The organism is Solwaraspora sp. WMMD406, assembly GCF_029626025.1.
GTDB lineage: Bacteria > Actinomycetota > Actinomycetes > Mycobacteriales > Micromonosporaceae > Micromonospora_E.
Window position 1 is genome coordinate 1,205,691 of the sequence record NZ_JARUBF010000001.1, and the last position, 922,746, is coordinate 2,128,436.

845 protein-coding genes, 11 tRNA genes, 1 other RNA gene, 21 pseudogenes and 1 riboswitch (1 of these 879 cut by a window edge) are annotated in these 922,746 nt (G+C 70.1%); of the genes and pseudogenes, 528 read left to right on the top strand and 350 right to left on the bottom strand.

All coding sequences use genetic code 11. From position 1 onward, the window contains the following. Positions 1 to 31: the final stretch of a HAMP domain-containing sensor histidine kinase gene (locus tag O7632_RS05405; protein WP_278111919.1), read on the top strand. Its footprint begins 1,409 nt before the window's first position; the window shows 31 of its 1,440 coding nt (coding positions 1,410-1,440); its start codon lies off the left edge, out of view; it ends in the stop codon at positions 29 to 31. Positions 32 to 56: 25 nt separating this feature from the next. Here O7632_RS05405 and O7632_RS05410 read toward each other — a convergent pair whose 3' ends face one another. Continuing rightward, on the bottom strand, positions 57 to 443 hold the full coding sequence (locus O7632_RS05410) for a hypothetical protein (protein ID WP_278111921.1): 387 nt from the start codon (positions 441 to 443) through the stop codon (positions 57 to 59). Between the two features lie 132 nt (positions 444 to 575). On the opposite strand from O7632_RS05410, the gene O7632_RS05415 reads away from it, so the two are divergent. Together O7632_RS05415 and O7632_RS05420 are read left to right on the top strand one after the other, a co-directional pair. After that, the gene (locus O7632_RS05415) at positions 576 to 1,718 is read left to right on the top strand and encodes a branched-chain amino acid ABC transporter substrate-binding protein (RefSeq protein WP_278111922.1); all 1,143 of its coding nucleotides are present in this window, start codon (positions 576 to 578) and stop codon (positions 1,716 to 1,718) included. A 48-nt stretch (positions 1,719 to 1,766) separates the two neighbouring features. Next, positions 1,767 to 2,555, top strand: a complete 789-nt coding sequence (locus O7632_RS05420) for a hypothetical protein (protein ID WP_278111924.1) — start codon at positions 1,767 to 1,769, stop codon at positions 2,553 to 2,555. A gap of 116 nt (positions 2,556 to 2,671) precedes the next feature. On the opposite strand, the gene O7632_RS05425 is transcribed toward O7632_RS05420, so the two are convergent. From O7632_RS05425 to O7632_RS05465, 9 genes are all read right to left on the bottom strand, one after another. After that, complete coding sequence (locus O7632_RS05425; protein ID WP_278119851.1) at positions 2,672 to 3,571, bottom strand: peptidase; 900 nt, start codon at positions 3,569 to 3,571, stop codon at positions 2,672 to 2,674. A 16-nt stretch (positions 3,572 to 3,587) separates the two neighbouring features. Continuing rightward, on the bottom strand, positions 3,588 to 4,883 hold the full coding sequence (locus O7632_RS05430) for a VWA domain-containing protein (RefSeq protein ID WP_278111925.1): 1,296 nt from the start codon (positions 4,881 to 4,883) through the stop codon (positions 3,588 to 3,590). Positions 4,884 to 4,963: 80 nt separating this feature from the next. Further along, on the bottom strand, positions 4,964 to 6,169 hold the full coding sequence (locus tag O7632_RS05435) for an IS110 family transposase (protein ID WP_278111927.1): 1,206 nt from the start codon (positions 6,167 to 6,169) through the stop codon (positions 4,964 to 4,966). A 272-nt stretch (positions 6,170 to 6,441) separates the two neighbouring features. Then, positions 6,442 to 7,077, bottom strand: coding sequence for a class I SAM-dependent methyltransferase family protein (locus O7632_RS05440; RefSeq protein ID WP_278111929.1), 636 nt, complete (start codon positions 7,075 to 7,077; stop codon positions 6,442 to 6,444). Between the two features lie 20 nt (positions 7,078 to 7,097). After that, positions 7,098 to 8,339: an IS110 family transposase gene (locus tag O7632_RS05445; protein ID WP_278111931.1), complete on the bottom strand. Its 1,242-nt coding sequence runs from the start codon at positions 8,337 to 8,339 to the stop codon at positions 7,098 to 7,100. Between the two features lie 479 nt (positions 8,340 to 8,818). Next, positions 8,819 to 12,034 carry a methyltransferase domain-containing protein gene (locus O7632_RS05450; protein WP_278111932.1) on the bottom strand — a complete coding sequence of 1,072 codons (3,216 nt, stop codon included), beginning with the start codon at positions 12,032 to 12,034 and terminating at the stop codon, positions 8,819 to 8,821. Between the two features lie 90 nt (positions 12,035 to 12,124). Beyond that, entirely contained in the window at positions 12,125 to 13,060 is a 936-nt protein-coding gene (locus tag O7632_RS05455) for a glycosyltransferase family 2 protein (protein WP_278111933.1), read from the bottom strand. 309 nt (positions 13,061 to 13,369) lie between these two features. After that, positions 13,370 to 15,562, bottom strand: a complete 2,193-nt coding sequence (locus O7632_RS05460) for a carbohydrate-binding module family 20 domain-containing protein (protein WP_278111934.1) — start codon at positions 15,560 to 15,562, stop codon at positions 13,370 to 13,372. 312 nt (positions 15,563 to 15,874) lie between these two features. After that, positions 15,875 to 16,759, bottom strand: a complete 885-nt coding sequence (locus tag O7632_RS05465; protein ID WP_278111936.1) for a LysR substrate-binding domain-containing protein — start codon at positions 16,757 to 16,759, stop codon at positions 15,875 to 15,877. A gap of 133 nt (positions 16,760 to 16,892) precedes the next feature. Between O7632_RS05465 and O7632_RS05470 the strand changes: the two genes are divergently transcribed. Then, a complete protein-coding gene (locus O7632_RS05470; RefSeq protein WP_278111938.1) occupies positions 16,893 to 17,888 on the top strand; it encodes a bile acid:sodium symporter family protein in 996 nt (331 codons plus the stop codon). 16 nt (positions 17,889 to 17,904) lie between these two features. On the opposite strand, the gene O7632_RS05475 is transcribed toward O7632_RS05470, so the two are convergent. After that, on the bottom strand, positions 17,905 to 19,272 hold the full coding sequence (locus tag O7632_RS05475; RefSeq protein ID WP_278111940.1) for an LCP family protein: 1,368 nt from the start codon (positions 19,270 to 19,272) through the stop codon (positions 17,905 to 17,907). A gap of 221 nt (positions 19,273 to 19,493) precedes the next feature. On the opposite strand from O7632_RS05475, the gene O7632_RS05480 reads away from it, so the two are divergent. Next, complete coding sequence (locus tag O7632_RS05480; protein ID WP_278111942.1) at positions 19,494 to 21,380, top strand: asparagine synthase-related protein; 1,887 nt, start codon at positions 19,494 to 19,496, stop codon at positions 21,378 to 21,380. Positions 21,381 to 21,660: 280 nt separating this feature from the next. Continuing rightward, on the top strand, positions 21,661 to 23,058 hold the full coding sequence (gene nhaA / locus O7632_RS05485; protein ID WP_278111943.1) for a Na+/H+ antiporter NhaA: 1,398 nt from the start codon (positions 21,661 to 21,663) through the stop codon (positions 23,056 to 23,058). Here nhaA and O7632_RS05490 read toward each other — a convergent pair. After that, positions 23,050 to 24,678, bottom strand: coding sequence for an ABC-F family ATP-binding cassette domain-containing protein (locus O7632_RS05490; RefSeq protein WP_278111944.1), 1,629 nt, complete (start codon positions 24,676 to 24,678; stop codon positions 23,050 to 23,052). The two genes, nhaA and O7632_RS05490, sit on opposite strands and share 9 nt — an antisense overlap. Positions 24,679 to 24,718: 40 nt before the next feature. Between O7632_RS05490 and O7632_RS05495 the strand changes: the two genes are divergently transcribed. The 3 genes from O7632_RS05495 (at position 24,719) to O7632_RS05505 (ending at position 26,276) form a co-directional block, all read left to right on the top strand. Beyond that, on the top strand, positions 24,719 to 25,471 hold the full coding sequence (locus O7632_RS05495; protein ID WP_278111946.1) for an ROK family protein: 753 nt from the start codon (positions 24,719 to 24,721) through the stop codon (positions 25,469 to 25,471). Between the two features lie 182 nt (positions 25,472 to 25,653). Continuing rightward, positions 25,654 to 26,025 carry a tetratricopeptide repeat protein gene (locus O7632_RS05500; RefSeq protein WP_278111948.1) on the top strand — a complete coding sequence of 124 codons (372 nt, stop codon included), beginning with the start codon at positions 25,654 to 25,656 and terminating at the stop codon, positions 26,023 to 26,025. Further along, positions 26,022 to 26,276 (top strand): Smr/MutS family protein, encoded by a 255-nt coding sequence (locus O7632_RS05505; RefSeq protein ID WP_278111949.1) that lies wholly within the window; start codon positions 26,022 to 26,024, stop codon positions 26,274 to 26,276. The genes O7632_RS05500 and O7632_RS05505 overlap by 4 nt, the downstream gene beginning before the upstream one ends. Here the strand turns inward: O7632_RS05505 and O7632_RS05510 are convergent. The 4 genes from O7632_RS05510 to O7632_RS05525 form a co-directional block, all read right to left on the bottom strand. Beyond that, on the bottom strand, positions 26,200 to 26,958 hold the full coding sequence (locus tag O7632_RS05510) for a hypothetical protein (protein ID WP_278111950.1): 759 nt from the start codon (positions 26,956 to 26,958) through the stop codon (positions 26,200 to 26,202). The two genes, O7632_RS05505 and O7632_RS05510, sit on opposite strands and share 77 nt — an antisense overlap. Then, positions 26,955 to 27,719: a MerR family transcriptional regulator gene (locus O7632_RS05515; RefSeq protein WP_278111951.1), complete on the bottom strand. Its 765-nt coding sequence runs from the start codon at positions 27,717 to 27,719 to the stop codon at positions 26,955 to 26,957. Before O7632_RS05515 ends, O7632_RS05510 begins: the two co-directional genes overlap by 4 nt. A 222-nt stretch (positions 27,720 to 27,941) precedes the next feature. Beyond that, positions 27,942 to 28,706, bottom strand: a complete 765-nt coding sequence (locus O7632_RS05520) for a hypothetical protein (protein WP_278111953.1) — start codon at positions 28,704 to 28,706, stop codon at positions 27,942 to 27,944. Between the two features lie 675 nt (positions 28,707 to 29,381). Continuing rightward, the gene (locus O7632_RS05525) at positions 29,382 to 29,855 is read right to left on the bottom strand and encodes a hypothetical protein (protein WP_278111955.1); all 474 of its coding nucleotides are present in this window, start codon (positions 29,853 to 29,855) and stop codon (positions 29,382 to 29,384) included. 447 nt (positions 29,856 to 30,302) lie between these two features. Between O7632_RS05525 and O7632_RS05530 the strand changes: the two genes are divergently transcribed. Beyond that, positions 30,303 to 31,496 carry a helix-turn-helix transcriptional regulator gene (locus tag O7632_RS05530; protein ID WP_278111957.1) on the top strand — a complete coding sequence of 398 codons (1,194 nt, stop codon included), beginning with the start codon at positions 30,303 to 30,305 and terminating at the stop codon, positions 31,494 to 31,496. An 83-nt stretch (positions 31,497 to 31,579) separates the two neighbouring features. Here O7632_RS05530 and O7632_RS05535 read toward each other — a convergent pair whose 3' ends face one another. After that, positions 31,580 to 31,846 carry a hypothetical protein gene (locus O7632_RS05535; protein ID WP_278111959.1) on the bottom strand — a complete coding sequence of 89 codons (267 nt, stop codon included), beginning with the start codon at positions 31,844 to 31,846 and terminating at the stop codon, positions 31,580 to 31,582. A 140-nt stretch (positions 31,847 to 31,986) separates the two neighbouring features. Between O7632_RS05535 and O7632_RS05540 the strand changes: the two genes are divergently transcribed. From O7632_RS05540 to O7632_RS05555, 4 genes are all read left to right on the top strand, one after another. After that, positions 31,987 to 32,124, top strand: coding sequence for a hypothetical protein (locus O7632_RS05540; protein WP_278111961.1), 138 nt, complete (start codon positions 31,987 to 31,989; stop codon positions 32,122 to 32,124). Further along, the gene (locus O7632_RS05545; RefSeq protein WP_278111962.1) at positions 32,121 to 33,353 is read left to right on the top strand and encodes a helix-turn-helix domain-containing protein; all 1,233 of its coding nucleotides are present in this window, start codon (positions 32,121 to 32,123) and stop codon (positions 33,351 to 33,353) included. Before O7632_RS05540 ends, O7632_RS05545 begins: the two co-directional genes overlap by 4 nt. 110 nt (positions 33,354 to 33,463) lie before the next feature. After that, positions 33,464 to 34,378: a 16S rRNA (cytidine(1402)-2'-O)-methyltransferase gene (gene rsmI, locus O7632_RS05550; RefSeq protein WP_278111964.1), complete on the top strand. Its 915-nt coding sequence runs from the start codon at positions 33,464 to 33,466 to the stop codon at positions 34,376 to 34,378. 202 nt (positions 34,379 to 34,580) lie between these two features. After that, positions 34,581 to 36,797: a glycoside hydrolase family 9 protein gene (locus O7632_RS05555; protein WP_278119852.1), complete on the top strand. Its 2,217-nt coding sequence runs from the start codon at positions 34,581 to 34,583 to the stop codon at positions 36,795 to 36,797. A gap of 107 nt (positions 36,798 to 36,904) precedes the next feature. Here O7632_RS05555 and O7632_RS05560 read toward each other — a convergent pair whose 3' ends face one another. Continuing rightward, a complete protein-coding gene (locus tag O7632_RS05560; RefSeq protein WP_278111965.1) occupies positions 36,905 to 39,343 on the bottom strand; it encodes a M28 family peptidase in 2,439 nt (812 codons plus the stop codon). Between the two features lie 255 nt (positions 39,344 to 39,598). Here O7632_RS05560 and O7632_RS05565 point away from each other — a divergent pair, with 255 nt between their 5' ends. From O7632_RS05565 to O7632_RS05580, 4 genes are read left to right on the top strand one after another with little or no spacing between them, the layout of a single operon-like run. Further along, positions 39,599 to 40,825 carry a fused response regulator/phosphatase gene (locus O7632_RS05565; protein WP_278111967.1) on the top strand — a complete coding sequence of 409 codons (1,227 nt, stop codon included), beginning with the start codon at positions 39,599 to 39,601 and terminating at the stop codon, positions 40,823 to 40,825. After that, positions 40,822 to 42,516 carry an ATP-binding protein gene (locus O7632_RS05570; protein WP_278111969.1) on the top strand — a complete coding sequence of 565 codons (1,695 nt, stop codon included), beginning with the start codon at positions 40,822 to 40,824 and terminating at the stop codon, positions 42,514 to 42,516. The genes O7632_RS05565 and O7632_RS05570 overlap by 4 nt, the downstream gene beginning before the upstream one ends. Before the next feature lie 11 nt (positions 42,517 to 42,527). Next, complete coding sequence (locus tag O7632_RS05575) at positions 42,528 to 42,980, top strand: response regulator (RefSeq protein ID WP_278111971.1); 453 nt, start codon at positions 42,528 to 42,530, stop codon at positions 42,978 to 42,980. Between the two features lie 3 nt (positions 42,981 to 42,983). Beyond that, on the top strand, positions 42,984 to 43,784 hold the full coding sequence (locus O7632_RS05580; protein ID WP_278111973.1) for an inositol monophosphatase family protein: 801 nt from the start codon (positions 42,984 to 42,986) through the stop codon (positions 43,782 to 43,784). A gap of 13 nt (positions 43,785 to 43,797) precedes the next feature. Here the strand turns inward: O7632_RS05580 and O7632_RS05585 are convergent, their stop codons facing one another. Further along, positions 43,798 to 44,163, bottom strand: coding sequence for a DUF2218 domain-containing protein (locus tag O7632_RS05585; RefSeq protein WP_278111975.1), 366 nt, complete (start codon positions 44,161 to 44,163; stop codon positions 43,798 to 43,800). Between the two features lie 433 nt (positions 44,164 to 44,596). Here O7632_RS05585 and O7632_RS05590 point away from each other — a divergent pair, with 433 nt between their 5' ends. The 3 genes from O7632_RS05590 to O7632_RS05600 all read left to right on the top strand — a co-directional run bounded on the left by O7632_RS05590 (position 44,597) and on the right by O7632_RS05600 (position 49,099). Next, positions 44,597 to 45,571 carry a hypothetical protein gene (locus tag O7632_RS05590; protein WP_278119853.1) on the top strand — a complete coding sequence of 325 codons (975 nt, stop codon included), beginning with the start codon at positions 44,597 to 44,599 and terminating at the stop codon, positions 45,569 to 45,571. 74 nt (positions 45,572 to 45,645) lie between these two features. Beyond that, positions 45,646 to 47,208 carry a fused MFS/spermidine synthase gene (locus tag O7632_RS05595; protein ID WP_278111977.1) on the top strand — a complete coding sequence of 521 codons (1,563 nt, stop codon included), beginning with the start codon at positions 45,646 to 45,648 and terminating at the stop codon, positions 47,206 to 47,208. A gap of 127 nt (positions 47,209 to 47,335) precedes the next feature. Beyond that, positions 47,336 to 49,099: a serine/threonine-protein kinase gene (locus O7632_RS05600; RefSeq protein WP_278111978.1), complete on the top strand. Its 1,764-nt coding sequence runs from the start codon at positions 47,336 to 47,338 to the stop codon at positions 49,097 to 49,099. A 6-nt stretch (positions 49,100 to 49,105) separates the two neighbouring features. Here O7632_RS05600 and O7632_RS05605 read toward each other — a convergent pair whose 3' ends face one another. Together O7632_RS05605 and O7632_RS05610 are read right to left on the bottom strand one after the other, a co-directional pair. Then, positions 49,106 to 49,780: a TrkA family potassium uptake protein gene (locus tag O7632_RS05605; RefSeq protein ID WP_278111979.1), complete on the bottom strand. Its 675-nt coding sequence runs from the start codon at positions 49,778 to 49,780 to the stop codon at positions 49,106 to 49,108. Next, the gene (locus O7632_RS05610) at positions 49,773 to 51,107 is read right to left on the bottom strand and encodes a potassium transporter TrkG (RefSeq protein ID WP_278119855.1); all 1,335 of its coding nucleotides are present in this window, start codon (positions 51,105 to 51,107) and stop codon (positions 49,773 to 49,775) included. Before O7632_RS05610 ends, O7632_RS05605 begins: the two co-directional genes overlap by 8 nt. Before the next feature lie 237 nt (positions 51,108 to 51,344). Here O7632_RS05610 and O7632_RS05615 point away from each other — a divergent pair, with 237 nt between their 5' ends. Further along, positions 51,345 to 52,457 carry a glycerophosphodiester phosphodiesterase gene (locus O7632_RS05615; RefSeq protein ID WP_278111981.1) on the top strand — a complete coding sequence of 371 codons (1,113 nt, stop codon included), beginning with the start codon at positions 51,345 to 51,347 and terminating at the stop codon, positions 52,455 to 52,457. A 105-nt stretch (positions 52,458 to 52,562) separates the two neighbouring features. Continuing rightward, positions 52,563 to 54,830: a DEAD/DEAH box helicase gene (locus tag O7632_RS05620; RefSeq protein ID WP_278111983.1), complete on the top strand. Its 2,268-nt coding sequence runs from the start codon at positions 52,563 to 52,565 to the stop codon at positions 54,828 to 54,830. Between the two features lie 33 nt (positions 54,831 to 54,863). On the opposite strand, the gene O7632_RS05625 is transcribed toward O7632_RS05620, so the two are convergent. Beyond that, positions 54,864 to 55,844 (bottom strand): C40 family peptidase, encoded by a 981-nt coding sequence (locus O7632_RS05625; protein WP_278111985.1) that lies wholly within the window; start codon positions 55,842 to 55,844, stop codon positions 54,864 to 54,866. A gap of 205 nt (positions 55,845 to 56,049) precedes the next feature. Between O7632_RS05625 and O7632_RS05630 the strand changes: the two genes are divergently transcribed. Continuing rightward, positions 56,050 to 56,955 (top strand): hypothetical protein, encoded by a 906-nt coding sequence (locus tag O7632_RS05630; RefSeq protein ID WP_278111986.1) that lies wholly within the window; start codon positions 56,050 to 56,052, stop codon positions 56,953 to 56,955. On the opposite strand, the gene O7632_RS05635 is transcribed toward O7632_RS05630, so the two are convergent. The 4 genes from O7632_RS05635 to O7632_RS05650 form a co-directional block, all read right to left on the bottom strand. Beyond that, positions 56,942 to 58,093 carry an SAM-dependent methyltransferase gene (locus O7632_RS05635; protein ID WP_278111987.1) on the bottom strand — a complete coding sequence of 384 codons (1,152 nt, stop codon included), beginning with the start codon at positions 58,091 to 58,093 and terminating at the stop codon, positions 56,942 to 56,944. The genes O7632_RS05630 and O7632_RS05635 overlap by 14 nt on opposite strands. A 63-nt stretch (positions 58,094 to 58,156) precedes the next feature. Next, complete coding sequence (locus O7632_RS05640; RefSeq protein ID WP_278111988.1) at positions 58,157 to 60,109, bottom strand: DEAD/DEAH box helicase; 1,953 nt, start codon at positions 60,107 to 60,109, stop codon at positions 58,157 to 58,159. Positions 60,110 to 60,611: 502 nt separating this feature from the next. Continuing rightward, positions 60,612 to 60,836, bottom strand: a complete 225-nt coding sequence (locus tag O7632_RS05645; protein ID WP_278111990.1) for a DUF3107 domain-containing protein — start codon at positions 60,834 to 60,836, stop codon at positions 60,612 to 60,614. 66 nt (positions 60,837 to 60,902) lie between these two features. After that, positions 60,903 to 61,601, bottom strand: coding sequence for a TetR/AcrR family transcriptional regulator (locus tag O7632_RS05650; protein WP_278111992.1), 699 nt, complete (start codon positions 61,599 to 61,601; stop codon positions 60,903 to 60,905). A 1,291-nt stretch (positions 61,602 to 62,892) separates the two neighbouring features. Between O7632_RS05650 and O7632_RS05655 the strand changes: the two genes are divergently transcribed. From O7632_RS05655 to O7632_RS05675, 5 genes are all read left to right on the top strand, one after another. Further along, positions 62,893 to 64,908 (top strand): hypothetical protein, encoded by a 2,016-nt coding sequence (locus O7632_RS05655; RefSeq protein ID WP_278119856.1) that lies wholly within the window; start codon positions 62,893 to 62,895, stop codon positions 64,906 to 64,908. A 277-nt stretch (positions 64,909 to 65,185) separates the two neighbouring features. Beyond that, positions 65,186 to 65,986, top strand: a complete 801-nt coding sequence (locus O7632_RS05660; RefSeq protein WP_278111994.1) for a DUF3152 domain-containing protein — start codon at positions 65,186 to 65,188, stop codon at positions 65,984 to 65,986. Positions 65,987 to 66,198: 212 nt separating this feature from the next. Further along, a complete protein-coding gene (locus O7632_RS05665; RefSeq protein WP_278111995.1) occupies positions 66,199 to 67,068 on the top strand; it encodes a DUF3152 domain-containing protein in 870 nt (289 codons plus the stop codon). 111 nt (positions 67,069 to 67,179) lie between these two features. Next, on the top strand, positions 67,180 to 68,415 hold the full coding sequence (gene moeZ / locus O7632_RS05670) for an adenylyltransferase/sulfurtransferase MoeZ (protein WP_278119858.1): 1,236 nt from the start codon (positions 67,180 to 67,182) through the stop codon (positions 68,413 to 68,415). 116 nt (positions 68,416 to 68,531) lie between these two features. Next, positions 68,532 to 69,317: a prenyltransferase/squalene oxidase repeat-containing protein gene (locus O7632_RS05675; protein WP_278119859.1), complete on the top strand. Its 786-nt coding sequence runs from the start codon at positions 68,532 to 68,534 to the stop codon at positions 69,315 to 69,317. Between the two features lie 16 nt (positions 69,318 to 69,333). Here O7632_RS05675 and O7632_RS05680 read toward each other — a convergent pair whose 3' ends face one another. Both O7632_RS05680 and proB read right to left on the bottom strand, forming a co-directional pair. After that, positions 69,334 to 70,578 (bottom strand): glutamate-5-semialdehyde dehydrogenase, encoded by a 1,245-nt coding sequence (locus O7632_RS05680; RefSeq protein ID WP_278111997.1) that lies wholly within the window; start codon positions 70,576 to 70,578, stop codon positions 69,334 to 69,336. A 22-nt stretch (positions 70,579 to 70,600) separates the two neighbouring features. Then, complete coding sequence (gene proB, locus O7632_RS05685; RefSeq protein ID WP_278111999.1) at positions 70,601 to 71,710, bottom strand: glutamate 5-kinase; 1,110 nt, start codon at positions 71,708 to 71,710, stop codon at positions 70,601 to 70,603. 60 nt (positions 71,711 to 71,770) lie between these two features. Between proB and O7632_RS05690 the strand changes: the two genes are divergently transcribed. From O7632_RS05690 to O7632_RS05700, 3 genes are read left to right on the top strand one after another with little or no spacing between them, the layout of a single operon-like run. Then, positions 71,771 to 72,079, top strand: coding sequence for an MGMT family protein (locus O7632_RS05690; RefSeq protein WP_278112001.1), 309 nt, complete (start codon positions 71,771 to 71,773; stop codon positions 72,077 to 72,079). A gap of 4 nt (positions 72,080 to 72,083) precedes the next feature. Beyond that, positions 72,084 to 73,436, top strand: coding sequence for an MFS transporter (locus tag O7632_RS05695; protein WP_347403558.1), 1,353 nt, complete (start codon positions 72,084 to 72,086; stop codon positions 73,434 to 73,436). A gap of 35 nt (positions 73,437 to 73,471) precedes the next feature. Continuing rightward, a complete protein-coding gene (locus O7632_RS05700) occupies positions 73,472 to 75,025 on the top strand; it encodes an aminotransferase class V-fold PLP-dependent enzyme (RefSeq protein WP_278112002.1) in 1,554 nt (517 codons plus the stop codon). 41 nt (positions 75,026 to 75,066) lie between these two features. Here the strand turns inward: O7632_RS05700 and O7632_RS05705 are convergent, their stop codons facing one another. The 4 genes from O7632_RS05705 to O7632_RS05720 form a co-directional block, all read right to left on the bottom strand. Next, on the bottom strand, positions 75,067 to 75,951 hold the full coding sequence (locus tag O7632_RS05705) for an arginase family protein (RefSeq protein ID WP_278112004.1): 885 nt from the start codon (positions 75,949 to 75,951) through the stop codon (positions 75,067 to 75,069). 146 nt (positions 75,952 to 76,097) lie between these two features. Further along, the gene (locus O7632_RS05710) at positions 76,098 to 77,030 is read right to left on the bottom strand and encodes a DUF559 domain-containing protein (RefSeq protein ID WP_278112006.1); all 933 of its coding nucleotides are present in this window, start codon (positions 77,028 to 77,030) and stop codon (positions 76,098 to 76,100) included. Between the two features lie 83 nt (positions 77,031 to 77,113). Beyond that, entirely contained in the window at positions 77,114 to 79,057 is a 1,944-nt protein-coding gene (locus tag O7632_RS05715) for a hypothetical protein (protein WP_278112008.1), read from the bottom strand. Next, positions 79,054 to 79,503 (bottom strand): DivIVA domain-containing protein, encoded by a 450-nt coding sequence (locus tag O7632_RS05720; protein ID WP_278119863.1) that lies wholly within the window; start codon positions 79,501 to 79,503, stop codon positions 79,054 to 79,056. Before O7632_RS05720 ends, O7632_RS05715 begins: the two co-directional genes overlap by 4 nt. A 320-nt stretch (positions 79,504 to 79,823) precedes the next feature. Between O7632_RS05720 and O7632_RS05725 the strand changes: the two genes are divergently transcribed. The 14 genes and pseudogenes from O7632_RS05725 (at position 79,824) to O7632_RS05790 (ending at position 90,755) form a co-directional block, all read left to right on the top strand. After that, on the top strand, positions 79,824 to 80,069 hold the full coding sequence (locus O7632_RS05725) for a winged helix-turn-helix domain-containing protein (protein ID WP_278112009.1): 246 nt from the start codon (positions 79,824 to 79,826) through the stop codon (positions 80,067 to 80,069). 144 nt (positions 80,070 to 80,213) lie between these two features. Next, positions 80,214 to 80,975, top strand: a complete 762-nt coding sequence (locus O7632_RS05730) for a transposase family protein (RefSeq protein WP_278111118.1) — start codon at positions 80,214 to 80,216, stop codon at positions 80,973 to 80,975. Positions 80,976 to 81,063: 88 nt separating this feature from the next. Continuing rightward, a complete protein-coding gene (locus O7632_RS05735) occupies positions 81,064 to 81,327 on the top strand; it encodes a hypothetical protein (RefSeq protein WP_278112011.1) in 264 nt (87 codons plus the stop codon). An 11-nt stretch (positions 81,328 to 81,338) separates the two neighbouring features. Continuing rightward, positions 81,339 to 81,596 (top strand): hypothetical protein, encoded by a 258-nt coding sequence (locus O7632_RS05740; protein WP_278112013.1) that lies wholly within the window; start codon positions 81,339 to 81,341, stop codon positions 81,594 to 81,596. Positions 81,597 to 81,607: 11 nt separating this feature from the next. Beyond that, a complete protein-coding gene (locus O7632_RS05745) occupies positions 81,608 to 82,222 on the top strand; it encodes a hypothetical protein (protein ID WP_278112015.1) in 615 nt (204 codons plus the stop codon). Further along, on the top strand, positions 82,219 to 82,647 hold the full coding sequence (locus O7632_RS05750) for a hypothetical protein (RefSeq protein ID WP_278112017.1): 429 nt from the start codon (positions 82,219 to 82,221) through the stop codon (positions 82,645 to 82,647). The genes O7632_RS05745 and O7632_RS05750 overlap by 4 nt, the downstream gene beginning before the upstream one ends. 954 nt (positions 82,648 to 83,601) lie before the next feature. Beyond that, complete coding sequence (locus tag O7632_RS05755; RefSeq protein ID WP_278112019.1) at positions 83,602 to 84,789, top strand: DNA cytosine methyltransferase; 1,188 nt, start codon at positions 83,602 to 83,604, stop codon at positions 84,787 to 84,789. Continuing rightward, positions 84,786 to 85,466 carry a very short patch repair endonuclease gene (locus O7632_RS05760; RefSeq protein WP_278112021.1) on the top strand — a complete coding sequence of 227 codons (681 nt, stop codon included), beginning with the start codon at positions 84,786 to 84,788 and terminating at the stop codon, positions 85,464 to 85,466. Before O7632_RS05755 ends, O7632_RS05760 begins: the two co-directional genes overlap by 4 nt. A 965-nt stretch (positions 85,467 to 86,431) precedes the next feature. Then, positions 86,432 to 86,809 (top strand): metalloregulator ArsR/SmtB family transcription factor, encoded by a 378-nt coding sequence (locus O7632_RS05765; protein WP_278119865.1) that lies wholly within the window; start codon positions 86,432 to 86,434, stop codon positions 86,807 to 86,809. Next, positions 86,806 to 87,429: pseudogene (locus O7632_RS05770) on the top strand (cation transporter); the annotation flags it as partial. The gene O7632_RS05765 and the pseudogene O7632_RS05770, both read left to right, overlap by 4 nt. A gap of 91 nt (positions 87,430 to 87,520) precedes the next feature. Further along, positions 87,521 to 88,159, top strand: coding sequence for an NADH-quinone oxidoreductase subunit B (locus O7632_RS05775; RefSeq protein ID WP_278119867.1), 639 nt, complete (start codon positions 87,521 to 87,523; stop codon positions 88,157 to 88,159). Positions 88,160 to 88,280: 121 nt separating this feature from the next. Continuing rightward, entirely contained in the window at positions 88,281 to 89,600 is a 1,320-nt protein-coding gene (locus O7632_RS05780; RefSeq protein ID WP_278112023.1) for a DUF2252 domain-containing protein, read from the top strand. A 122-nt stretch (positions 89,601 to 89,722) separates the two neighbouring features. After that, positions 89,723 to 90,367, top strand: a complete 645-nt coding sequence (locus O7632_RS05785; RefSeq protein WP_278112025.1) for a hypothetical protein — start codon at positions 89,723 to 89,725, stop codon at positions 90,365 to 90,367. Further along, complete coding sequence (locus tag O7632_RS05790) at positions 90,351 to 90,755, top strand: type II toxin-antitoxin system PemK/MazF family toxin (protein ID WP_278112026.1); 405 nt, start codon at positions 90,351 to 90,353, stop codon at positions 90,753 to 90,755. Before O7632_RS05785 ends, O7632_RS05790 begins: the two co-directional genes overlap by 17 nt. A gap of 1 nt (position 90,756) precedes the next feature. Here O7632_RS05790 and O7632_RS05795 read toward each other — a convergent pair whose 3' ends face one another. Beyond that, positions 90,757 to 91,323, bottom strand: coding sequence for a TetR/AcrR family transcriptional regulator (locus tag O7632_RS05795; protein WP_278112028.1), 567 nt, complete (start codon positions 91,321 to 91,323; stop codon positions 90,757 to 90,759). Between the two features lie 93 nt (positions 91,324 to 91,416). On the opposite strand from O7632_RS05795, the gene O7632_RS05800 reads away from it, so the two are divergent. The 3 genes from O7632_RS05800 to O7632_RS05810 are packed head-to-tail and all read left to right on the top strand — an operon-like array spanning position 91,417 to position 93,985. Next, positions 91,417 to 91,890: a nuclear transport factor 2 family protein gene (locus O7632_RS05800; protein WP_278112029.1), complete on the top strand. Its 474-nt coding sequence runs from the start codon at positions 91,417 to 91,419 to the stop codon at positions 91,888 to 91,890. 16 nt (positions 91,891 to 91,906) lie between these two features. Beyond that, on the top strand, positions 91,907 to 92,755 hold the full coding sequence (locus O7632_RS05805; RefSeq protein ID WP_278112031.1) for an NAD(P)H-binding protein: 849 nt from the start codon (positions 91,907 to 91,909) through the stop codon (positions 92,753 to 92,755). A gap of 18 nt (positions 92,756 to 92,773) precedes the next feature. Further along, the gene (locus O7632_RS05810) at positions 92,774 to 93,985 is read left to right on the top strand and encodes a PQQ-binding-like beta-propeller repeat protein (protein WP_278112033.1); all 1,212 of its coding nucleotides are present in this window, start codon (positions 92,774 to 92,776) and stop codon (positions 93,983 to 93,985) included. A gap of 34 nt (positions 93,986 to 94,019) precedes the next feature. On the opposite strand, the gene O7632_RS05815 is transcribed toward O7632_RS05810, so the two are convergent. Then, complete coding sequence (locus tag O7632_RS05815) at positions 94,020 to 95,057, bottom strand: glucose 1-dehydrogenase (protein ID WP_278112035.1); 1,038 nt, start codon at positions 95,055 to 95,057, stop codon at positions 94,020 to 94,022. 127 nt (positions 95,058 to 95,184) lie between these two features. Between O7632_RS05815 and O7632_RS05820 the strand changes: the two genes are divergently transcribed. The 11 genes from O7632_RS05820 (at position 95,185) to O7632_RS05870 (ending at position 107,952) form a co-directional block, all read left to right on the top strand. Then, the gene (locus tag O7632_RS05820; RefSeq protein ID WP_278112037.1) at positions 95,185 to 95,841 is read left to right on the top strand and encodes an NADH-quinone oxidoreductase subunit C; all 657 of its coding nucleotides are present in this window, start codon (positions 95,185 to 95,187) and stop codon (positions 95,839 to 95,841) included. Then, positions 95,841 to 96,803 carry an NADH-quinone oxidoreductase subunit NuoH gene (nuoH, locus tag O7632_RS05825; protein ID WP_278112039.1) on the top strand — a complete coding sequence of 321 codons (963 nt, stop codon included), beginning with the start codon at positions 95,841 to 95,843 and terminating at the stop codon, positions 96,801 to 96,803. Before O7632_RS05820 ends, nuoH begins: the two co-directional genes overlap by 1 nt. Next, positions 96,803 to 98,641 (top strand): glycosyltransferase family 39 protein, encoded by a 1,839-nt coding sequence (locus O7632_RS05830; RefSeq protein ID WP_278112040.1) that lies wholly within the window; start codon positions 96,803 to 96,805, stop codon positions 98,639 to 98,641. Before nuoH ends, O7632_RS05830 begins: the two co-directional genes overlap by 1 nt. A gap of 118 nt (positions 98,642 to 98,759) precedes the next feature. After that, complete coding sequence (locus O7632_RS05835; protein ID WP_278112042.1) at positions 98,760 to 99,350, top strand: NADH-quinone oxidoreductase subunit I; 591 nt, start codon at positions 98,760 to 98,762, stop codon at positions 99,348 to 99,350. Next, a complete protein-coding gene (locus tag O7632_RS05840; protein ID WP_278112044.1) occupies positions 99,347 to 99,928 on the top strand; it encodes an NADH-quinone oxidoreductase subunit J in 582 nt (193 codons plus the stop codon). Before O7632_RS05835 ends, O7632_RS05840 begins: the two co-directional genes overlap by 4 nt. Then, positions 99,928 to 100,311, top strand: coding sequence for an NADH-quinone oxidoreductase subunit NuoK (gene nuoK, locus O7632_RS05845; RefSeq protein ID WP_278112046.1), 384 nt, complete (start codon positions 99,928 to 99,930; stop codon positions 100,309 to 100,311). The genes O7632_RS05840 and nuoK overlap by 1 nt, the downstream gene beginning before the upstream one ends. Beyond that, entirely contained in the window at positions 100,308 to 102,224 is a 1,917-nt protein-coding gene (locus O7632_RS05850) for an NADH-quinone oxidoreductase subunit L (RefSeq protein WP_278112047.1), read from the top strand. Before nuoK ends, O7632_RS05850 begins: the two co-directional genes overlap by 4 nt. Further along, positions 102,221 to 103,864 carry an NADH-quinone oxidoreductase subunit M gene (locus O7632_RS05855; RefSeq protein ID WP_278112049.1) on the top strand — a complete coding sequence of 548 codons (1,644 nt, stop codon included), beginning with the start codon at positions 102,221 to 102,223 and terminating at the stop codon, positions 103,862 to 103,864. Before O7632_RS05850 ends, O7632_RS05855 begins: the two co-directional genes overlap by 4 nt. Further along, positions 103,861 to 105,429 carry a proton-conducting transporter membrane subunit gene (locus O7632_RS05860; protein WP_278112051.1) on the top strand — a complete coding sequence of 523 codons (1,569 nt, stop codon included), beginning with the start codon at positions 103,861 to 103,863 and terminating at the stop codon, positions 105,427 to 105,429. The genes O7632_RS05855 and O7632_RS05860 overlap by 4 nt, the downstream gene beginning before the upstream one ends. 126 nt (positions 105,430 to 105,555) lie before the next feature. Continuing rightward, positions 105,556 to 106,437 (top strand): zinc metalloprotease HtpX, encoded by an 882-nt coding sequence (gene htpX, locus O7632_RS05865; protein ID WP_278112052.1) that lies wholly within the window; start codon positions 105,556 to 105,558, stop codon positions 106,435 to 106,437. A 252-nt stretch (positions 106,438 to 106,689) separates the two neighbouring features. Then, a complete protein-coding gene (locus tag O7632_RS05870) occupies positions 106,690 to 107,952 on the top strand; it encodes an MFS transporter (protein ID WP_278112054.1) in 1,263 nt (420 codons plus the stop codon). Between the two features lie 50 nt (positions 107,953 to 108,002). On the opposite strand, the gene O7632_RS05875 is transcribed toward O7632_RS05870, so the two are convergent. Next, positions 108,003 to 108,497, bottom strand: a complete 495-nt coding sequence (locus tag O7632_RS05875) for a YajQ family cyclic di-GMP-binding protein (RefSeq protein WP_278112055.1) — start codon at positions 108,495 to 108,497, stop codon at positions 108,003 to 108,005. 153 nt (positions 108,498 to 108,650) lie between these two features. Between O7632_RS05875 and O7632_RS05880 the strand changes: the two genes are divergently transcribed. The 57 genes and pseudogenes from O7632_RS05880 (at position 108,651) to truA (ending at position 152,302) form a co-directional block, all read left to right on the top strand. Next, a tRNA-Tyr gene (locus tag O7632_RS05880) sits at positions 108,651 to 108,734 on the top strand. 134 nt (positions 108,735 to 108,868) lie between these two features. Beyond that, positions 108,869 to 109,060: a hypothetical protein gene (locus tag O7632_RS05885; protein ID WP_278112057.1), complete on the top strand. Its 192-nt coding sequence runs from the start codon at positions 108,869 to 108,871 to the stop codon at positions 109,058 to 109,060. Positions 109,061 to 109,701: 641 nt separating this feature from the next. Then, a complete protein-coding gene (locus tag O7632_RS05890) occupies positions 109,702 to 109,920 on the top strand; it encodes a hypothetical protein (protein ID WP_278112058.1) in 219 nt (72 codons plus the stop codon). A gap of 42 nt (positions 109,921 to 109,962) precedes the next feature. Further along, positions 109,963 to 112,515, top strand: coding sequence for a sensor domain-containing phosphodiesterase (locus tag O7632_RS05895; RefSeq protein ID WP_278112059.1), 2,553 nt, complete (start codon positions 109,963 to 109,965; stop codon positions 112,513 to 112,515). Positions 112,516 to 112,675: 160 nt separating this feature from the next. After that, a tRNA-Thr gene (locus O7632_RS05900) sits at positions 112,676 to 112,748 on the top strand. A gap of 24 nt (positions 112,749 to 112,772) precedes the next feature. Continuing rightward, positions 112,773 to 112,845 (top strand) — tRNA-Met (locus O7632_RS05905). A gap of 128 nt (positions 112,846 to 112,973) precedes the next feature. Continuing rightward, positions 112,974 to 113,141 carry a 50S ribosomal protein L33 gene (gene rpmG, locus O7632_RS05910; RefSeq protein WP_046567246.1) on the top strand — a complete coding sequence of 56 codons (168 nt, stop codon included), beginning with the start codon at positions 112,974 to 112,976 and terminating at the stop codon, positions 113,139 to 113,141. A 152-nt stretch (positions 113,142 to 113,293) separates the two neighbouring features. Continuing rightward, positions 113,294 to 113,740: a MaoC family dehydratase N-terminal domain-containing protein gene (locus O7632_RS05915; protein ID WP_278112061.1), complete on the top strand. Its 447-nt coding sequence runs from the start codon at positions 113,294 to 113,296 to the stop codon at positions 113,738 to 113,740. 14 nt (positions 113,741 to 113,754) lie between these two features. Then, the gene (locus O7632_RS05920; protein WP_278112063.1) at positions 113,755 to 114,147 is read left to right on the top strand and encodes a MaoC family dehydratase; all 393 of its coding nucleotides are present in this window, start codon (positions 113,755 to 113,757) and stop codon (positions 114,145 to 114,147) included. Between the two features lie 165 nt (positions 114,148 to 114,312). Then, positions 114,313 to 114,385, top strand: a tRNA-Trp gene (locus tag O7632_RS05925). Positions 114,386 to 114,521: 136 nt separating this feature from the next. Continuing rightward, positions 114,522 to 114,917, top strand: a complete 396-nt coding sequence (secE, locus tag O7632_RS05930) for a preprotein translocase subunit SecE (protein WP_278112065.1) — start codon at positions 114,522 to 114,524, stop codon at positions 114,915 to 114,917. A 21-nt stretch (positions 114,918 to 114,938) separates the two neighbouring features. Continuing rightward, on the top strand, positions 114,939 to 115,658 hold the full coding sequence (gene nusG, locus O7632_RS05935; RefSeq protein WP_278112067.1) for a transcription termination/antitermination protein NusG: 720 nt from the start codon (positions 114,939 to 114,941) through the stop codon (positions 115,656 to 115,658). Between the two features lie 206 nt (positions 115,659 to 115,864). Then, entirely contained in the window at positions 115,865 to 116,296 is a 432-nt protein-coding gene (gene rplK / locus O7632_RS05940; RefSeq protein WP_278112068.1) for a 50S ribosomal protein L11, read from the top strand. 88 nt (positions 116,297 to 116,384) lie between these two features. Next, positions 116,385 to 117,101: a 50S ribosomal protein L1 gene (rplA, locus tag O7632_RS05945; RefSeq protein ID WP_278112069.1), complete on the top strand. Its 717-nt coding sequence runs from the start codon at positions 116,385 to 116,387 to the stop codon at positions 117,099 to 117,101. 357 nt (positions 117,102 to 117,458) lie between these two features. Continuing rightward, positions 117,459 to 118,001: a 50S ribosomal protein L10 gene (rplJ, locus tag O7632_RS05950; protein ID WP_278112071.1), complete on the top strand. Its 543-nt coding sequence runs from the start codon at positions 117,459 to 117,461 to the stop codon at positions 117,999 to 118,001. 43 nt (positions 118,002 to 118,044) lie between these two features. Then, the gene (rplL, locus tag O7632_RS05955; protein WP_278112073.1) at positions 118,045 to 118,428 is read left to right on the top strand and encodes a 50S ribosomal protein L7/L12; all 384 of its coding nucleotides are present in this window, start codon (positions 118,045 to 118,047) and stop codon (positions 118,426 to 118,428) included. A gap of 671 nt (positions 118,429 to 119,099) precedes the next feature. After that, complete coding sequence (locus O7632_RS05960) at positions 119,100 to 122,531, top strand: DNA-directed RNA polymerase subunit beta (protein ID WP_278112075.1); 3,432 nt, start codon at positions 119,100 to 119,102, stop codon at positions 122,529 to 122,531. 132 nt (positions 122,532 to 122,663) lie between these two features. After that, positions 122,664 to 126,551: a DNA-directed RNA polymerase subunit beta' gene (locus tag O7632_RS05965; protein WP_278112076.1), complete on the top strand. Its 3,888-nt coding sequence runs from the start codon at positions 122,664 to 122,666 to the stop codon at positions 126,549 to 126,551. Between the two features lie 94 nt (positions 126,552 to 126,645). Continuing rightward, positions 126,646 to 126,996, top strand: coding sequence for a hypothetical protein (locus O7632_RS05970; protein WP_278112078.1), 351 nt, complete (start codon positions 126,646 to 126,648; stop codon positions 126,994 to 126,996). Between the two features lie 233 nt (positions 126,997 to 127,229). Beyond that, positions 127,230 to 127,613 (top strand): hypothetical protein, encoded by a 384-nt coding sequence (locus O7632_RS05975; RefSeq protein WP_278119869.1) that lies wholly within the window; start codon positions 127,230 to 127,232, stop codon positions 127,611 to 127,613. Positions 127,614 to 128,087: 474 nt separating this feature from the next. Further along, positions 128,088 to 128,462: a 30S ribosomal protein S12 gene (rpsL, locus tag O7632_RS05980; protein ID WP_278112080.1), complete on the top strand. Its 375-nt coding sequence runs from the start codon at positions 128,088 to 128,090 to the stop codon at positions 128,460 to 128,462. A gap of 1 nt (position 128,463) precedes the next feature. Beyond that, the gene (gene rpsG / locus O7632_RS05985) at positions 128,464 to 128,934 is read left to right on the top strand and encodes a 30S ribosomal protein S7 (protein ID WP_278112081.1); all 471 of its coding nucleotides are present in this window, start codon (positions 128,464 to 128,466) and stop codon (positions 128,932 to 128,934) included. Between the two features lie 70 nt (positions 128,935 to 129,004). Next, positions 129,005 to 131,101 carry an elongation factor G gene (gene fusA, locus O7632_RS05990; RefSeq protein WP_278112083.1) on the top strand — a complete coding sequence of 699 codons (2,097 nt, stop codon included), beginning with the start codon at positions 129,005 to 129,007 and terminating at the stop codon, positions 131,099 to 131,101. A 185-nt stretch (positions 131,102 to 131,286) separates the two neighbouring features. Further along, complete coding sequence (tuf, locus tag O7632_RS05995; RefSeq protein ID WP_278112085.1) at positions 131,287 to 132,480, top strand: elongation factor Tu; 1,194 nt, start codon at positions 131,287 to 131,289, stop codon at positions 132,478 to 132,480. 413 nt (positions 132,481 to 132,893) lie between these two features. Next, positions 132,894 to 133,202, top strand: coding sequence for a 30S ribosomal protein S10 (gene rpsJ, locus O7632_RS06000; protein WP_007073037.1), 309 nt, complete (start codon positions 132,894 to 132,896; stop codon positions 133,200 to 133,202). A 10-nt stretch (positions 133,203 to 133,212) separates the two neighbouring features. Then, a complete protein-coding gene (gene rplC, locus O7632_RS06005) occupies positions 133,213 to 133,878 on the top strand; it encodes a 50S ribosomal protein L3 (protein ID WP_278112086.1) in 666 nt (221 codons plus the stop codon). After that, complete coding sequence (rplD, locus tag O7632_RS06010) at positions 133,875 to 134,534, top strand: 50S ribosomal protein L4 (RefSeq protein WP_278112088.1); 660 nt, start codon at positions 133,875 to 133,877, stop codon at positions 134,532 to 134,534. The genes rplC and rplD overlap by 4 nt, the downstream gene beginning before the upstream one ends. Continuing rightward, a complete protein-coding gene (gene rplW, locus O7632_RS06015) occupies positions 134,531 to 134,833 on the top strand; it encodes a 50S ribosomal protein L23 (protein ID WP_278112090.1) in 303 nt (100 codons plus the stop codon). The genes rplD and rplW overlap by 4 nt, the downstream gene beginning before the upstream one ends. Before the next feature lie 12 nt (positions 134,834 to 134,845). Continuing rightward, positions 134,846 to 135,685: a 50S ribosomal protein L2 gene (gene rplB / locus O7632_RS06020; protein WP_278112092.1), complete on the top strand. Its 840-nt coding sequence runs from the start codon at positions 134,846 to 134,848 to the stop codon at positions 135,683 to 135,685. A 17-nt stretch (positions 135,686 to 135,702) separates the two neighbouring features. After that, entirely contained in the window at positions 135,703 to 135,984 is a 282-nt protein-coding gene (gene rpsS / locus O7632_RS06025) for a 30S ribosomal protein S19 (protein WP_278112094.1), read from the top strand. Positions 135,985 to 136,021: 37 nt separating this feature from the next. Next, positions 136,022 to 136,474 (top strand): annotated as a pseudogene (rplV, locus tag O7632_RS06030) (50S ribosomal protein L22); the annotation flags it as partial. A gap of 95 nt (positions 136,475 to 136,569) precedes the next feature. Then, on the top strand, positions 136,570 to 137,436 hold the full coding sequence (gene rpsC, locus O7632_RS06035) for a 30S ribosomal protein S3 (protein WP_278112095.1): 867 nt from the start codon (positions 136,570 to 136,572) through the stop codon (positions 137,434 to 137,436). 3 nt (positions 137,437 to 137,439) lie between these two features. Next, a complete protein-coding gene (gene rplP / locus O7632_RS06040; protein WP_123606142.1) occupies positions 137,440 to 137,865 on the top strand; it encodes a 50S ribosomal protein L16 in 426 nt (141 codons plus the stop codon). Beyond that, positions 137,865 to 138,101 (top strand): 50S ribosomal protein L29, encoded by a 237-nt coding sequence (gene rpmC, locus O7632_RS06045; protein WP_278112098.1) that lies wholly within the window; start codon positions 137,865 to 137,867, stop codon positions 138,099 to 138,101. Before rplP ends, rpmC begins: the two co-directional genes overlap by 1 nt. Beyond that, a complete protein-coding gene (gene rpsQ, locus O7632_RS06050; protein ID WP_278112100.1) occupies positions 138,098 to 138,388 on the top strand; it encodes a 30S ribosomal protein S17 in 291 nt (96 codons plus the stop codon). The genes rpmC and rpsQ overlap by 4 nt, the downstream gene beginning before the upstream one ends. Before the next feature lie 130 nt (positions 138,389 to 138,518). Continuing rightward, positions 138,519 to 138,887, top strand: coding sequence for a 50S ribosomal protein L14 (gene rplN, locus O7632_RS06055; protein ID WP_123606139.1), 369 nt, complete (start codon positions 138,519 to 138,521; stop codon positions 138,885 to 138,887). Positions 138,888 to 138,890: 3 nt separating this feature from the next. Further along, positions 138,891 to 139,205 (top strand): 50S ribosomal protein L24, encoded by a 315-nt coding sequence (rplX, locus tag O7632_RS06060; protein WP_278112102.1) that lies wholly within the window; start codon positions 138,891 to 138,893, stop codon positions 139,203 to 139,205. Then, positions 139,205 to 139,774, top strand: coding sequence for a 50S ribosomal protein L5 (gene rplE / locus O7632_RS06065; protein ID WP_278112104.1), 570 nt, complete (start codon positions 139,205 to 139,207; stop codon positions 139,772 to 139,774). Before rplX ends, rplE begins: the two co-directional genes overlap by 1 nt. Positions 139,775 to 139,777: 3 nt before the next feature. Beyond that, positions 139,778 to 139,963 (top strand): type Z 30S ribosomal protein S14, encoded by a 186-nt coding sequence (locus O7632_RS06070; protein ID WP_007465272.1) that lies wholly within the window; start codon positions 139,778 to 139,780, stop codon positions 139,961 to 139,963. A 77-nt stretch (positions 139,964 to 140,040) separates the two neighbouring features. After that, positions 140,041 to 140,448, top strand: coding sequence for a 30S ribosomal protein S8 (gene rpsH, locus O7632_RS06075; RefSeq protein WP_278112106.1), 408 nt, complete (start codon positions 140,041 to 140,043; stop codon positions 140,446 to 140,448). Positions 140,449 to 140,465: 17 nt separating this feature from the next. Beyond that, complete coding sequence (rplF, locus tag O7632_RS06080; protein ID WP_278112107.1) at positions 140,466 to 141,008, top strand: 50S ribosomal protein L6; 543 nt, start codon at positions 140,466 to 140,468, stop codon at positions 141,006 to 141,008. 172 nt (positions 141,009 to 141,180) lie between these two features. Beyond that, positions 141,181 to 141,564: a 50S ribosomal protein L18 gene (rplR, locus tag O7632_RS06085; protein WP_347403623.1), complete on the top strand. Its 384-nt coding sequence runs from the start codon at positions 141,181 to 141,183 to the stop codon at positions 141,562 to 141,564. 72 nt (positions 141,565 to 141,636) lie between these two features. Beyond that, the gene (rpsE, locus tag O7632_RS06090) at positions 141,637 to 142,251 is read left to right on the top strand and encodes a 30S ribosomal protein S5 (RefSeq protein WP_278112111.1); all 615 of its coding nucleotides are present in this window, start codon (positions 141,637 to 141,639) and stop codon (positions 142,249 to 142,251) included. 28 nt (positions 142,252 to 142,279) lie between these two features. Then, entirely contained in the window at positions 142,280 to 142,462 is a 183-nt protein-coding gene (gene rpmD / locus O7632_RS06095) for a 50S ribosomal protein L30 (protein WP_018784560.1), read from the top strand. Next, positions 142,462 to 142,905 (top strand): 50S ribosomal protein L15, encoded by a 444-nt coding sequence (gene rplO, locus O7632_RS06100; RefSeq protein WP_278112113.1) that lies wholly within the window; start codon positions 142,462 to 142,464, stop codon positions 142,903 to 142,905. Before rpmD ends, rplO begins: the two co-directional genes overlap by 1 nt. A 233-nt stretch (positions 142,906 to 143,138) precedes the next feature. Then, the gene (secY, locus tag O7632_RS06105) at positions 143,139 to 144,470 is read left to right on the top strand and encodes a preprotein translocase subunit SecY (protein ID WP_278119871.1); all 1,332 of its coding nucleotides are present in this window, start codon (positions 143,139 to 143,141) and stop codon (positions 144,468 to 144,470) included. Further along, positions 144,471 to 145,124, top strand: a complete 654-nt coding sequence (locus O7632_RS06110; protein WP_278112114.1) for an adenylate kinase — start codon at positions 144,471 to 144,473, stop codon at positions 145,122 to 145,124. It abuts the gene before it with no gap. Positions 145,125 to 145,280: 156 nt separating this feature from the next. Then, entirely contained in the window at positions 145,281 to 146,129 is an 849-nt protein-coding gene (gene map / locus O7632_RS06115) for a type I methionyl aminopeptidase (RefSeq protein WP_278112116.1), read from the top strand. A 255-nt stretch (positions 146,130 to 146,384) separates the two neighbouring features. Next, positions 146,385 to 146,945, top strand: coding sequence for a DUF1707 domain-containing protein (locus O7632_RS06120; protein ID WP_278112117.1), 561 nt, complete (start codon positions 146,385 to 146,387; stop codon positions 146,943 to 146,945). Positions 146,946 to 147,312: 367 nt separating this feature from the next. After that, complete coding sequence (gene infA, locus O7632_RS06125) at positions 147,313 to 147,534, top strand: translation initiation factor IF-1 (protein WP_007073013.1); 222 nt, start codon at positions 147,313 to 147,315, stop codon at positions 147,532 to 147,534. A 90-nt stretch (positions 147,535 to 147,624) separates the two neighbouring features. After that, positions 147,625 to 147,738, top strand: coding sequence for a 50S ribosomal protein L36 (gene rpmJ, locus O7632_RS06130; protein WP_012184307.1), 114 nt, complete (start codon positions 147,625 to 147,627; stop codon positions 147,736 to 147,738). A 250-nt stretch (positions 147,739 to 147,988) separates the two neighbouring features. Continuing rightward, the gene (gene rpsM / locus O7632_RS06135) at positions 147,989 to 148,369 is read left to right on the top strand and encodes a 30S ribosomal protein S13 (RefSeq protein WP_278112118.1); all 381 of its coding nucleotides are present in this window, start codon (positions 147,989 to 147,991) and stop codon (positions 148,367 to 148,369) included. A 117-nt stretch (positions 148,370 to 148,486) separates the two neighbouring features. After that, complete coding sequence (gene rpsK / locus O7632_RS06140) at positions 148,487 to 148,894, top strand: 30S ribosomal protein S11 (protein WP_007073011.1); 408 nt, start codon at positions 148,487 to 148,489, stop codon at positions 148,892 to 148,894. A 14-nt stretch (positions 148,895 to 148,908) separates the two neighbouring features. Next, a complete protein-coding gene (rpsD, locus tag O7632_RS06145) occupies positions 148,909 to 149,535 on the top strand; it encodes a 30S ribosomal protein S4 (RefSeq protein WP_278112120.1) in 627 nt (208 codons plus the stop codon). Positions 149,536 to 149,662: 127 nt separating this feature from the next. Then, entirely contained in the window at positions 149,663 to 150,685 is a 1,023-nt protein-coding gene (locus O7632_RS06150; RefSeq protein WP_278112122.1) for a DNA-directed RNA polymerase subunit alpha, read from the top strand. Positions 150,686 to 150,719: 34 nt separating this feature from the next. After that, positions 150,720 to 151,295: a 50S ribosomal protein L17 gene (gene rplQ, locus O7632_RS06155; RefSeq protein ID WP_278112124.1), complete on the top strand. Its 576-nt coding sequence runs from the start codon at positions 150,720 to 150,722 to the stop codon at positions 151,293 to 151,295. A 170-nt stretch (positions 151,296 to 151,465) separates the two neighbouring features. Beyond that, positions 151,466 to 152,302 (top strand): tRNA pseudouridine(38-40) synthase TruA, encoded by an 837-nt coding sequence (truA, locus tag O7632_RS06160; protein ID WP_278112125.1) that lies wholly within the window; start codon positions 151,466 to 151,468, stop codon positions 152,300 to 152,302. A 24-nt stretch (positions 152,303 to 152,326) separates the two neighbouring features. Here truA and O7632_RS06165 read toward each other — a convergent pair whose 3' ends face one another. Further along, the gene (locus O7632_RS06165) at positions 152,327 to 153,067 is read right to left on the bottom strand and encodes a hypothetical protein (protein ID WP_278112127.1); all 741 of its coding nucleotides are present in this window, start codon (positions 153,065 to 153,067) and stop codon (positions 152,327 to 152,329) included. A gap of 554 nt (positions 153,068 to 153,621) precedes the next feature. Here O7632_RS06165 and O7632_RS06170 point away from each other — a divergent pair. From O7632_RS06170 to O7632_RS06180, 3 genes are all read left to right on the top strand, one after another. Then, positions 153,622 to 154,227 (top strand): methyltransferase, encoded by a 606-nt coding sequence (locus tag O7632_RS06170; RefSeq protein WP_278112129.1) that lies wholly within the window; start codon positions 153,622 to 153,624, stop codon positions 154,225 to 154,227. Between the two features lie 106 nt (positions 154,228 to 154,333). After that, positions 154,334 to 156,064 carry an ATP-binding cassette domain-containing protein gene (locus O7632_RS06175; RefSeq protein WP_278112130.1) on the top strand — a complete coding sequence of 577 codons (1,731 nt, stop codon included), beginning with the start codon at positions 154,334 to 154,336 and terminating at the stop codon, positions 156,062 to 156,064. Between the two features lie 50 nt (positions 156,065 to 156,114). Next, positions 156,115 to 157,095 (top strand): aldo/keto reductase, encoded by a 981-nt coding sequence (locus tag O7632_RS06180; RefSeq protein ID WP_278119873.1) that lies wholly within the window; start codon positions 156,115 to 156,117, stop codon positions 157,093 to 157,095. Between the two features lie 37 nt (positions 157,096 to 157,132). Here O7632_RS06180 and O7632_RS06185 read toward each other — a convergent pair whose 3' ends face one another. Then, a complete protein-coding gene (locus O7632_RS06185; RefSeq protein ID WP_278112132.1) occupies positions 157,133 to 157,771 on the bottom strand; it encodes a carbonic anhydrase in 639 nt (212 codons plus the stop codon). A 152-nt stretch (positions 157,772 to 157,923) separates the two neighbouring features. On the opposite strand from O7632_RS06185, the gene O7632_RS06190 reads away from it, so the two are divergent. The 10 genes from O7632_RS06190 to thiC all read left to right on the top strand — a co-directional run bounded on the left by O7632_RS06190 (position 157,924) and on the right by thiC (position 166,004). Then, a complete protein-coding gene (locus O7632_RS06190; RefSeq protein ID WP_278112134.1) occupies positions 157,924 to 158,796 on the top strand; it encodes a helix-turn-helix transcriptional regulator in 873 nt (290 codons plus the stop codon). Further along, positions 158,796 to 158,996 (top strand): DUF397 domain-containing protein, encoded by a 201-nt coding sequence (locus O7632_RS06195; RefSeq protein ID WP_278112135.1) that lies wholly within the window; start codon positions 158,796 to 158,798, stop codon positions 158,994 to 158,996. Before O7632_RS06190 ends, O7632_RS06195 begins: the two co-directional genes overlap by 1 nt. Before the next feature lie 182 nt (positions 158,997 to 159,178). Next, positions 159,179 to 159,748: a DUF3800 domain-containing protein gene (locus O7632_RS06200; RefSeq protein WP_278112137.1), complete on the top strand. Its 570-nt coding sequence runs from the start codon at positions 159,179 to 159,181 to the stop codon at positions 159,746 to 159,748. Positions 159,749 to 159,974: 226 nt separating this feature from the next. Further along, a riboswitch (TPP riboswitch) is annotated at positions 159,975 to 160,086 on the top strand. Next, positions 160,081 to 160,752 (top strand): thiamine phosphate synthase, encoded by a 672-nt coding sequence (locus tag O7632_RS06205; RefSeq protein WP_278112139.1) that lies wholly within the window; start codon positions 160,081 to 160,083, stop codon positions 160,750 to 160,752. (Overlaps the previous riboswitch by 6 nt.) Then, on the top strand, positions 160,749 to 161,897 hold the full coding sequence (gene thiO / locus O7632_RS06210) for a glycine oxidase ThiO (protein WP_278112141.1): 1,149 nt from the start codon (positions 160,749 to 160,751) through the stop codon (positions 161,895 to 161,897). Before O7632_RS06205 ends, thiO begins: the two co-directional genes overlap by 4 nt. After that, positions 161,888 to 162,088 (top strand): sulfur carrier protein ThiS, encoded by a 201-nt coding sequence (gene thiS, locus O7632_RS06215; protein WP_278112143.1) that lies wholly within the window; start codon positions 161,888 to 161,890, stop codon positions 162,086 to 162,088. Before thiO ends, thiS begins: the two co-directional genes overlap by 10 nt. Beyond that, positions 162,085 to 162,864 carry a thiazole synthase gene (locus O7632_RS06220; protein ID WP_278112144.1) on the top strand — a complete coding sequence of 260 codons (780 nt, stop codon included), beginning with the start codon at positions 162,085 to 162,087 and terminating at the stop codon, positions 162,862 to 162,864. The genes thiS and O7632_RS06220 overlap by 4 nt, the downstream gene beginning before the upstream one ends. Further along, complete coding sequence (locus O7632_RS06225; RefSeq protein WP_278112146.1) at positions 162,861 to 163,478, top strand: thiamine phosphate synthase; 618 nt, start codon at positions 162,861 to 162,863, stop codon at positions 163,476 to 163,478. The genes O7632_RS06220 and O7632_RS06225 overlap by 4 nt, the downstream gene beginning before the upstream one ends. Then, positions 163,475 to 164,332, top strand: coding sequence for a bifunctional hydroxymethylpyrimidine kinase/phosphomethylpyrimidine kinase (gene thiD, locus O7632_RS06230; protein ID WP_278112148.1), 858 nt, complete (start codon positions 163,475 to 163,477; stop codon positions 164,330 to 164,332). The genes O7632_RS06225 and thiD overlap by 4 nt, the downstream gene beginning before the upstream one ends. 79 nt (positions 164,333 to 164,411) lie before the next feature. Further along, positions 164,412 to 166,004 (top strand): phosphomethylpyrimidine synthase ThiC, encoded by a 1,593-nt coding sequence (gene thiC / locus O7632_RS06235; RefSeq protein ID WP_278112149.1) that lies wholly within the window; start codon positions 164,412 to 164,414, stop codon positions 166,002 to 166,004. Here thiC and O7632_RS06240 read toward each other — a convergent pair. The 3 genes from O7632_RS06240 to O7632_RS06250 all read right to left on the bottom strand — a co-directional run bounded on the left by O7632_RS06240 (position 165,986) and on the right by O7632_RS06250 (position 169,338). Further along, the gene (locus O7632_RS06240) at positions 165,986 to 167,494 is read right to left on the bottom strand and encodes a hypothetical protein (RefSeq protein ID WP_278112151.1); all 1,509 of its coding nucleotides are present in this window, start codon (positions 167,492 to 167,494) and stop codon (positions 165,986 to 165,988) included. The genes thiC and O7632_RS06240 overlap by 19 nt on opposite strands. An 88-nt stretch (positions 167,495 to 167,582) precedes the next feature. Further along, complete coding sequence (locus O7632_RS06245) at positions 167,583 to 168,524, bottom strand: LLM class F420-dependent oxidoreductase (protein ID WP_278112153.1); 942 nt, start codon at positions 168,522 to 168,524, stop codon at positions 167,583 to 167,585. Position 168,525: 1 nt separating this feature from the next. Next, a complete protein-coding gene (locus tag O7632_RS06250; RefSeq protein ID WP_278112155.1) occupies positions 168,526 to 169,338 on the bottom strand; it encodes an ABC transporter ATP-binding protein in 813 nt (270 codons plus the stop codon). Between the two features lie 314 nt (positions 169,339 to 169,652). Here O7632_RS06250 and O7632_RS06255 point away from each other — a divergent pair, with 314 nt between their 5' ends. Beyond that, positions 169,653 to 170,687, top strand: a complete 1,035-nt coding sequence (locus O7632_RS06255) for an ABC transporter substrate-binding protein (RefSeq protein WP_278112156.1) — start codon at positions 169,653 to 169,655, stop codon at positions 170,685 to 170,687. A 372-nt stretch (positions 170,688 to 171,059) separates the two neighbouring features. After that, a complete protein-coding gene (locus O7632_RS06260; RefSeq protein WP_278112158.1) occupies positions 171,060 to 171,896 on the top strand; it encodes an ABC transporter permease in 837 nt (278 codons plus the stop codon). Positions 171,897 to 172,000: 104 nt separating this feature from the next. Here O7632_RS06260 and O7632_RS06265 read toward each other — a convergent pair whose 3' ends face one another. Continuing rightward, positions 172,001 to 173,188 (bottom strand): ABC transporter substrate-binding protein, encoded by a 1,188-nt coding sequence (locus O7632_RS06265; RefSeq protein WP_278112159.1) that lies wholly within the window; start codon positions 173,186 to 173,188, stop codon positions 172,001 to 172,003. A 467-nt stretch (positions 173,189 to 173,655) separates the two neighbouring features. Here O7632_RS06265 and O7632_RS06270 point away from each other — a divergent pair, with 467 nt between their 5' ends. The 4 genes from O7632_RS06270 (at position 173,656) to O7632_RS06285 (ending at position 178,406) form a co-directional block, all read left to right on the top strand. Continuing rightward, positions 173,656 to 176,952, top strand: coding sequence for a nitrate- and nitrite sensing domain-containing protein (locus O7632_RS06270; protein ID WP_278112161.1), 3,297 nt, complete (start codon positions 173,656 to 173,658; stop codon positions 176,950 to 176,952). Continuing rightward, positions 176,949 to 177,359 carry a roadblock/LC7 domain-containing protein gene (locus O7632_RS06275; RefSeq protein ID WP_278112163.1) on the top strand — a complete coding sequence of 137 codons (411 nt, stop codon included), beginning with the start codon at positions 176,949 to 176,951 and terminating at the stop codon, positions 177,357 to 177,359. Before O7632_RS06270 ends, O7632_RS06275 begins: the two co-directional genes overlap by 4 nt. Before the next feature lie 77 nt (positions 177,360 to 177,436). Further along, complete coding sequence (locus tag O7632_RS06280; protein WP_278112165.1) at positions 177,437 to 177,802, top strand: DUF742 domain-containing protein; 366 nt, start codon at positions 177,437 to 177,439, stop codon at positions 177,800 to 177,802. Then, complete coding sequence (locus tag O7632_RS06285; protein ID WP_278112167.1) at positions 177,783 to 178,406, top strand: ATP/GTP-binding protein; 624 nt, start codon at positions 177,783 to 177,785, stop codon at positions 178,404 to 178,406. Before O7632_RS06280 ends, O7632_RS06285 begins: the two co-directional genes overlap by 20 nt. Positions 178,407 to 178,514: 108 nt before the next feature. On the opposite strand, the gene O7632_RS06290 is transcribed toward O7632_RS06285, so the two are convergent. Genes O7632_RS06290 through nirB form a run of 3 tightly spaced genes read right to left on the bottom strand, consistent with a single transcriptional unit; the run spans position 178,515 to position 182,595 of the window. Then, a complete protein-coding gene (locus O7632_RS06290; protein ID WP_278112169.1) occupies positions 178,515 to 179,603 on the bottom strand; it encodes a uroporphyrinogen-III synthase in 1,089 nt (362 codons plus the stop codon). Continuing rightward, positions 179,603 to 179,965: a nitrite reductase small subunit NirD gene (gene nirD, locus O7632_RS06295; RefSeq protein WP_278112171.1), complete on the bottom strand. Its 363-nt coding sequence runs from the start codon at positions 179,963 to 179,965 to the stop codon at positions 179,603 to 179,605. Before nirD ends, O7632_RS06290 begins: the two co-directional genes overlap by 1 nt. Continuing rightward, positions 179,962 to 182,595 (bottom strand): nitrite reductase large subunit NirB, encoded by a 2,634-nt coding sequence (gene nirB / locus O7632_RS06300; protein WP_278112173.1) that lies wholly within the window; start codon positions 182,593 to 182,595, stop codon positions 179,962 to 179,964. Before nirB ends, nirD begins: the two co-directional genes overlap by 4 nt. A 572-nt stretch (positions 182,596 to 183,167) precedes the next feature. On the opposite strand from nirB, the gene rplM reads away from it, so the two are divergent. From rplM to glmM, 3 genes are all read left to right on the top strand, one after another. Beyond that, positions 183,168 to 183,611, top strand: a complete 444-nt coding sequence (rplM, locus tag O7632_RS06305; RefSeq protein ID WP_278112175.1) for a 50S ribosomal protein L13 — start codon at positions 183,168 to 183,170, stop codon at positions 183,609 to 183,611. Between the two features lie 20 nt (positions 183,612 to 183,631). Then, complete coding sequence (rpsI, locus tag O7632_RS06310; RefSeq protein WP_278112177.1) at positions 183,632 to 184,150, top strand: 30S ribosomal protein S9; 519 nt, start codon at positions 183,632 to 183,634, stop codon at positions 184,148 to 184,150. A gap of 221 nt (positions 184,151 to 184,371) precedes the next feature. Then, on the top strand, positions 184,372 to 185,736 hold the full coding sequence (gene glmM, locus O7632_RS06315) for a phosphoglucosamine mutase (protein WP_278112179.1): 1,365 nt from the start codon (positions 184,372 to 184,374) through the stop codon (positions 185,734 to 185,736). Between the two features lie 267 nt (positions 185,737 to 186,003). Here glmM and O7632_RS06320 read toward each other — a convergent pair whose 3' ends face one another. Together O7632_RS06320 and O7632_RS06325 are read right to left on the bottom strand one after the other, a co-directional pair. Beyond that, positions 186,004 to 186,279 carry a hypothetical protein gene (locus tag O7632_RS06320; RefSeq protein ID WP_278112181.1) on the bottom strand — a complete coding sequence of 92 codons (276 nt, stop codon included), beginning with the start codon at positions 186,277 to 186,279 and terminating at the stop codon, positions 186,004 to 186,006. Between the two features lie 840 nt (positions 186,280 to 187,119). Further along, the gene (locus tag O7632_RS06325; RefSeq protein ID WP_278112183.1) at positions 187,120 to 188,325 is read right to left on the bottom strand and encodes a pyridoxal phosphate-dependent aminotransferase; all 1,206 of its coding nucleotides are present in this window, start codon (positions 188,323 to 188,325) and stop codon (positions 187,120 to 187,122) included. 151 nt (positions 188,326 to 188,476) lie between these two features. Between O7632_RS06325 and glmS the strand changes: the two genes are divergently transcribed. Beyond that, complete coding sequence (glmS, locus tag O7632_RS06330) at positions 188,477 to 190,405, top strand: glutamine--fructose-6-phosphate transaminase (isomerizing) (protein ID WP_278112185.1); 1,929 nt, start codon at positions 188,477 to 188,479, stop codon at positions 190,403 to 190,405. On the opposite strand, the gene O7632_RS06335 is transcribed toward glmS, so the two are convergent. Both O7632_RS06335 and O7632_RS06340 read right to left on the bottom strand, forming a co-directional pair. Continuing rightward, positions 190,392 to 191,978: an alpha/beta hydrolase gene (locus tag O7632_RS06335; RefSeq protein ID WP_278112187.1), complete on the bottom strand. Its 1,587-nt coding sequence runs from the start codon at positions 191,976 to 191,978 to the stop codon at positions 190,392 to 190,394. The genes glmS and O7632_RS06335 overlap by 14 nt on opposite strands. Beyond that, positions 191,975 to 192,277 carry a hypothetical protein gene (locus O7632_RS06340; RefSeq protein ID WP_278112189.1) on the bottom strand — a complete coding sequence of 101 codons (303 nt, stop codon included), beginning with the start codon at positions 192,275 to 192,277 and terminating at the stop codon, positions 191,975 to 191,977. The genes O7632_RS06335 and O7632_RS06340 overlap by 4 nt, the downstream gene beginning before the upstream one ends. A gap of 202 nt (positions 192,278 to 192,479) precedes the next feature. On the opposite strand from O7632_RS06340, the gene O7632_RS06345 reads away from it, so the two are divergent. Genes O7632_RS06345 through ung form a run of 5 tightly spaced genes read left to right on the top strand, consistent with a single transcriptional unit; the run spans position 192,480 to position 197,520 of the window. Then, positions 192,480 to 193,967 carry an NAD(P)H-hydrate dehydratase gene (locus O7632_RS06345; protein WP_278112191.1) on the top strand — a complete coding sequence of 496 codons (1,488 nt, stop codon included), beginning with the start codon at positions 192,480 to 192,482 and terminating at the stop codon, positions 193,965 to 193,967. Positions 193,968 to 193,984: 17 nt separating this feature from the next. Then, complete coding sequence (gene alr / locus O7632_RS06350; RefSeq protein ID WP_278112193.1) at positions 193,985 to 195,103, top strand: alanine racemase; 1,119 nt, start codon at positions 193,985 to 193,987, stop codon at positions 195,101 to 195,103. Then, on the top strand, positions 195,100 to 196,242 hold the full coding sequence (locus O7632_RS06355) for an alpha/beta hydrolase (protein ID WP_278112194.1): 1,143 nt from the start codon (positions 195,100 to 195,102) through the stop codon (positions 196,240 to 196,242). The genes alr and O7632_RS06355 overlap by 4 nt, the downstream gene beginning before the upstream one ends. Then, positions 196,239 to 196,745 carry a tRNA (adenosine(37)-N6)-threonylcarbamoyltransferase complex ATPase subunit type 1 TsaE gene (gene tsaE, locus O7632_RS06360; protein WP_278112195.1) on the top strand — a complete coding sequence of 169 codons (507 nt, stop codon included), beginning with the start codon at positions 196,239 to 196,241 and terminating at the stop codon, positions 196,743 to 196,745. The genes O7632_RS06355 and tsaE overlap by 4 nt, the downstream gene beginning before the upstream one ends. 55 nt (positions 196,746 to 196,800) lie before the next feature. Next, entirely contained in the window at positions 196,801 to 197,520 is a 720-nt protein-coding gene (ung, locus tag O7632_RS06365) for a uracil-DNA glycosylase (RefSeq protein WP_278119874.1), read from the top strand. A 9-nt stretch (positions 197,521 to 197,529) separates the two neighbouring features. On the opposite strand, the gene O7632_RS06370 is transcribed toward ung, so the two are convergent. After that, positions 197,530 to 198,252 carry a helix-turn-helix domain-containing protein gene (locus tag O7632_RS06370; RefSeq protein WP_278112197.1) on the bottom strand — a complete coding sequence of 241 codons (723 nt, stop codon included), beginning with the start codon at positions 198,250 to 198,252 and terminating at the stop codon, positions 197,530 to 197,532. Positions 198,253 to 198,516: 264 nt separating this feature from the next. On the opposite strand from O7632_RS06370, the gene tsaB reads away from it, so the two are divergent. From tsaB to O7632_RS06400, 6 genes are all read left to right on the top strand, one after another. Next, positions 198,517 to 199,233 carry a tRNA (adenosine(37)-N6)-threonylcarbamoyltransferase complex dimerization subunit type 1 TsaB gene (gene tsaB, locus O7632_RS06375; RefSeq protein WP_278119876.1) on the top strand — a complete coding sequence of 239 codons (717 nt, stop codon included), beginning with the start codon at positions 198,517 to 198,519 and terminating at the stop codon, positions 199,231 to 199,233. After that, positions 199,230 to 199,688, top strand: a complete 459-nt coding sequence (rimI, locus tag O7632_RS06380) for a ribosomal protein S18-alanine N-acetyltransferase (protein WP_278112199.1) — start codon at positions 199,230 to 199,232, stop codon at positions 199,686 to 199,688. The genes tsaB and rimI overlap by 4 nt, the downstream gene beginning before the upstream one ends. After that, a complete protein-coding gene (tsaD, locus tag O7632_RS06385) occupies positions 199,681 to 200,727 on the top strand; it encodes a tRNA (adenosine(37)-N6)-threonylcarbamoyltransferase complex transferase subunit TsaD (RefSeq protein WP_278112200.1) in 1,047 nt (348 codons plus the stop codon). Before rimI ends, tsaD begins: the two co-directional genes overlap by 8 nt. A gap of 11 nt (positions 200,728 to 200,738) precedes the next feature. Continuing rightward, on the top strand, positions 200,739 to 200,993 hold the full coding sequence (locus tag O7632_RS06390; protein WP_278119878.1) for a hypothetical protein: 255 nt from the start codon (positions 200,739 to 200,741) through the stop codon (positions 200,991 to 200,993). 82 nt (positions 200,994 to 201,075) lie between these two features. Further along, entirely contained in the window at positions 201,076 to 202,785 is a 1,710-nt protein-coding gene (locus O7632_RS06395) for an ABC transporter ATP-binding protein (RefSeq protein WP_278112202.1), read from the top strand. Further along, positions 202,782 to 204,611 (top strand): ABC transporter ATP-binding protein, encoded by a 1,830-nt coding sequence (locus O7632_RS06400; protein WP_278112204.1) that lies wholly within the window; start codon positions 202,782 to 202,784, stop codon positions 204,609 to 204,611. The genes O7632_RS06395 and O7632_RS06400 overlap by 4 nt, the downstream gene beginning before the upstream one ends. Positions 204,612 to 204,652: 41 nt before the next feature. Here O7632_RS06400 and O7632_RS06405 read toward each other — a convergent pair whose 3' ends face one another. From O7632_RS06405 to O7632_RS06430, 6 genes are all read right to left on the bottom strand, one after another. Then, complete coding sequence (locus tag O7632_RS06405) at positions 204,653 to 205,864, bottom strand: ROK family transcriptional regulator (protein ID WP_278112206.1); 1,212 nt, start codon at positions 205,862 to 205,864, stop codon at positions 204,653 to 204,655. Between the two features lie 19 nt (positions 205,865 to 205,883). Then, the gene (locus tag O7632_RS06410; RefSeq protein ID WP_278112207.1) at positions 205,884 to 207,140 is read right to left on the bottom strand and encodes an ABC transporter permease; all 1,257 of its coding nucleotides are present in this window, start codon (positions 207,138 to 207,140) and stop codon (positions 205,884 to 205,886) included. Continuing rightward, entirely contained in the window at positions 207,137 to 207,943 is an 807-nt protein-coding gene (locus O7632_RS06415; protein ID WP_278112209.1) for an ATP-binding cassette domain-containing protein, read from the bottom strand. The genes O7632_RS06410 and O7632_RS06415 overlap by 4 nt, the downstream gene beginning before the upstream one ends. Positions 207,944 to 208,066: 123 nt before the next feature. Next, the gene (locus O7632_RS06420) at positions 208,067 to 209,155 is read right to left on the bottom strand and encodes a substrate-binding domain-containing protein (RefSeq protein ID WP_278112211.1); all 1,089 of its coding nucleotides are present in this window, start codon (positions 209,153 to 209,155) and stop codon (positions 208,067 to 208,069) included. Positions 209,156 to 209,481: 326 nt separating this feature from the next. Next, on the bottom strand, positions 209,482 to 209,961 hold the full coding sequence (gene ybaK, locus O7632_RS06425; RefSeq protein WP_278112212.1) for a Cys-tRNA(Pro) deacylase: 480 nt from the start codon (positions 209,959 to 209,961) through the stop codon (positions 209,482 to 209,484). Positions 209,962 to 209,972: 11 nt separating this feature from the next. Further along, on the bottom strand, positions 209,973 to 211,247 hold the full coding sequence (locus O7632_RS06430; RefSeq protein WP_278119880.1) for a class I SAM-dependent methyltransferase: 1,275 nt from the start codon (positions 211,245 to 211,247) through the stop codon (positions 209,973 to 209,975). A 225-nt stretch (positions 211,248 to 211,472) separates the two neighbouring features. On the opposite strand from O7632_RS06430, the gene groES reads away from it, so the two are divergent. The 3 genes from groES (at position 211,473) to O7632_RS06445 (ending at position 215,304) form a co-directional block, all read left to right on the top strand. Then, positions 211,473 to 211,787 carry a co-chaperone GroES gene (groES, locus tag O7632_RS06435; protein WP_123606067.1) on the top strand — a complete coding sequence of 105 codons (315 nt, stop codon included), beginning with the start codon at positions 211,473 to 211,475 and terminating at the stop codon, positions 211,785 to 211,787. Positions 211,788 to 211,903: 116 nt separating this feature from the next. Beyond that, on the top strand, positions 211,904 to 213,553 hold the full coding sequence (groL, locus tag O7632_RS06440) for a chaperonin GroEL (protein ID WP_278112216.1): 1,650 nt from the start codon (positions 211,904 to 211,906) through the stop codon (positions 213,551 to 213,553). A 146-nt stretch (positions 213,554 to 213,699) separates the two neighbouring features. After that, a complete protein-coding gene (locus O7632_RS06445) occupies positions 213,700 to 215,304 on the top strand; it encodes a molybdopterin-dependent oxidoreductase (RefSeq protein WP_278112218.1) in 1,605 nt (534 codons plus the stop codon). 78 nt (positions 215,305 to 215,382) lie between these two features. Here O7632_RS06445 and O7632_RS06450 read toward each other — a convergent pair whose 3' ends face one another. Next, complete coding sequence (locus O7632_RS06450; protein ID WP_278112220.1) at positions 215,383 to 215,775, bottom strand: WhiB family transcriptional regulator; 393 nt, start codon at positions 215,773 to 215,775, stop codon at positions 215,383 to 215,385. Between the two features lie 275 nt (positions 215,776 to 216,050). Between O7632_RS06450 and O7632_RS06455 the strand changes: the two genes are divergently transcribed. Continuing rightward, positions 216,051 to 217,046: a response regulator transcription factor gene (locus O7632_RS06455; protein ID WP_278112222.1), complete on the top strand. Its 996-nt coding sequence runs from the start codon at positions 216,051 to 216,053 to the stop codon at positions 217,044 to 217,046. Positions 217,047 to 217,133: 87 nt separating this feature from the next. Here O7632_RS06455 and O7632_RS06460 read toward each other — a convergent pair whose 3' ends face one another. Then, on the bottom strand, positions 217,134 to 217,541 hold the full coding sequence (locus tag O7632_RS06460; protein ID WP_278112224.1) for a DUF5319 domain-containing protein: 408 nt from the start codon (positions 217,539 to 217,541) through the stop codon (positions 217,134 to 217,136). 298 nt (positions 217,542 to 217,839) lie between these two features. Between O7632_RS06460 and guaB the strand changes: the two genes are divergently transcribed. The 3 genes from guaB to O7632_RS06475 all read left to right on the top strand — a co-directional run bounded on the left by guaB (position 217,840) and on the right by O7632_RS06475 (position 221,982). After that, positions 217,840 to 219,330, top strand: coding sequence for an IMP dehydrogenase (gene guaB / locus O7632_RS06465; RefSeq protein ID WP_278119882.1), 1,491 nt, complete (start codon positions 217,840 to 217,842; stop codon positions 219,328 to 219,330). Positions 219,331 to 219,403: 73 nt separating this feature from the next. After that, on the top strand, positions 219,404 to 220,522 hold the full coding sequence (locus O7632_RS06470; protein WP_278112226.1) for a GuaB3 family IMP dehydrogenase-related protein: 1,119 nt from the start codon (positions 219,404 to 219,406) through the stop codon (positions 220,520 to 220,522). 110 nt (positions 220,523 to 220,632) lie between these two features. Further along, positions 220,633 to 221,982, top strand: coding sequence for a M1 family metallopeptidase (locus O7632_RS06475; RefSeq protein WP_278119884.1), 1,350 nt, complete (start codon positions 220,633 to 220,635; stop codon positions 221,980 to 221,982). Between the two features lie 34 nt (positions 221,983 to 222,016). Here O7632_RS06475 and O7632_RS06480 read toward each other — a convergent pair whose 3' ends face one another. From O7632_RS06480 to O7632_RS06500, 5 genes are all read right to left on the bottom strand, one after another. Beyond that, the gene (locus tag O7632_RS06480; RefSeq protein ID WP_278112228.1) at positions 222,017 to 223,033 is read right to left on the bottom strand and encodes a DUF5954 family protein; all 1,017 of its coding nucleotides are present in this window, start codon (positions 223,031 to 223,033) and stop codon (positions 222,017 to 222,019) included. A 187-nt stretch (positions 223,034 to 223,220) separates the two neighbouring features. Next, positions 223,221 to 223,478 (bottom strand): hypothetical protein, encoded by a 258-nt coding sequence (locus O7632_RS06485; protein WP_278112230.1) that lies wholly within the window; start codon positions 223,476 to 223,478, stop codon positions 223,221 to 223,223. Next, positions 223,471 to 223,641: a hypothetical protein gene (locus tag O7632_RS06490; protein WP_278112232.1), complete on the bottom strand. Its 171-nt coding sequence runs from the start codon at positions 223,639 to 223,641 to the stop codon at positions 223,471 to 223,473. The genes O7632_RS06485 and O7632_RS06490 overlap by 8 nt, the downstream gene beginning before the upstream one ends. Before the next feature lie 15 nt (positions 223,642 to 223,656). Further along, positions 223,657 to 223,875 (bottom strand): hypothetical protein, encoded by a 219-nt coding sequence (locus O7632_RS06495; protein ID WP_278112234.1) that lies wholly within the window; start codon positions 223,873 to 223,875, stop codon positions 223,657 to 223,659. Then, positions 223,872 to 224,273 (bottom strand): hypothetical protein, encoded by a 402-nt coding sequence (locus O7632_RS06500; RefSeq protein WP_278112236.1) that lies wholly within the window; start codon positions 224,271 to 224,273, stop codon positions 223,872 to 223,874. Before O7632_RS06500 ends, O7632_RS06495 begins: the two co-directional genes overlap by 4 nt. A 295-nt stretch (positions 224,274 to 224,568) precedes the next feature. Between O7632_RS06500 and O7632_RS06505 the strand changes: the two genes are divergently transcribed. The 3 genes from O7632_RS06505 to O7632_RS06515 are packed head-to-tail and all read left to right on the top strand — an operon-like array spanning position 224,569 to position 225,880. Continuing rightward, complete coding sequence (locus tag O7632_RS06505) at positions 224,569 to 225,480, top strand: helix-turn-helix transcriptional regulator (RefSeq protein WP_278112239.1); 912 nt, start codon at positions 224,569 to 224,571, stop codon at positions 225,478 to 225,480. Then, positions 225,437 to 225,646, top strand: a complete 210-nt coding sequence (locus O7632_RS06510) for a DUF397 domain-containing protein (RefSeq protein WP_278112240.1) — start codon at positions 225,437 to 225,439, stop codon at positions 225,644 to 225,646. The genes O7632_RS06505 and O7632_RS06510 overlap by 44 nt, the downstream gene beginning before the upstream one ends. Positions 225,647 to 225,688: 42 nt before the next feature. Next, complete coding sequence (locus O7632_RS06515) at positions 225,689 to 225,880, top strand: DUF397 domain-containing protein (protein ID WP_278112243.1); 192 nt, start codon at positions 225,689 to 225,691, stop codon at positions 225,878 to 225,880. Positions 225,881 to 225,972: 92 nt separating this feature from the next. Here the strand turns inward: O7632_RS06515 and O7632_RS06520 are convergent, their stop codons facing one another. Then, positions 225,973 to 228,753, bottom strand: coding sequence for a tetratricopeptide repeat protein (locus tag O7632_RS06520; RefSeq protein WP_278112244.1), 2,781 nt, complete (start codon positions 228,751 to 228,753; stop codon positions 225,973 to 225,975). Positions 228,754 to 229,213: 460 nt separating this feature from the next. Between O7632_RS06520 and O7632_RS06525 the strand changes: the two genes are divergently transcribed. The 5 genes from O7632_RS06525 (at position 229,214) to O7632_RS06545 (ending at position 231,392) form a co-directional block, all read left to right on the top strand. After that, entirely contained in the window at positions 229,214 to 229,480 is a 267-nt protein-coding gene (locus O7632_RS06525) for a type II toxin-antitoxin system Phd/YefM family antitoxin (RefSeq protein ID WP_278112246.1), read from the top strand. Further along, positions 229,477 to 229,749: a type II toxin-antitoxin system RelE/ParE family toxin gene (locus tag O7632_RS06530; RefSeq protein WP_278112249.1), complete on the top strand. Its 273-nt coding sequence runs from the start codon at positions 229,477 to 229,479 to the stop codon at positions 229,747 to 229,749. Before O7632_RS06525 ends, O7632_RS06530 begins: the two co-directional genes overlap by 4 nt. A 49-nt stretch (positions 229,750 to 229,798) precedes the next feature. Then, a complete protein-coding gene (locus O7632_RS06535) occupies positions 229,799 to 230,398 on the top strand; it encodes a DUF4291 domain-containing protein (protein WP_278112251.1) in 600 nt (199 codons plus the stop codon). A 143-nt stretch (positions 230,399 to 230,541) separates the two neighbouring features. Then, the gene (locus O7632_RS06540; protein WP_278112253.1) at positions 230,542 to 230,985 is read left to right on the top strand and encodes a hypothetical protein; all 444 of its coding nucleotides are present in this window, start codon (positions 230,542 to 230,544) and stop codon (positions 230,983 to 230,985) included. 56 nt (positions 230,986 to 231,041) lie between these two features. Then, a complete protein-coding gene (locus tag O7632_RS06545; RefSeq protein WP_278112255.1) occupies positions 231,042 to 231,392 on the top strand; it encodes a pantetheine-phosphate adenylyltransferase in 351 nt (116 codons plus the stop codon). 112 nt (positions 231,393 to 231,504) lie between these two features. Here O7632_RS06545 and O7632_RS06550 read toward each other — a convergent pair whose 3' ends face one another. After that, positions 231,505 to 232,032 carry a hypothetical protein gene (locus tag O7632_RS06550; RefSeq protein WP_278112257.1) on the bottom strand — a complete coding sequence of 176 codons (528 nt, stop codon included), beginning with the start codon at positions 232,030 to 232,032 and terminating at the stop codon, positions 231,505 to 231,507. 85 nt (positions 232,033 to 232,117) lie between these two features. Here O7632_RS06550 and O7632_RS06555 point away from each other — a divergent pair, with 85 nt between their 5' ends. Together O7632_RS06555 and O7632_RS06560 are read left to right on the top strand one after the other, a co-directional pair. After that, positions 232,118 to 232,708 (top strand): DinB family protein, encoded by a 591-nt coding sequence (locus tag O7632_RS06555; RefSeq protein WP_278112259.1) that lies wholly within the window; start codon positions 232,118 to 232,120, stop codon positions 232,706 to 232,708. Positions 232,709 to 232,764: 56 nt separating this feature from the next. Then, complete coding sequence (locus tag O7632_RS06560; RefSeq protein WP_278112261.1) at positions 232,765 to 233,151, top strand: nuclear transport factor 2 family protein; 387 nt, start codon at positions 232,765 to 232,767, stop codon at positions 233,149 to 233,151. A gap of 46 nt (positions 233,152 to 233,197) precedes the next feature. On the opposite strand, the gene O7632_RS06565 is transcribed toward O7632_RS06560, so the two are convergent. Together O7632_RS06565 and O7632_RS06570 are read right to left on the bottom strand one after the other, a co-directional pair. Next, positions 233,198 to 233,485, bottom strand: a complete 288-nt coding sequence (locus tag O7632_RS06565; protein ID WP_278112263.1) for a DUF1905 domain-containing protein — start codon at positions 233,483 to 233,485, stop codon at positions 233,198 to 233,200. A 42-nt stretch (positions 233,486 to 233,527) separates the two neighbouring features. Then, positions 233,528 to 234,147, bottom strand: a pseudogene (locus O7632_RS06570) (YdeI/OmpD-associated family protein). A gap of 54 nt (positions 234,148 to 234,201) precedes the next feature. Here O7632_RS06570 and O7632_RS06575 point away from each other — a divergent pair. Together O7632_RS06575 and guaA are read left to right on the top strand one after the other, a co-directional pair. Then, a complete protein-coding gene (locus O7632_RS06575; protein ID WP_347403559.1) occupies positions 234,202 to 235,857 on the top strand; it encodes a GMC family oxidoreductase in 1,656 nt (551 codons plus the stop codon). Between the two features lie 69 nt (positions 235,858 to 235,926). Further along, positions 235,927 to 237,480 carry a glutamine-hydrolyzing GMP synthase gene (gene guaA / locus O7632_RS06580; RefSeq protein WP_278112265.1) on the top strand — a complete coding sequence of 518 codons (1,554 nt, stop codon included), beginning with the start codon at positions 235,927 to 235,929 and terminating at the stop codon, positions 237,478 to 237,480. A gap of 9 nt (positions 237,481 to 237,489) precedes the next feature. Here the strand turns inward: guaA and O7632_RS06585 are convergent, their stop codons facing one another. Continuing rightward, positions 237,490 to 237,768 (bottom strand): PspC domain-containing protein, encoded by a 279-nt coding sequence (locus O7632_RS06585; protein ID WP_278112267.1) that lies wholly within the window; start codon positions 237,766 to 237,768, stop codon positions 237,490 to 237,492. 170 nt (positions 237,769 to 237,938) lie between these two features. Here O7632_RS06585 and O7632_RS06590 point away from each other — a divergent pair, with 170 nt between their 5' ends. From O7632_RS06590 to O7632_RS06605, 4 genes are all read left to right on the top strand, one after another. After that, complete coding sequence (locus O7632_RS06590) at positions 237,939 to 238,886, top strand: NUDIX hydrolase (protein ID WP_278112269.1); 948 nt, start codon at positions 237,939 to 237,941, stop codon at positions 238,884 to 238,886. 46 nt (positions 238,887 to 238,932) lie between these two features. After that, on the top strand, positions 238,933 to 239,328 hold the full coding sequence (locus O7632_RS06595; protein ID WP_278112272.1) for an NUDIX domain-containing protein: 396 nt from the start codon (positions 238,933 to 238,935) through the stop codon (positions 239,326 to 239,328). Continuing rightward, positions 239,325 to 239,471, top strand: coding sequence for a hypothetical protein (locus O7632_RS06600; protein ID WP_278112274.1), 147 nt, complete (start codon positions 239,325 to 239,327; stop codon positions 239,469 to 239,471). The genes O7632_RS06595 and O7632_RS06600 overlap by 4 nt, the downstream gene beginning before the upstream one ends. Positions 239,472 to 239,726: 255 nt before the next feature. Next, positions 239,727 to 240,686 (top strand): phosphatidylcholine/phosphatidylserine synthase, encoded by a 960-nt coding sequence (locus tag O7632_RS06605; RefSeq protein WP_278119886.1) that lies wholly within the window; start codon positions 239,727 to 239,729, stop codon positions 240,684 to 240,686. A 97-nt stretch (positions 240,687 to 240,783) separates the two neighbouring features. Here the strand turns inward: O7632_RS06605 and O7632_RS06610 are convergent, their stop codons facing one another. The 3 genes from O7632_RS06610 to O7632_RS06620 all read right to left on the bottom strand — a co-directional run bounded on the left by O7632_RS06610 (position 240,784) and on the right by O7632_RS06620 (position 244,357). Further along, positions 240,784 to 242,037 carry a phosphatidylserine decarboxylase gene (locus tag O7632_RS06610; protein WP_278112276.1) on the bottom strand — a complete coding sequence of 418 codons (1,254 nt, stop codon included), beginning with the start codon at positions 242,035 to 242,037 and terminating at the stop codon, positions 240,784 to 240,786. Positions 242,038 to 242,111: 74 nt separating this feature from the next. Beyond that, the gene (locus tag O7632_RS06615) at positions 242,112 to 242,429 is read right to left on the bottom strand and encodes a hypothetical protein (protein ID WP_278112277.1); all 318 of its coding nucleotides are present in this window, start codon (positions 242,427 to 242,429) and stop codon (positions 242,112 to 242,114) included. After that, a complete protein-coding gene (locus O7632_RS06620; RefSeq protein WP_278112279.1) occupies positions 242,426 to 244,357 on the bottom strand; it encodes a PspC domain-containing protein in 1,932 nt (643 codons plus the stop codon). Before O7632_RS06620 ends, O7632_RS06615 begins: the two co-directional genes overlap by 4 nt. A gap of 178 nt (positions 244,358 to 244,535) precedes the next feature. Between O7632_RS06620 and O7632_RS06625 the strand changes: the two genes are divergently transcribed. The 7 genes from O7632_RS06625 (at position 244,536) to O7632_RS06655 (ending at position 252,858) form a co-directional block, all read left to right on the top strand. Beyond that, on the top strand, positions 244,536 to 245,831 hold the full coding sequence (locus tag O7632_RS06625; protein WP_278119887.1) for an ATP-binding protein: 1,296 nt from the start codon (positions 244,536 to 244,538) through the stop codon (positions 245,829 to 245,831). 27 nt (positions 245,832 to 245,858) lie between these two features. Beyond that, entirely contained in the window at positions 245,859 to 246,563 is a 705-nt protein-coding gene (locus tag O7632_RS06630; protein WP_278112281.1) for a response regulator transcription factor, read from the top strand. Between the two features lie 451 nt (positions 246,564 to 247,014). Further along, positions 247,015 to 248,649, top strand: a complete 1,635-nt coding sequence (locus O7632_RS06635) for an ABC transporter substrate-binding protein (protein ID WP_278112284.1) — start codon at positions 247,015 to 247,017, stop codon at positions 248,647 to 248,649. A gap of 103 nt (positions 248,650 to 248,752) precedes the next feature. Beyond that, positions 248,753 to 249,760: an ABC transporter permease gene (locus O7632_RS06640; protein WP_278112286.1), complete on the top strand. Its 1,008-nt coding sequence runs from the start codon at positions 248,753 to 248,755 to the stop codon at positions 249,758 to 249,760. 68 nt (positions 249,761 to 249,828) lie between these two features. Continuing rightward, positions 249,829 to 250,803, top strand: coding sequence for an ABC transporter permease (locus O7632_RS06645; protein ID WP_278112288.1), 975 nt, complete (start codon positions 249,829 to 249,831; stop codon positions 250,801 to 250,803). A gap of 8 nt (positions 250,804 to 250,811) precedes the next feature. Then, positions 250,812 to 251,855, top strand: coding sequence for an ABC transporter ATP-binding protein (locus O7632_RS06650; RefSeq protein WP_278112290.1), 1,044 nt, complete (start codon positions 250,812 to 250,814; stop codon positions 251,853 to 251,855). Continuing rightward, the gene (locus O7632_RS06655) at positions 251,848 to 252,858 is read left to right on the top strand and encodes a dipeptide ABC transporter ATP-binding protein (RefSeq protein WP_278112292.1); all 1,011 of its coding nucleotides are present in this window, start codon (positions 251,848 to 251,850) and stop codon (positions 252,856 to 252,858) included. The genes O7632_RS06650 and O7632_RS06655 overlap by 8 nt, the downstream gene beginning before the upstream one ends. Before the next feature lie 143 nt (positions 252,859 to 253,001). Here the strand turns inward: O7632_RS06655 and O7632_RS06660 are convergent, their stop codons facing one another. Continuing rightward, positions 253,002 to 253,367, bottom strand: a complete 366-nt coding sequence (locus tag O7632_RS06660) for a chorismate mutase (protein ID WP_347403560.1) — start codon at positions 253,365 to 253,367, stop codon at positions 253,002 to 253,004. Positions 253,368 to 253,728: 361 nt separating this feature from the next. On the opposite strand from O7632_RS06660, the gene pcrA reads away from it, so the two are divergent. Continuing rightward, the gene (pcrA, locus tag O7632_RS06665) at positions 253,729 to 256,215 is read left to right on the top strand and encodes a DNA helicase PcrA (RefSeq protein WP_278112294.1); all 2,487 of its coding nucleotides are present in this window, start codon (positions 253,729 to 253,731) and stop codon (positions 256,213 to 256,215) included. A gap of 38 nt (positions 256,216 to 256,253) precedes the next feature. On the opposite strand, the gene O7632_RS06670 is transcribed toward pcrA, so the two are convergent. Further along, positions 256,254 to 257,312 carry a M23 family metallopeptidase gene (locus O7632_RS06670; RefSeq protein ID WP_278112296.1) on the bottom strand — a complete coding sequence of 353 codons (1,059 nt, stop codon included), beginning with the start codon at positions 257,310 to 257,312 and terminating at the stop codon, positions 256,254 to 256,256. A gap of 270 nt (positions 257,313 to 257,582) precedes the next feature. Further along, positions 257,583 to 258,305 (bottom strand): M23 family metallopeptidase, encoded by a 723-nt coding sequence (locus O7632_RS06675; protein WP_278112297.1) that lies wholly within the window; start codon positions 258,303 to 258,305, stop codon positions 257,583 to 257,585. Positions 258,306 to 258,737: 432 nt separating this feature from the next. Here O7632_RS06675 and O7632_RS06680 point away from each other — a divergent pair, with 432 nt between their 5' ends. The 3 genes from O7632_RS06680 to sucD all read left to right on the top strand — a co-directional run bounded on the left by O7632_RS06680 (position 258,738) and on the right by sucD (position 261,679). Then, positions 258,738 to 259,142: a cobalamin B12-binding domain-containing protein gene (locus O7632_RS06680; protein ID WP_278112299.1), complete on the top strand. Its 405-nt coding sequence runs from the start codon at positions 258,738 to 258,740 to the stop codon at positions 259,140 to 259,142. A gap of 442 nt (positions 259,143 to 259,584) precedes the next feature. Next, positions 259,585 to 260,781: an ADP-forming succinate--CoA ligase subunit beta gene (gene sucC / locus O7632_RS06685; RefSeq protein ID WP_278112301.1), complete on the top strand. Its 1,197-nt coding sequence runs from the start codon at positions 259,585 to 259,587 to the stop codon at positions 260,779 to 260,781. 7 nt (positions 260,782 to 260,788) lie between these two features. Beyond that, positions 260,789 to 261,679, top strand: a complete 891-nt coding sequence (gene sucD, locus O7632_RS06690) for a succinate--CoA ligase subunit alpha (RefSeq protein WP_278112303.1) — start codon at positions 260,789 to 260,791, stop codon at positions 261,677 to 261,679. Between the two features lie 102 nt (positions 261,680 to 261,781). Here sucD and O7632_RS06695 read toward each other — a convergent pair whose 3' ends face one another. Continuing rightward, complete coding sequence (locus tag O7632_RS06695) at positions 261,782 to 262,033, bottom strand: hypothetical protein (RefSeq protein WP_278112305.1); 252 nt, start codon at positions 262,031 to 262,033, stop codon at positions 261,782 to 261,784. 160 nt (positions 262,034 to 262,193) lie between these two features. Between O7632_RS06695 and O7632_RS06700 the strand changes: the two genes are divergently transcribed. Beyond that, positions 262,194 to 263,519, top strand: coding sequence for a DUF6350 family protein (locus tag O7632_RS06700; protein WP_278112307.1), 1,326 nt, complete (start codon positions 262,194 to 262,196; stop codon positions 263,517 to 263,519). 107 nt (positions 263,520 to 263,626) lie between these two features. On the opposite strand, the gene O7632_RS06705 is transcribed toward O7632_RS06700, so the two are convergent. Continuing rightward, the gene (locus tag O7632_RS06705) at positions 263,627 to 264,238 is read right to left on the bottom strand and encodes a DUF4190 domain-containing protein (protein ID WP_278112308.1); all 612 of its coding nucleotides are present in this window, start codon (positions 264,236 to 264,238) and stop codon (positions 263,627 to 263,629) included. Positions 264,239 to 264,438: 200 nt separating this feature from the next. Between O7632_RS06705 and purN the strand changes: the two genes are divergently transcribed. The 6 genes from purN to O7632_RS06735 all read left to right on the top strand — a co-directional run bounded on the left by purN (position 264,439) and on the right by O7632_RS06735 (position 270,759). Continuing rightward, positions 264,439 to 265,053 carry a phosphoribosylglycinamide formyltransferase gene (gene purN, locus O7632_RS06710; RefSeq protein ID WP_278112310.1) on the top strand — a complete coding sequence of 205 codons (615 nt, stop codon included), beginning with the start codon at positions 264,439 to 264,441 and terminating at the stop codon, positions 265,051 to 265,053. After that, a complete protein-coding gene (gene purH / locus O7632_RS06715) occupies positions 265,050 to 266,654 on the top strand; it encodes a bifunctional phosphoribosylaminoimidazolecarboxamide formyltransferase/IMP cyclohydrolase (protein WP_278112312.1) in 1,605 nt (534 codons plus the stop codon). The genes purN and purH overlap by 4 nt, the downstream gene beginning before the upstream one ends. Before the next feature lie 7 nt (positions 266,655 to 266,661). Further along, positions 266,662 to 267,264 carry a pentapeptide repeat-containing protein gene (locus O7632_RS06720; RefSeq protein WP_278112313.1) on the top strand — a complete coding sequence of 201 codons (603 nt, stop codon included), beginning with the start codon at positions 266,662 to 266,664 and terminating at the stop codon, positions 267,262 to 267,264. A 67-nt stretch (positions 267,265 to 267,331) separates the two neighbouring features. After that, positions 267,332 to 268,204, top strand: a complete 873-nt coding sequence (locus O7632_RS06725; protein ID WP_278112314.1) for a bifunctional methylenetetrahydrofolate dehydrogenase/methenyltetrahydrofolate cyclohydrolase — start codon at positions 267,332 to 267,334, stop codon at positions 268,202 to 268,204. Positions 268,205 to 268,395: 191 nt separating this feature from the next. After that, entirely contained in the window at positions 268,396 to 269,346 is a 951-nt protein-coding gene (gene mdh, locus O7632_RS06730; protein ID WP_278112315.1) for a malate dehydrogenase, read from the top strand. Positions 269,347 to 269,541: 195 nt separating this feature from the next. Then, positions 269,542 to 270,759 carry an NADP-dependent isocitrate dehydrogenase gene (locus O7632_RS06735; RefSeq protein WP_278112317.1) on the top strand — a complete coding sequence of 406 codons (1,218 nt, stop codon included), beginning with the start codon at positions 269,542 to 269,544 and terminating at the stop codon, positions 270,757 to 270,759. Between the two features lie 248 nt (positions 270,760 to 271,007). On the opposite strand, the gene galT is transcribed toward O7632_RS06735, so the two are convergent. The 3 genes from galT to cysC form a co-directional block, all read right to left on the bottom strand. Further along, entirely contained in the window at positions 271,008 to 272,126 is a 1,119-nt protein-coding gene (gene galT, locus O7632_RS06740; RefSeq protein WP_278112318.1) for a galactose-1-phosphate uridylyltransferase, read from the bottom strand. A 12-nt stretch (positions 272,127 to 272,138) separates the two neighbouring features. Beyond that, positions 272,139 to 272,921 carry a DeoR/GlpR family DNA-binding transcription regulator gene (locus O7632_RS06745; protein ID WP_278112320.1) on the bottom strand — a complete coding sequence of 261 codons (783 nt, stop codon included), beginning with the start codon at positions 272,919 to 272,921 and terminating at the stop codon, positions 272,139 to 272,141. A gap of 385 nt (positions 272,922 to 273,306) precedes the next feature. Then, the gene (cysC, locus tag O7632_RS06750; protein ID WP_278112322.1) at positions 273,307 to 274,836 is read right to left on the bottom strand and encodes an adenylyl-sulfate kinase; all 1,530 of its coding nucleotides are present in this window, start codon (positions 274,834 to 274,836) and stop codon (positions 273,307 to 273,309) included. A 262-nt stretch (positions 274,837 to 275,098) separates the two neighbouring features. Between cysC and O7632_RS06755 the strand changes: the two genes are divergently transcribed. Genes O7632_RS06755 through O7632_RS06770 form a run of 4 tightly spaced genes read left to right on the top strand, consistent with a single transcriptional unit; the run spans position 275,099 to position 278,640 of the window. Then, complete coding sequence (locus O7632_RS06755; protein ID WP_278112323.1) at positions 275,099 to 276,028, top strand: ABC transporter ATP-binding protein; 930 nt, start codon at positions 275,099 to 275,101, stop codon at positions 276,026 to 276,028. A 55-nt stretch (positions 276,029 to 276,083) separates the two neighbouring features. Further along, positions 276,084 to 276,950 (top strand): ABC transporter permease, encoded by an 867-nt coding sequence (locus O7632_RS06760; RefSeq protein ID WP_278119889.1) that lies wholly within the window; start codon positions 276,084 to 276,086, stop codon positions 276,948 to 276,950. Continuing rightward, positions 276,947 to 277,921, top strand: coding sequence for an ABC transporter ATP-binding protein (locus tag O7632_RS06765; protein WP_278112324.1), 975 nt, complete (start codon positions 276,947 to 276,949; stop codon positions 277,919 to 277,921). Before O7632_RS06760 ends, O7632_RS06765 begins: the two co-directional genes overlap by 4 nt. A 20-nt stretch (positions 277,922 to 277,941) precedes the next feature. Next, on the top strand, positions 277,942 to 278,640 hold the full coding sequence (locus O7632_RS06770) for an ABC transporter permease subunit (protein ID WP_278119890.1): 699 nt from the start codon (positions 277,942 to 277,944) through the stop codon (positions 278,638 to 278,640). Between the two features lie 111 nt (positions 278,641 to 278,751). Here O7632_RS06770 and ppc read toward each other — a convergent pair whose 3' ends face one another. Next, positions 278,752 to 281,583, bottom strand: coding sequence for a phosphoenolpyruvate carboxylase (gene ppc, locus O7632_RS06775; RefSeq protein ID WP_278119892.1), 2,832 nt, complete (start codon positions 281,581 to 281,583; stop codon positions 278,752 to 278,754). A 197-nt stretch (positions 281,584 to 281,780) separates the two neighbouring features. Between ppc and O7632_RS06780 the strand changes: the two genes are divergently transcribed. Continuing rightward, a complete protein-coding gene (locus tag O7632_RS06780; RefSeq protein WP_278112326.1) occupies positions 281,781 to 282,269 on the top strand; it encodes an LD-carboxypeptidase in 489 nt (162 codons plus the stop codon). Here the strand turns inward: O7632_RS06780 and O7632_RS06785 are convergent. Continuing rightward, on the bottom strand, positions 282,237 to 283,139 hold the full coding sequence (locus O7632_RS06785; protein ID WP_278112328.1) for a DUF559 domain-containing protein: 903 nt from the start codon (positions 283,137 to 283,139) through the stop codon (positions 282,237 to 282,239). The two genes, O7632_RS06780 and O7632_RS06785, sit on opposite strands and share 33 nt — an antisense overlap. Before the next feature lie 54 nt (positions 283,140 to 283,193). Further along, complete coding sequence (locus O7632_RS06790; RefSeq protein ID WP_278112329.1) at positions 283,194 to 283,418, bottom strand: winged helix-turn-helix domain-containing protein; 225 nt, start codon at positions 283,416 to 283,418, stop codon at positions 283,194 to 283,196. Positions 283,419 to 283,628: 210 nt separating this feature from the next. Here O7632_RS06790 and O7632_RS06795 point away from each other — a divergent pair, with 210 nt between their 5' ends. From O7632_RS06795 to O7632_RS06810, 4 genes are all read left to right on the top strand, one after another. Then, positions 283,629 to 283,982, top strand: coding sequence for a hypothetical protein (locus O7632_RS06795; RefSeq protein ID WP_278112331.1), 354 nt, complete (start codon positions 283,629 to 283,631; stop codon positions 283,980 to 283,982). A gap of 137 nt (positions 283,983 to 284,119) precedes the next feature. After that, a complete protein-coding gene (gene mfd / locus O7632_RS06800; protein WP_278112333.1) occupies positions 284,120 to 287,851 on the top strand; it encodes a transcription-repair coupling factor in 3,732 nt (1,243 codons plus the stop codon). Between the two features lie 13 nt (positions 287,852 to 287,864). Then, on the top strand, positions 287,865 to 288,566 hold the full coding sequence (locus tag O7632_RS06805; protein ID WP_278112334.1) for a hypothetical protein: 702 nt from the start codon (positions 287,865 to 287,867) through the stop codon (positions 288,564 to 288,566). Beyond that, positions 288,563 to 289,588, top strand: coding sequence for a MazG family protein (locus tag O7632_RS06810; protein WP_278112336.1), 1,026 nt, complete (start codon positions 288,563 to 288,565; stop codon positions 289,586 to 289,588). The genes O7632_RS06805 and O7632_RS06810 overlap by 4 nt, the downstream gene beginning before the upstream one ends. On the opposite strand, the gene O7632_RS06815 is transcribed toward O7632_RS06810, so the two are convergent. Next, positions 289,529 to 290,158: a signal peptidase II gene (locus tag O7632_RS06815; protein ID WP_278112338.1), complete on the bottom strand. Its 630-nt coding sequence runs from the start codon at positions 290,156 to 290,158 to the stop codon at positions 289,529 to 289,531. The two genes, O7632_RS06810 and O7632_RS06815, sit on opposite strands and share 60 nt — an antisense overlap. 5 nt (positions 290,159 to 290,163) lie before the next feature. Here O7632_RS06815 and O7632_RS06820 point away from each other — a divergent pair, with 5 nt between their 5' ends. Both O7632_RS06820 and O7632_RS06825 read left to right on the top strand, forming a co-directional pair. Beyond that, on the top strand, positions 290,164 to 290,637 hold the full coding sequence (locus tag O7632_RS06820) for a hypothetical protein (RefSeq protein ID WP_278112340.1): 474 nt from the start codon (positions 290,164 to 290,166) through the stop codon (positions 290,635 to 290,637). A gap of 10 nt (positions 290,638 to 290,647) precedes the next feature. After that, positions 290,648 to 292,264 (top strand): DUF885 domain-containing protein, encoded by a 1,617-nt coding sequence (locus O7632_RS06825; RefSeq protein ID WP_278112341.1) that lies wholly within the window; start codon positions 290,648 to 290,650, stop codon positions 292,262 to 292,264. On the opposite strand, the gene O7632_RS06830 is transcribed toward O7632_RS06825, so the two are convergent. Beyond that, complete coding sequence (locus O7632_RS06830; protein WP_278119893.1) at positions 292,250 to 292,687, bottom strand: NAD(+) diphosphatase; 438 nt, start codon at positions 292,685 to 292,687, stop codon at positions 292,250 to 292,252. The genes O7632_RS06825 and O7632_RS06830 overlap by 15 nt on opposite strands. A gap of 86 nt (positions 292,688 to 292,773) precedes the next feature. Here O7632_RS06830 and O7632_RS06835 point away from each other — a divergent pair, with 86 nt between their 5' ends. Further along, on the top strand, positions 292,774 to 293,007 hold the full coding sequence (locus tag O7632_RS06835) for a hypothetical protein (protein ID WP_278112342.1): 234 nt from the start codon (positions 292,774 to 292,776) through the stop codon (positions 293,005 to 293,007). 139 nt (positions 293,008 to 293,146) lie between these two features. Here O7632_RS06835 and O7632_RS06840 read toward each other — a convergent pair whose 3' ends face one another. Continuing rightward, the gene (locus tag O7632_RS06840) at positions 293,147 to 293,857 is read right to left on the bottom strand and encodes a hypothetical protein (RefSeq protein WP_278112343.1); all 711 of its coding nucleotides are present in this window, start codon (positions 293,855 to 293,857) and stop codon (positions 293,147 to 293,149) included. A 216-nt stretch (positions 293,858 to 294,073) separates the two neighbouring features. Here O7632_RS06840 and eno point away from each other — a divergent pair, with 216 nt between their 5' ends. The 5 genes from eno to O7632_RS06865 all read left to right on the top strand — a co-directional run bounded on the left by eno (position 294,074) and on the right by O7632_RS06865 (position 298,328). Further along, positions 294,074 to 295,357, top strand: coding sequence for a phosphopyruvate hydratase (gene eno, locus O7632_RS06845; protein WP_278112345.1), 1,284 nt, complete (start codon positions 294,074 to 294,076; stop codon positions 295,355 to 295,357). A 102-nt stretch (positions 295,358 to 295,459) separates the two neighbouring features. Beyond that, positions 295,460 to 296,185 (top strand): septum formation initiator family protein, encoded by a 726-nt coding sequence (locus O7632_RS06850; protein ID WP_278112347.1) that lies wholly within the window; start codon positions 295,460 to 295,462, stop codon positions 296,183 to 296,185. Next, positions 296,182 to 296,706 (top strand): DUF501 domain-containing protein, encoded by a 525-nt coding sequence (locus O7632_RS06855; RefSeq protein ID WP_278112349.1) that lies wholly within the window; start codon positions 296,182 to 296,184, stop codon positions 296,704 to 296,706. Before O7632_RS06850 ends, O7632_RS06855 begins: the two co-directional genes overlap by 4 nt. Further along, entirely contained in the window at positions 296,699 to 297,247 is a 549-nt protein-coding gene (locus O7632_RS06860) for an amino-acid N-acetyltransferase (protein ID WP_278112351.1), read from the top strand. Before O7632_RS06855 ends, O7632_RS06860 begins: the two co-directional genes overlap by 8 nt. Positions 297,248 to 297,281: 34 nt before the next feature. Next, a complete protein-coding gene (locus O7632_RS06865; RefSeq protein WP_278119895.1) occupies positions 297,282 to 298,328 on the top strand; it encodes a Ppx/GppA phosphatase family protein in 1,047 nt (348 codons plus the stop codon). A 44-nt stretch (positions 298,329 to 298,372) separates the two neighbouring features. Here the strand turns inward: O7632_RS06865 and O7632_RS06870 are convergent, their stop codons facing one another. Next, positions 298,373 to 298,804, bottom strand: coding sequence for a hypothetical protein (locus O7632_RS06870; protein ID WP_278112353.1), 432 nt, complete (start codon positions 298,802 to 298,804; stop codon positions 298,373 to 298,375). A gap of 209 nt (positions 298,805 to 299,013) precedes the next feature. Here O7632_RS06870 and O7632_RS06875 point away from each other — a divergent pair, with 209 nt between their 5' ends. The 8 genes and pseudogenes from O7632_RS06875 to O7632_RS06910 all read left to right on the top strand — a co-directional run. Further along, positions 299,014 to 299,730 carry a dienelactone hydrolase family protein gene (locus tag O7632_RS06875; protein WP_278112355.1) on the top strand — a complete coding sequence of 239 codons (717 nt, stop codon included), beginning with the start codon at positions 299,014 to 299,016 and terminating at the stop codon, positions 299,728 to 299,730. Positions 299,731 to 299,855: 125 nt separating this feature from the next. Continuing rightward, a complete protein-coding gene (locus O7632_RS06880; protein WP_278112356.1) occupies positions 299,856 to 300,593 on the top strand; it encodes a uracil-DNA glycosylase in 738 nt (245 codons plus the stop codon). 47 nt (positions 300,594 to 300,640) lie between these two features. Continuing rightward, positions 300,641 to 301,387 (top strand): DUF4129 domain-containing protein, encoded by a 747-nt coding sequence (locus O7632_RS06885; RefSeq protein ID WP_278112358.1) that lies wholly within the window; start codon positions 300,641 to 300,643, stop codon positions 301,385 to 301,387. A 38-nt stretch (positions 301,388 to 301,425) separates the two neighbouring features. Then, the gene (locus O7632_RS06890; protein ID WP_278112359.1) at positions 301,426 to 302,010 is read left to right on the top strand and encodes a hypothetical protein; all 585 of its coding nucleotides are present in this window, start codon (positions 301,426 to 301,428) and stop codon (positions 302,008 to 302,010) included. Beyond that, complete coding sequence (locus tag O7632_RS06895) at positions 302,007 to 303,044, top strand: MoxR family ATPase (RefSeq protein ID WP_278112361.1); 1,038 nt, start codon at positions 302,007 to 302,009, stop codon at positions 303,042 to 303,044. The genes O7632_RS06890 and O7632_RS06895 overlap by 4 nt, the downstream gene beginning before the upstream one ends. A gap of 31 nt (positions 303,045 to 303,075) precedes the next feature. Further along, a complete protein-coding gene (locus O7632_RS06900) occupies positions 303,076 to 304,518 on the top strand; it encodes a DUF58 domain-containing protein (protein ID WP_278112363.1) in 1,443 nt (480 codons plus the stop codon). After that, complete coding sequence (locus O7632_RS06905) at positions 304,518 to 305,078, top strand: hypothetical protein (protein WP_278119896.1); 561 nt, start codon at positions 304,518 to 304,520, stop codon at positions 305,076 to 305,078. Before O7632_RS06900 ends, O7632_RS06905 begins: the two co-directional genes overlap by 1 nt. 177 nt (positions 305,079 to 305,255) lie before the next feature. Then, a pseudogene (locus O7632_RS06910) lies at positions 305,256 to 306,548 on the top strand (NAD(P)/FAD-dependent oxidoreductase); the annotation flags it as partial. A gap of 130 nt (positions 306,549 to 306,678) precedes the next feature. Here the strand turns inward: O7632_RS06910 and O7632_RS06915 are convergent. Next, complete coding sequence (locus O7632_RS06915; protein ID WP_278112364.1) at positions 306,679 to 308,547, bottom strand: hypothetical protein; 1,869 nt, start codon at positions 308,545 to 308,547, stop codon at positions 306,679 to 306,681. Between the two features lie 144 nt (positions 308,548 to 308,691). On the opposite strand from O7632_RS06915, the gene O7632_RS06920 reads away from it, so the two are divergent. The 3 genes from O7632_RS06920 to O7632_RS06930 all read left to right on the top strand — a co-directional run bounded on the left by O7632_RS06920 (position 308,692) and on the right by O7632_RS06930 (position 310,108). Then, positions 308,692 to 308,772, top strand: a tRNA-Leu gene (locus O7632_RS06920). A 97-nt stretch (positions 308,773 to 308,869) separates the two neighbouring features. Continuing rightward, entirely contained in the window at positions 308,870 to 309,691 is an 822-nt protein-coding gene (locus tag O7632_RS06925; protein ID WP_278112365.1) for a Bax inhibitor-1/YccA family protein, read from the top strand. 114 nt (positions 309,692 to 309,805) lie between these two features. Then, positions 309,806 to 310,108 carry a hypothetical protein gene (locus O7632_RS06930; protein WP_278112368.1) on the top strand — a complete coding sequence of 101 codons (303 nt, stop codon included), beginning with the start codon at positions 309,806 to 309,808 and terminating at the stop codon, positions 310,106 to 310,108. Positions 310,109 to 310,115: 7 nt separating this feature from the next. Here the strand turns inward: O7632_RS06930 and O7632_RS06935 are convergent, their stop codons facing one another. Then, the gene (locus O7632_RS06935; protein ID WP_278112370.1) at positions 310,116 to 310,922 is read right to left on the bottom strand and encodes an SGNH/GDSL hydrolase family protein; all 807 of its coding nucleotides are present in this window, start codon (positions 310,920 to 310,922) and stop codon (positions 310,116 to 310,118) included. 39 nt (positions 310,923 to 310,961) lie between these two features. Then, on the bottom strand, positions 310,962 to 312,017 hold the full coding sequence (locus O7632_RS06940; protein WP_347403624.1) for an SGNH/GDSL hydrolase family protein: 1,056 nt from the start codon (positions 312,015 to 312,017) through the stop codon (positions 310,962 to 310,964). Between the two features lie 431 nt (positions 312,018 to 312,448). On the opposite strand from O7632_RS06940, the gene O7632_RS06945 reads away from it, so the two are divergent. Together O7632_RS06945 and O7632_RS06950 are read left to right on the top strand one after the other, a co-directional pair. Continuing rightward, on the top strand, positions 312,449 to 312,805 hold the full coding sequence (locus O7632_RS06945) for a YkvA family protein (protein ID WP_278119898.1): 357 nt from the start codon (positions 312,449 to 312,451) through the stop codon (positions 312,803 to 312,805). Positions 312,806 to 312,939: 134 nt separating this feature from the next. Further along, positions 312,940 to 314,316: a cystathionine beta-synthase gene (locus O7632_RS06950; protein ID WP_278112372.1), complete on the top strand. Its 1,377-nt coding sequence runs from the start codon at positions 312,940 to 312,942 to the stop codon at positions 314,314 to 314,316. 306 nt (positions 314,317 to 314,622) lie between these two features. Here the strand turns inward: O7632_RS06950 and O7632_RS06955 are convergent, their stop codons facing one another. Then, the gene (locus O7632_RS06955) at positions 314,623 to 315,135 is read right to left on the bottom strand and encodes a GNAT family N-acetyltransferase (RefSeq protein ID WP_278112374.1); all 513 of its coding nucleotides are present in this window, start codon (positions 315,133 to 315,135) and stop codon (positions 314,623 to 314,625) included. A gap of 729 nt (positions 315,136 to 315,864) precedes the next feature. Here O7632_RS06955 and O7632_RS06960 point away from each other — a divergent pair. Continuing rightward, positions 315,865 to 316,932 carry a helix-turn-helix transcriptional regulator gene (locus tag O7632_RS06960; protein WP_278112375.1) on the top strand — a complete coding sequence of 356 codons (1,068 nt, stop codon included), beginning with the start codon at positions 315,865 to 315,867 and terminating at the stop codon, positions 316,930 to 316,932. 40 nt (positions 316,933 to 316,972) lie between these two features. Here O7632_RS06960 and msrA read toward each other — a convergent pair whose 3' ends face one another. After that, positions 316,973 to 317,626, bottom strand: a complete 654-nt coding sequence (gene msrA / locus O7632_RS06965) for a peptide-methionine (S)-S-oxide reductase MsrA (RefSeq protein ID WP_278112377.1) — start codon at positions 317,624 to 317,626, stop codon at positions 316,973 to 316,975. A 142-nt stretch (positions 317,627 to 317,768) separates the two neighbouring features. Here msrA and O7632_RS06970 point away from each other — a divergent pair, with 142 nt between their 5' ends. The 3 genes from O7632_RS06970 (at position 317,769) to ilvA (ending at position 321,740) form a co-directional block, all read left to right on the top strand. Further along, on the top strand, positions 317,769 to 318,926 hold the full coding sequence (locus O7632_RS06970) for a cystathionine gamma-synthase (RefSeq protein ID WP_278112378.1): 1,158 nt from the start codon (positions 317,769 to 317,771) through the stop codon (positions 318,924 to 318,926). A 93-nt stretch (positions 318,927 to 319,019) separates the two neighbouring features. Continuing rightward, positions 319,020 to 320,429 (top strand): amidase, encoded by a 1,410-nt coding sequence (locus O7632_RS06975; protein WP_278112379.1) that lies wholly within the window; start codon positions 319,020 to 319,022, stop codon positions 320,427 to 320,429. A gap of 69 nt (positions 320,430 to 320,498) precedes the next feature. Beyond that, a complete protein-coding gene (ilvA, locus tag O7632_RS06980; protein WP_278112381.1) occupies positions 320,499 to 321,740 on the top strand; it encodes a threonine ammonia-lyase in 1,242 nt (413 codons plus the stop codon). On the opposite strand, the gene O7632_RS06985 is transcribed toward ilvA, so the two are convergent. The 3 genes from O7632_RS06985 to O7632_RS06995 all read right to left on the bottom strand — a co-directional run bounded on the left by O7632_RS06985 (position 321,737) and on the right by O7632_RS06995 (position 323,204). After that, the gene (locus tag O7632_RS06985; RefSeq protein WP_278112383.1) at positions 321,737 to 321,958 is read right to left on the bottom strand and encodes a hypothetical protein; all 222 of its coding nucleotides are present in this window, start codon (positions 321,956 to 321,958) and stop codon (positions 321,737 to 321,739) included. The two genes, ilvA and O7632_RS06985, sit on opposite strands and share 4 nt — an antisense overlap. Positions 321,959 to 322,108: 150 nt before the next feature. Next, complete coding sequence (gene greA / locus O7632_RS06990) at positions 322,109 to 322,609, bottom strand: transcription elongation factor GreA (RefSeq protein ID WP_278112385.1); 501 nt, start codon at positions 322,607 to 322,609, stop codon at positions 322,109 to 322,111. A 130-nt stretch (positions 322,610 to 322,739) separates the two neighbouring features. After that, positions 322,740 to 323,204: a DUF4307 domain-containing protein gene (locus O7632_RS06995; RefSeq protein WP_278112387.1), complete on the bottom strand. Its 465-nt coding sequence runs from the start codon at positions 323,202 to 323,204 to the stop codon at positions 322,740 to 322,742. A gap of 242 nt (positions 323,205 to 323,446) precedes the next feature. Between O7632_RS06995 and mca the strand changes: the two genes are divergently transcribed. From mca to purE, 7 genes are all read left to right on the top strand, one after another. Continuing rightward, positions 323,447 to 324,328: a mycothiol conjugate amidase Mca gene (gene mca / locus O7632_RS07000; RefSeq protein ID WP_278112389.1), complete on the top strand. Its 882-nt coding sequence runs from the start codon at positions 323,447 to 323,449 to the stop codon at positions 324,326 to 324,328. A 95-nt stretch (positions 324,329 to 324,423) separates the two neighbouring features. Next, the gene (locus O7632_RS07005) at positions 324,424 to 324,672 is read left to right on the top strand and encodes a hypothetical protein (RefSeq protein ID WP_278119900.1); all 249 of its coding nucleotides are present in this window, start codon (positions 324,424 to 324,426) and stop codon (positions 324,670 to 324,672) included. 278 nt (positions 324,673 to 324,950) lie between these two features. Beyond that, a complete protein-coding gene (locus O7632_RS07010) occupies positions 324,951 to 327,704 on the top strand; it encodes a GGDEF domain-containing phosphodiesterase (RefSeq protein ID WP_278112391.1) in 2,754 nt (917 codons plus the stop codon). After that, positions 327,701 to 328,279 (top strand): HAD family phosphatase, encoded by a 579-nt coding sequence (locus tag O7632_RS07015; protein ID WP_278112392.1) that lies wholly within the window; start codon positions 327,701 to 327,703, stop codon positions 328,277 to 328,279. The genes O7632_RS07010 and O7632_RS07015 overlap by 4 nt, the downstream gene beginning before the upstream one ends. Before the next feature lie 131 nt (positions 328,280 to 328,410). Next, complete coding sequence (locus tag O7632_RS07020) at positions 328,411 to 330,507, top strand: thioredoxin domain-containing protein (RefSeq protein ID WP_278112394.1); 2,097 nt, start codon at positions 328,411 to 328,413, stop codon at positions 330,505 to 330,507. Between the two features lie 12 nt (positions 330,508 to 330,519). Next, complete coding sequence (locus O7632_RS07025; protein WP_278112396.1) at positions 330,520 to 331,743, top strand: 5-(carboxyamino)imidazole ribonucleotide synthase; 1,224 nt, start codon at positions 330,520 to 330,522, stop codon at positions 331,741 to 331,743. Further along, positions 331,740 to 332,228, top strand: a complete 489-nt coding sequence (gene purE, locus O7632_RS07030; protein ID WP_278112398.1) for a 5-(carboxyamino)imidazole ribonucleotide mutase — start codon at positions 331,740 to 331,742, stop codon at positions 332,226 to 332,228. Before O7632_RS07025 ends, purE begins: the two co-directional genes overlap by 4 nt. A 54-nt stretch (positions 332,229 to 332,282) precedes the next feature. On the opposite strand, the gene O7632_RS07035 is transcribed toward purE, so the two are convergent. From O7632_RS07035 to O7632_RS07050, 4 genes are all read right to left on the bottom strand, one after another. Further along, complete coding sequence (locus O7632_RS07035; protein ID WP_278112400.1) at positions 332,283 to 337,619, bottom strand: permease; 5,337 nt, start codon at positions 337,617 to 337,619, stop codon at positions 332,283 to 332,285. A gap of 98 nt (positions 337,620 to 337,717) precedes the next feature. Continuing rightward, complete coding sequence (gene tnpB, locus O7632_RS07040; RefSeq protein WP_278112402.1) at positions 337,718 to 339,097, bottom strand: IS607 family element RNA-guided endonuclease TnpB; 1,380 nt, start codon at positions 339,095 to 339,097, stop codon at positions 337,718 to 337,720. Further along, on the bottom strand, positions 339,094 to 339,678 hold the full coding sequence (locus tag O7632_RS07045) for an IS607 family transposase (protein ID WP_278112404.1): 585 nt from the start codon (positions 339,676 to 339,678) through the stop codon (positions 339,094 to 339,096). The genes tnpB (O7632_RS07040) and O7632_RS07045 overlap by 4 nt, the downstream gene beginning before the upstream one ends. A 151-nt stretch (positions 339,679 to 339,829) precedes the next feature. Further along, complete coding sequence (locus O7632_RS07050) at positions 339,830 to 341,257, bottom strand: UDP-glucose/GDP-mannose dehydrogenase family protein (protein WP_278112405.1); 1,428 nt, start codon at positions 341,255 to 341,257, stop codon at positions 339,830 to 339,832. A 300-nt stretch (positions 341,258 to 341,557) separates the two neighbouring features. Here O7632_RS07050 and O7632_RS07055 point away from each other — a divergent pair, with 300 nt between their 5' ends. Then, on the top strand, positions 341,558 to 342,751 hold the full coding sequence (locus O7632_RS07055) for an acyl-CoA dehydrogenase family protein (RefSeq protein WP_278112406.1): 1,194 nt from the start codon (positions 341,558 to 341,560) through the stop codon (positions 342,749 to 342,751). 40 nt (positions 342,752 to 342,791) lie between these two features. Here the strand turns inward: O7632_RS07055 and tnpA (O7632_RS07060) are convergent, their stop codons facing one another. After that, complete coding sequence (gene tnpA, locus O7632_RS07060; protein ID WP_278112408.1) at positions 342,792 to 343,259, bottom strand: IS200/IS605 family transposase; 468 nt, start codon at positions 343,257 to 343,259, stop codon at positions 342,792 to 342,794. Between tnpA (O7632_RS07060) and O7632_RS07065 the strand changes: the two genes are divergently transcribed. Beyond that, on the top strand, positions 343,168 to 343,875 hold the full coding sequence (locus O7632_RS07065; RefSeq protein ID WP_278112410.1) for a transposase: 708 nt from the start codon (positions 343,168 to 343,170) through the stop codon (positions 343,873 to 343,875). The genes tnpA (O7632_RS07060) and O7632_RS07065 overlap by 92 nt on opposite strands. A 46-nt stretch (positions 343,876 to 343,921) precedes the next feature. On the opposite strand, the gene O7632_RS07070 is transcribed toward O7632_RS07065, so the two are convergent. Together O7632_RS07070 and O7632_RS07075 are read right to left on the bottom strand one after the other, a co-directional pair. After that, positions 343,922 to 345,142 carry a hypothetical protein gene (locus tag O7632_RS07070; RefSeq protein ID WP_278112413.1) on the bottom strand — a complete coding sequence of 407 codons (1,221 nt, stop codon included), beginning with the start codon at positions 345,140 to 345,142 and terminating at the stop codon, positions 343,922 to 343,924. A 78-nt stretch (positions 345,143 to 345,220) separates the two neighbouring features. Next, positions 345,221 to 345,994: a hypothetical protein gene (locus O7632_RS07075; RefSeq protein WP_278112415.1), complete on the bottom strand. Its 774-nt coding sequence runs from the start codon at positions 345,992 to 345,994 to the stop codon at positions 345,221 to 345,223. 242 nt (positions 345,995 to 346,236) lie between these two features. Between O7632_RS07075 and O7632_RS07080 the strand changes: the two genes are divergently transcribed. Both O7632_RS07080 and O7632_RS07085 read left to right on the top strand, forming a co-directional pair. Further along, entirely contained in the window at positions 346,237 to 348,312 is a 2,076-nt protein-coding gene (locus O7632_RS07080; protein WP_278112416.1) for an acetoacetate--CoA ligase, read from the top strand. 67 nt (positions 348,313 to 348,379) lie between these two features. Continuing rightward, complete coding sequence (locus O7632_RS07085; RefSeq protein ID WP_278112418.1) at positions 348,380 to 348,718, top strand: hypothetical protein; 339 nt, start codon at positions 348,380 to 348,382, stop codon at positions 348,716 to 348,718. 38 nt (positions 348,719 to 348,756) lie between these two features. On the opposite strand, the gene O7632_RS07090 is transcribed toward O7632_RS07085, so the two are convergent. Together O7632_RS07090 and O7632_RS07095 are read right to left on the bottom strand one after the other, a co-directional pair. Beyond that, positions 348,757 to 349,542 (bottom strand): TIGR03089 family protein, encoded by a 786-nt coding sequence (locus tag O7632_RS07090; protein WP_278112419.1) that lies wholly within the window; start codon positions 349,540 to 349,542, stop codon positions 348,757 to 348,759. A gap of 130 nt (positions 349,543 to 349,672) precedes the next feature. Next, positions 349,673 to 349,807: a hypothetical protein gene (locus tag O7632_RS07095; RefSeq protein WP_278112421.1), complete on the bottom strand. Its 135-nt coding sequence runs from the start codon at positions 349,805 to 349,807 to the stop codon at positions 349,673 to 349,675. Positions 349,808 to 349,830: 23 nt separating this feature from the next. On the opposite strand from O7632_RS07095, the gene O7632_RS07100 reads away from it, so the two are divergent. Next, positions 349,831 to 350,994 (top strand): glycosyltransferase family 1 protein, encoded by a 1,164-nt coding sequence (locus tag O7632_RS07100; protein ID WP_278112423.1) that lies wholly within the window; start codon positions 349,831 to 349,833, stop codon positions 350,992 to 350,994. Between the two features lie 72 nt (positions 350,995 to 351,066). Next, the gene (locus tag O7632_RS07105; RefSeq protein WP_278112424.1) at positions 351,067 to 352,167 is read left to right on the top strand and encodes a sugar phosphate nucleotidyltransferase; all 1,101 of its coding nucleotides are present in this window, start codon (positions 351,067 to 351,069) and stop codon (positions 352,165 to 352,167) included. A gap of 70 nt (positions 352,168 to 352,237) precedes the next feature. Here O7632_RS07105 and O7632_RS07110 read toward each other — a convergent pair whose 3' ends face one another. The 5 genes from O7632_RS07110 to O7632_RS07130 form a co-directional block, all read right to left on the bottom strand. Next, complete coding sequence (locus O7632_RS07110; protein WP_278112425.1) at positions 352,238 to 352,417, bottom strand: hypothetical protein; 180 nt, start codon at positions 352,415 to 352,417, stop codon at positions 352,238 to 352,240. Positions 352,418 to 352,481: 64 nt separating this feature from the next. Continuing rightward, complete coding sequence (locus O7632_RS07115) at positions 352,482 to 352,703, bottom strand: hypothetical protein (RefSeq protein ID WP_278112428.1); 222 nt, start codon at positions 352,701 to 352,703, stop codon at positions 352,482 to 352,484. A gap of 248 nt (positions 352,704 to 352,951) precedes the next feature. Beyond that, the gene (locus O7632_RS07120) at positions 352,952 to 353,575 is read right to left on the bottom strand and encodes a GNAT family N-acetyltransferase (protein WP_278112429.1); all 624 of its coding nucleotides are present in this window, start codon (positions 353,573 to 353,575) and stop codon (positions 352,952 to 352,954) included. Then, entirely contained in the window at positions 353,572 to 355,089 is a 1,518-nt protein-coding gene (locus tag O7632_RS07125) for an APC family permease (RefSeq protein ID WP_278112430.1), read from the bottom strand. The genes O7632_RS07120 and O7632_RS07125 overlap by 4 nt, the downstream gene beginning before the upstream one ends. A gap of 84 nt (positions 355,090 to 355,173) precedes the next feature. Beyond that, positions 355,174 to 355,857, bottom strand: coding sequence for a GPP34 family phosphoprotein (locus O7632_RS07130; RefSeq protein ID WP_278112432.1), 684 nt, complete (start codon positions 355,855 to 355,857; stop codon positions 355,174 to 355,176). Between the two features lie 1,222 nt (positions 355,858 to 357,079). Here O7632_RS07130 and O7632_RS07135 point away from each other — a divergent pair. The 3 genes from O7632_RS07135 (at position 357,080) to dnaE (ending at position 364,793) form a co-directional block, all read left to right on the top strand. Continuing rightward, positions 357,080 to 360,040 carry a lantibiotic dehydratase gene (locus O7632_RS07135; protein ID WP_278112434.1) on the top strand — a complete coding sequence of 987 codons (2,961 nt, stop codon included), beginning with the start codon at positions 357,080 to 357,082 and terminating at the stop codon, positions 360,038 to 360,040. Further along, positions 360,028 to 361,143 carry a lanthionine synthetase C family protein gene (locus O7632_RS07140; RefSeq protein WP_278112436.1) on the top strand — a complete coding sequence of 372 codons (1,116 nt, stop codon included), beginning with the start codon at positions 360,028 to 360,030 and terminating at the stop codon, positions 361,141 to 361,143. The genes O7632_RS07135 and O7632_RS07140 overlap by 13 nt, the downstream gene beginning before the upstream one ends. Positions 361,144 to 361,244: 101 nt before the next feature. Continuing rightward, on the top strand, positions 361,245 to 364,793 hold the full coding sequence (gene dnaE / locus O7632_RS07145) for a DNA polymerase III subunit alpha (RefSeq protein ID WP_278112438.1): 3,549 nt from the start codon (positions 361,245 to 361,247) through the stop codon (positions 364,791 to 364,793). A 134-nt stretch (positions 364,794 to 364,927) separates the two neighbouring features. On the opposite strand, the gene O7632_RS07150 is transcribed toward dnaE, so the two are convergent. The 4 genes from O7632_RS07150 to cofD all read right to left on the bottom strand — a co-directional run bounded on the left by O7632_RS07150 (position 364,928) and on the right by cofD (position 369,742). Further along, positions 364,928 to 365,851: a VOC family protein gene (locus O7632_RS07150; RefSeq protein WP_278112440.1), complete on the bottom strand. Its 924-nt coding sequence runs from the start codon at positions 365,849 to 365,851 to the stop codon at positions 364,928 to 364,930. After that, positions 365,848 to 367,329, bottom strand: coding sequence for a helix-turn-helix transcriptional regulator (locus O7632_RS07155; protein ID WP_278112442.1), 1,482 nt, complete (start codon positions 367,327 to 367,329; stop codon positions 365,848 to 365,850). The genes O7632_RS07150 and O7632_RS07155 overlap by 4 nt, the downstream gene beginning before the upstream one ends. A gap of 206 nt (positions 367,330 to 367,535) precedes the next feature. Then, positions 367,536 to 368,723, bottom strand: a complete 1,188-nt coding sequence (locus tag O7632_RS07160) for a coenzyme F420-0:L-glutamate ligase (RefSeq protein ID WP_278112444.1) — start codon at positions 368,721 to 368,723, stop codon at positions 367,536 to 367,538. Next, on the bottom strand, positions 368,720 to 369,742 hold the full coding sequence (cofD, locus tag O7632_RS07165) for a 2-phospho-L-lactate transferase (protein WP_278112446.1): 1,023 nt from the start codon (positions 369,740 to 369,742) through the stop codon (positions 368,720 to 368,722). The genes O7632_RS07160 and cofD overlap by 4 nt, the downstream gene beginning before the upstream one ends. Before the next feature lie 158 nt (positions 369,743 to 369,900). On the opposite strand from cofD, the gene O7632_RS07170 reads away from it, so the two are divergent. The 6 genes from O7632_RS07170 (at position 369,901) to O7632_RS07195 (ending at position 376,771) form a co-directional block, all read left to right on the top strand. After that, positions 369,901 to 370,941: a hypothetical protein gene (locus tag O7632_RS07170; RefSeq protein WP_278112447.1), complete on the top strand. Its 1,041-nt coding sequence runs from the start codon at positions 369,901 to 369,903 to the stop codon at positions 370,939 to 370,941. A gap of 89 nt (positions 370,942 to 371,030) precedes the next feature. Continuing rightward, complete coding sequence (locus tag O7632_RS07175; protein ID WP_278112448.1) at positions 371,031 to 373,634, top strand: bifunctional FO biosynthesis protein CofGH; 2,604 nt, start codon at positions 371,031 to 371,033, stop codon at positions 373,632 to 373,634. Positions 373,635 to 373,874: 240 nt separating this feature from the next. After that, entirely contained in the window at positions 373,875 to 374,126 is a 252-nt protein-coding gene (locus O7632_RS07180; RefSeq protein ID WP_278112450.1) for a hypothetical protein, read from the top strand. Positions 374,127 to 374,255: 129 nt separating this feature from the next. Beyond that, positions 374,256 to 375,641: a DUF4331 domain-containing protein gene (locus tag O7632_RS07185; protein ID WP_278112452.1), complete on the top strand. Its 1,386-nt coding sequence runs from the start codon at positions 374,256 to 374,258 to the stop codon at positions 375,639 to 375,641. A 74-nt stretch (positions 375,642 to 375,715) separates the two neighbouring features. Beyond that, on the top strand, positions 375,716 to 376,117 hold the full coding sequence (locus tag O7632_RS07190) for a phospholipase (protein ID WP_278112453.1): 402 nt from the start codon (positions 375,716 to 375,718) through the stop codon (positions 376,115 to 376,117). A 396-nt stretch (positions 376,118 to 376,513) separates the two neighbouring features. Beyond that, complete coding sequence (locus O7632_RS07195) at positions 376,514 to 376,771, top strand: WhiB family transcriptional regulator (protein WP_278112455.1); 258 nt, start codon at positions 376,514 to 376,516, stop codon at positions 376,769 to 376,771. 351 nt (positions 376,772 to 377,122) lie between these two features. Here O7632_RS07195 and O7632_RS07200 read toward each other — a convergent pair whose 3' ends face one another. Continuing rightward, complete coding sequence (locus tag O7632_RS07200; protein WP_278119902.1) at positions 377,123 to 377,488, bottom strand: metallopeptidase family protein; 366 nt, start codon at positions 377,486 to 377,488, stop codon at positions 377,123 to 377,125. 220 nt (positions 377,489 to 377,708) lie between these two features. On the opposite strand from O7632_RS07200, the gene O7632_RS07205 reads away from it, so the two are divergent. Beyond that, complete coding sequence (locus O7632_RS07205) at positions 377,709 to 378,080, top strand: DUF3499 domain-containing protein (RefSeq protein ID WP_278112457.1); 372 nt, start codon at positions 377,709 to 377,711, stop codon at positions 378,078 to 378,080. A gap of 96 nt (positions 378,081 to 378,176) precedes the next feature. Here the strand turns inward: O7632_RS07205 and O7632_RS07210 are convergent, their stop codons facing one another. Next, entirely contained in the window at positions 378,177 to 379,526 is a 1,350-nt protein-coding gene (locus O7632_RS07210; protein WP_278119904.1) for an FAD-binding oxidoreductase, read from the bottom strand. Between the two features lie 126 nt (positions 379,527 to 379,652). Continuing rightward, positions 379,653 to 380,999 (bottom strand): aspartate aminotransferase family protein, encoded by a 1,347-nt coding sequence (locus tag O7632_RS07215; RefSeq protein ID WP_278112458.1) that lies wholly within the window; start codon positions 380,997 to 380,999, stop codon positions 379,653 to 379,655. Positions 381,000 to 381,314: 315 nt separating this feature from the next. Between O7632_RS07215 and O7632_RS07220 the strand changes: the two genes are divergently transcribed. Beyond that, a complete protein-coding gene (locus tag O7632_RS07220) occupies positions 381,315 to 381,599 on the top strand; it encodes a type II toxin-antitoxin system Phd/YefM family antitoxin (RefSeq protein WP_278112460.1) in 285 nt (94 codons plus the stop codon). Beyond that, positions 381,599 to 381,904, top strand: coding sequence for a type II toxin-antitoxin system RelE/ParE family toxin (locus tag O7632_RS07225; protein WP_278112462.1), 306 nt, complete (start codon positions 381,599 to 381,601; stop codon positions 381,902 to 381,904). Before O7632_RS07220 ends, O7632_RS07225 begins: the two co-directional genes overlap by 1 nt. A gap of 133 nt (positions 381,905 to 382,037) precedes the next feature. On the opposite strand, the gene O7632_RS07230 is transcribed toward O7632_RS07225, so the two are convergent. Both O7632_RS07230 and O7632_RS07235 read right to left on the bottom strand, forming a co-directional pair. Beyond that, on the bottom strand, positions 382,038 to 382,952 hold the full coding sequence (locus O7632_RS07230; protein ID WP_278112464.1) for an SPFH domain-containing protein: 915 nt from the start codon (positions 382,950 to 382,952) through the stop codon (positions 382,038 to 382,040). Between the two features lie 97 nt (positions 382,953 to 383,049). Next, positions 383,050 to 383,532 (bottom strand): Lrp/AsnC family transcriptional regulator, encoded by a 483-nt coding sequence (locus O7632_RS07235; protein ID WP_278112465.1) that lies wholly within the window; start codon positions 383,530 to 383,532, stop codon positions 383,050 to 383,052. Between the two features lie 238 nt (positions 383,533 to 383,770). On the opposite strand from O7632_RS07235, the gene O7632_RS07240 reads away from it, so the two are divergent. From O7632_RS07240 to speB, 6 genes are read left to right on the top strand one after another with little or no spacing between them, the layout of a single operon-like run. After that, complete coding sequence (locus O7632_RS07240) at positions 383,771 to 385,009, top strand: spermidine/putrescine ABC transporter substrate-binding protein (RefSeq protein ID WP_278112467.1); 1,239 nt, start codon at positions 383,771 to 383,773, stop codon at positions 385,007 to 385,009. An 11-nt stretch (positions 385,010 to 385,020) separates the two neighbouring features. After that, positions 385,021 to 386,184 (top strand): ABC transporter ATP-binding protein, encoded by a 1,164-nt coding sequence (locus tag O7632_RS07245; RefSeq protein ID WP_278112469.1) that lies wholly within the window; start codon positions 385,021 to 385,023, stop codon positions 386,182 to 386,184. Next, entirely contained in the window at positions 386,181 to 387,089 is a 909-nt protein-coding gene (locus O7632_RS07250; protein WP_278112471.1) for an ABC transporter permease, read from the top strand. The genes O7632_RS07245 and O7632_RS07250 overlap by 4 nt, the downstream gene beginning before the upstream one ends. After that, a complete protein-coding gene (locus O7632_RS07255) occupies positions 387,089 to 387,898 on the top strand; it encodes an ABC transporter permease (protein WP_278112473.1) in 810 nt (269 codons plus the stop codon). Before O7632_RS07250 ends, O7632_RS07255 begins: the two co-directional genes overlap by 1 nt. A gap of 14 nt (positions 387,899 to 387,912) precedes the next feature. After that, positions 387,913 to 389,172, top strand: coding sequence for a saccharopine dehydrogenase C-terminal domain-containing protein (locus tag O7632_RS07260; RefSeq protein ID WP_278112475.1), 1,260 nt, complete (start codon positions 387,913 to 387,915; stop codon positions 389,170 to 389,172). A gap of 17 nt (positions 389,173 to 389,189) precedes the next feature. Next, positions 389,190 to 390,188, top strand: coding sequence for an agmatinase (gene speB / locus O7632_RS07265; protein ID WP_278119906.1), 999 nt, complete (start codon positions 389,190 to 389,192; stop codon positions 390,186 to 390,188). 485 nt (positions 390,189 to 390,673) lie between these two features. On the opposite strand, the gene O7632_RS07270 is transcribed toward speB, so the two are convergent. The 5 genes from O7632_RS07270 to O7632_RS07290 all read right to left on the bottom strand — a co-directional run bounded on the left by O7632_RS07270 (position 390,674) and on the right by O7632_RS07290 (position 397,410). Then, entirely contained in the window at positions 390,674 to 392,110 is a 1,437-nt protein-coding gene (locus tag O7632_RS07270) for a gamma-aminobutyraldehyde dehydrogenase (protein ID WP_278112477.1), read from the bottom strand. 307 nt (positions 392,111 to 392,417) lie between these two features. Further along, positions 392,418 to 393,683, bottom strand: a complete 1,266-nt coding sequence (locus O7632_RS07275) for a glycosyltransferase (RefSeq protein WP_278112479.1) — start codon at positions 393,681 to 393,683, stop codon at positions 392,418 to 392,420. Positions 393,684 to 393,697: 14 nt separating this feature from the next. Beyond that, positions 393,698 to 394,285: a tetratricopeptide repeat protein gene (locus O7632_RS07280; protein ID WP_278112480.1), complete on the bottom strand. Its 588-nt coding sequence runs from the start codon at positions 394,283 to 394,285 to the stop codon at positions 393,698 to 393,700. A gap of 157 nt (positions 394,286 to 394,442) precedes the next feature. Then, positions 394,443 to 395,270, bottom strand: coding sequence for a hypothetical protein (locus O7632_RS07285; RefSeq protein WP_278112482.1), 828 nt, complete (start codon positions 395,268 to 395,270; stop codon positions 394,443 to 394,445). Positions 395,271 to 395,955: 685 nt separating this feature from the next. After that, complete coding sequence (locus tag O7632_RS07290; RefSeq protein ID WP_278112484.1) at positions 395,956 to 397,410, bottom strand: glycoside hydrolase family 43 protein; 1,455 nt, start codon at positions 397,408 to 397,410, stop codon at positions 395,956 to 395,958. A 328-nt stretch (positions 397,411 to 397,738) separates the two neighbouring features. On the opposite strand from O7632_RS07290, the gene O7632_RS07295 reads away from it, so the two are divergent. Then, complete coding sequence (locus tag O7632_RS07295; protein WP_278112486.1) at positions 397,739 to 398,737, top strand: hypothetical protein; 999 nt, start codon at positions 397,739 to 397,741, stop codon at positions 398,735 to 398,737. Positions 398,738 to 398,904: 167 nt separating this feature from the next. Here the strand turns inward: O7632_RS07295 and O7632_RS07300 are convergent, their stop codons facing one another. Both O7632_RS07300 and O7632_RS07305 read right to left on the bottom strand, forming a co-directional pair. Further along, a complete protein-coding gene (locus O7632_RS07300) occupies positions 398,905 to 399,093 on the bottom strand; it encodes a DUF397 domain-containing protein (protein WP_278112488.1) in 189 nt (62 codons plus the stop codon). After that, positions 399,080 to 399,856, bottom strand: coding sequence for a helix-turn-helix transcriptional regulator (locus O7632_RS07305; RefSeq protein WP_278112490.1), 777 nt, complete (start codon positions 399,854 to 399,856; stop codon positions 399,080 to 399,082). Before O7632_RS07305 ends, O7632_RS07300 begins: the two co-directional genes overlap by 14 nt. Before the next feature lie 276 nt (positions 399,857 to 400,132). Here O7632_RS07305 and O7632_RS07310 point away from each other — a divergent pair, with 276 nt between their 5' ends. From O7632_RS07310 to O7632_RS07320, 3 genes are all read left to right on the top strand, one after another. Next, positions 400,133 to 400,360: a hypothetical protein gene (locus tag O7632_RS07310; RefSeq protein ID WP_278112492.1), complete on the top strand. Its 228-nt coding sequence runs from the start codon at positions 400,133 to 400,135 to the stop codon at positions 400,358 to 400,360. Between the two features lie 179 nt (positions 400,361 to 400,539). Next, positions 400,540 to 400,800 carry a hypothetical protein gene (locus O7632_RS07315; RefSeq protein WP_278112493.1) on the top strand — a complete coding sequence of 87 codons (261 nt, stop codon included), beginning with the start codon at positions 400,540 to 400,542 and terminating at the stop codon, positions 400,798 to 400,800. 16 nt (positions 400,801 to 400,816) lie between these two features. Beyond that, positions 400,817 to 401,086 (top strand): hypothetical protein, encoded by a 270-nt coding sequence (locus O7632_RS07320; RefSeq protein WP_278112495.1) that lies wholly within the window; start codon positions 400,817 to 400,819, stop codon positions 401,084 to 401,086. Between the two features lie 33 nt (positions 401,087 to 401,119). Here the strand turns inward: O7632_RS07320 and O7632_RS07325 are convergent, their stop codons facing one another. After that, complete coding sequence (locus O7632_RS07325; RefSeq protein ID WP_278112496.1) at positions 401,120 to 401,686, bottom strand: Uma2 family endonuclease; 567 nt, start codon at positions 401,684 to 401,686, stop codon at positions 401,120 to 401,122. Between the two features lie 84 nt (positions 401,687 to 401,770). Between O7632_RS07325 and O7632_RS07330 the strand changes: the two genes are divergently transcribed. The 8 genes from O7632_RS07330 (at position 401,771) to manA (ending at position 409,737) form a co-directional block, all read left to right on the top strand. Then, positions 401,771 to 403,258 (top strand): aldehyde dehydrogenase family protein, encoded by a 1,488-nt coding sequence (locus tag O7632_RS07330; RefSeq protein ID WP_278112498.1) that lies wholly within the window; start codon positions 401,771 to 401,773, stop codon positions 403,256 to 403,258. A gap of 120 nt (positions 403,259 to 403,378) precedes the next feature. Beyond that, positions 403,379 to 403,876, top strand: coding sequence for a hypothetical protein (locus O7632_RS07335; protein WP_278112500.1), 498 nt, complete (start codon positions 403,379 to 403,381; stop codon positions 403,874 to 403,876). Between the two features lie 78 nt (positions 403,877 to 403,954). Continuing rightward, positions 403,955 to 405,073 carry an IS630 family transposase gene (locus tag O7632_RS07340; protein ID WP_278112501.1) on the top strand — a complete coding sequence of 373 codons (1,119 nt, stop codon included), beginning with the start codon at positions 403,955 to 403,957 and terminating at the stop codon, positions 405,071 to 405,073. 20 nt (positions 405,074 to 405,093) lie between these two features. After that, positions 405,094 to 405,480 carry a hypothetical protein gene (locus O7632_RS07345; RefSeq protein ID WP_278112503.1) on the top strand — a complete coding sequence of 129 codons (387 nt, stop codon included), beginning with the start codon at positions 405,094 to 405,096 and terminating at the stop codon, positions 405,478 to 405,480. Positions 405,481 to 405,690: 210 nt separating this feature from the next. Beyond that, a complete protein-coding gene (locus tag O7632_RS07350) occupies positions 405,691 to 407,067 on the top strand; it encodes a phosphomannomutase/phosphoglucomutase (protein ID WP_278112505.1) in 1,377 nt (458 codons plus the stop codon). A 66-nt stretch (positions 407,068 to 407,133) separates the two neighbouring features. Beyond that, a complete protein-coding gene (locus tag O7632_RS07355) occupies positions 407,134 to 407,319 on the top strand; it encodes a Trm112 family protein (protein ID WP_278112506.1) in 186 nt (61 codons plus the stop codon). Continuing rightward, positions 407,319 to 408,524: an SIS domain-containing protein gene (locus O7632_RS07360; protein WP_278112507.1), complete on the top strand. Its 1,206-nt coding sequence runs from the start codon at positions 407,319 to 407,321 to the stop codon at positions 408,522 to 408,524. Before O7632_RS07355 ends, O7632_RS07360 begins: the two co-directional genes overlap by 1 nt. A 19-nt stretch (positions 408,525 to 408,543) precedes the next feature. Beyond that, entirely contained in the window at positions 408,544 to 409,737 is a 1,194-nt protein-coding gene (gene manA, locus O7632_RS07365; RefSeq protein WP_278112509.1) for a mannose-6-phosphate isomerase, class I, read from the top strand. A gap of 230 nt (positions 409,738 to 409,967) precedes the next feature. On the opposite strand, the gene O7632_RS07370 is transcribed toward manA, so the two are convergent. Together O7632_RS07370 and O7632_RS07375 are read right to left on the bottom strand one after the other, a co-directional pair. Then, the gene (locus O7632_RS07370; RefSeq protein ID WP_278112511.1) at positions 409,968 to 410,120 is read right to left on the bottom strand and encodes a hypothetical protein; all 153 of its coding nucleotides are present in this window, start codon (positions 410,118 to 410,120) and stop codon (positions 409,968 to 409,970) included. After that, positions 410,117 to 411,352, bottom strand: a complete 1,236-nt coding sequence (locus tag O7632_RS07375; RefSeq protein WP_278112513.1) for an RDD family protein — start codon at positions 411,350 to 411,352, stop codon at positions 410,117 to 410,119. Before O7632_RS07375 ends, O7632_RS07370 begins: the two co-directional genes overlap by 4 nt. 34 nt (positions 411,353 to 411,386) lie before the next feature. On the opposite strand from O7632_RS07375, the gene O7632_RS07380 reads away from it, so the two are divergent. Beyond that, positions 411,387 to 412,379 carry a stage II sporulation protein M gene (locus O7632_RS07380; protein ID WP_278112515.1) on the top strand — a complete coding sequence of 331 codons (993 nt, stop codon included), beginning with the start codon at positions 411,387 to 411,389 and terminating at the stop codon, positions 412,377 to 412,379. On the opposite strand, the gene O7632_RS07385 is transcribed toward O7632_RS07380, so the two are convergent. The 5 genes from O7632_RS07385 to O7632_RS07405 form a co-directional block, all read right to left on the bottom strand. Further along, complete coding sequence (locus O7632_RS07385; RefSeq protein WP_278119907.1) at positions 412,357 to 413,772, bottom strand: DUF58 domain-containing protein; 1,416 nt, start codon at positions 413,770 to 413,772, stop codon at positions 412,357 to 412,359. The two genes, O7632_RS07380 and O7632_RS07385, sit on opposite strands and share 23 nt — an antisense overlap. Positions 413,773 to 413,821: 49 nt before the next feature. Continuing rightward, on the bottom strand, positions 413,822 to 414,784 hold the full coding sequence (locus O7632_RS07390) for a MoxR family ATPase (protein ID WP_278119908.1): 963 nt from the start codon (positions 414,782 to 414,784) through the stop codon (positions 413,822 to 413,824). A gap of 92 nt (positions 414,785 to 414,876) precedes the next feature. Further along, entirely contained in the window at positions 414,877 to 416,316 is a 1,440-nt protein-coding gene (locus tag O7632_RS07395; RefSeq protein WP_278112517.1) for a DUF4350 domain-containing protein, read from the bottom strand. Further along, the gene (locus O7632_RS07400; RefSeq protein ID WP_278112519.1) at positions 416,310 to 417,242 is read right to left on the bottom strand and encodes a DUF4129 domain-containing protein; all 933 of its coding nucleotides are present in this window, start codon (positions 417,240 to 417,242) and stop codon (positions 416,310 to 416,312) included. Before O7632_RS07400 ends, O7632_RS07395 begins: the two co-directional genes overlap by 7 nt. Beyond that, complete coding sequence (locus O7632_RS07405) at positions 417,239 to 418,072, bottom strand: hypothetical protein (protein ID WP_278112521.1); 834 nt, start codon at positions 418,070 to 418,072, stop codon at positions 417,239 to 417,241. The genes O7632_RS07400 and O7632_RS07405 overlap by 4 nt, the downstream gene beginning before the upstream one ends. Positions 418,073 to 418,259: 187 nt before the next feature. On the opposite strand from O7632_RS07405, the gene mtrA reads away from it, so the two are divergent. The 5 genes and pseudogenes from mtrA (at position 418,260) to raiA (ending at position 424,530) form a co-directional block, all read left to right on the top strand. After that, entirely contained in the window at positions 418,260 to 418,949 is a 690-nt protein-coding gene (mtrA, locus tag O7632_RS07410; protein ID WP_278112523.1) for an MtrAB system response regulator MtrA, read from the top strand. 106 nt (positions 418,950 to 419,055) lie between these two features. Further along, a pseudogene (gene mtrB, locus O7632_RS07415) lies at positions 419,056 to 420,582 on the top strand (MtrAB system histidine kinase MtrB); the annotation flags it as partial. Positions 420,583 to 420,968: 386 nt separating this feature from the next. Then, complete coding sequence (locus O7632_RS07420; protein WP_278112524.1) at positions 420,969 to 422,813, top strand: LpqB family beta-propeller domain-containing protein; 1,845 nt, start codon at positions 420,969 to 420,971, stop codon at positions 422,811 to 422,813. Between the two features lie 43 nt (positions 422,814 to 422,856). After that, positions 422,857 to 423,567: a ComF family protein gene (locus O7632_RS07425; RefSeq protein ID WP_278112526.1), complete on the top strand. Its 711-nt coding sequence runs from the start codon at positions 422,857 to 422,859 to the stop codon at positions 423,565 to 423,567. Positions 423,568 to 423,849: 282 nt separating this feature from the next. Continuing rightward, positions 423,850 to 424,530, top strand: a complete 681-nt coding sequence (gene raiA, locus O7632_RS07430) for a ribosome-associated translation inhibitor RaiA (protein WP_278112527.1) — start codon at positions 423,850 to 423,852, stop codon at positions 424,528 to 424,530. Between the two features lie 75 nt (positions 424,531 to 424,605). On the opposite strand, the gene O7632_RS07435 is transcribed toward raiA, so the two are convergent. Continuing rightward, positions 424,606 to 425,802, bottom strand: coding sequence for a GNAT family N-acetyltransferase (locus O7632_RS07435; protein WP_278112529.1), 1,197 nt, complete (start codon positions 425,800 to 425,802; stop codon positions 424,606 to 424,608). A gap of 173 nt (positions 425,803 to 425,975) precedes the next feature. Between O7632_RS07435 and secA the strand changes: the two genes are divergently transcribed. Continuing rightward, complete coding sequence (gene secA, locus O7632_RS07440) at positions 425,976 to 428,933, top strand: preprotein translocase subunit SecA (protein WP_278112531.1); 2,958 nt, start codon at positions 425,976 to 425,978, stop codon at positions 428,931 to 428,933. Between the two features lie 71 nt (positions 428,934 to 429,004). Here secA and O7632_RS07445 read toward each other — a convergent pair whose 3' ends face one another. Together O7632_RS07445 and O7632_RS07450 are read right to left on the bottom strand one after the other, a co-directional pair. Next, positions 429,005 to 429,709 carry an Rv3235 family protein gene (locus O7632_RS07445; protein WP_278112533.1) on the bottom strand — a complete coding sequence of 235 codons (705 nt, stop codon included), beginning with the start codon at positions 429,707 to 429,709 and terminating at the stop codon, positions 429,005 to 429,007. 165 nt (positions 429,710 to 429,874) lie between these two features. After that, positions 429,875 to 430,102, bottom strand: coding sequence for a helix-turn-helix domain-containing protein (locus tag O7632_RS07450; protein WP_278112535.1), 228 nt, complete (start codon positions 430,100 to 430,102; stop codon positions 429,875 to 429,877). A gap of 107 nt (positions 430,103 to 430,209) precedes the next feature. On the opposite strand from O7632_RS07450, the gene O7632_RS07455 reads away from it, so the two are divergent. Beyond that, positions 430,210 to 430,710 carry a hypothetical protein gene (locus tag O7632_RS07455; protein WP_278112537.1) on the top strand — a complete coding sequence of 167 codons (501 nt, stop codon included), beginning with the start codon at positions 430,210 to 430,212 and terminating at the stop codon, positions 430,708 to 430,710. Positions 430,711 to 430,768: 58 nt separating this feature from the next. Here O7632_RS07455 and pruA read toward each other — a convergent pair whose 3' ends face one another. Continuing rightward, positions 430,769 to 432,397, bottom strand: a complete 1,629-nt coding sequence (pruA, locus tag O7632_RS07460) for an L-glutamate gamma-semialdehyde dehydrogenase (protein ID WP_278112539.1) — start codon at positions 432,395 to 432,397, stop codon at positions 430,769 to 430,771. Positions 432,398 to 432,659: 262 nt separating this feature from the next. On the opposite strand from pruA, the gene O7632_RS07465 reads away from it, so the two are divergent. The 12 genes and pseudogenes from O7632_RS07465 (at position 432,660) to O7632_RS07520 (ending at position 443,144) form a co-directional block, all read left to right on the top strand. Next, on the top strand, positions 432,660 to 433,724 hold the full coding sequence (locus tag O7632_RS07465; RefSeq protein WP_278112541.1) for a hypothetical protein: 1,065 nt from the start codon (positions 432,660 to 432,662) through the stop codon (positions 433,722 to 433,724). A gap of 127 nt (positions 433,725 to 433,851) precedes the next feature. Next, positions 433,852 to 435,708: a serine/threonine-protein kinase gene (locus tag O7632_RS07470; protein ID WP_278112543.1), complete on the top strand. Its 1,857-nt coding sequence runs from the start codon at positions 433,852 to 433,854 to the stop codon at positions 435,706 to 435,708. A 237-nt stretch (positions 435,709 to 435,945) separates the two neighbouring features. Next, positions 435,946 to 436,461 carry a PadR family transcriptional regulator gene (locus tag O7632_RS07475; protein WP_278112545.1) on the top strand — a complete coding sequence of 172 codons (516 nt, stop codon included), beginning with the start codon at positions 435,946 to 435,948 and terminating at the stop codon, positions 436,459 to 436,461. 44 nt (positions 436,462 to 436,505) lie between these two features. Beyond that, entirely contained in the window at positions 436,506 to 437,627 is a 1,122-nt protein-coding gene (gene prfB / locus O7632_RS07480) for a peptide chain release factor 2 (protein ID WP_278112547.1), read from the top strand. Between the two features lie 254 nt (positions 437,628 to 437,881). Continuing rightward, positions 437,882 to 438,562: a cell division ATP-binding protein FtsE gene (gene ftsE, locus O7632_RS07485; RefSeq protein ID WP_278112549.1), complete on the top strand. Its 681-nt coding sequence runs from the start codon at positions 437,882 to 437,884 to the stop codon at positions 438,560 to 438,562. A gap of 124 nt (positions 438,563 to 438,686) precedes the next feature. Further along, a complete protein-coding gene (gene ftsX, locus O7632_RS07490; protein WP_278112551.1) occupies positions 438,687 to 439,562 on the top strand; it encodes a permease-like cell division protein FtsX in 876 nt (291 codons plus the stop codon). 105 nt (positions 439,563 to 439,667) lie between these two features. Next, positions 439,668 to 439,796, top strand: a pseudogene (locus O7632_RS07495) (IS607 family transposase); the annotation flags it as partial. A gap of 30 nt (positions 439,797 to 439,826) precedes the next feature. Then, a complete protein-coding gene (gene smpB / locus O7632_RS07500) occupies positions 439,827 to 440,303 on the top strand; it encodes an SsrA-binding protein SmpB (protein ID WP_278112553.1) in 477 nt (158 codons plus the stop codon). Positions 440,304 to 440,348: 45 nt separating this feature from the next. Beyond that, positions 440,349 to 441,131: a cellulose binding domain-containing protein gene (locus O7632_RS07505; protein ID WP_278112554.1), complete on the top strand. Its 783-nt coding sequence runs from the start codon at positions 440,349 to 440,351 to the stop codon at positions 441,129 to 441,131. Between the two features lie 225 nt (positions 441,132 to 441,356). Beyond that, positions 441,357 to 441,730, top strand: a transfer-messenger RNA (tmRNA) gene (ssrA, locus tag O7632_RS07510). A gap of 112 nt (positions 441,731 to 441,842) precedes the next feature. Beyond that, the gene (locus O7632_RS07515) at positions 441,843 to 442,844 is read left to right on the top strand and encodes a hypothetical protein (RefSeq protein WP_278112556.1); all 1,002 of its coding nucleotides are present in this window, start codon (positions 441,843 to 441,845) and stop codon (positions 442,842 to 442,844) included. A 3-nt stretch (positions 442,845 to 442,847) separates the two neighbouring features. After that, positions 442,848 to 443,144, top strand: coding sequence for a hypothetical protein (locus O7632_RS07520; protein WP_278112557.1), 297 nt, complete (start codon positions 442,848 to 442,850; stop codon positions 443,142 to 443,144). Here O7632_RS07520 and O7632_RS07525 read toward each other — a convergent pair. After that, a complete protein-coding gene (locus tag O7632_RS07525; RefSeq protein WP_278112559.1) occupies positions 443,106 to 443,909 on the bottom strand; it encodes an S-methyl-5'-thioadenosine phosphorylase in 804 nt (267 codons plus the stop codon). The genes O7632_RS07520 and O7632_RS07525 overlap by 39 nt on opposite strands. A gap of 196 nt (positions 443,910 to 444,105) precedes the next feature. On the opposite strand from O7632_RS07525, the gene O7632_RS07530 reads away from it, so the two are divergent. Beyond that, complete coding sequence (locus O7632_RS07530; RefSeq protein WP_278112561.1) at positions 444,106 to 444,696, top strand: YqgE/AlgH family protein; 591 nt, start codon at positions 444,106 to 444,108, stop codon at positions 444,694 to 444,696. Positions 444,697 to 444,770: 74 nt separating this feature from the next. Then, a tRNA-Ala gene (locus O7632_RS07535) sits at positions 444,771 to 444,843 on the top strand. A 360-nt stretch (positions 444,844 to 445,203) separates the two neighbouring features. On the opposite strand, the gene O7632_RS07540 is transcribed toward O7632_RS07535, so the two are convergent. Then, positions 445,204 to 445,710, bottom strand: coding sequence for an ester cyclase (locus tag O7632_RS07540; RefSeq protein ID WP_278112562.1), 507 nt, complete (start codon positions 445,708 to 445,710; stop codon positions 445,204 to 445,206). Between the two features lie 345 nt (positions 445,711 to 446,055). On the opposite strand from O7632_RS07540, the gene O7632_RS07545 reads away from it, so the two are divergent. From O7632_RS07545 to O7632_RS07565, 5 genes are all read left to right on the top strand, one after another. Next, complete coding sequence (locus O7632_RS07545) at positions 446,056 to 447,291, top strand: VCBS repeat-containing protein (protein ID WP_278112563.1); 1,236 nt, start codon at positions 446,056 to 446,058, stop codon at positions 447,289 to 447,291. Positions 447,292 to 447,756: 465 nt separating this feature from the next. Then, complete coding sequence (locus O7632_RS07550) at positions 447,757 to 448,104, top strand: VOC family protein (protein WP_278112564.1); 348 nt, start codon at positions 447,757 to 447,759, stop codon at positions 448,102 to 448,104. A gap of 60 nt (positions 448,105 to 448,164) precedes the next feature. Continuing rightward, the gene (locus tag O7632_RS07555; RefSeq protein ID WP_278112566.1) at positions 448,165 to 448,566 is read left to right on the top strand and encodes a VOC family protein; all 402 of its coding nucleotides are present in this window, start codon (positions 448,165 to 448,167) and stop codon (positions 448,564 to 448,566) included. A gap of 266 nt (positions 448,567 to 448,832) precedes the next feature. After that, positions 448,833 to 450,020 (top strand): cytochrome P450, encoded by a 1,188-nt coding sequence (locus O7632_RS07560; RefSeq protein ID WP_278112568.1) that lies wholly within the window; start codon positions 448,833 to 448,835, stop codon positions 450,018 to 450,020. Positions 450,021 to 450,350: 330 nt separating this feature from the next. Further along, entirely contained in the window at positions 450,351 to 452,297 is a 1,947-nt protein-coding gene (locus O7632_RS07565; protein ID WP_278112570.1) for an FG-GAP-like repeat-containing protein, read from the top strand. Here the strand turns inward: O7632_RS07565 and O7632_RS07570 are convergent, their stop codons facing one another. After that, a complete protein-coding gene (locus O7632_RS07570; protein WP_278112572.1) occupies positions 452,298 to 452,540 on the bottom strand; it encodes a hypothetical protein in 243 nt (80 codons plus the stop codon). Further along, positions 452,537 to 453,190, bottom strand: a complete 654-nt coding sequence (locus tag O7632_RS07575; RefSeq protein ID WP_278112574.1) for a nitroreductase family protein — start codon at positions 453,188 to 453,190, stop codon at positions 452,537 to 452,539. The genes O7632_RS07570 and O7632_RS07575 overlap by 4 nt, the downstream gene beginning before the upstream one ends. 206 nt (positions 453,191 to 453,396) lie before the next feature. Here O7632_RS07575 and O7632_RS07580 point away from each other — a divergent pair, with 206 nt between their 5' ends. The 12 genes from O7632_RS07580 (at position 453,397) to O7632_RS07635 (ending at position 466,767) form a co-directional block, all read left to right on the top strand. Then, positions 453,397 to 455,187, top strand: coding sequence for a peptidase S9 (locus tag O7632_RS07580; protein ID WP_278112575.1), 1,791 nt, complete (start codon positions 453,397 to 453,399; stop codon positions 455,185 to 455,187). A 68-nt stretch (positions 455,188 to 455,255) separates the two neighbouring features. Continuing rightward, positions 455,256 to 456,146 (top strand): class I SAM-dependent methyltransferase, encoded by an 891-nt coding sequence (locus O7632_RS07585; RefSeq protein WP_278112577.1) that lies wholly within the window; start codon positions 455,256 to 455,258, stop codon positions 456,144 to 456,146. Positions 456,147 to 456,148: 2 nt separating this feature from the next. Beyond that, entirely contained in the window at positions 456,149 to 456,397 is a 249-nt protein-coding gene (locus O7632_RS07590) for a hypothetical protein (RefSeq protein ID WP_278112579.1), read from the top strand. After that, the gene (locus O7632_RS07595) at positions 456,394 to 458,301 is read left to right on the top strand and encodes a VCBS repeat-containing protein (protein WP_278112580.1); all 1,908 of its coding nucleotides are present in this window, start codon (positions 456,394 to 456,396) and stop codon (positions 458,299 to 458,301) included. Before O7632_RS07590 ends, O7632_RS07595 begins: the two co-directional genes overlap by 4 nt. Then, positions 458,298 to 459,773, top strand: coding sequence for an L-seryl-tRNA(Sec) selenium transferase (gene selA, locus O7632_RS07600; RefSeq protein WP_278112583.1), 1,476 nt, complete (start codon positions 458,298 to 458,300; stop codon positions 459,771 to 459,773). The genes O7632_RS07595 and selA overlap by 4 nt, the downstream gene beginning before the upstream one ends. Beyond that, entirely contained in the window at positions 459,770 to 461,671 is a 1,902-nt protein-coding gene (locus O7632_RS07605; RefSeq protein ID WP_278112585.1) for a SelB C-terminal domain-containing protein, read from the top strand. Before selA ends, O7632_RS07605 begins: the two co-directional genes overlap by 4 nt. After that, positions 461,671 to 462,708 (top strand): selenide, water dikinase SelD, encoded by a 1,038-nt coding sequence (gene selD / locus O7632_RS07610; protein ID WP_278112586.1) that lies wholly within the window; start codon positions 461,671 to 461,673, stop codon positions 462,706 to 462,708. Before O7632_RS07605 ends, selD begins: the two co-directional genes overlap by 1 nt. A gap of 39 nt (positions 462,709 to 462,747) precedes the next feature. Further along, positions 462,748 to 462,842, top strand: a tRNA-Sec gene (locus O7632_RS07615). 153 nt (positions 462,843 to 462,995) lie between these two features. Next, the gene (locus O7632_RS07620; protein ID WP_278112587.1) at positions 462,996 to 463,439 is read left to right on the top strand and encodes a hypothetical protein; all 444 of its coding nucleotides are present in this window, start codon (positions 462,996 to 462,998) and stop codon (positions 463,437 to 463,439) included. 162 nt (positions 463,440 to 463,601) lie between these two features. Further along, positions 463,602 to 464,174, top strand: coding sequence for a nuclear transport factor 2 family protein (locus tag O7632_RS07625; RefSeq protein ID WP_278112589.1), 573 nt, complete (start codon positions 463,602 to 463,604; stop codon positions 464,172 to 464,174). A 49-nt stretch (positions 464,175 to 464,223) separates the two neighbouring features. Next, positions 464,224 to 465,714, top strand: a complete 1,491-nt coding sequence (locus O7632_RS07630; protein WP_278112591.1) for a vanadium-dependent haloperoxidase — start codon at positions 464,224 to 464,226, stop codon at positions 465,712 to 465,714. Between the two features lie 96 nt (positions 465,715 to 465,810). Beyond that, positions 465,811 to 466,767, top strand: a complete 957-nt coding sequence (locus tag O7632_RS07635; protein WP_278112592.1) for a hypothetical protein — start codon at positions 465,811 to 465,813, stop codon at positions 466,765 to 466,767. 109 nt (positions 466,768 to 466,876) lie between these two features. Here the strand turns inward: O7632_RS07635 and O7632_RS07640 are convergent, their stop codons facing one another. Further along, complete coding sequence (locus O7632_RS07640; protein ID WP_278112594.1) at positions 466,877 to 467,761, bottom strand: AraC family transcriptional regulator; 885 nt, start codon at positions 467,759 to 467,761, stop codon at positions 466,877 to 466,879. 668 nt (positions 467,762 to 468,429) lie between these two features. Further along, complete coding sequence (locus O7632_RS07645; RefSeq protein ID WP_278112595.1) at positions 468,430 to 469,638, bottom strand: HEAT repeat domain-containing protein; 1,209 nt, start codon at positions 469,636 to 469,638, stop codon at positions 468,430 to 468,432. Between the two features lie 460 nt (positions 469,639 to 470,098). Here O7632_RS07645 and O7632_RS07650 point away from each other — a divergent pair, with 460 nt between their 5' ends. Together O7632_RS07650 and O7632_RS07655 are read left to right on the top strand one after the other, a co-directional pair. Continuing rightward, positions 470,099 to 471,439 carry an AarF/UbiB family protein gene (locus tag O7632_RS07650; protein ID WP_278112597.1) on the top strand — a complete coding sequence of 447 codons (1,341 nt, stop codon included), beginning with the start codon at positions 470,099 to 470,101 and terminating at the stop codon, positions 471,437 to 471,439. A 103-nt stretch (positions 471,440 to 471,542) separates the two neighbouring features. Further along, positions 471,543 to 472,517, top strand: coding sequence for a DUF1702 family protein (locus O7632_RS07655; protein ID WP_278112599.1), 975 nt, complete (start codon positions 471,543 to 471,545; stop codon positions 472,515 to 472,517). 165 nt (positions 472,518 to 472,682) lie between these two features. On the opposite strand, the gene O7632_RS07660 is transcribed toward O7632_RS07655, so the two are convergent. Further along, positions 472,683 to 474,431, bottom strand: coding sequence for a cellulose-binding domain-containing protein (locus O7632_RS07660; RefSeq protein WP_278112600.1), 1,749 nt, complete (start codon positions 474,429 to 474,431; stop codon positions 472,683 to 472,685). Between the two features lie 323 nt (positions 474,432 to 474,754). Further along, positions 474,755 to 475,216 (bottom strand): GNAT family N-acetyltransferase, encoded by a 462-nt coding sequence (locus O7632_RS07665; RefSeq protein WP_278112602.1) that lies wholly within the window; start codon positions 475,214 to 475,216, stop codon positions 474,755 to 474,757. A 147-nt stretch (positions 475,217 to 475,363) separates the two neighbouring features. Between O7632_RS07665 and O7632_RS07670 the strand changes: the two genes are divergently transcribed. Then, positions 475,364 to 475,963: a redoxin domain-containing protein gene (locus O7632_RS07670; RefSeq protein WP_278112604.1), complete on the top strand. Its 600-nt coding sequence runs from the start codon at positions 475,364 to 475,366 to the stop codon at positions 475,961 to 475,963. A 1-nt stretch (position 475,964) separates the two neighbouring features. Further along, the gene (locus O7632_RS07675) at positions 475,965 to 476,927 is read left to right on the top strand and encodes a cytochrome c biogenesis protein CcdA (RefSeq protein WP_278112606.1); all 963 of its coding nucleotides are present in this window, start codon (positions 475,965 to 475,967) and stop codon (positions 476,925 to 476,927) included. A 42-nt stretch (positions 476,928 to 476,969) separates the two neighbouring features. On the opposite strand, the gene O7632_RS07680 is transcribed toward O7632_RS07675, so the two are convergent. Together O7632_RS07680 and O7632_RS07685 are read right to left on the bottom strand one after the other, a co-directional pair. After that, positions 476,970 to 477,695: a response regulator transcription factor gene (locus O7632_RS07680; RefSeq protein WP_278112607.1), complete on the bottom strand. Its 726-nt coding sequence runs from the start codon at positions 477,693 to 477,695 to the stop codon at positions 476,970 to 476,972. A 103-nt stretch (positions 477,696 to 477,798) separates the two neighbouring features. Further along, positions 477,799 to 478,380, bottom strand: a complete 582-nt coding sequence (locus tag O7632_RS07685) for a hypothetical protein (protein ID WP_278112609.1) — start codon at positions 478,378 to 478,380, stop codon at positions 477,799 to 477,801. A 904-nt stretch (positions 478,381 to 479,284) separates the two neighbouring features. On the opposite strand from O7632_RS07685, the gene O7632_RS07690 reads away from it, so the two are divergent. Next, complete coding sequence (locus O7632_RS07690) at positions 479,285 to 480,256, top strand: AfsR/SARP family transcriptional regulator (protein WP_278112611.1); 972 nt, start codon at positions 479,285 to 479,287, stop codon at positions 480,254 to 480,256. Here O7632_RS07690 and O7632_RS07695 read toward each other — a convergent pair. From O7632_RS07695 to O7632_RS07720, 6 genes are all read right to left on the bottom strand, one after another. Then, complete coding sequence (locus O7632_RS07695; RefSeq protein WP_278112613.1) at positions 480,205 to 480,711, bottom strand: flavin reductase family protein; 507 nt, start codon at positions 480,709 to 480,711, stop codon at positions 480,205 to 480,207. The genes O7632_RS07690 and O7632_RS07695 overlap by 52 nt on opposite strands. A gap of 10 nt (positions 480,712 to 480,721) precedes the next feature. Further along, the gene (locus O7632_RS07700; protein WP_278112614.1) at positions 480,722 to 482,887 is read right to left on the bottom strand and encodes a tetratricopeptide repeat protein; all 2,166 of its coding nucleotides are present in this window, start codon (positions 482,885 to 482,887) and stop codon (positions 480,722 to 480,724) included. Between the two features lie 13 nt (positions 482,888 to 482,900). Further along, complete coding sequence (locus tag O7632_RS07705) at positions 482,901 to 484,115, bottom strand: hypothetical protein (RefSeq protein WP_278112616.1); 1,215 nt, start codon at positions 484,113 to 484,115, stop codon at positions 482,901 to 482,903. A 392-nt stretch (positions 484,116 to 484,507) separates the two neighbouring features. Beyond that, positions 484,508 to 485,671: an MFS transporter gene (locus tag O7632_RS07710; protein ID WP_278112618.1), complete on the bottom strand. Its 1,164-nt coding sequence runs from the start codon at positions 485,669 to 485,671 to the stop codon at positions 484,508 to 484,510. A 20-nt stretch (positions 485,672 to 485,691) separates the two neighbouring features. Next, positions 485,692 to 487,260, bottom strand: coding sequence for a hypothetical protein (locus O7632_RS07715; RefSeq protein WP_278112620.1), 1,569 nt, complete (start codon positions 487,258 to 487,260; stop codon positions 485,692 to 485,694). Further along, positions 487,257 to 488,381 carry a transporter substrate-binding domain-containing protein gene (locus tag O7632_RS07720; protein ID WP_278112622.1) on the bottom strand — a complete coding sequence of 375 codons (1,125 nt, stop codon included), beginning with the start codon at positions 488,379 to 488,381 and terminating at the stop codon, positions 487,257 to 487,259. Before O7632_RS07720 ends, O7632_RS07715 begins: the two co-directional genes overlap by 4 nt. A 938-nt stretch (positions 488,382 to 489,319) precedes the next feature. On the opposite strand from O7632_RS07720, the gene O7632_RS07725 reads away from it, so the two are divergent. After that, positions 489,320 to 491,026 (top strand): insulinase family protein, encoded by a 1,707-nt coding sequence (locus tag O7632_RS07725; protein ID WP_278112623.1) that lies wholly within the window; start codon positions 489,320 to 489,322, stop codon positions 491,024 to 491,026. Positions 491,027 to 491,119: 93 nt separating this feature from the next. Here O7632_RS07725 and O7632_RS07730 read toward each other — a convergent pair whose 3' ends face one another. Then, the gene (locus tag O7632_RS07730) at positions 491,120 to 492,175 is read right to left on the bottom strand and encodes a sialidase family protein (protein ID WP_278112624.1); all 1,056 of its coding nucleotides are present in this window, start codon (positions 492,173 to 492,175) and stop codon (positions 491,120 to 491,122) included. Positions 492,176 to 492,177: 2 nt separating this feature from the next. Further along, entirely contained in the window at positions 492,178 to 492,513 is a 336-nt protein-coding gene (locus O7632_RS07735; protein WP_278112625.1) for a hypothetical protein, read from the bottom strand. 305 nt (positions 492,514 to 492,818) lie between these two features. Here O7632_RS07735 and O7632_RS07740 point away from each other — a divergent pair, with 305 nt between their 5' ends. From O7632_RS07740 to O7632_RS07750, 3 genes and pseudogenes are all read left to right on the top strand, one after another. Beyond that, on the top strand, positions 492,819 to 493,022 hold the full coding sequence (locus O7632_RS07740; protein ID WP_278112627.1) for a cold-shock protein: 204 nt from the start codon (positions 492,819 to 492,821) through the stop codon (positions 493,020 to 493,022). 366 nt (positions 493,023 to 493,388) lie between these two features. Further along, the gene (locus tag O7632_RS07745) at positions 493,389 to 493,688 is read left to right on the top strand and encodes a helix-turn-helix transcriptional regulator (RefSeq protein ID WP_278119910.1); all 300 of its coding nucleotides are present in this window, start codon (positions 493,389 to 493,391) and stop codon (positions 493,686 to 493,688) included. Beyond that, positions 493,610 to 493,777: pseudogene (locus O7632_RS07750) on the top strand (helix-turn-helix transcriptional regulator); the annotation flags it as partial. The gene O7632_RS07745 and the pseudogene O7632_RS07750, both read left to right, overlap by 79 nt. Before the next feature lie 370 nt (positions 493,778 to 494,147). Here the strand turns inward: O7632_RS07750 and O7632_RS07755 are convergent. Together O7632_RS07755 and O7632_RS07760 are read right to left on the bottom strand one after the other, a co-directional pair. Next, positions 494,148 to 495,374, bottom strand: coding sequence for a helix-turn-helix domain-containing protein (locus tag O7632_RS07755; protein ID WP_278112629.1), 1,227 nt, complete (start codon positions 495,372 to 495,374; stop codon positions 494,148 to 494,150). Beyond that, positions 495,371 to 495,514, bottom strand: a complete 144-nt coding sequence (locus O7632_RS07760) for a hypothetical protein (protein WP_278112631.1) — start codon at positions 495,512 to 495,514, stop codon at positions 495,371 to 495,373. Before O7632_RS07760 ends, O7632_RS07755 begins: the two co-directional genes overlap by 4 nt. Before the next feature lie 231 nt (positions 495,515 to 495,745). Here O7632_RS07760 and O7632_RS07765 point away from each other — a divergent pair, with 231 nt between their 5' ends. Beyond that, positions 495,746 to 496,594 carry a helix-turn-helix transcriptional regulator gene (locus O7632_RS07765; RefSeq protein ID WP_278112633.1) on the top strand — a complete coding sequence of 283 codons (849 nt, stop codon included), beginning with the start codon at positions 495,746 to 495,748 and terminating at the stop codon, positions 496,592 to 496,594. Then, complete coding sequence (locus O7632_RS07770; RefSeq protein WP_278112635.1) at positions 496,584 to 496,772, top strand: DUF397 domain-containing protein; 189 nt, start codon at positions 496,584 to 496,586, stop codon at positions 496,770 to 496,772. The genes O7632_RS07765 and O7632_RS07770 overlap by 11 nt, the downstream gene beginning before the upstream one ends. A 723-nt stretch (positions 496,773 to 497,495) precedes the next feature. Here the strand turns inward: O7632_RS07770 and O7632_RS07775 are convergent. Further along, positions 497,496 to 500,357, bottom strand: a pseudogene (locus tag O7632_RS07775) (ricin-type beta-trefoil lectin domain protein); the annotation flags it as partial. Between the two features lie 113 nt (positions 500,358 to 500,470). On the opposite strand from O7632_RS07775, the gene O7632_RS07780 reads away from it, so the two are divergent. From O7632_RS07780 to O7632_RS07800, 5 genes and pseudogenes are all read left to right on the top strand, one after another. Beyond that, positions 500,471 to 500,833: a type II toxin-antitoxin system RelE/ParE family toxin gene (locus tag O7632_RS07780; RefSeq protein ID WP_278112637.1), complete on the top strand. Its 363-nt coding sequence runs from the start codon at positions 500,471 to 500,473 to the stop codon at positions 500,831 to 500,833. Beyond that, complete coding sequence (locus tag O7632_RS07785; protein ID WP_278112639.1) at positions 500,830 to 501,147, top strand: helix-turn-helix transcriptional regulator; 318 nt, start codon at positions 500,830 to 500,832, stop codon at positions 501,145 to 501,147. The genes O7632_RS07780 and O7632_RS07785 overlap by 4 nt, the downstream gene beginning before the upstream one ends. A gap of 571 nt (positions 501,148 to 501,718) precedes the next feature. After that, positions 501,719 to 502,102 (top strand): annotated as a pseudogene (locus tag O7632_RS07790) (hypothetical protein); the annotation flags it as partial. A 319-nt stretch (positions 502,103 to 502,421) separates the two neighbouring features. Then, on the top strand, positions 502,422 to 503,666 hold the full coding sequence (locus tag O7632_RS07795) for an extracellular solute-binding protein (protein ID WP_278112640.1): 1,245 nt from the start codon (positions 502,422 to 502,424) through the stop codon (positions 503,664 to 503,666). 27 nt (positions 503,667 to 503,693) lie between these two features. Beyond that, positions 503,694 to 504,104: a hypothetical protein gene (locus O7632_RS07800; RefSeq protein ID WP_278112641.1), complete on the top strand. Its 411-nt coding sequence runs from the start codon at positions 503,694 to 503,696 to the stop codon at positions 504,102 to 504,104. Between the two features lie 25 nt (positions 504,105 to 504,129). Here O7632_RS07800 and O7632_RS07805 read toward each other — a convergent pair whose 3' ends face one another. Continuing rightward, on the bottom strand, positions 504,130 to 504,798 hold the full coding sequence (locus O7632_RS07805) for a DsbA family oxidoreductase (RefSeq protein ID WP_278112643.1): 669 nt from the start codon (positions 504,796 to 504,798) through the stop codon (positions 504,130 to 504,132). Positions 504,799 to 505,022: 224 nt separating this feature from the next. Here O7632_RS07805 and O7632_RS07810 point away from each other — a divergent pair, with 224 nt between their 5' ends. Next, positions 505,023 to 505,784, top strand: coding sequence for a LuxR C-terminal-related transcriptional regulator (locus tag O7632_RS07810; RefSeq protein ID WP_278112645.1), 762 nt, complete (start codon positions 505,023 to 505,025; stop codon positions 505,782 to 505,784). Here the strand turns inward: O7632_RS07810 and O7632_RS07815 are convergent. Both O7632_RS07815 and O7632_RS07820 read right to left on the bottom strand, forming a co-directional pair. Further along, on the bottom strand, positions 505,729 to 507,117 hold the full coding sequence (locus O7632_RS07815) for an FAD-binding monooxygenase (RefSeq protein WP_278112647.1): 1,389 nt from the start codon (positions 507,115 to 507,117) through the stop codon (positions 505,729 to 505,731). The two genes, O7632_RS07810 and O7632_RS07815, sit on opposite strands and share 56 nt — an antisense overlap. A 694-nt stretch (positions 507,118 to 507,811) precedes the next feature. Next, entirely contained in the window at positions 507,812 to 508,654 is an 843-nt protein-coding gene (locus tag O7632_RS07820; protein WP_278112649.1) for a hypothetical protein, read from the bottom strand. A gap of 235 nt (positions 508,655 to 508,889) precedes the next feature. Between O7632_RS07820 and O7632_RS07825 the strand changes: the two genes are divergently transcribed. Continuing rightward, positions 508,890 to 511,142 carry an ATP-binding domain-containing protein gene (locus O7632_RS07825; RefSeq protein WP_278112650.1) on the top strand — a complete coding sequence of 751 codons (2,253 nt, stop codon included), beginning with the start codon at positions 508,890 to 508,892 and terminating at the stop codon, positions 511,140 to 511,142. Between the two features lie 28 nt (positions 511,143 to 511,170). On the opposite strand, the gene O7632_RS07830 is transcribed toward O7632_RS07825, so the two are convergent. Together O7632_RS07830 and O7632_RS07835 are read right to left on the bottom strand one after the other, a co-directional pair. Then, positions 511,171 to 511,656 carry a hypothetical protein gene (locus tag O7632_RS07830; protein ID WP_278112652.1) on the bottom strand — a complete coding sequence of 162 codons (486 nt, stop codon included), beginning with the start codon at positions 511,654 to 511,656 and terminating at the stop codon, positions 511,171 to 511,173. Between the two features lie 19 nt (positions 511,657 to 511,675). Continuing rightward, positions 511,676 to 512,587: a ParA family protein gene (locus O7632_RS07835; protein ID WP_278112654.1), complete on the bottom strand. Its 912-nt coding sequence runs from the start codon at positions 512,585 to 512,587 to the stop codon at positions 511,676 to 511,678. Between the two features lie 380 nt (positions 512,588 to 512,967). Here O7632_RS07835 and O7632_RS07840 point away from each other — a divergent pair, with 380 nt between their 5' ends. After that, positions 512,968 to 513,546 (top strand): hypothetical protein, encoded by a 579-nt coding sequence (locus O7632_RS07840; protein WP_278119912.1) that lies wholly within the window; start codon positions 512,968 to 512,970, stop codon positions 513,544 to 513,546. Between the two features lie 68 nt (positions 513,547 to 513,614). Here O7632_RS07840 and O7632_RS07845 read toward each other — a convergent pair whose 3' ends face one another. Further along, positions 513,615 to 514,856: a GTP-binding protein gene (locus tag O7632_RS07845; RefSeq protein ID WP_278112656.1), complete on the bottom strand. Its 1,242-nt coding sequence runs from the start codon at positions 514,854 to 514,856 to the stop codon at positions 513,615 to 513,617. A 46-nt stretch (positions 514,857 to 514,902) separates the two neighbouring features. Here O7632_RS07845 and O7632_RS07850 point away from each other — a divergent pair, with 46 nt between their 5' ends. The 4 genes from O7632_RS07850 (at position 514,903) to O7632_RS07865 (ending at position 519,692) form a co-directional block, all read left to right on the top strand. Beyond that, positions 514,903 to 515,415, top strand: coding sequence for a winged helix-turn-helix domain-containing protein (locus O7632_RS07850; protein WP_278112657.1), 513 nt, complete (start codon positions 514,903 to 514,905; stop codon positions 515,413 to 515,415). 295 nt (positions 515,416 to 515,710) lie between these two features. Continuing rightward, entirely contained in the window at positions 515,711 to 515,995 is a 285-nt protein-coding gene (locus tag O7632_RS07855) for an adhesin (protein WP_278112659.1), read from the top strand. A 176-nt stretch (positions 515,996 to 516,171) separates the two neighbouring features. Beyond that, entirely contained in the window at positions 516,172 to 518,454 is a 2,283-nt protein-coding gene (locus tag O7632_RS07860; protein WP_278112661.1) for an EAL domain-containing protein, read from the top strand. Between the two features lie 413 nt (positions 518,455 to 518,867). Beyond that, entirely contained in the window at positions 518,868 to 519,692 is an 825-nt protein-coding gene (locus tag O7632_RS07865; RefSeq protein ID WP_278119913.1) for a helix-turn-helix transcriptional regulator, read from the top strand. Positions 519,693 to 520,016: 324 nt separating this feature from the next. Here the strand turns inward: O7632_RS07865 and O7632_RS07870 are convergent, their stop codons facing one another. Continuing rightward, positions 520,017 to 520,754 carry a DUF2071 domain-containing protein gene (locus O7632_RS07870; RefSeq protein WP_278112663.1) on the bottom strand — a complete coding sequence of 246 codons (738 nt, stop codon included), beginning with the start codon at positions 520,752 to 520,754 and terminating at the stop codon, positions 520,017 to 520,019. A 212-nt stretch (positions 520,755 to 520,966) separates the two neighbouring features. Between O7632_RS07870 and O7632_RS07875 the strand changes: the two genes are divergently transcribed. After that, complete coding sequence (locus tag O7632_RS07875) at positions 520,967 to 521,431, top strand: PPOX class F420-dependent oxidoreductase (protein ID WP_278112665.1); 465 nt, start codon at positions 520,967 to 520,969, stop codon at positions 521,429 to 521,431. A 21-nt stretch (positions 521,432 to 521,452) separates the two neighbouring features. Here the strand turns inward: O7632_RS07875 and O7632_RS07880 are convergent, their stop codons facing one another. The 4 genes from O7632_RS07880 to O7632_RS07895 form a co-directional block, all read right to left on the bottom strand. Further along, positions 521,453 to 521,659 (bottom strand): hypothetical protein, encoded by a 207-nt coding sequence (locus tag O7632_RS07880; RefSeq protein WP_278112667.1) that lies wholly within the window; start codon positions 521,657 to 521,659, stop codon positions 521,453 to 521,455. A gap of 102 nt (positions 521,660 to 521,761) precedes the next feature. Next, on the bottom strand, positions 521,762 to 522,493 hold the full coding sequence (locus O7632_RS07885; RefSeq protein ID WP_278112669.1) for a hypothetical protein: 732 nt from the start codon (positions 522,491 to 522,493) through the stop codon (positions 521,762 to 521,764). Further along, entirely contained in the window at positions 522,480 to 523,205 is a 726-nt protein-coding gene (locus O7632_RS07890) for an ABC transporter permease (protein WP_278119915.1), read from the bottom strand. The genes O7632_RS07885 and O7632_RS07890 overlap by 14 nt, the downstream gene beginning before the upstream one ends. Positions 523,206 to 523,210: 5 nt before the next feature. Beyond that, a complete protein-coding gene (locus O7632_RS07895) occupies positions 523,211 to 524,107 on the bottom strand; it encodes an ATP-binding cassette domain-containing protein (RefSeq protein ID WP_278112671.1) in 897 nt (298 codons plus the stop codon). Between the two features lie 151 nt (positions 524,108 to 524,258). Between O7632_RS07895 and O7632_RS07900 the strand changes: the two genes are divergently transcribed. Both O7632_RS07900 and O7632_RS07905 read left to right on the top strand, forming a co-directional pair. Next, complete coding sequence (locus O7632_RS07900; RefSeq protein WP_278112673.1) at positions 524,259 to 525,614, top strand: histidine kinase; 1,356 nt, start codon at positions 524,259 to 524,261, stop codon at positions 525,612 to 525,614. After that, the gene (locus O7632_RS07905) at positions 525,602 to 526,294 is read left to right on the top strand and encodes a response regulator transcription factor (protein WP_278112676.1); all 693 of its coding nucleotides are present in this window, start codon (positions 525,602 to 525,604) and stop codon (positions 526,292 to 526,294) included. Before O7632_RS07900 ends, O7632_RS07905 begins: the two co-directional genes overlap by 13 nt. A 28-nt stretch (positions 526,295 to 526,322) precedes the next feature. Here the strand turns inward: O7632_RS07905 and O7632_RS07910 are convergent, their stop codons facing one another. Further along, positions 526,323 to 527,447: an LCP family protein gene (locus O7632_RS07910; protein ID WP_278112678.1), complete on the bottom strand. Its 1,125-nt coding sequence runs from the start codon at positions 527,445 to 527,447 to the stop codon at positions 526,323 to 526,325. A 260-nt stretch (positions 527,448 to 527,707) separates the two neighbouring features. On the opposite strand from O7632_RS07910, the gene O7632_RS07915 reads away from it, so the two are divergent. Next, the gene (locus O7632_RS07915; RefSeq protein ID WP_278119916.1) at positions 527,708 to 527,971 is read left to right on the top strand and encodes a GlsB/YeaQ/YmgE family stress response membrane protein; all 264 of its coding nucleotides are present in this window, start codon (positions 527,708 to 527,710) and stop codon (positions 527,969 to 527,971) included. A gap of 54 nt (positions 527,972 to 528,025) precedes the next feature. On the opposite strand, the gene O7632_RS07920 is transcribed toward O7632_RS07915, so the two are convergent. Beyond that, complete coding sequence (locus O7632_RS07920; RefSeq protein WP_278112680.1) at positions 528,026 to 529,183, bottom strand: tetratricopeptide repeat protein; 1,158 nt, start codon at positions 529,181 to 529,183, stop codon at positions 528,026 to 528,028. A gap of 121 nt (positions 529,184 to 529,304) precedes the next feature. On the opposite strand from O7632_RS07920, the gene O7632_RS07925 reads away from it, so the two are divergent. Continuing rightward, a complete protein-coding gene (locus tag O7632_RS07925) occupies positions 529,305 to 530,945 on the top strand; it encodes a PQQ-dependent sugar dehydrogenase (protein WP_278112682.1) in 1,641 nt (546 codons plus the stop codon). Between the two features lie 21 nt (positions 530,946 to 530,966). On the opposite strand, the gene O7632_RS07930 is transcribed toward O7632_RS07925, so the two are convergent. The 7 genes from O7632_RS07930 to O7632_RS07960 form a co-directional block, all read right to left on the bottom strand. Beyond that, positions 530,967 to 531,470 carry a hypothetical protein gene (locus O7632_RS07930; RefSeq protein WP_278112685.1) on the bottom strand — a complete coding sequence of 168 codons (504 nt, stop codon included), beginning with the start codon at positions 531,468 to 531,470 and terminating at the stop codon, positions 530,967 to 530,969. A 96-nt stretch (positions 531,471 to 531,566) separates the two neighbouring features. Continuing rightward, on the bottom strand, positions 531,567 to 531,872 hold the full coding sequence (locus O7632_RS07935) for a DUF2470 domain-containing protein (RefSeq protein WP_278112687.1): 306 nt from the start codon (positions 531,870 to 531,872) through the stop codon (positions 531,567 to 531,569). Further along, the gene (locus O7632_RS07940; protein WP_278112688.1) at positions 531,869 to 532,525 is read right to left on the bottom strand and encodes a biliverdin-producing heme oxygenase; all 657 of its coding nucleotides are present in this window, start codon (positions 532,523 to 532,525) and stop codon (positions 531,869 to 531,871) included. The genes O7632_RS07935 and O7632_RS07940 overlap by 4 nt, the downstream gene beginning before the upstream one ends. Then, positions 532,525 to 533,442 carry a heme ABC transporter ATP-binding protein gene (locus O7632_RS07945; RefSeq protein WP_278112691.1) on the bottom strand — a complete coding sequence of 306 codons (918 nt, stop codon included), beginning with the start codon at positions 533,440 to 533,442 and terminating at the stop codon, positions 532,525 to 532,527. Before O7632_RS07945 ends, O7632_RS07940 begins: the two co-directional genes overlap by 1 nt. Then, a complete protein-coding gene (locus O7632_RS07950; RefSeq protein WP_278112692.1) occupies positions 533,439 to 534,554 on the bottom strand; it encodes an iron ABC transporter permease in 1,116 nt (371 codons plus the stop codon). The genes O7632_RS07945 and O7632_RS07950 overlap by 4 nt, the downstream gene beginning before the upstream one ends. Positions 534,555 to 534,558: 4 nt before the next feature. After that, on the bottom strand, positions 534,559 to 535,587 hold the full coding sequence (locus O7632_RS07955; RefSeq protein WP_278112694.1) for an ABC transporter substrate-binding protein: 1,029 nt from the start codon (positions 535,585 to 535,587) through the stop codon (positions 534,559 to 534,561). Then, complete coding sequence (locus O7632_RS07960) at positions 535,584 to 536,576, bottom strand: hypothetical protein (RefSeq protein WP_278112696.1); 993 nt, start codon at positions 536,574 to 536,576, stop codon at positions 535,584 to 535,586. Before O7632_RS07960 ends, O7632_RS07955 begins: the two co-directional genes overlap by 4 nt. 215 nt (positions 536,577 to 536,791) lie before the next feature. On the opposite strand from O7632_RS07960, the gene O7632_RS07965 reads away from it, so the two are divergent. The 3 genes from O7632_RS07965 (at position 536,792) to O7632_RS07975 (ending at position 540,526) form a co-directional block, all read left to right on the top strand. Further along, entirely contained in the window at positions 536,792 to 538,300 is a 1,509-nt protein-coding gene (locus tag O7632_RS07965) for an HtaA domain-containing protein (RefSeq protein WP_278112699.1), read from the top strand. A gap of 64 nt (positions 538,301 to 538,364) precedes the next feature. Then, positions 538,365 to 539,600, top strand: coding sequence for a DUF916 domain-containing protein (locus O7632_RS07970; protein ID WP_278112701.1), 1,236 nt, complete (start codon positions 538,365 to 538,367; stop codon positions 539,598 to 539,600). Between the two features lie 20 nt (positions 539,601 to 539,620). Beyond that, positions 539,621 to 540,526, top strand: a complete 906-nt coding sequence (locus tag O7632_RS07975) for a hypothetical protein (RefSeq protein ID WP_278112703.1) — start codon at positions 539,621 to 539,623, stop codon at positions 540,524 to 540,526. Here the strand turns inward: O7632_RS07975 and O7632_RS07980 are convergent. From O7632_RS07980 to O7632_RS07995, 4 genes are all read right to left on the bottom strand, one after another. Continuing rightward, positions 540,508 to 542,457: a tetratricopeptide repeat protein gene (locus O7632_RS07980; RefSeq protein WP_278112705.1), complete on the bottom strand. Its 1,950-nt coding sequence runs from the start codon at positions 542,455 to 542,457 to the stop codon at positions 540,508 to 540,510. The two genes, O7632_RS07975 and O7632_RS07980, sit on opposite strands and share 19 nt — an antisense overlap. After that, positions 542,444 to 542,824 carry a hypothetical protein gene (locus O7632_RS07985; RefSeq protein WP_278112707.1) on the bottom strand — a complete coding sequence of 127 codons (381 nt, stop codon included), beginning with the start codon at positions 542,822 to 542,824 and terminating at the stop codon, positions 542,444 to 542,446. Before O7632_RS07985 ends, O7632_RS07980 begins: the two co-directional genes overlap by 14 nt. A 248-nt stretch (positions 542,825 to 543,072) precedes the next feature. Then, positions 543,073 to 543,729: a class I SAM-dependent methyltransferase gene (locus O7632_RS07990; RefSeq protein ID WP_278112709.1), complete on the bottom strand. Its 657-nt coding sequence runs from the start codon at positions 543,727 to 543,729 to the stop codon at positions 543,073 to 543,075. Positions 543,730 to 543,831: 102 nt separating this feature from the next. Next, entirely contained in the window at positions 543,832 to 545,451 is a 1,620-nt protein-coding gene (locus O7632_RS07995) for an RICIN domain-containing protein (RefSeq protein WP_278112711.1), read from the bottom strand. 164 nt (positions 545,452 to 545,615) lie between these two features. On the opposite strand from O7632_RS07995, the gene O7632_RS08000 reads away from it, so the two are divergent. Next, positions 545,616 to 546,572 (top strand): SDR family oxidoreductase, encoded by a 957-nt coding sequence (locus O7632_RS08000; RefSeq protein ID WP_278112713.1) that lies wholly within the window; start codon positions 545,616 to 545,618, stop codon positions 546,570 to 546,572. 16 nt (positions 546,573 to 546,588) lie between these two features. On the opposite strand, the gene O7632_RS08005 is transcribed toward O7632_RS08000, so the two are convergent. Together O7632_RS08005 and O7632_RS08010 are read right to left on the bottom strand one after the other, a co-directional pair. After that, entirely contained in the window at positions 546,589 to 547,578 is a 990-nt protein-coding gene (locus tag O7632_RS08005) for a WYL domain-containing protein (protein WP_278112715.1), read from the bottom strand. 3 nt (positions 547,579 to 547,581) lie between these two features. Next, a complete protein-coding gene (locus tag O7632_RS08010) occupies positions 547,582 to 547,827 on the bottom strand; it encodes a hypothetical protein (protein ID WP_278112717.1) in 246 nt (81 codons plus the stop codon). A gap of 63 nt (positions 547,828 to 547,890) precedes the next feature. On the opposite strand from O7632_RS08010, the gene O7632_RS08015 reads away from it, so the two are divergent. Continuing rightward, the gene (locus O7632_RS08015; RefSeq protein WP_278112719.1) at positions 547,891 to 548,109 is read left to right on the top strand and encodes a hypothetical protein; all 219 of its coding nucleotides are present in this window, start codon (positions 547,891 to 547,893) and stop codon (positions 548,107 to 548,109) included. Positions 548,110 to 548,195: 86 nt separating this feature from the next. Here the strand turns inward: O7632_RS08015 and O7632_RS08020 are convergent, their stop codons facing one another. The 3 genes from O7632_RS08020 to O7632_RS08030 form a co-directional block, all read right to left on the bottom strand. After that, positions 548,196 to 549,164 (bottom strand): TIGR03557 family F420-dependent LLM class oxidoreductase, encoded by a 969-nt coding sequence (locus O7632_RS08020; protein ID WP_278112721.1) that lies wholly within the window; start codon positions 549,162 to 549,164, stop codon positions 548,196 to 548,198. Positions 549,165 to 549,298: 134 nt separating this feature from the next. Further along, entirely contained in the window at positions 549,299 to 549,751 is a 453-nt protein-coding gene (locus O7632_RS08025) for a SitI3 family protein (protein ID WP_278112723.1), read from the bottom strand. Next, positions 549,752 to 550,489: a hypothetical protein gene (locus O7632_RS08030; RefSeq protein WP_278112725.1), complete on the bottom strand. Its 738-nt coding sequence runs from the start codon at positions 550,487 to 550,489 to the stop codon at positions 549,752 to 549,754. It lies immediately after the preceding gene. A gap of 131 nt (positions 550,490 to 550,620) precedes the next feature. Between O7632_RS08030 and O7632_RS08035 the strand changes: the two genes are divergently transcribed. Continuing rightward, positions 550,621 to 552,024 (top strand): IS66 family transposase, encoded by a 1,404-nt coding sequence (locus tag O7632_RS08035; protein WP_278110308.1) that lies wholly within the window; start codon positions 550,621 to 550,623, stop codon positions 552,022 to 552,024. 199 nt (positions 552,025 to 552,223) lie between these two features. On the opposite strand, the gene O7632_RS08040 is transcribed toward O7632_RS08035, so the two are convergent. The 8 genes and pseudogenes from O7632_RS08040 to O7632_RS08075 form a co-directional block, all read right to left on the bottom strand. Further along, a complete protein-coding gene (locus O7632_RS08040) occupies positions 552,224 to 553,474 on the bottom strand; it encodes a beta-ketoacyl synthase N-terminal-like domain-containing protein (RefSeq protein ID WP_278119917.1) in 1,251 nt (416 codons plus the stop codon). A gap of 77 nt (positions 553,475 to 553,551) precedes the next feature. After that, positions 553,552 to 554,835, bottom strand: a complete 1,284-nt coding sequence (locus O7632_RS08045) for a beta-ketoacyl-[acyl-carrier-protein] synthase family protein (RefSeq protein ID WP_278112726.1) — start codon at positions 554,833 to 554,835, stop codon at positions 553,552 to 553,554. After that, complete coding sequence (locus tag O7632_RS08050; RefSeq protein WP_278112729.1) at positions 554,832 to 555,287, bottom strand: cupin domain-containing protein; 456 nt, start codon at positions 555,285 to 555,287, stop codon at positions 554,832 to 554,834. Before O7632_RS08050 ends, O7632_RS08045 begins: the two co-directional genes overlap by 4 nt. Continuing rightward, positions 555,280 to 556,155 carry an SRPBCC family protein gene (locus O7632_RS08055; protein ID WP_278112730.1) on the bottom strand — a complete coding sequence of 292 codons (876 nt, stop codon included), beginning with the start codon at positions 556,153 to 556,155 and terminating at the stop codon, positions 555,280 to 555,282. The genes O7632_RS08050 and O7632_RS08055 overlap by 8 nt, the downstream gene beginning before the upstream one ends. Before the next feature lie 53 nt (positions 556,156 to 556,208). Further along, positions 556,209 to 557,627 carry an acetyl-CoA carboxylase biotin carboxylase subunit gene (locus O7632_RS08060; protein WP_278112732.1) on the bottom strand — a complete coding sequence of 473 codons (1,419 nt, stop codon included), beginning with the start codon at positions 557,625 to 557,627 and terminating at the stop codon, positions 556,209 to 556,211. A 12-nt stretch (positions 557,628 to 557,639) separates the two neighbouring features. Beyond that, a complete protein-coding gene (locus O7632_RS08065; protein ID WP_278112734.1) occupies positions 557,640 to 558,227 on the bottom strand; it encodes a biotin/lipoyl-containing protein in 588 nt (195 codons plus the stop codon). A gap of 119 nt (positions 558,228 to 558,346) precedes the next feature. Then, positions 558,347 to 560,158, bottom strand: a pseudogene (accD, locus tag O7632_RS08070) (acetyl-CoA carboxylase, carboxyltransferase subunit beta); the annotation flags it as partial. Beyond that, positions 560,155 to 560,499: a TcmI family type II polyketide cyclase gene (locus O7632_RS08075; RefSeq protein WP_278112735.1), complete on the bottom strand. Its 345-nt coding sequence runs from the start codon at positions 560,497 to 560,499 to the stop codon at positions 560,155 to 560,157. The gene O7632_RS08075 and the pseudogene accD, both read right to left, overlap by 4 nt. Positions 560,500 to 560,846: 347 nt before the next feature. Between O7632_RS08075 and O7632_RS08080 the strand changes: the two genes are divergently transcribed. Then, positions 560,847 to 561,665, top strand: coding sequence for a bacterial transcriptional activator domain-containing protein (locus O7632_RS08080; RefSeq protein ID WP_278112737.1), 819 nt, complete (start codon positions 560,847 to 560,849; stop codon positions 561,663 to 561,665). Positions 561,666 to 561,712: 47 nt separating this feature from the next. Here O7632_RS08080 and O7632_RS08085 read toward each other — a convergent pair whose 3' ends face one another. Continuing rightward, positions 561,713 to 562,369, bottom strand: a complete 657-nt coding sequence (locus O7632_RS08085; protein ID WP_278119918.1) for a hypothetical protein — start codon at positions 562,367 to 562,369, stop codon at positions 561,713 to 561,715. Between the two features lie 108 nt (positions 562,370 to 562,477). Continuing rightward, the gene (locus O7632_RS08090; protein WP_278112739.1) at positions 562,478 to 564,355 is read right to left on the bottom strand and encodes an ABC transporter ATP-binding protein; all 1,878 of its coding nucleotides are present in this window, start codon (positions 564,353 to 564,355) and stop codon (positions 562,478 to 562,480) included. A gap of 78 nt (positions 564,356 to 564,433) precedes the next feature. On the opposite strand from O7632_RS08090, the gene O7632_RS08095 reads away from it, so the two are divergent. From O7632_RS08095 to O7632_RS08120, 6 genes are all read left to right on the top strand, one after another. Further along, a complete protein-coding gene (locus O7632_RS08095; RefSeq protein ID WP_278112741.1) occupies positions 564,434 to 565,030 on the top strand; it encodes a TetR/AcrR family transcriptional regulator in 597 nt (198 codons plus the stop codon). 43 nt (positions 565,031 to 565,073) lie between these two features. After that, positions 565,074 to 565,865: a molybdate ABC transporter substrate-binding protein gene (gene modA / locus O7632_RS08100; protein ID WP_278112743.1), complete on the top strand. Its 792-nt coding sequence runs from the start codon at positions 565,074 to 565,076 to the stop codon at positions 565,863 to 565,865. A 97-nt stretch (positions 565,866 to 565,962) separates the two neighbouring features. Beyond that, positions 565,963 to 566,688 (top strand): ABC transporter permease, encoded by a 726-nt coding sequence (locus O7632_RS08105; protein ID WP_278119919.1) that lies wholly within the window; start codon positions 565,963 to 565,965, stop codon positions 566,686 to 566,688. Further along, positions 566,685 to 567,851 (top strand): ABC transporter ATP-binding protein, encoded by a 1,167-nt coding sequence (locus tag O7632_RS08110; protein ID WP_278112745.1) that lies wholly within the window; start codon positions 566,685 to 566,687, stop codon positions 567,849 to 567,851. The genes O7632_RS08105 and O7632_RS08110 overlap by 4 nt, the downstream gene beginning before the upstream one ends. Next, positions 567,848 to 569,770 carry a molecular chaperone HtpG gene (htpG, locus tag O7632_RS08115; protein ID WP_278112747.1) on the top strand — a complete coding sequence of 641 codons (1,923 nt, stop codon included), beginning with the start codon at positions 567,848 to 567,850 and terminating at the stop codon, positions 569,768 to 569,770. The genes O7632_RS08110 and htpG overlap by 4 nt, the downstream gene beginning before the upstream one ends. Before the next feature lie 174 nt (positions 569,771 to 569,944). Further along, positions 569,945 to 571,078, top strand: a complete 1,134-nt coding sequence (locus O7632_RS08120) for an IS701 family transposase (protein WP_278119920.1) — start codon at positions 569,945 to 569,947, stop codon at positions 571,076 to 571,078. A gap of 180 nt (positions 571,079 to 571,258) precedes the next feature. Here O7632_RS08120 and O7632_RS08125 read toward each other — a convergent pair whose 3' ends face one another. Further along, the gene (locus O7632_RS08125) at positions 571,259 to 572,041 is read right to left on the bottom strand and encodes an aspartate/glutamate racemase family protein (protein WP_278112749.1); all 783 of its coding nucleotides are present in this window, start codon (positions 572,039 to 572,041) and stop codon (positions 571,259 to 571,261) included. Between O7632_RS08125 and O7632_RS08130 the strand changes: the two genes are divergently transcribed. After that, positions 572,040 to 572,489, top strand: coding sequence for a substrate-binding domain-containing protein (locus tag O7632_RS08130; RefSeq protein ID WP_278112751.1), 450 nt, complete (start codon positions 572,040 to 572,042; stop codon positions 572,487 to 572,489). The genes O7632_RS08125 and O7632_RS08130 overlap by 2 nt on opposite strands. Positions 572,490 to 572,702: 213 nt before the next feature. After that, positions 572,703 to 574,097, top strand: coding sequence for a cellulase family glycosylhydrolase (locus tag O7632_RS08135; RefSeq protein WP_278112753.1), 1,395 nt, complete (start codon positions 572,703 to 572,705; stop codon positions 574,095 to 574,097). Positions 574,098 to 574,176: 79 nt separating this feature from the next. On the opposite strand, the gene O7632_RS08140 is transcribed toward O7632_RS08135, so the two are convergent. Both O7632_RS08140 and O7632_RS08145 read right to left on the bottom strand, forming a co-directional pair. Further along, the gene (locus tag O7632_RS08140) at positions 574,177 to 574,302 is read right to left on the bottom strand and encodes a hypothetical protein (protein ID WP_278112755.1); all 126 of its coding nucleotides are present in this window, start codon (positions 574,300 to 574,302) and stop codon (positions 574,177 to 574,179) included. Positions 574,303 to 574,820: 518 nt separating this feature from the next. Next, complete coding sequence (locus O7632_RS08145; protein WP_278112757.1) at positions 574,821 to 575,198, bottom strand: helix-turn-helix domain-containing protein; 378 nt, start codon at positions 575,196 to 575,198, stop codon at positions 574,821 to 574,823. 78 nt (positions 575,199 to 575,276) lie between these two features. Here O7632_RS08145 and O7632_RS08150 point away from each other — a divergent pair, with 78 nt between their 5' ends. Further along, positions 575,277 to 575,690, top strand: coding sequence for a RidA family protein (locus O7632_RS08150; protein WP_278112759.1), 414 nt, complete (start codon positions 575,277 to 575,279; stop codon positions 575,688 to 575,690). Positions 575,691 to 575,835: 145 nt separating this feature from the next. Here O7632_RS08150 and O7632_RS08155 read toward each other — a convergent pair whose 3' ends face one another. From O7632_RS08155 to O7632_RS08170, 4 genes are all read right to left on the bottom strand, one after another. Continuing rightward, positions 575,836 to 576,066, bottom strand: a complete 231-nt coding sequence (locus O7632_RS08155; protein ID WP_278112761.1) for a serine hydrolase — start codon at positions 576,064 to 576,066, stop codon at positions 575,836 to 575,838. A 477-nt stretch (positions 576,067 to 576,543) separates the two neighbouring features. Further along, positions 576,544 to 578,391, bottom strand: coding sequence for a S8 family serine peptidase (locus tag O7632_RS08160; protein WP_278112763.1), 1,848 nt, complete (start codon positions 578,389 to 578,391; stop codon positions 576,544 to 576,546). Positions 578,392 to 578,767: 376 nt separating this feature from the next. Further along, on the bottom strand, positions 578,768 to 579,337 hold the full coding sequence (locus O7632_RS08165) for a hypothetical protein (RefSeq protein ID WP_278112766.1): 570 nt from the start codon (positions 579,335 to 579,337) through the stop codon (positions 578,768 to 578,770). 129 nt (positions 579,338 to 579,466) lie between these two features. Next, the gene (locus O7632_RS08170; protein ID WP_278112767.1) at positions 579,467 to 580,795 is read right to left on the bottom strand and encodes a BTAD domain-containing putative transcriptional regulator; all 1,329 of its coding nucleotides are present in this window, start codon (positions 580,793 to 580,795) and stop codon (positions 579,467 to 579,469) included. Between the two features lie 192 nt (positions 580,796 to 580,987). Here O7632_RS08170 and O7632_RS08175 point away from each other — a divergent pair, with 192 nt between their 5' ends. Beyond that, on the top strand, positions 580,988 to 582,178 hold the full coding sequence (locus O7632_RS08175; RefSeq protein WP_278112770.1) for an AAA family ATPase: 1,191 nt from the start codon (positions 580,988 to 580,990) through the stop codon (positions 582,176 to 582,178). Positions 582,179 to 582,381: 203 nt separating this feature from the next. Beyond that, on the top strand, positions 582,382 to 582,654 hold the full coding sequence (locus O7632_RS08180; protein ID WP_278112772.1) for a hypothetical protein: 273 nt from the start codon (positions 582,382 to 582,384) through the stop codon (positions 582,652 to 582,654). Between the two features lie 59 nt (positions 582,655 to 582,713). Here O7632_RS08180 and O7632_RS08185 read toward each other — a convergent pair whose 3' ends face one another. After that, positions 582,714 to 583,355 (bottom strand): hypothetical protein, encoded by a 642-nt coding sequence (locus O7632_RS08185; RefSeq protein ID WP_278112774.1) that lies wholly within the window; start codon positions 583,353 to 583,355, stop codon positions 582,714 to 582,716. A 14-nt stretch (positions 583,356 to 583,369) separates the two neighbouring features. Beyond that, a complete protein-coding gene (locus tag O7632_RS08190) occupies positions 583,370 to 583,555 on the bottom strand; it encodes a hypothetical protein (protein WP_278112776.1) in 186 nt (61 codons plus the stop codon). Between the two features lie 287 nt (positions 583,556 to 583,842). On the opposite strand from O7632_RS08190, the gene O7632_RS08195 reads away from it, so the two are divergent. Then, positions 583,843 to 585,732: an RHS repeat-associated core domain-containing protein gene (locus tag O7632_RS08195; RefSeq protein ID WP_278112778.1), complete on the top strand. Its 1,890-nt coding sequence runs from the start codon at positions 583,843 to 583,845 to the stop codon at positions 585,730 to 585,732. Between the two features lie 511 nt (positions 585,733 to 586,243). Here the strand turns inward: O7632_RS08195 and O7632_RS08200 are convergent. Next, positions 586,244 to 586,780, bottom strand: coding sequence for an ISAs1 family transposase (locus tag O7632_RS08200; RefSeq protein ID WP_278112780.1), 537 nt, complete (start codon positions 586,778 to 586,780; stop codon positions 586,244 to 586,246). 3 nt (positions 586,781 to 586,783) lie between these two features. Here O7632_RS08200 and O7632_RS08205 point away from each other — a divergent pair, with 3 nt between their 5' ends. Both O7632_RS08205 and O7632_RS08210 read left to right on the top strand, forming a co-directional pair. Beyond that, on the top strand, positions 586,784 to 587,098 hold the full coding sequence (locus O7632_RS08205) for a hypothetical protein (protein WP_278112782.1): 315 nt from the start codon (positions 586,784 to 586,786) through the stop codon (positions 587,096 to 587,098). Between the two features lie 173 nt (positions 587,099 to 587,271). After that, positions 587,272 to 587,748: a hypothetical protein gene (locus tag O7632_RS08210; protein ID WP_278112784.1), complete on the top strand. Its 477-nt coding sequence runs from the start codon at positions 587,272 to 587,274 to the stop codon at positions 587,746 to 587,748. 22 nt (positions 587,749 to 587,770) lie between these two features. Here the strand turns inward: O7632_RS08210 and O7632_RS08215 are convergent, their stop codons facing one another. Together O7632_RS08215 and O7632_RS08220 are read right to left on the bottom strand one after the other, a co-directional pair. Continuing rightward, positions 587,771 to 589,132, bottom strand: coding sequence for a hypothetical protein (locus O7632_RS08215; protein ID WP_278112786.1), 1,362 nt, complete (start codon positions 589,130 to 589,132; stop codon positions 587,771 to 587,773). A gap of 150 nt (positions 589,133 to 589,282) precedes the next feature. Next, a complete protein-coding gene (locus tag O7632_RS08220; protein WP_278112788.1) occupies positions 589,283 to 589,471 on the bottom strand; it encodes a hypothetical protein in 189 nt (62 codons plus the stop codon). 115 nt (positions 589,472 to 589,586) lie between these two features. Here O7632_RS08220 and O7632_RS08225 point away from each other — a divergent pair, with 115 nt between their 5' ends. The 5 genes from O7632_RS08225 (at position 589,587) to O7632_RS08245 (ending at position 594,277) form a co-directional block, all read left to right on the top strand. Beyond that, positions 589,587 to 589,787, top strand: a complete 201-nt coding sequence (locus O7632_RS08225; RefSeq protein WP_278112790.1) for a hypothetical protein — start codon at positions 589,587 to 589,589, stop codon at positions 589,785 to 589,787. Positions 589,788 to 590,108: 321 nt separating this feature from the next. Next, positions 590,109 to 590,402, top strand: a complete 294-nt coding sequence (locus O7632_RS08230) for a DivIVA domain-containing protein (RefSeq protein ID WP_278119921.1) — start codon at positions 590,109 to 590,111, stop codon at positions 590,400 to 590,402. Then, positions 590,399 to 592,582 (top strand): hypothetical protein, encoded by a 2,184-nt coding sequence (locus O7632_RS08235; protein ID WP_278112792.1) that lies wholly within the window; start codon positions 590,399 to 590,401, stop codon positions 592,580 to 592,582. Before O7632_RS08230 ends, O7632_RS08235 begins: the two co-directional genes overlap by 4 nt. Positions 592,583 to 592,886: 304 nt before the next feature. Beyond that, positions 592,887 to 593,099: a hypothetical protein gene (locus O7632_RS08240; protein WP_278112794.1), complete on the top strand. Its 213-nt coding sequence runs from the start codon at positions 592,887 to 592,889 to the stop codon at positions 593,097 to 593,099. Then, positions 593,096 to 594,277, top strand: a complete 1,182-nt coding sequence (locus O7632_RS08245; protein ID WP_278112796.1) for a hypothetical protein — start codon at positions 593,096 to 593,098, stop codon at positions 594,275 to 594,277. The genes O7632_RS08240 and O7632_RS08245 overlap by 4 nt, the downstream gene beginning before the upstream one ends. Before the next feature lie 114 nt (positions 594,278 to 594,391). On the opposite strand, the gene O7632_RS08250 is transcribed toward O7632_RS08245, so the two are convergent. The 3 genes from O7632_RS08250 to O7632_RS08260 all read right to left on the bottom strand — a co-directional run bounded on the left by O7632_RS08250 (position 594,392) and on the right by O7632_RS08260 (position 596,141). Next, positions 594,392 to 595,045 carry a LysE family transporter gene (locus O7632_RS08250; protein ID WP_278112798.1) on the bottom strand — a complete coding sequence of 218 codons (654 nt, stop codon included), beginning with the start codon at positions 595,043 to 595,045 and terminating at the stop codon, positions 594,392 to 594,394. 51 nt (positions 595,046 to 595,096) lie between these two features. After that, on the bottom strand, positions 595,097 to 595,531 hold the full coding sequence (locus tag O7632_RS08255) for a hypothetical protein (RefSeq protein WP_278112800.1): 435 nt from the start codon (positions 595,529 to 595,531) through the stop codon (positions 595,097 to 595,099). 97 nt (positions 595,532 to 595,628) lie between these two features. Then, entirely contained in the window at positions 595,629 to 596,141 is a 513-nt protein-coding gene (locus O7632_RS08260; protein WP_278112802.1) for a hypothetical protein, read from the bottom strand. 633 nt (positions 596,142 to 596,774) lie between these two features. Here O7632_RS08260 and O7632_RS08265 point away from each other — a divergent pair. Continuing rightward, positions 596,775 to 597,188 (top strand): hypothetical protein, encoded by a 414-nt coding sequence (locus O7632_RS08265; protein ID WP_278112804.1) that lies wholly within the window; start codon positions 596,775 to 596,777, stop codon positions 597,186 to 597,188. Here O7632_RS08265 and O7632_RS08270 read toward each other — a convergent pair. Both O7632_RS08270 and O7632_RS08275 read right to left on the bottom strand, forming a co-directional pair. Then, complete coding sequence (locus O7632_RS08270; protein ID WP_278112806.1) at positions 597,185 to 597,502, bottom strand: hypothetical protein; 318 nt, start codon at positions 597,500 to 597,502, stop codon at positions 597,185 to 597,187. The two genes, O7632_RS08265 and O7632_RS08270, sit on opposite strands and share 4 nt — an antisense overlap. A 106-nt stretch (positions 597,503 to 597,608) precedes the next feature. Continuing rightward, complete coding sequence (locus O7632_RS08275; RefSeq protein WP_278112808.1) at positions 597,609 to 598,205, bottom strand: winged helix-turn-helix transcriptional regulator; 597 nt, start codon at positions 598,203 to 598,205, stop codon at positions 597,609 to 597,611. Between the two features lie 62 nt (positions 598,206 to 598,267). On the opposite strand from O7632_RS08275, the gene O7632_RS08280 reads away from it, so the two are divergent. Next, a complete protein-coding gene (locus tag O7632_RS08280; RefSeq protein ID WP_278112810.1) occupies positions 598,268 to 599,170 on the top strand; it encodes an SDR family NAD(P)-dependent oxidoreductase in 903 nt (300 codons plus the stop codon). 3 nt (positions 599,171 to 599,173) lie between these two features. Here O7632_RS08280 and O7632_RS08285 read toward each other — a convergent pair whose 3' ends face one another. The 4 genes from O7632_RS08285 to O7632_RS08300 form a co-directional block, all read right to left on the bottom strand. After that, complete coding sequence (locus O7632_RS08285; RefSeq protein WP_278112812.1) at positions 599,174 to 599,362, bottom strand: hypothetical protein; 189 nt, start codon at positions 599,360 to 599,362, stop codon at positions 599,174 to 599,176. Beyond that, complete coding sequence (locus O7632_RS08290) at positions 599,359 to 600,012, bottom strand: TetR/AcrR family transcriptional regulator (protein WP_278112814.1); 654 nt, start codon at positions 600,010 to 600,012, stop codon at positions 599,359 to 599,361. Before O7632_RS08290 ends, O7632_RS08285 begins: the two co-directional genes overlap by 4 nt. Next, complete coding sequence (locus O7632_RS08295) at positions 600,009 to 600,971, bottom strand: oxidoreductase (RefSeq protein WP_278112816.1); 963 nt, start codon at positions 600,969 to 600,971, stop codon at positions 600,009 to 600,011. Before O7632_RS08295 ends, O7632_RS08290 begins: the two co-directional genes overlap by 4 nt. 97 nt (positions 600,972 to 601,068) lie before the next feature. After that, positions 601,069 to 601,629, bottom strand: a complete 561-nt coding sequence (locus O7632_RS08300) for a TetR/AcrR family transcriptional regulator (protein WP_278112818.1) — start codon at positions 601,627 to 601,629, stop codon at positions 601,069 to 601,071. A 99-nt stretch (positions 601,630 to 601,728) separates the two neighbouring features. Here O7632_RS08300 and O7632_RS08305 point away from each other — a divergent pair, with 99 nt between their 5' ends. The 4 genes from O7632_RS08305 to O7632_RS08320 all read left to right on the top strand — a co-directional run bounded on the left by O7632_RS08305 (position 601,729) and on the right by O7632_RS08320 (position 604,670). Continuing rightward, entirely contained in the window at positions 601,729 to 602,127 is a 399-nt protein-coding gene (locus O7632_RS08305) for a hypothetical protein (protein WP_278112820.1), read from the top strand. Between the two features lie 126 nt (positions 602,128 to 602,253). Continuing rightward, complete coding sequence (locus O7632_RS08310; protein WP_278112822.1) at positions 602,254 to 602,835, top strand: DM13 domain-containing protein; 582 nt, start codon at positions 602,254 to 602,256, stop codon at positions 602,833 to 602,835. 22 nt (positions 602,836 to 602,857) lie between these two features. Next, on the top strand, positions 602,858 to 603,622 hold the full coding sequence (locus tag O7632_RS08315; protein ID WP_278119923.1) for a response regulator transcription factor: 765 nt from the start codon (positions 602,858 to 602,860) through the stop codon (positions 603,620 to 603,622). A gap of 7 nt (positions 603,623 to 603,629) precedes the next feature. Next, positions 603,630 to 604,670 carry a HAMP domain-containing sensor histidine kinase gene (locus O7632_RS08320; protein ID WP_278119924.1) on the top strand — a complete coding sequence of 347 codons (1,041 nt, stop codon included), beginning with the start codon at positions 603,630 to 603,632 and terminating at the stop codon, positions 604,668 to 604,670. Positions 604,671 to 604,769: 99 nt separating this feature from the next. Here the strand turns inward: O7632_RS08320 and O7632_RS08325 are convergent, their stop codons facing one another. Both O7632_RS08325 and O7632_RS08330 read right to left on the bottom strand, forming a co-directional pair. Then, positions 604,770 to 606,374, bottom strand: coding sequence for an ABC transporter permease (locus O7632_RS08325; protein ID WP_278112824.1), 1,605 nt, complete (start codon positions 606,372 to 606,374; stop codon positions 604,770 to 604,772). After that, on the bottom strand, positions 606,371 to 607,270 hold the full coding sequence (locus O7632_RS08330; RefSeq protein WP_278112826.1) for an ABC transporter ATP-binding protein: 900 nt from the start codon (positions 607,268 to 607,270) through the stop codon (positions 606,371 to 606,373). Before O7632_RS08330 ends, O7632_RS08325 begins: the two co-directional genes overlap by 4 nt. Positions 607,271 to 607,439: 169 nt before the next feature. Here O7632_RS08330 and O7632_RS08335 point away from each other — a divergent pair. Both O7632_RS08335 and O7632_RS08340 read left to right on the top strand, forming a co-directional pair. Continuing rightward, positions 607,440 to 607,637 (top strand): annotated as a pseudogene (locus O7632_RS08335) (helix-turn-helix domain-containing protein); the annotation flags it as partial. A gap of 120 nt (positions 607,638 to 607,757) precedes the next feature. Continuing rightward, positions 607,758 to 608,255, top strand: a pseudogene (locus tag O7632_RS08340) (helix-turn-helix domain-containing protein); the annotation flags it as partial. On the opposite strand, the gene O7632_RS08345 reads toward O7632_RS08340, so the two are convergent. Further along, positions 608,219 to 608,419: a DUF397 domain-containing protein gene (locus O7632_RS08345; RefSeq protein WP_278112828.1), complete on the bottom strand. Its 201-nt coding sequence runs from the start codon at positions 608,417 to 608,419 to the stop codon at positions 608,219 to 608,221. The pseudogene O7632_RS08340 and the gene O7632_RS08345 overlap by 37 nt on opposite strands. Before the next feature lie 343 nt (positions 608,420 to 608,762). Between O7632_RS08345 and O7632_RS08350 the strand changes: the two genes are divergently transcribed. Beyond that, complete coding sequence (locus O7632_RS08350) at positions 608,763 to 608,981, top strand: hypothetical protein (protein WP_278112830.1); 219 nt, start codon at positions 608,763 to 608,765, stop codon at positions 608,979 to 608,981. Positions 608,982 to 609,351: 370 nt separating this feature from the next. On the opposite strand, the gene O7632_RS08355 is transcribed toward O7632_RS08350, so the two are convergent. Continuing rightward, positions 609,352 to 610,239 (bottom strand): helix-turn-helix transcriptional regulator, encoded by an 888-nt coding sequence (locus tag O7632_RS08355; RefSeq protein ID WP_278112832.1) that lies wholly within the window; start codon positions 610,237 to 610,239, stop codon positions 609,352 to 609,354. A gap of 262 nt (positions 610,240 to 610,501) precedes the next feature. Here O7632_RS08355 and O7632_RS08360 point away from each other — a divergent pair, with 262 nt between their 5' ends. Continuing rightward, entirely contained in the window at positions 610,502 to 611,041 is a 540-nt protein-coding gene (locus O7632_RS08360) for a hypothetical protein (protein WP_278112834.1), read from the top strand. 27 nt (positions 611,042 to 611,068) lie between these two features. Here the strand turns inward: O7632_RS08360 and O7632_RS08365 are convergent, their stop codons facing one another. From O7632_RS08365 to O7632_RS08375, 3 genes and pseudogenes are all read right to left on the bottom strand, one after another. After that, positions 611,069 to 611,476, bottom strand: coding sequence for a cellulose binding domain-containing protein (locus tag O7632_RS08365; RefSeq protein WP_278112836.1), 408 nt, complete (start codon positions 611,474 to 611,476; stop codon positions 611,069 to 611,071). 51 nt (positions 611,477 to 611,527) lie between these two features. After that, a pseudogene (locus O7632_RS32190) lies at positions 611,528 to 611,701 on the bottom strand (hypothetical protein); the annotation flags it as partial. A 27-nt stretch (positions 611,702 to 611,728) separates the two neighbouring features. Continuing rightward, positions 611,729 to 612,727: an ADP-ribosylglycohydrolase family protein gene (locus tag O7632_RS08375; protein ID WP_278119927.1), complete on the bottom strand. Its 999-nt coding sequence runs from the start codon at positions 612,725 to 612,727 to the stop codon at positions 611,729 to 611,731. A gap of 612 nt (positions 612,728 to 613,339) precedes the next feature. Here O7632_RS08375 and O7632_RS08380 point away from each other — a divergent pair. Beyond that, positions 613,340 to 614,380, top strand: a complete 1,041-nt coding sequence (locus O7632_RS08380) for a glycoside hydrolase family 11 protein (protein ID WP_278112838.1) — start codon at positions 613,340 to 613,342, stop codon at positions 614,378 to 614,380. Positions 614,381 to 614,519: 139 nt separating this feature from the next. After that, entirely contained in the window at positions 614,520 to 615,467 is a 948-nt protein-coding gene (locus O7632_RS08385; RefSeq protein ID WP_278112840.1) for a DUF72 domain-containing protein, read from the top strand. A gap of 64 nt (positions 615,468 to 615,531) precedes the next feature. On the opposite strand, the gene O7632_RS08390 is transcribed toward O7632_RS08385, so the two are convergent. After that, positions 615,532 to 616,731, bottom strand: a complete 1,200-nt coding sequence (locus O7632_RS08390; RefSeq protein WP_278112842.1) for an RtcB family protein — start codon at positions 616,729 to 616,731, stop codon at positions 615,532 to 615,534. A gap of 450 nt (positions 616,732 to 617,181) precedes the next feature. Here O7632_RS08390 and O7632_RS08395 point away from each other — a divergent pair, with 450 nt between their 5' ends. From O7632_RS08395 to O7632_RS08430, 8 genes are all read left to right on the top strand, one after another. Then, entirely contained in the window at positions 617,182 to 619,251 is a 2,070-nt protein-coding gene (locus O7632_RS08395) for a beta-galactosidase (protein ID WP_278112844.1), read from the top strand. Between the two features lie 11 nt (positions 619,252 to 619,262). Further along, a complete protein-coding gene (locus O7632_RS08400) occupies positions 619,263 to 619,481 on the top strand; it encodes a hypothetical protein (protein WP_278112846.1) in 219 nt (72 codons plus the stop codon). A 13-nt stretch (positions 619,482 to 619,494) separates the two neighbouring features. Then, complete coding sequence (locus O7632_RS08405) at positions 619,495 to 620,913, top strand: GH1 family beta-glucosidase (protein WP_278112849.1); 1,419 nt, start codon at positions 619,495 to 619,497, stop codon at positions 620,911 to 620,913. 104 nt (positions 620,914 to 621,017) lie between these two features. Then, a complete protein-coding gene (locus O7632_RS08410) occupies positions 621,018 to 622,088 on the top strand; it encodes a sulfite exporter TauE/SafE family protein (protein WP_278112851.1) in 1,071 nt (356 codons plus the stop codon). A 35-nt stretch (positions 622,089 to 622,123) separates the two neighbouring features. Next, the gene (locus O7632_RS08415) at positions 622,124 to 624,412 is read left to right on the top strand and encodes a glycoside hydrolase N-terminal domain-containing protein (RefSeq protein WP_278112853.1); all 2,289 of its coding nucleotides are present in this window, start codon (positions 622,124 to 622,126) and stop codon (positions 624,410 to 624,412) included. 3 nt (positions 624,413 to 624,415) lie between these two features. After that, positions 624,416 to 625,486 carry an iron chelate uptake ABC transporter family permease subunit gene (locus O7632_RS08420; protein ID WP_278112855.1) on the top strand — a complete coding sequence of 357 codons (1,071 nt, stop codon included), beginning with the start codon at positions 624,416 to 624,418 and terminating at the stop codon, positions 625,484 to 625,486. Positions 625,487 to 625,512: 26 nt separating this feature from the next. Next, positions 625,513 to 626,616, top strand: a complete 1,104-nt coding sequence (locus tag O7632_RS08425) for an iron chelate uptake ABC transporter family permease subunit (protein ID WP_278112857.1) — start codon at positions 625,513 to 625,515, stop codon at positions 626,614 to 626,616. 170 nt (positions 626,617 to 626,786) lie between these two features. Next, complete coding sequence (locus tag O7632_RS08430) at positions 626,787 to 627,824, top strand: iron-siderophore ABC transporter substrate-binding protein (protein ID WP_278112859.1); 1,038 nt, start codon at positions 626,787 to 626,789, stop codon at positions 627,822 to 627,824. A gap of 174 nt (positions 627,825 to 627,998) precedes the next feature. On the opposite strand, the gene O7632_RS08435 is transcribed toward O7632_RS08430, so the two are convergent. Next, positions 627,999 to 629,321: a PQQ-binding-like beta-propeller repeat protein gene (locus O7632_RS08435; RefSeq protein WP_278112861.1), complete on the bottom strand. Its 1,323-nt coding sequence runs from the start codon at positions 629,319 to 629,321 to the stop codon at positions 627,999 to 628,001. Between the two features lie 74 nt (positions 629,322 to 629,395). On the opposite strand from O7632_RS08435, the gene O7632_RS08440 reads away from it, so the two are divergent. After that, on the top strand, positions 629,396 to 630,088 hold the full coding sequence (locus O7632_RS08440) for an ElyC/SanA/YdcF family protein (RefSeq protein ID WP_278112863.1): 693 nt from the start codon (positions 629,396 to 629,398) through the stop codon (positions 630,086 to 630,088). Between the two features lie 155 nt (positions 630,089 to 630,243). Here the strand turns inward: O7632_RS08440 and O7632_RS08445 are convergent, their stop codons facing one another. Next, positions 630,244 to 630,756: a DinB family protein gene (locus tag O7632_RS08445; RefSeq protein WP_278112865.1), complete on the bottom strand. Its 513-nt coding sequence runs from the start codon at positions 630,754 to 630,756 to the stop codon at positions 630,244 to 630,246. Positions 630,757 to 630,906: 150 nt separating this feature from the next. Beyond that, positions 630,907 to 632,484, bottom strand: coding sequence for a S8 family peptidase (locus tag O7632_RS08450; RefSeq protein ID WP_278112867.1), 1,578 nt, complete (start codon positions 632,482 to 632,484; stop codon positions 630,907 to 630,909). Between the two features lie 329 nt (positions 632,485 to 632,813). On the opposite strand from O7632_RS08450, the gene O7632_RS08455 reads away from it, so the two are divergent. Then, a complete protein-coding gene (locus O7632_RS08455; protein ID WP_278112869.1) occupies positions 632,814 to 633,353 on the top strand; it encodes a hypothetical protein in 540 nt (179 codons plus the stop codon). Between the two features lie 42 nt (positions 633,354 to 633,395). Here the strand turns inward: O7632_RS08455 and O7632_RS08460 are convergent, their stop codons facing one another. Both O7632_RS08460 and O7632_RS08465 read right to left on the bottom strand, forming a co-directional pair. After that, on the bottom strand, positions 633,396 to 634,391 hold the full coding sequence (locus O7632_RS08460) for an acetylxylan esterase (RefSeq protein ID WP_278112871.1): 996 nt from the start codon (positions 634,389 to 634,391) through the stop codon (positions 633,396 to 633,398). 19 nt (positions 634,392 to 634,410) lie between these two features. Next, positions 634,411 to 635,523: a LacI family DNA-binding transcriptional regulator gene (locus O7632_RS08465; protein ID WP_278112873.1), complete on the bottom strand. Its 1,113-nt coding sequence runs from the start codon at positions 635,521 to 635,523 to the stop codon at positions 634,411 to 634,413. Positions 635,524 to 635,863: 340 nt separating this feature from the next. Between O7632_RS08465 and O7632_RS08470 the strand changes: the two genes are divergently transcribed. From O7632_RS08470 to O7632_RS08495, 6 genes are all read left to right on the top strand, one after another. Continuing rightward, complete coding sequence (locus tag O7632_RS08470; RefSeq protein ID WP_278112874.1) at positions 635,864 to 636,820, top strand: ABC transporter permease subunit; 957 nt, start codon at positions 635,864 to 635,866, stop codon at positions 636,818 to 636,820. After that, positions 636,817 to 637,752: a carbohydrate ABC transporter permease gene (locus O7632_RS08475; RefSeq protein ID WP_278112875.1), complete on the top strand. Its 936-nt coding sequence runs from the start codon at positions 636,817 to 636,819 to the stop codon at positions 637,750 to 637,752. The genes O7632_RS08470 and O7632_RS08475 overlap by 4 nt, the downstream gene beginning before the upstream one ends. Positions 637,753 to 637,814: 62 nt before the next feature. Further along, positions 637,815 to 639,464: an extracellular solute-binding protein gene (locus O7632_RS08480; protein WP_278112876.1), complete on the top strand. Its 1,650-nt coding sequence runs from the start codon at positions 637,815 to 637,817 to the stop codon at positions 639,462 to 639,464. An 84-nt stretch (positions 639,465 to 639,548) separates the two neighbouring features. Continuing rightward, on the top strand, positions 639,549 to 641,078 hold the full coding sequence (locus tag O7632_RS08485) for a xylan 1,4-beta-xylosidase (protein ID WP_278112878.1): 1,530 nt from the start codon (positions 639,549 to 639,551) through the stop codon (positions 641,076 to 641,078). Further along, on the top strand, positions 641,071 to 641,760 hold the full coding sequence (locus O7632_RS08490) for a YesL family protein (protein WP_278112880.1): 690 nt from the start codon (positions 641,071 to 641,073) through the stop codon (positions 641,758 to 641,760). The genes O7632_RS08485 and O7632_RS08490 overlap by 8 nt, the downstream gene beginning before the upstream one ends. Further along, a complete protein-coding gene (locus tag O7632_RS08495; RefSeq protein WP_278112882.1) occupies positions 641,757 to 643,793 on the top strand; it encodes a beta-galactosidase in 2,037 nt (678 codons plus the stop codon). Before O7632_RS08490 ends, O7632_RS08495 begins: the two co-directional genes overlap by 4 nt. Before the next feature lie 52 nt (positions 643,794 to 643,845). Here the strand turns inward: O7632_RS08495 and O7632_RS08500 are convergent, their stop codons facing one another. Together O7632_RS08500 and O7632_RS08505 are read right to left on the bottom strand one after the other, a co-directional pair. Further along, complete coding sequence (locus O7632_RS08500) at positions 643,846 to 644,418, bottom strand: RloB family protein (RefSeq protein WP_278112884.1); 573 nt, start codon at positions 644,416 to 644,418, stop codon at positions 643,846 to 643,848. A gap of 22 nt (positions 644,419 to 644,440) precedes the next feature. Next, entirely contained in the window at positions 644,441 to 645,763 is a 1,323-nt protein-coding gene (locus O7632_RS08505) for an ATP-binding protein (RefSeq protein WP_278112886.1), read from the bottom strand. Between the two features lie 253 nt (positions 645,764 to 646,016). Here O7632_RS08505 and O7632_RS08510 point away from each other — a divergent pair, with 253 nt between their 5' ends. Next, positions 646,017 to 647,729 carry an FAD-dependent oxidoreductase gene (locus tag O7632_RS08510; RefSeq protein ID WP_278112888.1) on the top strand — a complete coding sequence of 571 codons (1,713 nt, stop codon included), beginning with the start codon at positions 646,017 to 646,019 and terminating at the stop codon, positions 647,727 to 647,729. 101 nt (positions 647,730 to 647,830) lie between these two features. Here the strand turns inward: O7632_RS08510 and katG are convergent, their stop codons facing one another. The 11 genes from katG to O7632_RS08565 form a co-directional block, all read right to left on the bottom strand. After that, the gene (gene katG / locus O7632_RS08515) at positions 647,831 to 650,107 is read right to left on the bottom strand and encodes a catalase/peroxidase HPI (RefSeq protein ID WP_278112890.1); all 2,277 of its coding nucleotides are present in this window, start codon (positions 650,105 to 650,107) and stop codon (positions 647,831 to 647,833) included. Beyond that, positions 650,104 to 650,559, bottom strand: coding sequence for a Fur family transcriptional regulator (locus O7632_RS08520; protein WP_278112892.1), 456 nt, complete (start codon positions 650,557 to 650,559; stop codon positions 650,104 to 650,106). Before O7632_RS08520 ends, katG begins: the two co-directional genes overlap by 4 nt. A gap of 85 nt (positions 650,560 to 650,644) precedes the next feature. After that, entirely contained in the window at positions 650,645 to 651,241 is a 597-nt protein-coding gene (locus O7632_RS08525) for a dihydrofolate reductase family protein (protein ID WP_278112894.1), read from the bottom strand. Between the two features lie 79 nt (positions 651,242 to 651,320). Further along, positions 651,321 to 652,244 (bottom strand): ADP-ribosylglycohydrolase family protein, encoded by a 924-nt coding sequence (locus tag O7632_RS08530; protein WP_278112896.1) that lies wholly within the window; start codon positions 652,242 to 652,244, stop codon positions 651,321 to 651,323. Between the two features lies 1 nt (position 652,245). Further along, positions 652,246 to 653,004, bottom strand: coding sequence for a nucleotidyltransferase domain-containing protein (locus O7632_RS08535; RefSeq protein WP_278112898.1), 759 nt, complete (start codon positions 653,002 to 653,004; stop codon positions 652,246 to 652,248). Continuing rightward, positions 653,001 to 653,675: a nucleotidyltransferase domain-containing protein gene (locus O7632_RS08540; protein ID WP_278112900.1), complete on the bottom strand. Its 675-nt coding sequence runs from the start codon at positions 653,673 to 653,675 to the stop codon at positions 653,001 to 653,003. The genes O7632_RS08535 and O7632_RS08540 overlap by 4 nt, the downstream gene beginning before the upstream one ends. Before the next feature lie 17 nt (positions 653,676 to 653,692). Then, entirely contained in the window at positions 653,693 to 654,253 is a 561-nt protein-coding gene (locus O7632_RS08545; protein ID WP_278112902.1) for a GNAT family N-acetyltransferase, read from the bottom strand. Between the two features lie 16 nt (positions 654,254 to 654,269). Further along, positions 654,270 to 654,482 (bottom strand): DNA-binding protein, encoded by a 213-nt coding sequence (locus O7632_RS08550; RefSeq protein WP_278112904.1) that lies wholly within the window; start codon positions 654,480 to 654,482, stop codon positions 654,270 to 654,272. Between the two features lie 421 nt (positions 654,483 to 654,903). Continuing rightward, the gene (locus tag O7632_RS08555; protein ID WP_278112906.1) at positions 654,904 to 655,434 is read right to left on the bottom strand and encodes an HAD domain-containing protein; all 531 of its coding nucleotides are present in this window, start codon (positions 655,432 to 655,434) and stop codon (positions 654,904 to 654,906) included. A gap of 29 nt (positions 655,435 to 655,463) precedes the next feature. Continuing rightward, positions 655,464 to 655,661, bottom strand: coding sequence for a DUF397 domain-containing protein (locus O7632_RS08560; RefSeq protein WP_278112908.1), 198 nt, complete (start codon positions 655,659 to 655,661; stop codon positions 655,464 to 655,466). A 25-nt stretch (positions 655,662 to 655,686) separates the two neighbouring features. Further along, positions 655,687 to 656,541 (bottom strand): helix-turn-helix transcriptional regulator, encoded by an 855-nt coding sequence (locus tag O7632_RS08565; protein ID WP_278112910.1) that lies wholly within the window; start codon positions 656,539 to 656,541, stop codon positions 655,687 to 655,689. Between the two features lie 162 nt (positions 656,542 to 656,703). On the opposite strand from O7632_RS08565, the gene O7632_RS08570 reads away from it, so the two are divergent. Continuing rightward, positions 656,704 to 657,318 (top strand): hypothetical protein, encoded by a 615-nt coding sequence (locus tag O7632_RS08570; RefSeq protein WP_278112911.1) that lies wholly within the window; start codon positions 656,704 to 656,706, stop codon positions 657,316 to 657,318. A 210-nt stretch (positions 657,319 to 657,528) separates the two neighbouring features. Continuing rightward, positions 657,529 to 658,092 (top strand): Uma2 family endonuclease, encoded by a 564-nt coding sequence (locus O7632_RS08575; protein ID WP_278112913.1) that lies wholly within the window; start codon positions 657,529 to 657,531, stop codon positions 658,090 to 658,092. A 78-nt stretch (positions 658,093 to 658,170) separates the two neighbouring features. Here the strand turns inward: O7632_RS08575 and O7632_RS08580 are convergent, their stop codons facing one another. Next, complete coding sequence (locus O7632_RS08580; RefSeq protein ID WP_278112915.1) at positions 658,171 to 660,237, bottom strand: alpha-glucuronidase; 2,067 nt, start codon at positions 660,235 to 660,237, stop codon at positions 658,171 to 658,173. 107 nt (positions 660,238 to 660,344) lie between these two features. On the opposite strand from O7632_RS08580, the gene O7632_RS08585 reads away from it, so the two are divergent. After that, positions 660,345 to 660,845 (top strand): DUF456 domain-containing protein, encoded by a 501-nt coding sequence (locus tag O7632_RS08585; RefSeq protein ID WP_278112917.1) that lies wholly within the window; start codon positions 660,345 to 660,347, stop codon positions 660,843 to 660,845. Positions 660,846 to 660,893: 48 nt separating this feature from the next. Here O7632_RS08585 and O7632_RS08590 read toward each other — a convergent pair whose 3' ends face one another. Then, complete coding sequence (locus O7632_RS08590) at positions 660,894 to 661,439, bottom strand: anthrone oxygenase family protein (RefSeq protein WP_278112919.1); 546 nt, start codon at positions 661,437 to 661,439, stop codon at positions 660,894 to 660,896. Between the two features lie 156 nt (positions 661,440 to 661,595). Here O7632_RS08590 and rpmF point away from each other — a divergent pair, with 156 nt between their 5' ends. From rpmF to O7632_RS08645, 11 genes are all read left to right on the top strand, one after another. After that, the gene (rpmF, locus tag O7632_RS08595; RefSeq protein WP_278112921.1) at positions 661,596 to 661,775 is read left to right on the top strand and encodes a 50S ribosomal protein L32; all 180 of its coding nucleotides are present in this window, start codon (positions 661,596 to 661,598) and stop codon (positions 661,773 to 661,775) included. Further along, the gene (locus O7632_RS08600; protein ID WP_278112923.1) at positions 661,772 to 663,109 is read left to right on the top strand and encodes a GTP-binding protein; all 1,338 of its coding nucleotides are present in this window, start codon (positions 661,772 to 661,774) and stop codon (positions 663,107 to 663,109) included. The genes rpmF and O7632_RS08600 overlap by 4 nt, the downstream gene beginning before the upstream one ends. A gap of 113 nt (positions 663,110 to 663,222) precedes the next feature. Beyond that, a complete protein-coding gene (locus O7632_RS08605) occupies positions 663,223 to 663,855 on the top strand; it encodes a choice-of-anchor M domain-containing protein (protein WP_278119929.1) in 633 nt (210 codons plus the stop codon). A 26-nt stretch (positions 663,856 to 663,881) separates the two neighbouring features. Further along, positions 663,882 to 664,538, top strand: coding sequence for a choice-of-anchor M domain-containing protein (locus O7632_RS08610; protein WP_278112924.1), 657 nt, complete (start codon positions 663,882 to 663,884; stop codon positions 664,536 to 664,538). A 160-nt stretch (positions 664,539 to 664,698) separates the two neighbouring features. Continuing rightward, on the top strand, positions 664,699 to 666,255 hold the full coding sequence (locus tag O7632_RS08615) for an anchored repeat ABC transporter, substrate-binding protein (RefSeq protein WP_278119931.1): 1,557 nt from the start codon (positions 664,699 to 664,701) through the stop codon (positions 666,253 to 666,255). Between the two features lie 31 nt (positions 666,256 to 666,286). Next, the gene (locus tag O7632_RS08620; protein WP_278119933.1) at positions 666,287 to 667,204 is read left to right on the top strand and encodes a choice-of-anchor M domain-containing protein; all 918 of its coding nucleotides are present in this window, start codon (positions 666,287 to 666,289) and stop codon (positions 667,202 to 667,204) included. Continuing rightward, a complete protein-coding gene (locus O7632_RS08625) occupies positions 667,201 to 667,989 on the top strand; it encodes an anchored repeat-type ABC transporter ATP-binding subunit (protein ID WP_278112927.1) in 789 nt (262 codons plus the stop codon). Before O7632_RS08620 ends, O7632_RS08625 begins: the two co-directional genes overlap by 4 nt. After that, on the top strand, positions 667,989 to 668,918 hold the full coding sequence (locus O7632_RS08630; protein ID WP_278112929.1) for an anchored repeat-type ABC transporter permease subunit: 930 nt from the start codon (positions 667,989 to 667,991) through the stop codon (positions 668,916 to 668,918). The genes O7632_RS08625 and O7632_RS08630 overlap by 1 nt, the downstream gene beginning before the upstream one ends. A gap of 95 nt (positions 668,919 to 669,013) precedes the next feature. Next, a complete protein-coding gene (locus O7632_RS08635; protein WP_278112931.1) occupies positions 669,014 to 670,483 on the top strand; it encodes a choice-of-anchor M domain-containing protein in 1,470 nt (489 codons plus the stop codon). Between the two features lie 82 nt (positions 670,484 to 670,565). Further along, a complete protein-coding gene (locus O7632_RS08640; RefSeq protein ID WP_278112933.1) occupies positions 670,566 to 671,723 on the top strand; it encodes a DUF916 domain-containing protein in 1,158 nt (385 codons plus the stop codon). A gap of 23 nt (positions 671,724 to 671,746) precedes the next feature. Then, positions 671,747 to 673,414, top strand: a complete 1,668-nt coding sequence (locus O7632_RS08645) for a TIGR03773 family transporter-associated surface protein (RefSeq protein ID WP_278112935.1) — start codon at positions 671,747 to 671,749, stop codon at positions 673,412 to 673,414. Here O7632_RS08645 and O7632_RS08650 read toward each other — a convergent pair. Next, positions 673,399 to 673,692 carry a hypothetical protein gene (locus O7632_RS08650; RefSeq protein WP_278112937.1) on the bottom strand — a complete coding sequence of 98 codons (294 nt, stop codon included), beginning with the start codon at positions 673,690 to 673,692 and terminating at the stop codon, positions 673,399 to 673,401. The genes O7632_RS08645 and O7632_RS08650 overlap by 16 nt on opposite strands. A gap of 150 nt (positions 673,693 to 673,842) precedes the next feature. On the opposite strand from O7632_RS08650, the gene O7632_RS08655 reads away from it, so the two are divergent. Continuing rightward, positions 673,843 to 674,121, top strand: coding sequence for a type B 50S ribosomal protein L31 (locus O7632_RS08655; protein ID WP_278112939.1), 279 nt, complete (start codon positions 673,843 to 673,845; stop codon positions 674,119 to 674,121). 69 nt (positions 674,122 to 674,190) lie between these two features. Continuing rightward, on the top strand, positions 674,191 to 674,568 hold the full coding sequence (locus O7632_RS08660) for a sensory rhodopsin transducer (RefSeq protein WP_278112941.1): 378 nt from the start codon (positions 674,191 to 674,193) through the stop codon (positions 674,566 to 674,568). 33 nt (positions 674,569 to 674,601) lie between these two features. Here O7632_RS08660 and O7632_RS08665 read toward each other — a convergent pair whose 3' ends face one another. Genes O7632_RS08665 through O7632_RS08680 form a run of 4 tightly spaced genes read right to left on the bottom strand, consistent with a single transcriptional unit; the run spans position 674,602 to position 677,530 of the window. Beyond that, the gene (locus O7632_RS08665; protein ID WP_278119935.1) at positions 674,602 to 675,231 is read right to left on the bottom strand and encodes a cytosine permease; all 630 of its coding nucleotides are present in this window, start codon (positions 675,229 to 675,231) and stop codon (positions 674,602 to 674,604) included. A gap of 57 nt (positions 675,232 to 675,288) precedes the next feature. Beyond that, positions 675,289 to 675,975 carry a class I SAM-dependent methyltransferase gene (locus O7632_RS08670; protein ID WP_278112943.1) on the bottom strand — a complete coding sequence of 229 codons (687 nt, stop codon included), beginning with the start codon at positions 675,973 to 675,975 and terminating at the stop codon, positions 675,289 to 675,291. Beyond that, positions 675,972 to 676,820 (bottom strand): DUF2064 domain-containing protein, encoded by an 849-nt coding sequence (locus O7632_RS08675; protein WP_278112945.1) that lies wholly within the window; start codon positions 676,818 to 676,820, stop codon positions 675,972 to 675,974. The genes O7632_RS08670 and O7632_RS08675 overlap by 4 nt, the downstream gene beginning before the upstream one ends. Beyond that, on the bottom strand, positions 676,817 to 677,530 hold the full coding sequence (locus tag O7632_RS08680; RefSeq protein WP_278112947.1) for a glycosyltransferase family 2 protein: 714 nt from the start codon (positions 677,528 to 677,530) through the stop codon (positions 676,817 to 676,819). The genes O7632_RS08675 and O7632_RS08680 overlap by 4 nt, the downstream gene beginning before the upstream one ends. Positions 677,531 to 677,675: 145 nt before the next feature. Between O7632_RS08680 and O7632_RS08685 the strand changes: the two genes are divergently transcribed. Further along, positions 677,676 to 679,028, top strand: coding sequence for a hypothetical protein (locus O7632_RS08685; RefSeq protein ID WP_278112949.1), 1,353 nt, complete (start codon positions 677,676 to 677,678; stop codon positions 679,026 to 679,028). A 106-nt stretch (positions 679,029 to 679,134) separates the two neighbouring features. Here the strand turns inward: O7632_RS08685 and O7632_RS08690 are convergent, their stop codons facing one another. Next, positions 679,135 to 680,202, bottom strand: coding sequence for an NAD-dependent epimerase/dehydratase family protein (locus O7632_RS08690; protein ID WP_278112951.1), 1,068 nt, complete (start codon positions 680,200 to 680,202; stop codon positions 679,135 to 679,137). Positions 680,203 to 680,344: 142 nt separating this feature from the next. Here O7632_RS08690 and O7632_RS08695 point away from each other — a divergent pair, with 142 nt between their 5' ends. Next, a complete protein-coding gene (locus tag O7632_RS08695; RefSeq protein WP_347403561.1) occupies positions 680,345 to 681,712 on the top strand; it encodes a molybdopterin-dependent oxidoreductase in 1,368 nt (455 codons plus the stop codon). Further along, positions 681,705 to 682,301 (top strand): hypothetical protein, encoded by a 597-nt coding sequence (locus O7632_RS08700; RefSeq protein WP_278112953.1) that lies wholly within the window; start codon positions 681,705 to 681,707, stop codon positions 682,299 to 682,301. Before O7632_RS08695 ends, O7632_RS08700 begins: the two co-directional genes overlap by 8 nt. Before the next feature lie 30 nt (positions 682,302 to 682,331). Here O7632_RS08700 and O7632_RS08705 read toward each other — a convergent pair whose 3' ends face one another. The 4 genes from O7632_RS08705 to O7632_RS08720 all read right to left on the bottom strand — a co-directional run bounded on the left by O7632_RS08705 (position 682,332) and on the right by O7632_RS08720 (position 689,346). After that, on the bottom strand, positions 682,332 to 683,858 hold the full coding sequence (locus O7632_RS08705; RefSeq protein ID WP_278112955.1) for a catalase: 1,527 nt from the start codon (positions 683,856 to 683,858) through the stop codon (positions 682,332 to 682,334). 188 nt (positions 683,859 to 684,046) lie between these two features. Next, positions 684,047 to 684,652, bottom strand: coding sequence for a hypothetical protein (locus O7632_RS08710; protein WP_278112957.1), 606 nt, complete (start codon positions 684,650 to 684,652; stop codon positions 684,047 to 684,049). A 169-nt stretch (positions 684,653 to 684,821) separates the two neighbouring features. After that, a complete protein-coding gene (locus O7632_RS08715) occupies positions 684,822 to 686,564 on the bottom strand; it encodes a cellulose binding domain-containing protein (RefSeq protein ID WP_278112959.1) in 1,743 nt (580 codons plus the stop codon). A gap of 148 nt (positions 686,565 to 686,712) precedes the next feature. Further along, positions 686,713 to 689,346, bottom strand: a complete 2,634-nt coding sequence (locus O7632_RS08720) for a CHAT domain-containing tetratricopeptide repeat protein (RefSeq protein ID WP_278112961.1) — start codon at positions 689,344 to 689,346, stop codon at positions 686,713 to 686,715. Positions 689,347 to 689,580: 234 nt separating this feature from the next. Here O7632_RS08720 and O7632_RS08725 point away from each other — a divergent pair, with 234 nt between their 5' ends. The 3 genes from O7632_RS08725 to O7632_RS08735 are packed head-to-tail and all read left to right on the top strand — an operon-like array spanning position 689,581 to position 691,998. Then, positions 689,581 to 690,897: a S8 family serine peptidase gene (locus O7632_RS08725; RefSeq protein ID WP_278112963.1), complete on the top strand. Its 1,317-nt coding sequence runs from the start codon at positions 689,581 to 689,583 to the stop codon at positions 690,895 to 690,897. Then, a complete protein-coding gene (locus tag O7632_RS08730) occupies positions 690,894 to 691,559 on the top strand; it encodes a sigma-70 family RNA polymerase sigma factor (RefSeq protein ID WP_278112965.1) in 666 nt (221 codons plus the stop codon). Before O7632_RS08725 ends, O7632_RS08730 begins: the two co-directional genes overlap by 4 nt. Continuing rightward, complete coding sequence (locus O7632_RS08735) at positions 691,534 to 691,998, top strand: hypothetical protein (RefSeq protein ID WP_278119936.1); 465 nt, start codon at positions 691,534 to 691,536, stop codon at positions 691,996 to 691,998. The genes O7632_RS08730 and O7632_RS08735 overlap by 26 nt, the downstream gene beginning before the upstream one ends. Before the next feature lie 191 nt (positions 691,999 to 692,189). Here the strand turns inward: O7632_RS08735 and O7632_RS08740 are convergent, their stop codons facing one another. From O7632_RS08740 to O7632_RS08775, 8 genes are all read right to left on the bottom strand, one after another. After that, on the bottom strand, positions 692,190 to 693,236 hold the full coding sequence (locus O7632_RS08740; protein ID WP_278112967.1) for a hypothetical protein: 1,047 nt from the start codon (positions 693,234 to 693,236) through the stop codon (positions 692,190 to 692,192). 179 nt (positions 693,237 to 693,415) lie between these two features. Continuing rightward, a complete protein-coding gene (locus tag O7632_RS08745) occupies positions 693,416 to 693,958 on the bottom strand; it encodes a PASTA domain-containing protein (protein ID WP_278112969.1) in 543 nt (180 codons plus the stop codon). A 158-nt stretch (positions 693,959 to 694,116) separates the two neighbouring features. After that, positions 694,117 to 695,475, bottom strand: a complete 1,359-nt coding sequence (locus O7632_RS08750; protein WP_278112971.1) for an IS4 family transposase — start codon at positions 695,473 to 695,475, stop codon at positions 694,117 to 694,119. A gap of 104 nt (positions 695,476 to 695,579) precedes the next feature. Next, the gene (locus O7632_RS08755) at positions 695,580 to 696,602 is read right to left on the bottom strand and encodes a hypothetical protein (protein WP_278112973.1); all 1,023 of its coding nucleotides are present in this window, start codon (positions 696,600 to 696,602) and stop codon (positions 695,580 to 695,582) included. A 123-nt stretch (positions 696,603 to 696,725) separates the two neighbouring features. After that, on the bottom strand, positions 696,726 to 698,810 hold the full coding sequence (fxlM, locus tag O7632_RS08760; protein ID WP_278112975.1) for a methyltransferase, FxLD system: 2,085 nt from the start codon (positions 698,808 to 698,810) through the stop codon (positions 696,726 to 696,728). A 14-nt stretch (positions 698,811 to 698,824) separates the two neighbouring features. Further along, positions 698,825 to 700,087 (bottom strand): lanthionine synthetase C family protein, encoded by a 1,263-nt coding sequence (locus O7632_RS08765; RefSeq protein WP_278112977.1) that lies wholly within the window; start codon positions 700,085 to 700,087, stop codon positions 698,825 to 698,827. Beyond that, positions 700,084 to 703,113, bottom strand: a complete 3,030-nt coding sequence (locus tag O7632_RS08770) for a lantibiotic dehydratase (RefSeq protein ID WP_347403625.1) — start codon at positions 703,111 to 703,113, stop codon at positions 700,084 to 700,086. The genes O7632_RS08765 and O7632_RS08770 overlap by 4 nt, the downstream gene beginning before the upstream one ends. A 112-nt stretch (positions 703,114 to 703,225) precedes the next feature. Next, entirely contained in the window at positions 703,226 to 703,360 is a 135-nt protein-coding gene (locus O7632_RS08775) for an FxLD family lanthipeptide (protein ID WP_016815038.1), read from the bottom strand. A 527-nt stretch (positions 703,361 to 703,887) separates the two neighbouring features. Here O7632_RS08775 and O7632_RS08780 point away from each other — a divergent pair. Then, positions 703,888 to 704,771, top strand: a pseudogene (locus O7632_RS08780) (helix-turn-helix transcriptional regulator). Beyond that, the gene (locus O7632_RS08785) at positions 704,768 to 704,977 is read left to right on the top strand and encodes a DUF397 domain-containing protein (protein ID WP_278112981.1); all 210 of its coding nucleotides are present in this window, start codon (positions 704,768 to 704,770) and stop codon (positions 704,975 to 704,977) included. Before O7632_RS08780 ends, O7632_RS08785 begins: the two are co-directional and overlap by 4 nt. 192 nt (positions 704,978 to 705,169) lie before the next feature. On the opposite strand, the gene O7632_RS08790 is transcribed toward O7632_RS08785, so the two are convergent. Next, positions 705,170 to 705,544, bottom strand: a complete 375-nt coding sequence (locus tag O7632_RS08790; protein ID WP_278112984.1) for a hypothetical protein — start codon at positions 705,542 to 705,544, stop codon at positions 705,170 to 705,172. 22 nt (positions 705,545 to 705,566) lie between these two features. Then, on the bottom strand, positions 705,567 to 706,901 hold the full coding sequence (locus tag O7632_RS08795) for a transcriptional regulator (protein WP_278112985.1): 1,335 nt from the start codon (positions 706,899 to 706,901) through the stop codon (positions 705,567 to 705,569). A 421-nt stretch (positions 706,902 to 707,322) separates the two neighbouring features. On the opposite strand from O7632_RS08795, the gene O7632_RS08800 reads away from it, so the two are divergent. Together O7632_RS08800 and O7632_RS08805 are read left to right on the top strand one after the other, a co-directional pair. Then, complete coding sequence (locus tag O7632_RS08800; RefSeq protein ID WP_278112987.1) at positions 707,323 to 708,006, top strand: MGMT family protein; 684 nt, start codon at positions 707,323 to 707,325, stop codon at positions 708,004 to 708,006. A 31-nt stretch (positions 708,007 to 708,037) separates the two neighbouring features. Next, positions 708,038 to 708,712 carry a hypothetical protein gene (locus tag O7632_RS08805; RefSeq protein WP_278112989.1) on the top strand — a complete coding sequence of 225 codons (675 nt, stop codon included), beginning with the start codon at positions 708,038 to 708,040 and terminating at the stop codon, positions 708,710 to 708,712. A 133-nt stretch (positions 708,713 to 708,845) separates the two neighbouring features. Here O7632_RS08805 and O7632_RS08810 read toward each other — a convergent pair. The 3 genes from O7632_RS08810 to O7632_RS08820 all read right to left on the bottom strand — a co-directional run bounded on the left by O7632_RS08810 (position 708,846) and on the right by O7632_RS08820 (position 710,789). Beyond that, a tRNA-Arg gene (locus O7632_RS08810) sits at positions 708,846 to 708,917 on the bottom strand. 180 nt (positions 708,918 to 709,097) lie between these two features. After that, complete coding sequence (locus O7632_RS08815) at positions 709,098 to 709,793, bottom strand: winged helix-turn-helix domain-containing protein (RefSeq protein ID WP_347403562.1); 696 nt, start codon at positions 709,791 to 709,793, stop codon at positions 709,098 to 709,100. 579 nt (positions 709,794 to 710,372) lie between these two features. Then, complete coding sequence (locus O7632_RS08820) at positions 710,373 to 710,789, bottom strand: hypothetical protein (protein ID WP_278112993.1); 417 nt, start codon at positions 710,787 to 710,789, stop codon at positions 710,373 to 710,375. Between the two features lie 103 nt (positions 710,790 to 710,892). Between O7632_RS08820 and O7632_RS08825 the strand changes: the two genes are divergently transcribed. Next, positions 710,893 to 711,828 carry an AfsR/SARP family transcriptional regulator gene (locus O7632_RS08825; RefSeq protein WP_278112995.1) on the top strand — a complete coding sequence of 312 codons (936 nt, stop codon included), beginning with the start codon at positions 710,893 to 710,895 and terminating at the stop codon, positions 711,826 to 711,828. 99 nt (positions 711,829 to 711,927) lie between these two features. Here the strand turns inward: O7632_RS08825 and O7632_RS08830 are convergent, their stop codons facing one another. Then, positions 711,928 to 712,635: a DUF305 domain-containing protein gene (locus O7632_RS08830; RefSeq protein ID WP_278112997.1), complete on the bottom strand. Its 708-nt coding sequence runs from the start codon at positions 712,633 to 712,635 to the stop codon at positions 711,928 to 711,930. Positions 712,636 to 712,649: 14 nt separating this feature from the next. Beyond that, positions 712,650 to 713,534, bottom strand: a complete 885-nt coding sequence (locus O7632_RS08835) for a DUF3105 domain-containing protein (protein ID WP_278112999.1) — start codon at positions 713,532 to 713,534, stop codon at positions 712,650 to 712,652. A 103-nt stretch (positions 713,535 to 713,637) separates the two neighbouring features. On the opposite strand from O7632_RS08835, the gene argS reads away from it, so the two are divergent. The 4 genes from argS (at position 713,638) to thrC (ending at position 719,324) form a co-directional block, all read left to right on the top strand. Beyond that, a complete protein-coding gene (gene argS, locus O7632_RS08840; RefSeq protein WP_278113001.1) occupies positions 713,638 to 715,302 on the top strand; it encodes an arginine--tRNA ligase in 1,665 nt (554 codons plus the stop codon). An 82-nt stretch (positions 715,303 to 715,384) separates the two neighbouring features. Further along, on the top strand, positions 715,385 to 716,770 hold the full coding sequence (lysA, locus tag O7632_RS08845) for a diaminopimelate decarboxylase (protein WP_278113003.1): 1,386 nt from the start codon (positions 715,385 to 715,387) through the stop codon (positions 716,768 to 716,770). A gap of 106 nt (positions 716,771 to 716,876) precedes the next feature. Further along, positions 716,877 to 718,181, top strand: a complete 1,305-nt coding sequence (locus tag O7632_RS08850; RefSeq protein ID WP_278113005.1) for a homoserine dehydrogenase — start codon at positions 716,877 to 716,879, stop codon at positions 718,179 to 718,181. A 93-nt stretch (positions 718,182 to 718,274) separates the two neighbouring features. After that, entirely contained in the window at positions 718,275 to 719,324 is a 1,050-nt protein-coding gene (gene thrC / locus O7632_RS08855; protein ID WP_278113007.1) for a threonine synthase, read from the top strand. Here thrC and O7632_RS08860 read toward each other — a convergent pair. Then, on the bottom strand, positions 719,292 to 719,807 hold the full coding sequence (locus O7632_RS08860) for a MarR family transcriptional regulator (protein WP_278113009.1): 516 nt from the start codon (positions 719,805 to 719,807) through the stop codon (positions 719,292 to 719,294). The two genes, thrC and O7632_RS08860, sit on opposite strands and share 33 nt — an antisense overlap. 155 nt (positions 719,808 to 719,962) lie before the next feature. On the opposite strand from O7632_RS08860, the gene O7632_RS08865 reads away from it, so the two are divergent. The 4 genes from O7632_RS08865 to O7632_RS08880 all read left to right on the top strand — a co-directional run bounded on the left by O7632_RS08865 (position 719,963) and on the right by O7632_RS08880 (position 726,089). Beyond that, the gene (locus O7632_RS08865) at positions 719,963 to 723,274 is read left to right on the top strand and encodes an efflux RND transporter permease subunit (RefSeq protein WP_278119938.1); all 3,312 of its coding nucleotides are present in this window, start codon (positions 719,963 to 719,965) and stop codon (positions 723,272 to 723,274) included. 173 nt (positions 723,275 to 723,447) lie between these two features. After that, on the top strand, positions 723,448 to 724,686 hold the full coding sequence (locus O7632_RS08870; RefSeq protein ID WP_278113010.1) for an MFS transporter: 1,239 nt from the start codon (positions 723,448 to 723,450) through the stop codon (positions 724,684 to 724,686). A gap of 251 nt (positions 724,687 to 724,937) precedes the next feature. Beyond that, positions 724,938 to 725,822 carry an SPFH domain-containing protein gene (locus tag O7632_RS08875; RefSeq protein ID WP_278113012.1) on the top strand — a complete coding sequence of 295 codons (885 nt, stop codon included), beginning with the start codon at positions 724,938 to 724,940 and terminating at the stop codon, positions 725,820 to 725,822. A 15-nt stretch (positions 725,823 to 725,837) separates the two neighbouring features. Continuing rightward, positions 725,838 to 726,089 carry a hypothetical protein gene (locus tag O7632_RS08880; RefSeq protein ID WP_278113014.1) on the top strand — a complete coding sequence of 84 codons (252 nt, stop codon included), beginning with the start codon at positions 725,838 to 725,840 and terminating at the stop codon, positions 726,087 to 726,089. Here the strand turns inward: O7632_RS08880 and O7632_RS08885 are convergent. After that, positions 726,021 to 726,404 carry a hypothetical protein gene (locus tag O7632_RS08885; RefSeq protein ID WP_278113016.1) on the bottom strand — a complete coding sequence of 128 codons (384 nt, stop codon included), beginning with the start codon at positions 726,402 to 726,404 and terminating at the stop codon, positions 726,021 to 726,023. The genes O7632_RS08880 and O7632_RS08885 overlap by 69 nt on opposite strands. 86 nt (positions 726,405 to 726,490) lie before the next feature. Between O7632_RS08885 and thrB the strand changes: the two genes are divergently transcribed. The 4 genes from thrB to prfA all read left to right on the top strand — a co-directional run bounded on the left by thrB (position 726,491) and on the right by prfA (position 731,359). Further along, positions 726,491 to 727,435 carry a homoserine kinase gene (thrB, locus tag O7632_RS08890; protein ID WP_278113019.1) on the top strand — a complete coding sequence of 315 codons (945 nt, stop codon included), beginning with the start codon at positions 726,491 to 726,493 and terminating at the stop codon, positions 727,433 to 727,435. A 293-nt stretch (positions 727,436 to 727,728) separates the two neighbouring features. Next, positions 727,729 to 729,663: a transcription termination factor Rho gene (rho, locus tag O7632_RS08895; RefSeq protein WP_278113021.1), complete on the top strand. Its 1,935-nt coding sequence runs from the start codon at positions 727,729 to 727,731 to the stop codon at positions 729,661 to 729,663. A gap of 220 nt (positions 729,664 to 729,883) precedes the next feature. Beyond that, complete coding sequence (gene rpmE, locus O7632_RS08900; RefSeq protein ID WP_278113023.1) at positions 729,884 to 730,111, top strand: 50S ribosomal protein L31; 228 nt, start codon at positions 729,884 to 729,886, stop codon at positions 730,109 to 730,111. Positions 730,112 to 730,270: 159 nt separating this feature from the next. Then, positions 730,271 to 731,359 carry a peptide chain release factor 1 gene (prfA, locus tag O7632_RS08905; protein ID WP_278113025.1) on the top strand — a complete coding sequence of 363 codons (1,089 nt, stop codon included), beginning with the start codon at positions 730,271 to 730,273 and terminating at the stop codon, positions 731,357 to 731,359. Positions 731,360 to 731,413: 54 nt separating this feature from the next. On the opposite strand, the gene O7632_RS08910 is transcribed toward prfA, so the two are convergent. Next, a complete protein-coding gene (locus O7632_RS08910) occupies positions 731,414 to 732,970 on the bottom strand; it encodes a GGDEF domain-containing protein (protein ID WP_278113026.1) in 1,557 nt (518 codons plus the stop codon). 143 nt (positions 732,971 to 733,113) lie between these two features. On the opposite strand from O7632_RS08910, the gene prmC reads away from it, so the two are divergent. The 15 genes from prmC (at position 733,114) to O7632_RS08985 (ending at position 745,259) form a co-directional block, all read left to right on the top strand. Further along, a complete protein-coding gene (gene prmC, locus O7632_RS08915; protein ID WP_278113028.1) occupies positions 733,114 to 733,971 on the top strand; it encodes a peptide chain release factor N(5)-glutamine methyltransferase in 858 nt (285 codons plus the stop codon). A 157-nt stretch (positions 733,972 to 734,128) separates the two neighbouring features. Beyond that, positions 734,129 to 734,773, top strand: coding sequence for an L-threonylcarbamoyladenylate synthase (locus O7632_RS08920; RefSeq protein ID WP_278119939.1), 645 nt, complete (start codon positions 734,129 to 734,131; stop codon positions 734,771 to 734,773). Beyond that, the gene (locus tag O7632_RS08925) at positions 734,774 to 735,403 is read left to right on the top strand and encodes a phosphotyrosine protein phosphatase (protein WP_278113030.1); all 630 of its coding nucleotides are present in this window, start codon (positions 734,774 to 734,776) and stop codon (positions 735,401 to 735,403) included. Between the two features lie 60 nt (positions 735,404 to 735,463). Then, complete coding sequence (locus O7632_RS08930; RefSeq protein WP_278113032.1) at positions 735,464 to 735,883, top strand: hypothetical protein; 420 nt, start codon at positions 735,464 to 735,466, stop codon at positions 735,881 to 735,883. A gap of 255 nt (positions 735,884 to 736,138) precedes the next feature. Next, a complete protein-coding gene (locus O7632_RS08935; RefSeq protein ID WP_278113034.1) occupies positions 736,139 to 736,354 on the top strand; it encodes a hypothetical protein in 216 nt (71 codons plus the stop codon). Positions 736,355 to 736,382: 28 nt separating this feature from the next. After that, positions 736,383 to 737,183, top strand: a complete 801-nt coding sequence (gene atpB / locus O7632_RS08940) for a F0F1 ATP synthase subunit A (protein WP_278113035.1) — start codon at positions 736,383 to 736,385, stop codon at positions 737,181 to 737,183. A 111-nt stretch (positions 737,184 to 737,294) separates the two neighbouring features. Further along, complete coding sequence (atpE, locus tag O7632_RS08945; RefSeq protein WP_278113038.1) at positions 737,295 to 737,504, top strand: ATP synthase F0 subunit C; 210 nt, start codon at positions 737,295 to 737,297, stop codon at positions 737,502 to 737,504. Positions 737,505 to 737,569: 65 nt separating this feature from the next. Continuing rightward, a complete protein-coding gene (locus O7632_RS08950; protein WP_278113040.1) occupies positions 737,570 to 738,112 on the top strand; it encodes a F0F1 ATP synthase subunit B in 543 nt (180 codons plus the stop codon). Further along, the gene (locus O7632_RS08955) at positions 738,112 to 738,936 is read left to right on the top strand and encodes a F0F1 ATP synthase subunit delta (protein ID WP_278113042.1); all 825 of its coding nucleotides are present in this window, start codon (positions 738,112 to 738,114) and stop codon (positions 738,934 to 738,936) included. Before O7632_RS08950 ends, O7632_RS08955 begins: the two co-directional genes overlap by 1 nt. Before the next feature lie 55 nt (positions 738,937 to 738,991). Next, a complete protein-coding gene (gene atpA, locus O7632_RS08960) occupies positions 738,992 to 740,638 on the top strand; it encodes a F0F1 ATP synthase subunit alpha (protein ID WP_278113043.1) in 1,647 nt (548 codons plus the stop codon). 11 nt (positions 740,639 to 740,649) lie between these two features. Beyond that, positions 740,650 to 741,582 carry a F0F1 ATP synthase subunit gamma gene (locus tag O7632_RS08965; RefSeq protein ID WP_278113044.1) on the top strand — a complete coding sequence of 311 codons (933 nt, stop codon included), beginning with the start codon at positions 740,650 to 740,652 and terminating at the stop codon, positions 741,580 to 741,582. Then, a complete protein-coding gene (gene atpD, locus O7632_RS08970; RefSeq protein WP_278113046.1) occupies positions 741,582 to 743,036 on the top strand; it encodes a F0F1 ATP synthase subunit beta in 1,455 nt (484 codons plus the stop codon). The genes O7632_RS08965 and atpD overlap by 1 nt, the downstream gene beginning before the upstream one ends. A 267-nt stretch (positions 743,037 to 743,303) precedes the next feature. Next, on the top strand, positions 743,304 to 744,434 hold the full coding sequence (locus O7632_RS08975; protein WP_278113047.1) for an LCP family protein: 1,131 nt from the start codon (positions 743,304 to 743,306) through the stop codon (positions 744,432 to 744,434). Between the two features lie 84 nt (positions 744,435 to 744,518). Then, on the top strand, positions 744,519 to 744,809 hold the full coding sequence (locus tag O7632_RS08980) for a F0F1 ATP synthase subunit epsilon (RefSeq protein WP_278113049.1): 291 nt from the start codon (positions 744,519 to 744,521) through the stop codon (positions 744,807 to 744,809). Positions 744,810 to 744,821: 12 nt separating this feature from the next. Beyond that, a complete protein-coding gene (locus O7632_RS08985; RefSeq protein WP_278113051.1) occupies positions 744,822 to 745,259 on the top strand; it encodes a DUF2550 domain-containing protein in 438 nt (145 codons plus the stop codon). Between the two features lie 31 nt (positions 745,260 to 745,290). On the opposite strand, the gene O7632_RS08990 is transcribed toward O7632_RS08985, so the two are convergent. After that, positions 745,291 to 745,671: a VOC family protein gene (locus O7632_RS08990; RefSeq protein ID WP_278113052.1), complete on the bottom strand. Its 381-nt coding sequence runs from the start codon at positions 745,669 to 745,671 to the stop codon at positions 745,291 to 745,293. Positions 745,672 to 745,682: 11 nt separating this feature from the next. Further along, the gene (locus O7632_RS08995) at positions 745,683 to 746,255 is read right to left on the bottom strand and encodes a cob(I)yrinic acid a,c-diamide adenosyltransferase (RefSeq protein ID WP_278113054.1); all 573 of its coding nucleotides are present in this window, start codon (positions 746,253 to 746,255) and stop codon (positions 745,683 to 745,685) included. A 142-nt stretch (positions 746,256 to 746,397) separates the two neighbouring features. Here O7632_RS08995 and murA point away from each other — a divergent pair, with 142 nt between their 5' ends. Both murA and O7632_RS09005 read left to right on the top strand, forming a co-directional pair. Further along, positions 746,398 to 747,747, top strand: coding sequence for a UDP-N-acetylglucosamine 1-carboxyvinyltransferase (murA, locus tag O7632_RS09000; RefSeq protein WP_278119941.1), 1,350 nt, complete (start codon positions 746,398 to 746,400; stop codon positions 747,745 to 747,747). A gap of 170 nt (positions 747,748 to 747,917) precedes the next feature. Then, a complete protein-coding gene (locus tag O7632_RS09005) occupies positions 747,918 to 748,766 on the top strand; it encodes a 3-hydroxyacyl-CoA dehydrogenase family protein (RefSeq protein WP_278113055.1) in 849 nt (282 codons plus the stop codon). A gap of 612 nt (positions 748,767 to 749,378) precedes the next feature. Here O7632_RS09005 and tnpA (O7632_RS09010) read toward each other — a convergent pair. Next, on the bottom strand, positions 749,379 to 749,849 hold the full coding sequence (gene tnpA, locus O7632_RS09010) for an IS200/IS605 family transposase (RefSeq protein WP_278113057.1): 471 nt from the start codon (positions 749,847 to 749,849) through the stop codon (positions 749,379 to 749,381). A 25-nt stretch (positions 749,850 to 749,874) separates the two neighbouring features. Between tnpA (O7632_RS09010) and O7632_RS09015 the strand changes: the two genes are divergently transcribed. Both O7632_RS09015 and O7632_RS09020 read left to right on the top strand, forming a co-directional pair. Then, on the top strand, positions 749,875 to 751,107 hold the full coding sequence (locus O7632_RS09015; RefSeq protein WP_278113059.1) for a transposase: 1,233 nt from the start codon (positions 749,875 to 749,877) through the stop codon (positions 751,105 to 751,107). Positions 751,108 to 751,285: 178 nt separating this feature from the next. Next, a complete protein-coding gene (locus O7632_RS09020) occupies positions 751,286 to 751,486 on the top strand; it encodes a hypothetical protein (RefSeq protein WP_278113061.1) in 201 nt (66 codons plus the stop codon). Here the strand turns inward: O7632_RS09020 and O7632_RS32195 are convergent. Further along, positions 751,402 to 751,687, bottom strand: a pseudogene (locus O7632_RS32195) (DivIVA domain-containing protein); the annotation flags it as partial. The gene O7632_RS09020 and the pseudogene O7632_RS32195 overlap by 85 nt on opposite strands. Before the next feature lie 384 nt (positions 751,688 to 752,071). Here O7632_RS32195 and O7632_RS09030 point away from each other — a divergent pair. Then, complete coding sequence (locus O7632_RS09030) at positions 752,072 to 752,341, top strand: winged helix-turn-helix domain-containing protein (protein WP_278113063.1); 270 nt, start codon at positions 752,072 to 752,074, stop codon at positions 752,339 to 752,341. Positions 752,342 to 752,569: 228 nt separating this feature from the next. Here O7632_RS09030 and O7632_RS09035 read toward each other — a convergent pair whose 3' ends face one another. Then, entirely contained in the window at positions 752,570 to 753,427 is an 858-nt protein-coding gene (locus tag O7632_RS09035; protein ID WP_278113064.1) for an ABC transporter permease, read from the bottom strand. Beyond that, positions 753,424 to 754,284, bottom strand: a complete 861-nt coding sequence (locus tag O7632_RS09040; RefSeq protein ID WP_278113067.1) for an ABC transporter ATP-binding protein — start codon at positions 754,282 to 754,284, stop codon at positions 753,424 to 753,426. Before O7632_RS09040 ends, O7632_RS09035 begins: the two co-directional genes overlap by 4 nt. A 145-nt stretch (positions 754,285 to 754,429) precedes the next feature. Here O7632_RS09040 and O7632_RS09045 point away from each other — a divergent pair, with 145 nt between their 5' ends. From O7632_RS09045 to O7632_RS09065, 5 genes are read left to right on the top strand one after another with little or no spacing between them, the layout of a single operon-like run. After that, positions 754,430 to 754,816 carry a GntR family transcriptional regulator gene (locus tag O7632_RS09045; protein WP_278113069.1) on the top strand — a complete coding sequence of 129 codons (387 nt, stop codon included), beginning with the start codon at positions 754,430 to 754,432 and terminating at the stop codon, positions 754,814 to 754,816. Further along, the gene (locus O7632_RS09050) at positions 754,813 to 755,712 is read left to right on the top strand and encodes an ABC transporter ATP-binding protein (protein ID WP_278113071.1); all 900 of its coding nucleotides are present in this window, start codon (positions 754,813 to 754,815) and stop codon (positions 755,710 to 755,712) included. Before O7632_RS09045 ends, O7632_RS09050 begins: the two co-directional genes overlap by 4 nt. Beyond that, positions 755,709 to 756,434, top strand: coding sequence for a hypothetical protein (locus O7632_RS09055; RefSeq protein ID WP_278113072.1), 726 nt, complete (start codon positions 755,709 to 755,711; stop codon positions 756,432 to 756,434). The genes O7632_RS09050 and O7632_RS09055 overlap by 4 nt, the downstream gene beginning before the upstream one ends. Positions 756,435 to 756,443: 9 nt before the next feature. Further along, a complete protein-coding gene (locus tag O7632_RS09060; RefSeq protein ID WP_278113074.1) occupies positions 756,444 to 757,346 on the top strand; it encodes an ABC transporter ATP-binding protein in 903 nt (300 codons plus the stop codon). Continuing rightward, on the top strand, positions 757,343 to 758,086 hold the full coding sequence (locus O7632_RS09065) for an ABC transporter permease (protein WP_278113076.1): 744 nt from the start codon (positions 757,343 to 757,345) through the stop codon (positions 758,084 to 758,086). Before O7632_RS09060 ends, O7632_RS09065 begins: the two co-directional genes overlap by 4 nt. Positions 758,087 to 758,139: 53 nt before the next feature. Here the strand turns inward: O7632_RS09065 and O7632_RS09070 are convergent, their stop codons facing one another. Together O7632_RS09070 and O7632_RS09075 are read right to left on the bottom strand one after the other, a co-directional pair. Next, the gene (locus tag O7632_RS09070; RefSeq protein ID WP_278113078.1) at positions 758,140 to 759,075 is read right to left on the bottom strand and encodes a polysaccharide deacetylase family protein; all 936 of its coding nucleotides are present in this window, start codon (positions 759,073 to 759,075) and stop codon (positions 758,140 to 758,142) included. A gap of 120 nt (positions 759,076 to 759,195) precedes the next feature. Then, positions 759,196 to 759,813, bottom strand: a complete 618-nt coding sequence (locus tag O7632_RS09075; RefSeq protein WP_278113080.1) for a DUF4126 domain-containing protein — start codon at positions 759,811 to 759,813, stop codon at positions 759,196 to 759,198. 70 nt (positions 759,814 to 759,883) lie between these two features. Here O7632_RS09075 and nucS point away from each other — a divergent pair, with 70 nt between their 5' ends. Further along, the gene (nucS, locus tag O7632_RS09080) at positions 759,884 to 760,540 is read left to right on the top strand and encodes an endonuclease NucS (RefSeq protein WP_278113083.1); all 657 of its coding nucleotides are present in this window, start codon (positions 759,884 to 759,886) and stop codon (positions 760,538 to 760,540) included. Between the two features lie 84 nt (positions 760,541 to 760,624). Here nucS and O7632_RS09085 read toward each other — a convergent pair whose 3' ends face one another. Then, the gene (locus tag O7632_RS09085; protein ID WP_278113085.1) at positions 760,625 to 762,127 is read right to left on the bottom strand and encodes an aldehyde dehydrogenase family protein; all 1,503 of its coding nucleotides are present in this window, start codon (positions 762,125 to 762,127) and stop codon (positions 760,625 to 760,627) included. Positions 762,128 to 762,493: 366 nt separating this feature from the next. Between O7632_RS09085 and O7632_RS09090 the strand changes: the two genes are divergently transcribed. From O7632_RS09090 to O7632_RS09105, 4 genes are all read left to right on the top strand, one after another. Beyond that, positions 762,494 to 763,033, top strand: a complete 540-nt coding sequence (locus O7632_RS09090) for an FHA domain-containing protein (protein ID WP_278113087.1) — start codon at positions 762,494 to 762,496, stop codon at positions 763,031 to 763,033. Positions 763,034 to 763,246: 213 nt separating this feature from the next. After that, on the top strand, positions 763,247 to 764,998 hold the full coding sequence (locus O7632_RS09095) for a 3-hydroxybutyryl-CoA dehydrogenase (protein ID WP_278113088.1): 1,752 nt from the start codon (positions 763,247 to 763,249) through the stop codon (positions 764,996 to 764,998). Positions 764,999 to 765,040: 42 nt separating this feature from the next. After that, positions 765,041 to 765,397, top strand: coding sequence for a hypothetical protein (locus O7632_RS09100; RefSeq protein ID WP_278113089.1), 357 nt, complete (start codon positions 765,041 to 765,043; stop codon positions 765,395 to 765,397). 19 nt (positions 765,398 to 765,416) lie between these two features. Further along, positions 765,417 to 766,226: an alpha/beta hydrolase gene (locus O7632_RS09105; RefSeq protein ID WP_278113091.1), complete on the top strand. Its 810-nt coding sequence runs from the start codon at positions 765,417 to 765,419 to the stop codon at positions 766,224 to 766,226. 98 nt (positions 766,227 to 766,324) lie between these two features. On the opposite strand, the gene O7632_RS09110 is transcribed toward O7632_RS09105, so the two are convergent. Both O7632_RS09110 and O7632_RS09115 read right to left on the bottom strand, forming a co-directional pair. Then, positions 766,325 to 767,305 carry a glycosyltransferase family 2 protein gene (locus O7632_RS09110; RefSeq protein ID WP_278113093.1) on the bottom strand — a complete coding sequence of 327 codons (981 nt, stop codon included), beginning with the start codon at positions 767,303 to 767,305 and terminating at the stop codon, positions 766,325 to 766,327. Next, on the bottom strand, positions 767,302 to 768,210 hold the full coding sequence (locus O7632_RS09115) for a WecB/TagA/CpsF family glycosyltransferase (protein ID WP_278113095.1): 909 nt from the start codon (positions 768,208 to 768,210) through the stop codon (positions 767,302 to 767,304). Before O7632_RS09115 ends, O7632_RS09110 begins: the two co-directional genes overlap by 4 nt. Before the next feature lie 118 nt (positions 768,211 to 768,328). Here O7632_RS09115 and O7632_RS09120 point away from each other — a divergent pair, with 118 nt between their 5' ends. The 8 genes from O7632_RS09120 (at position 768,329) to O7632_RS09155 (ending at position 783,650) form a co-directional block, all read left to right on the top strand. Next, complete coding sequence (locus tag O7632_RS09120; protein WP_278113097.1) at positions 768,329 to 769,228, top strand: glycosyltransferase; 900 nt, start codon at positions 768,329 to 768,331, stop codon at positions 769,226 to 769,228. 521 nt (positions 769,229 to 769,749) lie between these two features. Then, positions 769,750 to 771,639, top strand: a complete 1,890-nt coding sequence (locus O7632_RS09125) for a DUF4082 domain-containing protein (protein ID WP_278113099.1) — start codon at positions 769,750 to 769,752, stop codon at positions 771,637 to 771,639. Between the two features lie 393 nt (positions 771,640 to 772,032). Further along, entirely contained in the window at positions 772,033 to 773,265 is a 1,233-nt protein-coding gene (locus O7632_RS09130) for a hypothetical protein (protein ID WP_278113101.1), read from the top strand. Then, positions 773,262 to 774,635, top strand: coding sequence for an O-antigen ligase family protein (locus O7632_RS09135; RefSeq protein ID WP_278113103.1), 1,374 nt, complete (start codon positions 773,262 to 773,264; stop codon positions 774,633 to 774,635). Before O7632_RS09130 ends, O7632_RS09135 begins: the two co-directional genes overlap by 4 nt. A 278-nt stretch (positions 774,636 to 774,913) precedes the next feature. Further along, entirely contained in the window at positions 774,914 to 779,623 is a 4,710-nt protein-coding gene (locus O7632_RS09140; RefSeq protein ID WP_278113105.1) for a DUF4082 domain-containing protein, read from the top strand. Between the two features lie 70 nt (positions 779,624 to 779,693). Then, a complete protein-coding gene (locus tag O7632_RS09145; RefSeq protein WP_278113107.1) occupies positions 779,694 to 780,908 on the top strand; it encodes a glycosyltransferase in 1,215 nt (404 codons plus the stop codon). Further along, positions 780,905 to 782,506, top strand: a complete 1,602-nt coding sequence (locus O7632_RS09150; RefSeq protein ID WP_278113109.1) for a lipopolysaccharide biosynthesis protein — start codon at positions 780,905 to 780,907, stop codon at positions 782,504 to 782,506. The genes O7632_RS09145 and O7632_RS09150 overlap by 4 nt, the downstream gene beginning before the upstream one ends. Before the next feature lie 28 nt (positions 782,507 to 782,534). Further along, entirely contained in the window at positions 782,535 to 783,650 is a 1,116-nt protein-coding gene (locus O7632_RS09155; protein WP_278113110.1) for a glycosyltransferase family 2 protein, read from the top strand. Positions 783,651 to 783,677: 27 nt separating this feature from the next. On the opposite strand, the gene O7632_RS09160 is transcribed toward O7632_RS09155, so the two are convergent. After that, the gene (locus O7632_RS09160) at positions 783,678 to 784,751 is read right to left on the bottom strand and encodes a glycosyltransferase (protein WP_278113111.1); all 1,074 of its coding nucleotides are present in this window, start codon (positions 784,749 to 784,751) and stop codon (positions 783,678 to 783,680) included. A gap of 206 nt (positions 784,752 to 784,957) precedes the next feature. Between O7632_RS09160 and O7632_RS09165 the strand changes: the two genes are divergently transcribed. Further along, positions 784,958 to 786,355 (top strand): hypothetical protein, encoded by a 1,398-nt coding sequence (locus O7632_RS09165; RefSeq protein WP_278113114.1) that lies wholly within the window; start codon positions 784,958 to 784,960, stop codon positions 786,353 to 786,355. An 18-nt stretch (positions 786,356 to 786,373) separates the two neighbouring features. Here the strand turns inward: O7632_RS09165 and O7632_RS09170 are convergent, their stop codons facing one another. The 7 genes from O7632_RS09170 to O7632_RS09200 are packed head-to-tail and all read right to left on the bottom strand — an operon-like array spanning position 786,374 to position 794,692. Beyond that, entirely contained in the window at positions 786,374 to 787,240 is an 867-nt protein-coding gene (locus tag O7632_RS09170; RefSeq protein WP_278113117.1) for a DUF6492 family protein, read from the bottom strand. A gap of 27 nt (positions 787,241 to 787,267) precedes the next feature. Beyond that, positions 787,268 to 788,287, bottom strand: a complete 1,020-nt coding sequence (locus O7632_RS09175) for a hypothetical protein (protein ID WP_278113118.1) — start codon at positions 788,285 to 788,287, stop codon at positions 787,268 to 787,270. Next, positions 788,284 to 789,609 carry an MFS transporter gene (locus O7632_RS09180; RefSeq protein WP_278113120.1) on the bottom strand — a complete coding sequence of 442 codons (1,326 nt, stop codon included), beginning with the start codon at positions 789,607 to 789,609 and terminating at the stop codon, positions 788,284 to 788,286. The genes O7632_RS09175 and O7632_RS09180 overlap by 4 nt, the downstream gene beginning before the upstream one ends. A gap of 13 nt (positions 789,610 to 789,622) precedes the next feature. Further along, positions 789,623 to 791,461: a NeuD/PglB/VioB family sugar acetyltransferase gene (locus tag O7632_RS09185; protein ID WP_278113122.1), complete on the bottom strand. Its 1,839-nt coding sequence runs from the start codon at positions 791,459 to 791,461 to the stop codon at positions 789,623 to 789,625. After that, the gene (locus O7632_RS09190) at positions 791,458 to 792,603 is read right to left on the bottom strand and encodes a DegT/DnrJ/EryC1/StrS family aminotransferase (RefSeq protein ID WP_278113124.1); all 1,146 of its coding nucleotides are present in this window, start codon (positions 792,601 to 792,603) and stop codon (positions 791,458 to 791,460) included. The genes O7632_RS09185 and O7632_RS09190 overlap by 4 nt, the downstream gene beginning before the upstream one ends. Further along, positions 792,600 to 793,640: an SDR family NAD(P)-dependent oxidoreductase gene (locus O7632_RS09195; RefSeq protein WP_278113126.1), complete on the bottom strand. Its 1,041-nt coding sequence runs from the start codon at positions 793,638 to 793,640 to the stop codon at positions 792,600 to 792,602. Before O7632_RS09195 ends, O7632_RS09190 begins: the two co-directional genes overlap by 4 nt. Next, entirely contained in the window at positions 793,637 to 794,692 is a 1,056-nt protein-coding gene (locus tag O7632_RS09200) for a Gfo/Idh/MocA family oxidoreductase (protein ID WP_278113128.1), read from the bottom strand. The genes O7632_RS09195 and O7632_RS09200 overlap by 4 nt, the downstream gene beginning before the upstream one ends. A 398-nt stretch (positions 794,693 to 795,090) precedes the next feature. Here O7632_RS09200 and O7632_RS09205 point away from each other — a divergent pair, with 398 nt between their 5' ends. Beyond that, positions 795,091 to 795,747: an acyltransferase gene (locus O7632_RS09205; protein ID WP_278113130.1), complete on the top strand. Its 657-nt coding sequence runs from the start codon at positions 795,091 to 795,093 to the stop codon at positions 795,745 to 795,747. A 70-nt stretch (positions 795,748 to 795,817) separates the two neighbouring features. Here O7632_RS09205 and O7632_RS09210 read toward each other — a convergent pair whose 3' ends face one another. From O7632_RS09210 to mce, 3 genes are all read right to left on the bottom strand, one after another. Continuing rightward, entirely contained in the window at positions 795,818 to 797,752 is a 1,935-nt protein-coding gene (locus O7632_RS09210; RefSeq protein ID WP_278113131.1) for a hypothetical protein, read from the bottom strand. A 314-nt stretch (positions 797,753 to 798,066) separates the two neighbouring features. Next, on the bottom strand, positions 798,067 to 799,320 hold the full coding sequence (locus O7632_RS09215) for a DivIVA domain-containing protein (protein WP_278113133.1): 1,254 nt from the start codon (positions 799,318 to 799,320) through the stop codon (positions 798,067 to 798,069). 267 nt (positions 799,321 to 799,587) lie between these two features. After that, entirely contained in the window at positions 799,588 to 800,079 is a 492-nt protein-coding gene (mce, locus tag O7632_RS09220) for a methylmalonyl-CoA epimerase (protein ID WP_278113134.1), read from the bottom strand. A 77-nt stretch (positions 800,080 to 800,156) separates the two neighbouring features. Between mce and O7632_RS09225 the strand changes: the two genes are divergently transcribed. The 3 genes and pseudogenes from O7632_RS09225 to O7632_RS09235 all read left to right on the top strand — a co-directional run bounded on the left by O7632_RS09225 (position 800,157) and on the right by O7632_RS09235 (position 803,122). Then, positions 800,157 to 801,344, top strand: a complete 1,188-nt coding sequence (locus O7632_RS09225; protein ID WP_278113135.1) for an acetyl-CoA C-acetyltransferase — start codon at positions 800,157 to 800,159, stop codon at positions 801,342 to 801,344. Beyond that, positions 801,341 to 802,330, top strand: a pseudogene (meaB, locus tag O7632_RS09230) (methylmalonyl Co-A mutase-associated GTPase MeaB); the annotation flags it as partial. The gene O7632_RS09225 and the pseudogene meaB, both read left to right, overlap by 4 nt. Before the next feature lie 135 nt (positions 802,331 to 802,465). Beyond that, positions 802,466 to 803,122: an ATP-binding cassette domain-containing protein gene (locus O7632_RS09235; RefSeq protein WP_278119943.1), complete on the top strand. Its 657-nt coding sequence runs from the start codon at positions 802,466 to 802,468 to the stop codon at positions 803,120 to 803,122. Between the two features lie 48 nt (positions 803,123 to 803,170). Here O7632_RS09235 and O7632_RS09240 read toward each other — a convergent pair whose 3' ends face one another. The 4 genes from O7632_RS09240 to O7632_RS09255 form a co-directional block, all read right to left on the bottom strand. After that, entirely contained in the window at positions 803,171 to 804,190 is a 1,020-nt protein-coding gene (locus O7632_RS09240; RefSeq protein WP_278113137.1) for a 1-aminocyclopropane-1-carboxylate deaminase, read from the bottom strand. 37 nt (positions 804,191 to 804,227) lie between these two features. Continuing rightward, positions 804,228 to 804,878 (bottom strand): GntR family transcriptional regulator, encoded by a 651-nt coding sequence (locus O7632_RS09245; protein WP_278113138.1) that lies wholly within the window; start codon positions 804,876 to 804,878, stop codon positions 804,228 to 804,230. Between the two features lie 122 nt (positions 804,879 to 805,000). Next, positions 805,001 to 805,903, bottom strand: coding sequence for a DUF559 domain-containing protein (locus O7632_RS09250; protein WP_278113140.1), 903 nt, complete (start codon positions 805,901 to 805,903; stop codon positions 805,001 to 805,003). Positions 805,904 to 806,078: 175 nt separating this feature from the next. Further along, on the bottom strand, positions 806,079 to 807,008 hold the full coding sequence (locus tag O7632_RS09255) for an LLM class F420-dependent oxidoreductase (RefSeq protein WP_278113142.1): 930 nt from the start codon (positions 807,006 to 807,008) through the stop codon (positions 806,079 to 806,081). Positions 807,009 to 807,020: 12 nt separating this feature from the next. On the opposite strand from O7632_RS09255, the gene O7632_RS09260 reads away from it, so the two are divergent. The 7 genes from O7632_RS09260 to O7632_RS09290 all read left to right on the top strand — a co-directional run bounded on the left by O7632_RS09260 (position 807,021) and on the right by O7632_RS09290 (position 818,524). Beyond that, positions 807,021 to 807,284, top strand: coding sequence for a His/Gly/Thr/Pro-type tRNA ligase C-terminal domain-containing protein (locus O7632_RS09260; RefSeq protein WP_278113144.1), 264 nt, complete (start codon positions 807,021 to 807,023; stop codon positions 807,282 to 807,284). A 55-nt stretch (positions 807,285 to 807,339) separates the two neighbouring features. Then, on the top strand, positions 807,340 to 809,028 hold the full coding sequence (locus tag O7632_RS09265; protein ID WP_278113146.1) for a methylmalonyl-CoA mutase family protein: 1,689 nt from the start codon (positions 807,340 to 807,342) through the stop codon (positions 809,026 to 809,028). A 72-nt stretch (positions 809,029 to 809,100) separates the two neighbouring features. Then, entirely contained in the window at positions 809,101 to 810,072 is a 972-nt protein-coding gene (locus O7632_RS09270; protein ID WP_278113149.1) for an ATP-binding cassette domain-containing protein, read from the top strand. Positions 810,073 to 810,076: 4 nt separating this feature from the next. Further along, on the top strand, positions 810,077 to 813,262 hold the full coding sequence (locus O7632_RS09275) for an FtsX-like permease family protein (protein ID WP_278113150.1): 3,186 nt from the start codon (positions 810,077 to 810,079) through the stop codon (positions 813,260 to 813,262). Then, positions 813,259 to 816,318, top strand: coding sequence for an FtsX-like permease family protein (locus tag O7632_RS09280; protein WP_278113151.1), 3,060 nt, complete (start codon positions 813,259 to 813,261; stop codon positions 816,316 to 816,318). Before O7632_RS09275 ends, O7632_RS09280 begins: the two co-directional genes overlap by 4 nt. A gap of 6 nt (positions 816,319 to 816,324) precedes the next feature. After that, positions 816,325 to 817,266, top strand: a complete 942-nt coding sequence (locus O7632_RS09285) for a tetratricopeptide repeat protein (protein WP_278113153.1) — start codon at positions 816,325 to 816,327, stop codon at positions 817,264 to 817,266. Positions 817,267 to 817,276: 10 nt separating this feature from the next. Beyond that, positions 817,277 to 818,524 carry an arginase family protein gene (locus O7632_RS09290; RefSeq protein WP_278113155.1) on the top strand — a complete coding sequence of 416 codons (1,248 nt, stop codon included), beginning with the start codon at positions 817,277 to 817,279 and terminating at the stop codon, positions 818,522 to 818,524. Position 818,525: 1 nt separating this feature from the next. Here O7632_RS09290 and O7632_RS09295 read toward each other — a convergent pair whose 3' ends face one another. The 3 genes and pseudogenes from O7632_RS09295 to O7632_RS09300 form a co-directional block, all read right to left on the bottom strand. Then, on the bottom strand, positions 818,526 to 819,053 hold the full coding sequence (locus O7632_RS09295) for a flavoprotein (protein ID WP_278113157.1): 528 nt from the start codon (positions 819,051 to 819,053) through the stop codon (positions 818,526 to 818,528). Continuing rightward, positions 819,050 to 819,232 (bottom strand): annotated as a pseudogene (locus O7632_RS32200) (hypothetical protein); the annotation flags it as partial. The gene O7632_RS09295 and the pseudogene O7632_RS32200, both read right to left, overlap by 4 nt. A gap of 41 nt (positions 819,233 to 819,273) precedes the next feature. Beyond that, the gene (locus tag O7632_RS09300) at positions 819,274 to 821,265 is read right to left on the bottom strand and encodes a penicillin-binding transpeptidase domain-containing protein (RefSeq protein WP_278113159.1); all 1,992 of its coding nucleotides are present in this window, start codon (positions 821,263 to 821,265) and stop codon (positions 819,274 to 819,276) included. 282 nt (positions 821,266 to 821,547) lie between these two features. Between O7632_RS09300 and O7632_RS09305 the strand changes: the two genes are divergently transcribed. From O7632_RS09305 to O7632_RS09325, 5 genes are all read left to right on the top strand, one after another. Beyond that, complete coding sequence (locus O7632_RS09305) at positions 821,548 to 826,626, top strand: NAD-glutamate dehydrogenase (RefSeq protein WP_278113161.1); 5,079 nt, start codon at positions 821,548 to 821,550, stop codon at positions 826,624 to 826,626. Between the two features lie 179 nt (positions 826,627 to 826,805). Next, the gene (locus O7632_RS09310) at positions 826,806 to 827,468 is read left to right on the top strand and encodes a GNAT family N-acetyltransferase (RefSeq protein WP_278113163.1); all 663 of its coding nucleotides are present in this window, start codon (positions 826,806 to 826,808) and stop codon (positions 827,466 to 827,468) included. 136 nt (positions 827,469 to 827,604) lie between these two features. Then, positions 827,605 to 828,009, top strand: coding sequence for an SCP2 sterol-binding domain-containing protein (locus O7632_RS09315; RefSeq protein ID WP_278113165.1), 405 nt, complete (start codon positions 827,605 to 827,607; stop codon positions 828,007 to 828,009). Then, a complete protein-coding gene (locus O7632_RS09320) occupies positions 828,006 to 830,075 on the top strand; it encodes a glycogen debranching N-terminal domain-containing protein (protein WP_278113167.1) in 2,070 nt (689 codons plus the stop codon). The genes O7632_RS09315 and O7632_RS09320 overlap by 4 nt, the downstream gene beginning before the upstream one ends. Positions 830,076 to 830,101: 26 nt before the next feature. Next, positions 830,102 to 830,980 (top strand): LLM class flavin-dependent oxidoreductase, encoded by an 879-nt coding sequence (locus O7632_RS09325; RefSeq protein WP_278113168.1) that lies wholly within the window; start codon positions 830,102 to 830,104, stop codon positions 830,978 to 830,980. A gap of 1 nt (position 830,981) precedes the next feature. On the opposite strand, the gene O7632_RS09330 is transcribed toward O7632_RS09325, so the two are convergent. Together O7632_RS09330 and O7632_RS09335 are read right to left on the bottom strand one after the other, a co-directional pair. Beyond that, the gene (locus tag O7632_RS09330) at positions 830,982 to 832,541 is read right to left on the bottom strand and encodes a trypsin-like serine protease (protein ID WP_278113170.1); all 1,560 of its coding nucleotides are present in this window, start codon (positions 832,539 to 832,541) and stop codon (positions 830,982 to 830,984) included. Between the two features lie 431 nt (positions 832,542 to 832,972). Further along, a pseudogene (locus O7632_RS09335) lies at positions 832,973 to 833,626 on the bottom strand (ion channel); the annotation flags it as partial. Between O7632_RS09335 and O7632_RS09340 the strand changes: the two are divergent. Together O7632_RS09340 and O7632_RS09345 are read left to right on the top strand one after the other, a co-directional pair. After that, a complete protein-coding gene (locus O7632_RS09340) occupies positions 833,625 to 835,109 on the top strand; it encodes a TrkH family potassium uptake protein (protein WP_278113174.1) in 1,485 nt (494 codons plus the stop codon). The pseudogene O7632_RS09335 and the gene O7632_RS09340 sit on opposite strands and share 2 nt — an antisense overlap. Continuing rightward, a complete protein-coding gene (locus tag O7632_RS09345; protein WP_278113176.1) occupies positions 835,102 to 835,776 on the top strand; it encodes a TrkA family potassium uptake protein in 675 nt (224 codons plus the stop codon). Before O7632_RS09340 ends, O7632_RS09345 begins: the two co-directional genes overlap by 8 nt. A gap of 39 nt (positions 835,777 to 835,815) precedes the next feature. On the opposite strand, the gene O7632_RS09350 is transcribed toward O7632_RS09345, so the two are convergent. The 4 genes from O7632_RS09350 to O7632_RS09365 all read right to left on the bottom strand — a co-directional run bounded on the left by O7632_RS09350 (position 835,816) and on the right by O7632_RS09365 (position 839,482). Then, the gene (locus tag O7632_RS09350) at positions 835,816 to 836,535 is read right to left on the bottom strand and encodes a methyltransferase domain-containing protein (RefSeq protein WP_278113177.1); all 720 of its coding nucleotides are present in this window, start codon (positions 836,533 to 836,535) and stop codon (positions 835,816 to 835,818) included. Between the two features lie 141 nt (positions 836,536 to 836,676). Then, positions 836,677 to 837,189 carry a DinB family protein gene (locus O7632_RS09355; protein WP_278113179.1) on the bottom strand — a complete coding sequence of 171 codons (513 nt, stop codon included), beginning with the start codon at positions 837,187 to 837,189 and terminating at the stop codon, positions 836,677 to 836,679. Positions 837,190 to 837,530: 341 nt separating this feature from the next. Beyond that, on the bottom strand, positions 837,531 to 838,904 hold the full coding sequence (tnpB, locus tag O7632_RS09360) for an IS607 family element RNA-guided endonuclease TnpB (RefSeq protein WP_278113181.1): 1,374 nt from the start codon (positions 838,902 to 838,904) through the stop codon (positions 837,531 to 837,533). Continuing rightward, the gene (locus O7632_RS09365; protein WP_278113183.1) at positions 838,901 to 839,482 is read right to left on the bottom strand and encodes an IS607 family transposase; all 582 of its coding nucleotides are present in this window, start codon (positions 839,480 to 839,482) and stop codon (positions 838,901 to 838,903) included. Before O7632_RS09365 ends, tnpB (O7632_RS09360) begins: the two co-directional genes overlap by 4 nt. A 63-nt stretch (positions 839,483 to 839,545) precedes the next feature. Here O7632_RS09365 and O7632_RS09370 point away from each other — a divergent pair, with 63 nt between their 5' ends. After that, complete coding sequence (locus tag O7632_RS09370; protein WP_278113185.1) at positions 839,546 to 840,913, top strand: class I SAM-dependent methyltransferase; 1,368 nt, start codon at positions 839,546 to 839,548, stop codon at positions 840,911 to 840,913. 18 nt (positions 840,914 to 840,931) lie between these two features. On the opposite strand, the gene O7632_RS09375 is transcribed toward O7632_RS09370, so the two are convergent. After that, the gene (locus O7632_RS09375) at positions 840,932 to 841,522 is read right to left on the bottom strand and encodes an N-acetyltransferase (protein ID WP_278113187.1); all 591 of its coding nucleotides are present in this window, start codon (positions 841,520 to 841,522) and stop codon (positions 840,932 to 840,934) included. 144 nt (positions 841,523 to 841,666) lie between these two features. On the opposite strand from O7632_RS09375, the gene O7632_RS09380 reads away from it, so the two are divergent. After that, positions 841,667 to 843,337: a bifunctional NAD(P)/FAD-dependent oxidoreductase/class I SAM-dependent methyltransferase gene (locus O7632_RS09380; protein WP_278113189.1), complete on the top strand. Its 1,671-nt coding sequence runs from the start codon at positions 841,667 to 841,669 to the stop codon at positions 843,335 to 843,337. A 75-nt stretch (positions 843,338 to 843,412) separates the two neighbouring features. Here the strand turns inward: O7632_RS09380 and O7632_RS09385 are convergent, their stop codons facing one another. Both O7632_RS09385 and O7632_RS09390 read right to left on the bottom strand, forming a co-directional pair. After that, positions 843,413 to 846,832 (bottom strand): M12 family metallo-peptidase, encoded by a 3,420-nt coding sequence (locus tag O7632_RS09385; RefSeq protein WP_278113191.1) that lies wholly within the window; start codon positions 846,830 to 846,832, stop codon positions 843,413 to 843,415. A 273-nt stretch (positions 846,833 to 847,105) separates the two neighbouring features. Continuing rightward, positions 847,106 to 848,932: a sulfatase-like hydrolase/transferase gene (locus O7632_RS09390; protein ID WP_278113192.1), complete on the bottom strand. Its 1,827-nt coding sequence runs from the start codon at positions 848,930 to 848,932 to the stop codon at positions 847,106 to 847,108. Positions 848,933 to 849,196: 264 nt separating this feature from the next. Between O7632_RS09390 and O7632_RS09395 the strand changes: the two genes are divergently transcribed. After that, a complete protein-coding gene (locus O7632_RS09395; RefSeq protein WP_278113195.1) occupies positions 849,197 to 849,418 on the top strand; it encodes a type II toxin-antitoxin system VapB family antitoxin in 222 nt (73 codons plus the stop codon). A 180-nt stretch (positions 849,419 to 849,598) separates the two neighbouring features. Here the strand turns inward: O7632_RS09395 and yicI are convergent, their stop codons facing one another. From yicI to O7632_RS09420, 5 genes are all read right to left on the bottom strand, one after another. Next, entirely contained in the window at positions 849,599 to 851,836 is a 2,238-nt protein-coding gene (gene yicI / locus O7632_RS09400; RefSeq protein WP_278113197.1) for an alpha-xylosidase, read from the bottom strand. Continuing rightward, positions 851,833 to 852,672, bottom strand: a complete 840-nt coding sequence (locus tag O7632_RS09405; RefSeq protein WP_278113199.1) for a carbohydrate ABC transporter permease — start codon at positions 852,670 to 852,672, stop codon at positions 851,833 to 851,835. The genes yicI and O7632_RS09405 overlap by 4 nt, the downstream gene beginning before the upstream one ends. Further along, the gene (locus O7632_RS09410) at positions 852,672 to 853,691 is read right to left on the bottom strand and encodes a sugar ABC transporter permease (protein ID WP_278113201.1); all 1,020 of its coding nucleotides are present in this window, start codon (positions 853,689 to 853,691) and stop codon (positions 852,672 to 852,674) included. The genes O7632_RS09405 and O7632_RS09410 overlap by 1 nt, the downstream gene beginning before the upstream one ends. 83 nt (positions 853,692 to 853,774) lie before the next feature. Next, positions 853,775 to 855,070: an ABC transporter substrate-binding protein gene (locus O7632_RS09415; protein WP_278113203.1), complete on the bottom strand. Its 1,296-nt coding sequence runs from the start codon at positions 855,068 to 855,070 to the stop codon at positions 853,775 to 853,777. Between the two features lie 70 nt (positions 855,071 to 855,140). Beyond that, positions 855,141 to 856,217, bottom strand: a complete 1,077-nt coding sequence (locus O7632_RS09420; protein WP_278113204.1) for a LacI family DNA-binding transcriptional regulator — start codon at positions 856,215 to 856,217, stop codon at positions 855,141 to 855,143. Positions 856,218 to 856,485: 268 nt separating this feature from the next. Here O7632_RS09420 and O7632_RS09425 point away from each other — a divergent pair, with 268 nt between their 5' ends. Next, a complete protein-coding gene (locus tag O7632_RS09425) occupies positions 856,486 to 856,806 on the top strand; it encodes a hypothetical protein (RefSeq protein ID WP_278113206.1) in 321 nt (106 codons plus the stop codon). A gap of 65 nt (positions 856,807 to 856,871) precedes the next feature. On the opposite strand, the gene O7632_RS09430 is transcribed toward O7632_RS09425, so the two are convergent. The 6 genes from O7632_RS09430 to O7632_RS09455 all read right to left on the bottom strand — a co-directional run bounded on the left by O7632_RS09430 (position 856,872) and on the right by O7632_RS09455 (position 859,756). After that, a complete protein-coding gene (locus O7632_RS09430) occupies positions 856,872 to 857,936 on the bottom strand; it encodes a macro domain-containing protein (RefSeq protein ID WP_278113208.1) in 1,065 nt (354 codons plus the stop codon). Positions 857,937 to 857,941: 5 nt separating this feature from the next. Then, a complete protein-coding gene (locus O7632_RS09435) occupies positions 857,942 to 858,586 on the bottom strand; it encodes a DUF4433 domain-containing protein (protein WP_278113209.1) in 645 nt (214 codons plus the stop codon). A 133-nt stretch (positions 858,587 to 858,719) separates the two neighbouring features. Then, a tRNA-Arg gene (locus O7632_RS09440) sits at positions 858,720 to 858,792 on the bottom strand. Between the two features lie 35 nt (positions 858,793 to 858,827). Further along, a tRNA-Leu gene (locus O7632_RS09445) sits at positions 858,828 to 858,909 on the bottom strand. Between the two features lie 351 nt (positions 858,910 to 859,260). Then, positions 859,261 to 859,398 carry a hypothetical protein gene (locus O7632_RS09450; RefSeq protein ID WP_278113211.1) on the bottom strand — a complete coding sequence of 46 codons (138 nt, stop codon included), beginning with the start codon at positions 859,396 to 859,398 and terminating at the stop codon, positions 859,261 to 859,263. Between the two features lie 229 nt (positions 859,399 to 859,627). Beyond that, positions 859,628 to 859,756 carry a hypothetical protein gene (locus O7632_RS09455; protein ID WP_278113213.1) on the bottom strand — a complete coding sequence of 43 codons (129 nt, stop codon included), beginning with the start codon at positions 859,754 to 859,756 and terminating at the stop codon, positions 859,628 to 859,630. Positions 859,757 to 860,590: 834 nt separating this feature from the next. Here O7632_RS09455 and O7632_RS09460 point away from each other — a divergent pair. Then, the gene (locus O7632_RS09460; RefSeq protein WP_278113215.1) at positions 860,591 to 862,921 is read left to right on the top strand and encodes a tetratricopeptide repeat protein; all 2,331 of its coding nucleotides are present in this window, start codon (positions 860,591 to 860,593) and stop codon (positions 862,919 to 862,921) included. A gap of 251 nt (positions 862,922 to 863,172) precedes the next feature. On the opposite strand, the gene O7632_RS09465 is transcribed toward O7632_RS09460, so the two are convergent. The 5 genes from O7632_RS09465 to O7632_RS09485 form a co-directional block, all read right to left on the bottom strand. Then, positions 863,173 to 863,298, bottom strand: a complete 126-nt coding sequence (locus tag O7632_RS09465; RefSeq protein ID WP_278113216.1) for a hypothetical protein — start codon at positions 863,296 to 863,298, stop codon at positions 863,173 to 863,175. Between the two features lie 134 nt (positions 863,299 to 863,432). After that, entirely contained in the window at positions 863,433 to 863,693 is a 261-nt protein-coding gene (locus tag O7632_RS09470) for a hypothetical protein (RefSeq protein WP_278113218.1), read from the bottom strand. Continuing rightward, a complete protein-coding gene (gene istB / locus O7632_RS09475; RefSeq protein ID WP_278113220.1) occupies positions 863,693 to 864,454 on the bottom strand; it encodes an IS21-like element helper ATPase IstB in 762 nt (253 codons plus the stop codon). The genes O7632_RS09470 and istB overlap by 1 nt, the downstream gene beginning before the upstream one ends. Beyond that, on the bottom strand, positions 864,451 to 865,158 hold the full coding sequence (locus O7632_RS09480) for a hypothetical protein (protein ID WP_278113222.1): 708 nt from the start codon (positions 865,156 to 865,158) through the stop codon (positions 864,451 to 864,453). Before O7632_RS09480 ends, istB begins: the two co-directional genes overlap by 4 nt. Further along, on the bottom strand, positions 865,094 to 865,879 hold the full coding sequence (locus O7632_RS09485; protein WP_278113224.1) for a hypothetical protein: 786 nt from the start codon (positions 865,877 to 865,879) through the stop codon (positions 865,094 to 865,096). The genes O7632_RS09480 and O7632_RS09485 overlap by 65 nt, the downstream gene beginning before the upstream one ends. Before the next feature lie 276 nt (positions 865,880 to 866,155). On the opposite strand from O7632_RS09485, the gene O7632_RS09490 reads away from it, so the two are divergent. Next, positions 866,156 to 866,383 carry a hypothetical protein gene (locus tag O7632_RS09490; protein ID WP_347403563.1) on the top strand — a complete coding sequence of 76 codons (228 nt, stop codon included), beginning with the start codon at positions 866,156 to 866,158 and terminating at the stop codon, positions 866,381 to 866,383. Positions 866,384 to 866,856: 473 nt separating this feature from the next. Here O7632_RS09490 and O7632_RS09495 read toward each other — a convergent pair whose 3' ends face one another. After that, entirely contained in the window at positions 866,857 to 867,201 is a 345-nt protein-coding gene (locus O7632_RS09495) for a hypothetical protein (protein ID WP_278113225.1), read from the bottom strand. 299 nt (positions 867,202 to 867,500) lie between these two features. On the opposite strand from O7632_RS09495, the gene O7632_RS09500 reads away from it, so the two are divergent. The 3 genes from O7632_RS09500 to O7632_RS09510 all read left to right on the top strand — a co-directional run bounded on the left by O7632_RS09500 (position 867,501) and on the right by O7632_RS09510 (position 869,479). Then, entirely contained in the window at positions 867,501 to 867,764 is a 264-nt protein-coding gene (locus tag O7632_RS09500; protein WP_278113227.1) for a type II toxin-antitoxin system prevent-host-death family antitoxin, read from the top strand. A gap of 480 nt (positions 867,765 to 868,244) precedes the next feature. After that, a complete protein-coding gene (locus tag O7632_RS09505) occupies positions 868,245 to 869,075 on the top strand; it encodes an IS5 family transposase (protein ID WP_278113229.1) in 831 nt (276 codons plus the stop codon). Continuing rightward, positions 869,072 to 869,479, top strand: coding sequence for a hypothetical protein (locus tag O7632_RS09510; protein WP_278113230.1), 408 nt, complete (start codon positions 869,072 to 869,074; stop codon positions 869,477 to 869,479). Before O7632_RS09505 ends, O7632_RS09510 begins: the two co-directional genes overlap by 4 nt. A gap of 130 nt (positions 869,480 to 869,609) precedes the next feature. On the opposite strand, the pseudogene O7632_RS09515 reads toward O7632_RS09510, so the two are convergent. From O7632_RS09515 to O7632_RS09525, 3 genes and pseudogenes are all read right to left on the bottom strand, one after another. Further along, positions 869,610 to 870,844 (bottom strand): annotated as a pseudogene (locus tag O7632_RS09515) (IS3 family transposase). Between the two features lie 94 nt (positions 870,845 to 870,938). Beyond that, positions 870,939 to 871,011, bottom strand: a tRNA-Arg gene (locus O7632_RS09520). Between the two features lie 204 nt (positions 871,012 to 871,215). Further along, positions 871,216 to 872,241 (bottom strand): alpha/beta hydrolase, encoded by a 1,026-nt coding sequence (locus tag O7632_RS09525; protein WP_278113232.1) that lies wholly within the window; start codon positions 872,239 to 872,241, stop codon positions 871,216 to 871,218. 52 nt (positions 872,242 to 872,293) lie between these two features. Between O7632_RS09525 and O7632_RS09530 the strand changes: the two genes are divergently transcribed. After that, positions 872,294 to 872,704, top strand: coding sequence for a PPOX class F420-dependent oxidoreductase (locus O7632_RS09530; protein WP_278113234.1), 411 nt, complete (start codon positions 872,294 to 872,296; stop codon positions 872,702 to 872,704). Positions 872,705 to 872,762: 58 nt separating this feature from the next. On the opposite strand, the gene O7632_RS09535 is transcribed toward O7632_RS09530, so the two are convergent. Both O7632_RS09535 and O7632_RS09540 read right to left on the bottom strand, forming a co-directional pair. Next, complete coding sequence (locus O7632_RS09535; RefSeq protein WP_278113235.1) at positions 872,763 to 873,041, bottom strand: hypothetical protein; 279 nt, start codon at positions 873,039 to 873,041, stop codon at positions 872,763 to 872,765. Beyond that, positions 873,031 to 873,381, bottom strand: a complete 351-nt coding sequence (locus O7632_RS09540) for a hypothetical protein (RefSeq protein ID WP_278113237.1) — start codon at positions 873,379 to 873,381, stop codon at positions 873,031 to 873,033. Before O7632_RS09540 ends, O7632_RS09535 begins: the two co-directional genes overlap by 11 nt. A gap of 115 nt (positions 873,382 to 873,496) precedes the next feature. On the opposite strand from O7632_RS09540, the gene O7632_RS09545 reads away from it, so the two are divergent. Together O7632_RS09545 and O7632_RS09550 are read left to right on the top strand one after the other, a co-directional pair. Beyond that, positions 873,497 to 874,279, top strand: coding sequence for a helix-turn-helix transcriptional regulator (locus O7632_RS09545; protein ID WP_278113238.1), 783 nt, complete (start codon positions 873,497 to 873,499; stop codon positions 874,277 to 874,279). Beyond that, a complete protein-coding gene (locus O7632_RS09550) occupies positions 874,276 to 874,467 on the top strand; it encodes a DUF397 domain-containing protein (RefSeq protein ID WP_278113240.1) in 192 nt (63 codons plus the stop codon). The genes O7632_RS09545 and O7632_RS09550 overlap by 4 nt, the downstream gene beginning before the upstream one ends. A 221-nt stretch (positions 874,468 to 874,688) precedes the next feature. Here the strand turns inward: O7632_RS09550 and O7632_RS09555 are convergent, their stop codons facing one another. From O7632_RS09555 to O7632_RS09570, 4 genes are all read right to left on the bottom strand, one after another. Further along, entirely contained in the window at positions 874,689 to 875,951 is a 1,263-nt protein-coding gene (locus O7632_RS09555) for an ATP-binding protein (RefSeq protein ID WP_278113243.1), read from the bottom strand. A gap of 95 nt (positions 875,952 to 876,046) precedes the next feature. Further along, the gene (locus O7632_RS09560; protein WP_278113244.1) at positions 876,047 to 877,663 is read right to left on the bottom strand and encodes a hypothetical protein; all 1,617 of its coding nucleotides are present in this window, start codon (positions 877,661 to 877,663) and stop codon (positions 876,047 to 876,049) included. Further along, entirely contained in the window at positions 877,660 to 878,694 is a 1,035-nt protein-coding gene (locus O7632_RS09565) for a glycosyltransferase (RefSeq protein WP_278113246.1), read from the bottom strand. Before O7632_RS09565 ends, O7632_RS09560 begins: the two co-directional genes overlap by 4 nt. Continuing rightward, positions 878,673 to 879,818, bottom strand: coding sequence for an FAD-dependent oxidoreductase (locus O7632_RS09570; protein ID WP_278113249.1), 1,146 nt, complete (start codon positions 879,816 to 879,818; stop codon positions 878,673 to 878,675). The genes O7632_RS09565 and O7632_RS09570 overlap by 22 nt, the downstream gene beginning before the upstream one ends. Before the next feature lie 58 nt (positions 879,819 to 879,876). On the opposite strand from O7632_RS09570, the gene O7632_RS09575 reads away from it, so the two are divergent. From O7632_RS09575 to O7632_RS09600, 6 genes are all read left to right on the top strand, one after another. After that, a complete protein-coding gene (locus O7632_RS09575) occupies positions 879,877 to 880,656 on the top strand; it encodes an NAD-dependent epimerase/dehydratase family protein (protein WP_278113251.1) in 780 nt (259 codons plus the stop codon). Beyond that, a complete protein-coding gene (locus O7632_RS09580) occupies positions 880,653 to 881,465 on the top strand; it encodes a sugar phosphate isomerase/epimerase family protein (protein ID WP_278113253.1) in 813 nt (270 codons plus the stop codon). The genes O7632_RS09575 and O7632_RS09580 overlap by 4 nt, the downstream gene beginning before the upstream one ends. Continuing rightward, positions 881,462 to 882,265, top strand: coding sequence for a glycosyltransferase family 2 protein (locus O7632_RS09585; RefSeq protein ID WP_278113254.1), 804 nt, complete (start codon positions 881,462 to 881,464; stop codon positions 882,263 to 882,265). The genes O7632_RS09580 and O7632_RS09585 overlap by 4 nt, the downstream gene beginning before the upstream one ends. Positions 882,266 to 882,430: 165 nt before the next feature. After that, positions 882,431 to 883,345 carry a single-stranded DNA-binding protein gene (locus O7632_RS09590; RefSeq protein ID WP_278113256.1) on the top strand — a complete coding sequence of 305 codons (915 nt, stop codon included), beginning with the start codon at positions 882,431 to 882,433 and terminating at the stop codon, positions 883,343 to 883,345. A gap of 212 nt (positions 883,346 to 883,557) precedes the next feature. Beyond that, complete coding sequence (locus O7632_RS09595) at positions 883,558 to 884,592, top strand: cobalamin biosynthesis protein (protein ID WP_278119946.1); 1,035 nt, start codon at positions 883,558 to 883,560, stop codon at positions 884,590 to 884,592. Further along, a complete protein-coding gene (locus O7632_RS09600; protein WP_278113258.1) occupies positions 884,589 to 886,178 on the top strand; it encodes a cobyric acid synthase in 1,590 nt (529 codons plus the stop codon). The genes O7632_RS09595 and O7632_RS09600 overlap by 4 nt, the downstream gene beginning before the upstream one ends. A gap of 15 nt (positions 886,179 to 886,193) precedes the next feature. Here the strand turns inward: O7632_RS09600 and O7632_RS09605 are convergent, their stop codons facing one another. Next, positions 886,194 to 886,364, bottom strand: coding sequence for a hypothetical protein (locus tag O7632_RS09605; protein ID WP_278113259.1), 171 nt, complete (start codon positions 886,362 to 886,364; stop codon positions 886,194 to 886,196). 70 nt (positions 886,365 to 886,434) lie between these two features. Then, positions 886,435 to 886,926: a Uma2 family endonuclease gene (locus O7632_RS09610; protein ID WP_278113261.1), complete on the bottom strand. Its 492-nt coding sequence runs from the start codon at positions 886,924 to 886,926 to the stop codon at positions 886,435 to 886,437. Positions 886,927 to 887,043: 117 nt separating this feature from the next. Between O7632_RS09610 and O7632_RS09615 the strand changes: the two genes are divergently transcribed. From O7632_RS09615 to O7632_RS09635, 5 genes and pseudogenes are all read left to right on the top strand, one after another. Further along, positions 887,044 to 887,796: a hypothetical protein gene (locus O7632_RS09615; RefSeq protein WP_278113263.1), complete on the top strand. Its 753-nt coding sequence runs from the start codon at positions 887,044 to 887,046 to the stop codon at positions 887,794 to 887,796. 34 nt (positions 887,797 to 887,830) lie between these two features. Further along, positions 887,831 to 889,021: a M48 family metallopeptidase gene (locus tag O7632_RS09620; protein ID WP_278113265.1), complete on the top strand. Its 1,191-nt coding sequence runs from the start codon at positions 887,831 to 887,833 to the stop codon at positions 889,019 to 889,021. 73 nt (positions 889,022 to 889,094) lie between these two features. Next, on the top strand, positions 889,095 to 890,501 hold the full coding sequence (locus O7632_RS09625; RefSeq protein ID WP_278113267.1) for a dipeptidase: 1,407 nt from the start codon (positions 889,095 to 889,097) through the stop codon (positions 890,499 to 890,501). Positions 890,502 to 890,510: 9 nt separating this feature from the next. Next, a pseudogene (locus O7632_RS09630) lies at positions 890,511 to 890,705 on the top strand (hypothetical protein); the annotation flags it as partial. A gap of 144 nt (positions 890,706 to 890,849) precedes the next feature. Then, positions 890,850 to 892,415: an ATP-dependent DNA ligase gene (locus tag O7632_RS09635; protein WP_278113269.1), complete on the top strand. Its 1,566-nt coding sequence runs from the start codon at positions 890,850 to 890,852 to the stop codon at positions 892,413 to 892,415. A gap of 119 nt (positions 892,416 to 892,534) precedes the next feature. On the opposite strand, the gene O7632_RS09640 is transcribed toward O7632_RS09635, so the two are convergent. After that, positions 892,535 to 893,617: a glutathione S-transferase C-terminal domain-containing protein gene (locus O7632_RS09640; protein ID WP_278113270.1), complete on the bottom strand. Its 1,083-nt coding sequence runs from the start codon at positions 893,615 to 893,617 to the stop codon at positions 892,535 to 892,537. Positions 893,618 to 893,640: 23 nt separating this feature from the next. Next, entirely contained in the window at positions 893,641 to 894,630 is a 990-nt protein-coding gene (locus O7632_RS09645) for a LacI family DNA-binding transcriptional regulator (RefSeq protein ID WP_278113272.1), read from the bottom strand. 146 nt (positions 894,631 to 894,776) lie between these two features. Here O7632_RS09645 and O7632_RS09650 point away from each other — a divergent pair, with 146 nt between their 5' ends. Together O7632_RS09650 and O7632_RS09655 are read left to right on the top strand one after the other, a co-directional pair. Further along, positions 894,777 to 895,994 (top strand): MFS transporter, encoded by a 1,218-nt coding sequence (locus O7632_RS09650; protein WP_278113274.1) that lies wholly within the window; start codon positions 894,777 to 894,779, stop codon positions 895,992 to 895,994. Between the two features lie 53 nt (positions 895,995 to 896,047). Beyond that, entirely contained in the window at positions 896,048 to 896,821 is a 774-nt protein-coding gene (locus O7632_RS09655; protein ID WP_278113276.1) for a Clp protease N-terminal domain-containing protein, read from the top strand. Positions 896,822 to 896,843: 22 nt separating this feature from the next. On the opposite strand, the gene O7632_RS09660 is transcribed toward O7632_RS09655, so the two are convergent. Continuing rightward, on the bottom strand, positions 896,844 to 898,085 hold the full coding sequence (locus O7632_RS09660; RefSeq protein ID WP_278113277.1) for a YhjD/YihY/BrkB family envelope integrity protein: 1,242 nt from the start codon (positions 898,083 to 898,085) through the stop codon (positions 896,844 to 896,846). Positions 898,086 to 898,333: 248 nt separating this feature from the next. Between O7632_RS09660 and O7632_RS09665 the strand changes: the two genes are divergently transcribed. The 15 genes from O7632_RS09665 to O7632_RS09735 all read left to right on the top strand — a co-directional run bounded on the left by O7632_RS09665 (position 898,334) and on the right by O7632_RS09735 (position 914,652). Then, positions 898,334 to 898,714, top strand: a complete 381-nt coding sequence (locus O7632_RS09665; RefSeq protein ID WP_278113279.1) for a MarR family winged helix-turn-helix transcriptional regulator — start codon at positions 898,334 to 898,336, stop codon at positions 898,712 to 898,714. A gap of 386 nt (positions 898,715 to 899,100) precedes the next feature. Next, positions 899,101 to 899,307: a hypothetical protein gene (locus O7632_RS09670; protein ID WP_278113281.1), complete on the top strand. Its 207-nt coding sequence runs from the start codon at positions 899,101 to 899,103 to the stop codon at positions 899,305 to 899,307. A 384-nt stretch (positions 899,308 to 899,691) separates the two neighbouring features. After that, the gene (locus O7632_RS09675) at positions 899,692 to 900,915 is read left to right on the top strand and encodes an ABC transporter ATP-binding protein (RefSeq protein ID WP_278113283.1); all 1,224 of its coding nucleotides are present in this window, start codon (positions 899,692 to 899,694) and stop codon (positions 900,913 to 900,915) included. A 250-nt stretch (positions 900,916 to 901,165) separates the two neighbouring features. Continuing rightward, a complete protein-coding gene (locus tag O7632_RS09680; RefSeq protein ID WP_278113285.1) occupies positions 901,166 to 901,927 on the top strand; it encodes an isochorismatase family cysteine hydrolase in 762 nt (253 codons plus the stop codon). An 80-nt stretch (positions 901,928 to 902,007) separates the two neighbouring features. Beyond that, complete coding sequence (locus O7632_RS09685) at positions 902,008 to 902,730, top strand: cysteine hydrolase (RefSeq protein WP_278113287.1); 723 nt, start codon at positions 902,008 to 902,010, stop codon at positions 902,728 to 902,730. Then, positions 902,727 to 903,842 carry an extracellular solute-binding protein gene (locus O7632_RS09690; RefSeq protein WP_278113288.1) on the top strand — a complete coding sequence of 372 codons (1,116 nt, stop codon included), beginning with the start codon at positions 902,727 to 902,729 and terminating at the stop codon, positions 903,840 to 903,842. The genes O7632_RS09685 and O7632_RS09690 overlap by 4 nt, the downstream gene beginning before the upstream one ends. Before the next feature lie 5 nt (positions 903,843 to 903,847). Continuing rightward, positions 903,848 to 905,617, top strand: a complete 1,770-nt coding sequence (locus O7632_RS09695; protein ID WP_278113290.1) for an iron ABC transporter permease — start codon at positions 903,848 to 903,850, stop codon at positions 905,615 to 905,617. A 52-nt stretch (positions 905,618 to 905,669) separates the two neighbouring features. Continuing rightward, positions 905,670 to 906,860 carry a M24 family metallopeptidase gene (locus O7632_RS09700; protein WP_278113292.1) on the top strand — a complete coding sequence of 397 codons (1,191 nt, stop codon included), beginning with the start codon at positions 905,670 to 905,672 and terminating at the stop codon, positions 906,858 to 906,860. Positions 906,861 to 906,864: 4 nt separating this feature from the next. After that, positions 906,865 to 908,211, top strand: coding sequence for an MFS transporter (locus O7632_RS09705; RefSeq protein ID WP_278113294.1), 1,347 nt, complete (start codon positions 906,865 to 906,867; stop codon positions 908,209 to 908,211). Positions 908,212 to 908,345: 134 nt separating this feature from the next. After that, positions 908,346 to 909,029 carry a GntR family transcriptional regulator gene (locus O7632_RS09710; protein WP_278113296.1) on the top strand — a complete coding sequence of 228 codons (684 nt, stop codon included), beginning with the start codon at positions 908,346 to 908,348 and terminating at the stop codon, positions 909,027 to 909,029. 109 nt (positions 909,030 to 909,138) lie between these two features. After that, on the top strand, positions 909,139 to 910,368 hold the full coding sequence (locus tag O7632_RS09715) for an MFS transporter (protein WP_278113298.1): 1,230 nt from the start codon (positions 909,139 to 909,141) through the stop codon (positions 910,366 to 910,368). 203 nt (positions 910,369 to 910,571) lie between these two features. Next, the gene (locus O7632_RS09720; protein ID WP_278113299.1) at positions 910,572 to 911,816 is read left to right on the top strand and encodes an aldehyde dehydrogenase family protein; all 1,245 of its coding nucleotides are present in this window, start codon (positions 910,572 to 910,574) and stop codon (positions 911,814 to 911,816) included. Continuing rightward, on the top strand, positions 911,813 to 912,106 hold the full coding sequence (locus O7632_RS09725; RefSeq protein WP_278113301.1) for an aldehyde dehydrogenase family protein: 294 nt from the start codon (positions 911,813 to 911,815) through the stop codon (positions 912,104 to 912,106). Before O7632_RS09720 ends, O7632_RS09725 begins: the two co-directional genes overlap by 4 nt. A 51-nt stretch (positions 912,107 to 912,157) precedes the next feature. Continuing rightward, positions 912,158 to 912,574 carry an SCP2 sterol-binding domain-containing protein gene (locus O7632_RS09730; RefSeq protein WP_278113303.1) on the top strand — a complete coding sequence of 139 codons (417 nt, stop codon included), beginning with the start codon at positions 912,158 to 912,160 and terminating at the stop codon, positions 912,572 to 912,574. After that, complete coding sequence (locus tag O7632_RS09735; protein WP_278113305.1) at positions 912,571 to 914,652, top strand: glycogen debranching N-terminal domain-containing protein; 2,082 nt, start codon at positions 912,571 to 912,573, stop codon at positions 914,650 to 914,652. Before O7632_RS09730 ends, O7632_RS09735 begins: the two co-directional genes overlap by 4 nt. Before the next feature lie 235 nt (positions 914,653 to 914,887). Here the strand turns inward: O7632_RS09735 and O7632_RS09740 are convergent. The 9 genes and pseudogenes from O7632_RS09740 to O7632_RS09780 all read right to left on the bottom strand — a co-directional run. Then, positions 914,888 to 915,379: pseudogene (locus O7632_RS09740) on the bottom strand (iron transporter); the annotation flags it as partial. A 194-nt stretch (positions 915,380 to 915,573) separates the two neighbouring features. Next, a complete protein-coding gene (locus O7632_RS09745) occupies positions 915,574 to 915,930 on the bottom strand; it encodes a hypothetical protein (protein WP_278113308.1) in 357 nt (118 codons plus the stop codon). Beyond that, entirely contained in the window at positions 915,914 to 916,246 is a 333-nt protein-coding gene (locus O7632_RS09750) for a hypothetical protein (protein WP_278113310.1), read from the bottom strand. Before O7632_RS09750 ends, O7632_RS09745 begins: the two co-directional genes overlap by 17 nt. A 110-nt stretch (positions 916,247 to 916,356) precedes the next feature. After that, entirely contained in the window at positions 916,357 to 917,373 is a 1,017-nt protein-coding gene (locus O7632_RS09755; RefSeq protein ID WP_278113311.1) for an NAD(P)-dependent oxidoreductase, read from the bottom strand. Between the two features lie 13 nt (positions 917,374 to 917,386). Then, entirely contained in the window at positions 917,387 to 918,409 is a 1,023-nt protein-coding gene (locus O7632_RS09760; protein ID WP_278113313.1) for an NAD(P)-dependent oxidoreductase, read from the bottom strand. A 52-nt stretch (positions 918,410 to 918,461) separates the two neighbouring features. Next, positions 918,462 to 919,481 carry an NAD(P)-dependent oxidoreductase gene (locus O7632_RS09765; protein ID WP_278113315.1) on the bottom strand — a complete coding sequence of 340 codons (1,020 nt, stop codon included), beginning with the start codon at positions 919,479 to 919,481 and terminating at the stop codon, positions 918,462 to 918,464. A gap of 106 nt (positions 919,482 to 919,587) precedes the next feature. After that, a complete protein-coding gene (locus O7632_RS09770; RefSeq protein WP_278113317.1) occupies positions 919,588 to 920,409 on the bottom strand; it encodes an ABC transporter permease in 822 nt (273 codons plus the stop codon). Then, complete coding sequence (locus O7632_RS09775; RefSeq protein WP_278113319.1) at positions 920,406 to 921,356, bottom strand: ATP-binding cassette domain-containing protein; 951 nt, start codon at positions 921,354 to 921,356, stop codon at positions 920,406 to 920,408. The genes O7632_RS09770 and O7632_RS09775 overlap by 4 nt, the downstream gene beginning before the upstream one ends. A 159-nt stretch (positions 921,357 to 921,515) precedes the next feature. After that, positions 921,516 to 921,641, bottom strand: coding sequence for a hypothetical protein (locus tag O7632_RS09780; protein ID WP_278113321.1), 126 nt, complete (start codon positions 921,639 to 921,641; stop codon positions 921,516 to 921,518). A 107-nt stretch (positions 921,642 to 921,748) separates the two neighbouring features. Between O7632_RS09780 and O7632_RS09785 the strand changes: the two genes are divergently transcribed. Further along, positions 921,749 to 922,723 carry a Gfo/Idh/MocA family oxidoreductase gene (locus O7632_RS09785; protein WP_278113323.1) on the top strand — a complete coding sequence of 325 codons (975 nt, stop codon included), beginning with the start codon at positions 921,749 to 921,751 and terminating at the stop codon, positions 922,721 to 922,723. The last annotated feature ends 23 nt before the right edge of the window (positions 922,724 to 922,746 follow it).

The following is a 922,746-nucleotide window of genomic DNA, read 5'->3' on the forward strand; positions in this document are numbered from 1 at the left end:
CAGTCCGGCTCCGGCCGCCCGACGAACCTAGTCGGCCGGCCCGGGCGCGGCGGGTCCTAGCCGGCGGGCGTGCCGCTCGGGCTGATGGCGTACCACTCGTCGGCCAGCCCGTGGCCGTTGATGTCGCCCGGCATCCGATCGCCGGCGTAGCCGTACAGCGGCCACCCGGCGAGGCTGAGCTGGCGACTACCGTCGAGGCGGTCGAAGCAGGCCACCAACTGTCGGTCGATTCCCTCGACCCGGATCTCCCCCTGGCAGGGCACCGGCAGCCAGGACCGGGCACAGACCGGGTCACACACCGACCGGCTCGGGTCAGCGGAGTCCCGCTCGGATCGATACAGCACGTACCCTTGGGCGTCGATGACGATCTGGTCCAGATTGCGCGAGGAAACCGCGTAGAGCGCGGTGCCGGGCGGGGACGGAGTCGGATCCGACGGGACCACCAGCGGCGACGTCTCGGGCCGGACCCTGACAGCCGGCGACGGCGAGCAGCGCCGCCAGCATGACCCGTCTCATCAAAACCTCACGCTCCTCGCCGCAGGATAAGTAGGTCCGACCAGTCGCAGGAGGTGGACGTGCGCGCTGTGCGGAGCGTGGTGGCAGCGCTCGTCCTGCTGCCCACGGTAACCGCCTGTGTCGCCAGCGGCGGCGACGGGTCGGTGGCGACAAGCGCCTGCGGGAGCCGGATCGCGGTGCTCGGCCCGCTCAGCGGGGACTCGGCCGACCTCGGGGGCAACATCCGCGCCGGGGCGCAGCTGGCGTTCGCCGCGTACCACGACGAGCATCCCGACTGCCCGGTGGAGCTGGTCGACTTCGACTCGCAGGGCGATCCCAAGCAGGCTCCCGCGCTCGCGCAGCAGATCGTGGACGATCCCCGCGTCATCGGGGTGATCGGTCCGGGGTTCTCCGGCGAGGCGGAAGCCGCCCTTCCGATCCTCGACCAGGGTGGGGTCACCACCATCACCACCTCGGCGACCCGTACCGCGCTCAGCGAGCGGGGCTGGTCGACGTTCCACCGGCTCGTCGGCAACGACGCCGCCCAGGGCCGGGCCGCCGGCTGGTACATCGACCAGGTGCTCGACTCCACCGCCGTCTTCGTCGTCGACGACGACAGTGCGTACGGCCGCGGCCTGGCCGACGAGGTGGTCGCCGGACTCGGTCCGAAGGTGGTGCAGCGGGCCACCGTCGCCAGCCGGTCGACCGACTTCGGCGCGGTGGTGAGCCAGATCCGCTCGGCGGACGCCGACGTCGTCTTCTACGGCGGCTACTACGCCGAGGCCGGCCGCCTGCAGCGGCAACTGTGGGCGGCCGGCGTACGGGCGAGCTTCGTCGCCGGGGACGGGGTCAAGGCCGACGGGTTCCTCCGGGCGGCCGGCCCGGACGCCGCCGACGGGGCGGTGATCACCTGCCCGTGCCTGCCGCCGGAGCGCGCCGCCGCCGCGTTCCCGCAGCGTTACCGGCAGATGTTCGGGGTGGAGCCGGGCACCAACAGCGCCGAGTCCTACGACGCCGCGCAGGTGTTCCTCGCCGGCGTGCAGGCCGGGCACGGCGACCGGACGTCGATGGAGGCGTTCGTCGACGGCTACCGGGGGCCAGGCGTCACCACCCGGATCGAGTGGACACCCGAAGGCGAGTTGGCCGACTCGTCGGTTTCGGTGTGGGCATTTCGCGTCGAGCGCGGACGGTTCGTAGCGGAACGACCCATCCCGGCAAGCTGACCTGCGCGCCGGTGGGCGCGCCCGTGACGTGGGAGAGGAGTGCACCCCATGGCCGTATCGACGTCGACCGGTGGTGCCGCCGGCCCGACCGGCACCGGGCCGGACCACCGCCCGGGGGGTGGCGCGGACAAGGTCCTGCGGGCCGTGGCCGACGGCCCGCTCGGTCCGTACTCACTGCTGGAGGCGGCGTTCTGCTGGAACGAGCGTCGGCCGGTCGGATGGCGCCGGCTCGGTCCGGCCAGTACGGCCCCGGCCCGACAGCTCCCGGTGGCGCAGATCGAACGACCGGCGGCGGCGGTCCGGATGACGCGACTGCTGACCACGATGACCTGGGCGGTCGGCACGCCACTCGGGCCGGCGTCACCCGTGGCTCGGGTCGAGGTGACCGCCGAGGGGTACCACCGGGTGTTGCGGGCTCTGGCCGGGGCGTGGCGTGACGGTCGGCGAATGCTCGCCAGCCCGGGCGTCGCGGCGGCGCACTACCCGGCGGCGCTCGCCGTGTGGCGGATGGCGGCCCTGCTCAGCCCGGCCGACCATGGCGCGGGGATGCTCACCGTGTCGGTGAGCATCCCCGCCGCCGCGTTGCTGCACAGCGCCGCACCAGCGTTGGCGCTGCCGCACTCGATCGTCCAGCGGGGCGGGCGCAGTACGGTGATCCGCGCCGACCGGCCAACGTTGTTCCGCCGCCTGCTTGCCGATCTGGAAGCGCCCCTCCCGACGGCGCCTGGCCCGAGGACGACACCCGCGCTGGTCGGGTCATCGACGGCAGTCGCCCTCGCGCCCGGCGCGCATCTTCGGCAGCAGCCGGCCTTGCGGCTCGCGGTGGCCGGTCGCTGACTCCCTTCCCGCCGAGCGGCCGGTCGCTGGCTCCCTTCCCGCCGAGCGGCCGGTCGCTGGCTCCCTTCCCGCCGAGCGGCCGGTCGCTGGCTCCCTTCCCGCCGAGCGGCCGGTCGCTATCCGACGGCCGGCCGGCGCGGTCGCCGGGTCAACCCGAACCCGATCACCCCGGCGATCGCGGCGAGTGCGCCGCCGGCCGCTGTCCACACCCACCGGCTGGAGAACTCGGGCAACCAGCCGGTGAGGCGGTCCCACCAGCTCCGGGCGGTCCCGCCATCGGTGTCTTCCGACGCCTCGGCACCGTCGTCGGAACCCTCCGCCGAGCTGGCGGTGCCGTCGTCGGCCGCCGTGTCGCTGACGGCGGAGGCGGTGTCGGTGGACGTGTCCACCGAGCCCTGCCGCGTGGTCGGGTGCAGCGGGCTCCGTAGCTGGCCGCCTTCCGGTCTGGGATCACCGGTCACGTCGGCGGTGACCCGCAGCTCCACCCGCACCGGGAGGCCGAGATCCCGCTCGGTCAAATCGGCGACGGAGACCCGGACGTAGTAGGTGCCGGGCAGCGGGTCGCCGGACCAGGGCTCCGCCCAGGACCGGACCTGCCGGAGCAGGCAGCCGGCCCGCACGGTGCGGTCGGCGACGGTGGCGTTCGGCGACTGTGCCCCGGCGGTGCATGCCTGTCGACGTCGCAACCCGTCGAAGACGTCGATCGTCCAGGTCACGTCGCCACTGCGGCTCGCCGGATCGGGCAGCGAGATCGTCGCGGCGATCTCGCTGGTCTGGCCGGCGACGGCCGGGAACGACCAGTAGAGGTACTCCCCGGTGGCGGCGGATACCCGTACCGGCTGGTCGATGTTGACCGCCGCCGCGGTGAGGAACGAGGTGCCGGCCTTGGTCAGGGTGGCGTCGACCGGCACCGGGGTCGGACCCTGCGCGGCGGCCGGCGTCGCGGCGAGCAGCGTCAGGGCCCCAGCGAGCAGCGGCAGCGCACCGGTGGTCAGCGCGGTGCGGACCGGATCCAACTGATGACGGGGCATCTCAGTTCTCCCTCCAGACCGTGTTCCACCAGCGGGTCGCCCAGCCGGTCAGCAGGCCGGTCAGCAGGCCGGCGAGGCCGAGTACGGCGAGGAGCAGCCACCCTCGACCGAGTCCGGGACGGTCCGGGGTGGGGGACGCGGCCACCAGGTCCACGGTGAGTTCGACGGGCATGCCGGGATCGGTGGCGGTGCCGCCGGCGGGGGAGAACGAGTTGCTGATAACCAGGCACACGATCTCGGGAGCCGGCGGGTCGTCGGTCGCGGTGTCGGCGTCCGTACGGCCGGTGTCGTCGGTCCCGGAACCGGGCCGGTCCAGATCCTCGGCCGACGACCAGCGTAGCCCGGTGGAGAGTACGTCGGTACGGCCGCTGCCGGCGTCGGTGCCACGGACCAACTCGCGGCCGTCCGGGTGCACCGCCCGGAGCAGGACGCCGTAGTCACGGTTCACCGGCCGGTCGAGCGCGATGCTGACCGAGGCCCGCAGCTCCTGCTCCGGCTGGACCGTCACCCGGTACCAGCGGTGCTCGGCGAAGCGTTCCCGGTCGGCGTAGACCCCGGCGGTGAGCAGCGGGGCGGCCGCGCAGTCCGGACTGCCGGTGACGAGCTCGGGCGTGGCGGTGTAGCTGTCCTGGGCCCGGTCGACCAGTTGGTTGATCCGCTCGGCGAGCTGGTCGGCGCTCTGCGCCGTCGTGTAGGTACCGCCGGTCGCGGCGGCGATGCAGACCAACTGTTGGCGTACCTTGTCGTCGCGGATGAGCCCGAGGGTGTCCACGATCAGCCGGGTGCCCTGCGCGGCGAGCTCGCGCGCGACGTCGCAGGGGTCCGGCGGGGCGCAGGTGTCTTCACCATCGGTGATGAGCACGATCCGGCGCGCCGTCTCGCCGGTGCCGAGGTCCTTGGCCGCTTCGCGTAGGGCCAGGCCGATCGGCGTGTAGCCGGTCGGCCGCAGGCTGGCGATCGCGGCCTTGGCCTGGCCACGGTCCACCGGACCGACCGGCACGATCTGTTGGGTGTCCTGGCAGCCCTGTTCCGGATCGTCGCCGGGATAGGTGGCGCCAAGCACCCGGATGCCGAGGTGGGTGCCGTCCGGCACCGCGTCGACGACCTCGTTGAAGGCCCGCTGGGCGACCGCCATCCGGGTTTCCCCGTCGATGTCGGCCTCCCGCATCGAGCCGCTGACGTCCAGCACCAGCTCCATCCGCAGGTTCTCCGCCGGCCGGGTCTCGTCGGCGCGGGCGGGCGGAATGCCAGGCAGGACAAGGGCAAGAAGCAGTCCGCAGAGGACTGTCTGGGCCATGCGTCGGATGATCACCGAGCGATCTTAGTGACCGGCCAGGAGACCATCCACAGTGGCGGGGGGTGTCCCTATGGGTTCTGTCAAGCAGCGAGGCGGGGTTCGTCCGCCGGTTTGGGCTGGTATGGCCGTTGGGTGCGGAGCATGGCGTGGAGGACGTCGACGCGGCGGCGGGCGAGGCAGATGAGGGCGGCGTTGTGTTTCTTGCCCTCAGCGCGTTTGCGGTCGTAGTAGGCGCGGCTGAGCGGGTCGGCGAGAGCGGCGAACGCGGACAGGAAGAACGCGCGTTTCAGCTGCTTGTTGCCGCCCTTGGGTGGGTGTTCGCCACGGATGCTGGTGCCGGAGCGGCGGGTGACCGGGGCCAGGCCGGCGTAGGCGGCCAGGTGGCCGGGGGTGGGGAACGAGGTGCCGTCGCCGACTTCGAGCAGGATGCGGGCCGCGGTCCTGACGCCGATGCCGGGCATCGAGGTCAGGACCGGGGCAAGAGGGTGCGCATCAAGCATCCCTTCGACCTGTTCGGCGACCTTGTCGCGTTGGCGCAGCAGGTCACGCAGGTTGTCGGCGAGTCGGGGAAGGACGGTCTCGGCGGCGGTGGTGCCGGGAACCACGACGGTCTGCGCGTCGAGCGCGGTGAAGATCTGGTCGACCAGGCGGGCGCCCATGCGTGGCGCGCGGGCCTTGACGATCTCGGTGAGTTTCGCCCGGCCTGCCTTGCGGATGCCGGTGGGTCCGCCGCACCGCGAGATGGCTTCCAGGACGGCGGGGTGCTGCAGTTTCGGGCCGAGGACGCGTTCCAGGGGTGGGTGGATCTGGGTGAGCAGGCCCCGGATGCGGTTGGCGACGCGGGTGACCTCGCCGGCGAGGTCGTCGTCGTAGCCGACCATCACCTCCAGCTCGGCCAGGGCGTCGTCGCCGGTGTCGACCCGGCGCAGGGTGTGGGGCAGGGTGCGGGCGGCGTCGGCGATGACGTAGGCGTCGCGGGCGTCGGTCTTCGCGGTGCCGGGGTGCAGGTCGGCCAGGCGGCGCATGACCAGACCGGGCAGGTAGGCGACCTGGTGGCCGCAGGCGCGGGCGACCGCGACGGGCAGCGCGCCGATCGAGGCGGGCTGGTCGACCACGGCCAGGATCTGGCCGTGCCGGGCGAGTTTGTCGAACAGTTTCCGCAGCCCGGTTTCGGTGTTGGGCAGCGTCGCGTCGTGCAGCCGCTTGCCGTCGCGGTTCAACGCGACCGCGTGGTGTCCTTCCTTGCCGACGTCGAGTCCGATGAAGACGCCGAACCCGTCGTGCACAGCTTGCCTCCTCACGGCGATGGCCTGGCTCGGCCGCTGGTCATAGCGTCGGACTGCCGGCATCCACGTTACGGAGAGACCTACCCCACGACGGGGTGGCCGGGTCCCTATCAGCGGTCCGCCGACGCCACCCGGCTCGGCGACAACACCCCCCGGATCATGCGTACGACAGGGGCATTCAGTCATACCGAGCCGGGCGACCGAGCAGTCCCCGGCTGGGGACGATCAAAAAGACCTCCGATCTCCGGAAGCGTCAAGTCGTCGGTTCGCCGTCAGGTGATGAACTGGAAGATCTTGCCGGTCTCCAGCGGCTGTGGGGTGCCGGTGAAGCGGTGAACGCCGACGGAGAACAGCACGTCGTCGGGTGCGGTGAAAGCCTGTTCGGCGAACCCTGCGTCGGCCAGCCACCTTCGGACCGCCGGTGTCAGGTCGGGTGCTCGTCGTGTCCTGGTCCAGATCACTGTGGCGTCGGCAGCGCAGATCTGCGGCAGCGCGTGAATGGTGGTGTGGGCGTCGGCGTCGCTGATGTTGCCCAGGACGCCTGCCATGATGACCAGGTCGGCGGGCACCGCCTGCCGGTATGAGGCGAGGTCACCGGCGTCGGCCTGCCCGACGGTCACCGTGTCGAGGCCTTCGGCGATTGCTCGGGTCCGGGCCGCGGCGACGTTGCGCGGTTCGTACTCGAGCAGCGTGGCGCTGACTCGCACGGCGTCCTGGCGCGACGCCAGCACGGTGAGAATGTCGTGACCTTGGCCGGCGCACATGCTGAGCACGGACACCGGTTCGCCAGGTCGCTCATCGAGCCACGCGGCGATGTGCTGCTGGACCAGCTTCAGTCGGCGTGCCAGGGGCGAGCCGGGGTCGGTGTAAGGGCTGTGCCAGGCGTACCAGTCCTTGCCGTCGTTCATGGGCGCCGAGTTTGCCAGTGTCACTGCGCAGCGGCGGGTGCGGGCATGCCGATCGTGGGGAAGGCCTTGCCGGGGTGGTAGAGCTGTCCTGTTGCGAGGCAGTGGTGCAGGCAGCCGAGGAGCCGGTTGAACAGGTGGCGTAGTGCGGCGGGATGTCGGTCGCCGTGGTCGCGGCGGCGCTGGTAGTGCTGTTTGGCGGGTTCGGCGTGGGTAGCGGCGACGAAGGCCCACAGATATCCGGCGGCGGCGAGCCGATCGTTCTTCACCTTGCGGTGGGTGATGGAGATGCTGCGCCCGGACGCGCGGGTGACCGGGGCCGCGCCGGCGTAGGCCTTCAGAGCGCGGGCATCGGCGAACCGGGCGCGGTCGTCGCCGATCTCGGCCAGAACGCGGGCACCGGTCACGTCGGCCAGACCGGGGAAGCTTGTCACGATCGCGTGGTCCGGGTGCTGGCGGAACGCTTCGCTGGCGGCCTCGGCAAGCGAATCAACACTGGCGCATTCGACGTTCAGCGTCGCGAGCAGTGCCAGCGCCTGGATGCCCATGGCTTCCTCCACGACGTCCGGCTGACGCAGTTGCGGACGGCGCAGCGCCTGCTGCAGCTCGGCGGCCAGGTCCTCGACGCCACGCCGTCGGCCGCCGCGGCGTAGGGCGGCGGCGATCCGAGTTGTGGACAGCTTCGCCGCAGCTGCGGGCGTGGATGCGGCGGCCAGCACCGCACGGGCGTCCGCGCTGGTCAGGTTGCCCTTCCTGCCGTTGAACGCGGCGAGGAACGTGGGGAAGTACTCCCGCAGCAGTGACCGCAGCTCGTTCGAGGCCCGGGTTCGCCGCCAGGTGGCGTCCTGGTGGGCCCGGGCCAGCACCGCGACCGCCTGAACCAGTTCGCTGTCGTGCGGCAGCGGCCGGTGAGCGTGGGCGTCGGTGCGCAGGATGTTGGCCAGCACCACCGCGTCGGCGTGGTCGGACTTCTTGCGTGACACCGAGTGCCGCTCCCGGTAGCGGGCCACCGCCATCGGGTTGATCGAGTACACCCGCCGCCCACTTACGCGCAGCGCCGCGACCAGCAGGCCACGCGGGGTCTCGATCGCCACCGGGATCGGCTCCTCGGCGCTGTCACCGGCGGCGGCCAGCATCTCGACCAGCGTGGTGAATCCGTCCACGTCGTCGCCGATGCGACCCTTGGCAACCAGGCGACCGTGCTCGTCGACCAGGGCAATATCGTGATGCCGTTCTGACCAGTCGATGCCGCAGTACACCGCCAACTCCTACTCCTCCCTCGCCTGCCCATCGGGCATGCAACCCTGGCGGAAACGCGCGGCGCCCTAATGACGAGGCTCTGTGGCCTACCCTCCGATGAGCCGTTCGCGATCCCAGCGACCCGCACGGTCCCGGTCTTCGCAGTAAGAGCTCGTCGGCTCCCGGTATGCGAGGTGTTCGCCGTGCGGGCGGGCTGCAACCACGATCAACATCCTGCCCAAGGTCACGAGGTGGTCCGGCACCGCCGAGATCCGCCGGTCTTGCACGAGACCTGACACGGTCCAGAGGTGTGCAGGCGTGAACTCAGCGAGCCGGACCACCACACGAACGACTCGCCGAGCCCACGCTGCCGATCTTTTTGGAGACCTCAAGGGCCGGGTAACGGGCAGGCATCCCGTGGTCCACGGCGGGCCGTTCGGGATTCATTAGGTAACGGGGGGCAGCCGGTGACCATCATGGATGGCCGGCTTTCCCCCCGCCAGGCTCAGCGGCCGGGTGTGTCGAACAGTTCGGTGATCAGCTTGGCGTAGTCCCGACCCATGTCGGTGAACTGGTAGCCGCGCGCCGCCGACAAGGCCGCGAGTTCCACGTGCCGCCCCCGCAGCTTGGGCGCGGCCAGCAGTGCCTCCGCGAGCGCGTGCTGGTTGGTCGGATCGAAGCCGATGGCGAATTCCGGATCGAGCAGGGAGGTGAGCGAACCCACCCGAGGTGCGATCACCGGCCGCCCGAACGAGATGGCCAGGTGGAAGATGCCGGAGTTGAGGATCGACCGGTACGGCAGCACCACGGTGTCCGCCGCCTTGAAGTAGAACTGGATCTCCTCGTTCGGGATCGCGCCGAACACCGGGGTGATCTTGGGATCGGCCTCGCACCGCTCCTTCAGCCGCTGCTTGGGATCCAGCCGCTTGGCCGGACCGGCCACGATCAGCCGCAGCCGGGCATCGCGGCGGGCGGCCACCGCGAAGCTGTCCAGCAGGACGTCGACACCCTTGTACGGGCGGATGCCGCCGAAGAACAGCACCACGTGCTGATCCGGCTCCAAGCCGAACCGTTCCCGGGCGGCGACCCGGCTCACCGAGTTGGGGTAGACCCCCAGATAGCTGCTGTGCCGGATGACCCGCACCTTGTCCGGGTCGAGCGGATAGTGCGGCTCGACCGCCGCCAACGTCTCCTCGCTCAGCACGTGCACCGCGTCCGCCTCGTCGGCCAGGAACCGGGCCAGCGCCCGTTCCGCCGCCGGGAACTTCCACTCGTGCGGGAAGACGTTGTGGATGGTCCAGACCAGTCGGCCACCACGGGCCCGCAACTCGGCCACCCGCTGCTGGAACTCCGCCAGCCGGGCCATCGCCTCCTCGCCCGAGCGGGCCGGATGCAGGATCGGATCGGTCCAGTGGACGTGCAGGACGTAGTTGTCCAACGGGCCGCTCGGCAGGTGCGGTGCCTCGGTGCGCAGGACGTCGGTCACCGGGAACGACTGCACGCCGGCGTCCCGGAGCCCGGACATCAGCATCGCCTGGTACGGGTTGTCCACGTAGTTGGGGAACGAGCCGACGAACCGGCCGGTGACCCGGCGCGGCTGCGGATCCAACCCGACGATCACCTGGTGCAGTTCCTCGGCCCGGCGGGCGTAGGAGTGCCGGTCGCGTACGGCGGCCGCCAGCCGGCCGGCGCGGGCCGCCGTACCGGCGGGATCGGCGGTGAGCTGGGCCAACAGCTGGCCGAGGCTGGCCGCGTCGTGATAGGTCGGCACCTCGTCGAGGCCGAGTTCCTGCAGACCGACCCGGGAGTTGGTCAGCGGCAGGGCACCCGCCGCCAGGCTTTCCATCAGCCGGGAGTTGACGTTGCCGTACGGCCTGGTCGTGTGGTTGAGGTCGTCGAGCACGAGCAGTGACCGCCGGTAGAGGTCCGGCAGGGTGAAATAGCTGGTGCTGCCGACCGCGTACGGGGTGAAGTGCGGGCTCATGCCGCGCCGCTCACCGAAGATGACGAACGGGAAGTCGATGTCGACGCCGCGCAGGCACTGGTAGAGGTGCCGCTCCCGACCCCACGAGTTGACGGTGGTGGTCGCGCCGACCCGGGACGCCTCGGCCGGCAGCGTGAACAACTCGGTGTCCACCCCGAGCGGAAGCAGGCCGGTCGGCCCGTCGTAGTGCTCCCGGATCCGGCTCAGCGAGGTCGACGACGACGTGATCACCGTGTCGAACAGTGCCAGGTGCGGGTGTTCGCTCCACCGGTCCGTCTCGTTACGGATCCAGGCGATCACCCGGCAGCCGTCCGGCACGGTCAACGGGTCGAAGGTCGGGATCATGGCTACCGCGATGTCGGTGCCGGCGGGCAGCCCGGCCCAGCGCTGGGTCGGCAGGTAGGCCACCTCGTAGCCGTGTCGTTCCAGGTAGCGCCCGATGCCGATGGCCACGTAGAGGTCACCCCGGCCGGCGTCGAGGTCTGCCGTGGAGACGCAGAAGGCCACCTTCGGCCGGTCCGAGCGGAACTCCTCGACCCGGGCGGCCTGCTCGTACGCGGTGCGCAGCGCTGGGTCGACCATGAGGTCGCGGAAGTGGCGGGGGACCTTGGCGACGTCCCCGCCTCGGCCCTTGCCGCCGTCGCGTCCGTTCGCGTCGGTGCCGGTCGCGCCACCGGCGGAACCCCGCTTGGCCGCCGAACGGGCCCGCCGCCGGTTGAGCGCCCGGAACCCTTCCGCCGGCCGGAACATGTAGCGGACCAGTTTCCCGGCCCGGTAGGTGTTGCTGCGGGCCACCCGGTTGAGCTGGGTCTGGAGCTTCTTGCGCTCCTCGTCGGCGCGGCGCAGCGCCTCGCGGGCCTGGATCGCGTCGAGTCGCTCCTGTTCGACGCTGTCCTGGGTGCGGCGGAACTCCTCGTCGAGTTGACGCTGCCGGCCGCGCAGGTCGTCGAGCTGCTTGCTGAGCCGCCGGATCTCCTCCAGGGCGCTCAGATGTGCCGCGTGTTCGTCGTTGAGTCGTTGCTCAGCCAAGCTGATCCGGACGGCTTCGGTGGACGGCCGGGCCAGAACGACGTACTGATAGGTCTTGGCGTCGTCACCGAGCTCCCCGACCACCTTGCGCAGTTCGGCGTCGAGTTCGAGGGCGCGGCTACGATGCGGAGTCTGCTCGGCGGTACGCCGGGTACGGTGCGTCTCGGTCACCAGATAGCCGGTGGATTCGAGCAGCGACTGCATGCTGCTGCGGGTGAAGAAACGAAGATGGGTGGCGTCCAGCAGACCGGTTTCGGTGTATTCGAAGTTGCCGGTCATCAGTTCGATGATGATCGACTCGTGGGCCATGTTGGGGTAGCTGATCACGAGTACCCCGTCGGGGGCGACGATCTTCTCCTCCTGCAGGGCGCGCAGGACGAGCTCCGGCTCGACCAGGTGCTCCAGCACGTCGGCGAGGATCACCACGTCGTAGCCGCGCCCCGGCAGGTCGCGGAACCACTCAGGATCGCGCAGGTCGATCGCCACCGTCTCCTGTACCCCGCCGGCGCGCGCCTCGGCCAGCGCGGAGGTGTCCGAATCGGCGCAGGTCACGGTACGGCCGGCGACGGTCGCCAGCATGCTGGACACCACCCCGGGGCCCGACCCGAGATCGAGGACCCGGGGCCCACCGGTCAGCGCCAGCCGATACACCGCAGCGGCGGTGTTGTTGGTGTCCTCGGGATCGAAACTGTAGGAGTACTTGCTCATGTCTTGTCTCCGCGTGTGCGCTGCCGGCTGGCCGGGTGACCCGCGAGCTGGTCTCGCTGTGGCCGTACCACCTGCGAGTTTGCCCGTCGGCTAGGCAAAAACAAAGTCGCTGATGTCGTCGCGCCGACCGAGCCGGCCATCCTGGCCGTCGGCGAGAGCGAGCTGGACGAGTTTGTCGAAGCTGCCGGACAGGTGAGGAGCGTGGGTGGCGACGCGCCGGCTCCAGCCGTCGATGAAAGGGGTGAGTTCCGCCTCGATCTCCTCGAACGAGGCAGCGAAAAACCGTTGGCTGAAATGCACCCGGTTTCGGCACATGTAATAGATGTAGTAGGGCGAGGGGAGCTTGCCGGTGGACCGCTTGTGGTGCCACGTACGCGCATAGGGGGCGATGACCGTACGCCATCCCGCCCGCTGAGCGCGGAGACAGAAGTCGGTTTCTTCGTAGTAGAGGAAATATTCCTCCGGGATCAGACCGACCTGGCGGACGACGTTGCGCCGGATGAGGAAGCAGGCACCGGTGACGTAGTCGACGTCGCGGACCGGCCCGTCGGGGACGTCGCGATCGAGTTTGCCGGCGTCGGCGTGGGAGGTGGACCCCTTGCCCTCGATCACTCCGCCGTTGAAGAGGATCCGGGGCGGGTGGCCGCCGTCGAGGATCCGCGAGCCGATGATACCGGCGTCCGGTTCGTCCGTCGCGGTGGCGAGAAGGTGCGACAGCGTCTGTCGACCGACGACCGCGTCTGGGTTGACGAGCCAGAAGAACTCGGCCGATGATTCCAACGCGGCCTTGATGCCGATGTTGCAACCGGCCGCGAATCCGACGTTGCCGCCTGCGGACAGCACCCGTACGGCCGGATCCACCAACTCGGTCAGATCGGTGCCGCCGTATCCTGGCTCGGTGTTGTCGACGACGATCAACTGTTGGTCGGCGTCTTTACTTGCCTGTAACGAATTCAGACAGCGTACGGTGTCGTCGTTGTGTCGGTAGTTGACGACAATTGTCGCTACCCGTGGCCCCAGTCGCACAGATAACCTCTCCCGATCAGCGGGCGTGCCCGATCGGTCCCGCCGCCCGCTTGCGAGGTTATCAGGTCCCGGTGGGGACTACCTGCCGACGACCGACGATCACCCAGCGGGAGTGAATGAAGGCTCAAAGTAGCCGATTGCATTCGGGTCGGCGAATCGATCTTCCCGTCGGCGGCGACGTCGGCGACGTCGGCGGCGTCGTCGGCAGCGGGCGGCGGGCGGGCGGCACGGTGCCTCCCCGGACTGGCGCGGATCGGCACGGTGCCGTACCGGCGGTCCAGGCCGGTGCGGCACCGTGCCGCCGCGCGACTACCGCCAGGTGCCGGTCAGGGTCACCGGGCCGCCGACCGGGGTGTGGCTACGGTTGACCCCAGACTCCCAGGTCACCGTGCCGTTCGGGGCACGCTTGATGAACTTGTACTCGAAAGCCTCGCCCGCCGGCAGGGACACCGTGCCGGTCCACACCGGGTATTCGGTGGCCGCCAGCGCCACCGCGCCGGCCGGATCCCAGGCGCCCAACGCCGGCGACGAGCCGACGACGAGCACCTGCTGGCCGTACCACGTCGTGGCGTCGATCCGGAACGACACCGCCGCCTCGGCCGGCGGATCGTCGCCACCGGATCCGGGCTGCCCCCAGACCACGGCGACGGTGGTCCCGCCGGTGCCGGTCCGGTTGGCGCCGCTCTCCCATTCCACCGCACCACCGGTGGCGACCTTGACCAGCTTCCATTCGAACGCGGTCCCGGCCGGTACGTCCGCCGTACCGGTCCAGGCCGGGTAGCTCGTCGCGTCGGTGCTCAGCGGCACTCCGTTGGCCGGGTTCCACGAACCCAGCTCGGGTATCGAGCCGACCACCCGCACCTGCTGGCCGGGACTTGTCGACACGGTGGCGGTGAAGCCGGTGTCGCCCGGCGGGGGCGGATCCACCGGCCCGCATCCGGCCGGGTTGGTGCATTCGGTCACCGCCTCGACGTGCAGGGCGACGGCGCGGTTCGCGGGGACGCTGGCGCTGAAGGTCCCGCCGGAGACGGTGACGACGCCGCCGGTGCAGGTGCCGCTGTCCCGGTCGTAGGTGCCTCGGGCGACGTCGCAGTACTGCCCGTCCGGCAGGTTGGTGCTGAACTCCCGGCTCCAGGCGGTCGTCGTGGCGTTGAACGCGGCGTACCCCCGGTCGCCTCGGGCGAAGCCGAGCCGGCCGTTGCCGTCGGTCACCACACCGCTGATTCCGGTGTCGTCGGTCGCGTTGCGGAAGCTCACCATGCCGGCGACCTGCTCGTCGCGGTGCTCACAGATCCACGCCGCGCTGGCGCAGTCGGTCGCGTCGGTGGTGCCGTCCGCGCTGCTCGGCGGGCCTTGCGCGACGACCGGGCCGAAGGCGTAGCTGGACATCAACTGCGGGGTGCCGTACGGATGGGCCAGCATGAACGCGTCGGCCAGGTAGTAGCGGTCGCCGTCCTTGTAGGTGAGCGTCGGAGTGGCCCGTTGGGTGTCGTGGTTGTCGATGAAGACCACCGACTGCGCACCGGTCAGCCCGCCGTAGTCGGGCAGGTTGGCCAACTGGGCGATGCTGCCGTCGCGGAACGCCGAGGAGACCGAACGCTGGTAGTCGAAGTTGGTCACCGCGCCGTACGGGGCGTAGGCGGTGTAGGGGATGGTGCCGTCGCCGTACACCTCGTGGAACAGGTCGGGTTTGCCGCCGAAGCCGGGGACGTCGTCGAGCCGGGAGATGATGTCCGCCAGGTGCGCCTCCTGGACGTGCTTGGCGGCGTCGACGCGGAAGCCGGCCACCCCGAGCGCGACGACCGAGTTCATGTACTTGGCGATCTTGCGACGTACCTCCGGATCCGCGGTGTTGAGATCGGCCAGGTCGAGCAGCTCGCAGTCCTGCACCTCGGTCTTGCTGCCCCAGTTGTTGATCGTGCGGTAGCAGGGGCCGAAGTCGGCGTACCCGTAGCTGTCGCCGGAACCGTCGGCGAACAGGTCGGGGTAGTCGTACTTGCCGTAGACGGTGCCGGCGCTACCGGGTCCGCTGCCGACCGAGCCGGTGCCGCTCATGTGGTTGAGCACCATGTCGACGTAGATCTTGACGCCCTGGTCGCGGCAGCGTTCGACCATGTCGACGAACTCGGCCCGGGTGCCGCGCCGGGTCTGGTCGATCCGGTAGGAGACCGGCTGGTAGTCCTGCCACCAGGGGTACGTGGCACCTTCGGCGCTCGGCAGCACCACGTGCTCCTGGGGCGGGGAGACCTGCACGCCGCCCCAGCCGTTCGGGCCGAGGGTGGTCTCGCATTCGTCGGCGACGGACTCCCAGCGCCACTGGAACAGGTGGACGATCGCCGTTCCGTTGCTGGTCACCGAGGTCGTGGTCGGCTGATGGGCGGTGGACACGGTGGTGGGCGTGGTCGGCGCTGGCGCGGCGGTGGCCGGCGCGGCCAGGACGAGGGACAGGGGAAGGCCGAGGAGCGCCGCGCTCGCGGCGGCGATCGATCTTTGTACGGTCATGCGCGCTCTCCATGGGCTGTGATGGCTCTCCGGGGAGACGGACCAGGAACTGAAAGCATCCTGCAAGTTCTGCAAGCGTTTCCAGGGTGAGACGAGAGTAACAACTGGACGCCCGGATGTGAACACCATGTTTCCATCCCAGATGGGCCGGCAAACCGACGTCTGGCGGCGGCGAGCTGGTCCGAAAGCGCCGCGCGGTGGGGTCGAGTGCGGCGGGGTCGAAGCCGCAAGACTTGCAAAGACTTGCAGTACGGGCGCATTTGGCCCATCAGGTGACGGCGCACTACCGTCAGGCTGGCGGGCTCAGAACCGTCAGGCTGGCCGGCCCGCCGTGACGGGCACGCGTCGGTGCCCGGCGGCGAGAACGGCCTCGCCGAGCGCGTCGACCAGGGTCGGATCGGCGTCCGGCCGGGAGAGCAGGATGAACTCGACCTCGCCCAGCGGCGGTAGCTGCGCCGACGTCACCACGGACAACCCGGGCGGGATCAGCTGGGCCGAATGCGGCAGAAGCCCGAGGCCGGCCCGTGCCGCCGCGACGAGACCGCCGAGGCTGCCACTGGTGCACGCGATCCGCCAGGGTCGACCGGCGCGCGACAGCGCGGCGAGGGCCTGGGCCCGGGTGATGCTCGGCGGCGGATAGACGACCAGGGGCAGCGCGTCGCCGGCCCCGCCCCAGGAGGCCGACGGGTCGGTGGCGCCGAGCCAGGCGACCTGGTCGCGCCACATCAGCTGGCCACGGGTCTGCCCGGCGAGCCGCTTGGCGAAGACCAGGTCGAGGTCGCGGCCGTCCAGCAGTTGATGCAGGGTGCCGCTGAGCGCCACCGTCAGCTCCACGTCGACCAGCGGGTTGCGGCGACGGAAGACCTGCAGCACCTCGGGCAGATGGGTGGAGATGAGATCCTCCGACACCCCCAGCCGGAGCGTGCCCCGTACGGCGTCGGTGGTCCGGAAGTGTCGCTCGGCCCGGTCGTGCACGTCGAGGATCTCCCGCGCGAAGCCCGCCATCGCCTCGCCGTCCGGAGTCAACTGCACCGAGTGGGTGTCGCGCAGGAACAGCGGCCGCCCGGCGGCCGCCTCCAGCCGGCGGACGTGCTGGCTGACCGTGGACTGCCGTAGCTCCAGCCGGCCGGCCGCCCGGGTGAAGCTGAGGGTCTGGGCCACCGCCAGAAAGCTGCGCAGGTGCACCGGGTCGTACATCATCCCAGGTTATCGCGGTCCGTGATCACAGTCAGTTCGGTGATTGACTTCCCGCTGATCGGCGGGCTGCGCAGAATGAAGCAGCAGGTCCTGCCGACCGTGCCAAAACCCCTCGCTCACCTGGGAGAACGTGATGCGCTGGCCGCGCTGGCTGATCATCGACCCGTTCATCGCCGCGCTCCTCGGCGCAGTGCTGCTGGCCAGCCTGCTACCCGTACGCGGGTCTGCCGCCTCCGTCGCCGGCGTGATCGCGAGCATCGGCATCGCGCTGCTGTTCTTCCTGCACGGCGCCCGGATCGCACCGGCCGCCGCACTGGCCGGAGCCCGGCACTGGCGGCTGCACCTGGTGGTGCTCGGTACGACGTTCGGGGTTTTCCCGCTTCTCGGCCTGGCGATCGGCCTGCTCAGCCCGGCCCTGTTGGCCGACGACCTGTACCAGGGAGTGCTGTTCCTCTGTGTGATCCCGTCCACGGTCCAGTCGTCGATCGCGTTGGTGTCGATCGCCCGAGGCAACGTGCCGGCGGCCGTGTTCAGCGCGACGTTCTCCAATATCGCCGGGATCGCGGTGACCCCGCTGCTCGCGATGCTGTTGCTGGCGGACACCGGCGGACTGCGGCTGACCGCCGGCTCGATCGGCGCGATCGTCGGGCAGCTGCTGCTGCCGTTCGTCGCCGGGCAGCTTTCCCGCCGCTGGACCGCCGGGTGGATCACCCGCCACAAGCGGATCACCACGGTCGTGGACCGGGGGTCGATCCTGCTGGTGGTCTACATCGCGTTCAGCGCCGGGATTGTCGCCGGGATCTGGCAGCAGGTCTCCGTCGGGCAGTTGCTGACCCTGGCCACGGTCGTGATCGGGCTGCTCGCCGTCGTGCTGGGCCTGCTCTATGCGGTGGGCCGGATGATCGGCTTCGGTCCGGCCGATGTGATCGCCACCGTCTTCTGCGGTGCCCAGAAGAGTCTGGCCACCGGCCTGCCGATGGCTGCCGTCCTGTTCAGCCCGCAGCTGCTCGGCCTGCTGGTCCTGCCCTTGATGATCTACCACCAGATCCAGTTGATCGTCTGCGCGGCGATCGCCCGGTGGTGGTCCGGTCGCACAGCGACCGCCGAGCAGCAGCCCGAGTTGGTCTGACAGCGGCCGTACTCGATCACCGCACGACCGCGTCGAGCTGTTCGACGCCGTACCGCTCGATGTACCGCTCCAGGTCATCGTCGCGTACGGCGTTCCAGAAGTCGACTCCGCGTTCGGTGTCCAGCCACATCACCCACTGGTCGCCGACGTACCCGGTGCTGGCCACCGGCGCGGTCACGAACCGGACGTCCTTGCGTACGGTGCGCAGGTCGAACAGGAGCTGACGCAGCATGTCGTTGGTGAGCCCGTCGTCGACGGTCACCGTTGAGGTCACCGCGTCGAGCAGGGCGCTCAACTGACGTGGGCTGGTCAGGGTGTCCCGGTCAAGGGTCTCGGCCAGCAACGCGCGGAGGTAGTTCTGGTGCCGGCGCATCCGGTCGAAGTCGCCTTCGGGCAGCCCGTAGCGCTGGCGGACGTACTGCGCCGCCTGCTCGCCGTTGAGCCGCTGCGACCCGGCCTGCCAGGTGAACCCCCGGGCCGGGTCGGGCGTACCCGCCGGGATGTCGACGGTGACGCCGCCGACCGCGTCGGTCAGGTTCTGCAGGCCGGCCAGATCGATCAGGGCGACATGGTCGATCCGTAGGCCGGTCACGTTCTCGACGGTCTGTACGGCGAGACTCGTGCCGCCCAGGGTGTACGCGGAGTTGATTTTGAAGTTGTCGTACCCGGGGATGGGCACCCAGGCGTCACGGGGGATCGACACCACGTAGGCGCGCTCGCGATCCGCGGTGATCCGGACGACCATGAGCGAGTCGGTACGTCCGAACGGCGAACCGCTGGACTCCGCTCCGGTCGCGCTCTGGGCCTGGCTGTCGATTCCGGCGAGAAGGAACGTCAGACCCTCGGGCGTCGGCGCCGGCCGCTGTTCCGCCGGGATGGCGGCGAACGGATCGGGGATGCGCTTGATGGCCCCCAGGTAGTGCTGGCTGATGGCGTCGATCCCGACCACGCCCGCCAGCGCGCACACCACCAGGCTGGTGATCCCGAGCAGCGCGATGCGGCGGAGCCGGCGGGGATGTCGTGGCGGGACGGGGCGGCGATGCTGGCCGCCGCCGTTCGGGCTGCCGGTCGCTCCGGCAGCGGTGCCGGTGCCGATGACCTCGATCGTCCGGGTCGGGGCGCCGTCGCTGTCGCCGTCGCCGTCGCTGTCGCCGTCGCTGTCGCTGTCGCTGCCGCTGCCGATGTAGGTGTCGGTGTCGGCACCGTGGGTCGACGGAGCGTCGGCGGCCCACCCTTGGCGCTCGGGCCACTGCTGGTGGTCGGTCCACTGCTGGTCGTGGTTGGTCCACTGCTGGTGGTCGTCGGCCCAGTTCGGGTTGTCGTGGTGGTCCTCGCGGTGCGGTGGCCACCCGCCGCGTTCGGCGTCGTCTGATCGTTCGGTCAACTCACTCACCTCTGACCTCAGTCATCTCAGGGTCAGACTAAACAGACATTGCGTATCTATCAGGAGAATCATCAGATAACACTGCACGAGACTCCGCGTTGGATTCACCGCGTTGGGTGGTCTCGGCTCGTGCTGCGCCATGCTGCCGCTACGTTGACCGCATGGCACAAATCGTCGGTATTGTCGGAGATGGGAACCTGGTTGTTGAACGGTTTCATCAGATGACCGCCGCCGGACTGCCCGCCGACGCGCACGCCAGTACCGCGCACACCGACCCATCGGCGGCGATCGCCGTCCGCTGGCGGCCAGGCGAGCGCGGCACTGTGCGGCGCGACGTCGACGGTTCTGTGGTGATCGGTTGCGTCGGCGACCAGCCAGACCTGCTCGACCGGTACGAGCGCTACGGCGACGACCTCCTGCGCCAGTTGCGCGGGGCGTTCGTCGTGGCCATCTGGGATCGACGTCGGCGTCGGCTGCTGCTGGCCAGGGACCGCACCGGCGAGCACCCGCTCTACTGGTCGCTGCGCGGCGGCCAACTCGGCTTCGCGTCCCAGCTACGGGCAGTGGCCGCCGATCCCCAGGCTGGCGGCGACGTCGACCTGGTGGCCCTGCACCACTACCTGACCTACCGGTACGTCCCCGCCCCCTGGTCGATCCTCGCCAGCGCCCGCAAGGTGCCACCCGGCACGGTGCTGATCTGGCAGGACGGTCGGGTGACGACCCGCCGCTACTGGCAGTTCGAGGCGGCGGCGCGGGCGGCGGGTGTGTCGACGGATCCGACAGCGGAGCGGCTGGTCGACCCGGCGGCGGACCCGGCAGCGGACCTGACGGCACCCGACGCGGTCGCCGAAACCCGGCACCGGCTGACCGACGCGGTGCGGCACCAGCTGCCGGCCAGCGGACAACCCACCGTGCTGCTCTCCGGCGGGATGGGTTCGGCGCTGGTCGCGGCGGCCGTCGCGCACTGCGCCCCGACGTCGATCCGGACCAGCACCGTCGGGTACGCCGATCCGCGACTCGACCGTACGGGCGAGGCCCGGCGGATCGCCGCGCATCTCGGTGCCGATCACCAGGAGTACCGGGTCGACGAGATCGAGCCGGCCGTACTGTCAGAACTGGCCCGCTTCCTCGACGAACCGTTCGGCGATCCAGCGGCCGTCACCCACCATCTCGTGGCGCGCTTCACCGGCGTACGGTCGGCCGAGGCGTTCTGCGGTGTCGGCGGCGGCGTCGTCTTCGGCGGGTTCCCGCACCATCTGCTCCTCGACTGGCTGAGTCGCTGGCCGGACCGGATCTGGCGGCTGCCCGTACTGCACCGGCTGGGTGCCGCTCTGGTGGGGCGGAGCAGCGCCGGCACCCCGGTGCGCCGGCTGGGTCGGCTGCTGGAGGTCGCCGGATGCCGGCCCCCGCTGCGGTACGCCCGGATCGTGGCGCAGTACAGCGCCGAGCAGAAGGACGCGCTCTACACCGATGCCGTCCGCGCCGAACTGGTCGACGTGGACAGTTACGGACTGGCGGAGGCTGCGTACGGCGGGTCGCCGGCGGACACGGACCTGGCCAGGATGATCGACGCGGACGTCCGGACCTATCTGCCCGGTGCCGCGTTGACCCGCCTCTACCCCGCCGCCGGCGGGTACGGGTTGAGCCTGCGGGCACCGCTGCTCGACCACCGGTTGATCGAGTGGGGTCGCGCTCTGCCGTCGGCGTGGAAGGCGCCGGTCCGGCACCGTTCCCTCGCTCAGCGGGTCGCGGCCGGCTGGTTGCCGGCCGACCTCGCGCTGTCCGCCCGGTCGCCGACCCGTGTCCCGGTCGCCAGCTGGTTGAGACACCAGCTGCGGGACATGTCCTGGGACCTGCTCACCGACCAGACCGCCCAGGGGCGAGGGCTGTTCCGTCCAGCGGCGGTGCGGCGGTTGCTCGACGACCATCAGGCGGGTATCGACAACTCCGGTGAGATCTTCACGCTGCTGCAGTGGGAACTGTGGGCGCGGGGCTGGCCCACGGCTCCGTACCTGACGGTCTCGGCTTCGGCGTCGACCGGCGGCGTGTCACCCCCACTCGGTGGCCCGTCGTCGACCACCCTGGTCGGGGCTGGTCCTGGCTCCTGAGAAGCCCGGTCCTGGCTCCTGGGAATGCTGATCCTGGCTCCTGGGATGTGGCCACCAGCTGCTGGTCTGGGCGACACGATCTTGCGACGATAGGTGACGCTGCGGTGTCGGTGTGGGAGCCAAGGCGGTCAGTCGAGACAAAGGACACTGAACGTGCCATGGCGCAAACTATCGGTCACTGCTGCCTGCCGGATAGGGTGATCATCAAGGTCAGCCGGGCCCGCCGCCCGGCGCCCGTGTCGTTGCTGCTGGGCGGAAGCTGTGGAGGTGGATTGCATTCATGACCGACCCGACCCCCACCCCGCCGCCGGAAAGCCCTCGGTCGGAAAGCCCCCGGCCGGAAAGCCGCCGGCCCTTCCAACTGTCGTCCTGGTCCGAAGCCAAGTTCATCGGGGACGTGCTGCGGACCGAAACCGTCGGTGGCGTGTTGCTGCTGCTCGGTGCCGTCCTGGCCCTGATCTGGGCCAACTCGCCGTGGGGTGACGCCTACGAGTCGTTGGGGCAGTGGGTGCCCTGGTCCGGCGGGGAAGCACTGTATCTTGACATCGACCTGGCTCACTGGGCTGCCGATGGTCTGCTCGCCATTTTCTTCTTCGTGGTGGGTCTGGAGCTCAAACGCGAGTTCGTGGCCGGGGAACTGCGCAGCCCTCGCCGAGCCGCGTTGCCGGTGGTCGCCGCCGTCGGCGGAATGGCCGCCCCGGCGCTGATCTTCGTTCTGATCAACCTCAACACCGGTGGCGACGCGCTGCGCGGCTGGGCCATCCCGACCGCCACCGACATCGCCTTCGCGCTCGCCGTACTCGCCGTCATCGGCTCCCACCTGCCGCAGGGCCTGCGCGCCTTCCTGCTCACCCTCGCTGTGGTCGACGACCTGCTCGCCATCACGATCATCGCCTTCTTCTACACCGAACAGGTCAACTTCCTGGCACTGGGCGGCTCGCTGCTGCCGCTGCTGGTCTTCGCGCTGCTGCTGCGGGCCGGCAAGACCTGGTGGTGGGCGCTCATCCCGCTGGCCGCCGTCACCTGGACCCTGATGCACGCCTCCGGGGTGCACGCCACCATCGCCGGCGTGCTGCTCGGCTTCTTGGTGCCGGTGCTGCCCCGCAAGGGCGAACACCACGGCCTGGCCGAGCACTTCGAACACCTCTGGCGGCCGGTCTCGGCCGGCTTCGCGGTGCCGGTCTTCGCCTTCTTCGCCGCTGGTGTCTCGTTGCGTGACGGCGGGATCGCCTCGGTGCTCACCGACCCGGTCGCCATCGGCGTCATCGCCGGCCTCGTGCTCGGCAAGACCATCGGGATTCTCGGTGCCACCGGCCTGATAACCCGCTTCACCCGGGCCGATCTGGGTGGGCTCAAATGGATCGACCTGCTCGGGGTGTCCCTGCTCGCCGGCATCGGGTTCACCGTCTCGCTGCTGATCGGGGAACTCGCCTTCGGTGCCGGCAGTGAGCGGGACGCCCACGTCAAGGCGGCGGTCCTGATCGGTTCACTCACCGCCGCGATCCTCGCCGCGATCGTCCTTGGCCGGCGCAACAAGGTCTACCGGCGGATGTCCGACGAGGAACGGCGCGACCAGGACGGTGACGGGATTCCGGACATCTACCAGCAACCGGAACCACCCGACGTCACGCAGGCCGCGGGTGGAGCCACCGACAGCGGTTCCACGGCGTCACGCTGAGCCGCCGTCGCCCAGAGTGATCCGCCGGGTGAGCTGGACCGCGTCCAGCATCCGGCGGTCATGGGTCACCAGCAACAACGTTCCCGGATACGTCGCCAGCGCCGACTCCAGCTGCTCGATCGCCGGCAGGTCGAGATGGTTGGTCGGCTCGTCGAGGACCAGCAGGTTGACCCCACGGGCCTGCAGCAGAGCCAGGGCGGCCCGGGTCCGCTCGCCCGGGGACAGGGTCGAGGCCTGACGGAGCACGTGGTCTGCCCGCAGGCCGAACTTCGCCAGCAGTGTCCGGGCCGGCGCCGGAGCCAGGTCCGCCGCCGACCGGAACGCCTCCAACACCGGCTCGTCGCCCAGGAACATGCCCCGGGCCTGATCCACCTCGCCGACCACCACACCCGGTCCGAGCCAGGCTTCGCCCGACTCCAGCGGCAACCGGCCCAGCAGCGCGCCGAGCAGCGTCGACTTGCCGGACCCGTTCGGACCGGTGATCGCCACCCGCTCCGCCCAGTCGATCTGCAGGTCCAGCGGACCGAGGGTGAACTCGCCACGGCGTACCACCGCTTGGCGCAGCACCGCGACCACCGTGCCGGAGCGGGGCGCGGCGGCGATCTCCATCCGCAGCTCCCACTCCTTGCGCGGCTCCTCGACGACCTCCATCCGCTCGATCAGTCGTTCGGTCTGCCGGGCCTTCGCCGCCTGCTTCTCCGACGTCTCGCCCCGCAGGTGGGGGATGAACTTGTCGTTGTCGGTGGCCTTGCGCCGCGCGTTGCGGACGCCTTTCTCCATCCAGGCCCGCTGGGTACGGGCCCGCGCCTCCAGACCGGCCCGGGTGTCGGCATACTCCTCGTAGGCCTCGCGGGCGTGCCGGCGGGCCACCTCCCGCTCGGCCAGATAGCCGGCGTACCCGCCGCCGTAGTGGTTGACCTGCTGCTGGGCCAGATCCAGCTCGACCACCCGGTCGACCGTACGGGCCAGGAACTCCCGGTCGTGCGACACCAGTACGGTGCCGGCGCGCAGCCCGGTGACGAACCGTTCCAGCCGGTCCAAACCGGCGAGGTCCAGATCGTTGGTGGGTTCGTCCAGCAGCACCACGTCGTAGCGGCTGAGCAGCAGCGACGCGAGCTGGGCGCGGGCCGCCTGACCGCCGGAGAGCCCGGTCGTCGGGCGGTCGAGCGCCACCGTCAGCCCCAGATCGGCGATCACCTCTTCGGCCCGCTCGTCGAGGTCGGCACCCCCGAGGTCGAGCCAGCGTTCCAGTGCCACCGCGTACGCGTCGTCGGCTCCGGCCCGGCCGTCGGCCAATGCCTGCGCAGACGCGTCGAGTTCGCGCTGCGCCGCCGCCACCCCGGTACGGCGGGCCAGGAAGTCGCGTACCGACTCGCCGGGCACCCGCTGCGGTTCCTGCGGAAGCAGACCGACGTTCGCCGTCGGCGGGTTGAGCGTGACCGTGCCCGACTCGGGTGTGGCCAGGCCGGCCAGGACGCGCAGCAGCGTCGACTTGCCCGCCCCGTTCGCGCCGACCAGCCCGATCACGTCACCGGGGGCGACGACCAGATCGAGGTCGGCGAAGAGTTGCCGGTCACCGTGTCCGGCGGACAGGTCCCTGGCGATCAGTGTGGCGCTCATGGCCCGGCGATCGTAGCCGCCGGCCGGCACACTGTGCCTCATGATTACCACGCTGGCGATCGACTGTGGTGGCGGCGGGATCAAGGCATCCGTACTCGACGAGTCCGGCACGATGCGGTCCCGGCCGCTGCGGGTGCCGACGCCGTACCCGTTGCCGCCGGCCCTGTTCGTCGAGACCCTCTGTGACGTCGGCCGGCAGTTGCCGGCGGCCGACCGGGTCACCGTCGGCATGCCAGGCATGATCCGCCACGGCGTGGTGGTGGCCACCCCGCACTACGTGACCCGGGCTGGTCCGCGTACCAAGGTCGATCCTGACCTGCGGGCACAGTGGTCCGGTTTCGATGCCCGTACGGCGCTGCACACCGCCTTCGATCTGCCGGTCCTGGTGCTCAACGACGCCGAGGTGCACGGGGCCGGGGTGGTCGCCGGGACCGGGTGTGAGCTGGTGCTGACCCTCGGCACCGGGCTGGGTTGCGCGTTGTTCGACGGTGGTCGGCTCGCCCCGCACCTGGAGCTGTCCCAGGCGCCGGTGCGCTGGGGGCAGACCTACGACACCTACGTCGGCGAGCACGAACGGCGCCGGCTCGGCGACGCGTTCTGGTCCCGGCGGGTACGCGGCGTCGTCGACGGCCTGCGCCCGGTGTTCTGCTGGGACCGGCTCTACCTCGGTGGCGGCAACTCGCGGCTGATCCGCCCCGAGCAGTTGGCCCGGATGGGCGACGACGTGGTGGTGGTGCCGAACACCGCCGGCATCGTCGGCGGCGTACGGGCCTGGACCCTGGCCCGACCGTGACGGTTCCGGGCCTTCCCGGTCCGCCGGTGACCGGTCCGTGCCGAAAAGTCACCAAGCTGGCCGGGTGACCGGCGGATGTCCGGTACGGGAACAGTCGCATTCCGGCCGTGGTTGTGCCAGCGTCAGGGTTGTCGGTGATCGCGACCGGAAACGGTGATCGTGACCGGAAAGGTGGGGCGACCATGGATCTGCTGGAGGAGTACCGCCGGGCGAACCTGTACTTCGACTCCGGTGACCCGTCGGGCGCAGCCCGGTTGCTGGAGCCGATCATCGCCGCCGAGCCCGACAACTCGGCGGTCCGCCAACTGCTGGCCCGCTCCTACTTCCAGTCCGCCCAGCTGGGCCGGGCCGAGGAGCAGCTGCGGGAGCTGATCGCCCGGGACCCGAGCGACCACTACGCGCACCACGTGCTGGGCCGTACCCTGGAACGGCTCGGACGGCCGTCGCAGGCGCTCCGGCACCTGCGGCTCGCCGCCGCCATGCGCTCCGAGCACTCGGACTACCTGGCGGCCCTGCGCCGGGTGGAAGCCAAGGTCAACGGACGGGTGCCGTGAAACTGAAGCTCGACCTGCACGACATCTTCAACCGTGGTCAGGACATCGACCGGGCGTTGAAGGGGATCATCGACGAGGCGGTGGCCAAGAAGGCCACCCTCGTCGAGATCATCCCAGGGAAGGGTTCCGGCCAGCTCAAGAAGCGGGTGCTGCGGTTCCTGGACCAGAAGGAGATCAAGCAGCTCTACCACCGGGTGGAGAAGGACTCGAAGAACTTCGGCCGCCTGTTCGTCCACTTCCGCTGGAAGTGACGGCTGTTGCGCTAGACGTCACCGCCGCCAGCGCCGCCGTCGGGTCGTCGGCGAAGAACCGGATCGTCCGTACGTGTGCGACACGGCCCAGCGGGCGGACCACCCGCACCGGCTCGGCCAACTCGACCACCAGGTTGGTCTGCGCGATCGCCGACACGATGAGCGTGTCACCGTCGACCCGGATGGTGCCCTGCTCGTTGTAGTTTCGCACCATCCGAACCTCGCTGACCAGCCGACGGGGCACCCGTACGTCCAGGAACGCGGCGTTGCGCACCCGGATCTCGTCGGGCCCGATCACATGCGGTCCGGTCACGGTCGCGGCGATCACGGCCAGAGCGATCAGTACGCCGTACGCGTCAACGATCAGGATCGCGTGGCGCAGCGGGTCCGGGGCGCCGATGGCCCGGAGCAGGATCTCCACCGCGACCAGCTCCACGACCGACACCACCAGGAACATCACCATCGTCGACGCCACCGCCCCGGCATAGGGCACCGCCGTCGCCGACTCCGGTACGCCGTGGCGGCGACGGCGTACCCACAGCCAGAGGCTGACCATGCCGGCGGCTTCGAACCCGACCAGCCGGCGCAGCACCACCCCGACCCGACGCAGCCCGCCGACCTGCTCCACCGGCGTCCCGCTACCTGCCTGGGCGACCGCCTCGCGGTCCGACCGCGCCGTCACCGCTGGCTCCGCAACCGGGCGACCAGCAGCCGGAACACCTGGGCCTGGGCGGGGGAGAACTCACCGGCGATAGTGGTCAACCACTGGACCCCTGTCGCGTCGTCGGCGTTCGCGGCGATCGCCTCGGTCATCTCGATCGGCAGGAAGCCCTCCAGGTCGGCGGCGAGCGACGCCACCCGTTCGTCGGTCGGGTCGGCGTCGGCGATCTCGTCGAGCCGCCGGTAGAACTCCTGCGTACGGGCCAGCATCGCCGGCTCGGTCAACGGCTGGAACAGTGCGCTGAACTCGCTGCGGTGCTCCGGCGCGACCCGGGTGTCCAGCAGCGCCAGCATCTCCCGGTCCATCGCGGCGAACGCGGAGCCGTCGGTCGGCAGCTGCCGCAGCACCGCCGCCATCTCCTCGGAGACCGTGGCGTCGGGGTCCAGCTCGTCGACCGACTCGCCGGCAGCGAGCAGTACGGCGAGCCGCTGCCGCTGCTCGGCGATGGCTGACTGCTGGCGGGCCAGGTCGGCGTCCAGCTCGGTGAGTACCTCGCGCAGCTCCCGCCCTCGGTCGTCGGCGAGTACGTCGCGGATCTCGTCGAGCGAGAGCCCCAGCTCACTCAACCGGCGTACCCGGGCCAGCGCGACCGCGTCGCGCAGCCGGTACTCCCGGTAGCCGTTGGAGAGTCGCTCCGGTTCGGGTAGCAGCCCGAGGTGGTGGTAGTGGCGCACGGTCCGGGTGGAGACCCCGACCAGCGCGGCAAGCTCGCCGATTCGCATGCCACCAGTAGAAACGTTGCCGCTACGACAAGGTCAAGCCTCGCCCGGCGAACCTCCGGCTGGCGGTGCGCGCCATGTTATTGATCGTTGTATGGAACGGCTGCTATCGCCCGACACCAGGGCCGGTGCGTCCAATTGAGCTTTGGGACAGAGGTAGATGTAAAGACGGACTCAAAGGCAAGAATGGACAACCTTGACGGATCGATGTCGCCGGATTGTCGACTAAGAGAAGCTATCACGAGTAGGTACAGCGAAGGTCTCACTTGTGATTTCGATCGAGGTTTGAAGTGTCTCAAGTGAGTGCTGGGTGAGGCATTGACCGTTTGTTCCGAAGTTGCACGCCGCGACCACTATCCCTGTCAGGCAGTGAACGTCGATCACACACTGTTCCGCCCACGGGCTCACCAGAGCGGACTCGACGATGTCTGCGGAACGGGGATGCCCGGATAGTCGAACAGCACGCCCGAAGGCAGTTTCTCGCTCTTCGGCGGATTCGATCGCTAGAGCGGGCAGAACGAGTGACGGGTCGATGATCTCACGTAAGGGCTGGTTTGGAGCCTGCTGCCAAGCGGTCGGCGGTAGCTGCCGGGCGCCGGTTTCAGGGGTCGGCTTCCACTGGCGGATCGAGCCGTCAACGTAGGCCCAGCGCGTGACGCCGTCCGAGCCGTGCGCCAGTGCGACGGCACCGGAGTCATCCGGTTCCTCGTAGCGCCATCGGTCGGGCTTCTCAATCCAGGCTCGGCTGCGGACCACGGTAGGCGGCGATTGATGGACCTCCCGCCGACGAGGCAGCAAGCCGCCTAGCAAGCGGGAAGGTGTGGCTAACTGAGTCTGTGAGGCTCCGATTTGCGGCAAGACAATGTCGTTGAGGTACCGCTCGTCGTACATGCTGACGAGGCTGACGGCGAGTCTGGTGTGTCGCATGTCAGCCGTCACCATCGAGATGAGTACCGATCCGACGATCTTGGGAAACCCAGCCTCCAACACACAGTCACCTGCCTTCCAGACTCTCGGCGAGGAACGCCCATGACGCAGAAACCTCGGACGGGAGTGTACCATCGTGCTCACGTATATGCGCGGGTACGTACCAAGCTGCGTTGACAACGATCAAGTTGGTCGACCCGCGCCAGCCGGCGGTAATGCTCACCTTATCGTCGACGGTGTAGTCGCATCCGGTGTTGGGTATCGTCGGACCGCATGTGAGCTCGTGTCGCGTCCCATTGGGTACTCCAATCGCGGGCACTGACTCGTAGAATAGAACCCGAATTCGTACTGGCTCGACCGATGTGGCAAGGTCGATATTTATGGGTGAACCCTCAGTGACCTGAACCGGACTATCGCGCGGAATCGCCTCCAGCGTACCGCTAGTAAGTGTGCCCTCTTCAATCCATGCCCAATAGACCAACGTGCCGGGAACGGTGGCTGATGTCGTAGAGCGTATCAGCGCTTGCGGTACACGCGGTGGTGGTTCAACAGCCGGCCGGAGATCGTCTCGAAGTGGTGTGGTCGAAGGCGGCCCATCTGCCGTTTCACCACGAACGCAACCCGTTGAAATAAGTACGATCAACCCGATGAGGACTAACATAGACAATGAACCAGGAAGAGCCTCGGTCGAGGGGATTGCCTCCCTCGACCGAAGCGAATTTACAAAACCAGTAACCATTAGCAGGTGATGCCATTAACCTGATTTGACGTATTGCTATAGTATGTTCCACTGCTTTCAACGCTCTCGTGGTAAGAGCTTCCGAGCCAGTCGTGAACATCGCCTGCGCAATACGGGGATCCGGCGTTCTTTTGAATATAGCCGCTGTTGGGGTTGGTTTGAAGGCCGCTGCTGCCACGCAACTCCCAGCCATACCAGCGAGAGCGGTAGAGGTTGATCGAGATCTTGACTGCGGCGACATTGTAATTGCACTTGGTGTACCCGACAACGTTGATCGTCCCGGGCACGTGGCTCGATCGGTGTGGATTGTGCGTTTTCCCCGCGCATCCGGCGGGACTAAGGGACGTTGCCGACAATTCGCCTTCCGCGTTCAACTGCAGCAGGCTGCTATTTGGGCCTGATGCGTCAGGAGTCGGGCTGGTCTGCTTGGCCGACGCAGGGCTTGAGGACAGGATTAGCGCTGCGACTGTCATGGTGGCAACAATTACTGTTTTCCAGCCCGCACGTCCTTGGTGTCGATCCATTAATGCTGTCTCCAATCGAAACACCACTGAAACAATTCGCCGCTCTGGGTCAACAATTCGCTGCTCTGGGTCGCCGGCAGAATGCCAGAATAAAAGATCAATTTAGATCAGTCAACTTGTCGAGCACCTGATCGCTGTTGTCTCATTCTTTGAGAACAGCAGGTGGTGGGCTTGGTGAGTTGATCACTCAGCGCGATGTGCGGCTTGACAACCCTCACTGTTCGGATAGTCGATCCGAACTGTACGCCCGCTGTCGTCGATGCCGGCGGCCCAGGCGCAGATGCCGCTGTACGGGCTGCTTGTGCTACGCGGGAGCGGGTACCGTCGGACGTGGCGGCGCGCCGGGAGGTAGAGGCCCCGTCCGCGCCGCCGCCCAGCCTCTACCTGGGAGACATCATGGATACGTTTGGATCGCGCCTGAGGGCGTACCGCGAACGTAGCGGCAAGACCCGAGCTGTGCTCGGCGGCCTGGTCGGCCGTAGCGCTGAATGGGTCAAGGCGGTCGAATCGGGCAGACTGCTCGTCCCCCGTCTGCCGATGCTGCTGCGGTTGGCAGAAGTTCTGGACATCGATGATCTGTCGACGTTGACCGGAGAGCAGTCGCTTCCGGTCGCCTCGGTTACTCGCTCCGGCCATCCCGCTGTCGACAGCGTTGCCACTGCTGTGCAGCGCACCACCCTGCCAGCTGGCGATCCCTTGGCGGCCGCAGAACTGCGTGCCCGCGTCGATCATGCGTGGGCGGCCTGGCACCACGCGAGTGCGGAGCGGACTGCGGTCGCCGCGTTGCTCCCAGGACTGCTGACCGATGCGCGCATCGCGGCTCGTCGGCTGGACGGCGTCGATCGCAGACAGGCCGCTGCCGAGCTTGCTCGTGTTTACCACCTGGTGCAGCTGTACGCGGCACACCAGCCGCAGTCCCAGTTGGTCTGGCTGGCGGCCGACCGGGCGATGCTCGCTGCGCAGGACGCTGACGATCCTGGCGCGATCGCCGCTGCCGCCTGGTACTACGCCCATGTGTACCGCTCCGATGGCGAGCCCGACGCGGCGGAGCAGGTGCTGGTTGACGCGCTCGCGCTACAAGGCGGCGGTGACGGTGGCGACGTTGAGCAGCTTGCCCGATGGGGGCAGCTGCAACTTGGGCTGGCACTGGGACATGCCCGCGCCGGTCGCGCGGGGCAGGCCTGGCGATACTGGGACTCGGCGGATGCGGCCGCGCGCCGACTCGGTCCCGGCTACGTACATCCGTGGTTGATGTTCGGGTCCGTGGTCGTCGATGCGTTCGGGGTGACCCTTGGCATCGATCTCGTGCGTCCGGGGGACGCGGTGCGGCGGGCGGCGGCGGTCGATTACTCGGCACTTCCGTCCCGGACCCGGCGGGCCGGTGGCCTGATCGACGCCGCGCGGGCTCACCTGATGCGACGGGACGAGGTTGCGGTGGTCCACCTGCTCGGACGGGCGCTACGCGAGTCGGTGGAGACCGTCCGGCATCAGCCGTACGCCCGTGGCATGGCGATGGAGCTTGCCGGGCGTACCGGCGTGGTGGGCGAGGATGCCCGGGAGTTGGCGTTGGCAATGGGTATCGACTGGTAGCTGTACCCCTGGTACAGGTTGTCCCTCTCCGATTCGTAACCGCTCGTAGCGTTCTGGACACGGCCCCGTCGTCGTAATGCGGTTCAGGCTGCGGCGGCGGGTGCCAGGGCGGCGGCCTCGGGGTTGACGTGGAGAGCCACCTCGGGGTCGCCGCCCTTCCAACTCTCACCGTCGAGGGGGGCCGTGTCGTGCTCGGAAAGTGGTTTCAGCGTGCGGACGTACCGGTGGATGTGGTGTTTCCGGTGCCGGGTCGGCGGCGGTACGCCGACCGTACGGTGCCGCCTGCGGATCGGCGGCCGGCGACCCGGACCGATCGCGCGCAGCGGCGGGGCGGTAACGCCGGCCGGCACTACCTGCGGTGAGGAAGCCCAGCCCAGAGGGCGGGGAGCCGGTGCACGAGCCGATACGGCCGTCATGGTGGTGTGCGGTGTGTCCGGACGGTACGCCGTGGCCATGTCCGCCGGGTCGGACGCAGCTGGCGGAGGCGTACGTGGACGAGCCGGTGGCGCTGTCGGTCGACGTTGGTGAGCTGCTGACGGTGGCCGCCGAGGAAGCCGGCATCAGCGACCCGGCCGAGTTGCATGAGCGCTTCGTCTCTTGGACCTGGATCGGAGTCGACCGGCCGTGACCGTGGCGATCGGACGTCGGGTCGCGCAGTGGCGGGTACGCCGACGGATGACTCAGCAGGTGTTCGCCGATCGGATCGGCCGGTCGAAGAGCTGGGTCGACAAGGTCGAACGCGGCGTCCGCACCCTCGACAAGTTCTCGCTCATCCAGCAGATCGCCGACGTGCTGCGGGTCGACCCGACCGAACTGCTCGGCAACGACGGCCAGCAGCGACCCGGCACCGCGCCGGGCGACGCGACGGCCGGTGTGGACGCGGTCCGGGTGGCACTGGCCAGCTACGACGTGTTCACCAGCGCACCCGACAGCGTGGTGCGGAACCTGTCGGGGGAGGTATCCCGGCGGGTGGAGCATGCCTGGGCGATGTACCGGCACGGGGACTATCCTCGGCTGCTGCGGGCGGTGCCGGAGTTGTTGGACGCCGCTCGGCAGCTCCACGGGCAACGGCCCGAGCACGGAACGGCGCTGCTGGTGCAGGCGTACCGGGTGACAGCGCTCGTGCTGGTCAAGGTCGGTGAGGCGGAGCTGGCCTGGTTGGCCGCCGACCGGGCCCTCGCCGCAGCCGGCGGTGACCGGTTGCTGGCAGCGTCGGCGGTGGTGCCGCTCGGGCAGGCGTTACGCGGCCTGGGCCAGCACCGGCTGGCGATGGCGGTGACGATCACCGCCGCCGACCGGGTCGCCGCGTTGACTGAAGGGGCCGCGTCGAGAGAAGGAGCCGCAGGGACGGAGCACCGGTCGGTGTACGGGGCGTTGCTGCTGCAGGCCGGGTTGGCCGCTGCGGGTTGCGGCGACAACGCTGCTGCCGGCGAACTGCTCACGCGGGCTGCCGACGTCGCCGGGCAGGTCGGCGACGGGCGGATCGGCGACGGGCAGGACTACCGCGCCTCGGGTTTCGGGCCGGCGGCGGTGGAGTTGGCGCGGGTGGTGGCCGCCGCCCATCTCGGTGACGCCCGCCAGGCCGTACGCCGGCACGAGACAGCCGCCAGCCGACAGCTCTGGCAGGGACTGCCGGCCGAGCACCGAGCGGCGTACCTGGTGGACGCCGCTCGGGCGCACCTCGACACCGGTGACCCGACCGGGGCGGGGCGGTGGCTCGTCGAAGCCGACCGCGTCGCACCGGCTGAGATCCGCTGCCGGCCTTCCGCCCGTACCGTCGTGGCTGAGGTCGCCCGGTGCGGGCCGCAGGTCGCCGGCGTCGCCCGCCTGGCGACGGCGCTCGGGCTGATCCGCTGACGTCCCCCGGACCGGTATTGCGTTCTGGCCTGATCCCGCTGGGGGATCATGATCCCCCAGCGGGATCACGGCTGAAAAGACATTGGCCTCCCGGCGGCTACCATCGCCGGGTGAGTGAGGCGCAGCGGGGGAGCGACCACGGCGGGCAGCAGGGCGGCGACCAGGGCGAGCAGCGGCGCGGCACGTTGTCGGTGGTGCCGACGCCGATCGGCAACCCGCGCGACATCACGCTGCGGGCGTTGGACGTGCTGCGGACCGCCGGGCTGGTCGCCGCCGAGGACACCCGGCGGGCGCGCCGGCTGCTCGACGCGCACGACATCGACGTCCGGGTCGTCAGCTGCTACGACCACAACGAGCAGGCCCGCACCAAGGAGTTGGTCGCCGCGCTGAACGCCGGCACCGACGTGGCGTTGATCTCCGACGCCGGGACGCCGCTGGTCAACGACCCCGGCTACCTGGTGGTCGGGGCGGCGCTCGCCGAAGGGCTACGGGTCGACCCGCTACCCGGTGCCAGCGCCGCGGTGAGCGCGCTGGTCGGCTCCGGGCTGCCGGCCAACCGATTCCTGTACGTCGGGTTCCTGCCCCGCAAGTCGGCCGCCCGCCGGACCGCGTTGACCGAGATCGCCCCGGTGGCCGCCACGTTGATCTTCTTCGAGGCGCCGCACCGGGTGGTGGAGATGCTGGCCGACGTGCGCGAGGTGCTCGGCGACCGGTCGGCGGCGCTGGTGCGCAACCTGACCAAGTCGTACGAGGAGTGGCTGCGTGGCCCGCTGTCGCAGGTGTACGCCGACCTGGCGGCCCGCGACGACGTCAAGGGCGAGGTGACCGTGGTGGTGGACGGTGCCCGGCGGCGCGAGTCGGCCGGTGGCGGGGTGGGGGCAGGGGGGCTCGATCCGGACCGGGTGATCGAGTTGTTGCTCGGTGCCGGGCTGGACACCCGTACGGTGCGGTCGCTGGCGGGGGAGCTGACCGGTCTGCACCGCAACGAGGTCTACGACCGGGTATCGGCGCTGCGTCTGCGGTGAAGGGCCGGCATTGATCTATTGACATGCCCGTAACACGCTGCGAATATTCGAGTATCGCGGGTGGGAGCGCTCCCATCCGCTGCTTTCGATGCACGACCGCCTTCGCGGCGTCCGGCCCCACGGCGGCGCCGCACGACCATCGAAAGGACCCGGCGTGTCGATACTCTCCCGGCGGCGGACCGTTCCGCTCGCCGTCACCGCGGTGGCGGCGCTGACCGCCACCGCCCTCACCGCCGCTCTTCCCGCCCACGCGCAGGAAGAAGCCCCCGAACAGATCGTCAACGGCACCTTCGACGACGGCCACGAACCCTGGTGGGGCACCCCCAACATCACCCTCGACTCCAGCAGCCAGCAGCTCTGCGCCGACATCCCCGGTGGCACCGTCAACCCGTGGGACGTGATCATCGGCCAGGACAACGTCCCGCTGGTCGCCGGGGAGACGTACGAATACACGTTCTTCGCCACCGCGACCCCCAACAAGATCGTCCGGGCGTTGATCCAACTGCCGGTCGACCCGTGGACCCAGTACATGGCGGCCAACCCCGAAATCAGCGTCTCCGGCAACAACTACACGTTCACCTTCACCGCCCCGACCGACCTGCCCAACGCGCAGGTGGCCTTCCAGATCGGCGGCAGCGCCGACCCGTGGCGGTTCTGCCTCGACGACGTCTCGCTGCGCGGCGGGGCGGAGCCGGAGGAGTACGTGCCGGACACCGGACCCCGGGTACGGGTCAACCAGGTCGGCTACCTGCCGAAGGGGCCGAAGAACGCCACCCTCGTCACCGACGCCACCGACCCGCTGCCCTGGAAGCTGTACGACTCAGGCGGCAAGGTCGTCGTCAACGGCAAGACCAAGCCGTACGGGCTGGACGAGTCCTCCGGACAGAACGTCCACTCGATCACGTTCAGCCGCTTCGTCCGGCCCGGCACCGGCTACACCCTGGTCGCCGACGGCGAGACCAGCTACCCGTTCGAGATCGGCACCACCTTCTACACGCAGCTGCGCGCCGACGCGCTGAAGTTCTACTACACCCAGCGCAGCGGCATCGAGATTCTGGACGAGCTGCGGCCCGGCTACGGCCGCCCGGCCGGACACGTCGGCGTCGCGCCCAACCAGGGTGACCTTTCAGTGCCCTGCCAGCCCGGTGTCTGCGACTACACCCTGGACGTCTCCGGTGGCTGGTACGACGCCGGTGACCACGGCAAGTACGTCGTCAACGGCGGCATCTCCGTCTACCAGCTGATGAACGAGTACGAGCGCGGCCTGCGGGTCGGCCAGGGCAACTCGTGGCTGCAGTACGACGGCACCCTGGACCTGCCGGAGAGCGGCAACCAGCTGCCGGACATCCTCGACGAGGTCCGCTGGCAGCAGGAGTTCCTGCTCAAGATGCAGGTCCCGGCCGGGCAGCCGCTCGCCGGCATGGCCCACCACAAGATCCACGACGCCGCGTGGACCGGTCTGCCGCTGCTGCCGCACCTCGACGCCCAGCTGCGCGAGTTGCACCCGCCGTCGACCGCCGCCACGCTCAACCTGGCGGCCACCGCCGCCCAGGCGGCGCGGGTGTTCGCGCCGTACGACCAGGACTTCGCCGACCGTAACCTGGACGCGGCCCGGACCGCGTGGGCGGCGGCCATGGCCAACCCGGAGATGTACGCCGATCCGGCGGACGCCATCGGCGGCGGCGCGTACGACGACGTCGACGTCACCGACGAGTTCTACTGGGCGGCGGCCGAGCTCTACCTGACCACCGGGGAGAGCGAGTTCCGCGACTTCGTGCTCGCCTCGCCGCACCACACCGGTGACATCTTCGACGAACGTGGCTTCGGCTGGCAGTGGACCGCGCCGCTGGGGCGGATGGCGCTGGCCACGACGCCAAACGACCTGCCGGGCTGGTGGCAGGTACGGGCGTCGGTGATCGCGGCGGCGGACCGCTACCTGGCCACGCTCAAGGCCCACCCGTACGGCATCCCGTACGCCCCGGCGGACAACCGCTACGACTGGGGTTCCAACCACCAGATCATCAACAACGCGATCGTGATCGCCACCGCGTACGACCTGACCGGCAAGGAGAAGTACCGGGACGCGGTGCTGCAGACGATGGACTACATCTTCGGCCGCAACGCGCTCAACATCTCCTACGTCACCGGCTACGGCACGGTGTCGTCGCAGAACCAGCACTCCCGCTGGTACGCCCGGCAGCTCAACGCGGACCTGCCGAACCCGCCGCGCGGCACCATCGCCGGTGGTCCGAACTCGTCCATCCAGGACCCGGTGGCGCAGCGGCTGCTGACCGGCTGCGCGCCGCAGTTCTGCTACATCGACGACATCGAGTCCTGGTCCACCAACGAGCTGACCATCAACTGGAACGCGCCGTTGGCCTGGATCGCGGCCTTCATCGTCGACCAGGGTCGCGGCTGATCCGGCGACCTACCGCGTGATCGCGGCGCCCCCGCCCCTGTCGTACGGGCGAACATGCCCTCGACCGGGGCGGGAGCGCCGCCCGGGGTATAAGCCCGGAACGCAGGTCAGTAGGTGTAGGTGCGGGCGACGGTGACCAGTTCACTGGTGTGTGAGCCGGCGATCCCGACCCCGGCCGGCCGGGGCGTGAAGCCGGGCAGCCCGGTCAGCCCGTCACTGCCGTCGCTCACCCGCAGCCCGACCGGACCATCCCCGGTCGGCCGTACCACCAGCACGATCTCGAAGCCGTCCGGCTGCGGGGCGTGGAAGACCGTACCGAAGCTCCACCGGCCCCCGCCTTCGGCCGCGCCTTCGCCCGAGTCGGCACCGGCGTCGGCGCCCGCCGATTCGACCGGGATCGACTGGCCGGCCACCGTCGCCGAGCGCACCTCGGCGGTGTCGGCGGCCACGTGCAGGGCGACCAACCGGACCGGGCGTCGCGGCACCAGCTTCAGCCGGAGCGTACGCGTCCCGTCGGCGGACACCCCGCTGTCGTCGAGCAGGTCCAGCGTGGGCGCCGACAGCGCGGTGGCCGGCTTGGCCTCGCCGGACCGCAGCTCGTGCGTACCGAGCAGCGGGAACTCGGGGGCGGTGACCGCCTCGCCGGTGACGTGACGCATCGTCCACGGCTGCGGCCGGGTCTCCGCGCTGAACCAGCGGGCCTGGCCGGTGTCGGCGTCCAGGGCGTACATCAGATGGGTCGGCACCGGACGGTCGGCGTCGACGCGGTCGACGGCCAACCCGACGACGACCAGCACGACGGTGGCGGTCGCGGTGAGCGCCGCCGGCAGCGGACCGAGCCGCCGCGCCCGTACCGCCGCCGTCGCCCGCTGCCCGCCGGCCTGCGGCAGCAGCAGGTCGAGTACGGGCAGGACGGCCAGCCCGAGCAGCACCGCGACGGCGGCCGCGACCCCCGAGGTGCCCATGCCCAGCGCCGGGAAGAGCAGCACCACGATCGGCAGCAACACCACCACGGGCACCACGGCGGCGGCGACCAGCGCGACGACCGCCGCCGCCGAGGTCGTCCGCAGCGAGAGCGCGACCAGTCCACCGATCGCCCCGGCCAGGGCCGGCAGAGCCGCGAAGTAGGACCCGCCGGGTGCCACGGCGGCCAGCAGCACGCCGAGTACGGCGAGCCAGCCGAGCCCACCGACCGCCAGACCGGCCGGCCCGATCCGCCGCCGCAGCAGGGCGTACCAGGTCAGCACGACGGTCGCGGCGAGCGCGAGCACCGCCAGCCGGTACGGCGTCGGCTGGTGCGGGTCGAGCAGATCGGCGTACGCCGGCCGGATGCCGGTCACCGCGAGCCACAGCAGTTGGGCGGCGACCGGGGCGAGCACCAGCGGGATCGCGGCCAGCGCGAACCCGCCGACGAGTCGGGGCCAGTCGCCGCGCCCGCGCCGTCGGGTCAGCCAGGCCAGCGCGGCGACGGCGGCTGCGGCCAGCAGGGCCAGCGGCCAGGTGAGTGTCGCTGAGTAGTGCACCAGCCCGAGCGGCGTGGGGAAGTAGGTGGCGTCGGTGTCGGTGGTCAGTCCCGGGATGTCGGTCGCGCCGAAGCCGAGGGTGAGGCCGAGCGTGTTGTCCCCGTGGTGCTGCAGACTGGCCAGGTTCATCGACTCGGGGGTGTCCTGCGGGGTGTGGTAGATCGCCGATCCGTCGAGGTAGGCGGAGTTCAGGCCGGCGAATCCGGCGTCGAGGAACGGGGTGAAGTCGGTGTCGTTGGGCAGTTGTCGGTAGACCTCGACGGCGAACGAGGTGCCGACCGGGTGGGGGGCCGAGCGGCCGAAGACGTCGATCAGCGCCGCGTTGTCGCGCGACGTCTCGAAGGTGATCACCGGTCCGGTCCGGCCGCGCGCCTCCAGGTTGAGCACGACCCCGTCGCCGTCGGAGGCGAGCGCGTGGGCCGACACGAACGCCGACGCCCCGCACAGGCAGGCCTCTTCGGCGTCGGTGAACACCAGGACGACGTCGTTGCGGGGGCGGTCGGTCACGGTCAACGCCCGGGCCACCTCCAGCAGGGTGGCGACGCCCGCGCCGTCGTCGTTGGCCCCCGGACCGACCTGTACGGAGTCGTAGTGTGCGACGAGGAACACCCGCCCGGTCGGATCGGTGCCGGGGATCTGTGCGATGACGTTGCGTACCTGGGCCAGGGTGACGCCGTTGGCGGCACCGCTGAGCTGGCCGGCTTCCCGGCCGACCGCCGTCTGGATCTCGGGAATCAACCCGAGACCGGTCAGCGTGGCGACCAGGTATTCGCGGACCTCGTCGTTGCGGGCGCTGCCGGCCGGGTGCGGCGCCGCCGCGATCTGTTCGACGTGCTGGTGGGCGCGGTGCGCGCTGAACACCTCGGCTGGGGCGTCGGCCCCGCGCGGCGCCGGTGGACGCAGGTCGACGAGGGTGGCCGCGCCGACGGCCCCCAGAGTGGCGAGCGCCGCGATCCCGGCCAGCAGCCGGCGGTCGGGTCGGGCGAACGTACGGTCGGCGGCGGCGGCGAGCGGTGCGCCCATGATGATCTCCTGGCGAGCGGGGGTGGGGTACATCCTGCCCAACCAGGGCCGGCCGGGTCACCTGACGGCGGTCTGGTGGCCTAGGTTTGGTGCATGCCCGCCCCTCACTCTCCGGGTTCGCCGACGGCGTCGCCCAGCGACCGGTACGCCGGAAGTTGTGCAGCCCGCACGGGTGGGAGACGATCTGCGGGTCACCCATAAGGAGCCCACCATCAATACCGATCAACCATCGCGGCGGAGCAGTGAGGCACCGGCATGACCGGTTCGTCTGTCGTACCGCCTCGGGCGTATCCCCGGACGGACGTGGGGCCGCCGGCTGTCGTGTCGCCGGCCGAGCGGCTGCGGGTGCTGCTGGTCGAGGACGACGAGGGTGACGCGTTTCTCGTCGGCGAGTTGTTGGCCGAGGCGCAGGCCGCGGTGGATCTCGTGGTGGCCAACAGTCTGAACCAGGCCCGGGAGCGCATCGCCGGAGTGGACTGCGTTCTGCTCGACCTGGGATTGCCGGACGCTCAGGGCCTGGACGGGCTGCGTCGGGTGCTGAGCCTGGCCAGCGGCGCGGCGGTCTGCGTGTTGACCGGCCGGCAGGACGAGCATCTCGGCATCGGCGCGGTCGCCGAGGGCGCCCAGGACTACCTGGTCAAAGGCCAGGTCGACGGGGTGCTGCTCAGCCGGGCGTTACGCTACGCGGTCGAACGCAAGCGGGCCGACGAGAACGCCCGCCGGTTGCGTGAGGTGGAGCTGCGCCAGGCCGAGTCGGCCCGGTTGGAACGTGGCCTGTTGCCGCAGCCGCTGATGGACACCGACGAGGTGTCGGTGCACACCTTCTACCGCCCCGGTCGGCATGCCGCGCTGATCGGCGGTGACTTCTTCGACGTGGTGCAGACCCACCCGGACCGGATCGACCTGATCGTCGGCGACGTCTGCGGGCACGGGGTGGACGAGGCAGCCCTGGGGGTCGAGCTGCGGGTGGCCTGGCGGGCGTTGGTGCTGGCCAAGGTGGCCGACGACGCGGTGCTGCCGGCCCTGGAGCAGGTCCTGATAAGCGAGCGGCGGCTCCGCGAGATCTTCGCCACCGTCGCCGCGGTCCGGCTCGATCTGGCCGCCAACCGGGCCACTGTACGGTTGGCGGGACATCCGCCGCCGTTGTTGTTCAGCGGCGGCACGGTCGCACCGGTGCCTGCTCCGGGCGGTCTGCTGCTCGGTGTCCACCCCCGCCCGCCCCGCGCCTTCGATCTGGAGTTCGACACCGATGAGTGGTCCCTGTTGATGTACACCGACGGTTTGATCGAAGGCCGGATCGACGACGGCGACGAACGGCTGGACGTCGCCGGGTTGCAGAGGCTGGTGACCGAGCCGGCGGCGTGTGACGTGCCGTTGCCGGCGCTGCCGGGTTGGCTGGTCGGCCGGGCCGAGCAGGTCAACGGCGGGCCGCTCGCCGATGACGTGGCGATGCTGCTGGTCAGCCGGGGTGGCGGCCGATGAGCCCGACGACCAGGTCGGGGCGGCGCCGGTTGACGTTGCGGCAGCGGGTCACCGTGCTCTGTGTGGTGGTCGGCGGTCTGCTCACCGTGCTGGCGGGGAGCGCGGCGGTGGTGGCTGACGCCAACCGGACCCACATCGACAATCTGCTCAACCGGGTCGGGCCGCTGCGGGCCAACGCGGAAAGCTTGCTGGCCGTCATGGTCGATCAGGAGACCGGGATTCGTGGGTACGCCGTCTCCGGTGACCCGGCGGAGCTGGCCACCTACGAGGCGGGTGTCGCCCGCGAGCGGGAACTGCTGGACCTGATGACCGGGCTGGCGAAGGGTACCGGCGACGTCGAGGTCCAGCTCGAGGCCGTGGCCGCGCAGTCCGAGCGGTGGCGTCAGCAAGTGGCCGTGCCGGTGGTCGAGGCGGTCGGGACCGAGGGCACCGCCGCGGCGCAGACGCTGCTCGACGACCAGGCCCGCGCCCAGTTCGAAGGACTGCGGACCGCCACCGACGAGTTGCAGGTCGAGATCCTGTCGGTGCGCAACGAGGTCGCGGACGACGCCCGGCGGACCAGCAACACGTTGGTCGCGCTGCTGATCGTGGCCGCCGTGGTGGTGCTGATGGCCGGGGCGGCGTTGGTGATGTCGCTGAACCGGCTGGTGATCGGCCCGGTGACGGGGTTGGCCGCGCAGGTGCGGCGGGTGGCCAACGGCGAATACCAGCGTGACATCGAAGGGGTCGGTCCGCCGGAGTTGGCGGCGCTGGCCAGTGACATCGACGGGATGCGTCGTAAGATCGCCGCCGACCTGGCGGAGGTCCGTGACGCCCGGGAGCGGATCGAGTGGGTCAACGCCCAGCTGCAGAAGCAGACCGAGGAGTTGGTCCGGTCCAACCGTGACCTGGAACAGTTCGCCTATGTCGCCTCGCACGACCTGCAGGAGCCGCTGCGGAAGGTGGCCAGCTTCTGCCAGTTGCTGCAGCGCCGCTACGCCGGTCAGCTCGACGCCCGGGCCGACCAGTACATCGCGTTCGCGGTGGACGGCGCGCAGCGGATGCAGCGGCTGATCAACGACCTGTTGGCGTTCTCCCGGATCGGCCGGATGACCAGCGGGTTCACCGACGTCGACCTCAACAAGGTGATGTCGGACGTGGCCAGCCAGACCGAGCCGAGCCGCGAGTACGCCGGCGGCGAACTGATCTGGTCGCAGCTGCCGGTGGTGGTCGGCGAGGAGCCGCTGCTGACCAACCTGCTGGTCAATCTGGTCAGCAACTCGTTCAAGTTCCGCCGGCCGCAGGTGCCACCGAGGGTGGAGATCACCGCGCGCCGGGTCGACGACGAGTGGGAGATCAGCTGCCAGGACAACGGCATCGGGATCGAGCCGGAGTTCGCGGACAAGATCTTCGTGATCTTCCAGCGGCTGCATTCCAAGGACGCCTATCCGGGTACCGGAATAGGTTTGGCGATCGGCAAGAAGATCGTCGAGTACCACGGCGGCCGGATCTGGGTGGACCCCCAGGTGGACGAGGGTACGGCGATCCGCTTTACGCTTCCGGTGGCCCAGGAGCAGGCCGGGCAGCCAGGTGCGGCGGCAGCCGACGGTCCGTCGGCTGACGGTCAGGATGCGAAGGCGTCGTCGGTCGACGGCGCGGAGACGAAGGCGTCGTCGGCCGTGCGGGGCGCGGACAAGGAGACGGTGTCGTGAAGGAGGCTGCGATGACCGCACCGGCGGATGGCAAGAGCCCGATCGAGGTGCTGCTCGTCGAGGACGATCCGGGTGACGTGTTGATGACCCAGGAGGCGTTCGAGGAGCACAAGGTGCGTAACCGGCTCAACGTCGTCTCCGACGGCGCGGAGGCGCTCGCCTATCTGCGTCGGGAGGGCAAGTACGCCGACGTGACGCTGCCCGATCTGATCCTGCTGGATCTCAACCTGCCCCGTCGTGACGGGCGTGAGGTGCTGGCCGAGATCAAGAAGGACGACGAACTCGGCCGGATCCCGGTGGTGGTGCTGACCACCTCCCAGGCCGACGAGGACATCCTGCGCTCGTACCAGCTGCACGCCAACGCGTACGTGACCAAGCCGGTGGACTTCGAGCGGTTCATCGCGGTGATCCGGCAGATCGACGAGTTCTTCGTCAGCGTGGTGAAGCTGCCGCCGCGCGGCTGAGCCATGATCGACGAAGTAGGCGAGCTGCTGAAGGAAGCCGCCGCGCAGGCGGTGTTGCCCTGGTTCGACACGTTGACGGCCGAGCACGTCACCGAGAAGGCGCCGGGGGATCTGGTCACGGTCGCCGACCAGCAGGCCGAGGAGATCATCACCGCCGGGCTGCTGGGGCTGCTACCGGGTTCGGCGGTGGTCGGGGAGGAGGCCGTCGCGGCGGATGCCCGCCTGCTCGGCCGGCTCCGGGACACCGGGTCGGTCTGGCTGGTCGATCCGATCGACGGTACGGCGAACTTCGCCGCCGGTCGGCACCCGTTCGTGATGATGGTGGCCCTGCTGCGGGCCGGTGCGCCGGTGGCGAGTTGGATCTTCGACCCGGTGGCGGGTTCGTTGGCGGTCGCCGAGCACGGGTCGGGGTGTTTCGTCGACGGCGTACGGCTGCCGGTCGCGTCCGATCGGCCGCCACTGCGCACGCTGCGCGGCTCGGCGCCGCTGCGGTATCTGCCGGCGCGGGCCCGGGCAACGGTGGCCGCTCGTGCTGCCCGGGTGGGGGCGGTCCTGCCGGGCCTGCACTGCGCCGGCCGGGAGCATTGGGACATCGCCGCCGGTCGGCAGGATTTCGCGATCTTCTGGCGGACGCTGCCGTGGGATCACGTGCCGGGCACGTTGCTGGTACGGGAGACCGGTGGCGTCGCGTTGCGGTTCGACGGCAGCGCGTACGACTTCACCGACGACCGTGGTGGTCTGCTGGTGGCGCGGACCGAGTCGGCGTGGCAGGACTTGCGAGGGGCGCTGCTGACCGACGCGTGACCCGGCTCGGACCTCAACGCTCGCCGGAGGTCGGGTCACACTCGCCGACCGTGGTACGTCGGCCGACGCTCGGGTCGTCGGCCGACGTACCACGGTCGGCGCGACGCCAGTCGACGGCCAGGCTCTCCCGGGCACCGAACCGCTCGAGGTGTTCGCCGACGAGGTATTCGACCTGTGCGAGGTGGATGGTGTCGACGCCGTCGGCGTGCAGCAGGAGTTTGTCGTCGCCGGCGGTCAACCGGCAGTTGCCGGAACCGAAGTCGACGAATCCGTCGTCGGTTGTCCAGCGGGCCGGTACGGCCAGGGCGAAGTGCTCGCACAACTGGGTGAGATAGCGGCGCGCGTGGCTGGTCTGGACGTGGGCCTCGGAGCGTGGCACCGGCTTCCTCTCGATGCGCGATTTAGGTTAGCCTATCTTTATCAGATGGGCTGTCGGGTGTGTGGCCGCCCGGTGCCACCCGCTCCGGCGCGCGCGGGCATAGCGACGTCGGAGCGCGGGCATCGTGACGCCGGGGCGCGGCATAGCGATTCTGGGTAATCAGTTCAACGCTGGAAGTAATAGTTCGGGGATGGCTGCGCACCATCTGCATGATGTGGTAATGCGAAGCCGTGGTTCGTGCCCGGACGTTGGCCACGAAGTTCGGTAAGCTACCGGCGGTTTACGTCTGGCGGCCCACTCGCCGCCAGATCACCGAGCGGACTCGGGAGGGCCAGCTTTGGTCGGCACGACGGCATTGCCCGTGACGGCACCGCCACGGCAGCACCGGCGGGTCCGGACAGCCACCGTGGCAGCGCTGGCCGTCACCGCCGCACTGCTCGCCGGTGCCGCGTTCGCGATCGTCGGACCGGCCGCCGCCGCGGTCGCCGCGCCCAGCACTCCCGACGAAGGCGACGACAAGAGCCTGCGGGAAGTGCTGGAAGCCGCCTCCAAGGGCCACATCGAAGCCAAAGCCAAGCTGGACAACTCCAAGAAACGGCAACGCGAACTCACCGAACAGTTCGAACGCCTGCAGCTGGAGTTGTCCCTGCTCACCGACGAGATCGGTCTGATGGCCGCCGAGTCGTACCGACTGGGTCGGCTGAGCTCGGTCGGCATGCTGCTCAACAGCGCCTCACCCGAAGCGATGCTGCAACGGGCCGCCGGCCTCGAAGTCATGGCCCAGCGTGAAGGGCGCAACCTGCGGGCCCTCGCCGAAGCCCACGAACAGGCCGCCCGGGCCAAGGCCGCGATCGACAACGAGGTACGCGAGCAGGAAAAACAGGTCGCCATCATGGCGCGCAAGAAGCAGGACGCCCAGCGCGCCCTGGCGGCGGTCGGCAGCCGATCCAGCGGCGGTTTCGTCAGCGCCAATTCGGCGGCGGCCAATCCGGCACCCCGCAACTCCGACGGATCCTGGCCGTCGGAATCCTGCAGCGTCGACGACCCCACCACCTCCGGTTGCATCACTCCGCGTACCCTGCACGCGATGAACCAGGCGAAAACCGCCGGGTTCACCCGCTACGTCTCCTGTTTCCGTAACGGCGGCAGCGGCGAACACCCCAAGGGCCGGGCCTGCGACTTCTCCGCCGAATCCGGCGGCTTCAAAAATCGTGACGCCACCGGCGACAACCGCACGTACGGCAACAACCTTGCCGCCTACTACGTCAACAACGCCGATCGCCTCGGTGTGCTCTACGTCATCTGGTATCGCCAGATCTGGATGCCCGGCAACGGCTGGAGTTCCTACAACGGCGGCGGAAGTCCGGCCGGCGACCACACCAACCACGTGCACCTGTCGATGTTGTAGGCGGCGCGCCAGTTCCGGCACCGGCCGCGCCAGTCCCGGCACCCGGCCCAGCCGGGATGCGTACCATCACAGCGATGGACTCGCCACCACCTGACGTCGTCGACGCACCGCCCGCGCCGTTGCGTCCCGGACTCGCCGCCGCCCTGGTCTTCGTCTCCAGCGGCGCCGTCTTGGTGCTGGAGATCGTCGCGCTACGGCTGGTCGGCCCGTACGTCGGGGTGACCCTGCAGACCAACAGCTCGGTCATCGGCGTGGCACTGGGCGCCATCGCGTACGGCACCTGGGCCGGTGGCCGGCTCGCCGACCGCCGCGACCCGCGTCCGCTGATTCCGGCGGCACTGGTGCTCGCCGCGATCACCACCGCGATCACCCTGCCCCTCGTCCGGTACGCCGGGGAGCTGCTGCGGGGCAGCGCGGTGGCCGGCATCCTGCTGCTCACCATGGTCGCGGTGGTGCTGCCGGCGGCCCTGCTGTCCGCAGTGACGCCACTGGTCATCAAGCTGCAACTCGGCGACCTGCGCCGCACCGGCGAGGTGGTCGGCAAGCTGTCCAGCATCGGGACGCTCGGCGCCATCACCGCCACCCTGGGCACCGGGTTCTTCCTGGTCGCCACCTTACCGAGCAGTGTGATCATGATCGGTCTGGCGCTGCTGCTCGGCGTCAGCGGCATCGTGCTCGGCGTACACCTGCATCGGAGTCGTCCGGCGGACCCGGCGGCCGCCGTGCCCGGTCCGGGTGGCCGGACCGGGGTCGCGACCCGCGCGGCGATCGCGGCGGTCGGGCTGATCGTCGCGACGCTGGCGGTGATCGCCCCCGACCCGTGCGACGTGGAGACCGAGTACCACTGCGCGACCGTCCAAGCCGATCCGGACCGCGACGGCGGGCTGCTGCTGCTGCTCAACTCGGCCCGACACTCGTACGTCGATCTCCACGACCCCACCCACCTGGAGTTCGCCTACACCAAGTGGATCGGCGCGGTCGCCGACGTGCTGGCCCCGCCCGGGGAACCGATCGACGCGCTGCACATCGGCGGCGGCGGGTTCACCATGCCCCGCTACCTCGGCGCGACCCGTCCGGGCACCCGCAGCACGGTCTACGAGATCGACGGCGGCCTCGTCGACCTGGGCATCCGGGAGCTCGACGTACGGCCGGGTCCAAACCTGGAAGCGGTCGTCGGGGACGCCCGGGTCCTGGTCACCGCCGCGCCGACGGACAGCGCCGACCTGGTCGTCGGCGACGCGTTCGGGCATCTGGTGGTGCCCTGGCATCTGGCGACCCGCGAGATGATGGCCGAGATCCGCCGGGTGACCCACCCGGACGGGATCTACGTGCAGAACGTCATCGACTACCCGCCGCTGCGGTTCATCCGGGCGGAGCTGGCCACCGTGGCGGCCGAGTTCCCCGAGGTCGCGCTCGTCACCCGGCCGGACGCGATGACGCTCGCCGGCGGCAGCAACTTCGTGATCATCGCCGCCGACCAGCCGTTGCCGCTGGACGAGGTCCGGGCCCGGTTGACCGCTACGGTGGGTGACGAGTACCTCATGCTGTCCGGTGCCGAGTTGACCGATTTCGTGGCCGGCGCCCAGCCGCTGAGCGACGACTACGCCCCGGTGGATCAACTCCTGGTCGCTCCCTGATCCACCGGGCCGGTCCACGACCTGATCCACCACCTGATCCACACCTGATCCCACCACCTGTTCCACCGAAGGCCTGACGTTTCCGCAGCCAGGTGTAGTAAGCCGCAGATCGGGCAACTCCCAGACCATGGGTGGGGTGGCACACGGCGGGCAGCCGGCGGACGGCGGCGGGCAGCTGCTCGGAGATCGGTACCGGCTGATCGCGCGGTTGGGCGTCGGCGGGATGTCGGTGGTCTGGCGCGGCCACGACGAGATCCTCGGCCGTCAGGTGGCGGTCAAGGTCCTCGCCCCGGAGTTCGCCCCCGATCAGGTGGTACGGAACCGGATCCGGGTGGAGGCGCAGGCCGCCGCCAGGCTGTGTCACCCGCACATCACCAACGTCTACGACTACGGCGAGGCCGTCCGCCAGGACGCCACCCTGCCGTACGTGGTGATGGAGCTGGTGGACGGCGAGTCGCTGGCCGCCCGGCTGCGCCGGGAGCACCGGCTGCCGTGGCGCACCGCCGTGGTCGCCTGCGCCGAGGTGGCCTCGGCACTCGCCGCCGCCCACACCAGCGGCGTGGTGCACCGGGACGTCACGCCGGCCAACGTGATGCTCACCAGCACCGGCGTGAAGGTCGTCGACTTCGGCATCTCGGCGCTCGCCGGGGAGAACGACGTCGGGCCCGACGGGAACCTGCTCGGCACCCCGGCGTACCTGGCCCCGGAGCGGCTCAACGGCGGCCAGGTGTCACCCGCGACGGACGTCTACGCCGTCGGGCTGTTGCTCTACCGTTCGCTCACCGGCCGGCTGCCCTGGCAGGCGGCGACCATCACCCAGATGCTCCGGGCGCACCTGCACACCGCGCCGGACCCGATGCCTCCGGTGGCCGGGCTGCCGGCGGAGGTCGTCGCACTCACCCACCGGTGTCTGGCGAAGCGGCCGGCTGACCGGCCGACCAGCGAGGAGGTGGCGAAGATCCTCGCCGCGGCGGTCGGCGTGAACGCCGGGCTGTCCCCGTCGATGGTCGCCCTGCCGCTGCAGGCCACGCCGGAGGCCGGCGGTGGGTCCGCCGCCGCGACGGCAGCCCTGCCCGAATCCGATCTGGTGAGCGTCACCAGCGGCCTGGAGGTCACCGGCCTGGACATCGCCGGCTCGGCGGACGACGATCCGGCGGTCATGGATCCGGCGGTCATGGATCCGGCGGTCATGGATCCGGCGGTCATGGATCCGGCGGTCATGGATCTGGATGTTCCGGTCGAGATACCGGTCGACGTTCCGGTCGCGGTGGCCGCCGGTCCGGACGGTGCCGTGGGGCCGGCCCCGGCGGCACCGACGACCCCGAGTCCACCCGCGACACCGGGGGCACCCCGCCGCCGCCGACTCCGTACGTCGTGGGTGCAGCGTCGAGCCGAGGCCGCCATGATCAGCATCGGGGTGCTGGTGGTCGGCACCCTGGTCTGGGCCGGTGCCGCGCCGTCCACCGCGACCGAACGGGCCCGGCAGGCGGTCGCCGCGCCGCCGTTCGGTCTGACCGCCCAGTCGCCGGCTCCGTGCCAGGTCGACTACCAGGTCCGCGACGACACCGGGGAGCGGTTCGTCGCGGCGGTCCAGGTCACCAACACCGGTACGGCCGAGCTGACCGACTGGTCGCTGCGCTTCGTGTTCCCCGGCGACCAGCGGCTCGGCGCGGTCGAGGCGGTGCGCTGGCAGCAGGACGGCGCGACCGTACGGCTGCGACCGGCGCCGGACGCCGGACCGCTGCCGGTCGGCTCGTCCACCGTGATCCAGGTCGACGGGACCTATCAGGCGGCGAACCCGTTGCCGCTGGCGTTCCAGCTCGACGATGCCGACTGCGCGGTGACGGTCGTCGGGATGACCAGCCGGTCCGCCGCGCCGGGCGACACCTGACGGCGCTCAGGTGTTGGCGGCGAAGCGCTGCACCTGCTCGGTGGTGCCGGAGACGATCAGCAGAGCGCCCTGCGGCAGCTCTGTCTCCCGGCGGGCATAGGTGAACCGCTCACCGGGCACCTTCACCCCGATGACCGTCACCCCGTACCTGGAACGGATGCCGGCCTCGGCCAGACGGCGGCCGACCGCGTCGGCCGGGATCCGGGTCTCCGCGATGGAGAAGCCGTCGTCGAACTCGATGAAGTCGAGCATCTTGCTGGTGATGAGGTGGGCGACCCGTTCGCCCATCGCCGCCTCCGGGAAGATGACGTTGGCGGCACCCACCGAGCGCAGGATCTTGCCGTGCTTTCCCGAGACCGCCTTGGCCCAGACGTCCCGTACGCCGATCTCGGTGAGGCTGAGCACGGTGAGCACACTGGCTTCGATGTCCGAACCGATCCCGACGACCACCCGTTGGAAGTCGTGCAGCCCGAGCTGTCGCAACGCCTCGGTGTCGGTCGAGTCGGCCTGCACGACGTAGGTCAACCGGTCCGCCCACCGTTGCACGACCCCGGCGTGGCTGTCGACACCGAGCACGTCGAATCCCATCCGCAGCATGGAGTCGGCCACCTGGCCGCCGAACCGGCCGAGCCCGATGATCACGATGGTCCTGGTCGCCCTGGTGGCGGTACGGTCAGCCAACGATCGGTCGCTCCTCCGGATAGTGGAACCGCTTCCTCCGGGTGTTCAACGCGATCGCCGAACCCAGCGTGACGCTGCCGATCCGACCCACGAACATCAACACGACCAGCAGCAGTTGCGCCGCCGCCGGCAGGTCGCCGGTGATGCCGGTCGACAGCCCGGCGGTGGCGAAGGCCGACGTCGCCTCGTAGAGCACCTGCTCGGGCGCGAACTGGTGGGTGAGGCTGAGTAGCGCCAGCGTGCTGGTTCCGACCAGGGCGACACCGATCAGCGCCACGGTGAGCGCCTGCCGCTGGCTGGCCCCGGCGATCCGGCGGTGGCCGATCACCACGTCGTGCTCGCCGCGCAGCTCCGACCAGATGACGAAGGCCAGCAGGAAGAACGTCGTGACCTTGATCCCGCCAGCGGTGCTGGCGCTGCCGCCACCGATGAACATCATTCCGATCGAGATCGCCGTGGTCTCCGGGTTGAGCGCCCCGGTGTCCACCGTGTTGAAGCCGCCGGACCGGGTCATCACGTCCTGGAACAGCGCGGCCAGCAGCTTGCTCGGCAGGTCGAGCGGGCCGAGGGTACGCGGATTGGTCCACTCGAAGGTCAGGAAACACAGGAAGCCGGCGCAGATCAGCGCGAGCGTGCCCCAGATCGTCAACCGGGTGTGCACTGACCACCGTGCCGGTCGCCGGCGTTCCCGTACCAGCTCGAACAGCGCCGGGAAGCCCAGTCCGCCGATCACCACGCCGATGATCAACGGCAGGCAGATCCACGCGTCACCGACGAACCGGACCAGCCCGTCGGAGTAGAGGGCGAATCCGCCGTTGTTGAACGCCTGTACGGCGTGAAACAGGCCGTACCAGAGGGCGCGGGCGGGCGGATAGTCGTAGGCCGACCACAGCCGGCCGGCCAGCAGCAGCGTGATCGCCGCTTCGCAGCCCAGCATGATCAGGGCGATCCGCAGCAGGACCTGGCGGATGTCGGACAGGCCCAGACTGCTCGTCTCGGCCTGCGCGGTGAGCCGGCTGCGCAGGCCGAGCCGGCGCGAGATCAGCAGGCCGAGCAGGGTGGCCAGCGACATGATTCCGAATCCGCCGAGCTGGGTGAGCACGGTGATCAGCGCCAGCCCGAGCGGCGACCAGTAGGTCGAGGTGTCCGTGACGGCCAACCCGGTGACGCAGACCGCCGAGGTGGCGGTGAACAACGCGGTGACGAACGGTGCCGGGTCGGGTCCGGACCGGCTCGCCGGCAGCATCATCAGGCCGGTACCGACGGTGATGGCGCCGAGGAACGCGATCGGCACGATCCGGGCGGGGTTTCGTAACGGCCGGCGCATCAGAACTGTCATACCATCTCAAAACCGCCCACACTGGAGATTGATCGGCTTTCATCTTGCGGTCAGCGGTCGACTGCCCGTACGTCGACTGGCGGTCGTCCGTACGTCGTCCGGGCGGGTTTCACTGGCGCGAACGGCGCCCCGGACCCGGACCCCGGACCTCGCATCCCGACCCACCCGGGTCGGCACCGGACCCGGCCCGGGGCGCCGATCAGGTCACCGACCAAGGAGACGACGTTGCCGCGTACCCTTCCGATCATGCTGCTCGCCGGCGCGCTGCTGGCCTCCGTCGCCATCCCCGCCGCCGCGACCGCGACCCGGCCGGCCCAACGAGGCAAGCCACAGGCCGAGGCCGCTCCACTGGTGATCGCCCACCGAGGTGCCAGCGGCTACCGCCCGGAGCACACCCTGGCCGCCTACCAGTTGGCGATCCGGCAAGGCGCCGACTACATCGAGCCGGACCTGGTGCCGACCGCCGACGGCGTGCTGGTCGCCCGGCACGAAAACGAGATCTCCGGTACGACCGACGTGGCCGACCGGGCCGAGTTCGCCGACCGCCGTACCACCAAGACCATCGACGGCGTCTCGGTCACCGGCTGGTTCACCGAGGACTTCACCCTGGCCGAGCTGCGCACCCTGCGGGCCCTCGAACGGCTGCCGCAGGTTCGTCCGACCAACACCGTCTTCGACGGCCAGTTCCCGGTGCCGACGCTGCAGGAGATCATCGACCTGGCCCGGACCGAGAGCCGTCGGCTCGGCCGCACGATCGGCATCTACCCGGAGACCAAGCACCCGACCTACTTCCAGTCGATCGGCCTGCCGCTGGAGGAACCGCTCGTCGCGACCTTGCGCCGCAACCGGCTCACCAGCCGTACGGACGCGGTGTTCATCCAGTCGTTCGAGACGGCCAACCTGCGCAAGCTGAGCCGGATGACCGACGTACGGCTGGTGCAGCTGCTCAACTCCAGCGGCCGACCGTACGACTTCACCGTCGACGGCGACCCGCGCACCTACGCCGACCTTGCCACCCCCGCCGGCCTGCGGTGGATCGCCGGGTACGCCGACGGGGTCGGCCCCAACAAGGACCTGATCGTGCCGCGCGACGCCACCGGCCGCCTGCGTACCCCGACGACGCTGATCCGCGACGCGCACCGCGCCCGGCTGGTGGTGCACGCCTGGACGTTCCGGGCGGAGAACCAGTTCCTGCCGGCCGACCACCGGATCGGCACCGATCCGACCGCGCGCGGCGACATCACCGCCGAGTACGAGCTCTTCTACGGCCTGGGCCTGGACGGCGTCTTCGCCGACCACCCGGACACGGCGGTCGCCGCCCGGGTCGGACTGCCCTGATCGGGATGCCCTGATCGGGATGCCCTGATCGGGATGCCCTGATCGTCGCGTGACCGGGAGCGTCGCCGATCTGCCCGTCGTGCCGGGACTTGGTACCGTCCCGGCATGACGGGCACAGTCGACCGCACCGAGGTACGTCGCCGCGCCGAAGAGGTGTTGCACCGCCTCGCCGGCCCGGCGGCCCGGCTCCGCGACGACCAGTGGCGGGCCATCGAGGCGTTGGTCGTCGACCGGCGGCGGGTGCTCTGCGTCCAGCGCACCGGGTGGGGCAAGTCGGCGGTCTACTTCATCGCCACCGCGCTGCTGCGCACCCCCGACGGCCGAACCGACCCGACTGCCGACCCCGGTACGGGTGCCGGTGCCGGTGCCGGTCCGACGGTGATCGTCTCGCCGTTGCTCGCGTTGATGCGCAACCAGGTGGAGGCGGCCGAGCGGGCCGGGATCCGGGCCCGGACCGTCAACTCCGCCAACATCGACGAGTGGGACGAGGTCACCGCCGAGATCCAGGCCGGCACCGTCGACGTGCTGCTGATCAGCCCCGAGCGGCTCAACAATCCCGACTTCCGGGACACCATTCTGCCCAGCCTGGCCAGGACCACCGGCCTGCTGGTCATCGACGAGGCACACTGCGTCTCCGACTGGGGTCACGACTTCCGCCCGGACTACCGGCGCATCCGTACGTTCCTGCGGGAACTCGCCCCCGGTACGCCGGTGCTGGCCACCACCGCCACCGCCAACGCCCGGGTCACCGCCGACGTGGCCGAACAACTCGCCGGCACCGGCGCGTCCGGCGCGTCCGCTGCGCCTGAGTCGTCCGCTGCGCCCGAGTCGTCCGCAGCGCTCGGCGACACCCTGGTGCTGCGCGGACCGCTGGACCGGCGGTCGCTGCGGCTGGCCGTGATCGACCTGCCCAGCCCGGCGCATCGGCTCGGCTGGCTCGCCGAACACCTCGACAGCCTGACCGGTTCCGGCATCGTCTACACCCTCACCGTCGCGGCGGCCGCTGAGACCGCCGAGTTCCTGCGTTCCCGGGGCTACCCGGTCGCCGCCTACAGCGGCCAGTCCGACGACGCCGACCGGCGCGCGGCCGAACAGGACCTGCTCGACAACAAGATCAAAGCGCTGGTGGCGACCTCGGCCCTCGGTATGGGGTTCGACAAACCCGACCTGGGGTTCGTGGTGCACCTCGGCGCGCCACCCTCGCCGATCGCCTACTACCAGCAGGTGGGCCGGGCCGGCCGGGCCCTCGACGGCGACCGGTTCGCCGAGGTCGTCCTGCTGCCCGGGGCCGAGGACCAGGCCATCTGGCGCTACTTCGCCTCGCTGGCCTTCCCCGCCGAGGAACAGGTCCGATCGGTGCTCGCCGCGCTGGAGCGCGCCGGCCGGCCGCTGTCCACCCAGGCGCTGGAGCCGATGGTCGACCTACGGCGTACCCGGCTGGAACTGATGCTCAAGGTGCTCGACGTCGACGGCGCGGTCCGGCGGGTCCGCGGCGGCTGGGCCGCCACCGGCGAACCCTGGCACTACGACGCCGCCCGGCTGCGGCGGGTGGCCGACGCGAGGACCGCCGAGCAGCAGATCATGCGCGAGTACGCCGCGACCGGCCCCGCCGGCCCGGCCTGCCGGATGGAGTTCCTCCGTCGATGCCTGGACGACCCGCAGGCCACCGTCTGCGGTCGCTGCGACCGCTGCGCCGGACCGTGGCTGTCCGACCAGGTCGGCGCGGAGTCGCTGCGCGCCGCCCAGGTGTTCCTGGGCCGACCCGGGGTGGCGATCGCCGCCAAGAAGCTCTGGCCGGCCGGCCTGGAAGCGGTCGGGGTCCCGCTGCGCGGCCGGATCGACGCCAGGGAGCAGGCGCTGCCCGGCCGGGCCGTCGGCCGCCTGTCCGACCTCGGATGGGGTAGCCGACTGCGGGCGGTCGTCGGCCCCGGCCAGCCGGACGGGGAGCTGCCGGAGGACCTGGCCGGGGCGGTGATCGAGGTGCTCGCCGACTGGGCCCGTGGCGACCATCCGTGGCCGGCGCGGCCGGTCGGTGTGGTCGCGGTCGCCTCCCGGACCCGCCCGACGCTGGTGGCCAGCACCGCCGGGCGGATCGCCGACGTCGGGCGGCTGCCGCTGCTCGGCGCGGTGCGACCCACGACGTCCGAGCCGGCGACCGGCGGCCGGGGCAACAGCGCCCAACGGGTACGGGCGCTGCACGAGATGTTCGCCGTACCGCCGGATCTTGCCTCGGCGCTGGCCGGCCTCGACGGTCCGGTGCTGCTGGTCGACGACCTGGTGGATTCGGGCTGGACCCTGACCGTGGTGGCGCGTCTGCTCTGTCAGGCGGGTGCGCCGGCGGTGCTGCCGTTTGCCCTCGCCACCACCAGCTGATCAGGTCCCGTCAGGCGAGCAGGGTCTACCGGATCAGCCGGGCCGGCCGTACCCGCGAATCGGCTGGTAGTCGATCCGCTCGACGCGGACCCGTTCACCGTGCCGGGGCGCGTGGATCATCTTGCCGTCGCCGACGTAGATGCCGACGTGCTGCACGTTGCTGTAGAAGAAGACCAGGTCGCCCGGGGCGAGCTGGCTCCGGCTGACGCGGGTGACCACGCCGAACTGCCGACGTGCGTTGTGCGGCAGCCGTACCCCGGCCTTCGCCCACGCCGCCGAGGTCAGGCCGGAACAGTCGTACGAGCCCGGTCCGGCGGAACCCCACCGGTACGGTTTGCCGAGCTGGGCGTACGCGAAGGCGACGGCGACGGCGGCCCGACCGGTCACCGTCCCGGACGGACGGTTGGCCGCCGGGTCCTCCGCCGGGCTGCGACCGGCCGCCGCCGCGCCGGAGCGGCTCAGTAGCGCCTGCTGCCGGTTGCGCAGCTCGGTCAGGTGCCGGATCTCGCCCTCGATCTGCCGCCGGTTCGCCGCCAGCTGCTGCTCCTGCAGCAACTGCTGCTCGATCAGCGCGGTGGCGGCGCGGCGCGCGGCTTCACTTCGGTCCCGGGCTTCGCGCAGCTCGGCGATGGTCCGGGTGCGGTCCCGGGTGATCACGTCGGCGATCAGCAGCTGGTCGACGAAGTGTTCGGCGGACGCGGTGGTCAGCAACGTGACGACCGGTTTGCTGCCGTTGACCCGGTAGGTGCTGGCCGCGAGGAGTCCCACCTCGTCGCGGCGGGCGGTGAGTCGGGCGTCCAGTTCGGTGATGGTGCTGCTGAGCCCGCCAGCGCGTTCCTGGTTGGCGTGCAGCTGCACGCGGATCTCGTTGTATTGCTCGACCACCGCTTCCAACTGGTGTGCCGCCTGGTCGATCCGACGGGTCAGGTCGGCGAGGTTCGCCTGGGCCTGAGCCGGCACCGGAAACAACGCGGCGGTGACAGTGGTGACGAGGACGGCCGTATGGCCTGCCAAGCTGATAACGGTCACAGGGGGTACAACGACCGAAGGTTACGAAAGCCACGGCCGGCCGGTCAATGAGCTCGCCAGCGACTGTCGCGGCGATCCGCCGCCCGCTACCGTCGGGACGAGCGACACGAGTCGACCATGACCGAGTCGGGACCACGACTGAGTCGGTACAACGACCAGGTCGGCGGGGAGGGGAAGTCCGGTGCCGGACATGAGCACGCTACGGCTCGCCGCTGCGGTGGGCGGGTTCCTGCTCGCACTGCTGGCCGGCTTCGCCCTCGGCCGAGCGGTCACCGCACCGACCGGACCGGCCGCCGCCGGCAGCGGGTACGCGGCGACCTCCGGCGACCACACCCACCCGCCGGGCACCCAGGCGCACAACCACGGCAACGGAGCCGACGGCGGCGACGGCCAGGTCGCCGGGCTGTCGCTCAGCGACAGCGGCTACACGCTGGTGCCGGCGACGACCGTGCTGACGGCCGGCGTCGACACCGACTTCGAATTCCAGGTGATCGGTGCGGGCCGCCAGCCGGTGACCGAGTTCGAGGTGGTGCACGAGAAGCGGCTGCATCTCATCGTCGCCCGGCGGGACCTCACCGGCTTTCAGCACCTACATCCGGAGCTGGCCCCGGACGGCACCTGGAGCGTGCCGCTGCGGCTGGACGCGCCCGGGATCTGGCGGGTCTACACCGACTTCTCGGTACGGGAACCGGGCGGCACCCCGCGCGCGATGACGCTCGGCGTCGACCTGGTGGTTGCCGGCGACTACGCCCCGGTCGGATTGCCGGCGGCGACGACCAGCGCCCAGGTCGACGACTTCACCGTACGGATGGAGGGTGCCCCGCAGGTCGGGGCGTCGGCGCCGCTGCTGTTCCGGGTGACGCGCGACGGCGTACCGGTGACGGATCTGGAGCCCTACCTCGGCGCGTACGGGCACCTGGTCGCGTTGCGCGCCGGAGACCTGGGCTATCTGCACGTGCACCCCGAGCCCGATCTGGTGGACGGTGCGGTGAAGTTCTGGTTGGCCGCGCCGAGTCCCGGTGACTATCGGCTGTTCCTGGACTTCCAGGTGGCCGGTGAGGTACGGACCGCCGAGTTCACCGTCACGGTCGACTGACCAGCAGGGCCGCCAGCCGTGGGCTGACCGGCCAGGCGGTGGTCAGCTCGGCGTACGCCCGCTGGTGTGCCTCCCGGTCGCCGCCCCCGCCCCGGCGGGCGCGCAGCAGCAGGTTGCGTGGGGTGTGCTGGGAGTCGATGAACTCGACCACGTCGACCCGGTAGCCGTGTGCCCGCAGCAGCGTCGCGCGCAGCGTGTCGGTGAGGACGTCGGCGAAGCGTTCCCGCAGGATGCCGGCGGAGACCAGGGGTCCGTACGGGTCCGGTGCCGGCGCGCGGCGCAGCTGGGCGGCGATGTCGTGGTGGCAGCAGGGCGCGGCGAGCACCCATTTCGCCCGCCAGGCGACCGCCCGAGCGAGCGCTTCGTCGGTCGCGGTGTCGCAGGCGTGTAGCGCGAGGACCAGGTCGGGCGGTGGCTCGACGGGCGCGTCGAGGATGGTGCCGGCCACGAAACGGACCTGGTCGGCGCAGCCGAGTTCGGCGGCCAACGCGGTGTTGCGGCGGCGCTGGTCCTCGCGGACGTCCACACCGGTCACTGTGACCTGCGCGCCCCGGTCGACCAGATAACGGTACGCGGCGAAGGTCAGGTAGGCGTTTCCGCAGCCGAGGTCGACCACCCGCAGCGGACCGGCGGGCAGCGGGTCCGGCAGGGTGGCGGCGAGCGCCCGCAGGAACGCGTCGACCTGCCGACGTTTCGCCGCGTTGGCGCCGATCGCGGTGAACAGTGGATCGGCCGGGTCGAGCAGATACTGTTTGGCCCGGTCGTGGCCGGTCGGGCCGCCGACCGGGCGGCTGGCCGCGACCCGGTACACCTGAGCGTCGCCTTTCTTGGTCACCCGCAGCTGTACGGTGGCGTCCGCGGTCTCGACGTGCCAGTTGCCGAACGGTTCGGCGAGCAGCGCGTCGACGGCGGTTTCGGCGTCCGGACCGGGAGCCACGTTGCGGGTCGACGGGCGCGATCCGTCGGTGGTGACGATCTGCAGGTGGGTGCCGGCGCGCAGCGCGACCGGCCGGAGTTCGGCGCGGGTGAGTGACGGGGTGGCGCCGCGTCGCCGACCTGCCGCGACGGCTCGGTTCAGCGTCGGGCTGAGGAGCAGGTCGCGCAGGTCGGCGAGGGCGGCGTCCAGTGGTTCCGGCATGGGTCAATGATCCGGATCAGGCCCGGGTGGCCCGGACCCGGGCGGTTCGGGCTGATCGGGCGGTCAGGCGTCGGTGCCGGAGTCCCGGCCGACCTGGCTGTCGCCGCTGCCACTGCCGCTGCCGCTGCCGGTCCGGTCGCCGCTGCCGCCGCGCCGACGGCGACGTCGGGTCCGGGTGGGACCGTCCGACGCGGTCTCGGTGACGACGGCGGCACCCGCGACCCCGCCGACGGCGGGGTCCGGGCCGCCACCGGTACGGGCGGCTGCCAGGCTGTCGGCCCGGCCGTCGATACGGGCTTCGCCGCGCCGCCGGGGCGTCCGGCCGCCGGTCTGCGCAGTGCCGGGCCCGGCCTGCACGCTGCCGGAATCGGCCTGCACGCTGCCGGAATCGGTCTGCGTGCTGCCGGAATCGGCCTGCGCGCCGCCGTTGTCGGCCCCGCCTGGACCGTCCTGGCCGGTGACGAGTTGACCGGCCCGGCGGCGGCGACGCTGACGAGGCTGACGGGTCGACGTACCGGTGCCGTCGGGGTCGGCCACGACGGTGTCGGCTGGGCCGGCGGTGCCGTCGGAGTCACCGGACCGGGTGCTGGAGCGGCGACGTGCGCGGCCGACTCCGCCTCGGCCTTCTCCACCCCGGCTTTCGCCGCGCGGGCCGCGCTCGGAGCGTCCGCCGTCGCGCCGGCGTCCGGCGGACCGAGACCGACCGCCGAGGTCTTCCTCGACTTCGGCGGAGAGGCCGGCCCGGGTCCGTTCCGCGCTCGGCAACGTTCCGGCGACGTCCCGGGAGATGTCGAGGTCGGTGTAGAGATGTTCCGAGGTGTGGTAGGTCTCGGGTGGCTCGGGCATCTCCAGGCCGAGCGTCTTGTCGATGATCCGCCACCGGGTGATGTCTTCCCAGTCGACGAAGGTGACCGCGACACCGGTCGCCCCGGCCCGGCCGGTCCGGCCGATCCGGTGGGTGTAGGTGTCCTGGTCCTCCGGGCAGTCGTAGTTGATCACGTGGGTCACGCCGGAGACGTCGAGTCCCCGGGCGGCCACGTCGGTGGCGACCAGGATGTCGATCTTGCCGGTACGGAACGCGCGGAGCGCCCGCTCACGTGCGCCCTGCCCGAGATCGCCGTGAACGGCGGCCACCGCGAATCCGCGGAAGTCCAGGTCCTCGGCCACCCGATCGGCGGCGCGCTTGGTCCGGGTGAAGATCATCGTCAGGCCGCGTTCGTCGGCCTGCAGGATCCGGGCCACGATCTCGATCTTGTTCATCGGGTGGGTGCGGTAGACCAGCTGCCGGGTCAACGGCGACGCGGCGGTCTCGGCCGAGTGCCCGGCGTGGATCGTGATCGGCTGCCGCAGGAACCGGCGGGACAGCGCGACGATCGGATCGGGCATCGTGGCGGAGAAGAGCATGGTCTGCCGGTCCTCCGGCAGCATCGCCAGGATCCGCTCGACGTCGTCGAGGAATCCCAGGTCGAGCATCCGGTCTGCCTCGTCGAGCACCAGGGCACGGATCCGGTCCAACCGCAGCTTCTTCTGCTTGGCCAGGTCCATCAGCCGGCCCGGCGTGCCGACCAGGATCTCCACTCCGGCGCGCAGCGTCTCGATCTGTGGCTCGTAGGCGACGCCGCCGTAGATCGGCAGCACCCGTACGCCACGGGTCCGTCCGGCCGCCGCCAGGTCCTTGGCGACCTGCAGACCCAACTCGCGGGTCGGTACGACGACGAGCGCCTGCGGGAGGCCGTCGGCACCCTCGGACGGGGCGAAGACCCGGTCGACCAGCGGTACGCCGAAGCCGAGGGTCTTACCGGTGCCGGTGGGCGCCTGGCCGATCAGGTCGCTGCCGCGCAGCGCGATCGGCAGGGCGTACTCCTGGATCGCGAAGGCGTGCACGATGCCGACCTCGGCGAGCGCTCGGACCGTCTCGGGCCGTGCGCCCAGGTCGGCGAAGGTCGGGCTGTCCGGACGGGTCGGTGCCTTCGTGGCCGGATCGGATCCGGCGTTCTGTTCGGTGATGTCAGTCATTGGGTGTCGGGGGTGCCCTCTCGTGGTGCGCCCCGTTCGTTGCGCGAGGGCGCGATTGGTATGGCGCCGTGCTGGCGCGATCTCTCTGTGGCGCCACGGCGGGCGCCGTCTCGGCGCGCCGCCAGGGTGGCGCGGTGTCTGTGGCGCCGGGGCGGCGCGGGATCCGGTTGGCGCGGGCCACACGCGAACGTCAGGTCGCGGGCCGCACGCGCGCCGCGTACCCGGCTCGAGCTGACTCGACGGCCGCAGCATCTGCCGACCATGGTAACCGACAGCCTGCGCCGATGCGGAAAATAGTGATGGCGCGGACCGTAACCAGGGTAGCAAAATGTGACCTGGATAACAGGTGCTCGGGGGTGGAGAGCCCGCCGCCGTGGACGGACGGCAACCGCGCGGGGGGTGCATGCACCAGCGGAACGGGGAGTTTCGACCCGAGTGGGATCAGCTCGACCCGGCGTTGGATGGCGTCGACCGGAACACCGTTCCGGTCGACGCGAGGAACTCAGCGGACGGTGAACCCGACCGCGCGGGGCGCCGACTCGGCGATCTCGACGTACGCCACCTTGCTGACCGGAACGATGACCCGGCGACCCCGCTCGTCGGTGAGCGACAAGGTGCCCTCGCTCGCGATCGCCTGGGTCACGAGCTCCTCGATCTCAGCCGGAGACTGAGTGCTCTCCAGCACCAGCTCGCGCGGCGCGTACTGCACGCCGATCTTGACCTCCACAGGTCCTCCTTGATGTGGGCGAAAGCAACGCCATCGCGAAGGTTAGCCGATCCGGACCCGCTGCGGTCAGGATGCCTCGCCCCGTGCCTCGTCCAGTGACGGGGCCGGCGGCTGGCCCGGTGCCTCCCCGGGTGCCTCGCCCTGCAGCGGAAAGCCCGCGATGCCGCGCCAGGACAGCGCGGCCAGCAACGCCTCCGCCTCGTCCTTGGGCACTTGGCGGCCGCCGGCCAGCCAGAACTGGGCGGCGGTCTCCGCCGCGCCGACCAGGCCGGAAGCGAGCAGTTCGGCCCGGGACCGGCTGACCCCGGTGTCCGAGATGATCGTGTCGGTGATCGCCGCGATGCAGTCCCGTTCGACCCGTTCGACCCGTTCCCGGACCGCCGGTTCGTTGCGCAGGTCCGAGTCGAAGACGAGCCGGAAGGCGCCACTCTCCTCGTCGACGAAGTCGAAGTAGGCCTGCACCGCCCCGCTGACCCGCTCCTTGTTGTCGTTCGTCGCCGCCATCGCCGCCGCCACCTTGGCGATGATCGCGTCGCAGTGGGTGTCCAGCAGGGCGAGATACAGCTCCAGCTTGCCGGGGAAGTGTTGGTACAACACCGGCTTGGAGACGCCCGCGCGTTCCGCGATGTCGTCCATCGCCGCCGCGTGGTAACCCTGCGCGACGAACACCTCTTGGGCGGCGGCGAGTAGTTGCTTGCGCCGCGCCGAGCGCGGCAGCCTAGCTGACCTGCCGGCCGTCTGTGCGCCGCTCGACGCAGCAGTCATGTCGAACCTCCGGATGTACGGGCGGAACCTCTGGTCGGCGTGCGAACGATCAGTGCATACCACCTGGCCCGTCAATTAGCCCGACGTTGCAACTTATCGCCACTGTCAGCACACGGTAGCCTCAGCGGGGGCGACCGAGGAGCGCACGGTGGACGAATCAGGTGGACCCGGCAGGGCCGCACCGGGGCAGGGCGAGGGCGGAGTCGATCCGCGAGACCGTCGTGACCAGGCGACAAGCGGCTGGGCGGGGGCGCGTTCGGGAGGGTCGGACCCGGCTGGATCAGAGTTCGACTTCGACCGATCGGGTTCTGGCTGGATGCCGGACAACTCCCCGGTCAGCGGACCGGCCTGGGCTGATCCGCCGACGCGCTACGCCGAGGTGCTGCCCTTCACCCGTACGCCCCGCAGCGGTGGCACGGCGGCCCGCGGCACCCGCGGTCCGGCCGATACCGCCGCCACCGCCGCGACCAGCGCGGATTCGGACCCGGGCCGTCGTCAGCCCGGCGACAGCCCGACGAGCGGTGGTCCGATCAGTGCCGGTCCGACGAGCGGTGGCCCGACCAGCGCGTTGCCCTACCCCTACTCGGAGGACCCGGCCGGTGCCGGACGACGGGCCGTGGTGCCTACGCCACGACCGGCACCGTCGCGGGAATCCACCGACACCAGCGACGCGAACGACGCCCACCCGGGGCCGACCGCCGACAACTCCCGACCACGGGTCACCCCGGTGAACCCACCGCCCCGCTGGCAGGAGACCGCGCGGGCGGTGCCGTCGACGCCGCTGAGGGCGGTTCCGGTGTCCTCGGCGCAGCCGGTGTCGCCGGCACCCGTGCGCCCTGTGCGACCGGGAACGCCGCCGGGCTTCCAGGCTCCCTCGATCAACCGACCCGAGACCGAGCGGTCAGAGTCCGGCCGCGACACCGATCCCGGGCCGACGCAGCCGACCGGCGGGCGGTGGGAGGACTCACCGGCCGACCGGGGACCCGACCGGAGTGGACGCCAAGGTGAGCGCGACGTCCGCGACGGCCGGGCGAGCGACCCCGGCGACCAGCTCGCGGACCGAGCCGATCGTGCCGATCGATCCGTACCCGGGTCGGCCTCAGCGCTCGGCGCGGAGCCGGAACATCCCGGTTCGGCGCGATCCCGACCGGACGTCGTCGGCCAGCGCCGGACCGGCGAGTGGCCGCAGTCTGGCGGAACCGGCGAGTGGCCGCAGCCCGGCGCGACGGGCGAGTGGCCGCAGTCTGGCGGAACCGGCGAGCGGCCGCAGCCCGAGCGGTCGCGTCCGCAGGTGACGGGCGAGCGGTCGGGCGGGGCGGCGGCGACCGGCCCGGGACAGCCGTCGGGTCAGGAGCCACGTACGGCATCCACCGGCGAATGGCCGCAACCGGGTTCCGACGAATGGTCGCCGCAGCGGACGCCGCCGACCTGGTCGTCGCCACCGGGCTCCGCGCTGCCCCGGCCGGACTGGGCGGCGGACGGGCGCGGACCTGGCGACGCCGACGGTCCCACCGCCGAACAGCGGCCACTTCCGCAGGCCACCTCCGCCGCTGCCGGGTCGGGCGACGCCGATCCGGACTGGACGTACGGACAGAGCTGGGCGCCGGCCGAGCCGACCTGGCCGGCGGAGTCCGTCGCACCGGACTGGTCCTCGACCGAACCGACCCGCGCCTGGTCGGACGAGCCCGCGGCCCGCTGGACCAACGAACCTGCGGCGACGTGGGCCGACGACTCGGCGCCCGGCTGGTCGCCTGCGCCCGCCGCGCGCTGGGCCAGCGACGAGGACGCCAGCTGGACGGCCGAGCACGTCGAGCGAGACGAGCCGGTACGGTCGCCGCACGAGCCGGTACGGTCGCCGCACGAGCCGGTACGGTCGTTGCCGCACGAGCCGTCCCATGGCGGTTCGGGGCGCGCCCCCAGCCATGGCGGCGGGTCGTCGCCGACCGGGCCGTCGGTCCAGGGCCAACAGCCGTCCCCGGGCGAGCAACAGCCGGCGCGCGCCGCGATGCCGCACGACGAGGCACCCTGGCGTCCGGACCGGCCGACTGATCTCGGCCAGACGTCCGGGTATCAACCAGCGGCGGGTCAGCCTCGGTACGAGCCGGTGACGCCCGTGACGCCGCCGGCGGCCGTCGACGGGCCGCCCCAGCGTCGCCGGGTCACCCTGAGCCGTCCGGCGACCGGCGGCGGGCAGGCCGCCGACCAGCCCGGGCAGGCCGCCGACCAGCCACCGGTCGCACCGGTCTCCGGCCCGGTCTTCGCCGACCCGTCCACTCCGATCGCCGCCGCCGCCCTCGACGCGCTGCCGCAGCGGGTCCCCGCCGATCCGGACGTACCAGTCGTGCCACAGCCACCAGCGGTCGAGCCGGCGGCGGAAACGCCGGAACTCGCCCGGATCGCCTCGCACCTACGGCGTGGCGACACCTCCCAGCAGCCCCAGGAGCGGCCGGAAGGGTTCGACGTCAACGCCATCCTCGCGGCGGTCCGGGGCGTCGGCGGCGTACGCGACGCCTCGCTGCGGACCACCGACGCCGGGGCGCACAGCCTGCGGCTGGACCTGGCGGAGGGTGCGGATCCGGCCGAAGTGAGCCGGCTGGTGGCCCGGCTGCTGCAGGAACGGATGGGACTCGCCGCGGCGCCGCAGAACCTGCCCGGCGTCGACCCGGCCCAGGCCCTGCCGGCACTGCCCTCCGGCGTACGCCAGACGATGCCGCCCGGCCCGTCGTTTCCCGGCTGGGCGCCCCCGGAACCGGCCGACGTTCCGCGCCGCCGCCGCCAGCCGCAGCGCACCCGACCCGCCGCCGAGGATCAGCCCTCGAGCGGGATTCCGATGGCGTGCCCGGAACCCGGTACCGGTCCGGAAAGCGGCCCACCACGTCCGTTGAACCCCGGCGGACGCCCCGGCCCACGGGTCGTTCTCGATCACGTACAGGTCAGCACCTTCGGGGTGGACGCGACGGTCGAGGTACGGCTGACCGCCGGTGCGCGGCCGGCGTCCGGAGTGGCGACCGGGCCCGCCGTCGACGGGTACGTGTTGCGGCTGTGCGCGGTGGCGGCGGCCTCGGCGATCGAGCAGCTGCTCAGCGGTACGCCGGGTTCACCTGACCGGGGACGGTGCTTCGTGGAACACGCGGCGGTCGTCCCGATGGGCGGGGTCGAGGTGTCCGTGGTCGTGGTGCTGCTCGCCTGCGGTGGTTGGGTGGAGCAGCTGGCCGGTTCCGCCGTCGTTTCCGGCGATCCCCGACAGGCTGTGGTGCGGGCCACTCTCGCCGCCGTCAACCGACGCCTGGACGCCCTGCTGGCCTAGCCGGCCTGGCGGTAGCCGGCCTGGCGGTAGCCGGCCTGGCGGTAGCCGGCCTGGCGGTAGCCGGCCTGGCGGGGTGGCGGGGGCGACCGCCGGGCGGGAGGTTGTGGCAGGCTGGTCGGCGATGTCTGTTGGTAGCACACGCCCCGTCCGTCACTCTGGCCCGGATTGGGCGACCACCAGCCGGGTACACCGTCGGGCCGCCGCCCCGGCGCGGTCTCGCGCGCAGCGGCGGTCGCGGCCGCGGTCCCGGTCGTGGTGGCAGCGGTCCCGGTTGCCGGTGCTGAGCGCACTGCTCGTGACCGTGGTCGGGTTGGCGGCGATCGGGATCGCCTTGTTCCGGATCACGGCCGACACCGGCTCCAGCGCGCTCGCCGCGCCCGTCACGACGACGGCACCGGCGGACGAGAACGCCAGCCCCACCCCGGCACCGACCACGCCGGCGCCGGCACCGACGACTCCGCCACCGCCGGTGCTGCGGTTGGCGGGTCCGGTGCCGTCGGCCGGCTCGGGCGAGTTCGACTTCGGCGCCACGCAGGGGCCGGTGGCCGGCCGGTCCGGCACGTTGCGCCGGTACCGGGTGGCGGTCGAGGTCGGTTCCGAGGCCGACGTCGAGGAGTTCGGCACGCTGGTCGAGCGGACCTTGTCCGATCCGCGTAGCTGGATCGGCGGTGACCAGGTGCGGCTGCAGCGGGTCGCGGGCGGCGGCAACCACGATTTCATCGTCTACCTGGCGACCGCCCAGACCGCCGCGCGGATGTGCCAGGCCGGCTGGGTGGACATCCGGATCGACGGCAAGCCGTACACGTCCTGCCGGGCGCAGGGCAAGGTGATCATCAACCTGGATCGGTGGCGGCTGTCGGTCGACCACTTTGTGCGGGCGGGTGTTCCGTTGGACGTCTACCGGGCGTACGTGGTCAACCATGAGGTGGGTCACGAGCTGGGGCACGGCCACGAACGCTGCCCGGGTGGCGGCGATCCGGCGCCGGTGATGATGCAGCAGACGCTGTTCCTCAACGGATGTGTGGCCAATCCGTGGCCGTACCTGGCTGGTGAGCGGTACGCCGGCCCGCCGCTGTGAGGACGGATGCCGCCGGGTCGGCCAGGGGATACGGGGCAAATAGCCAGATTGATCCGATAAACCGGTGATGCCGGCGCGTCAATCGGGCTCGTCGACTCTGTCGTGACACGCTGTGATCGTCAGGCCATGGGTCCACGCCGTACCGCCCCCCGACCCGCATCACCACCTCGACCGGCGTGGGTGGCGTAGCGCGCCATGAGGGGCAGCCAGATATGCGGGTCGTGCAGGGAAACGCCGACCGACGAAGGATTCCGCGCGGTACCGGGCCAGCCGGCGGCTGGCCGCCGGCCGAGCGCCGGGCGCGCCGCCGTCGACGGCGGGCCGGCGTACTCGCGTTGGTGGTGGTCGCGGCCAGCCTGATCGGATTCGACCTGGTGCACGGCGGGTCCGACGCCGCCGAAGGCAGGGCTCCGGCGGCCGTACGGGAACCGGGTCCCGGTGCCGGGTCGGCCGTACCCGACGCCGCCGTACCCGGCGGGGTGGGCGGCGTTCCCCGGCCGTCGACGTCCGGTCATCCGGTGACCGGACCCGGTACGTTCGGCTACCTCACCGGGGCCGGCCCGGTGCTCGGCTGGGCCGGTGACCTGCGCCGGTTCCACATCGCCGTGGAGGACGGCATCGGTCAACGGGCCGACGAGTTCGCCGGGATCGTCGACGCCACCCTCGGCGACGAACGGAGCTGGGTGGCGTCGCGCCAGTTCCGGCTGCAGCGGGTGCCCCGTGCCGTCGCCGCCGAGTTCACCATCTACCTGGCCAGCCCCGGCACGTCGGAGAGAATGTGCGCGTTGGGCGGGCTGGCCACCGAGAAGTACACCTCCTGTCGGCTGCCCGGCCAGGTGATCATCAACGTGGCCCGCTGGCTGGAGGCGGTGCCGCACTTCGACGCCCCGCTCGCCGAATACCGGGCGTACGCGATCAACCACGAGGTCGGTCACCAGTTCGGCATGGGCCACGAGATCTGCCCGGCCGCCGGGCGACCCGCGCCGGTGATGCAACAGCAGACGTACGGCATGCAGGGGTGCCTGCCCAACGGCTGGCCGTACCTGGGCGGTACCCGCTACACCGGCCCGCCGATACCGTAGCCGGGCACTGACCCGGCCCGCCGATGCCGTGGCCGGGCATTGGCCGCCGGGTGCGGTGACCCGCGTGGGACGGTATTCCCGGATCCCGGATCGCGGGCGGTGGCGCTACTCATGGCCGAGCGGCGGCTCGGCGAGCAACAATGGCCTGCAGCCATAGCCATCATTGCCGATCCCGGGGAGTTCACCGTGTCGTTGCCCCCGCTCGTCGAACCCGCCGCCGAGCTGACCGTAGATGAGATCCGCCGCTACTCGCGGCACCTGATCATCCCGGACGTCGGCGTCGACGGTCAGAAACGCCTCAAGAACGCCAAGGTGCTCTGCGTCGGGGCCGGTGGTCTCGGCTCGCCCGCGCTGATGTACCTGGCGGCGGCCGGCGTCGGCACCCTCGGCATCGTCGACTTCGACACCGTCGACGAGTCCAACCTGCAGCGCCAGATCATCCACGGCCAGTCCGACATCGGTAAGTCCAAGGCCGAGTCGGCCGCCGCGTCGGTCCGGGAGATCAACCCGTACGTCAGCATCCAGATCCACGACGTGGCGCTGGACAACGACAACGTGTTCGACATCTTCGGCCAGTACGACCTGATCCTCGACGGCACCGACAACTTCGCCACCCGTTACCTGGTCAACGACGCCTGCGTGCTGCTCGGCAAGCCGTACGTGTGGGGCTCGATCTACCGGTTCGACGGCCAGGTCAGCGTCTTCTGGGACCAGCACGGACCCAACTACCGGGACCTCTACCCGGAGCCGCCGCCGCCCGGCATGGTGCCGTCCTGCGCCGAAGGTGGCGTGCTCGGCGTGCTGTGCGCCTCGATCGGGTCGGTCATGGTCACCGAGGCGATCAAGTTGATCACCGGCATCGGTGACCCGCTGCTCGGCCGGCTGATGGTCTACGACGCCCTGGAGATGAGCTACCGGGTGATCAAGATCCGTAAGGATCCGAACGGCGAGCCGATCACCGGCCTGATCGACTACGACGACTTCTGCGGCGCGGTCTCGGTCGAGGCCGAGGAGGCGGTCGTCGACTCCACGATCACCGCCCGGGAGCTCAAGGAGTGGCAGGACGCCGGCAAGGACTTCTTCCTGATCGACGTCCGCGAACCGGCCGAGTACGAGATCGTCAAGATCCCCGGCTCGACGCTGATCCCCAAGGGCGAGTTCCTCAACGGTGAGGCCCTGGCCAAGCTGCCGCAGGGCCGGCAGATCGTGCTGCACTGCAAGTCCGGCGTACGGTCGGCCGAAGCCCTCGCCGCGGTCAAGGCCGCCGGTTTCTCCGACGCTGTCCACGTGCAGGGCGGGGTGCTGTCCTGGGTCAAGCAGATCGACCCGTCGCTGCCCAGCTACTGATCCGCCGGCACCGCCGGGGATCTGGTTCGTCCAGATCCCCGGCCGGCTAAATGACCTTGGCTGACTTCCTGAGGCGGGATCCCGCACCCGCCGGTAACCTTTCGCCCGTGGTCGATATGGATGCCGCCATCGGGTTCGTGGTGGCGCACGGGGACACCGTGGACCGAGCACGGTTGTCCTGGTTACGTACCGGTGCCGCCCCGCAGCCCGAGGCGCTCGCCAGCGCCGAGATCGGTCAGGCGCCCGAAGGCGGTTGGCCGGCCCTCTGGGCCGGCGACGTCGCTTCGGTCGACGCCACCTGCTTCCGGCTGGCCGAGTTGGACGATCTCGGCGCGCTCGGCCGGCCGCCGGCCCGCAAGGCCCTCGACTGGCTGGTCAGCCGGCAACGTCCGGACGGCAGCTGGGAAGAGGACGAAAGCCTCGCCGGCGATGCCCCCGAATGGGCCCGCCCCGGTGACCCGGAAGCCACCTACTATCTGACCGCGAACGCCGGCTACTGGCTCAGCGTCGCCGGCAGCCTGCAACACGACGCCGGCCACGCCGACGCCGCCCAGCGGGCCGGCCGGTTCCTCGGTGCGGTGATGCGCCCGGACGGCACCTGGCCGTCCTATCTGATGGCCGGCTGGTTGGCCGCCGGCACCCTCTACCGGCAGACGATGTTCTACGAGTCGGCCCGGATGCAGGTGGTCCTCAACGACCGGCTGGCCAGCATGATGCCTGGCGACGTGGCGCAGTTGGCGGCCGCGCTGCGCCGCGCCGGGCTGGCCGACGACGACTGGCTGCTGGTCAACGCCCGCCGCCGGCTGGCCGCCACCCAACGCAGCGACGGCGGCTGGGACAGCGACGCGGGCGACCCGTTCGAGGTACACGTCGCCCTGGCCGCCATCCGCGCCTGCCGCTGAGCCCGGGGCCAGTCGGCTACTGGCGCAGGTGGCCGTCGCCGGTCACGACGTACTTGGTGGACGTCAGTTCCGGCAGCCCCATCGGGCCGCGCGCGTGCAGCTTCTGCGTCGAGATGCCGATCTCCGCGCCGAACCCGAACTGGCCGCCGTCGGTGAACCGGGTCGACGCGTTCACCATCACCGCCGCCGCGTCGACCCGGGCCACGAACTCCCGGGCCGCGCTGGCCGAGTCGGTGACGATCGCCTCGGTGTGCCCGGTGCCGTACCGCTTGATGTGCGCCACCGCCGCGTCGAGCGAGGCGACGACGGCGACCGAGATGTCCGCCGACAGATACTCGGTGGCGAAGTCCTCGTCGGTGGCCGCCACCACGTCGGACGAGAACGCCGCGACCTCCGGCGTACCGTGCACCGTCACCCCGGCGTCCCGCAGCTCGGTGAGGACCTTCGGCAGGAACGCCGCCGCGACATCCACGTGCACCAGCAGCGACTCGGCGGTGTTGCAGGTGGACAGCCGCTGCGTCTTGGAGTTCACCGCCACCGCAAGAGCCTTGTCGAGGTCGGCGGCGGCGTCGACGTACACGTGGCAGTTGCCGACCCCGGTCTCGATCACCGGGACCGTCGACTCCTCGACCACGGTACGGATCAGGTCCGCGCCGCCGCGCGGGATCAGCACGTCGACCAGCCCCCGGGCCCGCATCAGCTCCTTGACCGAGTCCCGCGACGAGGCGTCCAGCAGCTGCACCGCGTCGGCCGGCAGCCCGGCGCCGACCAGCGCGTCCCGCAGCACCCGTACCAGGACGGCGTTGGAGTGCGCCGCCGACGACGAACCACGCAGCAGCGCCGCGTTGCCCGACTTCAGGCAGATCCCGGCGGCGTCGACGGTCACGTTCGGCCGCGCCTCGTAGATGATGCCGACCACCCCGAACGGCACCCGTACCTGCCGCAGCTCCAGCCCGTTGGGCAGCGTCGAGCCGCGCACCACCTCGCCGACCGGGTCGGCGAACCCGGCCATCTCCCGCAACGCCTGCGCCATGTCGTCAATACGCTTCTCGTTGAGGGCCAGGCGGTCCAGGATCGCCGTCGACAGGCCGCCGGCCCGTCCGGCGTCCAGGTCGGCCGCGTTCGCGGCCACGATCTCGGCGGTACGGGCGACGAGCGCGTCGGCCATCGCCAGCAACCCGGCGTCCTTGGTCGCCCGGGTGGCGGTGACCAGTTCGTCGGCGGCCGTCCGCGCCCGGCGGGCCTGCTCGGTCACGCTCATCGTCGTCTCCTCACATGTTCTGCTACAGCAGTACCAGGTCGTCGCGGTGCACGACTTCCCGCTCGTACGCCGGCCCGAGGGCGGCGGCCAGCTCGCCGGTGGAGCGGCCCAGCAGGGTCGGCAACTCCACCGCGTCATAGTTGACCAGACCACGGGCCACCGGCGCACCGGCGGTGTCGACCAGGTCGACCGGGTCGCCGGCGGTGAACGCCCCGTCGACGGCGGTGATCCCGGCCGGCAGCAGCGACTTGCGCCGGGCCACGACCGCCTGCACCGCCCCGGCGTCCAGGTGCAGCCGGCCCCGGGGCGCGGTGGCGTGCGCCAGCCAGAACAGCCGGGCGGTCGGGCGGCGCTCCACCCGGTGGAACAGGGTGCCGACCGGTTCGCCGGCCAGCGCCGCTCGGGCCAGCGGGGCGGCGGTCAGCACCACCGGGATGCCGAAGCCGGTGGCGATCCGGGCGGCCTCGACCTTGGTCACCATGCCGCCGGTGCCGACCCCGGCCCGCCCGGCCCGGCCGATCGCCACCCCGGCCAGGTCGGCGGCGTCACGTACCTCGCTGATCCGTTCACTGGCCGGCTTGGCCGGGTCGCCGGTGTAGAGGGCGTCGACGTCGGAGAGCAGCACCAGCAGGTCGGCGTGGACCAGGGCGGCGACCAGGGCGGCCAGTCGGTCGTTGTCGCCGAACCGGATCTCGTCGGTGGCGACGGTGTCGTTCTCGTTGACGATCGGCACCGCCCCGAGGTCGAGCAGTTTGCGCAGCGTGCGGTACGCGTTGCGATAGTGCACCCGACGGGTGACGTCGTCGACGGTGAGCAGCACCTGGCCCGCCGTCAGGCCGTGCCGGGCCAGGCTGGCGGCGTACCGGCCGATCAGCAGGCCCTGCCCGACGCTCGCCGCCGCCTGCTGGGCGGCCAGGTCACGCGGGCGTCGGGTCAGCCCGAGCGGCGCGAGCCCGGCGGCGATCGCCCCGGACGAGACGAGCACCACTTCCTTCTTGTCCGCGGTCAGGGAAGCGAGGACGTCGGCCAGGGCGTCGACCCGGTCGCCGTCGAGCCCGCCGGACGCCGTGGTCAGCGACGACGAGCCGATCTTGACTACCACCCTCTTGGCTTCCGTCACTTCAGCACGCACCCGCCCATTCTGCGTCCCTGCCCGGCGATGCCTGGCGGGAGATCTCATATCGTGGCCCGGGTGACACCGCAGGAGTACGTGGAGGAAGTGCTCGCCCTCGTCGAACGCATCCCGCCCGGCCGCGTCATGTCGTACGGCGCCATCGCCGACGCGCTTTCTGACCTTTCCGGTCGTTCTTCTGCCCGGCTGGTCGGCAGCATCATGGCCCGGCACGGCGGCGGCGTCCCCTGGCACCGGGTGGTGACGTCGGCCGGCCGGCTGCCACCGGGACATGAGGAGCGGGCTCGGGCGTTGTTGCGCGCCGAAAGCTGCCCGTTGCGCGCCGACGGCGTTTTCGTCGACATGAAGGCCGCCGGCTGGTACCCATGACGGCATGGCCGTCCAGCAGCGGGTGCGCCTCGGGTACGCGTCCGGTTCGCTGGTCACCGGGGCGTTCGGCACCGTACCCGGGTTGCTGCTGCTGCCGTACCTGACCGACAACCTGGGCGTCGCCGCCGGGCTGGCCGGTCTGCTGGTGCTGCTGCCGAAAGCCTGGGATGTGCTGGTCAACCCGGTCGCCGGGCGGATCTCCGACCGGACCCGCAGCCGTTGGGGTGCCCGCCGGCCGTACCTGCTGGTCGGTGGCCTGGCCCTGGCGGCCGGCTTCGCCGCGATCTTCGCCGCCCCGTCTGGCACCGGCGCGGGTGCCGGCCCGGCGCTTTATGTGGCCGTCGCGTTCCTGGTCACCGCTACCGCGTTCGCGTTCTTCCAGGTGCCGTACGTGGCGATGCCGGCCGAGCTGACCGACTCGTACGAGGAACGTACCCGGCTGATGACCTGGCGGATCGCGGTCCTGGCGGTGGCGATCCTGGTCTCCGGCGCGCTCGCCCCGCTGGTCGTCACCGCTGGCGGCGACGGCATCACCGGGCACCGCTGGATGGGCGTCTTCGTCGCCGCGCTGATCGTGGTCGGCACGCTCGGCGTCTTCGCCGGTACGGCCGGCGCGCCGACCGGATCGGTCCAGGCCAGCGAGCCGTCGCTGCGCGCCCAGCTCGCCGTCGCCGCCGGCAACCGGCCGTTCCGGCTGCTGCTGGCCTGCTTCGTGATCCAGTCGGCGGGGATCGCCACCGTCCTCGCCGGGGTGAAATATTTCGCCGGCCAGATCCTCGACTCGCCGGACCTGGGGACCACGCTGCTGTTCGGCTGTTTCGTCGGGCCGGCGCTGCTGGTGATGCCACTGTGGTCGTGGGCCGGTAAGCGGTGGGGCAAACTGCGCGCCCTGGTGGTCGCGTCACTGCTGCTCGCCGGGGCGGCCGGTGTGCTGGCCACCGCCCTGGTCCTGCCGGCAGTCGGCGTGTACGTGCTGGTCGCGGCGATGGGTGCCGGGTACGCCGGCCAGCAGGTGTTCGCCCTCGCCATGCTGCCGGACTGTGTCGCCTACGACACCGCCCGGACCGGTCGGCGGCAAGCCGGGGTGTTCACCGGGCTGTGGACGGCCGGGGAGACGTTCGGGCTGGCGCTCGGCCCCGGCATCTACGCCCTGGTGCTGCAAGTCTCCGGCTACGTGTCGTCGCGGGCCGGAGTCGACGCGGCCCAGCCGACGTCGGCGCGGCTCGGTGTCCTGCTCGGCTTCACCCTGCTGCCGGCCATCCTGGTGGCGGTGCCGGTGCTGCTGCTGCGCGGCTACGACCTGACCGAGGAGAAGCTGGCCCAGGTCAACGCGTCTGCGCTCCCGCCGTTGCGCTAGCAGGACCGCCGTCGCGCTGAGCTAGCGTGACCGCCATGGCGGGAGCGTTGCCGGTGGACGGCGTACCAGGTGATCAGGTGCTGGACGAGATTCGGGCGTTGCGGGCCGGTGACGCGCCCACGCACGGCGGACGGCTGTTCGCCTACGTCTACGATCCGGCGGTCGTCGGGCTCGACGAGTTGGCGCACGCCGCGTACGGGCTGTCGGCGCACGTCAACGGGCTGGACCCGACGGCGTTCCCGTCGCTGCTGGCGATGGAGAACGCCCTGGTCGGCGCGGCCGCCGCGCTGCTCGGCGGCGGCCCGGTCGGCGGCGGCCTGACCTCCGGCGCGCCGGGTGCGTCGTCCGGTGCGCCGGATGTGGTCGGCAGTGTCACCAGCGGTGGCACCGAGTCGCTGATCCTGGCGGTCAAGGCGGCCCGGGACGCCCGGCCGGAGGTGACTGCCCCTCGCCTGGTGGTACCCGCCAGCGCGCATGCCGCGTTCGCCAAAGCCGCCCACTACCTGGGCGTACGGGTGGACACCGTGCCGGTGTCGCCAGTCACGTTGCGCCCGGATCCGGCGGATGTCGCGGCGGCGATCGGCCCGGACACGGTGCTGGTGGTGTGCTCGGCCCCGTCGTACGCGCACGGGGTGATCGACCCGGTGGAGCAGATAGCGTCACTCGCGGCGGAGGCCGGGGTGCGGTGTCATGTGGACGCCTGCTTCGGCGGCTGGTCGTTGCCGTGGCTGCGGCGGCTGGGCCGGCCGGTGCCGGCGTTCGACTTCACCGTGCCCGGGGTGACGTCGATCTCGGTTGACCTGCACAAGTACGCGTACACGCCGAAGGGAGTGTCGGTGCTCCTGCACCGGGATCCGTCGCTGCGCCGCCCGCAGTACTTCGCGTACGCCGACTGGCCCGGCTACACGATGATCAACCCAGGTGTGCTTTCCACCCGCTCGGGTGGGCCGATCGCCGCCGCGTACGCCGTCCTGCGCCACCTCGGCGAAGCCGGCTACCTGGCACTGGCGCAGACAACCTTGACGGCAGTGGACGTGCTGGCCGACGCCGTACGGGCGACGGACGGCGTACGGCTGCTCGCCGAGCCGGAGTCCACAGTAGTCTGTTTCATGGCGTCCGATCCCGCCGTCGATGTGTTCGTCCTGGCCGACGAGTTGGCGGCGCGCGGCTGGCACACCCAACCCCAGATGTCGTACGGCGACATCCCGGCCAGCATCCATTTGAGCGTCGCCGCGTCGGTGGCGGACGAAGCACCGTCCTTCGCTGACGCCCTGGCGGATGCCGTTTCTGCCGCGCAGGCCCATGGCCCGGTGACGTTGCCGCCTGAGCTGGCCGCCATGCTTGGCGCTCTGGCGTCGCATGGGTCGTCGGCGTCGCCAGGGCCGGCCCTTACCCCGGACGTCGTGGCTGCGCTCGCTGGCCAACTGGGGTTGGGCAGTCCTTCCGCTGGTGGTGCCCCGTCTCCTTCTTCGTCTCCGTTGCCGGAGCGGATGGCGGTGGTCAACACCGTGCTCGACCTTGCCCCGCCGTCCCTCCGCGAACACCTGCTCATCGAGTTCCTGAGCCTGCTGCAGCGCCCCACCTACTGAACCGCCACTTCCGGTTGGCGGATCGTTCGCCTCGCGGCCGGTCAGAGAGTCGAGTCGAGCAGCCGTACGAGGTCGTCGGCGTGCCGGCCGTCCGGGTCCAGGTCGGGGCGGAAGTCGGCGACGCTGACACCGGCCAGGTTCGGCGACGCCGCCAGCGGGGCGAGGACGGCGGCGAGCTGGTCGAAGTCGAGCCCGCCGTCCTGCGGGTACGTCACTGCCGGCATCACCGACGGGTCGAGCACGTCCACGTCGAGGTGCAGCCACATCGGCAGGCCGAGCCGGCTGGCCCAGTCTGCGGCGCGGCCGCCCGCCCCGGCCGGGTCGCGGAGTACCTGCGGAGCGTCGATGGTGAACAGACCGGAGGGCAGTCGGGCCAGTTCGGCCGCCGAGTCGGGGTCGAGGTCGACGGTGCGGTGCCCGATCAGTGCGGCGTGCCGGGCGTTCATCATCGGGACGGTGCCGGCCAGGCCGATCAACTCCGCCGGACCGTCGCCGGTCAGCACTGCGAGTTCCAGATCGGCGGTTTCACCGGTCTCCGAGTCTGCTGCGGCCAAGTAGTCAGGGTGGCCGTCGACCAGCCAGAGTCCGACGTTATTTAGCGCCGGGCTGAGCTGGGCGAACACGCCGAGGAGCAGGCTGCAGTCGCCGCCGACGACGAGCGGCCGGCGCTGCGGGTGGTCCCGCATGGAATTCCGTAACGTCGCCGCCAGGGTGTGCGCTGCGGTGACGGTGTCTGGCAGCGCCCGTACCTGGGTGATGTCGTCGCGGTGGTTGCTGCCGATGTGGGTCGCGGCGTCGCCACAGTCGACGTTGATCAGGTCGCGCAGGCCGGCGGCGCGCAGGGCGTCCGGCGCCTGCTCCTCGCCCCGGCTGCGGCCTGAGCTGTCCCAGGGCGCGCCGAGCAGGAACCAGTCGGAGTCGTTCACCCCTCCGACGGTACGGCGAGGAGGTCCTGCCGTGAGCCGGTTTCGCGGTGGCTCGTCGAGTGGCTCATTGCGTCGCTCGCGTCGAGTTGAGGGCTCACGTACGTAATTTCGCGGGATTACGTACGCCAGCCCTCAACTCGACGCGGTCAGCTGGCGCGCTCGGCGATCGCCTGCCGGACCGTCTGCACGAGTTGCCCGTGTTGTCGGAGTACGTCGTCCGCGGTGAAGCGCAGCGCCAGCCAGCCGGCGGAGCGCAGGGCGTTGAAGCGGTGCACGTCACGGCGAAAGGCTGCCCGCTCCCGGTGATGGTCGCCTTCGTACTCGATGGCGATCTTCCACTGCGGGTACGCCAGGTCGACCCTGGCGATGAACTTCACGCCGCCTGTCGGGTCCGGGGTGCGCACTTCGTACTGCGGGGTGGGTTTGGGCAGGCCGGCGTCGTGCAGCAGGAGGCGTAGCCGGCTCTCCATCGGCGAGGCGCTCAACGGATCAGAAAGCATGACCAGCTCCCTGAGTTGTGTGACGTTGCGCCGGCGAGGGTGGTGGTCGATGTATGCCGTGAGCTGGGTTTTGGTGAGGGTACGGCGGCGGAGCATGGCGTCCAGGGCGATGAGTGCGTCGGCGCGGGACGGCGCCCTTCCCAGGTCGAAGGCGGTCCGGACCCCGGTGGTGACGGGCATGCCGGACAGTGACGTGACGTCGTGCTCCGGGTCGAGGACCAGATTGGTGTATTTGATCATCAGGTGCGGTTCTGGCCGGGCCGCCGGCCGGACGGCGACCTGCACGGGCACTACCGCCCGTCCGGGGCGGCGGTGTGGCAGCAGGTCGACGCCCCACAGGTAGGCGGCGCTGAGCCCGTAGATAGCTGCGCTGGCGGGGAGGCGGGCGGCAACGGCGAGGCACCACATCCGGTGGTCGTCGGCGTCGTAGGAGTCTGCGTGCACGTAGACGTCGTGGAGCAGCCGGCGCCAGGACGGGCCGTGGAGCATGCGCCGGGTGATCAGGCCGGCGGCGACAGCCCGGCTGCCGGAGAACGGTTCGAAACTCAACTCGCGGGGGATCTTGGCGTTGCGGGCCATCGGCCAAGCCTGCCGGGGTACGGGCGGTGTTCGCTGTCCATAGTGCTGGTCGCGTCGCAGATCCGACTGTCGAGCGGGGACACTCAGGCGTGGGTAGTCGTGACCGCTGCGGCGACTGCTTGGGTGAGGGTGCTGGCGGTGGCCACCAGCTTCGTGTGGTGCGGGCCGTCTTCGAGGTAGACCTCATAGCGGTGTGGGGTGAGGACGACGGTGACGGCGACGCCGGGGTGACGTGCGGCGAGGGCGGTGAGGGCCGGCACCGGGTCAGGCGCTGGCCCGCTGCCGTCGGGCTGATGCGGCTGGTCGGGCCGGTCGGCGCTGTGCGGTACGGGGATCGGGGTGGACGGGTCGGCCGGTACGGTCCGGTCGGTGGCGTTGCGGACGTACTCCAGCGCGTCGGCGATCGCTGTGCGCAGGCCGGGGTGGTATGCCCCGGGGTTCCACCGTTGCTCGGCGGCGGCATGTGGTGGGGCGAAGCGGACTCCCCAGCGGAGGCCCTGGGCCTGGTGGGGGATGCCGGCGTTATGGCGGTAGTCGGCGACGCCGACGACCAAGGCCAGGCCGAGGGCGTACGCCAGGGTGAGCATTGTGGCCAGGGACGGCACCGTCGGCGGGGTGGCGTGCAGCAGGATGCGTGCGCCGGGGTGCCCTTTGGTGACGTTCTCGGCGTACGCGGTGAGCGGGTCGCAGCCGGGTCGGTGGACGGTGGCGTAGCCGTGTAGCAGTTCGTGCTCGTTGAGGTACATCGGTGTGTCGTCGAGGGTGGCGAGGTGGTCGGGGTCGAGGCCGAGGGCGGTCAGGTGGTGGGCGAGCCGGTATTCGGGCGGGAGGTGGTGGAACGGTTTGCCGTTCGGGTGGGCGCCGATTTGTGGTGCGGCTGTGGCCGTACCGTCGAGGGGTGGCCAGTTGAGGTGGCGGACCCGGCGGCGGCCGGCGTGGATGGTGACGACGGCGCCTTGGTAGATGCGGTGGCTGCCGGCGCAGGTGCGGCAGCCACCGATGCGCTCGCAGTCGCAATCCGTCCAGTGTGGCAGGTGGGTGCAGTCGGGGCAGGGCTGGTGCGGGATCGGCGGGCCTTGCCAGGACGGTGGGGGTGGCTGCCAGGTGCGGGTCAGCCGTACGCCCCGTCCGGTGCCGGACGGGGTGCCGGTGGCGCGCAGGGTGGTGTGCCACCAGCGGCCGTCGCGCCAGATGGCGTGTGCGCCGGGGGTGGGGTCGCCGGTGAGCAGGGCGACGCAGTCGGCGTGGATGCGGCGTTCGAGCTGGTCGACGTCGACTGGTGGCGGGCCGAGCGGTACGCCGTTGACCGGGCGTGGGGTGACGTGGTGGGCGGGGGCGTGTCGACTGCGGTCGACGAGTTCGCGGCAGGCACGGGTGATGTCGACTCTGATGGCGGCTTCGGTGAAGCTGTCGTAGCGTCCGGTGCTGGCGGGGACGGGGCTGCCGGGCAGTTCGAAGCGGACGTCCCAGTGGAGGGTGTCGCTGCCGGGGCGGGCGCGGCGGGCTTCGACGACGAGGTCGAGGCAGAGGAGTTCGGCGGTGTCGCAGAGGGTGGCGAGGCTGCGGGCGGGGTCGGGGGCGGGTGGGGTGGTGTTGCGGCCGAGCCAGACGCGCCAGGGTTCGTAGCCTTCGGCGGCGATCGACACGGCTTCGAGGGCGTGTCGCTGGTCGGTGGGCAGGTCGGGTTGCCAACCGGCGGGGAGTTGGGTCCAGGGGGCGAAGATGGGTTCGTCGGGGACTTCGGGGTCGTAGACGTGTCCGGCGCCGACGCGGGTGGCGAGGTCGGCGACGACGGGTGCCAGGTCAAGGCACCAGAATCGACCATCGTCGGTACGGGTGGGGGTGACCGCGCCGGGGACGACGTTGGCGGAGGCGACGGCGGCGGTGTCGATGTTGACGACGGTGCAGACGAACTGGGCGCGGCGTTTGCCGGCTCCGTCGCAGCGCGTACAGCTGGTGGTGGGGTCGCCGTCGCAGCGGGGGCAGGTGACGACGGTGACGGTGTGTGGTGTGGTCGGGTCGGTCACGGCTGTCCTGCATATCGGGTGGCGGGGGCGGCACCCGTCCAGGCGGGCAGTTTGATCGTGGTCTGGGCGGTGGCGGTGGCGTGGTTCGCGGCGGCGTGGGCGGCGGTGGCCTGGCTGGTCTGCCAGCGGCGGAGGGCGTCTTTGATGCGGTCGTTTTGTTCGATGGTGCGGTCGAGTTCGGCGTAGAGGATGCCGAGGTCGTGGGCGACGCGGTCGAGGAAGGCGGTGACTTCGCCGGGGTCGAGGCCGCGGCCGCCGCCGCGTCGGGTGGCGGTGGGGAAGCGGTGGGCGCGGATCTGCCAGGGTCGGATCGGTCGGTACGCGGTGCGTCGTTGGTTGCGGTGGATGTCGGCGGGTACGCGGTGGACGCCGTTGCCGGCGGGCCATTGGCGGGGTGGGGTGGCCTTCATCCGGTGGCGTCGCCAGCGTTGCCAGAGTTCTCGCATCACGTCTGCCTCCCGTTGGGGGTGTTCGGGTGTGGTCGTGGATGGGGTGGCCCTGCCCGTTGCCGTTGCTGCGGGGCCACCCCGGCCGCCGATCGCCGCAGCCTTGTTCGGCGGTACGGCGACCAGGGCACATCTTTGGGGGTCGGGGCGCTCGACGGCGTGACTCGCCGACCGCCCCGACCGGCCACGTGGCGTCCTCTGAGGTTGGAGACCAAGGAGGAAACCTCGCACCGAGGAACCTAAGCGAAGTAGTTCGCTTAAGTCAACACCACTAGTTCGCTGTACCGGCATCTTGCTGCCTGTGGTGCGAGCGTGATCTCATGGCGGGTGGAGACCAAGGAGTGCCCATGCCCGCCACCAAGTGGGAGAAGCTTGCTGACCACATTCGCGCTCAGGTCAAGAGCGGCGAGTTGCGGCCCGGCGACAAGCTTCCATCAACAGCCCAGCTCAAGGCCGAGCACAACGTCTCGGACTCGGTGATCCGCTACGCCATGCACGCCCTGCGCACGGAGGGCCTTGTCGAGAGCGCTCATGGCGTTGGCGTCTTCGTCGCCGAACCAAAGTGACTGCTTCCTGACACGACCGCCGTCACGGAGGCTTATTCAGCAGGCCTCCGACCCGCTACAGTAGACCCCCAATAAAAGGACGATCCGCTCTTCCGTAGGATGGAGTTACCACACAACATCACAAAGAAAAGCGGACCGCCGAACATGTATCATACCACTGGCTTCACCACGGACCAGATCCGCGACCTCTGCGTGCTGGTCCGAGCGGAATGCCAGGATCTGGATGTGGAGCCGTGGCCCCCGGTCCTTGGTCTCTACCGCGCTGTCGTCGTCGCGTTGACCTACATGCGTCGCAACCGCGTCCAAGCGGAGATCGCCGAAGCACACGGCGTCTCCCAGCCGACGATCTCGCGAGCGGTCACCGGCATCACCCCGGTCCTCGATCGCGTGCTGACGGAGTTCGTACCGACAGCCGACGACCTCAGCCCGACCGACCAGTACATCGTCGACGGCACCCTGCTTCCCTGCTGGTCATGGCGCACGCACCGCTGTCTGTACTCCGGCAAGCACAAGACCACGGGCATGAGCGTCCAGGTCGCCTGCACCCTCGACGGCGCGCTCGCCTGGATCTCCGATCCCGTCACCGGCAACCACCACGACTCGTACGCGATCAACGACACCGGGGTCCTCGTCACCCTGAATCCCGGAGACTGGATCGGTGACAAGGGCTACGTCGGCAACGGCATGATCACCCCGTACAAGAAGCCCAAAGGTGGCGAGCTCGCGGAATGGCAGAAGGAATACAACAGGCAGGTCAACAAGATCCGCTGGGTTGTGGAACAGGTCGTCGCGAACCTGAAGACATGGCGGATCCTGCACACCGACTACCGCAGACCGCTCGCGACCTTCACAGAAACGATCTCCTGTGTTATCGGGTTGCACTTCTACAGGATGGCCTGTGAATAGACCTCACGGTCGAAGTGGGGACCACCGCCTTCGATAGGCTCAACGGGAGCGGGTGGATGTCGCGGCGTGACCTCGGGGAGGCGACAGGGTGTCCAGCATTCAAGAAGTCAAAGCAGGTCTGGCGCAGGCGGCCCAGCACGGCAACGCGACGACCCAACAGATCCGAGCCGCCACCGACGCGCTTGATCGGATGATCGCCGGCCTCCGCGCGGCGGCGGCTGGGTCCGGTCACCCGTTGATCGGTGAGGCCATCAGCCGCTGCGAACAGAGTAAACAGCACCTCGCAGACGCGGCCGGCCTCGTCCAGGGCGCAGGCGAAGCCACCCGGAACTACAGCGGAATGCTTGGCTGAGCGCGGCTGACATGAGTGTCGACGACATCAAGCGGGACCTTGACCGCGCCAAGACCTTGATGACGCAGGGCAGGGCTGGCTTCGAGGGGGCGGCAGAGACAGGCGAACGCGGTACCGCTTTGGCATTCGCGACGGTGAGTGACAGTGCTGACGGCGAGGTCATGAAAGCGGCGGCGGCCTTGAAGGCAGCCGATGACGAGGTCGTCCGAGTCCTAACGCGGGTCGAGGCCGCTTTAGGGTTAGCCGACGCCTATCGGAAAGCGCTCTGATGTCCTCCAGTATGGAGCAGGTCATCGCCCAGATGCAGCAGGCCAAAGATCAACTTGCCGAAGCTGCTGTGCGAGCGATGCGGGCCAAGGGAGACTTCGACGAAGCGTACAAGCTGTATTTCCAGCTGTCCGAAGGATCGGCGAACCCGGATATCAGCCGCGCCGCTTCGGAAGCTCAGATCGCCGCTGCCAAAGCTGGCAGATATGCCAACCTCCTCGATCGAGCGCAGCGCCACTACCAGGCATACTTCGCAAAAGTAGCCCCAGCTGCTGGTTTCAAAGAACCGTCGGGCATGCCTTCAGGTGAAGAGTTGATCTCCGACACCGACCGTAGGCGCCGCAGGCAGGATGCGCTCTGGAGTCGTCAGGTTCAGAAAGCAGACGACATCCAAGATTCCTTCACGAACGCCGAGTCGCACGCGAAGGCTGTGTTCAAGAGTCTCCCGGATCCACCGGGCGCTACTAGCTCGCATCCAGTGAAGGCCGATCCTTCGCCTGTTGCTGACCGTGTAGAGGTTGACAATCCGATCACTGCTGCGGCGATGGCAGCCGGTGCAATGGCGGTCGCCGCAAAATCAATCTGGCAAGGTGTCAAGAAACGTCGAGAAAGGAAGCGGGCGCAATGACCCTGCACCCCGAGTTGCCAATGTACATCCGGACTTTGGTCCGAGGTGAGCATGAGCTCAATGACGAAATCGAAGCGAGGTTGGATCGAGACGGCTGGGACGGATTCCCGCGCTTCCTCGCGTCCCTTTTCTTCATCGCCGTTGATCGTAGATTCAGTGAAAATGCTCCGTCTGTCGAAATTATCCGCTTCGTCGCGGCGCTTCGCGAGGACTTGAGTCATGGTGGCCCTGATATCGATCCGATCGGCGCTGAGTCTTTGATCAGGTCTGTACTTGACCCGGCTGTTGATTATGATTTGAAGCCAGAGATGATTACTAAGGTTCAAGCCGCCACCATGTACAAGATATTTTCGGAGGGTGACCTATCCGACGCCGAACTCGACGAGATCCTCGCCGAAGCGACCGAATTCGCCATGCAGGACTAAGGTCCGCTGCGCCCTTCATCGGTGGCTGAAGATGGCTACAGCTGTTCGTCCCAGCGCGCGTCAATGAGCTTTGGCCGTCTATCCCCGCTCGTGCGGCTCGATTGACGTTGTGTCAGAATCCAACCTCGTTCAGACATCGAAAGTGGCGTAGGTGTCAATTGTGGATGGCAGAGTTCCGGCTCAGCATCACCAGGGCTCTAGCCGACCAGTTGGAAGCCACGCTGGAGTCGTTGGGGCCGCTTGACGAAGGCCAACCTGGAAGCGGTCGACCAGGTGTCTACACTACTAGGAGGGTTATTCAGGCTAACGTCGAGCATAAGCTTGACCTGCGGCGATGTACACGCCTGAATAACCCTCTAGGTCGAGCTGAACAGTTCGTGCGCCTCCGTCTGTGCGGCGCTCACTTGAAATGCGATGAGGGCGAGTGCGAACCGCTGATCTGCTGGGTCGTAGTCGCCACCCCATGACTTCCTCGCGGCTTCTATTGAGCCGATGACGCTGGCTGGTTCCCGCTGACGATGCCGGCGACCAAGGAAGTATTTCTCAAAGTAGATCAGAGCATCGCGCACCTCGGCAGCCCGAACTTCCCGCCGGAAGCGCTCGATCGTGGAGCGCAGCAAAGCGCGAGCACTGCGTCGACTCGCGAGACAACCTCGGACATTATTGCGGCGGCTCTTAGGACCTGTCCGAGAGCGGCAGCAAGATGCCTTACATCGATCTGCCGTTCGGGGTCTTGGCCATCGAGTATGCGGCGGACGAAAAAGTCAACAGTCCATAACGACCTGTGCAGGCCTTCTGAATTTTTGTCCCTGACTCCGCCGACTCGCGCGACGATCTTTGATCGTTCCTGGCAATTATTCCAGATATCGCGAGCGCGAATCGGTGGGACCAGTCTAAGAAAGTACTTGGTCAGTGGTTCTTGTGCCCGTCATAAACCCGGGGTATCATGCAACCATGACAATAAGCGTTGTGGACCTGTTTTCTGGTGGCGGGGGAGCCAGCGCCGGTTTTGCTGCGCACCCGGAATTCGCCGTGGTTGGTGCGGCAGATGCTCAATTCGGAAAGCCCAGTAGTCCAAAGGGTAGTTTGGCATGTAACGCGACTTACTTGGCAAATCTCGGGATAACTCCGGTTACGGCAGACCTTGGCCTTTCGACTCCGAATGAGCTGGCCGAAAAAATGAGGCTTCGATCGTCGCCCCAGGTGCTTATATCCTGCCCGCCGTGCACGGGATTCTCGCGCACCTTAGCTAAGAACCACCTACGCGATGACCCCAGAAACAGTCTGGTGCGACGTACCGCAATCTTTGTCAAGGAGTGGAGGCCTGCTGTACTGGTAATGGAGAACGCCAGAGAGCTTGTTATGGGTCGGTTCAGAGACCATCTTTCACTGCTTGTTTCCGACCTTAAAGAGATGAATTACAATGTGCGTTACTCAACTCACTTTTTGAACAAGTTCGGCCTTCCTCAGAAACGAGAGCGGGCGCTGGTCATCGCAGCCAGGCGAGGGCTACCGCTCTTCTCGTTAGAAGATCTTTGGCGCGGTTTTGAAGTGGATATCAAAGCTACTCATGTGAGAAGAGCGATCTGGCACCTCCCTGAGCTCGACGAGGGCGAGGCCGATCCTGGAGATAAAGAGCATGCCTGCCCTCGATTCTCCAGTGAGCTTGCCCGGGCCCGGACCTGTTTGATCCCGAAGGATGGCGGGTCCTGGTTCGATCTCTCTCGTGCTGCGACGTCAAACAGTATTGAATTGCTGACTCCTACGATGCGCGATCGTCTCGAGAAAGGAAATCTGGGTAGCCATCCAGACGTCTATGGACGAATGTGGTGGGACCGGCCGGCGCCAACCATAAAGCGTGAATGCTCACATGTTGGGAATGGACGATACACTCATCCAGAGCAGGATCGTTTATGCTCGGTCCGTGAGATGGCGATTCTCAACGGATTTCCATCTTCATACAGGTTTCTTGGGAGCATCAACAATATGTATCGGCACGTCGGGGATGCGGTGCCGCCCTTGATTAGCTACCAACTCGCTGGCTTAGTGAGCTGGATGATATCTGGGCGGAGGCCGGAGATGGATCAGTTGGTCATGCCCGGTACCCACTTGACTTCTGACGATATCCGAAGGCTGCCATGAAGCCACCCGCAAGCTCGGCCGGTGTCTCTGATCGAATGCGCAAGCAGAAGTCATTCGATACGGAGTTGGAGTTGAGTCTGCGCCGTAAGCTTTATCAGCGTGGGTTGCGGTACCGTGTGCATAGTCAGGCCGTTCCGGGTACGAGGCGAACGATCGACATAGCTTTTCTCTCCGCGAAGGTTGCCGTCTTCCTTGACGGATGCTTTTGGCATGGATGTCCAATTCATGGCACCTCGCCGAAGGCCAATTCCAAATGGTGGGCGGACAAGATTAGCGAAAATCAGAGACGGGATGTCGATACCAATCGGCGGATGGAGAATGCCGGCTGGCTTGTGGTCCGTGTTTGGGGACACCAGGATCTAGAGAGAGCGGCTGCGGAGGTTGAAAGAATAGTTCGCGAGCGTCGACCTCTACGGAAGCCAGTCGAAGGTTCTGCGGATTCCGCATCACACGGAACTGTCTCTGCGTATCGCGGGTCCGGGTGTCGTTGTCAGGAATGCAAGTCTGCGAACGCGGTGTATCAGCGACAATTGCGAAATAAGTATAGAAGTGAGGGTGGAAGGGGGCAACATGGTACGGACTACCGATACCGGACAGGCTGCCGTTGCGACGCTTGCAGATCTGCTCACGCGGCTGAAGATCGGGCCTATCGAGAACGGCGAAGGCTGACCCTGTAACATTTACCCTCGCAGTACAGCGCTCGCGAGGAGTATTTTTAGTGCCAGATGATAGCCAGCGGTCTCGTCTTGTAGGGATTATCGAACAACTCCGCGATGTCCAGATCGGCAGGCTACTGCAGCTTGCCGAAGCCATTGCGACACCCATTGCGTGTCGGATTGATGATAGGTCAATCATGGTGACCCCTGAGTTCGCCGACGAATTCGGGGCGAGGCTGAGCGTCCATCATGCGACACACAGCAAGCAGCTAGATCGTGTCGGCCTCGAGGACGCCCTGCGGGCTGCTTCTCGTGCGGCTGGTCGGCGTGTTAACGGTCCGATGGGCGCTACACGTCGGTTTATTGATGAGATTATCGATGGAGAGAAAGTCGCTATTAAGAGCACTGCAGCAAAGGATGTTAGCAAGAACTTCGTGCATATTAGCAAGATGTCCGAGGCGTCATGGATCCAGGACGTGAGGGGTCCTCAGGCCAGGGAGGGTAGGACTAAGCAGCACTTTCGTGAATACATATCGGAGGTGGATCGTTTGATACAGATGCGGACCATCCCGGATCGTGTTAGCTGGGTCTATCAGCTTGTTGAGATTCCAATGGAGCTTCTAAGTCCAATTTTGGAACTTGGGCGAGTGCATTTTGCGCCAGATGGCCCTCGTATCGAGGTGTCCGACTCGCGAGGTCCGTGTCTTACGCTTATCTTGGATCGCAGTGACGCTAAAATTACTTTGAGTCGTATACCGCTGGTGCGGTGCCTCGTGCATGCGGAATGGACCTTGCCAAAGCGCGTCGGAGATGCCGGATTTGCAACGGACTCTTAGGTGCGGCGTACGGCAGGCGGCGGTTGCCTGGGTGGCACATGGCAGGGCGAGGAGCCAGAGGAGGTGGTGGCGTGTGACGGGCAGACTGGGGTATTCATCGTTCAGGTGGGATATCATCGCGTCGTGGCGATGGATGATGGTGGGCAGTGTGTGACGGCGAACGTCGCGGCGGGGATGACGCCGGCTGTGGCGCTGTTCCGGTCGTTGGCCGACGAAACCCGGCTGCGGATCGTACGGCGGCTCGCGGCCGGCGAAGCGCGGGTCGTGGACCTCACCGGCGCGCTCGGGCTGGCGCAGTCGACCGTGTCGAAGCACCTCGCCTGCCTGCGTGACTGCGGCCTGATCGACTACCGGGTCGAGGGGCGGCAGTCGTTCTACTCGCTGACCCGCCCCGAACTGATGGACCTGCTCCAAGCCGCCGAAGGGGTGCTGGCGGCCACCGGCGACGCCGTCGACCTCTGCCCGACGTACGGCACGGGTCCGGCGTACGGCAGCGGCACGACGAGCACGACGGCGCTGCCACGATGAGTGTCACCACGTCGACCCTGGCCCCGCAGCGGCGAGCCCGACTCAACCGGCGCAGCCTGCACCTGGCCTACGCCACCGCCGGCTACAACCTGCTCGAAGGCGTCGTCGCGGTCGCGGCCGGCGCGGCGGCCTCGTCGACCGCGCTGCTCGGCTTCGGCCTCGACTCCTTCATCGAGGTGTCCTCCGCGCTGGTGGTGATCTGGCAGTTCCGCTCCCGGCTGCCCGAGACCCGGGAACGGCTCGCGCTGCGGCTGATCGCAGTGTCGTTCTTCGCCCTCGCCGGATGGGTCGGCTTCGACGCGGCCCGGTCCCTGCTGGGCCAGGGCGAGGCGGCACCGTCCCCGGTCGGCATCGGGCTTGCCGCCGTCTCCGTGGTCGTGATGCCGCTGCTGGTCTGGGCCAAACGCCGTACCGGGCGGGAACTCGGCTCGGCGACCGTGGTCGCCGACTCCACCCAGACCCTGCTCTGCACCTACCTGTCCGCGATCCTGCTCGTCGGCCTGGTCCTCAACGCCTGGCTGGGCTGGGCGTGGGCCGACCCGATCGCCGGCCTGGTCATCGCCGCCGTCGCCGTACGCGAAGGGGTCGAAGCCTGGCGGGGCGAGCAGTGCGACGACTGCTGCTGAGCGCGGAGTCCGGCGACGGCGGTGTGGTTGACTGGGTGAGACCGTACGCGGGGCGGCGTGAGCCGGAGGAGGTGGCGGCGCGGTGGTGCAGTTGCCGGCGGTGCTCGGCGAGCCGATCCGGTTCGTGCTGAACTGGGGTCGCCGCTACTCGCTCTGGGTGTTCAACTTCGGCCTGGCCTGCTGCGCGATCGAGTTCATCGCCACCAGCATGGGCCGGCACGACTTCATCCGGCTCGGCGTCATCCCGTTCGCCCACGGACCGCGCCAAGCTGACCTGATGGTCGTCTCCGGCACCGTCACCGACAAGATGGCCCCGGCGATCAAACGGCTCTACGACCAGATGCCCGAACCCAAGTACGTCATCTCGTTCGGCGCCTGCTCCAACTGCGGCGGCCCCTACTGGGATTCGTACTCGGTGACCAAGGGCGTCGACCAGCTGATCCCGGTCGACGTGTACGTGCCCGGCTGCCCGCCCCGGCCAGAAGCGCTGCTGCACGGCATCCTGCGCCTCCAGGACAAGATAGCCGCCGAGCGGTCCGGCATCGGCGGCGTACACCGGCCCGACCCGCTCGCCTCCCCGGCCGACCTGGCAGCCGAACCGGCCACCGCGCCCGGCGACCCGCGCCCCGGCACACCGGCCGGCACACGACCCGGCCAGCCGCCCGCGCGGTCGAAGTCTGTCGACGCGTTCACCGCGCCCGTCATCCCACCGCCGGCCCGCTGACTGAGCCGCCGCACCGCTGACCAGCCAACACCGTGTCGCCGACCACCTGGTATGGCGTACCGCTGGGATCTGAGCCGACACTCAGCGGAGCTGTTGCTGACGCGGGGTAGCCTGCGCGAACGTGAGTGATTCTCAGCGCGCGACGCAGATCGTCGACATCCTGACCGCCGAGTTCGGTGAGCTGATGGCCATCGACCCGGCCGCCTTCCAGCGCAAGTTCCGCAAGATGGCCGCCAGCCCGTTCGCGTTCTACCGGGGCACCGCCTGCCTGTTCTACGCCGACCAGACCGCCCCCGGCGGGCCGTTCAACGACGACAGCTTCTGCGACAAGCAGACCAGCCGCGTCTGGATCCACGGCGACCTGCACGCCGAGAATTTCGGCACCTACATGAACGGCTCCGGCGAGCTGGTCTTCAACGTCAACGACTTCGACGAGGCCTACGTCGGCCCGTTCATCTGGGACCTGCGGCGCTTCGCCGCCAGCGTCGCCCTCCTCGGCTACGCCAAAGCGCTCTCCGACGACGTCATCGGCACCCTGGTACGGACCTTCGCCACCGCCTACCTGACCGAACTGCGGGCCATCGTCGCCGGCGGCGAGGAAGCCATCGGCTCCATCACCCTGGCCAACGCCACCGGCGTGCTGCGCCACGTGTTGCAGGAAGCCCGGCTCAACACCCGCGTCGCCCTGCTCGAAAACCTCACCACCATCAACGACTACGAGCGCCGGTTCATCGTCCGCGACGGCGTGTACGAGATCGACGACGACACCCGCGCCGCCGTCACCGCCGCCTTCGCCGAATACCTGACCACGCTGCCGCAGCGCGCCGACGGCAGCCGGACCGACCCCGCCCACATCAAGGACATCGTGCTGCGCAAAGGCGTCGGCATCGGCTCCGCCGGGCTGCCGTCCTACAGCATCCTGCTCGAAGGCCACACCCAGGCCTTGGAAAACGACGTCGTCGTCTACATGAAGCAGGCCCAGACGCCGGCCGTCGCCCGACACGTCGACGACGACGGCATCCGCTCCTACTTCCGCCACCAGGGGCACCGCACCGCCGAGTCGCAGCGCGCGCTGCAGGCCCACGCCGACCCGTGGCTCGGCTTCACCGAACTCGGCGGCGTCGGCCAACTCGTCGCCGAAGTGTCCCCGTACGCCGCCGACCTGGACTGGTCCGACGTCAACGAGCTGGCCGACCTGACCGGCGTCGTCGCCGACCTGGCCCACTCGGTGGCGAGAATGCACTCGGTCGCCGACGACGAGTCCAGCCACGACCTGGTCGACTTTTCCACCGAGGAGGCGATCGTCGCGGCGGTCGACACCGACGAGGCCGGGTTCGTCGAGGGCCTGGTCGACTTCGCCCACGCGTACGGTGCCCGCGCCCGCACCGACCACCGGATCTTCGTCGACCTGTTCCGCAACGGCCAGCTGCCCTGGGTCTAGCCGGCGGCGACTCCTTTGGCCGCTGTGGACGCCACGGCCACGCTAGCCTCGATGGTCGAACATGTGTTCTAATGAGCGTCAAGTCTGCTGCGTCGGGCGAGGGTGGGGTAGCGTTGCGAGAGATGGTAGAGTCCGCGCCCCCGCTGTCCGCGTCGCGACGAATGGTCGCGGCGTACGTGGCGGTGCTGAGGTTGGCGCGCGAACGCGGGTACGTGGTCACCCGGCTGAAGATGGCGAAGTTCCTCTACCTGACCGATCTCGCTGCGGTACGCGAGGGTGAGGACCCCGTTTCCGGGGTCGAATGGCGATGGCTGCACCACGGCCCGTTCAACAACACCCTGCAGTTCCTCGAAAACGAGCTCGTCGAGCGCGGCGTGGTGCGGCGCGATCCCTACTATCAGGGATTCCAGATTCGACTCGTCGACGAACTGCCCGGTTACGACATGCCTGCCGACGACATGGCGATCCTGGAGAGGACTCTGACGCAGCTGGGAGGGCTCGCGGCGGCGACACTCAAGGACCTGAGTTACCAGACCCCGCCGATGGAGGACGCGCAGCAACGCGGGCGGGGCGTCGTGCTCGACCTGTCGCTCGCGCGTCCCCGCCCCAAGCTCGCGAAGCTCGCGCGGAGAATGTCGGCGGTGCTCAGGCAGCTTCCCGAGCAGGAGAACGACCCAGGGATTGGCCAAGAGCTTGAGCAGGAGATGACCGAGCTGGCCGACGCGCGCCGGCGAGCAACAGGAGTGCTGCTTGACGACGACCAATAGCCTGGTCATCAACGGCGGGATCTACTACGTCAAGGACAAAGCCATCTCGCTTCCGCCAAACGACGGCCGTAACTATCACGATGAACGTCGGCCCGTGGTCGTGCTCAGTGGGCCAGACACGAACAGCCTCGCCGGCTGGCCCACTGTCCTGGTCGCTCCGATCTCCACCTCGCCCAAGCTCAAGACGCAGTACTGCGTCAAGCTCGGCGCCAGCGAGGGTGGTCTGCCCAAGAAGTGCTGGGTACGGGTGGTCGCGGTGCAGCCGCTCCTCAAGTCGGATCTCCAGGACCGTCTCGGCGTCCTCTCGGCCGAGCGACTCGAAGAGATCCAGGCGCGACTTTCCAGTACATGGGTCTGTACATCGAGGGCATGGACGACGTCGAGCTGACCTAGCCGAGGACGGCGCGGACCAGGGCGACGACGCCGGCTCTGATCCGCTCCAGCGGTTCGTCGCGCAGGTGATCGAGCAGGTCGCTGCGTACGGCGGCGAGCAGGGCGTGCGCCAGGAAGTCGGCGTGCTCCGGGCCGCGTACGCCGGTGACGATGTCGGTCAGCTGGCGGTGCAGGTCGCCGTACGCCGGGCTGCGGTACGGGCTGCCCCGGCCGGCGTTTTCCAGCGCGAGCGCCAGTGACCGGTTGGCCTGCTTGTACGCGAGGATCGCGTCGAAGATCGCGATGACCTGGGCCTGCGGATCCCGATCCGCTCCCTGCCGAGGGTCCCGGAGGGCGGCCTGCAGGGCGACACCGCGCTGGGCGGCGAGGGCCTGCAGCAGGCCGGTGCGGTCGCCGAAGCCGCGAAACAGGGTGCCTTTGCCGACGCCGGCCGCCTGGGCGACGGCGTCCATGGTGACCTCGTCCGGGTCGTCGGCGGCGTCGAGTAGCCGGCCGGCGGCGGCCAGTACGGTTTCCCGGTTGCGGGCGGCGTCGGCCCGTTCCTTGCGTGCTGCTGGCGGCACAGGTGACCGTCCTCTCGCCCTCGTGTTGGATATCCGGACCGACGGTCCGTATAGTTGATCCGGACCGCTGGTCCGAATCTTAGAGGAGGCACCGTGCCCGAAGCGCCCACCCCGACCGCCAGCCCCGCCGCCCGGCTACTGCACCGCTGCCTCGATCATCTGCTCGCCAAGGACATGCCCGGCTTCCTCGCGCACTGGCACGACGACGCGGTCGCCGAGTTCCCGTTCGCCCCACCCGGCTACCCGCGCCGCCTCGACGGCATCGCCGCCGTCACCGACTACCTGATCGATTACCCGAAACTGATCGACATCGCCGAGTTCCCCGACGTGACCGTGCACCAGAACGTCGACCCCGACGTGGTGATCGCCGAACTCACCGCCACCGGCACCGTCGTGCCCACCGGGCAGCCGTACCGGATGTCGTACGTCGTCGTGGTGACCGTCCGGGACGGCAAGATCGCCCACTACCGCGACTACTGGAACCCGCTGGCCGTCCCCGACCTGACCCCGGCCCCCGACCTGACCATGGCCGCCCCCGACCTGACCCCGGCCGGTACCGATGCCTGACCAGCGGATAGTCCTGGTGACCGGCGCGACCGGCAACACCGGCCGGCGTATAGTCGCCACCCTCGTCGCAGCCGGCCACCCGGTGCGGGCCGCCAGCCGGCACCGCCCCACCCACCCGGCAGCCGCCGCCGGCCACGTCCCCTTCGACTGGCACGACCCCGCCACCCACCGCCCTGCCGTCGACGACGTCCACGCCATCTACCTGATGCCGCCGCCCGCCAGTGCCGACCCGGTCGGCCAGGTCGGCGCGCTCCTCGACCTGGCCCAGGACGCCGGCGTACGCCGGATCGTGCTGCTCAGCTCGTCGGCGATCCGCAGCGGCGACCCCGGCCCCGGCCAACTGCCCGCCACCGTCGCCGACCGGTTCCCCGAGTGGACCGTGCTGCGCCCGTCCTGGTTCATGCAGAACTTCGTCGCCGAGCAGCACCACCACGGCGTCAGCATCCGGCGCGACGGCGAGATCGTCACCGCCACCGACGACGGCCGAATCGCCTTCATCGACGTCGCCGACATCGCCGCCGTCGCCGTACGGGCCCTGACCGACCCGGTGCCGCACAACGCCGAACACCTGCTCACCGGCCCGCAGACGCACAGCTACACCGAGGTCGCGACCATGATCAGCGAGGTCAGCGGCCGGCCGGTCCGACACCGTACGGTCGACGTCGCCACGATGCGCCACCGACTCGCCGACTTCGGCATCCCGGACGGCTTCGCCGCCCTCCTGGCCGGCATGGACGCGGCCATCGCCGCCGGAGCCGAAGACCGGACCACGCGTACGGTCGCCGACGTCACCGGCCGGCAGCCGACCAGCCTGCGTGACTTTTGCACCGCCCACGCCGACCACTGGCGACGGACGGCGGCGTGACCGGGCTACCGTCGAATGGTGGCCCGACCCGGTTGGCGTTTCGAATCGACAGAGCTGCTGAGCGCCCCACTGGTGGCCGGTGGTCTCGTCCACGTCGCCGGCGAAGACGGGCACGTCCACACCCTTGACGCCGGCAGCGGCCGGCCCCGGTGGCGCGGCCGGCGCGGCGACCCGAAGCCCAACCCGTACTTTCCGCCGCTGCCGCCGGTGCTCGCCGGTGACGTCCTGGCCGTCACCGGTTCCCTCGGCGGGTCCGGCTGGGCGGACACGGTGCTCGGGCTGGCCGCCGCCGACGGGACCCAACGGTGGACGTACCCGCTCGTCGGCACCACCGTCACCGGTCTCACCGCCGACGACTCAGCCGTCGTCGTCACCGGTCGCAACGGTCTGACCTGCCTCGACCCGGCCGAGGGGCGGGTGCGGTGGACGGTGCCGCCGCCGGAGACGACCGGGCCGTGGCAGGCCAGCTTCGACCAACCGGCGGTCGACGACGACCACGTGTACGCGATCGCCCGGTTCAGCCGACCGGACACGGCGCTCGACGGCGGCTATTTGATCCTGGCCCTCGACAGGTCCACCGGCACCAGGGTCTGGGGTGTCCAGGTCCACGACGGCTGGGGCGCCACGCTGACCGTCGGCGGTGACCTGGTCTTCGTCGGCGACGGTCAGGGGTGGTTCATCGTGCTCCGCAGCGACACCGGCGACACGGCCTGGTCGACGCAGATCCGGCCGAAGCTCGGGCTGCCGGTTGGGTCCGGGACGTTGCCGTTCGCCGCGCCGACCGGGGCGGCCGCGTTCGCCGGTGAGCAGGTGGACCAGCCGGTGCTCGCCGAGCAGGAGCTCCACGTGCCGAGCCGCAACGGCGACGTCCACCTGATGGACCGGGACACCGGTGCGGTGCGGCGCGTCTGGCGGATCGGCGTACCGGCGCTGAGCATCGCCGTCTCGGACGACCTGCTGCACGTCGGCGGCATCCACGGGCTGCTGGTCGCGTTCCACCGGGACCGCCGCGAGGTGAGCTGGTGGCGGAGGCTGCCGGTCGGCCGGATCGACGCGTTGACCGTTGCCGACGGCCTGCTCCACGTCGGCGGCGAACGGCACCTCGCCGCGCTGGACCCGGTCACCGGGGCCGGAGCCTGGCGTCGCTTCCCGGCCCGGGTCCACCGGTCGTCGTATCCGCCGGGATCGGCCGGCCGGGAGCTGACCAACGCCGACCTGCCCTGGGCCTGACGGCCCTCCGTCGACACGGACAGGCGTGGACCGGTCAGAACTCGATCACGGTCTTGATGCCGCTCTGCTCGGCGTACGCCTGGGCGTAGTCGTCCAGGCCGTACCGGTGGGTGATCATGCCCATCAGCCAGTCGTGGTCGGCGCGGGCCAGCGCGTCGGCCGCCTGCGCCCAATGCCGCCGGTTGGCGTTGACCGTGCCGAAGATGACGTTGTTCTTCAACACCAGGCAGCGGTTGAGCTCGTTGAGGTCCAACTCGATGTGGTGGGCGCTGGCGTTGATCCCGGTCAGACAGCCGACGCCGTTCGGGGCCAGCTTGCCGAACACCTCCCGCACCACCGGCGGCGCACCCGTGCACTCGACGATGATGTCCGGGTCGAAGTCCAGGTCCGCCACCGGCACCGCGTGGTACGTCGCACCCAGCCGGCGGGCCAGCTCCGGCTTCGGCCCGGACGTACCCCGCGCCAACACGTGCGTCTCGAACCCGCGCTGCACACTCAGCAGCGCCGCCAACAACCCGATCGGCCCGGAACCGGTCACCAGCACCCGCCGAGGTGCCCAGAACCCCCGCGCCCCGATCCGGTCGATGTGGTCCCACGCTTTGGCGACCACGCTCGCCGGCTCCAGCAGCACCCCGGCCAGCCCCAACTCAGGTGCCAGCGGTACGGCGTACTCGGCCGGCACCCGCCACCGCTGCCGGGCGAACCCGTCGACGCCCTTGATCCCGCACTCGGTGTAGCGCCCGTTGCTGCACAGATCCCACTCGCCGGCCGCGCAGTACGGGCACGGCACCGGATCACGGTGCCGGACGATCCCGGCGACCAGATCACCCGGCTCCAGGGTGCCCGTCGGGTCCTCGACCACCCGGCCCAGCGACTCGTGCCCGATGACGAGGGTGTCCCGCCCAGCGGGCGGCTCACCGTAGTCACCGGCGAGGATCTCCGAATCCGTACCGCAGATCCCGACCGCGACCGCCTCGACCAGCACCTCACCCTCAGCCTGCGTCGGCTCCGGCGCGTCGTCGACGAGGCGCAGCGAATCGGCCTTGCCCGGAGTCACGGTCAGCGCACGCATACCAGCAGGCTTTCCCTGCCGGGCGGGAGCTACACGGGCCGCGCCGCGAAAATCAGCGTCCGATTTCGTCCCAGCCACACGATTTGGTATCCGTTGCCGCCCCGACGGCACCTTTAGTATCTGTGCCATGAGCCCCGACGAGATCGGCGCACACCTGGTCGAGCTGCTGACGCGGGAACCGACACCGGACGTCACCGCCACCGTCTCCGGGGGCGGCCGCCACGCCCGCGCCACCGTCGACGTACCGGCCGCGAACTGGCCGGACGCGCTGCGCCTCGCCCGCGACGACACCGACCTCGACTGCGACTTCTTCGACTGGCTGTCCGCCGTCGACGAACTCGACGACGGGTTCGCGATCGTCGCCCACCTGTGGTCCACCCGGGCCCGGCACGGCCTGCTGATCCGCACCCGCGTCCCCCGCGACCGCCCCGTACTGCCCAGCGTGGTCGGTGTCTTCCCCGGCGCGGACTGGCACGAGCGGGAAACCCACGAAATGTTCGGCGTCGACTTCACCGGCCACCCGCACCTGGCCCCGCTGCTGCTGCCACCCCAGTTCGAAGGGCATCCGCTACGCAAGGAGTTCGTCCTCGCCTCCCGGGTCGCCAAACCATGGCCGGGCGCGAAGGAACCCGGCGAATCCGAAGGCGGCGGCACCCGCCGCGCGCCGATGCGGCCACCGGGCGTACCGCTGCCGACCGAATGGGGTCCGCAGGCCGCCCGGCCCGCCCGCGACACCGACCCCGACGCAGGTCAAAAGGCCGACCCCGACGGGGGTACGGCGTGATGCCGCTCTGGCTGGAGTTGACCATCCGGGTCGGCGCCGTCGTCGTCGCGTTCCTGACCCTGCCGCTGCTCGTCGGACACATGGAACACAAGGCGATGGCGCACATGCAGGGCCGACTCGGCCCGATGTACGCCGGCGGCTTCCACGGCTGGGCGCAACTCGTCGCCGACGGCATCAAGTTCGTGCAGAAGGAAGACATCACCCCACGCGCCGCCGACCGGCCGGTGTTCCGGCTCGCCCCGGCGATCGCGCTCGTGCCGTACCTGCTGGTCCTGCTCGTCATCCCACTCGGGCCGAACGATCTCGTCGGCCAGCCGCTCGACGTCGGCCTGTTCTTCGTCCTGGCCGTGATGGGCGTCGGCGTCGTCGCCGTGCTGATGGCCGCCTGGGCGTCGGCCAACAAGTACAGCCTGCTCGGCGGGCTGCGCGGTGCCGCCCAACTCCTCGCCTACGAACTGCCGCTGGTGCTCGCCGCAGCCAGCGTCGCGATGGCCGCCGGCACCCTGTCGCTGTCCGGCATCGTCGACGCGTGGCAACCGTGGTGGCTGCTCTGGCAGGCCCCCGCCCTGATCGTGTTCTTCCTCGCCGGCATGGCCGAGATCCGCCGCCCGCCGTTCGACATGCCGATCGCCGACTCCGAGCTCGTCTTCGGCTACCTGACCGAATACACCGGACTGCGGTTCGCGTTCTTCCTGCTCGCCGAGTACGCCGGCATCGTCGTCATCGCCGCGCTGACCACCGTGCTGTTCCTCGGCGGCTGGCACGGGCCGTTCGGCGTCGACCAGCTCGGCTGGCTGTGGACCATGCTCAAGGTGTTCGCCGTCTCGTTCGTCATCATCTGGATCCGGGTGTCGTTCCCCCGGCTGCGCGAAGACCAGCTGCAACGGCTGTGCTGGCTGGTGCTGGTGCCGGTCGCGTTGGCGCAGCTGGTGCTCACCGCAGGTGTGAAGATCGCGCTCTGATGACCACGCTGACGCCGGGCCGCGCCACCCCTGACACCGCTCCCGACACCGTCCCCGATGCCACCCCCGACATCGCTCCCGACGCCGATCTTGACGCCGCCCCCGGCGACCCGCGCAGGGCGTTCGGCAGCGCGTTCGGCAGGGCGTTCGGTGTCGCGCCCGGCGTACTGCTCGGAGTCGTACTCGCCGCCGGCGCGGCCGGGCAGATCGCCGTCTGGGCCGCCGGCACCTGGCTGTGGAACGACGAGACCGCGATCGCCATCAACCTGCGGCGCGGCTTCCTCGCCCTCACCCGGGGGCTCGAATTCCAGCAGGTCGCCCCGGTCGGCTGGCTCTGGCTGGAAAAAGCCCTGCTGTACGCCTTCGGCACCGACGAACGGGTCCTGCGGCTGCCGTCCCTGCTCGGCATGCTCACCGTCCTGGTGCTCACGGCCGTCGTCACCCGCCGGGCGGTCGGCCGGTGGGCGGCGGTCGCCGCCACCGCGCTGATCGCCGCCGCGCCGATGATCCTGACCTACGTCGGCGAGCTCAAGCAGTACGCCGTCGAAGCGGCGGTCACCCTCGTCGTACTGCTGCTCACCGAACGGTTCCTCGCGGCACTCCGGTCGCGCCCCGAACCGCGACGGCTCCTGCTGCCGTTGGCCGGCTGGCTGGCCGCCACCGGAGTCGCCGTCTTCGTCAGCCTGACCGCCGTCTTGGCCCTGGCCGGCGCGGTCGCCGGGGCGGTCCTGATTTCGGCGGTACGTCGCCGCTGGCGCGACGCGCTGCTGCTGGCGGTCGGTTCGGTGCCGGCCGCCGGCTTCGCCGCCGCGCTGATTTATCGCCGCCGGCAGTACCCGTTCATGCCCGGCCAGGCCGACTACTTCACCGGCGGCACCCCGCCGGCCGGCAGCGGGCCGGCCGAGCTCCTCGCCTGGCTGCCGCAGATGTGGACCGGCTTCGTCAGCATCACCCTGCAGTGGCGGTATCCGCTGCTGATCTTGCTGCTGATGCTGGCCGGCCTGGTGGCGCTCGCCTGGCGGGGCCGCCCGCAGGGCCGGCTGTCCCGAACGTCGTGGCGGGACCGGCAGACATGGCGGGACCGGCAGACGTGGGCGGCCATGCTCGGCGGCGTACTGCTGATGGCGGTGCTGGCGGCGGCGGCCCGTGGCCTGCCGCTGGCCGATCGGGTCGCCACCTGGCTGATCGCCCCCACGGTCATCCTGGTCGTCGCCGGCCTCGACGGCACCGCCCGGCTCGTGGTCCGGGCCGGCCGCCGCTGGAGCCGACCGGGTCGCGCGGCGCGGACGGTGTGGACCGCGCTGACCGCACTGGCCGTCCTGTTGACCGCCGCCGTGCTGCCGACGGTCGCGGCACCGGCCGCCGACGCCGCCTACCGGCAGGCGCTCGACCCCCGGGTCAAGGACGCCGGTCCGGCCGCGCTCGCCGACGTCGCCCAGCAGCTCCAACCCGGCGACGTCGTACTCGTCTACTGGTTCAGCTACCGGATGGTGCAGTGGTACGGCCCGCAGCACGGGTTGCCGCCGCGCCCCGTGCGGCTCTACCCGCCCGGACACACCAACTGCGACCCGCAACGCCTGGCCGAATGGCTCGGCGACGCCCGCCGCGTCTGGTACGTCCACGGCCGCAACCTCGGCAGCGAACCCCGCGACTACCCGCAGCGCGTCGCCGCCGCGCTCGCCGCCCAAGGCACGATCTCGGCGGTACGGACGTTTCCCGCCGACCGCTACACCGGCTCGACCGCCGCCTGGGTGCTGGTCGACCTGACCGCCGGACCCGACCCGCGGCCGCCGACCGTCGCACCCAGCGCCGATTTCCACTGCCTCGGCCGATGGTGACGGCGACGTCGCCCGACTCCCCGACCGACCGAGCGTCGATCGGTGACACCAGGTGCTCGCGTGGGCGGGCCGGATTCGGCAGGATGAGGCACATGGACGGACACGGCGGGCGATCAGGATGAGCGACAAGGAGCACGTGCACGGCAACGGCCACGGCGAAGGGCTGTTGAAAGGGCTGGCGACCACGTTCAAGACGATGGTCAGCCCGACCCACACCCAGCAATATCCGGACGTCGCCCCGGAGCTGCCGCCGCGTACCCGTGGGGTGATCGCCCTGCTGGAGGAGAACTGCACGGTCTGCATGCTCTGCGCCCGCGAGTGTCCCGACTGGTGCATCTACATCGACTCGCACAAGGAGGAGGTGTCGGTGCCGGGGGCGGCGCGGGCGCGGCAGCGCAACGTCCTGGACCGCTTCGACATCGACTTCTCGCTCTGCATGTACTGCGGGATCTGCATCGAGGTGTGCCCGTTCGACGCGCTCTACTGGTCGCCCGAGTTCGAATACGCCGAGTACGACATCAAGGACCTGCTGCACGACAAGGACCACCTCGGGGAGTGGCTGGCCACCGTACCGCCGCCACCGGCGCACGACCCGAACGGCGAACCGGCCAAGGAGGAGACCGCCGCCGCCCGCAAGGCCGCCGGCACCGCCCCCGAGCGCCCGACCCGTCGCGGTACGGCCGGTCCGACCGGCGGGGCGACCGGGTGACCGGCGCGGACCTGCTGCTGATCGCTCTCGGCGCGGTCGCCGTCGGCTCGGGATTCCTGGTCGTGACCACCCGACACGTGGTCCGCGCCGGGCTCTACCTGGTCGCCTGCCTCGGCGCGGTCGCCGGCAGCTACCTGGTGCTGACCGCCGAACTGGTCGCCTGGGTGCAGGTGCTGATCTACGTCGGCGCCGTCGTGGTGCTGCTGCTGTTCGCGGTCATGCTGACCCGGGCCCCGATCGGCGCCTCCACCGACCTGGACCGCCCCGGCTGGCCGGCCGCCGCGATCGGCGGGGGAGCGGGGCTCGGCCTGGCCGCGCTGTTCGTCGACGCCTACCGTTGGTCCAGCGTGGAGCTGCCGACCGCCGGCACCGCCGACCGCCTCGGTACGGGGATCTTCGGCAGCTGGGTGCTGCCGTTCGAGGTGCTGTCGGTGCTGCTGCTGTCCGCGCTGATCGGCGCGATCGTGCTGTCCCGCCCCGACGTCGGAGCACGGTCCGGCACCGACGCGCGTCCTGACGCCAGCGCGTGGCCCGACGCCGAGGGGCGCGCCGGATCCGGCATCGGCGGGGACCGCTGATGCGGCCGGTCGTCCCATACGTCGTCGCGGCCCTGCTGTTCGGCCTCGGCGTCTACGGCGTGCTGCGCCGACGCAACGCCGTCCTGCTGCTCATGGCGGTCGAGTTGATGCTCAACGCGGTCAACCTGATCCTGGTCACCGCCGACACGACGGTACGCGCCACACTGCCGTACAGCGGTCAGACCTTCGCCCTGTTCATCATCGTCATCGCCGCCGCCGAAGTCGGCGTCGGACTGGCCATCGTGCTGCACCTCTTCCGGCTGCGCGGCAGCGTCGTCGTCGACGAGGTGCCCCTCGACACCGACGCCGACGCCGACACCCCCGCCGCCGACGAGGCGGCCCCGGCAGCCGACGCCGACGACGCTCGGGAGGTGGCCCGGTGACCGGGGCGGGGCCGGGCTACCTGCTGCCGGCGGTGCCGTTCGCCGCCGCCCTCACCGGCCTGCTGATCAGCCTGCGCCCAGACCCGCTCAGCCCCGCCCGGCGGCGGGTCGCGGCCGGACTCGGCATCGGTGGAGCCGCCGTCGCGTTGGCGGCGGCCGTCGCTCTGCTGGTCGCCGGCGCGCCCACCGTCGATGCGTCGACGACCTGGATCGACCTCGGCGGGCTGCTGGTCAGCTTCGGCGTACGGCTGGACGGCCCGGCCGCCCTCGTCGCCGTCGCGGTCGGCGCGGTGGCGCTCGCCGTACAGGTGTATTCGACCGCCTACCTGGCCGACGACGACCGCTACCCCGCCTACGCCGCCCAGGTGAGCCTGTTCACCGCCGCGATGCTGCTGGTCGTCGTCGCCGGTGACCTGATCATGCTGCTGGTCGGCTGGGAAGTGATGGGCGCCTGCTCGTACCTGCTGATCGCCCACGACCGGCGGCTGCCCGAGGCCCCGGCGGCGGCGGTGAAGGCGTTCCTGGTCACCCGGGTCGGCGACGTCGGTTTCCTGCTCGGCATCGCGGTGCTCGGCATCGGCGCCGGCAGCTTCCGGATCGCCGACGTGCTCGCCCACGACTACCCGCCGGCGACGGTCACCACGGCGGCGTTGCTGCTGCTCGCCGGGGTGGCCGGCAAGAGCGCCCAGTTCCCGCTGCACACCTGGCTGCCGGACGCGATGGCCGGCCCGACACCGATCTCCGCGCTGATCCACGCCGCCACGATGGTCGCCGCCGGGGTGTACGTGGTGATCCGGCTCTACCCGATCTTCCTCGCCGCCCCGACCGCGTTGATCGTGCTCGGCGTCCTCGGTGTGATCACCCTGCTGCTCGGCGCGTTGGCCGCCACCGCCGCCGACGACATCAAACGGGTCCTGGCCTGGTCGACCGTCTCCCAGCTCGGCTACATGACCGGCGCGTTGGCCGTCGGCTCGCCGCCGGCCGCCCTGTTCCACCTGCTCACCCACGCCGCGTTCAAGGCGTTGTTGTTCCTCGTCGCCGGCTGCGTGATCCACGCCGTCGGCAGCAACCTGATGTCGGTGATGGGTGGGCTGCGTCGGCCGATGCCGGTCACCTTCGCCGCCGCCGTGGTCGGGCTCGGCGCGCTCGCCGGGCTGCCGCCGCTGGCCGGCTTCTGGAGCAAGGAGAGCGTGCTGTACGCCGCCTCCGCAGCCGCGCGGCATCCGGGCGACGGGCCGGCACCGTCGTGGCTCGGCTGGCTGGTCTGGCTGGCGGGGCTCGCCGGGGTCGCCATCACCGCCTGGTACGCCACCCGACTGCTGCTGCGGACCTTCTTCGGTCCGTCCCGGCTGCCCGCCGGGGCGCACCCGCACGACCCGCCCGCCGCGATGCGCTGGCCGGTGCTGGCGCTGGCCGTACCGGCGGCGCTGCTCGGGTTCGTCGGGCTCGTGCCGACGGTCGCCGACTGGCTCACCGCCGGCCCGGCCGGGGAGTCGGCGGTCGACGGTCAGTCGGCCGTCGACCTCGTCCACCTCGGCCCCGACCTGCTGCTGCCGATCCTGCTGCTGGCCGTCGGTGCCGGTGCGGCGGTGTGGCTGTACCGGCGGGACCCGGCCGCCGACCCGGCCCGGGCGCTCGGCCCGGCGCGGCCGGCGTTCGCGGCCGGGTTCTGGCTGGACACGGTGCAGCACGCGGTGGTGGTCCGCCCGGTGGTGGCGCTCGCCCGCGCGGTCCGCGTCGGCGACGAGTCCGGGGTGGACGGCGCGGTGACCGGCACCGGCCGGGGCGTGACCGGGCTGGGTGCTGCGGTGGGCCGCTGGCACGCCGCACCGCTGCCGCGTGCGGTGACCCTGGTCCTGGTCGGCGTCCTGCTGCTGGGCTCGGCGACGGCGATCATCGGGGTGCTCTCATGATCGCCGCCGACTACACCGACACCGCGACGACCCTCGGGCAGTACGCACTGCTGGCGGTGCTGATCCTGCCGGCGCTCGGCGCGCTGGCGCTGGCCCTGCCGGTCGGCGGGGACCGGGCCGGCCGGATCGTCGGCACCGCCGTCGCCGCGCTGACCGTACTGGCCAGCCTGCCGCTGCTCGCCCGACCGGCCGGCGCCGGCTGGTTCGCGTACGGGCCACCGCTGGACGGCCCGCCCGGGGTGCTGCCCTGGCACCAACTTGACCTGCCCTGGGTGCCGGCCCTGGATCTGCGGTTCCACCTCGGCGTCGACGGCATCTCGTACCCGCTGGTGCTGCTCACCACCGTCCTGACGCTGCTGTGTTGCGCGTACACCGTCTGGCGGGTCCCGCACGGCCGCCGCAACGGGCGGGCGTTGGTCGCGTTGCTGCTGGTCGTCGAGGTCGGCATCGTCGGCACCTTCCTCGCCCTCGACCTGGTGCTGTTCTTCGTCTTCTTCGAGGTCGTGCTGCTGCCGATGTACGCGATCATCGCCGGCTGGGGCGGCACCAAAGGAGCGGCCGACGGCACGGTACAGATAGGTGGCACGGGACAGACCGACGGCGCGCACCGGCGGGCGGCGACGAAGTTCGCCATCTACACCCTGGCCGGGTCGGTGCTGCTGCTGGTCGGCGTGGTGACCGTGGTGACCGCCGCCGGCACCGCCGACCTGACCGTCCTCACCGGCGGCACCGACCTCACCCGCGGCACCCAGCTCGCCGCGTTCACGCTGCTGGCGCTGGCCTTCGCGGTCAAGGCCCCGCTGTGGCCGCTGCACAGCTGGCTGCCCGACGCACACAGCCAGGCACCCACCGTCGGCAGCGTGATCCTCGCCGGGGTGCTGCTCAAAATGGGCACGTACGGGCTGATCCGGGTCGCCGTCGGCGTCGCGCCGGAAGGTGCCCGGTGGGCCGCCCCGGTGCTCGGCACCCTCGCCGTCACCGCGATCGTCGTCGGTGCACTGGTGTGCCTGGCGCAGACCGAACTCAAACGGCTCATCGCGTACTCCAGCGTCGGGCACATGGGGTTCGTGCTGCTCGGCATCGCCACCCTCAGCGCCACCGGCATCCAGGCCGCGCTGATCGGCAACGTCGCCCACGGCGTCATCACCGGCCTGCTGTTCTTCCTCGCCGGGGCGATCAAGGACCGCTTCCACACCGGGGAGCTGGCCGCGCTCGGCGGACTGCGGGAACGGTCCCCGGCGCTCGCCGGGCTGCTCGGCTTCGCCGCGATCGCCTCCCTCGGCCTGCCCGGCCTGGCCGGCTTCTGGGGTGAGGCGTTCGCCGTCGTCGCCGCCTGGCAGCGCGGCGGGCCACTGTGGATCACCCTGGCGGCGGTGGCGGCCGTCGGGGCGGCACTGACCGCCGCGTACCTGCTGCGGATGCTGCGCCGGGTCTCGCATGGGCCGCCAGGCCCGGCGGTCCAAGCGACGGCGGTGGCCGGGCCGGCTGGGCCGACAGGCCCGGTCGGGCCGATCGCCCGCGCCGAGGCGCTGGTCTGGACGCCGTTGGTGGTGGCGACCCTGGTCATCGGGCTGGTGCCGGCGCTGGTGCTCGGCATGGCCGAGTCACCGGTGGAGATCCTGCTGGAGGTGACCCGGTGATCGGCGAACTCACCGCCCAGCCGGTCGACCATCTGGCGCTGCTGCCGGCGTACCTGGCAGCGGTCACCGCGGTCGCGGTGCTGCTGGCCGATCTGTTCGTGGCCCGCTGGGCGGTCACCGTCGCGGTCGGGGTGACGGGAGCGGTCGGGGTCGCCGGCGTGGCCCTGTACGCGATGGGTCAGCCGGAGCGGCGGACGTTCTGCGGCTCGCTGTCCGGCGTCGACGACAGCCTCGGCTTCGCCTGCTCGTACGTCGCCGACAGCCGGGCCGCCCTGGTCGCGGTGCTGTTCGCGGCGCTCACAGCGGGTGTGCTGGCGTTGTCGGTGCCGACGCTGCGTACGGGGACCGTGCCGGCGGGGGAGTACTGCTTCCTGCTGGCCTGCTCGATGATCGGTGGTGTGGTGCTCGGTGCCGCCGGTGACCTGATCACCCTGATCGTGGCGGTGGAAACCCTCACCCTGCCGCTGTACATCCTGGTCGGGCTGCAGCGGCAGCGCGTCGCGGCGGCCGAGGCGGCGGTGACGTTCTTCGTCGTCAGTGTGGCGTCCACGGCGGTGGCGCTGCTCGGCGCGGCCCTGCTGTACGGCGCGTACGGCGCGGTGCACCTGGACCTGCTGGCCGGCGTCAGCGGCCTGGCCGAATCGGCGACCCACGCCGTCGGCGGGTCGGTCGACGGGCAGGCCCGGCTGGCCCGGGTCGGCGTGGTGCTGCTGCTGGTCGGGTTGGCGTTCAAGGTGGCGGCGGTGCCGCTGCACGCCTGGGCACCCAAGACGTACGACGGGGCACCGGTGCCGGTCGCCGCGTACCTGTCGACCGCGTCGAAACTCGGCGGTGTCGTGGCGATCGTCGCCGTGGTGACCGAGGGACTCTACCCGCAGTTGGCTGCCTCCGGGCCGGTGCTCGCCGTGCTGGCGGTGGCGACGATGACCGTCGGCAACCTGGTGGCGCTGCGGCAGCGGCGGATGGTCCGGCTGCTCGCCTGGTCGTCGATCGCGCAGGCCGGCTACATCCTGGTGCCGTTGGCGGCGGCCGCCGGGCTGGCCGGCCGGGGCGTCGAGGAGCGGGCGGTGGCGGTCGCGGCGGTTTTCGCGTACGCCGTGTTTTTCGTGGTGTTGGAGCTGGCCGCCTTCGCCGCCGTGGTCGCGTTGCGGCCGGCGGCGGCCGACGGCGGGACGATCGCCGGGTACGCGGGCGTGGCCCGGAGGCGGCCGTGGGTCGGTGCCGCGTTGGTGTTCGCGCTGATCGGGCTGGCCGGGTTGCCGCCCGGTCTGGCCGGGCTGTTCGCCAAGGTGGCGGTGGTCCGGTCGCTGCTGGTCGGCGGGGCCGGCTGGCTGGCGCTGGTGGTGGCGCTCAACGCCGTGGTCGGCCTGGCCTACTACCTGCGGGTGGCCGTGACGCTGTACGCCCGCCCGTCAGCTCTGCCTGCGCAGGGTGCCGCGCCGGCTGGTGGGGCGCTGGTCTGGCCGGTCGCTTGGCCGGTGGCCGTGGTGTTGGCCGCTGCGACGGTTGTGGCTGTTGTGCTGGGTTTCGCACCACAAGTGGTTTTTGACGCTGTAGCTGGCTGAGAGAAATTTGGCAGTCAAGGGCTTGATTCCCAGTCAACTCTCAGCTATTGCGGGATGTTCCGTGGGTACGTGAACGTTGCACCTGCCGTGGGGTCTTCCAGATGACCCGGTGGAGAAGGAGTCAACGTGCACAGCCACCACAACGGTCTCAAGACGGCAGCCCTGCTCGGCCTGCTCACCGCCATGATCCTCGGCGTGGGCTACTGGTTCGGCGGCAGCGGTGGCCTGATGATCGCAGTACTCGTTTCGCTGGCGATGAACGCCGGCACCTACTTCTGGTCCGACAAGCTCGCGCTGCGCTCGATGCGCGCCCGGCCGGTCAGCGAAGCCGAGTTCCCGGCGCTGTACCAGATGGTCCGAGAGCTGGCGGTCGAAGCCGGCCAGCCGATGCCCCGGCTCTACGTCAGCCCGACCATGCAGCCCAACGCCTTCGCTACCGGCCGTAACCCGGCCAACGCGGCCGTCTGCGTCACCCAGGGGATCGTGCAGATCCTCGACTACCGCGAGCTGCGCGGCGTCATCGGACACGAGTTGTCCCACGTCTACAACCGCGACATTCTGATCTCCAGCGTCGCGGCGTCGCTCGCCGGCATCGTCACCATGCTGGCCCACTTGGCCTGGTTCCTGCCGTTCGGTGGTGGCGACGACGACGAAGGCGCCAACCCGGCGGCGCTGCTCGCCATGCTGATCCTCGGGCCGCTCGCGGCGTCGATCATCCAGCTGGCGATCAGCCGTAATCGCGAGTACCAGGCGGACGCGTCCGGCGCCGCCCTGACCCGCGACCCGCTCGCCCTGGCCAGCGCCCTCCGCAAGATCCACATGGGTACGCGGCGGATGCCGCTGCCGGCCGAAGGCCAGCTGGCCAGCTCCGCTCACCTGATGATCGACAACCCGTTGCGCAAGGGCGGCTTCGCCGCGCTGTTCGGCACCCACCCGCCGATGGAACAGCGGGTGGCCCGGCTGGAGCAGATGGCTGCTTCCGCCGGCCCGGTCCAGCTCCGCCGCTGACCGTACGGCTGCGGCAGGCCCACCGCCGACCGGCCGTACGCCTGCGGCAGGCCCCGCCCACCGGCCGTACGCCTGCGGCGGACCCCGCCGACCGCGCTCTGTGACCGGACTCGCACCCCTAGCCGACGAAACGGCTGGGGGTGCGAAGCGTCGCGCGTTAGGGTCGGCAGGCCGACCACTCGTTACCGTGGCTGGCCCGCCGACCGCCCGTACGTCAGCGTCGGTGCCACCTCGCAACACTCAGGAGGCCCGGTGCGCGGGCTACGCAACTACGCCGACGTGTGGGCGATCCCCGGCGGCCCGACCCTGTTGATCCCCGGCGTCGTCGGCCGACTCAGCATCGGCATGACCCCACTCGCGCTGCTCCTGGTCATCAGCGACGTCACCGGCAGCTACTCGCTCGCCGCCATCGCCGGCGGCATCTACGCCGTCGCCGGAGCGGCGGTCAGCCCGGTCGCCGGACGTCTCGCCGACCGGTTCGGCCCGACCCCGGTGCTGCTGGTCACCGGAATCGCCCACCCGATCGCCCTGATCGCCCTGCTGTTCACCACCCGGGCCGAGGCCCCGATCCCGCTGCTCTACCTGGTGTCCGGGCTGGCCGGCGCCAGCTATCCACCGCTGAGCGCCGCCATCCGGGGCGCCTGGACCAACCTGACCGACCGGGCCAGCGGCCGACAGGCGCTGCGCAACACCGCGTTGGCCGCCGAGACGACCATCTTCGAGGTCGTCTTCGTCATCGGACCACTGCTGGTGGCCGCGGCGATCGTCGTCGCCGACGCCGCCGCGGCGCTGATCGCCGCCGCCGTACTGACCCTGGCCGGCACCGTCGTCGTGGCCTCGGGCCAGGCGATGCGCGGCTGGCGGCCGCACACGGCGGGCCAACGCGCCCGAGGACTCGGGCCACTGCGGGTGCCGGGCTTCCCGGCGCTGCTGCTCTGCGTCGCCGGGCTGGGCATCGCCTTCGGTACGGCCGGCGTCGCCGTACCCGCGTACGCGTCCCGGCACGGTGCCGGTGACGACGGTGGCAGCCTCGCCGGCATCCTGCTGGCCGTCTGGGCGGTCGGCAGCGCCAGCGGCGGAATCTTCTTCGGCACCCGCCGGCCGGCTGTTGACGCCACCCGGCAGTTCGCCTGGCTGCTCGGCGCCGTCGCGGCCAGCTTCGTCGTGTACGCGGTGATGCCGCACCCGCTGGCCCTCGGGACGGCGCTGCTGCTCGGCGGCGCGGTGATCGCACCGGCGTTGACAGTCGAGAACGCCATGGTCGGTCGGCTCGCCCCGGTCAGCATGCTGAACGAGGCGTACACGTGGGTGGCCACCATGGCGATCGGGTTCAGCGCGGTCGGTGGTGCTGTCGCCGGGGTGATCGTCGACCGGGCCGGCGGACCGGCGGTGGCGTTCCTGTTCGCGGGTGCGGCCGTCGGTGTGGCGGCCCTGGTGGCCGCCTGGCCGGCGGGTCCGCTCAGCCGGGCCGAGGCCCGGTCGGCGGTCGACCCCGACCGGGTGCTGCTTGCCTGACGGGTCCTGTGCTCGGCGAAACCGCCCGACCGGTCGACGCCGCCGGGTGGTCAGCGGTAGTTGGTGAACTGCAGCGCGATCCCGAAGTCCTCCTGCTTGAGCAGGGCGATCACGGCCTGCAGGTCGTCGCGCTTCTTGCCGGTCACCCGGAGCTGATCGCCCTGGATCTGGGCCTGGACGCCCTTGGGTCCCTCGTCGCGGATCTTCTTGCTGATCGCCTTGGCTTTGTCCGACTCGATGCCCTGGATGACCTTGCAGTCGATCTTGTAGGTCTTGCCGGAGGCGCGGGGGTCGCCAGCGTCGAGCGATTTGAGCGAGATGTTCCGCTTGACCAGCTTTTCCTTGAAGACCTCCAGGCTGGCCTTGACCCGCTCCTCGGTCTCCGCTTGCAGGGTGACGGCCTCCTCGCCGGCCCAGGCGATCTCGGCGCCGGTGCCCCGGAAGTCGAAACGGGTCGAAAGCTCCTTCTCGGTCTGCCGGAGGGCGTTGTCGATCTCCTGCCGGTCGACCTTGCTGACGATGTCGAACGACGGGTTCGCTGCCATGTGTTGCTCCTACCAGGTGCGGGTCTGAACGACGTGTCGGACGTTGTCGGGCATGGACTGTGGTACCTCCGCTGACCGTACCCGGTTGCGGGACCGCCCGGTGATGCCGCTATCCTTGCCTGCGTCGCCACGCGCAGCGTCGCGGCACGCCCTGGCGGGTTGCCCGAGCGGCCAATGGGAGCGGACTGTAAATCCGTCGCGAAAGCTACAGAGGTTCGAATCCTCTACCCGCCACCAGGCGCACCAACAGCCCTTGACCTGCACCAACAGGTCAAGGGCTGTTGTCGTACGGCCGGCGTGTCGTCCCGCTCCCGGACGGCGGGAACGCGGTTTCGGCCTCCACCGGCGGCACCCGTGCTTAGCATGATGCGGTGAAGCGAGATCTGACCCGCCGGCTACGGCACGGCGTCTTGGCCTCGGTGAGCCTGTCGGGTGCTTCGACTCTCGCCGGTCGAGCGCCCACGAGTTCGCCGGAGACCCGCATGGCGACGCTGCTGGCCGGCGCGATGCTGGCGGCCGTGGTCGTGAGCTGGCCGTACGGGTCGAAGCAGTCCGCCGGCTAGCGGTGCCGGCTCGCTGCCTCCCGGCGGTCCGGGACCGGGTCGCTCCCGGGCAGAGTCGGGTAGGCGACGTTATTCGCTGGGCTGGGCCGTCGTGGACTGCGTTCTCGCCGGTGAAACGCCACTGCGGGTGCGATTTTCGAACTTGTGGGTAGTCACCGTCATCGAGCCGTGACCAAAACGGTCACCGCAAGATGGGCCCGAGGGCTTAGCGTCGAAGCACGGCAACCGTCTGCGCCAATGCTGGCGTCGTCGTCCGGTCCACATCAGGCCGCGAGCCGCGTATGTCTCAAAGCGGCATGTAAAATGTTTTTTTCTAGATTCCTATTAAATCCGGCATGTCGGGCTTTGGAATCGCTCTCTCCTTGCTCTTCGTCCCAGGGTCCAACGGCTGTCGATGCGCTTCGGTCGACCGGTGCCAAGTGGGGCTGGGTGCTGTGGTCGTGCCGCTGACCTGCGAGGGGACGAAAGCCGCCAAGGAAAGGTGTGTCTAAGGTTGTCCTCGTCCGATTGGCTAGGATGGCGGGTGCCGAAGGTTCAGGCCGGCCGCGTCAACCTATCCCCGGTGCGGTCGGGTGTGGCACCATCAGGACTCTGCCCCTCTCCACGTAACTCTTTCACCTTTCTTCGACAGGAGTTTGCACATGCGCGCACACACGATGGGCCGCCGGCTCGGCAGGGTCGTCGCGGTCGCCGCACTGGGACTTGCCGTGTCGCTCACCGGAGGGACCGCTGCCTACGCTGGGTCGGCGGTGTTCCCGGGACTCGACAACGAGCTTGCACCGGGTCAATCGGTCGTTAAGTCCAGTATCACCGACTCCGGTGAGGATCCTGTCTCTCTTCGTGACTTTGAGTGGCTCTGAGCACATTTATGCCGCTTCATCGATGACTAGTGAAGGGTTCCCGTGCCTAGGTCGCAGACGATCGGACGGCATTCCCAGGAGCGCGGCTGGTTCGTAACAGCGCCACTCGCGCTCCTCGGTGTCCTCATCTCTGTCGCTCTCGGCATCAGTCATCCGAATCCCATCGGCGACTGGTGGACCGGTTTCCTCTTCTTCGGGCTGTTTCTCGCCGCCAACAGCGCCCTGCTGATCTTCGAAGTTCGTCGGCAGGCGTTTTCACTGAGTATCGGCGAGATTCCCTTTCTGCTGGGGCTGTTCTTCCTTCCGCCGCTGACGCTCATTATCTGCCGTGTTCTCGCGGCGGCGGTGGTGCACCTCGGTCGATTCCAGAGTGCCGCTCAACTCGGCAGACAGTCGGCACCGGTCAAGCTCTGGTTCAACATCGCGAACATCGCCGCCGGGACGTCGGTGGCCAGCGCGATCGTGGCGAGTGTCGGGGTGCTCGACGCGGCCGATCCGCAGACCTGGCTGGCCCTGGTCGGGGCGATGGTGGCCAACCTGCTGATCACCCTGGTCTCCGTCCTGCTGGCCATCACCCTCGTGCAGGGCCGGCTCTCGCCCAAGGAACTGACCACCACGACTGTTCCCGGCCTGGTCGTTGCCTTGATCAACATCACCTTCGGTCTGGTGGTGTTGATCTTGCTCGCGCAGAGCAGATGGGCGCTCATCCTGCTCGCCGCGTTGGTCACCTTCTTTGTGCTGGCCTATCGGGCCTATGCCCAGTCGATGCGCCAGCACCGGACACTTTCGGAGATCTACGACCTGACCCGGGCCATCGCCGACACGCCGCACGACGGAACCATCACCGACATCCTGCTGAAGCGGGTGCGGGAGATGCTGCAGGCCGAGTACGCCACCCTCTGGCTGCCCAAACAGGGCCGTTATCCCGAAGTGCTGTTGTCGGCCCGCGCCGACGATCGGGGACTGGTCGACACCACCGGAGCCCCACACGAGATCCGGGAAAGGGTGCTCGAGACCGGAAGCACGCTCGCGGTAGGGACCAAATTCGGAGACGGACCATTCACGACCCAACTACGGGAGTGGGGCACCAAGGACGCGATCGTGGTGCCGCTGCGAGCCGGGTCGCTGGTGATCGGTTGCCTGGAAGTCAGCGGGCGACTAGGTGACTTCCATCACTTCGTGCCCGGCGACATCCGGTTGCTGGAGGCCATCGCCGTGCACGCCGCGGTCGCGGTCGAGAACTCCCGCCTGGTCGACCGGCTGCGCTACGACGCGGCCCACGACGGGCTGACCGGCCTGGCCAACCGGCGCAGGCTGGCCACCGCGCTCGACGAGTCGGTCGCCATCCGTACGCCGGGTGAAGTTGTCGCCGTGTTGCTCTTCGACGTCGACGGGCTTCGCCAGGTAAACGAGTCGCTCGGACACGCCGCCGGCGACAAGGTGCTGGCGGAGGTCGCCCGGCGGCTGCGCGCCTCAGCGCCGTCCGCCGCACTGGTCGGCCGCAGCGGCGGCGACGAGTTCGTGGTCACCCTGCGGGCGGAGAGCGTGGACCTCGCCCTCGCTCTCGCCCGCGAGCTACGCCAGCAGATCCGCGACAAGATGGTCTTCGGCGCGCTGACCCTCGACGTCGACACCGTGGTGGGAGTCGCGGTCCACCCCGATCACGGCAGCGACGCGGCGACATTGCTGCAGCGGGCCGATCTGGCGGCCTCGGCGGCGAAGACGGTGTCGGACAGCGTGCAGATGTTCAACCCGGCGTTGGAGTCACGATCGGTACGCCGGCTCGGCCTCGCCGGCGATCTGCGGACCGCCCTGGAAAACGGCCAGCTGGAGGTCTACTACCAGCCTAAGGTGACGTTGACCGGGCGTCGGTTGGTCGGAGTGGAGTGCCTGACCAGGTGGGAACACCCCACCCACGGGTCGGTGTCGCCGGAGGACTTCGTCGCGGTGGCCGAGCACACCGGCCAGCTCGGCCGGCTGACCGAGTTCGTGTTGCGCGAAGGGCTGCGGCGTTGCCGGGAGTGGACCGTGGGGCAGCAGCCACTGCCGGTCGCGGTGAACCTTTCCGCCCGTACGTTGAGCGATCCTGACTTTCCCGACCTGGTCCGCGAGCTGCTCGACGACCATCAGGTGGCACCGCAGCTGCTCACGCTGGAAATCGCCGAGGCCGGGGTACTCGACGGCACCGACCGGCCGATGCCGACCCTGCGGCGGTTGCGGGACCTTGGCGTACGCCTGTCGGTCGACGACTTCGGCACCGGCTACACCTCCCTGGCGCACCTGCGTCGGCTGCCGGTGCACGAGGTCAAGGTGGACCGGTCGTTCGTGCAGGGCATGGCGACGGACCCGGGAGACCTGGCCATCGTCAACGCGATCGTGACGCTGTCCCAGCAGTTCGGCCTGACCGTGGTCGCCGAGGGCGTGGAGAGTGAGCTGACCCTGGAGCTGCTCCAGGACATCGGCTGTCAGATCGGTCAGGGCTTCCTGTTCAGCCGCCCGCTGCCGTACGAGCGCCTGGCGGCCTGGTACGAGGCGCAGGCAGACCCTGAGGTGGTCCAGCCCAGCGAGGTCCGCCGGCTGCGAGCGGTGCCCTGACCTGGCGGTTCACCGGCTCCGAGTGATGCTCTGACCTGGCGGTTCACCGGCTCCGAGTGATGCTCTGACCAGCGACGCGGCGGAGAGGGTGATCTGATTTCACCTGGCGGGCGGGGACGTGTACTCTTACCCCTGCGCGTCCTCCGGACGATGAGCGCAGGCCCCCTTAGCTCAGTCGGCAGAGCGTCTCCATGGTAAGGAGAAGGTCTACGGTTCGATTCCGTAAGGGGGCTCAGAGGGTCTACTGGACCCGTCACGGCGGTGTAGCTCAGGTGGTAGAGCAAACGGCTCATAATCGTTGTGTCGCCGGTTCAAGTCCGGCCACCGCTACGGTCGGCTTCCTGGTGAGGCCGGTTGATGTCATCGGGCGCCGAGGGCGCCCGCTTTGCATGTCCGCGTCTGCTCCGGCTACGCTGGCACGCTGTAGTTGTGTCCGTTAGCGAGGAAGGCACCCCGCCGTGGCCAAGGCGACCGACGTCCGTCCGAAGATCACTTTGGCGTGTGTGGAGTGCAAGGAGCGCAACTACATCACGCGGAAGAACCGCCGTAACGACCCGGACCGCATCGAGCTGAAGAAGTTCTGCCCCCGGGACGGCAAGCACACCCTGCACCGCGAAACCCGCTGAGCCACGCCGTCCGGCGCGATCCGGCTCCGCCGTGGCTACGACCACATCCTTGTAGCGGGGCCGGATCCTCGTCCTATCCACCCACAGCGTGGAGCGTCGGGGCAGCTCAGGGTAGGCCGCTGGCCGTACCGGTCAGGGGGTAGGTTCTGGTCATGCCCTTGGAACCGTCCTTCGTCGGCCGGAGCTATCCGCCGAGCAGCCCGTACCTGGTGGGTCGGGAAAAGGTCCGTGAGTTCGCGGTGGCGATCGGCGCGACCGATCCGATCCACCACGACCCCGCTGCGGCCCGTGCGGCCGGCTACCCGGACGTGGTGGCACCGCCCACGTTCCCGATCGTGATCACCATGGCCTCGACCGAGCGGATCGTCACCGATCCGCAACTCGGCGTCGACTACACCCGGGTGGTTCACGGCGATCAACGGTTCCGCTACGCCCGCCCGGTCGTGGCCGGCGACGAACTAGTCTGCGTCGACTCGATCGACGACATCGTGTCCCGTAGCGGGCACGACTTCCTCACCACGCGGACCGAGGTGGCCACCATGTCAGGCGAGCCTGTGGTGACGGTGTGGATGAAACTGGTCGTACGGGGCGAGGACTGAGGGGGCGGGGCGAGATGGAGCTGCCGGTGCGACGGTTCCGGGTGACCCGGGCCGATCTGGTGCGGTACGCCGGAGCCTCCGGCGACTTCAACCCGATCCACTGGAACGAGCGGTTCGCCGGTCAGGTCGGCCTGCCCGGGGTGATCGCCCACGGCATGTTCACCATGGCTCTGGCCGGTCGGGCGGTGGCCGACTGGGCCGGTGGCCCGGACGCGGTCGTGGAGTTCGGGGCGCGGTTCACCCGCCCGGTGGTGGTGCCCGACGACGACGAGGGCACCGAGATCGACGTGTCGGGTGTGCTCAAGGGCCAGACCGATGATGGGTTGACCAGGATCGATGTCACAGCGACCTGCCTCGGCGAGAAGGTGCTCTCCCAGGCTCGGGCCTTGGTGCGGCGCGGCGACTGATCGGTGTCGCCACCGCCGGTCCACCGCCGACCGACACCGATGCAGGTAGCCGGTTGGGAAAGTCGTCCGTTTACCCGTACACTGATCCGCCGTGGGGTTCGTACCCCCTGATCAGTCCTGCTTGGCTCACCAGCCGGCATGGCTGGGCCAGGGATCGACCCGCACAGGGGTGTAGCTCAATTGGCAGAGCAGCGGTCTCCAAAACCGCAGGCTGCAGGTTCAAGTCCTGTCACCCCTGCGCCTAAGGCCTGACCGGCCCCGGTGGGTCGGCGTCGTCCCCGTTGGCGGCCGTTCCGCAGGGGAGTGGCCGGCGTGCACGACGCAGCGCGCGTCCCACCTGACGCGTGACCCAACCACCCGTGACGGAGGGCGAGATGGCCGAGAGGAACCGGCGTGGCGATGACGCCGCGGACGACCGCCCCGAGGACGAGTCGTTCGACGACGAGGCGATCGCCGATGACGACGCCACGGACGACGACGAGCCGGTAGCGCGCGGTGGTACGGCCACCCGGTCGAAGCCCAAGTCGGAGGCGGCGGACGGCCGTCCCAAGGCCAAGGCCGACGCCCGCGTGGGCTTTTTCGGCCGGATCATCCGATTCATCCGCGAAGTGGTCGCCGAACTGCGTAAGGTCATCTGGCCGACCCGCAAGGAGTTGCTGACCTACACCGCCGTGGTGGTCGTGTTCATCGCGGTCATGTTGACCATCGTGGCCGGGTTGGACTTCGTGTTCGCCAAGGGTGTGCTGTGGGTATTCGGTAACCCCAGCTGACAGTGACGGAAGTGAGCAAGCGTGCCTGAGTACGACGAGACCGCCGGCGTCACCGACGAGCAGTCCACGGTGGCGACGGCGGAGGCTGACGAGTCGGTCGAGGCCGCCAGCGACACCTCGGTCCCCGCTGCCGAGCCCGACGAGGAAGAGTTCGACCCCGTCGCCGAACTGCGGCAGAAGCTTCGGTACGCCCCCGGTGACTGGTACGTGGTGCACTCGTACGCCGGCTACGAGAACAAGGTCAAGACCAACCTCGAGACCCGGATCAGCAGCCTCGACATGGAGGAGTTCATCTTCCAGGTGGAGGTGCCCACCCGGGAGGAGGTCGAGGTCAAGAACGGCAAGCGGCTGCAGGTGCAGAACAAGGTCTTCCCCGGCTACATCCTGGTCCGGATGGATCTGACGCCCGAGTCGTACTCCTGCGTGCGCAACACCCCGGGGGTGACCGGCTTCGTGGGTGCCACCGACCGGGCCGACCGGCCGGCGCCGCTCTCGCTCGACGAGGTGCTCAAGTGGCTCGCCCCGGCGGTCGCCGCCGAGCCCAAGAAGTCCAAGCCCGAGATCAAGGTCCTCGACTTCGAGGTCGGCGACTCGGTCACCGTCACCGACGGTGCCTTCGCGTCGCTGCCGGCCACGATCAGCGAGATCAACGCCGATCAGCAGAAGCTCAAGGTGCTGGTGTCGATCTTCGGCCGGGAGACTCCGGTGGAGCTCAACTTCAACCAGGTCGCCAAGATCTGATCGGTCGGCGTGGCCAAGATCTGATCGGTCGGCGAGTCGGAGGGTCACGTCGACCACCCGAAGCCGGGTTGTCGGGACCACTGCGCTACCCTAGAACGTCGGCCCCAGGCCGCGCCTGACCGTGCGCGCGTGCCGAGGGCTCGTCAGCCTCCGGTGACGTCCAGCAGATCCGGTGCAGTCCACCAGATCAAGCCCCAGGAAGAGACATGCCTCCCAAGAAGAAGCTCGTCAAGACGTTCACGCTGCAGCTGCCGGCGGGCCAGGCCACGCCGGCACCGCCGGTCGGTCCGGCGCTCGGTCAGCATGGCGTGAACATCATGGAGTTCTGCAAGTCCTACAACGCGCAGACCGAGGCCCAGCGTGGCGACATCGTGCCGGCCGAGATCAGCGTGTACGAGGACCGCACCTTCACCTTCGTGCTGAAGACCCCGCCCGCCGCCCGGCTGCTGCTCAAGGCCGCCGGCGTGCCGAAGGGCTCCGGGGTGCCGCAGGCCACCAAGGTCGGTTCGGTGACCACGGCCCAGCTGCGCGAGATCGCCGAGAAGAAGATGGCCGACCTCAACGCCAACAGCATCGAGCAGGCGGAGAAGATCATCGCCGGGACCGCCCGGTCGATGGGGATCACCGTCAAGGAGTGACGTTCCGGTCCGCCGTACGGACCGGCCGACCACCGTGGGAGGGTACGCGCGTCGCGCGGCCCGCCATCGACCACAGGAGCCAGACACCATGCAGCGCAGCAAGAGTTACCGCAAAGCCAGTGACCTGATCGACCGGGCGAAGCTCTACACCCCGGCGGAGGCGGTCAAGCTGGCCAAGGACACCACCAACGTCAAGTTCGACGCCACGGTCGAGGTCGCGATGCGCCTCGGCGTCGACCCGCGTAAAGCGGACCAGATGGTCCGAGGCACCGTCAACCTGCCGCACGGCACTGGTAAGACCGCGCGGGTGATCGTCTTCGCCGCCGGTGCCAAGGCAGAGGAGGCGGTGGCCGCCGGTGCGGACGAGGTCGGCACCGACGAGCTGGTCGCCCGGATCCAGGGCGGTTGGCTGGACTTCGACGCGGCGATCGCCACTCCGGACCAGATGGCGAAGATCGGTCGGATCGCGCGGATCCTGGGCCCGCGCGGCCTGATGCCCAACCCGAAGACCGGCACGGTCACCATGGACGTCACCAAGGCCGTCTCGGACATCAAGGGCGGTAAGATCACCTTCCGGGTGGACAAGCACTCCAACCTGCACCTGATCATCGGCAAGGCGTCGTTCGGCGAGACCCAGCTGATCGAAAACTACGCGGCGGTGCTGGACGAGGTGCTGCGGGCCAAGCCGTCGGCGGCCAAGGGCAAGTACCTCAGGAAGGTCGTGCTCACCACGACCATGGGCCCGGGTGTCCCGGTGGACCCGAACGTGGTGAAGAACCTCACCGAGGCGGCCGGCGAGAGCTGAGCACACACCGGCGACATTCGGGGCTGGTCCGGCGGGTACATCGGACCAGCCCCGAATCGATTTGGTGTCGGCATCGAGTGTGCCGTACGCTTTTCTCATCCACACCCAAAGACCGCTGGTCACCGTGCCTCGGCACGGTTGAAGGTCCCGTTTCCACGGGCGGCCCGCGCAGGGGCGGAACGACGTCGAGTAGTAGCCGTCGGTCGACGGCAGCCTCGCCCCGTGCGCCTCTCGCGCCGGGGCGTTTTTCGTGGTCGCGGGATCTTCACGACCGACTCGGGCCTCCTGGGCCGGTCATCCTGACCGACCCGGCCGCCTGAGCCGGTCACCCAGCCTGGAGCACCAGAGAGGAGGGACATGGCGGACAAGCCGGTTCGAGCCGACAAGGCGACGGCGGTCGCTGAGCTGACCGAACGTTTCCGGGAGTCCGGGGCCACCGTGTTGACCGAGTACCGCGGCCTGACCGTCGCTCAGCTGACCCAGCTGCGGCGATCGTTGGGACAGAGCGCGACCTACTCGGTGGCGAAGAACACCCTGGCCAAGCGGGCCGCGTCGGACGCGGGCATCGACGGACTCGACGAGCTGTTCACCGGTCCTACCGCGCTCACCTTCGTCTCCGGCGACGTCGTCGAGGCGGCCAAGGGTCTGCGTGACTTCGCGAAGGCCAACCCGATGCTTGTCATCAAGGGTGGCGTATTCGAGGGCCGGGCGATCACCGCTACCGAGGTCACCAAGCTGGCCGACCTCGAATCCCGCGAGGTGCTGCTGGCCAAGCTGGCCGGTGCGATGAAGGCGAACCTGAGCAAGGCCGCGGCCGTGCTGCAGGCTCCGCTGTCCAAGACCGCCCGCCTGGCGGCGGCGCTGCAGGAAAAGCGCGAATCCGAGGGTACGCAGGCCTGAGTCGCCTGGTTCCCGTACACGTTGAATTGAAAGGATGCCAGCCATGGCGAAGCTCAGCACCGACGAGCTGCTCGACGCGTTCAAGGAGATGACGCTGATCGAGCTGTCGGAGTTCGTGAAGCAGTTCGAAGAGACTTTCGACGTCACCGCCGCCGCGCCGGTCGCGGTGGCCGCCGCCGGTCCGGCCGCCGCCGCGGTCGAGGCCGAGCCGGAGAAGGACGAGTTCGACGTCATCCTTGAGGCTGACGGCGGCAAGAAGATCCAGGTCATCAAGGTTGTCCGGGAACTGACCGGACTCGGCCTCAAGGAAGCCAAGGACCTGGTCGAGGCCGCGCCGAAGGCCGTTCTGGAGAAGGCCAACAAGGAAGCCGCCGACAAGGCCAAGGCGAAGCTCGAGGCGGAGGGTGCGAAGGTCACCCTCAAGTGACCTGACCCACATCGCGCGCGAAAGCGGGCGGCGATCCCCATCGGGGGTTGCCGCCCGCTTTCGTTCGAATACCCGGTGCGATTGCCCGATGATCAGGGCATTTCGCCTTCCGGCCTGCTCCGAGAGGTCGATGGAGCGCCGGCTGCCAGGCCGAAGCGTGTTGACCTAGCCGCTCGGCAGGCCTTGACGCGGCCGGTGACGGCAGGCACGCTGACTAGAGCAAAACTGATCCGTGGCTCGCCAAGAGCTTCGGGAGCGCCAAGAGCTTCCGGAGCGCCAACGGCCACCCTGCCAAGGGCATCGGGACGCCAACGGCACCGGTACGCCAACGGCGGCAGCGGTTCAGGCTTGCGACGGCCATCGCTGGGTAATGGCTCCAGCGGCGGGCGCCGACGGTGGCGCACCGCAGCAGCCAGCCCCACGAGGTCGGCGTGGAAGTGTCGCGTTCCGAGCGGCGCGTAGATGCCCCAGGATGGGCGTCCGTGTCCGGCTCCGCGATGCTCTGCGGCGACTGGCTGGACAGCGGTTAGCCGCTCGGCTACACTGCTAGTTTGCGCTGCCTTCCGACTTGCCTCGCGCCCGGAATGTCCGATCCTGGATATTTTGACCGAGGTTCTTTGGAGTGCGCGCGAAACAGCCGTCTGCAGCACCGGTCCTCGGAAGGACGCATCTTGGCAGCTTCCCGCCCTGCGAAGACCAGCCGTACGTCGAGCGCTTTCGCTCCTCGCCGGATTTCATTCGGCCGGATCACCGAACATCTCGAGGTCCCCAACCTGCTGTCCATCCAGACCGAGTCGTTCGACTGGCTGGTGGGCAACGAGGCTTGGCAGGGCCGGTCGGCTGACGACCCGCACGCACGTTCAGGCCTCGCGGAGATTCTCGACGAGATCAGTCCCATTGAGGACTTCTCTGGCACTATGTCGCTTTCCTTCTCCAGCCCACGCTTCGACGAGGTCAAGGCCTCGATCGAGGAGTGCAAGGAGAAGGACCTGACCTACTGCGCACCGCTCTTCGTGACCGCGGAGTTCACCAACAACACCACTGGCGAGATCAAGAGCCAGACGGTGTTCATGGGTGACTTCCCGATGATGACGCCGAAGGGCACCTTCATCATCAACGGCACCGAGCGTGTGGTGGTCAGTCAGCTCGTCCGGTCGCCGGGCGTGTACTTCGACAAGCAGCCCGACAAGACCTCCGACCGCGATCTGTCCAGCGTCAAGGTGATCCCGAGCCGGGGTGCCTGGCTGGAGTTCGACATCGACAAGCGGGACACCGTGGGTGTCCGCATCGACCGCAAGCGGCGTCAGGCCGTGACCGTCCTGCTCAAGGCCATCGGTTGGTCCGCCGACCGGATCCGGGAGCGGTTCGGCTGGTCCGAGCTGATGATGACCACCCTGGAGAAGGACCACATCGCCGGGGCGGACGAGGCGCTGCTCGACATCTACCGCAAGCTCCGTCCTGGCGAGCCGCCGACCCGCGAGAACGCGCAGACGCTGCTCGACAACCTGTTCTTCAACCCGAAGCGGTACGACGTCGCCAAGGTCGGTCGGTACAAGTTCAACAAGAAGCTCGAGTTGAACGTCCCGATCAACTCCGGGACGCTGACCGAGGACGACATCGTCGCCACCGTCGAGTACCTCTGCCGGCTGCACGCCGGCGAGGAAGGCTACGAGGCCGACGACATCGACCACTTCGGCAACCGGCGGCTGCGTACCGTCGGCGAGCTGATCCAGAACCAGGTACGGGTCGGCCTGTCCCGGATGGAGCGGGTCGTCCGCGAGCGGATGACCACCCAGGACGTCGAGGCCATCACGCCGCAGACCCTGATCAACATCCGCCCGGTGGTGGCGGCGATCAAGGAGTTCTTCGGCACCTCGCAGCTGTCCCAGTTCATGGACCAGACCAACCCGCTCGCCGGGTTGACCCACCGCCGGCGGCTCAGCGCCCTCGGCCCGGGTGGTCTGTCCCGGGAACGGGCCGGCTTCGAGGTCCGCGACGTGCACCCGTCGCACTACGGCCGGATGTGCCCGATCGAGACGCCGGAAGGCCCTAACATCGGCCTGATCGGCGCGCTGTCCACCTTTGGGCGGGTCAACCCGTTCGGCTTCATCGAGACGCCGTACCGCAAGGTGGTCGACGGCCGGGTCACCGACCAGATCGACTACCTGACCGCAGACGAGGAGGACCGGTTCGTCAAGGCGCAGGCCAACGCGCCGTTGATGGCCGACGGCACCTTCGCCGAGGAGCGGGTCCTGGTCCGACGCAAGGGTGGTGAGGTCGACTTCGTCTCGCCGGCCGCCGTGGACTACATGGACGTCTCACCGCGGCAGATGGTCTCCGTGGCCACCGCGATGATCCCGTTCCTGGAGCACGACGACGCCAACCGGGCACTGATGGGCGCGAACATGCAGCGTCAGGCGGTGCCGCTGGTCAAGGCGGAGTCCCCGCTGGTCGGCACCGGCATGGAGTACCGCGCGGCGGTCGACGCCGGCGACGTGGTGCTGGCCGAGGCCGGTGGCGTGGTCGAGGACCTCTGCGCCGACTACGTCACGGTGCACCAGGACGACGGCCACCGTCGGACCTACCTGCTGCACAAGTTCCGCCGCTCCAACGCCGGCTCCTGCGTCAACCAGAAGCCGACCGTCTTCGAAGGCGACCGGGTCGAGGCCGGCCAGGTCATCGCGGACGGCCCGTGCACCGACGAAGGCGAGATGGCCCTCGGCCGTAACCTGCTCGTGGCGTTCATGCCGTGGGAGGGCTACAACTACGAGGACGCGATCATCCTGTCCCAGCGGCTGGTGCAGCAGGACGTGCTCACCTCGATCCACATCGAGGAGCACGAGGTCGACGCCCGGGACACCAAGCTCGGCCCGGAGGAGATCACCCGCGACATTCCGAACGTCAGCGAGGAGATGCTCGCCGACCTCGACGAACGCGGCATCATCCGGATCGGTGCCGAGGTCGTTCCCGGCGACATCCTGGTCGGCAAGGTCACCCCGAAGGGCGAGACCGAGCTGACCCCGGAGGAGCGGCTGCTGCGGGCGATCTTCGGTGAGAAGGCCCGGGAGGTCCGGGACACCTCGCTGAAGGTGCCGCACGGCGAGACCGGCACGGTGATCGGCGTACGGACGTTCTCCCGCGACGACGGCGACGAGCTGCCGCCGGGCGTCAACGAGCTGGTCCGGGTCTACGTCGCCCAGAAGCGCAAGATCCAGGACGGCGACAAGCTCGCCGGCCGGCACGGCAACAAGGGTGTCATTTCCAAGATCCTCCCCGTCGAGGACATGCCGTTCCTCTCCGACGGCACGCCGGTCGACGTCGTGCTCAACCCGCTCGGTGTGCCGGGCCGGATGAACATCGGGCAGATCCTGGAGACCCACCTCGGGTGGGTGGCCAAGACCGGTTGGAAGGTCGAGGGCGACGACGCCGAGTGGAAGGCCGCGCTGCGGTCCATTGGATCGGACGAAGCCGAGCCGGACACCAACGTCGCCACCCCGGTCTTCGACGGTGTCCAGGAGGAGGAGATCACCGGCCTGCTGGGCAGCACCCTGCCCAACCGGGACGGCGTCCAGCTGATCGGCAGTTCGGGCAAGGCCCAGCTGTTCGACGGACGGTCCGGCGAGCCGTTGCCGGACCCGATCGCGGTCGGCTACATCTACATCCTCAAGCTCAACCACCTGGTCGACGACAAGATCCACGCACGGTCGACCGGCCCGTACTCGATGATCACCCAGCAGCCGCTCGGCGGTAAGGCCCAGTTCGGTGGCCAGCGCTTCGGTGAGATGGAGTGCTGGGCGATGCAGGCGTACGGCGCCGCCTACGCCCTCCAGGAACTGCTGACCATCAAGTCGGACGACGTCCTGGGCCGGGTCAAGGTCTACGAGGCGATCGTCAAGGGCGAGAACATCCCCGAGCCGGGCATCCCCGAGTCGTTCAAGGTGCTGCTCAAGGAGCTGCAGTCGCTGTGCCTCAACGTCGAGGTGCTCTCCAGCGACGGCGTGGCCCTGGAGATGCGTGAGACCGACGACGAGGTGTTCCGGGCCGCGGAGGAACTCGGTATCGACCTGTCCCGGCGGGAGCCGAGCTCGGTCGAGGAAGTGTGAGGTTCGAGTGAGGTCTGGGGCGGCTCGACCCGCTCCGGGCGGTCAGGCTTGATCCCTTCGCGGGTCGAGCCGCCCCAGACCCCTCGCACCACGGAATCAGCAGCAACGACGACGACATAGGGGACACGAAACGTGCTCGACGTCAACTTCTTCGACGAGTTGCGCATCGGCCTCGCTACCGCGGACGACATCCGTCAGTGGTCGCACGGCGAGGTCAAGAAGCCCGAGACGATCAACTACCGCACCCTCAAGCCGGAGAAGGACGGGCTCTTCTGCGAGAAGATCTTCGGCCCGCAGCGGGACTGGGAGTGCTACTGCGGCAAGTACAAGCGCGTCCGCTTCAAGGGCATCATCTGTGAGCGGTGCGGCGTCGAGGTGACCCGGTCCAAGGTTCGTCGAGAGCGGATGGGGCACATCGAACTCGCCGCTCCGGTGACGCACATCTGGTACTTCAAGGGTGTGCCGAGCCGGCTCGGTTACCTGCTGGACCTGGCGCCGAAGGATCTCGAGAAGATCATCTACTTCGCGTCGTACGTGATCACCGGGGTTGACGTCGAGGCCCGGCACCGGGACATGTCCACCGTCGAGAACGAGATCCACGCCGAGAAGCGTCAGTCCGAGAACAGCCGTGACTCGGAGATCGAGAAGCGCGCGGCCAAGTTGGAGGCCGACCTGGCCGACCTGGAGGCCGAGGGCGCCAAGGCTGACGTACGGCGCAAGGTCAAGGAGTCCGGCGAGCGCGAGATGCGCCAGATCCGCGACCGGGCGCAGCGCGAGATCGACCGGCTCGACGAGGTGCTGGACACCTTCCGTAAGCTGGATCCGAAGCAGCTGGTCACCGACGAGCTGCTCTACCGGGAGCTGCGGGACCGTTTCGGTGAGTACTTCACCGGCGGGATGGGCGCCGAGGCGATCAAGACCCTGCTGCACAACATGGATCTCGACGCCGAAGCCGACAACCTGCGGGAGATCATCCGTACCGGTAAGGGTCAGCGCAAGATCCGGGCGTTGAAGCGGCTCAAGGTGGTCGCGGCGTTCCTCAGCACCCGCAACTCGCCGCAGGGCATGGTGCTCGACTGCGTACCGGTGATCCCGCCGGACCTGCGCCCGATGGTGCAGCTTGACGGTGGCCGGTTCGCGACCAGCGACCTCAACGACCTGTACCGCCGGGTGATCAACCGGAACAACCGGCTCAAGCGGCTGATCGACCTGGGCGCGCCCGAGATCATCGTCAACAACGAGAAGCGGATGCTGCAGGAGGCCGTCGACGCGCTGTTCGACAACGGCCGCCGTGGCCGGCCGGTCACCGGCCCGGGTAACCGTCCGCTGAAGTCGCTGTCCGACATGCTCAAGGGCAAGCAGGGCCGGTTCCGGCAGAACCTGCTCGGCAAGCGGGTCGACTACTCCGGCCGGTCGGTCATCGTCGTCGGTCCGAAGCTCAAGCTGCACCAGTGCGGTCTGCCCAAGCAGATGGCGTTGGAGCTGTTCAAGCCGTTCGTGATGAAGCGCCTGGTGGACCTCAACCACGCGCAGAACATCAAGTCCGCCAAGCGGATGGTCGAGCGGCAGCGGCCGGTTGTGTGGGACGTGCTCGAGGAGGTCATCTCCGAGCACCCGGTGCTGCTCAACCGGGCGCCGACCCTGCACCGCCTCGGCATCCAGGCGTTCGAGCCGCAGCTGGTCGAGGGCAAGGCGATCCAGATCCACCCGCTGGTCTGCACCGCCTTCAACGCCGACTTCGACGGTGACCAGATGGCGGTGCACGTACCGCTGTCGGCCGAGGCGCAGGCCGAGGCCCGGATCCTGATGCTGTCGTCGAACAACATCCTCAAGCCGTCCGACGGCAAGCCGGTGACCATGCCCACCCAGGACATGATCATCGGGCTGTACCACCTCACCCACCGGACCGAAGGTCTGCTCGGTGAAGGCCGGGCGTTCAGCTCGGACGCCGAGGCCAGGATGGCGTTCGACAACGGTGAGCTGCACCTGCAGTCACCGGTGCGGATCCGGTTGCACGGGGTGGTCGACGTCGACAACGGCCCGGGTGGGGCGCGGTGGACCGCCCCGGAGGGCTGGCAGCCGGGTGAGCCGCTGACCGTCGACACCACCCTCGGCCGGGTGCTGTTCAACGAGGTCATGCCGGTCGGGTACCGGTTCGTCAACTACGAGATCCGCAAGAGCCAGCTGTCGGCGATCGTCAACGACCTGGCCGAGCGTTTCCCGAAGGTGGCCTTGGCCGCCACCCTCGACGGACTCAAGGAGGCCGGCTACCACTGGGCCACCTGGTCGGGTGTGACGATCGGCATGCAGGACGTCATCGCGCCGCCGCACAAGCAGGAAACCCTGGAGCGGTACGAGAAGGAAGCCGACCGGATCGACAAGCAGTACCAGCGTGGTCTGATGACCGGCGAAGAGCGACGCGGTGAGCTGATCGAGATCTGGACCAAGGCGACCAACGAGATCGCCAAGGACCTGGAGACGGCGCTGCCGCAGGAGAACCCGCTGTGGAAGATGATCCACTCGGGTGCCCGAGGCAACCTGCTCCAGCTGCGTCAGATCGCCGCGATCCGCGGCCTGGTGGCCAACCCGAAGGGCGAGATCATCCCGCGGCCGATCAAGTCGAGCTACCGGGAAGGTCTGTCCGTGCTGGAGTACTTCATCTCCACGCACGGTGCCCGTAAGGGTCTGGCCGACACGGCGCTGCGGACCGCCGACTCGGGCTACCTGACCCGTCGTCTGGTCGACGTCTCCCAGGACGTCATCATCCGGGAAGAGGACTGCGGCACCGACCGGGCGATCACCATGCAGGTCGGTGAGCGCCTCGACGGCAAGCTCGTGGTGCACGAGTTCGCCGAGACCGGTGTTCACGCCCGTACCCTGGCCGAGGACATCAAGGGCGCCGACGGAGAGGTCGTCGTCGAGCGCGGTGCCGACCTCAACTCGATCCTGGTCGACAAGCTGATCGCCGCCGGAGTGGAACACGTCCGGGTGCGCAGCGTGCTCACCTGCGAGTCGAAGCTCGGCGTCTGCGGTGCCTGCTACGGTCGGTCGCTGCCGACCGGCAAGACCGTGGACATCGGCGAAGCGGTCGGCATCATCGCCGCCCAGTCGATCGGTGAGCCGGGTACGCAGCTGACGATGCGGACCTTCCACACCGGTGGTGTCGCCGGTGAGGACATCACCCAGGGTCTGCCCCGCGTCCAGGAGATCTTCGAGGCCCGGGTCCCGAAGGGCAAGGCGCCGATCGCCGACACCCCGGGTCGGATCCGGATCGAGGACGGCGAGCGGTCCCGGAAGATCATCATCGTGCCGGACGACGGCAGCGACGAGATCGTCCACGACAAGATTTCCAAGCGGGTCCGACTGCGGGTGCACGACGGCACGCACGTCACCGTCGGCGAGAAGCTCACCGAGGGCACGATCGATCCGCACGAGCTGCTGCGGATCCTGGGCCCACGGGCGGTGCAGGTCCACCTGACCCAGGAGGTCCAGGAGGTCTACCGCTCGCAGGGTGTGCTGATCCACGACAAGCACATCGAGATCATCATCCGGCAGATGCTCAAGCGGGTGACGGTCATCGACTCCGGTGGCACCGAACTGTTGCCGGGCGTACTCGTCGACCGCGCGGTGTTCGAGTCGGAGAACCGCCGTCTGGTCGCCGAAGGCGGCGAGCCGGCCGCTGGCCGGCCGATGCTGATGGGTATCACCAAGGCGTCGCTGGCCACCGACTCCTGGCTCTCGGCGGCCTCCTTCCAGGAGACGACCAGGGTGCTCACCGACGCGGCGATCAACGCGCGCAGCGACTCGCTGATCGGCCTCAAGGAGAACGTGATCATCGGAAAGCTCATCCCGGCCGGTACCGGCATCAGCAAGTACCGCAACGTCCGGGTCGAGCCGACCGAGGAGGCGAAGGCCAAGGTCTACTCGATGACCGGGTACCCGGAGACCGACTACGGGTTCGGGCCGGCCAGCGGGCAGGCGGTTCCGCTGGACGACTTCGACTTCGGCTCCTACCGCTGACTCCGAGCACCAGATGTGAAGGTGCCTGCTCCACCATGAGTGCGGTGGAGCAGGCACCTTCAGCTTGTAGGCTGGCGGGGTGCAGGTGACCCCGGTGCCCGCCGTAGCGCGGGAGACGCCGCGGCATCCCGCCGACCCCGATCCGGTGCGCTCCACCAAGGCAGGTGCCGTCTTCGCTCTCGGCTTGGTGGCGGCGATCACCGGGCTGCTGGTCGGGGGTGTCGTGCCGGCGACGCTCGCGCTGCTGCTCGCCCGGCAGGCGCGGCGCGAGGCATACCGGTCCGGCGGCTACCTGACCGGCGCTGTCTGGCTGCGCCGCGGCGAGCGGTTGGCCTTGGCCGGGCTGCTCCTCGGCGCGGTGACGTTGACGGTCGCGGTCGTGTTCGGCGTCTTCAGCTGGGCGACGGGACCGGTCGGACAGGACTTCGATCCCGGCATCGATTGACGTTCGATTGACGCGGCACTGGTCGAACCCGAGCCGACCCCCACCCGACCGGCACCCGGGTGCAGGACCGGACCGGACGGGACGGACCGGCAGACGGGCAGGACGGGACCGGCAGACGGGCAAGACGGCCGGCGACGTACGAGGAGGACGTGGTGACCCAGTTCACGGACCATGGTTCGCCTGACTGGCGCGTTGCGCCGCCGCCACCGGAGGCTCGGCTGACTCCCCGGCGGGTGGAGCAGGTGCCGGGGACGAGCTTCGGCCTGGTGCACCTCGAGGTCCGGCCGGTCGTCTCCGGCCTGGCGGTCGGCGCTCTGGTCGCTGGCGTGGTAACGGTGCTGGCGTCGTTCTTGGTCGGCTGCCTGGGCGCCGGCGGAGCGGACAGCGGCTGGGGTGGCTGGGTGGCCGGCGCGTTCGCCTTGCTCAGCGGTGCTTTCGGAGTGGCCGGGGTGGCGCTGGGGATGCTCGGTCTGCGGCAGATCCGGCAGGTCGCCCCACCGCCGGCGGTGCGGTTCACCGGACGTGGCCTGTCGATCGCGGGCATCAGTTGCGCTGGTGCGGGTCTCGCCTTCACGGTGGTCGGATTCGGCGCGACGATGCTTCTCTTGGTCGCCTGAGTCCCGCGAGTCGCTGGACCCGTGCCCCCGTACGGCTGAGTCGACTGCCCGGCAGGCCGGCCCACGGACGAGCCGGTACACTGGGTCATCGGAGTGGTTCGCCGCAGGCGGACAGGTGAACACAGAGGCGGGGTGTCGCTCGGCGGGCATCGAGGAATCGATGCGTGCCCTGGCACGGTCGGCTCGCCGTTTTGACCTGCGCGTGTGCGGTGGGTACTCTCTCCCCTTGTGCCCGGCATGACCGGGCAAGTCGTGCGTGCGCCCGATCTGGTCACGGCCATCGAGCAGCGTCATGACAGGTGCAGATCCCGGCGGGTGACAGCAAATCGGCCGGGTCCGCGTGCGGGCGACACGCCCGACCGCGGGTGCCGGTGCCCCGCCTGGGAGCGTCGGTCGGAATGTAGGAGAGTCGTCCACCCGGACGACTGAGGTGACAGCGCGGCCGCTCGCGGCCGAAGGGAGCGAAGGAACCCGGTGCCCACGATCCAGCAGCTGGTCCGCAAGGGCCGCCAGGCCAAGACGAGCAAGACCAAGACGCCTGCGTTGAAGGGCAGCCCTCAGCGTCGTGGCGTGTGCACCCGTGTGTACACCACCACCCCCAAGAAGCCGAACTCCGCGCTGCGCAAGGTCGCCCGGGTGAAGCTGAGCAGCCAGATCGAGGTCACCGCCTACATCCCCGGCGTCGGTCACAACCTGCAGGAGCACTCGATCGTGCTGGTGCGTGGCGGCCGGGTGAAGGACCTCCCTGGCGTCCGATACAAGATCGTCCGTGGTTCGCTGGACACCCAGGGTGTTCGCAACCGCAAGCAGGCTCGCAGCCGCTACGGCGCGAAGAGGGAGAAGAGCTGACATGCCGCGTAAGGGCCCTGCTCCGCGCCGGCCACTGGTCGCGGACCCGGTGTACAACTCGCCACTGGTCACTCAGCTGGTGAACAAGATTCTGCTGCGTGGCAAGCGTCAGCTGGCGGAGCGCATCGTCTACGGCGCCCTGGAGGGCTGCCGGGAGAAGTCCGGCACCGATCCGGTCGTGACCCTCAAGCGCGCCATGGACAACGTCAAGCCGACCCTCGAGGTCCGCAGCCGCCGAGTCGGTGGCGCGACCTACCAGGTGCCGGTCGAGGTCCGGCCGTCCCGGGCGACCACGCTGGGGCTGCGCTGGCTGGTGCAGTACTCCAAGGCCCGCCGGGAGAAGACCATGATCGAGCGGCTGATGAACGAGCTGCTCGACGCGAGCAACGGTCTGGGTGCCGCGGTCAAGCGTCGCGAGGACACCCACAAGATGGCGGAGTCCAACAAGGCCTTCGCGCACTACCGCTGGTAAGCAGCCGCTGTCATGCCCTTCGGCATAGCCGCGCAGACACAGTCGACGACGAGACGAAGTAGGGATTGAAGTGGCCGCCGCAGACGCGCTTGCCAACGTACGCAACATCGGCATCATGGCGCACATCGATGCCGGTAAGACCACGACCACTGAGCGGATTCTGTTCTACACCGGCATCACGTACAAGATCGGCGAGGTCCACGAGGGCGCCGCCGTCATGGACTGGATGGAGCAGGAGCAGGAGCGGGGGATCACCATCACCTCCGCCGCCACCAAGTGTGAGTGGAAGGGCCACACGATCCAGATCATCGACACGCCCGGCCACGTCGACTTCACGGTCGAGGTCGAGCGGTCGCTGCGGGTGCTCGACGGCGCGGTGGCGGTCTACGACGGCGTGGCCGGCGTGGAGCCGCAGACCGAGAACGTCTGGCGGCAGGCCGACAAGTACAAGGTTCCCCGGATGTGCTTCGTCAACAAGCTCGACCGGACCGGAGCCGACTTCTTCCGCTGCGTGCAGATGATGATCGACCGGCTCAACTCCACCCCGCTGGTGCTGCAGATCCCGATCGGGCTGGAAGGCGACCACATCGGCGTCGTCGACCTGGTCGAGATGCGGGCGCTGACCTGGCGCGGCGAGACCCAGAAGGGCGAGGACTACGCGATCGAGGAGATCCCGGCCGACCTCGCCGACGCCGCCGCCGAGTGGCGCGAGAAGCTGGTGGAAACCCTCGCCGACGTCGACGACTCGATCATGGAGAAGTACCTCGAGGGTGAGGAACTCTCCGTCGCCGAGATCAAGGCCGCCATCCGGCGGGCGACGCTCGCCGACAAGGGCAACCCGGTGCTCTGCGGCTCGGCCTTCAAGAACAAGGGCGTGCAGCCGATGCTGGACGCCGTGGTCGACTACCTGCCGTCGCCACTGGACGTTCCGGCGATCGAGGGTACGGCCACCGACGGCGAGACCCCGATGCTGCGTAAGCCGTCCAACACGGAGCCGTTCTCTGGTCTGGCCTTCAAGATCCAGACCGACCGGCACCTCGGCAAGCTCACGTACGTCCGGGTCTACTCCGGCACGCTCGAATCCGGTTCCCAGGTGATCAACTCCACCAAGGACCGCAAGGAGCGGATCGGCAAGATCTACCAGATGCACGCCAACAAGCGTGAAGAGCGGCCGGCCGCGTACGCCGGTGACATCATCGCGGTCCAGGGACTCAAGCAGACCACCACCGGGGACACCCTGTGTGACCCGGCGAACCCGGTCATCCTGGAGTCGATGACGTTCCCGGAGCCGGTCATCGAGGTGGCCATCGAGCCCAAGACCAAGGCCGACCAGGAGAAGCTCAGCACCGCCATCCAGCGGCTGGCCGAGGAGGACCCGACTTTCCGCGTCAAGAACGACGAGGAGACCGGGCAGACGGTCATCGCCGGCATGGGCGAGCTGCACCTGGACATCCTGGTCGACCGGATGCGCCGCGAGTTCAACGTCGAGGCCAACATCGGCAAGCCGCAGGTGGCGTACCGGGAGACCATCCGCAAGCTGGTCGAGAAGGTCGAGTACACCCACAAGAAGCAGACGGGTGGCTCCGGCCAGTACGCCCGGGTGATCGTCAAGCTCGAGCCGTTGCCGCTAGACAGCGACGCACCGACGTACGAGTTCGCCAACGCGGTCACCGGTGGCCGGGTGCCGAGGGAGTTCATCCCGTCGGTCGACGCCGGTGCCCAGGACGCCATGCAGTACGGCATCCTCGCCGGTTACCCGCTGGTCGGCGTCAAGCTGACGCTGCTCGACGGGCAGTACCACGAGGTCGACTCGTCCGAGATGGCGTTCAAAATCGCCGGTTCGATGGTGCTCAAGGAGGCCGCCCGTCGGGCGGACCCCGCGCTGCTCGAACCGATGATGGCCGTTGAAGTCACCACTCCGGAGGAGAACATGGGTGACGTCATCGGCGACCTCAACTCCCGGCGTGGCATCATCCAGGCGATGGAAGAGCGTGGCGGAGCCCGCGTCGTCCGCGCCCTGGTGCCACTGTCGGAGATGTTCGGCTACGTCGGCGACCTGCGGTCGAAGACCCAGGGCCGGGCGAGCTACAGCATGCAGTTCGACTCCTACGCCGAGGTTCCGCAGAGCGTGGCGAAGGAGATCATCGCGAAGGCGACGGGCGAGTAACGGGTCCGGGGAGCGATCCCCGGCCCGTCTCGGGCGAACTGCGTACCGGGCCTGAAGGCGTGACCGCCGCAAGACCCAAGCACTTCCCGGTCGCCGACATCGGACCGGAAAGGCTGTCGACAGAGTCCTAAGCGCCCCAACGGCGCGCCGGGCGTACGAACCAAGAAGTCCACAGGAGGACACCAGTGGCGAAGGCGAAGTTCGAGCGGACTAAGCCGCACGTCAACATCGGCACCATTGGTCACATCGACCACGGTAAGACGACGCTGACGGCGGCCATCACCAAGGTTCTGCATGACAGGATGCCGGACCTCAACCCGTACACGCCGTTCGACGAGATCGACAAGGCGCCGGAGGAGAAGGCCCGCGGCATCACGATCTCGATCGCGCACGTCGAGTACCAGACCGAGGCGCGGCACTACGCACACGTCGACTGCCCCGGTCACGCCGACTACATCAAGAACATGATCACCGGTGCCGCGCAGATGGACGGCGCGATCCTGGTGGTCGCGGCGACCGACGGTCCGATGCCGCAGACCCGTGAGCACGTGCTGCTGGCCCGTCAGGTCGGCGTGCCGTACATCGTCGTGGCGCTCAACAAGAGCGACATGGTCGACGACGAGGAGCTGCTCGAGCTGGTCGAGCTCGAGGTCCGCGAGCTGCTGTCGGCCCAGGAGTACCCGGGCGACGACCTGCCGGTGGTACGGGTCTCCGCGCTCAAGGCGCTCGAGGGCGACCCGGAGTGGACCGACAAGCTCATGGACCTGATGAACGCGGTCGACACCGCGATTCCGCAGCCGGAGCGCGAGATCGAGAAGCCGTTCCTGATGCCGATCGAGGACGTCTTCACGATCACCGGTCGGGGCACCGTGGTGACCGGACGTGCCGAGCGTGGCGTGCTCAAGCCGAACGAGGAGGTGGAGATCGTCGGCATCCGCGAGAAGTCGATGAAGACGACCTGCACCGGTATCGAGATGTTCCGCAAGCTGCTCGACGAGGCACGGGCCGGTGAGAACGTCGGTCTGCTGCTGCGTGGTATCAAGCGCGAGGACGTCGAGCGCGGCATGGTGGTCATCAAGCCGGGTACCACCACCCCGCACACCGAGTTCGAGGCGACGGTCTACATCCTCTCCAAGGAGGAAGGTGGCCGGCACACGCCGTTCTTCCAGAACTACCGTCCGCAGTTCTACTTCCGGACCACCGACGTGACCGGCGTGGTCACGTTGCCGGAAGGCACCGAGATGGTCATGCCGGGTGACAACACCTCGATGACCGTCAAGCTGATCCAGCCGATCGCGATGGAAGAGAACCTCAAGTTCGCGATCCGTGAGGGTGGCCGGACCGTCGGCGCCGGTCGGGTCACCAAGATCATCAAGTGAACTGGTAGCCCGATTGGCCTTGTCGTACCCCGGTACGGCATACTAGTCAGGTTGCGTCCGCGCAGGGTGGCTGGCTGCCCAGCAGTCAGCCACCCTCGCTCGGTGTCCGGGGTTGTTGCCCGCGCTGCCGTCGACTCACATGGCATCACCGATATCGCTGTTCGATGTCGGCCTGATCGTGAGACACGACACGCGGTGCTGCTCCGGAACCCAGGACCCAAGCGGCGGGGTTTCGCCTCCGTGGGACCAGATCGTTCCGGATCAGACGGGGCGGAGCTTGACCCACGATTGCGACACGCCCGACCGCGGGGGTCGGACACACGAGTAAACGGCAGCGCCGGGGTCCGACCGGCGGTATCCGCTCCGGCGAGCGGGCTCCATTGCGGGCGGAGAGAGAAGGAACAGAAGCCACCATGGCGGGACAGAAGATCCGCATCCGGCTCAAGGCCTATGACCACGAGGTCGTGGACTCCTCGGCGCGGAAGATCGTCGAAACGGTGACGCGAACCGGCGCGCAGGTCGCAGGCCCGGTGCCGCTGCCCACTGAGATCAACCGTTTCTGCGTCATCCGTTCGCCGCACAAGTACAAGGACTCGCGCGAGCACTTCGAGATGCGCACGCACAAGCGTCTGATCGACATCATCGACCCGACCCCGAAGACGGTCGATTCGCTGATGCGCCTCGACCTGCCGGCTGGCGTCGACATCGAGATCAAGCTGTAGGGACCGGACAATGGACAGGCAAGTGAAGGGCATCCTGGGCGCCAAGCTCGGCATGACCCAGGTCTGGGACAACAACCGGGTCGTACCGGTGACCGTGGTGCAGGCCGGCCCGTGTGTGGTGACCCAGGTGCGCACCTCCGACAAGGACGGCTATTCCGCGGTCCAGCTCGCGTTCGGCGCGGTGGACCCGCGCAAGGTGAACAAGCCGAAATCCGGCCACTTCGCCAAGTCCGGCGTGGCGCCGCGGCGGCACATCGTGGAGCTGCGCACCACCGACGCCAGCGAGTACGAGCTGGGTCAGGAGGTGACGGTGGACACCTTCGAGACCGGTGCCCGCATCGACGTCACCGGCCGGACCAAGGGCAAGGGCTTCGCCGGTGTGATGAAGCGGCACGGCTTCCACGGCCTGCGCGCCAGCCACGGTGTCGAGCGCAAGCACCGCTCGCCCGGCTCCATCGGCGCCTGCGCGACCCCCGGTCGCGTCTTCAAGGGCGTCCGGATGGCCGGCCGCATGGGCAGTGTGCGATACACCGTGCAGAACCTCGTCGTGCAGGCGGTCGACCCGGAGAACAACCTGCTGCTCGTCAAGGGTGCCATCCCCGGCCCCAAGGGCGCGTTGATTCTGGTCCGCAGCGCGGCGAAGGCCCAGGCGAAGAAGGGCGGTGTCGCTAAATGACCACTGTTGACGTGATCAACGCCGAGGGTGCCAAGAGCGGCACCGTCGAACTGCCGGGCGAGGTCTTCGACGCACAGGCCAACATCGCCCTGATGCACCAGGTCGTGGTCGCCCAGCTCGCCGCCGCGCGGCAGGGCACCCACAAGACCAAGACCCGGGGCGAGGTCGCCGGCGGCGGCAAGAAGCCGTACAAGCAGAAGGGCACCGGCCGGGCCCGCCAGGGCTCGATCCGGGCTCCGCAGTTCGCCGGTGGTGGCGTGGTGCACGGCCCGGTCCCGCGTGACTACAGCCAGCGGACCCCCAAGAAGATGAAGGCCGCCGCCCTGCGCGGGGCCCTGTCCGACCGGGCCCGCTCTGGCCAGCTGCACGTGATCGAGGCCTTCGTCGGTGGCGACAAGCCGTCGACCAAGGCCGCGCTCACCGCGCTTCGCAAGATCACCGAGGCGAAGCGGGTGCTGGTCGTGCTGAGCGCCACCGACGAGCTGAACTGGCTGTCGTTGCGCAACCTGCGCAACAGCACCCCGCTCGTGCACCTGATCGAGGTCGGGCAACTCAACACCTACGACGTGTTGGTCGCCGACGACGTGGTCTTCACCAAGGAAGCCCTCGACCAGTTCCTGGGCACTCCGGCGCAGACCGAGGAGGGCGACAAGTGAGCACGATCGCTGACCCGCGCGACATCATCGTGGCGCCGGTGGTCTCGGAGAAAAGCTACGGCGAGCTGAACAGGAACTGGTACACGTTCCTGGTCCACCCGGACGCCAACAAGACCCAGATCAAGATCGCGATCCAGCAGATCTTCGACGTCCGGGTGCTGACGGTGAACACGCTCAACCGTGAAGGCAAGCGCAAGCGGACCCGTACCGGCTTCGGTCAGCGCAAGGCGACCAAGCGGGCGATGGTGAAGCTGGCTGACGGTGACCGCATCGAGGCCTTCGGCGGCCCGGTCAGCTGAGGGGTGTAGACAATGCCAATCCGTAAGTACAAGCCGACGACGGCGGGCCGCCGTGGTTCGTCCGTGGCCGACTTCGCCGAGATCACCCGGTCCACGCCGGAGAAGTCCCTACTGGTGCCGCTGCCGAAGAAGGGCGGGCGCAACGCGCACGGCCGGATCACCGCGCGGCACCACGGCGGTGGCCACAAGCGTCAGTACCGCCTGATCGACTTCAAGCGGGTGGACAAGGACGGCGTACCGGCCAAGGTCGCGCACATCGAGTACGACCCCAACCGGACCGCCCGGATCGCACTGCTGCACTATGCCGACGGCGAGAAGCGCTACATCATCGCGCCGAAGGACCTCAAGCAGGGCGACACCGTCGAGTCCGGCCCCGGTGCCGACATCAAGCCCGGCAACAACCTGCCGCTGCGCAACATCCCGGTGGGTTCGACGATCCACGGGGTGGAGCTGCGTCCGGGTGGCGGTGCCAAGCTGGCCCGCTCGGCCGGCGTCGGCATCCAGCTGCTCGGCCGGGAAGGCGCGTACGCCACGCTGCGGATGCCCTCCGGTGAGATCCGCCGGGTCGACGTGCGCTGCCGGGCCACCGTCGGTGAGATCGGCAACGCCGACCAGTCAAACATCAACTGGGGCAAGGCCGGCCGCATGCGGTGGAAGGGCAAGCGCCCGACCGTCCGTGGCGTCGCGATGAACCCGGTCGACCACCCGCACGGTGGTGGTGAAGGCAAGACCTCCGGTGGTCGCCACCCGGTGAACCCGCAGGGTAAGCCGGAGGGCCGGACCCGCCGTAAGGGCCAGCCGAGTGACCGGCTGATCGTCCGCCGCCGCTACGCCACCCGCAAGCGCGGCTAGAAGGAGTCTGGGACAACATGCCTCGCAGCCTGAAGAAGGGCCCGTTCGTCGACGACCACCTGATGAAGAAGGTGGAGACGCAGAACGACAAGGGCTCGAAGAACGTCATCAAGACCTGGTCGCGGCGCTCGACGATCACCCCGGAGATGCTCGGGCACACGATCGCCGTGCACGACGGGCGCAAGCACGTACCGGTGTTCGTCACCGAGTCGATGGTCGGGCACAAGCTCGGCGAGTTTGCCCTGACCCGCACCTTCAAGGGTCACGAGAAGGACGACCGCAAGAGCCGTCGGCGCTGAGTCGCGGGCACGGATAGAGGATCAAGGGGTTACAGCGATGCCAGGTAAAGGCGACGCTCCGGTGCTTCCGGGCGCGCGGGCGGTTGCGCGGCACGTGCGCATCTCGCCGATGAAGGCGCGCCGGGTGGTAAACCTCGTCCGCGGTCTGCCCGCGAAGGAGGCGCTCACCATCCTGCAGTTCGCGCCGCAGGCCGCCAGCGAGCAGGTGTACAAGGTCGTGGCCAGCGCGATCGCCAACGCGGAGAACAACGAGCAGCTGGACCCCGACGCTCTGCTGATCAGCGAGGCGTTCGTGGACGAGGGTCCGACGCTGAAGCGGTTCCGGCCGCGGGCGCAGGGCCGGGCGTACCGGATCCGCAAGCGGACCTGCCACATCACCGTCGCGGTCGAGGCGGTCGCTCCGGCGACCCCGACCCGCCGGGCAGGTGGCAAGGCCCAGCCGGCGAAGGCGGCCAAGGCGACGAAGAAGGCCCAGCCGGCTGCGGCTGAGCAGGAGACCGCCGAGCAGGAGACCACGGCGCAGAGCACGTCGGCGACCACTGAGCCGGCCGGCGGCAAGCAGAGCAGCACGGAGGGTGCCGAGTAATGGGTCAGAAAGTTCACCCGCACGGGTTCCGGCTTGGCATCTCGACCGACTGGAAGTCACGCTGGTACGCCGACAAGCTCTACAAGGACTACATCGCCGAGGACGTGAAGATCCGTCGGATGATGGCCAAGGGCCTGGAGCGCGCCGGTATCTCCAAGGTGGACATCGAGCGGACCCGGGACCGGGTACGGGTCGACATCCACACCGCTCGCCCGGGGATCGTCATCGGCCGTAAGGGAGCCGAGGCGGACCGGATCCGTGGCCAGCTGGAGAAGCTCACCGGCAAGCAGGTTCAGCTCAACATCCTCGAGGTGAAGAGCCCCGAATCGGACGCGCAGCTCGTCGCCCAGGGCGTGGCGGAGCAGCTGTCCAGCCGGGTCAGCTTCCGGCGGGCCATGCGTAAGGCCATGCAGTCGGCGATGAAGAACCCGATCGTCAAGGGCATCCGGGTGCAGGTGTCGGGCCGCCTCGGCGGCGCCGAGATGAGCCGGACCGAGTTCTACCGCGAAGGCCGGGTGCCGCTGCACACGCTGCGGGCCAACATCGAGTACGGCTTCTTCGAGGCCCGGACCACCTTCGGCCGGATCGGCGTGAAGGTCTGGATCTACAAGGGCGACGCCGTACCGGGTCGGGAGGCCCCGGCCGAGGCGCCGAGCCGTCCGCGACGGGAACGCCCGGAGCGGCCGCGCCGTGGCAGGTCCGGCTCCAGCGGCACCACCGCCGGCGGAACCGAGGCCGGCCGGGCGGCTGCCGCGGAGATCTCCGCCGGCCCGTCGACCACGACCAGCAGTGCCGCGCCGGCTGACGCCGCGCCGGCCACTCCGGCCGCCTCGGCCGGAGCGGACAGCTCAGTGCAGGAGGGCTGACAGATGCTGATCCCGCGCAAGCCTCCGAAGGGCTTCCGCAAGCCGCATCACCCGAGCCGTACCGGTGCCGCCAAGGGTGGCACCCGGGTGGTGTTCGGCGAGTTCGGTATCCAGGCGCTCGAGCCGGCGTACGTGACCAACCGGCAGATCGAGTCGGCGCGTATCGCGATGACCCGCCACATCAAGCGTGGCGGCAAGGTCTGGATCACGGTCTTCCCGGACCAGGCGCTGACCAAGAAGCCGGCCGAAACCCGAATGGGCTCCGGTAAGGGCTCACCCGAGTGGTGGGTCGCCAACATCAAGCCGGGACGGGTGCTCTTCGAGATGTCCTTCCCGAACGAGCAGATCGCACGTGAAGCGATGCGTCGTGCGATTCACAAGCTCCCGATGAAGTGCCGCATCGTGACGCGCGAAGTGGGTGAAAGCTGATGGCAGCGGGCGTTCCGGCCGCCGAGCTGCGTGAACTCTCCGAAGAGGAGCTGGTCACGAAGCTGCGGGAGGCGAAGGCGGAGCTGTTCAACCTCCGCGTGCAGGCCGCGACCGGTCAGCTGGACAACAACCGTCGGCTGCAGGTGATCCGTCGGGAGATCGCCCGGATCTACACGATCATGCGTGAGCGTGAGTTGGGACTCTCCGCCGCGCCGACTGAGGTGGCTGCATCATGAGTGAGAACACCGCCCCCGAGCAGGGCACGACCGTGGCCCGGCCGCGCCGAAAGGTGCGCGAAGGGCTCGTGGTCAGCGACAAGATGGAAAAGACCGTCGTCGTCGAGGTCGAGGACCGGGTCAAGCACCGGCTGTACGGCAAGGTCATGCGCCGTACCAGCAAGTTGAAGGCGCATGACGAGCAGAACGCCTGCGGGATCGGCGACCGGGTGCTGCTGATGGAGACCCGGCCGCTGTCGGCGACCAAGCGGTGGCGGGTCGTCGAGATCCTCGAAAAGGCGAAGTAGCCGAGCGGCCCGTACCCCGCCGGTGGCGGCGGTCGGGCTCATCGGGTCCGGATGACAGCCCGCGCGTCGCGCGGACCAGGTTCTTCCAAGCTCCGGGAGACCGGAGGACTGGCAGACATAGGAGATAGACGTGATCCAGCAGGAGTCGCGACTGCGTGTCGCCGACAACACGGGTGCCCGGGAGATCCTGTGCATTCGTGTGCTCGGCGGCTCCGGTCGGCGCTACGCAGGCATCGGTGACGTGATCGTCGGGACGGTCAAGGACGCGATCCCCGGCGCCGGTGTGAAGAAGGGCGACGTGGTCAAGGCCGTCGTCGTCCGGACCGCGAAGGAGAAGCGGCGGCCCGACGGGTCGTACATCCGTTTCGACGAGAACGCTGCCGTCATCATCAAGGACGGTGGGGACCCGCGCGGTACCCGCATCTTCGGCCCGGTCGGGCGTGAGCTGCGGGACAAGCGGTTCATGAAGATCATTTCTTTGGCGCCGGAGGTGCTGTAGACCGTGAAGGTGAAGAAGGGCGACACGGTCGTCGTCATCGCCGGTAAGGACAAGGGTGCCAAGGGCAAGGTCATCGCGGCCTACCCTCGGCAGGACAAGGTCCTCGTCGAAGGCGTGAACCGGATCAAGAAGCACACCCGCATCCAGACCACCCAGCGTGGCGGCCAGACCGGTGGCATCGTCACCCAGGAAGCCCCGATCCACGTCTCGAACGTGCAGGTCCTCGACTCCGACGGCAAGCCGACCCGGGTCGGCTACCGGTTCGACGACAGCGGCCAGAAGGTCCGGATCGCGCGTAGCAACGGTAAGGATCTGTGATGACCACCGCTACCCAGACCAGGCCGGCACCGCGCCTCAAGCAGCGGTACCGCGACGAGATCATCGCGCAGCTGCGGGAGCAGCACGGCTACGCGAACCCGATGCAGGTTCCCGGACTCGTCAAGATCGTGGTGAACATGGGTGTCGGCGACGCCGCCCGGGACGCCAAGTTGATCGACGGCGCATTGCGTGACCTGGCCACGATCACCGGCCAGAAGCCGCAGGTCCGCCGGGCGACCAAGTCGATCGCCCAGTTCAAGCTCCGCGAGGGAATGCCGATCGGTGCCAAGGTCACCCTGCGGGGGGACAGGATGTGGGAGTTCCTGGACCGGCTGCTGTCGATCGCGCTGCCCCGTATCCGGGACTTCCGTGGGCTCGACGGGCGCAAGCTCGACGGCAACGGCAACTACACGTTCGGCTTGACCGAGCAGTCGGTGTTCCACGAGATCGACCAGGACCGGATCGACCGTACCCGGGGCATGGACATCACGGTGGTGACCACCGCCAAGACCGACGACGAGGGCCGGGCGCTGCTCAAGCTCCTGGGCTTCCCGTTCAAGGAGAACTGAGCAATGGCCAAGAAGGCGCTGATCATCAAGGCTGCCGCGAAGCCGAAGTTCTCGGTTCGCGCGTACACCCGTTGCCAGCGGTGCGGGCGTCCGAAGGCGGTGTACCGCAAGTTCGGCCTCTGCCGGGTGTGCATCCGGGAGATGGCGCACCGCGGTGAGCTGCCCGGCGTGTCCAAGGCTTCCTGGTAACCCAGCTTGACAGGTCTTCGCCGTAGGCCTGGCGGTACAGCCGTCGGGAACCCCGGCGAGAAAGGTTGACGAGACCCATGACGATGACCGACCCGATCGCAGACATGCTGACCCGTCTGCGCAACGCCAACCAGGCGTACCACGACCGGGTGACGATGCCGTACTCGAAGATCAAGGCGAACATCGCCGAGGTCCTCAAGGCTGAGGGCTACATCTCGACCTGGCAGGTCGAGGAGCCCGCCGAGGGCGTTGTCGGCCGCCGCCTGGTGGTCGATCTGAAGTACGGCCAGAACCGGGAGCGTAGTCTCGCCGGGATCAAGCGCGTGTCCAAGCCGGGTCTGCGGGTGTACGCCAAGTCGGATGAGCTGCCGCGGGTGCTCGGTGGCCTGGGCGTGGCGATCATTTCGACGTCCCAGGGGCTGCTCACCGACCGGCAGGCCCGTAAGCGGAGCGTTGGCGGGGAAGTCCTCGCCTTCGTCTGGTAATCGGGAGACTGGTAACAATGTCGCGTATTGGACGTAAGTCGATCCCGGTGCCGTCCGGCGTCGATGTCAAGATCGACGGCCAGACCGTAACGGTCAAGGGCCCGAAGGGCGAACTGGCCCACGTCGTACCGGAGCCGCTCACGGTCGACCGGGCCGAGGACGGTCAGCTGCAGATCAGCCGCCCCAACGACGAGCGCCGGGCCAAGGAACTGCACGGCCTGACCCGCACGCTGGTGGCCAACATGATCGTCGGGGTGACCGACGGCTACCGCAAGACCCTGGAGATCGCCGGTACGGGTTACCGGGTCACCGCCAAGGGCAAGGATCTGGAGTTCGCGCTCGGGTTCTCGCACCCGGTGCTGGTGCCGGCCCCGGAAGGGATCACTTTCACGGTGGAGCGGCCGACGCTGTTCCACGTCGCCGGCATCAACAAGTGGCAGGTCGGCGAGGTGGCCGCCAACATCCGGAAGATCCGCCCGCCGGAGCCGTACAAGGGCAAGGGTGTGAAGTACCAGGGCGAGGTCATCCGCCGCAAGGCCGGAAAGGCCGGTAAGAAGTGAGTGCGAGGAGCGAGCTTGCGAGCCCCGCAGTCACGAACAGTGTGGGTGCGGTGAGTGCGAGGAGCGAGCTTGCGAGCCCCGCAGTCACGAACAGTGTGGGTGCGGTGAGTGCGAGGAGCGAGCTTGCGAGCCCCGCAGTCACGAACGGAGGGAAAGCACAGTGAGCGCTACGTTGTTGAAGCGTCGGGCGGGTGGCAGCGCCTCTGCGCGCCGCTCGATCGGCCGCGCGCGCCGGCATTTCCGGGTGCGCAAGAACATCAACGGTACGGCCGAGCGGCCGCGGCTGGTGGTCACCCGTTCCCTCAAGCACATCGTCGCCCAGATCGTCGACGACACCAAGGGGCACACCCTGGCGTCCGCGTCGACGATGGACGCCTCGCTGCGCGGCACCGCCGGTGCCAAGAGCGAGCTGGCCGGCAAGGTGGGCACGCTGCTTGCCGAGCGGGCCAAGGCGGCAGGTATTTCCAAGGTCGTGTTCGACCGTGGGGGCAACCGGTACGCGGGGCGGATCGCCGCGCTGGCCACCGCCGCCCGCGAAGCCGGACTCGAGTTCTAACGGTCGTCTGATGCGAGTGCAGACGACGCAGATCGAAGCAAACCCCGTCACGAGTAGGAAGGAAGGCTGCTGATGCCAGGTCAACAGCGTCGTGGCGGCGGGTCCGGTGGCAGCGAAGGTGGTCGCCGCGACAACCGCCGTGAGGGCGGTCGCGGCAACGCGCCCGTCGAGAAGACTCCACACCTGGAGCGGGTCGTCGCGATCAACCGGGTCGCCAAGGTGGTCAAGGGTGGTCGGCGTTTCAGCTTCACCGCCCTGGTGATCGTGGGCGACGGCGACGGTACGGTCGGTGTGGGCTACGGCAAGGCCAAGGAGGTGCCTGCGGCGATCGCCAAGGGCGTCGAGGAGGCCAAGAAGCACTTCTTCAAGGTGCCTCGGATCGCCGCGTCGATCCCGCACCCGGTGCAGGGCGAGGACGCGGCCGGTGTGGTGCTGCTCAAGCCGGCGAGCGCCGGTACGGGTGTCATCGCCGGTGGTCCGGTGCGTGCGGTGCTGGAGTGCGCGGGCATCCACGATGTGCTTTCCAAGAGCCTCGGCTCGTCCAACCCGATCAACATCGTGCACGCCACGGTGGCCGCGCTGAAGAGCCTGGAGGCTCCGGAGGCGGTGGCGGCCCGTCGCGGTCTGCCGGTTGAGGACGTGGCGCCAGCCGCGATGCTCGCGTCCCGCGCGGGCGCGGGGGCGTGACAGCGACGATGAACGGAGGGCGGCTGGCATGGCACGTCTGAAGGTGACCCAGGTCCGGTCCGAGATCGGGACCAAGCGCAACCAGCGGGAGTCGCTGCGGTCGCTTGGGCTGAAGCGGATCAACGACGTGGTGGTCAAGGAGGACCGGCCCGAGATCCGGGGCATGATCTTCACCGTGAACCACCTCGTGAAGGTCGAGGAGGTCGAGTAATGACGATCAAGGTCCATCACCTCCGGCCGGCGCCGGGATCCAAGACCGCGAAGACCCGGGTGGGTCGCGGTGAGGGTTCCAAGGGCAAGACCGCCGGTCGGGGAACCAAGGGGTCCAAGGCCCGGAAGAACATCTCGGCGGCGTTCGAGGGTGGGCAGATGCCCATCCACATGCGCCTGCCGAAGCTCAAGGGCTTCAAGAACCGGTTCAAGGTCGTCTACCAGGTGGTCAACCTGGACCGGTTGGCCGAACTCTTCCCTGACGGTGGAGAGGTCGGTCCGGCTCAGTTGGTCGAGGCTGGCGCGGTCCGCAAGGGCCAGCCGGTCAAGATCCTGGGCAGCGGAGAACTCGGCGGGGTGTCTCTCCAGGTGTCGGCGCACGCGTTCAGCGGGGCCGCCCAGGAGAAGATCACCGCTGCTGGCGGTACGGTTACCGAGCTCTGATCGGTCAGCTTGGACGTGGCGCTCGGTCAGTTGCGTACGACTGACGGGCGCCACGGCCTACTGGCGAGGCTTCAACCCCGTTAATATCGGGGTCGGTGTATGTTCTAGGGCGCGCCTGCCCAGACAGACGCCGGACTGTTAGAGTCCGATGCCAGTCATTGATATCGGGCACCCCGCACACCCACCCCGACCCGCCAGGACATCCGGCGGCCACCTCGCGCAGGAGGAAGAAGTTGCTCTCCGCCTTTCTCAGTGCGTTCCGCACGCCTGACCTGCGCAAGAAGCTGCTGTTCACGGTCTTCATCGTGGCGGTATACCGGCTGGGGGCCACGCTGCCCAGTCCCGGTGTGTCGTACGGGAACGTGCAGCAGTGCATCACCGCCATGGAGAGCGGTGACGCCAGCGGCGTGTTCACGCTGCTGAACCTCTTCTCCGGTGGCGCGCTGCTGTCACTGTCGGTCTTCGCGCTGGGCATCATGCCCTACATCACCGCGTCGATCATCCTGCAGCTGCTGACCGTCGTGATTCCGCGGCTGGAGCAGCTCCGCAAGGAGGGTCAGTCCGGGCAGGCCAAGATCACCCAGTACACCCGGTACCTGACCCTGGGGCTGGGCATCCTGCAGGCGTCGGCCTTCGTCGCGCTGGCCCGCTCCGGTCAGCTGTTCAACAACATGTGCGACCAGTGGCCGATCATCCCGGACGGGACTGGCCTGCCGACCTGGCTGACGTTGGTCGTCCTGGTGATCACCATGACCGCCGGTACCGGCGTCGTGATGTGGCTGGGTGAGCTGATCACCGACCGGGGTGTCGGCAACGGCATGTCCGTGCTGATCTTCACCTCGATCGCGGCCCGGCTGCCGAGCGAGGGCTGGGCGATCAAGAACACCCACGGTTGGGGGATGTTCGGCCTGGTCTTGGTCTTGGTCCTGGTGGTCATCACCGCGGTGGTCTTTATCGAGCAGGCACAGCGCCGGATCCCGGTTCAGTACGCCAAGCGGATGATCGGCCGACGGATGTACGGCGGCACCTCGACCTACATCCCGCTGAAGGTCAACCAGGCCGGTGTCATCCCGGTGATCTTTGCCTCGTCGGTGCTCTACCTGCCGCAGTTGGGCCTGCAGTTCTTCGATCCAAACGACCCGGGCCAGATCCAGGCGTGGATCCAGAACAACCTGGCGAACCCGACCAGCCCGATCTACATCATCACTTACTTCTTCATGATCATCTTCTTCACGTACTTCTACGTGTCGATCACGTTCAACCCGACCGAGGTCGCGGAGAACATGAAGAAGTACGGCGGCTTCGTCCCCGGCATCCGGCCTGGTCGGCCGACCGCCGAGTACCTCGATTTCATCCTTAGCCGGATCACCCTCCCCGGTGCCCTCTACCTCGGCCTCATCTCCGTCCTGCCGAACTTCTTCTTCATCTGGCTGGACAGTGACCAGTACGTGAACTTCCCGTTCGGTGGCACCGCGGTGCTCATCATGGTCGGCGTCGGCCTGGAAACCGTGAAGCAGATCGAGAGCCAACTTATGCAGCGGAACTACGAAGGGTTCCTCCGGTAGATGAGGCTGGTACTGGTCGGTCCCCCCGGGGCGGGGAAGGGGACCCAGGCCGAGTTCATCGCCGCTCACCTGGCCGTGCCCAAAATCTCGACCGGGGACATCTTCCGGGCCAACGTCACCCAGGGCACGCCCTTGGGCGTCGAGGCCAAGCGCTACATGGACGCCGGCAAGCTGGTTCCGGACGAGGTGACCATCAACATGGTCCGGGACCGGCTGGCCGAGCCGGACGCCAACGACGGCTTCCTGCTCGACGGATTCCCACGCACGACGCCGCAGGCGGCCGCCTTGGACAAGCTGCTGGCCGATCTCGGCACCGCGTTGGATCTGGTGCTGGAACTCGTGGTCGACGACGACGAGGTGATCCGGCGGCTGTCCGGCCGGCGTACCTGCCGTGGTTGCGGCAAGATCTGGCATGTCGAGTTCGACGCCCCGGCCACCGAGGGCCGCTGCGACCGGTGCGGTGCCGAACTGTTCCAGCGTGACGACGACAAGCCGGAGACCATCGCCCGGCGGCTCGAGGAGTACGCCGAGAAGACGGCGCCGCTCGTCGACTACTACGGGGCCCAGGGCAAGCTGGTCGGCATCGACGCGACCGGGCCGGTCGAGGACGTCACCGTACGCGCGATCGACGCCCTGCGCTCGTACGGCGGGTAGGATCGCGCTCGGCGAAGGCGACGGTGATGGCCGGCCACGTCGCCGACGGGCAACGACCCGACGTCGGCGGTGACAGGACGACTGGAACGCGGCAGTCGACCTCTGCGGCCGGTGGCAGGACGGTCAGTTCTGCCGTACGGGAGACGAAGGAGCGGGATGCGCCGTCAGCAGCTGGACATACAGCTGAAGACCCCGGACCAGATCGACCGGATGCGGGCCGCTGGCCTGGTGGTCGCCGATGCGCTGGCCCGGATGCGGGCCGCCATCGCACCCGGGGTCAGCACAGCGGACCTCGACGCCATCGCCGAAGCGACCATCCGGGACGCTGGCGCGGTGCCGTCGTTCAAGGGCTACCACGGTTATCCGGCGACGATCTGCTCCTCGGTCAACCAGCAGATCGTGCACGCGATCCCGGCACCGGACCAGGTGCTGCGCGAGGGTGACATCGTGTCGGTCGACTGCGGCGCGATCCTGGACGGCTGGCACGGCGACGCCGCCTTCACCGCCGGGGTGGGTGAGATCAGCCCGGAACTGTCGCGGATGGCCGAGGTCGCCGCCGACGCCTTGTGGGCGGGTATCGCCGCCGCCGCTCGCGGGTCGGCCAGCGGCCGCGGTCGACTCACCGACATCTCGTACGCCGTGGAACGTGCCATCCGGGCCGGCGGCCGCTACGGCATCGTGGAAGGCTACGGCGGGCACGGCATCGGCACCGAGATGCATCAGGATCCGCACGTGCTCAACTACGGTCGGCCGGGGAAGGGCCCGCGTCTGGTGCCCGGCATGGCCCTGGCGATCGAGCCGATGATCACGCTCGGTTCGCCGAAGACCGAGGAGCTCGCCGACGGCTGGACCGTGGTGACCCGGGACGGTTCGATGGCGGTGCACGTCGAGCATTCGATCGCGCTCCTGCCGGACGGCGTCTGGGTGTTGACCGAGCCGGACGGCGGTCGGTCCCGGCTGGGTGACCTGGTCACCGCCCGACAGCCGGCGGAGTCGACCCGGTGAGCTGCGCCACTCGGTCCTGATCCCGACCGCGCGGGCCCCGGTCTCCGCCGACTCGGCCCTGGCCTTGGCCACGCGGGCCCCGGTCTCCGCTGACTCGGCCCTGGCCTTGGCCGCGCGGGCCCAGCTCTCGGCCGACTCGGCTCTGATCTCGGCTGACTCGCCCTGGTCCCGGCCGCGCGAGCCTGAGTGGTGCCGCAGAGTTGGTCGGCACGCCCGCCCTGGCAGCGCTGGCGTCGGGGTGTCATGCTCGTAGCCATGGACCGGCGGGACGGCATGCGGGCAGGCGACTCCGACCGGGAGGCGGTCGCCGACCGGCTGCGGACCGCGTTGAGCGAAGGCCGGCTGGACATCACCGAGTTCGACGAGCGACTGCAGCGGGCCTACGCCGCCAAGACGTACGGTGATCTCAACGGCCTCCTGGACGACCTGCCGCCGCCGGCGGGCCTCGCGCAGTCGCAGCTCGTGCCGGTGTTCGCCGCTGACCTGCCGGCGGAGCACCTGCCCGGTCCGGACGGCCGGTACCCGGCCGCCACCCGTCGCTGGCTCGCCGATCAGTGGAACGGATACGGCTCGGTGGTGTCGATGACCATCGGCATCTGGGCGGTGATCAGCCTGATGTCCCAGGAGTGGCTCTACTTCTGGCCGGGCTGGGTGGCCGGTCCGTGGGGTGCCGTGCTGTTGGTGACCACGGTGCTGGGGCTGCTCAACGGTGAGCCGCAGCGCTGGGCCGGTAAGCAGGCGGCCCAGGAGCTCCGGAAGCGGGAGAAGGCCGAGCGCAAGCGGATCGAGCGGGAGGAAGGGCCGAGCCCGGCGTAGGTCCCGGCGGGCCTGCCGGCGCAGGCCGGTGGGTCGGACGGCCCCGGCGGTTTCGCCGTGTCGTACCCGCCTATCCGGTTTCACCGGATACCATGACACCCGGCGGGGTGCGGTTTGGTGTCCGCGTGGTGACCCGCGTACACTGATAGATCGGCGCACAGCGTCCACTCCAGCGTGCCTGCCCTGCGCTTCGGCAGGCCGCGTCTGTTCCACACCGTGGCGGGCTCTCGCTCGCTCGGCCGGAGGGCGGACTCGCTGGAGCCGCGGCTGGCGCGGCTGGATCGACACGGTCGACAGACAGTGTGGTCCGTCCGCGAATGGTGTTGTGAGCCGATCCCGAGCAACCGACGTCAGGACAGCGGAGGACATGCCGAAAAAAGACGGGGCCATCGAGATCGAAGGCCGGGTGATCGAGCCACTCCCGAACGCGATGTTCCGGGTGGAGCTCGCGAACGGCCACAAGGTGCTGGCTCACATCAGCGGCAAGATGCGGCAGCACTACATCCGCATCCTGCCCGAGGACCGGGTCGTCGTCGAGCTTTCGCCGTACGACCTGACCCGCGGGCGCATCGTCTATCGCTACAAGTAACCGCCTGGCGGCGGCCGGGGCGTCCCGTGTCCGTCCTCAAGCCCGGTCCGCCGCCGTGCGGTCAGGGCGTCAATGGAAGTAAGGCACACCGTGAAGGTCAAGCCGAGCGTCAAGAGGATCTGCAACAAGTGCCGGGTGATCCGCCGGCACGGCCGGGTGATGGTGATCTGCACCGACCCCCGGCACAAGCAGCGTCAGGGCTGACCCCCGGGGCCGTCCGGCATGGCCGGGCCGGCGACGGGGCGGCACTGGCGGCCGATCGCACACAACTGCACATGCTCTTCCCGGCCACGAGCGCAGCGGTGTCACGCACTCCGCCCGCCCTGTGGTCGACCCCCGGTCGGAGGCCGGGGCCCGGCACGCCGTACCCGCCCGTCGAGGTGGCCGGCATGGGCAGCCGGGATGGGACGGGCTCAGACCTCCGTGAGACACCATTTGAGGAGTACGCCCGCACATGGCACGTCTAGTCGGCGTCGATCTGCCCCGCGAGAAGCGGATGGAGATCGCGCTCACCTACATCTTCGGGATCGGTAGGACCCGCTCGATCGCCACGCTCGCCGCGACTGGCATCGACCCGAACAAGCGGGTCCGCGACCTCACCGACGAGGAGCTGGTCCAGCTCCGCGATCACATCGAAACCAGCTTCAAGGTCGAGGGTGACCTGCGTCGTGAGGTTCAGGCGGACATCCGCCGCAAGGTCGAGATCGGCTGCTACGAAGGGATCCGGCACCGTCGCGGACTTCCCGTCCGTGGCCAGCGCACCCGGACCAATGCCCGGACCCGTAAGGGCCCGAAGCGGACCGTCGCCGGCAAGAAGAAGCCGGGCAAGAAGTAATCCTGACGCGGTGTCCGGTCCGTGGTCGACGACCATCTACCGGATCGCCGTGGCAGAACGGGCCGTTACCGGGCTCGACCGGAAACCTGGATTGTTCAATAGGAGCGCAGAGAACTTATGCCACCGAAGGCTCGCGCCGGAGCCGCCGTCAAGAAGGTCCGGCGCAAGGAACGCAAGAACGTCGCCCACGGGCAGGCGCACATCAAGAGCACCTTCAACAACACCATCGTCTCGATCACCGACCCGACCGGTGCGGTGATCTCCTGGGCCTCCGCCGGCCAGGTCGGTTTCAAGGGCTCCCGCAAGTCGACTCCGTTCGCCGCGCAGCTGGCCGCCGAGGCGGCCGCCCGGCGGGCGATGGAGCACGGCATGCGCAAGGTCGACGTGTTCGTCAAGGGCCCCGGCTCTGGCCGGGAGACCGCCATCCGTTCGCTGCAGGCAGTCGGCCTGGAGGTCGGGCAGATCTCCGATGTCACGCCGCAGCCGCACAACGGGTGCCGTCCGCCGAAGCGTCGCCGGGTCTGAGAGGTTAGAGAGAGATGGCTCGTTACACCGGTGCTGACTGCCGCCGTTGCCGGCGGGAGAAGATGAAGCTGTTCCTCAAGGGCAGCAAGTGCGATGGGCCGAAGTGCCCGTTCGAATCCCGTCCGTTCCCGCCCGGCCAGCACGGCCGTGGCCGGACCAAGGAGACCGAGTACCTCCTCCAGCTCCGCGAGAAGCAGAAGGCCCGCCGGGTGTACGGCGTGCTGGAGAAGCAGTTCCGCGGCTACTACGAGGAAGCCGTGGCCAAGCAGGCCAAGACCGGCGAGGTGCTGCTGCAGATCCTGGAGTCGCGACTGGACAACGTGGTCTACCGGGCTGGCTACGCCAAGTCCCGGGACATGGCCCGTCAGCTGGTCAAGCACGGCCACTTCACGGTCAACGGCAAGAAGGTCGACATCCCGTCGTTCCGCGTCAAGGAGCACGACATCATCGAGGTGCGGACCAAGTCCAAGGAGCTGACCCCGTTCCTGGTTGCCCAGGGCGAGGCCGGTTCGCGGACGGTGCCGGCCTGGCTGGAGGCGATCCCCAGCCAGATGAAGATCCTCGTGCACACGCTCCCGGCCCGCCAGGTCATCGACACGCAGGTCCAGGAGCAGCTGATCGTCGAGCTCTACTCCAAGTGAGCCATCCCGTCGACGGGGGTCGCCGCCGCCGACCGACACCACGCTGCCGGTGCCGGCTGCGGCCTCCGCGACGGGCGTAGTACCGACGGGCGTCATATAGCGGGCGCCCCGACCCAAGGAGAAGTACGTGCTCATCAGCCAGCGGCCGACTCTGTCCGAGGAGTCGATCAGCGACACGAGGTCCCTGTTCACCATCGAGCCGTTGGAGCCGGGTTTCGGCTACACGCTCGGCAACTCGCTGCGGCGTACCCTGCTCAGCTCGATCCCGGGCGCGGCGGTCACCAGCATCAAGATCGACGGCGTGCTGCACGAGTTCACCACGATCCCCGGGGTCAAGGAGGACGTGGTCGAGCTGGTGATGAACGTCAAGGAGCTGTGCGTCAGCTCCGAGCACGACGAGCCGGTCAGTATGTACCTGCGCAAGCAGGGGCCGGGCGACGTCACCGCTGGTGACATCCAGCCGCCGGCCGGGGTCTCGGTGCACAACGCGGACCTCAAGCTGGCCACGCTCAACGGCAAGGGCCGCCTCGACATGGAGCTGACCGTCGAGCGGGGCCGGGGCTACGTCACCGCCGCGCAGAACAAGCAGGCCGGTGCCGAGATCGGCCGGATCCCGGTCGACTCGATCTACTCGCCGGTGCTCAAGGTGACGTACCGCGTCGAAGCGACCCGGGTCGAGCAGCGGACCGACTTCGACCGGCTGATCATCGACGTCGAGACCAAGGCGTCGATCGGACCGCGTACCGCGTTGGCCTCGGCCGGCTCCACCCTGGTCGAACTGTTCGGCCTGGCCCGCGAGCTGGACGAGACCGCCGAGGGCATCGACATCGGGCCGTCGCCGCAGGACGCCCAGCTCGCCGCCGATCTGGCGTTGCCGATCGAGGAGCTGGACCTGACCGTACGGTCGTACAACTGCCTCAAGCGCGAGGGCATCAACAGCGTCGGCGAGCTGATCGGGCGGACCGAAGCGGACCTCCTCGATATAAGGAATTTCGGTCAGAAGTCGATCGACGAGGTCAAGATGAAGCTCGCCGGGATGGGCCTGGGGCTGAAGGACTCGGCACCCAACTTCGACCCGGCACACGTCGTGGACTCCTTCAGCGAAGCCGACTACGACACCGACGACTACCGCGAGACCGAGCAGCTGTAACACCGGCTGCCGCCACCACTGAGGAGCACCAACCATGCCCACGCCCACCAAGGGCCCCCGCCTCGGCGGCAGCCCCGCGCACGAGCGGATGATGCTGGCCAACCTGGCCACTTCGCTGTTCCGGCACGGCAAGATCAAGACCACCGAGACCAAGGCGAAGCGGCTGCGTCCCCTCGCGGAGCAGCTGATCACCAAGGCCAAGCGGGGCGACCTGCACTCGCGCCGTCGGGTGCTCACCGTCGTGCGGGACAAGGACGTGGTCTTCGAACTGTTCGACCAGATCGCGCCCCGGTTCGCCAACCGTCCGGGTGGCTACACCCGGATCGTCAAGGCCGGTCCGCGTAAGGGCGACAACGCCCCGATGGCGATCATCGAGCTGGTCGAGGAGCTGGTGGTGACCACTCCGGCGCCGGCCAAGGCCGACCGCAAGTCCGCCGCCCAGCAGGACAAGGTGGAAGCGCTCGCCGGTGCCGACGAGGCCCCGGCCGCGCGGACCGACGCCGATACCGCAGCCGACCAGGACGCCGAGCCGCCGGTGTCGGCGTCCGGCGACACCGACACGGCCGCCAGCCAGGCCGCCCCGGCGGGCGAAGGCGACACCAAGGCCTGAACTGCGGACGGCACGGCCTGGTCGGCGACGACCACACCGGCGGGACCCGGCGCTGCGATGCGGTGCCGGGTCCCGTTGTCTTCGACCGTCGCCCGACCGTCGCCCGCCGTTGTCTTCGACCATCGCCCGACCGTCGCCCGACCATCGCCCGGACAAGCAGGGAGGACCAGGTGCAGGAAGGACATGTCCGGCTGCGGCTCGACGTCTCGTACGACGGAACCGAGTTTTCCGGCTGGGCGGTCCAACCGCAGCGGCGTACGGTCGCCGGGGTGGTGACCGAGGCGCTGGAGCGCGCGTTCGGGCCGGGCGTCGCCACCGGGCTGACCGTGGCCGGCCGTACCGACGCCGGGGTGCACGCGCTCGGGCAGGTCTGCCACATCGACGTACCCGCCGAGGTCTGGTCCGAGCGGGCCGACCGGCTGCTGCGCCGGCTGGCCGGTACGCTGCCCCGCGACGTACGCGTCCGGACGGTGACGCAGGTGCCGCCCGACTTCGACGCCCGCTTCTCCGCCACCTACCGGCGGTACGCCTACCGGGTCACCGACGCCGCGTACGGCGCGGATCCGCTGCGCCGCCACGACACCCTGGCCTGGCCACGGCCGCTGGACCTGACCGCGCTCAACGCGGCGGCCACCAGCCTGCTCGGGGAGCACGACTTCGCCGCCTACTGCCGGCGCAAGGAACATGCCACCACCATCCGCGCGATCACGAGGTTTGACTGGCGGCGCGACGCCGACGGCGTCCTGGTCGCCACCGTCGCGGCGGACGCGTTCTGTCAGGCGATGGTGCGCAGCCTGGTCGGTGCGATGCTCTTCGTCGGCGACGGGCGACGCCCGGTGAGCTGGCCGGGCAGCCTGCTGACCCGGCGGGAGCGCGCCAGTGAGATCACGGTGGCGCCACCGCACGGCCTGACCCTCGTCGAGGTGGGTTACCCGGCCGACGCCGCCCAGTACGCCGCCCGAGCCGTACTCACCCGTCGGCTCCGGCTGCCGAGCCAGAGCGTCTGACGGCGGACCTTTCTATCGGCGCGGTCAGGCCCCGTCGGAATCGAGCGGCTGGCGGGACCGTTTGTCCAGCACCTGCGTCTGCAGGTGCAGTTGCAGCATGTCGAACAGGATCTGCCGGGCGTACGGGTCGTCGTCCGCGACCGGCTCGCTGTCGCTGCGTGCGATCACGCAATAGGTCAGGAAGTGGCCCTGCGAGTGCCAGCCGACCTGAGCCGCCGCCAGTGCGATCGCTTCGGTACCCTCGTTGGCGATCATGCCTTGGAAGCGTCCGCGTTCCTCGTCGACGAGTGGCTTGATCCGGGCATGGGCCCACTCCGCGCCCGCCGCCTCCGCCAGATTGAACACGCCTGTGGTGATCAGGTATTCGCCGGTCGGGGAGCGCAGGGTGCCCCGGACGACCTGGCTGCAGCCGAGGTCGTCGAGGAGCTCGCCGATCTCGCCAGCGACGGCGGCCCGGCAGCGCTGCTCCGCCTGGGTCTTCAACAGCCGGTACGGGGGTTCCTGCGGGTCGATCGTGATGTCGCCGGCGGGGAAGACCTCTTCCACGGTCAACGGTTCCGGGTCGACGGCGCGCGAACTGATGTCGCGGGGGACCGCCGCCGCCGGAGCGTCAGCGGATGCCAGGCCGGCGGCGACGCGGCCGTTTCGCTCGTCGGCCACGATGAAGAACGACGACAGCCCGCAGACGCTGAGCATCACCAGGACCGACAGTCCGCTGATCACCACCTGCCACAGCTTGGTCGACGACCAGGCGGCGGGCACCATCGCGACCGGCTGCGGCCGTCCGGGTTGGTGTCGCAGTGGCTGTCGGGACCCCTGAGGCTGGCGTCGCAGCGGCTGCTGGGACCGTTGGTGCTGCTGGGACCGTTGGGGCTGGACGCGATAGGGCCGTGGCCGTCGGGCCGGCCTCGGTCGTGCGGTGCCGGCATCGCCGGCATGTCGACCGCGCTCGTACGGGCGGCGCGGGTCGTCGTACAGGTCGCCGTACGGATCGGCGTGCTGCTGATGGAAGAGCGGCTCGTGCCAGGACGGGTCGGGCCGTGACGGCTCGGGTGGCGACGGGTCGGGATCCGAGGATCCGGACCGACGTGGTGGCCAGCCACCAGCGTCGGATTCGTACCCGTACGTCATGTCGCACAGGGTAACGGACCTGGTGGCCCGAAAGCCCGTACCCAGGAGTGACGCCAAGCGAAGAGCGGACATTTCGGAATGGGCGGGGAAAGCGCTCGGGACCGTACCCCGGGACCGCGCCGCAGCCACGCCGCAGCCACGCGGTGACCGCTGAGCCCCCGCCGGACCCGCTGAGCGACAATGCCCCGGTGACCGGCGACCACTACTTCAGCCCGCAGCCCGGTGCTGCCGACATCCGCGCCGACGTCGAGTTCACGGTGGCCGGACGCGACTACGAGGTGACCGCCGGCGCTGGCGTGTTCTCCGCCGGCCGGCTCGATCCCGGCACCGCCGTACTGCTGCGCAAGGCCGCGCTGCCGACCCCCGCCGACCCTGGTCCCTTTCTCGATCTCGGCTGCGGGTACGGCCCGATCGCCTGCGTGCTGGCCGACCACGCGCCGACGGCCACCGTGTACGCGGTGGACGTGAACGCCCGGGCCCGAGAACTCGCGTCGGTCAACGCCGCCCGGCTCGGATTCGCCGACCGGGTTCGGGTGGCCGCCCCGGACGACGTACCGGACTCCGTGACGTTCACCCAGATCTGGTCCAACCCGCCGATCCGGATCGGCAAGGCGGAGTTGCACGCTCTGCTCGCCCGCTGGCTGCCCCGGCTCGCACCGGACGGCGTCGGCTGGCTGGTCATCGCCCGCTACCTCGGTGGCGACTCGGTCCAACGCTGGCTGGTCGACCAGGGCTGGCAGGTGCAGCGGTACGCCAGCCAGAAGGGCTACCGAGTGCTGCGGGTCACGCACTGACGCCACCTGATGGCCTGGCGGCTCGGCGGCTCGGTCGAATCTCGGAGATCTCCGGCGCGGCGAATCTCGGATGCTTTCGGCGGCGGGGATCCGGCACGATGCCAGGGTGGGATACGTGGACGTCGCCGGAGTCGGGTACGTGCTGCCCGACGGCCGTGAGCTCTTCGCCGATGTGTCGTTCCGAGTCGGCGAAGGGGCCAAGATCGCGTTGGTGGGGCCGAACGGCGCAGGCAAGACGACGCTGTTGCGGATGGTCGCCGGGGACCTGCCGGTGGTCACCGGATCGGTCGCCCGCTCCGGCGGCCTCGGCGTCATGCGACAGTTCATCGGCATGATCGGCGACGACCGTACCCTCGGCGACCTGGCGTTGTCGCTGGCCGCGCCGCCGCTGCGGGCGGCGGGGGAACGGCTCGCCGCCGCCGAACGGGCCGTGCACGCCGCCGAGGCCGTCGTCTCCGCACCCGGCGGGTCCGCCGGACGGACCTCCGGAGATGCCGCGTCGGCCGCCAACTCCGCCGCCGTCGAGAAAACCCAGATCGGGTACGCAAACGCCCTCGCCGCCTGGGGCGAGGCCGGCGGCTACGAGGCCGAAGTCGTCTTCGACACGGTGTCGACGATCGTGCTCGACCTGCCGTGGGAGCAGACCCGCGACCGTCCGGTACGGACACTGTCCGGTGGACAACAGAAGCGGTTCGCGCTGGAGTTGCTGCTGCGCGGCACCGACGAGGTGCTGCTGCTCGACGAGCCGGACAACTTCCTCGACGTACCGGGCAAGCGGTGGCTGGAGCAGCGGCTGCGCGAGTCGCACAAGTCGGTGCTCTACGTGTCGCACGACCGGGAACTGCTGGCCCAGACCGCCGACCGGGTGGTCGCCGTCGAAGGTGGATCGGCCTGGACCCATCCGAGCGGCTTCGCCAGCTGGCACGATGCCCGGATCGCCCGGCACGCCCGTCTGGAGGAGCAGCGGCGGCGCTGGGACGAGGAACACGAGAAGCTGCGCGAACTGATGCTGATGTACAAGCAGAAGGCCGCGTACAACGACGGGTTGGCCTCGCGCTATCAGGCCGCGCAGACCCGACTGCGAAAGTTCGAGGAGGCCGGGCCGCCGCCGCTGCCGCCGAAGGACCAGTCGCTGCGGATGCGGCTGTCCGGTGGCCGGACCGGGAAGCGGGCGGTGATCTGCGAACAGCTGGAACTCGACGGGCTGACGTACCCGTTCGATCTGGAGATCTGGTACGGCGACCGGGTCGCGGTGCTCGGCGCGAACGGCACCGGCAAGTCGCACTTCCTGCGGCTGCTGGCCGGCGGCGGGACCGACCCGGACCCGGCGAACGGGCCGGTGACCGGGGGCGCGGCCCTCGCGCCGGTGGCACACGACGGGGTGGCGCGGCTCGGCGCCCGGGTCCGGCCGGGTCACTTCTCGCAGACCCACGACCGGCCGGAACTGCTCGACCAGACCCTCGCCGACGTGCTGTGGCGCGGCGACGACCACCGGGCCGGAATGGACCGGCACGCGGCGATGGGCGTGCTGTCCCGCTACGACCTGGCCGGGCAGGGCGACCAGCGGTTCGGCACGCTGTCCGGTGGGCAGCAGGCTCGGTTCCTGGTGCTGTTGCTGGAGCTGTCCGGGGCGACGTTGCTGCTGCTGGACGAGCCGACCGACAACCTGGACCTGGCGTCGGCGGAGGCGCTGGAGGAAGGGCTCAAAGCCTTCGAGGGTACGGTGATCGCGGTCACTCACGACCGGTGGTTCACCCGGTCGTTCGACCGGTTCGTGCTGTTTCGCGGCGACGGCGAGGTGGTGGAGACACCGGAACCGGTCTGGGACGTCGGCTGAGCCCCGGCACGTCGCGCGGCCCGCGTCGTAGGCTGGCCGGTGTGGCAGAGATGATCTACCGCCGGCTGGGCGGCTCCGGCCTGGTGGTCTCCGTGGTCGGCGTCGGGTGCAACAACTTCGGCCGCAAGCTGGACGCGGCCGGCACCCAGGCGGTGGTGGACGCGGCGATCGACGCCGGGATCACCCTGTTCGACACCGCCGACATCTACGGCACCCCGCACGGCGGTTCCGAGGAGCACCTGGGCGCGGCGTTGCGGGGCCGCCGCGACGAGGTGGTGCTGGCCACCAAGTTCGGCATGGACATGTCCGGGATGAACGGGGTCGACCACGGGGTGCGCGGTTCCCGGCGCTACATCGTGCGGGCCGTCGAGGCGTCGCTGCGCCGCCTCGGCACCGACCACATCGACCTTTACCAGTTCCACGAGCCGGATCCGGGCACCCCGATCGAGGAGACCCTGCGGGCCCTCGACGACCTGGTCCACGCCGGCAAGGTCCGCTACGTCGGCTGCTCCAACTTCGCCGGCTGGCAGATCGCCGACGCCACCTGGACCGCGCGTACCGCTGGGTTGTCGCCGTTCGTCAGCGCGCAGAACGAGTACAACCTGCTGGACCGGCGGGTGGAGCGGGAAGTGGTACCGGCCTGCCAACGCTTCGGCCTCGGGCTGCTGCCGTACTTTCCGCTCGCCGACGGGTTGCTGACCGGCAAGTACCGCCGGTCCGAGACCCCGCCGCCGGGCAGTCGCCTGGCTGGCGAGGGCAGCCGGTACGCGGCCCGGCTCGCCGGAGCACCGTGGGACGTCATCGAAGCTCTCGACGCGTACGCCGCGAAGCGGGATCTGCCGCTGCTCACGGTCGCGATCGGCGGGCTGGCCGCCCAGCCGGCGGTGGCGTCGGTGATCGCCGGGGCGACCAAGCCTGAGCAGGTACGGGTGAACGCCGCCGCCGGCGGTTGGCGGCCGGACGCCGACGACCTCGCCGAGTTGCGGGCGATCCTGCCCGAGCCCACCGGGCCCGGCGGCTCGCTGAGCTGATCCGGGTCGGATAGGCCGTGCCGGCTATGGCAGCCGGCTATGGCAGCTCGACGTGGCCGCTGTCCAGTCGGTACACCGCGCCGACGACGTCGACGCGATGCGCGGCGAACAGTTCCGCGACACCGCCGGTCTGCTTGAGCCGGTCGACGGTCCGGCGCACGTGCGCCCTGGTGACCCGGTCCAGGTCGGCGCTGGCCGGTCCGGTGCTGGCCGGTCCGGTGCTGGCTCGTCCGGCGTCGAGTGCTTCCGCGTCGGTGACGGCGGGGGCGATCTGGTCGACGAGGACACCGCGCAGGCCCGTCGGTCGGCGTTTGCCGCGTACCGCCTCGATCGTGGCCGCGATCGCGCGGCAGTCCTCGTGACCGAGCACGACCACCAGTGGCACCTTCAACTCGGTCACGGCGAACTCGACCGAGGCGAGCATCGCCCAGTCCAGCACGTGGCCGGCGGAACGCACGACGCAGATCCGGCCAGCGCTTGGACCGACCCCACCGGGTCCGGGCTGGCCGTATGCACGGCCGGCGGCGAGGTCGGATCGGGAAACCGAGGTGAGGGAAACACGACTCCAGCATGACCCCGACTGTCGAGGTGATTGATCTTCTCCGTTCGGACGGACTCTCGACCATGATCGGACACCCCTTTTCGTACGGCGTGAAGCAGCGGCGATTAGCGGCACTTCGTCGGGTTTTCTGCCGCACGCTCACGCCATGATCAATTGTCGGCTCGACAATGGTGTCTGGGAATTGTGGTAGAGATGTGTCGTTCGACAGTGGAGGTCACCTGTCGATCAATCAGCGGTCGGTGAGCGACATGTCCGGAGGTGGCAACGTGTCCGCAGCTTTGTTGAACTCTTCGGTGCCTCGGCGGCAGCTCGGTCGAGAGTTGCGTCGGCTGCGGGAGGAGCGGGGCCGGATGGCGCAGATCGAGGCGGCGCGGGTGTTGACCTGGTCCAACAGCAAGTTGTGGCGGATGGAGCGCGGCGAGGTGCCGGTCCGTACCGAGGACGTGGTGTTGCTCTGCGAGCTGTACGGCGCGGACCTGAAGATGACCGAGGCGCTGGCCGCCCTGGCTCCGAAGACCCGCGAGAAGGGCTGGTGGCACGACTACGCCAGCATCCCGTCCTGGTTCGAGCTGTTCATCGGCCTAGAAGAAGCCGCTTCCCACCTCCGCGAGTACCACACCGACCTCGTTTCGGGGGTGCTGCAAACCCGTGAGTACGCAACCGCTGTGTTCAGCATGAACCAGGTAGAAGTGCCTGCCGAGGAGATCGAACGCAAGGTCGAGGTGCGGATGCGTCGCGCGCGGCTACTGACTCGGATCGAGCCGTACCTACCCGGGTTCGGCATAGTGCTCGACGAGTCGATCCTGCGTCGGCCGATCGGCGGCGGGCGGACGATGGCTGCTCAACTTCGCCGTCTCGCCGAGGCTGGTGAGCTACCGAACGTCTCGATCCGGGTGCTGCCGTTCAGTGCCGGGTTGCATGCTGGTCTGATGGCACACGGGCCGTTCACCATCCTGGATTTCCCAGAACCGAACGAGCCAACGACCGTCTATGTCGAGGAGCTGACGGGCGCGCTGTTCCTCGATCGGCCGGACGAGGCTGAGCGGTACGCTTGGACCTTCACCGACATCGCTGGCCGGTCGCTGAGTGAACAGGCCAGCCGTGACCTCTTCTGGCGGGCGGCGAAGGAGTACGAGTAATGACCGAGTTCTCTGGATCTATCTGGCGGAAGAGCAGCCGGTCCAACAACCAGGGCCAGTGTGTCGAGGTGGCTGACGGGCTGGGTGGGGTCGTCGGGGTGCGGGACTCCAAGGATCCGGCTGGTCCGGTGCTGGCGGTCGCCCCGGCGAGCTGGTCGGCCTTCATCGCGGCGACCAAGGCCGGTGCCCTCACCAGCTGACGGGCGTCGTTCACTCCGTCGTGAGCACGTCGGTCGCCGGTACGGGGAGACCCATACTGCGGATCCTGCTGATCCCCCACGGGGATCATGATCCCCGTGGGGGATCACTCCAGAACGCGGTATCCCTACCGCCGGGCGGCAGCGCGCCTCCGCCCGTCGAAGGCTGACCAGACTGAAGATCGATGCGAGGCACGGAAGCCCGACTATGCTCTGCTGGTGCTTCTGACCTACGTGGACGAATCCTTCACGGACGGCTGGTACTGGATAGGCGCTCTGCGGTCGCCGCCCACGACGTTACGATCACCCTGCGTGGCGTCGACCGGACCGGTCTGGCAAAGCGGTACACATCGCCGAAGCCTGCGCACGACATCGTCCTGTCTCATCTGCTGGAGCGAGTCGACGCATATGCCGCGAAGGAACAACAGTTGGCGCTCGTGATCGCAGACAAGGTCGACAACCCGGCCCGCCACCGCGCGGACCTGACTCGGTACCGAACCGATGGCACCGGCGGCTACCGCTCTCGGCAGATCACCCGGATCGTCGACACCCTGCACTTCGCGCCGTCACACAGCTCCCGACTTGTCCAGGCCGTCGACCTGGTGACGTTCCTGCATCGGCGACTCATGACGGTGACCGAGTCGGACCGGAGGGCAGCCGCGGTCAACGAGCGCATGTGGTCCTGGGTGCAACCACGGGTGTACCACGCATGGTGTTGGAACCCGGCGCGCCAGACGCACAAAGGGCCCGCGTAAGCGGGCCCCAAGGCGGTTGCGGGAACCCCGGAGGGCCTCCTGCGTTATCGACGATAGCATGACTACCAGTAACCACCCGCGCCGATGAGAAAGCTGGCATCACCTCAGCGCGGCCTGTCTGGCTGGCGGTGAGCCTGCTCACGGCAAGCAGCGGGCGGGACGGCGGATCGAAGGTTGCCACGGATCAGCTCTTGGCGGATCGGCGCGTCCGTCGTACGGTAACAAGCAAGTAACCCACGGGAGCCCGGTGCACCGGGCTGAGAGGGAGGCTGACGCGGCCTCCGACCGTCGAACCTGATCCGGGTAATGCCGGCGCAGGGAGGAGTCTTGCCGTGCCGTCCCTTGGGCGACTGCATCTGCTCACCGACACCCGACCCGGGTGCGACCCGCTCGGCGTACTGCGGGCCGCGCTGGCCGCCGCCGAAAACGCCGACGCCACCGCCGACCTGGTCGTGCAGGTACGCGTCGAGGACGACATGTCCGACCGGGACGCGTACGAGTTGACCGTCCGTGCGGTCGCCGAATGCACCGCGTACCAGGTGACCTGCCTGGTCAACGACCGGCTGCACGTCGCGCTCGCCACCGGTGCGGCCGGCGCGCACGTCGGCGCGTTGGACCTGCCGGTCGACGCCGCCCGCCGGGTGCTCGGGCCGGCCGCGATCCTCGGTGCCACCGCCCGCAACCCGGTAGCCGGGCGGGCGGCGGTCGCCGCCGGGGCGACGTACCTGGGGGTCGGGCCCTGCTACGCCACCGGCACCAAGACCGGGCTGCCCGACCCGATCGGGCTGGCCGGGCTGGCGGCCGTCACCGGCGCGGTAGACGTGCCGGTGATCGCGATCGCCGGGGTCACAGTGGACCGGGTGCCGCAGCTGCTGGCCGCCGGGGCGTACGGGGTCGCGGTCGTGGGCGCGATCGCCGCCGCCGCCGATCCGGGCCGGGCCACCGCCGACCTGCTGGCGGCGGTACGACAGCGGCCGGACACCCCGATGGGCGCGACACGATGACCGGGTCGGCCGCGAGCGCGGATGTCGCGGTGGTCGGCGGCGGGCCGATCGGGATGGGCATCGCCTGGCGGTGCGCGCAGCGTGGCCTGCGTACCGTGCTGTTCGACCCGGCACCCGGATCCGGGGCGTCCTCGGTGGCCGCCGGCATGCTCGCCCCGGTAGCCGAGTCGCACTTCGGCGAGGCCGAGCTGACCCGGCTGCTGGTCGACTCGGCGGCCCGCTGGCCGGCGTTCGCAGCCGAGCTGACCGCCGTCACCGGCCAGGATATCGGCTACCGCACCGACGGCACGCTGGTCGTCACGCTCACCGACGACGACCGGCGGGAGGCGGAGCGGCTCTGGGCGTACCAGCGGAGTCTGGAACTGCCGATCACGCTGCTGCGCGCCACGGCGCTGCGCGATCGCGAACCGGCGCTGGCGCCGAGGGTGCGCGGCGGTGCGCTGATGCCCGACGACCATCAGGTCGACCCGCGTCGGCTGGTCGCGGCGCTGGACACCGCGCTGAACCGGGCCGGGGTGACCGTCGTCCCGAAACCGGTCACCGAGCTTTCCACACTGGACGCCGAAGTGGTCGTGGTGGCCGCCGGCTACGGCTCGGCGGCGCTGACCGGGCTGCCGGTTCGGCCGGTCAAAGGCCAGATCCTGCGGCTGCGGGCCCCCGCCGGCAGCGTCGGGTTCAAGCACGTGATCCGGGGGTACGCCGACAGCCGGCACGTCTACCTGGTGTCCCGCGCCGACGGCGAAGTGGTGGTCGGCGCCACCGTCGAGGAACGAGGCGACACCACCGTCACCGCCGGCGCGGTGCTGGAGCTGCTGCGCGCCGCCGCCGACCTGCTACCAGAGATCGCCGAGTACGAGCTGGTCGAAGCGCGGGCGGCGGCCCGGCCGGGTACGCCGGACAACGCGCCGCTGCTCGGCTGGTACCAGCCGAGAATCGTCGGCACATCCGGCGGCGCCGGCGGGAGGCGGGTGCTGGTCGCGACCGGGCATCACCGGCACGGCATCGTGCTCACCCCGGTGACCGCCGACCTGATCGCCGGACTGGCCGCCGGTGGCGCGCCGGACCCGGCGTTGGCGCTGTTCGAGCCTGGTCGGTTCACCACGGCGATGACGCCGACAGCAGGGGAGGAGGACCCATGGAGCTGATGGTCAACGGGGCACCGACGACCGCGCCGACCGGCACCACGCTCGCCGACGTCGTCAGAGCCGTCACCGATGCCGACCGGGGGATCGCCGTGGCCGTCAACGGTGAAGTGGTGCCGCGCGGCGGCTGGCCGGCCGAGCAGCTGTGCGACGGCGACCGGGTCGAAGTGCTGATCGCGGCGCAGGGCGGGTGAGCCGGATGTCGTTCACCGTCGCCGGGCACAGCTTCGAGTCCCGGCTGATCCTCGGCACCGGCGGTGCCGCCAACCTGCGCGTCCTGGAGCAGGCGATCACCGCCAGCGGCACCGGTCTGGTGACCGTCGCGTTGCGCCGGGTCGACAGCGCCGCCACCATGCACGGTGGCCTGCTCGATCTGCTGGAACGCTGCGGCGTACGGCTGCTGCCCAACACCGCCGGCTGCTACACCGCGACCGAGGCGGTGAAGGTGGCCCACCTGGCCCGCGAGGCGTTCGCCACCGACTGGGTCAAGCTGGAGGTCATCGGCGACGAACGGACCCTGCTGCCGGACGGCGTCGAGCTGATGCGCGCCGCCGAGCAGCTGGTCGACGACGGGTTCACCGTACTGCCGTACACCACCGACGACCCGGTGCTGGCCCGCCGACTCGCCGACGCCGGCTGCGCGGCGGTGATGCCGGCCGGCGCGCCGATCGGCTCCGGTCTGGGCATCCTCAACCCGCATCACATCCGGCTGATCCGGCAGTCGGTCGATGTGCCGGTGATCCTGGACGCCGGGGTCGGTACCGCCTCCGACGCGGCGCTGGCGATGGAACTGGGCTGCGACGCGGTGCTGCTGGCCAGCGCGGTCACCCGGGCCGCCGACCCGGTCGCGATGGCCACCGCCATGCGGTACGCGATCGAGGCGGGCCGGCTGGCGGCCCGCGCCGGCCGGATCGCGAAGCGGTTCCACGGCCTGGCGTCCACCCCGGACGAAGGGCGGCCCGAACTGTGAACGGTCTGCTGCTGCTCACCGACCGCCGGCAGGCGGCCCGACCGTTGCCCGAAGTGATCGATGCCGTGGTGTCCGGCGGTGTCCGGCAGGTCGTACTGCGGGAACGTGACCTGCCCCGGGCCGAGCGTGTCGCGTTGGCCGATCGGCTGCGGGCGCTGCTCGACCCGGTCGGCGGCACCCTGATCGTCGCCGGTCCGGACCCGCTCGGCGGCGACGCGGTGCACCTGAGCGCCGCCGGGCCGTACCCGCCGCCGCCGCTCGGCCTGGTCGGCAGGTCCTGCCACGACGAGGCCGAACTCGGTCGACTGAGCACTGAGGACTATGTGACGGTGTCGCCGGTGTTCGAGACCCCGTCCAAGCCCGGGTACGGGCCGGCGTTGGGTGCCGCCGGGCTGGCCCGACTGGTGCGCGCCGCCGGTCGACCGGTGTTCGCCCTCGCCGGGGTGAGTACCGCCGAGCAGGTCGCGGCCTGCCGGGCGGCCGGGGCCGCCGGGGTCGCGGTGATGGGCGCGGTGATGCGGTCCGCCGACCCGGCGGCGGTGGCCCACGACCTGGTCACGGCGTCCTCGTCGGTGCAGGTGGCGGTGTCGTCGGCCGAGGTGGCCGCCCGATGACCGGGGAGACAGGCACCCCGGTGGTCGCGTTGACGATCGCCGGATCCGACTCCGGCGGCGGCGCCGGCATCCAGGCCGACCTGAAGGTTTTCGCCGCGCTCGGCGTCCACGGCACCAGTGCGATCACCGCGGTGACCGCACAGAACACCACCGGTGTCACCAGCGTCCATCAGCTGCCGGCGGCCCAGGTGGTGGCGCAGATCGACGCGGTCCGCACCGACCTGACGGTCCGTGCGGTCAAGACCGGCATGCTCGGTACGGCCCGGATCGCCGGGGCGGTCGCCGCGCTGGCCCGCGCCGGTGAACTGCCGAATCTGGTCGTCGACCCGGTGCTGGTCTCCACCAGCGGACACCGGCTCGGGGCGGTCGGCGTGGTCGAGCGGCTGCTGCCGTACGCGCTGGTGGCCACGCCCAACCGGGCGGAGGCGTCGGCGCTGGTCGGCTGGCCGGTCCGTACCGCCGAGGAGATGGCGCGGGCGGCGGCCGAGCTCGTCGCCGGCGGACCACGGTTCGTGGTGGTCACCGGCGGCGATCCGGAAGGCACGTCGACTGACGGGGCTGTGGTCGACGGGGCTGCGGTCGACGGGGCTGCGGTCGACGTGGTGGCGTCGGCCGGCGGCGGTTGGCAACTGTCCGGCGCTCGGCTGGACACCCGTAACACGCACGGCACCGGGTGCAGCTTCGCGGCGGCGGTCGCCGCCCGGCTGGCGCTCGGCGACGACGTACCGGCCGCGTTGGTCTTCGCCAAGAGGTACGTGGCGCGGGCGCTGGCCGGAGCCCGGCACTGGCGGCTGGGCGCCGGACACGGCCCGATCGACCACTTCGGCTGGTCCGCGTCATCGTCCGCCACCTGAGCCGGCACCTACCTGAGCCGGCACCTACCTGAATCGACAGCTACCTCAAGCCCGGCAACTACTCGAAGGAGGCCAGCCGATGCAGGCTCGGCGCAAGGTGTACGTCGAAGGATCGCGACCGGACATCCAGGTGCCGTTCGCCGAGGTCACCCTGGCCGGCGACAACCCGCCGGTTCGGCTCTACGACACGTCCGGTCCGGGTTCGGACCCGGACGTCGGGCTGGCTCCGCTGCGCGGCCGGTGGATCGCCGAACGCGGCGACGTCGCCCCGGCACGCGGTGCCGGCACCCCGCTGGCCGGTGCCGATGGACGCCGGCCCACGCAACTGGCGTACGCCCGTGCCGGGACCGTCACCCCGGAGATGGAGTTCGTCGCGGTGCGCGAGAACCTTCCGGTCGAGGTGGTACGGGACGAGATCGCCGCCGGACGTGCGGTGCTGCCGGCGAACGTCAACCATCCCGAGTCGGAGCCGATGATCATCGGTAGCCGGTTCCTGGTGAAGGTCAACGCCAACATCGGCACCTCGGCGGTCTCGTCGTCGATCGCCGAGGAGGTGGAGAAGATGACCTGGGCGACCCGGTGGGGTGCCGACACCGTGATGGACCTGTCCACCGGCAAGCGGATCCACGAGACCCGCGAGGCGATCGTTCGTAACTCGGCGGTGCCGATCGGCACGGTCCCGATCTACCAGGCGTTGGAGAAGGTCGGCGGTGATCCGGTCAAGCTGAGCTGGGACGTGTTCCGGGACACCGTGATCGAGCAGGCCGAGCAGGGCGTCGACTACATGACGGTGCACGCCGGGGTGCTGCTGCCGTACGTGCCGTTGGCGGTGGACCGGGTGACCGGGATCGTCTCCCGGGGCGGCTCGATCATGGCCGCCTGGTGCCTGGCGCACCACGAGGAGAACTTCCTCTACACCAACTTCGCCGAGCTGTGCCAGATCCTGGCCCGCTACGACGTGACCTTCTCCCTCGGGGACGGGCTGCGGCCCGGGTCGATCGCCGACGCCAACGACGCCGCCCAGTTCGCCGAGTTGCGGACGTTGGGCGAGCTGACCAGCGTCGCCTGGGAGCACGACGTGCAGGTGATGATCGAAGGCCCCGGTCACGTGCCGATGCACAAGATCAAGGAGAACGTGGACCTGCAGCAGGAGCTGTGCCACCAGGCGCCGTTCTACACGCTGGGCCCGCTGACCACCGATATCGCGCCGGCGTACGACCACATCACGTCGGCGATCGGGGCGGCGATGATCGGCATGTTCGGCACCGCGATGCTCTGCTACGTCACGCCGAAGGAGCACCTGGGTCTGCCGGACCGCGACGACGTGAAGGCCGGCGTGATCGCGTACAAGATCGCCGCGCACGCGGCCGACCTGGCCAAGGGCCACCCGGGGGCGCAGGCCTGGGACGACGCGCTGTCCAAGGCCCGGTTCGAGTTCCGCTGGGAGGACCAGTTCAACCTGTCGCTGGACCCGGAGACGGCCCGGTCCTACCACGACGCCACGTTGCCGGCGGAGCCGGCGAAGACCGCGCACTTCTGCTCGATGTGCGGACCAAAGTTCTGCTCGATGAAGATAACGCAGGATTTGAAAGACTACGCGGAGCAGGGCATGCGTGGTAAATCAGACGAATTCGTCGCCTCCGGGGGCAAGGTCTACTTGCCGTTGGCCTGATCCGTCCGGCGCCTCGGCCGGGCCAGCTCGCTGACCCACTCGACATGTTCGGCGTCGTCCTCGGTCAGCGGTGCCGGTTCGGTTGGCTTGCGCAGCCGGGTTCGCCAGGGGCGCGGGCGCTGGACCTTGCCGGCGGTCGTTGGTGACGGGTCGCCGGTTGACTGTGGCGTACCGCCGGCTGGTGCTGGTGCTGGTGTCGACCGGCGGCCGGTCTCGGCTGGTTCCGGGGCCGGCCGAGGCGGGGTGACCGGCGTGCCGCTCGGGCCGCTGGTGTCGACCGGAACCGGAGTGACCCGAGGTGCGATCGACACCGGTTTCGGCGGCGGCAGGCTGCCCGGATGAGCCTGCTCCGGGGCGGGCGCGGCCGGTCGGCTCACGGTCGCGGGGGTGGCGGCGGTGATGGCGGTGATGGCGGAATCGACGGTGGCGGCAGTCGTGGCAGTCGTGGCAGTCGTGGCGGCGGCATCGGCCGTCGCGTCGACGGTCTCGACGTTCTCGGTGCCGGTCTCGTCGTGGACCGGCGGCCGTTCCGATCCGCCGGGCGCCGTGTTCGAGGGTGTGCGGGCCGGGACATCTGCGGTCAGCTGTGTGGGCGCCTGGACCGGGGTCGCCTGGTCAGAAGAGTTCTTCATCGTCCAGAGTGGCCAACGGAAGGCGGTGGTGGCGATCGAGCCGACGGCACCGACCGCCACGGCGAGCAACGCTGCCCAGTACGGGTCGGACTGGTAGCGCGCGCCCTGCCCGCCAGCGACCAGATAGGCGGCGGCGAGGACCGCCGGACCGGCCATGCCCGCGACCGCCCCGGCGAAGACCGGCTGCGCCAGCCACCGGGCGAGCGCGCTGACCGCCACCGCGATCAGCAGAGCCAGCACCGGCAACAGGACCATCGCCTGTCGACCGGCGCCGTCCGGGTCCAGCCCCGCTGGTGCGAGTACGCCCAACCTGACGTCGGCCGTCGGTTGGTACATGCCGACAGCTGGCGCCACCGACAGCAACGCCAGCAACCAGAGCACACCCGTGAACGTGACGATGCTCCACCGGATCACCGGATGGACGAGCGCGATCATCGCCGCGACCGCGCCGATGCCGGCCCCGATGCCGGCCGCCAACCCGACGAGCGCAGTGCCGTCACCGGAGCCGACGACAGCCGTACGGGCCGGCAGAACCGTCAACGGCACGACGACGGCCGCCGCTCCCGCCGCCGCCATCAGGGCGAACGCGATCGATCGCGGCACCGTGGGCCGAGGACGGGACCGCTGCCGCCGATCCGCGTAGCGGTGGGCCGCCGCGGCGCCCGTGACCGCCGCGATGATCGCGAACCAGGCCACCCAGGTGAGCTGCGCCGGCCAATGCCCGGCGGCAGGGCCGGTGAAGGTACGGCTCAGCCGTACCAGGTCGAGTCCGAACCCTAAGCCGAGTTGGACCGCCCCGACGAAGGCCGCCGCACCGAACGCGACGAACAGTGCCTTGAGCCCGCTCCGGATCGCCATGCCGGGAGGTTACGGCGAGCCGGTGAGGCTGTCGACCGCAGAGCACCGTCGGTCGACCGCAGGCCACCGCCGGTACGGCGGCGGTCGGTCAACCGAGCTGCGGTAGCACCTCGGCGCCGACCAGCTCCAGGTGGTCGAGATCCGTCAGGTCGATGAACCGCAGATGGACCCGGGTGGCGCCGATCGCGGCGAATTCGCCGATCCGGTCGACCAACTGCGCCGGCGAGCCGACCACCGGGTCCTCGGGCGGCAGCGCGCTCTTCTCGTGCAGCGGCGCGGCCCGGCGCCGCGCCTCGGCGTCGGAGCGACCGATCGCGATGACGATGCCGGCGGAGAACGTGAGCGGAGCCCGGTCCTGTTCGGTCCGTCCGAACCGCAGACAGGCCTCGGTCACCCGCTCGTAGGCCGTTGCCGTCTGGGCCACCGAGGTGAACGGCATGTTGAACTCGTCGGCGTAGGTGGCGGCCAGCTCCGGAGTACGTTTCGGCCCCCGGCCACCGATGATGATCGGCGGCCCGGGCTGCTGGACCGGCTTGGGCAGCGCCGGGGCGTCGACCAACTGGTAGTGGTCGCCGTAGTGGGTGAACCGCTCACCGACCGGGGTACGCCACAGTCCGGTGATCACCTCGAGCTGTTCGGCGAGCCGGTCGAAACGCTCACCGACCGGCGGGAACGGCAGCCCGTACGAGGTGTGTTCCCGCTGGTACCAGCCAGCGCCGATGCCGAGGTCGACCCGACCGTCGCTCATCTGGTCGACCTGCGCGACCATGACGGCCAGTGGACCGGGCAGCCGGAACGTCGCCGAGGTGACCAACGTGCCGAGCCGGATCCGCGACGTCTCACGCGCCAGCGCCGCCAGCGTCAGCCATGCGTCGGTGGGACCGGGCAGAGCCAGGTCCTCACCCATCGACTGGTAGTGGTCGGCGCGCAGGTAACCCTCGAATCCGGTCTCCTCGGCGAGCCGGGCCAGCCGGAGCTGGTCGTCGTAGCTCGCGCCGCGATGCGGCTCGGTGAATACGCTGACCCGCACGTCAGTGCCCTCCGATCCCGGCCGGTGCCGGTGCGACCCGGTGCCGGGCACCGAGTCCTGCGTCGTGTTCCATCAGCACCTCGTGCAGGTCGGCGCTGCAGCGGGCGACCTGTTCGGTGTGGGCGTTGCGGCCCAGGCTGCGCGGCCTCGGGATGTCGATCGGCACGATCTTGCGGATACGTCCCGGTCGTGGGCTGAGTACCACCACCCGGTCGGCGAGCAGGATCGCCTCGTCGATCGAGTGGGTCACGAAGACGATGGTGGCCGAGCGTTCCATGTGGATCCGCTGGAGTTCGACGGAGAGTTCCTCGCGGGTGAGGGCGTCGAGCGCGGAGAACGGCTCGTCCATCAGCATGACCCGGGGTTCGGCGATCAGTGACCGGCACAGCGAGACTCGCTGCTGCATGCCACCGGAGAGCTCGTGTGGCAGCCGCTTCTCGAAGCCACCGAGGCCGACCATCTCCAGCAGCTCCAGGGCCTTGGCCCGGTGCCGACCTCGCCGCCAGCCGAAGATCTCGACCGGCAGCAGGACGTTGTCCAGCACCGAACGCCAGGGCAGCAGCGCCGGGCGTTGAAACAGCATCGCGATGTCGCGTCGCGCCCGGACCACCTGCTCACCGCCGACGACGACCGAGCCGTCGGTGGCCGGCAGCAGTCCGGCCACCAGCCGCAGCAGGGTGGACTTGCCGCAGCCTGACCGGCCCACGACGGCGACGAACTCGCCCTCGGCGACCGTGAGATCGATGCCTCGCAACGCTTCCACGGTGCCCGAGCGTCCAGTGAAGGTCCTACTGACCCCGGTGAGCTGGATCATGCGGCTGGTTACTTTCTGTGCCTGGTATCCATCCTGAGTCGATCAACAGCCGGCACAGAGTATCCGGATCGTGCCCGGCACGCATCACCCAACAGGTAAACACTTTTGTTTACGTTCCGATACGCGCGGTGCCCGCCTGTCGCATTGGTGCGGTTTCCCTCGTACGCTGTTGCCCGCGAAGTTCCCGACGCGATCGCGGCGTTCGGTCCGGCCCCCACGGGCCAGACGCCGCACCGGACCAACTACCCCCTCCGGTTGGCACGGCGACCTGCGGGTTTGTCGAGCGACCTCCGGTTGGAAAGGACACAACGTTCATGACAAGGCTCACCCGTACGATCGCTGTCTCGGCTCTAGCGGCAGCGCTCGCGGTCACTGCCGGCTGTAGTTCCGACGATGGTGACCAGGCCGCCGCCAGCGGCGGCGAGGCATTGAAGAAGGTGACATACCTCACGTCTTTCGGTAACTTCGGCCGGGACTCCTACGCCTGGGTCGCCAAGGACAAGGGCTTCTTCGAGGAAGCCGGCTTCGACGTCGACATCAAGCCGGGCGCCGGTACCGGCGACAACATCAAGACCATCGTCGGTGGCCAGGCGGAGTTCACGCCGATCGACCTGACCGGTGGCCTGCTGCAGTTCGGCAACGGTGAAGCCAAGGACTTCGTGGTCGTCGCCGGCATCCAGCAGCGGACCATGGCGGCGATCATCGCGCTCGAAGGCAACGGCATCACCACCCCGAAGGACCTCGAGGGCAAGAAGCTCGCCGACGCCCCGGGCTCGGTCGTCCGTAACCTGTTCCCGACCTACGCGTCGCTCGCCGGCATCGACGAGACCAAGGTGGAGTGGGTCAACGGCGCCCCGCAGACCCTGATGGGCACCCTGGCATCCGGATCGGTGGACGGTATCGGCCAGTTCGTGGTCGGCAAGCCCACCGTCGAGACGGTCGCCCAGGGCAAGACCGCTGTCGTCCTGCCGTACAGCGACATCATGACGGACCTGTACGGCAACGTCCTGATCACCTCGACGAGGATCGCCGAGGAGGACCCCGAGATGGTCAAGCGGTTCAGCGCCGCGCTGCTGAAGGGCCTCGAGTACAGCATCGCCAACCCGCAGGAGGCCGGCGAGATCCTGGCGAAGAACGTGGACGAGGCCAACCCGGCCGCCGCCGCCGCCGAGCTCGACCTGATGGCCGCGTTCGTCAAGTCGACCAGCTCCGGCGTACCGGTCGGCGCGTTGGACAGCCAGCGGATCGCGCGCAGCATCGCGATCCTGCAGGGCGCCGGGGCGATCCCGCCCGGCCTGGAGCCCGAGCAGGTCGTCAACTTCGACCTGGCACCGAACGCCGCGTCCTGACGGACGGGAAGGTGGGCCGACCGCACAGGCGGTCGGCCCACCTTCCGCGCGGTACCCGGCAATCGGGCCGGGCTAGCTTTCTGCTTCGCCGACCACAGCCGACCCGAATCAACGGCAGGGGACGGAGTGGCGCCAATCGGTCTCACGCAGTCACACAGACGTCACTTCCACCAGCCCGGCGGTAGGCCCGGCCGGCGTGGTTTGTCACCGGGAAGGCAACGCCACGTTAGCACATTTGTTCGCACGCCGGATGTCCCGGTGCGCGGGTCATAGACGTCGATCCGCCTCGATGGCTGATCGACGTCCCTGCCCTGCTCCGCAGGAGTCCGTTTCCTCCCGGCCTGAGGCCGGAGAATCCACGGAAGGCATCTGATGACCGTACTCAAACCGGCCCAGGCCCCGCCGCTGCGCGGGTTCAGACCGAGGGTGCGCCTCGGTGGCTCCCGCGCTGGCGTGGTGCTGCTGCCGTTGCTCGGCATGGTGGTCGTGGTCACCGGGTGGTGGCTGGCGACAAGCGTGTTCGAGCTGATCCACCCGGTGGTGCTGCCGCCCCCGCAGGACGTGTACACCGCGTTCCAGCCGCGGGTCGTGCGGCTGTTGGAGCACACTCTGGTGACCACCACCTCGACCGTCGTGGGGTTCGTGCTCTCCAGCGTCGCCGGTATCCTGATGGGACTGGTGCTGGCCGGCTCGCAAGTGGTCGAGCGGATGTTCTCCCCGCTGCTCGTGGCGGTCAACGCCGTACCGAAGATCGTGATCGCGCCCCTGCTCGTGGTCGCCCTGGGGTGGGGCCAGCGGCCGATCCTCACCATGGTCTTCCTGCTCTGCTTCTTTCCGATCGTGCTCTCCACGGTGACCGGCCTGACCTCCACTCCGGCCGATCTGGCGGAACTGGCCAGATCGCTGGACGCGTCCCGCTGGCAGGCGTTCCGCAAGGTCCGGTTGCCGGCCGCGTTGCCGCAGATCTTCGTCGGACTGAAGGTCGCCATGCCGCTGGCGGCGACCGGCGCGGTGCTCGGCGAGTTCTTCGCCTCCGACAAGGACGGTCTGGGCTTTTTCATCGTGCAGACCAGCGGTATGGGCAACACCGCCGCCACCTGGGCGGCGGTCGTCCTGGTCGCCGCGATGAGCATCCTGCTCTACTTCGGTGTCGTCCTCGTCGAACGGCTCTTTCTGCCCTGGGTCCGGGAGACCACCTCGGCTCGCTGAGGAGTCGAGGGAGCCTCACCGGCGAGACGCCGGTACGGGAATCAAGAGACACGTAGGGCCGGGTCCGTGACGGACCCGGCCCTATCGTCGATCGTCGCGCCTGGTCAGCTTGCCAGCCGCCAGCGTCCACCCCGGGACACCAGCATGGTCAGCGCCTGCGGCATCAACCCGGAGTGGTTGTCCGGCGTCATCCGGATCGGTCCGGACAGTCCGTCGAACTGGGTGGTCTCCAGGACGTCCCGGATGTCCTCCCGACTCACCGAGTTGTCCTCGCCGGTGGCGCTGGCCACCGCGTCGGCGATCAGTTGAACCGCGTCGGCGGCGAACGACGAGAATCCGTAGTAGCTGCCGAACCGGGCGGTGTAGTCGCGGAACCACTGCTTGCGGGCGGCCTTGGCCGGAGTGGTGGCGATGACGTCGTCGATCACCATCGTCTGGGTGAAGACCAGGTTGACTCCTTCGGTGCCGCCTGCCGCCCCACCGGTCAGGAACAGGTCCCCGGCGGCGGCCGCGTCGAAGAAGATCGGACCTGGATAGTCGAGCTGGGCGGCGCTGTCCGCCGCCAGGGCCGCTTGCTCCGCGGACGTCCAGATCAGCAGGGCACCCGGCTCGTCTTCCTCCGCCAGAGCGGCGACCGCCTGGCTCACGTCGGTGTCGGTGGTCCGGACCTGTTCCGTACCGACCAGATCGATGCCGATCTTGTCGAGTTCCGCGGACATGATCCGCAGTCCGTCCTGGCCGTATTCGTCGTCGGTGTGCAACAGGCTCGCCTCGTCGATGTCGAGGCGGCGCAACTCGCTGGCGATGGTGGCGGCACTGTCGGTGGCGTTCGGGCCGAGCTTGAACATGTACCGGCGTTCCGCCACCGGCGCGGCCACGGCGGTGGCCGGAGCGAGGGAGATGGTGGGCACGCGCTTGTCGTTGATGGTGCGGGCGGCGCCGACCGCGCAGTCGCTGCAACTGCCCATGATGATCGCCGTGACCTGCGAGTCGCTGGTGAAGTCGCCGATGTTACGTAGGGACTCACTGGGGTCGGAGCGGTTGTCCCGTACGTCGAGTCGTACGGTGCGCCCGCCCAGCAGGCCCGATTCGTTGATCTGCTCAACTTTGAGTTCGAGCGCCCGCTGGTAGCCCTTGCCGACTGCGGCCGCCGCGCCGGACAGTTCGAGGTCGGCGGCGATGACGATGTCGCCGCCCGCCGCGGTGTCGTCGGCGAACTGGCAGCCGGCAAGCATCGGCACCAGCAAAGTAGACGCCAGGGCGGTGAGCAGGGCGGAACGGGTGGGCCTCAAGTCATTCCTCCAGGTACGCGGCAGGTGCGGGCCGGCCGTTTCGGGGGCGGACACGTTCGCCGACGTCCTCAATAGAAGTCTTGCCGGCGGCATGCCGTACGGTGTGCGCGGAACCTGCGAACGTGGGAAACCTTGCCAATGGCCGTCGCTCTGGTCAAGCGCGCCGGTCAGCTGGTAGTTCGGGACAGCTGTCCCATATGTTGGCAACGAGGACTGGTTGCGAGCGTTAACTTTGCCGATACAAACATCTGTGGAACTTCCATCCGCCCTGATCAGGGCGGTGTCATGAAGATATCGTCCGGTAGCTCTAGGGTAGATCCGGGTCGTCCGACCGATTTCTGCCCGGCTGAGGCTTCCCAACTGGGTCTACTTCTGGTGAAATCGCGGCCGTGCCGCATGCGGCGCTGGCCGTTGCAGCAGGCATCGGCCGGCAGTCCGCGGGTGGAGATAACGACGGAGGCGATGTCGTGAGGACCGGACCGACGACCCTGCCCGACAACGGACCGCGCAAGCGCCGCGCGCCGCTGCGCTGGGTACCTCGGCTGAGGGATGCCCGGATCAGGTCCAAGTTGGCGCTCATCCTGGTCGTCCCCTTGGCCGCCGTGGCCGCCCTGGCGACGGTACGTCTGGTCGACGTCGGCCAGGGCGCGCTCGAAGCCCGGCTGGTGAGTTCCCTGGCGGCGCTCTCGACCGACGTCTCGGCGTTGGCTCAGGACGTCCACAAGGAGCGGATGGCCGCGCTGACGTTGCTGGCCTCCGACGACGCCGCCGCGGAAAGCTACAACGCCCGGGTCCGGCGTACCGACGAGAGCATCGCCGCGTACGCTGCCGAGCGCGCCGCCGTGGGCGAGGTGCCGACAGCCGTCGAGCGCCAGCTCATCGACATCGACGACCACCTCGGTACGTTGAACGCGACCCGCCAGGAGGTGCTGGACCGCCGCCAGATGCCGGTGCCGGAAGCGGTGCTGCGCTACGGGGTCATCCTGTCCGACCTGGCCTCCTACGGCGAGATCCTCGGTCAGGTCTCGGGTGAGGGCGAGGTGCCGGACAGCCTGCGGGCGGTCTCCGCGTTCGCCCGGGCCAAGGCGGCCACCGCCGAAGAGGAAGCCATCGTCTTCGCCGCGCTCTCCGCCGGGCAGCTCGACGAGGAACAGTTCTCCTCCTACCTCGCCACGCTCACCAGCCAGCAGGAAGCGCTGCTGTCGTTCTCGCTGACCGCCTCCCCGTGGGAGCAGGACCTGGTCAACACCAGCGTCACCGGTGACGCGGTCTTCCTGGCCGACCGGGTGGCCACCGAGATCACCAGGTCGGTCGGCCAACGGGCCACCCTCGGCCCGGACGAGGCGGCCCGCGCGGTCGGCGCGGTCAACGATCTGATGCGGTGGGCGGAGATCCAGCTGGAGTCCCAGCTGCTCGACCGGGCCTCCCAGGTCAGCACCGACGTCACCCGGCAGGCGATGACCGAGTCGGCCCTGGTGCTGATCGCGCTGGTGCTGGCCATCGCGCTCGCGGTCGTGCTGGCCCGGTCCTTGAACAGCTCGCTGCGGCGGCTGCGGGAAGGCGCCATGGCGGTGGCCAACCGGGACCTGCCCGAGGCGGTCGCCAAGCTGCGGGACATCAACGATCTCAACGACCGGGGTCCCGAGGAGATCGTCCGGAACCTGCGTGATCCGATCCGGCTACCCAACCGCGACGAGGTCGGCCAGGTCGGCCAGGCCTTCAACGTGGTGCACCGGGAAGCGGTCCGGATCGCGGCCGAGCAGGCCGCGCTACGGGCGAGCGTCTCGGCGATGTTCCTCTCGCTGGCCCGACGGAGTCAGACGCTGGTCGACCGGATGATCGGCGAGCTCGACATGATCGAGCGCGGCGAGGAGGACCCCAAGCGACTCGCCCAGCTGTTCCAGCTGGACCACCTGGCCACCCGGATGCGCCGCAACGACGAGAACCTGCTGGTCCTCGCCGGCGCCGACTCCAGCGCCCCGCGCCGCGAGGACGCGCTGCTGGTCGACGCGCTGCGGGCCGCGCAGTCCGAGGTCGAGCTCTACAACCGGATCGAGTTCGGCACCGTCGACACCGACATCCTCATCTCCGCGCACGCGGTCAACGACGTGGTACGGCTCGTCGCCGAGCTGCTCGACAACGCCACCCGGTTCTCCCCACCGACCACCACCGTGGTCGCGGACGCCCGGCGGCTGCGTGACTACGTGCTGATCCAGGTCGAGGACCGTGGACTCGGACTCTCCGAGGAGCAGTTCGACAACCTGAACCGCCGACTCGCCGCGCCTTCCACGATGGACGTGTCGGCGTTCCGGCTGATGGGGCTCGCGGTGGTGAGCCGACTCGCCGGCCGGTACGGCATCCGGGTCGAACTGCGCCCGAACGTCGAAGGCGGCACGGTCGCCCAGGTCACCCTGCCCAGCAGCATCCTGGTGCTGCCGCAGCGCAGTCGCGAACCGGTGATGAGCCGGGGACGGCTGTCATCGGCGGAGCCGGTGTCCGCCGCACCGACCTCGGGCGGCAGCTGGTCGCCGGTTTCCGCGCCGCCGACGTCGCCGGCCCTGCCGGGGCGGACCGCGACCCTCACCGACCAGTGGCAGAACGCCCGATCGTCGCAGTGGAACGCGGTGGCCGGAGCGAACACGGCCGCCTTCTCGGTGACCGCCGGCGCCGCCGGACCGCTGTCCAACGCGCCGACGTCCGGGGCCCTGTCCAACGCGCCGACGTCCGGAGCGTTGTTCAACGCGCCGACGTCCGGGCCGGCGGCGGGTTCGATCTCGCCGCGTACCGCAGGTCCGGTGCCCGGGCCGATGGCCGGACCGGCACCACCGGTGATGAGCCCGGCGATGTTGGCTTCGCCGGCTCCCGCGCCGGCACCCCCGGCACCCCCCGCCCCGACGGCCCCCGCCGCAGCCGGGCCGGATCTGGCGGCGAGTGTCGGCACTCCGACCGTGGCGTACCCGACGGTGCGCCCCTCCACGTTGCGCGGATACGCCGACCAGGGAGTCATCCCGGCCACCGCGCATCCGATGTCGCCGGTGGTGCGACCGGCAGCCCAGCTTCCACAAGGACCGGTCGCCGGTGCGACCGGCGTCGGGGCACGCCCCGACGAGCCCGCCGAGATGCCGCCGATCTTCCGGGAGATGGAGGCGGTCTGGTTCCGGGCCCACGGACAGGCCGAGACGAGCACCTTCCAGCGACCGGCCGGGGGGTACGGGCCGAACACCGGTGGTGCCGCCAATGGCGTACCGCTGTCTGGTGACTCAGCCGCGACGCTCGGCGCACCGTCCGCGACCGCCCCCACCCGGCCACCACTGCCGGCACGCAACCCGGGGCAGTCGGCACCACCACCGGCGGCGTACTCTGCTCCGGTGCAGCCGAACGCCGCACCACATTCCGCCGCCGCGCCGGCCGACGTACCGTCCACTCCGGCCCCCAGCAGTCTGGGGGCGGCGGGTGCCATTCCACGGCAACGCACCGGAGGGACGGACACCTGGCGTACCGCTGCTGACGAAGGGTGGGCGCGGGCCAGCCAGGCGGCCGAGCCGGAGGTGGCCGGCACCACCCGGTCCGGCTTGCCGAAGCGCCGTCCACAAGCGCAGCTCGTGCCGGGCGGTGTCGAGTCCAAGCCCAGCCGGTCGACGGCCCGGCGTACCCCGGACGAGGTCCGTGGCCTGCTGTCGGCATATCACCGTGGCGTACAACGTGGCCGGACCGTCGGCACGGAGCAGTACGGCGCCACTTCAACCAAGGAGACCAGCGAATGAACAGGCCAGCAGCTATTCAGGACATGGGTTGGCTGCTCAGCAACTTCGCCGACAGCGTCGCCGGCATCGCGCACGTGGTGGCTGTCTCGGCTGACGGGCTGTTGCTTGCCTCCTCCCGTGATCTGCCTGCGGATCGTGCCGACCAGCTGGCCGCCATCACATCCGGTGTGGTGAGTCTGACTGACGGCGCAGCCAGGATGTTCAGCGCCGGTGGCGTACTGCAGACTGTGATCGAGATGGACAGTGGGTACCTCTTCCTGATGTCTATCAGCGACGGGTCGTCCATGGCGGTTCTCGCCGCGCGTAGCTGCGACGTGGGCCAGGTCGGGTACGAGATGGCGCTGCTGGTGGAGCGGGTCGGTGCCGCCCTGGTCCCGCTGCCCCGCGAGGCCGTGGGCAGGGCCTGATCCGCCGCTGAAGTTCCGCCACACGAAAGACCGTCGACGGTGACGTGCCAGTCAACTCCCGAGGAGGTGACCGCTGAATGGGACAACCACGAGAAGACCCGCGCGGAGCGCTGGTCAGACCTTATGCGGTCACCCGGGGCCGCACCGAACCACGCCAGCACATCGCGCTGGAGGCGGTCCTGGTGGCATCCGCCGCAGCGGTCACCGAGTCCCGATTCGCCGGGCACGACAAGCATCGAATCGCCACGATCTGTGACAACCGTGCCCAGTCCTTGGCGGAGATCGCCGCGTACACCCGGCTGCCGCTGGGTGTCGCGCGGGTCCTCGTCGCCGACATGGTCGCCGACGGTCTGCTGACGTTGCACAGCGCCGCTCCGGTAGAGGCGTACGAGGAGCGGATGGAACTTCTTGAGAGGGTACTAAGTGGACTTCGCAGGCTATGACCGCGCTGGCGTACGCCAGAACAAGGGGATCACCTCCGCGAAGATCGTCATCGCGGGTGGTTTCGGGGTCGGCAAGACCACCCTGGTCGGGGCGGTCTCGGAGATCACGCCACTGACGACAGAGGCGTTGATGACCTCGGCCGGCGTGGGCATCGACGACCCGTCGAAGGTGCCGGGCAAGGAGACCACGACGGTCGCGATGGACTTCGGCCGGATCACCATGGCCGACGACCTGATTCTCTACCTGTTCGGCACCCCCGGCCAGACCCGGTTCTGGTTCATGTGGGACGAGATCATCCGGGGTGCGGTAGGTGCGGCCGTGCTGGTCGACACCCGCCGGATCGCCGACGCGTTCGCCCCGCTGGACTACTTCGAGAACCGTCAGTTGCCGTACCTCGTCGCTCTGAACTGCTTTGACGGGGCGCCGCGCTACGACGTCGAGGAGGTACGGGAGGCGCTCGCCATCGCTCCGCACGTACCGCTGGTGATGTGCGACGCGCGGGACCGCGACTCGACCAAGGGCGTCCTGGTGACCGTCGTCGAGCACGCGATGGCGACGCTTCGGGCCGAGCACGGACGCGGCTACCCGGCACCGGTCGGCTGATCTCCGGTGCCGGTCGGCTGACACCCGGTACCGGGTGTCAGCCGACGAACGGCAGTCGAGCCAGCCCGGATCGTGATCCGGGCCGGCTCAGTCGTGATCCGGGCCGGCTCAGTCGACCGGGAGCCGGTAGCCGCGCTTGACCACGGTCTGGATGACACCCGGCGTGCCGAGCCCGGCTCGCAACCGGGCCACCGCCATCTCCACCGCGTGCTCGTCGGCACCGCGCGGCAACGTACGTAGCAGCGCGGCGCGGGACAGCACCCGGCCCGGGGTCTGCGCCAGCGCCCGCAGCACGGCCATCGGTGCCGGTGCCAGCGGACGGAGTTCGCCGTCGACCAGGGCGGCGTGACCGCGCAGGGTGAGCAGGTGCCCGCCGACCTTCAGGTTGACCGCCCGCCGGGGAAGTTCGTCGACGAGGGTGCGGACCAGGGCACCCAGCCGGGCCCGGGCCGGTGCGACCACCGGCACGCCGTGCCGGCGCAGCGGTGCCGCGGTGACCGGTCCGACGCAGGCGGCCAGTACGTCGGCGCGTAACGCGTCCAGGACGGCCTCGCCGTTGGTGCCGGCGGCCCGCAGCAGAGCGCCGACCGCCTGCGCGGAGGTGAAGGTGACCGCGTCGACCAGCCGTCCGGTGACCAGGTCGACGAGCCGGTGCAGCGGGGCCGGGTCGGCCGGTGGTGCCCACCGGTAGACCGGCACCTCGATCACGGTGGCGCCGGCCGCCTCCAACGCCGCGGTGCACTCCGACTGCCGGTCGCCGTGCAACTGCATGGCGACGACCTGACCGGCCACGCCACGCTCCCGCAGGTGGTCGACGACTTCGTCGCAGCTTTCCGAGGCAGGGGACCATTCGTCGTGCAGTCCGGCGGCGCGGATCGCGCCCCGGGCCTTCGGCCCCCGGGCCACGATGTAGGCGCCACCCAGCACCGCCCGCAAGGGCTCGGCCAACCCCCAGCCTTCGGCGGCTTCCAGCCAGCCGCGCATGCCGATTCCGGTGTTGGCGACCAGGACGTCCGGCGGATCGTCCAAGCAGGCCCGGGTCGCGGCGCGTAGTTCGGTGTCGTCGGCCAGCGGCACGATCCGCAGCGCCGGGGCGAGTACGACCCGTGCGCCGCGCCGTTCCAGCAGCGCCGCGAGTTCGTCGCGTCGCCGGTCGGCGGTGACACCGATGGTGAACCCGGACAACTCGCCCGACATCAGTGATCCCGCCGTCGGCCGAGCACTTCGATCAACCCGTCGCGGCAGCGCACCTGGTAGGTCGGCACGGCGACGTCCGGCAGGTCGAGGCATTGCCCGGTACGCAGGTCGTAGACCTGCTTGTGCAGTGGGGAGGCGACGGTCGGCGCGTCGCCCCGGGTACCGACGATCCCCCGGGACAGTACGTAGGCACCGGTGACCGGATCCTGGTTGCCCACGGCGTAGAGCGTCCCGTCGTAGGTCCGGAAGATCGCCACCTGTTCGCCGTCGACCAGGGCGGCCACGCCGCGTTCCGGCTCCACCCGGCTGTACGGGCACACCGGTGTCCACCGGCCGGCGACGTTGACGGTCTGCACGCTCATCGGCGTACCTCCAGGGTGGTCGGGAGGCCGAGCACGACGGGCCGGCGTTCGCCCGCGGCCGGCACTGGCTGGCCCCGCTCGACCTCGAAACTGATCGACGGGTCCGGGGTGTCCGGCGCGTTGACGAAGGAGGTGAAGCGGCGCAGCCGCTCCGGGTCGTCGATGGTGTCGCGCCACTCGTCGGAGTAGGACTCGACGTGGCGGGCCATCGCCTCGTCCAGTTCGGCGACCAGCCCGAGCGAGTCGTCGATGATCACCGATCGCAGGTGGTCCAGGCCGCCGTCCATCGCGTCGATCCAGGCGGCGGTGCGTTCCAGCCGGTCGGCGGTACGGATGTAGAACATCAGGAAGCGGTCGACGACGCGGACCAGTTCCTCGGTGGACAGGTCACTGGCGAACAGGTCGGCGTGTCGGGGGCGGAAGCCGCCGTTGCCGCCGACGTAGAGGTTCCAGCCGAGGTCGGTGGCGATGATGCCGAAGTCCTTGCTGCGGGCCTCGGCGCACTCGCGGGCGCAGCCGGAGACCGCCGACTTGATCTTGTGTGGGGCGCGGAGGCCCCGGTAGCGCAGCTCCAGGGCGACGGCCAGGCCGACCGAGTCCTGTACGCCGTAGCGGCACCAGGTAGAGCCGACACAGGACTTCACCGTGCGCAGCGCCTTGCCGTACGCGTGCCCGGATTCGAAGCCGGCGTCGACCAGCCGGCGCCAGATCTTGGGTAGCTGCTCCACCCGGGCGCCGAACAGGTCGATCCGCTGCCCGCCGGTGATCTTGGTGTAGAGGTTGAAGTCGCGGGCCACCTCGCCTATGACGATCAGCTTCTCCGGGGTGATCTCCCCGCCGGGAATCCGGGGGACGACCGAGTAGGTGCCGTCGCGTTGGATGTTGGCCAGGAAGTGGTCGTTGGTGTCCTGCAGGGCGGCCTGTTCGCCGTCGAGCACGTAGCCGTTGCCCAGCGACGCGAGGATCGAGGCGACCGCCGGCTTGCAGATGTCGCAGCCCCGACCCCGGCCGTGTTCGGCGACCAGCTGGGAGAAGGTGCGGATGCGCCGGACCCGGACGAGGTCGAACAGCTCCTGACGGCTGTGGTCGAAGTGTTCGCAGAGCGCGGTGGACTGGGCCACCCCGGCGACGGAGAGCAGCTGCTTGAGCATCGGTACGCAGGACCCGCAGCTGGTGCCGGCCCGGGTGCAGGCCTTGATGCCCGCGACGTCGGTGCAGCCGTCGCCGATCGCACCGAGGATCTGGTCCTTGGTGACCGCGTTGCAGGAGCAGACCTGAGCGCTGCCCGGCAGCGCGTCGATGCCGGCCCCGCCGGCCCCGTCGGAGCCGGCCGGGGCGAGCAGCGCCAGCGGCGGGCCGGGCAGTGGTCCGCCGACGCTGGCCCGCAACGTCGGGTACGCGGTGGCGTCGCCGACCAGCACTCCACCGAGCAGGGTCCGCGCGTCGTCGGAGAGGACCAGTTTGGCGTAGACCCGGGTCGCCGGGTCGGTGAACGTGACGTCCAGGCAGTCGGCCGTGGTGCCGTGCGCGTCACCGAACGAGGCGACGTCCACACCGAGCAGCTTGAGCTTGGTGGAGGTGTCCGCGCCGGGGAAGCTCGCCGTGCCGCCGAGCAGCCGGTCGGCGACCACCTCGGCCATCGCGTAGCCGGGGGCGACGAGTCCGTAGCAGCGGCCTGGTTCGCCGGCCACGCTGACCGCGGCGCATTCGCCGACCGCCCAGACGTGCGGGTCGCTGGTCTGACAGTGGGCGTCGACCGCCACGCCGCCGCGTTCGCCGACGGCCAGCCCGGCGGCGCGGGCCAGGTCGTCGCGGGGCCGGATGCCGGCGGCGACCACCACCAGGTCGGTGTCCAGTTCGGTGCCGTCGGTGAGGGCGACGCCGCGTGGCGTGCCATCGGGGCCGGTCCGGATCGCCGACGTCGCGGTTCCCAGATGTACGTGGACGCCGAGGTCTTCGACGTAGCGGCGCAACATCGACCCGCCGGCCTCGTCGACCTGCACCGGCATCAGCCGGGGGGCGAATTCCACCACGTGGGTACGCAGGCCCAGCAGGCGCAGCGCGTTGGCCGCCTCCAGGCCGAGCAGGCCGCCGCCGATCACCGTACCGACCCGTCGGCCCGCCGTCGGGTCGGTGGCGAACTCGCGGATCGCGACCAGGTCGTCGAGCGTGCGGTAGACGAAGACGCCGTCTCGCAGACCGCCGGCCGGCGCACCGCCGCTCCCGGTTCGTCGGGAGCCGGAGTCGGCGTCGGCGTCGGAACTGGCGTCGGCGTCGGCGGGGCGGTGCGCGCCGTCGATCGGCGGTACGAACGCGTACGAACCGGTGGCCAGGACCAGGGCGTCGTAGCCGTACTCGCCGTGGTCGGTGCGGACCACCCGCCGGTCCCGGTCGATGTGCCGGGCCGGTTCGCCCAGCCGCAGCTCGACCGCGTCGTCCGGGGTGTGCAGGCTGAGCTCGTCGGCGCCGACCCCGTCGAAGAAGGCCGACAACCGGACCCGGTCGTACGCCGGGCGGGTCTCCTCGGCCAGCACGGTGACGTGCCAGCGGCCCTCGGTGTCCCGGGAACGCACCGCCTCGACCAGCCGCTGTCCCACCATGCCGTTGCCGATGACGATCAACCGCTTCACGCCGGTACCTCCGCACCAGGGTTCGCACTGGATGACTGGTCGACGTTCCTGTCGTACCGCCCGGCCTGGTGCGGGCAGTGCCTGGCCGCCCGGTGCGGGCAGTGCCTGGCCACGGCCCGGGTGGTGCGGTCCCGGCCCCGTCCGATGGTCGCCTCCACACTGCCTGGCATGTGCGAAGCGTGCCGCTGGGCGATTTCGCCGTGAGGTCTCGATTGTTTCGAGCCTGCTAAGTGCCCCTCACACGGAGCCCGGCCAGAGGGTTGGTTGCCCGCCGGGGCGGTAGGCGGGGACGGGAGGTGAGGCGTACCCGCGTTTTGACCGTCCCGTCGGTCACGGGTATCGTTGCCTGCTGTTGTGTGACAGCCGCAGCGGCGTTCCCTCGCCGGGTTCGTCACCCAGCCGTGGCGTCCGCCGCAGGGGGCCTCCGCAGGGTGGCAGGCCAGCCAGGGTATGCTTGTCGTTCGCGCGCGCGTTCCTCTACGGGTTGCCCGGTCATCGGGTCGTCCTGCGGCCCGCGCGTCACCCGACGACCGACGCGCGACCCCAGACCGACGACGAGACAAGGTAGACCTGTGCGTACGTACAGCCCGAAGCCGGGTGAGATCGAGCGTCAGTGGCACGTGATCGATGCTTCTGACGTCGTGCTGGGCCGCCTGGCCACCCACGCCGCCACGCTGCTGCGCGGCAAGCACAAGCCCACGTTCGCGCCGCATGTCGACACCGGTGACTTCGTCATCGTCGTCAACGCCGGCAAGGTGGCGTTGACCGGCAACAAGCGGCACACCAAGGTCGCCTACCGGCACTCCGGCTACCCCGGCGGGCTCAAGCAGGTCGGCTACGACGAGCTGCTGTCCAAGCGCCCCGAGCGGGCGATCGAGCTGGCCGTCAAGGGCATGCTGCCGCACAACAAGCTCGGCAACAAGCTGATTCGCAAGCTCAAGGTTTACGCGGGCGCCGAGCACCCGCACGGCGCGCAGCAGCCGGTGCCGTTCGAGATCAAGCAGATCGCGCAGTGAGCGCGGGCGAAGGAAACAGCATGACCGACACCACCGAGGCCGACCCGGTCGCCGTCGCTGACACCGAGACCGAGACCGAGGTGGCCGCTGAGCCGGCCGTCGAGGTGACCAGCGTCGCGGCACCCGCGCCCGTCGTGCGTACGCCACGCGGTGAGCGCCCGATCCAGACCGTCGGGCGGCGCAAGGAAGCCATCGTCCGGGTCCGGATCGTCCCCGGCTCTGGCAAGATCACCTGTAACGGTCGGGAGCTCGAGGAGTACTTCCCGAGCAAGGTGCACCAGCAGCTGATCCGCGAGCCGTTGGCCACCGCCGAGAAGGCCGAGGCCTTCGACGTGGTCGCCAACCTGCGCGGCGGCGGCATCACCGGCCAGGCCGGGGCGCTGCGGCTGGGGATCGCCCGCGCGCTGTGCGCCAACGACATCGACGACCGTCCGGCGCTCAAGAAGGCCGGCTTCCTGACCCGTGACGCTCGGGTCAAGGAGAGCAAGAAGTACGGCCTCAAGAAGGCCCGTAAGGCTCCGCAGTACTCCAAGCGTTAATTCGTGCACGGCTGAACGGACGGCCGGGGTGCTCCCTGTACGGGGGGTTTCCCGGCCGTCCGTCCATTTTTGTCCAGATAAGTTAACGTGTTCGCCGATCGGCAGTATCTTCATCGGTTGCCGGACCAGCCCCGGTCGGGTACCGCACGGACCCGGTGAGCCCGTGGGCCGACACGGGGCAGACTGAGGTCGGTAGGCGCGAGAACCGGAGGGTGACAGCTATGGCGCGGTTGTTCGGCACCGATGGCGTACGCGGGCGGGCCAACGCGGATCTCACCCCCGAGCTGGCGCTGGCGGTCGCGGTCGCCGCCGCGCACACCCTGGCCGAACACGACCCCAGTCATCAGCCGATGGCCGTCGTCGGCCGAGATCCCCGGGCCAGCGGCGAGATGCTGGAGGCGGCCGTCGTCGCCGGGCTGACCAGCGCCGGCGCGAACGTGCTCCGGGTCGGAGTGCTGCCCACCCCCGGCGTCGCTTTCCTGGTGGGCGAGACCAAGGCCGACTTCGGGGTGATGCTGTCCGCCTCGCACAATCCGATGCCGGACAACGGCATCAAGCTCTTCGCCGCCGGCGGCCACAAGCTGCCCGACGACATGGAGATGAAGATCGAAGCCGCGATCCAGTCCGCGATCGAAGCTGACGGATCGATCGGGCGGCGACGTCCCACCGGTGCCGGTGTCGGCCGGGTGCACGACCTGCTCGACGGGGCCGAACACTACATCGGGCACCTGGTCAGCACGGTCGGTCATCGGTTGGACGGGCTGAAGGTGGTGGTCGACTGCGCCAACGGCGCGGCCGCCGAGGTCGGCCCGGTCGCCTACCGGGAGGCCGGTGCCGAGGTCATCGCGATCAACGCCGAGCCGGACGGACTCAACATCAACGACGGTTGCGGCTCGACCCACCTGGACGTGGTCCGCGCGGCGGTGCTGGAACACCGCGCCGACCTGGGTATCGCCCACGACGGCGACGCCGACCGCTGCCTGGCGGTCACCGCCGACGGCACCGAGGTCGACGGCGACGAGATCATGGCGATCCTCGCGCTCGGCATGCGCGAGGCCGGCACCCTGACCGGAAACACCCTGGTCGCGACGGTGATGAGCAACCTCGGTCTGCGCCTGGCGATGTCCCGGGAAGGCATCACGCTGGTCGAGACCAAGGTCGGCGACCGGTACGTCCTGGAGGAGCTGCGCGCCTCCGGGCTGGCCCTGGGCGGGGAGCAGAGCGGACACATCGTGATGCCCGCGTACGCCACCACCGGCGACGGCATCCTCACCGGCCTGCACCTGATGTCCCGAATGGCCGCCACCGGGGCCTCGCTGGCCGAGCTGGCCGCGACCATCACCAAGCTCCCGCAGGTGTTGATCAACGTGCCGGTCGGGGACCGGACCGTCGGCGCGGGAGCCCCGGCCGTCCGCGCGGCGGCCGAACAGGCCGAGGCGGAGCTCGACGGCACCGGACGCGTCCTGCTGCGGCCCTCGGGCACCGAGCCGCTGGTCCGGGTGATGGTCGAGGCGGCGACCGTGGAGATCGCCCGGTCGGTCGCCGAACGGATCGCCGACACCGTACGCGCCGCCAGCCCCGCCTGATCGCGGTCAGCTTCCTGTCTGCCCGTCGGCCGTCGGCGTCGGCCCGGTTCGTGTTCGCCTACTCCTGCGGGCCGGCGTCCGGTGTCGACAGCGGCCGTACCCGGGCCAGGTTGGTGGAGAAGGTCCCCTCCGGGCTGATCAGGAACAGCTCGTCGTCGGTGCACCGGTATCCGACCGGCTGCGAGGTGAACTCGGCGACGGTCTCGCGCTGGAGTTCGTCGCCCCGGAAGAGGCGGATGACCGCGTCGACTCTGGTGTACGACTCGATCAGTATCGCGTCTTCCGCGTGGTAGCTGCCGGTGGCCTCTGGTCGAAGGTGACCCGCCAGGTACCCACCAGGTACCCACCCAGGCAGGGGTCGACGCCAGGGGGATACGCGGAATCGGTCGACGCGCCCGACGGCTCCGGTGACGGGTCCGCCGAGCTGTCCGGGTCGCCGGTCGGCAGCAACGGAACGAGCGCCCCGGCGAGGGCGAGCAGCCCGACCAGCGCGCCGCCCAGCAGCGCGGTCGCCGCCGCCGGCATCCGGCTGGACCCGCCCACAGGAACATCGCCGACAGGTCGGCGGCGGAGATCCCCGCCGCGGTCAGCGCCCGTTCGACGGTGACGACGGTACGTGCGACGACCGGCGCGGCGAGCTCGTCGAGTTCCTCGCGACCGAGTGGTACGTCGACGTCGAGCAGCGACAGGTGGATCGTCGTCATCGAGGTCCGCGACAGCATCTCCTTCACGGCCTTGACGTTGCGCCACAACTGCTGGCGGGCGCGGCGGTCGCCGACCGATCCGGGCCGGTCGAGCCGCTCCCACAGCGCCGGGGATCCGGCGGCCCGCAGATGCCGCACGATCGCCGCGTCGATGGTGCCGGCCCCGAAGTCGTAGACCACCACTCGTCCGCCGTCGGGGACCAGGTCGCCGGCGATGTGCGCGAGATGGTGCGCGGCGGCGACCGGTTCGTCCAGCAGCCTGGTCCCGGGCGGCGCGGCGTCGGCCAGCACCGCGCGCCGGACCGGCACCCAACCGGCGGGGCAGGTGAGCGTCACCTCCAGATCGTCGGCACCGTCGGCCACCACCGACCGGGCGGCCAGCAGCACCCGGTCGATGACCGCCCGGTACAGCCGGGTGACCGGGATCTCGGTGTCGGCGAGCAGGACCGTGCCGTCGTTGACGCGAAGCTTCGGGTGCGGTTCGAAGGCCGCAGGCGTCGACATCGCCATGTGCAGCGCGTCCTCGCCGGTGAGCAACCGCCCGGTGAGATCGAGACAGACCGCCGACGGCAGCAGTGGAGACCCGTCGAACAGCAGCGGTCGCGGCTCCCGTCCGGCGGGGGCGATCACCGCGACCGTGGACGAGGTCCCGAAGTCGATGCCCGGTCGGGTACGACGGTCAGTGCGGACGCAGCGTGGCCAACCGCCGGGTGGCCTCAGCCAGGACCTCGGGGCGCTTGCAGAAAGCGAAGCGCACCAGCAGCCGGCCGGCGTCGGGGTCGTCGTAGAAGACCTGCGTCGGTACGGCCACCACCCCGCACCGTTCCGGCAGCGACCGGCAGAACTCCAGCCCGTCGGTGCCGCCCAGTGACGTGATGTCGGCGGTGGCGAAGTAGGTGCCCTCCGGTACCAGCACCCGGAATCCGGCCGCCGACAGCCCGGCGACCAGTTGGTCGCGCTGGGCCTGCATGCTGTCGCGCAATCCGGTGAAGTAGCTGTCCGGCAGGTCGAGCGCCACCGCGACGGCCGGCTGCAGCGGTGCGCCGTTGACGAAGGTGAGGAACTGTTTGACCTGGGTGGTGGCGGCCACCAGGGAGGGCGGACCGCTGGCCCAGCCGATCTTCCACCCCGTACAGGAGAAGGTCTTGCCGGCGGACGAGATGCGCAACGTCCGCTCGCGCATTCCGGGCAGCGCGGCCAGCGGGACGTGCGGGGAGTCGGCGTCGGTGAAGACCAGGTGCTCGTACACCTCGTCGGTGACCGCCCAGACGTCGTGCCGCTGGCAGAGTTCGGCGATCATGGTCAGCTCGGCGACGGTGAAGACCTTGCCGGTCGGGTTGTGTGGCGAGTTGAGCAGCACCAGCCGGGTACGCGGGCCGAAGGCGGCCCGCAACGCCGCTGGGTCGAAGGCGTATCGGCCGTCGCCGTCGGGCCGCAGGGTGACCGGCCGGCGGACCGCGCCGGCGAGCGCGATGGACGCGGCGTACGAGTCGTAGTAGGGCTCAAAGCAGATCACCTCGTCGCCCGGCTCGCACAGGGCGAGGATCGCGGCGGTGACCGCCTCGGTCGCCCCGGCGGTGATCAGGATTTCGGACTCCGGATCGTAGTCGAGCCCCCAGAACCGGCGTTGGTGTCCGGCTATGGCCGTCCGCAGGGCGGGTATGCCCCGCCCGGGTGGGTACTGGTTGTGCCCGTCGCGCACGGCGTCGGCGGCGGCGGCGAGCATCGCTCTCGGTCCGTCGGTGTCCGGGAAGCCCTGGCCGAGGTTGACCGCCCCGGTGCGTACCGCAAGTGCGGACATTTCGGCGAAGATCGTCGTCCCGAACGGGCGCATGCGACGGACCAGGGCGTTGACGTCGGCGGGTGCGTCAGGGGAGGTGACCACCTGGCAACTCTATGCGGTCCATCGAAGCCGGTGACGGCACCCGCGCTTGGTCCGGTCTTAGGTGAATTGAGGGAAAACTGATCAGGGATGGTGCTTGATCCTAGGGGTTATGCGCACCATGGATGAGCGATCGTGGGCTAAGCTACGGGTCATGTGTGGAATCGTGGGGTACGTCGGCGCGCGACCGGCGTTGGGCATCGTGCTGGACGGGCTCCGGCGACTCGAATACCGGGGCTACGACTCGGCCGGGGTCGCCATCGTCTGCGACGACGAGCTACGGACCGAAAAGCGGGCCGGCAAACTCGCCAACCTGGAAAAGGCGCTCGGCGACGAGCGGTTCGGCTCCACCCGCGCGGTCGACCAGGCCGCCGCCAGTCCGCCCGCGATCGGCATCGGTGACGGGACCGCCGGCATCGGCCACACCCGCTGGGCCACCCACGGCGGCCCGACCGACCGCAACGCCCACCCCCACCTGTCCCGCGACGGACGGGTGGCGATCATCCACAACGGCATCATCGAGAACTTCGCCAAACTCGTCGCCGAACTGGAGGCCGACGGCGTCGAGTTCGTCAGCGACACCGACACCGAATGCGTCGCCCACCTGCTCGCCGCCGCCCTGGCCGACCTGCGCGACGCCGGTGAACCCGACGGTCCGCAGCTGCTCGCCGCCGCCATGCGCCGGGTCTGCCAGCGCCTCGAAGGCGCCTTCACCCTGCTCGCCGTCGACGCCGGCATCCCCGGCGCGGTCGTCGGGGCACGACGCAACTCGCCGCTGGTCGTCGGACGCGGACCCGGCGAGCACTACCTGGCCAGCGACGTCTCCGCGTTCATCGAACACACCCGCGACGCCGTCGAACTCGGCCAGGACCAGGTCGTCCTGATCACCGCCGACAGCATCGAGATCACCGACTTCTCCGGCGCTCCCGCCCTCGGGCGCGACTTCCACATCGACTGGGATGCCTCCGCCGCCGAAAAGAGCGGCTACGACTACTTCATGCTCAAGGAGATCGCCGAGCAGCCGCAGGCGGTCGCCGACACGCTGCTCGGCCGGCTCACCGAGTCCGGCGAGATCATGCTGGACGAGGTCCGCCTCACCGACCAGGACCTGCGCGACGTCGACAAGGTCTTCATCGTCGCCTGCGGTACGGCGTACCACTCCGGCATGGTCGCCAAGTACGCCATCGAGCACTGGACCCGGATCCCCTGCGAAGTCGAACTGGCCAGCGAGTTCCGCTACCGCGACCCGGTACTGGACCGATCCACCCTGGTGGTCGCCATCTCCCAGTCCGGCGAGACGATGGACACCCTGATGGCGCTGCGTCACGCCAAGGAGCAGAAGGCCCGGGTGCTGGCCATCTGCAACACCAACGGCTCCACCATCCCCCGTGAGTCCGACGCCGTGCTCTACACCCACGGCGGCCCGGAGATCGCCGTCGCCTCCACCAAGGCGTTCCTCACCCAACTCGTCGCCTGCTACCTGATCGGGCTGCACCTGGCCCAGGTCCGGGGCATCAAGTACGCCGACGAGGTGGCCGCGGTGGTCAGCCAGCTGCAGGAGATGCCGGACAAGCTCCGGCGGGTGCTCGACGCGATGGAGCCGGTCCGCGAACTCGCCCGCGACCTGTCCACCGCCAACCAGGTGCTGTTCATCGGTCGCCACGTCGGCTACCCGGTGGCCCTCGAAGGCGCGCTCAAACTCAAGGAACTCGCCTACATGCACGCCGAGGGCTTCGCCGCCGGCGAACTCAAACACGGCCCGATCGCCCTGATCGACCTGGGCACCCCGGTGGTCTGCGTGGTGCCCTCCCCGGCCGGCCGGGGCATGCTGCACGACAAGGTCGTGTCCAACATCCAGGAGGTCCGCGCCCGAGGCGCCCGTACCGTCGTGATCGCCGAGGAAGGTGACCTCGCCGTCGCGCCGTACGCGGACGACCTGATCTACGTACCCCGTACGCCGACGCTGCTCGCCCCGCTGCTGACCACCGTGCCGCTGCAGGTGCTGGCCTGTGAGATCGCCGCCGCCCGGGGCCACGACGTCGACCAGCCGCGCAACCTGGCCAAGTCGGTCACCGTCGAGTGACCACCTCGTCCTGGTGGCCCGCGCCGAGCACGATGCGGGCCATCGCGTCCAACGCCGGATTGCCGTCGTTCCAGTAGCCCAGATGCCCGGCCGGGTCACCGGCGAACACCCGCGCCCCGAAACCAGGATCGTTGGGGTCGTGACCGAACCACAGCCGGTCGTCCGACCACCAACCGGGCACCGCCGCGTGCCGGATCACGTCGTTGGTCGCGGTCGTCGCCCAGACCTGCCCGGCCGGCATCGCCAGCTCGTCCACATGATCCACCCCGACCCCGGGTGAACCGACGAAGACCAGATTGTCGACCGGCATCCCGGGAGCCCGGGCGGCGGTGCCGACCACCAGCGAACCGTAACTGTGCCCCAACACGGTCAACTCGGCCGCGTCGTCGTGCCCGGTGGCGCGCAGGCCCTGCTGGAACCGGAGCAGGTCGTCGGCGGCGCGCTCGGCCGGCCCGGCGCTCGCCGCCTCGTCGACGAACGCCGGGGCCGCGTAGTCGAGCCACAACACCGCGGCGGTCAGCTCCGTCGGTGCCAGCTCCTGGCACCGACCGAGTACCCGTTCGGTGCGATCCAGCTCCCCGGCCACCCGGTCCAGTCCGCTACCCATCCCCGGCACGTAGGTCAGCACGTTGTCGGCCTGATCGGGATCACCCAGGGCGAGGACCACCCGGCCGGTCGACCGGGGACCGTCCCCGGTCCAGGCGGCACCGCCCGCCACGTCCAGCAGGTACGCCCGGGGACCGGACTCGGCGGCCAACCGGTCGGTGACCCGGTCCAACCCGGCCAGCAGCCGGTCGATCCGCCGCAACTCGGGCACCGAATCCCACGGCACTGTCTCCCGGGCCAGCAGCCGGTCGCGTTCGGCCAGCAACAGCTCGCGTTCCCGCGCCAACACCGACCGGTTGGCCTGGTCGCGGGCGGCGGCCGGGATCCCGTCGAGCCCACCCAGCCAGCCCGGGTCGTGCCGGATCAACCAGCGCCGGGCGGCGTCGTCGAGCGCCAGCCACCAGTCCCGCACCGCCGCCGGATCGGCCCCGGCCGCCGGCCGGGTCGGCGGCGGACGCTCCGGCCAACCCTGGTCGGCGGCGGTGGCGACCGCGTCGAGCCGGCTCGCCGCGTCGGCGTCGGCGGTGGCCGCCAAGGCGAGCGCGGTGCCGATCCCGTCGGCCACCCGACGCGCCGCCGCCAGCGTCGGACCGTCCGGACGGGTACGGGCCGGATCGGCCCACACCCGCCCGTCCCGATCGATCGACAGGCCCAGCCGATCAGCGGTGTCGACCCAGCCGGCGAGCACCGACTTGGCCCGGGCCAGCCGCTCGGCGTACCCGCTGAGGATCTGATCCAGCACGCAGGGGACAGCGGCGGCGACGACGGCGACCCGGTCCCGCAGCCCGGCGAGGTGCCGATCGGCGGTGCGCGCCGCCAGCCCCGTCCAGCCGGGCCGCAACCCGCCGGCGGCGTCGTCGAGACCGGCCAGCCGCCGGGCGAGCATCTGCTCCTGCCGCCGCCAGGCCAGGGCCGCCCGACGCCAGGCCGGCGGATCGGCGGCCCACAACTGCCGGTAGGTGATCACCGGGTCAGCCGGCGTTCGGCCCGGTCGTCGGCGTCCCGGTAGCCGTCGACGGCCTGCTCGACGGCCCGGCCGGTCGCCGCCACGTCGGTGCCGATCTGGCAGAGCCGGCGATGCACGGCGGTCTCGACCTCGGCGAGCAGACCGGCCGCCGCCCATCCGGTGGCGATCACCGTCAGTTCCGGGTCGCCGGCCAGACCGTACGCCAGTCGGTGGCCCAGCTCGGTGAGCCGCCGCGCACCGGCGCGCAGCACCGCCGGGCGTACCTCGATCAGTTCGTCCTCACCCGCTGGCTCACGCACGAGCGCCTCCCCGTATGCCGCGCGGCCGACGGCACCCGAACCGTCGGCGGTCGCGTCGACCGTACGGCCGCGATCGACCCGCGCGGGCGGCCTGTGGACAGCCGACCCGGAACAGGGCCCGCCACTGTCCACACCCGTTGCGTGGGCGGCCGACAGCGGTTAGCCTGCGCCGCCGTGGCCGGCGGCCGGTAGGGTGACGATCGTGATTCCGGTGTGGCGGGTGGCCGACGTACGCAACGCGGAGAAGGCCCTGATGGCGACGGTGCCGCCGGGCACGCTGATGCAGCGGGCCGCCGCCGGCCTGGCCCGCCGGTGCGCGTTGCTGCTCGCCGAGCGGGGCGGCGTCTACGGTGCCCGGGTGCTGCTGCTGGTCGGCTCCGGCGACAACGGCGGAGACGCGCTGTACGCCGGCGCCCGGCTGGCCCGGCGCGGTGCCCGGGTGAGCGCCCTGTTGCTGCGGCCGCAGCGGGTCCACGCCGACGGCCTGACCGCCCTGCTGGCAGCCGGTGGGCGTACCACCGACGACCCAGGCACGCCCTCGGACCTGGTCGTCGACGGCATCACCGGGATCGGCGGCAGCGGCGGACTACGCGAGCCGGCGGCGAGCGCCGTCGCCAGCGCGGTACGGTCCGGTGCCCCGCTGGTCGCCGTCGACGTACCGAGCGGGGTGACGGTGGACACCGGCGGACTGCCCGAACCGGTCGGCGGCGGCAACGGTACGACGACCGTCGTGTCGGCCGACGTGACGGTCACCTTCGGCTGCCTCAAACCGGCCTTGCTGGTCGGCCCGGCGGCAACGTACGCCGGCCAGGTGGACCTCGTCGACATCGGGCTGACGCCCTGGCTGCGGGGCGACCCCGCGTTCCAGGTGCCGGACCGGGCGGACGTGGCCCGCTGGTGGCCCCGGCCCGGACCGGCGGCGGAGAAGTACAACCGTGGGGTGGTCGGCGTCGCGACCGGATCGGCCACCTACCCGGGTGCGGCGGTCCTCTCCGTCGGGGGCGCGCTCGCCGGGCCCACCGGCTTGGTCCGCTACGCGGGCGGTGCCGCCGAACAGGTGCTGGCGCACCACCCGTCGGTGATCGCCACCGGCCGGGTGGCCGACGCGGGCCGGGTACAGGCCTGGGTGTGCGGCTCCGGACTCGGCGGTGGTGCGGCCGCCGCCGCCGAACTGCGGGCGGTGCTGGCCGCCCCGGTCCCGGTCGTGCTCGACGCCGACGCGTTGACCATGATCGTCGACGGAACCTGGTCCGATCTGCTCCGCGACCGCCGGGCACCGACCGTGGTGACCCCGCACGACCGCGAGTTCGCCCGACTCGCCGGGCAGGCGCCGGGCGACGACCGGGTCGGTGCCGCGTTGCGGCTCGCCGCCTGGATGCAGGCCACCGTGCTACTCAAAGGCGACCGTACGGTGGTCGCCCACCCGGACGGCCGGGCCTTCGTCAACACCACCGGCAGCCCGGCGCTGGCCACCGGCGGCACCGGCGACGTCCTCGCCGGCTTGCTCGGGTCGCTGCTGGCCGCCGGTTTGCCCCCCGAACGCGCCGCGCTCGCCGCCGCGTACGCGCACGGCCTGGCCGGGCGGGCCGCCAGCCGGCGCGGTCCGGTCACCGCCGTCGACGTGGCGGCCGCACTACGTCGAGTGGTCGCCGACCTGACCAGCGGGGAACCTGCCCGATCAGGTGACTGATCAGTAGGCTGGAGCCCATGTGGCAGGCGGAGGTGCGGATCGACCTGGAGGCGATCCGGGAAAACGTGACCCGACTGCGGGCCGGCACCAGTGCTGAGCTGATGGCCGTGGTCAAGGGCGACGGGTACGGGCACGGCATGCTCGCGGCCGCCCGGGCGGCCATCGACGCCGGTGCCGACTGGCTCGGGGTCTGCACCCTCGGCGAGGCGCTGGAGCTGCGCCGGGCCGGGCTCACCACACCGGTGCTCGCCTGGCTGCTGGCACCGGGTCTGCCGTTGCACGAGGCGGTCGCCGCCGACGTCGACCTCGGCGTGGGCAGCCAGGGGCTGTTGGCCGAGGCGGTGAGCGCGGCGCGGCACGCCGGCCGGCCGGCCCGACTCCACCTCAAGATCGACACCGGGTTGTCCCGGGGCGGCGCCACCGGCGACGACTGGCCCGACCTGGTCGAGGCGGCGGCCAAGGCGCTATCCGATGGCATCGTGGACATCGTCGGCGTCTGGAGCCACTTCGTCTTCGCCGACGCACCCGGGCACGCCACCATCGACCGCCAGCTCGCCGCGTACCGTGACGGGCTGGCCGTGGCCGAACGGCTGGGCGTGCGGCCACGCTACCGGCACCTGGCCAACTCGGCGGCCACCCTGACCCGGCCCGACACCCACTTCGACCTGGTCCGGCCCGGGATCGCGGTCTACGGGCTCTCCCCGGTGCCCGGAGAGCGCTTCGGACTGCGGCCGGCGATGACGGCGCAGGCCCGGGTGATGCTCACCAAACGCGTCCCGGCCGGCCAGGGCGTCTCGTACGGGCACACCTACCACACCGAGCGGGAGAGCACCCTGGCCGTCGTGCCGCTCGGCTACGCCGACGGCGTGCCTCGGCACGCCTCCAACACCGCACCGGTCCTGCTGGCCGGCCGGCGCCGCCGGATCGCCGGCCGGGTCTGCATGGACCAGATCGTGCTCGACTGCGCCGACGACCCGGTCGCCGCCGGTGACGTCGCGATCCTCTTCGGCGACGGCACCCGGGGCGAGCCGACCGCCGACGACTGGGCCGAGGCGGTGGGCACCATCAACTACGAGATCGTGACCCGGTTCGGCAGCCCACGAGTCCCCCGCGTCTACTCGGGGACCCGGCCATGACGCAGCGACGGGCGACAGCGCAGAAGGCGGCCCGTACCGCCGGGATCCTGGGCGCGGCCGTCGGTATCGCGGCCGCTGGCGTGACCGCCTCGATCGCCGCCGAACGCGCCCTCGTGCGCAAACTCAAACGGGACAGCGACGACCCGTACGCCGACGAACCGTTCGGGGAGTTGCCGTACGACGAGACGTGTCTGATCACCACCGCCGACGGCACCGACATCTACGTGGAGATCGTCGAACCGACCGTCGGCCTGGACCTCGACGCCGACGCCGACGCCGACGCCGACGCCGACGCTGACGCCGGCCCGCCCGCCGAACCGACGATCGTCTTCGTGCACGGCTACTGCCTGGACATGGGGACCTTCCACTTCCAGCGCAGCGAGCTGACCCGCCGGGGCGAACACCGGATGGTCTTCTACGACCAGCCCGGACACGGCCGATCCGGCCGGCTCGAATCCGGCGACTACGAGATCGACGCGCTCGGCGACACCCTGCGCCAAGTGATCGACGAGGTCGCCCCGGACGGTCCGTTGGTCCTCGTCGGACACTCGATGGGTGGGATGACCATCATGGCGCTCGCCGAGCGACACCCCCGGATGTTCCACGAGCGGGTCGTCGGCACCGTGCTGATGGCGACGTCGGGCGGGCTCGTCGACGTGGCCAAGCTGGGCGTACCGACGATCCTCAGCCGCGCCGGATCGCCACTGTTGATGCTGGTCAACAACGCGACCCGGTTGACCGGGGGAGTGATCGACCGGGCCCGGGTGGCGTCGTCGGACCTGTCGTGGCTGCTGACCCGACGCTACGGGTTCGGCACCGCCCGGCCGAGCCCGGCGCTGGTCAGCTACGTGGAGCGGATGAACTCGCGGACCTCGGCGGAAACCGTGACCCGCTACGTCCGCACCCTGCTGGCCCACTCCCGTTACCCGGCACTCGCCGTCTTGGCGCACACCCCGACGTTGGTGCTGGTCGGCGACAAGGACATCATCACCCCGGTGGCCCACTCCGAGGAGATCATGCGCCGGCTGCCGGACGCCGACTACGTCAAGGTGGTCGACAGCGGGCACGTGGTAATGCTGGAACACGCCGACGCCGTCAACGCCGCGCTGCTCGCGTTCCTTGCGAAAATTCGATCATGACGATCCGGGTACGCCTGACCGAGTTGGCACACACACACGAGTTCGGCCGCCGGCTCGGCGGGCTGCTGCGCCCTGGTGACCTGGTGGTGCTGGCCGGACCACTGGGTGCCGGAAAGACCGCCCTGGTGCAGGGAATCGGCGCCGGCCTCGGGGTACGTGGCGACATCACGTCGCCGACCTTCGTGATCGCCCGGGTGCATCCGCCGGATCCGGCGCGCGGCGGGAAGCTCACCCTCGTCCACGCCGACGCGTACCGGCTCGGGGCCGCCGCCGACCCGCGTGCCGAGATCGACGATCTCGACCTGGACGCCGACGTCGACGAGTCGGTCACCGTGGTCGAGTGGGGTGAGGGGATGGTCGAACAGCTCGCCGACGCGCACCTGCTGGTCCGGATGCACCGGGCCGAGGACGACGAGTCCCGGGTGGCGGAACTACGCGCCACCGGAGCGGACTGGGTGGCCCGACTCGCCACCCTGGACGGTGCTGTCGTACCGGGCCCGTAGGGTGCGAGCGCACCCCCGTACCGATCCTCACGGCACCCCCCCCGTGCCGGTCCTCATGGAAGGCGTCACCCCGATGCTCGATCTGCCGGAGCTTCTGCCACCAGCCTGGGCGGCGGAGCTCGCCCCGCACCTCGACGCCGCCCGCACTGCCGCCCTGGGTGAGTTCGTCGCCCGGGAGTACGCGACCCAAAGCGTCTTCCCACCCCAGGAGGACCTGTTCACCGCCTACCGGCTCTGCCCGCCGGACCAGTGCCGGGTGCTGATCCTCGGCCAGGATCCGTACCACCGGGTCGGTCAGGCCCACGGGCTCAGCTTCAGCGTGCGGGACGGGGTGTCGATCCCGCCGTCACTGCGTAACGTCTTCAAGGAGCTCAGCGCCGACGTCGACGTGCCGATGCCGCGCAGCGGCGATCTGACCGGCTGGGCGGCGCAGGGCGTACTGCTGCTCAACGCGGTCCTGACCGTGCGGCAAGGCAAGCCCAACTCGCACGCCGGAGCGGGGTGGGAGGAGTTCACCGACGCCACGATCCGCGCGCTCGACGCCCGTGACCAGCGGATCGTCTTCCTGCTCTGGGGTGGCTACGCCCGCCGCAAGCGTGAGCTGATCGGCAACCCGTCGCACGTGGTGCTGGAGGCCGGCCATCCCAGCCCGATGAACCCGCGCGGGTTCCTCGGCTCCCTCCCGTTCAGCGCGACCAACAAGGCGCTCGCCGACGCCGGGCTGCCGACCATCGACTGGAGCCGCACCGGCGGTCAGCACGATTCGGGGCAGTGACGGCCCGGGTCAATCCGTCGCGGGGTGACCGTCGCCCCGGGCCCCTCGTAGCTGGCGATAGCGGCGCAGCAGGTCAGCGGTGTGTGGGTCGGCGATCTCCACCTCGGTCAGCGGCACGACCGGATACGTCTCGCCGTCGTGGCGGATCTCGATCCGCTCCGGCACCTCGTCGGACATCCGGGCGTGGATCTCGCCGGCCATCGTCCGCCAGCGGTGCGCTCCGGGCTCACGAGGATCGACGGGGAGGTGCCCGTACTCCTGCCACTTGTCGTACCACCGGCGGGCGTACATCCGGGTCAGCCAGTCGGTGACGGCGGCGGCCTCGGACCAGAGCAGGACCACGTGCACCCCGGGCGCCGGCACCGGTACCCCGTGCAGCAACGCGGCCGTCGGACCGTCGAAGACGTAGCTGATCCCGGTGGCGCGTTGCCGGAACCGGGCGACGTCGGTGTCGCCGAGCCGATCGGCGAACGGACGGGTGCCGGCACCGGCGAGGAGCCGATCGACGTGGGCGTCGAGGTCCTCCACCCCGATCGTGAGCTGGCGGTCCATGGCCGCGAACAGCCGTTCGACCAGCGCCAGGCTCGGCGTCTGCACACCCCGCTCGATCCTGGCCAGGCTCGCCTGACCGACACCGGCACGGCTCGCCAGCGCACGCTGGGTGAGCAGGCGGGACTCTCGTTCCTGGCGCAGCGTGGCACCGAGAAGTGCGGCAAGTCGTCCGTCGGTCATCTGCGGATGATCCAGTCGCCGCCGGTCGGCGTCCACGTGTCTGACGTGGATTCGACTCGAATCGCTTGTCCCGGACCGGGACACGGTGTTTCGGCCCGGGACACGGTAGTGCGTTTGCGGTTGATCCCGCAGGGGGATCATGATCCCCCTGCGGGATCAACGCGAAATCGATTATGGGTTCCCGGGGTGGGTGGCCGGCACCGGACGGCGCGCTGTGGGCACCGGCGCGACGGTCGCCGGAGGTGCCCGGTTAGGGTGCATACCGTGCTGGTATTGGTGCTGGACTCGTCGACGCCCGCCGTGACCGTGGCGCTGGCCGAGGTCACGGCCGACGAGGTGCGGCCGCTGGCAGCACGGTGCACCGTCGACGCCCGGGCACACGGGGAACTGCTCGCCCCGCAGATCACCGCGGTCCTGGCCGAGGCCGGTGCGGCACCGGCCGACCTGGCCGGGTTGGTCGCCGGACTTGGCCCTGGGCCGTTCACCGGCCTGCGGGCCGGCCTGGTCACCGCTGCCAGCATCGCCCACGCCCTCGGGATCCCGGCGTACGGGGTCAACTCGCTCGACGCACTCGGCCGTGACGCGGCTGGTCCGGGCACGGCCGGTCGTGCCGCAGTGGCCTCCGGCACGTTGTCGGGCCGGACGCTGGTGGCCACCGACGCGCGGCGGCGGGAGATCTACTGGGCGGTCTACTCGGACGGAGTACGGGTCACCGGGCCGGCCGTGGACACCCCGGCAGCGGTGGCGGCGGCCCTGCCCGGCCTCGGTGTCACGGTGGCGGTCGGTGACGGAGCGCTACGCTACGCCGACCAGCTCGGGGTCCCCGTACTGCCCGAGCCACGCTTTCCCGCCGCGTCACGGCTGGCTGAACTCGCCGCCGACCGGGTCCGCGCGGGGGCGCCCACCGAGCCGCTGACCCCGTGCTATCTGCGCCGACCCGACGCGGTCGCGGCGACGACCCGCAAACCGGTGCTCACGTGACCACCACCATCACCCGGTTCCGGTGGTGGCACATCGACCAGGTGCTCCCGATCGAGGCGGACCTGTTCGGTGCCGAGCGCTGGTCGGCCGAGATGTTCTGGAACGAGCTGGCCAACGGCCACCACTACCTCGCCGCACTCGACGCGGCCGGTGACGTGGTCGGTTACGCCGGACTGACCGTCGCCGGCGCACCCGGCGCACCGGACGAGGCGTGGGTGCAGAACATCGCCGTCCGGCGGGACGTCCAACGGCACGGTCTCGGCCGTACGCTGCTCGGCCGGCTGCTGGACGAGGCGGCCCGGCAGGGGGCCCGGCGGACCATGCTCGAAGTCGCGGTCGACAACGCCGGCGCGCAGCGGCTCTACGCGGCGTACGGGTTCGAACCGGTCGCCGTACGGCGCGGCTACTACCAACCCAGCAACACCGATGCTCTGGTGATGATGCGAGATGGCTGACGAACCCCTGGTCCTCGGGATCGAGACCTCCTGCGACGAGACCGGAGTCGGCATCGTCCGTGGGCACACGCTGCTCGCCGACGCGCTCGCCTCCAGCGTCGACGAGCACGCCCGGTTCGGCGGGGTGGTGCCCGAGGTGGCGAGCCGGGCCCATCTGGAAGCGATCGTGCCGACCATGCGGCGGGCCCTCGACGACGCCGGCGTGACGTTGGCCGACATCGACGCTATCGCGGTGACCGCCGGGCCGGGCTTGGCCGGTGCGCTCCTCGTCGGGGTCGCCGCGGCCAAGGGGTACGCGGTCGCCGCCGAGAAACCGATCTACGGGGTCAACCATCTCGCGGCGCACGTCGCGGTCGACACCCTCGAACACGGGCCGCTGCCGGAACCGGCGATCGCCCTGCTGGTCTCCGGCGGGCATTCGTCGTTGCTGCTGGTCGACGACCTGACCGCCGGGGTCACCCCGCTCGGCGCGACCATCGACGACGCGGCCGGGGAGGCGTTCGACAAGGTGGCCCGGCTGCTCGGTCTGCCGTTCCCCGGTGGTCCGCCGATCGACCGGTCGGCCCGCGAGGGTGATCCGGCCGCCATCGCCTTCCCGCGCGGGCTGACCGCGCCGAAGGACCTCGCCGCGCACCGCTTCGACTTTTCGTTTTCGGGTCTGAAGACCGCCGTCGCCCGCTGGGTCGAGGCCCGGCAGCGGGCCGGCGAACCGGTGCCGGTCGCGGACGTGGCCGCGTCCTTCCAGGAGGCGGTCTGCGACGTACTGACCGCCAAGGCAGTCGACGCCTGCCGGGACCGGGGCATCGAGACCCTGGTCATCGGTGGTGGGGTGGCCGCGAACTCGCGGTTGCGCGCGCTGGCCGAGCAGCGGTGCGCACGCTATGGCATCCAGGTACGGGTGCCTCGGCCCAAACTGTGTACCGACAACGGCGCGATGGTCGCCGCGCTCGGCTCGCACCTGGTCGCGGCCGGGGTACCGGCGAGCGCCCTCGACCTGCCGGCCGACTCCGCGCTGCCGCTGACCGTGGTGAGCGTGTAATGTCCGGCGACGTGATCGTGCGGATGTGGGAAGCGAAGGCCGAACCGTCCCGACTCGCCGAGCTGCTCACCTGGGTGTGCGACACCGCGCTGCCCGAGATCGAGCACAGTCCGCTGCATGTGGCCAGTGAGGTGTTTTCGTCCACCGACGACCGGCTGGTCGTGGTGTCGAAGTGGCGCAGCAGTCCGGCCTCCCTGCCGGAACCGCCGCTGCGCCTGGTCACCCGGCCGCCGCACAGTTGGGACTTCACCCAGGTCGACCGCTGAGCCTCCGCCCGGACCGGGATCTCGACCCGGACCGGAAATTCGGTGGCTCGCCTATCGGGCGACGGCCTAGTCTCGCTGAGTCATGCGCCCGTTACCCGAACCCGACCCCGGAGTGCCCGACCCACGGTCGCCCGGGCGGTACCTGCTGTGGCTGGTCGGCAAGGTCGGGCCGGCCCTGACGGCGGCCGCGCTGCTGTCGGTGGTGTGGACGGTGAGTCAGGCGTTGATGCCGGCGGTGGTCGGGGTGGCCATTGACAGTGGACTCGCCGACCGGGACGCCGCCGCCCTGCGGAACTGGGGACTGGTCCTGCTCGGTCTGGGGCTGCTCCAGGCCACCGCCGGAGTCGTCCTGCACCGGTTCGCGGTGTTCGTCTGGCTGTCCACGGCCTACCGGACCACGCAGATCACCGTACGGCAGGCCAACCGGCTCGGCGCAGCCCTGCCGAAACGGCTGGCCACCGGCGAGGTGGTGAGCATCGGCACCGCCGACATCAGCAACCTCGGCAGCGCCATCGAGATCGTCAGCCGGGCAAGTGGCGCGCTCGTCGCGATCGTGGTGATCACCGCGATCCTGCTGGCCACATCGGTGCCGCTCGGGCTCGTGGTGCTGGTCGGCGTACCGCTGCTGATGGCGGTGGTGGGCGGCCTGGTCCGGCCGCTGCACCGCCACCAGCAGGTGTACCGCGACCAGCAGGCCATTCTGGCGACGCTCGCGAACGACATCGTCACCGGGTTGCGAATCGTACGGGGGGTGGGCGGCGAGCGGGTCCTCGCGACGCGCTACCGGACCGAATCGCAGGAGCTGCGCCGACGCGGGGTCCGGGTCGCCGGGGTCGAATCCCTGCTCGAAGCCGCCCAGCTGCTGCTGCCCGGCATGTTCCTGGTCCTGGTGACCTGGCTGGGGGCCCGGTTCACGCTGTCCGGTGAGATCACCGTCGGCCAGCTGGTGGCCTTCTACGGATACACCGCGTTCCTGGTCGGCCCGATCCGGACGCTCAGCGAGTTCATCACCACCGAGACCACCGGGTACGTCGCGGCCCGCCGGGTCGTCGGCCTGCTCGCCTTGGCACCCGAGCTGACCGACCCGCCCGCGCCGAAACCGGTGCCCCGGCTGCCCGGCGTGCTCTTCGACGCGGTTTCCGGGTTGCGGGTGGCCCCGGGCCGGCTGACGGCTGTCGCGGCCAGCGACCCGGCGGCGGCGACCGCGCTGGCCGACCGGCTCGGGCGCTACGTCGACGCCGAGGTCACCCTGGCCGGCGTACCGCTGCGGGAGCTGGCGCTCGGCGCGGTCCGGGAGCGGATCCTGGTGGCCGACAACGACGCCCGGCTGTTCACCGGCCGGCTCCGCGACGAGCTGGACATCGTCGGCGGCGCGGCCGATGACGAGCTGACCTCGGCCCTGGTCGCGGCGAGCGCCACCGACATCGTGGCGGCGCTGCCCGACGGGCTCGACGCCCGGGTCGCCGAGCGGGGCCGGGAGTTCTCCGGCGGCCAACAGCAGCGGCTGCGGCTGGTCCGGGCGTTGCTGGCCGACCCGCCGTTCCTGGTCCTGGTCGAGCCGACCAGCGCGGTGGACGCCCACACCGAGGCCCGGATCGCCGGGCGACTGCGGGCCGCCCGGTCCGGTCGCACCACCGTCGTGTGCAGCACCAGCCCGCTGCTGCTGGACCAGGCCGATCAGGTGGCGTTCCTGTACGACGGCAAGGTGGTCGCCGAAGGCACCCACCGGGCGTTGCTGGAGCGCGAGCCACAGTACGCGGCGCTGGTCACCCGGGGTGGTGACCAGCCGTGACCACGCTTCCGGTGGCCGGGCCGGCGCAGGTCCGCCGATACACCCGTACGGTGATCCGCCGGCATCCCCGGATGCTCGCCACCGCGATCGCCCTGCACGCGGCGGCGGCGGTCGCCGGGCTGGCCGCACCGCGACTGCTCGGCGGCCTGGTCGAGGCGTTGTCCGCCGGCACCGTCGCCGCGACGGTGGACCGTACCGCGTTGGCCATCGCGGGGTTCCTGATCCTGCAGTCGGTGTTGGCCCGCTACGCGCACGTCGCCTCGTCCCGACTCGGCGAGCGGGTGCTCGCCACGCTGCGGGAGGAGTTCGTCGAGCGGGTGCTGGCCATCCCGCTGGCCACGGTGGAGCGGGCCGGCACCGGCGACCTGCTGACCCGTACCTCGCGGGACGTGTCGGCACTGTCGCGGACGGTGCGGTTCGCGGTCCCGGAGACGCTGATCGCGCTCAGTACGGCGACCTTCATCGTCGGCGCGCTGATCGTGCTCGGCCCGCTGATCGCGGTGCCCTGCCTGATCGTGGTCCCGGTGCTGTGGGCCGGCACCCGGTGGTACCTGCGGCGGGCACCCGAGGCCTACTTGCGGGAGAGCGCCGCCTACGCGGACATCACCGACGGGTTGGCGGAGACCGTCGAGGGGGCGCGGACCGTGGAGGCGTTGCGGCAGCAGGACCGCCGCCGGCTGCGGACCGACGCCGACATCCGCCACCAGTACGCCACCGAGCGTCACACCTTGTGGTTGCGGACCGTCTGGTTCCCGATCATCGAGATCGGGTACGTGGTGCCGGTCGTCGCCACCCTGGTGATCGGTGGCTGGTTCTATCTGCGCGGCTGGGTCAGCCTCGGCCAGGTCACCGCCGCCGTCATCTACGTGCAGATGCTCAGCGGACCGCTGGACCGGCTGCTCAACTGGCTCGACGAGCTGCAGATCGGCGGCGCGTCGCTGGCCCGGCTGCTCGGGGTCGCGCAGGACGACGGACCGTCGCCCGCGCCGACGGCCGCCGGGCAGTCCGGGTCGGCGGAGCCGGCCGCCGGGTCGACTGAGCCGACGACTCGATCGGCGGAACCGGTGGCCGCCCGGGATGTGCGGTTCAGCTACGTCGACGGGCACGAAGTGCTGCGCGGGGTGACCCTGGTGCCGCGTCCGGGCGAGCGGATCGCCATCGTCGGACCGTCCGGCGCCGGCAAGTCCACTCTCGGCCGGCTGATCGCCGGTGTGCTGCGGCCCACCGCCGGGGCGGTCACCGTCGGCGGGATGCCGCTGGCCGACCTCGGTCCCGACCAGCTGCGGTCTCGGGTCGCCCTGGTCACCCAGGAACATCATGTGTTCATCGGTACGGTCCGGGACAACGTGGCGTTGGTCCGGCCGGACGCCACCGACGATCAGGTACGGGCTGCCCTGGCGGCGGTCGACGCCCTGGACTGGGCGACCGAGTTGCCGGCGGGGCTGGCCACCGTGGTCGGTGCGGGTGGGCATCCGCTGTCGGCGGCGCAGGCGCAGCAGCTGGCGCTGGCCCGGCTCGTGTTGGCCGATCCGCAGACGTTGGTGCTGGACGAGGCGACCTCGCTGATCGATCCGCGTACCGCCCGGCAGTTGGAGCGGTCGCTGGCCGCGGTGCTGCACGGGCGGACGGTGATCGCGATCGCCCACCGGCTGTTCTCCGCCCACGACGCCGACCGGATCGCGGTCGTGGAGGACGGTCTGATCAGCGAGCTGGGTTCGCACGACGAGCTGGTCGCCGCCGGTGGCTCGTACGCCGCGCTGTGGCGGTCCTGGCACGGTGCGGACGTCACCACCGCTGCGGCCACCACCACCGGCCCGCGCGGCTGACCGCTGCGCGGCTGGCCAGTGTGGGGCTGACCAGTGTGCGGCTAACCGGTGGTGGCGTCGAGGGGGTCGGCGAGCAGCCGTTCGAAGGCGAGTTCGGCGGCGCCGATCAGCGCCGCGTCGTCGCCGAGCTTCGGCGTCCGCAGCCGGACGTGTTCCCGGCAGGCCGGCAGCGCGTTGGAGTTGAGCCGGCTGCGGACGTGTGCGGCCGCCGCCAGGTAGACGTCGCGCAGCGTTCCGCCGAAGATCACCGTCTCCGGGTTGAAGATGTTGACCAGGTTGGCGACGCCGAAGCCGAGCCAGTCGCCGACCTGGCGGATGGCGAGTTGCGCGCTGCTGTCGCCCCGGTCGGCGGCGTCGACGACGGCCAGCACCGCCTCCCGGCCGACCGCCCCGGTCCGCCCGGCGGCCCGTACCAGGGCGTGTTCGCCGATCTCGGTTTCCCAGCAGCCACGGGATCCGCACAGGCAGGGCCGGCCACCGGGGTGCACCACCATGTGGCCGACCTCCCCGCCGTACCCGCCGTGGCCGGTGACCCGGCGTCCGCCGGCGATGATGCCGGCCCCGACGCCGACGTCGCCGTACAGGTAGACGACGTTGTCGCAGGCGACCGCCGCGCCCCGGGCGTGTTCGGCCAGCGCGCACAGGTCCGACACGTTGCCGACCAGCACGCCCCGGTCGTTGCCGAACGCTTCGGTCAACGTCGGCCCGAGCGCCTCGGCCAGCGCCGGGCCGAGCGGTTCGTCGACCCAGCCCATCGTCGGCCCGAGCCGGACCATGCCGTCGTCGCGGCGGACCATCCCGCAGACCGCGACCGCGCTGCCGACCAGGACCGACCCGGCCGGTACGGCCTGGTGCAGTTCCTTGACGAACCCGGCGAGCGGGCCGACCGACTCGGCGGCCAGGGTGCCTCTGGGCCGGTCGGCGGTCCGCTGGTCGAGGATCCGGCCGCCCAACCCGACCCGGGCCGCCCGCAGCTGGTCGACCTCGATGCTCAGCGCGTACGCGTACACCCGCTGTGACTCGGGCCGGACGACCAGCGATGGTCGTCCGGCCCGCCCGGTTTCCCGCCCGCCGCCTTCGCTGACCAGGCCGGCGGCGGCCAGGTCGGCGGTGAGTGCGCCGATGGTGCTGCGGTTGAGGCCGAGGGCGGTGGTCAGTTCCGCCCGGGAGGTGGCGCCGTGCAGGTGTACGTGGCGGAGGAGCGCACCGAGGTTCTGCCGGCGGATCTCGTCCTGGCTGGGCCCTGCCCGCATCGGTCCGTCGTCTCCGGGGTCAACGGGATCCGGTGGCGGCCCGGCGGCGCGACAGCGCGTCGACGCTGGCTGCCAGCAGCAGTACCAGTCCGGTGAACACGAACTTCACCCCGGAGCTGACGTTCATCAGCGCCATGCCGTTTTCGATGACGGCGACCACGGCACCGCCGAGGACCGCGTCGAGGACCCGGCCTTTGCCGCCGAAGAGGCTGGTGCCGCCGATCACCGCCGCGCCGACGGCGAACAGCAGCACGTTGCTGCCGCCGGTGTTGGCGTCGACCGAGTTGCTCCGGCTGGCGGCGACGATGCCGCCGACGGCAGCCATCGAGGAGCAGATCATGAACGCGGAGATCCGGATCCGGTCGACGTTGATGCCGGCCCGGCGGGCCGCCTCGCGGTTGCCGCCGACGGCGTAGATGTGCCGGCCGTAGGCGGTGCGCCGGAGCACGAACGTCCAGAAGATCAGCAGTACGACGATGATCGGCACCACGATCGGCACCCCGCGCAGTGAGGTGAGCAGCGGGTTGACGCTGCGTTCCTGGTTGAGGATGTAGACGGCGGCGCCGGCGACCGCGATCAGTACGCCGATCCGGGCCAGCACGACCACCATCGGGTCGGTGACCAGGCCCTTGGCGGAGCGGCTGCGGTAGCGCAGCAGCTGGATCAGCGCGAACCCGGCCACGCCGACGCCGAAGATCGCCCAGCCGACGAGCGGTGGGACGTTACGGTTGACGATCGCGATCAGGACGTCGTCGCGCAGCGAGATGTTCGTCCCGCCTTTGATCAGCAGCAGCACGAGGCCCTGGAAGGCGAGGAACGCGGCGAGGGTGACCACGAACGACGGGATGCCGACCTTGGCAACGAGGATGCCGAGTGTGGTGCCGATCAGGGTGCCGGTGGCGATCGCCGCGAGAACGGCCACGTACCAGGGCAGTCCCATCTCGGTGGAGACGACCGCCAGGATCGCGGCGCAGACGCCGCTGGCGAAGCCGGCGGACAGGTCGATCTCGCCGAGCAGCAGGACGAAGATCAGTCCCATCGCGATCAGGATGACCGCGCCGCCTTGGATGAACAGGTTGGCGAAGTTGCCGGCGGTGAAGAAGTTGGGCCGCACGATCGAGAAGACGGTGCAGAGCACGACGAGGCCGAGGATGGCCGGCAGCGCGCCGAGGTCGCCGCCGCGGACCCGTGAGAAGTAGTTGCGCAGGTGTTCGCCGACGCCGGAGGACGCGGCCGGGGCGGCGGGCCGCTGGGCTGTCGTGGTGGCGGTGCTCATCGGTCGGCTCCCGGTCCGGTGGTGGCGGTGTACTCGGCGCCGTTGTCGGCGGGCAGGCCGAGCTGACCGCTGCGACCGGCGGTGATCAGTTCCACGATCTGTGCGTGGGTGATCTCGGTGCTGCGTACCTGGGCGACCATCTGGCCGAGGTACAGCGCGGCGATCCGGTCGGATACGGCGAAGACGTCGTTCATGTTGTGCGAGATCAGCACGACGGCGAGGCCGTTGTCGGCGAGCCGGCGGACCAGTTCCAGCACCTGGGCGGTCTGCGCGACGCCGAGCGCGGCGGTGGGCTCGTCGAGGATGACGACCTTGCTGTTCCAGAGCACCGCCTTGGCGATGGCGACGGTCTGGCGTTGGCCACCGGAGAGGCTGGCGACGAGTTGGCGCAGCGACTTGACGGTTCGTACGGACAGACCGGCGAGGGTGTCGGCGGCCATCTGTTCCATGGTGGTCTCGTCGAGCACGAGCCCGGAGCGCTTTTCGCGGCCCAGGAACATGTTCTGCACGATGTCGAGGTTGTCGCAGAGCGCGAGGTCCTGGTAGACGACCTCGATGCCGTGCGACGCGGCGTCACGCGGGTTGTGGATGTGCACCCGGTGGCCGTTGACCAGGACTTCGCCACCGTCGATCGGGTGGATGCCGCTGATGCATTTGACCAGGGTGGATTTGCCGGCACCGTTGTCGCCGACGAGCGCGGTGACCTCGCCGGGATGGACGTCGAAGTCGACGTCGCGCAGCACCTGGACGGGACCGAAGTTCTTGTTGATCCCGCGCAGTTGCAGCAGAGGGGTCGCGGACACGGGTGGGTCTCCTTCGTCGGGGGTGTCCGTCCAGGCGGTGCCGCTGCCACGGGTGCCACCTGGTGGGTCGGACCTGCCAGGTGGCACCCGTGGTCGGCAGCCGGTCGGGCCGGCGCGCCGGGATCAGCTGATGCCGGCCTCGGCGCAGAGCGTGGCGTACTCGTCGACGCAGAGTTCCTCGGCGGTCACGTACCCGTCGTCCACGACGTCCTTCACGTTGTCCTGGTAGATGGCCTGCGGAGCGAGCAGGACCGCCGGCACCTCACGGTTGGTCTCGGTGTCGACGACGGTCTGCGAGGTCTCCTTGCGCTCGCCGTTGGCCAGCCCGATCGCCAGGTCGGCGGCGGCCTGCGCCTCGGCCTTGATCGCCTTGTAGACGGTCATGCACTGGTCGCCGGCGAGGATGTTCTGCAGGCCCTGCGGCGTGGCGTCCTGCCCGGTGACCGGGACCTGGCCGTTGAGCTGGTTGCGCTTGAGTACCGAGATCGCCGCGTTGCCTAGGCCGTCGTTGGCGGCCAGCACGCCGTCGATCTCGCCGCCGGTCTGGGTCAGCATCTGCTCGAAGATGGTGGCGGCCTGGGTGTTGTCCCAGTCCGGCACCCATTGGTCCGGGCCCTTGGTGTATTCGCCGGACTCGTACAGCGGGTCGAGCACGCCGTCGTAGCCGGCTTTGAACAGGGTGGCGTTGTTGTCGGTCTGCGAGCCGTTGAGGGTGGCGATCGTCGGGTTCTGCACGCCGGCGTCGGTCAGGCACTTGACCAGGCCTTCGCCCTGCAGGGTGCCGACGGCTTCGTTGTCGAAGCTGACGTAGTACTCGGCGGAGCCGCCGAGGGTGAGCCGGTCGTAGTCGATGGTGGAGACGCCCTGCTGCTTGGCCTTGTCGAGGACGGCCTTGCCGGTGCCGGAGTCGAGATTGACGATCATGAGGACGGTGACCCCGTCGGTGATCATCTGGTCGGCGATCGTCTGGAACTGGGCCTTGTCGCCCTGAGCGTTCTGGATGACGTGATCGACGTTGGCGGCCTCGAACGCTTCCTCCAGGAAGCGCCGGTCAGCGGTCTCCCACCGGTCGGAGGAGGCGCTGTCCGGCAGGATCACGCCGATCTTGGGCGTGGGCGCGCTGGTGTCGGTGCCGGTGTCATCGCCGCAGGCGGTCAGGCCACCGGCGAGCAGTACGCCGACGGCTGCGGTGCTGAGGATCCCTTTGCGCATCGCACGGGTCCTTTCAGGGGTGATGTTCGCGTTCAAGGGGCTTTGGACTATCAGGTGCGGTTCGGGGCGTTTCTGCTGCGTCACTGTGCGTTTCGGTGGTGACGGGCTCCGGAACCCGTCGGGCGACGGCGTCGACCAGGGTCATCGGCCGCTCTTCGTACTTTTGTTGTGTCCGGCAACGTATTAGGAGTGTGGCGTCCAGCACAAGACCGTAGAGCTCACCAGTTTTGTTGCCAGCGATAACAATTCGGCAACGTGGCAGACATCTGCCCGTCGCCCGCCTGCCAGCCGACCAGAGATCGGCAGCGGATCCACCGCGTCTACGGTCAGTGGCCGGAGATCGGGGCCGATCGGGCACCGGTCAGCGCGACGAGGTCGCCGGGAGCCAGGCTCAGCTGCAGTCCCCGCCGGCCGGCCGAGACGTAGATCTCGGCGAGGGCTTCGGCCGAGGAATCCAGCACCGTCGGCAGGAGCTTGCGCTGCCCGAGCGGACTGATCCCGCCCCGGACGTACCCGGTGGTCCGTTCGGCCACGGACCGGTCGGCCAGCAGAGCGCGCTTGCCACCGAGCGCCGCGGCGAGCGCCTTGAGGTCCAGCTCCCCGGTGACCGGCACGATGCCGACCGCCAGCGCTCCGTCGACCTGCGCGACGAGCGTCTTGAATACCCGGTCCGCGTCGACCCCGAGTGCGGCGGCCACCGCCGCGCCGTAGTCCGGCGTGTCCGGCGACACCTGGTACGGATGCAGGCGGAAGGCGATCCGTCGTTTGGTCAGCAGTGCCGTCGCCGGGGTAGCCGTGCCTGCCATGGCGTCGGACTCTACCGGCCCGTTGGCTCGTGCGTCCCGTCGATGTCCGGTGGGGAGAGGTCCGCCGGGCGGGCGAGGATGGCGGTGGGCGCACCGTCGATCCGGGTGAGCACCAGCGTGGCCGCGTCACCGCCGCCGGACCCCGGCCGAATCCGCAGGTCCCGACGGAGCTGGGCCGGGTCCAGCGCCGAACCGCGTTTGAGGATCTCCAGCCGCGTGACGCCCCGCTCGCGCAGCAGCGCCCGGAGCCGCTTCAACGAAAACGGCAGGACGTCGGTGATCTCCAGACAGCGGCCGTACGGGGTCGGTACCGCGGTGTCGGCGTAGACGTAGGCGATCGAGGCGTCGGCGAGGGCCCCGTCGACCGTCGCGGCGAACGCGGCGACCAGGTGGGCCCGGATCACACTGCCGTCCGGGTCGTACAGGTAGCGGCTCCCGTCCTGCTGGTGGCCGTGCACCGGCCGGACCGGCACCGGTTCCGTACCGTCGCCGGTCAGCTCGACCGCCGCGCGGCCGGTGCGCAACAGGGTGGCCCGGCGAGCGACCTGCGCCAGCGGCCCGCACCACAGCGCGGCCTCGACCAGGTCTCGGTCGACGCTGACCCATTCGGCCTCGGCACCGGCGGGAATCAGGGCGTGGTCGACGCCGGGCGCCACCTTCACCACCGTTCGGGGCACCCGCTCGACCAGCGCCTGGACGAAATCCCACGGCGGGGAGTAGCTCTTCGGGTCGAACGTTCGCCGACCGGTGGCCGAGCGTCGGGCCGGGTCGCAGAAGACCGCGTCGTGGCCGGCGACGTCGACGGTGGTCGCGTCGGCGCAGACGACCGTCACCCGGTCGGCGACTCCGGCGGCCCGCGCGTTGGCCGCCGCCAGCGCGGCGGTGCCGGGGTCGGCGTCCACCGCGTACACGCGGATGCCGGCGCGGGCGGCGGCGAGGGTGTCCGCGCCGAGACCGCAACCGAGGTCGGCGAGGGTGCGCACGCCGGCAGCGCGCAACCTGGCGGCCCGCCGGTTCGCGACCACCGCCCGGGTGGCCTGCTCCAGGCCGGCTCGGGTGAAGAACATCCGGGCGGCGTCGGGTCCGAACTTGCCGACCGCGCGGCGCCGCAGGTCGGCCTGGGTCAACGCGGCGGCGGCGAGGTCCGCGCCGATCCCGGTGGCGCGCAGGGCGGCGGCCGCCGCGAGCGGGTCGGCGCCGGCCGGCCCGGCGGTGATCTCCGCCGCGCTGACCAGGGCGGCTTCGCCGTCCGGGGTACGCAGGGCGGCCAGTTGGTCCGGGTGCACCGCGACATTGTCCACGCTCGGCCATCCGGCTAGCACTCCGTACGGTCGACTGCTAATCTGCGATTAGCACTCTCGGACCGAGGGTGCCAGCCCGCCGGCCCACGCCGGAGGGCGAAACGCCAGGCGGACCGGCACCCGCGACGACGGACCCGCCCGGTGGCATGAGGCAGATTGACGCCGGTTGCTCCGTGTGACCGGCACCAAAACCAGATACCCCAGGAGGGTATGCCCGTGACTACCGCGACCAAGGTTGCGATCAAGCCGCTCGAGGACCGGATCCTGGTCCAGGCGAACGAGGCTGAGACCACCACGGCGTCGGGCATCGTGATCCCCGACACCGCCAAGGAGAAGCCGCAGGAGGGCACCGTCCTCGCTGTCGGCCCGGGCCGCGTCGACGACAAGGGCAACCGGATCCCGGTTGACGTCAACGTCGGCGACACGGTCATCTACTCGAAGTACGGCGGCACCGAGGTCAAGTACGCCGGCGAGGAGTACCTGGTGCTCTCCGCCCGCGACGTCCTCGCCGTCATCGAGAAGTGACCTATTGCCAGTCCTGAACGCCCCGGGGCCCCACACGGGGCCCCGGGGCGTCGACCGTTGGCCGCCGTTCGGCGCACCCGCCGACCGGCCGACGGATAGTGCCTGAAGGGAATGTCATGGCGAAGATCCTGAGTTTCTCGGATGACGCCCGGCACCTCTTGGAGCACGGCGTCAACACGCTCGCGGACACGGTCAAGGTCACCCTCGGCCCGCGCGGGCGCAACGTCGTGCTGGACAAGAAGTTCGGCGCCCCGACGATCACCAACGATGGTGTCACCATCGCCAAGGAGATCGAACTCACCAACCCGTACGAGAACCTCGGTGCGCAGCTGGTCAAGGAGGTGGCGACGAAGACCAACGACGTCGCCGGCGACGGGACCACCACCGCCACCGTGCTCGCCCAGGCGATGGTCCGTGAAGGTCTGCGCAACGTGACCGCCGGGTCCAACCCGACCGGGCTCAAGCGCGGCATCGACGCGGCCGTCGAGAAGGTCTCCGACGCGCTGCTGGACAAGGCGACCGAGGTCGCCGACAGGGCATCGATCGCCCAGGTGGCGACCATCTCCGCGCAGGACGCCACGATCGGCGATCTGATCGCCGATGCGATGGAGCAGGTCGGCCGCGACGGTGTGATCACCGTCGAAGAGGGCTCCACCCTCGCCACCGAACTGGACGTCACCGAGGGTCTGCAGTTCGACAAGGGCTTCATCTCCCCGCACTTCGTCACCGACGCCGAAGCGCAGGAAGCTGTCCTCGAGGACGCGTACATCCTGATCACCACCCAGAAGATCTCCTCGATCGAGGAGCTGCTGCCGCTGCTCGAAAAGGTCGTCCAGGCGAGCAAGCCGCTGCTGATCGTCGCCGAGGACGTCGAAGGCCAGGCACTGTCCACCCTGGTGGTCAACGCCGTCCGCAAGACCGTCAAGATCTGCGCGGTCAAGGCACCAGGCTTCGGCGACCGCCGCAAGGCGATGCTGCAGGACATGGCGATCCTGACCGGCGCCGAGCTGATCGCCCCGGAGCTGGGCTACAAGCTCGACGCGGTCGGCCTCGAATCGCTGGGCAGCGCCCGGCGGATCGTGGTCGACAAGGACACCACCACGGTCGTCGACGGCGGTGGCCGCGACGCCGAGGTCGCCGACCGGGTCGGCCAGATCCGCAAGGAGATCGAGGCGTCCGACTCGGACTGGGACCGGGAGAAGCTCGCCGAACGGCTGGCCAAGCTCTCCGGCGGTATCGCGGTGATCAAGGCCGGGGCCGCCACCGAGGTCGAGATGAAGGAGCGCAAGCACCGCATCGAAGACGCCATCTCGGCGACCAAGGCGGCGGTCGAGGAAGGCACCGTCCCCGGTGGCGGCGCCGCCCTCAGCCAGATCGCCGCGGTACTCGACGACGACCTGGGCTTCACCGGCGACGAAAAGGTCGGCGTGTCGATCGTGCGCAAGGCGCTGCACGAGCCGCTGCGGTGGATCGCGCAGAACGCCGGACAGGACGGCTACGTCGTGGTCGGCAAGGTCCGTGAGGCGGACTGGGGCTTCGGCCTCAACGCCGCCACCGACACCTACGTCGACCTGGCGGCCGCCGGCATCGTCGACCCGGTCAAGGTGACCCGCAACGCGGTCATCAACGCCGCGTCGATCGCCGGACTGCTGCTCACCACGGAAAGCCTCGTGGTGGAGAAGCCGGAGAAGCCGCAACCGGCCGCCGGCGGACACGGACACGGACACGACCACGGGCACGGGCACCAGCACGGCCCCGGGTTCTGACCCGCACCTGCTCCATCCGCTCCACCCGCTTCACCTGTTCCACCTGAATCCGCGTGATCAGGTCATCTGGGCGGCCCGCCGCCCGGTCCTGATCACGCGGATTCACGCGTCTCGTCGACCCACCTGATCCGACGTATCGTCGGGCGATGACGCAGCAGGCGACATCGCCGATCCGCCAGCCATCCGTCAGCCGTACGCCGGGGTGGCTCGCCGCCCTCGCCGGGGTGGCCGCCGCAGCCGTCGCGCTCGGGATCGCCGAGGTGATCGCGGTCTTCACCGGTGCCCGGTCCGCACCGCTGGTCGCGGTCGGCGGGGTCGTCGTCGACACCGTTCCCGAGCCGCTCAAACAGTTCGCCATCGCCCTGTTCGGGGTGCACGACAAGACCGCGCTGCTGATCGGCACCGCCGTACTGCTGGCGGGATTCGCCGCCGTCATCGGCGTGGCGGCGGCCCGACGGCCGATCGTCGGCGACCTCGGCATCGCCGTGTTCGGTCTGATCGGCGCAGTCGCGGCCGTGACAAGGCCGCAGTTGGGCGTGGCGGCGGTGCTACCGGCGCTGCTCGGCTCGCTTGCCGCGGCGATGCTGCTCCGTGCGCTGGTGACAGGTCCGCTGCGGCCCACCGGCGCGGCCGAGCCGGTTTCGCCGGCCGCAGCAGACCCGGTGACCATGCCCGGGGTCGGGGCGGCCGACCGGCGGCGGTTTCTGTCCGCCGTCGGGGTCAGCGTCGGCGCCGCCGCGCTGGCCGGTGCCAGTGGGCGCTGGGCGGCGCAACGCCGTAGCGTGGTCACCGCCCGCGCCGCCGTCATGCTGCCGGCCGCCACCGACGTCGCCGTACCCCTGCCGTCCGGTGTGGACCCACAGGTGCCGGGTCTGAGTCGGTACGTCACCGCCAACAGCGACTTCTACCGGATCGACACCGCGTTGGTGGTGCCCCGGATCGACCCGGATCAGTGGCAACTGCGGATCCACGGCCGGGTGGCCACCGAGATCACCGTCAGCTACGCCGACCTGCTCGGGATGGATCTGGTCGAGCGGTACGTCACCCTGGCCTGCGTGTCGAACGAGGTCGGCGGGGACCTGATCGGCAACGCCCGCTGGCTCGGCGTACCGGTGCGGGAACTGCTCACCGCCGCCGGCCCGCTGCCCGGCGCCGACCAGGTGGTCGGCCGGTCGGCCGACGGCTGGACCTGCGGTACGCCGACCGAGGCGCTGCTCGACGGGCGCGACGCGCTGCTCGCGGTCGGGATGAACGGCGAACCGCTGCCGGTCGAGCACGGGTTCCCGGTCCGCATGGTGATGCCCGGCCTGTACGGCTACGTGTCGGCCTGCAAGTGGATCACCGAGCTGGAGCTGACCAGCTTTGCCGACTTCGACGCCTACTGGGTGCCGCGTGGCTGGTCGGCGCAGGGGCCGATCAAGACCCAGTCGCGGATCGACACGCCGCGCCAGCGGGCCGAGTTGGCCGCCGGCACGGTGCCGGTGGCCGGCGTCGCTTGGGCACAGCACCGGGGGATCAGCGCTGTCGAGGTACGGGTGGACGACGGCCCCTGGCAGTCGGCGACGCTTGCCCCGGCGGTTTCGGACGACACCTGGGTGCAGTGGGTGTGGCAGTGGCCGGCCACGCCGGGCGAGCACGTCCTGACGGTCCGGGCGACCGACGCGACCGGCGAGACGCAGCCGGAGCAGCGGCAGTCGGTCGCCCCGGACGGGGCGACCGGCTGGCATACGATCCGGGTCACCGTGGCCTGATCACCTGGCTGGCGCTTGCTCTGGCTGACTCTGCCGCGAGTGGGTCGCTGGATGTCCCGCCGCTGGCGGGCGGGTGCGTCAGGCGGCTGAGCTGTCCCGGCGTTGGTCCGGCACGGTCGACTTGTGCGGCCGGCCGAGGCGGCGCTCCAAACGGTCGACGTCGACCCGGTAGCGGCGGCGGTCGGCCAGATCCTCCCAGCCGACGGCGAGCAGCCGGAGTCGTTCGGACTCGCTGAAGCCGCCCCACACCCCGTACGGCTCGCGGACCGACAGCGCGTGTGCCGCGCATTCAGGGCGTACCGGGCAGGTACGGCAGACGGCCTTCGCGCCGGACTCCCGGCGGCTGCGCGACGATCCGCGTTCGCCGTCGGGGTGGAAGAACTGCGCGCTGTCGCGGCCACGGCAGGCCCCGAGCATCTGCCATTCCCACAGGTCGACGATAGGTCCGGGCAGCCTGCGTACGTCCGACATCTTCCACCCCTCCTTCCGCGCGGCACCCGCGCGGCACCATCGGGTCCTTGCGCGCGGCACCATCGGGCCGGGCAGCCGGCCGCGCGTGCGCCAGTCCTTCGTGAACACCCCGATACCCCCGAGGCGATCGGCTCAATCGTGTCGACGGCAACCTGCGCCGGACATGGCATCGTCGACGCGGCCGACTGACCTGAACTTTCATCTTTTTTCGCGCCAAAGCACCCGAGTGAGCTGGCTAGCCGTGATCTCCTGCTGTCTGGGAGAGGGGAGTCACAGTGCGCAAGGTCCTCGTGTGTGTCCGAACGGTCGACGCGGCCCAGAACATCAACGCCGCCGCCGCTCGACTCGGTCTCTCCGCTGGCATTCGGACCGCGGTCTCCGAACCCGAGGTGATGCTGCGGCTGTCCGAACGGCCGGCGGAGATCGTGCTCGCCGACACGGCTCTGGCCAGGCCGGACAGCGCCAGCTTCACCCGTCGGGTGCTGGCGCGTTCGCCCGGCAGCGTCGTCGTGCTGTTCGGCGCCGAGGATCCGCAGGTCGCGTCGGCGGCGATGGCGGCCGGCGCACGAGGCCTCATCCGTGGGGCGGACGACCTGGTCAGCGTGGTCGCCAAGACGCTACTGCTGCTCGCGGCCCCGGGCCGGGCACAACCGGTGATGCCGGCCGCACCGGCGGTGCTGGCCGAGCATGCCGCCGGCGGGTCGACGTCGCAGGCGACGGCGGGCGGCACCGGGTCGACGCCGGTCCAGGCCGCCACTGGTACGGCGGGACCAGCCGCACCGGTGGCGGCGACGATCGGTGCCACCACCGGCACCCGGCCCGCCGCGCATCCGGCGGACGCGGGCGGCCAGACGGTGGTGCCCAATCAACGCGACGACGCCGCACCGGCGACCGCCACCCAGACCGCACCGGTGGCGGAGTCCGACGGTGCCGCGCCGGCCGCCGGCGCAGCTGCCACCCCACCTGCTGCCGGCCCAGCTGCTGCCGAGCCGGCCGGCGGCGCGGTCCAGTCCGGCGGCCCGGTATCCGTCGGTGGCCCGGTGCTGTCCGGTGGTCCGACCTCGGCGCTACGGCGGATCGGCCTCACCGAACGGGAGCTGCAGGTCCTGCGAGGCATGGCGGAAGGCAGGAGCAACGGCGAGATCGGTCGTGAACTGTTCGTCTCCGAAGACACGGTGAAGACCCACGCCCGACGGCTCTTCCGCAAGCTGGGCGCCCGCGACCGGGCACACGCGGTGGCGACGGGATTCCGTACCGGCCTGGTCGCCTGACCGTACGGCCTGGTCGTATGGCCTCACCGTACGGCTTGGTCGCCGAAATCGGCGCGGAGCCGACGCCCGTGGGGAGCGCGCGGGCGGTCAGTGCTGGTGGTCCGGGTCCTCGGACTCCTCGTGCAGGGTGTCGTGCACCCCGTCGGCGTAACCCCGGGCGTACTCCCAGGTCACGTAATGGTCCGGATCCGGGTTGAAGGCCGGCTCGTGCACCCGCGGGCGACCGGAGCTGAGCAGGTGCCGCAGGTTGCCCCGGAGCAGATCCCAGTCGAAGTAGTGCGGTTCGCGGCAGTCCTCGCACTCGATCACCAGACCACGGATGCCGACCGCACCCAGCAACGCCTGGTAGACCTCCAGGTCCGCCAGGTCCTCGATCACGTCCTGCCGCTCGGCTGCGGTCAACGTGTCGGGCTCCGCGTCGTCGGTGATGTCGTCCAGCCCGGCCGCCGGATCGGCGGGGTCGCCGCTGAACGGATCGATCGGCTCCTCGTGCACCCCTCCACCGTAGTCCCATCGGCCCGTGCCGCGCCTGCCTGGTCGCCCCGTGGGTACGATGAACCATCGCACCGCACGACGGGGCGAGCCGGTCAACCGCCACCCGCGCCGGACCACCACCGCCTCCGGTGATCGGGATCAGCCGCCGCCGGTGCCAGGCGAAGCCCGTCCGACCAGCTCAGGGGAACAAGTCGTGGAAAACTCGCCAGCCGAGCACACCGTGCACACCGTCACCGACGACGCCGCCTTCGGCGGTCCCGTGCCCGTCCCCGCCGCGTTCGGTGGTCACGTGCCCGAAATGCCGACCGGGTCCGCCCGGGCGGTGCCGCTCGGTCTGACCTTCGACGACGTGCTGCTGCAGCCCGCCGAGTCGGACGTGATCCCGAGCCGGGTCAACACGGTGACGTCGATGACCCGCAACGTACGGCTGTCCGTACCGCTGCTGTCCAGCGCGATGGACACGGTGACCGAGGCCCGGATGGCGATCGCGATGGCCCGCCAGGGCGGCATCGGCGTCCTGCACCGCAACCTTTCCGCCGAGGACCAGGCGCTCCAGGTCGACCTGGTGAAACGCTCCGAGGCCGGCATGATCACCAACCCGGTGACCTGCGGCCCGGATGACACCTTGCGGCACGTCGACGCGCTCTGCGGCCGGTTCCGCATCTCCGGCGTACCGGTGGTCGACGCCCAGGGCGCCCTGGTCGGCATCGTCACCAACCGCGACATGCGCTTCGAAACCGATGAGAATCGCCCGGTACGCGAGATCATGACCCGGATGCCGCTGGTCACCGCCCCGGTCGGGGTGGCCAAGGCGGACGCCCTGACGCTGCTGCGCCAGCACAAGGTCGAGAAGCTGCCGCTGGTCGACGACACCGGCCGGCTGCGCGGGCTGATCACCGTCAAGGACTTCACCAAGAGCGAGCAGTACCCGGACGCCACCAAGGACGACGCCGGCCGGCTGCGGGTGGCCGCCGCGATCGGCGTCGGCGACGACGCGTACAAGCGGGCCCGGGGACTGGTCGACGCCGGCGTGGACGTGCTGATCGTCGACACCGCCCACGGCCACCAGCGGGCCGTGCTGGACATGGTGCGCGCCCTCAAGGCCGACACCACGGTCGACGTCGTCGGCGGCAACGTGGCCACCTACACCGGTGCCCGCGCGCTGGTCGACGCCGGAGCCGACGCGGTCAAGGTCGGCGTCGGGCCGGGCGCGATCTGCACCACCCGGGTGGTCGCCGGAGTCGGCGTACCGCAGATCACCGCGATCATGGAAGCGGTCCGCGCCTGCCAGCCGGCCGGGGTGCCGGTCATCGCCGACGGCGGCATCCAATACTCGGGCGACATCGCCAAGGCGCTGGTCGCCGGCGCGCACACGGTGATGCTGGGCAGCCTGCTCGCCGGCTGCGAGGAAAGCCCCGGCGAACTGATCTTCATCAACGGCAAGCAGTTCAAGTCGTACCGGGGGATGGGGTCGCTGGGCGCGATGCAGTCGCGCGGCCAGGCCCGCTCCTACTCCAAGGACCGCTACTTCCAGCAGGACGTGCTCAACGACGAGAAGCTGGTCCCGGAGGGTGTCGAAGGTCAGGTGCCGTACCGTGGACCGCTGTCCACCGTCGTGCACCAGCTGATCGGCGGGGTCCGGCTGGCCATGGGGTACGTCGGTGCCGAAGGCATCGACGACCTGCACCAGCGCGGCCAGCTGATCCGGATCACGGCGGCCGGCCTCAAGGAGAGCCACCCGCACGACATCCAGATGACCGTCGAAGCCCCCAACTACCACACCCGCTGACCTTCGCGGTCCGAGCGGTCCGAGCCGGCCGGCGGCTGCGTGCCGCCGGCCCGTCCACAACTGGAGTGACACCATGCGTGACGTGGTCGAGATCGGGCTGGGCAAGACCGCGCAGCGCGGCTACCACCTGGACGACATCGCCATCGTGCCGAGCCGGCGCACCCGGGACGTCGACGACGTCTCCACCGCCTGGCAGCTCGACGCCTACCAGTTCAAGATCCCGTGCGTGGCGCACCCGTCGGACGCGACGATGAGCCCGGCCAGCGCCGCGAAGCTCAGCGAGCTGGGCGGACTCGGGGTGCTCAACGTCGAAGGGCTCTGGACCCGCTACGAGGATCCGAGCAAGGTCCTCGCCGAGCTTGCCGGCATGGACGACGACGAGCCGGCCACCAAACGGCTGCAGGAGGCGTACGCCGAGCCGATCCGCCCCGAACTGATCGCCGAACGGGTCCGGCAGATGCGTGACGGCGGCGGCACTGTCGCGGTCCGGGTCTCACCGCAGCACACCCTGGCGTTGGCCCCGGTGATCCTCGACGCCGGCGTGGACATCCTGGTCATCCAGGGCACCATCGTGTCGGCCGAGCACGTCTCCACCACCGACGAGCCGCTGAATCTCAAGGAGTTCATCGCCGACCTGGACCTGCCGGTAGTGGTCGGCGGCTGCACCGACTACAAGACGGCGCTGCACCTGATGCGTACCGGCGCGGCCGGCGTGATCGTCGGCATCGGCGCCGACGAGTGGTCGACCACCGACTCGGTGCTCGGCATCCGGGTGCCGATGGCGACCGCGATCGCCGACGCCGCCGCCGCCCGCCGTGACTACCTGGACGAGACCGGCGGCCGGTACGTGCACCTGATCGCCGACGGCGACCTGCAGACCTCCGGCGACATCGCCAAGGCGCTGGGCTGCGGTGCCGACGCGGTGATGCTCGGCGAGCCGCTGTCGCTGTGCGCCGAGGCCCCGGCGACCGGGGCCTGGTGGCATTCGGTGGCCAGCCACCCGAAGCTGCCGCGCGGCGCGTACGGGGTGGCCGGCGAGTCGCTGGGCGACATGGAGCAGCTGCTGTTCGGCCCGGCCGACGAGCCGGACGGGCAGCTCAACCTGTTCGGCGGGCTGCGCCGGGCGATGGCCAAGTGCGGCTACCGCGACCTCAAGGAGTTCCAGCGCGTGGGGCTGGTCCTGGACCGGTGACACCCAGCCGTAGCCGTAGCCGTAGCCGCAGCCGTAGCCGTACGTCGGTCGTCGCCGCGACGGTGGCGGTGGTGCTCGCCGCCGGTGCCGCCAGCGCCGGCTGTGGCGTACTGCCGGTGCTGCTCGACCGGGCGTCGCAGCCGGCGGGCGACTTCGAGCCCGGCGCGGTCGGGATCGGCGACCCCTACTTCCCGTCGTACGGCAACGGCGGCTACGACGTCGCCGGCTACGAGTTGGCGTTGCGCTACGACCCGGCGACCCGCCAGCTCGACGGCACCGCCACGATCACCGCGACCGCGACCATGGACCTGTCCCGGTTCAACCTGGACCTGGCCGGCCTGGACGTCGCGGACGTCGACGTCGACGGCCGGCCGGCGCAGCACCGCCGCGACGACGACGAACTGGTCGTCACCCCGGCCGCCGGGCTGCCCGACGGGTCGGCGTTCACCGTCGTCGTCGCGTACGGCGGCGAGCCGGAGCCGCTGATCAGCCGCGACTTCGGTGAGGGTGGTTTTCAGGTCACCGACGACGGGGCGATCGCGCTCGGCCAGCCCGAGTCGGCCAGCACCTGGTTCCCGGTCAACGATCACCCGGCGGACAAGGCGACCTTCGACCTGGAGATCACCGTGCCGGACGGGCTGGCGGCGGTCAGCGTCGGCGCGCCGGGGGAGACGACCAGCGCCGACGGCTGGACCACCTGGCGCTGGTCGGAGTCGACCCCGCTGGCCAGCTACCTGACCACCCTCGTGATCGGCGACTACCGGGTGGAGACCAGCACCCACGCCGGTCGGCCGATGGTGATCGCCGTCGACGCCGACCTGCCCGAGGGCGGCGCGGCCGAGCAGGCGATGGCCCGGACCGGGGAGATCGCCGACTACCTGGAGACGGTTTTCGGGCCGTACCCGGTGGACGCGTACGGCGGGATCGTGGTCCGTGACGACCGGATCCGCTACGCCCTGGAGACCCAGTCCCGGCCGGTGTACGGCGACGTGTTCTTCGACCGTGGCCCGGAGACGTGGGTGGTGGCGCACGAGTTGGGCCACCAGTGGTTCGGCAACAGTGTGTCGCTGCTGCAGTGGCGGGACATGTGGCTCAACGAGGGCTTCGCGACGTACGCCGAATGGTTGTGGTCGGAGCACGACGGCGCGGCCACCGCCGACGAGATGTTCGACCGGGAGTACGAGCGCACCGACTGGACGAACCCGGCGGGTGATCCCGGTCCGGCGGGGATCTTCAGCCAGGCGGTCTACAAGCGGGGCGGGATGACGGTGCACGCGCTGCGGCGCACGGTCGGCGACGACGCGTTCTTCCGGTTGCTGCGGACCTGGGCGGCGGAGTACCGGGGCGGCAACGCCACCACCGAGCAGTTCGTCACGGTCGCCGAGCGGGTCACCGGACAGCCACTGCGGGAGTTCTTCGACGAGTGGCTGTACGGCGACACCGCCCCGGCGAAACCCTGATCGTCTTCTTATCGCTGGGTCGGCTGGCCGGTGCTCAGTCCGGGTCCGAGGCCAGGTCGTCCTCCTCGTCGTGGTAGTCCTGCATCAGCCGGGCCGGCGGCAGGTGCGACTCCGGGTCCGACGGGCGCGGGCCTTCCGGGCCGTCGGGTCCGACCCGGACGAAGGTCTCGACCCGGGTCACCCGGCAGCGGACCCCTTCGACCTCGAAATCGTCGGTACGGGGCGGCCGGTGCTCCTCGCGGGCCCGCTGGTACGCGGCCCGGAACTCGTCCAGCGAGGTGTCCTCGTCCAGGCGGATGTCGGGCATCACGAACGATCCGGCGTCCCGGGCACCCTGCGGGGTGGCGTACGTGGTGGCCGACCTGGGCCGCCAACTGCCGTCGACCAGCTTGCCGACGGTGAAGCCGACGGGCAGCAGCACCACGTTCGGGTGGGTGTCCATCGCCCGGCGGGAGTCGGCGTGCACGTCGGCGGCGACGGTCGCCGGATGGTAGGCCGACGAGATCAGCTCCACCCGGAGCAGTCCGCCGGTGAGCCCGGTGCTGGCGGCCGGGTCGATCACGACGTCGTCCAGGTGGGAGAAGTACTGTTCCGCTTCACCCGGCGGGTACGGGTCGGGGTCGGTGGGCCGGGGCGGCTCCGGCCCGTCAGGTCCCATCCGGATGAACGTCTGGGCGCGGATGATCCGGTATCGGTAGCCGTCGACGGTGAGTTCGTCGAGGGCCTCCCAGTCGAGCAGTTCGTAGATTTTCTCGTATTCGGCGCGGCGGGCGGCGTTTTCGGGGGTCGACGGTGTTTCGCTGTGCAGCCGGCGGAAGTGCGAGGCGAGGCTGTCGCGAGCATCCTGTGGGCTGTCGCCGTTGAGCCGGATGATCCGCCATCGGCCGTCGATTTCCTGGGCGCAGCCGAACACCGGGGCACCCCACATGATGGTCGGATAGGCGGCGGCCCGCTGCCGGGCGTCGTCTTCGGAGACCAGCGATACGGGGTGGTCCGGCTGTTCGACCTTGATCAACAGGTGACTGGGCACCTTGCTAGCGTCAAAGGGCATGTGCGCATTGTGATCCCATGGTGGCTGAGATCGCAGCCCCGCCACGTCCACAGTCGCCCCACAGTTTCGCGGTGGCTCCCCAGTTCTCTCCAAATTTCCACCGGCCACCCCCACTGGAGCTCCGATCGCCATGATCATTCGACGGAAATTCGGACGACACGCCGTTGGCGTCCTAGTTGATCAATTGTCATGTCGACTGTCGTTTGGGCAGTCGGTAGAGTCCACGGCGCTGGACGAAGATCTCGCGCCGTTCGGCGGCAAATCCGCGTTCGTCGATGACGTAGCCGGTGAGCCAAACCCAACCGTGGTACGTCGGTTTCTGGTCGACAGAGATGACGCGGAACGTGAGCCGTCGGTCGCCGGCGAACTGGACGCTGGCGTGCGCGCCGATCAGCAGTACGTCACCGGGCTTCGGTTCGGGTGTGCGCAGGAGCTGGTTATTCACGGGGCGGTGCGTCGCGGCGTGGTCGTTCGACGCCGTCGGCTCCTCGTTCGGTCGGCCAGGTGGTGAGCCCGCACTGGGGGCACCACCTGGACTTCACCGGGAACGAGAACAGTCCGGCGCAGAAGCCGAGCAGGGCCACGCCGATGAGCGCTCCGATCTCCATCGTCGACACCATCTCTCACGTTCGGTTGGGTAGTGGGGCCGACCAGAGTCCGGACAGGTGCAGCACGGTACGCAGCCGTCGGGCCTTGGCCGGGTCGTGGCGGTCGAGGATCGTCAACGCCCGCAGGAACGGCCGGCATGGTGTGGCCCGGCCACACGTACGGCAGACGCGCAGCCGGGTCGGCAGGTGCGCCCGTACGTCTTCCCGGGCCACACGTGCCGCGTCGCCGGTCACGCCGGCACCTGGGCACGGAACTGTTGCGACTGCCAGTCACGCAGCGCCTGCTTGATCCGTACGTTCTCGTCTGAGGTGGCGGCCAGGTCGGCGCGCAGCGCGGCCAGCTCGTCGGCGACCAGGTACAGGTAGGCGCGAACCTCGCCGGGGTCGCAGCCGCGCCGGGCGCGGTCCGGGAAGTAGCGGTCGCGGACCTGGACCGGGCTGATCGACAGCCGTGCCGCCGAGCCGGTGTTGTAGTGGGCACCAGCGTTGGGGCTGCGCCACGTCGGCGGACGACGTGACCCGGCCGCCGCCGCTGCCGCGTTGTTGCGGCTGTGGTGGCCGATCTCGGCGAGTAGCCGCCGGTGCCGTCGGCTCCGCACAGGGGTACGGAAGACGTCGAGAAGTCTGCGCATGGGAGAGCCGCCCTTTCTGAGGTCACGGGTCGCGTTACATCGGCAAGGGGTGTGACGTGACCGGGCGGGCATTGCCGTGACCCACCCGGTCACCTGGGATTTCAGCGAAAGAAGCGAGAAACGATCACGTCACGCGCCGTTTCCTGCGATCGACAGCCAGCCGGTTGATCAACTGTCCACCATCGACCCGTTGCCTACGGTGGCATCAAAATGGTGATCTTGCAACTCCCGCTAGTTCAGATTTTCTCTGATCTGGGACTCGCCAATCGACGCAAGATGCTGCACACTGTCCCCTGTGGCAGGAATCCCAAGCGTTCAGCGCCGTCGACTCGCTTCGGAGCTTCGCGCACTTCGCGAATCCGCCGATCTGACGATCGACCAGGTGGCGCAGCAAGTGACGATCGGCAAGTCGACGCTGTCGCGCGTCGAGAACGCCCAGGTCTCAGTGACGCCGCGCAACGTCGCGAAGCTGCTGCGGCTTTACGGAGTAGCCGATGATGACGCCGCCGGGCTCATCCAGCTCGCCCACGACGCCCAGCAGTACAGCTGGTGGAACGACTACTCGAATGCCATGTCAGACGGGCTGGCCGGGTACGTTGCCTTCGAGGACGAGGCGACCCAGCTTCGCGCCTACGATGTCCAACTCGTCAACGGGCTGCTCCAGACCGCCGAGTACACCCGCGCACTCCTACAAGCTGAGTTCCCGGAAGGTCCACCAGAGAAGATCGAGGAGCGGGTCGAGATCCGCCTCGCCCGGCAAAGGATCCTGGATCGGTCGAAGCCACCCAGGCTGTGGTTCGTTCTGGACGAAGCGGTACTGCATCGGCCGGTGGGCGGCCCGCAGGTAATGGCGGCGCAACTCGGGCACTTGATCACCACGGCTCAGCGGCCGTCGGTGACCGTTCAGGTGTTGCCGTTCCGGCAGGGTGCGCACATGGGCATGGGCGTGTCCTTCGCGCTGCTCGACTTCGGCGACCATCCGACGGTGGTCTACCAAGAAAATCTGAGTGGCGCTCTCTACCTGGACAAGGACTACCATGTAGACACGCACGGGCTGGCGTTTGACCACCTCCGTGCGACCGCCCTCTCGCCCGCTGACACGCTGGCCTTCCTGCGAATGAGGGCGGAGGTGATGCTGGCGCAGGGAGCAAGGGAGAGCCCGAATGACGACCACCCCTCGTGGCCTGGACCAGGCGACCTGGCGTAAAAGCACTCGTAGCAACGCGCAGGGCATGTGTGTCGAGGTCGCCACCAACGTCCCCGCGACAGTGCTTGTTCGCGACAGCAAGGACCCGGCGGGTCCGGCCCTCAGCTTCGCCCCCCACGGCTGGGCCGCCTTCGTCACCACTCTCAAGACCCACAGCCACCCCTGACCATCGGCGGTCGTCATGACCGCCTCCAGTGAAGGATGCGCGATGAGTAGTGAGCAGACGCTGCAGTGGCGTAAGTCCAGCCGGAGCAGCAACGGTGGAGACACCTGCGTCGAGGTGGCCGACAACATCCCCGGCCGGGTGTACGTCCGGGACACCAAGGACCGCGACGGCGGGACCCTGACCTTCGAGCCAACCGCGTGGTCAGCGTTCGTCGAACTGGCCAAGTCTCGCTAAGCCAATCATCAGCGCCAGCGACCCCACGCCGAGCGTGGCGCGGGGTCGCTGGGGCAGTGCGGCTGCCGGCAGCAGAGCCTGCCGGTCTCCAGTCAGACGGCGTCGGGGGCTGCCTCGTCTGCCTGGGGTGACCTGGGCGACGGCGGTTTCGGGCGCTGACTGGCGGCAATTTCCTTCAGCTCAGCCAAGGTGGCTGCTGCTGCATCGCGATCTGTGGTGAACGCCTGCGGCTCAGCGGCTACGAGTTCGTCGAAGTAGCGCACACCTTCAGCGACAGCATCAAAGATCTGCTCCTGCGCCTCTCCAAGGAGATGCGCTATATACCCGATGCTCCACAGGGACCTGGCGAGGTCGGGTAGGTAGGCGTCGCGGTTAGTGGTGGCGAGTTCCCGGTAAAGGGTGAGGGCTTCTTGGCTGGTGGTGAGCGCTTCGGTGCGTTGTCCGGCTTCGGCCAGCCGGAGGGCGTGGTTGTTGAGTGACACGGCGAGGCCCGGTAGGTGGGTGTCGCGGTTGGTGGTGGCGAGTTCCCGGTCGAGGGTGAGGGCTTCTTGGCTGGTGGTGAGTGCTTCGGTGCGTTGTCCGGCTTCGGCCAGCCGGAGGGCGTGGTTGTTGAGTGACATGGCGAGGTGGGGTAGGTGGGCGTCGCGGTTGGTGGCGGTGAGTTCCCGGTAGAGGTTGACGGCTTCTTGGCTGGTGGTGAGTGCTTCGGTGCGTTGTCCGGCTTCGGCCAGCCGGAGGGCGTGGTTGTTGAGTGACATGGCGAGGTGGGGTAGGTGGGCGTCGCGGTTGGTGGCGGTGAGTTCCCGGCGCAGGTTGACGGCTTCTTGGCTGGCGGTGAGTGCTTCGGTGCGTTGTCCGGCTTCGGCCAGCCGGATGGCGTGGTTGTTGAGTGACATGGCGAGGTGGGGTAGGTGGGCGTCGCGGTTGGTGGCGGTGAGTTCCCGGTAGAGGTTGACGGCTTCTTGGCTGGTGGTGAGTGCTTCGGCCCGTCGTCCGACCTCGGCCAACAGGTCGGCGTGGTTGTTGAGTGACATGGCGAGGTGGGGTAGGTGGGCGTCGCGGTTGGTGGCGGTGAGTTCCCGGCGCAGGTTGACGGCTTCTTCGCTGGTGGTGAGTGCTTCGGTGCGTCGTCCGGCTTCGGCCAGCCAGAGGGCGTGGTTGTTGACCGACCCGGCGAGGTCGGGTAGGTGGGTGTCGCGGTCGGTGGCGGCGAGTTCCCGGTAGAGGTTGACGGCTTCTTCGCCGGCGGTGAGGGCTTCGGCCCGTCGTCCGACCTCGGCCAGCCGAACACTGTGTACGGTCAGTAGCGATGCCCGATCGCTGGACTCGATCGTTGCCGCTGCGCCACGCAGGGCTTGAGTGGTCAACGCCAGCGCGACCCGGCCGAACTCGATCGACGGGTACGGCACCCGAAGCTCTATCCGCCTGATCCAGTCAGCGTCGAGCTCAGCCGTTCCGAGCAGAATCGCCAGGCGGGGGGCGAGCACACCGGGGAACTGGAGGCCGACCTGGAGCACCGCCTCGGTCATCACCGGCACGTCAGCGGCCAGCGCCACGTCGATCATCTGCGCGGCATCGGACTGGTGGGCATGGGCGCGACTCAGGACCGTCAGTGCCCGTACCGCCTGATTGACAGCCAGACCGCGCACGATCGCGGCGCGTTCGGACGGGGAGCTTTCGCGGAGCACCGCGACCGCGAGGTCCTCCGCGAGCAGATCCGGCTGCAACGTCCCCAACCCACCACCCGTCGCCGCCGACGGGTACAGCGCGAACAACCAGCTCACATAGCTGTCCACCAGCTCCGGTGGCGCCTCACCTAGCCCCGGCACCCGGCGGACCAGATCCACCGCCTGCGCACGGTCGTCCGCGCCCAGCAGCGCCGCCACGGCGACCAGCCGCCGCAACACCGCGTCGGTAGCCGGTTCACCCACCCCCGGCAGCCCGTCGCGGCGAGCCCGGTGCCGCCAATACCGGGCCTCATGGCCCAGCACCTCGCCCAGCACGTCGTACCGGTCGTCACCACGCGGCCCGCCCAACACCGCCAGCAGCGCCTGCGCGTGCAACCGCAACACCGGAACATCCGGACCCGCCTCCGCCACCGCGACCTCACCCGGATGGTGGCGACCCAGCCGACCAGCGAACGCCGTCACCGCGTCCGTCACCATCTGCTGCGGACTGTGGCCCTCGATCTCGGCCGGGACCTCCAGCACGTTCGCCGACACCGTCAGCGCGTCCACCAGATGTGCCTGCGGCGGGTACGCCGCCGACAACGACGACCACCACAACCCGACCGACCGGGCCAGCAACAACACTCGTACGCCACCAGCCCGTTGTGCGGCGCACATCAGGTGCGCCAACTTCGCCGGATCGCGGGTCTCGGCATAGTCGACTGTCAACAGCACCCTGCCCGGTCGGTCGCCCGCCTCAAGCCGCTCGGCGACCGTCTCCTCTCGGTCAGGGGCCACCGGCCACCACTGCCAACCCGTCGACCGGCGGGCGAAGTGCTGCGCCAACCGGGTCTTGCCCACCCCACCCGCACCCACGAGCAGCCGGACCGCGCTCGCACCCGGATCCGCGCACCACCTGTCCAGCGCCGTCAGCAGCCACCCACGACCGACGAACCCGACCACCGCTGCCTGCGGATGCAGCAGCCACGCCACCGACTCCGGCAACTCCGCCACCAGCGCCCCGCCGACTACCCGATTCCGCTGTTCCCGCCGCTCCCGCCCCTGCCGAACCCGGTCCAGCACCGACGGCGCGAACGCGCCTGCGACGGCCGCCGCTACGCCAGCGACCACCGTCCAGGCTGGCTTGTCATCCGCGACCAGCGCCCACACGGCTGCCGTCGCGACCACTGCGGGAACCAGCACCACCCACCAGTACCTCTGGACCCATCGCCAGCACGCTCGGAGCACTCCCGCACAATACTGAAAGTGATCAAACCGCCACATGGCCGATCATCCCAAGGTGGCAGCCATACGTTCAGCTGGCCGATGAGCGCGAAAGTCGGTCTCCCGAGTCACTGCACGCTGTCGAGTTGAGGGCTGGCGTACGTAATTTTCGCGGATAACGTACGTGAGCCCTCAACTCGACGCGGCCCGCCATCTCGGGAAGGGCTCGACGCGGTGGAGTGGTGGCGTTCCGGCCTCTCCCGATCTGCTGCGAGTAGCGCGAGATCGGATGATTGACCTTGGCGGTTCCGCGACCGACCGCGACGAGGATCGGCGATATGTCACTTTATGTCGGTTTGGGTGTGCCGGGTGCGCACGCCTTTCGGGCCGCAACGCCAGCCGAGGTGGACAGCGCCTCGGTGCGTGCGCCACAATTGTGGCCATGACTACCGAACCGCTGCGCGGCGTCCGTGACCACCTCTCAGAGTACGTCGACCGGGTCGAACGTGAGCATGAGCGGATCGTGCTTACCCGCAACGGCCGCGCCGCAGCAGTATTGATCAGCCCGGAGGACCTGGCCCAACTGGAGGAGACCATCGACGTGCTGCGGGATCCGCAGGCCCTGGCTGACATCCGCGAGGCCGACGCCGCGTACGCCCGCGGTGACGTAGTCCGGGGTGCCGAGGCGGTGCGTGAGCTGCGCAGGTGAACGAGTATGAACTGGTCGTAACCCCACCCGCGCGACGCGCGCTCGCGAAGACCCTGCCCGAGTCGGTCGCGGCCGCAGCAATCGAATTCCTGACCAACACCTTGGTGCACAACCCGCATCGAGTGGGGAAACCGCTGCAGTTCGAATTAGCGGGCGTTTGGGCTGCACGTCGCGGGACCTACCGCGTGCTCTACCGAATCAACGAGAACGCACGCGAGGTCGTCGTGCTGCGCATAGAACACCGGCGGGACGCCTACCGCCCTATGTAAGGTGAAAATCACCCTGGAGCTTGCCGGGCACGTCCGGCACGATCGGTGCGTGAGTGTTCCGTACCGCCAGATCCGGGCCGCGTTCGACGAGCAGACCGTCACCGTCTACCAGGCGTACGCGCCGGAGATCGCCGCCCCGGCGGTGGCCGCCGGTCGGTTCGTGCCACCGTTCAAGCGCGAGCGGATGACCTGGATCAAGCCGTCGTTCCTCTGGATGATGTACCGCAGCGGCTGGGCGTCCAAGCCCGGCCAGGAGCGGGTGCTGGCGGTCAGGATCCTCCGCAGTGGATTCGAGGCGGCGCTCGCTCAGGCGTGCCTCAGCCACTACGACCGCGACCTGTATCCGGACCAGGCCGCCTGGGCGCGGCTCGTGCAGACCAGCCAGGTCAGGGTCCAGTGGGACCCGGAGCGGTCACCGTCGCTCGGCCCGCTGCCGTACCGGTCGCTGCAGGTCGGCCTGTCCGGCCAGGTCGTCGACCGGTACGTCGACGAATGGATCGTCGGCATCAGCGACGTGACCGACCAGGCGCATGCGATCCGGGACCAGCTCGCCGCCGCCGACGGGCCCGTCCCACCCGGCCTGTCGCCCGTTGAGCGGCCGTACCCGCTGCCCGCCGCGATCGGGGCGACCATCGGCGTCACCTCGTGATGTCGCGTGGTCACCGATTCAGTGCATCGGTGGCCATCACGCCCACCCGGCGGGGTCAGGCCGCCCCGTACCACCGTCGCCACGTCGGCCCCGGCCAGACAGGGCTGTCGGTCAACCGAGGGCTGACAGGCTAGTTTGCTGGGATGAGTCTCCTCGATGAGGTCGCGGTCCGGGACGGTTGGCGATGCTGGGTGTGCGATGAGCCGGTCGACGCCGACAAGCCGGTGAACGATCCGCGTGGTCTCAGCATCGACAGCCGTACCGCCGACAAGAAGGCCAAGGTCGTCGAGCGACTCGCGCATCGGGCCTGCAATACCCGCAAGGGCGCGGTCAAGGTGGTCATCGCCTGGCCGGACCGGCTGCGGGTGGTGGAGCCCGCGCCGCTGATCGCCGTCGCCGAGCGGCTCGAACGCAAAGGTGGCCGGGAACTGGTTGCCCGCTGCCCGAGCAGGAAGGATGCCCAAGAGGCGGCGGACTGGCTGGTCGACCGGTTCTCCCGGCTGGTGCCTGGCCTGCCGGTGACCGCGAGCGTCGACGCGGGCGGTGGACAGTACCTCGTCGCTCTCGCCACCGGCCGCCGCCGCTGACGGCGGCCCCGATCGTGGCCATGTGGTGGGAGTCGCGGTGACGGCTACATCTGGCGGTGAACGCCGAAAAGCAGCCAACAGCCGAGGCCACGGACAGGGCCCTACGGGTGCGCGACGTCATGCCGGCAGCCTGGGACAACGTCGAGGTGGACACCTGGACCGGCCTGACCACCGCCTACTGCCTGAGCCGCGGTGCCTCGGTCATCGTTCGTGGTCTGCGTACGGCCGCCGACCTCGGCTACGAGTACCAACTCGCTTCGATGAACGAGCGACTCGGCGTCCAGACCGTCTGGTTACCGTCCCGTCCGCAGCTGGCCGCCACATCGTCCACGGTCACCCGCGCATACCGCTCGGCACAGTCGGCCCGTTCCCGGACACCGCAGCTTCCGCCCGAGCAGCCAGGTTGATCCCATGAGGGGATCACAATCCCCTCGCGGGATCAGACAACACGAGGCTATGGCCTGCTGACGCGCGTGTCCCGAGAGCCAGCTGCCGAGCTCGGGATCCGGTGGCTGGCTCCTACGGGAGGAGGTCGAGTGCCCACAGCACCCCGAAACCGATCCCGGCGAAGGCGCCGGTCACGGCGACCAGAGCGAACGGGCCGACGATGTCGCGGATCAGGTTGCCCACCGGTGCGGGCCTCGGCAGCAGCTCGGTCTGGCCGCTCGGGACGTGTCGGCGGACGAGGACGGACTCGCTCACCCGGCCCGGGTCCCAGGCCCCGGTGTGGATGGTGCAGGTGAAGTCCGGGCCCTTCAGATGCGCGGTGAAGACGGTGTCGGAATCGGCGTTGTAGCGGCGCTCCTTGTCGGTCAGTACCGCCCGCACATCCTCCCCGAACAGCCTGAGCTGCCAGGACCGCCAAAGCATGAGTACGCCCTGCGCGGTCTGCCGGACGCCGATGAGGAAGATGAGGCTGCCGCCGACACCGATCAGCCACCGGTCGGTGCCGCCGTCTCGCGAAACCAGACGGGCCACGACGCCGGCGAGCACGACCGCAGCCAGTGCGTAGCCGACCATCCGAGGCAGGCTTCGACGCTTTCCCACGCGCCCAGCATCTCCGACAGCGTCAACCGGGTCGCCTGTGCTGGCACACCGACATCGAGGCGTCGGATGGGGAAGACTGGCGGGCATGGCTGACCCGGGCGATGCGAAAACCGCGCTGCTTCTCTACCTTCGGGGCACTCGCGAGGACCTGATCTGGAAGCTCGACGGGCTGAGCGAACGCGAAGCCAGGCTGCCCCGTACCGCGACCGGCACCAACCTGCTGGGGATCCTCAAACACTGTCTCAATGTCGAAGCCGGCTACTTCGGGCCGACCTTCGGCCGCGAGTTCCCGACGCCTGGAGAACTGGTTCCCATGGCGGCGTTCGAGGCGGACCCGCAAGCAGACTGGTACGCGCGGGAGGACGAGACGAAGGACGGGCTGATCGACCTCTATCACCGGGTCGGGACGTTCGCGGATCAGACGATCGAACAGCTACCGCTCGACGCGCCGGGCCGGGTGGCGTGGTGGCGGCCCGATGCCCAGGCCGTGACGCTGCAACGGATCATCATCCATGTGACCTGCGACCTGGCCCGCCACGCCGGTCACGCGGACATCCTGCGTGAGCAGCACGACAGCGCGATCGGCCTGCGTCGGGACAACACCAACATCCCCGACGACCACGACTGGCCGGCGTACGTCGCCAAGCTGACCACGCTGGCCGACCGTTTTGGATAGCCCGCTGGCTGACACCGCGCCGTCGATGTCGCTGGCCTGGGGCTACGGTCTGCGCCATGGACGACAACGTGGTGGCAGCGCGACGTGCCGCCAACGCCTACGTGGATCGCCTGGAGCGCCGTGACTGGCCGGGGTTGGCGGCCCTGCTCGCCGACGACGTGGTCTACGAACTGCCGCAGACCCGGGAGCGCGTTCGCGGCAAAGATGCATTTTTGCGATTCAACGTCGAATATCCCGGTGACTGGCATCTGCGGGCACGACGAGTGATCGCCGAGGGTCGGTTCGCCGCGCTGTGGCTCGACGTACGGGTCGGCCCCGACCAGCAGGACGCCTGCGTCTGGCTGGAGACCTCCGAGCACGGGCTGATCACCAAGATCATCGACTACTGGCCCGAGCCGTACGATCCGCCGCAGGGCCGGGAACACCTTGTCGAGCGGTGGTGACCAGGGGTCGGTTGGCCCAGGACGATTCAGCGGCCGTCAACGGTCGTCAACCAGCACGAACGGTCAGTTGGACGCGGACGATGTCGTCGAGGTCGATGTTCTCCTTCTTGCGTACCGAGTCCCGCAGCGGGAGGACGTAGCCACCGTCCTTGGGGAACAACGAGGTCCGCCATCGGCTCCGCCCGAGCCGTACCTCGACAGGCACCATTCCCCAGCCGTACGTGACCGCCGATGCCCACTCGCGTACCACCTCGGTGGACTCGTCCGGAATCGACACGAAGTGGTACGGCGACGGCCCACGCCACTCCCACACCACGCCCTCGAACTCCAGCACGTCACCAGGCTACGGAACTCGGCGTCCTCCTGCCGTACGTGATCATGACGTGGCCGATCGCGGCGGCTCCGGCGGCGTGGCCTTCTGCGGGTAGATCGTTTCGTGCCGGGCCAGCATGGCGACGACCTCGCGGATCTTCCGTTCGCGGGTTTCCGCCCGCTTGACGCTGTTCACCCGGTGGATGATGGCGAAGCGATTGGTGCTGGTCAGGACGTCGAACATGGCCTGGGCGTCGGGGTCGGCGGCGATCGCGGCGAGCAGATCGGCCGGCACCTGGGCTTCCGAGGGCGGCGCGTAGGCGGCCGCCCACCGTCCGTCCGCCTTGGCCGCCGCCACGACGGCGCGGCCGGCCGGCGTCATCAACCCTTGCGCCTCCAACCGGGCCACGTGGGCGACATTGCGCTGTGACCAGGAACTGCGGGGCCGGCGTGGGGTGTACCGGATCCAGGAGGTCTGCTCGTCCCGTTTGCGGGCCTGCCCGTCGATCCAGCCGAAGCACAGCGCCTCGTCGACCGCCTGCTGCCAGGTCAACGTGGTGACGGTACCGCCCTTTTGGTCAGGGCGAGCCAGACTCCGGGCGACGTGGCGTGGTTGACCGACAACCAGGCGCGCAACGCATCGGCGTCCGCGACGATCAACTCGTCCAGTTCGGCGCTTCCCATGGCCGCAGGCTAGCCGGTGTGCCACGGCTGGTGCCGGGCGGTGATGATGGCGGGATGCGGTACGACGTGGTCGTGATCGGGTCCGGGTTCGGGGGCAGTGTCGCCGCGCTGCGGCTCGCCGAGAAGGGCTACTCGGTGCTGGTGTTGGAGGCCGGCCGCCGCTTCGCCGACCACGAGCTGCCGCGTACCTCCTGGCGGGTCCGCCGGTTCCTGTGGGCACCGGCACTCGGCTGCTACGGCATCCAGCGGATCACCCTGCTGCGCCCCGCCGGCCGTCGCGTAAGCAAGAACGCAGGACAGAGCGCGGGGGAGGGCCGCAACCAGGCCGGGGTGCTGGTGCTGTCCGGGGCCGGCGTCGGCGGCGGATCGCTGGTCTACGCCAACACGATGTACGAGCCACCGGACGACTTTTACACCGACCCGCAGTGGTCCGCCATCACCGACTGGCGAGCCGAACTCGCCCCGCACTACGCCCGCGCCAAGCAGATGCTCGGCGTCGTCGACTATCCCCGTACCACCGTCGCCGACGAGGCGATGCGGGCGGTCGCCGACCGGATGGGTGTCGGCGACACGTTCCGGTCCACCCCGGTCGCCGTCCACCTCGGCCGCCCCGGTGAGCGGGTCGCCGACCCGTACTTCGGCGGGGCCGGACCGGACCGGGTCGGCTGCACGCACTGCGGGTCCTGCATGACCGGCTGCCGGGTCGGCGCCAAGAACTCCCTGCCCAAGAACTACCTGTGGTTCGCCGAACGGGCCGGAGCGCGGGTCCGCCCGCTGACCACGGTCGTCGGGCTGCGGCCGGGTCCGGGCGGTGCCGGCTATCTGATCGAGGTACGCCGTACCGGTGCCTGGGTCGGCGGCCGGGAGACGATCGCCGCCGACCAGGTGGTGCTCGCCGCCGGGGCGCTCGGCACCCAACGGCTGCTGCACGCCGCCCGCGCCACCGGCGCGCTACCCCGGATCTCCGGCCGGATCGGGGCGCTGACCCGGACCAACTCGGAGGCGATCCTCGGCGCGTCGGTGCCCCGCCGGGCCGCCCGCCGCCGGCGGCTCGACGTCACCGACGGGGTGGCGATCACCAGTTCGTTCCACCCGGAGCCGGGCACCCACGTCGAGCCGGTGCGGTACGGCCACGGCTCGAACCTGATGGGTCTGCTGCAGACGGCGCTGGTGGCCGGCGGGCCACGCCGGGTCCGCCGCTGGCTGGCCGTGTTGGTCGGCCGGCCCCGCGAGACGGTCCGGCTGCTGTCGGTACGGGACTGGTCGCGGCGCACCATCGTGGCGCTGGTGATGCAGTCGGTCGACAACTCGCTGACCACGTACCACCGGCGCGGGCGGCTGGTCGCCGGCCACGGGCACGGCGAGCCGAACCCGAGCTGGATCCCGGCCGGTCACCGGGCGGTACGGCTGCTCGCCGACGAGATCGGCGGCATTGCGGGCGGCGCGGTCACCGAGCCGTTCGACGTGCCGATGACCGCGCACATCCTGGGCGGGGCGGTGATCGGGGCGACCGCTGCGGAGGGCGTCGTCGACCCGTACCACCGGGTCTTTGGTTGTCCGGGCCTGCACGTGGTCGACGGTGCTGCGGTGCCGGCGAACCTGGGGGTGAACCCGTCGCTGACCATCGTCGCGCTCGCCGAGCGGGCGATGGCCCACTGGCCGGCCAAGGGCGAGCCGGACCGCCGCCCGCCGGCGGGGCCGGTCAGCTGACCATCGACCGAACGTCGCCACCTGAACCATCGTCAGGACGGTCGGACGACGGTCGGTAGGCTCCGGGGCATGAGCACGCCGCGCCCGGTCCTGGTGGTGGACTTCGGAGCCCAGTACGCCCAGCTGATCGCCCGCCGGGTACGCGAGGCCAAGGTCTATTCGGAGATCGTCCCGCACGACATGCCGGTGGCCGAGATGCTGGCCATGCAACCGGCCGCGATCATCCTGTCCGGCGGCCCGGCCTCCGTGTACGCCGACGGTGCCCCGCAGATCGACCCGAAGCTGTTCGACGGTGGGGTGCCGGTTTTCGGCATCTGCTACGGCTTCCAGGCGATGGCGCTGGCGCTCGGCGGCACGGTCGCGCACACCGGCAGCCGGGAGTACGGCGGCACGCCGCTGGCCGCCCGCCCCGACGCCGGGGTGCTGCTGCGGGAGCTGCCGACCGAGCTCCCGGTGTGGATGAGTCACGGTGACTGCGTGACCGCCGCGCCGGCGGGTTTCGTGGTGACCGCCGGGTCGGCCGGGGCGCCGGTCGCCGCGTTCGAGGACGTCGCCGGCCGGCGGGCCGGGGTGCAGTTCCATCCGGAGGTGGCGCACACCGCGCACGGGCAGCTGATGCTGACCCGGTTCCTGTACGACATCGCCGGCATCGAGCCGATCTGGACGCCGCAGAACATCATCGACGAGCAGGTGGCCCGGATCCGCGAGCAGGTCGGTGACAAGGAGGTCATCTGCGGGCTGTCCGGCGGGGTCGACTCGGCGGTGGCCGCCGCGCTGGTGCACCGGGCCGTCGGCGACCAGCTGACCTGCGTCTTCGTCGATCACGGGCTGCTGCGGGCCGGTGAGGCCGAGCAGGTCGAGTCGGACTACGTGGCCGCCACCGGGATCAAGCTGAAGGTGGTCGACGCCGCCGACCGGTTCCTCGGCGCGCTGGCCGGCGTCACCGACCCCGAGCAGAAGCGCAAGATCATCGGCCGGGAGTTCATCCGGGTCTTTGAGGCGGCGGCCCGCGAGGTGGCCGCCGCCGGCGACGTCGAGTTCCTGGTGCAGGGCACCCTCTACCCGGACGTGGTGGAGTCCGGTGGCGGCACCGGCACCGCCAACATCAAGTCGCACCACAACGTCGGCGGGCTGCCCGAGGACCTGCAGTTCGCCCTGGTCGAGCCGCTGCGCACGCTGTTCAAGGACGAGGTACGGGCGCTCGGCCTGCAACTCGGCCTGCCGGAGGCGATGGTCTGGCGGCACCCGTTCCCCGGCCCCGGCCTGGCGATCCGGATCATCGGCGCGGTCGACCGGCAGCGCCTCGACCTGCTGCGCGCCGCCGATCTGATCGCCCGTGAGGAGCTGACCGCAGCTGGGCTGGACCGCGACGTCTGGCAGTTTCCGGTGGTCCTGCTCGCCGACGTGCGCAGCGTCGGGGTGCAGGGCGACGGCCGCACGTACGGCCACCCGGTGGTGCTGCGCCCGGTGTCCAGTGAGGACGCGATGACCGCCGACTGGTCGCGGCTGCCGTACGAGGTGATCGGCCGGATCTCCACCCGGATCACCAACGAGGTGCCCGAGGTGAACCGGGTGGTGCTGGACGTGACCAGCAAGCCACCGGGCACCATCGAGTGGGAGTGACCTGTCCGGTCAGTCGGTGGTGGGATGGGTGGTCGACGGCGTGGTGCCGGGCCAGGCGGGGGCGGTCGGTGGCTCCTCCGGCATCAGGAACCAGATCACCGGGTAGGTGAGCGCGGCCAGACCGCCGGTCAGCACGGTCACCACCGCGAAGATCACCCGTACCAGGGTGGGGTCGGTGTCGAAGTAGCGGCCGAGACCGCTGGCGACTCCGGCGATCATGCGGTCCGTGGTGGGTCGCCGGAGCTGCTTGTACGGGGTGTGAGCTGCGGAGCCAGAGTGTGTCGTCATGTCTCCAACGGTCCGCGCCCCAGCGGTCGGCGACCTCGGTGACCGCCCGGATCAATACCCTGATCCGTCCCGGATTGCGGCTCTAGGTAGTCAGGTGGTTACCTAGAATACTGTCGCCAATCTGACACTTTTCCGCGACGATCGTCCGTAGGGGGGCAGAATTCGGACTCGTGACCCCCGCCCTGGAGCCGCTGCGCAGGATCGCGGCATACGCTGTCTGTGTCGACTCGGAGGACCGGTTTCTCCTGGTCCGAGCCTCTCCGCGCTCCGGTACGCCCGGGGTGTGGTCGCTGCCCGGTGGGGCCGTGGACCACGGGGAGGACCCCCATCACACCGTCGTCCGCGAGACCGCCGCCGAAACCGGCATTTCGGTTTCGGTCACCGGGCTGCGTGACGTTCTCGCCGACATGCGCTCGCTGCCCCGGCGCGGCATCACGCTACACACCGACCGACTGATCTACGAAGCCGCCATCCGTGGCGGCCAGATCTGCCACCGGATCAACCAACCCACCGACCTGGCCCGCTGGTGCAGCCTGGACGACGCCAAGCAGTTGCCGCTGCGCCCGTTCACCGCCAGCGCCCTCGGCCTGCCGCCGGAAAGCATCGACCTGCGGCCGGACACCGCCCCCGACTTCCCGTCGTTCCACGCCGTACCCGGGCCGGACGGGCTGCACCGGGCGCAACGGTTCGCCGCCTACGCGGTCGCCACCGACCCGGCCCGGCGGGTGCTGCTCACCCGGATCGCCCCCGGCTACCCCGGTGCCGGCCGCTGGCACCTGCCCGGCGGCGGCACCGACTACGGCGAGCAGCCCGGCACCGCGCTCATCCGGGAACTCGTCGAGGAGACCGGCCAACGAGGCCGGCTGATCCGGCTGCTCGGGGTGGCCAGCCATCGCGACGCCGCCTCGCTCGGCCCGGAGGGCTACCCGATCGACTGGCACGGCGTACGCGCGTTCTACGAGGTCGCGGTCGACCGGCCCACCCTGCCGATCGTCTCCGACATCGGCGGGTCGACGTCGGAAGCCCGCTGGTTCGCCCCCGCCGACCTGGCCGCCACGCCGTCAGCGGAGCTCACCGAGGTCACCGCCGAGGCGGTCGGCGCCGCTCAGCTTGTCTGACCCGGCGACCGGCCGCGCAGTCAGGGCTGGCCCCGGCCTTGACGCAGTGGCTGGCCGTGACGTCCCCGGCCGGGAACGGCGGATCGGGGCGTACGGCGTGTGCCGCGATGCCGCCGGCCGGCTGCTGATGGTCCGCGCCTCGGCGCGGACCGGGGTGCCGGGCTGGTGGCAGATTCCCGGCGGCGGCGTACCCGCCGGACGGATCCTGCTGACCCGGATCGCCCCCGGCTATCCGGGAGCCGGGCGGTGGCACCTGCCCGGCGGCGGCACCGACTACGGCGAGCAGCCCGCCGTCGGACTGCTGCGGGAAATCGTCGAGAGACCGGTCAGACCGGTCAGGTCGGTGACCTGCTCGACGTACGGCACCGGCACGACCCGGCGGCCCTCGGGCCGGAAGGTCACCCCGTCGACTGGCACGTGGTCCAGGTGCTCTACCGGGTGACGGTCGACCGGCCGGTGCCGTTGCGGATAACCGAGGAAGTCGGCGGGTCGACGGCGGCTGTCGCCTGGTTCTCACCCGACCAGATCCGAGCTCTGCCGCTGACCGACGTCGCTGCGGAGACCCTGCGGGACACCAGCGGGTGATCGGTCCGGTGCTTGCGTCAGCTAGCGGTGACAGCGGGACACCCTGTACCTTTCGTCCCGGCGAAAAAGGCATGATCCGGACCGATCTCTCGCCAACCTGCCTGAGCTGTGCAATGGTGTAGGCCGCATAATCGGGCGGCTGTCCGTTGGTGATGGTGCCCGACCGATGATGGAGGATCCGTGGCGAGAGCCCCGTGGCGGCGGCGGCGTACGACCGACAGCCCTCGACCGGCAGGTCGCCGGTGGGCTGGCCCTCTGCGGCGGAGCGGCACGTTCGCCCGGCAGGTCCTGCTTGTCCGGGTCGGTAGGCGGACCCGCGACGTTCACCCGCGCGGCCGCGACGGCCACCTGATCGATCCGCGCGGCCGCGACGGCCACCTCGTCGACCCGACGGCGCGATACCGGCTGGACCCGGTGACGGCGGCGGAGATCGCCGCGATCGCGCCCGTCAGCCCGGCGATCGGCCCGCCGCGACCGGCCCCGACCGCCGACGACGGCCTGACCCAGATCCGCCCGGCCACCACCGTGCCGCTGCTGCCCGGCGCCCAGACGACGGCGCGTCGGCTCCGGTTCGCGCTGGTCAACGCGACCACCCTGGCAAGCCTGACGCTCGGGCTGGCGGCGGTCTTCCTGGCCATGCAGGGCGACGTGCGCGGCGCGGCAGGCTGTCTGATCGCTTGTGTCGTCTTCGACGGACTCGACGGCGCGCTCGCCCGCCGGCTCGGCGTGGCGAGTCCGTTCGGCGCGCAAATGGACTCACTGGCCGACATGTGCTCCTTCGGCCTGGCTGCCCCGGTCGTGGTCTACGCCTCGCTGGCCGGCACCGTTTCCACACCTGCCGCAGCGGTGGCCTGCGCGTTGGTCGCCGCGTGCGCCGCGATCCGGCTCGCCCGGTTCAACGTGTCGCCGAAGGACGGCGGCTTCTTCACCGGAGTGCCGACCACCCTCGCGGCGGCGGTCCTCGCGCTCGGCGTACTCATCGGTGTACCGGTGCCCGGTGGCGTCCAGGTCGCCGGCGTCGCTCTGCTCGCCTTCGCGATGGTGTCCAGTTTTCCCTACGTCAAGCTGGCCCGACTGTTCCGGCTCCCGCCGTGGGTGTGGGTGCTGCCGGTCGTGGGCGCGTTGATCGACGTCCGGTTGACGTTCGGTGTGATCGTCCTGGCGTACCTGGCCAGCGGGCCGTTGCTGTGGCTGCACCAACGCCGGCCGGTCTGACCGCCGCCCCACCGGAGACAGACCCTTCCGATCGCCCGCGCGCGGTGACTGCCGCGCGCGGTGACTGCCGCGCGCGGCGCGATCCGACGTGTGGGCGTCAGCGCCAGCGGGCGATCACCGACGCGCCGCCGAGGACCCGGTCGCCCGACCCGACCAGTGGTTCCGCCCGGTCCGCCGGCAGGTACACGTCGGTGCGGGAACCGAATCGGATCAGACCGAACCGCTCCCCCCGGGCGAGCAGGGAGCCCACCGGGGCGCGGTGCACGATCCGGCGGGCGACCATGCCGGTACGCTGAGCGACCACGACCCGGCCGTGTGTGGTGTCGAGAACCGTGTACGCCGCGACGTTGTGCTCGGCGGCCGGCTTCATCGCGGCGGCGAAACCGCCGTCGGTGACGAAGTGGTCGACCACCCGACCAGCCACCGGGGACCGGTTGACGTGCACGTCGAGCACGGACAGGAAGACCGCGATCCGGAGGAACTCCGTCGCGCCGAGCCGTTCGTCGCGCAGCCGTTCGACCGAGAGCACCCGGCCGTCGCTGGCCGCGACCACGGCGCTGGGGTCGTCCGGGACATCGCGCTGCGGGTCGCGGAAGAACGCCGCCACCGGCACGGCGGCCAGCGCCGGCACCAGCCAGAGCTTGCTCCCGCGCCGGGTGGCCCGGGCGGCAGCGGCGAGACCGAGGGCGATCGCCGCCGCCGCGACCCCGTTGGAGTCGATGTGCATTCCCCGGGTGACCGGCATACTGGACGTCCGCATGGCCGGTCCGAGCCGGTCGGCCCGGCCGACGTGCGCCGGAGTGAACCGTAGGCGGTGGACCCGTACCGGTGGGGTGTTGCGCAGCACAAGGTCGCCGCCGACGCCGAAGAGCGCCGCCTGCCGGTCCAGCTCGGCGGCGGCACCGGCGGTGCCGCCCGGCACCGCCGGGACGGCGACCGCGAGTACGCCGCCGTCGGTGAGGTACTTGCCCAGGCCGTCCAGCAGGGTGCGGGCGTCGTCAGCGGATCCGGTCACCGGGCTGCCGATGATCACGGTGTCGGCCGGGTCGGCCGCCGGCAGCGAGTCGATCACCCGGACCCGTTCGCTGACCCAGGGTCCGTGCGCGGTGATCTCGGCCCGCAGCGCGGCGACCTGGTCGACGTCGTTGGGTACGAGGGTCAGCGTGTCGCCGGGGAGCAACGCGTCGATCGCTGCCGTGACGACTGTTGATCCGATCGTGGCGTCGACGACGAGGGCGTGTTTCTCGGCGTTGTCGCGGGCCAGTTCCGCGGTCAGCGTACGGGCGGCGCGGTCACCGAGGCGGACCGGACCGCGTGAACCGGCGGTACCCCCGGTGGGGAAGTAGGACATGTCGGGTGGGCTCCTTGCGGCGATGGCGGGACGCGAAACCAGCATAGGTGCCCCGATTGAGCGGTGCAGCGCCGTCAGTCACGGGTCTGGGCCGGCAGCGGGTCGTCGACATCCGGGCCCGTCGACCCGGACGCCGGCTCCGGGACCGCCGCCGGTGCCGGGTCGGCCGCCGCCGGTGCCGGCTCGGCAGCCGCCGCCGGTGCCGCCGACCGCCCGGAACGGAGCGCGCCGAACAAGCCGAAGGCGCCGAGCAGGATCAGGCCGGCGGCGACCACCCAGCCGACCTCGGGTAGTGCCAAATCGATGATCTGGGCCACCAGCCACCATCCGGCGGCCGCCAGGAAGAGGATTGCGACGGTCAGGGAGACGCCGTCGGTACGGTGCCGTTTCATCGAGTTACCTCCAGTTCACCGGCTTGCACGACGATCCGCAGGACCAGGTCGCCGCCCCCGGCGCCGTCCTGGCCGAGGTCCGACACCGTCCGGGCCGGTTGTTCGAATCCGTCCCACCGTTCGCCGAGCACCTCCGCCGAACCGGCCTTGATTTCGGCCTCCACCCGTACGTCGACGTCCGGCGGGAGCTGGACCCACAGCTTGCCGAACGACATGCTCGCCGTGACGTCGGCTCGTTCGCCGGTGAAGTCGACGTTGCGCAGATCCAGGAACGCGTCGCCGAACGACGACTCGTACCGGGGCGCGATCAGCTCGTAGCTGGCTGGCCGCCAGGTCACCGGGTCGTTCGCGCGGTGGTTGACCGACTCGGCGATGCTGGAGACCCCCAGCGCCGCAGCGGCCACCAGACCGAGCGCGATCAGCCAACGGGCCCGGCCGAACCATGCGCCGACCAGCAACCCGAGCGCGATGGTGGCGAGCACGGCCGCGAAGTACGCCGACGGTGGGGTCGGTGTGGCGTCGGTCAGATCGAGTACGGTGACCAGCCCCAACGCCACGAAGATCATCGAGAAGGTGGCCGCGCCCAGCCGGGACCTCTCCTTGGGCGGCCGAGGTGGCGGTGGCGTCGCCGGTAGCACCGGGGGCACCATCGGTGGCGTGGCGTACGCGGGCTGCGTCGTGCGGCCGGCGTACGGGCCGTACGGGGCGAACGGCGCCCGATAGCCAGGCTGGCCGCCAGCCGGCGGAGCCGAGGTCATCGGGGGCGTCGCCCCGGGCATCGCCGCGCCCACCGGTGCCGGCCCGGGCCAGCGCGGCGGTACGCCGGTCGACGGCGGCTGGGGGAGTCCGCCAGGTGGGAAACCACTCGGCGTCGGAGGCGTCGGCGCGGGCTGCCCCGCCGCGCCCGGTGGCGGGTAGGTACCCGGCGCGGGCCACTGACCAGGCGGGTAGCCAGGTGGCGCGGCGGTCGCGGCCGGTGCCGAGGCGTACCCCGGTCGCCAGGTCGGATAGCTAGGCCCGGCCGGACCGGACGGGACGTACTGGCCGGTGGGGTTGGTGGGGCTCGCGGGATCAGCCTGCCCGGACGGGCCGAAGGCGCCAGCGGTGCCGAACGGCGGCGAGGCGCTGTCCTGGGTGTTGTTGCTGTTGCGGTTGAGCAACAGTACGCCACCGATCAGGACCGCCGATCCGAGCAGGACCGCCCGGAATCCGTCGGTGACGATGAAGGCGAACATGACGGCGACGAGGATTCCCAGGACCAGCACGGTGACCGGGGACATGCTGGACCGGCCACGGCCGAGCATGCTCTCCACCGGGGAGGCGGTGTCGCCCTCGCTCGGGGTGGCCAGCCAGACGGCCAGGTAGACCAGAATTCCGATGCCGCCGAAGAAGCCCAGTACGGCGAGGAGGACCCGCCACAGGATCGGATCGGTGTTCGTGGCCCGGCCGATCGCCGCGCACACGCCCGCCAGGTACCGCCCGTGGCGTGGCCGGACCAGCCCGTACCGGGAGGTGAAGCCGCCTGGTGGTGGCGGTGGCGGTGGCGGATATCCCCAGCCGGCCCCCGACGGCCCCGGACCGGTGTCGGAAGCACCCGGTGCCGGCCCGTCGTCCGGTGCCGGCCCGTCGTCCGGTGCCGGCCCGTCGTCCGGTGCTGGCCCGTCGTCCGGTGCTGGCCCGTCGTCCGGTGCTGGCCCGTCGTCCGGTGCGGATGCGTCCTGTGGTGCTGGTGCGTCTTGCGGTGCTGGTGTCTCCTGCGGTGCCGGTGTCTCCTGCGGCGCGGGTCGATCGTCGTCGGGTGCCGGCCCCTCGTCCGGCGCGGATCGTCCGGTGTCGGTGGGCCGCGGATCGCCGCTGCCGGGCGAGGGCGCACCGTCGTTGTCGGTCGGCTTCGCCGGACCCCGGGGTTCGGCCGCGTCATCGGTCATACCGTGATGGTGCTCGCCGAGCGGCCCGACCGGCGTCGGGAATCGACCCTGAACCCACCCTGAGAAACCCGGCGGCAATGTCGGGGACGTCCCCGTGGTCACCGCCTCCCACCACGTGTGACGATCGGAGCCGCTGGTGACCACACCAGGCGAGGGGGCGGTACGGAGGGAGACGGCGATCACCACCGTCATCGAGCAACCACGGCTGTACCGCAGCCGGGAGCAGCGGGTGGTGGCCGGAGTGGCCGCCGGGATCGCCCGTCACCTGCGGCTTCCGGTCGTCGGCGTCCGGGTGGCCTTCGTGGTCCTGCTCGGGTTCAGCGGCCTCGGTGTGCTGCTCTACGCCGCCTTCTGGGCGGTCGTTCCGCCGGCCACCGCCGGCCCGCCGAAACGGCGGAACCTGGCCGAGTTGCTGCCGTTCGTGGCGATCGGCCTCGGCGTACTGCTGCTGCAGGTGATGGTCTTCGGTTCCACCGGGGTGAGTGCGACCGCTGGTTGGCTGGTCGCGATCATCGCGGTCGGCGCGGGCATCATCTGGCACCAGTCGGCCCCGGAGCGGCGACGGATGTGGAGTCAGACACTGCCGCAGGTGCCCTGGCTCGGCGCGGTCGTCGAGGAGAGCGACCGCCGCGCGTTCCTGCTGCGGTTCATCGGCGGCGGGTTGCTGGTGGCGGTCGGTGTGATCGGGGTGGCGGCGGTCTACTCGCCGCGGGGCAACTTCGCGGCGGTCGTCAACGGGGTGATCTTCGCCCTGGTCGGGCTGGCCGGGGTCGGTGTGGTCACCGCCCCGGTGCTGTGGCGGACCTTCAACCAGTTGCGCGCCGAGCGGGAGGCCCGGGTCCGGGAACAGGAACGGGCCGAGCTCGCCGCGATGATCCACGACCAGGTCCTGCACACCCTCGCGCTGATCCAGCGCAACGCCGCCGACCCCAAGACGGTCCAGCGGCTGGCCCGAGGGCAGGAGCGTACCTTGCGGAACTGGCTGTACAAGCCGACGGCTTCGCCGACCGAACGGTTCGCCGCGGCGTTGGAACAGGTGGCGGCCGAGGTGGAGGACACGTTCGGGCTCAGCGTCGAGGCGGTCGTGGTCGGCGATCACGCCACCGACGAACGGGTCGGGGCGCTGGTGGCCGCGACCAGGGAGGCGTTGGTCAACGCGGCCCGGCACGCCGGAGTCGGCACCGTGTCGCTGTACGCCGAGGCCGAGCCGGAACAGTTGAGTGTCTTCGTCCGGGACCGGGGGGCGGGGTTCGACCTGAATCAAATCGAGGAGCATCGACACGGGGTGCGTGGCTCGATCATCGGCCGGATGCGCCGGCACGGCGGGCGAGCGGAGATCATCAGCGCGGTCGGCGAAGGCACCGAGGTCCGCCTCACCATGCCGCTCGACCGGCGGGCCAGGCGGGAAGCCGACAATGGTCCGGCCACAGCCGGACAGTCCGCGCGGGACAGCGGACCAGCCAGCGGTCCGTGACCAGGCGTACGGGAGAGGATGGGCGAGATGTCGGAACCGACCACGAGTCAGTCGACCGGCGGGGGGTCTGCCTCGGAGGGCGGGCGTCGGCTGCGGGTCTTCCTGGTCGACGACCACGCGATGTTCCGGGCCGGGGTACGCGCCGAGCTCGGCGCCCACGTGGACGTGATCGGTGAGGCGAGCACGGTCACCGAGGCGATCAGCAAGATCGTCGCGACCAGCCCGGACGTCGTACTGCTGGACGTGCACATGCCTGACGGCGGTGGCCGGGCGGTGCTGGACGCGGTGCTGCGTGGTTCCGGCGACCGGCCGGCGGTGCGGTTCCTGGCGTTGAGCGTGTCGGACGCGGCGGAGGACGTGATCGGTCTGATCCGGGCGGGAGCCCGTGGGTACGTGACCAAGACGATCTCCCCGGAGGACCTGGCCTCGGCGATCCACCGGGTGGCGGACGGGGACGCGGTGTTCAGCCCGCGACTGGCCGGGTTCGTGCTGGACGCGTTCGCGTCCCGACCGGACGCGCCGGTGGTGGATCCGGAGTTGGACCTGCTGACCAACCGGGAGCGTGAGGTGCTGCGGCTGCTCGCCCGTGGTTACGCGTACAAGGAGATCGCCCGAGAGTTGTTCATTTCGATCAAGACGGTCGAAACGCACGTATCCAACGTGCTGCGCAAGCTCCAGATGTCGAACCGGTACGAACTATCCAGATGGGCAGCCGATCGTCGGCTCATCTGACCGTTCGTCGGACTTGCTCGATCTCCCGGATGGTGGGAACCTGATGGCGGCCCACCGAGCTGACGCTCCTGATCGACCCGGTTCTGGAGTGACCTGCTGAGGTTGGCCGCAACCCGGGTTTTACAAACCGGCAATTGCTGTCGTATCCGACAGCCGGTCGTCTCGGGCAAGTGGTAACTCTCCGTATTAACTTGACATCCAATCGTGACGGGGGGCTCGCGGGCAACGTCACACCAGGGGTCTCCTACTCCGTGGTAACCAGGGTTGTAGAGTGGTCCGATGCCCAGGTCAGAGCGGTTTCGAGGCGAGGTCGAAGGATCTCGATCGGCGTATCGGCACCGTCCCGGCCGCGTATCGGCTTGATAACGGCACCTTCACGCAACGGGCTACCTGGTGTCACAGTGTCAGTCACCTCACAACCCCCCCGTGAGCGCCCTGAGGAGGCTCTCCCATGCGTGGGAAATCCCTAAAGGTGGCGGTCGCAGCGACCGCCATCGCTCTGTTCGCCACCGCTTGCAGTAGCGACAGCGGAGAGACCACGGAGAACGACTCCGGCGGTGATCTTCGTATCTACGCTTCGGAGCCGGCTTTCCTGCTGCCGTCCGCTGGCGACGACGAGCCGTCCATCCTGGTCATCCGCCAGCTCTACCGCGGTCTGGTGAAGTACAACGCCGAGACCGGCGAGCCCGAGAACGACCTGGCCGAGTCGATCGAGTCCGAGGACAACACGACCTGGACGATCACGCTCAAGGACGGCTACACCTTCGACAACGGAGAGCCCGTCAACGCCGACGCCTTCATCCGTAGCTGGAACTTCACCGCGTACGGGCCGAACGCCCAGAACAACGCGTACTTCATGAAGCGCATCGCCGGCATCGACGAGGTCTCTCTCGGCGAGGACCCGGACGGCGACGGCCCGCAGGAAGCTCCGGCTCCGGTCGCCGAGGAGCTGTCCGGTCTGCAGAAGGTCGACGACCTGACCTTCACCGTCGAGCTGAAGGCGCCGTTCTCCGGCTTCCCGGCGATCGTCGGCTACTCCGGCTTCTTCCCGATGGCCGAGGCCTGCGTCGCCGACACCGACGCCTGCAACGAGACGCCGATCGGCAACGGCCCGTACCAGATGGACGGTTCGTGGCAGCACGACGTCAGCATCACGCTGACCCGTAGCGAGACCTGGGCCGGCGAGGACAAGGGCGCCGCCGACACCCTCTCCTACAAGATCTACGCCGATGTGGACGCCGGCTACGCCGCCTTCCAGTCCGGCGAGCTCGACGTCATGTACACCGTCCCGCCGGCCCGGTACGCCGAAGCCAAGGCGCAGTACGGCGACCGGATGTACGAGGCCCCGGGCGACAGCTTCACCTACGTCGGATTCCCGCTGTACAACGAGAACTTCGCCGACAAGCGGGTCCGCCAGGCGTTCTCGCTCGCGCTCGACCGGCAGGGCATCATCGACGCCGTCTTCGACGGCCGGTTCACCCCGGCCGAGGGCATCGTGGCCCCGACCTTCGACGGTTACCGTCCGGGCGTCTGCGAGTACTGCACCCAGGACATCGAGCGGGCGAAGGAGCTGCTGGCCGAGGCCGGTGGCTGGCAGGGCGGTCCGTTGGAGCTCTGGGCGAACGCCGGTGCCGGTCACGACCAGTGGCTGCAGGCCGTTGGTGACCAGATCAAGGCCGCGCTCGGCATCGACTACACCCTGCGGGTCAACCTGCAGTTCCCTGAGTACCTGGCCACCGCCGACGACAAGCAGTTCACCGGTCCGTTCCGGCTCGGCTGGGGCCCGGACTACCCGGTGGTGGAGACCTACCTCCAGCCGTTGTACGGCACCGGATCGGGCAGCAACAACTCCGGCTACTCCAACCCCGAGTTCGACGCGCTGATCACCCAGGGCGACTCGGCCGAGAACCTCGAGGCGGCGATCCCCTTCTACAACCAGGCCGAAGACCTGATCGTCGAGGACCTGCCGGTCATCCCGATGTGGTTCGGCAAGGTCGCCGCGCTGTACAGCGAGAACGTCGACGAGTTCTACTGGAACAAGATCTCGGACGCCGAGTACGGCAAGATCACGCTCAACAACGCCTGATTCCGCAGGTCTGACTGATCAAGTCGTAACGCGACGTGGCGGCAGCAGGCTCCCATAAGGAGCCTGTTGCCGCCACGTTTAGCGCCGAGAGGAGACCCCCGTCATGGGGCGCTACGTCATCAGACGGTTGCTCCAGTTCATTCCCACCATGCTGGGCACCCTGTTTCTGCTTCACTACGTGACGTCGGTGGGCATCCAGTTCAGCGGTAACCCGGTCCGGGCGCTGTTCGGCGACCGGCGGCCGACCGATTCCCAGCTCGCCGCCCTGACCGAGAAGCTCGGCTACGACGACCCCTGCCTGAGTCAGCCGTTCAACCCGTGTCTGCAGCTGTTCGGCGAGCGACTGTTCGGCATGCTGCAAGGTGACTTCGGCATCGACCTGCGGCAGCGAGCGGTCACCGACATCGTCGCGACGGCCATCCCACACACCATCAAGTTGGTCCTGATCGCGATCATCTTCCAGGCGATCGTCGGGATCGCCGCCGGCACGCTGGCCGGACTGCGCAGCGGCAGCTTCTGGGACTACCTGGTGAAGATCTCCACGGTCCTCGTCATCTCGGTGCCGATCTTCGTGCTCGGCGTGATCGTGCGGGAGTACGTCGGTGTCAAGTTCGGCAACGAACTACGGGACATGGACTGGGTTCCCGAGCTGATATCGCGAGGCGTGTTCAGCGCCGGGTTCAAAGTGGAATATCCGTTCGCCAGCCTGATCATCCCTGGTCTGGTGCTCGGCGCCACCTCGCTGGCGACGACTGCCCGGCTGACCCGGACCAGCATCCTGGAGAACATCCGGGCCGACTACGTGCGGACCGCCAAAGCGAAGGGCCTGGCCAACAAGCGGGTCATCGGGGTGCACACCCTGCGAAACTCGCTGATCCCGGTGGTCACGCTGCTCGGTGTGGACATCGGCGCGCTGATGGGCGGCGCGGTCGTCACCGAACGGATCTTCAACGTACGAGGGATCGGCTCCGAGGTCGCCCAGTCGGCGACCAGCGGTGAGGCTCCGGTGGCGATCGGCATCGTCACCATGTTGGTGCTCGTCTTCCTGGTGGCCAACCTGCTCGTCGACCTGCTCTACGCGGTGCTCGACCCGAGGATCCGCTATGAGTGATCGCACCCGTCCATCCAGCACGGCCCCGCAACGGATCTGCGGTGGTCCGAGCGTAGTGAGGTGGCACCATGAGTGACCCGACCAGCGGCGTGGCGGCGTCGTCCACCGGGGAGCCCCCGACCAACGGGGAGCCCGCGACCGGCGCGCCACAGACCACGCCACCGCCGGCCGATCCGGCCAAGGCAGCCAAGCCGGAACGAAACGCCAGCCTCTGGGCCGACGCCCGGCGGCAGTTGTTGCGCAACCCGATCTTCCTCGCCGCGTCGCTCTACCTGCTCGCGGTGGGATCGATGGCCGCTGTCCCCCGGCTCTGGACCAGCCAGGATCCGGGCGACTGCAACGTGCAGCGGAGCCGGACACCACCGAGCGGCGACCACCCGTTCGGGTTCAACAACCTCGGCTGCGACTACTACGCGCACGCGATCTACGGCGCCCAGCCGTCTCTGCGGATCGCCATCTTCGCCACCCTGGGCATCGTCCTGCTCGGTGGTGCCGCCGGGCTGCTCTCGGGCTACTTCGGCGGCTGGACCGACGCGATCATCTCCCGGATCGTCGACATCTTCTTCTCGCTGCCGTTCCTGCTCGGCGCGATCGTCTTCCTCACGGTGATCAAGCAGCAGAACGTCTGGACGCTCACCGCCGTGCTGGTGGTGCTCGGCTGGACCACGATCGCTCGGATCATGCGAGGCAGCGTGCTGTCGTCGAAAGGGCTGGACTACGTCCAAGCGGCCAAGGCGATGGGTGCGAGCCACACGCGGCTGATGCTCCGGCACATCCTGCCCAACTCGGTAGCCCCGATGCTGGTCTACGCGACGATCGCGCTCGGCGCGTTCGTCTCCGCGGAAGCGACGCTGACCTACCTCGGCGTCGGCCTGCAAGCTCCGGAGGAATCCTGGGGAATCATGATCTCGCAGCACCAGGTCTACTTCCTCGAAGACCCCTGGCTGCTGATCTTCCCCTGCGGGCTGCTCGTCGGGACCGTACTGTCCTTCATCCTCATCGGCGACGCGCTACGCGACGCCCTCGACCCGAAGCTGCGGTGAGGCGAGCCATGACGACGGACAAACAGATCACCGCCACCATCGACGCCCTGCCGGGACTCGACTCGAGCGCTCCGCCGCTCGAGGTCAAGGACCTGCAGGTCGAGTTCCGCACCCGGATCGGCGTCGCGCACGCGGTCAACGGGGTCAGCTTCTCCCTGCAGCCCGGTGAAACCCTGGCCATCCTGGGCGAATCCGGTTGCGGCAAGAGCGTGACGGCCCAGGCGATCATGGGGATCATCGACTCCCCGCCCGGGTACGTCACCGGCGGCGAGATCCGCTATCGCGGTGTCGACCTGCTCAAGCTGCCGGAGTCCCAGCGCCGCAAGATCCGGGCCAACCGGATCGCGATGATCTTCCAGGACGCGCTGTCCGCACTCAACCCGGTCTTCACCGTCGGATTCCAACTGGCCGAGCTGTTCCGCAAACACCGGGGCATGTCCCGGGCGGACAGCAAGGTCCGGGCGGTGGAACTGCTCGACATGGTGAAGATCCCGGCGGCCCGGCAGCGGGTGAGCGACTTCCCGCACCAGTTCTCCGGCGGCATGCGCCAGCGGGTGATGATCGCGATGGCGCTGGCCCTCGACCCCGAGGTGCTGATCGCCGACGAGCCGACCACCGCCCTCGACGTCACGGTGCAGGCGCAGGTCATGTCCCTGCTCGCCGAGCTGCAGCGGGAACGCAACATGGGCCTGGTGCTGATCACCCACGACATGGGAGTGGTCGCCGACGTGGCGGACCGGATCTCGGTGATGTACGCCGGCCGGGTCGTCGAGGAAGCGCCGGTTCGCGACATCTACGGCTCGCCCGCGCACCCATACACCAAGGCCCTGCTGGAGTCGATTCCCCGGATCGACCTCAAAGGCCAGGAGCTGAACGTCATCCGAGGGTTGCCGCCGGCGTTGACGAACATTCCGCCGGGCTGCTCGTTCAACCCGCGCTGCCGCTACGCGCAGGACGTCTGCCGGGCCGACCCGCCGCCGCCGCGCTACCAGGTGGCGCTGACGCGCACCTCCGCCTGCCACTTCTGGAAGGAGGTCAAGGGCGATGAGTGACGTTGTCCTGGAAACGAAGGACCTGGTCAAGCATTTCCCGCTGACCCGGGGGATCCTGTTCAAGAAGCAGATCGGCGCGGTCCGCGCCGTCGACGGGATCAACATCCAACTGCGTCGTGGCGAAACCCTCGGCATCGTCGGCGAGTCCGGCTGCGGCAAGTCCACCCTGGCCAAGCTGCTGGTCGGGCTGGAGACGCCGTCCGCCGGGTCGATCGTCGTACGCGGGCAGGACATCGCCGGCCAGTCCGGTGCCGAGATGCGCCGGGCCCGACGCAACATCCAGCTGGTGATGCAGGATCCGTACACGTCGCTCAACCCCCGGATGACCGTCGGTGACCTGATCGGTGAGCCGTACGAGATCCACCCCGACGTGGCGCCCAGGGTGGACCGCCGACGCCGGGTCCAGGAACTGCTCGATCTGGTCGGTCTCAACCCGGAACACATCAACCGGTATCCCCACCAGTTCTCCGGCGGTCAGCGTCAACGGATCGGGATCGCCCGGGCACTCGCCCTCCGGCCGGAGATCATCCTCTGCGACGAGCCGGTCTCCGCGCTGGACGTGTCGATCCAGGCCCAGGTGATCAACCTGCTGGAACAACTGCAGGCCGAACTCGGCCTGTCGTACATTTTCATCGCGCACGACCTGTCCGTGGTCCGGCACATCGCCGACCGGGTAGCCGTCATGTACCTCGGCAAGATCGTCGAGATCGGCACCGAGGACGAGATCTACGAACGGCCGACCCACCCGTACACCCAGGCCTTGCTCTCCGCCGTGCCGCTGCCGGATCCGACGGTACGGGGATTGCGCGACCAGATCGTGCTGGAAGGCGACGTGCCGTCGCCGGCCGATCCGCCGTCCGGCTGCCGGTTCCGTACCCGATGCTGGAAGGCACAGGACATCTGTGCCACCGAGGAGCCGGCGCTGGTCGCCCGGGGGGCGGCGCAGCATCCGAGCGCCTGCCACTTCGCCGAGGTCAGGAACGTGGTGCGCGTCGCCGAGTAGGCGTTCCGGTGCTGGTGTGCCGATCCACGAACGGGATCGGCACACCAGCACCGGCGGCGGGCGTGGATGGATGGCCGGAACGGACGCCCGGATCGCACGACCCTGCCCGCCCGGGCCCGGTAGAGCGCGGAGGGCGGCCCCGGTCAGAGCGGGCCGCGACCGGCCCGCAGCACCAGCAGCGCCAACTGGGTGCCGTCCGCACCGAGAGCCTCCCGGTACCGGTCGACGATCTCCCGTTCCCGGGAGAGCACCAGCCGGGTGCCGCCGGAGGCGATCCGCACCGCACCCACCTGCCTCGACAACTCGGCCCGCTCCTGCCACAGCGAAATGAGCGCGTCGTCGATCTCGTTGATCCTGGCCCGCATCGCCAGGATGCGGTCGGCGGCGTCCGGCGCGTCGGTACCGGTCTGCTGACGGTTCCCGGACCGGTCGGGGTCGACCGGATCGGAACCCTCCGACGGGCGCGCCGCAGCGTCGTCCGCGGATTTCGCCACCGCGTTGGTGCTCATGTCCTGCCTCCTGGACTCTCGGATCCCTGGGTGCCGGAACCCGGACGACGAGAAGCCCCGGGCTCTGCGCGGGCCCGGGGCTTGTCGTAGGTCTGTGAATCAGGTGCGACCCACGGTGGCCGGAGACCCGGAACCGTAGGAAAAGTAAAATCGCACCCGCTGGATCACAGCCCGAGTATGCCCATCCGGCCAGCACCGGCGCAAGGATCCGGGCCATTTGCTGGGATGAGGTGTCCGGACGCAGCGGGGTATCTGGTCTTCGCGGGTCGGGTCCCGAGGCGGCTCCCGCAGCGGTTGGTCGCCCGTGTCCGGTGCCGCCGTCGGCGATGTTGTCGGGCCGTCGGCATAGACTCGCCCTGCGATGCATCCTCTCTTCGAAACCCCAGCAGCCCCGTCTGTTCCCGTGGCACCGGATTCGCCGACGGCCGGCCGGCGACACGGCGACGAGTCCGCCGCCGGCCGGTGGGACCGTGACGAGTCCGCCGTGGTGGACCCGGCCGGTGGCGGCGAGCGGTCCGACCGGTCGCTGGCCGGGGCGGCGCTGCTGACCGGTCTCAACGGGCCGCAACGGGACGCGGTCACCCACGCCGGCGGTCCGCTGCTCATCGTCGCCGGAGCGGGATCGGGCAAGACCAAGGTGCTCACCCACCGCATCGCGCACCTGCTGGCCGCCCGGCAGGTGCACCCTGGTCAGATCCTGGCCATCACGTTCACCAACAAGGCCGCCGGCGAGCTCAAGGAGCGGGTCGGCGGGCTGGTCGGCCCACGGGCCCGGATGATGTGGGTATCCACGTTCCACTCCGCCTGCGTACGGATCCTGCGCTCCGAGCACGAGCACGCCGGCCTGAAGTCGACGTTCTCCATCTACGACGCCGACGATTCGCGGCGACTGATGCAGTTGGTCGCCCGCGAGCTCGACCTGGATCCGAAACGGCATCCGGCTCGTGGCCTCGCGACCCAGGTGTCCAACCTCAAGAACGAACTGGTGGATCCGGAGGAGTTCGCCGACCGCGCCAGCGGCCCGAACGAGCGGGCGGTCGCGGAGGCGTACACGTTGTACCAACGCCGGCTGCGGGAAGCACACGCGTTGGACTTCGACGATCTGATCATGACGACCGTGCATCTGCTGCAGGCGCATCCGCACGTCGCCGGCAACTACCGGCGCCGGTTCCGGCACGTGCTGGTCGACGAATACCAGGACACCAACCACGCCCAGTACCAGTTGATCAAGGAGCTGGTGGGGGACGGTTCGGACGGGGTCGACCCCGGTGAGCTCTGCGTCGTCGGCGACGCCGACCAGTCGATCTACGCCTTCCGAGGGGCGACGATCCGCAACATCCTGGAGTTCGAACGCGACTTCGCCGACGCCCGGACCATCCTGCTGGAGCAGAACTACCGCTCCACCCAGACCATCCTCACCGCCGCCAACGCGGTGATCACCAACAACAGCGGACGCAAGCCCAAGCGGCTGTGGAGCGATCAGGGCGACGGCGAACCGATCGTCGGCTACGTCGCCGACACCGAGCACGCCGAAGCCGACTGGGTCGCCCGGCGGATCGACCGGCTCTGCGACGACACCGGGGCCCGCCCGGGGGACATGGCGGTCTTCTACCGCACCAACGCCCAGTCCCGGGTCTTCGAGGAGGTGTTCATCCGGGTCGGCCTGCCCTACAAGGTGGTCGGCGGGGTGCGCTTCTACGAACGCAAAGAAGTACGCGACGCACTGGCGTACCTGCGGGCGGTGGTCAACGACGACGACACCGTGAGCATCCGGCGGATCCTCAACACGCCACGGCGGGGGATCGGCGAGCGGGCCGAGGCGTGCGTCGAGGCACTGGCCGCCCGGGACCGGATCTCCTTCGGCGCGGCGCTGCGGCGGGCCGCCGACGCCCCCGGCATCTCCACCCGGGCGGCGAACGGGATCGCCGACTTCGTCGCGTTGCTGGACGAGACCCGCGACCGGCTCGCCACCGCCACCCCGGAGGAGGCGCTGGAGTCGGTCCTGCTGCGCTCCGGCTACCTGACCGAGTTGGAGGAGAGCCTCGACCCGCAGGACGCCGGCCGGGTGGAAAACCTCCAGGAGCTGGTCAGCGTGGCCCGCGAGTACACCGAGCGGGTCGAGGCGTCCGACGAGCCGGCCACCGTCGCCGGGTTCCTGGAGCAGGTCGCGCTGGTCGCCGACGCCGACCAGGTGCCCGAGGACGACCCCGACCATCAGGGCGTGGTCACCCTGATGACCCTGCACACGGCGAAGGGTCTGGAGTTCCCGGTGGTCTTCCTGACCGGCCTGGAAGACGGCGTGTTCCCGCACCTGCGGGCGCTCGGCGACACCCGGGAGCTGGAGGAGGAACGCAGGCTGGCCTACGTCGGGATCACCCGGGCCCGGCAGCGCCTGCACCTGTCCCGGGCGGTGACCCGGTCGGCGTGGGGGCAGCCGGCCTACAATCCGCCGTCGCGGTTCCTCGCCGAACTGCCGGCCGAGCTGGTCACCTGGGAACGGACCGAGGCCGCGTACACGTCGTGGTCCGGCACCGGCGGAGGGGTCGGCGGCCGGTCCGGCGGCGGGGACCGCACGCTCGTCGCGCGGGGTGGCGGCTTCGCCGGCGGTACGCCGAAAGCGGCCCGCCTGGCCCAGCGCCTCGGCGTGGACGCCAGCCGGCTCAGCACCGCCAGCGAGTTGCCGGCCGCCCCCAAGGTGTCGGCGGGCGACCGGGTCAACCACCAGCGGTACGGCATGGGCCGGGTGCTGGCGGTCGAGGGGCACGGGCCCGGGACCAGAGCGCAGATCGACTTCGGCGACCAGACCATGTGGCTGGTGCTGCGCCACGCGCCGATCGAGAAGCTCTGATCCCGGACGTCGACGTCACGGTGTGACGAGCCGCCGGCTCAGCAGCCGAGGTCGACCCCGCGCTCACGCATCCAGGGTGCCGGGTCGAGCTGGTTCCACAGCCCGGCGTGGACCTCGAAGTGCAGGTGCGGCCCGGTGGAGTCGCCGGTCGATCCTTCGGAGCCGATGACCTGGCCCGGCGTGACCTGATCGCCGACCGACACGGCGGTCGCCGACAGGTGCGCGTAGTGGGTCAGGATGCCGTCGCCGTGGTCGATGACCACGGAGATGCCGTACCCGGTGTAGGCCCAGCCCGCGACCTGCACCGTGCCGGCGCCGGCGGCCAGGACCTGGGTGCCGGCGGGCATGGCCAGATCGACTCCGGCGTGCAAGACCCCCCAGCGCTGGCCGTAGCAGGACGTGGTCTGGGCGCCGGGCATCGGGCTGACCCAGTCCGGCGTCGGGCTGGGCGCGGCCGGGCTCGGTGCCTCGGCCGCTGCGGCCGCGGTGTCGCTGGCTGCCGCTTCGGCCTGCTCAGCGGCCGGATCGGTCGGTTCGGCGGGCTGTTCCCCAGGCGTCGCGTCGGGGTCGTCGGCCGGTGAGGTGGCTGGTGCTTCGCCGAACCCGGTCTGCGGCGCGGAGGAGTCGCTGTCCGGGGCGGTGGTCGACCCATCCGGTGTCGTCGACCCGCCGGGGGTCGTCGCGGCCCCGCCGCCGTCTCGGGCGGAGCGGTCGGAGCGGTCGGCTCGGTCGGCGGCACCTGCTCGGTCCTGGGCGGCGCTGGTGATCCCACCGCCGGCGGGATCGGTTTCCGGTGGTCCGCCTGTCGTGGCTGTGGCCACCCCGGCGACCCCGAGCGCGAGGGCGGCGGCCGCGGCGACCGCGAGGGTACGGCCACGGCCGTGCGACCGGCGACCGAGGTCGGCCGCTGCGGGCAGTTGCCGGGCGAGTCGGCCAAGCTGACCGAGGCCGTCCCGGGCGATGGCGGGCAGCCGTCGGGCCGCCAACCGGCGCGGTCCGCCGGTGGCGCGATGACGGGCCGGCGCGGCAGGGTGACCGGGCCGGGTACGCCGAGCGGCGCCTGACTCGGCGTTCTCCGGTGACTCTGGGTGCGACACGGGGTGACCTCCGTGGTAGGTGGCACGGACCCGAAAATGGTGGTGTGCCGACCACGGACAGTGGGTACGGGGTACCGGAGGAGCGCAGAGCTACCCGCTTCGAGCGGGCGAATATGCGGTGGTGTGATGCCCGATGGGGTGATTTGGGAATGAGTTTTGCGTGATGCCAGTCACAAAAAGCAGTGTGACGCAGACCATAGTTTTGGTTGTCGGGCAGCGAAAAACCGCCCAGAGCGTACGGCTCGGGCGGCTACTTCGCGTTACTATCGGTTACGGCTCGACTACTCCACCGTAGATTGCCTCGACTTGTAGCTTGATGTCCACTCCCTTGTCGCGCAGCCACGGGATCGGGTCCTTGGGCTCGCCATTGACATGGACCTCGAGATGCAGGTGGGCACCGTACGAGTGGCCGGTGTTGCCGACGTCGCCGAGCAGGTCGCCGGCCTCGACACGCTGTCCGGCGGTGACCCGCAGCTGAGAGGCGTGGCCGTAGACCGCCTCGGTGCCGTCGTCGTGTTTGACGATGACGCAGTAGCCGTAGCCGCCGTTCCAGCCGGCGAGCGTGACCGTGCCCGAGTGGATCGAGTGGAACGCGGTGCCTTCCGGGGCGGCCAGGTCGACCCCGGCGTGCAGCTTGCCCCACCGCATCCCGTACGGGGAGGTGAAGGTGTAGCCGCGCAGTGGCAGCATCCAGACGTCCGGCGCGGCCTGCGTCATCGACGTCGCCGGGACTCGTTCGGTGTCGCGGGACGCGCGGTCGGCGTCCTCGGCACGCTCCAGCGCCTGGTCGCTCAAAGCGACGGTGCTTTCCAGGTCGGCCAGCGCGGCCGGGCTGAGGGTCTTGGCGTCCGGCATCGCGCTGGCACCGAGCGCGACGACGCCGGCACCGACCACGGCAGTGGTCATCACGGCGGCGTAGCGGCTGCGCGGTGGGGTGGGTACGCGGCGGCGACCCCGATATCTATCGGGCTCTGCTGACAAACGCTGGCGCACGCACACCCTCCGATGACGGCTGGTTTCGGGCGGTGTCGCGGGCGTTGGGGAACTTCTGGTTAACGCCCGCTGGCCGAGTCGCGGTCTGGCCGGAACCAGACGACAACCGTGGACACGGTAGCCAACCCCTAGGCTCGCCACAACCCGACTCGCGAAAGTACGTTGACGATCTGCGATCGTCCGTTGTGTATTGCCCGCTTTCGTAACCTTTTATTAGGTGGGTCGTTGGTAACGGCTAGTTACCACGCGTGATACTTATCGTGCGTTCAGCTGTCGTGGCTCACGGGTCCGATGTGGGTACCCCGCTGGTGCCATCGTTGGTTAACCTTCGTTAAGCAGTGGCGTTCGGCGGTGTGCGATCCGCTGTCCCGCCCGTCCGGGCGGCGACTGCCGGCACCGGCGACATCGATCGGTCGGCAGGGAGCGGTGGCGATGGGAACCCGAATCCGAGTGGTGGTGGCCAAGCCGGGTCTGGATGGACACGACCGGGGCGTCAAAGTGGTGGCCAGAGCGTTACGCGACGCCGGTATCGAGGTCATCTACACCGGGCTCCACCAGACTCCCGAACAGATCGTGGAGACCGCCATCCAGGAGGACGCGGACGCGATCGGGCTATCGGTCCTCTCCGGGGCCCACCTGACACTGTTCCGCCGACTGCTTGACCTGCTCCGCGAACGCGACGCCGCCGACATCGTCGTCTTCGGAGGCGGCATCATTCCCGACGACGACATCGCCGAGCTCACCCGACTCGGCGTCGCCCGGATCTTCACCCCGGGGGCGAGCACCGCCGCCATCGTCGACTGGGTTCGCCAGCACGTACCGGCTCAGGTCGGCTGACTTCGGTCGGTCGCGGTTCGTCTCCGTAGCGGTAGGGACAGAACCATCAACACCATCAACCTGCTCCGTATGCAGGACAGGGTGAGAGGCCGGACGCACCCCTCACACGTCCGGCCTCTCCATGCACGATGCCCCGCCGCCACCCCTCGACCGACAGGGCATCGGCCGTTTTCAGTGCCGGTGCCTGTCTCGCGCTCCGACATCTGACTCAACGACCCCTGTCACCGGGGGTTACGTCGCCGGCAGACCTTTTTCCGCCGGGCCGCCGCCGGATCGAGCGTGTGCATTTGCGCACACCGCACGCCCGCCCGATGGCGCCTCCGGCCCGGGTCGCTAGGCTGCGCGAATAGCCCGGTCACCGGAAGTGACCGGAACACCATCTGGAATGCACGCTGGCGGCGGCGCGACGGCGCGCCGCAGAGACGGAACGGGACGCGCAAACGTGGACCTGTACGAGTACCAGGGGCGCGAGCTGTTCGAGCGACACGGGTTGCCCGTGCTCGCCGGCGGCGTCGCCACCACCCCGGAAGAGGCCCGCGCGATCGCCGATCGCCTCGGCGGCCGTGTCGTGGTCAAGGCCCAGGTCAAGGTCGGTGGTCGCGGCAAAGCGGGCGGCGTCAAGCTGGCCGAGGACGCCGAAGAGGCGGTGACGCACGCCACCAACATCCTCGGCATGGACATCAAAGGCCACACCGTCCACAAGGTGATGCTGACCGTCACGGCGGACATCACCGAGGAGTACTACCTCTCCTACCTGCTGGACCGGGCCAACCGCACCTTCCTCTGCATCGCCAGCGTGGCTGGCGGCATGGACATCGAGCAGGTCGCCGCCGAGACACCAGACCGGGTCGCGAAGATCGCCATCGACGCCACCGTCGGGGTGGACGAGGCCAAGGCCAGTGAGATCGTGGCCGCCGCCGGGTTCCCGGCCGAGCTCGCCGACCAGATCACCGAGATCGCCGTACGGCTGTGGCAGGCCTTCGTCGCCGAGGACGCCACGCTGGTCGAGGTCAACCCGCTGGCGCGGACGACCGAGGGCCGGGTGCTCTGCCTGGACGCCAAGGTCACCCTCGACGAGAACGCCGGCTTCCGGCACCCCGACCACGAGGCCATGGTCGACCAGTCGGCGGTCGACCCGCTGGAGCAGCGGGCCAAGGAAAAGGACCTCAACTACGTCAAGCTGGACGGGTCGGTCGGCATCATCGGCAACGGCGCGGGCCTGGTCATGTCCACTCTCGACGTGGTGGCCTACGCCGGCGAGGCGCACGGCGGGGTCAAACCGGCGAACTTCCTCGACATCGGCGGTGGTGCCAGCGCGGCCGTCATGGCCAACGGCCTGGAGATCGTGCTCTCCGACCCGGACGTGCGAAGCGTGTTCGTCAACGTCTTCGGCGGGATCACCGCCTGCGACGAGGTCGCCAACGGGATCGTCCAAGCGCTCACTCTGCTCGACCAGCGTGGCGAAACGGTCACCAAGCCGCTGGTCGTCCGCCTCGACGGCAACAACGCCGAAGCCGGCCGGGCCATCCTGGACGGAGCAGCCAACCCCCTCGTGGAGCGGGTCGACACCATGGACGGAGCGGCCGAGCGGGCCGCGCAGCTGGCCGCAGCGGCGTCCGGCCGCCCGGAAGGACTGTGATCTAGAAATGGCGATCTGGCTGACCAAGGACTCCAAGGTCATCGTGCAGGGGATGACCGGATCCGAAGGCTCCAAGCACACCCGGCGGATGCTCGCCGCCGGCACCACCGTCGTCGGTGGCGTCAACCCGCGCAAGGCAGGCCAGCACGTCGAGTTCGGCGACACCCGGCTGCCCGTCTTCGCCGGTGTCGGCGAGGCGATGAAAGAGACCGGCGCGGACGTCACGGTCATCTTCGTGCCGCCGGCCTTCTGCAAGGCCGCCGTCATCGAAGCAATCGACGCGGAGATCCCCCTCGCGGTCGTGATCACCGAAGGCATCCCGGTGCACGACTCGACCGCGTTCTGGGCCCACAACGTGGCCAATGGCAACAAGACCCGCGTCATCGGCCCCAACTGCCCGGGCATCGCCTCGCCGGAAGCGTCCAACGCCGGCATCATCCCAGCCGACATCACCCCGGCCGGCCGGATCGGGCTGGTCAGCAAGAGCGGCACCCTGACCTACCAGCTGATGTACGAGCTGCGCGACATCGGCTTCTCGACCTGTGTCGGCATCGGCGGCGACCCGGTGATCGGCACCACCCACATCGACGCGCTCGCGGCTTTCCAGAACGACCCGGAGACCGACGCGATCGTCATGATCGGCGAGATCGGCGGCGACGCCGAGGAACGGGCCGCCGAGTTCATCAAAGCCAACGTCACCAAGCCGGTCGTCGGCTACATCGCCGGATTCACCGCCCCGCCCGGCAAGACCATGGGGCACGCTGGCGCGATCATCTCCGGATCCGCCGGTACGGCCGACGCCAAGCAGGCCGCGCTGGAAGCCGCCGGGGTCAAGGTCGGTCGTACGCCGAGCGAGACCGCCCGGCTGATGCGACAGGTCGTCACCAACGCTGGCTGACCGGTTTCCCACATGTGCCGGGTGGCGTGACGGGAATCCCGTCACGCCACCCGGCACCGCTGTGACCCGGTAGGAGAGCGGTCGCCCGGCCCGTCGGGCGGATCAACCGATCGGGTAGTTCCCCGACGCGTAGAGGCTTGCGCCGGCGACGATGTTGACGACGCTGAGCACGACCGCCACCCAGCCGAGAACCGGTGACTTGCCGAACCGCCGGGCGTCGCGGATGGAGAGAAACCCGAACACGACGCCGAGGATGCCGCAGCACAGTAAGCCGACGACGATGCCGAGGACCCCCCAAAGGGTGCTCCGATCGCTGCCGGCTGACGCCGCAGGCGGTGGGTACTGCGCGGTCACGGAGACCTCCGTCGAGTCACGACCACGGCCGATGACGGCCAACTACCTGGCCAAGATTACGGCTTTTCGCCCTGATTCGCGGTCTCTTCGGTCGCTGACGGGTCAGGCCACGACCATTATTGTCCGCCGTCGTCGGCACCGACGTGCAAAAGTAGGCACGATGGCAGCCCACCCCCCGGACCAGGCGCCACGATCATCCGATCGGGATGACCGTGACGGTGCCGTCCGGCCAGCGCGGGCCGCGCCGTCGCGCCGGGGCGGCCGCGCCCCGCTCGCCGTCGCCGCGACGGTCGCCGCCTGCTGGGCGGCGGTGCTCTCCTACCTGCCGGTCGCGTTCGTGATGTGGCTGATCCGGCTCGCCGAGGGCGACTCCTCGATCGGCGAGGCGGCCCGGATCGGACTCGCCGGGTGGCTGCTCGGGCACGGCGTACCACTCGACACCCCGACCGGCCCCTTCGGCCTGCCGCCGCTGATGCTCAGCCTGTTCGCCGCCTGGCGGATCGGTCGGGCCGGCGTCCACACCAGCCGTGCGATCGGCGCCCGGCACAGTGGATCGGTGGTCCGCGCCGCGACCGTGGCGGTCGCTGTCGGCCTCGTCTACGGCGGGCTCGGGTCGCTCGCGGCACTTGCCGCCGCGACCACCGTCACCCAGGTCGACCCGGTGCGTGCCGGCCTGGGCCTGGCGCTGTTCGGCGCGTTGGGTGCCCTGGTCGGAGCCGTGCAGACGACGGGCGCGTTCCATCGGCTGGCCGACCGCTGCCCGGCCGTGTTGCGCCACGGGACACGGACCGGTCTGATCGCCGCGTCGTTGGTACTTGCCGCCGGTGCCGCCGCGGCCGGCCTGTCCGTGGCGGTGAGCGGCGGGGACGCCGCCGACACGATCGGCGCCTACCGGGCCGGGGTGGCCGGTCAGGCCGGAATGACCCTGCTCAGCCTGGCGTACGCGCCGAACGTCATGGTGTGGTCCGCAGCGTACCTGCTGGGCCCGGGGTTCGCCCTCGGTGCCGACACGGCCGTACGCACCAGCGAAGTGACCCTGGGCAGCCTGCCGGCGGTGCCGCTCTTCGCGGGCCTACCGAACGGTCCGGCCGGCGGCCTCAGCGCCGCGCTCCTGGCGCTGCCGGTACTGGCCGGGATGACCGCCGGATGGGTACTGGCCCGGCGCTGGACGTCCGACGGCGGCCGGCGGCGGTCCGGGTCGACGCCGCTTCAGATGAGGACGCCGCTTCAGATGAGACAGTCGGAGGCCGGCACGCCGGTCGGCTGGACCAGCCTGCTGCTCGGCGCCGCGATCGGCGGGCCGGTCGCCGGACTGGTTCTCGGCACCGCCGCCACCGTTTCCGGCGGGCCGCTCGGCGCTGGCCGGCTGGCCGAGATCGGGCCGATCGGCTGGCAGGTCGCGCTGGTGGCCAGCCTGGTGGTGACCGTCGGGTCGGTGGTCGGCGCGGCGGCGGCCCGAGCAGTCGCCGCACCGGCGACCGGCTGACGGCCGTCACCGGCCGGGTACGTGTCCCGGACCGGATACGGACTCGGCGGTGAGCACTGTCGTGCCCACCGCCGAGCAGACCGCGACGTTCAGAAGTTCCGCAGGGCTCAGAAGTTGAGACCGCCGCCGGTCTGCAGCACCACTCCGGCGATCGCGTTGGCGATGCCGAGCACGATGCCGACCGCGCCGCAGATCAGACCGGCCATCGCCTGGCCCCGGTTGTCGGCCAGGCCCTGGTCGGCCTTGTTGCGGCCGAGGAAGCCGAGGATCACGCCGGCGATCGCGGCCGGGATGCCCAGCAACGGGCAGCACAGGGCCAGCACGATCGACGAGATGCCGACGATCATGCCGATCAGGCCGAGCATGTTGTTCTTCTGCGGCCCGGGAGCGCCGTAGCCGGGTGCGGGATAGGGCTGACCCGGTACTGGCTGCTGGGCGTACGGGTCCTGGTAGGGCTGGCCAGGCTGTTGTCCGTAGGGCTGCGGCTGACCGTACGGTTGCCCTGAGGTGGGCTGGCCGTACGCGGGCTGGCCTGAGGTGGGCTGGCCGTACGCGGGCTGGCCCGAGGTGGGCTGGCCGTACGCCGGGTCTCCGGAGACCGGTGGCGAGTACGGCTGCTGCGGCTGACCGTACGGGTCGGAGTAGGGCGATGACGTCGGATCCTGGGGCTGCTGGGGCTGCTGACCGTACGGATCCTGGCCTGGGTAGCCGGGCTGCACAGGGAACTCCTTCGCGACAGACGGCGCTCAGGCCCATCGGAGGTAGCGTTTTGCCCGAGCGACCGGCAGCGTATCTGGTCTGCACAAATCGTGTCGCTCCCGGCCGCGCCGACACGGCTGAGCACGGCGCGTCGACACGGCTGAGCACGGTGCGTCGACACGGCGCGGACCAGCCTCGTGGCGCCGGGTAGGGTGCTCGGGTGACCTCGTCCCCCGCCCGACTCGTGGTGCTGGTCTCCGGTTCCGGCACCAACCTGCAGGCACTGCTCGACGCCAGTGCGGACCCGGCGTACGGCGCCGTCGTGGTGGCCGTGGGGGCGGACCGGGACGGCATCGCCGGCCTCGACCGGGCGAAGGCGGCCGGGATACCCACCTTCGTCACGGTGGTCGCCAACCATCCGAGTCGGGCGGACTGGGACGCCGCGCTGACCGCCGAGGTCGCCGCGTACCAGCCCGATCTGGTGGTGTCGGCCGGTTTCCTCAAACTCGTCGGTGCACGGTTCCTCGCCGCCTTCGGCGATCGCTACGTCAACACCCACAACTCGCTGCTGCCGGCGTTCCCCGGCATGCACGGCCCCCGTGACGCGCTCGCCTACGGCGTCAAGCTGGCCGGCGCCACCCTCTTCTTCGTCGACGCGGGTGTCGACACCGGTCCGATCATCGCGCAGGTGGCGGTCCCGGTGGAACCGGACGACGACGAAGCGAGCCTTACCGAACGGATCAAGCAAGCCGAGCGGGCACAACTGGTCGAGTACGTCGGCCGACTGGTCCGGTCCGGTTGGACCATCTCGCACCGAAAGGTCACCATCCGATGAACGTGACGTCAGCGGATCGCCGTCCGGTGCGCCGCGCGTTGATCAGCGTCTACGACAAGACCGGCCTGGTCGAGCTGGCCACCGCTCTGCACGCCGCCGGGGTGGAGATCGTCTCCACCGGTTCCACCGCGTCGACCATCGCCGCCGTCGGGGTGCCGGTGGTCCGGGTCGAGGACGTGACCGGTTTCCCCGAGTGCCTCGACGGGCGGGTCAAGACGCTGCATCCGCGCGTGCACGCCGGCCTGCTGGCCGACCTGCGCTCCGAGGCGCACGTCACGCAGCTCGCCGACCTGGGCGTCGCCCCGTTCGATCTGCTGGTGTCCAATCTCTACCCGTTCCAGCAGACGGTCGCCTCCGGCGCGGACGTGGACGGGTGCGTCGAGCAGATCGACATCGGCGGCCCGGCGATGGTCCGGGCGGCGGCCAAGAACCACGCCAGCGTCGCGGTGGTCACCTCGGTCTCGGCGTACCCGTCGATCGAGCGGGCCCTCGCCGACGGCGGCTTCACCCTGCGGCAGCGCCGCGCCCTGGCGGCCCGAGCCTTCGCCGACATCGCCGAGTACGACGTCGCCGTCGCCGACTGGTGTGCCCGGGTGCTGGTCGCCGACGGTGCCGAGGTGGCAGACGGCCAGGTAGCCGGCGACCCCGTCGACTGGCCGGAGTTCGCCGGTACGGCGTTGCGCCGGGCCGACGTGCTGCGCTACGGCGAGAACCCGCACCAGCGGGCCGCGCTCTACGCCGACCCGGCGGCACCGACCGGGCTGGCCCAGGCCGAGCAGTTGCACGGCAAGGAGATGTCGTACAACAACTACGTCGACGCGGACGCCGCCTGGCGGGCGGCGAACGACTTCGTCGAGCCGACCGTGGCGATCATCAAGCACGCCAACCCGTGTGGCATCGCCACCGGCACCGACGTGGCGCAGGCGCACCGCAAGGCGCACGCCTGCGACCCGGTGTCGGCGTTCGGCGGGGTGATCGCGGTCAACCGACCGGTCACCGTCGAACTGGCCGGCCAGATCGCGGAGATCTTCACCGAGGTGGTGGTCGCGCCCGGATTCGAGCCCGGGGCCGTCGAGGTCCTGGCGGCCAAGAAGAACCTGCGGCTGCTGGTGGCGCCGCCGTGGCGGCCGGCTGCCGTCGAATGGCGCCAGGTGACCGGCGGCATGCTGGCGCAGACCGCCGACCGGATCGACGCCGCCGGCGACGATCCGTCGACCTGGCGGCTGGCCACCGGCGCGCCGGCCAGCGACGAGACCTTGGCCGATCTGGCGTTCGCCTGGCGGGCGGTACGCGCGGTGAAGAGCAACGCGATCCTGCTGGCCGCCGATCGCGCGACCGTCGGGGTCGGCATGGGTCAGGTCAACCGGGTCGACGCCGCGCAGCTGGCGGTCCGGCGAGCCGGGGAGCGACGCGCCGCCGAGGCGGTCGCCGCCTCGGACGCCTTCTTCCCGTTCCCGGACGGACTGCAGGTGCTGCTCGACGCCGGGGTCCGGGCGGTTGTGCAACCGGGTGGATCGCTGCGCGACGAGGAGGTCGTCGCCGCCGCTGCCGCGGCCGGGGCCACCATGTACCTGACCGGCACCCGGCACTTCTTCCACTGAGCCGGACGTGTCGGCGGTCGAGCATCGTGTCGAGGAGCGGATCGTCGGCGCGGACTGGGCGCTCGACGACCTCGCCGGCACCCACTTCGAACGCTGCGAGTTCGTCGACGTCGACCTGACCGAGGCGAACCTGCGCGACTGCGTCTTCACCAACTGCGTGCTGGGCAACGTCCGGGCCAACGCCGCCACCTTCACGCACTGCGCGCTGCTGCACTGCGTGGTCCGGCGGTCGTCGTTGTTCGACGCGACGTTCCGCGACTGCAAACTGACCGGCACCCAGTTCCTGGACTGCACGTTGCGTCCGCTGCACGTCGTCGGCGGCGACTGGGGCTGGGTGCTGCTGCGTGGCCAGGACCTGTCCGGGGTGAAGCTCGCCGGGCTGCGGCTGCGGGAGGCCGACCTGACGGAGGCCAACCTGTCCCGGGCCGACCTGTCCGGCGCGGATCTCGGCTACGCCCGGCTGACCAACGCCCGGCTGCGCCGTACCGACCTGCGCGGCGCCGACCTCGCCGGCGTCGAGTTGCGCGGGATCGACCTGACCGAGACCCGGATCGATCTCGCCCAGGCGGTGCTGGTGGCCGCCGCGTACGGGGCGGACGTGCGGCCCTGATCCGTCCGGCGTGCGGCCCGTGAGGTGCCGGCGAGGTGGCATCCGGTGACGTGAGACGATCGGTTGCGTGACGGCGACGATTCTGGACGGCAAGGCGGCAGCCGCCGCTATCAAGGACAACCTGCGAGCCCGGGTCAAGGCACTGGCCGAACAGGGCGTGGTACCGGGCCTCGGCACCGTACTGGTGGGCGACGATCCGGGCTCCCACGCGTACGTCAACGGCAAACATCGGGACTGCGCCGAGGTGGGCATCGCCTCGCTGCGCCGCGACCTGCCGGCGGACGCCACCCAGGAGCAGGTGGAGGCGGTGGTCGCGGAGCTGAACGCGGACCCGGCGTGCCACGGCTACATCGTGCAGCTGCCGATGCCTTCGCAGATCGACACCCAGCGGGTGCTGGAGCGGGTCGACCCGGACAAGGACGCCGATGGGCTGCACCCGGTCAACCTCGGTCGGCTGGTGCTCGGCTACGACGCGCCGACCGCCTGCACCCCGCGCGGCATCGTCGAACTGCTGCGCCGCAACCACATCCGGATCCGGGGCGCCGAGGTGGTGGTGATCGGCCGGGGGACCACGGTCGGTCGCCCGCTGGGACTGCTGCTCACCCGGCGCAGCGAGAACGCGACGGTGACCTTGTGCCACACCGGCACCCTCGACCTGGGTGACCACTCCCGGCGGGCGGACATCGTGATCGCGGCCGCTGGCGTGCCAGGTTTGCTCACCGCCGAGATGGTCACCCCGGGTGCCACCGTCATCGACGTGGGCATCACCCGGGTGATCGGGGAAAACGGCAAGGGCCAGTACACCGGGGACGTGGCCGCCGAGGTTGCCGAGGTGGCCGGGGCGCTGGCGCCGGTGCCGGGCGGGATCGGCCCGATGACCCGGGCGATGCTGCTCACCAACGTCGTCGAACTCGCCGAACGCGGCCTCGCCACGAGGTGACGAGCGGGAGCTGGTCGGACGGGAGCCGGTCGGACGGGAGCCGGTCGGACGGGAGCCGGTCGGACGGGAGCCGGCCTCACGCCCCCGGTCGGGCGTGAGGTGGGTCATCGGCCGCGCCCCTGGTCCGCCAACGCGTTACCTGGCTGATACGGTCCCGTCAAATTCGCCCGGTAGCAGGGAGTGAGACGACAATGGGCAAGAAGGTCACCGTCGTCGGGGCCGGCTTCTACGGCTCGACGACCGCGCAGCGCCTGGCCGAGTACGACATCTTCGACACCGTCGTGCTGACCGACATCATCGAAGGCAAGCCCGAGGGACTGGCCCTCGACCTCAACCAGTCGCGGCCGATCGAGGGGTTCGAAACCAAGGTCGTCGGTGCGACGACCGGGGTGGACGGCTCCGGCTACGAGGTGATCGCCGGCTCGGACGTCGTCATCATCACCGCTGGGCTGCCCCGCAAGCCGGGCATGAGCCGGATGGACCTGCTGGAGGTCAACGCCAAGATCGTCCGTGGTGTCGCGGAGAACGTCGCCCGGTACGCCCCGGACGCGGTGGTCATCGTGGTGTCCAACCCGCTGGACGAGATGACCGCGCTGGCGCAGATCGCCACCGGCTTCCCCCGTAACCGGGTCCTCGGCCAGGCCGGCATGCTGGACAGCGCCCGGTTCTCCCACTTCGTCGCGGAGACGCTCGCCGTACCCGTGGCGTCGGTGCGTACGCTGACCCTCGGCTCGCACGGCGACACCATGGTGCCGGTGCCGTCGCAGTGCACGGTCAACGGCAAGCCGCTGACCGAACTGCTGCCGGCCGACAAGATCGAGGAACTGGTGGTCCGGACCCGTAACGGCGGCGCCGAGGTGGTGGCGCTGCTCAAGACCGGGTCGGCGTACTACGCGCCGTCGGCGGCGGCCGCCCGGATGGCCAAGGCCGTGGCGGAGGACTCCGGCGCGGTGATGCCGGTCTGCGCCTGGGTCAGTGGTGAGTACGGCATCGACGGGGTCTACCTCGGGGTCGAGGCCGAGCTCGGGGCCGAGGGCGTACGCCGGGTGGTCACCACCGATCTGACCGACCCGGAGCTGGCCGCGTTGAAGGAGGCCGCCGAGGCGGTACGGGCCAAGCAGGCGGATGTCGCCGACCTCTGATCGGGTCCGCTGACCCGGCTAAGTGGGCGTAGTCGTTGGTCGACGGGGGCGGGTACGGCGGACGACGCCGACCCGCCCCCGACGCTGTCTGGCCGGTCCGTCGGTCGGGCAGCGGTGCTCACCGCCTGCACGCCCTGGCCGGCGATCCAGTACGCTCGTACTGCTAACACGAGTTTCCGAGAGGAGCGCCGGTCGATGGCGAAGATCAAGGTAACCAACCCGGTCGTCGAGCTCGACGGCGACGAGATGACCCGGATCATCTGGAAGCAGATCCGCGAGCAGTTGATCCTGCCCTACCTCGACGTCGACCTGCACTACTACGACCTGTCGGTCCAGTACCGCGACGAGACCGACGACCAGGTGACGGTGGACGCCGCGAACGCCATCAAGCAGCACGGCGTCGGTGTGAAGTGTGCCACCATCACCCCGGACGAGGCCCGGGTCGAGGAGTTCGGCCTCAAGAAGATGTGGCGGTCGCCGAACGGGACGATCCGGAACATCCTCGGCGGCGTCGTCTTCCGCGAGCCGATCATCATGTCGAACGTGCCCCGGCTGGTGCCGGGCTGGACCAAGCCGATCATCATCGGCCGGCACGCCCACGGCGACCAGTACAAGGCGTCCGACTTCGTGGTGCCCGGTCCCGGCACGGTGACGATCACCTACACCCCGACCGACGGCGGTGCCCCGGTCGAGATGGAGGTCGCCAAGTTCCCCGGCGGCGGCGTCGCGATGGGTATGTACAACTTCGACGAGTCGATCCGCGACTTCGCCCGCGCCTCACTGCGCTACGGCCTCGACCGGGGCTACCCGGTCTACCTGTCGACGAAGAACACCATCCTCAAGGCGTACGACGGCCGGTTCAAGGACATCTTCGCCGAGGTCTTCGAGACCGAGTTCGCCGCCGAGTTCGCCGCCGCCGGCATCACCTACGAGCACCGGCTGATCGACGACATGGTGGCCGCCGCGCTCAAGTGGGAGGGCGGCTTCGTCTGGGCTTGCAAGAACTACGACGGCGACGTGCAATCGGACACCGTCGCCCAGGGCTTCGGTTCGCTCGGCCTGATGACGTCGGTGCTGATGACCCCGGACGGCCGTACGGTCGAGGCCGAGGCGGCGCACGGGACCGTGACCCGGCACTACCGGCAGTGGCAGAAGGGCGAGAAGACCTCGACCAACCCGATCGCGTCGATCTTCGCCTGGACCCGGGGCCTCGCCCACCGGGGCAAGCTGGACGGCACCCCGGCGGTGACCGAGTTCGCCGACACCCTGGAGCAGGTCTGCGTCGCCACCGTCGAGGGCGGGCAGATGACCAAGGACCTGGCGCTGCTGATCAGCCGGGACGCCCCCTGGCTGACCACGGACGAGTTCATGTCCGCGCTCGACGAGAACCTGGCCAAGCGGCTCGGCCGCTGACCGGCCCGGGCACCGTCACCGCTTCGTTCGTCCGATCGTTGATCAGGGTGGACGTGGTGCCAGTCGCGTCCAAGGGGATCGACCGGCGGCGGTCGCCCTGAGTACCACCGACGCCGACGGACGATCTCCGGCTGTGAACCAGCAGCCTGCCGTCCCTTCCCTGCGGGGGGTCCTGTCCCGGGCCCCCCGCAACCCATGTCCGCCGCCGGGCAGGCAGGCCGGCGGCGGATGCGGGCAGCCGGTCAGACCTACAGCTCCCGCAGTCGGACGGCCGCCTGTTCCGGTCGGACGTCGTTGATGAACACACCCATCGCCGACTCCGACCCGGCCAGGAACTTCAGCTTGTCCGCCGCCCGCCGAACAGTGAACACCTGCACGTGCAGATAGCCCAGCTCCCGGTCGGCGTGCACCGGAGCCTGGTGCCAGGCGGCGATGTACGGCGTACCGAGCGGCGAGTCGAACAGCGCGTCGAAGCGCCGTAACACGTCCAGGTAGAGCGGACCGAACGCGTCGCGTTCGGCGTCGTCGAGCGCGGCGAGGTCCGGCAGTCGCCGGTGCGGTGCCAGATGCACCTCGTACGGCCAGCGGGCCGCCGCCGGCACGTACGCCGTCCAATGCTCGTTGGCCGCCACCACCCGATCCCCGGCGGCCCGCTCGGCGGCGAGGACGTCGGCGTAGAGGTTGCGTCCGCCGGTGTGTTCGGCGTGCCGGCGGGCGGCGGCCAGCAGCGCCCGGGTCCGCGGGGTGACGAACGGGTACGCGTAGATCTGCCCGTGCGGATGGTGCAGCGTGACCCCGATCTCCACGCCTCGGTTCTCGAAGCAGAACACCTGTTCCACACCGGGCAGCGTCGACAGTTCGGCGGTCCGGTCGGCCAGCGCGTCGACGACGGTCCGCACCCGGGCCGGCGGCAGGGTGGCGAACGAGGCGTCGTGCTCGGCGGTGAAGCAGACCACCTCGCAGCGTCCGACCCCGGGTCGGGCCGGAGTGTACGGCGTGACGTCGGCGTACCCGGAGCGTCCGGCCTCGTGTTCCGGGTGTCCGGCGGCGTCGGCGACCCGGTGACTCAGTGACGGAAACCGGTTCTCGAAGACCGCGACGTCGTAGTCGTACGCCGGGATCTCGCTGGACCGGCCCGGCCGCGACGGGCAGAGCGGGCACTGGTCGGCCGGTGGCAGGAAGGTGCGGGTCTGCCGGTGCGCCGCGATCGCCACCCACTCGTCGGTCAACGGGTCGTGGCGCAACTCGGAGGCGGGTGGCGGTGGTGGCAACTCCCGCAGGTCGGGTCTCTCGCGTACGGCGTCGTCACGCTCGTCGAAGTAGATGAGTTCCCGCCCGTCGGCGAGTCGTACCGTGCTGCGTTTCATGGCTGGTCAGCCCTATCGGTGTCGTTGGTCGGCGATCAGCGGGTCGATCCCGTGCTCGGCGAGGACGGTCCGGGCCGAGGCGGGCAGGCCGGCGTCGGTGACCACCACCTGCGCTTCGGACAGCTCCGCCATCGACGAGATGCCGACCGTTCCCCACTTGGTGTGGTCGGCCAGCACCACCAGCCGGGCAGCCGCCGAGATCAGCGCGCGGTTGGTGTCTGATTCCATCAGGTTGGGGGTGGTGTAGCCGGCCCGCTCGCTCATTCCGTGCACCCCGAGGAAGAGCAGATCGACGTGCAGGGTACGGATCGCGGCGACCGCCGCCGGGCCGACCAGCGCATCCGAGGGGGTACGGACCCCGCCGGTGAGGATGACCGTCTGGTCGCCGCGTCCGCCCCGGTAGAACACGTCGGCGGCCGGCACCGAGTTGGTGACGACGGTCAGTCCGGCCACGTCGACGAGCCGGCGAGCGAGTTCGACGGTCGTGGTGCCGGCCGACAGCGCCACCGCCATGCCGGGGGTGACCAGCGTGGCCGCTCGGGCGGCGATCGCCTCCTTTTCGGCGCGCTGCCGGGCCGACTTCGCCGCGAACCCGGGTTCGTCGGTCGAGCCGGAGTCGAGCAGGGTCGCTCCGCCGTGCACCTTGGCCAGCAGACCTCGGTCGGCCAACGCGTCCAGGTCGCGCCGGATCGTCATGTCCGACACGCCGAACTCGACGGCCAGGTCACTGACCCGGACTCCGCCGGTGGCCCGGACCCGGTCCAGGATCGCCGACTGCCGCTGCGGCGCGAGCATCAGTGTGCTCCGGGTGACGTGGCGGCCGGATCCGCCGGCTGCTCCGGCTGGCCCGGCTGGACGTAGCTCAGGCCGTCGACCGTTGGCACCAACCTTCGCACCATGCCCTCCGCATACTCGAACCTAATCGCACAGATCCGAACACTATCGCGCAGGCGTGGGTCAGTGGAAGACCGTACCGGTCACCAGGCGGCGTCGTTGCCGCGGCTTCTGGTCGGCCCAGACCGGCGGCCGACCCGGCCAGCGCGCCAGTTCAACGGTGAAACGCGCATAATGCGAGGAGAGATCCAGGCGGATCCGCCGACTCAGCGGCACCACCTGATGATCAGCGACCCCGCCGACGGCGGTGTGGTCACTCGCTCCCCGGGCGCGGGCTGGGATCGGCTCAGGCGGGCTGCAGCCGAGGCTCCACCCAACCGGTCTCGGTGAGGTGGTGCAACACCGCCTGCACCCCCTGCTCGATGCTCATCTCGGAGGTGTCGAGCACCAGATCCGCGTCGGTCGGCTCCTCGTACGGGTCGTCGATGCCGGTCATCCCGGTCAGTTGCCCGGCCCGCGCCTTGGCGTACAGCCCCTTGCGGTCGCGGGCCTCGCACACGTCCAACGGCGTGGCCACCCACACCAGCAGGAAGCCGGCGCCCGCCGCGACCGCCATCTCCCGAGCCGCCGCCCTGGCCTGCTCGTACGGCGCGATCGGGCAGCAGATCGCCACGCCGTGGTGCCGGCCGATCTCGGACGCGACCCACCCGATCCGGCGGACGTTGCGGTCCCGGTCGGTCTTGGAGAAGGTCAGCCCGGCGGAGAGTTCCCGGCGGACCACGTCGCCGTCGAGCAGCGTGACCGACCGGTCGCCACTTTCCCGTAGCGCGTCGGCGACACCTCGGGCGATCGTCGATTTGCCGGACCCGGAGAACCCGGTGAAGAACACCACCAACCCGCGGTGGCGGCGCGGCGGACGGGCCCGGGCCAACTCCCGGGCCACCGCCGGCGGCGTGTGCCATTCGGGCAGCGGGAAACCCCGGTCCAGCAGGTCGTCGATCTCCTCCTGGCTGAGCGCCATCCGCCGGTTACGGGGCGGGATGTCGTCGCGCCAGCGCCACTGACCGTCCCGATTGTCGTAGGCCAACTCACGCGGCACCAGCACCCGAGGTCCGCCACCGGAGAGCATCTCGCCGGTGGAGAGCAGATGGGTGACCCCGTACGCGGCGGCCACCCGGGCCCGCAGCAGCGCGTCGCGGATCTCGTCGCCCCGGCGGGTCAACGGCACCGCGACCAGCGTCGCCGGGGGCATCCGGTCGCGGGCGGCGAAGACGGCGCGGACCAGGACCTCCGGCGGCAGCGGATTGGCTCCACCGTCGGTCACCGGGATCAGGATGAGCAGGTGAGCGGCGAGGGTCCGGGCGGCGTGCGCGATCTGCGCCAGCTGTGGTCGGTGCAGCGGCCGGTCGGCGACCACCCCGAGAACCCGTCCCGGGGGCAGCAACGCCCGGACCTCGGCCGGTGTCCGGCGCAGCCGCTGGAACGGACCGTGTCCACCGTCACCGAGCCGGCGTACGGTGCCGCCGACCCCGCTGAACCCGTCCCGGCTCGGCCAGGCGTCCGTCACGTCCAGCGCGGCGACCGGCGCGCCTTCCAGATCGGCGAGGACGAGCACCCGGTGCAAAGGGTTGCCCAGGTCGAGGCCGGCGACCAGGCTGGCGGGCACCTCCAAGGTGACCGGCACCGGCCAGACCGTGCCGTCGGCCAGCCGCCCGCGCCGGCCCAGGGAGGCCAGGTCCGCCCGGGAATGGAAGCCGGTCAACGGGGCGTAGGCCCCCGACAGGATCAGCTCGAGATCGGCCAACTCGAACGGCCGCGGCGTGTACGCCGGCGCGTCCCGCAGCACGTCGTCAGGCAGCACCCAGCCGTCGGTCATCACACCCCCCAATGGATCGACTCACAGTTTCGCAGCCGTTTGCCTGTGGGTCGAGACTGGCGCGGCGAGTCGATGTCGACAGCATGATCTTCATTCGGTGTACGGCGGCACGTCGGTGACCGCCGTCCACCTGCCGTACACCCGCCGTCCACCTGCCGTCGGGCCCGGTCGATCCCCTAATGCGTCGGCCGGTCCGCGACTCAGGGGACATCCAGGGTCGAACCGGGTGCCGGGACGAGCCCGGACTTCATACGCTGACCGGGTGACTCTCATCGAGACCGAAGCGCTGACCAAGACGTACGGCGGGCGGGTGACCGCGTTGGCCGACCTGACCGTCAGCGTCGCGCCGGGGATCGTCGGCCTGGTCGGCGCCAACGGCGCCGGCAAATCGACCCTGATCAAGATCCTGCTCGGCCTGCTGGCCCCCACCAGCGGATCGGCGCGGGTACTCGGACTGGACCCGGCCACCGACGCCGACGAGGTCCGGGCCCGCGTCGGCTACATGCCGGAAAGCGACTGCCTCCCGCCCGACCTGAGCGCCGCCGAGTTCGTCACCCACCTGGGGCGGATCAGCGGCCTGCCGCGTACGGCGGCCCGCGAACGCGCCTCCGAGGCGCTGCGCCACGTCGGGCTCTACGAGGAGCGCTACCGCCAGATCGGCGGCTACTCCACCGGCATGAAGCAACGGGTCAAACTGGCCCAGGCCCTGGTGCACGACCCGGACCTGCTGCTGCTGGACGAGCCGACCAACGGCCTCGACCCGGCCGGGCGGGACGCCATGCTGGCGCTGATCCACCGCATCGGTACCGAGTTCGGCATCTCGGTGGTGGTCTGCTCCCACCTGCTCGGCGAAGTCGAACGGATCTGCGACTCGCTGGTCGCCATCGACGGCGGTCGGCTGCTGCGCTCGGCGCAGCTCGTGGACATGACCACCGCCAGCGATGTGCTCGCCGTCGAGGTCAGCGAGGGCACCGAGGCGCTCGCCGCCCGGCTCGCCGCCGCCGACCTGCCGGTCAGCCGGGACGGCCGGCTGCTGCTCGTCCCGATGTCGGCCGAGGCCGGCACCGACGTCTACGACCGGATCCTCACCGCCGTCGTCGAACTCGACCTGCCGCTGCACCGGCTCGACCAGCGCCGGCACCGGGTCGCCGAACTCTTCGCCACCACGGAGGACAACCGTGTCAACGTCTGACCAACTCACCGCGCCCGGACCCGGCACCGGCGCGGCACCGGCACCGGCCGGCGTCATCCACGACATCGGCTACCAGCGGTATGCCGGCGGTCGGCTCGGCCGTCGGCACGTCGTCGGCGCCCTGTACGCCCACAGCCTGCGGACCGCCTTCGGGCTGGGGCGTAGCGCCAAAGCCAAGATCTTCCCGTGGTTCATCGTCGCCGTGGTGGTGGCGGTCGCCGCCGGCCTGGTGGCCGTACGCGCCCAGCTCGGCCAGGTGATCCTTGGCTACGCCCAGTTCGCCGACGCGATGAGCTGGCTGGTGATCTTCTTCGTCGCGGTGGTCGCCCCGGAACTGGTCTCCCGCGACCTGGGCAGCGGTGTGCTGCCGCTGTACTTCTCCCGGCCACTGCGCATCGCCGACTATCCGCTGGCCAAGTTCGCCGCGCTGGCCACCGCCGTGTTCATGCTGCTCGGCGCGCCGCAACTGGTGATGTTCCTCGGTGGCGCGTTCACCACCGACACCGGCTGGTCCGGGGTGTGGAACGAAGTCACCGACCTGGCACCCGGCCTGGTGTACGCGTTGCTGTGGGCCGCCGTGTTCAGCGCCATCGGGCTGGTGGTCGCCTCGGTCACCGGCAAGCGGGCGTTTGCCGCCGGTGGCGTCGTCGCGGTCTTCCTGATGACCACCCCGATCGTCGGGGTGCTGTCGGTGCTGCCGTCGGTCACCGCCAACCAGCTCGCCGGCCTGGCCGCCCCGTCCAGCCTGGTGCAGGGGACCGGGCTGTGGCTGTTCCGCGACGCGCTGATCACCGGTCCGGACGATGTCGGCGGGATCGGCATCGGCGACTTCGGCCCGGTGTACGGCCTGGTCACCCTGGCGCTGATCGCCGGCTGCGTCGCCGTCCTACTCGCCCGCTACCGGAAGGCGGCCAGCCGATGACCACGACCACCACCACCGTGCCGGCTGCACCCGCCGGCACCGCGGCCGCCGCCGGCGGCAGCGCCGTCGAACTAACCGGGGTGTCCCGCTGGTACGGCAACGTCGTCGCCGTCAACGACATCACCATGACTCTCGGCACCGGGGTCACCGGTCTGCTCGGCCCCAACGGGGCCGGCAAGACCACGCTGCTGCACATGATGGCCGGGTTCCTCGCCCCGTCCCGGGGCACGGTCACCGTCGACGGCGAACCGACCTGGCGCAACCCCGGTGTCTACCGCAAACTCGGCCTGGTCAGCGAGCGGGAGGCCGTCCACAGCTTCCTCACCGCGTACGAGTTCGTGCTGGCCAGCGCCCGACTGCACCGGCTGGCCGACCCGGAGGCGGCGGCCCGGCGGGCGATCGAACTGGTCGAGATGACCCCGGCGCAGGACCGGCGGATCGGCACCTACTCCAAGGGCATGCGGCAGCGCACCCGGGTCGCCGCCGCCATGGTGCACGACCCGGCCGTACTGCTGCTGGACGAACCGTTCAACGGCATGGACCCGCGCCAGCGGATGCACATGATGACGTTGCTGCACTCGCTCGGCGACGCCGGCCGGACCATCCTGTTCAGCTCGCACATCCTGGAAGAGGTCGAGCAGGTCTCCGGCACCGTCCAGGTGATGGTCGCCGGTCGGCTGGCCGCCTCCGGTGACTTCCGCACCATCCGCCGGCTGATGACCAACCGGCCGCACGTGTTCGCCGTACAGTCCAGCGACGACCGGGCGTTGGCGGTGGCGCTGCTGCGGCACGACTCGGTGGCCGGCGTCGACCTGGTCAAGGGCGGCGGCATCACCGTACGGGCCGGTGACTACGGCAGCTTCACCCGTGCCCTGCCCCGGATCGCGCTCGCCGAAGGGATCCGGGTGCACCGTCTGCTGCCCTCGGACGAATCCCTGGAGAGCGTCTTCTCCTACCTCGTGGAGGCGTGACCGCCGTGAACTCGACCATCATGTGGATCACCGCGCGGGGCCTGTTCGGCCGGCGCCGGTTCCTGCTCCTGCTGCCGTTGCCGGCACTGGTGATCGCGCTCGCGGTGCTGTGCCGGTGGCTCGGCGTCGCCCCGGGCAACTGGGCGCAGCCGGTCCTGATCGCCCTCGGCCTGGCGGTGGTGCTACCCGTCGTCGCGTTGATCGTCGGCACCGGCGTGCTCGGCTCGGAGATCGACGACGGCACCATCGTGCACGTTCTCAGCAAGCCGCTACCGCGCTGGCAGATCGTGCTGCCGAAACTCGTCGTCGCGGTCGGCGTCACCGCGCTGACCGTGGCGGTGCCGCTCTACGTCGCCGGGGTGCTCGCCGAATCGGTCCGGCTCGGCCTGGCCCTGGCCGCCGCGAGCGCCCTGGGCGCGCTGGCGTACTCGGCGTTCTTCGTGGCGTTGAGCCTGGTCACCCGCCGGCCGGTACTGCTCGGTCTGGTCTACGTCCTGGTCTGGGAGGGGTTGCTGGGCAACTTCGTCTCCGGCACCCGGGTGCTGTCCGTGCAGCAGTACGTGATCACCTTCGCCGATCGGATCGCCGCCACGCCACTCTTCGACGGCCAGGTGTCGGTCACCGTTTCGGTGATCATGACGGCGGTGATCGCGGTCGCCTTCACGGCGCTCGCCATCGACCGGCTGCGCTCGTTCAGCGTGGCCGGCGAAACCAGCTGACCACCTTCGGGGGTGTGCGCCGGCCGACCAGTCTCCCCGCTGGTCGGCCGGCGCGCCGTCGTACCGGGGCGGATCGTCGTACGACGCGCCGTACGCCCGCCCCCGGCCGGGTCAGCCGGTGTTGCGCATCCCGGCGGCGATGCCGTTGACCGTGGTCAACAACGCCCGCTCCAGGGCGGTGTTGTCGCCCGGTGCCCGCCGAGCGCCCGGCGCGGTCGCCACCGTCCGGGTCGCCGCCCCCGAGTCCCGGTACTGACGCAGCAGCGCCACCTGCAGGTGGTGCAGCGGCTCCAGGTAGGTGTCGCGTACCGCCAGGGTGCGCTGCAGCACGTTGTTGTTCTGCAGCAGACTCGACGAACCGGTGATCGCCAGCACCTCGCGTACCGTCCGCTCGTACTCGTCGGAGATCTTGTCGAAGATCGGCTGCAGTGGACCCGGCACCAGCGTTTCCACATAGCGCCGCGCGATGCCCAGATCGGTCTTGGTCAGCATCATCTCGACGTTCGACAGGAACGTGCGGAAGAAGTGCCACTGGCCGTACATCTCGCCGAGCACGTCGGACAGGCCTGCCTCGCGGGCGGCGGCCAGCCCGGAACCGACGCCGAACCAGCCGGGCACGATCTGCCGCGACTGGGTCCAGCCGAACACCCACGGAATCGCCCGCAGGCCGCTCAGCCCGGCACCGGTGTTCGGCCGCTTCGCCGGCCGGGAACCAATGTTGAGCGCCCCGAGCAGTTCCGTCGGGGTGGCCGCCCAGAAGTACGCCGGCAGGTCCGGATCCTCGACCAGCGACCGGTAGCAGCCGAACGCCGCGTCGGAGACGACGTCCATCGCCGCGTCCCAGTTCTCCAGCAGCTCCAACGGCTGGCGCGGCTCGGTGTGCAGCAGCGTCGCCTGCAGCACCGCCGCGACCGTCAGCTCCAGGTTCTCCCGGGCCAGCGCGGGGATCGTGTACTTGTCGGAGATGACCTCGCCCTGCTCGGTCACCTTGATCGCGCCATCCAGGGTGCCGTACGGCTGGGCCAGGATCGCCTCGTGCGTCGGCCCGCCGCCCCGCCCGACCGTGCCGCCCCGGCCGTGGAACAACCGCAGCCGTACGCCGTGCCGGGCCGCCACGTCCCGCAGCGCCCGCTGCGCCTTGTGGATCCGCCACTGGCTGGTGGTGATGCCGGCCTCCTTGTTGGAGTCGGAGTAGCCCAGCATCACTTCCTGCACCTCGCCCCGGGCCCGGACGATCGCCCGGTACGCCGGCAGCGACAACAGTTCGTCGAGAAGTTCGCCACCGGAGTCCAGTTCGGCCGGCGTCTCCAGCAGCGGCACGAAGCCGATCCGGGCCTGGCCGGTGTGCACGTCGACCAGCCCGGCCTCGCGGGCCAGCACGGTCGCCGCCAGCACGTCGTCGCTGCCGAGCGTCATCGAGATGATGTACGACTCGACGACCTCCGGACCGAACCGCTGCTGCGCCTCCCGGATCGTGCTGAACACGTTGAACGTCTTGCGCGCCGACTCGGTCAGCGGAGTGTCGATGCTGGACAGCGGTCGGCGGCCGGTCAGCTCGTCGGCCAGCAACTTCGCCCGTTCGGGGCGGCTCAACGACAGATAGTCAGACACCTCGCCGACCCGCGCGTACATCTGCGCCAGCACCGCGTGATGCGCCTCGGCGTGTTCCCGGACGTCCATCGTCGCCAGGTGCAGGCCGAACGCCGACACCGTACGGATCGCCGAGGCGAGCTTGCCGACGGCGGTCAACTGCCCGGAGTTGCGGGCCAACGACGCCCGCATCAGCTCCAGGTCCGACAGCAGCTCGTCGGAGCCCCGGTAGTCACGGCCGGGTACGTGGGCGGTGCCCCGGTTGAGCCGCAGCCGGGTGTTGGCCAGCTTCGCCTTCACGCAGCGGGCCTTCAGCCGGTACGGCTCCTCGGCGTTGGTCCGGCGGAACCGCTGCGCCACCTCGGGCAGCGCGTCCAGGTCCTTGGCCAGACTGGCCGACAGGTCCAGGGACACCCCGCGCAGCCGGCGGGAGACGGACACCTCGTTGATCAGCGCGTCCATCGCCGCGTCGGTGGCCTGGATGCCGTGCTCGTGTTGGATCATCAGCACGTCCCGGGTGACCGCCGGAGTCACGTACGGGTTGCCGTCGCGGTCCCCGCCGATCCAGGTGCCGAAGGTCAACGGCCTTGACGTCGGTGATGTCTCCACCCCCAACTTGCGCAGCGTGTCGGCGAGGTCGTCGAGCACCTGCGGGGCGGCGTCGGCGTACAGGTCACGGAGGTAGTAGACGGCGTTGCGGGCCTCGTCGGTCGGGTCCGGGCGGTCCAGCCGCAGCTCGTCGGTCTGCCAGAGCAGGTCGAGCAGCTCGGCGAGGCGCCGGCTGCTGGCCGAGGTGTGCTCGCTGGCGCCGTACAGCACCGCCTCGGCCATCTCCAGGTCGAGTTCGTCGGCGACCGCCCGCAGTTTGGACAGGATCGACCGGCGGGCCGCCTCGGTCGGGTGGGCGGTGAACACCGGGCGTACGGCCAGCCGGCGGGCGGCGGCCGCGACCTCTTCGGCGGACACCCCTCGTTCGCCGATCAGCGTCGCCGCCTTGTCCAGCCAGCCGCCCTGGGTGGCCCGCTGCCGACGCAGGTCGCGGGCCCGGTGCACCTGTTCGGTGATGTTGGCCAGGTGGAAGTAGGTGGAGAAGGCGCGGGCCAGCTTGGTGCCGGTCGTCACATCCATCGCGCTCAGTCGGGCGGCGGCGGCTTCGGCGTCACTGCGGACCTGGGTACGGATCTCCTCGACCAGGTCGAGCAGCGGCTTGCCTTCCTGGCGGGCGAGGGTCTGTCCGAGCAGGGTGCTCAACCGGCGGATATCCGCCCGCAGCGCCGCGTCCGGCCCCTCCTGCTCCTGACTGTGGGCGGAGCCGTCGGCCTGGGCGGCGTCGGCCTGCGTGGTGTCGGGCATCGGGTTGGCGGACAGCTCAGTCACTGGTCGCTCCTCACGCGAGTACGAGGGACGGCGCTGTCCGACATCTTGGATGTTATCGGCGTTGGCACCCCGCTCGGGGAAACTGGTGAGTCTTGTCTCAACGTTCGGCGTACGGTGTCGGAATGTCCCCCTCTGCTCAACGTCAACCGTGGAAGTTGCGCGTCGGGGATCGGGTGGCCGTCCTGTCGCCCTCCGCCGGGCTGCCGGCGATTTACCCCCACGTGTACGAATTGGGGCTGCGCCGGCTGCGGGACCAGCTCGGCCTCGTGCCCGTCGAGTACCCCACGACCAGGGCTGCGCATGTTCTTCGCCATCTTGACGACGAGGTGCTGGCCACCAACCCGAAACCGTTCTTCGGCTACTCGGACAACACCAACCTGCTGCACCACCTCTACCGCCTGCACGGTCGCGGGGGCGTCGCCTTCCACGGCGGTTTCCACGGCGGCTCGGTGCTGGTGCACCTGGGTCGGCCCGGCGCAATGCACCCGCTGACCCTGGAGTCGCTGCACGCCGCGCTGTCTCGGCGAACGGGGCCTGCTCGCGGCCTTCGCGGCGTTCAAGATCAATGTGAGCGCTATTGTTGTCATCAAGCGGATTTGACAACAACCACGCTCACATTGATCTTGGCGTCAGCGGCGCTCCGCGATGGCCTCCCGGACTGACTGGATGAGTTGTCCGCTTTGCCAGATAACGTCGTCGGCGGTGAAGCGCAGCGTCAACCAGCCGGCGGCCCGAAGCGCGTTGTAGCGGCTGATGTCACGGCGGAACGTGGCGCGCTCCCGGTGATGGTCGCCTTCGTACTCGATCGCGATCCGCCACTGCGGATAGGCAAGATCCATCCGGGCGATCACCCTGCCTGCCGGCAGGCGCACCTCGTACTGCGCTGTCGGGCGGGGTAGACCGGCGTCGTGCAGCAGCAGACGTAGCCGGGACTCCATCGGCGACTCGGTTCGTGGTTCGGCGAGCGTGACGAGCTCGCGCAGTTGGGGAGCGCCGCGCGCGCCGGGGTGGGCGCCGAGGTAACTGGTGAGGGCTTCGACGCGCAGCAGGCGGCGGTGCAGCAGGGCGTCAAGCGCGGCGAGTGCGTCGGCGCGCGGCAGCAACCGACCCAAGTCGAAAGCGGTACGCACCTCGACGGTCAGCGGTACGCCGCCGAACAGCGTCGTGATGTCGGTCGGGTCGAGTGCGTAGTGGTGCACCACGACGCGGTGGTGGGGTTTCGGCCGGACAGATCGGGGCAGGGTGACGTGCACTGGGCCGCCACCACGGGGGAGCAGGTCAACGCCCCACAGGAACGCTGCGCTCAGTCCGCTGACCGCCCCGCCGACCGGCAGCTTCACCGCTACCGCCTCGCACCACATCCGGTGGTCTTCGGCGTCGAACGCCGCCGCCTGCACGTAGACGTCGGGAAGCAGCCGTCGCCAGGTGGGTCCGCGCAGCATTTGCCAGGTGGCCAGGCCGGACGCGACCGCACGACTACCGGAGAACGGGGCCGACCTCAGCTCACGCGGAATCCTGGCGGCGTAGGACATCGGCAGAGCCTGCCCGACGCCGAACGCCGACCGCAGCCCCGGTGGCCGGTTACGTCACCGATCCGACTGTTCCCGCACGAAGACACCCTCGCCCTGCCGGCCTTCGATCAGACCTTCGGCCTTGAGGATCAGCAGGGCTGTCCTAACCGAGCCGTACGACACGCCGTAGTGGTCGATGAGCCCCTGCGTCGTCGGCAGTTGATCACCAGGACGCAGCTCGCCTGCCTGGATCTGGTCCCGGATGGCGGAAGCCACGCGTTCGTACTTGGGCATGGTCATGTCGGTGGTCTCCCTGGCTCGCACCGCCAAGTAGACCACCGAAGATCGACAGCGTCTATTACGTCGACAGTGTCGACAATGTCGACGCTCTGTCGTAACCTCGGTATTGCTCTCCTTGGCTCGCAACCGGGTGGAGCGGGTTTTGTAGGCGGCCCGGGTGGAGTTGGCGCTCCAGGATCCCGGGCCTTGACCGGGAGAGGACCCCGGCCCATGAGCAATCTACCGAAGCGTGCCCATCCGCCGTGGTGCCTGCGCGGCTCGGACTGCGCCACCACGCCCGAGAGCCCAGCCTGGCACTCCTCCCGGCTCCTCCGAGTGCCCGCAGCTGAGCACTCCTGCGTCGACATCGCGGTCGGCCGCTGGCAGCTCGACTCTGCCCAGCTGTCCCAGGCGCTGGCGGGTGGCGTACTGCTGGAGTTCCGGCTCGGTGACGACGTCGACCAGTGGCCGGTCGACCGGGCGCAGGCACTTGCCCTGACCGGGATCATCCCGCGACTGCTGCGCGGCGACGCGGCAACACCACTGCGCGGCGACGGGGCAACCCCGTACCGGTGGGCCGCCTGACCTCGGCGCAGCGGGCGGGGCGGATAGGCTGGTAGGCCTGACCCCCCGCCCGGACCGGGCGCGGGGCTGTCGTCGCGTGCGCCCCCGAGCGCGCGCGTCCACACAGCAAGGCGTATCCCACCGCGAAGGTTGTGATCATGACCGCGCTCGCCGGCCTGCTCAGTGCCGCTCTCGCCGATCCCGCCCTGACCCGGGTACGGGAGCTGGCCAAGGTTGCCACGCCAGAAAAGGACGGGCTGGACGTCACCGCGCCACCGGCGCTGCGCCCGTTCACCGTCGCCGCGGTGGCCGCCGAGGCGACGGCCGGCGGCGCGGGGCGGCCGGTGCTGGCGGTCACCGCGACCAGCCGGGAGGCCGACGACCTGGCCGCCGCCCTCGGCGACCTGCTGCCGGCCGGTCAGGTGGCGGTCTTCCCCAGCTGGGAGACGCTGCCGCACGAGCGGCTGTCACCACGATCGGACACCGTCGGGCGGCGGCTCGCCGTACTACGTCGGCTGGCGCACCCCGACGCGGACACCGGCCCGACGGCCAGCGGTGACGCCACCGGGCAAGGGCTATTGCGGGTGGTCGTGGCGCCGGTCCGCTCCGTCCTGCAGCCGCAGCTCAAAGGGCTCGGCGACCTGGAACCCGTCCAGCTGGCACCGGGCCGGGCGGCCAGCCTGGAGGAGACCGTCGACCGCCTCGTCGGTATGGCGTACGCGCGGGTCGACCTGGTCACCAAGCGCGGTGAATTCGCCGTCCGTGGCGGCATCCTGGACGTGTTCCCGCCGACCGACGAGCACCCGTCCCGGGTCGAGTTCTGGGGCGACGACGTGGAGGAGATTCGTACCTTCGCCGTCGCCGACCAGCGCACCATCGAAGCCGTCGACCAGCTGTGGGCACCGCCCTGCCGCGAGTTGCTGCTCACCGATCCGGTCCGGCGGCGGGCCGCCGAGCTGACGCAGCAGCACCCCGAGCTCGGCGAGATCCTGGACAAGTTGGCCGAGGGCATCCCGGTCGAAGGCATGGAGTCCCTCGCCCCGGCTCTGCTCGACGGCACCGACAGCATGGAGCTGCTGCTGCACTGCATGCCGGCCGACACCCACGTACTGCTCTGCGACCCGGAGCGGATCCGCACCCGGGCGCACGATCTGGTCCGTACCTCGGCGGAGTTCCTCGAAGCCAGCTGGGCAGCGGCCGCCGTCGGTGGCCAAGCCCCGATCGACCTGGGCGCGGCCGCTTTCCGCACGCTGGCCGAGGTACGCGCGGTGGCCGCCACGCTCGACCAGCCGTGGTGGACCCTGTCGCCGTTCGGCCTGGCCGAGGCGGAAGCCGACGCCGCGTCTGACGTCGCGCCCTGGGAGGACGCGCCGGCTCCGGTGAGCGTGAGCCCGGACGTCGGCGACGCGGTGGCCTTGGCCGCTGTCCCGGCCCCGCTGTACCACGGCGAGACCGCGCGGGTCGTCGACGACCTGTTGCGCTGGACCGGTGACGGTTGGTCGGTGGTGCTGGTCTTCGAGGGGCACGGGCCGGCGCAGCGCTCGGTCAGCGTGCTGCGCGACGCCGGGCTCGGCGCGACCCTCACCGAGACCGTGCCGGACGCGCCGAAAGCCGGCGAGCTGATCGTCACCTGCGGCCGGGTCGGCAACGGTTTCCTCGCCGAACGGGCCCGGCTCGCCATCGTCACCGGCGCCGACATCAGCGGCGGCCGGGGCGCGTCCACCAAGGACATGCGCAAGATGCCGAGCCGCCGGCGCAACACCATCGACCCGCTGGAGCTGCGCGCCGGCGACCACGTGGTGCACGAACAGCACGGCATCGGCCGCTACGTCGAACTGGTGCAGCGCAAGGTCAACGGCGCCGACCGGGAATACCTCGTCATCGAGTACGCCCCGGCCAAACGCGGCCAGCCCGGTGACCGGCTGTTCGTGCCGACCGACCAGCTCGACCAGCTGAGCCGCTACGTCGGCGGGGAACAGCCGACGCTGCACAAGATGGGCGGCTCGGAGTGGCAGAAGGCCAAAGCGCGGGCCCGCAAGGCGGTCCGAGAGATCGCCGCCCAGCTGATCCAGCTGTACGCGGCCCGCAAGGCCGCCAAGGGGCACGCGTTCGGCCCGGACACCCCGTGGCAGCGGGAACTGGAGGACGCCTTCCCGTACACCGAGACCCCGGACCAGATAGCGGCGATCGACGAGGTCAAGGGCGACATGCAGCAGTCGACCCCGATGGACCGGCTGATCTGCGGCGACGTCGGCTACGGCAAGACCGAGATCGCGGTACGGGCGGCGTTCAAGGCGGTGCAGGACGGTAAGCAGGTGGCGGTGCTGGTGCCGACGACCCTGCTCGCCCAGCAGCACTACAACACGTTCGCCGAGCGGATGGCCCAGTTCCCGGTGCAGATCCGACAACTGTCGCGGTTCCAGACGCCGAAGGAGGCCGAGCAGACCCTTCTCGCCGCCGCCGACGGCACCGCCGACATCGTCATCGGTACCCACCGGCTGCTCGGCGCGGCCACCCGCTTCAAACAGCTGGGGCTGGTAATCGTCGACGAGGAGCAGCGGTTCGGGGTGGAGCACAAGGAGCACCTGAAGTCGCTGCGGACCTCGGTCGACGTGTTGACCATGTCGGCGACGCCGATCCCACGCACCCTGGAGATGGCGATCACCGGCATCCGGGAGATGTCGACCATCGCCACCCCGCCGGAGGAGCGCCACCCGGTGCTGACCGCCGTCGGCGCGTACGACGACAAGCAGGTCGCCGCCGCCATCCACCGCGAGTTGCTCCGCGACGGCCAGGTCTTCTACCTGCACAACCGGGTCGAGTCGATCGACAAGGCGGCGCGGCGGCTGCGCGAGCTGGTGCCGGAGGCGCGGGTCGCGGTGGCGCACGGCCAGATGGGTGAGGACGCCCTGGAGAAGGTGATGGTCGGCTTCTGGGAGAAGGAGTTCGACGTCCTGGTCTGCACCACGATCGTCGAGTCCGGCATCGACATCCCGAACGCGAACACGCTGATCGTGGAGCGGGCCGACCTGCTCGGCCTGGCCCAGCTGCACCAGATCCGGGGCCGGGTCGGCCGGGGCCGGGAGCGGGCGTACGCCTACTTCCTCTACCCGCGCGAGAAGCCGCTGACCGAGCACGCCCACGAGCGGCTGGCCACCATCGCCCAGCACACCGAGCTGGGGGCGGGCATGTACGTGGCGATGAAGGACCTGGAGATCCGGGGCGCCGGCAACCTGCTCGGCGGCGAGCAGTCCGGCCACATCGAGGGCGTCGGGTTCGACCTGTACGTGCGGATGGTCGGCGAGGCGGTGCAGCACTTCAAGGGCGAAGCACCCGACGACGCCGAGGCCGCCGAGGTGAAGGTCGACCTGCCGGTCGACGCGCATCTGCCGCACGACTACATCGGGGTGGAGCGGCTGCGTCTGGAGATGTACCGCAAGCTGGCCGGGGCCCGCGACGCCGCCGCTCTGCAGGAGATCGTCGCCGAGATGACCGACCGGTACGGCGAACCACCGGCGCAGGTCGGCAACCTGGTGGCGGTGGCCCGGTTCCGGCTGCTGGCCAAGGCGTACGGGCTGGCCGAGGTGTCGATGCAGGGGAAGCATGTCCGGTTCGCCCCGCTGGTGCTGCCCGATTCGAAGCAGCTGCGGCTCAAGCGCTACCACCCGGACGCGGTCTACAAGTCGGCCGTCGACCAGGTCAGCGTGCCCCGGCCGACGACCCGGCGGATCGGTGGGGAGCCGCTGCGTGACCAGGCGTTGCTCGACTGGTGCGCTCAGCTGCTGCGCGATCTGCTCGGCGACCCGCCGGCCAGCGCAGCCCCGGCCAGCGCAGCGTCGACGTCGACGGACGGTGCACGGGTCGGTGCGGCGGCCGGCAAGGGTGCGTGAGAGAGTGTCGTCCATGCAGCGTGTCCGTCGCCTGGCGTCGATCACCGTCATTGCCCTGGTCGGGGTCGCCGCACTGTCCGCTTGCCGGGCGCAGCCCGGGGTCGCCGCCTACGTGGGCGACCAGCAGTACACCGAGGAGCAGGTGACCAGCCTCGTCGACGAGCTCAACGAGCAGCTCGGCGCGGATGGCGCGGCTCCGGAGGGCGCCCCGCCGGCGCCGACCCGACAGCAGGTCGTCAGCGCCTTGGTGCTGGCCGACGTCTGCGCGCAGCTCGACGTGCCGGCCGGCGGTCAGCAGATTTCCCCGGAGCAGTACGCGCAGCAGTTCGGTCTGCCGGCCGATTCGGAATACGTCCAGGCGTCGGCGCAGGCGTGGACCTGCGTCTCCGGGCTGCAGGGCGGCGGCGAGCAGGTGGCGCCGACCCAGGAGGAGTTGCAGGAGCTGGTCGACCGGGGCCGCGCCGCCGGGGTCATCCCGGAGGACGTCACCGACGAGCAAGCGGCCAGCCAACTCGACGGCGATCAGCTGCGCTCCTCGCTGGCCGCCCGCGACGCGATTGCCGAAGCGGCCGCCGAGCAGGACGTGTCGGTGAACCCGCGCTACCGTCCGTTGGAGTTCCCGGTGCTCAGCTTCCAGACCGCCCAGGGCAACGTGGTCGCGGTCGGCATCCCGCTGGGTGACGGCGACTCGGGTACGGTCTCCGAACGGCAGTGACCGCGCGGATCGTCCTGCTGGTCACCTCGCCCCGGCTGCCGGCCGGGCTGCTCACGGCACAGGCGTGGGACACCGTACGCCGGTTTCCGGTGTTCGCCGGAGCGGACAGCGAGCTGACCACGGCGATCAGCGTCGCCGGCGGCACCGTGATCGTGCCTGGCCCGCAGCCTGCTTCGGCGGTGGAGCCGGTCGAGGAGACCCTGCTGGCGGCGGCCGCCGAACACGGCACCGCGGTCTGGCTGGCCGGTCCGGCCGGTGACGAGGATCTGGCCCGCCGGCTCGGGCTGCGCCTAGCCCGCGAGCCCGGCCTGGCCGAGCTGGAGCTGATGTACGGCTCCTGGGATCCGCCCGGGGCCCGGCTGCTCGACGCCGTCGAGGTGATGGACCGGCTCGCCTCACCCGGTGGGGACCCGTGGAAGCGGCAGCAGACCCACGACTCCCTGGCGCGATACCTGCTCGAGGAGAGCTACGAGGCGTACGACGCGATCGCCGCCGGTGACCTGGCGGCGCTGCGCGACGAGTTGGGTGACGTGCTGCTGCAGGTGGTGCTGCACGCCCGGCTCGCCCAGGAGCTACCCGAGGGCGAACGCTGGGACGTCGACGACGTGGCCGGCGGGCTGGTGGCGAAGATGATCCGCCGCAACCCGCACGTCTTCGCCGGTGTGCGGGTCGACGGTGTGGAAGAAGTGATTGACAACTGGGAGCAGATCAAGGCCGCCGAGCGGGCGGCGTCGGGTGCCGCCGCCGGCGCTGGCGGCGCACCGTCACCGATGGACGGGATCGTGCTCGCCCAGCCGGCGCTGTCGCTGGCCGACAAGGTGCTGCACCGGGCCGGGCGGGCCGGGGTCGACGTACCGCTGCCGGAGCCGGACGCGGCCGCGGACCCGTCGGCGCGGCTCGGCGCGCACCTGCTCGCGGTGGTCGCGCGGGCCCGGGCCGACGGTCTGGACGCCGAAGGGGCGTTACGCCGGGCCGCGCTCGCGTACGTCGACGCCGTCCGCGCCGCCACCACCAGGAGCTGACGGGTCCGCCGGGTCCGGGCGCAGCCGGATGCCGCGCAGCTCCAGGGTCAGGAACGTGACGACGCCGAAGAAGAGCGCGATGTCGGCGACGTTGCCGATGAACCAGTCGAAGTACGCGATGAAGTCCACGACGTGGCCCTGGCCGAACGACGGCTCGCGGAACAGCCGGTCCAGCAGGTGTGTGAACGCCCCGCCGAGGACCAGGCCGAGCGCCACCGCCCAGCCTCGGGAGCGGGCCCGCGTGGCGAACCAGGCGGTGACGCCGACACCGATCGCGGCGGCGATGGTGAACACCCAGGTGGTGTTCTCACCCATGGAGAACGCCGCGCCCGGGTTGTAGATCAGCTGGATGCCGAGCGCGTCGCCGATCAGCGGGGTCCGTTCGCCCCGGGCCAGGGTCGCCTCGGCCCACAGCTTGGTCAGCTGGTCGACGACGAGCACCGTGGTGGCGATGCCGAAGGCGAGCCAGGGGGCACGGCGGGTCCACCGCTGCCGCCGGTGCGAGGACGTCGGCGTGGCGGAGTCGGTCGGTTCGTGGATGGTCTCGTCGGGGCCGGCCTGCTCGCTCATGATCGGTGATTCTTCCACCGCCGTCCGGCCGCCCACAGGCCACGTCGACCGCCCCGCAAGCCCTGGTGGGAGTGCCTGCTGCCGTCGGGCGGCTGTTCCGGTTGGAAATCGACAGCACGATCCGTGCGACAGCGGCCGCGTTTGCCCAGCCGACGATGCGCAGCCTCGACGCCATCCACCTCGCCACCGCCCAGGTACTCATGAACGAGTCCGGGGCGGAGCTCGTCGCCTTCGTCACCTATGATCGGCGACTTCTCGACTGCGCAAAGGGAAGCGGGACTACCGGTGGCGAGTCCCGGCCAGAACCGACCGCGTCTTCGGCTCGCTGGCCGCTGCCGGCGGGAACCGGAAGACCCTACCTGGACGTGCTGCCCGAGGCCATTCTTGATCCGTGCCGCCTCAACGGGCAGCCCTGCGGCGTGTCGCGTCGCAGGACCGAAGTGGATCACCATGGGGCTGGTGTCGGTGGGATGACCTAGGGTCGGTGGCATGGCACCGTTCGTACCTCTGGCGGAACGCATCGTCGACGCCTTGCTGGCCGGCGACCCGGCGTTGGCCTCGTTGGCCGGTGACCATCGGGTCGACGACCGGCTGCCGGACCTGTCGGCCGACGCGGTCGCCGGCACGGCGACGATGCTGCTCGATGCCACCAACGCGCTCGCCGAGGTCGACGCCGACGCGCTGGGCGTCCAGGAGCGGGTGGATCACGCGATCCTGTCGGCGCTCGTCGACCGACAGCTGTTCGAACTGACCGAGGTCCGGGCCCGGGAGTGGAACCCGCTGGTCTACAACCCGGGGCCGCTGCTGCACAGCCTGATCGCCCGCCCGTTCGCGCCGGCCGCGCAGCGGTTGACCAGTCTGGCCGGGCGGCTCGGCGCCGTACCGGACGTGTTGGCCACCGCGCGTGCGACGCTGCGCGGCGTGCCGGCGATCCACGCCGAGACCGCCGCCGGGCAGTTCGCCGGGGCCGCCGCGCTGGTACGCGACCGGGTGCCCCTGCTGCTGGCCGAGGAACCCGGGCTACGGGGCCGGGTCGACCCGCTGGCCGCCGAAGCGACGGCCGCGTTGGACGAGTTCGCCAGCTGGCTGCGCGAAAGCCTCGACCGCGACACCGATCGTCGGGATCCGCGACTGGGCCGACGGCTGTGGGAGGCGCGGTTGTGGCACACCCTCGACACCGAGTTGACCGCCGCCGAGATCCTGGACCGGGCCTGGGCCAATCTGGAACGCCTCACCGACGAGATCCGGGCCGTGGCGGCCGAGCTGACCGGCGGGCCGGCCACCGACGAGACGGTCCGGGTCGCGCTGGACCGGCTCGGTGCCGAGCACCCGGACGACTCGTCCATCGTGGAGCTGGCGACGGTGGCGATGCGGGAGACCGTCGAGTTCGTCGCGGCCCACGATCTCGTGTCCCTGGTGGACGACAGGTGCGTGATCCAGGAGATGCCGGAGTTCGCCCGCGGCGTCGCCATCGCCTACTGTGATCCGCCCGGCATGCTCGAGCACGCCGACGTGCCGACCTTCTACTGCATCGCGCCGACGCCGTCCGACTGGTCGCCGGCGCGGGTCGAGTCGTTCTACCGGGAGTACAACGACCACATGGTCCGCGACCTGACCGTGCACGAGGCGATGCCGGGCCATTTTCTGCAGCTCGCCCACGCCCGTCGGTTCCTGGGCACCACCCGGGTCCGGGCCATCGGCCGGTCCGGGTCCTTCGTCGAAGGCTGGGCGGTGTACGCCGAGGAGCTGATGGCCGACGCCGGATTCGGCGGTCTGGCGGTACGACTACAGCAGCTCAAGATGCAGTTGCGGATGACGCTCAACGCCATCCTGGACCAGTTGGCACACTGCGCGGATCTGCCGCAGGACGAGGCGATGGCGTTGCTGACCGGACGGGGCTTCCAGGAGGAGGGCGAGGCTGCCGGCAAGTGGCGTCGCGCCCTGCTGACGTCGACTCAGCTGTCGACGTACTTCGTCGGCTACACCGAGGTCGCGCAGGTCGCCGCCGCCCGGCCGGCGGGTACGCCGGTCCGGCAGTGGCACGACGCGATGCTCGCGCACGGCTCGCCGCCGCCCCGGCACCTGCCGGCCCTACTGTCGATCTGAGGGCCGGTTCCGTTGATGTTCGATCAGCCAGCGCGAGATCGAATAGGCGGCGGGCAGTTCGGCGGGTAGGTCGTCGATGGCGAACCAGCGGGCCTCGGCGATCTCCCGTCCGTCGACCACTGGTTGGGCGTCGGGCGCGGCCCGCGCGGTGAAGCCGGCGAGCACGACTCCCGGCCCGGACATCGCCCACGGCTGGCTGCCGAAGTAGGTCACGTCGTGCACGTCGAGGCCGACTTCCTCGCCGACCTCCCGGTGGACCGCCTCCTCCAGCGACTCGCCCGCCTCGACGAAGCCGGCGACCAGGGCCCAGATGGCGGTCGGGCCGTAGGTGTGCCGGACCAGCAGCAGTTCCTCACCGCCCGGGCGTACGGGATCGCTGGTGGTCCGGGTGATCGCGGCCAGCACCGCCGGGGAGAGCTGCATGGGCACGTACAGGTCGCAGTCGGGGCAGCGCCGGGCGTGTTCGCGGGGGACGTCGTCGAGCTTTTGGCGCAGGCACCACAGAACCGATGGGTACGCCGCCAGGTGACCACCTGCAACGCCCGGCCGGCCAACGCCGCGAGTGGTTCTCCCAGTTTGCTGGCGATCGCCGGCCAGCTGTGCCAGGAGCCGAGCTGTTCGTCGACGGCGGGCAGTTCGGCCGCCCAGACCCGGCCGCCGTCGAGGGCGCCCAGCGGGATCCACTCGGTCCGCGCCGGCAGGTCGGCGACGTAGGGCAGCCATCCGTCCGGCCCGAGCAGTAACCGCCGTCCGGCGACGACCAGGCAGACGTCGGCCGGGCGGACCTGGTCGGCCGGGTCCGGTCTACCCGCGTCCGGCACGAACCGACCGGACGGAGTCGGCGGCATCGGGTGGGGCGGCGGCGTCGGCGGCATGTCGCGGCTATGCGGCACCGGGTCGTCGATCGATGGACCGGGCACCGGGGGGCAGGTCGAAGGCGGTCTCGTCGACGGTGTCACGGTATCGGCTTATCGCGATCTCGACGGCTTGTCCATCGACCACCCCGGTGAAGCTACCCAGCGCGCCTTCGGTCGTGACGCAGGCGTCGAAGCGGGACGCGGCGGCGTTGCGTACCTGACTGACCTGGACACACGTGGCGTGCCGACCGGCGATGGTGGTGTCGTTCTGGGCGACCACCGCCGTGGGGTCCAGGGCGGTGGCGTCGAGTAGTGCGATGACGACGGGTGGCGTGATCAGGCCGCCCGCGTTGACCTCGGTGAGGGTCGCCGGATCCGGCCGAGCCGACGGTGCCGGGGGATCGGTCACGGTGCAGACCGGGCGGGTGTCGGTGGCCTCGCACTCGGTCGTCGCCTCGGTGGTCACGATCACCTTGCCGCCCGGGTACACGTACGCGGTGCGCTGCGGATCCTGGGCCTGGATGATGCTGGCGCTGGCTCCACCGGCCAGTTGATACTCGGCCGAGTAGGTCAACGCGCTGGCTCCGGCCAGGCGGGCGGCGAGGTCGTTGACCAGATCGGCCGGCTGGATCGACTGGCCGGCGTCGGCGAGCGTGTCGCACCCGGCGGCCAGCGACAGCGTGCTGGCGGCCGTGGCCGCCGTCAACAGGCGGGCCAGCTTCCGGGGTGCACGCATGGTGACAGCGTGGCTGATCCGGTCGACCGGCCGCAAACTCGTTGTCATCAATGTTCGCTATTGGTGTCGAGTCGTACGCGGACGGTTTTCGGGCGTGGTGTCCCGTCTGTCGCGGAGGCCGTGCCCGCAGGGCGGTCGTCGCCCGTTACGCTTCCACCGGAACGGTCGGCCGCACCGCAGCGGCCTGCGGGAATTGTGATTACGAGGAGCGACAGAGTGGCTACCATCGAGGGGATCGTCGCCAGAGAGATTCTCGACTCGCGCGGAAATCCGACCGTCGAGGTCGAAATCGGGCTCGACGACGGTACGGTCGCGCGGGCGGCGGTGCCGTCGGGCGCCTCCACCGGTGCGTTCGAGGCGCTGGAACTGCGTGACGGCGACGCCGACCGCTACGCCGGCAAGGGCGTCGAACAGGCGGTGACCAACATCGAGGAGCGGATCGTCGATCAGCTCGTCGGTTACGAGGCCAGCGAACAGCGGCTGATCGACCAGAAGATGCTCGACGTCGACGGTACGGCGGACAAGTCGGGTCTCGGCGCCAACGCGATCCTTGGCGTTTCCCTGGCTGTCGCCAAGGCCGCCGCGAACAGCGCCGAACTGAGCCTGTTCCGCTACCTTGGTGGACCGAACGCGCATCTGCTGCCGGTTCCGATGATGAACATCCTCAACGGCGGCGCGCACGCCGACTCCAATGTCGATGTGCAGGAATTCATGATCGCGCCGATCGGTGCGCCGACCTTCCGCGAGGCGCTGCGGACCGGCGCCGAGGTCTACCACAAGCTCAAGGCGGTGCTGAAGAAGAAGGGCCTGGCCACCGGGCTGGGGGACGAGGGTGGCTTCGCGCCGGACCTGCCGACGAACGCCGCCGCGCTGGACCTGATCGCCGAAGCGGTCTCCGCCGCCGGTTACCAGCTGGGCACCGACATCGTGCTGGCGCTGGACGTCGCCGCCACCGAGTTCTACTCCGACGGATCCTACGTCTTCGAAGGCGCCAACAAGTCCGCCGACGAGATGATCGCCTACTACACCAAGCTGGTCGGTGATTATCCGATCGTGTCCATCGAGGACCCGTTGGCGGAAGACGACTGGGCCGGCTGGTCGGCGATGACCGCCGCGCTCGGCGACCGGATCCAGATCGTCGGTGACGACCTCTTCGTCACCAACCCGGAGCGGATCGCCCGGGGGATCGCCGAGCAGGCGGCCAACGCCGTCCTGGTCAAGGTGAACCAGATCGGCTCGCTCACCGAGACCTTCGACGCGGTCGAGCTGGCCCACCGCAGCGGGCTGCGCTGCATGATGAGCCACCGGTCGGGTGAGACCGAGGACACCACGATCGCCGACCTGGCGGTGGCGACCGGATGCGGGCAGATCAAGACCGGTGCCCCGGCTCGTTCCGAGCGGGTCGCCAAGTACAACCAGCTGCTTCGGATCGAGGAGGAGCTTGCCGACGCGGCGCGCTACGCCGGTGCCGGCGCGTTTCCGAGGTACCGTTCGGCGTAACGTCTCGCCGTTCACAAGGTCGCGGAGCCGTCGGCGGATCGATTCCCGTCGACGGCTCCGGTCAGGTACGCGATCGACAGTCCGGACAGGGGTGTGACGACGGTGACGCAACGGCGTACACCGAGTGGCCAGGGCCCGGCCCGGCGTCCCAGCCATCCGGGTCGGTCGGGGGCGCGTGGTCCGCTGCGGTCCGCCGGCCGGGACGCCGTCGGCCGTGGGGAGCAACGGGGGGCGCCGATCCCGTTGGACCGGACCGCTGGTGACCGCCCGACCGCCGGTCGGGCCGCCACCGGGCGTACCGCTGGACGGGGTGGAGCTGGCCGACGCGCTGGTGGCCGGACCGCCGACCCCGGCCGTCCCTCGGCCCGCCCGGCCGCCGCCCGACGGACCGCGCCCGGACCCGTCAAACGGACCTCGGCTCCGCAGCCCAACCGGTTCACCGGACGGGCGACGGTGCTGCTGGTCGTGCTGGTGGCGCTGGCGCTGGCGTACACGTACCCGGTGCGGGTCTATCTCAGTCAGCAGTCCGACATCGCCCGGATGGAGCAGGCCCAGCAGGCGCAGCGGGAACGGATCGAGGACCTGTCGGCGCAGGCGGAGCGGTGGGAAGATCCGGATTTCATTCGGATCGAAGCCAAACGCCGGTTCTACATGGTCTATCCCGGTGAGGTGCCGTTGCTGGTCTTGCACGATCCACAGGGCGCCGCTCGGGACGCTGGTGGCCAGCTCCCGGCCGGTCCAGGCGACCAGACGGCTCCCGCCGACCCGTGGTACGACACCCTCTGGTCCAGCGTCCGGGCCGCCGACGCGGAGGGGACGGCACCATGACCGCCGAACCGGCCACCGAGCGCGATCTCGCGGCGGTCGCCGCCCAGCTCGGCCGGCCGCCCCGGGGGACCCGGGCGGTGGCGCACCGGTGCCCGTGCCAGCTGCCCGACGTGGTGGAGACGGTGCCTCGGCTCGCCGACGGCACGCCGTTTCCCACCCTCTTCTACCTCACCTGTCCCCGGGCGGTCGCGGTGTGCAGCCGGCTGGAGTCCGCCGGGCTGATGCGCGAGTACGCCGAGCGACTCGCCGAGGATCCCGACCTGGCCGCCAGCTACCGGGCCGCGCACGAGGACTACCTGGCCCGCCGAAACGCGATCGGCCAGGTCCCGGAGATCGCCGGAGTGTCCGCCGGCGGGATGCCGAGGCGGGTCAAGTGCCTGCACGTCCATCTCGGCCACGCGCTCGCCGTCGGTCCGGGCGTCAACCCGATCGGCGACCAGGTACGGGAACTGGCCGGAGCGTGGTGGTCCGCCGGACCCTGTGTCGCCGTCGACGAAGCCCCGACCGACCGCGATGGCTGAGCCGCCCCTGCCGACGACAGCGAGGGCCGAGCCGGACAGCGAGGTCGTCATCCGGCGGGCGCGCACCCGTGACGTACGCGGCATCCGCCGGCTGATCGACCTCTACAGCCCCGACCGCCGGCTCCTCAGCAAGGCCACCGTCACGCTGTTCGAGGACGTCCAGGAGTTCTGGGTCGCCGAACGTACCGGCGACGGCGTGATCGTCGGCTGTGGCGCGTTGCACGTGATGTGGGAGGACCTGGCGGAGATCCGTACCGTCGCGGTCGACCCGCGGTGCCGGGGCCGCAAGATCGGTCAGCGGATCGTCGCCGAGCTGCTGACCACGGCCCGCGAACTGGGGGTGGCCCGGGTCTTCGTGCTGACCTTCGAAACGAGGTTCTTCGCCACCTTCGGGTTCGTCGAGATCGACGGGGCGCCGGTGCCGGCCCAGGTGTACGAGCAGTTGCTGCGCTCCTACGACGAAGGCGTCGCCGAGTTCCTGGGTCTGGAGCGGGTCAAGCCCAACACCCTCGGCAACACCCGCATGCTCATCCATCTCTGACCTGGCCCGGTATGGTGGCGGCGTGGCGAAGCGGGTGGCGGGGATCGACTGCGGAACCAACTCGATCCGGCTCCTGGTGGCGGACCTTGCCGCCGGCGGCGCCGGCGCGCCGGCGGCCGAGCAGTTGACGGCCGAGCCGCTGACCGACGTGGTCCGCCGGATGGAGATCGTCCGGCTGGGTGAGGGAGTCGACCAGACCCGCCGGCTCGCCCCGGCGGCCATCGAACGGACCCGGCGGGCGCTGGTCGGGTACGCCGCCGAGATCGACAGTCTCGGTGTCGACCGGGTCCGGATGTGCGCCACCTCGGCCAGCCGCGACGCCAGCAACGCCGCCGACTTCGTGGCGATGGTCGAAGCGACGCTCGGGATCACCCCCGAGGTGCTCACCGGCGACGAGGAGGCCCGACTGACCTTCGCCGGTGCCGTCGGCGGGCTGGCCGGGACGGCACGACCCCCGTACCTGGTGGTCGACATCGGAGGGGGCTCCACCGAGTTCGTCCGGGGCACCGACGGCGTCGACCAGGCGGTGTCGGTCGACATCGGCTGCGTACGGATGACCGAGCGCCACCTGACGGCGGACCCACCGACCGCCGAGCAGATCCAGGCGGCGCAGCGGGACGTCGCCGACGCGGTCGACCGGGCGCTGGCGGCGGTACGGCCGTCGGGACCGGCGGTACGGCCGTCGGGACCGGCGGATGCGGCAGGTCCATCGGATCCATCGGGACCGGTGGATTCGGCGGGTCCGACTGGTCTGGCCGGATCGGCGGCGGACGTGACCCTGGTCGGGCTGGCCGGCTCGGTCACCACCGTCGCCGGGATCGCGCTCGGGCTCGACGAGTACCGACCCGAACTGCTGCACCACGCCACGATCAGCTACGACGCGGTGGCCGAGGTGACCGCTGACCTGCTGGCCATGCCGGTCGCGCGGCGACTGGGGATACCGGTGATGCATCCCGGCCGGGCCGACGTGATCGCCGCTGGTGCCCTGGTGCTCCGGACCATCATGGAACGGGCCGGGGTGTCTTCCGTCGTGGCCAGCGAACACGACATCCTCGACGGCATCTGCCTGAGCCTGCGCTAGCCGGCCGGACCGCTGCTAGCCGGCACGCGTCAGTAGGACCGCTGCTAGCCGGCCCGCCGCAGGTCGGCGCGAGACTGTTCGCGTGGCGGGGCCTCGTCCCGCGACCACCACCAGCCGTAGCTGATGGTCTCCGGCCGGGGCAGCGTCAACTGGATCCGGGCCACCAGCGGCCCTTCGTAGGCGGTGAACTGATCCGGTGAGCTTTGGGTGAACCGGACCACGCCGGGCAGCTCCAGGCAGGCGACGTGCAGTTCGAGTCGACCATCCGGGCCGACGACCAGCACTGTGTGTTCCAGGTGTTCCAGCCCGTTGCGGTCGTTGGTGGCCTCGTAGTCGATGGTCACCGCCCGCCCGGACAGCGCCGTGGTGACCACCATCCGGGCCACGAACGGACCGATCTCGGTACCGTCGCCACGCCCACGATAGGTGCCGGAGGCGGCGGCGAGCCGGCCGAGCAGATCAGTCCCCGCACGCATGCCGGTCACCGTAGCGTCCACGCGCCAGCCGGCGGCCGGGCCTCCGATCGAGGTGACGTCCGGTGACGTCCGCACGTACGGCAGGTCACCAAGAGGCGTACGCCACCGTCCGCGCGCCTTCCCCACGCTGGTCGGGGCGTGGCAGGCTACCCGGACACGTGAGCCACTGCGCGCCAGCCAACGATGACTGACCGACAGGAGGGCACCCCATGGGTGAGATGGTGAGCTACCGCAGCAACGGCGGGACCAGTACGGGATACCTGGCCGTGCCGACACCCGACGGGGAGGACCCCACCGGCCCGGCGACGGTCACCGGCCCGCCGGTCATCGTCATCCAGGAGTGGTGGGGCCTGGTGCCGCACATCACAGCGGTCGCGGACCGGCTCGCCGAGGCCGGATTCGTCGCGCTGGCACCCGATCTCTACCACGGTGTGCAGGCGACCGAGCCGGACCAGGCCCGACGGCTGCTGATGGGGTTGGCGATGGACCAGGCCGCCAAGGACATCGCGGGCGCGGCGGAGTACCTGGTCGAGCGGGACGAATCAGCCGGGGACCGGGTCGGTACGGTCGGCTTCTGCGCCGGCGGCAGTCTGGCCCTCTGGTCGGCCACCCTCACCGACCGGATCGCGGCGACGGCCGGCTTCTACCCGGTGCTGCCGTGGGAACGGATGCGCCCGGACTGGTCGGGTTACGGCGGCAAGGCGGCGGTGATCCACTGCTCGGAGGAGGACGGTACGTCGGCGGCGGCCGGGATCCAGCAGGCGAGAGGCCACATCGAGGCAGCCAGCGGCGAGTGCGTCGTCTACGACTACCCTGGCACCAGGCACGCGTTCTTCAACGACGACCGCCCGGAGTCCTACGACGACGTGGCGTCGTCGCGGGCCTGGGCGCGGACCCTGGAGCTGTTCCGGATCCGACTCGGTTGATCGGTTGGCGAGGTGGCCGGCCACCTGAGCCCGGCCGGCTGAGCCCGGCCGGCTGAGCCCGGCCGGCTGAGCCCGCCGCGCCGACCGACGCCGACCGACGCCGACCGACGCCGGAAGGAGCCGCGGTGACCCGTACCAGAGCCGAGGTCGTGGCAGCCGCAGCGGCCGCGCCGGATCTGGCGGTGCTGGACCGGACCAGCACCGCCTGCCGGGCCTGTCCCGATCTGGTCGCTTGGCGGGAACAGGTCGCGGTGACCCGCCGCGCGGCGTTCCGGGAGCAGACCTACTGGGGCCGGCCGGTCGCCGGCTTCGGTCCGGCGGACGCCCGGATCCTGATCCTCGGTCTCGCGCCGGCCGCGCACGGCGGCAACCGCACCGGACGGGTCTTCACCGGCGACCGCTCCGGGGACGTGCTGTTCGCGGCGTTGCACCGGGCCGGGCTGGCCAACCAGCCCACCAGCGTCTCGGTCGACGACGGGCTCCGCCTGCGGGACACCCGGGTGGTGGCGGCGGTGCGCTGCGCGCCGCCGGCGAACAAGCCGACGCCGGATCAGCGGGACACCTGCGCTCCCTGGCTGCGTCGGGAGCTCACCCTGCTCAAGCCGACCCTGCGGGTCGTGGTGGCGCTGGGTGCGTTCGCTTGGGCGGCCTGGTGGCCGGCGATGGCCCAGGTGTACGGCCGACCCGCGCCCACACCTCGGCCCAGGTTCGGGCATGCGGCACACTGGTCGGGCGGCGGGCAGCTTCCCGACGTGCTGGGCTGCTACCACGTGAGCCAGCAGAACACGTTCACCGGACGGCTCACCCCCGCCATGCTCGACGCGGTGTTCACCGAGGTGCACCGCCTGATGGAGCGGGACTGACCAGGGCGTCCGACCCAGTGGAGGATTCGAGGGGCATCACGTCGGCTATGGATTTCGCGGCTCTCCGTCGGTTGTGGCCACTCGCGGCCGTCGCTGTCCTGCTCGCCCTGACCACGGTCGCGGCGGCGAACTCGACCCTGCCGGTCAGCCGGACCGACACCGGAATCGAACGGGACGTCCCCGCCCTGCCCGACTACCAGCAGCCGCAGACCGCCCCGACCTTCGTACCGCCCGCCGAGGACTTCGCCGCCGAGTCCAGCGCGACGCCGTCCTGGATCGCCATGCTCGCGGCCGGGGTGTGTGTCGCGGCGGTGCTCGTGGTCGTCGGGCTGCTGCTGTGGACACTCGTCCGTGATCTGCTCCGCCGCCGGGTCCGGCCGGCGGCGCTGGCCGCGCCGCGCCGCCGCCGCACGTCCGGTTCCGGACCGACCAGCGCTGCCGAGGTCGTGGCCGCGGTCGACGCCGGGCTGGTCGAACTCTCCGACGCCGACGCCGATCCGCGCCGGGCGGTGATCGCCTGCTGGGTACGGCTGGAGCAGGCGGCCGCCGCCGCCGGCACCCCTCGGCAGATCGGCGACACCCCCACCGACCTGGTGACCAGGCTGCTCGCCGGGCACGCGATCAGCGGCGAGGTGCTGTCGGCGTTCGCCGGGGTGTACCGCGAAGCGCGGTACGCCCGGCACCCGGTCGACGAACGGACCCGGGAACAGGCGCGCTCGGCGCTGCGGCGGCTGCGGGGCGAACTCACCGCGAGCGCCACGGCGGGAACCGCTGGCGGTGGTGGCGATGAGTGAGCGGCGGTGGCGCGGATGGGTGAGCGGTGGTGGTGGCGATGAGTGACCAGTCGACCAGCATCGACGACCTGCTCTACCACGAGGAGGAGCCGCCCGCGCGGGACAAGCCCCGGCGCGGTGGCCTGGTGTCGTGGCTCACCGCGCTGCTGATCGCTGCCGCCGGTACCGCCGTGCTCGTGTTCGGGCTGCGGATGCTCGGGCTGGCCGTACCGGTGGTGGCGGTCTTCGCCGGATGTCTCGCGCTGGTGCTGCTGCGCCGGATCCTGCGGTCCGTGACACCGCCGCCGCCGATCCGGTTGCGCCGCGTCGGCGCCGACCCGGAAGACGGCAGCTACGTGTTCACCAGCCAGGACGGCCTGCTGGAGGCGGTGCGGCGGTGGGAGCACCAGCTGCGCGGCGCGCAGCACGACGCGACCCGGTTCACCGAGACCGTGCTGCCACTGCTCGGTGAACTGGCCGACGAGCGGCTGCGCCAGCGACACGGGCTGACCCGGGCCAGTGACCCGGACCGGGCCCGCGTGATCCTCGGCGAGCACCTGTGGGACTTCCTGGACACCCGTACCCGGCGTAAACCGTCGGTCAAGGACTGCGCGATGTTCGTCGGCCAATTGGAGAGAATATGAACGACGTGGTGACGGCCCCGACGGCCGAGGTCAGCCGACTCGCGCACGCGGTGCTGGACGCGGTCGGCACCGTCCTGGTCGGCAAACGCGACGCCCTCGAACTGGTGCTGGCCGGCATCCTGGCCGGCGGGCACGTGCTGCTGGAGGATCTACCCGGCCTGGGCAAGACGCTGACCGCCCGGTCGTTCGCCCAGGCGCTCGGGTTGGACTTCCGCCGGTTGCAGTTCACCCCGGACCTGCTTCCGGCCGACGTCACCGGGTCGTTCCTCTACGACCAGCGCAGCGCCGACTTCACCTTCCGCGCCGGACCGGTCTTCACCAACCTGCTGCTCGCCGACGAGATCAACCGGACGCCGCCGAAGACCCAGGCCGCTCTGCTGGAGGCGATGCAGGAGAAGCAGGTGTCGGTGGAAGGGGTCACCTACCGGCTGGAGGTCCCGTTCCACGTGCTGGCGACAGCGAACCCGATCGAGTACGAGGGCACCTATCCGCTGCCGGAGGCGCAGCTCGACCGGTTCCTGCTGCGGGTGTCGTTCGGCTACCCCAGCCACGACGAGGAGTGGGAGGTGCTGCGTCGGCGGATCTCCCGCCGCCAGGAGGAGACCGAACTCACCGCCGTCGTCGACGCCGCCGGCCTGCGGGCCATGCAGGCCGCCCTGGAAGACGTGGTGGTGGAGGACTCGATCGGCCGCTACATCGTGGCGTTGACCGCGGCCACCCGGGAACACCCGTCCGTCCTGGTCGGCGCGTCGCCACGCGGCTCGCTGGCGCTGCTGCTGCTGGCCCGGGCCAAAGCGGTGCTCGCCGGCCGCGACTTCGTCGTGCCGGAGGACGTCAAGGACGTCGCCGCACCCGCTCTGGCGCACCGGATCACGTTGCGCCCCGAGATGTGGCTGCGCCGGGTGGACCCCTCCTTCGTCGTGGGCGAGGTGCTGGCGCAGACGCCGGCGCCGGCCAGCGGTGCGTTGCCCAGCTACGCGGGCGGGTTCGGCGGTCCGGGCCAGGCCGCCGGCGGGCGGCGTGGTGCGTCATGACGGGCACCGATCCGACGTACGGCCGGCCGAGGTGACCGCCACCGAATGGGTGCCCACCCGGGCGCTCGGCCGAGCGGTGCTGGTCACCGGGGTGCTGCTGATCGTCGGGGTGGTGCTCGGCCGGGTCGATCTGGTCGCGCTCGCCGCGCCGTTCGCTCTCGGCACGGCGTACGCGCTGCGCCGACGCCCGGCGCACGCCCCGGTCATCGACCTCGCCGCCGTCGACGCCCACCTGGTCGAGGGGGGCGAGGTGGCCGCGACGGTCGCCGTGGCCAACCCCGACGACGCCGGGTACGACCTGGTGGTGGTCCGGGCGTTGGTGTCGCAGTGGCTGCGCATCGACCAGTACGGGCTGCTGCCGTACGCCCGGATGTCCGACGACGACGCGTCGGTCGACCCGGCCGGGGCACCCCGCTACGCCGAAGCGCTCGACCGCCTCGCCACCGGTGACGGTGACCGGCGCCGCCCCAGCGGGGGAGTGCCGGACCGGCCGGTCGCCCTGGTGGTGCCGACCGGTACGGCGGCCGGTTTCGAATTGCACGGCACCGCCCGGCGATGGGGTCGCCAGCCGATCGGACCGGTGGCCGCCCGCGCCGTGGCCTGTGACGGTCTGCTGGCCTGCCGTCCGCTGGTCGCCGAGCCGGTCGGCGTGCCGGTGTATCCGGTGATCGAACCGTTCGACGCCGACGAAGCGATGCCCCGCGCGGCCGGTCTGGTCGGCGGCCACCGGTCCCGACGGCCCGGCGAAGGCGGCGAACTCGCCGGGGTACGGATCTTCGGGCCGGGCGACCGGCTCCGGCGGATCGACTGGCGGGTGTCGCTGCGGGCCCGGCAGTTGCACGTCGCCGCGACCCTGTCCGACCGCGACGCCGAAGTGGTGCTTCTGCTGGACGTGCTCACCGAGGTCGGGCACTCCGGCGGGGTGTCCGGCAGCGCCTCGGTGTTGGACACCACGGTCCGCGCCGCCGCCGCGATCGCCGAGCACTACCTGCACCGGGGCGACCGGGTGGCGATGCTGGAGTACGGGCCGTCGGCGCGGCGGCTGCGGCCGGCGACCGGCCGGCGGCAGTACCTGACCGTCCTGGAATGGCTGCTCGACGTGGCGCCGGAGCCGTCCCCGTACGAGCCCTACGACCAGGTGTTCGGCCCGCAGCTGCTCTCCTCCGACGCGTTGGTCGTGGTGCTCACCCCGTTGGTCGATCCCCGGTCGGCGGCGATGCTGGCCAGGATGGCCCGGTCGGGCCGGATCGTCGTGGCCGTGGACACGTTGCCGGGCACGGTGAGCCCGCCACCGAAACCCAGCCAGTGGACCGAGGTGGCGTCCGGGTTGTGGCGACTGGAGCGGGACAACACCATCGGCCAACTCCGTGAGCACGGGGTGCCGGTGGTCGCCTGGGCCGGCGCGGGCAGCCTCGACCAGGTGCTGCGCGACGTGGCCCGGCTGGCGTCGGCACCCAAGGCGGTGCTGCGGTGATCACCGCCGTCCGGGACCGGGTGGAAACGGTCCGTACGGTGTTCACCCGGGCCACCCTGGCCCCGGTGCTGCTGCGTGCCGCGCTCGGCGCGACCGTGCTGCTCGCCTTCGCCGTCGCGTACCCGGTGGAGGTGTTGGTCAGCCGGGTGGGTGTGGCGTTGCTGCTGGTCGCGGTGCTGCCGGCGCTGGCACCGCGCGGACACGCACCCACCCTGGCGGTCCTGGTGGGGCTGGCTGGCTGGCTGCTGGCCACCACCGGGTACGGCGTACCCGTGCAGTTGTGGCGGCTGCTCGCCGTCGGATCGCTGCTCTACCTGGCGCATGCGCTGGCGGCGTTGGTCGCGGCGGTGCCGTACGACGTCCTGCTCGCGCCGGAGGTGGTGGTCCGCTGGCTGCTGCGGACCGGCCTGGTGCTGCTCGCCTCGGCGGTGCTGGTGGTGCTGCTGCTGACCGTCGCCGGCCGGGCGGCCGGGCAGCCGTTCCTGCTCGCGGCGGTCGCCGGCCTGGCGGTCGCGGTCAGCGCCACGGCGCTGCTCACCTGGCTTGTAAAGCGCCGCTGACGCGGCCCGGGTGTCCCGTCGGGCGCCGCTGACGCGGCCCGGGTGTCCGAGCACTGGGCGTCCGGGGTTCGGGCCAGCGGCGCGTGGCGATGAGTGCGGCGACTCACACCCGCGTGCTGGGTCACATATCTGGCTTTGAACGCGACGTCAAGAGGCGGACGGGAGGAAGATGGCGATGTGAATGCGCAGCGGATCCTTGTCGTCGGTGCCGGGCACGTCGGTCTCTACGCCGCCCTGCGCCTGTCCCGCAAGATGCGTCGGGGCGAGGCGGAGGTGATCGTCGTCGACCCGCAGCCCCACATGACCTACCAGCCGTTCCTGCCGGAGGCCGCCGCCGGCAACATCTCGCCGAGGCACTCGGTGGTGCCATTGCGTCGGGAGTTGCGCCGCTGCCGGGTGATCGCCGGAGCGGTGACCCGGATCGAGCACTCCCGCAAGGTCGCCACCGTCGCGCCGATCGTCGGCCCGGTGCGCGAGATCGAGTACGACCACGTGATCGTCGCACCCGGTTCGGTGTCCCGGACCCTGCCGATTCCCGGTCTGCGGGAGCACGGCATCGGCTTCAAGACCATCGGCGAGGCCATCTACCTGCGCAACCACGTACTCGAGCGGCTCGACGTCGCGGCGGCGACGGCCGACCCGGAGGTACGCCGTACCGCGTTGACGTTCGTCTTCGTCGGCGGCGGTTACGCCGGGATCGAAGCCCTCGCCGAAATGGAGGACATGGCGCGCGACGCGCTGCGGTACTACCCCGAGCTCAAGCCGGACGACATGCGGTGGGTGCTGGTCGAAGCGACCCAACGGGTGCTGCCCGAGGTGGACCGGGACATGGGCGCCTACACCGTGCAGCAGCTGCTCAAACGGCGGATGGACATCCGCCTGGACACCCGGCTGGAGTCCTGCGTCGACGGCGTCGTGACGCTTTCCGACGGCGACAGCTTCCGCGCGGACACGATCGTCTGGACCGCCGGGGTCAAGCCGTCGCCGATGCTGGACGCGACCGACCTGCCGCGTGACGAGCGGCGCCGGATCAGCTGCCGACCGACTCTGCAGGTGACCGACGGCGATCAGGTCGTCGAGGGCGCGTGGAGCGCCGGGGACTGCGCGGCGGTGCCGGACCTGACCGGCCCGCCGGGGGCCTACTGCTCGCCCAGCGCCCAACACGCCGTACGGCAGGCGCGGACCATTGCCGACAACATCCTGGCGGTGATCCGGGGGCAGCAGCCGGTGGAGTACCGGCACAAGCACGCCGGCAGCGTGGCCAGCCTGGGACTGCACAAGGGCGTGGCGCAGGTGTACGGCATCAAGATGACCGGGCTGCCGGCCTGGTTCATGCACCGGACCTACCACATGAGCCGGATCCCGTCGCTCAACCGCAAGGTACGGGTCATCGTCGACTGGACGTTGGCGTTGTTCCTCAAGCGCGAGGTGGTGGCGCTGGGTCAGCTGCACGATCCCCGGGAGGAGTTCCTCGGCGCGACCCCGCAGCTCACCGGCGGCGCTCCGGCGTCGAACGCCGCCCAGGCCTCCACCGCTGCGGCCACCTCGGCTCCGGTGTCGAACGCGGCGGCTTCCGGTTCCACCGCCCCCGTGGCGCCGGTCAACTGACCGGCCAGATCCAGGCGTCCGCCACCCGCCGGCCCGGACCGAACAGCTCCTCGCTCGTCTGGCGCAGCTGCGCGCCGTTCGGGGTGCCGTCGACCAGCACGACGCAGTCCGCCTCCCAGCGGGCGAGGTCGCGCCGGGCGCGGCGACGTTCGTCGTCGGTGAGCTCCGGAACGTCGCCGGTCCGGGCGACCTCGGCGAGGATCTTCGACGTCGGCTGTTTGAAGGTGCCCATCGAGGCTTCCCCGCCGGGGGCGTACGGGCCGATGAAGAACCCCTCGGGCATCCCGAACGCGACCGTGGTCGACGTCGCCCAGGCCATCGGCCACGGCTCGCCGGGGGTGGCCAGTGGCACCGGGACCAGGACGCCGCCGGGCGGTACGCATTCCCGCCAGTGCCCGCCGGCGATGAACTCCGGTAGCGGGTCGCGGTCGTAGCCGGGCAGCGGTGCCGGCACCACCGGCAGCAGCGCGATCGCCATCGCGGCCGGCACCAGGACGCGTACCGGCCGGCGGCGCGACCGCAGCGCCCGGTCGATCGCGAGGACCAGGATGGTGGCGATCAGTGGGATCACCGCCAGGGCGAACCGCATCGGCAGCGCGCCGTCGACCACGGGCATCCCGTCGAGCAACGCGTACGGGCCGGCGACGCTGGTCTCGGTGCCGGCGACGACGATCCGGGGGCCGAGCGAGAGGCCCGCCATCAGCAGCGCGCCCACGGCGCTGGCTAGCACCACGGGCCGGCGGATCAGCCACCCCGCGCAGACCAGCGTGGCGACCAGCAGGGGCCAGCCGAGGAACGTGTTGTACTCGGCCGGGCCGGTGGTCAGCTCGGCGGCGCTGGGCGAGCCGGCGACGGACAGTTCCGAGATCGCCGGCCAGCTGGCCAGGTCGGCGGAGAAGTACCCCGGGTCGAAGACCCCGTCGGCGACCCCCTGCGGTCCGGCGAACTGGAACCACAGCGGGTACGCCAGCAGTACGACGCCGACGCAGACGGCGACCAGCATCCCGGCGACGAAGTTCGGCAGGATCCGCCAGGCGTACCGGGGACGGGCCGCGGCGTACGCGACCGCCATGATGATCAGCGTGACCGCTGTGAGGAAGAGCACTTCCTCACCGACGAACACCTGGAGCGCGACGACGACGCCGAGCCAGATGCCCGAGGTGACCAACTGCCGCCGGTCGCCGCGACCGGCCGGTCCGACGATCCGGCCGTCCGGTGTCGATCCGCTGGGATCTGCGGCCCGCATCATCCGGACCAGCAGCCAGATCATGATCGGGATGAGCCAGAGCGCGGTCATGTGCAGGTGGCTGTTGCTCTGCGACACCATCCCGGGGGCGAAACCGCAGAAGGCTCCGCCGACGCCGGCGGCTAGGCGGTGTGCGCCGGCGACCCGGACGAACAGGAAGTAGAACGCGATCGCGCTGGCCGCGAGGTTGCCGGCGACGAGCAACGCGAAGGTGACCGGAGCTCCGAAGACCAGGGTGACCGGGGCCATCAGGAAGCCGAGCGCGATGACCGTCGTGTTGGCCATCAGGTTCACCCCGTCGGGGGCGTTGAGCCGGTCGCTGAGCAGGCTGAAGTCGCCGAGCAGGACGCGCGCGTCGCTGGCCAGGAACCACTCGTAGAGGGTCTGGTCCTCCGGGTTGAAGGTCAGCAGCCGGTTCGCTGGATCGGGCCAGAGCTGGTGGGTCAACCAGCCCGCGACAAGCAGATAGAGCAGGCAGGTGGCGATGTCCGAGGCGTGTCGGCGCACCACGGCGGTGAGCCTCGCCGGTCGGGACGCGTCGGTGGCCCGGTCCCGCTGGGGCTGGGACGCCGGACCAGGACTGGTCTCCTGCGCCGTGGTGGCTGAGCTGGTCACGATTCGAACCCTAGTGCCGGGGGCCGGCCGGGCTGCGCCCGGCTGGTCGCGACCCGCTACCGTGACAGACTGCGGTCGCGTACGTGCGCGGTGACGTTTCCTGGTGGGGGAGCGTGACCTCGGACGTCCTGCCGATCGCCCTCAGCCCGGGTGGTGGAACGGCAGACACGGCTGCCTTAAAAGCGGCTGCCGAGAGGCGTGCGGGTTCGATTCCCGCCCCGGGCACCGAGCGGCTCCACGGCTGTACTCGGTAACCTCGATGACACCGTCTACCCTTGAGGTCACACTCATCGTGTGACAACCCCCTGAGGGAGGCTGGACAGTGAAGACATCCAACCCGGTCCTGGCCCGGCTCGGCCAGGCGGCCGAGCGGGAGCGGGCCGCCGGGTACGCCCCTGCCGGTCCCTACGGACAGCCCGGCTACGGGCAGCCATATCCGACCTCCGCCGGTTACCCGGCGGCTCCGCCGACCGTAGCACCGATGACGGTCGACGACGTGGTCGTCAAGACCGTCACCCTGCTCGGCATCACCGGCCTGTCGGCCGTGGCGGCGTGGGTACTCGTACCCGATTCGCTGCTCGGCGTGGCCTGGATCGGCGCCGCGATCGTCGGGCTCGTGCTCGGTCTGATCATTTCCTTCTCCCGGGTGGCCAATCCGGCTCTGGTGATCACCTACGCCGTCGTCGAGGGCGTCTTCGTCGGCATGGTGAGCAAGTTCTTCCAGGAGATCGCCGGATACCAGGGCATCGTCCTGCAGGCCGTGGTGGCGACCTTCGGGGTGTTCTTCCTGATGGCCGCGCTTTACAAGATGAAGGTCGTTCGCGCCACGCCGAAGTTCACCCGTGGCGTCATCGCCGCGATGGTCGGACTGTTCGCGGTGATGATGATCAACCTGGTGCTGGCGTTGTTCGGCATCGACACCGGTCTGCGTAGCGGCGGCCCGGTCGCCATCATCTTCAGCCTGATCTGCATCGTTGTCGCGTCCCTCAGCTTCGTGCTCAGCTTCCACGAGGTCGAGGAAGGGGTGCGGCTGGGTCTTCCGCAGCGCTACTCCTGGACGGCCGCGTTCGGCATCCTGGTGAGCTTGATCTGGCTCTACATCGAGATCCTGCGGCTGTTGAGCTTCTTCCAAGGGGACGACTGAGCCCGGTCGCGCCGGTGCCGACGTGCGCACCGGCGCGTCGGTGAGGACGCCTGATCCCCTCGCGGGGGCGGGCGTCCTCACCGTTTCCGGGGTGGCCCACCCTAGACTTCGCTCATGCATTCCGGGCAGCTGGACGGCCTGGTCGACCGATTGGTCCGACAGGTCGCCCATTGGGACGAGACGCGATGGGCTGTCGGCGGCGGCCAGCGCTCGGCGTTTCACACGCTGGTCCAGCGGTTGGCCGACCTCGGTGCCGTCGCGGAGGGTCAGCCCAGCCGTCCGGTGCCCCGCCTGCGCGCCACCGCGCTGCCGGATCAGTTGCGGGTGGTCGCCACGGACCTGATCTTGGCCGATCCGGATCCGGCCGCGCTGGCGGCGGCCACGGCGGCCGTCGCCGACCTGCGTACCCGGATCTGAGCGTCGGCTACCGCCGTGACGCGGCGGCGGCCGCCCCGACCACCGCCGGCAGCAGCGCGTGGGCCCAGATCCGGTAGCCGTCGGCCGAGGGATGGTATCCGTCGTAGCAGTAGGTGCCCGGGTCGGCCCGGAACACCGCTCCGGTTTCGCCGGCCAGGTCGATCACCCGGGCCCCCGCCTCGCGCGCCGCCCGCGCCTGAGCCTTGGCGATCCGGCGGCCCAACAAGCCGGTGAGCTGGCGTAGCGGGGGTGCGATCGCCGGCGTCGCGCCGAGATCCGGGCAGGTGCCGACGACCACCTCGGCTCCGGCACCGCGCAGCCGCCGTACGGCGGCTGCGAGATGGATCGCGGACTCGCCGGGGCGTCGCAACTGGGTGGCGTCGTTCGTGCCGATCAGGATGACGGCGACGTCCGGATGATCGCCGAGCAACGCGCGGGCGACCTGCGTCGCCAGGTCGGTGGAGCGGGATCCCGCGACGCCGACGCTGGACAGCGTGATCAGGCGGGGGACGCCGCCCGGAGCGCCTTCGTGTTCGGCCAGCAGCCGGGCCAGCTGCCCGCCGACGGTGTCGGTGACCTGGTCGACTCCCACGCCCAACGCGGCGGAATCCCCGAGCAGCACCAACCGCAACGGGAGGGCTTCGGCCGGGCCGATGGACGCTCGTACGGTGAGCCCGAGCTCAGGCTGTGCGTACCGGCGGTTGCGCGCGGCGAATATCTCGCTGACCAGCAGCGCCGCGCTACCTACCGTGCCAGCCACGACGGCTGCCGCGGTTACCTGCCCGACCCGGCCGGCGACGTTTCTCGGGTTCACGCGGGGTCACCTTCCGTCCGGCTGGGCTGTGGGGGCATGTCAGCTCTCCGGAGTCACGCCGGAGAGCCGTTCCTCACTCGAGGGTACGGCCGGAGTACGGTTGTCGGCTTCCCGATCGATCCCCGGCGGCCCGAACAGCCACCGTAGCGCCGTCGCCTGCCAGGAGCGGCCGGACAACCGGGGCCGACGCCGCAGCCGGGCCCAGCGCCCCGCCGGGCCCCGGTCTCGACCGCCCACCTGAGTCCCGCGTACCTCGGTGCCGGCGTGCCGGACCGCCTCCTGGGCGGCCTGCGGCAGCGTGCGGACCTTTTCCCGCCCGGCCACAGCGGTCCGGGAAGCCGTGCTCGCGCCGAGCGCGCCGAGCGCCGCTGGCAGCAGTACGGCGGCGGCCATCGCGTAGCCCTCCGCCGATGGGTGGAACCGGTCCCACGAATACAGTCGGGTGGGTTCGGCGGCGAAGCGGGGACCCAGCAGGTCGCCGAGCGAAACCGACCAGGCACCTTCCTCGACGACCGCCACGGTCTGCGCCGCCGCCAGCTGGCGACTCCATCGTCGGGCCAGCCAGCGCAGCGGGGGCTTGATGGGCTCGATCGCACCGAGATCCGGGCAGGTGCCGACGACCACTTCGGCGTCGGCCGTACGCAGTTGACGTACCGCGTCCACGAGATGGCCGACCGCGACGTCCACCGGCGTGCGGGCCGTGACGTCGTTGCCGCCGATCAGGATCACCGCGAGGTCGGGCCGAAGCTCCAACGCGGCTTCCACCTGCGGGATCAGTCCCACCGAGCGGGCACCGACGACGGCCAGTCGGTGGAGCTTGACCGGCCGGCGCAGTCGACGGGAGATCCCGTTCGCGAGCAGCGCCCCCGGAGTCTCGCGGGGCCGGTGGACGCCGTAGCCGGCGGCCGACGAATCACCCAGCACCGCCAGGACGAGTGGCTGTCCCGGCAGCCGGGCACCGTAGAGCCCGTCGCCACGCGGGGGCGGTGCCTCGGCCAGCGGAATGATCCGTCGGGCCTGCTTGGCCTGGCTGTAGAGCACGCCCGCCGCGGTCACCGCGGCCGCCGCGCCCGCTCCGGCGCCGAACGCTGCCATCCGTACGACGCGTTCCGCCACCGTGTGTTCGGTCCGGCGAGTCCCTGCGTCAACCCTGTTCATCGCGCCCCCCGACGGCGATCCGGTGCTGCCGCTGATGCTGATCCTTCGAGATTATCTCGGTTTGTCGCCCTCCGACCCGGCCCAATCGCGCTCCACGCCGCTGTTCGCTGGCCGTTCGCCCGCTGTCCGTTCGCCCGCTGTCCGTTCGCCCGCTGTCCGCACGTCCGCTGGCCGCACGTCCGCCGTACGGTCGCTCACTGTCGGATTGGCGTCGCACGCGCCCTGCGGGCCAAGCGGGCCTTGCCGGGTGCGGGCATGATTGAGGTACGGCCGCGAGGGCCCAGCATGCCCGCCCGTCGACCGGAGGCGGCGTGTTCCAGCGACCTGTGGCGAGATACCCGGGTACGGGTGACGAGGAGGTGGCCGGGATGGCCAGGACACTCAAGCGGGCGGCGGCGTTCACCGCCCTGGGACGAGCGCTCACCGCTGGTGCCCGTGGCGGCCCGTCGCTGGGGCGGCGGATCTCGGCGCTGCCGAGGATGGTCAGAGCGACCATGCGGGGGGAGTACGACGGCGGGCTGCGGTTGGCCCTGATGACCGCCGCTGTCGCCTACGTCGCCTCACCGATCGATCTGGTTCCCGAGGCGTTTCTGCTGCTGCTCGGGCTGGCCGACGACGCGTTGGTGGTGACCTGGCTGGCCGGCACCGTCCTCGCCGAAACCGAGCGATTCCTGGAGTGGGAGGCCCGGCGGGACACCGTGGTGCCGGGGCAGGTCGTCGGTTGACCTTGTGCCGGCCCGGCGGTGGGCGGGCATCGTAGGCTGATCGCGACATCCGGGACCGCCGGCCGGCTGTCGTCGGTCGACGACCTCGATGCGACGACGGCGCGTGCCTGGCGTCAGCAGAAGGGCACAACGAGGTGCGTTACCACGACAACGTCGTCGAACTCATCGGCAACACCCCGCTGGTACGGCTGCGTAACGTCACCGCCGGGATCTCCGCGACGGTGCTCGCCAAGGTCGAGTACTTCAACCCGGGCGGTTCGGTCAAGGACCGGATCGCGCTGCGGATGGTCGAGGCGGCCGAGAAGGCCGGGCTGCTCAAGCCGGGCGGCACGATCGTCGAGCCCACCAGCGGCAACACCGGGATCGGCTTGGCGCTGGTCGCTCAGCTCAAGGGCTATTCGTGTGTCTTCGTCTGCCCAGACAAGGTCAGCGAGGACAAGCAGAACGTGTTGCGCGCGTACGGTGCCCGGGTGGTGGTCTGTCCGACGGCGGTCGCTCCGGAGGATCCCCGGTCGTACTACCAGGTGTCCGACCGGCTGGCCGCGGAAATCCCCGGCGCGTGGAAGCCGGACCAGTACGCCAACCCGGCGAACACGCAGTCGCACTACGAGGACACCGGACCGGAGCTGTGGGAGCAGACCGCAGGCCGGATCACGCACTTCGTGGCCGGGGTCGGGACCGGCGGCACGGTCTCCGGGATCGGCCGTTACCTCAAGGAGGTCTCCGCCGGAGCGGTCCGGGTGATCGGCGCCGATCCGGAGGGTTCGGTCTATTCCGGCGGCTCGGGCCGGCCGTACCTGGTGGAGGGAGTGGGAGAGGATTTCTGGCCGGCGAACTACGACCGGTCCATCTGCGACGAGATCGTCGAGGTGTCCGATCAGGAGTCGTTCGCGTTGACCCGCCGGCTGGCCCGCGAGGAGGGTCTGCTGGTCGGTGGTTCCTGCGGGATGGCGGCCGCGGCGGCGTTGCGGGTCGCCCGTCAGGCGGGCCCGGACGACGTCGTGGTGGTGCTGCTGCCGGATGGTGGACGCGGCTACCTGTCCAAGATATTCAACGACGAGTGGATGGCGCGGTACGGGTTCCTGGAGTCCGAGGGGGCGGAACCGACGGTCGCCGATGTCCTCGCCGCCAAGCCGGGCGGGCTGCCGGAGATGGTGCACGTCCACCCGACCGAGACGGTCCGGGACGCGATCGACTACATGCGCGAGTACGGGATCTCGCAATTGCCGGTGCTCAAGGCGGAACCACCGGTGGTGACCGGTGAGGTAGCCGGATCGATCGCCGAGCGGGATCTGTTGGACGCGTTGTTCAGCGGCAAGGCGCAGCTGTACGACACGATCGAGCGGCACATGGGAGAGCCGTTGCCGGTGGTCGGCGGCGGCCAACCGGTCCGCGACGCGGTGGCGCTGCTGGCGCATTCGGACGCCGCCCTGGTCCTGGTGGACGGGAAGCCGCGCGGCGTGCTCACGCGTCAGGACCTGCTTGCGCATCTTGGGAACGCTTCCGGCTAATCGCACAGTCTGTCCGGTTGACGACGGGTACGGCGGGCTTCAATAGGAGTCATGGAAGTGCCGTAGCCGGGCGGTTCGCTGTCCGGCGCGGGCGACCAGAATGCTTGACCCTGCGGTGACCCCGGGCGCCCGCCAGCATCCCCGGGGTCCCGCACCATGCCCGCCCACAACCGATCAACCGGCACGCCTCCGCCGGTTGAGCGCCTTCGGCCAGGCGTTTTCCCCCGGTTTGGGGCGGGCAGTGCCGGGCGAGAGTACGGGGCTGGACGGAACCCCGCAGCAGGGTCCCGTGCTCTCGCCCGGTCGTCAGCGCAGCTGACGGCGGTAACGTAGCTGCTCGGTGGCGGCCGGGCCGATCCAGCTTTCCCGCCGGGGCCCGTCCGGGGACCAGCCGTCGCGTTCGTAGAAGCGTCGGGCCTGGGTGTTCGCGGTCAGCACCCAGAGCACCGCGTGGTCGTGGCCTTGGTCGCGCAGCGCCGTGCGGGCGTGGTGGATCAGCAGCCGACCGATGCCGGTGCGCAGACGCGCCGGATCGACGTGGATCGCGTACAGTTCGCCGAGGTGTGGGTCGCCGTCCTCGTGCGGACCCAGGTAGCTGAAGCCGACGAGGTGTCCGTCGTGTTCGGCGACGGTGAGCAGGTGGGTGTGCCGTTCGTAGGTCCACCGTTCGACCCACCATCCGGCGGTCGACTCGGCCGAGACAGCGGTGAGGGCCTCGTCGGAGACGATCCCCCGGTAGGCGTCGCGGCGGGACCGGTGGTGCAGGTAGCCGACCGGAATGACGTCGTCGAGATGGGCCGGGCGTAAGGTGACGGGCACTCGGCGAGCCTAAGGGCGTACGTACCGGTCGGTGGGGCGACCCCGGTTGATGGCCAGCCCGTTGATGGGGCGACCCCCGGGGTTCCGCGTGTGCGGACCGGCTGGACTGGACCGGCATCCCCGGGGGTCGGGTGGCTGTCGTGGTTTCGCCGCACCGCTGCCACACGGTCTCGACGAACGGAGCTGTCAAGGACAGCGGCTAGCGGGCAGCCACCTCACGAGTCCTATGGCTATACAAAGCTGGACCACCTCCTTTCCCGTGTACGGCCACGCTAGCGCCGTCGGGCTCCGACCGGCAACGGTTTTTGTCCTCGTGCTGTGGCGGGACGGCGCGCCGACCCTCGCCGGCCGCTTCGCCCGATGTCCGTAACTAATTGTAATGACTCGCTTACTTAAAGTGCTGAGCCTGGGGTGCAATTTATGTACGTCTTTGCCTGAGTCGGCTGTACGCCCCGTTGATATGGGTTGTCGAGATCCAGGGTCCCTGGCTACTTGTCCGGCCTGTCCCTCATCTGCCATCGTCATTGCCGTGCGGTGTCCGAGGTTGGCGGTTGTCGATGCCTCGAAGGGCCGCGAGGTCGGCGGGTCGTTACGCCGAGCCGGTGGAGGTCGTTCAACGCGTCCGCGCCGCCCCCGCAGCCCTGACTAATAGCTTCCGGCGCGTGGATCGTCGCACGAAAGCGACCAAGGGTTTTCAACGAGTATTCAATAGAGGTAGGCGGACAGATGATGAGCCAGACGGGTGAGACGCTGAGGAAGGCCCGGGAATCCGCCGGTATCAGTCTGGCCAGAATGGCGGTGCTCAGTCACTTCAGCAAGGGCCATCTGTCGAACGTCGAGGCGGGGCGGCGGACCGCGACACCCGACGTGGTGACCGCCTACGAACAGGTGTTGGGGGATCATATGCGGCGTCGGGGGCTGATCACCGGTCTGGCAGCCGGGGTGGTGGCACCCGCTGCCGTGTCCGAGCTGATCCACCGCGGCTTCACCGCGGCGCTCGGGGCGGGCGCGGGCGAAGAGCAATGGCGGGAACGCGCCGACAGCCTCGGCCGTGACTACATGTCCGTCGGAGCCGCCGAGTTGCAGGACCGGCTCGCCGGTGACCTGGTGGTCCTCCAGCAGCATCTCGGCACGCCGGCGATGTGGGGACTGGCCGCCCGGTTTCTCAGCGTCTACGGCAAGACCACCGGGGAGGCCAGGGAGGCCATCCGGTGGTACCGGATGGCCGCGGTCGCCGCCGACCGCAGCGACGACACCGACGTACGGGTCTGGGTACGAGGCCGAGCGGCTCTCGCACTGGGCTACGAGGGGGTCGCGCTGGGGGTCTCCGACGATCTGGCCGATCAGGCGATCGCGCTAGCCGACCGGCCGTCGCTCGGTCGGCTCAACGCGCTGATGGCCAAGGCCCATGTCGCCGGAGTACGAGGTGACCACCGGGACGCGGTAACCCACCTCGACGCCGCCCGCCGGGTGTTCGACCGTACGGGTTCCACCGAACAGATCTCCGACTTCGCGGTGCCGGAGTGGCGGATGGCCACCTTCACCAGCATGCTGCTGTCTCGACTGGGCGACCCTGGTGCGGTCGAAGCCCAGGAGTGGGCGGACCGGACGCGCCCGGCGAGTCTGCCCCGGTTCGCCACCCACATCGAGCTGCATCGCGGATTGCTGCTGGTGAAGTCGGGCGACCAGGCCGAGGGGGTACGGTACGCTCGCTCGGCGCTGGCCGGCCTGCCGGCGGCCAAGCACAGCCAGTCGTTGCGGCTGATACTGCGCGAGGTGGAGCGCGCCGCCGCCTGACCGACACAGCGCCGTGCGGTCAGCGCGTCAGCGCGGTCGGTCAGCCGACCCGGGCGACCCCCACCGGGCAGGTCATGCCGTTCGGCCCGTGGTTGCAGTATCCGCCGGGGTTCTTGTGCAGGTACTGCTGGTGGTAGTCCTCCGCGTAGTAGTACTCGCCCAGGGGACCGATCTCCGTGGTGATCCCACCCCGACCGGCGGCGGCGACCACCGGGCCGAACGCCGTACGCGACGCCGTCGCCTCAGCCAGCTGCTCGGCGTCGGTCGTGTAGATCGTCGACCGGTACTGGGTACCGACGTCGTTGCCCTGCCGCATCCCCTGGGTCGGGTCGTGATTTTCCCAGAAGACCTTCAGCAGGTCGGCATATCCGATCGTGTCCGGGTCGTACACGACCTGGACCACCTCGGCGTGGCCGGTGCCGCCGGAGCAGACCTCTTCGTAGGTCGGGTTCGGGGTCTGGCCACCGGCGTAGCCGGCGGAGGTCGAGATCACCCCGGGCAGCGTCCAGAACAGCCGCTCGGCCCCCCAGAAACAGCCCATCCCGAAGACCGCGACCCGGGCGTTCGCCGGCCACGGGCCGACCATCGGGGTGCCGAGCACCGCGTGCCGGTCCGCGACCGGGATCGGCAGATCCCGCCCTGGGAGCGCCTGACCCGGTGCGGGCAAGCTGGCCTTCATCGGTCGTAGGAACACGTCCACTCCTCTCCTTGTCACCACCGGAGACAACACCACCTGCCGTCCGGTCGTTCCCGCCGCGATTACCCCGCCGACGCCCCGCCATCCGTCGTCGGACAGGCGAGCATGGCCACGCAGCGCGATGGCCTAGCCTCGACCCATGACATACGGGTTCGAGACGGTCGCCATCCACGCCGGTCAGGAGCCGGAGGCCCGTACCGGAGCGGTGGTCCCGCCGATCTACCAGACCAGCACCTACGCCCAGGACGAGGTCGGTGCTCCCCGCGCCGGCTACGAGTACAGCAGGTCGGGCAACCCGACCCGCGACGCACTGCAGGAATGCCTCGCGGCACTCGAAGGCGGTCGGTCGGCGCTGGCCTTCGCCAGCGGCCTGGCTGCCGAGGACACCCTGCTGCGCGCCGTCTGCCGGCCGGGCGACCACGTCGTCATCCCCGACGACGCGTACGGCGGAACGTTCCGGCTCTTCTCCCGGGTCGCCGAGCGGTGGGGGATGTCCTGGACCGCCGCGCGGATCTCCGACGTCGACGCGGTCCGCGCGGCGGTCGAACCCGGCCGGACCCGGATGATCTGGGTGGAGACGCCGACCAACCCGCTGCTCGGCATCGCCGACATCGCCGCTCTCGCCGCCGTCGCCCACGACCACCGGGCGTTGCTCGTCGTCGACAACACCTTCGCCTCGCCGTACCTGCAGCAACCGATCGCGCTCGGTGCCGACGTCGTGGTCCACTCGACCACGAAGTACCTCGGCGGTCACTCCGACGTGGTCGGTGGCGCGCTGATCACCGGCGACGCCGAGCTGGGTGCCGAACTGGCCTACCACCAGAACGCGATGGGCGCGGTCAACGGACCGTTCGACGCCTGGTTGACCCTTCGGGGGATCAAGACCCTCGGCGTACGGATGGACCGGCACTGCGACAACGCCGAGCGGATCGTGGAGTTCCTCGAGCACCACCCGGCGGTCGGCCAGGTGCTCTATCCCGGACACCCGGAACACCCGGGACACGAGACGGCGGCCAAACAGATGCGCCGGTTCGGCGGGATGATCTCGTTCCGGGCCGCCGGCGGCGAGGCCGACGCGGTACGGATCTGCAACCGGGCCAGACTGTTCGTGCTCGCCGAGTCGTTGGGCGGGGTGGAGTCGCTGATCGAGCATCCTGGACGGATGACCCACGCGAGTGCCGCCGGCTCGGCTCTTGAAGTCCCCGGTGACCTTGTGCGACTGTCAGTCGGCATCGAGACCGTCGACGATCTCCTGGCCGACCTGGAGCAGGCGCTGAGCGCGAATAACGCCGCGTAGCTTCCTGGCGGTGAGGGTCACCCCGGTCCTCACCGACGCCGCGGCACGAACGCACCGCCGCGGTGCCCGCGTACCGGTTGCCTGGAGGGTGCCGTGCACGACATCGTACCGACCTGGGTCGGAACCACCGCCCGGCAGATCGCCCGCGCCGTACGACGTGGTGACGCCTCCGCGACCCAGGTGGTGGCCGACCACCTCGACCACGTCGCCCGGGTGGACCCGCTGGTGTCGGCGTTCCGGACGGTACGCGGCGGCGAGGCGATCGTCGAAGCGGAGAAGGTCGACGAGCAGGAGGACCTGGCCAACCTGCCGCTGGCCGGGGTGCCGGTGGCGGTCAAGGAGAACACCCCGGTCGCCGGGCTGCCCACCTGGCGTGGTTCGGCCGCCGCGCGGACCGAGGTCGCCGAGGACGACCATGAGGTCGTCCGGCGGTTGCGCGGCGCGGGCGCCGTGGTACTCGGCGTGACCCGGATGCCGGAGTTCGGGCTCTGGGCGACCACCGACGACCCGACCGCGGCGAGCCGTAACCCGTGGGACGTGACCCGTACCCCCGGCGGCTCCTCCGGCGGGGCGGCGGCCGCCGTCGCCAGCGGCATGGTGCCGATCGCCCACGGAAATGACGGATTCGGCTCGATCCGGATCCCGGCAGCCTGCTGCGGCCTGCTCGGGCTCAAGCCCGGCCGCGACGTGGTACCCCGCCAGCTCGGTGCCGACGACTGGTTCGGCCTTACCGAGCACGGCATCCTGGCCGGTTGCGTGGTGGACGCGGCCACCGGATTCGCGGTGCTCGCCGGCCGGCGTCCGGAGAAGCTGGTCCAGCCCGACCGGTTGCGGGTCGCGGTCTCGCTCACCGCACCGGTGGCCGGAATCCGGCTCGACGCGCCGAACCGGGACGCCGTGGCCGCGACGGCCCGCCGGCTGACCGAGGCCGGACACGACGTGGCAACGGTCGACCTGCGCTATCCGGCCGCGCTGGGCCTGCGGGGTCTGGCCACCTGGTTCGCCGCCGCCGCCGGGGACGCTGCCGTCAAGGACGCCGCCGCCGGCCGTGCCGGCGGGCGGGACCTGCAACCCCGTACCCGCCGACACGTCGCGCTGGGCCGGTGGGCGCGGCGGCGCGGGTACGTGCGGGAAGCCGACCGGGCCGGCTGGCGGGAACGGATGCTCGGGTTCTTCGCCGACCAGCGGGCCGACGTCCTGCTCACCCCGGCGTTGGCCAGTACACCGCCGGCGGCGCTCGGCTGGTCCGGTCGGTCCTGGGCGGCCAACATGCTGAGCTGCATCCGGTACGCCCCGTACGCCGCCCCGTGGAACATGGCTGGTCTGCCGGCGCTGGTGGTGCCCGCCGGCCTGCGCCCGGACGGTCTGCCGGTCGGGGTGCAGCTGGTCGGACCGCCCGGTTCGGAACTGCTGCTGCTCGCCGTGGCCGGCCAGTTGGAGCTGCTCGCGCCGTGGCCCCGGCACGCGCCGTCCTGGCCCCGGCCCGCCGCCACGGTCAGCTGAGCCGGGGCTACGGTCAGCTGAGCCGGGGTCACGGCTATCACGTAGTTCAGCGGCGATCCTGGAGTTCGGATGACGGATCTGATCGGCCTGCCCGACGTACTCGCTGCCCGGGAAGTGTTGAGCTCGGTGGTCCGGGTGACGCCGCTGGAGCCGTCGCGCCCGTTGACCGCCGCGCTGGACGGACCGGTCTGGCTCAAGTGCGAGAACCTCCAGCGCGCCGGCTCCTACAAGGTACGCGGCGCCTACCTGCGCATCTCCCGGCTGACCGCCGACCAGCGCCGCCGGGGTGTGGTGGCGGCCAGCGCCGGCAACCACGCACAGGGTGTCGCGCTCGCCGCCGGGCTGCTGGAGACCGCCGCGACGGTCTTCATGCCGGTCGGCGCCCCGCTGCCGAAGGTCACCGCCACCAAGAACTACGGCGCGCGGGTGGAGTTCGCCGGCACGACGGTCGACGAGGCGCTGGTCGCGGCCCGCGCGTTCGCCGACGACACCGGCGCGATCCTGATCCATCCGTTCGATCACCCGGACGTCATCGCCGGTCAGGGCACCGTCGCGCTGGAGATCCTCGACCAGTGTCCCGAGGTCGCCACGATCGTCACCAGCGTCGGTGGCGGTGGCCTGGTCTCCGGGATAGCGGTCGCGGCCAAAGCGATCAACCCGGCCGTACGGGTGATCGGGGTGCAGGCGGCGAGCGCGGCGGCCTACCCGGCGTCGCTGGCGGCCGGGGCGCCGGTACGGCTGGACCATTTCGTCACCATCGCTGACGGGATCGCGGTCGGCCGGCCCGGCGATTTGACCTTCGCGCACGTCGAACAGCTGGTCGACGAGATCGTCACGGTGACCGAGGAGGACATCTCCCGGGCTCTGCTGATGCTGTTGGAGCGGGGTAAGCAGGTCGTCGAGCCGGCCGGCGCGGCCGGGGTGGCCGCACTGCTGGCCGGTGTCGTGCGCCCGCAGACTCCGGTGGTGGCGGTGTTGTCCGGCGGCAACATCGACCCGCTTCTGCTGCTGCGCGTGATCGAACACGGTCTGGCCGCCGCCGGGCGGTACCTGCGGTTCACCGTCCGCTGCGGGGACAGCCCGGGTCAGTTGGCGACGTTGCTGTCGCTGATCGCCGAACGCCGAGCGAACGTGGTGGACGTCGAGCATCAGCGTCGCAATCCACGGCTGCGGTTCGGTGAGGTCGAAGTCGAGCTTTCCGTGGAGACGCGCGGGCCGGAGCATTCGGCGGCGCTGGTCGACGAGCTGCGGGGTCACGGCTACCAGGTGACGTTCGCCGCAACGGGTGCGGCCGGTGTGGCCGGGGACTAGCCGGACCGGACCGTCGCCGTCGTCGCCGTCGGCAGTTCGCTGGTGTCGCCGGTCCGGGGAGCCGGTATCGCAGCCGCCGGGGCGGTCACGCCGAACCTGAGCCCGCTGCCGGTGATCAGGAACCCGGACAACACGAAGAAGCCGTAGACCGAGATCAGCCCGATCGAGTTGTGCCGGGAAGAAACCGGTCCTCCAGCGTCGGCAGTTGACGAAGGCACGCCCAGGGCAGCGTCACGGGCGGTCCTCGCTCGCGTGGCGTCGGCGACTGTGGCACCTAGCGATGCGGAGAGAACCTGGCCAACCCGGTCCGGAGATCGGGTTTGCCTGGCGGCGGATCGCTGGCTGGATCGGCCGCAGGAGGTTGGACCCTAGCCGGCGAACGGTTCGAACTTGTCGATGGTGACCTTGATGTCGGCACCGCTGGGGGCGGTGTAGGTGACGGTCTGCCCTTGGCGGGCGCCGAGAATCGCCTTCCCGAGGGCGGATTCCGGGCTGTAGACCGTGAGGTCGGTGGTCGAGGAGATCTCTCGCGAACCGAGCAGGAACGTCTCGGTGTCCTGCGGGTCGTCGTCGAAGTGGATGGTGACGACGGTCCCCGGCGCGATCCGGTCGGCGTTGGGTGCTTCACCGACCTGCGCGGTGCGCAGGAGTTCCTGCAGATAGCGGATCCGTGCCTCTTGTTTGCCCTGCTCCTCACGAGCGGCGTGGTAGCCGCCGTTCTCGCGGAGGTCACCTTCCTCACGCCGGGCGTTGATCTCGGCGGCTATCGCCGTCCGTCCGGCGATCAGCTCGTTGAGCTCGGCCTGGAGCCGGTCGTACGCGTCCTGGGACAGCCAGGTGGCGGGCGCCTCGCGGTCGGTCGTGGACACAGACGATCTCCTTGTGGGATTGCGGGCGGACGAGGTCGAACTACAAACGTACCAGTGATGGTCACGTCCGCGACGTGGTTGAAACCTCGCCCGCCGCCGGTCCGGCCCGGGAGCCGTCGGTCACCGCGCCTCAGTCGGCCGGCCGACAGCGGGGCACTTCGCCGAGAAAAGCACGACTGTCGGTCTCCAGCCGGTATGTGGTCCTGACCAGTCGTTCGCCCGGTTGCGCCGCCACGGTGACCTCGGCCCGGCCGACCTCGGCACCGTCGCGCGAGCGGGCGCGGACCAGACACACGGCGGACCCACCCGGGGGTACGGTGACCGCGAAGTCGATCAGGATCTGCTCCTCGGTGACGTCGGTGTAGGTGATCACCTCGGGGTCGTAGGCGGGGTCGCCGTAGAGCGTGTACAGCCGGGCGGCCACTGCCGTCGCGGCCAGGACGGCGACCGTCGCGAGCAGCGCGGTCACCCACGGGCGACGGCGACGCGGCGCGCGTCGCCGGCCGTACCTGCCGGCGGGAAAGACCGGCGCGGTCGTCGAGGACGGAGGGAACACCGGCGTGGTCGGTGTGGTTGTGGCGGAAGTGTCGGTCACCGGGACGTCTCCTTGGCGCGGGACGGTCTCCATGGCGGTCGGGTCTCCGTGGCGATGGGGTCTCCGAGGCGAGGTGGTCGGTGCCGTCGGTGAGAATGGTCGTCGGGTCTCATTGTCGCAGCCGCTGATCGGATCGACATGGGCAGGTCAGGACGGGGGCGGGTCGCGGCCGGCCCGGACCGGGCAGGTGGACCGGGCCGGGCGGGTGGTGACCGGTCCGGCGATTCACGAGGGAGCATCGGGTGGTAGAGCAACTGCGTCTGATGGCGGTGCACGCGCACCCTGACGACGAGTCGAGCAAGGGCGCGGCCACGATGGCCCGGTACGTCGCCGAGGGAGCCCAAGTGCTGGTCGTCACCTGCACGGGCGGTGAACGGGGCAGCGTGTTGAACCCCAAGCTGGACCGGCCGGACGTCTGGGAGAACATCGCGGAGATCCGCCGGGCCGAGATGGACGCCGCGCGGGCGATTCTCGGCGTGGAGCAGGCGTGGCTGGGGTTCGTCGATTCCGGCCTGCCCGAGGGCGATCCGTTGCCGCCGTTGCCGGCCGGCTGTTTCGCGTTGGAGGAGGTGGACGTGGCCGCCGGACCACTGGTCCGGTTGATGCGGGAGTTCCGCCCGCACGTGGTCACCACGTACGACGAGGACGGCGGCTACCCGCATCCGGACCACATCATGTGCAACCGGGTCAGCCTGGCGGCCTTTGACGCGGCCGGTGATCCGGCCCGCTATCCCGAGCTCGGGCAGCCGTGGCAGCCGTTGAAGCTGTACTACTGCATGGGCTTCACCAAGGCCCGGATCCTCGCGCTGCACGAGGGCATGCTCGCCGCCGGTCGCGAATCGCCGTACCAGGAGTGGTTGGAGCGCTGGGATGACCGGCCGGACAAGGGTGATCGGATCACCACCCGGGTCGAGTGCGCGGAGTACTTCCCGGTCCGCGACGACGCGCTGCGGGCGCACGCCACCCAGGTCGATCCGGACGGCTTCTGGTTCCAGGTGCCGATGGAGGTGCAACGGCAGGCCTGGCCTACCGAGGACTACGAACTGGTGCGGACGTACGTCGACAGCCCGGTGCCCGAATCGGACCTTTTCGCCGGAGTACGGGAGCGGCTGGAGCGGTCCTGACCTGCTGGGCGTAGCGTGTATCTCTCACCCGGCTTCCGAGGAGCGCCGTCATGCTGAGTGCCGTCCGTGCCGCGATGGCGGACCACGCCCTGGCGATGGATACCGTCCTGGCGACGAACAACTTCGGGGACACCCGGTCGGGTGGTCTGGCGGGACCGATGGGTTTGTTCCTCATCCTCCTGCTGGCCGCCGCGACCGTGTTGCTGATCCGGAACATGAACGTTCGACTGCGTCGGCTGCCCGAGCGGTTCGACGATCAGCGTCCGGAGGACGAGACTCCGTCGGCGGCGTCTGATGTCCTTGATCTGACAGAACGCGGCGGGCGTCCCGGATCGCCTTTGTAAGCGCTTACATGTGCTTCTACCAGGGGATTTTCGGCCCGTCGGGTGCCGTCCGCCGCTAATCCGGCCCCGCAGCCCCTGTTGTCGCAATCCGCTTTGGCTTAGCCTTCCGCCGGGGACCTTCGTTCCCCCGGACGCGCGCGGAAAGGGGCGACCATGGATGGCGGAGTCGGTGCCCCGTGTCGGGTCGGACCGGCGACACCCCGATCCCACGCCCGTCCGGCGGCGGCTGCCCGCGACGCACACCGAGGCATGCCGACCGTGTCTGTCAGGATCGATCCATGACGTCGTCGCCGTCGCTGCCGCCGTCGGCTGGAGACGACGCCTCCGCGGCCCTGGACAACTCCACGGACCGCCCGGATCCGGACCAGGGTGACGCTGTCGGGTCGACCAACGACTCTGTCGGACCGACCAGCGGGGCCGTCCGGCCGACCAGCGGGGCCGCCGCTCCGGCAGTCGGCCGAGTCCTGGCCAGTGCCGACAGTGCCCCGCGCCCCGCCGGGCCATGGCGGCTGTGGGTCTTCACCGGCGCGGTCCTGGTGGCCGCGATCGTCACCGTCGTCATCGGAGGGCTCACCGCCGTCGAACCTTCGGGCTTCGAGGGCATCAGCGCCGAAGCCCGGTTCGCGATCGTGGCGCTGTTGCTCGGCGCGGCCCAGCTCGCCCGGCTCCGCCTCCGGATCGGTGCCGGCACGGTCAGCTTCACCTGGGGTGAGGCGGCGTTGATCGTCGGACTTCACCTGATCCCGGCCGGCTGGTTGCCGGCGGCCGCCGCGATCGGCGTCGGGATCGCCTGGACCCTACTGTCGATCTTCTCCGACCGGCGGACCGTCGCGGAGGTCGCCCGGGTCACCGGCTCGCTGACCGTCGCGGTAGCGGTGGCCAGCGTCGTCACCAGTACGGTGGCCGACCCGTACGGCCAACGGATCACCCCGGTCGTGGCTGTCGCCGCCATCGGTGGAGCCCTCGCCTACCTGCTGCTGACCGCCGCGCTGGCCACGGTGGCCCTCACCTTGCGGCACGAGCGGCCGTTCGGTGCCACCCTGGTCCACGCGCTGCGGACCAAACTGTTGATGTTCGTCGGCAACGTTCTGGTCGGCCTGGTCGCCGTCGCCATGATCGGTGCCGATCCGCGCTGGCTGTTGCTGTTGCCGCCGGCGCTCTGGCTGTTGCAGCAGACCTACGGACAGCGGCTGCGGGCTCAGGACGAGCAGCGCGCCTGGCAGGAGTTCGCCGAGGTCACCCGGGCGTTGAACAAACTCGACGAGTACGCGGTCGCCCAGGCGGCGGTCAACGGCGGACTGACGTTGTTCGGGGCCGAACGCGTCGAGGTGGACGTCCAGCGCGTCGACGGACGACGCTGGCGTTACGTCGGGGACGCCACCGGAGCGTGGCATCACGCGGAGATCGCGGAAGCCGTGGAACCGACACCGGAACCGGGACCGACCGCCGCCGTCACCGACGACGACAGCGGTTACGACCAGATCCTCGTCCGCCCGCTCTCGGTCGAATCGGCCGAGGTCGGCCAGCTGCGGGTTCATCTACCAGCCGCCGTCGTGCCCGGTCGTCGTGACCGGGACGCCCTCGCCGCGTTCGGTGAGACGCTCGCCGTGGCCCTGCACGACGCCGCCACCCACCGCGAACTTCGCCGACTCACCGCGTGGACGGCGCACCAGTCGATGCACGACCCGGTCACCAAGTTGCTCAACCGGCCGGCGTTGCTGGCCAAGGGGGACACCGCGCTGCATCAGCTCGGCCACGACCATCCGGTGGCGCTGCTGATGCTCGACATCAAGCGGTTCAACGAGGTCAACGACACCCTGGGCACCGCGGCCGGAGACGAACTGCTGCAGTCGGCGGCCGACCGGCTGACCGCCGGACTGCGGCCGGGTGAGCTGCTCGGCCGGCTCGGCAACGATGAGTTCGCCCTGCTGCTGACCTCGTTGACCGCATCTGACGGCGAGCCCGACACCCGGTTGTCGCCGACCGGAACGGCGATGCGGCGGGCGGGTGAGATCGCCGACACGCTGGCAGAGCCGACCGAAGTCGCCGGGGTCCGGATGTCCGTCGAGGGCGCCGTCGGGGTGGTGGTCGCCGGCGCCGGAACCGCCGACATGAACGAGCTGCTGCGCCGGGCCACCATCGCGATGAACCAGGCCAAGGAGATCGGCGGCAGCGTCGCCGGTTACGACAGTGCCAAGGACGCCGCGAGTACCGACCAACTCGCCCTGCTGGCCGAGCTGCGCACCGCCCTGGACGTCGACGACCAGCTGGAACTCGCCCTGCAGCCCGCCGTCGACCTGACCACCGGCGCGCCGACCGGGGTCGAAGCGTTGATCCGTTGGCGTCATCCCCGTCGTGGCCGGCTGACCCCGATCGACTTCGTCCGGGCCGTCGAGAGCAGCGACCTGCTCGGCCCGTTCACGCGGTACGTGGTCGACCGGGCGCTGTCCGCGGCCGCGGAATGGGCCGAGCACGGTATCGAAGTGCCGATCTCGGTCAACGTGTCCGCGCGTAGCCTGCTTGATCCGCAGCTGCCGGCCGAGATCGGTGAGCTGCTGCGCCAGCATGCCGTACCAGCGCATCGTCTGGTGCTGGAGATCACCGAGACGGTGGTGATGAGCGAGCTCGAGGTCATCGACGAGGTGCTGGCCCGGCTGCGCGAGATGGGCGTGCAGCTGGCGGTCGACGACTTCGGCACCGGCTTCTCCTCACTGGCGTTCCTGACCCGGGTCACCGTCGACGAACTCAAGGTCGACCGGTCCTTCGTGGTCCGGATGGCGGACTCACCCCGGGACGCCGCTATCGTGCGGCACACCGTCTACCTCGGCCGGGAGATGGGCCTACGGGTGGTCGCCGAAGGTGTCGAGACCGCCGAACAACGCGCGACGCTGGCCGCGCTCGGCTGCGCCGCCGCGCAGGGATACCACTTCTTCAAACCGATGCCGGCTGACAAGATCATCGCGGTGCTGCGCTCGTTGCTCGACTCCGCGCAGGCGCAGATCTACCCGCTTCGCGCGGACGGTGCCTCGTGAGCAGCTGGCTGGTGTTCGACTACGGCCAGGTGATCTCGTTGCCGCAACCGCCGGACGAGATGGCGGCGATGGCGCGACTGGCGGAGTTGCCGCTGGACACCTTCAGCGAAGGCTACTGGCGGCACCGCGACGTCTACGACTCCGGCTGCCCCACCGAGCGGTACTGGAGTCTGGTCGTCGGACGACCGTTGGCCGCCTCCGACCAGCTGGTGTCCGATCTGGTCGCCGCCGATGTCGCGAGCTGGTCCCACCTCAACCCGAGCACCCTCGACCTGCTCGACGAACTGGCCGCCGCCGGGCACCGACTCGCTCTGCTGTCCAACGCTCCCGAAGCGATCGCCACGGCCATCGACGCCGCGCCCTGGGCCGCCGGATTCACCCACCGGCTGTTCAGCTGCCGGCTGGCGCTGGCCAAACCGGACCCGGCGATCTTCCACGAACTGCTGCGTCAGCTGGCCGCGCCTCCGGACCAGGTCACCTTCGTCGACGACCGTCCGGAGAACGTCCGGGCCGCCGCCGAGGCAGGTCTGACCGCGCTGCGGTATCCGGAGGTGCCCTCGCCGACCCGGCGGTGACCGGCGGGTCGCGTTCGATCCCGGCCGCCGTACCGGACCGGCTCCGGTGGCGCCGTACCCGGACCGGGGCGTGATGTCCGCCCGGACTGGCTATGGTCGGACAGGAACGACGACATCAAGGAGTGGCCAGGGTGAACCGTCTCGGTACGGCGACCAGTCCCTATCTGCTGCAGCACGCCGACAATCCGGTGGACTGGTGGCCCTGGTGCGCGGAGGCGTTCGACGAGGCCCGTCGCCGGGACGTCCCAGTGTTGATCTCGGTCGGGTACGCGGCCTGCCACTGGTGTCACGTGATGGCACACGAGTCGTTCGAGAACACCACGGTCGGAGAACTGATCAACGACAACTTCGTGGCGATCAAAGTGGATCGGGAGGAACGGCCTGACGTGGACGCGGTCTACATGACCGCCACCCAGGCGATGACGGGTCAGGGGGGTTGGCCGATGACCGTCTTCGCCACCCCGGACGGCACCCCGTTCTTCTGCGGAACCTACTTCCCACGTCCCAACTTCGTCCGCCTGCTGCAGTCGGTCGACGCCGCCTGGCGGGACCAGCGGGAGGCGGTGCTCCGCCAAGGCGCCGCCGTGGTCAGCACCATCGGCGGGGCCCAGGCGGTCGGCGGCCCGACCGCGCCGCTGACCGCCGAGCTGCTGTCGGCGGCGGCCGGGACGTTGGCCAAGGAGTACGACTCGACGCACGGCGGCTTCGGCGGTGCGCCGAAGTTCCCACCCCACCTCGACCTGCTCTTCCTGCTCCGGCACCACCAGCGCACCGGTGACCCCGACAGCCTGGAGATCGTTCAGCACACCTGTGAGGCGATGGCCCGAGGCGGCATCTACGACCAACTCGCCGGGGGCTTCGCCCGGTACGCCGTGGACGCCACCTGGACCGTGCCGCATTTCGAGAAGATGCTGTACGACAACGCGCTGCTGCTCCGGGTGTACAGCCTGCTGTGGCGGTTGACCGGGGACCGGATGGCGGCCCGGATCGCCCGGGAGACCGTACGCTTCCTCGCCGAGGCGCTGGCCGTACCCGGCGGTGGCTTCGCCTCCGCGCTCGACGCCGACACCGACGGGGTCGAAGGTGCCACCTACGTCTGGACGCCGCAGCAGTTGATCGACGTGCTGGGGGAGTCGGACGGTCGCTGGGCGGCCGACCTCTTCGACGTCACCACCGCCGGCACCTTCGAGCACGGGACCAGCGTCCTGCGGCTGGCCCGCGACGTCGACGACGTTCCGGTCGCCGGGTTCGACCGGGTTCGCGCGGCCCTGCGCCGGTCCCGGGCCGGCCGTCCGCAACCGGCTCGCGACGACAAGGTGGTGGCGGCCTGGAACGGACTGGTGGTCACTGGTCTGGTCGAGTTCGCCACCACCGCTTTCGCGCTGGCTGACGGTGCCTCGGCTGACGGTGCCTCGGCTGACGGTGCGCTGGCTGACGGTGCCTCGACCGACGACGCGGCCGGGCGGCTGCGGGCCGACGCGGAACTCGCCGTCGAACTGGCGACCGCCGCCGGCGCCTACCTGGCCCGTACCCACCTGGTCGACGGGCGGCTGCGTCGAGTGTCCCGGGACGGGCAGGTGGGCACCCCGGCCGGCGTCCTCGACGACTACGGGTGTGTCGCGGAGGCGTTCTGCGCGCTGCATCAGCTGCGCGGTGAGGGCCGCTGGCTCGACCTGGCCGGCGAGTTGCTCGACGTGGCGCTGGCGCGGTTCGGCACCGGTGACGGCGGCTTCTACGACACCGCCGACGACGCCGAACAACTGGTCGCCCGGCCGGCCGACCCGACGGACAACGCCACCCCGTCCGGGCTGTCCGCGACCGCCGCCGCGTTGACCGCCTACGCCGCGCTGCGCGGCGCGTCCGACTACCGGGCGGCGGCGGAGCGGGCGTTGGCCACCGTCGCGCCGATCGTCGCCCGGCACCCCCGGTTCACCGGGTACGCGGCGGCGGTCGGCGAGGCGCTGCTCTCCGGCCCGTACGAGATCGCGGTGGTCACGGCGGACCCGACGGTCACCGTGGACCCGTCCGCTGACCCGCTGCTGCGGGCGGCGTACCGGCACGCCCCGCCGGGCGCGGTCGTGGTCGCCGGGTTGGCCGACCAGCCGGGTGTGCCGTTGCTGGCGGACCGACCGATGCTCGGCGGGGCGTCCACCGCGTACGTCTGCCGGGGTTTCGTCTGCGACCGACCGGTCACCTCGGCACCGGACCTGATCGGGCAGCTGGGTTAGGCTGACGCCGCTATGGATACCCGTACCGGTCTGCCCGTCGTCGGCATGGTGGGCGGTGGGCAGCTCGCCCGGATGACCCACCAGGCGGCCATCGCCCTCGGCCAGTCGTTGCGCGTCCTGGCCCGCACCCCGGAGGACGGCGCCGCGCTGGTCGCCGCCGACGTCCAGTACGGCGAACACACCGACCTGGCCGCGTTGCGCACCTTCGCCAAGAGCTGCGACGTGGTGACCTTCGACCACGAGCACGTGCCCGGGGAGCACATCCGGGCGCTGGCGGCCGAAGGTGTCCGGGTCCATCCCGGTGCCGACGCGCTGCGCCACGCCCAGGACAAGGCGGTGATGCGCCAGCGGCTGACCGAGCTGGGTGTGCCGGTGCCGCGTTGGCGGCGGATCGCGGGCCGTGACGAGCTGGCGGCCTTCGGTGCCGACGTGGGTTGGCCGGTTGTCGTCAAGACCGCTCGTGGCGGCTACGACGGGCGCGGTGTCTGGGTGCTGTCGTCGCCCGACGGGTTGGCCGCCGCCGGCATCGATCCGGCGTCCGCCGGTTCGGAGCAGGGAGCCGGTGCCGGCTCGGCGCGGGGGTCCGCCGCTGGCTCGGCGTCCGCCGCCGACCCGGAGCTGATCGCCGAGGAACGGGTCCGGCTGACCCGCGAGTTGGCGGTCCAGGTGGCCCGGTCACCCTTCGGGCAGATCGCCGTCTATCCGGTGGTGCAGACCGTGCAGCGGGACGGGATCTGCGTCGAGGTGCTGGCCCCGGCCCCGCAGCTGTCGGAGGAGCTCGCGGTGCGCGCCCAGCAGTTGGCCATCGACCTGGCCACCGCGCTCGACGTGGTCGGCCTGCTGGCGGTGGAGTTGTTCGAGGTGTCGGGCGAGTTGTTGGTCAACGAATTGGCGATGCGTCCGCACAACTCCGGGCACTGGACCATCGAAGGTGCCCGTACCTCTCAGTTCGAACAGCATCTGCGGGCGGTGCTGGACTACCCGATGGGTGACACGGCGTTGACCGCGCCGGTCGTGGTGATGGCGAACGTGCTCGGCGGTCCGGCCGGCGGGATGGGCGTCGACGAACGACTGCATCACCTGTTCGCCACCGATCCGGCGGCCAGGGTCCACCTGTACGGCAAGCAGGTCCGCCCCGGTCGCAAGATCGGTCACGTCACGGTGCTCGGTGACGAGCTTTCCGAGGTACGGGCCCGGGCCGCCCGGGCCGCCCGCTGGCTGCAGGAGGGGCGATGATCGGCGTCATCATGGGTAGCGACTCGGACTGGCCGACCATGCGGGCGGCGGCCGAGGCACTCGACGAGTTCGGCGTCGATCACGAGGTACGGGTGGTGTCCGCGCACCGGACGCCACGGGCCATGCTCGACTACGCGGCCTCCGCCGCCGGCCGTGGCCTGCAGGTGATCATCGCGGGGGCGGGCGGTGCGGCGCACCTGCCCGGCATGGTGGCGTCGATGACGCCGTTGCCGGTGATCGGCGTACCGGTGCCGCTGAAGCACCTCGACGGAATGGATTCGTTGTTGTCGATCGTGCAGATGCCGGCCGGGGTGCCGGTCGCGACGGTGTCGATCGGCGGGGCCCGTAACGCCGGCCTGTTGGCGGTCCGGATCCTCGCCGCCGCCGATCCGGTGCTGCGTGCCAGGATGTCGGCGTACCAGGAGGACCTGGTCAAGCTGGTGGAAACCAAGGACGCCGCCCTGCGCGCCTCCCGGACCGGCTGAGGTCCCACGCGCTCAGTCAGCCGCGGGCCTGGGCGGCGTGCACGGCGGCTCCGCTCACCGCATGCCGCGCAGCGCGCCACGGACCCGCTCCTGGGTCTGTCGCCGCCACTCGCTGCCCGCCCCGAGCGCCAGCAGCACCAGCCCGACCGGGATGAGCATCAGCCAGGGGCCGAAGAAGGTCAACGCGTGCAGCGCGGTGATCGCACTGACCGCGGTACCGACCACCACCGGTGCCTGTTGCTGACTCATCGCGCCGATCAGCAGGGTGCCGACCCCGCCGAGCAGCAGCAGCACCTGCCGCATGCTGTTGTCGCCGCTGGCGATCACCAGGACCAGGCTCGGCAGGAACGCCGCCGCCAGCGCCGGACCGTACGCCGTCCAGCTGCTCAGGTCGGGCCGGTGCCGCAGCTCCAGCACCCCGACCAGCAGCGCGAGCGCGGCGAACGGCAGGGTGTACGCCTCGGTGAGCGCGACGTCGGCGATCCGCATCAGCATCCACCAGGCGGCGATCTCGCATCCGACGGCGATCCAGAACAGGACGCGACGTTCCATGGCCCGCCGGCCGGGTCGGGTGGCGGTGACGCCGAGCACCGCGCCCCACGCCGCCAGCAGACCGGCCAGGTGCGGGGTGGAGTCGTAGGCCAGCGCCAGCGCGAGCAGCGCGGCGGCGTAGCTGCTCCACTCGACGACGGCGGCTTCGCGTAGCGCCTCCGGACGACTGAGCCGGGGCAGTCGGGTGGCCGAGAGGATCAACGCGGCACCGACGGCGAGCACCCCGAACGCCGACCAGGTGGGCGGCAGGCCGGCGACCAGGCCGAGGGTCAGTACGAAGAGCTGCGCCATCACCGAGGCGAACAGCCAGCCCAGGATGCGGGCCGGCTGGCTGCGTCCGAAGAAGGCCGCCACCGCGCCGACCCCGACCGCGCAGCCGAGGGTGAACACCGTCAGTTCGTCGTTGGCCAGTGCCCCGGCGAGGCCGGCACCGCCGGCGGCCAGTCCGATCAGGAACAGCGCCCGTCGGGCGATCCGCAACGGTCGGTGCCGTTCGGTGTCCGGCGGGGGCGTCGTCAGCGCCAGTCCGAGCATGGCGACCGCGAAGACCAGCAACGCGGCCATCGTGCCGGCCGGCCACGGCACACCGAACGACATCGGGGTGATCAGCAGGGTGACCGCCGCGCCGGGCAGCACCACCGGTACGGTCTGGCCGGCCTGTCCGCTGTTGAATCCGGTGGCGGCCAACGCCGCCGCCACGGTCAGTAGCAGCGCGGCGAGCACGTTCGTCGCTCCGACCGCCGCGTCCGGTGGGTCCAGCAGCCCGGCGGACGGCCCCTGCCAGATGCCGGTCAGCGTCTGGTAGGGCTCGACCAGCGCGGCGACGAGCGCCGGTGCCATGGCGGCGACGGCGAGCGCGGTCGGCAGCGCGGCGGCGACCAGCGCGCCCTTGACCGGGCTCACCGTCCACCGCTGTCCCACCTCCAGCGGTCCCGGACGGCTCCACTCGCCGCCGAACATCGCCCATCGCCGGGTCGGCCGGGCCAGCTCGCGAGGTGGGGTGGTGGCGGCGCGCAGCAGCTCGGCCAACACTCCGAGCAGCGCCGCGCCGGCGGCGTACATGCCGGTGGGCAGGTCGGTGGGCAGCGACGCGAGAGCGGTCACGGTCACACCGGCGACCAGACCGACCGTCGCGTACGGAAGGTAGTGCGGAACGTGGCGGCGGACGACCGCCAGCACGGCGACACCCAACGCGGAGGCGGCCAACGCGCCGGTCAGCACGACCTGGGTGGTCCAGCCGAGGGTGGCCGCGAAGGCGGCGACCGCCCCGGGCAGCGCGAGCAGCGCGGCACCGGCGGCGGTGCCGCCGACCTTGGCCAGGTGCGCCGGCATCCAGCCCGGCTCGGCCCGTCCGGTCTCTCCCGCCGGCCCGGTCTGTCGATGACCGTCGTCGTACCGGTCGTCGCGGAACGCACCCTCGTCCGTCTCGTCGAACTCGTCGCCGAGCAGGTCGTCGGCGGATCGGTCGTCGGGGTCGCCGGTGGCGGAGTTCGTCCGATCGGTCGCCGGCCCGGATTCGCGCGCGACGACGTTCGCTATCACCCGGGCGAGTACGGCCACCACCACACAGGTCAGCACGATCACGCCGAGGGCGGCGGCGGTGGTCCACGGACGTACCAGGCTGGCCCCGACGGCGTACAGGGCGACGGCGCCGGCCACGGCGGCTCGGGCGGTCGCGGCCTGCGGGTCCTCGGCCGCGACCGCCATGATCCCGTACCCGATTGCCACCACGAGGCCCACCATGATCGGTGACCACCAGGGCAGCCCCAGCGCGGCCGGGGTGCCGACGGTGGCCAGGGCGACCAGCACCCCGGCGGCGTGGAAGGACCAGGGCCGGGGCAGCACCACAGCGGCCGCCATCGCCAGCAGCACCAGTGCGATCGGCACCTGCCACGAGTTGGCCGCGACGTCGGTGGACCAGGCGTCGAGATCGGCCTGCCACAGCTGTCCCGGAGTCGCCAATGCCTGAACGCCACCGGCGACCGCGGTGTAGCCGGCGAGCACGGCGAGGAGTCCACCGCCGACCGCCGCGCCGAGGACGGGTCCCCGGCGCCAGTGCTCGGGCATGGCCCGGACGCCGACGGCGACGACCAGGGTGAGTGCCGCTCCCGCGACGAGTTCGACGCCGGGGACCACGATCGCGCCGACCCGCGACAGCGTGGCGATCAGTCCGGCGGTCGCGGCGGCGGCGGCGTAGTCCGGGCCGTCGAGCAACCGGTCCGCGCGCCGGCCGGCGTCGATCGACGGAGCTAGGAAGATCAACACCGCGCCGAGCAGCAGCACCACGGCGACGCCGGTGTCCCAGACGGTGGCTCCGGGCGCTCCGAACGTGGCGGCGGTCACCGCCAACGCGCCCAGCCCGGTGCCGAGCGCCACCGGCATCGGAATCTGCCGCTGGGCGACCTGCGCCAGGGCGGCGTAGCCGAGCGTGCCGCAGACGGCGAGGAAGCTGGCGGCCAGGATCGGAGCCGTCGTGTCCCGTACCGCTGCGGCGGTGAGGGCGACCCCGGGGACCAGCGCGGTGACGAACGCGGCCACCCCGCCCGGGAAGGCGAGCGCGGCGCCGCCGGCCGCCCAGCCGCCGACGAAGTCGGCGGCCGGCCGTCGGCGGATCTCCGGCAAGCTGCCGGCGACCGCGAGCAGCACCCCGGCGGCGGCCAGCACCAGCAGGACGGCGGCGGTGGATCCGGGTCGGGTGAGTGCGGCACCGGCACCGACCGCACCCACAAGTCCCGCCGCGCCGACGTGCACCCGGGCCGCGCGTTCGGTGGGTGCCAGGAACCCGGCGGCGGCCACACCGATCGCCGCCAGCACCGGCAACCATGGTGCCGCGTACCAGGCCAGCCCGAACGAGGCCGGTACGGCGATCGCGGTCAACGCCACGCCCGCGACGGTCGATTCGTGGCGCCACTCGGCCGGCATCGCGATCGCGGCGGCGACGGTGACCAGCGCGGCGGCCAGCGCGAGCTGCCAGTCGGCCGGCCCGGCGAAGACGTCCAGCCGCTGCTGATATGCCGCCAGGTCGGCTTCCCAGGCCGGCAGCGCGGCCCGGACCACGGCCAGCGCCGCCCGCAACGCGCCGCCGGCGACGAGCACACCGAGCACCGCCAGCGCGGCGGCCGACGCGAGTTGCGGGCCCCGGTGCAGACGTTCCGGCAGCGCCCGTACGGCGATCCCGGTGACCGCCACGACGACGGCGATCACCAGCAGCGCGCGGCCGGGTAGTCCGACGGCCGCGATCCGGCTGGCGGCCCCGATCACCGCCAGGGTGAACACCCCGGCGGCCAGATCCGGCAGCGGCCGGTGCCGCAGGGTGAACGCCCCGACCAGGCCGACCCCGGCCGCGAGCAGGAGGACCGCACCGGCCCACAGCGCGGCGGGCACGGTGTCGGCGCGCAGTACGGCCACGATGGCGCAGACGAGCGCCACGGCGACGGCCAAGCCGTGCAAGGTCCAGATCAGGTCACGGAGCCAGAGGGTCGCCGCGCTCGGTGCCGGCGGTGCCCACCCGGGTACGGCCGATCCGCTGGCGCCGACACCGACGCCATCGGCGTCGCGGTCGGCCGCCGTGCGGGCCGCCCGACCTCCCGGGCGGCCGCCCGGCGGCTCGCCGTCGACGACCGCGTCGGTCTCCTCGGGGGCGCTCTCCGGCCGGTCGGCGCCACCGTCGGCGGGATGCGTCGGACCGCCCGGAGCGGGCGGCCGACCGGCGTCGCCGGGTCGGCCTCCCGCCCCGGGTCGACCGCCCGCCCCGGGTCGACCGACGTCACCCGGAACGGGCTGCGGGTTGGTCGACGTGGTCTGGTCGGCGGGGCGTCGCCAGGGCGTCGCCAGCCGGCCGGTGAGCCCGCCGGACGAGGTGAGCAGCCCGGCGGTGCGCGTCATCTGGGCCAGGCCGATGTCGACGGCCGCCACCGCCGTCAGCGCCAGCGCCCACCCGGTGGCACCACTGATCAGATCGGAGAAGAGCAGCGGGACGACCGGCTGCACCGCCAACGCCATGGCGTACCGGGGAAGCTTGAGCCCGGTGGTCGCGGCATAGGCACCGGCCACGCCAGCCGTGACGGCGAAGGTGAGTCCGGCGAAGACCGCGCCGCTGAGCGGGCCGGCGCGGACCGCGTCGATGGACCACAACGCGTAGCCGTCGATCGGGACCAGCACCAAGGCGACCGCCGCGATCGTCTCGGCCGTGGAGGTCAGCCCACGAGCGGCGACCAGCGGTGGCGCCGCCAGCAGCAGAAACGTCCCGACGAACAGGATGGCCAGCCGGGTCGGATCGGGTAGCGCGCTGTTCGCCACGGCGGCGAACACGACCACCGCCATCAGCGCGCCGAGGCCGAGTAGGACGTTCTGAATCTCCAGCGGGGACGCCTCGGGCCGGGACTGGTCGGCGGCCATCGCCCGGGTCGGATCATCCCCCGCCGACGCGGGCGGGTAGCCGGCCTCGTCGATGTCGGGTGAGGACTCGGCCCCGGGTTGGTCGTCGTCCGACGACGGCGGCGTCTGCCTGGGAAAACGCGGCGGAGCGGTGCCGACGCCGGCGGTCGGTGGCCGGCGTCCGGCCCGCCGACGGACCGAGACCCGAGGTGCCGGGCCACGCCGGCCCGCCGCGCCGCCGGTGGAGAGGATGTCCCGCTGGAAGATCGCCGCCTGCAGATCGCTGGCGATCTTCTTCTGCTCCTTGGCCAGCGCGACGTCACGCGCCTTCATGTCGGCGATCGAGCGTTCGATCCGCGCCAGGTCCTCGGCGAACTGCGGTTGGACCGCCCCGCACCGGGGGCAGGTCGCCGCGACCGGCACGCTTCGCCCACACGAGGTGCAGCGGTACGCCGTACTCATGGCACCTCCTCCACGCCCGGACCCGGCCCGGACCAGCACTGTGGACCACCCGTACGAAGCATGCCTAAACCAAGCAACTGTTGAACAGCCGTTACCTCTCAGTGTGCTCTAGTGAGCACATGGTTGGTAGTCCCGCCTTGCGGTGGGACGGTCCCGGTCTGAGCGGCGGGTGCCGTGCCGGGTTCACGCTTCTCGGCCACCTGCCCGCGTACGCGGGTCTTCTGGTCGGCTCCACGTGCTGCCACCGGGCCACTCCCGGCGGTGTCGTACCCGGCGGCCAGGGCGGCCAGGTTACGGGCGGCGTTGTGGTCGCGGTCGATGACCAGGCCGCAGGCCGCGCAGTGGTACTCACGCTCGGACAGGGCCAGCTTGGTTTTCGCCGTGCCGCAGCCCGAGCAGGTTTTCGAGGAGGGGTACCAGCGGTCGGCCACGAGCAGCCTGCCGCCGTTCCAGGTGGTCTTGTACGCCAGTTGCCGTCGCAGTTCGGCGAATCCCGCGTCGGCGATGTGCCGGGCCAGCCCGCGGTTGGCCAGCATCCCGGCCACATGGAGGTCTTCCGCCACGACCGTGCCGTGCTCACGGGTCAGCCGGGTGGTGAGCTTGTGCAGCCCGTCGCGGCGCAGACGAGCGACCCGGGCGTGTGCTCGTCCGAGGCGGGCGGAGGCGCGCCGCCACCGGTTCGACGGACGTCGGCCGGTGCGCCGGTCCGGGCCTTGCCGGCGCGACAGGGTCCGGCCGAGTGTCCGTAGCCGGGACCGCGCGTCGGCGAGGTGTCGCGGGTTCGGTACCAGTTCGCCGGTGGACAGCACCGCGAGATGCGTGATGCCCACGTCCACACCCACCACCGAGTCTGGTCGGGTCGGCCGCCGGACGGCGCGGTCGACCTCGACGGTGAACGCGACGTGCCAGCGTCCGCCGTGACGGCGCACGGTGGCGGACATGATCCGGGCGGTGCCGGCTTCCACCCGGCGGGCGAGTTTGCGGGTGGACTCGTGTACCTTCAGCCGGCCCAGTCGGGGCAGCACCACATGTTTACGGTCCGGCTCGACGCGGATCGCGCCGGTGGTGAACCGCACGCTGGGTGTGGTGCGGTGGCGGGATTTGAACCCGGGAAACCCGACCGGGCGGCCGGTCCGCACGCCGTTTCGGGAGTCGGCCCAGTTCTTCAGGCCACGGGCGAGCGCGTCCAAGCCGGTGTTGAACGCCTCCTTGGACACCTCCGGCCACCACGGCGCCACATCCCGCTTGGCCGCGTTCCACGCCTTCCGCAGCGCGGGCAACGACCACGACACCGCCGGGGTGAGCCGGTCGTCGGCGACACCGTACGAACGCTCGGCGGCCCGCTGGTCCATCACCGCCTTGACCCGCGCGAGGGCCCAGTTGTGCGCCACCCGCGCCGCCCCGGCGTGCCCGAGCACCGCGCGTTCCTGGCCCGGGGTGAGATCCAGGGCGAACCGGTACGCCTGAATCGTCTTCACACCGGACCGCCCGCTGCGGTGACAGCCTCGACAGCCCGGCGGACCCGGTCCGCCGCCGCCCGCCGCCCGTACAGGCGAACGCACAACGAGGTGAGGATCTCCGTCACGTCACCGACCAGGTCGTCGTCCACCCCGGCCGGGTCGACAACCAGGAGGCGCCGGCCCTGCGCGGCGAGTGCCGCCTCGACACACCCGGCGCCGAAGCGGGCGAACCGGTCCCGGTGTTCCACCACGATCGTCGAGACAGTCGGGTCTCGGAGCAGGGCCAGGAACTTCGTGCGATGTCCGTCCACCGCGGACCCCACCTCGGTCACCACCCGGGACACCGACAGCCGCTGGCCGGTCGCCCACACGGTGACCCTGGCGACCTGCCGGTCCAGGTCCGCTTCCTGGTCGGCGGACGACACCCGGGCGTACACCACGACCTGCCCGGTGTCAGTCGGGGCAGCGGCGAGTGGGTCGCCGACCATGATCAGGCGGCCGAGTCGGTACGTGGGAACGGGCAGCGTCCCGGCCGCGTACTGCCGACGAGCGGTGACGTACGCGATGCCCTGCGACGCCGCCCACTCCTTCAAGTTCACATCGAACACCATAGCAGCCCCAAGGGCACCAAAGATGCCCAGGCCTGCAGAAGACAACTGCGCCCCGGCGGCATGGAGATCAGCCAAAAAGGGCTGACCGTGGATCACATGATCCACGGTCAGCTCCGTACGGTGGGGGACCTGAGGGGGGTCAGGGGCGGCCCATGCCCCGGTACTCCCAGCCGGCCCCGGTCCACAGGGTCGAGTCGAGACAGTTGCGGCCGTCGATCACCCGGCGGCCGGCGACCAGCTCACCCAGCGCGACGGGGTCGGCGTTGCGGAAGTCGGCCCACTCGGTCAGCACACAGACCAGGTCGGCGTCGCGGACCGCGTCGGCGATCGACGACACGTACGCCAGGTCCGGCTGGGCGCGCCGGGCGTTGTCCGTACCCTCCGGGTCGAACACCCGCACGTCGGCGCCGGTCTTGGCCAGCATCGCCGCCACCGCCAACGATGGCGCGTCGCGCACGTCGTCGGAGTTCGGTTTGAACGTGGCACCCAGCACCGCCACCCGGGTCCCGGACAGGTCCGGGCCGGCCGGCCCGGACCGGCGGCCCAGCAGTTCGGCGGCCAACTGCACCACCCTCGTGCGCCGCCGCTGGTTGATCAGATCCACCTCGTGCAGGAACCGCAGCGCCTCACCGGCACCCAACTCCTGGGCGCGGGCCTGGAACGCCCGGATGTCCTTCGGCAGACAGCCGCCGCCGAAACCGACGCCGGCCTGCAGGAACCGGTTGCCGATCCGGGGGTCGTAGCCGATCGCCCGGGCCAGCTGGGTGACGTCGCCGCCGGCGACCTCGCACACCTCGGCCATCGCGTTGATGAACGAGATCTTGGTGGCCAGGAACGCGTTCGCGGCGACCTTGACCAGCTCGGCGGTGGCGAAGTCGGTGACCACCAGTGGCACTTCCCGGTCCTCGGTGGCGGCCAGGTCGAACACGCCCTTGTGCGCGGCGTACAGCATGCCGTTGGCCCATTCGCTACGCACCCCGACCACGATCCGGTTGGGGCGCAGCACGTCCTCGACGGCGAAGCCCTCCTGCAGGAACTCCGGACTCCAGGCGACCTCGACACCGAGGTCGGCGGCGGCGTGCTTGCCGACCAGCTGCTCGATCCACTCGGCGGTGCCGACCGGCACGGTCGACTTGCCCACGATCAGCGCCTTGCGGGACAGGTGCTGGGCCAGCCCGGTGACCGACGCCTCGACGTACGACAGGTCCGCGCCCATCCCGTCGGCCCGCTGCGGGGTGCCGACGCAGATGAAGTGCACGTCACCGAACTCGGCGGTGGCGGCCATGTCGGTGGTGAACCGCAGCCGCCCGGCGGCCAGGCTCCGCTTGAGCAGCTCGTCCAGACCCGGCTCGTGGAACGGCACCTCACCGGCGGACAGCTTGGCGATCTTGTCGGCGTCGACGTCGTAGCCGATCACCTCGTATCCGAGTTCGGCGAAGCAGATGGCGTACGTCGCGCCGAGGTAGCCGGTGCCGAGGAAGGTCAGCCGGGGGCGTGGGGCACCGGAGGGCGGGGTCACCGCCGCGATGGCCGGCACGGGTTGGGTGTTCGGATACGGGATGGTCACGCCTGTGTTCTCCGCTCGCGCTGGCGGCGCTGTGGTTGCGTCGCGCTCGGTGGGTCCGGTGCCGGGGACCCGACACCAATCATCGTCGTTTTCACGTTTGCGGCACACCGCTTCTCGGCGGTCCGACCCGCCAGGGGCACCGGCCGGCTCGCCCGGGAGACGATAGTCCGTGAGCCTACGCGGGGGCGACCGGCACTGGTATTACCCGCCGGTATCCTCACAATCGGTGGGTGTCCGTCGCCGCTCGGCGACGACCATCCGAGCCCGATGCGAATCGGAACTCAGGCGAGGAGGGGCGCGATGACGTCCGGGCCGACGTTCGATGTCTATCAGATACCTGAAGAGCACTCAGCGATCCGGGAGGCGGTTCGGGAGGTATGCGACGCGAAGGTCGCGCCCAATGCGGCCGAGGCGGACGAGAAGGCCGAGTTTCCGATCGCCTCTTACGACGCGTTGCGGGCGGCCGACTTCCACGCCCCGCACATCCCCGAGGAGTACGGCGGCGCGGGCGCCGACGCCCTGGCCACCGTGATCGTGATCGAGGAGGTGGCGCGGGCCTGCGCCTCGTCGTCGCTGATCCCGGCGGTCAACAAGCTGGGCACCCTGCCGGTGCTAATCGCCGGTTCGGACCAGCTCAAACAGCGTTACCTGCCGCCGGTGGCCGCCGGTGAGGCGATGTTCTCGTACTGCCTGTCGGAGCCGGACGCGGGCAGCGACGCCGCCGCGATGACGACCCGGGCGACCCGCGACGGCGACCACTGGGTGCTCAACGGGGTCAAGCGGTGGATCACCAACGCCGGCGTGTCGCAGTTCTACACGGTGTTCGCGGTCACCGAGCCGGGGGCGCGGTCGCGCGGCATCTCGGCGTTCGTGGTGGAGAAGTCCGACCCGGGGGTCAGCTTCGGCGCGCCGGAGCGCAAGCTCGGCATCAAGGGCTCGCCGACCTGCGAGGTCTACCTGGACAACGTACGGATCCCGGCCGACCGGATGATCGGCGAACCCGGCACCGGGTTCGGCACCGCGATGCGCACGCTCGACCACACCCGGGTGACCATCGCCGCGCAGGCCGTCGGCATCGCCCAGGGCGCGCTCGACGTCGCCCGGGGGTACGTGCGCGAACGCACCCAGTTCGGCAAGCCCATCGCCGACTTCCAGGGCGTCCAGTTCATGATCGCCGACATGGGCATGAAGCTGGAGGCGGCCCGGCAGATGACCTACGCCGCCGCCGGTCGATCGCAGCGCGGCGACGCCGATCTGACGTTCTTCGGAGCGGCCGCCAAGTGCTTCGCCTCGGACGTGGCGATGGAGATCACCACGGACGCCGTCCAACTGCTCGGCGGTTACGGCTACACCCGGGACTTCCCGGTCGAGCGGATGATGCGCGACGCGAAGATCACCCAGATCTACGAGGGCACCAACCAGGTGCAGCGGATCGTAATGGCCCGCCAGCTACTGGAATGCGGGCCAGTGCTCCGGCCTTCAGGCCGGGGGTGAAGGCCCGCACTGGGAGGGCCGCCACGGCCCGAGCAGTGCTCTAACCTGGCCGGTTCTGCTGCTCGATGTACTGCTTCACGATGCTCGGTGGTGTGCCGGCGACGGAGCCCGCGAAGTACGAGCCCGACCAGAGCTTGTTGGCCCGGTGGTAGTGGTCCACGAGGTCGGGGAATTCCTGCCGCAGGCGGCGCGAGGAGACGCCCTTGAGTGAGTTGACCAGGCGGGCCACGGCCACCTTTGGCGGGAACTCGACCAGCAGGTGGACGTGGTCATGGCCGCCGTTGAACTCGACCAGTTCGGCCTCGAAGTCGCGGCACACGTCCCGCATGATCTGTTCCATGCGGGTCAGGTGCCGGTCGGCGAACACCTCGTGCCGGAACTTCGTCACGAAAACGAAGGCGTTCGGGTGCGCCCGGGTGGTGTTCAACGACGGGCTGCGCGCACGCCAGACCGCCCGCGAGCAGGGTCTGCCGTACGTGTCGGACGCCGAGCTGTCGAAGCGGGCCATCACACGGGCCAAGGCGACCCCGGAGCGGGCGTGGCTGGGCGAGGTATCCGTCGTAATGTTGCAGCAGGCCCTCGCGGACCTGAACACGCAACAGGCCCTGTCCCGCACACAGCGGGGCAGCAACCGCCGTGAGAAGGCCGTCGTGAAGGTCGCCAGGGCGCACGCCCGGGTGGCCGACACCCGGCGGGACTGGCAGCACAAGCTGTCCACGACGATCATTCGCGAGAATCAAGCGGTGTACGTCGAGGATCTGTGTGTCGTCGGTCTCGGCCGCACGAGGCTGGCGGCGTCCGTCCACGACGCGGGATGGTCGTCGTACGTCGCCATGGTGGAGTACAAGGCGGCGAGGTACGGACGCACGTTCGCCCGGGTGGACCGGTGGCTCCCGTCCACCCGGATGTGCTCGGACTGCGGGCGCGTCAACGGCCGGATGGCGTTGAACGTCCGGTCGTGGGTGTGTCCGTGTGGCGGTCTCCACGACCGGGATGTCAACGCGGCGATCAACATCAAGGCCGCCGGGCAGGCGGACTTCAACGACCGTGGAGCGCGGGTGGGACCGGGACCCGTCCCGGCACCGCGCGGTGAAACGGTAACCCACCAGAACACAAGCGCGTGACACGCGCGGTGTGGCTGGAATCGCCGCCGTTTAGGCGGCGAGGATGTCAATGGCCTAGCTTCTGCGTGGCGTCGGGGTCGACCGGGGTAGCGGTCGGCGTGGCGTGCCCCGGCGGCGGGTAGGCGGCCGGCGGCGGCGGAGTGTGCCGCAACGAACTGGTGTCGGCTTCGGCGGTCAGGGCTTCGGTGTGTTGATCGTCGGCCGCCGAAGCCTGCGGGCCGTCGTCGTCGCCGCGGTCGTCGCGCGGGCTGTCGTCGGCGGCGGTCGGTGCCACGGACTGTGCCGATGTCGTGACGATGCGGGTGGTCTCGTCGGCCGGGGATGTCGCTGGCGGGGCTGCCGGGCTGGTGACGATGCGGGTGGTCTCGTCGGCCGGGGACGTCGCTGGCGGGGCTGCCGGGCTGGTGACGATGCGGGTGGTCTCGTCGGCCGGGGACGTCGCTGGCGGGGCTGCCGGTCGGCGTACGGCCACGGTCGGGTCGTCCATCCGGTGCCCCGGTGGCGTCAGCCGCATCGTCTCCAGCTCAGGCTCGCTGGCAGGGGCCGGCGCGGGGCCAGATACCGGCGGTACCGGCCGAGGCGGGGATCCGGTGGCCTGGAAGGCGATCGTCGGATCACCGCCACTGGGACCGGCTGGTGGGGCCGGCCACGTCGCGGTGGGCTGCGGCGCAGGCGGGCCGCCCGGGCCGCCGTGGGCGACCCCGGCCGGCGGATATCCAGGCTGGTGGTAGCCGGCATGGCCCGCTGCGTAGCCGCCCTGGCCAGGGCCGGGACCGCCCCAGCCGGGCGCACCTGGGCCTGGCAGCGGCGCGGTTCTGGCCACCTCCGACGCGGCCGGAGCGCCCGCGTACAGCGCCACCACCCGCGCGCCCCGCCACCGACGAGGGCTGAACACCGTCGCGAGCAGCGGTACGGCCAGCACGACGGCCAGCCCTTCGGCCGGTGCGGTGAGCACGAAGTCGGTGCCGAGAAAGCGGCGCGGCACCGTGCTGTAGAAGCCCGCGAGGTCCCAGACCGACCACGCTGACACGGCCAGCAGGGCTAAACCGGCCAACGCCGGCCCCACGGGGGAGAACCGGGGCACGACGAGCAGGGCGTAGAGCAACCCGGCGACGCCCAACGCGGCCAGTCCGACGAACAGACCGGCCGGGGGATCGACGTACCCGAGCGCCCGGGACTCCGCGTACTCCCGCAGCCCGATCCCGGCGAGGAACCAGATGACCGGCGTGAGGACCAGGGACAGGACCAACGAGCCCACGTGCCGCATCTGACCTCCTCGAAGGGTACGTGCCTGAGCACCGTACCCGTCGGAAGCAAGGTGGGCGTCGGACCAGCCCGGTTGTGATCAGCGCCGGAAAGGCCGGATCGATCGCGGATTCGGACGGGCCGGCCGCAGCCGGTCCCGACCGCTGTCGTCACCCGATCCGTCGGTGTCGGTGTCGGTGTCCGCGTCCTCGTCGGTGGCGGTGGCGGTGGCGCCGCCGGACGGCGAGGTGGAGTCGGGGGTCGTCGCCGTGAGCGTCGCGGTCGACGGGCGGCTGGACTGTGCCGGGGCCGGCCCGGACGTCGATCGGGCGGACGAACCGGTGCCGCCGGGTAGGGACCACAACGTCGGGTCGAACTCGCCGACGGGGCGGACCGGCAGCGGATCGGCGCTCGGCGTGGCCGGCGTGGTCCTGGGCTCGTCGTCGGCCCGGGGCCAGGTCCGCCAGCGTTGGCGACTCAGCGCGGCGACGCACAGCAGCACGCCGATCGTCGCCAGGGTTCCGTTCTCCACCGGGCGCAGCAGTTCGATCGGTTCACCGAGGAGCCGCCACGGCGTGCCGATGACGTCCCGGGCCCGCAGCGGCGCGATGAACATCATCACGTAGGGGGCGGCGAGCAGGAGACCGGCGACGAGCGGACCGCCAGGGGACACCCGCAGGGTGCCGAGCAGGCCGAGTATCAGACCGGCCGTGAAGAGGTACGCGGCCGGTGCGATCAGGGTCACGGTGTGATAACCGCCATCGGCCACCCAGCCGTCGATGGTGTCGATCGACGTCTTCTGGCCGACCGCGACCAGCAGCCAGCAGAGGGGTGCCACGACGAGGCCGCCGAGGAAGCTCCAGAGATGACGCATGGGCGAACCGTACCGTTTCGGGTGAGTGTTGCCCGGCTAAGCCGCGCTTCCGGTCGGGGTTTTCGATGTACGTCGACCGCTGTGCCCGTACCGCTACCCCTGCGGTACGCATTGTGTTCCCGGCACGCATCCGATCGACGGTCGGCCGACGACAATGGGGTACGACAAGGGAACCGGCGGTAGGCGAGGATGGATCACGGGTCGTCCGGCAGCGTGGCCGTGACCCGGAAGGAGTGGCAGGCGTGAGTCAGGTGTTGTGGCAGCCGCCGGTGGACGTCCGCGAACGGTCCCGGATCGGGACCTATCTGGACTGGCTGGACCGGACCCGGGGGCTGCGGTTCGTCGACTATCCGCAGGTGTGGAAGTGGTCGGTGACCGACCTGACCGGATTCTGGGGTTCCATCTGGGACTACTTCGAGGTGATCGGCCATCAGCCACCGGACCAGGTGCTGGCCGACGCGCGGATGCCGGGAGCACGCTGGTTCCCCGGTGCCCGGCTCAACTACGCCGAGCATGTGCTCCGCGCTCCGGGGCTCGACGACGACCAGCCGGTGGTGCTCGCGTACAGCCAGACCCGGCACCCGGTGACGTTGACCGTCGCTCGGCTGCGGGAACAGGTCCGCCGTACCCGGGCCGGGCTGCGCCGGCTCGGTGTCGGGCCCGGTGACCGGGTCGCCGCGTACGCGCCGAACATCCCGGAGACGTACGTCCTGATGCTGGCGACGGCCAGTCTCGGCGCGGTCTTCTCGACCTGCGCCCCCGAGTTCGGCACCCGCAGCGTCACCGATCGTTGGCAGCAGATCGCACCGACGGTGCTGGTCGCGGTCGACGGCTACCGCTACGGCGACAAGGCGGTGGACCGCCGTACCGAGGTGGCGGAGATCGCCGCCGCGTTGCCGTCGGCCCGGCACCGGATCGTGATCCCCTATTTGGCGCCGGACGCGGCGGCGCCGGACTGGGCGACGGCGAGTTGGGCCGCGCTCGCCGCCCCGACGGACGATCCGCTGACCTTCGACCCGGTGCCGTTCGACCACCCGCTGTACGTGCTCTATTCGTCCGGTACGACCGGCCTGCCGAAGCCGATCGTGCACGGTCACGGCGGCATCCTGCTGGAGCACCTGAAGATGCTCGCCCTGCACCACGACCTGGGTCCGGGGGACCGGTTCTTCTGGTTCACCACCACCGGCTGGATGATGTGGAACTACCTGGCGTCCGGGCCGGCGGTCGGCGCGGCGATCGTGCTGTTCGACGGCAATCCCGCCGTCGACGCCGCCTCTGGTGGTCCGGCCCGGGCGGATCTGGGCACGCTGTGGCGGTTGGCCGCCGACAGTCAGACCACCTATTTCGGCACCTCGGCACCGTTTCTGCTGGCCTGCCGCAAGGACGGGCTGGTGCCGCGCGAGATCGCCGACCTGTCGGCGCTGCGCGGCGTCGGCTCCACCGGTGCCCCGTTGCCGCCGGAGGGTTTCGCCTGGGTCTATCGGTCGGTCGGCGACGAGGTGCACCTCAGCTCGCTGTCCGGTGGGACGGACGTGTGTACCGGGTTCGTCGGCGGCGTACCGCTGCTGCCGGTGCGGGCCGGTGAGATCGCCTGCCGGTGTCTGGGTGCCCGGGTGGAGGCCCGCGCCGCCGACGGCCGGCCGGTGGTAGGGGAGTTGGGCGAGCTGGTGATCACCGCGCCGATGCCGAGCATGCCGGTCGGTTTCTGGAATGATCCGGACGGCATCCGCTACCGGCAGGCCTACTTCGACACCTATCCGGGCGTCTGGTGCCACGGTGACTGGATCACGATTTCCGAGCACGGCGGGTGCACGATCACCGGACGGTCCGACGCCACCCTCAACCGGGGCGGGGTACGGCTGGGCACCGCCGAGTTCTACTCGGTGGTGGAGGCGTTGCCGGAGGTGGCCGACTCGTTGGTGATCCATCTGGAGGATTCGGAGGGCGGGGCGGGAGAGTTGCTGCTGTTCGTGGCGATGGCCGACGGTGCCGAACTCGACGACCCGCTGCGCGCCCGGATCGCCGGCGCGTTGCGGACGGCGTTGTCTCCTCGACATCTGCCCGACGGCATCCATCAGGTGCCCGGCGTTCCGCGTACCTTGTCGGGCAAGAAGCTGGAGGTGCCGGTCAAGCGGATCGTGAGTGGGGTGCCAGTGGAGCGGGCGGCGGCCGCCGGAGCGCTCGCGGACCCGGCGGCGCTCGATCCGTTCGTCCGGTTCGCCGCCGCCCGGGCGAACGCCGTCCCGGAGTCGGCGTCGGGCCCGGCTCCGGCTTCCCCGGCGGCGGACCCCGCTTCCCCGGCGGCGGGTCGACGATAGTGATCCGGGTGGGTGGCAACGCTGCGTCAAGCCAGCGCGTCTCAACGTCGTGGGTGCCTACTTCCGCTTGAAGATCACCGACACTCTCGGCGTCTGGGTCGAAGGCGCGCACGCCTTCGACCCGCAGGCCAAGGTCACCCGGATCTTCTGGTATCGCCTGCCGGCGGAATGGATCGTCGACGGAGCGTTGCCTCGGGAACGCCGCGAGACGCTGGTCGACCAGCTGTACGGGCCGGGTTGGCGGGAGGGCAACCCGGACGGGTCGCGATACATCATCCTCGCCCTGCAGGAACAGGTGCTCACCGACGAGGAGGCCGACGGCAAGCCGTGGCTCAGCGACCGGGCCGGCTTCTACGTGTGCGACACCGAGGGCGACCTGCGCGAGGTGGTGCCCAGTGAGCTGTGACCGCTGCGGAGCGGGCTCGGTCGAAGGCGTCCGTCGGCTCAGATCAGGGACCGGGCGACTCGTTCCCGCTCGGCACGGCCGGCGACCTGCCGCTGGTCCAGATGCCGGCAGAGGACCACGCTGGCTTCGGCGACCAGGGGCGCCAGGAGCCAGTCCACCGGATCCGGGTAGCGATCCGTGTCGATCAGAATTCGGCTGCCGGGTAAGATCTCCAGCTCCGTGGCCCGCTGGCGAGCGCGGGTCGCCAGCTGCGCGTCGTGCGGATCTATCGCCGGGTACGGGGTGAAATGGTCGCCCTGTCCCCGTACCTCGACGACATAGTCGGCCCACCCGACGGGCAACTGCCGGATCGGGGCGGCCATCGGAGCGAGGCTGAGCAGGTAGCGCTCGCCGGCCGACCGGTGTCCGATCGCCGCCAGGTCGTCCGCCAGGTGGTCGACATGCGCGAAGACGACCTCGGCCGGCGTAGCGGTGATGGTCGTAGTCGCGGTGCCTGACCCGCCGCTGCTAGTTGCCCCGGTGCTGGTTCCGGCGGCTGCCCCGGCGGCCAGTCCGGCCGCCCGTACGGTCAGCCCGGCCGACCAGCATCCGAGCAGTACGGCTGCGGTCTGCCAGTGCGCTGGCAGCCAGACCTCGGCGACGTCGCCCCGACCGGCGCCGGCCGCGTCGACCACCAGGTTCGCGGTTTTGGCCACCCAGTTGGCGAGCGTGGTGCCGGAGAGTTCCGTACGGTCGCCGGTGGCGTCGTCGTACCAGGTGATCAGGGGGCGGGTGGGGTCGGCCGCGACGGAGACGGCGAGCAGGCCGGCGATGTTGTTGGTCATCGCCGACGAGCCTAACGCCGGCTGCGGCAGGCCGGTCGGCGACGCCGCGAAGGTGGGTGACGGAGGGTGGTTGATTGACCGCTTTCGGGGAGTTGTCAGCCCTCCCTGTCGTCACGGAAAGTACAGGCAGTCACCGTACCGTCTCGGGTAGCTGGCCGGCGGGTGACTGCTCGGGGAACGTGGCGTCTTGTCCGCGTCGCGGCGGCGGGACCCGGGCACCGGCGGCGTAGGCTTGGCGTACGTGTCGTTCCCCACAATCCTCCATCACCCCTCCAGAGGAGTTGCCCAGTGACCGCCGGTCGACCGCCCCGCGTACTCTTCGACGCCACGAGCGTGCCCGCCGACCGGGGTGGCGTTGGTCGATACGTTGACGGCCTGCTCGGTGCCCTTGGCAAGCTCATCGGCAACAGTGTCGAGTTGTCAGTCGTCGCGCTGCGTACTGATGCCGAGCGTTACACCCGGATGCTGCCCGCCGCCGACGTGGTCGCCGCCCCCGCCGCGGTGGCGCACCGGCCGGCCCGCCTGGCGTGGGAGCAGACCGGGCTTCCGCTGCTCGCTCAGCAGGTCGCCGCCGACGTGCTGCATTCGCCGTTCTACACCTGCCCGATGCGGGCGGGATGTCCGGTAACGGTAACGGTGCACGATGCGACCTTCTTCACTGAGCCAGAGCATTACGACAAGTCGCGCCGTACGTTCTTCCGCAGCGCCATCAAGACCTCGCTGCGTCGGGCCAGCCGGGTGATCGTCCCGAGCAAGGCCAGCCGAGACGAGCTGATCCGCCTGCTCAACGCCGACCCGGCCCGCATCGACGTGGCTTACCACGGCGTCGACCAGGGTGCCTTCCACGTGCCCAGCGACGAGGAGAAAGCCCGGGTCCGGGCTCGACTCGGGCTGGTCGGGACCGGATACGTCGCCTTCCTCGGGGCCAAGGAACCGCGTAAGAATGTGCCGAACCTGATCCGTGGCTGGGTCAAGGCGGTGCGGGACCGTCCCGAGCCGCCCGCCCTGGTCGTCGCCGGCGGCCAGGGTCACGACGACGACATCGACCGGGCGGTGGCGGATGTCCCGGCCCACCTGAGGCTGCTGCGTCCGGGTTATCTGCGCTACGCCGACCTGCCCGGTTTTCTCGGTGGCGCGCTGGTGGCCGCCTACCCGTCCTACGGCGAGGGGTTCGGCCTGCCGATCCTGGAGGCGATGGCCTGCGGTGCTCCGGTGCTGACCACCCCCCGGCTGTCCCTGCCCGAAGTCGGCGGTGACGCGGTCGCCTACACCAGCGAGGTGCCGGACCAGATCGCCACCGACCTGGCCGCGCTGCTCGACGACGAATCGCGTCGGCTCGCGTTGACCAAGGCGGGCGTCGACCGGGCAAAGGACTTCACCTGGGCGTCCAGTGCCGAGGTGCACGTCGCCTCGTGGAGCCGGGCGGCCGCGCTGGCCAAGGCGGTGGGATGAGCCCGGCAACGCATCGGGGTGGGTATCCCCCGTCTCGTCGGACCGCGTGCGCGGGCCGGGCATGATGTGCTGATGCTCTTCGCCGTCATCCCGGCAGGTGGCAGCGGCACCCGCCTCTGGCCGCTGTCCCGCGCCGGTAACCCTAAATTTCTGCACCCCCTCACCGGCACCGCCGCCTCGTTGCTGCAGGCGACGGTGGCCCGGCTCGCCCCCCTGACCGATCCCGAACGGATCCTGGTGGTGACCGGGGCCGCGCACGCCGCCGCGGTCGCCCGGCAACTGGCCTCGGTGCCCGAGGAGAACGTGCTCGTCGAGCCGTCGCCCCGGGACTCCTGCGCGGCGATCGCCCTCGCCGCCGCCGTCATCGCCCGGCGCGAACCGGACGCGGTGATGGGATCCTTCGCCGCCGACCATCTGATCGCCGACACCGACCGGTACGCCGACACGATCCGCGAGGCGGTCGCCGGGGCACAGGCCGGGCTGCTGATGACGGTCGGGATCACCCCGACCCGACCGGAGACCGGGTACGGGTATCTGGCCTGCGGCGAGGCGATCGGACCCGGTCCGGTCCGCCGGGTCGAACAATTCACCGAGAAGCCGGGCCTCGAACTCGCCGAGAGCTACCTCCGCTCCGGGCGGCACCTCTGGAACGCCAGCATGTTCGTCTGGCGGGTCGACGTGTTCCTCAGCGAACTCGCCCGGCAACAGCCCGAACTGCACTCCGGGCTGACCCGGATCGCAGCCAGCTGGGACACCCCGGAGCGGGACGAGATCCTCGGCGACGTCTGGCCGACGCTGCCTCGGATCTCGGTCGACTACGCGGTGATGGAAGGCGCGGCGGCGGCCGGGCGGGTCGGCACCGTACCGGGCGACTTCGGCTGGAACGACGTGGGTGACTTCCACACCCTCGGTGACGTGCTGGTGGCCGACGCCGACCGTAACGTCGTCCTCGGTGCTCCCGCCGCCGAGGAAAAGCCAGGTGTGCTGCTGCACGACAGCAGCGGGCTGGTGGTGGTGCCGCAGTCGGGCCGGCTGGTCGCCGCGCTCGGCGTCCACGACCTGATCGTCGTCGACACCCCGGACGCGGTGCTCGTCTGCCCGCGTGACCGGGCACAGGACGTCAAGCGCCTGGTCGACGAGCTGAAGGAACGCGGAGCCGACGGCTACGTGTGAGGTCCGCGTTCAGCCCGGCGGCGGGCCGGCCGCTGGTCCGGCGGCGGTCAGTGCCCAGCGGCCGGTCCGTTCATTCGGGCCCGCCGGTGTCGTGGCGCAGGATGACGACGGCGATGAGGACGAGGAGTCCGGCGGTGACTAGCCGCCGGGCACGGTATTTGGCGTATGCCCAGGTCACGCTGTTTCCAGCGTGGAGTATGGCGATGGCGAGCAAGATGATGCCGACTGCGGCGGTGGCAGAGGTGGTCATGGGCGGGCTTCCGATGTGGCTGCTGGGGGGTGGTCCGGGTCCGGGGTATGCGGCTGCGATGGGCCTACTGCTGTGGTTGGTCGGGCGCGCCGAGGAGTCCGAGGACGATGAGGGTGTCGCGGGTGGGTGTGGAGCGGTTGACGGCGTCGGCCCATCGACGGTGGGCGCAGGGGTGTGGGACGAGTCGTCCCTCGAATTGGCACTGCGCGCACATGTTGGTGTCGTCGGGGGTGTGGACCGCGAGGATGGCGTCGGCGGCGGGGGTGAGGTTCGCGGATGGGTGCATTCGGGGCACCTCAGTCGGGTGTGGTGGGGTGGGTGTGGTGGTCACGCTGCTCCGTCCTGGCTGGTGGGGTTCGGTTCGTGTCGGTTGTCGTGTGGGGTGGCCGCTGCGATGGGGCGGGGGCGGTGGCCGTATCACCGGGTTTCACGTGTGTGGCTCGTCGGCGTCGTGTGGGGATGGTGTATCGGACGGTCGGGGCGGGTCGAGCGGTCGTGGATCGGCAGGCGACGGGTGCGTGGGACAACCGGTCGTCACCGCCGTTGTCGGCCGTGGGTGCGGGGTTGGCGCCACATGGGCCATACCGGTGGTCCGTCGTCGGGCAGCCGCGGCGGGGTGGGGGTGGTGTCGTGGTAGCCGAGCCGTTGGTAGAGGCGTCGGGCGGCGTCGCTGGTGGCGACGAGGTGCACGGGGGTGCCGGCGGTGTCGCAGGTGGCGTGCCGGTGGGTGAGCAGAGCGGTGCCGACGCCTCGGTGTTGCCGGTCTGGGGTGACGCCGAGGTAAGCGAGGTAGGTGTGCGGCCGGTGTGGGGCGTGCCGGCGTAACAGGGCGGCGAGGCGGGCGAACCGTGGGGTGTGGGGGCCGGCGGCGCGGGCGAACCACGCGGAGTGGTGGGGGTCTGGGGTGTGGGCGAGGGTGTGGGGCAGCCAGATCGCGGCGCCGGTGTGGTCGTCGGTGGTGTGGACGGTGCCCGCCACGATGGCGTGGGTGAGGATCGCGGGACACAGCCGCTGGTATATGTGTCGGCGTTCGTCGGGGTCGGGGATCAGCCAGGCGGCGTCGGGGGTGCCGAGGAATGCGTCGACGAGCATCGCGGCGAGTGTGGGGATGTCGTGGCGGTCGGCGACGCGGATCGCAGTGGTGGGGGTGGTGGTCACCGGTGGATCTCCTTACGGGCGGTCGGGGTCGGATGGGTGGGTCGGGTGACGGCGTCGGCTCCCGCGCCGACGGTGGCCCACACGGCAGGCCGTGTCTGGTGGAGCACGGCCGCCCAGGCGAGGCCACATGTGATGGCGGCGGCGTAGAGGCCGGGTAGCAGCCACCGGGCCGGTGAGCCGGCGGGGGCGTTGAGGAGGTCACCGAATCCGATGAGGGTGCCGCCGAGGATGAACACCAGCAGGTTGAGCGCCGTGCCGGGGGCGAGCGCGGTCGACCAGCGGCTCTCGCCTCGCCGGTGGTGGCGGAAGTACGCGAGGACGGCGAGGCTGGTCGCGGTCATCAGGATCAGCACGCCCAGGCCACCGGTGACGGTCAGCCAGAAGAACAGATGCACGATCGGATCCAGCCCCGCCAGGGCGTAGACCACGATGATCAGGCTGGCCACGCCGGTCTGGACCAGGGAGCCGAGCTTCGGCGCCCCGGTCCGACCGTGGGCGCGACCCAAACCAGCGGGGAGGACCTGTTCGCGGCCCAACGCGAACAGGTAGCGGGCGACCAGGTTATGGAAGGCGAGCAGGGCGGCGAACAGACTCGTCACCAGCAGCAGCCGGCCGACGTCGATCACCAGGCGCGGGAGGTGGCCGTCGACCAGGGCGAACATCAACTCCGGGCCGTGCTGGACGGCCTCGTTGACGATGCGGTCGGGGCCGGCGGCGACCTGCATCGCCCACGCCGACCCCGCATACAACACGGCGGTGAGGGCGATGGCGGTGTAGGTGGCGCGGGCGACCGTACGGCGGGGGTCGCGGGTCTCCTCCGAGAGCACGGTGGTGGCCTCGACCCCGACGTAGCCGGCGATCCCGCCGACGAGGATCGCCGCCATCCCCGGCACCGCCAGCTGCGCCGGCTCCAACCCGTGCAGTGACAGCGTCCCGCCGGCCGGGTTGGTGGCCATGACAATGTCGAAGACCACCACGACGGTGATCTCCGCGATCAGCAGCACACCCAGGACTCGGCCGTTGAGGTCGACCCGCGCCAGCCCGAGAACCGCGACCGCCAGCCAGGCTCCGAGGGCCCACACCCACCACGGGACGCTGACACCGGCCACCGCCGACGCGGCGGCGGCCGCGACGACACCGAAGGCCCCGTACAGGCCGATCTGCATCAGGTTGTAGGCGACGACCGCGACGAACGCCGCCGCCACCCCGCAGGCTGGTCCGAGACCGTGCGCGATGTAGGAGTACATCGACCCGGCGTTGACGACATGGCGGCTCATGGCGACGTAGCCGACCGCGAACACCACCATCACGGTGGCGGTCGCCGCGTAGGCGACCGGCACCCCGGTCAGGCCGGTCACCGCGTACGCGGTCGGCACCGCTGACGCGACCACCGTCATCGGCGCAGCGGCGGCAAGGACGAAGAACACCACCTGCGGCACCCCGAGCCGGGACCTGGCCAGGGCGGCGGCGACACCACCCCGACGCGGACGCGGCACACCACGCGAAACAGACACAACGATCTCCTGACAAAGACAACGAGAAGGGATGCGGAGACAGGGCGGGCGTCTGGGTAGACGCCCGAACCGGGCTGGTGGTGGTCAGGTCCGGCCACCCAGCACGGCCCGGCCGACCGCCGCCGCCAGCTCGACCAGCAGCACGTCGACCTGCGCCGGCACCGGACCGACCAGCCGGTCGAGACGCTGCCGCGCCTGCGGACCACCGTCGAGGAACCGGCCCTCGACACCGACAGCGGTACACAACCGCGCCAAGGCACTGTCGAACACGTCCAGCGGCTCACCACGACGGACGTGGGTCGACAACCGGGCCCACGGCCACGCCGCCACGTTCATGTCCGCCGGCTCCCACACCGTCCTGGTCGTCATCAGCCGCCGGACCCGCACCGGCCGCACCACACCGGCATCGGCCAACCGCTGACCCACCGCCGGCACCGACACATCAGCGAGAACCTCGATCCAGACCGGAACCGGCTGACCCGGCTCAGCCGCTACCCACGCAGCGACCTGCCCCTCGAACCCGGCCACCCGCACCCCAGGCTGCGGGCAGTCCAGCCGCCCAGACGCCGTCACCACCAGCACACCCGCCGAGACCAGGTCCGCCAACACAGCGGCAGCCACCCCGAATCCGGCGATCCGCGGCGCCAGACGCAACTGACCCGACACGTCATGGTGCGCCATCAGGAAGAAATCGTCCGCCAACAGCTGACGATCAACCGGCAACGACAACACCGACCGCCAATGGGTTCCGGAGTGGTAGACGGTCATCGCGGGTGCCGTCCTGTCCACGATGCGAACGGCTGGTGCGACGCGGCTCGTCGGTCGCGCAGATCCAGGGCCGGTCGGTGGGGGTTCGGCTTGGTCGCGCAGGCTGGGGAGGCAGCGAGGGCGATCTGCAGCCCGTTAGGTGGCAACATGACTTCCCCTTCGACTGGTGCGGCGTGGTGGGCCTGCCGTGCCGGTGACGGGGGGCACCGGCACGGCAGGCTGCTTCGTGCGGGCGAGTCTCTCGTCGACGAGCAACCTCCGTGACGCTTCCGGCCACAGGCTCGGAAGGACACCTCGTCAGCTGACTTCGAGCAGACCTAGCGAGCGGCATCGGCTCCAAGTGAAAGCGGTCATCCAGCAGGTCGTACAGACATGACAGCCACAAGCGACAGTGAAGGAATAGGCGGGGTTGAGCCGGTGGGTGGGCCTCTGTCAAATCGCGAACCCGTGCGCGGCTCGGCCTGCCAGCTACGACGGGGGTAGACGTGCGCCTGTTCATGTGATGAATCACGACGCAGAGTCGCCCAGGAACTCACGGGGCGGAGTGTCGGCTGAAGGCAACCTAGGGCACAACCCAGGCAGAGTTACGCTCGGGAACTCGCCTGTATCGTTTAGCGGCTATGTCACTCTTGGCTGTTGCGGCCGGGTGACAGGGTGATCAATCCGATGGACCTGCCGATTCACCCACTGCACGTGCGATCGGTCTCGGCCTTTCGTACTGGAGCAAGATCGACCGACTGACGGATTCCCGGAGCGTACCTGCAGCTCCCCGTCCTTGACCGCCCAGCCAGCGGAGTGACAGGAAGGTGTTGAGCACGGACGACCACCACGCTCCTTTGCTGTCACGGTTCTCTGTCACATCTGGCCGACAGGTGCGCCGATCGGTTGTGCTGGATCTACCGCCTAATCCTGACGGTCTGGATCCAGATGGGATAGGTCAGGCTGAGCTGAGGCGGAGACTCGGGCAAATGTTGCGCGGGCCAAACCACATCGCGAGGAGGTTGTCAATGGAAACACTGTCCAACGTGCCGACGGATCAGACCACAGATCTGGAACCGGTCCTGGATCTGGCTGTGGTAACGATTGGGGAGTCGCCACAGTCGAACGACGAGACGCCGACCTACACCTGCACCGACGGCAAGTAACCGATCAACGCGTCTCGCGGTGGCCAGGCAGTCGGCCGGGCCACCGCGAGACGTTGAGGAGGCGGATTGTGTTTGTCATGCCGAGGATCGCGATGGTTCGGGCGCCGCTGGCACCGGTGACGGCTCGATCATCGGGGCATTCAGGCGGGGCGGTGGACCCGGTGTTGCGGGAGGCGATCGCGGTCGCTAGCCCGGATCTGGACGCTGCGATGGAGCTTTCCGACGGCGAGGACCACGCTGATGCGAGGCGTACCGCGTTGGCGGTCGCGGGCTATTCGGCGCGAATGACTTTCCGCGCGACTCCGTTCGGCCTGTTTTCCGGGGTCACCGCCGCCGGAATCGGAGGCCCTTGGGCACGTGCCCTGTGTGGCGAGGCGCACCAGACGCGAACGCTGCCAGATGGCGGATGGCTAGTCGCACTCATGGCGCGCCTGCACCGAGATCTCTCTGTTGTCTCAGGGCTGTACGTGTCGGTTAACCCAACACTGCGGAAACGGGGCGGCCGATTGGTGCTGCAGCGTTGGCACCAGCCTGACGGCCGGGCATCGTCGCAACTGCAGGAGGTGTCAATCGGCGCTGTCGGTCCAGCGGCTGACGTGTTGCACGCTGCGGATCAAGAAGTCGCTGTTGCCCGGTTGCTTGCCGAGGCTTCAGGTCCTGACTTGGATTCGGGCTTGCTTATCGTTTCAGAGCTCCTGAAGGCTGGGTTTCTGCACAGCGAGCTGACCAGGGCTGTCAATCATCGAGATTCGTTACGGGAGATCGAGGGTATACTACAAAGGGTTGCCTCGCCGATCGCGAACGAAGTCCGTGAGGTTGCGCGCCTTGCACGCGAGTATGACAAACGTTCGCTAGGTAGCGGGCTACCGGCGTTCCGGGCATTGACGCAGCAGATGCAGTTGGTGGCAGCGGCGCGACACCAGGTATGCGTCGACACGCGACTCGACGCCGAGATTCGCCTACCGCGCGCCGTCGGCGAAGAGGTGCGACATGTCGCAGGACTGTTGTGGCGACTGAGAGTATACAGTGAACATCCACTGGCTGATTTCCACCAGGATTTTGTCGACCGTTATGGGTTCGATCGGGCGGTACCCGTACTGGACGTACTTGATGAGTATCGTGGCCTCGGCCTTCCAGTAGGATACGCGGCCGGCCGGCCGCTGCAGTCGTCTCAGTCGCCGGTTCATACCGTACGCGATGGGCAAATGTTTGCACTGTGGGCTAGGACGGCAGGGCGGGGCGCGGCTCAGGTTTTCTTGGACGAGGATGTTGCTCAGGATTGGTGGGAGGGTTTTCCCCTTTCCGAGGAGTCGCCTCAGTCGTGCGATTTGTTCGCCAGGCTGGCTGCACGCGATATCTGGGCGATGGCTCGCGGCGACTTTACGTTAGTGGAGCCCTGGTTCAACGAAGCTCCTGCGACGGCGGGATTTGCCCGATTTCTGGATCTGATTCCAGAGGCGACTACGGCGCTGCAGGAGACTGTCAGGTCGGATCGCACCGGGGATGCGGGAAGCTGTTTTGCGGAGGTTCAGTTCAGCCCGCTGCAGCCGCGTCTGACCAACGTGATGCGCGCAGGTGGCAGATCGGGGCGGCAGATCTGTGTCGACCGGGCACCTATAGCGCCCGGTGACATCGCAGTGCGAGATCTGTCGGTGTTCTCTGACGGACGTCGCCTGCACGTGCAGACACAAAACGGTGAGCGCCTGGTTCCTGTCGCCGGTCATGGCCTCGGACGCAGACATGCACCCGCCGTGGCGCGGTTTCTACTCGAGATTGGGCATAGGCCGCGTCCCCACGGCTGGCAGTGGGGCAGGCCGCTACAGGAGTACGCCCCGTTTCTGCCACGAGTCTCGGCTGGCCGTAGCGTTTTGGCACCGGCGAGTTGGCTCCTGCCTGCGGCGGTGATACAGGCAGCCGGAGACGCGGCGCAATGGCAGTCAGCGCTCGATCGATGGCGGCGCGAGGCCGACCTGCCTGACCGGGTGGAGGCCGGGGCCTCCGACATGCGCGTACCAGTGGATCTGACCTCTTCGGAGGGAGTCGGCCTGCTACGCAGAGAGGTCAACCTGCATGGGGTGACCAGGGTGCGGGAGGTACTCGATGTGCCTGATGGGTGGTTGCGCGGTCCAGACGGCTACCACGTGGCGGAGATTGTCGCACCTGTCGTTCCGACCGAACCGCATACGGTCAGCGGGCGGGCGTCGCCCTCCATTGTCCGGCCGGTGCGTCCCGCCGGGTCGGGGGAACATCTGCCCGGGGCTGGGCGATGGCTCTACGCGGTGCTGCCAGTTCCACATCGCAGCCAGGACGATGTGCTCACCGTCCTGGCGAAGGACTTCGCTAGCCATCACCAGAGATGGTTCTTCGTCCGCTACCACGACCATGGCAGTCCATGTCTACGAATCAGGGTGCGAACGACGCGGGCCGGGCAGGGGACGGTGCTGGGCATGCTTGCCGACCAGGTCTGTCGGTTGCGCGAGGGTGGTCTTGCTGGTGGATTTCGGTTCGACACCTACGATCCGGAGATCGAGCGGTACGGCGGCCCTGACCTGATTACGACGGCGGAGGAGCTCTTCTGCGCCGACACCGCCGCTGTTTTAGCGGACATCAGCAGCGGGCGGAGCACCGTGGTGACAGCCGCGTTGTCAGTAGTCGGGCTCCTTCACATGCTTGCTCCGAGGGCAGAGGACCGGCGCTGGCTTTCCGGAATCAAAGGTCAGCCTGGCCACCATCGAGCACGGGTACGCGCCTTGGCCGTGTCTGGGTTGGACGAATGGCTCGGGCCGGTTGCATCGCTGTGGCGGAGACGACTCACCGTCGCCAGCCGCTATGGCAGCCAGCTCGGCCTACTGACGTCTGAGCGCCGCAACCATGTCGTCCGGAGCGTGATTCATATGCACTGCAACCGGCTGGTGGGCACTGAGCAAAGCATGGAGGCGCAAGTGCTGCGGCTGGCGCGAGACGCTATCGAGACCTGCGTGCGAACCGGGCGACCGTTGACTGCGGTGTTGGAGGGGCCGACGACATGCCAAGCCTGACGACGCTCAGCGCGCAGACCGCGCTCGCGCTCGCGGACCGCCTAACAGATCACCGCCTCAGCTTCGACGCGATCGCCGATCACCTCGGGGTTGCCACCGTCCACGCGGCCACCCTGCCCTGGAGGCCTACGGCGGCTACCTACGCCAGGAGGCGGCTTGAATCGGCAGCCCAAGCATTGCCGACGGTGGTCCCCGCTGGCGCCTGGTCCGGGCTGGGCGCACTGCTGTTCGCCCACGGCGCTCTCGCCGCCGCCACCGGCCGCCGGACCACGACATACCGGCAAGGGCTCGATCGGCTTACCCGACACGCTCGCGAGTTGGTCACCCGTTACGAGCGCCAACCTGCGGACGTCACCCAACGTGACATCGATCTGATCTCAGGGATCACCGGCGTCGGCCGGTTGCTGCTCGACTCTGGGGACTGCCTCACACAGCCGTTACGGGAGATCCTCACCTTCCTTGTCCGCGTCGTCCACAGAGTACGTGCAGATTTGGGCATGGCGCATGGCATGACGGGGCCGCTGGCGCTACTCGCACTATCCCACGCACGAGGAGTGACCGTATCGGGACAAAGCGATACCATCGCTGCGCTCGCGCGATGGCTTCGGACACACCGTCGAGACGATGGGCTCTGGCCCGCCACGGTCTTCGAATGCCCGATGGACACCAAACCGGCCGTACCGGGATGGTGTTACGGCAACGCCGGCATCAGCCGCGCGCTTACCCTCGCTGGACGGGCCCTTGCCGACCAGCAGTTGATCGACGACGGCGTCGCTGCACTCACCGTATTGGCTGAACCCGACGCGTCGATTCCGCCCTTCGCGGGGTCAACGCTCTGCCACGGACGAGCCGGTCTGCTGATGGTCGTCTGCCGTACCATGGTTGATCACCGGTCTCCTGCCCTCGATGCGTTGGCCGGCCGCCTCGCAGCGGAGATCATCGACGACCTCGCCTCTACCGACGCAGCGCCTGCTGGCCACGCCGCCGCCGAGATCCGCTCCACTCAACTACTCACCGGTACGGCCGGAATTGCGCTGGCCCTGCTGCAGTACGCATACCCGGACCAACCCGTCGCCTGGGACCGGTCGTTGCTTCTCTGCTAGCCCGGGTCGCCGTCGGCGGGTCCGCCGCAATCCGGCGAGCCGACGGGGATAGTGTGCTCTCTCGGCCACCGCACGGCGTCGCTAGCTAAGGGGTCTTAGCCATGTCCGATTCGTTCGTACATCTGCACACGCACACCGAGTACTCGATGCTCGACGGGGCGGCCCGATTGAAGGAGTTGTTCGCCGAGACGAATCGGCTCGGCATGCCCGCTTTGGCGATGACCGATCACGGATATCTGTTCGGGGCGTACGATTTCTTCAAGCAGGCGACCGGAGCCGGGGTGAAGCCGATCATCGGCTTGGAGGCATATCTGACGCCGGGGACCGATCGGCGGGACCGGACCCGGGTACGGTGGGCCGACGGCGGGGAGAACGACGTTTCCGGTGGTGGCGCCTACACCCACATGACCATGTTGGCGGCGGACGCCGACGGGCTGCGCAATCTGTTCCGGCTGGGGTCGCGGGCCAGCCTGGAGGGCTACTTCTACAAGCCCCGGGCGGATCGGGAGTTGCTGCACCAGTACGGCAAGGGGATCATCGCGACGACCGGCTGCCCCTCCGGTGAGGTCCAGACGTGGTTGCGGATCGGGAATTTCGACAAGGCGTGCGAGTCGGCGGCCGAGTTCCGCGACATCTTCGGCGCGGACAACTTTTATCTGGAGTTGATGGATCACGGACTCGACATCGAGACCCGGATCCGGACCGATCTGATCCGGCTCGGTAAACGGCTCAATCTGAAGCCGATCGCGACGAACGATCTGCATTACACGCACGAGCGGGACGCCGAAGCGCACGAGGTGTTGTTGTGTGTCCAGTCCGGGTCGACGATGGCGGATCCCAAGCGGTTCAAGTTCGACGCCCGCGACTTCTATCTGAAGTCACCGGCCGAGATGCGTAAACTGTGGGACGCCGAGGTGCCGGGGGCGTGTGACAACACCCTGGAGATCGCGGAGAAGATCGGCGACTATTCGGCGTTGTTCGCCTCCCGGGACCTGATGCCGCAGTTCCCGGTCCCGGCCGGCGAGACCGAGGAGTCGTTCCTGCGCGCCGAGGTGCTGCGCGGTCTGGACCGCCGGTTTCCCGGCGGGGTGCCCGAGGGGCACCGCAAACAGGCCGAGTACGAGCTCGACGTCATTCTCAAGATGGGCTTCCCGGGATACTTCCTCGTCACCGCCGACCTGGTGGCGTACGCGAAACGGGAAGGCATCCGGGTCGGCCCGGGCCGTGGCTCGGCGGCCGGCGCGCTGATCGCGTACGCACTGGGGATCACCGAACTGGATCCGATTCCGCACGGCCTGCTGTTCGAACGGTTCCTCAACCCGGACCGGGTGTCGATGCCGGACATCGACATGGACTTCGACGAGCGTCGGCGCGGCGACATGATCCGGTACGCGACCGAGCGGTACGGCGAGGAACGGGTCGCGCAGATCATCACGTACGGCACGATCAAGGCGAAGGCGGCGATCAAGGACGCGGCCCGGGTGCTCGGCTACCCGTTCGCGATGGGCGACCGGATCACCAAGGCGATGCCACCGCCGGTGATGGGCAAGGACATCCCGCTGACCGGCATCTTCGACCCGAAACACCCCCGCTACCCGGAGGCGGCCGAGTTCCGGTCGTTGTACGAGTCCGACGGCGAGGTCCGCAAGATCGTCGACACGGCCAAGGGCCTGGAAGGACTCAAGCGGCAGTGGGGCGTGCACGCCGCCGGGGTGATCCTGTCCCGCGACCCCCTGGTCGACGTGCTGCCGATCCAGAAACGGGAGCAGGACGGGGCGATCATCACCCAGTGGGACATGGGCGCCTGCGAGTCCATCGGCCTGCTGAAGATGGACTTCCTGGGCTTGCGCAACCTGACCGTGATGGACGACTGCCTGGCCGGGATCAAGGACAACCGCGGCCTGGACCTGGTCCTCGAGGAGTTGCCGCTGGACGACAAACGCGCCTACGAGCTGCTGGCCCGGGGCGACACGCTCGGCGTGTTCCAGCTCGACGGCGGGCCGATGCGGTCACTGCTGCGGTCGATGGTGCCGGACAACTTCGAGGACATCTCCGCCGTCCTGGCGCTGTACCGGCCGGGTCCGATGGGCGCCAACGCGCACAACGAGTACGCCGACCGCAAGAACAACCGTAAACCGGTGGTGCCGATCCACCCCGAACTCGCCGAACCGCTCGCCGACATCCTGGGCGACACCTACGGTCTGATCGTCTACCAGGAACAGGTCATGGCGATCGCCCAGCAGTTGGCCGGCTACACCCTGGGCGCCGCCGACCTGCTGCGCCGGGCGATGGGCAAGAAGAAGAAGGAGATCCTGGACAAGGAGTACGTCCCGTTCTCCCAGGGCATGCGGGACAACGGCTACTCCGACGAGGCGATCAAGACGCTCTGGGACATCCTGGTCCCGTTCTCCGACTACGCGTTCAACAAGGCCCACACCGCCGGCTACGGTCTGGTCTCCTACTGGACGGCCTATCTGAAGGCCAACTATCCGGCCGAGTACATGGCCGCCCTGCTGACCAGCGTCGGCGACGACAAGGACAAAGCCGCCGTCTACCTGGCCGAGTGCCGGCGGATGAAGATCAAGGTGCTGCCGCCGGACGTCAACGCCTCCGGTGCCCGGTTCACCGCCGTCGGCTCCGACATCCGGTTCGGGCTCGCCGCCGTCCGTAACGTCGGCACCAACGTCGTCGAGGCGATCGCCCGGGCCCGCAAGGCCAAGGACGCCTACACCGACTTCTACGACTTCCTCCGCAAGGTCGACGCGGTCGCCTGCAACAAACGTACCGTCGAATCGCTGATCAAAGCCGGCGCGTTCGACTCGTTGGGGCACACCCGCAAAGGGCTGTTGACCGTGCACGCCGACGCGATCGACTCGTTCATGGACCTCAAACGCAACGAGGCGGTCGGCCAGTACGACCTGTTCGGCGACGCGTTCGGCGCCGGTGGCGACGCCGGCGCGGGCGGTGGCATGGTGGTCACCCCGCCGATCCCGGACAGCGAGTGGGACAAGACCGACCTGCTCACCTTCGAACGCGAAATGCTCGGCCTCTACGTCTCCGACCACCCGCTGTTCGGGGTGGAACACATCCTCGCCAACGCCGCCGACATGTCGATCGCCGCCCTCGCCGAGGACGGCGCGGTCGCCGACGGCACCGTACTCAACCTGGCCGGCATCCTGTCCGGGGTGCAGCGCCGGATCACCAAACAGGGCCGGGCCTGGGCGTCGGCCACCCTGGAAGACCTCGGCGGCGCGGTCGAGGTGCTGTTCTTCCCAAACACCTACGAGGTCGTCGGCCAGTACATCGCCGAGGACGCCATCGTCGTGGTCAAAGGTCGCGTCGACCGCCGCGACGACCAACCCCGCCTGATGGCCATGGACCTGTCGGTCCCCGAGATCACCGCCGCCGACGAGATCAAACCGATCGTGATCACCCTGCCCCCGGCCCGCTGCACCCCACCCCTGGTCGAAGGGCTCCGCGACGTACTCACCAGCCATCCCGGCTCCGCCGAGGTCCACGTCAAACTCGTCAACGGCAGCCGCGCCACCCTGCTACGCCTCGGCCCGCACCGGGTGGCTCCCACCACCGCACTCATGGCCGACCTCAAAGCACTCCTCGGACCAAGCGCAGTATCGCAGGGTGACGAGTAGTATGGCTCCGCGTTGGTCCGGAGGGTCGATCAAACCCGGTGCGGTGGTACTGGACACGGCCGCCGACATCTGCAGTGAACTGGGCCTGTCGCTACACAGCCCGCCCGGCGGTGAGGGCCGTGGACATCGTGTGTCTACAGTCTGCGGTGATCCTCCAGAATTTCGACAAGGTTCCCGCTGGGATCCTTGACAAATAGGTACGACACTCCGGTGTTGCCGACGCGAGGGGCTACCACGACTGGTATCCCGCGTGCACTCAGCATTGTCATGGCTTCTTCCAGCGATGCCACTTGAAGCGCGAGATGCTTCCAGCCAATCCTGGGCAAGTCTGTCGAAAGTTCGCTTGCTGATTGTGGCGCGGCAATATGCTGGTGATACTTCCAGATCTCCAGGAAGGCATTGCCGAGTTTCAGGTGTGCGATTTCGAAGCCGCCGTCGGGATCGACGTATTCTAGCATTGGGCGAAATCCGAAGTGCCCGTAGAACCGAATCGATTCAGAAATGTCATCAACACTCACGGCGACGTGATGGAACCTAAACGAAGCCATGGCGACATGGTGGTGTTCGCGTACAGGAGATCCTGACGGCCGAGCCGTTACCACCTGCCTCGGCTGCTCTGGAAAATTGACTTCATCGAACAGAATCCATTCGCTGACGGCGACCTCATACATTCGGATATGTGTGTCACCGTGGGCGATAAGGTATGGATCAAGAGCGGGCCGAGCTGCCGGCCAGCGCTTGACGAACGTTTCAGCCTCGGGACCGATTCCGTGGGTAGCGAGTTCGCGGGCGACGCCGGTGAAGGTAACGCCGCGAACCTTCTGTCCCAATCCTTCTAACGGCATCGCGATGATGCTTCCCGCCACGCGTGCATCGTTGCGAATGCTGGCGCTGTGCAGCCGATCATCGCGGGAAATAAATCGAAGAATGTCGGGATCAAAATGGGCGTCGTACCACACGTTGCTTACAGACGGCCAACCGTCGGCAGCCAACGTCGCGAGTTGCATGAGCTTGCCGCAACGGACGTACTCTTCGAGCAGTTCGCGTAGGTTCGTCACTGGGCACCTCCATGCTCGATCGCAGTCACGGTGAGTTGCGGTTGTCTGAGGGAATGAAGAACCTCTCGCCATTGTCGTGCTGGCTCGCCGGATTCGGGAACAAGGCGATCGAACTCTCGCGCCCGGCGGATAACTGTAATGCCATGGTATGTGTGGTGATCCAGGATTGCGCCAGTGGCAATGCGGCATGCCTCGGCTACCTCGCCGGATTGAGCGTAGGCGCTGGCCTGCTCGAACCGGGCCAGTGCCGGCTCGGTGGTTTCGTGGAGATCATAAAGGCTGATGGCACGCTCTGCGGCTACCGACGCCATGTCAGCGTTCCTTAGTTCCACCCAGCCGCGGGCCTCGTAGAAGGCAAGCTTCTCCGGAAGAAACGAGAATATTCCTGGCTTGACGAGGTCCTTCGGTGACCGATCGAGGACGTCTCGTGCGCGTTCGATCGATCTCTGGAAAGCGTTAGCGTCGGCCAACATGGCGTGTGCTTTAGCTCGGAACGCCCACAGCCAAGCAATGGCCGGCGATGGAGAACGAGCACCGTCTAGGCGCGGGATCACGCTGGCGAGGACGGCGCGCGGGTCAGAGGTGTAGGTCGGCAGGTAGGTGTTACCGGCTAGCGCGATGTCCGCCAGGAACTGATTGCCAGCCTCTTCTGCGGCTCGGCGGGCAACGGCGTACCAGTGGGCAGCCAGAGGAAACTCCCCCTGATTGAATAGGATCTCACCGGTGATTGTCGCGAACATTGCGCCATAGATGGAAAGCTCTCGCTGGGAGCGCAGCGTCTGCTTTGTCTCCAGGAGCCTTCGCGTGTTGCGGAACTGCCAAAGTGTTTGGGCGAGCACTGTCGCAGGAGGAACCCTGACTACCTGTACCCCCAAATCTGCGGCCTCCCTGCCGATGGCCTCCAAGCGCGCGGCGCTGATAGATCCTCGATCCAGCGCTTCGTGCATACGACTAGGCTCAGACCACAACCTATCCAGAAATGCGGCCGCCATCACCGCGCCGCCCATCTGAACCACTCCACGACGATCCACTGCTGCTGCCTCCTCGTTCCCTGGCGGGTTCTCACTCGCAACCATCTGGGAGCCGTCGACTGCTTGCTCGCCAGGACTCGCCAAGGAAAAGGGCTCAGCTGCCGACACGTCGCTGTGATCGGGTGCGCGTCGCCTTGCACGCTGGAAGCGTTCGTCCCGTTGGACCTGTTGCCGGTGCTTGACGATCAAATCCTGCAACCTGTCGTACTCTGCGACAAGACTGCCCTGGCAGCCCAGTTCCTGATCGCACGTCGCCCAGAAGGCCTGAGATGCCTTTCCGGATCCCGTTTCGACGCTTGCGACAGTGCTACGGCTGTAGTTGATTTGGCGAGCCAAGTCGGACTGGCTCCACCCGGTGGCATTTCGCGCGATGGCAAGCCTGAGACCGAGACGCCGCCGTGCCTCCGCGATCTGATCCTTGGTCACCACCACAACAGTCTCCACCACCAGACCATGATGAGACCATGGTCGGCTGTCGCTTCTGTGTCGCATCTTCCTGCCGTCTGTAGGCGACAGGCCACGACCCATGGCCTTCACGGTGTCACTACCTGCCACCGCCAGGTCGATTCAAGATCGTCGGGTGCTCGTCGTCAGCCGATTGCGTGGACGAGCTGAAGGAACGCGGAGCCGACGGCTACGTGTGAGGTCCGCGCTCAACCCGGCGGTCGGCTGTCCGCCGCGTCCGCTGGGCTGTCTGCGGTGTCCGGCACGCTGGACAGCCCGAGCAGCACCTCGGTGCGGTCGGTGTCGGGCGTGTGGGACAGCGGTGCGCTGGAGATTCCCTCGACGGCCAGCGCCACCCGTAGCCGGTGCACGTCGGCGCCGAGCCGGACCAGGTCCGCCGGGCCGGCGGCCGGCGGGCGGCACCGAAGCCGATCCGGGTACGGCGACGCCTGGTCGTCGTCGGAGAGTGCCTCGGCCGGGACCAGTTCGACGCTGGTCCCGGCGGCGATCACCGGGCTGACCCGTTGGATCGCCCGCCGGAGGGCGGCCGGATCGACCCGGCCGGTGGGGGGCGCGTCCGGCTCCGTCAGGGTCGCCGCCATGACCAGGCCCGCCGTCGTCGCTTCCGCCGTACCGAGGGTGAACAGGTCCTCGCTCAGGTCGCGCAGCAGCGGCCGTACTCCAGGGCCGTCGGGTCGGGCGGGCGGAGGGCCGTCGGGTCGGGGCGACGATCCGTCCCCCGGGTCGTCGGCCAGCTGCCACGGATAGCCGCGTACCACCGCCACCGGGATCTGCTCGTTCTTGCCTTTGACCAGGTCGGCCGCGCCGGCTAGCTCGTCGACGACCGCCATCTGGGTCAATCGCAGCTCGTTGCCGTACCGGTCAATCCTGCCCCGGTAGTCGCGGACTGGCGCGATGCCGGCCGCCCCGAGCGCGACGTCGGTCAGGCCGTTGCGCCACGGCCGTCCCATCGTGTCCGAGACGATCACCGCCACGTCGATCCCGAGCCGGGACTCCAGCGCCCGCCGTAGCTCGCGGGCCGACCGGTCCGGGTCGACCGGCAACAGCACCAGTCGGGTCGGTGCCACGTTGGAGTTGTCGATCCCGGCGGCGGCCATCACGAAGCCGTGGCGGGTCCGGACGATCCGGGTGCCTCCCCGCCGGGCCACGACCGCAGCCGTTTCGGCGTCCAGCAGTTCCTCGCGGACCTTGTTGCGGGCGGACTCGTCGTCGGGCAGTTCGACCAGCCGTCCCTCGGCCTTGGACACCACCTTGCTGGTCACCACGAGGACGTCTCCGGACCGCAACCAGGGTGCCGCGTCGGCGATCAGCGCGGCCAGGTCGTCTCCGGGCACGATCTCGCCGATCCCGGTGACCGGTAGGACCTCTAGTCTCATTCACCGGCTCCGGCTCGCGTGGCGTCGGCCAGCTCGATCGCCGCGGTGACCATCGCCTCGGTGGCGGCCTCGTCCGACATCCACAACGGTACGGCCCGTACGGTCACCTCGCCGACCCGGGACGCCCCGTCCACCGGGTCGACCAGCCAGCCGTCCAGCAGACCTCCGGAACGCCGGGAGCCGTAAAGGCCGGCCACGGCCTCGGCCGTGCATGGCACGCCGAGCACCGCGAGGCAGCGGTCGGCCATTCCCCGTACGGGGGCGTCGCCGATCACCGGGGAGACGCCGACGACCGGCGCGGCACCGTCGGTCAGAGCCTCCCGGATCCCCGGTACGGCCAGCACCGGCGCGATGCTCACCACCGGATTGCTGGGCGCGATCAGCACGACGTCGGCGTCGTGCAACGCCGCCAGCACACCGGCCGCCGGCTTGGCCTCGGACGCACCCACGAACACGAACCGATGGGTCGGTAGCGCACCCCGGTAGCGGACCCACCACTCCTGGAAGTGGATGGCCCGCTGGTCGGACCGGCCATCGCCGGTCGACCCATCGCCGGTCGACCCATCGCCGGTCGACCCATCCGAGACGACGACGTGCGTCTCCAGCCGGTCGTCGGTGGCCGGAAGTAGTCGGATGCCTGGTTCCCATCGGGTACTCAGTGCTTCGGTGACCGCCGACAGCGGATAGCCGGCGTTGAGCATCGTGGTCCGGACCAGGTGGGTGGCGATGTCCCGATCGCCCAGCCCGAACCAGCTGGGTTCCGCCTGGTAGGCGGCCAGTTCCTCCTTGACGGTCCAGGTTTCGCCGACCCGTCCCCAGCCCCGCTGTGGATCGGCGCCGCCGCCGAGGGTGTACAGGACACTGTCCAGATCGGGGCAGATCCGCAGGCCGTGCAGGACGACGTCGTCGCCGACGTTGACCACCGCGGTCACCTCCGCGCCGGTACGTCGGGCGTAGGCCCGTACGCCGACCAGGAACTTCGCCCCGCCGATCCCACCGGTCAATACCACGATCCGCATACCGACATCCTTGCCCATCGGCGATTCCGTCCCGGACTCCGGTGGGTTGGTTTCGGCGTGGCTCGATCTGGGGATCCGGCGATGACGCCTGGGCCGTTACGCTCACCGCGCACACGCTCTCGCGCCACCGCCGCCCGCCACCCCAGAGGAATGGATCTGTGACGACGCAACCAGAGGCCTCATCGGCCGACCGGCCACCCGCCCGCGAGTTCACCGCGCCGTTGCGGGAGACCGCCGCGCTGGTACTGCTCGGTGCCACTGCGGTCTTCCTCTTCGCCGCCCTACTCGACCTGCTCGTTCCGTACGGATTCGGTGGTGGCGGACCTGGCTTCGCGCGCCGGTCGGCGAACAGCTTCGGCGGATTCGTCAACCTGGTGACGATCGGTTTTCCGTTCCTCGCGGTGCTGCTCGCCACCCATCTGTCGCCGGAGCTGGCGCGGGCTCGGCTGATCACTGTCGTCGCGTTGGTCGAGTACGGCGTGGCTGCGGTCTTCGGCACACTGTTCGGTCTGCTGGTGGGATTCGTCGTGCTGGTGGACGACAGCATCCGGACCGCCTTCCAGACGCTGCTCGTCCGCGCCGCGTGGCTGGCGGTGCTGGGTGTTGCCGGGCTGGCGTTGGTCAAGCTCTGGCAGGGGCGATACCACGTGGCGAAGCCCAAGCCGGCGCCGGCGCCCGGGGGATACGGTCCGCCGAGTGGGTACGGCCAGTCACCTTCCGGATACGGTCAGCCGGGTGCGTACGGTCAGCCGGGTCATCCACCGGCCGGTCAGCCGGGTGGCGGCTACCCCCAGCAGGGTGGTCATCCACAGCAGCCCGGCGGGTACGGCCAGCCCGGCGGGTACGGCCAGCCGAGCGGCTATCCGCAGCACGGTGGCTACGGCCAGTCGCCGTATCAGCCAGGACCGGGTGGCCCGGGCGGTACGTACTCCGCGCCGGCCTCCGGCCCACCGGCGTACGCCCCGTCGCCCGCGCCGGCCTCCGGCCCACCCGCCTCGGGGCGACCGCCTGCGGCGGGGCCTGTTTCCGGGCCGCCGGCTCCGGCCGGGGCAGCGGCGGACGCCGGATCAGCTGAACCCACCCAACGGCTGTCCCACGGGCCGGAGCCGGCCGACGCCGACAGCCAGCGCACCCAAATGATCAATCCGGCCAGCCAGCAGCCGTCGGCCGGCAATCCGCCGCCGCCCACCGCCGGGTGACCGCCGCCCACCGCCGGGTGACCGCCGCCGCTCGGTGAGTCGGTCCGCTCGCCGCCGCGTCGTGGGAGCGCACGGCCTACTCTGCACAGGTGGCCGACCGCACCGATACCGCTGCCGTTCACTCGGCACCGGTTGCCAACCAGCACCCGTCCGTCGCCCCGACCAGCGCGAGCATCCGCCGCGCGCTGCGCCGGGCGGCCGACGGCCGTAGCGTCGACGTCGACGAGGCGACCGCGCTGCTCGCCGCCACCGGTGCCGAATGGGACGAGCTACTGGCGGTCGCCGGGCCGATCCGGGACGCCGGCCTGCGGGACGCCGGCCGGCCCGGGGTGGTCACGTACTCGCGGAAGGTGTTCGTCCCGCTGACCCGGCTCTGCCGGGACCGTTGCCACTACTGCACCTTTGCCACGGTGCCGGGGCGGCTGCCGGCCGCCTACCTTGACCGCGACGAGGTGCTGGCTATCGCCCGTGCCGGTGCCGCCCAGGGCTGCAAGGAGGCGTTGTTCACCCTGGGTGACCGGCCGGAGGAGCGCTGGCCGGCGGCCCGGCAGTGGCTCGACGAGCGGGGCTACGAGTCGACCGTCGACTACCTTCGGGCCAGCGCGATCGCGGTGCTGGAGGAGACCGGCCTGCTGCCGCATCTCAACCCCGGCGTGCTGAGCTGGGCCGAGCTTCAACGACTCAAGCCGGTGGCCCCGAGCATGGGGATGATGTTGGAGACGACCGCGACCCGGCTGTGGTCCGAGCCGGGCGGTCCGCACTACGGCTCGCCGGACAAGGAGCCCGCCGTCCGGCTCCGGACCATCGCCGACGCCGGCCGGGTGGGGGTGCCGTTCACCACCGGGCTGCTGATCGGGATCGGCGAGACTCCCCGGGAGCGGGTGGAGTCGCTGTTCGCGATCCGTGCCGCCGCTCGGGAGTACGGACACGTCCAGGAGGTCATCCTGCAGAACTTCCGCGCCAAGCCGGACACGGCGATGCGGGGGATGCCGGACGCCGAGCTGCGTGACCTGGCCGCCACCATCGCGGTGGCCAGGATCCTGCTCGGGCCCAGGGCCCGGATCCAGGCGCCGCCGAACTTGGCGGCCGGGGAGTACGCGTTGCTGCTGCGGGCCGGTATCGACGACTGGGGCGGGGTGTCGCCGGTGACCCCGGATCACGTGAATCCAGAGCGGCCGTGGCCGCAGATCGAGGAGTTGGCCCGGCGCAGCGCCGAAGCCGGGTTCGTGCTTCGGGAGCGGTTGACCATCTATCCCGAGTATCTGCTGCGGGCGGAGAGCTGGCTCGACCCTCGGATGGCGCCCCACGTCACCGCGTTGGCCGACCCGTCGACCGGTCTCGCCGACGAGTCCGCGCGGCCGGTGGGGCGGCCGTGGCAGGAGCCGGACGAGGGGTTCACCCCGACCGGGCGGACCGACCTGCACGCGACGATCGACACGACGGGCCGGACGGCGGATCGGCGGGGCGACTTCGATCATGTCTACGGCGACTGGTCCGAGGTCGCCGACCGGCTGTCGCCGGGTGCCGGGACCGGGACAACGCCGACCGGTCAGGCGCGGCCGACATCGGACGGCGGTGGCGACGCCGACCTGCGGACCGGGCTACGCCTCGTGGCGGACGATCCGGCGGCATTGCTGGAACCTCGGCACACGGACGCGGCGCTGGCGTTGTTCGGCGCCGACGGCCCGGCGCTCGACACGCTGTGTCGGATCGCCGACCAGGTACGTGCCGATACGGTCGGTGACGACGTCACCTACGTGATCAACCGCAACATCAACTTTTCCAACGTCTGTTACGTCGGCTGCCGGTTCTGCGCGTTCGCCCAGCGCGAGCGGGACTCGGACGCGTTCCGGCTCTCCGCCGAGCAGGTCGCCGACCGCGCGGAGGAGGCCTGGCAGGCCGGGGCGACCGAGGTCTGCATGCAGGGCGGCATCGACCCGAAGCTACCGGTTACGGCGTACGCGGACCTGGTCCGGGCGGTGAAGGCACGGGTACCCGGCCTGCACGTGCACGCGTTCTCGCCGATGGAGATCGTGACGGCGGCGGCGAAGGCCGGCATGCCGGTCCGTGAGTGGCTGATCATGCTCCGGGAGGCCGGCCTGGACACCATTCCCGGCACCGCCGCGGAGATCCTCGACGACGACGTACGGTGGGTGTTGACCAAGGGCAAACTGCCGGCGGCCACCTGGGTCGAGGTGGTGACCACGGCTCACGAGGTGGGGCTGCGGTCCAGCTCGACCATGATGTACGGGCACGTAGACCATCCGGGTCAGTGGCTGGCGCACTTCCGGGTGCTGGCCGGGGTGCAGGACCGGACCGGCGGGTTCACCGAGTTCGTCGCGCTGCCGTTCGTGCACACCAACGCCCCGATCTATCTGGCCGGGATCGCCCGGCCGGGCCCCACGTGGCGGGAGAACCGGGCCGTGCACGCGATGGCCCGGCTGTTGCTGCACGGTCGGATCGACAACATCCAGTGTTCCTGGGTGAAGCTCGGTGACGAGGGTACGGTCGCGATGCTGCGCGGCGGCTGCAACGATCTCGGGGGCACCCTGATGGAGGAGACGATCTCGCGGATGGCGGGTTCGGCCAACGGTTCGGCCCGTACGGTGGAGCAGTTGACGGCGATCGCGGCGGCGGCGGGCCGGCCGGCGGTACAGCGGACCACGGCGTACCAGCGCTCGGCCCCAAGCTGACGCGGCGCGGACCTACCTACCTACCTGCCCGCGCCCTGCGGCGGGCCCGACAGCACCGGACAAAAGCCGTCGTCCGTTGATCGAACTGACTCGGCCCGCTGGCCGTATGGATAGTTGTCGGCGGTCACAGGCAACCGATGGATCTCCTCGCCGGCACAGGTCCCATCGCGACAGTGGGTCAGTGGCGCTGACCCGCCGGAAAGGTTGTCCATGAGAACCGACCAGCGGAAACGATCAAGGTTGAGGATCTCCCGCCGGCAGGTACTGACCGTCGCGGCCAGTGCTGGTGTCGGCGCGGCGGCGGTCAGCGTCACCGGTCTTTCGTCGGCTGTGGACAGCCGGCTGACCGGCTCCTCGGGCGACGAGGCGATCGTGGTGCACCTGCGGGACGTGTCGACCGGTACGTTGGACGTCTTCGTCGGAGCGTCGCGGATCGAGGTTCGCGACAAAGGGCTCGCCGCGCGTCTGCGGCGCGCCGCGCGTCGGGGCTGACCCCAGCCTACCGCGTTTCTCGGGCGCGCTCCGATCGAGCAATCGAGCACCGGGTATTTGAGCGTCGGGCATCGAGCACCGATCAACACCGAGCACCGATCACTTGAGGCTATGTGAGGTAGGTCCACCATGTCTTCGCACCGTGAATCTCCGGAGATATCCAAAGACCCGGTCGCCGACAGTACCGACGTCTACGCGTTCGTCAGTCCGGACCGGCCGGACACCGTGACGTTGATCGCCAACTATCTGCCGTTCCAGGTTCCGTCTGGTGGGCCGAACTTCTTCGAGTTCGGTGACGATGTGCTCTATGAGATCCATATCGACAACAATGGCGACGGTCATCCGGACATCACGTACCAGTTTCGTTTCCAGACGGAGATTACCAACGAGAACACTTTTCTCTACAACACTGGCCCGATCGACGCCCTGGACAGCGAGAACTGGAACCGCCGGCAGTTCTACAGCGTGACCCGCGTGGATGCTGGTGGCAGGTCGCACGTGCTGGCTCGCAAGGTCCCCTGCCCGCCCTGCAACATCGGACCGTTGTCGACCCCGGAGTACGCCGCACTGGCCAGATCCGCCACGTTCCAGCTGAAGAGCGGCGAGCGGATCTTCGCCGGGCAGCGAGCCGAGGGCTTCTTCGTCGACCTCGGGGCCATCTTCGATCTCGGCAACCTGCGTCCGTTCCAGCAACTGCACGTGGTCGGCAAGGACATCTTCAACGCCGCCGACGAGCCGGTCAACGCCACCGACCGGGTCAACGTGTCCAGCATCGCGCTGCAGATCCCGATCAGCTCCGTCGTCGGCGGCAGCAAGTACAGAGCGGACGATCACCGGTCGGTGATCGGCGTGTGGACCTCCGCCGGCCGTCAACAGGTACGGGTATTGGGAGCTGCCAAGTCGGCTGACGTCAATGTCGGTCCGATCGCTCAGGTGTCGCGCCTGGGTAATCCGCTGTTCAACGAGGTCATCGTTCCGATGGCGCAGAAGGATCTGTGGAATTCGTTGCCGCCGGCCGAGGACAAGCGGTTCGTTGGTCTGGTGGAGAAACCGGAACTGGCCCAGCTGCTGCCGGTGCTCTATCCGGATGTGTTCCCCAATCTGGCCGAGCTCAACGAGTCGGGTAAGCCGCGCGCCGATCTGGTGGCGATCCTGCTGACCGGTATCCCGGCCGGGTTGATCGACGGGTTCCAGAACAACACCGGCGACGTGCAGGCCGACATGCTGCGGTTGAACACCGCGATCCCGCCGTCGCGTCGGCCGAGCCGGTTCGGCCTGCTCGGCGGTGACCTCGCGGGATTCCCGAACGGGCGGCGGGTCACCGACGACGTCGTCACGATCTCGCTGCGCGCGATCGCGGGCCTGACGTTCCCGCTGATCGACAAGAACTTCACTCCTGACGACGCGGCGGGTGCCGTGACGCACGGGCTGAGCGCCGCCGACGTCACCGCCCCGTTCCTCAAGCACTTTCCCTATCTCGGAGTGCCGTACGACGGATTCAACAACCCGTCCTGACCTGACGGCGCGTACACCAGACGGCCATACACCAGACGGCCCATACCAGACGGCGCAGACACCAGGAGGTGGCCATGCACGAGCACAGCCTCGCCCCGTCGGAGACGGGAAGTGTCGTTCTCGACATCGGGGGCGACATGGGCGCACTGATCATCTACACCGGACAGGAGTTCCACGGTCGGGAGATCGAGATCAGCCCGGTGCCCGACTCGTACCAGGCCGACTCGGGCATCGGGCCGGACGCGCCGACCGACGCCCACGCGGTACCCCGTACCCATGCCGCCGTCCGCGAGCGGCAGGTGCACGACGGCATCTTCTACAGCGCGGTCTACACCGATCTGCGGGCCGGTCGGTACACGGTGTGGCGTTCCGACGACGTGCCGGCGGGTCAGGTGATGGTCACCGGGGGTGCGGTGACCGAGTTCGTCTGGCCGCAGCACGCCAGCGCCGGGCGGCTGATCCGGCGGACGGTGTGATTTAGGGCTAATAAGACAATTTGTCTACTGAGTCGGTACCGCATTGGCGGTACCGACTCAGTGGCATGTGTTCAGCCGTACGCGGGTGTCGGTTCGGGTGTTCGGTCACCGTGTCGGTGACCGCGACGCGCCGGTGGCGCGTTACCCGGTGGGGGTCTGAATCGATAGGGCAGGTTGCGGGCCGGATGACTGCCGCAGGTCAGTTGTTCGGTGCCGTGTGGGGGAAGCCTACTTACCAGGTTCGTCTTGACGACGCACGCATTACACGCGTGTAATTTCACTGGGGTCGCTCGGACGGGCTGCATCAAAACCGGATCGAACGGGCAAGATGGACACGCCTTCCGCGTGGGGGGTTGCGCCAGCCGGATCGGGTGGCGCGCGAAAGGAGGCACGCGTATGGATGGTCGGCTGGAGGTTGCGGACCTGCTCGGTAACGCTCCGGAATGGCAGGAACGGGCCCTGTGCTCGCAGACCGACCCGGAGGCGTTCTTTCCGGAGAAGGGGGGATCCACCCGCGAGGCGAAGCGGATCTGCTCCCGATGTGAGGTGAAATCCGAGTGCCTGGAGTACGCACTCGGTCACGACGAGCGGTTCGGCATCTGGGGCGGACTATCCGAGCGGGAACGTCGCAAGCTCAAGCGGCGGGCCGCCTGACAGCTGCGCTGGCCCGGTTCGCCGGTTCCACCCGCGAACCGGGCCTTGCCCGTCCGGTACATACCGTTGTGGACAAGTGCGCTCTAGTGAGCACGCGCGTCCACAGCCCGCAGTTACCGGCGGGCGCTCCCCGCCTGACCCGCTCAAGCGGTGCGGGGTTGACGCTTCGACGACCACAGCCAGGACAGGTCCTGGTCTTACACAGTCTCCACGTCCTTTCGACCTCGAAAGGTCCGGCTCCCGGGGCATCCCGGTACCGCTGGTGCTGACGTGTTCAACCTGCCGCCCCAGGAGCCGGACGGGTTTGGTTGTCGCCCGTCCGGCTCCTCGGACGATACCACCGAAGCAGCCTCAGGCCAGCTCGTCCGGATCGACCCCGAGCAGGTTGGCCACCTGCTCGATGATCACATCGTGGACCAGGTCGGCCAGATCTTCCCGGTCCATCGCCCGGAACTCCAGCGGACGGCGGTAGAGCACGATCCGTGGCGGCATCTCCTGCCGGCCCGGTCGACCCGGCAGGAGCCGAGCCAACGGCACCTCGCCGTCCTCCAGCACGTCCGAGTCGTACACGTTGAGATCCGGAGGCACGTCCTCGACGGCGAACTCGACCCCGGCGAGCTCCTTGGCGAATCGGCGTTCGAGCGTCTCGACCGTGTCGAGCACCAGCTCGTCGAAGACCTCGGCCTTGGTCCGCGCGAGCGGCACCGTCGCCGGCACCAGACGGCCGCGTAGGCCGCGCCCGTGCCGGTCCCGACGGCCGCGCCGCGCCCGGCGGGGCACCTGGGCGCTACCGGGGGTCGGGATGGTCACAGGAATCCTCCACTCACCAGGTCAGCGTAGTCCGGAAACCGCCGGTTCGGGCGTGCGGGATCAGGACTGCCGGCGTGTCGTGTCGGCAAGCTGGTCGCGGAGCCGGTATTAGCGATAACGTCCTGTCGTGAGGTCACCACGGCGCTGCTCCCGTAACGGCTGTCCCCGCCAGGCCGTCGCCACGTTGACCTATGTCTACAACGAGTCGACCGCTGTCGTCGGCCCACTCGCCGCTTTCGCCGAGCCGCACACGTACGACCTCTGTGAGCAGCACGCCCGCAGCCTGACCGCCCCCCGGGGTTGGGAAGTGGTCCGCCACGAAGGCGAGTTCGATCCACCGCCGCCGACCACGGACGACCTGGTCGCCTTGGCCGAAGCGGTCCGTGAGGCAGCCCGGCCGGCACCGCCGCGACCCGCCGACCCGGAGGACATCGGGTTGGACGTCAACGCGTCGACCGGCCGCCGTGGTCACCTCCGGGTGATCCCGCCGACCCCCTGACGACCCGGCCGGCCGGCTCCGCACACCAGGCCAGCGGTGTCCTGCGCGCCGGTTCCCGGCTCGCGGCCACGGCGTCCTGTCTTCCGCCCGAACCGGTCAGTGGCCGATCAGCCGGCCGATCAACGCTGCCCGCCGCGACGGCCGTCCGGTGCGTTCCTCGGCGGCGTCGGCGGCTGTCACCAGCCGGAGGCTCGCGTTGACGCCCAGCCACCGCAGCGGTTCCGGTTCCCACCGTGGCGACCGGTGCCCGACCCAGGCCAGGCTGGTCAGTTCGCTGTCCACCCCCCGGATCAGGTCGGCGAGCGTACGCCCGGCCAGGTTGGCCGCACCGACACCGTCACCCACGTAGCCGCCGGCCCAGGCGAGACCGGTCTCCCGGTCCAGACCCACCGAGGCGTGCCAGTCGCGGGCGACACCGAGCGGCCCACCCCAGGTCATGGCGACCGGGACGTCCCCGCCGAGCACCGGGAACAGGTCGCCGAGCGTACGGCGCAGCGACGCGAACACCCGGGGGTCGCGGTCGTACTCGGGTCGGATCCGGGACCGGAAATGGTACGGCGCACCCCGGCCGCCGAACGCCAACCGACCATCCGCCGTCCGCTGACCGTAAACGATCAGATGGCGGAAGTCGCTGAACGTCTCCCGCCGGGCGAGGCCGATCCGCTGCCACACGTCGTCGGCCAACGGCTGGGTGGCGATCATCAACGAATACACCGGAGCGACCGCCCGGCCGGCACCCGGCAGCGACGGGGTGTAGCCCTCGGTGGCCCGAACCACCACCGGAGCCCGTACGGTCCCGGTCGGGGTACGCGCCGATCGGGGACCGTACGCGATCACCGGAGTCCGCTCGCAGATGGTCACGCCGAGCCGTTGTGCGGCCCGGGCCAGGCCACGGACCAGCCGGGCCGGGTGGATCGCCGCGCAGTGCGGGGTGTAGGTGCCGCCGAGCACGCCGTCGGCGGCGCATCGGGCGGCGGCGTCGTCGGCGTCGAGCAGGACCAGGTCGGCGTCGGTGCCGCCGTACGCGTGGGCCTCGGCGACCGCCGCCTCGGCCCGCAGCAGCTGCGCCGGCGTACGGGCGATCGTGACGGTGCCGCCGTGGCGCCAGTGGCAGTCGATCCCCTCGGCGGCGGCGACCCGACCCACCTCGTCGACCGTGGCGTTCATCGCCCGTTGCAGGGCGATCGCGGCCACCCGGCCGTACCGGCGGGCGAGGGCGCGCGGCGAGGAGGGCAGCAGGGCGGAACACCAACCGCCGTTGCGCCCCGAGGCACCGTAGCCGGCGATCTCCTTCTCCAGCACCACGATCTGCAACGACGGGTCGGCGCGGGCCAGGTAGTACGCCGTCCACAGGCCGGTGTAGCCGGCGCCGACGATGACCACGTCGGCGATCCGGTCGCCGTCGAGCGCCGGGCGGGGCGTCAGGTCGTCATCCACGGTAGACATCCAGTGGGAGACGCGCCGGTAGTCGTCGGGTCGCCGCATCGTCCCCCCTTCCGTCGTCGCCCAGCCGCAGCCGCCCGGGTTCACCGCCGCCGCCGGGGTTTCACCGCCTGCGGTCAGGGCCCGGTTCTACAGTTGCCGCCATGCCTCGGTGAGCACCGACCGCAGGATCTGTTCGATCTCGTCGAACTGGGTCTGGCCGGCGATCAGCGGCGGGGCGAGCTGGATCACCGGGTCGCCCCGGTCGTCGGCCCGGCAGTAGAGCCCGGCGGCGAACAGCGCCCCGGAGAGGAACCCGCGCAGCAGACGCTCGGACTCGGCGTCGTCGAAGCTCTCCCGGGTTGCCTTGTCCTTGACCAACTCGATGCCGTAGAAGTAGCCGTCGCCCCGGATGTCACCGACGATCGGCAGATCGTGCAACCGTTCCAAGGTGGACCGGAACGCGCCTTCGTTGGCTTGTACGTGCCCGACCAGATCCTCGCGGGCGAAGATGTCCAGGTTGGTCAGGGCCACCGCGCAGGACACCGGATGCCCGCCGAAGGTGATCCCGTGCGCGAACGACGCGGTGCCGTCGAGGAACGGCTCGATCAGCTTGTCGGAGGCGATCATCGCGCCGAGCGGCGAGTAGCCGGAGGTGATCCCCTTGGCGGTGGTGATGATGTCCGGCTGGTAGCCGTACCGCTCGGCGCCGAAGTACGCGCCGAGCCGACCCCACGAGCAGATCACCTCGTCGGAGACGAGCAACACGTCGTAGGCGTCACAGATCTCGCGTACCCGCTCGAAGTAACCCGGCGGCGGCGGGAAACAGCCGCCAGCGTTCTGCACCGGCTCCAGGAACACGGCGGCCACCGTGTCCGGGCCCTCACGTTCGATGGCCCGGCCGATCTCCTCGGCCGCCCACCGGCCGAACGCCACCGGGTCGTCGCCGTGCTCCGGAGCCCGGAAGAAGTTGGTGTTCGGGGCCTTGATCCCGCCCGGCACCAGCGGCTCGAAGTCGGCCTTGATGCCGGGCAGCCCGGTGATCGACAGCGCCCCCATCGTGGTGCCGTGGTACGCGATGTGCCGGCTGACCACCTTGTGCTTCATCGGCTTGCCGACCCGCTTGAAGTAGGCGCGGGCCAGTTTCCACGCCGACTCGACCGCCTCCGAGCCGCCGGTGGTGAAGAAGACCCGGTTGAGGTCGCCGGGGGCCAGCGCCGCGATCCGTTCGGCCAGTTCGATCGCGGTCGGGTGGGCGTACGACCAGATCGGGAAGTACGCCAGCTCGCTGGCCTGCTTCGCGGCGGCCTCGGCCAGCTCGGTCCGCCCGTGCCCGGCGTTGACCACGAACAGTCCGGCGAGCCCGTCCAGGTAGCGGCGTCCCTCGCTGTCCCAGATGTACGCGCCCTCGCCGCGCACGATGGTCGGCACCGGGGCGTCCCGGTAGCTCGACATCCGGGTGAAGTGCATCCAGAGGTGGTCGGTCGGGTTGCCCATGTCGTGGCCCCATCGCGTCGGCAGCACCGGCGCCTGCGCAGACGCCGTCCTGACTACGGTTATCGCACAGATCCGCCGCAACCTGCAAGGTTCACGAGATCAACACTGGCGTTCGCCTACGGTTTGAGCAATCTGAGCAGGCTACAACGACGAAATCCGCATCCCGGACGTCCGGCCCAACCGGTGGTAGTCGTGGGCATTTCGCGGTCGCCCCGACCACGCTGGCTCCGGGCAACACCTTGATCGACTCGCGACGACGATCCGCTGCACCCGACTCTACTGGTCAGAATTCTGACCGGTCGCTAGGATGGCTTCATGGAGACCATCCCGATCACCGAGGCCAAGGCCCGGATCGCCGAGCTTGCTGACCGGGTTGCCCGGGAACATGACCATTTCACGATCACCCGCAACGGCCGGGCCGACGTGATGCTGATTTCGGTAGCCGAGTACGAGTCGATGCGGGAAACGCTCGATCTGCTGTCCGACGACGAAGCGCTTGCCGATCTGCGTCAGTCCCGGGACGATTTCTCCACCGGCGACACGTTCTCGATGGACGAAGTTCGCGCCGAGTTGGAACGGCGTCGCGGCCAGGCGGCCTGATGCCCTCCGGAAGCGGGCGGGCCGACGACACGAGCGGCGAGCCTCCAGGCCCGTACACGGTGATGTTCTCCCGGCAGGCGCGCCGCAACCTGCACGAGGACCTGCCGCTGGAGGTGGCGACCGCCGCAACCGAGACGATCCAACGGGCGATAGCGGTCAACCCCTATCGGGTAGGCAAGCCACTCGACGAGCCCTTTGACGGCTTCCACTCTGCCCGCCGGGGGACGTACCGAATCATCTACCGGATCAACGAGGCCAAACGGGTCGTCGAGATCCACTCGATCCGTCACCGGCGCAACGTCTAACGCTGGTAGCGCTCCGACAGGACGCGTTGGCGTCAACGATCCGGCCGGGCAGCGCGTCGGGAGGCGTGGCGTGCACCGCTGATCAGCACGAGGCGGGTGTCCGCCAGCTGGCCTGAGGCCGGGGTGAGGTCGGTCAGTCGGTGGTCGCCGGGCGTCCGGTGTTGAGGTCGACGCTGCCGCCGGCCGGGACCGGCACGAACGTCGGGCAGCCCTTGGCGGTCTCGTCGGTCAGGCAGCGCTGGAACACCTCGTACAGCACGTACGCGTCCGGGCCGAGCACCTCGACGAGCTGACGGATCTGCTTGAGCTTCTCCTCGACGGTGGCGTTCTGCTCGGTGACCGCCCGCCGCTCGGTGATCGCCACCTGCACCGCCGCCAGGCCGTCGACCAACTCCTGGCGCGGTGTCGGCTTCTGCAGGGTCAGGTTGAACTGCAGGAAGTAGGCCCGGCCGCCGGTGGTCGCCTGCACCGCCGCACCCAAATCCTCGTTGATCGCCGTCTCGAAGGCGGCCCGGGTGGCCGGGTCGTTGTAGAGCGCCAACCAGTCGTACTTCTGCGCCTCGGTGGTCATCGCCCGCTGCAGCGGATGCCCGATGTAGAAGCGCAGCATCTCCAGCCACCGGTCGGTGGTGCGCCCGTCGCCGTCCATCACCGGCTGGAACTTCAGCCCGATCTCCTCGTGGAACTCGCGCAGCATGCCGCCGTCGTCGTCGCAGGAGGTGTCCAGATGGAAGGTCAGCCCGCCGGAGACGGTCAGTTCCTGGTTGTCCTTGGAAACCACCACGAACGGCGGGGACTCGGAGTCGTCCCGGCCGGTGAAGTCGAACGTCCGCTGACCGGCCGGATAGACGTAGTACTTTTCGCCCGGCCCGTCCCAGGCGCGGTTGTTCTGGGTGACGCACTCCTGGTAGGTGGTGCTGGAGAAGGCCCCGGCGTCGTAGTGCAGCGCCACCTGGTCCGACTCGGTGCTGACCGTGGTGCACCCCGTAACGGTCAACAGCAGCAGTGCTCCGAGCCCCGCGATCACCCGTACCCGACGACGACGCATCCGCCCGCCCCGATCTGCTCGACGTGTGCCGTCAGGGTAGGCGGGGCAATCAACCCGGTTACGGGTAGACCGGGCGAAGGACCCAGACGGACCCGGCTCAGGCCGTACCCCAGGTGTAGGTCTGTTTGCGGAGCTTGAGATAGACGAACGCCTCGGTGGAGACGACCCCCTCGACCGCCCGCAGCCGCTGCAGGATCTCCAGCAGGTGGTCGTCGTTGCGGCAGACCACCTCGGTGAGCAAGTCGAACGAGCCGGCGGTGATCACTACGTAGTCGACCTCGTCGAGCTCGGCGAGCCGGTCGGCGACCGCCTCCAGGTCCCCGGAGGTCCGCAGCCCGATCATCGCCTGGCGGGGAAAACCGAGCTGGAGCGGATCGGTGACCGCGACGATCTGCATCACCCCGGCGTCGAGCAGCCGTTGCACCCGCTGACGGACCGCCGCCTCGGACAGGCCGACCGCCTTGCCGATGCTGGCGTACGGCCGCCGCCCGTCCTCCTGCAGCTGCTCGATGATCTGTTTGGCCACGTCGTCGAGGAGGACGTGGCCCGGACTGCCGCCGCTGGACTGCCGTGTGCCCATCCCAGGCTTCCCCTGTCTGCCGAATCGGTGCATTATTCCTTGCGGGCGGTACGCCGCCGAGGCGACCGGTGTTAAGAGTCCGAGTCTGGCGTATTTCGTCGCCAATGGCGAGCTCCGCAACGGAATCCCTTGTGATGCGGTCTTCTGCATGTCAGGATCGGCGTCTAATTGGTCAACTCACCACGCCGTCTTGCTTCGGGTCGGCTTCGCCGGCCCTCACCCCTTCAGGGAGCCGTCCATGCGTAGCCGCCTCCGCCCCCCGCCCTCCGCGCCGGCCGCCGCCCTGCTCTCCGCCCTCGGCGTCGGCCGTACGGTGAGCCGACGTGCCCTGGTTCGCGGTGCCGCCGTCTCCGGTGGAGCGTTGCTCGCCGGCAGCGCCCTCGCCGCCTGCGGTACCCCGGCCGCCCAGCAGACCGAGGACAGCTGCGTCAGCGAGGACCTGTCCGACAGCGAGAAGACGATCGCCTTCTCCAACTGGCCGCAGTACATCGACGTCGACGAGTCCGACGAGAGCCGCCGCCCCACCCTGGAGGCGTTCCAGCAAGCCACCGGGATCGAGGTCACCTACACCGAGGACATCAACGACAACAACGAGTTCTTCGGCAAGGTGCAGAACCAGCTGTCGTCGTGCCAGCCCACCGGCCGCGACATCATGGTGCTCACCGACTGGCTGGCCGCCCGGATGATCCGCCTCGGCTGGGTGCAGTCGCTCGACAAGGCCAACATGCCCAACGTCGTCGCCAACACACTGCCGTCGCTGAAGGCCCGCCCGTTCGACCCGGACGACTCGTACGCCGTACCGTGGCAGTCCGGGTTGACCGGGATCGCCTACAACGGCACCGTCACCGGCGAGGTCCGCACCATCGACGACCTGCTCACCCGGGCCGACCTCAAGGGCAGGGTGACCGCGTTGACCGAGATGCGCGACACGATGGGCCTGCTGCTGCAGGCCGGCGGCCACGACCCGTCCGACTTCACCGACGCCCAGTTCGACGACGCCCTGGAAAAGCTGCGCCGGGCCGTCGCCGACGGGCAGATCCGCCGATTCACCGGCAACGACTACGCCGCCGACCTGGCCCGCGGCGACGTCGCCGCCTGCATCGGCTGGTCCGGCGACGTCATCCAACTCTCCGCCGAAGACCCCAACATCGTCTTCCAGGCACCCGAATCCGGGCTGATCCTGTTCTCCGACAACATGCAGGTGCCCAACCAGGCCGCCCACAAGGCCAACGCCGAGAAGCTGATGGACCACTACTACGACCCGGCCGTCGCCGCCGAAGTCGCCGCGTACGTCAACTTCATCTGCCCGGTCGCCGGCGCCCAGGAGGCGATGGCCGCCATCGACCCGGAGCTGGCCGCCAACCCGCTGATCTTCCCCGACGAGGCGCTGCTCGGCCAGGCCAAGGTCTTCATGGCGCTGTCCGAGGAGCAGGAACGCTCGTACGAGCAGAAGTTCCAGCAGGTCATCGGGGCCTGAGGCAGACCCGGATGGCGACCGACCCGCCCGCCGGCGACCTGCGCCTGGCGAACGTGACCAAACGGTTCGGCCCGTTCACCGCCGTGGACGACCTGAGCCTGACCATCCCGCAGGGGGCGTTCTTCGCCCTGCTCGGGGCGTCCGGCTGCGGCAAGACCACCACTCTGCGGATGGTCGCCGGGCTGGAACAACCGACCAGCGGGCAGGTGCTGCTCGGCGAACACGACATCAGCCGGCTGCGCCCGTACCGCCGGCCGGTCAACACCGTGTTCCAGAGCTACGCGCTCTTCCCGCACCTGAGCATCGCCGAAAACGTCGCGTTCGGGCTGCGCCGGCGCGGCATCCGCGACGTACGCGCACAGGTCGAGCAGATGCTGGAGCTGGTCCAGCTCGGCGGCTTCGGCCCACGCCGGCCGCAGCAGCTCTCCGGCGGACAGCAGCAGCGGGTGGCCCTGGCCCGAGCGTTGATCAACCATCCGCAGGTGCTGCTGCTCGACGAACCGCTCGGCGCGCTCGACCTGAAACTGCGCCGGCAGATGCAGACCGAGCTCAAACGGATCCAGACCGAGGTCGGCATCACCTTCGTGCACGTCACCCACGACCAGGAGGAGGCCATGACGATGGCCGACACCGTCGCGGTGATGCACGCCGGCCGGATCGAGCAGCTCGGCCCACCAGCGCGGATGTACGAGTTCCCGGCGACCCCGTTCGTGGCGAACTTCCTCGGCCAGTCGAACCTGCTGGCCGGCGAAGTCACCGGCCGTTCCGGCGACGACGTGCTGGTCACCGCCTACGGCTCGCGGTTCACCGTGCCCGTCGGCCGGTCCCGGTCCGACGACGGCCCGGTCTATCTGGGGGTACGCCCGGAGAAGCTGGCCCTGGCCCGGGACGCCGACGGTGTGCCGGCCGGGGCGCTGTCGGTCGCCGGGATCGTCACCGACCTGGCCTACCTGGGGGTCAGCACGCAATACCAGGTGCGTACGGGTTGGGGCACCGAGTTGAGCGTGTTCAGCCCGAACCTCGGGTCCGGCCCCGGCGGCGACAACCAGCTGCTGCCGGTCGGCGCCGACGTGGTCGCCTACTGGCAGCCGGCGCACACTTTCCTGCTGGCCCGCGAGCCGGGTGCCGGCGACCAGACCGCCCCGCTGCTCGACGAAGCCCTCCCCGCGTCATGAGTGTCCTGGCCCATGTGGGGGGCGGTGGGGCGACCACGCCACCACCGGCGACCCGGCGGGGGCGCAGCCGGCTGTTGCCGTACCTGCTGCTGTTGCCGGGCGGGGCGTGGCTGACCCTGTTCTTCGCGGTGCCGGCGTTCCAGCTCGGCGCGACCAGCCTGTACGACCCGAACGGCTCGCTGGCCACCGGGTACGCGATGACCTGGTCGTTCGGCAACTATCCGGCGGCGCTGGAGGCGTACTGGACGCAGTTCGGCCGGGGCTTTCTCTACGCCGGCATCGCCACCGTCATCGCGGTGCTGCTCGGCTACCCCTTGGCCTACGCGATCGCGCAGAAGGCCGGCCGGTGGAAGAACCTGATGCTGGTCTGCGTCGTCGCCCCGATGTTCACCAGCTTCCTGGTCCGCACCCTGGCCTGGAAGACGATCCTGTCGGAGAACGGCTGGATGGTCGGCGTACTGCAGGATCTGCACCTGCTGGCCGACGACGGCCGGCTGCTGTTCACCCCGGTCGCGGTGGTCCTCGGGTTGACGTACAACTTCCTGCCGTTCATGGTGCTGCCGCTGTACGCGAGCCTGGAGCGCCTCGACGGCCGACTGCTGGAAGCGGCCAGTGACCTGTACGCGTCCCCGGCGCGGTCCTTCGTCCGGGTGACCCTGCCGTTGTCGGCACCCGGCCTGGTCGCCGGCACCCTGCTGACCTTCATCCCCGCCTCGGGTGACTACATCAACGCCCGGCTGCTCGGCACCCCCAACGAGTACATGATCGGCAACGTGATCGACTCGGCGTTCCTGGTCCGGTTGGACTACCCGCAGGCGGCGGCGCTGTCGTTCCTGCTGATGGCGGCGATCCTCGTGATCGTGTCGATCTACATCCGGCGGACCGGCACCGAGGAGGTGCTGTGATGGGCGCGCGCCTTGGTCGCTGGCTGGTCGACCGCTGGGTCCTCGGCGTCGGGCTGCTGGTGCTCGGCTACCTGCTCCTGCCGGTGGCGGTCGTCGCGGCGTTGTCGTTCAACCGGCCGTCCAGCCGACTGTCCTACGACTTCAACGAGTTCACCCTGGACAACTGGCGGCAGCCCTGCGCCACCAGCGAGATGTGCGACGCGGTGCTGCGCAGCGTACAGATCGGGTTCCTGGCCACCGCCGGGGCGACGATCCTCGGCACGCTGATGGCGTTCGCCCTGGTCCGGCACCGGTTCCGGGGCCGGTCGGCGGTGAACCTGCTGATCTTCCTGCCGATGGCCACCCCGGAGCTGGTGATGGGCTCGTCGCTGTTGACGCTGTTCGTGGCCGGCGCGGTGCCGCTCGGGTTCTGGACCGTGGTGATCGCCCACGTGATGTTCTGCCTGAGCTTCGTCGTGGTCACCGTGAAGGCGCGGCTGGCCGGCATGGACACCCGCCTCGAAGAGGCGGCGATGGACCTGTACGCCAACGAGTGGCAGACGTTCCGCCGGATCACCCTGCCACTGGTGCTGCCCGGCGTCGTCGCCGCCGCGCTGCTGGCGTTCTCGCTGTCGTTCGACGACTTCATCATCACCAACTTCAACTCCGGCACCACGGTCACCTTCCCGATGTACGTGTGGGGTGCCTCCCAGCGCGGTATCCCGCCGCAGGTCAACGTGATCGGCACGGCGATGTTCGCGATCGCGTTGCTGCTGGTGGTGCTCGGCGGCACGGTCGGCCGTCGGCGTCGCCGGGCCGGCGTGAGTTGATCGGGAGGTTAGCCGTGCGGATCCTGCTGATAGGTGCCGGCGGGGTGGGCTCGGCGGTGGTGTCGATCGCCGCCCGCCGGGACTTCTTCGACACGATGGTGGTCGCCGACTACGACCCGGCCCGCGCCGCCCGCGCCGTGGCCCGCCGCACCGGTGACGGCCGCTTCGTCGTCGCCTCCGTCGACGCGTCGTCGGCGGAGGCGGTCGCCGCGCTGTGCCGGAAGCACCGGATCACCCACGTGCTCAACGCCGTCGACCCACGCTTCGTCATGCCGATCTTCGAGGGCGCGTACGCGGCCGGCGCCGACTACCTGGACATGGCGATGTCGCTGTCCACGCCGCACCCGGACCGCCCGCACGACGAGTGCGGGGTCAAGCTCGGCGACGCGCAGTTCGCCGCCGCGTCCCGCTGGGAGTCCGCCGGCCGGCTCGCCCTGGTCGGCGTCGGCGTCGAACCGGGCCTGTCCGACGTGTTCGCCCGCTACGCCGCCGACCAGCTGTTTTCGTCGATCGACCAGATCGGGGTACGCGACGGCGCGAACCTGACTGTCGACGGCTACGACTTCGCCCCGTCGTTCTCGATCTGGACCACCATCGAGGAGTGCCTCAACCCGCCGGTGATCTGGGAAGCCGGGCGCGGCTGGTACACCACGGCACCGTTCAGCGAACCGGAGGTCTTCGACTTCCCGGACGGCATCGGCCCGGTCGAGTGCGTCAACGTCGAACACGAAGAGGTGCTGCTGATCCCGCGCTGGGTGCCGGCGCGGCGGGTCACCTTCAAGTACGGTCTCGGCGCCGAGTTCATGGACGTGCTCAAGACGCTGCACAAGCTGGGGCTGGACTCGACCCGTCCGGTACGGGCCGGCGCGGTCGAGGTGTCACCGCGTGACGTGGTCGCTGCCTGCCTGCCGGACCCGGCCACCCTTGGTGACCGGATGCGCGGCAAGACCTGCGCCGGCACCTGGGTGACCGGGCTGTCCCCGGCCGGCGAGCCGCGCGAGGTCTACCTCTACCACGTGGTCGACAACGAGTGGTCGATGGCCGAGTACGGCCACCAGGCGGTGGTCTGGCAGACGGCGATCAACCCGGTGGTCGCGTTGGAGTTGCTGGCCGCCGGCGTCTGGTCCGGCACCGGGGTGCTCGGCCCGGAAGCGTTGCCGGCCCAGCCGTACCTGGACCTGCTCACCGCGTACGGCTCGCCGTGGGGTCTGCGCGACAGCCTGGCCGACGCCGGCCCGCAAGCGTCGACCGCCGGACCGGCTGGTGTGTCGTGACGGGACGGTACGGGGCCATGTACGGCCCGGATCTGACCTTCCTCGGCGTACCCCGGTGTGATCTGACCGATGTGGACAGCTTCGCCGACGCGGACGTGGTGGTCGTCGGCGCGCCGTTCGACGGCGGCACCTCGCACCGCCCCGGCACCCGGTTCGGTCCGGCGGCGATCCGGCAGGCCTGCTACCTGCCGCACGACGGGTCCCGGCCGTCGCTGGCGTTGCGGGTCGACGCGCTGCGTGATCTGCGGGTGGTCGACGCCGGGGACGTGGAGATGTTCTCCGGCGACATCGAGCGGTCGTTGGGCGCGCTCGAATCCGCCGTGTACGCGGTGGCGCGTACCGGGGCGATCCCGGTAGTACTCGGCGGTGACCATTCGATCGCGTTGCCGGACGCCACCGGCGTGGCCCGGCATCTGGGCTTCGGCAACGTGTCGCTGGTGCACTTCGACGCACACGCCGACACCGGGGACGTCGAGTTCGGTTCGCTGTACGGGCACGGCCAGCCAATGCGCCGGCTGATCGAGTCCGGTGCGGTACGCGGCGACCGGTTTCTGCAGATCGGGCTGCGCGGCTACTGGCCCGGGCCGGACACCCTCGAGTGGATGGCCGGGCAGCGGATGCGCTCGTACGAGATGACCGAGATCGTGGCCCGTGGCCTGGACGAATGCCTGACCGAGGCGGGCCGGATCGCGGTGGACGGCTGCGCCGGGGTGTTCCTGTCGGTCGACGTGGACGTGGTGGATCCGGGGATGGCACCGGGCACCGGCACCCCCGAGCCGGGCGGGCTGACCAGCCGGCAACTGCTCGACGCGGTCCGGCGCTGCTGCTACGAGCTGCCGGTGGTCGGGGTCGAGGTGGTGGAGGTGTCGCCGCCGTACGACCAGGCGGAGGTGACGGCGTACCTCGGTAATCGGGTGGTGTTGGAGGCGTTGTCGGCGATCGCCCGCCGCCGCCGGGACGCCGTGACCGGCGGACCGCCGTGGGATCCGACCCAGCCGTTGCTCGACGGCCGCTGATCACCGCTGATCATCGTTGATGTGTCGGTGCACGGGTGGGACTCGGGAATCGCCCGAGTGGCTGACCCGGATCTGACCGGCTGCTGTCAGGATGACGGCGGGGCGGATCGGTGACGGTTCAGGATGATGCAGTGATCGAAGATCTGGATAGTGGGCGGTCCGTCCGTTCCGGGCGGTCCGTGTCGGCGAGCAGCCGGCGGCTGCGGCTGGTCAACATGCTGCGCTGGCCGGCCTCGCGACCGTGGCCGCGACGACGCGGTACGCGGTGGGGGATCGGGTCGACCTGGTGGTGGACCGGCGTGGTTGGGTGGCGGCGCGTCCGACTGACACAGCGTCGCCGGATCCGGTCAGCCTGGCTGTGGGTCTGGTCGGTGGGCCGCTGCTGCTTTTGCTGATCCTGCGGTGTCTGATCGTGGGGGAGCGCTGGCTGAGCCGGTCCCGTACACACGCCCGCGCTGCCGGCCCAGCCGATGACGACGTGCCGGTCAGCCCTCTAGAGCGTGCATGACGTGCTTGACCCGGGTGTAGTCCTCCAGGCTGTAGAGCGAGAGGTCCTTGCCGTGGCCGGAGTGCTTGAATCCGCCGTGCGGCATCTCGGACACGAACGGGATGTGGGTGTTGACCCAGACACAGCCGAAGTCGAGCCGGCGGGTCATCCTCATCGCCCGGCCGTGGTCGCGGGTCCACACTGACGCGGACAGGCCGTAGCGGGTGCCGTTGGCCCACCGTACGGCCTCGTCCTCGTCGGTGAACCGCTGCACGGTGATCACCGGGCCGAAGACCTCGTCCTGGATGATCTCGTCCGGCTGGCGGACCCCGGAGACGACGGTCGGGGCGTAGAAGTAGCCTCGGTCGCCGACCCGTTCACCGCCGACGTGCAGTCGGGCGTGGTCGGGCAGCCGGTCCACGAAGCCGGTCACCCGGCCCAGCTGGTTGGCGTTGTTCAACGGCCCGTACGCCACGTCCGGGTCGTCCGGCAGCCCGGTCTTCGTGGCGCGGGCCTGGTCGGCCAACGCGGCCACGAAGTCGTCGTGCACGCCGGGTGCGGCCAGCACCCGGGTCGCCGCGGTGCAGTCCTGCCCGGCGTTGAAGTAGCCGGCTCCGGCGATCGCCTCGGCGGCGGCCGCGACGTCGGCGTCGTCGAAGATCACCACCGGTGCCTTGCCGCCCAGCTCCAGGTGGGTGCGTTTGAGGTCGGGTGCGGCGGCCGCCGCCACCTCCATGCCGGCCCGGGTGGAACCGGTGATCGACACGAACTCCGGGGTGGGGTGGGACACCAGGGCGCGGCCGGTGTCCCGGTCGCCGCAGACCACGTTGAACACGCCGGGGGGCAGGAACTCGGCGGCGATCTCGGCGAGCAGCAGAGTGGACAGTGGGGTGGTGTCGGACGGCTTGAGGACGACCGTGTTGCCGGCGGCCAGCGCGGGCGCGATCTTCCAGACCGCCATCATCAGCGGATAGTTCCAGGGCGTCACCTGGGCGCAGACGCCGATCGGCTCCCGCCGGGTGTAGGAGGTGTGCCCGGCCAGGTATTCCCCGGCGGATTTGCCCTCCAGCATCCGGGCCGCGCCGGCGAAGAACCGGAACTGGTCGACGCTGGGCGGCAGCTCCTCGTCGGCGGTCAGCTGGCGCGGCTTGCCGGTGTTGCGGACCTCGGCGTCGACCAGCTCGGCGGCGCGGGCCTCGACCGCGTCGGCGATCTTGAGCAGGGCCAGTTGCCGCTGTGCCGGGGTGGTGTCCCGCCAGCCTTCGAAGGCGGTCGCGGCGGCATACATGGCCCGGTCCACGTCGCCGGTGCCGGAGGTCGGGGACTGGGCAAACACCTCGCCGGTGCACGGGTCGATCAGGTCCTGGTAGCCGCCGTCGACCGGGTCGACGTACTCGCCGTCGACGAAGTTGCGCAACGTCTGCTTGTCGGTCATCGTTCGGCGCTCCCGCACGTCGGGCCGGTCCAGGTCAGGATGAGGTATCCGCCAGCTACCCGCCATCTTGGCGACCGAAATCGCGGCAGACAAGGGGTGCGGCCACTGTTTCCGTGTGCGTGTGGCCCGGCGCGTCGCCTGGTCCAGCCTGGTCCGGCCGTGAGCGGCGGCAGGCCCGGCCTGCGATCGTCCGAGACTGAGGTACTGCTCGCAGAACGCCCACGAGGCGACGATGATCAACTGATAACTGAGCCTTGATTTGTGGTGACCTGCGTGCTCAGCTTGTCGCTGAATCAGGCGCATCATGCTAAATGGTGATCAGTCCCCCGTTTCGGGCATTACCCTTCAGTGCAATGAGGTTCGCGGCTACGTACGATATCTTGTGGGTTTCATGCCAGGCACTCGGGAAATAGGTGACCAGGCGCGATACCTGGAAGCGGCATTGAATTTCCGGAACAAAGCGCGCGTACGCCGAATTAGTGAAGTACCAGAAGGAGTTCTCGTTGTAAAACGAGACGTGGGTGGGATCCTGGAAGGCGCCGCGGCCGTCGGTGCTCGGAGTCAACGAGAGCAGGAGTCCGCCTGGGGCGAGGATGCGGTAGAGCTCGTTGAAGAGAGCGATCTTGTCAGGGACGTGTTCCAGGAAGTCGGTCGCGCGCACAACGCCGACGCTGTTGTCCGGCAGGTCGATCCGTCCGAGGTTAACGTCACATGCGATGTCGACACCAGGCCCGGCAATGCGGTCTAGGCCGAGATAGCCCTCAGGTTTGTTGTGCGCCGCCCCGAGATCGAGGGCGACCAACCCGAGCCGCCGAGACCAGGCCAACGCGTTCAGCTCGATGTTTGAATCGTAGATCTCGACGGTACGCTTCTGGATCTGCGCGTTCACGTCAGGGTGGCGCTGAGTGTTGTTAGCGTGCATACGTTGCAAATAGAGACACTCTGGAACATGGCGGAACTCGCAGACCTGGTAGAGTCGACACATCAGATCGTGGTCATCGGCTACGCCAAGCGATTCGTCATACCCGCCCACCTTTTCGTAGAGATCCCGCCGGAACGCGCGAACGTGATTCGGCGCGTACCAGATGTAGCTGACGTTGTGCGGTGTGGCAGGTAGCGAACGGCACACGAGAAGGTCCCGACCGTCGACCTGCTCCTCTCGGTAGTCCCAGCCAAACGTCGCCGCGAAGCGTGTCTCGTCGCGGCTGCCGTCCTCCCGGATCTGGGCGGTGTCGCTGTAGACGAGTCCGGCCGCAGGATCTGCCTCGAAGGCCGCATCGAGTTGCTCGAGGCAGGTGCTCGTCAGCATGTCGTCATGGTCGAGCTCGACGAGAATGTCGCCCGAAGCCTCGGCACAGGCACGAGCTTTCACCGCGCCAATACCAGACAGATGGTCGGCATTCACCAGTCGAATCCGTCGGTCAACCACCTCCGGCCGCCATCGTGCGCCCTGATTGAGGACGACGACCCACTCCCAGTCCGAGTACGTCTGCGCGAGTAGCGACTGGAGGCAATCATCCAGGAACCGCGTCCGGTTACTTCCGGTGAAGACACTGAATCGAGGTCTGCTCACCTAATCTCCCTTTCTCAGTCGTCGTCGGAGAGGTAGTGTTCGCGGTACTCCTCCGGAATGGCAGGTACCAGTTCCGGGTTGATCTCAACGGCCGCACCGAACGCACTTCTGGCGCCGGCGGTGTCTCCCTCGCTCGCGAGGAGGATGCCCAACCGGACGTACGCTGTGGAGGCGCGATTGTCGAGGGCTAGGATCTCCTTATATAGGTCGATTGCCGATCCCGCGTCGCTCGCTTCGATTGCGATTGCTTTGTTATAGATCGCTGGTTTGAATTCCGGGTCGATGGCCAGCGCCTTGTCGTAGCTTGCGATCGCGTCGTCGATCTGATCCTGCGAGTGCGCAATGTAGCCAATGTTGAACCAGGCGAACTTGTTGCCGCTGTCGCTTGCTACTGCCTGCTCAAACGATTCTTTCGCTTTTTCGAGATCGCCCGATTCCCCCTGTTCGATGCCGAGGTTGACGAGAGCCGAAGAGTCGGTCTCGATGCCGGCGGCAGCTGTCGGTCGTGGCTGCGGACTCTGTGAGTCATCAGTACAGGCGACTGCGCCCGCCAGCAGAGCGGCCCCACAGGCCAAGACTCCGATGGAGCGTACGATTTTCATGACGTGTCCTAACAGTTCTGTTGGCGTGTTTCATTGGTGATGTATTACGGGTTGTCGAGGCAAATTACGTATAGTTCGTTGCCGGTGGGTGAGATGAAGTCCACCTGCCATCCGGTCGGTGTCGAGTTGTTTGTCGCTGGGATGGGCCTGCTAACCGTTACCGGCTCGTCGCTGAAGAATCCACCGCCGGTGGCGATATCCCCACCGTCGCAAACCACGTTGTTGACTCCGCCCCCGGCACCCTCGGCTCGGATGTAGAAACTGGGAGCGATTGCGCCGCCCTGTGGGCCTTGTGGTCCGGTGTCGCCTTGTGGTCCTTGGGGGCCGAGTGCGCCTTGTGGTCCGGTGTCGCCTTGTGGTCCTTGGGGTCCGAGTGCGCCTTGTGGTCCCTGGGGGCCTTCTGCGCCGGTGTCGCCTTGTGGGCCTTGTGGTCCGGTGTCGCCTTGTGGTCCTTGGGGGCCTTCTGCGCCGGTGTCGCCTTGTGGTCCTTGGGGTCCGAGTGCGCCTTGTGGTCCCTGGGGGCCTTCTGCGCCGGGGTCGCCTTGTGGTCCTTGGGGTCCGAGTGCGCCTTGTGGTCCGGTGTCGCCTTGTGGTCCCTGGGGTCCGAGTGCGCCTTGGGGTCCGGTGTCGCCTTGTGGTCCTTGGGGTCCGAGCGCGCCTTGTGGTCCGGTGTCGCCTTGTGGTCCTTGGGGGCCTTCTGCGCCGGTGTCGCCTTGTGGTCCTTGGGGTCCGAGTGCGCCTTGTGGTCCCTGGGGGCCTTCTGCGCCGGGGTCGCCTTGTGGTCCCTGGGGTCCGAGTGCGCCTTGGGGTCCGGTGTCGCCTTGTGGTCCCTGGGGGCCTTCTGCGCCGGTGTCGCCTTGTGGTCCTTGGGGTCCGAGTGCGCCTTGTGGTCCCTGGGGGCCTTCTGCGCCGGTGTCGCCCTGTGGTCCCTGCGGTCCCTCTGGTCCGGCCTCGCCTTGTGGGCCTTGTGGCCCACGTGAACCATGCCTGTTCTCGTGCGAAGGCCCCTGCCAGCCCTGAGGGCCGATGTCTACGCCGCCGTCTCGCCGAAAATTCAACTGTCCGACCAGAGCCCAAGTCTCAATTTGCTCGCTTGGCGTTGCCGAGCCGAACTCTGATCCGCCGGACCACGGACGGTCGCTGGGCCCGGCTAGCGCTGTTCCCGCCAGACTGGCGAAAAGCAAGAGGGAGTTGAGGCCGGTTGCAGCCCTCGCGCGTACGATCCGTCGTTTCGGCGGTACCGCTTTACTCATGGTTCCCCCATCGACTGAAGGGCGCTCACATTTCTGGCCCATCACTGTGATCACGACAGTAGCCGCTAATAGGGCTTCTGAGTTGAAAATGGATAAAGATGGGCGTGAAGGTGAAATGCGAGTGGATTTCATCGCGTCCGGCAGCGTCCGACGGGGGCGGAGAGCCGCTGAGTCGAGTCGCGCAAGGTCCGGAGCGTCAGTGGAAGCGCTGGATGAAGGCGAGGGCGGTGTCGCAGACCTCGCGCCAGCCGCTGTCGATGGTCAGCGAGTGCCGCGATTGTACCTCGAACACCAAAGATTTCGCGATTGCTCGCAGCCGGATAGAGCGCAGTGTCGGTCTGGCTGACGTGGGCTGCCCTGGCCGGTCTGCCGGACGGGGCGACCGGCCAGGGCGCGCGGGTGTGGTGCGCAGACGGGTCAGCTGGTCACCCGGAAGGTCGCGTCGGCGCGCGCTTGGGCGTCGGTGATCGGGTCGAGCCGGAGTTGGTAGCCGTAGTGCCGGATGTAGCGGTCGGGGAAGTTGTACGACTGGAACGACGTCCACGACGAGTCGGCCAGTCCGGCCACCCGGCGGAAGCTGGCGTCGGCGGCGAAGACTGCGCTGCCGTCGTTGGCGGCCAGGACGAAGTCGTACGCGTAGTGGCGTAGGTAGTAGCCGGGGTAGTTGACCGACTCGAACGACACGTGGCCGGAGCGGTCGGCCAGGCCGGGTACGAGCCGGAACTGGGCGTCCTGGGCCGGGCTGACGTTGGCGTCGATCCGGACGTCAAGGTTGGCGTGCCGGACGTACCGGTCCGGGAAGTTGTAGGACTGGATGCGGTTGACCGGGACGGTGGAGCCCCAGCGACCGAGGACCCGGGACTGCTCGGCGGCGGTCAGGTTGAGGATCGACCCGTGCCGTTTGCGGTTGCCGCCCAAGGCGAAGTCGGATCGGGTCCGGAAGTTCTGGGTGCTGCCCAGGTTGGTCGAGGTGATCGGCATGTAGCCCCGGCCGGTGGCGTACTGGTCGAGCCACAACACCCATTCGTTACGGCCGTTGAACTGCGCCCACATCGGCCCTTCGACGACGTTGCCGCCGCCGGTGCCGTTGGAGATGCCCAGGTGGGCGAGGTTCCCGAGGGTCGTCCACGAGCCGAGGATCGAGTTGCTGGCCTCGATGGTGATGTGGCCGTCGGCCGACGCCCGGTAGTAGCGGTAGCCGCCTACGCTGTTCGGCACTTCGATGATCTGGGTGTCGATGATGCCCTGGCCGGTACCCCGGTCGATGTAGAGCTGCGGGGCGCTGACCGTACGGAAGTCGCTGGTGCGTACGTACCAGATGCGGTGTTTTGTCACGCCGTTGCGGGCGGAGTTGGTCGCCCAGTAGATGACGTAGTCCCCGGTGGCCGGGTTGTAGATCGCCTCGGGTGCCCAGGCGTTACCGGCTCCGGGGATCCCGCCGGCGACGTTGAGCAGTCGTGGCGCCGACCAGTTGACCAGGTCGGTCGACTCCCACACCACGATCGAGGTGCTGCCCCGGTTGGCCGCGTCGTTCCAGGAGGTACCGCTGGCAATTCGCAGGTCCGTCGCGATGATCCAGTAGCGGTCGCCGGCGGGGGATCGGACCAGGACCGGATCCCGTACGCCACGGGTGCCGACGGTGGAGACCAGGACCGGGCTGCCGTTGTTGAGGTCGGTCCAGCGCAGGCCGTCGGTGCTGTGGGCGAGGTAGATCTGTTCGCCGGTGGCCGATTCGCCGGTGAAGTGGGCCATCAGGTAGCCGGTGAACGGGTCGAGCGCGGCGGCGGGTTTCGGCGCGGCGACCGACCAGGAGGTGAACAGCAGGCAGGCGGCGGCGAGGGCGGTGCCGATCCGGGTGAGGACGGGTGACATCAGGTCTCCTGCTGGGGGTGGGGGTCAGGAGGGTCGGTCGCGCGACGGGGGTACGGATCGTCAGGGGTGTGGTGTTAGCGCTAACACATCACCGGCCGACTGGTTGCGCTGCAGTTACCGGATGAGATCGATAGTGTTAACTGTCCTGGCGGCAGCTGTCAACGCCCGGCCGGCACTTGGCCGATCGGGCGGTCCCCGGTGGGTGATCGGGTCTCCCGCTGCGAGGACACGGGCAAGTGTTCGTGCGGCAGGGTGCTGCGCGGTCTCCGGTCAAGCGGCACTGCGGCGGGGCTGTGTGGACAGACGACTCGCAGTAGGCTTCCGGGTCATGCCCAGCCCTCTGCTCTCCACCTACCGCACGGGCGAGAATCGCATCACCTCGTCGACCATGGCCGTTTTCGAGCGGATCGATCTTGCACTGGTCCAGGAACTACTTGAGAGCGCCAGTGGTATCGGCGAAGAGTTGCGATCGGTAACCTTCAGTAATCAGGTGGTCAGCGATGGCTCTGTGCCTGATGCGCGGATTTCAGCCCGATTCACCTGGTACTTCGAGACCAAAACCACTCGCGGTGCATACGCGTCGGAAGGGCATGGTCGCAAACAGGTGCGCTGCCACTCGAAGCAACTGCATGGTGATCCCGACGCCAAGCTTTTCGTGCTGACTCCAGACTCCGTCCAGCCGGCCTGGTTCGATTCTCTGGACGGCGTAGAAGAGCCGGTGCGAAACCGAATAATATGGCTGTCATTTCTCAGTCTTGCCGAGGTGATTCGTGCTTTAATTGGGGACACCGGTCGCCTGGTCGGCGAGCAGACCCGATTTCTGTTGGCGGAACTCGTGGCACTCTACGAGGCCGACGGCCTACTTTCCAGCGATGACACTGTGGTGGTTGCTGCCAAGGTGGCTTGGGGTGAGTATCAGAAATACGCTGCCTACGTCTGCCAACCGAATCGGTCGTTCAGAGAAGGGCTCACCCACTTCGGGTTCTACTTCAAATCCCACATCCAGGATCGGGTTCCGAAAATCATCGAGTGGGTGCCAAGTGTTCTTTTTGCTGAGGATGCTGCCGCTGGTTATGCGGCCTCGGGCAAAGAGGCGCTGGCAACCGTCATACGATCCATGCTGGGAGATCAGCTCCGTGTCGAAGGTGACTCACATGGTGTCATGCTTCTGAGCCCGGAGCGTGACCCCCGGACCGTCTACCTTCGCGCACCGATCGCCAACGACACGACGACTGAGGCGGGGAAGGCCTGGGCATGGACGCTCGGCCAGCGTTACACAAGCCTGAGCCGCCTCAAGAGTGGCGTCACTCTGACCTCCCAACTGTGACCGGGTCCGTTCGGCGGCGAGCGCTTCGAGGGAGTGACCTGATAGCCACGGCTTCGGTCATGTACATCGCAGCGGTGATGCCGGTTGTGCGTGAGTGTGGAGAAGCGCCGGCCCTGCGGTAGCAGGGCCGGCGCTTCGACGAGGTGTGGCAGGGGTGGGCGTCTGGGTCAGTGGTGGTGCTTGGCCAGCGCGACGAAGGAGCGCCAGGCGGACGGGGCGAAGGCCAGGGTGCCGCCGTCGCGGTCCTTGGTGTCCCGGACCAGGACGCGGTCGGCGAGGTTGTCGGCCACCTCGACGCAGTTGCTCACGCCGCCCGACCGTGTGGACTTACGCCATGAAGGGCTACTTGTGTTCATCGATCAACCTTAGAATCAAGTCGCGGCTCTGGACAGTCGACAACGAGAGCTCGTTGATGACCTCCCACGCCCACTCTAGTTCGATGATGTCGTCTGCGGTGGTCGCCATCCTGCCGCGTAGCTGATCGTCGAGGTAGGCGATCCGGCGGCCATCACTCAGAGTGGCAAGCGAGAGTGGTCCGCCAAGGCCGGGGTGCAGGCTCACGCCACGGTCCGGCACGATCCGGATGCGGATGTTCGGCTGGTGGCTGGCGTCGACCAGGTAAGCAAGCTGATCTTTGAGAACTTCTCGCGTCCCCTGATGTAGGGCGGTCTCGCCGATCAAGCACGACAGCTCGACCGGCTCATCACGGTCGAAGACCGCCGCCTGCCGGGCGAGGCGGATCCTCACCAGGTCGTCGACCCTGTTCTTGTTTGCCGGGATCGTCCCGAACAGCTCTCGCATGTACGCCTCGCGTTGCAGCAGCCCAGGGATGATCGACAAGTCCCAGCAGCGCAGGAGCATCGCGCGCCGTTCGTGTTCGGCCCACGAGCGCAGCCACGGTCGGCGGTCCTCGCGGCCGTCCTTCGACAGTTGTTGAAGCCGGTCACCGGAGTTTAGTAACTTGTCGAGAGCCTTCGCGGTGTCCTCCTTCGGCACCAGCCGGCCCGTCTCGAAGCTGGCAATCAGCGACTTCGACACGCCTACAGCTTTCGCCAACTGAGTCTGATTCATGTGCCGGGACAGCCGGAGCTGCCGGAGCTTCTTGGGTAGATCATCCATAGTTATGCCCTCCAAAGATCGAGGCTCACCCTTACGTCAACCCTTGCGATATTGCCTCAAGGAGCCGTGGGAGTCCAGGGTGGAATTGACCCCGGGAAGTTGTTCTCCCGCTCGGATCGCTTCCCGGGGTCCTCGTCGAGTCGACTGAGGGGGATTCTCTTGATCAAGAATGACGGTGGTGAAAGCGACGCGGGAAGATCATCGACACGCGGCGGCATCGGCGACGCCGCGTCTGCCCGGCCGGCGTTGCCGAGACGCGTGCCCAACCCGGCCAGCGTGGACACCGATCCGCGGTTCCGCCTGACGGCGGTGCGAGAGGACGTACGGGCGCATCTGCCGACCCGGTGGCGCATCTGCCGTACGTGTGGCCGGGCCACGCCGTGCCGGCCGTTCCTGCGGGCGTTGACGATCCTCGACCGGCATGACCCGGCCAAAGCGAGACGGCTGCGCACCGTGCTGCACCTGTCCGGACTCTGGTCGGCACCGCTGCCGGCCCGCAAGTGAGAGGGGTGTGTCGACGATGGAGATCGGAGCGCTCGTCGGAGCGGCGCTGCTCGGCTTCTGCGCCGGACTGTTCTCGTTCCGAGTGAAGTCCAGGTGGTGCCCCCAGTGCGGGCTCACCACCTGGCCGACGGAACGAGGTGCGGACGGCGTCGAACGGCCGCGCCGCGACGCACCGCCCCGTGAATAGCCGACTGCTGCGTACGCCCGAACCGAAAGCCGGCGATGTGCTGCTGATCGGCCGAGAAGCGAGCGTGCAGTTCGCCGGCGACCGACGACTCACGTTCCGCGTCATCTCGGTCGATCGGAAACCGACGTACCACGGCTGGGTGTGGCTGACCGGCTACGTCATCGACGAACGCGGATTGGCCGCCGATCGGCGGGAGATATTCGTCCAGCGACGTGGACTCTACCGGCTGCCCAAACGTACCGCGGAATTGTAATTGATCAAGGAGTATGATGGTGATCTTCGATGTGTTGCGGGACTGGTGGCTGCGCTGGCTCGACTGGCGCTCCGGCCGGTCCACGGCGTCCCGACGCCTCGAATACCTACGCCGCGAACGACTCGACCAGCAGCGACACCACCGGACCACGGCCCGGCACCGCCGACTCGACGGCAACCGGGGACGCCACTGGCGATCAGAGACCACCACCCCGCTGCCGACCCTGCGCCCGTTGATGACCTACGGCCAGCAGCTCGGTTACCGGCTGCCACCCGGCACGACCTGAGCGGCGCGTAGCCAGATGCGGTAGGACACGGAGTCACAGCTGGCCGAGATCGAGCTCAAGGAAGAAGGGCGCGGACACCTTCACGACGCCGGTGAAGATCTCGCCGTCGCGGTAGCGTCCCGTCGCTGGGTCAAGAACGTACGTGTAGACGAGAGGCGCGCCCGTGGCGGCCTGCTCGACCCGCCAGTAGAACTGAATTCCAACCCTGGCGTACTGGTCAGCCTTGACGATCCGGTCGGTCGTCTCCGACCCGGGCGAGACCACCTCGGCCACCAGCAGCACATGCTCCGGGCGAGTCGGGGTGACGTCGATGGTGTCCGCGCGATAGACCGTCACGTCCGGACGGCGGTTGTTCAGCGGCACGTCGTGAAGCCGAACGTCGAAGTCGGTGTCCGCGTTCCACTCCGGCCCGGCGGCACTGTCCAGGGCGTTCGCCAGCAGCCTTGCCAGGCGATTGTGCCGCTTGGAGGCGCTCGGGCTCACGAGGACCATCCCATCCACGATCTCGATGCCGGCGCACTGCTCTTCTGTCCACGTCGCGTACTGCTCGGCCGTGACCTGCTCATGCATCCAGGCCGGCGCGACCATCTCGACGGTCATACAGGTCTCCTGAGCTGGCGATCGGCTACCGGCTTCACGATACCGTGGCTCTGCCCGGATGGTGGGCTGGCCTAGGCTGGCGGGATGGAGCACGCCGCCGCCGACCCGACCGTACCGGTGCCGTTCTGGCTGGCCGGGGAGCCGGCGCACGGCGACACGCCGCTGGCCGTGCACCACCCGTACGGCGGACGGCTGGTCGGACAGACCAGCTATGCCACGCCCGACCAGGTCGAGCGGGCCGTCGCCGCCGCGCAGCAGCTCGCACCGGTGGCCGCCGCGCTGCCCGCGTACCGCCGGGCCGCCGCCCTCGACCACATCAGCGCCCGGCTCGCGCAGCGCGCCGACGAAATCGCCCGACTGATCACCGCCGAAAACGGCAAACCGCTGAAATGGGCGCGGGCCGAGGTGAACCGGGCCGTCTCCACGTTCCGCTGGGCCGCCGAGGAGGCCCGCCGCTTCTCCGGCGACCTGCAGCGCCTCGACACCGACCCGGCCGCCGCCGGGCGGATGGCGGTGGTCCGCCGGGTGCCGCGCGGACCGGTACTGGGCATCTCGCCGTTCAATTTTCCGCTGAACCTGGTCGCGCACAAGGTCGCCCCGGCGATCGCGGTCGGCGCGCCGATCATCCTCAAGCCGGCCCCGGCGACCCCGCTGACCGCGCTGCTGCTCGGCGAGCTGATCGCCGAGGCCACCGAGCCGGACGGACTGGATACCGGGCTGCCCGCCGGCATGGTGTCCGTACTCCCGGTGCCCAACGACCGGGCCGGCGACTTGGTCGCCGACCCGCGCCTGCCGGTGGTGTCGTTCACCGGCTCCGGCCCGGTCGGCGCGCTGATCCGCCGATCGGTCCCGGAGAAGCACGTCACCCTGGAGTTGGGCGGCAACGCGGCGGCGGTCATCTGCGAGGACTGGACCGGCGACGAGGAGCTGACCTGGGCGGCGCAGCGCATCGCCACCTTCGCCAACTATCAGGCCGGGCAGAGCTGCATCGCCGTGCAACGGGTCTACGTGCACGAATGGCTCTACGACGGCTTCCTGCCCCGGCTCGTCGACGCCGTACAACGATTGCGGGTCGGTGACCCGACCGACGAAGCCACCGACGTCGGGCCACTGATCAACGAAGACGCCGCGATCCGCGTCGAGTCCTGGGTGGACGAAGCGGTGACCGCCGGGGCCACCATCGACGTCGGTGGCCGCCGCGACGGCGCGACCTATCCGCCGACCGTACTGACCCTGGTGCCGCCCGACGCCAAGGTGCTCACCGAGGAGGTCTTCGGCCCGGTGCTCGTCGTACAGCGGGTCGAGAACGACGCGGCGGCGTTCGCGGCGGTCAACGACTCGGCGTACGGGCTGCAGGCCGGCGTCTTCACCCACAACCTGCAGACCGCGTTCACCGCGCACCGCACCCTGGCCGTCGGCGGGGTGATCGTCGGTGACGTGCCGTCGTACCGGGCCGACCAGATGCCGTACGGCGGGGTCAAAGGCAGCGGCGTCGGCCGCGAAGGTGTCCGTAGCGCGATGGACGACTACACCGACCCGCGTGTCATGGTCCTCACCGGACTCGACCTGTAGCGGCCGCCCGCAGGATCGGGGGCTCGTGGCCGCAGCGCGGTAGCCTGTCGCCCGACGGCGTCCGAGGCACGGGGGCCGGCGACGCGGGAGGCGAGGCGGCACATGGCGGTACGTCGTGGCATGACCCGACTGACGATGGTGCTGCTGTTGACCGCCGGAGTGGCGGTGGCCGCCGCGAGTCCCGCGTACGCCCAGGACGAGCAGGTACGGGTCCAGCTCGGTCTGCCCGGCAAGTTCACCGCCGGTGAGAAGGCCGGCGGGGTGACCGTCAAGGTGACCAAACGCACCGAGGGGTGCGTGTCGCTGCGGACCGCCCTGGCGATCCGACTGCCCGGCGCCACCCCGGACCTGGTGGCGGTGCAGGCCCGGATCGACGACGACTGGGTGAACGTGCCGGTGACGGACAACGGCGGCGGCCTGCTGGTCACCGACCGGACCGCACCCGAAGACGACGAGCTGTGCAAAGGCAAGAGCCGCACCACCCGATATCGGATGGCGTTCCTGGCCGGGGCGCCCGCCGGCACCGCCAACATCGTCGCCGAGGCGTACACCGCCGGCGGTGAACTGCTCGGCCGGGCGGCCGGAGCGAAGAAGGTCGGCGGCCGGCTAGTGCTGTGACCACGAACGTTCACGGTGTTGGATGACACGCCGTCGGGCCTGTCGGCCGGGTGACGTCGTGACGGCCAGGCTGTGGTGGTGGCAGATCTTGTACGTGTACGGCGGTTGAGTGACCACGAAGGTCAGCAGCTGCTGCGAATCACCCGCAGGGGAACCGGTTCCCCGATCCGACTGCGACGCGCGATGGTCGTGCTCGCCTCGGCCGGCGGGAACACCGTGCCGGCGATCGCCCGCCTGGTACAGGCCGACGAGGACACGATCCGGCAGGTCATCCACCGGTTCAACGAGATGGGCATGGCCAGCCTGGACCCTCGGTGGGCGGGTGGCCGTCCCCGCCAGATCAGTCCCGATGACGAGACGTTCATCATCGAGACGGCCACCACCCGCCCCGAGAAGCTGGGGCGGCCGTTCACCCGCTGGAGCGTGCGCAAGCTCGCCGACCACCTGAGCTCGCACGCCTCCCGTCGCGTCCAGGTGGGGCGGGAACGACTTCGGCAGATCCTGCACCGACACAAGATCACCTTCCAACGGACGAAGACGTGGAAGGAGTCCACCGACCCCGACCGGGACGCCAAGCTCGCCCGCATCGAGGAGGTGACCGCCCGGTTCCCGCACCGGGTGTTCGCTTTCGACGAGTTCGGGCCCCTGGTGATCCGTCCGCAGGCCGGCGCCGGATGGGCACCGGCCGGACACCCGCGCCGGCTACCCGCGAACTATCACAAGCTGCACGGCGTCCGACAGTTCCACGGCTGCTACTCCGTCGGCGACGACCAACTCTGGGGCGTCGTCCGACGACACAAGAGCGCCGCGAACACCCTCGCCGCCCTAAAGTCGATCCGCGCCGCCCGTCCGGACGGGGCACCGATCTACGTCATCCTGGACAACCTCTCCGCGCACAGAGGCCGCACGATCCGCGGGTGGGCGGCCCGGAACAAGGTCGAACTCTGCTTCACCCCGACCTACGCCTCCTGGGCCAACCCGATCGAGGCCCAGTTCGGGCCACTGCGCACCTTCGTCATCGCCGGGTCGAACCACCCCAACCACCCCGCCCTGACCCGGAGGCTGCAGACATACCTACGCTGGCGCAACGCCAACGCCCGTCATCCCGACGTCCTGGCCGCCCAACGCCGCGAACGAGCCCGCATACGCAGCGAACGACAACAACGCTGGGGCCAACCCACTACCCGCGCAGCCTGACACCAACACCCTGAACGTTCGTGGTCACAGCACTAGCCGGCACGTACCAGCCGGCTCCGCCGTCGCCGACCGTAGAGCCGACCGAGGAACCGACCCCGGAGCCGACCGAGGCGGCCACGGCGGTCGAGCCGACCGAGGTGCCCGCGGTCGCCGCGCCCGACCAGGACCTGCTGGCCGCCGCTGGTCAGGGCGGCAGCCAGGAGTCGGGCGGGCCGGGGGTCGGGACGCTGGCGCTGGCGGGCGGCGTCGGCATGGTCGGGGTCGGGATCGGGCTGCTGGTGCTGCTGATCCGCCGGGGACGCGGCGGCAGCGGCGGCAGCGGCGGCAGGGACGACAGCGGTGATTCCGGTGGGGACGGTGGGGACGGTGGGGCGACCATGCTGCTGCCCCGGATCCACCCGCGCTGAGTTGCGAAGAACCCGTGCTGAGCTGCGACAACAGCGGGGCGTCGGCTGCGGCGGCAGCTGACGCGGGTACGGGTGCGGTACGGCTGTGCGCGGCGACAGGATGAACATCATGCTGCCGGAGGGTGGCCCGGCCAGCCTTGACGCCGGACGCCGCCGCTAGCTCCGTTACGCTCACCGGTGTTGGCATCGGCACTGCTGAGGAGCGAGACCTTGTCTGACTTGTCCAAAATCGTCAAGGCCTACGACGTCCGTGGCACGACTCCCGACCAGCTCAACGAGGCGGTCGCCCGGGCGATCGGTACCGCCTTCGTCCAGGTGCTACGGGACAACGGCGAGAAGGCCGACAAGATCGTCATCGCCCACGACATGCGCGACTCGTCACCGCCGCTGGCCGACGCCTTCGCCGCTGGCGCCAACGCGGCCGGCGCCGAGGTGCTGCACGGCGGCCTGGCCTCCACCGACCTGCTCTACTACGCCTCCGGTGCGCTCGACCTGCCCGGTGCGATGTTCACCGCCAGCCACAACCCGGCCCAGTACAACGGCATCAAGATGTGCCGGGCCGGCGCGGCCCCGATCGGCCAGGACTCCGGCCTGACCGACATCCGGGACCGGGCGCAGGCGTTGCTGGACAGCGGCGAGACGCCGACTGGTGAGGACCGGGTCGACCGGCACGACCTGCTCGCCGACTACGCCGCCCACCTGCGGACCCTCGTCGACCTGTCGGGGATCCGGCCGCTCAAGGTGGTGGTCGACGCCGGCAACGGGATGGGCGGCTACACCGTACCGGCGGTGCTCGGCGACAGCGTCCTGCCCGCGTTGCCGCTGGACATCATTCCCATGTACTTCGAGCTGGACGGCTCCTTCCCCAACCACGAGGCCAACCCGCTCGACCCGGCCAACATCGTCGACCTGCAGCAGGCCGTCCGGGACCACGGCGCCGACCTCGGGCTCGCGTTCGACGGTGACGCCGACCGCTGCTTCGTCGTCGACGAGCGCGGCGAACCGGTCTCCCCGTCGGCGATCACCGCCCTGGTCGCCACTCGTGAGCTGGCCAAATATCCGGGTTCGACGATCATCCACAACCTGATCACCTCCAGCGCCGTACCGGAGATCGTCAGTGAGAACGGCGGCCAGCCGGTCCGGGCCCGGGTCGGTCACTCGTTCATCAAGGCCGAGATGGCCCGGACCAACGCGGTCTTCGGCGGCGAACACTCCGCGCACTACTACTTCCGGGACTTCTGGTTCGCCGACACCGGCATGCTGGCCGCGATGCACATGCTGGCCGCCCTCGGGGAGCAGGACCGGCCGCTGTCCGAGCTGGCCCACGCGTACGAACGGTACGTCGCGTCCGGCGAGATCAACTCGACGGTCGACGACCAGCAGGCCAAGCTGGCGGCGGTCACGGCCGCGTACGCCGACGCCGACACCGACGAACTCGACGGCCTGACCGTACGGTTCGCCGACGGCGCCTGGTTCAACATCCGGGCCTCCAACACCGAACCGTTGCTGCGGCTCAACGTGGAGGCACCGACCGGCGAACGGATGAGCGAGCTGCGCGACGGCGTACTCGCGCTGATCCGCGGCTAGGATTTCCGCGACGCGTCCCGTACCGCACAGGGGAAGCGTCCCTGACGAGTTGGAAGGAGCCGCTCGATGGCCCTGGATTCGCAGTTGCTGGAGATCCTCGCCTGCCCGGACACCCACCACACACCGTTGGACTACGACGCGGAGGCGGCGACGCTGACCTGCCCGCAGTGCCAGCGGATCTTCGAGGTGCGCGACGGCATTCCGGTGCTCCTGCTCGACGAGGCCCGTGGCGGCCCTTCCGAGGCCGCCTGATGTCGCTGCCGATCGACGGTCAGTCCGGGGTGCTGGGTCGGCGGCTGCCGGACGAGGCGCTGCTCGACGACGCGGACGCGCTGGCCACCGCCGACCCGGGCGGCATGCTGCGGTTCACCGCGTCGGCCGGAGCCCAGGTACGGGAGTCGGCGGCGTTGGCCGCCGAAGCCAACCTGGGGGTCCTCGCCGACGAAGGCCGCCCCCGGGCGGTGGTGATCGCCGGCATCGGCACCGCCGGCCGTACCGGTGACGTGCTGGCGACCGTGGCCGGGCCACGCTGCCCCGTACCGGTGATCGCACACCGCAGCGCCGGCGTGCCCGGCTGGGTGGGCGCGGCGGACGTGGTGATCGCGGTCAGCGCCTCGGGCCGCAGCCCGGAAGCGCTCGGCGCGGCGCAGGCCGCCGCCCGGCGCGGTGCCCGGCTGGTCGCCGTCGGCGCCCCCGACTCGCAGCTGCAGTCGGTCGCCGAGGGGGTACGGGCTCCGTTCATCCCGGTGCCGCGTCGCGCCCCGGCGCGGGCCAGCCTCTGGGCGTTGACGGTGCCGGTCCTGCTAGCCGCCCGGTCCCTTGGCCTGGTCAAGGTCAACGAGGCCGATCTGGCCGAAACCGCCGCCCGGCTGGACGCCGACGCCGAACGCTGCAAGCCGGCGGCCGAGTCGTTCGTCAACCCGGCGAAGGCGCTCGCGCTCGGCTTGGCGGGTTCGGTGCCGATCGTCTGGGGTTCGTCGCCGGTGGCGGCGGTCGCGGCCCGACGATTCGGTGACACCTTGTCGACCAACGCCCGCTACCCGGTGGTGACCGGGGCGCTCGGCGAGGCCGGCCGGGGCCGGGTGGGTCTGCTCGACGGGGTGTTCGGCGGGCTGGTCGAGTCCAGCCGCGACATCTTCGCCGACCCGGAGGACGTCGTCGAGTCGCCGACCCGGCTGCGGCTGGTGCTGCTGCGCGACGGCGGGCTCAACCCGGAGGACGACGCCGACGAGCCGCTGGCGGTGGAGGAACGGCGGGCCGACGCCGTGCAGACCCTCGCCGAGCGGCGCGGGGTGCGGTGCGACGTGATCACCGCCGAGGGCGGGTCGGCGTTGGAGCGCCTCGCCTCGTTGATCGCCGTACCCGACTACGCCTCGGTCTATCTGGCTCTGGCTCATCATCTCGACCCGATGGCGGTGCCGGCGGTCAGCGAGATGAAGGAGCTTTCCACCACCTGACCCGGTCCGAGGTATCGACGTGGAACTGCTGACCAGCCAGATCCGGGACTACGCCTGGGGATCGCGTACGGTGATCGCCGAGCTGCAGGGCCGCCGGTCCCCGACCCCGGGACCGGAGGCGGAGCTGTGGCTCGGCGCCCACCCGGGTGCCCCCTCTACTGTGGAACGCGACGGTGTGGCGGTGAGCCTGGCCGACCTGATCGGCCAGGCGCCGACCGAGTGGCTCGGCGTCGAGACCGCGCGACGGTTCGACGGGCGGCTGCCGTACCTGATGAAGGTCCTCGCGGCCGAGACGCCGCTGTCGTTGCAGGCGCACCCGGACGCCCGGCAGGCGCGTGCCGGCTACGCCGCCGAGCAGGCGGCGCGGCGGCAGCAGGTGTCTGACCAGCCGGGCAACTACGCCGATCCGAACCACAAGCCGGAACTGCTGGTGGCGCTCACGCCCTTCGACGCGCTCTGCGGGTTCCGGTCCCCGTGGCGCTCGGCCGACGTGTTCGCCGCGCTGCGGATCGACGACCTGGAACCGGTGGCGAAATCCCTGCGGTCCGGGCCGGCCGGGCTACGCGAGGCGATGGGGTCGCTGCTGAGCTGGCCGGCGGACGACCGGGCCGCGCTGATCGACGCGGCGGTGTCGGCGGCCGGCCGGCTGCCCGCCGACTTCGCGGCCGATGCCGACCTGCTGCGCCGGTTGGCGGCGCACTACCCGACCGATCCCGGGGTGCTGGTCGCGCTGCTGCTCAACAACGTGACGCTCGCCCCCGGCGAGGGGATCTGGATGCCGGCCGGCAACCTGCACGCCTACCTGCGGGGTGCCGGGGTGGAGATCATGGCGGCCAGCGACAACGTGCTCCGGGGCGGACTCACCCCCAAGCGCGTCGACGTCGCCGAGTTGCTGCGCGTGTTGCGCTTCGAGACGCTCGACGATCCGGTGGTACGCCCGGTGCCGGTCACCGACGGGGTGGTCACCTGGCCGACTCCGGCCGCCGAGTTCGTGCTGCACCGGGTCGTCCTCGACGCCGATCTGTCGCAGGTGACGTTGCCGGTCAGCGGTCCGCGACTGGTGCTCTGTACGGCGGGCGGGGTGGCGGTCGACGACGGCCGTTCGAGAGTGGCGATCCCGCCGGGTCGGGCGGCGGCCGGGCCGGCGAGCGACGCCGCGCTGCTGCTGTCCGGCGCCGGTGAGGCGTACGTCGCCTCGGTCGATCTGACCTGAGGGCGTATCCGGCTCCGGTCGAGCGTTCCTGGCGTGGGCACCGACACGCCACGAGTCGGTAATTTCCGGATTGGCTTGACAGTGCGGCTACACACTGCAAATCTACGACTACGCGGCGTCACGAAGTTGTCACGCTGATGCGCGGGGGAACCAAACCGGGGGGATGCGCGGGGCGGCTGTAGGGCGAGCGGAGCGGACGCTCGTCCCAGTCGCCCCGCGTGCTGTCTCGGCTACTGCCGCAGTCGGCTGCCCGGGCGGACCCAGGTCCAGATGCAGTAGACCAGCCAGCCCAGCGCGAGCGCGGTGGCCAACGGTCGCAGACCTACCGCGTTGAGGAAGATGATGATGGCGAGTACGACCAGCCAGGGTATGAAGGCCTTCACCACCGTGATGCTGCCACATCCGCGTCCGGATCCGCCCCGGTCGACGGTGCCGCGAAATCGGACCGGTCGGGCGTGGGCTGGGCGGGCACCGGCGCGGCGGACGTGGACAGAGTCGGCTGGGCGGACAAGGACAGAGTCGGCTGGGCCGATCGCAACGTGCTGGCCACCGGCGGACGGCGTACCCCGGTCCAGTCCGGCTGCTCGGCGGTCGGACCCAACCACGGCGGTCGCGGCCAACTCTCCCGTGGCCACTGCGGGTCATCGCGCTGCACCGGAGCGGCCGACCGGACCGGTCGCGGACGCCACTGCGTCGAAGCCGGCGACCCGGTGGCGCCCGCCGGAACGGCCGGAACGGCCGGAACTACGGGAGCGCCGAGCGCCCGCGCCGGCGTCAGGCCGACCAGCTCCGGCCAGAGCGCCGCGCTGCTCGCCCGGGCGTTAGCCAGCCGTCGCGCCGACCGGCGATGCCGTTCGGCGTGCACCGCCGCCAGGTAGGCCCAGCCGGGCACCCCGGCCGGCGGCGGAGGAGTGACCACCGCCGCCACTTCCGCCGCGAGGTCGCGGACGAGCCGGGAGCGGGCCGGTTCGGCGAACCCGTGCCCCCGGGCGAGCAGGTGCCGGACCGACAGCGCCAACTCGTCGTCGAGCCGGGTCAGGTCGAGAGTCCGCGCCCACCCGACCAGCGCCGGCGGCATGCCGGGCACCCAACCCCACGACGACGGTGCCCGCTCGTGCACCACGACCGTCCCGGCCGCCAGATCACCGAGCCGTTTGCCGTGCCCGTTGACCAGCATCGTCACCAGGCAGGCCAGCCAGGTCAGCGGCGGCATCAGCAGACCGGGCCACTCGGCGGCCACCCCGACCAGGTTGCGGGTCAACGCGTGCCGGAACCGCAACGGGCCACCGTCGGCGCGGACCACCCGCAGCCCGACCGCCAGCTTGCCCACCGTACGGCCGCCCGTCAGGGTTTCGCTGGCCACCGGGTAGCCGACCAGCACCAGCACCGTGCCGGCGGTGAGCAGCGCCCGGCCGAGGGCCTCGTCGACCTGGATCGACGTCGCCGACGACAGCACGATCGCCGTGACCGCGACCAGCAGCAGCGCGACGAGCGCCTGCACCAGCAGATCGACCAGCAGCGCGAGCGCCCGCGAACCGACCCGGGCCAGCCGTACCTCGACCTCGACGGCCTCGCCGTTGACCAGTCGGGTCACCCCGGTTTCCCGCACGTCCACCCCGCCAGTGAACACTATGCGGCGGGAGGTGGGCGTGGACCTCGACGCGTACGTGGCCGAACACGAGCCGCAGTGGCGGCGGCTGGACCAGCTTGCCCGTGGCCGGCACCTGTCCGCCGCCGAGGTGGACGAGCTGGTGAGCCTCTACCAGCGGACGTCCACTCACCTGTCGGTCGTCCGCACCCGGTCGCCCGACCCGGCGTTGGTCGCCCGGCTGTCCCGGCTGGTGCTGATCGCCCGTACCCGGGTCACCGCCGACTCCGGCGGCTCCTGGACCGGCGTGGTCAGCTTCTTCACCACCGGGTTTCCGCGTGCGGTGTATCAGGCGGCTCCCTGGTGGGGCACGGTCGCGGTGCTGTTCTGCGCGCTCACCGGCTTTCTGATGTGGTGGGTCGCCGGTCATCCGGACAGCGCCCGGCTGCTGGTCGGCGATCGGGCGGCGGCCCAACTCGCCGAATCGAGCTTCGCCGGCTACTACACCCAGTACGCGGCACCGAGCTTCGCCGTCCAGCTGTGGACCCACAACGCCTGGCTCGCCGCGCAGTGCCTGGCCGCCGGCATCCTCGTCGTACCGGTGCTCTATCTGCTCTGGGCCAACGCGCTGAACATCGGCGTCACCGGCGGGGTGATGATCTCCTACGACCGGGCGGACGTCTTCTTCGGGCTGATCACGCCGCACGGCCTGCTGGAACTGACCGGCGTGTTCGTCGCCGCCGGGGTCGGGCTGCGCGTCGGCGGAGCCTGGATCTCCCCACCGGCGCACCTGCGGCGCGGCCGGGCCGTCGCCGAGGCCGGGCTCTCCGGGGTGGTGGTCGCGCTCGGCCTGGTCGGCCTGTTCGCCGTGTCCGGGCTGATCGAGGCCTTCGTCACCCCCGCGCCGTGGCCGACCTGGGTGCGGATCGGCATCGGTGCCACCGCCTGGCTCGCCTTCCTCGGCTACGTCGTCGTCTGCGGTGCCCGCCGGCCCGGGTCGCCCGACAGGCGGCCTCGGCCCGATCGGCCTGTCACAGCCGACCGAGCGACTTGAGCCGCAGGTAGGTGTCGCTGAGCTGGCTGGCGAAGTCGGCGGCGGGCACGTCCACCACCAGCACCCCGTGCTGGGCCAGCGCGGACCGGATCCGGTCCCGTTCCGTGAGGGTCCGCCAGGCCGCCGCGGCGGCGTACGCGTCGGCCGCCGAGCGGGCCGGCGCGCTCGTCAAGGCGGTCAACACCGGATCTTGTACGGCCGCGACCACGACCTGGTGGCGGGCGGCGAGCCGGGGCAGCACCGGGAGCAGCCCTTCGCCGAGCGCGCCGGGCTCCAACGCGGTGCAGAGCACCACCAGAGCCCGTTTGCGTTCCCGGCGCAGCACCTCGCCCACCAGCAGGTCGAAGTCGGTCTCCAGGAGCGTCGGCTGCAGCGGGGCGAGCGCGTCGACCAGTCTGGGCAGCAGCTGGTGGCGGCCGGCCCCGGTCACGGTGGCGCGTACCGCCGTGTCCACCGCCAGGAGGTCGACCTGGTCGCCGGCCCGGCTGGCCAGGGTGGCGAGCAGCAGTACGGCGTCGATCGCCACGTCCAGCCTCGGCTCGTCGCCGATGCGGACGGCGGCCGTACGCCCGGTGTCCACCACGCAGACCACCCGCCGGTCCCGTTCCGGACGCCAGGTCCGCACCAGGACGTCGGCCCGGCGCGCGCTGGCCCGCCAGTCGATCGACCGTACGTCGTCGCCGACCACGTACTCCCGGAGGTTGTCGAACTCGGTGCCCTGCCCCCGGCCCCGGGTGGTCCGCATCCCGTCGACCACCCGCAGCCGGGCCACCTTTTCGGCCAGCAGCCGGCGGGAGTCGAACCGGGGCAGCACCCGGAGTATCCACTGTGGCGTCGCTGGACGCTGGCGACGTTGCCGGAACGCCAGCCCGAGGGGGCCGTACGAGCGCAGGCTGACCTCGCCGGCGGGTCGGTCCCCCCGACGGGTCGGGGTCAGCGTTGCGGGCAACTCGACCTGGTCGCCGGCAGCGACGCGGACCCGCCACACCGGACCGTCGGTGCCCTGGACGGCGACGGCGACCGGCCGCTGGCCCGGCTGCGGCCGCTGGCCCGGCTGCGGCCGCTGGCCCGGCTGCGGCTGCCGGCCCGGGTCGTGCTCTGGGCCGGGAGTGGCGCCAGCGGACGGGACCCAACTGTCGCGTACCTGGGCCCGGAGCCGGCGGGACGACCTGTTGCGCAGCGTCAGCGTGACCGTGGCGGTCGAACCCAGCCGGACCGTACGCGCGCCGTCGCGGCCCAGCGTCAGGTCACGCAACGGCACCGCCAGCACCACGTCCAGCCCGGTGAGCGCGGCGACCAGCCCGGTCACCACCAACAGACCGAGCCAGGGCGACGGCCACCAGGGCATCGTGAGACTGCCGAGGCCGAGCAGCACCGACACCCGCCAGGTCACCATCTGCACACCGTTTCGACCACGCCTGCCACCCGGATCCCGGCCCCGGTCAGCGTGGGGTGGGCACGGTGGCCAGCACCGAGTCGAGTACGCCGTCGGCGGTCGCGCCTTCCAGCTCCGCCTCGGGACGCAGCCGTACCCGGTGCCGCAGGGTGGCCCGTGCGACGGCCTTGACGTCGTCCGGCGTCAGATAGTCGCGCCCGGCTATCCAGGCCCATGCCTTCGCGGTGCTGAGCAGGGCGGTCGCCCCGCGTGGCGAGGCACCCGACGCCAGCGCCGGCGAGCTGCGGGTGGCGCGGCACAGGTCGACGACGTAGCCGAGCACTCCCTCGCTGACCCCGACCTGCCCGACCGCCCGGCGGGCCGTGTCGAGATCGGCGGCGCTGGCCACCGGCCGCACCCCGGCCGCCGCCAGGTCCCGGGGATCGAAGCCGGCGTGGTGGGCGCGCAACACACCGAGTTCCTCCTCCCGGTTCGGCAGCGGCACGGTCAGTTTGAGCAGGAAACGGTCCAGCTGCGCCTCCGGCAGCGGATAGGTTCCCTCGTACTCGATGGGATTCTGGGTCGCGGCCACGATGAACGGGCTCGGCAGCGGCCGGCGGACCCCTTCGACCGAGACCTGATGTTCCTCCATGACCTCCAGCAACGCGGACTGTGTCTTGGGCGGGGTCCGGTTGATCTCGTCGGCGAGCAGCAGATTGGTGAACACCGGACCCTCGCGGAAGGTGAAGACCGCCGTACGGGGATCGAAGATCAGCGAACCGGTGACGTCCCCGGGCATCAGGTCGGGGGTGAACTGCAACCGCTTGGCGTCCAGGTCCAACGCGGCGGCGAAGGTACGGACCAGCAGCGTCTTGGCGACCCCCGGCACGCCTTCGAGCAGTACGTGACCGCGACACAGCAGGGCGATCACCAGACCGGTCACGACGGCGTCCTGCCCGACCACCGCCTTGGCGACCTCGGTGCGTAGCCGGTGCAGGGCGGCGCGCGCCTCGTCCGCGTCGCCGGCCACGCCGCCGAGCGGGCCGACAGTCGGACCGCCGAGCGGGCCGACGGCCGAACCGACGGTCGGGCCGACAGCCGAGCCGGCTGCGGTGAAGTGGCTCACCGGTGATCTCCTTCGATCGCGGATGGTGGTCGAGGTGCCGGCGGCCCGGGGCGCTGCGGTGCCGGACGTGCACGGATCTCGGTCGGCAGCTCGGTCAACTGCCGCGCCAGACGTACCAGGTCGGCGTCGGTGGCCGGCACCGGACCGTACAACAACGCGTCGACCAGGTCCGGCTTGTCGCCCGTCCGGGCGGCGACCGACGCGACCACCTCGGCCGCGCTGGCCCGCGCAGGCAGACCGAGCACCGATGCGATCCGGTCCACCGCGACCCTCCGCAGGACCTGCGCGGTAGGCCTCCGGGCCCGGGACCGCCGGTAGAGCCGCCCCCGGCCCAGTACGGTCTCCGCCGCCGGCACCGTCACCGGCAGCGGTTCGTCGGTCGGCGCTCCGAGTCGACGGGCCCGCGACGACGCCAGCACCAGAAGCGCGAGCGCCAGCAGGACCAGCGTCGCCCAGAACCAGGGCGGGAAGGCGGCCAGCAGCAGGTCACGTTGGCGGTCCTGCGGGTCGGCCCGGTCGTCGACTCCGGGTGCCGGGTTGCCGGGTGCGCCCGGCGGCGGGTCGTCCGAGCCGTAGCCGGGAACGTCGTCCGCCGGCCCGGTCGTCGACGTCGGTCCAGGCCCAGAGCCCTCCGGCGGGCTGTCCGGTTGCGGGCCGCCCGGCCCCGACGGGGGCACGTCCGGCCCGTCGAGGTCGAGCCAGACCACCTGCGGCCGGGTCCCCAGCAGGCCGGTGGCCAGACGCGCGTTGCGGTGCTCGGCGAACCGGTCGTTGCGGAACGGATCGCTCGCGCCGACCACGACCAGCTCGGCCTGACCCCAGGTGAGCCGGGCGACGCCCCCGTCGTGGCAACGGTCGACGCGCCCGGGATCCAGTCCGGCCGGTGCCGCGTACCGCTGCCGCAGCGCCGCCGCCGGTCCCGCTGCCGCCACCTCCGGCAGCACACATCGGTCACTGCCGTCGGTCGGGTCGCTCGCGCGGGCCGCCCACCGTCGACCGGCCCGGTCGATCGGGACCGGATTGCCGCCCAACAGCCGGCGCGGCGGGTCGATCAGCAGCACCCGGGTGCCCGGCGGGGTACGGGCCAGCATCCGCAGATAGGCCGGGTGCACCAGGGTCGGCGCCGGGACGAACAGGGTCGTCGTGCCGGCACCGGAACCGGGGCCGGAGCCGGAGCCCGAGCCGGAACCGGCGGCACTCAACGCTTCGGCCGTGCGGTCCACCACCCGGACGTCGACCCCGCTGGCGCGCAGCTCGGCGGCGAGATCGCTGCCTCCGTCGGGACCGGGGTTGGTCGGGGAGAGGAAGCCGGGCCGGGTCGGGTCGGGGTGTTCGACGAGGTACGCCACCGGAGTCACCAGCAGCAGCGCGGCAGCGACCCCCAGCGGTACGGCGATCCGCGGCCACCGCCGTCGCGGCCGGGACCGGGTCACCATGCTCGCTCCTGCGGCGGGACGACCTGCTGCCGCCGTGCGGCGGCGTGCTCCTGCTGAGGCGCGGCGGTGTGGTGCTGTTGCTGAGGCGCGGCGGTGTGGTGCTGTTGCTGAGGCGCGGCGGCCGGCTCCCGCTGCCGGATGGCCAGCCGCAGATCCGCGCTGAGCGCCCGCATCCGCTCGTCGTGCGCGGGGCGCGCCGGCTGCTGCCCGTACCACAGGTCGCTGAAGATGGTCGCGGCCTCGGCCAGCGACGGCCGGGCGGCGGGGACCACCCGCGCGGCGGCGTCGGCGAGTTCGGTCACGGTCCAGCCCGGCTGGTGAGACACCATGCCCCGGTCGGCGAGCTCGCGCACCATCGCCCGGAGGCGTTCCCGAACGGCCTCGGCGTAGCGGCCGTCGGCGGCGAGCTGGTCGGCCCGTCCGATCAGGCCGGCGGCCGGCAGATCCGGTGCCGGGCCGCCAGCCGCGTCGGCCGGCCCGCCAGCCGCGTCGGCCGGCCCGCCGTCCGTCGGCCGACCCGTCCGGTCACCGGACCGGAACCCACCGCGCACCAGGCCGTGTACGCGCGCCAGACCGTGGACCAGCAGCCGCCACCAGCGACGCGGATCGAGCCACCGTCGCCAGCGGCCCGGAGCCCGCCGGTCCGCCGCCCACCAACCGGGCACCCACCGGCGGGGGCGCAGCCGGCCCAGCCACCGTCGGACCGTCCGCGACCAGCCCGCCCGTCGCCCGGCGGTCGGCAGCCAGGGCCGCAGCGGGGACGGCAAGCCCGGCCAGCGGCGTGGTAGCCAGCCGGGCCACCAGAACCAGGCGGCGGCGACCACCGTCGCGACGGTGACCACCAGGGCGGCGAGCAGCGGCAGCGGCAGCACATCGCCGACGGCGGCGACCTGCTCGGTCCACCAGCGGCTGAGCCCGGCGATCACCGGTCGACCGCCAGCAGCTCGGGGGTCAGGGTGTGTCGCGTCCGGGCCCGGATCAGCCGGATGTCCAGACCTTCCGTCCGCATCCGGGTCTCCACCTGCAGCACAGCATCCAGGCAGGCCAACGTCGGGTAGGCGATGGCGTTGACCGCCGTCCAGCCGGCCACGCTGAGCACACCGAGCCAGGGCGAGCCGGATTCGACCACGGCCAGGGCACCCAACCCGAGTCCGACGCGAATGCCGAACCACACCAGGTAGCCGAGGATCCGGATCAGCCCGGCCCGTAACCCGGAGCGGCAGGCGAGCACCGCCGAGCGGGACAGCGACTGCCAGACCGGCACCCGGTCGAGGATCAGCGCGGGCACCGCCAGTCCCAGTACGGCGTACGCGACGAACCACACCGGGCCGGCCAACGCGGCGGTGAACATGACCGTACCGGCGGCACCGGCGACCAGGACGACCGCCGGGAACCGGGCACCGCGCGGGTCGAGCAGGCCGGGGCCGGAGATCCGTCGGCCGAGCAGGGCGGCCCCGGCGGCGCGGGCGGTCAGCCCGCCGAGCAGCGAGATCAGGGTGACCTCGATCGCCGCGCCGGCGGCCAGCAACAGCCAGTAGCTGCCGAACCGGTCCCAGGTGGGCAGGTAGGCCGGCGGTACGGCTCCGGCGGCCGCCCGCAGCGGGGCGAGGATCAGCTGCTCAGACAGGGCGAACAGCAGGCCGGCGGGCAACAGCACGGTCGCGTGGCCACGGAACAGCACCACCGCGGCGTCGAGCAGCTCGCCGGTGGTGAGCGGGCGCAGCGGCAGCACGTCGGACGGGCCGGCGTGATCCACGCGGACTCCTGGTGACGAGGTGAGTGACGGTACGGCGGTGGTACCAGCGTCCCATCGTGGCACGTTGCCGCCGCGACGCCACGACAGGGCGGATGATCGTCTGAAATGTCGTAGCCGAGCGGGTACCGGACGATCAGGCCCCGGTGGCGGTCCCCCAACGGTGGGGCCGGGATGAAATATTGGTCACATGAGAGCCCGTGTGCTGGTTGTCGACGACGATCCCGCCTTGGCGGAAATGATGGGTATCGTGCTGCGCAGTGAGGGCTTCCTGCCGTCGTTCGTCGCCGATGGGGAGCGGGCGTTGGCCGCGTTCCGCGAAAACCGTCCCGACATCGTGCTGCTCGACCTGATGCTGCCTGGAATGAGCGGGATCGACGTGTGTCGGGCGATCCGCTCCGAATCCGGCATCCCGATCGTGATGCTCACGGCGAAGAGCGACACGGTCGACGTGGTCCTCGGGTTGGAGTCCGGCGCCGACGACTACGTGGTGAAGCCGTTCAAACCCAAGGAGTTGGTGGCCCGGATGCGGGCCCGGCTACGTCGCGGCGAGGACGTGGCACCGGAACTGCTCACCATCGGCCCATCCGGCAACCAGATCACCATTGACGTGCCGGCGCACACCGTGAGCCGGGACGGCGACGAGGTCAAGTTGACCCCGCTGGAGTTCGACCTGCTGGTGGCCCTGGCCCGCAAACCGCGTCAGGTCTTCACCCGTGAAGTGCTGCTGGAGCAGGTCTGGGGTTATCGGCACGCGGCCGACACCCGCCTGGTCAACGTGCACGTACAGCGGCTGCGCGCCAAGATCGAACCGGATCCGGAGCGACCCGAAATCATCCTCACCGTTCGGGGCGTGGGATACAAGGCGGGTACCGGCTAGCCTGGATCGCACTGTGGCTGCCCAGGTCCGTACCATTTCCGCCCTGCTCACCCGCACCGGAGCCGCGCTGCGCCCGGTGCGGGAGCCGCTGCTGGCCCGAGGCCGGATGCTGGTCGCGGTGAGCCGGCGGACCTGGCGTCGCTCGCTGCAGCTGCGGGTGGTCACCATCACCCTGGTCGCCTCCAGCGTGCTGGTCGGCGGGTTCGCCTACATGGTGGCGACCCAGAGCACCAACATCCTGCTAGACCGGGCCAGCGAAGACGTCCAGCGGCGGCTGACCCACGGACGCGACTACGCCGCCGAACAGATGAGCATCCATCCGCAGTACTTCGACCCACAGATCCGGGTGACCTTCGAACAGACGGTGACCAATCTGGCCGGCGGCGACCCGGACCAGTTGGGCGGGGTGGTGGTCGTGATGACGGCCACCAGCTTCCCGCTCATCCAGCCGACCACCTCGCCGGCGGTCGATGTCGCCCACATGATCAGCCCGGAACTGGCCGAACAGGTCGGATCCGGGGCGCAGGCGTCCCAGATCCGCACCGGTGACCTCGGCGAAGGCCGGCGCAAGTACCTGGTCTACGGATCACCGGTGCCGACCAAGTTTGGTCAGGTCGAGCTCTACTACCTGGCCCCGCTGACCACCCAGGACCAGGCGGCCAACCAGATCCGGGCCACCGTACTGGCGACCGGGTTGGCGCTGGTCATGCTGCTCGGTCTGCTGGCCGCCCTGGTCACCCGGCTGGTGGTCACGCCGGTGCGGGTCGCCGCCCGGACCGCCCAACGGCTCTCCGCCGGGCTACTCGACCAGCGGATGGTGGTCGACGGTGAGGACGACCTGGCCATGCTGGCGTCGTCGTTCAACCAGATGGCCACCAACCTGCAGCGGCAGATCACCCGGCTGGAGGAGATGTCCCGGCTGCAACGGCGGTTCACCTCCGACGTGTCCCACGAGCTGCGGACCCCGCTGACCACCGTACGGATGGCCGCCGACCTGCTGTTCGCCGAGCGCGAGGCGTTCGATCCCGCCGCCGCCCGCAGCGCCGAACTGTTGCAGACCGAACTCGACCGCTTCGAGAGCCTGCTGACCGACCTGCTGGAGATCAGCCGCTTCGACGCCGGCTTCGCGGTGCTCGACGCGGAGCCGACCGACCTGGTGCCGGTGGTACGGCGTGTCGTCGACCGGCTGGACGGACTGGCCGACCGGCTCGGGGTGCGGATCGACCTGCGGCTGCCGCCGACACCGGTGATCGCGGAGGTGGATCCGCGCCGCGTCGAACGAGTGCTGCGCAACCTGCTCGGCAACGCGGTCGAGCACGGTGAGGGCCGGCCCGTGGTGGTCACCCTCGGCATGGACGACTCGGCGATCGCGGTCACCGTACGGGATCACGGAATGGGTCTGCGGGCTGGTGAGGAGAAATTGGTGTTCAACCGGTTCTGGCGGGCCGATCCGTCGCGGGCCCGGCAGACCGGCGGGACCGGCCTGGGCCTGTCGATCAGCCTGGAGGACGCCAGGTTGCACGGTGGCTGGCTGGAGGCATGGGGGGAACCCGGCCAGGGCGCGCAGTTCCGGCTCACGGTGCCGGCCCGTGCCGGCGATCGGCTGGCGTCCTCGCCGCTGCGGCTGGTGCCCGATGACGTTCGGACGGCCGGCCAGAACGACGACGCTCGGACGTCGGGCCAGCCGGTCGACGGTCTCGCGACGAGCGGTGTGGCCGTGGTCGACGGCGTGGCCTCGGGCGGTGCGGCCTCGGGCGGTGCGGCCTCGGGCGGTGCGGCCTCGGGCGGTGCGGCCTCGGGCGGTGCGGCCGAGACCGGTGACCGGCCGGCGGCCGGCTCGACGCGGTCCACCGCTAGGCCCGTCGTCGTGGTGCGGCCCGTCGGGCAGCCCGCTGTGCGCATGCCGCAGCAGGCCGGGACGACGGACCGGGGTCCCGAGTCGACCGGCGCCGAGCCGGCGGGTCCCGCGCAGACCGGTGCCGGACCGGTCGACGGTGGCAGCCCGGTGGAGGTGGCCCGGTGAGCGCCAACCGTCGCCGGTGGCGCGGGGCCGTGCTGCCGGCGCTGCTCGGCGTCCTGCTGGCCGCCGGCTGCGGCATCCCCGATGACACCGACGTACGGGTGGACGGTCAGGGTCCCGCGCCCGGCCTGCCGACCGGTGGCCAAGGAGCCCAGACCCCGGCGTCGCGACTCGACGAGCGCAACAACACCGAAGCGTTCGTGCTCAACTTCCTGCAGGCACCGGCGGTCGAGGCCGAGCGCGCGGTCGAGCAGGTCCGGGACTTCGTGGCACCGCTGAACCGGGCCGACGTCAAGGATCCCAATCCCGAGGTCGTGCTGACCGTGATCCGGTTGCGGGAACGTCCCCGGATCACCCGGACCGAAGCCGGCGTGGACGAGGTGTCGATCAACGTCCAGCAGGTCGGCCAGTTACGACCGAACGGGGCGCTGGAGCCGCTTCCGGCCCAGGAGCCGGAGTTCACCGAATACACCTTCCGGGTCGGCTCCGTCGTCGGCGAATCGGGCAAGTTCATCCTGAACCCGCCGCCGGTCCTGCTGCTCAGCGAGAACGCGCTGCGGACCTTCTACTGGCAACGGACCATCTACTTCTGGGACACCAGCCAGCGGGCCCTCGTGCCCGATCTGCGATACCTGCCGGTCGCCGTACCGGTGGAGCGGCAGCGGACGGTTCTGCTCGAAGCCCTGATCAGCGGGCCGTCCAACTGGATCGCGCCAGCGGTGCAGGCGCTACCCAGTGGCACCCGGTCGGCCGGAAACGTGCCGGACACCGGTGACCGGCTCAAGGTGAGCCTGACCGCGGAAGCGACGCCCGGCAACGATCCGGATCAGCTCGACCGGCTCGCCGCCCAGCTGATGTGGTCCCTGCGGCCGGACTTCGGCAACGACTTCGAGTTGACCATCCAGGGCCAGAGTCCGAAGGTCTACCGAGGTGCCGACCTGTTGGCCATGAACAGCACCCAGGCGCTGCCGGAGACCCCCGAGCGGTTCGTCATCCACCAGGGCCAGGTCCGTCGGCTGCGCAGCTCGGCCCGCTCCGGCGAACCCATTCCGGTGCTCACCGCCGAGGTCAACCAGAACGTGGTCAGCGCCGGGTTCACCCGCGCCGGTGGCAGCACGTTCGCCGCACTGGCCGTCCAGGCCGTCGACGGCCAACGGCTGGTGATCGGGTCCGCCACCGCGGCCGGCACCCACTTCGAGCAGGGCGACCGTTCGTTCGCCTCGATCGGCCGCCCGGTGTGGCTCAAGGCGCCCGCCGACGTGGGACTGATCGTCGCCGACGGTGCCCTGTACTCGTTCGAGGTCAACTCCAGGGCGGTCACCCAGGTCGCCCTGCCGGGAATCGAGGGCGAGGTGCAGTCGGTGGGCGTGGCCCCGGACGGTCACCGGATCGCCCTGGTCGTGGCGGGCGAGCTGTACGTCGCGGCGCTCAGCCGGGGAACGCACGTCGAGGTCCTGCCGCCCCGGCGGATACCCACCTCGCTGCTGGACGTCACCCAGGTCGACTGGGTGGCCGAGACGCTGCTGGTGGCGGCCGGCACCAACCCGGACGGACGGGTCACGCTCTACGACATCACGGTCGACGGGGCGATCGAGACCAGTTCGCCCCGGGATCTCGGCGGAGCGAGCGTGACCCATCTGGCGGGTTATCCCGCCAACCCGATCAGCGGGAGTTCGGTCGGGGTCCGGATGTACGTGGCCAACGGCATTCCGTACGACCTGTTCGAGCCGAGTGAGCAGATCCGCCTGGAGGAGGTCGAGGGGATCGACCCGAGCGCCACCCCGGATCCGGTCACGGTGGTCGATTCCGCCAACGGCCTGTCCGCGCCGTTCTTCCTCTACTGACACCGACCTGGTGACGTCGTGTCGGTGCCGATCGGGACCAGCAGTGCTGGGTGACTCCTGGGCGGCACTGGCCGACCTGGTGCTGCCGGCCGATTGCGCGGGCTGCCGATCGCCGGGCGGGCGGCTGCGGTACGGGGTGTGCGAGAGCTGTGTGGCCACCGTACGGCGGCTGCGCCCGCATCCCGTACGGCCGGTTCCGGCCCCGGCCGGTCTGCCACCGTGCGTGGCCCTGGGTCCGTACGACGGGGTGCTGCGCGAGTTGCTGTTGGCGTACAAGGAAAAGGGCCGCCACCAGTTGGCCCGCCCGCTGGGCCGGTTGTTGGGGGAGGCGGTGGCGGCCGCCACTGACCCCCGGGCGCCGTTGACGCTGGTGCCGGTCCCGACGACGGCGGCGGCGGCGCGGGCCCGGCACGGCGATCATCTTGCTCGATTGACGCGGCACGCGGTCCGTCGGCTTCGTTTTCTCGGCCGCGAGGTAGGCGTCGCCCGGCCGGTGGGGGTGCGGTCCAGACCGGACTCGGCCGGCTTGGACAGCGCGTCCCGGTTGGCCGCCGCGCGGACGAGTTACCACTCCCGGCGGGTCGGGCTTGACTTCGGCGGGATTCATGATCCGCGACGGTGCGTGATCGTCGTCGACGACATCGTCACCACGGGGGCGACACTGGCCACGGTCAATCGGCTTCTCACTGCGGCGGGTACGCCCGCGTATGCCGCTGTCATGATCGCTGCGACACGCCTTCGTCACCAGAAGTAGTCGGTGACCAAGGTCCTTTATCGGGGTTTGTACCTGATGTGGGAATCCTCGCAGACCGGTCTTGCCGGAACTGGTGACGCGCCGCGATCTACGGGTTAGCGTGTGCGTATCGGGGGTATGACCGGTGGCTAAACGCCACCGCCAACGCCAAGGCGACCCGGAGGGAGGTGCGAAACCCCGCCCGACCGGTCGACGCCGAGCGATTTCACCGGCAGGCCGGTCCCGCATTTCTCGAGTGGCATTCGATTGTATGGATCGTGTCGATCGTCAGGGAGGTCACGCGTGGACATCGTGGTGAAAGGCCGTAACGTCGAGGTGCCGGATCACTACCGGGAACATGTAGCCGAGAAGCTGGCCAAGGTCGAACGGTACGACCACAAGCTGATGCGCGTAGACGTCGAGTTGTTTCACGAGCGCAACCCCCGCCAGTCGGACCACTGCCAGCGGGTGGAACTGACCTGCGTCTCCCGTGGTCCGGTGATCCGGGCGGAGGCATGCGCCAAGGACTTCTACAGTGCGCTGGACGCCGCCATCAGCAAGCTCGACACCCGGTTGCGCCGGGCCGCCGATCGCCGCCGGGTCCACCGGGGCCGGCACGCCCCGCTCTCGGTCGCCGAGGCGACCGCCGGCCTGCCGACCGCCGGCCTGGACGGCTTCGATCCGTTGCCGCCGGCCCGACCGGCGGACGAGGGCTCGGCGTCGGTGGCGGTTCTCGACCGTACGGAGCAGGATCTGGCCTACGACGAGCCGGACGACCAGCCGTGGCACATCGTGCGGGAGAAGGAGCACCCGGGCGAGCCGATGACGGTGGACGACGCGCTGTTCCAGATGGAACTGGTCGGGCACGACTTCTACCTGTTCATGGACAAGGAGTCGGGCCGGCCGAGCGTGGTTTACCGCCGCAAGGGATACGACTACGGCATCCTTTCGCTGGCCGAACCCACCACATCCACCACCAGCTGACCTGATCACGGCTCCCGCCGATCGCCGCTGGTCTCGTTCCACGTCTCGGACCAGCGGCGGTCGGCGGATCTGTCGTCAGCCGACCGGAAGGTCAGCCGGCAGGTCAGCCGGCAGCAGCGCGTACTGCAGGTCGTCGAGGCGGATGCCGTCCGGTCCGGGCAGCCGGGCACGCATGAGGCCCTCGCGGCGAAAGCCGGCCTTCTCCAGCACCCGTTGCGAGCCGAGGTTGTCGGGCAGGGTGCCGGCGATCAGCCGCTCGATCCCGGTGGCGGCGAACACCCACCGGGCGAGTAACCGGATCGCGCGCACCGGGTAGCCCCGGCGACGCCATTCGGGCAGCATCGAGTAGCCGATCATCGCCTGACCAAGCTCCGGCTCCTGGTAGTACAGCCCCAGCCGGCCGGTCGCGGTGCCGGTGGCCGCGTCGGCGATCACCAGATCGGCGCGGTCGCCCAGGAGCCACTTGCCCGGGGACAGAGCGCACCGGGACGCGATCGAGTCCCGGGTCGGGACGACCGCCGGTACGGACGTGGCGACCACGTCCGGCAGCGTCTGCAGCCGGTAGGCGAAGTCGGTGTCGTCCGCGTCGAGCGGGCGGAGCGCGACGGTGCCGTCGGTCAGCCTGCCGCCCGGCAGATCCGGCAGCGTACGCGGGGTGGGGCCGGGTGGGTCACCGGCCAGCCTGGCCCACACCAGCAGATCGTCGCGCTCCGGCGGGCGCGTCGGTTCCGGTCGCGCCCCGTCGACGGGCTGTCCGGCGGGCGTCGGCTGTGCCGCCGTACCAGCTGGTCGCGACGCCGCTCCGCGCCGGACGCCCTCGGCGCGAAAGCCGGCGGCCAGCGCCACCCGCTGGCTCGCGGCGTTGGCGCCGTCGGTGAGCAGCTCGACCCGTTCGAAGCCGTTGCCCAGCGCGTACCGGGTGGCGGCGATGGTGGCGGCGGTGGCCGCGCCCCGCCCCCGGGCCCGAGGCACCACCCAGTAGCCGACCTCGATCTGACCGCGTTCGGGTACCGGTCGGCTGAGTCCGACGCAGCCGAGGAGTTCGTCGGTGGCCGGGTCGGCGATCGCCCACGCGGCCCCGCCGCCGGCCCAGGCGGAGGTGGAGCCCTCGGTGATCCAGTGCATCGCGTGGATCTCGGTGTAGGGCTGGGGCATTCCCGGTACGAAGCGCCGCGTCAGGGGATCGTTGCAGCCGTCGGCGACGGCGGGGGCGTCGTCGGGCAGGAACATCCGCAGCCGGACGCCGCCTTCGGTGATCTCGACGGGTTCCACCGGCCTATCCTGACCCAGCTTTCGCGCAGGGCATAACGGTAATCGCCCGGTACCGAGGCCGAGATTATCCTATTTGCCGGTATCCTCGGGGTCCGGAAGCTGGCTGCGGCTGCCGTTGCGACTATTGATGCGCCTACGATGGTGGGGCACACCGTCTAGGGGAGCGTTGATCCGTGTCGATACTTGAGAAGGTCCTTCGCGCTGGCGAGGGCCGCATGTTGCGCCGGCTCAAAGCGGTCGCCGCTGCCGTCAACTCGATCGAGGACGACTACGTCGACCTCAGCGACGCGGAGCTGCGCGAGCTCACCGACCACTACCGGCAGCGGTACGCCGACGGCGAGTCGCTCGACGACCTGCTGCCGGAGGCGTTCGCGACGGCCCGGGAGGCCGCGTCGCGGGTCCTCGGTCAACGCCACTACGACGTGCAGATCATGGGTGGCGCGGCCCTGCACTTCGGCAACATCGCCGAGATGAAGACCGGTGAGGGCAAGACCCTCACCTCGGTGCTCCCCGCCTACCTCAACGCGCTGTCCGGCAAGGGTGTGCACATCGTCACGGTCAACGACTACCTGGCCGAGCGGGACGCCGCCTGGATGGGCCGGGTGCACGAGTTCCTCGGTCTCACCGTCGGGGTGATCCTGCCCAACCGGCCCTCGGCCGACCACCGGGCCGCCTACCAGGCCGACATCACCTACGGCACCAACAACGAGTTCGGCTTCGACTACCTGCGCGACAACATGGCTTGGTCCAAGGACGACCTGGTGCAGCGTGGGCACAACTTCGCCATCGTCGACGAGGTCGACTCGATCCTGATCGACGAAGCCCGTACCCCGTTGATCATCTCCGGTCCGGCGGAGCACTCCGCCCGCTGGTACGGCGAGTTCGCGGCGGTCGTCGGCCGGATGCAGCCGGGCAAGGACGGCGAGGGCGACTACGAGATCGACTACGCCAAGCGGACCGTCGCGATCACCGAACGCGGCGTGGCCAAGGTCGAGGACCGGCTCGGCATCGACAACCTGTACGAGTCGGTCAACACCCCGCTGGTCGGTTACCTCAACAACGCGATCAAGGCCAAGGAGCTCTACAAGCGGGACAAGGACTACATCGTCAACGACGGCGAGGTCCTGATCGTCGACGAGTTCACCGGCCGGATCCTGCACGGCCGCCGCTACAACGAGGGCATGCACCAGGCGATCGAGGCGAAGGAAGGCGTCGAGATCAAGCAGGAGAACCAGACGCTCGCCACGATCACCCTGCAGAACTACTTCCGGCTCTACGACAAGCTCTCCGGGATGACCGGCACCGCCCAGACCGAGGCCGGCGAGTTCAACAAGGTCTACAACGTCGGCGTCGTGTCGATCCCCACCCACCGGTCGATGATCCGACTGGACCGGGCCGACGTGATCTACAAGACCGAGAAGGCGAAGTTCAACGCCGTGGTCGAGGACATCGCCGAGCGGCACGCCATCGGCCAGCCGGTGCTGGTCGGCACGGTGTCGGTGGAGAACTCCGAGATCCTCTCCCAGCTGCTGCGCCGCCGGGGCATCCCGCACGCGGTGCTCAACGCCAAGTTCCACGCCAAGGAAGCCGAGATCATCGCCCAGGCCGGCCGTAAGGGCGCGGTCACCGTGGCCACCAACATGGCAGGTCGAGGTACGGACATCCTGCTCGGCGGCAACCCCGAATATCTGGCCGCCACCGCGCTGCGTCAGCGGGGGCTCGACCCGGTCGAGCACGCCGAGGAGTACGCCAAGGCACTCGAAGAGATTATGCCGCAGGTCAAGCAGGCGTGTGACGCGGAGGCCGACGAGGTCAGCGCGGCGGGTGGCCTCTACGTGCTCGGCACCGAGCGGCACGAGTCGCGGCGTATCGACAACCAGTTGCGCGGCCGGTCCGGCCGGCAGGGCGACCCGGGGGAGTCCCGCTTCTACCTGTCGCTGCAGGACGAGTTGATGCGACGGTTCCGGGCCGGGGCGGTCGAGGCGGTGATGGAGCGCTTCAACATCCCCGAGGACGTGCCGATCGAGTCCAAGATGGTGACCCGGCAGATCAAGAACGCCCAGGCCCAGATCGAGGGTCAGAACGCCGAGACCCGAAAGAACGTCCTCAAGTACGACGAGGTGCTCAACAAGCAGCGTCAGGTGATCTACGCCGAGCGGCTGCGGGTGCTCAACGGCGAAGACCTGCACGGCCAGGTCACCACGATGATCGACGACGTGGTCGGTGCCTACGTCGACGGTGCCACCAGTGAGGGATACGCCGAGGACTGGAATTTCGACCAGCTCTGGTCCAGCCTCAAGCTGCTCTATCCGATCGAGATCACCGTCGAGGATCTGACCGAGGAGGCCGGCGGCGAGCGCAGCGGCGTGGACGCCGACTTCCTGCGGATCCGGCTGCTGGAGGACGCGCACGCCGCGTACGAGCGCCGGGAGGAGGAACTCGGCTCCGAGGCGCTGCGGCAGTTGGAGCGGATGGTCCTGCTGCAGGTGATCGACCGCAAGTGGCGCGAGCACCTGTACGAGATGGACTACCTCCAGGAAGGCGTGGGTCTGCGGGCGTACGCGCAGCGGGACCCGCTGGTGGAATACCAGCGGGAAGGCTTCGCGATGTTCGCCACCATGATGGACGGCATCAAGGAGGAGACCGTCCGTTTCCTGTTCAACGTGGAAGTCCAGGTGCAGCAGGAGCCCGCACCGGCCGGGGCGGGGACCGGCGGCGAGCCGGGCACCCGGCTGGCGGTGCCGGACGGCAGCGCCGCGCCGGTGCAGGTCCGGGCCAAGGGCTTCGGCCCCACGCCCCGACCGCAGGGGCTCCGCTACGTCTCGCCGACGATCGACGGCGCGGCCGGTGCGGACGGCGGAGTCCAGGTGCAGCAGGCCCCGGCGCTGGGCGTCGGCGGCGGTCAGCAACCGGCCGGTCGGTCCGGCGGTGGATCCGGGGCGCAAGGTCGACCGGCCGCGGCCGGACGGCCGGCGGCCGGACCTCCGGTGCCGGTCGCGAACGGACGACGGCCCGCTCCGGGTCAGGCGGTGAGCAGCAACGGCCCGTCGCGTAACGCGCCGTGCCCGTGTGGATCCGGCAAGAAGTACAAGCGTTGTCACGGTGCTCCCGGAGTCGGTGGGTCTGCCTGAGAGTGCCGCCGGGCCCGTACCGGGCCCGCCGTTGAAATCGGTGAGTCCGCCGGGCGTCGGCCCGGCGGACTTCACACCACCTGTACCGCCGTGCCGAGCCAGGCTCCGGCGCGGCGTTCCAGGCGGAACGCGAAGGCCCAACTGTGGCTGGCGGTGCCCAGCACCGCCGCTGTCTCCACGACGTCGGTGACCGGTTCGCAGACCCGTAACTGCCGGACCCGGACCAGGTCGGCGGTACGGTCGCGCCCGCTGGTAGACGTCGTTCGTCGTTGGTGGGGGTTGGGCTGCTGGCCCCGGCTGGGCTGTGGACCCCGGACGGATCGCGGCCCCTGGCCGGGCTGTGGCCCTCGGCCCGGGCGGGCGCTCGACGTGATGGTCCCCGGTGGTCGGCTGATGCCCCGGGCGCGCTCCACCCCGACGGTCAACTCCGCGCAGATCAGGTGGGCCTCGGCGGGCCGGGAGAGTCGCCGGGCGTGGCCCACCGGCCGGAATCCGTTGATGATCTCCACACAGGCGGCCAGGAATCGGTGTGCCGCCCGGCGGGCCTCCGGTGACGCGCCGGCCAGCGCGTCGGGCGGCATGGGCCGACCGGTCGGCGCCGACGGGTCGCGGTGGTGGTCGACCCGGCCGGCCGGCCGGGAGCCGGACAGGTCGAGGACCAGCTGGATCCCGAGGTCGGTGCCGAACTGAGCGGACTCGTCGGTGAACGGCGGGTCGAGGGGCGGGGCGGCCCGCAGCCGGATCGGTGGCCGTCGGAGCTGGGTCGGGACAGTCATCCGTACCTCCTCCTGATGTGCCTCTGGTTTTTGATCTTGCGTTTGCCTTCGTTTGCCTTCGACAGGACTATATGAAGGCAGTGTGACACCCACCGTCAATGCCTGTGGCTGACGGTCTTCGGACAATCGATGAATCGAGAGCTGCCGGTGGCCCGGCTTCCCGGCCTACTCCGGCTCGCGCTCCACCAGCGGGTTGCTCTGCACCCACTCGGCGGTTTCGGCGTATTTGCGCTGGATGTACTCCTCCAGCTGGGCACGTTCCACCCGCCACTGACCCCGTCCGCCGATCTTGATCGCGGGCAACTCGCCACTGCGGACCATGTGGTAGACCTGCGAGTCGGATACGTTGAGTTCGGTGGCGACGTCGGACAACTGCAGGAACCTCGGCTCCACGGTGACTCCCGGCTCGTCTACGTCGGTCGGTTCAGTGTGCCATCGCGGCCCGAGCGGACCTGCCGGCGGCGTACATTGCATCAGCGACGAACATCGTGGGGGCGAGCGTGCCGAACGACCAGATCCGGGTGTACGTACCGGCCACCCTGCCGGCGGTCGCCGCCCTGCGCGACGCCGGTCAGCTCATCGCAGACACCGCGCACGCCGTCACCCCCGCGCTGCGCGAGTGGTACGTGGAAGGCGACGAGGAGGAGCTGGAGTACGTCGCCTTCACCCGCGCCGCCCAGGACGCCCTACGCCTGCTCCGGCAGGACCCCGCCGCGCCCCGTCGTCGCGTCGTCGTCTCCGTCGACCTGGCACCCGAGGCGGTCAAGCGGTCCGTCGGAGAACTCGGCTCCAGCACCGTCCAACTGGTCGGGCCGATCGCGTTCGACACGGTCGCGGCGGTCCACGTCGACGGCACCGAAGCGCTCGACGACGTGGCCGCCGCGGTGGCCGCGGTGGAAGAGGCCGTGGCCGGTGACCCGGACGCCCAGTTCATCGTGGACGGGGCCGAGGACCACGAACTGGAGTGGTACGACGTCTCCGAGGTGGAATTGCTGTTCTGACTGGCCACACCCGGCATCCCGCCCGGACCGCAACCGGACTCCCGCCGGTCACGACGGCTCAGCCCATGTGCGGATACCGGTGATCGGTCGGCGGGACGAACGTCTCCTTGATGGTGCGGGGCGAGGTCCACCGCAGCAGGTTGTGCCAGGAACCGGCCTTGTCGTTGGTGCCGCTGGCGCGGGCCCCGCCGAACGGCTGCTGGCCGACCACCGCACCGGTCGGCTTGTCGTTGACGTAGAAGTTGCCGGCGGCGTAGCGAAGCGCCTCCCCGGCCCGGTCGATAACCCGCCGATCCGTCGCGAAGACCGATCCGGTCAACGCGTACGGGGCGACCGACTCAGCCTGCGCCAGCACGTCCCAGAACTCCTCGTCGTCGAAGACCCGGACCGCCAGGATCGGCCCGAAGTACTCGGTGGTGAAGACCTCGTGCCCCGGGTCGGTGCAGAGCACCACGGTCGGCCGGACGAACCAGCCGGTGCTGTCGTCGACCGTACCGCCGACCAACACCTGACAGGCCGGGTCGTTCTTGATCCGGTCCAGCGCGGCGGCGTGCCGCGCGAACGCCCGATCGTCGATCACCGCGCCGCCGAAGTTGGCGAAGTCGGTCACGTCGCCGTAGCGCAGGGAATCGACCGTGGCGACCAACCGGTCGCGCAGCCCGCCCGACCACAACGACTTCGGCAGGTACGCGCGGGACGCCGCCGAACACTTCTGGCCCTGATACTCGAAGGCGCCCCGGACCAGCGCGGTGTGCAGCGCGTCCGGATCGGCGCTCGGGTGGGCGACGACGAAGTCCTTGCCGCCGGTCTCGCCGACCAGGCGCGGGTACGACCGGTAGCGGTCGACGTTGTTCCCGACCGTACGCCACAGGTGCTGGAACACCCGGGTGGAGCCGGTGAAGTGGATGCCGGCCAGGTCCCGGTCGGCGAGCGCCACCTCCGACACCGCCACGCCGTCGCCGGTGACCATGTTGATCACACCAGGAGGCAGCCCCGCCGCCTCGAACAGCCGCATGGTGAAATACGCCGCGAACTGCTGGGTCGGGGACGGTTTCCACACCACGGTGTTGCCCATCAACGCCGGGGCGGACGGCAGGTTGCCGGCGATCGCGGTGAAGTTGAACGGGGTGATCGCGTAGACGAAGCCTTCCAGCGGCCGGTGGTCGAACCGGTTCCAGACCCCGGGCGCGGACTCGGGCTGCTCGGCGAGCACCCGATGGCCGAAGTGCACGTTGAAGCGGAGGAAGTCGATCAGCTCGCAGGCGGCGTCAATTTCCGCCTGGTAGACGGTCTTCGACTGGCCGAGCATCGTGGCCGCGTTGAGGGTGTCCCGCCAGGGGCCGGCGAGCAGGTCGGCGGCGCGCAGGAAGACCGCGGCCCGCTCGGCGTACGGCAGGTCACGCCAGCCGGGCGCCGCCTGCTTGGCCGCCGCGACGGCCGCTTCGGCGTCGGCCGGCTCCGCGTTCGCGGTCACCCCGAGTACGTGCCGGTGTCGGTGTGGCATGACCACGTCGATCGATGCTCCGGCCGCCCTTCGCTGCCGGCCGCCGATGGTCATCGGCAGCTCGATCCGGGTGGCGGCCAGTTCGTCGAGGCGGCGACGCAACGCCGACCGTTCGGCACTGCCGGGGACGTAGTCCCGGATCGGTTCGTTGCGGGGGGTCGGGGTAACGGGCACGGCGTCCATCACAGGCTCCTGGCGTGATCTCGACAACGTCGGCGAAACCGGACCGGTCGGAGCGCCCGGTAGGGCGGCCACGGCGACCGGGTCCGGCTCCCATCGTCGCACGGCCGGCAGCCGGACAGGCCGGTCCGCGTACCCTGGTCGGGCGTGCCGGTGGCCGACCGACGCCGTACCGACGCGCACCCTGCCCGACCGACGACGAGCCCGACGTGTCCGACCGACGACGAGCCCGACGTGTCCGACCGACGACAAGGAGGCGACGGCGATGAGCAGCCAGCCTGCCGGCGGTACTCCCGTTGCCAGTCCGCGCCCCGAACCTGACACCGAACCCGCCACGGCCAAGCCCGGCGCGGAAGGCGCGGAGGGCACAGCCGGCGCGGAAGGCGCGGAGGGCACGGCCGAGTCGGAAGGCGCGGCCGAGCCGACCGTACGAGCGGCGTCGCCGGCCGGTTCCGTCGGGGGCGCGATCGTGCTCGCCGTACTCAGCTACGTGTGGTTGGGGCTGTTGGTCTTCTCGGCGTTGGCCACCCTGGGCGCTCCGGGCGACGGAGTGCTCGGAATCACCGAGACCGCGTACGGCCTGCCAGCGGTGATCTTCGCCGCGTTGATCGCGGGTGCCGGCCTGGCCCAGGCCGTACGCCGCGCGGCCGACCGCTGGCTCGGCTCGGCACCGGTCGCCCGCTTCGCCGCCATGCTCGGTTGTGGTGCGTCGACCGGGGCCGGGGCCGCTGCGGTCGTCGTGCTGGGCGACGGCCGGGGCGGGTCAGCGGTCGCGATCCTCGGATGGGTGCTGTTCACCGGAGCCACCGTGGGCGGCTCGATCGTCGGGGTCCATCGCCGCGCCGGGCTGTTGACCGGGGCGACCGTCGCCGCCGCGCTGACCGTTTCCGTGCTGACCACCGCCCGAGAGTTGCTGAAGGGGCCGCTGCTGGACCTGTTCGGTGCCGGCGACACTCCGGCTTCGGTGTTGGCCGCGCAGTCCCGCGTCACCTGGATCACTGCCCTGTTGGCCGGTGTCGCCGCCGGCGTGGTGGCGTTCGGCTACCTGCACGTGGCGCTCCGCCGCGCCCGGCAGACGTTGCTCTGGCCGGCGTATCTGCTCGCCGGTGCGGGCACTGGAATCATGCTGCTGGTCAGCGAGTTGGTGACCCGGATCGGCGGCGCGCAGCTGTTGAACCTGGCGCGGTCGTTCAGCGAGAGCGACGACGCCTTCCAGACCATGGCGAACGCGGCCCGGATCAACTCCGCGTTGGTGATCCTGTTCGCTGGCGCTTTCACGGCCCTGATCTGCCTCGGTCGGGCCCTTCCCGCCCGGACCGCAGCGGACTGAGCGGTCGGCCGAACCAACCGATCCGTTCATCTGACCGGCTCAGGGCCTTCCCGGCCCGCTCCCGGGTTCGTGCCAGGCCGCTGCCGGTCGCCGCTGCCGTCGGCTGCCGCCGCCTACCGTCACCGACGTGGGTGGGCAGGACATGCGTAAGCAGCCATTGGCCGGACGGTACCGGCTCGGCACCGAGATCGCTCGTGGCGCGATCGGGTCGGTCTGGCGTGGCGAGGACCTGAGCGACGGCAGTCAGGTGGCGGTGAAGCTGCTGCGCCCAGAAGCAGCCGAGCAGTCAGATCTGGTGGCGGGCTTCCACGCCGAGGCGACGATCCTGTCCCGGCTCGACCATCCCAACGTGATCCGACTCCGCGCGCGGGTGACGGCCGGCGATCGGCAGGCGTTGGTACTCGATCTGATCGAGGGAACGGACCTTCGGCACCGAATCCGGCGGGACGGCCCACTGCCGGCCGCCGTGGCGCTCGACGTCGCCGCGCAGGTCGCCGACGCGCTGGCCTACCTGCACGACCTGGGGATCGCGCACGGCGACGTCAAACCGGCCAACCTGCTTGTCCCGGCGGACGGCGGCCAGGTGCGTCTGATCGACTTCGGTGCAGCTCGGACCAGTGCGGACTCCGATCTGCCTCGGCCGACGTTGGCCACGCCGGAGTACGTGGCGCCAGAGGTGGTCGGCGGCGGGCGACCGGCGGGGCCGGCCGACGTCTACGCCCTGGGCATCGTGCTGTTCGAGTTGCTGTGTGGACGCAGTCCCTACCGTGGCGGGTCAGCCAGCGACGTGCTCGCCCGACACGGGCACTGTGTCCCGGTGCCGCCGCCCGGTCTTCCGCCGATGGTGTGGTCGGTGTTCGAGCGTTGTCTGGCGGTGGCCGCCGATGATCGGCCCGACGCCCGGTCGTTGGCCGCCCGGCTGCGCGGTCTGGAAGCGGCGTTGGACGGCTTCCCGGCCCTGCCGCCCCTGAGCGCCGACGCGGTGACCTGGTGGTCGCGTGGTGGCGTCGGTGGCGCTGCTGGTGCGGGCTCCGGCGCCACAGGCAGCGCGCGGGTCAGCTGGCAACCGTTGCTCGCCCACCCCGTGTCGCCAGCGGCCGGTGCGGCCGGTGCGGCCGGTCGTCTGGTCACCCTCCCCGCTGTTGGTTCGGCGTCCGGTGTCGATCTCGCGTCTGGTGCCGATCCCACGTCCGGCGTCGACTCCGCCGGGCTGGTCGGCCTCGCCGCGTCGCCGGCGACGTTCGGGACTGGACCGTTGCCGGTGTCGACCGTGCCATCGGTGCGATCGGGACCGTCGCCATCGGCCGCACCAGCCGCCGCTGTGTCCCGATCTGGATCCGGGGACCCGTCGTCGGCTGCCGCGTCCGAACCGGCCCGGTCCGGATCGTCGACAGCGGCGTCGATAGCGGCGTCGTCCTTGGCGTCGTCAGCGGCGTCGGCGGAGACACCGCTGAGGGCGGCCGATGGGCGGTCGGGGCCGCGAGTCGTGCCGCGAGTCGTGCCGCGGAGCGGGCCGCGACAGCGGTCGATGCTGCGGGCCGGCGGTGTGGCCGGCGCGGTCGCCACGCTGGCAGCGGTCGTGACAGGACTCACGTTGGCCGCCGGGCAGCCACTCGCGCCACCGGCCGGCGGTACGCCGGGCGGACGGCCTGTCGTCGGTGTGCCGCCAGCGGGATCAGCGTCACCAGCCGATGCGGTGGCGGACGGCTCACGTCCGGCGGGATCGGCACCGGACGGCTCGACGCGGTCCGACCCGGTGCCGGCCACCAGTCTGGAACCATCGCCTGGTGGTGCCTCTGATCAGGCAAATCATCCGTCCGGTCCAGAAGACTCAGCCGGATCGGCCGGGTCTCCTGTGGCCGTTTTGCCATCGACGAACGCCGAATCAGCGCGTGGCCCGGCCCTTCCGGCTCACCCGGACGGCGCTTTGGCGCCGGGGATCGGCGATCCGATCCCTCGGTGGCCGGTGTCGGATGTCGGATAGTAGGACAGTAGGGACTAGTAGAATGAAGCGGACTTCATGCTTCAAATTTCGGCAATACTCCCGCCAACTCGGGGATTCGCCCTGGTAGCGTGTCGTTTGCGTTCTTCGTGCCCGGATGGTAAATATTGATGTTCCCCACAAGACTGTCGTCCACAGACAGTGCACTTTAGAACACTGTTGGTCGCGGATCGTGCCAAATCCTGGACGTACGCGCGACAAAGTGGCAGCGTAGAGGGCATGGCGGATCTACGAATCAATCCCACTGCGGCGGCCCTCCTGGGCCTGCTCCATGAAGGACCCATGACAGGCGGCCAACTGATGGCCGCGGCCGAGCGCCGGCTCGGCGCCTACTGGTCGATGACCCGTAGCCAGGTGTACCGGGAACTGCCGGTGCTGGCCGAACAAGGACTGGTCCGGCTCGGGAAACCAGGGCCGCGGTCCAGCCAGCCGTACGCGATCACCGCAGCCGGCAAACGGGCCTTTCTCAAGTGGCTGTCCGAGGCCCCCGGGCGCGACTCGGTGCGCAACCCGATCGCGTTGCGGGTGGCGTTCGGCGAGCACCACACCGGAGACCAGCTCAAGACCGTGTACGCGGAGGCGAGCGAGCATCACACCGAGGCGCTCGCCGCAGCCCGCGAACAGGCACGCGAAGCGAAGAAGAACGGCGACACCTTCGGGGCGGCCGCTCTGGAGTTCGCCGTCGCCTACCACAAGGCGGCGCTCTCCTGGCTCAAGACGGCCCCGGTGGGCTGACCGCGAGCCAGGTCGCCGGTGGTCACGACGTATTCTTGTCGGTTGTGACCAGTGCCGACTACGCTGACCAGCTTAAAGATCTTGACGCTACGCTCCGCCGGATCGAGGCGGTCATCGACATCGATCGACTGCACCGGGACCAGGCCGAGCTGGAGGAGGCCGCATCCGCCCCTGACCTGTGGAACGACCAGACGCGGGCGCAGGAGGTCACCTCCCGGCTGTCGTACGTCAACTCCGAGATCGGCAAGCTGGCGTCGTTGCGGTCCCGGCTGGACGACGCCGCCCTGTTGCTGGAGATGGCACAGGCCGAGTCCGACGCCGGCGCGGTGGCCGAGGTCGGCACCGAGCTGGCCGGACTGCACAAGGCGATCGAGGAACTGGAGGTTCGCACGCTGCTCTCCGGGGAGTACGACTCCCGGGAGGCGCTGGTGGCCATCCGAGCCGGGGCCGGTGGTGTGGACGCGGCCGACTTCGCCGAGATGCTGATGCGGATGTATCTGCGCTGGGCGGAGCGGCACGGTTACCCCACCGAGGTATACGAAACGTCGTACGCGGAGGAGGCCGGTCTCAAATCGGCCACCTTCACGGTCAAGGCGCCGTACGCGTTCGGCACGCTCAGTGTCGAATCCGGTACCCACCGTCTCGTCCGGATCAGCCCCTTCGACAATCAGGGTCGGCGGCAGACCAGCTTCGCCGGCGTCGAGGTGCTGCCGGTGGTGGAGCAGACCGATCACATCGACATCCCGGAGAACGAGATCCGGGTCGACGTCTACCGGTCGTCCGGTCCGGGTGGGCAGAGCGTCAACACGACCGACTCCGCCGTGCGGCTCACCCACATCCCCACCGGCATCGTCGTCACCTGCCAGAACGAAAAGTCCCAGCTGCAGAACAAGGCGTCGGCGTTGCGGGTGCTGCAGGCCCGGCTGCTGGAGCGCAAACGGCAGGAGGAGCAGGCCAAGATGGCCGGGCTCAAGACCGACGCGGCGGGCTCGTGGGGCGATCAGATGCGGTCGTACGTGCTGCACCCGTACCAGATGGTGAAAGATCTTCGCACCGAGCATGAGACCGGCAATCCGGTCGCGGTCTTCGACGGCGACCTCGACGCCTTCATCGAAGCCGGCATCCGGTGGCGTAAGCAGCGCGAGCTCGAGGAAGAGGTGCGATGAGTGCCGACCTGGCCGACTGTTCGGTCCGGATCGGATACGCGAAGCTCACGCATGATTACTAATCGTGTTTGCCTCTCGTGTACTGGCTGTGACTGACGCCATCATTTCGGGTGGTGTCCGTCCGGTCCGGACGGCTGATTTCTCCGTTCTCGCTGGTGACAGCTGGTGCGAAACCTCGCGCATAACCGACATAGGAGACATCGGCCATCAGGCTGGACTTGGCGTAGCGGTTACACCGCGTAGACTCACCACCCGTGATTGCGCTCGAGCAAGTGACGAAGACGTACCCGAAGGCGTCCCGGCCCTCGCTGGACAACGTGTCGGTCGCGATCGAGAAGGGCGAGTTCGTCTTCTTCATCGGTCCCTCCGGCTCCGGCAAGTCCACGATCATCAAGCTGTTGCTGCACGAAGTGACGCCCAACAAGGGCAAGGTCATCGTGAACAGCAAGGACGTCACGACCATGCGATCCTGGAAGATCCCCAACTTCCGGCGTTCGATCGGCTGTGTCTTCCAGGACTTCCGACTGCTGCCCAACCGCACCGCGTACGAGAACGTGGCGTTCGCCCTCGAGGTGATCGGCAAGACCAAGGCGGTGGCCCGTCGGGTCGTCCCCGAGGTGCTGGAACTGGTCGGCCTCGGCGGCAAGGAACACCGCTACCCGCACGAACTCTCCGGCGGTGAGCAGCAGCGGGTGGCGGTCGCCCGGGCGTTCGTCAACCGGCCGCTGATCCTGCTGGCGGACGAGCCGACCGGAAACCTGGATCCGGACACCTCGATCGAGATCATGCGCCTGCTGGACCGGATCAACCGCACCGGCACGACGGTCGTGATGGTCACGCACGACTCCAACATCGTCAACCAGATGCGCCGCCGCGTCATCGAGATCGAAGCCGGCCGGATCGTCCGCGACCAAGCCCGCGGCGTCTACGGGTAGAGCCGACCGATCCCGGCGCGCGGGCGCGGGTCGGCTTCGGCCCGGACCCGCCCGGCGGGGTCGGGCGACAGTCGGCGTGTGGTGACCAAGAACGACTCTTTGCGGCAGATCCGGAAGGAACCCGATGCGCGCGAAATATGTCCTGTCCGAAGTGATGGTCGGGCTGTGGCGCAACGTGACCATGACCATCGCCATGATCATCACCATGGCGGTGTCGCTCACCATGCTGGGCGCGAGTGGCCTGATGTATCTCCAGGTCAACTCGATGAAGGACTTCTACTACGACCAGATCGAGGTCTCCATCTTCCTGGTCTCGGACGTCTCCGAGGAGCAGCGCAGCAGCCTGCAGAGCTCGCTGGACTCCGATCCGCTGATCTCCAACGTGACCTACGAGTCCAAGGACGAGGCGTACGCCCGCTTCCAGACCCTCTACCAGGACGCGCCGGACCTGGTCAACGCGGTCAAGCCGGAACAGCTACCGGAGTCCTTCCGGATCAAGCTCATCGATCCTGAGGAATACCAGGCGATCTTCGACAAGTACAACGGCACCGAAGGCATCGACGAGATCGTCGACCAGCGACGACTGCTGGACAAGATCTTCAACATCCTCGGCTCGGTGCAGAGCATGGCCCTGATCGCCGCTTCGATCATGGCGATCGCGGCCTTGCTGCTGGTCGGGAACACCATCCAGGTGGCCGCCTACAGCAAGCGGCGCGAGGTGGCCGTCATGAAGCTGGTGGGTGCCTCGAACTGGTTCATCCAGGCGCCGTTCGTGCTGGAGGCCGTCGTCGCCGGGCTGCTCGGTTCATTGATCGGCTTCGGCGCGCTGGTGCTCGGCAAGGTTTTCCTGCTGGACGGATCGCTGCGCGACCTCACCGAGTTGCTCACCCCGATCGAGTGGAGCAGTGTCCTGCTGATGTTTCCGGTGATGGCCGGCGTGGGTGGCCTGGTCAGCGCGATCACCGCCTGGGTGACGCTGCGCTTCTACCTGCGGGTCTGACGGTAACGCCGGGTCGCGCCGACGCGCCCACCGCACCCGAAACAGGTGCCGGTGGGCGCGCCACCGCGCGGTACCATTGCGCGGTCCTCGATCGGCACGGCAGATGGGGTACTCGTGGTGGAACACCGGGACCGGTTCGCCCGCTTCGGTGCCGAGTGTGTCGAGGCGGCGCTCGCCGCGCAGGGCCGGCGCCTCCTGGTTGTCGACCCGGCCGGGGTGGACGACGACCTGGTAGAGCACACTGAGAGGTAACGGAGGTGTGACATGCCACGGGAAAAGGGACGTAAGGTCGTCGCCTCGAATCGCAAGGCCCGGCACGACTACGCCATCACCGACGTCTACGAAGCCGGCATGGCCCTCACCGGCACCGAGGTCAAGTCCCTACGGGCCGGGCGGGCGTCGCTGGTGGACGCCTTCGCCCAGGAACGCCAGGGCGAGATCTACCTGTACGGCATGCACATCCCCGAGTACGACCAGGGCACCTGGACCAACCACGAACCCCGGCGTACCCGCAAGTTGCTGCTGCACCGCACCGAGATCGACCGACTCTTCGGCAAGCTGCGTGAGGGTGGACTGACCCTGGTGCCGCTTTCGGTGTACTTCTCCGACGGCTGGGCCAAGGTGGAGCTGGCTCTCGCCCGGGGCAAGAAGTCCTACGACAAGCGGCAGGATCTGGCCAAGCGGGACGCCGACCGGGAGATCCAACGGGCCGTCGGCCGACGCGGCAAGGGGATGGACTGACCGTGCCGGGAGCTGGGCGGCTGATCACGGTGCCGGAGGGTCGTCGTGGCTAGGCACGCGGCCGAGGGCGCTGGTTCCGATGGCGCTGGTTCCGACGGCGCGGCCGGTGTCGGCCAGGTCGGACCGGACCCGGCTTCGGCCTCGATGTGGTCGTTGGCGCGATCCGGCTGGGCTGTCGCGCTCGGAGTGGTGCTCGCGCTCGTGTTCGGTGGGACGGTGTGGGCGGCGATCTCCCGCGGCGACGCCCCGCCAGCCCAGTTGATCATCGTCGCGCCGTCCGCCTCGTTGCCAGGCCCGCCCGCCCGGATCGAGACCGAGCACGGACTCGGAGTCGGTCCGGTCACCCCCGGTCCGCAGGCGTCCGCCTCGCCCACCCCGACGCCCTCGGCATCGGTCAGCCCGTCGACGGTCCCGCCGGTGCGGCCGTCCGTACCGGCGACCACCGGCGCGGAGCCCGGCGCGGAGCCCGGCTCACCGGTGGATCCGACCAGCGCCGGGCCGCCAGCAGCCGGGCCGGAGCTGACCGCGCGGTACGTGCTCAGTAGTACCTGGGATCAGGGTTTCGTCGCCAATGTCGACGTCGTCCACCGATCCGGCGGGAACCAGACGTTCGAGGTGCGACTCAGCTATCCGGACAATGTGACCATAACGGTCACCGGCTACTGGAACGCCACGCCGACCGCGGCCGGATCGGTGCTGATCTTCGGTGGTGGACCGGTCGCTCCCGGCGGCACCATCCGGTTCGGGTTCCAAGCGGAGAAGAGCCGGCCGTCCCAGGTCGATCCGGTCGGCTGCACGGTCAACGGGCACCCCTGCGTCGGCTTCTGACCGTCGGCCGGGCGGTTCGCGACGCGGCGGGCGGTTCGCGACGCGGCGGGCGGTTCGCGACGCGCCGCCTTGGTGGTAACCGGAATGAAGCTCGGCGCTCGAGGCGTTAGGATTGGCAGACCGCGAGCCACGCGGACCGGTCGACCATCGCAGGGTGGTCGGACGATCGCCAGGTCCAACGGCCACTTGGCCGCTGTCGGGCGATCACCCGGACAGACCCACCCAGGGGGTGACTGGTTTCGACTTCGTACGTTGCGGCAGGGGAAGCGAGCCGAGGAAGCCGACGTCGTCTCGAGAATCGGTCGTCGGAAACCAATAAGCGCCAATTCCAAGCGCGCTGACTTCGCTCTCGCCGCCTGAGGCGAGTAGCAAGTCTGTCGGTCTGGGAGTGCCTTCGGCCCAGTAACCGGCATCAGCTAGAGGGCTGGCCAAGCGAACCCGGTCGCGGGGTTCGTGCGGTGAGATCAAACGCGGCTGGGCCCGTCACATCGACTCGCTCGCGTGATCGGTGGGGCCGAGTAGAGGCATAGCGAGCTGCGCTCGGAGAAGCCCTGGCAAGACGCCGAAGGACCCGGGTTCGATTCCCGGCACCTCCACTGGTGACCGCCGGCACCACCGCCCGTCGTGGCGGTGGTGCCGGTTTCACTATCTGTAACCCAAGTTGCCGGTAGAGGTGGGAACCCGGCGCCGATCCGATACGTCTGACCCGACATGCGCCGTTTCACCGCCCTGTTGGGCCTACCACTGATCCTGATCGCTGGCTGCGCCCGTACCGACGGGTCCGGTCCCGGTAGCCCCGGCAGCTCCGCCGCCCACCGCTGGGAAGCGTTCCAGCAGCGGGCCGACGAGGTGGCCGAGGCATGGCGCGGGGCACCCGGGCTGGACCAGTGGCACACCGGGTACGCGCCGCTGCAGAGCCGGACCGTGCTGCCCGGCGAACCGGGGTTCACCCCGGAAACCGAACAGGCGTTCCACGCCGGTTGGTACCAGACCGAGGTGGCACTGCCGACCGATCAGCCGCCCGCCGGCACGGTCGGCTTCCCCGACGGCACGCTCGACGTACCGCTGGTCAGCGCCGCCGACGCGTACGGCGAACTGCGCCAGAGCGATCCGCCGGAGTGCCCCGCCGATCGACCCGGACCGGACGATCGACCCGGACCGGACGCGACGCCGGCGACCAGCCCTGCGGGTAGCCCCGCGGCGAGCGCTGGCCCGGACAGCAGCGTCAGCTCCGGCGAGCTCGGCGGCTGCCAGGGACTCACCGTGACAGCGGCCACCCTCGGTACCGTCGACTTGCTGACCAGCCGGGGCACCGCCACGGTGCCGGCCTGGCTCTTCGACGTCGCCGAACTGGCCACCCCGGTCGCCCGGGTCGCGGTCGACGAGTCCGTCGCGGTCCCGGCACCCAGCCCGCGAGCACCGGAGGCGAGCGGCTTGACCGACTTCGTCGCCGCCCAGGATCTCACCGACGTCGCCGGCACCGAGCTCGGCTTCCGGCTCGGTGTCGGCGCCTGCGACAGCGACATCACTCCGTTCGTCCAGGAGTACGACGACGTCGTGGTCGTGTCCGGCAGCGTCGTCCGTACCGCTGAGGTGTGCACCGACCAACTGCTGTTCCATCCGGTACGGGTGACCCTCGACGAGCCGCTGGGCGACCGGACGGTCCTGGACGCGCTTACCGCGGCACTGCTGCGTATCGACTCGGTCGGCTGAGCCATGCCGCAGCCCTACGGTCCTGATCCCGAGGTGGGCGCCGGCGCCGCCGGACACCCACGGATCATCAGGTGGCGGTTCCCCCGACAATGGGGGAAGGTCCGCCGGTCGGCGGACCTTCCGACACCGCCGGTCTTCGAGCTGCCGGTGCCGACGCCCGGTGACGCGGTGATCCTGGCCGGCGATGACAAGACGGCCCATCGGATCCGCATGTGTCTGGAGGTCGCCGGGATCACCGCCGAGGTCGTGGTGATCCCGCAGTCAGGGCAGCTCGAAGGGGAGCGTGATCCCGTCGAGTGAGTTGGCGCAGCGGCACTCCCGCCGCGCCGGCCAGGCGGTCAGCGCGGACAACAGCAGCGTACGTAGCCGGGCGGTGTTCTCACCGAAGACCCGGAACACCTCTTCCTGGGTGACCGCCTCCCCGCCCGCCACGCCCGCGTCGTGGTCGGTGACCAGCGCGATCGACGTGTAGCAGAGCGCCAGCTCCCGGGCGAGAACCGCCTCGGGGTGACCGGTCATGTTGACCACCGCGCCGCCGATCGCGGTGAACCACCGGGATTCCGCCCGGGTGGAGAACCGGGGACCCTCGATCACGACCACCGCGCCGCCGTCGTGCGGTGCCAGTCCCTGCTCGGTCGCGGTCCGCAACAACACCGACCGACCCACCGGGCAGTACGGGTCGGCGAAGCTGACGTGCACCGCGCCCTTGTCGTAGAAGGTCTGGACCCGCCCGCTGGTCCGGTCGATCAACTGGTCGGGGACGACGAACGTACCCGGGCCCAGCTCCGGCCGCAGACCGCCGACCGCGCACGGGGCCAACACCTGTCGGACCCCGAGTGACCGCAACGCCCACATGTTGGCCCGGTAGGGGATCAGGTGCGGCGGGTGCCGGTGATCCCGGCCGTGCCGGGGCAGGAACGCCACCGTACGGCCACCGACATCGGCGATCGTGATCGCGTCCGACGGTGCCCCGTACGGAGTGTCCACCTGATGCTCCACGGCGTCGTCCAGCAACGCGTACAGCCCCGAACCGCCGATGACCGCCAGCTCTGCCTGTGCCTGCATCCGTCAGCCTCCCCAGTCGAGCGGTCGTGGCCGAAACAGCGATGCCACACCCGCACGGCTAGACCTTAACCGCGCCCTGTCGGGCAAGCTATGGTGCCAGACATGGCGTTCACTGCACCCGTGGTGACGGGCGACCCTCCGAAACCGCGGACTTCCGGACACGCGTGGCAAGGACCCGCTGGTACGGGAGGTCGTGATGCACGGTGAGGGTCAACGAATCGGGGGACGGTCGATGGCGTCGATGACCGGCCAACTGCTGGTCGCGACGCCCGCGTTGAAGGACCCCAACTTCGACCGTACGGTCGTGCTGCTCGTGGCGCACGAAGCCGGCGGGGCGCTCGGTGTGGTGCTCAACCGGGCCACCGAGGTGCCGGTCGCCGACGTGCTGGGAGCCTGGAGCGCGCTGGCCCGCGAACCGTCGGTGCTCTTCGAGGGCGGGCCGGTGCAGCCCGAGTCGGCGATCTGCCTGGCCCGGACCCGAACCGGTTCCGGTCGGGTCCGGGGCTTCCACCGGATCGCCGGTGTGCTGGGCACGATCGACCTGTCGACCGATCCCGAGCCGCTGGCCGAGTCGATCTCCGGGATCCGGGTCTTCGCCGGCTACTCGGGCTGGTCGGCCGGACAGTTGGAGGAGGAGATCAACGCCGGCTCCTGGTTCGTGCTCGATGGCCTGCCGGACGACCCGTTCATGTCCCGCCCGGAGGATCTCTGGCCGATGGTGCTGCGCCGGCAGGGGGGCATGATGTCGGCAGTGGCACACTTCCCGGCGGACGTCGCGATGAACTGACCGACCCCGCGAGATGACCGGCCGGGCCGGCGTGTGTAATATTGCCCCGGTGCCCGGGAGTTCCGGGCCGACCGGGGGCCGTGGCGCAGCTGGTAGCGCACCACACTGGCAGTGTGGGGGTCAGGGGTTCGAGTCCCCTCGGCTCCACCCCGTTTTTGTGCAGTTCAATCGGCACCAGTCATCGGCTGGTGCCGATTTTGTGATCTCGTGGTCACACTGCGCCCGTCCGCTGCGCCGTACACCGACGATTTCCGATCCCTTCCAGGGGGTCCGAGGCCTTCCGCAAGCGGTTGGGGTGTCGTGTCCGGCGGTCCGCCCGGACCAGGTGGCGAAGCCTTCTCCGGGACCAGGTCCGGCCGGACGGAGGTGACCGCAGGCGGTGCGCCCTTTCCGATGGGCGTGGCGGGTAGGAGCCGACGATGAAGGTGGACGACGGACCGGCCGCCCACCCCATCGGCGGTCACCGTCGCCGGCAGCCACCGGTCGTCGCCGCACCGCCTGCCATGGTCACAGCGGCAAACCGAGTTGTCGTGCGACAGTGAGGAAGTCGTAGTAGATCCGGCCGCTCGCGATCCGGCCGTCCCGGAACTGGTAGAGCTCGCAGCTCAGACCCTCCACCGACCGGCCGCTCGGCGGCAGCGCGTCGCCGTTGGGCAGCTCGAACGGGCCGGTCTGGGTACCCCGGTTGACAACTTCGGCGACTGCGGTGTCGCCGCGTACGACGAGCGCGGTGATCTCCGTCCGGGCGTCCGGCATCGCCCGGCGGTTGGTGCGCTGCCGGGCGAGGTACGGCTCCGGGCCGGTGGTGTGCTCCCCGGCCGCAACGTCATACGCCGCGTAGTCCTCGGTCAGTAGCTCGGCCATCGCGGTGATGTCGTCACGGTTGAATCGCGCGTACAGCTCACGCAGGGTCGCCTCGTTGCGGGCCTCGCGGTCCGGATCGGTGTCCGCCTGCGCGAGCAGGCCGATCAGAAAATCCCGCGTTTCCGCGCCGAGTGTTTTCGTTCTGGTCACGGTGTACCTCCAGGGATACCTACCGGTCGGCGGTGGCTGCGGACGGGTGCCGCGCAGCCGGTAGCGCCATCGTGGGGCCGGGCGGTTCGGGCAAACCTCTCGACGTTTGCTGATCCGTGGCCTCTCTCCAGAGCTCGTGTCAGAGGCGGTGACAGTCGTACCGGCCACCGCGTGACTCGCCTTTGCTCGCCCCTGCCCGATTCGCTGTCGCTGAGACGTCGATCGCAATCGGCGAGAGGTCGCCCGAACCGCCCGGCCGTATCCAGGAACTAGCAGCGCACATCGCGTCGCCGCCGGTCGGACACGCCAGGCTGGCCGGCCCATCCAGCTGAACAGGAAACCTCAATGACGATGATGAGAACCGTCGGGCGGGCAGCGGCCCACGGCCCCGGCGGCGCGAGCCGCATGCTCGTCGGATTCGCGGTGATCGCCGTACTGCTGGCCGCCGGATGTACGACGGACCAGCAGCAACCGCCGGAGCCGGGGCCGCCGCTGAGTCCCACTCAGGCGCAGCCCCAACGACCAATGCCGATCCCGCCGCCGACCAGCCCGGTGACGCTCGCGCAGGCACGGTCCTTTCCCGCGGGGGACGCTTCCGCCGACATCGTCGCGGCCGATCTCGACGGCGACGGCGTCCTCGACCTCGCAACACCGAACTACAACAGCCACGATCTGGTCTACCTGATCGGTGACGGCAGCGGTGGTTACGAGCCACCGGTGACGATGGCTGCGGGCCGCACCCCGAACGGGATACTGGTCCGGGATCTCGACGGCGACGGCTTCGTCGATCTGGCCACCGCGAACCTCGGGTCGGACGACGTGAGCGTCTTCCGGGGACTCGGGGGCGGCCGGTTCACCGAACCCGTGCATCATCCGGCCGGTGACGGCCCCGCCCGGATCGTCGCCATCGATCTTGACCGGGACGGCGCGCTTGACCTGGTCACTCCTAACCTCAACGGCGATGACGTCACCGTCCTGTACGGAACGGGCGACGCGACCTTCGAGGCACCGGCGTCGGTGCCGGCTGGCGACGGACCGCTGCGGATCGCCGTGGCCGACCTGGACGGAGACGGACTCCTGGATCTGGTGACCGCGAACTACAACTCCGACGATGTCACTGTGATGCGCGGTGACGGTCGGCGCAGCTACGCCGTGCCGGTCGCGTACGCCGCCGACGACACCGCGGCCGGGATCGTGGTGCGCGACCTCAACGGCGACGGGATACTCGACATCGCCACGGCGAACTACGATGCCGACACGGTCGCGGTGCTGTTCGGGCAGGGTGGGGGCAGGTTCGCCGCGCCCGCCCTGTACCAGGCCGGTGACGCGCCATCGGACATCGTCGCTGTGGACGTCAACGGCGACGGTCAGCTCGACCTGGTGACGGTCAACTTCGACTCCGACGACGTCACGGTGCTCGCCGGTGACGGCCGGGGCGGGTTCGCCGCGCCTGCCTCGGTGGCGGTGGAGGACGGCCCACCGGCGTTGCTCGTCGCCGACTTCAACGGTGACGGGCTGCCGGACATCGCGACCGCGAACTCGCTGTCCGACAGCGTATCGGTGATCATCAACGAAGGTTGACCGGTGGCAGGGGCGGGGACCGGGGGCCCGGAGCCGGCCCTCGCCCCTGCCCCGGGCTGAAGACCGGTTGTTGCCCGGACGGGCCAGCCGCCCCGGCCGGGCTCTGCAGAGATGGCCGTTGCGGGCGGCTGGGCCCTTGCGGTTCGGTGCCGAAGCCGGCCGCGACGGCGAGTCTTCCGCGTCGGAAACATGAGGATTTCGAGGATCATGTCGCCCCTTCGTGTGGGCTGAATGACCGTTCCTGTGTAGTCCGCCCTACTTCAATGGTCCATCTTGGCTATTGCGCATCCGCCGGCATCTCGTACACGCGGTCGCATGACAGCGTGGGAAGCCTGTCGTACACTCCGTGAGTATCCAGGTCGATCGCTCAATTTGGATACAAGATCCTTTCGGCATCGCTCGGTGTGCGATTCGCCGGTCATCGCCCATCCAACATCAGGTAGGAGCGTCTACATGCCTCCTCGCGTGAGCGGGATCGGCGGCTACTTTTTTCGGTCCCGGGATCCCCAGGCACTCGCCCGCTGGTACTCCGACAACCTGGGAATCGATCCGTGCCCCGGGGGCGACCAGGTGTGGACTCAGGCTGCGGGACCGACGGTCTGGGCTCCGTTTCCTGAGGACACTGACTACTTCGGCGAGCGCAGCCAGGCGTCCATGGTCAACTTCAGGGTCGAGGATCTCGACGGAATGCTTGACCAGCTCCGGGCGAGCGGCACGACGATCGTGGGCGACGTGCACTCCGAGCCGATCGGCCGCTTCGCGTGGGCCCTAGACCCGGAGGGCAACCGCTTCGAGCTATGGGAGCCCGCCTAGGTCGTAGCCAGACACCCGTCCGTCATCGGGCGGTTTACCAGTGTAAATGAGAGGAGCGCAGTGTCCGATCCAACCAAGCCACCGTTCGGTACCGTTGTCGGTTTCGACCTGACGGTGCAGGACGCTGACCGGGTACGGGACTTCTATGCCGAGGTGATCGGCTGGAGCCCGATGCCGCTCGACATGGGCGGTTACAGTGACTACTTCATGATGAGTCCTGCAGGGACCCCCGTCGCCGGGGTGTGTCACGCCCGCGGCGGCAACGCGGACCTGCCGCCGCAGTGGCTGTCCTATGTCTGCGTCGAGGATCTCGACGCCAGCATCAAACGTGCGGTCGAGTTGGGTGGTGAAGTCGTCGCCGGTCCCAAGGGCACCGCTCCGGAAGCGCGATTCGTGGTGATCCGCGACCCTGCCGGCGCGGTACTGGCGCTTCGCGAGCCCGATCGTCCACAGGACGCCTGACCGCCGGCCGCCCAACAAAGGCCGCCCGATCAACGGCGTCACCGAACGCTTCCACATGTCGCCACGCTCGCCGAGACATTGGTGGGCGTGGCGACGCCTCCCGGACCCTGGCGAGGCGTCCCGCCGGCACATACCGCGCACACCGGCCGCTGTCCGGCCTCGCCCCGGACCCCCGGCACCTGCGAACCCCGGAATCGAACACCGGTCGAACACCGGCACCTCTGATCTCACGGACCTCTGATCGCCGGCACCCCGAGGAGTACGCCATGACCCAGACCCCCAGCCAAGATCTGATGGCGCCGTCACCCGAGGAGGGGGACGCCGTCCTGCTGCCCTGGCTGCGGCGAATGCTCGAGGACGAACCAGTCTGGCAGGACGGATACGGGGTCTGGCATGTCTTCCGGTACGCGGACGTGCGACTGCTGAGCGCCGACCACGAGACGTACTCCTCGGACCAGAGCCGGCTGAATCCGGCCGCCGCCGAACTCGCGCAAGGCAACCTCACGATGCTCGACCCGCCAGCGCACCGGTCGCTGCGGCGACTGGTCAGCGCCGCGTTCACCCCGCGTACCGTAGCGGAGCTGGAGCCACGGATCGCTGCGGTGACCCGTGAGATGATCTCCGATCTCGACGGCGAGTTCGACCTCGCCGAACGGCTGGCCCACCCCATGCCGGTCACTGTGATCGCGGAACTGCTCGGGCTGCCGTCCAGCGACCGGGAGTTCTTCGCGGCGTGCGCCGACCGGCTGTTGAGCATTCACACCGACGATCCGAACGATCCCGCGCTGATGGAGCGCTTCACCGCAGCGATGGGTGATCTGTCCGCGTACCTGTTGGAGCACTGCCGGCAACGTCGGAGGGCACCTGCCGACGATCTGATCACCGCGCTGGTCACCGCCGAAGTGGACGCGCGTCGGTTGACTGATCAGGAGGCGGTCAACTTCTGCACGCTGCTGCTCTCCGCCGGGCACATCACCTCGACGCTGCTGCTCGGCAACGCCGTACTGAGTCTTGCCGAGCAGCCGTCGACCTGGCGGCGGCTGCGCGAGGACCCGTCGCTGATCCCGTCGACCGTCGAGGAGGCGTTGCGGCACCGATCACCCTTCGCTCAGGTCGTTCGGGTCACCACCACCGACACCGAGCTCGCCGGCGTGCGGATACCGGCCGACTCGTACGTGATGCCGTGGCTGGTGTCGGCGAACCGGGATCCACGGGTCTTCGTCGACCCGGACCGGTTCGACATCGACCGTACGCCCAACGACCACATCGCCTTCGGCTTCGGCGGACACTTCTGTCTCGGCGCGCCACTGGCCCGCGTCGAAGCCCGCGTCGCGCTGGCGGCGCTCGTCGAGCGGTTCGCCGACCTGCACCTCGACTCTCGTGTCCCGCTTCGGTTCTACGGCCGTGGCGTGTTCGGTGTGCGCGCCGTCCCGGTCGTGGCGACTGTTTCCTGATCGACCCGGCCGGGCCCGTCCGGGTACCGGTTGAACCGCGACCAAGGGGAGATTCGTTGATTTCCTCCCCGCCCTGATGGACTGGGATTCCCTGGGTCGCTTCCTCCCCGGCCGCAACGCCGGAGTATCCACGGAAGGAATCCGATGACCGACCTGAGTCACAGACCAACCCGAGATCCCCGGCGCCAGCCGTCGCGGTGGACGGCAGGGGGCGGTGCCCTACTCGCCCTCTGCCTGCTCACCGGATGTCTCGGGGCGACGGAGAGCACACCGGACGACCCATCGGAGTCGGCTGCGGCCGGTATCTCCGACAAAATCACCATGTCGACCATGGCGGAGATTCCGGTCGGTGACGCTCCCGCCGGCTTGGAGGCCGCCGACCTCAACGACGACGGCAAGCAGGACCTCGTCGTCGTCAACTTCAACTCGAACACCGCTGCCGTCCTGCTCGGCGAGGGCAGGGGCAGATTCGCATCGCCGGTGACCTACCCGACCGGCGACAACCCCAACGGCGTGGCGTTGGCCGACCTCGATGGCGACGGCCGTCTCGACATGGCGGTCTCCAACTTCAACTCCAACGACCTGACTCTGCACTTCGGCGACGGGAAGGGCGCCTTCGCCGGGGCCAAGTCACTGCCAGCCGGCGGCGGTGCTATCCGGGTGAGCGCCGCCGATCTCGACCGGAACGGCTCCGTCGATCTGGCCGTGGCCAACTACCAGGACGACGCCGTTTCGATCCTGCTCGGCGACGGTACCGGTGCGTTCGCCGAGCCGGTCAAGTATCCGGTAGGCAAGGATCCGAACCGACTCACCGTCGTCGACGTCACCAATGACGGGGTGCTCGACATCCTCACCTCGGACATCGGCGACAAGACCATCTCGCTACTCACCGGCACGGGAAAGGGCACCTTCGGCGAGGCCAAGGCGATGCCGGCCGGAGACACGCCGTCCGGCGTCGCCGTCGGTGACTTCACCGGCGACGGCAAACTCGACCTGGCCACGGCCAACTACGGCGGTGAGACGGTGACCCTGCTCGCCGGTGACGGCAAGGGTTACTTCGAACAGAAACAGCAGTTCGTCGCGGCGCGCGGCCCGGGTGACATCGTCGCCGCCGACTTCAACGGTGACAATGCCCCCGACCTCGGCGCCGTCGCCCCCGAAGCGGCCGACGTCATCGTGCTGTCGAACAGCCGGAGCGAGGGAGTCTTCGGCACGGCCCAGTCCTTCGACGCGGGTGAGGCACCCGCGGCGATCATCGCTGCGGACTTCGACGGGGACAACCGCCTCGACATAGCGGTCAGCAACTCGCTCTCCGGCAGCATCACCGTGATGCTCAACGGCACCCAGACCGCAGAGGGTGCCTCCCTCGCGCCGGTCGCCCTGGTCACGAACGAGAACTCGGCCACCGTTTCGCTGATCGACGCCCGGTCCTCGACCCTGCTGGAGACCATCGACATCGGCGGTGACCGTCCGGGCGGGGTGGCGCTGACCCCGGACGGCCGACGGGCGTACGTCGCGAACCTCGGTTCCGACAACGTCTCGGTGATCGACCTTCCCGGCCGTCGGTTGCTGACCACCATCGCCGTCGGCCGCCAGCCCAACGGGATCGCGGTGTCACCCGACGGCACTTGGGTCCTGGTCGCCAACGAATTCTCCGACACGGTCTCGCTGATCGACCCGGCCACGAACGCGGTGACCGCCACCATCCGGGTGGGGGAGCGCCCAGTCGACGTCGCCTTCACCCCGGACAGTCGATACGCGTACGTTCCGACCAACATCTCCTACGAGGTCGCCGCCGTGGATGTCGCACGGGCGTCCGTCGTCGCCCGTACCCGGGTCGGCGCACGACCCGGCGGGGTGGCCGTCAGCCCGGATGGTCGCCGGGTGTACGTCACGAGCATCGCCGACGACCAGGTCAGCGTGGTCGACACCGCCACCAACACACACGTCTCGGACATCGACGTAGGGGACTGGCCGCTGAAGGTCGCCTTCAGTGCGGACAGCCGGCGTGCCTACGTGGTCACCTACAGTGCCGACGCGGTCGACGTGGTCGACGTCGCCAGGGGCACGGTCGTGGCGGCGATCGATGTCGGTGTTCGTCCATACGGGTTGGCTTTGTCGCCGGACGGGCGTCAGGCCTTCGTGACCAGCCAGGGCGGCAATTCGGTCTCGGTGGTCGACCTGGAGCGAGGCGAGTCAGTGGCTACCGTGGCGGTCGGCGAACACCCGATCGGGGTGGCCTCGGTGCTGGCCCCGATGAACACGGTCGACGCGTAGTCAGCCTAGACCAGGCGCCCGCCGACGGCCGGATTCGTCACCGGATCCGGCCGTCGAGGGTGTCACCGGTGTCACCGCCTGCCGTGTGATCAGCCCGAGCACCGCCGCCACCGCGGCGTTCGCCGCACCGATCTGAGTCACCGTGAGCGGCACGACCTCAAAGGTCGCGAGCAGGTTGAGCAGAGCCAGCACCGCGGACTGAATCAGCACCGGCTCCCGCCGCCAGGCCAGCCACCGCGTCACGACGACGTCCACGCCGGTCGGCCCCACCGGCGGGCGAAGGCGATCGCCTCCGGCGCCAGCCTGGTCGCATTCTCAGTCCGGTCGCCCGGTACTCCGTCTGCGACCGGGCGATGATCCGGGTCGTCCCCCCGGCTCGTCCCCGCACCAGTCTGACCGCCCGGTCCAGGCGGCCAGCTGCCGCCAACCGCCAGGACGACGATCGGCTCGAAGCCCGCCGGCACCCCCAACTCCAAGCGCAGCCGCTGGTGGTCGAAGCCGCCGAATTGGCGGCACTGCCAACCCTGCGCCCGTGCTTGTACGCACATCCGGCCGACGGCCATCCCCAGCTCGTACTCGGTGCCCGGCATCGGTACGCCGTGCGGATCAGTGGTCTGCGCCAGGGCCAGCAACAACGCGGCAGCCCTCAGCGAGCGGTCCTGGTTGATCGGGTTCAACGCGGTGCGCAGCAGCGAGAACGTCGCGTCGCCGCGACAGCCCAGGATGAACCGCCACGGCTGACGGTTCCATTTCGACGGGGTCCATCGCGCAGCCTCGATCAACCGTACCAGTTGCGCGGTGTTCAGCGTTTCCGGAGCGAATCGGTGCGTGGAGTCAGCTGGTGCGAGTAGCGGGTGCAGCGCCGCCTGATCAGGTGGATTCGTGGGTGACATGAGCACGGCCTCCACCGGTGCATCGAGTTATCGCTTACCGGTCTATCGGAACAGCGATCGGCATTGACTTCTTCCGAAATCTTGCTAACCGGTGCGCGCCGTCTTCGCGCAAGGTGGAAGAAGGTTGCCGGCGAGCCAAAGCGCTAGAAATCTACCGAGCGTCAGTCGTGCTCGTACCCATCAACCGCGAGGCAAGGAGATCAGCCGTGCCGCCACCCTCGGCTGCCCATCAACCGGACTTGCCGGCCGCCGTCGCACCGCACGGCGAGGGCTTCCGGCTCCGCCGAGTAGCGACAGACCCGGCTGGTTCCGGAGATGGTGCTATATCGCCCGATGGCGCCTACTTCGTAGCTTCATCGAAGCGGAACGGAACAGTCAATCTGTGGATATTCGACCTACGTAACGGCCGGTGGCATCAGGCCACCCGTGGGGCAGGTGATGACATCGAGGGGCAGTGGTCACCGGATTGCCGCCGTATCGTCTTCACCTCTACGAGGGGCGGACACAAGCAGATATGGTGGTATGACGTCGCCACCGGTCGCATTGAGCAACTAACGTTCGGGGATCATGAGGAAGAGTATCCCTCCTTCGCTCCGGATGGCCAGCGAATCCTGTATGTCGGCGGTCCCTGGGGGCACCGGTACTTCTACGTCGTGCCGGCCAGTGGTGGTTCTCCACGTGCAGTGGATCGGCCGCCGGGAAGGGCGGGTGCCGGTTCCTGGGCACCGGACGGCCGCTGGCTGGTGTGCCATTCCTACGACACCGGGGCCGGAGCGATATTCCTGCAGGATTCAGAAGGTGCCGAAGAGATCCAGGTCACCGACGGAACAGCTTGGGACTACAAGCCCACAATTTGTCCCACCCGGCCGGTCGTCGCGTTTTCCCGCAGCAACGAAGGCCGCTCGGTCATCTGGGTACAGCGCCTCGGCGACGGGGACGGCCGTCCTCTGGTCACCACCGGCGCGGACGACCGGTGGCCGACGTGGACCGCAGACGGTCGGAGTCTGTTCTTCCACCGGTTGGTCGACGAGGGCCGTTCGATCGGCATGTGGGACCGCGCCACGGGCGAGGTGCAGGAACTCGTCGGCGGGCACGAACGGCCGCGGTATGCGTCGTTCGACCCGGCTGGGCGACGGATCGTCTACGCCAGTGAGGGCACCGGACGGTCCACCATCAAGATTCTGGACCTGTCCGACCACGCGCTGACGGCTCTGTCGGTGGGAGAGGCGTCGTTTCCCGCTTGGTCGCCGACCGGTGCACGGATCGCGTTTTGCTCGCGCCGTGGGCCGGCGCACCGCTGGCAGATCAGCACGGTGGACGTGGCGACCGGGAAGGTTCACGACTGGACGTCAGGGGTGGTCGGGCTGCGACGCCTACATGGCCCGCTGAGCTGGTCACCCGATGGCAACCGAGTGCTGTTCAAGAGTGAGACCGAGCCATTCGCGGCGAACATCTACGAACTCGACCTGCTCACCGGCGGGGTCAGCGCGGTCACTGACGACTCCTGGTGGGACGAGGCTGCGGCATACACGCCGGACGGCGCCGCCGTGATCTTCATGTCGACCCGTGGCGGCGACTGGACCTGGGGCTTCTACCGCAAGGACCTGGCGACCGGCGAGATCGAGACGCTGGCCGGTCCGGACTACGTGGAGCGGAACAGCCCCCGGCTCACCCGCGACGGCGTCCTGTTGTCGACGCTGGTGGCCGCTACCAGCGAGGAGCTGTACGAACAGCGTCCCGACGGTACCGGGCGAATCGTCGCGGCGGCGGGTCAAGGGGTCCGCTATCCGGTGCCGTCCGCTGACGGACGAATGGTGCTGTTCGCCCGCACCCATCGCACGGTGGAGTACTGGCTCGCCGAGAACGTCTGGGCGGCGGACTCGCCGGTCGCCGACCTGGCGCGTCCGCTCGTGGCACGGGCCACGGGCGGCACGCCGATCAGCGAGCAGGCACCACTGGGGCCGGTCCGGAGCCCGGTCGACACGCGACGCAGATGACGGATGTGAACCGCTCATCCGGTCGGGTGAGCTCTGGACGAACCGCCAATCGATCTTGAGGAGTGCCTGTGAGCCCACAGCTGCAGCGAGCCGGCCAGCCCGCCGCCGCGCCGCCGCCGGACGACAAGGATAAAAACCACATCTACGATGGTGTCACCGGGCCGATCTGGCAGTTGGCCGTCTACCAGCCGGTGCATTCCGGCTGGGAGTTCACCAACGTCGGTGGGGCCGCGTTGCTGGACCAACTCATCGCAATGCTTCGACTCGGTGCCCGCCATCGGGTCCTCGAATGCTGCTCCGGTACGGGCGCCGTCAGTCGCTACCTCAATCTGCGTAGCGGTTGCCCGGTCACCGGCGTGGAGATCAACGAGAATCAGGTCGATCACGCCCGTCGACTCGCGACCGGGAACCCGGACCTGCGGTACGTGCGGAGCGACATCGAACGGTGGCAGCTGGACGGTACCTACGATCTGGTGCTGGCGATCGACTCGCTGAGTCTGCTCGCCGATCCGCTGGCGGTGATGCGGACCGCCTACCAGGCGTCGTACCCGAACGGGGTGTTCGCGATCGCCGACACCGTCGCCGGCAGCAGCCTGTCCGAGGAAACCCGGCGACAGGCCTGGGACCTGGACGGCATCCGGCCGCTGCCGGGACCCACCGCCACGGTACGGATGCTGCGGTCCGCCGGGTTCGACGACGTCGAACTGACCGACCGCACGTCGATGGCGGTCGAGTGCTTCGACCGGATCGGCACTGCTCTGATGCGGCGTGAGGACGAGATCACCGCCCTCGTGTCAGCCGATGAGCTGCAGCACTGGCGGGACTCCACCGAGTTCTATCTGGCCGCGTACCGGAGCCGCCAGCTCACCTACTGGCGCGGTGTGGCCCGGCACGAAGACCACAGCGGCACCGTGTCGGCGCCGCGGCGCCGCGCCCGAACGACCTACGGAGGGAAGTAGTGATGATTTTCAAACGGGAGCCAGTGATCATTCAGGCCGGGTTGCTGGCCGTGTTCAACCTCCTCGGCGCGTTCGGCGTGGTGGGTTGGTCGTGCACGCAGATCACGGCGGTCAACGCGGCGATCGCAGCCGTACTCGGGGTGATCACCCGCCAGTTGGTGACCCCGCTGCACGACCCACGGGACGCCGCCGGCCGGCCGCTGCGCCGACGCCCGGTCGGCCCGGGCGACGGCGAACGGACCGTGGCATGAATTCACGCCGCCTGACAGCACCGGCGATCGCGGTCACCATGCTCGCCGTACTCGGCGGGCTGAGCGCCCGTCCGGTCGCCTCCGCCGCGGAACTCGCGGCGCTCGCCGCCCCCTTCGATTTCGTGGTGACCCCGCTGAACTCGGCACCCCCGGCGGCCCACGGTGGCCGGACGGTCGCCCCGGACCTGGCGCATCTGCGGTCCTGGATCTCCGCGGTCGGTGCCGCCGTGGGGCTCGCCGACGCCGACGGCAACGGCCGCGCCGACGACATCTGCCTGGTCGATCCACGCGACGACTCGGTACGGGTCGCCCCGGTGCGCGGCACCGGAGATCGCTTCGCCGCGGTGCGGCTGAATCCTCCCGGACGGCCCGACTCGGCGGTCGCGCCTATGGGCTGTGTCCCGACCGACCTCACCGGGGACGGGGTCACGGACTTCCTCGTCTACTACTGGGGACGTTCCCCGGTGCTGTTCGTCCGGCAAGGAGACGGCTATCGGGGCGGGGACCTCGTCGAGCCGGCCCAGCACTGGAACAGCACCGCGACCGTGATCGCCGACGTCGACGGCGACGGCCACCTGGACGTCCTGGTCGGCAACTACTTCCCGGACGGTGCGCGAATCCTCGACCCACGAGCCGACGACGATCAGCGGATCGAGATGCCGGCCGGGATGGCGCGGGCCGGCAACGCCGGAATCAACCGGCTGCTGCTGTCCCGCCCCGGGGGACCTGGTCGCCCACCGGTGTTCGTCGACGCCAGCACGGCGTTGCCGGCCCGGTCGGCGCGGTCCTGGACGCTCGCGTTCGGGCTGCAGGACCTCACCGGCGATCTGCTGCCCGAGATCTACGTGGCCAACGACTTCGGCCCCGACGACCTGCTGGTCAACCGGTCCGCGCCGGGGCGTCCGGCGTTCGAACGGGTCGAGGGCCGCAGGGATGCCATCACACCGAAGTCGAAGGTGCTCGGCCATGACTCGTTCAAAGGCATGGGCGTGGCGTTCACCTATCGCGACGGGCACCTGTTGCCGACTGTCCTGGTCAGCAACATCACCACCCCATGGGGCCTGCAGGAGAGCAACTTCGCGTTCGCGCCCCAGGGATCCGGGGACGAACTGCTGCAGGGGCGGGTGCCGTACCGCGATCGAAGCGAGCAGCTTGGCCTGTCCCGCAGTGGTTGGGCCTGGGACATCAAGGCTGTCGATTTCGATGGGGACGGTGCGGACGAGATCCTGCAGGCGACTGGCTATCTGCAGGGTGACCGGTGGCGCTGGCCCGAGTTGCAGGAGCTCGCGATGGCCAACGATCAGGTCCTCGCCCACCCCTGGGCGTGGCCCGACTTCCAGCCCGGCGACGACCTGTCCGGCCATCAGCACAACCCGCTGTGGACCTACGCCGCCGACTTCTCGCCTCCCCGCTACGTCGACATCGCGCCCCGGCTCGGGCTGGACGCGTCGTGGGTGAGCAGAGGCATCGCGATCGGCGACATCGATGGTGACGGCCGGCCGGACGCGGTGATCGCCAACCAGTGGCAGGACTCCGTCGTTCTGCTCAACCGGAGCCGTACGACGTGGCCGCACACCACGATTCGCCTGCTGCGGCCTGGCTCGTCCGCCGGGGCGACGCCGGCGATCGGAGCACAGGTGCGAGCCGTCACGCCCGATGGAGCGCAGTTGCGTGCCGAGTTGCAGCCGAGCAACGGGCATGCGGGATCGTCCGCGCCGGAACTGTTCTTCGGTACGGGTAGCGGAGCTGACACGAGCTTCGCCTTGAGGTGGCGTACCTCCGGCGGCGTGCCCCATTCAGCGGAGATCCGGTTGTCACCAGGCACCCACACCCTGCTCCTCGATGACGACGGCACGGTCCGGTCGATGGACGACGACGAGGGACGACGAGGATGGTCAAGATGACCGGGGCCACCACGACCACTGTCGAACCGGTCGCCGACGCTGTCGGCGCGGGCCTGGGATCGGCTGGCGGGAGCGCCGTCGGCGAGATCTTCGACGTCGCCGGATCGGACGTCGAGCCGGCGGCGGCCCGCCGTCGGATCGTCCGCACCGATCGAGCCCTCACCGACCCGAGGCTTGCGGCAGCCGTCCGTCGGTATGGCCGTACGGCGGTACGACGGGCGCTGCGCGACGCGCAACAGGAGGCGCGGCGGGGTGCGATTCCTCCGGAGGAGGTCGTCCGGCACACTGCCGATCTCGTCGAACTGCGCGGCGACGGCGTCCGTTCGGTGATCAATGCGACCGGGGTGCTCCTGCACACCAATCTCGGTCGCGCCGTGCTGTCGGCCCCGGCCCGCCGGGCATTGGAACGGGCCGCAGGCAGCATCGACATCGAGTACGACCTCGAGAGCGGCCGGCGGGACCGGCGCGGTCGGGCCGCGCTGGACGCGTTGGGGGCGGCGGTACCGGCCGCCGGTGCGGTACACGTGGTGAACAACAACGCCGCCGCGCTGATCCTGGCGTCGGCTGCCCTGGCCGCTGGCCGCGAGGTCGTCATCAGCCGCGGCGAGATGGTCGAGATCGGCGCGGGGTTCCGGTTGACCGATCTGGTCGCTGCCGCCGGTGCCCGGCTCGTCGAGGTCGGCACCACCAACCGCACCTCGTTGGCCGACTACGCGGCCGCCGTGTGGTCGGGGACCGGATTCATTCTCAAGGTGCACCCGTCCAACTACCGGATCGACGGCTTCACCTCACAGGTCGATGTGGGCGCGTTGGCCGGGCTCGGCGCACCGGTCGTGGTCGACATCGGCTCCGGGCTGTTGGGCCCGGAGCCCGTACTGCCGGACGAGCCTGATGCGGACACCGCGCTGCGCGCCGGCGCGGCTCTGGTGACGGCGAGCGGCGACAAGTTGCTCGGTGGCCCGCAGGCCGGCCTGCTGCTGGGCCACCGCGAAGTGATCACCGAGCTGCGGCGGCATCCGCTGGCCCGCGCGGTACGGGTCGACAAACTGACCCTCGCTGCCCTGGAGGCCACCGTCCGCTGTCCACCCACCCCGACCCAGCAGGGACTGCGCGCGACCGTCGCCGAGCTACGGGCCCGGGCCGAGATGATCGTCGGCCGACTCGCTGCGGCCGATGTATCTGCGGCCGTGGTGGACACCTCGGCCGCCATCGGTGGTGGCGGCGCGCCGGGGGTACGGCTGCCGAGCTGCGCGATCAGCGTGCCGCAGCACCTGTCCCGGCCGCTACGGCGACAGCCGATCGCGGTGGTCGGCCGGGTACGCGACGGCCGGCTGCTGCTCGACATGCGTTCTGTGCCGGCGGAGCTGGACGACGCCGTGACGGCGGCGGTACTGCGGGCAGCCACGTCACCTGCCGGCCAGCCACACGACGAACCAGGCCGGCCCGCAGCCACGGTGGTCGATCAGCGATGAGTCACGTCGTCGCCACCGCTGGTCACGTCGACCACGGCAAGTCCAGCCTGCTCCGGGCACTGACCGCGATGTCGACCGACCTCCGGCCGATCGAGCGCGACACGGGTCGGACCGTGGACCTGGGGCACGTTTGGACCCACCTCGACGATGGTCGGGAGGTCAGCTTCGTCGACGTGCCGGGACACCGGCGCTTCCTCGCGAACACCCTGGCCGGGGTGGGTACCAGTCCGGTCGTCATGTTCGTGGTCGCCGCCGACGAAGGCTGGCAGCCGCAGTCGTCCGAGCATCTGGCGGTGCTTGCCGCGCTGCGCGTACGACACGGAGTTCTGGTGACGACCAAGTGCGATCGAGCGACGCCACAGTGGGCGCAGGCCGACGCGGGTCGGCGGCTGGCTGCTGCGGGCCTGTCGGACTGGCCGGCGGTGGCGGTGAGCGCCCGCACCGGTCGTGGGCTGGCCGGCCTGCGGAAAGTGCTGACCGAGGTGCTTCGGCGGGTGCCGCAGCCGGACCAGGATGCCCCGGTCCGGCTGTGGCTGGATCGGACGTTCACCGTGGCGGGCGCCGGCACCGTGGTGACCGGAACCTTGCCGGCTGGCACGGTACGGGTCGGTGACCGGATGGAGTTGGGGCCTGATCGCCGACCGGTGGTGGTCCGGGAGATACAACGGTGCGGCAGGGCGGTGCCGGCGGCACAGGGTGTCAGCCGGGTCGGTCTGGCGCTGCGCGGGCTGCCGGCCGCCGTCGCAACCCGGGGCTGGGCGCTGATGAATCCGGGACACTGCTGGATGTCCACCTGCGTGGATGGCTGGCTCGACCGGCCCGCCGGAGTGGACCGCTCCGCCGCCGAGCAGATGGGTCGCTCGCTCGGTGGCCGGCCGCGCCGGCCGCGCCTGCCGGCGCGGCTGCGGCTGCACCTGGGTAGCGCTGTCACGAATGCCCGGGTCCGGGTGCTCGACGCTGACGACGGGTCGCTGGCCGTCCGACTCGACTTCGATCAGCGGATGCCACTGCTGGTCGGTGACCAGGCGGTCCTGGTCGATCCGGGGTCGGCTGGGGAACGGATCGTCGGACGACTGACCGTCGTCGACGTCGACCCGCCGCCGTTGGGTAGGCGGGGCGCCGCCGCCGCTCGTGCATCGGCGCTGCGGGACGTGGCGACGGATCCCCGGAACGCCTGGCCGTTGCGGCTGCGGAACCTGATGACCGTGGCACAGTCACAGGCGATGACCGGGGCAGCGCCGCCGACCGACGCTCTGAGTGTCGGTGGCTGGCTGCTCGACCCGGCTCACCGGGACCGCCTGCACGCCAGCCTGGTACAGCTGGTCGGCGATGCCGGCCGGCACGCGTTCGCCGGATCCACGGTCCCCGCCGGGCACCCGGCGCCGGTGCCCGGTGTGCCGGCCGGCCGGGCCAGATCGACGCTGGGGCTGCCGGATCCCCGGTTGCTCGGGCTGTTGCTGGCACCCGGGCTGGCCGTTGTCAACGATTTGGTCGTACCTGCCGGCCAGCAGCAGCGGATGCCCCCACGGGTGGCTACCGCGCTGGACCGGTTGCGTGCCGCGCTGCGCGCAGGATCTGGTTTCGACGCCCCGGACGCCGACGGGCTTCGGCGGCTCGGAATCGACCAGTCGGTGCTGGCGGCGGCCCGCCGCGCCGGTCAGGTGCTGGTACTGGGGCCCACCGTGGTGTTGCCGGTCGAAGCGGAACGGGCCGCAGTGGAGGTCCTTGCCCGGCTCACGCAGCCATTCACCGTCGCCCAGGCCCGCATTGCCCTGGGCACCACGCGTAGAGTGGCGGTTCCGCTACTTGAACATCTGGACCGTCGCGGTTGGACAGTCAAATGTGCCGACGGGGGCACCCGACGGCTGCGTGCGGCAGCGCAGACAGGAGCCGAATGATGTCCGAGCCCACCCCGCAAGCCGACCCGTCGAGCCGGCCGATCCGGCTCACCCAGTATTCACGCGGCGGCGGCTGCGCCTGCAAGATTCCGGCCGGCGAGCTGGAACGGCTGGTCACAGACCTCACCCCGACACCTGCCGGGCAGCTGCCCGTACCCGCTGCCCGGTTGCTCGTCGGCCTGGAAACCGGCGACGACGCCGCCGTGATCGAGGCACCCGGAGGCACCGCTTTGATCAGCACGGCGGACTTCTTCGGGCCCGTCGTCGACGACGCCTACGACTGGGGGCGGATCGCGGCGGCGAACGCGTTGTCCGACGTGTACGCGATGGGTGGACAGCCGATCCTGGCGATCAACCTGCTCGGCTGGCCCCGTGAGCGGCTGCCGATGGAGTTGGCCCGGGCGGTACTCCAGGGCGGTGCCGATGTCGCGGCCCAGGCCGGGTGTGCCGTGGCCGGCGGGCACAGCATCGATGACCCGGAGCCCCGCTATGGCATGGCGGTGACCGGACTGGCCGATCCCGGCCGACTGCTGCGCAACGATCAGGGCTCGGCCGGCCTGCCACTGTGCCTGACCAAACCGCTCGGCGTCGGTGTGCTGAACACCCGGCACAAGGCGACCGGTGAGTGTTTCCCACACGCGATCGCCGAGATGGTGCGGCTCAACCGCGACGCCGCCGAAGCGGCAGTCCGGGCGGGAGTGCGGTGCGCCACCGACGTCACCGGCTTCGGACTGCTCGGCCATCTGGTCAAACTGGCCCGGGCGAGCAAGGTGGGCGCTGTCATCGACACGTCGGCGGTGCCGTACCTGGCGGGTGCCCGCCAGGCGGTGCGGGACGGCTACGTGTCCGGTGGCACCCGCCGCAACCTGGAATGGGTCCGTCCGTGGGTCGACTTCGCCGGGGCGGACGAGGAGACCGCGCTGCTGCTGGCCGACGCGCAGACCTCCGGAGGCCTGCTTGTCGCCGGTGAGGTCCCCGGCGCACCGGTGATCGGCGAACTGGTGCCATCGGGAGGCCCGTTGGTACAGATCCGTTGACCCATACCGGCTCCACCGGCTGCGGGATTCGTTTCCCGGGGAGGTGTACGGGCGTCTGGTGACGCTCCACGGTCTTCAAAACCGATGTGACCGGGTACCCCGGTCAGGCGGGTTCGATTCCCGTCCACCTCCGCTGTCGTCGCAACCACAGAGAGGTCGCGCGCTTTCTCGTTGCATAGAAATGATCCCAGGTTCGCTGCCTGAGGAGGATATCAAATGCAACGAACTCCACTTACCGAGCGGGTTGAACGGCGGCCCTGGTCGCCGCCCGATCGACGTGGTCGGCCATGGACGTGACCAGCCTGGTCGCCTCGGCCGCGGCTGTCGTCACTGCGCTGATCAGCTATCTGGGCGGACGCCAGATGGCTCATCTGGCGCACCGCCGTGAGATCGCCCGGCTCGCCCGACTGGCCCGGCAGGACACCGCCGCCGCCGAGCAGGCCGCAGCCCAGGCCGACGAGCGGTCCCGTGGCGCGGTGCTGGCCGAGCGCAACGAACTGCTGGCCAGGTGGCGGGTGACGTTGGACGAGGCGCGAGAAGAACGCCGCCGGCTCATCGAGGAGCATCGGGCCGAGACCGCGCGACTACGGCAGGAACACCGCGACGAGCTGGCCGGGTACCGGAAAAGCGCGGAGGCGGTGATCGCGGATCTACGCGTCCAGAATCGTGCACTGCGTGATCAGCTCAACGCCGAATACGCGAGGCGCTACGGCCGAACCACACACGATTGACGCGGTCCGCGATCGCAAGAGCGGAGAAGAACAGCCCCGGCCCCGGTACTGAAGATAGAGGAAGCCGGGCGACGCGGATCCGGAACCAGACGATCCCGCGACCGGTGAAATCAGTTAACCGTGCCGGTGGAAAACCGTGCGCGACAGGAGAGGACAACCCACATGACAGAGATCCAGGATTTCGGACGGCAGCTCGGGGGATTCCTCGGGGGTGTGTTCGGTAACGCGGCCGGTGGCGCCGGCCCGGTCTTCCAGCCGGACCCGCAGGCCGAGATCGAGGTACGCAAGCTCCTCGCCGATCTGCAGCAGGCGTTCGCCGAGGGTGACATCGAGACGATCCTGGCCAGCCTCGCCGACGACTTCACCACCTACGAACTGGGCGCCACCGACGGTTCGCCGTTGGAGATCACCGACCCGGGCGTGATGCGTGAATACCTGACCACGCTCTTTCCCGGCGCGGACGAGACCCAGAACAAGTCGATCAGCGCTACCCGGGTGGTGGCCACCGCGAACATGGGTTTCACCCTGGAGGGTGGGGACGTCGTGATCGCCCGCGCCGACGGGACCTTCGAGCACCAGCCACTCAACGCGACCGCGGTGGCGGTGCGCACCGCCGACGGCTGGAAGTGGCTGCACTGGCACATGTCCGAGGCAGGGGCCCGGTTCCGGGTGAACGCCAACGGCGTCCGTGTCGACCTGGCCACCGGCGCCGCGCTGCCCGGACCGACTGACTGAGCCCAACCCTCGCCGGCAGTCGCCGGCCGGTCGTCCAGGAGGATTCACCATGGACCAGAACATCGTCGCCGGGCAGCAGGCTCCGACGGTCGAACACAGTAACAACGGTGAGGAGAACCTTCACCCGAACTATGTGGCGTGCTTCCACAAGGGCCTGCCGCACGACGACGACGGCGAGGTCGACCCGCACGCGTACCGCCAACTGCTGCGGGCGCTCGCGAGTCGGTCGCCGGAGAGCTTCGAGCGCGTCGCGATGGGCACCGTGGACGGCGCACGGCTGACGAACCCTCTCGCAGGGCTGGCCCGGCACGGCTCCGGCACGCCCAGCGATCGGTTCAGGCTTCGACCGGCACCCCGGCTGGACAGTGCCGAGCACTCCGCGGAAATGGTGGAACTGTACTGGATGGCGCTTTGTCGCGACGTGCCCTTCGTCGAGTTCGGCTCGGACCCGACGGTGGCTGCCGCCGTGTCCGAGCTCGGCGAGCTCAGCGACTACCGGGCGCCGCGGTCGGACGGCTCGGTCACCCCGGCCACCGTCTTCCGCGGGGACAACCCAGGCGACCTGGCCGGGCCGTACCTGTCCCAGTTTCTGCTGCGTGATCTGCAGTTCGGCACGTTTCGTACGCAGCAGCGCCAGGACACGGTACGTCCCGGCCAGGACTACATGACGACCTGGGACACCTGGTTGAAGATCCAGCGTGGATTCAGCCGGCAGCTCGGCCCGCAGGACCGGGACCGCAACCGTACGCGGTATCTCGCCACCCCTCGCGACCTTGCCCACTACGTGCACTTCGACGCCAGCCAGAGCCCGTTCCAGCCATATCTCCACGCGGCGCTGATCCTGCAGGACCTCAACATGCCGCTGGACACCAACCTGCCGTACCAGTGGTCGATCAACCAGAGCGGCTTCGGGACCTTCGGCTGGCCACATCTGTACGACCTGGTGACCGGATCGACCGCCCGCGCGTTGCGGACCGTGTGGTTCCAGAAATGGTGGGTCCACCGGCGGCTGCGTCCCGAGGTGTCCGCCGGGCTGGTGCACAAGCACCTCTCCGGGCGTCGCCGATACGACTTCCTCCACCCTGGGGTGCTCGAGTCGGAGGCGATCCGGCGCAGCTTCGCCCGGAACGGAAGCTACCTGCTACCACAGGCCTATCCGGAGGGCTCGCCCACACATCCGTCGTACGGTGCCGGACACGCGACGGTGGCCGGTGCCGGCGTGACGCTGCTGAAGGCATGGTTCGACGAGACCGCGGTGATTCCGGATCCGGTCGAGGCGAGCCCGGACGGCACCACCCTGATTCCCTACCTTGGCGCGGACGCCGGACGGATGACCGTCGGCGGTGAGCTCGACAAGCTCGCGGCGAACATCGCGATCGGTCGCAACATGGCCGGCGTGCACTACCGCAGCGACTACGCCGGTTCGATCGAACTCGGCGAGCAGGTCGCCATCGACATGCTGCGTAGTCAGCGGGGATGGTTCGAAGAGAACTACTCGCTGGCCCTGACTCGATTCAACGGGCAGTCCGTGACCATCTGACCGGACCGCCTCGGGTGTCCCGTCGGTGGCTGTCAGCAGCCGCCGGCGGGACACCCATGTCAACGAGACATCTGGACGACATCCGAGGAGAACGCCGTGCCGACCAACCCATCCGCCGGAGTCGACTCCGCCGCGACTCCGGCCGTGACATCGGCCGTAGCCGACCGACGTGCTCCGGCGCTGCGCCGATTCGCGGTCTCCATCACGGTCCTCACCGTGGCGGGGCACTGGTTCCTGGGCTTCGAACAGGCGCCGGTCGTTCCGCTTGTCGTGGTCGGCTACGCGTATCTGCTGGACCTCGCGCTCGAGTGGTCGACCTCGTGGGCGCGGCACCGGCGCCCGGGCTTCGTCGGAGGCTGGCGTCGTCTGGTCGACCATCTGCTGCCCACCCACATCAGTGCGCTCGCCTGCGCGATGTTGCTCTACGCGAACTCGTCGCCGTGGCCTTACCTGTTCGCGATCACGGCGGCCGTGTCCAGCCGCTATCTGATCCGGATCCGAATCCATGGAAGGCGACGGCACGTGCTGAATCCTTCGAACACCGGCATCACACTGACCCTGCTGTTGTACCCATGGGTGAGTATCGCGCCGCCGTACCAGTTCACCGCGGACATCGGCGGGGCGCTCGACTGGCTGGTGCCGGCTGCGGTGCTGATCGCCGGCACGATGATCAACGCGAAGTTGACTGGTCGGATGCCGCTGATCGCCGGCTGGCTCGTCGGGTTCGTCGGGCAGGCTGTGGTGCGGTGGGCCTTCGCGGATCATGCTTTGCCGGCGGCCTTGATGCCGATGATCGGCCTGGCGTTCATCCTGTTCACCAACTACATGATCACCGATCCGGGCACGACGCCGCTTCGCCCCACCGGCCAGATCCTGTTCGGGGTGACGACCGCGATGGTCTACGGCTTGCTGGTTGTATCGGACGTGTCGTACGGCTTGTTCCTCGCGCTGAGCATCGTGTGCCTGGTGAGGGGGTTGCTGCTGGCCGGTGTAGGCCTACGGGTACGGGGTCCGGTGGTCCCCGTCCCAGGCCGACCGACCGCCGTTCGGTAGCTCTGTTCGGCGTCACGGGGCAGGGACCGGCTCGGTGTGAGCCGGTCCCTGCCCCGTGACGCCGGCCGGTGCGTGGACGCCGGACCGGCGCCGTCGTCGCCCTACTCGGTCAGGCCGGGGTGCCGGTGCTCGCACAGCCGGTCAACCATTCGCCGGCTTTCATACCGCTCGGTGCCGGCCGGTCCAGAACGAGCCGGAGCAGCGCGGGGGTCAGCTCCACGGGTGGGTCGATCGGTCGCGGGCGCCGCAGAGCGATGTGGAAGGCCCGTAGCGAACCGCCGCCTCTGATCAAAATCGGACTGGCGGACACTCCGATGAAGTCTGCGGGTACCGCCGGCCGAGCCAGCACGTCGCTCAGCTGCGCGCCGGGGTGGAAGCCCAGCGCCACCGCCCGGTAGGTGCCGTCGGGCATCGGCGCGATCCGGGTGAGGCGGTTCGTCCGCAGCACGGTGTATCCGGCGGGTGCGTCAGCGTCGGAACGGAACATCGCCAAAACCGCGCAACCGCCCTCCGCCGGGCCGCCGGTCACCGTGCCGACCGGGCCAGGGGCGTCGAGTCCGTTGTCTAGGCTGGCGACGAGATCGATGAGCCGGACTCTGCCGAACGGGGCGAGGGCTACGCGGAAGCGCCGTGGTGACATGCCAGTGAATTTGCTGAATTGACCGATGAAGGTGCCAAGGCTAGAATATCCCACTTCGATGCAGATCTCAGTTACGCTCAAGTCTGTTGTCAACAGCAGCCGGCGGGCCTCGGCCATCCTGAGCGCGGCCAGAAAACGGGCAGGAGTAGTGGACGTCAGGTAACGGAAAACGCGGTGGAAATGAAATGGGCTCAGTAGCGCGGCTTGGGCGATGTCGGATAGGCGCTGCGGCTCAGAGAGGTTCTCGGTCATGTACGCGACGGCGCGTGCGACGGAATCGATCCGGGCGCTGTCGGTTGGGCTGCCGAGGCAAGCTGTCACGGCGGTGCATGCGGCGATCTGGGTGCAGCCCATGCAATTGGCTCCCTGTTTTACCGACGGTACCGTAGCGGTTGTCATGAATGTGCCTCCTCTTTTTCCGGGCAGGCGGCCTGGGCGATGGTGTGGTTGCTCGCTCATCGCCTGCTCTGCGTCCGGACCTGGCCACCGGTCGCCTCATGGTTGAGGTCGGGGCGTGGGTGTCGAGGCTTGCCTGGCCGAAGCAAGCCATACGAATCGGTCGACGCCTGACCGGGTGGGCTGAGTTGGATGTCAGTCAACACCGCGCCCTAGCCCTCGTTATAGATGGAATCTTGCTAATGGCTACTGCTGAGCGAGCGAATCAGAAGGTGTCGAGGGGATCGACTCCTGTGGTGGTCGGGAACTCGTGAGGTAGGGATGCCTGGCTGGGCCGGGGTACCGGCGTGCCGGTTTCACCGAAGTTCCGCCGGGAGTCGGTATTCGCAGGTCATGCCACTCATGTCGGTCGAAATTCGGGGCACTCCCGAGAGCCCTGGACTGCTTTCGATCAGTGGCAGTCCCTGTCAATACTGGCGATAAGGACCAACATGCCGATAGTTCCCCGAGGTGGCTTATTCGGGTGTGGGTTCGGTCGTAACCGGGCGGCTGCCGCCAAAGAGTGGTCTTGACGACAGGAACCGGGGCGGGCGACGTCGCCCGCCCCGGTCGTGGGGTAACCCTGGTCAGTTCATCCAGTTGGTACGCGGGCAGAACTGCACGCCTTCGATGTCGGCGACACCGTCCTGGTCGGAGTCGACGTCACCGTCACGGGTCGAGTAGATGTCGAGCGAGTTCGCGTCGATGGCGCCGTCGCCGTTCCAGTCGACCAGCTTGCCCTTGAAGGTTCCGACGATGAAGGCATTGGCCAGTGGCCCGGTCGGAGTGTCCAGCGTTCCCAGGATGCTGTTGCCGGGGAACAGGACGTCCTCCAGCGAGCTGCCCCGCATCGTGTCGAAGTTGAGGTAGCCCCAGGTGTGTACCCGGCCGCGGACATAGCGGATCGCCGGCTCGCCCTTGATCAGCATGTTCGGGTCCAGGGTCCACTCACCGGAACGCTTGGCCGCGACCATCTCGTTGCGGTGACCCAGTGAGTCGTCGTCGGCCCGCCCGGAGAGGAAGACCGGACGCAGCCCCCGCGATTCGAAGTAGAAGCTGCCACGGCCGGCGTTGACGTGGTTGGTCAGCCCGCGGAACACGAAGTTCTCGGTGTGCGGCGAACCGTCCTCGTGCAGACCGTCGAGGGTCTTACTGATGATCAGCTTCTGGTTTCGGGTGTCGACGTTCGGGCATGCGTGCGCCTGTCCGTAGCTGCGCGCCAGACCCTGCGGCGAGAGCGTGATCTTGCCCCAGTTGCGGCCGCTTTCGTCCAGCGCGACGTAGACGTCGCAATGGATGTTCAGCAGGATGGTCTCGTCGAAGGTCCGACTCGAGTCGTAGGTGAACGACCGGTTGTCGAAGGACGGCAGGCCGGTGCGTAGTTCCGAACCGAACAGCCGCGCCCACTCGCCGACGTCCGGGTCGTCGTCGTTGGCGTGCCGGTCCAGCACACGGAGCGCGTCGGTGCCACCGATCTTCTCGAGGGCCCAGAGGGCGTTCCACCTGACCTGCCGGTCGGAGTCGTTGGCGACCGACTCGGCGAGCAGATCGACGGCGCCACTGAGCCGGCGGTCCATCGCCTGGTACAGCGACTGCTCTCGAATCATCGGGTCCCGGTGGTGCAGGGCCTCGTGCACGACCTGCTCGTCGGTGCGGGCGTCGAGCCGGACCGCGCCGCGCTCCAGCATGTCGCCGAACTCGCTGTTGAGCAGCGCGGGGTCGCCCTCGAGGTAGTGTTCCCACTCCGGAGCGCTTCCAGCGCCCCCGGTGAAGGCACTGACAGATTGGATTGTCATTCTCACATCACCTTTCTCTGGTGTGGCTGTCGTGGTGCCGGACCTATTCAGCTGGCGGCGCGTTTCGGAAGCAGGTATTGATCGTTCGCTTGCCGCCCTCGAAAACCGCGTCGAGCTACCCGAGCGGGTTCCGACTAAGTGGTTGACGTGACCTTGTGCGCGCCGGTGGAGTCGATGCACTCCGATGCGGGGAGGCCTCGCCGGTCGCTGCTTCGCCGACCGGTGCACCGGTTGTGCGCTGACCCCAGATTTCGCCATCGCGGCGCTGACCGTCCAGCATTGCCCGGTGAGCTAGCAAGAATGCAGAATCAGCGGCAGATGAAGGTCCGGGACAGCTGGCTGACGGCCGATCAGCCGAGAACTTGCCCATCCTCGTCGTATCCGTATGGCAGAGGGGCGACGTAACCCTAGCCTGGTTCGCGACGACCTTGAGAACAGTCGTCGACCAAGAGGAGGAACGATGCCGCTCTCGCTTGCCTTCATCAGCCAGGGCTCACGCCGTAGCCCGCGCCGCGCGCTCCGTCACCATCCGGGCGTCCGGGTGCTCACTATTTGTGGACACCTGACACGCATCGCCCTTCGGGCCGCGCTCGCACTCGGCGGGGCCGGCCTGCGGGGACGTCTAGCCGACCGGTACGCCCGGCAGCGATTAGCTGGTGACCTGCTTGCCGACGCGGCCGAGCGCCTCGGTCCGACGTACATCAAATTCGGTCAGATCCTCGCCACCCGGATCGACGTCGTCCCACCTGCCGTGGCCGCGCGACTGGGTCGGCTGTTCGACAAGGTCCGGCCGCCGTCGATCCGGCCGCCGATCACCAGTAGCGTCGGCGCCGCGCTCGACGGTGGTGTCGGCGGGCTGCGGCGAGTCGCCGCAGGTAGTGTCGCGGTGGTCTACCGGGGTCGGCTCCGAACCGGGGAACAGGTCGCGGTCAAGGTGATCAGGCCTGGCCTCGACGCCGTGATCGACACGGATCTCGCGCTGTTACGCGCGGCCGCTCGTGGCGTCGCCGCCCTGCCCGGGTTTCGGCGCGCACCACTGGTGGAACTCGTCAACCAGCTCGGTACCGCGATACGCCGGCAGCTCGACCTGGGCGCCGAGGCTGATGCGTTGCGTCGGCTCCGCCGGAACCTGGCGCATCTCGACGGGGCACGGGTGCCCCGCGTGTACCACGAACTGTCGGACCGGACAGTGCTGGTGACCGAGTACCTGTCTGACATCCGGTTCAGCCCTCCCGCCGGGCCGCCGCGTGTGGCGCTGGTGACCGCGATGCGGGCAGCCTTTCAGATGGTCTTCGTCGACGGATTCGTGCACTGTGACCTGCACCCCGGCAACCTGCATCTGACGGCGCACCGAGTGACCGTGCTCGACGCCGGCTTCGTCCACGCGCTCACCCCGACCGCCCGGCGCGCCTTCGCGGAGTTCTTCCAGGCGATGGCGGCCGGCGCAGGCGACCGGTGCGCCGAGATTCTCCTGGCCACGGCCGACCGGATCGAGCCTTCGGCAGACCTCGTCGGGTTCCGCTCCGACATCGCGGCGCTGGTGGTTGCGGCGGCTGGCCGTCCCGCGGGTGAGTTCAACCTGGCGGACTTCGCTTATCGGATGTTCGCCGCTCAACGCGCGCGTGGTCTCTACGCGGATGTCCAGTTCATCTATCCGATTCTGGCGCTTCTCGTTCTGGAAGGCCGGGTCCGCCAGCACGCGCCCGACATCGATTTCCAGCGGGTGGCGATGCCCTACGTGCTGCGCGCGTTGGCCGACACCGTATCGCTGTCGGGCTGGCGACCGTCGTCGCCGCGCTGAACGTGCGGCCCGAAGCGTCCGCATGGGCCGGAAAAGATCGGTGGCGCCCCGAATCCGGACGATGTGTGCGCCGCGACCAGACCGAACATCCTGGAGTCGTAACATGCCGTGCTCATGGCGATCACTGCGCCGCCGACTACTGACCCGCATCCCGGACGGGATGGTCGCCGTCCGTCGTGGACCTGGCCTGGTTGACACCACGTCCCGGAGCGTCTTCGAGATGGTGGACCGCACGGTACGGGCCGGCTTCGACGCGGCCCTGGACTCGTCCAGCGTCGGCGAGCTGGAGACCCGGCTGGACCGTACCGCGCGGGACTTCAGAGGTTTCGCCTACGAAGGGGCCGCATCGGCGTACGCGATGCTCGACGCGGTGTCCCCGACCCGGACCCGGCGGGTGGGCCGACTGCTGACCGGACGAGGTGCGGCACACCGCTACCTGATCTACTTCGGGGTCGGCCGGGCGATAGGCCGACTGCCCCGCTTTCGGTGGCGCTCGGTGCTGCCCGCCGACCCGATGCTGCACTGGTTGGCAGTCGATGGTCTCGGTTTCCACCGGGCAATACTCGACCCGGTCAGGTACGTCCGCCAGCAGCACCGGGCCGATGTGGCGGGATGGCCGTACGGAGACTTCCGGCACTACCTGAATCGCGCACTTGACCAAGGCACCGGCCGGGCACTGTGGTTCGTGGAGGGTGCTGACGTCGACCGGGTGGTCGCGACTGTCGGACGGTTCCCGGCGCAGCGCCACGACGATCTGTTGAGCGGCGTCGGTTTCGCCGCCACCTATACCAGTGGGGTGAGTGAGTCGGCACTGCGTCGGCTGTGGCGACTCAGTGGCGAGCACCGTTCCTTCCTGGCTCAGGGCGCGGCCTTCGCCGCGCAGGCCCGCCACCGGGCAGGGTTGGTCAACGCACACACCCGAACCGCGGCTGCCGTGCTGTGTGGCACCAGCGTCGAACAGGCGACCGACATCGCCGAACGGTCGGAGGTCGGCCTGGCACCGGATGGCGCGCTGCCGGGTTTCGGTGTCTGGCGGCAGCGGGTAGCCGACCGGTTCACCTCGCGCGGCCGTCGCTAGTGCGCTGACCACGAACGCTCACCGGGGGAGCTGGTCGAGCCACTGGCCGCCGCCGGTGCCGACGTGGTCGCCGACGGCGGACGGTGCCACCGGGGTGATCGGTGGCACCGCCCGTCCCGTACCGTCGGCTCCGGTGTGTCCTGGAGAACAGGCGAGGTGGAAGGGTCAGTTCGGGGCGTGCACTCCGGTTGCCGCGTAGTCCTTGATCGAGCCCCGAACGTACATGTCGCTGCTCTGGTTGCCGGTGAAGTACTGCTGGATGGAGCCGGGGAACGGCGAGGTCGAGGCGCTACGTCCGTACACGTCGGTGTAGACGGTCGACGGCCCGGTGTTGCGGACCATGAACGCGCCCGGTCGGAACTCCCGCAGCGTGCCCTTGAACGGTGAGCGCGGATCGTCCCAGGCGACCTGTTGTCCGGTCTGTTGGGTGACCCGGCGTGCCTCGTCGCAGTAGTCGCCACCCGCGAGGTCGGTGTAGCACAGGTCCACGATCCGGCCCATGTTGTTGGGCCTGGCCGGGTCGTAGTAGCGCGACGGGTTGACCACGTAGAACAGCGGCGCGAGGTGGAAGCTCAGTCCAGGTCCGCTCACCTGGACATCGGAGAACCAGAAGTCGTCCATGTCGGAGACGGTGAACGGCACCGGGTTGGGGTAGAGCGGGTCGTAGTGCGTGCGGCCCTCCCGGATGGCCTGGACGCAGCTGGTCTCGGCGATCAGCCGGCCCAATGAGCGGGTGTCCGACGGCGAGTCGGCCGGTACGGCGGGTGCGACGCTGATGAACGGTCGGCCGAAGCCGGGGCATTCGCTGGGGCTGAAGCCGCCGGGGCGGCCGAGCGGGATCATCGCGTTGTACCGGGCCTCGGTGACCGGCCCGCCGTTACTGCCCACACAACGCTGGTTCAACAGCAACTCGTGGACGTTGTTGGTGAACGCGTCCGGCGAGTGGGTGCCCTGGTGGAACTTGAGCAGCACGTCACAGACCGCGATGACGGTGCCCTGTGGCGGGAAGAAGCTGGTGCCGTTGTCGCCCTCGATGACGTTGCTGTTGTTCACCACGAGCACCTTGTGGCCGACGTGGTCCTCGTGCCGGTGGCTGTGGTCGGGCATGGTGTCCAGCATGACTTCGCTGGTGTATCCGAAGGCGGGCCAGCCGGCGGTGCTGTAGAGGTCCGAGGTACGTGGGTCGTCACCGTGTTCGTGGCCGAAGTAGCAGCCGCTCGGGTCCCGGGTGGGGTGCCAGGTCGGGTAGACCTTGCCGTCGGGTCCCCACGTCCAGTAACGGGCGTGGATCTCGACCGAGCATTCGCCGGCGCGGGGGAGGTATCCCTTCTCGTTGGCGGTGGCGATCAGTTCGTAGGCCCGGCTCTTCGGGGCGCTGGCTGGCGGCAGGCCCGTACCCCAGGTCGGGTCGCCGGGCGGGCTCGTGGGCGGGGCGGTGGTCGGCGGGGCGGTGGTCGGCGGGGCGGTCGTGACCGGTGGCGCGGTGGTGGGATTGGTGGGCGAGCCCGTACAGGTGGTGCCGTTGAGGGCGAAACTGGTCGGCGCGGTGTTACTGCCGTTCCAGGCTCCGTTGAAGCCGAACGAGGTCGTGGCTCCCGTGGCGATGCTGCCGTTGTAGCTGGCGTTTCGGGCGGTGACCTGCCCGCCGCTCTGCGACACCGTGGCGTTCCAGGCCTGGGTGACCTGCTGGCCGTTGGCATAGCTCCAAGCCAGGGTCCACGAGTCGACCGGGTCGCCGAGATTGGTGATGGCCACGTTGGCGGTGAATCCGGTGTTCCATTGCGAGGCGACCGAGTAGGTGACCCGGCAACCGGTTGCGGCGTAGGCGGCCGTGACGGCTGCGGTGCCGGTGACGACCACGGCTGCCGCGATGGCGGCCGACCACAGCCGCGAGCGGTGACGAGGTAAGCGCATGGCTGATCCCTTCGGGAAGTGTGGACGAATCGACAGAGTGTGCTGTCTCGGACGGTCGGCCACACGGGGCGTGATGGAGGGCTCCTGGTGGGGGAACACGAGGAGCGGCGAGCATCGTTGGGACGGATGCCCGAAGGCAGGCAACGAATCTCCCGGCCGATAGATTCATATCTATGTTATGGGTTGTTTCCGGCGTGTCAATGTTGATCGATCAATCAGGCATGGTCCGATGGCGACGACAGTGAACTGGTCGGCGGGCCGGTCGCCCGTTGTCGCTGAGGACAGATCGCCGACGGCCGGGATGAACGCTGAGGTCTTCCCGGTCACCAGGTCTTGGTCAAGAACGCGCTGTTCGGGTCTGGCCGGTAGGAGCCGAACGGAGTGCACGGGACGAAGCCGGCCTTCGCGTACAGCGCCCGGGCGGGAGCGAAGAACGCCATGCTGCCGGTCTCCAACGACACTCTGTGGACACCACGTGACCGCGCGTCATCGAGCAGGTGGTCCAGCACGCGGGTGGCGATCCCCCGGCCGCGGCGACGGGGATCCGTACGCATGCTCTTGATCTCCTCATGGCCCGGCTCCACCGCAGCCAACGCGCCGGTACCGACGATCTCGCCCGCTTCGAGCGCGACCCAGAGCCGTACCCCGGGCTTGCGTAGCCCGGCCAGGTTCAGCGCGTGCCGGCTCTCGGCCGGCGCGGTCGGCGCGAGGTCGTCCAAGTGGGCCTGCAGGAACGCGGCCAGACCCGGGTCGGCGAAGTCGGCACGTTCGATCCGCAGCGGCATGACCGTATGCTGGCGACACCGCGTTACGCGTTCGTTTCGGCATGCGGCCCGGCGCGGTGGTGCCTATCGCGACAGCGAGCAAGGTTACGGAACACTCGCGCCGGGGCGCGACGCCGTGACCGGGCGACGGACTTGGGGAGTGACGACATGAGGGTACGGCGGCGGACATTGTTCACGCTGATCGCGGGCGGCACCCTGGCGCTCGCCGGCTGTGGCGCGGACCCGGGCGGTCCGTCGTCCGCCGCCACGGACGACACCACCACGGACGACGCCCCGGCGGCGGACGCCGCCACGGACGACACCGCCACGGACGACGCCCCGGCGGCGGACGGCACGGCCGCCTCGGACAGCTACGACTTCACGGTCGAGACCCTCGACGGCACCACGTTCGACGGTCGAAGCCTCGAAGGCAAACCGGCGGTCCTGTGGTTCTGGGCGCCCTGGTGTCCCACCTGTCTGGGACAGGCCGAGCGGGTGAACAGCCTCGCGGCCGACTACGCCGGCAAGGTGTCCGTAGTCGGGGTGGCCGGCCTCGATGGCGCACCGGCGATGGAGGATTTCGTCCGGATGGCGAAGCTGTCCGGCTTCCCGCAGCTGGCCGACGAGGACGGGGTGGTGTGGAAGCGGTTCGGGATCACCGCACAGAGCACGTTCGTGGTGCTCGACGCCGAGGGCACCGTCGTGGCGCGCGGCCATGTCGACGTCGACGAACTGCCGGCCACCGTCGACGAATTGCTGGCGGGCTGAGGTGATCGACGCGCCGCTGGCGCTCGCGTTGACGGCGGGAATGTTGGCTGCCGTGAACCCCTGCGGGTTCGCCTTGCTGCCCGCGTACCTGTCGTTCTTGATGGTCGGCGACGGCGACGGCGACGGCGACGGCGACGGCGACGGCGACGGCGGTAGCCGTGACGACGGCGGTCGCCGCGCTGGCGCGCCTGGCGGCGGTGCCGGACACGGTGGCCGGGGGACAGCCGTCGGCCGGGCGTTGGCCGCGACGGCGGCGATGACCGCCGGGTTCGTCGTCGTGTTCGGCACGTTCGGTCTCGTGGTGAGCCCACTGGCCGGTACGGTCCAGCGACATCTGCCGTGGGTCACCATCGGGGTCGGCGTACTGCTGGTCGCCCTCGGGGCCTGGTTGCTGGCCGGACGGCAGCTCCCCGGGCTCGGCGCGGCGACGACCCGTGGGCCGGCCCTGCGGCGGTCGCTACCGTCGATGGTCGTGTTCGGGATGGCGTACGCGGTCGCGTCGCTGTCCTGCACGATCGGCCCGTTCCTGGCGATCGTGGTCACCAGCTTCCGGGCCGGCTCGATCATCTCCGGAGTCACACTGTTCGTGGCGTACGGAGTGGGCATGGGCCTGGTGGTGGGCGTCGCGGCGCTCGCGGTGGCGCTGGCCCGCGACGGTCTGCTGCGCCGGGTCCGTCGCGCGGCACCGGTGCTGGCCCGGTTGGGTGGGGTCCTGCTGGTCGTGGCCGGCGGCTACGTCGCCTGGTACGGCTGGTACGAGGTCCGGCTGTTCAGCGGGGCGGCCAGCGGTGATCCGATCATCGACGGTGCCGCCGTCGTCCAACGCTGGCTGTCCACGGTGTTGGACCGGGCCGGTGCGGGTCTGCTCGGCCTGATCTTCATCGCCCTGCTGGCCGCCGCGGTGCTGTCGTGGCTGCGTCGCCGGCCGCGGCGTTCGTCGGGAGCACCCCGGCCCGGTCCGTGAGCAGGCCCGGTACCACCCCGACCCGGTCCGTGAGCGGGACGTCTACGTGAGGAGGGGGGCCAGGGCGTCGTCGGCGAGCCGACCCTCGGGGCGGGGCGCGAGCACGAGCTTGTAACCGACCTGGCGCACCGTACCGATCATCGACTCGTACTCGGTGCCGAGCTTGGCGCGCAACCGCCGTACGTGCACGTCGACCGTACGGTGGCCGCCGAAGTAGTCGAAGCCCCACACCTCCCGCAGCAGCTGGTCGCGGGTGAACACCCGACCCGGGTGCTGGGCGAGGAACTTCAACAACTCGAACTCCTTGAAGGTCAGATCGAGCGGTCGGCCCTTGAGCCTCGCGGCGTACGTGTCGGGGTCGATGGAAAGGTCGCCGCTGGTGATCAGCGCGCCGCCCGTGCTGCCGGAGGCCCCCGCCGCCCGCGCGACGAGCAGCCGGAGGCGGGTCTCCACCTCGGCCGGGCCGGCGGTCGACAGCACCAGGTCGTCGAGTCCCCATTCGGCGGAGACGGCGACCAGGCCGGCCTCCTCCACCACGGCCACCAACGGCACCCGCAGCCCGGTGGTCCGCAGCATCCGGCAGGTGCCACGGGCCTCGGCGAGCTGCTGTCGGGCGTCCACCAGCACGGCGTCGGGGTCGGTGCCGGACATCAGCAGGGGCACGTCGTGGCCGGCGTACCGCACCGAATGCGGGAGCAGGTCGAGCGCGGGCAGCACCAGCCGGGCCTGATCGGGGTGGGGCCGGGTCGTCAGTACGAGAATCTCCACGGTTCCACCCTCTCGGCCGGCTAGGGAGTCCGGCTCGACCTAGCGTCCCGTACCGATGTTTCGGTTTCCGTCGCTTTGTTGTGACAGCCTCGACACGTGGCGGTCAGGTTCCGGAGGCTTCGTCGTACCGGCGGCGTAGATCGGCCATCTCCGATGGGGAAAGGGCCTCCCGCATCGCCGGCTCCGCGTACTTCGGCGGGAACATCTGCCGCAGCCGGTCGACGAACATGACCTCGGCGGTCGCCTCGACCACCTGGATGCCGGGCGGTTCGGCGGCGAAGTCCAAGATCACCGGTCCGGCCAGCTTGACCGCCACGTCCCACGGGCGGCCCTGCTCGGCGACTCCACAGAGGTGGAAGCCGTAGACCGTCCGTACGTCGGCGAGCGCGGTCACGTCGGCCGGCTCGTAGCCGTAGACGTGTACTCCGCAGATCACCGCCGGCGGCACCTGCTCCCTGGCGGCCACCTGCACGAGATCGTGGCCGGAATGGTTGTGCTGCTCGGGGTCCGCCTGTTCGAGCGTGGTGCGCATCCGGGTCAGGATCTGCCCGTGCAGATCCGCCGGCTCCGCCTGCGAGCCGACCGATTTGGCCAGTACGGCCACCCCGGCCGTGGCCAGCAGGATCACCGCCACCCACACGAAGCGGTTGCGGTGTGACTTCGTCGAACTCTCCTGGGAATCCATGGCTGCTTCTCACCTCGTCGCCGGTGCTGGAGCGTCGGCGGAGCGCGTGGGGTGCCCTCCGGCCGTCGTTGGGAGAAGGCCCGGCGATTCGGCATGCGAGAGCGTGCGCCGATCCGGCGCGCTGTCGGAATCGCGTTGCTCCCGTGCTGGGCCGTGCTCAGCGCGGTTGCCCCCGTGCTGCGGCGATAAGTGCAATTTCAGCACGCGTCGACCCGTCCGGCAACATCGACGTGTCTTCACCTGCTTCGCTCCCTGAATCTACCGGCGGCAGGTCGGTCCGTCCGTGGGGGCGGACGTCCGTGGCGTGGGTGCGACAAGCGGGGTTGCCGACGGTCGGCGGCATGAGTCCCGGCATGGCTGACTGCGCCCGTACCGCGTCCGTCGCCGCTGCGATCGTCGGGGTAGTGGGCGCTCCCCCCCGGCGGTCGCCTCCGCGTGGGTGCCTCTGCCCCGGGCGACCGAGACCCATCGGCAAGTACTCTCCTTTCAGGTCAGAAGCTAGGTTACTTTCCTGATTCACTATATTGACTCATTCCTACTTATTTTCCGAGTCCCGCAAAGTGGCCCGGATCGCCCAGGTTTCGTAGGTTCTCGTCCGGTCCAGACTTGCATTCTTGCTGGTCAATGGCGTGATATTGGGACTCTGGGGGGTGCGCCGCGATGACTCTTGCTTGCTACTGATGGTGTTGCTAACATTACGCAGATCTTGTATCTGGAGTGTTCGGAGAAATCATCCTTGGCGTGGACGAGGTCACATTCGACTGGGTGAGGTGCATGTTTCGGTGCCCGATGCAACCCTGGGCTCCAGGCTCTCTGGTGAGGAATGCTGCAGATTTGATCTGGTCGTAATTCCGTCGATTGCTTTGTTGCGTCTTATGTGTCATCGACGTGCGGCGGATGACGTATGACCGCTGTCGACCTGCGCTATGGGGTACTCGGCCCGCTGCAGGTGCTCCGCCATTGGCGGCAGTGCGCACCGACCGCCCGACTGCAACGGATTCTGCTCAGCCTGCTGCTGCTCAACGGCAACGAGACCCTGCCGGTGTCCCGACTCGTCGACGGCTTATGGGGTGAACGACCGCCGCGATCGGCCGTCGCCGCCCTGCAGATGTATGTGTCGGCGATCCGGCGGTTCCTAGAGCCCACCTGGACGGCCGCAGGCGATGCTCGGCAGCATCCTGTACTAGTGACCGAACCCAACGGGTACATGCTTCGGGTCACCGTCGGCCAGGTAGATCTTTTCCGGTTCCGGTCACTCGCCACCGCCGGACGGCAGCTGCTCTCCGAAGGCAATTGTGGGCAGGGGGCGGAAATGATCCGCCGATCGCTGGACGTCTGGCGCGGATCGGTCCTGTCCGATGTGGCCAGAACGGCAGCGATCGAGCGCTACGCCGTACGTTTGGAAGCCGAGCGGCTAGCCCTGATCCAGGAACTCATCGCTGCGGAGCTGTGCCAGGGCAAGCGCCTGGAACTGGTCGGTGAACTGACCGACCTGTGCGTCCAGCATCCTTTGCGCGAGGCGTTCCACCAGCAGTTGATGCTTGTCAACTATCTGTCCGGCAGCCGCGCCGAAGCGCTGGCCGTCTATCAGCGGGCCCGTCTCCGAATGGTCGACGAGGCCGGCATAGAGCCGGGGCCAGGAATGCGTGCTCTGCACCAGATCGTCTTGAACGGAGCGCCCGCCCCCCACCCGCACTACTCCGCGACCTGGTGCCCCGGCTGCGTGACCGCAGTAGCGGTGGAGCCGACCCGGTCCGCCGCCTGCGAATGCCGTACCGCCAGCTGCCGGGCCCGGCCACGGGCAGACCTGACCGGTGGCGGTCATCAGGTTGCGTCCGGCACCGCCCCGAGCCGCCAGTCCAGTACACGTCGGTAGTACACCAAGGGCTCACCGGAGACCACCCGACCATCCGTCACCTCTCCGATGACGATCGCGTGGTCGCCGTGTTCGAAGACGCGGGATCGCCGGCACCGCAGATACACCGGCACATCCCGCAGACGTGGCACCCGGTCGTCCCAACACCAGTCCAAGCCAGCGAACTTGTCGTCACCCCGCCCGGCGAACGTCTGCGCGGTCGACCGATCCGCTACCCCGAGCAGATGGACACCGAAACATCCCTGCCGGGTCACTGCCGGATAGGACCGGGACTGGCGGGCCACCGAGACCAGCACCGACGGAGGCCGAAGACTGTACGAGCAGATCGACGAAACGAGCAGGCCACACGGCGTACCGTCAGGCCGACTGCTGGTGACCACCGCGACCCCGGACACCAGGCGGGTCATCGCCTCGGTGAAGATGGAAGCCACGCCAGCGGACTGCTGAACAGTCACGGTGACGTCCTCACACCCCGACCCGCGCGGCCAAGGCGGCCTCGCAGCGGTCCAACTCGGCCGCCGCGTCCTCATCGTCGACGACTGTCAGAATCGCCCGGAAATCGGCTGCGGCGGCGGCCCACCGCCCCGCGCTCTGGTGCACCACCGCCCGGTTGTACCGGAACTCCACGCCGTCAGCGATCTCGATCGCGCGGTCGAAGTCGTCCAGCGCACCGGCTAGATCACCGGCCTCGTAGCGCAGCCCACCCCGGATCGCCCACGGCTCAGCGAGATCGCCGCCCGCCGCCAGAGCCGCGTCGACCGCCTGCCGCGCGGCCGTCGGATCACCGCGCTCGGCCAGCACCCTTGCCCGAAGACTCAACAGGTACGGGTGGCCCGCAGCCAGCGCCAGTCCGGCGCCAATGTCCTCCCACGCGCCGTCGACATCGCCGAGATCGCAGCGGATCGCGGCCCGATTGGACAGGGCGTCGACATGCTCGGGATCTAGTTCGAGCACCCGGTCGAAGTCAGCCAGCGCACCCTCGACGTCGCCCAGCTCGAGGCGTACGTCGCCACGGTTGTAGTGAACCTCGGGAGACGGCGGGAACAGCAGCAGCGCCTGTTCGTAGTCGGCCAGCGCCGCCTCGTTGCGGCCCAGTCGCCGCAGGACGTTGCCCCGGTTGAAGTAGTGGTCGGCGAAGTTGGGGTCAAGCTCGATCACCCAACTGTGGTCGGCCAGCGCCTCCTCGAGCCGGCCCATCATCCCGTACACCTGGGCCCGGTTGTAGCGCAGCCCGGTTCGGTGCAGCAACTGCTCATCCGGCGCCAAATCCCGGTCCAACCAGGCCATACCCTCGTTCAGCAGACGCAGTGCCTCCTCCGGACGGCCGTCTCGCGTCTCGACGAGAGCGAGCCCGTTGCGCTGGAACACCGACTGGAAGGCGCGTTCCTTCGGATCGGGTAGCAGCGACGCGATGGCGATGGCCTGGTTGAGCCAGCGCCGCGCCCGCCCGGAGTCACGCCGGCCGTCGCCGTAGTGACGGGCGTACAGCATCGCCGTCCCGTACGCGGCATGCATGTGGACGGCCGGGTCGATGGAGAGGGCCCGGGCCTCGTCGTACCACTGCTCGGCCTCCTCCGCGCGACCCGCTGCGGACAGCGACGTTGTCACATCCCCAGTGATCTCCCACCAAAGGTCGGGATCGGTGTCGCGGTCGACCATCGCGCGGGCACGCTCGCCGAGCTCCACCGCCGCGTGGTAGAGGCCGCGGGTCTTGCAGTGCAGCTGGGCATTCCGCAGCAGAGCGGCTACCTCGTCGGTCGGGCGCGCGGCGCACTCGGCGTGGAACGGCACCGCACCGAGCAGCAGGGACGGCTCGCCACAGGCGAGCAACTGCCGCCGGCGTTCGTCGTGCAGCCCGACCCGGTCGGCGTCGGCGACGTGCCGGTAGGCGGCGTGCTGTCGCGGATCGTCGCCGAGGCACTCGGCCGCCACGTACGCTCTCGCCAGCTCGACGATCGCGGCGGAGTCCAGCCCGGTCAACAGGGTCTGATCGGCAAACCCGCCCGGCGGGATCTGCTTGTCGGCCGCAGGCTCGCCGGCGGCCGGCTCGGCCACCAACCGGCGGGCGCACCGGGACAGTGTCTGTGGCAACGAGACGCTATCCGGTCCGGCCGGCTCGACCAGCGGTTCGACTCCGGTGCTCACGACGACGGTCAGCTGTTCCGGCGCCAGCCGTCGCAGCAGAACCGCGACGAACTCTTCGTCAGTGGCGTCGGCCTCGGCGATGTCGTCGATCAGTAGGGTCCGTGGGCCGTCGGCCACCGCCGTCAGGTAGTCCCGGAGGATGTCAACCAGGCCGTGCGCGATCCGCAGGGTGTGCAGTCGGGCCTGGTAGCGAGTGCGGGCCTCGGAGGTGCTGCGATGGTCCAAGGTGGACCGCATCGGCGGCACCTCGCCACTGAACTCGGGCGCCGCAGTGAGGATCTCTATGTGGTGGCGGGGTCCCAGCTCCGGGCGGCGAACCAGTGTATCCGGCAGGATCGCCCGCAATATGGCACCGGCGGCCGTGTAGGGACCTCTCCTGCGCCGGTGCGCGCTGACCCTGGCCAGGATCGGTGGCAGCGGGAGCCCGGCCAGGATCCGGTCACGGTCCGGGCGGTTGGCCCCGCTGATCCAGTAGTGGCTGTCCATGACGGTAGCTCCTTCAGGCGATGATGTGCTGGAACTGCTGGGCCCTGCGCCGCCGACGCTCTCGCACGGCCAGCCACCCGGTCACCAGGATCTGACCGAGGTTGAGAACGAGGAACACCAGCGAGTCGGCGAGCTCCCCACTGGTCGAGTCGCCGCCGAGCCGACTGATCGCACTGGCGAACATCAGGTAGACCGCCGGCAGGACCCCGACGAGGAAGACCGCCATCGAGAACGTGTAGCCCGCGACGATCAGCCAGGAGTACCAGCTGGCGACCCGCCGGTCGACCGGGTGCCACTGCTCCTCGTCGACCAGCCGGTCCCGTCGGCCGACAGCCCGGAGGGCACGGTTTCGCAGCAGCCGCTTGGCGGTGGTGTGCAGGTCGACGCAGCCGAGCAGGGTCGACATCAGCACGTACAGGTCGGTGCGGAGGTAGAAGAAGAACTGCCAGGCGATCCGGAGCACGGTCGCGAAGGCCAACGCCAGACAGAGTCGGCCCACGGTGGACAAGCCGCCGTCCGCGACTCGGGTCAGGTCGGCGATCAGCGTGAGCACTGACAGCGCCAGGACATCGAGCAGCATCCCGGCCAGGATCGGCAGGTAGCGCCGACGGCGTGGCACGGTGACCAGGCCGTCCAGGCTGGTCTCCAGGACCACGTAGTAGAGCCGACGTCCAACGCTGATCCGGGACCGGATGCCGAGCCGCCGCGCGGCGAGCCAGTGGAACGCCTCGTGGAGCAGGATCAGCGGCACCGCTCCTGCGGCGAGGGTCAGCTCGATCACGGTGAGGTACTGGGTGAAGAACAGGTTGCTGTAGTGCGGCACCAGATCAGGCGATCTGACCATGGCGATCAGCGATGCGGCGATCACCACCGCGTACCCGATCATCGCGGGGATCGAAAAGACCGCCGCGCCGAGCCGTTGCCCCCGGATCGGTGCCTGCTCGCCATGCGGCTGGCTGCTGTCGGCGATGAAGTCGAGTTCGGCCAGGGCACCCAGGACGTGCTCGATGTCGGCGCTTTCGCCGTACTCGCGCTGATACCACAGGTCGACCTGGCGTGGGGTCTCGCCGGCGGCGAGCCGGCGGACCACTTTCGCCCCGTCCGGCGGGAAGATGCCGTACGAGTCGATGTCGCGGCGGCCGATAGTGACCTCGTCGCCGTCGGTCAGATAGACAAGAGGATGCAGGGGCACCCTGCTGTCCTGGTCGAATCCGACTACCGTCTCCACCGCCCAGCTCCCTTCGCCAACCCGATACGCCGGCCACGACCACCGGCTGGCCCGCATGTCTACGAGCGGGGAGCTCCCGTACCGGCCGGCACGATGGAGAATGGGGTGCGCCGGGCGTGGGCGCCCACTCCGCGCCCACGCCCGGCGCCGTACCGTCAGAGCTTGCTGGGGTACGTGGTGCAGGCTGCGGTGGTCAGCCGGACCGGACCCGCCTTGCGGATCTTGATCTTCTTGAGCGACTTCTTCTCCATCTTCTCCATGTGGAACACCCCCTCCCGATCATTACGTGGTAGGTCCACCCTGGAGCAGCGCGCCAAAGCCCGGCCATAGAAGCGCCAACGAGGTGTGATTCGTCGACCGAGCCAGTGCTGTCCCGAATCGAACTGTCCGACCTACGGTTCGCCGCGCCGGATGGCGTACAGGGCCAGTCCCACGAGCGGGATCCCGATCAGGGCCCAGATCCCGAATCCCAGCGCCGCCGGATGATCCTCGCTGAGGATGCCCAGCCCCGGGCGGGCGACCGCGATGGCGACGCCACCGACGCTGGCGACCAGGCCGAGCATGGCCGCCCGGGTTCCCGCCGGGGAGACCTCGTTGGTCAGCACCTCCAGCACCGTCGTACCCAGGACGTAGCCGAAGGCCATCACCGGCAACAGCACGAACGGTCCGAGCGCGGGCAGCTGGCTGGTGGCTGCCGCCGACGCCAGGATCAACAGGAACGCGGTGGCCAGGGCGGCGCGGCGGTGCCGTCGACCGAGGTGTCCGGCGGTGAGACCGCCGAGCACCGAGGCGGCGGCGAACGCGGCGTACATCCACCCGGTTGCCCGGGCGCTCAGCTGCAGGTCCAGCGCCAGTGGCTGGAACAGGATGCGGACGCTCCAGCCGAACACCAGCAACAGGACGCCGATCCAGACGGCCCGCCGTACCGCCGGGTGGGTCAACGCCGCCCGCAGGTCGGCGGCGATGGCGGCCAACCGTGCCGGTGCCGGCCTGGCGTGGATCTCCGGCAGGGTCAACACCAGGCCGAGCGCCACCGCCGCCAGGGCGGCGGTGACGGCGAACGGGGCCCGGGGGTCGGCCTCGTAGAGGTATCCGGCGGTGAGCAGGGAGACGAACACCGAAACGTGCCCGGCGGCCCGGACCAGACCGAACGCCTTGCCCGGATCGACCGGCAGCGGATCCTGGGCGCACAGCTCGTACAGGTACGGCGCGCTCGCCCCGGAGGCGAGCGCCCACAGCACCCCCCACAGCACCCAGGCGGTGAACAGTGTCGACACCGTCTCGATCTGGGTGATCACCGTGAAGGTCAGCACCGCCATCGCGGCCAGCGTCAGATAGGTACGCCGTCGACCGACCCGGTCGGCGACGACGCCGACCGGGAACTCGCAGACCACGGTCACCAGGCGGAAGACGGCGTCGGCCAGCACCGCGGTGGTCAGCGAGAAGCCCAGATCGAGCAGGTAGATCAGCCAGATCGGGAACCAGAACTGGACGTCGAGCAGGAACTGGACGATCAGGAAGGTACGGATCGGTCGGCTGCGGAGCGCGGTCCTCATCCGCGTTCAGCTCGCGCCGGTCACGGGCTGTTGTCCCGTCGGAAGAACAGGTAGAGGACCACGAGCAGCACCGACAAGGCTCCCGAGGCGATCAGGATCGCGTCCGCAGGTTGGGCGGCGACCCAGCCGACCATCGTGGACCGGCCGAGGTCGTACACGGCCATGCCGGGGTCGGCGGCGACGGCCCGCCCGAATTCGGTGACCGCGAGGGCGGTGCCGAGGATCGACGTCACCGCGATGCCGAGCAGGATGAGGTCGGTGAACATCGCCGATCGCGCGGTACGCCGGGCGGCCATCTCGCCCAGCCGACGGTCACACAGCTCGATCTTGAACCGGACCGGCTGCTCCAGCAGCTGTTCGCAGTCCCAGAAGTCCAGGATCGAGTCCATCTCGGCCCGTACCGACCGTTTGAGGTACTTGGCCAGGTCGCGCTGCTCCATGATAATCAGCTCGGCGCGCTGGCTCAGCATGGCGAGCCGCCCTTTGAGCTGTTCGAAATCCCAGCGGGAGGTGGCGGCCGCGGAGTCGGCGAGGATTCTCGACAGCCGGGCGTCGATCCGGTCCAGCACCCCGTAGAAGACCTGCGCGTGCCGCAGCGCGTCCCACTGGTCCCGGAACGGGTCACCTGGCAGCATCCGGCCGCCGGTCCGGGCGCGGTCCATGAACAGATAGTTGAGCCAGCGTACGAGGTGGTCGCAGTCCCCGTTGAGCAGCCGATCGGCCGGCGCGGGGTCGTCGGCGGACACCACGTCCTTGATCCAGTGCCGCACCATCTGGTCCGCGACCGGGGATTCGGGATCCACGATCAAGCTCCGGGTGACCCAGAGCGCTTCGCCGAACTCGGCGCGTATCGGGTCGTCCGCCGGGGCCGCCGGCAGGATGAACCGCCCGGCCCGGTCGGCCCGGCGCAGCGTGCCCAGCACCGGATCGAGATAGCGGGAGACGATCTCGCGGGCGGCCCGTTCACCCATCGAGACGGCTTCGACCTGCATCGCGTCGAGCCGGTCGGTCACCTCGTCCGGCTGTTCGGCGAGCCACCGGCCGACGTCGGTGAGGATCTCCAACAGAACCAGGCCGTGGTCGTAGAGCCGGAAGCTGATCTCGATGACGCCGTCGCGGATCGCCTGAGCGGCGGCGCTGGTCGCCTTGCCGAACTCGTCGGGCAGGTGGTGCGGGGTGAGGGCTCCGGTCAGCAGATGCACCGGGCGTTCGACCGCGTGGTCGCTGATCGTCCGGTAGAGGTTGAGTGAGCTGGTCGGATGTACGTGCTCCAGTCGGACGGCCGGCGGCGGCGCGGGCTTCGCGGGCGTTGATGCGGGTGCTGCGGGTGCTGCGGGTGCGGGTTTCGCGGGCGCGGGCGCGGGTTTCGCGGGCGCGGGCGCGGGTTTCGCGGGTGCTGGTGCCGCTGGCGTGTGTTCCGCTGGCGCGGACGTCGCCGGCGGGGCGGGCGCGAGTTCGGTCAGCAGAGCGTCGACCGACCGCTGCTGGTCGGCCCAGAACCGCGCGTACCCGAACGGATCACGCAGCGACGCCCCCGGTACGCCGTAGTAGTCGACCACCACCGGTGCGAGAACACGCAGTTGGGTCACTGGTCCGCCCCGTCCAGGTTGATGAATCGGGCGTCGACGTGGAACACCCGCCCCTGGGCCGGCCCGTTGACGATCTTGACCGGAACCAGGATCGGCCGACCAAGGCTGGCGGTCTGTCCGTTCGGTTCACCGGCCCCGGCGCTCGGCGCGGCGGAGGGACCGACGAACACCTCCGGCCAGTCGAGCACCTGGGCCCGGGTGCCGCGCGGGGCGACCAGCGCGAGCCGGCCGTCCGGGTCGAGCAACTCGACCAGGCCGCTGCCGTCGGCCGGTTCCAACGTCACCCGGTCCGGCGTCTGCTGATCAAGGCCGGCGACCAGGTCGGCATACTCTTCGCCTTGGCGCATCTCGCCCAGCACCAGGTTGAACCGCCGCAGCACCGTGGCGGCCTCAGCGGTGTCCGGCATCATCAGGTGCAGTCCTTGCACCGAACGGACCACCGGTCCGCCATCGCGCAGGTGGGTGAAGTCGGCCGCGTCGCCGGCGAAGGACGGGTCGGTGAGCACCGCGTGCCCGGAGAGCAGTCCTTCGGCGAGCAGGTCGATCCGGCCGTCCGCCAGAGCCTGAAATCCTTCCAGCGTCGACTCGAATCGGACCAGTTCCGGCACTGCCGCGTCCAGCTCGGCCCAGTAGTCGTATCCGGTGATGCCCCCGACCCGCAGCGCCGCCAGGTCGTCCGGGCCGTCCACCTGTGGCGTACCGGCCCGACTGTCGTAGAACAACACGTACTCGAAGTCGATCAGCGGATCGGAGAGCAGGAACGCGTCGCGCCGGGACGAGCTGGCGACCAGCGGAAACACCGCGTGCGCGGCTCCGGCGGCAACCTGTTCCTCGGCGAGCGACCAGGACGTGTAGGTGATTTCGGGGGAGTAGCCTGAGCGGGTCAACGCCGCGACCACCAGCTCCGTGATCGGCCCACCGCGCGGTAGGTCAGGCCCGACGAACGGTGCCCAGGCACCGCTCGTGACGATGACCGGACGCGCCGGTGCGGTCGGCGAGGGCCGCAGCCCGATGATCACCACGACGGCGGCCAGGGCGACCACGACGACGAGCACGATCACCGGCAACTGTGCCCGTAGCGGCCGCAACAGCTTCGATGCCAGGACCGGGTATCTCGTCACGGCGCGTCAGCCTACCCAAGCAGGGCAAGGCAGACCATCCGCTATATTCGCTTATATTGATATATTCTGGCTTTCGGCTTGGTGATCGGCGGTGGCCGCGCTCGTCGACCGCCAGCCGGCCGTCACCCGCACCGGGCTGATCTGGCCCGCCAGCTCGATGCCGGGCGGCCGGGCATTGGCGCAACACCGGGTCGACGCCGACCCGACCGACGGGCTCGCCGCCGCCCTGCTCGGCGCCTGCCTGATCAAACACGCCTGGGAGGTTCGCACCTCGGCCCGAGCGCAGCACGTCAGCGCCGACCAGTTCCGGTCCTTCCACGCCATCCTGCGGACCGCCGAACAACTGCTCATCGACGCCGCCACGTACCAGCCGGCGGACTGCGCCATCCGGGTCTGCCGGCTGACCACCGTCCGGGGCCTGCAACTCGGCCAGTCCGAAGCCCGCCGCCGCTACGACCGGCTCGCCGAAACCGACCCGCACCACCTGCCCGGCCAACGGCAACTGCTGCAGCAACTGTGTCCCAAGTGGAGCGGCAGCTTCGAGCAGATGCACGCCTTCGCCCGCGAATCAGCCGCCGCCGCCCCGGACGGCGCGCTCAACGGCCGCCTCGTCGCCGAAGCCCACCTCGAACACGTGCTGGAACTCACCGGCGACGAACGGCGGCGATACCGCAAGGACCAGCGGGTACGGGAGGAACTCCACGAAGCGGCGGCCCGCTCGGTGAACCACCCGGCCAGCACCCGCGCGTACGGGTGGGTCGAGGCGCACAACGCGTTCGCCGCCACGTGCAGTTTCCTCGGCGACCACGCCGCGGCCGCCCCACACTTCGCCGCCGTCGGCCACCTGGTCAGCGCCGACGCGTGGGGTTACGTCGACGACCCGATCGCCGTGTTCCGGCAGTTCCGCGACAAGGGATGTCCGCGAAGGGCGGTGCCCGATGATTCGGCAACTGGACGTCGACGGGGTTCCGGCCCTGCTCGCGGCGACCTCCGGGCCGACCCACGCCGGCCTGATGTTCCGGGTCGGCCAAGCCGACGAAACCCTCGCCCGCCGTGGCCTGACCCACCTGCTGGAGCATCTGGTCCTGTATCCGCTGGGCGCGGCCGACTACCACTACAACGGCACCACCGGTAGCGTCGTCACCCACTTTCACCTGCAAGGATCCGCCAGCGACATCACCACGTTCCTCACCGGGGTCTGCACGTCGCTGCGGCAACTGCCGGTCGGGCGACTCGCGACCGAAAAGGCGATCCTCGCCACCGAGTGGAGCAACCGGACCCGCGCCGTCACCGAGCAGCTGCCGCTGTGGCACGGTGCCCGTGACTACGGCCTGACCAGCTTCCCCGAATGGGGACTGACCGCGATCACCGCCGACGACCTGCTGCAGTGGGCTGCCCGCTATTTCACCCGGGAGAACGCGGTGCTGTGGATGGCCGGCGACGAGATTCCCGCCGGGCTGCGACTGGACCTGCCGTCCCGGGTACGGATGCCGGCACCGGCCGCCTCGTCCGCGCTGCCCACCACCCCGGCGTACTTCACCGGCCCCAGCCGGTCGACCGCGATCGACGCAGTGGTGCCCCGTGACGTCACCGCGAGCGTCCTCAGTGGTGTGCTGGAGCGCGAACTGTTCCGGTCGCTGCGGCAGCGTGACGGGCTGTCGTACACCGCCGCGACCCACTACGAGCCGCGCGGCGACGGCGCCGCCGTGATCACCGCCCTGGCCGACGCGTCACCGGACACCCAAGACGCGGTGCTCGGCGGGTTCGTCGACGTGTTGGCCAAGATCCGGGTCGGCCGGATCGAGGAAGCCGACGTCGCCGCCGTCGTCGGCAAGGCCACCGAAGGGCTGTCCAGCGCCGACGTCGACGGCGCCCGCCTGCCGTCGGCGGCGTTCAACCTGCTCACCGGCCACCCGATCAACTCGAGCGACGACCTGGTCCGCCAACTCAAGGAAGTCACCCCGCAGGCCGTACACGAGACGGCGACCGCCGCGCTGGCGACCTCGCTGCTGATGACGCCGCGCGGCCGGACCGCCGACTGGGCCGGGTTCGAGGCCGCGCCGTCCGGATCGAGCGAGACGGTCACCGGGACCGCCCACCCCGGTCTCGGCGGTGCCGCCGGCCAGCGACTGATCATCGGTCCGGACGGGGTGAGCCTGGCCAGCGACCGCCACGACGAGGTCGCCACCGTCCGATACGACCAGTGCGTGACCATGCTGGCCTGGCCCGACGGCGGCCGGCAGTTGATCGGCGCGGACGCGGTGTCGGTGAGCCTGGAACCGACCATCTACCGGGGGGCCACCGCGCAGCTCGTGGACGCCGCCGTACCCGCCGCGCTCCGCGTCGACCTGCCGGCCCGCGATCCGCAGGAGATCCCGCAGCCGGCGACGGTCGGCCCGCCCGGCCCGGCGACCGCCGGCGGTGGCGGCGTCATCGCCCGGTTCCGCCGACTCCGTACGTCGCAGCAGGCGAAGATCGCCGGGATCGGGTTGGTGACGGTCGTGGTCGGCGGTACCGCCTTGGTGGTGACGATCGGGATGCTGACCGGCGCGATCGGGTTCCGGCTGCTGCCGGCGATCGGTAGTTGGATGATCGCCGGCTATCTGGGCCGCGCCCTGGTCAAGGCCTGGGAAGAGGCCAACTGACCGCGGGCCGGCGACCACCGCTGTCGGGCATCGACCCGCCGAGGTGAGCACGGTGCCGTGGCCTGACCGTATCCTCTGCCCTGGGCGGTGTGATCAGGCCTTGCCTTTGGTGCCGCGGTTGGCCATGTACAGCTGCTCGGACGCGGCGTCGGGTGAGGTGGTCTGGTCGGCGTTGGGAGCGACATAGTTGACCAGCGCGGGCGGTTGCTTGCTGGTGTCGTTACCGGCTCGCTGGCCGGGGACCCACTGGTCGTTCTCCTCGTCGTACCAGGAGTGAAACAGCACCTGATCGTCGCCTTTGGAGCCGCCCAGATGGGTCATATGCAGGTGACCGTCGTAGGAGGCGAGCGCAGGCTGCCCTGTGCTGGTCTGCGAGATCTCGTAGTCGTCGGTCCAGTCCTGCCCCGGGTTGCGCCAGGCGTGGTAGAGCTTGAGCTCGTCCTTGTATTGGTAGCTGCCGTTATGGACGAGGTGGAGCTTGTCCTTGTGGACCGCGAGCACGGGGGTACTACTGGTGGTCATCGACAGCCGCTGGCTGGTCGACCAGGTGTCCCCGTCGGGCGAGGTGCTGACCATGACGGAGTAGTCCTTGTCCTTGCTGGTCCAGGCAAGGACAAGTTCGCCGTCGAACACCGCAACAGACGGTCCGTCATAGGAAGTCTTTCCGGTGCTGCGAGGCGTACTCCAGCCGAGTCCGTCGCTGCCGAGTTTGCAGACCATGATGTGGTTGACCAGGTCTTCGGTGTCGGGGTCGAAGTTTCGCCAGAAGCAGTACAGGTCGCCGTTGAAGGAGACCATCGCAGGACCGGCATTTCGCCCATTCGCCAGCAGGCGTTCCTCGCTCCAGCCGTCAGTGGGGTCGTAGACCATCCAGGACAGGTAGTGCTTGCTGGCAGGAGTGTAGGCGAGGTAGAGGCGACCCTGGTGCGCGGCGAGCGCCGGGGTGTAATCGGAGTCGGCGTCGTCGGTGATCTGCTCGCGGTCGCTCCACTGCCCGGTCTCGGTGGTGTACACCGACCAGTACAGCCGTGTGTCGTCTCGGGGGGTCTCGTCGAACGGCACCAGCATGAGTGGGATCACCCACGGCGACACGACCTTGCAGCCTCCACCGCCCGCCACCGCCTTGATCCACCCGGTCTTGATCTTCATGGCTATCTCGATCGGCCAGGCGATCTCCTTGGGGAAATCTTGCAGACGACATCGGTGATCCCTCCGATCAACTCGGTGAGAAGACTGACTCCGACGCTGTTGAGATGGATCGTGAATCCCCACCAGGAGGTATCGACGGAGATTTCGAGATCGCCAAGGCTGGAGGCGACTGTGATATATCCCGGGCCGCGGTCGATGATCTCAGCGGTTTCGCCGTTGATCGTAATGACATCGGGCGGGCTCGACGATCTAGTCGTAATCATGGAATTGACGCTTCGCTCGGATGACGACATGCGAATCCCTTCAAGGGGTGAGTCGGCCGCGTCCCATTCGACCATGCCAAGAGGTGGTAGCGAAATCCGGGTAGGTCGACAGCATCGCACAACTCTGTCAACGACCGCAACCAGTCTCTCTATCGGACTGCGGACTCTTTGCCGATCTTGTGAACTTATTGATCATCGCCACCGAGTATCTGGACGGCTCGCCGGCGTACGGTGCCGTTGGCCTGCCTATCTATGTTGGATGGCCATCGTGGCTCGGTTCTGATAACCTGTGGCCTCAGGGCGGCGTGTGATGACCAGTCGATGTTGAATGACCACATTTGCTATCCCTACAATGAGGGTGCTCGGGAGGGGTTCTGCTGATGGCTACCGGAACTGTCAAGTGGTTTGATACCGAAAAGGGCTTCGGTTACATCGCGCAGGATGACGGCGGACCGGATGTATTCGTTCACTTCAGTTCGATCACGGGGGACGGTTTTAGGGACCTTGCCGAGAGAGAGCGAGTGAGCTACACCATTGAGCAGGGAAACCGGGGCCCACAGGCCACCTTCGTGCAAAAGATCTGAAGCCGGAATGATGAGGTTGGCAGCCTGTCAGTGCTGGCGTGAGGTCACGTCTGAGCTATCCTCTGACGGGTGTCCAGAGTCGGTCGACGGGGCGTGACGTGAATGTGGTCTTCGTAGTCGCGCTACAGCGGCCAGACACCTGCTATAGCATCTCTGCTATGCCCTGGGGTGTCGTGGAGCTGGAGCCGCGTTCTACGTCGACCTGTTGGCGAGCAGGGGTCGCTACTGGGCGAGCCCTACACGAAGCAGTAGCAGCTTGATCGGAAGCTCCGTGAGTTGCGGTTCCACCTGGTACAGCACCCGTGAGGATCACCTACTGGGCGAGTAGGAGGTCTGGCCATGGGTGATGGTGGCGGTTGGGCCACGATGCGGGAGCGGCGGCTGGCTGAGCCGGGAGCCGCTGAGGCGTACGAGGCGGCGCGGTTGGCGTTCGAGCTTGGTCGTTCGGTGCGTGAGCTGCGTGAGCGTCGTGGTTGGAGTCAGACGCAGTTGGCCACGGCATCGGGCATGACGAAGTCTGCGGTGGCCCGGTTCGAGGCTGGCGGGACCGTGCCGACACTCGTGGTACTGGAACGGCTGGCGGCTGCGCTGGGAGTGAGGAGGCGGTCGACGCCGGGAAGCGGGAGCTGCTGGCTACCGTCGTCGGGCACCTCCTTGCCGAGGTAGGCAAGGCCCGGGGCCTGACGCAGCAGCAGGTCGCCGACCGGATGGGCGTCACCAAGGGTCGGGTCTCCCAGATCGAGCAGGGCAGGATCTTCGAGCAGGACAGTGGCGCCGTCGACCGGCTGACGGTCGAACAGCGGCGGGCGCCGAGCGGCCAGGAACCCCTGAGTCTCCAGGTCAGACAACGGGAAGTCGCCGTCGTTGCCGCGAAGCCGTCGTTGCCGCGAAGATAGCCCGTGTTGGTGGCGGTTACCCGGCATGGCTTGGCGGACGGGTCGCACTCGTGGAATGAGCCACGACGACCGGGTGCCCGTCAACCAGACGCACGCAGCGCCTGAACCAGGCTCTCCAAGTCTTCGACCACGCAATCAAATGTAACTCCATGCCAGTTACATTCAAGGATTCCGGTTACATTTCGAGTTACATTTACTCTCGGACGCTGCGGCCAAAGTAGCCGCGTGGTCAGGGTGGGGCGAGGCCGATGGTGGCGGCGAGGCGGGTGAGGTCGGGGGTGGGGTTGGTCTGTAGGAGCGTGGTGATGACGCGGTGTGCGGCGGGTCGGGTGCGGGTTTCGGCGGGGGCGGTCTGGTCGGCGGTGATGATGGCACGCGTGGCGGTGGTGGGGTTGCCGGTGTCGAGGTAGGCGCGGGTGATGTCGATGAGGTGGGCGGCGCGGTGTTCGGCGGGTAGTTCTGGCCAGCCGTGGCTGGTGGTGGCGTGTTGGTGGTGGGTGATGGCCTGGTGCGGGTTGCCGAGGATGAGGGCGATGTGGGCGCGGGCGATCGCGACTGCTGCGGGTCCGAAGCCGGGGACAGTGTCGTTGTCCTCGGGTCGGTGTCGTCCGTGACAGGCTGCGGCGTGTTTGTCGGCGTGGTCGGTCAGGTGGTGGGCGGTGGCGGGGTCGTTGCCGGTGGCGGCGGCGAGGGCGGCTTCGATGAGCAGGGTGCCGGCCAGGGCGTGGTCGTCGGGTGTCGGGTGGTCGGTGGTGGCGGGGTCGATCAGCGGTACGGCGGTGAGCGCGGCTTGGGTGGCGAGGGCGGGTCGGTGGAGGGCGCGGAGTGCTTGGGTGAGGGCGATGACGGCTGCGGCGGTGTGCCGGGGGTGGCCGTTGGCGGTGGTGATGGCGCGGTCAGCGGCGAGCCAGGCGAGGTGGGGTTCGTCGAGTTTGGTCAGCAGGTGTGCGGTGAGTCGGTAGAGCCGGGTGAGCAGGTACGCGGTGTCGGTGGCGTCGCCGGTGGCGGCGTGGCGGGTGTGGGTGAGCAGGTCGGGCAGCGTCCGGAGCAGTTGCGGGTAGTGGGCGTGCTGGTAGGCGCTGTGGGCGTACTGGATGAGGCGGTGCAGATCCTCGACGGACGGTGACGGTTGGTCGGGGGTGGGGGTGTCGTAGCGGGCGAGGGCAGCGCGGAGGTGTTCGACGGCGGCCGTGGTGGTGTCGGTGGTGGGTTCGGGACGGCTGGTGGTGGGGCCGAGGATGACGTCGGGGGTGACGCCGAGGACGGCGGCGACGGTGTGGACGACGGAGATGCGGTCGAGGGAGCGGATGCCGCGCTCGACTTTGTCGACCCAGGAGTGGGATTTGCCGATGCGGTCGGCGAAGACTTGTTGGGTGAGGCCGCGTCGGGCGCGGAGTTGGGCGATCCGCCGGCCGATGGGTAGTTCGGCGATGCGGTGGCGGCCGGGTGTGGTCATCGGCGCAGGTCGCGGTGGATGGCGTCGGTGGTTTCGCCGCAGCGTGGGCACCAGCGGGATTTGATCCGGAAGGCGAACAGGCCGAGGAGGAAGCCGGGCATCAGGCCGGCGAAGACGATCGGTAGCAGTCTGGCGATCACAGGGCTTTCTCACCTTCTGGCGGGGCCGGCGGCCGGGGCGTTGCCGCGCCCCGACCGCCGGCTGCTCGCCACGTAGCCGCAGCGGCACACGCTGCGGGATCTGGATCCGTGGTGTGTCGACTACAGATTGCAGCATCACTTGATGCTTAGCAAGACCGCGCTCATGATCAATGCTTGCCGGAATGTCCTCAGGGGCAGACAGATGAGTATTGGTCGTGCAGAATCATGGCCATGCCTCGATTCGCCCCAGCCACTCCACGTTCCCGGCGGCTCGGCCGTGACCTGCGTAAGCTTCGTGAAGCCAAGGGTCTGACCGGCGAGGAGGTCGCCAAGTCGGTCCGCTGTTCGTCGTCGCGGATCAGCCGGATTGAGTCCGGCGAGATCAAGCCGCGCGCCGGTGACGTCATGGAGCTGCTCGTCGCCTACGGCGTCCCGCTCGATGCCGAGCCCGGCTCGTCGCTGCTGGCCCAGGCCCGCGACCTGCGCGAGGACGGCTGGTGGCAACGGGTCGGCGGCAAGTACGCGACGTACATCGCCTACGAGACCGAAGCCGTCGAACTGAAGAACTACGAACCGACGCTGGTGCCCGGTCTACTCCAGACCGAACGCTACGCTCGCGCGGTCAACATCATCGGCCGGGAGGTCGACCCGGACACGGTCAACCAGCGCGTCGCCACCCGGATGACCCGACAGGAAGTGCTGCACCGGCAACCGACGCCGCTGCGGCTGCACGCCGTCCTGTCCGAGGCGGCGCTGCGCACCGAGGTCGGCGGCCCGGACGTACTGCGTGACCAACTCGCTCACCTCGTCACCCTCAGTGAACTGCCCAATGTCACGATCCAGGTGCTGCGCTTCGAAGCCGGCGCACACCTGGCAGACAGCAGTGGCTTCGCACTGCTCAGCTTCGAGCGGGACGATCCACCGCTCGGCTACATCGAAACCCTGGCCGGTGAGCTGTTCCTTGAGTCAACCCGAGACCTGGCACGAATCTCGGCGGCGTACGACAATCTGAGGATGCTGGCGATGTCGCCCGCCGAGTCGGTCAAGCTGATCAAGGAGCTGAGCGAGGATGGAACGTAACGCCTGGCGCACGTCGAGCCGGTCCGGCAGCAACGGCCAGTGCGTCGAGGTCCGCGACCGGGGCACCCAGATCGACGTACGTGACTCCAAGGCCCCCGCCGCCGGGATGCTGACCTTCGACCCCGCCGCCTGGACCACCTTCACCACCACCCTCAAGTCCGACGGCACCCACAGGTAGTCCCTGGTTCCCCTGCTCGTGGCGGCTCTCCACAGACGAGCCGCCACGAGCACATCGGCTGCTTCACGACTGATTGTTGTTGCCGAGCCGGGATGCGGCACGCGCCGAATAATGTGCCTGACGCTGCTCGTTTCCGCGCTGACGTCGCCGGCACAGGAGTGGATCATCGCCCATCAGCCGTCGGACGTCGCCTCCGCTACCGGCTGGCCGCTGTCCTGGCGAGGTCGTCGACCACTTGGACGCCCGCGAGACCGAATTCCCAGGGGCGCGCGTCCGATATGACCGTCGAGCGGAGCCGCCGTTCGTCAGTCCGCGGGACGACTCCGCGCTTGTACGAGGATCGCGGTGCCATTAGATACGGATCGTTGCAACGCTTCGTAGTCCTCTACAGGAAGCGCTCTACCCCCGCTCGCCCGATGCGCGGCCTCGAAGGCGACCCAAGCCTCGTAAACGACCCTTAATGCCTCGGAGGCCAAACGACCGATAGTGAACTGCTCCCGGAAGGTCAACCGAGGTTCTGCCTCACCCATCCAAATCTCAAGCCGAGCCTTAGCTGCTATGAAATCTGCGACAGCCGCGACCAGCTCGTTGCTCCCAATGTTGCTGCCGATGATGAGCAAACCCAAGTTGAAATGCTTCGAGGCGGTCGGCGTGCCCAATATTTCGGGTGCTTGCCAGCTCGGCGACATCTCCTTCAGCCAATCCCATCCATCCGAGGACACGTCAGAGCCTCCGTCGAGGATAGGAGGATTCGATTAGCCAGCTAGCTATCTGGGAGGACTCCGAAACGGGCATCTTATAGCCTCCAATCTCGAGAATCTTTGCGCAGTAGGTAACACAGTTGTTCGTTGCGCTATCGTGCGGTCCGAAATTGTAACCGTCGAAGGCTTCTTGTGCGGCCTGCGCCCTCTTGGCATTGGGCAGAGGAATCCTGATCACTGTGGTGTCGGGTGAGTGTGTATCGGTTCGGAAACCCGCGATAGACGGCATGCCCGGACTGGACCCGGCTTCGGTGTGCTTTGTTTTGCCATTGTGGGTCACCGCGATGGAAGCGTGGCCCTGAGCGTCGTCGAGGAACACCTCGGCGTACCCCTCGTCGCCGCAGTTGTGTGTGAGCACCGGTTGGTTGCCGGCGAGTACATGGTACGTGTGGACGCGGCTGATGGTGAGGTTGTGGACGGTTGCTCGGGGCGCGGTCTGGTGTTGGATTGCGGTGATTTTTACCCATGTGCCGGAGCTGGTCTGGAGCCATTGGCCGGGTTGGAGGTCGGCGGCGTTGATCCACTCGTCCAGCGCCGGGACCCAGAAGGGGTGGCCGTCGGTGGCGGTGACCTGGGCGGTCTCGTCGCCGTGGTGGCCGTCGGTGTCGATGGTGATGGTGACGAGGTGTTTGACGCCGTCGCCGGTGATGGTGGCGGTGACGGTTTCGGTGGTGGTCGTGCCGGTGTCGGGGTCGGTGGCGGTGACCTCGTCGCCGGGCTTGACGTCTTCGATGGGCTGGGTGGTGCCGTCGGCCATGAGGATGTGGGTGCCGGGGGTGAAGCTGTTGTTGAGGCAGCTGTCGTCGGCTTTGCCCGTGTTGCCGCCTCCGCTGGTGCCGGCGTTGGAGCGGGTGGAGGCTCCGGTCGTGCCGCCGGGTTTGGAGCTGGCTTTGCCGCCGCTCCCGCCGCCGCCTCCGCGTCCGCTGGTGGTGGTGGAGGCTTTGGGGTTGGTTTTGGCTTGGGCTTGTTTTTGTACGGGGTTGCCGGTCTTTTTGGATGCGGTGACGGCTTTGTTGCTGGTGGTGTTGACCTTGTCGGCGGCTTTCTTTTTGGCGGCTTGGGCGGCGCGTTTGGCGCGTTCGATCGCGGCTTTTTTGGCGTTCAGCGCGGCGGTTTCGGCGGCGCGGGCGGCGCGGAGGACGGCTTGGGCGGCGCGTTTGGCGGTCTGCCAGGCTTGGATGGCGTTGATGGTGCGGTTGACGGCTTTGATGACGCGGGGGATGGCTTTGAGTGCTTTGGTCCAGGGGATGAACTCGGTGATGAGGTCGACGCAGGACCACATGTTGCCGCCGAAGCAGCCCAACGCGGCGTTGAGGCCGATGAACTCTTTGAGCACGTCCCAGGCGACGGAGAGGATGATGGAGGACAGGGATCGGCCCATGGTGGCCTGGGCTTGGGAGACCTGGGCGGCGGAGAGTCCGGCTCCGGCGAGCGCGGCGGCTTTCTCGCTGGCGGTGAGGGTGATGGACAGGCCGGTGGGGTCGGAGTGGGTGACGGGGTTGTTGTGGGCGTAGGCGTAGCCGTTGGCTTGGAGTGGGTCGGCGAGGTCGAGGACCGGGTCGGCGGACAGGAACCGGCCCACGGCCGGGTCGTAGAGGCGGGCACCCAGCGGTATGTAGCCGGAGGGGTCGTCGCGGGTGGCGCCGAGGAACCCGGTGGACGTCTTCAGGTTCGCCGCGAGCGTGCCGGTGGCGCGGGGGTTGCCGTACGGGTCTTGTTTGACGATCCGTACGGGCATCGTGGCGTGGGTGGTGCCGATCTCGGCGTACGGGCTGCCCTGGTGGTCGGATGCGATGGCGGCGATTTGCGCGGACTCGCCGCCGTAGGCGTAGCGGAGCATGCTGCCGCCGGGGGCGGGGTAGGTGCGTTGGCTGTTGATGTTGGCCCCGCCGGGCGCGACGGTGACGACGGTTTCGCCGAGGTGCAGGGTGGCTTGTCGGTCCTGCGTGGTGAGCAGCCGGGAGCCGTCCGGGCCGTAGATGTGCCGGGTTTCGTCCTGCGCCGACCACAGCTGGCCGGTGGCGGCGGGGTCGCAGGTGGCGAGCACGATCGGGGTCGCGTTTCCGGTCGTCCCGCCCTGGACTGCCAGGCACAGGTCGGACGCGGTGTGGCGTAGCTGACCGGCGGCGGTGCGGGTCAGCCGCTGGCCGGTGGTGCCGTCACACGCCTGCAGCTGTACGGCCGCTCCGGCGGTGCCGCCGGCCGGTTGGACGCACCAGTCGTCGTAGACCCGCAGGGTGCCCGAGTCCGGGTCCGGCTGGCCGGGTGCGACGGCGAACGTCCACTTCTGCGCGGTGGTGCCGTTGCAGTCGTACAGCTGGATCGGCTGCCCGGCGGCCGCCCGGCCGGCGGCGAGGTCCAGACACCTGTCGGCGGGTCCGAGGTACGCGGTCCTACCGCCCGCGCCCTGTCCGGTGATCCGCTCGACCTGGCCGTCGTAGGTCCAGGTCAGGGTCTGGGTGTCACCGGTCTGCAGCGACTGCACCGACTTCGTCTCACCGGTGAGCTCGTACAGCCGTGTCGCTTCGGCGGTCACCTGCGCCCCGGCCGGGGTCACATACGTCTTGTGGACCGACGTCAACGTGCGCGGCTGGGAGCCGTCGAGGCGGCCGTACCCGTAGGTGGTGGTCGCGTCCTTGTCGGTGTCCCCGCCCAGGTCCCTGTCGACCAACTCGGTCCGGTTGCCCAGCAGGTCGTAGTCGTAGCTGTGCCAGTAGCCGGCACCGTCCGGTCCGGCCGCCACCGTCGCGGCCGCCGGCGCGGCGGCGCACGAGGTCTGATCCGCCGCTGTCCACGCCTCGGCCAGCTGCCCCACCGCGTCGTACGAGCCGTACCAGTCCCGCCCCGACACCGTCGCCGGCAACCCGTCGGCTACCCGTCGGCTACCCGTCGGCAGAAGCCATCTGTTGTTGGTATACCTTTCGCTATACTCGGCGGGTGGCAGCTGGCGAGTGGGACATCTACGTCGTCGACGAGGTACGTGAATGGATCGACATGCTCGATCCGGCGGCCTACGCGCGAGTCGTCCACGCGATCGATCTACTCGCCGCGGCCGGACCCGGGCTGGGCAGGCCGCTGGTGGACACGATCCAGGGCTCGTCGATAGCGAACCTGAAGGAGCTACGTCCGGGAACCGTACGGATCTTGTTTGCCTTCGACCCTTGGCGTTCCAGCATCCTGCTCGTCGCTGGAGACAAGTCCGGCCGGTGGAAGGAGTGGTACACCGAAGCCATCCCGCTGGCCGAACACCGCTACGAGATCTACGTGAAGGAACGCGCCGATCAGGAGGGGAGATCGTGATGGGCTACACGCGTTGGAGTGACGTCCGGAGTGCCTATGTCGAGCGGGCCGGTGGCGAGGAGGCGGTCGAGGCCGGCAAACGGGAGCTGCTGGCCGTCGTCGTCGGGCACCGTCTCGCCGAGGTACGCAAGGCCCGGGGCCTGACTCAGCAGCAGGTCGCCGATCGGATGGGCGTCACCAAGGGCCGGGTTTCCCAGATCGAGCAGGGCAGGATCTCCGGGCAGGATGTGGTAGCACGCTACGCCGCCGCGCTCGGTGGCCGACTGCACCAGGCCATCTACTTCGATGACGGTGACATAGCCGCTATTGCCTGACCTGCGCCCTGTCACCGGTCAGGGGTGAGGCCGATGGTGGTGGCGAGGTCCGCCAGTATTGACAGGTTCAAACTTGCCTCATGGCCTCGCGCAGGTCGTCTAACGAGCGGGTGCCGCGAAGCCATCCAGCTATCTCGTGAGCCTGGACAATTGTCAAATTGTACGCCTCCTTGAATTCAACCGCTACTTCAAATTCTCGGCCGACCTCATAAAGTTGGTCGTCTCGGATGCGAGTGGCGGCCTCAATAGGGTCGACTCTAGATGTGTAAAGTGTTTTGCGTGAATCTATCATGGACATCATTTACTCTAATTATCTCGTAAAGAGTGCTGAGACTCGGGTGTACCCTGCCGCTCCGCCGTCGGCCGTAATAATAGATATTCTGTTGAAGCCGTATCGAGCTGCCTGGCGGCCTGTCCAGGTTTCAGCTGCAGCGGCCAAGGCATCCTGTCCCCTGCGGGCCGCGCTGTTGAATCCGGCCAAGTTATCCCCGTAAACCCAGTAGCCCTGAATTGAGCGGACCCGGGTGCCGAAATGGGCCATGACACCGTCAAACATTTGCTTTCCGGATAGTTCTGGACGTTGAGCGGGTACACCGGGGCGAGTTTCCAGCAGGCGACCCTGATGGACGCGAACGCCTGGAGCCGGCAGGAGATCGTCAACCTCGCCGACATCGACTTGGATGGCACGCCGGACCTGCTCTGGCGGCACCTGGACAACGGCGGCGTGTACGTGCGCCATGGGCTGCCCGGCCCGGCGGCCGGTAGCGTCGAGCTGGCCTCGCTCGCCACGGCGGCCGGCTCCCGCGACGGTGACGTCCAGTACGGCACCGGCTGGTCGCACCGTTCTGTCATCGCGGTCGTCGGCGTCCCGGACGTCAACGGCGACGGGGTGCCCGACATCTGGGCCAGACACAGCCCGGACGGGCGGCTGCGGGTGTATCACCCATCTACGACTGCCGTCGGAACCGCCGTACACGTCCTCGACTCGACAGGCTTCATGGGATCGAAATCCCTCGGCTGACAAGCGCCTTCGGCTGAACAGGTCGGCGGACCCGAGCACACCTCGGCAGCCACCGCTGTGCGGACTCCGACTCCCGCCCGGCGGTCGATTCGGCAACCGCGTCGCGGGCGGCGTTACACCGTTGGCTCACTGTCGTAGTGTGACGTAAACAACCATTGGCAGTAGTCGATCATGCGGCGCGTGATTTCCTGGCAGGTCACCGTCGAGTGGCAGGCGATGGTCGATGGCCCATGGTCGGCTGAGGGGTGTGTCCATGTCGGAGCCGTACTCCCGGCGTTCGTTCCTCAGCGGTGTGTTGGCCACCGGGACCCTCAGCGCCGTCGCCATTTATCTCGGCGGTGGCCGGGCCCTGCCCGACGTCGAGCTGCGGCTGGTCACCGGTCAGGACGGCACCGGTGCCCGCGATCTGTTGATCGCCATCTGGAACGAGGCCAATCCGCGCACCACCGTGCGTGCCGAGGTGATCCCCAGCGGGTCCGGTGACGAACGCCAGGTGATGTTGGAAAGCGCGGTCCGAGGTGAAGCCGATGTCGTCAACTTGGACATCATCGACGTGCCGGAGTTCGCCGCCGCCGAGCTGATCACGCCGGTGTCACCGGGTGGTAGTCAGCTGATCGACCCACTCGACGCGATCAGCCGGGTCCCCGGCGAAAGCGGAACATACTGGGCGGTGCCCTTCAACACCGACGTGGGCATGCTCTTCACCCGGACCGTCGACGAAGCGTCGGAGCCACCCGAGGGCCTGGCCGACCTGCTGACCACCGTTCCCGACGGATCACGACAGTTCGTTGGCCAGTTGCGGCCCACGGTGTCGACGTTCTTCGAGGGATTCGTCGTCAACGTGATCGAACACGCGGTCGCACAGCGGCCGGGAGTGCTGGCCCCGGTGGGGGACACCGCCGTCGTCGCCGAATCCGACCGAGTCTCCCGGGACGTCGAACTGTGGCGCAGCGCGCTCACCCCGCTGAAGGAGGCGATCGCCACCGGTCGAATCCTCACCGCCGGCAGCGAAGCCGAGAGCCTGGCCCAGTTCGTCGCTCCCGGCTCACCCGGCCGGTACATGCGCAACTGGCCGGTCAGGTATCGCGAGCTGCAGCAACTCGACAACCCGGACGTACGGGCGGGGCGGATCCGGGTCGATCCACTCGACGTCGGCGTGCTCGGCGGTCAGAGCCTGGCGGTGGTGGCGTCGTCGCCGCACGCCGAGCGGGCCCGTGACTTCATCACCTTCGCCACCGGCGACGTGGCGCAGCGGATCCTCGCGGCGCACGGACTGCCGCCGACGGCGATCATCGCCTACAACGACGTCAACCTGCGGGCATCGATCCCGCACCTGATGAACGTCCGGGCCGCCGTGGAGCGGGCTCTGCCGCGACCGGCCCACCCTAACTACCGGGCCTTCTCCAATGTGGTGAAGAACCACGTCGAACGGTTTCTGTACAACGACGAGAACCTGTCCGACCGGTTCATCGAGGAGATCTCGACAGCGTTGACCTGACCCACGTGCGGCGATGGGATGTGTGCGATGAACGTCCAACCGTGGCAGATTCCGGTGCTGGTGATGGCCGGCATCATCCTGGTGGAACTGGTGGTCGTCCCCCTGCTGCGCCACGTGGCCGACGCGGTGGTCAAGCGGGCCCTGCTCACCGCGTCGCTCGGCCTGCTGGCAGCCCTGCTGATCGTCGTCGGGGTGGTCGCCGCGATCGGGCCGTCGCTGGCCGACCAGTTGGCCAGCGTCGCGGCGGCGATCGCCGGGATCGCCGCACTGTGGCTGACCTACCGGTCACACCGCCCGCAGGGTCCGCCGCCGGCCTCCACCGCTGCACCGCCTGCGCCTACCGCCGCCGCACCTGCCTCCACCGCCGCACCGGCGTCGCCGCCGCCGGCCGAGCCGGTCGACGGATCCGGTGTCCGGGACGACACGTCGAGTCGTTGACCGGAATCGTCGGCGCTTCTGCGCGTCAGCTGGCGGCGGTGTACGCGGTCCGCAGCGCCGACGCGAACGTCTCGGCCGGCTGCGCCCCGGAGACGCCCCACTGGTCGTTGATCACGAAGTACGGCACCCCGGTCGCGCCGACACGCCGTGCCGCCCGGATGTCGGCCGCCACGTCGGCGGCGTACTCGTCACTGGAAAGCACCCGGGTCGTCGCGTCCCGATCGAGCCCGACCTCGGTGGCGAGCCGGACCAGGGTCGACGGGTCGTCAACCAGTGAGCCCTCGACCAGATGGGCACGCATCAGCCGTTCGTGCATCGGACCGTCGAGCCCGTACCGGGCCGCCAACTGGGTCAACCGGTGGGCGTCGCGCGTGTTGACCGCCACCGCCCGATCCAACGCGTACGTCAGCCCTTCGGCCGCCGCCAGCTCGGTCACCTGCCGGGTCATCGCCCGTACCTGGGCCGGCGGCGCGCCGGTCTTCTCCGCGAGCATCTCGAACACCGGCTGGCGGACACCCTGCGGGTGGTGGGGATCGAGCTGGAAGCTGTGCCAGCGCACCTCGACCTCGTCGGCGTGGGCGAAGCCGCGCAGCGCTGTGTCCAGTCGCCGCTTGCCGATGAAACACCAGGGGCAGATGACGTCGGACCAGACGTGGATCCGTACCTTGGCGGTGGTCGACGTCTCCGCTGTCACCGCCACGCTCCTCCGAGCCGACCCGGTCCGCGCCTGGACGACGTTCCGGGAGTTCAAAGCTGGTACGAACCATACAACCGTACCTGTTCTTCGGTAAGTGCGCCTCAGCTGGCAAGAGAGGCGCTGTGCCGCCCGCGAGTGCGCCGGAAATCACCCGCGACGCATCGGTTTTGAGCAACAGATGGACTGTCGAGTGGGCAGCTGGAGCGGGCACCGTACCTTCCGTGGAGACTGCCCGTACGATCACCAGCGTTGCCCGTCCGGAGGCCACCACCGGTGCCGACCCAGATCTGGTCGGCGCGGTCCGGTTACGACCCGATGCCCGCGTCCTGCAGCTCGACCGCTACGGACGGGTCGTCCGGGTCTCCGCCGGGTTGACCCGTTGGCTCGGCTGGTCCGGCACGCAACTGGCCGGGCGTCCCTTCGAGCTGGTCCTGCACCCCGACCGGCGGGCCTGGTTCCGGCAGCGCTTCAGCGTCCTGCTGACCGACGCCCATCCACACTTCGTCGGCGCCGCCGAGGTGACCACCGTCGATGGCAGGCTGGCCGCCAGCCACGTCACGGCGGTCGCCGTACGCGCGGTGGAACCGGCGGCCGAGGCCGTGCTGGTGCTTCTGACCCCGGACACCCGAGTACGCCGGCCGCAGCTCACCGAGGTCGGCGCCCGGGTGCTGGAAGGGCTGGCCGGGGGAGCGTCGACCGCTGAACTCGCCGCCAGCCTGCACCTGAGCCGCAAAGGGGTGGAATATCACGTCACCGCGCTGCTGCGGCAGGCCCGGGTGACCAACCGTACGGCGCTGGTCGCCTGGGCATACCACTGCGGGGTGCTGGTCCCGGGCGCGTGGCCGCCACGGCTCGCGCCGGAGGCCCGCGAACATCTCCGCCCGCGAGCCCGGGCCGGTGCCACCGACACCACGGCGGAGCCGAGCGCTAACCGGTCGGTTTCCGGGCCGGGGACCTGCCGGGCCGGCGCTCGCCGGATCTGACCTGCCGGCGGCCGGCCGCCCAGCCCCGCCACACCCGCAGCACCCGGTCGGGTCGTAGCAGGCCCACCGGCGGATCGAGCAACCCGGTCACCCGGACGAACGCCTCCGCCAGCGTCGGGTCGTGTACCGCCGCCGCGTGCAATCGGGGCAGATAGGCGTTGGTGAGCCGGACCTTCGCGGTCCGACGCCCGACGACGCCGGGAAAGGCCAGGTCGGCGCCGGTGGCGATGCCCCACGGTACGTCGACCACCGCCGCCACCGCCCGGAAGTAGCGCCGCCAGGACGGCGTACCGCCGGTGGCCAGCAGCCGGCGCAGCGCGTCGGCCTGCAACGCCGACACCGTCATACCCTGGCCGTAGATCGGATTGAACGAGCAGACCGCGTCGCCGATCACCAGCAGACCAGACGGGAACCGGGCCAGCCGCTCGTAGCGGTGCCGCACGTTCGCCGGATAGCGGAAGGCGACCGGATCGCCGAGCGGTTCGCCGTCCCGGAACGCCTGGTAGATGTCGGGGAAGGGCAGGTTGGCGGCGAAGGCGGCGAAGCCAGCGGGATCGGTCGGCGGATGATGGCCCAGGATGCCGGCCAGGGTGACGATGTGCCGCCCGCCTTCCTGCTCGGCGACCCCGGCACCGTACGGACTGTCGGGGGTCCAGTTCTGCAGGACGAGCCGGTCGGAGCCGAGCGCGCCCGGTGGCAACCGGTAGGACCGTGAGGCATAACCCACGTCGACGTGGATCCGGTCGGTTTCGGGCGGCGGGTAACCGACCTGACCGAGCCAGAGTGGCGTACGCGAGCCCCGGCCGGTGGCGTCGACGGTCAGGTCCGCCTCGATCGCCGACTCGGTGCCGTCGGCGGCCCGGACCCGTACCCCGGTGACCCGATCGCCCCGGGACGACGTGGTCAGGCCGGCGATCGCGAGCCCGCCCAGGAGGGTGACCCCGGTGAGCTTGCGGACCCGGTCCCGGACGTGGCCTTCGAGCAACGGCCGGCTGGGGAACAGCACCGGTTGGCCGATGTCGACCTGGCGGATCCGATGTCCGGACAGCAACCAGCGGATTCCGCCGAGTAGGTCGCCACTGGGGACGCCGGCCGCCCGGACCTCGGCTGTCAGGCCAGGGAACAGGTCGTCGAGAAGCTGGCCGCCCCGGGCGAGCAGCGCGTGCAGGTGTCGCCCCTGCGGAACGCTGCGTCGCTGCCCGACGGAGTCCGGCAGCTCGTCCCGGTCGACGATGGTCACCTGTCGGTAGCTGTCGCTGAGGACCCGGGCGGCCAGGAGGCCGGCCATGCTGGCTCCGAGCACCACGGCGTGTCCGCCGGCTTGACCGCTCATCCCGGTCTCCTTCGCGCCGTGTCTCCCTGCGCCGTGTCTCCTCCGGGCCGTGTCTCCCTGCGCCGTCCGAGCTTCATTGTCTGGGGTGGACGGGTGGTCAGTCGTCTTCGTCCGTGCGCGACGGTGCGCGGTCGCCTCCGTCCGTGCGCGACGGGGACGTGGTCTCAGCGGGTGCGGCCTGGTCCGGGCGGGCCGGTTACCGCACGGGGCGGTTGGCGGATCCGGCTGCCCGGGGTGAGTACCGGATGCGATTCGTGGCACCCGGCTGTGCCTGCGGGCGAGGTCGCCACCGCAGGCGGGTCGCGGCGCGATCAGGCGCCGGGCGGTGCCGTGCGAACGGCCACGCGCCGAGCGACGGGAGGTACCGCTGAAACAGCCAGACACCGAGACCCCCGAGCAACGCTCCCGTCAGGACGGCGAGTACCAGTCGGATTGTGCCGCCGAAGACGATCTGGCCGAGTGCGGCACCTACCGTCCAGCGGGCTATCCAGGTGCCGACCGTCGACCTGGCGGCCGCGCCGGTGCCGACTTCCGTGGGCATGGTTGCCTCCCCACTCGACGGTATCGACCGTTGGCGTCGCGGCACCAGGGTCTGTCGAACTCTGGCGGACACGTGACGTCTGCTCGCCGCGTGGCCGTACCGTGTGCCGTTGGTGACGTCGTCGGTCGGTTGCGCCGGTCGACGACGTCGCGCTCAGCGCACTGTGGAGGCGAGGACGTCGAAGACGTCCGGGCGGTCCCGCCGGTTGCCGACCAGGAGCGCCACGCGGCGGCCCGGCTGCAGGAGCGGCGACCAGAACTCGTCGACCAGGGCCCGCCACAACGCCCGGTCCGGCAGGCGGGCGTGTCGCTGCTGGAACGCCACCACGTCGCGGTCGCGTAGCTGCTGGCGGTGGGTGCGACAGTTCGGATGCGCGCACCGGTAGTGGTAGGAGAGAGTGAATCGCGGCCGGGTCAGCTGGTCGAGGATCGCCATGTCGAGCAGTTCCGCTCCGCCGCGTCGCCATTCGGTCAGCGACCACTCCTCGGCCGGGGTGGGCGGCGCGGCCCGACCGACCGTGACGGCGTGCAGGGCGGCCACCCGTACCAGGGCCAGTGACCGCGCCGGGGTGGGCGCCGGCCCGTCGCGACGGTCGGCGTTCGCGCTCTGCAGGTCACACATGGACCACTCGGCCCGTCGATCGAGGTGGTTGCTCCGTCGCGACGTCCGGTCGGTGTGCCGTTCGACGATGAGCGAGCCGTTCTGGATCTTCCAGCTCTCCGGGCGGGGATCGGTATGGTCCGGTTCGACGACGGCCCGGACGACGTCGTGGCGACGCAGGCCGGCGACAGCGCCGAGCGGGTGCGCCTCGACCTCGTCGAACCGGATCCAGAACCGTGGCTCGTCGAGGCAGAGTCCGACGATGGTGGTCATCGCACCGTACGTCGCCGACGGCACGAGCGGGCTGAGCCCCGTGACCAGCACGCGTACGGATAGCGGCTCGGCGGGATCAAGGGGTGGGGCTGCGTAGTGGGGTGTCCGGTACCACTCGCTCACGCGTTCCTCCGGCCGAGAGGGTAGCCATCGGTGATCGCCTGATTACTTGATGCTATAAGCATTGCATGCGTGACAGCGGTGTACCAGGTCCACGCACCGGTCGGCCCACGCACAGGTTCGACCCACCCCCACGCACAGACCGGGCGCGGGTATTCGTGTCCACTTCAGGGCTGTCGGGCGGCGACCCCGGCCGGTACGGTGTGGCGAGCCTGCCGACCTGGGGAGGGTGTCGCCCATGGCCGACATGTCTGCGGAGATCGCCGCCGAGCAGGAGCATTTCGATGCCGCCGCCGCCGAGCGGGACCGCCGACGTACCGCGCTCGGCACGCTTGCCGACAGCGGCGCCGACAAGGCGGCGGCGGCCCGACTACGCCAGCACGCCACGGCGCTGGCCCGGCGGCTCGACGACGCCGACGACGCGGTCGCGTTCGGCCGCATCGACGACGACTCCGGCGCGGCGCTGTACCTCGGCCGGCACCTGATCAGCGTCGGCGGCGGCGCGGACCCGCTGGTGGTGAATTGGCAGGCCCCGGCCGCCGCCCGCTACTTCACGGCCAGCCCGGACGACCCACAGGGCCTGGTCCGCAAACGCAGCTACCAGTGCACCGGCAACACCATCGAGCGCCTCGACGACGTGCTGTTCGCCGAGATCGCCGCCGGGGTGGCTGGCGCGGGGGAGGCTGGCGCGGGGGAGGCTGGCGCGGGGGAGGCTGGCGCGGGGGAGGCTGGCGCCGCCGGGGTCGACGCCCAGCTGCTCGCCGAGTTGGCCCGGGGCCGTACCGGGACGATGCGCGACATTGTCGCCACCATCCAGGCCGCCCAGTACGAGCTGATCCGCTCCCCAATGGACCAGCTGCTCGTCGTCGAGGGCGGACCCGGCACCGGCAAGACCGCGATCGCCCTGCACCGGGTTTCCTGGCTGCTGTTCCAGCACCCCGACCTGGCCGCCGACGACGTGCTGGTGGTCGGGCCGCATCCGACGTTCATGCGCTACATCAGCCAGGTGCTGCCCGGTCTCGGCGACGCCGAGGTCGAGCTGCGCGACATCAGCCGGCTCGCCCCGACGGTACGGCGGGGCCGGGCCGAACCGGCGGCGGTGGCCCGGCTCAAAGGGGACGCCCGGATGGCCGGGTTGCTCGACCGGGCCCTGCGCAGCCGGATCGGCGCCCCGGATCCGGCGGAGCGGCTGCTGCTCGGCGGCCGGTTCGTCACCCTGCCGGGCGAGCAGGTGCAGACGGCGTTGACCGCCGCCGCAGCGGCCGACCTGCCGTACAGCGGTCGCCGGCAGGTGTTCCGGGACCGGCTCACCGACCTGGTCCACGACCGGGCCGGGGTCGACCCGCGCGGCGAACCGGCGCTGGCCAACCTGGTCGAGCGGCTCTGGCCGCAGCAGAACCCGGCGGCGTTCCTGCGTGGTCTGCTCGCCTCCCGTCCCCGGCTGCGGGCCGCCGCCACGCAGGGAGCCGCTGCCACGCGGGATGCCGCCGGTGACGCCCTGCCCGGCACCGACGACGCCGGGTTCACCGCCGACGAGCTGGCCCTGTTGCACCGCCGGGGCGCCGACCGGATCTCCGAGGAGGTCTGGTCCGCCGCCGACCTGCCGCTGCTCGACGAATTGGACCACCTCATCGACGGGGCACCACAGCGCAGGTACGGGCACGTGGTCGTCGACGAGGCACAGGACCTGTCGCCGATGCAGCTGCGCGCGGTGGCCCGGCGCAGCCGTACCGGGTCGTGCACGGTGCTCGGCGACCTAGCCCAGTCCACTGGGGCCTGGGCCCGGGACAGCTGGGACGAAGTGACCCGGTACCTGCCGGCGACGCACCCGGTACGGGTCGCCCCGCTGCGGTACGGCTACCGGGTGCCCCGGCAGGCGTACCAGTTCGCCGCCCAGCTGTTGCCGGTCGCCGCGCCGGCAGTGATCCCGCCGGAGGTGGTCCGCGACGGACCGGCCGAGCCCGGCGTACACCGGGTCGGGCTGACCGAACGGGCCGGCCGGGTCGTCGCCGTCGCCACGGCGCACGCCGACCGAGGCGCGTTCGTCGGCATCGTCTGCCCGCCGCGCTGCCGCCGGGAGGTGGAGGCGGCCCTGGCCGACAACGAGGTGGCCTGGAGCAGTGCCCAGCAAGGTGACCTCGGGTCGGCGATCAACCTGGTCAGCCCGGCCGAGGCCAAAGGGCTGGAGTTCGACGCCGTGGTGGTCGTCGAGCCGGAGCAGATCGTCGCCGACGACGACCGTGGCCACCGGATGCTGTACGTCGCGTTGACCCGTACCACCGGGCATCTTGACGTGGTGTGCGTCGGTGACCCGATGCCGTTGGCGGCACCGCGCCCGACCGTGGCTGGTGCCGCCGGCGACCAGCCCGAGTTCACCGATCGGGTCGCCCGCCAGCTCGCCGAGCATCTCGCCGGTCAGCTGCGCGCGGGCGCGCCGGCCGCGCACTGGGCGCGGGTCCTCGACGAGGTACGCCGCCAGTTGGACAGCTGACCTCGACACGTTTCGGCCGCCGGCGTGGTCAGCCGCCGGTGGCCGGGCGGCTCAGGACGGCCGAGGTGAGCCGGCGGCCCACCGTCGCTTGGACGATGCTCTTGCTGATGGTCGCCTTGGTCGCCCGGCTGGGCAGCGCCACGCCGAGTTCGGCGGCCAACGCCCGCAACTCGGCGACCTTCAGCCCCAGGTCGTCGAGGTACCGTCCGGCGGCCACCCGGTCGTCGATCGCGGCCAGATCGGCGCGGATCCGGTCGGTGTCGACAGCGGCCGGTGCCTTCGCGGCCGTGGTACGGGTACGCCGGGTGGCCGGGGCGGGTGCCGTCGCCGCCGGTCCGGTGGTCGATGGCACGACCGCCCCGGTCGCGGACGGCGCACCGGCGACCACCAAATGGGCGGTGCCGTCGGCGAGCGCGGCGAGCTGATCCGACGGCACCGTACGCAGGAACTCCGCGATCCGGATCAGGACGGCGTGGGACAGGTCAGCGGGGTTTTCAACTGATCGGCGTGTCATCAGTTCTCCGGCTTCCTAATTACGGGCGGATCTTGGCGAGGAACTCACTGGTGAGCTGTTGCAGCTCGTACTGGACGTTGATGTTCGCATCCGGCATCAGCACCGCAGGTAGTCCCTGCTCGCCGGCGGCGGCGAACACGGTCTTGCTGTCCCGGATCATCTGTTGGAAGCGCGGGATCTCGATGGTGGCGGGATGGCCGATGAAGTTTCGCAGCGCCAGTAGCGGCCCGTGCCCGGTGTACTGCACCATCGTGAACACGATGCCGAGGATCTCCGGGCTGATCTGGTCGGCTTTGCCGGCGGCGACCCGGTTGTAGTCGGTGACCAGCTCGGAGACCTTTTTGCGCAGGTAGTCGATGCCGAGGGTGGAAAGGTAGTCGGGCCGGGCAGGGATCAGGATGTGGTCGCTGGCGACGATTCCGGTCCGGGTCACCATGGTGAAGTTCGGGGGACAGTCGACCAGGATCACCTGATATCCGGCGAAGGCCGGTGCGGCCAGTGCGTCGGCGAGCGCCCGGTGCAACGCGAGGAAACGCGGACTGCCGTGTTGGAACCGGGATCCGCCGAGACTGGCCGCGAAGTCCAGATCGGCATCGGTGAGCATCAGATGGGACGGCACCAGGTCGAGGCGGCCCTCACCGGCCTGGCCGATCACCTCGTTGACGGTCGGCGGGGTGAACACGTACCGGTCCAGGGGTGCGGCACCACCGCCCTCGAGCACGTCGCCGAACCACTGCAGGATGGTCCGTTCGTCAGCCAGCTCCCGTTCCCACCCGGTCGGTTCGACGAAGGAGAACGTGAGGCTCGCCTGCGGGTCCAGATCGATCATCAGGACCTGGTGTCCCCGGTACGCCAGCTCGGCACCGATGTTGGCGGTGAGGGTGGTCTTGCCGACGCCCCCTTTGTAGTTGATGACGGACACCACGGTCATCGGTTGCTCCGCGCGCACATGGTCAGCAGCATGCCACGCCACCACCACCGCTCGTCCAAGCCGATCACGGTCGCCCGGACCATGCCGCCCCGGCGAGGTGACCCGGATGCCCGCCGCTCGGCCTCGCCACCGGGGCGGAATGATCCGGTGGGCCGGGTCGTTGTGCATGGTCACGACGCTCACCAGCGCCCCAGCGCCCCGCACCCGACGGTGACGGTGCCCCCGACGGTGCCGGCCGGCGAGTGAGCGTCCGGCGACCCCCGCATCATCCCCGTACCACCCGGATGACCGTTTACCCGCGCGCCCCGACCCCCGGTCCGGGCCCGCGCCCCCCGGAAACGGAAGGTGGACCCCCCATGACCACGATCATCACCCGTACCCTGCGTACCAGCCTGCGGAACACCGCCCTGGGCATCGCCGGTCTGACCCTGGCCGGCGGGGCGATCGCCGCCCCCGCCCTGGCCGCCGAGCACGCCCCGACCGCCCTGGCCGCCCCCGTCGCCGCCGCGAGCGTCGACAACGACAAGCTGATCCCGCACGGTGTGCGGGGCGAGCAGTCCCGGATCGACCTGTCGGGCGAGCAGACCGACAACGTCAAGGGCATCATCGCCGCGACGAAGAAGGCCGGCATGGACGAGCGGGCCGCCGTGGTGGCGATCGCGACCGCCCTGCAGGAGTCGAAGTTGGAGAACCTGGGTCACCTGGGTGACCGTAACGACCACGACTCGCAGGGCCTGTTCCAGCAGCGGCCGTCGTCGGGCTGGGGCACGGTGGAGCAGATCACCGACGTCGAGTACTCCACCACCGCGTTCCTGACCGGGCTCAAGCAGGTGGACGGCTGGCAGGACATGGCGTTGACCGAGGCCGCGCAGGTGGTGCAGGTGTCGGCGTACCCGGACCACTACGCCCAGTGGGAGACCCAGGCCGCCGAACTCGTCGCCCAGCACTGGAACAGCTGACCCGCGGTAGGTCGAAGGGCCGGATCCCGGACACCGGGGCCCGGCCCTTGCCGTACGCCCAGGGCGGGTCAGCAGCCGGCGAACGGGTCCGGCAGGGTCCGCCAGGCGGCTTCGCCGTCGGCGAGTTCCGCGTCGGTGAGCAGACACCAGACGAGTCGTCGGTGCAGCTCGGCGGGGTCGAGGTCGATGCCGACGAAGACCAGGTGCTGGTGCCGGTCGCCGTAGTAGGGGTCCCATTCCATCGCGGCGGCCAGCCGCCGCTGCGCGGTGGTCTGCTCCCACTCGGCGTCGGGCACGGCGGTCAGCCACGGGCCGAGGGTGCGCAGCCCGAGGCCGCCGCCGGCGCTTTCCCAGCCGATCACGGTGTCCGGCTGGCTGGCCAACCAGATGTGGCCACGGGAACGCAGTGCTTCCGCCGTCAGGCTGCCCGCAGCGGCCTGCAGCCGGCCCGGGTGCAGCGGTCGCCGGGCCCGGAACACCGCCGAGACGACGCCGCAGTCGGCCACCGGCTCGTGGACGCCGAGGGTGTAGCCCTCGATCCCACGGGTCAGTACGTCGGGGGTTTCCGGGCGGTGCCGGGCGGTGTGCCGCAGCCGGGCGGCGAGCCAACTGGCGTCGATGATCGGCTGGTCGCCGGCGCGGAGGTGGACCGCCCAGGGGGCCATCCGGTGCAGCAGGACGCCGAGTCGGTGGGTGTCGAAGGAGTCGCCGCCGGACTCTCCCCAGAGCACCACCGTGTCGGCGTATTCGATTTGTCGGGCGATGACGTCGGCCAGCGCGCGGTGGTCGTCCGACGCGGCGTGGATGCCGAGGTGGACCAGGTCGTCGGTGCTGGCCAGGCCGTCGAGCAGGTGTTCGGCGGCGACGACGGTCACGTACGAGTCGAACCGGACGAGGTCGTCGATCGTCGTGTCGCCGACGCGGCAGTGCCGGCAGGCGGCGGCGACCGCCTCGGGTTCGATGACCTCGGGCAGGACGAGCACGATGTCGCGGCCGGGCCGGTCGGTCGCGAGCCGGGCCAGACTGGGCAGGACGTCCTCGCGCAGGGTGCAGGAGACGCACCCGAGCGTCAGCTCGACTCGGACGTCCTCGACGATCCCGGAGCCGTCTCGGACGATCCGGTGCACGGATCCGTCTCGTACGCCGTCGAGGTCGTGCCGGACGATCAGCAGGGTCGGGTCGGCGGCGAGCAGGGTCCGCGCGACGGCCATCGTGGCGGTGCGCCAGAAGCCGGAGACGACGGTCACCGCAGGACGGGTGTCGGCGGGTGGCCGGGCGGTACGGCCGGCCGGAGCGAGCGGTGACGGCATTCACGTTCTCCTCGACGTACTTGAAAACGGTTGTCATTATAGCGGGATGGACCCCGACGTACGACTCCGCCTCATCGGGCTGCTCGAGCGGTTGCTCCACGAGATTCCCGCCGCCGACCCCGATCCATCTGGGTCGGTCGCGGTGCCGCTCACCGCCCTGGGTGACCCCGTCGCCCCGATCGACCCGGCCACGCTGTTCGATGACGGCGTCGCACTGCGCATCTACCCGGAATCGCGGACGGTGGCGCTGGGACTGGTCGAGATCGACTTGACCCGGCGTGAGTTCGACCTCCTGCTCTGCCTGGCCAGCCGCCCCCGGCAGGTCTTCACCCGGGAGCAGTTGCTCGACCGGGTCTGGGGGCACCGGCGCAGCGGCCCGCGCAGCGTCGACGTGCACGTGCGGCGGCTGCGCGGCAAGCTCGGCGACGACCTGCCGGTGATCCGCACCATCCACGGGGTCGGCTACCGGCTGGACGGTGCCGTCCCGGTCGCGGTGCTACGCGTCGACGACAACGAGTCCCACTACCAGGGGAGCGCTGTTCGTGTTCCGACGATGTGACGTCACCGGCGCGCGATATGACGTCACCGGCGCGCCGAGCGGCGTACCGGAAACGCCGGAACCCCCGGGGGGATTTGACGGGCCGGTCGAAATCGGGCACGGTGGGTAGCAGACGGCCGCTGACCGACCAGTCCCTGGAGCTTCCGCCGCCCGCCCCTGACCGCCCGCCGCGTACTGCCCGCCGCGCCGTCAGAAACGCCGGATATCCCCATTTCGCCCGCCCGTACTCACGCCGCTCGTGCGGCATCGCGCCGGGCGCGCACACCGATGATCACGCCCATCCAAGGAGATACCCATGCTGACCATGACCGAGAACGCCGTGTTCGTGATCCGTGAGATCGCCGCCCAGCAGCAGGCGCCGGAGAGCGCCGGCCTGCGGATCGCGGCCGACCCGACCGCAGGCTCGCTCACGCTCACCCTTGCCGACCAGCCGGATCTCGGTGACCAGGTGGTCGACTCCTCCGGTGCCCGGGTCTTCCTCGACCCCGACGCCGCCACGCTGCTGCAGGACAAGGCCCTCGACGCGGCGGTCGACGACGACGGCGGCGTGCAGTTCGGCATCGCCGCCAAGTCCGGCTGAGCCGACACCGCCGGCGACGGGCTCGAACCGGTCCGAGCCGTACCGGTTTCGAGTCGCGTTCCGGCGGTCCGGAACGACCGATGCGGTCCCGACGGGATCGTCCACCTGGGCAGGTCCCTTGTAAACTCGCCGACAGCCTGCGCGGCGGCATCCGTACGGGACGATAGATTCCGCCGGTGGCAGCAGACTGGCCGGAGCCGGCCCGCCCCCGACGGGCCGGTACGGCGGCCCTCGGCATCGGCGTGGTCGTCGCCACCACCGAGGCCGCGTGGCTCGTCGCCGGTGGACCGGTGGCGGCACTGGTCAGCGACATCGGTGCCACCGTCGTCGCCGGCTGCGCCACGCTCGCCTGTGCCGAGACCGCCCGACGGCACCCGGTGGCACTGCGCGGCTTCTGGCTGCTGCTGGCGGTCACCATGGGTCTGGCCGCCGCCGGACGTACGGTGTGGACTGTGGGACGGCTCACCGGCGACACGTTGCCGCACACACCCCTGATCGGGGCCATCTTCGTCGCCGGCATCGTCACCGGCACCGCCGCCCTGCTGTCGGCGGTGTCCGCGCCCCGCAGCGCGCTGGGACGGGCCCGGGTGGTGCTGGACGGCGTGATCGTCGGACTCGCGCTCGTACCGGTCGCCTGGGTCGTGGTCTACCGGGACATGGCCGGCGCCGAGATGGACGCCGTCGCCCGCAGCCTGGGCATGTTCTACCCGATGCTGGACCTGATCCAGCTCGTCGTGTTGATCTCGGTCGCCGGCCCGGCCCGGCCACTGTGGCCACCGCTGACCCTGCTCGGGGTCGGTCTCGCGCTACGCGCCGGGGCGGACGCCGTCTACGTGTCGCTGATCGCCCAGGGCCAGTACCAGGCCGGGCACCCGATCGACGTCTGCTGGCCGCTCAGCTACCTGCTGGTGGCGTGCGCCAGCCGGTACCCGCCCCCCGTCGACCTGGACCGGGTCGACGAGACCGCCGCACCCGCGCCGATGCCGTGGTGGCGGGTGGCGTTGCCGTACCTGACGGTCGTCGCGGCGAGCCTGGCGATCGTGTCCGTCGGGGAGCCGTCGGCGCTGACCTTCTGGTGTGGCGTGACGCTCCTCGCCACCCTGGCGGTCCGCCAGGCGCTGGCCGCCAACGAGAACCGTCGGCTCGCGGCCCGACTGCGGGTGCTCGCCTACACCGACCAACTCACCGGGCTGCCGAACCGGCTCCAGTTCACCCGCCGGCTGCGCGAGTCGATCGCGACCCGGCAGACGGCCGGCCCACCCGGGGCCGATCGGGGCAGCGTCGCGGTCCTGCTGCTCGACCTCGACGGATTCAAGCAGGTCAACGACAGGTTCGGACACGCCGCCGGCGACGCGATGTTGGCCGAGGTGGCCACCCGGATGCGGACCGAAGTCGGCGACACCGGGCTGATCGCCCGACTCGGCGGCGACGAGTTCGCCGTCCTGCTCGACCCGGCACGCGATCCTCCGTACCTGGCCGGCCGACTGCTGGCGGTGCTCGCCGACGGCCGGGTCACGTCGGCGAGCATCGGCATCGCCGAGTACGGCCCACAGCACAGCGGTGACGCCGATCTGCTGCGGGATGCCGACATCGCCATGTACGCGGCGAAAGCGGCAGGCAAGTCTGCCTACCGTCTCTGCACCCCACGGTTGCGGGAGGAAGCGGTCAGCCGGGCCGAGTTGATCGCCGACCTGCGCCGGGCCGTGGCGGACTGTGCCGAGTTCGAGTTGGTCTACCAGCCGATCGTCGAGGTCGGCACCGGACGGGTACGCGGTGCCGAGGCGCTGGTCCGGTGGCGCCATCCCCGGCACGGGCTGCTCAGCCCGGCCCACTTCCTGCCGCTGGCCGAGGAGACCGGGCTGGTGGTGCCGCTGGACGAATGGGTGCTCGCCGTCGCCTGTCGGGACGCGGCGGCCTGGCGACTGATCGATCCGGACACCACGGTGGCGGTCAACATCGCGCCAGCGCACCTGCGGCGGCCCGAACTGATCAGGACGGTCGACCGGGCGGTCACCGCCGCCGGACTACCGGCACCAGGGCTCACGCTGGAACTGACCGAGACCGCCCTGATCGACAGTGCCGAGGATGTATTGTCCAGACTGGAGCGGCTGCGAGAACTCGACATACGGATCTCCATCGACGACTTCGGCACCGGATACTCCTCGCTCAGCTACCTGCACCGTCTGCCGGCGACCGACCTCAAGATCGACCGATCGTTCGTCCAGCGCCTCGGCGCCCAGGACGGCAAGGCGTACGCGACGGTCGAGATGGTCACCCGCCTCGCTGACGCCTTCGGACTGGTCGTCGTCGCCGAAGGGGTGGAGAACGACGTGCAGCACGGGGCGGTCGCGATGATCGGCTGCCCCCGCGCCCAGGGCTACCGGTACGGCCACCCGCAGCCGGTGAGCGAGCTGCGGCGGCGCATGCTGGCGTCAGCCAGCGGCGACACGGCAGCGTGACCAGCCGTACCGGTGCCGACGAGCTTTGCGGCGGTGGGCGAAGAGCTTTTGCGGCGATGGCCGAGCTTTGACCGATCGTACCGGTCCTCGTCGCCGGAGCCGACGACCCGATCACCGATGTCGGCCGGCGCGGGGACCGATCCGGACCAGCACGGTCCACTGTCTTCCCGGAGCGACAGTGTTGATCTGGTGCGGATGATCTCGCGCGGCTATGCTCCTGCAGCGGCGTTACGTCCGATCCAGGAAGGATGCGTCCTTGACAGATGATCCAACTGGACCGCGGGAGCTCGACCAGGTCGACATCGTCCACGTCGACCAGTGCACCAGCGTCGGACGCAAACCGTAGGCAGCTGGTGACAGTGGCACCGCGGCAGCGGTACGAGCACACCACCGGCGGGCCGACCGTCCGGCGGATGCAGCTCGGTGCCCGGTTGCGGCGACTGCGGGAAGCCAGCGGAATCAGCCGGAAGAAAGCTGGCTGGGTGATCCGGGCCTCCGAGTCGAAGATCAGTCGGATGGAGCTGGGGCGGGTCGGCTTCAAGGAACGCGACGTCGAGGATCTGCTGACTCTCTACGGGGTCGCGGACGACGCCGAACGCACCGGACTCACCACACTGGCCCGGCAGGCCAACCAGCCCGGCTGGTGGCATCCGTACGGCGATCTGCTGCCCACCTGGTTCCAGTACTACCTGGACCTGGAGTCGGCGGCGAGCCTGATCCGTACCTACGAGATCCAGTTCGTGCCAGGTCTGTTGCAGACCGAGGCGTACGCCCGAGCGGTGATCGGCATCGGCTTCGATCATGCCGCCCCGGGAGAGGTCGAGCGGCGGGTGGCGCTGCGGATGGCCCGTAAGCGGACCCTGAACCGACCCGACCGGCCGCGCCTGTGGGCGGTGATCGACGAGGCGGTGCTCCACCGGCCGATCGGCGGAACCAAGGTGCTCCGGGAACAGATCGAGACCCTCGCCGAAGCATGCGATCTACCGGACATCCGGCTGCAGGTGATCCCTTTTCACCGTGGCGGGCACGCTGCGGCCGGCGGTGCGTTCAGCATCCTGCGGTTCCCCGAGGAGGAACTGTCCGACATCGTCTACCTAGAGCATCTGACCAGCGCGCTCTACCTGGACAAGAGTGACGACGTCGACGGCTACGCCGCTGCCGTCGGCCGCCTGTTCATCGAGGCCGAACCGCCGGCGCGGACCCAGGACTTCCTGCACCGGGCCCTCCGCGACCTGTGAGCGGGCCGCCCCTTCTGACGACACGGCCCGGCCAGCCGCCCTGCCCGTGTCCCGGTCAGTCGGCGGCTGCCCGTGTTCCGGTCAGTCGGCGGCGACGCTCGGACTGACCAGCACCGCACCCTGGTAGAGCACCAGCGGCTCGCCGGTGCCGTCGCGCCGGGCCAGCACCACGGTGTCCTCCGGCCCCGGCCACAAGCCGGGCGCCGCGATCCGACCGCAGCGAGACGAGCAGATGCGCGCCGTCAGGCGTCGGCAGCACGGTGCTCACCCGCTGACCGGAGGCACCGCCGGTGGCGATCTCGGTACGCTGACCGGTTCCGTCGGTCAGCGGGGTCGGCCGCCGTCCGGCACGGCCACCGGCGCGCCGAACCGGACCGGTACGCCGGGCGAGTAGAGCACGCTGATCGGTGGCCCGTCGGGTGCCGGTAGCCCGGCGGCGGTGATCAGCCCGTCGTCGAGGTCCAGCAGTTCCGCGCGGTGCAGCGGCCACCGAGGGTGCACGTTCGGCAGGTAGTGGGTGCGGCCGTGGAAGCGGGTGTGCAGACCCCATCGGGCGGTGAGAAAATGCTCCAGCGCCGTCGGCTCGGCGATCGGTGACCCGACCCGTACCGCTATCCGGGTGGGCGCGCCGCTCGGACCTGGCCAGCGCCGTCGGCTCCGGTAGGTGCGGGTGTCGCCGTCGCGGTCCAGCCGCATCCACGACCAGAGGTACGGCAGCCGCAGGCTGGCCCTGGCCACCAGGACCGGTAGCAGCCGGGCCGCGTCGAGCGACCGGAACACCACACCACGGCGGCCGGCACCGTCCACCGAATAGAGCCGGACGTTGGTCTCGCAGAACGTGCCGAGGTACGGGCTCGCCGGGCCGGTCACGAGTCCGACCCCGACCATCCGGAAGCCGATCAGCCCGACGTAGCTGACACCGTCCAACGTGTCCGGCCAGGTGCCGGCGGGCAGCAGTGGTGCGACCAGGGCGGGTGTGACCGGCCAGTGCAGGAAGGTGAGCTCGTGCCAGCGCTGGACCAGCACCGGCCGGCGGATCGGTCGCGGCGCGGTCTCGGTCACCGGTTCAGGATCGACCGCCGGAGCGGGCGGACCGGTGGGTGCGGGTGGAGCGACAGGAGCGAGCGGAGCGGTGGGTGTGGGTGGATCGGGTGGCGTGACGGCAGCGGGCGGACGATCGGGCGGAAGATCCTCAGCGGGCATGCGATCATTGTGCCGAATGGCAGTTGTGCCGAATCGCACCGAATGGTGCACCGACCGCTGAGGAGCCGTCCGTGGCCCGAGCCATCGCGACCAACACCCGGGTCGACCGAGCCGAGCTGGTTGAGTTCCTTCGGCCTCGGCACCGGGCCGTGCTGATGACCACCCGGGCCGACGGCCGTCCGCAGGCGTCGCCGGTGACCTGCGGGGTGGACGACAGCGGGCGGCTGGTGATCTCCACCTACCCGGACCGGGCGAAAGCGGTCAACGTCCGCCGGGACCCGACCGTCTCGGCCTGCGTGCTGTCCGACGACTGGAACGGACCCTGGGTACAGGTCGACGGGTCCGCCACGGTCGTCGATCAGCCCGACGCGGTCGAACCGCTGGTCGACTACTACCGGAGCGTGGCGGGCGAGCATCCCGACTGGGACGAGTACCGCGCCGCGATGCGCACGCAGGGTAAATCGTTGATCCGGATCGTCATCGACCATTGGGGACCGATCGCCACCGGTGGCTTTCCGCCACGGCTGGCCGATTAGCGGCTCACTCGCAGAGCCGGCTCACTCGGAAGGCTCGGGTAGGTCGCAGTCGACCTGCGGGTTGACTCCCAGGTAGTTCAACGGGCCGGCGATCACGGTGACGATGGTGGTGCCGGCGTGTGCGCAGTTGGTCTCCGACTGGTCGAAGTAGTCGCGCTGTGCCGCCGCCACCACTCCGATCACCAGCCAGATCAGTACGATCACCCCGGAAATCGACACGCCGCGCATGGGTTCCTCCTCATTCCGACTGCCAAAGGTCCGGCCGGGCGAGCGGACACCCAGCGGCGGATCGCTCCGATGTACCCAGCCGGGGGTGGCCGGTAACACCGGTCAGCCCGTGACCCGCCGCCACGACTGCCGGCGGCCGACCTGTGGCACGTCGTCGTCGCGGACCACGACGTCGAGCCGGCCGAGTTCAGCGCGGAGCAGTTCGGCCTCGGCCCGGTCGCCGCGTTCCACCGCCCGGTGCCGGGCGGTGAGCAGCGCATGCGCGGCGGCCGGCAGGTCGGGCAGGTCGGGCACCCAGAGCCGGTACGCCGTCCGGTACGGGTCGCCGTCCGGCCGCCAGGGATAGCCGTGGGCGCGCAGGGCGTCGGCGAGCCGCGTGGCGGAGATGTCACCGACCCGCGAACACAGCTCCGCTCCGCGTCGGTCGAGCACGACGAGTCTGCCGTCGGCCAGGAACGACCTGCCAGGCTCCAGGAACACCGCGCCGATGTCGGACCGGTGCAGGGTCACGTCGACCTCGCCGTGCCGGATGCGCAGCTCGCAACGGCTGACCGTCACCAGCAGCTGGCTGGCGTGCACCGCGCCGAGCAGGGTCAGCCCGACGAGGGCTCCGGCGACGACGCCGCCGACGACGGCCGGCGTCCGTGGTAGCGCGTCGATGAGCCGCAGCGGCCCGGCCAGCGGCACCCAGGGCAGCCCGAGCAGCCAACCGGCGAGCGGTGGGAGCAGGCCGCCGGCGGCACCGCCGAGGCCGACGAGCAGGGGGCCCACCAGCAGGCGTTCGCCTGCCGACGGACCCACCACCTCGGCCGGACCGGACTCAGACGACGTCACGTCGGTGGATCCGTACCGCGCCGGCGAGCAGCGGAAGCAGTACCCACAGCGCGACCGAGACGACCAACCGGGCCCACTGTCCAGCGGTCACGTCGGGCGTGAGCAGCGGTTCCATGGTGAGGCCGAGATCAAGCCACTCGGCGACGTCCCGCAGCCCGCCGACGATCCCGCCGACGACCGACCATGCCGTCGGCAGCAGCAGGAGCAGCACGATGGCGAGCGGGGTGCTCAGCAGCAGCATCCCGAAGGCCAGCCCCATCACGACGTTGATCACCTGGAACAGCATCGCGTAGACGATCATGACAGCGTCGAACCGCCACGAGCCGGTGCCGCCCGTGGCCCCGGCGATCGCCGTCGCGGCGGCCGCCGCGACCAGGCTGGCCAGCACCGAGACGACAGCGGCGACGATCGACGCGGCGAGTTTGGCGCCGAGGATCCGGTGCCGGACCGGTACCAGCGCGAACGTGGTCAACGCGGTGCGTTGCGACCATTCGGTCGTGACCAGCAGGACCCCCAGTACGGGGAGCAGGAACGCCACCGGCAGCAGAGCCAGCACGAAGAAGGTCACGAACGACTGCTCCGCCGGCTCGGCGAAGATCAGCATCAGCGCGACGATGGTGGCGGTGGCCAGCCCGATCGTGATCGACAACCAGTAGCCGGCCCGGGTGTCGATCAACTTACGCATCTCGACCAGGACCAACCGTCCCCACATCGCGGTCAACGCACTGCCTCCCGTACCGATTCGCCGCTGGTCAGGCTGAGGAACATCTGTTCCAGGCCGCCGCCGTCGGCCGGCCGCAGTTCCAGCAGTACGGCGCCGGTCCGCGCGGCGATCTCACCGACGAGCTCCGGCTCCGCCCGCACCAGCAGCCGGCCGTCGAGCTCGCTCGCCGGCACGCCGGCCTCGACCAGCGCGGTCAGCAGGGCCTGCGGGTCACGGGCCCGGACCAGGGTGCCCGATCCGCTCAGTAGTTCGTCCTTGTCGCCGTCGACGACGACCCGGCCACCCCCGATCATCACCAGCCGGTCCGCCACCGCTTCCACCTCCCGCAGCAGGTGGGACGAGAGCAGCACGGTGCCGCCCCGGTCGGCGAAGTCGCGCAGCAGACGGCGCATCCAGAAGATGCCCTCCGGATCCAGACCGTTCGCCGGCTCGTCCAGGATCAACATCCGGGGCTCGCCGAGCAGCGCGTGCGCCAGCCCCAGCCGTTGGCGCATGCCGAGCGAGTAGGCGCGTACCCGCCGCCGGGCGGCGACCGCGTTGAGCCCGACCAGGTCGAGCACCTCGGCGACCCGGGCCTGCGACACCCCCATGGTCAGCGCCGCGACGGCCAAGGTCTCCCGCCCGGTACGTCCCGGATGCTGTGCCGAGGCGTCCAGCAGTACGCCGACCACCCGGCCCGGGTTCGGCAGGTCGCGGTAGGCCACCCCGTCGACGGTCGCCGACCCGGTGGTGGCGGTCGCGAGCCCGCAGACGATCCGCATCGTGGTCGACTTCCCGGCACCGTTCGGCCCCAGGAAGCCGGTCACCGTACCGGCCGAGCAGGTGAAGGAGACGTCGTCGACGGCGAGCTGCCGTCCGTACCGTTTGGTGATATTGCGTACCTCGATCACCAGATCAGCGTGCGGGTCGGTGGCCCGGCGCCGCAGCGGCCGATCGTCGGCCGTCGGTGGTCGATGGTCTGCCGATCACCGACCTTCGGCGGTCGACGGCCTCGACTTTGGTAGCTGCCCACCGCTGCTTGTCGGTGCGTACGCTGGCCTGATGAGCGCGGTCCCGGCTCCGGACAACCCTTGGTTGCTACCGGCGACACTGATCGCCGATGCGGCCGGGACCGGGCGGCGGAGACGATCCACCCGGGACTGGCTGGTCGACGCCATCTGCCTGCTGATCGCCGTCGGCTACCTCGTCTGGGCGGCGTGGGACATGCGGCAACCTCAGCCGTACGTGACGGCCACCAGCGTCGAACCCGGCTGGTTCTACCGACTCGACCTCATGCTCGGGCTGGCCTCCTGCGGCCTGTTGTGGGTACGGCGCCGGTGGCCCGCAGGGGTGGCGCTGATCGCCCTGCCGATCGGTGTGCTGTCGGTGACCGGCGGGATCGCCGTACTGATCCTGCTGTTCACCGTCGCGGTGCATCGACCCCTCGCGGTGGCGGCCGGAGTCGCCGTGGCGCATCTCACCGTGTCGCCGATCTTCTATCTGATCTACCCGGACCGGGACCTCGACCTGTTCGGCGCGGTGGTGCTGACCGCGATCGTCATCGGTGCCGTGCTCGCCTGGGGGATGTTCGTGCGGGCTCGCCGGCAGTTGGTCGTCTCCCTACGCGATCGCGCCTACCGCGCCGAGGCGGAGCAACTGCTGCGGGTCGCTCAGGCCCGCCAGTTGGAGCGCACCCGCATCGCCCGGGAGATGCACGACGTTCTGGCCCATCGGATCTCGCTGCTCAGCCTGCACGCCGGAGCTCTGGAGTTCCGGCCGGACGCATCTCGGGAAGAGATCACCCGCGCGGCCGGGGTGATCCGGGTGACCGCCCACCAGGCGCTGGAGGAGCTCCGTGAGGTGATCGGGGTGCTGCGGTCGGATCATTCCACCGCACCGGCCGGCCCGACCGGGTTGCCTGGCCCGACCGGGTGGAACGGCCCGACTCGGTCGACTGGTCTGACCGGTTCGACTGGCCAGGCCGGCAACACGGCGCTCGTCGGCGGGCCTGAGCCGCCGCAACCGACCCTGGCGGACCTGCCGGAGTTGGTGGCCGAGTCCCGTAACGCCGGCACCCGAGTCACCCTGACCAGTGAGATCGACCAGCCGTCGCGGCTACCGACCGGGCTCGGCCGAGCGGCGTACCGGATTGTGCAGGAAGGACTGACCAACGTCCGTAAGCATGCGCCCGGGGCGGCGGCGAAGGTCGCGGTGCGCGGACGGCCCGGTGCCGGACTGACCGTGGAAGTGACGAACCGTCGCTCGGTGTCACGGCCGCCGGATTCGCCGATTCCGGGGAGCGGGACCGGGTTGGTCGGGTTGGCGGAACGCGCCAGTCTCGTCGGCGGGCGACTCGACTACGGGACGACCGAATCTGGCTACTATCGGCTGGTCGCGTGGTTGCCATGGCCGCCGTGAGAGTCCTGATCGTCGATGACGATCCGCTGGTACGGGCCGCGCTGGCGATGATCCTCGGCGGAGCCGCCGACCTGCACGTGGTCGGTGAGGCGGGTGACGGCGCGGACGTCGCGGACGCGGTCGCCACCCACCGGCCCGACGTGGTGTTGATGGACATCCGGATGCCGGGCGTTGACGGGTTGGCGGCGACCGAGGCCGTCCGCCGCCGGCCCGATCCGCCCTCGGTGGTGGTGCTGACCACGTTCGACGCCGACGAGTACGTCCTGCGGGCGCTGCGGGCCGGGGCCAGCGGCTTCCTGCTCAAGGACACCCCACCGGCCGACATCGTCGCGGCGGTCCGCCGCGTGCACGCCGGGGATCCGATCCTCTCGCCGGCGGCGGTCCGCCGGCTGATCGATCACGTGGCCGGCGTACCGGCCGGTCGGGGCGACCCCGCCGGACCGGAGCCGGACCCGGGCCGGCGACGCGAGCGGGCCCGTCGGCTGCTCGACGGGCTCAGCCCGCGCGAGCGGGAGGTCGCGGTCGCGGTGGGTCATGGCCGGTCGAACGCCGAGATCGCCGCTGAGTTGTTCATGAGCGTGGCGACGGTCAAGGCGTACGTGTCTCGACTGCTGGCCCGTCTCGACCTCGACAACCGGGTGCAGATCGCGCTGCTGGTGCACGACGCGGGCTGGACCTGACGCGGGCTTGGACCTGACGTGGGCGGCGTCAGTCCTCCTGCACGAACTCCGGGTGGGCGAGGAGGAAGTCGTCCAACGTGCCGGCTCCGATCGACGCCAACATCGCCAGACTCTCCGGCGTGAGTCGTTCGGCGGCGGTGCTGCTGAAACCGGCCGAGTTGAACTCGCCGTTGTTGGTCTTGACCAGGACGAGGTCGTTGGCGGTGATCCCGCGCAGGGTGAAGATGAAATCGGCGATCGGTGTCCCGCCGGTGTCCAGCACGAACGCCTTGCCGGCGGCGGTGATCACTTCGTCGAGCCGGGCCGGGTTGGTCAGCACGCCCCTGCTGCTGGCCTGGCTGATCATCGCCTTGATCAGCTGGCGTTGGTGACGCTGCCGGTCGTAGTCGCCGTTGGGTAGGCCGTAACGCTGCCGGGAGTAGTCCAGCGCCTCCCAGCCGGCCATCCGCTTGCAGCCTTCCTCATGCCAGAGTTCCTTGCCGCCGCCCGCCTGGCGTGCCTCGGCCAGCCAGGTCGGTTTGCCGTCGACAAGGCGCATGTGTTGCGACTTGACCCGCTGGTCGACGCACATCCGTACGCCGCCGAGGGCGTCGATGACGTCCCGGAAGCCGCTGAAGTCGATGATCGCCGCTCCGTCGAACTCGATCCCGGTGAGCTCCTTGAGGGTGAGCGCGACGAGTTGGGCGCCGCCGGCCCGGCCGGCGCCGTCGCGCGACCCGGACCGGAACGCGTCGGTGATCTTGGACTCGCCGCCTTCGTACCCGCTGGGTTCGAAGGCCGGTACCTCGACCCAGGTGTCCCGGGGAACCGAGACGAGGTAGGCCTGATCGTGCGTGGCCGGGACATGCAGGATGATGATCGTGTCCGAGCGCATGTCGCCCGGGTTGCTGCCGCGTTCGTCGACCCCGAGCAGCAGCATGGTGATCGGCCCCTCCAGCGGTTCCCGCTCCGGCTCGGTGACCTTGGCCGCTCCGGCAAGCAGGTTCTGCTGCTGGATGTCGCCGGTGTAGCGCTCGATGAGCAACCTGCTACCGACGATCGCCGCCGCGCTGCTCGCCATCAGTAGCGAGCCGAGGATCACCGCGAGCACCGCCCAGACCGGGGTGCGCCTGCGGGCGGCCGCAGCTGTCGATGACCCGCTCGGTGCCGACATGCCAATACTCCAGACGAGGGAGACGAGGGGTTGGCAGGTCCTGATTACCCGTAACGCTACCCAGCCAAGCTGCGAGATCTCTGAAAATTCCACATCGTGCCTGGCCCTGGCGCGCGGTCGGTGCCCTGGCGCGTGGTGCTCCTGGCGTGGTGCTCCTGGCGCATGGTGTACCGGTCGCTTGGTGGACCTTGTTGCGAGGTTCCGCGACGGTCGAAGATGGGAAAGGACAGCCCAACCAACCGGTTCAGGGGGGCAAGACTGTGGAGATCAGTGGCATCTTTTCGGCGTTGATCATCGGACTCGTGATCGGTGCGCTCGGGCGGCTCGTGGTTCCTGGCAAGCAGGAAATCAAGATCTGGGTGACCCTGTTGATCGGCGTGGTGGCCGCGCTGCTCGGCACCTTGGTCGCCGGACTGTTCGGCGTGGCGCAGACCCGGGGCGTCGACTGGATCGAACTCGCGCTGCAGATCGGGTTCGCCGCCGCCGGCGTGGCGGTGATCGCGGCGGCGGGTAAGAAGTCCTGAACCCACCGGGATCGATCGACCTGGCGGCCGGCCGCATCGGCCGGCCGCTGCTGATCACCCGGTACGGGTGGTCAGCCAGGTCCGTTCGATCGAGCCGAGATACCGTTCCCGCTGCTCCTCGCGGGCCAGCGCCCGGAGCAGGAAGTCCATGTGGTCGCAGAGTTCCCGGGCTCGACGGGCCGACTGGCAGGTCTGGTAGAGCACGGCCGCGTGATGGTCGGCTTCGGCGTAGTTGCCCCGGAGCACCTCGTCGGTCCAGCGGATCAGCGCTGCCCACATCGGCTTGATCTTCGCCCGCCGTTCACTGGAGTCGAGGCGGTTGATCGCCTCGGCGGAGCGGTCCCGGGCGTGCGGCAGCGCCTGCGCCTGCGCGGCGAGCAGCGCCAGGAAGAACGGTGTCGAGACCAGGTCGTGGTCGAGCCGGTTGGCCTGCTGGTGGGCGTCCCGCGCGGCGGCGAAGTCGCCGTTGTCACGGAGCAACAGCCCCAGGCAGTTCCAGTTCTGCGCGTCGTGCGGGCCGTGCTTGGTGGCCAGTCGCGCGTAGCTCAACGCCCGGTCCGGCTGGGCGTAGCGGTGCAGCAGCGCCAAGGCCCGCTCCGCGCCGTCGGCCGGCAGCTTGTACGCCATGGCGGTGGTCAACTCCTGCTCGGCCGCCGCGTCCTCGCCCAGGTTCGTCAACGACCGACCGAGTCGGTAACGCACCCGGGGATTGCGGGGGTCGAGTTCCACCGCTCGGCGCAGGAACTCGACCGCCTTCTCGTAGTAGCCCTCCCAGTACGCGGCCTCACCCTGGTTGAACAGGTAGGAGACCTCGACCTGGGTGGTGAGCCGCTGGTCGAAGTCGCTCAGGCGGGACTGCATGTCCTCGATCAACAGGTGTACCTGCTCGGACTGCCGTTCCGCCTGGGCCACCGCGGTCCGTACCCGACCGACGAGGGTGTCGGTCTGCTCGGAGAGATTTTCTGCCTGGTGGATCGCCCGATCGGCCTGCGCGACGATTTCCTGCGCGACGGTGCGCTGTCGGTCGAGTTCGAGTCGGGCGCGGGCACCCGTACGGCGGATGGTCCGTAGTTCCCGGATTCCGACGAAGCCGGCGAAGACGAAGACCACTGTCAGCGCAGTGACCAAAAGGGCAAAAGCCGCAATTATTCCGCCGGACCAGGCGATCACCAGCTCGGCGATCTGAATCGGGTCGGGGGTGGCCGGCTCCATGACTCAAGGATAGCGACTCTTAGCTATTGATTGACTACCCAGAGTGGCAAATGTTGGTGACCGGGTCGGTTGGCATCGCTACGTCCATCGGTTACGTTCCCATGAACCGATAGGAGCAAATATGAAAATGTTTCGATTGAAATCCCGGGCTGGCGCGGCCACGGTCGCCAGCGCCGCGGCGATCTCGGTCGTCTTCGCGGCGGGTGCCGCACGAGCGGAACCGGCCTCCGCGCCCGCCACCCGGCCCGGCCCGGACCAGTCGGCCGCCGTACTGGCAGCACACCAGTCGGCCGCCGCCGTACCGCTCGACCGGCTCACCGTCGCCAGCACCCAGGTCGCGTTCGGCCTACGACGTCCCACCGCGATGATCGCCCCGGACGACGGCAGTGGTCGGCTGTTCATCGCCGAAAAGACCGGTACGGTACGGGTCTACCACCCGGACTCGGGGCTCGCCACGGATCCGCTGCTGGACATCAGCGACCGGGTCGACATCTCCGGCAACGAACGCGGTCTGATCGGCATCGCCACGGCACCGGGGTTCGCCACCGATCCGGCGATCTACCTCGCGTACACGGCACTGCCCGACGGCGCGGTGACCCTGTCGCGGCTGCCGCTGGACGCCCCGGACCAGCAGCCGGTCCCGGTGGACACCGAGGAGGTGCTGCTGACCCAGCCGCACGCCGAGTTCGCCAACCACAACGGCGGCCAACTCGCCTTCGGCGTCGACGGTCACCTCTACTGGAGCATCGGTGACGGCGGCGGCGCCGACGACGTGCTCGACACCGGCCAGGACCTCGGTACGCTGCTCGGCAAGATCCTGCGGATCGACGTCTCGGCGGCCTGCGGCGCACTGCCGTACTGCGTACCCGAGGACAACCCGTTCGTCGACGAGCCCGGAGCCCGCGCGGAGATCTGGGCGTACGGCCTGCGGAACCCGTGGCGCTTCTCGGTCGACCCGGCCGACGGATCACTGTGGATCGCCGACGTCGGCCAGGGCTCGTACGAAGAGGTCAACCACCTGCGCGGAGTCGCCGGAGCCAACCTCGGCTGGTCCTGCCGCGAAGGGCCGGTCGAGTTCGACCCGCAGCGGTGCGACCCGGCGGCCGACTACACCGACCCGGTCTTCCACTACCAGACCTCGGTCGGCGGCTGCGCGGTCATCGGCGGGCACGTCTACCGGGGCAGCGCCTTCGCCGACATCGCCGCCGGCACCTATCTGGCCACCGACTACTGCTCGGCGACGGCGTACGCGATCCGGCCGACGGCGGACGGCGGATACGACACGGCGGTGATCGGTGAGCTGCCCATCCAGCCCACCACCATCGGGGTGGCCGGCGACGGCGAGCTGTATCTCGTCAACGACCTGCCGGGGCAACTGCACCGGATCTCGTTCGCCGCCGAGGTCGACCCCGATCCGACCGGTGAGTGCCAGATCGGCTACTGGGTGGACAGCGACTGGGGCGCCGGCTTCACCAGCACCGTGACGATCCACAACACCGGAACCGAGCCGATCGCCGGCTGGTCGGTGGGCTGGGACTTCACCGGGGCACAGCGGATCGAATGGCCGTGGAACGCCGTCACCACCCAGCAGGGGACCACTGTCACCGCGGGCAACGCCGCCTGGAACGGCGCGATCCCACCCGGGGGTACGGTCAGCTTCGGCTTCCTGGCCAGCAGTGACGGCAGCGGTGCGGGCGGACTGCCGGCGGTCTTCACGCTCAACGGTCTCGAGTGCGCCGTACCCGAGCCGTCGGCCGGCTGACCAGGCGGCCGGCACCGTCGGTCAGCGCAGCGGATGGGCGATCACCGGGGTCCCCGGCGGGAATTCCGCCGGATCGACCACGGCGATCGCCCCACTGCCGAAGAAGCCATGGTTGACCAGCACCAGTCGGTGACAGTCCGGATCTCCGGTACGGTCGGGCAGCTGCCCGACCAGAGCCCGGACCTGGTCGGCCGAGGGCTCGTCCAGGGTGAAGCCGTCCTGCCCCCATACCCCGCTGACCTGGAAGAACTCGCGGTCGTCGCGCTGGATGTCGCCGTTGAGGACGATCATGCGGTCGGAGCCGGTCAGCGCGCTCGACGCCTCGTTGAGCCCCCAGGCGGAGTACGTCGCCGTCCCCGACTCGGGTGCCTCGCCGATGCCGATTCCGGTGCATCCGGTGAGCGCGAGCACCGCGAGCACGGCGACCACGGAGCTGACGACCGGTCTGGCGGCGACCGGTCTGGCGGCGACGGGCCGGGCCGGCCCGTCGTTGCCCGGCCCCGACTGTCGCCGGATGGTCGCCATGGCGCGATGCTCCCACACCCAACCATGTCAACTCGGACGTATCCGGTCGGATGCCCTATCGGTGCTACCGCCAATCACTTCGTTGGGCTCGGCGGCTCACTTCGCCGGGCGTGGCGGCACACCCAATGCCGCGCATGCTTCCTGATACATCCGGACCACCTCGTGCCGCACCTGGGACCGCTCGGTCAACCGGTGCGCGAACGGCACCCGTACCGGGACTTCGACCCCGTCGAGACCGGCCGCGAAGTCGATTCCGTCGGCGTCCAGCCCGACCATCCGGGCCGCCGTCGCGCGGGGGACACCACCGAGCGACCGACAGATCAGCAGGGAGTCGGCCGAGTGGTCATCGTTCATGTGTCGGGCGATCTGCGCCACCACATCGGGGGAGAACGGATCGGTCACGCCGCCGGCTCCATCTGCTCCAGGTCCCGGCCGAGTTCGGCGAGGACCGCCGAGTTGTGCCGGTACGCGACCGCCACCTCGCCGACCAGGGCGGCCTCGGCGGTCGGGTCCAGCGGCAACGCGTCGAGCCGCGCCCGGTACGCGTCCTTGTAGTCACGTGGGCTGTCGACACCGGCGAAGTGATAAAACGCCACCCCGCCGTCGTCGGTCAACCCGTACGTCTGCGCCACCGATCGTCCGATGAACAGGCCACCGGACAGGTCGCCGAGGTAACGGGTGTAGTGGTGCGCCACGAACGCGGGCGCGAACGTGAAGCAGACCTCCTGCATGCGGGTCACGTACCGCCGCGTCGCCACCCCCGGCGTGATCTGCGCGGCCCAGTCGGATCCGAGCAGGAACGCCAGGTCGGCTTCGAGCGCCGGCAACCGGGTCAACCGGTCGTCGACGAAGCCGCCGGCCAGCGGATCGTCGCGCATCGCTTCGGCCGCCTCCTCCAGCACCTGGTAGATGAAGTAGTGCTGGGCCACCAGGTCGGCGTACCGGCGTCGGGGGAGTTCCCCGGCGACCAGCGCGGAGACGTACCGCTGGGACTCGGCGGCCTGGTGGTCCTCCCAGCTGGCGGCCCGCAACCGGGCGGAGAAGGTGTCACTCATCAGGGGGTTCTTCCTTTCGGTGCCGTCTCGTCGGTGCGGTCTGGTCGGTGCCGTCTCGGAACGACCAGCGGCAGACCGGTCTCGGGATGGGCCAGCACCTCGATATCGTGCCGGTAGACCTCGCTGAGCAGCGTGGGGGTGAGCACATCGGCCGGGGTGCCGACGGCGCGTAGCCGTCCGGCGGACAGCAACGCGATCCGGTCGGCGTACGCCCCGGCCAGGCTCAGGTCGTGCAACACCACGACGACGGCGTCCCCGGCCGCCGCCCGCTGTCGGGCGATCCGCAGCACCAGTTCCTGATGGTGCAGATCGAGCGCGGCGGTCGGTTCGTCGAGCAGCATCGCGGTGGCCCGCTGGGCGAGGACCCGGGCCAGCGCGGCGCGGGCCTGCTCACCGCCGGAGAGCGAGGTGAAGGTACGGCGGGCGAAGCGGGCCACGTCGGTGGCGTGCAGGCATTCCTCGACGATGCGGTCGTCAGAGTCCTCGGCGGGCAGGCCGGCCCAGGGTGCCCGGCCCATCCGGACGACCTCGGCGACGGTGAATGGAAACGACAGCACGCTCCGTTGGGTCAGCACCGCTCGGCGTAACGCCAGCTCGACCGGGGACCAGGCCGACTGCGCCGCACCGTCGACGCGTACCGACCCGGTGGCCAGCGGTACGTCCCCGCAGATCGCGGCGAGCAGGGTCGACTTGCCGGCACCGTTGGGTCCGACCAGCGCTACCACCTCGCCAGTGTGGACGACCAGCTCGACGTCGTCGAGTACCGCGCGGCCACCGAGTTCGACCCGGAGCTGGCCGACTTCGATCAACGCGCTGCCGGCGGGCTGGCGGACCGGCGGCCGGGCCGGGGTCCGGCGGATCGACGGACGCGCCGGGATCCGGCGGATCGGCGGCAGCGCGCCGGCCCGGCGGATCACCCCCAACCCCCGGCCCGGCGACGGGTACGGCGCAGCAGCCAGAAGAACGCCGGGCCGCCGACCACGGCGGTCAGTACGCCGAGCGGCAGTTCCTGATAGTCGACCAGGGTTCGGGCGGCGAGATCGGCGGCGATCACCACGATCGCCCCGCCGAGCGCGCTGGCCGGGATCAGCACCCGGTGCCCGGGGCCGGCGACCATTCGGACCAGGTGCGGCACCACCAACCCGATGAAGCTGATCACTCCGGTGAAGGCGACCGCCGCCGCCCCGAGCAGCGCGGTCACCACGATCATTCGCAGCCGGAGTCCTTCCACGTCGACCCCGAGGTGGCGGGCCGAGCGTTCGCCCAACGCCAACAGGTCCAATCTGCCGGCGGACAGTCCGGCCGTGACCAGTCCGATTATCAGGCACGGCCCGGTGACGGCGACCGCTTCCCAGTTGGCCTGGGCGAGGCTGCCGAGGTTCCAGAAGGCGATCGCCTGCACACCGGCGGCGTCGGTGACGAACATCAGCAGCCCGATCGCGGCTCCGGCGACCGCGTTGACGGCGATGCCGGTGAGCACCAGGGTGACCACCTCGGTCCGCCCGTCGGCCCGGGACAGGACGTAGACCAGGTAGGTGGTGGCCAGCCCGCCGACGAAAGCGGCGGCGGCCGTGGTCCAGCCGCCGAGGACCGTCACGCCGGTGACGATCGCCAGCGCCGCGCCGACCGCCGCGCCGGCGGAGACCCCGATGACACCGGGTTCGGCCAGCGGGTTACCGAAGATGCCCTGCATGACGGCGCCGGCGCAGCCGAGCGCGGCACCGACGATCGCGGCCAGGACGACCCGGGGGAACCGGACGATCCACAGTGCGCTGTCGGCGTGCGGCGCGGTCGGCGGTTCGCCGACGGGTAGTCCGATCCGGTGCAGCACCGAGGCGATCACCTCGGCCGGGGCGATCTGGACCTGACCGGTGCCGGCGGCGAACACCGCTACCGCGACCAGGGTGCCGGCCAGCCCGATCAGCAGCAGCGGCCGGCGGGCGGCCGAACCGGCTGGGCGCCGCGACCCGGGCCGAGGTGGTACGTCGGGTCCGGTCACGTCCGTACCGGTGGTCCGGGCTGGTGGCACCGGTTCACCGGCATTCGTGGATCGCCCGGGCCAGCGCCGCGACGGCGTGCCCGGTACGCGTACCGAAGTTGAGCAGGATCGTGTCGTCCATGTCGACGATCCGTCGCTGCTGTCCGGCCGGGGTCTGCGCGACACCGGGCATGGCGAGCAGGCCGTCGACCCCGCCGACCGACTCCAGGCCCTTGGTCATCACGAGGATCACGTCCGGTGCGGCGTTGATCAGGCCTTCGCTGGTGAGCGGCCGGAAGCGTTCCAGGCCGATCGCGGTGCCGGCGTCGCGTCCACCGGCCGCCTCGATCATCGCGTCGGAGCCGGCGCCCTTGCCGCCCATCAGGTACACCCCGGCGGTGCCGCGCAGGTAGAGGAAGGCGACCAGCGGCCGGGCATCATCGTCGCCGGGTACACCCTCACGTGCGGCGGCGATCTCGTCCTCCACCCTGGCGACGAGTCGTTCGCCGGCTTCGACCACGCCGAGCGCGGCGGCGACCGCGCGGATGTGTCCGGGTACGGCGGCCAGGCTCTGCTCGTCGCCGACCCGGACCACCGGGATGCCGGCGGCGCGCAACTGGTCTAGTACCTCCGGTGGGCCGATGCTGTCGTCGAGGAGCACGACCGTCGGGTCGAGCGCGAAGATGGCTTCGGTGGACAGGTCGTGCCCGCCGGGGGTGACCAGCGGCAGGGCGGCAGCGGCCGGGAAGTCGGTGGAGGTGTCCCGGCCGACGACCCGGTCGCCGAGTCCGAGGCTGAAGACGATCTCGGCGATCGATCCGTACAGGTTGACCGGCAGGATGCGGCTGGCGTCGGTCACGGTCACCTGGTCGCCGGCGGCGTCGGTGACGGTGACCGGCAGCGTGGGGGTCGGTGCGGGGTCGAGCGGTGTCACGTCGGTGTTCGTCACGACGGCGGTGACCGGCCCGCAGGCGACGACCGAGCCGTCGACCGGGCCGTCCGCTGCGGCGTTTCCGCAACCGGCCGTGCCGACCAGCAGCGCCGCGCCGATGAGACCGGCGACCCAGGAGGGCGGCCGAGTCACGGCCTGCTCCCGCTGGCGCGGCGGCGGCGGGCGGCGGAGAGGCCGACCAGGGCGATCACGCCGAGGGCGAGCAGGATCAGGGTGCTGCTCCACCACTGGCCGGCGGATCCGACACTGCTGACTCGGGTGACCGCCAGGTCGTTCGTGCTCGTCTGGACGGTGTCATCGTCGCCCTGACCAGCGTCGGTACCGGTGGCGTCCGATCCGGTGGTGCCGTCGACGGCCGGGGCCGGGGCGGGTCCGGTCGTACCGGCGTCGGCGGGTCCGGCCGCCGCACCGGAGTTGGCCGTCCCGCCGGAGCCGGCGGTCGCGCGGGTGGTGGCCGGGGCGGGACCGCTCGTGGCCGGGGGCCGCGTGCTGGTCGCGGTCGGGGCGGTCGGCGGGGCTGCCACCGGCGCGAACCGGATCGGGATCCGGACGTCCTGGCTGCGGTCGCTGGTCCGGGTGTGGTCGGCGCGACTCACCACCGAGCAGACTCGGACGGTGCAGTCGACGTCCCCGATTGTGGTGACCACCGGGACCCTGACCTGGAACGACCCGCCGCTGCCGTAGGGTACGGCGAGGCCTTCGCCGTACGCCGGCGGGTTGCTGGAGATCCAGTGCGAGCTGCCGCTGGTGCCGGACATGTCGGCTCCTCCGCCGCAGGGGGAGGGCACCGCCCCGGCACCGTTGTCCACACAGAAGCTGACGTAGATGCCCTTGCTGGTGTCGTAGCCGGTGCCGCTGACCGTGACGGTCTCGCCGGAGCGGCTGACGCCGGTGCTCTTGGAGACGGTGAGCCGCTGCCCGCCGGAGCCGGTGGCGGTGGTGTCGGCGTGGGCGGTGCCGGCGGTGGTCGACACCAGTACGCCGAGCACGAGCGCGCCGATGGCCAGCGCCCGGCCCGCGACCGTGGTCGGGACCGTGGCCGTGGCCGGGACCGCTGTCGTCGTGCTCGCCGTGGCGGTGGCGATCGCGCGGGTCGGCCCGCTGCGCGACGGCGATGACATGGCGTTTCCTTCCCAGCAGGTGCCGGTTGAGATTTCAATGAAGGTTTGCCTAACCTAAGTCATCGTCCCAGGTCGAGCAAGGGTACGACCGGTTGACGATCAGGTACGCCCGCCGGATGATGCATCTGTTAGGCATGGCTAACCTAATCCAGATCGCACACCGGGTCCACATGCGAATGTGAACACGGTAGGTAACCATCCGGAAAGGATCAGTAATGACCTCATCCAGAGCAGGCGCTCTGGGGCGACGGTCGGCGAGCTGGGCGGCGGTAGCCGTACTCGGTGCCGCGACCGCACTCGTCGGTGCCTCGCCCGCCATGGCTGCCCCGGCCGACATCACCGAGGGAAGCCTGAATTGGGGCTTCAAGGCGTCGTTCCGCACCTACGTGTCGTCCGGCAACGGCAATCCGCCGATCGCGGCCAGCGACGGTGCCTCGATCAACGCCGACGGCACGTTCGCCTTTCCGTCGACCGGCGGGAGCTACGACGCCGAGACCGGTGAGACGAACGCCACGTACGGCGGCACCGTCGTCTTCTCGTACCCGGCGCACATGTTCACCATCACCCTGGCCAACCCGACGGTAGCCGTCTCCGGCGGCGCCGCCGTACTCAAGGCCGACGTCGAACTGGAAAGCACCGCCTTCCCGCCGGTCGATGTCACCCAGGCCACCATCGCGGACCTCACCACAGCCTCGGGCAATCCGGTCGCCGGGGCGGACGGCATCACCGGCACCGGTCTGGCCGCCACCCTGACCGCCGAGGGCGCTGCTGCGTTCGCCGGCTTCTACGGCGCGGGCGAGACCCTCGACCCGCTGACGTTCGACGCGGCCACCTCCGGTGGCGGCGAACCGGGCGCGCCTGCCGTCACCGTCACCCCGTCCACCGGGGTCGACCCCGACGGCGCGACCATCGCGGTCATCGGCTCCGGCTTCGATCCCGAAGCCAACAACGCCGCCGGCATCTACGTCTCGTTCGGACCAAAGGTCGACGAGCACTGGACCAACGCCAGTGTGCTGCAGGTCACCAAGTGGGTGAGCAGCACCAACGAGCCGACCGACGCCCGCGACACGATGAACGCCGACGGATCGTTCAGCACCACGCTGCCGATCAGCGCCCGGTACACCGACCGCAACGGCAACGCGGTCGACTGCACGGTGACGCAGTGCTACGTGATCACGTTCGCGGCGCGCGGCTCGGCCGACCGCAGCCAGGACACCTTCACCCCGATCACCTTCGCCGCCGCTGCCGGTGGCGGCTCGGCCAGCCAGCAGATCGCGGCCACGGTCCTGCCCGGTGGCCCGCTCACGCTCAGCGTGGCCGGTTCCTCGGTCACTCTGCCGGCCGTCGCCAACGGCGCGGTGACCAGCGGCGCGTTGAACGCCGCTACCGTCGCCGACCTGCGCGGCAGCAACGCCGGCTGGAGCCTGGTCGGCCAGTCCGGCGACTTCGTCGCCGCCGGTGACGCGGTCATCGCGGCGAACAACCTGGGCTGGGTGCCAAGCGCGTCGGTGGTGGACGACCCGCTGGTCGGGGCCGCCGGCACGGTCACTCCGGGTGCGGTCGCCGACCCCGGCGCCGGTCTGGGCACCGCCCGCGCGTTGTGCACCTCGGCTGCCGGAGCCAGCGCCGGCACCTTCACCTGCGGCGCACAGCTCAACCTCGGTGTGCCCGCTTCGGCCACGCCGGGCGACTACACCGCCACCCTGACCCTCACGCTGTCCTGAGCGGTTGACGGCCGGCCGGTACGGGACGACTCCCGTACCGGCCGGCTCCGATCCTGGAGTACGGATGTCCACGCCACCACGCTCTCGTCGCCCCCGTCCGGCCGGTGCCGGGCCCGTCGGTCCGCTGTTCGTCGGTCCGCTGTTCGTCGGTCTGCTCTTCGTCGGTCTGCTGCTCGCCGGCGTGCTGTTCGCCACGGCTCCGGCCGGTGCCCAACCGGCGAGCCCGGCACCGGTGCCCTCGACTGGTGACGGCGTCACCTGGTCCGTCCAACCCTCCGGGCCGGACGGACCCACCGGCCGCAACTACTTCGTCTACGACCTCGCTCCCGGCGCGCAGATCACCGACTACGTCGCGATCAGCAACCTGAGTGACCAGCCGCACACCTTCTCGGTCTACGGCACCGACGGGTTCCTCACCGAGGACGGCGCGTTCGCGCTGCGGCCCGCGAGCGAACCGGCCACCGACGTGGGCACCTGGGTCCGTTTCGACCAACGGGAGTACGCCGTACCGGCTGGTGAGCGGCTGGACATCCCGTTCACCCTGACGGTGCCGGCCAACGCCACTCCCGGCGACCACGCCGGCGGCGTGATCGGCTCCATCGTCCAGGTCCGTACCGACGCCGCCGGACAACAGATCACCGTGGACCAGCGGGTCGCCGCCCGGATCTACCTGCGGGTCGACGGTCCGGTCCGACCGGCGATCACCGTCGAGTCGATGAGCATCGAGTACGACGATCCGATCAACCCGCTTGGTGACGGTGACGCTACCGTCACCTACCAGGTCCGCAACACCGGCAACATCAGGATCGGCGGTACGGGCGCGGTCCTGCTGGACGGCCCGTTCGGCTGGAATCTCGCCCGGACCGCCCCGATCGACCTGCCGGAGCTGCTGCCCGGTAGCGCCTTCACGGTCACCGAGCGGATCACCGGGGTGCCACCGGCACTGCGGCTGACCGGCACCGTCGACCTGGCTCCGGTCACAGTGGATGAAGCATTGCCGCCGGTCACCCGGTCGGCCAGCGTCTGGGCGCCACCCTGGCTGCTGCTCGCCGCGATCGCCGTACTGGTCGGCTGGACGCTGGTCCGGCGTTGGCGGGACCGCCACCGGACCGCCCGGACAGCCGGAGCCGCCGAGCCCGGCGGCGGCGACCCGCATGCCAGCGACGGCACCCCGCAGGCCAGCGACGGCACCCCGCATGCCAGCAACGGCACCCCGCAGACCAGCGAGGGCGCTGTCCCGCCGGAGGCCGGGACCCGGTCCGCGACAGGTCCGGCGTCGGCGTCGGCCAGCACTCGATGATCGGCCGGCGGACCTCGGCAGTGGTACTCGCCCTGGTTCTCCTGGCCGGGGCGGCCGGCCTACCGTCGACGCCGGCCAGTGCGGCCCAGCCGCAGGTACGGGTCGACCCGGCCACCGCTGCGGTGGGGGACCGGCTGACCGTCACGTTGACCGGCTGGCCGGCCGGCAACATCCAACTGGACGTGTGCGGCAACCAGGCCGACCGAGGATCGCTCGACTGCGCGACCCTCGCCGCGCACCACCGGCACCTCGCCGGGCCCGACCCGGTGACCACCTCGATCACCGTGGTCGCGCCGCCGGTTGCCTGCCCCTGCGTGGTCCGCGCCCGGTCGCTCGATCCGGCCGCGACCGGAGCAGCGACAGGTGCCGTCACCGGCGATCCGGTCACCGGCGTCGCGTCGCTGGGAATCGTCGGTCTGGTGGTGCCGGCGGCACCGGTCGATCCCGATCCGGGCCAGCTGCGGATCACCGGGTTGACCGTACGTCCGGCCGGCTGGGACTGGCCGGCGCTGTTCGCCCTGCCCAGTCGACTTCTGGTCGAGGTCGATCTGCACAACGACGGTCCCGCCACCGCCGTCGACCCACGGCTGGCGGTGTTGGTCGGTCGTCCCGGACAGGCCACGCTGATCGTCGAACCACCTCAGGTACCCGTACTGGCGGCCGGTGAGCGGCGCGCTGTCCGGATCGCCGTGCCGGTCGACGCCCCGGTGTACGGCCGGTACGCCGTGCACGGGCAACTCGACTGGGCCGTCGGCCCGGGTGGGCATGCCGGCATCCCGTACGCCGGCACCCCGGTCGTCTTCGTCGCGGAGACCGAGCGCTACCCCTGGGGCTGGGCGGCGCTGGCCGGCGTGCTGCTGCTGATCCTGCTGGCCCGGCAGGTCGTCGGGCTGGTCCGCGACCGGCGTCAACCCTTCTTATCGTGACGGGCGAGCCACTGCTGGCTCTTCACCGTGTCGGGATGCTCCGGTCCGAGTACCCGACGTTGGTCGGTGAGTAGTTCCCGACGTAGCCGGATCGCCTCGGGGTGCGCCCCGGCGTCGTACGCCTTGGCCGCGTGCATCTCCCGCATGAACATGGTGTGCCGATGGTACGGCCCGAGCACCCGGGCGTGGTCGGCGAGGACGTCCCGGCAGAGCCGGTAGGCCTCTTGGTGGTGCGGCCCGTCGGACAGCACGGCCACCTGCATCCGCCGGGTGTACATCAGCCCGGGATGGTCCGCGCCGAGTAGCCGCAGCTGGTCCCGCCCGAGACTGTCCAACCGGCGCAGTTGCTCGTCCGCGCTGTCGGCGGCCATGGCGTGGTCGAGCCGGGCGTCGAGGGTGACGGTGTGATCGGCCCCCAACGCCCGACCGGCGTCGTCGACCACGGCGGCGAGCAGGTGTTCCGCGTCGACCCGGTCATCGGCCTTGACCTGCCGGGCATGTTGGTGGCGGGCTCTGATGGTGTACGGGTGCTCCGCGCCGTATCGCTGGGTGACCATCGGGATCAGCGTTTCGTAGCGGCGCCTCGACTCGGCCGCGTCGCCGGCCGATCCGGTGGCGAAGGCGAGCTGGCCATAAGCGTCCAGGGTGAGCGCGTGCATCGGCCCCAGCTCCCGCTCCAAATCCGGGAGCAGATCGACGAGCTGGTGCCGGGCCGCCTCCGGATCACAGTTGCACGCCAAGAGGAACCGGGTCTGCAGGGTGTCCTCGTGCCGTGCGCCGAGCACCCGGACCTGGTCGTCGTGTACGGCGGTGAGCCGCTGCCGGGCCTCGGGCTGGTTGCCGGCCTGGCCGATGTTCTGCGCGAGGTAGGCCCGGGTGAGCAGCAGGTCCCTGTTGCCGGCCGGCAGGATCCGCTGCTGATCGGCGAGTACCTCGCGGAGCAGCTCGACGGCGCGGGTACGCTCGCCGCCGCGACCGGTCCAGACCCCGAGCAAGTACTTGGTCCGCAGCGTCGCGGCGTCCTCGGCACCGTTGATCCGCTCCCGGTCGATCAGCAGGTTCCGCAGCAGCCGGACCGCTTCGGACGGCGCACCGTGCTCGCCCACGGCGATCGCCTCGCGCTCGCGTTCGTACAGCCGGGCAGCCCCGGTGACGACCGGGGTGCCACCCGGAGCGACGCTGCCAGGGCGGTAGGCGACGTTGCGGACCAGCCCCAGCAGGTCGGCGGTGCCGGTGCCGCGCTGCTCGGGCACCGACAGGCCTTCGCCCTGCAAGGTGGTGCGCAGGTGCCGGTAGACGTCGCCCAGGGTCAGCAGCTCGCCGCCGCCGGGCAGACCGCGTTCCAGCAGCGTCAGCAGCCGGCCGGTGAACGCGGTGTACGGCTCCCCGTCGAGCACCTTGGCCACCCGGTTGGCAGGGGACGCGGTCAACGTGTAGCTACCGCTGACCGTGATCTGCCCCAACACCTGGCCGTCGACATCGCTGAGCGCCTCACCGGTGGCCCGCCCGGAGTAGCAGCAGTCCAGGATCACCACCCGGTTGGCGGCGGGGGAGTCGAGGCAGACGTCCCGGATCGCGTCGAAGGGCAGCGCCGTGAACGGCAGGCGATCGGTCCGGGTGCCGAACAGACCGAGATACAGCTCTCCTCGCCGGCCCAGCACGCCGTGCCCGGCGTAGTAGACCAGCAACGTGTCCGACGCCGCCGCGGCTGCGGGGATCAGGCGCTCACCGACCACGCCGAGGTCGGCATTCGGCGGTACGACGACGCAGTTCTCGGTCGGGAAGCCGGCCAGCCGGGGGTCGGTCAGCAGCCGGACGAGGTCGGCGACGTTGTTGCCGACCTGCGGGACATCGGTCAGCTCGTCGGTGGCGTGATACGCCGGGGTGCCGATCAGCACCACCCGGGACCGAGCGGGATCAATGGGCCGCATCGCCGCCGATCTCCGGTCGCGCGGACGCGTCTGCGGCCAGCGCCTGCTCGATGAGCCGTTCGACCTGCTTCACTCGCTTGGCGTCGATCTCGATCACGTCACCGGCGGCGGTGCGGACCGTGATCCGTACGTCGGACCGGCGGGGCTGGGCGAACCAGGTCTGCAACGACTCGGCCAGCACGCTCAGCACGCCGCCGGCACCGAGCGCGACTATCAGCAATTCGAGGATGCCCAGCTCACCGCGCTGCGGCGGGGCCGACTCGAGGCGTACCCTGCCGCTCAGTTCCGGTTCGGCAGCCAGCCACTGGCGCAGGTCCCGCACCAGCTGCGGGGCGTCGTCGTGGTGCACGGTCAGCGACAAATCCATCGGTCGTATCCCTTCCATGGCCGTACCAGGTGGCCGCCACTCCAGGTACTGACGGACACGTCGCACCGCGCGCCGAGCGGCGCGACAAGGGTCTCCATAGTGGGCGATGACATGAACCGGCCACAACGTCAAGAAGTTGACACTGTGGATGGTCTGCCAGTGTACCGCTGCTGATCCTGCCGGCCCGTCAGGTGATCGGACTGTGCCGGTCCGTCAGGCGATCGGACTGGCGCGTCAGCGCCGGCAGGTCACGGGTCGAGCGGTTTGTGGGCGATCACGGTGCCCTGTGGGGTCCGCTCCGACTCACCGTCGCCTTCCCGCACGATCGTGGCGTACGGCGCGAAGCCGGCGGCCCGCAGCAGGTCGACCACGTCGGCCGGCTGCTGGCGGTACCAGTCCAGGTCGACCGGTTTGCCGAACGACTCGTCGGCGTGTCCGTGCTCGTCGCCGACCTGGAAGGCGAGCATCAGAGCGCCACCGGGGGCGAGCACCCGGTGGAACTCCGCGAAGACGTCGGGCCGCCGATCCCACGGTACGTGGATGATCGAGTAGTAGGCGAGCAGTCCGCTCAACGACCCGTCACCGATCTCCAGGTCGAGCATCGAGCCCACCTCGAACCGCAGGTCCGGGTGAGTACGGCGGGCCAGCTCCACCATCCGTGGTGACAGGTCGACGCCGAACACGTCCAGGCCGAGCCGCCGCAGCACGACGGTCACCCGTCCCGGCCCGCAGCCCACGTCGGCCACCGGCCCGCCGCCGGCCGCCCGTACCAGTTCGGCGAAGGCGGTCAGCAGCGCCTGGTCCAGCGGTCGGCCGTCGAGATCGGCGGCGACGACCTCGGCGTACTCGCTGGCGGTCGCGTCGTAGGACATCCGGGTGGTGGCGAGGAAGTCTGCGGCGGACATGGCCGTGAAGCGTACCGGTCGGCTCACCGCGATGGGTGAGCCGACCGGGTTGGCCGACCGGTGATTCGACCAGGTGAGCCGACCGAGCTGACGTCGTCGTGCTCAGCAGCGGTTGATGGTCGAGTTATTCAGCACGATGTTGCGGATCACGATGTTCTGCCCGCACGGGCTCTCGGTGATCCGCGAGTTGGTCAGGGTCAGGTTCTGCAGGGTGATGTCCCGGGACACCGGGAACTCGGTTCGCGAGGCGATCCGTACGTCGGATCCGTTGACCGAGCCGGAGATCGCCGCGATGGTGACGTTGTAACAGTTCTCCAACAGGATCGAGTTGCTGCCCGTACCGGAGATGTCGATCCGGTCGATCACCGCGCCGCCGGACTCGGAGACGCAGAAGATGCCCCGGCCGCCGCCGCGCGCGATCACCGTGCCGACCCGGACGTTGGTCGGGTAGCTGTCGCCGACCCGGCCGTTGCGGTTGGCCATCCGGAACCCGGCGTACCCGGTCCCGGTGCCGGCACCCTGCGCGTCCACCGTGCCGACCGTCGCGTTGATGGTGTCGTTGAGCAGCAGGCCCGAGTAGCCGGTGTTGCGGGCGGTGACCGTGCCGACGGTCAGCCCGTCGACGCCGTAGGTCTCCACCCCGTGGCTGCTGGTGCCCTGGACGTACACGTTGTCGATCCGCACGTTGCGGGTGCGCTGGTTGCGGTCGCCGTGGTTGTCGATGCGGATGCCGAGGCCGGAGGAGACCCGGATGTCGATCTGACCGAGGGTGATGTTGACACCGTTGCGGACGAAGATGCCGTACAGCGGGCTGCCGGTGATGTTGAGGCGGGTCACCTCGACGTCGGTCACTCCGCGTGCGTAGACCACCGCCTGGTCGCCGGAGCCGGAGCCGGTCACGTTGACCGTGCCGCAGACCTCCAGGATCGTGTACGACGGCAGCGACAGCCGGGATCCCGCGCTGATCGAACCGGAGCCCCGGACGATGACCTTCTGCTTGCTGGTCCGGCCGGACGACAGGCTGTTGACCGCCGCCTGCATCGCGGAGAGCATGTTGGTGCCGGTGTAGACGGTGTTGCCGCTGTTACGGGCGGTCCAGGTCGAGCCGTTCAGCACCGCTTCGGCGTTGAACGAGCCCGAGCCGCAGTTGCCGGACGGGGGCGGGGTGGTCGGGGTGCCTCCGCTGGCGACCCGGACCATCTGCCACTGCTGGTTCCAGCCGTTGAGGTCCTGATATTGGGAAATCGTCCCACCGTCGGCGGTGGACCACTGCCAGACGTCGAGGGCCTTGCCGCTGTGCCGGTTGACGAACCGGACGTACCCGCTGTCGGAGTCGGCGACGCCGAAGTGCTGGCGGGTGGTGCCGTTGTCGGCGTTCTGGACGAGCGGGGTGCCGTCGTTGGCGTTCGGCAGTTCCAGGAACTTGCCGCTGTGCCGGGATCGGATCTTGTAGTAGCCGTTGCCGGCGTCGACGAACTGCCACTGCTGCTGGTTGCCGTCGTTGCGGGACCACTGCACGATCGGCGCGCCGTCGTCGGTGGCGAAGTTGTAGACGTCGACCGCCTTGCCGCTGTGCCGGTTGACCAGGACGTACCAGGCGTTGGTGTCGACGGTGGCGGCAGCGGCGGGCTGCAGGCCGACCGCGACGCCGGTGCCGAGCATGACGGTGGTGGCGAGCACGACGACGCCGGTTCGCCAGCGCCGCCATCTGGTGGCTGTCATCGAGATCCTCCTGGGGGTTCGGGTTCGGAAGAAGCGAGCCGGTGCGCCCCACGGCAGCGGGGAAAGGGCTTTCCGAATTGTGACGGCAATGTATCGAAGTGTTTCGATCAAGTCAATCGAGAAACCTGACATCGGTTGGCAGGTTTACCTGCCAAGGTGACGGCATGAGCACTTCCGTGAACACCACCCCGTCGGTCGGAAAGCCCGCCGACAACCCGTCGACCGGCCGGATCGTCCTGGTGGCGGGGGCCACCCGGGGAGCCGGCCGGCAGATCGCCATCCAGCTCGGCGCCGCCGGCGCCACCGTCTACGTCACCGGCCGCAGCACCCGGCTGCGTCGATCGGAAATGGACCGGCCGGAGACGATCGAGGACACCGCCGACCTCGTCACGGCGGCCGGCGGCACCGGCATCGCCGTACCGACCGATCACTTGGATCCGGCGCAGGTCGAGGCCCTGACCCAGCGGATCGCCGACGACCACGGTCGGCTCGACGTACTGGTCAACGACATCTGGGGAGCCGACCACCTGATCGACTTCGAAGCCCCGCTCTGGGACCAGCGTCTCGACGACGGCCTGCGCGCGCTCCGGCTGGCCATCGACACCCACCTGATCACCAGCCACTACGCGCTGCCGCTGATGATCCGTGACCCGGGCGGCCTGGTGGTGGAGATGACCGACGGCACCGCCGACTACAACGCCACCCGCTACCGGCAGTCCATCTTCTACGACACGGCCAAGAACGCCGTCATCCGGTTGGCCTTCGCGCAGGCGCAGGAGCTGCGGCCGTACGGGGCGACGGTCGTGGCCCTGTCGCCTGGCTGGATCCGGTCCGAGGCGATGCTGGACCACTTCGGGGTGACCGAGGCCACCTGGCGCGACGGCACCGCCACGGATCCGCACTTCGTGATCTCGGAGACGCCCGTCCTGGTCGGCCGGGCGGTGGCCGCGCTCGCCGCCGACCCGACCGTCGCCCGGTTCACCGGACAGTCCCTGTCCAGCGGGCAGCTCGCCAAGGAGTACGGCTTCACCGACCTCGACGGCAGCCAGCCGGACGCCTACCGCTACCTGGTGGAGGTCGTCGAGGCCGGCAAGGCCGCCGACGCCACCGGATACCGCTGACGCCGACGGCCAGGGTTCAGGTCACCGGATCCGCCACCCGCCGGTCGGCGTAGAGCGCGGTGAGCCGCGCGGCGGCGGCCCGCATCCGGTCGCGCAGCGCGGCCGGGGCGATCACCTCCACCTCCGGTCCCAACGCCTGCAGCTGCGTGTACGCCACCTCGGGGGACTCGACCGGCAGACGGGTCCGTACCCAGCCCTGACTGTCGGGCGGGTCGGCGGCGTCGACCGCCGCCTGGGCTGCCGGTGCCTCCACCGCCCACCGCAGCGCCCGCAACCCGGCCGGGCTCAGCCGTACGACGATCTCGTCGGCGAGCACCCGCCGGACGAACTCCCCCGACCGGGCGGCCCAGAAGCCGGCCAGATCGAAGGCGGGCTCCCGATCGAAGCGCTGATCGGTGCGGGTCACCGCCCGCACCCGGTCCACCCGGTAGATCCGATGGTCGCCGTCGACCCGGCCGACCAGATACCAGGTGCCGTTCTTCCACACCAGCCCGTACGGCTGGACGGTCCGGGTCACCTCGACGTCGCGCTGGTAGCGCAGCTCGACAACGAGGTCCCGCCAGGCCGCCCCGGCCAGCTCGGCCAGCAGCGGGGGCGGGTCGGCCTGGTGGAACCAGCCCGGAGCGTCCAGGTGGAAACGCTGTCGGGCCTGGTCGGCCGCGTCGCGCAGCCCGGCCGGCAGGGCCGCCGTGACCTTGAGCTGCGCCACACCGAGCACGTCGGCGAGCCCCATCTCGGCGGCCGGTCCTGGCAGTCCGGACAGGAACAGCGTCTGCGCTTCGGCCCGGCTCAACCCGGTCAACCGGGTCCGGTAGCCGTCGAGCAGCCGGTATCCGCCGGCGCGTCCCTGATCGGCGTAGACCGGAACCCCGGCGGCGGACAACGCCAGCACGTCGCGGTAGATGGTGCGCACCGACACGTCCAGTTCGGCGGCGAGTTCGGCGGCGGTCATCACCTCCCTGGCCTGCAACAGCAGCACCAGGGAGATCAGCCGCGCCGCCCGCACCGGTCAGGCCCCGACCGGCAGTGCCGCACCGTCGGCCACGGTGAGCTGGTACGCCCGGTGCGGTGCCCAACCGGCGACGAGGCTGAACCGGTCGCCGCGGACGACGGTCTCCCGCCGCTCCACCGGGGTCGCGGCGATCCGGCCGGTGCGGACATCTGGGAGATGGCGGCGTTCCTGGAGAAGCGACCTCCCCGCTTCACGGGGCGATGACGCCGGGCCGAACCCGGTCGGCTCGACCGTCTTCAGCACAGTTTTGCGGCAATTGGTCGGACGGATGAGGCGCATCACGGCCGGACCGGCAAGGATTGCAACATGAAGGTTCTCTTCCTGGGTGGCCCGTGGCATGAACAACGTCGCGAGGTGACCCCCCGCCGTCTCGCCGCTGCCGCGGACACTCTGCCCACGCAATACACGGTGCCGCTCCAGACCGGAGCTGAGCCCGTAACCTACACCCGTCGCTACGCCCGCAGCCAGGGCGAGCGGCTGCCGGTCTACGTCGCGCCCGACTATTCCGGCCCGGCCCGCGCCTGAGGTGCCCGGCGCGGCGGCCGGCGGAGCCGAGGAGGCTCCGCCGGCCACCGCGCCCCGGCCGTCCGATCGGTGATGCGAACAGCCGATCACCGTGTGTCGTCGAGGCCTCGCAGCGGACCGGCCAGCTCGCGTTCGAAGAAGTCCAGGAACCCGTCGGGGTCCGGCCCGGCGTTCTGGAGCACGATGTGGTCGAACCCGGCGTCGACGTACGGGCGGACCGCCGCCAGGTGCACGGCCGGGTCCGGCCCGACGCTGAAGTGCTCGCGGATGTCGTCGGTGTCGACCATCGCCGAGGCGGCCTCGAAGTTGACCGGGTTCGGCAGTTCGCTCATCACCTTCCAGCCGGTCAGTGCCCAGCGGCTGGACTCCCACGCCGCCCGTACCGCCTGGTCCTCGTCGACCGCCCAGGCGACGGGCACCTCGGCGTAGAGCGGACCTTTGCCGCCGGCCCGGTGGAAGTGGTCGACGATCGACGCCTTCGGTTCGGTGGCGAAGACCCCGTCGCCGAGTTCGGCGGCGAGGTGGGCCGACTCCGCGCCGCTGGCGGCCACCGCGATCGCCGGCGGCGTCTCCGGCAGGTCGAACACCCGCGCGTCGTCGAGCTGCAGGTGTTTTCCCTGGTACGACTGGTAGCCGCCGGACCAGAGCAACCTGATGATCTCCAGCGCTTCGCGGAGTCGTTCGTGTCGACCGTGCACGCTGGGAAACGGCTGGCCGGTGACGTGTTCGTTGAGCCGTTCACCGGCACCGACCCCGAGAGTGAACCGGCCGTCGGACAGTAGCGCCATGGTCGCCGCGGCCTGGGCGACGATCGCCGGGTGGTAGCGCAGGCTGGGGCAGGTGACGCCGGTGGCCAGCCCGATCCGCTCGGTACGGCTGGCGATCGCGCCGAGCACACTCCAGGTAAACGGCGAATGGCCCTGAGTGTCGAGCCAGGGGTGAAAGTGGTCGCTCATCTCGACGAAGTCGAAGCCGGCCTGTTCGGCCCGGACAGCCTGACGGATCAGTTCCTGCGGCCCGAACGCCTCGGTGGCGAGTTTGTAGCCGATCTGCATCTGGCGCCTCCCCGGTAGTCGAATCGCCTGGTGAGCGACACCATCTGGTATCTCCGGCGCTGCTCGATATCGGCATACCCGGTGGCCATCGACCTATTCATGGTCGCCTCGGGCGGGGACCCGTGGCCGCCGGCTCACGGCAAGGCCCGCATCGGGTAGGCATCGGTGACCGGGGCCAGCGTGGGAATCTCCGACCAGCCGGACCAGCCGCTGTCGAGCACGATCTCGCCGCCGGTGTGGCGCAGCATCGTCTCGGTGTCGAGCAGCACGACCGCCTCCGCCGGGTACGCCCGCAGCAAGGCGAGCGCCGCGTCGACGACCTCGTACGCCTCGCGGTCGGCGTGTCCGGGTGGGTCGTCGATCGCTCGTACCTGGAACAGCACGCCCAGCCGGGGCTGGTCGACGCCGGCGTGCTGGCCGGACTCGATGTCTTCCGGGTCGTCGGCCTGCCACGCGGTCGCGGTCAGGGTGTCGCCTCGGGCGAGGCCGAACCGGGTACGGTCGGCGCCGAGCAGGTGGGCCAGCAGGCTGAGAGCCTGTTCCGGGGTCACGTCCGCCGCGCTGTGCAGCCAGTAGTCGTCAGCCATCTAGAACTCCCGCCGCCATGGATCGAGGAGAACAACCTGACTTCTTATGACGGCAATGACTTCTTGGAGACCATTTACCGGTTTGCTGCGTAGGCGGTCCTGGATTTCGGCTATTGTGACCGGACATTCGTCGAGGTTGAGGATGATGCGTTCGGCTTGGCCGTTTCGCACCTTGTCGCTGATCTTGTTGCGTATCTCGTCCGGGTTCGCGGTGGTCGGCGCGTAGCAGTCGAAATACCGTCCTTCAACCAGGTAATCGGGATGCTTGCCGTTTTCCCGGCCCTTCGGGTTCTGCTCGATCTGATAGCCGTAGGCGGCGAGGAGGGCGGCGCTGTCGTTTTCCCGGTGATGGCCGCGCTGGGGTTTGCGGGTACGGGCGCCGGCCCGCTCGCCGGTTGGTGGTCGCGGGGTGCCGGCGTGCGAGGGCAGCGTCGGGACGTGGAACGGCGGGATCGCTCGGGCGGCGTGCGGCAGCGGTATCCCGAGCGAGTGGCAGTATTCCTCGATGGCTCGGATCGCCGCCGTACCCAGGGTATAGGCGGCGCCGAGTCGGTCGACGGCGGCTCCGGTGTCGGCGACCGTGGCCGCGACCTCACCGCTGCGGGTCCCGTGCGTCGAATGCAGGAAACGATGTTGAGCGCGGGTCAGCTCGAACGCCGTGCCCATGATGTGAGCGCCGGTGGCCGACAGTTGGCTTATCACGTCGTCGATAGCGCGACCAAGACGATCCACCGTCATTGCGCCAGCCCGCAAGCGACGGTGGGTGCCATGGTGGTTACTTTACGCAAGAGGGGTCTGGTAGGGGTGACTGGATAGGTTCCTGATCCCGGTGGTGCTGTCTGCTGTGGAGGCTGGTAGGTTGACCAGCCATGCCCGCCGATCCGCCGCCGTCGTATGACGAGCTGCTGGCGTTGAACGCCGGGCTGGCAGCACGGCTGGAGCAGGCGCTGACGCGGATCGCTGAGCTTGAGGCCCGGTTGAAGCAGTCGTCTGCCAACTCGTCGAAACCGCCGTCGAGCGACGGGCTGGCCAAACCGGCGCCGAAGTCGCTGCGGGGCCGTTCGGGTCGCCGGCCGGGCCGTCCCACCGGCGGCGAGGGCACCACCCTGTCCCAGGTGGCGGATCCGGACGTGATCGTCCGGCATGTGCCGGACACCTGTGGCGGCTGCGGAGGCGGCCTGACCGACCCGGCCGAGGTGACGGTCACCCGCCGGCAGGTGTTCGACATCCCCCAGCCTCGGGTCGTGGTGACCGAGCACCAGATCGTCACCGTCGCCTGCCGGTGCGGGCACCACACCACCGCCGCGACACCCGTCGGGGCCACCGCGCCCGCCGTCTACGGACCACGGATCGCCGCGATCGGCGTCTACCTGCTCCACGGACAGTTCCTGTCCATCGGCCGCACCGCCGACGCGATCCGTGACCTGTTCGGCCTGCCCGTCGCGGCGGCCACCATCACCGCCTGGGTCACCCGCACCGCCCTCGGCGTCATCGACACGGTGCTCCCCGTCATCCGTGACCGCGTCCGACACGCCCCGGTCGCGCACTTCGACGAGACCGGCATGCGCGTCGACGGCCGCCTCGCCTGGCTGCACTCCGCCTCCACACCCACCGACGTGCTCCTCACCGTGCACCGCCGGCGCGGCACCGCCGGAATGGACGACGCCGGCGTGCTGCCCGCCTTCACCGGCACCGCCGTGCACGACGCGTGGGCCCCGTACGACACCTACACCGACGCGGTCCACGCCCTGTGCAACGCCCACGTGCTGCGGGAACTGGTCTACGTGGTCGACACCGCCACCGGACAGGTCGCCGACCTCGCCGGCCAGGCCGCCGCGGCCCTGCGGCAACTGAACCACCTGACGGTCACGGCCCGCGCCGACGGCGGTGAACCCGACCCGGCCGACCTCGCCGAACAGACCCACCTGCTGCGCTCGGCCGTCGTACTCGGCGCCGAGGCCACCGCCGACCGCACCGACAAGCTGCACCGCAAGTACCACGCCCTGTTCGTGCGGCTACGGGACCGACGCGCCGACTACCTGCGGTTCCTCACCGACCCGGCCGTCCCGTTCGACAACAACCCGGCCGAGCGGACCATCCGCATGCCGAAACTCCGGATCAAGGTCTCCGGCAGTATGCGCACCATGACCGGAGCCGAACACTTCGCCGCGATCCGCAGCTACACCGCCACCGCCACCCGACACGGCATCAACATGCTCGACGCACTCACCCGAGCCGCCGCCGGCAGCCCCTGGATTCCCACAACCACCTGACCCACCTCGCGCGCTTGCGGTATTCCAAGGTCCCACGCACCTATCCAGTCACTGGTAGGGAAGTGATCGGAGGGCGGGATCTCGGTCGAGGCCTACAACTCTCGACATCGCGTACGGTGGCCGGACGAATTGTCGGTGATCCATGTCACCCATGGAAATTCCGCCGCTGGAAGATGGGCGCTGGAAGGCGGGCGCCGCCTCATCCTCGACGGACATCGCCCCAGCCGGGTTCCCGGGTCAGCACCAGGGCACTGTTGAACCCGTCGAAGCCCCGGGCGGTCACCAGCGCCGCCCGACCGGCGACTTCCGTCGGAGACCGGACGAAGTCGAGGTCACAACCAGGTGCCGGGCGGCGCGGCGCGGCGGTCGGCGGCAGCAGCCGGTGTCGCAGCGCCAACAACGCGGTCGCCACGTCGAGCGCGGCGCTGCCCTGATGTGCCCGCCCGGTCAACGGCTTCTGCGTCGTCACCGGCGGCAGATGCGGCCCACACACGGCCCGCAACGCGCGGACCTCGGCGGCGTCGAAGCGGGGTACGCCGAGCGCGTCCGGGAAGCAGACGTCGATCTGGTCCGGCCGCACGTCGGCCGCGGCCAACGCGAGCCGCATCGCCCGGGCGTACTGCCCGACGTCACCACCGGCGTGCCGGCCGGTGTGCGCCGCGTCGTGACTGGCCCCCCAGCCGGAGACCTCCCCGTAGATCACCGGTGCCCCACGGGCCAGCGCGTGGCCGAGCTCCTCGACCACCAACACCGCGCCACCCTCGCCGGGCAGGTATCCGCCGGCGTCGACGTCGAACGGCAGGTACGCACGCTCGGGGTCGGTGCCGGTGCTGAGCAGGCCGTTACGCATCTGGCAGGCCAACGCGTACGGGCTCAACGCGCACTCGGTCGCGCCGGCCAGCACCACGTCCGCGCCCCGGCGAATGGTCCGGGCCGCGTGAGCCAGGCTGTCCAGCCCGCCGGCGGCCTCGGCGACCAGCACGCCACACGCTCCCTTGAACTGGTGGGCGATGGACAGCTGGCCGACGCTGGCCGCGTAGAACCAGGCGATCGACTGGTACGCCCCGACGGTGCGGGCCGGTCGGCTCCACAGCCGTTGCAGCTCCCGCTGACCGAACAGATTGCCACCCGAGTTGCTGGCCAACGCCACCGCGTACCGGTCCGGGTCCGTCGCCGTGGGCGGCAGTGCGGCGTCGTCCAACGCCAGCCGGGTGCCGGCGAACGCCAGATGCGTCCACCGGTCGGTCTGCACCGTCCGGCGGTTGTCCGTCCACTCCAGAGCATCGAAGTCGCTGACCTCGCCGGCCAGGGTCACCTCGTACGGATCGGCGTCGAACAGGCTGATCCGGCCGGTGCGTACCTGCCCGGCGAGGGTCGCCTTCCAATGCTGGCCGACCCCGATCCCGGTCGGTGCCACCACCCCGATCCCGGTGACGACCGCCCGTCGGATCCCGTCCGCCGCCGTCCGTCGGTCGGCGCTGTCCGCCGGCTGTCCGTCGGTGCTGCCGGCCGGCCGTCGGTCGGCGTTCACCGCTGACCCCGCTCCGGGCGGGCGAACACCATGGCCGACTGGAACCCGCCGAAGCCGCTGCCGACCGAGAGCGCGACGTCGACCGGCAGTTCGCGGGCGACGTTCGGCACGTAGTCGAGGTCGCACTCGGGGTCGCGGGTCGACCAATTGGCGGTCGGTGGCACCACCCCGTGTGCCATCGCGAGCGCGCAGGCGGCCATTTCGATGGAGCCGATCGCGCCGAGCGAGTGGCCCACCATCGACTTGATCGAGCTGATTGGCACCTGGTACGCCGCCTCGCCAAGGGCCCGTTTGAACGCTGCGGTCTCGTGCCGGTCGTTCTGCCTGGTTCCGGAGCCGTGCGCGCTGACGTAGGAGACGTCGTCGGGATGGAGCCGTGCCTGATTCATCGCATCGCGGATGGCCGCCGCCATCTCGATGCCGTCCGGCCGTAACCCGGTCATGTGGTAGCCGTTGCTGCGGGTGGCGTACCCGGCCAGCTCGCAGTAGATCCGGGCGTCCCGCTGTCGGGCGTGGTCGAGTTCCTCCAGCACCAGCACGGCCGCTCCTTCGGCCAGGACGAATCCGTGCCGGTTGTCGTCGAACGGGCGGGAAGCGTGGGCCGGATCGGCGTTGTCCGGGGTGGTCGCCTTGATCGCGTCGAACGAGGCGAGCGTCACCGGTGAGATCGGCGAGTCTGCCGCGCCGGCCAGCATGACGTCGGCGTCACCGTCCACGATCAGCTGATGGGCGTAGCCGATCGCGTCGATGCCGGACGTGCAGCCGGTGGAGATCACCTGCGCCGGGCCGTGCCAACCGTGCCGGCAGGCGACGTCCGCCGCCAGGCTGCTGGGCACCAGCGCCTGATACAGGTACGGCGTGGTGCAGTCCGGATCCACCAACCAGCGCGCGCCGCTGTCACTGGCCACGACGTACTCCTCTTCGAGGGCCATCGTGCCGCCGACCGCCGAGCCGAGGGCGACTCCGGCCCGGTTCCGACCGGCGTCGGTCAGGTCGAGGCCGGCGTCGGTGATCGCCTCGATCGAGCAGGCGAGGGCGAACTGCACGTACCGGTCGGCGCGGCGTCGCTCCCGTACGGTGAGCCCGGCGCGGACCGGGTCGAAGTCGCATTCGGCCGCGATCTGCGACCGGAACGGTGCCGGGTCGAAGAAGGTGATCCGGCGGGTGGCGGTCCGGCCGGCGGTGATCGTCGCCCAGAAGTCGTCGCGGGTGACCCCGCCGGGGGCCACCACCCCGATACCGGTCACCACCGTACGTCGGGGTGCGCGGGCGGACCTCACTGCCGGACCTCGCGCGGTACGGCCGACGGCGGTCGGGGGCGCAGCGGCGTGTCCGGCCCGGGACCGATCACCCCGGGACCTTCGGTGTCGACGTGGCCGAGTTCCGGCCGGGGTGCCAGCGGGCCGAGGTGGAACACCACCTCGGCGGGTCCGCCGCCGACGTTGCGCAGCCGGTGCCGGGTGTTGATCGGCACGAACAGCGCTTCGGCCCGGTTGACGGCCACCGGCAGGTCGTCCAGATCGACGATGATCGCGCCCCGGGCCACGTAGAGGAACTCTTCGCTGTACGGGTGGTAGTGCTCGGCGATCGTCTCGCCGGGGCGCAGCACCGCCACACCGAGGAAACCCGAGGTGCTGCCGACGGTTCTCGGTCCCAGCAGTACCCGCAGCTCCGCTCCGCGTCGGCGGTCCGGGGCGAGGTCACGGGCGGCGACGTGGCGGGGGTCACTCATGACCGGCACCTCCCGAAGAGACCAGCCCATGGTGGCGGGCCACCGTCTCGATCCGGTCCCGGATGATCTCCATCTGGATCCGGCTGTTGGTGTTGATCCGCTCCGTCATCGCCGCGTTGTCGACCGGTGCGTCCGGGCGCATCGCGAAGTCCTGGATCCAGGTCATCCGGGTGCCTTCCGGTACCTCGGTGTATCGCCAGTGGATGCGCATGTACTGGAACGGTCCGGGTTCCACCCGGTAGGCCCGTACCTCGCGCCGCGCCCGGTCGACGCTGCGTTCGCTGACCCAGCTCCAGGCGATGCCGTTCTCGTCCGGATGCATCGTGAGCCGGAACCGTACGGTGTCGCCCCGGCGGTGCAGGATCGTCGCCACCGCGTACTCGGTGAACAACTCGGGCCAGCGGCTGACGTCGTTGGTGACGTCCCAGACCAGCTGGAGCGGGGCGGCGATGACGATGCTGTTCTCGGTGTGTCCGGGTGGGTCGGGTACGTCCGGTCCGGCGCTGGCTTCAGCCGGCGTCGCGGTCTCGTCCTGGGGCGCGGTCTCATCCTGTGTGGGAGCCTCGCCTTCGGGGGCCTCGCCCTCGGGGGCCTCGCCTTCGGGAGCCTCGCCGGTGGCGATCCCGTCGGCGATCAGCTCGGTGATCTGGGCGATCGTCAGTTCCGCGCTCTGCTCGGGGATCCGTACCCGGTAGCGGTCGGCGACGACGGCCTGCAGTTCCAGCAACGCGAGCGAGTCCATGCCGAGTTCCGCCAGTGACGCGGCCGGCGTCGCGGCGGCGCCGGCCGCGTCGAGCCCGCAGTTGCGGACCAGGATGGCGGTGATGTCGGCTGAGGTGACGGGCCGGTTTTCGTCGGTGATGCTCATCTGGTCCTCCCAGGGTGCGCGAAACTGACATCGGTCGGCAGGTCGATCCAGGTCTACGGCTGATCTGGTTCATCGGGTGGGTCGGACTCACCGGACTCACCGGACCGGTCGGACCGGTCGGCTGGCTCGTCGAGGAGTCGGTCGACCAGGGTGGTCGAGTACCGTCCCTTGCGGAAACCGGCGTCGTCGAGCACCCGACGCAGAAACGGAATCGTGGTGCGTACGCCCGGTCCGCAGACCTGGAACTCGCCGAGCGCCCGCTCCATCCGGTTGAGCGCGAGTTCCCGGTCGGGTGCCCAGACCACCACCTTGGCCAGCAGCGAGTCGTAGTGCGGACTGATCAGGTAACCGGGACGACCATGGGTGTCGACCCGGGTGAACGGTCCGCCGGGTGGCTCGAAACGCTCCAACCGGCCCGGGGCCGGCGCGAATCCGCGCTGCGGATCTTCCGCGTTGACCCGACACTCGATCGCCACTCCCCGGGGCCGGATCTCGGACTGGCGCAGCCGCAGCGGTGTGCCGGCGGCGATGTGCACCTGCTCCTGCACCAGGTCGACGCCGGTGATCATCTCGGTGACCGGATGCTCCACCTGGATCCGGCAGTTGATCTCGATGAAGTGGAACCGGTCGTGCTCGTCTACCAGGAACTCGAACGTCCCGGCGCCGACGTAACCGACCGCCAACGCACTCCGTACCGCCACCGACGCCATCTCGTCGAGCATCGCCGCCGGCAGCACGGGGGCCGGACCCTCCTCGATCAGCTTCTGGTGGCGGCGTTGCACCGAGCAGTCGCGGGTGCCGAGGTGCACGCCGTTGCCGTACCCGTCGCAGAGCACCTGGACCTCGACGTGCCGGGCCTGGGTCAGATACCGCTCCAGGTAGACGCGGTCGTCGCCGAAGGCCGTCCGGGCGGCCTGGCGGGTCCGCCGGTACGCCGCCGCCAGCTCCGGTTCGCCGGCCACCACGGTCATCCCGCGCCCGCCGCCACCAGCCGCCGCCTTGATGATCACCGGGTAGCCGATCTCGGCGGCGACCCGCGCCGCCTGAGCGGCGTCGGCGACCGGTTCCCGGCTGCCCGGGGGCAGGGGCAGCCCGGCCGCGCCGAGCACCGCCCGCGCCCGGGACTTGTCGCCGAGCGCCGACATCACCGCCGGTGGTGGGCCGATGAAGACCAGCCCGTTGTCGGCGCAGATCTCGGCGAAGTCCGGATCCTCGGAGAGGAAACCGTATCCGGGATGGATCGCCTGGGCCCCGGTCTGCCGGGCCGCCTCGATGATCGCGGCGGCGTTGAGGTAGCTGAGCCGGCCCGGCGCCGGACCGATGTGCACGGACTCGTCCGCGAACCGGACGACCGCGCAGTCCCGGTCGGCGGTGGAGTGGACCGCCACGGTACGCACCCCGAGTTCCCGGCAGGCGCGGGCGATCCGCAACGCGATCTCGCCGCGGTTGGCGATCAGGATCTTCTCGAACACCGGTACGCCTCCTCAGCCAGGGTCCAGCGTGATCAGGGGTTGGTCGTACTCGACCGGCGTGCCGTCGGCGACGAGCACCGCGGCCACCACCCCGGACCGGTCGCAGGCGATCTCGTTCATCAACTTCATCGCTTCGACGATCCCGATCACCTGACCGGGGCGCAGCCGGTCGCCGACGGCGACGAACGGCTGGCCACCCGGTTCGGCGGCCCGATAGAAGGTGCCGACGATCGGCGAGCGGACCTGCGGGCGCGTCTCGGCCTGGTCGCCACCGTGTCCGTTGTGCTGACCAGGGCCGTGCCCGGTGTCCCGAGCAGGGATCTGGTCGGGACCCGGCGGGGCGCTCCGATCAGGTGTCCGCTGCTGTGCCCCGTCAGTGGGTACGGCCGGCGACCCGTCTCCGGGTCCGACGTCCGGACGCCCCACCACGGCTGGGTCGTGCCATTCGATCTCGATCACCGTCTCGCCGTGCCGTACCTGGATCCGGCGTAACGGTCCGGTGAGCCCGCCGACCAACGCGTGGGTCTGTTCCGCGAGCCGGCGAAGCTGACCGGTGAGTTCCGCCGGTGCCGGGGCATCGTTCGTGGGCGCGTCGGGCATCACCGCACCACCCCGATGGTCTGGTCCGCCGCCGGTCGTGAGATGTCCTGCCGGGGCACCGTGCCGTCGGCTGGCACCGCGTCGTCGGCTGGCACCGCGTCGTCTGCCGGCAGCGGTCCGGCCGCGTAGCGGCGGAACCGTCGCGCGCGGGCCCGCAGCAGCTCCGGCACCGGCAGCGCGAGCAGCGGAGGGATGGTGCCGAGCAGCGCTGACCGTACCCGTTCTGCGGTCGCCAGCGGATCGTGTCGCGCGCCGCCGGGCGGTTCGGCGATGGTGGCGTCGGCGACCCGAAGCCGGACCAGGTCCGCCGAGGTCAGGCGTAACGCGGCTGCGGCCCTGGGGGCTGCCGTGCGGTCGTGGAACAGGATGGCCGCGCAACCTTCGGGGCTGATCACCGAGTAGACCGCGTTCTGCAGCATCAGCACCCGGTCGGCGACCGCCAGCGCGAGGGCACCGCCGCTGCCACCTTCCCCGGTGACGACCGCGACGACCGGGGTCGGCAGCCGGGACATGGTCCGTAGGCATTCGGCGATCGCCGCCGCCTGACCCTGTTCCTCGGCTTCCACACCCGGATGCGCGCCGGGGGTGTCGATGAGCGTCACCACCGGTAGTCCGAGCCGTCCGGCGAGCCGCATCACCCGTAGCGCCTTGCGGTAGCCGGCCGGGCTCGCCATGCCGAAGTTGCGGGCCAGCATCTCCCGGGCGTCGTGACCTTTCTGATGACCGACGACCGCGACCGGGTGGTCACCGACCCGGGCCAGCCCGGCGACGATCGCCGGACAGTCGGCACCCAACCGGTCGCCGTGTAGCTCGACGAACCCGTCGAAGGCGCTGTGCAGGTAGTCCAAGGTGGTGGGTCGGCCGAGTTCGCGGGCTGCCCGGACCGACCGCCACGGGTCCGGGGGCTCGCCGCGACGGGCGGCTGGTACGGCAGTCGCCGGCATGGCCTGGCCGGTCTGCGGTCCCGCCGGTACGGCTGCCGCCGGGTTGGCCTGGCCGGTCTGTGGTCCCGCCGGTACGGCAGCCGGGTCGGCCGGTACCGCCGCTGATACCGGTGCTGGTGCCGCTGCCGGCCCGACGACGGCCGCGCCGGCCCGGTACCCACGGCTGCCGGTAGTGGTGCCGGTGGTGATGCCGGCGAGCGCGAGCAGCGCCCGGAGCCGGGTCCGCAGGTCACGTCGATCCACGACCATGTCGAGCTGGCCGTGTCGGAGCAGGAAGTCAGCGGTCTGGAAGTTGGGCGGCAGGGCCTGCCGGATGGTCTCGCGGATCACCCGGGGACCGGCGAAGCCCATCCGGGCCCCGGCTTCGGCCACCACCACGTCGGTGTTGGTCGCGAACGAGGCGGCCACCCCGCCGTACGTCGGATCGGTGATCACGCTGACCGTGAGCAGCCCGGCGGCCCGTAGCTCGGCGATGGCCTGACTGATCGTGGCCATCTGCATCAGCGCGAGCACACCTTCCTGCATCCGGGCCCCACCGGAGGCGGTGACGAGGATCAACGGCTCGCGTACGGCCAGTGCCTGTTCCGCCGCCCGGGTGATCAGTTCCCCGGTGGCGCAGCCGAGGCTGCCGCCGAGGAACCGGAAATCCATCACCGCCAGGACGCTGCCGTGGCCACCGATTCGGGCGCTGCCGCAGACCACCGCCTCCGTGAGGCCGGTCGCGGTCCGGGCGTGGGCGAGTCGTTGCCGGTACGGCACGGAGTCGACGAATTCGAGCGGATCCACCTCGGCGGCCTGACCCGGTAGCGGGGTGAAACCATCCTGGTCGACGAGTTGCTCGATCCGTTCCGGCGCGGTGAGTCGCCGATGATGTCCGCATTCAGGGCAGACCTCCAGGTTGCGGCGCATCCGGCGCCGGTAGACCAGCGTTCGGCAGGCCGCGCAGCGCAGCCACAGATCGCGGGTCGGGGCGGGCCGGCGCGTCACGGCTTCCGCCGGGACGGTTCGGCCGGCGCGTCCCACCGGTAGAAGCGGTGGGCGATCGCGTCCTGCGGGGCGCGCCAGGTCGGCAGGTACGGCGAGATGTAGGCGGCGAGTCGCTGGCTCACCCGGTCGAACTCGGGGTGTCGGCGCGCCTGCGCGACCGCGGCCGTACCCGAGTCGTCGGTTTCGATGAGGTGCACGTACAGGTCGTGCAGCCGGTACAGCGAGCGGTGCCGTACGCCGGCCAGTCCGGGCAGTTCGGTCCGGTCCGATTCGGCGAAGATCTCGGCCACCTGCTGTTCCGCGTCCGGTATCACCCTGGCGATGATCAGCGACCGATCCATGGCTTCCTCCCGGGCTTGCGTGCGACGTGGCCGAACTGGTGGCCACCATGCCGGTGACGGCGTCACGCCCGCGTTGTCGTCGGCGGCTCGACGGCCGGTGGACGTGTGACGCCAAGATGACGAGTGATCCGTACACTGTGTGATCGGCTATCTGGCCCGTCGTGGTGTGGCCTGCCGGGTTGAGTCGATCAAAACAGCAGGTCAGGGCGGTGTCGTTGGGTGCGGCAGCGATCGCATACCCGACTCGGTCATTGACTGAGAGTAACCGTAATTGTTAATCTCCGACACGCAAGGATGTGATGCCAGCAACGGCGACCGGGTGACCGACGCGTGCAGGGGGTTCGGCCGTGACGTCAGAGGCAGGCACTCCGCAAGCACCTCACCGGCTTTCGCTCCTGGGTGGATTCCGGCTGGTGGACGGGGCGGGCCCGATAACCGTCCCTCGTGGACTTCAACGCATCATCGCGCTGATCGGGCTGCGGCCGGGGGCGACCCGTACCCACGTGGCCGGTCTGCTCTGGCCGGACGCCGCCGAGGAACGGGCCCTCTCCTCGCTGCGCACCGGGCTGTGGCGGCTGCGGCGGGAGCCGGGCTGTCCGGTACGGACCGTCGGCGACACCGTACGGCTCGACACCTCGATCCGGGTGGACGTCGACGACTTGGTCCGGACCGCCGCGCGGGTGCGCGACGGTGGCGATCCCCGGCTGGCCACCGCCGTCCTCACCGCCGCCCGGCACGATCTGCTGCCGGGCTGGTACGACGACTGGGTGTTGTTGGAACGGGAACGGCTGCGTCAGCTGCGGCTGCACATGCTGGAGCAGGTCGCCCGATCCTATCTGGACGCTGGTCGGCACGACGAGGCGTTGCAGGCCGCCCTGGAAGCGATGGGGGCCGAGCCGTTGCGGGAGACACCGCACCGGCTGATCGTGCAGATCCATCTGGCCGAGGGCAACGCCTACGAGGCGCTGCATGCCTTCTACGCGTACCGCGATCTGGTGTTGCGTGAGCTGCAGCTGGAGCCGTCGACGGCGATGTCGGCGCTGCTCAGCGACATCCTCGCGCCGATCCGGGAGGGACCGGCCCGGCCGGCTCGGCCGGCTCGGTCGACCCGGCGGGCCACCGGGCGCACCCGGGACGACCCGGTGACGCCCCGGCTGATCCGGTGACGCTCGGGCGCGACCCTCGGGATCGGTACGCTGGCGGGGCCGGCGGGTCACGCGGCGACGGCGCGGACCTCTTCGGCGTCGCGGCTGCCGAGCGAGATCCGTACCAGGGCGGCGGCGAATCGGGGCAGATCCCGGTCGCCGACCAGTCCGGCCAGGCGATCGGGCGCGGTGGGCAGGTCGAGCTTGCCTGCACCGGCGATCACCCGCCGGTCCAGGTACGGCCGCAGCCGTGGCCACACCGCCTGCGCCTCGCGCAGGAAGATGTCCGCGCCGGTCGGTCCGATGCCGGGAAACACGGTGAGCAGTCGGCGCAGCGCGGCGGGATCGTCGCCGCCGTCGGCGTGCAGCCGGCGCAGGTCGCCGCCCCAACGTCGCTGGCACAGCTCGGCACCGTCCCCGAGCATCGTGGCGGTCCGTTCGTCGTAGCGCCGGTAGTGACCGCGGCCGAGCGCGTCGACCCGATCCTGCCAACCCGCCGCCCGCATAGTCGCCGGGGTGCGGTAGCCGGCGGCGAACAGTTCGGCGGCCGCGTCGGTGGCGATCCGCGCGGAGATCCGGGCGCTGAGCAGGGTGGACAGCACCAGCAGTTGGTACAGCGGCGCAGGCTTGTCGGCTAGGTCGATCCCGGCGTCGGCGCAGAAGGTGCGGCCCTGCCGGTCCAGCAGGGCCGCGACCAACCGTTGCCGTCGCGACTGGTGCACCATGTCCGCCCGTACCCGTCCCTCGCCGGGATCCTCGACATCCGCCGCCGGGATCCTCGACTCGCCGGTACCCGCCGGGCCGCCGGTCAAACCGGTCACCGTCCGCGCGGGTCAGCCGGCGTTGCTCACCGCCAGTTCCTCGGCGGCCCGGGTGCCTGCCTCGGCGATGTGCAGCGCCTCGACCAGGTCCCGGTAGAGCGTGTCGGTGGCGAGCAGCGTTTCGTGGTCGCCTCGGGCGCGGATGCGGCCGTCCTCCATGACCACGATGGTGTCCGCGTCGATGACGGTGGAGAGCCGGTGCGCGATGGTGACCACCGCGCCGTGATCCGCCTGCTCCCGGATGCATTCGTGGATCGCCGCCTCGGTGAGCCCGTCGACCTGGGCGGTCGCCTCGTCGAGCAGCAGGACGTCGGGTCGGCGCAGGATCGCCCGGGCCAGCGCGATCCGTTGCCGCTGCCCGCCGGACATCGACGACGGGGTGAGCGGGGTGTCCAGCCCGTCGACCAGCGAGTCGATCTTGTCGGCGAGTCGAACAGCCCCCAACGCCCGGTGGATCTCCTCGTCGGTGGCGTCCGGATGGGTGAACAACAGATTCTCCCGGATGGTGCCGGGGATGACCGGGGTGTCCTGCTCCACGTACGCCAGTCGCTGTCGGACCTGGTCGTGGGTGAGCGTCGGGTACGGCTGACCGTCGAGCAGCAGCTCGCCATGCTGAGGGGCGAGGAAGCGCAGGATCAGTGAGAAGAGGGTGGTCTTGCCGGCGCCGGACGGGCCGACGATCGCCACGTGTCCACGGGCCGGTACGGCCAGGTCGACGTCGCGGACCGCCGCCGGCTGGTCCGGCCCGTATCCGGCGGTGACCGCGCGCAGTTCCAGCACGGGACGGGTGGCGGCGTCGGTGGGTACGGCCGCCGGGCCGGGGCCGCTGGTGACCGTGACCGTGACTGTGGCCGGATCGGCTTCGACGTCCATCGCCTCGATCTGCCGGATCCGGCCGGCCGCCGCGATCGCGGACTGCAGCGCGGTGACGTGCCGACCCAGCGTCGTGACCGGTCCCATCAGACCGAATGCGTACAGCAGGAAGGCGATCAGGCTGGAGACCGGCAGAGCGCCGGTGCTGACCCGCCACGCGCCGATGCCGAGGATCATGATGATCGCCAGCTGGATGCCGGTCCACGAGATGGTCCAGGCGAACGCTTCCCGGCGGATCGCCCGGATGCTCTGCCGGGCGGACTCGCGTGCCTCGCCGACGATCCGGTCGGACTGGCGTGCCTCGGCCCGGCTGACCTTGACCGTACGGATCGCCCGGAGCGTGCCTTCCAGCGCGGCGCCGAGCCGGCCGACGTGTTCCTGGGCCCGCTCCTGAGCCTTGGCGATGCCCGGCATCAGCAGGCTGAACAGGACGGCCATCACGGCGATCGCGCCGACCGTGGCGGCCAGCAGCACCAGGTCCAGTACGGCCATCAGCGCGAGGGTGCCGACCAGCATCACCGAACCGTTGATCAGCCCGATCGCACTGGACGAAGCGGCTTCCCGCAGCAGCACCGTGTCCGAGGTGACCCGGGTGACGAACTCGCCGGTGGGGCGGGTGGTGACCGCCGGTACGGTGGCCCGGAACAGCCGACGGACCATCGACTCGCGGGCGTCGAGCACCACCCGTTCGCCGACCGTGCCGAGCAGGATCCACTGCCAGAGCCAGATGACGACGCCCAGTGCCAGCAGGCCGAGCAGGGCGACCACCGGGTCGCGCAACGACGTGGATCCGGCGAGGCTGTCCAGCACCCACTTGGTGACCATCGGTGTGGCGAGTCCACCGGCGGAGCCGAGCAGGGCGAGGATCAGCCCGAGTCCGAGCGCGCGGCGGTGAGGTCGCGCGAACGACCAGAGCAGGCGCAGGCGGGGTAGCCGCCCGGCCTCGTCGGATGCGGAGGAGGGTGCCGGTACGGGCGGGTCGATGCCGGATGGTTGTTCCCCGTGCGGGTCGGTCATACCTGGAAGTGGAACACACCTGTTCCGAGACGGTCAATCGTGATTCGCTTACGGAGCAATGTCCGGTACCTTGCCGATATGGCGACAGCAGCGGCGGGCACGACGGAAGCAGAGGTCGGCAGGGTGGAGACGGCTACCCGCGCGCGCACCCGCCGGGCGATACTCGACGCCGCGGTCATCGTGCTGTCCCGTGATCCGGCTGCCTCTCTCGGCGACATCGCCGTCGAAGCCGGGGTGGGCCGGACCACTCTGCACCGCTACTTCCCGGAACGCACCGACCTGCTCGACGGGCTCGGCCATCACGTACTCGACCGGATCGCGGCGGCCACCGACCGGGCCCAGCCCGACCGGGGAAGCGCCCTCGCCGCGATCGAACGCCTCTGCCAGGAGTACTTCGCGCTCGGCGGCGCGCTCGCGATGATCTGCAACGACCCGCAGATCGCCTGCCGGCCGGAGTGGAACCAGGAGACCGATGCCGACCGGTCGATGCTGCGGTTGATCGAACGCGGCCACGCGGACGGAAGCATCGATCCCGAGGTCGACCCGCGCTGGGCGCAGCAGATGCTCTGGGCGTTGCTGTACGCCAGTTGGCAGTACGTCAACGACCACGCGGCGCCTCGCTACCAGGTACTCGACCAGTGCCTCCGTACGCTCCGCAAGGCGCTCGGCAGCTAGCATCCGCAAGGTGCACCAACGTCGTCGTCGAACAGAGCAGCTGATGCGCCGCGCACCGCGTACCGCCCTGGTCGCCGTCGCTGTCGCCCTGGTCGCCGTCGGCTGTGCCGACCCTGTGCCCTCGGAATCCGGCGTATCCGGCACGTCACCAGCGACGGTGACTGGACCGCTCACCGTACTCGCCGCCGCCTCCCTGACCGACACGTTCACCCGGATCGGTGCCGACTTCGAAGCCGCCCACCCCGATGTCACCGTGACGTTCAACTTCGCCGGCAGCTCCCAGCTCGCCCAGCAGATCACCGCCGGCGCACCGGCCGACGTCTTCGCCGCCGCCAGCCCCACCACCATGGCGACCGTCGTCGACGCCGGTGACGCAGCCGGCGAACCGGTGGTGTTCGTCCGCAACCAGCTGGTCATCGCCGTGCCCGACGGCAACCCAGCCGGCGTCGCCGGCCTGGCCGACCTCACCGCGCCCGAGGTCAAGGTGGCGCTCTGCGCCGAACAGGTGCCCTGTGGCGCCGCCGCCCGCGTCGCGCTCGACGCCGCCGGCAGCGACCTGGTGCCGGTCACCTACGAACGCGACGTACGGGCGGCACTGTCCAAGGTGCGTCTCGGCGAGGTCGACGCGGCACTGGTCTATCGCACGGACGCCGCCAGCGCCGCCGACGAGGTGGCCGCCGTCGAGTTCGCCGAATCGGCCGAGGCGATCAACGACTACCCGATCGTGACCCTGGCCCAGGCCGCCAACCCGGTGACGGCCGAGGCGTTCGTGGCGTACGTCCGCTCCGCCGCCGGTCAGGCGGTGCTCGCCGAAGCCGGATTCCAGCTCCCATGAGTCTCCAGCTCCCGTGAGCCGGCGCGACCGCCGACGTACCGGCAGCCCGCTGCCGGTCTTCCTCGTCCTGCCCGCCCTGGCCGGGTTGACCTTTCTGATGCTGCCGCTGGCCGGCCTGCTGCTGCGAACGCCCTGGACCGAACTGCCGCAGCGCCTGACCGCGCCCGGGGTCCTCGACGCGCTGCGGCTGTCGCTGCTGACCGCCACCGCCGCCACCGGATTGTGTCTGCTGCTCGGCGTGCCGCTGGCCTGGCTGCTGGCCCGTACCCGCTTCCCGGGGCGAGGAGCGATCCGCGCGCTGGTCACCGTACCGCTGGTGCTGCCGCCGGTGGTCGGAGGTCTCGCGCTGCTGCTCGTCTACGGCCGGCGCGGACTGGTCGGCGGCTGGCTCGACGACACCTTCGGTGTCACCCTGCCGTTCACCACCGCCGCCGTGGTCCTGGCCGAGGCGTTCGTCGCCATGCCGTTCCTGATCATCGCGGTCGAGGGCGCCCTGCGCGGGGCCGACCCGCGCTACGAGGAAGCCGCCGCCACCCTCGGCGCCAGCCGGTGGACCATTTTCCGCCGGGTCACCCTGCCGATCGTCGCACCGGGTGTCGCCGCCGGCTCGGTGCTCTGCTGGGCGCGGGCGCTCGGCGAGTTCGGCGCCACCATCACGTTCGCCGGTAACTTCCCCGGCCGTACCCAGACCATGCCGCTGGCCGTCTACCTCGCCCTGGAACAGGACCTGGAAGCGGCGATCGTGCTCAGCGTGCTGCTGCTGGTCGTCTCCGTGGTGATCCTGGCCGGCCTGCGGGACCGCTGGGTCGGTGGGCTGCGGTGACGCTCGACGCGGCACCGTCACCGGTGTCGTCGCCCGACGGGCGGCTGGACGCCCACCTGGTCGTCGAACGCGACGGATTCACCCTCGACCTGCGGCTGACCGCCGTGCCCGGCGAGGTGGTGGCGTTGCTCGGCCCCAACGGTGCGGGGAAGACCACCGCGCTGCGGGCGCTGGCCGGGCTGCAGCCGTTGCACGCCGGTCACCTGCGCGTCGGCGGCGTCCCGTGGGACGAGCCGGCCCGGCGGGTGCTGGTGCCGCCGGCCCGGCGCGGCGTCGGCGTCGTCTTCCAGGACCACCTGCTCTTTCCGCACCTGAGCGCACTGGACAACGTGGCGTTCGGACCCCGTAGCCACGGCACACCCCGGCGGGCCGCCCGCGACGAAGCGGCCCGCTGGCTGGACCGGGTCGGGCTGGCCGGGTACGCCCGGCGGCGACCCCGGGAACTGTCCGGTGGGCAGGCGCAGCGGGTGGCGTTGGCTCGCGCGCTCGCCGTACGGCCACGGTTGCTGTTGCTCGACGAACCGCTCGCCGCGCTGGACGCCCGGACCCGCCAGGACACCCGGGCCGACCTGCGTCGGCATCTCGCCGCCCACACCGGGGTCACCGTGCTGGTCAGCCACGACCCGCTGGACGCGATGGTGCTCGCCGACCGGCTGGTCATCATCGAGGACGGCATGCTGGTGCAGGCCGGCGACGCGGCGACCGTCACCGCCCGCCCCCGTACCGAGTACGTGGCCCGGCTGGTCGGGCTCAACCTCTACCGGGGGCGGGCCGACGGGGCGAGCGTCACCCTGCCCGGTGGGTTCACCCTGGTTGCGGCCGAGCCGCAGCGGGGCGAGGTGTTCGTCGCGTTCGCGCCGTCGGCGGTCGCGCTCTACCGGCGTCGGCCGGACGGCAGCCCGCGCAACACCTGGCCGGCCACGGTCGTCGGGGTGGCCCCCAACGGCGACCGGCTACGGGTGGAGCTGGCCGGACCGCTGTCGGTCGGTGTCGACCTGACCACGGCGGCGGCGGCCCATCTGGGGCTGCGTCCCGGCCAGCGACTCTGGGCGAGTCTCAAAGCCAGCGAGACCGCGGTGTACCCCGCCGACCCGGACCGTACGATTCTCGGTGGAAGGTCGACTTCCGACGGCAGTTCGTCTCCAGGGAGGGAACCCAATTGAGCACCGGGGTCGAGACGCGTGAGTTCCAGGCCGAGGCGCGTCAGCTCTTGCAGTTGATGGTCCACTCGATCTACTCGAACAAGGACATTTTCCTGCGGGAGTTGATCTCGAACGCCTCCGACGCGTTGGACAAGCTGCGGTTGCAGGCATTGATCGACAAGGATCTTGAGGTCGACGCCTCCGACCTGCACATCGAGATCGAGGTCGATCGCGAGCAGCGCACCCTGACGGTACGGGACAACGGGATCGGGATGTCCCGCGACGAGGTGGTCACGTTGATCGGGACCATCGCCAAGTCGGGCACCGCCGAGCTGCTGCGCAAGCTCAAGGAGGCCAAGGACACCGCGTCACAGGAACTGATCGGGCAGTTCGGTGTCGGTTTCTACGCCACCTTCATGGTCGCCGACCGGGTCACCCTGCTGACCCGCCGGGCCGGCGAGACCGAGGCGACCCGGTGGGAGTCGGCCGGCGAGGGCACCTACACCATCGAACCGGTCGACGAAGCGCCACAGGGCACCACGGTGACGCTGCACCTCAAGCCGGCGGACGCCGAGGACCAGCTCTTCGACTACACCGACGAGTGGAAAATCAAGGAAATCGTCAAGCGGTACTCGGACTTCATCGCCTGGCCGATCCGGATGACCACCGAACGCCCCGGTACGGCCGAGGGCGAAGAAGGTGAAACGGTCAGCGAGGTCGCCACCCTCAACTCGATGAAGGCGCTGTGGGCGCGGCCGCGCTCGGAGGTCTCCGACGACGAATACAAGGAGTTCTACAAGCACGTCAGCCACGACTGGAACGACCCGCTCGACATCATCCACATGAAGGCCGAAGGCACCTTCGAGTACGAAGCGTTGCTGTTCGTGCCGGCGCAGGCGCCGTACGACCTGTTCATGCGGGACTCGAAGCGCGGCGTGCAGCTGTACGTCAAGCGCGTGTTCATCATGGACGACTGCGAAGCGCTGATCCCCGAGTATCTGCGGTTCGTCAAGGGTGTCGTCGACGCGCAGGACCTGTCGCTGAACATCAGCCGGGAGATCCTGCAGCAGGACCGGCAGATCCAGTTGATCCGCCGCCGGCTGGTCAAGAAGGTGCTCTCGTCGCTCAAGGAGCTGATGGACAACGACGCGGACCGCTACCGCACCTTCTGGACCCAGCTCGGCCGGGCGGTCAAGGAGGGTCTGCTCAACGACTTCGACAACCAGCGGGCGATTCTGGACATCTCGTCGTTCGCCTCGACCCACGACGCGGAACAGTTGACCACCCTGGCCGGGTACATCGAGCGGATGAAGGATGGCCAGGAGGACATCTACTACATGACCGGCGAGTCCCGCACGATGATCGAGAACTCGCCGCACATGGAGGCGTTCAAGGCCAAGGGCTACGAGGTGCTGCTGCTCACTGACCCGGTCGACGAGATGTGGGTCGAATCGGTCGCCGACTACGACGGCAAGAAGCTGCGGTCGATCGCCAAGGGCCAGGTCGACCTCGACGCCGCCGACGACGACGCCGCGTCCGACCCCGAGCGGGACCAGCAGAAGGAGCAGTACGCCCCGCTGCTGACCTGGCTCGGCAAGACCCTCGACGAACAGGTCAAGGAGGTCCGGCTCTCCACCCGGCTGACCACCTCGCCGGCCTGCCTGGTGGGCGACGCGGGTGACATGACGCCGGCGCTGGAGCGGATGTACCGGGCGATGGGCCAGGACGGGCCGAAGATCAAGCGGATCCTGGAGCTGAACCCGACGCACCCGCTGGTGTCCGGGCTGCGGGAGGCGTACGGTGCCCGGGCCGACGACCCGGTGCTGGCCGAGACCGCCGAGCTACTGTACGGCACCGCGCTGCTCGCCGAAGGTGGCGAGCTGGACGACCCGGCCCGGTTCGCCAAGCTGCTCGCCGACCGCCTGGCCCGTACGGTCTGACGGCACCGGCGACTCCCGCCGGTCGGCGGGCCCTGATCCCTCGGAGGAGATCTGCTTTCTCCGAGGGATCAGCTGTCGATGATGGTCTCTGCCCTGGCGGCCGGCTAGTACTGCAACGGCGGGTCGTTGCTTCGGCTGCTGATCGTTCGTTGGTTGACTGTGGTGGATGCGCAGGTGGTCGGGTCGTGGGATGCCGGGTTGGAGGAGTTGTTCTTCCGGTTCGCACATCGGTTTGAGCGGGTGGAGCCCCGGCGGCGGGCGTGGGCGTATGTGCGGGGGTTGTTGGCGCCGTTGGAGCGGCGGAACGGGTGGACTCTCGCGGAGCAGGCTGGGCATGTGTCGCCGGACGGGTTGCAGGGCATGTTGTGCAGCGCGGCGTGGGACCGGGACGCGGTCCGCGATGACGTGCGCGACTACGTCGTGGAGCGGATCGGCGATCCGGCCGGGGTGCTTGTCGCCGATGAGACCGGGTTCATCAAGAAGGGCCGCGCCTCGGCGGGAGTCCAGAGGCAGTACTCGGGCACGGCGGGCAAGACCGAGAACTGTCAGATCGGCACGTTCCTGTGCTACGCCACGGCGCGGGGTCGGGCGTTGATCGACCGGGAGTTGTACCTGCCGAAGTCGTGGACCGATGACCGGGACCGGTGCCGGGCGGCGGCGATCCCGGAAGAGGTGGGGTTCGCCACGAAGCCGCAGCAGGCACAGGCCATGGTGGAGCGGGCGATCGAGGCGCGGGTGCCGTTCTCGTGGTTCACGGCGGACGAGGCCTACGGGCAGAACCCGGGCCTGCGGGGCTGGCTGGAGGATCAGGACATCGCCTATGTGATGGCCACCCGCTGTGACGACGAGGTGCCCTCCGGACTGCGCACCACCCTGCGTGTCGATGAGCTGGTCGCGAGGGTGCGTGCGGGCGCGTGGCAGCGCCTGTCGTGCGGTGATGGCGCGCGCGGGCCACGCCGCTACGACTGGGCCCGGGTACCGATCCGGCGCACCTTCGCCCACGGCCGCCGCGGCTGGGTCCTCGCCCGACGCTCGATCAGCGACCCTGGCGAGATCGCCTACTACGTCTGCTTCGGCCGACGCGGCACCCGACTGCGTGAGTTGGTGCGGGTCGCCGGCAGTCGCTGGTCGGTGGAGGAGTCGTTCCAGACCGCGAAGAACGAGGTCGGCCTGGACCAGTACCAGGTCCGCCGCTACGACGCCTGGTACGCCCACATCACCCTCGCGATGGCCGCCGCCGCGTTCCTCGTCGTCACCCGCGCCGCCGAGGCCGCAAAGGGGGCACCACCCCAAGCGAGCGCAGCCTGATCCCGCTGAGCAGCAACGAGGTCCGCCGCCTGTTCGCCCACCTCGTCCTCATCGGGCGTACCGCAGCTGATCACGTGCTGCACTGGTCAACCTGGCGCCGCCGTAGGCAAGCTCAAGCGAAAGCCTCCCACTACCGCAAACGACTCGAACCGCCATAAGTCACGACCCGCCGTTGCAGTACTAGGCGGTGACCGGCTGGTCGGTGGTGATCGGCTGGTCGATGGTGACCAACTGGTCGGCGGTGACCGGCTGGTCGGTGGTGACCAGCTGGTCGGCGGTGATCGCCTGGTCGACGGCGGCGGTCACGTGTAGCCGCGTGGTGGGAAAGAGCAGCACCGGGGTGTCGTCCTGGGTGATCAGCAGTTCTATCTCGGTACAGCCCAGGATCACGCCCTGCGCCCCGGCGGCGATGAGCCGGTCGATCACCCGCAGATAGGCCGTACGGGAGGCCTCGCTGACCACCCCGAGGCAGAGCTCGTCGTAGATCACCGAGTGGATCATCTTGCGGTCCTCCGCGCCCGGCACCAGCACGGTCAGCCCGTGACCGGCCAGCCGGTCGCGCAGGAAGTCCTGCTCCATGGTGAACGCGGTACCGAGCAGCCCGACCGTGTGCAGGCCGTGGCGGCGTACGGTGGCGGCGGTGACGTCGACGATGTGTAGCAGCGGGATGCGTACCGCGTCGGCGACCCGGTCGGCCACCTTGTGCATGGTGTTGGTGCAGAGCAACAGCAGGTCGGCGCCGGCGGCCTCGACCCGACGGGCGGCGTCGGCGAGCACCCGCCCGGCCTCGTCCCACTCGCCAGCCGACTGAAGCCGTTCGATGTCGGCGAAGTCGACCGAGTAGAGCAGACACCGCGCCGAGTGGTGGCCGCCGAGCCGGTCGCGGACCAACTCGTTGGCGAGCCGGTAGTAGTGGGCGCTGCTTTCCCAGCTCATCCCGCCGATCAGGCCGATCGTCAACATGCGGCCATCGTGCCACCTCGGCGCCTCCCCGGCCGCGCCTCCCCGGCCAGATCACCCGTCCGGCGACGGCGAGACCGACGATCCATCGACCATCTACTATGTAACGTACGTCGATGCGCGCCTATGTGGACGTATTGTCGCTGCGGCCGGCGTCTGTCACAACGATCTGGCCGCGCTGGGTCTGCTGGACGGTCTGGCGGCGGCCGACGTGCGGGTCCCGACGGAGATCTCCGTGGTCGGTTACGACGACCTGTCCTTCGCCCGCTGGTTGGCGCCGGCGCTCACCACGGCGCGTCAGCCCAAGTACCAGTTGGGCCGGGTGGCCGCCGAACTGTTGCTGGCCGAGGGCGGTCCGGACCACGCGCACCGGGAGGTCCGGCTGCGGCCGTCGCTGGTGGTCCGTTCCTCGACCGCACGGCCGTGGGACGGCGGCCGGTCCCCGCGATGAATCACCGGCGTCGTCGAAACGCATCGACGCTGCCCTATTGCGTGGCGGCTGGTGCCGACGTAGCTTGTTGACATTCGATCGAGCGCCGAGCCGGTCCTCGTACTCGCGTCTTACAACGTCACAATCGCGCCGCGTAGGGGCCGACCCGGCCGTACGCCAGGGCAGGCGCGATACCGCCCGGACACCGTCCGGGCCCCACCACCAAGGTAGGTCATGAAGAAGAGACTTCTCGTCCTCGGCGCCGCCCTGCTCACCTTTGCCGCGTCGTTCCTGCTCATCGTCCGACCCGCCGACGCGGCGGTCGGCCTGCACATCAGCGGCACCGACATCGTCGAGGCCAACGGCCAGCCGTTCATCATGCGCGGCGTCAACCATCCGCACGTCTGGTACACCGGTGAGACCGACTCCTTCGCCGACATCAAGGCGCTCGGTGCCAACACCGTTCGAGTGGTGCTCGGCAGCGGGCAACGGTGGGGTCCGTCCACCGACGTCGCCGACGTGATCAGCCTGTGCAAGCAGAACCGGATGATCTGCGTACTCGAAGTGCACGACACCACCGGGTACGGCGAGGAAGGCGCCGCCGCCTCCCTCGACCAGGCCGTCGACTACTGGATCAGCCAGAAGAGCGCTCTGGTCGGCGAGGAGAACTACGTCGTGATCAACATCGGCAACGAGCCGATCGGCAACGTGAACGCCGGCCAGTGGACCGCGGCCACCGTGAACGCGATCCAGCGGATGCGCGACAACGGCTTCGATCACCTGCTGATGATCGACGCGCCCAACTGGGGCCAGGACTGGCAGAACGTCATGCGGGCGGACGCCCAGACGGTGCTCGACGCCGACAGCCACGGCAACACCGTGCTGTCGATCCATATGTACTCCGTCTACAGCAGCGCCTCGTCGATCGTCAGCTACCTCGACGACTTCGAGGCCAACGGATGGCCGTTGGTGATCGGCGAGTTCGGCTGGCGGTTCAACTCCGGCGAGGTGGACCACGACACGATCCTGGCCGAGGCGCAGGCCCGGGGCATGGGCTACTTGGGCTGGTCGTGGAGCGGCAACACCGATCCGATCCTCGACATGGTGCTCGACTTCGATCCCGACCAGATGACCACCTGGGGGGAGCGGATCTTCCACGGCCCGAACGGCATCGCGGCCACCGCCGTGGAGGCCAGCGTCTTCAGCGGTACGCCACCGACCACCGCTCCGCCGACGACGGCTCCACCGACGACGGCTCCACCGACGACGGCTCCACCGACCACCGCTCCGCCGACGACGGCTCCGCCGACGACGGCCCCGCCGGGCGACCGGACCTGCACCGCCGACTACCGGGTTCTCGGCCAGTGGCCGGGCGGCTTCCAAGGTGACGTACGGGTCACCGCCGGCAGCGCCGCGATCACCAGCTGGACGGTGACCTGGACGTTCGCCAACGGACAGACCGTCAACCAGGCATGGAACGCCACCGTCACCAGCAGCGGATCAAACGTCACCGCCCGCAACGTCGGCTACAACGGCAGTCTCGCCGCCGGTGCCAGCACGACGTTCGGTTTCCTCGGTTCGTGGAACGGCGGCAACAGTTCCCCGAGCCTGACCTGCGTCGCGAGCTGACCTGAGCCGGCCGGCCCCGGTAAACCGGGGCCGGCCGGCTCAGGTGGCGACGCGGGGGCGGGAAAGGACGCCGCCGAGTTCACCCGCCGAGGGCGGTCAGTTCGGACACCACCACGTTCGCCAACGCCCGGCCGTCGCGGCGGACCTGGCGCAGATACCACTTCTGAATCGGCGCGTGGGTGGTCTTGGCGAACTGCCACGGCACCCGAGGGCTGGTCAGCTGTCCGAGGCCTGCGCGGACCGGCCGGTTCGTCGCGCCGGTGCCGCCGGTCCGGGCCGCGTGGGCCCGCTCGGTCGGGCCGCGTACCGACGGTGGCGCTTCGGTCGGGCCGCGTACCGACGGTGGCGCCTGCCACGCCCGGTGGGCACACCACTTCGCTACCGCCCCGGGCGACAGCGGATGCGGTCCGCTGCACGGCGGACGCTGGGTGATCAGCCGGCTCGCTCCGGGCCAGGCGGTGTCGCCTGCTGTGGTGGATCAGCGGACTGGACAGCTTCGTCTTGCTCGACGGCCACGACCCGCTGGTCGCCGCGCATGCCGAGGGCCGCCAACCCGAGGTCTTGGCGTTGTCGCTGGTGTCGACCGGACAGACAGCGGCGGACACCGAGGCGGCGCGGCGCTACCGCCAGACGACGGACCGGATGCGGCGGCTGGTCGAGGCCGGCATCCCGGGCACGGCCGACGCGGTGGTGCCCTCCGGTGGGCGGCGCTGGCAGCCAGTTCTACCGCGTCGTCTCGTCGTCGAAGCGTCGCCGGGCGCGTTCGACCTCGGCGTAGTTGGCGGCGGTCCAGCCGAACAGGGCATCGACGAGATCCCGCAGGGTCTTGCCTAGCGGGGCGACCCGGTATTCGACTGCGAGGGGGCGGGTGCCGGTGACGACCCGTTCGACCATCCCGTTGCGTTCGAGCCGCCGCAGGGTCGCGGTCAGCGACTTCTGGGTGATCACCGGGATCTCCCGCCGGAGATCGTTGAAGCGCAGCGGACGCTCGCACAGCGTCTCGAGGACCCGCAGTGACCATTTGTCGAGCACCTGGTCGAGCAGTTCCCGCTGCTCGGCGCTGAGTGGGGAGTCAGTGTGCGTGGGGGTGGTTCCCGGCATGACCCCTAGTATCGTTGAGGTTCCCTTTGGATACCAGGTATATATCAGATACCGATTGGTCGACGAAGGGAACCACCCGTGAGTGTGCAGCTGCTGTCCCCGGAGGGCATGGCTCAGCCCGTCCCGTACCACCATGTGTCGGTCGCCACCGGCACCCGCCACGTACAGGTCGCCGGCCAGGTCGGGCGCGACGCCGACGGAAAGCCGGTCGGAGCCGCCGACGAGCTCGCCGACCAGGTAGCGCAGGCGCTGCGCAACACCGCTCGTGGTCTGGCCGGTGCCAGTGCGAGCTTCGCCGACGTCGTCCGACTGCGGTTCTATGTCACCGACTGGACCCCGGACCAAATGGACGACTTCATGGCCGGCGTGGCCAGGGTGGCCGACGAGGTCGGACTCCCACAACCGTTCCCGCCGTCGTCGCTGATCGGCGTCGACGTGTTGTACGCACCGGACGTGCGCGTCGAGATCGAAGCCGACGCCGTTCTCGACTGATCCGGGCGGCAGCGCCTTGCCTGGATGCCGGTGCCAGCGCGGAACCAGACCGTTCTGGTACGCCCACACCACCGTCTGCAGCCGGCGTCTGCAGCCGGTCCCGAACCCCGGGGCCGTATCCGGCGAGCGAGTTGCCGTAGTTGGATTAGGCCGGCATGGTGCCCGACCGGTAAATCTGCTCCGGCGGGTCGGTGACCAGGGCCTTGCGCAGGTCGGCGGTGCTGCCCTCCGCGCCGATCAGGCCGCCGATGCGCTCCTCGAAGCCGGCGGTGTGGGTCAGCAGATGCCGCGAGGTGATCGGCTCGTCGAAGCGGCGCGGCAGGACGAAATCGGAACAGGTGCCGCTCCGGGTCGACCGGTACGGCGGCAGAGCCACCGGCACCGGTGTCGGCGTCGCCGTACCCCCGGGTGGTGACGACCATGCCGTCGTCGACGACGGCGACCGTCGCTCCGGCGATGCCATTGTCACGCGACGCGGCCGGCAGCGTCTCGTCGAGCCAGGCGGTCACGTCAGCGTGGTCCAGGGCGACCCCGAGGCGCCGCAGCCGGCGGGCGGGCGGGTGCGGGTACGACCGGAAGCCGGTCGGCGGTGCTGCGTCGTTGAAGTCGATGGCATCAGCCTGCTGCGGCGGCGCGGCCGGGCCATCTGGCGCAGGACCACATTCGACTTACGACCTTGGTAGGAGGTCGGCTGCCGACGCGGGTAGCACCGTCGACGGCGAGCCGGCATCGAGCCGGCATCGAGCCGGCATCGAACCGGCATCGAACCGGCAGGGCGAGGCTCCCGTACGCCGACCCGTCAGGGTGACGTACGGGAGTCGCACTTCTCAGGTGTGGTCTCACGACCTCATGGTCACGAGACGGTGCAGGATGCCCCGTTCAGGGTGAACGCGGTCGGTTCGGCGGTGCCAGAACCGGTGCCGCTGAACCCGATGGTCGCCGTACCGGTCGGCACCAGCGTCGAGTTCCACGACAGCGCGGTCGCGGTGACGTTCTGGCCGCTCGTGCCGTAGGTGGCCGACCAGCCGCTGCCGAACGTCTGCCCGCTGGGCAAGGTGAAGGCCAGGGTCCAGCCGTTGATCGTGCTGGTGCCGGTGTTGGTGATGACGATGTTGGTGCTAAAGGTGGAGCCACCGCTGTAGATCGAGTACGCGACGTCGCAGCCGCCGGACGACGTCGGCGTCACGACGGTGACCGCCGACGAGTACGGCGACACGTTCGTCGCGGCGTCCTTCGCCCGTACCCGGAACTGGTAGCTGGTCCCGGCGGTCAGCCCGGTCGCGGCGTACGAGTTCGTCGTCGAGGTGCCGATCACCGTGAAGGTGCCCCCGCCGGTGGACCGCTGGATGTCGTAGCCGGTCACGCCGACGTTGTCGGTGGACGCCGTCCAGGTCAGCGTGGCCGAGGTGGCGGTGACGTTGGAGGCGACCGGGGTGCCGGGAGTCGACGGCGCGACGGTGTCGGTGACCGTGCCGCCCGGATCGGCGTACAGCAGACGGTTGGGTGACCCGGTGCCGATGCCGGTCAGCACATTGGTGGTCGCGGTGCTCAGCAGCGCCGCCTTGGCCTGGGCGATCGTCGCGGTCGGGTTGGCCTCCCAGTAGCGGGCCACCCAACCCGCCACGTGCGGCGCGGCCATCGAGGTGCCCGACCAGCCGGAGGCGACGGCGGTGTCGCTGCTGTTGCCGGCCGAGGTGATGTCGTTGCCGGGAGCGAAGATGTCGATGCAGGTACCGAAGTTGGAGCTGGACCAGCGGGCGTCGGTGATGGTCGTCGCGCCCACCACGACGCCGTTCGGCGACCGGGGGTTGTTGTTGCAGGCGTCGCCGCTGTTGTTACCGGCGGCGAACACCGCCAACACCCCGGCGTCGATCATGTTCTCGGCGGCGACGTTCACCTCGCTGCCGTAGTTCTGCAGGCTGAGGTTCGCCACCGAGCGCGGGCCGGCGTTGGCCGCCACCCAGTCCATGCCTTCGATCAGGTCCGCGTTGGTGCCACCATTGCTGCAGTTCAACACCCGTACGTCGCGGAGCTGGACGTCCTTGGCGACGCCGTACGTCTCACCGCCGATGGTGCCGGAGACGTGCGTACCGTGTCCGTGGCAGTCGCCCGGACTGTTGCTGTCGTTCACCGCGTTGTAGGCCCACTGCGCGCGGGTGCCGAAGTCGTCGTGCGACGTACGGATTCCGCTGTCCAACACGTAGACGGTGGTCCCGGTGCCGTCGGTGTCGTAGCTGAACGACTGGTCCAGTGGGAGGTTTCGCTGATCCACCCGGTCCAGGCCCCACGACGGAGGATTGGGCTGGGTGGTGGCACCGCCGCTGGTCGGAACGGCCTCGACGGCTTGGACCAGGGCGTCGGCGCGGACGTATTCCACGTTCGGATTGGCGCGCACCGCGTCGAGGGCGCGCGAATCGAGCTTCGCCGAGAATCCCCGCAACACTATTTCGTAGCGGTGGACGTCGCGTCCGCCAGTACGCTCGGCGACCGCGACGGGATCGTTGGCCGCGCCGCCGACGATCGGTTGGTCTTTGAGAATGACCAGGTAACCGCCATTCGGTACGCCATTTTCCGCAGGCAGCAGGGGAGCGAGCGTCGCCGATGGCTGGGCGAGTGCCGGAGTGGCGCCGAGCGCCACCACAATGGCGGACGCTGCGGCCGTCGCGATCGCGAGACGGCGGGATCGGTACGGTGTGGACATAGGAGAGACTGGCCTCCTGGGCACTGCGACGCCCGTCCGGACCCCGCCGTTCACCTGGTGAAACGTAGGTGTCGGCGGGGTTGCCGAGGGGCGTCGATCGCGGATGCCGGCATGGGCTGCCGGTGAACTGGACGGCTGGTCCGGCTCCTCAGGTGCCGGGGTCGCCGGACACTGCAGCCGGACAGAGCGCGCGGCCCCGTCGATTGCCATTGGAGCACGGACGTCGGCATCGGCCAATACCTCGAAATCGTTGGAACATGAATGAACTATGTTAAGGATTGGGCCTGACCAGGAGTTGTTCGCGGAGCGGTGAAAACGTTGCCTGCGTGATTGCTCTCACCGTGTCGAACGCCTCACGTGGAACCCGCTCACCGCTCTACAGCTCGTCGCAGAGGTTGCGTGCCCCGCCGACGGTGAACGTCAGCTTGCGGTACCCCGACTCGCTGACCTTGACCGTGTAGATCCCGTTCGGGACGTACATGCCGGCCGGATAGTTGCTCTTCCCCTGATGCATGCCCAGCAGGATCGGCCCCCAGACACGCCAGGTGACGTTACTGCCGTACGACCCGCCCGGCCGGATGTCCAACACCGAGCTGCCGCTGATGTCCACCTCGACCGACGCCCCGGTCGTCATGTTGGTGACCCGGTAGAGGAGCGCCCCGGTGTACATCTCACGCTTCACCGAGCCGTCCGGATAGCGGGCCAGGACCAGCTTCACCACTCGGTCCAGCACGGGCTCGCCTCGGACCGGAAAGTCGCAGGTGATGCCGGCCGGCTGTTCGAACGGTGCCGACGGCACCGGCACCCAGTCATTGTCGGGGGCGGGCCGGCTGACTCCGTCGACAGCGGCGGGACGCCCCCCTTCGTCGACGGCCGCCGAGGCGGGTACGGCGGCGAGGAGCACGGCAGTGGCGGTGGCTACCGCGAAGGAAGTGAATTTACGCATGGACCGAGTGTCAGCGGCTGCCCTGACCATCGCCTCACCACGATCATGGCTGCTGCCGGCTGCCGGCTGCTGGCTTGCGTCGGCCGCGCTTCCGTCGGCCGCGCTTCCGTCGGCCGCGCTGCCGGTAGCTCACCCGGCATCCGCGTGGCCGCAGGTGGCGATGCTACAGAATCGGCGCTGTCCACTGCGGTCGAGGAACAGCCAGCCGCAGTGCGGGCCGGGACAGGCGGCCACGGTCAGCCGGCGCGGATCGGCGAGCAGCTCGCCGGCGCTGCGGGCGGCAGCGTGTAGCGGCGCCCGAAGCCCCGCCCCACCCGACGGATGCCAACGGCCCAGCCCGTCGGGCCCGCAGCGGAACACCGCGTCCCGGGCGGCCGCCTCGACATGCCGGGCGACGGCCGCGAAGGCCCGGGAGTTCGCCGGGTCGGTGAGGCAGGCGTAGAGCCGGTCCCGCAGGTGGCGGGCCTCGTCGAGCACCGCCGCCGCGCCGAGCGGGTCACGGCCGGCGGCGGCGAGCAGCCGGCTGACGGCGTCGTCGTCGAGCAGACCCTGGTGGCCGGCCCAGACGGCGAGGGAGGAATAGCCGCGCAGCCAGTCCGCGCCGGGCAGTCGCTCACCACCCCAACCCGCGTACGTGTTGCACAACTCCAACGCCGGATGGCCGCCCACACTCCACGGCAGCCAGTGATCGCGCACCCGGACCGCGTACACCGGCGCGGCCGGCCGCTCCAGACGCGGGTCTCCGGCGAGGATCCGCTGGTACACGGTTTCCAGTTCCGGGCCGGGTTCGACGCCGAGCTCGTCGGCGAGTGCCTTGCGGGCACGGTCGTACAGCCGCAGCGCGTCTGCCTGACGGGCCGACCGGTACAGGGCGGTCATCACCGCCGCGACCAGCCCTTCCCGGCCCGGATGCTCCTCGGCCAGGTCGGCAAGCTCGCGGACGACCCGGTCGTGGTGGCCCATGTCGAGCAGGGCCACGGCGCACGCCTCGGCGGTGGTGAGCCGCAGGTCCCGCAGCGGCCCGCCGAGCCGCTCCCGCAACGGCTCGTCGACCAGGTCGGCGAGGACCGGCCCGCGCCACAAGGCGAGAGCGGCGCTGCAGAGACGTACCCGCTGCGCCGGATCGGACGTGTCGGCGGCCTCGCCGGCCAGGTCGGTGAAGCGGGCCGCGTCGACCCGCGCGGCCGGCACCGCATAGCCGCCGGCCTTCGTCGCGATGTCCACGCCGTACGGCGAAAGAGCCGCGCGCAGCCGGCCGACGTACGTGTGCAGGGTGCCTCGCGCGGTCGCCGGCGGCGTCCCGTCCCACAGCAGGTCAGCGAGCCGGTCGACGGTCACCGTACGGCCGGCACCCAACAGCAGGATGGCGAGCAGGAGCCGTTCCTGCCGGCGACGCCCCACCAGCACCGGCTTACCGTCCCGTACGGCTTCGAAGTTCCCGAGCAGCCTGAACTCCATACGGGAAGAACGCCTTGACCGGGCCGATCCGATGCCGGTCCGGAGGCATCGGTGCCAGCGTCACACCGCGTAGATGCCGGCCACGGCTGCCGGGGTCGGCACCGCACCACCGGTAGGGTCGAAACTGTAGGTGTGAACATGTAGCCCATCCGGACGCTGCGGGACCGACGTTGGTTGTGAAGGGAGTCCCCGATGAGCGCACCTGATCTGACGGTGCCGTTCGTCCGGCGGGTGCGCGTGCGTGGCTTCCGGTCGATCGCCGGCTGCGAGGTGACACTCGGGCCGCTGACCGTACTGCTGGGGTTCAACGCATCCGGGAAGTCGAACTTCCTCGACGTACTCCGGTTTGTGGCGGACGCGTTGCGCGGTTCGGTGGCGCAGGCGGTGACCGACCGGGGCGGACTCGGCGCGCTGCTGCACCGGGGGCCGGACGGCACCGTGGAGTCGTTCGAGATCCGGCTCGACCTGGCGTTGCCGCCCCGACAGGTGGGAAAGGAGCCGATCCCGGCGACGTACGGCTTCGAGGTCGCGCGGGACCCGCAGGGTGAGCTGCCGCTGCTGGTGCGCGGTGAGGCCGCCACGATCGGGCTGCCGGCCGGTGAGCTGCGGCTGCCGCTGGACCCGGGCACCGATCGCAGCATGCGGCTGCGGCTGCCGGCGTCGGTGATCCGCGAGGACGATCCGCAAGGGGTGCTGGAGACCCGGCTGCGGGCGATGGCCTTCTACGAGCTGGATTCGACCGCACTGCGGGCGCTGGACAAGCAGTTGCTGCCCGGTGGGCAGCTCGGCACGACTGGCCATTTCCTCGGCTCGGTGCTGGGTGCACTGGGCCGCGAGGACCCGATCGGCAAGGAACGGCTGGACAGCTATCTCGGGGCGCTGGTGCCGAACGCGCTCGGAGTGGATGAGCGGGTCGAGGGCAACTACTCGACGGTGCAGGCCCGGTTCCGGTCCGGGGCGGGTGGCGGCGAGGAGGTCTTCCTGCGGGAGTCGTTGTCGGAGGGGACGCTGCTCGCGGCCGGGGTGCTGACGGCGTTGTTCCAGCCGGCGGCGTTCATCGGGCGGATCCCGTTGGTCGGCATCGAGGAGCCGGAGACGGCGCTGCATCCGGCCGGCGTGGGCGCGATGTATGAGGCGCTGGACGACGCCGCGCAGCGCACTCAGGTGATCGTCACCAGCCAGAGTTCGGAGTTGCTGGACAACGAATACGTGAGACTGGAACACGTTCGTGCGGTCGCCAACGTGGACGGCGTAACGTACGTCGGAGAGATCGACGCCGCTGGCCGCGCCATCGTGGACAAAGAGCTGATGACCCTCAGCGAACTGCACCGCAGTGGGCAGATGCTGCCCGCCCAGGTGGGCGATCCAGCGCCGGAGCATTGACGAAGGAGCGAGGTGCATGACCCTGGTCCGCATCGCCACGGTGGTCGAGGGTCAGGGTGAGGTCGCAGCGATGCCGGTGCTGCTGCGCCGGCTGGCGGAGCACATCAACCCCCAGCTGTACGTCGACTCGCCGCGTCCGCACCGGGTTGCGCGGTGCACGCTGCTGCGCGACGGGGGAGTGGAAACGGCGGTCGCCACCCTGGTTGAGCAGGTCGGCCCGTCCGCCGTGGTTCCTGGCGGCGGCACCGTCGCTGGCCGGTCGGCGTGGGCTGGCGGATCCGCTGCACCGGCCTGCCGACCCGGAGGGGCCTCGGGACTGCAAAGGTTGGCTAAGTGCCAACCGGGTCGACGGTCGCGCCTACAAGCCGGCGAGCGACCAAGCGGCGCTGGCTGCCGCCTTCGACCTGGCGATGGCCCGCGAGCACTCACCATCGTTCGACAAACTCTGGCGGGATCTGACCATGCTGCTCAACTGACCGAGCTTGAACGGGAAGGACGCCTCGACCAAGCCGATCCAATGCCGGTTCAGCCGGAGTCAGTGCAACAGCCGTTGCGCCCAGTAGACCTGTCGGTCCGGGCCGACGCTGATCAGGGCGACCATCAGATCGTCGACGGCGGCGGGAGCGGACGCTACCGCGAACTCCGGCGGTGTCTCCGGACGTGCCGGATGCAGGACGAAGGAGAACGTCACCGGTGTTGCGTCCAACGACGACACGGTGACGACGCTGCCGGCGCTGTGGAGCCCGCCGTTGATCTCACGTGCTCCGATGCCGTACAGCCAGGGGTGCTGTTGCTCGACGGCGTTCAGGACGCCGTCAAAGCCCGCCCCGACCCGGTCCGGCCGGTCGGATGTGGCGCTGATCAGGCCTGGCATGAGTTGGCTGCGTTTGTCGAGCACCACGATCATGAGCATGGTCCCGGGTTTCGCCTGCGGCGGGGGTGTCCAGGCGACCTGGCCGAGGAAGACCTGGGCGCCGTCGCCGGAGAGTTCCAGCTGCTGGCCGTCGAAAGCGGCGTCCGCCGTCGCTTGGTCGACCAGACGCAGGGTCGCGGTCGCGACCAACACCTCCGGGCCGTACGGCGACCGCTGGTGCCACCACCGCCACCCGGTGAGCCCGCCGGCCATGACGAGCACCACCACGACCACCCAGACGATCGCTGCCGACCGACGCTGCATGACGTGCCTCGCTGCTACTCGACGGGGTGAGCCTCGCGGAGCAGGCCCTCGGCTTCCAGGAGGAGCTCGTCCAGCTGCTCGTCGGTCAGCTCCGCGTCCTCGACGAGCCTGAACAGGAGCTGTCCTTGGATTTCGGCCATGACCCCGATGTCGAGGTTGTCGACGATCTCCTCGACGTCAGGCAGGTCCATGTCCAGCATCGCGTAGATGAGCGCTTCCCCCTCTTTGGCGGGTAGCTCTCGGCCTTCGAGGAGTCGGGCGCGGGCATCCGCGACAAACCGGATGACCTCGCGCGGGTCTCTGCTATCCCCGAAGCGTCGCTGGACAGCGACGAAGAAGCTGTATCCGATGATGGCGACTGGAGTGCCCTTGCCCTCGCTCTGGAACTTCTCGGTGAACGAATCGTAGGTTTCCCAGTCCTGACGCAGGAGCGCGCGGCCATTCGGAGTGTGATCTGCGGCCGGAGTGGGCGAACCTGCCGTGCCGTGTGCAGCCGGGCGGGCAGGCCGGCTCCGGGCTGGAGTTGCCGGTCACGGTCACCACGTACGACATGTTCAACCAGCCGCGTACGGTGGTGGAGAAGACCAGCGCCGGCACGTTGCGGACGACGACCACCAGCTACGACCCGGCGGGCCGGGTGTACGAGGTGGCGATCACCGCCGCGTCCGGGCTGGGTGCGGCGGTGCCGGTCACCCGCAACGTGTACGACGCGGCGACCGGCCGGCACCTGCGGACCCAGTCGGTGGTGGGTGGGACGGTCACCGCCGAGGTGGTCCGTACCTTTGACACGTTGGGTCGGCAGACGTCGTACACCGATGCGGACGGCAACGTGTCGACGACGACGTACGACCTGTTGGGGCGGACGGCGACGAGTTCGGATGGTAAGGCGACCCGGACCTACACCTACGACGGCGGTACCGAGCGGCGTGGTCTGTTGACGTCGGTCGACGACACCCAGGCCGGGGTGTTCACCGGTGGGTACGACGTCGACGGCAACCTAGTCACGGAGAGCTGGCCGTCGGGGATCACGATCGCCCATTCCTACGACGAGACCGGGACGAGCGTCGGCATCACCTACGACCGGCCGGGTTGTGGTGCGTCGGACTGCACTCTCTACAGTGGGTCGGTGTCCGAGTCGGTGCATGGTCAGTGGCGGCAGCACGCGTCGACCCTGGCCGAGCAGACCTACACCTATGATCCGTCGGGTCGGTTGACGACGGTCGAGGACACCATCGGCGGCCAGTGCACGACCCGTGCCTACGCCTTCTCGGCCAGCAGCAACCGGACGAGTCTGGTCGAGTACGCCCCGGCTGGTGACGGCACCTGCCAGACCGGCACCGCCACCTCCACCATCACCCACTCGTATGACGCGGCGGACCGGATCACGACTGCTGGCACGGTGTATGACGCGCTCGGGCGCACGACGACGGTACCGGCTGCCGACACCGCCACCCCGACCGCTGGCAACGCCACGGTCGGCTACCACGTGACCGACCTGGTCGACACGATCACGCAGGCGGGCCGCACGGTGGACTACGCCTTGGATGTCACCGGCGAACGGGTGCGGTCGTTCACCGACACCGCTGACGGCACGCCGGTGACGACGGTGCATCACTACGACGACGATGGTGACAATCCGGCCTGGACGCAGGAGAACGTCGACACCTGGACCCGGATCGTTGCCGGTGTGTCGGGGATGGGTGGCGTCTGGAGCAGTGACAACGGGCAGGTGACGTGGCGGTTGGCCAACCTGCACGGCGACCTGGTCGCCACCATCCTCCCCGACGACGCCGGTCTGTCGGCCACCACCGACGCCAGTGAGTACGGCACCCCTCGCAACCCCGACGCGATCGGCGGCGAACGCTACGGCTGGCTGGGCGCGAAGCAACGAGCGGCCGACCCCGCCACCGGGCTGATCCTGATGGGCGTCCGCCTCTACAACACCACCACCGGCCGCTTCCTCACCACCGACCCCGTGTACGGCGGCAGCTGCAACGCCTACGAGTACACTTGCGCCGACCCGCTCAACAAGGAAGACCTCGACGGCAAATGGGTCAGCCTGGTGATACGCGGAGCGGCAGCCGCCTGCAAACTCGGTCGGAATTGGTGCAAACGGGCAGCGGTGTGGACCGGAAAACAGGCCTGGCGCGGTGCGAAGTGGGCAGGTAGATCGGTTTATGGTAAGAAGAGTGTCTTCTACGGTAGTGCGAAGGCTGGTAGGAAGGGCTGGTTCAATCGGGGACCGGTTCGGGTGGGCTGGACTTGGAAGGCGTCCGAGAAGAAGTTCAAGTTTGGGTTGCATACGGGATATCCCAAGTATCGGCAAAAGAATTGGTTTCATCGGAATTTTCCTCGGATTCATTGGGACTGGTTTTAGATGAGTGGGTTGCGGGAGTCGTTGGTTGTTCTCGGTGATCGCGTCAGGCAATTTGTCGGCGAGTCGGCAAGCGTTGAAGTCGCCGGGGTCGGATTGGATTCTCAGGTACGCGTGACTCCGAAAGCTGATAGTGCATGCCCGTTTATTGTGCACTTGCAGAGTGATGACGAGTTGACTGTCGAGTTCGGTGCCTTCTCGGTTGCACACTTCTCGTCTTCGGATTCTGCGGAGGTGATCGAGACTTGCTGGGGCGTGCTTGAAAGTCTGTTCTGTGGCGCGGTCCGGGAGAAGTTATGGAGTCGAGGTGGGGACTATTGTCGGGCGGTTGCTTACGTCGGATTAGGGGATAATGAGCTAAAGTTCGTTACCCAACAAGGTCTATGTGTGGGTGCAAAACGGAGTGAACGTTCCTACTTGCCGTACCACAGGAGCTCTAACGAGTAAATACGGGTTGCAATTTCTGATGACGAGAGGTGGCCGGATCGCCGCGGACTTCCGGAGTCGGTCAGGGCTATTGCGTAGTCCGGTAACTCCTGGTCACGGCGTCGATGAGGTCTGTGGAGCGTCGGTTCGCGCGTCGGGTGGCGCGGGCGATGTTGGGTTCGCCGCTGCTGCGGTGGTAGCCGACCGCGGTGTTGCGGAGTGTGGCGAAGACGGCGGGTCCGTTGCCGGTCCGGGCTTGATGCGCGTCCTCACGTAACGCGACATCGCGGACGTAGTGCAGGCGGTTCTCGATATGCCACTGGGCTCGTGCCCAGGTGCCGAGGTCGGCGGGTTGGGCCGCTCCGGCGGGCAGGGACACGGTCAGGTACGCCGTTTCGCGGGTGGTCCTGCCCTTGACCGTGCGGGTACGGGTGATCCGGACGGCCTGCTGGGCGTGGGGGAAGCCGAGCCCGCCGGGGGTCGTCACGGTGACGGCTTTGACGGTGCGGGTCTCCGTGCGGCCGTGTCCGGTGTCGCGGGTTCGGGCTCCGACCGGGACCTGCGCCCAGGGAACAGCTTTGAGCTGGGCGAACGTGGTCGGCTGGTTGGCTTTTACGGTGACCATCAGATGTCCGCCGGCGGCGGCCAGGTACTCGGCAATGGACGTTGTGCGGGTGGATCGGGATTGGTAAAGGCATGGGATTCTCGGGTGCTGATGTCGGGTGGCGAAGAAGGTCGAGTGGAGGTCGTGGTGAGATTGGTACGGCTTGACAAGTACCAATTCTTCTATCTGTTCGCTATTGCCGTTTGGCTAGCTTCTGGATTGGGGGCATTCTTGGGGTTGTGGTCGATTCACTGGGCGGCTTTTGTCTCTGCTTGTGCCGGTATCCCCAACGTTATCCTTCAACGGAAGCTCTACAAGGATGAGGAAGCTGATGGCTGAGTGGATGACCTCGTTGTCAAGCGATATTGCGCGGGCCTGCTACCCGGAAAGGCTTACGTGACGGTGTCTTCTGTACGGATCGGCCAGGCTCTGAATGAGATCTTTGGAGAGACCAAGATCTGGCCCCTGCAAGTCGTCCTTCCGGGAAGCCGTGGCTTTGGGATCTGGGTGAAGTGGCTGCTGGTGAGGGTGGCTTTCTTCTCGGTGAGGACGGATTGGTTCTTCTGTTTCCGACTTTTCCTGCGCTGATTGTTGCAACTGAGAGCGGATCGCCAGGCAATTTCTGCGTATTTCCCGGATACGAGCTTTTGCGCGAGAGGATCGGTAGCGCATCGGCAGTCGGTCCAGATGGCGGCCCGGTGGCCTTGCTCGACTTCCCCAACGCGCGTGCAGGCATAGCCGAGCTCAGCGGAGACCATGGAGGCGGCGGGGCTGTTGTGGACTGTCTTGATGGGTTGCTGGATCTAGCCAGACAGCAGGGCGAGACAGCGATCCTCGACCTCGTCAACGGAGAGGATCGACCCCTCAGGCGCATGTATGACTATATCTGGGGAGACGGCGACGCGTTCGTCGTGGATGCTGCTGTCACAGATTTCGAACTGGCCACAGCGTGGTTCGAATCCCAGTGCAGGGTAGTGCAGCCTGGATAGCGGCTCTGCGTCTCCGGATCCGTCAGGCGGCGAGACCGAGGAGTTCGGTGGCACGGGTGGTGAAGTGGCGTACCTCGGGAAGGGTGGCGTACGGCTTCAGGCGGTGTTGCAGGTCTCGGACGGTCCCGATGGTGCGGGACGAGTTGACGGAGGCGGCCAGCTCGACAACATGGGCGGCGCGGGTAGCGGCGGCTTCGACGTCCGAGCGGTCGAGGTCGGCGGTGGCCAGGGCGGCGTGGCTGAGCGCGGCGCGGCGGGCGCGGCCCTGGTGGCGGGCGCCTTCGGCGGACTCGGTGGCGAAGCGTACGGTTTCGTCGGGCTGCCCGAGGTCACGGAAGCAGTGGGCGGCTTCGCCGTACAGGTACGGGGTGTCGATGAATTTGGCCCAGACGGGTTCGTCGTCGTGGTCGACGCGGGCGAAGGTCTGTTCGGCCTTGGCCACGGCGGCGGCTGCCGGTGCTGATTCGCCGAGTGCCGCGAGGGCGCGGGCTTCGAGGATGTAGAGGTCGGCGAGGCAGGCAGGGGAGTCGCCGTCGGCGAGACCGCGGCGGCCGGCTCGGGCGAGCATCAGTGCTTCGCGGGGGTGGCCGAGCAGGTTGGCCTGGTCGGACATGCCGGCGAGGACGTGCGCGCCGAGCGCGGCGTGGTTGGCCGCCTGAGCGAGCCAGAGCGCCTGGATGAGGTAGCGCTGGGCGAGCCCGTGTTCGCCGTCGTCGTACGCCATCCACCCGACGAGGTACGACTGCTCGGCGGCTGCCTCGTAGAGCGCCTGCTGGACGTCCGGTTCGTGCTCTCGTTTGAGCAGCGGCAGGACGTAGCTCTGCATGTATTCGACGAGGGCGGTGCGGGCATGGCCGCCGCCGCGCATCACGTCCAGCTCCTGAAAGAGGGCGAACATCTCCCGGATGCCGGCCACCTGTCGCATCCCGATCTGCCGTGGCCCGCGTTCGGTCGACGTCTCGTCGAGGGTGGCGAGCAGCCAGTCACGGCTCGGTGCGCCGAGCGCGGCGAGCACGAACGGCGCTTTGACGATGTTGCGGCGGGCGACGTCAGCCTTGCCCAGGTCGATGATGGTGTCGACCGTGGTACGGGGATGGTCGGCGTACTGCAAGCCGCGAGCGGCAAGGGTCTCCTCGTCGGTCATGCCGAAGTCTGACGGGGTGACCCGGCGACGCAGCCTTTCGCTGAGCGCCCGCGCCAGCAGCGTCGGCACCGGCGGTCGCGGACGCTCGCCGCGCTTCACCCAGCGGTGGACCGCTGGGTAGTCGTAGCGCAGGGCAAGCCCTTCGTCCGCTCCGAGGCCGTTGATCCGTCGGGCCAGCCCGGCCCACGAGAAGCCCGCCTCGGTGATCAGCGAGGCCAGAGCATCGTTCGATCCGTTCACGGACCACACCTCCCAAGCACCTACCTTGGACGGTACCGGTCAGGCATCAGCGCTGCATACGGCCGCACGAGGGTACGAAATTCACATGGGCGTTCACTCGGTGCCGTCGAGGGCCGTCGTCCAGTTGTCTCTTCGTGAGGCAGAAGCGGTTCAGTCCTCGCGTTGGGTTGGCCGGTGGATGCGGATCCACTCGGCGACGGCTTCGCGGGACCAGATCCGGCCGGTGGCGAGGACGTCGAGCGGCGCGGGGAACGACGGGCGGTTGACGATCTCGGATGCCCGCTGACGGGAGACGCCGCCCAGCATCTGCTGGATCTCGGACATCCCGGCCAACCGCATGTCAACGAACGTACGGAGGTTACGAGTAGCAGCCCCGTCAACTTGACGCACTTGACACTCGTAAGGGGGATGGGTGATTCTCAGTCGCGCACATCTTCGGAGGAGGGGAGCCACCATGACGCAGATGGATGACGACCGGTGGCGGTCGTGTGGGTCGGACTGGGACGAGCCGGGGACCGGCCCGCAGCGGTCGAGCGCCGTACCCGCCACCGCGCCGAACGGTCGACCAAGTGACGCGGACGCCGGCACCCGTACCGCCGCTCCGAGCGCGACCGGGTCGATCGGCGACCGTCCCGACTCCGGCGACCACGTCTGACCCAGCTCCGCAGCTCACGTAGGGAGCCAAGAGTTGCCCTGGTCGCCGTACCGCCGATGAAGGCTGCGGAGATTGGGGTCCGTGGGGTGGCCCTGCCGAATCGGCAACCGGCAGGGCCACCCCCGTCCACCAGACACATCACGTACACCAGGCACACCACCCACGACCACGACAACGCGACACAGGGGAGGAGCACCACCCATGCGTACGCTCTGGCAACGAATCCGGGTCCGCTGGGGACGCCGACGGATGGCGTCCACCCCGCCCAGCCAATGGCCGGCCGGCAGTAACCCCGGCGTCCACCGGGTGCCCGGCACCAACATGCGCTCGGCGGCGTACCGGCCGATCCGGCCCTGGCAGGTGCGCAACCAACGGTTCCGCCCGGTCGGCGTCACGGCCCGGGGCCTCGACCCGGTCGAAGTCGGCGCGTTCCTCGACCGCGTCGCTCACGACCTCGGCGTCCTCTACGCCGAACTCGACCGCACCTGGGAACAGAACGACCGGATCAAGGACGCGTTGCGCCGCTGGCAGAGCGCCCAAGCCACGATGAACCAGGCCGCGATCAACCAGGTCCCGGTCAACCGGGCCCCGGTCTACCAGGCCGCCGTCCGGTGACCGAGCCCGACAACCCCGACGTCGCCGTCGTCGACTGTGCCACCTGCGACGGCGGCGGCGTCACCTCCCACCGGTGCACCTGCACCTGGTACGGCGACCAGCTGATCGTCGACGCCGACCAGCCGACCACCGCCGACCCCAACCCCGGCGGTACGGCGTACCGCGACTGTCAGGTCTGTCTCGGCACCGGCACGACCTGTGCCACCTGCGACCGCTGCGCCGGACTCGGCCGCCGCCGCGCCCAACTCGTCTACACCGTCGCCAACGCCGACACCGCCGCCGTCGCCTCCGTGAGCATCGTGCCCGGCGCGCTCGACCCAGTGCACCGCGACGGCCGCTGGTCACTCGACCTCGACGCCGTCCTGGCCGACCTCGCCGGCCAAACCGGTGTCGAACACCTCTACGACCCGGAAATGCCCGACCGCGACATCGTCCTCGGTGGACTACTGCTACCCCGCGACTGGCGACCCGACCTGCCGGAGGCGCGACGGTACGCCCTGGAAGCCGAAGCGATCGCCGGCTGCGCCGCGTACCCGTGGCGGATCTGGCTCGGCCACGCCGCCTCGCCGCAGCGCCCCGACCCGGCCCGCCACCTGGGCCGACTCTGCGCCCTCGCCGAACTGCTCTGCCTCGACCTGGTCGTCGAAGCCCGACCCGACCCGTACGGCGACGACCGGCACCGCTGGCAGCTGCGCCTCGAACTGCCCGACACCGCCGTCGGCGACGACTTCGCCGGCGGCGTCGGCAGCGGCGACACCCTGGACGCGGCGATCGTCGCCGCCGACATCACCACCATCGCCACCGGCCTCGCCGACCGCAGCCGCGCCGCCCCCGCCCACTACCTGCGCCCCGGCCGCCCCAGCACCCCGGCCGAGCCGTCCACACCCGACCTCGACCAGCTCGAACGCCGCATGATCGCCGACTGCGTCGCCCTCGGCACCGGCGAGCCCACCCCCGGCGCACACGCCATCTGGCGCGACGGCCGCTGGTGGCACACCAGCCTGCGGGTGGTCGCCGTCGTCGAGGAACTCACCGAACGCGCCACCGGACAAATCCGCCGCCGTACGGTCGACAAGCTCGCCCGAGCCTGGCAGCCGCCGCCACCCAGCTGGCAGGGGCCACCGATCCCGTCCGAACCCTGCTCGTACTGCGTACCCGAGCAGGGGTTGCGGCGCTGCGTCTGCACCATCGGCGCGTCCACCGCCGACCCCGACTGCCGCCACTGCGGCGGGGCCGGGCGCGCCGGCCGGTACGCCGCCGGGCTCAGCCGCTGCTTCAGCTGCGGCGACACCCTGCAGATCCGGTACGGCGCCGTCGTCACCGTCACCGACGGACGACACTGGGCGCGGCATCTCAACTGGGCTGTCCCCGATTCCGCTGTCTTCGACGAGGCTGCCGCCGCCCCGGGGATCGGCAGCCAGCCCGGCGGCAAACCCATCCACCAGGTGCCGCCGCCGCTGCGGCTCGCCACCCACCTCGACGACCTGGCGGTACGCGGCCAGCCGATCACCGGCCCGGACCAGCTCGCGCCGCTCGACGACTACGAAAGCCTGCTGACGCAGGAGCTGTGGTACGGCCACGTCACCCTCGACCACCCCGGGCAGGAGCCGTTCGCCGCGTACCTGGCGAACGTCGCCAACGGACGCCCCGGCGGCCGGGTGCTGCTGCACGCCGCGACGCCGGACGCGCCGCCGCTGGCGCGGGTACTCGCCCTCGCCTACGGGTTGGGGCTCGCGCTGATCGTCACCGTCGCCGACCACCGGCACCACGCCGGTACGCCGTACCAGACGCAGGGAGTGTCGTGGGGTGCGTACGTCGCGGCGCCCGGAGCGTCACTCGGCCTGCGGGCCTACCCGCACCAGTCCAGCCTCGGGCACGCGCTCGCCCACGCGATGGAGTACGTGTGCGGCTCCGCCCGCTCGGCGGTGCCGGCCGATCCGTCGACCGCGATCGCCGTACCGCAGAACGTGCCTTCGCCGCCCCCCGACGGCCCTGAACCCGACGGTCTGGTGCCGTTGCTGTCGTTGCTCGCAGCGCACTACGCCGGCGAGACGGTGATCGTTGTCCTCGCCGCGTCCCACTGCGACGTGTACCTGCGCGACGGCCCGGAGATCACCCGCCGGGTCGTCGCCGCCGCCGACCTGCCACGAGCAGTCGAACGGGTTCGTCACATCCGGTAGCGGACCGCAATGCTCATGTTCCGGTAGGACTGAGCGCACTGCCTGCCCGGCGACCTGTATTGCTTCCACGCGTGATCCCCGTACGGGATCATGATCCCGTACGGGGATCACGGTAGAACAGGCATTGCCTCCGGGGCGACCGGTGTCGGGAATGCGATTCGCGTTGCTCATGTGTCGTGGATGGACATGCCGGACGAGGCGGCTAACCTGCGTGCGGCAATGGCGAGAGTCGATCAGGTTCGGCGGGGAGGTGGTCCGAGGGCGTGAACAGCAAGTCCACCAAGGGTTGTACGGAGAGGGCTTCGTGCAGGCACTCGCGAGTGCGGGTGGGTTCACGACAGCAAAGATGAACATCGACATGGATGGAGTCGATCTCTCGCTCGAAGATCAGGAGCCACGACCGGTGGGCCAGGGCCACCAGGAAACCATCACTGTCCGGGTGCCCCGGCAGAATCTCCTCACCGTCGAGTCGTTGGAGCGTCTGCTCGTCGGTGAGTTCCAAGGGGAGGCGAAGTGATCCAGGCAGAGATCACCGACCGCGCCGCGCTGGTCGCACGTTCGCCGTTGGAGCTGACGATGTACCTCCGCGCGCAGGGTTGGACCCGGCAGAGTAGGTCGGAGACCAGCGCCCAGTGGATCACGGTCGTTGACGGAGCGGAGTTCGAAGTACTTCAACCGCTGGAATCGACGCTGCGCGACTACCCGGCCAGGGTCCGAGACATCCTCCAGGTGCTTGGCGTCGTCGAGGGGCGGTCACAGCTCGACATCCTTGCCGACATCTCCAACGTTTCCATGGACGTGCACACCGTTCGGACCTTCCCGGCCGGCAACGTACCGGGGACCATCGGACTGGATGATGGTGTCCTGGCCTTCGAGAGCCTGCGTAACGTGGTCGCCGCTGCGGCGTACTCGGTCAAGTCAGATCATGCGCGTGCGGTGCAACCCGCCCGCAAGCCGGCCGAGGTGCTCAAGTTCCTCCGCGAGGTTCGATTCGGTCCGAGCTCCGAGGGTAGCTTCGTACTCTCGGTCTTCACTCCCGTCCCGCCCCGTCTCGCGTCGGGTCAGGCGTCGCTGTTCGACGATGACCCACCCCAGGCGATGGAGCCGGCGGAGCCGTTCGAGCGGCAGGTGTCGCTCAAGGTCTACGACGCGGTACGGGCGGCGCACCACGCGGCGAACGAGGCCCTTGCCGGTCCGGCCGGACTGGACGCCTTCACCACCGCCGTACGCGACGGAGTCAGCGCGAACCTGTGCGAGGCTCTCGCCGGGCTGGGAGGCGAATCCGGTCACCCGTTCGAGCTGGCGTTGCGGTTGGCACCGTCGCGGCCACTGCGCTCCCGGGAGCTACCCCCGGTCCGGTTCCGGCACGATCACCTGCCGGTACTCGCCGCCGCCGCGCAGGAACTCCGGGAGCACATCCCCGATGAGGGCGTCCTCGTCGTCGGCAACGTCGTGCGCCTGCACCGAGAGGGCACCGGCTCAGGTGAGGTCAGCATCGCCGGCGTCATCGACGGCGAGGACCGGTTGCGCCGATTCTGGACCGACCTGCCGGCGGTCGACTACGACCAGGCCGTCCGCGCACATCAGGAGATGCACACCGTCTCGGTACGCGGTGACCTGGTCCGGCGGGCCACTCGGCTGCACCTCAGGAATCCGACGGCGTTCCACGTCCTGACCGACATCGACGAGCCCTGACAGTCGCCATTGCTTCCACGCGTGATCCCCGTACGGGATCATGATTCCCTACGGGGATCACGGCATTAAAGACATTGCCTCCGGGGGCGTACGGATCGATGTTTTCGGTTGTCGTCATCCCATGGCGAGGCGGATGGCGAGCAGGCCGATGATGCCGTTGCCGACCAATGCGGTGACCAGCCGGCCACGTGGACCGGCCAGGGCGCGTCCGAGGACAGCGCCGCCGGCAGCCAGCGCCAGTTGCCAGCTCGCCGAGGCGAGAAACGCCGCACCGACGAACACCAGGCCGACGAGCACTCGACTGTCGCTCACACCCATCGTGTCCCCTTGGTGGCCGACCACGAGAGCGGCGAAGTAGACGATGGTCATCGGGTTGAGCAACGTCAGCCCGACGAAGGCGGCGTACGTCCGGGCGATCGACCGCGCCGGTGCCGACCGCGCCGGTGCCGACCGCCGCGGGGCCTCGGTCGCCGCTCGACGGGCCCGCATCGCCACGACGATTCCGCGTACGGCGATCGCGGCGAGCACCACGGCGGCGGCCGTCCGCAGGATGCCGATCGCCGCGTCGAGCAGTCGGGCGACGGTCGTGCCGGCGACGACGGCGGCGAGCGCGTACAGGCCGTCGGCGGTGGCGACGCCGAGTCCGGCGGCCGCGCCGTGCCGCAGCGACACCTGCGCGGAGACGGTGACGATCAGGACCCCGATCGCGCCGACCGGGACCGCGATGCCGTAGCCGGCGAGCAACCCGGATGTCAGCGCGTGGAACACGGCAGGACTATGCCGACCCGGTGGATCAGGCCACAACCGGTTAACGCCAGATCAGCGGCGGGTGGCGGCCAGCGCTCCGGCGGCAGCGGCCCCGAAACCGGTCGCCATCAGCGGCAGGCCGATCCCGAACGGCAGTTCACCCACCCAGTTGATGTTGCTGCGCTCCGGCAGGCCGCCGAGGGTTACCGCGACGACGGCAGCGGCCAGGAACAGGCCGGCGGTGGTCGCGCCGGCCGCGAGCAGCGCGAGTTCGACGCTGCGCCGGGCCCAGAGACTGGCGAGAATGGCGACCGTCAGAAAGGCGACGACCCACCAGATCCAGCCGGCTCCGGAGCTGACAGTCAGATAGCTCCAGCCCGAGTACCACCATTGGCGCTGCTCGTCGGCCTTGAACCAGGGGAGTAGGAAGCCGAGGAGCGCGGCGACCGTCCCGGTCAGCAGCAGCGCGTCGGGCGCGGGTCGGTACGACGTCGATGAGGTCCCCACGGCGGCCGACGGTAGCAGCCGTTCACCACGGTACGGGCCGGTACGACGGTCGGGGGCTCGGTTACGTGACCGAGCCCTCGACGGTGGGACGTGCTGTCTACTCGCCCTGCTCCGGTGGCAGCGGGCCGGTCTTCTTGTAGGGGTTCTTCCTGGCAGGTGCGCTGGTGGTCGCGCGCGGCTTGCGGGCGGTGGTCTTGCGGGCGGCTGGCCTGGTGGGGCGCGTGCCGGCCGGGGCTGCGTCGGCGATCTCCCGCCGGACCCGGTCGATCGTGTGCCAGTTGAACCACATGCCGCACGTCATCATGGCCGCGAAAACGCCGATGGCCACCGACATGTTGGCGTAGTAGCCACCGCCCGCGTGGACGCTGAGAAGGCAGAACGCCACGCCCGCCAGGATGGCGAGGACGGCGATGCTGGTGAACGCGAGCGGTCCCTGGATGCGATCGGCGGTTTTCATTCCCAGCGAGACCTTGATCATGTCGCGGAGACCGAGGTCGAAGTTCCACGAGCTGGGGGACGGAGTGCGGCGGATGTGCGCGTCGCGCGGGGCGTCCCCGCCGGGTTCGCCTCGCAGGTCCATCGCCCGGGGTGCCCTGGACCGTTCTGTCATCGTTCCACCTCGCTACCTGGCGGGGTGAAGGTGTCCGTACCGCGCCACCTTCAGGTCGGTGATCCGACTTGGCTACACCGTAGCAGGGTGTGCATGAGACTCACATCAAGCACGTACGCGAGTGAAGGCAAGATGCGGGTCTTGACTGTATGAAATGTGAGTTGTCGTCAGGTTGTCCGGATCCCTTGCGAGACGACGCTCGTAGGTTCGAGATTGCCACACGTCGATCGACATGTGGCCTCCGTTCCGCACGTGGGAACTGGCCAGCCGCGCCCTGGTGTGCGTCGCCGGGCACGACTGGAAGTCCGCTCCTTGCGTCGTGCGCTTCTGACATGCCCCAGTGTCGAGTGCGTTACGGCGCCTTCGCGTAGTGGCGTACGTCACACCGCGCTGGGCTGCCCGAGTTCCGCCATGCGGACGATGGGTGGTCATTCGATCGGTCGGCTTCCCGGGCTGGGTGTGCGGCTTGACGATCGTCTGCTAACGATGCAGCATTGCTACATGCATCATGGTGACAGATCGCAGATTTCAAGGACTCGGAACAGCTGATCGACGCCGGGGCCGCCTGCCACGTACGACTTGGCAGGTCCGTGCTCCGTCGGTGATCATGATGCTGTGCGTATGGTCGATGTCATGATCGACGTGGTGGGGTGTCTGGTCGGTGCCGAGACGCATCGGCTGGCTGCTTCGCTGCCAATGGAGGAGCACTGTATGAGCACTGCCAAGAATCGCCCTGCGGCTCTCAAGGAATCCACCGACAAACCGGCGCTCAACGATCCTCCCGAGACTTCTCCGGCAGTGCCAGACCCGCCACCGTCAGCCCCGTCGGGGGGAGCGGGCGGCCTCGTCCGCGTCACGGTCAACCTGACACCACGGTCGGCGGACGCGATGGAGAAGATCAGCGCCGAGACCGGCCTGTCCAAGACCGACGTGATCAACCGCGCGTTGCAGGTCTACCAGGTGGTCGAGGAGCTTCTCGACCGTGGTGGCGGCAGCATCCTCGTCCGTCACCCCAACGGTGAGCACGAGCGGGTCTACATCGTCTAGCGCGGCGCGCCCAGCTGTCCGTCAGTAATGTCGACGGACTGGCGTCCGAACGTGATGTCAGCGGAGCGACTCGGGGTTTCGTCATGGCTGAGTTCCAGACGCGTCGACACCGTAGCGGGCGACGCCCCGTCCGTCAGGTGCTCGGCGCGGATATTCGCCCGGCTGGTGGGTACCTCGTCGGAGAGATCGATCCGGCCGTTCGGGTCTGGCATGAGCGTCCCTCCGAGTCGGCGGTCGTCGACGCGGAAACGGTCCATCGTCTCCGGCGGACGTAGTTGGAACTGTTCTGACGGACCGCTTTCCTTCGTGGGCACATCGGGGTCACGTCGGCCGGCGGTCGTCGAACGTCCAGGCGGGACTGTCGTTCCTGAATCGGCTGGGCGTGCGGCTGGCCTGAAGTGGCTTGGCGTGCGGCGCCGGTCAGCCGGCGGCGGGGGCGACGTCGGTCGCCCAGCGGGCGAGGGCTTCGCCGACCCGATGGAAGCCCTCGCCGGTGGCGCTGAAGGCGTAGCTGCCGTCGTCGAGCCGGTGGATCAGCCCGCGCTGTTCCAGGTCGGCGAGGCGCGCGGTGAGGGTCACCTGGTTGACGCCGGTGTCGCGGGCCAGGTCGGTGAAGCGGCGCGGCCCGGGCAGCAGCGCGCAGTGCAGCTCCAGCATCCACCGTTCCTGCATCAATGCCATCAGGTCGTCGAGCTGGTGGTGACGGGTGTCCGGGTCGCTGGCGTCACCAGCCCAGGCCGCCATCTCGGCGAGCACCGGTCGCAGTCCGGCACCGGTCGGGGTCAACGCGTAGCGGGTGCCCGGCGGGTTGGCGTCGATCACCGTACGGCTGACGATGCCGGCCGCCTCCAGTTCGCCGAGCCGGCGGGCCAGGGTGCTCGGCCCGACCGCCGGGATCGCCCGGCGCAGCTCGTTGAAGCCGGCCGGGCCCGCGAGCAGCGCGTGCACCACGTGCAGCGTCCAGCGGCCCCGGAGCCGACCGACGGCGGCCAGCAGTACGCCCTGCTCCACCTGCACGTCGCCACTGTATCCAGCGACACACTTGTAAAGTGGAGGTAGCTAGTTCTATTTTTTTAGTCATGACAGAGACAATGCAACGAGCCCTGGTCACCGGTGGCACCGGCGGGATCGGCCTGGCCACCGCCCAGGCACTCGCCGGCCACGGCTACGCCGTCACGATCGTCGGCCGCGACCAGCGTCGGGGCGGCACCGCCCGCGACCTACTCGCCACGGCGGGAGCCGGCGACGCCCGGTTCGTCCAGGCCGACCTCTCCTCGCTGTCCGCCGTCCGGGCCCTCGCCGACGACATCCGCGCCACCGGCCCGCTCGACCTGCTGGTCAACAACGTCGGTGGGGTCTACCGCCAGCGCTGGTACACCACCGAGGGCATCGAGGCGACCTTCGCCATGAGCCACCTGACCGGCTACCTGCTCACCGAACTCCTGGTCGACGACATGATCGCCGCCGGCCGAGGACGGATCGTCAACCTGACCTCAGGCGCGATCCGGCTCGCCGACCGCACCCCGCTGGACCGGGTCGAGGTCGCCGGGCGCTACTACGGCTTCTCCGCGTACGGGCGGGCGAAGCTCGCCAACCTCGCGTACACGATGGGTCTGGTCGACCGACTCGCCGGCACCGGCGTCACGGTGCTCGCCGCCGACCCGGGGGCCAGCGCCACCGACATGGGCCGGTCGATGCGTCCGGACCTGTTCCCGATGCCGGCCCGGCTGGCGTTCCCGCTGATCTACCTCAACCTGTTCCGGACCAACCCCGCCGACGCCGCCCACAGCTCGATCGCCGCAGCGACCGGCGGCTCGCCGACCGGTGCCGCCGCCTCCGGCGGCCTGCCCAGCGGCACGGTGCTCGGCCCGAAAGGCACACCGGTGATCCCGGATGCCCGCGCCACCGACCCGGCGGTCATCCAGACCGTCACCGCGCTCAGCCGGGCGACCTGCGCCGCCACCCTCGACCACCGCCGCTGACGCCTAGCCGCCCTCGGCGTCGGGGTCGGTGGCGGCCCGTAGCGTCGGCAACGCCCCGTCCCGTGGCGTCATCGCGACCAGCCGGCCGACCGTCAAGACGAAGCCGACGGTGTGGCGCATCAGCTCGGTCGCGGTGTAGCCCGGATGGGCGGCGATGGCGCGTCGTCGTACGTCTACTGTGCCATGGGTCAATCATGGTCTCCGCTGTCGCCGCCGGCGAGCACGATCGTGATGGCGGTCCGCATCCTGGCCCGGTATTCGTCGGCCGAAGTGACCTTGTGTTTGAGCCCGAACGAGGTGGCGTGCAGATGGTCGGCCAGATCCCGCGCGGACAACCCGACGGGGCGCCACCGGTCGGCGATCCCGCTGTCCGTCAGGACCCGTTCGACGCCGTCGACCAGCCCGGCGTCGATCTGACCGGCCAGCGAGCCCCGCAGCGCGACAGTGGTGCTCAGCAGCTCCTCGAAGTTGCCGTGCACCGCAGCACCGACCATGGGTGCCTGGCAGGCCTCGAACGCGGCCAGGATCCGCTCCGGTGGGGGCAGGTCGACGCGGGCGAACGCCGCCCGCGTCGCGTCGCACACCCCGGCCACCATCCGTTCGACGGCGGCGACGAAGAGCTCTTCCTTGGTCTTGAAATGCAGGTAGAGACCTTGTCGGGAGATGCCGGCAGCTCGGGCCAGGTCGTCCATCGACGTCTTTTTGAAGCCGTACCGGAGGAACACGTCGACCGCCGCGTCGGCGATCGCGTCCCGGCGCGCGACGCCCGCCGGGGTCGGGCTGGCCGGCGAGGTCGGACTGGTCGGGCTGGTCGGGCTGGTCGGACTGGTCGGCGGAGTCACGCTCCGGGCTCCGTGCGGCCGGCCGGCACCGACGGGTACGCGATCCCGGTCAACTGTTCGCTTTCCGTCCACAGCCGCCGAGCGGCGAGGGTGTCCCGGGCGCGGGCCGAACGGGGGGCGGGTCCGGGCGGTCCGACCATGCCGAAGCGGCGCGTCGGTCCCCAGTAGCTGCCACCGGTCACGTCCGGATCGGTGGCGGCGCGCAGGCTCGGCAGCGCGCCGTCCGCTGGTCGCATCCGGATGATCCGCTCGATGCGCGACGGGTTGCCGCTGGTGTTGCGGCCCTGGTAGCGGCCGATCTCGGTCGAGGTCAGCCCGGGGTGGGCGGCGACGGCCCGGACCCCCGACCCGGCCTCGGTCAACCGGCGGTGCAGTTCCAGGGTGAACAGCAGGTTGGCGAGCTTGCTCTGCCCGTACGCGGCCCATGGCCGGTATCGGCGGTGTCGCCAGTTGAGGTCGTCGACGTCGATGCCGCCCATCCGGTGGGCCAGGCTGGAGACGGTGACGACGCGGGCGGTGCCACCGCCGCCACCGGTGGTGACCGCGTCGAGCAACGGCAGCAGGTGCCCGGTGAGCGCGAAATGCCCCAGATGGTTGGTGCCGAACTGTAGCTCGAAGCCCTGCTTGGTGCGTCCCAGCGGGGGCGCCATCACGCCAGCGTTGTTGATCAGCAGGTCGAGCCGGTCGTGGTCGCTCCGATAGGTGTCGGCGAACGCGGCGACCGAGCCGAGATCGGCCAGGTCGAGGAGAGCTCCGCTGACCTCGCCGGCGGGTCGGCTGCTGCGGATCCGGTCGAGCGCGGCCGTGCCCTTGCGCTCGTCGCGGTAGGTGAGCACCACGTGCGCGCCCTTGTGTGCCAGCATCCGCGCCGTCTCGTAGCCGATGCCGGTGTTGGCACCGGTCACCACCGCGATCCGTCCGGTCTGGTCGGGGATGTCGTCGTAGCCCCAGTGTGCCATGCCACTCCTTCGATCCGTCGGATGTGTCGGACAGCTTCGACAAGGTTTACTCAGTTGGCCTAAGTTGTCAATCGCGGGGCCCGGGTCGGCTGCCGGCTCATCGGCCGAAGAGCAGGTCGATAGCGGGCGCCGCCGCGCTCGGGGCGTCGTCGCCGAGCTCCGGTGGTAGCGCGCCGGACAACCACAGGGTGGCGAATCCGTGAGCGATCGACCAGGCCGCCAGTCGGGCGTTCTCCCGGTCGTCGACCGGCACCCGGGGATCGTCCAGGCTGTCCCGCAGCGCCTGCCCGGCCCGTTGCCGGGCGGCCACCATCTCCGGCGCGTCGAAGTGCAGCAGGCTGGGCTGGAACATCACCTCGAAGTGGGCCCGGTGCGCCACCGCGAACCGCACGTACGCCAGGCCGGTGGCGTGAATGTCGCCGCCGGCCGTCTCCAGCTCGTCGGCGAGCAGATGCAGCCCTTCGACGGCGATCGCGGTGAGTAGGCCGGTCTTGTCGCCGAAGTGGTGGGCCGGGGCGGCGTGCGAGACACCGACTCGTCGAGCCAGATCCCGCAGGCTCAACGCGGCGGGGCCCGACTCGGCGATCGCTTCGGTGGCGGCGACCAGCAGGGCGCGGCGCAGGTCCCCGTGGTGGTACGGCTGCGGCATCGCGGGCATCCTTCCTATCTTGTCGTTGACAAGATGCTACCCGACCTGGGAATCTTGTCGGTGTAAAGATGTGGTGCGCGCAGGCGCCAGTCCGAGGAGACACCCCTGATGAGTACGGCTGACAAATGGCTGACCGTGATCGCGCTGGTCAGCGTGCCGACGGTGATGTTCGGCGGCTACACCGTGATGCGCCTGGCCGCCGCCCGCAAACTCACCGACTACCAACTGTCCCTGTTCAAGGCCGGACACGCCCACGCCGGAGTGCTGTTGGTGCTCACCCTCACCGCGCTGAGCATCGCCGCCCGCGCCGGACTGTCCGACCCGTACACCTGGATGGTCGGTGTGCTGCTCGCCGTCGGCACGATCAGCCAGTCCGGCGGCTTCTTCCTGCACGCCGGGATCGGCCAACCCGGCAAGTGGTCGTTCGGCAACACCCTGACCGTGCTCGGCGCGGTGCTGCTCGCCGTCGCCATCCTGGCACTCGCCTGGGGCGTGGCGGTCAGCTGACCGTGCCGTACGGGCGCGGTCGCTCACCCCATCAGGTGCCACGATCCGGTCGGCCGGCCAGGCCGTAAGAGTTCCGCAAGAACTCGTCGAGGTCCGGCCGTCCCACCCCGCCGTAGGCTGGTCCGCGTGTGGAAACGCCTATTCTCCAGTCCGCTGACGTGGGCCCTGGCCGTTGTTGTCGTCGCCGGTCTGATCTTCGGCGGCTACTGGTTCCAGCCGTGGAAACTCGTCACCGACCAAGTCGTCGACGAGTCCGTACCCGTGGTCCAGGGCACCGACGTATCGGGCCCGACGCCGATTCCGAGTGCGAGTGCGAGCCCCAGCCCGACGCCGCGCGTGAGCCCCAGCCCGGCCGGCAACCAGCTGCTCGCCGCCGGTGAGTTCGTCACCCACGAACACGAGACCACCGGCACCGCCCAGGTCGTCCAGCTCGCGGACGGGCGGCGTCAGCTCGTCCTCCGCAACTTCGCCACCTCCAACGGGCCGGACCTGCGGGTGTGGCTGTCCGACCAGCCGGTGCTCGAAGGCCGCGCCGGCTGGTTCGTCTTCGACGACGGGGAGTGGTTCGAGCTCGACCGGCTCAAGGGCAACCAGGGCAACCAGGTGTACGACATTCCGGCCGACGTCGACCTGTCCGCACTGACCAGCGTCTCCATCTGGTGCAAGCGGTTCTCGGTCTCGTTCGGCGCAGCCGACCTCGCCGCCTGAGCCGTCCACCGTGAGCGTCGCCATGACCACCAGCCGGCCCGCCCGGATCCTCGTCGTCGACGACGATCCGACCGTGTCCGATGTGGTCCGCCGCTACCTGGAGCGGGCCGGCTACCAGGTCGACCAGGCCGCCGACGGACCGGAGGCGCTGGCTGCCGTCGACCGACTCCCACCGGACCTGCTGGTCCTCGACCTCATGCTGCCCGGACTGGACGGGCTGGAGGTGTGTCGACGGCTCAGACAGCGGGCGGTCACCGTACCGGTGATCATGCTGACCGCGCTCGGCGAGGAGGCCGACCGGATCGTCGGCCTGCAGCTCGGTGCCGACGACTACGTCACCAAACCGTTCTCCCCCCGGGAGCTGGTGCTGCGGGTCGGGTCGGTGCTGCGTCGCGCCGGCACCGGCACTGCCGGAGCCGCCGCGTCCGGCGGTGCCGCGACGATCGTCGACGGGGACCTGACCCTCGACCCCGACCGCAGGTCCGCCCGACGGTACGGGGCCGACCTGGCGCTGACCCAACGGGAGTTCGACCTGCTGCTGCACTTCGTCCGACACCCGGCGCGGGTGTTCCGCCGCGACGAGCTGCTCGCCCAGGTCTGGGGCTGGAACTTCGGCGACCAGTCCACTGTCACCGTCCACGTCCGACGGCTACGGGAGAAGATCGAGGCCGACCCGGCGCAGCCCCGCCGGATCGTCACCGTCTGGGGCGTCGGCTACCGCTACGAACCGGCGGCAGCCAGCATCGGCGCAACCACCGGAACCGGCCCGGGTCCCGCGCATGGGTGAGCTGGCGATGCTCGACCTGCCGCCGGGCGACATCGTCGCGGTCCTCGCCGTCGGCCTCGGCGCGTCCCTGCTGGTCGGACTGCCCGGCGCGGTCGCGCTACGGATGGCCCGACGACGCACCATCACGGTGCACGTCACCGTGCTGCTCACCATCACCGTGCTCGCCGTTCTGGCCGGGGTGGTCGGCGCGGCCCAGGCGATGTTCCTGTCCGCCCACGACCGCGACGTCGTCCTGCTGGTGCTCGCCGGATCCGGGGCGGTCAGCCTCGCCGTCGGCTGGTGGCTCGCCGCCCGGCTGGCCCGCGACGCGGTCTGGGCGGATCAGCTGCGGCAACGGGAACGGCAGGCCGAGGCGAACCGGCGGGAACTCGTCGCCTGGGTCTCGCACGACCTGCGTACGCCATTGGCGGGACTGCGGGCGATGGCCGAGGCACTGGAGGACGGGGTGGTCGCCGACCCGGTCACCACCGCCGACTACCACCGGCGCATCCGGGTCGAAGCCGACCGGATGGCACAGCTCGTCGACGACCTGTTCGAACTGTCCCGGATCAACGCCGGGGCGTTGCGGCTGTCGCTGCGTCGGATCCCGCTGGCAGAGGTGGTCTCCGACGCGCTCGCGTCCGCCGAGCCGCTGGCCCGGGCCCGCCGGATCCGACTCGTCGCCGCCGAACACGGCTGGCCGGCGGTCGTCGCCAGTGAACCGGAGTTGGCCCGGGTCGTCGGCAACCTGCTGCGCAACGCGGTCCGGTTCACCCCGTACGACGGGGTGGTCTGGGTCAGCGCCGGCCGTGACGGGAACCGGGCCTGGTTCGCGGTGTCCGACACCTGCGGCGGCATTCCCGACGCTGACCTGCCCCGGGTGTTCGACGTGGCGTTTCGCGGTGAGCCGGCACGCAGCCCGGCCACCACGGTGCCGGGTCCGGCCGGCGGTGGACTGGGTCTGGCGATCGTGCGGGGCCTGGTGGAGGCGCACGGCGGCCGGGTCGAGGTGGCGAACTCGGGTCCCGGCTGCCGGTTCCTCGTCCACCTGCCGGCAGCGGCCGGCTGAGCGGGCGTCGCCCGGTCGACCCGCTGCCGGTCGATCCGCTGCCGGTCGGCTGACCGGGCCCGGGCTGGCTGACCCCGGCGTCGGCCGGCGCAACCGACGTCAACCGATCGGTAGGTCCCGGCGACGCAGGCCGACCATGCCGACGGCACCGAGGGCGGCGGCCACCACCGACAGCCAGATCAGCGGTACGGGCGACGCCGACCCGCCGGGCAGACTCGGCAGGTGGCTGAACGGTGACAGGTCCCGCAGCGGCTGCGGCAGACGCAAGATCGCGCCGAAGAGGCTGACCAGGGCAGCTGCCGCCAACGCCGCCCACGCGACCCCGGCCAGCCGGGGTGCCAGCCCGACCAGGGCGACCGCGACCGCCGCCAGCAGCCACACCGCCGGCAGCTGCACCAACGCGCCGGCCAGTACCCGCCACACGTCGCGGCCCTGCCCACCGCCGAGCCCGTGAGTCAGCCCCATCGCCAGCCCGGCGGCGGTCAGCACCACCGCCGGCCCCAGCCCGGCGAACAGCAGGTGGCTGACCGCCCAGCGCGACCGGGAGACCGCTGTGGCCAGCACCGGCTCGACCCGCAGGCCGGTCTCCTCGGCCCGCAGCCGTAGTACGGCGGCGATCGCGTATCCGGTGGCGCCCATCCCGAACAGGCCGAGCATCGCGGCCAGGAACAGATCCACCAGCCCGGCGGAGCCGCCGAGCCGGGCGAACACCTCACGCAGACTCGGGTTGTCGGTGAACATGTCGCCCACCCCGCCGGCGACTCCGCCGAGCACCAGGCCCGCGACGGCGAAGCCCGTCGTCCATCCCGCCAGCTGACCTCGGTGCAGCCGCCACGCCAGCGCCACCGGACCGCCCAGCCGGGCCCCGCCCACTGCCGGGCCGGAGCCGGTCGCCAGCACACCGGCCCCGAGATCCCGGCGGGCGGCCAGGGCGACCGCGCCGACGACCAGCCCGGCGGTCGCGGCGGCGACCAGGCCGAGGACCCACCAGCTTTCCTCGGCGTACGGGCGCAGCCGCAGTACCCAGCCGAGCGGCGACACCCAACTGAGCCAGCCCAGCGGGCCGCCGATGTGCCCGCTCAGGTCCCCGGCGACCCGGATCACGGCGGCGGCGCCGAGGGCCGTCGCGGCGATCCCGCGAGCTGCTCCGGCACCGGTGGTGAGCTGCGCGGCGATCGCCCCGACTGCGGCGAAGAGCGAACCGGCGGCGGCGAACTGGACGCCCAGCGCCACCGAGCCGGCGACCGGCAGCCCCTGGGCGGCCAGCCCGGCGGCGACTCCCACGGCGAGCAGCAGGTTCGCGGCCCAGGTGACGACGAGCGCGGCGGCCAGGGCGGCGTGCCGGCCGACCGGGGCGGCGCCGAGCAACTCCCGCCGCCCGGCTTCCTCCTCGACGCGGGTGTGCCGGACGACGGTGAGCAGGCTGATCAGCGCCACGATCATCGTGGCGATGCTGATCCGCCAGGCGACGAGGCCGCCGACGTCGGCGCTGTGTATCGGGCCGTAGAGCGCGACCAGGGCGGCGTTGTCGTTGCTGGTCCGGGCGAAGGCCATCCGGTCGGCCGCGGTGGGGTAGAGGCCGGGGAACGCGGCGGCGAAGTTGGCCGGCATCGCCGCCAGCCAGAGGATCCATAGGGGTAGGACCAGCCGGTCGCGGCGCAGGATCAGCCGGACGAGGTGGGCGGTGCCGGCCAGCGGGCTCATCGCCGTGCTCCGGGGTGCCGGTAGTGCCGGAGGAACAGTTCCTCCAGCGTCGGCGGCTGGCTCACCAGTGCCCGTACGCCCTGGTCGGCGAGCTGGCCCAGCACCTGCGCCAGCGCGGCCGGCTCGACCTCGCACCGGATCCGATCGCCGTCCACGGCGAGCTCGTGGACACCGGGAAGGTCGGCGAGCCGGCTCGTCGCCACGTCCGGCAGTTCGGCGACGATCGTGGTGCGGGTCAGGCGCCGGAGCTCGGCGAGCGTGCCGCTCGACACGGTGCGGCCGTCGCGCACGATGGTGACCCGGTGGCACAGCGCCTCGACCTCGGCGAGGATGTGGCTGGACAGCAGCACCGTACGGCCCTCCCGGCTCGCTTCGGCGACGCAGTCGCGGAACACCGCCTCCATCAGCGGGTCCAGGCCGGAGGTCGGTTCGTCGAGCAGCAGCAGTTCGACGTCGGCGGCGAGCGCGGCGACCAGCGCCACCTTTTGCCGGTTGCCTTTGGAGTAGGTGCGGCACTTTCGGGTCGGGTCGAGGGCGAACCGGTCCAGCAGGTCGGCGCGGCGCCGCCGGTCGAGCCCGCCCCGGAGCCGGCCGAGCAGGTCGATCACCTCACCGCCGGTCAGGTTGGGCCACAGGCTCACGTCACCGGGCACGTACGCGAGGCGGCGGTGCAACGCGACCGCGTCCCGCCACGGGTCGCCGCCGAGCAGCAGCGCTTCGCCGCTGTCGGCCCGTAGCAGGCCGAGCAGCACCCGGATCGTGCTGGTCTTGCCGGCACCGTTGGGGCCGAGGAAGCCGTGTGTCTCGCCGGCCGCCACGTCCAGATCGAGTCCGTCGAGCGCCGTGGCACGCCCGTACCGCTTGGTCAGTCCACGGACGTGGATCGCCGTTTCCATATCTAGAAAGCTACGTTGCGTTTGCAAACGGGTCAAACAAGATGGTGCTGAGCAGCAGCGACTTTCACTAGCACGGTCGGTGATCGTTGCAATGATTCTCCAGCCGAACGCAACGACAGGTAGCATGAGTTGCAATGAAATGAGATCGAACGCATTGGCAGGTGACCGGATGCCCGGGGGACGGCTGACCTATCAGGACCGGCAGCGGATCGAGCAGGCGCTCGCCGACGGCGCCGGCTACGCCGAGATCGCCCGCCAGTTGGCCCGACCGACGTCGACGGTCAGCCGGGAGATCGGCCGCAACGGCGGCGCGTCGGGCTACCGGGCGAGCGCCGCGCAGCGGGCCACCCAGCATCGGGCGCGGCGTTCCGGCCCGGTCACCCGGCAACCCGTCGAGGACCCCATCGGGTACGGCCGGGACGCGGCCGCCGTCCGCGACTTCGAGCAGCGGTTCGTGGCGATGATGGTCGCGTCCGGCTTTCCCCGGATGACGGCCCGCGTGCTGGTCGGTTTGTTCATCAGCGACAGCGGCGCACTCACTGCGGCTGAGCTGGTCAACCGACTTCAGGTCAGTCCCGCGTCGATCTCCAAATCGATCGCTTTTCTGGAGCGGATCGGCTTCGTCGCCCGCCAGCGTACCGCTGGGCAGCGACGCGACCGGTACGCCGTCGACGACGGTCTGTGGTACCGGGCCTGGTCGATCCGGGTGCGGGTCTTCCAGACCTGGGCGGAGGCGGCGGCGGACGGCGCCGCTGTGCTGGGGCCAGGGACCTCAGCCGGTGACCGGCTGCACCTGATGGGTGAGTTCTTCGGCCTGGTCGTCCGTGACGTCGAACGGATCACCGCCGACTGGCAGGCGTTCCTGTCCGCGCGCGGCGCGCGCGTCGAGATGACGCGCGCGGACTCATCCGGACGGCCAGCGTCGAATCCGCTTGTCGTCAATGTCGATCACAACGATTTCACGAACGTCAGCCACCGTTCGTGATCGAATCGGAGAGTGTGATCACGGGTCTTCGAATCCCGGACGTAGACGTGACGGTCGGTCTGGGCCACCTCGACACACTCCCCGGGGCCACTGCGGCCGCTCTTGCGCCACCTGGTCGGTTGCCGCGAATCCGGCACTGGGCCTCCCTCGTCCCGCGAGGACATACGCGATGCCGGTCGCGTCCATTGCGGGCATCGGCGTGGCCTCGGCCAACTGAGAATTGCTCAGCATCGAGCATGCAAAGTATAGGCAGACGCGGATGTGTTCGAAACTTCGTCTGCTCGCATCGGACAGAGCTAGGCGAATGATCGGGGTGTCATGTCCGGTTTTGCGACATGTGCAGTGCTAACATCAGGTCGGGTACCCGGCTCTGCTAGGTCGCTAGGTGCCCGGCTGGCATCCTGGCGTCTGGCCATCGGTGAGCGGCGCATCCAACGAAGGGGGCGGCTCATGACGGGAGAGGACTCGCGTACCATGCCGTCGCAGGTCCCGCGACCCGATCGTGAAGTGACGCCGATCAGAGCGATCCCGGCGCTGGTGTACGCCACGATCGCCGGGCCGGTCATCGTCGGGCTGGCCGCCGCCGCCGGTGCCGCCGCCGGTGTCGTCGATGACGCCTTCGTCTGGCCTGTGCGGCTAGCCGTCTTTGTGGTGCTGGTCGTCGGGATGGGACTGACCGCCAACCGCTTCATCGTCTGGCTGCGGTCGCCGGGGAGCCCGCGTTAGCGCACGCCGCGGCCATCCGCTCGACGTCCGTCGCAGCCACCTGCGCGGGCGCGCGAGCAGTCGCTGGGCCTGGGAGAGCAGGAACACCGTGGTGATCGCGATGGAGGCGGCCGCCCACCGCGTCGGGTCCAGCTGAAGGTATCCCACAGCGGTGAGCGTGCTGGCCGCCGGTACCGCGACGACGACGACGCTCCGCCAGGGGACAGCCACGGCTGCCCCCTGGCGGAGCGTCGCCCGGCCCGCCTGGCTTCCGGTTTCAGTGCCTGTGGTGACGTCGGAGAGCACCTGCCGCTCCAGCTGTCCATCTGATGTGTGCGAGGAGGTCATGGCCACGTCCCCTTCGTGAACCGCAGCGCAGGCGTCGACATGGCTAGCCTGTTGTCACTTTGGGCCGGGACGGCCCAGCGTGGTGCACGATCAACTCGTCGATGACCTCGTTGAGCCGGGCTTTCGGCGTGGCGAGATCCTCAAGCTGGAAGAAGAGATCGATGTAGTTGGCGACCTCTTCTTGAGCGCTGATCGTTTCGTCTCGCCCGCCCTCGAGGTGCACCAGGTCGTCGTCGGCCGGGTTGGGGAAGTCGAGAATGGTGAACGGTCTGGTCAGGCCCCGATATTCGCCCGCGTCGAACCGGATCACCTGGATGTGAATGTTGGGCCGCTCGTTCAACACCTTGAGCCACTCGAGTTGCCGGAACATCACGCCCGGTCGTCCGACGGCTCGGCGTACGGCGGCCTCGTCCATGATGCAGTAGAGCATGGGTGCCTCGTCGCGGGAGAGCAGTTCCTGTCGCTCCAGCCGGGCTCGTACGAGTCGCTCGACGTCGTCGCTGGACAGCGAGGGGGGCGAGTACGTCCGGATGATCGCGTTCGCGTACTCCTCGGTCTGCAGCAGGCCAGGGACGAGGAGCGGCTGGAACTGCCGGATGCGGGACGCGGAGCTTTCATAGCCGAGGTACTGCAGGAGTGCGGGGCTCATGATGTCCCGGTACGTGGCCCAGGTCTGTCGCTTCGCGATCTTGGCCATCTCCACGAGTCGATCGATGTGATCGGCGTCGCTGACCTCGTAGTGCGCGAGAAGAGCGCGTAGATCGCTGACCGAGATGCTGGACTCGCCGGTCTCGATGCGGATCAGCTTGGACGTCGACCAGTCCAGCTCTAGTGCGACCTCCTTCTGGGTGAGCTGGCGGGCCTGCCGGAACTCGCGCAGGGCGATCCGCAGGCGCCGCCGTTGCACCTCTGGATCGTTGTTCATGCTCATCGGGCACTCCTAAGATCAGCCAATCTGAGATGTAGCATCATGCTACGTCATCGTCTCCCATATTCCAGCGGCAGTTCTCTCGATTAGCAAGCTCCTGTCAGACCTTTGACCTGGCAACCGGGCGGTAAAAGCCGCATAACAGGCATCGTAGCTAGTCTTCTGCTGGCTCCTGAAGTCCACCAGCGGATGTGAGATGTCGCAGAACTCAACCTGTCATACCCAGAGGTTGAGTGCGCTGGAGGGAGACGTCTACCGTGGGTGCATGAGTCAGCACGATGTCGTGACAGCCCAGGTTCCCGAGTCGCCACCGGAACAGCCAGCGGCGAGGTTCGCGCTCAAACTGGCTCTCTTGGCGGCCGGTGGCGCCCTGGTCGGGCTGGCGATCACGCTCGCACTCGGGGGCGACGAGCCGTTCGCCGGCGGTTCCTGGGGCCGTACCCTGTTGCTGCTGGCGGCAGTGACGGTCGCCGCCGGGGTGGGTGCGCTGATCCACCGCACCATCGCGTCACCCGGCCAGATCCGGCATCGGGCGGCTGCTCGCCTGGAAGAGGTGTCGAGCCAACTGGACTCCGCGTTGCGACAGGCCGGGGCATCGCTGACCGGCACCGGTGGTTCACCAGCGGTCCAAGCACATGTCGATGCCGTGAGCAACAAGCTGGACGGGTTCAGCACCGAGCTCGAGTCGCTCATGCGAAACGTCAACAGCGTGGAGGCGAAGCTGGCGAGCGCCAACCGTACCGCCTGGGCGACGTTCTTTCTCGGCACCCTGGTCGGCCTGGTCAGCCAGGTCACGTTGGGCTGATTCCGTCCCGCGTGGACATGGTGCGGGTCAGGGGCGTCCGTCGGGGTCGAGAGCCCTGGCGGCGGACGCGGTGTTCCCGAGCTCGGGCAGCCGTCGGCGTCGACTGCCGGCCCGGGAACTCCGCGGGTTCACGGGGTCAACTGACCGTGCAGGTGACGTCGCCGGGTGGCTGACTCGTGCCGCTGGTCGAGGCGATGAAGCCGGCGGTGGTCGACGAGCCGGTGACAGCTGCCCGTTGTAACTGGCGTTGGTCACCGTCACCTGGTTGCCTTGCTGGCCGAAGGTGCCGTTCCAGCCGTGCGACACGGTCTGGCCGGCCGGCATCGTGAAGGTCACCCGCCATCCGGCGGCGGTGGCGGCGGTGCCGTTGGTGACGGTCAGCCGGCCCTCGTAGCCGCCCTGCCAGGAGGCGGCCACCGTGACGCCGGCCGTCACCGGACAGGAGACCGAGGTCCAGGTCTGCCAACCGCCGGTGCCCGAGACGGTGCACGTTCCGACGAGAGCGCCGGTCGGGCCGCCCGGGCGCAGTTCGATCCGTCCGCCGCTGGCACCGGATGCCCACCCGCGCGGTGAACGACGCCGCTCCGGAACCGAACGCCACCCCCTTTGACCTTGATGTAGTCGCCGTTCCGAGCTGGCCTCGCTCCATATGTTCGCGATAACAGCAAACGAGGCACGGCACCGGGATCAGTCCCAGGACCGACCCAGGGCGTGCAGTTGGTCGGCGTACTCGATCCGCTCGGGCCAGGTGGTCGGCCAGGCCTTCGTTCCGTACGCCGCGCCGACGAACGCCCCGGCCAGGCAGGCGATCGAATCCGAATCGCCGGACGTGGCGGCACCCCTGGCCAGCGCGCCCACCGGGTCGTCGGCATGCCACAGCGCGCAGAGCAGCCCGGTGGCCAGGGCTTCCTCCGCGATCCAGCCCGCCCCGGTGATCCGGCAGGCGTCACCGCCGTCGTCGCCGGCGGCCAGCGCGGCGTCGAGGCGGTCGAGTACGGCGAGGCAGTCGTCCCAGCCGCGCGCGATGAACCTGGTCGGACTGTCCACACCGGGCCGCTGCCACAGCGGGCCGAGCCAGTCGTCGCGGTAGACGTCACGCTGTCGGCGGCAGTGCTCCCGCAACAGACCCGGCAGCGCCGGCAGCGGTGACCCGGTGCGCAGCAGCCGGACCGCGACGGCGGTCAACTCGCTCGCGGCCAGCGCCGTCGGGTGCCCGTGGGTCAGTCCGGCCTGCAACTGGGCGAGTCCCGCCACGGTGTCGTCGTCGTAGTCGCGGACCAGGCCGACCGGCGCGACCCGCATGTTGGCCCCACAGCCTTTGGAGCCGGCGACGGTGGCCTGCTGCCACGGCATCCCGGTGGACAACTGGCCGCAGGCCCGCAGGCAGGTCATCCCCGGGGCCCGGTTGTTGTCCGGGCTGGCCGCCCAGGCCAGGAACCGGTCCCGTAGCAGCGGTTCCAGCAGCTGCGGGGTGGCGGCCGTCGCGTCGTGCAGCGCCCAGCCGACGGCGAGTGTCATCTGGGTGTCGTCGGTGACCAACGCCGGGTCGCCGACGAGTTCGCGTGGGCCGGTCGGCCCGTAGCGGTCGTGGATCTCGGCGACCGTCAGGAACTCGGTCGGCTTGCCGAGCGCGTCTCCGTAGGCGAGGCCGAACAGGCATCCCGACGCCCGGTCGTCAGCTGCCACGTCGACCTCGGACCCTGTCACGTCGACCTCGGACCCTGTCACGTCGACCTCGGACCCTGTCACGTCGACCACCGCCATCTCTCCGTCGCTGTCCCCCGTCGCCCGGACAGGGGCGTGCCCGTCCGGCCTGACGGAAGCCTAGGCGTCGTCGTCAACCGGTGTCGTCGGGCCGGATCGGCGTCACTGTGGTCGCGGTCGGCGCAACTACTCGCCGGAAATGTTCCGGAACCTTCGGCTACCCTACTCGGTCTGTGATGTTTCGGCTGATGACGCGGGAGTGTCCTGCTGGTGTCGCTATCCGCTGGTGACAATCGCTGGCCAGCTGTAACGCGCTGCTGGCCCAGGGGCGACCGGACGCATGCTGTTTCCGTAACGTTTCTGAAAGTTGTTGACAACTCCACAGACTGCGCCATACCGTTTCATCGACGCAACTGAATGGGCGTCGAGGTCACCCCACGCGACTCGCATCCTCCGGTCGTGCCGCACGACCGGCCCACCACACCACGTGGTCCGCGCCGACCGGCCGGTGGTCGTCCCCGTCCACCGACCAACACGCCGGGGCGTACCGCACAGCTGGCCCCACGCCAGCCGTCCAGAGGAGGAAGCACCTACATGACCGACATCCCCACCAAGCCGAGAAGGCGCGGCCGGATCCGGCTGCTGCTTGGCACCGCGTGCGCCGCAGCGCTGGTCGTCAGCGGCATGGTGATCGCCCCCAGCGCGCACGCCGAGGCCGACCGGTACCTCAGTTCGAACCAGACCGGCACGCACAACGGATACTTCTTCTCGTTCTGGAAGGACAGCGGCAACGCCAGCATGACGCTGCGTGAGAACGGCCGGTACTCCAGTTCGTGGGACCGCAGCACCAACAACTGGGTCGGCGGCAAGGGCTGGGCCACCGGCAGCCGGCGGACGGTCAGCTACTCGGGCAGCTACAACCCGGGCAACAACAACACCTACCTCGCCCTGTACGGGTGGACCCGCAACCAGCTCATCGAGTACTACGTCGTCGAGAACTTCGGCAGCTACAACCCGAGCAGCGGCGCGCAGCGACTGGGCTCGGTGACCACCGACGGCGGCACCTACGACATCCTGCGCAGCCAGCGGGTCAACGCGCCGTCGATCGACGGCACCCAGACGTTCTACCAGTACTGGAGCGTCCGGCAGCAGAAGCGCACCGGCGGCACCATCACCGTCGCCAACCACTTCGACGCCTGGGCCCGGGCCGGCATGCAGCTCGGTAGCAACCACAGCTACCAGGTCATGGCCACCGAGGGCTACCAGAGCCAGGGAAGCTCCGACATCAACGTCTGGGAAGGCAGCTCCGGCAACCCCGGCAACCCCGGACCGTCCCCGACCGGCAACCCGGGTAACCCGGGTAACCCGGGCCAGAGCAACTGCACTGCGGTGCTCTCGGCCGGCCAGCAGTTCGGCGACCGGTTCAACCTCAACGTCTCGGTCCAGAACGTCAGCAACTGGACGGTCACCCTCAGTCTGCACGGCGGCCAGAGCTTGCAGAACAGCTGGAACGCCTCGGTCAGCGGCACCACCGGAAACATCACTGCCAGACCGAACGGCAGCGGCAACAACTTCGGGGTGACGATCATGCACGGTGGCAACTGGACCTGGCCGACGGTCACCTGTCGAACATGACGCTGACCTACCGGTAACGGACCATCCCCGCACGAGCGGGCCGACCCTGCTGGGGGGTCGGCCCGCTCATCGCCGTCCGGCCCGGGCAGCTCACACCGTTGTCGTTTCAGACGATGGTCGATCGGGGACACTGATCCCCATGAGCGCGATCCGGGTGGGTACGTCGTCCTGGGCCGACCAGCAGCTGCTCGCCTCCGGCTGGTATCCCCGGTCCGCCGGTACGCCAGCCGGGCGGCTCGCCCACTACAGCGGACACTTCGATCTGGTCGAGGCGGACACCAGCTACCACGCCATCCCGGCGGTGGAGACGACCCAGGCGTGGGCCGACCGTACCCCGGAGTCCTTCACCTTCGACGTCAAGGCGTACGGGCTGTTCACCGGGCATCGGGTGGCACCGGGCACGCTACCGGCCGACCTGCGCCCGGCCGGCGTCGGCGACCGGATCCGCTGGCGTGACCTCGACCCGGACGTGTACGACGAACTGTGGGTCCGGTTCCGGGCCGCGCTGGAGCCGCTCGCGACGGCCGGCAAGCTCGGCGTGGTGTTGCTGCAGTTCCCACCCTGGCTGGTGCGCTCCGACGCCGCCCGCCGGCGGATCCTGAACGTCGCCGAGCGGTGCCGGCGACTGGCCGGCGGTCCGGTGCGGTTGGCCGTCGAGCTGCGGCACGGCTCGTGGTTCGGCCAGCACACCCTGGACACGTTGCGGCTGCTGCAACGGCACGACCTGTCCTACGTCTGTGTGGACATGCCACAGGGGCACCCGTCCTCCGTGCCGCCGGTGCTGGTGGTGACCGCGGACCCGGCGGTGGTCCGCTTCCACGGGCACAGTGGGCAGTGGGCGACCGGCGACAAGCAGGAGAAGTTCCGGTACGCGTACAGCGATCGCGAGCTCGCCGACTGGGCCCGACGCCTGCGCGGGCTCGCCCGTGACACCACCGAGCTGCACGCGCTGTTCAACAACTGCTGCGGCGACCAGGCGGTGCGGGACGCGGCGGCGTTGGCCGACCTGCTCGCCGACCCTGCCGACGTGGACGTCGGCACCGGGGACCGCGCCCGTCGCCGACGGCACCTCCGCTCGGTCAGCTGACGGGACTGCCCGACCCGCCCGACCCGCCGGACCGGACCGGCGGATCGAGAGCGGTCGGCGTCGCTCAACCCTTCACGCAGACCACCTGCCGCAGGTGCGCCACGACCTCGACCAGGTCGGCCTGCTCGGCGATCACCTGGTTGAGATCCTTGTACGCCGCCGGGATCTCGTCGACCACGCCGGCGTCCTTGCGGCACTCCACTCCGGCCGTCTGCTCGGCCAGGTCCGCCACGCTGAACGTCTTCTTCGCCTTCGACCGTGACATCCGCCGGCCCGCGCCGTGCGACGCCGAGCAGTACGCCGTCTCGTTGCCGAGCCCGCGCACCACGTACGAGCCGGTGCCCATCGATCCCGGGATGACGCCCAGCTCACCGCGCCCGGCCCGGATCGCCCCCTTGCGGGTCACCAGCAGCGGCACCCCGTCGTAGGTCTCCTCCGCGACGTAGTTGTGGTGGCAGGAGATCGGTTCGTCGAACCGGGCCGCCGGTACCGCGTCGCGCAGCACCCGGCACAGCAGCGCCAGCATGATCGCCCGGTTGCGGGCCGCGTACTCCTGGGCCCAGGTCAGATCCCGGCGGTACGCCGCCATCTCCGGGGTGTCGGCGAGGAACACCGCCAGGTCCCGATCGGGCAGACCGGCGTTGTGTGGCAGCTTGCGCGCCACCGCGATGTGCCGCTCGGCCAGCTCCTTACCGATGTTGCGGGAGCCGGAGTGCAGCATCAGCCAGACCCGCCCGGCGTCCGGGCCGCCCTGCTCGACGCAGACCTCGATGAAGTGGTTGCCGCCGCCGAGGGTGCCCAGCTGACGCTGCGCTCGCGACTCCAGCGCGGCGACCCCGGAGTGCAGCCCGGTGAAGCCGGACCAGAACCGGTCCCAACCGGCGGTCGCCAGCCCGTGCACCCGACGCGGGTCGATCGGATCGTCGTGGGCCTGGAAGCCGACCGGGATGGCAGCCTCGATGGCAGTGCGCAGCGCGCCGAGGTCGTCGGGCAGCCGGGCGTCGGTCAGGTTGGTGCGTACCGCCGACATGCCGCAGCCGATGTCGACGCCGACGGCAGCGGGGGCCAGCGCCTGCCGCATCGCGATCACCGATCCGACGGTGGCGCCCTTGCCGTAGTGCACGTCGGGCATCACCGCGACGCCGTGCACCCAGGGCAGCGCGCCGATGTTGCGCAACTGCCGGGTGGCCTCCGGCTCGATGGCCGCCGGGTCGGTCCAGACCTTGACCGGAGCGCGGGTTCCGGGCAGCAACGTGTGACTCATGAGGAGCTCCTCGGGTGCGGGCGGAGATCGGCGACGCGCGGTGACGACCGGTCCGGCCAGAACGGAAATCAGCGAAGATCAGCGAACGGGGTGCGGGAGCGGAGCTCAGCCGCGCCGGGCGGCGGGTCGGTCTCCGCGGCGGTGTGTTCTCACCGGCGGCGCGGTTTCTCCAGCGGTGTCATGCGCGGCTCCTCGATCGTCGCTGTGCGGTCCACGCTAGACGCCCTGCTCGGCTGCGGCAATCGGATTGCGATGGTGCCGGCGAGGGCGTGGTCGGGGGTATGCCGGCGGTTGGCGGGTTGGTCGGGCGTCGACTTCCCCCGGTAACACCATTGACATCTGTCTCCGCCAACTCTAGGTTCGTCGAAACGCTTCGACACCGTTCCGACCCACACACTGGTGGCCCACACCCCCTGGGTCGGTGGCACCAGCCGTCACGGAGGCCCCGGGATGTCGCCACGACTGGGCATGCACACCCTCACCGCCGGGCGGGGCCTGCTCTTCGGCGGTGACTACAACCCCGAGCAGTGGCCCGAGGAGGTCTGGGAGCGCGACGCCGCGTTGATGCGCGCGGCCGGTGTCAACCTGGCCACCGTCGGCGTGTTCAGCTGGGCCCGGATCGAGCCGGAGCCGGGGGTACGCGACTTCGGCTGGCTGGACCGGGTGCTGGATCTGCTGCACGACGCCGGGGTGGCGGTCGACCTGGCCACGCCGACGGCGTCCCCGCCGCCGTGGATGGGCCACCGCTGGCCGCAGACCCTGCCGGTCGACGAGTCTGGACACACCCTCTGGTACGGATCCCGTAACCAGTTCTGCCCCAGTTCGCCGATCTACCGGAGGCGGGCCCTGGCCCTGGTCGCCGACCTGGCCGACCGGTACGCCGACCATCCGGCCCTGGCGCTGTGGCACGTCGGCAACGAGTACGGCCAGGTCTGCCACTGCGACGTCGCCGCACAGGCGTTCCGCGACTGGCTGCACGAGCGGTACGGCGACCTGGCCGGACTCAACGAGGCGTGGGGGACCACCTTCTGGAGTCAGCGCTACGGCGACTGGGCCGAGATCCTTCCCCCGCGCCGGGCCCCGTACCTGGTCAACCCGACCCAGCGGCTGGACTTCCAGCGGTTCACCTCCGACGCGCTGCGGGCGCACTTCCGGGCCGAACGCGACCTGCTGCGCGCCCGTACCCCGCATGTCCCGGTGACCACCAACTTCATGGGCCTGTTCAAGCCGGTCGACTACTGGTTGTGGGCCGGCGAAGAGGACATCGTCGCCAACGACTGGTACCCGGACCCGGCCGATCCGGACTTCCCGGCCCGGGCCGCGCTCACCCACGACCTGATCCGGTCGCTCGGCGGCGGCCGGCCGTGGCTGCTGCTGGAGTCGGCCACCGGCGCGGTCAACTGGCGCCGGCACAATCTGCCGAAACCCGCCGGGCAGCTGCGACTGGAGTCGCTGCAGGCAGTCGCCCGGGGTGCCGACGGCATCTGCTACTTCCAGTGGCGGGCGTCCCGCTTCGGAGCCGAACGATTCCACTCGGCGATGCTGCCGCACGCCGGCCCGGACACCCGGGCGCACGCCGAGGTCCGCGCGCACGGCGCCGAGCTGCGCCGACTCGCCGCGGTCGTCGGCGAACCGGTGCCGGCCCGGGTGGCGCTGCTGCACGACTGGCCGAGCTGGTGGGCGCTGGAGGAACCGGGCCGCCCCAGCGACCGGCTCAACGCCGTCGACCAGCTGTTCGGCTACTACCACCCGCTGTGGCGGCGGGGCGTCGCCGTCGACCTGGCGCACCCGGAGGCCGACCTGACCGGGTACGCCTGCGTGGTCGCGCCCAACCTGTACCTGATCAGCGACGCGGCGGCGCAGGCGCTCACCGGGTACGTGGCCGGCGGCGGGACGCTGCTGGTCGGCCCGTTCTCCGGGGTCGCCGACCCGAACGGGCACATCCGGACCGGCCGGTTCCCCGCGCCGTTGCGCGCGGTGCTGGGCGGCTCCGGCGAGGCGTGGCTGCCCGCCGCGACCGACCGCCCGGTGCGCTGTCGCTGGGCCGACGGACGGGAGTTCACCGCGAGCGTCTGGACCGAGTCGCTGCGGGTCGAGGGTGCCGAGGCGGTGGCGACCTTCGTAGACGGCGACCTGGCCGGGTCCCCGGCGGTGCTGCGGCACCGCCACGGCGGCGGCGTCGCCTGGTACGTCGCCACCATCGCCGACCCGGCACCGCAGGCCGAGCTGATCGAGCGGGTGCTCGTCGACGCCGGAGTCACCGGCGTGCTGGGCCACCCCGGAGCCGGTGAATCCGGCGTCGGGTCGGGCGGGTCGGGCGGCACGGCCGGGCCGGGCGAGATGCCGCCCGGTGTGGAAGCGGTCCGGCGGGGATCGGTGCTGTTCCTGCTCAACCACGGTGCCGACCCGGTCGACGTGACCGTTTCCGACCCGGCCACCGATCTGCTCACCAGCGAGCCGGTCAGTGGCCGGCTGACGCTCGCACCCCGCGCCGTGGTCGCGCTGCGGCCGCCGCGCTGACCCAGCCGACGGTGACCGGTGCCGACGGTGCCGTGTTCGAGGTCACTCGGGATGGCGGGCGGGTACGGGCCCGGCGTACCGGTGGTCAGGCGGCATCCTGGAGTCTGTTGATCGTCGGGGTGTCGCGGGCGGTGGACGTCACCGGCGGCCCGCTCGACGTCACCGAGGCGTGGATTCGGGTCACCGCCGACCCGACCACCGATCAGATCGAGATCGTGCTCAGCACATAAGGAGACCCATCACATGTCCGAATCGTCATCGACCGGCCGGTCCTTTCCGGGCAACTTCCTCTGGGGTACGGCGACCGCCGCCTACCAGGTCGAGGGGGCCGCCGCCACCGACGGCCGGACGCCGTCGATCTGGGACACCTTCGCGCACACCCCGGGCCTGGTCACCAACGGCGACACCGGCGACGTGGCCTGTGACCACTACCACCGGCTGGCGGAGGACCTGGACATCCTCGCCGAACTCGGCGTCGGCGCCTACCGGTTCTCGATCTCCTGGTCGCGGGTGCTGCCGCACGGCGGCAAGGAGCTCAACCAGAAAGGCATGGACTTCTACTCGGCGCTGGTCGACGGGCTACGGGCGCGCGGCATCGCGCCGGTGGCCACCCTCTACCACTGGGATCTGCCGCAGGAGTTGGAGGATGCCGGAGGCTGGCCGCACCGGGACACCGCCGAGCGGTTCGCCGAGTACGCCGGCCAGCTGGGTGAGCTGCTCGGTGACCGGGTGCACACCTGGATCACCCTGAACGAGCCGTGGTGTTCGGCCTACCTGGGTTACGGCTCCGGAGTGCATGCCCCGGCCCGCACCGAGCCGGCCGCCGCGCTGGCCGCCGTGCATCACCTCAATCTCGGTCACGGCCTGGCGGTACGGGCACTGCGGGCCACCATCGACCCGGCCGCCCAGGTCAGCGTCACCCTCAACCTGCATCATGTGCGGGGCGAGTCGCCCGCCGACGCCGACGCGGTACGCCGGATCGACGCTCTGGCCAACCGGGCGTTCCTCGGGCCGATGCTGGACGGGTCGTACCCGCGTGACCTGATCGACGACACCGCGTCGGTGACCGACTGGGCGTTCGTCCGTGACGGCGACGAGGCCGCCGCGCACGCGCCGCTGGACCTGCTCGGGGTGAACTACTACAACCCGGTGCTGGTCCGACAGTGGGACGGGGTGTCGCCCCGGTCGACCGCCGACGGGCACGCCGACGGGGCGGCTTCGCCGTGGATCGGGGTCACCGACGTCGAGTTCGTCACCCAGCCGGGCCCGTACACCCAGATGGGCTGGAACATCGACGAGACCGGGCTGACCGAGCTGCTGATGCGGCTGCACCGCGACCACCCCGGCCTGCCGATGATGATCACCGAGAACGGGGCGGCGTTCGACGACGTGCTCGACGGCGACGGACGAGTTCGCGATCTCCGGCGGGTCGACTATCTGCACCGGCACCTGAGCGCGGTGGCCGAGGCGATCGACGGCGGTGCGGACGTACGGGGTTACTTCGTCTGGTCGTTGCTGGACAACTTCGAATGGGCGCACGGGTACGGCAAGACCTTCGGCATCGTGCGTGTCGACCGACAGACAATGCGCCGGACCTGGAAGGACAGCGCCCACTGGTATCGACAGGTGGTGGCCGACAACGGGCTGCCGGCGGCCGGTTGAGCCCGGCCGCCGGGCCGGTTGACCGGAGCCGGCCAGGACTGACCGGAAGCTGTCCCCATCCGGTTCACCTATCGCCTCGATAATCCCGATCGACAAGCTAGACAATGCCGGGTCGGTCCGGCAGTCTCGGTGGGGTGGACTGGGTGTTGGTGTTGGCCGGTTGCGGCATCGGGATCATCGTCGGACTGACCGGCATGGGCGGCGGCGCACTGATGACTCCGATGCTGGTGATCTTCTTCGGCATCCCGCCGCTCGCGGCGGTCTCCAGCGACCTCGTGGTCAGCGCGATCATGAAGCCGGTCGGCGGGCTGGTGCACATCCGCCGTCGTACGGTGCACTGGTCCCTGGTCGGCTGGCTCTGTCTGGGCAGCGTGCCGTCCGCGTTCGCTGGCGTACTGCTGCTGCGGGCACTGGGCGACGGCGAGCGGCTGCAGCACGGCATCAAGGTGGCGTTGGGCGTCGCCCTTGTGCTGGCCGCCGTCGGCCTGGTGTTCCGCACCTACACGCGGATGGTGCAGCACGCCGCCACGCGCCGCGCCACCGCGACCGGCGGCGCCGGTGCCGCCGGCCCGGCGGGGAATGCGGCGGCATCGGCCGAGGCGCCACTGCGGGCCCGGCCGGTACCGACCGTGATCATCGGCGCGCTCGGCGGCCTGATCGTCGGGATGACCAGCGTCGGATCGGGGTCGCTGATCATCATCGCGCTGCTGATGATCTATCCGCTGCTGCGGCCATCGTTCCTGGTCGGCACGGATCTGGTGCAAGCGGTGCCGTTGGTCGTCGCGGCGGCGATCGGGCACCTGCTCTTCGGCGACTTCCGGCTCGACCTGACCACGTCGTTGCTGCTCGGGGCCGTACCCGGGGCCTGGATCGGCGCCCAGTTCTCGTCGCGCGCACCCGGTGGCCTGGTCCGCCGGGCCTTGACCCTGGTGCTGCTGGCCAGCGCGCTGAAGCTGCTCGGTGTGCCGGACGTCGCACTGCTGGTCATCCTGGTCGTGGCGGTCGTCGGCGGTTCGCTGGGCTGGATGGCGGCGCGTCGCCGGCACGGGCTACCGGCGCTGGCCCGTACCGAGCTGCGGGAGCGGGACCTGGCCATGACAGGCGTCTCGGACCCGGTACCGGCCAGTCCGCCGGACCGAACGGACCCGGATCTGGCCGGCAGCCGCCACGGGTGACGCGCGTCCCCGCGACGTCGACTAAGGTCGATACGATGCACCGGATCGACGACACCGCGCCCGCAGCCCGCTGGGAGGACGCGTTCCTCACCGGCAACGGAGAGTACGGGCTGATGGTGTACGGCGACCCGTACGCCGAGCGAATCGTGGTCAACCACCATCGGTTCGTGCTGCCCAACGGCACCCGCGACCTGCGGCCACCGGAGCTGGCCGGCGTGATTGACGAGGTCCGTGACCTGATCCTGGCGGGCCGGCGGGCCGAAGCGGGCCGGCTGCTCGGCGGCGGTCGGCAACTACTGTGGACCCAGTCGTTCCACCCCGGCTACGCGCTCACCATCGACGCCGACGCCGACGCCGACGCCGACGCCATCGACGCCGACGCCGACGCCATCGACGCCGCCGCCGTCTCGTCCGGGTCGGGCGGCCGGCTGCCCGCCGGCTACTCGCGTACCACCGATTTCACCACCGGCGAGGTGACCGTCGCCTGGGCCGGCGCCACCCGGCGGCGTGCCTTCGCGTCCCGGGCCGACGCGGTCGCCGTGGTCCGCCTCGACGCCGGACCGTGTCGCCTGGGGGCCACCGGCGACCTGCCGGGCCGGCCAGCCGACGTCGGCTACCAGACCTCGGCCTACCGGCATGCCGGCCACACCTTCCTGCGGGTACGCGGCACCTACCCGCCGGGCCTCGGCGCGTACGGCTTCGAAGGGCTGACCCTGGTGGTGGGCGACAGCGAGCTCGACGGCGACCGGATCGTGCTGGCCGGCGAGGCCCTGCTGCTCACCGTGCTGGACCGCTATCGCACCCCGGGCTGGGGGACCGAGGCGCTGCGCGCCCGGGTGGTCGCGCTCGCCACGAGCGGCGAGGCCGAGCCGTCGGAACGCTACGCCGAGCTGCTGGACCGGCACACCACCCGGCACGCCGCGATGTACCGCCGGGTCAGCCTCGACCTGGGGGTCGACGACGCCGATCGGCGGCGGCCGGTGGGTGAGCTGCTGGCCGCCCAACGGGCCGACGACACCCGGCTGGAGTCGGCGCTGCTGGAACGGCTGTTCCACGCCGGCCGCTATCTGTTGATCAGCTCCAGTGGGGTGCTGCCGCCCCGGCTGACCGGGTTGTGGCTGGCCTCCTGGGACGCTGCCTGGGCCGGTGACTTCACCACGGACGCCAACGTCAACCTGCAGATGGCCGGGGCGAACATCGGCGCGTTGCCGGAGGTGACGGCGGCGTACCGCCGGTTGATCGCCGGCCAGATCGACGACTGGCGGCGCAACGCGCGGGCCGTCTACGGCGGGCGTGGCCTGCTCGCCCCCGGCCGCACCGACGGTGAGCACGGCCACCTGTTCCACTTCTGCGACGAGTGGCCCTGGCCGGCCTGGCTGCCCGGCGCGGACTGGCTGCTCCACCCGCTCTGGGAACACCATCTGGTGACCGGGGAACCGCTCGGCGAGGTGGCCGGCTGGCTGGTCGAGGCGGCGGAGTTCTTCGAGGACTTCCTCAGCCGGGTCGGCGACGACGGGCGGTTCGTCGTCGTTCCCTCGTTCTCCGGCGAGACCGGGCCGTTGGACGACGACGGTCGACCGGTCTACCTGGCGGTGAACGCCACCATGGACATCGCCGCCGCTCGGCACGCCCTGCGGACCGCCGCCCAGGTCGTCGGTTCGCGCCGGTGGGAGCCGCTGCTGGACAGGCTGCCGGACTATCTGGTCGACGAGCGCGGCGCGTTGGCGGAGTGGGCCTGGCCGGGCTATCGGGCCGACGACGACCATCGGCACGTCAGCCACCTCTACCCGGTCTGGCCGCTGCGGGAGATCACCCCGGACGACACGCCGGACCTGGCCCGTGCGGCCCGGCAGGCGCTGCGGGTACGGGGTGACGAGAACTCGTCGGCGCACGGGAGCCTGCACCGGGCGCTGGTCGCCGCCCGGCTGCGCGACGCCGACCTGGTGGCCGCCAACCTCCGCAAGATCATCTGCGCGGACATGTTCTTCCGCTCGTTGATGAGCTCGCACAATCCAGGCCTGGAGACCTACAACGCCGACGCCGCCCACACCCTGCCGGCGATCCTGATCGAGATGCTGGTCGACGCGAAGCCGGGTTCCCTGCGCCTGCTACCGGCCTGGCCGGCCGAACTGCCCGGCGGAATCCTGCGGGGGGTCACCTGTCTGGGTCGGATCACCGTGGAGGAGTTGGCCTGGTCGCCGACCCGGGCTCGGGTCCGGCTGCGGGCGGCGGTCGCCCAACGGATCAGTCTCGTCAGTCCGTACGGGCACCAGGAGGTGGACCTGCCCGCCGATGAGTCGGTGGAGCTTGCCCTGCATACTTAGGCGATGCTTACCTCACTTCGTCCTGGACGAAGGGGGCATAGCGACGAAACGACTACTGACGGCGTTCGGGATTTTGCGCTCAGTCGAAAGCTCGGTGGGCTGCTGGTCGCCGTACTGCTGCTGGCGCTGACGGTCTTCGCCAGTCTGGCCCTCGGATCGCGCGACATCGCCCTGCCCGTGGTCGTCGAAGCGCTCCTCGACCGCGACCCCGCCGTCAACGACCATGTCGTCGTCTGGGACCTGCGGCTGCCCCGGACCGTCATCGGTCTGTTGGCCGGGCTCGCTCTCGGGCTCTCCGGAGCGCTGATGCAAGGCCTCACCCGCAACCCGATCGCCGATCCCGGGCTGCTCGGCATCAACGCCGGCGCCTCCCTGGCGGTTGTCGTCGCGATCACCTGGCTCGGCATCGGCACCACCGCCGGCTACATCTGGTTCGCCTTCGGCGGCGCGGCGCTCGCCGCGCTGCTCGTGTACGGCGTCGGGTCGATGGGCTGGGGCGGTGCCACCCCGGTCAAGCTGGCCATCGCCGGCTCGGCACTGACCGCGGTGCTCACCTCGTTGATCACGCTCGTGCTGCTGACCAACCTGCAGACGCTGGAGCGCTACCGCTTCTGGCAGGTCGGTTCCCTGGTCGGGCGGGACCTGTCCACCGCCCGTACGGTGCTGCTGTTCGTCGTCCTCGGCACCGTCGTGGCGTTCGTCTCCGGTCGGGTGCTCAACGCGCTCAGCCTCGGCGACGACGTCGCGCACGGACTAGGCCAGCACGTGGTCCGCGACCGCGCGACGATCCTCGCCGCGATCGTGCTGCTCTGCGGGTCGGCGACCGCCCTGGCCGGACCGATCGTCTTCGTCGGTCTGGTGGTGCCGCACGCCGCCCGTTGGATCACCGGGCCGGACTACCGGTGGATCATCGCCTACAGCGCGGTGTTCGGCGCCGCCGGGCTGGTCGCCGCCGACGTGGTCGGCCGGCTGATCGCCCCGCCCGGTGAGGTCGAGGCGGGCCTGGTCGCCGCGTTCCTCGGCGCGCCGGTGCTGATCGCGTTGGTCCGCCGATCCCGACTGGCCAGCGTGTGACCGGCGACCGGACAGCTGGAGGACGGGTGATCGGCGGCGGGACCGACGTGGGCCGGTCGGGTGGCGACCGCACCCGAGGCGTCCAGCTGTCCGCCAAGGGTGAGGTGGCCGGCCTGCGGCGGCTGCGGTGGCGGCGCCGTCTGCGGGCCACTGTGGTGCTGGGCGTCCTGACCGCGATCGTCGCGCTGTTCGCCGTTGCCGGCCTGAGCCTGGGTGCCTACCGGATCTCGCCGGCCGGAATGCTCGACACCCTCGCCGGGCAGGGCAGCGTCCGGGACGAGTTCATCATCGTCCAGCTCCGCCTCCCTCGCCTGGTCGCCGGGATACTCGCCGGAGCGGCGTTCGGCCTGGCCGGCGGCATCTTCCAGACCTTGCTCCGCAATCCGCTGGCCAGCCCGGACATCATCGGCGTGACCGGCGGAGCGAGCGTCGCCGCCGTATTCGCGCTGATGACCCTCGGCGTGGGCAGCGCGGGTGTCTCGGTCGCCGCGTTCGTCGGCGCGATGGCCACCGCCACCGCCGTCTACCTCCTGTCCTGGCGGGACGGCCTGACCGGATACCGGTTCGTGCTGGTCGGCATCGCCGCCGCGTTCATGGCGCACGGGACGCTCGGCTATCTGCTCACCCGGGGCGAGGTACGGGAGGCGCAGACCGCGCTGGCCTGGATGGTCGGCAGCCTGGGCAGCGCCCGATGGCCGGAGATCGGTGTTCTGGCGGTGGCCATGGGAGTGTTGCTGCCGGTGCTGGTGGCGCTGCGACCGGCGTTGGGCCTGCTGCAGTTCGGCGACGACACCGCGACCGCGCTCGGGGTACGGCTGGAACGCAGCAGGATCAGCCTGGTGGCGCTCGCGGTGGCGTTCGCGGCGGTGGCGACGGCGGTGACCGGTCCGATCGCGTTCGTGGCCTTCGTCGCGATGCCGATCGCCCGCCGGATGATGCGCTCCGGGGGACCGGCGCTCGTGCCGGCGGCGCTGGTCGGCATGGTCGTGGTGACCGGGGCGGACCTGATCGCCCAACATCTGCTGCCGGGGAACGTCAAGACGCCGGTCGGCATCGTGACCGCCGTGGTCGGCGGACCGTACCTGCTGTGGCTGCTGGCGACGACCGGACGCGGTGGACGGACCGCGTGAGGCCTCGGTCCGGCGGCAGCCACACGCGACGTGCCGCAACGACGCTTTCCACAGTCGCCATCACGACTGCGTAACCACGATTACATAGGCTAGCCAAACCTAAGTTGCGCGTGGTTGCATGTGGCGACCATCGCGGATCGACCGCGCCTCGACCGCGCCTAGGAGAGACAGTGATCAGCAAAAAATTCACCCGCGTACTGCTTGCCGCCCCACTCGCCCTGATCCTGGGGGTGACCGCCTGCGGCTCCGGCGACGAGCCCACTGACGACCCGGCGACCGGTGCCAGTGCCGGCTCTGCCGCGTTCCCGGTCACCATCGAGCACGCCTTCGGCGAGACCACCATCCCGCAGACCCCGACCCAGGTGGTGGCGTGGGGATGGGGCAGCGCCGACGCGGCCATCGCCCTCGACGTGGTGCCGGTGGCCATCCCGTTCCAGAGCTACGGCGGCGACGCCAACGGCGTCCTGCCCTGGATCGCCGAGAAGCTGGAGGAGACCGGGGCCGAGCTGCCGACCGTGCTGCCGGACGCCCAGGAGCCGCCGTTCGACGAGATCGTCGCCGCCGAACCGGACCTGATCCTCGCCGTCTACTCCGGCATCGACCAGGAGCAGTACGACCTGCTCAGCCAGATCGCCCCGACGGTGGCATACCCGGGTGAGGCCTGGGCCACGCCGTGGCGTGACCTGGTCACCACGGTCGGCACCGCGCTCGGCAAGAGCGCCGAGGCGACGGCGCTGCTCGGCGACATCGACGCGCAGATCGCGCAGAAGGCCGAAGAACACCCCGAGCTGGCCGGCAAGTCGGTCGCCATGGTCTGGGACTCCGCCGGCACCTTCTACGTCTACAAGGAGGCCGACCCACGGGTCGAGTTCGCCCTCGACCTCGGGATGGAGGGCGCCGCCAGCGTCAACGAACTCGCCACCGACGAATCGACCTTCTACTTCACGATGAGCTACGAGCAGCTGGACAAGCTCACCTCGGACGTCCTGGTCTCCTTCGCCACCACCCAGGACGAGCAGGACGCCTTCCTGTCCTCGCAGGCCGCGCAGACCATGCCGCAGGTGCGGTCCGGCGCGGTGGCCTCCCTGGTCGGTGCCGAGTTCATCGCCTCGGTCTCGCCGCCGACCGCGCTCTCGGTCACCTGGGGCCTGGACGACTACGTCGCCGCCCTCGCCGAAGCGGCGGCCAAGGTCGACGCCGCGTCCTGATCCGAGCTTGATCCGCCGAACGCGGCGAACAGGCCACTGATCTGCGGGGCACTCCGGCCGGAGTGCCCCGCATCGCCGTCCGTACGGATCCCGTCCCGGGCGACCGGCGGTCAGGCCCGGTAGCGCCAGATCGTGATCGCCTCGGCGCCGTTGCGGCACACGATGGTGGTGGCGTCACCGACGCACCCGGAGACCGGTGCGGCGACGCTGCCGACCAGCTGGATCCGCTCGGCTGGCGGGGGCCAGCACCGCGAGCCAGGTGGGGCTCTGTTCGGTCGGCTGGCGGTAGCCGACAAACGTCGCGTCCCCTCGGCCTTCCAATTCGGTGTCCCAGGCGCTCAGCGGCAGCAGGGTACGGCCGGTCACCGGATCGACGATCCGGCCCGAACCGGAGGCTGTTCCGGACGACGCGCCGGACCCGGCATCGGCCAACGCCGCCGACTCCGCGCTGGCGGCTCCGCCGTCGTCGCCGGTCACGGTGAACGCCACCAGGTAACCGTCGTAGTCGACCACCAGATCGGCCCGGATCCGCCACACCAGATCACCGCTGAGGGGATCCACCGCCTCGATGTCCGATCCCGCCGGGAAGCAGATCAGCCCACCGCACTGGGTGATCCGGCCGGGCCCGTACCAGATCGGGCGGCTCCACCGGCGTCGTAGCGTCGACGGGTCGTAACCGGTGACCCCGAGCCCGTCCGCGCGCCACTGCCGCAGTACGAGCGTGCCGGCCATGGCCATCGGAGCGGATACCGCGCCCAGGTCGTCCACCCGCACGACCCGGCCGTTCCGCGCGTCGCGTACCTGGGCCCGTCCGTCGGTGCCGACCAGCACCACCTCGGCGGGTGCGCCGGCCAGCACCTCGGTCGACGCGGACAACTCGCTTCGCCACAGCTCGTCGCCGGTGGCCAGGTCCCGGGCTCGCAGGATCAGTTCCGCCGGCCCCGCCCGCCCCGACCCGGTCGACTCGGTCGACCCGGTCGACTCGGCGGGTTCGGCGGGTTCGGTGATCAGCGCGGTGGCGCCGTCCGTGGTGACGGTCAGCCCGGTCGGCGCTACCCATCGGACCCGCCCGGTGTCCGCGTCCAGTACCACCGTGGCACCGGTGCCCGGCCCGGACCGGGGATCGACCAGGATCACCTTGCCGGCCCGCCGGACCTGCCGCAGCCGCCAGCTCGCCGCGTCGTACGGCACCGTCCACAGGTGGTCACCCGACGAGGTGTCGTACGCCGAGAGCTGCCAGGTGGTGGCCGCGCCCCGCTCGGCGGCGGAGGTGACCAGCAGCCGATCGCCAGCGAGCAGCAGGTCCCGGGCCTTGACCCGGTGGAACGCGACCTCGGTCAGTGACGGACCGCTGGGCGGTACGGCACCGGCCAGTCCGAGCACCAGCACCAGCGTGGCCAGGAGGGCGACCGGGCGTGTTCGGGCGCGGTCCGGACGCCAACCTCGCGCCGCCCGCTCCGGTGACGGGCCGCGGGCCAGGCCCAGGTCGATGACCATGCAGCCACACTCTTTCCCGTGTCGTCGGATGTCCAGCGCCGGGCGCGGTGGAGCCTCCTGACCATAATTACGGCATGGACGACGCCAGAGCTCACCGGTCGCGGACCATTCGACTTCTGCGTGGCAAGCTGATCCTGGCCGCGGCCGTCGCGATCGTGTCGGCGCTGCTGGTGACCGGGAGCGGTTACTGGATCCGGGCGTCGGCGGCCGACCACGTCTACGACGTCGACAGTGTGCCGGCGGCGCCGGTCGCCCTGGTGCTCGGCGCGCAGGTCAGACCGGACGGTACGCCGTCGGAGTTCCTCGCCGCCCGGCTCGAACTCGCCCGCCGGCTGGTCGAGACGGACCGGGTCCGCGCGGTGCTGGTCTCCGGTGACCATCGTGAATGGAACTACGACGAGCCGGGCGCGATGCGCCGCTGGCTGATCGAACGGGGAGTGCCGGCCGACAAGATAGTGCAGGATCACGCCGGGCTGGACACCTACGACTCCTGCCTGCGCGCACGCCAGGTCTTCGGCGTCGAGCAGGCGATCGTGGTCACCCAGAGTTTTCATGTCGAACGGGCGGTGACGGTCTGCCGGCGGGTCGGCGTCGACGCGGTCGGGGTCGGCGACGATTCGGTGAGCCGGTTCGAGCGGGCCTGGCGGTGGGGCGCGTTCCGGGAGCGCTTCGCGGCGGTCAAGGCCGCGTACGACGTGCTGGTCGGCCGGGATCCGGCGTTGCTCGGTCCACCCGAGACCAGCGTCGACGATGCCCTACGCGACTGACGCGGCGCGACGGCGAGCTCACTCCACTGTTCGGCGCAGTGCCACGGTCACCAACGCCTGGAACGCCGACCGCAGTGGCAACAGCGGCGCGGTGCAGTTCCGCAACGTCAGCTACAACGCCCACACCGGCGCACGACAGCCTGCCACCCGGCGATTCAGTAGTATCCCTTGTGGCCGTCGAGTAGTTCCCGGATCACATCGAGATGGCCTGCGTGCCGGCCGGTCTCCTCGACCATGTGGATCACCATCCAGCGCAGCGACGCCGACCCCGACCGGTAGTCCGGATGGCGACCGGTCTGGTCCAGTGGATGCGCCGCGATGATCTCGTTCGACCGGGCGCACTGCCGCCCGTAGTCGGCGAGCAGCCGCGCCAGCGGCACGCCGTCGACCATCATGTCGGCGTCCTCCCGGGTCTGGTCGAACTGTGGCCCGTCCGCCGGCCCACCCAGGAACAGCACCTCGAACCAGGTGTGCTCCACCCAGCGCAGATGCGACACGATGCCGGCGACGGTCATCAGTGGTGAGGTCGGCAGCACCGCGCGGTGGGCGTCGACGTCCGACAGCCCGTCGCACTTGAAGTGCACGATCGCGCGCTGCAGGTCGAGCCAGCCGGCGAGTTGGGTCCGTTCATCGGCGTCGAACGGCGGCCGGTTTCGGGCAGGCGTCATGGTCGCCGACCCTAGTCACCCTCGTCGGCTGCCACACCTGGTTTCCGCCGGGGTGGGCCGGAAGACGCCGACGGCCATCCGGCGGAGACCTCGGTCCCCACCAGATGGCCGCCGTCCCGTTCGCACGCAGGGGCGTACGGCTGCCTCAGGTCACCTGGTCAGGTATCCCAGCCGGCCTTCGACGATCTGTCCCTCGCAGTTGCTGGCGATGGAGTCGAAGTGGTCGCCGCTGTTCATCCGGCACCGGTACAGCGTCGAGTACGACCCGGCCGGCGGCGAGCTGTAGGCGTACCCGATCAAGCCGACGATCCGCTGGCCTTCGCAGTTCGCGTCGAGCGACGTCATGTAGTCCCAGTTGCCGACCAGACACTGGTAGAGCGGGTGGGTACCGGCCGTCGGGCTGGTCCGCACCGACCCGGAGGAGTGTTCCCGCTGGTAGCCGGCGACCGGGGTGGTGCTGCTGATGTGGTCGCGGCCGTTCCAGAACCGGTAGAGGACCGCGGTCGGGGACGGGGCGCCCTGGGCGACGAAGAGCAGCCGGTTCGGGGAACCCGTACCCGGGTTGGTGATCTTGTTCGGGGTCGAGTTGCCGAACATCGTCGTGGCGACCTGCGCCGGGGACATGTTGGGGCTGGCGGCGAGGATCAGCGCCGCAGCTCCGGCCACGTGCGGAGCGGCCATGGAGGTGCCGCTGATCGTGTTGGTCGCGGTGTCGCTGGTGTGCCAGGCGGAGGTGATGCTCTGACCGGGGGCGAAGATGTCGGTGCAGGTGCCCCAGTTGGAGAACGACGCCCGGGCGTCGGTGCTGGTGCTGGCGTTGACGGTGATGGCCTCGGCGACCCGGGCCGGGGTGAAGTTGCAGGCGTCGGAGTTGCTGTTGCCGGAGGCGATCGCGTAGACGACGCCGTCGGCGATCGAGTTGCGGACGGCGTTCTCGACGGTGGCGTTCGAGCCGGCTCCGCCGAGGCTCATGTTGGCGACCGCCGGGACGCCGGTGGCGTGGTGACCGGTGACCCAGTCGACGCCGGCGGCGACCCCGGCGAAGCTGCCCGAGCCGGCGCAGTTGAGCACCTTGACGGCGATCAACGACACACCCTTGGCGACGCCGTACTGCGATCCGCCGATGGTGCCGGCGACGTGCGTGCCGTGCCCGTTGCAGTCGGTGTTGTTGCCGTCCCCGGTGGTGTTGGTGCCCCAGCTGGCGCGACCGCCGAACGTGGAGTGCGTGGTACGGATGCCGGTGTCGATGACGTAGGCGCGGACGGTGGACGCCGTCGTCGGATAGGTGTAGCTGTTGTCCAGCGGCAGGTTGCGCTGGTCGATCCGGTCGAGACCCCAGGACGGTGGGTTGATCTGGGTGGCCTGGGTGCGGACCACCCCGTCCTGCTCGACGTAGGCCACGTCGGGCCGGGCGGCGAGCCGCCGGGCCGCCGACTCGCTCATTGTCGCGGCGAAACCGGTCAAGGCGTGCGAGTAGACGTGGCGGACCTTCGCGCCGTACCGCGCCGCCAGGTCCGTGGTGCGGGCCTGGCTGCTGGCGGTCGCGTCGTCGGAGAAGACGACGATGTAGCTACCGGCGATGGCGTCGGGGCTGTCGGCCCCGAGGATCTCGCCGGTGGCGGCGAAGGCGGGTGCTGCCGTCGCCGAGATCAGCATGGCGGCCGCCGCGGTGGCTATCGCCCCATGTCGGGCCGCCCGGCTGAACCAGGACGAACGGGATCCACTCATCTACGTTCCCTTCTCGAGGTGTCGGCGGACGCCGACCTACCTGTGCTGCGGTTTGTCAACCGAAGGCAGGAGCGGGCCACGCGATTGGCTCGCATGGGCCACGAACTGCTGAGAGGAAAGCGGTTATGAACACTCACGACTTCGATGCATGTCTTTGCCAAAACGGAGATTAACTCAGGTCGAGATCGATGTCCAGAGTCGACTAATGACGGATAGTCCGAGATGGATCTGAATTGGGGCCTACTTGCCGGCATGTCCGAACGTGGTCATCCTCGGCTGGCGGCGATGCCCTAACCTCGCCATCGAGGGGCGACCGGAAGGCGGCGACCATGGACCACCGGCAGACCATGGACCACCGGCAGACCATGGACCACCGGCACTGGCGCGCAGTCGGCTGTCTGATCGCTGGCATCCTGTTCGCGGCGCTCGGCATCGGCGTACTGGCCGTCGGGACCGGCGGCTTCGGTGTCGGCGCGTTCGGGGCCCGGACCGAGACGTTCACCCGTATCAAATGCGACGAGCGACGGGTGAACAAGGGCGGTTCGGTCTGGCACTGCTACGGCCAGAGCCCGGACCAGGTGGTGGCGAACGACGAAGCGGCGCGGCGGGCGACGCTGCCCTGGATCGTCGCCAATCCTGACCATCGAGACCAGCCGGTCGGGCAGCGTCAGCGCACCCGCCTCACCTTCGCGGTATCGAACGGGACCGTGCCGGACGAGATCACCGCGACCCGGATGGCACCCTTCGGCGACCGCTGGATCGCGCACTCCACCCCAGTGCGCTCGGTCGGAGTGCTGATCATCGTCATCGGTGGTGGTCTCGTCGCCGGTGGCGTCTGGCAGCTGAACCAGGGCGCGGACCGCAGCTGAACCAGGGTGCTGACCGGCAACGCTTCCGACGAGGTCCGCTGGTCAGCCCAGGAGGGCACGTAGCCAGCGCAACTGGCGCCGGACCTGCTCGGCCTCGCCCCCTTCGTGGCCGTTGAACGGATAGACACAGATCTCCCGCGGCGGCGGCTCGGAGCGGCCGGCACCGGCCCCGTACCCGTTGTACGCGGCGAAGACGGTGCTCGGCGGACAGACCGTGTCACGCAGCCCGACCCCGAAATGGGCCGGTGCCGTCGCCCGCCGGGCGAACGACACGCCGTCGAAGTAGGACAAGGTACGCCGTACGGCATCCTCGGCGTCGCGGTGCACGGCCAGGTAGCGGGCGACGTCGCCGTACGGCTCGTTGTCGGTGATCTCGATCGCCCGCTGCCAGTGGCAGCCGAACGGCGCGGTGCTGATCAGCGCGGCCAGGTCGCCCACCAGGCCGGCGACGGCGAGTGCCAGCCCGCCACCCTGGCTGTTGCCGGCGGCGACCACCCGGCTCGGATCGACCCCGGGCAGCGCGCGGACCGCCGCGACCGCCCGGACCGCGTCGGTGATCAACCGCCGGTAGTAGTACCCGGCCGGGTCTCCGATGCCCCGGGTCACCGGCCCGGGTCCGCCGGCCGCGCTGGGACGCGGATCCGGGGTGTCACCGCCGTTGCCGTACTGGTCACCCTGGCCACGCGAGTCCATCAGCAGGTGGGCGTAGCCGGCGGCGGGCCAGGTCAACCGCTCGTGGGGCAGCCCTCGGCCACGCCCGTAGCCGAGGTACTCGACGACTGCGGGCAGCGCCGTGTCGACCCCGGCGGGCCGGGTGTACCAGGCGTGGACCGGGTCGCCGCCGAACCCGGCGAAGGTGACCTGCCAGGTGTCGAGCAGTCGGAGGTCGGTCGGCTCCGGGCGGACGGCGAGCAGGACGTCCCGATCCGACGCCGCGTCGTCGAGGGTGGACTTCCAGAACACGTCGAAGTCCGGTGGCTCGGCGATCGCCGGGGCGTAGGTGCGCAGCTGCGCCAACGGCAGGTCGAACAGGGGCACGGGTCCTCCTCGTACAGCGTCAGATCGAGCGGGGCGGGATCGAGCGGGGCGGGGCGGTGCTCTCCCGGATCACCAGTTCGGTGACCAGGTCGATCCGGCTGGTCGACAACTCGGCGCCGCGCGCCAGGTCGAGCAGCATCTGGGCGGCGGTGCTGGCCATGTCTCGTAGCGGCTGGTTGACCGTGGTCAGGGCGGGTACCGTCCAGGCGGCGACCGGCACGTTGTCGTACCCGATCACCGACAGGTCGCCGGGGACGTCGAGGCCGAGTTGCCGGGCGGCGCGCAGCACCCCCAGCGCCTGGGTGTCCGAACCGGCGAAGATCGCCGTCGGCCGGTCCGGCCGGTCCAGCAGTGCCATGCCGTGCGAGTATCCGGCGGCCACGTAGAAGTCGCCCTGTCGGACCAGGTCGGCGGCGATCGGCAGGCCGGCTTCGTCGTGTGCCGATCGGAATCCGGCGGTACGGGCCTGCGCGCACAGCACGTCCGGCGGCCCGGAGATGATCGCGATCCGTCGGTGCCCGAGTTGCAGCAGGTGGCGGGTGGCGATCAGGCCGCCGTTCCAGTTGTTCGAGCCGACCGTCGGCACCGAGGCCGAGGTGGCGCTGTCGGTGTCGATCATCACGTACGGAATCAGCTGGCGGGCCAGCAGTTCCCGTTGCCGTTCGCTGAGGTGGCAGAGCACGAAGAGCACTCCGAGTGGCCGGCGGGCCAGGGTCGCGTCGAGCCACTCGTCCGGTGGGGTGTGGCGGCCGCCGAGCTGGCTCAGGTGCAGGCCGATGCCGGCTACGCTGGCCACCGTCTCGACCGCCCGGATGATCTCCATCGCCCAGAGCGAGTCCAGTTCGTGAAACACCAGGTCGATCTGGTCGTGACGGATCGGCGGCCGGCGGGCCCGGCGGCGGTACTGGTGGCGGTCGAGGCTGGCCTCGACCCGGGCTCTGGTCTGCGGTGCCACGTCCGACCTACCATTGAGAACCTTGGATACGGTGGTGATCGAGACGCCGACCTCGCCGGCGATGGTGGCGATGGTGGCCGGTGAGGGCTGTCGGGTGCCGTCGCTCGGTCGTCGGGCCGGTGGGTCGAGCGGGTGTGGTTGGGGGTGCGGCTCAGCGAGTGGTGGTGCCTCTGTCATGCATACCTCACGAATGGTTACCGAAACTTCCGGCCATGATCCTGCTGGTGGACTCGGTTCGACCGGCTTCTGGGCGCGATCCGGGCGATCCATGGACGCCTTCTTAGCGACCCGGCAGACACTCTATGCAGTTGAGCGTCTCGTCCGGTGACTCTTGACACACCATGCCGGGGAGTTTAGGTTCCCCGCAAGGTAACGCGCCTATTTCCGAAACTTTCGGAACTCATGTCGCATCGGTTGATCGCCCGCTGCCTGGGAGAACCCAACGGCGGGCCACAGGTGAGGGGTGGCAACTGGGATGAGCACACCCAGCACGATCGATGCGTCACCGTCTGCGTCGGTGCCGCTGCCGCCCGTCGACGATCTACCGCGACGTGCCCGGAGTCGACCCCGGTCGCGCGGTTGGCGACGGGCGCTGCGCCGCGATTGGCAGCTCTACTCCCTGGTCGTGCTCCCGCTGCTGTTCTTCCTGATCTTTCGCTACCTGCCGATGCTCGGCAACGTCATCGCGTTCCGGCGGTTCCAGCCCGGCGGCAGCGTCTTCGGCGAGTACTGGGTCGGCCTGCGCTACGTGCGGATGTTCCTCGCCGACCCGACGTTCTGGCAGGTCTTCACCAACACGTTGATCCTCGGCACGCTCACATTGGTTGTCGTCTTCCCGTTGCCGATCGTGCTGGCGCTGCTGCTCAACGAGGTACGAGCCCGGCGGATGAAGCGGTTCGTGCAGTCGGTGTCCTACCTGCCGCACTTCCTGTCGATCGTGATCGTCGCGGCGATGGTCATGCAGATCCTCTCCATCGACGGCACCGTCAACTCGATGATCCGGGCCTTCGGCGGCGACGCCATCCCGTTCCTGCAGGAGCCAGGCTGGTTCCGGACCATCTACGTCTCCTCCGAGGTCTGGCAGACCGTCGGCTGGGGGACGATCCTCTACCTCGCCGCGCTCACCACGATCGACCAGGACCTGTACGAGGCGGCCCGGATCGACGGCGCCAACCGGTGGCGGCAGACGTGGCACGTGACGTTGCCCGGGATCCGACCGACGATGATCACGCTGCTGATCCTGAACATCGGCACCTTCATGGCGGTCGGCTTCGAGAAGATCCTGCTGCTGTACAACCCGCTGACCTATCCGACCGCCGACGTCATATCGACGTACCTCTACCGGATGGGCGTGGTCTCCAGCAACTTCAGCTACGCCGCCGCCATCGGCCTGTTCGAGGCGTTGATCGGGCTGACCCTGGTGCTGTCGGCCAACCTGATCGCCCGCCGTACGGTCGGGACGAGCCTGTGGTGACCGTCGACTCCTCCCGCAAGCTCTTCCCGCCTACCCGCCGCCGACCGCGCCGACCGCGCGGACCCGACGACACCCGGGGCTACCGGATCTTCCGGATCGTCAACGGGGTCATCCTGACGGCGATCGTGATCGTCACGCTCTACCCGTTCGCCAACATCGTCGCCCGCTCGCTCAGCGAGGAGGGCTACATCCGGTCCGGCCAGGTCAACATCGTCCCGCGCGGGTTCAACCTGGACACCTACCGCCTGGTGATGTCCGACTCGATGTTCTGGACCAACTACCGCAACACGATCGTCTACACCGTGGTCGCCACGCTCATCTCGATCGTGCTCACCACCTGCTACGCGTACGTGCTGTCGAAGAAGGACCTCAAGGGCCGGGGTGTGCTGGTCGGCATCGCCGTGTTCACCATGTTCTTCTCCGGCGGCCTGATCCCCAACTACGTGCTGATCACCAGCCTCGGGCTGAAGAACAGCCTCTGGGCGATCGTGCTGCCCAACGCGATCAACGTGTTCAACCTGCTGGTCATGAAGGCGTTCTTCGAAAGCCTGCCGACCGAGTTGGAGGAGGCCGCCGCCGTCGACGGACTCAACACGTACGGCATCCTCTGGCGCATCGTGATCCCGCTGTCGAAGGCGATCATCGCCACGATGGTGCTCTTCTACGCGGTCTCGTTCTGGAACTCGTGGTTCACCGCGTTCCTCTACATGGACCGCTCCGAACTGTTCCCGGTGACCGTCTACCTGCGCAACCTGATCGCCGGGGCCACCACCGCCACCTCCACCGGAAGCAGCAGCGACAGCCTCGCCCAGGCCGCCGCGAACATCCAGTCCGTCACCATCATCCTCACCGTTCTGCCGATCATCATGATCTACCCCTTCATTCAGCGCTATTTCGTGTCCGGCATCATGCTCGGCGCCGTCAAGGGATAGCGCTGCGGACAGGACCGCCCCATTCACCCGAATGCCTTCCGCGCGCCCCGAAAGGAAGTTCGATGTTCACACGATCCCGGCACCGCTACGCGGCGGTCGCCGCCGGTCTGCTCGCCCTGTCCCTCAGCGTCGCCGCCTGCGGCAGCGGCGAGGAGACCGACGCCGAGGACCTGGACGGCAACAGGGTCGGCGCCATGGAGTCCTACGGCGTCGGCGACCAGTTCACGGCTACCGAGGCACTCAACTTCTCGATGCTCTACAACAACCATCCCAACTACCCGATCGACAAGGAATGGCTCTTCTGGGATGAGCTGACCGAGCGCACCAACGTGTCTCTCGAAACGGTCGAGGTGCCGTTGAGTGACTACGAGCAGAAGCGCGGTCTGCTGATCGGCGCTGGCGACGCGCCGTTCATCATTCCCAAGACCTACCCGGGCCAGGAGTCGGCGTACGTCTCCAGCGGCGCGATCCTGCCGGTCAGCGACTACGTCGACCTGATGCCGCACTTCCAGGACAAGGTCGCCAAGTGGAACCTGCAGGGTGACCTCGACTCGCTGCGCCAGCAGGACGGCAAGTACTACCTGCTGCCCGGCCTGCACGAGGACGTCTGGACCGACTACACCATCGCGGTGCGCACCGACATCCTCGCCGAACTCGGCCTGGAAGAGCCGACCACCTGGGACGAGTTCCGGGAGATGCTGCGGGCGATGAAGGCCGCCTACCCGGACGTCTACCCGATGTCGGACCGGTGGAGCATCCCCACCCCGCTCGGCGCCCTGCAGAACATCATCGGCCCGTCGTACGGCTACGACACCATGGGCGGCTGGGGCTACCAGAACGCCTCGTTCAACCGGGAAGCCCAGGAGTTCGTCTTCACCGGCACCATGCCGGAATACAAGGAGATGGTGGAGTTCCTGCACTCGCTGGTCGAGGAGGGCCTGTTCGACCCGGAGAGCGTGACCCAGGACGACGACACCGCGATCCAGAAGCTTGCCACCGGCAAGTCCTTCGTGATCAGCACCAACGCGCAGACCCTGGTCAACGACTACCGCCCGGCGTTGGCGCAGAACAACCCGAACGCCACCATCGCGAAGATCACCCGGCCGGACAGCCCGGTCGGCTCGGTCAAGGCCGGCTCCCGGCTGGAGAACGGCATCATGATCTCCAGCGAGGCCCGGGAGAGCGAGAACTTCGTCGCGATGATGCAGTTCATCGACTGGCTCTGGTACTCCGACGAGGGCCAGGAATTCGCCAAGTGGGGTGTCGAAGGTGTCACCCACACCAAGGACGCCGACGGCAAGTGGATCCTCGACGCCGACATCGACTTCATCGGGCTCAACCCCGACGGCAGCAAGCACCTGCAGAAGGACTTCGGCTTCAGCAACGGGGTGTTCGCCTACGGCGGCACCACCGAGCTGCTGCAGTCCACGTTCTCCGAGGAGGAACTGCGGTTCCAGGAGGCGATGGGGCAGAAGGAGACCCTGCCGGTGTCGCCACCGAGGCCGTTCACCGAGGAGGAGCGGGAACAGGCCACCCTGTGGGAGACCCCGCTGAAGGACTACGTCCAGCAGCAGACCCTGCAGTTCATCCTCGGCCAACGTGACCTGTCCGAATGGGACGCCTACGTCGCCGAGGTCGAGGGCAAGAACGCCCAGCAGTTCATCGACCTGGTCAACGGGGCGTACCAGCGGTACAAGGAAGAGCACGGCTGACCACACCCGGGGGTGCCGGTCGCGTCCGTGGCAGGGACGCGACCGGCGCGGCTCCCGCCCGTGCACCGTCGTTGAGGAGCAGGCATGGCCCGGATCGTCGTACCGCGGCAAGGCACCGGCACACTGCCGGACGCCTGGCGCGCCTGTGTCGGCACCGGCCGGCTCGACCTCGCCCTGCGCCGCGACTACCAGGAGTCCCTGGCGCTGATCCAACGCGAGATCGGCTTCCGCCACATCCGGGGACACGGGCTGCTCAGCGACGGCGTCGGCATTCACCGCCCGTACGAACACACCGGCCGGCGCGGCGTGCACCACTCGTTCACCTACGCCGACCAGATCGTCGACGCCTACCTCGAGCTCGGCATCGCCCCCTTCGTCGAACTCGGCTTCATGCCCGAAGCGCTGGCCTCCGGCGAGCAGACCGTCTTCTGGTGGCGCGGCAACGTCACCCCGCCCCGCTCCGACACCGAATGGGCCGATCTGGTCCGCGCCACCATCGGCAACCTGGTCGACCGGTACGGCCTGGAGCAGGTCCGCACCTGGCCGATCGAAGTGTGGAACGAACCCAACCTGGACATCTTCTGGCAAGGCGCCGACCAGGCCGCCTACCACCGGCTGTACGAGGTGACCGCGCACGCCGTCAAGGAGGTCGACGCCAGCCTGCAGGTCGGCGGGCCGGCGATCTCGCCCGGCGCCGACGAGTGGCTGGTGCCGTTCGCCGAGTACGTCACCGACCGCGACGTTCCGGTCGACTTCGTCAGCCGGCACGCGTACACCTCCGGGCCGGCCCAGCACGTGCCGTTCGGCACCCACCAGACCCTGATGCCCGCCGACCACCTGCTGGAGCAGTTCGCCAGCCCGCGCAAACACCTGGCCGGCACCGCCCTGGCCGACCTGCCGGTGCACATCACCGAGTTCAACTCCTCCTACCGGCCGGACAACCCGATCCACGACACCGCGTTCCACGCCGCGTACCTGGCCCCGGTGGTCGCGGCCGGCGGTGACCTGGTCGACTCGTTCTCCTACTGGACGTTCAGCGACGTCTTCGAAGAGGTCGGCATCCCGGCCGCGATCTTCCACGGCGGATTCGGCCTGCTCACCCACCGACAGATCAGAAAACCCACCTTCCACCTGTACGCGTTCATGGCCCGGATGGGCCGTCAGGTGCTCACCCGGGGCACCGACCACCTGGTCACCCGCGACGACGACACCGGCCGGGTCACCGTGCTGGCCTGGGCGCCGGTCGACGTCACCGACGCCACCGCGTCCCCGCAACGGCACACCGTCGCCCTGTCGGTCCCGGTGCGCGCCTCGTCCGGCTCGGCGTTCCTGCTGCGCTCGTCGGTCAGCGACGAAGCCGGCAACGCCTGGCGGGCCTGGGGCGAAATGGGCCGCCCCCGCTCGCCCCGACCAGCCCAGCTCGACGCGCTGCGTACCGCCGCCGAACCGGCCCGTAGCCACTGCGCGCTGCCGGTCGTCGACGGCCGGGCCGACGTCGACCTGACCCTGGCCCGACACGAGGTCACCCTGGTCGAGATCACCCCGGTGATCGACGAGACCCCGCCGTGGTGGGACGAGCGCCGGCTACTGGGCGGAACCGGCCGCCATGAATGACCCGGTCACCGCCCAGCGGCAGTTCGGCACCGGACCGCTGTCGCGGATCGCCGCGATCGTCTACCGGCTGATCGTCGTCGAACTGCTCCTGCTGGCGTGCGTCCTGCCCGGCCTGGTGCCGGCGGTCCTGCTGGACCGCGACCCCAGCAACATCCCGCTCTACGCCGCCTGCGCGATCCCGCTCGGCCCGGCGTTGTCCGCCGCCCTGTACGCCATCGCACAGCACCGCCCCGACCTCACCGACCTCAACCCGGCGGTCGACTTCTGGCGTGGCTACCGGGCCAACCTCGGCGGCATCCTGCGGATCTGGCTGCCGCTGCTGGTCGCGTCGACGATCGTCGCGGTCAACCTGGCCTGGTTCGACGCGGCCGGCGTACCGGCCTGGTGGGGGGCGCTGCTGGTGCTGGTCGCCGTCGCGGCCACGGCGTGGGGCGGTACGGCGCTGGTGATCACCTCGTTGTTCGCGTTCCGGGCCCGTGACGTGGCCCGGCTCGCCGCGTACTTCCTGACCCGTACGCCGGGCACCTCGCTCGGTGTGCTGGCGCTGGCGGTGGTGGCGGCCGGGATCACCGCGTACACCTCGGAGGCGGTCCTGGCGCTGGCCGGATCGGTGCTGGCGCTGCTGCTGCTGCGCACCGGCCGGCCGATGACCACGGCAATCGAGAAGGAGTTCACCCAGTGACGCTGCCGGCCGTCGCGAAGATCCCCTACGGCGGGGACTACAACCCCGAACAGTGGCCGGAGGAGGTCTGGAAGGACGACTACCGGCTGTTCGAGCTGGCCCGGATCGACACCGTGACGCTCGGGGTGTTCGTCTGGGCACAGACCCAACCATCACCGGACGTCTACGACTTCTCCACCTTGGACCGGGCGGTCGAGCGGGCGGTCGCCGAGGGACGGCAGATCTGCCTGGCCACCGGCACCGCCGCGCATCCCGCCTGGCTGGCCCGTGTCCACCCGGACGTGACCCGCGTCGACTTCGAGGGCCGTCGGCGCCGTTTCGGCCAACGTCACAACTCCTGCCCCAGCTCCCCGGCGTACCGCCGATTCTCCACGGAGCTGGCCCGCCGCGTCGCGCAACGCTACGCGGCGACCCCAGGTCTGGTCGCCTGGCACGTCAACAACGAGTACGGCGGTGCCTGCTACTGCGGGCTGTGCGCCGCCAACTTCCGGGTCTGGCTACGCCAGCGGTACGGCAGCCTGGATGCGCTCAACCAGGCCTGGTACACCACGTTCTGGTCGCACACCTTCACCGAGTGGGCGCAGATCGAGCCACCGTCGGCGTTGACCGAGCACTGGCGCGGACCGGACCACACCGCCTTCCAGGGCATCACGCTGGACTACCTGCGGTTCATGTCCGAGGCGATGCTGACCAACTTCGTCGACGAGAAGGCGGCGATCCGCGAGTTCAGCCGCGACGTCCCGGTCACCACCAACTTCATGGGCATGTACCGGCCGATCGACTACCACCGCTGGGCCGAGCATCTGGACTTCGCCTCGTGGGACAACTATCCGCCGGACGACCGGTCGGCGGCCCGGATGGCGTTCACCCACGACCTGATCCGAGGGCTGAAGGGCGGCCAGCCGTTCTGGCTGATGGAGCAGACTCCCAGCTACACCGCGAGCCGGGACGTCAATCCATTGAAACGACCTGGTCTGATGCGGCTGTGGAGCTGGCAGGCGGTCGCGCACGGGGCCGACGCGGTGCTGTTCTTCCAGATGCGTGCCGGCCGGGGAGCCTGCGAGAAGTACCACGGGGCGGTGATCGGGCACGCCGGCCGGTCCGACACCCGGGTGTTCCGCGAGGTCACCGAGCTGGGCGCGGAGCTGGACCGGCTCGGTGGGGCGACGCTCGGCGCGCGCACCCCGGCCCGGGTGGCGATCCTGTTCGACTGGGACAGCTGGTGGGCGTTGGAGATCTCCGACGGCCCGTCCCGACTGGTCCGCTACCAGCAGGTGGTGCTCGCCTACCACCGGGCACTGTGGGACGCCGGGGTGGACGTCGACGCGGTGCCGGTCACCGCCGACCTGTCCGGCTACGACGTGGTGGTCGCCCCCGCCCTGCACATGATCAAAGCTGACCTGGCGGCCCGCCTGGAGGAGGTGGCCCAGCGGGGTGGCACCGTGCTGGGGACGTACCTTTCCGGGCGGGTTGACCAGAACGACCAGGTGTTCCTGGCCGACGTGCCGGGCCCGCTGGCACCGCTGATGGGGATCCGGATCGACGAGTGGGATGCCCGGGGAGCAGACGTGGTCAACCCGGTGACCCTGGCGGCGGACGGCGCCCGGTCGCTCGTCTGCGCCGCCACGCTGCTGTTCGAGCTGGTCGTCCCGGCCGGTGCCGAGGTGGTGGGTCGCTACCAGGCCGACTTCTACGCCGGCACCCCGGCGGTCACCCGTCACCGGTTCGGCGCCGGTGAGGGCTGGTACGTCGCCACCGGGCTCGACCAGGCCGGGGTTTCCTGGGTGGTACGCCGGATTCTGGACCGGCACGGGCTGCTCGGCCCGTACGCCCACGTGCCGGATCTGGAGTCGGCGGTGCGGGTGGCCCCGGACGGGACCCGGCTGCGGTTCCTGCTCAACCACGGTGAGGAACCGGTCGAGTTGCCTGCCAGCGCCGCCGGGGTCGACCTGCTGACCGGGGTACGGGTAGCCGCCGGCGCGCCGCTGCGCCTGGACCGGTACGGCGTCCTCGTGCTGCGCGAGGAGAGCTGACCACCCCGCCGCTTCGTCCGTCGTGCCCGCGCGTAGCCCTGCGTCGATGTCGCTAACGGTCGTCTCGGAGGGCTTCGACGAGCCGCCAGAGAGCGGTCGCCGGGTTCGCTTTCGGTGGCTGATCCATGGCCTTGGCGCGCGCCGCCGCGTTCAGCACTCCGTCCCGGAAGTCGGAGAAGTCGAGCCGGGTCTTGTCCCAGCGGGGCAGTACAGCCCTCAGCCGAGCCTTGGCCTGGTTCGCGTTTGCCAGGTAGGTGGTGCAGGGCGCCTTGTGCATGATCAACCAGACCTCGAAACAGGGCGTGGACCAGAGCAGGGTGACGTCGCTGGCGTCCGCGTGGGTACTCGCCGGCCCAGTGTCGTAGTCGTCGACATCGCACACCGCCCACGCCTCGTCGTAGTCGTCCCGACTCCGCCGTGCCGCGGCACCCTTCACCACGTCGAGTGGGGAGCCGCGCTGCACGATAACGGTTACCCGTCCGGCATGTACCCACGGCTCCTGCTTGAGCGCGGTGAGATAGTCGCGCTCGGTCGACTCGCCGTTGGTGGCGATGAGGATGGACCTGGCTTGTTCCCGATAGCCGACCCGGCGCCGCAGGGTGGTCTCACGACCGGTTCCGGGCACGACCGGGGTCCGACGAGCTCGGTCAGTGTGTCGCTTGGGCATCGAGTTCCCCACGGCCGACCAGCGCCTGCTCGAACAGGTCGGTGGACAGGTCAGGCACCCCGCCGTAGTTGCCGTTCAGATATCGGCGTGGCCGATTCTCGCCGGCACGACGTGGCCTGAAGTCGGTAAGTGGATACAGGACCGACGCCCCGTCGTTGTTTTTCTCCGTGAACCAGATCTGGTCTCGGAGGAGGACCTCCTCGGAGTCGAACGTACCGAGCAGGGTGACGTCGTGACTGGTGAAGAGAAGTTGGCTTCGGCGAGGATTCGTCGTCGAGGACTGGAACAGCCCGATCAACTTCGCGGTCAACATCGGATGCAGGCTAGCGTCGATCTCGTCGACGGTCATCAACCCGCCGTCGCGTAGCGTGTCCATGGCCACGATCGAAAGATCAAGTAGCTGTTGGGTGCCGGTCGATTCGTCGGCGAGGTCCAGTATGGTCTCGCCGTTCGCGCCCCGATGGGTGAACTTCAGTCGCCGACCCTCGACCTCTCCGATCTGGCGTGATGCCGTCCGGTCGAGGGCATACGCTTCCTCATCGGCGATGGCGAGCACCTCTCGGTGGTACTGCTCCACCCGTACATCGAGAATGCCTAGGTCAGCGGCTTGCAGGAGGGCGACCAGATGGCGCTGCTCCGGTGTACCGTCCGGCCAGGCATGAGCCATGGCACCGAAGTACAGGACACTGGGGCGTCGACGGCTGCGGAGACCTCGGAACCAGAGGTACACCTGCTGCAGCGGGTCGCTCGTCGTGGCTGTCGGTGCTGGCGTCCGGTGGGTGAAGCGGGCAGCGGTAGACAGATACAACGCCGTCGGGGCGGTAATCTCGGCGATCTTCTCCAGATCGCCGTGTCGTCCGGACTGCTCACCCCAGGCGAACTGGTCACCGTCTCGTTCGAAAATCCGGCGCTTCTTCTTCAACGGGTAGTGGTACAACCACTCCTCCACCACCCGTTCGTTGTCGATGGTGCACCCATAGGTGTGCCGGATTCCGTTGAGTAGCAAATCGACCACGTAACGAGACGGGCTGGTGACGAACTCGGGCTCCAACCGGAATGGACGCCGGGGCAGCCCGAGGCCGGGCTCGACCCGACGATCCGAGTCGACCGCGAGATCCCGCAGAAACGACAGCGCGTCCAGCAGGTTGGACTTGCCGGAGGCGTTCGCCCCGAACACCCCCGCGACCGGCACCGCCTCGACGACCGACGGGTCCCCGGCGTCGGACCCGTAGACCGGCGTGAGGTTGAGCTGTTGCTCGTCGCGGAACGAGCGATGGTTCGCGAAACGGAAACTGAGCAACATGACGACGATCACCCCGGCCTCTGAGCTGCTTGGACCTCCATCTTGCGAGTAAACCACGCGGAAGCATCTGTGACGGCGTGCGCAGGGCCGAGACGCGCAGACCCGTGGGACGCGTGATGAGGCTTGGCGTACGCCGGACGGGTGATCTGGGCCCGAGGGACACGAGTGGCCCGTGACCAGTGGCAGGGTCGGTGCGGTAGCCGGGGCGGCAGAGGCCGCTGAACCGGACGGTGCCGGCGGGGGAGCGCGGACGATGGTGAGCAGGCGGACGGCGCTACGGGCCGGCGCGGTCGCGGGACTGGTCCCGGCGGTCGGACTGATCGGCCGGCCCGCTGTGGCCGTACCGACGCCGACCGACGAGCCGACCGGGACCCCGGCCGAGCAACCAACCCAGGTCAGGCCGCAGAATCCGGACATCGGGTCGGCGACGGGCCGCGACGACGGGCCATGGCGGGACCTGCCCGACGCGCGGTGGGCGGCGCTGGAGCGCCGGCTGTCGCCGCAGGCCACCCTCTACCGGCGGGGCGGGGCGAGCTACGAGGCGCTGAGCATTCCGTTCAACCACCGGTACGCCAACGTGCGCCCGGCGGCGATCCTGGCCGCCGGCACCTCGGACGACGTCGCGGTGGCCGTCGCTTGGGCCCGCGACGTCGGCATGCCGCTCGTACCTCGGTCGAGCGTGGGCCACAACTACGCCGGCTACTCCACCACCCCCGGTCTGCTGCTGGTGGCGAGCCGGCTGCGCGACGTCACCGTGACACCGAATCCGGCACCGGCACCCCCGCAGCGGTACGGCCCGATCGAGGTCACCCCGGACGCCGGACTGCTGACCGTGGCGGCCGGCGTCGTCAACGCCGACCTGCGTCCGTTGCTGTGGCAGCAGGGTGTCTTCGTGCCGGCCGGCCGCTGCCCGACCGTCGGGGTGGCCGGGCTGGTCCTCGGCGGCGGCATCGGGTTCAGCGACAAGATGTTCGGGCTGACCTGCGACCGGCTGGCGTCGACGGCCGTGGTGCTGGCCGACGCCACGACGACGACCTGTGACGAGAACACCGACCCGGACCTGTTCTGGGCCTGCCGGGGCGGGGCCGGCAACAACTTCGGCATCAACACCGACTTCACCTTCCGGTACGTACGGCTGCGGGGTGAGGTGGCGTACTTCCAGCTCCGCTGGGGCGCCGACAGCATGGTGGCGGCGTTGGCGGCGATGCAGGAGGTGGCCGCCGCGCAGCAGGCCGACCGGCGCTTCGACGCCCGGATCGGCGCGGGCACCACCCTCGCCGACGACGGTGCGCCACAGATGTACGCCGACGCGCTCGGCCAGTTCTACGGGTACGCCGACGAACTGGCCACGATCCTCGCCCCGGCGCTGGCGGTCGGCACCCCGGCCGAACGGCGGGCCAACCGGGACAGCATTCGCCAGGTCACCCCGGCCGAGGCGGCCATCCTGCTGTCGGCGACCACTCCGGCGCAGCAGTTCGCGGTCAAGTCGGCGGTGCTGCGCGCGCCGTTGGACGAGGACCGGCTGCGGGCTCTGGTGGCCGGGCTGCGGCAGTGGCCGGGCAGCCGCAACCCGGACGGCGCCGGGGTGACGCTGTTCTGCATGGGCGGGCGGATCAACGAGGTACCGCCGGGCGCCACCGCGTTCGTACACCGCGACGCCCTGTTCATTATGGCCGCCGAGGCCAGCTGGGCCGACGACGATCCGCCGGCGACCGAGGTGGCCAGCGTCGCCTGGTTGACCGCGCTGTACGACGAGCTACTGGCCGGGCAGCCCTCAGTCGGTGCGTACCAGAACTTTCCGGACCCGGACCTGGCCGACTGGCGGCGCGCCTACTACGGCGACAACTACCAGCGGCTGGTCGAGGTCAAACGCACGTACGACCCGACGGACTTCTTCACCTACCCGCAGGGCATCGGCTCGTGTGGGTCAATCGACGGCTACGCCAACCGCTGGTGTCCCCGGTGAACCGGGCCGCAACCGTCGTTGCCCCGTCGACCAGGTAACGGCTGTCGCCCCGCCGCCCGGCTAAGCCGGGCGGCGGGGCGACGACGGGTAGATGTGCGGGATCAGGCCAGGTCGAAGCGGTCCGCGTCCATGACCTTGACCCAGGCGGCGACGAAGTCGGTGACGAACTTCTCCCGGGCGTCGCTGCTGGCGTACACCTCGGACAGGGCCCGCAGCTGCGAGTTCGAGCCGAAGATCAGGTCGACCGCGGTCGCGGTCCACTTCACCTCGTCGGTGGCCAGGTCACGGATCTCGTACACGTGCTCGCCGGACTCCGCCACCTTCCACCGGGTGCCCGGGGAGAGCAGGTTGGTGAAGAAGTCGTTGGTGAGCACGCCGGGCCGGTCGGTGAGCACACCGTGCCGGGCACCGCCGACGTTCGCCCCGAGAGCGCGCAGACCGCCGACGAGCACGGTCATCTCCGGCGCGGACAGGCCGAGCATGTACGCCCGATCGATCAGCAGCACCTCCGGCTGGGTCTTCTCACCCGGACGCAGGTAGTTGCGGAACCCGTCGGCGCGCGGCTCCATCACCGCGAACGACTCGACATCGGTCTGTTCCTGGCTCGCGTCGGTGCGACCCGGGTGGAACGGCACGGTCACCTTGACCCCGGCGTCCTGCGCCGCCTTCTCCACGGCGGCGGACCCGGCCAGCACGATCAGGTCGGCGAGCGAGATCTTCGCCCCGCCGGCCGCGTTGAACTCCTGCTGGATGCCCTCCAGGGTGCTCAGCACCGTGGCCAGCTGCTCCGGCTGGTTGACCTCCCAGTTGCGCTGCGGCTCCAACCGGATACGGGCACCGTTGGCACCGCCGCGCTTGTCGGTGGAGCGGAAGCTCGCCGCCGACGCCCAAGCGGTGGCCACCAGCTGGTCGACGGTGAGACCGGAGTCGAGGACCTTCGCCTTGAGCGCGGCGACGTCGGCCTCGTCAACCAGCTCGTGGTCGACGGCCGGCACCGGGTCCTGCCACAGCTGGGCCTCGGGAACCCACGGCCCGAGGAACCGGGCGACCGGACCCATGTCGCGGTGCAGCAGCTTGTACCAGGCCTTGGCGAAGGCCAGCGCGAACTCGTCCGGGTTGGCCAGGAACCGGCGGGAGATCTGCTCGTACACCGGGTCGAAACGCAGCGACAGGTCGGTGGTGAGCATCGTCGGCTTGTGCTTCTTCGCCGGGTCGTGCGCGTCCGGGATGATCGCCTCGGCGTCCTTGGCCACCCACTGCTTGGCACCGGCCGGGCTGGTGGTCAGCTCCCACTCGTACCCGAACAGGATCTCGAAGAAGCGGTTGCTCCACTGCGTCGGCTTGTCGGTCCAGGTGACCTCCAGGCCGCTGGTGATCGCGTCGGCGCCCTTGCCGCTGCCGTACGTGCTCAGCCAGCCCAGGCCCTGCGCCTCCAGCGGCGCGCCCTCCGGCTCCGGGCCGACGTGCTGGTCGGCGTTGCCGGCACCATGGGTCTTGCCGAAGGTGTGGCCGCCGGCGATCAGCGCGACGGTCTCCTCGTCGTTCATCGCCATCCGGGCGAACGTCTCCCGGATGAAATGCGCCGCCGCGAGCGGGTCGGCGTTGCCGCGCGGCCCCTCCGGGTTGACGTAGATCAGACCCATCTCGGTGGCGCCGACGCCGGTCGACATCTCCTTCTCGGAGAGGTAGCGGGCGTCACCGAGCCAGGTGTCCTCCGGGCCCCAGAAGATCTCCTCCGGCTCCCACACGTCCTCGCGGCCGAAGCCGAAACCGAACGTCTTGAAGCCCATCGACTCCAGGGCCACGTTGCCGGCGAGCACCAGCAGGTCGGCCCAGGAGATCTTCTGGCCGTACTTGGCCTTGACCGGCCAGAGCAGCCGGCGGGCCTTGTCCAGGTTGGCGTTGTCCGGCCAGCTGTTGAGCGGGGCGAAACGCTGCCCGCCGTCACCGGCGCCGCCGCGGCCGTCCTCGATGCGGTAGGTGCCGGCGGCGTGCCAGCTGAGCCGGATCATCAGGCCGCCGTAGTGGCCGAAGTCGGCCGGCCACCAGTCCTGCGACGTGGTCAGCACCTCGACGATGTCCCGCTTGAGCGCCTCGACGTCGAGCTTGGCGAACTCGGCGGCGTAGCTGAAGTCCGGGCCGAGCGGGTTGCCCTTGGGCGAGTGGGCGTGCAGCACCGACAGGTCGAGCTGGTTGGGCCACCAGTCCCGGTTGGTCCGTGGCCGACCACCGGTCTTCGGCGTCGGCGAGTCGATCGCCGGGTTCTCGCTCTCGCTGCCGTGCGAGGTGACCGAGTCGTGGGCGACCGGGCAGCCGGCCGCCGACATCTTTTCCACACCCTGGGCGCTGGTGGGAGCGTTGTCCTGCATGTCGCTCATGTGTTCCCTTCCGGATTGGTCGATGACGAGGGAGCGTTTTCGGTCGCGCAACCGGGGCAGGTGCCCCAGTAGACGACCTCCGCCTCGTCGACCACGAAGCCGTGGTCGTGGGAGGCGGTGAGACAGGGGGCGGAGCCGACGGCGCAGTCGACGTCGACGATCGCACCGCAGGAGCGGCAGACGAGGTGGTGGTGGTTGTCCCCGACCCGCCGCTCGTAGCGGGCGGTCGCGCCAGCGGGCTGGATGCGCCGTACCAGACCGGCGTCGGTGAGGACCCGCAGCACATCGTAGACCGCTTGGTGCGACACGGTCGGGTGATTGGCGTGCACCAGGTCGATCACCGTGTCGGTGTCGACGTGCGGGTGGTCGTGCAGCGCGGCGAGGACCGCGAGCCTCGGTCGGGTCACCCGCAACGAGGCCGCCCTCAGCTGCGCCTCGAGGTCGGATGTCACCCGGCCACGATAGGCCGTTTTCTGGAATCATTCAAGTTTGTGTACGGAGTGCCGACGACCTGTCGTCCTCCGGTGAAACCGCAGGTCACGCCGGAGGGCGGGCACCTCGGACGGCGTATCGGTGCAGAGTGACGCCCCCGTCGTAGGACTGGTGCTCAAGCAGGTCGAGGTCGACGGGGGCATCATGGTCGTCGAACAGTGGCCGGCCGGTGCCGAGAACCACCGGGTGGACGAAGAGCATCAGCTCGTCGAGCAGGCCGGCCCGCAACAACTGGGAGGCGACGGTGGCACCACCGACGCCGATGTCACCATCGGCCCGCGCCCGCAGCTCGGCGAGCGCCGCCACGGCGTCACCGTCGCGGCCCATGACGCGGGTGTCGTACCCGGCGTCGACGCGGGTACGCGACACCAGCACCTTCGGGGTCGACGTCCAGATCCCGCCGTACTCGCGCAAGAAGTCCGGCAGCGACGCGTCGTCGCGCGCGTCCGGCCAGAACGCCTCCATGATCTCGTATACCTTCCGCCCCTGCACCATCTGGGACAACGCCCGCGCCCGCGCGTTGAACTCCCGGTGCAGCGACTCCCCGATACGCATCCAGTCGCCGCCGCCGTTCTCACCTGGTGCACTCTCGATCATCATGTCCACGGAGACGTTCATCCAGTAGACGAAGCGACCCGGCATGTGTCCTCCCTGGTGATCGCAGCACTCGACTGCCCGCGCAGACGCTAACGTGCCGACGCCGCTGCCGGGTGCGCCAGGCTCATCGACCACGCGACCAGGCAGCGGACTTATCGGCGTACGTGGTCGGGAGTGGCTCGCGGCGGGCCAGCCACTGCGCCGGGATCCCGCCCGGTCCGGAGCCGGTGTACGCGGCCACGACGCCACCGGCGATCGCCGCGGTCGTGTCGACGTCACCGCCGGCCTCGACACAGGCGTGGATCGCCGCCGGGTAGTCGTCGAGCCGGGTCGCGGCGACCCACAGCGCGAACGGAACGGTGTCGAAGGCCAGCACCTGCGACCCGTTGCCCAACTCGTACGCCGCCTCGGCGACGCTGACCCCCAACAACCGTCTGGCCAGGACGATCCCTGCGTGCAACCGGCCGTCGACCAGGTGGGCCAGCACCACGTCGAGCAGTTCGGCCGGTTCGGGCCGGGACCGGGTCAGCCGGGACCAGCCGGCTTCCGCCGCCGCGACGGCGACCGCCACCGCGCCCAGGATCGCTTCGGGGTGGGCGTGGGTGACCTCCGCCGACCGCCAGGCCTGCAGGGCGGCCGTACGGTTGTTACCGGCGTGGAATGCGCCGAGCGGGGCGACCCGCATCGCCGCGCCGTTGCCCATCGACCCCTGGCCGTCGAACGCCGCGCCGGCCGCGTCCCGCCAGGCGACGCCCTGGCGGACCTGGCGCAGCAGGACCACCGCGCCGGCACCATAGCCACGGTACGGCTCGAAGTGCTCGGCGAATCGGGCCGCCAGGCGGTCCTGGTCGATGCCGCCGTGCCCCCGCAGCTCGGCGACGATCGAGCAAGCCATCTCGGTGTCGTCGGTCCACGGCCACGGCCCGGCCGGTGGGTCCCCGTCGAGCAACGCGGCAAGGCCGCTGCCGGGGACGAAGAACTGGGCGCCGAGGGCATCACCGACGGAAAGCCCGTCCAGACTGTCGGAGCAGAGATCAAGCGACGTCATGTCACTGTGGAACAGAGCCCAGTCGGGTGCGGACCACCAGGTCGTGCAGGGCGTCCACCGTTGACTGGTCGGCGCGGTCCGGCAGCTCGGACGCGTCTCGGGCCGACTCCAGCTCGGCGCGCAGCCGGGGCAGGTCCCGAGCAAGGTGCCGCGCGGCGTCCGCCGGCAGCGGTGCACGCTCGGCCGCCCGCTTGGCGGCGATCAGGTCCGGCACGTACGCCAGATGACCACCGAGCACGCCGAGGTCGGTCTCCAATCGGCCGGTGCGCATCAGTTCGATGCCGGTGAGCAGCACCCGCAGCGTGTACAGCGCTGGTTTGAGCAGTCCCGTCTTGGCGTACAGCTTCTCCTGTGTCGCGGCGAAGCCCAGGTAGTGGTGCGCGTGGTGCCGGGTGATCAACCGCCGGGCCAGGTCGGCCAGCTCGGTGTGCACCGGCGTGGTCACCACCACCAGCGGCGACAGCACCTGCTCCAGCACGTACCCGTTGCGGCTGTTCAGCAGCTTGGCGAACTTGAGCAGATCGTGACTCACCACGTCCAGCTCGACCCCGTCGCGTACCCCGTGATGTTGCAACGTCTGCGGTCCGACGCGGAGGCCGACCACCTCGGCCGGCGCGAGCAGATGCGCGGCGCGCAGGTCGAGGTCGGAGTCGACGGAGGCGAACCCGTACAGGTGCGCACCGCTGACGGTGGCGAACAGCAACGGGCGGGGCAGCGCGTGGGCGACCTCGGCCGCCCACGGCGGCACGTCGAGAGTCACCCCAGGTTCCTTTCCCGTACGGCGATGAGCAGCCGGTCGACGGCGGCCCGATCGGGTTGCTCCGGCAGTACGGTGCCCGCCGCCGCGTCCTCGAGCTCGACCAGCAGGTCCGCCGCCCAGCGGGTGACCGCCGCCCACGGCAGCTCGCCGCGCCGGACCGCCAGCAGCCGGTCCCGCAACGGTCCCACGTCGACCAGGACCTGCCCTGTACGCAGCACATGCGCACCGGCGGTCAGCAGCCGGATCATGTGCATCGCCTGCTTGTGGTTGGTCTCGCCGGTGCGTTCGCGGCGGGCCGCCACCCGGTCGAGCTGGTCGCGGGCGTACCCGCCGTACGTCTGGGCCAGTCGCGTCGACAGGAACGCCTGCCGGGCGGCCAGCAACTGTTCGCCGTCCTCGCGCAGCGTCTCGATCAGCGGGGACCAGAGCACCTCCAGGACGGTCGGATTGCCCTGCAGTGCCAGGGTGCAGAAGCGTTCGAACTCCCAGGAGAACTGCTCCGGTGCCGGCCCGTCGAGATGGGTGGGTGGCTTGTCCAGCGGCCAGAACGCCCTGGTCGGGGCCACGTACACGCCGCGCCGGTCGTAGTCGGAGTCCGGCCCGTGCAACCCGTACGCCCGGGATCCGACGACGACGGCGAGTACGGTGTGCCGCTCGACAAGCTCGCTCACGCCGGGCACGTTACCGCTCACCGGCGCAGCTGGAAGTAGAGATAACGGGTGGCGGCCGGGCCGGGGCGGCTGTGGCCGTCGGCCTGCCAGCCCCGAGCGGTGTAGAAGCGTTGGGCCCGAGCGTTACGCTCCCACATCTCCAGCACCCCGCCGGTCCGACCGGTCCGGTGCAGGTACGCGATGAATACGTCGTGCAGCAGCCCGCCGATCCCCCGACCCCAGCAGTCGGGGAGTACGTGGATCTGGTGCAGTTGGCCGACGTGAGGCGCGTCGACGTGACCGGCGGCGGCGGGTCCCACCGCCGCGCAGCCGACGACCTGGCCATCGAGGACAGCGGCGACGGTGAACAGTTCCGGCGAGGTGACCGCGTTCGCCCAGGCGGCACGGCGTTCGGCGTACGCCTCGGGGGACGACAGCGACGGGTCGGCCGGGTCGAGCTCACCTGCCGCCGTGTAGTAGGCGGTGCGGGCAAGCGTGTGCACCTCGGTCAGCTGATCGACATCGGCGAGCGTCGCTTCGCGTACGTGGGCCGGTGTGGGCTGGCCGTGCGGGAGACGGACACCATCGGGCGAGGTCATCCGGTGTCCCCTCTGGTCAGCCGGCGAAGGTGAGCCCGCGTTCGGCCAGTGCGGTGGCCAGGATGCCGACGGCCTTCGGGCCGACGCCGTGCATGGCCAGCAGGTCCTCACGACGGTACGTGGCGACCTGGGCGAGGGTGGTGACGCCGGCTGCGAGCAGGGCACTGTTGGCGGGCCGCCCGATCGGCGGCAGGTCACCGACCTGGGCGGGCAGACGGCGAGTGCTCATCCGGCCACGGTACCCCGGCCGGCGTCACAGCTGGAGCGCTGCATCGATGTGAGGCTCAGATACCCTACGAGGCGGTCGTAGGGTATCTGAGCCTCACATCGGCGTGCCATTGCCGCCGTCGACTGCGAGCCACTGGCGGAGGGTGGAGAAGTCGGCGTCGGACGACGTCGACGAGGCCTACCGGGAGCGGCAGGCCCACGGGGTCACCTTTCTCCAGACCCCCCGCCGGTGGGCCCGTTCGTCGGCGTGGTCCTCGACGACACCTGCGGCAACCTCGTCCAGATGGTCAGCCCGGCGTGAGCCCTCACCTCGACTCGGCACTCGCGGGATCAGGCAGGGTGGCTACCGGCCGCTTCTCACCATGATGAGCTGATGTCCTGCCGGGCGACACGCCGACAATCCACCGGCAGGACATCAACTGTCATGGCGCTGGGGAAGAGGCGGCTTCGCCGCTGCCGGCTGCTAGCCACTGGCCGACGGCGGAGAAGTCAGCGTCGGTGAGGCCGAGATGTGGGTCGACGCGGTGCAGCAGGGCCTCGCCTGGGTGGTGCGCGGACATCCAGTGCCGGTCCATTTCGGTGATCTCGTCGTCGAGCCAGACGAAGGTGCGCCCGGCCGCCCAGCTGGTGAGGAACGCCGTCTTCCAGTGCACGCCGCGCGGCGGCTCGTCGTCCGAGTCCGGCCATGGGACGACCGGCAGCTCCGGCAAGCCGAGCAGCGGCGCGACGACCTCGTTCGCCTCGGCCATCCACGTAGTTGCCCAGACCAGTTGACAATCGAGCGCCAGCAGCCGGCGGCCGTCGTTCGGATCGAGCCGTTCCAGCAGCGGATTGCCGATGGCGTCACGATGGGCTGCAGCGTAGGGCGAAGGTGCGCGGCCTGTGGCACGGGCGGCGAAGGGAATCAGTACGCCGTCGACGTCGAGGAAGACGTAGGGGCGGTTGGAGTGCACGGGCGTCGTCGGACGGCTGACCGGTCGCGTCAGCGGCTGGACACCGTGGTGAGGAACGCCGTCCAGGCGCCGGTGGGGAAGAGCAGTGCCGGGCCGTGCGGGTCCTTCGAGTCGCGTACGCCGATCGTGCCGCCGGCCAGCGTGGCCACCTCGACGCAGTTCGAGCCGCTGGCGCTGCTGCGGCTGCTCTTGCGCCAGTGAGCGTGGGACAGTTCTGGTGCGGTCATCCCGCGTCTCCTCTGGCCGGTCGGGTCAGTCGGGAAGCTCCTCTGCCGCCCGAGCCAGGAACTTGCCGGACTCGTCCGGGTCCATGGCCTTGGCGCGGAGGTGGTCGAACATGAGTTTATATCGCGCCACGTGGGCATCCTCCTCCAGCAACAGGGTGTTCGCATCGTTCTCGATGTAGACGATGGATGGGTCGAGGATCGGGTCGGCGTAGCCGAGGATGGTGAACGGGCCGGCCATCGCGGCGTGCGCGCCTGCCCCGAACGGCACGATCTGCAGCTCGATCGACGGCTGGGCGCAGGCATCGATGAGCCGGGTGAGCTGGGTGCGCATCACCTTCGGGCCACCGACGACCCGGCGGATCGCCGCCTCGTCGAGGACGATCCAGAGTCTCGGCGGCACATCCCGCGACAGCAGCGACTTGCGGGCGAGCCGGGCGGCGACCCGCCGGTCGATCTCGTCCGCGTCGGCGGTGCTGCGGCCGGCGTGGATGATGGCGCGGGCGTACTCCTCGGTCTGCAACAGTCCCGGCACGTACAGGCACTCGAAGCTGCTGATCGCGGTGGCCTCCGCCTCGAAGCCGACGTAGTCGTCGGGCAGCACGTCGCCGTACGCGCTCCACCAGCCCTTCTGCCTGGCCTGCTTGGCGAGCGCGGTCAACGACTCACGGTCCTCGTCGGACGCCTCGTAAAGGCCCAGCATTTGCTCGGTGTCCTTGAGCGTTATCCGTGAGTGGCCGTGTTCGAGCCGGATGACCTTGGTGCGGTGCCAGCCCAAGCGGCGGGCAACCTCCTCGGCCGTCAGACCGGCCGCGTCGCGGAGCCGACGTAGCTCCCGGCGTAACCGGCGAGCGCGGATCGTCGGGCTCGGAACCTGTGCCACGAGAACACCTCCGGGTGCATCCGGGTCTGGCAGCGGCGACGTGAGTCGGATCGAAGTATGTACCAACACTCCGTCAAACAGAAGTTGATTGCGACGTTGTATTTTGAGTGCATGGATGCATGCTGAGGGCAGAGATGACGTCGCCACTGCCTGGAGGTGTCCGTGACCGACAACCGTTCAGCACGCTGGACCGACCCGAGCCTCGATCCGACGCAGCGAAACCGGGACCTGTTCGCCGTACTCGATCGGGCTGACCTGTCCGAACCGGCACGGGCCGCCGTCGCGCACGCCCTCGGCCCCGAGGTCGGCCCGGTCGGGCACGCCGAAGCGCTGGTCAACCGCTACCTCAACGAGCGTGAGCGCCGCCGGCCGGTGGCACAGGCCAACGGCAGCGCCGACGGTCCGGGCGGGATCGGCAACCTGCCGGACTGGCTGCGGTACGACCGGCGCGGCCGGTACACGCTGCACCTGACGTTCGCCGCCGTCGACGTCGACACCGCGCGGGAGCAGGCCGTCGCGTACGCCGAAGGGCTGACCATCCTGTGCCCGGAGCTGGGCGAGCACGCCCCGTTGCTGTCGCGGGCGGAGGCGTGGAACGTCAACGAGCCGTTGTTCTGCGGGGTACGTGGCCCGGACGGTGAGGTATGTGCGGAGGTCCGCCACCACGCCGGGTTCCACCGAGCGGCCGGGTTCGGCGGGCTCTGCTGGGGCGACGGCGACACCGATGGCGGCGGCACCGGCACCGGCACCGGCGACGCTGACGGCACACTGCCGTGACCGGCGCACCCGCCACGCCGCCGTACCCGAGGGTCGTGCCGTGTCAGCACTGCGGCCGACCGGTGCTGCGCGACAACGACGGCAGGTGGATTCACGCCGACCTGGCGTACCTCTGCCGTGACCGTTGGGGCGGGATCACTGCCACCACCGCCGCCCCGGAGGGGCAGATGGCAGACTGGTGGAGGCATCAGTCTGGAGGTGAGTCTGCCGGTGAGCGTGGCCGTCCTTGATCACGTGGGGCCGTGGAGCGAGGAGGAGTACCTCGCCCTCGGTGAGACTCCCAACCGTATCGAGCTGATCGACGGAGGTCTGTGGGTGAGTCCGGCCCCGAGCAAGCCGCATCAGCAACTGTCGTTCCTGCTGATGTCGGCGCTGTATCCGGCTGCCCGAGCGGTCGGCCTAGCCGCGTACGAGGCGATCAACGTCCGGTTGCGCCCCGACCGGATCGTCATCCCGGACCTCGTCGTGGCCGACACCAGCCGGGACGGATCGGTGACCGACGCGGCTGAGGTGGTGCTGATCTGCGAGATCACCTCGCCGAGCAACGCCGCCACCGACCGGCTGCTCAAGATGCAGTTCTACGCCGCCGCGCGGATCGGGTGGTACCTGCTGGTGGAGCCGGAGCTGCCTGCCTTCTCCGCCGTCACCCTGCGGCTGTTCCGCCTCGATGGTGAGCACTACGTCGAGCACACGACCGCGACGAAAGGCGAGGTGCTGACCGCCGAGCGGCCGTTCCCGTTCCGGATCGACTCCGGCGCGCTGCTCGACGGGTGACCGGGCTCGGCGGGTGACCGGGCACGGCGGGTGACCGGGCACGGCGGGTGACCGGGCACGGCGGGGTGACGACGCCGGTCAGTGGATGTGGCGGCCGTGCGCGTCCGGGACGCCGGACTTGCGGAAAAAGTACGTGTTGATCTGGTCGCGCCATTCCCGCGCGGAGCGGACCTGCTCGTCGAGGCGCTCGGCGACCCGGGCGTACAGGGCCGGATCGAGGCCGACGTCGGCGAGGCTCTGCCACCGCTCCCGCATCGCCACCGCCTCGTCGGCCCCGGCGAAGTGGGTGTCGTAGATGTGCTGGATCACCGTCGACCCGCTGTGCAGCACGTGGCCGTACGGCACGTGGTGGAAGAAGAGCAGCAGCTCGTCGGGGCAGTCGGCGAGTGACTCGTACACGTCCGACCAGGGCTTCGGATATTGCCCGGCGTAGCCGGTGCCGGTGGCCCGGGTCCGGTCGACGCCGACGCCGTCGCGGTCGGCGAAGTGGTAGGTGCCCCACTGGCTGTACTCGTAGCCGTCGACCGACGGGCCGTAGTGGCCGGCGGGGTTGACCATGAAGCCGACGCCGAGCGGCGCGGTGTACCGCTCGTAGGTGTGCCACGAGTCGTCCATGATCGCGTGCAGCGTCTGCCGCAGCCGGGCGGGCTCGTCGACAGTTCCAGTCGGGAAGGTCAGGTCGATCCACTCGTCGAGCAGCGCGGTCGGGTCGGCGGTCGGGTCCCAGCCGAGTCGGCCGAACGCATACAGGTTGGCCTGGGCGAGCGGATGCCCGCACCAGTACGGGTCGTTGCCGACGTTCGACACGGCGGCCAGGGTGCCGCCCCGGGCGGCGATCGCGGCGACCGACGCACCCCGGTCACGGTCGGTGTCGCCGTCGGCTTCCAGACTGTCACCGTCGAACCGGAAGCCGAGCACCTCACTCCACAACGGTGCCAGATAGCAGACGTGCCGCTGGTGACCGGTGTACTCCTGGGTGACCTGCAACTCGACGGCCAGCCGGGTGGCCGGCATCGCGCCGATCACCGGGGACACCGGCTCCCGGGGCTGGAAGTCGACCGGCCCGTACTTGACCTGCACGATCGCGTTGTCGCGGAACTGGCCGTCGAGCGGGGCGAAATGGTCGTACGCGGCCCGCGCCCGGTCGGTGGAGCGGTCCCGCCAGTCCCGCCGGTGGTTGTAGACGAACGCCCGCCAGTGCACCACCCCGCCGTACGGGGCGAGGGCGTCGGCGAGCAGGTTGGCACCGTCGGCGTGGCTGCGTTCGTACGCGAACGGGCCGGGCTGGCCCTCCGAGTCGGCTTTCACGACGTAGCCGCCGAAGTCCGGCACCGCCCGGTGGACCTGGGCGGTGGCGGCCGCCCACCAGTCGCGGACCGCCGGATCGAGGGGATCGGCGGTGTCCAGCCCGCCGAGCACCATCGGCGCGGCGAACGTCACCGACAGGTGCGTCCGGATGCCGTACGGGCGGAAGATGTCGGCGAACGTGGCGACGTCGGCGAGCCGGTCGGTGAGCAGCCGTGCCTCGGTAGGCCCGACGTTGACGTTGTTGACGGTGAGCGCGTTGACGCCGCTGGCGGCGAGCAGTCGGGCGTACGCCCGGACCCGGTCGAGGTCGTCGGTGATCGCGCCGTCGCGCCAGAAGATCGACCCGCCGGAGTAGCCGCGCTCGACCTGCCCCATCACCGGGTGCACGTCGACGTTGTCCCAGTGGTCGAGCATCCGTCGCCGGATCGCCGGCCGGTGTGCCCGCGTCGGGATGTCGTCGGCGAACGCCGACTCACCGAGCCGGACCACGTGGAACAGCCCGTACAGCAGCCCGGCGGGGGAGTCGGCGCTGACCGTGGTGAGGCCGCCGGCCCGGCCGAGGGTGTAACCCTCGTCGCCGAGGTCGCCACCGGTGCCTCTGCCCGCGCTGCCGGTCAGCGCGAGCAGCAGATCGGCGTCACCGTCGACCGACAGCCGGGTCACCGACCCGCCGAACCGGGCGCAGGCCGCTCGTACCTCGGCGTGCACGGTGTCGACGAGTGGCCCGTCGCCGGAGACCAGGGTGCGCCGGGATCCGATCGCCCGGAACCCTTCCGCCGGCAACCAGGCCGGATGGACATCGATCGTACGGCGGCTGGCCGGTGCTGCAGGCGTCACGACAGATCCTCCCCAGGCTAGGGACATTCTTCCGGATCAGTATGTGAATCGCACCCTCGGGTGCGGCCGGATTCGACCTGCTGGCGTTCGTCGGTCACCCTGTCGGTGTGGATCTCAACGACACTCAGACGCTGGTCACCCTGCTGAGCGGGCTGGCCATCCTGGTCGGGCTGGTGGGCGTGGTCGTGCCGATCCTGCCCGGTCTGTTGCTGTGCTGGGCCGGGGTGCTCGGTTGGGCGATCTTCGGCGGCGCGGGCGGCGGCAAGTGGCTGATCGTCGTCGTGGCGACCCTGGTCGCCGTCGCTGGTACGGCGGTGAAGTACCTGTGGCCGGGGCGAGATCTCAAACGGGCGGGTGTGCCCAACCGGTCGTTGCTGATCGGCGGCGCGTTGGGTCTGGTCGGCTTCTTCGTCATTCCGTTCATCGGGTTGATCGTCGGCTTCGTGTTGGGGGTGTGGCTGGCCGAGCGGCAGCGGCTCGGTGATTTCGCCGCCGCCTGGCCGGCGACGAAGCGGGCGGTGCTGGCGGTCGGGTTGGCGATGCTGATCGAGTTCGGTGCCGCGCTGACCATCGCCGGGTTGTGGCTGCTCGGTCTGCTGGTGGCCTGAGCTCCGAGCGGCTGGCGTCGCCGCTGGTCAGCTGTTTGGAGCCGTTGCTCAGCTGTTGGACAGGGCGATGCACAGGCAGCCGAAGGCCGCGACGTTGGCCACGGTACGCAGGTTGTGCCAGCGGACCCACACCTTCTCGAAGGCTCGGCGGGCGGCACCCGGGTCGGACAGCTGCCGTGCCGGACCGGCCCGGTCGAGGCGGTAGTTCAACGGGGCGCTGACTGCGAGGGTGATCAGGAAGGTCGTGGCGTATCCGACGGCTCCGCCGAGCGCCCATCCGAACACCTGGGGCTGGTCGGCGTATTGCCAGGCGGCGACGGCGTTGCTGACCAGCGCGCCGAGGAACACCAACCCGAAGATCGGGTTCAGGATCACGATGTTGATCAGCTGCATCACCTCGACGAAGGCGCGGTCCTCGACCCGGGCCAGCGCCGGCATCACCGATATCGAGAACGCGAGGAAGAGCCCGGCCATCAGGCCCGTACTGATCACGGCCGTGATCAACGCCGCGTCCCGCATGTCTGCTCCTTCACCGGAGAACGAGGTGCCCGTCGGATCCCGCCCACCGTACGGCGGGCGGGCGACGAAATCCATCTCGGACGAGTCGTTTCCGGGTGGCGGGTGTCCATAGCAGACGCCTGGGGGTGGTCGGCCGAGGTGCGGGCGGTGTCGGCCGACCGGTGAGCTTAATGAAAACGGCTTCCGTTATCTTCTGTTGGAGAGATTTCCGCTGGAGAGAGGGAGGCCGTCATGGCCGTACCGAAGCGCCGCACCTCGCGGTCGAACACCCGCCACCGTCGCGCCCAGTGGAAGGCGGCGGCACCGACGCTGGTCACCTGCCCATGCCCACGACAGGAGAAGATCCTGCCGCACCGGGCCTGCGCGCACTGTGGCTTGTACCGGGGGCGCCAGATCGAGGATCCGCGATGAGCGGCTCCGCGGCCGGCGAGGTGGCCAACGAGACGGTCGGCTCCGCTGCCGGCGAGGTGGTCGAGGACCGCCGGCTGCCGGTGACGGTGCTGTCCGGCTTCCTCGGCGCGGGCAAGACCACGCTGCTCAACCACATCCTGGCCAACCGGGAAGGGCTACGGGTCGCGGTCATCGTCAACGACATGAGCGAGATCAACATCGACGCCGCGTTGGTACGCGACGGCGGCAGCCTGTCCCGTACCGAGGAGCGGCTGGTCGAGATGACCAACGGCTGCATCTGCTGCACGCTGCGCGACGACCTACTGGTGGAGATCGCCCGGCTGGCCCGCCAGGGCCGCTTCGACTACCTGGTGATCGAGTCCAGCGGTATCTCCGAGCCGCTGCCGGTGGCGGCCACCTTCGCCTTCGGCACCGACGACGGCGGGGTGTTGGCCGACATCGCCCGGCTGGACACCATGGTGACCGTGGTCGACGCGCCGCACCTGATCGCCCAGCTGCGGGCCGGTGAGTCGCTGGAGCAGCGTGGGCTGGCTGCCTACGAGGACGACGACCGCACCATCGCCGATCTGCTGGTCGACCAGATCGAGTTCGCCGACGTGATCCTGATCAACAAGACCGACCTGGTCGCGCCGGCCGACCTGGCGACGGTCGAGGCACTGGTGACCAGGCTGAACCCGAAGGCCCGTCAGCTGCGGACGGTCCGGGCGCGGGTGCCGATGGCCGAGGTGCTCGACACCGGACGGTTCGACCTGGAGGCCGCCGAGACCGCGCCGGGCTGGGTCGCCGAGCTCAACGGCGACCACGTGCCGGAAACCATCGAGTACGGCATCAGCAGCATCGTCTACCGGGCGGTCACGCCGTTCCACCCGCAGCGGCTCTGGGATCTGCTCGCCGAGCTGGACACCTTCGGCGTCGTACGGTCGAAGGGTTTTCTCTGGTTGGCCACCCGCCCGGACGTGCAGGCACTGTGGTCGCAGGCCGGTCCGTCGGCGCGGTGCGATCCGGCGGGGGTGCCGGTGGCCAGCTCGGGTGAGTGGCCGGACGACCCGGCCGAGCGGGCCGACCTGGAGTCCCGGTGGGATCCGGTCTTCGGGGACCGGTGCCAGGAGCTGGTGTTCATCGGCATCGGACTGGACGCAGAGCGGCTACGTGCGGCGCTGGACGGTGCTCTGCTCACCGGCCCCGAGCTGGCGGCGGCCGGAGCGGGGCTGGCGGCCGGGCTCGTCGCGTGGCACGAGTTGCCGGATCCGTTTCCGGATTGGGATCTCGGCGAGCTGGACGAACATGGTCATGTGTCGAGCCAGACGACGCGTACCCCTATCGCTGCTAGGTGAAAACGATTACCGTTAACTCCCGGTGGTCCATCGGGGATCACCGGGAAGGAGTCTGTCTCGTGTTGACCGCAACTCGGCGGCGCGCCGCTGCTGCCCTGGTGGCCGGCGCGGCGATGGTCGCGGCGTTGACCGTCTCGGCCGCTCCGGCGCAGGCCCACGGCGTCACGCTGCCGGCGATCCTGACCGCCGGACACGTCGACGTGATCGAGGTGGAGTACGAGGACGGCGAGCTGGAGCTCGGCGTACACGACGACACCGTCGAGCCCCCCGTGCACCGCGACCCCGACGACGTGATCTTCGTCGTCAAGCCTCAGGCCAAGACCACCGTCCCCAGTGATCCTGCCTTCGGGTTCCTCGGCACGGCTGGCTCGCCGGTCTGGATCCTGCCGCAGGTGGAGAACGAGGAGCTGCTCTTCGCCGGTATCGCCACCGAGGAACTCGAGACGGGTGTCTTCGACGGCGACTCGCTCGACCTGACCGTGCAGCAGCTGATCAGCGCTCCCAGCTCCGCCAAGGTGGCGATCTACACCGAGGATCTGTTCGGGCAGCCCACCGTACTGGCCAACAGCCGAGACGGCCTGCCGGACGTCGTCGACCTGCCGGTCGGCGAGCACCTGCACGTCAACTGGGCGTTCAGCAAGGCCGGCGTCTACCTGCTCAAGGTCAAGGCCAGCGCCACCCTCGCCGGCACCACGACCGTCGTCGAGTCCGACTCGGTCTACCTGCGATTCGTCGTCCTGCCCTGATTCGGGCCGGATCGGAAGGGAGCAGCGTGATGAACCTCCGTATCCGTCGCTGGTCGGCGGCCGTCGCATCGAGCCTGCTGGCCGCGGCGCTGGCGGTCGTCGCGCCGGCCCCGGCGCACGCCACCATCGTGGAGCTGACCAGCGGTCATGTCGACGTCCTTGACGTGGACCATGTCGCCGGTGGGCCGATCGTGGTCAGGGTCGGCGACGACACCGGTTCGACTATCGTCTATCGGGATCCTTCCACCGTGGTCTTCGCGGTGCCGTCCGCCGCGTACGTCGCGGTGCCGTCCGCCTCGGCCTGGTCGTTCCTCGGCACCGGTGGGTACGCCTACGTGTTGCCGCAGACCAACGTTTCCGGCCTGCTCTGGGCCGGCTGGGACACCACCGGGGTGGCCAGTGGCGCCCTGCAGTTCAACCGGGTCACGTTCAAGCTGACCGACGTGCAGGGGCCGGGCGGGTTCAGCGTGTTCACCGCTTCCGGTGGCACCCCCACCGTGTTGTTCGACAGCGGTAACGGGCTGCCGGACAGTCTCAACGTCAACCGCAACACGCACGCCCACCCCAACTGGGGCTTCGACGTCGCTGGCACCTACGTGGCGACATTCGAGGTCAGCGGGGTGCGGACGTCGAACGGGCAGACGGTGAGCACGACCGAGGAGTTCACCTTCGAGGTCGGCTGATCGACTGCCTCGCTCCTCCGAGCCGGCACCGGACCTCCACCGTTCGGTGCCGGCCGGAGGTCTGAACTGACATGAGAACGGTTTTCGTTTGCGTGGTAGCGTGCTGCTCGCGAGGTCGTCGAAGAGGGGTTGATGCAGCGTGCGCAGCGTACGGGGGCTCATCGGGTCGATCCTGATAGCCGTCGGCCTGACCGGCTGTGCGGTCCCACCGACGCTGAGCGCCGCCGACGACCGTCTCCAAGTCGTCACCACCACCGGCATCCTGCGGGACCTGGTCGACAACGTCGGCGGCGACCGGGTCGCCGTCGCCTCGCTCGTCCCCGACGGCGCCGACCCCCACTCGTACGAGCCGTCCCTGCGCGACGTGCGCAACGTCGTCTACGCCGACGTCGCCTTCAGCAACTACCTGCTGCTGGAGGAGCACGCCATCATCAAGGCGCTCGACGCCAACCTGCCCGACGGCGTACCGAACATCTCCCTCGCCGAAGGCGCCGTCAAGTACGCGGCCGAGATCATCCCGCTGGTCGAGAACGTCGCGCTCGACACCATCTGGCTCGGCATGCGGGTCCGCGGCACCGGCGAGACCTACGGCGCCGACCGGGCCTCCGACATCCTGCTGCGGAGCACCGCCGTGACCGGGCCCGGCGCGATGGCCGCCTACCTCACCGAGTCGTTCGGCAACCCGGCCGTCTACCTCGACTCGGCCGACGGGTTCGACGCGGCCACCGGTTACCGGGACGACACCGCCACCCTGCCGGCTGACGCGCACACCCACATGAGCTGGGCCTTCACCGAGCCGGGCGTCTACCGGCTCACCATGTCGGCGCGGCTGGCGGTCACCCCCGACAGCCGCCCGGTCGCCCTCGGGGAACAGACCTTCACCTTCGCCGTCGGCGTCGACCCGCACAGCGTGCCCGGCATGGCCGGTGCCGAGGTGCTGCGCGGCGGGCACGCCGACATCACCGTCGACCTCGACGCTGCGGCGCGCGGCGAGCCGTCGCTGTACCTGTTCGCCGACCCGCACGGCGGCGGCGGGGCCCACCAGCACGTGCACGACCCGGCCGACACCGTCATCGAGGTACCGAACAAGGCCCTCGCCCAGGTGCCTGCCGGGCGGGACTTCCGGTTCCTCGGCCGCCCCGGCACCGAGATCTTCCAGCTGCCCCAGGCGGTGCTCGGCAGACACGTACACGGTGAGATCGACCCGCACCTGTGGCAGAACGTCCGAAACGTGATCGCCTACGTCGAGCTGATCCGCGACACCCTGATCGGCGTCGACCCCGACGGGGCCGCCGAATACCGCCAGCACGCCACCGCGTACATCGCCGAACTGTCGGCGCTCGACGACCACGTACGGGACACCATCGCCCGCATCCCGCCCGCCCGGCGGCACCTGATCACCACCCACGACGCGTTCGGTTACCTCGGGGCCGCGTACGACGTGCAGATCTCCGGGTTCGTCACCCCGCACCCGGCGGCCGAACCGAGCCTGGCCGACCGGCGTCGGCTCACCGAGACGATCCGCAACCTGCGGGTGCCGGCGGTGTTCCTGGAGCCCAACCTGCGGTCGCGGTCGTCGACGTTGACCGAGCTGGCCGACGACCTCGACGTGCGGGTCTGCGAGATCTACGGCGACACGTTCGACGACCGGGTGACCAGCTACGTCGAGTTGATGCGGTTCAACGCCGAGTCGCTGCTCGACTGCCTGGCACCGTGAGGAGGAATCAGTGAAGTCGATCGGCCTGTCGATGGCCGTGTCCGCGCTACTGGCGCTGACGCTGGCCGCCCAGCCTGGATTGCCCGCCGCCCAGCCCGGGTCGCCCGATCCGGCGCTGGACCAGTCGATCGCCCCGGACCAGCCGGTCGCCGAGGGACCGGCGGTGCTCGCCGCCGGCCACGTCGACCTGGGGCCGCGCTACGTCGACGACGAGTGGAACCTGCTGATCCACGACGACGCCGCGCAGCCGGTGTGGCGGGATCCGGACCGGACCGTGCTGCAGGTCACCGACGCCGCGCTGCGGGCCGTTCCGGACGACCCGGTGTACGGCTTCCTCGGCGTACCGGCCGGGACCGAGGTGCACGTGGTGCCGCAGGTGCAGCACCCCGACGTGGTGTGGGTCGGCTGGAACACCCAGGACCCTCGGGTGATGCAGACCATCGACCGGGGCGTGACCCTGGAGCTGGCCGGCGTGGACGGTCCCGGCGAGGTCGTCATGTACCTGCAGGACGGCACGTTCAGCGAACCGCAGGTGCTGTGGCGCTCCACCGAACCACCCGGCCAGCCGATGTGGGTCGAGGTCAACACGCACACCCACGCCAACTGGGTGTTCACCGCCCCCGGCGTGTACCTGATCGCCATCCGGGCCAGCGCCGACCTGGTCGGTGGCGAGCAGGTCTCGGCCACCCGGCACCTCCGGTTCGCCGTCGGCGACGCGACCAGCACCGACGACGCGCTCACCGCGCAACCCGACGAGGTCGCGGCGCCGCCGCCGGCCGAGCCGGACCCCGCCGGGGCGGACGACGCCGACGACGCTGGTGGCACCGGTCCGTGGCTGGTCGTCGGCCTCGTCGTGGTCGCCGTCGGGCTGGCCGGCGCGCTGGTCGTCGTGGTGCTGCGCGGGCGGGCGGTACGCCGTCGGGTCGAACAGGAGCGTGCCGGATCGTGACCGCGCTCGCCGTACACGATCTCGACGTCGACCTCGGTGGCCGCCCGGTGCTGCGCGGTGTCGGACTGCACGTCGACCCGGGGGAGTTGGTCGGGCTGATCGGCCCCAACGGTGCCGGCAAGACCACCCTGTTGCGGTCCGTGCTCGGGCTGATCCGGATCCGGTCCGGGCAGGTGCTGGTCGACGGGGTGCCGAGCCGGCCGGGGCGGTGCGCGATCGGGTACGTGCCCCAGCGGCACGAGTTCGCCTGGGAGTTCCCGATCTCGGTGCAGGAGGCGGTGCTCAGCGGCCGTACCGGTCGGATCGGGCTGCTGCGGCGACCGGGGGCGGCCGACTGGCGGGCCACCGCCGAGGCGATCGACCGGGTACGCCTGGGCGATCTGCGGCGCAGGCCGGTCGCCGAGTTGTCCGGCGGCCAGCGCCAGCGGGTGCTGGTGGCCCGCGCGTTGGCGTTGCAGCCGGCGTTGCTGCTGCTCGACGAGCCGTTCACCGGGCTGGACATGCCGACTCAGGAACTGCTCGGTGAGCTGTTCGCCGGCTTGGCGGCCGAGGGTACGCCGTTGTTGATGACCACCCACGACCTGATCGGGGCGATGGACGCCTGCTCCCGGCTGGTGCTGCTGAACCGGCGGGTGATTGCCGAGGGCAAGCCGACCGAGCTGCGGGATCCGCAGCTGTGGATGCGGACGTTCGGGATCAGCGAACGGTCACCGTTGCTGCGTCTGGTCGGTGCCGGCGTCGACACCGCAGCCGTGGCCGCCGCGTCCGGTGAGGGGAGCGGCTGATGTCGATCACCGAGTTCATCGCCGACCTGTTCAATCCGGATTTGGCGTTCCTGCCGAAGGCGCTGCTGATCGCGGTCATGTCCAGCGTGGTCTGTGGCGTGGTCGGCTGCTACGTGGTGTTGCGCGGGATGGCGTTCATCGGTGACGCCGTGGCGCACGCGGTGTTCCCCGGGCTGGCGGTCGCCTTCGTGCTGCAGGGCAGCCTCGTGCTCGGCGGCGCGGTCGCCGGGATCGTCACCGCGTTGCTGATCGCGGTGTTCGCCCAGCGGCGCCGGCTCAAGGAGGACTCTCTGATCGGGGTGTTCTTCGTGGCCGCCTTCGCCCTGGGCATCGTGATCATCTCGCAGGCGCCGGGGTACGCCGGTTCGCTGCAGCAGTTCCTGTTCGGTTCGATCACCGGCATCCCGGACCGGGACCTCTACACAGTGGGCTTCACCGGCCTGGCGATTCTCTCGGTGTTGTTCCTGCTGCACAAGGAACTGGTCGCGGTCAGTCTCGACCGGGAGTCGGCCCGGTCGGTCGGGTTGCCGGTGTTCTGGTTGGACATCGTGCTGTACGTGCTGGTCACCCTGGCTGTGGTGATCTCGTTGCAGACGATCGGCAACATCCTGGTCCTGGCGTTGCTGGTCACCCCGGCGGCGGCGGCCCGGCTGCTCACCGACCGGCTCGGCGTGATGATGCTGCTCGCCCCGGTGATCGGCGGCGGTTCGGCGCTGGTGGGGCTGTACCTGTCCTGGAGCTACGACCTGCCGGTGGGCGGCACGGTCGTGCTGGTGGCGACGGCGGTGTTCCTGCTGGCCTGGGTCTTCGCCCCGCGTCACGGCCTGCTCGCCCGTCGCCGTCGAGAGCCGGAGCGAGAGCCGGTCGGGGTGCCGGAGTCCCAGGTCACACCGGTGCTGGCAGAGGTGACCGAACGGCCGATGGGATAATGAAAACGATTCTCGTTACCGTGCGGTGGGGCTCCCGCCCCGCCACGACCACGTCCCGCACCGGTCCACGGTGCGGGCGAGGGGAGGAACCAACAATGAGAACAACAGGTGCCCGCAGGTTCGCGGCCCTGGCCGCAGCGGCGGTGATCGCCGGCGGCGTGATGCTGGCGCCGACCGCCGCAGCCGCCGCCGAGAAGGTGGTGCTCGCCACGGGCCACACCGACGCCGTCGACGTCCACTACCACGACGGCGAACTGTCCCTGGAGGTGCACGACGACACGGTCAGCCCGTCGGTCAACCGCGACCCGGCCGACGTGATCTTCCAGGTGCTGCCCGAAGCCGCCATGGCGGTGCCGGACGACCCCCGGTTCGCCTTCCTCGGCCCGGCCGGCTCCCAGATCTGGCTGCTGCCGCTCACCCAGGACCCGGACCTGCTCTGGCCCGGCTGGAACACCACCACCCTCGGCTCCGGCGTCTTCACCGGGGACAAGGTCCGGATCAGCCTCGTCGACGTCACCGGACCAGGAAACGTCTGGGTGTTCACCCAGGACAGCTTCGGTGGGCCGATCATGAAGTTCCGCAGCGACGACGGCTTGCCGGACGGCATCGACGTACCGATCCGCACCCACGCCCACGCCAACTGGGCGTTCAGCGCGCTCGGCGACTACACGCTGACCTTCCAGGCCGATGCGACCCTGACCGACGGCACGACCGTCAGCACCGGACCGGTCGACTACTCGTTCGTCGTCGGCGAACTCGGCGGCACCGGTCCGGAAACCGTGCTGAGCATCGCCGGCATGGCCGACGAGTACCAGCCCGGCGACACGGTCACCCTGCAGGCGGTGCAGACCCCGCAGACCGAGCTGGACCACTACCACTGGTTCAGCCGCTGCCCCGGCTCCGACGACTTCGCCATCATCCCCGGCGAGGCCGGCGCGACCTACAGCTTCACCGCCACCCGTGAGCTCAACGCCTGCGAATACCAGGTGAAGCTCTACGACGACAACCACAGCGTCGTCGCGACCAGCGCGGAGGTCTGGCTCTGGGTGGCCTTCACCCCGACCGACCCGAGCGCCTCGCAAACCATCACCGCGTCCATCGACCCCACCCAGGGCGCGCTGGTGATCAGCGTCGACCCGGACGACCGCAGCGTCGTCCTGCCACCGGCGCAGCTGACCAGCGGCGGTGACAGCTGGGAGAGCACCGGAAGCCTGCGTCCGGTGACCGTCACCGACACCCGGGCCGGCACCCCCGGCTGGAGCGCCTCCGGCCAGCTGCCGGAGAACTTCACCGGACCCGACGGTGCCACCTTCAGCTCCGGCTACCTCGGCTGGACTCCGCAGGTGGTCGACCAGTCCGCCGGCCAGGGCGTCGTCGCGGGTCCGGTCGTCGAGCCGTACGTCGTCGGCGTCGGCGGCGGACTCGGCAACAGCGCCGTACTCGGCTCGGCGCCGACCGGCGTGGGCCGGGGCACCGCGACCCTCTCGGCCGGCCTGCAGCTGCGCTTGCCGACCGAGACCGTGCCCGGCACCTACACCGCGACCCTCACCCTCACCGCGATCTGACGATCGCACCGGTGACCGGCCGGGCGATGGCAGTCCACCGCCATCGCCCGGCCCAACCTCCGAACCGGAACGGACCACCCGCATGCGTAAGCCCGCCGCCCTGGCCACCGGACTCCTGCTCGCCGCCGGACTCCTGGCCGGACCGGCACCGACGGTGCCGCCCGCACCCGAGCTGGCGTCCGCCGCCGCCCAATCGCTCACCTGGGGCGTGGCCCCGTCCAGCCCCGAGGGCCCGAACGGACGACCGGCCTTCGAGTACAAGCTCGACCCGGGCGCGACTCTCACCGACTACGTGGCGATCAGCAACCACTCTGACCAGCCGATCACCCTCGACGTGTACGCCAGCGACGCGTTCACCACCGACCAGGGCGGCTTCGACCTGCTGGCCGCCGACACCGCATCGGTCGACGTCGGCGCCTGGATCACCTTACCTGCCCGTACCATCACCGTGCCCTCGACGTCACGGCTGGACGTGCCGTTCACCATCACGGTGCCGGACAACGCCACGCCCGGTGACCACCCGGGCGGCATCGTCGCCTCGCTCGCCGCCACCGGCACCGACGAGCAGGGCAACCAGGTGGCGGTCGACCACCGGGTCGGCTCCCGGGTCTACCTGCGGGTCACCGGCGAGCTGCGACCAGCGCTCGACGTGGCGGACCTGTCGATCACGCACGACGGCACCTGGAACCCGATCGCTGGTGGCACCGTCACCGCGACCTTCACCGTGCGCAACACCGGCAACGTACGGCTGACCGGGCAACCGGACCTCGCCGTCGCCGGCCCGTTCGGATCGGCCAGGCGGACCGCGTCCGGTGACCAACTACCGGAGATCCTGCCCGGCGACAGCTTCCAGACATCGGTCCGGGTCGACGGCGTACCGCCGTTGTTCCGGCTCGGTGCCCAGCTCACCGTCGAGCCGGCTGCCGTCACCGACGACGTGCTTGATCCTGCCCCGGTGACCGTCGTCCGCGAGCGCGGCCTGTGGGCCGTTCCGTGGCCGCACCTGGTGTTCCTGCTGCTGCTCGGCCTGGTCGGCTGGCTCGTGGTCGCGCGTCGACGCAAGAGCCGCTCCCGGCAGGCCGCCCAGCTCGAACAGGCCGTCGCCGCCGCGCGGGAACAGGGCCGCGCCGAGGCCGCACGCGACCAGAGCGGCACCGAATCCGTACCCGACCAGCGCCGCGCTGAAGCCGTAGCCGATCAGACCGCCGCCAGCGCGCAGCCCACCCGTACCGCTGACTGAACAGTCCTTGGGGGATAGCCGAGATGAACATGTTCCGCCGCGCCGTCGCTGCGGCGACCCGACCCCGGCCCGCCGCCGTGACGGCGGTGTCAGCGCTGGTCGCCGCGCTGATCGCGCCGGCCGCGCCGACGACCGCGCCGTCGACGTCGGCGGCCCACGAACGGGCGTCGGTCGACCCGGTGTCCAGCCCGGTGAGTGCCGCCGGTACCGACCTGGTGGCGGTCGCGCTCGACGGCGAAACGCTGTCGGTGGTCACCCGCGAGTCACCGGCCGACCGTCGTGGGGCGTCCGGTGCCGACCGGCGGCCGGCGACGGTGGTCTTCGGGCCGGCGGGCGGGGTGACGGTACGGACTCCTGACCATCCGGCGTTCCGGTTCCTCGGCGGGGCCGGCCGGCCGATGTGGGCGTTGACCGGCGGCGACTACGACTTCCCGTACCTCGACACCCGGTCGGTGCCGCGCGGCGCGGTGCGCGGTGACGCGGTCGAGCTGTCGCTACGGCAGGTCGACGGTCCGGGCGGTTTCGCCGCGTACACCCTCGGTGCGCTCGGCCAGCCGACGCCGCTGTTCGGCACCCTCGACGGGATGCCACGTGCCGTCCGGCTGCCGACCGCGACCAGGACCGGCGGCCTGGTCTGGCTCTTCGACGCCGCGGGTGACTACCGACTGACGCTGTCGGCGGCGGCGACGCTGGCCAGTGGCGAGGAGGTGGTCGCCGAGGCCGTCTACCAGGTATCGGTTCCACGGCTTGAGATGGCCGACGCCCAGCCGGCGCCGATCCCGGCTCCGGCAGCCGACCTGTCGAGGGCGGCCGGTGCCATGGCGGCCGAGGTCGAGCCGCTCGTCGCCGACCCGCCGCCGCTGGCGGCGGCTGCCGCGCCGACGGCGACAGCGACGCCCAGCGCCGCCGCGCCGCTCGCGGCGGCGGCGGCCCAGCAGACCGGGTCACGGGTTGTCATCGACGACGGTCACGTCGACATGGGGCCGGAGCTCGTCGGATCGGACTGGACGATCCGTCTCAAGGACGACACCGTGTCACCACCGGTGTGGCGGGAACTCGCCGACGTGGTGCTGCATGCCAAGGACAACGCGAAGATCACCGTACCGGAGGGTGCTGGCTTCCTCGGCGATCCCGGTGACGAGGTGTGGCTGCTGCCGCAGGGTCAGCGCTCCGGGATCGTCTGGCCGGGCTGGAACACCCAGCATCCGTCCGTCGTGTCTGGCATCGATGGCCCGGTCACCTGGACGTTCAAGGGGATCGACGCTCCGGGTCGGTTCGCGCTCTTCCTGACCGGCTCGTTCGGTGAGTCCGAGGTGCTGTTCGATTCCTCGGCCAGCCTGCCACAGCAGCTCGACATCCCGAGCAACACCCACGCCCACGGCAACTGGGCGTTCAGCCAGCCGGGCATCTACCGGTTGGGCTTCGAGATGTCGGCCACCACGTCGTCGGGGTCCAGGGTCACCGACACCAGGACGCTCACCGTGGCGATCGGTGACGACACGGACCCGAACGACGGCTTCGGCCCCGGTGGTGGCAGCCCCGGCGGCGGCAGCCCCGGCGGCGGCAACCTGCCACGGACTGGATCGTCGTGGCATCTGCCGGCCACCGGAGCCGTGTTGGTGATCGCTGGTGCCCTGGTGATGTTCACCGCGCGTCGGCGGCGTCCGACTCAGCCTCAGTGTTCGTCGTAGTGGTCGCCGTGCGGGGCATGCCGGTGCCCCGCGTGGACGAAGTCCTGGTGGTCACCGTGGGACACCGTCTCGTGGCCGCAGTCGGCACCGTGGGTGTGGTCACCGTGTGACTCGGCGGTCACGTGCTGGCCGGTCTGGCACTCGTCCCAGTGCCCGGAGTGCTCGTGATGGACATGCCCGTCGTGCAGGTAGTCCGTGTGCCCGTCGTGGCTGACGGCAGCATGCCCGCAGGTCGTGGAATGGGTGTGCGGGTGTTCGGTGTGCACCGCGTGGGACATGACGCCTCCTTTTGTATGTTCACATCGCCATACGACCATAACCTGTCGGGAGCTGTTCGGCGACCCGATCACCTGACCCGGAACAAGGTTTCTGTCCTGCTAAAATGACAACCGTTGCCAATAACTCACGGGAAGCGAGGTCACCGGGCGATGAAGCCTGATATCCACCCCAAGTACGATTATGTCGTTTTTCGGGATCGTAGCGCCGATTTCGCATTTCTTACCCGGTCGACCGCCACCAGCGCGAAGACCATCGAGTGGACTGACGGTCGTACGTACCCGGTGATCGACGTGGAGATCTCCGCCGCCAGCCACCCGTTCTGGACCGGCCGTCAACGGCTGCTGGACAGCGCCGGCCGGGTCGAGAAGTTCCGGGCCAAGTACGCCCGCAAGGGCAACGCGAACAAAGGCGGCGGGACGCCCGGTTAGTTTGCCGGTTTGCCGCGCCGGACTTCGGGTAGCCGCTCGCCGGCTCGGCAGGGCCGGCAGGGAGGTGCCATGGCGACCGTCGGAGCTCGTACCTGGGTGGTCGCCGGTGGGCGGATCCCGGTGGACAGCAACGGGGAAGAGCCGGAGTTCACCAGCTTCGACCAGCTCTGCCTGCTCAACGCCGAGGACGCCGACGCCGGGGTGGAACTGGTCGTCTACTACGCCGACCAGGAACCGGTGGGGCCGTACCGCTGGGTGGTGTGGGCGCGGCGGATCCGACACGTACGGCTCAACGATCTGGTCGACCCGGAGCCGATCCGCCTCGGCCGGCCGTTCGGCTGCGTCCTCACCTCGTCGGTGCCGCTGGTGGCACAGTTCCAGCGCCAGGACACCCGGCTGCCGGGTGTCCTGGCGCTCGTCGACGTGGTCGCCTACCCGGTGCCGTGAGACGCCAGTGGGTGAGCGGCAACCTTCGGTTCGTCAGCTGTCCGGGATCTCGACCGCCGTCGGCGCGGCGGTGACCGGTGCCGGGCTCACCGGAACCGACCGGTCGACCGCACCCGGCGTACGGGCAGCCATCACCGCGATGTACAACACCGCACCGATGACCGCACCGATCACCCAGGCGAACCCGCTGAGCTCCGCCAACCACGGAACCCACACCGTGGCCACCGAGAAGACGGCCGCGACCGCGAACGCGCCGACCGCCCGCACGTTCCAGCCGTTGACGTAGTGGTACCGACGGTCCGGGTCCATGCTGTACAGATCGGCGACCAGCAGGGTCCGGCGTTGCACGACGTAGAAGTCGGCGACCAGGATGCCGTAGAGCGGCGCGAGCACCGCCCCCAACGTGTCGACGAACTTCGGCAACCCGATCTGGTCGATCACGGCGACCCACAGCGCCCCGATGACGAATCCGAACAGCGCCGTCAGATAGCCGCCGCGTGTGAAGCTGATCCGCTGCGGCGACAGGTTCGACAGGTCGTACGCGGGTGGGATGAAATTGGCGACCAGGTTGATGCCGATCGTCGCGGCCAGAAAGGTCAACGCGTCCAGGACGGTCAACGCGGTGTTGCCGACCTGCCCGACGATGTCGGCCGGATTGGTCAGCGGGTCGCCCTGCCCGTCCTGATCCGGTCAGCCCTGATCCGGTCAGCCCTGATCCGGTCAGCCCTGAGCGGGTCGCCGCGACACCGCCAACTCGCCGAACCAGCGGCCGGCGTCGCGGAACACCTCCCGGACCGCCAAGCCACCGGCGGCGGCCGTGTCCCGAACCGCCCGTACGCCGAGCCGCGCCCACCGGAACGGCGGCCCCAGCTCACGTCGACCCGGCGCGGCGGCGGTGACCACATGCGCCCAGCCGCGCCACAGGCCCACCCCGGGATGCTCCAACTCGACCAGCACCGTACCGTGCGGATGCAGCAGCGACCGGCAGCGCCGCAGCAACGCCACCGGGTCGCCGCCGATGCCGATGTTGCCGTCCAGCAGTACGGCGTGCCGCCACCGGCCCTCGCCGGGCAGCGGGTCGAACAGGTCACGATGGATCGCGACCGCCCCCTGCGCCCGGGTGAGCGCCACCGCCTGGGCCGAGACGTCCACCCCGAGCGCGGTCACCCCGGCGCGGGCGAGCGCGACCGTGACCCGGCCCGGCCCGCAGCCGAGGTCGAGCGTCGGCCCGGAGCAGCGGGCCACCACGGCGGCGGTCGCCGGTTCGACCGGCCCGTGCCACCGCTCCACCGGCAACCGCCACCGGGTGCCGTCGCCCTGCAGCAGCCAGTGCCCGCCGGCCGTCGGGGCGCGCAGCGCGGTGGCGAAACCGCTGTCCGGGACGTGCCGTCCCGACACGGTCGTCAACGCTGGGCTCCGCCGACCAGCGGCTGCCCGGACCGGTACGACCGTTCCGCGCCCACCGCCGCCACCTCTCGGGCGAATCGGCTGCCCGGGATCGTCTCCGCCACGGCCACCGCGTCCCGCCATTCGTCCACGTCCCGCAGCAGAGGTAGCAGCGTCACCGACAACCCCGACGCGCACAGCGCCGCCCAGGTGTCCTGGCCGGTACGCGGTGTCGACATCGGGACGTCACGCAGGGCCTCGGCGGACCGGGGATCGGACAGACCCAACGCCCACCAGCCGCCGTCGGCGGCCCAGCCGAGCACCGCGCCGGCGCCCGGCCGGCCGATGCTGGTGCGGCCGGTGCCAGGCCTGGATCGGCCGGTGCCAGGCCTGGATCGGCCGGTGCCAGGCCTGGATCGGCCGGTGCCAGGCCTGGATCGGCCGGTGCGGCTGGTCCCGCCGGTGCGGGTCAGCGTGCGGACCGCAGCGGCCAGCACCGCGCCGGTGAGCTGCGGGGTGTCCATCCCGATCTGCAGCACCGGCCGGCCAGGGTAGGCTGCCGCGACGTCGGCGTGCGCGTTCGCCAGCCGGTCGGCGAACCGGTCGCCCCGCTGCGGCAGCACCCGCCACCCGGCGGCGGCGGTGGTCAGGTCGTCGCCGGCACCCGGGTAGCCGTCGGCCTCGTCGAGCCGGCCCGCCAACGCCAGCACCGGTGTCGCACCGGCGGTCGCCCGTACCGCGTCCATGGTGTCCAGCAGCGCGGCGGTGGCGATCCGGGCCGCCTGCGTCGGGCTGGCCGGTGGACAGAGCCGGGTCTTGGCTCGGCCGGCGACCGGCGACTTCGCCACCACCAGCAGGACGGTCACCGGGAGCCGTCCATGGTCCGGGAGCGGTCGTCGGCGGCGCGCGAGCCGTCCACGGTCCGTAGCACGCCGACGAAATCGCGGGTCGCCCGCAGCGTCCCACGTACCGAGCCGGAGACCTTCGACCTGGTGCCGGCGGCCCGGGGCGCGTACCGGACGTCGGACTCGACGATCCGCCACCCGGCGGCCGCCGCCCGGATCATCAACTCCAGCGGGTAGCCGAACGCCCGGTCGGTGACCCCGAGGTCGAGCAGCGCCTGCCGGCGGGCCACCCGGATCGGACTCAGATCCCGCAGCGGTACGCCCCGGTGCCGCAGCAGCGCCGCGACCACCGCCGTACCGGCGCGGGCGTGCCACGGCCAGACCCGCGCCGACACCGGCCGGCGGCGGCCGACCGACAACTCCGCCCGCCCCGCCGCGACCGGCTCGACCAGCACCGGCAGCTCCGCCGGATCGAACGACCCGTCGGCGTCGAGGACACAGACCAGCTCCGTCTCGGCGGCCAGCAGACCCGTATGTACGGCGGCCCCGTAGCCCCGGCGCGGCTCGTGCACCACTCGGGCGCCGTGCGCGGCGGCGACCTGCGGCGAACCGTCCCGGGAGCCGTTGTCCACCACGATCGCCCGATAGCCGGGCGGCAGCCCGGCGAGCACACCCGGCAGGGCGGCGGCCTCGTCGAGGCAGGGCAGCACCACGTCGATCGGTGTCGGCATGCCGCCGACGCTAGGGGGTGCCGCCGCCGGCCGGCAGCAAATCCACGCTTACGGAAGTCTTACGGGGACCCGGTTCTTACCGAAGGGTTACGGTCGGGCCGAAGCGCCACCGGGCGTGCGAGGCGGCCCGTACCGTCCGGTGGTCATGACAGCGACAGCGACAGCGATCCCCGAACCGGCCACCGACCGGCGTTCCGGCCGCGCCGACGCCATCGTGCTCGGTGTCGAACTGGCGCTGATCGCCGCCGCCGTCGTGGTCGGGGCGATCCTCAACCAGCGTGGCGTGGGCCTGTACGCCGACGCCGCCCCGCTCTACGCGTCCTGGCACCCGCACGTCGGCTGGGGCACGCCGGTCGCGGTCGCGGTCGCCGTGGTGGTCGTCGGCTGGGGGGTACGGTGGGCCCGCACCGCCCGGTGGGGCACGCTGCTCGTTGTCGGCTACCTGGGCGCGGTGGCCTGGACCCTGTCGCTGGCGATGGTCGACGGGTGGTCCACCGGCATCGCCGAACGCCTCACCAACCAGGCCGAATACCTGCACGAGGTGCACCGGATCACCGACATCCCGGCGATGCTGGCCGGCTTCAGCGACCGGATCATCGACTTCCAGCCCGGATCCTGGTCCACCCACACGGCCGGGCATCCGCCCGGTGCCCTGCTGGTCTTCGTCTGGCTGGACCGCGTCGGCCTCGGCGGCGGCGCGGCCGCTGGACTGGCCTGCGTGCTGACCGGTGCGACCATGGCGGTCAGCGTGCCGACGGCGCTGCGCTGGCTCGGTGCGGCCGACGCCGCCCGTACCGTGCTGCCGTTCCTGGTCCTGCTACCGGGCGCGGTCTGGATCGGCGCCTCCGGCGACGGCGTCTTCACCGGGGCCGTCGCCGCCGGGCTGGCCCTGCTGGCCGCCCGCCACCCGGTCGCCCTGCTGACCGGGGGAGTGCTGCTCGGCTTCGCGCTCCACCTGTCGTACGGGTTCGTCCTCGTCGGTCCGCTCGCGCTCGCCGTACTGGCGTTGCGCCGGGGCAGGTTCCTGCCGGCGCTGCTGATCGCCGGGGTCGGGGTGGTCGCTGTCGTCGTCGCGTTCACCACGGCCGGCTTCTGGTGGTGGGAGGGATACCAACTGGTCGTCGAACGCTACTACCAGGGGTGGGCCGCCGAGCGTCCGTACGGCTACTGGGTGTGGGCCAACCTGGCGGCCGTGCTGTTCTCGGCCGGCCTGGTCGTCGGGCCGGCGCTGCGCCGCGCCGTCGTCGCGGCCGGATCAGAGGTACGGACCGCCCTCGCCCGGCCGACGATCGTGCTTCCGCTGACCGCGGCGGTCGCGATCGTCGCGGCCGACCTGTCCGGGCTGAGCAAGGCGGAGGTGGAACGGATCTGGCTGCCGTTCGTGGTCTGGCTGCTGGTCGCCACCGCGCATCTGCCGGCCAGCAGCCGCCGCTGGTGGCTGGCGGGCCAGGCGGCGACCGCGTTGGCGGTCAACCACCTGCTGCTCACCGTCTCCTGAACTGCGACCTCCTGAACTGCGACGACGCCGGTGGTCTGCCCGGTCGCGGTATCGCCGGTGGTCTGCCCGGTCGGCGGTATCGCCAGTGGTCTGCCCGGCGGAACGGCTACGCCGGGGCGGGCAGCGCCGCCGGGTCCCGCAACGGGTCGGTGGCGAACGCCGCCACCCCTGCGGCGAAACCGACCCGGGCGGTGAAACCCAACAGGTGTGCCGCCCGACTCGGATCGGCCACCACGTGCCGTACGTCCGCCGCCCGGGCGCCACCGCCGACCACCGGCGCCGGACCATCCATCGCCGTGGCGAGCGTCCGCGCCAACTCGCCGACCGTGTGCGGCTCACCGGAACAGATGTTCACCGGCACCATGCCGGCCGGCCGCTCGGCGAGCAGCGCCAGCAGGTTCGCCCACGCCACGTCGGTGACGTGGACGAAATCGCGCTGCTGCCGGCCGTCCTCCAACACCAGCGGCGGTCGTCCATCGGCCAGCGCCGACCGGAACAACGACGCCACTCCCGCGTACGGGGTGTCGCGGGGCATCCGGGGGCCGTACACGTTGTGGTACCGCAACGACCAACCACCGCCGCCGGTCTGCCGGGCCCAGGCCGCCGCCAGGTTCTCCTGGGCGAGCTTGCTGGCCGCGTACGTGCTGCGCGGCTCCAGCGGCGCGTCTTCCGGGACCCGGGACCAGCCCAACACGCCATCGCAGGTCGGGCAGCGCGGGTCGAAGTGCCCGGCGGCCAGGTCGTCGGCGCGGCGCGGGGCCGGCCGGACGACGCCGTGCCAGGCGCACGTGTAGCGGCCCTCCCCGTACACCACCATCGAGCTGGCCAGCACCAGCCGGGTCACTCCCGCGCGGTGCATCGCCGCCAGCAGCACGGCCGTACCGTAGTCGTTGTGGCCGGCGTAGGCCGGCGCGTCCGACGGGTCGAGCCCATGGCCGACCATCGCCGCCTGGTGGCAGACCGCCTCCACCCCCGGTAGCAGGCGGTCCAGCAGGTCGCCGTCGCGGACGTCGCCACGCACCAGGTCGTGCCGCGCCATCCAGCCGGGCGGCTCGCTACCGTGCGCCTGTGGCAGCAGGGCATCCAGCGCCACCACCTCATGGCCCTCGTCGACCAGCAGATCGGCGATGTGCGATCCGATGAACCCGGCCGCGCCGGTGAGCAGAATCCGCATCCGCTCACCGTATGGCCGGTTCCGCCGGGACCGGCCCGATTCCGGCCAACCGTCAGACTTCCGTAAGACGGCGGCCGGCGTAAGGAATCCGTAATCGCCGAAACGGATCCCGGTCGGCCGGTGGCGACTAGCGTGCCGAATCATGCCCACCACCACCGATCCGGTGCCACCGCCACCGCCGGACGGGCGTGGCGCCGTCGACGAGGTCGGCGTCGCCCGCCGTTGGCGCGGTGTGCTCCGGGGACCCCGCTGGCGCAGCCCGGTACGGGGACCGTGGCTGACGTCGGTCCTCGGTGCCGTTCTGCTGGTCTGCCTGCCGCTGGTGATCGTCACCGGTCTGCTGGACTACGCCGCCTACGGGCCCCGGTTCGGCCAGGCGTTTCCGTCGAACGTCGGCTGGCTGCGACTGCCCTACTTCGACTGGCCGACCCGCCCGTCCTGGCTGTTCCGGGTCAGCCAGGGTCTGCACGTGGCGCTCGGCATCGCGCTGATCCCGGTGATCCTGGCCAAGTTGTGGTCGGTGATTCCGAAACTGTTCGCCTGGCCGCCGGTCCGTTCGGTGGCGCAGGGCCTGGAACGGCTCACGCTGCTGCTGCTGGTCGGCGGGATTCTCTTCCAGACGGTCACCGGGCTGCTCAACGTGCAGTACGCGTACCTGTTCGGTTTCGACTTCTACACCGCGCACTACTTCGGAGCCTGGGTCTTCACCGCCGCGTTGGTGGTGCACGTCGCGCTCAAACTGCCCCGGATGGTCACCGCGCTGCGGTCCCGGTCGCCGCGCGCCGAGCTGCGGACCTCGCGGGCCGACACCCGTCCCGAGCCACCGGACCCGGACGGGCTGGTCGCGCCCCGGCCGGGACCGGCGACGATGAGCCGGCGCGGGGTGCTCGCACTGACCGGCGGCGGGTCGCTGCTGCTCGCCGTACTGACCGTCGGGCAGAGCCTGGACGGCCCGTGGCGGCGGTTCGCCCTGCTGCTGCCGAGAGGCCAGCGGCCCGGTGACGGGCCGAACGGCTTCCCGGTCAACCGTACGGCCGCCGCCGCCGGAATCGGGTCCGCCGACGTCGGCGCGGACTGGCGGTTGGAGCTGGGCGCCGGCCCCGAGGCCGGGTCCGGAGCCGCCCGTACGGTCCGGCTCAGCCGTGACCAGCTGCTCGGTCTGCCCCTGCACACCGCTCGACTGCCGATCGCCTGCGTGGAGGGCTGGTCGACACTGCAGACCTGGACCGGTGTCCGGCTGCGTGACCTCGCCGCCCTGGCCGGGGTGCCCGATCCGGCCTCGGCCCGGGTCGAATCGATCCAGCGCGGCGGGCTGTTCAACAAGGCGACCCTGCAGGCCAACCAGGTGCTGGACGCCGATTCGCTGCTGGCCCTGCGGGTCAACGGGGTCGACCTCTCCCTCGACCACGGCTTCCCGGCACGGATCATCGTGCCCGCCCTGCCGGGCGTGCACTGCACCAAGTGGGTCGGCCGCATCGAGTTCCGTCCGCCCGGCGGCACCGATGGGTGACCAGCCGTGGCGGCGGGCCGGTGCCCGTTTCCAGGCCAGGTACGGTGCGCCGGCCTGGCATCTGGCGCTGGTGGTCGGGTGCTTCACGGTCGCCGGCTGGGTGGTGCTGCGGCTGGCCGGCGAGGCGACCGCCGTACGGATGCTGGTCTGGTTCGTGGCCGCGGTGATCGTTCACGACCTGGTCCTGTTCCCGGTGTACACCGCCGCCGACCGGATGCTACTCACGGCGACCCGGGCATCGTCCGGCGCGCCCGCGCCCGCGCCCGCGTCGACGGCGACCGGCCGCCGACCGGTCGCCCTCGACCGGTCGGTGCGGCTGTCGCTGGTGAACCACGTGCGGGTGCCGGCGCTGGGCTCGGCGCTGCTGCTGCTCGTCTACCTGCCCGGCGTCCTACGGCTCGGCGGCGACACGTTCACCGCCGCGACCGGCCTGACCCAACAGCCGTACCTGGCCAGATGGCTGCTGATCAGCGCCGCGATGTTCGCGGCCAGCGGGCTGTGGTTCGCCGCCCGCTGGTATCGGGTCCGGTCGCGGGCACGGCCGAGATCCACGGCTACCCGCGAGATCCACAGCGCGGGATCGACCTGACCCGCCGAGAACCTGTCCGTACCGCCGCGGTCAGGCCTTTGTCTGCATGCTGGAACGGGCGGGGTTGGCCTGCTCGGTCGCCTTCGGATCCTTTTCGTCCTGCTTGGCACGGACACCGGCCTCGACCCGGTCACCGAGGTCGGCGTCGACGTTGCGCCAATACTCGAAGGCGCGCGTCAGCACCGGTTCGCTCACCCCGTTGAGCAGGTGGCCGACGATGTTGTCGACCAGTCGTCGCCGGGCGTCGTCGTCGAGCACCTCGCGGACCATGGTGCCGGCCTGGCCCCAGTCGTCGTCGGCGGCGTGCGGTGTGTACGCCGCCCGGACCATGTCGCCGTCGGCGTACCAGGTGCCGCCGTCGTCGGTCAGACCCGGCTGCGCGACCGGACCGCCGTACGAGTTCGGCGCGTACACCGGGTCGGTGACGTTGTGCATGCGCATCGCGCCGTCCTTGGCGTAGCTGTGCACCGGGACCTTCGGCGCGTTGACCGGGATCTGCCGGTAGTTGACCCCGAGCCGGGCGCGGTGCGCGTCGGCGTAGCTGAAGCCCCGGGCCAGCAGCATCTTGTCCGGCGACAGCCCGGTCCCCGGCACCACGTTGTTCGGCTCGAACGCCACCTGTTCCATCTCGGTGTGGTAGTCGGTGACGTTACGGTCGAGGGTGAGCCGGCCGACCTCGTGCAGCGGATAGTCGCCGTGCGGCCAGACCTTGGTCAGGTCGAACGGGTTGAAGCGGTACGTCCGGGCGTCGTCGAACGGCATGATCTGCACCTGCAGCGTCCAGGACGGGAACCGCCCGGCCGCGATGTGCTCGAACAGGTCCCGCTGGTGGTAGTCGGTGTCGGCCGACGCCATCTGGTCGGCCTCGTCCTGGGTGAAGAACTCGATGCCCTGGTCGGTCTTGAAGTGGTATTTGACCCAGAACTTCTCGCCTCGGGCGTTGATCCACATGTACGTGTGGCTGCCGTACCCGTTCATGTGCCGCCAGGTGCGGGGGATGCCCCGGTCGCCCATCAACCAGGTGACCTGGTGGGCCGACTCCGGCGACAGCGTCCAGAAGTCCCACTGCATGTCGTGGTCGCGCAGGTTGTTGTCGGCCCGGCGCTTCTGCGAGCGGATGAAATGCTGGAACTTCATCGGGTCCTTGATGAAGAAGATCGGGGTGTTGTTGCCGACGATGTCCAGGTTGCCGTCGCTGGTGTAGAGCTTGACGGCGAAGCCGCGCGGGTCGCGCCAGGTGTCGGGGCTGCCGCGTTCACCGGCGACGGTGGAGAACCGGACGATCGCCGTCGTCTCGGTGCCGGGCTGGAAGACCGCCGCCCGGGTGTACGCGCTGACGTCGCTGGTGACCTGGAACGCACCGAACGCGCCGCCGCCCTTGGCGTGTGGCTGCCGCTCCGGGATCCGTTCCCGGTTGAAGGTGGCCATCTGCTCGATCAGGTAGTGGTCCTGCAGCAGCAGCGGGCCGTCCGGTCCGACGGTCAGCGAGTGCTCGTCGCTGGCGACCGGAATCCCGGCGTCGGTGGTGGTCGGCGGAGGTTGCTGGTGGTCGGTCACTATGGCTCCTCGGGTCGGCGGCACGTCCGTGTGCTGATGACACCCATACCCAGCCAACGACCGTCCCAGCCCTCCCGGAGCGCTCCGACCTGGTCCGTCAGCGTCGCCGCCGCGTACCGGACGCCGTACACGCCGATGTGCCGGACCGTGGGTGGCGGTCCGGCACATCGGTTTTGGGGGAGGGAAGCTCAGATCATCCAGCGGTTGCGCTGCACGAAGGGCAGCCGGGCCCAGAGTCGGCCGAGGCCCCAGGTGTGGCCGGCGTACGCGGCGGCGAGGGCGACAAGCACGATCGCGTAGACGATGTGGTAGTCGACCAGCGGGTTGGTGGCGTGGGCCGGTTCGCCGCTGGCGGTGACGCGGTCGAGCGGGAACTCGGCGAGCCACATGAAGACCATCATCAGGGTGCCGGAAGCGGCAGCCACCCGCAGGCCGATACCGGCGATCAGGGCGACGCCGATGGCACCGAGGCCGGCCATGAAGAGGGTGTCGGCCCACCAGGTGCCGGCGATCGTGTGGAAGAACGACTGCAGCGGTCCGACCTCGACCGAGGAGAGGAAGCCCTTGGTGGGGGAGCCGCCGTTGATCCAGGCCCGCTCGGCCGCAGTGGCGAAGCCGAAGCCGAAGGTCTTGTCGAGGAACGCCCAGAGGAAGACGAACCCGGTGGAGATCCGCAGCACGGCCATGACCCGCGCGGCGGTCGTGGTGAGCATGTGGCCGGGGAGTTCTGCCTGCTCCAGGGGGCGGTCGATCGATCGGTGGGCGGCCTGGCGGGTGGCCTGCTGGGTGGTCATCGTTGCCTCCGCAACTCGCTTCTCTCTGTGACGAGATCAGCTTGCCGCGTTGGCGGTGTCCCCCGCCTGAGGCGGAACACCCGTGGTGGTCGGGACCAAGGTCCCGACCACCACGGGCCACCTGCCGGGCGCGGAGTTCGCCGCCTCGACATCCGATCGCGGCGGGTGCCTACCGCGCGGAGCAGGTCGGGGACATGCCGGAGCCCGTACCGGTGCCTTGGAAGCCGAACTCGGTCGACTGCCCGGCACCGACGTTGCCGTTGTAGCTGACGTTGGTGAACTGGACCGCACCGCTGTTGCCGCTGCGGCTGGCGTTCCAGGCGTTGGTGACGGCGGCGCCCGACGGGATGGTCATCGCCACCGACCAGCCGCTGATCGACGCCGAGCCGGCGGTCACCCGTACGGTGGCGACGAACCCGCCCGGCCACTGGTTGAGTGACACGGTGGCTGTGCAGCCGCCACCAGGTGGTGGCGTGGTGGTCGGCGGCGGGGTCGTGGGCGGCGGGGTCGTCGGGGGAGCGGTGGTGGGCGGGGGAGCGGTGGTGGGCGGTGCGGTGGTCGGCGGTGGCGTGGTCGGGGGTGCGGTGGTCGTCGGTGGCGTGGTCGGGGGTGCGGTGGTCGGCGGCGGGGTCGGGCCGTCGGCGAGCGTCGGCGTCGTCCAGTCACGCCACTGGGCCAGGTTGCCTTGCCGGTTGCTGGCAATCCGGAAGGTGCCGGCCGCGCTGCCGGTGTTCAGCAGGTACTTCTGGATGTGCTGTTGCAACGGCGTACGCCACTCCGAGCGGGTGGCGCAGTGGTTGCCGTCGGAGACGGCGGACCAGTAGGTGATGTTGTCGATCGCGCCGAGTGCCCGGTAGACCTCGGCACCGCCGAGGGCGCCGACGCTGCCGGAGGTCGGAGCCAGCCAGTCGATGTGCGGGTTGTCCATGACGAACAGTCCGCGCGGGGCGATCATGCCGACCATCTGGTGCGTGTCGACCGGCAGTCCGGCCGGGTTGCCGGTGTAGGAGCCGAACGCGTCACCGAGCCACGGCTGCTCGCCGTACGCGCTGCTCAGTGGCTGCGCGCCGCTTTCCTGGGCGATGGAGCGGAAGGCGGCGACGCCGCCGCTGCCGGATTCGATCGGCATGGTGAGCGCGACCCGCTGGTCGAACACGCCGGCGACGAAGGCACCCTTGCCGAAGCGGGAGCAGCCGGTGACGCCGATGTCCGTGCGCAGGATGGCGCCGCCGGACTGTTCGATGACGTCGATGATCCGGCTGACGCCCCAGGCCTGAGCCATCAGCAGACCGGTGCTGCTGGAGGAACCGTACAAGGTGTAGAAGGCGCCCTGCTTGTTGTTGCGGGGGGTGCCTTCGCGGGCGACCGACGCCGGGTCGAAGTTGATGACGGCGGCTCCGGCGGACCGGATGGTGGCGGTGTCGGCGCCGAATCCACCGTAGACGATTACGGCCGGGTGGGGTCCGGAACCGCCGCTGGTCGGTAGTTGGACGCTGGCCGAGAAGCTGGCGCTGCGACCCTGGTGCGACACGTTGACCGTGATGCTGCTGCTCGAAACGGTTCCGCTGACGGTCGCCGGCTTCGCCGGCTTGTCGCCGTAGACGTACCGTTCCGCCTGCTCGCGGATCTCGGCCCGCCGGCACCGCCAGTCGGCCTTGGTGGTGATCCGGGATCCGTCGATTTTCCGGAACGGGTCCGGAAGTCGGGAGGTCGAGGTGAAGGAGCCTGGGTTGGGGACGGGGCAGTCGGCCCCCTCGTCCTCGACGGTGGACGCGAAGGCGAGGGTGTCGACGTTGGCTCTGGCGGTAGGGGTTGCCGCCAGCACTGTTACCGCTCCAGCGACGGTCAGCGCCGCTGTCGACAGCACGACGACTGTCGAACGGAGTTTCGAGCGGCCCGATTTGATGATCACTGGGCCCTCCTTCCGGACTAGGTGATGGCCGCGTCGCGTGATCGATGATCACCGATGCCACTCGATAAGTTTCGAACAAATCACCGAAACGTGTCAACGGTTTCGACAGTACCGGGGGAGTGGCACGGCCTGCGGTCGAGCCGCACCGCTACCCGGCGCCGAAGCAGACGAAGGCGGCGGCGGTGGCGCGGGCGGCGGCCACCGAACCACCGGCGCCGTCGCCGAACGCCCGCTGGGCGTTGGCCAACGCCGTCGCCGGAGCGTCTCCCGCCCGCATCCGGCCATGCAGATCCAGCATCAGCGTGCTGGTCAGATCGGCCGGCACCGGCAGGACGGTGGCGATCAGGCTCCGGGTGCCGAGCGCCAGCAGGACCGCGGTGAACCCCATCACCTCGTCGCCCGGCCGGATCCCGGCCAGACCCGAGTCACAGGCCGACAACACGACACAACCGGGCGGGCTGGTCAACCGCTCCAACTCGTACGCCGTCAACGGCCCGTCAGCCAGCTCCAAAGTGGAAAACAGCGGGTTGTCCGCTCGGAACCGGCCATGCGCGGCGATGTGCGCCAGACCGGCGCCGTTGAGCGCCCCGGTCACCGCGCCGGCCGTGGCCGCCGCACCGGTCAGGACGCGCGATCCGGGCAACACGGCGTCGAGCTGACGTACCTCGCTCTCACCGGCCGGCAGCCGGGGCCCCGCCACCAGCACCGAGGGACCCTGCGGTGTCGGCCGTCCGCCGGCGCGCAGCCACGCCGCCGCCGACGGCGCCACCGTCACCGCCCGGCCCGCGCAGGTCGCCAGATCAGACCACGGTACGGCGTGCAGCGCGCCGATCGGCACGATCACCAGGGGTCGGTCGGCGACCCGCCGGCGTACCGGATCGAACAGTTGCCGGTCCAGAGTGGTGGCGGTGTGCGCCACGGCGGCGCGGGCATCGGCACTGTCACCGGTCACGACCAGACGACGCAGCCCGAAGCGGTGCAGCCGGGCGACCCGGACCGCCTCGGCCAATGGGCCGAGATCGTGCAACGTCGCCCGACCGTCACGGACCAGCACCGCGTGCAACTGGCTGCCGTGCGCGACCAACTCCAGCAGCACCGCGTCGCCGAGCGCCGTGGCCAGATCCCGCACCCCCGGTGGGGCGAGCCGGCCCGGCGGGTCGAGCAGCCGTCCGCCGGCCGCCCCCCGTGCCAACTCCCGGATCCGCTGCTCCAGCCGTGCCTGCCGGCCCCGCAACGCCTGCACCGGATTCCCGGTGAGCAGCGCGTCCTCAAGCCCGGCGCTGACCATGCGCAACTCGGCGAGAGCGGTGGCCAGATCCGGATCCGCCGGCGGGGACACCGGCCGCATCCCCAGCGCGTTGGCCCGCCATCGCTCCGCCCAGGTCAACACCTGGGCCGGCACACCCCGGCGGATCGCGATGTCCAGACCTTCGGCGGCCAGCTCCTGGCCGTACGCGCCGCTGTGTGCCCGTAGCTCCGTCGCGCCGAGCGACGCGCGGTGCCCGTCCAGCACCGCCAGACCCAGCCGCAACGCCCGGGCGGCCCCCGACTCGTCCCCGGCCAGCCGGCGACGCAGCGCCAGCGCGTACCACCCCTGCGCCCGGTGGGGTGCGGTACCCCGCGATCGGGAACCGGCGGCGACGGTCAGCAGCTGCGTGGCCCGGCCCGCGCGCCCCAGCGCGGTGGCGAGTCGGGCGGCCTCGATCCGGGTGGTCAGCGCCGGACCGGGCCAACCGGTCGCGTCGAGCTGATCGGCGGTCCGTTCCATCGCGGTGAGCAGTCCCGGTGACCGCAGGCCTCGGGCGTAGCCGGCCCGCAGCTCGACGTGTCGGGCGAAGGCGGCCCAGGTCGGGCGGCCCTGGCGGCGGAAGCGGCTGCGGGCGGCGGTCGCCGCCTCGGTCGCGGTGACGAGATCGTCGGCGAGCAGCGCCGCGCGGGCCTGGGCCAGCAGCGCTTCGGCCAGGTCCGAAGCCATGCCCCGGCGGCGCAGCTCGGTCACGGCGGTGCTGGCCACCGCCACCGCCTCGTCGATCAACGGTACGGACAGCAGCAGCTCGAACCGGTCCAGCAGGAGCGCCGGCCGGGGTACGGCGAGCCGGCGGTACTCGGCGTCGACCGTCGCGAAGCAGTGCAGCGCCCCGGCCACGTCACCGCGCTGGCCGGCGGCGATGCCGCTGTTCCACCGCGCGTCGGCGGCGGCGAGGTCCAACCCGAGCCGGCCGAAGATGTCGGCCGCCCGTTGCAGGTCGTCGTCGGGGCCCTGATCAAAGCCCTGGTGAGCGTTGAGTAGCCCACGGTTGTTACGGGCCCGTGCCTCCAACAGCGGGTCACCTTCGCGTCGGGCGATCTCGACGGCGACGTCGTAGTCGCGCACCGCTTCGTCGAAGCGTCCCCGGTAGTGCAGCACCACGCCGCGCTGCATCCGGGCCCGGCCGGCGTCCGCCCCGGTCAGTTGCGGCAGCGCCGAAGTCACCGAGCGGAGGGCCGCTCTGGTGCGCCCGGCGCTGGCCAGCACGTACCCGAGGCTCATCTGGGCCAGCGCCCGCAGCCGGGGGTCGTCGGCGGCCCGGACGGCGCGGCGCAGGTGGCGCAGCGCGCCGGGCAGGTCGCCCAGTTCGCGCAGGGCCAGTCCGATGGCACGTTCGGCGGTGGACCGGTCGCCAGGTCGCGACGGGTCGGCGATGACCTGGCGAGCGACCGCGATGGCCTCGTGCGGGTATCGCTGGACGGCATCGAGGGCGGCCTGTGCTGGGTCGGCACCGGAAACGGTGCGGTCGGCCATGTGCTGAAGAATTCCCGACCCGCGCGTCCCGGTCAATCTCGCCGGGCGCGGCGCGGGGTGCCCGGCCGGTGGTTGTCGGAGCCTGGCACCGACAACCGGGTACGTTCGACCCCGTCATCAATTGACATTGGACTATCCTTTGAAATAATTGTGCTGCTCCCCACCGTTTCGTGTCCCACGCCGTCCGTGGCCGCTGCGGTCGGGATCGCCACCCACCCCACCGCTGGAGGTCCGATGTCACCTGAGGACCGCGACACGTCGGGCCCGTCCGGGCAGATCTCCCGCCGTCACCTGGTGGGGTGGTCGGCGCTCATCGCCGCCGCCCTGCCGTTCGGAGCGGCCGGACAGCCGGCCGCGGCCAAGGCGGGTGAGCCGGTCGACGACGGCTACCAACAGGCCGTGTGGAAAGCCCTGACCGCCGATCCGGCCGTTCGCTCCTACACCGCCGTCGCCGGTGGCGAGTTCCTCTACCGCCCCCGGCAACTGTTGGTCGCCCCGCCCGACGTACCCCGGGTGCTGGCCCGGCTGCGTGCGGAGGGCCGTCAGGTCACCGAGAGTCCCGGGTTCGCCGGGGTGAGTCGGTTGCGTTTCCACCAAGAGACCGACATCCCGGCCGTGGTCCGCACGCTGCGCGACCCCCGGCAGTGGGGTGGGCAACCGGTTCCCCGGGTACAGCCGCATCACGTCCTGCTCGGCTTCGGCAACATCATGGGCAACCCAGGGGGACCGCCGCAGGCCGCGTCGGCTCTGGCCCCTCCTGACCCGGCACGGCTCGGCGAGGGGGCGGACGTCATCGTGGGCGTCTGCGATACCGGCATCTGGGACCGGGCCGGCAACGTCCACCCACTGTGGCTCGGCGGTAGCTATCTGCCGGAGCCTGACGACGAGGATCCGCTCTATCTCAGCGGCAACCAACTGGCGCTGCAGGGCGGACACGGCACCTTCGTCGCCGGAGTGGTCCGCCAGGCCGCCCCCGGGGTCCGGGTCGACCCCGAGGTCGCGCTGAACGCCAACGGCGTCGGCGACGAGGAAGGACTCGTCGCCGCGATCGGCCGACTCACCCCGGACGTGTCGATCATCAACCTCTCGCTGGGTTACTTCACCCAGGATGACCAGCCACCGCTACCACTGGCCAACGCCCTTGCCGCCGTGCGCCCCAGGGTGGTCGTGGTCGCCGCCGCCGGCAACACCGGCACCACGCGCAAATCCTGGCCGGCCGCGCTGGACGGGGTGCTCGCCGTGGCAGCGGTGAGCGAGGTGGGTGGCGGTCCGGTGCCCGCCAGCTACAGCAGCCACGGCCCCTGGGTCGACCTGTCCGCCCGTGGTGACCGCACCAGCACGTACGTGCACGGCGAGCTGCACCTGCCCGGTCACCCGATCCTGCCGTTCTCCGGCTTCGCCAACTGGGCCGGCACCTCGTTCGCCACCGGCCACGTCTCCGGTCGGCTCGCCGCGCTGATGACCGCCGGTGGATGGGACGCCCCGACGGCGGCAGCGGTCATGACCTCCGATCCGATCTGGCATCCCGACTTCGGCGTGCTGATCGGATGAGTCGACCCGTCGCTTCAGGCAACCACGACGAGGCCGTCGCCACACTGGTCACCGCCGCCGCTTCCGGTGACGAAAGCGCCTGGACCCAACTGGTCCGCCGCTACACCCCGTTGGTCGTCGCGGTGATTCGCAGTCACGGTCTGGATCGGACCGACGCGGCCGATGTCAACCAGACCGTCTGGCTGCGTCTGGTCGAACACCTGGGTCGGTTGCGTGAGTCACACGCCTTGCCCGCCTGGTTGGTGACGACCACCCGGCGGGAGTGCCATCGGATGCTGCGGCTCGGCCGGCGTACCCAGCCGTTCGACCCGCACGCCGACCCGGTCGACGGCCGCGCCGGGGTCTTCGGGCTGGTGGAGCCGTCCGCGCCCGACGAGGAGCTGTTGCGTGCCGAGCGCCAGCAGGCCCTGCGGGACGCGTTCGCCCAGCTCCCGTCCCGCTGCCAGGATCTGCTCGCCATGCTCGCCCAGGATCCGCCGGCGAGCTATCGTGAGGTCGGGGAGCGGCTCGGCATGCCGGTCGGCAGCGTCGGTCCGACCCAGGCTCGATGTCTGGCGAGGTTGCGTAGCTGCCCGGCGCTCGCCCCTTACATCCGACCGTCCCCGGGTGGGACACCGGGGAGCGGAGGTGAACGCGATGGAGCAGTGGCCGCCCGCCCGTGACGACGCGCTGCTGACCGAGTTGGGCGCCGCGCTTCGTGGCCTCGGGCCGGTGCCGGAGGAGTTCCTTGACGCGGCGTTGGCCGCCTTCAGCTGGCGTACGGTCGACGCCGAGCTGGCCATCGCCGAACTGACCTTCGATTCGGCCCGCGACCTGGAACCGGCCGGTCCGACCCGGTCCACGGCGGTCGACCGGACGCTGACGTTTCGATCCGGACCGGTGATCGTCGAGATCGAGGTGACCGCCAGCGGTGTGGTCGGTCAGCTCTCTCCGCCGTGCCCCGGCCGGGTCAGTGCCCGGACCGCCGACGGGCAGTACGAGGACGTGCCGGTCGATACGCTGGGCCTCTTCTCGATGGGTGTGCCGCCCGTCGGCCCGGTGCAGTTCCGCGCCACCACGGACCGCTACGGAGTCCGTACCGCCTGGGTGAGCCTGCGCTGACGCAGGCCAGCGGGGCGGGCCCGGACCGTCTGGTCCGGACCCGCCCGTGACCCACGACCCCGACCCGCCCGGCCGGCGTACCCGACCCTTCCCGGACAGGGCCGGGTCGCCGTCAGGGTCGTGCGGTCGCGGTACGGGTGGAGGTCGCCGGGTCCCGTTCGGTGACCTCCACCCGTACCGCTTCCTGGCGGCTACTGGGCTCGCTTGCTCACGGTCACGTTGTAGCGGACGCCGCCGAGGTCGGTGCGCTCGCCGCCGTCGGCGCCGGGGCCGATCTGGATCACGTCGATCGCGATCGGCTCCCTGATCGCCGTGGTGGCGGTGAAGTACAGCTTCAGTGTGAGTCGCTCGCCGGGATTGAGCACGATGTTGTCGATCGAGGCCTGCGCCGGATCCAGGATCTCGATCTGGGTCCGGCCGACCTGCCGGATGGCCTTGCCCGCCTTGCCGCCGGCGGCCCAGCGTTCGTGTAGGGCCGGTCCGAGGTCGGCGATGATCCGACCGCCGGCGGCGCGCAGCGGCACGTCACCCTGGCGGAAGATGATGCCGTTGCGGGTCGGCTGGCGGTGCGTGTTGCCGATCGCGAACGGCCGCTCCTCGGGCTGGCTGTCCGGTGCCAGGGCCACCGAGTCGACGTTACGCCAGACGATGTTGTTGTTGTTCTTGGTGTTCTGGACGGTGTCGGGGCCTTCGCTGCTCATCGGGTCGTTGGGGGAGACCCAGCGGGCCAGCAGGCAGAAGTGCCCCGGGCCGGGGACGTCGTCCCAGGGGATGGTGACCGTGGTGACGCCGCCGGGTGCGACGGACACCGACATCCAGCCGATCTCGGTCCAACCGCTGGGCCACATCGTGCCGCCGCCCGGCGTGCTCCGGTAGACGTGGAGTTCGCCCTGCTCCGTGACTGGGTTGCCGTACGGTCCGGGGTTGCGCAGATTGACGAAGATGTAGTTGGTCTGTCCGATGATCGGGTTCTGGCTGTTCTGGCATCCTGCGGCGGTGTTGCAGACCTTGATGTCCGGGCTCTGCCAGATGTCGCCGATGAGGTGCGGCTGGAGCCCGACGTCGGCCGAGTTGTCCATCATCCAGACGTCGGCTGCCGTGCTGGCGGTAGCGCTGTCGGTCGAGCGGTCGAGAGCTGCCGCTCCGGCCGAGGTGACCGGCAGCAGCAGCGCCACAGCCGCTGCGGTGATCAGGGCGAGTGTCGATCGACGTACGCGTCGCGTCAGTCGCGTGGACAAAGGTTCCTCCCGAGGTAGGGGTGGAACGCGAACCGTGACGGTCACGGCCGCGCGGGGTGGATACCTCTACCGAGAGAGATCGACGGACGAAAATACCTCTGGTGGGGTGGGTGGATGGTCAGATGGCGAAAATAGCGGCGTTCGCCGCGCGCGTGCCCGCCACGTCCACCGGGGTGGGGCTACCAGTGCGGCGGCTTGTTGTCGTCGAAGACGATGTCGATGGCCGGCTCGACCGGCTCGACCGGAGCACTGGTCTGCTGCAGGAACAGCGAGACGGTCGAATCGTGGGCGACGAGGGAGCCCGCCGCCGGCGACTGGCTCCGCACCTCCCACGTGGTCCCCTCTCCCAGGTCGAGGAGCACCATCTCGCCAGGGTGGATGACCTGCCCGTTGATGTCGGCACGTAGTTGGCTGTCGCCGAGCCGGCTCAGTGCCATGTGCGGGTCGAGCCCCACCACATCTGGTACCGACACCGGCAGATGTTCCTCGGCCGGAGCGGAGTCGACCGTGATGGTGACCCGCGCGCTCACCGCCGCACCGGCGGCCAGGCCGAGCGTCGTCGAGTGCACCCGGGCCTGGAACCAGCATCCGTGCGTCGGGACGCCCGCCGGCACCGCGACCCGTACCCGGAAGTCTTCGGACACGCCGACGTCGACCTGCCGGTGGGGCTCGTCCACGACGAACCACGCCCCGCTGGTGTTTTCCCCGGGCAGCACGTCCACGGTGGCTCGATCGGTGGTCCTGCTCCCCGACCTCAATCACGTCGCCTAGCTATCACGGATCCGGCCAGGTCGAGCGCTACGGAAAGTGGATCACTCGCCGCTGCTGGCAGATAGCCCTGGTCTAGCCCCAACGCCGCTCGGTTAGGGCGGGTGGATGGTTAGCAAGTGTTTGTGATTATATCGATGGCTATGGTGGCTTTGTAGCTGCGTCGGTCTACGTTGGGTCCGCGGGCTTGGTACTTGGAGTTCGAGCGTTTGATCATGCGGGTCTTCACCCGGATCCGACGCTCAGGTAGCAGGTGGGCCAGAACCGCACGACCGATGGCGCCGACCAGGTCGATGACGGTGTCGGCGAGGACGCCGGCGGCGTGGGTGACCTGGTCGCGGGCGGCGTTCAGGGCGGTGGTGAAGCTGGCCCGGTCAGGGCCGGTGCCGGGCCGGCTGTCGGTGGCGTCGGTCATGGCGTTACGCAGGATCTGGTAGACGACCAGCAGGGCGTAGACCTCCTGGTCGATGCCGTCGGGAGTACGCGCGCGCAGGACCCGGCCGCCGAGGATGCTGGATTTGATCTCCAGGTAGGCGGTTTCGACCTCCCACCGGCGGTGGTACAGCTTTATCAGTTCGCCGGCCGGGTGGGTGCGTGGGTCGAGCAGGGTGGTGATCAGCCGGTAGCCGCCCGTGCGGACGCCGTCGATGGTCTGGACGCTGATCTCAGCGTCCACGACCCGCACCCGTACCGTGCCGATGGTCGACAGCCAGGATCCGTCGTGGTACCGGCGGATCACCGGCAGGCGGCGGCCGTTCTTGCAGCGGATCAGCAGGTCGGCCCTGGTGGCGGCGAGTGTCTGGATGAGGTCGGCGGCGGCGTAGTTACGGTCGGCCAACAGCAGCATCCCGGCGGCCAGGCTCCGGGCCAGGGAGCGGGCCTGGTCGAGTTCGCTGGTGCCGAGTGGAGCGAACACGGCGTCGATGATCGAGCGGGTGCCGCAGGTCAGCAGGACACTCAGCCGTAGTGCCGGGTAGCCCGCGCCGCCGTGGTTACCCCGTTGTTTGCGGTAACGGACCCGGACCGCCTCGGCGTCGGCGACCGACATCGTGGTCCCGTCGATCGCTGTCACCAGCAGGCCCCGCCACCGCACGGCGTGCGTCGCCGTGGTGACCGCCGGGCCGCGCAGCAGATCGAACAGGGCCCGCAACGGCGTCGACCCGAGCCGCTGACGCGCCTCCCGTAACGTGCCTGAGGCCGGCTCGGTCAGATCCAGCCCGGTCAGACCGGCGGTCAGTTTCCGCCACACCTGCCCGTAGCCGAGTTCGGCGAACAAGCAGCCTGCGAGGACGAGGTAGACCACGACCCGGGCCGGGAGTAGCCGGATCCGCTGCTGGGTACGACGGGTCGCGGCAAGGACCTCATCGACCATCTCGAAGGGCAGGAACTGGGTCAACTCACCCAGATGACCCGGCGCGAACACACCTGCGGCTACCCGCACCGTCCGAGTTATGGCAATCTGATCGACCAAAGCGGAGTTCCTGGTCTCGAGGCGTCTTGGAGTGACTCACCTCGTTACAGGAACTCCGCTTTCCCATGTCCGACCGACACACCCTTGACCGCTGCCGCAACGGCTTAACCGAGCGGCGTTGGGTCTAGCCCGCTCGCCTTCATCAAGAGGCGTAGCTTCCCTTGGTGCTCGGCCGCGACAGCCGAGTGATTGATGAGGTCGCGCGCCGCGTTCGCGTCCTCGTCGTGAACAGCATCTGCCACCAGCTGTTTGATCAGGCCATCTGCGACATTGGTTGGCAAGCCCACCCCCGAGAGGTCCAGGGCCGCCAGTCCGAGGCGAACGCGGAACACGGCGAGCCCGGGAGTTCGCGGTACGGCTGACACTCGATCGATGAGGTCAGCGTGGTCGGCGGCGACCGTCCCCACGGCCAGCTCCTGCCAGGTGTTGAGGAGCCCATGCGCCGATTGCTCCCACGGCGCCTCGATCTCGGTGGCCGCGAGGAGAGCCGCTGCTGACGGCCCTTCGTCCCGCAGCAGATGAGCGACGATCGCGACCTGTCGTCCATCAAGGAGGGTCGGTCCGATCCCGTCGTATCGGCGTACATGGTTCACGGCGTCGTCCCACCGTCCCGCAAGGGTGAGGGCGCGGGTTCCGTCGGAGAGCAGTGTGCCGCGCAGCCAACTGATGATCTGACTGAGTTCTTCGGGAGCGGCGGGAAGGTGTCGAGGATGTACCTCCAGGTCGTCCAGAACAGCGGGAGTGCCGCCGACGATGGCCGTGTACAGGTGGGTGAGTAGGCGGTACGCGCCGTCGCCGTCGCCGTCACGAATGCGCAGGCGAGCGAGGTTGACGACTGGTTCGAGAGCGAAGCGGGCCGTGTAGCCGTTCAGCGGGGCTTGGCTGAGGTAGAGGCTGGCGTGGCGGCGGCACCAGGCGCGGGCAAGATTGGGGTCTCCGCAGTCGGAGGCAACGAGGGCCGCCCCGTTGAACACCATGGACGCCTTGTCCGGGTCGCTCTCGCAGTGTGCGGTCTCGGCGAGCCTGACGAGCCGGTCTACCCGAGCGTCCAGAGGTTTGGCGGGCGGTCGTTTGCGGGCGACGAGAGGGAAGCGGGCGGCGATGGTGGCGGCACGAGACGGAGTCATGATGTCCTCATCTGCTGCGAGAGGGCCGCATGTGGGCAACGAGGTGCGTTCAGGTCGTACGTGACGGCTGAGCCGCGCTCGTCTACCGGGGCGGGACAGGGCACCGCCCCGGCCTGGATACGGTCAGAAGGAGATCGTGAGGATGGTGTCGGCTCGGCTGATGTCGCCGTGGTCGGCGGGCTGGGTTCCTGCGCGGTAGGCGGTGACGGTGGGCTGGTTGGGGCGGTTCGCCTCGTCCCATTGGTCGAGCAGGTTGGTCAGCTCGGTGGCGAGCGTGGTGGCGTCCGGGCCGTGGGCGATCGCGCCGAGTTCGTGGTGACCGTTGCCCGCGTCCTGGAAGGCGAGGTAGGCGATGGTGGCGCCGTGGTAGATGGCGGCACCGGCCCACCTATAGGCGGGGGTGACCAGTCCGCTGGTGCGGGCGGTGTCACCGACGCCGAGGCGGCCGAACGGCCTGTTGGCGCTGACGAGGAGCCACAGGTCGAGGTGGCCGATCGGGTCGGTGTCGCTGACCTGGATGCCGGTCCAGCGTTCAAGCCGGGGGTGGCTCAGAGCCTTGGCGAGCGCGGCGCGGTCGGGTTGGTCGGTGGCGTCGAGTTTGAGGACCACGTCGGTGTCGAGGCGTACGTGGTGGTCGGTGTGTTCGGTGCTGCCGCGCATGGGGACGAATCCGCAGACCAGCGGCGTCGTGGTGCTGACGAGCTGGTGGGGGCTGGTGCGGTGGAAAGCGAAGCATCGGGTCAGGCCGCTTTCGTGTACGCGCAGGGGCACGACGATGCGGCCGTGGTCGGCGAGTTGTTCCCACCAGGCGGCGGAGATGTCCCAGGCTCCGGCGGTGACGATGATCCGGTCGTAGGGCGCGTGGTCGGGGTCACCGAGGGCTCCGTCGCCGCAGACCACTGTGACGCTGTGGTAGCCGGCGCGGTCGAGGCCGGCGCGGGCGCCGTCGGCGAGGTCCTGGTCGAGTTCGATGGTGACGACCGTGCCGCCGGGGCTGGTCAGCTCGGCGAGCAGGGCGGCGTTGATGCCGGTGGCCGCGCCGATCTCCAGGACGCGGTGGCCGGGTTGTGGGGCGAGTTGTTCGAGCATGTCCGCGACGAGGCTGGGACTCGACGCGGACGACAACGCGGCACCGCTGGGGTCCCGTTTGGTGACGATCTGGCGGCGGGTGTACACGGTTTCCAGGTCGACGCCGGGGAGGAACTGCTCGCGGGGGACCGTACGGAATGCGTGCGCGACGGGGGCGGAGCGGATGTGGCCGCGCTGTTCGAGCGTGCTGACGAGTTGTTCGCGCAGCGTCGCGGCACTCGACGTTCCCGGTGCGGTGGGGGAAGTGTTCACTGCGTTGACCCTACTTCCGATCTTGGCGGCGGGTTGATAGCCGGATGGGGTGTCGAACGGGTGGTGGAAGGCGACGTTCACGGCCGCCGTCGCGAGCAGCCAGGTGTCAGCCGCAGAGATACCGAGCCGGTTGAACAGGAACAAGAGGTGGTGGGTGAGCACCTCGCGTAGGTCGCGGGTCAGCGCGCCGTGCCGGTCGAGGAAGCCGAGGTCCGCGCCCGCCAGCTCGTGGGCTTGTGGCCATCGCGGGGTGATGACCAGAGGGCTTCCGGCCGTGTCGTCGGCTGCGGTGATCAGGCGCTGCACCGCCGCGATGAGCCGTGGGCTCGGCGCGGGGGCGTTCGGTTGGTGCCGGCGCGAGGCGAGAAGCCGCCAGACGTCGCCCTGCTCGGAGAACTCCAGTCCGGCGGCGCGCATGAGGCGAGTGGCGAGCAGGACGCCGAGTTCACGCCGATGGGTGCCGCCGGCGGTGGCGAGATGGCCGAGGATGTGGCGGCTGTCCGCGTGGAAGAGGGAGTGGGCGATCGTCATTGCCTGGTCCCCGCCGAAGGCGTACGCCTCGGGCCGGTAGATGGGCTCGGTGACACCGCGGATGCGGTCGTCGTCGGTGATGGAGGCGAGGAGGGCGTAGACCTGGGCGAGCCTGTCGCCGGGCAGGAGCCGCAGCCGCCACGTCTCGCTCTTGCGGATGAACCAGAAGGCGGTGATCGCCCGGTGGTCTTCCGCAGCGATGAGCTCAGGGGCGAGCCGCGTTGCGGCGAAGTCCTCAGCGGTCTGCCAGTCCGAGAACGTCAGGTTGATCCGGCGCCATCGGCTCACCGGTGCCACGCCTGGTGGCTCGGTGTCGGGTTCGGAGTCGAGATCCACGACGCTCTCCTCGTCTAGGTGATCAGCAGGCTGGTGGCCCAGCGGGCGTCGGTCTCGGTCGCGACGGTGTGCAGGGTGAGGGCGATGCCGGCGGGGCCCGTGATCAAGCCAGATCGCGCCGGGGTGGTGTCCGTGGCGTGCTGGATCAGCAGGCGCACGATCTGAGGCAGCTGTTTTCGGAGGCTGGTGGTGCGGGCGTCGGCGGCGGCGTACCAGGCCGTAGCGGCAAGCCCTGCCCAGCCGCGACACAGCGACGGATCGATGATCCGGCTGAGTTGGAGGGGGTCGGCTAGGCAGCGGGTCAGGGCCTCTTCTGCCGCCTCTTGCCGGGCGGGGTCGTTGAGAGCGATCCCGGCTAGCTGCTGAGCGCGGGCGATGCCGGGGGTGCCGTAGCACCAGGACGGCCGCGCCGGTCCGCTCGTGGAGGGCTTCCCGGCGCGCAACTCCGCGACGGTGATCTTCTCCGGCCACCACGGTCCCGCAGGGCTTGTCTGCTGCCAGCGGTCGAGCCACGTGCAGATCCGGCGGATCGCCTCCGCGTGTCCCGGCACCCGAATGTCCTGCCGCATGGCCAGGGCCAGGAGAGCCAAAGGGCCGGTGATGCCGTGCGCCATGCCGAAGTTGGCATGTCCGCCCTGCTCCGGACCTTCGCGGTCGGCGGGGTCTGCGCTCCACCAACCTGGCGCGAGTCGGCCCGCCTCGTCATCGGTGTGCACCGGCTCGGTGAGTTGGACGAGGTACGCCAGCACCCGCCGGAGCAGAGGTTTGTCCGGGGTGCGGCGCAGCAGGTGGGCTCCCAGGCCGGTCAGCCCGCGTACGAGGTCGAATTCCGACAGCGAGGGCCGGGCACGCGCCGCAAGGCGTGCCGTGGCAGCGGCCAGGCGGCGTTCCACCAGATCGTCGAGGGCATGATCAAGCGCGTCCAGGGCTGCCGGGTGGGAGTGCGGCATGGCCATGGTCAGCGCGTGGGTGACAGCGGGTGCGCCGAACCAGAGTCCGGCTCCGCTGCCGTTGTTCAGCGTGTCAGCGGTCGCGCGTCGCAGCCATACATGGACCGGTTCCCACCCACCGTGTCCTGTTTGCGCTCGCACCCCGTGCAGGAGTGCCACTCCGGCGGCACCCCGGGACAGCGACTGGGCGTACCAGCGGGTACTGCGTGGCCCGTAGTCGTCTGCTGCGAAATCCGGGGGCGGCGGCTCGGTCAGGGTATCGGTGATGCACGCGGCCATCGCCTCGGCCGCCCGTAGCAACGGTGTCCTCAGCGGTGTTTCGGTCATCGGGATGCTCCTACGGCGCGAACCCGGCGACGCACCGCCGCCAGCGCGACATGGCGAGCCAACCGATACGTGAGCTGCTCGGCGTCTTCGTCGGGACCGAGAGCGCGAACGACGTGCAGGTGCGTCAGCGACGCGAGCACCGAGGCGGGGGTGAGCGGGCCGGCGACGGCGGACAGTTCGGCTGCGTACCGGGTTGCGGCCCTGGAGCGTTCCTGCCATGCCTGCTGGATGGGCTCGGGAAGTTCGCTCGGGTCGAGGGTGACCGCTTGACGCAGCACGTCCCGCTGGACCGTTGCCTGCCCGGTCTGCTCGGGGCGCGCCACCAGCCACTCGCATCCCTCGGTGCGGCTGCCGAGCATCGAGGCGGCCAGGTCAACCGTGCTCAGGGCGGTCAGTGCCTGCCGATCGATCCCAGACGCCGGCTGCGCTACCAGCTGCGCCAGGGCTGCGGTGGAGTCGGCGGCGAACAACTTCTCGGCCGCTAACAGCGCGGTGCCGCAGCCGTAGCGACCGGACTCGGGATGGTAGGTGTCCAGGCTCCAATCGCCGGCAAGGCGCTGCTGCCGGAGCCCGGCGACCCACCGCCCGATCCGTACCGCCGCGTCGCCGTAGTCATCGGTGTGCAGTCGTAGTCGAAGATGCGGGGTGGGGCGTTGCATGCGCACGAACCACCACAGCGGCGGCTCGGGCCAGTCGGCGAACAGCGCGGGTAGCCCTCGCATCACCACCAGCTCCATTGTCGAAGGCTCGACGGCCACCGAAGCGGACAGCAGGCGACTGGCACCCGGCATGACCGGCTCGGGGGGAGCGGGCGGAGGCCATGCGCCTGGCGCGGTAACCGCGGCCGGCGCGGCGGCGGGCGCTGCCATCGAGGCGACTGGCACGACGATCTCGTGGGCGCGCCCGGAGAGCCAACCGAAGTCCTCCGGGCTCGCCGCGTCTACCACGGTCACCCGTCCGGCGCTGGCGTCCAGGTGGGCACGCAGCAGGGCACGATCCATGGACTGATCGAGGTGGAGCCGAAGCCTCTGGTCACCGTTGCCGACCTGCACCCATGCCGGCAGCCGCAGCCTCTTCCGCAGCGCCTCCCAGGCCGTCAACCATTCGCCATCGCCTGCGTTCGCAGCGGGCAGGGACGTCGGATCGACGCGCCACCGGGCCGCCGCCAGGAGGACGCGGCCGTATCTCAGCGCGGGTCGAAACGGCAAGCAGGAAGCCGTACCCCAGTCGAACGGTTTCAGCCGGGCATCCGTGGCTCGCGGCAGCTCCAGGAGGAACCGGCCGAGTAGCGGCATCGTGTGTACGGCGGCGGCATGCGCCACTGTCGGCTCCACCACCCGCCGCCGCGACATCGACACCAGCACTAACCGGTCGCGGCCGGCGGTCACACCGAGGTCGTCGAGGCCAATCACGTTCTCGGCCACGGGCCGGTGCTCGGCCAGGCTGACCAGCCACGGTAGTACCTGCCGAGAGCTGAGCACGTTCTGGGTGTGCAGCGTGCGCGGTGGGAAGCTCAGCTGCGCCGGTATAGCGCCAGCCACCGCGACAGGAAGGCGGGCGAACTCCCGGTACATCAACTCCCGGTCGGCGTAGGGCAGCCCGTCGAGGAAGCGCCCGCTCGTCGCCATCGCCGAGCGGCCCATGCCAGTCAGCGCGACAGTGAACCGTCTCTGTGCCAGCGCTTCCAGCGAGACCGCGCGGACCTCTGCCGAGACGTCGACGTGAGGGCTGACAGGCCCGGTGACTCTGCCAGTGCCGGCGAGCCATTCGACGGTCGCGTCATCGAGAATCACCTCACGTACACCGTCGATCAACGCTTGCTGAGCCAGCGTTAGCAGGCGTTCATCGCGGCTGGACAGTGGTGCCGCAGGCGCGTCGGTCACAGTGCCGAAGTGTTGTGGGTAGCCCAGCCCGACGAGCGGATCTACCAGCCGAGCGAGCGGCACCACTGCCGTCATCCCGTAGCGGTCGACGAACCGGGCACGGTACGCACGCCACTCTGGCCGCCCCGCCGGATCTGGCGTCAGCCGTCGTAGCACCTCCACTGATGCCGCGATCTCGGCGGCGACCTGCTCCGGCAGGGCGATCTGATCCGCGAGCTGAAGATCCACCGCGAGCGGCTGGGTAGCCGTTGCCACGCTGCGCATGTGGTCGGCGAGCCCACGAAGGTACGTCGCGCTCCCCGCGCTGGTAACACCGAGACGACCATGCAACGAACGCAGCTCGGCCCGAAGGGCGCGCTGTCCCTCAGGATCACCGTCGAACACCGCATCGAGGGTGTCCAGGACATGCCTGATCGGGTCTGTGCACGTCGATGGTGGTCGGAGAGCGGAGATCAACACGCCGTGATCCACCAAGCCGGCAACCATCACCTCAGCGGACGCGCGTGGAAAGCCTGGAAACGCAGCAGCTACCGCGTCGACCAGCTCAGCCCACGGCAATGGGGCACAGGCGAGCGACACCGCCAGCCGTACCGCTTCGGTGTTCCTCACCGAGGTCGACTCCGCACTTGCAGAGGCGTGCGGCCGGCGCGCCACGACGATCCGAGGCCCGTTCACCAGCGCCAGGTTGTTCGCCTGCAGGGGCAGACGGCGGCGTACGTCGGGCTCGGCTTCAAGGCGCGCAATCAGGGAGGCGAGCCACCTCGCGTCCGGCCGTACCCGGATCGCCGGCTGCCCTGCCGGTACCACCGCAGCCACCGTGTCGAACCGCAGGTTTGCCACCCCCGAGAACAACCCGAAGGGTGTCGCCCGCCGCTGCGCACGGACCAGGTACCGCGCCAGCGCTAGCGCCATCCGCCACCCTCCGTCCGGAGTGGCGCCTCCTGTAGCGAGGACCGCTTCTACGCGAGCAGCGAACTCAGGGCTGGCGGCCCAGACAGCCTCGGCCAAGCCGACCTTCCGCCACGTCGCGTGCAACCAGTCCGCAATACCGGAGGGGTCGCTCCGGCCTTGCCAAGGCGCTGGGCCGTCGGGCCATGAGTGAGCGGCAATGCGGATCGTCGCGGCATCGACCGACCGAAACATGAATCGTCCCCCTTTCGTTACGAGGCGCTCCTCCGAGGACATGGCTGGATGTGGGGTGCTGGTTCCGGCAGGCATCGGGGGATCGCCTGCCGGAACCAGCGGGGGTGTTCGGTCAGCAGTCGCTGCCCTTCACGGTGTCGCAGCCGTCGTCCGTGTCGGCCAGCAGAGCGGCGGCGACCGGACCCTCCGTGACGATCTGCACGTCGAGCTCGAACGGGTCGTTGCTGACGGCGAGCAGGCTGTTCATGGCAACCTCCAATGGGACTGGATGATGGGTGGGCAGGTAGCCCCCGCAGCTACCGGCACGTTGGCTGGCGGATCGATCCGCCTTCTCTGGCACGGCGTCCAAGGAGAACTCGCGACGTTCGGCCTGCCCGCCGCCACGCCCTCCCCGGCAGTGATAGCGGGCAGGAGCCAGGGATGCCGGACGGCGATCAGCGTTGCGCTCGTGGCGTCCATGCCGCTCCTCCCGCACCTCGGACCGTCGGGACTCCGCCGCGAATCTGTCGCCGCGTGACCCCACTCCAAGCCGTAGACACATCGCTTGTGGTGATTCCACGATCGCGGTTCTTGCATAGCCCCGGGAACACCGGCCAATGGGGAAAGTTAAGGGGGAGAGTTATCGGTCGCCGCGCGCTTGACCAGGGGTTTCTATGCGGAAAGCATGATCGGCGCTGGCGGTGATCGGCAAACAGGCGTTACGCTCTCGTCGCCGGGGTCCAGGCGGGATGGATCGTCGGAGCTATTCGCGTCTCTCTCTCGCCGGGGGTGTCGTTGATCAGTCCGTTTGTGCGTCGTCGCCGGCTCGCTACCGAACTCGTGCGGCTACGGGAGGAACACGGCTACTCCGCTGAGCGGATTTGCAAAGAGACAAAGATCGCCAAGCAGAAGCTGAGCCGTTTGGAAAACGCGAGAGTCCGACCAGATCAAGACGAGATCATGCGAATCCTCGACCACTTTCGGGTTGACGAGCAGCGGTGGGAAGAGATCATGGCCATCGCTCGCGAGTCCCAGGAGAACGGCTGGTGGGAGAAGTTCCGCGTCGAGATGGGACCACGCCAGGCCGCCAGGCCCTCTACGCGGACCTGGAAGCCGGTGCGGAGCACATCGCCGAATACCACATCACCCTGCTGCCAGGCTTGTTGCAGATCCCGGCGTACACCGAGGTCCGCGCGGTGGCAGATCGTGCCGCCTACCCCCGCAGATTCACCGTGGAGCGAGCACTGGAAGCCCGAGCTGCCCGGCAACGGGTCCTTGACAGACCCGGCGGACCCACCTACGAAGTGATCATCGATGAGCTCGCGATCCGTCGGCACGCCGCACCGCCGGAGGTCGTCCGCGCGCAGCTTGACCACCTGATCAACGTCGGTCACGAGAAGCAGAAGACCACGATCCGGGTACTGCGGCTGACCGCGCGAATCGCTGGCAACGCGGTACCCCGGCCGTCGTACTTTAGCTACCGATACCCCGACCCGAGCGATCCAGTGGTCGTCGCGGTCGACACCATCACCAGCGACCTCGTCCTCACCGACCCGGACGAGGTTGCCAACTACGCCTCCTTGTACGAGCGCCTGCGTTCCGCGGCCCTCAGCCCCGCCGACAGCCTCGACTTCCTCGCCAGCGTGGCGGAGGAACTGCCCGACTACACCAGGAGATGACCATGTACCCCGAGAAGTTCACCAACTGGCGGAAGTCCAGCCGCTCCGGCGGTGGCGACAACTGCATCGAGGTCGCCTTCGCGCTCGACGGCACCTTGGGCATGCGGGATTCGAAGGACCGGACGGGACCAGTGCTGGGGTTCACCCGGGGTGAGTGGACGGCGTTCACTGGCGGCATCCGCGAAAGTGATTTTGACGCACACTGAGATGCTGCCTCGTCGGCGCGCCCGGGAAGCCGGGCGCGCCGCGCAAGACCTCGGAGTGTCACCGCTTGCAGGCGCAGTTCATGCTGGCCGGCGTAGTGCCCTGCCCGCCAATCTCGCGCCGGCTCGGAAGAAGCCGGACTCCGATGCGAGCATGAAGTGGGAGTTGCGCGCTCCTGTCGATTTGTTCTCAGCTCAGCGCATCGAGACCAACGTCTGCTCGATGTGTTCGAAGATGTCCGAGTCCGTCTCCTGCTGCCACTCTGGCATGTCTGACCAGTCGGCCACGTAGGAAGCCTTCGGGCTGGGAAAGTGTTTGAAGATCTGCGCAATCCAGCACAGGGCGACGAAGCGTCCTTTCTGTTCACGGGTCAGCTTCGCGGTTGCGCCGGCGGCGGCCTCGATGAACTGGCGGACCTGCTCATACACTGCGGCGGCACTGTCCCGTTCCCATTCGGGCGTATCATCCCAGGGCGTGACGTAGCCCGGTTTCGGTTCGCCGGGGTAGTGCTTTCGGACTCCCGCGATCCACGCCTCCCGGAACACACGCCCTGGTTCTTCGACCTGCACGCTGGTCCTCCCTCCGGTCGTGTCAGTTCCCTGCCCTTATCAGGGCATTGATTTGGCTGTTGAGATGCCGCACGTGAGTGTCGGCAAGGAACGGCTGCAAGTGGTGGTGTAGTCGGTTGAGTTTGGAGCCGACCACGCCGGAGCCGCTTTGGCGGGCAGTATCGAGGGCGGCGCTGCCGTAGAGCACGATCTGGTGTACGTCGCTACGGTGAACTCCGACCAAGGCGAGGTCTGTCAGGACGGTTCCGCGTCGTCGTGTGGAGAGGCTCTGCGACAGAGCGCCGGACAGCACAGGTTCGGCCAGGTCTGGGCGCCTCAACTCGACGTAGCAGGCCCCGCGTTCCTCGGCGAGCCGGGAGCCGTCGAAGCGCAACCATCCGCCGTTGTGAACCCGGCCGGGCAGGTGGTTGACCTCTTCGGCTTGGTCGAGCGCCCGCCGGCATCCGCTGAGGTCGTCGAGGCCCGCGAGAGCCTGCGCCTGCACGGTTCGTGCCCAGTGCCGGGTCGATAGCGCGCTGTCCCCGTTCTGGGCTAGGCCGGTGGCAACGTCCAGCATCGGTGCGGCGTGCCGGAAGTCGCGCTCGTAGACGCTGATGAAGGCGTGACGGATCATCGCGCACGCCCAAAGATCGTAGGCAGCGGCTTCTCGGGCGGCGGTCGCTGCCAGCGTGTAGCAGTGCGCGGCCTCGCCGTACGCGTTCGCGTCGAAGGCGACCTCGCCCGCTAGCTGGAGCAGGTCGGCGGTGACCCCGCAGAGCCTGCGGTGCACGGGTGTCGTGTGGGAGCGGCGTAGGTTGACCGTGAGCGTCGTCAGCTGACGGTTGACCAGCGGTGATACTGCTGCCTTGGACTCGGCTGCGCCGAAGGCCGCCCACAGCTGGGCGTTCAGTCCCTCGTACTCGTCGAGGGTCGCTGGATCTAGTCGCCTGGTCCCGTCACTGGAGGACTCGATGCGCGCCCAGTCGAGCTGGCTGCCCGGGACAGGCGCGGCCAACAGCGCACCTGTCAGGCTCAGCAGGCGTAGCAACTCGCGGCGGTTCATGTCGCCAGTGTCCGTGATCTCCCCGCCGGTCAGCGACTCGTTAGCGTGATCATCACCAGCGGTGAGCATCTCGCGAGGGGGTCTCTGGTGCGCCACGGGGTCGGAGTGGCGTTGGCCACGGGTGATATAGAAGCCCAGGTCAGCGTCCCGCGTTGCCTTCAGCACCGCTCGGAATGCCTCCCGGGTTGTCGGCTTGGGCCAGCGGTGTTCTCCTCGCTCAAGCTTGCCGACGTGGTTGGCGTCCATGCTGGTTCTCGTGCCGTAGGTGTCCCACAGGTAGTTGTTGACCGCCTCGGCGACCTCCTGCCGGGACATCCGTCGGCCTGAACCGCTTGGGGACAGAAGTCGGCGGCGGGCGTCGCTGAGCAGCGTGTTGGGGCCATCTGACGCACCCGACTTCGGTGCCAACCCATCACCGCCCGTCAAAACTCGCTGGTACCCCTGTCGGGCGGTCCTGCAAGACCGCTCCCACCCTCATCCCCTGGTCTGCTGGACCATGCCACGCCAGAATGCCAGCGTGAGCACCTGACTACAAGACACATCGCCCCGTGAGGCGTAGTCAACCAGTAACGCCGATGGTCGAGGGGACCTTCGGACTGGGCTACGAGCGGGACTGCTGCGCCTCGTTCCGGCGGGACAGCCCGGCCTGTTGCGGTGCCATCCTTTGAAAGGGTGTTGACAATACAACACAAGAGGCCCAGTCTTGTCATGTCACATGACTTTGAAAGGACTGGACATGACCCAGATTGCGCTCGCACTGGCGAAGTTCGCCCGCGCACAAGGCGATCTCTACCTCAACCTGGCCGCCGACTTGGAAGCCGCAGCGCAGGTCCCTGACCTCACCGCAGACGCTGAGGTCGAGATCCCGACCGGGCGCGGCCAGCGCCAGCAGCAGATCCTCGCCGTGCCCGGTCTCAGCACCGAGAACGGCATGAAGACTGCCGACATAGCCGCCGCCATCAGCTACGACGGACCGAACACGCACACCTCGCTGCAAGCCCTGCACAAGGCCGGCCTCGTCGAGCCGGTCCCGGGCGCGTCCCCGCAACGATGGCGGCTGGCCCCCCGCTATCGCACCACCAGCGTCGTCTTCATGCGCATGGCATCCCGCGTCCGCGAAGGCGAGTGGACAACCTACGGAGACATCTCGATTGCCGTGCGCGGCGACACCAAGGCGGCCCGAGGCGTTGGGCAGGCCGCCGCAGCCCTCGCCAACTTCCCCCACCCCGAACGAATCCTCATGGAGGGCGGGCGCATCAATCCGAAGTGGCGCGACAGTCAGAATCGGGGGCCGGAGTACTGTCGCCAACTGTTGGAGAGTCAGGGCGTTCGATTCGACAACGATCTCGCCGATGCAAGCCAGCGCGTGACGTGGGATGAACTGCGTCGCCGCGACGAGTCTGAACCCGTCACCGAATGACCGCGTCGACGATGTAGCCAGGACGGAGCCCATGGCACACGGACCGAACACCATCGAGATCAACGGCGCCGCGATGCTTCTCACGGCCGTCAGCGGCGGCACTGCGGTTCACCTCACCGCTACCACGGCACCCGGCGCCGGCCGCGAAGCAGTACCCGACTTCTACTTTGACGGCAACGACCGCGTGCCGGCCGACTACGACCTCATGGCCCTGCGTGACCTTCAATGGTCCGACAAGACGATCTGTGGCCGCGTCTGGGCGGTCATGGTCGGCGGCGACGGCGGTGCAGTTGGCCGGCACGGCGAAGTAGCGTACGCCCCAACCTGCCGGCGCTGCCTGACCTTGATCGACCGCCATTTCCCAAAGCCCGAACCCGACGACCGACTCGCGCTCGTCGCCCAACTCGCTACCGACGTGGTCATGGACCGACGAGGCTACGTCGAGATCCACCACGTACCCGGTGACCAGCAAGACGCTCTGCGCAAAGCCGTCCGCGCCGCGATCCGGAGGCGCACCGATCACCCCGTCCGGACCTACTCGATCAACGGCGTCATCTACGTCGAATGCCAGGCCATGTACGACCGGTACGCCCGCCAAAACGACCGCGAAGCCGCCGACGCCGTGGGCGCGGTACTGCGAGGCGAGCCGCCGCCGCAGCGCGAACGCGACTGGGTCATCTCATGGGCCACCTGGGGCGTCAGCTGACGCCGAGGCCATGAGACGAGCGAACGGCTCCCGCCGATCTGGGCGAGGAGCCGTTCATCACGATCCGAGCGAAAACTGAGCCTCAACGGTCAGATGTCGGTCGATGACCACGCGTTGTTGCAGTTCTGTGATGTGCCCCCGGCAGGATTCGAACCTGCGCCCCCGCCTCCGGAGGGCGGTGCTCTATCCCCTGAGCTACGGGGGCTCAGCGACCCAGGAAGACTAGCAAACGACCCCCAGGGTTGCCGAACTGGTATGCGTGATGTCGCGTCCAGGCTGATCGGGTGCCGTGCCGCCGGATCGGCGGCCCGTCCGGCGGCCGTCCGGCGACCACGCGACCGCCGGACGGCATGGCCGGTCCGCCCCTGCGGACTGCCGCCGATGGTCAGGCGGTGCGGGCCGTCCGGGCGCAGCTGGGCAACAGGTGCGTGACGATGGTGCGCGGCAATCGTCGGGGCAGCTGGGAGCTGACCCAGGAGCCGTCCACCACGATGTGCGCGCCCCGTCGATCCGGGCCGCACAGGCGCAGCAGGAACTCGCGCGGTAGTGGCGGGTCGAGTGACGGGGTCAGGATCATGAAGCGGATCTGTCCGCGTACCGAGGCGGCGGACAGCACGTCGGCGGCCGGCGTCGTGCCGTGCAACCGGGTCCGGCCCAACCACCACAGGTCCATCCGGTGCTCGCGGGCGGAACGCATCACCTCTGGGTAGACGTGCTCGACCCAGTCGGTCACCGCGTCGACGCAGAGCCCGCAGGCCCGCTGCGCCGGCTTACGGGGCGCCAGCCCCCACGAGTCCAGGTAGTGGCCGACGTCGGTCGGGCTCAGCGTCAGCCCGAAGCGTCGTTCGACGAGGGTGGCGACGGTACGCCGGCTCCACAGTTCGTCGTCGAGCGCGTGTTCCTCGGGCCACCGACCCCGCAGCATGTCGATGAGTTCGAGTTCTTGTTCCGGTGTCAGCCCGCCAGCTTCACCGGTCTGTGTTCCGCGACGGCGGGCCGCCACCGCGCCGTCACCGCCGAGTGTGTGCCGCCGGCACCAGCTCGTGATCGATCTCCGAGTGTCACTGAGAACTGCCCCCACGTCAGGACCAACGATGCTGTATCGGGACGGTAGCGATATCTAGCCAGAAAACGTCCGAGACCGTAGGGTCCGTCAAAGCATCTAAAGTAGCTATATGGTATACTATGTATATATAAGTCCGATTTGCCCTTACGGGCATCCCGGCTCGGCGGGCCGCGTGCTCCTCGGGAGGATGTGGAAGGTGTGGGCGCCAGGTTGGCCCCGAAGGGCGCATTCACGCGGGAGTCCATGTAGAGATCGTCGAGGCGTGCTGGCGGATAGCTGCACGACCGCGCAGGTCGGGAGGGACTTCGGGAGAACCGCCGGTCCTACGAGGACGTCGACATCCTCATGTGGGCTACGGACTTTTTCGTTTTAATGCCGGGCTGATCGATGTTTGCCGAGGTTCGCTCGCTGCCGGTGTATGAGCCGCCGGCCGGAACGTGACCGTACGGAGACCCGGTGAACGTGTACCCGTTCATTGAGGCGGAGAAGGCGCGGCCAGGCAGCGCGTCGGAGGCGGGTGTGCGCGGACCGCGCGGCGGTCCGTGCACCGGCCGGTACCAGCGGCCTGGCGCAAACCGCCGCGCGGTGTGAAGATCAGGCGTAGATCGTAAAGGCCGGGCTCGTGGATGTGGTTTGCAGCGCCCCGCTGGCCGTGTAAATGGTGACCCTGCTCCGGATGGTCTTGTAGCTGGCCGGCAGGCTGGCGACTGCCTGATACCAGCAGCACCAGTTTCCCGACCTGGTCAGGCGTGCCTGGTTGACCTTCTGGTGCCAGGTGCCGTTGACCTGGATCCACACCGAGTAGTAGTAGTAGTAGTTGTTGGGGGTCCAGTTGAAGTAGAAGTCGGCTCGTGCGTTGCTGCCGTACGAGCCGTGGTCGATGCACGCCCCGACTGCCTGATTGGTCTGGTCGCAGCCGCCGACGGCGAGCGCTGGTGAGGCGGTGACCACGGTTGTGCCGCCCACGACGAGTGCGATCACAGCGAGGTACCGACCCAACTTTTTGATCATGCTGGTTCCCTTCGACTAGCCACTGCCTGCCTGCACCGGGACTCCCGGTCGGTCGTCCCTAGAGGAGTCTGTCGGAGCAGGCTGCGCGCGCTATGCGTTCGCTATGCGCGATCATCCGGCTTCCCGGGTAGCGATCTGCCTGTCGTGCAGGCAAGTGATCGACCTCGATGGTGCGCTACTCTGGCCTTTGTTACGTGAGAACGTGACCACTTCGGGCAACGGGGGCAGGATGAAGTGGAAACTTTTGGGGCCGGTGGAGGTGCACAGGGTCGACCGACAGGTGCGCCATCTCCGGCCCCGACAGCGGGCTGTGCTTGCCTATCTGCTACTCAACGCCAACCGGGTGGTCTCCACCGGCCAGGTAATCGATGCCGTGTGGGCCCATACCCCACTGCGGAGTGCCCGGCTACAGGCGCAGGCCTGCGTCTCCGCGCTCCGACGGGCCATGGCGGCCAACCTGGCAGACGGACCGCTGGTCAGCGAGGCCGGCGGCTACCGAATGGTGGTGGCGAACGGTGAGCTGGACCATGAGGATTTCGTCCAGCGGGTCAGCCACGCCCGGTCGTCCCATCGGGCCGGGCGGTCCGAGGAGGCGGCCGACCAGCTCCGTGCGGCATTGGCGTTGTGGCGGGGAACGCCGCTGGGCGGCGCCAACGGCGCCTTCGTCGCGGATGCTTCGGCGGCCCTGGAGCAACAGCGCCTGGCGGCACACGAGGACTTGGCGGACATCGAGTTAAGTCTCGGGCGGCACGCCTCTCTCGTCCCGGAATTGTCCACGTTGGTCAGTGCGAATCCATTCCGGGAGCGCCTGGCGGCGCAGTTGGTCGTCGCTCTGGCCGGGGCCGGTCAGCAGGCGCGAGCCCTAAAGGTCTATCAGGAAGTGAAGTCCCGGCTCGCCGAGGAGTTGGGTCTGGAGCCCGGGTCGGGTCTGAGCGCCGCCTACCTGAGTGTGCTGCGCAATGAAATCCCCGGCAGACGGCGAGACGGCAGCGCACCATCGTCGCTGGTGCGGATCGACGGTTGGCAAGCCTCGATCTGAGCGTCGGACGGGCCGGCGGCCGCTGGCCAGCCACCGAGAACGCGAGCTGTCCGCCGGCAGCTCGCGTTCTCGGGTCGACCCGGAGTGCACCCGTTGGCGTCAGCCGCCGATCTGGGACTGCAGCGTCCGGATCAGCTCAATCTCCTTCTGCTGGCCGCTCACCATCGAGCCGGCCAGCCAGCGCAGGTTTTCGTCGTCGGAGAGATCGAGAATGCCGTCCGCCATGTGGATGCCGCCTAGGTGATGGGTCAGCATCAGCGACAAGTAAAGCCGGTCGACGTCGATCCCGTCGGCCTCGCGTAGCTCGTTGCGTTGGGCGTCGGTGGCCATCCCGGGCATCAGCCCGTCCACGATCGCCCATTCACCACTGGTCTCCATCCAGGCCATCCGAGGTTGGGTGCCGGTCGGCTCCAGACCCCACTCGCGCAGCCAGGTCTGCATGACCCCGATCTGCCCTTGCTGGGTCAGCGCGATGTCGCTGGCCAACGTGCGAACCGCCGGGTTCTCGCTGCGCTCCAGCACGATCATCGACAACTCCACCGCCTGCGCGTGGTGGGTCGACATGTCCCGGGCGAAGCCGGCTTCGGGGGAGGCGTCACCGGGTTCGAGTAGACCGGGGGTGAGCAGACCGGCGGCGTACCCGAGAAGCAGGCCGACTGCGACGGCGGCCGTCAGCCAGGCGACGCCGAACCCGGCGCGGCGCGGCGACGCCGAATCCACCGCCGACGTCTCGGTGCTGGATCCCTCGGGCGTGACCTGCTCGGCCGACTCGGTGGCGGCGGCCGGGTCGCGGTCGGTGTCACCCATCGGACCTGTCCTGGTCACGACCCCGCGCCGTCCATGGCCTGTTCCTGCTGGCCGAGGTCACGTGGGGTGTCGCCGGTCGCGGTGATCCCGCCGGAGCACGTCGCCTGCGGCTCGACGGTGGCATTCTGCCGCAGCGCGCGGATGAACTCGTCGACGCGCGGATCGCCCGCGTCGTCGACGGCCAACTGGAAGCCCCAGGCCTGCAACGAGATCGGTGACTCCAAGCCCTCGTACGGGCTCATCATCGTGTATTCGTTGCCGCGTACCTTGCTGGCCAGCGTCTCCACCTGGTCGGCCGGCAGATCGTCGCGATAGGTCACCCAGACCGCGCCGTGCTCCATGCTGTGCACCGCGTGCTCGTCGGCGATCGGTGCCGGGTAGACGTCACCCATGCAGTTCTGCCAGTTGGGGTTGTGGCTGCTGCCGACGGGCGGCTGAATCTCGTACTCCAGCGGACCCCACTCGTGGGACTGCTTGCCGGCCATCGGCTGCAGCGCGGCCGGGTTGGACTCCCGGTAGTTGACCAGCCCCTCGATGTCGGCGGCGCGATCCTGCCAGGAGCGGGCACCCTGGGACACGGCGTACGCGCCGTACCCGATGATGCCGGTGGCCAGCACCCCGACCGCGACCATCAGCGCGATCGGACCCCAGTTGCGCTCCTGGGTGACCTTGACCGGTTTGACCGGCTTGCGCGGACCTTTGCCGCCCTTGCCCGCCGGACCCCCCGGCCGGCCGCCGGCCGGCTTGCCGCCGCCGCTGGCCTTCCCGGCCGAGGACTTCGCGGCCGTCGGCTTGCCGCCGGCGCCTGGATCGGCCTTGGGCTTGCCACCGGCCGCCGGCTTGCCGGTGCTGACCACGGAGGGACGGCGGTTGTCGCCACCCTGGGTGCTGATGCTCATGGTGTGGTGCCTCGTCAGGTCGGTCGGTCATGGGGGCGGGGCGGCACTGGAGCAGGTCGGGTCGCCGCCGAGTCACCGAGTCTACCCCCGGTAACATGCTTTGGTGACTCCCGCCAATCTCGCCGAGATCGTCCGCGCCGCGGCCCGGTCGGTCTTCGTCGACCGTGACCTCGATCTATCTCTGCTCCCCGACGCGGTCACCGTCGAGCGTCCCCGCAACCCGGAGCACGGCGACTACGCCGCCAACCTGGCGCTGCAGTTGGCCAAGCGCGTCGGCACGCCGCCACGCGAGCTGGCCGCCGCGCTGGCCGCCGCGCTCAGCGCGGCCGACGGGATCAGCTCGGTGGAGATCGCCGGACCCGGCTTTCTGAACATCCGGCTCGACTCGGCCGCCGCCGGGGCGCTGGCCCGCACCGTGGTCCAGGCCGGCCGCGCGTACGGGCACAGCACCCACCTGGCCGGTCAGCGGCTCAACCTGGAGTTCGTCTCGGCCAACCCGACCGGACCGGTGCACATCGGCGGTAGCCGGTGGGCCGCCGTCGGTGACTCGTTGGCCCGGATCCTGCGGGCCGCCGGTGCCGACGTCGGCACCGAGTACTACGTCAACGACGCCGGTGCCCAGATCGACCGGTTCGCCAACTCGTTGCTGGCCGCCGTCCGGGGCGAGCCCACGCCGGCCGACGGCTACGCCGGGGCGTACATCGCCGACATCGCCGGCGTCATCGCCGGCAAGCACCCACAGGTACGCGACCTCGACGACGACGCCGCCTGGGAGCTGTTCCGGGTCGAAGGCGTGGCGCTGATGCTCGACGAGATCAAGTCGTCGATGGCCGCCTTCGGCACCCACTTCGACACGTTCTTCCACGAGAAGGACCTGCATTCCCGGGGTGAGTTGGACCACGCCCTGACCCGGCTGCGCGACCAGGGTCGGGTCGTCGAGCGCGACGGTGCCGCCTGGCTGCGGACCACCGACTTCGGTGACGACAAGGACCGGGTGCTGCGCAAGTCCAGCGGCGAGTGGACCTACTTCGCCGCCGACTGCGCCTACTACCTGGACAAGCGGGAGCGCGGCTTCGAGCGGATCGTGATGATGCTCGGCGCCGACCACCACGGCTACATCGGCCGGCTGCGCGCGATGGCCGCCTGCTTCGGCGACGACCCGGACGTGACGCTGGAGATCCTGATCGGGCAGATGGTCAACCTGGTGCGGGAGGGGGCGCCGGTACGGATGTCGAAGCGGGCCGGCACCGTGGTCACGCTGGAGGACCTGGTCGAGGCGATCGGCGTCGACGCGGCCCGGTACGCGCTGGCCCGCTACTCGTCCGACTCGCCGATCGACATCGACGTGGAACGCTGGACCCGGGCCAAGAACGACAACCCGGTCTTCTACGTGCAGTACGTCGCCGCCCGGACCGCGAACGTCGCCCGCAACGCCGCTGATGTCGGCCTGCACCGGGGCGAGCCCGAGGCGTTCCGCCCCGAGCTGCTCGACCACGACAAGGAGAACGAGCTGCTCAAGGCGATCGGGGAGTTCCCCGGCGTGGTCGCCTCCGCTGCCGAGCTGCGGGAGCCGCACCGGATCGCCCGCTACCTGGAGGAGCTGGCCGGGGCGTACCACCGGTTCTACGACAAGTGCCGGATCATGCCGCTCGGCGACGAGGAGATCACCGACCGGCACCGGGCCCGGCTGTGGCTCAACGACGCCACTCGTACGGTGATCGTCAACGGCCTGGACCTGCTCGGCGTCTCCGCGCCCGAGCGGATGTGACCGATGTCATCCGGTAGGCGCGAGCAGCCGATCCGGTCCACCCCCGCAGGACCTGACCATGATCGACGAAGGACGGTAGCGCGTGCGCGCACACGAAGCCGGGGCACTGCACGGTGACCTGGGCAGCCGAGGACCCGGCTGGCTGCGTACCCCGGAGGACGTCAACGCCCTGCTGCCGCAGCTGTGGCCACGGACGGTGACCCGGTCGGCCGCCGGTGCGCTGACCATCGGCGGCCGGGACGTGCGGGAGCTGGCCGCCGAGTACGGCACCCCGGCATACCTGCTCGACGAGGCCGACCTCCGGGCCCGCTGCCGCGACTTCCGGGCCGCGTTCGCCGACCACGACGTCTACTACGCCGGCAAGGCGTTCCTCTGCCGGGCGGTGGTGCGCATGGTCGCCGAAGAGGGCCTGCACCTCGACGTCTGCACCGGCGGTGAACTGGCCGTCGCCCTGTCGGCCGGGATGCCACCGGAGCGGATCGGGTTCCACGGCAACAACAAGAGCGCCGCCGAACTGACCCGGGCACTCGACGCGGGCGTGGGCCGGATCATCGTCGACTCGTTCGACGAGATCGCCCGGCTGACCGAGCTGGCCCGGACCCGCGGTGTACGGCCGAAGGTGCTGATTCGGGTCACCGTCGGGGTGGAGGCGCACACCCACGAGTTCATCGCCACCGCCCACGAGGACCAGAAGTTCGGCTTCTCGCTGGCCGGCGGTGCCGCCTTCGACGCCGCCGCCCGGATCCTGGACGACGGTGTGCTGGAGCTGCGTGGCCTGCACTCGCACATCGGCTCGCAGATCTTCGACACCAGCGGGTTCGAGGTGTCCGCGCGGCGGGTGCTGGCCTTGCAGGCGCAGATCCGCGACGCGCGCGCCGTCGAGCTGCCCGAACTCGACCTCGGCGGCGGCTTCGGCATCGCGTACACCAGCCAGGACGACCCGGCGCCCGCACACGACCTGGCCAAGCGGATCAACAAGATCGTCGACAGCGAGTGCGACGCGCTCAAGCTTGCCGTACCGCACCTGTCGATCGAGCCCGGCCGGGCCATCGTCGGCCCGGCCGTGGTCACCCTCTACGAGGTCGGCACGGTCAAGGACGTCGACGGCATCCGCAGCTATGTCAGCGTTGACGGGGGGATGAGCGACAACATCCGTACCGCGCTCTACGACGCCTCCTATTCCGCCACCGTGGCCTCCCGGTCGTCCACGGCGCCGCCGGTCCTGGCCCGCGTGGTGGGAAAGCACTGTGAGTCCGGGGACATCGTGGTGAAGGATGAATTCCTGCCCGCCGACGTGCAGCCAGGAGATCTTCTCGCGGTACCCGGTACGGGGGCGTACTGCCGGAGCATGGCGAGCAACTACAACCACGTGCCCCGGCCGCCGGTCGTCGCGGTCCGCGACGGTGTCGCCCGGTTGATCGTCCGCCGGGAGACCGAGGACGATCTGCTGGCCTTGGACGTGGGTTGACGCTTGTCAGAACCGGGCGTACGGGTCGGTCGGCGGCTTGGACGTGGGAGAGCGCGCGGCTTGGACGTTGGAGAGCGCGCGGGCGCGATCGTGATGTGGAGTGAGCATGGGTAAGCCGGTACGACTGGCGTTGCTGGGCTGCGGCACGGTCGGCTCCGAGGTGGTGCGGCTGCTGCACGCGCAGTCGACCGACCTGGCCGCCCGGGTCGGAGCGCCGATCGAGATCGCCGGTATCGCGGTCCGTCGGCCCAACCGGACCCGCGGTGACCTGCCGGTCGACCCGGCGCTGTTCACCACCGACGCGCTCGGGCTGATCAAACGGGACGACGTCGACGTGGTCGTCGAGGTGGTCGGCGGGATCGAACCGGCCCGTACCTGGCTTGTCGAGGCGCTGCGGTCCGGCAAGAGCGCGGTCACCGCCAACAAGTCCCTGCTCGCCGAGGACGGCGGCACCCTGCACGACGCCGCCGCCGAAGGCGGCGCGGACCTCTACTACGAGGCGTCGGTCGCCGGTGCCATCCCGCTGCTGCGCCCGCTGCGGGAGTCCCTGCACGGCGATTCGATCACGCGGGTCACCGGCATCGTCAACGGCACCACCAACTTCATCCTCTCCGCCATGGACACCACCGGGGCCGGGTTCGCCGAGGCGTTGGCGGAAGCCACCGAGCTCGGGTACGCCGAGGCCGATCCGACCGCCGACGTGGAAGGCTTCGACGGCGCCGCCAAGGCCGCAATTCTCGCCTCACTGGCCTTCCACACCCGGGTCGGTGCCGCCGACGTGCACCGGGAAGGCATCACCGAGGTGAGCGCCGCCGACATGGCCAGCGCCAAGGCGATGGGGGCCACCATCAAGCTGCTCTGCATCGCCGAACGTGGCCTGGGCGCGGCCGGCACCGAATCGGTCAGCGTCCGGGTCCACCCGGCGATGATTCCCCGTACCCACCCGCTGGCCAGCGTCGGCGACGCGTTCAACGCGGTCTTCGTCGAGGCGGTCGCCGCCGGGCAGTTGATGTTCTACGGCCGGGGAGCCGGCGGCGCGCCGACCGCCAGCGCGGTCCTCGGCGACATCGTCGCCGTCGCCCGAAACCGCCTCGCGGGGGTACGCGCGGCGAGCGAGTCGGTCTACGCCGATCTGCCGATCCGGCCGATGGGTGAGGCGATCACCCGCTACCACATCAGCCTCGACGTGGCCGACCGCGCCGGGGTGCTGGCCGCTGTCGCCGGGGTCTTCGCCCGGCACGACGTCTCGATCGCCACGGTGCGCCAGTCCGGCCGGGACGCCGACGCCAGCCTGGTGATCGTCACCCACCGGGCACCGGACGCCGCGCTCGCCGCCACCGTCGAGGAACTGCGCGGCTTGGACATCGTCCGCTCCATCGCCAGCGTGCTGCGGGTCGAAGGTGGCCAGTAGCTGCCCGTACCCGAACCGTGGGGTGCGGAGCCTGCCGTACCCGGCGCACCGGGACGGCCGGTACGCTGGGCGCGCTCACCCGAGGAGGTCGTCATGTGGCGTGGCTTGATCGAGGCGTACCGGGACCGGCTGCCGGTCACCGACGCCACGCCGGTGATCACCCTCTACGAGGGCAACACGCCGTTGCTGCCGGCACCGGTGCTCTCCGCCCGGGTCGGTGCCGACGTCTACCTCAAGATCGAGGGGGCCAACCCGACCGGTTCGTTCAAGGACCGGGGCATGACGATGGCCGTGTCCAAGGCCGTCGAGGAGGGCAACAAGGCGATCATCTGTGCCTCCACCGGCAACACTAGCGCCTCGGCCGCCGCGTACGCCGCTCGGGCCGGCCTGACCTGCGCGGTGCTCGTACCGCAGGGCAAGATCGCGCTCGGCAAGCTGGCCCAGGCGCTGGTGCACGGGGCCAAGCTGCTGCAGGTCGACGGCAACTTCGACGACTGTCTGGCGCTGGCGGCCAAGCTCGCCCAGGACTACCCGGTGGCCCTGGTCAACTCGGTCAACGTCTTCCGGCTGCACGGTCAGAAGACCGCCGCGTTCGAGATCGTCACCGGGCTCGGTGACGCCCCGGACATCCACTGCCTGCCAGTCGGCAACGCCGGCAACATCAGCGCCTACTGGATGGGCTACACCGAGGACGTCGAGGCCGGCAACGCCACCCGTACCCCGAAGATGTACGGGTTCCAGGCCTCCGGCGCCGCCCCGATCGTCACCGGCGAGGTCGTCCGGCAGCCGTCGACCATCGCCACCGCGATCCGGATCGGCAATCCGGCCAGCTGGACCAAGGCTCTGGACGCCCGGGACGCCTCGGGCGGGTTGATCGACGCGGTGACCGACCGGGACATTCTCGCCGCGTACCGGCTGCTGGCCCGGGAGGTCGGGGTCTTCGTCGAACTGGCCAGCGCCGCCAGCGTCGCCGGGCTGTTGCAGGTCGCCGCCGCCGGTAAGGTGCCGGCAGGGGCGAGGGTCGTCTGTACGGTCACCGGGCACGGCCTCAAGGACCCCGAGTGGGCGATCTCCACCGCCCCGGCGCCGACCACGATCGGGAACGATCCGCTACTGGCCGCCCGCGCACTCGACCTGGCCTGACCGCGCCTGGCCCGACCGCCCGCCAGCTGAGCTGTTGGTGTCGGCGGCGTCGGTCTCGGCGGCGGTGACCATCAGGTCGGCCGCGACCGCGACCGTCCGCAGGTCGTCGAGCTCCAGCCGGGCGAGGATCCGCGCCTGCCGGTCGGTACCGGCGGTGACGATCGTGTCGATCAGCCGCCGTCCGGGGCCGGTCAGCTCGACCCGCCGGACCCGCCGGTCCTGTGGGTCTTCCCGGCGGCTGACGAACCGGTGCGCGACGAGTCGGTCGACGATGCCGGTGACGGTGGCCATCCGGACTCCGAGCACCTGGCTCAGCTCCTGACCCGAGGTGCCGCCGTGCAGGTAGAGCAGGAGCAGTATCTTCAGCTGCGGCACGGTGAGTTGGGACTCGAACAGCGGATCGGATCGGTCGGAGGCGAACAGGAGCTGCAACCGGTGGTGGGCCGCCATGATCTGGGCGATCAGTTCGTCCCGCTGGGCCACCGGAGCTCCCTCTGATCGGTCCTCGGTTCGGGCCGGTCGCCCGCCGTGCAGCAGACGGTAACCCAATAACGAAGCCAAAGGCTAACTGTTAGCCTTGGCCGAAGTATTCTTCCTTCGAATCCCGCTGCCGGACCCTTTCAGGAGTGAGCCCGCTCATGTCGTTGCTCGCCAGACTCAGCCTCGCCAACCGGGGTCTCGTCGCGCTCGTCGCCGTCGTGATCACGATGTTCGGCGCCTTCACGATCCCGTCGCTCAAACAGCAGCTGCTGCCCTCACTGGAGTTGCCGGCGGCCTTCGTCAGCGCGGGCTTCCCCGGCGCCGGCCCGGAAATCGTCGAGGCGCAGGTCACCGAGCCGATCGAGAACGCGATCGCCAGCGTCGCCGAGGTGGAGGAGATCTCCTCGACGACGAGCGGAGGGTTCGCGACCATCCAGGTCGAGTTCACCTTCGGCGTTGACCTCGAGGGCGCGGTCAACGATCTGCAGACCTCGCTCAGCCGGATCAGCGGGCAGCTTCCCGACGGCGTCGAGCCGGTGGTCTTCGCCGGCAGCACCGACGACCTGCCGGCGGTGGTCCTCGCCGCCACCGCCGACTCCGGAGACCCGCTCGAGCTGTCCCGTCAACTCGACGAGATCGTGGTCCCCGAACTGGAAGGGATCGACGGCGTACGGGCCGTGGACGTCACCGGCGCCAGCGAGCAGGTGATCACCATCACCCCCGACTACGCCGCACTCGCCGCCGCCGGCTTCGACCCCACCGCGATCGCCACCGCGCTGCAGGTCAACGGCGTCACCACTCCGGCCGGTGCGCTCAGCGACGGTGAGCAGACCCTGACGGTGCAGGTCGGCAACCGGATCGAGAACCTGGACCAGCTCGCCGCGATCTACCTGACCGGACCCGGGCGGCAGCCGGTCCGCCTGGACGCCGTCGCCGAGATCAGCCAGCAGATCACCCCCGCGACGTCGATCACCCGCACCAACGGCGAGGACAGCCTCGGGATCGCGGTCACCGCCGGCCCGGACGGCGACGCGGTCGGCATCTCCCACGAGATCCGCGACCGACTCGACGAGCTGGGCGAGGCCACCGGGACCGAGCTGATCGTGGTGTTCGACCAGGCGCCGTTCGTCGAACGTTCGATCGAGGCGCTCACCACCGAGGGACTCCTCGGCCTGGTGATGGCCGTCCTGGTGATCCTGGTCTTCCTGCTCTCCATCCGGTCCACGGTGGTGACGGCGGTCTCCATCCCGCTGTCGGTGCTGATCGCGTTGATCGCCCTCTGGGTCGGGGACTACACGCTCAACCTGCTCACCCTCGGGGCGTTGACGATCTCGGTCGGCCGGGTCGTCGACGACTCGATCGTGGTGCTGGAAAACATCAAACGACATCTCGGGTACGGGGAGGACCGGCGTACCGCGATCCTGGTCGGCGTCCGGGAAGTCGCCGGCGCGGTCACCGCCTCCACCCTCGCCACCGTCGCGGTCTTCGCGCCGATCGCGATCGTCGGCGGCTTCGTCGGTCAGCTCTTCGCGCCGTTCGCGGTGACCGTCACCGTCGCGCTGCTCGCCTCGCTGCTGGTGTCGTTGACCATCATCCCGGTGCTCGCGTACTGGTTTCTCAAGCCGGCCGCCGTCGGGGAGGACGCCGACGCGGTACGCCGCGACGCCGAAGCCAAGGAACTGCGCAATCCGCTGCAGCGCGGATACTTGCCGGTGATCCGGTTCGCCACCACCCGGCGGTGGATCACGGTCGGCATCGGCTTGGCCGTGCTGATCGGCACCTTCGCCCTGAGCAGCCGGCTGGAGACGAACTTCATCGACGAGGCCGGTCAGGACACCCTGAGCATGCGGCAAGAGCTGCCGGTCGGCACCAGCCTGGCTGCCGTCGACGCCGCCGCACGCCAGGTGGAGGACACCCTCGCCGACACCGACGGGATCGAGGCCTACCAGGTCTCGATCGGCAGTAGCAGCAACCCGTTCGCCGGCAGCGGCGGCAACACCACCGCGAGCTACTCGATCACCCTCACCGAAGGCACCGACAACCTGGCGCTGCAGGACGAGCTGCGGGCCGCGTTCGCCGGCCGTGACTCCCTCGGCGAGATCACCGTCGGCGGGGCCGGTGGCGGCCCGGGCGGGGGCAGCACCAACCAGCTCCAGGTGATCGTCCAGGCCAACGACCCGGACGACCTGGCCGCGGCCGCCGAGCAGGTACGCGCGGCGATGGCCGACACCCCGGACGTGGCCGACGTCACCAGCACTCTCGCCGCGGACGCCACCCGGGTGGAGGTACGGATCAACCGGGCCGCCGCCGCCCGCAGCGGACTCAGCGAGGCCGCCATCGGTCAGATCGTCGCCCAGGCGTTCCGGGGCAGCCCGGTCGGGCAGCTCACCATCGACGGCGAGCGGCTCAACGTCGTGCTCACCCCGACCGCCCGACTCACCTCGATCGACGAACTACGGGCACTGCCGGTCGGGCCGGTCCTGCTGGGCGACCTGACCGACATCGTCGAGGTGAGCGGTCCGGTGCAGATCAACCGGGTGGACGGCGAACGCAGCGCCACCGTCACCGGTACGGCCACCGGCTCCAACGTCGGTCAGACCAGCGCGGAGCTGACCGACCGGCTGGACGCGTTGACGCTGCCGGCTGGCGCCACGTACACCGTCGGTGGGGTCAGCGCCGACCAGGCGGAGGCGTTCGCCGATCTCGGGCTGGCGCTGCTGGCCGCGATCGCCATCGTCTTCGTGATCATGGTGGCGACGTTCCGGAGCCTGATCCAGCCCCTCATCCTGCTGGTGTCGGTGCCGTTCGCGGCCACCGGTGCGATCGGCCTGCTGGTGCTCACCGGTACGCCGCTCGGCGTACCGGCGCTGATCGGCGCGTTGATGCTGGTCGGCATCGTGGTGACCAACGCGATCGTGCTGATGGACCTGATCAACCAGTATCGGGAGCAGGGCATGAGCGTCTCGGACGCGGTGGTCGAAGGTGGCCGGCGCCGGTTGCGCCCCATCCTGATGACCGCGATCGCGACCATCTGCGCATTGACCCCGATGGCGCTCGGTCTCACCGGGGTCGCCGGCTTCATCGGTCAGCCGCTGGCGATCGTGGTGATCGGTGGGTTGTTCAGCTCCACGCTGCTCACCCTGGTGCTGGTGCCGACCCTCTACAGCCTGGTGGAGGGGGCCAAGGAATGGCTGCGTCGGCGCCGCCACGGTGGCACCACCGACGAGGGCTCGACCGGCGGGGCGTCCGGAGCGGTGCCGGCGACCGCCGGTGTCGGTGCGGGTGCCGACGGTGCGGGTGCCGGCGGCGGTGCCGACCGCTCGGGCGGCGGCAACGGTGACCGTCCCTTGTCACGGGTGGCCGCGCCGCCGACCCGGCCCTCCGCCGCGTTGATCGACGGGACCGACCAGTTCGAGGTGCTCAAGCTGCCGAAGAGCCGCAAGTCCCCGTTGCCGCCGGCCGACGAGTGAGCCGACCGGTTCCCGGTGCCCGCCCCCGGCGGGCACCGGGAACCGGCGCTGCCGATGCCGGTCCGGGTTACGCGGCTCGCACCGACTCGGAGTCACGTGAGTCACACCGGTTCGGAGTCACGCGAGTCACACCGGGCACGGTGGCCGGGCATCGATCGGTAGGGTTCCGGTACGTGGCCTCACCGTTAGCGGTCCTTACCGGCAATCGGGACTTCCGGCGTCTGCTCCTGGCCGAACTGGTGGTGTTCGGCGCGGACTGGTTCGTGATGGTGCCGCTGCTGGTACTGCTGCCCGAGCTGACCGGTAGTGGTGTCTGGGGTGCGCTGATCCTGGCGGCCGACACCGGCATCCACGCGCTGCTGTTGCCGTACACCGGCACGGTGGCCGACCGGATCGACCGCCGCAAGATCATGATTGTCGCCAACGCGGCGGCGGTGCTCGCCGTGCTGGTGCTGCTGGCGGTCCGTACGCCCGGCACCGCCTGGCTGGCGGTGCTGGCCGTCGCCGCGCTCGCGGTCGCCAAGTCGTTCTACTCGCCGGCCGCCCAGGCGGCGCTGCCGAACCTCGTCTCGCCGGCGGAACTCGCCAGTGCCAACGTCTTCGCCGGCTCCGCCTGGGGCACGATGGCGATCGTCGGGGCGTCCCTCGGCGGGTTGCTCAGCGCCGCGTTCGGCCCGTACGCCTGTTTCTGGATCGCCGCCGGGGCGCTGCTGGTGGCCGCCGTGGTGACCACGACGATCCGGCGGCCGATGCAGACCGCCCGGGAAGAGTCTCAGCCGGTGCCGCGCACCTTCGCCGCGATCGGCGAGGCGTTGCGCTACATCGGTGGTCGTCCGCAGGTGCTGGCGTTGGTCACCGTGAAGAGCGCGGTCGGCCTCGGCAACGGGGTGCTGACGCTGTTTCCCCTGCTGGCCGGGGTGTACGGGGTCGGAGCGATCGGCACCGGCCTGCTGTTCGCCTTCCGTGGCGCCGGCGCGGTGATCGGTCCGCTGTTGATGCGTCCGGTGCTCAACCGGCGGCGCTGGCTGCTCACCGCGCTGGCCGCGTCGATGTCGGTCTACGGGCTGTCGTACGCGAGCATTTCCCTGGTCACCTGGTTCCCGCTGGTGTTGGCCCTGGTGTTCCTGGCCCACCTGGGCGGCGGCAGCAACTGGGTGCTGTCGAACTACGCGCTGCAGGCCGCGGTGCCGGACCGGCTGCGCGGCCGGATCTTCGCCACCGACCTGATGCTCGCCACCCTGGCGATCTCGGTGAGCCAACTCATCGTCGCCAGTGTGATCGACATCGTGGACAGTCGGATCATCCTGGCCGGCTGCGGACTGGTGACGGTGACGTACGCGATCGGCTGGCGGTTCGCCACCCGCCGACTGTCCCTGGCCGCGCCGACTCCGGCTGCCGACGTGCGCGGCTGATCCGGTTTCCCGCCGGTGGTCCGGTTCCCGGCCGGTGGTCCGGTTCCCGGCCGGTGGTCCGGTTCCCGGCCGGTGGTCCGGTTCCCGGCCGGTGGTCCGGTTCCCGGCCGGTGGTCCGGTTCCCGGCCGGTGGTCCGGTTCCCGGCCGGTGGTCCGGTTCCCGCCGATCGTTTTCCCTGATCATCGGGACTGTTGCGGAGGTGTGCCACGCTGCTAGCGTAGTGATATCACTTTGATACTGAGGAGAGGTCATGGAACGGGCTGTCTTCCGGGTCTCCGGGTTCCTGGCGATCGTCGCGTCGATCGGGCTGGGGCTGGCCGCGACGGTGATCGCGCTGATCGGGGTCGCGGCCAGCGGTGGTGTCGCCACCGCCGACGGCGCGACCTGGATCGCGGCCACCGCCGCCGCGTACGCCGTGGTGGTGGGGCTGGTCGCCACCGGATTCACGGTGGTCAACCCCAACCAGGCGCAGGTGGTGCAGTTCTTCGGCCGATACCTCGGCTCGATCCGTACCGCCGGTCTGCACTGGACCTGGCCGCTCACCGCCCGCCGGCGGGTCACCCTACGGGTCCGCAACTTCGAGACCGACCGGCTCAAAGTCGCCGACGCCGACGGCAACCCGGTCGAGATCGCCGCCGTCGTCGTGTGGCGGGTGGTCGATTCGGCCAACGCCGTCTTCGCCGTCGACGACCACGTCGAGTACGTGGCGGTGCAGGCCGAGGCGGCAGTACGCCACCTGGCCACCAGCTATCCGTACGAGGCGCACGACAGCGGCCGGTCCAGCCTGCGCGACAGCACGGTGGTCGCCGACGAACTCACCGCCGAACTGCGCGAACGGGTCGAGTTGGCCGGCGTCGAGGTGCTGGAGTCCCGGGTCACCCACCTCGCGTACGCGCCGGAGATCGCCCAGGCGATGCTTGCACGCCAACAGGCCTCGGCGATCGTCGCCGCCCGCTTCCGGATCGTCGAGGGTGCCGTGGGCATGGTCTCCAACGCACTGGAGCGGCTGCGCGACGAACACGTCATCGAACTCGACGAGGAGCGTAAGGCGCAGATGGTCGCCAACCTGCTGGTGGTGCTCTGCGGCGACCGGGCGGTGCAGCCGGTGGTCAACACCGGGTCGCTCTATGGGTGAGGCGGTTGGCGGCTGATGGCCGAACGCAAGAAGGTGCTGCTGCGCCTCGACCCGGCGGTCCACGAGGCCATCGCCAAGTGGGCCGCCGACGACCTGCGCAGCGTCAATGCCCAGATCGAGTACGCGTTGCGGCTGGCGCTGCGGGCGGCCGGGAGGCCACCCCGTGCCGGAGCCGGGGGCGCGGCGTCGGAGGGCGGGTCAGAAACCGGTGGTCGGCCGGCCGCCGGCGGCGTGCCGGGCCAGCACCAGGATCCCGGCGAGGAGTAGACCGAGCCCCACCGCGTCGAGCAGGGTGACAACGCCCCCGATGGTCGCCGAGATCAGCCCGATCTGGCTCGCCCGGAGACCACCGGAAGCGAGGTACGGCAGACCAGCCGACCAGAGGATCCCCGCGAACACCGCGACCAGCAGCGTCGCGCAGCCGGCGATCGCCAGCCCACCGCCCCGGCCGGCGAGGGCGCTCCGGCGCGGGGCCAACAGGGTCAGGGCGACCACCAGGACCACGATGACCGGCAGTCGCATGGCGAACTGGATCGCCAGGTAGCTCGGGCTGATCGGACCACCGCCCAGATCCCACTCCACGACTGTTCGTCTCCTCTGCCGCGCTGACGTCTATGATCACCCGGCACCCTAGCCGGGCGGGTAAAGGCAGGCCCTAGCATGATGCGATGGGTATCAGCTTCGTACCCGGGCCGGTCACCGTACGGGTCCCGGCCACCAGCGCCAACCTCGGGCCCGGCTTCGACGCGTTGGGCCTGGCGTTGGCTCATCACGACGAGGTGACCGCCCGCGTGGCGTCGGCCGGCTGCCACGTCGAGGTGACCGGTGAGGGCGCCGGTGAGTTGCCGGACGACGACAGCCATCTCGTGGTCCGGGCGATGTACGAGACGTTCGACGAGCTCGGCGGCCGCCCCACGGGTATCCGGCTGAGCTGCGTCAACCGGATTCCGCAGGCACGTGGCCTCGGCTCCTCCTCGGCAGCGATCGTCGCCGGTGTGCAGTTGGCCCGGGGACTGGTGAGCGACGGCGTCCAACGGTTGGACACGGCGTCGGCGCTGCGGATCGCGGCACGCATCGAGGGTCATCCCGACAACGTGGCACCCTGTCTGCTTGGTGGTTTCACCATCGCCTGGGTGGAACCGGACGGGGCCCGCGCCGTGTCGCTGCCGGTCTCCGGCGAGGTCCGGGCGACGGTGTTCGTGCCGACGAGCCGTGGGCTGACCGAAGTCGCCCGAGCGGCGCTGCCCGAACAGGTGCCGCACGCGGACGCGGCGTTCGTGGCTGGCCGGGCGGCGCTGCTGGTCCACGCGTTGACCACGGAACCGGCGCTGCTGCTGGCCGCCACCGAGGACCGGTTGCACCAGGATTATCGGGCACCGGGGATGCCGGCGAGCGCCGAACTGGTCGCCGCGCTGCGGGCGGAAGGTGTGGCAGCGGTGATCAGTGGGGCGGGGCCGAGTGTATTGGCGCTCTCCCACGTACCGGATGATTTCAGTCCGGGAATGGACTGGCAGGTGCACTCGTTGCTGGTAGACGTTAGCGGTGCGCAGATCGAAGGCGCTATAGTGGGACACGCCGAGCGGGACCCTGTTGCCGCAGGTCGGATGAGTTGACTACGCTCTAGGCCAAGCACAGCCGCGAAGCACGCGATCTCCTGCGGGCGGCGCACCCCCGAAGCTATCGGCGGTAAGCCCGTCTCACCCCTGCCTAAGGTCTACGCCAAACCGCAGTCTCCACGGATCGCTGCAGACGTCGAGACCTGTTCGCCGATGCTGGCGAGGCGGGATACCGGCAGAGCTGCGCGACAGACTCCCGCGACGTGTCACGCGAGGCGGGTGCACCGAGGCCACCCGGCCACCTAGTTCCGCTGACCCGGGTAGCCCGGCCTATCGAGGGAAGGAATCCATTGAGCGACACCACCGACGTGACGTCGGATGTCTCCAACGTCGCTGACGACACCGCCGCCGCTCCGGCCCGCCGTCGGCGTTCCGGCACCGGGCTGTCCGCGATGCTGCTGCCCGAGTTGCAGAGCCTCGCCGCGTCACTCGGCATCTCCGGCACCGCCCGGATGCGCAAGAGCGAGCTGATCGCGGCGATCTCCGAGCGCCAGGCCGGGGGCGCTCCGCGTCCGCGCGCCGAGGTCGCAGCAGCGACCGCACCCCCTCGGGAGGAGGTCCGGGCCGAGGTTCGCGTGGAAGCCGAGCGCCGTGACGGCGCGGCGGAACGTCGCGACGGCGGCGCGACCGAGCGCCGCGACAGCGGCAACGGTGAGCAACTCGCGATCGTCGAGGAGGCACCGGTACGTGAGCGCGGCACCCGTCGGGGCCGGTCCAGCCGGGCCGCGGCCGCCGCCGCACCCGAGAGCCGGACCGAGTCGACGGAAACGCCCGCCGCCGCGCCGGAGCAGGGTGACCGGGCCGATCGTGGTGACCGGGCTGACCGTGGTGACCGGGCCGATCGTGGTGACCGGGGCGGCGAGGCGCGTAACGGCCGCGACCGGGGTGACCGGGGCCAGCGTGAGGACCGGGGTGACCGGGGCCAGCGTGAGGACCGGGGTGACCGGGGCCAACGCGACATGGACGACGACGCCGACGGCGACGGTAGCGGCCGGCGGGGACGCCGCAGCCGGTTCCGGGATCGCCGCCGACGGGGCGACCGTGGCGACGGCGCCGAGAGCGGTGGAGGCCGTGAGCCGCAGGTGTCCGAGGACGACGTGCTCGTTCCGGTCGCCGGCATCCTCGACGTGCTCGACAACTACGCGTTCGTCCGGACCACCGGATACCTGTCCGGACCGAACGACGTCTACGTGTCCATGTCCCAGGTCAAGAAGTACGGCCTGCGGCGCGGCGACGCGGTCACCGGTGCGGTGCGGGCCACCCGTGAGGGCGAGCAGCGCCGTGACAAGTACAACCCGCTGGTCCGGCTGGACACCATCAACGGCATGGAGCCGGACGAGGCCCGGCGGCGACCGGAGTTCTACAAGCTCACCCCGCTCTACCCGCAGGACCGGCTGCGGCTGGAGACCGAGCCGCACATCCTCACCACCCGGGTCATCGACCTGGTGATGCCGATCGGCAAGGGGCAGCGGGCACTGATCGTCTCTCCGCCCAAAGCGGGCAAGACGATGGTGCTGCAGGCGATCGCCAACGCGATCACCCACAACAACCCCGAATGTCACCTGATGGTCGTCCTGGTCGACGAACGTCCGGAAGAGGTCACCGACATGCAGCGGTCGGTGAAGGGCGAGGTCATCGCGGCCACCTTCGACCGGCCGCCGCAGGACCACACCACGGTGGCCGAGTTGGCGATCGAGCGGGCCAAGCGGCTGGTCGAGCTCGGCCACGACGTGGTCGTGCTGCTCGACTCGGTGACCCGGCTGGGTCGGTCCTACAACCTGGCCGCACCGGCCAGCGGCCGGATCATGTCCGGTGGTATCGACTCGACCGCGCTCTACCCGCCGAAGCGTTTCCTCGGTGCCGCCCGCAACATCGAAAACGGCGGTTCGCTGACCATCCTGGCCACCGCTCTGGTCGAGACCGGCTCCATGATGGACACCGTCATCTTCGAGGAGTTCAAGGGCACCGGTAACGCCGAGCTCAAGCTGGACCGGAAGATCGCCGACAAGCGGGTCTTCCCGGCGATCGACATCCACCCTTCCGGCACCCGTAAGGAGGAGATCCTGCTCGCGCCGGAGGAACTGGTCATCATTCACAAGTTGCGCAAGGTGCTCCACTCGCTGGACTCGCAGGCCGCGTTGGACCTGCTGCTGGACCGACTCAAGCAGAGCCGGACCAACATCGAGTTCCTGATGCAGATCGCCAAATCCACTCCGGGGGAGTGATCCCGGGCCGGGAATCGACCGGGTCCGTCGGGCGTTGTGCCCGGCGGACTCGGATCACCCGGATCGGACCAGACCTCCGCCCGATACGATCCGACCACACCACCCATGGCAGACTGGTCACCTGGCCAGTGGTTCCGGTTCACGCCCGAGTCGGGCCGCGTATCGACGCGGTCGATGTCGACGGCGACCCGGCGACCGACGATGAAAGGATCATGCCCCGATGAAGCGCGACACTCACCCGCAGTACGTGACGACCGAGGTCACCTGCTCCTGCGGCAACTCCTTCACCACCCGCAGCACCGCTTCCAGCGGCAAGATCCACGTCGAGACCTGCAGCGCGTGCCACCCGTTCTACACCGGTAAGCAGCGTGTCCTCGACACCGCCGGCCGGGTGGCCAAGTTCCAGCAGAAGTACGCCAAGGCCCAGGCCGCCAAGAAGGCCAAGTAGCTACTCGCGCGGCGCCCGCCTCCGACCATGGCCGGAGGCGGGCGCCGCGGCGTCTGTCAGGGTCGCTGGTGGTTGGCCGCGCTCAGCGGCGCGGCGGTGTCGTCGTCGGTGCGGGCGGAGTCCGTATCCTCCCCGCTTGGTATCCACGGAAGGCATCTGATGAGCAGCGAACGTCTGGCCGCGCTTCTCGACGAGTACGCCGAGCTGGAGAAGCGGTTGGCCGATCCGGCGATTCACGCCGACCAGACCACCGCCCGCCAGGTGGGGCGGCGGTTCGCCGAGCTGGCACCGATCCACAAGGCCGCCGTCGAGCTGGCACAGGCCCGCGCCGATCTGGTTGCCGCCCGGGAACTCGCTGGCGAGGACGCCGGCTTCGCGGCCGAGGCCGACGAGATCGCCGCCGCGCTTCCGTCGCTGGAGGCCCGCCTCGCCGAACTGCTCATTCCGCGCGATCCGCACGACGCCAAGGACGTGATCGTCGAGATCAAAGCCGGGGAGGGCGGCGAGGAATCCGCCCTGTTCGCCGGGGACCTGCTGCGGATGTATCTGCGGTACGCCGAACGCCACGGTTGGCAGGTCGAGGTCATCGACTCGCAGGACTCCGATCTGGGTGGGGTCAAGGACGTCTCGCTCGCCGTCAAGTCGCGCGGGGTGCCCGAGGGGGGCAACGGTGTCTGGTCCCGGCTGAAGTGGGAGGGCGGCGTGCACCGGGTGCAGCGGGTGCCGGTCACCGAGTCCCAGGGCCGGATCCACACCAGCGCCGCCGGAGTCCTGGTGCTCCCCGAAGCCGAGGACGTCGACGTCGACGTCGACCCCAACGATCTGCGAATCGACGTGTTCCGCTCGTCCGGCCCAGGTGGACAGTCGGTCAACACGACCGACTCCGCGGTGCGGATCACCCATCTTCCGTCCGGCATCGTGGTTTCCTGTCAAAACGAGAAGAGCCAGCTGCAGAACCGGGAACAGGCGATGCGGATCCTGCGGGCCCGGCTGCTCGTCGCCGCTCGGGAACAGGCCGACGCGGCCGCCTCCGACGTACGTCGAGCGCAGGTGCGTACGGTCGACCGGTCCGAACGGATCCGGACCTACAACTTTCCGCAGAACCGGATCACCGACCATCGGATCGGCTACACGGCGTACAACCTGGATCTGGCGCTCTCCGGCGAGCTCGACGGTGTCCTCGACGCGCTGGCCGAGGCGGATCGGGCGGCCCGGCTCGCTGGCGACACCGAGCTGACCCGCCGCTGACCGTTCGTCAGCCCCGCCGCAACGAGCCCCGGTCCTGGATCAGCGGCGATGCGATCACCGGCCCGGGCGAGCGCGGGCCTTGGCGTCGCGCAGCTCCCGATCGGCGATCTCGAAGGCGGTGCCGAGCGCTTCGCGCAGGCCCGGCCCGGACCCGCCGACCTCGGCGTAGCCGACACTCACCCCGACCGGGGTTCCCGGGACGAGGGATTCCCATTCCTCGGCGGCGATCGCGACGGTGATCCGGCGGGCCACCTCCGCCGCTTCGACCCGGGTCGCTCGGGGCAACACCACGACGAACTCGTCCCCGCCGTACCGAGCGACGAAGTCCCCTCGGCGCATGACCCGGTTGACCACGCCGGCGACCCGCTGCAGCACCAGGTCTCCGGAGTGGTGGCCGTGGATGGTGTTGACCGACGTGAAACCGTCGAGGTCGCAGACCATCACCACCGCGCGCTCGCCCCGGCCGACCATGTCGGCGACGTAGAGATCGAGTTGACGACGATTGGCCAGCCCGGTCAACGGGTCGGTGAGCGCCTCGCCGGCGTACTGGGCGGCGGTCCTGCGCATCTCCTCCTGGTCCAGCCGTGCGGCGATGCCGTCCACGTACAGATCACGGAGCCGGTCGTTGCGCCGGGTCGCCAGGCGGAAGGCGTACCGGTCGGCGCGGTGCGCGGCGGCGTGGTCTCCGGCCCAGGTGTACGCCACGCTGCGCAGCCGGGGCTCCTCGGCGGCGCCCAGGGTCTCGGCGGAGACCATCGCCGCTTCCAACCGGACCAGTGCCTCGGCCGGCTTGTCGGCGGCGATCGCCAGACACACCACACCGAGCTGACGCAGGTCACGAGCTCGGGCGCTGTCGCCGCCGTCGATCATCAGGCGGGCGGCCTCCGGCGCGCCGGAGGGCAGCTGGACCGGCTCACCGAGGGCGGCCAGTCGGGCCAGCGCGTACCCGTACGCCACCCGGCTGCTGGGGCGCAGCCGGGCGGCCCGACCGGAGCGGACGAACTTGGCGAGGTCGCTGCCGATGTCCCGGAGCACCCGCAGGCAGCCGTCGGTGTCGCCGTGGTGGTCGAGAGCGACCGCGTTGCGCAGCCGGATGCCGGGTGCCGCGAAGATCTCCTCCGGAATGCCCGAGGCGTTGCCGAGCTGGCGGGCGCGCTCGATCGCGCTCAAGGCGTATCCGTGAAAGCTGAGGTAGGAGTAGGCCATTGCCAGGTCGTGCCAGCCCCAGGCGGTTTCCCGGTCGACGTCCGGGGCGGCGCCGAGCGCGCGGGAGCTCTGCACCAGGTGGGTGACGCAGCGGTCGAAGGCCCCCTGATGGTGGGCGGCGAGTGCGGCCAACGCGTGCAGGTGCCCGTGCAGGTAGGGCTCGTTGATGTCGCGGGCGGCGTCGAAGGCCCGGTCGACCGCGACCGCGTATTCGGCGGTGCGGCCCAGGTTGAGTAGGGCGGAGAGTCGTTGCACCAGCGCGTCGGCGCGCACGTACGGGTCGTCGCTGGTCCGGATGACGTGCTCGAACGCGACGCAGGCCTCGGCCGAGCGGCTGCTCTCCATCAGCGCGCGGGCGTCCATCAACGCCTGCGCCTGGCCGGTGAGCCGGTCGAGCCAACCCACGCACAACCTCCCTGAAGTCCGCTGGACCGTGGCGGAGCACGCGCCCGAGCGATCCTGGTGCCGTGGTGACCGACACTCTTTGGACGCTTCATGATTATGTCGTGAACCGCTTGCCGGAAAACAGCTCCCAGGAGCCGGATCGGATGCCGATATCGACCGTGTTGGCCGCCGCCACGGCGGAACTGACCCGTGCCGGGGTGTCCTCGGCCCGGGTCGACGCGGAGCTGCTCGCCGCCGCTGTTCTGGGCGTTCCGCGCGGCCGGCTAGCGCTGAGCAGCGGCTTTGATTACATCGATAAAGCTCGATTCGATGAATTCGTGTCCCGGCGCGCGGCCCGCGAGCCGGTGCAGTACCTCACCGGATCGGCACCGTTTCGTTATCTGGATTTGATGGTCGGTCCGGGAGTGTTCGTGCCCCGCCCGGAAACCGAACTGCTCGCCGAGGCCGGGATCCGCGAACTGCGCGCCCGGGGCGGTGGCACGCTTGTCGACTTGTGCAGCGGCAGCGGGGCCGTCGCTCTCGCGGTGGCACACGAGGTGCCGGCGGCGCGGGTACTGGCGGTGGAACGTTCCGAAGCGAGTCTGGACTGGCTGCGCGCCAACGCGCGGCGGCGGGCGGCGGCCGGGGACCGCCCCGTCGAGGTGGTGTCCGGCGACGTCACCGACCCCGACCTGCTCGCCGAGCTGGCCGCGACCGTCGACGCGGTGCTCTGCAATCCGCCCTACGTGCCGTTGGGCACGCCGGTGCCGGCGGAAGTGGCCGGACATGACCCGGCGGACGCCGTCTTCGGCGGACCGGACGGGCTGGCGGTGATCCGCCCGGTACGGGAGCGAGCGGCGGCCCTGCTGCGTCCGGGCGGCCTGCTCGCTGTCGAACACGACGAGAGTCATGCCGACGCCGTCGCCGACCTGCTCGCCACCGGCGGACGGTTCACCGAGGTCACCGGGCACCAAGACCTGACCGGGCGCCCCCGGTTCGTCACCGCGCTGCGGGCCGGGTGACCGGATGGGCGGGCCGGGTGACCGGATGGGCGGCGGGCTGGGCGGCGGACCGGGTGACCGGGGCGGCGGATTAGGTGACCGGGGCGGGTGACCGGGGCGGCAGGGTGGTGATCGGTGCGGATCGTCCAGCGGGCACGTGGCACACTGGCTCACCGTGATGCTTTATGACTGCCGGTCCGCCGCCGACCGTGACAAAGGCATCGCCGCGGCGATCGAGGCGGTCAAGAACGGCGAGCTGGTCGTGCTGCCCACCGACACCGTGTACGGCCTCGGCGCCGACGCGTTCACCTCGTACGCGGTCACCGCGCTGCTCAACGCCAAGGGCCGGGGCCGGCAGATGCCCCCGCCGGTGTTGGTCGGCTCCCGGCACACCCTCGACGGTCTGGTGCTGATCCTGCCGCAGACCGCCCGTGACCTCGCCGACGCGTTCTGGCCGGGCGCGTTGACGATGATCGTGGAGCACGCGCCGAGCCTCAACTGGGATCTGGGCGACACCAACGGCACGGTCGCGGTACGGATGCCGCTGCATCCGGTGGCGCTGGAGGTGCTGCGCGAAACCGGACCGATGGCGGTCTCGTCGGCGAACAAGACCGGCAAGCCCCCGGCGCTCACCGCCGCCGAGGCCCGCGAACAGCTCGGCTACTCGGTGCGCACCTATCTGGAGGCGGGGCCGTGTCCCGACCCGGTGCCGAGCACCATCGTGGACCTCACCGGGGACGTCCCGAGGGTGGTACGCGACGGCGCGATCCCGATCGAGAAGCTCCGCGACGTGGTGCCGGACATCATCGGTACGGAGTCCTGAGTGCCGCCGTTCACCGTGCTCCACGTCTGCATGGGCAACATCTGCCGGTCACCGATGGCGGAGCGGCTGTTGGTCATCGCGATGCGCGAGCGGCTGGACCGGTTGTCGCCGGTGACGGCGGCTCCGGCGCGGGCGGCGGCGGTGGAGGAACTGTTGCACAGCCACAGCGCCGGCACCGGCGGCTGGCACGCCGGGGAGGAGATGAATCCCCCGGCGGCCCGACAGGTGATCGCCCGGGGCGGTGACGTCGACGGGTTCGCCGCCCGCAAGCTGCGCTCGGACCAGATCGACGCCGCCGACCTGGTCCTCACCGCGACCGCCGATCAGCAGGAGTACGTGGTGGCACTGCGTCCGGACGCCGCCGCGCGTACCTTCGTGCTCGGCGAGTTCGGCCGTCTGCTGCCGGCGGTCGACGTCGCGGCGCTGCCGCCGGCGAGCGCCACGCCGGACGAGGTGTACGCCCGGGGAGTGGCGCTCGTCGCGGCGGTCGCCGCCGTGCGCGCCGAGGCGAGCCCGCAGCCCGGCGACGATCTGGACGACCCGTGGGGGCGGGGCGATCACACGTTCGCCCGGGTGGCCGACGAGATCGAGGAGACGGTGGGGGCGCTCGGCGCGGCGCTGCTGCCCTGAGCCGCTGCCTGATCCGGTGCCCTGGGAGGCCGAGCGGATGGACATGAACGACACCCGGTCATGGTCGGGGCGGCCGCGATGATGCGCGCGCGGCTGCGGCACCTGCCGGTGCCGCTGGTGGTGTCGGCGGTGCTCCTGGTGGTGCTGACGGCGATCGGTGCCGGGGTGGACGGTGGTGCCGGAGCGGCCGGAGCGGCGGCGGGGACGCTGCTGGTGGTGGGTAGCTACGTGGCGTCGAGTCTGGCGCTGGCCTGGGCGGATTCGGTACATCCGAAGATGGTGCTCAGTGTGGGGCTGCTCACGTACAGTCTGAAGTTCTCGGTGCTCGGCGTGGCGGTCTTCGCGGTGGCGGGGTCGGACTGGCCGGGCCAGCGGATGCTGGTGGTGGCGATCGTCGCGGGCACCCTCGGCTGGATCACGGCGCAGGTCTGGTGGACCTTCCGCGCCCGCATCCCGTACGTCGAAATCGATCCACGATGATGTCCGACCGCCGCTGATCCCTCCGCGTCGGGTAGATCATCCGGGTTCCGGGCCGCTGCCGGCCGGACCGCACGTAGTCGCGACCACGTCGCCGCAACGCCGATCTCGGGCGTGGCGCGGGGACTGGATACCGGTGAGCGCGGAAGAGGAGTACCGTGTGCTCCCATCTGAGGTGCCACCGGTCGCCCACACAACGAGGGTTGTGCGGGGGGTGACGCACAGCCTCTATCGTTGCCCTGATATGTTTCCGGCGTCATGGCCGGTGAACCACCTTCTGAACCCGCAGGCCCTTCGGGGGCCGACACGGGGTTCGCCGCGCTCGGCTATCTACTCGGCGGGATGGCCGTGTGGGGCGGGGCGGGGTGGCTCGTCGACCGTTGGCTGGACCTGCCCAACGTCGGGCTGCTGATCGGACTGATCGGCGGGACGGCGGCCGGGGTCTACCTGACCGTTAAGAAGCTGGGCGCGTGAACCAGGCCCGACCGACGGAGGATGCGCGTTGACTGAGCAGCCGACCGTTCTCGCCGCGGAGTTCCCTCCCGGCGTGGATGCCTTCGACTTCCGCAGCCTGATCCCCGGGCTGGAAGGGACCGCCTGGGCGGCCGCGTTCACCAAGATAACGCTTCTGCTGTGGATCGCCGCCGCGCTGGTGATGATCTTCTTCCTGGTCACCTACCGCAGCCCGAAGCTGGTGCCGACCAAGGGCCAGTGGCTGGCCGAGGCGGTCTACGGCATGGTGCGCGACAACATCGCCCGGGACGTGATCGGCAAGGACGGGGTGCGCTTCGCGCCGTACCTCACGGTGTTGTTCTGTTTCATCCTGATCAACAACCTCTGGGGCATCGTCCCGTTCGCCCAGATCTCCCCGATGTCGCACATCGCCTTCCCGATGGTGCTCGCGGTCGTCAGCTGGTTGCTGTACATCGGGCACGGCATCGCCAAGTGGGGCTTCGTCGGCTACGTCAAGCACGTCTGCTGGGTCTCCGGCGCGCCGCTGTGGGTGCAGCCGATCCTGGTGCCGATCGAATTCGTCTCCAACCTGATCCTGCGGCCCGTCACGCTTTCCGTCCGGCTTTTCGCCAACATGTTCGCCGGACACATGATCCTGCTGGTCTTCATTCTCGGCGGCGTGGCGCTGTTCCAGGCCGACAGCTTGTTCATCAAGCCCATCGCCGTCCTGAGCTGGGGCATGGCGATCGTGATGACCTTCTTCGAGTTCGGCATCATGATCCTTCAGGCGTACGTCTTCACCCTGCTCAGCGCGACCTACCTGCAGCACTCCCTGGCCGAGTCGCACTGATCCCGGCCCCCTGATCGGCACACGTTCGCGGTTCGTTTAGCGGGCGACAACTGAACATTCACCTAAACGTGCGCGTGATGGACACGCGTTCAACGCAGGAGGAAAACAACCATGGAGATCACCGGCAGCCTGAACGCCATCGGCTACGGCATCGCCGCCCTCGGCCCCGGTATCGGTGTCGGCTTGGTGTTCGCCGCCTACATCCAGGCGACCGCGCGCCAGCCGGAGAGCGCCGGCCTGACCCGGGTCTACATGTTCATGGGCTTCGCCGTGATCGAGGCGCTGGCCCTGCTCGGTCTGGTGCTCGCGTTCGCGCTCTGACGACCGGCGTGGTCTGACTCGGTGACCGGCAGCGCGAGCGCCGGTCCGGGCGAAGGGAAGTGTCCATGTACGAAGACGTCACGTACATAGCCGCGGAAGAGGGCGGGAACATCCTGCTCCCGCCGCTGTCCGAGATCATCGTCGGTCTGATCGCCTTCGGTCTGCTCGTCGCCGTCCTGCTGAAGTTCGTGTTCCCACGGATGGAAGCGATGTACCAGGCGCGGGTCGAGGCGATCGAGGGCGGCATCAAGCGGGCCGAAGCCGCCCAGGCCGAGGCGAACCAGCTGCTGGAGCAGTACAAGGCACAGCTGGCCGAGGCGCGTACCGACGCGGCGCGGATCCGCGACGACGCCCGGGCCGACGCCGAGGGCATCCGGCAGGACATCCTCGCCAAGGCGCGGGAGGAGTCCGACCGGATCATCGCGGCCGGCAAGGAACAGCTCGCGGCCGAGCGGCAGACCATCATCCGTGAGCTCCGGGCCGAGGTCGGCACCCTCGCGGTCGACCTGGCCGGTCGGATCGTCGGGGACGCGCTCGCCGACGAGGCCCGCCGCAAGGGCACCGTCGAGCGGTTCCTGGCCGACCTGGAAAGCACAGGAGCCCGCTGATGCAGTCCGCCACCAGCCGGGAGTCCTACGCGGCGGTGACCGGCCGCTTGGTCGACTACGTCGCCGGCACCACGCCGGACGCGGTCGCCACCACGGCCGACGAGATCCTCTCCGTCGTCGACCTGCTGCGTCGCCAGCCCCGGCTCCGGCGGGCGCTGGCCGACCCGGCCCGCCCCGCCGACGACCGGATCGGGCTGCTGAGGGGCCTACTCACCGGCAAGATCGGTGCGGACGGCGTCGAGCTGCTCAGCGCGGTCGTCGCGGCCCGCTGGTCGGCACCGTCGGAGCTGCTCGACGCCGCCGAACGACTCGGTGTCGACGCCGCCCTGTCCGGGGCCGAGAGCGCTGGCGAGCTGGCCGAGGTGGAAGACGAGCTGTTCCGCTTCGCCAAGATCGTCGACGGTGACCCGCAACTGGGCGCCGTGGTGGGCGACGTGACCGTGCCGGCCGACCGGCGGGTCGAGCTGGTCCGCACGCTGCTGACCGGGAAGGCGCTGCCGGCCACGGTACGCCTGGCCGAGCAGGCGGTACGCGGCTTCGGCGGCCGGTCCGTCGGGGCCGGGTTGAACCGGCTGGTCGAGATGGCCGCGGCGCGGCGGGACCGACAGGTCGCGCACGTGACGGTCGCCGCACCGCTGACCGAGGCCGAGGAGCAACGGTTGGGCACCACACTGGCCGGAATGTACGGTCGGGAGGTCTCCGTCAAGTTGACGGTCGACCCTGCCGTACTCGGCGGGATGAGCGTACGGATCGGCTCCGACCTGTACGACGGCACCGTGCGCCGCCGCCTCATCGACACCCGTAAGGCGCTCGCCGGGCGCTGATCCAGTCCATGCCGTCCGGGCTCGTCCCGGCCACTAGACATAGAGGAAGCAGAGGATGGCCGAGCTGACCATCTCGTCGGACGAGATCCGTGGCGCACTAGAAAGCTACGTCTCCTCCTACACGCCGGAGCTGTCTCGCGAAGAGGTCGGCACCGTGGCGGACGCCGGGGACGGCATCGCCCACGTCGAGGGCCTGCCCTCGGCGATGGCGAACGAACTGTTGGAATTCGAGGACGGCACGCTGGGCGTGGCGCTCAACCTCGACGTACGCGACATCGGTGTGGTCGTGCTGGGCGACTACGCCGGCATCGAGGAAGGGCAGCGCGTCAAGCGCACCGGCCGGGTGCTCTCCGTACCGGTCGGCGACGCCTTCCTCGGCCGGGTGGTCAGCGCGCTCGGCGAGCCGATCGACGGCCTCGGCGAGATCGCCAACGAGGGCTTCCGCGAGCTGGAGCTGCAGGCGCCGAACGTGATGGCCCGGCAGTCGGTGCACGAGCCGCTGCAGACCGGTATCAAGGCGATCGACGCCATGACCCCGATCGGCCGCGGCCAGCGGCAGCTGATCATCGGCGACCGCAAGACCGGCAAGACCACCGTCGCGCTGGACACGATCCTCAACCAGCGGGCCAACTGGGAATCCGGCGACCCGACCAAGCAGGTGCGCTGCATCTACGTGGCGATCGGGCAGAAGGCCTCCACCATCGCCTCGATCAAGGGCGTGCTGGAGGAGCACGGCGCGATGGAGTACACCACCATCGTCGCCTCGCCCGCCTCCGACCCGGCCGGCTTCAAATACATCGCGCCGTACACCGGATCGTCGATCGGCCAGCACTGGATGTACGGCGGCAAGCACGTGCTCATCGTCTTCGACGACCTGAGCAAGCAGGCCGAGGCGTACCGGGCCGTGTCGCTGCTGCTGCGTCGCCCGCCGGGCCGTGAGGCCTACCCCGGTGACGTCTTCTACCTGCACTCCCGGCTGCTGGAGCGCTGCGCGAAGCTCTCCGACGAGCTCGGAGCTGGCTCGATGACCGGCCTGCCGATCATCGAGACCAAGGCCAACGACATCTCGGCCTTCATCCCGACAAACGTCATCTCGATCACCGACGGTCAGATCTTCCTCGAGACCGACCTGTTCAACCAGGGCCAGCGGCCGGCGATCAACGTCGGTACGTCGGTCTCCCGGGTCGGTGGTGCCGCGCAGGTCAAGCCGATGAAGAAGGTCGCCGGCCGGCTGCGGCTGGACCTGGCCCAGTACCGCGAGCTGGAGGCGTTCTCCGCGCTCGCCTCCGACCTGGACAAGGCGTCGCGCAACCAGCTGGACCGTGGCGCCCGCCTGGTCGAGCTGCTCAAGCAGGCGAACTACTCGCCGTTCCCGGTGCAGGAGCAGGTCGTCTCGGTCTGGGCCGGCACCGAGGGCAAGCTCGACGACGTCCCGGTCGGTGACATCCGGCGCTTCGAGGCGGAGTTCCTGGAGTACCTGCGGCACTCCCACAAGGGCACCTTGGACTCGATCGCCGCGCACAACTGGGACGACGAGATCACCTCGACGCTCGACGGTGCGATCGAGAAGTTCAAGCAGATGTTCCTGTCCAAGGATCCGGCGCGGGTGATCAACGAGGCGCCGGCCGAGGCCCTGGAAGGCGAGCAGGAGCGCGAGAGCGTCACCCGGTACGTCGCCGACGCCGACGCCGAGAAAGAGTAAGGCGGTTCCGGATGCCAGCGCAGGTTCGGGTACTCCGCCAGCGGATCCGCTCGGCGAAGTCGATGAAGAAGATCACCAAGGCGATGGAGCTCGTCGCGACGAGCCGGGTCGCCAAGGCCCAGGCGCGGGTGGCGGCCTCGCTGCCGTACGCCAACGCGATCACCGGTGTGCTCACCGCGCTGGCCTCCAACGCCTCGGTCGACCACCCGCTGCTGACCGCGCGCCCACGGGTGCGGCGGGCCGGCGTGCTGGTGATCACCAGCGACCGGGGTCTGGCCGGCGGCTACAGCACCAACGCGATCAAGACCGCCGAGTCGCTGATCGCGCGGTTGAAGGAAGACGGCAAGGAACCGGTGCTGTACGTCATCGGCCGCAAGGGCGTGTCGTACTACCGGTTCCGTAACCGGCCGATCGAGGCGAGCTGGACCGGCTTCTCCGAGCAGCCTGGCTTCGCCGACGCGCGCGAGGTCGGCCAGACGCTGATCGCCGCGTTCCAGCGCGGCGCGGACGACACCGACGGCGCCGGGGCCGACCAGGTGCTGGGAGTGGACGAGTTGCACATCGTCTCCACCGAGTTCAAGTCGCTGATGACCCAGACCCCGGTGCCCCGGATCCTCGGCCCGATGGAGGTCAAGGACAAGCCGAAGGACGCTGCGGCGGGCGTGCTGCCGGCGTACGAGTTCGAGCCGAACGCCGAAGCGTTGCTCGACGCGCTACTGCCGAAGTACATCAACACCCGGATCTACGCGGCGCTGGTCGAATCGGCGGCGAGTGAATCGGCCGCTCGGCGGCGAGCGATGAAGAGCGCCACCGACAACGCCGAGGAAATGATCGAGAAGTACACGCGGCTAATGAACTCGGCGCGTCAGGCCGGGATCACCCAGGAGATCAGCGAGATCGTCGGCGGCGCCAACGCGCTCGCGGCGGCGGGAAGTGAAGTGTGATGACTGCCTCTGTAGAAACCCAGGCAACCGGAGCGACCGCATCGGCTACCGGCCGCGTGGTCCGGGTCATCGGCCCGGTCGTCGACGCCGAGTTCCCGCGCGACGCGATGCCCGAGATCTTCAACGCCCTGCACGTGGACGTCGCGCTCGCCGGCGGTGAGCGGACCCTGACCCTCGAGGTCGCCCAGCATCTCGGCGACAACGTGATCCGGGCCATCTCGATGCAGCCGACCGACGGCATGGTCAGGGGCGCCACGGTCCGCGACACCGGGTCGCCGATCATGGTGCCGGTCGGTGACGGCATCAAGGGCCGTGTGTTCAACACCATCGGCGAGTGCCTCAACCTCGCGGAGGGTGAGACGCTGCAGGTGACCGAGCGTCGCTCGATTCACCAGAAGGCGCCGGCGTTCGCCGATCTGGAGCCGAAGACCGAGATGCTGGAGACCGGCATCAAGGTGCTCGACCTGCTGGCCCCGTACGTCAAGGGCGGCAAGATCGGCCTGTTCGGCGGTGCCGGCGTGGGCAAGACGGTGCTCATCCAGGAGATGATCATCCGGGTCGCCAACAACTTCGGTGGTACGTCGGTCTTCGCCGGTGTGGGTGAGCGGACCCGTGAGGGCAACGACCTCATCCACGAGATGACCGAGTCCGGCGTCATCGACAAGACCGCGCTGGTCTACGGCCAGATGGACGAGCCGCCGGGCACCCGGTTGCGGGTCGCGCTCGCCGCGCTGACCATGGCGGAGTACTTCCGCGACGTGCAGAAGCAGGAAGTGCTGCTGTTCATCGACAACATCTTCCGGTTCACCCAGGCCGGTTCCGAGGTCTCCACACTGCTGGGCCGGATGCCGTCGGCGGTGGGTTACCAGCCCACCCTGGCCGACGAGATGGGCGAGTTGCAGGAGCGGATCACCTCGGTCCGGGGTCAGGCGATCACCTCGATGCAGGCGATCTACGTGCCCGCCGACGACTACACCGACCCGGCGCCGGCCACCACCTTCGCCCACCTGGACGCCACCACCAACCTGGAGCGGTCCATCTCCGACAAGGGCATCTACCCGGCGGTGGACCCGCTGGCGTCCTCGTCGCGGATCCTCGCCCCGGAGTTCGTCGGCCAGGAGCACTACGCGGTGGCCTCCGAGGTCAAGCGGATCCTGCAGAAGTACAAGGACCTGCAGGACATCATCGCCATCCTCGGTATGGAAGAGCTCTCCGAGGAAGACAAGATCACCGTCTCCCGGGCTCGGCGGATCGAGCGGTTCCTGTCGCAGAACACCTTCGCAGCCGAGGTCTTCACCGGCATCAAGGGTTCGTACGTGCCGGTCAAGGACACCATCGAGGCATTCCGCAAGATCAGCGAAGGGGAGTACGACCACTTCCCCGAGCAGGCCTTCTTCATGTGCGGTGGGCTCGATGACCTGGAGCGCAACGCCCGCGAGCTGATGAAGGGCTGACGACGGCGTCAGCCGTCGGCCTGGAAGAAGGGCTGACGACGGCGCGCCAGCCGCCGGCACCACGTCACGACCGCCCCGCCGATCCGGCGGGGCGGTCGTCGTTTCTCCCCGGTCACCGGCACCCCGGCCTCCCCGGTGACCCTGGCAGGCCGGTCACCCCGGCAGGCCGGTCACCCCGGCAGGCCGTGTCGGGTCATCCCCGGCGGCCGTTTGCGCCCGCCGCTGCCGGGTACCCGGCTGGCTCTGCGGCGGACGGGGGCGGGGTCAATGGCGGAGTCGAACGAGCCCGGCAACCGACGACCACGACTGAACCGCCCGGAACGCCGGGCGCTGGTCGCCGTACTCGTCGGGTTGCTGCTGGTGGCGGGCTCGGTGGTGCTGTTGAGCCGGACCGTCGTGGACCGGGCCGTCACCTCGGTGCCCACGGCGGACCTGTTCGGCGACGGCGGCGAAACGGCCGTGCAGGACGACCCGCTGACCGGGCCGGTGAACCTGCTGCTGGTCGGCATCGACCGACCCGAGAACCAGGCGCACCGGGTACCCCGAGCGGACACGGTGCTGGTGGTGCACGTACCGGCCGGACTCGACCGGGCGTACCTGCTCTCGCTGCCCCGCGACCTGCTGGTGGACATCCCGGCCTTCGGGATCAGCGACTATCCCGGCGGTGTCGACCGGATCAACGCGGCGATGGCGTACGGCAGCCGGGTGCCCGGTGTCGAACTGCCCGACCCGGTGCCGGGTTTCCAACTGCTCGCCGCGACTGTCGCCGCCCGTACCGGTGTCGACCGATTCGACGCCGGGGTGATCGTCAACTTCGCCGGACTGGAGCGGCTGGTCGACGCGATCGGCGGCGTACGGCTGCGCATCGACGCCGACGTGCGCTCCGCGCACCGGCAACCCGACGGCCGGCCGCGTCCCGCCAATCCGGACGGTCCCGGCTACATCGGCCCGCAGGCCGAGTATCAGCAGGGGGAGCAGGTGCTCTCCGGCTGGCAGGCGCTGGACTACGTCCGGCAGCGGGAAAGCCTGCCGGACGGTGACTACGGCCGGCAGCGACATCAGCGACAACTGGTCCGGGCTCTCGCCGAGCAGGTGATGACCCGGGAACTGGTCACCGACCCGGGGCGGCTGACCGCCGTGCTGGACGCCGCCGGCCCTGCGATGGTGGTGGACACCCGGGGTCGGTCGCTGCTCGACCTCGCCGTGGGGTTACGGCGGATTCGCGGCGACCGCATCGTCCCGTTGGACCTGCCCGGCGTTGCCGTCACCGGCGGTGACGGCGCGTATCTCGGCGAGCAGTTCACCGCCGCCGCCGACGACTGCCTCGCGGCGCTGCGCGACGGAACTCTCGACCAGTTCGTGGCGACCCGTCCCGAACTGGTCGATCGCGCACAGTGACCGGCTGTGGCCGGCACCCGGCTCTGGTCAGGACGTCCGCCCCGACTAGACTCGTAGACGTCCCCGCCACCAAAGGAGACCGCGTTGGCAAAGCAACTGCACGTCGAACTCGTCGCCGTCGAGCAGATGGTCTGGTCCGGTGAGGCCGAGATGGTCATCGCCCGGACCACCGAGGGCGAACTCGGCGTTCTGCCCGGCCACGCGCCGATGCTCGGTCAGCTCGCCGAGCCGGGTCAGGTGCGGATCACGCTGCCTGACCGGCAACAGGTCGCCTACGACGTCGCTGGCGGATTTCTCTCCGTGACCACCGACGGCGTGACGATCCTCGCCGAGGAAGCCACTCCGGCCGCACCCGCCACCGCGTCCGGCCACTGAGCGGCGGCGTCGATGTCGACCCTGCACTGGTTCGGGATCGGCGTCCTCGTCCTGCTCGCCGCGATCGCGACGCTGATCGTCCGGCGGGCACTGATGGCCCGGGTACGTGGCACCATCAAACTCAGCTTCCGGGTCAACACCATCGTCGATGGCCGAGGCTGGTCACCCGGATTCGGCCGGTTCGTCGGTGACGAGCTGCGCTGGTATCGACTGTTCAGCTTCGCGCTGCGTCCCAAACGAGTGCTGTCCCGCCGTGGGCTGGCGGTGGAGAGCCGCCGCAGCCCACGTGGCCAGGAGCGGCTGGCGTTGCCGCACGACTGGGTGATCCTGCGCTGCACCAGCCACCACGCGCCGGTCGAGATCGCCATGGCCGAGATCACGGTGACCGGGTTCAGCTCGTGGCTGGAGGCGAGCCTGCCGGGGGAGGACTCCCGCCGGCTGGCGGCCTGAGCGCCGATCACCGGTCGGTCGGCAGCGCCGATCACTCGTCGGCTACGAGTTCGACCTCGTAGCCGTACCGGTCGGTCAGATAGCCGGCGTAGGTGTCCGGCCCGCCCGCGTACGGATGCCGGTCGGCGAACAACAGGGACCACCCGTGGTCCGGCGCGGCCGCGACCAGCTCGTCCACCCGCCGCCGGGGCCCGGCGTGCAACGCCAGGTGGTTGAGCCCCGGCGCGCACCGGTCGTGGACGTCGGCGGTCAGCGCCGGCGACTGCTCCAGCACCAGGTAGGTGTCGCCGTGGCGCCACGACCGGCCGGCCGGCCACCGCTGGTACGGCTGCCAGCCGAGCTCGGTCAGCAGCCAGGACCAGCCCGGCTCCGAACCGGCCAGATCAGGCACCCAGAGCTCGATGTGGTGCACACCGCCCAAGGTCAGCGGCCCCCACCGGGTACCCACAGCACATCGCCGCCCGGGTTCGCCGTTCTCGCCAGGATGAACAGCAAATCCGAGAGACGATTGAGATACTTTGCCGGAAGGGTACTGGTTCGCTGCTGATCGGCGGACACGAGTGCCCACGCCGCGCGCTCGGCCCGCCGAGCCACGGTCCGTGCCACGTGCAGGAGTGCGGCGCCCGAGGTGCCGCCGGGCAGAACGAAGGAGTCGAGCTTGGCCAGCCGCGAGTTGTACTCGTCACACCAGCCTTCCAGCCGGGTGACGTACTCCTCGGTCACCCGCAGCGGCGGGTACGCGGGGTCCGGCTCGATCGGTGTGGCCAGATCGGCGCCGACGTCGAACAGGTCGTTCTGGATGCGGGCCAGGACCGTGGTCAGCGGCTCGTCGAGTCCGCCGAGCGCGATCGCCACCCCGATGGCGGCGTTGCACTCGTCCACGTCGGCGTACGCGCAGATCCGGGGGTCGGTCTTGGCGACCTGCTCGTTGTTGCTCAGCCTGGTCGTGCCGGTGTCGCCGGCCTTGGTGTAGATGCGGGTGAGGTGGACGGCCATGAGTGACAGGGTACGGACGACCAGCCGCGCCGGCATCGGCGGCGTGGCATCGGACACCGACGAGGCGCGTGCCGAGGCGCGTCCGGCACTGACCGACGCCGTGGCCGGTGAGCCGGAACTGACCCCGGCCACCCCGACCGAGATGGACGTGATCCGGGTCGTCGGCGGTGCCCGGCTGGCCGGTTCGGTGCCGGTCGAAGGCGCGAAGAACTCCGCGTTGAAGCTGATGGCGGCCGCGTTGCTGGCCCCGGGCCGTACGGTGATCAGCAACGTTCCCCGGATCACCGACATCGCGATCATGGGTGAGGTGCTGCGGCGACTCGGCTGCGAGGTGACCTTCGCCGCCGAGTCGGATCCGGTCCCCGCGTCGCCGACGGTCTCCCCGGTCCCGGACTCCCTGCCGGTGTCCCGGGCCAGCACGGTGACCATCGACGTGCCGCCGATGCCCGGCTGCGAAGCCGACTACGACCTCGTACGGCGGCTGCGCGCCTCGATCTGCGTGCTCGGGCCGTTGCTGGCCCGGTGCGGGCAGGTGCGGGTCGCCCATCCCGGCGGCGACGCGATCGGCTCGCGGGGTCTGGACATGCATGTGGCCGGACTGGCCAGGATGGGTGCCGACATCGCCAACGAGCACGGGTTCGTCATTGCCTCCGCGCCGCGTGGGCTGCACGGGGCGACCATCTGGTTGGACTTCCCGAGCGTCGGCGCGACCGAGAACCTGGTGATGGCCGCGGTGCTGGCCGACGGGGTGACCGAGATCGACAACGCGGCCCGGGAACCGGAGATCGTCGACATCTGCACGATGCTCAACCAGATGGGTGCGCAGATCGACGGGGCGGGCAGCGCGACTCTGCGCATCGAGGGCGTACCCGAGCTGCGTCCGGTGCGCCATGCCACCATCGGGGACCGGATCGTCGGCGGAACCTGGGCGTTCGCGGCCGCGATGACCCAGGGCGACGTGACCGTACGGGGAGTCAGCTCGACGTTTCTGGAGATCGCCTTGGACAAGGTGGCGACCGCCGGGGGGACCGTCGACACCACCGACGACGGTTTCCGGGTACGGATGGACCGCCGTCCGCGCGCGGTGGACGTGGTGACCTTGCCGTTTCCCGGCTTCGCCACCGACCTGCTGCCGATGGCGATCGGCCTCGCCTCGGTCAGCGAGGGTGCCTCGCTGGTGACCGAGAACATCTTCGACGGGCGTTTCATGTTCGTCAACGAGCTGGTCCGGCTCGGCGCCGACATCAAGACCGACGGGCATCACGCCGTGGTCCGGGGCCGGGAGCGGCTCTCCGGTGCGCCGGTACGGGCGACCGACATCCGCGCCGGCGCCGGTCTGGTCATCGCCGGGCTCTGCGCCGACGGCGTCACCGAGATCTCTCACGTGCACCACATCGACCGGGGCTATCCCAACTACGTCGCCGACCTGTGTTCGCTCGGGGTGCAGGTCGAACGACTCGCCGCGCCTCAGGAGCCGGCGTACCGAATGTGACGTGACGCCGGCCCGGCCTATCGGCGGGCTGGCGGGTCAACACGGTCCGCGCGGGTTAGCGGGTCAGTGGGTTAGCCGGTTTAGCGGGTTTAGCGGGTTAGCGATCGTTCAGTGCCGCCGGTTAAGGTGCTAGGCATCTGGTGGGATTCGGACGTGGACAGGAGCGGCAGATGGCGGGTCGGCTGGCAGTGATCGGAGCCGGATTGATGGGGTCGGGGATCGCTCAGGTCGCGGCCCAGGCCGGCTGGCAGGTGACCATGCGCGACCTCGACGACGCCGCCACCGCGCGGGGCGTCGACGGCATCCGGCGCTCGCTGGACCGGTTCGCCACCAAGGGCACCATCAGCGCCGACGACGTCGAGGCGGCGTTGAGCCGGATCATCACCACCACCGATCTGGAGGCGGCGGCTGACGCCGACATCGTCGTCGAGGCCGTCTTCGAGCGGATCGAGATCAAGCACGAGGTGTTCCGGGCGCTGGACAAGATCTGCAAAGCCGACGCGGTCCTGGCCACCAACACGTCGGCGATCCCGGTGACCCAGATCGCCGCCGTCACCGAACGCCCCGAGTCGGTGGTCGGCACGCACTTCTTCTCCCCGGTGCCGATGATGAAGCTCTGCGAACTGGTTCGCGGCTACAAGACCTCGGACGCGACACTGGCCACCGCGAAGGCGTTCGCCGAGGAGATCGGCAAGACCTGTGTGGTGGTCAACCGGGACATCGCCGGCTTCGTCACCACCCGGCTGCTCACCGCCCTCATGGTGGAAGCGGTCAAGCTCGTCGAGGCGGGCGTCGTCTCCGCCGAGGACCTGGACACCGCCTGCAAGCTCGGGTTCGGGCACGCCATGGGACCGTTGGCGACGACCGACCTGACCGGCGCGGACGTGCTGCTCAACGCGGCCCGCAACATCTACACCGACACCGCCGACGAGAAGTTCTTCCCGCCGGAGTTGCTGCAGCGCATGGTCGTCGCCGGTGACCTGGGCCGCAAGACCGGCCAGGGCTTCTACAGCTACTGACCATCGGCGCTTCGTGATGCGATGAGGCGGGATCCGGGCCGAGGAACGCACCGAGGTGAGGCTCATCCACGTCTCGATCGACGGGTGACGTGGATGAGCCTCACCTCGGCGCGACCCACCTGATCCCACCCACCCGGTCCGGTCGGGTGGGTCGGACCGGTGGGAGCCTGTCGGATCGGTGACGGAACCCGCCGTACGGACAGCGGGCGGAGAGACGGCGGGGCAGACTCTGCCGGTGCCCCGCCCGGCGAAGATCCCACGCGAGCTGAGCTTCGACCCGTTTCGTGGCAGCACGGCGGTGGCGGCCGGCCTGATCACCTGGCGGATGCTCGACGGGCCGGCCTGGCGTCGCCTCCTTCCGGACGTCTACGTACACGAAGCTTCGTACCTGCCTGACGACCACCGCATGTGGTGCGCCGCTGCCGCTGCCCGCTCGCCGAAGGGCGCTGCGGTCTGCGGGCTGAGCGCCGCGTACCTGTGGGGGGTGGATCTTCTGCCCTTGGTGCGGGGAGGCGGACCGGCGGTCGCGGTCCAGCTGGCGCTGCCGAAATCGGCGCGGCCTGATCCGCACCCGATGATCAGCTACCGGAATGCGGGCCAGTGGTCCGGCCTTCAGTCCGGGGGTGAAGGCCCGCGCTGGGAGGGCCGCCAGGCCCGAGCAGTGCCTTGACCGGGACGGTTCTGCTGCTCGATGTACTGCTTGATGACGCTCAAGGGTGCGCCGCCGACAGACCCGGCGAAGTACGAGCCGGACCAGAGTTTGTTGGCCCGGTAGTAGTGGCGCACCAGGTCGGGGAACTCCTGCCGGAGGCGGCGCGAGGAGACCCCTTTGAGGCTGTTGACCAGCCTGGCCACGGCGACCTTGGGCGGGAAGTTGACCAGCAGGTGGACGTGGTTGTTCTCGCCGTTGAACTCGACCAGTTCGGCCTCGAAGTCGGCGCACACGTCTCGCATGATCGCCTCCATCCGGGTCAGGTGCCGGTCGGCGAACACGTTGTGCCGGAACTTCGTCACGAAAACCAAGTGGACATGCATCGCGAAAGTGCAGTGCCTGCCGGTGCGGATGCCTTGAAGTTCGACCATAAACCAACATGATACAGTGATGGTCGTGCAGCTCCGTTACAACTACCGGATCACCCCGGACGCCGCCCAGCGCACCGCGCTGGCGCAGGCGTTCGGGTGTGCCCGGGTGGTTTTCAACGACGGACTCAGGCTGCGTCAGCAGGCCCGCGAGGCGGGCGAGAAGTACATCTCCGACGGCGACCTGTCGAAGTTGGTCATCACAGCGGCCAAGGCCAGCGAGGACCGGGCCTGGCTGGGTGAGGTGTCGGCCGTGGTGTTGCAGCAGGCCCTCGCCGATCTGAACACCGCGTACCGCAATTTCTTCAACTCGCTGTCCGGCAAACGCCGGGGCCGCAAGGTGGCCCCGCCCCGGTACCGGTCCCGTAAGGACAACCGGCAGGCGATCCGGTTCACGAAGAACTCCCGGTTCGAGGTCTGTGACAACGGCCGCCTGCGGCTGCCGAAGATCGGCGACGTTGCGGTGCGCTGGTCGCGCGGCCTGCCGTCGGATCCCACCTCGGTCACCGTGATCAAGGACACGGCAGGCCGGTACTTCGCCTCGTTCGTCGTGCGGATCGGCGAGGACGAGACGCTGCCGCCGGTCGACTCCGAGATCGGCATCGATCTGGGCCTGACCCACTTCGCGGTCATGTCCGACGGCACGAAGGTGACCGCACCGAAGTTCCTGCGCCGCGCGGCCCGCAAGCTCAAGCGGTTGCAGCAGGCACTCTCACGCAAGCAGAGGGGCAGCAACCGCCGCAGGAAAGCCGTGATCGAGGTGGCCCGCGCTCACGCGCGGGTAGCCGACACCCGGCGGGACTGGCAGCACAAGCTGTCCACGACGTTGATCCGTGACAACCAAGCGGTGTACGTCGAGGACCTGTGCGTTGTTGGTCTCGGCCGGACCCGGCTGGCGAAGTCCGTGCACGATGCGGGCTGGGCCGCCTTCACCCGCATGCTGGAGTACAAGGCGGAGCGGTACGGGCGCACCTTCGCCCGGGTGGACCGGTGGCTCCCGTCCACCCGGATGTGCTCCGACTGCGGCCGGATCAACGAGAAGATCGCGCTGAACGTCCGGGAGTGGGACTGCCCGTGCGGCAGTCACCACGACCGGGACATCAACGCCGCCATCAACATCAAGGCCGCCGGACAGGCGGACTTCAACGACCGTCGAGCGCGGGTAAGACCAGGGCTTGTCCCGGCACCGCGCAGTGAAGCGGTAACCCACCCGGACGCCGCGTGTTCCACACGCAGCGTTGAGGGAATCCTCGTCCCTTAGGGCGAGGAGGATGTCAAAGCAGGCTGGTTGGCTCGCGTTGCGGTTCACGGCGGACGACGTACTCCGGCGAAGCGCGCAATTGACGCGAACGGTCAGGCAGGCGATCGCTGATCGTGCCGGCTCGGTGCCCGCGAGCGCGCCGAGGTGAGGCTCATCCACGTCTCGATCGACGGGTGACGTGGATGAGCCTCACCTCGGTGTTCCGTGGGCGCCGTACGTGGTGCCGGTGCCGGCGCCGGCGCCGGTCCAGGCGGGCAGGTTGATGGTGGTCCGGGTGGTGGCGGTGGCGTGGGCGGCGTTGGCCTGGCTGGTCTGCCAGCGGCGGAGGGCGTCTTTGATGCGGTCGTTCTGTTCGATGGTGCGGTCGAGTTCGGCGTAGAGGATGCCGAGGTCGTGGGCGACGCGGTCGAGGAAGGCGGTGACTTCGCCGGGGTCGAGGCCGCGACCCCGGCCGTGGCGGGTGACGGTGGGGAAGTGGTGGGCGCGGATCTGCCAGGGCCGGATCGGTCGGTACGCGGTGCGTCGTTGGTTGCGGTGGATGTCGGCGGGTACGCGGTGGACGCCGGTGCCGGCGGGCCATTGGCGGGGTGTTGGTCTTCATCCGGTGGCGTTGCCAGCGGAGTCGCCATCGTTGCCAGAGTTGCCGGATCACGTGGTCCTCCCGTTGGGGGTGTTCGGGTGTGGTGGTGGATGGGGTGGCCCTGCCCGTTGCCGTTGCGGCGGGGCCACCCCGGCCGCCAATCGCCGCAGCCTTGTTCGGCGGTACGGCGACCAGGGCACATCTGGGGGTCGGGGCGCTCGACGGCGTGACTCGCCGACCGCCCCGACCGGAGTGAGCGCCCCGAGCTGCCGTGCAAGGAGGCTCGTCGAACAACTTAGGCGGCTAAGACGCCTAAGTCAACGAATCCTTGTCGCGGTCATGCGTCTCGTGATCGAATCGGGTTGCCGTGCAAGGAGATGTCAATTGGCTACGCCGCCCGACTATGTCCGCATTTCTGATGCTTACGCCGCCGCGATCGTCAGCGGCCGGCTCAAGCCAGGGGAGAAGCTGCCCTCGATCGCCGAGATGAGCAAGCGCTACACGGTCGGAGCCACGACCATCAAGATGGTTCTCGTGCGGTTGGAGGCGCGCCGCCTGGTCCGGCGTCACCAGGGCAAAGGCACCTTCGTCGAACCCAGCGAGCGGTGGTTGCTTCCTGACAGGGATGACGACGAGCCAGAGTTCGAGATCTGACAGCCGTCCGGTGCCCCTATGCCACCAGGGCACACTTCGAGGTCCAGCTCAAGGCTGAACGCCTGGTGTACGGCCGGCGGGTCCAGCGCAGTCGCCAGCGTCGCGCCAGCGCGAGGACTGATCTCGCTGGTAGCCGGGTGCAGGTGCGGCGCGATCCTCGGGGCCTCACCCGCTCAGCCAGGGCACCCGAATTGCATGATCAGGTGGGATCGAGGGCAGTTGCGGTGGTCAGCCGTCGCGTTTGGTGGTCCAGCGGAACGTGGTCAGGCAGAGCACCAGGCCGATGACGCACCAGACGCCGAGCACCAGCGCGACCATGCCGAGCTCGAACGAGCCGCCCGGCTCCTGGGTGCCGAAGGACTCCGGCAGGAACACCGACCGCAGCCCCTGACACATCCACTTGAGCGGAAACAGTGCGGCGATCTGCTGCATCCAGCCGGGCAGCGCGGTGAAGACGAAGAAGACCCCGGAGGTGAACTGCAGCACCAGGGAGACCGGGGTAGCCACCGCCGAGGCGCCGCGCCCGCTGCGCGCCAGTGACGAGAACGCGATGCCGCAGAGCGTGCAGGCGGTGATGCCGAGCACCGACACCCAGCCCAGGGTGAACCATTTGACCGCGGTGTCCGGCAGCTGCAGATCGAACAGCAGGGTCGCCACCGCCAGCAGCAGCACCATCTCGGCGAACCCGATCACCGCCACCATGATGACCTTGCCGGCGAAGTAGACCCACTTCGGCATCGGCGTACCGCGTAGCCGCTTGAGTACGCCCCGGTCGCGTTCGATCGGGATCTGGATGGCCAGGCTCTGGAAACCGACGGTCATCAGTCCGGTGGCGATCATCCCCGTGATGAAGTACTGGGTGAACCGTACGCCGTCGGTGATCTCGCCGGTGAAGATCGACGCGAAGATCAGGATCATGATGACCGGGAAGGCCATCGTGAAGACCACCGATTCGCGGCTGCGCAGGAACTGCTTGATCTCCAGCCGGCCCTGTCGCAGCCCGAGCCGCGCGGGGCCGACCCGGACGGCGGCCGACGACGTACCGGCGGGAGCGGCAGGGGTGGTGGGGGCGGCCGTCGTGCTCATTTGTGTCCGATCATCCGCAGGTAGACGTCTTCCAGCGTCGGCCGGGTGACGGTCAGGCCGGGGACCTCGCCGTCGAAGCGCGCGGCGAGGTCGGCGACCAGCGCCGTCGGCGTCGCACTCTCCTCGTGATGTGCAGTCCCGTCGGCGGTACGCCAGGAAACGGTGGCCAGGGCGTCGCGTCGCCCGCCGAGCTCGGCCGGGGGTGCGATCTCGACGAGTCGACCGGCGGCGATCACGCCGACCCGGTCGGCGAGGGCTTCGGCCTCGTCGAGGTAGTGGGTGGTCAGCAGGATCGTGGTGCCGGCACCGGCGAGTGACCGGATCAACTCCCAGAATTCCCGTCGCGCCTCGGGGTCGAAGCCGGTGGTCGGCTCGTCGAGGAAGAGCAGTTCGGGGCGGCCGACGATGCCCAGCGCCACGTCGAGGCGGCGTTTCTGTCCGCCGGAGAGGGTGTGGGTGCGGGCCTTGGCCTTGGCGGAGAGTCCGACTCGCTCGATCACCGCCGCCGGGTCGGCCGGGGCCGGATAGAAGGCGGCGAAGTGCGCGACGACCTCGCCGACGGTCAGTTCGTCGAACTCGCCGGTGCCCTGCAGGACGATGCCGATCCGGGAGCGCCACTGCGGCGTACCCGGGTCGGGGTCGACGCCGAGCACCCGGACCTCGCCGGCGTCGCGGCGGCGGTAGCCCTCCAGGATTTCCACGGTGGTGGTCTTGCCGGCGCCGTTCGGGCCGAGCAGGGCGAAGACCTCGCCGCGTCGCACGGTCAGGTCGACCCCGTCCACCGCCGGGGATCCGCCGTACGCCTTGCGCAGCCCGCGTACCTCGATCGCCGGCGCGGACGCCGCCTCGTCGCTCATGGCGTCAACTATCCCCCTGCCGGGGGAGCGTCCGCGCCGGGGTGTCGCGGTGGTGACAGACGCCGCTGACCGGCTGGACCGCCGGGGTTCGTCGGTGCTACGGTTCATTACACGAGTAACGAACCAATGAACCAGAGGTGCTCCCGTGTTCGATGATCGAAGTCCGATCTATCAGCAGATAGCCGACAAGATCAAAAACGACATCCTGAGCGGGGCGCTGCAGGAGGGCGAGCAGGTCATGTCCACCAACCAGTACGCCAGCTACTACCGCATCAACCCCGCCACCGCCGCCAAGGGCTTCCACCAGCTCATCGACGAAGGCGTGCTGTTCAAGAAGCGCGGCATCGGCATGTTCGTCAGCCCTGACGCCCGCGAGACCCTGCGCGGCCAGCGCCGCGACCGGTTCTTCACCGAGGTCGTCGACCCGATGCTCGCCGAAGCCCGGATCATCGGCATCCCGGTGACCGAGATCGTCGCCCGCATCCAGCAGTCAGGCACCAACATCCAGCAGACCGGGGAGGCACCGCAATGACCGGCCTGGGCATCGAAACCCGCGACCTCACGATCCGCTACGGCGACACGATCGCCGTCGACTCGCTCGACCTCACCCTCGCCCCCGGCAAGATCTACGGCCTGCTCGGGCGCAACGGCTCCGGCAAGACCAGCCTGCTCGCCGTACTGTCCGCCTTCCGCCGCGCCACCAGCGGGACCGTCCGGATCGGCGGCGCCGACCCGTACGAGAACGCGGCGATCATGTCGCAGATCGCGTTCGTTCGCGACCGGGTCGACGCCCAGGACACCGACCGGGTCGGCTGCATCCTGGACCTTGCCGCGACGCTGCGGCCCAACTGGGACGCCGACTACGCCAAGCGCCTGGTCGAACGGTTTGACCTGCCGATGCGCAAACGGCTCAACGGACTGAGCCGGGGCATGAAATCCGCCCTCAGCGTCACCCTCGGACTGGCTGCCCGAGCACCACTGACCATCTTCGACGAGGCCTACCTCGGCCTCGACGCCCCCAGCCGGTACGCCTTCTACGACGAAGTGCTGGCCGACTACCTGGCCCACCCGCGCACCATCGTGCTCTCCACCCACCTCATCGAAGAGGTCGGCTCGCTGTTCGAGGAAGTGGTCATCCTGCACCGGGGCCGGCTGGTCGCCCACGAGGAGACCGAGACCCTACGCGCCCGGGGGACCACGGTGACCGGCCCGGCCGCCGCCGTCGACGCGTTCGTCGCCGGGCGCACCGTTCTCGGCAGCCAGCAGCTCGGCGGCACCCGCTCCACCACCATTTTCGGCACCGTCGACGACGGCGACCGGGCCGCCGCCCGTACCACCGGGTTGGAGCTCGGCCCGATCGGGCTGCAGGACCTGTTCGTGCACCTCACCGCTGACGGCGCGGCAGACATCAAGGAGGTACGGCGATGAGCGCCCCCGCGTGGAAGGTCTGCCGGACGTTGCTGCGCCGGTCGTTGCCGCTGGCCGGCGCCTATTGGGCGATCCTCTACCTGGTCTGGGCCGTGGTGATCGGCCTGATCGCGCGATTCGGCACCGTCGAGGCCAGCATGTGGCAGAACATGGGCCTGCAGGCCCCGCGCTGGTTCACCTTCGTCTTCGGCGTCACCGCTCTCGGCGCCTACCTGCCGATGTTCGTCGCCCAGGGCGTCACCCGACGGGACGCGCTGATCGGTTCCTGGGGTTTCCTGCTGCCGTACGCCGTGGGCTTCGCCGCCGTCACGACGGTCGGTTTCGGCGTCGAGTACCTCACGTTCGACGCCTTCGGCCTACTCGGCGGGCTGACCGAGCCGTATCCGGTCGGCTCGGCGGGCGAGGTCGCCGCGCTCTGGCTGGAGTACGGGCTGGTCAACGTCGGCTACACAGCCGCCGGAGCGCTCTGCGCGATCGCCTACCACGTGCTCAATCCCTGGTGGGCGACGCTGCTGCTGCCGCTGACTCTGTTGCCGGCGTTCGTCGTCGAGCTCGCGTTCCGTACCGAATGGACCGGGGTGGCGTTCGGTCGGCTGCTCGGCCTCGGCGACGAGGCACACCTCGGCACCGGCACCCTGGCCGCGCTGGCCGCGCTGGCGGTCGCCAGCGCCGTCACCTGGGCGTTGGTCCGGCGACTGCCGATCAAGAAGATCACCGGCTGAGGGGGAACCATGCCCGTCATCGACGTCGAACACCTGCACAAGCGGTACGGCGACCTGGTCGCGGTGGACGACGTGTCGTTCACCGTCGACGAAGGAGAGATCTTCGGCATCCTCGGCCGCAACGGTGCCGGCAAGACCACCACTGTGGAGTGCGCGCTCGGGTTGCGCCGGCCGGACCGGGGCAGCGTACGGGTGCTCGGCCTGGACCCGCAGCGCGACGGTGCCCGACTGCGCCAGCGGCTCGGCGCCCAGCTGCAGGAGAGCCAACTGCCGGAGCGGATGAAGGTCTGGGAGGCCTTGGAGCTCTACAGCTCCTTCTACCGGCAGCCCGCCGACTGGCGGGAACTGCTCGACCTGCTCGGCCTGTCGGCCCGGCACGACGCCCGGTTCGGCCAGCTCTCCGGCGGGCAGAAGCAGCGTCTGTCGGTGGCGCTCGCCCTGGTCGGCGACCCGAAGGTGGCGTTCCTCGACGAACTCACCACCGGACTGGACCCGGCGGCCCGCCGCGACACCTGGTCGCTGATCGAGTCGGTCCGCAACCGGGGTGTCACCCTGGTCCTGGTCACCCACCTGATGGAGGAGGCGGAACGGCTCTGTGACCGGGTCGCGGTCATCGACGCCGGTCGGGTGGTCGCCGTGGACACCCCGGCCGGGCTGGCCGCCGGCGTCGACGCCGGGCAACGGATCCGGTTCGTCGCGGACCGACCACTGGACCTCGCCCTGCTCACCGCGCTGCCGCAGGTCACGTCGGCGACCGTCGACGGACGTGAGGTCGTCGTCGAAGGCGGCGCGGAGCTGTTCTTCGCCGTCGCCGCGGCGCTGTCCCGGCATGGGGTCACGCCGCGCGAGCTACGCCTGCACCAGGCTACGTTGGACGACGCCTTCCTGGCGCTCACCGGAGGTGCCCGATGACCGCGCTGGGTCGGCTCACCGTGATGGAGGCCAAGCTGTTCCTGCGGGATCCGGCGGCCGTGGTGATGGCACTGGCCTTCCCGATGCTGCTCATCGTCGTGCTGGGCGGGGTGATGCCCGGTTTCCGTACCCCGGTGGCGGAGCTCGCCGGCCTGCGCCCGATCGACTTCTACCTGCCGGTGGTGGTGGCGCTGGCGGTCGCCACCATCGCGATCAACGCGCTGCCCACGACGATGGCCGCCTACCGCGAGCGGGGCGTGCTGCGCCGGATGGCCACCACCCCGGTACGCCCGGAGAAGCTGCTCGGCGCCCAGCTGCTGGTCTCCACCGCCGCTACCACCGTCGCGGTCGGTCTGGCCGTCGCGGCGGCGGCCGTCGTGTTCCGGGTGCCACTGCCGGAGCGTCCGTTGGGTTTTCTCGGTGTCTTTCTGCTCGGCGCGGCGGCCACCTTCGCCGTCGGGTTGCTGATCGCGGCCCTGGTGCCGACCGGCCGGGCGGCGAACGCCATCAGCATGCTGGTCTACTTCCCGATGCTGTTCTTCGCCGGGGTCTGGACGCCGGGGCCGATGATGCCCGAGGCGATCCGCCGGATCAGCGACCTCACCCCGTTGGGTGCGCTGAGCCAGGCCATGCAGGCCAGCTGGGCCGGCGATCCGGTTCGCCCGCTGCACCTGCTGGTGATGGCGGCCTACCTGACGGCCGTCGGGGCGCTGGCCGCTCGCTGGTTCCGCTGGCGGTGACCGACGGTGCCGCTCAGTGCGACCCCCCGGCGTCGCGAACGAACCTGCGGCCGCTATCCGGCGAGGACCTCGGACAGGGTCGCCGGGGTCAGGCCACGGTCGCGCAGACCGGCGAGGATGTGCGGCAACGCCTCGTCGGTCATGGCGGCGTTGGCCTCGGTGACGTGCAGGACCACCACCGAACCCGGCTGCACCCGGGACAGCACCGCGTCGACGATCGGCTGCCAGGCGGTGGCGAACGGGTCGCCGCTGATCACGTCGCCGTCCACCACGGTCACGCCCAGCGGGGCCAGCGCGGCCAGCGCCGCCCCGTCGTGGCACAGCCCGGGGAACCGGAAGTAGCGGGTCTGCCGTCCGCCGTACGGCTCGATCACCTCGAACGTCTTCGCCACGTCGGCTGTCATCGCGTTCGCCGGCAGCTGCGGAAGCCCGTAGCAGTCGGCGGTGAACGCCGAGTGGTCGTACGTATGGTTGGCGAGTTCGAAGCGGGGGTTGCCGGCCAGCCGGCGGGTCAGGTCCGGATACTCCTCGACCCACATCCCGGTCAGGAAGAACGTCGCCGGCACCTGCTCGCGTTCCAGCAGTTCGACGATGGCCAGGTTGGCGTACGAGCGCACCTCGCCGCTGCGCAGGCTGTAGCGCATCCCTTCGGTCATGTCGGCGTCGAAGGTCAACGCGACCAGGTCACCGCCGCGCGGTCCGTGGTCCACCACGGGCGGGCGGGTACCGGGCCGGGTCGCACCGGGCCGGTCGGTGGGGCGGTCCGGGGGAGCGGGGCTCGGTGACGAGGCGGGCGACGGGCCGGGCGGCGTACCGCCGTCGGTGCCCGGACCACCGGTCGACGCCGCCGCCGGATCGACGGTGCCGGCCACGGCCGAGGCCGGCACCGACAGCCCGTCTTCGTGGGTGACCAGGCCGACGACGATCGCCCCGACGCCGAGTACGGCGACCGCTGTCGCCACCGCCAGTCCCGTCCAACGTGAACCCACAGCGGAAATCGTCGCAGGCGCGGCGCGCCGTTGGTGAACGGGTGCTCGCGTTCCGGCCGTTCGGTGCCGGGCTTCGACGCGTTCAGCCTGTCGCGGATGCCCCGTTCGACCTGATATCGGTCAGACCCGGTATCCGGCGGCCCGGGCGGCTTTGCGTTCCCGGCGGCGGGCCCGCGCCCGGCGGATCAGCAACGGCCCGCCGATCACCAGCACGGCCAGGAAGACCAGCACCAGTACGGGCAGCAGGATGGCCACCACCGACATCACCACGCTGGCGACGTCCTCCGCGGTGCTCGCCACCGGAGCACCGGTGCCGGCGGTCGCCGTGTTGATCACCGGTCGGGCGGTGGCCTTGAGACCATGCACTCCGAGCGCGATCAGCACCCCGACCAGCACCGGTATCCACTGGTTCGAGGTGAAGAACTCACCCGGGTCGGTGACGGTCACCGTCTCCGACGACGATCCGGCGCCGAACGCCAACCCACCGGCGGTCGGGCGGACCACCGTCTGCACCACGTCGTTGACGTGGTCCACCACCGGCACCTTGTCGGCGACCAGCTCGACGGCGAGCAGCCCGGCCAGGATGGCCAGCACCCAGCCGTTGCTGATCCACTGCCACCCGTCGGGCGGCGTGATCAGACTGGTGTAGCGGGCCAACAGCCCCACGGTCAGCAGCGGAATGTACGCGTTGAGCCCCGCGGAGGCGGCCAGCCCGGTCCCGGTCAGCAGTTCGAACACGTGATCCAGGATGGCACCGGCGCGCCAGCCCCGCGCGGCACCCGTACCCCGCTGCCGCTACCCTCGTCGGGTGCGGCTGGTGATTGCGCGATGCTCGGTGGACTACGTCGGTCGACTCTCGGCGCATCTGCCGACGGCGACCCGGTTGCTGATGGTCAAGGCGGACGGGTCGGTCTCGATCCACGCCGACGACCGGGCGTACAAGCCGTTGAACTGGATGAGCCCGCCGTGCCGGTTGGAAGAGGCGCCGGGTGTGTGGCGGGTGGTCAACAAGGCCGGCGAGGAGCTGCGGATCACGCTGGAGGAGATCTTCCAGGACACCTCGTACGACCTCGGCGTCGACCCCGGCCTGCGCAAGGACGGGGTGGAGGCGCACCTGCAGGAGCTGCTCGCCGCCAACCCGGGTACCTTCGGCGACGAGTTCACCCTGGTGCGCCGCGAGTACATGACGGCGATCGGGCCGGTGGACCTGCTCTGCCGGGACGGGTCGGCGACGGTCGCCATCGAGGTGAAACGACGGGGCGAGATCGACGGCGTGGAACAGCTCACCCGCTATCTGGAACTGCTCAACCGGGATCCGCTGCTCTCCCCGGTGCGCGGCATCTTCGCCGCGCAGGAGATCAAGCCGCAGGCCAGGGTGCTCGCCGAGGACCGGGGCATCCGCTGCGTGGTCGTCGACTACGACAAGCTGCGGGGCATCGAACGCGACGAACTCACCCTGTTCTGATCTGTCGCCCGCTGTGCCGATCCGCGGTCCCGGTGCCGATCCGTCGGTCGCTGTGCCGGCAGATGGGATCGGCGCCCGGCCCGGCTAGCGCCGTCCGTAGCGTAGCCGGATCGCCGTGACGATCCGGGCCACGTCGGCCGGCGTACGCCGGAACGTCATCGTCGGCAGCACGGACGGTGCCCGGCGCTGGGTGATCGCCTTGGCTCGGGCGAACTCCCGCAGACCGTCGTCGCCGTGGATCCGACCGAAGCCGGACTCGCCGATCCCGCCGAACGGCAACGCGCCGAATCCGACGAAGGTCAGCGCCGAGTTGATCGAGGTCATTCCGGTGCGCATCCGGCGGGCCACCGGGACCGCCCGGCGTCGGCCGAACACCGAGCCACCCAGGCCGTACCGGCTGTCGTTGGTCCGGGCCAGGGCCTCGTCGATGCCGTCGACCCGGTTGATGACGACCGTGGGTCCGAAGGTCTCCTCGCGGACGGCGGCCGCGTCCGCCGGCACGTCGACCAGCACCGTCGGACGCACGTACGGCGGCTGTACCGCCGCCGGGCCGCCGAGCACCGCCCGTCCGCCACGGGCCAGGGCGTCGTCGATGTGTCGCCGGATGATCGCGATCTGGTCAGGCATGGTGATCGGACCGATGTCGTCGGTCGGCGCGGCACCGACGGTCAGCCGGCTGGCCCGGTCGACCACGGCGGCGACGAACGCGTCGTGCACCGGGGCCAGGGCGTACACCCGCTCGATGCCGATGCAGCTCTGCCCGGCGTTGGTCATCGCGCCCCAGACGCAGGCGTCGGCCGCCGCGTCGACGTCCGCGTCGTCGTCGACGATCATCGCGTCCTTGCCGCCGGCCTCGATCAGCACCGGGGTGAGCGTCTCGGCGCAGGCCGCCATCACCGCGCGGCCGGTACGGGGCGAGCCGGTGAACGCGACCTTGTCGACGCCGGCCCGGCAGAGCGCGGCGCCGACGTCGCCGAGACCGTGCACGATCCCGAGTACGGGATGCTCCGGCACCACCTCGGCGAAGGTGTCGACCAGCCACTGGCCGACCGTCGGGGTGTACTCGCTGGGTTTGAAGACGACGCTGTTGCCGGCGGCCAGGGCGTACGCGATCGAGCCGACCGGGGTGACCACCGGGTAGTTCCACGGTCCGATGACCGCGACGACGCCGAGCGGCTGGTACTCCAGGTGACCGCTGAACTCGGCGGTGACCAGCCGGGTGCGGGTACGGCGCGGACCGAGCACCCGTTTGGCGTTGTGCGCGGCCCAGTCGATGTGCTCGACGGCCGCCGCCACTTCGACGACGCCGTCCGCGACCGGCTTGCCGCCCTCGCGGTGGATCAGGTCGGCCAGTTCGGTCATCCGGTTGGCCAGCGACCGACGCCAGGCCAGCAGCCGGTCCCGACGTCCGGCCTGGCCCAGCCCCACCCACCAGCGGCTGGCGGTGCGGGCGGCGGCGACCGTGGCGGACACCTGATCGGCGTCGGCCACCGGGAACCGGCCCGCTTCGGTGCCGGTCGCCGGATTGGTCGAGACGAGGACGCCGGCGTCGATCACCGGTTGGCCGGGGACGTGTACGGCGGTCATTTGGTCGAAGCTCCTGACGGCGATCGAGGTCTCGTCGACCGTGGGTGTGGGCCGCCCGGGCGGGATGGGGCCGGCTGGGTCGGGCGGGTCGGTTCGTGGCATCGTGGTCCGAAGTCTAGACACGAGAAATACTTGCGGGTAGCAAGACTTCGATTCATGGCAATGTATTGGCATGCTTGACCGCGTGGTGTCGGCGCACGTGTCCGGTCGGCGTCGGGGGGCCGACGAACCGGTGGCGCACTCCTGCCCCGCCTGGCGGGCAACACCGGACGAGGGACCGTGTCGGTCCACCCGCGCACGATGGCAGGCTGCATCGGGTGACGCGACGTGCGTCGCCACCGAGGGGGGAAGGCGTCATACCAGCACATGTCCGAACACCAGTCGCTGTTGCCACTTCTGCAGATGATCAGCGGCCCCACGCCCGGCGCGAGCTACCGGTTGTCTCCGGGCAGTCGGGTCATCGGCCGTGACGCGGATCTGGACATCCAGATCAACGACATCAAGGTCAGCCGGTGTCACGCGGTGATCGACGTCGCGGACGGCCGGGCGATCCTCACCGACCAGGAATCGACCAACGGCACCTGGGTCAATGATTCCCGGATAGACCGACCGACCGAACTGCGCGACGGGGACCGGATTCGGCTCGGGGGGGCCGAACTCTGCTTCTACGATCCGGCCTCGGCCCTGACCGATCCGGTCGGCACCCGGATCCCGCGCTCGATGGCGGCGCTGCCGAGTGCTCCGGTCCGGCCGACCACCGGCATGCGGTCGCCGCTGCACGCCGCCCTGGGCGAGCCGACCCAGGCCATGCGGCCCCGGCGCCGACCGAGTCTGGCCCTGATGGCCGGTCTGATCGGGGTGTTCCTGGTGGGCTGGCTGGCCTGGCTGGTGGTGGTACTCGCCTGACCACGCTGGCGTGAGCCGCTCCGAAGCCGCTCCGAAGCCGCTCCGAAGCCGCGCCGAGTGGACGCGCGTAGGGCCGCGCCGCCGTCGACTTGTACGGTGGCGCGGTGGCCGGCGCGCGTCCATCCGCCGGCCCTGCCCCTGCGTCGGCCGGCCCGCGTTATCTGCCGGACGGTCGGTGCCGGCGACCAGGCCTGGTAGGAGACGGAGGCGGACGTGAGCCGGGATTTCGACACGGTCGGTGTGGTGGGACTCGGCACCATGGGCGCCGGGATCGTCGAGGTCTTCGCCCGTAACGGGGTGTCGGTCGTGGCCGTGGAGATCAGCAATTCGGCCCTGGACCGGGGCCGGGGCAACCTCACCACCTCCACCGATCGCGCGGTCACCCGAGGCAAATTGAGCCCCACCGACCGGGACGCGCTGCACTCCCGGGTCACCTTCGCGGTCGGGCTCGACGCGCTGGGCGACGTCGACCTCGTCGTCGAGGCGGTACCCGAGCGACTCGACCTCAAGCGGCGGATCTTCACCGAGCTCGACCAGGTGTGCAAGCCCGCCGCGATCCTCGCCACCAACACCTCGTCGCTGAGCGTCACCGAGATCTCGGTCGCCACCCGCCGACCGGACCAGGTGATCGGGCTGCACTTCTTCAACCCCGCCCCGGTGATGAAGCTGGTCGAGGTGGTCCGCACCGTGGTCACCGCACCCGGTGTCGTCCACGACGTCGAAGCGCTCTGCGCCCGGCTGGGCAAGGTCGGCGTGACGATCGGCGACCGGGCCGGGTTCGTCGCCAACGCGCTGCTGTTCGGCTATCTCAACCAGGCGGTGGGCATGGTCGAGGCCGGGTACGCCTCCCGGGAGGACGTCGACCTCGCCGTACGGCTGGGGTGTGGGCTGCCGATGGGGCCGTTCGCGCTGCTCGACCTCATCGGCCTGGACACCGCGTACGAGATCCTCGACACGATGTACCGCCGGGGTGGGCGGGACCGCCGACACGCTCCGGCACCGCTGCTCCGGCAGATGGTCACCGCCGGAATGCTCGGACGCAAGTCCGGTGAGGGCTTCTATACCTACGAACGCCCTGGCTCGGCGGTGGTGGTGCCCGACGACCGGACGCCGGCCGCCGACGGCGTGCCGGCCACGTCGGCCGCACCGGACGCCGACGGCGCACGCGCCACCGTCCGTACCGTCGGGGTGGTGGGTTCCGGCGCGACGGCCGCCGGACTGGTCGAGGTCTTTCGCCGGGGCGGATTCGACGTCGTCTCGGTGACCCCCGCAGAGGACGGCTCCGACCGGCTCGCCCGGTCGACCGCGTGGGAGCAGTTCGCCCGGTCGACCGCGTGGGAGCAACTCGCCGACGTCGATCTCGTCGTCGAAGCCGTGCCGGACGACCTCGGCGTCAAGCAGGAGATCTTCGCCCGGCTCGACGAGATCTGCCGACCCGGCGTGGTGCTCGCGACCACCACGGCCACGCTGCCGGTGATCGACATCGCGATGGCCACCCGCCGGCCGGCGGACGTGCTCGGGCTGCACCTGCCCGGCCCGGCTCCGACGACGCGGCTGGTCGAGGTGGTGCGCACCATCCGTACGGGCGGCCCGGCGGTGGAGACCGTCCGAGCGGTCTGCGCCGCGCTGGGAAAGACCGCGGTGATCTGTGGCGACCGGGCCGGCTTCATCGTCAACGCCCTGCTGTTCCCGTACCTCAACGACGCGATTCGGATGGTGGCCGGCGGCTACTCGACGCCGGACGACATCGACGCGGCCATGACGCTCGGGTGCGGCTACCCGACGGGTCCGTTCGAGCTGCTCGACACCGTCGGGCTGGACCACGCGCTCGGTGTCCAGCAGGCGCTCTACCGCCAGTCGCGTGAACCCGGGCTGGCGCCGGTGCCGCTGCTGCGCGACCTGGTGACCGCCGGTCGGCTGGGCCGCGAGACCCGACACGGGTTCCGCGACCACCGTGGCGACTGAGGCGTGCCGGGGCGTCCACCGCGTCCGCGTACCCTGGGGATCATGAGTCCCCGTCGCAACCGACCGGGCCGCCGGACCGCGAGCGGGCGCGGTGGCCAGGGCCGACCGCAGCCCGAGCCGGTCGATCCCGAGCGGGTACGCCGAGGAGTGGCCGCCGTACAGGCCTGGAGCGACGGCGACTGGATGGTCCGGGCCATTCCCGCCCCCGCCGCGACCAAGACGTACCGCTGTCCCGGATGCGTGCAGGAGATCCGGCCCGGCGTGGCGCACGTCGTGGTGTGGCCGGCGGACGGACGAGGCGACCTGACCGACCGCCGGCATTGGCATCCCAGCTGTTGGCGCGCCCGGGAAAACCGCACCCCGGCGGTCGAACGCTCCCGCAACGCGCCGCGCTACTGATAGATGCGAGACTGATCCGGTGAGCGCCGCGATCCGAGCCATGTCGATCCTGCCCGCCCGGCGTACGGACATCGAGCTGCACACCGCCGACGGGCTGACCCTGGTCGGGGAGTTGGCGGTGCCGCCGGACCGCCCGCCGGTGGCCACGCTGATCTGCCTGCACCCGTTGCCCACCCACGGCGGGATGATGGACAGCCATGTGCTGCGCAAGGCGGCCTGGCGGCTGCCTGCGTTGGCCGGACTCGCCGTCCTGCGCTTCAACACCCGGGGCACCAGCAGTGTCCGTGGCACCAGCGAGGGCAGCTTCGACCACGCCGAGGGCGAGCGGTTCGACGTCGCGGCGGCCATCGAGTTCGCCGAGTTCGCCGAGCTGCCGCAGCTGTGGTTGCTCGGCTGGTCGTTCGGCACCGATCTGGTGTTGCGACACGGCTGCGACCCGGCGGTACGCGGTGCCGTCCTGCTCTCGCCGCCGCTGCGGTTCGCCAGCGACGCGGACCTGGCCACTTGGTCGGCGTCGGGCAAACCGGTCACCGCGCTGGTGCCGGAGTTCGACGACTATCTGCGCCCGGCCGAGGCGGTGGAGCGGTTCGCCGCGATCGATCAGGCCGAGGTGATCGGCGTCGACGGCGCCAAACATCTCTGGGTGGGCCAGGCGGAGCGTGTGCTGGACGAGGTAGTCCGCCGGGTCGCGCCGCAGACCCCGGTGCCGTTGCCGACGACCTGGGACGGCCCGATGGAGTTCGGTGATTCGAGCGCCTACGCCGACCGTACGGTCGCCGCGTTCTCCGACGTCCCGGTCACCGGTCCGGCGCAGCGCAGCGCGGACTGACCTGATGTGGCTACGACCTGACTCGGCGCGGCGCGGGTCTGGCCGGTCAGCCGGGAGATGAGTCGGCCGGGGGTGACGGGTCGGCCGGGGGTGACGGGTCAGCCGGGGGTGACGGTCGACGGCAGTTCGGTGGTGGGCCGCGCTTCGTCGAAGGGCGGATAGCCGGCGGCCCAGTCGCCTCGGGCCCGCCAGACGCCGACCCAGTCCACGCCCCGGGAGCGGTCGCGGCCCAGGACGGTCTTTCCGACGGCCCGGATACCGACGCCGGTGACCAGCATCGCCACCCCGAGCTTGGCGCGCGTCGGCGACCAGTGCCGGCGCAGGTAGGTCGTCTTGCCGCGCAGGATCCGGATCCGCTGCCCTTCGGAACTGGACGAGGCACCACCGACGTGGATCACCTTGGCGTCGGGGGTGACGAGCGGGCGGGCACCGAGCGCGCGGGCCCGGGTGCTCAGGTCGATGTCCTCGCTGTAGAGGAAGAACTGCGGGTCGAAGCCGCCGAGCCGGCCGAACAGGTCACGGTCGACCAGCAGCATGCAGCCGGAGAGCGCCGGCACCTCGCGGACGCTGCGCCGGTCGTAGTCGGGCAGCGCTTCCGGGTCGGCCCAGGCGCGTCCCCGGAACGCGGTCGTCAGCCCGCTGGCGAACCCGAAGGTGCTCCACAGGCTGGGCATGCCCCAGCAGGAGTAGTTGTCGTCGGTGCCGTCCGGGTGCAGCGTCCGGCCGGTGTACAGGCCGTGCCCGGGGTGGCCGTCGGCGAAGGTGACCAGCTGGGTCACCGGATCACCGACCGGGACCGTGTCCGGATTGAGGAAGAGCAGGTAGCGACCGGAACTGGCCATGGCGCCGCGGTTGATGCCCCGGCCGAAGCCCACGTTCTCGGTGAGCCGCAGCAGGCGTACCTGCGGGAAGTTGGCGGCGACGGCATCGGCCGAGCCGTCGCCCGACGCGTTGTCGACGACCACGACCTCCGCCGTGACCTCGGGGGTCAGGCTGGCGTACAGCTCGGTCAGGCACCGTTGGATCAACTCGGCCGTGTTGTACGAGACGAGGATGATCGACACGTCCGGTCGGTTCACGAGCGTTTCCCGGTGCCGACCGGATCCCGGTGGTGCGCGGGCGGCGCCGTCCGGGGTGCCGGGATGCGCCGGACCGGCGGCACGGCCGGGGCGGGGGCGGTCCGCGCGTGGGCGCGACGGCGGAGCCGGTCGCGCACGCTGCCGGCGAGCAGACGCAGGGCGAACGGTACGTCGTGGATCAGGTAGCGGCGGACGAGTCGCTGCGGTTCGCCGAGGAGCCGGTGCACCCATTCGAGGCCGGTGCGTTGCATCCAGCGGGGTGCCCGCTGGTGTACTCCGGCGACGAAGCCGATCGCCGCGCCGCAGCCCATGAACCAGGTCCGCGGGAGCAGGGGGCGCAGGCGGGCGATCAGGCGTTCCTGCTTGGGGAAGCCAAGGCCGACGAAGACCAGGTCGGGCCGGGCGGCGGTGACCTCTGCGCAGATCTGGGCGAGTTGTTCCTCGGAGGTGTCGAAGCCGAACGGTGGGCTCAGCTCGCCGGCGACGGTGAGCCCGGGGAAGCGTTCGCGCAGTACGGCGGCGGCCAGCCGGGCGGTGCCGGGCTCGCCACCGAGCAGGTAGACCGATCGTCCGTGGTCGCCCAGGGCCGTGGACAGGCTCCAGATGAGGTCGGATCCCGGGACCCGGGCCGGCAGTGGGTCACCGGCGATCCGGCTGGCCCAGATGAGAGGAGCGCCGTCGGCCACCACGAGAGATGATGACGCAATGTGATTGCGGCATTCCTCTTCGTGATAGGCGCGCCGCAGGATGTCCACGTTGGGGGTGATGATCTGTCCCCCTTGGCCAGCGTCGAGTGCGGCCAGTACGCGCTGGATGACGTCTTCTTCGCGAACCGGGTCGAAAGCGACACCACTAAGAGTGACGCGATGCCTATGCACGGTGATGAAGTCCAGATCCTGAGGCACAGGAGCACGGTACTCGGCCATCTCGTCAGACGGACGGTCCATCCCGTGTCAGCTAGGCGATAGTGAGGTTGTCCATTCGACTGGTTGCCGGGCCCCCTACGGATGGAACCATCGTGCTGTGCAGATCACCGTCATCATGCCGGCCTACAACGAAGAAGTGGGGATCGGCGCGGTCTTGCGTGCGATGACCGAATCCCCGGGTTTCGGGCCCGACATCGAGATCGTCGTCGCCGCCAACGGCTGCACCGACGGTACGGCGGCGGTCGCGCGTTCCCGCGGCGTACGGGTGCTGGAGATCCCCACCCCGTCGAAGATCGCCGCGCTCAACGCCGCCGACCGGGTGGCCGGTGGCGACGTGCGGGTCTACCTGGACGCGGACATCGAGGTCTCCGCGGACCTGCTTCGGGCGCTCGCCGCCGCGATCGCGCAACCCGGGGCGGAGGCGGCGACCCCGCGTCCGGTGATCGACGCCTCGGCCAGCAGTTGGCCGGTGCGTTCCTATTACGCGATCAATGCCCGCCTCCCGGTCTTCCGTGGACGGCTGTTCGGCCGGGGAGTGATCGCACTTTCTGCCGCTGCCCGTTCACGATTTACCGATTTTCCGGACATTATCGCGGACGACATGTTTCTCGACGCCGTGGTACGCGCTGACGAGAAGCGGGATGTCGATCTGCCGGTCCGCGTCCTCGCGCCCCGGCGTACCGGTGAGTTGATCCGCCGGGTGGCCCGGTCACGCGCCGGCAATGCCGAATTCTGGCATTTCGTGCGCACCGATCCGCGTGGCGCCGAGTTGGCGCTCGATCCAGTGCCCGGTTCGAGTCCCTTCTCCTGGTTGCGGCGTGTCGTTCTCTCCTCGCCACAGCTACTTCCCGCAGCGTTCTGTTACGTGGCCGTCACGGCCGCCGCCGAGCTCAAGCGGCGCTCTCCACGGTGGAACGTCCGATCCGGCTGGGGGCGTACCGAGGCTGGTGACGGCGTGACCGGCTCCGCGCCCGAGGCCGCCTCCGAACGCGGTTGACGAGGCCGCTCCGAGTGCGGTCGACAAGTCGTCTCCGAGCGCGGTCGACCCCGCCCGTCGATTTCCGGCCGGCGCGCTCAAGTCGAGCGGAATTCACCATTGACGCCGTCGCGCGTGGGCGTCCCGCCCTGGTCGCGTTGCCATAAGAGACCATTAAGTTCCTTGGGATGCCCTGCGAGCTGGGTTACCGTCAGGCTCGGTCCCGCCCGGGCGGCATGATGTGCTGCCCTCGCGAGGGTCGGAGTGCCTGGGGGAGATCTACCAAATAGATGGCAGTTGAAAGACTTGTCCCGAGAGGCGTACATCGCGTGGTGAGCAAGGACTTTTTCGAGCGGGACGGGGGGCGGGACGACATGCTCCCGGAATCGTCCAGGGATGCTTCGCCCGGTTCATCGGATTCCCGACGGGCCGCCAAACGGACGGTCGGTCGTCGGCGGCGCCCCACCGGCCTGCGGCGCCCTACCGGCCTGCGGCGCCCTACCGGCCTGCGGCGCCCTACCGGCCGGCGCGGCCGGCTGGTCATGATCGGGGCCGTCGTCCTCAGCTTCCTGGCCACCGCGGGGGTCGTGGTCACCGCCTCGGCGGCCAACCAGGAGATCGACGGCTACGCGTTCTTCGCCGAGACCGACGTCTCCCGGGTGCGGGTCGATCCGGACACCCGACCGGTGGAGCTCGGCTTGCGGTTCACCTCGACCAGTGACGGCACGATCACCGCTGTCCGCTTCCTCAAGGCCAAGGGCGACCGCAGTGCCCACCGGGTCAACGTCTGGGACGGCTTCGGCACCAGATTGGCCACCGCGACCCCGAGGCGGGAGTCGCGCTCCGGTTGGCAGCACGTCGCGCTGCCCGAGCCGGTCGCGGTGACCGCCGGTCAGACCTACGTGGTGTCGTACCACACCGCCCGGTACCGGGCCACGCAGAGCTTCTTCGATCGGCAGCTGACCGCCGGTCCGCTGAGCACCGCCGGAACGGCCGGGGTGTACGCGTACGGATCCGGCGGTTTCCCCGAGCAGACCTGGAAATCCAGCAACTACTGGGTCGACCTGGCGTTCCAACCGGCCGAGGAAGGCGGCGGCACCCGGCCGGACCCGGTGCCGAGCCCGACCGTCTCCGCGTCGCCGACCGCCGCGCCCAGCCCGAGCGCCAGCCCGGCACCCACCACCACGGCGCCGACCCCGTCGCCGTCGGCCCCCGGTGGCGGCGGTACGCCGGGCGCGCTCGACCTGCCCCGGGTGCCGTGGGAGGGCGGCCCCTCCTACTACGCGAACTTCCCGCAGGCCAAGGCGTCCGGCTGGAACAACCCTGGCTTCTTCCCGATCGGCGTCTGGTACGAGGGCGTCTACACCCAGGAGGAGATCGACCGCGACAAGGCGGCCGGGCTCAACACCTACGTGATGCTGACCGACCAGTCGGACGTCTCGCTGATCCGGCGCAACGGCATGTACGCCTTCATCCCGCAACCCTTCAGCAACCGGGGCAACGAAAGCGTCGGATGGGTCATCGGTGACGAGGCGGACATGTGGGGTGGTCCGGGCAACGGCACCTGGACCGGAAAGTACCCGGGCCAGGGTCAGATCTGCACCACCACCCGCGAGGGCTGCGGGCTCGACGTCATGAAGAAGGAGTCGGCCACCGTACCGTCCGGGGACAAGGGCCTGCGGTACGCCAACTACGGCAAGGGCGTGATGTTCTGGCAGTCGGACAGCGACGCCAGCAAGTTTGTCAACGGGTTCAGCTCGGTGGTCTCGAACGACATCTACTGGTACACCGACCCGCACGTGTGCACCGCGCCCGCCGAGGGCCCGACGTACGGTGTCAACAAGGACAACTGCCGCCGTGCCGCCAACTACGGACTGACCATGGACCGGATGCGGGAGCTGGACGCGATGGACGGCAAGCGCCAGCCGGTGTGGGCCTTCATCGAGGTCGGCCACCCCTTCACCGAGGACTGGGCGCCGACGATCACCGGTGACCAGATCGCTGGCGCCGTGATGAACTCGCTGATCCACGAGGCCCGAGGCATCCAGTACTTCAACCACAACTTCGGCGGCCCCTGCCACTCGCAGCACGTGCTGCGGGACCGTTGCGGCGACGCGGTCCGGCCGGCGGTGACCGAGTTGAACAAGCGGGTCACCAGCCTGGCGCCGGTGCTCAACACCCAGTCGTACGCCTGGGAGTTCAACAGCGGTCTGGACACCATGCTCAAGGCGCACGACGGGTCGTACTACATCTTCGCGATGCTGAGCCGGGACACCGCGACCGGATCGCACACGCTGGCCCTGCCGCCCGGCGTGACCGGCAGCAAGGCCGAGGTGCTGTTCGAGAACCGCAGCGTTCCGATCAGCGGGGGAGCGATCAAGGACTCCTTTGCGCAGGAATTCACCTACCACATCTACAAGATCACGCCATAGCGGCGGTAACGGTTCGATCGATGGGCCGGGTGGACGCAGTTGCCGTCCACTCGGCCCATCTCTTGGTCGACGAGGCGGCGGTCCTCCCTGTCGGCTTGCCGACCGGGGGCCGCCGTGGAGTCGGATTCCGCGCTGGTCATTGTGGGCCAGCAGAGCACTTTCAGCCGGTGCGCAAGCACGACGGCGCAGCTCAACGCGGGTCGACCGCTGCTCGATCGGGTGCCGTGGGGTCTGATCGGGGTAGCATCGCAGCCTTGCGGAGCGGGTCCACGCGACCGGACACTGGAAGCGTTGGGCGGGTGCCACCCGGCGAAGCTGCGCGTAGCCGCCTCTGCGCTGCCCATACCATGGACTTCAACGCCTAGACCTCGTCGCCCCGATGGAAGGACAGCAGTGGACTTTTGGGACCTCACCAAACTGCTGTTCAGGCGGTGGTACATCGCGACGCCGTTGCTGTTGATCTCGGTAGCCGCCGCCGGTTGGACGGGAACGAGTGTCCAACCGGACTATATCGCGACATCGTACGTACAGCTGATCCCGCCGACCGCCGCGAACACGCCGCCGGACGAGGACACCCCGGCCTCGCCGCGTAACCCCTGGCTGGAGCTGGGTCTCGGGTCGTTGAGCCGGGCCGCCGCGTTGACCGTCCAGGACCAGGCCGTGCTCAAGCAGTTGGAAGCGGACGGATTCAGCGAGAACGTGGCGATCACGCTCGACAACCAGCAGCCGATCATGACGATCGAGGTGATCGGGGAGTCCGCGGAGCAGGCCACCGAAACGTCCGAGGAGGTCGTCCGGCGACTCGAAGCGAGCGTGGTCGGCCTGCAGGCCGACTACGGCGCGAACGAGGAGAGCTTCATCACCGCCCGGCGGCTCGACCGCGGTGACAACATCCAGGAGGCCAACTCCAAGGTCAAGCGGGCGATGGTGGCGGTCGGCGGGGTCGGCGTGCTGCTCAGCGCCGCGCTCACCATCGGCTTCGACGGGCTGATGCGTCGGCGGCGGCGGGGACCGGCGACCGGCGTACCGGTGAGCACCGGACCTGGTTCCGACGACACCATGAAGCTTCCGTCGGGCACCGCCGTGGCGACTCCGGAGATCTCGATCCGCTACGCGCCGTCGACCCGGCGTCCGACGAGCACCGACGGTGGACATTCCGGCGGCGTCTACAGCTCGGGTAGCCGGTCCGAGCGGCCGGACGACGTGCCGTCCGGTGCCCAGGCCAACCGGGGCGGTATTCCCTTCCCACGGGTGGCGGGACGGCCGGCACCGGGTTCCGGCGCGGGCTCGTCCAGCGTCGGCGCGACCTCCGGCGCGGGTGCTAACCCGGGCGGCGACGCCCGTGGCGGTCCAGGCGGCCCGCCGCGCGGTGCGGCCGGTGGCGACACCGCCGGTTCCGGGCTGCCGTCGGCGGGCCGGGGCACCGGGCCGCAGCCGGCGGGCGACAAAGCCGGGCAACCCGCCGACTCCGGCGGCTCGCGGGTGCCGAGGTCCCCGGACGCCGACGAGACCGCGGTGATCAGCGCGGTGCCGGCCGAAGACGCGACGATCATCCTCCCGATTCCTCCGGTCGGCCGGGACTCCTGGACCTCGGAGGTCTCCGAGAACGGGAGCCGGACGCGGTGACCCAGTCCGGGTTGCACCCGGCGGACCTGGAGCCGTCCTGGATCGGCGAGCGGACGTACGTCACCCGGCGACGGCTGACCCGGATCGACGCGCCGGTGCTGTTGTCGCTGATGATCTGCCTGCTCACCCTGATGCCGGCCCATCTCATCCTGCCCGGCATGACCGATCTCGGGCGTCCGGCGTTGGTCGTCGCTTTGCTGATGTGGTTCTGGTGGATGACCGCCCGGCTCAACTCCCGGCTCGTACTCACCGGCCCGCAGCCGCTGCGCTGGGCGGTGCTCGCGTTCCTGCTGTCGATGCTGCTGTCGTACGCGATCGGGTTTCTGCGCGGGCTGACGATGATGGAAGCCAACTCGGCCGATCGGTGGATGCTCACGGCGGCGGCGATCTCCGGGGTGATCCTGCTGACCGCCGACGGGATGCCCAACTGGCAGCGGCTCGAAGGCGTACTGCGGGTCTTCGTCTACTGCTGCGCCTTCGTCGCGGTGATCGGGCTCATCCAGGCGTTCCTCTATCTCGACCTCACCCAGTACATGCGGATTCCCGGTCTGGAGATGAAGGGCTGGGTGGTCGGGCTGGAGATCCGGGGTGGCGGGGTCCGGGTGCCGAGCACCACCTTCCACTACATCGAGTTCAGCCTGCTGATGGCGATGGCGCTGCCGTTCGGCATCCACTTCGCCAGGTTTGCCCAGACCCCTCGGCAGCGTCAGCTGTTCGGCTTCCTGGCCCTGCTGATCGCGGCGGCGATCCCGGCCACCATGTCCCGTACCGGGTTCGTCGCGCTCGGCATCGTGCTGCTGGTGCTGATGCCGATCTGGGGGTGGCGGATGCGGTACAACATGCTGGCCCTCGGCGCTGTCATGCTCGCCGGCATGGTGGTCGTCAAGCCAGCCCTGGTCAGCACCATCTCGACGATGTTCCTCGGGGCGAGCAGCGATCCGAGCATCACCTCGCGCACCGAGCGGTACGACATGGTCGGCTACTACTTCAACCAGCGGCCCTGGTTCGGTCGCGGCACCGGCACCTGGGTCTCGCCGCAATATCAGTATCTCGACAATCAATGGCTGGCGTTCGCTCTCACCAACGGAATCATCGGTGTGATCGTGCTCGCCGGCCTGCATCTGAGCGCCATCGCACTCGTCATCGTCGCCCGGCGTCGCTCGTCGTCAGAGCGCGAACGGCACCTTTGTACGATTCTCATCGCCGTTCAGCTGGTCGCGATCGCCGCTGGGTTCACCTTCGACTCGCTGAGCTTCAGCACCTACGCGACCGCCATGTCGCTGATGGTCGGCCTCTGTGGTGCGGTGTGGCGACTCAGTCACCCGGCGTTGATGATCCGTACGTCGACCCCGAGATGGTTCGGGGCCTGAGCTGATCCGTCGGCCGCCGACGCCCCTTCGCGTATCCACAGTGGTGTTTCTGACTCCACGTTCAGCGCAATTATCCATTGATCTCGTTGTCCGTCGGGGTGCGTGATTCCGGACGGTCATGCCCGCCTGTCCGAAGGGCTGATCCCGGCCCGACCGGCGTCGACACAGGCGGTATGCATGCCTGGTTGTGAGCTGGACTCGCACTGGTAGCGTCGGCGCTGCCATAGCCCGGGGGACACGCGGGACATCCGCGTCGGGCGGCTCCTGGAGGGAGTGCAGTGAGGGCGGTCGCATCTGTTCTGACCCGCCGGGTCAACCGGCGGATCGGTTCCGTCGCCATGGCGGCGACGCTGTTCGTGAGTCTCGTGGTCGCCATGCCCGCTGCGTCGGCGGCCGCTGATCCCTGCGCCCCTCCCGTGAACGTCATCGCCTGTGAGAACAGCAAACCGGGCACGCCGAAGTCGGCCTGGGACATCTGGCAGGTCGGTGACCCGACCATTCAGGGTTTCGCCACCGAGATCACCGTCAACGTGGGCGGACAGGTCGGGTTCAAGGTGACCACCGACGCGCCGGGCTACACCATCAAGATCTACCGCCTCGGCTGGTACGGCGGCGACGGCGCGCGCGAGTGGGCGACCCTGCAGCCGAGCCTGCCGCTGGCCGACAACTCGCCCGAGGACTGCGTACACGCCCAGGACACCCAGTTGTTCGACTGCGGGACCTGGGAAGTCGGCACCACCTGGAACGTGCCGGTCGACGCGGTCTCCGGCGTCTACATCGCCCGGCTGATCCGTTCGGACACCGGCGGCGACAGCCACGTCCCGTTCATCGTCCGCGACGACAGCAGCACCTCCCAGATGGTCTTCCAGACCTCCGACACCACCTGGCAGGCGTACAACACCTACGGTGGGGCCAGCTTCTACGAGGGCGCGGCACCGGTCAATCGCGCCTACAAGCTCAGCTACAACCGGCCGTTCGCCACCCGCGCGGTGGGCAACGGACGAGACTATCTGTTCGCCAACGAATACCCGATGATCCGATTCCTGGAACGCAACGGGTACGACGTGAGCTACATCAGCGGTCTCGACGCGGACATTCGCGGTGATCTGCTGCTCAACCATCAGGCGTACGTCTCGGTCGGGCACGACGAGTACTGGTCGCCGCAGCAACGGGCCAACGTCGAAGCCGCCCGCGACGCCGGCGTGCACCTCGCCTTCTTCACCGGCAACGAGGTCTATTGGAAGACCCGCTGGGAAAACAGCGTCGACGGCAACGGCACGCCGTACCGGACGCTGGTCTGTTACAAGGAGACCTGGGCCGGCGCGGACATCGACCCGACCGACGAATGGACCGGGGTCTGGCGGGATCCGCGGTTCCCGACCGGCGAGGTGCGCGAGCCGGAGAACTCCCTGGTCGGCAACCTCTACATGGCCAACAACACCGACCTCGCCATGCAGGTCCCGGCAGAACAGGGCAAGCTGCGCTTCTGGCGCAACAGCGGGGTCGCCGGCCTGACCCCGGGGCAGACCGCCACCCTTGCCCCGCACACAGTCGGCTACGAGTCCAACGAGGACCTCGACAACGGCTTCCGGCCACCGGGCACCTTCCGGCTGTCCACCACCACCGGCTACACCCCGGAGTACCTCGTCGGCTACGGTCCGGACGTCGAGGAGGGTGAGACCACCCACCACATGACCCTGTACCGGGCGGCCAGCGGCGCGCTCGTCTTCGGGGCCGGCACCATCCAGTGGTCCTGGGGCCTCGACGCCGTCCATGACGGCGGTTCCGGCGCGTCGGCCGACCCGAACATCCAGCAGGCCACCGTCAACCTCTTCGCCGACATGGGCGTCGCGCCGACCACCCCGATGGCCGGGATCATGGTCACCGGACCGTCCACCGACGCACTCGCCCCGACCGCCAGCATCACCGCTCCGGTCGACGGCACCGCAGTCGCCCACGGGTCGCTGGTGACCGTGACCGGTTCGGCGATGGACGCCGGTGGCGGCCTCGTCGCCGGGGTCGAGGTGTCCACCAACGGCGGTGCCACCTGGCATCCCGCCACCACCGGCACCTCCACCTGGACCTACCAATTCCACGCCAGCGACACCTCCGCGCACACCCTGCTGGCCCGGGCGGTCGACGACAGCGGAAACCTCGGCGACCCGTCGGCACCGGTCGGTCTGTCGGTGAACGGCCCCTACACACTGTTCGGTGAGCGGGTACCGGACCACCCGGTGTTCGTCGAGAAGGATCCGCAGACCGGCATCGCCCTGGATCCCCAGCCGGAGGTGGAACTCGGCGTACGGTTCACCCCGCAGATCGACGGCCTGATCACCGGGCTGCGGTTCTACAAGGGCGAAGGCAACGTCGGCACCCACCGGGGCACGCTGTGGACCAACGGCGGCACCGAGCTCGCCTCGGCGACCTTCACCGACGAGAGTGGCACCGGCTGGCAGCAGGTCGGGTTCGCCACGCCCGTACCGGTCTCGGCCGGCACCAGCTACGTGGCGTCCTATCGGGCGCCGCAGGGCCACTACGCCAGCGACCCGGGCTTCTTCACCACCGATCACCTGTCCGGGCCACTGATGGCACCCAAGACCGACGGTGCCGTCGGCAACGGCCTCTACCGGTACGACGGCGGGTTCCCCAACCAGTCGTACGGGGGCGCCAACTACTACGTCGACGTCACCTTCGTCACGGCGGAGAATGCCCCGCCGTCGGTGTCGACGACCGTACCGACCGGCAACGCGGCGAACGTGCCGACCGACCAGGCGCCGTCGGCTGTCTTCTCCAAGCCGGTCGACGACGCGACGATCGCGTTCGACCTGGTCGACGGGGACGGCCAGCCGGTGCCCGGCACGGTCGACTACGACGAGACCGCCCGGCGGGCCACCTTCACGCCGGCCGTACCGCTCGCCGAGGCCACCACGTACACCGCGACCGTGCTGGCCAGCGACGACGTCGGGGTACCGATGGGCGCGCCGTACTCGTGGTCGTTCACCACCGAGTTCTCCCAGCAGGTGGTAACCCTGTTCGAGACCGACGCCGTACCCGAGGTGACCTCGACCGGCGAGAACACTGCGGTCGAGGTGGGGGTCAAGTTCACCCCGGCGGTGGACGGGCAGGTCGTGGGGATGCGGTTCTTCCGGGGGCCGGGTAACACGGGTAGTCAGGTGGGTCGGTTGTGGCCGGTGGGTGGGGGGAGCCCGTTGGCGGAGGTGACGTTCCCGGAGGGGTCGACGACGGGGTGGCAGTCGGCGGCGTTCGGGCAGCCGGTGTCGGTGTCGGCGGGTACGACGTACGTGTTGTCGTACTACGCGCCGAACGGCAACTACGCCTACGACACCGGGTTCTTCAGCTCGGCGCACAGCCGGGGTCCGCTGAGCGCGCCGAGCGGCGACAACGGCGTCTACACCTACGACGGTGGAATCCCGAGCCTCAGCTACAACTCGGCCAACTACTGGGTCGACCCGTACTTCCTGCCCAGCGGTGACCAGCCGACGCCGACCCCCACGCCGACCACCGGTCCCGGTGCGCCGACGGTGACCGCGACCGATCCGGTCGCGGCCGCCGCCGAGGTCCAGCCGGACACCACGGTGTCGGTGGTCTTCTCCGCCGACACCGGTGACGCGACGATCGAGTTCATGCTGTTCGATTCGACCGACACCCCGGTGCCCGGCACCGTCGACTACGACGCCTCGACCCGGATGGCCACCTTCACCCCGACCGCCCCGTTGGACCAGATGACCAGTTACACCGCGTCGGTACGGGTCGTCGTCTCCGGTGGCGCCGCGATGGGCGCACCGTACACCTGGTCGTTCACCACCACGTTCACCGATGAGGTGGTGACCCTGTTGGAGCCGGACGGGCTGCCGCAGCAGTCGTCCTCCGGGGACAGCACCGCCGTGGAGCTCGGCATGCGGTTCACGCCGGCGGTGGACGGGCAGGTCGTGGGGATGCGGTTCTTCCGGGGGCCGGGTAACACGGGTAGTCAGGTGGGTCGGTTGTGGCCGGTGGGTGGGGGGAGCCCGTTGGCGGAGGTGACGTTCCCGGAGGGGTCGACGACGGGGTGGCAGTCGGCGGCGTTCGGGCAGCCGGTGTCGGTGTCGGCGGGTACGACGTATGTGTTGTCGTACTACGCGCCGAACGGCAACTACGCCTTCGACGGCGGGTTCTTCAGTTCGGCGTACAGCCGGGGTCCGTTGAGCGCACCGGGCGGTGCCAATGGTCTCTACCGCTACGGACCCGGCGGCGGGTTCCCCACCGAGAGCTACAACTCGGCCAACTACTGGGTGGATCCGTTGTTCCTGCCGGCCGGCAGTGGCGGCCCGGCACCGGATCCGGACGCCAGCCCGTCGCCGGGCACACCCGGGCCGTCCCCGGACCCGACGCCGAGCGGTTCGGCCTCGCCGACCGCGTCGCCGTCACCGAGCGCCTCGCCTTCGGCGTCGCCCAGCGCCAGCGCGTCGCCGGAGCCGACGGCGTCGCCGGGCCCGACCGAGCCGTTGCCGCCGGTGAGCATCTTCGGTCCGGAGGACGTGCCGCAGAGCGCCAGTTGGGCGGACACCGACGCGGTCGAGGTGGGCGTCCGGTTCCGGGCCGACGTGCCCGGTACGGTCACCGGGGTCCGGTTCTACAAAGGTCCGGGCAACACCGGCACCCATCGTGGTTCGATCTGGACCGCCGACGGCGTACGGCTGGCGACCGCCGTGTTCACCGACGAGACGGAGTCGGGCTGGCAGACGGTGACGTTCGACCAGCCGGTGCCGATCCTGGCCGACACCACCTACGTGGCCTCCTACCACACCTCCGTCGGGCAGTACGCGGTGACGGCGAACCAGTTCGCCACCGAGGAACTCGATCGGGCACCATTGCACGTGCTGGTCGGCGGTGGCGCCTACCACTACGACCCGTACGGCTGGGTGTTCCCCGGCTATTCGGTCAATCACAACTACTGGGTGGATGTCGTGTTCACGCCTAACTCTTGAAGCTGGTTCCGGTCAGGCCGTTGAATCATCCGCAGGGGTGGCAACTGCCGCCGGCGTCGAAGGGATATCCGTGCGCATCCTCACCTGCCTGCACACGCTCGAGATCGGCGGCACCCAGATCAACGCCATCGAGATCGCGGCGACCGTCGCCCAACTCGGGCACGAGGTGATCATTTACGGTCCGGACGGCGAACTGCGGAGCATGATCGACAAGTGGGGACTGGAGTTCGTACCGGCACCCCCGAAGGGGGAGGCGCCCTCGCCGCGTAACGTCGCCGCGATCGCCGACGTGGTGCGGCGTCGCGGCATCGACCTGGTGCACGCCTACGAGTGGGCGCCTACCCTGGAGACCGCGTACGGTGCCTACCTGCGCCAGGGCGTCCCGCTGGTGGTGACGGTGCTCTCCATGGAGGTGCCGGCCTGGGTGCCCCGCCATCTGCCGCTGATCGTCGGCACCGAGCAGATCGCGGCGCAGGAGCGGCCGCACCGGGCCGAGGTGCACGTGATCGAGCCACCGATCGACACGACGGCCAACGCCCCGGTGGTGGATCCGGCCGCCGTCGAGGCGGCCCGGCGCGGCCTCGGGGTGGCCGCCGACGAACTCGCGGTGGTCTCGGTGTCCCGGCTGGTGCCGGAGCTCAAACTGGAAGGGCTGCTCGCCGCCACCCGGGCGATGGGTCGGCTCGATCCGGCGCTGCGGATGCGGCTGGTGATCGTCGGCGACGGCCCGTCGCGGTCCGAGATCCAGACCGCGGCGGACAAGGTCAACGCCGATCGGGGCACCGAGGTGGTCACCCTGACCGGGGCGATGCTCGATCCGCGTGACGCCTACGCGGCCGCCGACATCGTGATCGGCATGGGCTCCTCGGCCTTGCGGGCGATGGCCTTCGCCAAACCGGTGGTGGTGCAGGGCGAGCGCGGCTTCTGGCTACCGCTCGACCCGCAGACCCTGCCGGTCTTCCTCGACCAGGGCTTCTACGGGCTGGGTGACGGCACGGACGGCACCGGGTTGGTCACCACCGCCCTGGCTGAGCTGGGTGCCGACCCGAGCCGGTGGGCCGAGCTCGGCGAGTTCGGCCGGCGTACGGTGGTCGACCGGTTCAGCCTGCAGGCCGCCGGCCGCCGACAGATCGAGATCTACGCCGACGCGCTCCGCCGTCGGCTGAGCCTGCCGAAGCGGGCCGGTGCCCTGGCCCACCCGACCGCCCACCTGCTCAACTTCAAGGCGTACCTGGCCCGCGAGCGGTTCACCGCCGGTCGGGCGACCAGCGGGGAGCGGCCGTGACCGCAGAGTCCTCGCCGCCGGCTCCGCTGGGTGGCCGGGTCCGGCGTGCCCTGGCGTGGAGCACCCTGAACAGCATCGCGCTGCGGATCGGCAGCCTCGGGGTCGGCATCGTGCTGGCCCGGCTGCTGGCTCCCGAGGAGTTCGGGGTCTTCGCGGTGGCGCTGACCATGCTGACCATCGTGATCTCGCTGGCCGATCTCGGGATGAGCGCCGACATCATCCGGCACGGGGTGCAGGGCCGGGCCGGAACGGTCACCACGATCTCGGTGATCACCAGCGTGCTGCTGGCCGGCGCGATGTGCCTGGCCGCCGGCCCGGTCTCGACGGCGATGGGCAGCCCGCAGGCCACGCCGGTGGTCCAGCTGATGTCGTTGACGTTGATTCTCAGCGGCCTGTCGGTGGTGCCGTACGCGGTGATGCAGCGGGAGTTCCGCCAACGCGCCCAGCTCGGCCTCGACGGTGCCAGCCTGGTGCTGAGCACCGTGGTGACGATCGGGCTGGTGCTGCTCGGCATGGGTGCGATGGCGCTGGCCGTCTCCCGGGTGGTCGCGCAGTCGATGGTCACCGTGTTGCAGTTCGTGTTGACCCGGTCCCGGCCGACGTTCGGGTTCGACGCGGGCGTGGCCCGCAGCCTGATCCGCTTCGGGGTGCCGCTCGCCGGTGCGAACGTGTTGTCCTGGGTGGTGATGAACGTCGGTCACCTGACGGTCGGCACGGCGGCGGGCGCGCTGACGCTCGGGCTCTACACCCTGGCGTTCAACATCTCCACTTGGCCGATGAGCGCCCTCGGGGTGGCCATCCGCGCGGTGGCGCTGCCCGCGTTCGCCACCGTCGACGACCGCCGGCGCAAGGCCGCCGGGTTCGTCTCGGCGGCGGCGTTGACCTGGAGCGTGGCCCTGCTCGTCGGCGTGTTGCTCTCCGGGTTGGCCAGCGTGGTGGTCCCGCTGCTGTACGGCCAGCGGTGGTCGATGGCCGCCGACGCGCTCGCCGGGTTGGCGTTCTTCGGCGCGTTCCGGGTGCTGTTCGACCTGGTGGCCACCTTCCTGATCGCGGTGGGGGCGAGCCGGGCGTTGTTCGCCGCGCAGGTGGTCTGGTTGGTGGCGCTCTTCCCGGCGGTGATCCTGGGCGTGCGGTGGTACGGCCTGGTCGGTGCCGGGGTCGGGCACGCGGTCGTCTGTGCCCTGATCATCCTGCCGATGTACGCGGTGGCGTTGCGCCGTCATGGCGTACGGGTGCGGTCCCTGGCCGGCGCGCTGGCGGCGCCGATGCTCACCGCGGTGCCGGCACTGATCGCCGGCCTGTTCGTGGTCGAGGTGGTGCCGGGTGCGCTGTGGCAGTTGCTGGCCGCCGGTACGACGATGACCGTGATCTTCGTCGCTCCGCTGCTGCCCTGGCTGCGGCGTCGGCTGCGGGAGCTGAAGGCGGCCGGCGAGGAAGCCGGGTCGGCGGGGCCGGGGTCCACCGACGAGTCCGCGCCGGGGCCGGGGACCGGGGACGGATCGGGGCCGGGGACCGGGCCGCTGTCGGTCACCACTGCCGCGTCGACGCCGGTCACCCCTGGGCCGCAGCCGCCGTTGGCGGCGGTAGTCAAGTCCTGATCGCGACGGAATTCGAGCGAGGTTGATGGTGTCGGAGCAACGCCGAGGCGAGTTGCTGCCCACGACGCGGGTGCCGGCTCCGGTGCCCGACGGTGATCCGGGTCGGGTCGCCCGGGTGTCGGTGATCATCCCGTGTTACAACTACGGCCGGTTCCTGCCGGAGAGCGTCGGTAGCGTGTTCGCGCAGTCCGGCATCGATCCCGAGGTGATCGTCGTCGACGACTGTTCGACCGACGACACCCGGCAGGTACTGGCCCGACTCGGTCGCGACGAGCACCGGCTGGTGGTCGTGCACAACGAGACCAACCACGGGCCGTGCGTCGCGTTCAACGACGGGTTGGCGGTGGCGACCGGCGAGTTCATCGTCCGGTTGGACGCCGACGACCTGCTGACGCCGGGGTCGCTGGCCAGGGCGGTACGGCTGTTCGACCACTTCCCGCAGGTCGGGCTGGTCTACGGGCACCCCGTGCACTTCCACGGCCCGGTGCCGCAGACCTCCCGCAGCGAGGTGACCGGCTGGACCGTCTGGTCCGGGGCGGACTGGATCGCGCACCGCTGCCGGCTCGGCGTCAACTGCGTCACCACCCCCGAGGCCGTGGTACGGGCCAGCGTCTATCAGGAGATCGGTCCCTGGGACAGCCGGATGCGGTACGCCTGCGACATGGAGATCTGGATGCGGGCGGCGGCGGTGTCCGACGTCGGCCACGTCGACGGGACCGATCAGGCGCTGCACCGGGAACACCCGGCCAGCGTGAGCGTGACCGACGCGGCCGGCCGGCGGACCGACCTGATCGAGCGCCGGACCGCGTTCGAGGTGTTGTTCGAGGGTCCCGGTGGCAAGCTGCCCGACGCGGCGCGGCTGCACGACGACGCCCGGCGGGCGTTGGCCGTCGAGGCCTTGGAGTCCGCCTGCCACGCGTACGACCGCCGGCTCACCGACCGGGAGCCGGTCGAGTGGTACGTCGAGTTCGCCCTGGAGACCTATCCGCAGGCGCGGCGGTTGCCGCAGTGGCGCGGCCTGCAACGGCGTCAGCGGGTCGGCGCGCGGCTCGCCCCACTGGTGCCGGGCTTCGCCGCCAGCGTGGTCCGGCGGCGACTGCGCAACGACGCCCGCTACCGCACCTGGACCCGGCACGGCGTCTGAGCCTGCCGTGCCAAGACCGGCGGTGACTCAGTCGGCGGCCAGCAGCGGGCGGTAGAACGCGGCGAGGTCGTCGCGCAGTCCGGCGACCGTGTAGCGGTCCCGGATCGCCTCGGCGCCTGCGGCCGCCCGCTTGGCCATCGATTCCGGCTCATCGCGGTAGCTCGCGCATGCCTGCTCGACGGCGCGGGCGTACGCCAACAGGTCGCCGTCGGGCACCGGGGAGCAGTACGCCGGGTCGAAGAATTCCCGCCCGGCCAGCCCCGGGTAGCCGACGACGTACGCCCCGCACGCCATCGCCTCGGCCGGTGGCATGCCGAAGCCTTCCCGGTCGCTGAAGCTGAGGAAGATCGCGCACTGCCGCATGATCTCGGCGGTCTGCTGCTCGGTCCGCCCGGCGATCAGGGTGATCTCCCAGTCCCGCAGGACGCCCCGGGACCGCAGGATGTGCAGCAGCTGGTCGCGTTCGGCCGCCCGGCGGTGCCCGACGTAGGCGATCCGCCGGGCCCGGGGCCAGCCACCGGGCGCGAACACCTCGGGGTCGACGACGTTGCGGGTCAGCCGTACCGGGATCTCGGGGAAGGCGTAGCGCAGCAGGTCGACGTTGTCGTCCGAGACGGCGAGCAGGGCGGTCATGCCGGGCAGTCCGGCGTACGGGGCTCCCGGCGTGGTGTCGGGGTACGGGATGTGGTCGAAGGTGTCGTAGGCGCGCTGGTTGAACACGACGATCCGGGGGCCGGCCGGAAGCTGGGCCAGCCCGGGGCCGTACCACTCGGGAACGACGAGGATGTCGGCCGGTGAGAGCGTGGCCTCGGCGGCCGGCACCACCGGTGTCTGGTTGGTGAACCAGGTGCAGCGGAAACCGGGCTCGCTGTGCATGACCACCGCCGGGATGCCCAGCTCGGCCAGCAGGTCGACGTGCCGGTAGATGACCCGGACCCCGCCGCTGGGGTGCGGGTTGTCCGGTGCCAGGTAGTAGACCCGGCCGGGGCCGGTGGTCGCCGTCGTGACCTGGAACTGCGGGATCTGCCGTCGGCGGACTTCGGCGGCGGCCAGGCGGGCGTGGACGAAATCGCGGGCCTGGCCCTTGAACCGGTTGATCACCTGAGCTCCGCAAGGCCGTACGAGGGGGACTGCGGTTGATCGTAGCGGGTGGGGCCGGTGCCGATCGGCCACTGTCGGTTGCCGGACATGGCCCGCCGCTATACGTACAGTGAACAATAAAGCGGACAAAACGTCGTACTGGTCGCTGTTAGCATCGACCAGCGCAACCTGTCGCGACATGATCACTCACAGTTCGAAAGGCATCCATGGCCGCCACCACCCGACCATCGGCTCGCCGCATCGCCATCATCGCCCTGGTGGTAGTGGCCAGTGTGCTCGTCGCGCTGACCGCCGTACGGCTGATCGTCGACGCCGCCCGTGGCCCCGCCGCCGCCCGGATCGCGCCCGGTGCGGTCGCCACCGCCGGTGGCGCGGGCGCGACGCTGCGCCCGGTCGACGGTGGTCCCGACTACTACGACCGGTTCTCACCCTCGCCACCGACCGGGCCCGAGTTCTTCCCGATCGCGGTCTGGCTGGAAAGCGTCACCGATCCGGCGGACACCGCCAAGGACCGCGAGATCGGACTCAACACCTACCTCGAAATGACCGGCACCACCAACCTCGACCTGGTCCGCGCCGCCGGCATGCGGACCATCACCAGCCCGATCGGCGAACACGGCGACGAAACCGTCGGATGGTTGATCTCCGACGAGGCGGACATGTGGGCCGGCCCCGGCGACGACCCGTGGACCGGCAACTTCCCCGGCCAGGGCGACATCTGCCAACCAGCCGACGGGCGCTGCGGCTACCGCGTCCAACAGGGCGTCCTCGGCCGCCTCCCCGCCGACGACCGGCTGCGGATGGCCAACTACGGCAAGGGCGTCGCCTTCTGGCAGAGCGACGCGGAAGCCGCCCGGTTCGTCAACGAGTTCGCCGACGTCGTCTCGGTGGACACCTACTGGTTCACCGACGGCGGGATCTGCGGACACAGCGAAGGCGGCCGGTTCTTCGACCCCGACCAACTGGTCACCGTCGACGGTGCCGAGCGGCTGCCCGCGGAACTGTGCCGCCAGGCCGCCAACTACGGCCGGACCGTCGACCGGGTCCGGTCGCTGGTGTCACCGCCGGGCAGCAAACCAGTGTGGAGCTTCGTCGAGGTCGGCCGGCCGTTCACCGAGGAGCACTATCCGACGATCAAACCGGAGGAAGTCGTCGCCGCCGTCTGGAGCAGCCTCATCCACGGCGCCCGGGGCATCGTCTACTTCAACCACAGCTTCAGCGGTCCCTGCCAGAGCCAACACGCGCTCCGCGAACAGTGCTACGCCCCGGTCCGGGCGGCGGTCGCCGACCTCAACGAGCGGATCACCCGACTCGCCCCGGTGCTCAACGCGCCGTACGCCGACGGGGTGACCACCGTCTCCGCCGGCGTCGACGTCGCCACCAAATGGCACGACGGCCACTTCTACCTGATCGCCGGATCCGGCGGCGGCAGCGTCGCCGAAGCCACCTTCTCCCTGCCCTGCGTCGGTGACGCCCGGATCACCGTGCTCGACGAGGACCGGACGCTGCTCGTCGAGGACGGCAGGTTCACCGACTCTTTCATCGACGGCAACGCCGTCCACGTCTACCGGGTCGACGGCGGCTCCAGCTGCGGCGCGTACTAGTGTCCTGCGCCGCAGGGCCTAGCTGTTGAGCTCGGCCAGCGCCGCGCGCCGCAGCGCGAACGGCGTACGGGACTTCGCGGAGATCATCACCGCCACGTCGGACGGCGTGATCGCGTCGAGAAACCCGGTGATCGACGTGGCGTCCAACGGAGTCTCGTCCCAGTACGCGTGACACAACGTGTCCTCGGAGGTGAAGCTCCGCGCGGCCGGGCCGCCCAGCACCTCGTCGACGAACACGCCGTACAGGGTCCACTCGGAGAAGTGCAGCTGGGCGCCGACCACGTCCGCCCACCGGCGGCCGGTCACCGACTCGATCCGGGCCAACAACGCGCGTACCACCACCGGATCCCAGGCCAGCAGCGACGAGACGTAGTCCGGGTACGGCGGCGGCTGCTGCGCCAGGCCGAGCAGCGTACGGGCCACCTCGTGCCACCGGACGTGCCGGGGCAGCCGCTGATCGACCTCGTCCGGCTTGCGGTAGAAGCGGACCACGCCGTCGCGCCGGAACGTCTCCGCCGAGAAAGGCCGGACGAACTCGATGTCCGAATCGACCAGCACGACCACGTCGGCCTCGATCCGGGCGGCGGCGGCCAGCTTGATCACCTGCTGGAGTATCCAGCCCCGCAGCGGCGGAAACGGTCGGCGCAGGTTCACCGAGTACTTGGTCCCCGGCACCGGGCGCACCGAGCCGGGCAGGAACTCGGCTTCGTCGTGTAGCACCGTCCGGTCGCCGCGCAGCTCGGCGAAGCGGGACAGATCCGCGCGCGGCACGATGATGTGGTGCCGCACCGAGTCGGGGGAGTGGGCGAGCACCGAGCGGTGCAGTGCCGCGCACAGGTCGAAATCCGGGCCGAAGCTCGGCGTGATCACGGCCAGCTCACTCATCAGAGTCTCCAAAGGTAGGCGTAGGCGTCACCGGACCACCGCCGGTGACCACGCGTCGTGCACCAGCACCCGCGGCGTACCGGAGCCGTCGGCCGGCACCCGCCACACGTCGCTGGTCGCCGCCCCACCGCCGGCGCGGGGCAGCCCGTAGATCACGGTGTCGTCGTCGAGCCACTCGACCTGGTCGTCCACGCTGCGCGTCTCGGCCAGCAGGGTCTCCGAACCGGTCGTCAGGTCGTAGACCGCCAGCCGCCACCGACCCGGCGGCAGGTCGCCACGCTTCTTGAACACGACCCTGGTCCGGTCCGGTGACAGCGACGGACATTCGGCGTCGACCCGCAACGTGTCGACCCGGCGGGCGGCGATGCTCCCCTGGACCAGCCAGGTCCGGCCACCGGAGGCGGCCGTCGCGTAGAACCGGTCGTCGTCGGCGAAGGTCACCCCCCACAGGTTCTTGTCGATCGCGGTGAGCAGCCCGCCGTCGACGTAGAGCGGGAACTCCTCGATGTCGCCGACCACCGCACCGCCGGTGCGGCTGATCACCGTACGAGTGGAGAACTCGCCCGGATTGGCGTACGAGTCGCCGGAGACGAACGACGTGGTCGCCGCCAGGCTCCCGTCGCCGGACAGCCGGGCCCGCGACGGGATCCCGGTGAGCGGCAGATCCCGCTCCGGGGCGAACGCGGCGTCCAGCAACCGCGCCCGGTAGACGGTGAGCAGGCCACGCTCGGCGGACAGGCAGATGGTCTGCGACCGTGTGGCGTACACCCGCTCGCAGGACGTGTCGGTCAGCACCCGGGGACCGTCGGGGTCGGACAGCGGAGTCATCGCCACCTTGCCGTGGCCGACGCCGAGCGCGGTGGAGCGGAACACCAGATGCGGCGCGGCGCGGACCGTAGCGAAGTCCTCGCGGGTCGGCACCGGGGTCACGTCCGCCTGCACCTGGGCCTGCGACTGGCGCACGTGCCACACGTATCCGCCGGCGCCGAACACCGACAGCAGCACCACGGCCACCAGGATCACCAGTCGGGCCCGCAACCCGGTCACGACGCACCGCCCGTCGACGGCGGGCCGGCGTCGGCTGACGGTGCCGGCTCGGCGTCGCCCGCCGACGTCGCGTCCGCGTCGGCTGACGGTGCCGTGTCGACGTGGCGCAGCAACCACCAGGCGAACGGCACCCCGGCGGCCAACGCGACCGCGAACACCGCCACCGCCGTCGTCGAACCCGCGACACTCCACAACAGACCAAACGCGACCGACGACGCGAACCTGGTCAGCACCACCATCGTCTGCGCGGCGGCGATGCCACTGCCCCGGGCGGCAGCCGGTACCAGCCTGGCGACCAGCGCCGGTAACACCCCGTCGGTGGCCGCGTAGAAGACCCCGAGCAGCAGCAAGACCGTGACCGTCAACCACCACCCGCCAGCCGGAGCGGCCGCCAGCAGATAACAGGCGAGCAGCGCACCGTGCCCGGCGACCATCACCCGGGCCCGGCCGACCCGGTCGGCGAGGCGCCCCAACGGAACGGCCAGCGCCAGGTACGCCACGTTGCTGCCGACGAACAACAACGGAAAGTACGACGCGGCGAAGTCGTCGCGGTCCTGCAACGTCAGATAGAGGAACCCGTCGCCGACGGTCACCAGACCGAGCAGGCCGGCGGCGAGCAGCGGCCGACGCAGCCGGGCCCCGGTCACCTCAGCGACCATCCGCTGTACGCCGAGCCGGGCCGCGCCCACCGCGGTCGGCAGGTTCGGCACGAACAGCACCAGCACCGCCAGCCCCACCACGGCGAACGCGAACGACACCAGAAACACCGAGTCGTAGCTACCCGGAACCGTGGCCAGCAGGGCGAACGCGACCAGCGGGCCGAGCGCGGCACCGAACGTGTCCAACGCCCGGTGCACCCCGAACGCCCGACCGAGCATGGCCGGGTCCGACGAGGCGGCGATCAGCGCGTCCCGGGGCGCGGTCCGCAGCCCCTTGCCCAGCCGATCCATGGTGATCACCGCGGTGATCGCGGCGAACCCCTGCACCGGCACCAGCGCGATCCGGCTCAGTGCCGACGCCCCGTAGCCGGCCACCGCCACCCACTTCGGCCGCCCACCCCGGTCCCCGGCGTACCCGCCGGCGATCCGGACCAGCGCGGAGACGCCCTGATACACGCCGTCCACGAAGCCGTACGCCACCGGGCTCAGCCCGACCACCGCCGTCAGGTACAGCGGCAACACCGACGCCACCATCTCCGAGGAGACGTCGGTGAGCAAGCTGACCGTACCGAGCAGCAGGACGGTGCCCGACACCCGCCGCCCGACGTGGCGACCCGGCGAAGCCGAGTCCACACCGGGGCGATCGCGCAGCGTGACGTACACCGGTCCGGCTCGCTCAGCCCGCCAGCGCGGCGGCCAGCACCTCGACGACCCGGTCCTGCTGCGCGGCGGTCAACTGCGGGTAGATCGGCACCGACAGCAGCTCCGGGGCGGTCGACTCGGCGTGCGGGAACGACCCGGCCGGGTAACCCAGGTCGGCGAAGGCCGGCGTCAGGTGCACCGGCACCGGGTAGTGGATGCCGGCCCCGATCCCGGCCGTGTTCAACGCGGCGACGACGGCGTCCCGGCGGGCCGCCCCGCCCGGCACCCGTACGCAGTAGATGTGCCAGACGTGCACGTTGCCGTCCGCCGTCACCGGTCGGACCACGTCGAGGTCGGCCAGCAGCTCGTCGTACCGGGCGGCGATCGCCCGGCGCCGGGCGTTGCCGTCGGCCAACCGGGCCAGCTTGGCCCGCAGCACCACCGCCTGCAGCCCGTCGAGGCGGCTGTTGAAGCCGAGCACCTCGTGGACGTACTTGCGGGCGCTGCCATGCGCCGACATCAGGCGGATGTCGGCGGCGAGCCCGGCGTCGGCGGTGACCACCGCCCCGGCGTCGCCGTACGCGCCGAGGTTCTTGCCCGGGTAGAAGCTGGTCGCGGCGATCCCGTCCGCACCGGCGCTCACGCCGTGCCGGGTGGCCCCCTGGCACTGCGCGGCGTCCTCGACGATCGCGACGTCCCGCCCGGTGCCGCCGGCCAGCCCGGCGAGGCCGGCGCGCAGCCGCTGCACGTCGGCCAGCTGCCCGTACAGGTGCACCGGGGCGATCGCCCGGGTCGCCGGGGTGACGGCGGCCAGCGCCGCGTCCACATCGATCAGGTACGTCGCCGGGTCGCAGTCGACCAGTACCACCCGGGCACCGGCCCGGGCGACCGCCTCGGCGGTGGCGATGAACGTGTTCGCCGGCAGGATCACCTCGCTGCCCGGACCGACGCCGACCGCCCGCAACGCCAGTTCGAGCGCGTCGGTGCCGTTGGCCACCCCGACGCAGTGCGGTACCCCGCTGAACGCCGCGTACTCGGCCTCGAAGGCGGCGACCTCCGCGCCGCCGATGAAGGCGGTGTCGGCGATGACCCGCTTGAAACCGGCGTCGACCTCCTCGGCCACCTCGGCATGGGCGGCGGCCAGATCGACCAGGGGGATGCTGTTCACGGACGACTCCTCGACTGCGACTACGGCTTTCGACTCCACCTGCGGCCCGGCCGGCTGACCGGCCGGGCGCAGGAACCGGGCCGGAGCGCCGACCCACACTTCGCCAGCGGGTACGTCCCGCAGCGCCACCGACCCCATGCCCAGCTGTGACCAGGCACCGACGCTGACACCGTCGCGCAGCAACGCGCCCGCCCCGACGTAGACGCCGTCGCCGAGCCGTACCCCACCGCCCAGCCGCACCCCGGAGGCGATCGTGGCATACGGACCGATCACGTTGTCGTGGGTCAGCACCACCTGCGGCATCACCGCCACGTGCGCGCCGACGGACACCTCAGCGGTCAGGTCCACCCCGGCCAGCAGCACACTGCCTTCCCCGACGACGCATCCGACGCCGACCCGGGCGCTCGGGTGCACGATGGTGGCGTACCGCTGCGGGGGCAGGCCGAACCGTTCGACCAGCCGCTGCCGCGACCGGTAGTTGCGGGGGTTGCCGACGCAGACCACCACGGCCGCGTCGGCCAGTTCGCCGACCAGGTCGGTGCCGCCGATCACCGGGACGTCGACCCGCCGGGTGCCGTGCAGCGCCGGGTCGTCGTCGAGGAAGCCGCGCAGCCGCCAGGTCGGCGACACCGCGTTGATCGCCGCGACGGCGGCGGCGGTCTCCCGGGCGAACCCGCCGGCGCCGACGATGACCAGGTCTCTCATCGGCCGGCCAGTTTGCGCAGCACCGCCACGATGTGGTCCTGGTCGGCCTCGGTGAGCGCGTGGTGCAGCGGCAGGATCAGCGAATCGCGGGTCAGCCGCTCGGTCACCGGCAGCGGGGCCGGTGTGACGTGCGCGTACGCCGGTTCCAGGTGGGCGGCCATGATGCCGCGCCGCGCGGACACCCCGGCGGCGGACAACTCGGTGAGCACCTCGTCGCGGCTGACCCCGTACTCCGGGTCGATGCGCACCCAGAACGACTGGAAGTTCGTCTCGCCGTACGCCGGGTCGACCACCGGGACCAGCCCGTCGATCCCGGCGAGCAGCTCGTGGTAGCGGGCGGCGAGCGCCCGCCGGCCGGCGATCAGTCCGGGCAGCCGGCCGACCTGGACCAAGCCGACAGCGGCCTGGATGTCGGTCATCCGGTAGTTGAAGGCGGTTTCCAGGTACGCCTCCAGCACCGGTTGGGTGCTGGCGTGCCGGTCGGCAGCGGAGACGTTCATGCCGTGTTCGCGCAGCCGGCGCAGCCGGACCGCGCCGTCGGCGTCGTCGAGGGTCAGCATGCCGCCCTCGCCGGTGGTGATCACCTTGCGGGGGTGGAACGACCAGGCGGAGATCGCCGCGCCGGCACCGACCGGCCGACCGTACGCGCGGGAACCGGCCGCGCAGGCGGCGTCCTCGATCAGCGGTACGCCCCAGCCCGCGGCCGCCGCGCGCAGCGCGACCGTGTCGAACGGCATGCCGCCCTGGTGGACCGCGATCACCGCCCGGGTACGCGGCGTGCGAACCGCCTCGATCGTCTCGACGGTCAGGTTGCCGGTGGCCAGGTCGACGTCGGCGAAGACCGGCTCGGCACCGGCGTGCCGGACCGCGTTGGCGGTGGCGATGAACGACAGCGACGGTACGACGACCTCGTCGCCGGGTCCGACGCCGTGCAGCACCAACGCCAGGTGCAGCGCGGTGGTGCAGGAGCTGACCGCCACCCCGTGGTCCGCGCCGACGGCGGTGGCGAACTCGCGTTCGAACTGCGCCACCCGGGGGCCCTGGGCCACCCAGCCGGAGCGGATCGCCGCAGCGGCGGCCTGCTCCTCCTCCTCGCCGAGCATCGGCAGCATCACCTGGATACGGCGGGTGGATTCGCTCATGCCGGCTGGCTCCAGTTCTTGGTCTGCATCCGCTCCAGCGCGCCGGGCTGCTCGCGCAGCAGCCGCTGGAAGTATTCGAGGGTGTGGCCGATACCCTCGGCCAGTGACACCCGGGGTGCGAAGTCGATGGTCTTGCGCAGCTTGGAGGTGTCCACCCACAGCCGGGGCACGTCTGCCGGGCGGGGTTCCTCGAAGACCGGGCTCAGGTCGGTGCGGCCGACCGCCGCCAGTACCGTCTCGGCCAGCAAGCCGATGGTCAGCTCCTCGCCGTAGCCGAGGTTGACCACCTCGCCGACCAGCTCGGTCGACTCCGCCACCCGGGCCAGCGTCTCGACGCAGTCCTTGACGTACAGGAAGTCGCGGGTGACGCCGCCGTCGCCGAAGACCACCGGCGGCTGTCCGGCCAGGGCGCGCAGGAGGAAGCGGGGGATCACCTCGCCGGAGTCGCCCTCGAAGTGCGAACGCGGCCCGTAGTTGTTGAACGGCCGGACGCAGACCACCGGCAGCCCCCAGCACTCCAGGTACGAGCGGGCGTAGTGTTCGCCGGCCAGTTTGCTGCTGCCGTACACGGTCAACGGCCAGGGGGTGGTCTCCTCGGTGATCGGGAACTCCAGCGCCCGGCCGTAGATCTCCGAGGTCGACACGTACAGCAGTCGGGACACCCGCGCGGCCCGCGCCGCCTCCAGCACGTTGAGTGTTCCGAGCGCGTTGACCTGGTGGTTCTCCACCGGGCTGTGCAGCGAGTGGCGCACCCCCAGGCAGGCCAGGTGGAACACCACGTCGACGCCGGCCATCGCGTCGACGCAGGTCTGCGGGTCGCGGATGTCGCCCTCGATCACCCGCATCGATTCCGTGCCGGGGAAGTCGAGGTTGTCCCGGGTGCCGTTGCGGAAGTTGTCCAGCACCACGACCCGCGCCCCGAGCGAGACGAGGTGTTCGGCCAGGTGCGAGCCGATGAACCCGGCGCCGCCGGTCACCAGGACGGTGGAGGTGCTCAGGTCGACGGCGGGCGCGGCCGGTCCGGTGGGCGTCGTCATGCCGGGCTCTCCTCGTCCAGCGGGATCATCGTGCCGCCGGCGGCGAGGCTGCGGGTGGCGGCTTCCAGGATGGCCAGCACCCGCAGGCCGGAACGACCGTCGGTCAGGGCGGGGGTGCCGGTACGGATGGCGCGGGCGTACTCCTCGACCATGGTGCGCAACGCTTCCCGTTCGGTCAGCGCCGGGGCCACCATGTCGCCGGAACGGTACGACACCAGCATGTCGCGCCGTGCCTCGGTGCCGAGCTCGTCCGGGGCGGCGACGTCCACGCCCCGGTCGAACAGGGCGAGCCGTTGGCTGGGGTTGAGATCGTCCCAGACCAGGGTCCGCTTCGACCCGCCGACGATCGTGGTGCGGATCTTGACGGGGGAGAGCCAGTTGACGTGTACGTGGGCGATCGCCCCGCTGCTCAGCCGCAGCGTGAGATAGGCCACGCAGGCGCGGCCGGCGCCGATGCCGTCGGCGCCGTGCGCGGCGACCGCCACCGGGCGTACCCCCGGGGGCAGGATGAAGTCGAGGATCGACAGGTCGTGCGGGGCGAGGTCCCAGATCACGTCGATGTCGCGCTGCACCAAGCCCAGGTTGATCCGTACCGAGTCGAGGTAGTGCAGCTCACCGAGCTCACCGGCGTGCAGCATCTCGCGGATCCGCAGCACCGCCGGGGTGTAGCAGTAGGTGTGGTCGCACATCAACGTCAGACCACGCCGCTCGGCCTCGGCGACCAGGGTGGCGCCGTCGGCGTGGTTGGCGGCGAGCGGCTTCTCGACCAGCACGTGCTTGCCGGCCCGCAGCGCGGCGGACGCGACGTCGAGGTGGGTGCCGGCGGGGGTGGCGATCGCCACGGCCCGCACCGCGTCGTCGGCGAGCACCCGCGCCAGGTCGTCTGTGGCGCCGATCGTGGAGTAGTCGCCAAGGACCGTACGGGCCCGGCCGAGATCGAGGTCACAGAGCCAGCGCAGCCGGAACGCCGGGCTGGACATGAAGTTGCGGACCAGGTTGGGGCCCCAGTAGCCGGCGCCGATGACGGCTACGCCGATGGGCTCGTCCGGCATGGCAGGCGGATGAGTCACGGATGTCCATTTCGTTGGGGGGGCATGCTGACCCGGACACGGCCGGGAGACCCGGGCCACCGAAGGGCGCGAGCGCAGCCCACCGGCGGGCCCGGCGGAGAGGGTCCGTCGGCGAAGCTACCGAGCGTTGCCGTCCCGACGCTAGCGCTGTGACGTAAACCCGGCACAACCGCGCGGCCACGAGGTACCTTCGGTGACCCGGGTCCGCCTGTCGGCCAGTGCCGGCCCGGAGAGTCGGCCGCCTTCCGCTCGGATCCTCGGGCCGTGCCGGGGTGCCGGGTCAGCTTCCCGACAACGGCGGCGACGGAGAACACCTACCGTGTGCGCCGCACCTTCGGCAGCTCTGACAGACTGCCGGTGACCAGGGAGGATCACTGTTGATGGCCGCCACCACACCAGACCGGGACGCCGCCGGCGCCGGCTCAAGGTCACACCCGGGCGTCGCTGTCGCCGGTTCCGCCGACGTGGCCGACGCGGCACGCATCGGTGCCGGCACCCGGGTCTGGCACCTGGCCCAGATCCGCGAGGACGCGACCGTGGGCCGCGACTGCATCATCGGCCGGGGGGCGTACGTCGGACCGGGGGTCCGCCTGGGTGACAACGTGAAACTGCAGAACCACGCATTGGTCTACGAGCCGGCGCAGCTCGACGACGGGGTGTTCGTCGGCCCGGCGGCAGTGCTCACCAACGACGAGTACCCCCGCGCCGTCACCCCGGACGGGCGGTTGAAGACCGGCGACGACTGGACGGCGGTCGGGGTGACGATCGGCACCGGCGCCGCGATCGGTGCCCGCGCGGTCTGCGTCGCGCCGGTACGGATCGGCCGCTGGGCGACGGTCGCCGCCGGTGCCGTGGTCACCCGGGACGTGCCGGACTTCGGCCTGGTGGTCGGCGTACCGGCCCGCCGGGTCGGTTGGGTCGGACGGGCCGGCGTCCCGCTGGTCGCCGACGGTGACGGCCGGTACGTCTGCCCGCGTACCGGCACCAGCTACCAGGAACGCGACGGCCGACTCGTCGAGGACGCCGCGCCGGACTGACCCACCCAACCCCCCGCCCGGTGATCGTCGCGCCCCGGTGATCGTCGCGCCCCGGCGGCGAACGCAGCTGTCAGGCGTGGGTACGCCGGTCCCGCTTGCTGGCACCGGCGGCCACCTTTTCGGCGGTCTCGTCGACCGACACCGCCTCGGCCGGGACCGAGTCCACCGACACCGCGTCGGCCGGCACCTCCGCGTCGGCCGGCGCCGGTGTCGTCGCCTCGTCCCGGGACAGCTCGGCCTGTTCCCGTTCGGCCTCGGCGGGTGGCGTGGCCATGGTGGCGGTCGTCGCCGCTGCGGCGGGCGTCGGCAACGCCGTCGTGTCCTGCTGTCCGGCCAGCCGTTGCTGTTCGGTGGCCAGTTCCGCCTGGACCGCCGCGAGCGTACGGCGGGCCTCGTCCGACTCCTGACGGGTGAGCACCATCTGATGCCGCAGGTCAGCCAGGGCCTGCTGGGCCTCGGCGACCTCCTGCAACACCTCGGTGAGCTGCTGCCCGGCGGCCACCACCTCACGTTGGGCCGAAGCGACCTGCTGCTGGCTGCTGGCGAGTTGCCGCTGGGCGATCGCCGCGTGTTCCTCGGAGAGCCGCCGGACGCTGGCCGCGTGGTCGTCCGCGCCGCCCCGCGTGCTCAGCGCGTACGCCTCGGCCTGCTGGCGGATGGTGACCGCCTGCTCCTCCGCGCGGGCCCGGACATGCGTGGCGTACTCCTCGGCCTCGCCGCGCTGGTTGGCGATGATCTCCTGCGCGGTGGCGCGCCACTGCTCGACCTCCTGCTCGGCGGTGGCGCGCAGGTCGGCGATCTCCCGCAGCGCGGTGTCCCGCCGCTCGGCCACCTCCTGCTCCACGGCGTCGCGCAGCGCCGTGGTCTCCTGCTCGGCCGCGTTGCGCAGGGCTGTGGTCTCCTGTTCGACCGTGCTGCGTTGGTCGGCCAGTTCCCGCTCGACCTGGCTACGCAGAACGGTGAGTTCCTGATCGAGCTGCGACCGGGTCTCGGCGACGAACGCCTCGGTTTCGGCGTGGGTGCGGTTGACGTACTCGGTGGCCTGCTCGACTGCCTGGGCCGCCTCCCGCTTGGCGGCGGCGGCCTCCGACTCGCCCTCGGTACGGATCCGTTCTGCGTCCTGCCGGGCGGCGGCCACCGCTGCCGTGGCGGCGTCGCGGAGGTTCGTCGCCTCGTCCTGCGCGGCGGTCACCGTCCGGCTGGCCTCCATCCGTGCCTGGGTGACCAGACGCTCCGCCTCGGCCCGGGCGTCGCCCACCATCCGGTCGGCCGACTCCTGTGCCGCCCGGACCGTCTCGGCGGCCTGCTCCTGTGCGGTGGTGACGGTGTCGCGGGCCTCCCGCTGTGCCGCGTTGACCGTCTCGGTCGCCTCCCGCTGGGCGGCGTGGATCGTGTCGTTCGCCTGCTGCTGGGCCGCCCCGAGCACCCGATCGGCTTCCTCCCGAGCGGCGACCAGGGCGGCTTCCGCTGCCGCCCGCAGGTTCTCGGCCTCGTCGCGGGCGGTGGCCACGGTCGCCTCCGCCTCGGCGCGGCGGGCCGCGTTCGCCTTGTCCTCCTCGGCGCGGCGGGCGGCGAGCGCCAGTTCGAAGTCCCGGATCGCGGTGTCCGCCTGTTGCCGGGCGTCGGCGAGAACCTGCTCGGCCTCGGCCCGCCGGGTGTCGATCTCCTCGGCCGCCGTGGTCCGGATATCTTCGGCCTGGTCCTCGGCGAGCGCCAGAATCTGCTCCACCCGTGGTCCCAGATGCCGGAACGAGACCTGGTCGAGGAAGCTGGCCTCGCGCCGCGACTCGGTCAATTCGGCCTGTAACTGCTCGATCTGGGCCGCCAGCGTGTGCAGTTGGACGTATGCCTGCTCACGTTCCGCGCCGAGCGTCGCCAGCTCGTTCTCGGTGCGGGCGATGTATCGATCCACCTGGCGTTTGTCGTACCCGCGCAGGGCCAGTTCGAAGTTGGGCCCGGAGGTGGCGTCCCCGCCAAGTGTGAAGAGTTCTTCGCCTTGCGCCATGGCTCCATCCTCACACGCACCGACCCGTTGCGGGGCGATACCCACGCTCCTGACAGGACGCGCGTCACTTCGGAGGAATTGTCAGGTGTGAACCATTCGACGGTGGGTAGGCCGGAACAGCAGCCAGGCGGCCGGACCCCGATTCCGCCTGTCCTACCGTACGCATCCCTGCCGTACGCATCCCTGCCGTACGCATCCCTGCCGTACGCATGCCGAAGACCGCGCCGGGATGCGACGCGGCCTTCGGTGCGACTCGATGCCGGTGCCGGCGTCAGCTCGCCGGTAGTCTCGGCGTCAGCTCGCCGGTATCAGCGTCAGCTCGACGAGCCCGCGCCGACCCGATCGGTGCTCTCGCCCGACTCGGCACCCTTCTTGGCGTCCCCGCCGCCGCTGGGCACCCCCGGCACGATGCCGGCCAGCCCGGAGAGCATCTGGCCGAGCTGCGCGGTGACCGCGTCCTTCTGCCGGGTGAGGTCCTCGACCTCGCGGCGGGCCGCCTGGGTGGTCAGCTCCGCTTCGGTGCGGGCCTCGGTGAGCAGACGGTTCGCTTCGGCGCGGGCCTCGCTGAGCGTCTTGTCCGACAGCGCCTTGGCCTTCTCCACCGTCTCCTGGGCGGAGCGCTCGGACTCGACCCGACGGGCTTCGGCGCGCTGCTCGATCTCCTTGGACCGTTCCTCGGCGGCGCGGGCGCGCCCTTCCGCCTCGGCGACCAGCCGCTGGGTCTGGGCGACCTGCGCGGCGTGGCGCTCCGACTCTTCCCGCTCGGCCTTCTCCCGGCGTTCGGCCAGCTGCAGTTCCAGCGCCTGCAGGTCCTTGTCGCGCTTGTCCCGGGCGTCGGTGAGCAGCTTGGTCGCCTCGGCGCGCTTCTCCTCGGCCTCGCGGGCCGCCTTGGCCCGTAGCTGGGTGATCTCCCGTTCGGCGGTGGCCCGCAGCGTCGCCACCTCACGCTCGACCGTCGACTTGAGCTCGGCGACCTCGTGGGCGGTGACCGCGCGCAGCTGCTTGGTCTCCCGTTCGGCGTCGGCCCGCAGCGTGTCGGCCTCGCGCCGAGCCTGCACCCGTACCTCGGCGGCCTCCCGTTCCGCCGCCGTGCGCACGCTGCCCGCCTCGCGCTCGGCGCCGGCCTTCATCGCGGCGGCCTCCGCGCGGGCCTTGTCGGTGATCTCCCGTGCCTCCAGCCGCGCGGCGGACAGGATCCCCTCGGACTCCCGCTTCGCCTCGCCCCGGTGGTCATTGGCCTGTTCCTCGGCGAGCCGCAGGATCTGCTCGACCCGGGTGCCCAGTCCGGACAGGGTCGGCCGGTTGTTTTCCTCGAGCTGCTTGTTGGTGTCGGTGAGCTTCTGCTCAAGAGCGTTGAGGCGCTGCTCGGCTTGGCGGAGCCGACGCTGCGCGTCGTTCATCCGCTGCTCGGCCTCAGCGCGAGCCTGCTCCGACTGGGTGAGGGCGGCTACCAACCGCTGCAGGTGGTCATCCACCTGGTTGCGGTCGTAGCCACGGAGCACGACGGTGAAGTCGTGCGGAGCGCTGGCGTTATCGAAGAACGCAAGGGAGGACTGCTGCTGGGGCATTGGGACATAGTGGCAGACACACCAGGGGGCTTCGCAAGAGCGGACGAGCCACGTCCACGATAGCCGACATGGTCATCTTCTCCGGCCATCCGGTGACCGATATACCAATGGTAGGCGTTGTGTATACGCAACGGAGTTGACTGGTGACCGTGGATGGTCCGACCGCCTGTGGATCGATCGCCATCAGATAGACGTCGTCGCAGCTCGCTGCGGGTTTGCCACCGGTCGGCGCCGATCGTGCGGGTCATCCGGTAGCCGCCGAGCGCTTCAGTCGGTGGCCGACTCCACCGGTGCGGCGGCCGGTTGCACCAGTTCGACCAGCACCCCGCCGGCGTCCTTCGGATGCACGAAATTGATCCGGGACCCGGCGGTGCCCGGTCGGGGCGCGTCGTAGAGCAGCCGTACGCCCCGCTCGCGCAACGCGACGCACGCCGCGTCGATGTCCGACACGGTGTACGCCACCTGCTGCACCCCGGGGCCCGCGCGGTCGAGGAACTTCGCGATCGTCGACTCCGGGGTCAACGGGGCCAGCAGTTGCACGGATCCGCCGTCCGGGGTCGGGCCGACCGACAACATCGCCTCGCGTACGCCCTGCTCGTGATTGATCTCGGTGTGTACGCACCGCATGCCGAAGGTCCTGGCGTAGAACTCGACGGCGGTGTCGAGGTCGGGCACGGCTATGCCGACGTGATCGATCCGGAGCAGGCCGATGTCTGTGACATAGTCCGCGGCGGTCTCGGTGGGAACGGCTTCCGACATGGCGTTATTGTTGCCGAACCATCGTTAAGTTGTCGCCGGTAACCCGGCCTTGTCCCACGACGTGGAGGCGAAACCCCGTGACCTCGGTGATCGTCAGCGGTGCGCGCACCCCGATGGGCCGGCTGCTCGGCAACCTCAAGGACTTCCCGGCCACCGCGCTGGGCTCGGTGGCCATCTCCGCCGCCCTGCGGCGCGGCGGCGTCGACCCCGATCAGGTCCAGTACGTGATCATGGGGCAGGTGCTGCAGGCCGGAGCGGGGCAGATCCCGGCCCGACAGGCCGCCGTCGGCGCCGGCGTCCCGATGAGCGTACCCGCGCTGACCATCAACAAGGTGTGCCTTTCCGGACTGGACGCGATCGCCCTGGCCGACCAGCTCATCCGGGCCGGTGAGTTCGACGTGGTGGTGGCGGGCGGGATGGAGTCCATGACCAACGCCCCCCATCTGCTGCGCGGTCAGCGGGCCGGCTACAAGTACGGCGACGTCGTGGTCGCCGATCACATGGCGCTCGACGGCCTCACCGACGCCTGGGACTGCTGCGCGATGGGTGAGTCCACCGAACGGCACGGGGTCCGGCACGGCATCACCCGCGCCGAGCAGGACGCCTTCGCCGCCACCAGCCACCAACGGGCCGCCGCCGCCCAGAAGAACGGGATCTTCGCCGAGGAGATCACCCCGGTCGAGGTGCCGCAGCGCAAGGGAGACCCGGTGCGGCTCGTCGACGACGAAGGGATCCGACCGGACACGACGGTCGAGTCGCTGGCCCGGCTGCGTCCCGCGTTCGCCCCGGACGGCACCATCACCGCGGGCAGCTCCTCGCCGATCTCCGACGGAGCCTGCGCCGTCGTCGTGATGAGCAGGAGCCGGGCCGAATCGCTCGGGCTGGACTGGATCGCCGAGATCGGAGCACACGGCAACGTCGCCGGCCCGGACAACTCATTGCACTCCCAGCCGTCCAACGCCATCCGGCACGCCCTGGACAAGGCCGGAATGACCGTCGCCGACCTGGACCTGATCGAGATCAACGAGGCGTTCGCCGCGGTCGGCATTCAGTCCATGCGCGATCTGGGGGCCAGCCCGGACATCGTCAACGTCAACGGCGGTGCGATCGCACTCGGCCACCCGATCGGCATGTCCGGCGCCCGGCTCGCGCTGACACTCGCCCTGGAACTGCGCCGCCGTGGCGGCGGCGTCGGTGCCGCCGCGCTCTGCGGCGGTGGCGGTCAGGGCGACGCGCTGATCCTGCGGGTTCCCGCAGCGGCATGACCCGGGCCGAGCCGGGCATCGGGCCGTCGCGCCGACGTCACCACGACGTCCCGCACCTGGTCCGCCGCGCCCGCGACGGCGATCCCCGATCGGTGGCCCGCCTGATCACCCTGGTCGAGTCGGGTGACGAGCCGGCACTGGCCGCCGTCGCCGCCGAACTCGCCCCGCACACCGGCCACGCCCGGGTGATCGGGCTGACCGGGGCACCCGGTGTCGGAAAGTCGACCACCACCAGCGAACTGATCCGGGTACTCCGCGAACAGGACCGCCGGGTGGGGGTGCTGGCGGTGGACCCGTCCAGCCCGTTCACCGGTGGGGCGATCCTCGGCGACCGGGTCCGGATGCAGGAACACGCCACCGACCCCGGGGTCTACATCCGGTCGATGTCCAGCCGGGGACACCTCGGTGGTCTGGCCGCGGCGACCCCGGCCGCCGTACGGGTGCTCGACGCGGCCGGCTGCGACGTGGTGCTGATCGAAACGGTCGGAGTCGGCCAGGCCGAGGTGGAGATCACCGGACTGGCCGACACCACCGTGGTGCTGCTGGCACCGGGCATGGGCGACGCCATCCAGGCGGTGAAGGCCGGCATCCTGGAGATCGCCGACGTGTTCGTGGTCAACAAGGCCGACCGCGACGGAGCCGACGCCACGGTTCGGGACATCCTGGGCATGATCGGTCTCGGGCGGACCGGCCCGCAGTGGTGGCGCCCGCCCGTGGTCCGGGCGATAGCCGCCCAGGGCGAGGGGATCATCGACGTCGCCGCCGCGATCGACCGCCACCACGACTGGCTGGTCAGCCGGGACGAGTTGACGGCCCGCCGGGTGCGCCGGATCGCCGCCGAGGTCGAGGCGATCGCGTTGGGCACGCTGCGCGCCAGGATGAGTTCACTGCGCGACGGTACGCGGCTGGCCGAGTTGGCCGCCCGGGTACTCGACGGCCGACTCGATCCGTACGCCGCCGCCGGACGGCTGCTCACCGACCTGGCCCCGGCGGAGCCCGGCTCGGCCCCGGCGGAGCCCGGCCCGGCCCCGGAAAAGCGCGGTGGGACGTCCGACGGGCACGGGACACCGCGTCGAGGCGGAGCCGGTTAGGGTCGGCGGGTGGACACCACCCCCGATCCGTTGACCGTCCAGTTGGACGACGTCACCCTCGGCTATCACGACAGCGAGCCAGTGCTCCGTACCCTTTCGGCGACGGTCCGCTCGGGCCAACTGCTCGCGGTGACCGGCCCCTCCGGTGCCGGCAAGACGACCCTGCTGTCCGCGCTGGCCGGCTCCCTGCGGCCACAGGCAGGGACGGTCTCGGTCGACGGGGAACCGCTGCGCGACCGGGACCACGCCGTGTCCCGCAAGGTGGTCCTGGTCCCGCAGGACAACGGGCTGGCGGCGGTGCTCACCGCCGGTGAGAACGTGCAGGTGGCGCTGATCGCGGCCGGGTTGAGCCCGGTCGACGCCCGGCGCGCGAGTATGGCCGCGCTGGAACGGCTGGGTCTCGCCGGCCAGTCCGATCAGCTGGTCGAGGAGCTTTCCGGTGGCCAGCAGCAGCGGACCGCGTTGGCCCGTGCCCTGGCGCTGCGCGGCGATGTGCTGTTGGCCGACGAGGTGACCAGCGAGCTCGACGCCACCAACCGGCAGCTGGTGTTGGATCTGCTTCGGGCCGAAGCGGACCGGGGCGCGGCCGTGGTCTTCGCCACCCACGATCCGGAGGCCGCCGCCGCCTGTGACGCTGAGCTGCATCTGCTGGACGGCCAGGCGGAGCTGCTGCGGCCGGCGGGATGAAAGCGAGCTTCCCGCCATGCCCGCACCTCGATCATGCCCGCACCTTGATCAGGAGAACAACGCGCTGTAGCCGTTGAGCGCCGGTTGGCCGCCGAGGTGGGCGTAGAGGACCGTGGCGTCGCGGGGGATTTCGCCCCGCGTCACGAGGTCAATCAACCCGGCCATCGACTTGCCCTCGTACACCGGGTCGGTGACCATGCCTTCGGTCCGCGCGGCGAGTCGCATGGCGTTCAGGGTGGCGTCGTCCGGTACGCCGTAGACGCCGCCGTGGTACCGCTCGTCCAGTTCGACGTCGTCGTCGCCGAGTGGACGCCGTACGCCGATCAGCTCGGCTGTCCGCTGGGCGATCCGGGTGACCTGCTCCCGGGTCCGCGCGACCGTGGCCGAGGCGTCGATGCCGAGCACCCGCCGGGGTCGGCCGCCCGCCTCGGCGAGCGCGGCGAACCCGGCGACCATGCCGGCCTGGGTGCTACCGGTCACCGAACACACCACGATCGTGTCGAAGAAGACGTCGAGCTGGCGCTCCTGTTCCGCCAGCTCGTACGCCCAGTTGGCGAAGCCGAGACCACCGAGACGATGGTCGGAGGCCCCGGCCGGGATCGCGTACGGCTTGCCACCGGCGTCGGTGACGTCCCGCAGCGCCTGCTCCCAGCTGCGCCGGAAGCCGATGTCGAAGCCGGCCCGGACCAACCGTACGTCGGCCCCGGCGAGCCGGCTGATCAGGATGTTGCCGACCTTGTCGTAGACCGGGTCCGGCCAGTCGACCCAGCTCTCCTGCACCAGCACGGACGTCAGCCCGGCGTGGGCGGCGACCGCGGCGACCTGCCGGGTGTGGTTGGACTGGACTCCGCCGATCGAGACGAGGGTGTCGTAACCGCCGGCCACCGCGTCGGCCACCAGGTACTCCAGCTTGCGGGTCTTGTTGCCGCCGTACGCGATCCCGGAGTTGCAGTCTTCGCGTTTCGCCCAGATCGCGGCACCACCGAGGTGTCGGGTCAGCCGGTCCAGCCGGTGCACCGGTGACGGGCCGAACAGCAGCGGGTAGCGCGTGAACGAGGCGATCGACATGATGTCCTCCGTACGGTCGGGGGTCAGGTGAGCGCGGTCAGGTGAGCGTCGGGTCGGCGGCGAGGTCCACCAGCGACTGCCAGATCCGCGCCGTGACGTCGGTGGCGCGGGCGGCGTCGCGGGCGGCGCAGGCGTCGATCAGCTGCTCGTGCAGGGTGACTGATCGCGCCGCGCCGGCCGGGCTGAACTGGTGCCGTTCCAACCGCCGGATCAGTGGCGTGTACCGGGCGATGGTCGCGGCGGCGGCCCGGTTGCCGGCCGCGTCGACCAGGACCTGATGCAGGTCGTCGTCGGCGGCCAACGCGGCGTCGAGGTCGCCGGCCGCGCAGGCGGCCGCGAACCGACGATTGGCGGTACGCATCGTGGCCACCTGCGCGTCGTCGAGGGTCGGTACGCCGGTGCGGGCGGCGAGTTCGTGCATCGCCCGTACCACGGCGGCGGCGTCCCGGACCTCGTGCGGCAGCAGTGGGGTGATCCGGGTGTGGCTCTGCGGCTTGCGTTCGACCAGGCACTCGTCGGCGAGCCGGGCGAGGGCGTCGCGTACCGGCGCCTTGGACAGTCCGAGCTGTTCGGCGAGGTCTGCGTCGCGTACGGCGGTGCCGGGTGCGAGGTCGCCGCGCACGACGGCGTCGCGGATCGCCGCGTACGCGCTGTCGCGCAGCAGCGTCCGGGGTACGGGCTTCAACACACTGAAATGTTAGATGTCAACCTGCCTCGGCCGCTAGCGCGAACCTGAACGGCGGTGGATCTAGAAGGATCTGGCCGGTATACCGACCGAAATCCTTCTAGATCGCTGGCAGTGGGACCTCCTCAACCAGGCCAGCCGGCGGCCCGCAACGCGGCGCGTACCTGATCGACGACCTCCTCCGGTCGGGACCGGATCAGAAACGCGGGAAAGCGCAGTATCCGGTCGCCGGCGATCCACACGTCGTTCTGCCGCCTCATATCGGCCGCCCACTCGCGTACGTCCATGTGGTGCGCGCCGTCCACCTCCACCTGCAGCCGCCACTGACGCCAGTACGCGTCGAGATAGCGCAGCCGGCCAGACCGATCGCGTCGCCGCTGCTGCAGGTCCGGCAGGGGCAGCTGGTGACGTCGGCAGAGTCGGATGAAGTCGATCTCGGACAGCGCCGTCGCGCCACCGTCGGCGTCCACGGCGGTGGCGCGAATGAGCTGGCGGCGTCGGGTTCGCTGCATCCGCTCCAGCACGGCGAGTATCTCCGCCGGGGCGACGCGACGCTGTTGACATCCGGCGGCGATGATCGCCCGCGCCTCGTCGTCGGATCGGGCCCAGGCAGCCGCGTCCACCAACGACCGCGCCATGCTGGTGCGCATCGGACGTCCGACCTGACGGTCATCGTCGGGCAGTACACCGGTCCGGTGCACCACCACCGCCGGCATGTCCAGCGGCAGCCGCCGACGCAGGTCCGGGTACTGCTGGTCGCTGTCGACGAGGATCCTGATCGGACCGGAACCAGTGAAGCGCAGCCCTCCCTCGCGGGCTGCGGTCAGCCCGGCCAACAACGCTGTCGGACCGGCCAGCAGCACCGCCACCCAGAGGGCCTGACCAGCGGTCAACGGACCGTTGTGGGTCAGCACCACGCCGGAACAGATCCGCCGCCACTGGCTGCGGTCGAGCCGGCGGCGCAACCCTGACCGGCCAAGCTGCTCGATGGCCTGCCTCGAGGTGAGGACACCGGACTGCTCGAACACGAGCCAGTCAAGATCATTGCTAGCGGGGCCAGGCAGGCTCCGGGGCGGCCACATCCGTCGAGTGTCGCCGGCAGCGTCAACCCGACCGGCGGCGCTGCCAGGTGCTGGCGGCGTCCCCTCAGAACGTGTGCGAATTCAGAACCGGGTGCGACGTCGCATCAGTCGCCGCTCGCCCTCACAGCTGAGGGGCCACCTCGGCGGCGACGAGTTCCAGATGGTCCAGGTCAGCCAGGTCCAGCACCTGCAGGTAAATCCGTTCGGCACCGATCTCGGCGTACCGACCGATCTTGTCCACCACCTCGGCCGGCGTGCCGGCCAGGCCGTTGGCGCGCAGCTCATCGGGCTTGCGGCCGATCACCGCCGCCCGGCGCGCCACCTCGGCGTCGTCGCGGCCACAGCACACGATCAACGCGTTGGACAGCCGCAGGCTGTCCGGGTTACGGCCGCCCTTGGCGCAGGCCGCGCGGACCTGTTCGAACAGCCGGGCCGACTCCTCGATCCCCACGAACGGGGCGTTGAACTCGTCGGCGTAGCGGGCGGTCAGCTGCGGCGTGCGCTTGCGTCCCGTGCCGCCGAGCAGCACCGGCGGGCGGGGTCGCTGCACCGGCTTGGGCAGCGCCGGCGAACCGGCCACCTGGTAGTACATGCCCGGGTAGTCGAAGGTTCCGCCGGCCGGCGTCTCCCAGAGCCCGGTGATGATCGCCAGCTGCTCCGCCAGACGGTCGAATCGCTCGCCCACCGGCGGGAACGGGATGCCGTACGCGGTGTGCTCCGCCTCGTACCAGCCGGCGCCTACGCCGAACTCGACCCGGCCGCCGCTCATCTCGTCCACCTGCGCCACGGCGATCGCCAGCGGTCCCGGGAGCCGGAACGTCGCCGCGCTCATCAGCGTGCCCAACCGGATCCGGCTGGTGTCGCGGGCCAGGCCGGCCAACGTGGTCCACGCGTCGGTCGGGCCGGGGAGCCCGTCCGCGTCACCCATCACCAGGTAGTGGTCGGACCGGAAGAACGCGTCGTAGCCGGCGGCTTCGGCGCAGCGCGCCACCGCGAGAAGCTGCTGGTAGCTGGCGCCCTGCTGGGGTTCGGTGAAGATCCGCAAGTCCACGCCGTCGAGCATATGCCCGGTCCGGCCGCTTTCGTCGGTCGGTCGGTAGCGGGTCGGTTCGCCTCGGCCGGGTCGGTGGCCGAGACCGGCGAACGGATCCACCAGCGGTTGCGCGCGGAGCGGATCGACGCGGTAATCGACGACCGGGCGGAACGGGCCGGGGTGAAGTTCCGCGACGGCGAGCTGGTCGGCGTCCCGCTGCGGGTGCCGGTGGAGCAGGTGGTCGATCATGTCCGCGTGGCGATTCGGCGCGACGATCTCACCCAGTGGGCTTAGCCATCGTTCAGGGAGCCCTCTAGACTCGGAATCGCCGTACGACGAGGAGGCCCCGATGGACGCCGAACAGATCGCCGCCGGCCGTGCCCGCTGGCAGGCCCGCTACGACGCCGCCGCCAAGCGGGACGCCGACTTCACGACGCTGTCCGGCGCACCCGTCGAACCGGTCTACGGCCCGCCCGACGGGGTCGACCACCCTGGCTTCGAACGGATCGGCTGGCCGGGGGAGTACCCGTACACCCGGGGGTTGTATCCGACCGGCTACCGGGGGCGGACCTGGACGATCCGGCAGTTCGCCGGCTTCGGCAACGCCCGGCAGACCAACGAGCGGTACAAGATGATTCTCGGCGCCGGCGGCGGCGGACTGTCGGTCGCCTTCGACATGCCGACACTGATGGGCCGCGACTCCGACGACCCGCAGTCACTCGGCGAGGTCGGCCACTGCGGCGTGGCGATCGACTCCGCCGCCGACATGGACGTGCTCTTCGACGGCATCGACCTGGCGGCGGTCACCACGTCGATGACCATCTCCGGGCCGGCGGTGCCGGTGTTCTGCATGTACCTGGTCGCCGCCGAACGTCAGGGCGCCGATCTGGCCACTCTGGACGGCACACTGCAGACCGACATCTTCAAGGAGTACATCGCGCAGAAGGAATGGCTCTTCGCCCCCGAGCCGCATCTGCGCCTGATCGGCGACCTGATGGAGTTCTGCGCCGAGCGGATCCCGCGCTACAAGCCGCTGTCGGTCTCCGGCTACCACATCCGCGAGGCCGGCTCCACCGCCGCGCAGGAGCTGGCCTACACCCTGGCCGACGGCTTCGGCTACGTCGAGCTGGGACTCTCCCGTAACCTGGACGTCAACCGGTTCGCCCCCGGGCTGAGCTTCTTCTTCGACGCGCACGTCGACTTCTTCGAGGAGATCGCCAAGTTCCGGGCCGCCCGGCGGATCTGGGCCCGCTGGCTGCGCGACGTCTACGGCGCCACCGACGAACGGGCCCAGTGGCTGCGGTTCCACACCCAGACCGCCGGGGTGTCGCTGACCGCGCAGCAGCCGGTCAACAACGTGGTACGGACGGCGGTCGAAGCGCTCGCCGCCGTGCTCGGCGGCACCAACTCGTTGCACACCAACGCCCTCGACGAGACCCTGGCGCTGCCCACCGACGCCTCCGCCGAGATCGCCCTGCGGACCCAGCAGGTGCTGATGGACGAGACCGGGGTGGCCAACGTCGCCGACCCGCTCGGCGGCTCCTGGTACGTCGAGGCGCTCACCGACCGGATCGAGGCCGAGGCGGAGGAGATCTTCGCCCGCGTCCGTCAGCTCGGCGGCGACGGTCCGCACCGGATCGGGCCGATGACCTCCGGCATTCTGCGCGGGATCGAGGACGGCTGGTTCACCGGGCAGATCGCCGAGGCGGCGTTCGCCTACCAGCAGGCGGTGGAGGACGGCAGCAAGAAGATCGTCGGTGTCAACTGTCACACCGGTACGGTCGCCAAGGAACTGGAGATCCTGCGCATCTCGCACGAGGTGGAGGTCGAGCAGTGCCGGTTGCTGGCCGCCCGCAAAGCCGGCCGCGACGACGCGCTGGTCCGCCGGCGCCTCGCCGAGCTGGTCGCGGTGGCCCGCAGCGACGACAACCTGGTGCCGGCGATGCTCGACGCGGTCCGGGCCGAGGCGACCCTCGGGGAGATCTGCGACGCGCTGCGCGGCGAGTGGGGCGTCTACCGGGAGCCGCCCCGCTTCTGATGTCCCTGGTGTCCGGCTGTCCGACGTGACGGGGGACAGCGGGTGCCGACGATCCATGGTACGCAGTACGCCGTGACGGGACTTGCGGTGAGCTGTCGGCGGGTGGTGCAGATCTATCGGGGCGAGGCCGGTGACGTGGTCGCGCTCTCCGGGGTCGATCTGACCATCAACCCCGGCGAGATGCTGGCTTTGGTGGGCCCCTCCGGTTCCGGCAAGTCGACACTGGTGGCGCTGCTCGCCGGGCTGATGCGTCCGTCCGCCGGGCGGGTCAGCGTCGGCACATACGACCTGGGCAAGCTCTCCGACCGGGAGATCTCCCGGATGCGGGGTACCCAGATCGGGGTGGTGCTGCAGGGCGCGGCGCGCAACCTGTTGCCGTACGCGACGTTGCGGCGCAACGTGTGGCTGGCGCAGCGGCGGGCCGCCGCCACCGCCGGTATCGATCTGGACGACCCGGACCGCATCCTCGACCTGGTCGGGCTGCCGGGCCAGGGTGGGGCGCGGATCGCCGACCTGACCCCCGGTGCCCGGCAGCGGGCGGCGCTCGCGGTCGGTGTCGCCGCCTCGCCCGGACTGCTGCTGGTCGACGAACCGACCAGCCAACTCGACACCCGGGGCCGCGACGAGGTGCTGGACGCGTTGGAGACCGTCAACGCCGAGCGGGATACCACGATCGTGGTGGTCACCCACGACGCCGCCGTCGGTGCCCGGCTCGGCCGGGCGGTGACCATCCGCGACGGTCGGGTCGGCGCCGAGGGGCGCGACGGCGAGGACTTCGCGGTGGTGGCCGGCGACGGTACGGTGCAGCTGCCGCCCGAGGTCCTCGGCGACTTCCCGCCCGGCACGCTGCTGCGGGTGGCCCAGGTGGACGGTGCGGTGACCCTGGTCGTCGGCGGTGAGGCCGCCCCGCCCGGCGAACTGCCCGGGGGCGTGGCCCCGCCCGGCGAACTGCCCGGGGGTGTGGCCCCGCCCGGCGAACTGCCCGGGGGCGTGGCCCCGCCCGGCCCGCTGTCCGGCGGCGTCAACAACGCCACCGTGGACTGATCTGATGCTCGCACTGATTCTCGGGGCGCTGCGGGCCCGAGCGGGCCAGGCTGTCGCACTGCTGGTGCTGACCGCGCTCGCGGTCACCGCAACCACCGCCGCCCCCTGGTACGCCGCTGCGGCCACCCGCACGGTCGCCGAGGCGGCCGTCGCCGACGCCGGGCCGGGCCAGTTGGCCGCCCGGGCGACCGGCCGGATCGAGCTCGACGGCCCGGACCTGCCCCGCGACCAGGTGGTCGACCCCACCACCGGTGACCGGGCCGCCCTCGACGCCGCCGGCGCCGACCTGCTCGACCAGGCCCGCCACGACGGCTCGGCGACCATCGGATTCCCGGACGCGCGGGCCAGCAGTGCGGTCTGGAGCCTCGGCACCCTCGCCTCCGGGGAGACCGGCGTCTCCGCCGACCTGGTGCACCGGGAGCAGATCTGCACCTATGTGAGAGTCACCGGCAGCTGCCCCCGCGCCCCCGGCGACGTCCTGATCAGCGCCCGGACGGCCGAGCGGCTCGGCGTCGAGGTCGGGGATCCGATCACCCACCAGGCGAGCCGCCAGGCGACGATCGCGCTCACCGTCACCGGCACCTACCAGGTCGCCGACCCGCATTCGCCGTACTGGGCCTTCGGCCTGCTGAGCACCGGGGCCGGCACCGACGACGCGGACGCCGACAACGGCGATCCGGCCTTCGCCACCGCCGGCACCCTGGCTGCCGCGCCAGCGTCGATGCTCTCCCTCGACCACCATCTGGTGTTGCCCGGTGCCGCCTTCGTCGACGGGGTCGACGTGGCCGGCGAGCTGCGTCGCCCGGCCGGCGACGGCAGCGGGCGCTGGTCGGTCCGTACCGACGCCGGCGTCCTGGTCGACCAGATCACCCGGCACCGCCAACTGGTCAACCTGGGCGTCGGCGTGGCCGCCGGCCAGCTGCTGCTGTTGTCGTGGTTCGCCCTGTTCTTCGCCGTCCGGCACACCGCCGAGCACCGCCGCCGCGACCTGGGACTGGTCAAACTCCGGGGCGGTGCCCGATGGCGGGTCTGGCTGCTCACCCTCGGGCAGAGCGGGCTGCCGATGCTCGTCGGCGCGCTGGTCGGTCTGGCCACCGGCCTGCTCTGCGCCCGGCTGCTCGCCGGTGCCGCACCGGACCCGGTCCGGCTCGCCACCGCCGCCGGACTCGCCGCCGCGGCGGCCGGTACGGCGATCGCCGGCGCCCTGATCGCCGCGATCGCCGCCGACCTGCGTAACGCCCGCGCCGGCGTGGTGGACCTGCTCCGGCACGTCCCGGCGCGCCACCGGGGATGGCGAGCCGACGTCGTCGATCTGATCGCCGTCGCGGTCGCGGTCGCCGGGCTGTACCAGGCCTACACCGCCACCACCGAGCCGGGCGAGGTCAGTGGCGTCGTGCTGTTGGCCCCCGCGCTGCTGGCGCTCGCCGTCGCGTTGGTGGTCGGTCGGTTCGTCACCCCCGGCGCGGCCCGCGCCGGTGCCGCGTTGCTGCGCCAGGGCCGGCTGCCCGCCGCGTTGGCCGCGCTGCACCTGGCCCGCCGGCCGGGGACCGCTCGGCTCGTCGCGTTGCTCACGGTGGCGGTGGCGCTGTTCGGGACGGCGATCTCCGGCTGGACCGAGTCGGTCGACGCCCGCGCCGTCCGGGCCACCCACACCGTCGGCACCGACCAGGTGCTCACCGTGCAGGCCCGCAACCGTGCCCACCTGATCGCCGCGGTCCGGGCGGCCGACCCGTCCGGACGGCAGGCGATGGCGGTGGTGCGCAACTCCAGCGGGCCGGCTCACCACATCCTGGCCGTGGACACCGCGAGATTCGCCGCCGTCGCAGCCTGGCACCCCCGGTACGGGCCGGCCGCCGCCGAGGTCGCCGCCGCGTTGACCGCGCCGGTCACCGGGGTCGCGGTGGCCGACGGCGAACTGCGGCTGACCGCCGTCGGGCCGGCCGACGTACCGGTCAGTGTCGTCGCCCACCTGGTCGACCCGATCGGGAATCCGGTGACAGCGGTCTTCGGCCCGCTCGGGCCCACCCTCGCGGAATATCCCGCGACGGTCGAGGGCTGCGGCACTAACGGCTGCCGGCTCACCTCGCTCGAACTGCGTCAACCGGGCTGGAACGGTCGGCCGATACCGGCGGCGGAGGGGGCGGCCGTCACCCTGCGGGAGCTGGCCGGCCCCGCGACACCCGCGCTCGACCGCGACTTCTTCACCGACCTGCGCAACTGGCGCGGCCCGGTGGCGGCCGGCGAGTACGGGCCCGGGTTGGCCGTCGATGACGACGGGCTGACCGTCACCGCGCCCCGGCCGGGCCGGGAACGGTCCACCCGGGTACACGTGATCGAGACCCCCGTGCCGCTGCCGGTGGTGCGCACCGGCCCGGAACTCGCCCCGGACCTGCCCGGCGACCCGCGACTGGAGGTCTTCGGAGACGACGACCTACCGGTGCGGTACGTGGCGGTGGCCGACGCGCTGCCGCAGGCCCGGTTCCGTGGCTACCTGGTCGACCTGGAACTGGCCGACCGGCTGGCCGGCGGCGCCGGCCGGGGCGACGTCCCGCAGGTGTGGTTGGCCCCCGACGCCCCCGGTGACCTGATCGACCGGCTCACCGCGCAGGGCCTGACGGTCATCGACGTCGAGTCCCAGGCCGAGGTGGTCGGACAGCTCGGCCGGCAGGGTCCACCATCGGCGTTGCGGTTCCAACTGGCCGCGGGCCTCATCGGGCTGCTGTTGGCGGCCGGCGCGCTGATGGTCGTCGCGGCGGTGGAACGCGACGACCGGGCCGCCGAACTGACGGCACTGCGGGTGCAGGGTCTGCCGGCCGGTGCCGTCGCGCGGATCGCCTACGGCGGGTACGTCGTCGCCGGGGCGCTCGCCGTGGTCGTCGGACTGGTGGTGACCGTCGTCGCCCGGTTGCCCGTACTGCGGACGATGCCGGTCTTCGTCGACAACTGGGCGGTGCTGCCGCTCGAGATCGGCCCGCGACCGGTGCCGCTGGTGATCACCCTGGTCACCGCGACGGTCGTGCTCGGCTGCGCCGCTGTCTTCGCGGGCCGTCGCCTGGCCCGCGCCGTCGAGTCGGACGCCGGCCGACCCGGTGCCGACGACGCACCGGCCGCCGGCCGTTCCGGTGCCGGTGGACCCCGTACGGGCGGACCCCGTGCCGACGACCCGCCGGCCGAGGGGAGGCACGGATGATCTCACTGCTGTTGTCGATGGTGGCCGCCCGGCGCGGTCAGGCGATCGTGGTCTTCGTACTCAGCGTCTTCGCCACGGCGGCCGCGGTGACCGGCCCGGCGTACCTGGCCGCCGCCGACCGGGCGGTGGTGGCCGCGGAGACGTCGGCGGCCACCCGGGCACAGCGGACCGTCAGTCTGTCGGTTCCCGAGTCGCTACCCGGCCAGGAGAGCGCCTTCCAGGCTGTCACGAACGCGGTCGGCGACCTGCCCGGCTTCCGGACCGTCTACTCGGTACGGTCACCGATCCTCGGGATAGAAACCGCCCCCACCGCCGAGTCGTACCTGGTCTTCCGCGAGGACGTGTGCGCCAACCTGAAGATGGTCGAGGGCCGGTGCCTGATCTCGCCGTACGAGGTTGTCGTCGGCGTCGACACGGCCCGCGAGTTGGGGGTGGTCCCCGGCCAGGGAAAGACCATCACCGTGGCCAAGTACGACCAGATGCGACGGACCTTCATCCCGGCGGGCGCGCCGGCCGAGGTCACCGTCGTCGGCGTCTACGCGCCGCTGGATCCGCAGGCGCTCTACTGGGGCCGTACGCCGTACTTCGTCCCGGGCACGTCGAACGCCTACCGGGAGCCGGTCTTCACCGGCCGGTTCACCGTGGACGGCATCGACCGGGAAGGCGATTTCCGCAGCGTGGAGGCGTTGGCCGGCGACGACGCCTTGCGCCCGGACCGGCTGGCGGCCCTCGACCGGCAACTCGACGACATCAGCGAGCGGATCACCGGAGAAAACGCCGGGTTCGTCCTGCTGACCGATGACGTGTCGCCGCTGCTGGACCGGATCGTCGCCGCCCAGTCACTGACCCGCCAGGTGGTGCCGGTCGCGGCCGTACCGCTGGTGGTCCTCTGCCTGTTCGTCATCTTCATGGCGGTCGCCGCCGGGACCGCCGCCCGCCGTACCGAGCTGGGCCTGCTCGCTCTGCGCGGCACCCCGCAGCGGGCCCGTTGGGGTCTGGTCGCCGGTGAACCGGCGGCCGCCATCGCCCTCGGCGCACCCGTCGGCTACCTGCTCGGATCGGTGTTCGTCGGGATCCTCGCCGGCCTGCGGTTGGAGGAGGGCCGGTTCGCGCCGGTCACCTCCGGTACGGCCGTGCTGGCCGCCTGCGCGGCGTTCGTCGGTGCCCTGCTCGCCGGGCTGCTCGCCCAACGCCGGGAACTCGCCAGCCCGGTCGTCGACCTGCTGCGGCGGGTGCCGCCCCGGACCCGACTCTGGGCGTCGTTGCTGGTCGAAGCGGTCATGCTCGCCCTGACCGTCGTCGCCGTCGCCCAGCTACGGATCTTCGACAGTGAACTGGTCGGCCTGTCGTTGCTGGTGCCGGGGCTGATCGGGGTGACCGTCGCGCTGGTCGCCGCCCGCCTGGTGGCCCCACTGACCGGGCGACTCGGTGCCGCCGCGCTGCGTCGGGGCCGGCTCGCCGCCGCGCTGGGGCTGCTGCACCTGGCCCGCCAGCCGGCCGGTCAACGCCTGTTCGCCCTGCTCACGGTCACCGTCGCGGTGACCGGTTACGCGGCCGTCGCGTTCGACGTGGCCGAGCAGTCGCGGTCGGCGCGGGCCGAGGTGCAGGTCGGCGCCGCCCGGGTGGTGACCGTGCTGCCGGTCGACGCCGGGACGCTGCTGACCGCCGTGCGCAGCGTCGACCCTGACGGCGGGTACGCGATGGCCGTCGGCCGCTCCGGCGCCGACGCCAGTACCGGTGCCTACCTGCCGGTGCTGCTGGCCGACACCGCCGCCCTGGCCGCCACCGCCCGCTGGCGGCCGGAGTTCGGCCCCGCCGGTGCGGCCGAGGTCGCCGACCTGCTGCGGACACCCGCCGACGCGCCGATCGCTGTCGACGGGACCGAACTGGTCGTGGAGTTGATCGTCGGCGCGCCCCGCCGGATCGAAGCCGGGACGCCGCTGCGGGACGTCCGGTTCACCGTGCATCTGCGGTCACCCTCGGGGCGTCTGGTCGCGGCGTCGGTGACCGCGAGCGCCGGCGAGCGCGGCTACCCGCTCGCCGTCGACTGCGCCGACGGCTGTCAGCTGGCCGGCTTCTCGGTCCGACCCGAACGGCCCGGCGGCGGTCCGGCGACGGCACCGGACGAAGGCCCCGCACCGGTCGACCCGGACGTGACGGTGACCGGGCTGGCCGTCGACGGCACCCGGCTGCTCGATCCGGCCACGTTGAGAGACGAGACCAGGTGGCGCGGACAGTCCGACGCCCCGGTCGAGGTCGACCCGTCCGGGCTGCGGGTACCGACCGCGGACGTCGCCGACCCGTGGATCGTGCCGACCGACACCCCGTTCCCGCTGCCGGCCCTGATCACCCAGGTCGACGACCGGCCACAAGGGCTCCAGCGCACGACCACCATCCGGCTGGACACCGGTGTACCGGTGGAATCGGTGACCGAGGAGCCGGTCGGGGTGCTACCGGCCGTGGGCACCGGGGGGCTGCTGGTCGACCTGGAGTACGCGGTACGGGCCGTACCGGAGAACACCCTGCTCGACGCGGCGCAGGTGTGGCTGAGCCCGGACGCCCCGGCCGACGTCGCCGAGCGGCTCGACGCCGCCGGGCTCACCGTGACCGGCGAGGTCACCCCCGAACAGGTGCGCCAGCGGCTCGACCGGACGGCACCGGCCCTGGCGATCTGGTTCCACCTGCTCGCCGCCGCGCTCGCGGTGGTGTTGGCCTGCGCAGGGATCGTGCTACTGGCCGTGGTCGAACGGCGTCGTCGTGGTGAGGACCTGGCGGCGCTGGTCGTCCAGGGACTGCCGGCGCGGACCGCGGCCCGTTCGCTGGGCTGGAGCGCGGTGCCGGCGGTGGTGCTGGCGACCGTCACCGGCCTCGGTGCCGCGCTCCTGGCCTGGTGGGTGACAGGCGACTATCTGCCGGTCGCCGTCGACGGCGACGTCGCGCTGGCCCCGGTGGCCTGGTCCCGGCCGGTTGCCGTGCTGCTTCCGGTGATCGGCGTCATGCTGCTGTTCGGGGTGGTGGCGCTGGCGTTGGGACGTACGGTTCGCGTGCGAGACTAGGTAACCATGAGCGACCCACGTACCACCCCGTCGATCTTCACCCGCGGCGCGGTAGACCTGAGCTCCCTGCGCAGCGCCGCGCCGGCCACCCCGCGTCCCGGCACCGGGGGCCCGACCAACGCCGGTGGCGGACCGGCTGCCGGTCCGAGCGCTCCGGCCGGTGCGCCGGCCGGCGGCGGCGTCGCCGTCATCGACGTGACCGAGGCCACCTTCCAGGCGGAGGTCCTCGAACGATCGATGACCACACCCGTGGTCATCGACTTCTGGGCCGAATGGTGCCAGCCGTGCAAGCAGCTGTCGCCGATGTTGGAGCGACTGGCCGCCGAGGGCGGCGGCGCCTGGGTGCTGGCCAAGATCGACGTGGACAGCAACCAACGCCTGGCGCAGATGTTCCGGGTGCAGAGCATCCCCATGGTGTACGCCGTGGTCGGCGGCCAGCCGGTCGACGCGTTCGCCGGTGTCGTACCCGAGTCCCAGCTCCGGCAGTGGATCGGCGCGGTCCTCAAGGCCGGCGGCGTCGCCGTGGAGGCGCCGGAGGATCCTCGGCTGAGCGAGGCCGACGAGGCCCTCATGATGGGTGACCTGGACGCCGCCGAGCAGGCGTACCGCAAGATCCTCAACGAGGCACCGGCGGACGCCGTCGCGGAGTCCGGGCTCGCCCAGGTCGCCCTGGCCCGCCGGGTGCAGGGCGTGCAGCCGGCCACGGTGTTCGCCGCCGCGCAGGCCGCTCCGGACGATGTGGCGGCACAACTGCTGGCCGCCGACGTCGAGGTGCTCAGTGGCCAGGCCGAGCAGGCCTACCAGCGGCTGATCGACCTGATCCGGCGCAGTGCCGGTGACGACCGCGAGACGATCCGCAAGCACCTGGTCTCGTTGTTCACCGTGGCCGGACCGGACGACCCGGTCGTCACCAAGGCTCGCCGCGCCTTGGCCAGCGCGCTGTTCTGAGTTCACGCCGATGCGCCGGATCGCCGTGCTCGACGCACCGTCCAACCTTGGTCTGCGCCCGCCGACCGGGACGTCGGTGCCGGGCTGCGCGAAAGCCCCCGGCGCGCTACGCGACCACGATCTGGTCGCCCGGCTCGCCGCCCGCGACGCCGGTTGCCTCACCCCGCCCCGGTACGACCCGGCGGACTGGCGTCCCGGAGACGGGGTCTGCCACGCCGGGTCGATCGCGGCGTACTCCGTGGCGCTCGCTGGCCGGATCGGCGCGATCATCGACGCCGGAGAGTTCCCGGTGGTACTCGGTGGCGACTGTTCGATCCTGCTCGGTTCGGCGTTGGCCATGCACCGGCTCGGTGAGGCGGTCGGAGGCCGGATCGGGCTGGTCTTCGTCGACGGTCACTCCGACTTCCGGCACCCCGGCAACGCCTCGTACGTCGGCGCCGCCGCCGGCGAGGATCTCGCCCTGGTGACCGGGCGGGGCCAGCCGGATCTGGCGGCGATCGAGGGCCGCCGCCCGTACTTCCGGGACATCGACGTGGTGGTGCTGGGCATCCGTACCCAGGACGAGTACCGCCTCGACCTGCAGGCGGCCGGCATCGTCACCCGGCCGGTCCCGGCGTTGCGCGCCGAGGGCGCGGCACGCAGCGCGCAGTGGGCCCGGGACCAGCTGGTCGACTGCGCCGGATACTGGGTGCACGTCGACGTGGACGTACTGGATCCGGCGGTGATGCCGGCGGTCGACGCGCCCGATCCGGGTGGCATCGCCTTCGCCGAGTTGGAGGCGCTGCTCGCCGAGTTGGTCGGCACCCCGCACTGCCTGGGCGTGGAGATCACCGTCTTCGACCCGGACTACGACCCGGACGGTACGCACGCGGCGGAGATCGTCTCCACGGTGGTCGCCGGGCTTCGTCCGGTCCACGCCGACCAGGGTGTCGCCGGCTCGGCACCGACATCGCCACCCCCGGAGACGGCGGACACCCCTCCGGCGACGGAGGCCGCGACGCCAGCTCCGGTCGTCGAGCCGACCGCTAACCTGGTTGAGCAGGATCCGCCGGCGGTGGCGGCGTTGCGGCCTGCGGTTCCACCGGTTCCGCCGGTGACGTTGACGGTCGCCGACCGGATCGCGCCGCGTGGGGCGACCAAGCCAGGACGGCTACGGCGGCCGACGCCGTCCCCACGGCCCGCTGCCGCAGACTCCGTCGACTCGACGCCGCAGCCGACGACCACGACCACCGAGGCACCAGCTCCTTCCGAAGACTGAGTCAGTCCCGATGGTGCGTTGTCAGTAGGTCGAGCACGGCTTCCCACTGGAATGGACCGTCCGGGACAGCCGGCCGCAGGGCGTCGGTGGCGGTGAAGCGAACGCCAGCACCGGCGAGCAGGTCGATGCTGCGGCTGAAGGCTGGGTGGGCGGCGAGCACCGCCTTCGCGTACGGCGAGGCGATCACTGGCGTACCCGATCCCAACGCCTCGTTGAGGATGCCCAACGCTGCTGTGTTGTTGGTGCCGGCCGCCCACTGGTTGATCGTGTTGAAGGTAGCCGGTGCGACGATGATGGCATCGGCCCTTGGCAGAGACTTCGGTTCCTGCGGTCCGCGTGGTTCGCGTTTGACTGGGTGGCCGGTGACCCGCTCAAGGGATGCGGGGTCGACCCATTCGCCAGCGGCCTCGGTTATCACGGGATATACGTCCCAGCCGTCGCTACGGAGTTGTCCAGCCAGCTCGGCCACCTGGGCGGCCGGCGGTGCGGCGCATATGACGAGTAGGACGATGGGGGCGGCTTCGGTCATGAGTTCTGTACTCCTGCCCGGTTGGCGAGGGCTCGTAGCCCTGGTGTATCGCTGCGGCGTTCCCGCCGGAGCAGCTGGGCGATGAGGTCAGCGGCGGTGGCGTTGAGCTTGATGGCCTCGGGTACGAGGCGTTCGTACTCCAGGAGCTTTCGTACTCCAGGAGCTGGAGCATCGCTTGCGGGTCTGAGCCCCTACATCCCCCAGGGCAGCCCGCTGACGGTCAGTTGGCGGCGAGGCCGCGTAGGAAGGTTTCCGCGATCGGCACCGCCTGACCGGAACCCGATCCGCCCTGCTCCACGAAGACCGCGAACGCCAGGTCTCCCTGCCAGCCGATGAACCAGGCGTGGGTGTTGGCCGGGTCGTCGTCGTACTCGGCGGTGCCGGTCTTGCCGTGCACCGGCTCGCCCGGCACGTCCCGCAGCGCCTCGGCGGTGCCCTCGGTCACGACCTCGCGCATCATCGACCGCAGCGCCTCGGCGGCGGCGGTGTCCAGTTGCGGGCCGTCAGCTGCCGGATCCTGCGGCGCGGGGTCGACGATCAGGACCGGCTGGCGCCACTGTCCCCGGGCCACGGCGGCGGTGGCGCCGGCCATCGCCACCGGGCTGACCAGGGTGGTGCCCTGACCGAACGCGGCGGCGGCGCGTTCCGGGGCCGGCCCGCCGGTGGAGACCGCGCCGCCGAACGCCGGGGTGCCCAGGCGCCATTCGGCCTCCAGGCCGAGCAGCCGGCCGGCCTCGGCCAGGCCGTCGGCGCCGAGTTTCGGCGCGAGTTCCACGAAGGACGTGTTGCAGGACCGGGCGAACGCGGTACGGAACGGCACCGTACCCAGCTCGAAGTTGTCAGCGTTGGTGAACGTGCGCCCGTCGACGCTGGCGGCCCGGGGACAGCCCACCGGCTGGTCCGCCGTGATCGCCCCCGATTCGAGCAGGCCGAGGGTGCTGACCATCTTGAACGTCGAGCCGGGTGGCACCTGGGCGGTGAAGGCCAGGTTCTCCGTACCGCCGTTGGGTCCGTTGGCGACCGCCACCAGATGGCCGTCGCTGATCCGTACGGCGACCAGGGCGCTGCGCCGCTCCTCGCCGGCGAGAGCGGCGTCGGCCGCGGTCTGTACGGCGGCGTCGAGCGTGGTCCGCACCGGTTCGCCGGCCTGCGCTTCGGTCGTGAACAGCACGGTGTCGGTGGCGGCTACGGTACCGTCCGGTCCCGCCCGCGCGATCAGCACCGACAGGCCGGGCGTGCCCCGCAGCCGCTGCTCGTACTCGCCCTGCAGCCCGCCGTGGCCGACCAGGTCTCCGACGACGTACCGGCCGGGGTGCGTCTCCATGTCCTGACGTTGGACCGGATCCACGGTGCCGAGCAGGGCTCGGGCGAACTCCCTGGTGGGGGCGAGATCACGCCGTTCGCCGCGGAACTTGGTGCCGGGTAGGTCGTAGATCCGGGAGCTGATCTGCTGGTATGCCTCGTCGCGCAGGGTCACCACGTCGACGAACGCGTCGGGCTTGGCGGCGGCGAGCCGGTCGGGCAGGTCGGAGACGTCGATCGGTGGGTCGATGGCCGGACGGATGGCCCGGAACGCCGCGTCCAGTTGCCCGGCCAGTACGGCGGGATCCGCTACCTCGCTGGGCTGGACACCGACCACGACGACGCCGCGTGGGGTCACGATGGGTTCGCCGGTGCCGTCGAGGATCGGGCCGCGTCGCGGGGTCAGCCGGCGCAGCGCCAACTGGTCGCCGGATTCGAGCTGGTCGTGGACGACGCTCGGCTCCCAGATGACCTGCCAGGCGTCGTCGGGGCCGCGCCGCAACCGGACCGTGGTCGGGTAGCTCCACCGCAGGTCGCCGGGGAGTGTCCACTCGACGGCGATCGTGCTGGTCGCGATGTCGGCGTCGATCGTGGCATCGGACTCGCGGCGTAGCTGCGGTGGCGGGTCGCCGAGTTCGCCGACGAGCGTGGTCAGCTCCTCGCTGACCTCGGTGGCCGCGACCCGCTGGCCGGCGGTGTCGATGAAACCGATGGGGGACAGATCACCGGCCAGCCAGCCCTCGAGGAAGGCGTCGACGGTGCCGTCCGGACTGTCATCGGAGGAGCAGGCCGCCAGCAGCGTCGCGACCAGCAGCGCCCCGGTCGCGGCGGCGGCTGGCCGGAGCCGCTGACGGTGACGGCGCTGGTGGCGGTGACGCGGATCGGCGACGTTCGGCACCGTGAAACGCATGCGGCGGTCCCCCTTCCGGACGCATGGCGGACAACCGAACGGTAGTACGGCAGCGCACCGTAGGCGGTACCCGGATGGCCGGGCAAGGTGATGATCGCCGATCGGCGGGGTAAAGGCGACCATGAAGGGGTCATCAGGACCAGCCAATATCACACACGGTGTTCAAACGGTGTCGCCAACTCGACGGTCTCCTACCGATGCCCGGCGGGATCATGATTCGAGAGGCATAGGCTTGGCCGTGGTTGACCCCACAGCGTGGTGGGGCCGAGGGGAGTTTGCACCATGAACCGGCGTCCGGTGACGAAGTCCAAACGCGCGTCCTTGGCCGGTGACGACCGCCGCGAGCCTGACGCGGTACGCGGCGGCCGGCCCGGTGATCCGGATCCGACCACCGTGCCCCGACCCACCGGTCAGACCCAGGGATGGACGTTCACGCCGCCGGAGACCACGCTCGCGGCGGTCGTCGACGACAGCGACGACGCCGACCTCGACGAGCCGATGCCCAGCGCCGAGCGGTTGATCGCCCAGGCCGTCTCGCTCGCCGACGCCGATCACGACACCGCCTCGCTGGTCGACCGGTTCTGGCGGTTCGCCGCCGACGAGGAACTGATCGGCTACACCCCGCAGGAGATGCTTGCCGCCGCCCGCTCCCATCGGGAGCTCGCCGCACACCGACTACCCGGCGAGCTGAAACTACGCCTCACCGGCCCGGGTGACGGCCAGCCGCACACCGTCGTCGAGATCGTCACCGACGACATGCCCTTCCTGGTCGACTCGGTCACCGCGCTGTTGACCGAACGTCATCTCGACGTCCAGGTGCTGGTGCACCCGCTGGTGGTGGTCCGCCGGGAACCACTCGGTCAGCTCACCGAGGTCGCCGCCGACGTCGAACCCGACGACGCCATCGACGGGGACCTGGTGGAAAGCTGGATGCGGATCGAAATCGATCCCATCCGCGACCCCGACGACCGCGACCGGCTCGGCCGTGACCTGCAGCGGGTCCTCACCGACGTACGGGAAGCCGTCGAGGACTGGCCCAAGATGCGTCGGCGGGCCCTGTCCATCGCCGACGAACTCGACCGCGCCGGGCGGACGTCGAGCGTTCCGCCCGTACCCGAGAAGGACATCAGCGACTCGGTCGAACTGCTCCGCTGGCTCGCCGATGACCATTTCACCTTCCTCGGCTACCGCGAGTACCGGCTGGCGGACAGCGGTGCCGGGGACAAGGCGCTGGTCGCGGTGCTCGGCACCGGGCTGGGAATCCTCCGCCAGGATCAGACCCGACCGCGGCTGCTGGCCTCGATGACCCCGCAGGCGGCCGCCAAGGCGTTGGAGCAGCGCCTGCTGATCATCACCAAGGCGAATTCGCGGGCCACCGTGCACCGGTCCGCCTACCTGGACTACATCGCGTTCAAGATCTTCGACGCCTCCGGCGCGGTCGTCGGGGAACGCCGGTTCCTCGGCCTGTTCTCCAACGCCGCGTACCGCACCAGCGTGCAGGAACTGCCGGTGGTCCGGCGCAAGGTCGCGGAGGTGCTGGAACGCTCCGGACTGAGCCCGCGCAGCCACTCCGGCAAGGACCTGCTGCAGATCCTGGAGACCTACCCGCGCGACGAACTGTTCCAGATCCGCACCGACGACCTCTACCACGCCGTACTCGGGGTGCTGCGGATGGCGGGTCGTCGGCAGCTGCGGCTGTTCGTCCGCCAGGACGGCTACGGGCGGTTCATGTCCTGCCTGATCTACCTGCCCCGGGACCGGTTCACCACCCACAACCGGCTGCGGATGCAGCAGATCCTGCTGCGCGAACTCAACGGCGTCGGCGTCGACTACACCACCCGGGTCACCGAGTCGATGCTGGCCCGGGTGCATTTCATCGTGCGTACCGACCCGGCCGACCCACCCACCACGGTCGACGCCGACCGGCTCGCCGAACTGCTCGCCGACGCCACCCGCCTGTGGGAGGACGACTTCCGGCTCGTGCTCGACCGCAAACTCGGCGACGAGTCGGCCAAGTCGCTCTACCGGCGGTACGCCAACGCCTTCCCGGAGGGATACAAGGAGGAACACACCGCGTACCAGGCGGTGCAGGACCTGGCGAAGCTGGAACTGCTGGAGGAACCCAGGCAGCTGGAGATGCACCTGTTCCGTCCGTCCGGCGCGGACGTCGACGAACGAGACGTCCGGTTCAAGGTCTACCGGTACGGCGAACCGATGGTGCTCTCCGACGTCCTGCCGGTGCTGCACTCCCTCGGCGTGCAGGTGATCGACGAGCGGCCGTACGAGATCGGCCGCGCCGACCAGCTGATCTACCTCTACGATTTCGGGTTGCGGCTGCCGGTCGGCGCGCGGGCGTTGGCCGAGGTCCGCCCGCACGTGGAGAACGCCTTCTCCGCCGCCTGGCGCGGCGAGGCCGAGATCGACGGGCTCAACGAACTGGTGCTACGGGCCGGGCTGACCTGGCGGCAGGTGGTGGTGCTGCGGACGTACGCGAAGTATCTGCGCCAGGCGGGCACCGTCTTCTCCCAGGAGTACATGGAGTCGACGTTCGTCAGCTATCCGGCGATCGCCCGGCTGCTGGTCGATCTCTTCGAGGCCCGTTTCTCGCCGAGCACCGGCGTCGACGACGAGCAACGGCGCCGACGCGGACAGGAACTCGTCGCCTCGGTCGGGCACCAGTTCGACCAGGTCGACAGCCTCGACCAGGACCGGATCCTGCGAGGTTACCTGACACTGATCCTGGCCACCCTTCGGACCAACTTCTACCAGCGGGGGCCCGACGGCCGGCCGATCCCGTACGTGGCGGTCAAGCTCGACCCGCAGGCCATCCCGGATTTGCCGGCCCCCAGACCGAGGTACGAGATCTTCGTCTATTCACCCCGGTTCGAGGGCGTGCATCTGCGGTTCGGCGAGGTCGCCCGGGGTGGGCTGCGCTGGTCGGACCGGCGGGAAGACTTCCGGACCGAGGTGCTCGGCCTGGTCAAGGCGCAGATGGTCAAGAACGCGGTGATCGTGCCGGAGGGGGCCAAGGGCGGGTTCGTGGTCAAACCGTCCGGCGGTGCGACGCGTGGGCGCGGCTCGTCGGAGCCACCGGACCGGGAAGCGGTGCAGGCCGAAGGGGTGGCCTGCTACCAGCAGTTCATCTCCGGCCTGCTGGACGTCACCGACAACATCGTCGGCGGCCGGATCGTACCCCCGCCCCGGGTGATCCGGCACGACGGCGACGACCCGTACCTGGTGGTCGCCGCCGACAAGGGCACCGCGACCTTTTCCGACGTGGCCAACGCGATCTCGCTGTCGCGGGGTTTCTGGCTGGGCGACGCCTTCGCCTCCGGTGGTTCCGCCGGCTACGACCACAAGCGGATGGGTATCACCGCCCGAGGCGCCTGGGAGTCGGTCAAGCGGCACTTCCGGGACTTGGGCGTGGACATCCAGCGGGAGAGCGTCACGGTCGCCGGCATCGGCGACATGTCCGGTGACGTGTTCGGCAACGGGATGCTGCTATCCGACCGGTTGCGCCTGGTCGCGGCCTTCGACCATCGGCACGTCTTCCTCGACCCGGAACCGGATCCGGCCGTCTCCCACGCCGAACGGCGCCGGATGTTCGACCTGCCGCGGTCGTCGTGGGCCGACTACCGTCCGGAGCTGATTTCCGCCGGCGGCGGGGTGTATCCGCGTACGGCCAAGTCGGTGCCGATCAGTCCGCAGGTCCGCACGCTGCTCGGCCTCGACGACGCCGTCGACGTGCTGAGCCCGCCGGAGCTGATCCGGGCGATCCTGCGCGCCCCGGTGGACCTGCTGTTCAACGGCGGGATCGGCACCTACGTCAAGGCGTCGACGGAGTCGCACGCCGAGGTCGGCGACAAGGCCAACGACGCGATCCGCATCGACGGCCGGTCGGTGCGGGCGAAGGTGATCGGCGAGGGCGGCAACCTGGGACTCACCCAGCGCGGCCGGATCGAGTACGCCGCCTCGGGCGGCCGGATCTACACCGATTTCATCGACAACTCGGCCGGGGTGGACTGCTCCGACCACGAGGTCAACATCAAGATCCTGCTCGGCGCGGCGGTCGCCGACGGGGAGTTGACCGTGCCGGAGCGAGACATGTTGCTGGCCGAGATGACCGACGAGGTCGCCGCGCTGGTGCTGCGGGACAACTACGGTCAGGCCCGCGCGCTGGCCAACGCCCGCGCGCAGTCCCGCGCGCTGCTGCCGGTGCACCGCCGGCTCATCGCCGACCTGGAACAGGCCGGGCACCTCGACCGTGACCTGGAGGCGCTGCCCGGCGACGACGAGTTGGCCGAGCGGATCGCCGCCGGTGCCGACGGGCTGACCAGCCCCGAGTTCGCGGTGCTGCTGGCCTACACCAAGATCGCGCTGGAGCGGGAGGCGCTCGCCGACGGGCTGGCCGACGAACCCTGGACCGACCAGGTCCTGGTCGACTACTTCCCGACCCCGCTGCGCGAGCGGTACGCCGAGCGGATGTCGGGGCACCGGCTGCGTCGGGAGATCGTGGTGACCAGCCTGGTCAACGAAGCGGTCAACCGGGGTGGGGTGTCGTTCGCCTTCCGCACGATGGAGGAGACCGGCGCGTCCGCCGCCGACGTGCTGCGGGCCTACGTGGTGGTCCGCGACGTCTTCGGGCTCGACGAACTCTGGGCCGGTATCGACGCCTTGGACAACGTGGTGCCGACCGAGGTCCAGGTCACGGTGCACTTGGAGAGCCGGCGGCTGCTGGACCGCGCGGTCCGGTGGCTGGTCACCAACCGCCGGTCGCCGCTGGACGTGCCGGGTGAGACCGCCCGGCTGCGGGCCGGGGTCTCCCGACTGCTGCCCGAACTCGGCAGCTACTTCCGGGGCGACGAGCGCGAATCGCTGCGGGCGCACGTCGAGACGATGATCGGTCGTGGGTTGCCGGCGGAGCTCGCCGACCGGGCCACCCGGATCATGTACAGTTTTGGCCTGCTCGACGTGGTGGAGGCCGCCGCCGACACCGACCGGGACGTCACCGAGGTGGCCGCCGTCTACTTCATGCTCTCCGAACGGTTCCGGGTCGACTGGTTGCTCTCCAAGATCTCCCTGCTGCCCAGGGAGGACCGGTGGCAGACGCTGGCCCGTACGGCGTTGCGCTACGACCTGTACGCGGCGCTCGCGGCGTTGACCGTGGAGGTGCTCACCAGCACCAAGTCGGATCTGCCGGTCGGTGAGCGGGCCGAGCAGTGGGAGCAGGCCAACGCCAGCGCCGTGGTCCGGGTGAGCCGGGCGATGGAGGACTTCGCGCATTCGCCGGCCGATCTCGCCGCGCTGTCCGTTCTGCTACGCCAGATCCGGACCCTGGTCCGCACCTCCTCGGCCACCTGACCGATCGACGCCGCCGAGGCGGCATACGCTCCGTTCCAGGCCGCCGAGGCGGCATACGCTCCGTTCCAGGCCGCCGAGGCGGCATACGCTCCGTTCCAGGCCGCCGAGGCGGCATACGCTCCGTTTCAGACGACGACTTCGGTACGGGCCGCCAGCCCGTACGACCGGCAGGGGGCAGGATGCTCGACAAGCGCCTCTACCACCACCTGGTGAGCTGGCTGGGACAGTGGCCGGCCGGCCGGCCACTGCAGGTGGTCGGCTCCGAGCGGCGGGTCCGCCCCGGCTGGGACGGCCGACCGCATCCGCTGGTGGGCGTGGGGGCACCGGGTGGCGCGGTGCTGTCCGTACCGCCGGACCGGGTGACGGCGGTCCGGGCGATGAGCGACCTGCCGGTCGGGGATCTGCTCGCCAAGCTGCCGGCGGCGGTCGGCTACGCCGACTGGCGGGCCCACCGGGCGGTGTTCCGCTACTGCCTGGCACCCGCGCCGCTGCCCGACGCCGGCGACTGGATCGCGTCCGACGACGAGGTGGTGCCGCCGTGGCTACGCCCGTTCACCGGGCAGGTGTTGGTGGCCCGCGACGCCGACGGGGCCTTCCTGGCCGGGGTCGGGGTGAAGCGTCACGACGCGCACGGCCAGGAGATCGCGGTCGGAACCGTACCGGCGGCGCGGGGGCAGGGTCTGGCCCGGCGGCTGGTCGCCCAGGCGGCCCGCCGGGTGCTCGACAACGGCGCGGTCCCCACCTATCTGCACGAGGTGGGCAACCTGGCGTCGGCCCGGGTCGCCGACGCCGCCGGCTTCCGGGACCGGGGCTGGACGGCGTACGGCATCTCCGCCGACTGACCGGCCCGGCGACTGCCTCCGGCCCGTCGATCGACTCGGGCTGACTGACTCCGGCCGCTCGTGGTTCACCCGGTCCGGATGATGCCGGGCCACCCGATTCACGGCGAGTCTGCGATGTGGGCGGAGGGAGCCGATGATGCCGCAGACGACGCCGGCTGTCGAACAGTCGCAGGTCACACAGGAATTCTTCGATCGGATCACGCGCAAGGAGAGCATCTTCCTGCTGCGTCAGATCTCCGGCACGGTCCGGTTCGACCTGGCCCACGACGAGCGGGTGGACTACTGGTTCGTCGCCCTCGACAAGGGCGCGGCGACCGTGACCCGGGAGCAGCGTGACGCGGACTGCGTCCTGCGTACCGACCGGGTGATCTTCGAGGCGATGGCCCGTGGAGAGATCAATCCGATGGCGGCGATGCTGCGCGGACAGATCATGGTCCTCGGTGATCTGCGGCTGCTCATCCTGCTCGAGCGGATGATGCCGGGGCCGCCCGGTGCCCGTGATCCACGCACGTTCGTCCGGCGGGAGAGGACGGAATCATGACCGAGGGAATGGTCAGCATCCTGGACGGAAACACCTTCGTGGTCAGCGACACCCAGGGCGACATCGACGCCTCCCCGGCGGCGCCGACCGGGCTGTTCTCCTTCGACACCCGGTTCCTGTCGAAGTGGCAGTTGACCATCGACGGCGAACGGCTGAGTTCGCTCTCCGTCGACGACCTGCAGTACTTCGAGGCGCGGTTCTTCCTGGTGCCGGGCGAGCCGACGCACTACGTCGACGCCGAGATGTCGGTGATCCGGCAACGCTGGGTGGGCGGCAGCTTCGACGAGGAGATCACCATTCTCAACCACTCCCAGGAGCCGATGGAGCTCACCGTACGGTTGGAAGCGGGTGCGGACTTCGCCGACCTGTTCGAGATCAAGGACGTCCGGCACAAGGTGGGTAAGCACTACGCACACGTGGACCGGGACAGTCTGCGGCTGGGCTACCAGCGGGAGAGCTTCCATCGGGAGACGATCATCTCCAGCAGTGAGCCGGCGACGATCGACGAGCACGGGCTCAGCTTCACCATCACCATCGAACCGCACGGCCAGTGGGTGACCCACATCAAGGTGAAGACCACCGCGATCGGCCCCGACGGGCGGGACCTGCGGGAAGGGTTGCTCGGCCAGCACTTCGACCGGCCCAAGCCGGAGATGCGCCGCGACCTGGAAGAATGGCTGGCGCGGGCGCCCCGGCTGGCCTGTGAATGCGAGCCGCTGGCGTCGACGTACAAGCGGAGCATGGTTGACCTGGCCGCGCTGCGCTACACACCGCTGTCGCTCGGCGGGCAGTCGGTGCCGGCGGCGGGCGTCCCGTGGTTCGCCACCATGTTCGGCCGGGACAGCATCTTCACCAGCCTGCAGGCGCTGCCGTTCGCTCCGGAGCTGGCCTCGTCGACGTTGAAGCTGCTCGGCGCGTTGCAGGGCAGCAAACTCGACGACTTCCGCGACGAGGAGCCGGGCAAGATCCTGCACGAGATCCGGTACGGCGAGTCGTCGGCGTTCGAGGAGCAGCCGCACACCCCGTACTTCGGGGCCGCCGACTCGACGCCGCTGTTCGTCGTCCTGCTCGACGAGTACGAGCGGTGGACCGGCGACGTCAAGCTGGTCCGGGCATTGGAGCAGGAGGCCCGGCGGGCGTTGCACTGGATCGACACCTACGCCGACCTGCTCGGCAACGGCTACGTCTGGTACGAGCGGCGCAACACCGACACCGGTCTGGAGAACCAGTGCTGGAAGGACTCGTGGGACTCCATCTGCTATCGCGACGGCCGGCTGCCGGAGTTCCCCCGGGCCACCTGCGAACTGCAGGGATACGCGTACGACGCGAAGGTGCGCGCAGCCCGGCTGGCCCGCGAGATCTGGCGCGACCCGGGGTACGCCGACCAGTTGGAGCGGGAGGCGGCCGACCTGAAGACCCGGTTCAACCGGGACTTCTGGGTCGCCGACGGTGAGTACTTCGCTCTCGCGCTCGACCCGGAGGGCGGCCAGGTCGACGCGCTGTCGTCCAACATCGGCCATCTGCTGTGGAGCGGCATCGTCGACACCGCCAAGGCGAAGAAGGTGGCCAAGCATCTGCTCAGCCCCCGGATGTTCTCCGGTTGGGGGGTGCGCACCCTGGCCGAGGGTGAGGGCCGGTTCAATCCGATCGGCTACCACGTGGGCACGGTCTGGCCGTTCGACAATTCGTTCATCGCCTGGGGTCTGCGCCGGTACGGGTTCGTGGAGGAGGCGTCCCGGATCGCCGACGGGATCGTCAACGCCGCGCAGTACTTCGACGGCCGCCTGCCGGAGGCGTTCGGCGGCTACGACCGGGCCTTGACAAAGTATCCGGTGGAGTATCCGACGTCCTGCAGCCCGCAGGCCTGGTCGACCGGCGCCACCTTGTTGCTGCTGCGAACCCTGCTGGGTCTGGAGCCGCAGGGCGAGCACCTGGTCGTCGATCCTGCGCTGCCGATCGACATGGGTCGTATCGAGTTGCTCGACATACCGGGGCGGTGGGGGCACATCGACGCCTTCGGCCGTGGCCGGATGGACATCCACCGCAAGCGACGCCAACCGGCCTGACCGCGCGTGCCGTAGTCTTGGCGATCGTGCGAGTCGGGATCGTCATTCTGCCGGACGAACCATGGTCGGTGACCGCCGAGCGGTGGCGGCAGGCCGAGCGGTGGGGTTTCGACCATGCCTGGACCTACGACCATCTGGGCTGGCGTGACCTGGTCGACGGGCCCTGGTTCGACGCGGTGCCGACGCTGACCGCCGCCGCCACGGTCACTTCCCGGATTCCGCTGGGCACCCTGGTCGCCTCGCCGAACTTCCGTCACCCGGTGCACTTCGCCCGCGAGATCACCGCGGTGGACGACATCTGCGACGGGCGGCTGCTGCTCGGCATCGGTGCCGGTGGGCAGGGCTTCGACGCCGAGGTGCTCGGTGTCGCGCCGTTGTCGCCCCGCGCCCGGGTCGACCGGTACGCCGAGTTCGTCGAGTTGCTCGATCGGCTGCTGCGCGAACAGCGGGTCACCTGGCGGGGACGCTACTTCGAGGCGGTGGACGCCCGGAGCACCCCGGGCTGCCGGCAGCAGCCCCGCGTACCGTTCGTGCTGGCCGCGAACGGTCCCCGGTCGATGGCGCTGGCAGCGCGGTTCGGCGCCGGCTGGGTGACCACCGGGACGGTCTTCGACGACTTGGACGGCTGGTGGGCGTCGGTGGCCGGGCTGGCGGACCGGTGTACGGCGGCGATGGACGAGGCCGGCCGGGATCCGGCCGGCCTGCGCCGTTACCTCTTGTTGGATTCCGCGCCGGTCTTTTCCCTTTCCAGCGCGAGCTTCTTCGCCGACGCCGTCGAGCGGGCCGCTGGTCTCGGGTTCACCGACGTGATCGTGCACTGGCCACGTCGGAGCAGTTGGTACGCCGGTGACGAGCGGGTCCTCGTCGAGGTCGCCACCGAGGTGCTGCCGACCCTGCGCAGGTGAATCACCAGGCGGCACCGATCCGGACCCGGGGTGCGGTCGACGTGCCGCGTCGGCTCTGGCCGGGGTACAGCCACAACTCGGCGCTGGCGTCGTGCCGGGTGACGATGTCGGTGTGGCCGTCGCGGTCCCAGTCGGCCACCCCGAACGCGGTGTAGCCGCGCCAGCCGTTGCCGATCCGGACCCGGGGCACGCTCGAGGTGCCGCGTCGGCTCTGGCCGGGGTAGAGCCACAGGTCGGCGCTGTCGTTGTCCCGGGTGACGATGTCGGTGTGGCCGTCGCGGTCCCAGTCGGCCACCCCGAACGGGCTGTGGGCGTTGAACCCGGAGCCGATCAGCACCCGGGCGGTGGTGGCCGGCCCGCGCGTGCCCGTACCCGGGTAGAGCCACAGCTGTCCGGTGCCGTCCTGTCGGGCGAGCACGTCGGCGTTGCCGTCGCGGTCCCAGTCGGCCACCCCGAACGAGGTGTGGCCCAGCCAGCCGCCGCTGAGCCGCACCGGCGTGGTCGGGTATCCGCGTACGCCCCGTCCGGGATAGAGCCACAGGTCACCGGTGGTGTCGTTGCGGGTGAGGATGTCGGCGTTGCCGTCGCGGTCCCAGTCGGCCGCCCCGAACGAGGTGTAGCCGCGCCAGCCGTTGCCGATCCGCACCGACAGGACGCCGGACGGCGCGCGGACGCTCTGGCCGGGGTCGAGCCAGAGCAGGCCGTTGTCGTCCTGCCGGCTGATGACGTCGGTGTGCCGGTCGCCGTCCCAGTCGACGAGGCCGAACGGGGCGTACCGCAGGGAGGTGAGCTGGCTGAGCAGCCAGGTCCGGTTGCTACCGGCACCGACCTCGCTGTAGGAGCCGATGCCGGTGCAGCTGGCCGCCTTGAGTACGCCGGCCTGCACGTAGGTGCCGCCGGACGAGACCAGCAGCGGGCCGCCGCTGTCGCCCTGGCACGGACCACGGTCGACCATGATCCGCTTGATGCCCAGGCCGTCGGGCTGCGGCGGGGTGATGTTGACCCCGACGAACTGCAGCCGCGACGGCAGGCCGCCGGTGCCGTCGCGCCCCCAACCGGTGGCGACACCCTGGTCGTACGGGGTGAACGGGCCGCCCTGCGCGCCGTTCCACAGGTGTGCCTCGGCGGGGGTGGCCAGCCGGACTGGGGTGATGGTGGTGATCGGCGTGCTGAGTTCCAGCAGCGCGACGTCGTTGTGTCCGCCGATGTAATCAGGGTGGGCCAGGATCCGGGTGATCCGGCGCGACTCGCCGCCGGTGCCGGCGACGGTGTTGCCGACCCGGACCGACACGTCGCCGACCGAGGCCGGTACGGCGCAGTGCGCGGCGGTGAGCACCCATCCGGGGTGGATCAGCGAGCCGGTGCAGAGGCCGCCGGACGTGGTGTTGCGGACCTCGGCGACGAAGGCGAGGTCACCGGCGACGACGGGTTGGCCGCCGACGATGGCGTGGGCCGGTGCCGGAGCCAGCAGGGGTGCGAGCCCGGCGAGCAGGCTGGCGGCCAGTGACGCGGCCAGCCGGTGGCGGGATCGGTCCCTGCCCGGGACGTGGTGTTGGCGCATGGCGATCCTCCAGATCGACGTGCCAGCGGATCGCTCGCCCCGCTGGGGATGAGGGGCGTCGCTGGCTGTTGTCGACCAGAGTGGAGCTTCCCGGCGGGACGCGACGGTCGTCGCGGCGACGGTTGGCACGAATTAGCTAGACAGCGTGATGATCAATCCTGGGTCGATCGTGGCGCTGGCGCTGGCGCTGGTGCCGGCGCTGGTGCCGGCGCTGGTGCCGGCGCTGGTGCCGCGTCTACACCGGTGCCACCGACCTCGGTCCGCAGCGCGGCCACCTCGGTCCGCAGCGCGGTGAGCTCCGCGGTGAGCGCGGCGAGGTCCGCCCGGGTGGCCGGTGCCGTCCTGGCGTCCGCGGCGGCTTCGGAATCGTCGGCGTTGGATTTGGCGTTGGATTCGGCGTCGGTATCGGCGTCGGCTTCGGCCGAGGCGGTGGAGATCCGCTCCACGATCCAGCTGGCCAGCGAACCGGTGACGAAACCGATCAGGCCGATGCCGCCGATCATCAGGGCGAGCGCGACGAACCGGCCGGTGGTGGTGACCGGGAAGTAGTCGCCGTAGCCGACGGTGGTGATCGTCACCACCGACCACCACAGCGCGTCCGGATAGTTGGTGATCGCGCCGTCCGGGTCCGCGCGTTCGGCGTCGAGCACCGCCAGCCCGGAGACGATCACCAGCAGGACCGTGGTCGAGCCGACATAGAGCGCCAGCCGGCCACGCGCCCAGATCTCGGTCCGTCGGGTCAGGGTGAGTACGGCGGTGACCAGCCGCAGCATCCGTAGCGGCCGCAGCACCGGCAGCAGCAGCACGATCAGGTCGAACAGGTGGGCGCGGACGAACCGCCACCGGTTGCCGGCCAGCCACAACCGGACGAGGTAGTCGCCCCAGAACAGCAGCCAGATCCCGATGTTGGCAGTGACACACACATCCCGCCAGCGTGCGGGCAATTCAGGGTAGAGAATGGGCGCGGCGTACACCACGAGGAACGCCACGGCGAGTACGGTCAGCGCGCCCGCCGTCCGGCGCTCCCACCTGGCGACTTTATCTTCGTCCTGGGCGACAGCAGGCCCTTCATCCTGGAGAGACATGCCCGACAGGCTGCCTGATGGCGGCAACCGGCCGACGACCGGCCCGACCCCGGGACGTGGCGAAGCCGCCAACCGCCGGTCCGGACGCCCCGGCAGCCCCGGCCGGTCGGGCCGCCCCGGCCGGCGGTGGCGGGTACCGATGTGGCGGCGCGGGGCGGACCGGTTCCAGCATCCGGCGCAGGTGATCGCCGGCGCGTTCGCGGTCGCGGTGCTGACCGGTACCGCGCTGTTGATGCTTCCGGTGGCCAGCCGGGACGGACAGTCCGCGTCGCTGGTCGACGCCATGTTCACCGCGACCTCGGCGGTCTGCGTGACCGGTCTGGTCGTGGTGGACACCGCCGGGTACTGGTCGGTCTTCGGGCAGCTGGTGATCCTGGCGTTGATCCAGGTCGGCGGCCTGGGCATCATGACGTTGGCGACCCTGTTGACCGTTCTGTTGTCCCGCCGGCTGGGTCTGCGGGCCCGGTTTCTCGCCCAGGCCGAGACGAAGAGTCTCAGCATGCGTGACGTCCGCCGGGTGGTCCGCAACATCGTGCTGTTCAGCCTGGCCAGCGAGTTCGTGGTGGCCGTGGTGCTGACCGTGCGCTTCGCCCTGCGGTACGACTACCCGTTGGCCCAGGCGGCCTATCACGGACTCTTCCACGCCATCTCGGCCTTCAACAATGCCGGGTTCGCCCTGTACACAGACAGTTTGGTCCGGTTCGTCGCTGATCCGTGGATCATGATCTCTGTCTCAGTAGCGGTGATCGTCGGTGGCCTCGGCTTCCCGGTGGTCTTCGAGCTGCTGCGTTCGTGGCGACGGCCCCGGACGTGGTCGGTGCTGACCCGGATCACCGTGGTGCTGACGGTCAGCCTGCTGATCCTCGGCACGGTGTTGTTCACGATCGTCGAGTTTCGCAATCCGGGCACCTTCGGCGAGCTGGCCGCGCCGGAGAAGCTGCTGGCCGGGTTCTTCGCCTCGGTGATGACCCGTACGGCGGGGTTCAACAGCGTCGACATCGGTGCGATGCGGCCGGAGAGCCTGCTGCTCAGCGACATCCTGATGTTCATCGGCGGGGGCAGCGCGGGAACCGCCGGCGGAGTGAAGGTGACCACCGTCGGCCTGCTGGCGTTCGTGCTGTGGGCGGAGATGCGCGGCGAGACGCAGGTCAACATCGGTGCCCGCCGGGTGCCGGAGAGCAACCAGCGCCAAGCCTTGGCGGTGGTCCTGCTGGCGTTGGGGGCGGTCGCGGTGGCGACGTTCGCGCTGCTCGCGATGACCCGTTACTCGTTGGATCAGGTGCTGTTCGAGGTGATCTCGGCGTTCGCCACGGTCGGGTTGTCCACCGGCATCACCGCTGGTCTGCCGCCGGCCGCCGACGTACTGCTGATCTTGTTGATGTTCATGGGTCGGATCGGGCCGTTGACCGTCGCGTCCGCGCTCGCGCTGCGCGAACGCGGCCGACGCTACGAGCTGCCCGAGGAGAGGACGATCGTTGGCTGATTCACGAAACGAGCCGGTGGTGGTGATCGGCCTGGGTCGGTTCGGCGGCGCGCTCGCGCTGGAACTGGCCGGGCGTGGCACCGAGGTGCTCGGCATCGACGGGGATCCGAAGATCACCCAGGGCTTCAGCGGGCAGTTGCCGCACGTGGTGACCGCCGACGCCACCGATCTGGAGGCGCTGCGCCAACTCGGCGTCGGTGAGTTCCACCGGGCGGTGGTGGCGATCGGCACTGACATCCAGGCGAGCATCCTGGCAACGTCGCTGTTGTCGGAGCTTGGCGTCGCGGACATCTGGGCCAAGGCGATCAGCCGCCAGCACGGCCGGATCCTGGAGCGGATCGGGGCACATCACGTGGTGCTCCCCGAACACGACATGGGCGAACGGGTCGCGCATCTGCTCACCGGTCGGCTGCTCGACTACGTCGAGGTCGACCAGGACTTCGCGATGATCAAGACGACTCCGCCGCAGGAGGTGGTCAGTGTCCCGTTGCGCGAGTCCCGGGTCCGGTCCCGCTTCGGCGTCACCGTCGTCGCGGTCAAGAGCGAGGCGCACGGGGCGAAGGCCCGGTTCACCCACGCGACGCCGGACACCGTGCTGATGTACGGCGACATCATTCTGGTGATCGGCCGGATCAACGACGTGGAGCGGTTCGCCGAGTCGGCCTGAGTCGGCGTCGGCCTGAGCCGGCGTCAGCCTGAGCCGGCGTCAGCGCGGTCGGCGGGCGTGGTATACGAAGGCCGGCGGCAGGTTCGCCAGGACGGTCCGGCCGACCACCACTTCCTCGAACCGGTCGTGCAGCAGCTGCCGGAACCGGCGGGCCGGCGGCGTGTGCCGGGTGAGAACGTATCCGAACGTGGTGAAGGCCCCGTCGGGCGACAGCGCGTCGTGCACCGCGTCGAGCGAGGCAAGCTGCAGGTCACGCGGGAACGACACCCACGGCAGTCCGCTGACCACCACCGTGGCGTGGGACAGGTCGCGTTCGGTGAGGAACGACCGGCAGTCGGCGGCGTTTCCGGTGATCACCTCGACACCCGGGTGGCGGCTGGCGAGCAGCTCGGCCATGGTCGGGCTCAACTCGATGGCGAGGTGCCGGCCCCGGCCGGCGAGCCGGGACTGGATCACCGCCGTGAACGCCCCGGTGCCCGGACCGAGCTCGACCACGATGGGATCACCCCGCTCGGGGATCGGGCTGGTGATCGCGTCGGCGAGTCGCCGGGAACTCGGTGCGACCGCGCCGACCCGGGTGGGTGAGCGGAGGAACTCGCGGAGGAACATCGGTCCGTCGCGCCGCTGCCGGACCAGCCCGGCCGCCGCCGCGTCGGAGATACCGACCGTCGGTACGCCGCTGCCGCCGGCGACGTCCGGTGCTGCGGGGCCGGCTGCTGCGGGGCCGGCAGTGGCTGCGTCGGAGGCGAATGCGGTCACGGAGGTCTCCTCCACAGGGGGTGATCGACCGGCGAGCGGCAGACCGGCGAGCGGCAGCCACAGCATGCCGGGGATGGCATGATCCGTCAACTATGTCTTCTATGCCGAGGTAGCCACGCAGCGTCGCCGCCGCGCCGGTCGTCAGCGCCGGGTGTCGAGTAGCCCGCGCAGGTAACCGGCCTGTCCGACGTGCTGTAGGTCGTCGTTGGCGACGCTGACCAGCCGTACCCCGAGGGTCACCGGCGGGTCCCAGCTGTCGTCCACGATCCGGTCCAGGTCGTCGTCGCTCACGGTGACCAGAAATTCCCGGGTACGGGTGGCGACGGCGCTGTAGTGGTCGATCAGCGTCTCGGCGCTGTCCGCAGCGACGGCGGCGACCTGCTCGGCGGTGTGACCGTAGCCGGTGTCGGCCGGGTCTGCGGTCAGCCCGAACCGTCGCGCCCAGTCACCGCCCACCCAGATCTGCGGTTCGCCGAGGATCTCCGCCAGGTGGTCGTCCTGGATTCGGGTGAGGTGCCAGACCAGCCAGCCGATCGGGTTGGCACCGTCCGCCGGGGCCCAGCGCAGCTGCTCGGGGTCGAGTCCCTCCACGGCGGCCCGGACCAGGTCCGGCAGGCGGTCGAAAGTCTCCACCAGCAGCTCGCAGACCCGCATCGCTTCCGTACCTCTCCGCCGCTGATCGAGACCGCCGCCGTCCCGCCGACCCTACCGACCGGGACCCCTACCAGCCCGGACCCCTACCAGCCCGGACCCCTACCAGCCCGGACCCCTACCAGCCCGGCCGGCCCGGCCGCGCCGTAGGTTATCAACGACGGATGGCCCGCTACCTGCTCTTTCCCGGTCGGCATCACCTGCTTACCCGGTTCCAGGCCGACTATCTGCGTCAGCTGGCCGCGACCACCGCGACCGATACCGACGGTGACGGTGACGGGTGCACGGTGGTCTGGGCGGTCACGTCGGCCAACCACAGCAACACCCGACGGAACCGTTACCTCTCAGTGGGCTTTAGTGAGCGCACGGTTGGTAGTCCTGCCTTGCGGTAGGACGGTCCCGGTCTGATCCGCTTGAGCGGTGCCGGGTTCACGCTTCACGGCCACCTGCCCGCGTGTGCGGGTCTTCTGGTCGGCTCCACGTGCTGCCACCGGGCCACTCCCGGCGGTTGCCGCCGCAAGGGCGGCCAGGTTCACAGCGGCGTTGCGGTCACGGTCGATGACTAGACCGCACGCCTCACACCGGTATTCACGCTCGGACAGGGCCAGCTTGGTTTTCACCGTGCCACAGCCCGAGCAGGTCTTGCTGGACGGGTACCAGCGGTCGGCCACCACAAGCCGGCCGCCGTTCCATCCGGTCTTGTACGCCAACTGGCGGCGGATCTCCGAGAATCCGGCGTCGGCGACGTGCCGAGCCAACCGCCGGTTGCGCAGCATGCCGGTGACGTTGAGGTCTTCCACCACAACGGTGCCGTACGTCGTGGCGAGTCGGGTGGTGAGCTTGTGCAGCCCGTCACGGCGCAGATGAGCGACCCGGGCGTGAGCGCGACCGAGCCGGCTCGCGGCCCGTTCCCACCGCTTCGAGGGACGTCGTCCGGTACGCCGGTCCGGGCCCTGCTTGCGCGACAGCGTCCGGCCGAGCGCATGCATCCGTTGCCGCGCGGCCACGAGGTGGCGCGGGTTGTCGACCAACTCGCCGGTGGACAGCACCGCGAGATGCCGGATACCGACGTCCACACCAACCACCGAGCCGGGTCGGGCCGGGCTGCGTTCGGCGCGTTCGACCTCGACGGTGAACGACACATGCCACCGTCCGCCATCACGACGCACTGTCGCGGACATGATCCGGGCGGTGCCGGCTTCAATACGGCGGGCGAGCTTGCGGGCGGACTCGTGCAACTTCAACCGGCCCAGCCGGGGTAGCACCACGTGCATCTTGTCCGGTTCGACCCGGATCGCCCCGGTGGTGAACCGCACGCTGGGCGTGGTACGGCGGCGGGACTTGAACCGGGGGAAACCCGACGGCCGACCGGCGCGTTTCCCGCTGCGGGAGTCAGTCCAGTTCTTCAACCCGCGAGCGAGCGCGTCGAGGCCGGTGTTGAACGCCTCCTTCGACACCTCACCCCACCACGGCGCGACGTCGGGCTTCGCGGCGTTCCAGGCCTTCCGAAGACCGGCCAGCGACCAGGACAGTGATGGCGTTAGCAACTCGTCTGGTACGCCGTAGGAGCGTTCGGCGATGCGCTGGTCCATGACCGCCTTGACCTTCGCGAGCGCCCAGTTGTGGGCGAGCCGGGCGGCCCCAGCGTGTGCAAGGACGTCGCGTTCCTGGCGCGAGGTGAGGTCGAGGGCGAACCGGTACGCCTGGATCGTTTTCACGCCGGGCCACTCTCGGTGGCGGCTTCGACCGCCCGGCGGGCACGGTTCGCGGCAGCGCGACGCCCGTACAGGCGGGCGCACAACGACGTCAGGATCTCCGTCACGTCGCGGACCAGATCATCGTCGACCTCAGCCGGGTCGACCACCAGCAGTCGGCGGCCCTGCGCGGCCAGCGCCGCCTCAACGTACTCGGCCCCGAACCGGGCGAACCGGTCCCGATGCTCAACCACGATCGTTGCCACCTTCGGGTCGCGCAGCAGCGCGAGGAACTTCTTGCGGTGCCCGTTCAACGCGGATCCAACCTCGGTCACCACCCGGTCGACGCCGAGTTTCTGCCCGGTGGCCCACACGGTGACCCGGGCGACTTGCCGGTCCAGGTCGGGTTTCTGATCGGCTGAGGACACCCAGGCGTACACCACGGTCTGCCCCGTCTCGGCCGACGTGCCGGTGACCGGCTCACCGACCATGATCAGTCGACCGATCCGGTAGGTGGGAACAGGCAGCGTCCCGGCTGCGTACTGTCGCCGAGCGGTGATGTACGCGATGCCGGTCGACGCTGCCCACTCCTTGAGGTTCACGCGAGCATCATAGCAGCTTCAAGAGCGCCATAGATGCCCGGAGCGCCAACAGTCAGCTACCCCGTGCCCTTTCACCGCCGGGAGGCGGCGATCGAGCGGTTCAGCGTACTGACCGGGCTGCGGTCGCTGGTGGTGCCGGTGTTCGACACCCGGGCGACCACCCGGTTCGCCGAGGTCACCCTGAAAAACGTGGCGGCGGCGACCGGGCTGGAACTGACCGCGACCAACACCGTGCTGGCCTGCTCGACCCCGGAGGTGGCGGCGATGTACGCCGAGCTCGGCTTCCCGGTGGCCGGGGTGGAAGCCGAGGTGTCGCCGTCACCGGACCGGCCGTGGGACGTACTGCTGCGGCTGGCCGCCGGCGACGAGACGTGGCGGGATCTGGCGCACCCGGCCACCGTCGACATCTTCCACAGATACGGACTGGACCGGCTGGTCCAGGCGGTCGTCAACGACCCGGTGGTGGGCGACGAGGGCGGGCTGACCGCCACCCGGGACTACCGTAGCTACGCCGAGGCGTTCGCCGAGGCGGCGCACCGCAAGTGGACGGCGGTCCGGGAGCACGTCCGACCCGGGCGGATCGTCGACATCGGGTGCGGGGCCGGCGCGGTGCTGGAGCTCGCCGACCGGGAACCGGCCCTGCGGGAAAGCGACCTGATCGGGGTCGAGGTGGCCCGGCACCTGTTCGAGGAATGCGTACACAAGAAGGCGCAGGGCTTCTTCACCAACCCGAACGTGTTCTTCTACCACCGCAACGTGCTCGGCGGTGCGGTGTTCCCGCCCCGCTCGGTCGACACGACCCTGACGTTCGCGCTGACCCACGAGATCTGGTCGTACGGCGCCCAGCTGGACTCGGTACGTCGGTTCGTCCAGGCGATCTACGACCACACCGTACCGGGCGGGGTGTGGATCAACAGCGACGTCTGCGGACCGGACGGCCGGGACCGTCCGGTGCTGCTCGACCTCTGCCGTACCGACGGGGCGAATCCGGCGGCTCCCCGTACCGACCTGGCCGCGCTACCGGCGGCGCGGGTGGCGCAGCACGTTCGTGTCCTGTCCACCCGGGCCCGGCTCGACCAGTTCGCGGTCGACTTCGCCTTCCCGACGCCCTATCAGCCGGTGCCCGACCGGCCCGGCGTGGTCGAGACGACGCTCGGGGCGGCGATGGACTTCCTGACCCGCAAGGACTATCCGGACAACTGGCTGTCGGAGACCCGTGAGCAGTTCTGCGGGCTGGAGTACGCCGACTGGAAGGCGCTGCTGGCCGACGTCGGCTTCGAGGTGGAGGCGGCGAGCGGGCCGTGGCGTAACGACTGGATCGTCACCAACCGGCTCGACCCGGTGGCCACACTCCGCACCCTGGACGGGGCGGCGATGGAGTGGCCGGTCACTCACGTGTTGCTGGTGGCCCGCCGACCGGTGAACAGCTGAGCCGGACGAGGGCGGCGGTCACAGCTGGTTGAACGGCTCGGCGTAGCGGAACGTCCCCGGCGTCGGTGGGTCGGTGCCGAGCACCCGGACCTGGAAGTACCTGCCCCACCGCGGGTCGGGCGCGACGACGCCCAGCGGTTGGCTGGGCCGTAGGCCGAACCGTTGGTAGTAGGCGGGGTCGCCGAGCAGCGCCACCAACGGCTCGTCCAGGGCTTCGGCCGCGCCGAGAACCGCGTGCATCAGCGCCGTACCGACGCCGCGACCGTGCCGGTCCGGACGTACGGCGAGTGGGCCGAGGCCCAGCACCGGCAGGTCGTCGAGGTACGCCCGGGTGCAGACGACGTGCCCGACGACGTCACCGCCGCCCCCGCTGTCACTCCCGTCTCCGCCGTCACTGCCGCCTCTGCCTTGGCTGTCGGTGTCGCCGCCGTCGGCACGGTGCTCGACGGCGACCAGGGACAGCGCGGGCAGCCACGACTCGTCGCCCCGTAACTCGTCCAGCAGGCGCACCTCGATCGGTGGATCCGGCTGCCCCGCCCGCGCGAACGCGGCGGCCACCACCGCACGGACCACCGGCACGTCGGCCGGGCGTTCCCGTCTGACCAGCATGGTCACCATTAGGCCGACCGGACGCCAACCAGGCAACCGAATTGGCCCCCACCATCGGTCGACACCAGCTGTTTTGCCGGATCGGCAACAACGTTTGCCGGTACGGTCGGGGTAGGCGCATCGTGGGTGCCGGAGGTGGTCGACGTGACCGACAACAGAGCGGGGGGACCCGCGTACCGCGTCGCCGTGGCGGTGATCGGCGGCGGTGCCGCCGGGTTGAGCGCGGCGCTGACCCTGGCGCGGGCGCGCCGGTCGGTGATCGTGATCGACGCGGGTGAGCCCCGCAACGCGCCGTCGCCCGGCGTACACGGATTCCTGACCCGCGATGGAATGAGCCCGGCCGACCTGGTGGCGACCGGCCGGCGCGAGATCGAGCGGTACGGCGGCGTCGTGCTGCCCGGCCGGGCGGAGACGGCCGAGCGGGTCGGCGACGGATTCGAGGTCCGGCTCGCCGACGGCCGGCTGGTCGCCGCCCGGCGCCTGCTGCTGGCCACCGGGGTGGTCGACGAACTACCGGACATCCCGGGGCTGCGGGACCGCTGGGGCCGCGACGTGGTGCACTGCCCCTACTGCCACGGCTGGGAGGTCCGCGACCAACCGATCGGTGTGCTCGCCACCAGCGCCATGGCACTGCACCAGGTGCAGCTGTTCCGCCAGTGGACCGCCGACCTGATCCTGTTCACCCACACCGGCCTGGACCTCACCGACGAGCAGGCCGAGCAGCTGGCGGCGCGCGGCGTACGGGTGGTGGCCGGGGAGGTGACCGGCCTGGAGGCCACCGAGGACCGGCTCACCGGGGTCCGGCTCGCCGACGGGATCGTGGTGCCTCGTACGGCGGTGACGGTCGCCTCCCGGCTGCGGATCGCCGACGCGCTGCGCGGACCGGACGGGCTACTGACCCGACTGGGCGTGCCGGTGATCGACCTGCCCAACGGAATGGGCGAGCAGGTCGAGGCCGATCCGACCGGGCGTACCGCAGTGCCGGGTGTCTGGGCCGCCGGCAACCTGACCAGCCCGTTGGGGCAGGTGATGGCGGCGGCGTCGGCCGGGTCGATGGCGGCGGCGGCGATCAACGCCGACCTCGCGCTGGCCGACACCACCGCAGCCGTACGCCGACACCGGGCCGAGATCGCCGGCGAGGAGCCGCCGGCCGAGCCGGAGCACCACGGACCGGCCGACGTCGCCGCCATGATCAGCCAAGGCTTCTGGGACGAGCGGTACGGCTCCGTCGAGCGGGTGTGGAGCGGCAATCCGAACCCGCACCTGGTCTCGGTCGTCGAAGGTCTGGCGGCCGGCACCGCCTGCGACGTCGGGGCCGGTGAAGGTGCCGACGCGATCTGGCTAGCCGGCCGAGGCTGGGAGGTCACGGCGGTCGACGTCTCCGAGGTGGCGTTGCGCCGCGGCGCCGACCAGGCGGCGGCGGCCGGGGACGACGTGGCGAAACGGCTCACCTGGCAGCAGGCCGACATCCGTACCTGGGATCCGGGCCTGTCCCGGTTCGACCTGGTCACCGCCCAGTTCATGCACCTGCCGGACCCGGACCGGGCGATGCTGCACCGCCGGCTCGCGGCGGCGGTCCGCCCCGGCGGCACCCTGTTGATCGTCGGCCATCATCCGTCCGACCTGGACATCGTCGGAATCCGCCGACCGCGCATGCCGGATCTGATGTTCACCGCCGAGCAGGTCGCGGCGGTGCTGGATCCACAGGAGTGGGCCAGCGTCCGGGTCGAGACGGTGCCCCGGTCGGTCACCGACCCGGACGGGGACCCGCTGACGATCCACGACGCGGTGCTGCACGCCGTCCGCCGCCGGTGACGGACGGACGGCACGCGACGGGGCGCCGGGCAACTGCCCGGCGCCCCGCACGTCGGCCGCTGACGCGGCCTGCGGTCATCCGATGACGAGGTCACCGCCGGAGGCGGTCAGGTTGACCTCTTCGGTCGCGGTGCCGGTCCAGCTCGACGAGAACATCAACGTGTCGCCGTCCCAGACAGTGATCCCGATGGTGTCCCGCCGGCCCGGTCCGCCGGCGTCGGTCGCGGTCACCCGCATGGTCAGCCCGGTCGCCACCGGCACCGGCTGCTGCGGGGTGGACAGGTCGAACAGCGTCACCTGGTAGCGCAGCTGCGCCACCGGCACGCCGCCGACCGTGGTCGCGCCGTACGACTCCAGGGTGGCGCCCTGGAACTTGTACCGCTGGTCCCCGGAGCGGTAGCCGACCAGCACCTTGCCGGCCAGCTCACCGGCGTTGGTGATCCGGCCGTCGAGGCTCACCTCGACCCGGTGCTCGGGGTCCAGCGGGTACGCGCCGGCGGTCGACTCGCTGCGGAGATAGCCGTCGCCGCTGATCCGCAGCCCGGTCGACGGGGCGACCGTCACCGTGGCCGTGACGGATCCGAGGTAGCGACCGTCGACCGTGGCGGTCACCGGGTGGTTGCCGACCGGCAGGGTCGCCGTACAGCTGGCCACGCCGCCGGTGACGTCGCCGCCCCAGAGCTTCACCTCGGTGGTACACAGCGTGGTGTCCCCGGTGGTGAAGGCGAACGGGGCACCTCGGACGTCGCCGGCATCGGCACCGACCGCCGCCCGCAGCAGGACCTGCGCCGAGTCCGCGCCGGCCACCGGGTGCACCAGCGTGTCCCCGGTGTACGCCAGCTCGGCCGGGCGGACCTGGTCGATGCGGATGTCGGCGTCGTTGAGGTCGAAGAAGACGTTACCGATCGCTTCGATCTTGATCCGACCGGTGGTGGTGTCGATGTTCGGCAGGGTGATCGTGGCGTTGCCGGTGTTCGGCACCGCCTCGGCCAGCACGTACGGGAACGTCTTCGCCCCGTCCGTCGACAGTGAGATCGTGACCTGCGTGGCGTTCACCGGCGCCGCGTCGGTGCCGGCCACGTCCCAGGTGATCTCCTGGCTGGAGCCGCCGAGGTAGAACGACGGCACCGGCTGCGAGGTGACCAGGAACGGGCCGGCGTCCGGGGCCAGCACGACCGCGGTCTCGGCGTTGCCGACCCCGCCGCCGCCGACCCGCCCGTCGCGGGCGGTCAGCTTGAAGTGCATGGTCCGATCGTTGTCGTAGCCCACCCAGTCGGCGGTCGGCAGGAACTCCGAGTAGCAGTCCACCAGGGCCTGGGTCAGGTTGGAGGCGCTGCCGCTGGCCGGCGGCTCCGGGGCGGCCGGGCAGGCACCGGTCTTGGCGTTGGTGTTGCCCGCCAGGATCTGTGCCATGTCCGGGAAGACCCGGGTCGGGTTGTCGTCGACCGCGTTCAACCCGGGGGAGTAGTACTGCTGGGTGTCCTGCGGGCTGACCAGCGCTGACGTGCCGAAGACCCGGAACAGTGGGCCGTTGGTCTTGATGTTGCTGGTCAACGCGGTACCGGCGGTGCTGCCGCCGGAGATGCCACCACGGTCGTTCTGCTCCCACATGTACGTCAGCGGGTCGCCGTCGGCGTCGGTGGCGCTGCCGGTCAACGCGAACGGGGTCCGGACCGGGATGGTGAACTGGTCCGGCACGGTCACCACCGGGGCGTGATTGGTGGTTTCGGTGACCTGCCAGCCACCGTTGTCGACCGGTCCGCCCTTGGCGGTCTCGCCGACGAAGCCGTCCGCGCCGACGAAACCGGTCAACCCCAGCGCCGGTACGTTGGTCTGGGCCACCGGGCCGCCGTTGAACGTCACCTGGAAACCGGTGTCGTTGATGGCACCGAGTCCGCCGAACGCCGCCACGGTCACCGTCGCGCCGGCCGGCCAACCGGTGATCGCCTCGATCGCCGCCTTGACGTCGGCGGTGGTGTAGTTGACCCCACGGGTGATCGGCGCCGACGACTGCCCGGCGTAGCTGATCGTGAACGAGTCACCGTCGGTGTCGAAGTCGCGCAGCGACACCGTCTGCACCTCGTTGATCGCCGGCCGCGACGAGTTCACGAACGTGGTGATCTCGTAGTAGCTGCGCTGCGACCAGTACGGATCGGAGTGCGGCTGCAGGTTGTCCTGCTGGCAGATGCCCGCGTACGCCATGATCGACGACCCGCTGCCCGGCTCGTACGAGTTGGTGGCGCTGCGGTTGCCGCCGGAGCAGTTCCACTGGGTGCCGTTGAAGGTGTGGTTGCCGGCGAACTGGTGGCCGATCTCGTGCGCCACGTAGTCGACGGCGTAGAAGTCACCGATCGGGTTCGGCAGGCCGGTGCAGCCCCGCGCCTTGCCGTCGCCGCCGACCACGCCGAGTCCGGCGACGCCGCCACCGGGCAGGCCGAAGCCGATGTGCCCGACGTCGAAGGCGCTGGCCCCGACGAGCTGACCGAGGACGATCCGGTTGCGGTTGAGCGTGGCACCGGAGCAGCCGGTCAGGTTGGCCTCGGTGAAGCAGGGGGCCGCGCCGCACGGGCCGTTCGGCCCGGCGGCCGCCTCGACGGTGTTCAGGTTGGTCTTGTCGGTGTCGTTGATCAGCACGAGCCGGATCGCGGTCTCGTCTTCGTAGACCTGGGTCACCCGGTTGATCAGCGTCACCTTGGCGGCGGTGACGTTCTCCGCGCCGAAGTAGTTCGCGTACGACGGGTCGGTCAGGAACGCCAGGCGGTAGGTCCGCAGCTTCACCAGCGGTCCGGCCGCCTCGTCGGCCTGGGCCTGGTCGATCTCCTCGCCGATCTGCTCGGCGGCGGCCCCGACGTCCGCACGTTCGATCAGCTCACCGTGCCGGTTGACCAGGTCGTGGGCGTAGTAGCTGGCGTACACGCTCTGGTCCCGGAAGTACGGGTCGACGTACCAGGAGCCGTTGGCCGAGCGCACCGAGGCGTGGAAGCCCAGCGGGGTCAGGTCGGCCCGGATCGTCGCGGTCGGGTCGTCGACACCGGTGCCGGCGTACGTCTGGATCTCCGGGTGCCGGGCGGCGAGCCCGTCCTGCATCACCGGCGAGTTGACGACCTCGAAGCGCTGCAGGTCACCGTCGGGGGTGGGCACGGTCAGCACCAGCGGCGCCGACCGCGCCGCGCGGGCCGATTCGGCCGGGGCCCGGTCGAGCTGCGTGGAGATGGCGTCCCGGTCCAGGGTGTACGCGGCCAGTCGACGGGCGTCGATGTCTGCCGGGGCGGCCGACCGGCGCGCCGCCGGTATGCCGTCGAGCGTGGACCACGGCGAGTCGGCGATCGGCGTACCGCCCTCGGGGGCGGCACTGGCCGCTCCGGACGGGCCGACCGCCGGCAGCAACGCCGCCGCGACCACGGCGACGAGCAGGGCGACCAGTCGCCGGTTACGGGACCGGCCGGTCCCGGGCGGGGGCGGTGACTGGCCGCTCGGTGTCGAGGGGTTGCTCAAGTCGTCTCCTTGGGTTCCGATCAGAACCACGACCCGACCAGCCAGGGGTGAGGCGGCCGGCGCGCCGAGGATCTTGGGGGGTCGAGCATCGACGCTAGGCCCGCCCGCCGGGCGCGGGCATCATCCGTAGGGATGAGTCGGCGCAGGTCCGCGCCGGGATGTGACGTCGGCTCCGACGATCGGCCGTACGGTTGCTATGGATGCTCCATAACGGATCCGCCCGGAAACCGCGATGCAACGCGGGGACGCTAAGGACGTGCGCGAACGGGTCGGTCAGCTGAACGCGGTCAGGAACCGGTCCCGGAACGAGTCCATCGGCCACACCGGTGCTTGCGGGTCCGGGCGCAACCCGTCCGGCCAGTCCCACCCGGCGATCTGGTCCAGCACGGCCTGGTCGCGGGTCACGATGGTGATCGGCACGTCGTGGCTGGCCCCCGGACCGGTCACCACCGGCGCGGGCTGGTGATCGCCGAGGAAGACCAGCACCAGATCGTCGTCGTCCTGCGACTCCAGATAGGAGATGATCGTGCTCAGCGAGTAGCCGATCGCCTTCGGGTAGTCCTCCCGTAGCCCGTCCTCCGCCGACCGGTCGGCCTGGCCGACGGCCATCGCCGTACGGTCGAAGACCGACCCGTCGCGCACCGTGTTCCAGTTGACCAGCTGCGGGATCGGGGTCCACGGTGCGTGGCTGGACAGCAACGCCACCTCCGCCATCACCGGCCCGTCGGTGGCCTCCCGCTCGAACCGGTCGAACGCCGACAGGACGTACTGGTCCGGGATCGAGGCGAAAGTGAACTTGTCGCCGGCGTACCCCATGTTGCGCGAGTCGTAGACCTGGTCGTAGCCGAAAAACGACCCTTCCGGCCAGGCCCGCGAGTTGCCGGGGAAGAAACCGGACACCCGCCAGCCGGCGTCGCCGAACGCCCGGGTCAGGGTCAGCCGGTCACTGGCGACCAGGCTGCGGTAGCGCTGCTGGTTGTCCACCCACAGCCCGGACAGAGTGCTGGCGTGCGCCAGCCAACTGCTGCCGCCCACCGTCGACGAGGTGAGGAAGGCGCTGCGGGACCCGTACCCCTGGGCGGACAGCCGTCGCGTGCCGTCGTCGAGGACGTCGGCGACGTACGGGGCGAACTCCGGGGCGGTGACCGAGTCGCGGCCGTAGCTTTCGACGAACGCCAGCAGCACGTCCTTGCCGCGCAGCGCGGTCAGCAGCTCGTCGCCCGGCACGTCGCGGAACGCGTCCACCTCCGCCACCTCGGCGAACTCGTGCCGGTCGTGCAGGCTGGCGCTGACCTGCAGCGTGTGATCGTAGGCGAGTCGGGCGGTGGCCCGGTCCGCCACCGGCAGCGCGAACGTGAGCGTCCCGTTGTCGTAGACGGTCACCGTGGTGCCGAGCAGCGCGAACGCCAGCCAGCCGGCGGCCAACGCGCCCACCACGCCCCCGCCGACCCGCCGCCGCTCGGCCAGCAGCCGGGCCACCCGCAGCACCGCCAGCACCGCTAGGACCAGCACGGCGACGGTGAGCAGCGCGGCACCGACCGCGGCGGCGACCGCCGCCGGCCGGCCGTAGGAGGCGTCGACGAACCGGTACGCGTCGGCCAGCAGCCCCACGTCCATCACCGGGTCGAACGGGCGGCCCAGTACGGAGAAGAAGCCCATGTCGGCGACCTTGAACACGGTCAGCACCCCGAGTACGACGCCGAGGGCGGCCGCCACCGGGACGCGTACCCGGTGCGGCAGCACCAGCAGCACCGCTCCGGCAAGCACCGCCTCCAGTGGGATCCGGGCGAACACCTGCGGGACCACGAACTCCACCTGGTACGGCAGTGTCAACGCGGCGAGCACGCCGGCCACTGCCAGCACACTGGCCGCCCAGCCGGCGGTACGGCGTACCCGTGGCCGCCAGCCGCCACCCGGTGGTGTCGGCTCGCTCTCGGTCGTCTCTGGTTCGCTCTCGCTGGTCTGTGGCGGCTTCGCCTCGCTGGTCTGCGGCTCGTCCCCCGTCGTGTCCGTCTTGCCGGGGTTTTCCGCGTCCGGATCGGTCGTACCCAGGTCCGTCGCGTCAGTGGCGGGCGGGGCGGGATGCGTCGCGGAGGACAAGATCAAGACCTTCCCTGGTACGTCGAGCCTGGTACGTCGAGCCTGGTCGTCGAGCCTGGTCGTCGAGCCAGCGGTGCGCCCGGCCGGGCCGGACTCAGCACGATATCCACACCATCGGACACCTAACAACACGCACGGACCGGCTGGTCAGATCGATCCGCCCGGAGCCGGCCGTACGGGAGCTGGCGGTGTGCGGGTGACGGACGGAGAACCAGGCATGATGTTGGCAATTCTCAAGCGGGGCATACGGTATCCGGAGGGGCGATGTCGGTGAGCCAGATCGATGTTGATGACGAGGCGCTGGCCGAGGCAATGCGGCTGTCCGGGGCCAGGAGCGAGAAGGAAACCGTGAACCTCGCGTTGCGGGAGTACGCAGCCCGACACCGGCGGATCGCCGTACTCCAACACCATGCCGGGGTCGCGCAGGGTTGGGACTACGAAGGCTGGCAGGAGATGCGGGCAGCGGGCAAAGCGCTGGCTGCGTGACCCGATACCGAGCCGACTCGTCGGCGCTCTGGCACATGCCGCGCGCATCGACGTGCCGTACCGTTGGCGATCACCGCGACAGCCGGGTTGCCGCCGGCCCTGCGGGCCGCCCGGGTCAGCCCGGTTGCCGCGAGCGGCGTCCCGGACTGACCGGTGCGAGTCCCGTCACCCCGCGACCCGTCACCCCGCGACCCGTACCACCTCGCAGTGGTAGCCCGCCGAGTCACCCGCGACCAGCTCCACGGTGGCCGTTCCGTCCTGGTGGTACACCTCGAACTCCGCGCCGGGGCCGTCGTCGGGAGCGGGCACCCGTACCCGGGTCCGCTGGCCCGGCGCCGGCGCGTACAGCCGCAGCCGCACGCCGTCGGCCCAGAGATAGTCGGGCCGGTCGGTGACCGTCCCGAACGGGATGACCGCGCCGGGCCGGGCCAGCACGGGTACGCTGTCGAACCCGTGCTTCTCGGTGATCCACCCCGGGCCGGTGACCTGCGCACCGGTCATCAGGTGGGTCCAGGTGCCGGCGGGCAGGTAGTAGGTGACCTCGCCGTCCGCGCTCATCACCGGGGCGACGAGCAGGTCCGGGCCGAGCATGTACTGCCGGTCGAGGTACGCGGTGGCCGGGTCGTCCGGGAACTCCACGATCATCGGCCGCATCACCGGTACGCCGTCGCGGTGGGCCTCCTCGGCCGCCGCCGCCAGGTACGGGATGAGGCTCAGCTTGAGCCGGGTGAAGCGACGCAGCACGTCGACCGCTTCGTCGTCGTACGCCCACGGCACCCGGTACGAGCCGGAGCCGTGCAGCCGTGAGTGTGAAGAGAGCAGCCCGAAGGCGATCCAGCGTTTGAAGACGGCCGGGTCCGGTGTGCCCTCGAAGCCGCCGATGTCGTGGCTCCAGTAGCCGAAGCCGGACGCGGCCAAGGACAGGCCGCCGCGCAGCGACTCGGCCATCGCCACGAAGGTGGACTCGCAGTCGCCGCCCCAGTGCACCGGGAACTGCTGGCCGCCGGCGGTCGCCGAGCGGGCGAAGAGCACCGCCTCGCCCGGTCCGCGCTCGGCCTCCAGCAGCTCGAAGACCGTCTTGTTGTAAAGGTACGAGTAGTAGTTGTGCATCCGTTGCGGGTCGGATCCGTCGTGCCAGACGACCTCGGTCGGGATACGTTCGCCGAAGTCGGTCTTGAAACAGTCCACTCCCATGTCGAGCAGGACTTTCAGCTTGCCCGCGTACCACCGCACCGCCGCCGGGTTGGTGAAGTCGACGAGCGCCATCCCGGCCTGCCACTTGTCCCACTGCCAGATGGAACCGTCCGGGTTGCGGACCAGGTAGCCGGCCTGCCGGCCCTCCTCGAACAGGTACGACCGCTGGGCGATGTACGGGTTGATCCAGACGCAGACCTTCAGGCCGCGTTCGTGCAGCCGGCGCAGCATCCCCTCGGGGTCCGGGAAGGTCGCCGGGTCCCAGATGAAGTCGACCCAGTGGAACTGCCGCATCCAGAAGCAGTCGAAGTGGAACACCGACAGCGGCAGGTCCCGTTCGGACATCCCGTCGATGAACTCGGTGACCGTCTTCTCGTCGTACGAGGTGGTGAACGAGGTGGACAGCCAGAGCCCGTACGACCAGGCCGGCACCCGGGCCGGTCGGCCGGTCAGCGCGGTGTAGCGGCGCAGCACGTCCTTGGGGGTCGGCCCGTCGAACAGGTAGTAGGTGAGCGACTGGCCGGGCACGCTGAACTGGGTCTGCGACACCACCTCCGAGCCGACCTCGAACGACACGTGTTCGGGGTGGTCGACGAACACCCCGTAGCCGGCGCCGCTGAGATAGAACGGCACGTTCTTGTACGCCTGTTCGCTGGCGGTGCCGCCGTCGGCGTTCCAGATGTCGACGGTCTGGCCGTTCTTGACGTACGCCCCGAAGCGCTCGCCCAGTCCGTAGATGGTCTCGCCGACGCCCAGGGCCAGCCGTTCGTGCACGAACGTGTGCCCTTCGGCGTCGGTCACCGCGCCGATGCTGCGTTCGGAGGAGGAGGTGACCAGCCGGTCGCCGCGCAGGAAGTCGACCCGCCACGGCCCGGTCAACGCCACCCGTACGGTCAACTCGCCGGTGGTCAGCCGCGCGCTGAGCCCGGTGACGGTCACCCGCACCGGGTGGTCGGTACGGTCGGCGATCGCGAACCGGGGCTGTTTGGGCAGGCCGCCGGAGTGGTGTCCGATGGTCACCCCGGCCACCCCGGGGGCGGGGGAGAAGAACCGTACGGTGATCACCGGCCGGTTGAGGGTGTCCCCGCGTCCGGTGATCCTGCCGATCGGCGCGAAGACGGTCAGCGCGCGTCCGTCCGGTTCCACCTCCACCGACTCGACCGTGCCGGGGCGCAGCACGCTGACCCCGGGACGTAACTGCCAGTATCCGTCGGTGAACTTCACTTGTCGGCTCCTGCCGTGACGCCGCGCGCGAGGGTGCGCTGGAAGATGACGAAGAAGATGATCGCCGGGAGGATGCTCAGCAGCGCTCCGGCGTTGGTGGTGGGCGCGTCCATCAGCCGGTCGCCCTGTAACGAGGCGAGCGCGACCGGGACGGTCTGGGTCTGGTTGTCGATCAGCATGACCAGCGGGATGAGGAACTCGTTCCAGGTCCAGATGAAGAAGAAGACCAGCAGCACCGAGATAGTGGAGCGGATGTTGGGCAGCACCACCCGCCAGAGGATCCGCCAGGTGCCGGCGCCGTCGAGCGCGGCGGCCTCCAGCAGTTGGCGGGGGAAGGTGCCGAGCACCGAGGAGAGCAGGTAGGTGCCGAAGGCGGCCTGGATGACGGTGAAGATGATGATCACCGCCAGGCGGGTGTTGTAGAGCCCCGCCTCCTTGGCGAAGTGGTAGAGCGGGTAGACCAGCGCCTCCTGCGGAAGCATGTTGGCCAGCAGGAAGACGCCGACGATCCAGAGCCGGCCACGGACCCGGCCGATTCCGAGCGCGTACGCGCTGAGCAGCGAGACGAGTACGGCGAGGACCGCGACCGAGCCGGAAATGAGGATCGAGTTCCACAATTTGACCGGGTAGTCGACCTGCTCCCAGTAGGTGCGCAGTCCGGTGGTGTAGAACTCGGTCGGCCAGGACAGCGGCCCGTTGGTGGAGTAGTCGCCCGGCGCCTTGAAGGCGTTGAGCAGCATGAACACGAACGGCACCAGCATGACGAGCGCGGCTGCGGTGACCAGGGCGAGCACGATCCAACGGCTGACCCCTCGGTGGTGCCGGTCGGCGGCCATCACAGACCTCCCCGGCGTTCGGCGCGCTGCTGCGCCACGAGGAAGCCCACCGCTATCAGGACGATGATCAGGGTCAGCACCATCGAGATCGCCGAGCCATAGCCGACCTCCAGCCGTTTGAAGAACGTGTAGTACGCGAAGTAGGACGGCACGTTCGTGGCGTTCTCCGGGCCGCCACGGGTCAGCGCGTAGATCGGGCCGAACACCTTCATCGCGGCGATGGTGCAGGTGAGGCCGACCACGAAAGTCTCCGGGCGGATCTGCGCCAGGGTGATCGACCGGAACCGCTGCCACCAGCCGGCGCCGTCGATCTCGGCCGCCTCGTACAGCTCCGGGTTGACCCGCTCCAACGCCGCCATGAACACGACCACCGGGTAGCCGAGCTGCACCCAGATCATCACGGCCATCACCACCGGCAGCGCGCTGTCCGGGTCGCCGAGCCAGTCATGGCCCAACGCGCCGAGCCCGACCGCGTCGAGCAGCCCGTTGAGTGCCCCGTCGGGGCGCAGGATCCAGCCCCAGATGATGCCGGCCACCACGACCGGGAGCACCTGCGGCAGGTAGAAGGCGGCGCGCAGCGCGGCGGCGGTACGGGGACGGAACCGGCGTCCGATGGTGTCGAACAGCACCGCGGCGAGCACCAGCCCGATCAGGGTGGGCAGCACCACCATCGCGATGATCATCGCCACGGTGTTCTGGAACGAGGTCCAGAAGACGTCGTCGGTGAGCAGGTTCCGATAGTTGTCCAGGCCGGTGAACCGGGGCTCACCAACACCGGACCACCGGGTCAGCGAGAGGTAGCCGGTGTAGCCGAGCGGGCCGCCGATGACGAGCAGGAACAGCAGCACGCCGGGCAGCAGGTAGAGCCAGTACACGGCGTTGCGCCGGTCGGCCCGGCGCGCGGACCGGCCGGCCCGGGTCGATCTGGTCGGGGCCGGGGTCGACGAGGCCGGGTTGGTCGGGGCCGGGGGTGACGCCGTCGTCCGCCCGGCGGCGGGGACGGTCTCGGGAACTGCCATGGGGGTCCCTCCACGGCGGGACGGGCGCACGGTGACCGGATCGACCGGAGTGCGTCGGGGCGCGCGCCCGTCCCGACCGCCGCTCAGTCGCGCGTGATCTCCGCGACGCCGTCCTGATAGGGCTTGGCGATCGCGTCGAGGACCTCCTCGGGCGACCTGGACTGGTTGATCAGCCCCTGAATGCCGGAGACGAGCACGTCGTAGTAGCCGGGCACCGGCCAGTCCGGGTAGAAGGCGAGGCCGTCCTGGGCGCTGATGGTGTTGAAGTCCTCGACCAGCTTGCGGTCCTTCTCGTCGCTGATCGTCGCCGGGTCACCGGCCACCGGCACCCCGCCGTTGTTGCCGATCAACGCCTGGATCTCCGGCCGCAGGGTGATGTCGATGAAGTCGTACGCCAGGGTCTTGGCCTCGCTGGACTCCGGGACGACCCAGATGTTGCCCGACGAGCCGGGGTGCAGGCTGGTGCCCGGGAAGAGGAAGGTGTCCCAGTCATAGCTGATCTCGTCTTTGAACCGGCCGAACCACCAGCTACCGGAGACGATCATCGGTACGTCGCCGGCGATGAACGCGGTGCCCATGTCCTCGGCCTTGAGGCTGGCCGAGTCGCTGGCGATGTAGCCCTTCTCGACCCATTCGGCGAAGGTCTCGGCGCCGTAACGCAGCGGGTCGGCCTGGAAGTCGACCGGGTTCTCGTACAGCTGGTAGTCGTTGACGAAGTCTCGGTCGGCGCGGGAGAGGGCAAGCAGGTAGAAAAGCTGCCCGGCCGGGTACTCGGCGCCGGACATGCCCAGCGGGGTGATGCCCGCGTCGACGAAGGTGTCCATCGCGGCGGTCATCTCGGCCAGGGTGGTCGGGACGCTCACCCCGTGCTCGGCAAAAAGCTCCGTGTTGTAGTAGACCATCACGTACTCGCCATAGTTGGGTACGCCGTACCAGGCGCCCGAACCCATCACCCCGTTGTCGTACCGGGCGGTGGTCTGCAGGCTGGGGCTGAGCGCGGTGTCCCAGCCGCGTGCGGTCGCCTCCTCGGTGAGGTCGGCGAGCAGCCCCTGCGAGGAGAGCAGGCCGGCGGTGGCGTTGCCCTTGTTGTACTCCATGATGTCCGGGCCCTCATCGGAGTTGATGATCATGCCCGCGTTCTGCTGGATCTGCTCGAACGCCTTGCGTTCGAAGCGCACCTCCACCCCCGGGTGCTCTTCCTCGAAGATCTCGATCGCCCGGTCCCAGCCGATGCCCATCGCGCTGTTCTCGCTCTCGTAGTGCCAGAGCTTGAGAACGTTCGCCTCGCCGTCGGCCGTGTCGTCGCCGCAGGCGGTCAGCCCGGTCGCCGTGAGCGCGGCCACCATCACCGCCGTGGCTACTCTGTGAAATCGTCGCATTGCTAATCTCCCTGATGAGTATCGAGCGGTACTCGTCAAGCCCGTCGTCGCGTGCCAGCGCGGCGGCGGGCTACTTTGGTGTCGGGGTCGGTGGGTCGCCGCCGGCCCCGTCGCCGCGCGCGGTGTCGCTTCGGGTACGCGGGGAGCCGCTGGACCCTCGGATCTCCAACGTGCACGGCAGGAGTTGCTGGTGGACTTCGTCGCTGCCACCGTCGACGTGCCGCAGCAGCGTCTCGATGGCGATCCGGCCCAGTGCCGAACCGGGCGAGTTCATGGCGGTCAGTGCCGGCGTCGCCAGATCGGCGACCTGGGGTGAGGTGACCATGGAGACGACCGAGACGTCGCCGGGCACGCTCCGGCCCCGGGCGGTCAGCTCGCCGAGCAGGCCGAAGACGGCACTCTCGTTCATGGCGAGAATCGCGGTCAGGTCGGGTGCCTGTCGCAGGGCGGTGGCCAGTGCGGCCCGGCCACCGGCCGCGCTGTCCTCGGCGAAGGTCGTCAGTGGCGGCAGGCCGTGGTCGGCCATCGCGGCGGTGAACGCGTCGCGGGTCCGCAACGCCGGGCCGTAGCCCGCCGCGACGGCGTCGGCGGAGTGGTTGACGTAGACGATCCGGCGGTGGCCGAGGCCGACCAGGTAGCCGACCGCGTCGCGGACCGTCCGGTCGAAATCAATATCGACGTACGACAAGCCGGTGGTGTCGGCGGTGCGGCCGATCAACACCTGCGGTACGCCGATCTCCCGCAGAACCTCCACCCGGGGATCGTGCAGTTGTACCTCCATCAGCAGCGCGCCGTCGAGCATCCGCTGGCTGGCCAGGCGGCGCAGCTCATCGAGGTCGCCCGCGCCGATGGGCGAGAGCACCAGGTGGTAGCCGGCCGTACCGGCGGCGGCTGCCGCGCCGGTGACGAACGCGGTCTCGGTGGCGCCGAGACCCCGTTCGTCCATCGGCATCAGCAGGCCGAGGATGCGGCTGCGCCGGCTGGCCAGCCCCCGGGCCATCGCGTTGGGCTGGTAGCCGAGCTGGGCCATGGCGGCCAGCACCTTGTCCCGGGTCGCCGGGGAGATCGGCCGGGTGCCGGTGAGCACGTACGACACTGTGCTGGCCGACACCTGAGCGAGGCGTGCGACGTCCTGCATGGTGGCCATCGGACACCTCCCTGCGTGTCGCGTCGGGCCCGGTTCACCCGGTGGGTGGCCGGCTGGGCGGGCCCGGTGACCTCTGTCGAACCGCTTCGACGAAGCGGTTCGACAGAACGTAGGACACGTGTTACGACCACGTCAATAGGCAATGACAGGTCCGCGTCGGCAACCTCGGTCCGTGACGGCCGGCCGACGTCCGCCCTGGCTGGGGTGCCCCGTGCTGTACGGATGGCGGTACGGTGTCGTCGCTGCCGCAGCGACCGAAGGGGGTTCGGTGGCGATCGTCAAGCGGGGAAGTCGGCCGATCGTCGTCGACGGCTGCCACTACCGCTGGACGGTCTGCAGGAAGCCGACCTACAGCCAAGCCATGGCCTGGTCGCCGCTGACGTTCGCGGTCGAACGAGTCGAGCCGCCGGGTCGCGCCATTCTCGTCGTACGGCTGTCGTCGGCCCATCCTGGCAACTGGGTCCACGCCGAAGCAACGCCGGTCCGGCCGGCGATGGTCGCCGCCGCCATCCGCCAAGCGCTCGTACGCGGCTGGCAACCGGACCGACCTGGCTCGCCGTTCGTCCTCGACGCGGACTTGACCCTGTGACCACGAGCCGCACTCACGCCCGGTCGAACCGGACCGATCGAGGCTGCACCCGGGGTACAGGTCGATTAATCGGGCAGGAGGCGATGCTCAGCCAGTCGTGCGGCGGCTAGCTGGACATGTGCGTCGGTGAACAGACGAGCCTTTCGTAGGCTCCATGCCGTAACGCGGCGGGTGAGCTCTGTGACGTCGCCTGTGGGTGGTGGTTGCGCTGCGGCGAAATGCACGGTGGCGAGGAGTTCGAGACTGTACGGTGATTCGAAGCCGTCGACGACATCGAGCACCAAATTTAGCTGAGAGAGGCTTTTGGGATTCGTCTTTACTGACTCGCTGGCGGCTTCGTAGCCGCCGGTTAGGGGTTTGATCGGTGCGAACTCGGTTACCCGCGCTGACCTGTCGCCGAGGCCGGTGAGGAAATGGCCTTCCAGTGTGGCCAAGACGCGCGTCAGGCTCTCTGAGTACGGTCCGTATCGTCCACGAACGAATTTCAGATTGAGCGGTGCGCCGGCGATTTGCAGGAGGTAGGCCAACTTCTGCACCTCTAGTTCGCTGATTCCATCGCGGAATTCCTGCAGCCTGGCACGGTCCAGATATGCACCGATCGCAGCCACTAGCAGGGCGCGTAGGTCGGTCAGTTTGGGGCGTGGCGTGGCGTCGGGCATGCTCTCGGGGGGAGGTGCTCCCTCCGGGGCGAATATCACGGCGCGGATCTGGGGCATTCTCCGACAGGCATCTTCGATCATTGGCCGGATCTCGGCCCAGTCCAGGCCGCCGTTGCCGCAGCCAAGCGCTGGGATCGCGATGGAGCCGATCTCGTACCGCGAGACGACATCGACGAGGTCTGCCAGGCCAGCGCGAATGTCGTCTATCTTCGAAGGGTTGCGCCAGTGCTTCTTCGTGGGGAAGTTGATGATGTATCGCCGAGGGCCGACGATTCCACGATCGACGACGAACATCCGACCCAGTCGGACCTCGCCACGCTTACAGGCAGCCTGATAAGAGCGGAAATTCTCGGGGTACGCCCGTTTGAACTGCAGGGCGATGCCTTTGCCCATCACTCCGACCGTGTTGACCGTGTTGACGAGGGCGTCGGTGTCGGCGGTGAGAAGGTTGCCGTGGCCATCCTCGATCATCCCCGTCACCCCCTAGGCCGTTGGAACCCGTAGTACCACGTGGGTACGACAGCCACACGTGAAGTTAGGTAATGGTCACCCAGCGTGGCTCGCGCTTGGGCCGCATGCGCAGGATCGTACGCTGCTACCTGCTGGAACACAGCCAAGGGCACTTCCCTGTGTACCAGGAACTCCGCCATCCTGCGGCGCTGGCGGTCCGGGTCCTCCTCGGTGCTGTTCCAACGCTCTGCGTACATCAGCGGCCAGTCCACCATGCTGTTCAAGTCATCAAGGTTAGTCGTGAACGTGGTGGCTGCGTTGGCGGCGTTGCCGTCGGTCGCGACCCATGCCAGGCCGGCGTCGACCACGGCCCCGACTGTCGCGGCCAGGTAGACAAGCTGACGGTCGCCGCCCGCGTACCGTCCAGGGATGCTGTCACGGTGGTCGCAGGCAATCCGATACATCATGGGCGAGCGCGGGGCGAAGTAGAACGGAACGTAGTCCCCAACGTAGCCGCGCGGACCGATCGGAATTTGTCGCCGGCGGCGGGAGTCCTTGATCGCTGGATCACCGACCTCTGTACGGGTGAGGCCGGCACGGGCGGACACATCGCAGGCCAACCGACCCGTCGCGGCGATGATTGGAAGGTTTTCCACGTGGGTGAAGTGCAAGATCCATCGATCTCGTACGGACGTCGATGCTGCTGAAGACATCCGTGCCGGACCTCCGCTTATGTGACTGCGAGTACGGGAGTCTATCGGAGGGTGCAGACGGTGCTTGTGCCTGAACTAGACGATGATGGTGTGCCCTCGGGACGAGTCGAACGTCCGACCCCGTGATTCGTGGTCACGTGCTCTGTCCACTGAGCTACGAGGGCGTGCTGGTCGGTGCTACTGGCACTGACCAGTGTCGTGTGCCCGGGGAGAGTCGAACTCCCATGCCTTGCGGCACCGCGTTCTGAGCGCGGCGTGTCTACCGGTTCCACCACGGGCACGTGGCGCGTCGTTGCTGAAGGGGAGTTGCCGGGTACAGGTCCGGCGATGAGTGGCGGGACGTCATGAAGGGCGCTGGTGCAGACGGCGAGCTGGCGACCGATGGACTCAGCGATGCGTCGCGTCGTCTCTCAGTCGGTCAACGGCGGCGGTCGGCCACGGCGGCCGACAAGGCAAGCTGGCCACGAGGGCGGTGCAGCAGACCGAGCGACACACGTCGCCCTCGCCGCATCTCCGGCTTCCTCATGGCTGCCCCCTTTGGCGTGCTCGTCCCGATGGTCGTTGCGTGTTTGCTGACTCGAACCGTAGGCGTCCCTGCCGGGCAGGTCCACCGATTTCCCCGCTGGGCCGCCTCAACTCGACCTGCGCTGCCCCGCCTGGTCGCCGCGATCGTCGGGCGGGCCGGCTACCCGAACAGGGTCACTGTCAGCCAGCATGGCGTCGAACTCGTCCTCGGTCACGTCGAACTCAGCCAGCTCATCGTGCTGCATGCCACCAGCATCGCACTCGGCCGTCGACCAGCACAGTGCGCAACCGCCACGTGCCATCCTCGATGTCTACCTTGGGATTAGAAGAAGATCATGGATGGCTGGCCAGGAGCTTTCGCCCCTGGTGTCAGCCCGTCCGTGACTGTCGGCCAACGTCCGCCCCGGCCGGGTGCCTTGGCTGTACGAATGGTGTACGGCGAGGTCTGGGCGATGGGCAGAAATCGCCACTCATCTACTCGGCGGTCGATTCGTCGCTGTTGCCGTCGTCGAACCATGACGGGGCGGTGCTGCATCCGACGTAAAGGGTCGACTCGTCCGTCCCACCCCGGATCAGCGCGGCGATCAAGGCGCTGATCTGCACAAACTTTCCGTCGTCGATGGTCGTTCATGGTCAACTTCTGTCGTAAACTGACGCCCTGGAGACGCCCTGACGCCCTGATCTTGGATGGTCCGGGCGGTGCCGACGGCGGCCGGGGACGCAGCCGTGCGGGTACGGACCCGGCGCGATCGGTGTCGGTGGCAAGCCAGTCCGGGTTCTGGACTGGCGCGGCGGCCGGAAGCCCCAACCCCGACGGCGGCCAACCCCGCCGGTTTCCGGACCTCCTTGCCGCCGTCGACCACAGGGCGGGCGGGGCTTCGAACCCCAAACCCGCGTAAGGGCTGTGGATCGGGTCGAACCGGGTATATCGATGCGCTGACCTGCGGCGGGTTCCTTGAAGCCTCTCGGCTTCTCGCAGCCGCTTCGGCCATCGTTTGTACTGGCGTTGTCGTAGCTGATCTTCAAGTGCTCGTTTGTCGCTGTTGGACGGGCTTGAACGATGACGTGATCCCGACTCGTAAATTCGGTGATTGTGCGCTTGTCGTCAATGATGGTGGCGTGACTCGGGTGTTTCCTCGTCGCCGGCGGCGGCGGACCGTCGCGGTTGTGGTCTTAGCTGTCGCCTGTGGTCTGGCGTCGGTGATCGTTTGGTGGAATCCGTGGGGGTGGGGGCTGCCTCGGTTCGGCTGGGAGGGCACGGAACAGGCTGGCTGGATCGCGGGGATTGCCAGCGGTGTGCTGTCGTTGGTAGCACTCGTCGACGGGTTCATGGCGCGGGGCGTCAAGCCTGGTTCATCGTCGGTACTGGCGGGAAGCGCTGTACGAGTCGGTCGGGTCCCGGAGCGGGCGGCGTGGTTTCAGGATCGGCCTGCGCGGGTGGATCTTGCGCGCGCGGCAACAGCGGGTCGGACGGCGGTGTTGACGCAGGTGTTGTCGGGGATGGGCGGGGTGGGTAAGACCCAGTTAGCGGCGGAGTTCGCACGCCGGTTGGATCGGGATCGGGAGGTGGATGTGCTGGTGTGGGTGACGGCGTCGAGTCGTGACGCGATCGTCGCCCGCTATGCCGACGCTGCCCGCGTGGTGGGTGCCGCCGTGGCGGGGGACGGGGACGGTGAGGCTGCGGCCAGCCGGTTCGTGTCGTGGTTGGAGCGCACGTCGAAGCGGTGGCTGGTCGTGTTGGACAACCTCGACAGCCCTGGTGACGCTGCGGACTGGTGGCCGCCGAACAATCGCAGAGGTCGGACGGTGGTGACGACTCGTCGCCGTGATCCGGTGCTGCATACGGACGGTCGTGTCCTGGTCGACGTTGACGTGTTCAGCGCGGATAACGCCGTCGACTACCTCGATGGTGCGATCGGTACCAGTGGTGACCAGGATGACGACCTAACCGCGTTGGCCGCTGAGCTGGGGTATCTGCCGTTGGCGTTGGCGCAGGCGGCCGCGTTCATCCGGGACCGGGGCATCGACCCTGTCGGCTACCGGACCCGGCTCGCTGACCGGCGCAAGAGGTTGGCTGATCTTGTCCCGCCTGATGATGCCTTACCGGATGGGCACCGGGCGACGGTCGCGGTCACCTGGTCGTTGTCGATCGACGTGGCGGACAGTCATCCGCCGGCCGGGCTGGCCCGGCATGTGCTGAACCTCGCCGCTGTGCTGGATCCGAACGGCATTCCCGAGGCCGTGTTCACCGCCGGTCCGGCCGTGGAGTATCTCGCAGACCGCAGTGGGCGGAACGATCTGGCCGTGGATGAGGTGCGAGACGCGCTGCGCAACCTGCACCGGTTGAGTCTGCTCACCCACGATCCGCAGGCGGGTGTGGTCCGTGTCCACGCCATGGTGCAGCGGGTCACCTGCGACGCACTCGACTCGGTCCACCTCGCTGCGGTCGCCCGGAACGTCGCTGATGCCCTTTTGGCTAGCTGGCCAGCCATCGACCGGGGCCACGGAGCTACTCAGAGCTTGCGGGCCAACTCTTCCGCTCTACGGATGGCCAGCGGTGATGCCCTACTTCGCCCCGGCGTCCACTCCCTACTGTTCCAAGCGATCAACAGCCTCGGGAACACGGGACAAGTTGAGTCCGCCGTAGCCGCGTTCGCAGAGTTGCTCACTGACTCTTTGCGGGTGCTGGGGCCGGATCATCCCGACACCCTGACCACTCGTAGCAATGTCGCCGGCTGGCGGGGTCGAGCGGGTGATGCCGCCGGTGCGGTGACCACCTTCGAGGAGTTGCTCACTGACTCTTTGCGGGTGCTGGGGCCGGATCATCCCGACACCCTGACCACTCGGAACAACCTCGCCGGCTGGCGGGGTCGAGCGGGTGATGCCGCCGGTGCGGTGACCACCTTCGAGGAGTTGCTCAATGACTCTTTGCGGGTGCTGGGGCCGAACCATCCCGACACCCTGACCACTCGCAACAATGTCGCCGGCTGGCGGGGGGAGTCGGGTGATGCCGCCGGTGCGGTGACCACCTTCGAGGAGTTGCTCAATGACTCTTTGCGGGTGCTGGGGCCGGATCATCCCGACACCCTGCGGGCCCGGAACAACCTCGCCGGCTGGCGGGGTCGAGCGGGTGATGCCGCCGGTGCGGTGACCACCTTCGAGAAGTTGCTCAATGACTCTTTGCGGGTGCTGGGGCCGAACCATCCCGACACCCTGACCACTCGGAACAACCTCGCCGGCTGGCGGGGTCGAGCGGGTGATGTCGCCGGCGCGGCGAGCGCGTTCGCAGAGTTGCTCAATGACTCTTTGCGGGTGCTGGGGCCGGATCATCCCGACACCCTGCGGGCCCGGAACAACCTCGCCGGCTGGCGGGGTCGAGCGGGTGATGTCGCCGGCGCGGCGAGCGCGTTCGCAGGGTTGCTCAATGACTCTTTGCGGGTGCTGGGGCCGAACCATCCCGACACCCTGACCACTCGCAACAACCTCGCCTTCTGGCGGGGGGAGTCGGGTGATGCCGCCGGCGCGGCGAGCGCGTTCACAGGGTTGCTCAATGACTCTTTGCGGGTGCTGGGGCCGGATCATCCCGACACCCTGCGGGCCCGCAACAACCTCGCCTCCTTGCGGGGTCAAGCTGGTGATGCCGCCGGTGCGGTGACCACCTTCGAGGAGTTGCTCACCGACTCTTTGCGGGTGCTGGGGCCGGATCATCCCGACACCCTGCGGGCCCGCAACAACCTCGCCTACTGGCAACTACAGAGCAGCCTCTGATCTGCGCCGCAGACGCGTTTTATGCGACGGCAACGGTCTCTCGCCGCAGGCCGAGATAACACGGCGCGGCGCGTCCGGCGGTTGCCCGGCGGTGACGGTCGTTTCCCGCCTGGCCGCGTAGCGGTCCGTGGCGGCTTGCCGCCGGGCGGTGTTCCGCCCGTGCGTCGCGCTGGGCGCGGCGTCTTGATCCAATACAGATCTATTGGGACTGCGTGATTTCCGCGTTTGACCGTTGGGCGTGACCGAGATGGTTAGATGGTGATCCGGTCGCCGTAGGCGAGGATCAGGGCGTTGAGGGCCCCGCCCCAACCGTAGACCCGGCCAGTGATGCTCCCTCCCCTGCGTTTCTGCTGGACGACGAGGTGAATGACCTTCATCGAGGCCTGCTCGGTCGGGAAGTGCCCACGTCGGCGGGCGGCCTGACGAATCCGTGCTCGGTGCGTTGGTTCGGTGGACCGCTGTCGGGGTACTCGTTGGAGTGCAGAGGTAGGTACGGCTGATCTTGCAGAGGTCAGGTGCTGTGCTGGGGGCTTGGTAGGTCGTGGTGGGTTGCGTTTTGCAGGCGTAGGCGGGTGAGGCCGAGCATGTCGATCAGCCATCCGGGTCCGCCGGTGATGCCGCGGGCGCGTAGGAGGATGTCGACCTCGTGGTGGGTCGCCGGTCCGGTGTTGGCGAGGAAGTCCTCGCAGATCTGGAGCAGGAGTTGCAGCAGGTCGCCGTGGTTGGTGTCTGTGGTGGTTGGTGAGTCGTCCGGGGTGGCCGGGGTGGGCATCAGGCGACGTTCTCGATGGCGGTGAGGCGGTTCTTGAGCCGGTAGCTGGGGCCGTTGATCGGGACGACGTCGCAGTGGTGCAGGAGCCGGTCGAGGATGGCGGTGGCCAGGACCTCGTCGCCGAAGACCTGGCCCCATTCGCCGAAGCCCTTGTTCGAGGTCAGCAGGGTGGAGCCCTTTTCGTAGCGTTTGGAGATCACTTGGAAGACGAGGTTGGCCTCGGGGCGTTCGAGGGGCTGGTAGCCCACTTCGTCGATGACCAGGACGGTGGGGCGTGGGTAGGTCTGCAGCTTGCGGGCCAGCCGGCCGATCGCGTCGGCGGCGGTGAGGTGGCGGACCATGTCGTCGAGGGTGGTGAAGTAGACGGTGAATCCGGCTCGGCAGGCGGCGACCGCGAGGGCGACGGCGATGTGGGTCTTGCCGACGCCGGGCGGGCCGAGGAGAGCGACGTTGGCTTTGGCCTGCACGAACGCGAGGGTTGCGAGGTCACGGACTTTGCGGGGGTCCAGGTCGGGTTGGAAGCTGAAGTCGTAGTCGTCGAGGGTCTTGTGGTGCGGCAGCTTCGACAGGCGTAGCCCGGCGCGGAAGCGGCGTTCGTCGCGGACGGCGAGTTCCTCTTCCAGGACGAGGTCGAGGAACTCCAGGTAGCCCATGGCCTCGGTGTCGGCCCGGCCGGTGAGTTCCCGCAGCGTCTTGGCCAGGTGGGGCAGGCCGAGTTTGGTGGCGCTGGCGTGGATGCGGTTGGTGACCAGCTCACTCACTTCGAGACGTCCTTCAGGTGTGGGCGGTTGGTGAACGGGCTGGCCGCAGCGATCTGCTCGTAGACCGACAGCGGCCGGGCCTCGACGGCGATCTGGGCGGCGGCGGCCCGGTTGAGCAGGGCTTGCAGCGGTCCCTGGCCGCTGTCGTGGCGGGCCGGTCGGCGTGTGGTCGGCTGCCCGCCGTCGGGGTCGCCGGTGGTGACGGCACGGGTGTGTCCGTCGGGCAGTCCGTCCCAGTGGGCTTCGTCGACGACGCGGGCGCCTCGGCCCACGGCCCGTTGGTGCGTGGCGAGCAGGGAGGTGCCGTCCAGGCCGGGCGCGGTGGCGTGGATGGTGATGGTGGCGGCGGTCGCCCGGACCTCCACGAGCTGGCGGTGGCGGACCCGTCGGGCCGGCACGGAGTAGAGGTTGCCGGCGTAGGCGACCAGGCAGTCCTTGCCGACGTGCCGCAGATGCCGGTCGGCGACCACATACGCCCTGGCCGGGACCGGTCGCAGCGCGGCGTGGTCCCGGACCGCCCGCACGCCGATGATCTCGCCGTGGGTGCGGTGTCGCACGGCCCGCCGCTGCGGAACCCAGGCCAGGAACGTGGCATCGAGTTCGGCCAGCGACGCAAACGCCCGTCCGGCCAGGACGTGATCACGGACGATGGTGACCTGCCGTTCGACCCGCCCTTTGCCGGTCGGCCGGTATGCGGCAAGCACATCGATGTCGAAGTCGTAGTGTCCGGCGAAGGCGACCGCTTCCGGGTGCAGTGGAACCGCCAGGCCCGGGGCGACGTGCCGGCGGACCACGGTCTTGGTCCGGTCGTAGACGATCGCCCCGGGAACCCCGCCCGAAGTGCGCGAACGCCCGCCGGTGACACTCCCAGAACGCGGCCAGGTCCTGGCTGGTGGTGAAGCAGCAGAACGGATCCCGCGAGTACGACAGCGCCATGTGGAACGAGTACACCTTCGGAATCCCGACGTGAGCCAGGATGCCGCCCTCGTCACCCCAGTCCACCTGCGCCTGCGCACCCGGAACGACCTCGAACCGGCGATGCAGCCCCGCCAGCTGATCCGGGCTGATCCCCAGCTCCGCGGCGATCCGGGGACGGGCCTGCTGCAGATACAGCTTCACCCGCTGGTAGTTACCGGTGAACCCGTACTGCTCGACCAGGCGTTCATGGACCACCGTGCCCTTGAGCAGCAACTCCGCCCGCAACCACGCATCGACCACATGCGCGAACACATCGATCAGCTGCCCACGAGCCGGCCGCGCCCGAACCGGCGGCACCACCTCGCCGCTGCCAGCAGCCAGGTACTTCTTCACCGTCCGCCAGTTCAGACCCGTCTCACGGGCGATCTCCGAGACACTCGCACCAGCCTCGTGCAGCGCCCGGAACCGACGCACGTCCAGCCACCGCTGCTCATCCAACGCCCTCACCGCCAGCCGTCCCACGCCGGTCCGATCACGACCCGGGCAGCCTCACCCCCAGCCACCCGCAGACGACGGACAAACGGTGCGCGCCTCTGCAAGATCAGCCGTACATAGCTCTGCACTCCAGGCCGTACCCCGACAACCGCCGACCAGGTTTCGGCAATCCGGTCCGGTCTCGCGCCGCGTCACCGGCCGATTTTCAACCTCGGTGCCGGGTGTGGGCTGCGTCAGGGCGAGATCTTCGGCATCGGCGTCGATGATCTCGACCTGGATGCCGGCTGGGTGCATGTCGTACGTCAGGTCAAGCGGGTCCGGTCCCGGCTGGTGTTCGGTCTTCCGAAGAACGACCGGGATCGCCGGGTGCCGCTGCCGGCGTCGGCCGTCCGGGTGCTGCGGGAGCACCTGGTCGTCTTCAAGCCGGTCACGATCACCTTGCCGTGGGAGGACCCGTTCAAGGGCGACCCGGTGGCGGTGCCGCTGGTGTTCACCACGACGCGGGGAACGCGCTGAACCGGGCGACGTTCGATGGCAAGAGCTGGCAGCCGGCGGTCGAGGCGGCGGGCATCGTGCCGACCAGGGCGACGGGGATGCACGATTTGCGGCACGCAGGCCCCAGTTCACGCTGCGGGTGTACACGCATCTGATGCCGGCCGGCGAGGAGCGGACCCGACGCGCTGTTCGAGGACGACGCAGGGAAGGGCGGCGAAGGCGACGACGGCGGGGACGTCTCGGATGACCCGGACGCCCTGTAGACGCCCTGAGGGGCCTCGGTGGGGGTGTTCGTGCAGCTCAGCGGGGGTGCGGGTGCGAGAATCCGGCGTACAGGTCGACCCCGTCCGTCCCACCCCGGATCAGTACGCCGATCAAAGCGCTGAGCTGAGCGGACTCCTGTCGTCGATGGTCATTCACAATCAATTTTCGTCGTCATCTGGCACCCTGGAGACGCCCTGATCTTGGGCCGACAACCCGGCTCGGCCGGGTACTCATGAGGTGACTTGATAGCGAGCCAGCATCGACACGATGGTTTCGACGCGGGCGGTCAGGGCCTCGCCGGCCGGGTGATGGATTCGTACCGAGGTGATCGTGGAGCCGGGGTCGTTGGCCAGCTCCAGGCGGAGTGCGCTGGTGCCGATGAGCGGATAGGCGTACCACCGGTGCGGGTCGTCGGTGTCGGTGGCGTCGAGTCCGAATGCGATGGCGTCCCAGTCCCAGTCGTCGGCCTCGTAGTAAACCAGTTCGGCGAGCGACTCGATCAGGGCGCGGACATTCGTCGTGAGAACCCAGCCGTCGGTGGTGGCTGATGGGCTCAGCTCGCCGTCGGTGCTCATCCGGTGAGGGTAGGCCGGGCAGTCGGAAGCTCGGACCGCGACGGCGGCCGACCCCGGAGATCGAGCGGCGGCGGTTGACGAGGCCGCACGGCACCTGCCGACTTAGACCTGATCAGCGGCGAGTGTCACTACCTGACCGGGACGATTCCCCGCCGCCGAGCTCGTCCGGGTAGCGCTGGACGTGCGGGTCGCGGCCGCCCGGCTCATCTCTTGAGATGGCCGCCCCTGCGGATCTTTGCCAGGCTGGGGTGCCAATCCATGCCGGTGGACAGGCTGCCGATACCGGCTACGGTCGTAGCATGTCAGCTACAAGCGTGATTCCCTCGCGTGACCTGCGTAACCACACTGCTGAGGTCCTGCGCCGCGTCGAGGCGGGTGAGGAGATAGAGATTCTGTACAATAATCGACCAGTGGCCAGGCTCATCCCGCTGCACGCCCGCCGCCAATGGATACCGGCAACCGAAATCTTGGCGCGAATCAGCGCGCTCGGGCCTGACCACACCGGCATGAGGGACGAACTGCGCGGCACTCTGACCGACACCACCGACGACCTGCCGTGGTAGCGCCACGCCGCGCCGCCGCCGACACGTCGCTGTTCATCGGTTCGGAGGCGCGCCGCTTTGATGATCAGGCACTTGTCGGGCTGGACTTGGGCGTGTCCGTGATCACCCTCGGTGAACTCCGCCTTGGAGTCGTTAGCGCCAGCCACAATCCCGATGCCGCCTCCCGGCGTCTGGCCACCTATGAGCTGGCTAGACAGTTGAGCTGGCTAGACAGTTCCAGCCGCTGCCCATCGACGAACGGGTCAGCGACGCCTGGGCGCTGCTGGTAGCGAAGCTGCGTGCCGAAGGCCGCAAGGCCCCGATCAACGACAGCTAGATCGCAGCCACAGCATTGGCGCACAACCTCCCGCTGGCCACCCAGGGCACCGACTACGACGTGAGAGGCCGGTTCGCTAGGTCTTGTCCATTGTGGGTTGGTCTGATCGTGCGAATGTGAGCGGTGGTCGTAACCGGTGAGGACGTGACCGCGTTGGGTCGATCATGGGTGAACGCGCGGCGTATCCGAGTGACCTGACCGACGAACAGTGGGCGGTGATCGGACCGTTCCTGCAGGCGTGGAAGACCCGCCACCCGTCGGTGTCCGGGCATCAGGGCCGCTACGAGCTGCGGGAGATCGTCAACGCGATCTTCTACCAGAACCGGACCGGCTGCCAGTGGGCGTACCTGCCACACGACCTGCCGCCGAAGTCGGCGACGTACTACTACTTCGCCCGGTGGCGTGACGACGGCACCGACCAGGTCATCCACGACCTGCTGCGGTGCCAGGTCAGGGAGAAGGCCGGCCGTACCGAGGACCCGAGCGCGGTGGTGCTGGACACCCAGTCGGTCCGCGTGGCCAACAATGTGCCCGCCGCGACGACCGGCAAGGACGCCGCCAAGAAGGTACCGGGGCGCAAACGGGGCCTCGCCGTGGACGCGTTGGGGCTGGTCATCGCGGTCGTGGTCACCGCCGCGTCGGTCACCGACAACGCCATCGGCATCCGGCTGCTCGACCAGGTCGTCGCGCACACCCCCACCGTAACCCGCGCGTGGGTCGACGCAGGGTTCAAACAGGACATGGCGCTGCACGGCGCCGTCCTGGGTGTCGACGTCGAGGTCGTCAAACGCGCCGACACCCGGCCCGGGTTCGTACCGGTCCGCAGACGCTGGATCGTCGAACAGACCCTCGGCACCCTGATGCTGCACCGCCGTCTCGTCCGCGAGTACGAGAGCCGACCGGAGTCCAGCGTGTCACGCACCTGGTGGGCGTCCACCGCGAACCTGGTCCGCCGACTGACCGGCACCAGCACACCCACCTGGCGGCAGCGGTGAACCTCACCACGGTCCTCGACCTGATCGCCCACCAGGAGGCCGCCGCCGGCCAGACAGCCGACCGGCTACGCGAGCAGATCGCCACCCTCACCGCCGAACTCGGCCGCGTCGACAGCGAACTGGCCGCCCTGGCGACCACCCGCACCACCCTGCGCGCGCTCGCCGCCGCCGAGTTCACCGCCGACGACCCGACGATCGCCAGCACCCCCTACCAGCAGATCCTGGAAGTCCTCGCCGCCACACCCGCCAGGATGCGGGCGAAGGGCATCTGCCTCGCACTCGGCGTCGAGCCTTCACCGAAGCACGTCGAAGGCGCCCGCGCGAAGCTCAAACGGATGGTCAACCGCCGGGTCCTCACCGAAGACGAACCCGGAGTGTTCACTCTCGCCCCGAAACGGACGTAATCTTCCGAACTGCCCTCTGATACCCGGCTTGACCGTGCTCAAATCTGAGCGACGACAGCACAGGGCCGCCGGTGACCGGAGGTTGCCCACAGCTGGATGGTGTCAAGCCCCGGGTTTGATGGAGAGTTGGTTATCTGGTTTTCAGGGGTGCGGTGACCGGTTGGGTCATCGCGTGTAGCGCTTCGTACTCGGCGGGCGGGACGTGTCCGAGTTCGCCGTGCAGGCGACGGTTGTTGTACCAGTCGATGTACTCGACGGTGGCCATCTCCAGGTCGTCGAGACCGCGCCACGGACCGGTGTTGCGGACGAGTTCGGCCTTGTACAGGGAGTTGAACGCCTCGGCCATGGCGTTGTCGTACGAGTCGCCCCGGGAGCCGACCGAGGCGACGGCGCCCGCCTCGGCGAGCCGTTGGCTGTAGCGAATCGCTCGATACTGGACTCCCCGGTCGGAGTGGTGCACGAGTCCGCCCAGGTCAGCGCCCTGATTCTCGCGGCGCCAGATCGCCATTTTCAGCGCGTCGAGCGCCAGATCCGTGTACAGGCTGGTGGCCACCTGCCAGCCGACGATCATCCGGGAGTACACGTCGAGGACGAACGCGGCGTACACCCAACCCACGGCGGTACGCACGTAGGTCAGGTCGGCGACCCACAGCCGATTCGGGCCCGCCGCGGTGAAGTCGCGTTCGACCAGGTCAGCGGGCCGGCTGGTCTAGGCGGCGGGCCGGGTCGTGCGCGGTGACCTGTCGCGCAGCAGCCCACGCAGCCCGGCGGCGCGCATCAGCCGCTCGACCGTGCACCGGGCCACGTCGACGCCCTGCCGGTGCAGCTCGTGCCAGATCTTGCGGGCCCCGTAGACGCCGTAGTTGGCAGCGTGGACCTGTTCGATCATCGCGGTCAGCTCTTCGTCGCGCCGTGATCGGGCCGAGGCGGGGCGGGCCTTGGCGGCGTGGTAGGTCGATGGTGCGATCCCGGCTGGCGTGTCTTCAAGCGCCCGCAGGACCGGCTGGACACCGTGTTCGGCCTTCTGGGAGTCGACGAACTCCACTCTCATCGCGACGGCCGGTCCAGTTCGGCCGCGAAGAAAGACGCTGCGGATTTCAGGATCTGGTTCGCCCGCCGCAGCTCACGGACCTCCCGTTCCAGCGCGGCGATGCGGTCGGCGTCGCCGCTGGTGGTGCCCGGACGGTCGCCGGCGTCGGTCTCGGCCTGCTTCACCCAGACCCGCAGCGCCTCGGGGTGCACGCCGAGCTGGTCGGCGATCCGCCGGATCGCGCCGACAGCGGACGCCGGGTCCCGGCGCGCGTCGAGGGCCAACCGGGTCGCACGCTCACGCAGCTCGTCGGAGTACTTCTTCGGTGCGGGCATCGCTGGTGTTCCTCCCAGGTTTCGATGTCTCCATCAAACCCGGTGCGGGACATGGTCTCTGACCTGCGGTTGTCAGTCCGTGTGAGAGATCAAGTGCGCCCGGTAGGGTTCGAACCTACGACCTTGGGATTAGAAGTCCCCTGCTCTATCCGCTGAGCTACGGGCGCCTGCAGGTCGACGGGCCCGCCGTGGCCGGCTGCCGACCTGCCGGATGGATCTTCCGGTCCGGCGTGCACATAGTAGTGGCCGCTGGTTGCCGTGACGAGCGGCTAAGCCGGCCGCGTCGTGTACCGGGCCGTGTCGATGTCGTTCCAGCCGGTCGGGTGGCAGCCCTCGCGCCGGGGCCGACGCTCACACCTTGTCCGAGATCGTCACCCCTCCTCCGGCACGCCACGGCTGGCCGGGCGTTCCGCCGACACCCGCTGACCCGGATCCGGCCCGGCCGGCTCGCTGGTGAAGTACGCCCGTAGCCAGCGGTCCAGCTCGCTGAAGACCTGGTCACGGGCGGGTTGGCGAGACAGGGTCAGGTCGTGCATGCCGCCGTCGATGCGGACCAGGGTGACGTGCCGGCCGAGCCTCGGTGCCCAGCGGGCCATGTGTTCGACGTCGAGGACCGCGTCCGCCAGGGTCGCCGCGTCGTGCCAGCGGAGGCTGCGGAACGACCGGGTCGAGCAGGCCAGCAGGATCGGCGCGCTGATGTGCAGCCCGTGGCGGAGCTGCTTCTGTGCGCGTCGGATCGCGGTCAGCCAGCCGACCCGGACCGGAAAGCCACCCAGCGGTTTCCACGCGAGGTCGTAGTTCCATTCGCCGCGATGAGAGGCATGCACGCTCTGGCCGTACACGTGGGAGAGCCCGACCCGGACGACGCGGTAGGGCGTCCGGGCGGCGACCCGGCAGACGGCCGCCGCCACCGGTCGGCGCATCAACCAGGGTGCGTTGATGTCGAAGAACGGGCTGTTGAGGAACAGGCCGTCGGGCGCGAGGCCCTGGTCGGCGCGGGCGTGTGCCCAGATGGAGGCGATCAGCCCGCCGGTGGAGTGGCCGTTGACCAGCAAAGTCTCGTTGCCGTCCTGCTCACGGATGATCCGGGCGGCGGCGTCGAGTTCGGGGAAGTAGTCGCTGATGTCGCGGCAGAAGTTGGGGGTCTGGTGCGGCAGCAGGCTGCGGCCGTACTTGCGCAGGTCGAGCGCGTAGAAGTCCCAGCCGCCCCGGACGAAGTGGTCGGCCAGGTGGGTCTGGAAGAAGTAGTCGACGAAGCCGTGCAGGTAGAGCACGGCCCGGCCGCTGGGGCGGTCGGCGCGGCGGCGGATCAGGGTCGCGACGACCGGTCCCTCGTCGTCCGGGTCGAGCTCGATGACCTGCTGCTCGTACGGTGGTCCGAGGATGTCAGGCTGCACGCCTCCGACCGTACCGCTGTCGGGTTACCTGTGGGTAGGTAAGGATGGGAACATGGACATCGAACAGGTACGCGACTTTCTGCGGACCAATCATCGTGCCGTGATGGTGACCCGTCACCCGGACGGCGGGCTGCAGACCAGTCCCGTGTTGGCGACCGTCGACGACGAGGGCCGCGTGCTCGTCAGCACCCGTCAGACCGCCGTCAAGGTCCGCAACCTGCTGCGCGATCCTCGGGTGACGTTCTGTGTGACCACCGACCGGTTCTTCGGCGACTGGGTGCAGATCGACGGGCAGGCCGAGGTCGTACCGTTGCCGGACGCCCTCGACCCGCTGGTGGACTACTACCGGCGGATCTCCGGCGAGCATCCGGACTGGGACGACTACCGCGCGGCGATGCAGCGGGAAGGCCGGGTCGCGGTCCGCGTGACGGTCACCCACGCCGGTCCGGACCACCACGGCTGACCCCCAGCGGTACGGCTCCGTCAGGTCCCCTTCGTACGGCTCCGTCAGGGTAGCCGGATCAGGGCGGGTACTCGACTCCGTTGGTGTCCCGCTGGCGGTGCCGTACGCCGGGCCGGGTCAGCGCCTCCTTGTAGACGCCGATCGCGACCATCCGGCCGTCGCGCCCGCCGAGGATGACGGTGGCCAGGACGCCGATCACCGGCGACTGCTCCTGGTCGAGCCCGTAGCGGATGTCCGCGACACGGACACGCATCGAGCGGTCCCCGTACACCCAGTCGGCTTTGCCCAGGTGCAGCACGTCGCCGACGCGGAGCAGTTCGTCGTCGTCACGCGCCATCGGAAGCCTCCTCGTCGGACGCGCCCGCGACCGGCCACAGGCCGGCATATTGCAGTACGGCGCGAATCCGGCGTGCTTTCGCCGGTTCCCATCGGTCGAGGACGGCCATCGCCCGGTTGAACGGTTCGCAGAATGCCGCCGAGTCACATACCCGGCATTCGCCGAACCGGGTCGGCAGGTGGGTGGTGACGATTTTCCGGGCCCGCTTGAGTATCGCTGCGTCGAGCCTCGAACGGTTGATCTTGTTGCCGCGCTGCGTGCTGCCCGGTGCGGCGGCGACGCCGAGCGACGTGTACCGGGCCAGGCGTGGCGTGCCGCCGATGCCGTCGTTTCTGAGCACGTGATCCCCCTTGAAATGTCGGTGATCCATTGGATTCCACCCTGGACTAATCGCCGCCTCGGGATGAAGATGTTGTGGTCACAGTTGCGGATCACGGACCGGCAGGAGGGCCAAGTTGGCTGACACGAACGATTTTCGCCATGTGCTCCGTCGAGAGCGGATGGCGCGGGGAATCTCGCAGGACGCCCTTGGTGCCGAGGTGTACGTGACCGGCTCGCAGATCGGTAATTACGAAGCAGGTAGATCAATTCCTCCGGACGGCGTGGCACGTGCCCTCGACGAGAAGCTCGGTGCCGAGGGCGAACTGCTCAAGCTGGTGGCCGTGGCGCGCGGCGAGGCCGTCGCCCCGTGGCTGCGCCCGTGGAAGACGACTGAGCGGCAGGCGATCCTGCTGCGCTGGTACGAGCACTCCATCATCCCGGGCCTGCTACAGACCGAGGCGTACGCGCGGATGGTGGTCGAGGCCGGTCCCAACACCGAGGCTCAGGTTGACGGGATGACGCACGAGCGGCTGGAGCGGCAGGCCGCGACCTTGGGCCGATCCAGCCCGGTGACCCTGAGCGCGATCGTGGGGGAGGCCGCTCTCAGGCTGGGCGATCCGACGATCATGAAGGAGCAGCTAGAACATCTGGTCGAGATCGGTGATCGCCCAAACGTCCATGTTCGCGTTGTGCCGTTCGCCGCTGGGATGCACGCTGGACTTGGCGGCGCATTCGTCCTGGCGAGCATGCCTGATGGGTCATCGGTGGCGTACGTCGACGGCACGCTCGAAGGTGAGGTGGTGAGCAAGGCCAGGGACCTGGGCCGGCTCCTGACAGCGTGGGAATCCATCTGTACGAAGGCGCTACCCTGTGACCAGTCCCGCGCCTTCATCCTGAAAGTAGTCGATGAGTTATGAGTCACGAGCTGAAGTGGCGCACTAGTACCCGTAGCGGTCCCAATGGCGGCGCCTGTGTCGAGGTCGCCGACAACGTGCCGGGTCGGGTGCTGGTCCGTGACACCAAGGACCGGGCCGGCGGGGTGCTGACCTTCGCGCCGGCGTCCTGGTCGGCGTTCGTCGGCCTGGCGAAGTCGATCGAGCGCTAACCGACACCTACCCGTAGATCCACGAAGCCCTCGGCCTCCTGCTCAGCCAGGAAGCCGAGGGCTTTCGCGTCGGGCACCTTCGCCGAGGGCTCGTCGCTGTCCGGCCATGCGTGTGGCCAGTCGAGGGAACCGTCATTGTTGTCAAACCGGCTGCTTGACGACAATGACGGTTCCTTCGGCGGCAGCCGAGTCTGCTGCATCGCGCGGGCGATCGAGGCCAGTCAGTCTGCGCCAGGTCTGGGGACTTGCCAGAGTGCGCTGACGGGCATGGCGCGCAGTTTGGGGCCGAAGGGCAGCGTAGCGGTGCCGGTGTAGAGGACGACGCCGACGACGAAGTCGTCACCGAGTCGATCGGCGAGCCTGCGGAGCCCGCGGAAATCGTCCGGTCCGACGGTCGAGGCAGCTTTGACCTCGACACCGACGACGTGCCCGGATCTGTTTTCCAGCACGGCGTCGACCTCGTACTGGTCGCGGTCGCGGTAGTGGGACAGCTCGGCGGGCTGGACCGACCAGGTGAGTTGGCGAGCCAGCTCGGACAGGACGAAGGACTCCAGCAGCGGGCCGAACGGCGCGCCGGGGCGCAGCAGCGCTCGGGCGTCGACGGCGATCTCGTTGGCGGCGATGCCCGAGTCGACGAAGACCAGCTTGGCGGCGGCGGTGGCTCGGGTGCCAAGGTTGCGCGACCACCCCGGGATCCGCTTGACGAGGAAGATCTCCTCCAGCGCCTGGAGGTAGCGCGAGATCGTCGGCCGACTCAGCCCGAGTGCGGATTCGAGGGAGTTGGCGGCGATGACGGTCGCCGACCTGGCGGCGAGGAGCCGTACCAGTTGACGTAGTTGACCTTTGCGCTGGATGTCGGAGAGCTGCCGGACGTCCCGGTCGATGAGTGCCTGGACGTATGCGTCGAGGAACCGTTGACGGCGGCGGGGGTCGTCCCGGGACGTGGCCTCCGGCAGGCCGCCGCGAACGATCCTGGCGGCGTAGTCGGCGCGGGTCACGGTCGACTCGTGACGCAACTCGGGGCCGAGCGTGAAGACGGCGTCGATGAAGCCGTCCGGCTCACCGTCCAGTTCTCCCTGGGAGAACGGCCACAGCTCGATCGTCTCCATCCGGCCGGGCAGCGCGTCCGGAGCGGCGACCATGCCAAACAGGCGCGAGGACCCGGTGAGGAGATAACGGGCGGGGCGGGGATCGTCGTCCACGGACGCCTTGATAGCCAGCAGCAGCTCCGGAACTCGCTGGATTTCGTCGATGACCAGCAGCTCCGCGGAGTCGACGAAGCCGACCGGGTCGGCGACGGCCGCAGCGCGATCCTGCGCCCGGTCAAGGTCGCGGCGTTCGACGAGACGGTCCCCGGCGACCACGCGTACGAGGGTGCTCTTCCCCGCTTGACGTGCTCCGCTGATCAGCACGACGCGTGTGTCCGCCAACGCGGCGTTCACCTGTGCCGCCGCGTGACGTGGGATCAGGTGCTGCGTGGACACGACGTCATCGTAACCGCCCGACTTTCGGTCTGCGGGCACCTAGACTTTCGATTTGCGGGTCGGTCTGCTTTCGATCTGCGGAGTGAGAGTCAGGGCTATTCGAGAGACACCCGGTAGAGCCGGCCGACGGTGGCGCACGGGTCCGGGGTGACCCGGGCGGCGGTGGCGAGCAACGACAGCGGCTCGTTGTGCTGCCGTACGGTCTCCGGGTGGGCTCCCGGCGGCAGCGGCAGCAGGTAGAGCTGGCCGATTCCCCAGGTGGCGATCCAGTCGCGCCGCTGCCCCACCGAGATGTCCGCGAAGTTGTCCGGGAAGAACGCCGTTTGCCGGCCGGTCAGCGCGCTGTGCCGGCCCACCTCGGTGCTGGTGACGATGGTCAACGTGGTGTCGTCCCCGCATCGCCGTAGTTCCTGCTCCACCGCGCCGCCGGTGAGGCTCTCCGAGTCCGGCGGCGTGACGATGAGCTGGTATCCGAGCGCCCAGCCGGCCGGTAGCGCCAGCAACAGCACCCCGATGGTGAGGCCGGCGCGCTGCCCGGTGAACCGGGCCGGGATCGGGGTCCGGAACAGCAGCACGACGGCCAACAGCAGCATCAGCAGCACGACCAGGCTGAGGTAGCGCCGGCTCAGGTAGCCGGTGCTCAGCTCGGAGAACGCGACCTGCGCGGTGAAGGCGGCCAGCGCGGCCAGGCCGACCAGCAGCCAGCGTGGCATACGCCGGATCGGTGTCCGGCGTAGGAGCAGCAAGCCGGCGGCGACGGTGACCACGACGGTGGGCGCCCACACGGCGGCCTTGATCGCCTGCAGGGCTGCTGCGGGCGCGTTGCCGACCAGCCGGGCGAGCCAGCCGAGCGGGTCGTCGGTGACGGTGGGCACCTGATCGAGATCGATCACGTCGGTGACGTACAACTGCGGTACGGCGGTCGCGATGATGCGGTTGTCGGCGGGGAACGGCGTACCGAAGTGCGCCAGCCCGTAGACCGCCCACGGCGTCATCGTGACCGCGAAGACCAGCCCGGCGGCGACCAGCCAGCGCCAGTCCCGGCGGCGGGCCACGATCAGCAGCACCGCCAGGAGAAGTACCGCCGGGAGGGTGTCCGGTCGGGTGAGCACCAGCCCGCCGGCGGCGGCACCGGCCGCCGGCCAGGCCAGCGTTGGTCGGCGGTCCGTCGTGACCAGGGCGAGGATCAGCAGGCTGAGCAGGAGCCCGGCCAACGGGAAGGTCCGCGCGGTGAGCACCTCGTCGAGAAACGGTACGAAACCGAGCAGGCCCACGGTCACCAACGGTCCGAGTCCCCGTACGCCGATGCGGCGGCCCAGCACCGACAGCACCGCCGCCGTGGCCAGGACACATCCCAGGGCGGCCAGCAGACCGGCCTGCGGACCGGTCCGGGTGACCGCCGCCGTGACACCGACCAGGATCGGCCAGAGCGGACCGCACCCCATCGAGTACGGCTCGGTCGACTGGTAGCTGTGCCGGGAAGCGATGCGGAAGAAGTCGCCGCCGAGGGTCTGGGACAGCTCGTAGTAGCGCCACGAGTCCGGGTTGTACGGCGGGCCGTTCCAGTAGTGCACCAGCAGGATGGCGAGCACCCCGACGAGCGACACCCAACCGGCGATGGTGACCCAGCCGGGCATCGACAAGGTCCGCGAGGTGGCGACCGGGCTGTCGGTCGGCGGGTTCGGGTTCGTGAGCCGGGTGGCCGTACTCATGTCCCGGCCCCGATCGTCGCCGCCTGACCCTGACCCGGTACGTCGGTCAACTGTTCGCGCAGGTACGGCCCGGGTGGGCCGGCGGTGTGCCCTGTCGTGCCGGCCGACTGGCACACCGTCACGTCCCGCACCGAGTACATCGGCCGGGCCCGCACCTCGATCAGGATTCGCGCCAGGTACTCGCCGAGCACGCCGAGGATGAGGAAGAGGCCGGTGAAGCCGCCCGACACCAGGATCGCCAGCGTGGTCCACCCTTCGATGGGGTCGGACTTGAACAGGAACACCGCGATCGCGTAGCCGATCCCGGCGAGTGACAGGGCCCCGAACATCAGGGACAGCCGGTGCGCCACGCGCGGCCCGAAGTTGGAGAAGGACAGCAGGATGTCGAAGGCCAGGCTCGACGTCTCCCGGTTCTGCCGACGGCGATGGGTCGGGGTGTCCACCGTGGTCCGGGTGTAGCGCAGGTGCTCGTGCCGGTGCCCGAGGATCGCGTACAGGGCTTTGCGGTAGCGGACCTTCTCCCGCATGGCGAGCATGGCGAGCAGCGTGCGGCGCGACGTCAGCCGCAGACGTTCGGTCCGGAGCGGGGTGTCGAGGTCGCTGTACCGGTTGACCAGCCGGTAGAAGATCCGGCTGCGGAGCGGTCCGTCGTCGCCGCTGGCGGTGACGATGTCGCAGCCGCTGGTGGTGCCGATCTCGTACATCAGGGCGAGAGTGTCCAGTGGGAAGTCCACGGTGGGGCTTTCCAGCTCGAAGACCCAGTCGCCCATGGCCCGGTCGAGCCCGGCCTTGATGCCGGCCTCCACGCCGTGCCGCCGGGCCAGCCGGATCACCACCGCGTTGAGCCGGTGCCGGGTGGCGCTGGCCCGCACCAGTGGGGTGGGATCGTCCGTCGAGTTGTCGTCGACCAGCACCAGTTCATGCAGTTCGAAATGCTCGGTGAGCCAGGGTCCGATCTGTTCCAGGAACGGCTCCAGCGCCGTCTCGTCGCGGCAGTAGAGCACGAAGCTCACGAAGGTCTTGAATGCCATAGCGCCTCATCGAGGTCGTAGATCGTGTTCACCTTGCCGCTGAGCAACGTGACGAACGAGGGACGTTCGCAATCTGTCCGGATCAGGGTCGGGCGGGAATCGTCGACCTCCGCCGTACGGAGCACGGACTTGACCGTGAACAGGCTTTCCACCTGGCGCAGCCGGCCTGCCGTGGGAAGGAACCGACGGGTGAGTGTGTGCATGTAGGGATAGCTGCTGGCCGGTCGGGCGGGACAGGTTCCGCAGTTGGCCAGGGCAGCTGGCCCGCAGTCCGCCACTTGGTCCTGACAGGAGAAGGTCGGCAGGACGTCGGGGCTGGTCACGTGGGGTGTGTAGGCGACGGCGCTGAGGCTGTGCCACGGAGTGTGTCCGAACGGCATGAGGGAGAAGAAGTCACCGTCCAGTACGGTGACGGCCACGTCCCGGTGGCCCGGGGCGTCGACCAGCACCATTTCGCAGAGTTCGTACTTGAGTGGCACCGGCGGCAGGCCGAACGCGGCGAGGAGGGCGTTGGTGCCGGCGTAGGTCGCGTTGACGACCGACTCGGATTCCACCTGGGTGCCGGATCGCAGCGTCGTCCGCCAGATCCCGCCGTCACGCCCGGCTTCGGCCACGGTGTCACCCAGATACCACCGCAGCCGGTCCGGGTATGCGTCGAGGCGGGCCAGCATCGCCGTACGCAGCGCGGGCGCGTCGAAACCGAACTCGTCGGTTTCGTACGCGGCCTCGACGCTGCCGGCGTGGAAGAACTCCGCAGAGTCGATCCGTCTGGCCGGCACCCCTACCGTGGCACAGAATTTCTCGAAATGCTCGGCATCCACGTAGGAGTGTTCTGCGGCGATGGCGTACACGGATCGGAAGCGTTTGTTGATCGCGGCGGGGAAGTCGCGGAGGAACCGCTCGTAGTAGCTGGCTGAGCGCAGGGCCGTGTAGACGCTGCGCGGGTAGTGATAGCCGTTGTGGCCACGGGCCTGGTTGATCAGGCTGGCCCGCGCCAACGGCCGCCGGTCGATGTCGACCACCGCGACGGAATCGCCCTGGACGAGTCGCCGCCATGTGGCCCACAGGCCGAAGATGCCCGCGCCGAAGACGAGGGTATCGACGGAAACGCGATCTCTGCCCATGGCCAGGAGGCTAGCATCGGTCTTGTCCATATTTGTCAGCATTTTTATGAGGTGAATGATGCTCACAGGCCTGGTGGGTCACACCGGATTCGTCGGCGGCAACCTCGCCCGACAACGCACCTACGACGTCGAGGTCAACCGGGCCACCGTCGACGCGATCGACGGGCACCGGTTTGCCCGGCTCGTCATCAGCGCCGCGCCCGGCGTGAAGTGGCGCGCGAACGCCGACCCGGACGCCGACAGCGACGCCATCGACACGCTGGTGACGCACCTGCGGACCACCTCGGCCGATCAGGCCGTCCTCATCTCCACCGTCGACGTCTACCCGCAGCCGCAGGGCGTCGACGAAACCACACCTGTCGAACCGAACGACCATCCGCAGGCGTACGGCCGCAACCGGCTTCGGCTGGAAGAGTTCGTCCAACGGCACTATCCCCGCTGCCTGGTGCTCCGCCTGCCCGCCCTGTTCGGACCGGGCCTGCGCAAGAACCTCATCTACGACCTGGCCAACGGGCGTACCGAAGAGTTCTGCCACCGGGACTCGACCTTCCAGTTCTACGACCTACGGCGACTGACCGCCGACCTCGACCTGGCGGCCGCAGCGGGACTGACCGTGCTCAACCTGGCCACCGAGCCGCTCGCCGCGCAGACCGTGGCGCAGGAGGCTTTCGGCCGGACGCTGAGCTGCGACACGGTGGCCCGGATCGACTACGACGTACGTACCCGGCACGGTGCGGTGTTCGGCGTCGAGGGGCCCTACGTCAGCGGCGGCGACGAGGTGCTGGCCCGGCTGCGGGCGTTCGCCGGGGACCTGGATCGGGACCGGGTGGCGGCATGAAGGTGGCGGTCAGCAACATCGCATGGGAGCCCGTCGACGACGAGAAGGTCGCCGACCTGCTGCGTCACGCCGGAGTAGCGGGCATCGAGGTGGCGCCCACGAAGATCTGGCCGGATCTGGCCGCCGCGACCCTCGACCAGGCCCGCGCGTACGGGCAGTCGTGGGCCCGTGCCGGTCTGCCGGTGGTCGCCGCCCAGTCGCTGCTGTACGGGCGCCCCGATCTCACCTTGTTCGGACCGGATCGGGAGGAGTTCGTCGCCTACCTGTGCCGGGTGATCGACCTGTGCGCGGCGATGGGCGCCACCGCGTTGGTCTTCGGCAGCCCGCGAAACCGGCAACGGCACGGCCTTCCGGTCGAGACGGCCGACGACATCGCCGCCGACGTCTTCGGCCGGTTGGCGCACCGGGCGGACGCGGCCGGGACCAGTCTCTGCCTGGAGGCCAACCCGGCGGCCTACGGCGCCGACTACCTCACGCGGGCGGAGGAAGCAGCCACGCTGGTGGCCACGGTCGACTCACCCGGGCTCCGGCTGCACCTCGACACGGCCTGCATGGCGCTGGCCGGGGACGACGCGGGGGCCTCCGTACACCGGTTCGCCCCGCTGCTGCGCCACGCGCACCTGAGCGAGCCGGACCTGGGACCGGTCGGCACCCCCGACCATCGGCACGCGGAATTCGTCGCGGCGCTGCGGACGGTGGGTTACCAGGGATACGTCAGCGTGGAGATGCGTCCGTCGGACGGTGATCGGGTGGCGGCTGTGGAACGTGCCGCACGGTACGCCGTCGCGCTCTGCGGTGACCGGCCATGACCGCCGCCACTCGACAGCTCACCCGGGACAGCGGCCGGCGGATCCCGCGCTACGAAAGGCACGACTTCGCCCCCCGGCGTAGCCGCTACGCGGTGGTGGTCCCAGTGATCAACGAGGGCGAACGGCTGCGGGCGCAGGTACGCCGAATGTACGACTGCGGTCACGGCCTGGACGTGTTGATCGCCGACGGAGGCAGCACCGACGGTTCCCTCGCCGAGGACTTCCTGGCCGCCCACGGCGTACGGTCTGTGCTGGTCAAGACCGGTCCGGGGCGGCTCAGCGCCCAACTGCGGATGGCCTTCGCGGCAGCCCTGGCCGACGGCTACCAGGGGGTGATCACCCTGGACGGCAACGGCAAGGACGGCGTCGAGGCGATCGCGCGGTTCCGGGCCAGGCTCGACGACGGGTACGACTACGTGCAGGGTTCCCGCTTTGTTCCCGGTGGCTCGGCGGTGAACACGCCGTGGTCGCGGTATCTGGGTATCCGCCTGCTGCACGCGCCGATGCTGTCGGCCGGCGGGCGAACCTGGTACACCGACACCACCAACGGGTTCCGGGGCCACTCGGCACGGCTGTTGACCGATCCCCGGGTCGGCGTGTTCCGGGACGTGTTCGACGCGTACGAACTGTTGGCGTACCTGCCGGTGCGGGCGGCCCAGTTGGGTCTACGGGTCTGTGAGGTGCCGGTGACTCGGGCCTACCCGGCCGGGGCGGTGCCGACCAAGATCAAAGGCTGGTCCGGGAACCTGGACCTGCTGGCCGTCGCGGCCCGCGCGGCTACCGGCCGCTACAACCCATAGCAGATCCGTACGGGCACGGTCGGGTTGTCCACAAGTCGCGCTCTGTCCACAGCCGGCGAACGCGGTGGCTGCCGCAGGGCGTCCCGCCGGGTGAGGCTGGCTCCCGAGTCGACTCGGAAGACCTCATGAGACCCAGGCCAGACCACGAGACCGAGCGGAGATGCGATGTTCGACACTTATGTAACGATTGTCGGTAACGTTCTGACGGCACCGGAGTGGCGGCGGACCACCCAGACGAACACCTTGGTCGCCAACTTCAAGGTGGCCTCCACGGCCCGGCGACTCGACCGGGAAAACAACCGGTGGGTCGACGGCAACAGCCTGCGGGTCCGCGTCAACTGCTGGCGCAAGCTCGCCGAAGGCGTCGCCTCCTCGATCATGCTCGGTGATCCGGTGGTCGTCGTCGGCCGGCTCTACACCCGCGACTGGGTGGACGGCGAGGGCAACAACCGGATCCAGTACGAGATGGAAGCCGTCGCCGTCGGCCACGACCTCGCCCGTGGCCGGTCCAGGTTCATGCGTAACCGGCCCACCCTCGCCACCAGCGAGGTCGAGCAGGGCGACGCGGAACGCCGGGTGCACGGCGAAGCCACCACGGACGTGTCGCCCGACGAGGTGCCGCCAACCGGCAACGAACTGTTCGACGCCGACGACGATCCCACCTTCGCGGAGCCGTCCAGGCCCTCGCCGGTCGAAGGCGCACCGCCACTCGCCGCCAACGGTCGGCCGGCGGTCACCCTCGCGATCGACGTCCTCGCCGCCGCCGCCCGGACCACGGCCGAGCCAGCCGACACCCGAGGTGACGCGGCTGACACCCGTGCGGTCCACACGCGAGCCGGCGGCACCGTTGGCGGTGTGGTCGAAGAGGACGTGGTGGAGGAATCAGTCGGCGGCTACGCGGACCCGTCGGCAGCGGACGACCCGGCCACCGACCCGGCCGGCGAGCAGTTCGACAGCCCGGGGGAGGAGCCGGCCGAAGAGTCGGACGCGGCCGAATCGCCGCAGCGCCCAAGCCCGAGCCCGAACACGAGCACGAGCCGGGGGCGGCGGGCACCTCGCCGTACCCCCGTCCCGGTCTGAGCGGTACGACCTCCCCGCTCGGGTGCGGTGGGCGGCACAGCGCGGTGCCGCCCACCGCACCACCCGCCGGCACCAGCTGACTCGGCAGGTTACCGACCCGTACGGCTCAGGCGGTGGCCTATCGACCGACCACGGCGACGTAAGCTGCCGACGTGGCTACCCGATCCGGCAGATACCCGGCCCTGGCCGCTACCGCCGCCACCGCCGGCGGGATGCTCGCCGGGTACGCCCTCGACGCCCTGCTCGGCGACCCGCGCCGGCTGCACCCGGTCGCCGGCTACGGCCGGTTCGCCGGCACCCTGGAACGCCGGATGTACCGGCCGTCGCGGCGAGCGGGAGCGGCGTACACGGCGGTGGCGGTCGGCACGCCGGTGCTGGCGGCGGCGGCCGCGTCCGCGCTGACCCGACACCGCCCGGTGGCCCGGGCCGTGCTCGTCGCCGGTGCTACCTGGGCGGTCCTGGGCGGCCGGACCCTTCGCACCGAAGCGGGCGTGATGTCCAAGGCACTGCGCCGGGGCGACGTACCGGCCGCTCGGCGGCGGCTCAGCCACCTCTGCGGCCGGGACCCGTCGGCGCTCGACGCCCCGGAACTCGCCCGCGCCACCGTCGAATCCGTCGCCGAGAACACCTCCGACGCCGTCGTCGCCCCACTGTTCTGGGGCGCGGTCGCCGGACTGCCCGGCCTGGTCGGCTACCGGGCCGCCAACACCCTCGACGCGATGGTCGGCCACCGGTCACCCCGCTACGAACAGTTCGGCACCGCGTCGGCCCGGCTCGACGACGCACTCAACCTGGTGCCGTCCCGGCTGACCGGGCTGGCGGCGGTCACCTGGGCACCGGCCGTCAAAGGCGACCGGTCGCGGGCCTGGCACGTCTGGCGGCGCGACCGCGCCGACCATCCCAGCCCCAACGCCGGGCAGTGCGAGGCGGCGTTCGCCGGTGCGCTCGGCGTACGGCTCGGCGGCCGCAACGTCTACGCCGGCCGCACCGACGTCCGCCCCTTCCTCGGCGACGGTCCCCGCCCGTCACCCCGCCACATCAAACGGGCCGCCCGGCTGTCCGGCCTGGTCGGGCACACCGCCGCCGTACTGCCGCTGGTCCTGCCATTCGCCGGGCTCGCGGTCCGTGCCCTGGCCCGCACGGTGACCAGACGCGCCCTGGCCGGCACAGTGATCAACCGCGCCCTGGCCCGGTCGACGGCCAGACCGCCCGGCCCGCCCAGACCGCCCGGCCCGTCCAGCCGATGACCGGCGGCGGACTGCTCGTCGCCGGCACCACCTCCGACGCCGGCAAGAGCGTGCTCACCGCCGGCATCTGCCGCTGGTTGGCCCGCAAAGGGGTCAGAGTCGCCCCGTTCAAAGCGCAGAACATGTCCAACAACTCGGCCGTCGTACTCGGACCGGACGGCCGGGCCGGTGAGATCGGCCGCGCCCAGGCGATGCAGGCCGCCGCCTGCGGGCTGACCCCCGAGGTCCGGTTCAACCCGGTGCTGCTCAAACCCGGCAGCGACCGGTCCAGCCAGGTCGTCCTGCTCGGCGAAGCCGTCGACACCGTCACCGCGACCAACTACCGACCGGTGCGGTCCCGCCTCGCCGCCACCGCTCACGCCATCCTCGCCGAGCTGCGCGCCGAATACGACGTGGTGATCTGCGAAGGCGCCGGCAGCCCCACCGAGATCAACCTGCGCCAGGGCGACTTCGTCAACCTCGGACTCGCCCGCCGGGCCGGCCTACCGGCGATCGTCGTCGGCGACATCGACCGGGGTGGCGTCTTCGCCGCCATGTTCGGCACCGTCGCACTGCTCAGCGCCGACGACCAGGCGCTCGTCAGCGGCTTCGTGATCAACAAGTTCCGAGGCGACCCGGGTCTGCTGGAACCCGGGCTGGACATGCTGCGGCAGGTCACCGGCCGGCCCACGTACGGCGTACTGCCCTGGGAGCCGCGCGTCTGGCTCGACGGCGAGGACTCCCTGGCGTACGGCACGACCCTCGGCCGACCCACGCCACCGTACGGCCGGGACACGCTGCGGGTCGCGGCGATCCGGCTGCCCCGCGTCTCCAACGCCACCGACCTGGAAGCGCTCGCCGCAGAACCCGGCGTACGGGTCCGGCTGACCGCCGACCCGGCCGAGGTGGCCGCCGCCGACCTGGTCGTACTCCCCGGATCCAAGTCGACAGTAGACGATCTGGACTGGTTGCGGGCGACCGGTCTCGCCGACGTGGTCACCGCTCATGCCGCCGCCGGCCGCCCACTGCTCGGCATCTGCGGCGGCTATCAGATGCTCGCCCGGGTGATCCACGACGACGTGGAAAGCCGACGCGGCAGCGTACCCGGCCTCGGCCTGCTGCCGATCGAGATCCGCTTCGCCCGGCGCAAGACCCTGGCCCACGCGCGCGGCACCACCTACGGCCCTGCCGACGACACCGACACCGCCGCTGACACCGCCGACGGGCCGGTCCCGGTGCGCGGCTACGAGATCCATCACGGGTACGTCTCCCACCGTGACCCGGGGACCCGGCCGCTGTTCACCGACGCTGCCGGGCGCGGCGAAGGTGCCCGCGTCGGATCGGTCAGCGGCACCCACTGGCACGGCGCGTTCGAGTCCGACGAGTTCCGCCGCCGCTACCTGACCGAGGCGGCCCACCAGGCCGGCCGACACGGGTTCACCCTCGCACCGGACACCAACTTCAGCGACCTGCGTCTGCGCGGACTCGACCTGCTCGGCGACCTGGTCGAGGAACACCTGGACACCGACGCGCTGTGGCGGCTGATCACCTCCGGGCCGCCCGCCGGCCTGCCATTCCTCCCACCCGGAGCGCCAGAGCCGTACTGACTCACCGGGAGCTCGTCAGTTCGCGGGAATCAGTCCGACCAGGGTGTCGAGGATCTCGTCGGCATCGGTCTTCCACTTGTCTCGGGTGAGTTGACCGCTCGCTTCCATGCTGATGGCCCCGTGTACGCCGCTGAGCAGCACGGCTCCGAAGTGGTGGGCTTGTGCGTCACCGACCAGTTCGCTCAAGACCGCGATGAACGGGTCCTGGAATCCTCCCGTGCCACAACGGAACCCTGACGGGTCAGCGGCCCAGCGGTCAGTCGAGGTCGTGCTCGACCGGACTGGTGTTGAGCACCCAAGCGAGCGGCATGCTCGCGGCCGGCCGGTATCGGTCGCCGTCGAGGCGGTACATGGTGACGGTCTGCGTCGGGTCCTGGCCGATCGTCCAGTACTGGGGGATGCCGGCATCGGCGTACTCGATCGGTTTCGCGGCGGTGTCTGTGGCCTCGGAACCGGGCGAGATGATTTCGACGACCAGAAGGACGTCGGTGACGGGTAGCCATACGCCGTCGTTCTGTGCCTTGCTCCAGACAACCAGGTCAGGAATGCGGCCACCGACGCCGCCCGCTTTTCCGGGGATGCGCAGCCCGACGGTCTGGGCGATGCGGTCGGCCGGAATGCCGGCGGCGAGCAACCAGCCGGTGAGCCGAGTCGCGATGATCGCGTGCAGGTACCCGGCCGGTGGCATGACCGACAGCACTCCCTCGGGGCTGATCTCGTACTGATGGTGCTCGTCCTCGGCCATCATCGCGGTGAGGTCGTCGAGCGTGATCACCGAGGGCATATGCCGTCCGACGGCTTCTGCGCTCATGCCGCCTACTGTATCGGTCGAGGCCGCTGGAACGGTACGAGAAGGGACTTCGGTGTGGACGAGCGTCCGGACGTGGTCGAGACCTTCGACGGCCTGGCCCGGCGGGTGTACGCCGGACCGGCCCGCCTCGGCCCGGTCCGGCTCGTCGCCGTCGACGGTCCGAGTGGTGCCGGCAAGTCGACCTTCGCCGATCGGCTCGCGGCCGCCTGCGCGGCGGTCACCCCGACCGCACCGGTACGCCCGGAGCCCGACCCGGCAAGGCCAGCCGGGCCGGCGACCGAGCCAGCCGGGCCGACGACGACCACTGGAGTCGCTGTCGTGCGTACGGACGATCTGCTCGACGGCTGGACCGACCAGTTCACCTTCTGGCCCCGGCTGCGCGACCAGGTGCTGGACCCGTTGCGCGCCGGCCGGCCGGCCCGCTACCGACGCTACGACTGGACCGCCGGCCGGTTCGCCGACACCTGGACAACCCTCGCGCCGCCGGCCGTACTCGTGCTCGAAGGAGTCAGCGCGGCGCGGGCCGCGATCCGCCCGACGGCGACCCTGTCGGTTTTCGTCACCGCGCCGGCACCGGTACGGCTGGCCCGCTCGCTGGCCCGCGACGGCGCGGCGCTACAACCCGTGCTAGACCGGTGGCGGCAGGCCGAGGACCGGTTCTTCACCGCCGACGGTACGGCCGCAACCGTGCACCTGCTGGTGGACGGAGCAGCGGAAACGCCGGACGGCTCGGTGCGCTGCCGGTGGCGTGGCGTCGGCGGTGACGTGGACGCCGACGGTGCCGGTGGGGCACCATCGGCGGGGTAGGGCCAGGTCAGCCGACCCCGGGGAGCGTGCCGAGATGACCGCAGACAACGGTGGAGCAGCCGCAGACAGTGGTGGAGCGGCCGCCGGCAACGGCGAGACGACCGCGAGCGACGCCGGCGCGGCGACGCCGGCCAAGCGCCGGATCGTACTGACCGGGATCAGTTCCCGCGCCTGGGAGCACCCGGCCGACCGGGGCGCGTTGACCGCGCTGCGGGAACTGCGCGGCTTCGACGACGTCGTCAAGACGTTCTTCGGCATGTGGAACGAGCGGGCGTTCCGCCTGTCTTACCTGGCGTCGTCGATCCGGGTGGACCACCGGCAGTACCCCCGGGTGTACCGGCTGTTCGCCGAGGCGGCGGCCAGCCTCGACGTGCCGGAACTGCCGGAACTGTTCGTCACCCAGTCGCCGGTGCTCGGCGCCAGGGCGATCGGGCTGGACCGCCCGTTCATCGTGCTCGACAGCGCCTGCGTGCAGCAGCTCGACGACGAGGAACTGCGCACCCTGCTCGGCCACGAACTCGGCCACGTCCGCAGCGGCCACGCCGTCTACCAGACGATTCTCACCATTCTGACCCGCTGGGCGACGAACCTGGCCTGGCTGCCGGTCGGCGCGATCGCGCTGCGGGCGATCATCGCGGCGATGCTCGAATGGTGGCGCAAGGCGGAGCTGTCCGCCGACCGGGCCGGCCTGCTGGCCGCCCAGGACCCGGCTGCTTCGCTGCGGCTGCTGATGAAGCTCGCCGGTGGCGGCGACCTGACCCAGATCGACACCGCAGCCTTCCTGGAGCAGGCCGCCGAGTACGACGGCGGCGGCGACCTGCGCGACAGCCTGCACAAGCTGCGGATGACGGCGTGGAGCACCCACCCGGTGCCGGTGGCCCGGGCGGCGGCACTGCGCGACTGGATCGACTCGGGCGGGTACGGCCGGGTACTGGCCGGCGACTATCCGCGCCGCGCCGACGATGCCAACGCCTCTGTGTCGGAGGAGATCAAAGCAGCTGCCCAGGCGTACCGGGAGCAGTTCAGCCGTACCCAGGATCCGCTCGCCGGGTTGCTGCGCCGTCTCGGCGGCGGCGCGGCCGACCTGGGGGAGTGGGCCAGCGGAGCGGCGGGACGGGCGCGTTCCTGGATGGGCGCGGCCAGCGCCAGCCGTACCGAGGACAACTGGCCGGGGGCGACCGCCAGCGACCCCCGCCGCCCGTCGCCCCCACCACCACCGGCCTGACCCGCCACCGGCCCGGTGGTGTCCGGTGCGCGGTGCGGTCGTCCACCGACGATCGCGCACCTACGATCGCGCCATGACGAACGATCCTGCCACGACGACTTCGATCCTGACCGAGCCGCAGTTGCGGGCCGCCATCAGCCGGGAACTGCCCGGCGTCCGGGCCGATCTGGAGCGGTTGATCCGGATTCCCGGTATCGCGTTCGACGGGTTCGACCACAGCGAGGTGCAGCGGTCCGCCGAGGCGGTCGCCGAACTGGCCCGGGGCTGCGGGCTCGACGTCCAGGTGGTCCGGGCCGGCGACGGCCAGCCGGCGGTGATCGGCCGGCGGCCCGCGCCGCCGGGAGCCCCGACCGTGCTGCTCTACGCCCACCACGACGTACAACCCGTCGGTGACCTGGCCCGGTGGGACGGCGACCCGTTCGAGCCGGTCGAGCGCGACGGGCGGCTGTACGGGCGCGGCGCCGCCGACGACAAGGCCGGCGTGATGGCGCACATCGCCGCCCTGCGCGCGTTCGGCGACGCGCTACCGGTCGGCGTGGTCTTGTTCGTCGAGGGCGAGGAGGAGTACGGCAGCGAATCGTTGTCGCAACTGCTCGACGAGCACCGGGACACCCTCGCCGCCGACGTGATCGTGATCGCCGACTCGGCCAACTGGGACATCGGCGTGCCGGCGTTGACCACCTCGCTGCGCGGACTGGTCAACTGCTTCGTCGAGGTGCGCACCCTCGACAAGGCGGTGCACAGCGGCATGTTCGGCGGCCCGGTGCCGGACGCGCTGACCGTCCTGTGCCGGCTGCTGGCCACGTTGCACGACGACGCCGGTGACGTCGCGGTGCCGGATCTGGTCGGCCGGTCCGGCGCGGCGGTCGACCTGCCGCCGCAGCGGCTGCGCGACGAGGCCGGCCTGGTCGACGGCGTCCGGTTCACCGGCACCGGGGCGCTCACCGACCGGCTCTGGACCAAACCGGCGCTGGCGGTGCTCGGCATCGACGCCCCGCCCACCGACGGCGCGCCGAACGCGCTGGTGCCGGCCGCCCGGGCCAAGCTGAGCCTGCGGCTGGCCCCCGGCGACGACCCGGCCAAGGCGTACGCGGCGTTGACCACCCACCTGCGGCAGCAGGTGTCCTGGGGGGCGCAGGTCGAGGTGACGCTGGAAAGCGACGGTCAGCCGTGTCTGATCGACGCGGCCGGCCCGGTGTTCGACGCGGCGCGGGCAGCGTTCCAAGCCGCCTGGGACGGTACGGCCCCGGTCGATATCGGGGTGGGCGGGTCGATTCCGTTCATCGCCACCTTCCAGGAGATGTTCCCGGGCGCGGCGATCCTGGTGACCGGCGTCGAGGATCCGTACGCCGGTGCGCACGGGCCGAACGAGAGCCTGCACCTGGCCGAGTTCGAGCGGGCCTGCCTGGCGGAGGCGCTGTTGCTGGCGAAGGTCGCCGAATCGGCGATTCGGCTGCGCGCGGAGGATGCCGTACGCTAGGGTTCGAACATGCGTACGAACGAGGTGATCGCGCGGCTCGACGCCGCCGTCAGTGCTCTGCGGGACGTCAGCGTCTCCGCCCTGCCCGAGGAGTCGCTGCGGGCACAGCTCGGTGAGCTCTCGGTGGCCCTCTGCGCTGTCGATTCGGCGTTGGCCCGGGTCGCCGACGAGGTCCGGGCCCGTGGCCTGCGGATCGAGGAGCCCGCCGGGGCGACCGATCCGATCCGCCGCCGATCCGACACCGATCCGGGGCTGCTGGTCACCGCCTGACCGACGGCCGGCGGACAGCGGCCGGCGCACGGCGCGGGATCGGCGGATCTTGTCGCAGGTGGCTGCCAGGATGAGCTGGTGCGGTTCATCGACCTGGCGGCCACCTCGGCCGCGGTGACGACGACACCTGGCCGGCGGGCCAAAGTCGAGTTGCTTGCCGCCGCGCTGCGGGCGTTGCCCGCCGACGAGATCGCCACCGGCGCGGCGTACCTCGCCGGTGAGCTGCCCCAACGTCAGACCGGTGTCGGCTACGCCGGTTTGCGGGACCTGCCGCCCCCGGCGCAGGTGCCGAGGCTGTCCGTCGGTGCCGTCGACGCCGCCGTGTCGGCGATCGCCGCTGTCGCCGGCGTCGGCGCGAAAGACCGCCGCCGGCACCTGCTCGGGGCGTTGTTCGCCGCTGCCACCGTCGACGAGCAGCGGCTGCTCGTCGGACTGTTCACCGGCGAACTGCGCCAGGGCGCACAGGCCGGGCTGCTCGCCGACGCGGTCGCCCGAGCCGCCGAGGTGCCGCTCCCGCTGGTCCGCCGCACGCTGCTGCTCACTGGCGACCTGACCGTGGTCGCGTCCGCCGCGCTCACCGGCGGCGTCGCGGCACTCACCGCCTTCACCCTGTCGGTCGGCCGCCCGCTGGCCCCGATGCTGGCGAGCAGCGCCGCGTCGGTCGACGACGCGGTGACGGCGACCGGCGTCCCGGCCGTGGTGGACGTCAAACTCGACGGGATCCGGATCCAGGTGCACCGCAGCGGCGACGACGTCGCCGTGTTCAGCCGCAGCCTGGACGAGATCACCGCCCGGGTGCCGGCGGTGGTCGCCGCGGTCCGGGCGCTACCCGTACGGGACGTGGTGCTCGACGGCGAGGCGTTGGCGCTCGACGAGACCGGCCGGCCCCGACCGTTTCAGGAGACGGCCCGTGTCGGCGTGCGACTCGCGCCGTACTTCTTCGACCTGCTGCACCTCGACGGCGTCGACCTGCTCGACGAACCCGGTGACACGCGGTGGCCGGCCCTGGCGTCGATCGTCCCGCCCACGCTGCGGGTCACCCGGACGACAGTTACCGACACCGACACCGACAGCGACAGCGACGGGGGCGGCGACAGCGACGGGCCGGTCATCGGCGCGGCAGCCGAGCAGGCCGCCGCCGCGTTCGCCGCCGCCCTCGACGCCGGACACGAAGGAGTGGTGATCAAGTCGCCGCGCGCGCCGTACGACGCGGGTCGGCGGGGTGCCGCCTGGGTCAAGGTCAAGCCTCGGCACGTCCTCGACCTGGTGGTGCTGGCGGTGGAGTGGGGCAGCGGCCGGCGCAAGGGCTGGCTTTCCAACCTGCACCTGGGCGCCCGGGATCCGGCCGGCGACGGGTTCGTCATGCTGGGCAAGACCTTCAAAGGGCTGACCGACGAGACGCTGCGCTGGCAGACCGACCGGTTCCAGCGGCTCGCCGTCGAGCATTCCGAATGGGTGGTCCGGGTCCGCCCGGAGCAGGTCGTGGAGATCGCGTTCGACGGGGTGCAGACCAGCCCGCGCTATCCGGGCGGGCTGGCGCTGCGGTTCGCCCGGGTGCTGCGCTACCGCGACGACAAGACGGCCGCCGAGGCGGACACCATCGAGACGGTACGGGCCATCCACGCCGGCCGGCGTACCTGGTAGTTGTCCGGCGCCCGGTCGGGCGGTGCCGGCTGGTCCGGCGGCGCTGGCGGCCGGCCCGGCCCGGCGTCGCGGAACCGCAGCAGGTCCGCTTCGGACTCCCACCGTTCGCGCACAGACTGTCAGACCAGCGGATTGTGGCCGGCGGCCACGATCTCACTGGCCGGCGGCGGTGGCGGCGGTGTGCCGTCACCGAACGGGCGTCCGCCGAGTCGCTCCCGGCCGTGCGGGCTGAGCCAGTTCGCCAGGTCCGGCCCGAGTGGCACCACCCGGGTCGGGTTGATGTCCCGGTGCACCTCGTAGTAGTGCCGCTTGATGTGATCGAAGTCGATCGTGTCGCCGAAGCCGGGCGTCTGAAACAGATCCCGGGCGTACGCCCACAGCACCGGCATCTCGGCCAGCTTCTCCCGGTTGCACTTGAAATGTCCGTGATAGACGGGGTCGAAGCGGACCAACGTCGTGAACAGCCGCACGTCGGCCTCGGTGATCGTGTCGCCGACCAGGTAACGCTGGGTCTCCAGCCGGGTCGAGAGCCAGTCGATCCGGTCGAACAGCCGCTGGTACGCCTTGGCGTACGCCTCCTGGCTGCCGGCGAAGCCGCACCGGTAGACCCCGTTGTTGACGTCGGCGAACACGACCGCGTTGACCTCGTCGATCTCGGCGCGCAGCGGCTCGGGATACAGCTGCGGCGCCCCGGGCCGGTGGTAGGCGGTCCACTCGGTCGACATGTCCAGGGTGATCCGGGCGTAGTCGTTGGTCACCACCTGCCCGGTGGGCACGTCGACGATCGCCGGTACGGTGATCCCCCGCTCGTAGTCGGGGAACCGGGCGAAGAAGGCCTCCTGCAGCCGTTCGATGCCGAGCACCGGGTCCCGGCCGTCCGGGTCCAGGTCGAAGGTCCAGCTCCGTTTGTCGTGTGTGGGACCGGCGACCCCCATAGACAGCGCCTGCTCCAAGCCGAGCAGCCGGCGGACGATGATGGTCCGGTTCGCCCACGGGCAGGCCCGGCTGACCACCAACCGGTACCGGTCCGGTTCCACCGGGTAGCCGTCACGCCCGTCGGCGGTGATCCGGGTCGCGATGTACCGCTGGTCGCGGGTGAACTCCCCGCCAGGATTGACATAGGTGCCGTCTGCCGTCTTCGCCATGTCGGTACGGTACCCAGTTCGCTGTCGTCCGCATCCGCTGTCGGCCGGCTCGACCATCCGACTGAGCGGCCGTCACCCGGTCAGGCGCTCTCCCGGACGATCAGCTCGGAGGGGTAGACGGTGGAAGCGTGGCGCAGTGTCTGCGCCAGCACGGCGGTGGCCGCGGCGGCGGCGATCTGGTCGACCGGGTGACTGGCGGTGGTCAACGACGGGGTGCTGAGCGCGGCGAACGGGACGTCGTCGAATCCGGCGACGGCGATGTCGCCGGGCACCGTGATGCCGCGCTGGCGCAGCACCTGCAGGGCACCCAGCGCGGTCGCGTCGCTGATCGCGAAGATCGCGTCGGTGTCCGGCCAGCGCTGGAGCAGCTTGACGGCGGCCCGGCGGCCACCGGCGGCGGAGTAGTCGCCGGCCACGAGACGGGCCGGCAGGCCGACGGTACGCATCATCGTGCGGTAGGCGGTCACCGGGCGGGCCGAGCAGAGCAACCATTCCGGACCGGTGATCATGGCGATCCGCCGCCGGCCGACCCCGTACAGGTGCCGCAGCACCGCTTCGCTGCCTCCGGCGCTGTCGACGTCGAAGACGGGCACCGTCGCCGAGCCCACTCCGATCGCGGCGACCCGACCCCGCAGCGCCGCCGGGATGTCCGCCAGCATGGGGCCGGTCGTGTTGACCAGCACCACACCGTGCACGCTGCGGTCGTCGGCCAGCCGTTGCAGGGTCGCCGCCGAATCGATCGGCAGGTAGTAGGGCGAGACGCCGACGCCGTGCGGCGCGCAAGCGGCGGCCGCCGCACTGACGAACCGCTGGACGTACGGGTCGTCGAAGACGGTCGGCTCTTGCCCGGCGACCGCGACGGCGATCCGGTAGCCCTTTCCGGTGACCAACGCCTTGGCGACGGGGTCTGGCGTGTAGCCCAGCCGGGCGGCGGCGGCGTGGACCCGCTCGCGGGTGGCGGGGGAGGCCGGGCCGGATCCGGCGATCACCCGGGAGGCGGTCGCTCGGGACACCCCGGCGGCCCTCGCGACGTCCTGGAGAGTCACCGTACGGGGTGCCCGCTTGCTCATCGATCCATGATGCCTCGCTGAGCTGGGTACGGGCTTGCGCTGGAACCGCTCTCAGCGGTGCGATCTCCTGGCGCCCGTACGAGGAGGGCGACGAGCGGGACAGCGATCCGGCAGGTAAGCGATCCGGCGAGGAAAGGTGACGACCAGTGCGTACGGCTGATCTGGATCGATCGGTGCCGGAACCCGCCGCCGGCACCGTCCGCGCGGCGCGCAACGCGGTGGCGGTGGTGTTCGGCCTCAACGGTGTGGCGCTGGCGTCCTGGTTCGCCCGGGTGCCGGCCGCCCGTGACGGGCTCGACCTCACTCCCGGTCAGCTCGGGGTGCTGCTGCTCGCTATGTCCGCCGGGTCGCTGCTGGCACTGCCCACCGCCGGCCTGACCACCCACCGGTTCGGGGCGGCCCGCGCCGTCGCGGTCGCGGCCGGGCTGGTCGCCGTCGGTCTGCTGCTGATCGGGGTGGCGGCCGGGGCATGGGCGGTGGTGCCGGTGGTCGCCGTCGGTCTGTTCGCCGTCGGCTACGGCTCGGGCACCTGCGAGGTGGCGATGAACGTCGAGGCGGCCTCGGTCGAGCGGCTGCTGCGCCGTACGGTCATGCCTCGCTTTCACGCGGCATGGAGTCTCGGCACGGTGACCGGTGCCGCGCTCGGGGCCGGTGCGGCGCGGATCGGGCTGCCGATCGGGATCCACCTGGCCGCTGCCGCGCTGGTCGTCGTGACTGGTACGGCGATCGCGGTCCGGTCTTTCCTGCCGGTGCCGGCGCGGGCGGCCGACGAAGCCGGCGGGACCCGGGCGGGCGGTGGTCTGCTGGCCGCCTGGCGGGAACCTCGGATTCTGCTGATCGGTGCGCTGGTGATGGTGATGGCGTTCACCGAGGGTACGGCGAACGACTGGCTGGCCGTGGCGTTCGTCGACGGCCACGGGGTGGGCGCGGCCGCTGGCGCGCTGGCGTTCGGGGTGTTCGTGACCGCGATGACAGCGGGCCGTACCGCCGGCACGGTGGCGCTGGACCGGTGGGGCCGGGTGCCGGTGTTGTCGGTGTCGATCCTGGTGGCGGCGGTGGGTGCGGCGGTGGCCGTGTTCGCGGCGTGGGTGCCGCTGGCGCTGGCCGGTGTCGCCCTGTGGGGTCTGGGTGCGTCGCTGGGCTTCCCGGTCGGGATGAGTGCGGCCGCCGACGATCCGCACCGGGCCGCCGCCCGGGTGAGTGTGGTGGCGGTGATCGGCTACACCGCGTTTCTGGCCGGTCCGCCGCTGGTCGGCTTCCTGGGTGACGGGGTCGGTACGTTGCGGGCGTTGCTGATCGTCCCGGTGTTGCTGCTGCCGGCGCTGCTGCTGGTGCCGGCGACCCGCCCACCGGTCCAGCGATGAGTGGCGTCAACTCGTGGTTGACGATTGGTCTATCGTCAACCTATGGTTGACGCATGACTGATTCCGCGCACACCACCACCGGGCCGTCCGGCGCGGCCGGACGAACCGGCACGTCGATCCGGCTCGACGACCTGATCGACGGCATCACCCGGGCCCACCCGGACCGGCTGACGCAGCTCACCAACGCGGTCGTCATCGCCGACCACCTCGGTGAGATCGCCGACCACCTGATCGGACACTTCGTCGACCAGGCCCGTCGCTCCGGTGCCTCGTGGACCGACATCGGCCGCAGCATGGGCGTCAGCAAACAGGCCGCCCAGAAGCGCTTCGTGCCCAAGACGCCAAACGAGACCAACGATCTCGACCCCAGCCAGGGCTTCGGTCGGTTCACCTTCGAGGCCCGCGAGACCGTGGTCGCCGCTCAGAACGAGGCACGGTCGGCGGGCAACGACGAGATCACCACCGGGCATCTGGTGCTGGCGCTGCTCTCCGTACCCGACACCCTGGCCGCGCGGGTGATCGCCGAGCTCGGCCCGGGCGTCGAGACGGCCCGTCAGGTGGCCGCCGTGGCGTTGCCGCCGGCCGTCGACGACGTACCGCAGCTGATTCCCTTCGACGCGCACGTCCGTAAGGTCCTGGAGTTGACCTTCCGTGAGGCGCTGCGCCTCGACGACAGCCAGGTCGACACGGAACACATCCTGCTCGCGCTGCTGGAGTTCGAGGCGGGCACCGGCTTGTTGGCGGACCTCGGCGTCACCAAGGCCGCCGCCGAGCAGCGGATCCTCGCCGGACGTACGGACACCGCCACCGCCACCGCCGACGGCTGAGCGAGGCGCGAGCAGGCGCGCGTCAGGAGCCGACGCGATCGGTCTCCGCACCGACGAGCCGCTCGGGTGCCGCCGGTCGTCTCGACTCCGGGATCGTGCGGTCGTCCCGCAACCGCAGGTACGGCTCCCGGTCGTCGGGATGACCGGCGGCGATCGCCCGCCCCCGCTCCAACTCGGCGTCCAGTTCGCCGCCGAGCAGGATGGCGATGTTCGTCAACCACAACCAGATCAGAAAGACGATCACACCGGCGATCGCGCCGTACGTCTCGTTGTAGGAGCTGAAGTTGGCCACGTAGAACGCGAAACCGGCGGAGACCGCCAACCAGAGCACGACCGCCAGGATTCCACCGGGGGTGATCCACCGGAACCCGCCGTGTCGGGCGTTCGGCGACGCCCAGTACAGGGTCGAGAACATCAGGCTGACCAGGGCCACCAGCACCGGCCATTTGGCGATGTTCCAGGCGGCGACCGTGGCGGGGCCGATCCCGAGCAGGTCGCCGGCCTGCCGCGCCAGGTCGCCGGTGAACACCACGATCAACGCGCTGGCCAGCAACATCAGCCCGATGACGGCGGTCACCCCGAGCCGGATGGGCAGGGTCTTCCAGATCGGCCGTCCTTCCGGCACGTCGTAGATCGCGTTCGACGCGCGCATGAAGGCGCCGATGTAGCCCGAGGCCGACCAGAAGGCGACGAGCAGACCGAACAACGCCACCAGGCCGGCCGTGTCGCTGTTCTCCCTGACCTGGGTGATCGCGCGGTCGAGGAATCCCCCGATCTCTCCGGGCGCGAGTTCCTGGATTACCCCTTGGACGTCGTCGGTGGTGTCGTCACCGAGCAGCCCGAGCGCGGCGACCAGCACCAGTAGGCCGGGGAAGATGGACAGCACACCGTAGTAGGTCAGACCGGCGGCGAGGTCGGGGATGGCGTCCCTGGTGAACTCGCCGGCGGTCCGCTTCACCGCCGCCCACCACGACGAGGCGGCGAGATCGGTCGGACTGTCCGGACCCTCGTCGGGGCCGACCGGTAGACGTACCGACCGGTCGCCGGTCGCCGAGTCGCCGGTCGCCGAGTCGCCGGCCGTCGAGTCGCCGGTCGCCGAGTCGCCGGCCGTCGAGTCGCCGGCCGCCGAGTCGGTGGTCGACCTCGCGTCGGCCTGCGGTCGGTCGTTGGTTGACCCGTCGTTGGTTGACCCTTCGCCCGCCGGCCGGTCGGCGACCGAGCCGTCCCGGGCGGGCTCCGATCCTTCGGTACGCGTCGCTGCCATCAGGGGGGACCTCCAGTTCTGCTTTCCTGGAGGTCTTGCCCACTGCCCGCCCGCGTCAATCACTCGCGTCCGGCTGGCGGATCGGTCGGCGGCGTCGTCGGTGCGGCCGGGCTGGACCCATAGCGCGGTGATCCACAACTACCCGAACCCACGAGTGTCGAGCAATATGCGATCCATGTTTCGTGTTTCTTGCTGCTTACGTAGGGTAGGGTGCCGGGTGACGGATTCGAGTCGAGCGAGGCGCTGACATGACGGAGCTGGCGAGCGGGCGGACAGCCTCGGGCCGAGGCTGGACGTTTCTCACCAACCACGCGCACGTCCTGCTCGCCATCGCGCGGGATCCGGACGCCCGGCTACGCGACGTCGCGGACAGCGTCGGCGTCACCGAGCGGGCGGCGCAGGCGATCGTCGCGGACCTCGAAGCCGGCGGCTATCTGCGGCGCAGCCGGGTCGGCCGGCGGAACCACTACACCGTCAATCCGGCCGGGCGGTTCCGCCACCCCGCCGAGGCAGACCGGCGGATCGGCGACCTGTTGGCGTTGTTCACCGGCGACCCGGCACTCGATCCGCAGACTGCCCCGGGCGGCCGGGCTGCCCCGAGCGAGCAGACGACCACGGGCGACCGGTGACGCGGGTCACCGCGCCCGGCTGCCGATGACACATCGGCGGCATGGCCGGTTGGCCGGTCCCCGGACGGCCCCGATCGTACTGGCGTACGCCGCCGCTCGTGCCGGTTGTCGCCGGTAGCCGTGGCCGGGACCGCGTCGACGAGCCCGGCCGCACTCGGCGAGGACCGGGACGGTGACCGCCGCTGTCCGGGACGCCGTCACTGCCGAGCCCGCCCGCGCCTGCGTGCGCCTCGTACCACTGGCGCGCGACCGGTACACCGAGGTCTACCTTGGTGACGCACAACTCGGCCGGCACGGGCGCTGCTCCGACGAGCATGGTGCGATCGTCGTGGACGGCGTCGAGCCCGGCCGCTACAGCCCGGTGATCGCCTTCAACGCCATCACCGGTGACGTCACTTGTCGAGTACGTCAATTCCACGTACCAGCTGTCGGTGCTGCCCGGTCAGGTGATCAAGCTGCGATGCGACTGTGGGCACGGGCCGGGCCGCTGGCATCCGGCCGGCGGCAGCTTCACCGGCGCGGAGCCGGTCTGGGTGGGCTGGACACCGGTCACCGTCGACTTCGACCTGAGCGAGGCCGCCCGTACGCCGTAGACGTCCGAGCGGCCTCGCGGTGAAACCAAGCTGGCCCTGAGTACGACACCGCCGGGAGTGGCCCGGTGGCAGCACGTGGAGCCGACCAGAAGACCCGCGTACGCGGGTAGGTGGCTGCGAAAGACCCGCGTACGCGGGTAGGTGGCTGCGAAGCGTGAACCCGGCACGGCAACGCCGGCCAGACCGGGACCGTCCCATCGCAAGGCGGGACTACCCGCCGCTCGGACACGTGCGCGGCCCGTCACCACGGGCGGCCAGAGGGCCTCTGGCCTCGGCAGGTAGCCGGGCGGCAACGGCTCGCTAACCACACCGCAACATCACGGGCGACACTGCCGTAACAACCTCTACCTACGGTTGTCTCTAGTCTATAGAGAAGGGAGTGACATGACAGTGACGCATAGCGCGCCTCTCGCCGAGGTGACGGAGCCCGTCAACAAGGTGTTGACGCCGAGCGCCTCTGGGCACGCGCCGATGGTGTCGATCGTCGATCTCCACAAGCATTACCGCACGACCGACGGTGACGTTCACGCAGTACGAGGAATCAGCTTCGATATCGCCAAGGGTGAGTTCGTCACCCTGCTCGGCCCGAGTGGTTGCGGCAAGACCACGATCCTTCGTTCGGTCGCCGGACTGGAAACCCCCACCTCCGGTGCCATCTCCATCGGCGGCCGGGTCGTCTACTCGTCCGACCGTCGCATCCGCCTGACTCCCGCGCAACGCCAGATCGGCATGGTCTTCCAGTCGTACGCGATCTGGCCACACATGTCCGTCTTCGACAACGTCGCCTACCCGCTGCGGCGCCGGCGACTGCCGAAGGCCGAGATCCTGTCCCGGACCACCGAGGTGCTGGAGATGCTCGGGCTCGCGTACGCGGCACAGCGCCCGGCGACCAAGCTCAGCGGCGGACAACAGCAGCGCGTGGCGGTCGCCCGTGCGCTCGTGTCGCGCTCCGACCTGATCCTCTTCGACGAGCCGCTGTCGAACCTCGACGCCAAGCTGCGCAAGGAGGTCCGACAGGAGATCCGTGACCTGCAGCAGCGGCTCGGCATCACGGTCCTCTACGTGACCCACGACCAAGAGGAGGCGATGGCGGTCTCGGACCGGATCTTGGTCCTCGAGGGCGGCGATATCAAGGACCAGGGCACGCCGTCGCGGGTCTACTCGCGTCCGGCCGACGTGTTCGCGGCGAACTTCGTCGGCGAGAGCGAGACGCTCAACGGCACCGTCGTCGAATCGGACAACGACCACTGGCTGGTGCAGACCGACATCGGGCGGCTCCACGTGGCACGGCAGCCGCAAGACACCGTACGGGTGTCCGACGCCGTCGTCCTCACCGTACGTCCGGAGCACCTGCAGTTGCGCGACCCGGTCACGGACACCGCGATCCCGACCATCGCTGGTTCGGTGCGGTCGGCGTCGTTCCTCGGCCCGTTCGCCGAACTCGTCGTCGAGCTGGAATCCGGTCACCTGGTCACGGCCCGGGTGAGCGGCGGCGCCGGTGCCGCCCCGGGGGCCCCGGTACACGTACGCATCGAGCCGCACCACGTCGTGCTGCACCCCGACCGCGCGTCGCGCGACCCCGCCGCCGAGCCGGCAACCGCCGCCTAGCCGCCAACCACCACGCCCGCCCGGCCGCCAAGTCACCGCTGCCTAGCCGCCGACCACGACGCCGCCGAGCCGACGACCCGCTGGGTCGTTGCGCCACCGAATCCCGGCGGCCTCCGGTGACGATCCCGTACGCCCACACCCGTGCCCGCGTCGCGCGGCGATGCCGCATGCCCGCGTCGCGCGTGTCGACGAACTCGAACAGCGAACAGACGAACGCGAACAGACGAACGCGAACAGAGGAGAGACCGGCATGACCTACAACCAGGTGCACCCGAAGAGCCACGCGGTCGAGGTCATCGACCGCAGCGAGACCTTGGCCAGGATGAACGACGCCCTGGAGATCGACTTCACCAAGACCGCCGTCGTACAGATCGACATGCACGTACGGCAGATCGACAAGGACTGGTCGTCGTTCCCGCAGAACGTGGCCGACCGGATCCTGCCGAACGCCGCCGCGTTCCTGGACGCCGGCCGCGAACTCGGGTTGCCGGTCATCCACGTCATGGTCTACCAGCGCCTCGTCGAGCGGGGCATGCAGCCGCGCACCTCGATCGTGCAGAGCACCGGCCGGCCCGGCACGCCGTACGGCCTGGCACCGAAGCCCGGCTACCACCCGGACGCGCCCGAGGGCTACTTCGAGTGGGACGTGATGCCGATCCTGGGGCCCAAGAAGGGCGACTACATCATCAACACCAAGCGGCAGATGACCAGCAGCTTCCTGTCGACCGACGTGGAACACCTGATCCGCTGCCTCGGTGTCGACACGTTCTTCGTCGTCGGCATCAACACCAACAACTGCGTCTCCAACTTCTCGTTCGACGCCTACAACCGGATGTGGACGCCGATCATCGTCACCGACGCCGTGGGCTCCACACACGGCAAGGACCTGCACGAGTTCGCGCTGCAGAACTACGCCCGCACGATCGGTTTCGCGATGTCGTCCGACGAGGCCGTCGAACGGCTCTCCGCCGCCAAGGCCGCCGCCGGTGTCCCGCCGATGGCCAGCGCCTGACCGCACGCTCAGCCGTACGCCAGCCGTACGCCAGCCGTACGCCCAGCCGATTCCCCGACAGATCGAAGGGACCACCTCATATGCTCACCGGACCTACCATCGACGTCTACGACCGTACGGAGTTCCTCCAGGTCATCAACGACGCCGTACCGATCGTCCCGGCCACGGCCGCGGTCGTGACGGTCGAGATGACCAACCGCCGGCTCACGCCGACCGCGCCCTTTCCGCCCGGCGTACGCGACGACCTGCTCGCCAACACCGAGAAGCTGCTGACCCTGGCCCGGGAGAGCGGCACCGCGGTCATCCACGTCCTGTCGGCGCTGCGGCCGGTGGAGGCGCAGGCCAGCGCCGACACGCGGGTCAACCGGGCGTGGGCCGCCATCGGCGAGTCGCCGAGCCCGTACGGCCCGGTGCCCGACGAGTCGGTCGACGTGCAGGACGGCACGTTCCAGCCGGACTTCGCGGTCTCGGTCGCCGACAGCGACTACATCATCAAGACCAAGAAGTCCCTGAGCGCCTTCTACCAGACCGACCTGGAGTGGCTCACCAAGGCGCTCGGCGTGGACACGCTGATCCTCGCCGGGGCGAACACCAACGCGGACATCCAGTCCACCGCCTACGACGCCAGCTGCAAGGCGTACAAGGTGATCACGGTCAGCGACTGCGTCGCGACCTGGTTCGGTGAGGACCTGCAGGAGCTGGGGCTTCAGCAGCTCGGCCGCTGCCAGGGCTGGGTGCTCAGCCTGGAGCAGCTCGCCGCCAAGCTCACCGTCACCCCGACACCGACGGAGGCGCTGACATGAGACGGACCACGATCGGGTGGCGGATCGCGGCTCCGCTGGCGGCGGTGTCGCTGACGCTGGCCGCCTGCGGTGGCGGCGGGGACGACGCCGAGGCGGCGGCACTGCCGGAAGAACTCGCCGTGGCGTCGACCGTCGACATGACCGACGAGGAGTACGCCGAGTATCTGACCAAGTTGGAGGAGGCGTCGAAGGCCGAAGGCGGTGTGCTCAGCTACTACTTCAGCGCCCCGGCGGCGGCCGCCGAGAACCAGATCAACCTGTTCATCGAGCAGTATCCGTGGGTGGAGCTGGAGTACACCTCGGGCGGCACGCTGGAGCTGATCGAACGGATCATCACCGAGAACGCCGCCGGTCGACCCAGCGCGGACGTGCTGCAGGGCGGTCCGTTGGAGGACAACACGTTGTGTCGGGACGAAGGTCTGTGCCTGGAGTACGACCCGCGTGGTGAGGCCGGTCTACCGGCGGATCGTCAGTATCCGGACTGTGTCTGCTCGGTGGCCGACTTCTTCACCTTCCACATCGTCTACAACACCACCAAGGTGACCGCCGCCGAGGCGCCGAAGACGTACGAGGATCTGACCGATCCGAAGTGGAAGGGCCGGTTCGGCATCAACATCGACCAGCTCGACTGGTTCGCCGGGATGCTGGCCGAGATGGGCGAGGAACCGGGGCTGGAGTTGATGGAGGCGATCGCCGCCAACGAGCCGGTCGTGTACGCGGGCGCGGACGGGCTGGAGAAGCTCGCGGCGGGTGAGTTCGACCTCGCGCTGCCGCAGAGCGCGACCCGCACGATCCGGGACATGATCGCCGACGGGGCACCACTGGAGATCGTCACCACGCCGGTGACCATCGCCCAGCCGGACATGTACTTCGCGCTCAAGAACGCGCCGCATCCGGCCACCGCGCGGCTGTACATGGAGTGGCTGATGAGCGACGACTGGCAGAACAAGGTCGCCGAAGCCGTCGTGAAGGTGCCGATCAAGCCGGACGCGCCGATTCCCTCGTCGGCGGAGGGGATTCTGGAGGCCGAGCTGTTCTTCGAGACCACCGACAACTTCGGTGACTACGAGACCCGCGTCGAGCAGCACCAGTCGATCTTTGTGACGGGCTGATCGACATGACCACCCTTGTGGAAGGCCAGGCGCGATTCCTCGCTGGCCGTTTCACCCGGTTGTCCGCTCTGCGGAGGGTGCTGTCCCTCCGTGGAGCGGTCTACGGCCTGGTCCTGATCATCCTGCTGGCCCAGGTGGCGCTGCCGATCGCCATCCTGCTGTTCACCAGCTTCAAGGACGCCCGGCCCACCGACGCCGACTTCTTTTCCCTCACCTTCACCCTGGAGAACTTCCGCGACGCGTTCGCCTCCGGTCGGCTGCTGAGCGTCACCTGGACGACGGTGCAGTTCGCCGTCGGTTCCACCCTCGTGGCGCTGGTGTTGGGCACGTTCCTGGCCTGGATCGTGGCCCGGACGAACGTGCCGTTGCGCAACGTCGTGGGCGTGCTCACCATCGTTCAGATGGCGGTGCCCGGGATTCTCGTCCCGGTCGCCTGGACGTTCCTGGCCAGCCCGAACATCGGGGCGATCAACGTGGCCTGGCGCAACATCACCGGCACCGAGGGCACCTTGTTCAACGTCTATTCGATGCAGGGCCTGATCCTGGTCAACGGTCTGACCATGGTCCCGATGGTCTACCTCTTCGTGGTCACCGTCTTCTCCTCGATGAACTCCTCGCTCGAGGAGGCCGCCGAGGTGTCCGGGTCGTCGAAGGCGCGGGCCGTGCGGGACATCTCGCTGCCGCTGGCGGCACCCGGCATCGCCGCCGTCGCGATCATGGCGCTGATGCGCGCCTGGGAGGCGTTCGAGATTCCGTGGTTCCTGGGCGTCAACGAGAAGATCTTCACGTACGCCTCGGAGATCTACCTGCGGACGAGCACGCCGCCGAGCAACGTCGGTCTCGTCTCCACCTACGCGGTCTTCATGCTGGTGGGCGCGGTGCTGATGATCTGGTGGTACGACCGGTTCAACCAGGCGGGGGAGCGCTACGCCGTGATCAGCGGCAAGAACTTCTCGTCGGTACGGATGGACCTGGGCCGGTGGCGGATTCCGGTGGCGGTCCTCGCCTTCGCCGTACTGACGTTGGTGATCCTGCTGCCGCTGCTCATGCTCCTGTGGATGTCGCTCAACCCGTTCTTCCGCCAGTTCAGCTGGGAGGCCGTCACGTCGCTGTCGCTGGAGTCCTACGTGTCCGCCGTGCAGGCACCGAACATCCTGCAGGGCTTCGGTAACAGCCTGCTGGTCGGCGTGCTCGCCAGCATCGGAGTCCTCACGCTGTCGACCCTCGCCGCCTGGTATTCGGCCCGGCGGATGGCCGGTGGCCGGCTGCTCTACCTGCTGACCTCGGTGCCGATGGCGCTGCCCAACGTGATCGTCGGGGTGAGCTTCCTCTGGATCTTCCTGATCATGCCGTTGCCGATCTACTCGACGCACTGGGCGCTGGTGATCGCGTACATCACGTTGATCATCGCGGTGGTGTCCCGTCTGGTCAGCGCCCGGATGCTGCAGATCAGCTCCGAGTTGGAGGAAGCCGCCCAGGTGGCCGGGGCGAGCTTCATGCGGGCGATCTGGACGATCGTCGTACCGCTGCTGTCGCCGGCGCTGCTCGCGGGCGCGCTCATCACGATGGTGATGAGTTTCCGTGAGCTGCAGACCACGCTCTACCTGGCGGGTCCGCAGACCCGTACGGCGGCGGTCGTCATGTTCGACATGGCCGGCGACGGACAGTTCTCCACCGTGGCCGCGTTCGGCATCGTGACGTTCGCCATCCTGCTCGTCGGTCTCGTCGGCTACAACCGACTCAACGCCCGGATGGGACTCGAGGGCGGCCTCTAGGCCGCCCTCGGGCCCGGGCCCGTCACCCTCCGCAACCCTTCAGTGAGGACGCATGACCACCACCGCCGCTCTGCCGCTCACCGACCGCGACTACCCCCGGTTCTCCGACGCCGAGTTCGCGCGTCGCGACGCCGCGATCCACACCCGGATGGACGCGCTCGATCTGCAACTCGTCGTCGTCTGCGGCCGGGGCGGCCGTGACCCGAACGTGCTGTACGTCAGCGACTGGTGGTCGACCCGGGAGGCCTGGGTGCTGTATCCGCGCCACGGTGAGCCGACGATGCTGATCCAGCTGTCGAACCATCTGCCGCTGGCCCGGCGGATGTCCCGGTTCCCGGACGTACGGTTCGGCGGGTCCGCACCGACCGGTTCGGTGGACACCGTACCCACCTTGATCGAATGCCTGCGGGAACGCGGCATCTCGACGGGCCGGGTGGGGCTGGCCGGGACCGTCACCTGGCGCGACCACGCCCGCCTCACCGCGGCGTTCCCGGCGGTGGAATGGGTCGAGTTCGGCGGGCAGCTGGCCGACCAGCGCCAGATCAAGAGCGCCGAGGAGCTGGAGCGGCTGGTGACGTCGGCGCGGATGTGCGACGCGTCGGCGATGGCGATCGCCGAGCAGGCCCGGCCCGGCATGACCGAGCACGAGGTGGCCCGGATCATCGAGGACAGCTACCTGGCCGACGGCGGGATCAACGGGATTCACTTCATGGTCGCCACCCAGATGTCGGATCCACGCGGCGGCGTCCCGTGCCAGCACCAGTCCGACCGCCGGCTACGGGTCGGCGACGCCCTGGTGGCCGAGCTCAGCACCAACTACGCCGGCTACTCCGCCCAGGTGCTGCGCAGCTACACGATCGGCGCCGATCCGACGCCGCTCTACGCCCAGCTGCACAACGTCGCGCTGGAGGTCTTCGACGCGGTCTCCTCGGTGATCCGGCACGGCTCGACGGTGTCGGACATCCTCGACGCGGCGGAGCTCGCCCAGCGGCGGGGCTTCACGATCTACGACGACCTGGTGCACGGCTGCGCCCAACTGCCGGCGATCGTCCGGACCCGCCAGACCTACCGGGGCGAGCCGGAAGGGTTCGTCTATCAGGAAGGGATGTGCCTGGTCGTCCAACCGAACGTGGTGACCGCGGACGGGCTGGCCGGCGTGCAGTACGGCGAGATGTTCCGGGTCACCGCGTCCGGCCTCGAATCGCTGCACTCGGTGCCGCGCGAGTTCTTCCGGTGCGGCTGACGGCGTGACGACGACCGACAACCAGGGACGGACGGAGCGCGGGCCGGTCCGGCGGCGCCTGGTCATCGACATCACTCCGCTGCGCGAGTCGCCGGACTACCGGCGGCTCTGGACCGGGCACGCCATCGCGATCATGGGCACCCAGATGACCCGGGTCGCCGTGCCCTACCAGGTGTACGTGTTGACCGACTCGACGCTCATGGTCGGCCTGGCGAGCCTCGCCCAGCTCATTCCGCTGATGATCTGCTCGTTGTTCGGCGGGTCGGTGGCGGACGCCGTCGACCGGCGCAAGCTGTTGCTGATCACCGAGGGTCTGCTCGCCGTCGTCGTCGCCGGCCTGGCGCTGCTCGCGCTGCTGGACAGTCCGCCGATCTGGGGCATTTTCGTCCTGGTGGCGATCTCGGCCGGGCTTTCCGCGTTGGAAGGTCCGGCCCGCAGCGCCTCGGTCGCCGGTCTGGTCCGGCGGGAGATCCTGCCGTCCGCCTTCGCGCTCAACCAGACCCTCACCCAGGTGGGCGCGATCGTGGGGCCGGCGCTCGCCGGTGTCGTCATCGCGGCGCTCGGGCTGTCGACGACGTACGCGTTGAACGTCGTCACGTTCGGCCTCTCGATCCTGGTGCTCAGCCGGATGCGGCCGCTGCCGCCCGCGCACGCCGTCACCAGACCGGGGCTCAGGTCCGTGATCGAAGGACTGACCTACCTGCGGAGCAAGCCGGCGGTGATGGGGTGCTTCCTGGCCGACGTGAACGCCATGTTCTTCGGCATGCCCCGGGCGCTCTTCCCGGCGATCGCCCTCGACCAGCTCGGTGGCGACGCCGTGACCGTCGGCCTGCTGCACGCGGCCCCCGGCGCGGGCGCCCTGATCGGTGCCCTCACCTCGGGCTGGGTGGGGTCGGTGACCCGACACGGGCGGGCCGTGATCGTCTCGATCATCGTCTGGGGTCTGGCGATCGCGGGGTTCGGCCTGTCGCACTGGCTGCCGCTGACCCTGGCGTTGCTCATGGTCGCCGGTGTGGCGGACGTGGTGTCGGCGGTGTTCCGCCAGACGGTGCTGCAGCTCAGTGTTCCGGATCACCTGCGTGGCCGGCTCTCGGCCGTGCACATCGGCGTGGTCACCGGAGGTCCGCTGCTCGGCGATGCCCGCGCCGGGGCGACGGCGAGCATCACCAGCCCGGCGTTCGCGATGGTCTCGGGTGGTCTGGCCAGTGCGGTCGTCATGGCCTTCCTGGGCTGGCGGTTGACGGCGCTGCGCCGATGGACGCTCGCCGACGCCTACACCGAAGACGAGGACAAGGTCGAGCCCAAGGTCGGTGGCGGACGCGAAGGCGGACGCCGAGAGGAACGAACCTGACATGGTGGAGTACGCGGAAGTCCGCCAACTCCCAGTCTCGCCTCGACTCTGTAGAATCGAGGCGTCAGTGGGCGCGCTACCCGGTGTGCCACGGTGCGGGGAGACACGGTGCGGGCAGAAACGAGGGCAGGACAGTGGTGATCGGGGACCACGAGGTGACGTCCTTCGCCGGGATCTCAGGAACCGTCCACGAGCGCGTCCGGGACTGGATGCGCTCGGCGATCGTCAGTGGAACGCTCAAGCCGGGATCCCGGATCGTCCAGATCGACATCGCGCGGATGCTGGGGGTCAGCCCGACCCCCGTACGCGAGGCGATGCGCGACCTCGCCGCCGAGGGCCTGATCAAGGTCCACGCCCGGAAGGTGGCCACGGTCACCGCGATCGACGCCAACGAACTGCGCGACATCCGGCTGCTGCGCGAGACCCTCGAAGCGTTGGCCGCCCGCCTCTGCGCGGAACGGATCACCGACGACGAGCTGGCCGAAGCCGAACGGATGCAGGAAGAGATGGAACGCGATCCGGACCTCGGCAAGTACGTCGAGCTGAACCGGGCGTTCCACGTGTTCCTCTACCACGCGGCCCGCTCGCCCCGCCTCACCCAGATGCTGTTGTCGTTGCGGACCGCCACACCCGGCATGCTCTCGGTCGCGTTCACCCGCTCCAAGGAGCGTCGTCTCGACGGACTCGACGAGCACCGACGCTTCCTCAAGGCCTGCCGGGACCGGGACCTCGACGCGGCGGAGACGATCTTCCGGACCCACTCGTCGGTCGCCTTCGACGAGATGGAAGCGTTCCTGGAGCACCGGCCGATCGACTGAGGCGGCATCCGTACCGGCTGCGGACGCAGCCGTACCGCCGGCCCTGTCCGTCCCACCGACCACGCCGGCCCGGCCAGCCCCATGGTGCGCGACCGGCGGGAGCCCAGCGGTGACCGGCGACGAGGCCCGTCCCCCCGCCCGGACCCGGCTGGCCGGGGCCGTCCCACCGCTGCTGGTCTTCTTCAACCCGCTCACCCAGCTCGCGTACATCCCGATCTCGGTGGGCCTGGGTCGCAGCCTCGACCTCAGCCCGGCGCAGATCGGCATCACCATCGGCGTGCACAGCGTGGCCACCGCCGCCGCCGGCGTGTTCGCCGGCCCGCTGCTCGACCTCGTACCGGTCCGTCGGATTCTCGTGCCGGGCATGATCGTCAACACGGTCGTGTCGATCCTGCTGTGCCTCTACCAGAGCTACGCCGTGCTCACCGCCGGGCGGCTGCTCACCGGCTTCGCCAGCGGCGCCATCGCCCTCTGCGGCCAGGCACTCGTCGCCGACCTGACCCGGGGCGACCCGAAGGCCCGCGACCGGGGCTACTCGATGCTGCAGACCTTCGTCAGCATGGGCGCCGCCTCGGCACTCGCCCTCGGCGCGTTCGCGGCCGCCCTGGACCGCCCGGTCCTGGTCTTCGCGGTCGGCGCCGGCTACGCGACGATCCTGCTCGGAGTCGTCGTCGTGGCCCGGCTGGGGCGCGAGCACCCACCCGCCACGCACGCCGCCGACGTCGCGTTCCGCCGCCGGATCGTCCTGACCGGGGCGGCGATCCGGGCGATGCTGCGGGAACGGCGACGCCAGTGGCTGATCCTGTCCAGCATCGGGATCGGGGTGATCATGCAGGGCAGCCATTTCGGCGTCAGCGTGCTGCTCGACCGCCTCTCCGACGACCTGAGCACGCTCGCCCGGGTCGGCGTGTCGATCCTCATTCCCTGCGGCGTGTTCACCGGCAGCTTCATCAACCGGATGTCGCTCAAGCGGATCACCCGCGAGCAGCTGTTCACCCGGCTCTACCTGGTGATCCCGCTCGCGGCCACCGCCTACGCCGTGGTGGCTCTCGCGGCGTTGGATGTGGGCGCCGTCGCGCTGACGCTGGTCCTGCTCGGCACCTGCCTGGGTGCCCTCATGCCGCTGTCCATGGCGATCAGCGTCAACTGGAACCCGGAGCTACGCGCGAGCGCCGCCGCCACCGAGACACTCTCCCGCAGCGTCGGCCAGACCACCGGCCCGATCGCGGTCGGCGTGCTGGTGGCCCTGGGCGGGGTCAGTACGGTCGGTCTGGTCGTCGTCGCCGCCACCGTCCTCGGGCTCGCCGCCTCCCGCAACATCTTCACCGCCAGGGCCTGACCCGCCCCCATGCGGAAAGGTACCGATCGGGAGGTTCCTTCGGAAACAGGGCCGACCGCCCTGGCCGGACGTACGCTGCGAGGAGTGGTGCCACTCCGCTTCACCGGTCCGCGTGCCGACCCGACGGCACGGCCGCGCTGGCCGTCGAGTCGCACCGTCGCAGCGACAGGTCGTGCCGTACGACCGGAAGGAGCCGCGTCACCATGCCCGACACCACCCGTACCATCGATCTGTTGATCGGCGGGAAATGGACACCCGCCGCGTCAGGTGCGACGACCACCAAGGTTCGCAACCTCGACGGCACGCCGCTGTCGGAAGTCGCCGCCGCCGGCCGTTCCGACGCGGCGGCGGCCGTCGACGCGGCCGCCGCCGCCAAGGCCACCTGGGGAACCTGGCCGCCGGGGCAACGACGCGAGGTACTGCTACGCGCCGCCGCGTTGCTCACCGAACGCGGCGACGACATCGTCCAGACGATGTCCCGGGAGACCGGTGCGGTACTCGGCTGGTGCCACTTCAACCTGCAGCTCGCCACCGGCATGCTCGCCGAGGCAGCCGCGCAGACGTACGGCATCGTCGGTGAGGTCATCCCGTCCGACGTGCCCGGCCTGACCGCTCTCGGCGTCCGTCAACCGGTCGGCGTGGTCGTCGGCCTCGCCCCGTGGAACGCGCCACTGATCCTCGGCATGCGCGCCGTCGCGCTGCCGCTGGCGTACGGCAACACGGTGGTGCTCAAAGCGAGCGAGGAGTCCCCGGCGACCCATGTGGCGATCGTCGCCGCCCTGCACGACGCCGGCATGCCGCCCGGCGCGATCAACGTGATCACCAACGCGCCCGCCGACGCCGCCGACATCGTCGACGAGCTCATCTGCCACCCGCAGACCCGCTGTGTCAACTTCACCGGTTCGACCTCCGTCGGGCGGATCATCGGCGAGAAGGCCGGCCGGCACCTGAAGCGCACCGTCCTCGAACTCGGCGGCAAGGCACCGATGCTGGTGCTGGCCGACGCGGACATCCCGGCGGCCGTCCGCGCCGCCGCGTTCGGCTCCTTCATGAACCAGGGCCAGATCTGCATGTCGACCGAACGGATCGTGGTGGACCGGACGGTCGCCGACGAGTTCTGCGACCAGTTGGCCGCCCACGCCAGCCGGCTGACCGTGGGCGACCCGCTCGACCCGTCGACCCAGCTGGGACCGATGGTCCACCAGCGGGCCGCCGACCACGTCGCGTCGCTGGTCGCCGACGCCGAACTGCACGGCGCCGAGGTGCTCACCGGAGGACAGGTCGACGGCCTGTTCTATCCACCCACCATCGTGCGCAAGGTGACCTCGGGGATGCGGATCTACAGCGAGGAGTCGTTCGGACCGGTTCCCGAGGAGCAGCTGACCTCGACCTCGACGTCGAGGGTCGCCGGCGACCGGGACGGCCACCCCGGACAGTCGCCGCGGTGATCGAGGTGGACGGCGTCGACGAGGCCGTCCGGATCGCCAACGACACCGATCTCGGCCTGGCCAGCGCCGTGTTCAGCCGCGACGTCGCCGGTGCCCTGCAGGTGGCGCGCCGGATCGAGGCCGGGATCTGCCACATCAACGAGACGTCCGTGCACGACGAGCCGCAGATGCCCTTCGGCGGGGTCAAAGCCAGCGGCTGGGGACGGTTCGGCTCCCGAGCGGCGCTCGCCGAATTCACCGACCTGCGGTGGATCACGATCTCGCCGTCGGACCGGCAGTACCCGATCTGACGTGGTGGTGCTCCGGTGGTGGCTCCACCAGGAAAGGAGGACGACAGGCAGATGACCGACCAGCTGACCGACGCACTGCGGACGCTGGAGAGCGGCGGAAGTCGTACCTCCAAGAGGATTCCACGGGCGACCGAGGGCACCGTCCGTCTGGACGTGACGGACGCCGCCGGAACCGTCATACGACAGTGGTTCGTCGTCATGGAGAACGGAACGGTCCTGGTCCGCGAGGCCGATCCGGACCGGCCCCAGCAGCGGCTCGTGCCGGACGCGGTGCTGCGTACCGACGACGAGATGTTCGAGCGACTGGCCAGGGGCGAGGAACGGTTCGTACCGCTGTTCTTCCGTAACGCCCTCGTGGTCGAAGGTCAGCTGGGGTTGGTGGACCTGCTCACCAGGGTGCTGTTCGCCGGACCGTCCGCCGCCCATCACCCCCGGGACTTCGTCCACCGACAAGCCGAAGCCTCATGATCGACAAGACGCTCAGCATCCTGGACGGAAACACGTTCCTCGTCACGGACGTGCGCGGCGACGTCGTCATGTCTCCCGACTTCCCGACCGGCCTGTTCTCGTTCGACACCCGCTTCCTGTCGACCTGGGTGCTGCGCGTCAACGGCGAGCGGCTCAACCCGCTGTCCCGCAGCGACCTGCACTTCTTCGAGACCCGGTTCTTCCTCGTCCCCGGCCGGCCCACCCACTACGTCAATGCCAAGATCTCGGTCATCCGCGAGCAGTCCATCGGCGCGAACTTCGTCGAGCGGCTCGTGGTCCTCAACCACGACATCGAACCGGTGGACGTCTCCGTCCGGATCGACGTGGACGCCGACTTCGCCGACATCTTCGAGATCAAGGAACATCAGCCGAAACGCGGCGTCCGGTCGGTGTCCCGGGGCGACCGGCGGCTGCACCTACGGTACGAGCGGGACACGTTCCGCCGGGACACCATCGTCTCCAGTGACAAGCCGGCCACGGTAGACGACGGCGGCATGACCTTCGACATCCGTCTCGAACCACACGGTCGCTGGGACGCCGAACTCCAGGTGGAGCCGATCATCAACCGGGGCGACGGCGGCTCCGCCAGCGTCTGGGAGGCCTACCGTGGCCGGATCCGACCACAGGTACGCGAGGAGCTGGAAAACTGGATCGACCGTGCGCCCCGCCTGGCTTCCGACTACGAGCCGCTGACGACAGCGTACAAACGCAGCCTGTACGACCTGGCCGCGATGCGCTACGCGTCGCTGACCGCGACCAGCCCGATCCCCACCGCCGGGCTGCCCTGGTTCATGACCCTCTTCGGACGGGACAGCATCTTCGTCAGCCTGCAGACGCTGCCGTTCGCCCCCACCCTGACCCCGCCCGTGCTGCGCCTGCTGTCGACGTTGCAGGGCACCGTCTTCGACGACTTCCGGGAGGAGGAGCCCGGCAAGATCCTGCACGAGTTCCGGTACGGCGAGTCGGCGGCGTTCGAGGAGCAACCACACTCCCCGTACTACGGATCGGCCGACGCCACCCCGCTGTTCGTCATCCTGCTCGACGAGTACGAGCGGTGGAGCGGCGACGTGCAGACCGTCCGCGACCTCGAACCACAGGCCCGCGCGGCACTGAACTGGATCGACGAGTACGGCGATCTGTCGGGCAACGGCTACGTGTCCTATTGGCGGCGCAACACCCGCAACGGCCTGGAGAACCAGTGCTGGAAGGACTCCTGGGACGCGATCTCCTACCGGGACGGCCGGCTGCCCGCCCTTCCCCGGGCGACCTGCGAGCTGCAGGGGTACGCCTACGACGCCAAGGTGCGCGGGGCCCGGATGGCCCGCGAGTTCTGGAACGACCACGTGTACGCCGACCAGCTGGAACGCGAAGCGGCGCGGTTGCGGGAACGGTTCAACCGCGACTTCTGGCTCGAAGAGGAGGGATACTACGCACTCGCGCTCGACCCGGACGGCAAGCCGGTCGACGCGCTCGCCTCCAACATGGGGCATCTGCTCTGGAGCGGCATCGTCGAGCCGGAGCGGGCCCGATCGGTGGCCGATCATCTGCTCGGGCCACGCCTGTTCTCCGGGTGGGGGGTGCGGACCCTGTCCACCGCCGAACTGCGGTACAACCCGGTCGGCTACCACGTGGGCGCGGTCTGGCCGTTCGACAACTCGATCATCGCCTGGGGCCTGTCGCGCTACGGCTTCCGGGACGAGGCCGCCCGGATCGCCGACGGCATGATCACCGCGTCGGGATACTTCGACGGGCGGCTGCCGGAGGCCTTCGCCGGCTACGAGCGGAGCCTCACCGGATATCCGGTGGAGTATCCGACAGCGTGCAGCCCGCAGGGCTGGTCGGCGGGGGCGACCCTGCTGCTGCTCCGGACGATGCTGGGGCTGAGCCCGTATCCGGACCATCTCGCCGTCGACCCGTACCTGCCCGCGTCGGTGGGTCGGATCGAACTTCTCGACGTGCCGGGGCGGTGGGGACGCGCCGACGCGTTCGGTCGGCGCATCCATCGCGGCGACGGTCACCGATCCGAACCGATCGCCCGGCTCACCCAAGGCGACTGAGCCGGGCTCACCCAGAGCGACCGAACGGTCAGGGGCGGGCCACCGAGGGGGTCCCGCTCGTGTCGTACGGGGTCCGGGCACGCGGATCGTCGGACGTACGGGCGGTCGCCGCGACGTCGGCCCAGTCCCGTCGGCCAGCCCGGTCCCGCCCGTCGGAGCCGGTGAGCGTCGGCGCGTCCGCGCCGCGCGGCTGGGCGTCCGGGCTGGTCTTGCGTCCGTTGGCGAACGTCACCTGCTCGAAGCGCACCTCGACCGGGGTGGCGTACCGCTTGCCGTTGACTGGGTCGTGCCGCATGAACCGGGCCGGCGCGACCCGTACTGTCACGTCGTACGGTCCCGGACCGGGCACGCTGGCGTTGCCGCCGTAGTGGTAGAGGAACGGATGCCACAGAAACGGCAGCTCTGCCGAGACGACCCGGTCACCGTCGCGGCTGATGTTGATCTCGACGGCGAGTCCGGGTACGAAGCGGCCGTCGGCACCATCGGCCACCGCGACCTCCAGGTGCACGTTGGCCTCTTCGGAAGCCTCCCGCCACACCAGTTGTCCGTCGGAATACTCGTACATGCCTTCGGCCCGCTCGTTGACGAACGAGATCACGTAGTCACCGGCACGCCGGCTCAACGCCCCGTCTTCGGCGGCCATCTCACGGAGCGCGTTCGTGTACGCGTGTCCCTGCTGGCGGGCGATAGCCAACTGCTCGTCGGTGGCTTCGTTGCTGGTCCGCATCGGCGGTCTGGCGGCTGACGTGGTCACGGTGTCCTCCGGGTCGCTCGGTTGCGTCTCCGTTCGTCTACCCGGTGGACGCCGGCTCACGCGCCGTCACTGGCGCGGATCGTCGACCGACCGCAGCGCGGGCAGGTTGAGGGCCGTACGGCCGGGACACCACGGCTGGTCCCGGCCGTACGGCGACAGGGGAGCGGTCAGCCGTTGCCCGGCGCCAGGTGGTAGCCGGACGCGACGCACTGGGCGCTGAGCGAACCGTCCGACACCGTCCAGTACAGGTGCGCCGAGCCCTGGCCGCTGCTGGTACGGGTGAAGATCAGGACATCGTCGTGGCTGATGTCGGGCGTCGAGTTGTCGGAGATCACCACGGTGCCGAGGGGTGCGCCGCCGAACACGCTCACCAGGGCGACCGGGTTGAGATCCGGATCGGCCGCGACGTCGGTGACCGGGATGGTCACCGTCCCACCCACCGTCGTGGGCAGGTTGAAGCCGATGCTGTTGCAGATCGGACGGCGGTTTTCGCCGGCGGCGGTGGCGCTACTGGAGCCGGCCACGGTGACGGAGGCAGCGGCCAGGCCGAGAACGACCGCGACCGCTGCCCGCGCGGCATTGACCCTCTGCCTCGACCCGGGCGCACCGATCCATTCGCCACCCGACGGATCCATAGGCCAGCAGCGGATACGAGACCAGGAGAAGGCCGCCCGAGGTGGCGAGGAGTCGTAGCAGGATCTGGTTCCACTCCACCTGCTCGGCGACCGGATCCCGCCACGGCGGCCGGGGTGCCAGGAACGCGGGAGCACAACAGCCGATCACGGTGGCCAGGCAGAGCAGCACGGTGCCGACGAGGAGGGCGAGGCGCGGCCGGAACATGTTCCGCGACGGTACCGGACGCGCGCCGGGGTCGACGGCAGTGTCGACCCCGGCGCGGGTAGGCGTGCTGGGTGATGGTCGGCGGTGCCGCCGGTCGCGGCCGCACCGGCTCAGCCCTTCCAGTTGGCCTTGATGTCTTCGACGATCGCCCGCGCGATGTGCAGGGTCTGGGCGCCGCGTGAGGCGTAGGTGGCGCCGCCGTTGTGCGGGGTGAGGACGACGTTGTCCATCTTGCGGAACTCCGCCGGTACGTACGCGTCGTGCACGAGCGGCGGCTCGCTGCGGAACACCTCGAGACCGGCGCCAGCGATCGTGCCGTCCTGCAACGCCCTGATCAACGCCGACTCGTCAACGATGCGACCACGGGCGACGTTGATGAAGTACGCCGTCGGTTTCATCATCTTGAACTGCTTCTCGCCGACGAGCTCGTAGTTGGCGTCCTCGAAGTTGACCAACAGGCAGACGTAGTCCGACTGGGTGAACAGCTCGTCAGGTTCGGCCCACTGGACGCCCCACTTCGCTTCCTCTTCGGGGGCCAGCCGGGTGCGCTTGTTGTACAGGACGGTCATGTCCATGTTGGTGAGCACCCGGGCCGCCTGCTTGGCGACCTTGCCGAAGCCGTACAGGCCGACGGTCTTGCCGGTGGTGCCCTGGCCCATGAACTGCATGGTCATCTCTTGGAAGAAGCCGACGCCGCGCAGATAGTGGTCGGACTCGGTGACCCGGTACGCGAGGTTGAGCAGCAGCGCCACCATCAGTTGGCCGGTCGCCCGTGGGTTCAGCCCGTAACCCTCCATCGTGTACCCGTCCGGGTCGGCCGGCGGCTCGGGGCGCTTGGCCTCCAGGATCCTGACCCCCGAGGCCTTGATCGCCTCGGCGTCGTGCAGGTCGGCCCGGTAGCCGGAGGTCCCGATGCCCACCAGCTTGGAGCCGGGCCCGAACAGGGAGGCCTGGATCGGCGTGTGGTGCATGCAGAACAGGTAATGCGAGCGGCGTGCCGCGCTCGCCAGTTCGTCCAGACTCGCGTCACGGTGGGTCCAGGGAAAGACCTCGACGTCACCGTACTGGCGCATCAGCTCGAGCGCCGGCTCGGGAATCGGGAGCGGTACGTAGATCTTGGGAAGCACGGGTTACTCCTTCTCAGTTCTGCCAGTTGGCCTTGATGTCTTCGACGATCGCTTCGGCGGTGCGCAGCGTCTGGGCGCCACGCGAGGCGTAGGTGGCGCCGCCGTTATGCGGGGTGAGGACGACGTTGTCCATCTTGCGGAACTCCGCCGGTACGTAGGCGTCGTGCACGACCGGGGGTTCGGTACGGAAGACCTCGAGGCCGGCTCCGGCGATGGTGCCGTCGCGCAGCGCGTCGATCAGTGCCTGCTCGTCGACGAGGCGGCCGCGCGCCACGTTGATGAAGTACGCGGTCGGCTTCATGAGCTTGAACTCGCGCTCGCCGAACAGTTCGGCGTTGTCGGCGGTGTAGTTGACCAACATGCAGACGTAGTCGGAGCGTGCGACGAGGTCGTCCGGGTCGGCGCACCAGGTGACGCCCCACTTTTCTTCCTCTTCGGGGGTCAGTCGGGTGCGTTTGGTGTACAGCACTTCCATGTCCATCGTGGTGAGCAGGCGGGCGGCCTGTTTGGCGACCTTGCCGAATCCGTAGAGGCCGACGGTTTTGCCGGTGGTGCCCTGGCCCATGAACTGCATGGTCATTTCTTGGAAGAAGCCGTTGGCCCGGCAGAACATGTCGGACTCGTTGACCCGGTAGGCGCAGTCGAGGAGCAGCGCCACCATCAGTTGTCCGGTGGCGCGCGGGTTGAGGCCGTACCCGTCGAAGCTGTAGCCGTCCGGGTCGTCCTCGGGCGGCGAGGGTCGTACGGCGCGGAGCATCCGCACCCCGGAAACGGCGATCGCGTCGAGGTCGTGCAGTTCGGGGTCCGGCCCGGAGTACCCGATACCCACCAGTTGCGATCCGGGTTCGAACAGGGTGGCGCGGATCGGTGTCTCGTGCATGCAGAACAGGTAGTGCGAACGTTTGGACGCACTCTCCAGTTCGTCGAGACTGACATCCCGGTTGGTCCACGGGAAGACCTCGACGTCGCCGTACTCGGCCATCAGGTCGAGCGCGGGTTGGGGAATCGGCTGGGTGACGAAGATCCTGGGACGCACCGAGGTGTCCTTTCGAATTTCGGTGTCGGTGTCGGTGCCGCGTGGCCGGGTGTCAACTGGTCCAGTTGGCCTTGATCTCCTCGACCAGCGCTTCGGCGATCCGCAGCGTCTGGGCGCCGCGTGAGGCGTAGGTGGCGCCGCCGTTGTGCGGGGTGAGGACGACGTTGTCCAGCTTGCGCAATCTCTCGTCGACGTAGGCGTCGACGACGTTCGGCGGTTCGGTCCAGAAGACCTCGAGGCCGGCTCCGGCGATGGTGCCGTCCGTGAGCGCGGCGATGAGGGCGTCCTGGTCCACCAGCCGGCCCCGCGCCACGTTGATGAAGTACGCGGTCGGTTTCATCAGCTTGAACTGGCGTTCGCCGAACATTTTCAGCTTGCTGTCGTCGAAGTCGACGAGCAGGCAGACGTAGTCGGAGCGTGCGACGAGGTCGTCCGGGTCGGCGCACCAGGTGACGCCCCACTTTTCTTCCTCTTCGGGGGTCAGTCGGGTGCGTTTGGTGTACAGCACTTCCATGTCCATCGTGGTGAGCAGGCGGGCGGCCTGTTTGGCGACCTTGCCGAATCCGTAGAGGCCGACGGTTTTGCCGGTGGTGCCCTGGCCCATGAACTGCATGGTCATTTCTTGGAAGAAGCCGTTGGCCCGGCAGAACATGTCGGACTCGTTGACCCGGTAGGCGCAGTCGAGGAGCAGCGCCACCATCAGTTGTCCGGTGGCGCGCGGGTTGAGGCCGTACCCGTCGAGGCTGTAGCCGTCCGGATCGTCGGTCGGCACGATCGGTGTGGACATGATCTGCTTCACGCCGGCGGCCTTCATCGCCGCCAGGTCGTGCAGATCCTCGCGGGCCATCTGCATGCCGATGCCCTTGAGCCGGCTACCGGGGCCGAAATACCGGGCCCGGATCGGCACCGTATGCATGATGAAGAAGTAGTCGCTGCGCCGCGCCGCGCTCTCCAGTTCGTCGATGCTCACTTCTCGGTGCGTCCAGGGGAAGACCTCGAGGTCGGCGACCTCGGCCATCAGGTCGAGCGCGGGTTGGGGAATCGGTTGTGAGACGAAGATCTTTGGCCGCATCGGCTACTCCTTGTGAAATCGGGCGAGGGCTGGGACCCGCTGCCAGCGCGACTGGTCCGGGTGCGCGTGTCTTCCCGTAGGGCAGGTCTTCGCACCGAAAGACCTGTCACTTGTCCCGGGTGAAACGTCTCACCGCCAGGACGGTGAAGACGACGGTGAGTCCCACGGTCCAGGCCAGGTACTGCAGGAACGACGGAAGCAGCGGACCCCCGTGCGTCAGGGCACGGGCGGTGTCGACGACGGCCGACACCGGGTTGACCCGGGCGAAGGACGCCAGCCAGTCGGGCATGCTGGCGATAGGGGCGAATCCGGAGCTGCCGAAGACGAGCGGCAACGTCGGAGTGATGAGCCAGGTCTGCGCTGTCTCGCCGTCGCGTACGGCCAGCCCAACCCAGGTCGAGAACGAGGTCACGGCCAAGGCCCACAGCGCGATGACCGCGGTGGCCGCGACGCCGCGCAGGAGACCGGTCTCGAATCGGAAGCCGATGACCACGACGGCGACGATCATGAGGATGGTGACCTGAATGGCGCTCTTGGCCGTGTCACCGAGCGTCCGGCCGAGGAGCACCGCCGATCGCGCGATCGGCAAGGTACGGAACCGGTCGTTGATGCCTGCGTCCGCGTCGTGGGAGACCGCGACACCGGTCCGCATCGCCTGGACCATCACCGCCTGGGTGAGTACCCCCGGGATGACGTACTGCCGGTAGGGCATGCCCGAGACGGTCGCGACCTGGTCCAGGACGTACGCGAACAGGACCATGTTCGTCAGCGGCTGGATCAGGGACAGTGCCAGCAACTGACGGTTGCGCCAGAAGCTCACCAGGTTGCGGCGGGCGATGGTCCCGGTGTTTTCGAGCGCATGGGGCAGAGTGACGTAGCGCCGCAGCGCGACACCATTGTCCGCGGTCCGGCCGCGGCCGGGACTCATGGATGCTCCGCCGCGGTGACGACGTCGAAGACTTCGTCCAGGGTCGCGCGGTGAACGGTGATGTCGATGAAATTCAGCCCTTCGGCATCGAGGGCGCGGACGGCGGCCGCGACCGTGAAGGTGCCGGACTGGACCCGGAATCGAGCCCGGGCGGAGCCGACGTTCACCGCGACTGCCGAGTCGTCGAGGCCGGCGGTGACCGCGAGAGACTTCGCGGCCCGGTGCGCGTCGGCGTCACCGGCGGCGTGCACCTCCACGATCTCGCCGCCGTAGGCCAGCTTGAGCTCGGGCGGGGTACCGACGGCGACGGTCCTGCCGTGGTTGATCACGGTGATCTTGTCGGCGAGGCGGTCGGCCTCTTCGAGGTACTGCGTGGTCAGGATGACGCAGGTGCCGTTGTCCCGGAGGTCTTCGACCACTTCCCACAGACGTTCACGGCTCGGCGGGTCCAGACCTGTCGTGGGCTCGTCGAGGAAGAGCACCTGTGGCGAGGTGATGAGGCTCATGGCCAGGTCGAGACGTCGTCGCATCCCGCCGGAGAAGGTCCGGGCGTGTTGGTGGGCCGCCGGGGTCAGCTCGAACCGCTCCAGGAGTTCGTCGGCTTTCGCCTTGGCGAGCCGGCGCGGTTGACGGTGCAGGCGAGCGATCAGGATCAGGTTCTCGCGCGCGCTGAGGCCGCCGTCGATCGCGGCGAACTGACCGGTGAGCGCGATGATCGAGCGCACCATGTGCGGCCGGGCGTGCACGTCGTGGCCGCCGACGAAGGCGCGGCCGGAGTCCGCAGTGGTCAGCGTGGCGAGGATCCGGATGGTGGTGGTCTTGCCGGCACCGTTGGGTCCCAGGATCGAGCCGATGGTTCCCGCTGGTGCCACGAGGTCGACGCCGTCGAGGGCCCGGAAGTCACCGAACCGCTTGCGTAGATCTTCGGTGAAGACGCCCTCTTGCATGATCTCCCTCGCGAGCAACACGGCCGCAGACGCCAACCTTTGTCGATTATGCATTATCGGTGGGCACAGTATGCACAGTCCACGCGTCGCCGCGCAAGAGTCGTCGGCGGGCTCGACGACGGGTCGTCGGTCGCACCCCGTGGGGGACGACATGCCAGGTCACAGGGCACGTGGCTGGTGGTTGGACGGCCGGCGGTGGTGGCGTCGACGGCTGACCGGGGGAGCGGTCGACGCCACCGACGGCCAGTCCGGCTCCGGGTCGAGCTGCGGGAAAAAGTCGATCACGTTAACAACCTGGCCGCCAGGTTAGTAGTGCGTTACACGCCTTGCGCGACGTGCCGGTACGCGCCCAGGATCGGCGCAATCGATTATGCACAACGTTGGAGGCGGAGATGGCAGCAACAACGCCGACCCTCGGGTGGGGCCTGGTCGGCACGTCCGGCTACGCCGCGCGCGTCTGCGTTCCAGCGGTCACCCGGACTCCGACCGCGCGTCTGCTCGCGGTCGCCAGCAGCAGCCGGGAGCGGGCGGCGAGCTTCGCGGCCGACGCGGGGATCCCCCGGGGCTACGGCGACATCGACGCTCTCCTGGCCGACCCCGACCTCGACGCCGTCTGGATCGCCTCCAGCAGCTTCCTGCACGTCGAACACGCCACGCGGGCGATCCAGCAGGGCAAGCACGTGTTGCTGGAGAAGCCGCTCGCACTCACCGCCAACGAGGCCTGGGAGCTGGTCAAACTGGCCCAGGCCTCGGGGGTCAAACTCGCCACCGGCTACCAGGCCCGCTACGTCCCCGGCCACATCAGGATGCGCGAGCTGATCGCCGCCGGCGCGATCGGGCGGATCGTGACCGCCCGGAGCCTCTACGGCATGCGCCGGGACTCGGCACCGAAGACGTGGCGCGGACACAAGGCAACCGCGCGCTGGGGGGTGCTGGCCGACATCGGCACCCATCATCTCGACCTGCTCCGGATGCTACTCGGCGAGGTGGAGTCCGCCAGCGGCCTCACCGCCGCCCAACGCGGGTACGAGACCGAGGATCTCGCCGTCGCGGCGCTACGGTTCTCCGGCGACGTGCTGGCGACCCTGACCGCGACGGCGAGCTACTACCGACCGACCACCGTCGTCGAGGTGGTCGGTACGCAGGGTGCCCTCGTCGCCACCGACACGTCGCCGACCGGGCAGGGCCAGGTCGTGCTGCACCACGTCGATGGCGACACCGAAGACATCACTGGTGGAACCCCGCATTCCGCCCAGGCGCAGCTGGCAACGGTGACAGCCGCGTTCCTGGGTGAGGACGTCGCCTTCGCGACGGGTGAAGACGGAGCGCGAAATCTGGACATTCTGGAACAGATTGCCCCGGCCTGACTCCGAAACCTTCAGCGGTCTCA

Bases quoted from the DNA above. Each gene is read 5' to 3' on its own strand.
- O7632_RS09590 (WP_278113256.1), top strand. From the start codon at position 882,431: ATGTTCGACACTTATGTAACGATTGTCGGTAACGTTCTGACGGCACCG.
- O7632_RS09625 (WP_278113267.1), top strand. From the start codon at position 889,095: ATGACGAACGATCCTGCCACGACGACTTCGATCCTGACCGAGCCGCAG.
- O7632_RS07240 (WP_278112467.1), top strand. From the start codon at position 383,771: ATGCGTAGCCGCCTCCGCCCCCCGCCCTCCGCGCCGGCCGCCGCCCTG.
- O7632_RS06525 (WP_278112246.1), top strand. From the start codon at position 229,214: ATGACTACCGAACCGCTGCGCGGCGTCCGTGACCACCTCTCAGAGTAC.
- O7632_RS09560 (WP_278113244.1), bottom strand. From the start codon at position 877,663: ATGAGTACGGCCACCCGGCTCACGAACCCGAACCCGCCGACCGACAGC.
- O7632_RS06560 (WP_278112261.1), top strand. From the start codon at position 232,765: ATGGACGACAACGTGGTGGCAGCGCGACGTGCCGCCAACGCCTACGTG.
- O7632_RS08765 (WP_278112977.1), bottom strand. From the start codon at position 700,087: ATGACCGAAACACCGCTGAGGACACCGTTGCTACGGGCGGCCGAGGCG.
- O7632_RS09535 (WP_278113235.1), bottom strand. From the start codon at position 873,041: ATGGCGCGTGACGACGACGAACTGCTCCGCGTCGGCGACGTGCTGCAC.
- O7632_RS06745 (WP_278112320.1), bottom strand. From the start codon at position 272,921: ATGCTCGCGCCGCAGCGGCAGTCGGCGATCCTGGACCGGGTCCGGGCC.
- O7632_RS08865 (WP_278119938.1), top strand. From the start codon at position 719,963: ATGTCGTTGCTCGCCAGACTCAGCCTCGCCAACCGGGGTCTCGTCGCG.
- rpmC (WP_278112098.1), top strand. From the start codon at position 137,865: ATGGCAGCGGGCGTTCCGGCCGCCGAGCTGCGTGAACTCTCCGAAGAG.
- O7632_RS05920 (WP_278112063.1), top strand. From the start codon at position 113,755: ATGGAGCTGCCGGTGCGACGGTTCCGGGTGACCCGGGCCGATCTGGTG.
- O7632_RS06450 (WP_278112220.1), bottom strand. From the start codon at position 215,775: ATGTCGGACGTACGCAGGCTGCCCGGACCTATCGTCGACCTGTGGGAA.
- O7632_RS07740 (WP_278112627.1), top strand. From the start codon at position 492,819: ATGGCTACCGGAACTGTCAAGTGGTTTGATACCGAAAAGGGCTTCGGT.
- O7632_RS07320 (WP_278112495.1), top strand. From the start codon at position 400,817: ATGGTGATCTTCGATGTGTTGCGGGACTGGTGGCTGCGCTGGCTCGAC.
- O7632_RS09665 (WP_278113279.1), top strand. From the start codon at position 898,334: ATGACGGAGCTGGCGAGCGGGCGGACAGCCTCGGGCCGAGGCTGGACG.
- O7632_RS06795 (WP_278112331.1), top strand. From the start codon at position 283,629: ATGAGCAATCTACCGAAGCGTGCCCATCCGCCGTGGTGCCTGCGCGGC.
- O7632_RS07530 (WP_278112561.1), top strand. From the start codon at position 444,106: ATGCACGGTGAGGGTCAACGAATCGGGGGACGGTCGATGGCGTCGATG.
- thiD (WP_278112148.1), top strand. From the start codon at position 163,475: ATGACCGGGGAGACAGGCACCCCGGTGGTCGCGTTGACGATCGCCGGA.
- O7632_RS09405 (WP_278113199.1), bottom strand. From the start codon at position 852,672: ATGGCCGCCGACCGGCACCACCGAGGGGTCAGCCGTTGGATCGTGCTC.
- O7632_RS08710 (WP_278112957.1), bottom strand. From the start codon at position 684,652: ATGACCACCCAGCAGGCCACCCGCCAGGCCGCCCACCGATCGATCGAC.
- O7632_RS09065 (WP_278113076.1), top strand. From the start codon at position 757,343: ATGACCGCGCTGGGTCGGCTCACCGTGATGGAGGCCAAGCTGTTCCTG.
- nirD (WP_278112171.1), bottom strand. From the start codon at position 179,965: ATGAGCGTGCAGACCGTCAACGTCGCCGGCCGGTGGACACCGGTGTGC.
- O7632_RS07890 (WP_278119915.1), bottom strand. From the start codon at position 523,205: ATGTGGGGACGGTTGGTCCTGGTCGAGATGCGTAAGTTGATCGACACC.
- O7632_RS05430 (WP_278111925.1), bottom strand. From the start codon at position 4,883: ATGGCCCAGACAGTCCTCTGCGGACTGCTTCTTGCCCTTGTCCTGCCT.
- O7632_RS08065 (WP_278112734.1), bottom strand. From the start codon at position 558,227: ATGCCCGACGCGCCCACGAACGATGCCCCGGCACCGGCGGAACTCACC.
- O7632_RS09320 (WP_278113167.1), top strand. From the start codon at position 828,006: ATGACCGAGGGAATGGTCAGCATCCTGGACGGAAACACCTTCGTGGTC.
- modA (WP_278112743.1), top strand. From the start codon at position 565,074: ATGCGCCGCGCACCGCGTACCGCCCTGGTCGCCGTCGCTGTCGCCCTG.
- O7632_RS07445 (WP_278112533.1), bottom strand. From the start codon at position 429,709: ATGACTGTCCCGACCCAGCTCCGACGGCCACCGATCCGGCTGCGGGCC.
- O7632_RS08630 (WP_278112929.1), top strand. From the start codon at position 667,989: ATGTCGATCACCGAGTTCATCGCCGACCTGTTCAATCCGGATTTGGCG.
- O7632_RS07135 (WP_278112434.1), top strand. From the start codon at position 357,080: ATGCCGAGGATCGCGATGGTTCGGGCGCCGCTGGCACCGGTGACGGCT.
- O7632_RS08300 (WP_278112818.1), bottom strand. From the start codon at position 601,629: ATGCCCGCGATGCCGCAGCCGTACCACCACGGGGACCTGCGCCGCGCC.
- ppc (WP_278119892.1), bottom strand. From the start codon at position 281,583: ATGCCCGACACCACGCAGGCCGACGCCGCCCAGGCCGACGGCTCCGCC.
- O7632_RS07075 (WP_278112415.1), bottom strand. From the start codon at position 345,994: ATGCGTCATCTCTGGAGCTTCCTCGGCGGCCTCGTCGTGGCACCCCTC.
- O7632_RS09585 (WP_278113254.1), top strand. From the start codon at position 881,462: ATGACCGCCGCCACTCGACAGCTCACCCGGGACAGCGGCCGGCGGATC.
- O7632_RS07525 (WP_278112559.1), bottom strand. From the start codon at position 443,909: ATGCAGGCACAGGCAGAGCTGGCGGTCATCGGCGGTTCGGGGCTGTAC.
- selA (WP_278112583.1), top strand. From the start codon at position 458,298: ATGACCGGGGCCACCACGACCACTGTCGAACCGGTCGCCGACGCTGTC.
- O7632_RS08830 (WP_278112997.1), bottom strand. From the start codon at position 712,635: ATGGGTGACACCGACCGCGACCCGGCCGCCGCCACCGAGTCGGCCGAG.
- O7632_RS07285 (WP_278112482.1), bottom strand. From the start codon at position 395,270: ATGGTTCACGTGGGCCACAAGGCCCACAAGGCGAGGCCGGACCAGAGG.
- O7632_RS08230 (WP_278119921.1), top strand. From the start codon at position 590,109: ATGCGCTCGGCGGCGTACCGGCCGATCCGGCCCTGGCAGGTGCGCAAC.
- O7632_RS09005 (WP_278113055.1), top strand. From the start codon at position 747,918: ATGGCGGGTCGGCTGGCAGTGATCGGAGCCGGATTGATGGGGTCGGGG.
- O7632_RS06250 (WP_278112155.1), bottom strand. From the start codon at position 169,338: ATGATCCAGCTCACCGGGGTCAGTAGGACCTTCACTGGACGCTCGGGC.
- O7632_RS05600 (WP_278111978.1), top strand. From the start codon at position 47,336: ATGGGTGGGGTGGCACACGGCGGGCAGCCGGCGGACGGCGGCGGGCAG.
- O7632_RS09040 (WP_278113067.1), bottom strand. From the start codon at position 754,284: ATGAGCGACGAGGCGGCGTCCGCGCCGGCGATCGAGGTACGCGGGCTG.
- rplA (WP_278112069.1), top strand. From the start codon at position 116,385: ATGCAGCGCAGCAAGAGTTACCGCAAAGCCAGTGACCTGATCGACCGG.
- O7632_RS09680 (WP_278113285.1), top strand. From the start codon at position 901,166: ATGACCTACAACCAGGTGCACCCGAAGAGCCACGCGGTCGAGGTCATC.
- O7632_RS09165 (WP_278113114.1), top strand. From the start codon at position 784,958: ATGGCCGCCACCACCCGACCATCGGCTCGCCGCATCGCCATCATCGCC.
- ung (WP_278119874.1), top strand. From the start codon at position 196,801: ATGGAAGGCGTCACCCCGATGCTCGATCTGCCGGAGCTTCTGCCACCA.
- rpsS (WP_278112094.1), top strand. From the start codon at position 135,703: ATGCCTCGCAGCCTGAAGAAGGGCCCGTTCGTCGACGACCACCTGATG.
- galT (WP_278112318.1), bottom strand. From the start codon at position 272,126: ATGAAACGCAGCACGGTACGACTCGCCGACGGGCGGGAACTCATCTAC.
- purH (WP_278112312.1), top strand. From the start codon at position 265,050: ATGAACGTGACGTCAGCGGATCGCCGTCCGGTGCGCCGCGCGTTGATC.
- O7632_RS09530 (WP_278113234.1), top strand. From the start codon at position 872,294: ATGGACATCGAACAGGTACGCGACTTTCTGCGGACCAATCATCGTGCC.
- O7632_RS06110 (WP_278112114.1), top strand. From the start codon at position 144,471: ATGAGGCTGGTACTGGTCGGTCCCCCCGGGGCGGGGAAGGGGACCCAG.
- O7632_RS07090 (WP_278112419.1), bottom strand. From the start codon at position 349,542: ATGACCAACAACATCGCCGGCCTGCTCGCCGTCTCCGTCGCGGCCGAC.
- O7632_RS07160 (WP_278112444.1), bottom strand. From the start codon at position 368,723: ATGAGACTAGAGGTCCTACCGGTCACCGGGATCGGCGAGATCGTGCCC.
- O7632_RS08390 (WP_278112842.1), bottom strand. From the start codon at position 616,731: ATGAGTCACACGTTGCTGCCCGGAACCCGCGCTCCGGTCAAGGTCTGG.
- O7632_RS09700 (WP_278113292.1), top strand. From the start codon at position 905,670: ATGACCACCACCGCCGCTCTGCCGCTCACCGACCGCGACTACCCCCGG.
- O7632_RS08380 (WP_278112838.1), top strand. From the start codon at position 613,340: ATGACCGACATCCCCACCAAGCCGAGAAGGCGCGGCCGGATCCGGCTG.
- O7632_RS07660 (WP_278112600.1), bottom strand. From the start codon at position 474,431: ATGCGCTTACCTCGTCACCGCTCGCGGCTGTGGTCGGCCGCCATCGCG.
- O7632_RS06885 (WP_278112358.1), top strand. From the start codon at position 300,641: ATGGATTTCGCGGCTCTCCGTCGGTTGTGGCCACTCGCGGCCGTCGCT.
- O7632_RS07355 (WP_278112506.1), top strand. From the start codon at position 407,134: ATGGCCCTGGATTCGCAGTTGCTGGAGATCCTCGCCTGCCCGGACACC.
- O7632_RS07630 (WP_278112591.1), top strand. From the start codon at position 464,224: ATGGACCAGAACATCGTCGCCGGGCAGCAGGCTCCGACGGTCGAACAC.
- O7632_RS08485 (WP_278112878.1), top strand. From the start codon at position 639,549: ATGGCCCGGATCGTCGTACCGCGGCAAGGCACCGGCACACTGCCGGAC.
- O7632_RS06815 (WP_278112338.1), bottom strand. From the start codon at position 290,158: ATGAGCGAGCAGGCCGGCCCCGACGAGACCATCCACGAACCGACCGAC.
- O7632_RS08000 (WP_278112713.1), top strand. From the start codon at position 545,616: ATGAGCACTTCCGTGAACACCACCCCGTCGGTCGGAAAGCCCGCCGAC.
- O7632_RS07110 (WP_278112425.1), bottom strand. From the start codon at position 352,417: ATGACCACCTCTGCCACCGCCGCAGTCGGCATCATCTTGCTCGCCATC.
- O7632_RS08930 (WP_278113032.1), top strand. From the start codon at position 735,464: ATGGTCGGGGCGGCCGCGATGATGCGCGCGCGGCTGCGGCACCTGCCG.
- rpmF (WP_278112921.1), top strand. From the start codon at position 661,596: ATGGCCGTACCGAAGCGCCGCACCTCGCGGTCGAACACCCGCCACCGT.
- O7632_RS09190 (WP_278113124.1), bottom strand. From the start codon at position 792,603: ATGAGCGAATCCACCCGCCGTATCCAGGTGATGCTGCCGATGCTCGGC.
- O7632_RS05745 (WP_278112015.1), top strand. From the start codon at position 81,608: ATGGAGCAGGTCATCGCCCAGATGCAGCAGGCCAAAGATCAACTTGCC.
- O7632_RS09100 (WP_278113089.1), top strand. From the start codon at position 765,041: ATGAGTCCCCGTCGCAACCGACCGGGCCGCCGGACCGCGAGCGGGCGC.
- O7632_RS07595 (WP_278112580.1), top strand. From the start codon at position 456,394: ATGAATTCACGCCGCCTGACAGCACCGGCGATCGCGGTCACCATGCTC.
- O7632_RS08405 (WP_278112849.1), top strand. From the start codon at position 619,495: ATGTCCGAATCGTCATCGACCGGCCGGTCCTTTCCGGGCAACTTCCTC.
- O7632_RS07295 (WP_278112486.1), top strand. From the start codon at position 397,739: ATGCCCAGCCCTCTGCTCTCCACCTACCGCACGGGCGAGAATCGCATC.
- O7632_RS08325 (WP_278112824.1), bottom strand. From the start codon at position 606,374: ATGAGCCCGCTGGCCGGCACCGCCCACCTCGTCCGGCTGATCCTGCGC.
- O7632_RS09735 (WP_278113305.1), top strand. From the start codon at position 912,571: ATGATCGACAAGACGCTCAGCATCCTGGACGGAAACACGTTCCTCGTC.
- O7632_RS09720 (WP_278113299.1), top strand. From the start codon at position 910,572: ATGCCCGACACCACCCGTACCATCGATCTGTTGATCGGCGGGAAATGG.
- speB (WP_278119906.1), top strand. From the start codon at position 389,190: ATGTACGGCCCGGATCTGACCTTCCTCGGCGTACCCCGGTGTGATCTG.
- O7632_RS07815 (WP_278112647.1), bottom strand. From the start codon at position 507,117: ATGAGCGGTCAAGCCGGCGGACACGCCGTGGTGCTCGGAGCCAGCATG.
- map (WP_278112116.1), top strand. From the start codon at position 145,281: ATGCGCCGTCAGCAGCTGGACATACAGCTGAAGACCCCGGACCAGATC.
- O7632_RS06945 (WP_278119898.1), top strand. From the start codon at position 312,449: ATGGCCAGGACACTCAAGCGGGCGGCGGCGTTCACCGCCCTGGGACGA.
- O7632_RS09470 (WP_278113218.1), bottom strand. From the start codon at position 863,693: ATGCCCACCCCGGCCACCCCGGACGACTCACCAACCACCACAGACACC.
- tnpA (WP_278113057.1), bottom strand. From the start codon at position 749,849: ATGGTCGAACTTCAAGGCATCCGCACCGGCAGGCACTGCACTTTCGCG.
- O7632_RS08480 (WP_278112876.1), top strand. From the start codon at position 637,815: ATGTTCACACGATCCCGGCACCGCTACGCGGCGGTCGCCGCCGGTCTG.
- rpsJ (WP_007073037.1), top strand. From the start codon at position 132,894: ATGGCGGGACAGAAGATCCGCATCCGGCTCAAGGCCTATGACCACGAG.
- O7632_RS08225 (WP_278112790.1), top strand. From the start codon at position 589,587: ATGACGCAGATGGATGACGACCGGTGGCGGTCGTGTGGGTCGGACTGG.
- O7632_RS09300 (WP_278113159.1), bottom strand. From the start codon at position 821,265: ATGCGTTTCACGGTGCCGAACGTCGCCGATCCGCGTCACCGCCACCAG.
- O7632_RS05890 (WP_278112058.1), top strand. From the start codon at position 109,702: ATGCGCGCACACACGATGGGCCGCCGGCTCGGCAGGGTCGTCGCGGTC.
- O7632_RS06840 (WP_278112343.1), bottom strand. From the start codon at position 293,857: ATGCGTGCACCCCGGAAGCTGGCCCGCCTGTTGACGGCGGCCACGGCC.
- tsaD (WP_278112200.1), top strand. From the start codon at position 199,681: ATGGCTGACGAACCCCTGGTCCTCGGGATCGAGACCTCCTGCGACGAG.
- dnaE (WP_278112438.1), top strand. From the start codon at position 361,245: ATGTCCGATTCGTTCGTACATCTGCACACGCACACCGAGTACTCGATG.
- rpmE (WP_278113023.1), top strand. From the start codon at position 729,884: ATGAAGCGCGACACTCACCCGCAGTACGTGACGACCGAGGTCACCTGC.
- O7632_RS06280 (WP_278112165.1), top strand. From the start codon at position 177,437: ATGGGACAACCACGAGAAGACCCGCGCGGAGCGCTGGTCAGACCTTAT.
- O7632_RS06785 (WP_278112328.1), bottom strand. From the start codon at position 283,139: ATGTCCTACGCCGCCAGGATTCCGCGTGAGCTGAGGTCGGCCCCGTTC.
- O7632_RS08205 (WP_278112782.1), top strand. From the start codon at position 586,784: ATGTCCGCCGGCGGCGGCCAGGTACTCGGCAATGGACGTTGTGCGGGT.
- atpE (WP_278113038.1), top strand. From the start codon at position 737,295: ATGGAGATCACCGGCAGCCTGAACGCCATCGGCTACGGCATCGCCGCC.
- O7632_RS07880 (WP_278112667.1), bottom strand. From the start codon at position 521,659: ATGCGCGGCGTGTCGATTTCCGGGGTGATCGTACTGATCTGGCTGGTG.
- O7632_RS08420 (WP_278112855.1), top strand. From the start codon at position 624,416: ATGCTTACCTCACTTCGTCCTGGACGAAGGGGGCATAGCGACGAAACG.
- O7632_RS09730 (WP_278113303.1), top strand. From the start codon at position 912,158: ATGACCGACCAGCTGACCGACGCACTGCGGACGCTGGAGAGCGGCGGA.
- O7632_RS07980 (WP_278112705.1), bottom strand. From the start codon at position 542,457: ATGCGGCCCATTGATCCCGCTCGGTCCCGGGTGGTGCTGATCGGCACC.
- glmM (WP_278112179.1), top strand. From the start codon at position 184,372: ATGGCGCGGTTGTTCGGCACCGATGGCGTACGCGGGCGGGCCAACGCG.
- O7632_RS07255 (WP_278112473.1), top strand. From the start codon at position 387,089: ATGGGCGCGCGCCTTGGTCGCTGGCTGGTCGACCGCTGGGTCCTCGGC.
- O7632_RS08935 (WP_278113034.1), top strand. From the start codon at position 736,139: ATGGCCGGTGAACCACCTTCTGAACCCGCAGGCCCTTCGGGGGCCGAC.
- O7632_RS09690 (WP_278113288.1), top strand. From the start codon at position 902,727: ATGAGACGGACCACGATCGGGTGGCGGATCGCGGCTCCGCTGGCGGCG.
- O7632_RS07940 (WP_278112688.1), bottom strand. From the start codon at position 532,525: ATGAGTGACACCTTCTCCGCCCGGTTGCGGGCCGCCAGCTGGGAGGAC.
- cysC (WP_278112322.1), bottom strand. From the start codon at position 274,836: ATGACCGACGGCTGGGTGCTGCCTGACGACGTGCTGCGGGACGCGCCG.
- O7632_RS06120 (WP_278112117.1), top strand. From the start codon at position 146,385: ATGGACCGGCGGGACGGCATGCGGGCAGGCGACTCCGACCGGGAGGCG.
- O7632_RS09090 (WP_278113087.1), top strand. From the start codon at position 762,494: ATGTCCGAACACCAGTCGCTGTTGCCACTTCTGCAGATGATCAGCGGC.
- O7632_RS06490 (WP_278112232.1), bottom strand. From the start codon at position 223,641: ATGGAGATCGGAGCGCTCATCGGCGTGGCCCTGCTCGGCTTCTGCGCC.
- O7632_RS07220 (WP_278112460.1), top strand. From the start codon at position 381,315: ATGGAGACCATCCCGATCACCGAGGCCAAGGCCCGGATCGCCGAGCTT.
- O7632_RS07280 (WP_278112480.1), bottom strand. From the start codon at position 394,285: ATGAAAATCGTACGCTCCATCGGAGTCTTGGCCTGTGGGGCCGCTCTG.
- O7632_RS08125 (WP_278112749.1), bottom strand. From the start codon at position 572,041: ATGTTGACGATCGGCCTGATCGGCGGGATGAGCTGGGAAAGCAGCGCC.
- O7632_RS06410 (WP_278112207.1), bottom strand. From the start codon at position 207,140: ATGAGCACCGCCACCACGACAGCCCAGCGGCCCGCCGCCCCGGCCGCG.
- sucD (WP_278112303.1), top strand. From the start codon at position 260,789: ATGGCGATCTGGCTGACCAAGGACTCCAAGGTCATCGTGCAGGGGATG.
- O7632_RS09505 (WP_278113229.1), top strand. From the start codon at position 868,245: ATGGGTGAACGCGCGGCGTATCCGAGTGACCTGACCGACGAACAGTGG.
- O7632_RS06275 (WP_278112163.1), top strand. From the start codon at position 176,949: ATGAACAGGCCAGCAGCTATTCAGGACATGGGTTGGCTGCTCAGCAAC.
- O7632_RS08265 (WP_278112804.1), top strand. From the start codon at position 596,775: ATGATCGACGTGGTGGGGTGTCTGGTCGGTGCCGAGACGCATCGGCTG.
- alr (WP_278112193.1), top strand. From the start codon at position 193,985: ATGTGGCAGGCGGAGGTGCGGATCGACCTGGAGGCGATCCGGGAAAAC.
- O7632_RS05465 (WP_278111936.1), bottom strand. From the start codon at position 16,759: ATGTACGACCCGGTGCACCTGCGCAGCTTTCTGGCGGTGGCCCAGACC.
- O7632_RS07920 (WP_278112680.1), bottom strand. From the start codon at position 529,183: ATGGAGCCGGCCACCCCCGACCCGATTCAGATCGCCGAGCTGGTGATC.
- O7632_RS08175 (WP_278112770.1), top strand. From the start codon at position 580,988: ATGAGCGCACCTGATCTGACGGTGCCGTTCGTCCGGCGGGTGCGCGTG.
- murA (WP_278119941.1), top strand. From the start codon at position 746,398: ATGGACGTGATCCGGGTCGTCGGCGGTGCCCGGCTGGCCGGTTCGGTG.
- O7632_RS05635 (WP_278111987.1), bottom strand. From the start codon at position 58,093: ATGCCGGAACCACTGGACGCCGCCCTCGCCGACCTGCGCGACCTGCTC.
- mtrA (WP_278112523.1), top strand. From the start codon at position 418,260: ATGAGAGCCCGTGTGCTGGTTGTCGACGACGATCCCGCCTTGGCGGAA.
- O7632_RS08550 (WP_278112904.1), bottom strand. From the start codon at position 654,482: ATGAGCACTCGCCGTCTGCCCGCCCAGGTCGGTGACCTGCCGCCGATC.
- O7632_RS09685 (WP_278113287.1), top strand. From the start codon at position 902,008: ATGCTCACCGGACCTACCATCGACGTCTACGACCGTACGGAGTTCCTC.
- O7632_RS08395 (WP_278112844.1), top strand. From the start codon at position 617,182: ATGTCGCCACGACTGGGCATGCACACCCTCACCGCCGGGCGGGGCCTG.
- O7632_RS07800 (WP_278112641.1), top strand. From the start codon at position 503,694: ATGAACGTCCAACCGTGGCAGATTCCGGTGCTGGTGATGGCCGGCATC.
- selD (WP_278112586.1), top strand. From the start codon at position 461,671: ATGTCCGAGCCCACCCCGCAAGCCGACCCGTCGAGCCGGCCGATCCGG.
- O7632_RS07905 (WP_278112676.1), top strand. From the start codon at position 525,602: ATGGCCGCCGTGAGAGTCCTGATCGTCGATGACGATCCGCTGGTACGG.
- O7632_RS09785 (WP_278113323.1), top strand. From the start codon at position 921,749: ATGGCAGCAACAACGCCGACCCTCGGGTGGGGCCTGGTCGGCACGTCC.
- O7632_RS07855 (WP_278112659.1), top strand. From the start codon at position 515,711: ATGCTGACCATGACCGAGAACGCCGTGTTCGTGATCCGTGAGATCGCC.
- rpsD (WP_278112120.1), top strand. From the start codon at position 148,909: ATGGCTCGTTACACCGGTGCTGACTGCCGCCGTTGCCGGCGGGAGAAG.
- O7632_RS08030 (WP_278112725.1), bottom strand. From the start codon at position 550,489: ATGACGGTGGATCGTCTTGGTCGCGCTATCGACGACGTGATAAGCCAA.
- O7632_RS05450 (WP_278111932.1), bottom strand. From the start codon at position 12,034: ATGAGCAAGTACTCCTACAGTTTCGATCCCGAGGACACCAACAACACC.
- O7632_RS06200 (WP_278112137.1), top strand. From the start codon at position 159,179: ATGCGAGGCACGGAAGCCCGACTATGCTCTGCTGGTGCTTCTGACCTA.
- O7632_RS08490 (WP_278112880.1), top strand. From the start codon at position 641,071: ATGAATGACCCGGTCACCGCCCAGCGGCAGTTCGGCACCGGACCGCTG.
- O7632_RS09050 (WP_278113071.1), top strand. From the start codon at position 754,813: ATGACCGGCCTGGGCATCGAAACCCGCGACCTCACGATCCGCTACGGC.
- O7632_RS07765 (WP_278112633.1), top strand. From the start codon at position 495,746: ATGCCTCGATTCGCCCCAGCCACTCCACGTTCCCGGCGGCTCGGCCGT.
- O7632_RS05575 (WP_278111971.1), top strand. From the start codon at position 42,528: ATGACCGCACCGGCGGATGGCAAGAGCCCGATCGAGGTGCTGCTCGTC.
- O7632_RS08590 (WP_278112919.1), bottom strand. From the start codon at position 661,439: ATGGATTTCGTCGCCCGCCCGCCGTACGGTGGGCGGGATCCGACGGGC.
- O7632_RS07575 (WP_278112574.1), bottom strand. From the start codon at position 453,190: ATGTCACCCACGAATCCACCTGATCAGGCGGCGCTGCACCCGCTACTC.
- O7632_RS09570 (WP_278113249.1), bottom strand. From the start codon at position 879,818: ATGGGCAGAGATCGCGTTTCCGTCGATACCCTCGTCTTCGGCGCGGGC.
- O7632_RS07185 (WP_278112452.1), top strand. From the start codon at position 374,256: ATGTCTTCGCACCGTGAATCTCCGGAGATATCCAAAGACCCGGTCGCC.
- O7632_RS08650 (WP_278112937.1), bottom strand. From the start codon at position 673,692: ATGTCCCACGCGGTGCACACCGAACACCCGCACACCCATTCCACGACC.
- O7632_RS07735 (WP_278112625.1), bottom strand. From the start codon at position 492,513: ATGGTCGAATGGGACGCGGCCGACTCACCCCTTGAAGGGATTCGCATG.
- O7632_RS08690 (WP_278112951.1), bottom strand. From the start codon at position 680,202: ATGCGGATTCTGCTCACCGGCGCGGCCGGGTTCATCGGATCGCACATC.
- O7632_RS09395 (WP_278113195.1), top strand. From the start codon at position 849,197: ATGTCGGTGAGCCAGATCGATGTTGATGACGAGGCGCTGGCCGAGGCA.
- O7632_RS08560 (WP_278112908.1), bottom strand. From the start codon at position 655,661: ATGACCGCACCAGAACTGTCCCACGCTCACTGGCGCAAGAGCAGCCGC.
- O7632_RS06825 (WP_278112341.1), top strand. From the start codon at position 290,648: ATGGCACCGTTCGTACCTCTGGCGGAACGCATCGTCGACGCCTTGCTG.
- O7632_RS09240 (WP_278113137.1), bottom strand. From the start codon at position 804,190: ATGTCGATCGCCTCGTTCACGCGCTACCCGCTGCTGTTCGGCCCGTCA.
- O7632_RS08600 (WP_278112923.1), top strand. From the start codon at position 661,772: ATGAGCGGCTCCGCGGCCGGCGAGGTGGCCAACGAGACGGTCGGCTCC.
- O7632_RS07850 (WP_278112657.1), top strand. From the start codon at position 514,903: ATGGACCCCGACGTACGACTCCGCCTCATCGGGCTGCTCGAGCGGTTG.
- O7632_RS06830 (WP_278119893.1), bottom strand. From the start codon at position 292,687: ATGCAGCTCTCCCCGGCGGTGCTGGCCGCGATCACCCGGACCACCAGC.
- O7632_RS07930 (WP_278112685.1), bottom strand. From the start codon at position 531,470: ATGGCGACCATCCGGCGACAGTCGGGGCCGGGCAACGACGGGCCGGCC.
- O7632_RS09125 (WP_278113099.1), top strand. From the start codon at position 769,750: ATGATCGGGGCCGTCGTCCTCAGCTTCCTGGCCACCGCGGGGGTCGTG.
- O7632_RS09600 (WP_278113258.1), top strand. From the start codon at position 884,589: ATGACCGGCGGCGGACTGCTCGTCGCCGGCACCACCTCCGACGCCGGC.
- O7632_RS06970 (WP_278112378.1), top strand. From the start codon at position 317,769: ATGACATACGGGTTCGAGACGGTCGCCATCCACGCCGGTCAGGAGCCG.
- rplF (WP_278112107.1), top strand. From the start codon at position 140,466: ATGTCGCGTATTGGACGTAAGTCGATCCCGGTGCCGTCCGGCGTCGAT.
- O7632_RS08135 (WP_278112753.1), top strand. From the start codon at position 572,703: ATGAAGAAGAGACTTCTCGTCCTCGGCGCCGCCCTGCTCACCTTTGCC.
- O7632_RS06635 (WP_278112284.1), top strand. From the start codon at position 247,015: ATGCGTGGGAAATCCCTAAAGGTGGCGGTCGCAGCGACCGCCATCGCT.
- O7632_RS08320 (WP_278119924.1), top strand. From the start codon at position 603,630: ATGCTCGACCTGCCGCCGGGCGACATCGTCGCGGTCCTCGCCGTCGGC.
- O7632_RS07990 (WP_278112709.1), bottom strand. From the start codon at position 543,729: ATGTCCGCCGCAGACTTCCTCGCCACCACCCGGATGTCCTACGACGCG.
- mfd (WP_278112333.1), top strand. From the start codon at position 284,120: ATGACCGCGCTCGCCGGCCTGCTCAGTGCCGCTCTCGCCGATCCCGCC.
- O7632_RS09660 (WP_278113277.1), bottom strand. From the start codon at position 898,085: ATGGCAGCGACGCGTACCGAAGGATCGGAGCCCGCCCGGGACGGCTCG.
- O7632_RS09375 (WP_278113187.1), bottom strand. From the start codon at position 841,522: ATGCTGGTCAGACGGGAACGCCCGGCCGACGTGCCGGTGGTCCGTGCG.
- O7632_RS09595 (WP_278119946.1), top strand. From the start codon at position 883,558: ATGCTCGCCGGGTACGCCCTCGACGCCCTGCTCGGCGACCCGCGCCGG.
- O7632_RS08850 (WP_278113005.1), top strand. From the start codon at position 716,877: ATGGGTAAGCCGGTACGACTGGCGTTGCTGGGCTGCGGCACGGTCGGC.
- O7632_RS09285 (WP_278113153.1), top strand. From the start codon at position 816,325: ATGAGCGACCCACGTACCACCCCGTCGATCTTCACCCGCGGCGCGGTA.
- O7632_RS06930 (WP_278112368.1), top strand. From the start codon at position 309,806: ATGCATTCCGGGCAGCTGGACGGCCTGGTCGACCGATTGGTCCGACAG.
- O7632_RS09415 (WP_278113203.1), bottom strand. From the start codon at position 855,070: ATGCGACGATTTCACAGAGTAGCCACGGCGGTGATGGTGGCCGCGCTC.
- O7632_RS08620 (WP_278119933.1), top strand. From the start codon at position 666,287: ATGGCCGTGTCCGCGCTACTGGCGCTGACGCTGGCCGCCCAGCCTGGA.
- O7632_RS08795 (WP_278112985.1), bottom strand. From the start codon at position 706,901: ATGTCCCGGCAGGAGGTCGCCGAGGCGGTCAACAACTACCTGTGGGAC.
- O7632_RS08355 (WP_278112832.1), bottom strand. From the start codon at position 610,239: ATGAGCATGAACAACGATCCAGAGGTGCAACGGCGGCGCCTGCGGATC.
- rpsQ (WP_278112100.1), top strand. From the start codon at position 138,098: ATGAGTGAGAACACCGCCCCCGAGCAGGGCACGACCGTGGCCCGGCCG.
- O7632_RS05480 (WP_278111942.1), top strand. From the start codon at position 19,494: ATGACCGCCGCCGGACTGCCCGCCGACGCGCACGCCAGTACCGCGCAC.
- O7632_RS06630 (WP_278112281.1), top strand. From the start codon at position 245,859: ATGTCGGAACCGACCACGAGTCAGTCGACCGGCGGGGGGTCTGCCTCG.
- O7632_RS05835 (WP_278112042.1), top strand. From the start codon at position 98,760: ATGAGCGACAAGGAGCACGTGCACGGCAACGGCCACGGCGAAGGGCTG.
- O7632_RS08170 (WP_278112767.1), bottom strand. From the start codon at position 580,795: ATGGAGTTCAGGCTGCTCGGGAACTTCGAAGCCGTACGGGACGGTAAG.
- O7632_RS08975 (WP_278113047.1), top strand. From the start codon at position 743,304: ATGGCGGAGTCGAACGAGCCCGGCAACCGACGACCACGACTGAACCGC.
- rpsI (WP_278112177.1), top strand. From the start codon at position 183,632: ATGACCGACACCACCGAGGCCGACCCGGTCGCCGTCGCTGACACCGAG.
- O7632_RS06180 (WP_278119873.1), top strand. From the start codon at position 156,115: ATGATCTACCGCCGGCTGGGCGGCTCCGGCCTGGTGGTCTCCGTGGTC.
- O7632_RS06790 (WP_278112329.1), bottom strand. From the start codon at position 283,418: ATGACCATGCCCAAGTACGAACGCGTGGCTTCCGCCATCCGGGACCAG.
- O7632_RS08545 (WP_278112902.1), bottom strand. From the start codon at position 654,253: ATGACCTCGCCCGATGGTGTCCGTCTCCCGCACGGCCAGCCCACACCG.
- O7632_RS08755 (WP_278112973.1), bottom strand. From the start codon at position 696,602: ATGACTCCGTCTCGTGCCGCCACCATCGCCGCCCGCTTCCCTCTCGTC.
- O7632_RS05710 (WP_278112006.1), bottom strand. From the start codon at position 77,030: ATGGCCCGCAACGCCAAGATCCCCCGCGAGTTGAGTTTCGAACCGTTC.
- O7632_RS07095 (WP_278112421.1), bottom strand. From the start codon at position 349,807: ATGGAGGATTGTGGGGAACGACACGTACGCCAAGCCTACGCCGCCGGT.
- O7632_RS07665 (WP_278112602.1), bottom strand. From the start codon at position 475,216: ATGCCGCTGCGGATCGAACGTGCCGACTTCGCCGACCCGGGTCTGGCC.
- O7632_RS07210 (WP_278119904.1), bottom strand. From the start codon at position 379,526: ATGTCTACCGTGGATGACGACCTGACGCCCCGCCCGGCGCTCGACGGC.
- O7632_RS09645 (WP_278113272.1), bottom strand. From the start codon at position 894,630: ATGAGCAAGCGGGCACCCCGTACGGTGACTCTCCAGGACGTCGCGAGG.
- O7632_RS08785 (WP_278112981.1), top strand. From the start codon at position 704,768: ATGACCATGTACCCCGAGAAGTTCACCAACTGGCGGAAGTCCAGCCGC.
- O7632_RS09290 (WP_278113155.1), top strand. From the start codon at position 817,277: ATGCGCCGGATCGCCGTGCTCGACGCACCGTCCAACCTTGGTCTGCGC.
- O7632_RS08950 (WP_278113040.1), top strand. From the start codon at position 737,570: ATGTACGAAGACGTCACGTACATAGCCGCGGAAGAGGGCGGGAACATC.
- O7632_RS07865 (WP_278119913.1), top strand. From the start codon at position 518,868: ATGCAGCTCGGTGCCCGGTTGCGGCGACTGCGGGAAGCCAGCGGAATC.
- O7632_RS08775 (WP_016815038.1), bottom strand. From the start codon at position 703,360: ATGAACAGCCTGCTCGCCGTCAGCAACGACCCGTTCGAGCTCGACGTG.
- O7632_RS08130 (WP_278112751.1), top strand. From the start codon at position 572,040: ATGCGGCCATCGTGCCACCTCGGCGCCTCCCCGGCCGCGCCTCCCCGG.
- O7632_RS08875 (WP_278113012.1), top strand. From the start codon at position 724,938: ATGGAACGGGCTGTCTTCCGGGTCTCCGGGTTCCTGGCGATCGTCGCG.
- O7632_RS06290 (WP_278112169.1), bottom strand. From the start codon at position 179,603: ATGTCGGGCGAGTTGTCCGGGTTCACCATCGGTGTCACCGCCGACCGG.
- cofD (WP_278112446.1), bottom strand. From the start codon at position 369,742: ATGCGGATCGTGGTATTGACCGGTGGGATCGGCGGGGCGAAGTTCCTG.
- O7632_RS07520 (WP_278112557.1), top strand. From the start codon at position 442,848: ATGCCGCAGCCCTACGGTCCTGATCCCGAGGTGGGCGCCGGCGCCGCC.
- O7632_RS05580 (WP_278111973.1), top strand. From the start codon at position 42,984: ATGATCGACGAAGTAGGCGAGCTGCTGAAGGAAGCCGCCGCGCAGGCG.
- O7632_RS07010 (WP_278112391.1), top strand. From the start codon at position 324,951: ATGACGTCGTCGCCGTCGCTGCCGCCGTCGGCTGGAGACGACGCCTCC.
- O7632_RS06940 (WP_347403624.1), bottom strand. From the start codon at position 312,017: ATGGCAGCGTTCGGCGCCGGAGCGGGCGCGGCGGCCGCGGTGACCGCG.
- O7632_RS07770 (WP_278112635.1), top strand. From the start codon at position 496,584: ATGGAACGTAACGCCTGGCGCACGTCGAGCCGGTCCGGCAGCAACGGC.
- ybaK (WP_278112212.1), bottom strand. From the start codon at position 209,961: ATGGCAGGCACGGCTACCCCGGCGACGGCACTGCTGACCAAACGACGG.
- O7632_RS05830 (WP_278112040.1), top strand. From the start codon at position 96,803: ATGACCACGCTGACGCCGGGCCGCGCCACCCCTGACACCGCTCCCGAC.
- O7632_RS09330 (WP_278113170.1), bottom strand. From the start codon at position 832,541: ATGCGCCAACACCACGTCCCGGGCAGGGACCGATCCCGCCACCGGCTG.
- O7632_RS06445 (WP_278112218.1), top strand. From the start codon at position 213,700: ATGACGCAGCAGGCGACATCGCCGATCCGCCAGCCATCCGTCAGCCGT.
- O7632_RS06765 (WP_278112324.1), top strand. From the start codon at position 276,947: ATGACCACGACCACCACCACCGTGCCGGCTGCACCCGCCGGCACCGCG.
- O7632_RS08465 (WP_278112873.1), bottom strand. From the start codon at position 635,523: ATGACAGAGGCACCACCACTCGCTGAGCCGCACCCCCAACCACACCCG.
- O7632_RS08075 (WP_278112735.1), bottom strand. From the start codon at position 560,499: ATGGATCGGTCGCTGATCATCGCCAGGGTGATACCGGACGCGGAACAG.
- O7632_RS07700 (WP_278112614.1), bottom strand. From the start codon at position 482,887: ATGGACAGCCACTACTGGATCAGCGGGGCCAACCGCCCGGACCGTGAC.
- atpD (WP_278113046.1), top strand. From the start codon at position 741,582: ATGACTGCCTCTGTAGAAACCCAGGCAACCGGAGCGACCGCATCGGCT.
- O7632_RS08530 (WP_278112896.1), bottom strand. From the start codon at position 652,244: ATGACGTCGCTTGATCTCTGCTCCGACAGTCTGGACGGGCTTTCCGTC.
- O7632_RS07725 (WP_278112623.1), top strand. From the start codon at position 489,320: ATGATTCGGCAACTGGACGTCGACGGGGTTCCGGCCCTGCTCGCGGCG.
- O7632_RS05560 (WP_278111965.1), bottom strand. From the start codon at position 39,343: ATGGGCGCACCGCTCGCCGCCGCCGCCGACCGTACGTTCGCCCGACCC.
- O7632_RS08410 (WP_278112851.1), top strand. From the start codon at position 621,018: ATGCCGGGTCGGTCCGGCAGTCTCGGTGGGGTGGACTGGGTGTTGGTG.
- O7632_RS07690 (WP_278112611.1), top strand. From the start codon at position 479,285: ATGACCGCTGTCGACCTGCGCTATGGGGTACTCGGCCCGCTGCAGGTG.
- O7632_RS09210 (WP_278113131.1), bottom strand. From the start codon at position 797,752: ATGGCGCAAGGCGAAGAACTCTTCACACTTGGCGGGGACGCCACCTCC.
- O7632_RS08695 (WP_347403561.1), top strand. From the start codon at position 680,345: ATGCCCACCACCACCGATCCGGTGCCACCGCCACCGCCGGACGGGCGT.
- O7632_RS06805 (WP_278112334.1), top strand. From the start codon at position 287,865: ATGCAGCGTGTCCGTCGCCTGGCGTCGATCACCGTCATTGCCCTGGTC.
- O7632_RS06735 (WP_278112317.1), top strand. From the start codon at position 269,542: ATGGCGAAGATCAAGGTAACCAACCCGGTCGTCGAGCTCGACGGCGAC.
- O7632_RS07795 (WP_278112640.1), top strand. From the start codon at position 502,422: ATGTCGGAGCCGTACTCCCGGCGTTCGTTCCTCAGCGGTGTGTTGGCC.
- O7632_RS09060 (WP_278113074.1), top strand. From the start codon at position 756,444: ATGCCCGTCATCGACGTCGAACACCTGCACAAGCGGTACGGCGACCTG.
- O7632_RS08050 (WP_278112729.1), bottom strand. From the start codon at position 555,287: ATGAGTGACCCCCGCCACGTCGCCGCCCGTGACCTCGCCCCGGACCGC.
- O7632_RS08645 (WP_278112935.1), top strand. From the start codon at position 671,747: ATGAACATGTTCCGCCGCGCCGTCGCTGCGGCGACCCGACCCCGGCCC.
- O7632_RS05725 (WP_278112009.1), top strand. From the start codon at position 79,824: ATGGCGGGTGGAGACCAAGGAGTGCCCATGCCCGCCACCAAGTGGGAG.
- rplO (WP_278112113.1), top strand. From the start codon at position 142,462: ATGACGATCAAGGTCCATCACCTCCGGCCGGCGCCGGGATCCAAGACC.
- O7632_RS07335 (WP_278112500.1), top strand. From the start codon at position 403,379: ATGACCCGACTGACGATGGTGCTGCTGTTGACCGCCGGAGTGGCGGTG.
- pruA (WP_278112539.1), bottom strand. From the start codon at position 432,397: ATGGACGCCGTGCCCGTTACCCCGACCCCCCGCAACGAACCGATCCGG.
- O7632_RS09275 (WP_278113150.1), top strand. From the start codon at position 810,077: ATGCTCGCACTGATTCTCGGGGCGCTGCGGGCCCGAGCGGGCCAGGCT.
- O7632_RS07215 (WP_278112458.1), bottom strand. From the start codon at position 380,999: ATGGGCAACCCGACCGACCACCTCTGGATGCACTTCACCCGGATGTCG.
- O7632_RS05815 (WP_278112035.1), bottom strand. From the start codon at position 95,057: ATGCGTGCGCTGACCGTGACTCCGGGCAAGGCCGATTCGCTGCGCCTC.
- O7632_RS07685 (WP_278112609.1), bottom strand. From the start codon at position 478,380: ATGGATTCCCAGGAGAGTTCGACGAAGTCACACCGCAACCGCTTCGTG.
- O7632_RS05820 (WP_278112037.1), top strand. From the start codon at position 95,185: ATGAGCCCCGACGAGATCGGCGCACACCTGGTCGAGCTGCTGACGCGG.
- O7632_RS05500 (WP_278111948.1), top strand. From the start codon at position 25,654: ATGGATCTGCTGGAGGAGTACCGCCGGGCGAACCTGTACTTCGACTCC.
- O7632_RS07650 (WP_278112597.1), top strand. From the start codon at position 470,099: ATGCCGCTCTCGCTTGCCTTCATCAGCCAGGGCTCACGCCGTAGCCCG.
- O7632_RS07190 (WP_278112453.1), top strand. From the start codon at position 375,716: ATGCACGAGCACAGCCTCGCCCCGTCGGAGACGGGAAGTGTCGTTCTC.
- O7632_RS06500 (WP_278112236.1), bottom strand. From the start codon at position 224,273: ATGCGCAGACTTCTCGACGTCTTCCGTACCCCTGTGCGGAGCCGACGG.
- O7632_RS08680 (WP_278112947.1), bottom strand. From the start codon at position 677,530: ATGCCGACACCGATCGACGTGGTGCTGCCCTGCCTCGACGAGGCCGCC.
- O7632_RS09580 (WP_278113253.1), top strand. From the start codon at position 880,653: ATGAAGGTGGCGGTCAGCAACATCGCATGGGAGCCCGTCGACGACGAG.
- O7632_RS05610 (WP_278119855.1), bottom strand. From the start codon at position 51,107: ATGCGCCGGCCGTTACGAAACCCCGCCCGGATCGTGCCGATCGCGTTC.
- O7632_RS07645 (WP_278112595.1), bottom strand. From the start codon at position 469,638: ATGACAATCCAATCTGTCAGTGCCTTCACCGGGGGCGCTGGAAGCGCT.
- O7632_RS09450 (WP_278113211.1), bottom strand. From the start codon at position 859,398: ATGCAGCACGATGAGCTGGCTGAGTTCGACGTGACCGAGGACGAGTTC.
- O7632_RS08835 (WP_278112999.1), bottom strand. From the start codon at position 713,534: ATGAGCATCAGCACCCAGGGTGGCGACAACCGCCGTCCCTCCGTGGTC.
- ftsX (WP_278112551.1), top strand. From the start codon at position 438,687: ATGCGCGCGAAATATGTCCTGTCCGAAGTGATGGTCGGGCTGTGGCGC.
- nuoH (WP_278112039.1), top strand. From the start codon at position 95,841: ATGCCGCTCTGGCTGGAGTTGACCATCCGGGTCGGCGCCGTCGTCGTC.
- katG (WP_278112890.1), bottom strand. From the start codon at position 650,107: ATGAGCGACATGCAGGACAACGCTCCCACCAGCGCCCAGGGTGTGGAA.
- O7632_RS05565 (WP_278111967.1), top strand. From the start codon at position 39,599: ATGACCGGTTCGTCTGTCGTACCGCCTCGGGCGTATCCCCGGACGGAC.
- O7632_RS05875 (WP_278112055.1), bottom strand. From the start codon at position 108,497: ATGGCAGCGAACCCGTCGTTCGACATCGTCAGCAAGGTCGACCGGCAG.
- O7632_RS09420 (WP_278113204.1), bottom strand. From the start codon at position 856,217: ATGGCCACCATGCAGGACGTCGCACGCCTCGCTCAGGTGTCGGCCAGC.
- O7632_RS05730 (WP_278111118.1), top strand. From the start codon at position 80,214: ATGTATCATACCACTGGCTTCACCACGGACCAGATCCGCGACCTCTGC.
- O7632_RS07230 (WP_278112464.1), bottom strand. From the start codon at position 382,952: ATGCGTCGTCGTCGGGTACGGGTGATCGCGGGGCTCGGAGCACTGCTG.
- O7632_RS07545 (WP_278112563.1), top strand. From the start codon at position 446,056: ATGACGATGATGAGAACCGTCGGGCGGGCAGCGGCCCACGGCCCCGGC.
- O7632_RS08415 (WP_278112853.1), top strand. From the start codon at position 622,124: ATGCACCGGATCGACGACACCGCGCCCGCAGCCCGCTGGGAGGACGCG.
- O7632_RS08450 (WP_278112867.1), bottom strand. From the start codon at position 632,484: ATGAGTGGATCCCGTTCGTCCTGGTTCAGCCGGGCGGCCCGACATGGG.
- O7632_RS06680 (WP_278112299.1), top strand. From the start codon at position 258,738: ATGGGAACCCGAATCCGAGTGGTGGTGGCCAAGCCGGGTCTGGATGGA.
- O7632_RS07710 (WP_278112618.1), bottom strand. From the start codon at position 485,671: ATGAGGACCGCGCTCCGCAGCCGACCGATCCGTACCTTCCTGATCGTC.
- O7632_RS07985 (WP_278112707.1), bottom strand. From the start codon at position 542,824: ATGGATTTGTCGCTGACCGTGCACCACGACGACGCCCCGCAGCTGGTG.
- rplP (WP_123606142.1), top strand. From the start codon at position 137,440: ATGCTGATCCCGCGCAAGCCTCCGAAGGGCTTCCGCAAGCCGCATCAC.
- guaA (WP_278112265.1), top strand. From the start codon at position 235,927: ATGAGCACGCCGCGCCCGGTCCTGGTGGTGGACTTCGGAGCCCAGTAC.
- O7632_RS08505 (WP_278112886.1), bottom strand. From the start codon at position 645,763: ATGTTGCTCAGTTTCCGTTTCGCGAACCATCGCTCGTTCCGCGACGAG.
- O7632_RS07605 (WP_278112585.1), top strand. From the start codon at position 459,770: ATGAGTCACGTCGTCGCCACCGCTGGTCACGTCGACCACGGCAAGTCC.
- thrB (WP_278113019.1), top strand. From the start codon at position 726,491: ATGGGTATCAGCTTCGTACCCGGGCCGGTCACCGTACGGGTCCCGGCC.
- O7632_RS06870 (WP_278112353.1), bottom strand. From the start codon at position 298,804: ATGCGTGCGGGGACTGATCTGCTCGGCCGGCTCGCCGCCGCCTCCGGC.
- O7632_RS09695 (WP_278113290.1), top strand. From the start codon at position 903,848: ATGACCACCCTTGTGGAAGGCCAGGCGCGATTCCTCGCTGGCCGTTTC.
- O7632_RS08635 (WP_278112931.1), top strand. From the start codon at position 669,014: ATGAGAACAACAGGTGCCCGCAGGTTCGCGGCCCTGGCCGCAGCGGCG.
- O7632_RS09430 (WP_278113208.1), bottom strand. From the start codon at position 857,936: ATGATCGAGGATGGCCACGGCAACCTTCTCACCGCCGACACCGACGCC.
- O7632_RS07825 (WP_278112650.1), top strand. From the start codon at position 508,890: ATGGCCGACATGTCTGCGGAGATCGCCGCCGAGCAGGAGCATTTCGAT.
- prmC (WP_278113028.1), top strand. From the start codon at position 733,114: ATGCCGATATCGACCGTGTTGGCCGCCGCCACGGCGGAACTGACCCGT.
- groES (WP_123606067.1), top strand. From the start codon at position 211,473: ATGCCCGTGACTACCGCGACCAAGGTTGCGATCAAGCCGCTCGAGGAC.
- O7632_RS07970 (WP_278112701.1), top strand. From the start codon at position 538,365: ATGTCCACGCCACCACGCTCTCGTCGCCCCCGTCCGGCCGGTGCCGGG.
- O7632_RS07290 (WP_278112484.1), bottom strand. From the start codon at position 397,410: ATGTCACCCGTCCTCACCCGGATCGGCACCGCCCTCGCCGCCGCCTGC.
- O7632_RS06960 (WP_278112375.1), top strand. From the start codon at position 315,865: ATGAGCCAGACGGGTGAGACGCTGAGGAAGGCCCGGGAATCCGCCGGT.
- O7632_RS09640 (WP_278113270.1), bottom strand. From the start codon at position 893,617: ATGGTCGAGCCGGCCGACAGCGGATGCGGACGACAGCGAACTGGGTAC.
- O7632_RS08015 (WP_278112719.1), top strand. From the start codon at position 547,891: ATGAAGGTTCTCTTCCTGGGTGGCCCGTGGCATGAACAACGTCGCGAG.
- O7632_RS08165 (WP_278112766.1), bottom strand. From the start codon at position 579,337: ATGCGTAAATTCACTTCCTTCGCGGTAGCCACCGCCACTGCCGTGCTC.
- thiC (WP_278112149.1), top strand. From the start codon at position 164,412: ATGCAGGCTCGGCGCAAGGTGTACGTCGAAGGATCGCGACCGGACATC.
- O7632_RS08145 (WP_278112757.1), bottom strand. From the start codon at position 575,198: ATGCCGGGAACCACCCCCACGCACACTGACTCCCCACTCAGCGCCGAG.
- O7632_RS07900 (WP_278112673.1), top strand. From the start codon at position 524,259: ATGAGCGCGGTCCCGGCTCCGGACAACCCTTGGTTGCTACCGGCGACA.
- O7632_RS08640 (WP_278112933.1), top strand. From the start codon at position 670,566: ATGCGTAAGCCCGCCGCCCTGGCCACCGGACTCCTGCTCGCCGCCGGA.
- O7632_RS08025 (WP_278112723.1), bottom strand. From the start codon at position 549,751: ATGGCTGACGACTACTGGCTGCACAGCGCGGCGGACGTGACCCCGGAA.
- O7632_RS08730 (WP_278112965.1), top strand. From the start codon at position 690,894: ATGAGTCGACCCGTCGCTTCAGGCAACCACGACGAGGCCGTCGCCACA.
- thrC (WP_278113007.1), top strand. From the start codon at position 718,275: ATGTGGCGTGGCTTGATCGAGGCGTACCGGGACCGGCTGCCGGTCACC.
- O7632_RS08085 (WP_278119918.1), bottom strand. From the start codon at position 562,369: ATGGTGCACCAGTCGCGACGGCAACGGTTGGTCGCGGCCCTGCTGGAC.
- O7632_RS07925 (WP_278112682.1), top strand. From the start codon at position 529,305: ATGAAAATGTTTCGATTGAAATCCCGGGCTGGCGCGGCCACGGTCGCC.
- O7632_RS08445 (WP_278112865.1), bottom strand. From the start codon at position 630,756: ATGACGCCTGCCCGAAACCGGCCGCCGTTCGACGCCGATGAACGGACC.
- O7632_RS09750 (WP_278113310.1), bottom strand. From the start codon at position 916,246: ATGTTCCGGCCGCGCCTCGCCCTCCTCGTCGGCACCGTGCTGCTCTGC.
- O7632_RS09340 (WP_278113174.1), top strand. From the start codon at position 833,625: ATGCCCGACAGGCTGCCTGATGGCGGCAACCGGCCGACGACCGGCCCG.
- O7632_RS06405 (WP_278112206.1), bottom strand. From the start codon at position 205,864: ATGCGGGCAGGGCCCAGCCAGGACGAGATCCGCCGGCAGAACCTCGGT.
- O7632_RS09770 (WP_278113317.1), bottom strand. From the start codon at position 920,409: ATGAGTCCCGGCCGCGGCCGGACCGCGGACAATGGTGTCGCGCTGCGG.
- O7632_RS08090 (WP_278112739.1), bottom strand. From the start codon at position 564,355: ATGACCGACCCGCACGGGGAACAACCATCCGGCATCGACCCGCCCGTA.
- O7632_RS07395 (WP_278112517.1), bottom strand. From the start codon at position 416,316: ATGGTGACCCGGTCCCGGCCGCGACGGCGGTGGCCGCGGATCGCCGTA.
- rpsE (WP_278112111.1), top strand. From the start codon at position 141,637: ATGCCAGGTCAACAGCGTCGTGGCGGCGGGTCCGGTGGCAGCGAAGGT.
- O7632_RS09315 (WP_278113165.1), top strand. From the start codon at position 827,605: ATGCCGCAGACGACGCCGGCTGTCGAACAGTCGCAGGTCACACAGGAA.
- O7632_RS08525 (WP_278112894.1), bottom strand. From the start codon at position 651,241: ATGCCGGGTCGCTTCGTCTACTGGATGAACGTCTCCGTGGACATGATG.
- O7632_RS09185 (WP_278113122.1), bottom strand. From the start codon at position 791,461: ATGAGAGACCTGGTCATCGTCGGCGCCGGCGGGTTCGCCCGGGAGACC.
- O7632_RS05700 (WP_278112002.1), top strand. From the start codon at position 73,472: ATGGCGGGAGCGTTGCCGGTGGACGGCGTACCAGGTGATCAGGTGCTG.
- O7632_RS07025 (WP_278112396.1), top strand. From the start codon at position 330,520: ATGGATACCCGTACCGGTCTGCCCGTCGTCGGCATGGTGGGCGGTGGG.
- O7632_RS06510 (WP_278112240.1), top strand. From the start codon at position 225,437: ATGACGACCACCCCTCGTGGCCTGGACCAGGCGACCTGGCGTAAAAGC.
- O7632_RS07035 (WP_278112400.1), bottom strand. From the start codon at position 337,619: ATGAGTACGGCGTACCGCTGCACCTCGTGTGGGCGAAGCGTGCCGGTC.
- O7632_RS08280 (WP_278112810.1), top strand. From the start codon at position 598,268: ATGACAGAGACAATGCAACGAGCCCTGGTCACCGGTGGCACCGGCGGG.
- O7632_RS05695 (WP_347403558.1), top strand. From the start codon at position 72,084: ATGGCCGTCCAGCAGCGGGTGCGCCTCGGGTACGCGTCCGGTTCGCTG.
- O7632_RS09550 (WP_278113240.1), top strand. From the start codon at position 874,276: ATGAGTCACGAGCTGAAGTGGCGCACTAGTACCCGTAGCGGTCCCAAT.
- mdh (WP_278112315.1), top strand. From the start codon at position 268,396: ATGGGCAAGAAGGTCACCGTCGTCGGGGCCGGCTTCTACGGCTCGACG.
- O7632_RS09675 (WP_278113283.1), top strand. From the start codon at position 899,692: ATGACAGTGACGCATAGCGCGCCTCTCGCCGAGGTGACGGAGCCCGTC.
- O7632_RS08330 (WP_278112826.1), bottom strand. From the start codon at position 607,270: ATGGAAACGGCGATCCACGTCCGTGGACTGACCAAGCGGTACGGGCGT.
- O7632_RS08185 (WP_278112774.1), bottom strand. From the start codon at position 583,355: ATGCAGCGTCGGTCGGCAGCGATCGTCTGGGTGGTCGTGGTGGTGCTC.
- O7632_RS09260 (WP_278113144.1), top strand. From the start codon at position 807,021: ATGCCCGGTCCGGCCGCTTTCGTCGGTCGGTCGGTAGCGGGTCGGTTC.
- rplQ (WP_278112124.1), top strand. From the start codon at position 150,720: ATGCCCACGCCCACCAAGGGCCCCCGCCTCGGCGGCAGCCCCGCGCAC.
- O7632_RS06855 (WP_278112349.1), top strand. From the start codon at position 296,182: ATGACCGCCGAACCGGCCACCGAGCGCGATCTCGCGGCGGTCGCCGCC.
- O7632_RS07755 (WP_278112629.1), bottom strand. From the start codon at position 495,374: ATGACCACACCCGGCCGCCACCGCATCGCCGAACTACCCATCGGCCGG.
- nhaA (WP_278111943.1), top strand. From the start codon at position 21,661: ATGACCGACCCGACCCCCACCCCGCCGCCGGAAAGCCCTCGGTCGGAA.
- O7632_RS07305 (WP_278112490.1), bottom strand. From the start codon at position 399,856: ATGGATGATCTACCCAAGAAGCTCCGGCAGCTCCGGCTGTCCCGGCAC.
- O7632_RS06770 (WP_278119890.1), top strand. From the start codon at position 277,942: ATGTGGATCACCGCGCGGGGCCTGTTCGGCCGGCGCCGGTTCCTGCTC.
- O7632_RS08305 (WP_278112820.1), top strand. From the start codon at position 601,729: ATGAGTACGGCTGACAAATGGCTGACCGTGATCGCGCTGGTCAGCGTG.
- O7632_RS05440 (WP_278111929.1), bottom strand. From the start codon at position 7,077: ATGAACGACGGCAAGGACTGGTACGCCTGGCACAGCCCTTACACCGAC.
- O7632_RS08880 (WP_278113014.1), top strand. From the start codon at position 725,838: ATGGCCGAACGCAAGAAGGTGCTGCTGCGCCTCGACCCGGCGGTCCAC.
- O7632_RS09215 (WP_278113133.1), bottom strand. From the start codon at position 799,320: ATGCCCCAGCAGCAGTCCTCCCTTGCGTTCTTCGATAACGCCAGCGCT.
- O7632_RS05525 (WP_278111955.1), bottom strand. From the start codon at position 29,855: ATGACAGTCGCAGCGCTAATCCTGTCCTCAAGCCCTGCGTCGGCCAAG.
- O7632_RS07995 (WP_278112711.1), bottom strand. From the start codon at position 545,451: ATGACAGCCACCAGATGGCGGCGCTGGCGAACCGGCGTCGTCGTGCTC.
- O7632_RS05530 (WP_278111957.1), top strand. From the start codon at position 30,303: ATGGATACGTTTGGATCGCGCCTGAGGGCGTACCGCGAACGTAGCGGC.
- O7632_RS06240 (WP_278112151.1), bottom strand. From the start codon at position 167,494: ATGGCGATCCGGAGCGGGCTCAAGGCACTGTTCGTCGCGTTCGGTGCG.
- O7632_RS08260 (WP_278112802.1), bottom strand. From the start codon at position 596,141: ATGACAGAACGGTCCAGGGCACCCCGGGCGATGGACCTGCGAGGCGAA.
- O7632_RS09055 (WP_278113072.1), top strand. From the start codon at position 755,709: ATGAGCGCCCCCGCGTGGAAGGTCTGCCGGACGTTGCTGCGCCGGTCG.
- secE (WP_278112065.1), top strand. From the start codon at position 114,522: ATGGCCGAGAGGAACCGGCGTGGCGATGACGCCGCGGACGACCGCCCC.
- O7632_RS07655 (WP_278112599.1), top strand. From the start codon at position 471,543: ATGCCGTGCTCATGGCGATCACTGCGCCGCCGACTACTGACCCGCATC.
- rplJ (WP_278112071.1), top strand. From the start codon at position 117,459: ATGGCGGACAAGCCGGTTCGAGCCGACAAGGCGACGGCGGTCGCTGAG.
- nuoK (WP_278112046.1), top strand. From the start codon at position 99,928: ATGCGGCCGGTCGTCCCATACGTCGTCGCGGCCCTGCTGTTCGGCCTC.
- rplC (WP_278112086.1), top strand. From the start codon at position 133,213: ATGGACAGGCAAGTGAAGGGCATCCTGGGCGCCAAGCTCGGCATGACC.
- O7632_RS08435 (WP_278112861.1), bottom strand. From the start codon at position 629,321: ATGGTCATCGACCTGGGCCTGGCCCGCGGCCCGTCACCGGAGCGGGCG.
- O7632_RS08995 (WP_278113054.1), bottom strand. From the start codon at position 746,255: ATGGCCGTCCACCTCACCCGCATCTACACCAAGGCCGGCGACACCGGC.
- O7632_RS08510 (WP_278112888.1), top strand. From the start codon at position 646,017: ATGGTGAGCAGGCGGACGGCGCTACGGGCCGGCGCGGTCGCGGGACTG.
- O7632_RS09620 (WP_278113265.1), top strand. From the start codon at position 887,831: ATGACCGCAGACAACGGTGGAGCAGCCGCAGACAGTGGTGGAGCGGCC.
- O7632_RS08440 (WP_278112863.1), top strand. From the start codon at position 629,396: ATGGACGACGCCAGAGCTCACCGGTCGCGGACCATTCGACTTCTGCGT.
- O7632_RS06890 (WP_278112359.1), top strand. From the start codon at position 301,426: ATGAGTGACCAGTCGACCAGCATCGACGACCTGCTCTACCACGAGGAG.
- O7632_RS09565 (WP_278113246.1), bottom strand. From the start codon at position 878,694: ATGGCATTCAAGACCTTCGTGAGCTTCGTGCTCTACTGCCGCGACGAG.
- prfA (WP_278113025.1), top strand. From the start codon at position 730,271: ATGAGCAGCGAACGTCTGGCCGCGCTTCTCGACGAGTACGCCGAGCTG.
- O7632_RS08360 (WP_278112834.1), top strand. From the start codon at position 610,502: ATGAGTCAGCACGATGTCGTGACAGCCCAGGTTCCCGAGTCGCCACCG.
- thiO (WP_278112141.1), top strand. From the start codon at position 160,749: ATGACCGGGTCGGCCGCGAGCGCGGATGTCGCGGTGGTCGGCGGCGGG.
- O7632_RS08660 (WP_278112941.1), top strand. From the start codon at position 674,191: ATGGCGACCGTCGGAGCTCGTACCTGGGTGGTCGCCGGTGGGCGGATC.
- O7632_RS08200 (WP_278112780.1), bottom strand. From the start codon at position 586,780: ATGGTCACCGTAAAAGCCAACCAGCCGACCACGTTCGCCCAGCTCAAA.
- O7632_RS09500 (WP_278113227.1), top strand. From the start codon at position 867,501: ATGTCAGCTACAAGCGTGATTCCCTCGCGTGACCTGCGTAACCACACT.
- glmS (WP_278112185.1), top strand. From the start codon at position 188,477: ATGTGTGGAATCGTGGGGTACGTCGGCGCGCGACCGGCGTTGGGCATC.
- O7632_RS05740 (WP_278112013.1), top strand. From the start codon at position 81,339: ATGAGTGTCGACGACATCAAGCGGGACCTTGACCGCGCCAAGACCTTG.
- O7632_RS06070 (WP_007465272.1), top strand. From the start codon at position 139,778: ATGGCCAAGAAGGCGCTGATCATCAAGGCTGCCGCGAAGCCGAAGTTC.
- O7632_RS09170 (WP_278113117.1), bottom strand. From the start codon at position 787,240: ATGAGTGAGCTGGCCGTGATCACGCCGAGCTTCGGCCCGGATTTCGAC.
- O7632_RS06650 (WP_278112290.1), top strand. From the start codon at position 250,812: ATGACGACGGACAAACAGATCACCGCCACCATCGACGCCCTGCCGGGA.
- O7632_RS06860 (WP_278112351.1), top strand. From the start codon at position 296,699: ATGGCTGAGCCGCCCCTGCCGACGACAGCGAGGGCCGAGCCGGACAGC.
- O7632_RS08055 (WP_278112730.1), bottom strand. From the start codon at position 556,155: ATGAGCATCACCGACGAAAACCGGCCCGTCACCTCAGCCGACATCACC.
- O7632_RS05915 (WP_278112061.1), top strand. From the start codon at position 113,294: ATGCCCTTGGAACCGTCCTTCGTCGGCCGGAGCTATCCGCCGAGCAGC.
- O7632_RS05680 (WP_278111997.1), bottom strand. From the start codon at position 70,578: ATGAGCGTGACCGAGCAGGCCCGCCGGGCGCGGACGGCCGCCGACGAA.
- O7632_RS06370 (WP_278112197.1), bottom strand. From the start codon at position 198,252: ATGACCGACGGACGACTTGCCGCACTTCTCGGTGCCACGCTGCGCCAG.
- O7632_RS07105 (WP_278112424.1), top strand. From the start codon at position 351,067: ATGCTCTTCGCCGTCATCCCGGCAGGTGGCAGCGGCACCCGCCTCTGG.
- O7632_RS08295 (WP_278112816.1), bottom strand. From the start codon at position 600,971: ATGGCACACTGGGGCTACGACGACATCCCCGACCAGACCGGACGGATC.
- O7632_RS05760 (WP_278112021.1), top strand. From the start codon at position 84,786: ATGAAGCCACCCGCAAGCTCGGCCGGTGTCTCTGATCGAATGCGCAAG.
- O7632_RS07625 (WP_278112589.1), top strand. From the start codon at position 463,602: ATGACAGAGATCCAGGATTTCGGACGGCAGCTCGGGGGATTCCTCGGG.
- O7632_RS08315 (WP_278119923.1), top strand. From the start codon at position 602,858: ATGACCACCAGCCGGCCCGCCCGGATCCTCGTCGTCGACGACGATCCG.
- O7632_RS08720 (WP_278112961.1), bottom strand. From the start codon at position 689,346: ATGGCCGACCGCACCGTTTCCGGTGCCGACCCAGCACAGGCCGCCCTC.
- O7632_RS06875 (WP_278112355.1), top strand. From the start codon at position 299,014: ATGGGTGAGATGGTGAGCTACCGCAGCAACGGCGGGACCAGTACGGGA.
- O7632_RS09035 (WP_278113064.1), bottom strand. From the start codon at position 753,427: ATGAGCACGACGGCCGCCCCCACCACCCCTGCCGCTCCCGCCGGTACG.
- pcrA (WP_278112294.1), top strand. From the start codon at position 253,729: ATGCATCCTCTCTTCGAAACCCCAGCAGCCCCGTCTGTTCCCGTGGCA.
- O7632_RS09610 (WP_278113261.1), bottom strand. From the start codon at position 886,926: ATGATGGCCGAGGACGAGCACCATCAGTACGAGATCAGCCCCGAGGGA.
- O7632_RS07745 (WP_278119910.1), top strand. From the start codon at position 493,389: ATGCGGGAGCGGCGGCTGGCTGAGCCGGGAGCCGCTGAGGCGTACGAG.
- O7632_RS05855 (WP_278112049.1), top strand. From the start codon at position 102,221: ATGATCGCCGCCGACTACACCGACACCGCGACGACCCTCGGGCAGTAC.
- tsaE (WP_278112195.1), top strand. From the start codon at position 196,239: ATGACGATCCGGGTACGCCTGACCGAGTTGGCACACACACACGAGTTC.
- O7632_RS05495 (WP_278111946.1), top strand. From the start codon at position 24,719: ATGATTACCACGCTGGCGATCGACTGTGGTGGCGGCGGGATCAAGGCA.
- O7632_RS06835 (WP_278112342.1), top strand. From the start codon at position 292,774: ATGGGTACGCCGCCAGGTGACCACCTGCAACGCCCGGCCGGCCAACGC.
- rpsM (WP_278112118.1), top strand. From the start codon at position 147,989: ATGGCACGTCTAGTCGGCGTCGATCTGCCCCGCGAGAAGCGGATGGAG.
- O7632_RS07330 (WP_278112498.1), top strand. From the start codon at position 401,771: ATGGAGCACGCCGCCGCCGACCCGACCGTACCGGTGCCGTTCTGGCTG.
- O7632_RS07620 (WP_278112587.1), top strand. From the start codon at position 462,996: ATGGACGTGACCAGCCTGGTCGCCTCGGCCGCGGCTGTCGTCACTGCG.
- O7632_RS09195 (WP_278113126.1), bottom strand. From the start codon at position 793,640: ATGACGACGCCCACCGGACCGGCCGCGCCCGCCGTCGACCTGAGCACC.
- O7632_RS05620 (WP_278111983.1), top strand. From the start codon at position 52,563: ATGACGGGCACAGTCGACCGCACCGAGGTACGTCGCCGCGCCGAAGAG.
- rpmD (WP_018784560.1), top strand. From the start codon at position 142,280: ATGGCACGTCTGAAGGTGACCCAGGTCCGGTCCGAGATCGGGACCAAG.
- O7632_RS09310 (WP_278113163.1), top strand. From the start codon at position 826,806: ATGCTCGACAAGCGCCTCTACCACCACCTGGTGAGCTGGCTGGGACAG.
- O7632_RS06610 (WP_278112276.1), bottom strand. From the start codon at position 242,037: ATGTCCTACTTCCCCACCGGGGGTACCGCCGGTTCACGCGGTCCGGTC.
- O7632_RS07270 (WP_278112477.1), bottom strand. From the start codon at position 392,110: ATGACCGACAAGCAGACGTTGCGCAACTTCGTCGACGGCGAGTACGTC.
- O7632_RS06555 (WP_278112259.1), top strand. From the start codon at position 232,118: ATGGCTGACCCGGGCGATGCGAAAACCGCGCTGCTTCTCTACCTTCGG.
- O7632_RS07830 (WP_278112652.1), bottom strand. From the start codon at position 511,656: ATGACACGCCGATCAGTTGAAAACCCCGCTGACCTGTCCCACGCCGTC.
- O7632_RS06620 (WP_278112279.1), bottom strand. From the start codon at position 244,357: ATGACCGATGACGCGGCCGAACCCCGGGGTCCGGCGAAGCCGACCGAC.
- O7632_RS08725 (WP_278112963.1), top strand. From the start codon at position 689,581: ATGTCACCTGAGGACCGCGACACGTCGGGCCCGTCCGGGCAGATCTCC.
- O7632_RS08035 (WP_278110308.1), top strand. From the start codon at position 550,621: ATGCCCGCCGATCCGCCGCCGTCGTATGACGAGCTGCTGGCGTTGAAC.
- O7632_RS05630 (WP_278111986.1), top strand. From the start codon at position 56,050: ATGAGCACGCTACGGCTCGCCGCTGCGGTGGGCGGGTTCCTGCTCGCA.
- O7632_RS06655 (WP_278112292.1), top strand. From the start codon at position 251,848: ATGAGTGACGTTGTCCTGGAAACGAAGGACCTGGTCAAGCATTTCCCG.
- O7632_RS09200 (WP_278113128.1), bottom strand. From the start codon at position 794,692: ATGCCGGACGAGCCCATCGGCGTAGCCGTCATCGGCGCCGGCTACTGG.
- O7632_RS08700 (WP_278112953.1), top strand. From the start codon at position 681,705: ATGGGTGACCAGCCGTGGCGGCGGGCCGGTGCCCGTTTCCAGGCCAGG.
- O7632_RS06480 (WP_278112228.1), bottom strand. From the start codon at position 223,033: ATGCCCTTTGACGCTAGCAAGGTGCCCAGTCACCTGTTGATCAAGGTC.
- O7632_RS06470 (WP_278112226.1), top strand. From the start codon at position 219,404: ATGCGTGACGTGGTCGAGATCGGGCTGGGCAAGACCGCGCAGCGCGGC.
- O7632_RS06640 (WP_278112286.1), top strand. From the start codon at position 248,753: ATGGGGCGCTACGTCATCAGACGGTTGCTCCAGTTCATTCCCACCATG.
- O7632_RS08985 (WP_278113051.1), top strand. From the start codon at position 744,822: ATGTCGACCCTGCACTGGTTCGGGATCGGCGTCCTCGTCCTGCTCGCC.
- smpB (WP_278112553.1), top strand. From the start codon at position 439,827: ATGCCACGGGAAAAGGGACGTAAGGTCGTCGCCTCGAATCGCAAGGCC.
- O7632_RS07360 (WP_278112507.1), top strand. From the start codon at position 407,319: ATGTCGCTGCCGATCGACGGTCAGTCCGGGGTGCTGGGTCGGCGGCTG.
- O7632_RS07130 (WP_278112432.1), bottom strand. From the start codon at position 355,857: ATGACCGTCTACCACTCCGGAACCCATTGGCGGTCGGTGTTGTCGTTG.
- O7632_RS07560 (WP_278112568.1), top strand. From the start codon at position 448,833: ATGACCCAGACCCCCAGCCAAGATCTGATGGCGCCGTCACCCGAGGAG.
- O7632_RS09655 (WP_278113276.1), top strand. From the start codon at position 896,048: ATGACTGATTCCGCGCACACCACCACCGGGCCGTCCGGCGCGGCCGGA.
- O7632_RS07565 (WP_278112570.1), top strand. From the start codon at position 450,351: ATGGCGGAGATTCCGGTCGGTGACGCTCCCGCCGGCTTGGAGGCCGCC.
- O7632_RS08805 (WP_278112989.1), top strand. From the start codon at position 708,038: ATGGCACACGGACCGAACACCATCGAGATCAACGGCGCCGCGATGCTT.
- tnpA (WP_278112408.1), bottom strand. From the start codon at position 343,259: ATGGCCCGCTTCGACAGCTCGGCGTCCGACACGTACGGCAGACCCTGC.
- O7632_RS05570 (WP_278111969.1), top strand. From the start codon at position 40,822: ATGAGCCCGACGACCAGGTCGGGGCGGCGCCGGTTGACGTTGCGGCAG.
- O7632_RS05420 (WP_278111924.1), top strand. From the start codon at position 1,767: ATGGCCGTATCGACGTCGACCGGTGGTGCCGCCGGCCCGACCGGCACC.
- rpsH (WP_278112106.1), top strand. From the start codon at position 140,041: ATGACGATGACCGACCCGATCGCAGACATGCTGACCCGTCTGCGCAAC.
- O7632_RS07225 (WP_278112462.1), top strand. From the start codon at position 381,599: ATGCCCTCCGGAAGCGGGCGGGCCGACGACACGAGCGGCGAGCCTCCA.
- O7632_RS08190 (WP_278112776.1), bottom strand. From the start codon at position 583,555: ATGCTGGACATGGACCTGCCTGACGTCGAGGAGATCGTCGACAACCTC.
- O7632_RS06355 (WP_278112194.1), top strand. From the start codon at position 195,100: ATGACGCAGCGACGGGCGACAGCGCAGAAGGCGGCCCGTACCGCCGGG.
- O7632_RS08095 (WP_278112741.1), top strand. From the start codon at position 564,434: ATGGCGACAGCAGCGGCGGGCACGACGGAAGCAGAGGTCGGCAGGGTG.
- O7632_RS09085 (WP_278113085.1), bottom strand. From the start codon at position 762,127: ATGACCGCCGTACACGTCCCCGGCCAACCGGTGATCGACGCCGGCGTC.
- O7632_RS06420 (WP_278112211.1), bottom strand. From the start codon at position 209,155: ATGCGCAAAGGGATCCTCAGCACCGCAGCCGTCGGCGTACTGCTCGCC.
- rpsC (WP_278112095.1), top strand. From the start codon at position 136,570: ATGGGTCAGAAAGTTCACCCGCACGGGTTCCGGCTTGGCATCTCGACC.
- O7632_RS05720 (WP_278119863.1), bottom strand. From the start codon at position 79,503: ATGCGAGAACTCTGGCAACGCTGGCGACGCCACCGGATGAAGGCCACC.
- rplD (WP_278112088.1), top strand. From the start codon at position 133,875: ATGACCACTGTTGACGTGATCAACGCCGAGGGTGCCAAGAGCGGCACC.
- O7632_RS05490 (WP_278111944.1), bottom strand. From the start codon at position 24,678: ATGAGCGCCACACTGATCGCCAGGGACCTGTCCGCCGGACACGGTGAC.
- O7632_RS06395 (WP_278112202.1), top strand. From the start codon at position 201,076: ATGCGCCCGTTACCCGAACCCGACCCCGGAGTGCCCGACCCACGGTCG.
- O7632_RS08825 (WP_278112995.1), top strand. From the start codon at position 710,893: ATGCGCGATCATCCGGCTTCCCGGGTAGCGATCTGCCTGTCGTGCAGG.
- O7632_RS06645 (WP_278112288.1), top strand. From the start codon at position 249,829: ATGAGTGACCCGACCAGCGGCGTGGCGGCGTCGTCCACCGGGGAGCCC.
- O7632_RS07965 (WP_278112699.1), top strand. From the start codon at position 536,792: ATGACCTCATCCAGAGCAGGCGCTCTGGGGCGACGGTCGGCGAGCTGG.
- rpsG (WP_278112081.1), top strand. From the start codon at position 128,464: ATGCCGCGTAAGGGCCCTGCTCCGCGCCGGCCACTGGTCGCGGACCCG.
- mce (WP_278113134.1), bottom strand. From the start codon at position 800,079: ATGTCGGAAGCCGTTCCCACCGAGACCGCCGCGGACTATGTCACAGAC.
- O7632_RS08770 (WP_347403625.1), bottom strand. From the start codon at position 703,113: ATGTTTCGGTCGGTCGATGCCGCGACGATCCGCATTGCCGCTCACTCA.
- O7632_RS07845 (WP_278112656.1), bottom strand. From the start codon at position 514,856: ATGCCGTCACCGCTCGCTCCGGCCGGCCGTACCGCCCGGCCACCCGCC.
- O7632_RS07835 (WP_278112654.1), bottom strand. From the start codon at position 512,587: ATGACCGTGGTGTCCGTCATCAACTACAAAGGGGGCGTCGGCAAGACC.
- O7632_RS05675 (WP_278119859.1), top strand. From the start codon at position 68,532: ATGGATGCCGCCATCGGGTTCGTGGTGGCGCACGGGGACACCGTGGAC.
- ilvA (WP_278112381.1), top strand. From the start codon at position 320,499: ATGACGGATCTGATCGGCCTGCCCGACGTACTCGCTGCCCGGGAAGTG.
- O7632_RS09410 (WP_278113201.1), bottom strand. From the start codon at position 853,691: ATGGCAGTTCCCGAGACCGTCCCCGCCGCCGGGCGGACGACGGCGTCA.
- O7632_RS06515 (WP_278112243.1), top strand. From the start codon at position 225,689: ATGAGTAGTGAGCAGACGCTGCAGTGGCGTAAGTCCAGCCGGAGCAGC.
- O7632_RS07055 (WP_278112406.1), top strand. From the start codon at position 341,558: ATGACGTCCGGGCCGACGTTCGATGTCTATCAGATACCTGAAGAGCAC.
- O7632_RS06540 (WP_278112253.1), top strand. From the start codon at position 230,542: ATGAGTCTCCTCGATGAGGTCGCGGTCCGGGACGGTTGGCGATGCTGG.
- O7632_RS08920 (WP_278119939.1), top strand. From the start codon at position 734,129: ATGCTTTATGACTGCCGGTCCGCCGCCGACCGTGACAAAGGCATCGCC.
- O7632_RS09465 (WP_278113216.1), bottom strand. From the start codon at position 863,298: ATGAAGGTCATTCACCTCGTCGTCCAGCAGAAACGCAGGGGAGGGAGC.
- O7632_RS08455 (WP_278112869.1), top strand. From the start codon at position 632,814: ATGGACCACCGGCAGACCATGGACCACCGGCAGACCATGGACCACCGG.
- O7632_RS07590 (WP_278112579.1), top strand. From the start codon at position 456,149: ATGATTTTCAAACGGGAGCCAGTGATCATTCAGGCCGGGTTGCTGGCC.
- O7632_RS07070 (WP_278112413.1), bottom strand. From the start codon at position 345,142: ATGCGGCACGTGGGCTCGTTGGTCCTGTCCCTGGTCCTCACGCCGGTC.
- O7632_RS09205 (WP_278113130.1), top strand. From the start codon at position 795,091: ATGGCCGCCACCACACCAGACCGGGACGCCGCCGGCGCCGGCTCAAGG.
- O7632_RS06165 (WP_278112127.1), bottom strand. From the start codon at position 153,067: ATGGTGCCCGCCGCCTGGTCGTCGACCAAGCTGTGGCAGGTGGTGATC.
- O7632_RS08965 (WP_278113044.1), top strand. From the start codon at position 740,650: ATGCCAGCGCAGGTTCGGGTACTCCGCCAGCGGATCCGCTCGGCGAAG.
- O7632_RS08345 (WP_278112828.1), bottom strand. From the start codon at position 608,419: ATGTCCTCGCGGGACGAGGGAGGCCCAGTGCCGGATTCGCGGCAACCG.
- O7632_RS06585 (WP_278112267.1), bottom strand. From the start codon at position 237,768: ATGACGACACACTCTGGCTCCGCAGCTCACACCCCGTACAAGCAGCTC.
- O7632_RS08220 (WP_278112788.1), bottom strand. From the start codon at position 589,471: ATGCGGTTGGCCGGGATGTCCGAGATCCAGCAGATGCTGGGCGGCGTC.
- O7632_RS05650 (WP_278111992.1), bottom strand. From the start codon at position 61,601: ATGACTGCTGCGTCGAGCGGCGCACAGACGGCCGGCAGGTCAGCTAGG.
- purE (WP_278112398.1), top strand. From the start codon at position 331,740: ATGATCGGCGTCATCATGGGTAGCGACTCGGACTGGCCGACCATGCGG.
- O7632_RS07640 (WP_278112594.1), bottom strand. From the start codon at position 467,761: ATGGGCTGCACCCAGATCGCCGCATGCACCGCCGTGACAGCTTGCCTC.
- O7632_RS06195 (WP_278112135.1), top strand. From the start codon at position 158,796: ATGACCGAGTTCTCTGGATCTATCTGGCGGAAGAGCAGCCGGTCCAAC.
- O7632_RS08105 (WP_278119919.1), top strand. From the start codon at position 565,963: ATGCTGCCGCTGGCCGGCCTGCTGCTGCGAACGCCCTGGACCGAACTG.
- O7632_RS05755 (WP_278112019.1), top strand. From the start codon at position 83,602: ATGACAATAAGCGTTGTGGACCTGTTTTCTGGTGGCGGGGGAGCCAGC.
- O7632_RS08160 (WP_278112763.1), bottom strand. From the start codon at position 578,391: ATGTCCACACCGTACCGATCCCGCCGTCTCGCGATCGCGACGGCCGCA.
- O7632_RS08955 (WP_278113042.1), top strand. From the start codon at position 738,112: ATGCAGTCCGCCACCAGCCGGGAGTCCTACGCGGCGGTGACCGGCCGC.
- O7632_RS08820 (WP_278112993.1), bottom strand. From the start codon at position 710,789: ATGATCAAAAAGTTGGGTCGGTACCTCGCTGTGATCGCACTCGTCGTG.
- O7632_RS09775 (WP_278113319.1), bottom strand. From the start codon at position 921,356: ATGCAAGAGGGCGTCTTCACCGAAGATCTACGCAAGCGGTTCGGTGAC.
- O7632_RS05515 (WP_278111951.1), bottom strand. From the start codon at position 27,719: ATGCGAATCGGCGAGCTTGCCGCGCTGGTCGGGGTCTCCACCCGGACC.
- O7632_RS09295 (WP_278113157.1), bottom strand. From the start codon at position 819,053: ATGACCGAAGCCGCCCCCATCGTCCTACTCGTCATATGCGCCGCACCG.
- O7632_RS08020 (WP_278112721.1), bottom strand. From the start codon at position 549,164: ATGCAGATCGGCTACAAACTCGCCACCGAGGCGTTCGGGCCGCAGGAA.
- O7632_RS08655 (WP_278112939.1), top strand. From the start codon at position 673,843: ATGAAGCCTGATATCCACCCCAAGTACGATTATGTCGTTTTTCGGGAT.
- O7632_RS07250 (WP_278112471.1), top strand. From the start codon at position 386,181: ATGAGTGTCCTGGCCCATGTGGGGGGCGGTGGGGCGACCACGCCACCA.
- guaB (WP_278119882.1), top strand. From the start codon at position 217,840: ATGCCGACCGGGTCCGCCCGGGCGGTGCCGCTCGGTCTGACCTTCGAC.
- O7632_RS05785 (WP_278112025.1), top strand. From the start codon at position 89,723: ATGGTAGAGTCCGCGCCCCCGCTGTCCGCGTCGCGACGAATGGTCGCG.
- O7632_RS09765 (WP_278113315.1), bottom strand. From the start codon at position 919,481: ATGCGGCCAAAGATCTTCGTCTCACAACCGATTCCCCAACCCGCGCTC.
- O7632_RS07730 (WP_278112624.1), bottom strand. From the start codon at position 492,175: ATGAAGATCAAGACCGGGTGGATCAAGGCGGTGGCGGGCGGTGGAGGC.
- O7632_RS08735 (WP_278119936.1), top strand. From the start codon at position 691,534: ATGGAGCAGTGGCCGCCCGCCCGTGACGACGCGCTGCTGACCGAGTTG.
- O7632_RS08685 (WP_278112949.1), top strand. From the start codon at position 677,676: ATGACAGCGACAGCGACAGCGATCCCCGAACCGGCCACCGACCGGCGT.
- O7632_RS07115 (WP_278112428.1), bottom strand. From the start codon at position 352,703: ATGCACCCATCCGCGAACCTCACCCCCGCCGCCGACGCCATCCTCGCG.
- rplL (WP_278112073.1), top strand. From the start codon at position 118,045: ATGGCGAAGCTCAGCACCGACGAGCTGCTCGACGCGTTCAAGGAGATG.
- O7632_RS06615 (WP_278112277.1), bottom strand. From the start codon at position 242,429: ATGAAACGGCACCGTACCGACGGCGTCTCCCTGACCGTCGCAATCCTC.
- O7632_RS09280 (WP_278113151.1), top strand. From the start codon at position 813,259: ATGATCTCACTGCTGTTGTCGATGGTGGCCGCCCGGCGCGGTCAGGCG.
- O7632_RS07910 (WP_278112678.1), bottom strand. From the start codon at position 527,447: ATGTCGGCACCGAGCGGGTCATCGACAGCTGCGGCCGCCCGCAGGCGC.
- O7632_RS08605 (WP_278119929.1), top strand. From the start codon at position 663,223: ATGGTCGCGGCGTTGACCGTCTCGGCCGCTCCGGCGCAGGCCCACGGC.
- O7632_RS05640 (WP_278111988.1), bottom strand. From the start codon at position 60,109: ATGACTGACATCACCGAACAGAACGCCGGATCCGATCCGGCCACGAAG.
- atpA (WP_278113043.1), top strand. From the start codon at position 738,992: ATGGCCGAGCTGACCATCTCGTCGGACGAGATCCGTGGCGCACTAGAA.
- O7632_RS06700 (WP_278112307.1), top strand. From the start codon at position 262,194: ATGGCAGCCCACCCCCCGGACCAGGCGCCACGATCATCCGATCGGGAT.
- O7632_RS09355 (WP_278113179.1), bottom strand. From the start codon at position 837,189: ATGCGGGTCTGCGAGCTGCTGGTGGAGACTTTCGACCGCCTGCCGGAC.
- O7632_RS07235 (WP_278112465.1), bottom strand. From the start codon at position 383,532: ATGGGCACACGGCAGTCCAGCGGCGGCAGTCCGGGCCACGTCCTCCTC.
- O7632_RS08385 (WP_278112840.1), top strand. From the start codon at position 614,520: ATGAGCGCGATCCGGGTGGGTACGTCGTCCTGGGCCGACCAGCAGCTG.
- O7632_RS07005 (WP_278119900.1), top strand. From the start codon at position 324,424: ATGGATACCGTCCTGGCGACGAACAACTTCGGGGACACCCGGTCGGGT.
- O7632_RS08800 (WP_278112987.1), top strand. From the start codon at position 707,323: ATGACCCAGATTGCGCTCGCACTGGCGAAGTTCGCCCGCGCACAAGGC.
- O7632_RS06895 (WP_278112361.1), top strand. From the start codon at position 302,007: ATGAACGACGTGGTGACGGCCCCGACGGCCGAGGTCAGCCGACTCGCG.
- O7632_RS07195 (WP_278112455.1), top strand. From the start codon at position 376,514: ATGGATGGTCGGCTGGAGGTTGCGGACCTGCTCGGTAACGCTCCGGAA.
- O7632_RS07475 (WP_278112545.1), top strand. From the start codon at position 435,946: ATGGCGGATCTACGAATCAATCCCACTGCGGCGGCCCTCCTGGGCCTG.
- moeZ (WP_278119858.1), top strand. From the start codon at position 67,180: ATGGCCGAGCGGCGGCTCGGCGAGCAACAATGGCCTGCAGCCATAGCC.
- thiS (WP_278112143.1), top strand. From the start codon at position 161,888: ATGGAGCTGATGGTCAACGGGGCACCGACGACCGCGCCGACCGGCACC.
- O7632_RS09495 (WP_278113225.1), bottom strand. From the start codon at position 867,201: ATGAGCACCGACGGCGAGCTGAGCCCATCAGCCACCACCGACGGCTGG.
- O7632_RS07245 (WP_278112469.1), top strand. From the start codon at position 385,021: ATGGCGACCGACCCGCCCGCCGGCGACCTGCGCCTGGCGAACGTGACC.
- groL (WP_278112216.1), top strand. From the start codon at position 211,904: ATGGCGAAGATCCTGAGTTTCTCGGATGACGCCCGGCACCTCTTGGAG.
- rplB (WP_278112092.1), top strand. From the start codon at position 134,846: ATGCCAATCCGTAAGTACAAGCCGACGACGGCGGGCCGCCGTGGTTCG.
- O7632_RS05460 (WP_278111934.1), bottom strand. From the start codon at position 15,562: ATGACCGTACAAAGATCGATCGCCGCCGCGAGCGCGGCGCTCCTCGGC.
- O7632_RS05595 (WP_278111977.1), top strand. From the start codon at position 45,646: ATGGACTCGCCACCACCTGACGTCGTCGACGCACCGCCCGCGCCGTTG.
- O7632_RS06575 (WP_347403559.1), top strand. From the start codon at position 234,202: ATGCGGTACGACGTGGTCGTGATCGGGTCCGGGTTCGGGGGCAGTGTC.
- O7632_RS05470 (WP_278111938.1), top strand. From the start codon at position 16,893: ATGCGCTGGCCGCGCTGGCTGATCATCGACCCGTTCATCGCCGCGCTC.
- O7632_RS07465 (WP_278112541.1), top strand. From the start codon at position 432,660: ATGAGCAGCCAGCCTGCCGGCGGTACTCCCGTTGCCAGTCCGCGCCCC.
- infA (WP_007073013.1), top strand. From the start codon at position 147,313: ATGCCGAAAAAAGACGGGGCCATCGAGATCGAAGGCCGGGTGATCGAG.
- O7632_RS09265 (WP_278113146.1), top strand. From the start codon at position 807,340: ATGGACGCCGAACAGATCGCCGCCGGCCGTGCCCGCTGGCAGGCCCGC.
- O7632_RS07515 (WP_278112556.1), top strand. From the start codon at position 441,843: ATGCGCCGTTTCACCGCCCTGTTGGGCCTACCACTGATCCTGATCGCT.
- O7632_RS07960 (WP_278112696.1), bottom strand. From the start codon at position 536,576: ATGTCATCGCCGTCGCGCAGCGGGCCGACCCGCGCGATCGCCACCGCC.
- O7632_RS05750 (WP_278112017.1), top strand. From the start codon at position 82,219: ATGACCCTGCACCCCGAGTTGCCAATGTACATCCGGACTTTGGTCCGA.
- O7632_RS07670 (WP_278112604.1), top strand. From the start codon at position 475,364: ATGAGGGTACGGCGGCGGACATTGTTCACGCTGATCGCGGGCGGCACC.
- rpsK (WP_007073011.1), top strand. From the start codon at position 148,487: ATGCCACCGAAGGCTCGCGCCGGAGCCGCCGTCAAGAAGGTCCGGCGC.
- O7632_RS07140 (WP_278112436.1), top strand. From the start codon at position 360,028: ATGCCAAGCCTGACGACGCTCAGCGCGCAGACCGCGCTCGCGCTCGCG.
- rplE (WP_278112104.1), top strand. From the start codon at position 139,205: ATGACCACCGCTACCCAGACCAGGCCGGCACCGCGCCTCAAGCAGCGG.
- O7632_RS07325 (WP_278112496.1), bottom strand. From the start codon at position 401,686: ATGACCGTCGAGATGGTCGCGCCGGCCTGGATGCATGAGCAGGTCACG.
- O7632_RS06255 (WP_278112156.1), top strand. From the start codon at position 169,653: ATGACAAGGCTCACCCGTACGATCGCTGTCTCGGCTCTAGCGGCAGCG.
- O7632_RS09575 (WP_278113251.1), top strand. From the start codon at position 879,877: ATGCTCACAGGCCTGGTGGGTCACACCGGATTCGTCGGCGGCAACCTC.
- rplK (WP_278112068.1), top strand. From the start codon at position 115,865: ATGCCTCCCAAGAAGAAGCTCGTCAAGACGTTCACGCTGCAGCTGCCG.
- O7632_RS06260 (WP_278112158.1), top strand. From the start codon at position 171,060: ATGACCGTACTCAAACCGGCCCAGGCCCCGCCGCTGCGCGGGTTCAGA.
- O7632_RS05665 (WP_278111995.1), top strand. From the start codon at position 66,199: ATGCGGGTCGTGCAGGGAAACGCCGACCGACGAAGGATTCCGCGCGGT.
- O7632_RS07300 (WP_278112488.1), bottom strand. From the start codon at position 399,093: ATGAACACAAGTAGCCCTTCATGGCGTAAGTCCACACGGTCGGGCGGC.
- O7632_RS06660 (WP_347403560.1), bottom strand. From the start codon at position 253,367: ATGAGCACCAACGCGGTGGCGAAATCCGCGGACGACGCTGCGGCGCGC.
- O7632_RS09305 (WP_278113161.1), top strand. From the start codon at position 821,548: ATGAACCGGCGTCCGGTGACGAAGTCCAAACGCGCGTCCTTGGCCGGT.